808 protein-coding genes, 8 tRNA genes, 6 rRNA genes, 18 pseudogenes and 3 riboswitches (2 of these 843 only partly in view) are annotated in these 911,071 nt (G+C 71.4%); of the genes and pseudogenes, 329 read left to right on the top strand and 511 right to left on the bottom strand.

The features are described from left to right. The 4 genes and pseudogenes from QFZ75_RS33140 to QFZ75_RS33125 form a co-directional block, all read left to right on the top strand. Positions 1 to 816: pseudogene (locus QFZ75_RS33140) on the top strand (integrase); it begins 193 nt to the left of the window's first position. Positions 817 to 1,041: 225 nt separating this feature from the next. Continuing rightward, on the top strand, positions 1,042 to 1,212 hold the full coding sequence (locus tag QFZ75_RS33135; protein ID WP_307542805.1) for a hypothetical protein: 171 nt from the start codon (positions 1,042 to 1,044) through the stop codon (positions 1,210 to 1,212). 81 nt (positions 1,213 to 1,293) lie between these two features. Next, positions 1,294 to 1,434, top strand: a pseudogene (locus tag QFZ75_RS33130) (undecaprenyl-diphosphatase); the annotation flags it as partial. A gap of 430 nt (positions 1,435 to 1,864) precedes the next feature. Then, the gene (locus QFZ75_RS33125) at positions 1,865 to 2,044 is read left to right on the top strand and encodes a hypothetical protein (protein WP_307542803.1); all 180 of its coding nucleotides are present in this window, start codon (positions 1,865 to 1,867) and stop codon (positions 2,042 to 2,044) included. Between the two features lie 128 nt (positions 2,045 to 2,172). Here the strand turns inward: QFZ75_RS33125 and QFZ75_RS33120 are convergent, their stop codons facing one another. Both QFZ75_RS33120 and QFZ75_RS33115 read right to left on the bottom strand, forming a co-directional pair. Further along, positions 2,173 to 3,039 carry an NAD(P)H-binding protein gene (locus tag QFZ75_RS33120; RefSeq protein ID WP_307542801.1) on the bottom strand — a complete coding sequence of 289 codons (867 nt, stop codon included), beginning with the start codon at positions 3,037 to 3,039 and terminating at the stop codon, positions 2,173 to 2,175. Next, positions 3,036 to 3,470, bottom strand: coding sequence for a nuclear transport factor 2 family protein (locus QFZ75_RS33115; protein ID WP_373466072.1), 435 nt, complete (start codon positions 3,468 to 3,470; stop codon positions 3,036 to 3,038). The genes QFZ75_RS33120 and QFZ75_RS33115 overlap by 4 nt, the downstream gene beginning before the upstream one ends. Positions 3,471 to 3,645: 175 nt before the next feature. Between QFZ75_RS33115 and QFZ75_RS33110 the strand changes: the two genes are divergently transcribed. From QFZ75_RS33110 to lnt, 3 genes are all read left to right on the top strand, one after another. Continuing rightward, the gene (locus tag QFZ75_RS33110; RefSeq protein ID WP_307542797.1) at positions 3,646 to 4,344 is read left to right on the top strand and encodes a TetR/AcrR family transcriptional regulator; all 699 of its coding nucleotides are present in this window, start codon (positions 3,646 to 3,648) and stop codon (positions 4,342 to 4,344) included. Between the two features lie 87 nt (positions 4,345 to 4,431). Further along, positions 4,432 to 4,917 carry a nuclear transport factor 2 family protein gene (locus QFZ75_RS33105; RefSeq protein ID WP_307542796.1) on the top strand — a complete coding sequence of 162 codons (486 nt, stop codon included), beginning with the start codon at positions 4,432 to 4,434 and terminating at the stop codon, positions 4,915 to 4,917. Positions 4,918 to 5,057: 140 nt separating this feature from the next. Beyond that, a complete protein-coding gene (lnt, locus tag QFZ75_RS33100; RefSeq protein WP_307542794.1) occupies positions 5,058 to 6,665 on the top strand; it encodes an apolipoprotein N-acyltransferase in 1,608 nt (535 codons plus the stop codon). On the opposite strand, the gene QFZ75_RS33095 is transcribed toward lnt, so the two are convergent. Next, the gene (locus QFZ75_RS33095) at positions 6,580 to 7,494 is read right to left on the bottom strand and encodes a Gfo/Idh/MocA family protein (RefSeq protein ID WP_307542792.1); all 915 of its coding nucleotides are present in this window, start codon (positions 7,492 to 7,494) and stop codon (positions 6,580 to 6,582) included. The two genes, lnt and QFZ75_RS33095, sit on opposite strands and share 86 nt — an antisense overlap. A gap of 193 nt (positions 7,495 to 7,687) precedes the next feature. Here QFZ75_RS33095 and QFZ75_RS33090 point away from each other — a divergent pair, with 193 nt between their 5' ends. Beyond that, the gene (locus QFZ75_RS33090) at positions 7,688 to 8,200 is read left to right on the top strand and encodes a DinB family protein (protein ID WP_307542791.1); all 513 of its coding nucleotides are present in this window, start codon (positions 7,688 to 7,690) and stop codon (positions 8,198 to 8,200) included. A 133-nt stretch (positions 8,201 to 8,333) separates the two neighbouring features. Next, positions 8,334 to 8,801, top strand: coding sequence for a hypothetical protein (locus tag QFZ75_RS33085; RefSeq protein WP_307542789.1), 468 nt, complete (start codon positions 8,334 to 8,336; stop codon positions 8,799 to 8,801). Here the strand turns inward: QFZ75_RS33085 and QFZ75_RS33080 are convergent. The 7 genes from QFZ75_RS33080 to QFZ75_RS33050 form a co-directional block, all read right to left on the bottom strand. Beyond that, on the bottom strand, positions 8,789 to 9,376 hold the full coding sequence (locus QFZ75_RS33080) for a hypothetical protein (RefSeq protein WP_307542787.1): 588 nt from the start codon (positions 9,374 to 9,376) through the stop codon (positions 8,789 to 8,791). The genes QFZ75_RS33085 and QFZ75_RS33080 overlap by 13 nt on opposite strands. A 232-nt stretch (positions 9,377 to 9,608) precedes the next feature. Then, positions 9,609 to 10,292 (bottom strand): uracil-DNA glycosylase, encoded by a 684-nt coding sequence (gene ung, locus QFZ75_RS33075; RefSeq protein WP_307542785.1) that lies wholly within the window; start codon positions 10,290 to 10,292, stop codon positions 9,609 to 9,611. Between the two features lie 123 nt (positions 10,293 to 10,415). Further along, positions 10,416 to 11,996: an ABC transporter substrate-binding protein gene (locus QFZ75_RS33070; RefSeq protein ID WP_307542783.1), complete on the bottom strand. Its 1,581-nt coding sequence runs from the start codon at positions 11,994 to 11,996 to the stop codon at positions 10,416 to 10,418. A 277-nt stretch (positions 11,997 to 12,273) separates the two neighbouring features. Next, the gene (locus QFZ75_RS33065) at positions 12,274 to 13,032 is read right to left on the bottom strand and encodes an SDR family oxidoreductase (protein WP_307542781.1); all 759 of its coding nucleotides are present in this window, start codon (positions 13,030 to 13,032) and stop codon (positions 12,274 to 12,276) included. Between the two features lie 37 nt (positions 13,033 to 13,069). Beyond that, positions 13,070 to 13,831, bottom strand: coding sequence for a 3-oxoacyl-ACP reductase FabG (fabG, locus tag QFZ75_RS33060; RefSeq protein ID WP_307542779.1), 762 nt, complete (start codon positions 13,829 to 13,831; stop codon positions 13,070 to 13,072). A 204-nt stretch (positions 13,832 to 14,035) separates the two neighbouring features. Further along, on the bottom strand, positions 14,036 to 14,437 hold the full coding sequence (locus tag QFZ75_RS33055) for a DUF3037 domain-containing protein (protein ID WP_307542777.1): 402 nt from the start codon (positions 14,435 to 14,437) through the stop codon (positions 14,036 to 14,038). Next, positions 14,434 to 15,198: a HipA family kinase gene (locus QFZ75_RS33050; RefSeq protein ID WP_307542775.1), complete on the bottom strand. Its 765-nt coding sequence runs from the start codon at positions 15,196 to 15,198 to the stop codon at positions 14,434 to 14,436. Before QFZ75_RS33050 ends, QFZ75_RS33055 begins: the two co-directional genes overlap by 4 nt. A gap of 206 nt (positions 15,199 to 15,404) precedes the next feature. Here QFZ75_RS33050 and QFZ75_RS33045 point away from each other — a divergent pair, with 206 nt between their 5' ends. The 3 genes from QFZ75_RS33045 to QFZ75_RS33035 all read left to right on the top strand — a co-directional run bounded on the left by QFZ75_RS33045 (position 15,405) and on the right by QFZ75_RS33035 (position 16,873). Further along, the gene (locus QFZ75_RS33045; protein ID WP_307542773.1) at positions 15,405 to 15,638 is read left to right on the top strand and encodes a hypothetical protein; all 234 of its coding nucleotides are present in this window, start codon (positions 15,405 to 15,407) and stop codon (positions 15,636 to 15,638) included. Between the two features lie 78 nt (positions 15,639 to 15,716). Next, positions 15,717 to 16,271 carry an RNA polymerase sigma factor gene (locus QFZ75_RS33040; protein WP_307542771.1) on the top strand — a complete coding sequence of 185 codons (555 nt, stop codon included), beginning with the start codon at positions 15,717 to 15,719 and terminating at the stop codon, positions 16,269 to 16,271. Beyond that, positions 16,268 to 16,873 (top strand): hypothetical protein, encoded by a 606-nt coding sequence (locus QFZ75_RS33035; protein ID WP_307542769.1) that lies wholly within the window; start codon positions 16,268 to 16,270, stop codon positions 16,871 to 16,873. The genes QFZ75_RS33040 and QFZ75_RS33035 overlap by 4 nt, the downstream gene beginning before the upstream one ends. Positions 16,874 to 17,140: 267 nt before the next feature. Here the strand turns inward: QFZ75_RS33035 and QFZ75_RS33030 are convergent, their stop codons facing one another. Beyond that, positions 17,141 to 17,992, bottom strand: coding sequence for a LysR family transcriptional regulator (locus tag QFZ75_RS33030; RefSeq protein ID WP_307542768.1), 852 nt, complete (start codon positions 17,990 to 17,992; stop codon positions 17,141 to 17,143). A 68-nt stretch (positions 17,993 to 18,060) separates the two neighbouring features. Here QFZ75_RS33030 and QFZ75_RS33025 point away from each other — a divergent pair, with 68 nt between their 5' ends. The 3 genes from QFZ75_RS33025 (at position 18,061) to QFZ75_RS33015 (ending at position 21,656) form a co-directional block, all read left to right on the top strand. Continuing rightward, a complete protein-coding gene (locus QFZ75_RS33025; RefSeq protein ID WP_307542766.1) occupies positions 18,061 to 18,954 on the top strand; it encodes a DMT family transporter in 894 nt (297 codons plus the stop codon). 75 nt (positions 18,955 to 19,029) lie between these two features. Next, positions 19,030 to 20,298 (top strand): alpha/beta fold hydrolase, encoded by a 1,269-nt coding sequence (locus QFZ75_RS33020; protein WP_307542764.1) that lies wholly within the window; start codon positions 19,030 to 19,032, stop codon positions 20,296 to 20,298. Between the two features lie 11 nt (positions 20,299 to 20,309). Further along, positions 20,310 to 21,656, top strand: a complete 1,347-nt coding sequence (locus tag QFZ75_RS33015) for an MATE family efflux transporter (protein WP_307542762.1) — start codon at positions 20,310 to 20,312, stop codon at positions 21,654 to 21,656. A 438-nt stretch (positions 21,657 to 22,094) separates the two neighbouring features. On the opposite strand, the gene QFZ75_RS33010 is transcribed toward QFZ75_RS33015, so the two are convergent. Next, positions 22,095 to 22,703: a hypothetical protein gene (locus QFZ75_RS33010; RefSeq protein ID WP_307542761.1), complete on the bottom strand. Its 609-nt coding sequence runs from the start codon at positions 22,701 to 22,703 to the stop codon at positions 22,095 to 22,097. A gap of 541 nt (positions 22,704 to 23,244) precedes the next feature. Between QFZ75_RS33010 and QFZ75_RS33005 the strand changes: the two genes are divergently transcribed. From QFZ75_RS33005 to QFZ75_RS32995, 3 genes are all read left to right on the top strand, one after another. Next, entirely contained in the window at positions 23,245 to 23,688 is a 444-nt protein-coding gene (locus QFZ75_RS33005; RefSeq protein WP_307542760.1) for a transposase family protein, read from the top strand. A gap of 7 nt (positions 23,689 to 23,695) precedes the next feature. Further along, positions 23,696 to 24,100: an FKBP-type peptidyl-prolyl cis-trans isomerase gene (locus tag QFZ75_RS33000; protein ID WP_307542758.1), complete on the top strand. Its 405-nt coding sequence runs from the start codon at positions 23,696 to 23,698 to the stop codon at positions 24,098 to 24,100. A gap of 1,126 nt (positions 24,101 to 25,226) precedes the next feature. Next, the gene (locus QFZ75_RS32995; protein WP_307542757.1) at positions 25,227 to 26,306 is read left to right on the top strand and encodes a kelch repeat-containing protein; all 1,080 of its coding nucleotides are present in this window, start codon (positions 25,227 to 25,229) and stop codon (positions 26,304 to 26,306) included. Between the two features lie 466 nt (positions 26,307 to 26,772). Here QFZ75_RS32995 and QFZ75_RS32990 read toward each other — a convergent pair whose 3' ends face one another. Continuing rightward, entirely contained in the window at positions 26,773 to 27,009 is a 237-nt protein-coding gene (locus tag QFZ75_RS32990; protein WP_307542755.1) for a hypothetical protein, read from the bottom strand. An 857-nt stretch (positions 27,010 to 27,866) separates the two neighbouring features. Between QFZ75_RS32990 and QFZ75_RS32985 the strand changes: the two genes are divergently transcribed. Next, positions 27,867 to 28,661 carry an SDR family oxidoreductase gene (locus QFZ75_RS32985; protein ID WP_307542753.1) on the top strand — a complete coding sequence of 265 codons (795 nt, stop codon included), beginning with the start codon at positions 27,867 to 27,869 and terminating at the stop codon, positions 28,659 to 28,661. A gap of 1,097 nt (positions 28,662 to 29,758) precedes the next feature. Here the strand turns inward: QFZ75_RS32985 and QFZ75_RS32975 are convergent. After that, positions 29,759 to 30,238 carry a MarR family winged helix-turn-helix transcriptional regulator gene (locus tag QFZ75_RS32975; protein WP_307542751.1) on the bottom strand — a complete coding sequence of 160 codons (480 nt, stop codon included), beginning with the start codon at positions 30,236 to 30,238 and terminating at the stop codon, positions 29,759 to 29,761. A gap of 109 nt (positions 30,239 to 30,347) precedes the next feature. Here QFZ75_RS32975 and QFZ75_RS32970 point away from each other — a divergent pair, with 109 nt between their 5' ends. Continuing rightward, the gene (locus QFZ75_RS32970) at positions 30,348 to 31,121 is read left to right on the top strand and encodes a dienelactone hydrolase family protein (protein ID WP_307542749.1); all 774 of its coding nucleotides are present in this window, start codon (positions 30,348 to 30,350) and stop codon (positions 31,119 to 31,121) included. Positions 31,122 to 31,484: 363 nt separating this feature from the next. On the opposite strand, the gene ilvY is transcribed toward QFZ75_RS32970, so the two are convergent. Beyond that, complete coding sequence (gene ilvY / locus QFZ75_RS32965) at positions 31,485 to 32,369, bottom strand: HTH-type transcriptional activator IlvY (RefSeq protein WP_307542748.1); 885 nt, start codon at positions 32,367 to 32,369, stop codon at positions 31,485 to 31,487. Positions 32,370 to 32,443: 74 nt separating this feature from the next. On the opposite strand from ilvY, the gene QFZ75_RS32960 reads away from it, so the two are divergent. Then, positions 32,444 to 33,160, top strand: coding sequence for a class I SAM-dependent methyltransferase (locus QFZ75_RS32960; protein ID WP_307542747.1), 717 nt, complete (start codon positions 32,444 to 32,446; stop codon positions 33,158 to 33,160). A 330-nt stretch (positions 33,161 to 33,490) separates the two neighbouring features. On the opposite strand, the gene QFZ75_RS32950 is transcribed toward QFZ75_RS32960, so the two are convergent. Then, positions 33,491 to 33,751: a transposase gene (locus QFZ75_RS32950; RefSeq protein WP_373465976.1), complete on the bottom strand. Its 261-nt coding sequence runs from the start codon at positions 33,749 to 33,751 to the stop codon at positions 33,491 to 33,493. A 70-nt stretch (positions 33,752 to 33,821) separates the two neighbouring features. Next, positions 33,822 to 34,992: pseudogene (locus QFZ75_RS32945) on the bottom strand (serine hydrolase domain-containing protein). 397 nt (positions 34,993 to 35,389) lie between these two features. Between QFZ75_RS32945 and QFZ75_RS32940 the strand changes: the two are divergent. Together QFZ75_RS32940 and QFZ75_RS32935 are read left to right on the top strand one after the other, a co-directional pair. Next, entirely contained in the window at positions 35,390 to 35,560 is a 171-nt protein-coding gene (locus QFZ75_RS32940; RefSeq protein WP_307542743.1) for a hypothetical protein, read from the top strand. 341 nt (positions 35,561 to 35,901) lie between these two features. After that, positions 35,902 to 36,168, top strand: a complete 267-nt coding sequence (locus tag QFZ75_RS32935) for a hypothetical protein (RefSeq protein ID WP_307542741.1) — start codon at positions 35,902 to 35,904, stop codon at positions 36,166 to 36,168. Positions 36,169 to 36,525: 357 nt separating this feature from the next. Here the strand turns inward: QFZ75_RS32935 and QFZ75_RS32930 are convergent. Together QFZ75_RS32930 and QFZ75_RS32925 are read right to left on the bottom strand one after the other, a co-directional pair. Continuing rightward, positions 36,526 to 36,743: pseudogene (locus QFZ75_RS32930) on the bottom strand (transposase); the annotation flags it as partial. A gap of 200 nt (positions 36,744 to 36,943) precedes the next feature. Then, positions 36,944 to 37,819, bottom strand: coding sequence for a LysR family transcriptional regulator (locus QFZ75_RS32925; protein ID WP_307542739.1), 876 nt, complete (start codon positions 37,817 to 37,819; stop codon positions 36,944 to 36,946). Positions 37,820 to 37,947: 128 nt separating this feature from the next. On the opposite strand from QFZ75_RS32925, the gene QFZ75_RS32920 reads away from it, so the two are divergent. From QFZ75_RS32920 to QFZ75_RS32865, 11 genes and pseudogenes are all read left to right on the top strand, one after another. Then, entirely contained in the window at positions 37,948 to 38,946 is a 999-nt protein-coding gene (locus QFZ75_RS32920; RefSeq protein WP_307542737.1) for an NADP-dependent oxidoreductase, read from the top strand. After that, on the top strand, positions 38,943 to 39,344 hold the full coding sequence (locus QFZ75_RS32915) for a nuclear transport factor 2 family protein (RefSeq protein WP_307542735.1): 402 nt from the start codon (positions 38,943 to 38,945) through the stop codon (positions 39,342 to 39,344). The genes QFZ75_RS32920 and QFZ75_RS32915 overlap by 4 nt, the downstream gene beginning before the upstream one ends. Positions 39,345 to 39,869: 525 nt before the next feature. Continuing rightward, a pseudogene (locus QFZ75_RS32905) lies at positions 39,870 to 40,220 on the top strand (transposase family protein); the annotation flags it as partial. Positions 40,221 to 40,421: 201 nt separating this feature from the next. Further along, a pseudogene (locus tag QFZ75_RS32900) lies at positions 40,422 to 40,529 on the top strand (ISAs1 family transposase); the annotation flags it as partial. A 176-nt stretch (positions 40,530 to 40,705) separates the two neighbouring features. Continuing rightward, a complete protein-coding gene (locus tag QFZ75_RS32895; RefSeq protein WP_307542733.1) occupies positions 40,706 to 41,674 on the top strand; it encodes a TIGR01777 family oxidoreductase in 969 nt (322 codons plus the stop codon). Between the two features lie 1,207 nt (positions 41,675 to 42,881). After that, positions 42,882 to 43,307, top strand: coding sequence for a MarR family winged helix-turn-helix transcriptional regulator (locus QFZ75_RS32890; RefSeq protein WP_307542731.1), 426 nt, complete (start codon positions 42,882 to 42,884; stop codon positions 43,305 to 43,307). A 119-nt stretch (positions 43,308 to 43,426) separates the two neighbouring features. After that, on the top strand, positions 43,427 to 44,317 hold the full coding sequence (locus tag QFZ75_RS32885) for an NmrA/HSCARG family protein (protein ID WP_307542729.1): 891 nt from the start codon (positions 43,427 to 43,429) through the stop codon (positions 44,315 to 44,317). Between the two features lie 922 nt (positions 44,318 to 45,239). Beyond that, on the top strand, positions 45,240 to 45,686 hold the full coding sequence (locus tag QFZ75_RS32880; RefSeq protein ID WP_307542727.1) for a 2'-5' RNA ligase family protein: 447 nt from the start codon (positions 45,240 to 45,242) through the stop codon (positions 45,684 to 45,686). A 16-nt stretch (positions 45,687 to 45,702) separates the two neighbouring features. Then, complete coding sequence (locus tag QFZ75_RS32875) at positions 45,703 to 47,040, top strand: glutamate-cysteine ligase family protein (RefSeq protein WP_307542726.1); 1,338 nt, start codon at positions 45,703 to 45,705, stop codon at positions 47,038 to 47,040. A gap of 207 nt (positions 47,041 to 47,247) precedes the next feature. Next, positions 47,248 to 47,496 (top strand): helicase associated domain-containing protein, encoded by a 249-nt coding sequence (locus QFZ75_RS32870; protein WP_307542725.1) that lies wholly within the window; start codon positions 47,248 to 47,250, stop codon positions 47,494 to 47,496. A gap of 680 nt (positions 47,497 to 48,176) precedes the next feature. After that, a complete protein-coding gene (locus QFZ75_RS32865) occupies positions 48,177 to 48,377 on the top strand; it encodes a hypothetical protein (protein ID WP_307542723.1) in 201 nt (66 codons plus the stop codon). A gap of 130 nt (positions 48,378 to 48,507) precedes the next feature. Here QFZ75_RS32865 and QFZ75_RS32860 read toward each other — a convergent pair whose 3' ends face one another. Continuing rightward, positions 48,508 to 48,846, bottom strand: a complete 339-nt coding sequence (locus tag QFZ75_RS32860; RefSeq protein WP_307542721.1) for a MerR family transcriptional regulator — start codon at positions 48,844 to 48,846, stop codon at positions 48,508 to 48,510. A 1,373-nt stretch (positions 48,847 to 50,219) separates the two neighbouring features. On the opposite strand from QFZ75_RS32860, the gene QFZ75_RS32855 reads away from it, so the two are divergent. Beyond that, on the top strand, positions 50,220 to 51,416 hold the full coding sequence (locus QFZ75_RS32855; RefSeq protein WP_307542719.1) for a polyprenyl synthetase family protein: 1,197 nt from the start codon (positions 50,220 to 50,222) through the stop codon (positions 51,414 to 51,416). A 19-nt stretch (positions 51,417 to 51,435) separates the two neighbouring features. Here the strand turns inward: QFZ75_RS32855 and QFZ75_RS32850 are convergent, their stop codons facing one another. Next, positions 51,436 to 51,996, bottom strand: coding sequence for an NAD(P)/FAD-dependent oxidoreductase (locus QFZ75_RS32850; RefSeq protein ID WP_307542717.1), 561 nt, complete (start codon positions 51,994 to 51,996; stop codon positions 51,436 to 51,438). A 46-nt stretch (positions 51,997 to 52,042) separates the two neighbouring features. Between QFZ75_RS32850 and QFZ75_RS32845 the strand changes: the two genes are divergently transcribed. The 3 genes from QFZ75_RS32845 to QFZ75_RS32835 all read left to right on the top strand — a co-directional run bounded on the left by QFZ75_RS32845 (position 52,043) and on the right by QFZ75_RS32835 (position 55,247). Then, entirely contained in the window at positions 52,043 to 53,113 is a 1,071-nt protein-coding gene (locus tag QFZ75_RS32845; RefSeq protein WP_307542716.1) for a glutamate--cysteine ligase, read from the top strand. A 717-nt stretch (positions 53,114 to 53,830) separates the two neighbouring features. After that, on the top strand, positions 53,831 to 54,556 hold the full coding sequence (locus QFZ75_RS32840; protein WP_307542714.1) for a dienelactone hydrolase family protein: 726 nt from the start codon (positions 53,831 to 53,833) through the stop codon (positions 54,554 to 54,556). A gap of 289 nt (positions 54,557 to 54,845) precedes the next feature. Continuing rightward, positions 54,846 to 55,247 carry a DUF6193 family natural product biosynthesis protein gene (locus QFZ75_RS32835; RefSeq protein WP_307542712.1) on the top strand — a complete coding sequence of 134 codons (402 nt, stop codon included), beginning with the start codon at positions 54,846 to 54,848 and terminating at the stop codon, positions 55,245 to 55,247. A gap of 1,279 nt (positions 55,248 to 56,526) precedes the next feature. On the opposite strand, the gene QFZ75_RS32825 is transcribed toward QFZ75_RS32835, so the two are convergent. Beyond that, on the bottom strand, positions 56,527 to 57,135 hold the full coding sequence (locus QFZ75_RS32825; RefSeq protein WP_307542710.1) for a TetR/AcrR family transcriptional regulator: 609 nt from the start codon (positions 57,133 to 57,135) through the stop codon (positions 56,527 to 56,529). 105 nt (positions 57,136 to 57,240) lie between these two features. Here QFZ75_RS32825 and QFZ75_RS32820 point away from each other — a divergent pair, with 105 nt between their 5' ends. From QFZ75_RS32820 to QFZ75_RS32805, 5 genes and pseudogenes are all read left to right on the top strand, one after another. Beyond that, positions 57,241 to 58,248 (top strand): zinc-binding dehydrogenase, encoded by a 1,008-nt coding sequence (locus tag QFZ75_RS32820; RefSeq protein ID WP_307542708.1) that lies wholly within the window; start codon positions 57,241 to 57,243, stop codon positions 58,246 to 58,248. 24 nt (positions 58,249 to 58,272) lie between these two features. After that, positions 58,273 to 58,875 carry an NADPH-dependent F420 reductase gene (locus QFZ75_RS32815; RefSeq protein ID WP_373465975.1) on the top strand — a complete coding sequence of 201 codons (603 nt, stop codon included), beginning with the start codon at positions 58,273 to 58,275 and terminating at the stop codon, positions 58,873 to 58,875. 63 nt (positions 58,876 to 58,938) lie between these two features. Next, positions 58,939 to 60,024, top strand: coding sequence for an alkene reductase (locus tag QFZ75_RS32810; RefSeq protein ID WP_307542703.1), 1,086 nt, complete (start codon positions 58,939 to 58,941; stop codon positions 60,022 to 60,024). Between the two features lie 191 nt (positions 60,025 to 60,215). Beyond that, a pseudogene (locus QFZ75_RS41240) lies at positions 60,216 to 60,451 on the top strand (DNA polymerase III); the annotation flags it as partial. A 434-nt stretch (positions 60,452 to 60,885) separates the two neighbouring features. Then, on the top strand, positions 60,886 to 61,341 hold the full coding sequence (locus QFZ75_RS32805) for a Rieske (2Fe-2S) protein (RefSeq protein WP_307542701.1): 456 nt from the start codon (positions 60,886 to 60,888) through the stop codon (positions 61,339 to 61,341). Here the strand turns inward: QFZ75_RS32805 and QFZ75_RS32800 are convergent. After that, the gene (locus QFZ75_RS32800) at positions 61,328 to 61,978 is read right to left on the bottom strand and encodes a cysteine hydrolase (RefSeq protein WP_307542699.1); all 651 of its coding nucleotides are present in this window, start codon (positions 61,976 to 61,978) and stop codon (positions 61,328 to 61,330) included. The genes QFZ75_RS32805 and QFZ75_RS32800 overlap by 14 nt on opposite strands. A gap of 151 nt (positions 61,979 to 62,129) precedes the next feature. Between QFZ75_RS32800 and QFZ75_RS32795 the strand changes: the two genes are divergently transcribed. Further along, entirely contained in the window at positions 62,130 to 62,597 is a 468-nt protein-coding gene (locus QFZ75_RS32795; RefSeq protein ID WP_307542698.1) for a pyridoxamine 5'-phosphate oxidase family protein, read from the top strand. Between the two features lie 109 nt (positions 62,598 to 62,706). Here the strand turns inward: QFZ75_RS32795 and QFZ75_RS32790 are convergent, their stop codons facing one another. After that, positions 62,707 to 63,609 carry a LysR family transcriptional regulator gene (locus tag QFZ75_RS32790; protein WP_307542696.1) on the bottom strand — a complete coding sequence of 301 codons (903 nt, stop codon included), beginning with the start codon at positions 63,607 to 63,609 and terminating at the stop codon, positions 62,707 to 62,709. A gap of 74 nt (positions 63,610 to 63,683) precedes the next feature. Here QFZ75_RS32790 and QFZ75_RS32785 point away from each other — a divergent pair, with 74 nt between their 5' ends. Continuing rightward, a complete protein-coding gene (locus tag QFZ75_RS32785) occupies positions 63,684 to 64,793 on the top strand; it encodes a DMT family transporter (protein ID WP_307542694.1) in 1,110 nt (369 codons plus the stop codon). Here QFZ75_RS32785 and QFZ75_RS32780 read toward each other — a convergent pair. Then, positions 64,784 to 66,115, bottom strand: coding sequence for an aminotransferase class I/II-fold pyridoxal phosphate-dependent enzyme (locus QFZ75_RS32780; RefSeq protein WP_307542692.1), 1,332 nt, complete (start codon positions 66,113 to 66,115; stop codon positions 64,784 to 64,786). The two genes, QFZ75_RS32785 and QFZ75_RS32780, sit on opposite strands and share 10 nt — an antisense overlap. A gap of 63 nt (positions 66,116 to 66,178) precedes the next feature. Between QFZ75_RS32780 and QFZ75_RS32775 the strand changes: the two genes are divergently transcribed. Next, on the top strand, positions 66,179 to 66,856 hold the full coding sequence (locus QFZ75_RS32775) for a pyridoxamine 5'-phosphate oxidase family protein (protein WP_307544953.1): 678 nt from the start codon (positions 66,179 to 66,181) through the stop codon (positions 66,854 to 66,856). Positions 66,857 to 66,930: 74 nt separating this feature from the next. Here the strand turns inward: QFZ75_RS32775 and QFZ75_RS32770 are convergent, their stop codons facing one another. Together QFZ75_RS32770 and QFZ75_RS32765 are read right to left on the bottom strand one after the other, a co-directional pair. Next, a complete protein-coding gene (locus QFZ75_RS32770; RefSeq protein WP_373465974.1) occupies positions 66,931 to 67,941 on the bottom strand; it encodes a DMT family transporter in 1,011 nt (336 codons plus the stop codon). Positions 67,942 to 67,986: 45 nt separating this feature from the next. Beyond that, positions 67,987 to 68,520, bottom strand: a complete 534-nt coding sequence (locus QFZ75_RS32765) for a Clp protease N-terminal domain-containing protein (RefSeq protein WP_307542690.1) — start codon at positions 68,518 to 68,520, stop codon at positions 67,987 to 67,989. A 304-nt stretch (positions 68,521 to 68,824) separates the two neighbouring features. Between QFZ75_RS32765 and QFZ75_RS32760 the strand changes: the two genes are divergently transcribed. After that, positions 68,825 to 69,253, top strand: a complete 429-nt coding sequence (locus tag QFZ75_RS32760) for an SRPBCC family protein (RefSeq protein WP_307542688.1) — start codon at positions 68,825 to 68,827, stop codon at positions 69,251 to 69,253. Between the two features lie 110 nt (positions 69,254 to 69,363). Here the strand turns inward: QFZ75_RS32760 and QFZ75_RS32755 are convergent, their stop codons facing one another. Continuing rightward, the gene (locus QFZ75_RS32755) at positions 69,364 to 70,014 is read right to left on the bottom strand and encodes a PadR family transcriptional regulator (RefSeq protein WP_307542686.1); all 651 of its coding nucleotides are present in this window, start codon (positions 70,012 to 70,014) and stop codon (positions 69,364 to 69,366) included. Between the two features lie 160 nt (positions 70,015 to 70,174). Between QFZ75_RS32755 and QFZ75_RS32750 the strand changes: the two genes are divergently transcribed. Continuing rightward, positions 70,175 to 70,993, top strand: a complete 819-nt coding sequence (locus tag QFZ75_RS32750; protein ID WP_307542684.1) for a PhzF family phenazine biosynthesis protein — start codon at positions 70,175 to 70,177, stop codon at positions 70,991 to 70,993. A 29-nt stretch (positions 70,994 to 71,022) separates the two neighbouring features. Here the strand turns inward: QFZ75_RS32750 and QFZ75_RS32745 are convergent, their stop codons facing one another. Beyond that, positions 71,023 to 71,847 carry a CPBP family intramembrane glutamic endopeptidase gene (locus tag QFZ75_RS32745; protein ID WP_373465973.1) on the bottom strand — a complete coding sequence of 275 codons (825 nt, stop codon included), beginning with the start codon at positions 71,845 to 71,847 and terminating at the stop codon, positions 71,023 to 71,025. Positions 71,848 to 72,057: 210 nt separating this feature from the next. On the opposite strand from QFZ75_RS32745, the gene QFZ75_RS32740 reads away from it, so the two are divergent. Then, entirely contained in the window at positions 72,058 to 73,827 is a 1,770-nt protein-coding gene (locus QFZ75_RS32740; protein ID WP_307542682.1) for a substrate-binding domain-containing protein, read from the top strand. Between the two features lie 15 nt (positions 73,828 to 73,842). Here the strand turns inward: QFZ75_RS32740 and QFZ75_RS32735 are convergent, their stop codons facing one another. Beyond that, positions 73,843 to 75,363: a glutamate--cysteine ligase gene (locus QFZ75_RS32735; protein WP_307542680.1), complete on the bottom strand. Its 1,521-nt coding sequence runs from the start codon at positions 75,361 to 75,363 to the stop codon at positions 73,843 to 73,845. A gap of 666 nt (positions 75,364 to 76,029) precedes the next feature. Between QFZ75_RS32735 and QFZ75_RS32730 the strand changes: the two genes are divergently transcribed. Continuing rightward, positions 76,030 to 76,632: a hypothetical protein gene (locus QFZ75_RS32730; RefSeq protein ID WP_307542679.1), complete on the top strand. Its 603-nt coding sequence runs from the start codon at positions 76,030 to 76,032 to the stop codon at positions 76,630 to 76,632. 405 nt (positions 76,633 to 77,037) lie between these two features. Further along, complete coding sequence (locus QFZ75_RS32725) at positions 77,038 to 77,241, top strand: DUF5999 family protein (RefSeq protein WP_307542677.1); 204 nt, start codon at positions 77,038 to 77,040, stop codon at positions 77,239 to 77,241. A gap of 110 nt (positions 77,242 to 77,351) precedes the next feature. On the opposite strand, the gene gcvP is transcribed toward QFZ75_RS32725, so the two are convergent. Beyond that, a complete protein-coding gene (gene gcvP, locus QFZ75_RS32720; protein WP_307542675.1) occupies positions 77,352 to 80,237 on the bottom strand; it encodes an aminomethyl-transferring glycine dehydrogenase in 2,886 nt (961 codons plus the stop codon). 183 nt (positions 80,238 to 80,420) lie between these two features. Further along, positions 80,421 to 80,516, bottom strand: a riboswitch (glycine riboswitch). Between the two features lie 104 nt (positions 80,517 to 80,620). Here gcvP and QFZ75_RS32715 point away from each other — a divergent pair. After that, positions 80,621 to 80,995 (top strand): PRC-barrel domain-containing protein, encoded by a 375-nt coding sequence (locus QFZ75_RS32715; protein ID WP_307542674.1) that lies wholly within the window; start codon positions 80,621 to 80,623, stop codon positions 80,993 to 80,995. A 109-nt stretch (positions 80,996 to 81,104) separates the two neighbouring features. Here QFZ75_RS32715 and QFZ75_RS32710 read toward each other — a convergent pair whose 3' ends face one another. From QFZ75_RS32710 to QFZ75_RS32650, 13 genes are all read right to left on the bottom strand, one after another. After that, the gene (locus QFZ75_RS32710; protein ID WP_307542672.1) at positions 81,105 to 82,520 is read right to left on the bottom strand and encodes a DNA polymerase IV; all 1,416 of its coding nucleotides are present in this window, start codon (positions 82,518 to 82,520) and stop codon (positions 81,105 to 81,107) included. Positions 82,521 to 82,591: 71 nt separating this feature from the next. Further along, positions 82,592 to 83,224 (bottom strand): MerR family transcriptional regulator, encoded by a 633-nt coding sequence (locus tag QFZ75_RS32705; protein WP_307542670.1) that lies wholly within the window; start codon positions 83,222 to 83,224, stop codon positions 82,592 to 82,594. Positions 83,225 to 83,446: 222 nt separating this feature from the next. Continuing rightward, the gene (locus QFZ75_RS32700) at positions 83,447 to 83,920 is read right to left on the bottom strand and encodes a bifunctional nuclease family protein (RefSeq protein WP_006123076.1); all 474 of its coding nucleotides are present in this window, start codon (positions 83,918 to 83,920) and stop codon (positions 83,447 to 83,449) included. Positions 83,921 to 84,005: 85 nt separating this feature from the next. Next, positions 84,006 to 84,740 carry a MerR family transcriptional regulator gene (locus QFZ75_RS32695; protein WP_307542668.1) on the bottom strand — a complete coding sequence of 245 codons (735 nt, stop codon included), beginning with the start codon at positions 84,738 to 84,740 and terminating at the stop codon, positions 84,006 to 84,008. A 43-nt stretch (positions 84,741 to 84,783) separates the two neighbouring features. Beyond that, entirely contained in the window at positions 84,784 to 85,755 is a 972-nt protein-coding gene (locus QFZ75_RS32690) for an FHA domain-containing protein (protein WP_307542666.1), read from the bottom strand. A gap of 61 nt (positions 85,756 to 85,816) precedes the next feature. Beyond that, positions 85,817 to 86,683: a DUF881 domain-containing protein gene (locus QFZ75_RS32685; RefSeq protein WP_307542665.1), complete on the bottom strand. Its 867-nt coding sequence runs from the start codon at positions 86,681 to 86,683 to the stop codon at positions 85,817 to 85,819. A 5-nt stretch (positions 86,684 to 86,688) separates the two neighbouring features. After that, the gene (locus tag QFZ75_RS32680; protein WP_003988855.1) at positions 86,689 to 87,021 is read right to left on the bottom strand and encodes a small basic family protein; all 333 of its coding nucleotides are present in this window, start codon (positions 87,019 to 87,021) and stop codon (positions 86,689 to 86,691) included. Then, positions 87,018 to 87,920: a DUF881 domain-containing protein gene (locus tag QFZ75_RS32675; protein WP_307542664.1), complete on the bottom strand. Its 903-nt coding sequence runs from the start codon at positions 87,918 to 87,920 to the stop codon at positions 87,018 to 87,020. The genes QFZ75_RS32680 and QFZ75_RS32675 overlap by 4 nt, the downstream gene beginning before the upstream one ends. Before the next feature lie 92 nt (positions 87,921 to 88,012). Then, positions 88,013 to 90,508 (bottom strand): mannose-1-phosphate guanyltransferase, encoded by a 2,496-nt coding sequence (locus QFZ75_RS32670; RefSeq protein WP_307542662.1) that lies wholly within the window; start codon positions 90,506 to 90,508, stop codon positions 88,013 to 88,015. 89 nt (positions 90,509 to 90,597) lie between these two features. Continuing rightward, positions 90,598 to 91,230 carry a CDP-alcohol phosphatidyltransferase family protein gene (locus QFZ75_RS32665; RefSeq protein ID WP_149510484.1) on the bottom strand — a complete coding sequence of 211 codons (633 nt, stop codon included), beginning with the start codon at positions 91,228 to 91,230 and terminating at the stop codon, positions 90,598 to 90,600. 149 nt (positions 91,231 to 91,379) lie between these two features. After that, positions 91,380 to 91,496 (bottom strand): 5S ribosomal RNA (gene rrf / locus QFZ75_RS32660). A gap of 108 nt (positions 91,497 to 91,604) precedes the next feature. Then, positions 91,605 to 94,727 (bottom strand): 23S ribosomal RNA (locus tag QFZ75_RS32655). 315 nt (positions 94,728 to 95,042) lie between these two features. Continuing rightward, a 16S ribosomal RNA gene (locus tag QFZ75_RS32650) occupies positions 95,043 to 96,570 on the bottom strand. The 16S, 23S and 5S rRNA genes sit together here, the layout of an rRNA operon. A 586-nt stretch (positions 96,571 to 97,156) precedes the next feature. Between QFZ75_RS32650 and QFZ75_RS32645 the strand changes: the two genes are divergently transcribed. Both QFZ75_RS32645 and ptsP read left to right on the top strand, forming a co-directional pair. Next, positions 97,157 to 97,606: a PTS glucose transporter subunit IIA gene (locus QFZ75_RS32645; protein ID WP_307542660.1), complete on the top strand. Its 450-nt coding sequence runs from the start codon at positions 97,157 to 97,159 to the stop codon at positions 97,604 to 97,606. Between the two features lie 78 nt (positions 97,607 to 97,684). Next, on the top strand, positions 97,685 to 99,355 hold the full coding sequence (gene ptsP, locus QFZ75_RS32640) for a phosphoenolpyruvate--protein phosphotransferase (protein WP_307542658.1): 1,671 nt from the start codon (positions 97,685 to 97,687) through the stop codon (positions 99,353 to 99,355). Between the two features lie 91 nt (positions 99,356 to 99,446). On the opposite strand, the gene QFZ75_RS32635 is transcribed toward ptsP, so the two are convergent. Together QFZ75_RS32635 and QFZ75_RS32630 are read right to left on the bottom strand one after the other, a co-directional pair. Then, the gene (locus QFZ75_RS32635) at positions 99,447 to 100,343 is read right to left on the bottom strand and encodes a hypothetical protein (protein ID WP_307544947.1); all 897 of its coding nucleotides are present in this window, start codon (positions 100,341 to 100,343) and stop codon (positions 99,447 to 99,449) included. Positions 100,344 to 100,428: 85 nt separating this feature from the next. Further along, the gene (locus QFZ75_RS32630) at positions 100,429 to 102,396 is read right to left on the bottom strand and encodes an acetoacetate--CoA ligase (protein ID WP_307542656.1); all 1,968 of its coding nucleotides are present in this window, start codon (positions 102,394 to 102,396) and stop codon (positions 100,429 to 100,431) included. Between the two features lie 212 nt (positions 102,397 to 102,608). On the opposite strand from QFZ75_RS32630, the gene QFZ75_RS32625 reads away from it, so the two are divergent. Further along, on the top strand, positions 102,609 to 105,020 hold the full coding sequence (locus QFZ75_RS32625) for a glycoside hydrolase family 31 protein (protein ID WP_307542654.1): 2,412 nt from the start codon (positions 102,609 to 102,611) through the stop codon (positions 105,018 to 105,020). 93 nt (positions 105,021 to 105,113) lie between these two features. On the opposite strand, the gene QFZ75_RS32620 is transcribed toward QFZ75_RS32625, so the two are convergent. Beyond that, a complete protein-coding gene (locus tag QFZ75_RS32620) occupies positions 105,114 to 105,650 on the bottom strand; it encodes an NUDIX domain-containing protein (RefSeq protein WP_307542652.1) in 537 nt (178 codons plus the stop codon). A gap of 58 nt (positions 105,651 to 105,708) precedes the next feature. Next, positions 105,709 to 106,518: a M15 family metallopeptidase gene (locus tag QFZ75_RS32615; RefSeq protein WP_307542650.1), complete on the bottom strand. Its 810-nt coding sequence runs from the start codon at positions 106,516 to 106,518 to the stop codon at positions 105,709 to 105,711. A gap of 261 nt (positions 106,519 to 106,779) precedes the next feature. Here QFZ75_RS32615 and QFZ75_RS32610 point away from each other — a divergent pair, with 261 nt between their 5' ends. The 4 genes from QFZ75_RS32610 to glpK (QFZ75_RS32595) all read left to right on the top strand — a co-directional run bounded on the left by QFZ75_RS32610 (position 106,780) and on the right by glpK (QFZ75_RS32595) (position 111,061). Continuing rightward, positions 106,780 to 107,205, top strand: a complete 426-nt coding sequence (locus QFZ75_RS32610) for a Zn-ribbon domain-containing OB-fold protein (protein WP_307544945.1) — start codon at positions 106,780 to 106,782, stop codon at positions 107,203 to 107,205. Continuing rightward, positions 107,202 to 108,434 carry a lipid-transfer protein gene (locus tag QFZ75_RS32605; RefSeq protein ID WP_307542648.1) on the top strand — a complete coding sequence of 411 codons (1,233 nt, stop codon included), beginning with the start codon at positions 107,202 to 107,204 and terminating at the stop codon, positions 108,432 to 108,434. The genes QFZ75_RS32610 and QFZ75_RS32605 overlap by 4 nt, the downstream gene beginning before the upstream one ends. Before the next feature lie 310 nt (positions 108,435 to 108,744). After that, positions 108,745 to 109,470: an MIP/aquaporin family protein gene (locus QFZ75_RS32600; RefSeq protein WP_307542646.1), complete on the top strand. Its 726-nt coding sequence runs from the start codon at positions 108,745 to 108,747 to the stop codon at positions 109,468 to 109,470. Positions 109,471 to 109,549: 79 nt separating this feature from the next. Beyond that, positions 109,550 to 111,061 (top strand): glycerol kinase GlpK, encoded by a 1,512-nt coding sequence (gene glpK / locus QFZ75_RS32595; RefSeq protein WP_307542644.1) that lies wholly within the window; start codon positions 109,550 to 109,552, stop codon positions 111,059 to 111,061. A gap of 61 nt (positions 111,062 to 111,122) precedes the next feature. Here glpK (QFZ75_RS32595) and QFZ75_RS32590 read toward each other — a convergent pair whose 3' ends face one another. Genes QFZ75_RS32590 through QFZ75_RS32575 form a run of 4 tightly spaced genes read right to left on the bottom strand, consistent with a single transcriptional unit; the run spans position 111,123 to position 115,391 of the window. Continuing rightward, positions 111,123 to 111,728 (bottom strand): ATP/GTP-binding protein, encoded by a 606-nt coding sequence (locus QFZ75_RS32590; protein ID WP_307542642.1) that lies wholly within the window; start codon positions 111,726 to 111,728, stop codon positions 111,123 to 111,125. A gap of 46 nt (positions 111,729 to 111,774) precedes the next feature. After that, positions 111,775 to 112,170 carry a DUF742 domain-containing protein gene (locus QFZ75_RS32585; RefSeq protein WP_307542641.1) on the bottom strand — a complete coding sequence of 132 codons (396 nt, stop codon included), beginning with the start codon at positions 112,168 to 112,170 and terminating at the stop codon, positions 111,775 to 111,777. 9 nt (positions 112,171 to 112,179) lie between these two features. Further along, the gene (locus QFZ75_RS32580; RefSeq protein ID WP_307542639.1) at positions 112,180 to 112,620 is read right to left on the bottom strand and encodes a roadblock/LC7 domain-containing protein; all 441 of its coding nucleotides are present in this window, start codon (positions 112,618 to 112,620) and stop codon (positions 112,180 to 112,182) included. Beyond that, positions 112,617 to 115,391, bottom strand: coding sequence for a nitrate- and nitrite sensing domain-containing protein (locus QFZ75_RS32575; RefSeq protein ID WP_307544943.1), 2,775 nt, complete (start codon positions 115,389 to 115,391; stop codon positions 112,617 to 112,619). Before QFZ75_RS32575 ends, QFZ75_RS32580 begins: the two co-directional genes overlap by 4 nt. 416 nt (positions 115,392 to 115,807) lie before the next feature. On the opposite strand from QFZ75_RS32575, the gene QFZ75_RS32570 reads away from it, so the two are divergent. Continuing rightward, the gene (locus QFZ75_RS32570) at positions 115,808 to 116,341 is read left to right on the top strand and encodes a hypothetical protein (RefSeq protein WP_373466071.1); all 534 of its coding nucleotides are present in this window, start codon (positions 115,808 to 115,810) and stop codon (positions 116,339 to 116,341) included. Positions 116,342 to 116,403: 62 nt separating this feature from the next. On the opposite strand, the gene QFZ75_RS32565 is transcribed toward QFZ75_RS32570, so the two are convergent. Together QFZ75_RS32565 and QFZ75_RS32560 are read right to left on the bottom strand one after the other, a co-directional pair. Beyond that, positions 116,404 to 117,609 (bottom strand): NAD(P)/FAD-dependent oxidoreductase, encoded by a 1,206-nt coding sequence (locus QFZ75_RS32565; protein ID WP_307542635.1) that lies wholly within the window; start codon positions 117,607 to 117,609, stop codon positions 116,404 to 116,406. Positions 117,610 to 117,781: 172 nt separating this feature from the next. Continuing rightward, the gene (locus QFZ75_RS32560; protein ID WP_307542634.1) at positions 117,782 to 118,102 is read right to left on the bottom strand and encodes a bifunctional 3-phenylpropionate/cinnamic acid dioxygenase ferredoxin subunit; all 321 of its coding nucleotides are present in this window, start codon (positions 118,100 to 118,102) and stop codon (positions 117,782 to 117,784) included. Between the two features lie 301 nt (positions 118,103 to 118,403). On the opposite strand from QFZ75_RS32560, the gene QFZ75_RS32555 reads away from it, so the two are divergent. From QFZ75_RS32555 to QFZ75_RS32520, 8 genes are all read left to right on the top strand, one after another. Continuing rightward, positions 118,404 to 119,147: an IclR family transcriptional regulator gene (locus tag QFZ75_RS32555; RefSeq protein ID WP_307544941.1), complete on the top strand. Its 744-nt coding sequence runs from the start codon at positions 118,404 to 118,406 to the stop codon at positions 119,145 to 119,147. A 246-nt stretch (positions 119,148 to 119,393) separates the two neighbouring features. Further along, entirely contained in the window at positions 119,394 to 120,479 is a 1,086-nt protein-coding gene (locus QFZ75_RS32550; protein ID WP_307542632.1) for an S-(hydroxymethyl)mycothiol dehydrogenase, read from the top strand. Between the two features lie 68 nt (positions 120,480 to 120,547). Continuing rightward, a complete protein-coding gene (locus QFZ75_RS32545; RefSeq protein ID WP_307544940.1) occupies positions 120,548 to 122,986 on the top strand; it encodes an FAD-dependent oxidoreductase in 2,439 nt (812 codons plus the stop codon). 130 nt (positions 122,987 to 123,116) lie between these two features. Then, positions 123,117 to 124,286 carry an N-methyl-L-tryptophan oxidase gene (gene solA / locus QFZ75_RS32540; RefSeq protein ID WP_307542630.1) on the top strand — a complete coding sequence of 390 codons (1,170 nt, stop codon included), beginning with the start codon at positions 123,117 to 123,119 and terminating at the stop codon, positions 124,284 to 124,286. Beyond that, positions 124,283 to 125,503 carry an aromatic ring-hydroxylating dioxygenase subunit alpha gene (locus QFZ75_RS32535; protein WP_307542628.1) on the top strand — a complete coding sequence of 407 codons (1,221 nt, stop codon included), beginning with the start codon at positions 124,283 to 124,285 and terminating at the stop codon, positions 125,501 to 125,503. The genes solA and QFZ75_RS32535 overlap by 4 nt, the downstream gene beginning before the upstream one ends. After that, on the top strand, positions 125,445 to 126,911 hold the full coding sequence (locus QFZ75_RS32530; RefSeq protein ID WP_307542627.1) for an aldehyde dehydrogenase family protein: 1,467 nt from the start codon (positions 125,445 to 125,447) through the stop codon (positions 126,909 to 126,911). The genes QFZ75_RS32535 and QFZ75_RS32530 overlap by 59 nt, the downstream gene beginning before the upstream one ends. Before the next feature lie 188 nt (positions 126,912 to 127,099). Continuing rightward, a complete protein-coding gene (locus tag QFZ75_RS32525) occupies positions 127,100 to 128,683 on the top strand; it encodes an APC family permease (RefSeq protein ID WP_307542626.1) in 1,584 nt (527 codons plus the stop codon). Then, entirely contained in the window at positions 128,680 to 130,278 is a 1,599-nt protein-coding gene (locus tag QFZ75_RS32520) for a GMC family oxidoreductase (protein WP_307542625.1), read from the top strand. Before QFZ75_RS32525 ends, QFZ75_RS32520 begins: the two co-directional genes overlap by 4 nt. Before the next feature lie 6 nt (positions 130,279 to 130,284). On the opposite strand, the gene QFZ75_RS32515 is transcribed toward QFZ75_RS32520, so the two are convergent. From QFZ75_RS32515 to QFZ75_RS32500, 4 genes are all read right to left on the bottom strand, one after another. Continuing rightward, positions 130,285 to 134,988 (bottom strand): hypothetical protein, encoded by a 4,704-nt coding sequence (locus QFZ75_RS32515; protein WP_307542623.1) that lies wholly within the window; start codon positions 134,986 to 134,988, stop codon positions 130,285 to 130,287. A gap of 118 nt (positions 134,989 to 135,106) precedes the next feature. Beyond that, positions 135,107 to 135,985 (bottom strand): hypothetical protein, encoded by an 879-nt coding sequence (locus tag QFZ75_RS32510; RefSeq protein WP_307542621.1) that lies wholly within the window; start codon positions 135,983 to 135,985, stop codon positions 135,107 to 135,109. A gap of 139 nt (positions 135,986 to 136,124) precedes the next feature. Then, on the bottom strand, positions 136,125 to 137,651 hold the full coding sequence (locus QFZ75_RS32505) for a hypothetical protein (protein WP_307542620.1): 1,527 nt from the start codon (positions 137,649 to 137,651) through the stop codon (positions 136,125 to 136,127). A 125-nt stretch (positions 137,652 to 137,776) separates the two neighbouring features. Further along, on the bottom strand, positions 137,777 to 138,472 hold the full coding sequence (locus QFZ75_RS32500) for a GntR family transcriptional regulator (RefSeq protein WP_307542619.1): 696 nt from the start codon (positions 138,470 to 138,472) through the stop codon (positions 137,777 to 137,779). A gap of 175 nt (positions 138,473 to 138,647) precedes the next feature. Here QFZ75_RS32500 and QFZ75_RS32495 point away from each other — a divergent pair, with 175 nt between their 5' ends. From QFZ75_RS32495 to QFZ75_RS32475, 5 genes are read left to right on the top strand one after another with little or no spacing between them, the layout of a single operon-like run. After that, positions 138,648 to 139,967, top strand: a complete 1,320-nt coding sequence (locus QFZ75_RS32495; RefSeq protein ID WP_307542617.1) for an MFS transporter — start codon at positions 138,648 to 138,650, stop codon at positions 139,965 to 139,967. Positions 139,968 to 140,002: 35 nt separating this feature from the next. Further along, a complete protein-coding gene (locus tag QFZ75_RS32490; RefSeq protein WP_307544938.1) occupies positions 140,003 to 140,812 on the top strand; it encodes a putative hydro-lyase in 810 nt (269 codons plus the stop codon). An 18-nt stretch (positions 140,813 to 140,830) separates the two neighbouring features. Continuing rightward, positions 140,831 to 141,601 carry a LamB/YcsF family protein gene (locus QFZ75_RS32485; protein ID WP_307542615.1) on the top strand — a complete coding sequence of 257 codons (771 nt, stop codon included), beginning with the start codon at positions 140,831 to 140,833 and terminating at the stop codon, positions 141,599 to 141,601. Then, positions 141,598 to 142,212: a 5-oxoprolinase subunit PxpB gene (gene pxpB, locus QFZ75_RS32480; RefSeq protein ID WP_307542613.1), complete on the top strand. Its 615-nt coding sequence runs from the start codon at positions 141,598 to 141,600 to the stop codon at positions 142,210 to 142,212. Before QFZ75_RS32485 ends, pxpB begins: the two co-directional genes overlap by 4 nt. Further along, the gene (locus QFZ75_RS32475; protein WP_307542611.1) at positions 142,212 to 143,108 is read left to right on the top strand and encodes a biotin-dependent carboxyltransferase family protein; all 897 of its coding nucleotides are present in this window, start codon (positions 142,212 to 142,214) and stop codon (positions 143,106 to 143,108) included. Before pxpB ends, QFZ75_RS32475 begins: the two co-directional genes overlap by 1 nt. Before the next feature lie 71 nt (positions 143,109 to 143,179). On the opposite strand, the gene QFZ75_RS32470 is transcribed toward QFZ75_RS32475, so the two are convergent. Together QFZ75_RS32470 and QFZ75_RS32465 are read right to left on the bottom strand one after the other, a co-directional pair. Further along, on the bottom strand, positions 143,180 to 144,598 hold the full coding sequence (locus QFZ75_RS32470; protein ID WP_307542609.1) for a HEAT repeat domain-containing protein: 1,419 nt from the start codon (positions 144,596 to 144,598) through the stop codon (positions 143,180 to 143,182). Between the two features lie 300 nt (positions 144,599 to 144,898). After that, complete coding sequence (locus QFZ75_RS32465) at positions 144,899 to 145,291, bottom strand: ankyrin repeat domain-containing protein (RefSeq protein WP_307542607.1); 393 nt, start codon at positions 145,289 to 145,291, stop codon at positions 144,899 to 144,901. Between the two features lie 284 nt (positions 145,292 to 145,575). Between QFZ75_RS32465 and QFZ75_RS32460 the strand changes: the two genes are divergently transcribed. Next, the gene (locus tag QFZ75_RS32460) at positions 145,576 to 145,770 is read left to right on the top strand and encodes a hypothetical protein (protein WP_041991757.1); all 195 of its coding nucleotides are present in this window, start codon (positions 145,576 to 145,578) and stop codon (positions 145,768 to 145,770) included. Positions 145,771 to 145,816: 46 nt separating this feature from the next. Beyond that, positions 145,817 to 147,418: a hypothetical protein gene (locus QFZ75_RS32455; protein WP_307542606.1), complete on the top strand. Its 1,602-nt coding sequence runs from the start codon at positions 145,817 to 145,819 to the stop codon at positions 147,416 to 147,418. Between the two features lie 95 nt (positions 147,419 to 147,513). Here the strand turns inward: QFZ75_RS32455 and QFZ75_RS32450 are convergent, their stop codons facing one another. Next, a complete protein-coding gene (locus QFZ75_RS32450; protein WP_307542605.1) occupies positions 147,514 to 149,013 on the bottom strand; it encodes a PLP-dependent aminotransferase family protein in 1,500 nt (499 codons plus the stop codon). Between QFZ75_RS32450 and QFZ75_RS32445 the strand changes: the two genes are divergently transcribed. The 4 genes from QFZ75_RS32445 to QFZ75_RS32430 all read left to right on the top strand — a co-directional run bounded on the left by QFZ75_RS32445 (position 149,012) and on the right by QFZ75_RS32430 (position 152,571). Continuing rightward, on the top strand, positions 149,012 to 149,806 hold the full coding sequence (locus QFZ75_RS32445; protein ID WP_307542603.1) for a YitT family protein: 795 nt from the start codon (positions 149,012 to 149,014) through the stop codon (positions 149,804 to 149,806). The genes QFZ75_RS32450 and QFZ75_RS32445 overlap by 2 nt on opposite strands. Further along, complete coding sequence (locus QFZ75_RS32440; RefSeq protein WP_307542601.1) at positions 149,803 to 150,570, top strand: glycerophosphodiester phosphodiesterase; 768 nt, start codon at positions 149,803 to 149,805, stop codon at positions 150,568 to 150,570. The genes QFZ75_RS32445 and QFZ75_RS32440 overlap by 4 nt, the downstream gene beginning before the upstream one ends. A gap of 19 nt (positions 150,571 to 150,589) precedes the next feature. Continuing rightward, the gene (locus QFZ75_RS32435; protein WP_307542599.1) at positions 150,590 to 151,942 is read left to right on the top strand and encodes an MFS transporter; all 1,353 of its coding nucleotides are present in this window, start codon (positions 150,590 to 150,592) and stop codon (positions 151,940 to 151,942) included. A 254-nt stretch (positions 151,943 to 152,196) separates the two neighbouring features. Further along, positions 152,197 to 152,571 (top strand): RNA polymerase-binding protein RbpA, encoded by a 375-nt coding sequence (locus tag QFZ75_RS32430; RefSeq protein WP_003977404.1) that lies wholly within the window; start codon positions 152,197 to 152,199, stop codon positions 152,569 to 152,571. Between the two features lie 181 nt (positions 152,572 to 152,752). On the opposite strand, the gene fxsA is transcribed toward QFZ75_RS32430, so the two are convergent. The 4 genes from fxsA to QFZ75_RS32410 all read right to left on the bottom strand — a co-directional run bounded on the left by fxsA (position 152,753) and on the right by QFZ75_RS32410 (position 157,096). Beyond that, complete coding sequence (gene fxsA, locus QFZ75_RS32425) at positions 152,753 to 153,358, bottom strand: FxsA family membrane protein (protein ID WP_307542597.1); 606 nt, start codon at positions 153,356 to 153,358, stop codon at positions 152,753 to 152,755. A gap of 59 nt (positions 153,359 to 153,417) precedes the next feature. Continuing rightward, positions 153,418 to 154,335 carry a polyprenol monophosphomannose synthase gene (locus QFZ75_RS32420; RefSeq protein WP_307542596.1) on the bottom strand — a complete coding sequence of 306 codons (918 nt, stop codon included), beginning with the start codon at positions 154,333 to 154,335 and terminating at the stop codon, positions 153,418 to 153,420. Between the two features lie 546 nt (positions 154,336 to 154,881). After that, a complete protein-coding gene (locus QFZ75_RS32415) occupies positions 154,882 to 156,570 on the bottom strand; it encodes an amidohydrolase (protein ID WP_307542594.1) in 1,689 nt (562 codons plus the stop codon). A gap of 85 nt (positions 156,571 to 156,655) precedes the next feature. Continuing rightward, complete coding sequence (locus QFZ75_RS32410; RefSeq protein ID WP_307542593.1) at positions 156,656 to 157,096, bottom strand: Lrp/AsnC family transcriptional regulator; 441 nt, start codon at positions 157,094 to 157,096, stop codon at positions 156,656 to 156,658. Positions 157,097 to 157,363: 267 nt separating this feature from the next. Here QFZ75_RS32410 and QFZ75_RS32405 point away from each other — a divergent pair, with 267 nt between their 5' ends. Beyond that, positions 157,364 to 157,801, top strand: coding sequence for a hypothetical protein (locus tag QFZ75_RS32405; protein ID WP_307542591.1), 438 nt, complete (start codon positions 157,364 to 157,366; stop codon positions 157,799 to 157,801). A gap of 648 nt (positions 157,802 to 158,449) precedes the next feature. Here the strand turns inward: QFZ75_RS32405 and QFZ75_RS32400 are convergent. Next, positions 158,450 to 159,664: an acyl-CoA dehydrogenase family protein gene (locus tag QFZ75_RS32400; RefSeq protein ID WP_307542589.1), complete on the bottom strand. Its 1,215-nt coding sequence runs from the start codon at positions 159,662 to 159,664 to the stop codon at positions 158,450 to 158,452. Between the two features lie 322 nt (positions 159,665 to 159,986). On the opposite strand from QFZ75_RS32400, the gene QFZ75_RS32395 reads away from it, so the two are divergent. Beyond that, a complete protein-coding gene (locus QFZ75_RS32395; RefSeq protein WP_307542588.1) occupies positions 159,987 to 161,264 on the top strand; it encodes a glycoside hydrolase family 18 protein in 1,278 nt (425 codons plus the stop codon). Here the strand turns inward: QFZ75_RS32395 and QFZ75_RS32390 are convergent. From QFZ75_RS32390 to QFZ75_RS32380, 3 genes are all read right to left on the bottom strand, one after another. Then, complete coding sequence (locus QFZ75_RS32390) at positions 161,257 to 161,979, bottom strand: TetR/AcrR family transcriptional regulator (RefSeq protein ID WP_307542586.1); 723 nt, start codon at positions 161,977 to 161,979, stop codon at positions 161,257 to 161,259. The genes QFZ75_RS32395 and QFZ75_RS32390 overlap by 8 nt on opposite strands. A gap of 121 nt (positions 161,980 to 162,100) precedes the next feature. Then, entirely contained in the window at positions 162,101 to 162,247 is a 147-nt protein-coding gene (locus QFZ75_RS32385) for an SCO1431 family membrane protein (RefSeq protein ID WP_307542585.1), read from the bottom strand. Positions 162,248 to 162,401: 154 nt separating this feature from the next. Further along, a complete protein-coding gene (locus tag QFZ75_RS32380) occupies positions 162,402 to 163,781 on the bottom strand; it encodes a peptidase C39 family protein (RefSeq protein ID WP_307542582.1) in 1,380 nt (459 codons plus the stop codon). 171 nt (positions 163,782 to 163,952) lie between these two features. Here QFZ75_RS32380 and QFZ75_RS32375 point away from each other — a divergent pair, with 171 nt between their 5' ends. Next, positions 163,953 to 164,627, top strand: coding sequence for a uridine kinase (locus QFZ75_RS32375; RefSeq protein WP_307542581.1), 675 nt, complete (start codon positions 163,953 to 163,955; stop codon positions 164,625 to 164,627). 433 nt (positions 164,628 to 165,060) lie between these two features. Then, complete coding sequence (locus tag QFZ75_RS32370) at positions 165,061 to 166,920, top strand: AAA family ATPase (RefSeq protein ID WP_307542579.1); 1,860 nt, start codon at positions 165,061 to 165,063, stop codon at positions 166,918 to 166,920. Between the two features lie 109 nt (positions 166,921 to 167,029). Here QFZ75_RS32370 and QFZ75_RS32365 read toward each other — a convergent pair whose 3' ends face one another. From QFZ75_RS32365 to QFZ75_RS32320, 10 genes are all read right to left on the bottom strand, one after another. After that, positions 167,030 to 168,100: a hemolysin family protein gene (locus tag QFZ75_RS32365; protein ID WP_307542577.1), complete on the bottom strand. Its 1,071-nt coding sequence runs from the start codon at positions 168,098 to 168,100 to the stop codon at positions 167,030 to 167,032. Next, a complete protein-coding gene (locus tag QFZ75_RS32360; RefSeq protein WP_307542574.1) occupies positions 168,097 to 169,497 on the bottom strand; it encodes a hemolysin family protein in 1,401 nt (466 codons plus the stop codon). The genes QFZ75_RS32365 and QFZ75_RS32360 overlap by 4 nt, the downstream gene beginning before the upstream one ends. A gap of 198 nt (positions 169,498 to 169,695) precedes the next feature. Continuing rightward, the gene (locus QFZ75_RS32355) at positions 169,696 to 170,172 is read right to left on the bottom strand and encodes a PH domain-containing protein (RefSeq protein ID WP_307542572.1); all 477 of its coding nucleotides are present in this window, start codon (positions 170,170 to 170,172) and stop codon (positions 169,696 to 169,698) included. 22 nt (positions 170,173 to 170,194) lie between these two features. Beyond that, positions 170,195 to 171,052, bottom strand: coding sequence for an ATP phosphoribosyltransferase (hisG, locus tag QFZ75_RS32350; RefSeq protein WP_307542570.1), 858 nt, complete (start codon positions 171,050 to 171,052; stop codon positions 170,195 to 170,197). A gap of 88 nt (positions 171,053 to 171,140) precedes the next feature. Further along, entirely contained in the window at positions 171,141 to 171,413 is a 273-nt protein-coding gene (locus QFZ75_RS32345; RefSeq protein ID WP_149510532.1) for a phosphoribosyl-ATP diphosphatase, read from the bottom strand. A 34-nt stretch (positions 171,414 to 171,447) separates the two neighbouring features. Beyond that, entirely contained in the window at positions 171,448 to 171,933 is a 486-nt protein-coding gene (gene ribH / locus QFZ75_RS32340) for a 6,7-dimethyl-8-ribityllumazine synthase (RefSeq protein WP_307542568.1), read from the bottom strand. Between the two features lie 40 nt (positions 171,934 to 171,973). Further along, positions 171,974 to 173,272, bottom strand: a complete 1,299-nt coding sequence (locus QFZ75_RS32335) for a bifunctional 3,4-dihydroxy-2-butanone-4-phosphate synthase/GTP cyclohydrolase II (protein WP_307542566.1) — start codon at positions 173,270 to 173,272, stop codon at positions 171,974 to 171,976. Next, positions 173,269 to 173,913 (bottom strand): nicotinamide mononucleotide transporter family protein, encoded by a 645-nt coding sequence (locus QFZ75_RS32330; RefSeq protein ID WP_307542565.1) that lies wholly within the window; start codon positions 173,911 to 173,913, stop codon positions 173,269 to 173,271. The genes QFZ75_RS32335 and QFZ75_RS32330 overlap by 4 nt, the downstream gene beginning before the upstream one ends. Then, entirely contained in the window at positions 173,910 to 174,593 is a 684-nt protein-coding gene (locus QFZ75_RS32325; protein WP_307542564.1) for a riboflavin synthase, read from the bottom strand. Before QFZ75_RS32325 ends, QFZ75_RS32330 begins: the two co-directional genes overlap by 4 nt. A gap of 151 nt (positions 174,594 to 174,744) precedes the next feature. Next, a riboswitch (FMN riboswitch) is annotated at positions 174,745 to 174,875 on the bottom strand. 349 nt (positions 174,876 to 175,224) lie between these two features. Continuing rightward, positions 175,225 to 176,463: an ROK family transcriptional regulator gene (locus tag QFZ75_RS32320; RefSeq protein WP_307542563.1), complete on the bottom strand. Its 1,239-nt coding sequence runs from the start codon at positions 176,461 to 176,463 to the stop codon at positions 175,225 to 175,227. A gap of 132 nt (positions 176,464 to 176,595) precedes the next feature. Between QFZ75_RS32320 and QFZ75_RS32315 the strand changes: the two genes are divergently transcribed. Further along, the gene (locus QFZ75_RS32315) at positions 176,596 to 177,825 is read left to right on the top strand and encodes an MFS transporter (protein ID WP_307542561.1); all 1,230 of its coding nucleotides are present in this window, start codon (positions 176,596 to 176,598) and stop codon (positions 177,823 to 177,825) included. 84 nt (positions 177,826 to 177,909) lie between these two features. Beyond that, the gene (locus QFZ75_RS32310) at positions 177,910 to 179,337 is read left to right on the top strand and encodes a uracil-xanthine permease family protein (protein ID WP_307542559.1); all 1,428 of its coding nucleotides are present in this window, start codon (positions 177,910 to 177,912) and stop codon (positions 179,335 to 179,337) included. Here QFZ75_RS32310 and QFZ75_RS32305 read toward each other — a convergent pair. Then, positions 179,319 to 180,455, bottom strand: coding sequence for a glycoside hydrolase family 6 protein (locus tag QFZ75_RS32305; RefSeq protein WP_307544936.1), 1,137 nt, complete (start codon positions 180,453 to 180,455; stop codon positions 179,319 to 179,321). The genes QFZ75_RS32310 and QFZ75_RS32305 overlap by 19 nt on opposite strands. Positions 180,456 to 180,627: 172 nt before the next feature. On the opposite strand from QFZ75_RS32305, the gene QFZ75_RS32300 reads away from it, so the two are divergent. Then, positions 180,628 to 181,359, top strand: coding sequence for a DUF5995 family protein (locus QFZ75_RS32300; RefSeq protein ID WP_307542558.1), 732 nt, complete (start codon positions 180,628 to 180,630; stop codon positions 181,357 to 181,359). Positions 181,360 to 181,464: 105 nt separating this feature from the next. Here the strand turns inward: QFZ75_RS32300 and QFZ75_RS32295 are convergent, their stop codons facing one another. From QFZ75_RS32295 to rpe, 9 genes are all read right to left on the bottom strand, one after another. Then, on the bottom strand, positions 181,465 to 183,156 hold the full coding sequence (locus tag QFZ75_RS32295) for an NAD(P)/FAD-dependent oxidoreductase (RefSeq protein WP_307542557.1): 1,692 nt from the start codon (positions 183,154 to 183,156) through the stop codon (positions 181,465 to 181,467). Between the two features lie 70 nt (positions 183,157 to 183,226). After that, complete coding sequence (locus QFZ75_RS32290; RefSeq protein ID WP_307542556.1) at positions 183,227 to 184,015, bottom strand: carbon-nitrogen hydrolase family protein; 789 nt, start codon at positions 184,013 to 184,015, stop codon at positions 183,227 to 183,229. Between the two features lie 167 nt (positions 184,016 to 184,182). Further along, entirely contained in the window at positions 184,183 to 185,400 is a 1,218-nt protein-coding gene (locus tag QFZ75_RS32285; RefSeq protein WP_307542555.1) for an MFS transporter, read from the bottom strand. Between the two features lie 252 nt (positions 185,401 to 185,652). Continuing rightward, on the bottom strand, positions 185,653 to 186,105 hold the full coding sequence (locus tag QFZ75_RS32280; RefSeq protein WP_307542553.1) for an Lrp/AsnC family transcriptional regulator: 453 nt from the start codon (positions 186,103 to 186,105) through the stop codon (positions 185,653 to 185,655). Between the two features lie 85 nt (positions 186,106 to 186,190). Further along, positions 186,191 to 187,633: a GuaB1 family IMP dehydrogenase-related protein gene (locus QFZ75_RS32275; protein ID WP_307544934.1), complete on the bottom strand. Its 1,443-nt coding sequence runs from the start codon at positions 187,631 to 187,633 to the stop codon at positions 186,191 to 186,193. A gap of 128 nt (positions 187,634 to 187,761) precedes the next feature. Continuing rightward, on the bottom strand, positions 187,762 to 188,115 hold the full coding sequence (locus tag QFZ75_RS32270) for a barstar family protein (protein ID WP_307542552.1): 354 nt from the start codon (positions 188,113 to 188,115) through the stop codon (positions 187,762 to 187,764). Continuing rightward, the gene (locus QFZ75_RS32265; RefSeq protein WP_307542550.1) at positions 188,112 to 188,576 is read right to left on the bottom strand and encodes a ribonuclease domain-containing protein; all 465 of its coding nucleotides are present in this window, start codon (positions 188,574 to 188,576) and stop codon (positions 188,112 to 188,114) included. Before QFZ75_RS32265 ends, QFZ75_RS32270 begins: the two co-directional genes overlap by 4 nt. A gap of 95 nt (positions 188,577 to 188,671) precedes the next feature. Beyond that, positions 188,672 to 189,715, bottom strand: a complete 1,044-nt coding sequence (locus QFZ75_RS32260) for a sugar-binding transcriptional regulator (RefSeq protein WP_307542547.1) — start codon at positions 189,713 to 189,715, stop codon at positions 188,672 to 188,674. Positions 189,716 to 189,793: 78 nt separating this feature from the next. Beyond that, the gene (gene rpe / locus QFZ75_RS32255; protein WP_307542545.1) at positions 189,794 to 190,480 is read right to left on the bottom strand and encodes a ribulose-phosphate 3-epimerase; all 687 of its coding nucleotides are present in this window, start codon (positions 190,478 to 190,480) and stop codon (positions 189,794 to 189,796) included. 311 nt (positions 190,481 to 190,791) lie between these two features. On the opposite strand from rpe, the pseudogene QFZ75_RS32250 reads away from it, so the two are divergent. After that, positions 190,792 to 191,765: pseudogene (locus tag QFZ75_RS32250) on the top strand (MMPL family transporter); the annotation flags it as partial. Between the two features lie 282 nt (positions 191,766 to 192,047). Further along, positions 192,048 to 193,070 (top strand): hypothetical protein, encoded by a 1,023-nt coding sequence (locus QFZ75_RS32245; RefSeq protein ID WP_307542543.1) that lies wholly within the window; start codon positions 192,048 to 192,050, stop codon positions 193,068 to 193,070. Between the two features lie 165 nt (positions 193,071 to 193,235). Here the strand turns inward: QFZ75_RS32245 and QFZ75_RS32240 are convergent, their stop codons facing one another. Further along, positions 193,236 to 194,660: an RsmB/NOP family class I SAM-dependent RNA methyltransferase gene (locus QFZ75_RS32240; RefSeq protein WP_307542541.1), complete on the bottom strand. Its 1,425-nt coding sequence runs from the start codon at positions 194,658 to 194,660 to the stop codon at positions 193,236 to 193,238. A gap of 183 nt (positions 194,661 to 194,843) precedes the next feature. Continuing rightward, a complete protein-coding gene (fmt, locus tag QFZ75_RS32235) occupies positions 194,844 to 195,776 on the bottom strand; it encodes a methionyl-tRNA formyltransferase (protein ID WP_307542539.1) in 933 nt (310 codons plus the stop codon). 235 nt (positions 195,777 to 196,011) lie between these two features. On the opposite strand from fmt, the gene QFZ75_RS32230 reads away from it, so the two are divergent. Next, entirely contained in the window at positions 196,012 to 196,554 is a 543-nt protein-coding gene (locus tag QFZ75_RS32230; RefSeq protein WP_307542537.1) for a hypothetical protein, read from the top strand. A gap of 130 nt (positions 196,555 to 196,684) precedes the next feature. Here the strand turns inward: QFZ75_RS32230 and QFZ75_RS32225 are convergent, their stop codons facing one another. The 14 genes from QFZ75_RS32225 to pyrR all read right to left on the bottom strand — a co-directional run bounded on the left by QFZ75_RS32225 (position 196,685) and on the right by pyrR (position 213,672). Then, positions 196,685 to 198,844, bottom strand: coding sequence for a primosomal protein N' (locus QFZ75_RS32225; protein ID WP_307542535.1), 2,160 nt, complete (start codon positions 198,842 to 198,844; stop codon positions 196,685 to 196,687). Positions 198,845 to 199,274: 430 nt separating this feature from the next. Further along, positions 199,275 to 200,483: a methionine adenosyltransferase gene (gene metK / locus QFZ75_RS32220; RefSeq protein ID WP_307542533.1), complete on the bottom strand. Its 1,209-nt coding sequence runs from the start codon at positions 200,481 to 200,483 to the stop codon at positions 199,275 to 199,277. 210 nt (positions 200,484 to 200,693) lie between these two features. Next, a complete protein-coding gene (gene coaBC / locus QFZ75_RS32215; protein ID WP_307542532.1) occupies positions 200,694 to 201,923 on the bottom strand; it encodes a bifunctional phosphopantothenoylcysteine decarboxylase/phosphopantothenate--cysteine ligase CoaBC in 1,230 nt (409 codons plus the stop codon). A 101-nt stretch (positions 201,924 to 202,024) separates the two neighbouring features. Then, the gene (gene rpoZ / locus QFZ75_RS32210; RefSeq protein WP_003970369.1) at positions 202,025 to 202,297 is read right to left on the bottom strand and encodes a DNA-directed RNA polymerase subunit omega; all 273 of its coding nucleotides are present in this window, start codon (positions 202,295 to 202,297) and stop codon (positions 202,025 to 202,027) included. A gap of 49 nt (positions 202,298 to 202,346) precedes the next feature. After that, positions 202,347 to 202,940 carry a guanylate kinase gene (gene gmk, locus QFZ75_RS32205; RefSeq protein ID WP_307542530.1) on the bottom strand — a complete coding sequence of 198 codons (594 nt, stop codon included), beginning with the start codon at positions 202,938 to 202,940 and terminating at the stop codon, positions 202,347 to 202,349. A gap of 38 nt (positions 202,941 to 202,978) precedes the next feature. Beyond that, entirely contained in the window at positions 202,979 to 203,302 is a 324-nt protein-coding gene (locus QFZ75_RS32200; protein ID WP_005319887.1) for an integration host factor, read from the bottom strand. Positions 203,303 to 203,569: 267 nt separating this feature from the next. Next, positions 203,570 to 204,421, bottom strand: a complete 852-nt coding sequence (gene pyrF / locus QFZ75_RS32195; RefSeq protein WP_307542528.1) for an orotidine-5'-phosphate decarboxylase — start codon at positions 204,419 to 204,421, stop codon at positions 203,570 to 203,572. Further along, positions 204,418 to 205,527 (bottom strand): quinone-dependent dihydroorotate dehydrogenase, encoded by a 1,110-nt coding sequence (locus tag QFZ75_RS32190; protein ID WP_307542526.1) that lies wholly within the window; start codon positions 205,525 to 205,527, stop codon positions 204,418 to 204,420. Before QFZ75_RS32190 ends, pyrF begins: the two co-directional genes overlap by 4 nt. An 83-nt stretch (positions 205,528 to 205,610) precedes the next feature. Then, positions 205,611 to 208,919, bottom strand: coding sequence for a carbamoyl-phosphate synthase large subunit (carB, locus tag QFZ75_RS32185; RefSeq protein WP_307542524.1), 3,309 nt, complete (start codon positions 208,917 to 208,919; stop codon positions 205,611 to 205,613). Further along, on the bottom strand, positions 208,912 to 210,084 hold the full coding sequence (gene carA / locus QFZ75_RS32180; protein ID WP_307542522.1) for a glutamine-hydrolyzing carbamoyl-phosphate synthase small subunit: 1,173 nt from the start codon (positions 210,082 to 210,084) through the stop codon (positions 208,912 to 208,914). Before carA ends, carB begins: the two co-directional genes overlap by 8 nt. Continuing rightward, positions 210,081 to 210,695, bottom strand: a complete 615-nt coding sequence (locus QFZ75_RS32175; protein WP_307542521.1) for a hypothetical protein — start codon at positions 210,693 to 210,695, stop codon at positions 210,081 to 210,083. Before QFZ75_RS32175 ends, carA begins: the two co-directional genes overlap by 4 nt. Further along, entirely contained in the window at positions 210,692 to 211,978 is a 1,287-nt protein-coding gene (locus QFZ75_RS32170) for a dihydroorotase (protein WP_307542520.1), read from the bottom strand. Before QFZ75_RS32170 ends, QFZ75_RS32175 begins: the two co-directional genes overlap by 4 nt. A gap of 4 nt (positions 211,979 to 211,982) precedes the next feature. Beyond that, positions 211,983 to 212,960 (bottom strand): aspartate carbamoyltransferase catalytic subunit, encoded by a 978-nt coding sequence (locus tag QFZ75_RS32165; protein WP_307542518.1) that lies wholly within the window; start codon positions 212,958 to 212,960, stop codon positions 211,983 to 211,985. Between the two features lie 121 nt (positions 212,961 to 213,081). Further along, entirely contained in the window at positions 213,082 to 213,672 is a 591-nt protein-coding gene (gene pyrR / locus QFZ75_RS32160; RefSeq protein ID WP_307542516.1) for a bifunctional pyr operon transcriptional regulator/uracil phosphoribosyltransferase PyrR, read from the bottom strand. 243 nt (positions 213,673 to 213,915) lie between these two features. On the opposite strand from pyrR, the gene bldD reads away from it, so the two are divergent. Continuing rightward, positions 213,916 to 214,416: a transcriptional regulator BldD gene (gene bldD / locus QFZ75_RS32155; protein ID WP_017945577.1), complete on the top strand. Its 501-nt coding sequence runs from the start codon at positions 213,916 to 213,918 to the stop codon at positions 214,414 to 214,416. Between the two features lie 230 nt (positions 214,417 to 214,646). On the opposite strand, the gene nusB is transcribed toward bldD, so the two are convergent. The 14 genes from nusB to QFZ75_RS32085 all read right to left on the bottom strand — a co-directional run bounded on the left by nusB (position 214,647) and on the right by QFZ75_RS32085 (position 228,131). After that, positions 214,647 to 215,081, bottom strand: coding sequence for a transcription antitermination factor NusB (gene nusB / locus QFZ75_RS32150; protein WP_307542512.1), 435 nt, complete (start codon positions 215,079 to 215,081; stop codon positions 214,647 to 214,649). A gap of 2 nt (positions 215,082 to 215,083) precedes the next feature. Beyond that, positions 215,084 to 215,650, bottom strand: a complete 567-nt coding sequence (gene efp / locus QFZ75_RS32145; protein WP_055513022.1) for an elongation factor P — start codon at positions 215,648 to 215,650, stop codon at positions 215,084 to 215,086. A gap of 88 nt (positions 215,651 to 215,738) precedes the next feature. Then, the gene (locus QFZ75_RS32140) at positions 215,739 to 216,857 is read right to left on the bottom strand and encodes an aminopeptidase P family protein (protein WP_307542510.1); all 1,119 of its coding nucleotides are present in this window, start codon (positions 216,855 to 216,857) and stop codon (positions 215,739 to 215,741) included. Between the two features lie 154 nt (positions 216,858 to 217,011). Next, positions 217,012 to 217,938, bottom strand: coding sequence for a Pro-rich N-terminal domain-containing protein (locus QFZ75_RS32135; protein WP_307542508.1), 927 nt, complete (start codon positions 217,936 to 217,938; stop codon positions 217,012 to 217,014). A 166-nt stretch (positions 217,939 to 218,104) separates the two neighbouring features. After that, positions 218,105 to 219,196, bottom strand: coding sequence for a 3-dehydroquinate synthase (aroB, locus tag QFZ75_RS32130; RefSeq protein ID WP_307542506.1), 1,092 nt, complete (start codon positions 219,194 to 219,196; stop codon positions 218,105 to 218,107). Further along, complete coding sequence (locus QFZ75_RS32125; protein ID WP_307544931.1) at positions 219,193 to 219,675, bottom strand: shikimate kinase; 483 nt, start codon at positions 219,673 to 219,675, stop codon at positions 219,193 to 219,195. The genes aroB and QFZ75_RS32125 overlap by 4 nt, the downstream gene beginning before the upstream one ends. Positions 219,676 to 219,704: 29 nt before the next feature. Beyond that, complete coding sequence (gene aroC / locus QFZ75_RS32120; protein WP_307542503.1) at positions 219,705 to 220,889, bottom strand: chorismate synthase; 1,185 nt, start codon at positions 220,887 to 220,889, stop codon at positions 219,705 to 219,707. A 184-nt stretch (positions 220,890 to 221,073) separates the two neighbouring features. After that, positions 221,074 to 221,340, bottom strand: coding sequence for a hypothetical protein (locus QFZ75_RS32115; protein WP_307542502.1), 267 nt, complete (start codon positions 221,338 to 221,340; stop codon positions 221,074 to 221,076). 69 nt (positions 221,341 to 221,409) lie between these two features. After that, complete coding sequence (locus tag QFZ75_RS32110; RefSeq protein WP_307542501.1) at positions 221,410 to 222,261, bottom strand: shikimate dehydrogenase; 852 nt, start codon at positions 222,259 to 222,261, stop codon at positions 221,410 to 221,412. Continuing rightward, positions 222,239 to 224,044 carry an endolytic transglycosylase MltG gene (gene mltG, locus QFZ75_RS32105; RefSeq protein ID WP_307542500.1) on the bottom strand — a complete coding sequence of 602 codons (1,806 nt, stop codon included), beginning with the start codon at positions 224,042 to 224,044 and terminating at the stop codon, positions 222,239 to 222,241. The genes QFZ75_RS32110 and mltG overlap by 23 nt, the downstream gene beginning before the upstream one ends. Before the next feature lie 122 nt (positions 224,045 to 224,166). After that, positions 224,167 to 224,631: a Holliday junction resolvase RuvX gene (ruvX, locus tag QFZ75_RS32100; protein ID WP_307544929.1), complete on the bottom strand. Its 465-nt coding sequence runs from the start codon at positions 224,629 to 224,631 to the stop codon at positions 224,167 to 224,169. A gap of 17 nt (positions 224,632 to 224,648) precedes the next feature. After that, positions 224,649 to 227,321, bottom strand: coding sequence for an alanine--tRNA ligase (gene alaS / locus QFZ75_RS32095; RefSeq protein ID WP_307542498.1), 2,673 nt, complete (start codon positions 227,319 to 227,321; stop codon positions 224,649 to 224,651). Then, positions 227,321 to 227,689, bottom strand: a complete 369-nt coding sequence (locus tag QFZ75_RS32090; RefSeq protein ID WP_307542495.1) for a DUF6167 family protein — start codon at positions 227,687 to 227,689, stop codon at positions 227,321 to 227,323. Before QFZ75_RS32090 ends, alaS begins: the two co-directional genes overlap by 1 nt. A gap of 7 nt (positions 227,690 to 227,696) precedes the next feature. Beyond that, positions 227,697 to 228,131, bottom strand: a complete 435-nt coding sequence (locus QFZ75_RS32085; protein WP_307542493.1) for a DUF948 domain-containing protein — start codon at positions 228,129 to 228,131, stop codon at positions 227,697 to 227,699. 160 nt (positions 228,132 to 228,291) lie between these two features. Here QFZ75_RS32085 and QFZ75_RS32080 point away from each other — a divergent pair. Further along, positions 228,292 to 230,488: pseudogene (locus tag QFZ75_RS32080) on the top strand (AAA family ATPase). A gap of 36 nt (positions 230,489 to 230,524) precedes the next feature. On the opposite strand, the gene rpsD reads toward QFZ75_RS32080, so the two are convergent. From rpsD to QFZ75_RS32055, 5 genes are all read right to left on the bottom strand, one after another. Further along, positions 230,525 to 231,139, bottom strand: coding sequence for a 30S ribosomal protein S4 (rpsD, locus tag QFZ75_RS32075; protein ID WP_307542491.1), 615 nt, complete (start codon positions 231,137 to 231,139; stop codon positions 230,525 to 230,527). 300 nt (positions 231,140 to 231,439) lie between these two features. After that, positions 231,440 to 232,795: a replication-associated recombination protein A gene (locus QFZ75_RS32070; protein ID WP_307542490.1), complete on the bottom strand. Its 1,356-nt coding sequence runs from the start codon at positions 232,793 to 232,795 to the stop codon at positions 231,440 to 231,442. A 51-nt stretch (positions 232,796 to 232,846) separates the two neighbouring features. Continuing rightward, the gene (locus QFZ75_RS32065) at positions 232,847 to 233,485 is read right to left on the bottom strand and encodes a vitamin K epoxide reductase family protein (RefSeq protein ID WP_307542488.1); all 639 of its coding nucleotides are present in this window, start codon (positions 233,483 to 233,485) and stop codon (positions 232,847 to 232,849) included. 244 nt (positions 233,486 to 233,729) lie between these two features. Then, positions 233,730 to 234,992, bottom strand: coding sequence for a histidine--tRNA ligase (gene hisS / locus QFZ75_RS32060; protein WP_307542486.1), 1,263 nt, complete (start codon positions 234,990 to 234,992; stop codon positions 233,730 to 233,732). Positions 234,993 to 235,005: 13 nt separating this feature from the next. After that, entirely contained in the window at positions 235,006 to 235,719 is a 714-nt protein-coding gene (locus QFZ75_RS32055) for an MBL fold metallo-hydrolase (protein WP_307542484.1), read from the bottom strand. 201 nt (positions 235,720 to 235,920) lie between these two features. On the opposite strand from QFZ75_RS32055, the gene QFZ75_RS32050 reads away from it, so the two are divergent. Both QFZ75_RS32050 and QFZ75_RS32045 read left to right on the top strand, forming a co-directional pair. After that, the gene (locus tag QFZ75_RS32050; protein WP_307542482.1) at positions 235,921 to 236,757 is read left to right on the top strand and encodes a peptidylprolyl isomerase; all 837 of its coding nucleotides are present in this window, start codon (positions 235,921 to 235,923) and stop codon (positions 236,755 to 236,757) included. 135 nt (positions 236,758 to 236,892) lie between these two features. Beyond that, positions 236,893 to 238,122: a DUF349 domain-containing protein gene (locus QFZ75_RS32045; RefSeq protein ID WP_307542480.1), complete on the top strand. Its 1,230-nt coding sequence runs from the start codon at positions 236,893 to 236,895 to the stop codon at positions 238,120 to 238,122. A 152-nt stretch (positions 238,123 to 238,274) separates the two neighbouring features. Here the strand turns inward: QFZ75_RS32045 and QFZ75_RS32040 are convergent, their stop codons facing one another. The 15 genes from QFZ75_RS32040 to pgsA all read right to left on the bottom strand — a co-directional run bounded on the left by QFZ75_RS32040 (position 238,275) and on the right by pgsA (position 254,106). After that, positions 238,275 to 240,878, bottom strand: a complete 2,604-nt coding sequence (locus QFZ75_RS32040; protein ID WP_307542478.1) for a bifunctional (p)ppGpp synthetase/guanosine-3',5'-bis(diphosphate) 3'-pyrophosphohydrolase — start codon at positions 240,876 to 240,878, stop codon at positions 238,275 to 238,277. Positions 240,879 to 241,105: 227 nt separating this feature from the next. Next, a complete protein-coding gene (locus QFZ75_RS32035; RefSeq protein WP_307542477.1) occupies positions 241,106 to 241,654 on the bottom strand; it encodes an adenine phosphoribosyltransferase in 549 nt (182 codons plus the stop codon). Beyond that, positions 241,651 to 242,790 carry a protein translocase subunit SecF gene (gene secF, locus QFZ75_RS32030; protein ID WP_307542475.1) on the bottom strand — a complete coding sequence of 380 codons (1,140 nt, stop codon included), beginning with the start codon at positions 242,788 to 242,790 and terminating at the stop codon, positions 241,651 to 241,653. The genes QFZ75_RS32035 and secF overlap by 4 nt, the downstream gene beginning before the upstream one ends. A 1-nt stretch (position 242,791) precedes the next feature. Continuing rightward, positions 242,792 to 244,552, bottom strand: coding sequence for a protein translocase subunit SecD (secD, locus tag QFZ75_RS32025; RefSeq protein ID WP_307542473.1), 1,761 nt, complete (start codon positions 244,550 to 244,552; stop codon positions 242,792 to 242,794). Between the two features lie 141 nt (positions 244,553 to 244,693). Then, positions 244,694 to 245,209 (bottom strand): preprotein translocase subunit YajC, encoded by a 516-nt coding sequence (gene yajC / locus QFZ75_RS32020; RefSeq protein ID WP_307542471.1) that lies wholly within the window; start codon positions 245,207 to 245,209, stop codon positions 244,694 to 244,696. 164 nt (positions 245,210 to 245,373) lie between these two features. Next, positions 245,374 to 246,444, bottom strand: coding sequence for a Holliday junction branch migration DNA helicase RuvB (ruvB, locus tag QFZ75_RS32015; RefSeq protein ID WP_307542469.1), 1,071 nt, complete (start codon positions 246,442 to 246,444; stop codon positions 245,374 to 245,376). Between the two features lie 119 nt (positions 246,445 to 246,563). Continuing rightward, entirely contained in the window at positions 246,564 to 247,175 is a 612-nt protein-coding gene (ruvA, locus tag QFZ75_RS32010) for a Holliday junction branch migration protein RuvA (protein ID WP_307542468.1), read from the bottom strand. Then, positions 247,172 to 247,717: a crossover junction endodeoxyribonuclease RuvC gene (ruvC, locus tag QFZ75_RS32005; RefSeq protein WP_307542466.1), complete on the bottom strand. Its 546-nt coding sequence runs from the start codon at positions 247,715 to 247,717 to the stop codon at positions 247,172 to 247,174. Before ruvC ends, ruvA begins: the two co-directional genes overlap by 4 nt. A gap of 167 nt (positions 247,718 to 247,884) precedes the next feature. Next, positions 247,885 to 248,637: a YebC/PmpR family DNA-binding transcriptional regulator gene (locus QFZ75_RS32000; protein WP_307542464.1), complete on the bottom strand. Its 753-nt coding sequence runs from the start codon at positions 248,635 to 248,637 to the stop codon at positions 247,885 to 247,887. Between the two features lie 72 nt (positions 248,638 to 248,709). Further along, positions 248,710 to 249,315 carry a pyridoxal 5'-phosphate synthase glutaminase subunit PdxT gene (pdxT, locus tag QFZ75_RS31995; RefSeq protein ID WP_307542462.1) on the bottom strand — a complete coding sequence of 202 codons (606 nt, stop codon included), beginning with the start codon at positions 249,313 to 249,315 and terminating at the stop codon, positions 248,710 to 248,712. Between the two features lie 6 nt (positions 249,316 to 249,321). Further along, positions 249,322 to 250,245 carry a pyridoxal 5'-phosphate synthase lyase subunit PdxS gene (gene pdxS / locus QFZ75_RS31990; protein ID WP_307542460.1) on the bottom strand — a complete coding sequence of 308 codons (924 nt, stop codon included), beginning with the start codon at positions 250,243 to 250,245 and terminating at the stop codon, positions 249,322 to 249,324. A 168-nt stretch (positions 250,246 to 250,413) separates the two neighbouring features. Next, entirely contained in the window at positions 250,414 to 250,959 is a 546-nt protein-coding gene (locus QFZ75_RS31985; RefSeq protein WP_307542458.1) for a hypothetical protein, read from the bottom strand. Between the two features lie 227 nt (positions 250,960 to 251,186). Beyond that, the gene (locus QFZ75_RS31980) at positions 251,187 to 252,359 is read right to left on the bottom strand and encodes a glycosyltransferase family 4 protein (protein ID WP_307542456.1); all 1,173 of its coding nucleotides are present in this window, start codon (positions 252,357 to 252,359) and stop codon (positions 251,187 to 251,189) included. Next, the gene (locus tag QFZ75_RS31975) at positions 252,356 to 253,342 is read right to left on the bottom strand and encodes a phosphatidylinositol mannoside acyltransferase (RefSeq protein WP_307542454.1); all 987 of its coding nucleotides are present in this window, start codon (positions 253,340 to 253,342) and stop codon (positions 252,356 to 252,358) included. Before QFZ75_RS31975 ends, QFZ75_RS31980 begins: the two co-directional genes overlap by 4 nt. Then, positions 253,339 to 254,106 (bottom strand): phosphatidylinositol phosphate synthase, encoded by a 768-nt coding sequence (gene pgsA, locus QFZ75_RS31970; protein WP_307544927.1) that lies wholly within the window; start codon positions 254,104 to 254,106, stop codon positions 253,339 to 253,341. Before pgsA ends, QFZ75_RS31975 begins: the two co-directional genes overlap by 4 nt. Before the next feature lie 215 nt (positions 254,107 to 254,321). On the opposite strand from pgsA, the gene QFZ75_RS31965 reads away from it, so the two are divergent. After that, the gene (locus tag QFZ75_RS31965; protein ID WP_307542453.1) at positions 254,322 to 256,529 is read left to right on the top strand and encodes an elongation factor G-like protein EF-G2; all 2,208 of its coding nucleotides are present in this window, start codon (positions 254,322 to 254,324) and stop codon (positions 256,527 to 256,529) included. 176 nt (positions 256,530 to 256,705) lie between these two features. Continuing rightward, entirely contained in the window at positions 256,706 to 258,367 is a 1,662-nt protein-coding gene (locus tag QFZ75_RS31960) for a hypothetical protein (RefSeq protein WP_307542451.1), read from the top strand. A gap of 64 nt (positions 258,368 to 258,431) precedes the next feature. Here QFZ75_RS31960 and QFZ75_RS31955 read toward each other — a convergent pair whose 3' ends face one another. Continuing rightward, a complete protein-coding gene (locus QFZ75_RS31955; protein WP_307542450.1) occupies positions 258,432 to 258,992 on the bottom strand; it encodes an HIT domain-containing protein in 561 nt (186 codons plus the stop codon). Positions 258,993 to 259,059: 67 nt separating this feature from the next. Between QFZ75_RS31955 and QFZ75_RS31950 the strand changes: the two genes are divergently transcribed. Continuing rightward, complete coding sequence (locus tag QFZ75_RS31950; protein WP_307542449.1) at positions 259,060 to 259,725, top strand: potassium channel family protein; 666 nt, start codon at positions 259,060 to 259,062, stop codon at positions 259,723 to 259,725. Positions 259,726 to 259,768: 43 nt separating this feature from the next. Here QFZ75_RS31950 and thrS read toward each other — a convergent pair whose 3' ends face one another. From thrS to QFZ75_RS31935, 3 genes are all read right to left on the bottom strand, one after another. Then, positions 259,769 to 261,745, bottom strand: a complete 1,977-nt coding sequence (thrS, locus tag QFZ75_RS31945) for a threonine--tRNA ligase (protein ID WP_307542447.1) — start codon at positions 261,743 to 261,745, stop codon at positions 259,769 to 259,771. A 187-nt stretch (positions 261,746 to 261,932) separates the two neighbouring features. After that, positions 261,933 to 263,156 (bottom strand): hypothetical protein, encoded by a 1,224-nt coding sequence (locus QFZ75_RS31940; protein ID WP_307542446.1) that lies wholly within the window; start codon positions 263,154 to 263,156, stop codon positions 261,933 to 261,935. Further along, a complete protein-coding gene (locus QFZ75_RS31935) occupies positions 263,153 to 263,716 on the bottom strand; it encodes a DUF4365 domain-containing protein (RefSeq protein WP_307542445.1) in 564 nt (187 codons plus the stop codon). The genes QFZ75_RS31940 and QFZ75_RS31935 overlap by 4 nt, the downstream gene beginning before the upstream one ends. A gap of 168 nt (positions 263,717 to 263,884) precedes the next feature. Here QFZ75_RS31935 and QFZ75_RS31930 point away from each other — a divergent pair, with 168 nt between their 5' ends. From QFZ75_RS31930 to tmk, 8 genes are all read left to right on the top strand, one after another. Beyond that, positions 263,885 to 264,613, top strand: a complete 729-nt coding sequence (locus QFZ75_RS31930; protein ID WP_307542443.1) for a 3'-5' exonuclease — start codon at positions 263,885 to 263,887, stop codon at positions 264,611 to 264,613. A 183-nt stretch (positions 264,614 to 264,796) separates the two neighbouring features. Next, complete coding sequence (locus tag QFZ75_RS31925; RefSeq protein ID WP_307542441.1) at positions 264,797 to 265,108, top strand: helix-turn-helix domain-containing protein; 312 nt, start codon at positions 264,797 to 264,799, stop codon at positions 265,106 to 265,108. A 195-nt stretch (positions 265,109 to 265,303) separates the two neighbouring features. Beyond that, positions 265,304 to 265,540: a hypothetical protein gene (locus tag QFZ75_RS31920; RefSeq protein WP_307542439.1), complete on the top strand. Its 237-nt coding sequence runs from the start codon at positions 265,304 to 265,306 to the stop codon at positions 265,538 to 265,540. Then, on the top strand, positions 265,537 to 266,049 hold the full coding sequence (locus tag QFZ75_RS31915) for a DUF6879 family protein (RefSeq protein WP_373466070.1): 513 nt from the start codon (positions 265,537 to 265,539) through the stop codon (positions 266,047 to 266,049). The genes QFZ75_RS31920 and QFZ75_RS31915 overlap by 4 nt, the downstream gene beginning before the upstream one ends. Continuing rightward, positions 266,000 to 266,917, top strand: a complete 918-nt coding sequence (locus QFZ75_RS31910) for a helix-turn-helix transcriptional regulator (protein ID WP_307544926.1) — start codon at positions 266,000 to 266,002, stop codon at positions 266,915 to 266,917. The genes QFZ75_RS31915 and QFZ75_RS31910 overlap by 50 nt, the downstream gene beginning before the upstream one ends. A gap of 183 nt (positions 266,918 to 267,100) precedes the next feature. Next, positions 267,101 to 268,213, top strand: coding sequence for a radical SAM protein (locus tag QFZ75_RS31905; RefSeq protein WP_307542435.1), 1,113 nt, complete (start codon positions 267,101 to 267,103; stop codon positions 268,211 to 268,213). Next, positions 268,206 to 268,787: an exonuclease domain-containing protein gene (locus QFZ75_RS31900; protein WP_307542434.1), complete on the top strand. Its 582-nt coding sequence runs from the start codon at positions 268,206 to 268,208 to the stop codon at positions 268,785 to 268,787. The genes QFZ75_RS31905 and QFZ75_RS31900 overlap by 8 nt, the downstream gene beginning before the upstream one ends. Beyond that, positions 268,765 to 269,415: a dTMP kinase gene (tmk, locus tag QFZ75_RS31895; RefSeq protein ID WP_307542432.1), complete on the top strand. Its 651-nt coding sequence runs from the start codon at positions 268,765 to 268,767 to the stop codon at positions 269,413 to 269,415. The genes QFZ75_RS31900 and tmk overlap by 23 nt, the downstream gene beginning before the upstream one ends. A 60-nt stretch (positions 269,416 to 269,475) precedes the next feature. Here the strand turns inward: tmk and QFZ75_RS31890 are convergent, their stop codons facing one another. After that, on the bottom strand, positions 269,476 to 269,811 hold the full coding sequence (locus tag QFZ75_RS31890; RefSeq protein WP_307542431.1) for a hypothetical protein: 336 nt from the start codon (positions 269,809 to 269,811) through the stop codon (positions 269,476 to 269,478). A gap of 133 nt (positions 269,812 to 269,944) precedes the next feature. Between QFZ75_RS31890 and QFZ75_RS31885 the strand changes: the two genes are divergently transcribed. The 3 genes from QFZ75_RS31885 (at position 269,945) to QFZ75_RS31875 (ending at position 272,164) form a co-directional block, all read left to right on the top strand. After that, on the top strand, positions 269,945 to 270,553 hold the full coding sequence (locus tag QFZ75_RS31885; RefSeq protein ID WP_307542429.1) for an ATP-binding protein: 609 nt from the start codon (positions 269,945 to 269,947) through the stop codon (positions 270,551 to 270,553). A gap of 729 nt (positions 270,554 to 271,282) precedes the next feature. Next, positions 271,283 to 271,558, top strand: coding sequence for a winged helix-turn-helix domain-containing protein (locus QFZ75_RS31880; RefSeq protein WP_307542427.1), 276 nt, complete (start codon positions 271,283 to 271,285; stop codon positions 271,556 to 271,558). A gap of 258 nt (positions 271,559 to 271,816) precedes the next feature. Then, on the top strand, positions 271,817 to 272,164 hold the full coding sequence (locus QFZ75_RS31875; protein ID WP_307542425.1) for a hypothetical protein: 348 nt from the start codon (positions 271,817 to 271,819) through the stop codon (positions 272,162 to 272,164). Between the two features lie 109 nt (positions 272,165 to 272,273). Here the strand turns inward: QFZ75_RS31875 and QFZ75_RS31870 are convergent, their stop codons facing one another. Continuing rightward, entirely contained in the window at positions 272,274 to 273,560 is a 1,287-nt protein-coding gene (locus QFZ75_RS31870) for a hypothetical protein (protein WP_307542423.1), read from the bottom strand. Between the two features lie 247 nt (positions 273,561 to 273,807). Between QFZ75_RS31870 and QFZ75_RS31865 the strand changes: the two genes are divergently transcribed. The 6 genes from QFZ75_RS31865 to QFZ75_RS31840 all read left to right on the top strand — a co-directional run bounded on the left by QFZ75_RS31865 (position 273,808) and on the right by QFZ75_RS31840 (position 279,031). Continuing rightward, a complete protein-coding gene (locus tag QFZ75_RS31865) occupies positions 273,808 to 274,227 on the top strand; it encodes a hypothetical protein (protein ID WP_307542421.1) in 420 nt (139 codons plus the stop codon). A 746-nt stretch (positions 274,228 to 274,973) separates the two neighbouring features. Then, positions 274,974 to 275,846, top strand: a complete 873-nt coding sequence (locus tag QFZ75_RS31860; RefSeq protein WP_307542419.1) for a hypothetical protein — start codon at positions 274,974 to 274,976, stop codon at positions 275,844 to 275,846. Positions 275,847 to 275,971: 125 nt separating this feature from the next. Next, the gene (locus QFZ75_RS31855; protein ID WP_307542418.1) at positions 275,972 to 276,934 is read left to right on the top strand and encodes a hypothetical protein; all 963 of its coding nucleotides are present in this window, start codon (positions 275,972 to 275,974) and stop codon (positions 276,932 to 276,934) included. Next, positions 276,931 to 277,638 carry a hypothetical protein gene (locus QFZ75_RS31850; protein ID WP_307542416.1) on the top strand — a complete coding sequence of 236 codons (708 nt, stop codon included), beginning with the start codon at positions 276,931 to 276,933 and terminating at the stop codon, positions 277,636 to 277,638. Before QFZ75_RS31855 ends, QFZ75_RS31850 begins: the two co-directional genes overlap by 4 nt. Before the next feature lie 219 nt (positions 277,639 to 277,857). Further along, positions 277,858 to 278,448: an MT-A70 family methyltransferase gene (locus QFZ75_RS31845; protein WP_307542414.1), complete on the top strand. Its 591-nt coding sequence runs from the start codon at positions 277,858 to 277,860 to the stop codon at positions 278,446 to 278,448. Positions 278,449 to 278,803: 355 nt separating this feature from the next. Beyond that, positions 278,804 to 279,031 carry a hypothetical protein gene (locus tag QFZ75_RS31840; protein ID WP_307542412.1) on the top strand — a complete coding sequence of 76 codons (228 nt, stop codon included), beginning with the start codon at positions 278,804 to 278,806 and terminating at the stop codon, positions 279,029 to 279,031. 23 nt (positions 279,032 to 279,054) lie between these two features. Here QFZ75_RS31840 and QFZ75_RS31835 read toward each other — a convergent pair whose 3' ends face one another. After that, positions 279,055 to 279,243 (bottom strand): hypothetical protein, encoded by a 189-nt coding sequence (locus QFZ75_RS31835; RefSeq protein ID WP_307542410.1) that lies wholly within the window; start codon positions 279,241 to 279,243, stop codon positions 279,055 to 279,057. Positions 279,244 to 279,510: 267 nt separating this feature from the next. Between QFZ75_RS31835 and QFZ75_RS31830 the strand changes: the two genes are divergently transcribed. The 5 genes from QFZ75_RS31830 (at position 279,511) to QFZ75_RS41235 (ending at position 285,170) form a co-directional block, all read left to right on the top strand. Continuing rightward, a complete protein-coding gene (locus QFZ75_RS31830; protein ID WP_307542409.1) occupies positions 279,511 to 281,235 on the top strand; it encodes a type IV secretory system conjugative DNA transfer family protein in 1,725 nt (574 codons plus the stop codon). A 187-nt stretch (positions 281,236 to 281,422) separates the two neighbouring features. Further along, positions 281,423 to 282,277, top strand: coding sequence for a replication-relaxation family protein (locus QFZ75_RS31825; protein WP_307542408.1), 855 nt, complete (start codon positions 281,423 to 281,425; stop codon positions 282,275 to 282,277). A gap of 182 nt (positions 282,278 to 282,459) precedes the next feature. Beyond that, entirely contained in the window at positions 282,460 to 282,858 is a 399-nt protein-coding gene (locus QFZ75_RS31820; protein WP_307542406.1) for a helix-turn-helix domain-containing protein, read from the top strand. A 28-nt stretch (positions 282,859 to 282,886) separates the two neighbouring features. Further along, positions 282,887 to 283,339, top strand: coding sequence for a hypothetical protein (locus QFZ75_RS31815; RefSeq protein WP_307542404.1), 453 nt, complete (start codon positions 282,887 to 282,889; stop codon positions 283,337 to 283,339). A gap of 16 nt (positions 283,340 to 283,355) precedes the next feature. Further along, positions 283,356 to 285,170, top strand: a complete 1,815-nt coding sequence (locus QFZ75_RS41235) for a recombinase family protein (protein ID WP_373466069.1) — start codon at positions 283,356 to 283,358, stop codon at positions 285,168 to 285,170. Here QFZ75_RS41235 and QFZ75_RS31805 read toward each other — a convergent pair. Together QFZ75_RS31805 and QFZ75_RS31800 are read right to left on the bottom strand one after the other, a co-directional pair. Next, a tRNA-Val gene (locus QFZ75_RS31805) sits at positions 285,127 to 285,201 on the bottom strand. The two genes, QFZ75_RS41235 and QFZ75_RS31805, sit on opposite strands and share 44 nt — an antisense overlap. A 39-nt stretch (positions 285,202 to 285,240) precedes the next feature. Next, entirely contained in the window at positions 285,241 to 285,699 is a 459-nt protein-coding gene (locus tag QFZ75_RS31800) for an SRPBCC family protein (RefSeq protein ID WP_307544925.1), read from the bottom strand. 154 nt (positions 285,700 to 285,853) lie between these two features. On the opposite strand from QFZ75_RS31800, the gene QFZ75_RS31795 reads away from it, so the two are divergent. Beyond that, positions 285,854 to 288,283, top strand: a complete 2,430-nt coding sequence (locus tag QFZ75_RS31795; protein ID WP_307542400.1) for an SCO7613 C-terminal domain-containing membrane protein — start codon at positions 285,854 to 285,856, stop codon at positions 288,281 to 288,283. Positions 288,284 to 288,392: 109 nt separating this feature from the next. On the opposite strand, the gene QFZ75_RS31790 is transcribed toward QFZ75_RS31795, so the two are convergent. The 7 genes from QFZ75_RS31790 to QFZ75_RS31760 all read right to left on the bottom strand — a co-directional run bounded on the left by QFZ75_RS31790 (position 288,393) and on the right by QFZ75_RS31760 (position 296,506). After that, positions 288,393 to 291,140, bottom strand: a complete 2,748-nt coding sequence (locus QFZ75_RS31790; RefSeq protein ID WP_307542398.1) for a Tat pathway signal sequence domain protein — start codon at positions 291,138 to 291,140, stop codon at positions 288,393 to 288,395. Positions 291,141 to 291,225: 85 nt separating this feature from the next. Continuing rightward, the gene (locus QFZ75_RS31785; RefSeq protein WP_307542396.1) at positions 291,226 to 291,831 is read right to left on the bottom strand and encodes a hypothetical protein; all 606 of its coding nucleotides are present in this window, start codon (positions 291,829 to 291,831) and stop codon (positions 291,226 to 291,228) included. A 7-nt stretch (positions 291,832 to 291,838) separates the two neighbouring features. Next, positions 291,839 to 292,750, bottom strand: a complete 912-nt coding sequence (locus QFZ75_RS31780; RefSeq protein ID WP_307542394.1) for a carbohydrate ABC transporter permease — start codon at positions 292,748 to 292,750, stop codon at positions 291,839 to 291,841. Beyond that, positions 292,747 to 293,718, bottom strand: coding sequence for a carbohydrate ABC transporter permease (locus tag QFZ75_RS31775; RefSeq protein ID WP_307542393.1), 972 nt, complete (start codon positions 293,716 to 293,718; stop codon positions 292,747 to 292,749). The genes QFZ75_RS31780 and QFZ75_RS31775 overlap by 4 nt, the downstream gene beginning before the upstream one ends. Beyond that, positions 293,718 to 295,007 carry an ABC transporter substrate-binding protein gene (locus QFZ75_RS31770; protein WP_307542392.1) on the bottom strand — a complete coding sequence of 430 codons (1,290 nt, stop codon included), beginning with the start codon at positions 295,005 to 295,007 and terminating at the stop codon, positions 293,718 to 293,720. The genes QFZ75_RS31775 and QFZ75_RS31770 overlap by 1 nt, the downstream gene beginning before the upstream one ends. Before the next feature lie 923 nt (positions 295,008 to 295,930). Continuing rightward, positions 295,931 to 296,002, bottom strand: a tRNA-Val gene (locus tag QFZ75_RS31765). Between the two features lie 69 nt (positions 296,003 to 296,071). Then, on the bottom strand, positions 296,072 to 296,506 hold the full coding sequence (locus tag QFZ75_RS31760; protein ID WP_307542390.1) for a TIGR02611 family protein: 435 nt from the start codon (positions 296,504 to 296,506) through the stop codon (positions 296,072 to 296,074). Positions 296,507 to 296,697: 191 nt separating this feature from the next. Here QFZ75_RS31760 and QFZ75_RS31755 point away from each other — a divergent pair, with 191 nt between their 5' ends. Continuing rightward, entirely contained in the window at positions 296,698 to 297,111 is a 414-nt protein-coding gene (locus QFZ75_RS31755; protein WP_003959770.1) for an SsgA family sporulation/cell division regulator, read from the top strand. A gap of 706 nt (positions 297,112 to 297,817) precedes the next feature. After that, on the top strand, positions 297,818 to 298,375 hold the full coding sequence (locus tag QFZ75_RS31750) for a CGNR zinc finger domain-containing protein (protein ID WP_307542388.1): 558 nt from the start codon (positions 297,818 to 297,820) through the stop codon (positions 298,373 to 298,375). 41 nt (positions 298,376 to 298,416) lie between these two features. Here the strand turns inward: QFZ75_RS31750 and QFZ75_RS31745 are convergent, their stop codons facing one another. Both QFZ75_RS31745 and QFZ75_RS31740 read right to left on the bottom strand, forming a co-directional pair. Then, positions 298,417 to 298,569: a hypothetical protein gene (locus tag QFZ75_RS31745; RefSeq protein ID WP_169800124.1), complete on the bottom strand. Its 153-nt coding sequence runs from the start codon at positions 298,567 to 298,569 to the stop codon at positions 298,417 to 298,419. A gap of 177 nt (positions 298,570 to 298,746) precedes the next feature. Further along, positions 298,747 to 299,193 carry a hypothetical protein gene (locus QFZ75_RS31740; protein WP_307542386.1) on the bottom strand — a complete coding sequence of 149 codons (447 nt, stop codon included), beginning with the start codon at positions 299,191 to 299,193 and terminating at the stop codon, positions 298,747 to 298,749. A 271-nt stretch (positions 299,194 to 299,464) separates the two neighbouring features. Here QFZ75_RS31740 and QFZ75_RS31735 point away from each other — a divergent pair. Next, a pseudogene (locus tag QFZ75_RS31735) lies at positions 299,465 to 299,990 on the top strand (DsbA family protein). Between the two features lie 103 nt (positions 299,991 to 300,093). Here QFZ75_RS31735 and QFZ75_RS31730 read toward each other — a convergent pair. From QFZ75_RS31730 to QFZ75_RS31720, 3 genes are all read right to left on the bottom strand, one after another. After that, positions 300,094 to 300,918, bottom strand: coding sequence for a GNAT family N-acetyltransferase (locus QFZ75_RS31730; protein WP_307542385.1), 825 nt, complete (start codon positions 300,916 to 300,918; stop codon positions 300,094 to 300,096). Positions 300,919 to 301,023: 105 nt separating this feature from the next. Then, positions 301,024 to 301,845 carry an aminotransferase class IV gene (locus QFZ75_RS31725; protein ID WP_307542384.1) on the bottom strand — a complete coding sequence of 274 codons (822 nt, stop codon included), beginning with the start codon at positions 301,843 to 301,845 and terminating at the stop codon, positions 301,024 to 301,026. An 11-nt stretch (positions 301,846 to 301,856) separates the two neighbouring features. After that, positions 301,857 to 302,972, bottom strand: a complete 1,116-nt coding sequence (locus QFZ75_RS31720; RefSeq protein ID WP_307542382.1) for a chorismate-binding protein — start codon at positions 302,970 to 302,972, stop codon at positions 301,857 to 301,859. Positions 302,973 to 303,128: 156 nt separating this feature from the next. On the opposite strand from QFZ75_RS31720, the gene QFZ75_RS31715 reads away from it, so the two are divergent. From QFZ75_RS31715 to QFZ75_RS31695, 5 genes are all read left to right on the top strand, one after another. Beyond that, a tRNA-Gly gene (locus tag QFZ75_RS31715) sits at positions 303,129 to 303,201 on the top strand. 37 nt (positions 303,202 to 303,238) lie between these two features. Continuing rightward, a tRNA-Cys gene (locus QFZ75_RS31710) sits at positions 303,239 to 303,312 on the top strand. A gap of 1 nt (position 303,313) precedes the next feature. Further along, positions 303,314 to 303,385 (top strand) — tRNA-Val (locus tag QFZ75_RS31705). Positions 303,386 to 303,408: 23 nt separating this feature from the next. Beyond that, a tRNA-Val gene (locus tag QFZ75_RS31700) sits at positions 303,409 to 303,480 on the top strand. 39 nt (positions 303,481 to 303,519) lie between these two features. Continuing rightward, positions 303,520 to 303,594, top strand: a tRNA-Val gene (locus tag QFZ75_RS31695). 51 nt (positions 303,595 to 303,645) lie between these two features. Here QFZ75_RS31695 and QFZ75_RS31690 read toward each other — a convergent pair. The 4 genes from QFZ75_RS31690 to QFZ75_RS31675 form a co-directional block, all read right to left on the bottom strand. Next, positions 303,646 to 303,942: a zf-TFIIB domain-containing protein gene (locus QFZ75_RS31690; RefSeq protein WP_307542380.1), complete on the bottom strand. Its 297-nt coding sequence runs from the start codon at positions 303,940 to 303,942 to the stop codon at positions 303,646 to 303,648. 74 nt (positions 303,943 to 304,016) lie between these two features. After that, on the bottom strand, positions 304,017 to 304,970 hold the full coding sequence (locus QFZ75_RS31685; protein ID WP_307542379.1) for an aminoglycoside phosphotransferase family protein: 954 nt from the start codon (positions 304,968 to 304,970) through the stop codon (positions 304,017 to 304,019). 236 nt (positions 304,971 to 305,206) lie between these two features. Then, positions 305,207 to 305,416, bottom strand: a complete 210-nt coding sequence (locus tag QFZ75_RS31680) for a hypothetical protein (RefSeq protein WP_307542378.1) — start codon at positions 305,414 to 305,416, stop codon at positions 305,207 to 305,209. Positions 305,417 to 305,625: 209 nt separating this feature from the next. Beyond that, positions 305,626 to 305,892 (bottom strand): hypothetical protein, encoded by a 267-nt coding sequence (locus tag QFZ75_RS31675; RefSeq protein WP_055511046.1) that lies wholly within the window; start codon positions 305,890 to 305,892, stop codon positions 305,626 to 305,628. 202 nt (positions 305,893 to 306,094) lie between these two features. Here QFZ75_RS31675 and QFZ75_RS31670 point away from each other — a divergent pair, with 202 nt between their 5' ends. Then, positions 306,095 to 307,441 carry a protein kinase gene (locus QFZ75_RS31670; RefSeq protein ID WP_373465971.1) on the top strand — a complete coding sequence of 449 codons (1,347 nt, stop codon included), beginning with the start codon at positions 306,095 to 306,097 and terminating at the stop codon, positions 307,439 to 307,441. Positions 307,442 to 307,520: 79 nt separating this feature from the next. On the opposite strand, the gene QFZ75_RS31665 is transcribed toward QFZ75_RS31670, so the two are convergent. The 10 genes and pseudogenes from QFZ75_RS31665 to QFZ75_RS31620 form a co-directional block, all read right to left on the bottom strand. Then, positions 307,521 to 308,339, bottom strand: a complete 819-nt coding sequence (locus QFZ75_RS31665; RefSeq protein WP_307542375.1) for an RNA methyltransferase — start codon at positions 308,337 to 308,339, stop codon at positions 307,521 to 307,523. Between the two features lie 112 nt (positions 308,340 to 308,451). Further along, positions 308,452 to 309,696 (bottom strand): uroporphyrinogen-III C-methyltransferase, encoded by a 1,245-nt coding sequence (gene cobA / locus QFZ75_RS31660; protein WP_307542374.1) that lies wholly within the window; start codon positions 309,694 to 309,696, stop codon positions 308,452 to 308,454. A 190-nt stretch (positions 309,697 to 309,886) separates the two neighbouring features. Next, positions 309,887 to 313,853 (bottom strand): annotated as a pseudogene (gene cobT / locus QFZ75_RS31655) (nicotinate-nucleotide--dimethylbenzimidazole phosphoribosyltransferase). Positions 313,854 to 314,272: 419 nt separating this feature from the next. After that, complete coding sequence (gene cbiE, locus QFZ75_RS31650) at positions 314,273 to 315,490, bottom strand: precorrin-6y C5,15-methyltransferase (decarboxylating) subunit CbiE (RefSeq protein ID WP_307542372.1); 1,218 nt, start codon at positions 315,488 to 315,490, stop codon at positions 314,273 to 314,275. 139 nt (positions 315,491 to 315,629) lie between these two features. Next, a complete protein-coding gene (locus QFZ75_RS31645) occupies positions 315,630 to 316,268 on the bottom strand; it encodes a GNAT family N-acetyltransferase (protein WP_307542370.1) in 639 nt (212 codons plus the stop codon). Between the two features lie 141 nt (positions 316,269 to 316,409). Continuing rightward, positions 316,410 to 317,243 (bottom strand): MetQ/NlpA family ABC transporter substrate-binding protein, encoded by an 834-nt coding sequence (locus tag QFZ75_RS31640; protein ID WP_307542368.1) that lies wholly within the window; start codon positions 317,241 to 317,243, stop codon positions 316,410 to 316,412. 51 nt (positions 317,244 to 317,294) lie between these two features. Next, on the bottom strand, positions 317,295 to 318,128 hold the full coding sequence (locus QFZ75_RS31635; RefSeq protein ID WP_307542366.1) for a MetQ/NlpA family ABC transporter substrate-binding protein: 834 nt from the start codon (positions 318,126 to 318,128) through the stop codon (positions 317,295 to 317,297). A 123-nt stretch (positions 318,129 to 318,251) separates the two neighbouring features. Beyond that, positions 318,252 to 319,073 (bottom strand): methionine ABC transporter permease, encoded by an 822-nt coding sequence (locus QFZ75_RS31630; RefSeq protein WP_307542365.1) that lies wholly within the window; start codon positions 319,071 to 319,073, stop codon positions 318,252 to 318,254. Next, a complete protein-coding gene (locus tag QFZ75_RS31625) occupies positions 319,070 to 320,122 on the bottom strand; it encodes a methionine ABC transporter ATP-binding protein (protein ID WP_307542363.1) in 1,053 nt (350 codons plus the stop codon). The genes QFZ75_RS31630 and QFZ75_RS31625 overlap by 4 nt, the downstream gene beginning before the upstream one ends. A gap of 398 nt (positions 320,123 to 320,520) precedes the next feature. Further along, the gene (locus QFZ75_RS31620; RefSeq protein ID WP_307542362.1) at positions 320,521 to 321,177 is read right to left on the bottom strand and encodes an HAD family hydrolase; all 657 of its coding nucleotides are present in this window, start codon (positions 321,175 to 321,177) and stop codon (positions 320,521 to 320,523) included. Positions 321,178 to 321,246: 69 nt separating this feature from the next. On the opposite strand from QFZ75_RS31620, the gene QFZ75_RS31615 reads away from it, so the two are divergent. After that, positions 321,247 to 321,606 carry a hypothetical protein gene (locus QFZ75_RS31615; RefSeq protein ID WP_307542360.1) on the top strand — a complete coding sequence of 120 codons (360 nt, stop codon included), beginning with the start codon at positions 321,247 to 321,249 and terminating at the stop codon, positions 321,604 to 321,606. Between the two features lies 1 nt (position 321,607). Beyond that, positions 321,608 to 322,042, top strand: coding sequence for a hypothetical protein (locus QFZ75_RS31610; protein ID WP_307542359.1), 435 nt, complete (start codon positions 321,608 to 321,610; stop codon positions 322,040 to 322,042). 10 nt (positions 322,043 to 322,052) lie between these two features. On the opposite strand, the gene QFZ75_RS31605 is transcribed toward QFZ75_RS31610, so the two are convergent. The 3 genes from QFZ75_RS31605 to QFZ75_RS31595 form a co-directional block, all read right to left on the bottom strand. Beyond that, positions 322,053 to 322,556, bottom strand: coding sequence for a GNAT family N-acetyltransferase (locus QFZ75_RS31605; RefSeq protein ID WP_307542357.1), 504 nt, complete (start codon positions 322,554 to 322,556; stop codon positions 322,053 to 322,055). A 47-nt stretch (positions 322,557 to 322,603) separates the two neighbouring features. Next, positions 322,604 to 323,110, bottom strand: a complete 507-nt coding sequence (locus QFZ75_RS31600; RefSeq protein WP_307542355.1) for an RNA polymerase sigma factor — start codon at positions 323,108 to 323,110, stop codon at positions 322,604 to 322,606. A 105-nt stretch (positions 323,111 to 323,215) separates the two neighbouring features. Further along, positions 323,216 to 324,391 (bottom strand): glycerophosphodiester phosphodiesterase, encoded by a 1,176-nt coding sequence (locus tag QFZ75_RS31595; protein ID WP_307542353.1) that lies wholly within the window; start codon positions 324,389 to 324,391, stop codon positions 323,216 to 323,218. A gap of 387 nt (positions 324,392 to 324,778) precedes the next feature. Between QFZ75_RS31595 and QFZ75_RS31590 the strand changes: the two genes are divergently transcribed. After that, positions 324,779 to 325,468, top strand: a complete 690-nt coding sequence (locus tag QFZ75_RS31590; protein ID WP_307542351.1) for a 1-acyl-sn-glycerol-3-phosphate acyltransferase — start codon at positions 324,779 to 324,781, stop codon at positions 325,466 to 325,468. Positions 325,469 to 325,545: 77 nt separating this feature from the next. Here QFZ75_RS31590 and QFZ75_RS31585 read toward each other — a convergent pair whose 3' ends face one another. The 5 genes from QFZ75_RS31585 to argH all read right to left on the bottom strand — a co-directional run bounded on the left by QFZ75_RS31585 (position 325,546) and on the right by argH (position 332,167). After that, a complete protein-coding gene (locus QFZ75_RS31585) occupies positions 325,546 to 327,048 on the bottom strand; it encodes a serine/threonine-protein kinase (protein WP_307542349.1) in 1,503 nt (500 codons plus the stop codon). A gap of 182 nt (positions 327,049 to 327,230) precedes the next feature. Then, entirely contained in the window at positions 327,231 to 328,766 is a 1,536-nt protein-coding gene (locus QFZ75_RS31580) for an MFS transporter (RefSeq protein ID WP_307542348.1), read from the bottom strand. Continuing rightward, positions 328,763 to 329,314 carry a TetR/AcrR family transcriptional regulator gene (locus QFZ75_RS31575; RefSeq protein WP_307542346.1) on the bottom strand — a complete coding sequence of 184 codons (552 nt, stop codon included), beginning with the start codon at positions 329,312 to 329,314 and terminating at the stop codon, positions 328,763 to 328,765. The genes QFZ75_RS31580 and QFZ75_RS31575 overlap by 4 nt, the downstream gene beginning before the upstream one ends. Positions 329,315 to 329,469: 155 nt before the next feature. Next, entirely contained in the window at positions 329,470 to 330,441 is a 972-nt protein-coding gene (locus QFZ75_RS31570; RefSeq protein ID WP_307542344.1) for an aldo/keto reductase, read from the bottom strand. A gap of 292 nt (positions 330,442 to 330,733) precedes the next feature. After that, on the bottom strand, positions 330,734 to 332,167 hold the full coding sequence (gene argH, locus QFZ75_RS31565) for an argininosuccinate lyase (protein WP_307542342.1): 1,434 nt from the start codon (positions 332,165 to 332,167) through the stop codon (positions 330,734 to 330,736). A gap of 285 nt (positions 332,168 to 332,452) precedes the next feature. On the opposite strand from argH, the gene QFZ75_RS31560 reads away from it, so the two are divergent. The 6 genes from QFZ75_RS31560 (at position 332,453) to QFZ75_RS31535 (ending at position 338,028) form a co-directional block, all read left to right on the top strand. Beyond that, positions 332,453 to 333,316: a hypothetical protein gene (locus tag QFZ75_RS31560; protein ID WP_307542340.1), complete on the top strand. Its 864-nt coding sequence runs from the start codon at positions 332,453 to 332,455 to the stop codon at positions 333,314 to 333,316. Between the two features lie 183 nt (positions 333,317 to 333,499). Further along, complete coding sequence (locus tag QFZ75_RS31555) at positions 333,500 to 334,087, top strand: pyridoxamine 5'-phosphate oxidase family protein (RefSeq protein WP_307542338.1); 588 nt, start codon at positions 333,500 to 333,502, stop codon at positions 334,085 to 334,087. A gap of 3 nt (positions 334,088 to 334,090) precedes the next feature. Continuing rightward, entirely contained in the window at positions 334,091 to 334,804 is a 714-nt protein-coding gene (locus QFZ75_RS31550) for a L,D-transpeptidase (protein WP_307542336.1), read from the top strand. Between the two features lie 201 nt (positions 334,805 to 335,005). After that, positions 335,006 to 336,334, top strand: coding sequence for a ferredoxin reductase family protein (locus QFZ75_RS31545; RefSeq protein ID WP_307544923.1), 1,329 nt, complete (start codon positions 335,006 to 335,008; stop codon positions 336,332 to 336,334). Positions 336,335 to 336,353: 19 nt separating this feature from the next. Further along, positions 336,354 to 337,199, top strand: coding sequence for an FMN-binding protein (locus QFZ75_RS31540; RefSeq protein WP_307542334.1), 846 nt, complete (start codon positions 336,354 to 336,356; stop codon positions 337,197 to 337,199). A gap of 91 nt (positions 337,200 to 337,290) precedes the next feature. Further along, positions 337,291 to 338,028 (top strand): FAD:protein FMN transferase, encoded by a 738-nt coding sequence (locus tag QFZ75_RS31535; protein WP_307544922.1) that lies wholly within the window; start codon positions 337,291 to 337,293, stop codon positions 338,026 to 338,028. A gap of 164 nt (positions 338,029 to 338,192) precedes the next feature. Here the strand turns inward: QFZ75_RS31535 and QFZ75_RS31530 are convergent, their stop codons facing one another. From QFZ75_RS31530 to argC, 5 genes are read right to left on the bottom strand one after another with little or no spacing between them, the layout of a single operon-like run. Then, entirely contained in the window at positions 338,193 to 338,738 is a 546-nt protein-coding gene (locus QFZ75_RS31530; RefSeq protein WP_307542332.1) for an arginine repressor, read from the bottom strand. 18 nt (positions 338,739 to 338,756) lie between these two features. Beyond that, entirely contained in the window at positions 338,757 to 339,971 is a 1,215-nt protein-coding gene (locus QFZ75_RS31525) for an acetylornithine transaminase (protein WP_307542330.1), read from the bottom strand. Continuing rightward, on the bottom strand, positions 339,968 to 340,876 hold the full coding sequence (gene argB / locus QFZ75_RS31520; RefSeq protein WP_307542328.1) for an acetylglutamate kinase: 909 nt from the start codon (positions 340,874 to 340,876) through the stop codon (positions 339,968 to 339,970). Before argB ends, QFZ75_RS31525 begins: the two co-directional genes overlap by 4 nt. After that, a complete protein-coding gene (gene argJ, locus QFZ75_RS31515) occupies positions 340,873 to 342,051 on the bottom strand; it encodes a bifunctional glutamate N-acetyltransferase/amino-acid acetyltransferase ArgJ (protein ID WP_307542325.1) in 1,179 nt (392 codons plus the stop codon). The genes argB and argJ overlap by 4 nt, the downstream gene beginning before the upstream one ends. Next, positions 342,048 to 343,076, bottom strand: a complete 1,029-nt coding sequence (gene argC / locus QFZ75_RS31510) for an N-acetyl-gamma-glutamyl-phosphate reductase (protein WP_307542323.1) — start codon at positions 343,074 to 343,076, stop codon at positions 342,048 to 342,050. The genes argJ and argC overlap by 4 nt, the downstream gene beginning before the upstream one ends. 388 nt (positions 343,077 to 343,464) lie before the next feature. On the opposite strand from argC, the gene QFZ75_RS31505 reads away from it, so the two are divergent. Both QFZ75_RS31505 and QFZ75_RS31500 read left to right on the top strand, forming a co-directional pair. Further along, positions 343,465 to 345,378, top strand: a complete 1,914-nt coding sequence (locus QFZ75_RS31505; RefSeq protein WP_307542320.1) for a protein kinase — start codon at positions 343,465 to 343,467, stop codon at positions 345,376 to 345,378. A 111-nt stretch (positions 345,379 to 345,489) separates the two neighbouring features. Then, positions 345,490 to 345,930, top strand: coding sequence for a DUF6086 family protein (locus QFZ75_RS31500; protein ID WP_307542318.1), 441 nt, complete (start codon positions 345,490 to 345,492; stop codon positions 345,928 to 345,930). 226 nt (positions 345,931 to 346,156) lie between these two features. Here the strand turns inward: QFZ75_RS31500 and QFZ75_RS31495 are convergent, their stop codons facing one another. Next, positions 346,157 to 346,630: an ATP-binding protein gene (locus tag QFZ75_RS31495; RefSeq protein ID WP_307542315.1), complete on the bottom strand. Its 474-nt coding sequence runs from the start codon at positions 346,628 to 346,630 to the stop codon at positions 346,157 to 346,159. A 224-nt stretch (positions 346,631 to 346,854) separates the two neighbouring features. On the opposite strand from QFZ75_RS31495, the gene QFZ75_RS31490 reads away from it, so the two are divergent. Further along, on the top strand, positions 346,855 to 347,727 hold the full coding sequence (locus QFZ75_RS31490) for a helix-turn-helix transcriptional regulator (protein ID WP_307542313.1): 873 nt from the start codon (positions 346,855 to 346,857) through the stop codon (positions 347,725 to 347,727). Continuing rightward, a complete protein-coding gene (locus QFZ75_RS31485) occupies positions 347,724 to 347,915 on the top strand; it encodes a DUF397 domain-containing protein (RefSeq protein ID WP_307542312.1) in 192 nt (63 codons plus the stop codon). Before QFZ75_RS31490 ends, QFZ75_RS31485 begins: the two co-directional genes overlap by 4 nt. Positions 347,916 to 347,966: 51 nt before the next feature. On the opposite strand, the gene QFZ75_RS31480 is transcribed toward QFZ75_RS31485, so the two are convergent. Beyond that, entirely contained in the window at positions 347,967 to 350,465 is a 2,499-nt protein-coding gene (locus QFZ75_RS31480; RefSeq protein ID WP_307542311.1) for an alpha-L-arabinofuranosidase C-terminal domain-containing protein, read from the bottom strand. Positions 350,466 to 350,615: 150 nt separating this feature from the next. Here QFZ75_RS31480 and QFZ75_RS31475 point away from each other — a divergent pair, with 150 nt between their 5' ends. Next, entirely contained in the window at positions 350,616 to 351,092 is a 477-nt protein-coding gene (locus QFZ75_RS31475; protein ID WP_307544921.1) for a DUF6314 family protein, read from the top strand. Positions 351,093 to 351,131: 39 nt separating this feature from the next. On the opposite strand, the gene QFZ75_RS31470 is transcribed toward QFZ75_RS31475, so the two are convergent. Together QFZ75_RS31470 and QFZ75_RS31465 are read right to left on the bottom strand one after the other, a co-directional pair. Further along, complete coding sequence (locus QFZ75_RS31470) at positions 351,132 to 351,716, bottom strand: histidine phosphatase family protein (RefSeq protein WP_307542310.1); 585 nt, start codon at positions 351,714 to 351,716, stop codon at positions 351,132 to 351,134. An 88-nt stretch (positions 351,717 to 351,804) separates the two neighbouring features. Beyond that, positions 351,805 to 353,253, bottom strand: a complete 1,449-nt coding sequence (locus QFZ75_RS31465) for a PLP-dependent aminotransferase family protein (protein ID WP_307542309.1) — start codon at positions 353,251 to 353,253, stop codon at positions 351,805 to 351,807. Between QFZ75_RS31465 and QFZ75_RS31460 the strand changes: the two genes are divergently transcribed. Beyond that, a complete protein-coding gene (locus tag QFZ75_RS31460; protein WP_307542308.1) occupies positions 353,252 to 354,247 on the top strand; it encodes a DMT family transporter in 996 nt (331 codons plus the stop codon). The genes QFZ75_RS31465 and QFZ75_RS31460 overlap by 2 nt on opposite strands. 98 nt (positions 354,248 to 354,345) lie before the next feature. Next, positions 354,346 to 354,543, top strand: coding sequence for a DUF1918 domain-containing protein (locus QFZ75_RS31455; RefSeq protein ID WP_307542307.1), 198 nt, complete (start codon positions 354,346 to 354,348; stop codon positions 354,541 to 354,543). A 1-nt stretch (position 354,544) separates the two neighbouring features. Here the strand turns inward: QFZ75_RS31455 and QFZ75_RS31450 are convergent, their stop codons facing one another. After that, positions 354,545 to 355,822, bottom strand: coding sequence for a glycoside hydrolase family 10 protein (locus tag QFZ75_RS31450; RefSeq protein WP_307542305.1), 1,278 nt, complete (start codon positions 355,820 to 355,822; stop codon positions 354,545 to 354,547). A gap of 172 nt (positions 355,823 to 355,994) precedes the next feature. Between QFZ75_RS31450 and QFZ75_RS31445 the strand changes: the two genes are divergently transcribed. Further along, entirely contained in the window at positions 355,995 to 356,855 is an 861-nt protein-coding gene (locus tag QFZ75_RS31445; RefSeq protein WP_307542304.1) for a 3-hydroxybutyryl-CoA dehydrogenase, read from the top strand. A 215-nt stretch (positions 356,856 to 357,070) separates the two neighbouring features. Continuing rightward, positions 357,071 to 357,328: a hypothetical protein gene (locus QFZ75_RS31440; RefSeq protein WP_307542303.1), complete on the top strand. Its 258-nt coding sequence runs from the start codon at positions 357,071 to 357,073 to the stop codon at positions 357,326 to 357,328. A gap of 23 nt (positions 357,329 to 357,351) precedes the next feature. Here QFZ75_RS31440 and QFZ75_RS31435 read toward each other — a convergent pair whose 3' ends face one another. From QFZ75_RS31435 to infC, 10 genes and pseudogenes are all read right to left on the bottom strand, one after another. Continuing rightward, positions 357,352 to 357,897 carry an NUDIX hydrolase gene (locus QFZ75_RS31435; RefSeq protein ID WP_307542300.1) on the bottom strand — a complete coding sequence of 182 codons (546 nt, stop codon included), beginning with the start codon at positions 357,895 to 357,897 and terminating at the stop codon, positions 357,352 to 357,354. A 201-nt stretch (positions 357,898 to 358,098) separates the two neighbouring features. Beyond that, the gene (locus QFZ75_RS31430; RefSeq protein WP_307542299.1) at positions 358,099 to 359,439 is read right to left on the bottom strand and encodes a transcriptional regulator; all 1,341 of its coding nucleotides are present in this window, start codon (positions 359,437 to 359,439) and stop codon (positions 358,099 to 358,101) included. 333 nt (positions 359,440 to 359,772) lie between these two features. Next, positions 359,773 to 360,954, bottom strand: a complete 1,182-nt coding sequence (locus QFZ75_RS31425) for a PP2C family protein-serine/threonine phosphatase (RefSeq protein WP_307542297.1) — start codon at positions 360,952 to 360,954, stop codon at positions 359,773 to 359,775. 289 nt (positions 360,955 to 361,243) lie between these two features. Beyond that, on the bottom strand, positions 361,244 to 363,745 hold the full coding sequence (gene pheT, locus QFZ75_RS31420; protein ID WP_307542295.1) for a phenylalanine--tRNA ligase subunit beta: 2,502 nt from the start codon (positions 363,743 to 363,745) through the stop codon (positions 361,244 to 361,246). Further along, positions 363,745 to 364,863, bottom strand: a complete 1,119-nt coding sequence (pheS, locus tag QFZ75_RS31415) for a phenylalanine--tRNA ligase subunit alpha (protein WP_307542293.1) — start codon at positions 364,861 to 364,863, stop codon at positions 363,745 to 363,747. The genes pheT and pheS overlap by 1 nt, the downstream gene beginning before the upstream one ends. A 168-nt stretch (positions 364,864 to 365,031) precedes the next feature. After that, positions 365,032 to 366,168 (bottom strand): ATP-binding protein, encoded by a 1,137-nt coding sequence (locus QFZ75_RS31410; protein WP_307542291.1) that lies wholly within the window; start codon positions 366,166 to 366,168, stop codon positions 365,032 to 365,034. A 123-nt stretch (positions 366,169 to 366,291) separates the two neighbouring features. Beyond that, positions 366,292 to 367,134, bottom strand: a complete 843-nt coding sequence (locus QFZ75_RS31405) for an RNA methyltransferase (protein ID WP_307542289.1) — start codon at positions 367,132 to 367,134, stop codon at positions 366,292 to 366,294. A 264-nt stretch (positions 367,135 to 367,398) separates the two neighbouring features. Continuing rightward, positions 367,399 to 367,782, bottom strand: a complete 384-nt coding sequence (gene rplT / locus QFZ75_RS31400) for a 50S ribosomal protein L20 (RefSeq protein ID WP_024494113.1) — start codon at positions 367,780 to 367,782, stop codon at positions 367,399 to 367,401. Positions 367,783 to 367,877: 95 nt separating this feature from the next. After that, positions 367,878 to 368,072, bottom strand: a complete 195-nt coding sequence (gene rpmI, locus QFZ75_RS31395) for a 50S ribosomal protein L35 (RefSeq protein WP_019065473.1) — start codon at positions 368,070 to 368,072, stop codon at positions 367,878 to 367,880. 130 nt (positions 368,073 to 368,202) lie between these two features. Next, positions 368,203 to 368,935 (bottom strand): annotated as a pseudogene (infC, locus tag QFZ75_RS31390) (translation initiation factor IF-3). Positions 368,936 to 369,324: 389 nt separating this feature from the next. Here infC and QFZ75_RS31385 point away from each other — a divergent pair. Further along, on the top strand, positions 369,325 to 369,681 hold the full coding sequence (locus QFZ75_RS31385; protein ID WP_307542287.1) for a DUF1844 domain-containing protein: 357 nt from the start codon (positions 369,325 to 369,327) through the stop codon (positions 369,679 to 369,681). A 44-nt stretch (positions 369,682 to 369,725) separates the two neighbouring features. On the opposite strand, the gene QFZ75_RS31380 is transcribed toward QFZ75_RS31385, so the two are convergent. Further along, positions 369,726 to 370,505: an SseB family protein gene (locus QFZ75_RS31380; RefSeq protein ID WP_307542285.1), complete on the bottom strand. Its 780-nt coding sequence runs from the start codon at positions 370,503 to 370,505 to the stop codon at positions 369,726 to 369,728. Between the two features lie 183 nt (positions 370,506 to 370,688). Between QFZ75_RS31380 and QFZ75_RS31375 the strand changes: the two genes are divergently transcribed. After that, positions 370,689 to 371,651 carry a serine hydrolase gene (locus tag QFZ75_RS31375; RefSeq protein WP_307542283.1) on the top strand — a complete coding sequence of 321 codons (963 nt, stop codon included), beginning with the start codon at positions 370,689 to 370,691 and terminating at the stop codon, positions 371,649 to 371,651. A gap of 93 nt (positions 371,652 to 371,744) precedes the next feature. On the opposite strand, the gene mycP is transcribed toward QFZ75_RS31375, so the two are convergent. Further along, positions 371,745 to 372,929, bottom strand: a complete 1,185-nt coding sequence (mycP, locus tag QFZ75_RS31370) for a type VII secretion-associated serine protease mycosin (protein WP_307542281.1) — start codon at positions 372,927 to 372,929, stop codon at positions 371,745 to 371,747. Then, on the bottom strand, positions 372,926 to 373,744 hold the full coding sequence (locus QFZ75_RS31365; RefSeq protein ID WP_307542280.1) for a hypothetical protein: 819 nt from the start codon (positions 373,742 to 373,744) through the stop codon (positions 372,926 to 372,928). Before QFZ75_RS31365 ends, mycP begins: the two co-directional genes overlap by 4 nt. A 1,336-nt stretch (positions 373,745 to 375,080) precedes the next feature. On the opposite strand from QFZ75_RS31365, the gene QFZ75_RS31360 reads away from it, so the two are divergent. Continuing rightward, positions 375,081 to 376,283: an amino acid deaminase/aldolase gene (locus QFZ75_RS31360; protein WP_307542277.1), complete on the top strand. Its 1,203-nt coding sequence runs from the start codon at positions 375,081 to 375,083 to the stop codon at positions 376,281 to 376,283. Positions 376,284 to 376,326: 43 nt separating this feature from the next. On the opposite strand, the gene QFZ75_RS31355 is transcribed toward QFZ75_RS31360, so the two are convergent. From QFZ75_RS31355 to QFZ75_RS31340, 4 genes are all read right to left on the bottom strand, one after another. After that, entirely contained in the window at positions 376,327 to 377,232 is a 906-nt protein-coding gene (locus QFZ75_RS31355; RefSeq protein ID WP_307544920.1) for a DUF2510 domain-containing protein, read from the bottom strand. A gap of 85 nt (positions 377,233 to 377,317) precedes the next feature. Further along, positions 377,318 to 378,073: a 3-oxoacyl-ACP reductase gene (locus QFZ75_RS31350; RefSeq protein WP_307544919.1), complete on the bottom strand. Its 756-nt coding sequence runs from the start codon at positions 378,071 to 378,073 to the stop codon at positions 377,318 to 377,320. A gap of 74 nt (positions 378,074 to 378,147) precedes the next feature. After that, positions 378,148 to 379,554, bottom strand: coding sequence for an aldehyde dehydrogenase (locus QFZ75_RS31345; protein WP_307542275.1), 1,407 nt, complete (start codon positions 379,552 to 379,554; stop codon positions 378,148 to 378,150). A gap of 11 nt (positions 379,555 to 379,565) precedes the next feature. Then, positions 379,566 to 380,930, bottom strand: coding sequence for a glutamine synthetase family protein (locus QFZ75_RS31340; protein WP_307542273.1), 1,365 nt, complete (start codon positions 380,928 to 380,930; stop codon positions 379,566 to 379,568). Between the two features lie 77 nt (positions 380,931 to 381,007). Here QFZ75_RS31340 and QFZ75_RS31335 point away from each other — a divergent pair, with 77 nt between their 5' ends. Together QFZ75_RS31335 and QFZ75_RS31330 are read left to right on the top strand one after the other, a co-directional pair. Further along, a complete protein-coding gene (locus QFZ75_RS31335; RefSeq protein ID WP_307542271.1) occupies positions 381,008 to 381,790 on the top strand; it encodes a FadR/GntR family transcriptional regulator in 783 nt (260 codons plus the stop codon). A gap of 57 nt (positions 381,791 to 381,847) precedes the next feature. Beyond that, positions 381,848 to 382,528 (top strand): gamma-glutamyl-gamma-aminobutyrate hydrolase family protein, encoded by a 681-nt coding sequence (locus tag QFZ75_RS31330; protein WP_307542270.1) that lies wholly within the window; start codon positions 381,848 to 381,850, stop codon positions 382,526 to 382,528. 288 nt (positions 382,529 to 382,816) lie between these two features. Here QFZ75_RS31330 and QFZ75_RS31325 read toward each other — a convergent pair whose 3' ends face one another. Next, positions 382,817 to 383,743, bottom strand: coding sequence for a LysR family transcriptional regulator (locus QFZ75_RS31325; RefSeq protein ID WP_307542268.1), 927 nt, complete (start codon positions 383,741 to 383,743; stop codon positions 382,817 to 382,819). 70 nt (positions 383,744 to 383,813) lie between these two features. On the opposite strand from QFZ75_RS31325, the gene QFZ75_RS31320 reads away from it, so the two are divergent. Continuing rightward, a complete protein-coding gene (locus QFZ75_RS31320; protein WP_307542267.1) occupies positions 383,814 to 384,923 on the top strand; it encodes a TDT family transporter in 1,110 nt (369 codons plus the stop codon). Here QFZ75_RS31320 and QFZ75_RS31315 read toward each other — a convergent pair. The 3 genes from QFZ75_RS31315 to QFZ75_RS31305 all read right to left on the bottom strand — a co-directional run bounded on the left by QFZ75_RS31315 (position 384,913) and on the right by QFZ75_RS31305 (position 389,428). Further along, positions 384,913 to 385,476 (bottom strand): helix-turn-helix domain-containing protein, encoded by a 564-nt coding sequence (locus tag QFZ75_RS31315; RefSeq protein WP_307542265.1) that lies wholly within the window; start codon positions 385,474 to 385,476, stop codon positions 384,913 to 384,915. The two genes, QFZ75_RS31320 and QFZ75_RS31315, sit on opposite strands and share 11 nt — an antisense overlap. Before the next feature lie 258 nt (positions 385,477 to 385,734). Then, the gene (locus QFZ75_RS31310; RefSeq protein WP_307542263.1) at positions 385,735 to 388,347 is read right to left on the bottom strand and encodes an ABC transporter permease/substrate binding protein; all 2,613 of its coding nucleotides are present in this window, start codon (positions 388,345 to 388,347) and stop codon (positions 385,735 to 385,737) included. Then, positions 388,340 to 389,428 (bottom strand): glycine betaine/L-proline ABC transporter ATP-binding protein, encoded by a 1,089-nt coding sequence (locus QFZ75_RS31305; protein WP_307542261.1) that lies wholly within the window; start codon positions 389,426 to 389,428, stop codon positions 388,340 to 388,342. The genes QFZ75_RS31310 and QFZ75_RS31305 overlap by 8 nt, the downstream gene beginning before the upstream one ends. A gap of 262 nt (positions 389,429 to 389,690) precedes the next feature. On the opposite strand from QFZ75_RS31305, the gene QFZ75_RS31300 reads away from it, so the two are divergent. From QFZ75_RS31300 to QFZ75_RS31290, 3 genes are all read left to right on the top strand, one after another. After that, the gene (locus QFZ75_RS31300; RefSeq protein ID WP_307544918.1) at positions 389,691 to 390,674 is read left to right on the top strand and encodes a 5'-3' exonuclease; all 984 of its coding nucleotides are present in this window, start codon (positions 389,691 to 389,693) and stop codon (positions 390,672 to 390,674) included. Between the two features lie 80 nt (positions 390,675 to 390,754). After that, on the top strand, positions 390,755 to 391,600 hold the full coding sequence (locus QFZ75_RS31295) for a siderophore-interacting protein (protein WP_307542259.1): 846 nt from the start codon (positions 390,755 to 390,757) through the stop codon (positions 391,598 to 391,600). 36 nt (positions 391,601 to 391,636) lie between these two features. After that, entirely contained in the window at positions 391,637 to 392,617 is a 981-nt protein-coding gene (locus tag QFZ75_RS31290; protein WP_307542257.1) for an RluA family pseudouridine synthase, read from the top strand. Here the strand turns inward: QFZ75_RS31290 and QFZ75_RS31285 are convergent. The 17 genes from QFZ75_RS31285 to QFZ75_RS31205 form a co-directional block, all read right to left on the bottom strand. Then, positions 392,611 to 394,092, bottom strand: a complete 1,482-nt coding sequence (locus tag QFZ75_RS31285) for a cytochrome P450 (RefSeq protein ID WP_307542256.1) — start codon at positions 394,090 to 394,092, stop codon at positions 392,611 to 392,613. The genes QFZ75_RS31290 and QFZ75_RS31285 overlap by 7 nt on opposite strands. A gap of 126 nt (positions 394,093 to 394,218) precedes the next feature. Continuing rightward, a complete protein-coding gene (locus QFZ75_RS31280) occupies positions 394,219 to 394,839 on the bottom strand; it encodes an ATP/GTP-binding protein (RefSeq protein WP_307542254.1) in 621 nt (206 codons plus the stop codon). Further along, positions 394,820 to 395,254 (bottom strand): DUF742 domain-containing protein, encoded by a 435-nt coding sequence (locus QFZ75_RS31275; RefSeq protein WP_307542252.1) that lies wholly within the window; start codon positions 395,252 to 395,254, stop codon positions 394,820 to 394,822. The genes QFZ75_RS31280 and QFZ75_RS31275 overlap by 20 nt, the downstream gene beginning before the upstream one ends. Further along, positions 395,251 to 395,658, bottom strand: coding sequence for a roadblock/LC7 domain-containing protein (locus QFZ75_RS31270; RefSeq protein ID WP_107019841.1), 408 nt, complete (start codon positions 395,656 to 395,658; stop codon positions 395,251 to 395,253). The genes QFZ75_RS31275 and QFZ75_RS31270 overlap by 4 nt, the downstream gene beginning before the upstream one ends. Further along, complete coding sequence (locus tag QFZ75_RS31265) at positions 395,655 to 397,271, bottom strand: sensor histidine kinase KdpD (RefSeq protein WP_307542249.1); 1,617 nt, start codon at positions 397,269 to 397,271, stop codon at positions 395,655 to 395,657. Before QFZ75_RS31265 ends, QFZ75_RS31270 begins: the two co-directional genes overlap by 4 nt. A 357-nt stretch (positions 397,272 to 397,628) precedes the next feature. Further along, entirely contained in the window at positions 397,629 to 400,490 is a 2,862-nt protein-coding gene (locus QFZ75_RS31260) for an RNA helicase (protein WP_307542248.1), read from the bottom strand. Positions 400,491 to 400,561: 71 nt separating this feature from the next. Then, positions 400,562 to 401,452 carry a diacylglycerol kinase gene (locus QFZ75_RS31255; RefSeq protein ID WP_307542246.1) on the bottom strand — a complete coding sequence of 297 codons (891 nt, stop codon included), beginning with the start codon at positions 401,450 to 401,452 and terminating at the stop codon, positions 400,562 to 400,564. Between the two features lie 29 nt (positions 401,453 to 401,481). After that, positions 401,482 to 402,438, bottom strand: coding sequence for a twin-arginine translocase subunit TatC (tatC, locus tag QFZ75_RS31250; RefSeq protein WP_307542244.1), 957 nt, complete (start codon positions 402,436 to 402,438; stop codon positions 401,482 to 401,484). Positions 402,439 to 402,485: 47 nt separating this feature from the next. After that, on the bottom strand, positions 402,486 to 402,770 hold the full coding sequence (tatA, locus tag QFZ75_RS31245) for a Sec-independent protein translocase subunit TatA (RefSeq protein WP_307542243.1): 285 nt from the start codon (positions 402,768 to 402,770) through the stop codon (positions 402,486 to 402,488). A 236-nt stretch (positions 402,771 to 403,006) separates the two neighbouring features. Then, positions 403,007 to 403,201, bottom strand: a complete 195-nt coding sequence (locus tag QFZ75_RS31240; RefSeq protein WP_307542241.1) for a hypothetical protein — start codon at positions 403,199 to 403,201, stop codon at positions 403,007 to 403,009. A 9-nt stretch (positions 403,202 to 403,210) separates the two neighbouring features. Continuing rightward, positions 403,211 to 403,498, bottom strand: a complete 288-nt coding sequence (locus tag QFZ75_RS31235; protein WP_307544917.1) for a hypothetical protein — start codon at positions 403,496 to 403,498, stop codon at positions 403,211 to 403,213. An 11-nt stretch (positions 403,499 to 403,509) separates the two neighbouring features. After that, positions 403,510 to 404,643 (bottom strand): YafY family protein, encoded by a 1,134-nt coding sequence (locus QFZ75_RS31230; protein WP_307542240.1) that lies wholly within the window; start codon positions 404,641 to 404,643, stop codon positions 403,510 to 403,512. A gap of 16 nt (positions 404,644 to 404,659) precedes the next feature. Next, positions 404,660 to 405,613: a YafY family protein gene (locus tag QFZ75_RS31225; protein ID WP_307542238.1), complete on the bottom strand. Its 954-nt coding sequence runs from the start codon at positions 405,611 to 405,613 to the stop codon at positions 404,660 to 404,662. Between the two features lie 163 nt (positions 405,614 to 405,776). Beyond that, a complete protein-coding gene (locus QFZ75_RS31220; protein ID WP_307542236.1) occupies positions 405,777 to 406,148 on the bottom strand; it encodes an FKBP-type peptidyl-prolyl cis-trans isomerase in 372 nt (123 codons plus the stop codon). 51 nt (positions 406,149 to 406,199) lie between these two features. Then, the gene (locus QFZ75_RS31215) at positions 406,200 to 407,213 is read right to left on the bottom strand and encodes an FKBP-type peptidyl-prolyl cis-trans isomerase (protein WP_307542234.1); all 1,014 of its coding nucleotides are present in this window, start codon (positions 407,211 to 407,213) and stop codon (positions 406,200 to 406,202) included. 232 nt (positions 407,214 to 407,445) lie between these two features. Then, the gene (pafA, locus tag QFZ75_RS31210; RefSeq protein ID WP_149512755.1) at positions 407,446 to 408,807 is read right to left on the bottom strand and encodes a Pup--protein ligase; all 1,362 of its coding nucleotides are present in this window, start codon (positions 408,805 to 408,807) and stop codon (positions 407,446 to 407,448) included. 9 nt (positions 408,808 to 408,816) lie between these two features. Further along, positions 408,817 to 410,076: an MFS transporter gene (locus tag QFZ75_RS31205; protein WP_373465970.1), complete on the bottom strand. Its 1,260-nt coding sequence runs from the start codon at positions 410,074 to 410,076 to the stop codon at positions 408,817 to 408,819. Between the two features lie 190 nt (positions 410,077 to 410,266). On the opposite strand from QFZ75_RS31205, the gene QFZ75_RS31200 reads away from it, so the two are divergent. Continuing rightward, entirely contained in the window at positions 410,267 to 411,283 is a 1,017-nt protein-coding gene (locus tag QFZ75_RS31200) for a LacI family DNA-binding transcriptional regulator (RefSeq protein WP_307542231.1), read from the top strand. Positions 411,284 to 411,412: 129 nt separating this feature from the next. Here QFZ75_RS31200 and prcA read toward each other — a convergent pair whose 3' ends face one another. From prcA to arc, 6 genes are all read right to left on the bottom strand, one after another. Further along, complete coding sequence (gene prcA, locus QFZ75_RS31195) at positions 411,413 to 412,159, bottom strand: proteasome subunit alpha (protein WP_307542229.1); 747 nt, start codon at positions 412,157 to 412,159, stop codon at positions 411,413 to 411,415. Positions 412,160 to 412,217: 58 nt separating this feature from the next. Further along, positions 412,218 to 413,063: a proteasome subunit beta gene (gene prcB, locus QFZ75_RS31190; protein ID WP_307542228.1), complete on the bottom strand. Its 846-nt coding sequence runs from the start codon at positions 413,061 to 413,063 to the stop codon at positions 412,218 to 412,220. Further along, positions 413,015 to 413,593: an endonuclease VII domain-containing protein gene (locus tag QFZ75_RS31185; protein WP_307544916.1), complete on the bottom strand. Its 579-nt coding sequence runs from the start codon at positions 413,591 to 413,593 to the stop codon at positions 413,015 to 413,017. The genes prcB and QFZ75_RS31185 overlap by 49 nt, the downstream gene beginning before the upstream one ends. Before the next feature lie 58 nt (positions 413,594 to 413,651). Next, positions 413,652 to 413,867: a ubiquitin-like protein Pup gene (locus tag QFZ75_RS31180; protein ID WP_307542227.1), complete on the bottom strand. Its 216-nt coding sequence runs from the start codon at positions 413,865 to 413,867 to the stop codon at positions 413,652 to 413,654. A gap of 156 nt (positions 413,868 to 414,023) precedes the next feature. Then, on the bottom strand, positions 414,024 to 415,535 hold the full coding sequence (gene dop, locus QFZ75_RS31175; RefSeq protein WP_373465969.1) for a depupylase/deamidase Dop: 1,512 nt from the start codon (positions 415,533 to 415,535) through the stop codon (positions 414,024 to 414,026). A 234-nt stretch (positions 415,536 to 415,769) separates the two neighbouring features. Next, complete coding sequence (gene arc / locus QFZ75_RS31170) at positions 415,770 to 417,536, bottom strand: proteasome ATPase (RefSeq protein ID WP_307542225.1); 1,767 nt, start codon at positions 417,534 to 417,536, stop codon at positions 415,770 to 415,772. 253 nt (positions 417,537 to 417,789) lie between these two features. Here arc and QFZ75_RS31165 point away from each other — a divergent pair, with 253 nt between their 5' ends. Beyond that, positions 417,790 to 418,095: a ferredoxin gene (locus tag QFZ75_RS31165; protein WP_189779315.1), complete on the top strand. Its 306-nt coding sequence runs from the start codon at positions 417,790 to 417,792 to the stop codon at positions 418,093 to 418,095. A 62-nt stretch (positions 418,096 to 418,157) separates the two neighbouring features. Here QFZ75_RS31165 and QFZ75_RS31160 read toward each other — a convergent pair whose 3' ends face one another. From QFZ75_RS31160 to QFZ75_RS31150, 3 genes are all read right to left on the bottom strand, one after another. Then, complete coding sequence (locus QFZ75_RS31160; protein WP_307542221.1) at positions 418,158 to 418,733, bottom strand: hypothetical protein; 576 nt, start codon at positions 418,731 to 418,733, stop codon at positions 418,158 to 418,160. A 199-nt stretch (positions 418,734 to 418,932) separates the two neighbouring features. Beyond that, positions 418,933 to 419,838: a tRNA (adenine-N1)-methyltransferase gene (locus QFZ75_RS31155; protein ID WP_307542219.1), complete on the bottom strand. Its 906-nt coding sequence runs from the start codon at positions 419,836 to 419,838 to the stop codon at positions 418,933 to 418,935. 130 nt (positions 419,839 to 419,968) lie between these two features. Next, a complete protein-coding gene (locus QFZ75_RS31150) occupies positions 419,969 to 421,585 on the bottom strand; it encodes a site-2 protease family protein (RefSeq protein ID WP_307542217.1) in 1,617 nt (538 codons plus the stop codon). A 494-nt stretch (positions 421,586 to 422,079) separates the two neighbouring features. On the opposite strand from QFZ75_RS31150, the gene QFZ75_RS31145 reads away from it, so the two are divergent. Together QFZ75_RS31145 and QFZ75_RS31140 are read left to right on the top strand one after the other, a co-directional pair. Then, entirely contained in the window at positions 422,080 to 422,976 is an 897-nt protein-coding gene (locus QFZ75_RS31145; RefSeq protein ID WP_307544912.1) for a RecB family exonuclease, read from the top strand. A 120-nt stretch (positions 422,977 to 423,096) separates the two neighbouring features. Next, positions 423,097 to 423,768, top strand: a complete 672-nt coding sequence (locus QFZ75_RS31140) for a response regulator transcription factor (protein ID WP_030356234.1) — start codon at positions 423,097 to 423,099, stop codon at positions 423,766 to 423,768. A gap of 195 nt (positions 423,769 to 423,963) precedes the next feature. On the opposite strand, the gene QFZ75_RS31135 is transcribed toward QFZ75_RS31140, so the two are convergent. From QFZ75_RS31135 to metH, 3 genes are all read right to left on the bottom strand, one after another. Next, on the bottom strand, positions 423,964 to 425,571 hold the full coding sequence (locus QFZ75_RS31135) for an ABC transporter substrate-binding protein (RefSeq protein WP_307542214.1): 1,608 nt from the start codon (positions 425,569 to 425,571) through the stop codon (positions 423,964 to 423,966). Between the two features lie 432 nt (positions 425,572 to 426,003). Beyond that, positions 426,004 to 426,705 (bottom strand): HAD-IA family hydrolase, encoded by a 702-nt coding sequence (locus tag QFZ75_RS31130; protein ID WP_307542211.1) that lies wholly within the window; start codon positions 426,703 to 426,705, stop codon positions 426,004 to 426,006. Positions 426,706 to 426,963: 258 nt separating this feature from the next. After that, a complete protein-coding gene (metH, locus tag QFZ75_RS31125; RefSeq protein WP_307542210.1) occupies positions 426,964 to 430,491 on the bottom strand; it encodes a methionine synthase in 3,528 nt (1,175 codons plus the stop codon). A gap of 271 nt (positions 430,492 to 430,762) precedes the next feature. Between metH and QFZ75_RS31120 the strand changes: the two genes are divergently transcribed. The 8 genes from QFZ75_RS31120 to QFZ75_RS31080 all read left to right on the top strand — a co-directional run bounded on the left by QFZ75_RS31120 (position 430,763) and on the right by QFZ75_RS31080 (position 441,166). Continuing rightward, positions 430,763 to 431,527, top strand: coding sequence for an IclR family transcriptional regulator (locus QFZ75_RS31120; RefSeq protein ID WP_307542208.1), 765 nt, complete (start codon positions 430,763 to 430,765; stop codon positions 431,525 to 431,527). Positions 431,528 to 431,921: 394 nt separating this feature from the next. After that, positions 431,922 to 432,710, top strand: coding sequence for an MIP/aquaporin family protein (locus QFZ75_RS31115; RefSeq protein WP_307542205.1), 789 nt, complete (start codon positions 431,922 to 431,924; stop codon positions 432,708 to 432,710). A gap of 135 nt (positions 432,711 to 432,845) precedes the next feature. Further along, positions 432,846 to 434,384, top strand: a complete 1,539-nt coding sequence (gene glpK, locus QFZ75_RS31110) for a glycerol kinase GlpK (protein ID WP_307542204.1) — start codon at positions 432,846 to 432,848, stop codon at positions 434,382 to 434,384. Between the two features lie 6 nt (positions 434,385 to 434,390). Then, positions 434,391 to 436,016 (top strand): glycerol-3-phosphate dehydrogenase/oxidase, encoded by a 1,626-nt coding sequence (locus QFZ75_RS31105; protein ID WP_307542203.1) that lies wholly within the window; start codon positions 434,391 to 434,393, stop codon positions 436,014 to 436,016. A 156-nt stretch (positions 436,017 to 436,172) separates the two neighbouring features. After that, complete coding sequence (locus QFZ75_RS31100) at positions 436,173 to 436,931, top strand: nucleoside phosphorylase (RefSeq protein WP_307542202.1); 759 nt, start codon at positions 436,173 to 436,175, stop codon at positions 436,929 to 436,931. 292 nt (positions 436,932 to 437,223) lie between these two features. Then, positions 437,224 to 438,294, top strand: coding sequence for a PAC2 family protein (locus tag QFZ75_RS31090; RefSeq protein WP_307542201.1), 1,071 nt, complete (start codon positions 437,224 to 437,226; stop codon positions 438,292 to 438,294). Between the two features lie 421 nt (positions 438,295 to 438,715). After that, positions 438,716 to 440,464 (top strand): S8 family peptidase, encoded by a 1,749-nt coding sequence (locus tag QFZ75_RS31085; protein WP_307542200.1) that lies wholly within the window; start codon positions 438,716 to 438,718, stop codon positions 440,462 to 440,464. A 66-nt stretch (positions 440,465 to 440,530) separates the two neighbouring features. Beyond that, positions 440,531 to 441,166: a hypothetical protein gene (locus QFZ75_RS31080; protein ID WP_307542197.1), complete on the top strand. Its 636-nt coding sequence runs from the start codon at positions 440,531 to 440,533 to the stop codon at positions 441,164 to 441,166. Between the two features lie 142 nt (positions 441,167 to 441,308). On the opposite strand, the gene mshC is transcribed toward QFZ75_RS31080, so the two are convergent. The 4 genes from mshC to QFZ75_RS31060 form a co-directional block, all read right to left on the bottom strand. Continuing rightward, positions 441,309 to 442,538, bottom strand: coding sequence for a cysteine--1-D-myo-inosityl 2-amino-2-deoxy-alpha-D-glucopyranoside ligase (gene mshC / locus QFZ75_RS31075; RefSeq protein ID WP_307542195.1), 1,230 nt, complete (start codon positions 442,536 to 442,538; stop codon positions 441,309 to 441,311). A 146-nt stretch (positions 442,539 to 442,684) separates the two neighbouring features. After that, on the bottom strand, positions 442,685 to 443,536 hold the full coding sequence (locus QFZ75_RS31070; RefSeq protein ID WP_307542192.1) for an SCO1664 family protein: 852 nt from the start codon (positions 443,534 to 443,536) through the stop codon (positions 442,685 to 442,687). Continuing rightward, the gene (locus tag QFZ75_RS31065) at positions 443,500 to 444,090 is read right to left on the bottom strand and encodes a DUF3090 domain-containing protein (RefSeq protein ID WP_307542190.1); all 591 of its coding nucleotides are present in this window, start codon (positions 444,088 to 444,090) and stop codon (positions 443,500 to 443,502) included. Before QFZ75_RS31065 ends, QFZ75_RS31070 begins: the two co-directional genes overlap by 37 nt. A gap of 103 nt (positions 444,091 to 444,193) precedes the next feature. Then, positions 444,194 to 444,880, bottom strand: a complete 687-nt coding sequence (locus tag QFZ75_RS31060; RefSeq protein ID WP_307542188.1) for a histidine phosphatase family protein — start codon at positions 444,878 to 444,880, stop codon at positions 444,194 to 444,196. Positions 444,881 to 444,942: 62 nt separating this feature from the next. Here QFZ75_RS31060 and corA point away from each other — a divergent pair, with 62 nt between their 5' ends. Next, on the top strand, positions 444,943 to 445,941 hold the full coding sequence (gene corA / locus QFZ75_RS31055) for a magnesium/cobalt transporter CorA (RefSeq protein ID WP_307542186.1): 999 nt from the start codon (positions 444,943 to 444,945) through the stop codon (positions 445,939 to 445,941). A gap of 65 nt (positions 445,942 to 446,006) precedes the next feature. Here corA and QFZ75_RS31050 read toward each other — a convergent pair whose 3' ends face one another. Next, the gene (locus QFZ75_RS31050) at positions 446,007 to 446,795 is read right to left on the bottom strand and encodes a ferritin-like domain-containing protein (RefSeq protein ID WP_307542184.1); all 789 of its coding nucleotides are present in this window, start codon (positions 446,793 to 446,795) and stop codon (positions 446,007 to 446,009) included. Between the two features lie 236 nt (positions 446,796 to 447,031). Continuing rightward, positions 447,032 to 448,087 (bottom strand): LLM class F420-dependent oxidoreductase, encoded by a 1,056-nt coding sequence (locus tag QFZ75_RS31045; RefSeq protein WP_307542183.1) that lies wholly within the window; start codon positions 448,085 to 448,087, stop codon positions 447,032 to 447,034. 150 nt (positions 448,088 to 448,237) lie between these two features. On the opposite strand from QFZ75_RS31045, the gene QFZ75_RS31040 reads away from it, so the two are divergent. Next, entirely contained in the window at positions 448,238 to 449,221 is a 984-nt protein-coding gene (locus QFZ75_RS31040; RefSeq protein ID WP_307542182.1) for an aldo/keto reductase, read from the top strand. Next, positions 449,218 to 451,521, top strand: coding sequence for a helix-hairpin-helix domain-containing protein (locus QFZ75_RS31035; protein ID WP_307542181.1), 2,304 nt, complete (start codon positions 449,218 to 449,220; stop codon positions 451,519 to 451,521). The genes QFZ75_RS31040 and QFZ75_RS31035 overlap by 4 nt, the downstream gene beginning before the upstream one ends. A gap of 217 nt (positions 451,522 to 451,738) precedes the next feature. Here the strand turns inward: QFZ75_RS31035 and QFZ75_RS31030 are convergent, their stop codons facing one another. Continuing rightward, positions 451,739 to 452,473 carry a hypothetical protein gene (locus QFZ75_RS31030; protein ID WP_307542180.1) on the bottom strand — a complete coding sequence of 245 codons (735 nt, stop codon included), beginning with the start codon at positions 452,471 to 452,473 and terminating at the stop codon, positions 451,739 to 451,741. Between the two features lie 47 nt (positions 452,474 to 452,520). Between QFZ75_RS31030 and QFZ75_RS31025 the strand changes: the two genes are divergently transcribed. After that, positions 452,521 to 452,709: a DUF5703 family protein gene (locus QFZ75_RS31025; RefSeq protein ID WP_307542179.1), complete on the top strand. Its 189-nt coding sequence runs from the start codon at positions 452,521 to 452,523 to the stop codon at positions 452,707 to 452,709. A 135-nt stretch (positions 452,710 to 452,844) separates the two neighbouring features. Here QFZ75_RS31025 and QFZ75_RS31020 read toward each other — a convergent pair whose 3' ends face one another. The 3 genes from QFZ75_RS31020 to QFZ75_RS31010 all read right to left on the bottom strand — a co-directional run bounded on the left by QFZ75_RS31020 (position 452,845) and on the right by QFZ75_RS31010 (position 455,542). Then, complete coding sequence (locus tag QFZ75_RS31020) at positions 452,845 to 453,645, bottom strand: chaplin (protein WP_307542177.1); 801 nt, start codon at positions 453,643 to 453,645, stop codon at positions 452,845 to 452,847. Between the two features lie 181 nt (positions 453,646 to 453,826). Beyond that, a complete protein-coding gene (gene chpH, locus QFZ75_RS31015) occupies positions 453,827 to 454,060 on the bottom strand; it encodes a chaplin ChpH (protein ID WP_307542176.1) in 234 nt (77 codons plus the stop codon). Between the two features lie 156 nt (positions 454,061 to 454,216). Then, positions 454,217 to 455,542, bottom strand: coding sequence for a M20/M25/M40 family metallo-hydrolase (locus QFZ75_RS31010; protein ID WP_307542175.1), 1,326 nt, complete (start codon positions 455,540 to 455,542; stop codon positions 454,217 to 454,219). Between the two features lie 209 nt (positions 455,543 to 455,751). Between QFZ75_RS31010 and QFZ75_RS31005 the strand changes: the two genes are divergently transcribed. The 4 genes from QFZ75_RS31005 to QFZ75_RS30990 all read left to right on the top strand — a co-directional run bounded on the left by QFZ75_RS31005 (position 455,752) and on the right by QFZ75_RS30990 (position 462,033). Beyond that, positions 455,752 to 455,839 (top strand) — tRNA-Leu (locus QFZ75_RS31005). 512 nt (positions 455,840 to 456,351) lie between these two features. Next, positions 456,352 to 456,483: a DUF397 domain-containing protein gene (locus QFZ75_RS31000; protein ID WP_307542174.1), complete on the top strand. Its 132-nt coding sequence runs from the start codon at positions 456,352 to 456,354 to the stop codon at positions 456,481 to 456,483. Positions 456,484 to 456,678: 195 nt separating this feature from the next. Continuing rightward, positions 456,679 to 460,587, top strand: a complete 3,909-nt coding sequence (locus QFZ75_RS30995; protein ID WP_307542172.1) for a Pls/PosA family non-ribosomal peptide synthetase — start codon at positions 456,679 to 456,681, stop codon at positions 460,585 to 460,587. A gap of 78 nt (positions 460,588 to 460,665) precedes the next feature. After that, positions 460,666 to 462,033, top strand: a complete 1,368-nt coding sequence (locus QFZ75_RS30990) for a M1 family metallopeptidase (RefSeq protein WP_307542171.1) — start codon at positions 460,666 to 460,668, stop codon at positions 462,031 to 462,033. 95 nt (positions 462,034 to 462,128) lie between these two features. On the opposite strand, the gene QFZ75_RS30985 is transcribed toward QFZ75_RS30990, so the two are convergent. From QFZ75_RS30985 to QFZ75_RS30890, 20 genes are all read right to left on the bottom strand, one after another. Beyond that, positions 462,129 to 463,001, bottom strand: coding sequence for a peptidoglycan-binding protein (locus QFZ75_RS30985; RefSeq protein WP_307542170.1), 873 nt, complete (start codon positions 462,999 to 463,001; stop codon positions 462,129 to 462,131). A gap of 3 nt (positions 463,002 to 463,004) precedes the next feature. Then, on the bottom strand, positions 463,005 to 464,612 hold the full coding sequence (locus QFZ75_RS30980) for a DUF6519 domain-containing protein (protein ID WP_307542168.1): 1,608 nt from the start codon (positions 464,610 to 464,612) through the stop codon (positions 463,005 to 463,007). Between the two features lie 74 nt (positions 464,613 to 464,686). Continuing rightward, positions 464,687 to 466,834 carry a hypothetical protein gene (locus QFZ75_RS30975; protein ID WP_307542166.1) on the bottom strand — a complete coding sequence of 716 codons (2,148 nt, stop codon included), beginning with the start codon at positions 466,832 to 466,834 and terminating at the stop codon, positions 464,687 to 464,689. Then, positions 466,834 to 470,715, bottom strand: a complete 3,882-nt coding sequence (locus QFZ75_RS30970; protein WP_307542164.1) for a putative baseplate assembly protein — start codon at positions 470,713 to 470,715, stop codon at positions 466,834 to 466,836. The genes QFZ75_RS30975 and QFZ75_RS30970 overlap by 1 nt, the downstream gene beginning before the upstream one ends. Next, entirely contained in the window at positions 470,712 to 474,011 is a 3,300-nt protein-coding gene (locus QFZ75_RS30965; protein WP_307542163.1) for a putative baseplate assembly protein, read from the bottom strand. The genes QFZ75_RS30970 and QFZ75_RS30965 overlap by 4 nt, the downstream gene beginning before the upstream one ends. Next, positions 474,008 to 474,394: a GPW/gp25 family protein gene (locus tag QFZ75_RS30960; RefSeq protein WP_307542162.1), complete on the bottom strand. Its 387-nt coding sequence runs from the start codon at positions 474,392 to 474,394 to the stop codon at positions 474,008 to 474,010. Before QFZ75_RS30960 ends, QFZ75_RS30965 begins: the two co-directional genes overlap by 4 nt. After that, entirely contained in the window at positions 474,391 to 474,744 is a 354-nt protein-coding gene (locus tag QFZ75_RS30955) for a hypothetical protein (RefSeq protein ID WP_307542160.1), read from the bottom strand. The genes QFZ75_RS30960 and QFZ75_RS30955 overlap by 4 nt, the downstream gene beginning before the upstream one ends. Positions 474,745 to 474,841: 97 nt before the next feature. Further along, positions 474,842 to 475,378: a phage baseplate assembly protein V gene (locus QFZ75_RS30950; protein ID WP_307542158.1), complete on the bottom strand. Its 537-nt coding sequence runs from the start codon at positions 475,376 to 475,378 to the stop codon at positions 474,842 to 474,844. Positions 475,379 to 475,427: 49 nt separating this feature from the next. Continuing rightward, positions 475,428 to 476,567: a hypothetical protein gene (locus tag QFZ75_RS30945; protein ID WP_307542156.1), complete on the bottom strand. Its 1,140-nt coding sequence runs from the start codon at positions 476,565 to 476,567 to the stop codon at positions 475,428 to 475,430. Further along, positions 476,560 to 476,940 (bottom strand): LysM peptidoglycan-binding domain-containing protein, encoded by a 381-nt coding sequence (locus tag QFZ75_RS30940; protein WP_307542154.1) that lies wholly within the window; start codon positions 476,938 to 476,940, stop codon positions 476,560 to 476,562. Before QFZ75_RS30940 ends, QFZ75_RS30945 begins: the two co-directional genes overlap by 8 nt. A gap of 10 nt (positions 476,941 to 476,950) precedes the next feature. After that, the gene (locus tag QFZ75_RS30935) at positions 476,951 to 477,658 is read right to left on the bottom strand and encodes a hypothetical protein (protein ID WP_307542152.1); all 708 of its coding nucleotides are present in this window, start codon (positions 477,656 to 477,658) and stop codon (positions 476,951 to 476,953) included. Further along, positions 477,655 to 478,362, bottom strand: a complete 708-nt coding sequence (locus QFZ75_RS30930; RefSeq protein WP_307542150.1) for a hypothetical protein — start codon at positions 478,360 to 478,362, stop codon at positions 477,655 to 477,657. Before QFZ75_RS30930 ends, QFZ75_RS30935 begins: the two co-directional genes overlap by 4 nt. A 30-nt stretch (positions 478,363 to 478,392) precedes the next feature. After that, positions 478,393 to 484,986, bottom strand: coding sequence for a DUF4157 domain-containing protein (locus QFZ75_RS30925; RefSeq protein ID WP_307542148.1), 6,594 nt, complete (start codon positions 484,984 to 484,986; stop codon positions 478,393 to 478,395). Continuing rightward, entirely contained in the window at positions 484,983 to 485,309 is a 327-nt protein-coding gene (locus QFZ75_RS30920; protein ID WP_307542145.1) for a hypothetical protein, read from the bottom strand. Before QFZ75_RS30920 ends, QFZ75_RS30925 begins: the two co-directional genes overlap by 4 nt. Next, positions 485,300 to 487,294: an ATP-binding protein gene (locus QFZ75_RS30915; RefSeq protein WP_307542143.1), complete on the bottom strand. Its 1,995-nt coding sequence runs from the start codon at positions 487,292 to 487,294 to the stop codon at positions 485,300 to 485,302. Before QFZ75_RS30915 ends, QFZ75_RS30920 begins: the two co-directional genes overlap by 10 nt. Positions 487,295 to 487,327: 33 nt before the next feature. Further along, positions 487,328 to 488,302 (bottom strand): DUF4255 domain-containing protein, encoded by a 975-nt coding sequence (locus tag QFZ75_RS30910; protein ID WP_307542141.1) that lies wholly within the window; start codon positions 488,300 to 488,302, stop codon positions 487,328 to 487,330. Positions 488,303 to 488,395: 93 nt separating this feature from the next. Continuing rightward, positions 488,396 to 489,163 (bottom strand): hypothetical protein, encoded by a 768-nt coding sequence (locus QFZ75_RS30905; protein WP_307542140.1) that lies wholly within the window; start codon positions 489,161 to 489,163, stop codon positions 488,396 to 488,398. Further along, positions 489,156 to 489,884, bottom strand: a complete 729-nt coding sequence (locus QFZ75_RS30900) for a hypothetical protein (RefSeq protein WP_307542138.1) — start codon at positions 489,882 to 489,884, stop codon at positions 489,156 to 489,158. The genes QFZ75_RS30905 and QFZ75_RS30900 overlap by 8 nt, the downstream gene beginning before the upstream one ends. A 76-nt stretch (positions 489,885 to 489,960) precedes the next feature. After that, positions 489,961 to 490,485: a phage tail protein gene (locus tag QFZ75_RS30895; protein ID WP_307542136.1), complete on the bottom strand. Its 525-nt coding sequence runs from the start codon at positions 490,483 to 490,485 to the stop codon at positions 489,961 to 489,963. Between the two features lie 45 nt (positions 490,486 to 490,530). Continuing rightward, on the bottom strand, positions 490,531 to 492,396 hold the full coding sequence (locus QFZ75_RS30890) for a phage tail sheath C-terminal domain-containing protein (RefSeq protein ID WP_307542135.1): 1,866 nt from the start codon (positions 492,394 to 492,396) through the stop codon (positions 490,531 to 490,533). Between the two features lie 374 nt (positions 492,397 to 492,770). Here QFZ75_RS30890 and QFZ75_RS30885 point away from each other — a divergent pair, with 374 nt between their 5' ends. Then, positions 492,771 to 493,193 carry a YchJ family protein gene (locus tag QFZ75_RS30885; RefSeq protein ID WP_307542133.1) on the top strand — a complete coding sequence of 141 codons (423 nt, stop codon included), beginning with the start codon at positions 492,771 to 492,773 and terminating at the stop codon, positions 493,191 to 493,193. A gap of 133 nt (positions 493,194 to 493,326) precedes the next feature. Here the strand turns inward: QFZ75_RS30885 and QFZ75_RS30880 are convergent, their stop codons facing one another. Continuing rightward, the gene (locus QFZ75_RS30880; RefSeq protein WP_307542131.1) at positions 493,327 to 494,034 is read right to left on the bottom strand and encodes a FadR/GntR family transcriptional regulator; all 708 of its coding nucleotides are present in this window, start codon (positions 494,032 to 494,034) and stop codon (positions 493,327 to 493,329) included. A 155-nt stretch (positions 494,035 to 494,189) separates the two neighbouring features. Between QFZ75_RS30880 and QFZ75_RS30875 the strand changes: the two genes are divergently transcribed. From QFZ75_RS30875 to bla, 3 genes are all read left to right on the top strand, one after another. Beyond that, complete coding sequence (locus tag QFZ75_RS30875) at positions 494,190 to 494,699, top strand: gluconokinase (protein ID WP_307542129.1); 510 nt, start codon at positions 494,190 to 494,192, stop codon at positions 494,697 to 494,699. A gap of 67 nt (positions 494,700 to 494,766) precedes the next feature. After that, positions 494,767 to 496,164 (top strand): gluconate:H+ symporter, encoded by a 1,398-nt coding sequence (locus QFZ75_RS30870; RefSeq protein WP_307542128.1) that lies wholly within the window; start codon positions 494,767 to 494,769, stop codon positions 496,162 to 496,164. A 60-nt stretch (positions 496,165 to 496,224) separates the two neighbouring features. After that, positions 496,225 to 497,178 (top strand): class A beta-lactamase, encoded by a 954-nt coding sequence (bla, locus tag QFZ75_RS30865; RefSeq protein WP_307542127.1) that lies wholly within the window; start codon positions 496,225 to 496,227, stop codon positions 497,176 to 497,178. Between the two features lie 23 nt (positions 497,179 to 497,201). Here bla and QFZ75_RS30860 read toward each other — a convergent pair whose 3' ends face one another. The 3 genes from QFZ75_RS30860 to QFZ75_RS30850 all read right to left on the bottom strand — a co-directional run bounded on the left by QFZ75_RS30860 (position 497,202) and on the right by QFZ75_RS30850 (position 500,368). After that, positions 497,202 to 497,855: a cytochrome b/b6 domain-containing protein gene (locus tag QFZ75_RS30860; protein ID WP_307542125.1), complete on the bottom strand. Its 654-nt coding sequence runs from the start codon at positions 497,853 to 497,855 to the stop codon at positions 497,202 to 497,204. Beyond that, positions 497,842 to 498,504, bottom strand: coding sequence for a molybdopterin-dependent oxidoreductase (locus QFZ75_RS30855; RefSeq protein ID WP_307544910.1), 663 nt, complete (start codon positions 498,502 to 498,504; stop codon positions 497,842 to 497,844). Before QFZ75_RS30855 ends, QFZ75_RS30860 begins: the two co-directional genes overlap by 14 nt. Before the next feature lie 208 nt (positions 498,505 to 498,712). Further along, complete coding sequence (locus QFZ75_RS30850; RefSeq protein WP_307542123.1) at positions 498,713 to 500,368, bottom strand: FAD-binding dehydrogenase; 1,656 nt, start codon at positions 500,366 to 500,368, stop codon at positions 498,713 to 498,715. Positions 500,369 to 500,518: 150 nt separating this feature from the next. Between QFZ75_RS30850 and QFZ75_RS30845 the strand changes: the two genes are divergently transcribed. From QFZ75_RS30845 to QFZ75_RS30820, 6 genes are all read left to right on the top strand, one after another. Further along, a complete protein-coding gene (locus QFZ75_RS30845; RefSeq protein ID WP_307542122.1) occupies positions 500,519 to 501,412 on the top strand; it encodes a DMT family transporter in 894 nt (297 codons plus the stop codon). An 87-nt stretch (positions 501,413 to 501,499) separates the two neighbouring features. Continuing rightward, positions 501,500 to 502,021 carry an NUDIX hydrolase gene (locus QFZ75_RS30840; protein ID WP_307542119.1) on the top strand — a complete coding sequence of 174 codons (522 nt, stop codon included), beginning with the start codon at positions 501,500 to 501,502 and terminating at the stop codon, positions 502,019 to 502,021. A 131-nt stretch (positions 502,022 to 502,152) separates the two neighbouring features. After that, on the top strand, positions 502,153 to 502,545 hold the full coding sequence (locus QFZ75_RS30835) for a YidH family protein (protein ID WP_307542118.1): 393 nt from the start codon (positions 502,153 to 502,155) through the stop codon (positions 502,543 to 502,545). Continuing rightward, a complete protein-coding gene (locus QFZ75_RS30830) occupies positions 502,542 to 502,883 on the top strand; it encodes a DUF202 domain-containing protein (protein ID WP_307542115.1) in 342 nt (113 codons plus the stop codon). Before QFZ75_RS30835 ends, QFZ75_RS30830 begins: the two co-directional genes overlap by 4 nt. A gap of 260 nt (positions 502,884 to 503,143) precedes the next feature. Beyond that, positions 503,144 to 504,166 (top strand): phosphotransferase family protein, encoded by a 1,023-nt coding sequence (locus QFZ75_RS30825; protein WP_307542113.1) that lies wholly within the window; start codon positions 503,144 to 503,146, stop codon positions 504,164 to 504,166. 6 nt (positions 504,167 to 504,172) lie between these two features. Beyond that, complete coding sequence (locus QFZ75_RS30820; RefSeq protein WP_307542111.1) at positions 504,173 to 505,423, top strand: acyl-CoA dehydrogenase family protein; 1,251 nt, start codon at positions 504,173 to 504,175, stop codon at positions 505,421 to 505,423. A gap of 135 nt (positions 505,424 to 505,558) precedes the next feature. Here the strand turns inward: QFZ75_RS30820 and QFZ75_RS30815 are convergent, their stop codons facing one another. Genes QFZ75_RS30815 through QFZ75_RS30805 form a run of 3 tightly spaced genes read right to left on the bottom strand, consistent with a single transcriptional unit; the run spans position 505,559 to position 508,644 of the window. Further along, on the bottom strand, positions 505,559 to 506,152 hold the full coding sequence (locus QFZ75_RS30815; RefSeq protein ID WP_307542109.1) for a TetR/AcrR family transcriptional regulator: 594 nt from the start codon (positions 506,150 to 506,152) through the stop codon (positions 505,559 to 505,561). A 60-nt stretch (positions 506,153 to 506,212) separates the two neighbouring features. Next, positions 506,213 to 507,880: a class I adenylate-forming enzyme family protein gene (locus QFZ75_RS30810; protein WP_307542107.1), complete on the bottom strand. Its 1,668-nt coding sequence runs from the start codon at positions 507,878 to 507,880 to the stop codon at positions 506,213 to 506,215. Beyond that, the gene (locus tag QFZ75_RS30805; RefSeq protein WP_307542106.1) at positions 507,877 to 508,644 is read right to left on the bottom strand and encodes an SDR family oxidoreductase; all 768 of its coding nucleotides are present in this window, start codon (positions 508,642 to 508,644) and stop codon (positions 507,877 to 507,879) included. The genes QFZ75_RS30810 and QFZ75_RS30805 overlap by 4 nt, the downstream gene beginning before the upstream one ends. 225 nt (positions 508,645 to 508,869) lie before the next feature. Here QFZ75_RS30805 and QFZ75_RS30800 point away from each other — a divergent pair, with 225 nt between their 5' ends. Together QFZ75_RS30800 and QFZ75_RS30795 are read left to right on the top strand one after the other, a co-directional pair. Then, positions 508,870 to 510,126 (top strand): DUF1343 domain-containing protein, encoded by a 1,257-nt coding sequence (locus QFZ75_RS30800; protein WP_307542104.1) that lies wholly within the window; start codon positions 508,870 to 508,872, stop codon positions 510,124 to 510,126. A 201-nt stretch (positions 510,127 to 510,327) separates the two neighbouring features. Further along, positions 510,328 to 511,668: a serine-threonine protein kinase gene (locus tag QFZ75_RS30795; RefSeq protein ID WP_307542103.1), complete on the top strand. Its 1,341-nt coding sequence runs from the start codon at positions 510,328 to 510,330 to the stop codon at positions 511,666 to 511,668. 35 nt (positions 511,669 to 511,703) lie between these two features. Here QFZ75_RS30795 and QFZ75_RS30790 read toward each other — a convergent pair whose 3' ends face one another. Further along, a complete protein-coding gene (locus tag QFZ75_RS30790; protein ID WP_307542102.1) occupies positions 511,704 to 514,493 on the bottom strand; it encodes a penicillin acylase family protein in 2,790 nt (929 codons plus the stop codon). A gap of 347 nt (positions 514,494 to 514,840) precedes the next feature. Between QFZ75_RS30790 and QFZ75_RS30785 the strand changes: the two genes are divergently transcribed. After that, on the top strand, positions 514,841 to 515,449 hold the full coding sequence (locus tag QFZ75_RS30785) for a hypothetical protein (protein WP_307542100.1): 609 nt from the start codon (positions 514,841 to 514,843) through the stop codon (positions 515,447 to 515,449). A 46-nt stretch (positions 515,450 to 515,495) separates the two neighbouring features. Here the strand turns inward: QFZ75_RS30785 and QFZ75_RS30780 are convergent, their stop codons facing one another. Then, on the bottom strand, positions 515,496 to 516,017 hold the full coding sequence (locus QFZ75_RS30780) for a hypothetical protein (RefSeq protein WP_307542099.1): 522 nt from the start codon (positions 516,015 to 516,017) through the stop codon (positions 515,496 to 515,498). A gap of 71 nt (positions 516,018 to 516,088) precedes the next feature. Between QFZ75_RS30780 and QFZ75_RS30775 the strand changes: the two genes are divergently transcribed. Then, positions 516,089 to 516,829: a 3-keto-5-aminohexanoate cleavage protein gene (locus QFZ75_RS30775; protein ID WP_307542098.1), complete on the top strand. Its 741-nt coding sequence runs from the start codon at positions 516,089 to 516,091 to the stop codon at positions 516,827 to 516,829. A gap of 89 nt (positions 516,830 to 516,918) precedes the next feature. Here QFZ75_RS30775 and soxR read toward each other — a convergent pair whose 3' ends face one another. Beyond that, positions 516,919 to 517,455 (bottom strand): redox-sensitive transcriptional activator SoxR, encoded by a 537-nt coding sequence (gene soxR, locus QFZ75_RS30770; protein WP_307542096.1) that lies wholly within the window; start codon positions 517,453 to 517,455, stop codon positions 516,919 to 516,921. A 122-nt stretch (positions 517,456 to 517,577) separates the two neighbouring features. Here soxR and QFZ75_RS30765 point away from each other — a divergent pair, with 122 nt between their 5' ends. After that, positions 517,578 to 518,039, top strand: a complete 462-nt coding sequence (locus QFZ75_RS30765) for a MaoC family dehydratase (RefSeq protein WP_307542094.1) — start codon at positions 517,578 to 517,580, stop codon at positions 518,037 to 518,039. A 360-nt stretch (positions 518,040 to 518,399) separates the two neighbouring features. Here QFZ75_RS30765 and QFZ75_RS30760 read toward each other — a convergent pair whose 3' ends face one another. From QFZ75_RS30760 to QFZ75_RS30750, 3 genes are all read right to left on the bottom strand, one after another. After that, complete coding sequence (locus QFZ75_RS30760) at positions 518,400 to 519,026, bottom strand: TetR/AcrR family transcriptional regulator (RefSeq protein ID WP_307542093.1); 627 nt, start codon at positions 519,024 to 519,026, stop codon at positions 518,400 to 518,402. Between the two features lie 112 nt (positions 519,027 to 519,138). Beyond that, positions 519,139 to 519,426 carry a YiaA/YiaB family inner membrane protein gene (locus QFZ75_RS30755; RefSeq protein WP_307542091.1) on the bottom strand — a complete coding sequence of 96 codons (288 nt, stop codon included), beginning with the start codon at positions 519,424 to 519,426 and terminating at the stop codon, positions 519,139 to 519,141. Positions 519,427 to 519,486: 60 nt separating this feature from the next. Then, positions 519,487 to 520,638: an acyl-CoA dehydrogenase family protein gene (locus QFZ75_RS30750; RefSeq protein WP_307544908.1), complete on the bottom strand. Its 1,152-nt coding sequence runs from the start codon at positions 520,636 to 520,638 to the stop codon at positions 519,487 to 519,489. Positions 520,639 to 520,703: 65 nt separating this feature from the next. On the opposite strand from QFZ75_RS30750, the gene QFZ75_RS30745 reads away from it, so the two are divergent. The 3 genes from QFZ75_RS30745 to QFZ75_RS30735 all read left to right on the top strand — a co-directional run bounded on the left by QFZ75_RS30745 (position 520,704) and on the right by QFZ75_RS30735 (position 523,294). Next, positions 520,704 to 521,363: a TetR/AcrR family transcriptional regulator gene (locus QFZ75_RS30745; protein ID WP_307542089.1), complete on the top strand. Its 660-nt coding sequence runs from the start codon at positions 520,704 to 520,706 to the stop codon at positions 521,361 to 521,363. Positions 521,364 to 521,461: 98 nt separating this feature from the next. Continuing rightward, complete coding sequence (locus QFZ75_RS30740) at positions 521,462 to 522,169, top strand: helix-turn-helix transcriptional regulator (protein ID WP_307542088.1); 708 nt, start codon at positions 521,462 to 521,464, stop codon at positions 522,167 to 522,169. A 156-nt stretch (positions 522,170 to 522,325) separates the two neighbouring features. Beyond that, positions 522,326 to 523,294, top strand: a complete 969-nt coding sequence (locus QFZ75_RS30735) for a DMT family transporter (RefSeq protein WP_307544906.1) — start codon at positions 522,326 to 522,328, stop codon at positions 523,292 to 523,294. Between the two features lie 68 nt (positions 523,295 to 523,362). Here the strand turns inward: QFZ75_RS30735 and QFZ75_RS30730 are convergent, their stop codons facing one another. The 8 genes from QFZ75_RS30730 to QFZ75_RS30695 all read right to left on the bottom strand — a co-directional run bounded on the left by QFZ75_RS30730 (position 523,363) and on the right by QFZ75_RS30695 (position 534,628). Beyond that, a complete protein-coding gene (locus QFZ75_RS30730; RefSeq protein ID WP_307542087.1) occupies positions 523,363 to 524,445 on the bottom strand; it encodes a Zn-dependent alcohol dehydrogenase in 1,083 nt (360 codons plus the stop codon). Between the two features lie 96 nt (positions 524,446 to 524,541). Next, entirely contained in the window at positions 524,542 to 525,930 is a 1,389-nt protein-coding gene (locus QFZ75_RS30725; RefSeq protein ID WP_307542086.1) for an aldehyde dehydrogenase family protein, read from the bottom strand. A 301-nt stretch (positions 525,931 to 526,231) separates the two neighbouring features. Then, positions 526,232 to 527,581 carry an ABC transporter ATP-binding protein gene (locus QFZ75_RS30720; protein ID WP_307542084.1) on the bottom strand — a complete coding sequence of 450 codons (1,350 nt, stop codon included), beginning with the start codon at positions 527,579 to 527,581 and terminating at the stop codon, positions 526,232 to 526,234. A gap of 134 nt (positions 527,582 to 527,715) precedes the next feature. After that, entirely contained in the window at positions 527,716 to 528,969 is a 1,254-nt protein-coding gene (locus QFZ75_RS30715) for an MFS transporter (RefSeq protein WP_307544904.1), read from the bottom strand. 94 nt (positions 528,970 to 529,063) lie between these two features. After that, the gene (locus QFZ75_RS30710) at positions 529,064 to 530,572 is read right to left on the bottom strand and encodes a CitMHS family transporter (protein WP_307542082.1); all 1,509 of its coding nucleotides are present in this window, start codon (positions 530,570 to 530,572) and stop codon (positions 529,064 to 529,066) included. Positions 530,573 to 530,712: 140 nt separating this feature from the next. Then, positions 530,713 to 532,968, bottom strand: a complete 2,256-nt coding sequence (locus QFZ75_RS30705) for a molybdopterin oxidoreductase family protein (RefSeq protein WP_307542080.1) — start codon at positions 532,966 to 532,968, stop codon at positions 530,713 to 530,715. Positions 532,969 to 533,312: 344 nt separating this feature from the next. Further along, positions 533,313 to 533,933 (bottom strand): TetR/AcrR family transcriptional regulator, encoded by a 621-nt coding sequence (locus QFZ75_RS30700; RefSeq protein ID WP_307542078.1) that lies wholly within the window; start codon positions 533,931 to 533,933, stop codon positions 533,313 to 533,315. A gap of 95 nt (positions 533,934 to 534,028) precedes the next feature. Beyond that, positions 534,029 to 534,628 carry a hypothetical protein gene (locus tag QFZ75_RS30695; protein ID WP_307542077.1) on the bottom strand — a complete coding sequence of 200 codons (600 nt, stop codon included), beginning with the start codon at positions 534,626 to 534,628 and terminating at the stop codon, positions 534,029 to 534,031. Between the two features lie 103 nt (positions 534,629 to 534,731). On the opposite strand from QFZ75_RS30695, the gene hmgA reads away from it, so the two are divergent. The 4 genes from hmgA to QFZ75_RS30675 all read left to right on the top strand — a co-directional run bounded on the left by hmgA (position 534,732) and on the right by QFZ75_RS30675 (position 539,492). Then, the gene (gene hmgA, locus QFZ75_RS30690) at positions 534,732 to 536,138 is read left to right on the top strand and encodes a homogentisate 1,2-dioxygenase (protein WP_307542075.1); all 1,407 of its coding nucleotides are present in this window, start codon (positions 534,732 to 534,734) and stop codon (positions 536,136 to 536,138) included. Positions 536,139 to 536,247: 109 nt separating this feature from the next. Then, positions 536,248 to 536,997, top strand: coding sequence for a GntR family transcriptional regulator (locus QFZ75_RS30685; RefSeq protein ID WP_307542073.1), 750 nt, complete (start codon positions 536,248 to 536,250; stop codon positions 536,995 to 536,997). A gap of 40 nt (positions 536,998 to 537,037) precedes the next feature. Beyond that, complete coding sequence (locus QFZ75_RS30680; protein ID WP_307542072.1) at positions 537,038 to 538,237, top strand: type ISP restriction/modification enzyme; 1,200 nt, start codon at positions 537,038 to 537,040, stop codon at positions 538,235 to 538,237. 46 nt (positions 538,238 to 538,283) lie between these two features. After that, positions 538,284 to 539,492: a CaiB/BaiF CoA transferase family protein gene (locus tag QFZ75_RS30675; RefSeq protein ID WP_373466068.1), complete on the top strand. Its 1,209-nt coding sequence runs from the start codon at positions 538,284 to 538,286 to the stop codon at positions 539,490 to 539,492. Between the two features lie 56 nt (positions 539,493 to 539,548). Here the strand turns inward: QFZ75_RS30675 and QFZ75_RS30670 are convergent, their stop codons facing one another. The 3 genes and pseudogenes from QFZ75_RS30670 to QFZ75_RS30660 form a co-directional block, all read right to left on the bottom strand. Next, positions 539,549 to 539,818: a hypothetical protein gene (locus QFZ75_RS30670; RefSeq protein WP_307542069.1), complete on the bottom strand. Its 270-nt coding sequence runs from the start codon at positions 539,816 to 539,818 to the stop codon at positions 539,549 to 539,551. A gap of 115 nt (positions 539,819 to 539,933) precedes the next feature. After that, a complete protein-coding gene (locus QFZ75_RS30665) occupies positions 539,934 to 540,719 on the bottom strand; it encodes an anti-sigma factor (protein ID WP_307542068.1) in 786 nt (261 codons plus the stop codon). Then, positions 540,716 to 541,259 (bottom strand): annotated as a pseudogene (locus tag QFZ75_RS30660) (sigma-70 family RNA polymerase sigma factor). Before QFZ75_RS30660 ends, QFZ75_RS30665 begins: the two are co-directional and overlap by 4 nt. A gap of 254 nt (positions 541,260 to 541,513) precedes the next feature. Here QFZ75_RS30660 and QFZ75_RS30655 point away from each other — a divergent pair. The 4 genes from QFZ75_RS30655 to QFZ75_RS30640 all read left to right on the top strand — a co-directional run bounded on the left by QFZ75_RS30655 (position 541,514) and on the right by QFZ75_RS30640 (position 547,998). Beyond that, positions 541,514 to 543,055, top strand: a complete 1,542-nt coding sequence (locus QFZ75_RS30655; RefSeq protein WP_307542067.1) for a DUF4331 domain-containing protein — start codon at positions 541,514 to 541,516, stop codon at positions 543,053 to 543,055. Between the two features lie 110 nt (positions 543,056 to 543,165). Beyond that, entirely contained in the window at positions 543,166 to 544,719 is a 1,554-nt protein-coding gene (locus QFZ75_RS30650) for a hypothetical protein (RefSeq protein WP_307542065.1), read from the top strand. Further along, positions 544,716 to 546,266 carry a sulfite exporter TauE/SafE family protein gene (locus tag QFZ75_RS30645; protein ID WP_307542064.1) on the top strand — a complete coding sequence of 517 codons (1,551 nt, stop codon included), beginning with the start codon at positions 544,716 to 544,718 and terminating at the stop codon, positions 546,264 to 546,266. Before QFZ75_RS30650 ends, QFZ75_RS30645 begins: the two co-directional genes overlap by 4 nt. Positions 546,267 to 546,309: 43 nt before the next feature. Continuing rightward, a complete protein-coding gene (locus tag QFZ75_RS30640) occupies positions 546,310 to 547,998 on the top strand; it encodes a serine/threonine-protein kinase (protein ID WP_307542062.1) in 1,689 nt (562 codons plus the stop codon). A 45-nt stretch (positions 547,999 to 548,043) separates the two neighbouring features. Here QFZ75_RS30640 and QFZ75_RS30635 read toward each other — a convergent pair whose 3' ends face one another. After that, positions 548,044 to 548,853, bottom strand: coding sequence for an SGNH/GDSL hydrolase family protein (locus QFZ75_RS30635; protein WP_307542061.1), 810 nt, complete (start codon positions 548,851 to 548,853; stop codon positions 548,044 to 548,046). Between the two features lie 316 nt (positions 548,854 to 549,169). On the opposite strand from QFZ75_RS30635, the gene QFZ75_RS30630 reads away from it, so the two are divergent. Both QFZ75_RS30630 and QFZ75_RS30625 read left to right on the top strand, forming a co-directional pair. Beyond that, on the top strand, positions 549,170 to 550,378 hold the full coding sequence (locus tag QFZ75_RS30630) for a S8 family peptidase (RefSeq protein WP_307542059.1): 1,209 nt from the start codon (positions 549,170 to 549,172) through the stop codon (positions 550,376 to 550,378). A gap of 187 nt (positions 550,379 to 550,565) precedes the next feature. Further along, entirely contained in the window at positions 550,566 to 551,660 is a 1,095-nt protein-coding gene (locus QFZ75_RS30625; protein WP_307542057.1) for a DUF5925 domain-containing protein, read from the top strand. Positions 551,661 to 551,991: 331 nt separating this feature from the next. Here the strand turns inward: QFZ75_RS30625 and QFZ75_RS30620 are convergent, their stop codons facing one another. Then, positions 551,992 to 552,372 carry a GntR family transcriptional regulator gene (locus tag QFZ75_RS30620; protein ID WP_307542056.1) on the bottom strand — a complete coding sequence of 127 codons (381 nt, stop codon included), beginning with the start codon at positions 552,370 to 552,372 and terminating at the stop codon, positions 551,992 to 551,994. Positions 552,373 to 552,443: 71 nt separating this feature from the next. On the opposite strand from QFZ75_RS30620, the gene QFZ75_RS30615 reads away from it, so the two are divergent. Further along, positions 552,444 to 553,364, top strand: coding sequence for a GNAT family N-acetyltransferase (locus QFZ75_RS30615; RefSeq protein ID WP_307542054.1), 921 nt, complete (start codon positions 552,444 to 552,446; stop codon positions 553,362 to 553,364). Further along, positions 553,345 to 553,902, top strand: coding sequence for a DUF402 domain-containing protein (locus QFZ75_RS30610; protein ID WP_307542052.1), 558 nt, complete (start codon positions 553,345 to 553,347; stop codon positions 553,900 to 553,902). The genes QFZ75_RS30615 and QFZ75_RS30610 overlap by 20 nt, the downstream gene beginning before the upstream one ends. Here QFZ75_RS30610 and QFZ75_RS30605 read toward each other — a convergent pair. After that, positions 553,878 to 554,504, bottom strand: a complete 627-nt coding sequence (locus QFZ75_RS30605; protein WP_307542050.1) for a bifunctional 2-polyprenyl-6-hydroxyphenol methylase/3-demethylubiquinol 3-O-methyltransferase UbiG — start codon at positions 554,502 to 554,504, stop codon at positions 553,878 to 553,880. The genes QFZ75_RS30610 and QFZ75_RS30605 overlap by 25 nt on opposite strands. 208 nt (positions 554,505 to 554,712) lie before the next feature. Between QFZ75_RS30605 and QFZ75_RS30600 the strand changes: the two genes are divergently transcribed. Next, positions 554,713 to 554,847 carry a hypothetical protein gene (locus QFZ75_RS30600; protein WP_307542049.1) on the top strand — a complete coding sequence of 45 codons (135 nt, stop codon included), beginning with the start codon at positions 554,713 to 554,715 and terminating at the stop codon, positions 554,845 to 554,847. A 186-nt stretch (positions 554,848 to 555,033) separates the two neighbouring features. On the opposite strand, the gene xerC is transcribed toward QFZ75_RS30600, so the two are convergent. From xerC to QFZ75_RS30525, 15 genes and pseudogenes are all read right to left on the bottom strand, one after another. Further along, the gene (gene xerC, locus QFZ75_RS30595; RefSeq protein WP_307542047.1) at positions 555,034 to 556,227 is read right to left on the bottom strand and encodes a tyrosine recombinase XerC; all 1,194 of its coding nucleotides are present in this window, start codon (positions 556,225 to 556,227) and stop codon (positions 555,034 to 555,036) included. A 67-nt stretch (positions 556,228 to 556,294) separates the two neighbouring features. Further along, the gene (locus tag QFZ75_RS30590; RefSeq protein WP_265650227.1) at positions 556,295 to 556,516 is read right to left on the bottom strand and encodes a helix-turn-helix domain-containing protein; all 222 of its coding nucleotides are present in this window, start codon (positions 556,514 to 556,516) and stop codon (positions 556,295 to 556,297) included. A 43-nt stretch (positions 556,517 to 556,559) separates the two neighbouring features. Then, complete coding sequence (locus QFZ75_RS30585) at positions 556,560 to 558,182, bottom strand: phage/plasmid primase, P4 family (protein WP_307542044.1); 1,623 nt, start codon at positions 558,180 to 558,182, stop codon at positions 556,560 to 556,562. Continuing rightward, positions 558,179 to 559,099 carry a bifunctional DNA primase/polymerase gene (locus QFZ75_RS30580; protein ID WP_307542042.1) on the bottom strand — a complete coding sequence of 307 codons (921 nt, stop codon included), beginning with the start codon at positions 559,097 to 559,099 and terminating at the stop codon, positions 558,179 to 558,181. Before QFZ75_RS30580 ends, QFZ75_RS30585 begins: the two co-directional genes overlap by 4 nt. Before the next feature lie 89 nt (positions 559,100 to 559,188). Beyond that, positions 559,189 to 559,815 (bottom strand): hypothetical protein, encoded by a 627-nt coding sequence (locus QFZ75_RS30575; protein WP_307545112.1) that lies wholly within the window; start codon positions 559,813 to 559,815, stop codon positions 559,189 to 559,191. A 178-nt stretch (positions 559,816 to 559,993) separates the two neighbouring features. Beyond that, positions 559,994 to 560,470: pseudogene (locus QFZ75_RS30570) on the bottom strand (DNA cytosine methyltransferase); the annotation flags it as partial. A gap of 89 nt (positions 560,471 to 560,559) precedes the next feature. Then, positions 560,560 to 561,003: a hypothetical protein gene (locus QFZ75_RS30565; RefSeq protein WP_307542040.1), complete on the bottom strand. Its 444-nt coding sequence runs from the start codon at positions 561,001 to 561,003 to the stop codon at positions 560,560 to 560,562. Positions 561,004 to 561,160: 157 nt separating this feature from the next. Beyond that, positions 561,161 to 563,245 carry a plasmid transfer protein TraB gene (gene traB, locus QFZ75_RS30560; protein WP_307542039.1) on the bottom strand — a complete coding sequence of 695 codons (2,085 nt, stop codon included), beginning with the start codon at positions 563,243 to 563,245 and terminating at the stop codon, positions 561,161 to 561,163. Between the two features lie 12 nt (positions 563,246 to 563,257). After that, a complete protein-coding gene (traA, locus tag QFZ75_RS30555; protein ID WP_307542037.1) occupies positions 563,258 to 563,869 on the bottom strand; it encodes a plasmid transfer protein TraA in 612 nt (203 codons plus the stop codon). 18 nt (positions 563,870 to 563,887) lie between these two features. Further along, positions 563,888 to 564,352, bottom strand: a complete 465-nt coding sequence (locus tag QFZ75_RS30550) for a hypothetical protein (protein WP_307542035.1) — start codon at positions 564,350 to 564,352, stop codon at positions 563,888 to 563,890. A gap of 102 nt (positions 564,353 to 564,454) precedes the next feature. Continuing rightward, positions 564,455 to 564,784, bottom strand: coding sequence for a hypothetical protein (locus QFZ75_RS30545; RefSeq protein WP_307542034.1), 330 nt, complete (start codon positions 564,782 to 564,784; stop codon positions 564,455 to 564,457). After that, on the bottom strand, positions 564,781 to 566,001 hold the full coding sequence (locus QFZ75_RS30540; RefSeq protein ID WP_307542032.1) for a hypothetical protein: 1,221 nt from the start codon (positions 565,999 to 566,001) through the stop codon (positions 564,781 to 564,783). Before QFZ75_RS30540 ends, QFZ75_RS30545 begins: the two co-directional genes overlap by 4 nt. Beyond that, entirely contained in the window at positions 565,998 to 566,324 is a 327-nt protein-coding gene (locus tag QFZ75_RS30535; RefSeq protein WP_307542031.1) for a hypothetical protein, read from the bottom strand. The genes QFZ75_RS30540 and QFZ75_RS30535 overlap by 4 nt, the downstream gene beginning before the upstream one ends. After that, positions 566,321 to 566,491 (bottom strand): hypothetical protein, encoded by a 171-nt coding sequence (locus QFZ75_RS30530; RefSeq protein ID WP_307542029.1) that lies wholly within the window; start codon positions 566,489 to 566,491, stop codon positions 566,321 to 566,323. The genes QFZ75_RS30535 and QFZ75_RS30530 overlap by 4 nt, the downstream gene beginning before the upstream one ends. Next, positions 566,488 to 566,790 (bottom strand): hypothetical protein, encoded by a 303-nt coding sequence (locus tag QFZ75_RS30525; protein ID WP_307542027.1) that lies wholly within the window; start codon positions 566,788 to 566,790, stop codon positions 566,488 to 566,490. The genes QFZ75_RS30530 and QFZ75_RS30525 overlap by 4 nt, the downstream gene beginning before the upstream one ends. A gap of 636 nt (positions 566,791 to 567,426) precedes the next feature. Between QFZ75_RS30525 and QFZ75_RS30520 the strand changes: the two genes are divergently transcribed. Then, positions 567,427 to 568,197, top strand: a complete 771-nt coding sequence (locus QFZ75_RS30520) for a helix-turn-helix domain-containing protein (protein WP_307542025.1) — start codon at positions 567,427 to 567,429, stop codon at positions 568,195 to 568,197. Continuing rightward, on the top strand, positions 568,194 to 568,667 hold the full coding sequence (locus QFZ75_RS30515) for an NUDIX hydrolase (RefSeq protein ID WP_307542023.1): 474 nt from the start codon (positions 568,194 to 568,196) through the stop codon (positions 568,665 to 568,667). The genes QFZ75_RS30520 and QFZ75_RS30515 overlap by 4 nt, the downstream gene beginning before the upstream one ends. Here the strand turns inward: QFZ75_RS30515 and QFZ75_RS30510 are convergent. From QFZ75_RS30510 to QFZ75_RS30495, 4 genes are all read right to left on the bottom strand, one after another. Continuing rightward, positions 568,664 to 569,224 carry an HD domain-containing protein gene (locus QFZ75_RS30510; RefSeq protein WP_307542021.1) on the bottom strand — a complete coding sequence of 187 codons (561 nt, stop codon included), beginning with the start codon at positions 569,222 to 569,224 and terminating at the stop codon, positions 568,664 to 568,666. The genes QFZ75_RS30515 and QFZ75_RS30510 overlap by 4 nt on opposite strands. Before the next feature lie 11 nt (positions 569,225 to 569,235). Beyond that, complete coding sequence (locus QFZ75_RS30505; protein WP_307542020.1) at positions 569,236 to 569,673, bottom strand: winged helix-turn-helix domain-containing protein; 438 nt, start codon at positions 569,671 to 569,673, stop codon at positions 569,236 to 569,238. 222 nt (positions 569,674 to 569,895) lie between these two features. Next, the gene (locus tag QFZ75_RS30500; RefSeq protein ID WP_307542018.1) at positions 569,896 to 570,252 is read right to left on the bottom strand and encodes a hypothetical protein; all 357 of its coding nucleotides are present in this window, start codon (positions 570,250 to 570,252) and stop codon (positions 569,896 to 569,898) included. Then, the gene (locus tag QFZ75_RS30495; protein WP_307542014.1) at positions 570,249 to 572,777 is read right to left on the bottom strand and encodes an ATP-binding protein; all 2,529 of its coding nucleotides are present in this window, start codon (positions 572,775 to 572,777) and stop codon (positions 570,249 to 570,251) included. Before QFZ75_RS30495 ends, QFZ75_RS30500 begins: the two co-directional genes overlap by 4 nt. Before the next feature lie 922 nt (positions 572,778 to 573,699). Between QFZ75_RS30495 and QFZ75_RS30490 the strand changes: the two genes are divergently transcribed. Together QFZ75_RS30490 and QFZ75_RS30485 are read left to right on the top strand one after the other, a co-directional pair. Next, positions 573,700 to 574,410, top strand: coding sequence for a hypothetical protein (locus tag QFZ75_RS30490; protein ID WP_307542012.1), 711 nt, complete (start codon positions 573,700 to 573,702; stop codon positions 574,408 to 574,410). Positions 574,411 to 574,913: 503 nt separating this feature from the next. Next, entirely contained in the window at positions 574,914 to 575,978 is a 1,065-nt protein-coding gene (locus QFZ75_RS30485; RefSeq protein WP_307542010.1) for a lytic polysaccharide monooxygenase, read from the top strand. A 73-nt stretch (positions 575,979 to 576,051) separates the two neighbouring features. Here QFZ75_RS30485 and QFZ75_RS30480 read toward each other — a convergent pair whose 3' ends face one another. After that, positions 576,052 to 576,954 carry a triacylglycerol lipase gene (locus QFZ75_RS30480; RefSeq protein ID WP_307542008.1) on the bottom strand — a complete coding sequence of 301 codons (903 nt, stop codon included), beginning with the start codon at positions 576,952 to 576,954 and terminating at the stop codon, positions 576,052 to 576,054. A gap of 297 nt (positions 576,955 to 577,251) precedes the next feature. On the opposite strand from QFZ75_RS30480, the gene QFZ75_RS30475 reads away from it, so the two are divergent. Beyond that, on the top strand, positions 577,252 to 578,331 hold the full coding sequence (locus QFZ75_RS30475) for a DUF3533 domain-containing protein (protein WP_307542005.1): 1,080 nt from the start codon (positions 577,252 to 577,254) through the stop codon (positions 578,329 to 578,331). A 20-nt stretch (positions 578,332 to 578,351) separates the two neighbouring features. On the opposite strand, the gene QFZ75_RS30470 is transcribed toward QFZ75_RS30475, so the two are convergent. Then, positions 578,352 to 579,434, bottom strand: a complete 1,083-nt coding sequence (locus QFZ75_RS30470; protein WP_307542003.1) for a S1 family peptidase — start codon at positions 579,432 to 579,434, stop codon at positions 578,352 to 578,354. A 286-nt stretch (positions 579,435 to 579,720) separates the two neighbouring features. Continuing rightward, on the bottom strand, positions 579,721 to 580,722 hold the full coding sequence (locus tag QFZ75_RS30465) for a slipin family protein (RefSeq protein ID WP_307542001.1): 1,002 nt from the start codon (positions 580,720 to 580,722) through the stop codon (positions 579,721 to 579,723). A gap of 107 nt (positions 580,723 to 580,829) precedes the next feature. Here QFZ75_RS30465 and QFZ75_RS30460 point away from each other — a divergent pair, with 107 nt between their 5' ends. Next, positions 580,830 to 581,693: an alpha/beta fold hydrolase gene (locus tag QFZ75_RS30460; protein WP_373466067.1), complete on the top strand. Its 864-nt coding sequence runs from the start codon at positions 580,830 to 580,832 to the stop codon at positions 581,691 to 581,693. Positions 581,694 to 581,889: 196 nt separating this feature from the next. Here the strand turns inward: QFZ75_RS30460 and QFZ75_RS30455 are convergent, their stop codons facing one another. The 9 genes and pseudogenes from QFZ75_RS30455 to QFZ75_RS30415 form a co-directional block, all read right to left on the bottom strand. Beyond that, entirely contained in the window at positions 581,890 to 582,795 is a 906-nt protein-coding gene (locus QFZ75_RS30455; protein WP_307541997.1) for a S1 family peptidase, read from the bottom strand. A gap of 238 nt (positions 582,796 to 583,033) precedes the next feature. Beyond that, positions 583,034 to 583,351, bottom strand: a pseudogene (locus QFZ75_RS30450) (DUF1684 domain-containing protein); the annotation flags it as partial. Between the two features lie 50 nt (positions 583,352 to 583,401). Next, positions 583,402 to 584,577 carry an LLM class flavin-dependent oxidoreductase gene (locus QFZ75_RS30445; protein WP_373465968.1) on the bottom strand — a complete coding sequence of 392 codons (1,176 nt, stop codon included), beginning with the start codon at positions 584,575 to 584,577 and terminating at the stop codon, positions 583,402 to 583,404. Then, positions 584,574 to 585,653 (bottom strand): LLM class flavin-dependent oxidoreductase, encoded by a 1,080-nt coding sequence (locus tag QFZ75_RS30440; protein WP_307541995.1) that lies wholly within the window; start codon positions 585,651 to 585,653, stop codon positions 584,574 to 584,576. The genes QFZ75_RS30445 and QFZ75_RS30440 overlap by 4 nt, the downstream gene beginning before the upstream one ends. Positions 585,654 to 585,830: 177 nt before the next feature. Then, positions 585,831 to 586,805: an ABC transporter substrate-binding protein gene (locus tag QFZ75_RS30435; protein ID WP_307541993.1), complete on the bottom strand. Its 975-nt coding sequence runs from the start codon at positions 586,803 to 586,805 to the stop codon at positions 585,831 to 585,833. A 97-nt stretch (positions 586,806 to 586,902) separates the two neighbouring features. Beyond that, entirely contained in the window at positions 586,903 to 587,700 is a 798-nt protein-coding gene (locus QFZ75_RS30430) for an amino acid ABC transporter ATP-binding protein (protein ID WP_307541991.1), read from the bottom strand. Then, positions 587,697 to 588,578 carry an amino acid ABC transporter permease gene (locus tag QFZ75_RS30425; RefSeq protein ID WP_307541989.1) on the bottom strand — a complete coding sequence of 294 codons (882 nt, stop codon included), beginning with the start codon at positions 588,576 to 588,578 and terminating at the stop codon, positions 587,697 to 587,699. The genes QFZ75_RS30430 and QFZ75_RS30425 overlap by 4 nt, the downstream gene beginning before the upstream one ends. Before the next feature lie 109 nt (positions 588,579 to 588,687). Continuing rightward, a complete protein-coding gene (locus QFZ75_RS30420) occupies positions 588,688 to 590,481 on the bottom strand; it encodes an FAD/NAD(P)-binding domain-containing protein (protein WP_307541988.1) in 1,794 nt (597 codons plus the stop codon). Next, entirely contained in the window at positions 590,478 to 591,323 is an 846-nt protein-coding gene (locus QFZ75_RS30415; protein WP_307541986.1) for an amino acid ABC transporter permease, read from the bottom strand. The genes QFZ75_RS30420 and QFZ75_RS30415 overlap by 4 nt, the downstream gene beginning before the upstream one ends. 536 nt (positions 591,324 to 591,859) lie before the next feature. Here QFZ75_RS30415 and QFZ75_RS30410 point away from each other — a divergent pair. Continuing rightward, a complete protein-coding gene (locus QFZ75_RS30410; protein WP_307541985.1) occupies positions 591,860 to 592,819 on the top strand; it encodes an ABC transporter substrate-binding protein in 960 nt (319 codons plus the stop codon). Positions 592,820 to 592,971: 152 nt separating this feature from the next. Here QFZ75_RS30410 and QFZ75_RS30405 read toward each other — a convergent pair whose 3' ends face one another. Beyond that, positions 592,972 to 594,144 (bottom strand): DUF5685 family protein, encoded by a 1,173-nt coding sequence (locus tag QFZ75_RS30405; protein ID WP_307541983.1) that lies wholly within the window; start codon positions 594,142 to 594,144, stop codon positions 592,972 to 592,974. 289 nt (positions 594,145 to 594,433) lie between these two features. Here QFZ75_RS30405 and QFZ75_RS30400 point away from each other — a divergent pair, with 289 nt between their 5' ends. Then, the gene (locus QFZ75_RS30400; RefSeq protein WP_307541982.1) at positions 594,434 to 594,877 is read left to right on the top strand and encodes a cell division protein SepF; all 444 of its coding nucleotides are present in this window, start codon (positions 594,434 to 594,436) and stop codon (positions 594,875 to 594,877) included. A gap of 59 nt (positions 594,878 to 594,936) precedes the next feature. Here QFZ75_RS30400 and QFZ75_RS30395 read toward each other — a convergent pair whose 3' ends face one another. Both QFZ75_RS30395 and QFZ75_RS30390 read right to left on the bottom strand, forming a co-directional pair. Beyond that, positions 594,937 to 596,127: an acyl-CoA dehydrogenase family protein gene (locus QFZ75_RS30395; RefSeq protein ID WP_307541981.1), complete on the bottom strand. Its 1,191-nt coding sequence runs from the start codon at positions 596,125 to 596,127 to the stop codon at positions 594,937 to 594,939. Between the two features lie 172 nt (positions 596,128 to 596,299). After that, positions 596,300 to 597,910, bottom strand: a complete 1,611-nt coding sequence (locus QFZ75_RS30390; RefSeq protein WP_307541979.1) for an MFS transporter — start codon at positions 597,908 to 597,910, stop codon at positions 596,300 to 596,302. A 256-nt stretch (positions 597,911 to 598,166) separates the two neighbouring features. On the opposite strand from QFZ75_RS30390, the gene QFZ75_RS30385 reads away from it, so the two are divergent. Beyond that, the gene (locus tag QFZ75_RS30385) at positions 598,167 to 599,336 is read left to right on the top strand and encodes a glycosyltransferase family 39 protein (RefSeq protein WP_307541977.1); all 1,170 of its coding nucleotides are present in this window, start codon (positions 598,167 to 598,169) and stop codon (positions 599,334 to 599,336) included. Between the two features lie 237 nt (positions 599,337 to 599,573). Further along, entirely contained in the window at positions 599,574 to 600,620 is a 1,047-nt protein-coding gene (locus QFZ75_RS30380) for a phosphatase PAP2 family protein (RefSeq protein ID WP_307541975.1), read from the top strand. Positions 600,621 to 600,693: 73 nt separating this feature from the next. Here the strand turns inward: QFZ75_RS30380 and QFZ75_RS30375 are convergent, their stop codons facing one another. Further along, positions 600,694 to 600,909, bottom strand: a complete 216-nt coding sequence (locus tag QFZ75_RS30375) for an I78 family peptidase inhibitor (protein ID WP_307541973.1) — start codon at positions 600,907 to 600,909, stop codon at positions 600,694 to 600,696. A 414-nt stretch (positions 600,910 to 601,323) separates the two neighbouring features. Here QFZ75_RS30375 and ctaD point away from each other — a divergent pair, with 414 nt between their 5' ends. Beyond that, positions 601,324 to 603,051: a cytochrome c oxidase subunit I gene (gene ctaD, locus QFZ75_RS30370; protein WP_307541971.1), complete on the top strand. Its 1,728-nt coding sequence runs from the start codon at positions 601,324 to 601,326 to the stop codon at positions 603,049 to 603,051. Here the strand turns inward: ctaD and QFZ75_RS30365 are convergent. The 5 genes from QFZ75_RS30365 to QFZ75_RS30345 all read right to left on the bottom strand — a co-directional run bounded on the left by QFZ75_RS30365 (position 602,963) and on the right by QFZ75_RS30345 (position 608,180). Continuing rightward, positions 602,963 to 603,973 (bottom strand): YafY family protein, encoded by a 1,011-nt coding sequence (locus tag QFZ75_RS30365; RefSeq protein WP_307541969.1) that lies wholly within the window; start codon positions 603,971 to 603,973, stop codon positions 602,963 to 602,965. The two genes, ctaD and QFZ75_RS30365, sit on opposite strands and share 89 nt — an antisense overlap. Positions 603,974 to 604,092: 119 nt before the next feature. Then, positions 604,093 to 604,950 carry a hypothetical protein gene (locus QFZ75_RS30360; protein ID WP_307541967.1) on the bottom strand — a complete coding sequence of 286 codons (858 nt, stop codon included), beginning with the start codon at positions 604,948 to 604,950 and terminating at the stop codon, positions 604,093 to 604,095. Next, positions 604,947 to 606,215, bottom strand: a complete 1,269-nt coding sequence (locus tag QFZ75_RS30355; RefSeq protein ID WP_307541965.1) for a glycosyltransferase family 4 protein — start codon at positions 606,213 to 606,215, stop codon at positions 604,947 to 604,949. Before QFZ75_RS30355 ends, QFZ75_RS30360 begins: the two co-directional genes overlap by 4 nt. A gap of 143 nt (positions 606,216 to 606,358) precedes the next feature. Then, complete coding sequence (locus QFZ75_RS30350) at positions 606,359 to 607,663, bottom strand: ABC transporter substrate-binding protein (protein WP_307541963.1); 1,305 nt, start codon at positions 607,661 to 607,663, stop codon at positions 606,359 to 606,361. Beyond that, on the bottom strand, positions 607,638 to 608,180 hold the full coding sequence (locus QFZ75_RS30345; RefSeq protein WP_307541962.1) for a hypothetical protein: 543 nt from the start codon (positions 608,178 to 608,180) through the stop codon (positions 607,638 to 607,640). The genes QFZ75_RS30350 and QFZ75_RS30345 overlap by 26 nt, the downstream gene beginning before the upstream one ends. Before the next feature lie 141 nt (positions 608,181 to 608,321). On the opposite strand from QFZ75_RS30345, the gene QFZ75_RS30340 reads away from it, so the two are divergent. Genes QFZ75_RS30340 through QFZ75_RS30330 form a run of 3 tightly spaced genes read left to right on the top strand, consistent with a single transcriptional unit; the run spans position 608,322 to position 612,774 of the window. Next, the gene (locus tag QFZ75_RS30340) at positions 608,322 to 608,831 is read left to right on the top strand and encodes a hypothetical protein (RefSeq protein WP_307541960.1); all 510 of its coding nucleotides are present in this window, start codon (positions 608,322 to 608,324) and stop codon (positions 608,829 to 608,831) included. Between the two features lie 8 nt (positions 608,832 to 608,839). Continuing rightward, positions 608,840 to 612,118 carry an ATP-binding cassette domain-containing protein gene (locus QFZ75_RS30335; RefSeq protein WP_307541958.1) on the top strand — a complete coding sequence of 1,093 codons (3,279 nt, stop codon included), beginning with the start codon at positions 608,840 to 608,842 and terminating at the stop codon, positions 612,116 to 612,118. Then, the gene (locus tag QFZ75_RS30330) at positions 612,115 to 612,774 is read left to right on the top strand and encodes an ATP-binding cassette domain-containing protein (protein ID WP_307541956.1); all 660 of its coding nucleotides are present in this window, start codon (positions 612,115 to 612,117) and stop codon (positions 612,772 to 612,774) included. Before QFZ75_RS30335 ends, QFZ75_RS30330 begins: the two co-directional genes overlap by 4 nt. Here the strand turns inward: QFZ75_RS30330 and QFZ75_RS30325 are convergent. The 3 genes from QFZ75_RS30325 to QFZ75_RS41225 all read right to left on the bottom strand — a co-directional run bounded on the left by QFZ75_RS30325 (position 612,749) and on the right by QFZ75_RS41225 (position 614,136). Continuing rightward, positions 612,749 to 613,726: a transglycosylase family protein gene (locus tag QFZ75_RS30325; RefSeq protein WP_307541954.1), complete on the bottom strand. Its 978-nt coding sequence runs from the start codon at positions 613,724 to 613,726 to the stop codon at positions 612,749 to 612,751. The two genes, QFZ75_RS30330 and QFZ75_RS30325, sit on opposite strands and share 26 nt — an antisense overlap. A gap of 123 nt (positions 613,727 to 613,849) precedes the next feature. Next, complete coding sequence (locus QFZ75_RS41230) at positions 613,850 to 613,939, bottom strand: hypothetical protein (RefSeq protein ID WP_373466066.1); 90 nt, start codon at positions 613,937 to 613,939, stop codon at positions 613,850 to 613,852. Positions 613,940 to 613,962: 23 nt separating this feature from the next. Continuing rightward, the gene (locus tag QFZ75_RS41225) at positions 613,963 to 614,136 is read right to left on the bottom strand and encodes a transglycosylase family protein (protein WP_373465967.1); all 174 of its coding nucleotides are present in this window, start codon (positions 614,134 to 614,136) and stop codon (positions 613,963 to 613,965) included. 395 nt (positions 614,137 to 614,531) lie between these two features. On the opposite strand from QFZ75_RS41225, the gene QFZ75_RS30315 reads away from it, so the two are divergent. Then, a complete protein-coding gene (locus QFZ75_RS30315; RefSeq protein WP_307541951.1) occupies positions 614,532 to 615,305 on the top strand; it encodes a hypothetical protein in 774 nt (257 codons plus the stop codon). A gap of 101 nt (positions 615,306 to 615,406) precedes the next feature. Beyond that, positions 615,407 to 615,721 carry a hypothetical protein gene (locus QFZ75_RS30310; RefSeq protein ID WP_307541949.1) on the top strand — a complete coding sequence of 105 codons (315 nt, stop codon included), beginning with the start codon at positions 615,407 to 615,409 and terminating at the stop codon, positions 615,719 to 615,721. 91 nt (positions 615,722 to 615,812) lie between these two features. On the opposite strand, the gene der is transcribed toward QFZ75_RS30310, so the two are convergent. The 5 genes from der to aroH all read right to left on the bottom strand — a co-directional run bounded on the left by der (position 615,813) and on the right by aroH (position 620,382). After that, the gene (gene der, locus QFZ75_RS30305; protein WP_307541947.1) at positions 615,813 to 617,291 is read right to left on the bottom strand and encodes a ribosome biogenesis GTPase Der; all 1,479 of its coding nucleotides are present in this window, start codon (positions 617,289 to 617,291) and stop codon (positions 615,813 to 615,815) included. A gap of 73 nt (positions 617,292 to 617,364) precedes the next feature. After that, positions 617,365 to 618,051 (bottom strand): 1-acyl-sn-glycerol-3-phosphate acyltransferase, encoded by a 687-nt coding sequence (locus tag QFZ75_RS30300; RefSeq protein WP_307541946.1) that lies wholly within the window; start codon positions 618,049 to 618,051, stop codon positions 617,365 to 617,367. Beyond that, the gene (gene cmk / locus QFZ75_RS30295; RefSeq protein ID WP_307541944.1) at positions 618,009 to 618,704 is read right to left on the bottom strand and encodes a (d)CMP kinase; all 696 of its coding nucleotides are present in this window, start codon (positions 618,702 to 618,704) and stop codon (positions 618,009 to 618,011) included. The genes QFZ75_RS30300 and cmk overlap by 43 nt, the downstream gene beginning before the upstream one ends. Before the next feature lie 233 nt (positions 618,705 to 618,937). Continuing rightward, positions 618,938 to 620,023 (bottom strand): prephenate dehydrogenase, encoded by a 1,086-nt coding sequence (locus QFZ75_RS30290; protein ID WP_307541942.1) that lies wholly within the window; start codon positions 620,021 to 620,023, stop codon positions 618,938 to 618,940. After that, complete coding sequence (gene aroH, locus QFZ75_RS30285; protein WP_307541940.1) at positions 620,020 to 620,382, bottom strand: chorismate mutase; 363 nt, start codon at positions 620,380 to 620,382, stop codon at positions 620,020 to 620,022. Before aroH ends, QFZ75_RS30290 begins: the two co-directional genes overlap by 4 nt. Positions 620,383 to 620,597: 215 nt before the next feature. Between aroH and QFZ75_RS30280 the strand changes: the two genes are divergently transcribed. The 3 genes from QFZ75_RS30280 to QFZ75_RS30270 all read left to right on the top strand — a co-directional run bounded on the left by QFZ75_RS30280 (position 620,598) and on the right by QFZ75_RS30270 (position 622,373). Beyond that, complete coding sequence (locus tag QFZ75_RS30280) at positions 620,598 to 621,272, top strand: hypothetical protein (RefSeq protein WP_307541938.1); 675 nt, start codon at positions 620,598 to 620,600, stop codon at positions 621,270 to 621,272. Positions 621,273 to 621,351: 79 nt separating this feature from the next. Beyond that, positions 621,352 to 621,936, top strand: coding sequence for a DUF6529 family protein (locus tag QFZ75_RS30275; RefSeq protein ID WP_307541936.1), 585 nt, complete (start codon positions 621,352 to 621,354; stop codon positions 621,934 to 621,936). Further along, positions 621,933 to 622,373, top strand: coding sequence for a ubiquinol-cytochrome c reductase iron-sulfur subunit (locus QFZ75_RS30270; RefSeq protein ID WP_307541935.1), 441 nt, complete (start codon positions 621,933 to 621,935; stop codon positions 622,371 to 622,373). Before QFZ75_RS30275 ends, QFZ75_RS30270 begins: the two co-directional genes overlap by 4 nt. A gap of 88 nt (positions 622,374 to 622,461) precedes the next feature. On the opposite strand, the gene QFZ75_RS30265 is transcribed toward QFZ75_RS30270, so the two are convergent. From QFZ75_RS30265 to QFZ75_RS30215, 11 genes are all read right to left on the bottom strand, one after another. Continuing rightward, the gene (locus QFZ75_RS30265; protein ID WP_307541934.1) at positions 622,462 to 623,481 is read right to left on the bottom strand and encodes an ADP-ribosylglycohydrolase family protein; all 1,020 of its coding nucleotides are present in this window, start codon (positions 623,479 to 623,481) and stop codon (positions 622,462 to 622,464) included. Next, complete coding sequence (locus QFZ75_RS30260) at positions 623,478 to 624,248, bottom strand: NUDIX domain-containing protein (protein WP_307541933.1); 771 nt, start codon at positions 624,246 to 624,248, stop codon at positions 623,478 to 623,480. The genes QFZ75_RS30265 and QFZ75_RS30260 overlap by 4 nt, the downstream gene beginning before the upstream one ends. 235 nt (positions 624,249 to 624,483) lie before the next feature. Further along, a complete protein-coding gene (locus QFZ75_RS30255; protein ID WP_307541932.1) occupies positions 624,484 to 625,755 on the bottom strand; it encodes a pseudouridine synthase in 1,272 nt (423 codons plus the stop codon). After that, complete coding sequence (scpB, locus tag QFZ75_RS30250) at positions 625,755 to 626,411, bottom strand: SMC-Scp complex subunit ScpB (RefSeq protein WP_307541931.1); 657 nt, start codon at positions 626,409 to 626,411, stop codon at positions 625,755 to 625,757. Before scpB ends, QFZ75_RS30255 begins: the two co-directional genes overlap by 1 nt. Then, the gene (locus tag QFZ75_RS30245; RefSeq protein WP_307541930.1) at positions 626,408 to 627,391 is read right to left on the bottom strand and encodes a ScpA family protein; all 984 of its coding nucleotides are present in this window, start codon (positions 627,389 to 627,391) and stop codon (positions 626,408 to 626,410) included. Before QFZ75_RS30245 ends, scpB begins: the two co-directional genes overlap by 4 nt. A gap of 18 nt (positions 627,392 to 627,409) precedes the next feature. Next, positions 627,410 to 627,985, bottom strand: coding sequence for a hypothetical protein (locus QFZ75_RS30240; protein WP_307541929.1), 576 nt, complete (start codon positions 627,983 to 627,985; stop codon positions 627,410 to 627,412). Then, a complete protein-coding gene (locus QFZ75_RS30235; protein WP_307541927.1) occupies positions 627,970 to 629,097 on the bottom strand; it encodes a ParA family protein in 1,128 nt (375 codons plus the stop codon). The genes QFZ75_RS30240 and QFZ75_RS30235 overlap by 16 nt, the downstream gene beginning before the upstream one ends. Before the next feature lie 423 nt (positions 629,098 to 629,520). Further along, on the bottom strand, positions 629,521 to 630,645 hold the full coding sequence (ald, locus tag QFZ75_RS30230; protein ID WP_307541925.1) for an alanine dehydrogenase: 1,125 nt from the start codon (positions 630,643 to 630,645) through the stop codon (positions 629,521 to 629,523). 160 nt (positions 630,646 to 630,805) lie between these two features. Beyond that, positions 630,806 to 632,887: a tetratricopeptide repeat protein gene (locus QFZ75_RS30225; RefSeq protein WP_307541924.1), complete on the bottom strand. Its 2,082-nt coding sequence runs from the start codon at positions 632,885 to 632,887 to the stop codon at positions 630,806 to 630,808. Positions 632,888 to 633,059: 172 nt separating this feature from the next. After that, positions 633,060 to 633,686 carry an NUDIX hydrolase gene (locus QFZ75_RS30220; protein ID WP_307541923.1) on the bottom strand — a complete coding sequence of 209 codons (627 nt, stop codon included), beginning with the start codon at positions 633,684 to 633,686 and terminating at the stop codon, positions 633,060 to 633,062. 114 nt (positions 633,687 to 633,800) lie between these two features. Continuing rightward, positions 633,801 to 635,468 carry a CTP synthase gene (locus tag QFZ75_RS30215; protein WP_307541922.1) on the bottom strand — a complete coding sequence of 556 codons (1,668 nt, stop codon included), beginning with the start codon at positions 635,466 to 635,468 and terminating at the stop codon, positions 633,801 to 633,803. A 532-nt stretch (positions 635,469 to 636,000) separates the two neighbouring features. On the opposite strand from QFZ75_RS30215, the gene QFZ75_RS30210 reads away from it, so the two are divergent. Together QFZ75_RS30210 and QFZ75_RS30205 are read left to right on the top strand one after the other, a co-directional pair. After that, a complete protein-coding gene (locus QFZ75_RS30210; RefSeq protein ID WP_307541921.1) occupies positions 636,001 to 637,764 on the top strand; it encodes a glycoside hydrolase family 15 protein in 1,764 nt (587 codons plus the stop codon). Positions 637,765 to 637,839: 75 nt separating this feature from the next. Then, positions 637,840 to 639,483: a PucR family transcriptional regulator gene (locus tag QFZ75_RS30205; RefSeq protein ID WP_307541920.1), complete on the top strand. Its 1,644-nt coding sequence runs from the start codon at positions 637,840 to 637,842 to the stop codon at positions 639,481 to 639,483. 33 nt (positions 639,484 to 639,516) lie between these two features. On the opposite strand, the gene QFZ75_RS30200 is transcribed toward QFZ75_RS30205, so the two are convergent. The 5 genes from QFZ75_RS30200 to QFZ75_RS30180 all read right to left on the bottom strand — a co-directional run bounded on the left by QFZ75_RS30200 (position 639,517) and on the right by QFZ75_RS30180 (position 644,876). After that, entirely contained in the window at positions 639,517 to 640,671 is a 1,155-nt protein-coding gene (locus QFZ75_RS30200; protein WP_307541919.1) for a glycosyltransferase family 4 protein, read from the bottom strand. 307 nt (positions 640,672 to 640,978) lie between these two features. Beyond that, complete coding sequence (recN, locus tag QFZ75_RS30195) at positions 640,979 to 642,730, bottom strand: DNA repair protein RecN (RefSeq protein ID WP_307541918.1); 1,752 nt, start codon at positions 642,728 to 642,730, stop codon at positions 640,979 to 640,981. A 121-nt stretch (positions 642,731 to 642,851) separates the two neighbouring features. Continuing rightward, positions 642,852 to 643,757 (bottom strand): NAD kinase, encoded by a 906-nt coding sequence (locus tag QFZ75_RS30190; RefSeq protein WP_307541917.1) that lies wholly within the window; start codon positions 643,755 to 643,757, stop codon positions 642,852 to 642,854. Beyond that, positions 643,754 to 644,569, bottom strand: coding sequence for a TlyA family RNA methyltransferase (locus QFZ75_RS30185; RefSeq protein ID WP_307541916.1), 816 nt, complete (start codon positions 644,567 to 644,569; stop codon positions 643,754 to 643,756). Before QFZ75_RS30185 ends, QFZ75_RS30190 begins: the two co-directional genes overlap by 4 nt. Before the next feature lie 7 nt (positions 644,570 to 644,576). After that, positions 644,577 to 644,876: a hypothetical protein gene (locus tag QFZ75_RS30180; protein ID WP_307541915.1), complete on the bottom strand. Its 300-nt coding sequence runs from the start codon at positions 644,874 to 644,876 to the stop codon at positions 644,577 to 644,579. A gap of 42 nt (positions 644,877 to 644,918) precedes the next feature. Here QFZ75_RS30180 and QFZ75_RS30175 point away from each other — a divergent pair, with 42 nt between their 5' ends. Beyond that, positions 644,919 to 645,266, top strand: a complete 348-nt coding sequence (locus tag QFZ75_RS30175) for a sterol-binding protein (RefSeq protein WP_307541914.1) — start codon at positions 644,919 to 644,921, stop codon at positions 645,264 to 645,266. 22 nt (positions 645,267 to 645,288) lie between these two features. On the opposite strand, the gene QFZ75_RS30170 is transcribed toward QFZ75_RS30175, so the two are convergent. The 4 genes from QFZ75_RS30170 to QFZ75_RS30155 all read right to left on the bottom strand — a co-directional run bounded on the left by QFZ75_RS30170 (position 645,289) and on the right by QFZ75_RS30155 (position 649,424). After that, positions 645,289 to 646,173: an ABC transporter ATP-binding protein gene (locus QFZ75_RS30170; protein ID WP_307541912.1), complete on the bottom strand. Its 885-nt coding sequence runs from the start codon at positions 646,171 to 646,173 to the stop codon at positions 645,289 to 645,291. Next, positions 646,170 to 647,171: an iron chelate uptake ABC transporter family permease subunit gene (locus QFZ75_RS30165; protein WP_307544898.1), complete on the bottom strand. Its 1,002-nt coding sequence runs from the start codon at positions 647,169 to 647,171 to the stop codon at positions 646,170 to 646,172. Before QFZ75_RS30165 ends, QFZ75_RS30170 begins: the two co-directional genes overlap by 4 nt. Before the next feature lie 119 nt (positions 647,172 to 647,290). After that, the gene (locus QFZ75_RS30160) at positions 647,291 to 648,334 is read right to left on the bottom strand and encodes an iron ABC transporter permease (protein ID WP_307541911.1); all 1,044 of its coding nucleotides are present in this window, start codon (positions 648,332 to 648,334) and stop codon (positions 647,291 to 647,293) included. A gap of 61 nt (positions 648,335 to 648,395) precedes the next feature. Then, positions 648,396 to 649,424 carry an HAD hydrolase-like protein gene (locus QFZ75_RS30155; protein ID WP_307541910.1) on the bottom strand — a complete coding sequence of 343 codons (1,029 nt, stop codon included), beginning with the start codon at positions 649,422 to 649,424 and terminating at the stop codon, positions 648,396 to 648,398. 71 nt (positions 649,425 to 649,495) lie between these two features. Between QFZ75_RS30155 and QFZ75_RS30150 the strand changes: the two genes are divergently transcribed. Next, positions 649,496 to 650,785, top strand: a complete 1,290-nt coding sequence (locus tag QFZ75_RS30150) for a DUF1015 domain-containing protein (protein ID WP_307541909.1) — start codon at positions 649,496 to 649,498, stop codon at positions 650,783 to 650,785. Between the two features lie 66 nt (positions 650,786 to 650,851). Here QFZ75_RS30150 and QFZ75_RS30145 read toward each other — a convergent pair whose 3' ends face one another. From QFZ75_RS30145 to QFZ75_RS30120, 6 genes and pseudogenes are all read right to left on the bottom strand, one after another. Next, on the bottom strand, positions 650,852 to 651,655 hold the full coding sequence (locus tag QFZ75_RS30145) for a hypothetical protein (protein WP_307544897.1): 804 nt from the start codon (positions 651,653 to 651,655) through the stop codon (positions 650,852 to 650,854). 360 nt (positions 651,656 to 652,015) lie between these two features. Beyond that, a pseudogene (locus QFZ75_RS41220) lies at positions 652,016 to 652,831 on the bottom strand (hypothetical protein); the annotation flags it as partial. A gap of 488 nt (positions 652,832 to 653,319) precedes the next feature. Beyond that, positions 653,320 to 653,436: ribosomal RNA gene (gene rrf / locus QFZ75_RS30135) — 5S ribosomal RNA — on the bottom strand. 135 nt (positions 653,437 to 653,571) lie between these two features. Further along, positions 653,572 to 656,694 (bottom strand): 23S ribosomal RNA (locus tag QFZ75_RS30130). 317 nt (positions 656,695 to 657,011) lie between these two features. Continuing rightward, a 16S ribosomal RNA gene (locus tag QFZ75_RS30125) occupies positions 657,012 to 658,539 on the bottom strand. 553 nt (positions 658,540 to 659,092) lie between these two features. Continuing rightward, positions 659,093 to 659,734, bottom strand: coding sequence for a DNA-3-methyladenine glycosylase (locus QFZ75_RS30120; RefSeq protein WP_307541907.1), 642 nt, complete (start codon positions 659,732 to 659,734; stop codon positions 659,093 to 659,095). A gap of 169 nt (positions 659,735 to 659,903) precedes the next feature. Here QFZ75_RS30120 and QFZ75_RS30115 point away from each other — a divergent pair, with 169 nt between their 5' ends. Both QFZ75_RS30115 and QFZ75_RS30110 read left to right on the top strand, forming a co-directional pair. Beyond that, complete coding sequence (locus tag QFZ75_RS30115) at positions 659,904 to 660,689, top strand: sporulation protein (protein WP_307541905.1); 786 nt, start codon at positions 659,904 to 659,906, stop codon at positions 660,687 to 660,689. Positions 660,690 to 660,875: 186 nt separating this feature from the next. After that, a complete protein-coding gene (locus QFZ75_RS30110; RefSeq protein ID WP_307541904.1) occupies positions 660,876 to 661,379 on the top strand; it encodes an HNH endonuclease in 504 nt (167 codons plus the stop codon). A gap of 223 nt (positions 661,380 to 661,602) precedes the next feature. Here the strand turns inward: QFZ75_RS30110 and QFZ75_RS30105 are convergent, their stop codons facing one another. The 3 genes from QFZ75_RS30105 to QFZ75_RS30095 all read right to left on the bottom strand — a co-directional run bounded on the left by QFZ75_RS30105 (position 661,603) and on the right by QFZ75_RS30095 (position 663,987). Further along, the gene (locus tag QFZ75_RS30105) at positions 661,603 to 662,535 is read right to left on the bottom strand and encodes an SPFH domain-containing protein (RefSeq protein WP_307541902.1); all 933 of its coding nucleotides are present in this window, start codon (positions 662,533 to 662,535) and stop codon (positions 661,603 to 661,605) included. A 132-nt stretch (positions 662,536 to 662,667) separates the two neighbouring features. Then, positions 662,668 to 663,099, bottom strand: a complete 432-nt coding sequence (locus QFZ75_RS30100) for an NfeD family protein (protein WP_307541901.1) — start codon at positions 663,097 to 663,099, stop codon at positions 662,668 to 662,670. A gap of 96 nt (positions 663,100 to 663,195) precedes the next feature. Then, on the bottom strand, positions 663,196 to 663,987 hold the full coding sequence (locus QFZ75_RS30095) for an ABC transporter ATP-binding protein (RefSeq protein WP_307541900.1): 792 nt from the start codon (positions 663,985 to 663,987) through the stop codon (positions 663,196 to 663,198). A gap of 134 nt (positions 663,988 to 664,121) precedes the next feature. On the opposite strand from QFZ75_RS30095, the gene QFZ75_RS30090 reads away from it, so the two are divergent. Then, positions 664,122 to 664,910, top strand: a complete 789-nt coding sequence (locus QFZ75_RS30090) for a hypothetical protein (RefSeq protein ID WP_307541899.1) — start codon at positions 664,122 to 664,124, stop codon at positions 664,908 to 664,910. Between the two features lie 74 nt (positions 664,911 to 664,984). On the opposite strand, the gene QFZ75_RS30085 is transcribed toward QFZ75_RS30090, so the two are convergent. The 4 genes from QFZ75_RS30085 to QFZ75_RS30070 all read right to left on the bottom strand — a co-directional run bounded on the left by QFZ75_RS30085 (position 664,985) and on the right by QFZ75_RS30070 (position 667,630). Beyond that, positions 664,985 to 665,224 carry a chaplin gene (locus QFZ75_RS30085; RefSeq protein ID WP_307541897.1) on the bottom strand — a complete coding sequence of 80 codons (240 nt, stop codon included), beginning with the start codon at positions 665,222 to 665,224 and terminating at the stop codon, positions 664,985 to 664,987. A 193-nt stretch (positions 665,225 to 665,417) separates the two neighbouring features. Continuing rightward, positions 665,418 to 665,666: a chaplin ChpE gene (gene chpE, locus QFZ75_RS30080; protein ID WP_307541895.1), complete on the bottom strand. Its 249-nt coding sequence runs from the start codon at positions 665,664 to 665,666 to the stop codon at positions 665,418 to 665,420. A gap of 184 nt (positions 665,667 to 665,850) precedes the next feature. Further along, positions 665,851 to 666,492 carry a response regulator transcription factor gene (locus QFZ75_RS30075; RefSeq protein ID WP_307541894.1) on the bottom strand — a complete coding sequence of 214 codons (642 nt, stop codon included), beginning with the start codon at positions 666,490 to 666,492 and terminating at the stop codon, positions 665,851 to 665,853. Beyond that, positions 666,485 to 667,630, bottom strand: coding sequence for a GAF domain-containing sensor histidine kinase (locus QFZ75_RS30070; RefSeq protein WP_307541893.1), 1,146 nt, complete (start codon positions 667,628 to 667,630; stop codon positions 666,485 to 666,487). Before QFZ75_RS30070 ends, QFZ75_RS30075 begins: the two co-directional genes overlap by 8 nt. A gap of 542 nt (positions 667,631 to 668,172) precedes the next feature. Here QFZ75_RS30070 and QFZ75_RS30065 point away from each other — a divergent pair. After that, positions 668,173 to 668,889, top strand: coding sequence for a transglycosylase SLT domain-containing protein (locus tag QFZ75_RS30065; protein WP_307541890.1), 717 nt, complete (start codon positions 668,173 to 668,175; stop codon positions 668,887 to 668,889). Between the two features lie 118 nt (positions 668,890 to 669,007). On the opposite strand, the gene QFZ75_RS30060 is transcribed toward QFZ75_RS30065, so the two are convergent. After that, the gene (locus QFZ75_RS30060; protein ID WP_307541888.1) at positions 669,008 to 671,512 is read right to left on the bottom strand and encodes an FHA domain-containing protein; all 2,505 of its coding nucleotides are present in this window, start codon (positions 671,510 to 671,512) and stop codon (positions 669,008 to 669,010) included. A gap of 242 nt (positions 671,513 to 671,754) precedes the next feature. Here QFZ75_RS30060 and QFZ75_RS30055 point away from each other — a divergent pair, with 242 nt between their 5' ends. Together QFZ75_RS30055 and serB are read left to right on the top strand one after the other, a co-directional pair. Further along, entirely contained in the window at positions 671,755 to 673,608 is a 1,854-nt protein-coding gene (locus tag QFZ75_RS30055) for a streptophobe family protein (protein WP_307541885.1), read from the top strand. A 179-nt stretch (positions 673,609 to 673,787) separates the two neighbouring features. Beyond that, on the top strand, positions 673,788 to 674,993 hold the full coding sequence (gene serB, locus QFZ75_RS30050; RefSeq protein ID WP_307541884.1) for a phosphoserine phosphatase SerB: 1,206 nt from the start codon (positions 673,788 to 673,790) through the stop codon (positions 674,991 to 674,993). 135 nt (positions 674,994 to 675,128) lie between these two features. Here the strand turns inward: serB and QFZ75_RS30045 are convergent, their stop codons facing one another. From QFZ75_RS30045 to QFZ75_RS30030, 4 genes are all read right to left on the bottom strand, one after another. Then, complete coding sequence (locus QFZ75_RS30045) at positions 675,129 to 675,647, bottom strand: histidine phosphatase family protein (RefSeq protein ID WP_307541882.1); 519 nt, start codon at positions 675,645 to 675,647, stop codon at positions 675,129 to 675,131. Between the two features lie 108 nt (positions 675,648 to 675,755). Beyond that, positions 675,756 to 675,971 (bottom strand): hypothetical protein, encoded by a 216-nt coding sequence (locus QFZ75_RS30040; protein ID WP_307541880.1) that lies wholly within the window; start codon positions 675,969 to 675,971, stop codon positions 675,756 to 675,758. A gap of 151 nt (positions 675,972 to 676,122) precedes the next feature. After that, positions 676,123 to 676,239: an SGM_5486 family transporter-associated protein gene (locus tag QFZ75_RS30035; RefSeq protein ID WP_107017780.1), complete on the bottom strand. Its 117-nt coding sequence runs from the start codon at positions 676,237 to 676,239 to the stop codon at positions 676,123 to 676,125. Between the two features lie 96 nt (positions 676,240 to 676,335). Beyond that, positions 676,336 to 677,676: a CynX/NimT family MFS transporter gene (locus tag QFZ75_RS30030; protein WP_373465966.1), complete on the bottom strand. Its 1,341-nt coding sequence runs from the start codon at positions 677,674 to 677,676 to the stop codon at positions 676,336 to 676,338. 115 nt (positions 677,677 to 677,791) lie between these two features. Between QFZ75_RS30030 and QFZ75_RS30025 the strand changes: the two genes are divergently transcribed. Further along, positions 677,792 to 678,487 carry a FadR/GntR family transcriptional regulator gene (locus QFZ75_RS30025; RefSeq protein ID WP_307541875.1) on the top strand — a complete coding sequence of 232 codons (696 nt, stop codon included), beginning with the start codon at positions 677,792 to 677,794 and terminating at the stop codon, positions 678,485 to 678,487. Here the strand turns inward: QFZ75_RS30025 and QFZ75_RS30020 are convergent. The 3 genes from QFZ75_RS30020 to fabG (QFZ75_RS30010) all read right to left on the bottom strand — a co-directional run bounded on the left by QFZ75_RS30020 (position 678,471) and on the right by fabG (QFZ75_RS30010) (position 680,535). Further along, a complete protein-coding gene (locus QFZ75_RS30020) occupies positions 678,471 to 678,656 on the bottom strand; it encodes a hypothetical protein (RefSeq protein ID WP_307541873.1) in 186 nt (61 codons plus the stop codon). The genes QFZ75_RS30025 and QFZ75_RS30020 overlap by 17 nt on opposite strands. Positions 678,657 to 679,042: 386 nt before the next feature. Further along, positions 679,043 to 679,810, bottom strand: a complete 768-nt coding sequence (fabI, locus tag QFZ75_RS30015; RefSeq protein ID WP_307541872.1) for an enoyl-ACP reductase FabI — start codon at positions 679,808 to 679,810, stop codon at positions 679,043 to 679,045. 5 nt (positions 679,811 to 679,815) lie between these two features. Beyond that, the gene (gene fabG, locus QFZ75_RS30010) at positions 679,816 to 680,535 is read right to left on the bottom strand and encodes a 3-oxoacyl-[acyl-carrier-protein] reductase (protein ID WP_307541870.1); all 720 of its coding nucleotides are present in this window, start codon (positions 680,533 to 680,535) and stop codon (positions 679,816 to 679,818) included. Between the two features lie 255 nt (positions 680,536 to 680,790). Here fabG (QFZ75_RS30010) and QFZ75_RS30005 point away from each other — a divergent pair, with 255 nt between their 5' ends. From QFZ75_RS30005 to tyrS, 3 genes are all read left to right on the top strand, one after another. Continuing rightward, positions 680,791 to 682,314, top strand: coding sequence for a TldD/PmbA family protein (locus QFZ75_RS30005; protein WP_307541867.1), 1,524 nt, complete (start codon positions 680,791 to 680,793; stop codon positions 682,312 to 682,314). Next, a complete protein-coding gene (locus tag QFZ75_RS30000; RefSeq protein ID WP_307541866.1) occupies positions 682,311 to 683,705 on the top strand; it encodes a metallopeptidase TldD-related protein in 1,395 nt (464 codons plus the stop codon). Before QFZ75_RS30005 ends, QFZ75_RS30000 begins: the two co-directional genes overlap by 4 nt. A 74-nt stretch (positions 683,706 to 683,779) precedes the next feature. Continuing rightward, positions 683,780 to 685,045 carry a tyrosine--tRNA ligase gene (gene tyrS / locus QFZ75_RS29995; RefSeq protein WP_307541864.1) on the top strand — a complete coding sequence of 422 codons (1,266 nt, stop codon included), beginning with the start codon at positions 683,780 to 683,782 and terminating at the stop codon, positions 685,043 to 685,045. 198 nt (positions 685,046 to 685,243) lie between these two features. Here tyrS and QFZ75_RS29990 read toward each other — a convergent pair whose 3' ends face one another. Next, on the bottom strand, positions 685,244 to 685,519 hold the full coding sequence (locus QFZ75_RS29990; RefSeq protein ID WP_307541862.1) for a GlsB/YeaQ/YmgE family stress response membrane protein: 276 nt from the start codon (positions 685,517 to 685,519) through the stop codon (positions 685,244 to 685,246). A gap of 210 nt (positions 685,520 to 685,729) precedes the next feature. Here QFZ75_RS29990 and QFZ75_RS29985 point away from each other — a divergent pair, with 210 nt between their 5' ends. Then, on the top strand, positions 685,730 to 686,116 hold the full coding sequence (locus QFZ75_RS29985; RefSeq protein WP_307541860.1) for a DUF3099 domain-containing protein: 387 nt from the start codon (positions 685,730 to 685,732) through the stop codon (positions 686,114 to 686,116). 239 nt (positions 686,117 to 686,355) lie between these two features. Further along, positions 686,356 to 686,628, top strand: coding sequence for a hypothetical protein (locus QFZ75_RS29980; protein ID WP_307541858.1), 273 nt, complete (start codon positions 686,356 to 686,358; stop codon positions 686,626 to 686,628). 28 nt (positions 686,629 to 686,656) lie between these two features. On the opposite strand, the gene moaA is transcribed toward QFZ75_RS29980, so the two are convergent. The 3 genes from moaA to QFZ75_RS29965 all read right to left on the bottom strand — a co-directional run bounded on the left by moaA (position 686,657) and on the right by QFZ75_RS29965 (position 689,820). Then, the gene (gene moaA / locus QFZ75_RS29975; RefSeq protein WP_307541856.1) at positions 686,657 to 687,646 is read right to left on the bottom strand and encodes a GTP 3',8-cyclase MoaA; all 990 of its coding nucleotides are present in this window, start codon (positions 687,644 to 687,646) and stop codon (positions 686,657 to 686,659) included. 177 nt (positions 687,647 to 687,823) lie between these two features. After that, positions 687,824 to 689,467, bottom strand: coding sequence for a cation acetate symporter (locus QFZ75_RS29970; protein WP_307541854.1), 1,644 nt, complete (start codon positions 689,465 to 689,467; stop codon positions 687,824 to 687,826). Beyond that, on the bottom strand, positions 689,464 to 689,820 hold the full coding sequence (locus tag QFZ75_RS29965; protein WP_307541852.1) for a DUF485 domain-containing protein: 357 nt from the start codon (positions 689,818 to 689,820) through the stop codon (positions 689,464 to 689,466). Before QFZ75_RS29965 ends, QFZ75_RS29970 begins: the two co-directional genes overlap by 4 nt. A gap of 443 nt (positions 689,821 to 690,263) precedes the next feature. Here QFZ75_RS29965 and QFZ75_RS29960 point away from each other — a divergent pair, with 443 nt between their 5' ends. The 3 genes from QFZ75_RS29960 (at position 690,264) to QFZ75_RS29950 (ending at position 694,700) form a co-directional block, all read left to right on the top strand. Beyond that, positions 690,264 to 691,787 (top strand): S8 family serine peptidase, encoded by a 1,524-nt coding sequence (locus tag QFZ75_RS29960; RefSeq protein ID WP_307541850.1) that lies wholly within the window; start codon positions 690,264 to 690,266, stop codon positions 691,785 to 691,787. Between the two features lie 128 nt (positions 691,788 to 691,915). Next, positions 691,916 to 693,457: a S8 family serine peptidase gene (locus QFZ75_RS29955; RefSeq protein WP_307541848.1), complete on the top strand. Its 1,542-nt coding sequence runs from the start codon at positions 691,916 to 691,918 to the stop codon at positions 693,455 to 693,457. 208 nt (positions 693,458 to 693,665) lie between these two features. Continuing rightward, positions 693,666 to 694,700, top strand: coding sequence for a CopD family protein (locus QFZ75_RS29950; protein ID WP_373465965.1), 1,035 nt, complete (start codon positions 693,666 to 693,668; stop codon positions 694,698 to 694,700). A 117-nt stretch (positions 694,701 to 694,817) separates the two neighbouring features. Here the strand turns inward: QFZ75_RS29950 and QFZ75_RS29945 are convergent, their stop codons facing one another. From QFZ75_RS29945 to QFZ75_RS29925, 5 genes are all read right to left on the bottom strand, one after another. Beyond that, on the bottom strand, positions 694,818 to 695,720 hold the full coding sequence (locus QFZ75_RS29945; protein WP_307541846.1) for a sterol desaturase family protein: 903 nt from the start codon (positions 695,718 to 695,720) through the stop codon (positions 694,818 to 694,820). 155 nt (positions 695,721 to 695,875) lie between these two features. Further along, complete coding sequence (locus tag QFZ75_RS29940; RefSeq protein ID WP_307541844.1) at positions 695,876 to 697,114, bottom strand: amidohydrolase family protein; 1,239 nt, start codon at positions 697,112 to 697,114, stop codon at positions 695,876 to 695,878. After that, positions 697,111 to 698,397: an amidohydrolase family protein gene (locus QFZ75_RS29935; protein ID WP_307541843.1), complete on the bottom strand. Its 1,287-nt coding sequence runs from the start codon at positions 698,395 to 698,397 to the stop codon at positions 697,111 to 697,113. Before QFZ75_RS29935 ends, QFZ75_RS29940 begins: the two co-directional genes overlap by 4 nt. 45 nt (positions 698,398 to 698,442) lie before the next feature. Continuing rightward, complete coding sequence (locus tag QFZ75_RS29930) at positions 698,443 to 699,327, bottom strand: SDR family NAD(P)-dependent oxidoreductase (protein WP_307541842.1); 885 nt, start codon at positions 699,325 to 699,327, stop codon at positions 698,443 to 698,445. Next, complete coding sequence (locus QFZ75_RS29925) at positions 699,327 to 700,124, bottom strand: acetoacetate decarboxylase family protein (RefSeq protein WP_307541841.1); 798 nt, start codon at positions 700,122 to 700,124, stop codon at positions 699,327 to 699,329. The genes QFZ75_RS29930 and QFZ75_RS29925 overlap by 1 nt, the downstream gene beginning before the upstream one ends. Before the next feature lie 206 nt (positions 700,125 to 700,330). On the opposite strand from QFZ75_RS29925, the gene QFZ75_RS29920 reads away from it, so the two are divergent. From QFZ75_RS29920 to QFZ75_RS29900, 5 genes are all read left to right on the top strand, one after another. Further along, positions 700,331 to 701,353, top strand: a complete 1,023-nt coding sequence (locus tag QFZ75_RS29920) for a DEDDh family exonuclease (protein ID WP_307541839.1) — start codon at positions 700,331 to 700,333, stop codon at positions 701,351 to 701,353. Between the two features lie 79 nt (positions 701,354 to 701,432). Continuing rightward, positions 701,433 to 701,666, top strand: coding sequence for a hypothetical protein (locus QFZ75_RS29915; RefSeq protein ID WP_149512948.1), 234 nt, complete (start codon positions 701,433 to 701,435; stop codon positions 701,664 to 701,666). A gap of 50 nt (positions 701,667 to 701,716) precedes the next feature. Next, complete coding sequence (locus QFZ75_RS29910; protein WP_307541837.1) at positions 701,717 to 702,508, top strand: SURF1 family protein; 792 nt, start codon at positions 701,717 to 701,719, stop codon at positions 702,506 to 702,508. Positions 702,509 to 702,575: 67 nt separating this feature from the next. Further along, on the top strand, positions 702,576 to 704,420 hold the full coding sequence (locus QFZ75_RS29905; protein ID WP_307541835.1) for a glycoside hydrolase family 15 protein: 1,845 nt from the start codon (positions 702,576 to 702,578) through the stop codon (positions 704,418 to 704,420). Between the two features lie 5 nt (positions 704,421 to 704,425). Continuing rightward, complete coding sequence (locus tag QFZ75_RS29900; protein WP_307541833.1) at positions 704,426 to 705,181, top strand: SDR family oxidoreductase; 756 nt, start codon at positions 704,426 to 704,428, stop codon at positions 705,179 to 705,181. Between the two features lie 186 nt (positions 705,182 to 705,367). Here QFZ75_RS29900 and amaP read toward each other — a convergent pair whose 3' ends face one another. The 5 genes from amaP to QFZ75_RS29875 form a co-directional block, all read right to left on the bottom strand. Next, entirely contained in the window at positions 705,368 to 705,946 is a 579-nt protein-coding gene (gene amaP / locus QFZ75_RS29895; RefSeq protein ID WP_307541831.1) for an alkaline shock response membrane anchor protein AmaP, read from the bottom strand. A 4-nt stretch (positions 705,947 to 705,950) separates the two neighbouring features. Continuing rightward, entirely contained in the window at positions 705,951 to 706,586 is a 636-nt protein-coding gene (locus QFZ75_RS29890) for a DUF6286 domain-containing protein (protein WP_307541830.1), read from the bottom strand. Continuing rightward, complete coding sequence (locus QFZ75_RS29885) at positions 706,583 to 706,972, bottom strand: hypothetical protein (RefSeq protein WP_373465964.1); 390 nt, start codon at positions 706,970 to 706,972, stop codon at positions 706,583 to 706,585. Before QFZ75_RS29885 ends, QFZ75_RS29890 begins: the two co-directional genes overlap by 4 nt. Beyond that, the gene (locus QFZ75_RS29880) at positions 706,969 to 707,163 is read right to left on the bottom strand and encodes a hypothetical protein (protein ID WP_307541826.1); all 195 of its coding nucleotides are present in this window, start codon (positions 707,161 to 707,163) and stop codon (positions 706,969 to 706,971) included. The genes QFZ75_RS29885 and QFZ75_RS29880 overlap by 4 nt, the downstream gene beginning before the upstream one ends. Positions 707,164 to 707,265: 102 nt before the next feature. Further along, a complete protein-coding gene (locus tag QFZ75_RS29875; RefSeq protein WP_307541823.1) occupies positions 707,266 to 707,757 on the bottom strand; it encodes an Asp23/Gls24 family envelope stress response protein in 492 nt (163 codons plus the stop codon). A gap of 87 nt (positions 707,758 to 707,844) precedes the next feature. Between QFZ75_RS29875 and QFZ75_RS29870 the strand changes: the two genes are divergently transcribed. After that, entirely contained in the window at positions 707,845 to 708,579 is a 735-nt protein-coding gene (locus tag QFZ75_RS29870; RefSeq protein WP_307541821.1) for a nucleopolyhedrovirus P10 family protein, read from the top strand. Between the two features lie 118 nt (positions 708,580 to 708,697). Here QFZ75_RS29870 and QFZ75_RS29865 read toward each other — a convergent pair whose 3' ends face one another. The 3 genes from QFZ75_RS29865 to QFZ75_RS29855 form a co-directional block, all read right to left on the bottom strand. Further along, positions 708,698 to 709,489, bottom strand: coding sequence for an enoyl-CoA hydratase/isomerase family protein (locus tag QFZ75_RS29865; RefSeq protein WP_307541819.1), 792 nt, complete (start codon positions 709,487 to 709,489; stop codon positions 708,698 to 708,700). A 132-nt stretch (positions 709,490 to 709,621) separates the two neighbouring features. Beyond that, a complete protein-coding gene (locus QFZ75_RS29860; RefSeq protein WP_055513143.1) occupies positions 709,622 to 709,843 on the bottom strand; it encodes a helix-turn-helix domain-containing protein in 222 nt (73 codons plus the stop codon). A 353-nt stretch (positions 709,844 to 710,196) separates the two neighbouring features. After that, complete coding sequence (locus tag QFZ75_RS29855; RefSeq protein ID WP_307541817.1) at positions 710,197 to 711,795, bottom strand: ABC-F family ATP-binding cassette domain-containing protein; 1,599 nt, start codon at positions 711,793 to 711,795, stop codon at positions 710,197 to 710,199. A gap of 313 nt (positions 711,796 to 712,108) precedes the next feature. Between QFZ75_RS29855 and QFZ75_RS29850 the strand changes: the two genes are divergently transcribed. Continuing rightward, on the top strand, positions 712,109 to 712,522 hold the full coding sequence (locus QFZ75_RS29850) for a VOC family protein (protein WP_307541816.1): 414 nt from the start codon (positions 712,109 to 712,111) through the stop codon (positions 712,520 to 712,522). Between the two features lie 45 nt (positions 712,523 to 712,567). Here QFZ75_RS29850 and QFZ75_RS29845 read toward each other — a convergent pair whose 3' ends face one another. The 3 genes from QFZ75_RS29845 to QFZ75_RS29835 form a co-directional block, all read right to left on the bottom strand. Then, positions 712,568 to 713,998, bottom strand: coding sequence for a hypothetical protein (locus QFZ75_RS29845; protein WP_307541814.1), 1,431 nt, complete (start codon positions 713,996 to 713,998; stop codon positions 712,568 to 712,570). 156 nt (positions 713,999 to 714,154) lie between these two features. Then, positions 714,155 to 715,291: an alpha/beta hydrolase gene (locus QFZ75_RS29840; protein ID WP_307541813.1), complete on the bottom strand. Its 1,137-nt coding sequence runs from the start codon at positions 715,289 to 715,291 to the stop codon at positions 714,155 to 714,157. An 86-nt stretch (positions 715,292 to 715,377) separates the two neighbouring features. Beyond that, positions 715,378 to 716,097, bottom strand: a complete 720-nt coding sequence (locus QFZ75_RS29835) for a class II aldolase/adducin family protein (protein WP_307541812.1) — start codon at positions 716,095 to 716,097, stop codon at positions 715,378 to 715,380. Between the two features lie 194 nt (positions 716,098 to 716,291). On the opposite strand from QFZ75_RS29835, the gene QFZ75_RS29830 reads away from it, so the two are divergent. The 10 genes from QFZ75_RS29830 to cobI all read left to right on the top strand — a co-directional run bounded on the left by QFZ75_RS29830 (position 716,292) and on the right by cobI (position 730,535). Then, positions 716,292 to 717,035 (top strand): lysozyme, encoded by a 744-nt coding sequence (locus tag QFZ75_RS29830; protein WP_307541810.1) that lies wholly within the window; start codon positions 716,292 to 716,294, stop codon positions 717,033 to 717,035. Positions 717,036 to 717,211: 176 nt separating this feature from the next. Further along, positions 717,212 to 718,471, top strand: coding sequence for an inorganic phosphate transporter (locus QFZ75_RS29825; RefSeq protein WP_307541809.1), 1,260 nt, complete (start codon positions 717,212 to 717,214; stop codon positions 718,469 to 718,471). A gap of 12 nt (positions 718,472 to 718,483) precedes the next feature. Then, the gene (locus QFZ75_RS29820) at positions 718,484 to 718,705 is read left to right on the top strand and encodes a hypothetical protein (protein ID WP_307541808.1); all 222 of its coding nucleotides are present in this window, start codon (positions 718,484 to 718,486) and stop codon (positions 718,703 to 718,705) included. A gap of 313 nt (positions 718,706 to 719,018) precedes the next feature. Then, positions 719,019 to 719,153: riboswitch (cobalamin riboswitch) on the top strand. A gap of 145 nt (positions 719,154 to 719,298) precedes the next feature. Next, positions 719,299 to 720,279 (top strand): cobalamin biosynthesis protein, encoded by a 981-nt coding sequence (locus tag QFZ75_RS29815; RefSeq protein ID WP_307541806.1) that lies wholly within the window; start codon positions 719,299 to 719,301, stop codon positions 720,277 to 720,279. Next, a complete protein-coding gene (locus tag QFZ75_RS29810; protein WP_307541805.1) occupies positions 720,276 to 721,796 on the top strand; it encodes a cobyric acid synthase in 1,521 nt (506 codons plus the stop codon). The genes QFZ75_RS29815 and QFZ75_RS29810 overlap by 4 nt, the downstream gene beginning before the upstream one ends. Beyond that, positions 721,793 to 725,461 carry a cobaltochelatase subunit CobN gene (gene cobN, locus QFZ75_RS29805; RefSeq protein WP_307541803.1) on the top strand — a complete coding sequence of 1,223 codons (3,669 nt, stop codon included), beginning with the start codon at positions 721,793 to 721,795 and terminating at the stop codon, positions 725,459 to 725,461. The genes QFZ75_RS29810 and cobN overlap by 4 nt, the downstream gene beginning before the upstream one ends. A 169-nt stretch (positions 725,462 to 725,630) precedes the next feature. Continuing rightward, entirely contained in the window at positions 725,631 to 727,733 is a 2,103-nt protein-coding gene (locus QFZ75_RS29800; RefSeq protein WP_307541800.1) for a putative cobaltochelatase, read from the top strand. Further along, on the top strand, positions 727,733 to 728,332 hold the full coding sequence (gene cobO, locus QFZ75_RS29795) for a cob(I)yrinic acid a,c-diamide adenosyltransferase (RefSeq protein ID WP_307541799.1): 600 nt from the start codon (positions 727,733 to 727,735) through the stop codon (positions 728,330 to 728,332). The genes QFZ75_RS29800 and cobO overlap by 1 nt, the downstream gene beginning before the upstream one ends. Then, on the top strand, positions 728,326 to 729,801 hold the full coding sequence (locus QFZ75_RS29790; RefSeq protein WP_307541797.1) for a cobyrinate a,c-diamide synthase: 1,476 nt from the start codon (positions 728,326 to 728,328) through the stop codon (positions 729,799 to 729,801). The genes cobO and QFZ75_RS29790 overlap by 7 nt, the downstream gene beginning before the upstream one ends. Then, complete coding sequence (gene cobI / locus QFZ75_RS29785) at positions 729,783 to 730,535, top strand: precorrin-2 C(20)-methyltransferase (RefSeq protein ID WP_307541795.1); 753 nt, start codon at positions 729,783 to 729,785, stop codon at positions 730,533 to 730,535. Before QFZ75_RS29790 ends, cobI begins: the two co-directional genes overlap by 19 nt. Before the next feature lie 59 nt (positions 730,536 to 730,594). Here the strand turns inward: cobI and QFZ75_RS29780 are convergent, their stop codons facing one another. Further along, positions 730,595 to 731,323, bottom strand: a complete 729-nt coding sequence (locus tag QFZ75_RS29780) for a ZIP family metal transporter (protein ID WP_307541794.1) — start codon at positions 731,321 to 731,323, stop codon at positions 730,595 to 730,597. 85 nt (positions 731,324 to 731,408) lie between these two features. Between QFZ75_RS29780 and cobM the strand changes: the two genes are divergently transcribed. The 5 genes from cobM to cobC all read left to right on the top strand — a co-directional run bounded on the left by cobM (position 731,409) and on the right by cobC (position 737,591). Continuing rightward, positions 731,409 to 732,227, top strand: coding sequence for a precorrin-4 C(11)-methyltransferase (cobM, locus tag QFZ75_RS29775; protein ID WP_307541792.1), 819 nt, complete (start codon positions 731,409 to 731,411; stop codon positions 732,225 to 732,227). After that, positions 732,224 to 733,540, top strand: coding sequence for a precorrin-6y C5,15-methyltransferase (decarboxylating) subunit CbiE (cbiE, locus tag QFZ75_RS29770; protein WP_307541790.1), 1,317 nt, complete (start codon positions 732,224 to 732,226; stop codon positions 733,538 to 733,540). The genes cobM and cbiE (QFZ75_RS29770) overlap by 4 nt, the downstream gene beginning before the upstream one ends. Beyond that, positions 733,537 to 735,273, top strand: coding sequence for a precorrin-3B C(17)-methyltransferase (gene cobJ / locus QFZ75_RS29765; RefSeq protein ID WP_307541788.1), 1,737 nt, complete (start codon positions 733,537 to 733,539; stop codon positions 735,271 to 735,273). The genes cbiE (QFZ75_RS29770) and cobJ overlap by 4 nt, the downstream gene beginning before the upstream one ends. Before the next feature lie 238 nt (positions 735,274 to 735,511). Next, the gene (locus tag QFZ75_RS29760) at positions 735,512 to 736,438 is read left to right on the top strand and encodes a sirohydrochlorin chelatase (RefSeq protein ID WP_307541786.1); all 927 of its coding nucleotides are present in this window, start codon (positions 735,512 to 735,514) and stop codon (positions 736,436 to 736,438) included. Beyond that, positions 736,428 to 737,591 (top strand): Rv2231c family pyridoxal phosphate-dependent protein CobC, encoded by a 1,164-nt coding sequence (gene cobC, locus QFZ75_RS29755; RefSeq protein ID WP_307541784.1) that lies wholly within the window; start codon positions 736,428 to 736,430, stop codon positions 737,589 to 737,591. Before QFZ75_RS29760 ends, cobC begins: the two co-directional genes overlap by 11 nt. 167 nt (positions 737,592 to 737,758) lie before the next feature. On the opposite strand, the pseudogene QFZ75_RS29750 reads toward cobC, so the two are convergent. The 5 genes and pseudogenes from QFZ75_RS29750 to QFZ75_RS29730 form a co-directional block, all read right to left on the bottom strand. Next, positions 737,759 to 737,833, bottom strand: a pseudogene (locus QFZ75_RS29750) (hypothetical protein); the annotation flags it as partial. A gap of 94 nt (positions 737,834 to 737,927) precedes the next feature. Continuing rightward, positions 737,928 to 739,019: an amidohydrolase family protein gene (locus QFZ75_RS29745; protein WP_307541782.1), complete on the bottom strand. Its 1,092-nt coding sequence runs from the start codon at positions 739,017 to 739,019 to the stop codon at positions 737,928 to 737,930. 89 nt (positions 739,020 to 739,108) lie between these two features. Further along, complete coding sequence (locus tag QFZ75_RS29740; RefSeq protein ID WP_307541780.1) at positions 739,109 to 739,936, bottom strand: amino acid ABC transporter ATP-binding protein; 828 nt, start codon at positions 739,934 to 739,936, stop codon at positions 739,109 to 739,111. Beyond that, entirely contained in the window at positions 739,933 to 740,766 is an 834-nt protein-coding gene (locus QFZ75_RS29735; protein WP_307541779.1) for an amino acid ABC transporter permease, read from the bottom strand. Before QFZ75_RS29735 ends, QFZ75_RS29740 begins: the two co-directional genes overlap by 4 nt. Continuing rightward, positions 740,763 to 741,611: a transporter substrate-binding domain-containing protein gene (locus QFZ75_RS29730; protein WP_307541777.1), complete on the bottom strand. Its 849-nt coding sequence runs from the start codon at positions 741,609 to 741,611 to the stop codon at positions 740,763 to 740,765. Before QFZ75_RS29730 ends, QFZ75_RS29735 begins: the two co-directional genes overlap by 4 nt. Before the next feature lie 175 nt (positions 741,612 to 741,786). On the opposite strand from QFZ75_RS29730, the gene QFZ75_RS29725 reads away from it, so the two are divergent. From QFZ75_RS29725 to QFZ75_RS29715, 3 genes are all read left to right on the top strand, one after another. Then, positions 741,787 to 742,833, top strand: coding sequence for an alanine--glyoxylate aminotransferase family protein (locus QFZ75_RS29725; protein ID WP_307541775.1), 1,047 nt, complete (start codon positions 741,787 to 741,789; stop codon positions 742,831 to 742,833). 231 nt (positions 742,834 to 743,064) lie between these two features. After that, on the top strand, positions 743,065 to 743,790 hold the full coding sequence (locus tag QFZ75_RS29720; protein WP_307541773.1) for a DsbA family oxidoreductase: 726 nt from the start codon (positions 743,065 to 743,067) through the stop codon (positions 743,788 to 743,790). Between the two features lie 82 nt (positions 743,791 to 743,872). Next, positions 743,873 to 744,922 carry an aminotransferase class V-fold PLP-dependent enzyme gene (locus QFZ75_RS29715; RefSeq protein WP_307541771.1) on the top strand — a complete coding sequence of 350 codons (1,050 nt, stop codon included), beginning with the start codon at positions 743,873 to 743,875 and terminating at the stop codon, positions 744,920 to 744,922. Positions 744,923 to 745,245: 323 nt separating this feature from the next. Here the strand turns inward: QFZ75_RS29715 and thpD are convergent, their stop codons facing one another. From thpD to QFZ75_RS29685, 6 genes are all read right to left on the bottom strand, one after another. Then, positions 745,246 to 746,133: an ectoine hydroxylase gene (gene thpD, locus QFZ75_RS29710; protein WP_307541769.1), complete on the bottom strand. Its 888-nt coding sequence runs from the start codon at positions 746,131 to 746,133 to the stop codon at positions 745,246 to 745,248. Between the two features lie 3 nt (positions 746,134 to 746,136). Then, positions 746,137 to 746,541, bottom strand: coding sequence for an ectoine synthase (locus QFZ75_RS29705; RefSeq protein WP_189770351.1), 405 nt, complete (start codon positions 746,539 to 746,541; stop codon positions 746,137 to 746,139). A gap of 66 nt (positions 746,542 to 746,607) precedes the next feature. Further along, positions 746,608 to 747,879, bottom strand: a complete 1,272-nt coding sequence (gene ectB / locus QFZ75_RS29700; RefSeq protein WP_307541768.1) for a diaminobutyrate--2-oxoglutarate transaminase — start codon at positions 747,877 to 747,879, stop codon at positions 746,608 to 746,610. Between the two features lie 26 nt (positions 747,880 to 747,905). Then, complete coding sequence (gene ectA, locus QFZ75_RS29695; RefSeq protein WP_307541766.1) at positions 747,906 to 748,445, bottom strand: diaminobutyrate acetyltransferase; 540 nt, start codon at positions 748,443 to 748,445, stop codon at positions 747,906 to 747,908. A 319-nt stretch (positions 748,446 to 748,764) separates the two neighbouring features. Continuing rightward, positions 748,765 to 749,373, bottom strand: a complete 609-nt coding sequence (locus QFZ75_RS29690; RefSeq protein WP_307541764.1) for a DUF1349 domain-containing protein — start codon at positions 749,371 to 749,373, stop codon at positions 748,765 to 748,767. Positions 749,374 to 749,497: 124 nt separating this feature from the next. Next, positions 749,498 to 751,027: an aldehyde dehydrogenase (NADP(+)) gene (locus tag QFZ75_RS29685; protein WP_307541762.1), complete on the bottom strand. Its 1,530-nt coding sequence runs from the start codon at positions 751,025 to 751,027 to the stop codon at positions 749,498 to 749,500. 131 nt (positions 751,028 to 751,158) lie between these two features. Here QFZ75_RS29685 and QFZ75_RS29680 point away from each other — a divergent pair, with 131 nt between their 5' ends. The 3 genes from QFZ75_RS29680 to QFZ75_RS29670 all read left to right on the top strand — a co-directional run bounded on the left by QFZ75_RS29680 (position 751,159) and on the right by QFZ75_RS29670 (position 753,965). Then, positions 751,159 to 751,932 carry an IclR family transcriptional regulator gene (locus tag QFZ75_RS29680; RefSeq protein WP_307541760.1) on the top strand — a complete coding sequence of 258 codons (774 nt, stop codon included), beginning with the start codon at positions 751,159 to 751,161 and terminating at the stop codon, positions 751,930 to 751,932. 1 nt (position 751,933) lies between these two features. Continuing rightward, positions 751,934 to 752,404, top strand: a complete 471-nt coding sequence (locus QFZ75_RS29675) for a GNAT family N-acetyltransferase (protein WP_307541758.1) — start codon at positions 751,934 to 751,936, stop codon at positions 752,402 to 752,404. 112 nt (positions 752,405 to 752,516) lie between these two features. Continuing rightward, positions 752,517 to 753,965 (top strand): penicillin-binding protein 2, encoded by a 1,449-nt coding sequence (locus tag QFZ75_RS29670; RefSeq protein ID WP_307541756.1) that lies wholly within the window; start codon positions 752,517 to 752,519, stop codon positions 753,963 to 753,965. Positions 753,966 to 754,108: 143 nt separating this feature from the next. On the opposite strand, the gene QFZ75_RS29665 is transcribed toward QFZ75_RS29670, so the two are convergent. Beyond that, entirely contained in the window at positions 754,109 to 755,560 is a 1,452-nt protein-coding gene (locus tag QFZ75_RS29665; RefSeq protein ID WP_307541754.1) for an NCS2 family permease, read from the bottom strand. A gap of 147 nt (positions 755,561 to 755,707) precedes the next feature. On the opposite strand from QFZ75_RS29665, the gene QFZ75_RS29660 reads away from it, so the two are divergent. The 3 genes from QFZ75_RS29660 (at position 755,708) to QFZ75_RS29650 (ending at position 758,003) form a co-directional block, all read left to right on the top strand. Further along, positions 755,708 to 756,274: a SigE family RNA polymerase sigma factor gene (locus tag QFZ75_RS29660; RefSeq protein WP_307541752.1), complete on the top strand. Its 567-nt coding sequence runs from the start codon at positions 755,708 to 755,710 to the stop codon at positions 756,272 to 756,274. Then, complete coding sequence (locus tag QFZ75_RS29655) at positions 756,271 to 757,056, top strand: hypothetical protein (RefSeq protein WP_307541750.1); 786 nt, start codon at positions 756,271 to 756,273, stop codon at positions 757,054 to 757,056. Before QFZ75_RS29660 ends, QFZ75_RS29655 begins: the two co-directional genes overlap by 4 nt. Positions 757,057 to 757,175: 119 nt before the next feature. Next, positions 757,176 to 758,003: a pectate lyase gene (locus tag QFZ75_RS29650; RefSeq protein ID WP_307541749.1), complete on the top strand. Its 828-nt coding sequence runs from the start codon at positions 757,176 to 757,178 to the stop codon at positions 758,001 to 758,003. A 94-nt stretch (positions 758,004 to 758,097) separates the two neighbouring features. Here QFZ75_RS29650 and QFZ75_RS29645 read toward each other — a convergent pair whose 3' ends face one another. The 14 genes from QFZ75_RS29645 to QFZ75_RS29580 all read right to left on the bottom strand — a co-directional run bounded on the left by QFZ75_RS29645 (position 758,098) and on the right by QFZ75_RS29580 (position 774,791). Then, positions 758,098 to 759,294, bottom strand: a complete 1,197-nt coding sequence (locus tag QFZ75_RS29645) for a dienelactone hydrolase family protein (protein WP_307541747.1) — start codon at positions 759,292 to 759,294, stop codon at positions 758,098 to 758,100. Beyond that, complete coding sequence (locus QFZ75_RS29640) at positions 759,278 to 760,432, bottom strand: pectinesterase family protein (protein WP_307541746.1); 1,155 nt, start codon at positions 760,430 to 760,432, stop codon at positions 759,278 to 759,280. The genes QFZ75_RS29645 and QFZ75_RS29640 overlap by 17 nt, the downstream gene beginning before the upstream one ends. A 2-nt stretch (positions 760,433 to 760,434) precedes the next feature. Next, positions 760,435 to 761,763: a polysaccharide lyase family 1 protein gene (locus tag QFZ75_RS29635; protein ID WP_307541744.1), complete on the bottom strand. Its 1,329-nt coding sequence runs from the start codon at positions 761,761 to 761,763 to the stop codon at positions 760,435 to 760,437. Positions 761,764 to 761,911: 148 nt separating this feature from the next. Beyond that, on the bottom strand, positions 761,912 to 762,712 hold the full coding sequence (locus QFZ75_RS29630) for a rhamnogalacturonan acetylesterase (RefSeq protein WP_307541742.1): 801 nt from the start codon (positions 762,710 to 762,712) through the stop codon (positions 761,912 to 761,914). 169 nt (positions 762,713 to 762,881) lie between these two features. Beyond that, positions 762,882 to 764,252 carry a sugar ABC transporter substrate-binding protein gene (locus QFZ75_RS29625; protein ID WP_307541741.1) on the bottom strand — a complete coding sequence of 457 codons (1,371 nt, stop codon included), beginning with the start codon at positions 764,250 to 764,252 and terminating at the stop codon, positions 762,882 to 762,884. A gap of 283 nt (positions 764,253 to 764,535) precedes the next feature. Beyond that, positions 764,536 to 766,128 (bottom strand): glycoside hydrolase 43 family protein, encoded by a 1,593-nt coding sequence (locus QFZ75_RS29620; RefSeq protein ID WP_307541740.1) that lies wholly within the window; start codon positions 766,126 to 766,128, stop codon positions 764,536 to 764,538. After that, positions 766,125 to 766,967, bottom strand: coding sequence for a PmoA family protein (locus QFZ75_RS29615; RefSeq protein ID WP_373465962.1), 843 nt, complete (start codon positions 766,965 to 766,967; stop codon positions 766,125 to 766,127). Before QFZ75_RS29615 ends, QFZ75_RS29620 begins: the two co-directional genes overlap by 4 nt. After that, positions 766,967 to 768,148, bottom strand: coding sequence for a Gfo/Idh/MocA family protein (locus QFZ75_RS29610; protein ID WP_307541738.1), 1,182 nt, complete (start codon positions 768,146 to 768,148; stop codon positions 766,967 to 766,969). Before QFZ75_RS29610 ends, QFZ75_RS29615 begins: the two co-directional genes overlap by 1 nt. Next, positions 768,145 to 769,047, bottom strand: coding sequence for a carbohydrate ABC transporter permease (locus QFZ75_RS29605; RefSeq protein WP_307541736.1), 903 nt, complete (start codon positions 769,045 to 769,047; stop codon positions 768,145 to 768,147). Before QFZ75_RS29605 ends, QFZ75_RS29610 begins: the two co-directional genes overlap by 4 nt. Then, positions 769,044 to 769,982 (bottom strand): carbohydrate ABC transporter permease, encoded by a 939-nt coding sequence (locus QFZ75_RS29600; RefSeq protein WP_307541734.1) that lies wholly within the window; start codon positions 769,980 to 769,982, stop codon positions 769,044 to 769,046. The genes QFZ75_RS29605 and QFZ75_RS29600 overlap by 4 nt, the downstream gene beginning before the upstream one ends. A gap of 177 nt (positions 769,983 to 770,159) precedes the next feature. Continuing rightward, positions 770,160 to 771,926, bottom strand: a complete 1,767-nt coding sequence (gene araD / locus QFZ75_RS29595; RefSeq protein WP_307541733.1) for an L-arabinonate dehydratase — start codon at positions 771,924 to 771,926, stop codon at positions 770,160 to 770,162. Continuing rightward, a complete protein-coding gene (locus QFZ75_RS29590) occupies positions 771,923 to 772,840 on the bottom strand; it encodes a dihydrodipicolinate synthase family protein (protein WP_307541731.1) in 918 nt (305 codons plus the stop codon). Before QFZ75_RS29590 ends, araD begins: the two co-directional genes overlap by 4 nt. Further along, positions 772,837 to 773,493, bottom strand: coding sequence for a GntR family transcriptional regulator (locus tag QFZ75_RS29585; RefSeq protein WP_307541730.1), 657 nt, complete (start codon positions 773,491 to 773,493; stop codon positions 772,837 to 772,839). The genes QFZ75_RS29590 and QFZ75_RS29585 overlap by 4 nt, the downstream gene beginning before the upstream one ends. 182 nt (positions 773,494 to 773,675) lie before the next feature. After that, positions 773,676 to 774,791, bottom strand: coding sequence for an endonuclease/exonuclease/phosphatase family protein (locus tag QFZ75_RS29580; protein ID WP_307541728.1), 1,116 nt, complete (start codon positions 774,789 to 774,791; stop codon positions 773,676 to 773,678). 87 nt (positions 774,792 to 774,878) lie between these two features. On the opposite strand from QFZ75_RS29580, the gene QFZ75_RS29575 reads away from it, so the two are divergent. Both QFZ75_RS29575 and QFZ75_RS29570 read left to right on the top strand, forming a co-directional pair. Continuing rightward, positions 774,879 to 775,574, top strand: coding sequence for a response regulator transcription factor (locus tag QFZ75_RS29575; protein ID WP_307541726.1), 696 nt, complete (start codon positions 774,879 to 774,881; stop codon positions 775,572 to 775,574). Next, positions 775,567 to 776,679, top strand: a complete 1,113-nt coding sequence (locus QFZ75_RS29570) for a HAMP domain-containing sensor histidine kinase (RefSeq protein ID WP_307541724.1) — start codon at positions 775,567 to 775,569, stop codon at positions 776,677 to 776,679. Before QFZ75_RS29575 ends, QFZ75_RS29570 begins: the two co-directional genes overlap by 8 nt. A gap of 4 nt (positions 776,680 to 776,683) precedes the next feature. Here QFZ75_RS29570 and QFZ75_RS29565 read toward each other — a convergent pair. Further along, positions 776,684 to 777,304: pseudogene (locus QFZ75_RS29565) on the bottom strand (TIGR03086 family metal-binding protein). Between QFZ75_RS29565 and QFZ75_RS29560 the strand changes: the two are divergent. Continuing rightward, positions 777,267 to 777,581, top strand: coding sequence for a zinc-binding dehydrogenase (locus tag QFZ75_RS29560; protein WP_307541722.1), 315 nt, complete (start codon positions 777,267 to 777,269; stop codon positions 777,579 to 777,581). The pseudogene QFZ75_RS29565 and the gene QFZ75_RS29560 sit on opposite strands and share 38 nt — an antisense overlap. Positions 777,582 to 777,670: 89 nt before the next feature. Then, complete coding sequence (locus QFZ75_RS29555; protein ID WP_307541720.1) at positions 777,671 to 778,936, top strand: MFS transporter; 1,266 nt, start codon at positions 777,671 to 777,673, stop codon at positions 778,934 to 778,936. Here QFZ75_RS29555 and QFZ75_RS29550 read toward each other — a convergent pair. Continuing rightward, complete coding sequence (locus QFZ75_RS29550) at positions 778,870 to 780,039, bottom strand: hypothetical protein (RefSeq protein ID WP_307541718.1); 1,170 nt, start codon at positions 780,037 to 780,039, stop codon at positions 778,870 to 778,872. The genes QFZ75_RS29555 and QFZ75_RS29550 overlap by 67 nt on opposite strands. Next, the gene (locus QFZ75_RS29545; RefSeq protein WP_307541717.1) at positions 780,036 to 780,977 is read right to left on the bottom strand and encodes a 5-dehydro-4-deoxyglucarate dehydratase; all 942 of its coding nucleotides are present in this window, start codon (positions 780,975 to 780,977) and stop codon (positions 780,036 to 780,038) included. The genes QFZ75_RS29550 and QFZ75_RS29545 overlap by 4 nt, the downstream gene beginning before the upstream one ends. Positions 780,978 to 781,264: 287 nt before the next feature. On the opposite strand from QFZ75_RS29545, the gene QFZ75_RS29540 reads away from it, so the two are divergent. The 7 genes from QFZ75_RS29540 (at position 781,265) to QFZ75_RS29510 (ending at position 788,750) form a co-directional block, all read left to right on the top strand. Continuing rightward, complete coding sequence (locus QFZ75_RS29540) at positions 781,265 to 782,089, top strand: NAD(P)-dependent oxidoreductase (RefSeq protein ID WP_307541715.1); 825 nt, start codon at positions 781,265 to 781,267, stop codon at positions 782,087 to 782,089. Positions 782,090 to 782,369: 280 nt separating this feature from the next. Beyond that, positions 782,370 to 783,140 (top strand): DeoR/GlpR family DNA-binding transcription regulator, encoded by a 771-nt coding sequence (locus QFZ75_RS29535; protein ID WP_307541713.1) that lies wholly within the window; start codon positions 782,370 to 782,372, stop codon positions 783,138 to 783,140. Between the two features lie 115 nt (positions 783,141 to 783,255). Continuing rightward, positions 783,256 to 784,626 carry a sugar ABC transporter substrate-binding protein gene (locus QFZ75_RS29530; protein WP_307541712.1) on the top strand — a complete coding sequence of 457 codons (1,371 nt, stop codon included), beginning with the start codon at positions 783,256 to 783,258 and terminating at the stop codon, positions 784,624 to 784,626. Continuing rightward, positions 784,623 to 785,564 carry a carbohydrate ABC transporter permease gene (locus QFZ75_RS29525; RefSeq protein ID WP_307541710.1) on the top strand — a complete coding sequence of 314 codons (942 nt, stop codon included), beginning with the start codon at positions 784,623 to 784,625 and terminating at the stop codon, positions 785,562 to 785,564. Before QFZ75_RS29530 ends, QFZ75_RS29525 begins: the two co-directional genes overlap by 4 nt. Beyond that, positions 785,561 to 786,442: a carbohydrate ABC transporter permease gene (locus tag QFZ75_RS29520; RefSeq protein WP_307541708.1), complete on the top strand. Its 882-nt coding sequence runs from the start codon at positions 785,561 to 785,563 to the stop codon at positions 786,440 to 786,442. Before QFZ75_RS29525 ends, QFZ75_RS29520 begins: the two co-directional genes overlap by 4 nt. Then, the gene (locus tag QFZ75_RS29515) at positions 786,439 to 787,428 is read left to right on the top strand and encodes a zinc-dependent alcohol dehydrogenase family protein (protein WP_307541706.1); all 990 of its coding nucleotides are present in this window, start codon (positions 786,439 to 786,441) and stop codon (positions 787,426 to 787,428) included. Before QFZ75_RS29520 ends, QFZ75_RS29515 begins: the two co-directional genes overlap by 4 nt. A gap of 122 nt (positions 787,429 to 787,550) precedes the next feature. Continuing rightward, positions 787,551 to 788,750 carry a TerD family protein gene (locus QFZ75_RS29510; protein WP_307544891.1) on the top strand — a complete coding sequence of 400 codons (1,200 nt, stop codon included), beginning with the start codon at positions 787,551 to 787,553 and terminating at the stop codon, positions 788,748 to 788,750. A 73-nt stretch (positions 788,751 to 788,823) separates the two neighbouring features. On the opposite strand, the gene QFZ75_RS29505 is transcribed toward QFZ75_RS29510, so the two are convergent. The 4 genes from QFZ75_RS29505 to QFZ75_RS29490 form a co-directional block, all read right to left on the bottom strand. Next, a complete protein-coding gene (locus QFZ75_RS29505; RefSeq protein WP_307541704.1) occupies positions 788,824 to 789,840 on the bottom strand; it encodes a 1-aminocyclopropane-1-carboxylate deaminase in 1,017 nt (338 codons plus the stop codon). 19 nt (positions 789,841 to 789,859) lie between these two features. Beyond that, the gene (locus QFZ75_RS29500) at positions 789,860 to 790,507 is read right to left on the bottom strand and encodes a GntR family transcriptional regulator (RefSeq protein WP_307541703.1); all 648 of its coding nucleotides are present in this window, start codon (positions 790,505 to 790,507) and stop codon (positions 789,860 to 789,862) included. 86 nt (positions 790,508 to 790,593) lie between these two features. Further along, positions 790,594 to 792,204, bottom strand: coding sequence for a TROVE domain-containing protein (locus QFZ75_RS29495; protein WP_307541701.1), 1,611 nt, complete (start codon positions 792,202 to 792,204; stop codon positions 790,594 to 790,596). A gap of 526 nt (positions 792,205 to 792,730) precedes the next feature. Continuing rightward, on the bottom strand, positions 792,731 to 794,191 hold the full coding sequence (locus tag QFZ75_RS29490) for an alkaline phosphatase PhoX (RefSeq protein WP_307541699.1): 1,461 nt from the start codon (positions 794,189 to 794,191) through the stop codon (positions 792,731 to 792,733). Between the two features lie 286 nt (positions 794,192 to 794,477). On the opposite strand from QFZ75_RS29490, the gene QFZ75_RS29485 reads away from it, so the two are divergent. Further along, positions 794,478 to 794,654 (top strand): hypothetical protein, encoded by a 177-nt coding sequence (locus QFZ75_RS29485; RefSeq protein ID WP_307541698.1) that lies wholly within the window; start codon positions 794,478 to 794,480, stop codon positions 794,652 to 794,654. 81 nt (positions 794,655 to 794,735) lie between these two features. Here QFZ75_RS29485 and QFZ75_RS29480 read toward each other — a convergent pair whose 3' ends face one another. Beyond that, a complete protein-coding gene (locus QFZ75_RS29480) occupies positions 794,736 to 796,181 on the bottom strand; it encodes a hypothetical protein (RefSeq protein WP_307541697.1) in 1,446 nt (481 codons plus the stop codon). Positions 796,182 to 796,482: 301 nt separating this feature from the next. On the opposite strand from QFZ75_RS29480, the gene QFZ75_RS29475 reads away from it, so the two are divergent. After that, complete coding sequence (locus QFZ75_RS29475) at positions 796,483 to 798,315, top strand: endonuclease/exonuclease/phosphatase family protein (protein ID WP_307541695.1); 1,833 nt, start codon at positions 796,483 to 796,485, stop codon at positions 798,313 to 798,315. Positions 798,316 to 798,390: 75 nt separating this feature from the next. On the opposite strand, the gene QFZ75_RS29470 is transcribed toward QFZ75_RS29475, so the two are convergent. From QFZ75_RS29470 to QFZ75_RS29455, 4 genes are all read right to left on the bottom strand, one after another. Continuing rightward, positions 798,391 to 799,371, bottom strand: coding sequence for an Lrp/AsnC family transcriptional regulator (locus QFZ75_RS29470; RefSeq protein WP_307544889.1), 981 nt, complete (start codon positions 799,369 to 799,371; stop codon positions 798,391 to 798,393). Positions 799,372 to 799,579: 208 nt separating this feature from the next. Then, positions 799,580 to 801,208, bottom strand: coding sequence for an MFS transporter (locus tag QFZ75_RS29465; RefSeq protein ID WP_307541693.1), 1,629 nt, complete (start codon positions 801,206 to 801,208; stop codon positions 799,580 to 799,582). 343 nt (positions 801,209 to 801,551) lie between these two features. Further along, a complete protein-coding gene (locus QFZ75_RS29460; protein WP_307541692.1) occupies positions 801,552 to 801,989 on the bottom strand; it encodes a DUF3618 domain-containing protein in 438 nt (145 codons plus the stop codon). Next, a complete protein-coding gene (locus QFZ75_RS29455; RefSeq protein WP_307541690.1) occupies positions 801,986 to 802,399 on the bottom strand; it encodes a phage holin family protein in 414 nt (137 codons plus the stop codon). Before QFZ75_RS29455 ends, QFZ75_RS29460 begins: the two co-directional genes overlap by 4 nt. Positions 802,400 to 802,681: 282 nt before the next feature. Here QFZ75_RS29455 and dapA point away from each other — a divergent pair, with 282 nt between their 5' ends. Beyond that, entirely contained in the window at positions 802,682 to 803,536 is an 855-nt protein-coding gene (gene dapA, locus QFZ75_RS29450; RefSeq protein ID WP_373465961.1) for a 4-hydroxy-tetrahydrodipicolinate synthase, read from the top strand. Positions 803,537 to 803,556: 20 nt separating this feature from the next. On the opposite strand, the gene QFZ75_RS29445 is transcribed toward dapA, so the two are convergent. The 6 genes from QFZ75_RS29445 to QFZ75_RS29420 form a co-directional block, all read right to left on the bottom strand. Continuing rightward, entirely contained in the window at positions 803,557 to 804,786 is a 1,230-nt protein-coding gene (locus tag QFZ75_RS29445) for a WD40 repeat domain-containing protein (protein WP_307541686.1), read from the bottom strand. Then, positions 804,783 to 805,352, bottom strand: a complete 570-nt coding sequence (locus QFZ75_RS29440) for a SigE family RNA polymerase sigma factor (RefSeq protein ID WP_307544887.1) — start codon at positions 805,350 to 805,352, stop codon at positions 804,783 to 804,785. Before QFZ75_RS29440 ends, QFZ75_RS29445 begins: the two co-directional genes overlap by 4 nt. A 231-nt stretch (positions 805,353 to 805,583) precedes the next feature. Further along, a complete protein-coding gene (gene dapD, locus QFZ75_RS29435) occupies positions 805,584 to 806,573 on the bottom strand; it encodes a 2,3,4,5-tetrahydropyridine-2,6-dicarboxylate N-succinyltransferase (RefSeq protein WP_307541684.1) in 990 nt (329 codons plus the stop codon). Between the two features lie 220 nt (positions 806,574 to 806,793). Continuing rightward, entirely contained in the window at positions 806,794 to 807,030 is a 237-nt protein-coding gene (locus QFZ75_RS29430; RefSeq protein WP_307541682.1) for a hypothetical protein, read from the bottom strand. Next, entirely contained in the window at positions 807,027 to 807,449 is a 423-nt protein-coding gene (locus QFZ75_RS29425) for an ATP-binding protein (protein ID WP_307541680.1), read from the bottom strand. The genes QFZ75_RS29430 and QFZ75_RS29425 overlap by 4 nt, the downstream gene beginning before the upstream one ends. Before the next feature lie 125 nt (positions 807,450 to 807,574). After that, positions 807,575 to 808,789: a helix-turn-helix domain-containing protein gene (locus QFZ75_RS29420; protein WP_307541678.1), complete on the bottom strand. Its 1,215-nt coding sequence runs from the start codon at positions 808,787 to 808,789 to the stop codon at positions 807,575 to 807,577. Positions 808,790 to 808,883: 94 nt separating this feature from the next. Here QFZ75_RS29420 and QFZ75_RS29415 point away from each other — a divergent pair, with 94 nt between their 5' ends. Further along, on the top strand, positions 808,884 to 809,360 hold the full coding sequence (locus tag QFZ75_RS29415) for a hypothetical protein (protein ID WP_307541676.1): 477 nt from the start codon (positions 808,884 to 808,886) through the stop codon (positions 809,358 to 809,360). Positions 809,361 to 809,412: 52 nt separating this feature from the next. Here QFZ75_RS29415 and QFZ75_RS29410 read toward each other — a convergent pair whose 3' ends face one another. The 7 genes from QFZ75_RS29410 to QFZ75_RS29380 all read right to left on the bottom strand — a co-directional run bounded on the left by QFZ75_RS29410 (position 809,413) and on the right by QFZ75_RS29380 (position 814,177). Beyond that, positions 809,413 to 810,102, bottom strand: a complete 690-nt coding sequence (locus tag QFZ75_RS29410; protein WP_307544885.1) for an HGGxSTG domain-containing protein — start codon at positions 810,100 to 810,102, stop codon at positions 809,413 to 809,415. Between the two features lie 14 nt (positions 810,103 to 810,116). After that, the gene (locus tag QFZ75_RS29405; RefSeq protein ID WP_307541674.1) at positions 810,117 to 810,314 is read right to left on the bottom strand and encodes a hypothetical protein; all 198 of its coding nucleotides are present in this window, start codon (positions 810,312 to 810,314) and stop codon (positions 810,117 to 810,119) included. Between the two features lie 280 nt (positions 810,315 to 810,594). Continuing rightward, positions 810,595 to 812,544: an AAA family ATPase gene (locus tag QFZ75_RS29400; RefSeq protein ID WP_307541672.1), complete on the bottom strand. Its 1,950-nt coding sequence runs from the start codon at positions 812,542 to 812,544 to the stop codon at positions 810,595 to 810,597. A gap of 372 nt (positions 812,545 to 812,916) precedes the next feature. After that, positions 812,917 to 813,111 (bottom strand): hypothetical protein, encoded by a 195-nt coding sequence (locus tag QFZ75_RS29395; RefSeq protein ID WP_307541670.1) that lies wholly within the window; start codon positions 813,109 to 813,111, stop codon positions 812,917 to 812,919. 229 nt (positions 813,112 to 813,340) lie between these two features. Continuing rightward, complete coding sequence (locus tag QFZ75_RS29390; protein ID WP_307541668.1) at positions 813,341 to 813,700, bottom strand: hypothetical protein; 360 nt, start codon at positions 813,698 to 813,700, stop codon at positions 813,341 to 813,343. An 11-nt stretch (positions 813,701 to 813,711) separates the two neighbouring features. Continuing rightward, positions 813,712 to 813,888 carry a hypothetical protein gene (locus QFZ75_RS29385; protein ID WP_307541666.1) on the bottom strand — a complete coding sequence of 59 codons (177 nt, stop codon included), beginning with the start codon at positions 813,886 to 813,888 and terminating at the stop codon, positions 813,712 to 813,714. Between the two features lie 22 nt (positions 813,889 to 813,910). Then, complete coding sequence (locus QFZ75_RS29380; protein ID WP_307541664.1) at positions 813,911 to 814,177, bottom strand: DNA-binding protein; 267 nt, start codon at positions 814,175 to 814,177, stop codon at positions 813,911 to 813,913. 267 nt (positions 814,178 to 814,444) lie between these two features. Here QFZ75_RS29380 and QFZ75_RS29375 point away from each other — a divergent pair, with 267 nt between their 5' ends. After that, positions 814,445 to 814,705, top strand: a complete 261-nt coding sequence (locus QFZ75_RS29375) for a helix-turn-helix domain-containing protein (protein ID WP_307541663.1) — start codon at positions 814,445 to 814,447, stop codon at positions 814,703 to 814,705. 1 nt (position 814,706) lies between these two features. Next, positions 814,707 to 815,888: a tyrosine-type recombinase/integrase gene (locus QFZ75_RS29370; protein WP_307541661.1), complete on the top strand. Its 1,182-nt coding sequence runs from the start codon at positions 814,707 to 814,709 to the stop codon at positions 815,886 to 815,888. A 216-nt stretch (positions 815,889 to 816,104) separates the two neighbouring features. On the opposite strand, the gene QFZ75_RS29365 is transcribed toward QFZ75_RS29370, so the two are convergent. The 4 genes from QFZ75_RS29365 to QFZ75_RS29350 all read right to left on the bottom strand — a co-directional run bounded on the left by QFZ75_RS29365 (position 816,105) and on the right by QFZ75_RS29350 (position 818,728). After that, positions 816,105 to 817,088 (bottom strand): CU044_5270 family protein, encoded by a 984-nt coding sequence (locus tag QFZ75_RS29365; protein WP_307541659.1) that lies wholly within the window; start codon positions 817,086 to 817,088, stop codon positions 816,105 to 816,107. Positions 817,089 to 817,123: 35 nt separating this feature from the next. Next, positions 817,124 to 817,726, bottom strand: coding sequence for an RNA polymerase sigma factor (locus QFZ75_RS29360; protein WP_307541658.1), 603 nt, complete (start codon positions 817,724 to 817,726; stop codon positions 817,124 to 817,126). A gap of 85 nt (positions 817,727 to 817,811) precedes the next feature. Next, on the bottom strand, positions 817,812 to 818,408 hold the full coding sequence (locus tag QFZ75_RS29355) for a TetR/AcrR family transcriptional regulator (RefSeq protein ID WP_307541656.1): 597 nt from the start codon (positions 818,406 to 818,408) through the stop codon (positions 817,812 to 817,814). After that, positions 818,408 to 818,728 carry a multidrug efflux SMR transporter gene (locus tag QFZ75_RS29350; protein WP_307541654.1) on the bottom strand — a complete coding sequence of 107 codons (321 nt, stop codon included), beginning with the start codon at positions 818,726 to 818,728 and terminating at the stop codon, positions 818,408 to 818,410. Before QFZ75_RS29350 ends, QFZ75_RS29355 begins: the two co-directional genes overlap by 1 nt. A 335-nt stretch (positions 818,729 to 819,063) precedes the next feature. Here QFZ75_RS29350 and QFZ75_RS29345 point away from each other — a divergent pair, with 335 nt between their 5' ends. Then, positions 819,064 to 819,957, top strand: a complete 894-nt coding sequence (locus QFZ75_RS29345; protein WP_307541651.1) for an AbfB domain-containing protein — start codon at positions 819,064 to 819,066, stop codon at positions 819,955 to 819,957. Between the two features lie 130 nt (positions 819,958 to 820,087). Here the strand turns inward: QFZ75_RS29345 and QFZ75_RS29340 are convergent, their stop codons facing one another. The 8 genes from QFZ75_RS29340 to QFZ75_RS29305 are packed head-to-tail and all read right to left on the bottom strand — an operon-like array spanning position 820,088 to position 826,686. Continuing rightward, on the bottom strand, positions 820,088 to 820,420 hold the full coding sequence (locus QFZ75_RS29340) for a metal-sulfur cluster assembly factor (RefSeq protein WP_107017666.1): 333 nt from the start codon (positions 820,418 to 820,420) through the stop codon (positions 820,088 to 820,090). Beyond that, on the bottom strand, positions 820,417 to 820,884 hold the full coding sequence (sufU, locus tag QFZ75_RS29335) for a Fe-S cluster assembly sulfur transfer protein SufU (RefSeq protein ID WP_307541649.1): 468 nt from the start codon (positions 820,882 to 820,884) through the stop codon (positions 820,417 to 820,419). The genes QFZ75_RS29340 and sufU overlap by 4 nt, the downstream gene beginning before the upstream one ends. 14 nt (positions 820,885 to 820,898) lie before the next feature. Then, a complete protein-coding gene (locus QFZ75_RS29330; protein WP_307541647.1) occupies positions 820,899 to 822,155 on the bottom strand; it encodes a cysteine desulfurase in 1,257 nt (418 codons plus the stop codon). Next, positions 822,152 to 822,916 carry a Fe-S cluster assembly ATPase SufC gene (sufC, locus tag QFZ75_RS29325; RefSeq protein ID WP_107017663.1) on the bottom strand — a complete coding sequence of 255 codons (765 nt, stop codon included), beginning with the start codon at positions 822,914 to 822,916 and terminating at the stop codon, positions 822,152 to 822,154. The genes QFZ75_RS29330 and sufC overlap by 4 nt, the downstream gene beginning before the upstream one ends. Positions 822,917 to 822,923: 7 nt before the next feature. Beyond that, positions 822,924 to 823,253 (bottom strand): non-heme iron oxygenase ferredoxin subunit, encoded by a 330-nt coding sequence (locus QFZ75_RS29320; RefSeq protein WP_307541645.1) that lies wholly within the window; start codon positions 823,251 to 823,253, stop codon positions 822,924 to 822,926. Next, positions 823,253 to 824,434, bottom strand: coding sequence for a Fe-S cluster assembly protein SufD (gene sufD, locus QFZ75_RS29315; RefSeq protein ID WP_307541643.1), 1,182 nt, complete (start codon positions 824,432 to 824,434; stop codon positions 823,253 to 823,255). Before sufD ends, QFZ75_RS29320 begins: the two co-directional genes overlap by 1 nt. 60 nt (positions 824,435 to 824,494) lie before the next feature. Beyond that, positions 824,495 to 825,919: a Fe-S cluster assembly protein SufB gene (gene sufB / locus QFZ75_RS29310; protein ID WP_307541641.1), complete on the bottom strand. Its 1,425-nt coding sequence runs from the start codon at positions 825,917 to 825,919 to the stop codon at positions 824,495 to 824,497. After that, complete coding sequence (locus QFZ75_RS29305) at positions 825,916 to 826,686, bottom strand: metalloregulator ArsR/SmtB family transcription factor (protein ID WP_307541639.1); 771 nt, start codon at positions 826,684 to 826,686, stop codon at positions 825,916 to 825,918. Before QFZ75_RS29305 ends, sufB begins: the two co-directional genes overlap by 4 nt. A 160-nt stretch (positions 826,687 to 826,846) precedes the next feature. Here QFZ75_RS29305 and QFZ75_RS29300 point away from each other — a divergent pair, with 160 nt between their 5' ends. The 4 genes from QFZ75_RS29300 (at position 826,847) to QFZ75_RS29285 (ending at position 830,562) form a co-directional block, all read left to right on the top strand. Then, positions 826,847 to 827,686, top strand: coding sequence for an aminoglycoside N(3)-acetyltransferase (locus QFZ75_RS29300; protein WP_307541637.1), 840 nt, complete (start codon positions 826,847 to 826,849; stop codon positions 827,684 to 827,686). A gap of 68 nt (positions 827,687 to 827,754) precedes the next feature. Continuing rightward, positions 827,755 to 828,678, top strand: coding sequence for an ABC transporter ATP-binding protein (locus QFZ75_RS29295; protein WP_307541635.1), 924 nt, complete (start codon positions 827,755 to 827,757; stop codon positions 828,676 to 828,678). After that, on the top strand, positions 828,675 to 829,469 hold the full coding sequence (locus tag QFZ75_RS29290) for an ABC transporter permease (RefSeq protein ID WP_307541633.1): 795 nt from the start codon (positions 828,675 to 828,677) through the stop codon (positions 829,467 to 829,469). The genes QFZ75_RS29295 and QFZ75_RS29290 overlap by 4 nt, the downstream gene beginning before the upstream one ends. Positions 829,470 to 829,563: 94 nt before the next feature. Then, the gene (locus QFZ75_RS29285; protein ID WP_373465960.1) at positions 829,564 to 830,562 is read left to right on the top strand and encodes a heme A synthase; all 999 of its coding nucleotides are present in this window, start codon (positions 829,564 to 829,566) and stop codon (positions 830,560 to 830,562) included. Between the two features lie 42 nt (positions 830,563 to 830,604). Here the strand turns inward: QFZ75_RS29285 and QFZ75_RS29280 are convergent, their stop codons facing one another. From QFZ75_RS29280 to QFZ75_RS29265, 4 genes are all read right to left on the bottom strand, one after another. Continuing rightward, the gene (locus QFZ75_RS29280; RefSeq protein WP_307541631.1) at positions 830,605 to 831,369 is read right to left on the bottom strand and encodes a nucleotidyltransferase domain-containing protein; all 765 of its coding nucleotides are present in this window, start codon (positions 831,367 to 831,369) and stop codon (positions 830,605 to 830,607) included. 18 nt (positions 831,370 to 831,387) lie between these two features. Continuing rightward, on the bottom strand, positions 831,388 to 832,494 hold the full coding sequence (locus QFZ75_RS29275) for an amidohydrolase family protein (RefSeq protein ID WP_307541629.1): 1,107 nt from the start codon (positions 832,492 to 832,494) through the stop codon (positions 831,388 to 831,390). A gap of 119 nt (positions 832,495 to 832,613) precedes the next feature. Further along, positions 832,614 to 832,970, bottom strand: a complete 357-nt coding sequence (locus tag QFZ75_RS29270) for a hypothetical protein (RefSeq protein WP_307541627.1) — start codon at positions 832,968 to 832,970, stop codon at positions 832,614 to 832,616. A gap of 183 nt (positions 832,971 to 833,153) precedes the next feature. Further along, a complete protein-coding gene (locus QFZ75_RS29265; protein ID WP_307544881.1) occupies positions 833,154 to 834,107 on the bottom strand; it encodes a heme o synthase in 954 nt (317 codons plus the stop codon). A 355-nt stretch (positions 834,108 to 834,462) separates the two neighbouring features. Here QFZ75_RS29265 and tkt point away from each other — a divergent pair, with 355 nt between their 5' ends. Genes tkt through pgl form a run of 5 tightly spaced genes read left to right on the top strand, consistent with a single transcriptional unit; the run spans position 834,463 to position 841,134 of the window. Next, positions 834,463 to 836,550 (top strand): transketolase, encoded by a 2,088-nt coding sequence (gene tkt, locus QFZ75_RS29260; RefSeq protein WP_307541625.1) that lies wholly within the window; start codon positions 834,463 to 834,465, stop codon positions 836,548 to 836,550. 40 nt (positions 836,551 to 836,590) lie between these two features. Beyond that, positions 836,591 to 837,709 carry a transaldolase gene (gene tal / locus QFZ75_RS29255; protein ID WP_307541624.1) on the top strand — a complete coding sequence of 373 codons (1,119 nt, stop codon included), beginning with the start codon at positions 836,591 to 836,593 and terminating at the stop codon, positions 837,707 to 837,709. A gap of 1 nt (position 837,710) precedes the next feature. Further along, the gene (zwf, locus tag QFZ75_RS29250) at positions 837,711 to 839,237 is read left to right on the top strand and encodes a glucose-6-phosphate dehydrogenase (RefSeq protein ID WP_307544879.1); all 1,527 of its coding nucleotides are present in this window, start codon (positions 837,711 to 837,713) and stop codon (positions 839,235 to 839,237) included. Continuing rightward, on the top strand, positions 839,234 to 840,355 hold the full coding sequence (gene opcA / locus QFZ75_RS29245) for a glucose-6-phosphate dehydrogenase assembly protein OpcA (RefSeq protein ID WP_307541622.1): 1,122 nt from the start codon (positions 839,234 to 839,236) through the stop codon (positions 840,353 to 840,355). Before zwf ends, opcA begins: the two co-directional genes overlap by 4 nt. Then, on the top strand, positions 840,352 to 841,134 hold the full coding sequence (gene pgl / locus QFZ75_RS29240) for a 6-phosphogluconolactonase (protein ID WP_307541620.1): 783 nt from the start codon (positions 840,352 to 840,354) through the stop codon (positions 841,132 to 841,134). Before opcA ends, pgl begins: the two co-directional genes overlap by 4 nt. A 94-nt stretch (positions 841,135 to 841,228) precedes the next feature. On the opposite strand, the gene pgi is transcribed toward pgl, so the two are convergent. From pgi to uvrC, 11 genes are all read right to left on the bottom strand, one after another. Continuing rightward, entirely contained in the window at positions 841,229 to 842,887 is a 1,659-nt protein-coding gene (gene pgi, locus QFZ75_RS29235) for a glucose-6-phosphate isomerase (RefSeq protein ID WP_307541618.1), read from the bottom strand. A gap of 267 nt (positions 842,888 to 843,154) precedes the next feature. Next, entirely contained in the window at positions 843,155 to 843,490 is a 336-nt protein-coding gene (locus QFZ75_RS29230; protein WP_003957010.1) for an RNA polymerase-binding protein RbpA, read from the bottom strand. Between the two features lie 235 nt (positions 843,491 to 843,725). After that, entirely contained in the window at positions 843,726 to 843,956 is a 231-nt protein-coding gene (secG, locus tag QFZ75_RS29225) for a preprotein translocase subunit SecG (protein ID WP_030358806.1), read from the bottom strand. A gap of 145 nt (positions 843,957 to 844,101) precedes the next feature. Next, positions 844,102 to 844,878 (bottom strand): triose-phosphate isomerase, encoded by a 777-nt coding sequence (gene tpiA, locus QFZ75_RS29220; RefSeq protein ID WP_307541612.1) that lies wholly within the window; start codon positions 844,876 to 844,878, stop codon positions 844,102 to 844,104. Positions 844,879 to 844,884: 6 nt separating this feature from the next. Beyond that, positions 844,885 to 846,096, bottom strand: coding sequence for a phosphoglycerate kinase (gene pgk / locus QFZ75_RS29215; RefSeq protein ID WP_307541610.1), 1,212 nt, complete (start codon positions 846,094 to 846,096; stop codon positions 844,885 to 844,887). Positions 846,097 to 846,229: 133 nt separating this feature from the next. Then, complete coding sequence (gene gap / locus QFZ75_RS29210; protein ID WP_307541608.1) at positions 846,230 to 847,240, bottom strand: type I glyceraldehyde-3-phosphate dehydrogenase; 1,011 nt, start codon at positions 847,238 to 847,240, stop codon at positions 846,230 to 846,232. 191 nt (positions 847,241 to 847,431) lie between these two features. Next, positions 847,432 to 850,380: a M14 family metallopeptidase gene (locus tag QFZ75_RS29205; RefSeq protein WP_307541607.1), complete on the bottom strand. Its 2,949-nt coding sequence runs from the start codon at positions 850,378 to 850,380 to the stop codon at positions 847,432 to 847,434. Positions 850,381 to 850,840: 460 nt separating this feature from the next. Further along, positions 850,841 to 851,839, bottom strand: coding sequence for a DNA-binding protein WhiA (gene whiA / locus QFZ75_RS29200; protein ID WP_307541604.1), 999 nt, complete (start codon positions 851,837 to 851,839; stop codon positions 850,841 to 850,843). Further along, positions 851,830 to 852,921, bottom strand: a complete 1,092-nt coding sequence (yvcK, locus tag QFZ75_RS29195; RefSeq protein ID WP_307541603.1) for a uridine diphosphate-N-acetylglucosamine-binding protein YvcK — start codon at positions 852,919 to 852,921, stop codon at positions 851,830 to 851,832. The genes whiA and yvcK overlap by 10 nt, the downstream gene beginning before the upstream one ends. Further along, positions 852,918 to 854,066 (bottom strand): RNase adapter RapZ, encoded by a 1,149-nt coding sequence (rapZ, locus tag QFZ75_RS29190; protein ID WP_307541601.1) that lies wholly within the window; start codon positions 854,064 to 854,066, stop codon positions 852,918 to 852,920. The genes yvcK and rapZ overlap by 4 nt, the downstream gene beginning before the upstream one ends. Continuing rightward, entirely contained in the window at positions 854,063 to 856,117 is a 2,055-nt protein-coding gene (gene uvrC, locus QFZ75_RS29185) for an excinuclease ABC subunit UvrC (RefSeq protein WP_307541598.1), read from the bottom strand. Before uvrC ends, rapZ begins: the two co-directional genes overlap by 4 nt. 441 nt (positions 856,118 to 856,558) lie before the next feature. Here uvrC and QFZ75_RS29180 point away from each other — a divergent pair, with 441 nt between their 5' ends. From QFZ75_RS29180 to QFZ75_RS29165, 4 genes are all read left to right on the top strand, one after another. Continuing rightward, positions 856,559 to 856,750, top strand: coding sequence for a hypothetical protein (locus tag QFZ75_RS29180; RefSeq protein ID WP_307541596.1), 192 nt, complete (start codon positions 856,559 to 856,561; stop codon positions 856,748 to 856,750). A 446-nt stretch (positions 856,751 to 857,196) separates the two neighbouring features. After that, complete coding sequence (locus QFZ75_RS29175; protein ID WP_307541595.1) at positions 857,197 to 858,144, top strand: hypothetical protein; 948 nt, start codon at positions 857,197 to 857,199, stop codon at positions 858,142 to 858,144. Between the two features lie 99 nt (positions 858,145 to 858,243). Beyond that, positions 858,244 to 859,311 carry a LacI family DNA-binding transcriptional regulator gene (locus tag QFZ75_RS29170; protein WP_307541593.1) on the top strand — a complete coding sequence of 356 codons (1,068 nt, stop codon included), beginning with the start codon at positions 858,244 to 858,246 and terminating at the stop codon, positions 859,309 to 859,311. Next, positions 859,308 to 860,219, top strand: a complete 912-nt coding sequence (locus QFZ75_RS29165; RefSeq protein WP_307541591.1) for a carbohydrate kinase — start codon at positions 859,308 to 859,310, stop codon at positions 860,217 to 860,219. Before QFZ75_RS29170 ends, QFZ75_RS29165 begins: the two co-directional genes overlap by 4 nt. A 150-nt stretch (positions 860,220 to 860,369) precedes the next feature. Here QFZ75_RS29165 and uvrA read toward each other — a convergent pair whose 3' ends face one another. Continuing rightward, a complete protein-coding gene (gene uvrA / locus QFZ75_RS29160) occupies positions 860,370 to 863,405 on the bottom strand; it encodes an excinuclease ABC subunit UvrA (protein ID WP_307541590.1) in 3,036 nt (1,011 codons plus the stop codon). 222 nt (positions 863,406 to 863,627) lie between these two features. Here uvrA and QFZ75_RS29155 point away from each other — a divergent pair, with 222 nt between their 5' ends. The 5 genes from QFZ75_RS29155 (at position 863,628) to QFZ75_RS29135 (ending at position 867,899) form a co-directional block, all read left to right on the top strand. Continuing rightward, the gene (locus QFZ75_RS29155; protein WP_307541589.1) at positions 863,628 to 864,320 is read left to right on the top strand and encodes a maleylpyruvate isomerase family mycothiol-dependent enzyme; all 693 of its coding nucleotides are present in this window, start codon (positions 863,628 to 863,630) and stop codon (positions 864,318 to 864,320) included. Positions 864,321 to 864,330: 10 nt separating this feature from the next. Beyond that, on the top strand, positions 864,331 to 864,987 hold the full coding sequence (locus QFZ75_RS29150; protein ID WP_307541587.1) for an MBL fold metallo-hydrolase: 657 nt from the start codon (positions 864,331 to 864,333) through the stop codon (positions 864,985 to 864,987). 394 nt (positions 864,988 to 865,381) lie between these two features. Then, positions 865,382 to 866,257: an ABC transporter substrate-binding protein gene (locus tag QFZ75_RS29145; RefSeq protein ID WP_307541585.1), complete on the top strand. Its 876-nt coding sequence runs from the start codon at positions 865,382 to 865,384 to the stop codon at positions 866,255 to 866,257. Beyond that, a complete protein-coding gene (locus tag QFZ75_RS29140) occupies positions 866,254 to 867,126 on the top strand; it encodes an amino acid ABC transporter permease (protein WP_307541584.1) in 873 nt (290 codons plus the stop codon). The genes QFZ75_RS29145 and QFZ75_RS29140 overlap by 4 nt, the downstream gene beginning before the upstream one ends. Further along, a complete protein-coding gene (locus QFZ75_RS29135) occupies positions 867,123 to 867,899 on the top strand; it encodes an amino acid ABC transporter ATP-binding protein (protein WP_307541582.1) in 777 nt (258 codons plus the stop codon). The genes QFZ75_RS29140 and QFZ75_RS29135 overlap by 4 nt, the downstream gene beginning before the upstream one ends. A gap of 71 nt (positions 867,900 to 867,970) precedes the next feature. On the opposite strand, the gene aroQ is transcribed toward QFZ75_RS29135, so the two are convergent. Beyond that, positions 867,971 to 868,444, bottom strand: coding sequence for a type II 3-dehydroquinate dehydratase (aroQ, locus tag QFZ75_RS29130; RefSeq protein WP_307541580.1), 474 nt, complete (start codon positions 868,442 to 868,444; stop codon positions 867,971 to 867,973). 192 nt (positions 868,445 to 868,636) lie between these two features. On the opposite strand from aroQ, the gene QFZ75_RS29125 reads away from it, so the two are divergent. Then, complete coding sequence (locus tag QFZ75_RS29125; RefSeq protein WP_307541577.1) at positions 868,637 to 869,908, top strand: MFS transporter; 1,272 nt, start codon at positions 868,637 to 868,639, stop codon at positions 869,906 to 869,908. A gap of 72 nt (positions 869,909 to 869,980) precedes the next feature. On the opposite strand, the gene QFZ75_RS29120 is transcribed toward QFZ75_RS29125, so the two are convergent. The 6 genes from QFZ75_RS29120 to QFZ75_RS29095 form a co-directional block, all read right to left on the bottom strand. Beyond that, complete coding sequence (locus QFZ75_RS29120; RefSeq protein WP_307541575.1) at positions 869,981 to 871,081, bottom strand: calcium:proton antiporter; 1,101 nt, start codon at positions 871,079 to 871,081, stop codon at positions 869,981 to 869,983. 145 nt (positions 871,082 to 871,226) lie between these two features. After that, complete coding sequence (locus tag QFZ75_RS29115; protein ID WP_307541571.1) at positions 871,227 to 872,240, bottom strand: TerC family protein; 1,014 nt, start codon at positions 872,238 to 872,240, stop codon at positions 871,227 to 871,229. Positions 872,241 to 872,616: 376 nt separating this feature from the next. After that, complete coding sequence (locus QFZ75_RS29110; RefSeq protein WP_307541569.1) at positions 872,617 to 874,656, bottom strand: TerD family protein; 2,040 nt, start codon at positions 874,654 to 874,656, stop codon at positions 872,617 to 872,619. Between the two features lie 45 nt (positions 874,657 to 874,701). Then, positions 874,702 to 875,280 (bottom strand): TerD family protein, encoded by a 579-nt coding sequence (locus QFZ75_RS29105; protein ID WP_189770172.1) that lies wholly within the window; start codon positions 875,278 to 875,280, stop codon positions 874,702 to 874,704. A gap of 143 nt (positions 875,281 to 875,423) precedes the next feature. Further along, the gene (gene uvrB, locus QFZ75_RS29100) at positions 875,424 to 877,559 is read right to left on the bottom strand and encodes an excinuclease ABC subunit UvrB (protein WP_307541567.1); all 2,136 of its coding nucleotides are present in this window, start codon (positions 877,557 to 877,559) and stop codon (positions 875,424 to 875,426) included. Between the two features lie 40 nt (positions 877,560 to 877,599). Further along, positions 877,600 to 878,454 (bottom strand): MHYT domain-containing protein, encoded by an 855-nt coding sequence (locus QFZ75_RS29095; protein WP_307541565.1) that lies wholly within the window; start codon positions 878,452 to 878,454, stop codon positions 877,600 to 877,602. Between the two features lie 277 nt (positions 878,455 to 878,731). On the opposite strand from QFZ75_RS29095, the gene QFZ75_RS29090 reads away from it, so the two are divergent. The 6 genes from QFZ75_RS29090 to QFZ75_RS29065 all read left to right on the top strand — a co-directional run bounded on the left by QFZ75_RS29090 (position 878,732) and on the right by QFZ75_RS29065 (position 885,022). Next, on the top strand, positions 878,732 to 879,604 hold the full coding sequence (locus QFZ75_RS29090) for a glycerophosphodiester phosphodiesterase family protein (RefSeq protein ID WP_307541564.1): 873 nt from the start codon (positions 878,732 to 878,734) through the stop codon (positions 879,602 to 879,604). A gap of 98 nt (positions 879,605 to 879,702) precedes the next feature. Then, positions 879,703 to 880,257 carry a methylated-DNA--[protein]-cysteine S-methyltransferase gene (locus QFZ75_RS29085; protein ID WP_307541563.1) on the top strand — a complete coding sequence of 185 codons (555 nt, stop codon included), beginning with the start codon at positions 879,703 to 879,705 and terminating at the stop codon, positions 880,255 to 880,257. A 183-nt stretch (positions 880,258 to 880,440) separates the two neighbouring features. Beyond that, complete coding sequence (locus QFZ75_RS29080) at positions 880,441 to 881,712, top strand: MFS transporter (protein ID WP_307544877.1); 1,272 nt, start codon at positions 880,441 to 880,443, stop codon at positions 881,710 to 881,712. A gap of 117 nt (positions 881,713 to 881,829) precedes the next feature. Beyond that, on the top strand, positions 881,830 to 883,056 hold the full coding sequence (gene fdhA, locus QFZ75_RS29075) for a formaldehyde dehydrogenase, glutathione-independent (protein ID WP_307541561.1): 1,227 nt from the start codon (positions 881,830 to 881,832) through the stop codon (positions 883,054 to 883,056). A gap of 98 nt (positions 883,057 to 883,154) precedes the next feature. Next, complete coding sequence (locus QFZ75_RS29070; RefSeq protein WP_307541559.1) at positions 883,155 to 884,060, top strand: pseudouridine-5'-phosphate glycosidase; 906 nt, start codon at positions 883,155 to 883,157, stop codon at positions 884,058 to 884,060. A gap of 20 nt (positions 884,061 to 884,080) precedes the next feature. After that, positions 884,081 to 885,022 carry a carbohydrate kinase family protein gene (locus QFZ75_RS29065; protein WP_307544875.1) on the top strand — a complete coding sequence of 314 codons (942 nt, stop codon included), beginning with the start codon at positions 884,081 to 884,083 and terminating at the stop codon, positions 885,020 to 885,022. A gap of 25 nt (positions 885,023 to 885,047) precedes the next feature. Here the strand turns inward: QFZ75_RS29065 and QFZ75_RS29060 are convergent, their stop codons facing one another. After that, positions 885,048 to 885,842, bottom strand: a complete 795-nt coding sequence (locus tag QFZ75_RS29060; protein WP_307541558.1) for a methyltransferase domain-containing protein — start codon at positions 885,840 to 885,842, stop codon at positions 885,048 to 885,050. A 240-nt stretch (positions 885,843 to 886,082) separates the two neighbouring features. Here QFZ75_RS29060 and QFZ75_RS29055 point away from each other — a divergent pair, with 240 nt between their 5' ends. After that, positions 886,083 to 887,210 (top strand): magnesium and cobalt transport protein CorA, encoded by a 1,128-nt coding sequence (locus QFZ75_RS29055; RefSeq protein WP_307541557.1) that lies wholly within the window; start codon positions 886,083 to 886,085, stop codon positions 887,208 to 887,210. Positions 887,211 to 887,238: 28 nt separating this feature from the next. Here QFZ75_RS29055 and QFZ75_RS29050 read toward each other — a convergent pair whose 3' ends face one another. Beyond that, positions 887,239 to 887,634 carry a PPOX class F420-dependent oxidoreductase gene (locus QFZ75_RS29050; protein WP_307541555.1) on the bottom strand — a complete coding sequence of 132 codons (396 nt, stop codon included), beginning with the start codon at positions 887,632 to 887,634 and terminating at the stop codon, positions 887,239 to 887,241. An 89-nt stretch (positions 887,635 to 887,723) separates the two neighbouring features. Next, positions 887,724 to 888,365, bottom strand: a complete 642-nt coding sequence (locus tag QFZ75_RS29045; protein ID WP_307541553.1) for a uridine kinase — start codon at positions 888,363 to 888,365, stop codon at positions 887,724 to 887,726. Positions 888,366 to 888,617: 252 nt separating this feature from the next. Here QFZ75_RS29045 and QFZ75_RS29040 point away from each other — a divergent pair, with 252 nt between their 5' ends. Then, on the top strand, positions 888,618 to 889,097 hold the full coding sequence (locus tag QFZ75_RS29040; protein ID WP_307541551.1) for a DUF1772 domain-containing protein: 480 nt from the start codon (positions 888,618 to 888,620) through the stop codon (positions 889,095 to 889,097). Positions 889,098 to 889,302: 205 nt separating this feature from the next. Beyond that, positions 889,303 to 890,718 carry a PLP-dependent aminotransferase family protein gene (locus tag QFZ75_RS29035; RefSeq protein WP_307541550.1) on the top strand — a complete coding sequence of 472 codons (1,416 nt, stop codon included), beginning with the start codon at positions 889,303 to 889,305 and terminating at the stop codon, positions 890,716 to 890,718. A gap of 286 nt (positions 890,719 to 891,004) precedes the next feature. Here the strand turns inward: QFZ75_RS29035 and QFZ75_RS29030 are convergent, their stop codons facing one another. Then, positions 891,005 to 891,268, bottom strand: coding sequence for a DUF397 domain-containing protein (locus QFZ75_RS29030; protein WP_217460243.1), 264 nt, complete (start codon positions 891,266 to 891,268; stop codon positions 891,005 to 891,007). Then, a complete protein-coding gene (locus tag QFZ75_RS29025) occupies positions 891,269 to 892,129 on the bottom strand; it encodes a helix-turn-helix transcriptional regulator (RefSeq protein WP_307541547.1) in 861 nt (286 codons plus the stop codon). A 178-nt stretch (positions 892,130 to 892,307) separates the two neighbouring features. Between QFZ75_RS29025 and QFZ75_RS29020 the strand changes: the two genes are divergently transcribed. The 3 genes from QFZ75_RS29020 (at position 892,308) to QFZ75_RS29010 (ending at position 896,021) form a co-directional block, all read left to right on the top strand. Then, positions 892,308 to 892,931: an ATP-binding protein gene (locus QFZ75_RS29020; RefSeq protein WP_307541545.1), complete on the top strand. Its 624-nt coding sequence runs from the start codon at positions 892,308 to 892,310 to the stop codon at positions 892,929 to 892,931. Positions 892,932 to 893,050: 119 nt separating this feature from the next. After that, entirely contained in the window at positions 893,051 to 893,503 is a 453-nt protein-coding gene (locus QFZ75_RS29015; protein ID WP_307541543.1) for a hypothetical protein, read from the top strand. A gap of 655 nt (positions 893,504 to 894,158) precedes the next feature. After that, a complete protein-coding gene (locus QFZ75_RS29010) occupies positions 894,159 to 896,021 on the top strand; it encodes an ABC transporter ATP-binding protein (RefSeq protein ID WP_307544874.1) in 1,863 nt (620 codons plus the stop codon). Between the two features lie 21 nt (positions 896,022 to 896,042). On the opposite strand, the gene QFZ75_RS29005 is transcribed toward QFZ75_RS29010, so the two are convergent. The 7 genes from QFZ75_RS29005 to QFZ75_RS28975 form a co-directional block, all read right to left on the bottom strand. Then, positions 896,043 to 896,213, bottom strand: a complete 171-nt coding sequence (locus QFZ75_RS29005) for a hypothetical protein (RefSeq protein WP_189770135.1) — start codon at positions 896,211 to 896,213, stop codon at positions 896,043 to 896,045. Positions 896,214 to 896,379: 166 nt separating this feature from the next. Continuing rightward, positions 896,380 to 897,129, bottom strand: coding sequence for a DUF899 domain-containing protein (locus QFZ75_RS29000; RefSeq protein ID WP_307541541.1), 750 nt, complete (start codon positions 897,127 to 897,129; stop codon positions 896,380 to 896,382). A gap of 185 nt (positions 897,130 to 897,314) precedes the next feature. Continuing rightward, positions 897,315 to 899,276, bottom strand: a complete 1,962-nt coding sequence (locus tag QFZ75_RS28995) for an FUSC family protein (RefSeq protein WP_307541540.1) — start codon at positions 899,274 to 899,276, stop codon at positions 897,315 to 897,317. A 655-nt stretch (positions 899,277 to 899,931) separates the two neighbouring features. After that, positions 899,932 to 900,663, bottom strand: a complete 732-nt coding sequence (locus QFZ75_RS28990; protein WP_307541538.1) for a hypothetical protein — start codon at positions 900,661 to 900,663, stop codon at positions 899,932 to 899,934. Positions 900,664 to 900,848: 185 nt separating this feature from the next. Next, a complete protein-coding gene (locus tag QFZ75_RS28985; protein ID WP_307541536.1) occupies positions 900,849 to 901,391 on the bottom strand; it encodes a hypothetical protein in 543 nt (180 codons plus the stop codon). Continuing rightward, positions 901,388 to 902,593 carry an XRE family transcriptional regulator gene (locus QFZ75_RS28980; RefSeq protein ID WP_307541535.1) on the bottom strand — a complete coding sequence of 402 codons (1,206 nt, stop codon included), beginning with the start codon at positions 902,591 to 902,593 and terminating at the stop codon, positions 901,388 to 901,390. The genes QFZ75_RS28985 and QFZ75_RS28980 overlap by 4 nt, the downstream gene beginning before the upstream one ends. A gap of 77 nt (positions 902,594 to 902,670) precedes the next feature. Beyond that, positions 902,671 to 903,843 (bottom strand): peptidoglycan recognition family protein, encoded by a 1,173-nt coding sequence (locus QFZ75_RS28975; RefSeq protein WP_307541533.1) that lies wholly within the window; start codon positions 903,841 to 903,843, stop codon positions 902,671 to 902,673. A gap of 112 nt (positions 903,844 to 903,955) precedes the next feature. On the opposite strand from QFZ75_RS28975, the gene QFZ75_RS28970 reads away from it, so the two are divergent. Together QFZ75_RS28970 and QFZ75_RS28965 are read left to right on the top strand one after the other, a co-directional pair. Then, positions 903,956 to 904,471, top strand: coding sequence for a MazG nucleotide pyrophosphohydrolase domain-containing protein (locus QFZ75_RS28970; protein ID WP_307541531.1), 516 nt, complete (start codon positions 903,956 to 903,958; stop codon positions 904,469 to 904,471). Between the two features lie 9 nt (positions 904,472 to 904,480). Further along, positions 904,481 to 905,155, top strand: a complete 675-nt coding sequence (locus QFZ75_RS28965) for a gamma carbonic anhydrase family protein (protein WP_307541528.1) — start codon at positions 904,481 to 904,483, stop codon at positions 905,153 to 905,155. Here the strand turns inward: QFZ75_RS28965 and QFZ75_RS28960 are convergent. The 3 genes from QFZ75_RS28960 to QFZ75_RS28950 form a co-directional block, all read right to left on the bottom strand. Next, positions 905,038 to 906,300 (bottom strand): glycoside hydrolase family 6 protein, encoded by a 1,263-nt coding sequence (locus QFZ75_RS28960; protein WP_307541526.1) that lies wholly within the window; start codon positions 906,298 to 906,300, stop codon positions 905,038 to 905,040. The two genes, QFZ75_RS28965 and QFZ75_RS28960, sit on opposite strands and share 118 nt — an antisense overlap. Before the next feature lie 101 nt (positions 906,301 to 906,401). Next, positions 906,402 to 907,118 carry an aspartate/glutamate racemase family protein gene (locus QFZ75_RS28955; protein ID WP_307541524.1) on the bottom strand — a complete coding sequence of 239 codons (717 nt, stop codon included), beginning with the start codon at positions 907,116 to 907,118 and terminating at the stop codon, positions 906,402 to 906,404. A 2-nt stretch (positions 907,119 to 907,120) separates the two neighbouring features. After that, a complete protein-coding gene (locus QFZ75_RS28950) occupies positions 907,121 to 908,620 on the bottom strand; it encodes an NCS1 family nucleobase:cation symporter-1 (RefSeq protein WP_307541522.1) in 1,500 nt (499 codons plus the stop codon). Between the two features lie 216 nt (positions 908,621 to 908,836). Between QFZ75_RS28950 and QFZ75_RS28945 the strand changes: the two genes are divergently transcribed. Together QFZ75_RS28945 and QFZ75_RS28940 are read left to right on the top strand one after the other, a co-directional pair. Continuing rightward, on the top strand, positions 908,837 to 909,508 hold the full coding sequence (locus tag QFZ75_RS28945; RefSeq protein WP_307541520.1) for a GntR family transcriptional regulator: 672 nt from the start codon (positions 908,837 to 908,839) through the stop codon (positions 909,506 to 909,508). Next, a complete protein-coding gene (locus QFZ75_RS28940; RefSeq protein WP_307541518.1) occupies positions 909,505 to 909,936 on the top strand; it encodes a (2Fe-2S) ferredoxin domain-containing protein in 432 nt (143 codons plus the stop codon). The genes QFZ75_RS28945 and QFZ75_RS28940 overlap by 4 nt, the downstream gene beginning before the upstream one ends. A gap of 64 nt (positions 909,937 to 910,000) precedes the next feature. Here the strand turns inward: QFZ75_RS28940 and QFZ75_RS28935 are convergent, their stop codons facing one another. Then, entirely contained in the window at positions 910,001 to 910,717 is a 717-nt protein-coding gene (locus tag QFZ75_RS28935) for a uracil-DNA glycosylase (RefSeq protein ID WP_307541516.1), read from the bottom strand. Positions 910,718 to 910,804: 87 nt separating this feature from the next. On the opposite strand from QFZ75_RS28935, the gene QFZ75_RS28930 reads away from it, so the two are divergent. Further along, positions 910,805 to 911,071, top strand: partial view of an RNA-binding S4 domain-containing protein gene (locus QFZ75_RS28930; protein WP_307541514.1) — the 5' portion only. 234 nt of this gene lie beyond the right edge of the window; the window shows 267 of its 501 coding nt (coding positions 1-267); its start codon is at positions 910,805 to 910,807; the stop codon falls past the right edge of the window.

The following is a 911,071-nucleotide window of genomic DNA, read 5'->3' as shown; positions in this document are numbered from 1 at the left end:
TGCGCGGGCTGCGGCTGCTGGTGCGGCCGGACACGGTGATGCGCTGGCATCGTGATCTTCTCGCGCGCCGCCATACGGCCCCGTTCCCGTCCGAAACGTTCGCCACGGCCACACACGGTGCGCTCGATCCGCGCTCTCATCCTGCGCTTGGCGAGGGAGAATCCCAGGTGGGGATATCGGCCCATCCACGGTGAGCTGCTCGTCCTGGGCGTGCGGATGGCCGCCTCCACCGTGTGGTAGATCCTGAAGGCTGCCGGGATCCACCCGGCACCCGAACGCGCCGTAACGACCTGAGCCCGCTTCCTGCGCTCCCAGGCTCATGCCCTGCCGGCGTGTGACTTCTTCGAAGCGGTCACCCTGTCCGGGGCGCGGCTGTACGTGTTCGCGGTGATCGGGCACGCCGGTCGGCGCATCCGGGTCCTGTGCGCGACGGCGCACCCGACCGCCTCCTGAGTGGCACAGGCCGCCAGGAACCTCGTCATGGATCTCGAGGATGCCGGCTGCCGGGCCCGGTTCATGAGCCGCGACCGCGACGGGAAGTCCCCTGCATGTTCGACACCGTCCTTGAGGATGCGGGGATCGAGGTCGTACTCAGCGGGATCCGGATGCCGCGCATGAACGCACCATCTGCTCCATACCCTGCGCGAGTTCGAGCAGCACGACAACTCCCACCGGCCCCACCAAGGCATCGCAGGCGTCCGACCACTGCACGCCTTGCCCCCACCGATCACCGATTCGGAGCAGCTCACCCACCTCGACATACGCCGACGTGACCACCTCGGCGGCACCCTCCACGAGTACCGACATACGGTCTGAACTGCACGGACGGAGTTCTCGGCACGGGCAGGGCCGCTGACCAACGCAAACTTCAGCCACTCCTACCGGCAGCCGGTCTCGCGTGGTCCAGCGGCCTCCGAGGAGTTCAGGAGGGTTCGCCTGAACCAGCCCCAGCTGGTCACCTCCCGCCGTCCCCTTCCGGAGGTCCCTGCGACCGCGTACGCCGGGCAGCAGCTGTACCTGCTTCGTCACGGCGGCAAGGAGTTGCTGGACGAAGATCGACACAGTCGCATCGCCGTGGAGACCCGCGTGGGCCACGAGGTCGCCGGCGTGGAAGGTCTCTACTCGCACGTTGCTCTGGCCATGGAGCAGGAGATTGCAGGTTCGCTGCAAACCAGGTGGCTGCGCTTCGTGGCCGGCGAGGGAGAGCACTGAAAGGTGCCATCTCCCACCGCGCTCGCATTCAATCTTGAAAAGTGGTGGAAAACAGCAGGCCAAGTCCGCTCGATCAAAGTCGTCATAAGTTCGTTCATGAAGTTCATCACGACCAAGAGCTTCATGCCGTTCGTCTACTACCGCATCGCGCTCGGCATCCTGATCATCGTGCTGGTCGGCATGGGCGCGCTGAGCCCGCACGCGGCGGAGTCGGCGGGCTGACGCCCCGGCGCACACGCACCGCCGTCCGGCCTCCCGGAGACTCCGGACATGACGAAGCCGCCCGCCTGAATTTCCCCCGTGGCGGGCGGCTCCGTGCTCGGTGTCCGGAGATCGGACTCGGCGGCGGCGACACAAGTGTCCTGGGCCGCTGGACGACACCGACTCGCGCCGGCGACGGGATTCGAACCCGCGTTTCCCTCTTGGAAGGAGAAGTATCCGCCGCCTTCGCACCCGGACGTGCACGACGGTAGCGGGTACGGCTCTCGCGGGCACCTGAATAAAAACAGGGCGCCCGGATCCGGCTCACCCGGCCCGCCGCACACGAATCTCAACTCATCGGCCCGTAGAGGTTTATGGCGTGACCAACCGCATACGGCACAGGTAGTCATCCGGTAGCGCACCGTCAGTCCGTGGCCTTACGCTGATGCACATGTCCCCCAACTCTCCGACCCCTGGTTCCGTGCGGTCCGCGGCCGTACTGAATGAGCAGATCCGAGCGTTATGGATCCGCGCGGGCGGTTCCCTCTCGGCCCAGGAGCGCGCCGAGTACGAACTGCTGGTCGTGGAGTGGGCCGCGGCGGTCCGCGACGAGATCGTCGAAGCGGCGTGAACCCCGGGGCGCCGAACCGCTGAGCCGGACCAGCGGAACGGACCGGCGGAGCCCGGACCGGCGGAACGGGCCGGCCGGGGCCGAGCCCGCAATTCCCCTGACAGGCATGAAGGGCATCACGGGCACCGTCACCCCACCCGCGCCGATTTCACCGCCCGGGTCACATGGTCGCGGAAGCCGCGCGGCTGACGGCCCGTGAGACGCAGGACCGTGTCCGTGGTGCGGTCCTCCGCCCCTCCCGCGTTCGCGCGGTCCAGGCCGGCGAGCATCGCGGCGTACTCGATCGGCATCGAAGCGGCCAGATGGTCCCGCATCTCCTCGTAGGCCAGCGGCCGATGGACGACCGTGCGTCCCGTGACCTCGGTGAGGACGTTCGCGACATCGGTGTGGCTCAGCGCCTCGGGGCCGGTGATGACGAGGTCGGTGCCGGGAGCCCGGGTGGCGGTCAGCGCGTGCACGGCGACGGCCGCGATGTCGTCGGCGTCGACGAAGGCCACCCGCCCCTCCCCCGCCGCGGTGCGGATCACGCCCTCTTCCCGGATGCTCCGGGCGTGCAGGTGGTCACCGGTGAAGTTCTGCATGAACCAGGACGGCCGCAGCACCGCCCACTCGTCGAACAGGCCGGGCAGCGCCTGGTGCACCTGACCGACCGCGGGCCCTCCGGCCGGGATCGCCGAGGAACTGAGCAGTACGGCCCGGCGCACTCCGGACGCACGGGCCCGCGCCAGGAAGGGCAGCATGACGTCGGCCGGCGTCGCGGAGTCCGTGGGTGCCACGAGGTGGACGCGGTCGGCGCCGTCCAGCGCCTCCTCGTACGTCGCCGGGTCGTACCAGTCGAAGCGGACGGCCTCCGTCCTGCCGACGGGGCCGACGCGGTCGGCTCGCCGGCTGGCGGCCCTGACCCGGTACCCCTGGGCGGCGAGACGGGAGGCCACACGGCTGCCGATGGTGCCGGTGGCTCCGAGGACGAGGGCGGTGCGGGAGGCGGCGGTCATCGGTCGCTCCGCGTGAAGTCGGCCGCGCCGTCCTGGGAGACGGCCAGCGGGTTCCAGTAGTCGCGGTAGTGCGTGACGAGCCCGTCGGCCACGGTCACCACGGCGATGTAGGTCATGTCGAACGGCGCCCCCGTCCGCACCAGACGTCCCACGCCGCGCATCTCCACCACGATCGTCCCGGAGTCGCCGGTCTCATGGATCGTCAGGTCGGAGTCGGGGAAGTCGTGCAGGTCGATGTGGTCGGGATAGTGCCGCATGTACGCGGCGACCGCGGCCTTGCCCTCCAGCCGCCCCGGCCACCCCTCGGGCGCGAAGGGGAACTCCAGGACACCGCGTTCGTGCCACAGGCCGACCCAGGCATCGATGTCCTTGTCGAGCAGGAGCCGCAGGCCGCGCCGGAACAGCTCCGCCGGTCGCTCGTCCGTGGTCATGGGTGTGGCCGTGGTGGTGGTCATGGTCGTGGACCCTCCCGGATAAGATACGGACCAACGGTCCGCTTGATATCGACCATACGGACCGCGGGTCCGTTTACGCAACCCGCGCAGCACGAGCGGCACGAGCAGCACGAGCGGCGCACGGAACCCGCGGAACGCCGGAGGGAAGCCCGTGCCCGAGAACGCGCCTGACAGCCCCGCGCCCGAGAGCCCCGCGCCCGAGCGCAGGCCCCGCGCGGACGCCGTACGCAACCAGGAGGCCGTACTCGCCGCGGCCGACCGGCTCTTCGCCCGCAGCGACAGGCCCGAGCACGTGACCATGGCCGACATCGCGGCCGAGGCGGGCGTCGGCAAGGGGACCCTCTTCCGCGGCTTCGGGGACCGCACCGGTCTGATCCGGGCACTCTTCGAGACCCGGCTGGAACCGGTCCGCCGGGCCGTGACCGAGGGCCCGCGCCCCCTGGGCCCCGGCACCCCGCCGGCCGAGCGCGCCCCGGCCCTGCTGGACGCCCTCCTGTGCTTCAAGCTCGACCACCGGCACCTCTCCCTGGCGCTGGAGGAGGCGGGGACGGGCAGCCCTTACGGCGCGGGGCACTACGACTGGTGGCACGGCACGCTCCGGGACGTCCTGGAGGAGCTCCCCGGCTTCACCGGCGGTGACTTCGCCGCGCACGCACTGCTCGCCGCGGTCCGCGCGGACCTCGTCGACCACCTGATCGGCCATGCGCCCGACCACCCGGTCGGCCATGCGTCCGATCACGCGCCCGACCACCCGTCCGACCACCTGTCCGAACGCCGCGGCACACCGCGCGACCGGCTGCGGGCGGACCTGGCCGCGTTCACCGCGCGGGTCCTGGGCGCCCGGCGGTGACCCGGGTACGGAACCGCCGGCGACCCGGCAGGTGATTGTCCCGCACGCCCCCTTGGCGCGGTCCTCCCCGTGGCCAACACTGAGCCGATGACGCAGCGCGTGGAACTGGCGACGGTGATGGCCCGGCTGGCCGTCGACGAGGTGGTCACCGAGTACGCGGTGGCGGTCGACGACGGCGACTGGGGGGCCTACCGGCAGCTGTTCACACCGGACGGGCGGGCGGACTACCGGTCCGCGGGCGGTATCGAAGGGGACGCGGGCCAGATCGCCGGATGGCTGTCCCGGACGATGACGCTGTTCCCGATGCGGCAGCACCTGATCGTCAACCGGCGGGTGCGCTTCGGCCTGCTGGAGCAGGACACCGGTGACACGGCCCGGGTCCAGGCCGACTACGTCAACCCGATGCGCCTCGCGGGACACGGCGGAGGTTCCGCCGAGCCCGACTTCGTGTGCGGCGGCCGGTACGACTTCGAACTGCTGCGTACGGGCGACGGCTGGCGGCTGCGGGCGGTGGTCGTGCACGAGAAGTGGCGCCGGGCCCCGCAGCGGCGCGCGGAGCCGGCCGTCACCTGAGCCGGGCCGGCCGCCCACTCGGCCGGCCGGGCGACGCTCCGGTATGTAGATCGTTTCAGCGTCCGTCCAGGGGACACACTGGAATCACTCGCGTCATGCGGGGCACGCACCCTGCGTAGAGGGGCCACTGGAGGCGCTGGATGAACCTGTCCGCCACTGACCTGCGCCGGCGTCTCGACTCCGCGTGGTGGCGCGGCGCGGCGGCGGTACTCGCCGGCGCGCTGCCGATGCCGATCTTCCCCGCGCCGTCCCTGTGGTGGTTCGCGTATGTGGCGCTGGTGCCGTGGATCCTGCTCGTGCGTTCGGCTCCGACGGGGCGGCGGGCGGCCTGCGACGGCTGGCTCGGCGGGCTCGGTTTCATGCTGGCCGTGCACCACTGGCTGCTGCCGAGCCTGCATGTCTTCACCGTCCTGATCGCGGCGCTGCTGGGCGCGCTCTGGGCTCCGTGGGGCCTGCTGGTGCGCCGGTTCCTGGCCGGCGCGCCCTCGCCGGGCCGCCTGGCCGCCGCCCTGTTCGTCCTGCCCTCCGGCTGGCTGATGGTGGAACTCGTCCGCTCCTGGGAGGGGTTGGGCGGCCCCTGGGGGCTGCTCGGGTCGAGCCAGTGGGAGGTGGCGCCCGCGCTGCGGCTCGCCTCGGTCGGCGGGGTGTGGCTGCTCAGCTTCCTGCTCGTCGGTGTGAACGTGGCGGTCGCCGTCCTCGTCGCCGTGCGGTCGTCCCGTCTGCCCGCGGTCGCCGGACTCGTCGCGACGGCCGCGGTCACCTCGGCGGTCTGGGTCTGGTCGCCCCGGCCGCAGGAGGACGGCGACCGGGCCCGGATCGCCGTCGTGCAGCCCGGCGTGATCGACGGTGCGGACGCCCCCGGGAAGCGGTTCGCACGCGAGGAGGCGCTCACCCGGGAGCTGGCCGGGCAGGACGTCGACCTCGTCGTGTGGGGCGAGAGCAGTGTCGGTGTCGACCTCGCCGGCCGTCCCGACCTGGCGGACCGGCTGGCCGCGCTGTCCCGGGAGGTCGACGCCGACCTCATGGTCAACGTCGACGCGCGCCGCTCGGACCGGCCGGGCATCTACAAGAGTTCCGTGCTCGTGGGTCCGCAGGGTCCGACCGGCGACCGCTACGACAAGATGCGGCTCGTGCCCTTCGGCGAGTACGTCCCGGCCCGTTCCCTCCTCGGCTGGGCCACCTCCGTGGGCAAGGCGGCGGGCGAGGACCGTATGCGCGGCACCGAGCAGGTCGTGATGGACGTCGGCGGCGGACTGCGGGTGGGCCCGATGGTGTGCTTCGAGTCGGCGTTCCCCGACATCAGCCGGCAGCTCGCGCGGGACGGCGCCCAGGTGCTGCTCGCCCAGTCGTCGACCTCCTCGTTCCAGAACAGCTGGGCTCCCGGGCAGCACGCCTCACTCGCGGCGCTGCGGGCCGCCGAGACGGGCCGGCCGATGGTCCACGCGACGCTCACCGGTGTCTCGGCGGTCTACGGTCCGGGCGGCGAGCGCGTCGGCGCCTGGCTCGGCACCGACGCGAGCGCGTCCGCCGTGTACGACGTGCCGCTCGCGCACGGCGTCACCCCGTACGCGCGGTTCGGTGCGTGGCCCGTCCACGCGGCCCTGCTGGTCCTGGCCGCGCTGGGCGCCGCCGAGGCCGTACGGTCGCTGCGGCGCAGGCGGTTCAGGCGCCCGGGGCCGGGCGTTCCGTCACCGCACGCACCACGCGCTCACACAGCTCATGGGTCGCCAGCGCGTCCCGGGCGCTGAGCACCGTGCCCGCGCGCACGGCGTCGAGGAAGGCGAGCACGACCTGCTCGATACCGCGCTGACGGGCCACCGGCACCCAGTCACCGCGCCGCCGCAGCGTCGGCTGGCCCTTGTGGTCGACGATCTCGGAGAGGTTGACGACCTGCCGCTTGGTGTCCTGCCCGGACACCTCCAGGACCTCCTCGGCGGAGCCGCTCAGCCGGTTCATCACACCGAGCGCCGTGAATCCGTCCCCGGCCAGCTGCAGCACGACGTGGTGGAGCAGCCCGTCCTCGACGCGCGCCCGCACGCTCACGTCGTCCACCACCCCCGGCACCAGGAACCGCAGGGTGTCCACGACGTGGATGAAGTCGTCGAGGATCATCGTGCGGGGCTCTTCCGGCAGGCCGACACGGTTCTTCTGCATCAGGATCAGTTCGCGCGGGTGCTCGACGCACTGCGCGTACCCGGGTGCGTACCTCCGGTTGAACCCGACGGCCAGGCTGGTGCCCCGCTCCTCCGCGAGCCGCACCAGCCTTTCGGAGTCGGCGAGTTCGTACGCGATCGGCTTGTCGACGTACGTGGCGACGCCCGCTTCGAGCAGTCGGGTCACGATCTCGGGGTGCGCGTGCGTGGGCGCGTGCACGAACGCCGCGTCGAGGTCCTGCGCGAGCAGCCCGGCGAGGTCCGTGTGCCGCCGCCCGGCCGGGACGTGCAGGCTGTCGGCGATCCGCGCGAGGGTCGCGGGCGTCCGCGTGTGCAGATGCAGTTCGAGGTCCGGGCGGGTCGCGAGCACCGGCAGGTACGCCTTCACCGCGATGTCGCCGAGTCCGATACAGCCGACCTTCACGGGGATCTCCTCAAGCAGCACGCATCCAGGGCAGCACGGGTCCAGGGCACACCCACGCCCACTCGCCGGAAGCATACGGCGGCTCCGCCGCCCGCCGCCCACCGCCCGCCGGCCGACGGAGCCGCCGGGAGGGACCCGCGGGCGGCGGGGAAACCTGGTGGCCCGCGCCCCGGTCCTCCGCGATGATGCGCGCATGACGATCGAACGCAGGGAACCCGCGACGGACGCCGGCGAGCGGGCCATGCTGGAGGGCTGGCTGGACTACCACCGGGCGACCCTCGCCGTGAAGTGCGAGGGGCTGGACGACACACAGCTCAGGACCGCCGCCGTGCCGCCCTCCGAGCTGTCCCTGCTCGGGCTCGTCCGGCACATGGCGGAGGTGGAGCGCAGCTGGTTCCGCAAGGTCCTCACGGCCGACGACCCCGGGCCCCTCTACTACAGCGACGAGGACCGGGACGGCGAGTTCCACCTCACGGAGGCGGACACCTGGGAGGAGGCGTACGCCACCTGGCAGGCGGAGATCGCCGTCGCCCGCCGCAACGCGGCCCGTCTCGGCCTGGACGACCTGTCCGAGGGCGTGGGCAGGTCCACCGGCAAGCCGTTCAACCTGCGGTGGATCTACACCCACATGATCGAGGAGTACGCGCGCCACAACGGTCACGCCGACCTGATCCGCGAGCGCGTCGACGGGGTCACCGGCGACTGACGGCAGCCGGGACGGGCGACGGGCAGCGAGGGCGACGGGGGCCGCGTCATCCGCTGCCGTGGTGTTCACCCGTGCGGGGCATCCTGCGCCCGTCGGCTCCCCGAACCCCACCGTACGCAGCAGAGTGGCGCGCGTGCATCGAACCGCGACCACCGCGACACTCCTGGTCACCGTTGCGGTCTCGGCCGTCTCGGGCTGTACGACCGTCCAGCGGCCGCCTTCGCCCGCCCAGTCCGCCGCGCCGCCCTCGGTGCCGGAACCGCGTCCGGACGGCAGGGCCGGACCGCGGGTGGTGCAGGCGCCGGCCCGCGAGGCCCTGGGGCTCGTCGGCCCGCCCCGGCGCCCCGCGGCACCCGCGTCCACCCCGGTCCGCGGGCCCGGCGCCGGGCCTGCCGCGGCTCCGGCGGACCCGCCGCGGCGCGCCCCCGCCGGACCGTCCCGGCGCCCGGAACCCCGGCGACCCGAACAACGCGCCGTCCCGCGTCCGCCCCCCTCCGTGCCGTCGACGAACGTGGACGTGTGTGCCCTGGGGCGGTCGTACGGCGGCTGGAAGGCGGACAGTCCCGAGGCGGCCGTCTGTGAGGACGTCTACGGCCGCTGACCTCGGCCCGGCTCCTGGCGCGGCGGTCCCAGCGTCTCCCCTCCCGGTGTCCCGGGTCCTGTCTTCCGGCCGGGCGCGGGCTCGGGTGTCCCGCCGGGGCCCTCCCGGTCCAGCCGCGTCTCCAGGCGTCCGATGCCGGCCCGGATCCCGTCGCCGTACGCGTCGTCGCCGAGGACGCCCGCGTTCTCGCGCGCCACTCCCAGGTGGCCCCGGGCCGCCTCGCGGCGCCCGAGCTTCACGTAGTCGGCGGCGAGGTTCAGATGCAGCGACGGGTAGAAGGCCCGCGCCGCGAGGGACCGGTGACGCTCCGTCACCTGTTCGTCCGTGAGCTCGTCCGCCGCCGACAGGGCCCGCAGGTCCCAGGCGAGCTCGTCCGAGGGGTCGTCCTGCGCGTCGGCCATGAAGTGCGCGAGCGTGCACCGGTGCAGCGCGTCGCCCTCGTCCCCGATCTCCGCCCACAGGTCCAGGAAGCGGTCCCTGGCCTCCTCGCGGTCGCCGCCGTGGAGCAGCATGATGACCTGTCCGATCCTGGTCATCATCGCGTCCGCCGCCGCCTGTTCCTGTCGCTCCGCCACCGCGTCGCCCTCCGCCCGCTCGTCCGCCGGCGGGCGCGCCCGCGCCCGCCGCTGCCACCGCTTCCGACGCTAACGGCAGGCGTTGGCAAACGAGGACAGGCGGCCCCGTACGCCCCGGGGGCGCCCTCGTGACGGACCCGTGCGGACCACCCCGGCGCGGGACCGGCGCCGCGGCGGCCGGCCGAAGCCCCGGCCGCGGACCGGGGCCCGCGGCCGGGCGTGCCCGGGAACGTCAGCCGAGGTCGGGGATCCGCCAGTCGATCGGCTCGTGCCCCTGCTTCGCGATCGCCTCGTCGATCTGCGTGAAGGGACGCGAACCGAAGAACTTCTTCGCGGACAGCGGCGAGGGGTGCGCGCCCTTCACCACGATGTGCCGCCCCTCGTCGATGAGCGGCAGCTTCTTCTGCGCGTAGTTGCCCCACAGCACGAAGACCGCGGGGTCGGGCCGCTCGGCCACGGCCCGGATCACCGCGTCCGTGAACTTCTCCCAGCCCTTGCCCTTGTGCGAGTTGGCCTCGCCGGCGCGGACCGTCAGCACCGCGTTGAGCAGCAGGACGCCCTGCTGGGCCCACGGCATCAGATAGCCGTTGTCCGGCACCGGGTGACCCAGCTCCTCCTTCATCTCCTTGTAGATGTTGCGCAGGGAGGGCGGCGTCTTCACACCGGGCCGGACCGAGAAGCACAGACCGTGGCCCTGGCCCTCGCCGTGGTACGGGTCCTGACCGAGGACGAGCACCTTCACGCGCTCGTACGGAGTCGCGTCGAGCGCGGCGAAGACCTCGTCGCGCGGCGGGTAGACGGGGCCCTTCTCGCGCTCCTGCTCGACGAACTCGGTGAGCTCCTCGAAGTAGGGCTTCTGGAGCTCTTCGCCCAGGACGCCGCGCCAGGACTCGGGCAGCATGGCGGTGTCGGTCACGTGTACTTCCTTCACAGTGCGGTGTTTCCGGTCCCCAGAACCTACCGCCGCCCACTGACAATCGGCCCGGCTCCCGGCCGTCCACCACGGCCGCGGGCCGGAGCCGGCCTCCGGTCCGGTCCGCTACCAGCTGGTCTTGTGGTCCAGCTCCCACACCATCATGATCGTCGACGGGTCGATGGACCGCTCGACGCCGGAGATCTCCTCGCTGGCGGCGACGTACTGCTTGCCCTGCCACAGCGGCAGCAGTCGTACGTCGTCCAGAAGGATGTCCTGGGCCTTCTCGAACTCCTCGACGACGTCCCCGCGGTCGCTCTCACGGCGCGACTCCGGCAGCAGCACGTCCGTGATCCGGGGCGACTTGTACGGCGTACCGAGGGCGTTCTGCTCGCCCACGAACGGCGCGATGAAATTCTCGGCGTCCGGGAAGTCGGGGAACCAGCCGCGGCCGAACACCGGGTACTCACCCTTGCGGTAGCCCGCCTCGTACGTCTTCCAGGGGCGGCCCTTGATGGTGACGCTGAACAGGCCCGTCGCGTTGAGCTGGCGCCTGAGCTCCTCGAACTCCGGTTTGGTCGTGGAGCCGTACCGGTCCGTGGTGTACCAGAAGGCGAGCGGCACCTTCTCGGCGATGCCGGCCTCCAGGAGGATCTGGCGGGCCTTGGACGTGCTGGGGCTGCCGTAGTCGTCGAAGAAGCCCGTGGTGTGGCCGGCCAGTCCGCGCGGGACCATGGAGTACAGCGGCTCGACGGTGTCCTTGTAGATGGTGTGGGCGATGGCCGGCCGGTCGACGACCTGCGCGACGGCCTTGCGTACCGCGGCCCGCCTGGCCCACGGGTCCTTGGGGTTGAAGACCAGGTAGCGGATCTCCGTACCCGCCGTCTCCACCAGCTGGAGGTCGTCCTTGCTCCGCCGTTCCTGGAGGTCGACGACGTCCTCGGCCGCGAGCCCCCGGAGCGTGACGTCGATCTTCCGGTCCTTCAGCGCGGCGACCATCTCGTCGGAGCCCTGGAAGTACCGGATGGTGACGGCGCCGTTCTTGCGGTCGGCGGAACCCTTGTAGTTGTCGTTGCGGACGAGCCGGGCCTCCTGCCCCTCCTCGTAGGAGCTCAGGCCGTACGGTCCCGATCCGGTGACCTCACCGCCCTCACGCAGGGCGTCGGCCGGGTACTCCTCGGGGTCGACGATCGACATGGCCGGTGTCGCGAGCACGAACGGGAAGGTGGCGTCCGGCTTGTTGAGGCGGAAGACGACCTCCCGGTCGCCCTTCGTCTCGACCCGCTCCAGGCTGCCGAGCAGACCCGCCGGGCCGCCGTCCACGGCGATCTTCCGGATGCGGTCGATGGAGTGCTTGACGGCTCCGGCGTCGAGCCCGTGCCCGTCCGAGAAGGACATCCCGTCGCGCAGTGTGCAGCTGTACGTGCGGTTGGAGTCGTCGGTGAAGCGGCAGCTCTCGGCGGCGTCGGGCTCGGGCTCGGACGCCCCGGCGGGATAGCTGAGGAGGGTCTGGTAGATGTTGCGGAACAGCTCCCAGGAGCCGTCCCACGACGCGGCGGGGTCCAGGGTGCTGGGTGCGCTGGTGGTGCCCACGACGACCGGGCCGTCCTCCTCGGACGTGTCCGGGGAGAGCACTCCGCACCCCGCCACCAGGGATATGGACGCGATCGCCGACAAATTCCGCAGAGACCGGTTCCGTTTCAACACGCGCACGCTCCTCGATGAGCCCCGCCAGAGTGGGCAGGACCATATCGCAGTGCCCCGCCGGTCAACGCGCTGCGACGGCGGGGCACTTGACGTGCACGAACATCATTTGTTCGATTTTTTTCGGCTCTGCGACGGTTGTTTGGATTCTGTGCGGAACATATCCGGTCACGGTAGGAATTTTCCCGGTGGAAAACCCGTGTAAGACACAGCGTTTAAAAGAACGTTTAAAACACCGAATATGTCGGCGGGCCGGCACCGCACGAGGGACCCGGACCGGTCAGGAGACGCCGGCGTTGAGGAAGATGCCCCCGTCGAGCACGAGCGTCTGTCCGGTGATCCAGTCCGACTGATCCGAGGTGAGGAAGGCGGCGGTACCGCCGATGTCCGACGGCACCCCGAGCCTGCCGAGCGGGTAGGCCGCGGCCGCCTCCGCCTCCCGGCCCTCGTACAGGGCCTGCGCGAACTTGGTCTTGACCACGGCGGGCGCGATCGCGTTGACCCGCACCAGGGGCGCGAACTCGTGCGCCAGCTGCAGGGTCAGGTTGATCATGGCGGCCTTGCTCATGCCGTACGCGCCGATGAACGGCGAGGCCGAGACGCCCGCGAGGGAGGCGATGTTGACGATCGCACCGCCGTTCGCGCTCTGCCACGCCTTCCACGTCCGCTGGGCGAAGCCGAGCGCCGAGACGACGTTGGTCTCGAAGACCTTCCGCGCGACGTCGAGGTCGAGGTCGGCCATCGGCCCGAACACCGGGTTCGTACCGGCGTTGTTGACGAGGAAGTCGATGCGGCCGAACGCCTCCATGGTGCGCTCCACGGCGACGGCCTGGTGGGCCTCGTCGTGGGCCTTGCCCGCGACACCGATGACGCGGTCGGCGCCGAGCCGCTCGACGGCCTCCTTGAGCGCGTCCTCGTTGCGGCCGGTGATGCACACCCGGTCGCCGCGGGCCAGCAGTGCCTCGGCTACGCCGTAACCGATGCCGCGGCTGGCGCCGGTGACGAGGGCGACCTTGCCCGAGAGTTCCACAGTGGTCATGTCCCTGTCCTCAGTTCTCGATCCTCTGTCCTCGGCCCTAGTTGAGCGGTCCGCCGGCCACGTACAGCACCTGGCCGGATACGAAGCCGGCGGCGTCGCCCGTGAAGAAGGCGATCGCGTTGGCGATGTCGTCCGGATTGCCCACGCGCTGGACCGGGATCTGGGTGGCGGCCGCGGCCTGGAACTCCTCGAAGCCCATGCCGACCCGCTCGGCGGTGGCGGCGGTCATGTCGGTCACGACGAAGCCGGGGGCGACGGCGTTCGCGGTGACGCCGAACTTGCCGAGCTCGAACGCGAGGGTCTTGGTGAAGCCCTGCAGACCGGCCTTGGCGGCGGCGTAGTTGGCCTGGCCGCGGTTGCCGAGCGCCGAGGACGAGGAGAGGTTCACGACCCGGCCGAACTTGGCCTCCACCATGTACTTCTGCACGGCCCGCGTCATCAGGAAGGAGCCGCGCAGGTGCACGTTCAGGACCGTGTCCCAGTCGGACGCGCTCATCTTGAACAGCAGGTTGTCGCGGAGCACGCCCGCGTTGTTCACCAGGATCGTGGGCGCCCCGAGTTCCTGCGCCACCCGCGTCACGGCGGCCTCGACCTGCGCCTCGTCGGCGACGTCGCAGCCCACCGCGATCGCCTTGCCGCCGGCTGCGGTGATCTTCTCCACGGTGTCCTTGCACGCGGCTTCGTCGAGGTCGATCACCGCGACGGCGCGGCCCTCGGCTGCCAGTCGTACGGCGGTCGCGGCGCCGATGCCGCGCGCGGCACCGGTGACTACGGCGACGCGCTGCTCAGTGGTGGACATTGCTGGTTCTCCTCGCCCTTGGGGAAGCCCTTGAAAGACCGGACCTGCGGCTCTCACGGTACGCCCCACAGGTGAGCGACCGCTTAGTACCTTCAGCAGACGAGACGCTAGAAGCCTTGGCACCCAGTGTCAACGGCAAGCGGCGGGCATGTGATCCATTACCTGGCCGACCGGTGATCCATCACCTCGGCCACCGGCGGTCCGTCACCTGACCAGCAGGTCGAGCAGTCGCGCCGTCTCGGCCGCGGGATCCACCGTGAGACCGGTGTGCACGGGCCCCGGCTGCACGACCGTCGAGCGGGGCGCGATCAGCCAGCGGAAGCGCCGCCCGGCGTCGTCGCCCGCCGCCTGCCCGGCCGCCGCGCCCCCGGTGCAGACCCCTTCGACGGCCCGCAGGGCGGCCTGGATTCCCGCGGCGTCCGCCGCCGGGTCGAGAGCGAGCAGTTTGCCCCCGTCGAGATGGGTGCGAGCGGCCACGAAGGAGTGCGCGCGGCAGTACACGAGCACTCCGGCGTTGAAGTACTCCCCCCGTTCGACGCGCGGCACCACGCGCAGCACCGCGTACTCGTAGACGACGCGGCCGTCCCGGCCGTCGCGCTCGCTCACTTCGTGCCCTCCTGGATACGGATGCGCTCGTGGACGGTGGCGGCCCGGGCGAGGAGCGGCTGCGCGTACGCACTCCGCAGCGCGTCGGGCGAGTCGAACCCGGGCTCGTCCAGCAGCCACGCGTCGGGGATGGCGGCGGTCACCTCGGCGAGCAGTTCCGGCGTGACCCGGGGGCCCAGCTCCGCCGCGGCGGCCGGGATGTCGGGACCGAAGGGGGCGAGCGCGTGGTCGGAGGCGTCGTACGGTTTGGCCGCCGAGGCCTGTGCGCCCGGCCAGTTGTGGTGCCAGATCATGGTGGCGCCGTGGTCGATGAGCCACAGGTCGCCGTGGTGGACCAGCATGTTGGGGTTGCGCCACGACCGGTCCACGTTGTTGATCAGGGCGTCGAACCAGACGACCCGCCCGGCCTCCTGCGGACTCACCCGGTGGGCCAGGGCGTCGAAGCCGATCGCCCGGGAGAGGTAGTCCATCCCGAGGTTCAGCCCGCCGCTCGCCTTGAGCAGCTCCTGCACCTCCTGGTCCGGTTCGCCGAGCCCGATGACCGGATCGAGTGCGATCGTGACCAGTCCCGGCACGCGCAGGCCCAGGCGCCGGGCGAGTTCACCGCAGACGACCTCGGCGACGAGGGTCTTGCGCCCCTGTCCGGCGCCGGTGAACTTCATGACGTACGTACCGAGATCGTCCGCCTCGACGAGCCCCGGCAGCGAGCCACCCTCACGCAGGGGCGTGACATAGCGGGTCGCAGTGACCTCTTTCAGCATTTCACCGGGCCACCCATCAGTAAATCCTTACGATCTGTGGCCGCTTCCAAAAAGCGGCCGCACCGGAAATCGCCTGTCGACGGCCCTGGGGAGAATCCGGGGAATTCCGACCGGCATGCGGCTCTCCCCGCTCCCCCGGCGATCCACCGATGGCGGTCCGCCCCCTGCTTCCGGCCCTTGGCATGAAGTGAGCATAGTAACCGAGGGTGATCGCGGGCGAGGAGGACATGTCGACGAAACGGGTCCTCGCCCTTCAGGACGAGGCCGGTCAGGGCGCGGCCGGTCAGGGCGCGGCCGGTCAGGCGGCCGCGCTGCAGACCCGTGGCATCGATGAGCCGGTGGACCAGCGTGCGCAGGTCGTCCTCGTATGGGGCTCTTCGCTTTTCGGGCAGGCCCGCCGGGACCCTCGTGTAACGCATTCGGCTGCCTGTTCCAAGTAGAAGTGACAGCAGGACGGACAACGGGAGGTTCACACCTTGGCATCCGACAGCAGAAGCCGGAGCGGCCCACCGGGAGAGATGTACGATCCGGCCGCCTTCGAGGTCTTCTATCGCCGCCATGTCGACACCGTCACCCGCTTCATGGCCAGGCGGGTCACCGACCCGCACACCGTCGCCGATCTCACCGCCGAGACCTTCCTCGCGGTGATCGACTCCGCCCGTGCCTACCGTCCCGACCTCGGGAGCGAGACGGCCTGGCTGTACGGCATCGCACGCAACGTGGCGGCCACGGAGGCCCGAAGGAGCGCGCGTCAGAACGTGCTCGGGGGCCGTATCGCCGGCCGCCGGCTGCTGGAGGGCGACGACATCGCCCGGCTGGAGGAGAAGCTCGACGCCGAGGAGGCAGGGCGTCGCGCGCTGGCCGCCCTGGACAGGCTCCCCGACGGCGAGCGCGCGGTGGTCGAACTCGTCGCCGTCGATCAGCTGAGCGTCACCGAGGCCGCCGTGGCACTGGGCATACGCAAGGTCACCGCCCGGGTGCGGCTGCACCGGGCGCGCAGGTCGCTGCGCTCGGCGGCGGCCGGAGTCGGCGGGCAGCAAGCAGCACTCACGTACGCAAGGGGAGAGGCATGAGCGCCAGGACGGCGAAGACCTTCGAGGACCGTCTGCTGAACGAACTCCAGCGGGAGATCGCTCTCAGGGCCGAGGACTCACCGGTTGCGGAGCCGGTGAGCCGCCGCACGATCACCACTCGCCGGATGCTGGTCGCCCTTGCGGCATGTGTCGCCGTGGCGGGGGGCGTGGTGGCGTTGCCGGCGTCGACGGGAGGGGCGCAGGCGTACGCCGTCGAGCGGCACGAGGACGGCAGTGTCACCGTCAGCATGGAGGAGATCCTTCTGAGTGGGGAGCAGAAGGAGGAACTGACCGACAGGCTCCGGGCCGAGGGCGTCAACGTCAGCGTGGACGAGCCCAGGAGCGGCTACGTCTGCGCACAGCCTCGCGGTGAGATATATCAGCCGCGCTGGATCCTGACCCAGGAGGGCGACCCCTCCGTGACGCCCAAGCACGAGTACACACTGCGTCCGGGTGACTCCCTGGTCTTCGAGGAGCCGGAACCGGCCGGTCGGATCAGCCCTGCCGCAAGCGTGTACGTGGTGAAGGGCGCGGTGGAACCCTGCACCGAGGTGCCTTGGGACGGGAAACGGTCTTTCGAGGAGTCCCTGGAATCGAAGTAGGACCGAGGGCCCCTACGGTGCCACCGATTCTGTACGGACCCTCGGGGGACCCGTGTCGGGCGCAGCAGCGTCGAACGGTTCACCGGAACCGCGAGCGTGTCCACCAGCGGGGTCCTCGCCCGGCCGGCCGGCATCACCCGGCCGGCATCGGCGCCGGCTTCTGCAACACCACCTGCAGAAAAGACCCACCGCCCAGTACAACCGAGCGACGCCGGACCACGACCGACATCCCTGGGCAGAGGCGTCAGCCACGCCACACCCGATCGGTCATGTGCGGTAAAGCTCGGTAAGAAGTTCGAGCACGTTGCGGGTGGCCGGGTGGGGGTCGTCGCGCCACCAGACCAGTCGTACGGCGATCGGTTCGGCGTCGCGTACCGGCAGGTAGACGATGCCGGGCCTTGGATACTGGTCAACGACGGACTGCGCGGTAACCCCCACGCAGCGGCCGGTGGCGATGACCGTGAGCCAGTCGTCGATGTCACGGCTCACCTGTGTCGCGGGGCGCGCGTTCGCGGGCCACAGTTCCGCATCGGTCGACCCGGTGCGCTGGTCGACCAGCAGGACGCGGCTGCTGAGATCGGCCAGTTGCACCGAGCGGCGCCGCGCCAGGGGGTCGGAGGCGGCCATCGCGCACCAGCGTGTTTCCAGACCCACGATGGCGCCCTCGAAGCGGCGGTCCTCCAGCGGCCTGCGCATGACCGCGAGGTCCGCGGTGCCCTCGGCCAGGCCGGCGCTCGGGGAGTTGATGCGCAGCAGGTGCAGTTGCGTTTTCGGGTGCGATTCCCGCCACCGGTGCTGAAAGGCGGGTGTGAGTCGGCCCAGTGCCGACCAGGGGTGGCCTATACGCAGTTCGACGTGACCCGATGTCGCTTCCTGTACCAGGTTGTCGACCTCGGTCAGCACGCGCCGGGCGTGCGCCACGACGCGCAGTCCGATCGCGGTCGGCGAGGTCTCGCGGGGCGTACGTCGCAGCAGCCGTACGCCGAGGCGCTTCTCGAGCGTCGAAAGCGTGCGGGAGACCGCAGCCTGTGAGACACCCAGAGCGATCGCGGCGTCGGTGAACGTGCCCTCGTCAACGATTGCGACGAGGCAGCGCAACTGACGCAGCTCGACATCCATAACCGAAGCGTATAGCGGGCGGGCTCCATGCATTTTGCGCACGGTCCGGCGCGGCACAGGATCGACGCATGCAAGCAGCCCCCGTCCGTCCAGCAGGCCGCGCCGTCCTGCCCAAGAAGCGCGGCTCCGTGCCCATGGCCGGGGTCTGCACGATGCTCGCCAGCGGCCTTTCGACCCAGCTCGGCGCCGCGATCGGGTCGCTGGCCTTCCCGGTGCTCGGCCCTGTCGGTGTCGTCGCGGTCCGCCAGTACGTCGCGGCGGCGGTGCTGCTCACCTTCGGTCGGCCCCGCCTTCGGTCCTTCACACGGCGCCAGTGGGGGCTGGTGCTGCTGCTCGCGGCCGACTTCGGTGTGACGAACCTGTCGCTCTACACCGCGATCGACCGGATCGGTCTCGGCCTGGCGGTGACCCTGGAGTTCCTCGGCCCCCTCACGATCGCGCTGGCCGGTTCGCGCAGACGCGTGGACCTGTGCTGCGCCGTACTCGCCGCGGCGGGAGTCGTCGCACTGATGCGCCCGCGCCCTACCACCGATTACCTCGGCATGGGGCTCGGTCTGCTCGCCGCTGCCGGCTGGGCCGCTTACATCCTCCTCAACCGCTCCGTCGGGCAGCGCATCCCCGGAACACAGGGCACAGCAGCCGCAGCGGTCCTGTCCGCCTTGGTCTTCCTGCCCATCGGAGCCGGTGTCGCGGTGCACCACACGCCTTCCGCCGGGGCACTCGGTGCAGCTGTCGCGGCCGGAGTCCTATCGTCCGCTCTGCCGTTCCTCGCGGACCTGTTCACGCTGCGCCGCGTTCCCGCGGAGGCGTTCGGACTGTTCATGAGCGTCAACCCGGTGCTCGCCGCAGCCGTCGGTGCACTCGTTCCGGGACAGAAGCTCGACGTGGCCGCCTGGTCGAGCATCGCGGCAATCATCGCGGCCAACGCCATCAGCATCCTCGCACCGCCGAGGCATGCCTGACGCAGCGACGGTGCCGAACGTACGCCGGAGCAGCGCCCGTATCAAGATCACTCCATTGCCGCAAAGGAGCCTTCCATGCCCGGTGTCACGCTGACCGATCATCTCTTCCCCGTCCCCCTCGACCATGATCGGCCGGATGGCGAGCACATCGAGATCTACGCGCGCGAGGTCGTGGCCACCGGACGCGAGCGCGAGCAGCTTCCCTGGCTGCTGTTCCTGCAAGGCGGCCCCGGCATGGCGGCGCCGCGTCCGGTCGGCCGGGACTCCTGGCTGGACCGCGCACTCGACGACTACCGCGTCCTGCTGCTCGACCAGCGCGGCACGGGCCGCTCCAGTCCGATCACCCGTCAAACGCTCCCGGCTCGTGGCGGGTCCGCCGCGCAGGCCGACTACCTCACCCATTTCCGCGCCGACGCCATTGTCCGCGACGCCGAACTGATCAGGCGCGAACTGACCGACGAACCGTGGTCGGTGCTCGGCCAGAGCTTCGGCGGAATGTGCACCGTCACCTACCTCTCGTTCGCGCCCGAGGGCCTGCGCGAGGCGATCATCACCGGCGGTCTTCCCGGTTTGCGCGTCACCGCCGACGAGGTCTACCGCGCCACCTATCCGCGCGTGCACCGCAAGAACACCGCGTACTACCGCCGGTACCCGCAGGACGCCGCCTCGGTCCGCCGCATCGCCGCACACCTGATCGAGCGCCCGGCACCGATGCCGGACGGATCCTTGCTCACCGTCGAGGCCTTCCAGTCGCTCGGGCTGATGCTCGGCATGAGCGACGGCGCGGACGTGCTGCACCACCTGCTCGAAGACACCTGGGCCGGAGCGGAGCTGTCCGACGGTTTCCTCGCCCGCGCCGCGGCTTTCCTCAGCTACGCCCAACTGCCGCTGAACCCGCTCATGCATGAACTCACCTACGCCCAGCGCGGCACCGGCGCGACGAACTGGGCAGCTCGGCGAGTGCGCGGCGAGTTCCCCCGGTTCGACGCGCGTACGGCGCTGGCCGGGGACGCCCCGGTGCTGTTCACCGGCGAGATGACCTACCCGTGCCACTTCGACCAACCCTGTCTCGCGCCCCTGCGCGAGCCCGCCGAGATGCTGTTCGCCCGCGAGGGCTGGCCCGATCTCTACGATCCTCAGCAGTTGGCCGCGAACGACGTCCCCGTGGTCGCCGCCGTCTACCTCGACGACATGTACGTCGACGCCACTTACTCGCTGCAGACCGCCGAGACCATCAGGGGCCTGCGGCTGTGGGCGACCGACGAGCACGAGCACGACGGGCTTCGCGCCAGTGGCGGACGCGTCCTCGACCACCTGCTGCGCATGCTGCACCACCAGATCTGAAGCGGAGCGACGTGAAAGCCGATCTCACGCAGGACACGGACGACGCGACGCGTGTCTCCGGGCGGCAGGTCCGCGCCCTGGCGATACCCGCGCTCGGCGCGCTGCTGGCCGAACCGCTGTTCGTGCTCACCGACAGCGCCGTCGTCGGGCACCTGGGCCCCGCTCAGCTCGCCGGGCTCGGTACAGCCGGAGCCGCCCTGAACACGCTCGTCAACGTGTGCATCTTCCTCGCCTACAGCACCACCGCGCAGGTCTCCCGGCTCATCGGAGCCGGACAGCGCAAGGAGGGCCTGGCGCGCGGGATCAATGGGCTCTACCTGGCGGCCGGACTCGGTCTGCTGCTCGCGGTCGTCGGCGTGCTGGGTGCGGACCCGATCGTGCGCTGGCTCGGCGCGGGAACGCAGGCGGCCCCGTACGCGGCGACCTACCTGCGGGTCAGTTCCGTGGGGCTGCCGGGGATGCTGCTCGTGCTCGCCGCGACCGGGCTGCTGCGCGGCCTGCACGACATGCGCACCCCGCTGGTGGTCGCGGCGGCGGCAGCGGTCGTCAATGCGCTGGTGAACTGGATCCTGGTGTACCCGTGCGGGTTCGGGATCGCGGGCTCGGCGGCCGGAACGGCGAGCGTACAGACGGCGATGGCGGTCGCGTACGCGTACATCGTGGTGAGTGCGTGCCGCGCCGAGGGGGTCACCCCGTGGCCGGATGTGCGGGCGATCCGCGCGTCGCTCTCCGCGAACTTCGCGCTGCTCGTGCGCACGATCGGCCTGCGGGTCTACTGGCTGGCCGCGGTGTGGGCCGCGGGCCGGCTGGGCACCGACGCGCTGGCCGCGAACACCATCGCCGCGAACCTGTGGATCATGCTCGCTCTCGCGCTCGACGCCCTCGCGATCGCCGCGCAGGCGCTGGTCGGGCACGAGCTGGGCGCCGGGCGGATCGAGCGGACGAGGCGGGTGGTCGCGCAGATGAACCGGTGGGGGCTCTGGTTCGGGGTGGTCACCGGCGTCGGATTGGCGGCGCTGAGCCCGGTGCTGGCCGGGGCGTTCACCAGCGATCAGGAGGTGGCGCGCGTGCTGATGCCGGTTCTGATCGTCGCCGCGGTCTTCCAGCCGGTCGCCGGGGTCGTGTTCGTGCTCGACGGCGTGCTCATCGGCGCGGGCGACGCGGTGTTCCTGGCGTGGGCGTCGCTGGCGTGCACGGCCGTGTTCCTCGGACTGCTCGCGATCCTGTTCGCGGCGCACGGCGATCTGACCTGGCTGTGGATCGCGGTGGGTGTCTTCACCCTGGCACGGCTCGCATGCCTGTGGTTCCGGGCGCGGGGCACGGCGTGGATGCGCGTCGGCGCACAGGCGGAGCGGTAGAGGGTGTCCGCGCGAGAAGGGGTCGCGGTGAGCCCCGACTGCGCGGCGGATGTCCTCGGCGATGAGGTCCGCGTTGATCGCTCCGGCGGCCGGGGAGGCGGAGGCCGCCGATCCCAGGACGTTGGCGTCCGGGTCGGCGAGGCTTCCCGCGACCCACAACGCCGGGAACCGGGGTGAGGCCCCCTCACGCCTCCTCGGCCCGGCCTGAGCATGAAGTGGACGTCACTCGACCACGTCGAAGCCCCGAGGGCTGTCGCAGAGTGACTTCCAGCTTTGATCTTGGTCAGACGGACTGTCTCGTGAGGTCATCGGGTGGAACGGCGCTTCGGCGTTCGTGAGTTGTTTTCCGACGGCTCCCCGGGCCGCTCGGGGAACGACCGGGTCCGGCGTATGCGTTCTCGGCATTTCCTCAGGCCGAGAACGCGAGGTAACGCCGCCTCAGATCGTCGGGGTGTCGTCAACGATCGGCCGGTGAATCTCAACGACCGGCTTCCACCCCTCGGAGAACTCGATGAAGTCCGCACGGGTGGGGTAGGTGTCGATCGCGCGACGGTCACGCTTGGGGCTGTCGCCTCCCTTGCGTCCCCGCGGAATCTGCTCCTCGAAGATGTCGACCTTCACGTCGGGAACCTCCTTGAGGCCCTGGCGCCAGATCTGCACGATGTCGGCGCCGAACGCCTGCCGGGCCGCAGCGTAAAGGGCCGTGAGGGCCCCCCTGTCTCCACCCGGGACGAAAAGCGCCAGGTCCAGCACGACACCGGCGGACTGGAGGACCTCGATGGTCACCGAGCCGTTTTCGTCGGCCACGTAGATTCCGGCTTCGTCCTCGCCGTCAGGAAGGCAGGAAACCTCTTCCTGGAATACGGTTCTCACCGTGACCGAGCCGCCCTCGAAATCCTCACCGGACCTGGTCAGAAAAGCAGAAACATAGCAGTCGGGAATCTTGAGTTCTGACGTGTCGGCGGAAACGAAGAGCCTGTCCTTCACGCCGAGCTTCGTCACCTCTTCCAGCGAGAGGCGGCGAGCGACGATCTTCTCCGTGTTCACGATTTCCCTTTCAGGTTGCGCTGTCCCTGCGAACAAGGACGCTACCACGAAACCCTGAGGTCAACTGCCCAGTAATCGCTGGTTACATGGCCTCCGGTGACCGCACGGGAGGGTACCGGAGCGAGTGCCAATCGGTCGGGAACACGCATCCGCCAGGCGGTGTCCCTCGTCATGGTGTGGCGGCTCAACTGACGGTTGCGGCTCGGTGCGTCGGATAGCACGGAGGAACCAAAAAGAGCTTACGGCAGATATCACCCATATCACCTTCAGGGAGGTGGCGGCTCGGTACGGCGAACCATTCTTCGTGCATCTCGAAGAGCGCAGAGGAAACCAGCCGGATGGTTCGACAACGCAACAACGGAGCCCCCCACCGGCGGCATCTGGATAAAGCGCGAACCGGAAGTCGCGTACTACCGCACCCTCTTCGGCCAGGACTTCGGCGTAGTCGGCTGACGCTCGGTTACCGACGTCTCCTCAGGTCGGGCGGGGTTCGGTACACAGCAGGAACGGACGTCCGCGATCATGGAGTTCTCCACTCTCTGTGACCTTGGACTGCCTGTGTCTGCCGACGCGTCATCTCTGGTCCCCCTGCCTTGGAACAGCTCGGACCGCGGAACAGCTCGGACCGCATCCGGAGGTGTCCGGGAGCAATCTTCCGGATCTGCTGGAACGCCTCGCGCAGGTCCCGGACCCGCGGAATCCGCGGGGAGTACGGCACCCTCTCCTGACACTCCTGACACTGACGGCCCGCGCGGTCCTCGCCGGAGCTCGATCCCTGCACGCGGTGAGTGAACAGGTGGCCGACGCACCGCCGGCCCTGCTCGAACGGCTCGGCACGGCCGTCGACCCACTGGTTCCGGCGGCACCGTGGGAAGTGACCGTCGGGCGGGACGGATCCGGCCCTCCCGGTAGCGTGTCCACCTGCCGCACGCGGTGCCATGTGTCCGGGCGGCCCGCACGGAGGGCATTCGACGGCGAGCGATGAGGGTGCGATGAGTGAACTGACGAAGCCCGAGATCAGCGTTCCGGAGGGTGACGCGCCTACCGAGTTGACCGTCCGGGACCTGGTCGTCGGGGACGGGGCCGAGGTGAAGTCGGGCATGGTGGTCAGGGTCCACTACGTCGGGGTGGTCTTCGAGTCCGGGAAGGAGTTCGATGCCTCCTGGGACCGGGACCAGCCGTTCAAGTTCGCCCTGGGCAGTGGCAGGGTCATCAAGGGCTGGGACCGTGGGGTGAAGGGGATGAAGGTCGGCGGTCGACGCGAGATCATCGTTCCCCCACGTCTCGGCTACGGCAATCAGTCGCCATCACCGTTGATCCCGGCGGGCTCGACCCTCCTCTTCGTGGTGGACCTGCTGGACTTGTATGGCAGCACAGCCGGGTGGAGCAACGCCTAGCGCTCGGGTGCACCGGTCGCTTCGTGCCGGGTGGACGGGCTCAGCGTTTGCCCCGGTTGCGGACGGCCGGGACCGCGAGGGCCAGGAGGACGTGCTCGGTCAGGCGGGATGCAATCTCGATGTGTCGCCGGGGAGACCCGGCTTCCGTGCAGGAGCACCGCCGAATCCCTGCCGCCGTGTGTCAGCAGTGCCTCGACCACCGTGTCCGGAAGCGGTCCCCTGTGCGTCACTAGCCTGTGGCGACCGGCCGCATGCCTGGTCAGGCGGACCAGGACGTCCGCCGGAGCAGCCGGGTTTCGCCCCAGCCCGGACAGTCGCGGCTGCTTGAGATGGACCAGGCATCCACGCCAACCAGCAGCTGATGACCGCGCAGCAGTACCTCTGAGGACCCTCGGCATCGAACCACCGGCGGACAGCGAATCCCTGCACGGCTACGAGGGCGGCCCGCCGCACGCCGCACACCACGCGCTCTGCCCACCGTGCAGCTGCCGTGCCGATCGGCAGCGTCCTGGTCCGGCTTCCCGCCTGCAGCGCCCTGGCTGCGGCGGCTGCCTCCCCCATCACAGTGGCTGCCGACGCCACTGCCCACGCCGCCGCCGAGCGGGCGTCGATGCCCGCCGCCGTGCACGAGCCGCTGTACGCGGTACGGGACATGCGACCGGTGGAAAGTCTGTGGAGCGTCGCTGAGTGCCGACCGGGCGACGGTCCGGCCTGGCGGACCGTCGCCCGCATCAACGACGGCCGCGCGATGTCCGACGGCACCGTCTTCCACGCCGATGTCTTCATGCAGCCGGGCCGGCAGCTGTGTCTGCCCGCCCCCGGACAGCTCAGCCGGACAAGGAGCAGGGTCGGCAGAAACCTCTTGCGTCCGCTGGGCAGATGGAATGGAACGGCCCCCGATACCGATGGGGTATCGAGGAAGCCCAAAAGGTCTTGGACAGGCAGCTTCGCCGGGCGGTCAAATCGCAGCACCACGTGCCCGGTTGACGTCGGCAGGTGTGCTGGACAGCGGACTCGCCGCCCAGCGTTCGGATGTGTCAGCCCTTGCACCGCCGGCGGACAACCGGCGTGACGCGCGACGGCGGACGCCGTACCCGGTGCTTTCGCACAGGAAAGGTAAGTAGCCATGGAGTTCAACAGGCAGCGGCGCAATATCTTCAAAGCCGTGGTGTCCGGCGGGCTGGCAGTGGCAGGCGTGTCCGCCCTGTCCCGGCAGCCCTCGGCAGAGGCGGCGGAGCCCTCGGCAGGACCGACGCCCCGGGGGCTGTGGCGCGCGCGCAGTCCGCTGCCGGTCAAGCGGGCCGAGGTCGGGGTGGCCGCGGTCGGCGGGCGGATGTATGTCGTGGGCGGCACCGTGCAAAAGGGCGACGAAACCCCGGTGTGGGCGACAACCGAGGTGCACAGTTACGACCCCAGGCAGGACAGGTGGTCCAGCCACGCCCCGCTGCCCAAGCCGCTCACACACGCCGGTGTGGCCGCGCTGGACGGCCGGCTGTACGTCTTCGGCGGGTTCACCAGCCCTGTCCACATGAATCCGCAGCGGGACGCGTACGTCTACGACCCGCGCCGTGACGTATGGGACCGTCTCCCCGAGATGCCGGTGGCACTCGGATCGATCGCAGTGGCGGCCGTCGACGGACGCCTGCACCTGCTCGGCGGCCGAGACTCCCACCGGGTCGTCACCCCGCAGGGGTCGCCGTTCTCGCTGGGGTACGGCATCGTGCGTACCCATTACGTCTTCGACCCACGGCGCAACACCTACGTCACGGCCGAACCCCTGCCGGTCGAGGGAAGGGACCACGCCGGCGTGGCAGTTCTCGGTGACCTCATCCATGTCGTGGGCGGTCGGGTCGAGGACGTCGACGACAACCTCACCCGCCACGACGTGTACGACGTCCGCCGCCGGCGTTGGGTCCGGGCGGCGCCGCTGTCCACCGCCCGGTCCGCCGGCGCGGCGGTCGTCCTTGACGGACGCCTCGTCTACGCGGGTGGCGAATGCAGGCCGGGAAGCAGCACCGACACGTTCGACGACGTCACCGTCTACGACCCGCGAACCGACCGGTGGAGTGCCGTCACGGCGCTGCCGGGCAGCCGTCATGGGTTCGGCGCGGCGCAGATCGGTAACCGCGCGTACTTCGTCGCCGGTTCACCCAGCTGCGGAGGAGGAGCGAGTGCCGACACGTTGGAACTGACCATCCCGCGCTGACGGCAAGAACCCACCGGGCCCGCGCCGACCCGCACACACGTGGGCGCGGTGGGGGGCGGCCGACCGGGTGACGTCGAGTTGATACGCGGAGAACGGTGGCCGCTCTGCAGTGAGGCGCCGGTCGACGAGCCGCGGTGTCCGACGGCCGGTCGACGGGACGGTGCCGCCCGGCGGGGCAGCGGCCAGGGGTTACCGGGTGCTCAGGCCGGGGCCCGGCCGGGCGGTGGCGTCGGGCAGTGCGTGCACGGCACGCTGCGACCGTTCTGCGGCGAGCCGGCATCGCTCGCGGGTGGGCAAACAGGGCCCGCACCTGCTCCAGGTCGTCGCCGTCCGCGGTGAAGGACGAAATCGCCTGCAGAACGTGGCGGGCGAGGTCACGGGTGGCTGGGATGTCGTTGTCCGCGTTGCGGGCCCAGCCGGACATCATGCGCAACGCCGTCGTGGTCATGTGGGAAACGAGGCCCTGTCACAACTCGGCCAGCGCTCTTTGCCGGTCGGCTCCGTCCATACCTGCGATGCCGGTAACGACCAGCAGCATGCTCTGCACTCTGCCGGCGCTGTACTGAGCCACCAGCACCGCCGACGACTGCTCTCCCTGCCCGCCACGCATCAGAGCGACCAGCGCGCCGCTGTCATCGGCCCACGCCGCTTCCCACGCCGCAATCACACCCATGACCTGGTCCGCGGTCAGTTCCGGTGACATGCAAGACACAGCAGCCATCCTGCACAGCCCTGCATCTCTATTCGGCGTTTTCTCGACGACCGCACTGTTTGGCATGGTCAATGACATCTACGACCGAGTGCTATTGACGGAGACGCGAATACAGTTCCGCACTTTGGCCAGCAGGCGCTCGGTTCCGTGGCACGACAAGACAAGAGGAATTTCCTGATACCTCTACTGATGAGGGTGAAGCGCCAGGGGCAACATGAGTCCTTGGTCCGAATCAGCAATGGCCCTCTCCGTACGCCCGGGCCTGCTTATCCATCCGGACGTTGCACTCCGCGATGATGCCGGCAGCGTCACGGACGGCCTCCTGCTCGTCGGGCAGGGGCTCATGTCGCACAGCGACGCCCAGGCAGTCGGGGCCGTGCCCGCACGGCCCCGCGGCTCAACAGCACCCAGGGGTGCGGCCGCCGCCCCGTGGGAGCACCCTGCCGATTCCCTACCTGTTCCGCTTGCTTGAAGTGCACGCCAAGGCCATAGCGTTGAGGACATGCCGGTATCACCAAGGTCTCGCCGGTGCCCCGGAAGGCTGTCTGACTTCTGTACCGACTGCCGGCCAAACACGAATAAGTGGGAGTCGGACGACCGACACCCCAGAAGCATCTCCAATGCAATAACGCAAACCAGAAAAAACCCCGACGTCTCGACTCTCGGGCTCGGGCTCGGGCTCGGGCTCGGGCTCGGGCTCGGGCTCGGCCGCATGGGCATGAGTTTCTTCCACCGTCAGCCACCACAACCCCGGCAAAGTCGTGACTAAAAAACCGACAGCCGAACCGAACACCCGACGCGTCGACGCATCATCCCGCACGACCAACGAGAAAAGCGGTAAGCGAAAAGTGGCAGACAACAAATTCACGACGCATGCAGAACTTTTCGACCTGCGTGGAAAGCGCGCGCTCGTCACCGGTGGTACCAGAGGCATCGGGATGATGATCGCGCGTGGCCTTCTCCAGGCGGGCGCCCGCGTGGTCATCAGCTCACGCAACGCAGAAGCGTGCGCTCAGGCGCAGGAAGAGCTGTCCACATTCGGTGAGGTGCGGGCCATCCCCGCCGACCTGTCCCGCCACGACGAGTGCCGGCGACTGTCCGACCTCGTCACCGCCGACTCGGAGCGTCTCGACATCCTCGTCAACAACGCGGGCGCCCTATGGGACGAGCCGCTGGCGACGTTCCCGGACGCGGCCTGGGACACGGTCGTCGACCTCAACCTGAAGTCGCCGTTCTGGCTGGTCCAGGCGCTGCTGCCGACACTTCGCAGGGCGGGCACCGCCGACGATCCGGCACGGATCATCAACATCGGCAGCATCGCCGCCATCCACATCCCCCAGCGGCCCAACTACTCGTACTCCAGCAGCAAGGCCGCGCTGCATCAACTCACCAGAGTGCTCGCCAAGGAACTAGGACCGCAGCACGTCACCGTGAACGCCGTGGCGCCGGGACCGTTCCCGTCGACGATGATGGCTGCAACCCTCGATGAGTTCGGCGAAGCGATCGAGGCGTCGGCCCCACTACGCCGGATCGGCCGCGACGACGACATGGCGGGTGTCACCGTGTTCCTCGCCAGCCGGGCAGGCGCATACCTGACGGGCGCCGTGATCCCCGTCGACGGCGGCATCGCCACAACCGCGTAGGCCGCCCAGCGAGCTCGTGCATGGTTGGCGGTAACGCGTCGCAACCCTGATAGTTGATCATGATCCGTGTGGCGGGGAACCGGGCGCGTGCAGCAGTCATCCGCAGCCGGCGGATCACCGGGCTGACGCCCGACGTGATCGCTGAACTCATCGCTGAGATCGGTCCGTTGCGGCACGAACGGCATCAGTTCGTGCCGACGTCACGCCCTCGCCGCCGAGCCGTCGGTGCCGGGGCCAGGCACGAGCTCGTAAGGGCCCCTCTCAAATCAGCGATGCAGCAGCTCACAGGTGGAGGCCTGCCAGGCGTAGAACGCGAGGCGCGGATACGTGGCCGTCGCGTAGGACCGAGGCTTCTACGAGCACGGCGACATCGGCGTCCAACGAGCGGCTGGCGCCCTCTTCTGCCGGCCAGCGGGCCGCGGCCACTGTGCCGTAGGCGGACCAGCCGCCGATGAGTACGACGCGCCTGCTCGGGTTGAGGGGGTTCGGCGCTCTGACGACATAGCCGCAGTCCCGGGTGACCTCGCCGTCTGCGGCTTCTCCCCGGTAGACGGTGCCGGCCCAGGTAATCCCTCCCCCGCCCAGACGCCGATTCCTACGAACCCGCGGTCTCACCGGTCATATCCCCGCTCCGGACAAGATCACTTTGAAGACGGGCCCTGGTTCCGCAGGGTGTTCGGGTTGCCGGGGGAGTCGAGAAAGACGGCCGCCGCCGGCCGGATGGTCAGAGCTTTCCCGGCCGGCAGACGCAGGACGACAGGCACCGCCTCCCCTTTGCCGCAGACGACAGAGCCGCTTCATGTCACGGGCCCGAAGACGTCGCCGCAGGTGGCGATCCCATCTCCCACAGACAACCACAGACAACCGCAGACAATAGGGCTTTGTCCGTGGACCGATTTCAGACCGGCCTCGCGGGCGACACTCCGTCAGCCGCCCACCAGGGCCGACGAACACCTGGCGCACGGTCTGACACGAATGTTCCTCAGACCCCGGGAGGCCCGTGGGTTCAGCGGAACTGAAGCTCGTTCAGCGGGAACTCGCGGGTCGGTCCGCGTATATCAGTTGGGTGTATCCGTGGGGTCGGCAGGGATGCGGGGTCAGGAGGTCCGGGTGTGATGGTCCAGCAAGCGGGTGAGCAACCGCACGAACTGGTCGCGTTCGGCCGGACTCAGCGGTGCGAGCAGTTCGTCATGGAGGTCGTCCAGGACCTTGTCGAGGCGGCGTAGGTGACGGCGGCCTCGGGCAGAGATCGTGATGATGTTGCGGCGCCGGTCATCGGGATCCGGCACCCGCTCGACGAGGTCACGCTCGGCCAGTTCGTTGAGTACGCCGACCATGTCACTGCGGTAGATGCCTGAGCGTCTGCTCAGCCCCGCCTGGCTGGTCGGCCCGTGCTCCTGCAGCGAGGCGAGCACGGCGTAGTGCCACTTGCGGGCATCGGCCCGGGCCAGCCCCTCGGTGATCAGCCGGTCCGACCGCGTGGTCAGCTGCGACAACAGTCGGCTCGCCCGCCGACGCAGCCTGCCGGGTGTCTTGAGCGCGTCGTCGGGCACGTCCGCGGCTTCGGCTCTGATCATGACGCCCATCCTGTCCATTGCGTTAGTCAGACTAACGATGTACGTTCACTCGCGCCGAAAACGTTAGCGCGACAAACGTTTGTCGAGCGAACTCCGAAGAAGGAAGCTCTTGCCCACCCAAGCACTGCAGATCCCCACCGCAGACGGCCAGGCCGACGCCTTCGCCGCCTTCCCCGACCACGGCGAGCGGCACCCGGGGGTGCTGATGTATGCAGACGGTTTCGGCATCCGGCCCGTACTGCGGGAGATGGCCCGCGAACTGGCCGGGCACGGGTACTACGTGCTCGTCCCCAACCTCTTCTACCGGCACGGCCCGGCACCGCTGATCGAACTTCCCGAGCACATCGGAGAAGACGTCCGGCCCGCGCTCATGGCCCAGTTGATGCCCTTGATCGAGGCGCACACCGCCGAACGCGTCCTGCGCGACGCCGCCGCCTACCTCAGGTTCCTCACCACCCAGCCCGAGGTCAGCGCCGGACCGGTCGCGGTGACCGGCTACTGCATAGGCGGCCTCCTGGCGATGCGCGCCGCCGCGGCCCACCCCGGCCAAGTGGCCGCCCTCGCCGCATTCCACGGCCCCGTGGGCGCGGACGGGCCCGACGCCTTCGCCGGGATCACCGCCCAGGTCCACCTCGGCCACGCCGAAACCGATATGACGCCCGAGGCCCTCGGCGAGCTCAACCAGGCCCTGGACGCCGCAGGTGTCCGATACACATCCGAGATCTACCCCGGCACCGTCCACGGCTTCACCATGTCCGACACCGACGCCTTCAACCCTTCCGCACGGCAGCGCCACTGGGACCACCTGCTCCCCCTCCTCGACCTCACCTTGGGCGGACTGAAACCCGTGCCGCCGCGGCTCCCTCAGTTCCCCGAAAAGTAAGCGCAAGGCGACGAGTTGGTCGCGGCGGTGGTGGCCGTGCGGTTTTTTGACCCGGGTCCCGGGTGAGGACATCGTCGCGGGTGACTTCCCGCAAGCGGTCGTATCGGTTCGACCACTCCAGCAGCGCCGGTCGGACATGGCTGAGGCAGAGCCGGACCGTGCCCTGCCGCCGGGGCAGGTTGTGAGGGTCGCCGTCGTACAGGGTCCGGGTCCAGCGCTCGGCCTCCGCGCCGATGCCGGGCGCGAGTCCTTCCAGGCGCTCGGCGAGCCGGCGTTCGAAGGCGTCCGCCCCCGGTGCCGGCCACACCCGCCTGATGCCTCTTTCGGCGACATCTTCCACCGCTGAGAACCTGCTTCCGAGGCCTACATGTCAGATCTGTGTTCTTGGATTTGTTGTGCTGCTGCCCAGGCTGCGGCGACCAGGGGTCGGTGCAGGTCAGTGCGTCGGACGCACACGCCGATGGAGAGTTCTCCGGGGCTGGAGGGGGTGGGCACCTGGTGGAACCGGGAGCGGATGCTGCTGTGCTGGAGGACGAGGCCGGGGATGATGCCGGTGCCGTAGCCCAGAGCGACCAGGGTGAGCAGGGCTTCGTGGCCGTCGGGTTCGGCGGCGATGCGGGGGGTGTGGCGGAGGCTTTTGAACCACTGGTCGGCTGCCGTACGGACGGGTCCTTGTCGTGGCAGGACGAAGGGTTGCCCGGGAGCGGGTAGTTGGCCTGTCGGTGGGGCGGGGGCGGTCTGGATGAGGAGAAGAGGGGTGCGGGTGATCTGCCGGGTCAGCAGGGTGACGGGGATGCGGGCGGGGAGGGCGGCGACGGCGAGTTCGGCTTCGCCGTAGTCCAGGAGGGCGAGGGCGGATGCGGCGTCGCCGGTGCGTACGGAGATACGCACGCGGGGATGCGCGATACGGATCGGGGCGAGCAGGTCGGGCAGCAGACTCTGGCAGGCGGTGACGGAAGCGAACACCCGCAGGTGTCCGCCGAGGTCGTCGCCGGCGGCGTCCTGGTCGTGGTAGCGGTCCCACAACTTGAGAGCTTGAGAGGCATAGTGCAGGAAACGGCGGCCGTGTCCGGTCAGGGCCACGCCGTGCGGGCCACGGTCCAGTAACCGGTGCCCAACCGCGCTCTCCAGCCGCTGGACGGTGCGGGACAAGGTGGCCGGGCTGACATGGCAGTCGGCCGCGGTGCGGGTGAAGCTCAGTGTCTGGGCGAGGTGAAGGAAGAGCCGGTACTGGTCGTGGTCCTGCATCTTTCGCCTTCCGCAACGCCGCAGTGCGCAAGCTGCTGTTGCCGCGCATCGTGCCGGGAGCCTACAAACGAGGCATGTCATCAAGCCACAGCACCCGGCCCCGCCCCGCCTGGCTGTTTCCCGAGTACGCGCCGGCCGGTATCGACCTGGGCAGCAAAGCAGCGGTCGCCGCCTACGACCGCAATCAGGGCACCGATCCGGCCGCCGATGACGCACTGCTGGACCGGCTGAAAGTGGGCGAGGGCAGCCGGCTGGTGGACCTGGCCTGCGGTACCGGCTCGCTGGTCGTCCAGGCGGCGCGACGCGGCGCCCAGGCACACGGCGTCGACGTCTCCGAGGAGATGCTGGCCTTCGCCCGGGCGCGGGCCGAAAGCTTCGGTGTCGCGCCGCAGTGGCACCGGGCCGGCTTCCTGGACTACGACCACCGCACGGAGCCCGCCGACGTGCTCACCACCAAGTCGGCTCTGCACCAGCTCCCCGACTTCTTCAAACAGCAGGCGCTCCTCAATGCCGCCGGCATGCTCCGCCCCGGCGGCACCTTCTACCTCTGGGACGTCGTCTTCAGTTTCGAGCCCGTCACCGCCGACACGCAGGTGCAGCGATGGATCGACACCGCCGGCCGCCCCGAAGGGGAAGGCTTCACCCGCGCCGACTTCGAGGCCCACGTCCGCGAGGAGTTCTCCACCTATACGTGGATCATGGAAGGCATGCTGGACAGAGCCGGATTCGACATCGTCTCCCGCGCCACGCCCCGCCTCACCCACGCGGCATTCCACTGCCTGCGCCGATAACGAAGCCCACCCCGAGGCCCGACGCGGACGCGCCGGCGGTGTATGGACCGGTCGACCTGTTCAGGCCGCTCGCAGAACTCGGCCAGGCCGGGGACGGGCAGCGGTGGGGTGGGCAGTTCGGCGGGTGAGGCGTCGGAGCATCAGTCCGATCGCCGCGAGGTTGAGCATCGCCTCAGAGCTCGCAGCAGTCATTCATGGTCCCTGAGCAGGCGTCGAGCGCGCATGGCCCACGCCCACGAGCGCTCGACCACCCGTCTGCGGGGCAGGACGACGAAACCTGCAGCAGTTCCTTCGCCGGCTTGCTGTCGTGGAGACCGGCAGAGGCAACCATCACGTCCGGGGAAGGCCGTGTGTCTCTGTCAGCAGGTGTCTCTTGCGGCCGTGGATCAGTTTTCCGCCGTCCCACACCCCGGACTTGGTCCAGCGCCGCAAGAACCCATAGACGGTCGGGGACGGCGGAAAGTCCACAGGCGGGGACCGCCACCAGCAGTCCTCCGAGCACACGTACCGGATCGCGTCGAAGATCGTCCGGCGTGGATGCTTCTCGGTCCGCCACCGCGCGCCGTGGTCCAGGCCGGCGGCGGCAGGCACCGCTGGTCACACGGGCGCCGGGGCCAATGCCTGCTGCTGCCAGCGGCAGGCCTCCCAACCGACATGAAGGTCAGGATCGGTTGGAGGACTGGGAACGGGTCCGGCACAGTTCCTGGTCCAGGAGTGTGATCATGGCCTGCTCGGTGTCCTGACCGCCGTCGCTGTTGACGTACACCACGGCGGTCCGGGTCCCGTCTCGGGTGGCGCCGGCCCAGGTGATATAGCCGAGCAGTTCGCCCCGGTGACCGAAGTAGCTGCCGCCGCAGGACAACGGGATCTCGGCCAGACCGAGTCCATACCTCACACCCAGCTCGGGCGCGTTCACGGTGGTCGTCATCTCGTCCAGTTGCGCCGGAGCCAGCAGACGGCCGCCGAGCAGCGCGGCGTAGAACCGGTTCAGGTCGTGCACGGTGCTGATGACCGATCCGGAGCCGACCGCCATACTCGAATTGAGCACCGTGACATCGATGCCGGTGCTGATGCCGGTGCCGGTGCCGAACGCGTAGCCCTCGGCGTGCGGGCCCAGGATGAACGGGAAGGTGCCGGGCGTGCTGGTGTCCCTCAGCCCCAGCGGGCGGATGATCCGGTCGTTCACCTCCTGTGCCCAACTGTGGCCGGTCACCTTTTGGGTGATCATCGCGGCGAGAATGTAGTTGGTGTTGGAGTACGACCAGTCGGCGCTCGGGGAGGGTGCGGGAAGGTGCCGCATTGCCAGCCCCACCAACTCCTCGGGGGTGTAGGTGCGGAACCGCTCGGCTCGATAGCCGTCCGCGCTTTTCAACGCGGGTATCTCCAGCCCGTCGTCACGGATGCCGCTGGTGTGCTGCAGCAACTGCCGTACGGTGATCTGGCTGCCGTCGTTGCCGTTGCCCTGAACCACTCCCGGAAGCCACTGCTCGACGGTGTCCTCCAGGGACATTCGCCCCTCGCCGACGAGTTGCAGCACGACCGTGGCGGTGAAGGTCTTGGTGGCGCTGCCGATCCGAAATCTGCCGTTCAGTGGCATCGGCCTCCTGGTACCCCTCTCGGCCGTCCCCGCGCGCGATGTCACGTGTGTCCGGTGACGTCGCCTCGGCGGACACACCAACGGCGCCGCTGTCGTGGACCGCATCCACCTGCCGTTGGAGCGGATCGGTCTGCGGCGGCCTCGCCGCCGCCGTCCCGGCCGACGTGGCGAGGAGAACCGCGCACAGACTGCTCAGGACGAGCAGACCCCGCCGACGCCTTCCTGACACTTGCATGATGGTCCCCGTCCTGTTGGGGTGCCTGCGTGTTCAGCGCTCAGGCTGTGGCCCCCGGTGTTTGACCCCCGGAACCGGAGGTCGACGACCATCCCACCAGCGACGAAGGGACCGGCCCATCCGGCTCTCCCCCCGACGTACGAGGCGCTGCCCTCAGGGCGGTGCTAGGGGTTACCCCCTGGGCAGACCTTGCCGAGCAGTGGGTGGCCCGGCATGCCGAATGGCGACGCGTCGCCTCTTCGATGAGTGGGCAGAGCCGGCCTGTCCACCGTCCGGAGCCGGACGGGCAGGGCAATGCGTGGCCGTGTGACCGTGAAGAACGTCGGGCGGAGGCTCCGGCCCAGCAGTCCGCGTGGCAGAAGGAACAGCAGGACGCACGCGATGAACTGAAGACGCAGTGCGGCCGAATGCCGATACCAGCCGCCGACTGCGCGCGATCGCTGATCGCACCGGCCTCCAGCTGGAGCAGATCCTGACCCAGCTCGCCGAGCAGGTCCGCATGGACGAGACCGGCGCCCTGACCGTCGGCTCTTCCTCCCGCACTGACCAGAAATGCGGTGCGGGGTGAAGTGATGTCCTACGCGTACGACGCCGAAGGACCTTATCCGCGGGCGGAAAGCAGTCGAGCGGCGGGCGGGCCACGGCCGGTCTGCTCGGTGGGACCGTCCCCCGCAGGTACGGGGAGCAGACGAAGTCATGCGTCGCCCCGAGCGTCTACGCGGGACCGTACGAAGCTATGGGGCCGAAGCCATGGGGCCAATGCACAGCACCGAGAACCGTACGGCACCCATGCTGATCATCGTGACCGCGACCTCAAGTCGCGGTGTTTCAAAGGAAATCGCGGGCAACCGTAGGGTGTCCGGTCCATGCCGGATCAGGTCTGAGGGCAATCACTCGAAGGAGAGACGGATGACAACGCAGTATGGCCACCGCCCGACCGGACAGCAGCCCCACGGCGCACCGCAGGGCACGGCGACCGGCAACGTGCTGAGCATCATCGCGATGGTGCTGGGCGTGATCTCATTGATCTTCTTCCCGATCGTCTTCGGTGTGATCGGCCTGATACTGGCCATCATCGCCAAGACCGTCCGGCACGAGCGACTCGCCGTGCCCGCCCTCGTGGTCAGCGCCGTCGGCCTGATCGGCGGGATGCTCCTCGGCGCTCTGCTGGCATAAGGCGTTTCTTCTGGATCGTGTCGGATCGGGCCGCGGTGCCCGGTGAGATACATCGCAAGGCGGCGTATGACCTGTGCACAGGTGTATTCGGGTCGTGCGACAACGTCGCGAGGTGTCTTGCCGGGCACCGCGGATTCGGGCTGATCCAAAAGAATGGCCTGGAGATCGCCTTTAGCCTCGGGCTTTCATGAAGTGGACTGGGATTTCATGAAGTGGGCTGTCCGAGAGGCGGCCGGAAAGCAGAAACTTCCTCCGACCAGCAAGAATGAGGATTGTCTAGGTCCTTTTCCTGCCGCCGCCGGAAGCACTTCCCGAAACCTCGGCCAGGTGAGCCGAGGTTTACGGCGTTTACGGCGCCGAGGCGTCACGCGGGACTTTGACCTCGACCGGCCCGACGTCGGCCAGCACGGACTTGGCCCGGCCTCCGTTGCGGGAGTTGCCGCTGCCCCGGCCAGCAGCTTCGTGCTTCTCGTAGTCGAGGTGATCGGTGATCTCACCTTCCAGGGCAGACTCCAAGACCCGCCTGGTCAACTGCAGCAGCAGCTGACCAGGCGGGTCAACTGCAGCCCTTCCGACAGGCTCCACGGTCTCCAACTCCACCGTGGTGTCAGTCACTTGACGTCTCTCCCATGATCGTTGGATCCGCCGTTGGATTTACCCTCCCCACCCAGGAACAGACCCACCGCTCAGCACAAGTTCAGCACAACACCAGGCCACAACCGAGATCAACGAGCAAACACGTCAGCCACGCCACGAGCGGGTCGACTGGTCCCGGTCAGGCTGCCGGGGCGGTCAGGACGGCCTTGGCCGCCAGCCGGAGATTCCTGATCATCGGATTCAGGTCGCCCTTGCGGCTGACCAGGACGACCTGGCTGGGAGGAGCGCCCTCGATCGGGACGGTGACGAGGTCGGGACGCAGTGAACTACGCCGATCGCCGACCGGTAGCACGGCGATCGCCCTGCCACTCGCGACGAGTTCGAGCTTGTCCTCGTAGCTCTCGACCGGCGGCATGCCGGCCCCGAGGATCCGGTAGGAAGTCCAGTCCGCGGTCTCGAACGCGCACGGCGCCGCCTCCTCGCCGGCCAGTTCTTCCGCGGTCACCGACGTGCGGTCGGCCAGGGGATGGCCGCGCGGGACCGCGAGCATCCGGGGCTCCTCGTACAGCGGGGTGGTGAACACGTCGTCGGCGGCGAACGGCAGCGGGGCCCGCGCGATCAAGGCGTCGACGCGCTTGTCGGACAGCGCCCCGACGTCGCGGCAGCTCAGGTACCGGGTGGCGATCTCGGCGTCCGGACGACGACGGCGCAGTTCCCGTACGGCGGCGGTGATCACCAGGTCTTCGACGTAGCCGATGGCGATTCGTTCGGTCTCGGCTTGTCCACGCACGGCCAGCTCGGCTCGGCGGGCGGCCTGCAGCAGGGCTTGGGCCCTGGGGAGGAAGCTCTGGCCGGCCGGAGTGAGCCGGGTGCCCTGGGGTGTGCGGTCCAGCAGCCGTACGCCGAGATGCTTCTCGAGCCGTTGGATCTGGCGGCTCAACGCCGGCTGGGCCACGTGCAAGTCGGCGGCGGCCCGGCCGAAGTGCTGGTGCGCCGCCACCACGGTGAAGTAGCGCACCAGCCGCAGTTCCAGATCCTGTCCGAGATCGTTCACCCTTCCAGCGTACGCGTCATGCCGTTTCGGAATGAGCGGGTTGCCGAACCGGTCTTGGACGGCCGTACCGTCCTCGGCCTTGACTGAAGGAGCAACTTTTCCTCAGGGTCAGGAAGGCGACAGGCGCGATGAAGGCGATTCAGTTCCACGAAGCGGGCGGGCCGGAAGTTCTGCGGTACGACGAGGTGCCGGTTCCCGAGATCGGCCCGGGCGAGGTGCTCGTCCGGGTGCACGCGGCGGGCATCAACCCGCCGGACTGGTATCTGCGTGAGGGGATGAAGGTCATGCCGGCCGAGATGAGGCCGGCGCTGGAGTTCCCCCTGATCCCCGGAACGGACATGTCGGGCGTGGTCGAGGCGGTCGCTCCGGACGTGGCGAGGTTCGCCGTCGGTGACGAGGTCTTCGGCATGCTGCGGTTCCCCGGATTCGACGGCCGGACGTACGCCGAGTACGTGGCCGCGCCGGCTTCGGACCTGGCTCACAAGCCGGCCGGTATCGACCACGTGCAGGCGGCTGGGGCGCCGATGGCCGTGCTTACGGCCTGGCAGTACCTGGTTGACCTCGGCCACGACGTGCCGTCCCCTTTCACCGGCCAGGTGCATCAGCCGGTGCCGATCACGCCGGGGATGACCGTGCTGGTCAACGGGGCCGCCGGTGGAGTGGGCCACTTCGCGGTGCAGCTTGCGAAATGGAAGGGGGCACACGTCATCGCGGTGGCCTCGGGCCGGCACGAGCAGTTCCTGCGCAAGCTCGGCGCCGATGAGTTCATCGACTACACCAGGACGCAGGCCGCGGACGTGGTCAGCGGTGTGGACCTGGTGATCGACGCCGTCGGGGGCCCGGACAGCTCACGCTTCCTGACCGTGCTCAAGCGCGGCGGCACCATGCTTCCGGTGTTCTTCGCCGAGTACGACCCGCAAGAGACGGCGAGTCTGGGCATCACAGTCTCGAACATCCAGGTACGTTCCAACGGTCCTCAACTCGCCGAGATCGGGCGGCTGTTCGACGAGGGAAAGCTCCAGGTCGGGGTGGACAGCACCTACCCGCTGCCCGAGGCGGGCAGCGCACACACGCGAGCCGCGCAGGGCCACCTCCAAGGCAAGATCGTGCTGACGGTGGTCTCGTGATCGCCGAACTCCAGCAGGCGGTGGCGAAGTACGCCCACGCCCTGGACGAGCTGAATGTGCCCGAGCTGGAAGCGGTCCTGACCGAAGACACCACCTGGACCTTCACGATGCCCGGGCAGGGAGTGCTCGGCCCGGTCGCCGGACGCGCGGCGGTGCTCGACTTCGTCCGTGACGGGCACACGGCCCAGACCGGAAGGGTGCGGCACCACCTGGGCAATGTCGTGGTCACGACGACGGACGCCACCACCGCTGAGGTGCGGGCCTATCTGGTGCAGACGAGGAACACCGGCGAGAGCATCCAGATCATCTCGACCGGGGTCTACATGTTCGGCATGCGCCGGTCCGACGGTGGGTGGCGGATCGCCGAGCTCACCCTGACGCTGGACAACGCCTTTTAGGGCGCGTTGCTGAACGCCGGCAGGTTCGGCTGCCCTCTGACATTCGGCTGCCCTCTGACAGATCGAGCAGACAGTCGGGGATAGCCGGAGTGGTGATGGCCGTTCCGGCGGTCGCGGGGTCAGATCCTCGACGTGCGGAGCAAGTACGGCGAGTCCCGCCATGTGTGCCGCGGCCTGCGAGGCGCCGACGACCGTTGTGTTCGCCCTATGGTCCTCGGATCCGGGATCGTGTGCCTGACCCAGCGTTTTCGCAGACGGTGCCTGCTGCGGCGAGAGCTGTATGTATGCCCTGTCACCGCTGACTCGACCGGGCCGGGTGCGGGGCTGCTCACACTCCGGGCGAATACCGCAACTCTTGAACACCGGCACTCCACCAATGAGAACGACTCCGACTGCTACCCGGTCACCCGGCGGGGCGACGTCGTTCAGTCACCCTGTCCGACTTGATGACGAATCAGGTAGCCGAACTGGCTGCGATGTCCGCGGATCGGTCCGTAACTGAGGCAAGCACGGTCTCGGGTGATCATGAGGTGTCGAGTCCCTGATCACCGCAACGGAAGACTGTGCCTGGTCGCTCATCGTCACCTGTTCCTGCCGGTCTGGGCCAGCTCGTTGCTGCCCGGCCTCCCCGCACCTGGGGAACATCTCGGCCTGCTGAAGTGTCTCGCGGCGGTGCCTGATCCGCGCCGGTCCAAGGGCCGCCGCCATCCCCTCGCCTTCGTTCTCGTACTGGCAGCTTGCGCTGTCCTGACCAGCACGAGATCTCTGACCGCGATCGCGAAGTGGGCCGCAGACGCGCCGCCGACTGTCCTTGCTGCGCTGGGCGGCCCACTCCGCGAACCCAGCGGCCCGACCGCCCCGGCCGAGGCCACCGTGCGCCGGGTCCTGCAACGCATCGACGGCGACGCGTTCGACATAGCGATCGGCTCCTGGCTCGCTGCCCGCGATCCCGACCGCTTGCCATCCGGTCAGGACCCGCTCTCACGGCCCCGCTGTTCCCTGGCCGTGGACGGCAAGACGGTGCGGGGCGCCCGCCGCTCCGACGGCACCCAGGTCCACCTGCTCGCCGCGATGACCGCCCGTCGGCGCTGGTCCATCGAGAACCAGCTCCACCACGTACGTGACACCGCCTGGACCGAGGACGCCTCCCGCGTGCGCACCGGCACCGCCCCTCGGGCCATGGCCAGCCGCCCCCTGACCACTCCCTGGCATCACGTGATCAAACCGCACAACGCTCCAACTGACGTCCAGCGCCCTGTGCCGCACGGCGAGGCTGACTGAAATCGTGGATTGCGCTACATGGTTTTGAACACGTTCAACTCTTTGGTCTAGGCTCACCCGAGACGAAGGAGGGGTAGCCGATGAAGATTGTGATTCCTGGGGGCACCGGCCAGGTCGGCGCGGTCCTGAAGCGCGCACTCGACGCCGCAGGCCACGAGGTCGTGATTCTCACCAGACGCCCCAGGCGCGAGGGCGAGGTCCAATGGGACGGTCAGACCCTGGGGCCATGGACGGCCGCGGTGGACGGCAGCGATATCGTCATCAATCTGGCCGGACGCACTGTGAGTTGCCGATACACGCCGGCCAATCTGCAGGAAATGATGGACTCTCGGGTCGATTCCACCCGGGTCGTGGGCGCCGCGATCGCTCGCGCTGCCCGACCGCCCCGGGTCTGGCTGCAGATGAGCACCGCCACGGTGTACGCGCACCGCATCGACGCCCCCAACGACGAGGCCACCGGTGTGATCGGCGGTACCGAACCGGGCGTGCCGGACTACTGGGCGTACAGCGTCGAGATCGCCAAAGCCTGGGAGCAGGCTCAGCAGCAGGCCGAAACGCCGCTCACGCGCAAGGTCGCTCTGCGCTCGGCCATGGTGATGAGCCCGGACCCCGGCGGGGTCTTCGCCGTCCTGCTGGGACTGGCCCGCCTGGGTCTCGGCGGCCCGATCGCCGGTGGGGCACAGTACGTGTCGTGGATCCACGAACACGACTTCGTGCGCGCGGTGGAGTTCTTGATCGACAAGGAAGACATCGCAGGGCCGGTGAACCTGGCGGCTCCCCACCCCCTTCCGCAGCGCGCATTCATGCGTACCCTGCGCTCCGCGTGGGGTATACCGGTGGGTCTCCCTGCGACCAAGTGGATGGCCGAGGTCGGCGCGTTCGCTCTGCGTTCCGACACCGAACTGCTGCTGAAGAGCCGCCGTGTCGTCCCGGGCCGACTGACCCAGGCAGGCTTCGACTTTCAGTACGCACAGTGGCCGCAGGCCGCGAATGAGCTGGTGCGTCGGGTGCGCAAACGGGCCGAAGGCGGTTCCGCGACACGCCGGTGAACGGATCCGGGTCGGCGGCCGATCTGGCCGCCCCGTCGTCCCTGGCCAGCCTGTGCTGCACCAGCCACCATGCGCGCAACACCACCCTCCCCCTGACCAGCCTCGGCATCACGTAATCAAACCGTACAGACCCACTGAACGACGCCGCCCTGGGTCACCTGGCGGGTGCGAGCGGTGGTTCTGGCAGAGCTGCGCCACTGTTCCCTGCTTCCTGCTTCCTGCTTCCTGCTTCCTGCATACGCCACCTGCCGTTGCCCAGAGATACCGATCACTCCTGCCCTCCGGCCCCGTAGTCGGAGGACCACCGGATCTCCTCTTGTACGTCGGCGTCCGGCTCGGTGGGCAGCGGGTCGGCGTACAGACCGCGGTAGGGGCCGTCGGGGTCGGACGGCGGCGCGGTTTTAGGGGCGCGGTGGCGGATGAAGTGGCCCAGGACACGGGCGGCGTCGGTGGCGGCTTGTTCGGGACGTCCTGGACGATCTGTTCAAGGGCGAGGATGCCGCCGACGCGTATGTAGATCTGATCTGGGCCGAGGCGTTCGAGGGCTTTTTCGAGGACTTTGGTGAAGCGGTCGGTGATCTGCCTGCGCCGGGTGAGGCGGTAAGTGCGGGCGGTGCAGAGGAGCGCGATCCGCGGCACCGAGGGCCGCAGCGAACGCCACCACGGCGGTCCGCAGGCCGGTGCCGAGAGCGGCAGACCCATCGGCCAGTACTCCAGCCGTAGATCGATACAGCGAGTGAAGTGTTGCTTCTTGGCGTCGGTAGTGGCCGGTGCGGGCTCGGTGTTGGTGGCATCGGCGCCAGATCGACCAGGCCTCGGGGCAGGCCAAGATGCGGGCGGGTGCCAGGACTCAGGCTGGTGGGCAGCCGTTGAACTTCGTTTCAGGTCAACGCGATCAACCGGCCGGGTTCGGTGGTGTGGCATTGCCGTGGGCGGCGATCACGGCGAGCAGAGCGTGGGCGAGCATCGCGAACACCGGCCAACGCCGCCGGGAGGTCCAGCGGCCGACCTGGTGCTCGTCGAGTCAGGCCGGATTTGCCAGGCGCCGAGGACTTCGCGGAGGGATCGCGGCGCTCCAGGCCAGGCAAGACAAGGCGAGGCAAGGCGAGGCAAGGCGAGGCGAGGCGGATTTCACTGGCAGCTGGACGGTCGGGCAAGCCGGTCGGCGTCGGTAGACTGGGCATTCGGCACCAGACGGGGGGCGGGCGTGGACTACGGTGACAAGCTCTTCTGGCTCTCGGTCCTGATCCAGCGGAGGTACGCGCAGATCTGTGCCGAGTACGACCTGACTTCCTTGCAGGCCACGCTGCTGTGCGCGGTCAAGGACGAGCCGCGGCAGATGGCGTACCTCGCGACCTCGCTCGGCATGACCAAGAACGCGCTGAGCCAGCTCGTCGATCGCATCGAGCGGCGCCACCTGGTCAGCCGAGCGAGTTCAGAGCAGGACCGGCGGGTCATCATGCTCAGCGTGACGCCCACGGGGAAGGTGCTCGCCGAGGCGGTGTTCGCCGAGACCACCAAGCGCCTGCCCGACGTCGCGGAGAACCTCGACGCCGACGACCAGCGCGACCTCGAACGCCTAGCCACCGCCATCGTGGACGCGTCGGGCGTCTCGGCGTCCACCTCGTCCTGACATACCGCGCAGTTCTCCTGGGCACCCTCATGCCTTGCATTGGTTCATGGCGTGAACTAATATTGTTCACGGCATGAACTAGTCAGGGTTCGTGCCATGCCCTAGCGAGAGGTGAGGACATGGTCACGCGGGAAAACGGTGCGATCGCGGTCTTCGGTGCGACGGGACAGCAGGGCGGGGCGGTCGTCGACGCGCTCCTGGCCCGAGGAGCGCGGGTGCGGGCCCTCGTCCGCTCCCCCAAGTCCGATCGAGCGCAGGCGCTGGCCGCCCGAGGCGTCGAACTGGCGACCGTCCGGATCGACGACTCGGCGTCAACGGTCGCTGCGCTGGAGGCGGTCGACGCGTTCTACTTCATGACCCCGGAGGCGAACAGCCTCGAGGAGATCGAGGAGGAGGTCCGAGTGGGCACCGCCCTCGTCGATGCGGCGGCCGCAGCGCGCGTGCCACACGTCGTGTTCAACTCAGTCTTCGGAGCGGATCGCGAAACGGGCGTGCCGCACCACGACTCGAAGCACCGGATCGAGGAATACCTGAAGCTTTCCGGCCTGAGGGCCACGATGGTTCGCCCGGCCGCCTTCATGGAGAACTTCGCGACCGTGATGGCGCCGAGCCTGGAGGACGGAACGATCGTGCTGAGGCTGCCGCTGCCGAACGACATCGCCCTGAAGATGATCTCGATCAAGGACATCGGCCAGGTCGCCGCCGCGATCCTGCTCGACACCGCGGACGTGCCCGGCGGAGCCATCGAGGTCATCGGCGACGAGCCAACGGGCCCCCAGATCGCCGCCGCGTTCGGCGCGCGCGCCGGGCTACCGTCACGCTACGAGGTCCTGCCACTGAGCGTCCTCGGCAACGACCTCGACAAGGCGATGTTCCGCCAGTTCGCCAAGGTGTCCGAATACCCGTCAGATCTCGCAGCAGTGAAGGCGATCGCGCCGACCACCTGGGACCTGGCCGAGTGGATCCGCTCCACCGGCTGGACCGCGCCCGCGGACCTGGTCCGTTCCTGATACTCCAGCCGTAGGCCGTGATCTTGCCGGCGTGGCGGTCCCAGACATGGCACGGCCACCGCGTGATCCTCCTCCGTTGTGTCGACATCAGATGATCAAGCGGTGGCCGTGGGCCACAGAGCAGAACCTGACCGTTGGCGAGCCGAGACCGGCAGGCTGCTCGCCTTGACCACGGGTTCCGGGAGACCTTCTGCGACGCCGTGGCGATCGGGGACCATGCGGACTGGAATGCGTGATCCGGGCCGGTCCCCGACATCGGTCAGCCGTCCAGGCTCAGGCCGGTGGTAGCGATGCAGCCGTCGACGAGGTCAGAGCAGTGCTGGATCTTCTTGATTCGGCAGTCCCTGCGCCGCCTGTCAGGGCACTCCCGGTGCCACGTCCCGCAACGTGGACGGGGCAGGCACCGCTGCGGCCGGCGGGACCCCGGCGCACCCCGGCACAGCCACTGAACCCGCCAGAACCCGTAGCTTTCGGCCAGCCATCAACCACTCCTGCGTCCCGGCGGCTTTTCCTTGCAATCATGACTTTGGCATATGTCAACCGAGGCTCACCATCCTCCACAAGAGTGGCGGGAGGCACGCCGTCAACCGTGCGGGTGACGGTGACGTATGTCGCGGCAGGAGCGATGTCCGGGGTGCCCGGGGTGCCCGGGGATGCGCCAGACGGGGTGAGAGTGGCGCCCGCCCACGAAGAAGCCGCGTACGTGACCGAGCCCTTGGCGGAGTGCGCGCCATCGGTCGTGAACGGGGCCGGCGGTCCGCGACGCGTCCCCTGTATGGCTGAAGGTGTGATCGTTTCTGCGGTGAACCGGCTACATGCTTGGGGGAATTTGTTCGTATTGTCGAGAAAGTTTGCATTTGTGTAGGTATCCAGGAGATCGGGCTTCTCGTCCGGAGGGGCCGGTTCGTACCGGAGGAAGTGCATGGCAAGTGGTCGGACGACGAATGCCTTCATCTGCCTGCGGCTGCCCACCGCGCTGGTGGAGGCGCTGAGCGGTCCGCAACAGGACTGCCGCGATTACGTCGACCCCCAGGAACCGGAACACATCCACATCACCCTGGGATTCGTCCACGGCGCCGACGAACAGAAACTGGCCGATGTCCGCTCGCTCATCGACCAGGGGACATGGCCGGCTCCGGTCGTCCGCCTGACCGGCGAGGTGCGCCACGGCAGCTGGAGCCTGCAGAAGGATCCCGCCTACCGCTACGACGAGAACACGGTCCAGACAGGTGAGCAGGTCCGCCTGGGCGTCGAGCACAGTCCCGAACTGGCCGGCATCCACGAAGAGATCACACAGCGCCTGGACATCGCCGAGGACGGCTTCTGGCCCCACGTCACGCTCGGCCCGGCCCGCGAGGACTTTCCGTAGCCATCACCCTGTGCGCATGTCGGACCTGCCCGCAGCGTTTCTCCCTGCGACGGGCACGCGTGAACGCATCGGCCTGGAGGTCGAGTCCGGTGTGCTGGACGAGAACACCGGACTCGCCGCTCCTTACGCAGGGCCGCACGGCATGGCCGCTCTCCTGCACCGGGTCCTGCGGGACTGGGGAGGCTCACCGCATTGGGCCGAAGACGTGCTGACGGGAGTGCACCTCGAGGACGGGACGAAGCTGACGCTCGAGCACGGAGGCCAGCTGGAGTACTCGTCCCCGCCCGCGGACGACCTCGTCTCCCTGGTGACCGCCCTGCGCGTCACCATGCAGGCCCTGGCGGCACTGGCGCAGCAGTACGGGCTGGCCATCGTTCCCGGGGGGAACCTCCCCTTCAACCGCGTCGACACAGCCTCCTGGGTACTCACCGTGCGCGGTGGGGTCATGCGAACGTACTTCGCCGCCCTCGGTCCTGAAGGACAAGGGGCGCCGCACATCATGAAGCTGTCGACCTCGACCCAGACCACGCTGGATCACCTTTCCGAGGACGACCTGGCCTCCAAACTGCGTGTGCAGGTCGCCGCTTCGCCCGTTGTCGCGGCGCTGCTTGTCAACTCGCCGCTGTACGCCGGCGAGTTCGACGGCGTCCTTTCCCACCGCTGCCGCGACTGGCTGCGTATGGACCCCCGACGGTGCGGCTCCCCGCGCCCGGCACTGCACCAGCCGCTCACAGCGCAGGCGCTCACGGACTGGGCTCTGGACATGCCCATGATCTATCGCCGTGGTGCAGACGGCTACCGCCTCGCCGGACCCCGGGCCTTCGCAGACCACCTCCGCAACGGTTTCGACGACGGCACCCCTCCCCGCTGGCAGGACTGGCTCTCTCACCTCGACCAGATCTACACCACCGTCCGGGTACGCCGGACTCTGGAGACCCGGGCGCCGGACGGCCCCCCGTACCCGCATGTGCCCGCCGTGCCGGCTCTGTGGACCGGGCTCACGTATCACCCGGCCAGTCGTGCGGCCGCGTGGGAACTCCTGCGGCCGTACACGCCTCAGCAGAGCGACGCAGCTCAACGGGCACTGCCCACGGCCGGACTGGCCACCCGCCTCGGCTGCGACAGCGTGCGCGACCTGGCCCGCCAGTTGCTCAAGCTGGCACGCGCGGGTCTGCAGGCCCGCGTCCACGCCGGGCTCGAACGCCCCGAAGCCGTCGCCTACCTCGACCCGCTCGACGAGATCCTCGACACCAATGAGACGTTCGCCGAGCAGACGGCCCGACGCTGGCGGACAAGCTACCGCCACGACCCGGCCCGCTACATCACCGCCCATCGGATCCCACCTGCCACCTGACCCAGTGCCTCTGTGCCTCCAGAGGACGTCCGAAAAGCCTGCCACCGGGCTGATCTTGCGAGACGCCACACGAGGAGCAATGCCAAGGTTGCTTCGAAAGCCCGCAGAGCGACGCAGCAGCAGTGAGCGAGGGAGCGCGCAGACGACGGCTGGTGGCTCGTTGCCCAAGGGCGGCGGGCCGGACATGTGAAGGTGCCCGTGGCGCTCATGTCGGTACGGCGGTCGCAGGACGAGCGGTGGAACACCAGCCTCGCCGCCGTCCGCCGGTTCCACGCCCGGAAGGGACACCTGCGGCCCGCACGCGAGCACGTCGAAATGATCACCGCGGATGGCTGTGGGGAGGATGAGCAGGAAGCCGTGAAACTCGGAGCGTTCCTGGCCAACAGCCGGCACCGGGCCGCCAGACTCAACCCACAACGGCGGGCGGCGCTCGATGAGTTCGGCACGCGTTGGTAGCTGGTCCGGTGCGGTTGAAGGATGCCCCGTACCCGCGGTGTGGCGGGTACGGGGCGCCCTGCACGAGGCCGGCCGAGGCAGGAGTCGGTCCTTCGCGCAGTGATCCTCCCCCGGATCTCTGTTCCTCCGGGAAGGGGAGACGGAGGACCAAGGAGCCGGGGTCCGGGGCTCCACGGAGCGGCCTCAGTCCCGCGAGAACCGTCCCTGCATATATCTACCCTCCCCACCGCAGGTTGGATGCGGTCGTAGGCGTCATCTACGCCTGACGTAGGGCCGCCTTGTACATCAACGAGCAGAACTGCTTGAGCCTTCACTGGAGGACACCCGCCGTCAGGCCGCCAGTTCCGTGCCCGCGAGGGCCACCTGCGGCCCGCTCGTAAGCATGTCGAAGTGATCGACGTGAACGGTGGGGAGGGTGGGGAAGCTGAGTGCGCAGCGGGGTCCGTAGTTGGCCGACCTGGGTCTGCAGTGGGCGGCGCGGGAAGGGAGTGTGATGTGGAGCGTTGAGGAAGCGGCCCGGGCGCGGTGCGGCGCCAGGGCAAGGGCCTGAGCGCGGAGCAGGTCGCGGAAGCCGGGCGGCTGGAGCGCGAGACCGGGCAGCAGCTGGGACGTGCCCGCTGTCGACCGTGGCGCGTACAGGGAAGATCCGCAGGATCTTGCCGGGCAGTGGGTAGCACGGCATGCCAAGTCGGGTCAGCGAACCGGACCCGTCGACCTTCACCGCCTCCAGCAGCTACATCGGCCCCTGCTCCGGCCGCCGGAGACCCACCCACAAGTACGGCAGCGGTGGACTGCCGCTGTGCCAGTGGTGCCTCGCCACCGCCCGCGACAGCTGGGGGCCGGCCGTGCGCTTCACCGACACCCGCCGCCAGACAGGTTGAAGAGACGCCGGCACAGGCGCGGCCGGGTGCCGGGAAGGTGCCCGCCCGCCAAGCGACTGCCAGAACGCGGCGTCCGCGGCACACACTTCGAATTGTGCGGGGCACGGCAGCCGTACCGGCTCACCACGGCTCAGGCCGCGGTCATCTGCTTCGGTTCGCGCACGGCACGGTGATGTTCGGCGTTGATACGGCGGGCTTCCTCGAGCTGGTCCTCGAGGATGACGATGCGGCAGGCCGCCTCGACGGGCATGCCCTGGTCGACGAGTTCACGGGCGCGGGCGGCGATACGCAGCTGGTAGCGGGAGTAGCGGCGGTGACCGCCCTGCGAGCGCAGTGGGGTGATCAGACGGGCCTCCCCGATGGCGCGCAGGAAGGCGGGGGTGGTGCCGAGCATGTCCGCGGCACGGCCCATCGTGTAGGCGGGATAGTCGTCGTCATCGAGACGGCCGAAGGAAGCGTCTGCTGTCACTTGCACCTCTCTGCGCTGTTCGGGGAACACGCTTGAGGGGCCCTGGTGCCGTACGGCACCAGGGCCCCGAAGGAACTGCTACACCATCTGCCGGCCTCAGTGCTGCGCCGGCCCTCTGTGTCCGCAGACCCGACCCGAATGCTGTCGGAACTGCTGGGATCGCGGTTGCTTGACCGGAGACCACCTCACTATCGATGTCCTGCGGTACCCGGGTTCAAGATGTCCGCCCGGGCGATCCTGATGGCGCTTCGCTCCTCCGTTCGTCCCTCTGGGTCACTACGTGTCCAACCGGTACTGCGTACTGCTGGTGGCCTGTGTCAGCGCCACTCCTTCGGCAGCCAGCCCCGTCACCTGTCCTGCAACTGCTCTGGCTTAGAACCCCACTGCCGAACCTCCCGGTACGCGCGCCCGCAGCCGACGCCTTTACCGAGGTGCTGCTCTCCTGCTGCACTGCTGGATCCTGCAACCTGCACTTGCGGGTACTGCTACCGCATGGACTGCGGTCCTGCTTGTGGCGGCCCCTGATCACTGCGGGCCACCCGGTCCGGCCGTCAGCCCCGTCACCGTCCTGCAACCGCTCTGGCTCCGGAACTCCACCGCCGCACCGTCTTGCGTACTGCAACTGCATACCGCTGACCGGCAGTTCATCTCTGCCAGGCCCTGCTGTCTCTCTGGGCTACGAGAGAAACCATAACACGACGCCAACCAATGTCTACTCTCGCCACGATAGATTTTCGCGTGTCCGGTGATGGATTAATCGCCCTCGAGCAGCGACAGAGGGCAGGAGCCGACCCACCGGCCGTCACCGCCGTCATCAACGGGCCGCACCGGAACACAAGGGCAGAGAGGCGGCCGGATGACGAAGAGGTCAGGGCATCCTGAACCACCGTTCGGGCCCGCAACAGCACCCCGTCGACCACGGTCAGGTGATCGGAGCGCTGCCCGCCGGGCCGACCGTCGGCTGTCGGCTGTCGGCTGTCGGCTGTCGGCTGTCGGCTGTCGGCTGTCGACCGGTAGCAATGACTCGGCCTTCTGCCACTACGCACTACTCAGCTCATACCACCGCACCATGCCCGGCACCTGCCCGGCCAAGAGCTTGGCCCACCCCACCCGACAAGAGCCACCAGAAACGGCCTGGTCGCCTCCAGCCGAGGCGGTCTTGGGCCCTCAGACTCCGGACAGCGCCGCCCGGCCGTACGCGGCCAGCCCGCACCCCATCCAGAAGTCGGCGCTGACATGGAACGCTGAAGGACGCAGCCGGTAGCACGTGACCTGATGTGATCGCTGGTCGTTGACGTCATACCGAGGCCGGCACGGCGACCGGCCTTGGTCGATCGCTGTGACCGCAGCGGTCACGCGAGGAGGCCGCGCCCGTGCTGAACACCCGCTCCTGCGACGGCCAGGAGACAGATGACGCGGTCCTCGACTGCCTGGCGCAGCTGACTTCCCGCGTGAATGAACGACTGGATCAGCTGTATCCCGTGCTGTCCCGTCAGGATGTGGCAGAGGCGTTCCTCGGCGCGGACAGCAGCTGGCGTGCCGTGCCTACCGACGTGCGTGCGCACGTGACCGCTCGCTGCCACGCAGGCATGATCGCGCCGATGCGATGGCTGATCGACCGGGGCGGACAGCGCTGGCGGCCCGGGCTGATGCTGCAGACCATGGACGTCCTTGGTGCAGACGGGCACCGTCTGGGCCCGCTGGCCGCCGCCATGGAGATGACACATGCCGGATCACTGGTCGTCGACGACATCGAGGACCGCTCCCCCATGCGGCGCGGCCACCCCTCGGTGCACGAGCAGTACGCCGTCCCTGTCGCCCTCAACGCGGGCACCGCAGCGTACTTCGCCCTCAGCACCGCCCTCACCCACTGCCTGCCCGAAGAGGCCAATCTGCGGGGCACGGCCCTGGAGGCCTACATGGCTGCGCTGCTTGCCGCGCACGCCGGGCAGAGCCTGGACATCCAGGGCCATACGCCACAGATGGATGCCGCTGTGGCCAGCGGAGACAACCGGCAACTGTTGCAGACCCTGCGGCTCACCTACCGGCTCAAGTCAGGTGCTGTGGAAGGCGCATGCCTGCAGATCGCCGCCCTGGCAAGCGGCGCTGCCCCTGCCATGCAGCTCGCCCTGAAGGAATACGGCACCGCCATGGGCTGCGCGTATCAGATCAGCGACGACGTCTCCGACCTCACCGGTGTACAACGCGCAGGACGAGCCACCAAACAGCCCGGCGAAGACCTCCGCAACGGCAAGGTGACCATGCCCTTGGCGCACGCCGTCACCCTGCTGTCCCGCTCCGCCGGGCGGCAACTGTGGGAGGCCGTCCGCCACGGCGGCGCCGACGACACCACGGTGCGCCAGGTAGCCGACGAGCTTGCCGCGTGCGGAGCCGTGGCCGCCTGCGCCGACCAGGCACGCGACAGCTTGAGGACCGCCTGGCGGCAACTGCAGCCCCTCCTGCCCGCCTCCCCCGCCACCGACATGCTGCACGCCATCGTCCAGTACGTGATCAACCGCAACCTGCCCCGGCCCACATCCGCGAACCAGAGGGCACAGGTCAGCTGTTGACCCGCACAGCGCAGCGCCGTCACAGCTGATTCTCCTGTTCGGACCACAGGGCGGTGGTGGGGCGGCCGTCTTCGAAGAAGATGCGGCGGACGGTGACGCCTTCGCGGACGTCGGCGCCCTGCTCGCGCGCGTGTGTGCAGGAGGAGGTGGTCGAACTCGCTGCGGATGACCCGGAAGCTGTAGGCGGCCGGTCGTCCCGGTTCGTCGAAGCCGAGAAACCACTCCTGGCCGCCCCAGCCGTAGAACGCTCCCTCTTGCGGACGAAGCCGTGCGTCTCGACCGTATCCCGCACTCCCAGGATGTCCAGCAACGGCAGAAGAGACGGCAGGAGCGACTCGCCGACGTGGTGGCGGGGGAAGCGATCGCGCTTCAGAAGCACCACCTCGATCCCCTCGCGGGCCATGAGCACCGCGGCGGTCGATCCGGCCGGGCCGCCGCCAATGAACAGGACACCGGTACGCTGCCTTGCATGGGCCCCTTCCGGCCGACACCGGCCTGATGCGATCACCGTAAGTGACACACTCGTTGCCATGAAGAGCGAGAAGCGGACCTCCGCCCCCAGACGCTCAGCGACGGCCACCGCCTCTTCCCGCCACCGCAGCGCTACACCCGTGGTGCGGATCGGTGTGGAAGAGGAGTACCTGGTGGTGGACCCGGTCTCCCGGCAGCTCAGCACCCGCGCGGACAAAGTCGTCACCGAAGCCGCCTTACAACTCGGCGACCGGGTCACCACCGAACTGACCCGCTACCAGGTCGAGGTCCGCACCCACCCTCACACCAGCCTCATCGACCTCGGCGACGACTTGCGCCACATCCGCCACGCCGTCGCACACGCCGCCGCCCGCCTGGGTCTGCGCATCATCTCCAGCGGAACACCCGTACTGGGTCAGCACACTCCCCCACCGCTGGCCGCCGGAGACCGCTACGCGCAGAGCCTGGCCACTTTCCGCGCCCTGGACCACGAACAAACCGTGTGCGCCTGCCATGTCCACGTCGAGATCCCCGACCTCACCACCGCGCTCGCCGTCAGCAACCACCTGCGGTCCTGGCTGCCCGCGCTGATCGCTCTGAGCGGCAACTCCCCCTACTGGAACGGCTACGACACCGGCTACGACAGCTGGCGCACCCTGACCTGGGGACGCTGGCCTGTCGCCGGACCCCCGCCCTACTTCGAGTCCGCCGCTCATTACGAGGACTTGCTCGGCCGGCTCCTCAGCAGCCAGACCCTCCTGGACCGCGGCGGCGTCTACTGGGACATCCGCCCCTCCCACCACGTGCCGACCCTCGAGATACGGGTGGCCGACGCCGCTCCCACCATCGACGACACCCTTCTCCTGGCTGCGGCCGTCAAAGGCCTCGCCGGCACAGCCCTCACCGCCGTACGCGACGGGCAACCCGGGCCGCGGCCGCAGGCGGAGATGCTGCGGGCGGCATGCTGGCGCGCCGCCCGCGACGGCGTGAGGGGTCAGAGCATCGACCTGGCCTCGGGCAGGCTGCAGCCCGCATCCCGCCACCTCGATCAGCTCTGGAACATCGTCATGCCCGCCCTGACCCCCGACGAGCTCACCCGTGTCCACCTGACCGGTCGGCACGCCGCCGAACGAGGCAACGGAGCCGCCCGTCAACGGGCCGCCTACCGCCACCGGCACAACTACCTCGACGTCGTCGACCATCTCGTACAACAAGCCACCGCCTGACCGGTCCCCTCCCCAGGAACAGCCATCTCCACGACAGCCAGCCTCTCTCCCAATGTGCGCACTGAATGGGGTGAGGACCCGAATGAGCTACTCACTTCTGACGCTTATTCGATTCCGGGGAAGATCCTTGGTGCCTTGCGGGCACGCACGGCGGTTGCCAGCTGGGCCGGCAGCGAAGCTGTCGCCGCCCTGCCTTGGTCGAGAGCCTGCCCGGTAGTGATCCGGTAGTGATTCGGTAGTGATACAGCATCGCTGCGGTTTCTCGCCTGGCTGGGGCGTTCGGGCGTACGACATCTCTCTCGATCTGGCCGATCTGGCGCTGTTTGAGGCGGCGTTCTGTTTCACCTGCCACGAGGTTCGCCTGCCGGGGGGCTGTGCCGTCCGATCTGACTACGCGGTTCTTCGACCCAGGCGTCCTTCGAGCGCAATCCCTGCTGTCTCTCTTTCGCAAGGCAGTCCCATAGCCGACCGACATGGAGAGCGTCACGCCTCGGCCTGGGTCACAGATCCTGAGCTTCGGCTCGTCAGGGCCTGTGAACAAACCCCGTCTGCCCGCAGCAGCATGCGGTGCGCCCGCCCCTCGGGCGGACGGCGATTCGTTCGCAGACTCTGAGCTGAACCGCTGACGGGGTGGTTCGGAATACGCCAGAGACCTGCCTTCTGCCAGCGGCAGAACACCGGCCCGACCGGGCTCGACGATCACTACAGTCCAGGCTCATGACGACAGTTGCAACGCGCACGATCGAATACGCGGCCGACGGCCTGACGATGATCGGGCACCTCGCACTCCCGGCCGGTGTCGACCGCCGGCCCGCGGTCCTGGTCGGGCCCGAGGGAGTGGGGCTCAGCGACGTCGAGCGCCGCCGGGCCGATGCGCTCGCCGAGTTGGGATACGTGGCGCTGGCCTTCGACCTCCACGGCGGGCGCTATCTGGGCGACCCTGAGGAGATGTTGGCCCGTTGCATGCCGTTGCTCGCCGACCCCGACCGGATGCGGGGCATCGGCCACGCGGCGCTCGACGTGCTCCGCGCCGAGCCGCGGACCGACCCGAACCGGATCGCCGCCGTCGGCTACGGCACCGGGGGCGCAATCGCGCTGGAACTCGGGCGCGACGGTGTCGACCTGCGCGCGATCGCGACAGTCAACGGACTGACCACGGGCCGACCAGGCGAGACGGCGCGCATTCACTGCCCGGTGTGGGCCGGGGTCGGGTCGGAGGACCCGATCATGCCGCCCGCGCAACGGGACGCGTTCACCGCCGAGATGCAAGCTGCGAGCGTCGACTGGCGCCTCGTGGTCTACGGCGGCGCCCTGCACGCCTTCCATCACCCACCGGTCGACCACATCGTGCTTCCCGGGGTCGGTCATCACCCTCAGCACGCGCAGCGAGCTTGGCGGGACGTCGTCGACCTGCTCGCCGAGTGCCTGCCCGTAGCGGAGTGATCAGGGCAGACCGGGGTTTGTTCACAGGACCTCAGGGGCGGAGTTGCTCCTTCGATCCGGCCGGACTCCCTGCAACCGCTCCCGAGCGGATCCGGTGCCTGATCCCTGAGACCGCGTTCGAGATCTGCTCTGTCTCGTGGACGAGGTGCCGCAGGAGTGACCGGTGCTGTTGAGGGGGCTACCTGACGGAGGTGGCCGATGAGGTGGTGGCGAAGCAGTGCCTCATCAGGCGAGGAAAGCGAACGGTGGCGTAGGAACCGGCGGTTGCAGAGTCAGCTAATGTCCGAGCATGGCGGAGAAGGACATACCCGGGACAGCACCAGACGATCCTGTGGCAGCCAAGTGGCAGGTCGTGCGCGAGATGGACGCGAACCTCATCGACAAGGCCCTTGTAGAGGCGGCCTACGCAAACCCTGCCCTCCGGGCTCTGTTTCCGCTGGTCAGCCATGGATCACTGCAGTTCAGCCGGTGCACCCGCTTCCCTTGGTCGCAGGACCTGCCCTCGATCTTCCCTCTCTTCGGTGGACGATTTCGTGTGAGGCGGCTGCATGACCCGCGAGGCTCGGGACAGCAGGAGGCCGGCGAAGCCGACTCGGCCGAAGAAGCCGTCAAACTCGTAGCCTCACACCTTCCCGCAGGCTGCGGTTCCGCCGTGGACGGCACACCCGACGTCCTCGAACCACTCAGCTGAGTCAGGTAGCTCGTCCGGCCGCGGTGCGTACGAGCGGGTGCGGGCCCGGCCGCATCGCCGGACCGTCACGGGTGAGTGTGCGGATCATGGTGCCGATCATCGCCCAGCGGATCACGGTCTCGGACCGGGCCGGAATGGTCTCGTAGTCCCGGGCCAGGCGGCGGTCGGCGGTGAGCCAGGAGAAGGTGCGCCCGGTCGCCCAGCGCTTGGGGCGGGCCTGGAAGCCGCACTGGCCAAGCCGTTCACGGACGATGACCAGCTCGCGGCCGAGGATCCGGGCAGTCCCATCGACCAGGCGGCCGGCGAAGCCCTAGCCCTGATCCGCCCAGCACTTGTGGATCTGCGGGTGGTCGAGCCGGGCCCACAAGAGCGATGGGGAGAGACGACCTCGTCGCTGGTCTGCCGCACCGCAAGCTGCTACGGGATGGAAGCGAAGGTGTTGCGGACCTGCTGGAAGTAGCGCAACTGCCCGCCTGGGCACGAGGGCGGGGGCGCGCGGGCCGACGCCGAGGTGCTGCTGAACGCGGTCGGACGCGGCCTCCCGGCAGACCTGTGCGGCGTGGAGGAAGGCGTGCCGGCACAGAGGCAGGCAGGGTCAATGACATTGCCGCTGGCGCAGTCGTTACGGTGATCACCCGTCCAGTCGCAGACGAAGAATCTGCTGGCAGAGCTCCGTCTTCCCTACCACCGTCGGTCACTTACCGTGCCTGTAGCCGTGCCACAGGCCGACCGCCGCCACCTCACAGCAAGGCCGACCTGGGGAGCGCCTAGGGAGAATAGGCCGTATAGCGCGGGACGAAGCTGAAAGGCGCTGAAACAAGCGTCGGCACAGGCCAGAAGCATGAATTGCCACGTAGGCGCAGGTCGATGCCCTCAGGTAGACAACTTCATGACGTACGTACCGAGATCGTCCGCCTCGACGAGCCCCGGCAGCTAGCCACCCTCACACAGGGGCGTGATATAGCGAGTAGCAGTGACCTGTTTCAGGATTTATCCAGGCCACCCATTCATTCAACCTTGCAATCCACGATCAATTGCGGAGGGGTGCGGCAGCGGGAATCACCCGCCCCCAAGCAGTCCGTCGACGGCAGTACGCCTCCAGCCTCCAGCGTGAAGTGAGCACAGTAACCGAGGGTGATCACGGACGAGGAGTGCCCGAGCCACCGCCCACGGAAGCCGCCTTTCGGGGCCGCCGCCCGCCGCCAGGAGTTCGCTCCAGCCGTGGACACCGCCCCACGCCCCGCAGCGGCCCCGCGTCGCATCAGTCGCATCAGTCGCATCAGTCGAGGGCATGGTCGCGACCGGTCCGCAGGATCTCGTCGGAGAGCTCGGGCTCGACGTGGCGCACGGCGCGGGCGAGCACCATCGCGCCGACCATCTCGCTGAGCAGGCGGACGGCCTTGTGGCGGGCCTCGTCCGGATCGAGCTCGTACCCCTCGTCCTCGGCTTCGCGCAGGAACTCGGCGGTGAAGCCGGTGAGATACCCCTGGACACCTTCGGCGTACACGCTCTGTACGGCTTCGCCGTGCCGTCCGGCGTCGGTGACCAGGGAGGCGGAGGGGCAGCCACCGTCCGAGGCGTCACGGTGCGCGGTGGACAGGTACCCGGCCACGACCCGCTGCAGCGGAGAGCCGCCCTGGTCCGGACCACCCTCGACGGTCCGGGCCATGCTCCCGAGCGAGGCGGCGAAGGAGGCGCCGCACACCTCCACGACCAGGTCGTCCTTGGAGGCGAAGTGGTTGTAGAAGCCGCCGTGGGTGAGTCCGGCCCCCTTCATCAGTTCGGCGATACCGACGGCGTCGATGCCCTGCGAACGGAACATGCGGCCCGCCGCTTCGATGATGTTCTGCCGATTGCGGGCCTTGTCCTCCTTGGTGATCCGCGGCATTGCCGTCCTCTCGCGTCGCTCCCGGCTTGACCTTTTCGATGACGCCTCTCATCATAACAAGGGTTTCAATGATGCCCATCATTAATAACGAGGGAAGGGGGCGCCGTGCGCGCCATCACCTACGACCGGCACGGAGAAGCCGGGCAGGTACTACGTCTGAGCGAGCAGCCGGCCCCTGCCCCGCCCGCGGCGGGGCAGGTACGGGTGCGGGTGCTGTACCGGCCGATCCACCCCGGCGACCTGGCGGGGGTGCAGGGCTTCCCGGGCGGGCCGCGGCAGCGGTTCGCCACGCCACGTGTTCCCGGCCTGGAGGGAATGGGTCTCGTCGAGACCGTCGGCGAGGGCGTACGGGATCTGCGGCCCGGTCAGCGGGTGGCGTTCTTCCCGGTGCCGGAGGCGTGGAGCGAACTCCTCACGGCGCCCGCCGATCTGGTGGTGCCGGTGCCCGAGGATGTCAGCGACGAGACCGCGTCCTTGATGCTGGTCAATTCCGTCACCCTGCTCACCCTGCTGCGGGCGGTCGAGGACGCCCGGCACGGCCAGGCAGGTCCGGTGGTGCAGACGGCCGCCGGTTCGTCGGTGGGAAAACTGGTCAGCGCCGCGGCGCTCGAGCACGGCATCCCGCTGGTCAACCTGGTACGCAGTGCCATCGGGGCCCAGACTCTGCGGGAACGCTTCCCCGGACTGTCGGCCGTCTCGACGGCCGACGCTGACTGGCGCACCCAGGTCCGGGACGCGACCGGCGGCCGGGGTGCCCGGGTCGTACTGGACGCGGTGGGCGGATCCCTGGCCGGTGAGCTGATCGAGCTGCTCGACGACGGCGGCACGCTGATCACCTACGGACAGCTGGGTTCCGGCGACCTGCCACTGGAGTCGCACACGCTGACACTGCGCTCCCTGACCGTGCGGGGCGTGTCCATCGGCCGGTGGATGACCCGTACGCCCGAGGAACGGTCCGAGGACGTCGCCTTCGCCGTCCGTCTGGCCGCGACCGCCCCGGAACTCTTCGAGGTCGCGGCCCGCTACGACCTCGCCGACTTCGCGAAGGCCGTCGACCATGTCCGCCGCCCCGGCAAGAGCGGAACCGTCCTGCTCACCAGTCCCGCGTCCTGAATGAACCCCACGAAGGGCACCGCCATGAAGATCGGAACCCTCGGTGCCGGAACCGTCGCCCAGGCCATCGCCCGCCACGCCGTGGCCCAGGGCCACCAGGTCGTGCTGAGCAACAGCCGCGGACCCGCCTCCCTGGCCGGGCTCGCCGACGAGCTCGGACCGCTCGCCCACGCCGGCACCCCGGAGGAAGCCGCCGCGGCGGAACTCGTCGTGCTCGCGGTCGGCTGGCCCCGGATCCCGGACGCGGTAGCCGGCCTGCCGCCCTTCGACGGGCGCGTCGTCGTCGACGCCACCAACCAGTTCGCCTCCCCGCCCCCGCACGCGAAGATCGCCGACCTGGGCGAGCTGACCGGCAGCGAACACGTCGCCTCGCTGCTGACCGGAGCCCGCGTCGTCAAGGCGTTCAACACCCTCCACGGCCGGTACATCGCCGCCGACCCGCGCCACCGGGCCGGACGCCAGGTGCTGTTCCTCGCCGGTGACGACGCCGACGCCAAGACAACCGTCAAGGACCTCACCGCCGCCTTCGGCTTCGCCCCCGTCGACCTCGGCCCCCTGCGCGAGGGCGGACGCCTCATGCAGCTCGGCGGCCCGCTCTCCGCCCTCCACGCCCTCAAACAGGACTGAGCCGGGCCCTCACCCGCCCCTCGCTCGCCTCCTCATCAGCCCCACGACGCAAGGAAGTCGCCCATGACCACCCAGCCCCTGCTGCAGCCCGTCCGCCTCGGCGCGCTGGAACTCCCCAACAGCGTCGTCATGGCCCCCATGACCCGCGCCCGCGCCCAGAACGCCGAGCTGGCCCCCACCGACCTGCACGCGACCTACTACGCGCAGCGCGCCGGCGCCGGCCTGATCGTCACCGAGGGAACCTGGGTCAGCCCCGACGCAATCGGCTTCGTCCACGTCCCCGGCATCTACACCGACACGCAGACCGCCGGCTGGGTGAAGGTCACCGAAGCCGTCCACGAGGCGGGCGGGCGGATCGTCTCCCAGCTCGGCCACGTCGGCGCGGCCTCCCACCCGGACCACCTCGGCGGCCGCCTGCCCGCCGGCCCCTCGGCCGTCAACCCCGGCGAGAAGTCCTTCACCCCCTCCGGCCCGAAGGACACCCTCACCCCGCGCGCCTACACCGCCGCCGAGATCGCCGACACCATCGCCGACTACCGTCATGCGGCCGCGAACGCCCGCCGTGCCGGCTTCGACGGCGTGGAAATCCACGCCCAGGTGTCCCACTTGATCCCGCAGTTCCTCAACCCCCGCCTCAACCGGCGCACCGACGCCTACGGAGGCAGCAGCGAGAAGCGGGCCCGGTTCCTCCTCGACGTCCTCGACGCCGTCGGTGACGCGTGGGACAGCGACCGCATCGGCGTGAAAATATCCCCGGCCTGGACCGGCGGAACCGCGTTCACCGCGGACGAGGAGACACTCGCCGACTACGACCAGCTGCTCAAGAAGCTCAACGACAGCAACCTGGCCTACCTGCACCTCCTGGGCACCCCCGGCACCATCGAGGAACGCATCGCCCTCTTCTCCCGCTACCGCGCCCACTACCAGGGCAACATCGTCGCCAACCTCGGCTTCACCCAGGCCCTCGGCAACGAGATCCTCGCCCACGGCATCGTCGACGCGGTCTCCTTCGGCGCCCCCTTCATCGCCAACCCCGACCTGGTCGAGCGCTTCGCGCAGGGCCACCCGCTGGCCGACAGCGACCGGGACACCCACTACGCCGGTCACACCGAGGGCTACACCGACTACCCGGCCTTCACCGCCGCCTGAACAAGAAGGACCCCCGCGTCTGAGCCCCGAGCCCCGCAGCACCACCCCACTGCTGGTGAGGCCGACATCGGGCCGGCCTCACCAGCAGTGTCGACACCTACGAACGAGAAGAACTCGTTGCTCCGGCCGGCACTCCCGAAGCCGCCACGAAGCGCCGTCGATCCAGGACCCGGCAAGACCGTCGCGGCCCCGGACGCAGGACACGTCCCGCCCGCACCGTGCGGCTGCTCACCGGCGGCCCTGCCGAACAGACCATCGCCCTCGATCTCGTATCTCTGCCGCCTGCCGCCTGCCGCCTGCCATCCGCCACCCGTCACCCGTCACCCGCCGCCGGGGCCCGCTCTGGCGTCTGCGCAGCGTCGGCCAGGGCTACGACCACGGTCTTGATGCCCTCGCTCGCAGATACGGGAGCTACATCGCCGACTGAACGACGCCACGAGACCTGAAAAAAGCCGAAAGGACGACCTGCGCCGGCCGAGCCGCGACCGTACGACACGCACCGCCAGGAGCGGCGTCCGGGACATCAGGATGCGCGGCCGTACCACTACGATCACTGCTCACCGGTGGCACCCGCGCACATGCCACGGTTCCGGGCCGCGCCGCTCACGGCGCGCCGGCCGACCGGCCACCGGGCGCACACCGTGCCCCCACCGGCGGGAGCGACCCGTCCGGTGGCACAGGAAGGCGTGATAGACACCCTGCTCCGCGTGGATCTCGACTTCGTCAAGAAGTCGCCGGATCTCCGGACCGCCTGAACCATGCGGGCGACGTACCCGTACCCCTTGTCGAATAGACGTACTTTCAAGTAAACGCACCTCGGTGCATCTGCACATCTGCACATCTGTGGAAGGGACCGCCACTATGTCCAGCGAATCCATTCAGCCCGCGCCGGCACTCTGCCGTCGCACCCTCCTGGCGGGGCTGGGCGCGGCCGGTATCGCCGCCGCGCTCACCGCCTGCGGGGGCTCCGACGACAAGTCGTCCGACGCGTCCGGCTCCTCCGACGCGTCGTCCGGCTCCTCCGCCGGCGGCGCGGCGCTGGCCAAGACCACCGACATCCCGGAGGGCGGCGGCAAGATCTTCGCCGATCAGTCGGTGGTCGTCACCCAGCCGACGGCGGGCGAGTTCAAGGCCTTCTCGACGGTGTGCCCGCATCAGAAGCAGCGCGTGAACAGCGTGGAGAACGGCCTCATCACCTGCCCCGCCCACGGCAGCCAGTTCAGCGTCACGGACGGCGGCGTCAAGAAGGGACCCGCGACCAGCGGACTGACCACCGCCGAGATCAAGGTGAGCGGGGACTCGATCACCCTCGCCTGACCGCGCCCGGCCGTCCCAGGCAGGCCAGCACGTCGTCCGTGGTGGTGATGGTGGCCACCAGGGCGAGCGTGTTGCGGATCATCGCGGGGGTGTAGTCGGCGGGTACGCCCGCGATGGCGTCCCGCACGACGACGGCGGTGTAGCCGCGGTTCACCGCGTCGAACACCGTGTTGGGCACCGCCACGTTGGCGGAGACACCGGTCACGACGAGTGTGCGGCAGCCCAGGTTGCGCAGCAGCGCGTCGGCCTCGGTGCCGGCCAGCGGCGACAGTCCGTGCAGGCGGCGTACGACGAGGTCCTGGGCGGCGACCTCGATGGGCGGCGCCACGCGGACCGCCGTACTGCCCACCAGTTGCCGGACGGGCAGGCGTTCGGCCGCGCGGAACAGCCGGGCGTTGCGATTGGCGCCGCGGCCGTCCGGGCGGCGCTCGGCGATCGCGTGCATCACCTGTACGCCGCTCTCGTGGGCCGCGTCCACCAGGCGCGCGATCCTGTCCAGCACGCCCGACGCACGGGCCGCCCGGGCGAGTTCGGGCAGTGCGCCGTCCGGGCCGACGACACCCTGCTGGCACTCGACCGTCAGCACCACCGTGGTCGCGGGATCGAGGAGTTCCCTGAGCTCTTCGTACGACGGCATGGTGTCCCCTGTCGGTCGCGAGGGCGGCCCCGGCCGGGCGGCGGAGGCGGGCGAGCGTAGCCACCATTGCGTACGGACGGAAGACAGCCCATGCTTTCCCGACGCGACGTCAGGCCGGACGTCGCGGGACAGCGCGGAGAAGGGAACCCGTATGGCCGCCACGCAGCGCCGGGGACGAAGAATCATGATGACGCCCGACGAACTGGACGAGTTCCTCACCGCTCAGCGCACCTGCCGGGTGGCGACCGTCTCGGCCGACGGGGCCCCGCACGTCAGCACGCTCTGGTTCGCCTGGGACGGCAAGTCCCTCTGGCTGTACTCGATCACCCGCAGCAAGCGGTGGGCCGACCTGCGCCGCGATCCTCGGGTGGCCGTCGTCGTGGACACGGGCGAGGAGTACGGCGAGCTGCGGGGCGTCGAGCTGTCGGGCTCGGTGGAGTTCGTCGGCGAGGTACCGCGTACGGGCGAGCCGTGCCCCGAACTCGACTCCGTGGAGCGGTTGTTCGCCCACAAGAACTTCGGCGTCGAGGAGCTGCCGCACGACGGACGGCACGCCTGGATGCGGCTGACGCCGGAGGCGACGGCGTCCTGGGACTTCCGCAAACTCGCCACGCTCTGACGGCGGACGGCCAGCTGCGGGCGGCGGACGGCTGACAGCGAGCTGCGGGCGGCTGACAGCCGACAGCGGACAGCGGACAGCGAGCGGCGGGCAGCAGGTAGCAGGCGGTTCATCCGTACGTCGAGCCTGCCGTCCGCAGCGCGTCCGCCACCGCGCGGATCGACGGGCGGCGATCGGCGTCGGCCCGCCACACGGCGTAGACGTGCCGGGTGACCCGGTTGCGCACCGGGACCGTCCGCACGCCCGCCGGCACCGGGCCGCGTCCGAGCCGGGGTGCCACGCACACACCGAGTCCCGCCGCGACCAGCGCGAGCTGTGTGTGGTGCTCCCCCGCGCGGTGGGCGATCACCGGCTCGATCCCTGCGCCCCGCAGGGTGAAGAGCAGCCACTCGTGGCAGAACTCGCCCTCCTGCCAGGCGACCCACTCGTCGTCGGCGAAGTCCTCGAGGTCCACCTCCGCGCGTTCGGCGTGGCGGTGCCCCGCGGGCATCGCCACGTCGATGGGGTCGTCCAGGAGCGAGGCCTTGACCAGCCCTTCGGGCATGGGCAGCGGCTTGTTGTACCAGTCCAGCACCACCGCGAGGTCGATGTCGCCGCGCAGCACCCCGGCCACCCCGGCCTCCGGCTCCAGCTCGCCCGAGCGGACGCGCAGGGCGGGGTGCCCGGCGCGCAGCGCCGTCAGGGCTGCGGGGAACAGCCCGCGGGCCGCCGTGGGGAACCCGGACAGCCGCAGCTCCCCCACCACCTGCCCGCGCTGCGCCTCCAGGTCGGACTGGGCGAGCTCGACCTGGGACAGGATGCGGGCGGCGTGGTCGGCGAGCAGCCGCCCGGCGTCGGTGAGCCGCACCCCCCGCCCGTTCTTGGCGAGCAGCTGCTGCCCCACCTCCCGCTCCAGCTTGGACAGTTGCTGGGAGACGGCCGATGTCGTCACATGCAGCCCCTCGGCCGCACCGCCGACCGAGCCGTGGCGGGCGAGGGCGTCGAGCGTGCGCAGGCGCTCCAGATTCAACATGTAAGCGATACTACGAGATACCGGGCAAGAAGTATCGCTTGTTCTACTAGATCATCTCCGTCATCGTGAGAGACATGAGCGCCCCGACCGAGCCCCACCCACCGCTTCCCGCCCTGCCCGCCGCCGCCCTGCCCGCCGCCGCTGTGCCCGCCGCCACCGTGCCCGGCACCGAGGGACGCCCCGGCCCAGGACGGGTGCCCGCCGCGGCGCCCGCCGCCCCGGCACCGGTCCTCGACTGGCGTCTGCGCTTCGGCGCCCTCTCCCTCGTCTGGGGCTTCAGCTTTCTGCTCATCAAGGTGGGCACGGACGGTTACGCACCCTTCCAGGTGACGCTCGGCCGCCTGCTGTTCGGCACGCTCGTCCTCGCCGCCGCGATGGCCTGGAAGCGGGAACGCCTTCCGAGTGGGGCCCGCACCTGGGGGCACCTGGCGGTCGCGGCCCTCCTCCTCAACGCCCTGCCGTTCTCCCTGTTCGCGTACTCGGAGCTGACGATCCCGTCCACCCTGGCGGGCATCTGCAACGCGACCTCGCCCCTGTGGGGCATGGCCCTGTCGATGGTCGCCCTCTCCGAGGACCGGCCCACCCGCCACCGCGTGGCCGGTCTCGGCATCGGGTTTCTCGGTGTGCTGACGGTGCTCGGTGTCTGGCAGGGCTTCCACGGCCTGGACGCCGCGGGCACCGCGATGGCGCTGTTCGCCTCGCTCAGCTATCCGGTCGGCTGGATCTACGTCCGCCGCACCCTGGCCGGCTCCGGCCACTCCCACCTGTCGCTGACCGGCGCCCAGCTCCTGCTCGCGACGGCGCAACTGGCCTTCGTCACCCCGCTGTTCACCTCGGCGCCGGCCCGCTTCGCGCTCGTACCGCTGCTCGCGGTGATCGCGCTGGGCGCTCTCGGCACCGGCTTCGCCCTGCTCGTCCAGTACGGCCTGGTCGCCGAGGTCGGCCCGACGACGGCCCAGATGGTCACGTACTTCATCCCGGTCATCGCCACCGCCGCCGGTGTCGCGATCCTCGGCGAACCCCTCGCCTGGTCGACACCGGTGGGCGCCGCCGTCGTGCTGGCGGGAGCGGCACTGACCCGGTCCGGGCCGAGGACCCCGCGGTCGCGGCCCGGAAGGGGGAAGGAGGCCGCCGGGACCACCCGGCACGGCCGGGACGGCGGTGGCGCTCCCGGTCAGACGTAACGCCCGGCGGGCGCCGGCCCCACCGCCGCGGCGACCGCGTCCGCCACCCCCTGCGCCTCCCCCACGGCGAGGGTCGAGACGGTGATCCGCAGTCCGGGCGGCGCGTCCATACGGAAGCGTGCCCCCGCCGCCACCGCCCAGCCGGAGTGCAGCAGCCGCGCGACGGCCCCGGTCTCGTCCGGGACGGGCACCCACACGTTCATGCCGCTACGCCCGTACGCCTCGATGCCGTGCTCCGCGAGCGCGCCGATCAGCGCGTCCCGGCGCCGCCCGTACGCCGACGCGACGGCCGCGGTGTCCACGGCGCCGTCCGACCACAGCCGCACGACGGCCCGTTGCAGCAGCCGGCTCACCCAGCCGGGACCGAGCCGCTGCCGGCCCTGGACGCGGTCCATGGTGACGGGGTCGCCGGTGAGGACCGCCAGGCGCAGATCGGGTCCGTACGCCTTGGCGACCGAGCGCGTGAAGGCCCAGTGCCGGGTCACGCCCGCCAGCGGATGCAGGGGCAGATCGACGATGCGGTGCCCGTGGTCGTCCTCGACGAGCAGGGTCTGCGGATGCTCCGCCAGCACGGCTCGCAGGGCACGCGCGCGCGTGGCGCCCACCGCGGCGCCGGTCGGGTTCTGCGCGCGGTCGGTGACGATCAGGGCCCGCGCCCCGCCTTCCAGAGCGGCCCGTACGTCGCCGGGCAGCGGCCCCTCGGTGTCGACGCCGACGGGAACGGCCCGCAGTCCGAGGGCCGGCACCAGGTCGAGCACGCTGTGCCAGCCGGGGTCCTCGACGGCGACCGCGTCCCCCGGCCTCAGGTGCGCGGCCAGCACCCGCTCGATACCGTCGAGCGACCCCGAGGCGACGACGACCGGCCCGTCCGGCACCCCGTCCGCGTCCAGGTCCGCGCGGGCGAGCCGCGCCAGCTCCGGTTCCACCGCGGCCGCCCCGTACAGCGTCGGTTCGCGGTCCGAGCGTTCCGCGGCCGCCGCCAGCGCCCCGGCGAGCGGGGGCAGCAGAGCCGGGTCGGGGTTGCCGTCGGACAGGTTCCGTACGCCGGGCGGCACATGCAGCCGGGACAGCTCCCGGGCGGTCGTCGCCGGCTTGGAGCGGACCCGGCTGCCCCGCCGGCCCGCGGTCTCGATGACCCCGCGTTCACGCAGCGTGCGGTAGGCGGCCGCCACGGTATTGGGGTTCACCTCCAAGCGGGACGCCAACTCCCGCATCGGCGGAAGCAGTTGGCCGGGTTCCAACTCCCCCGCTCCCACCGCCCGCTCGACACTGGCCGCAATCTCGGCTGCGCGCCTGCCCTCGATCCGATACTCTCCTAGCACAAAGCAAAGTATGCACTAGTGCAATACATGACGCAAGACGACGACGCCGACCTGGAGAGCCTCATGACGGAGACGGCCGCCCCGCGCCCCGACACCTACACCCCGACCGACCGCACCGTCCCCACTCGCTCCCGGGAACGCGCCGCGTACAACCACGAGCTGGTGCACGCGATCCTGGACGAGGGGTACGTCTGCCATCTCGGCTTCGTCCGCGACGGGGCACCGGTCGTGCTGCCGACGCTGTACGGGCGGGTCGGCGAGCGCCTCTACGTGCACGGGTCGACGGGTTCGCGCCCGCTGCGGATGGCGGGGCAGGCCGATCCGGGCCTGCCGGTCTGCCTGACGGTCACGCACGTCGACGGTCTCGTGCTGGCCCGCTCGGCCTTCCACCACTCGATCAACTACCGCTCGGTGGTGGTGCACGGCGTGGCGCACCCGGTGACGGACCCGGCCGAGAAGCGGGCGGCCCTGGACGCGCTGGTCGACCACGTGGTGCCCGGCCGCTCGTACGACTCCCGGCCCGCCGACGCCAAGGAGCTGGCCGCCACCGCCGTACTGCGGCTCGACCTCGGCGAGGTGTCGGCCAAGCTGCGTACCGGCGGCCCGAACGACGAGCCCGGGGACCTCGGCCTGCCGCACTGGACCGGCGTCGTCCCGGTCCGCACGACCCACGGTGCCCCGGTGCCCGCCGACGACCTGGCACCGGGCATCGAGGTCCCCGACTACCTGACGACACTCTGACGCCCGTACACCCTCGGGAACGCGCCGGATCCGCGGGGACGGTCACCCATAACCGTCCCCGCGGGTCCGGCGCCCTAGACGGAGGTCCCCCGCTCCGACAACTCGCTCCCGGTGCCCGCCGCGCCGCGCGCCACCGGCGCCGGCGGGGCCTTGGCCGGCGTGGACGTCTGGGCGATGAAGGCACCGCACAGCACCACCGCGCCACCGATGATCTGCGGCGCCGAGAGGTGCTCGCCCAGCAGGACCCAGGCGAGCACGGTCGCGATGACCGCCTCCAGGCACGCCACGACCCCGGCCACCTGCGGCGAGAGCCGGCGCACCGCCAGGACGCCGGTCACGTAGGCGACGACGGTCGCGATCAGCACGATCCAGCCCAGCAGCAGCGAGGCGGCGACGGTCGTTCCGTCCAGCTCCGCACCACCCCCGAGGACCGACCAGTCCATGCCCCACGGCCGCGCCACGACCGTCAGGACGAGGGCGCCGAAGAGCAGCCCGTACGCGATGACGCCGAGCGGCGCCGGCGCCGCCTCACCCGCGTCGCCGCCCTGGTCGGACAGGACGAAGTAGCCGACCTGGCAGCAGGCGGCGCCCAGCGCGAGCAGCAGCCCGAGCACGTCGAAACCCAGCCCCGACCACACCTCGACGACACAGGCGAGCCCGCCGACGGCGAGGACGACACCGAGGGCCGCGGCCCGGGTGACGGGCCGCCGCTGCACGAACCGCACCCACCCGAGGACCAGCGCCGGCGCCAGGTACTCGACCAGCAGCGCCACCCCGACGGGGATCCGGGAGATCGAGGCGAAGTAGCAGGCCTGGACGCCCGCGACGGCCAGCAGCCCGAATCCGGCGAGCAGCGCGGGACGCGTGCGCACCAGCCTCCGGTGGCGTACGGCCAGCGGGAGCATGACCAGGGCGGCACCCGCGACGCGCAGCCAGACCACGTGCAGCGGGTCGAGGCCCGCCTCGATCAACGGTTTGGCGGCGACACCGGATCCCCCGAAGGCGACCGCCGATCCGAGCGCGAGTCCCAGCCCGACGCCTCTTCCAGGGTGACCCGCACTGCTCGTCGACATATGCACCGGCACATGATGACAGGCGACGACATGAGCGTCACCCCTTTGACACCTGTCTCAGGCCTCCAGGTCCCGCTCCGTCGCCCCGTCCAGGCGCTCCAGCAGTTCCGGTACGCCGACGCCCGCGCGCTCCAGCACCTCGGCGGCCCGCGAGCCGGTGCGGGCGACGAGCCCGGCGAGCAGGTCGGTCCCGTCCGCGAACCGGTCGCCCCGCAGGGCGGCCCGCTCGTTCGCGGCCGCCATGGCGGCGGTCGCCACCGGTGACCACCCGTCCCCGGTCGTCGCGGGCAGCGCGCCGGAGTCCTCGACGGAACTCTGCCAGCGCAGTCCGTAACCGATGCTGCGCTGGACGAGGTAGCCGAGCAGCCGGACGACCTGCGGATCGCTTGCGAAGACCGCACGCACCTCGGGGTCCGACTCCAGCAGCGCGTGCAGCAGATGAGCGGTGTCGATCTGCGGGTCCCCGTCCCGCAGCGCCCGCCTGCGAGCGCCGGCGACCACCGCCGTCAGCGCGGCACTGAGGTGCGCTTCGCCGTCCGTGTCGGCCGGGCCGCGCCCGGCGGTCCGCTGCTGGGGGATTCGGTGCTGCACATACCCACCCCATCAGCCCCGGTGCACCGGGTCATCCTCGCGGGGAAGCATTCTCGCGTCCCACACAGGGTGGGGGCCGGCGCCCGGCCCCTCCTCCTTACGGATGACATCACGCCGTTCTCCCCGCCGGGAGCGCACACCGTACCGCCGTGGACCCCTCGCGGCCGTGCCGTTTGGATGCGGTAGCCGTACGGCGGTCGGCTGACAGTTCATCAGTATTGAATGTTCAAGCCTCTACGGCTACGTTCCGCGACACCGTAGCCCGCTGCGCCGGGCGCAGCGCCCGAGACGAAGGGGTGGCCGCATGGCCGAAGTCAGCGCGGAAGCACGGATCGAGGCGCCCGCCGAGAAGGTCTGGGCGCGGCTCACGGACTTCTCCTCGTACGGCGCGTGGAACTCCACCCACACCAGCTTCCCGAAGGGCGGCCCCGAAAGGCTCGAAGTCGGCGGCACCTTCCGGGAGAACATGAGGCTCATGGGGTTCCCGGCCGAGGTCGACTGGACCATCGAGGAGGTGCGGCCGGCCCGCGCACTCGCGATCCGCGGCAAGGGGCCGATGTCCGTGACCGTCGCGACGCGCTACACGCTGATCCCCGAGGGGGAGGCCACCACGGTCCGCATCGACGGCGAGTTCACGGGCGCCGCCGTCTCCCTGATGGCGGGCAGGCTGAAGGACTCGGCGACGGCGGCACTGGACGAGTCCCTGCGCAAGCTGAACGGGCTGGTCGCCTGACGGCCGGGCACCGACGGGCGCGCCCGCGTTCGGCAGGCGCACACACAGGGGGGTGCTCCGAAGTCGGAGCACCCCCCTGCCACGGCCCTGTCCGGCGGCCGGGCGGATCATCAGTCCTCGTCGGCGAGGATCAGGTACAGCTTCTTGCGCGTCTCGTTGATGAGGGACAGCGCCTTCTCGCGCTGCTCCTTGCTGCCGGTCTTCCAGACCTGCCCGAACGCCTCCATCAGACCGAAGCCGGCCTGCCGGATGTCGCTCAGCGCCTCCCAGTCGACCCCGCGCCCCGCGTCCTCCCAGGGCGCGTCCGGCCCCTCCTCGGCGGCGGTGCGACCGGCTTCGGTGAGCGAGAACAGCTTCTTGCCGCCCTCGGTCGCGCTGCTGATCAGACCTTCGTCCTCGAGCAGCTGAAGGGTGGGGTACACCGAGCCGGGGCTGGGCTTCCACGCCCCGCCGCTGCGCTCGGCGATTTCCTGGATCATCTCGTAGCCGTGCATGGGGCGGTCCTTGAGCAGGGCCAGGATCGACGCGCGTACGTCGCCGCGCCGCGCCCTGCCGCGCGGTCCGCCCCGGCCCCCGCGCCCACCCCAGGGACCCTGGCCGAAGCCGGGACCGCCGAAGCCGGGCCCGAAGGGGCCGAACGCCGCACGCAGCCCTTCGAAGGCACCCCTGTCCGGACCGCCGGGGCCACCCCGGCCGTGTCCGTGGCCACGTCCGTGACCGGGGCCGAAGCCCGGTCCGTATTCCTCTCCGTGGGAACGCATCGCCATCACTCCATTCCATCGTTGATCTGTCGCGATGCGTCAACGATATATCGGAACAGTTCGCCTGGCAAGGCCTGCCGGATGCGGGCACCCCCGGGGGGTCCAGTTACTCCCGATTGGCCTTGGTCCGCGCCACCGATCGGCACCTACCGTCTGGGGCATGCGGATTCGTATCGTCGACGCCTTCACCGACCGCCCCTTCGCCGGCAACCCGGCCGGGGTCCTCCTCCTCGACGCCGCGGCGTCCTTCCCGGACGACGCCTGGCTGCGGAACGTGGCCCTGGAGGTCAACCACGCCGAGACGGCGTTCGCCCACCCCCTCCCGGCGGGCGGCGAGGCCGACTGGGCGCTGCGCTGGTTCACCCCGGCCGCCGAGGTCGCCCTGTGCGGCCACGCCACACTCGCCACCGCTCACGTGCTGGCCACCACGGGGGCCGCGCGGGGTCCGGTCCGGTTCGCCACGAAGAGCGGCGTGCTCGTCGCGACCGCGCTCGACGACGGCTCCGTCACGCTGGACTTCCCGACCGCCCCGCTCACCGCGGTGGAGATCCCGTCCGGCGTCGCCGGGGCCCTGGGCGCCGAGCCGCTCAGCACGCACGACACCGGCCCGGACGTCGGCGACCTGCTCGTCGAACTCGCCGACGAGCGGACGGTCCTGGGTCTGGCCCCCGACCTCGCGTCCCTGGGCCGCCACTCCGAGCGCGGCATCATCGCCACCGCCCGCGCCGAAGACCCCTCCCGGGGCTACGACTTCGTCTCCCGCTGCTTCTTCCCGAACATCGGTATCCCGGAGGACCCGGTCACCGGCAGCGCCCACACCGCCCTCGCCCCGTTCTGGTCGCAGCGCCTGGGCCGCACCGAACTCACCGGCCTGCAGGCCTCGGCCCGCTCCGGACGGGTCCGTACGCAACTGCGCGGCGACCGCACCCTCCTCACCGGCCGCGCGGTCACCGTGATCGAGGGCGAGCTGCTCGCGTAGGACTCGTCAGGCTGCCCGCGCACGCCTCGTCAGGCCGTGGGCAGCCACCCCACCTTCCCCGCCAGCAGCGCGTAGCCCACGAACGCGCCGATGTCGAGGAGCGAGTGGGCGACCACCAGCGGTCCGATCCGGCCCCACCGGCGGTACAGGTGGACGAAGACCACGCCCATCACCATGTTGCCGATGAACCCGCCGATGCCCTGGTACAGGTGGTACGAGCCGCGCAGCACGGAACTCGCCACCAGCGCGCCCACCGGCGACCAGCCCAGCTGGTCGAGCCGTCGCAGCAGGTATCCGACGACGACGACCTCCTCCAGGACCGAGTTCTGGAGCGCGGAGAGGATCAGCACCGGGTACTTCCACCACACCTCGGGCAGCGCCTCCGGCACCACCGTGAGGTTGAAGCCCAGCCCGCGGGCCGCCAGGTAGAAGGCGATGCCCGAGCTGCCGATGACGGCGGCGACCCCCGTTCCCCGGGCGAGGTCGAACCAGGGGCGCGTACGGTCGAAGCCGAGCGTGCGCAGCCCCTTGCCCTCCCTCAGCAGGAAGTGCGCGACGAGGGCGACCGGCACCAGGGCCGACGCGATGCCGAACAGCTGCCATGCCAGGTCGAGCCACGGACGGCCCGGCGCGGCCGAGGCGTTGAGCGTGGCCGCCTGGTCCTTGAGGCCTCCCGGTCTGGTGACCGAGCCGATGAAACTGATCAGCGCGGAGACGCCGCTCGCACCGAGCGAGACGCCCAGCACGAGCAGCGTCTCGTCCCGCAGGACCCGCCTCCCGGGCCGGTCCCCGGAGGATTCCCCGGGCGATTTCCCGGAAGACGAATCAGCCACCGGCCCCTGCTCCACCTGCACTCCTGCCTCCAGTTGCGTATTCCCGCCTCGTCCCCGTCCTCGCCCCGCTAGGGTCTCGAATGAACATACGAAGATCGTGCGCGACAGGCCGTCGAGGGTCGAGGGACGGACGCCATGTGAGGCGCACCCCCCTGGTGCCATAGCATTCCGCCATTTCACGGCTCACGGCTTCAACGGCTTCGGGCTCGGTCAGGGAGGGGCACCACCGCCATGGGACGTCACAGCTTGCCCGACGCGCCGCGCAGAGGCGGCACCGGCCCCCGGACCCGTACGCGGCGCCGCAGGGCGGCGCTCGCGACGGCCCTCGTGCTGGCCGTCGCCGCGGGCACCGTGGCCGCGGTCGACGGCGGCCTGCTCTCCTTCGGCTCGTCCTGCTGGGACGACTCCGTGCGGCTGCGGATCGCCGCCGCTCCCGGCATCGCCCCCGCGCTCAAGGACGCGGCCGACTACGCCCGGGACAACGACGTCACGTCCGACGGCAGCTGCATCGACGTCCGCGTGACCGCCCGGGACACGTACGAGTTCACGAACGCCCTGCGCTCGAAGCGCGGGAGCGCGACGGACTTCGAGGCCTGGGTGCCGGACTCGGGCGTGTGGGTGAACAAGGTCCTGGCGGACAACCGGTCGATCCCGGTGACCCCCGCGGGCAACGTCGCCTCGTCGCCCATCGGCGTCGCCATGATCCCGACGGCCGCGAAGACCCTCGGGTGGCCCCGCAAGACGTACGCCTGGACCGATCTGGCCGGCGCGACCACGACGAGCGAGCGACTGAGGCTCGGCTCGGGTGACCCCTCGCGCAGCGCCACGGGCCTGCTCGCGCTGACCCAGCTGACGCAGACGGCCGGACGGACGAAGGACGGCGACGTGCTCGCGGCCGCCACCGCGAAGGCCCTCTCGCAGCGCGCGTCCGAGAGCGACGGCCAGGTCCTGGACACGCTGCCGCGCGACCTGTCCGGCGCCGAGCAGGGCAACCCCGAGCGCAACCAGGCGCTGATCCTGTCCGAGCAGGCGGCCTTCGCGTACAACGCGTCGGCCGACAGCGGCGACGATCTCGACCTCTTCTACCCGAAGGACGGCTCGCCCCGGCTCGACCACCCGTTCACGCTGGTCGACGAGCCCTCTCTGAGCACGGACGAGAGCCGGGCGGCGCTGCGCTTCATGACGCTCCTCGGCGAGGACGACGGACGGCGGATCCTCGAGAAGCACGGCTTCCGTACGGACGAGGACGACATCCCGGCCGAGCTGGTGTCCGCGGCCGGCGGCCGGGCCCCGCAGCCCTTCGGGGAGGTGCCCGAGAGGCCCGCCACGGACAAGGAGGTCGAGGAGGCCCTCGGCCTGTGGACGATCACGGTGCAGAGCGCCCGGCTCACCACGGTCGTCGACGCCTCGTCGTCCATGTCGGACCCGGTGCCGGGCACCAGCGAGTCGCGGATGGACGTGACCAGGGCGGCGCTGCTCCAGGCACTGGCCACCTTCACCCCGGAGGACGAGATCGGGCTGTGGAAGTTCTCCACCGAGCTCGACGGCAAGCGCGACTACCGCGTCCTCGTGCCGACCGGCCGGCTGGGCGACCGGGTGGCCGGCACCACCCAGCGGGACCTCCTGTCGGCGGCCTTCAGCGACCTGAAGCCGGTCCCGCACGGCGAGACCGGCCTGTACGACACCACCCTGGCCGCGTACAGGGCGGCGACGGCCTCCTACACCAAGGGCAAGTTCAACGCCGTGGTCCTGCTGACCGACGGCGTCAACCAGGATCCCGGCAGCATCTCGCGCTCCGGCCTGGTCGCCGCTCTGCGCAGGCTCGCCGACCCGGAGCGCCCCGTACCGCTGATCGCGATCGCCGTGGGCCCCGAGGCCGACAAGAAGGAGCTGGACGAGATCGCCGCGGCCACCGGCGGATCGGGACACCTGGTCACCGACCCGTCCCAGATCCACTCGGTCATCCTGAAGGCCGTCGTACGGGCGGGCGACAGGAACTGACCGCCCGCCGCCCCGTCAGCTCGGCGGAACGGCCGGGTCCGGCAGCCCGACCGGCCAGGTGTGCACCGGCTCGCCGAGGTGCATCAGCTCGCTGTACCGCCTGGTCGTGGCGGCCAGCGCCGCGTCCCGGTCCAGGCCGCCCTCCAGCGCCTCGTGGAACGTACGGGACTGCCAGGAAGCCCCGTTGACGCCCCGCTTGCAGCGCTCCTCGATCACCCCGAGGTAGAGGTCGCGGTCGGCCGGCTCGACACCCCATGCGTCCAGGCCCTCCGCCGCGAGCGGCAGCAGCTCCTCCCGTACCAGCTGCACCGCGGGCACCTGCGCGACCCCGCCGTGCCGGCCGCGCCGCGGCCACTCCAGCTTCGCGTCGATACCGTAACGGCAGGCCTGCTCGAAATTGGCCGCCGCGGCCTCGAAGGGCAGCCGGCTCCAGACCGGCCGCGCCTCCGTGGCGAGGGCCCGGACGAGCCCGTAGTAGAAGACCGCGTTGGCGACCGTGTCGATCACGGTGGGACCGGCGGGCAGCACGCGGTTCTCGACGCGCAGGTGCGGGACGCCGTCCTCGATGTCGTACACCGGCCGGTTCCAGCGGTACACGGTGCCGTTGTGCAGGACGAGTTCGGCGAGCTTGGGGGTGCCGCCCTCGTCGAGGACGCGTATCGGGTCCTCCTCGTCGCGGATGGGCAGCAGCGGAGGGAAGTAGCGCAGGTTCTCCTCGAAGAGGTCGTACGCCGAGGAGATCCAGCGCTCGCCGAACCAGGTGCGCGGCCGCACTCCCTGCGCCTGCAGTTCGGGCGGCCGGGTGTCCGTGGACTGCAGGAACAGCGGGGGCCGCGACTCGCGCCACAGCTCACGGCCGAAGAGGAACGGCGAGTTGGCGCCGACCGCGATCTGTGCCGCCGCGGTGGCCTGCGCGGCGTTCCACACGTCGGCGAACCGGTCGGGGGTCACCTGGAGGTGCAACTGCACCGAGGTGCAGGCCGCTTCGGGCGCGATGGAGGCCGAGGTGCAGCTGAGCCGCTCCACGCCCTCGATGTCCAGGGTGAAGTCCTCCCCGCGGGCCGCCACGATCTGGTCGTTGAGCAGCGTGTAGCGGTCCACGTCGGAGAGGTTCGCGGAGACCAGGTCGTCACGGGTGAGGGTCGGCAGGATGCCGACCATCACGATCCCGGCATCGACCTCGTTCGCCTTCCGGTGGGCATACGCGAGGGAGGTGCGCAACTCCTCGGCGAGCCGGTCGAATACCCGGCCCTCCAGCCGGTGGGGGGCAATGTTGACTTCCAGATTGAACATGGCGAGTTCTGTTTGGAAATCGTGACTGGCGATGCGCTCGAGCACTTGCGCATTCATCATCCTCGGTGAGCCGTCGGGCCCCGCGAGATTGAGCTCGATCTCCATGCCCATGAGATTTTTGGGGCGGTCGAACTTCTTCTCCTCCAGCAACCGCGCCAGCCCCTCCAGACACTGCTGGAGTTTTTCTCGGTACCGTCGGCGGTCGGACAGACCGATCGTCCCCGCCACGACCTTCTCCCCCATCGAAGCTTCCCTCCTCGACTGGGCAGCCCGAAGAACCGGCCGCTGCCGTACCGGGTCACCGGGGATGATGCCCAGCCAATGTGATCGATAACTCCCAGGGCGGCGCCCTGGGCACTACTCTGGACTCAGCTTTCTCCGGGCACATTCACCAGGCATGGGACAGTGCTTTTACCGAAGGTCGACACTGTCGTGAAAAACGCCGACGCGAACCGGCCGTCCGCTTCGGCGAAGTATTCCGAGGTCATCGACGCGTACCCGCCGGGAAGCACAGCCAAACGCCCCTCACGACGACCTAATTGCCTCTTGCACTTAATGTGCGGAACAGCTAGCCGAAACACCGCCTGAACACACGTCGTATAAACTTCGCGAACGAGGCACAGAGTTGGCGCCCGCGGTCGCAGGACCTGTCGTCGAAGTGACGTCTTCGCCGAAGGACGAGCCGCGCGGCGTCCGGTGCGTGCGAGCGCAGGCGCGCCGGAGGGAACCTCGTGGCCCGGCCACCAGGACCCTCCGGCGACTCGGCGAGCACGCATGCCGGACACCGCGCACCAGGCGTCCCTCCGACGACCGGCCCCGCACCCCCGCCCCTTTGATCCAGAGAGCTGACAGCGTCGTCCGCCCCCGCCCCCCGCGTCACCATGCCTGTCGAATGAGAGGCGACCCACCATGCCGCTGCACGTCCCTCCGGCTCCCGCGCCGGCACTGCGCACCGTCCTCACGGCCCTCGGTTCCCCGACCGCGGTCCGTGAAGCCCGCACCCCGTCCCTCCGCACCGCCCAGGGACCCCTCACCGCCGAACTCCCCCTGCCCGTCCATGTGCTCGACCGGATCACCCCGGCGGGCACCTCGGCCACCCGGCTCGCCGGGTGGCGCTTCCTCGTCCACTGCCACGAACGCGCCGTAGCGGCCGCGGAGACCAGGCTGACGCCCGACGGCTGGACCTTCTCCCATTTCTTCGAGGGCCCGTACGTCACCGCGACCGAACGCGCCCTGCGTCAGGCGGAGACGATGCCGGGGGCGTACCAGCCACGTCTGCTCTCGGTACCCGGGCTCTACATGCTCACACTCTGGCTGCACGGCGATCTCACGGCCGACGGCGCCGGAGGCCGCCTCGCCGCCACCGACCTGCTGGTGCCCCTGGCGCCGGCCCCGCCCGGCATCGCGGCGCACCGTCCGCACCGCGCGGGCGAACTGCTGCCCGTGCTGACCCACCGGCTCACGCCCGCGCCCGCCACGACGCCCACACCGCTGCTCGGCTCACCCGCCTGAGCGCGCTCCGTCCCGCGTGCCCCGCGGCCCCACCCGGGCCGCGGGGCACGGTGCCGTGCGTGAACGTCCTCGCAGCGACCCGAGTCCGGCGGCCCCTCGGGGCGGGGGTTGCCCAAAGTGACGCCGGGGAGACGCAGCGCACCCCCGGTCCGTACGGACTAGCCCCATCCGGCCATGGCGAACCACCCGAAGGGACAGCCCAGTTGAGATGAACCGTCCGCACGGGTGATGCGTCATCAACCTGTGAGAAGTGCTGACGTCAAATCCCTGCGGATTGACGTCCGTAGGGCAACACTGGGTTCCGGACCATCTGACAAACGGGGGGCGGTTATGGACACCAGTTCGAGCCGCGGGACAGATCACACATCGATCACCGAGCTCACACCGAAGCGAAAGATCCCATCAATGTGCCAGCACCAGCGACCGTGCCCGACAGCCGACTCCGCCGACCGGGAGGCAGCGCTTCTCGTGGCGCACCACCCGGAGCAGGGATGGAGTCTGCTGTGCAACGGCGTCCTGCTCTTCGAGGACACCGGTGAGATCCTGCCGGACGGCCGGATCATCGCTCCGCACCGGCCGCCGGCCATGGACGTGATGACGGCTGCCTGAGCGGCACGGCGCACCACGGGCGGCGGGGCAGGCCGCCCGGACACCTGAGGGGCCGGCCCGGGAGCGATCCCGGTACCGGCCCCGACGCATGGCCGCGCCCTCCCGGGCGGTCAGTCCTCGTAGGCGTCCAGCGGCGGGCAGGAGCAGACCAGGTTCCGGTCGCCGTACGCCTGGTCGATCCGGCGCACCGGCGGCCAGTACTTGTCGGCGGCCGAGACCCCGGCGGGGAAGACGGCCTCCTCACGGCTGTACGCGTGCTCCCACGCGCCGCCGAGCGCGGCCGCCGTGTGCGGGGCGTTGCGCAGCGGGTTGTCGTCCGCCGCCCACTCGCCCGAGCCGACCTTCTCGATCTCCGCGCGTATGGCGATCATCGCGTCGCAGAACCGGTCGAGCTCGACGAGGTCCTCGCTCTCGGTGGGCTCGATCATCAGCGTGCCGGCCACCGGGAAGGACATCGTCGGCGCGTGGAACCCGTGGTCGATGAGCCGCTTGGCGACGTCGTCGACGCTCACGCCGGTCGCCTTGGTGAGCGGCCGCAGGTCGATGATGCACTCGTGCGCCACCAGCCCGCCGGGCCCCGTGTAGAGGACCGGGAAGTGCGGCTCCAGGCGCTTGGCCACGTAGTTGGCGCTGAGCACGGCGACCTGCGTGGCCCGCTTGAGCCCTTCAGCGCCCATGAGCCGGACGTACGCCCAGGAGATGGGCAGGATGCCCGCGGAGCCCCAGGGAGCCGCGGAGACCGGCCCCACGCCCGTCTCGGGGCCCGCGGCGGGCTGCAGCGGGTGGTTGGGCAGGTACGGCGCCAGGTGGGCGCGCACCCCGACCGGGCCCACACCCGGACCGCCGCCGCCGTGCGGGATGCAGAACGTCTTGTGCAGGTTGAGGTGCGAGACGTCGCCGCCGAAGTGGCCCGGCCTGGCCAGCCCGACCAGCGCGTTGAGGTTGGCGCCGTCCACGTAGACCTGGCCGCCGGCCTCGTGCACCTGCGCGCAGATGTCGGCGACGTGCTCCTCGAACACCCCGTGCGTCGAGGGGTACGTGATCATCAGCACGGACAGCTCGTCGCGGTACTGCTCGATCTTGGCCCGCAGGTCCTCGACGTCGATCTCGCCGTCCTCGGCGGTCTTCACGACGACGACCTTCATACCGGCCATCACCGCGCTCGCCGCGTTCGTGCCGTGCGCGGACGACGGGATCAGGCAGACGGTGCGCTGCTCGTCGCCGTTGGCGCGGTGGTACCCGCGGACGGCCAGCAGACCGGCCAGTTCGCCCTGCGAACCGGCGTTGGGCTGGAGCGACACGTTGTCGTAGCCGGTGACCTCGGCGAGCCGCTCCTCGAGCTCACGGATGAGCGTGAGGTAGCCCTGCGCCTGCTCGGCGGGCGCGAAGGGGTGCAGCTGCCCGAACTCGGGCCAGGTGACCGGCTCCATCTCGGTGGTCGCGTTCAGTTTCATGGTGCACGAGCCGAGCGGGATCATGCCCCGGTCGAGCGCGTAGTCGCGGTCCGCGAGCCGGCGCAGGTAGCGCAGCATCGCGGTCTCCGAGCGGTACTGGTGGAAGACCGGATGCGTGAGGTACTCGTCGGTGCGCAGCAGCGGGGCCGGCAGCGTGTCCTGTGCCGTCGTGTCCAGCGCCGCCACGTCGCCGTCGACGCCGAACGCCGCCCAGACGGCGTCCAGCTGGGCCCGCGTGGTCGTCTCGTCGCAGGAGAGGGACAGGTGGTCCGCGTCCACCAGGTGGAGGTTGACCCCTCCCTGACGGGCGGCCGCGAGCACGTCCGCGGCGCGGCCCGGCACCCGCACGGTGAGGGTGTCGAAGTACGCCTCGTGGACGACCTCGACACCGCCCGCGCTCAGGCCCGCGGCGAGGATCGTGGCGTACCGGTGGGTACGCCGGGCGATGCCCTTCAGTCCCTCGGGACCGTGGTAGACGGCGTACATCCCGGCCATCACGGCGAGCAGCACCTGGGCCGTGCAGATGTTGCTGGTCGCCTTCTCCCGGCGGATGTGCTGCTCGCGCGTCTGCAGGGCGAGCCGGTACGCCTTGTTGCCGTCCGCGTCGACCGAGACGCCGACGAGCCGGCCGGGCAGGCTGCGCGCGAACTTCTCGCGCACGGCCATGTATCCGGCGTGCGGCCCGCCGAAGCCCATCGGGACACCGAAACGCTGCGTCGTGCCGACGGCGATGTCGGCGCCCAGTTCACCGGGCGAGGTGAGCAGCGTCAGGGCGAGCAGGTCGGCGGCGACGGTGACGACCGCGCCCAGCTCGTGCGCCTGCCCGACGACGGGCTTCAGGTCCCGTACGGCACCGGAGGCGCCGGGGTACTGCAGCAGCACACCGTTGATCTCCCGCTCCGCGAGCCCGTCGGGGATGCCGTCGCTCAGGTCCGCGACGACGACCTCGACACCGGTGGGCTCGGCCCGCGTCCGTATCACCGCGACGGTCTGCGGCATGGTGTCCGCGTCGATGAGGAAGAGGCCCTTCTTGTTCTTCCCCATGCGCCGCGACAGCGCCATGGCCTCGGCGGCGGCCGTCCCCTCGTCGAGCAGCGAGGCGCCGGAGGTCGGCAGTCCGGTCAGCTCGGCGACCATGGTCTGGAAGTTGAGCAGCGCTTCCAGGCGCCCCTGCGAGATCTCGGGCTGGTAGGGCGTGTACGCCGTGTACCAGGCCGGGCTCTCCATCACGTTGCGCAGGATGACGGGCGGCGTGAACGTGCCGTAGTAACCGAGCCCGATCATGGAGCCCAGCACTTCGTTGCGGTCCGCGAGGGAACGCAGTTCGGCCAGCACCTCGGCCTCGGTGCGCGCGTCCGGCAGTGCGAGCGAGCCGACGTTCTTGATCACGTCCGGCACCGCGGCGGCCGTCAGCTCGTCGAGCGAGCCGTACCCCACCTGCGCGAGCATCTTGGCGCGGGCCTCGGAGTCGGGCCCGATGTGACGCTGCTCGAAGGGGATTCCCTGTTCGAGCTCGGAGAGCGGAATACGATGGGCGGTCATTGCGGAGGCCTCCTGGTCCGACGACCTTCGAGGGGCACCACGGCGTGGTTGCCCGAACGGCCTCCCCCTCTGTCATCTCGACCTGAGAGCTTCACCGGGGCGCCGCGGGGCGCTCCGGCTTTCACCGTCGGTGAGAGCGGAACCCGTCGAATACTCGAACACCGCTCTGCTTTCCAGAGTGACCTCGTCCATGCGGTACGTGTGCCTGAGAGATTCCGGGGAGGATTTGCTCCTTCGGCGCCCCCGATGACCTCCGGAGGGCTCTCCCGCACGGGGTCAGCAGCCGTTGACCAGCGTACCAGCGGGGGTCCCTCGAGTGGCCGCCTCCCCCAAAGTGCTCTTTCGTAGTGCTTACGGATGAGTTGCGAGCAGCTGGAGGGACCGTGCAGAGCGACATCGATCCGCGCAACCTGATAGGCCGCAAGGCGTTCGATCGCAACGGCGCGAAGATCGGCACCGTCGACGAGGTCTACCTCGACGACGCGACCGGCACACCCGAGTGGGCGGCCATACGCACCGGCCTCTTCAGCCGGGACGCCTTCGTCCCCCTGGAACCCAGCGAACTGGTCGACGGCTCCCTGCGCATCCCGTTCGAACGCTCCCTGATCAAGGACGCCCCCGACTTCGGCGTGGGCCGCCACCTCTCCCCCGAACAGGAACTCCAGCTCTACCACCACTACGCCCTGGACGTCTCCCCGGCCCCACCGTTCCCCGACCACACCTTCGGCAGGCTGGCCAACACCGAGGACACCCCCTGACCCCTCTCACCCACCGAGGGAGGCGGAGAACGGCGCAGCCTTCGGCCTTTCAGGGGCGCGGGGAACCGCGCGACCAGCCACGACGGCCCCGCACCCGAGAACGCCACGGTCACCCCTCCTCCAAAGCCGCCGCAGGCGATACGGCAGGCGACGCCGAAGGCAGCCCCTCGACCAACGGCAACGGCTCCGCCACCTCCAACGCCGGATCATCGACCCGGAACGTCTTCACCCGCCCCGGCCCGGAGAACGGCGTCTCGAACCGCACGGTCACCCGCCCCAGCCCGCTCCCCTGCACCCACCCGTGCCCGAACTCCGCATGCCGGACGTCATGCCCCGCCCGCCACAACCGCTCCGCGGGCGAAGGCACCGAAGGCTCCTCGGCGAAGGCCGTGACCGCCCCGGCCTCCTCGGGGCCGCCGGACACCGGCGCCTCCTCCTCCCGCACGACACCGACCCGCGCCTGCGCGAACAGATCCTCCTGCGTGTAATCGGCAAGCCCGGAAACCCCGACCCCCAGCAGCCGCACACCCCCCGTGGTGTCCACGGCCTCCAGCAGCCGCGCGGCCGCCTCCCGCACCACCGCCGGATCGTCCGTGGGCCCCCGCAACGTCTCGGACCGGGTCAGCGTGGAGAAGTCGTACCGCCGCACCTTCAGCACGATGGTCCGCCCCGACAGACGCGCCCCCCGCAACCGCTGGACACACCGGTCGGCCAGCCGCTGCACCTCCATCCGCACCCGCGCCCGGTCATGGATGTCCACGTCGTACGTGTCCTCGACCGACACCGACTTGGTGTCCCGCTCGGCCACCACGGGCCGCCGGTCGCGGGCCAGCGCCATGGCGTACAGCGCGGTCCCGTGCGCCTTCCCCAGCAGCCGTACGAGCTCGTCCTCGCCCGCCTCGGCGATCTCCCCGACCGTGCTGATCCCACCCCGCCGCAGGTGGTCCCCCGTGGCCGGCCCGACGCCCGGCAGGATGCGTACCGACAGGGGAGCGAGCAGCGCCCGCTCGGTGCCCGGCTCTATGAGCACGAGCCCGTCCGGCTTGGCCCGCTCCGAGGCGATCTTCGCCAGCATCTTGGAGCCCGCGAGCCCCACGGACCCGGTGAGCCCCGTGACGGCCCGGATGTCCGCACGCAGCTTCCTCGCGGCCAGCAGGGCCGATCCCTCGTCCCAGGCCGCCTGCCCGGCCTCCAGGTCCACGAACGCCTCGTCCAGGCTCAGCGGCTCCACCAGCGGCGACAGCTCCCGCAGCAGCCGCATCACCTGCTCGCTGATCTCCCGGTAGAGCCCGAAGCGCGGTACGAGGTAGGCGGCGTTCGGTGCCAGCCGTCGGGCCTGCGCCATGGGCATCGCCGAATGCACCCCGAAGACCCGCGCCTCGTAGGAGCAGGTGGCGACGACACCACGCGGCCCGAGGCCGCCCACGACGACCGCTTTCCCGCGCAGACTCGGCTTGGCCGCCTGCTCCGCCGAGGCGAAGAAGGCGTCCATGTCGAGATGCAGGATCGTGGGCGCGGCTCTCACGTCTTCGATGCTGCCCTACGCCACTGACAATGCCCCGTCACGACCGGACAGCTCCCGACCGGACATCCGGTTCAGACGGCCCGATTGCGCCGCCGCGCCAGCTCGTCCGCCGGATTGGGCCGGACGAGCGTCTCCCCCGTGTCGACGCGCTCCCCGTGCAGCTGCGAGAGCGCGCTCTCCACATCTCGCCACACCACGCCCACGGCGATGCCGAAGATGCCCTGTCCGCCCTGCAGCAGCGCGTGCACCTCGTCGGGCGAGGTGCACTCGTAGACCGTCGCGCCGTCGCTCATCAGCGTCATGCGCTCCAGGTCGCAGGCGCCGCGCTCCGCGAGGTGCCGCACCGTGGTGCGGATGTTCTGCAGCGAGACCCCCGTGTCGAGGAACCGCTTGACGATCTTCAGGACGACCACGTCCCGGAAGCTGTAGAGGCGCTGCGTCCCCGATCCGTGGGCGGGCCGCACGCTCGGCTCGACGAGCCCCGTCCTGGCCCAGTAATCCAACTGCCGATAGGTGATCCCCGCGGCTGCACACGCCGTGGGACCGCGATAACCGATCTCCGCGGGCGCCACCTCGCCGCCCCCCGACACTGCTTTCGGCCGCTGTACGTGATCGGCCGCGCTGCTCTGAAGCGGGTACGGGCCGCTCTCTCCCGGACCGCGTCCGGGAGCACCCCCAGCCGTACCGTCGCCGCTGCTTCTCACGCCGACCTCCGTCCTTGACCTGCCTTCACGACGGTAGGCAGTCACCAGGGGCGCGTCAACGATCGCCACACTCGGCACGCCGGGTGATAATCACCCTGAGAGTGGTTTCCCGTGCCCCGCTGCGGGGAAAGGCTAGCCGAATGCCCCCAGGACGACCGCGGTACGGTCCGTCGTCCGGCGTTCCCGGAGGGTCATCGGCCGCTGCGCGACGGCATCACGCCGTCACTGGCTGTTGGTCCCGAAGTCCTCGGGCGAGATCTGGTCGAGGAACTCGCGGAACTTCTCCACCTCGTCCTCCTGCTCGTCCGGGATCGCGATGCCGGCGTCGTCCAGGACCCCGTCACTGCCGTAGATGGGCGTTCCGGTGCGCAGCGCCAGCGCTATGGCGTCGGACGGCCGGGCACTGACCTCGACCCCGCTGGCGAACACCAGTTCCGCGTAGAAGACACCCTCCCGCAGATCCGTGATGCGCACTTCGGTCAGCTCCTGGCCGACGGCCTCCAGCACGTCCTTGAACAGGTCGTGGGTCAGCGGTCGTGCGGGGGCCATGCCCTGCTGTGCGAAGGCGATCGCCGTCGCCTCCCCCGGACCGATCCAGATGGGGAGGTAACGGTCGCCTCCCACTTCACGCAGGAGCACGATCGGTTGGTTGGAGGGCATTTCCACCCGGACACCTACGACGTCGAGCTCGTTCACACAGCAACCCTAGGCCGTGCCCGGCACCTTTGGGTAGTCGAGCACGGAATGGTGCCCTATCCCACGCCTCCCGCGACGCGCCGGATCAGGGCAGCCGCACCCCGAGCGCGGACTGCACCAGGGCGGCGTGCAGCTTCACCGCGAGCCCCGCGAGCTCCTTGGTGCGCGCCTGTGCGTGTGCCCTGGTCTGCGGGTTGCGGTGCAGCCGCAGGGGCGCCACCACCTGGTCCACGAGTCCGGCCTCCCGGTCGGCGGCGGCCTTGACGGCACGCAAGTGCCGCGGTTCGATCCCGAACCGTCCGAGTTCGGTGACCAGCGCGGCCACGGTGACCGCCTCGGCGTCGTACACGCCGTCCGGCAGGGGCGTGATGAGCCCGTACGACTCCCACTCGTCGAGTTCCCGCTCGCCGATCTCCGCGGCGGCCAGCAGCTCGGCCCGCCCGATCCGGGCCACCACGGGCCCCTCGGGATCACTGGGGGCCTCGTTGTCGCTCTGAGGTCCCGTGGAGGGCAGGGGGACCGCCTCACCCCGCCCCATGGCGTCCAGGTGCTTGCGGATCACCTTCAGGGGCAGGTAGTGGTCCCGCTGCATCCGCAGGACGTGCCCCAGACGCTCCACGTCGTCGGGACTGAACTTCCGGTATCCGGAAGGGGTCCGCTGCGGCTCGATGAGCCCCTCGGACTCCAGGAACCGGATCTTCGAGACGGTGACTTCGGGGAATTCGTCACGCAGCGCGTTCAGCACGGTGCCGATACTCATCAGAGCACCGTCCGTGGCGGCGGCGCCGTGTCCGGCGCCGCCGCTCGGTGTTCGAAGCATGGACCTTCCCTGGGGGTCTCCCCGGACAAAGTCTGGGTGAGGGTCAGATGCCCCGCTGGCTCGCGTAGAAGACCAGCCGGTACTTGCCGATCTGCACCTCGTCGCCGTTCGACAGGGGGACCCGGTCGATCCGCTCCCGGTTGACGTAGGTGCCGTTGAGGCTGCCGACGTCCGCCACCGTGAACGAACCGTCGGGTTCACGGCGGAACTCCACGTGGCGGCGCGACACGGTCACGTCGTCCAGGAAGATGTCGCTCTGCGGATGACGGCCGGCCGTGGTCAGCTCGCCGTCCAGCAGGAAGCGGCTGCCCGAGTTGGGGCCCCGCCGCACCACCAGGAGCGCCGAGCCGAGCGGCAGTGCGTCGACGGCGGCCTGCGCCTCCGGGGACAGCATCGGCATCTGCGTCTGGCCGGTCACCTCGGCGTCGTACGCCTCGAGACCGGAGATGGAGATCGTCGAAGTGGTCTCCGACGGACGCTCCGGAGTCGCTCCGGCCCGCAGCGGAGCACCGCAGTTGGAGCAGAAGCGGCTCGCTTCCGCGTTGCGGTTGCCGCACCTCGTACACACCAGGGCCGACATGGACGGATCCTCCTGTTGCGGCTGCCCCGCCGAGGTAGTGGTCGCGTACGGGTCGGAGCCGAAACCTCCACCCGCACCTGAGGCTGACGGATCCCCGAAACCTATGCGCCCCGACTGGGCAGGGTCAACAGACGGCGCGCCCTGACCACCGGAAATGTCACCGTCCGGCCCACCGACCTGGTCCCGGAACAGCGGGCGGTCCGCCTGCCCCTCACCCTCCGAGGGACGCGGTGCGCGATGGCGGGCGGTGGCGTTGTCGCCACCGTCTCGTGCGCTCTTGCCGAACAACTTCGCAAACAACTTCACGGGCGATTCCCCTTGACCGAAACAGACCCGCCCGTGGGGCAGGACGAACCCTGATTGCACACACCGGTCGAGCCGGACACCCTCACAACGTCCGTATCCACCAGACAGTTTCCACCACGCACCAGCCAATCGGTGCGCCGACCCCCCGCAAGCTCATGCCCTTGCGGAACGATCCCCAAGCGCCCCCGGCTCACTGGGAGGACGACCGAGCGTAGTCAGGCTGCTTCGCCGGTCGCAAGGCGTCCACGACGATCTTGTCGATGCGGTCCACCGTGACAGTGGCCTGCTCCTTCTCCAGAGTCTGCACCACTCCGCCAGGGATGTTGAGCGCCGGTTCGAGGTCCTGAGGCTTGCCGATGACCTTGAAACGATAGGGGGCGCTGATCTTGTTCCCGTCCACCGCGACTCCCCCGCTCTCATCCGTCAGATAAGTACCGGCGACGATCCGTACACCGTTGACCTGGATCGCCTCCGCGCCGGCCGCGCGCAGCTCCTGGATCGCGTCGAGCAGCTTGTCGGCCTCGACCGTCCCCTTCTCGTCGTCGATCGTCAGTGTGATGCCGGGGCCCTGCGCCGCCACGGTGCCCGCCAGGATGCCGAGTTGCTTCTCCTTCTCGGCCGTCTGCTTGCGGGCCTCCTCGGCCTGGTCCGAGCTGTTCTCCAGCTCGGTGCGCTGGTCCTCGAGCCCCTGCTTCTCCTCTTCCAGACGCTGTGTACGGTCGTCGAGTTCATCGAGGATACGTACGAGATCCTCCTGGCGCGCGCCGCGCAGGGCGCCGTCGTCGTCGCTGGTGGACGCCACCTGGACGGCCAGGCCGAAGCCGAGGCCGAACAGCAGGAGCGCGACGATGAGTTGCGCGCGGGACACCCGCGGCGGCCACAGGCCCTTCACCAGCCGCTGGCGGCCGGTGAGCGCGGGCGGCCCGCCCCGCTCGGCTGCGGCCACCGGCGTCCCGGGCTCGGCGCCTTCGGCCGGGGCCTGCGCCGCGACCTCGTCGGGCAGTTCCCTGCGCAGCGGGTTCCCGGAGGTCCCCGGCGTTCCGTCCTTGCCGCTCATCCGCCTCACGCCCGGAAGACGTGCCGGCGGATCGCCGCGGCGTTGGAGAAGATGCGGATACCGAGGACGACCACGACGCCCGTGGACAACTGGGCACCCACACCCAGCTTGTCGCCCAGGAAGACGATCAGCGCGGCCACCACGACGTTGGACAGGAACGACACCACGAAGACCTTGTCGTCGAAGATGCCGTCGAGCATCGCCCGCAGACCTCCGAACACGGCGTCGAGCGCCGCGACGACGGCGATCGGAAGATAGGGCTCGACCACCGCCGGAACCTCGGGCCGGACCAGCAGTCCGGCCACGACTCCCACGACGAGGCCCAGTACGGCGATCACGATGTGCCTTTCTCTGTGCTGGGTTGTGCTGTTCGTACGATCACACTCGAGGCTGCGGGCAGCCGGACCTCGTCCTCGACGGACAGACTGGTCCTGATAGCGAAGTTCTTCCGCAGGGCGTCCAGATACTGCCCGTCACCGCTGTCGCGGAACGCGCTGCCCAGTTTCTCGCCGTCCCCCACGGCCAGCACCGTGTACGGCGGTACCAGCGGCTTGTTGTCGACCAGTATCGCGTCACCCGCGGCCCTGATCGCGGACAGGGCGGTGAGCCGCTGCCCGTTGATCGTGACGGCCTCGGCACCCGACTCCCACAGGCCGTTGACCACGCGCTGCATGTCGCGGTCGCGTACGCGTCCGGTGTCGGAGAAGCCGGAGGTCTCCCGCGCGTCCCCGTCACCGCCGTGGTCGGCTTCCTTCGCGTCGTCCACGACGAGTTTCACGCCGGGTCCGTGCACCTCGACGGCTCCGGCCAGGATGCCCACCAGTTCGCCCTGGTCACCGCCGTGCTTCTGCAACGCCTCACGCTGCCGGGCACCGACGTCGTCACGGAGTTCGTCGATGCCGTCCTCGAGTTTCTCGGCCGCCGACGTCTGCCGGTCGATACGGTCGATGAGTTCCCCGCGCTCCTTGGCGATGACCGGTGCCGCTATCCGCGCCTGCGCCGCACCCACGGTCACGACGAGCGCGGCGAGCACCAGACCGGCCGCGAGGCCGAGCTTGGCCCGCAGCGTCCTGGGCATCCCGCCCGCGTCCTCGGTCTTCCTCCGGGCAGCCGCCTCGGCGTACCCCTCGTCCAGGCTGTGGTCCATGACGTTGGTGAGCAGCGACATGGACGCGTCCGGGCGCGGAGGGCGCGTGGGGGTGCTCCGAACGGGGGGCGGCTGCGGCATGCCGCACATCGTCGCACGTCGCGACCAGTACCTCCGAACGGCCCCACCGACATGCCGGACGGGCCCTGTTGAGGGCACCGTCCGGCACGCGCGTGTACGGGTCAGCGACCGGCGCTGTCCACCACCGACGCCCACTCGTCGAGCAGCGCCTGCGCCGACGCGTCGTCGGGTCCTTCGGCCCACAGGTGCGTGACCGCCTCCGCCGGGTCGGGAAGAACCATCACCCAGCGTCCGTCGGTCTCGACCACGCGAACGCCGTCGGTCGTGTCCACGAACCGGTCACCGGCCGCTTCCACCACGCGTCGCATCACGAGCCCCTTGACAGCCCAGGGGGTCGCGAGATCGCGCTTGAGGACGTGCGCCCGCGGGATGCGCGCGTCGATCTGGCTGAGCGTGAGCTGCGTCCGCGCCACCAGCCCGATGAGCCGGACGAAGGCGGCCGTACCGTCGAACACGCTGCTGAACTCGGGCACGATGAAACCGCCGCGGCCGTCGCCGCCGAAGATGCTGGACTCCTCGCGCCCGACACGCGTCAGGTCGTCGGGCGACGTCGTCGTCCAGTCGACCTGCGTCCCGTGGTACGCCGCCACCTGCTCGGCGATCCTCGTCGTGGTCACCGGCAGGGCCACCCGCCCGCTGCGCCGCTCGGCGGCGACCAGGTCGAGCATGACGAGCAGCGCCCGGTCGTCCTCGATGATCCGGCCCTTCTCGTCGACGAGCGACAGCCGCTCGCCCACCGGGTCGAACCGCACGCCGAACGCGGCCCGCGCGGAGGCCACGATCTCGCCGAGCCGCACCATCCCGGACCGGCGGGTGTCCGCCGTCTCCGTGGGACGCGACTCGTCGAGCCCCGGGTTGATGGTCAGTGAATCGACCCCGAGCTTGCCGAGCAGGCTGGGCAGCACCAGCCCGGCGCTGCCGTTCGAGGCGTCCACGACGACCTTGAGCCCGGACTCGGCGATCCCGGTCGTGTCGACGTTCCTGAGCAGGGACCCGGTGTACGAGTCGAAGACGCTCGCCGGGAAGTGCAGGTCACCGATCTCGCCCGGAAAGGCGCGCCGGTACTCCTGGCGTGCGAAGACACGGTCCAGCTTGCGCTGGCTGCCCTGCGAGAGGTCCGCTCCGTTCCCGTCGAAGAACATGATGTCCACCGAGTCGGGAACCCCGGGCGTCGTACGGATCATGATGCCGCCGGCGCTGCCCCGCGCGGTCTGCTGCCGCGCGACCGGCAGCGGTACGTTCTCCAGGTCCCGTACGTCGATGGCGCTGGCCTGCAGCGCCGAGATCACCGCCCTCTTCAGCGCGCGGGCACCACGGGAGTGGTCGCGCGCCGTGGTGACGGTGGACCCCTTCTTGAGCGTGGTCGCGTACGCCCCTGCCAGGCGTACCGCCAGCTCGGGCGTGATCTCCACGTTGAGGATCCCGGTGACTCCACGGGCGCCGAAGAGATGCGCCTGGCCCCGGGACTCCCAGATGACCGACGTGTTGACGAAGGCGCCGGCCTCGATCGTCTTGAACGGGTACACCCGCACGTTGCCCTGAACGATCGATTCTTCACCGACGAGGCACTCGTCCCCGATGACGGCGCCGTCCTCGATCCGCGCGGCCCGCATGATGTCGGTGTTCTTGCCGACGACACAGCCGCGCAGGTTGCTGTGCTGGCCGATGTACACGTTGTCGTGCAGCACGGCCTTGTGCAGGAATGCCCCGGACTTCACGACGACATTGGAGCCCACCACGGTGTGCTCGCGGATTTCGGCGTCGGCCTCGACCTTGGCGTAGTCCCCGATGTAGAGGGGTCCTCGCAGCACGGCGTCGGGGTGTACTTCGGCGCCCTCCGCGACCCAGACCCCGGGCGATATCTCGAACCCGTCCAGCTCGACGTCGACCTTGCCCTCGAGGACGTCGGCCTGCGCCTTCACATAGCTCTCGTGCGTACCGACGTCCTCCCAGTAGCCCTCGGCGACATAGCCGTAGATCGGCTTGCCCTCCTTCATCAGCTGAGGGAAGACGTCGCCGGACCAGTCGACGGAGACATCGGCCTCGACGTAGTCGAAGACCTCGGGTTCCATGACGTAGATGCCGGTGTTCACCGTGTCGGAGAAGACCTGGCCCCAGGTCGGCTTCTCCAGGAAACGCTCGACCTTGCCCTCGTCGTCGACAATCGTGATGCCGAATTCCAGGGGATTGGGGACACGGGTCAGGCAGACGGTGACCAGTCCACCCTTTTCCTTGTGGAAATTGATGAGGTCGGTGAGGTCGAAGTCGGTCAGAGCATCGCCGGAGATGACGAGGAACGTGTCGTCCTTCAGTGCCTCCTCGGCGTTCTTGACACTGCCGGCAGTACCGAGTGGCTTCTCCTCGTTGGCATAGGTGAGCTCCATACCGAGCTCTTCACCGTCACCGAAGTAGTTCTTGACCAGAGAGGCCAGGAACTGGACGGTGACGACGGTTTCGTTGAGCCCATGCCGCTTGAGCAGCCGTAGCACATGCTCCATGATCGGGCGGTTGGCCACGGGCAGGAGCGGCTTGGGCATGCTTGAGGTCATGGGGCGAAGGCGTGTGCCTTCGCCGCCGGCCATCACGACGGCCTTCATGTCGGAAGCGTCCTCCTTGAAGAGACGGTCAAGCCGACTTCACCCGTCAGATTGTCCCGCACATTCTCGTTGCGGGCCATCAGAGGCCTCTACGGCCGCCCATTGGGCGGGCTCAGTCGGCCATGGTTGTCCGCACGAACAAGGCGGCGGACCTGGACCACGTATAGGATCCCTGCCCACCAATACAGAGTTGTACCCCATCCGGCGAACGCCCAGCCGAAAATAGCAGCGAGTGACGCAAGCCATCCACTTCCGTCACTGAGCAGCAACAGCGGGAAGGCGTACATCAAGTTGAAAGTTGCAGCCTTCCCGAGGAAGTTGACCTGGGGCGGCGGATAGCCGTGCCGTCTGAGGATGCCCACCATCACGAGCAGCACCAGCTCCCGCGCCAGCAGGATGCCGGTCAGCCACAGCGGCAGGATCTCACGCCAGGTCAGTCCGAGCAGGGTCGACAGGATGTAGAGCCGGTCGGCCGCGGGGTCCAGCAGCCGGCCGAGGCTGCTGATCTGGTTCCAGCGCCGGGCGAGCTTGCCGTCCAGGTAGTCGCTGATACCGCTCAACATGAGCACCAGCAGGGCCCAGCCGTCGCTGTTGGGCCCGCCGAACTCCGGCCAGAGGATCAGCCACAGAAAGATCGGTACGCCCACGAGGCGCGCCATGCTGAGGATGTTCGGGATGGTGAGGACCCGGTCTGTCTGGACGCGGGTCTCCTGGACCTCCACCCGGGAGCCTCCTGTGGGAATGTGCCGACGTTGCCCCCTGACCTTACCCTCAGGCATCCGCCGGGAGCGCGGAGGGGCTGTGACAGCTTCTGCTCCCGAAACGCGAGAAAGCCCCCGCACTGAAGTGCGGGGGCTTTCTCGTAATATTTGTTCGGCGGCGTCCTACTCTCCCACAAGGTCCCCCCTGCAGTACCATCGGCGCTGTGAGGCTTAGCTTCCGGGTTCGGAATGTAACCGGGCGTTTCCCTCACGCTATGACCACCGAAACACTTTGAAACTCTGATTCAAACACCCGCACCACACCCCCCGTGGCCAGACAAAGGGGTATGGGGTTGTTCGTGGTTTCAGAACCAACACAGTGGACGCGAGCAACTGAGGACAAGCCCTCGGCCTATTAGTACCGGTCAGCTCCACCCCTTGCAGGGCTTCCACATCCGGCCTATCAACCCAGTCGTCTACTGGGAGCCTTAACCAATCAAGTTGGTGGGAATACTCATCTCGAAGCAGGCTTCCCGCTTAGATGCTTTCAGCGGTTATCCCTCCCGAACGTAGCCAACCAGCCATGCCCTTGGCAGGACAACTGGCACACCAGAGGTTCGTCCGTCCCGGTCCTCTCGTACTAGGGACAGCCCTTCTCAATATTCCTACGCGCACAGCGGATAGGGACCGAACTGTCTCACGACGTTCTAAACCCAGCTCGCGTACCGCTTTAATGGGCGAACAGCCCAACCCTTGGGACCGACTCCAGCCCCAGGATGCGACGAGCCGACATCGAGGTGCCAAACCATCCCGTCGATATGGACTCTTGGGGAAGATCAGCCTGTTATCCCCGGGGTACCTTTTATCCGTTGAGCGACGGCGCTTCCACAAGCCACCGCCGGATCACTAGTCCCGACTTTCGTCCCTGCTCGACCCGTCGGTCTCACAGTCAAGCTCCCTTGTGCACTTACACTCAACACCTGATTGCCAACCAGGCTGAGGGAACCTTTGGGCGCCTCCGTTACTCTTTAGGAGGCAACCGCCCCAGTTAAACTACCCATCAGACACTGTCCCTGATCCGGATCACGGACCCAGGTTAGACATCCAGCACGACCAGACTGGTATTTCAACGACGACTCCACACGGGCTGGCGCCCGCACTTCACAGTCTCCCAGCTATCCTACACAAGCCGAACCGAACACCAATATCAAACTATAGTAAAGGTCCCGGGGTCTTTCCGTCCTGCTGCGCGAAACGAGCATCTTTACTCGTAGTGCAATTTCACCGGGCCTATGGTTGAGACAGTCGAGAAGTCGTTACGCCATTCGTGCAGGTCGGAACTTACCCGACAAGGAATTTCGCTACCTTAGGATGGTTATAGTTACCACCGCCGTTTACTGGCGCTTAAGTTCTCAGCTTCGCACACCCGAAAGTGCACTAACCGGTCCCCTTAACGTTCCAGCACCGGGCAGGCGTCAGTCCGTATACATCGCCTTACGGCTTCGCACGGACCTGTGTTTTTAGTAAACAGTCGCTTCTCGCTGGTCTCTGCGGCCACCCCCAGCTCACCGAGTAAATCGGATCACCAGTGATGGCCCCCCTTCTCCCGAAGTTACGGGGGCATTTTGCCGAGTTCCTTAACCATAGTTCACCCGAACGCCTCGGTATTCTCTACCTGACCACCTGAGTCGGTTTAGGGTACGGGCCGCCATGAAACTCGCTAGAGGCTTTTCTCGACAGCATAGGATCATCCACTTCACCACAATCGGCTCGGCATCAGGTCTCAGGCTATGTGCTGTCCGGATTTACCTGGACAACGCCCTACACCCTTACCCCGGGACAACCACCGCCCGGGATGGACTACCTTCCTGCGTCACCCCATCACTTACCTACTACAGGTCTGGACCGTCGGCTCCACCACTTTCCTTTCCCCGAAGGGTCCGGAACGGCTTCACGGACTTAGCATCGCCTGGTTCGATATTTGACGCTTCACAGCGGGTACCGGAATATCAACCGGTTATCCATCGACTACGCCTGTCGGCCTCGCCTTAGGTCCCGACTTACCCTGGGCAGATCAGCTTGACCCAGGAACCCTTAGTCAATCGGCGCACACGTTTCTCACGTGTGTATCGCTACTCATGCCTGCATTCTCACTCGTGAACCGTCCACCACTAGCTTCCGCTGCGGCTTCACCCGGCACACGACGCTCCCCTACCCATCCCAGCAGGCGTTGGCCCTATTGCTGAAATGACACGACTTCGGCGGTACGCTTGAGCCCCGCTACATTGTCGGCGCGGAATCACTAGACCAGTGAGCTATTACGCACTCTTTCAAGGGTGGCTGCTTCTAAGCCAACCTCCTGGTTGTCTGTGCGACTCCACATCCTTTCCCACTTAGCGTACGCTTAGGGGCCTTAGTCGATGCTCTGGGCTGTTTCCCTCTCGACCATGGAGCTTATCCCCCACAGTCTCACTGCCGTGCTCTCACTTACCGGCATTCGGAGTTTGGCTAAGGTCAGTAACCCGGTAGGGCCCATCGCCTATCCAGTGCTCTACCTCCGGCAAGAAACACACGACGCTGCACCTAAATGCATTTCGGGGAGAACCAGCTATCACGGAGTTTGATTGGCCTTTCACCCCTAACCACAGGTCATCCCCCAGGTTTTCAACCCTGGTGGGTTCGGTCCTCCACGACCTCTTACAGCCGCTTCAACCTGCCCATGGCTAGATCACTCCGCTTCGGGTCTTGAGCGCGCTACTGAATCGCCCTATTCGGACTCGCTTTCGCTACGGCTTCCCCACACGGGTTAACCTCGCAACACACCGCAAACTCGCAGGCTCATTCTTCAAAAGGCACGCAGTCACGACCCACAGAGTAAACTCTGTGAGCGACGCTCCCACGGCTTGTAGGCACACGGTTTCAGGTACTATTTCACTCCGCTCCCGCGGTACTTTTCACCATTCCCTCACGGTACTATCCGCTATCGGTCACCAGGGAATATTTAGGCTTAGCGGGTGGTCCCGCCAGATTCACACGGGATTTCTCGGGCCCCGTGCTACTTGGGTGTCTCTCAAACGAGCCGTTGATGTTTCGACTACGGGGGTCTTACCCTCTACGCCGGACCTTTCGCATGTCCTTCGCCTACACCAACGGTTTCTGACTCGTCTCACAGCCGGCAGACTGTGAAAGAGAGATCCCACAACCCCGTATGCGCAACCCCTGCCGGGTCTCACACACATACGGTTTGGCCTCATCCGGTTTCGCTCGCCACTACTCCCGGAATCACGGTTGTTTTCTCTTCCTGCGGGTACTGAGATGTTTCACTTCCCCGCGTTCCCTCCACACACCCTATGTGTTCAGATGTGGGTGACAGCCCATGACGACTGCCGGGTTTCCCCATTCGGAAACCCCCGGATCAAAGCCTGGTTGACGGCTCCCCGGGGACTATCGTGGCCTCCCACGTCCTTCATCGGTTCCTGGTACCAAGGCATCCACCGTGCGCCCTTAAAAACTTGGCCACAGATGCTCGCGTCCACTGTGCAGTTCTCAAACAACGACCAACCACCCATCACCCCCGGACTACTCCGGAGTGCACTGGGGCCGGCACTGAAGGCAACCTTTACGGCCATACCCTCAGACACCCAACAGCGTGCCCGACACCCCCGACCCCCAGATCAGCTTTCCACGCCCCGAAGGACAGTACTTGCAGCCTGAGCAGACTGAGAATGCCGAATAATCAACGTTCCACCCTTGAGCAACCAGCACCGGACATTCGCCGATGAACTGGCCTCTGGACCGTCAGGTAAACCTGCCGGCCAAGAAATGCTCCTTAGAAAGGAGGTGATCCAGCCGCACCTTCCGGTACGGCTACCTTGTTACGACTTCGTCCCAATCGCCAGTCCCACCTTCGACAGCTCCCTCCCCACAAGGGGGTTGGGCCACCGGCTTCGGGTGTTACCGACTTTCGTGACGTGACGGGCGGTGTGTACAAGGCCCGGGAACGTATTCACCGCAGCAATGCTGATCTGCGATTACTAGCAACTCCGACTTCATGGGGTCGAGTTGCAGACCCCAATCCGAACTGAGACAGGCTTTTTGAGATTCGCTCCACCTTGCGGTATCGCAGCTCATTGTACCTGCCATTGTAGCACGTGTGCAGCCCAAGACATAAGGGGCATGATGACTTGACGTCGTCCCCACCTTCCTCCGAGTTGACCCCGGCAGTCTCCTGTGAGTCCCCATCACCCCGAAGGGCATGCTGGCAACACAGAACAAGGGTTGCGCTCGTTGCGGGACTTAACCCAACATCTCACGACACGAGCTGACGACAGCCATGCACCACCTGTCACCCGACCACAAGGGGGGCCGTATCTCTACGGCTTTCCGGGCGATGTCAAGCCTTGGTAAGGTTCTTCGCGTTGCGTCGAATTAAGCCACATGCTCCGCTGCTTGTGCGGGCCCCCGTCAATTCCTTTGAGTTTTAGCCTTGCGGCCGTACTCCCCAGGCGGGGAACTTAATGCGTTAGCTGCGGCACCGACGACGTGGAATGTCGCCAACACCTAGTTCCCACCGTTTACGGCGTGGACTACCAGGGTATCTAATCCTGTTCGCTCCCCACGCTTTCGCTCCTCAGCGTCAGTAATGGCCCAGAGATCCGCCTTCGCCACCGGTGTTCCTCCTGATATCTGCGCATTTCACCGCTACACCAGGAATTCCGATCTCCCCTACCACACTCTAGTCTGCCCGTATCGTATGCAGACCCGGGGTTAAGCCCCGGGCTTTCACATCCGACGCGACAGACCGCCTACGAGCTCTTTACGCCCAATAATTCCGGACAACGCTTGCGCCCTACGTATTACCGCGGCTGCTGGCACGTAGTTAGCCGGCGCTTCTTCTGCAGGTACCGTCACTTTCGCTTCTTCCCTGCTGAAAGAGGTTTACAACCCGAAGGCCGTCATCCCTCACGCGGCGTCGCTGCATCAGGCTTTCGCCCATTGTGCAATATTCCCCACTGCTGCCTCCCGTAGGAGTCTGGGCCGTGTCTCAGTCCCAGTGTGGCCGGTCGCCCTCTCAGGCCGGCTACCCGTCGTCGCCTTGGTGAGCCACTACCTCACCAACAAGCTGATAGGCCGCGGGCTCATCCTTCACCGCCGGAGCTTTCAACCCCCACCCATGCGAGTGGAAGTATCATCCGGTATTAGACCCCGTTTCCAGGGCTTGTCCCAGAGTGAAGGGCAGATTGCCCACGTGTTACTCACCCGTTCGCCACTAATCCCCACCGAAGTGGTTCATCGTTCGACTTGCATGTGTTAAGCACGCCGCCAGCGTTCGTCCTGAGCCAGGATCAAACTCTCCGTGAATGTTTTCCCGTAATCGGGACAACACCATGAGAGCGGAACAGTCAACCGGAATAAGGAAGACTGTTCACAGCGTCCTCGCTGATGCGCCTACCAGACTTGCGCCCGGCAGGACTTTTCAAAGGAACCTCCACCCGCCACCAAACGGTGACGGACGGGGTATCAACATATCTGGCGTTGATTTTTGGCACGCTGTTGAGTTCTCAAGGAACGGACGCTTCCTTTGTACTCACCCTCTCGGGCTTTCCTCCGGGCTTTTCCCTTCGTGTTCCCAAACTCTATCAGTGAATTTCCGTCTCCCTGACCACCGTTCCGCAGACACACGGAAGGAGATCCCGGGAGAGGATCTGACAAGTTGGGTGCTGCCCGGCCAGGACGCATCGTTCGCATCGCTCAGCCTCAAGCAGGTCTACGACACTACAGGGGGCTCCGGAGCGGATGCAAATCGATTGCCCTGTGCACGACGGTCCGCCGGCCGACCGCTCTGGCGCGGAACCGTCAGTTCCCATGACTTACGCTGCTCAACAGGGTGCCGTCCGGGACAGGCAGTGACGGCCCACATGAATCCCCGCCCCCACGGAGGCTTCCCATGACCACAGTGACGTCCCCTCTCGCAGGACGCACCATCGGACTCGCTGCTGTACCCGATCCGGTCTTCTCCGGGGCCATGGTGGGCCCCGGCACCGCGATCGACCCCGTTCGAGAGGCCTCCGCGGCGGTGGCCCCCGTCGACGGCGTCATCGTCTCCCTGCACCCGCACGCGTTCGTCGTGGTCGACGACGAGGGGCACGGAGTGCTGACGCACCTGGGCATCGACACCGTTCAGCTCAACGGCGAGGGTTTCGAGCTGCTCGTGAACAAGGGGGACACCGTGCAGCGCGGCCAGGCCGTGGTGCGCTGGGACCCGGCTGCCGTCGAAGCGGCCGGCAAGTCCCCCATCTGTCCCGTCGTGGCGCTCGAAGCCGCGGCCGAGTCCCTCTCCGACGTCAGCGTCGACGGCGAGGTAAAGGCCGGCGACGCTCTTTTCAGCTGGCACTGAGCACATCGCCGTCCGCGACGGCACGCACGGCACGACAACACGGCGGCACGGGCCGCCGCTCTATCGGAGACGGGTGACATGGAGACAACGCTGCGAGGCGTCGGCGTGAGCCACGGTGTGGCGATCGGCGAGGTTCGGCACATGGGAACGGCGGTGCTCGAGCCGCCTGCCAAGCAGATACCGGCGCAGGACGCGGAGCGCGAGCAGGGGCGCGCCCGCCAGGCCGTGGAAGCCGTGGCGGCCGACCTGACGGCACGCGGCAATCTGGCCGGCGGCGAGGCGCAGGCCGTGCTCGAGGCCCAGGCCCTGATGGCCCAGGACCCGGAGCTCATGGCGGACGTCGAGCGGCGTGTCGCGGTCGGCAGCACCGCGGAGCGCGGGGTGTACGACGCCTTCGCCGCGTACCGCGCTCTCCTCGCCAACGCCGGTGAGTACCTCGCGGGGCGGGTGGCGGACCTCGACGACGTGCGGAACCGTATCGTCGCCCGGCTGCTCGGCGTTCCGATGCCGGGTGTCCCCGACAGCGACGAGCCGTACGTCCTCATCGCCCGTGACCTCGCGCCGGCCGACACGGCGTTGCTGGACCCGACGCTCGTCCTGGGTTTCGTCACCGAGGAGGGCGGACCGACCAGCCACAGCGCGATCCTGGCGCGGGCTCTCGGGGTGCCCGCCGTGGTGGCGCTGCCGGGAGCGGGTGAGCTGGCCGAGGGCACCATGGTCGCCGTGAACGGCAGCACCGGTGAGATCTTCGTGAACCCCAGTGCGGAGAAGAAGGCCGAGCTGGAGGCCGCCGCGGCCGCGCGCAAGGCGGCGCTCGCGGCGTCGAGCGGGCCCGGCGCGACCTCCGACGGGCACCGGGTGCCGCTGCTGGCCAACATCGGTGGTCCGGCGGACGTTCCCGCGGCGGTCGAGGCGGGCGCCGAGGGGGTGGGGCTGTTCCGTACCGAGTTCCTCTTCCTCGACGACAGCAAGAACGCGCCTTCCGAGGAGAAGCAGGTCGAGGCGTACCGGCAGGTGCTGGAGGCCTTCCCCGAGGGGCGGGTCGTGGTGCGCGTGCTCGACGCGGGCGCGGACAAACCGCTCGACTTCCTGACGCCGGCCGACGAGCCGAACCCGGCGCTGGGCGTGCGTGGTCTGCGGTCGCTGCTCGACCACCCCGACGTGCTGCGTACGCAGCTGACGGCGCTGTCGAAGGCTGCCGAGGGTCTGCCCGTCCACCTCGAGGTCATGGCTCCGATGGTCGCGGACCGTGCGGACGCCAAGGCGTTCGCCGACGCGTGCCGTGCGGCGGGTCTGCACGCCAAGTTCGGTGCCATGGTCGAGATCCCGTCGGCCTCCCTGCGGGCGCGCTCGATCCTTCAGGAGGTCGAGTTCCTGTCGCTCGGGACCAACGACCTCGCGCAGTACACGTTCGCCGCCGACCGTCAGGTGGGTGCCGTGTCCCGGCTGCAGGATCCGTGGCAGCCCGCGCTGCTCGATCTGGTCGCGATGTCCGCCGAGGCGGCCGGGGCCGAGGGCAAGAGCTGTGGCGTCTGCGGTGAGGCGGCCTCGGACCCGCTGCTCGCGTGTGTGCTGACCGGTCTGGGTGTCACCTCCCTCTCCATGGGTGCGGCATCGATCCCCTACGTGCGCGCGGCTCTGGCCAAGTACACGCTGGCGCAGTGCGAGCGGGCCGCCGCCGCGGCGCGTGCCTGTGACAGTGCCGAGGAGGCGCGCACGGCGGCGCAGGCGGTGCTGTCCGGCGAGTAGCGGTCCGGCCGGCGCCGTCGGCGCCGGGGCCGTGGACCGAGGGGCGCTCCGCCGGAGGGTGGGGCGCCCCTCGTGCGTTCGGCGGTGGTGTTCAGTGGTGGTGGGCGGTGGTGGGTCCGTCGTCGCGCAGGTCCGGTGGCGCGCAGTAGTCGACGCCTGATTCCGGGGAGACGAGGTCGCCGGATTCGGCGTCCGTGCAGTAGGCGTCGAAGACCTCTCCCGCGGTGAGCGGTTCCAGTGCCTCGCCCCGCAGGCGCCAGCCGTACACCCGGTCGGTCGCGCGGGGCGTGCTGGTGCGCATGACGAGGCCGCCGGCCGTGCGGGTGGCGATGCCCAGGGCCAGGACGGTGGTGAACTCGAGGGCCTCGGCCTCGTCGAGGCGGGGTGTTTCGTGCCGGTCGTCGTCGGCGCGCAGGACCGCCATGAGTGTCTCCGGCTCGGTGGAGACGCTGCACACGAGGTGGCGCTCGCCGGGGCCCGAGGCCTCGAGGATGCGGACGAGCAGGTCCGAGGCGCGCAGGAAGGCCGCCCGGCCGATGTCCTCGCCGCAGGACGCGCAGGTGCCGACGCGGGACAGGAGCGTGGTCGCGTACTCCCAGGTGGCCCGGCGGACGGCTTCGTCGATGAGGCGGGGGACGAGGGCGTCCAGGGTCTGGCCGTCGTAGGGGACGGTCGCGCCCGTCGCGGCGAGCTCCGCCGTGAAGCGGGTGCGGCTGGACGGCGTGTCCGGGTCCAGGCCGTGCTCGGCGCAGAACTCCGCGTACTCCTCGGGGTCGAAGAGCGCCACCGCGGTGTGGCCGCCCTGGGACGCGAGGGTCCGCAGCAGGGCTTCCACCTGCCGGAGGTAGCTCGCGTGGTCGTCGAAGGCGAAGCTGCGGTAGCGCCGCCGCATCGCGGTGAAGTCCTGTTCGTCGGTCAGCAGGCCGATGGTTCCGGCGATCTCGCGGCGCAGGACGCGTCGCATGGTCAGGTGCTGGGTGTGCGCCATCATTTCCCCCTGAGCGCGGTGATCAATGCTCACTCACCGTAACCGGCGGCACTGACAATGCCTCCTGACCTGCGCCGCAGGCGGTTCAGGTGCGGTCGCGGGCCAGCTCCTCGTAGAAGCGGAGCAGGTCGAGGTCGTCGACGGAGCCGGGGTTGACGGCCTTTTCGAGGGGCGTGCCCTGCAGGAGGCGTTTGACCGGGACCTCGATGCGCTTGCCGGTGAGGGTGTGGGGCACGCCGGGGACCTCGATGACCTCGTCGGGGATGTGGCGCGGTGAGAGCTGTTCCCGGATCGTCCGCTTGATGCGGCCCAGGAGGGCCTCGTCGAGGACGGCTCCCGGTGCGAGGTGGACGAAGAGCGGCATCCAGTAGCCGCCGTCGGGCTGTTCGACGCCGATGACGAGGGACTCGCGGATCTCCGGCAGGCGTTCGACCGCTTCGTAGATGTCGGCCGACCCCATGCGGACGCCCTGGCGGTTGAGGGTGGAGTCCGAGCGGCCGTGGATGACGACGGAGCCGCGCGAGGTGAGGGTGATCCAGTCGCCGTGGCGCCAGACGCCGGGGTAGGTGTCGAAGTAGCTGTCGTGGTAGCGGCTGCCGTCGGGGTCGTTCCAGAAGCGGATCGGCATGGACGGCATGGGGTTGGTGACGACGAGCTCGCCGACCTCGTCGGTGAGGGGCTTGCCGCTCGGGTCCCAGGACTGGAGGTCGGTGCCGAGGCCCGGGGCCTGGAGTTCGCCGATGTGGACGGGCAGGGTGGGGACCGCTCCCGCGAAGCAGGAGCAGATGTCGGTGCCGCCGCTGACGGAGGCGATCCACAGGTCTTCGCGCACCTCGTCGTGCAGCCAGCGGAATCCGTCGGGCGGCAGGGGCGAGCCCGTGGTCGCGACGCACTCGATCCGGGAGAGGTCGAAGTCCCGGGAGGGGTGCACGTCCGCTTTGCGGCAGGCCATGACGTACGCCGCCGAAGTGCCGTACAGGGTGGCACCGGTGCGTTCGGCGATGCGCCACTGGGCGCCGGTGTCCGGGTAGCCGGGGCTGCCGTCGTACAGGACGATCGTGGTGCCCGTCAGGAGGCCGGAGACGAGGAAGTTCCACATCATCCAGCCGGTGGACGTGTACCAGAAGAAGCGGTCCCCGGGTCCCAGGTCGCAGTGCAGGCCGAGCTGTTTGAGGTGCTCGACGAGGATGCCGCCCTGGGACTGGACGATGGCCTTGGGCAGGCCGGTCGTGCCGGAGGAGTAGAGCACCCAGAGGGGGTGGTCGAAGGGCACCTCCTCGTAGACGGGCGCCACGTCGGACGAGGTGAGGGCGGACCAGTCCAGGGTGCCTTCGGGGGCCTCGGTGCCGAGGAGCGGGACGTGGACGACGGCCCGCAGGGTGGGCAGGTCGCGGCGCAGTTCGGCGACGGTGTCGCGGCGGTCGTGCTCCTTGCCTCCGTAGCGGTAGCCGTCGACCGCGAAGAGAACGACGGGTTCGACCTGCTGGAAGCGGTCCAGGACGCTGCGGGCGCCGAAGTCCGGGGCGCAGGACGTCCATACCCCGCCGACGGCGGCGGTGGCGAGGAGGGCGACCACGGCCTGCGGGACGTTCGGGAGGTATCCGCTGACGCGGTCTCCGGGGCGTACGCCGAGGGTACGGAGTTCGGCGGCCAGGGAGCCGACCTGGCGGCGTAGTTCGGACCAGCTGACGGGACGGGGCTCATGGGTCTCGTCGACGTACAGGAGGGCCGGTTCGTCCGCCCGGGTGCCGGCCGCCCGCAGGGCGTGCTCGGCGTAGTTGAGGGTCGCCCCGGGGAACCACTGTGCGCCCGGCAACGAGCGGTCGCCCAGTACGCGCGCGTAGGGCGTGGAGAACCGTACGTCGAACCACTCCGTGACGGCTTTCCAGAATGTGTCGAGCCGGTCCACGGACCAGCGGTGCAGTGCGGCGTAGCCGCCTTCCGCGGGGGCTCCGTGGTGTTCGGCCGCCCAGGCCTGGAAGCGGGTGATCTGTGCCCGGTCGATGCGTTCCCGGTCGGGCTGCCAGAGCGGTGAGAGGTTCGATGAGGTCATGGGGCGGCTCCCGGACTGCGCGCGTCGTGTGTGCGGACCGCGCACAGCTGGGGTGCGCGCGTCACGCGGCTGGGACGGACGATGCCACGTGATCGACTTTCACACCAGAGCGGGCCCCACCTGGTCCGCCTCGTGAACATGTGCCGCCACGACGGGTGAACGGAAGTTGAACGGAGCGGTCGTAGGCCCGTTCGGGTGACAGGCTGAGCAGCATGAACGGTCGTGACCTGGTGCGTTCGATGAAGGCGATCGGTTCGGCGGGAGAGGGCCAGGGCCTGCTCACCGTGCGGGCCGCGTGGCGCAGGAGGCGTACCGACGCCGAGGGGCTGCCGCCGCGGGGCGCCGAACGCGCGCGGGTGCCCGGGCCCGTGCTGTCCGTGGAGCCCGCGCCCGGTGGCGGGCTGGTCCGGTTCACGCGGGCGGAGCTGCGGATCACCGTCACGGCCGGCGGAGCCGTCTTCTGGGGCTGGGACGGGGCGGGGCCCGGGCCGTCGTACGCGCTCGCGGACACCGCTCCCGAACCGGACCCCCGGGCCGTGCTGGAGCCGGACAAGGACGGTGCCTGGCGGGTGGTGTCGGAGCGTATGACGGTCGTCGTCTCGCGGCGCGGCGGCGTGGAGGTGCTCACGCCGGGCGGGGTGAGTCTGCGGCGCGATCTGCCGCCGCGGTGGTGGGAGCCGGCCGGCGGTGGCCGGGCCCGCTGGACGCAGCGGGCCGAAGTGGCCGCGGACGCGCGGTTCTTCGGTCTGGGAGGACGGGCGTCGGGGCTCCGGCTGCGGAACGGGACATACCGCCTGTGGAACACGGATCCCGGGCGGGCCTTCGGTCCCGGTGACGACCCGCTGCATCTCACGATGCCGGTGCAGATGGTGGTGGCCGACGCGGCCACGCACCTGGTGTTCCACGACAACTCCTGGGACGGCTCCGTGACCCTGCGCGAGGGCGAGGAGGGTGCCGGGTCCGGGCACGACCACGCCGGGACGAGCGAGCTGCGGATGGACGGCGGACCCCTGCGCTGCTGGGTGATGGTGGGCGCTCCCGCGCGCGTGCTGCAGAACTGGGCGTCGCTGACGGGCGCCGCCGTGCTGCCGCCGGCCTGGGCTCTGGGGCACCAGCACGCGCGGTCCGGCTCCGGGACCGAGCAGGAGGTGCGGCGGATCGTGGGCGGCCACCATGAGCGCGGGCTGCCGCTGGACGCGGTGCACCTCGGCATCGGGCACCTCGAGGCGCACCGCGTGTTCACGGTCGACCGGGACCGCTTCCCGAAGCTGCCGGTGCTCGCGGAGGAGCTGCGCCGGGACGGGATCCGGCTGGTGTCGGCCGTGGAACCGGCGGTCGGGGCCGACGCGGGGAACGCCGTGTACGACGGGGGGAGCGCCGAGGACGCCTTCGTACGGGACGTCGCGGGCGAGGTCGTGCGCGGTGTGGCCCGGTCGGGCGAGGTGGTCCATCCGGACTTCACGCGCGCGCGTACGCGCCGGTGGTGGGGCGGGCTCTACGAGGAGCGGCTCGCGCAGGGGTTCGCCGGTTTCTGGCACGACAGGAACGAGCCCGTGTCCCTCATGGCCTTCGGCGAGTCCACGCTGCCCCGCTCGGCGCGGCACGACGTGGAGGGCCGTGGCGGTGACCATCGCGAGGCCCACAACGTGTACGCGCTCGCCATGGCCCGGGCCGCCTACGAGGGCCTGAGCGAACTGGCGCCCCGGGAACGGCCCTTCCTGGTCTCGCGCTCCGGGTGGGCCGGGATGCAGCGCTACGCGGGGGCGTGGTCCGGGGACGTGGCCACGGGGTGGCCCGGTCTGCGGGCGTCGCTGTCGCTGGTGCTGGGGCTCGGGCTCTGCGGGGTGCCGTACTCGGGGTCCGACGTGGGCGGTTCGGACACGAGCCCCTCCCCCGAGCTGTACCTCCGGTGGTTCCAGCTGGGCGCGTACCTGCCGCTCTTCCGTACGCGCGGAGGGCCGCACGCGGGGCCGCGGGCGGGAGCCGGGGAGCTGTGGGAGTTCGGTGACGAGGTTCTGGGGCACGCGCGTGCGGCGCTCGTCGAGCGGCGGCGGCTGCTGCCGTACTTCGTGACGCTGGCGCATCTGGCACGGCGTACCGGGGCGCCGTACCTGCGGCCGTTGTGGTGGAGCGCTCCGGAGGACAGGGCGTTGCGCGACTGCGAGGACGCCTTCCTGCTCGGTGACTGTCTCCTGGTGGCGCCCGTGCTGGAGCCGGGCGCGGACCGGCGTGCCGTGCGGCTGCCGCGGGGCCGCTGGTACGACGTGGTGACCGAGGAGGCGTACGAAGGGCCCGCCCGGGTGCTGGTCGACGCTCCTTTGTCGCGGATTGCGGTACTGGTGCGCGCGGGAGCCGTCCTGCCCGTGCGCGGCGACGACGGCTCGGTGGAGCTGGAGGCGTGGGCGCCCGCCCACGGGCGGACCGGGGGCGGGCTGGTGGTCGTCGATCCCGGGGGCATGAGCGGGGCCGAGGCCGGGGGCGGAGACGGGTGCGGCTGGGACGAGCCGGAGATCGAGCGCTATGTGACGCGTCGGCGGGGCGGGCGTGTGGTCGTGGAGCGGGACGGGGACGACGGCCCGGACGAGCCGTCCCTGCCCGTGCGGGTGCGCGGGCTGGGCTCCTGACGGCCGGGGGCCGAACGGCCGGCGGGGCCCGTCCGCGGGAGCCGGCCGGCCGCCGGGCGGTGGGCGGGCTCCCGCGGACGGGCCCGGGGGGTCTCAGACGTACCGGCCCTCGAACCAGGCCCGGACCGCCAGGGTGTGCAGCGGGAAGGCGAGGTTGGCGGTCCCGCGCAGCAGGTGCCAGCCCTCGGTCTCGTCCGTCGCGGCGGACGGCGGCAGTTCGGTGGCGGGACGCTCCGGGAGGGCGCCGAAGAGCAGCAGGTGGCCGTCGGGTGAGCTCAGCGCGTCGACGAGCCGTACGTCGCGGCTCGCCGCGACGATGCCCGTCTCCTCCTTGAGTTCGCGGACGACGGCCTGCCGCCAGTCCTCCCCGTGGTCGATGAAACCGCCGGGCAGCGCGACACCCCCGCGCGCGGGGTCGACGGTCCGGGTGATGACGACCAGGGCGGCGCCCTTCGTGTCGTACACGGGCTGCAGGGCGACCGCTACCGGCAACGGATTGCGGTAGGCCACACCGCCGCAGGACGGACAGGTGCGGGGCCAGCCGGAGACGTCTTCTCCGTAAAGGGCGCCGCAGCTCGAACAGTGGGTGCCCGGCGCGGAGTTGGCGGACGGGTTCTGGGATGGAGACACGCCCGGGACTGTATCCGATGGTCACAACGGCGTTGTGGCGGGCCGCCCCGGTCGCACCTCAGCGGGGCGCGACGAGGGAGCGGGCCGACACCGGGAAGTCGAAGTACGTGTCGGGGTGGGCCTCCGGTTTGTAGGTGAAGTGCCACCACTCCTCGGCGAGATTCACGAAGCCGAGGTCCTCGAGGGTGTCCTTCAGGAGCAGCCTGTTGGCGCGCTGCTCTCCCCGGATGCGCGGGTCGAGCGTGTGCGACAGGGTGTCGAAGCAGTCGTAGCCCGTGCCCATGTCCACGGAGTTGTCCGGGAAGCGCTCGTCCCGGGGTGCGGAGCAGGGCACGAGGGGTTCCCCGGGGACGTACGGCCGGGTCGGCCGCGCCGGGATCTTCACGACGGTGAGGTCCACGGTCGAGCCGCGGCTGTGGCCGGACTTCTCCGCGATGTAACCGTCCTCGAACAGACGGGTCTTGTCGACGTCCGGGTAGAACTCGCCCTTCATGTCCTGGTCGTCGAGGTCCTCGGCCCAGCGGACGAAGTGGTCGACGGCGCGCTGGGGCCGGTAGCAGTCGTAGACCTTCAGGGAGTAGCCCCGGCGCAGCAGGTGCCGCTGGGCCCGGTGGAGGGCCTCGGCGGCGGGCCCGGTGAGGATGCAGAGCGGTTGCCGGTAGCCGTCGACGCGCTCGCCCACGAAGTTGTGCGGGGTGAAGTAGCGGATCTCCTGGATGATCGTGCGGTCCACGGACCGCAGCGCCACGAAGTCCTCGGGGGCCTTCGGACCGGAGGTCGCGCTCGCGGTGGCGGGGGCGGTGGTGACGGCGAGCAGGGCGGCGAGGGCGGTGACGAGAGCGCGTACCGCTGTGGTGAGTCGGGTCATGACCCATGCGTCTATCAGGCGTGGGTTCCCCGGGGGAAGCGATCGGATACGTTCCGCGTGGTTCCGGGCGGTGAGGGGCGGCCGGAACCACCCCCGTGGGCCCCGGCCGCCCCTACCGATAGTCGGACGCACGAACGGCCCCGGCGGTTCTCCGCGGCGTACGCACTCCGGGCCCTGCCCAATCGGCGTGGCCCGTGGCAGACTCCTGACGTTCCGTCAGATACAGCGCCTGGAGGAGCCTTGTCGCGCATTCGTACACCCGTGGTCACCGGCTGGTTCACCGGCGAGGGGGACGATTTCCGGCTCCTCGGCACGCGCTGCCCGGTCTGCGCGTCCGTGTTCTTCCCCCGGGAGGACGCCTTCTGCCGTGATCCGGGTTGCCCGGGCGCCGATCTGGAGGAGGTGCCGCTGTCGAAGCGGGGCCGGGTGTGGTCCTACACGGACAGCCGGTACCGACCGCCGTCACCCTATGTGTCCGACCCGGAACTCGAATGGCGGCCCTACGCGTTGATCGCCGTGGAGCTGCCCGCGGAGCGCCTCGTGGTGCTCGGGCAGGCGGTTCCCGGGGTCCGCGCCGCCGATCTGGCGGTGGGCATGGAGGTGGAGGTCGTCGCGGGCGTGCTGAACGAGGACGCGGGGACGACCTGGACGACCTGGCACTGGCGGCCGACGGGGGTGACGGCATGACGGGGGACGTGGCGGTGCTCGGCGCGGGCATGCACCCCTGGGGCAAGTGGGGGCGGGGGTTCGTCGAGTACGGGACGGTGGCGGCGCGCGAGGCGCTGTCCGATGCGGGCCTCGACTGGCGGGACGTCGGTTCCGTCGTCGGCGCGAGCACCGTGCGGGGCGGCTATCCGGGGTACGTGGCGGGGGCGACGTTCGCCAGGGCGCTGGGCTGGCAGGGGGCCCGGGTAGCGAGCGTGTACGCCGCGTGCGCCTCGGGCGCGCACGCCGTGGACGCGGCACGGACGCAGATCCTCGCGGGGCTCGCGGACGTGGTGCTCGTGGTGGGCGCGGACGCCGCGCCGAAGGGGTTCTTCCGGCCCGCGGGCGGAGAGCGGCCCGACGATCCGGACTGGCTGCGGTTCCGGGTCCTGGGGGCGACGAATCCGGCGTACTTCGGGTTGTACGCGCGGCGGCGCATGGCGGTCCACGGCGACACGCCGGAGGACTTCGCGCGGGTCAAGGTGAAGAACGCGGCCATGGGGGCGCTGAATCCGAACGCGCGCTACCGCAAGCGGGTCACGGCCGAGGAGGTCGCCGCGTCGGCCGTGGTGGCGGATCCGCTGCGGCTGCTGGACATCTGCGCGACCTCGGACGGCGCCGCGGCGCTGGTGCTGTCCGGCATGGAGTTCGCGCGGCGGCACGGGGCGGCCGATCCGGTGCGCATCCGCGCGGTGTCCACGGTGACGCCGCGTTACCCCAACGCCGTGCTGGACCTGCCCGACATCGCGACGGACCCGGCGGGAACGGCCGGGCCGGACGGGGCCCTCGGGACGGCCGGAACGGTCACGGCGGACCCGGCGGGCGGTACGTTCCGCGCGTCGATCGCCCGGGCCGCGTACGAGGAGGCGGGGATCGGCCCCGAGGACCTCTCGCTCGCCGAGGTCTACGACCTGTCCACCGCCCTGGAACTGCAGTGGTACGAGGACCTGGGGCTGTGCGGCGAGGGCGAGGCGGCCAAGCTCCTGCGGGAGGGCACGACGGCGCACGGCGGGCGCGTACCCGTGAACGTCAGCGGCGGGCTCTGCTCCTTCGGCGAGGCCGTTCCCGCGCAGGCCATCGCCCAGGTCTGCGAGCTCACCCGGCAGTTGCGCGGCACGGCGGGCGACCGGCAGGTCACGGGGGCCCGGGTGGGCATGACCGCGAACCAGGGGCTGTTCGGGCACGGATCGTCGGTGATCGCCGTCAGATGAGGCCCCGGAGTGGCCGAAAGCATGCGCCGAAACCGTTCTCGCGTGCGACCTTGACGCTCCCACAGCGCCGGTGAACACTTCCGGTGTCAGTCGGCGTCGTCGTACTCCGGCGTATTCAGGCACGGCGCCGCGCGGGCTCTCGCCTGCGTCGACGGGCCACCCCCACGGGCGATTCGGCTGCTACGGCACGCTCGTCACGGACGCCGGACGGGGCGCGGCATCCGTCTGCCTCCGGCCGAAGTGGCCATCGGAACGCACCCTGCACCGTGGACCGGGGCGGATCGCCCCGGGTTTGGGCCTAGGAGCCGCCATGAGCAACGCAGATGTCTTCGTCGGTGAGGTCATCGGCACAGCGATCCTGATCCTTTTCGGCGCCGGTGTGGTCGCCGCCGTCGTACTGAACTACTCCAAGGCGAAGGACGCCGGCTGGATCGTCATCGCCTTCGGCTGGGGCTTCGGCGTACTGGCCGGCGCGTACACCGCCGCGCCGCTGTCCGGCGGGCACCTCAATCCGGCGGTGACCATCGGTATCGCGGTCGACACCGGGGACTGGGACCAGGTCCACCTCTACATCGCCGGCCAGCTGGTCGGCGCGTTCCTCGGCGCGGTGCTGTGCTGGCTGACCTATTACGCGCAGTTCCAGGCCAACGCCGAGGAGGAGATCGCCCAGCCCACCCTCGGGATCTTCTCCACCGCGCCCGAGATCCGCAATCCCGTGGCGAACCTGATCACGGAGATCATCGCGACCGTCGGCCTGGTCCTGCCGATCCTGGCCTTCGGGCTCACCGAGGGGCTCGGCCAGTCCGGCACGGCCATCCTGATCGTCGCGTTCCTGGTGGTCGGCATCGGTCTGTCGCTCGGTGGTCCGACGGGGTACGCCATCAACCCGGCCCGCGACCTGGGCCCGCGCATCGCCCACGCCATCCTGCCGATCCCCAACAAGGGCACCTCGGACTGGAGTTACTCATGGATTCCGGTGGCGGGGCCGCTGATCGGCGGAGCGCTGTCCGGACTCGTCTTCAACGTGGCCTTCTAGGCCTGTCGTTCGCATTCCCGCCTGCCGGCCGGCGACAGGACCCAGCGCGGCCTGTGCAGATCCCGACGAAGGGGACGTCATGACGGACAAGTTCGTCGCCGCAATCGACCAGGGCACCACGTCCAGCCGCTGCATCGTCTTCAACCAGGACGGCGCGATCGTCGCCGTCGACCAGCGCGAGCACCGCCAGATCTTCCCCAAGCCGGGCTGGGTGGAGCACGACGCCACCGAGATCTGGTCGAAGGTGCAGGCCGTGGTCGCGGGCGCGCTCGCGAAGGCCGGGCTCCGCGCCGACCAGCTCAGCGCGCTGGGCATCACCAACCAGCGCGAGACGACGGTCCTGTGGGACCGCGCCACCGGCAAACCCGTGCACAACGCGATCGTCTGGCAGGACACTCGCACCTCCGCGCTGTGCAACGAACTCGGCGGCACGGACGGGCAGGACCGGTTCCGCGAGCGGACCGGGCTGCCACTGGCCAGCTACTTCTCCGGGCCCAAGGCGGCCTGGCTGCTCGACAACGTGCCGGGGCTGCGGACCCGCGCCGAGCGCGGCGAGATCGCGTTCGGCACGATCGACTCCTGGCTGATCTGGAACCTCACCGGCGGCACCGACGGCGGCCGGCACGTCACCGACGTCACGAACGCCTGCCGCACCATGCTGATGAACCTCTCGACGCTCCGGTGGGACCCGTCCATCCTCTCCGCGATGAACGTCCCCGAGGCGATCCTCCCGGAGATCAGGTCCTCGGCCGAGGTGTACGGGACCGCCGTGGGCCAGCTCGCCGGAGTACCGGTGGCCTCCGCGCTGGGCGACCAGCAGGCGGCGGTGTTCGGGCAGGCCTGCTACGACGTGGGCACGGCCAAGAACACGTACGGGACGGGCAGTTTCCTGCTGCTCAACACCGGGAACCAGCCCGTGCCCTCGAAGAACGGGCTGCTGACGACGATGGGCTACAAGATCGGTTCGGAGGCGCCGGTCTACTGCCTGGAGGGGTCCATCGCGATCACCGGGGCGCTGGTGCAGTGGTTCCGCGACCAGCTCGGCATCATCCGCAGCGCCGACGAGATCGAGACCCTCGCGGCGGGTGTCGACGACAACGGGGGCGCGTACATCGTGCCCGCGTTCTCAGGTCTGTTCGCGCCGTACTGGCGCTCCGACGCGCGCGGGGTCGTCACGGGCCTGACCCGGTACGTCACCAAGGGGCATCTGGCGCGGGCCGTGCTGGAGGCGACGAGCTGGCAGACGCGTGAGGTCGTGGACGCCATGTTCCAGGACTCCGGGGTGCGGATCACGACCCTGAAGGTGGACGGCGGCATGACCAGGAACAACCTGCTCATGCAGCACCAGGCGGACGTGCTCGACGTACCGGTGATCCGCCCGAAGGTCTCCGAGACGACCTGTCTGGGAGCGGCCTACGCGGCCGGCCTGGCGACCGGGGTGTGGAACGACCTCGACGAGCTGAAGACGCACTGGCAGAAGGACGTCGAGTGGACGCCCGCCATGGAGGCCTCGGTCCGTGACCGCGAGTACGGCAACTGGCGCAAGGCGGTGGAGAAGAGCTTCGGCTGGCACGAGGACGGCGCGGGCTGAGCCGCGCGACCTGTGCTCCGCGCGCGCGTGGAGCACAGGTCGCGCGTGGAGCACGGTCCGCTCAGGGGGTGAGGGTCCGGCGGCGCTCGGCCGCGTACGCCATCGCGTGCTGGACGACCTCGATGAGGACCTCCTTGACCGAGTCCCGGCCGCGGGCGTCGCACGGCACCACGGGGACCGCGGGGTCGAGGTCGAGGGCCCGGCGGACGTCCTCGGCGGGGTAACGGGAGGCGCCGTCGAAGCAGTTGACGCCCACCACGAAGGGGATGGCGCGCCGCTCGAAGTAGTCGACGGCCGCGAAGCAGTCCTCCAGGCGGCGGGTGTCGGCGAGCACGACGGCACCGAGGGCGCCGGTGGCGAGCTCGTCCCACAGGAACCAGAAGCGGTCCTGGCCGGGTGTGCCGAAGAGGTACAGGACGAGGTCCTCGCGCAGCGTGATGCGGCCGAAGTCCATGGCGACCGTGGTGGTGTGCTTGCCCTCCACCCCGCTGGTGTCGTCGACGGGACGGCCCGCTTCCGTCAGCAGTTCCTCGGTGCGCAGCGGCTTGATCTCGCTCACGGCGCCGACCAGGGTGGTCTTGCCCACGCCGAAGCCGCCCGCCACCAGGATCTTGAGGGTGACGGGCTCGACCGGGGTCCCGCCCCGTTCAGTGCGCCCGAAGATCATCGCTCTCTTCTCCCGCTTCTCGACAACTGCTTCGCAGGCACGCGGTTCACAGGGCCCGCAGGCCGCTGATCACGTCGCGCAGGATGCTCTCGTCCGGCAGCTCCGCCGGGGGCACCGGACGCGACACGTGGACCAGTTCCTCCTCGACCAGGTCGCCGATGAGGACGCGTACGACCCCGACGGGCAGGTCCAGTCCGGCGGCCAGTTCGGCGACCGACTGGGGTGCCGCACGGCAGAGTTCGACGATGTCCACGTGTTCCGGGGACAGTGCCTGGTCCGCCTCCGGATCCTCGGCGTACCGCTCCGCCACGACCAGCGCGATGAGGTCGAGACGGTGCTGGCCCGGGCTGGTGGTGCGGCCCCGGGTCATGGCATACGGACGGACCACCGGTCCGGCCTCGTCGTCGAACCAGTGGGGCGTCCCCTGACCGTCTCCGCTCATACCGTCCCACTACCCGCCCGCGGACAGATCGGTGCGCGGGACGGCGGCGAGATGCACACCGACCCTCTTCACGAGCAGGGTCATCTCGTACGCGACCTGCCCGACGTCGGAATCGGCGTCCGACAGGACGGCGAGGCAGCTGCCGTCGCCGGCGGCCGTGACGAAGAGGAACGCCTCGTCCAGTTCGACGACCGTCTGGCGGACGCTGCCCGCCTCGAAGTGACGGCCGACGCCCTTGGCGAGGCTGTGGAACCCGGAGGCGACGGCGGCCAGATGTTCGCTGTCCTCCCTCGTCAGGTCACCGGAGACGCCCGTGGGGAGGCCGTCCCCGGAGAGCACGAGTGCTTTGCGGATGCTGGCGACGCGTGCCACCAGGTCGTCGAGGAGCCAGTTGAGTTCCCCCGTCGCCGTGGTGGTCGTGGTGTGGCCGGCGGCCTTCGGTCCGGTCATCGACCGTCTCCCTTAGTCGTTCCTGGTGCTGTGCCGTCCCGGGGCTCGTCGCCCACGGCGTTCTCCTCGCGGCCGCGCTGCCAGCCGCGCTGGAGCGAGGCCATGCGGCTGCGTACCTCGTCCGCGTCACGCTCCGCGGGGTCCGGCGTGCCGGTCCCGCGGCCCGTGGTGTGCCGGTCCGGCGTTTCCATGAGCTGCGGGGCCAGATTGGCCTGCCGTACGCGGCGGGGCAGCGTACCGCCCGCGCCGGCGGCGGGCCCGGCGGAACGCGTACCGCCCGGGTCGATCGCGCGGCGGGCGCCCCGCTGGGGCAGGGCGGGGGCTTCGGCGTCCCCGCCCCCCGGTCCCCGTACGACCGCCGCGCTCTGCTCGCCACCCCGGTCGTCGGCCGTGCCCCGGCGCCCGGCGGGCAGGTCGTCGGTGTCCCGCAGCGCCGGTCCCCGCCTGGTGCTCCTCGACCGCTGCGGCAGCTCTTCGAGCACACCGGAACGCTCGGACGTGTCCTGGGACGGCTGGGGCGGTTTCGCCGCCCCGCCGACCGGACGCCCGTGGGAGCTGACGAGTTTGGGAGCACGGCGGCGCGGCAGCGGAACGTCCGGCTGCTCGTCGTCCCCGGCGACGGAGCGGCGCGGGCGGAAGATCCCCCCGTGTTCGCCGTCGTCGTCGAGGGCGCCGGGAAAGCCTTCGAGGGCGTCCAGGTCGGCGGGCGCCTCCAGTTCGACCGGTCCGTCGAGGATCGACGTGGACAGGCCGGGCAGCGGGACGGGCACCTGGGACAGCGCGGTCCTGCGGCTCTCGTCGGCCGGTTGCTTCGCGTTCTGCGCGCCCTTCGCGGGGAGCGCCCGGTCGAGCCGGAACCCGGTCCCGTTGGTGTCGGGCACGTCGTCCGAGAGCAGCGCGTCCGGCACGAAGACCACCGCGGTCGTCCCGCCGTACGGGGACGGCTGCAGCGAGACGCGTACGTTCTGCCGCTGGGCGAGGCGGCTGACCACGAAGAGACCCAGCCGGTCGGTGTCCGAGAGCTCGAACTCGGGGGTCTCGGCGAGACGCAGGTTGGCGTCGAGGAGCGCCTCGGCGGTCATACCGAGTCCGCGGTCGTGGATCTCCAGGGTGAACCCGTTGGCGACGCGCTCGCCGAGCACCTGTACGGCCGTGTGCGGCGGTGAGAACACCGTGGCGTTCTCCAGGAGTTCGGCCACCAGGTGGGTGAGGTCGGCGACGGCGGAACCGGTGACGGCCATCCGCGGCAGCCGCCTGACCTCGATGCGCTCGTAGTCCTCGACCTCGGCGACCGCGGCGCGTACGACGTCCATCAGCTGGACGGGCTTGCGCCACTGCCGGGAGGGGGCCGCTCCGGAGAGGATGACCAGGCCTTCGGCGTGCCGGCGCATCCGGGTCGTCAGGTGGTCGAGACGGAAGAGGTCGGCGAGTTCGTCGGTGTCCTCGGTCCTGCGCTCCATCGTGTCGAGCAGGGTGAGCTGCTTGTGCAGCAGGACCTGGCTGCGGCGTGCGAGGTTCACGAAGACCTCGGAGACGCCGCTGCGCAGTTCGGACTGTTTGACCGCGGCCTCGACGGCCGACCGCTGGAGGCTGTTGAGGGCCTGGCTGACCTCGCCGATCTCGTTCTTCTCGTACTCCAGGCGCGGCACCTCGGTCTCGACGTCCACCTGCTCGCCGGCGGAGAGGCGGCGCATCACGCTGGGCAGCCGGACCCCGGCAGTCTCGTTGGCCTCCTGGCGCAGCCGGCGCAGGTCGCGGATGAGGCCGCGGCCGATGCGTACGGACATGAAGAGCGAGACGAGCACGGCGGCCAGGCCGAGCACGCCGGCGATGGCGGCCTTGACGATGACGCCGACGGCGACGGGGCTGACGCGGTCCTGGAAGCGGTCACCGGCCTGGGTGTCGAGCTTGTCGAGACCGTCGAGGACACCGCCCGCCAAGCCGTCCCAGCTCTTGGCGCTGACTCCGCGGGGGGCACCCGGCGCGGAGGCGAGGGCGGACTGTTCGGCCACGCGCAGGGGCGCCGTGCCGGCGTTCTTCCAGTAGTGCTCGTAGCGGACGCGCTCGGCGGAGGGCAGCTGCGGCAGGTTGATCTCGTACATGATCGTGCGCTGGGCGACGAGGTCGGAGACGTCGCGGGCCTCGTCGCGGGTGACCCGGCCCACGACGAGCGCGGAACCGAGCAGCGCGTCCTCGCGGGCGAGCAGTTCACGGGCGCGCGACATGTTGACGAGGGCACGGCCCTGCTTGTCCACGTCCACGTTGTCGAGGACCTGGAGGTTGGCCAGCAGGATGTAGCAGGGGTCCACCAGGCGGTTGTAGAGGTCGAGTGCCTGGGCGCGGGTGACGGTGTTGTCCTCCACGCTCTGGCGCAGCGACCCGACCCCGTCGAAGGCGTCCAGGATCGCGGTGAGGCGCTCGGTGGAGTCGGTGCCCAAGTCGTCGCGTACGTCGCCGTCCCCGGCGTTGCGCCGGATCTTCGACACGATCTCGTCGGTGGCGGTCCGGGTGCGGCGCAGGTCGGCGAGGGCGTCGGAGGCGCGGGGGTCGGCGAGGTAGACGAGGGTCTGGCGGCGCTCGTCCTGGAGCACGCTGATGACGTCCTCGGTGGGGTAGCCGATCTCCTGGACGATGAACGTGGTGTCGAACAGCCGGTTCACCTCACGCCCCGTGAGGAAGGTGGCGAAGGCCCAGATCCCGGTCAGGGACACGAGCGGCACGAGAAGCAGCGCCACGATCTTCCGGCGGACGGACTTCCCGCGAAAGCGCATGGCCTCCCCCAGCTCGGCCCCGTCGGCGGGGGCACGCATGTACGTCAACAAACGGCGCGAGCCTACTACCGACACACAGGTATCTCGAAGGCCTGTCCGAGCCGACGGACCGTGCGGTGGGGCGGGACATCCGCAGTTGTCCGTTCATTGCGGGAGATTGCCTCCTCGAATCCGACACGGGACAATGAGTGCGATCCGGTCCGTACGGCAGCCCGGTTGGCCGGAAATTTTCGGTCACCGGGAATCTTCGGCTTACGTCGATCGTCTGTCTGTACAGAAGTGGGAGGCGGACGCGGCCACAGGTGCCGTCACCGCCCCGGGCGGCGTAACGGAACGCAAGCCGGGCAGCCGATGGGGAACCGGGGTCTCGTGACACCGGGGTGGACTGTTGCCAGGCGGTGGGGAGTGACGAGTTGATGGGCACGGCGGAGCGGTACGGGGCGGTCGGGACGGACGTCGTGACGATCACGGAGGCGGAGCGGGACCCACGGGCCCCGGGCCATGGCATTCCGGCCGACCTTGCGGCGACGGACGCCGAGGCGGAGGCGGAGCGGGTGCGTTACCGGCCGTTGTGGGTCGAGGAACCGGCGGACCGGCGACGGCTGCCCGATCCCGTGCGCGCCTCCGCGGTGCGGGCCGTCATCATCATCGCGGTCACGCTGATCCAGGCGATGGTCGCCTTCTTCTGCACGATGGCCGGTTCCTGGCTCGCGTTCCCCATGGTGCTGAGCAGCGTGGCGAGCACGGTGGTGGCCACCTGGGGCGCGCTGGACGTCTGGGTGACCCGCCAGGTGTGGAACCAGCGCAACGGCGTGGTGTCGGAGCCGAGCAGCACGGCGCGGGCGCTGCGGCGCGAGCGGCGCAGGGTGCGGCGCCAGGAGCGGTCGGCGGAGCGGGCCAGGGTCCGTATACAGCGGCGGCGCGGCGCGGGGCAGTTGTCCCACTCGTAGGGACGGACCGCGGAGTGCCCTCGCCGCGGGAGTTCCCTCGCCGTACCGGTGTCCGCGGTCCGCTAGGGGATCGCGGCCTCCATCACCCCGGTGTCGCGGCCGAGTTGGCGTCGGGCCCGGGTGAAGGGGCGCGGCCGGTCCACGGAGAGGACCGCGGTCGTCCGGCCCGCGCACTCGTACAGCGCGAGGAGACCGCCCTCGCCCGGCGCGCCGTCCTCGACGGTGCCCTCCGTGATGCGCACGGTGTCGGTGCCCAGGCGCCGTCCGGCGAACTGGATGCGCGCTCCGTACTGGTCGGACCAGAAGTAGGGCACCGGGCGTACGGTGTGCGCGGTGTGCCCGGCAAGAAGGTTGCGTACGGCGACCCGGGGCTGTTCGGTGGCGCTGGTCCAGTGTTCGGCGCGGGTGCCGCCGATGCGGGCCACATCGCCGACCGCGACCACCTGGGGCAGAGCCGTCACACAGCCGTCGTCGCACGGCACCCCGTCGTGCGGTGCCCCGTCGTGCGGTGCGAGCGCCGAGCCCGCCAGCCAGCCGGTGTTGGGAGTGGTGCCGATGCCGACGATCACCACATCGGCGGGGAGGAGGCGGCCGTCGGTGAGTTCCACCGCGGTGACCGCGGCGGTGCCGCGCAGCGCGGTCACGCCCGTACCGGTGATCAGTTCGACGCCGCGGCGGCGGTGCAGCGCGGCGCACAAGGCCGCCATCCGCGGGCCGAGTTGGGGTATCAGCGGCAGCGGAGCCGCTTCGACGACGGTGACCTCGTGGCCGAGTCCGGCGCACGAGGACGCGGTCTCGGCGCCGATGAAGCCCCCGCCGATGACGACGACGCGACGGGGCCCCGCGGTGAGTTCGGCGCGCAGGGCGCGGGCGTCGTCGAGGGTGCGCAGGGTGTGGACTCCGGTCCCGGTACGTCCCTGGCCCGGGAGCCGGCGGGCCGAGGCTCCCGTGGCGATGACGACGCCGTCGCAGGGGACGGTACGCCCGTCGCCCAGGAGGACGCTGCGGCCGTGGGCGTCGAGGCCATGGGCGCGGATGCCGAGCAGCCACGTCGCGTCGAGTTCGCCGAGCTCCTCGGCGTCACCGAGGGCGAGCCGGTCCTCGCCCGACCGGCCGGTGAGGAAGTCCTTGGACAGGGGCGGGCGGTCGTACGGGAGGTGCGGTTCGTCGCCGACGATCACGAGCCGCCCGTCGAATCCCTGGGCGCGCAGTTCGCGGGCCGCGTACAGCCCGGACAGCGAGGCGCCGACGACAACGACGGTCCTCATGCGCTGCTTCCCTTGCCGGAAGCACAGGGAGCACAGGGAGTACGGGAAGCACAAGAAGGGCGGGGAGTACGGGGAGTACGCGGAGTGGGCGTCCCGGCGGCGTGCCAGGCGGTGCCCGTGGGAGGGTGGGGCCAGGGAACCCGCGGTGCCGCGTCCCTCGGGCGGGGGATCGTCATGCCGCCGTCCCCTCCTCGGCCGCCACGTGGACGTGGACGACTCCGTCGTCGACGGTGACGCGGTGGGTGCGGACGGCGCGGCGCGCGGGCAGGCAGGTCGGCTGCCCCGTGCGCAGATCGAACGAGGCGGCGTGCAACGGGCATTCGACGAGACAGCCCTCCAGCCAGCCCTCGGCGAGGGACGCGTCCTGATGGGTGCAGGTGTCGTCGATGGCGTACAGCTCGCCGTCGGCGTTGAAGACCGCGATGGGCGGCGTGGTGTCGACACGGGCGGACTCGCCCGCGGGGAGGTCATCGAGGCGGCAGACGGGAATCACGGGCCCCCCTCTCGGTCCGGGACCCGGCGGTCCCGGACCTCACAGGTCCGGTCTGTCCGGGACCTTCCTGGTCACGGACCCTTCGGTAACATGCTGTTTCGTATCACGCATGAGAAAGCGCTATGCGCAACAGAATCCGCGCGGGGTGCCCACCGCGTCAAGGGCTTCCGGCAGATGCGGCCCGAACCGGCCGCCAGGTGATGAGAGTTGATCTATGACCCGCACGCAGAAGCAGGCCGACCGCACGGAGGAGACGCCGCAGGAGACACCGGAGAAGCCGGGCCGGAGCACGGGGAGTTCCGTGCAGTCGGTGGACCGCGCGGTGAGCGTGCTGGAGATCCTCGCCCGGCTCGGCGAGGCGGGCGTCACCGAGATCGCCGACGAACTGGACGTGCACAAGTCCACGGCCTTCCGGCTCCTCGGGGTGCTGGAGAACCGGGGCCTGGTCAGCCAGGCCAGGGACCGCGGGAAGTACTTCCTGGGAGCCGGCGTACTGCGCCTCGCAGGGGCGGCGGCCGTGCGCCTGGACATCTCGCAGGAGGGCGTGGGCGTCTGCCGCGAACTCGCGGACGAGCTGGGTGAGACCGCCAACATCGCCGTCCTCGACGACACGGCGGCGGTCAACATCATGCAGGCCCGCGGCGCCGCGTCGGTCACCGCGCAGAACTGGCTGGGCAGGCGCACCCCGCTGCACGCCACCTCCAGCGGCAAGGTGCTGCTGGCCCACCTGCCGGAGACGCTGCGCGAAGGGCTGCTGGCCAGGACCCTGCCGCGGTTCACCGAGCGCACGATCACCGGTACGGCCGCGCTGCGCGCCGAGCTGGCGGCCGTGGTCGAGCAGGGGTACGCGTTCGCCAGGGAGGAGCTGGAGCTGGGCCTGGCCGCGACGGCCGCGCCGGTACGCGCGCACGACGGCAAGGTGATCGGCGCCATCAGCGTCTCCGGCCCGGTGTACCGGCTGGGCCCGGACCGGCTGCCGGAGCTCGCCGAGCGCACCGCCGCCGCCGCGGCCGACCTGTCGCGCCGGATGGGGTACGGCCTCTGACGCGACCGCAGCCGCACGCCCGCCGGTTCCGTACGGGCGTGCCCACCGCCGCGCGCCCGGATGCGGAACACGGCGCGGGGCCGCGGCGGACGGCTCCGCGCCGTGGTGTGTCCGGCAGGTTTCCCGCCGTCCGCGCCCTTTGCCAAGGGTTAACCCGGGCCTCTTGACGGCATCCTGGGCGCCTTCTCACTATGTTCCTCAGCGCGCAACCCATAGTGCAGTGCGCAACAGCAGAGGAGCTAGGTCGTGCCACACGAGGTCCGTGCCGTAGTCGCTGTGAAGAAGGGCGCACCCGTCGAGGTGCGGACGATCGTCGTCCCCGACCCCGGTCCGGGCGAGGTGCTCGTCGCCGTGCAGGCCTGCGGGGTCTGCCACACGGACCTGCACTACCGGGAGGGCGCGATCGGCGACGACTTCCCGTTCCTGCTGGGGCATGAGGCGGCCGGCACGGTCGAGGCGGTCGGCGCGGACGTCACCGGCCTGCGCCCCGGCGACTACGTGGTCCTCGCCTGGCGGGCCCCCTGCGGTTCCTGCCGGTCCTGTCGCCGCGGCCGCCCGTGGTACTGCTTCGACTCGCGCAACGCCGGCCGGCCCATGACCCTGCTCGACGGCACTCCCCTCAGCAACGCGCTGGGCATCGGCGCCTTCGCCGAGAAGACCCTGGTCGCGGCGGGACAGGCGGTGCGGATCGACCCGGCGGCCCGCCCCGAGGCCGCGAGCCTGATCGGCTGCGGGGTGATGGCCGGCTACGGCGCGGCGGTGAACACGGGCGGCGTCGGACGCGGTGACACGGTCGCCGTCATCGGCTGCGGCGGCGTGGGCGCCGCCGCCGTCGCGGGCGCCTGCCTCAACGGCGCCGTGAAGGTCGTCGCCGTCGACGTCGACGACAGGAAGCTCGACCGGGCGGAGCGTTTCGGCGCCACGCACACGGTCAACTCCCGTGGCACCGACCCGGTCGAGGCCGTACGCGGCCTCACCGGCGGTTTCGGCGTCGACATCGCCATCGACGCGGTGGGCCTCCCGGAGACCTTCCTGCAGGCCTTCCACATGCGCGACCACGCGGGGCTGCTGGTGCAGGTCGGCGTCCCGTCCCCGGGGACGAAGGTCGAACTCCCGCTGACCGAGGTGTTCTCGCGCGGCGGCGCGATCAAGTCCTCCTGGTACGGCGACTGTCTGCCCAGCCGCGACTTCCCGTTCCTCGTCGACCAGTACCTCTACGGGCTGCTGGACCTCGACGCGTTCGTCACGGAGACCGTCGCGCTCGACCAGGTCGAGGAGGCGTTCGCCACGATGCGGCGCGGCGAGGTACTGCGTTCGGTGGTGGTCCTGTGAGCGGCCGGGACACCGCGGGGAGCGGCCGGGACACCCCGGGGAGCGGGGCGCCGGCGACGGGCCCCCGTGTGGTGATCGTGGGCGCCGGCATCGTCGGCTGCTCGCTCGCGGACGAGCTGACCGCCCGCGGCTGGACCGACGTCACCGTCCTCGAACAGGGGCCCCTGTCCGCCCCGGGCGGCTCCACCTCGCACGCGCCCGGACTGGTCTTCCGGACCAGCCCCTCCAGGACACTCACCGCCTTCGCCCGGTACACCGTCGAGAAGTTCGGCTCCCTCGAGGTGGACGGGGTGTCCTGCTTCGACCCGGTCGGCGGCCTGGAACTCGCGACGACCCCCGAACGCCTCGCCGAGCTGCACCGCAGGGCCGGCTACGCCGCCTCCTGGGGCGTGACCGGCGAGATCGTGAGCGCGGCCCGCTGCAAGGAACTCTGGCCGCTGATCGACAAGTCGGCCGTCCTCGGCGGCTTCCACACCCCCGGCGACGGCCTGGCCCGCGCGCTGCTCGCGGCCCGGGCCCAGCGGGAACGGGCCGCGGGCCGCGGCGCGCGCTTCCTGGACCGGCACACCGTCACCGGGATCGAGCGCGCGGACGGCCGGGTCACCGCCGTCGTCACCGACCGGGGTGCCTTCCCCGCCGACCACGTGGTCTCGGCGGCCGGTTTCTGGGGTCCGGTCATCGGCCGCCTGGCCGGCGTCGACGTACCCCTGCAGCCCCTCGCGCACCAGTACGCGCGGACGAGGCCCCTGCCCGAACTGGCCGGCGCCACCGCGGAGGCGTCGCGGCCCGTCCTGCGCTTCCAGGACCGCGACCTCTACTTCCGCGAGCACACCGACCGCCTCGGCATCGGCAGTTACGCCCACCGGCCGCTGCCCGTCGACCCGTTCGCGGTGCCCGGGTACGACGAGGCGCGCGCCAACGGCCGGGAGATGCCGTCGTCGTTCCCGTTCACCGCGGAGGACTGGGCGCCGAGCTGGGACGACTGCCGACGGCTGATGCCCGCGCTGCGCGGGAGCGGGATCGAGGAGGGCTTCAACGGCGTCTTCTCCTTCACCCCGGACGGCATGCCGGTCCTCGGCGAGGCGCGCACGCTGCGGGGCTTCTGGCTGGCCGAGGCCGTCTGGGTGACCCACTCGGCCGGTGCCGCCAGGGCCGTGGCCGAGTGGATGGTGGACGGCCGCCCGCGGACCGACGTCCACGAGTGCGACCTCACGCGCTTCGAGGACGCCCAGCGCTCCCCCGCGTACATCAGGGACCGGGGCGCACAGCAGTTCGCCGAGGTGTACGACGTCCTGCACCCGCTGCAGCCGATGGAGCGGCCGCGTCCGCTGCGGGTGAGCCCGTTCCACGCCCGCCAGCGGGAACTGGGCGCGTACTTCCTGGAGGGCGGCGGCTGGGAGCGTCCGCACTGGTACGAGGCGAACGCGGCGCTCGCCGCCGACGGCCCGGACCTGCCCGAGCGGGACGCCTGGTCGGCCCGGCACTGGTCGCCCGTCGTGGCGGCGGAGGCGCGGGTGACCCGCGAGCGGGTCGCGCTCTACGACATGACCCCGCTGCGCCGCCTCGAGGTCACCGGCCCCGGGGCCCTCGACTTCCTGCACGGTATGACCACCAACAACCTCCGCAGGAAGCCCGGCGCGGTCACCTACACCCTGCTGCTGGACCGAACGGGCGGCATCCGCTCCGACCTCACCGTCGCGCGGCTGGGCCCCGACCGCTTCCAGGTGGGCGCCAACTCCCCCGCCGACCTGGACTGGCTGACCCGGCACGCCCCGGACGGTGTGACGATCCGGGACATCACCTCCGGCACCTGCTGCGTCGGTGTCTGGGGTCCGCTGGCCCGCGCCCTCGTGCAGCCGCTCACCCGCGACGACTTCTCGCACGAGGGCTTCGGCTACTTCCGCGCCAAGGAGACGTACCTCGGGCACGTCCCCATCACCGCGCTGCGGCTGAGTTACGTCGGCGAGCTGGGCTGGGAGCTGTACACCACCGCCGACCTGGGGCTCCGCCTCTGGGACACGCTCTGGGAGGCGGGCCGCGAACACGGCGTGATCGCCGCCGGGCGCTCCGCCTTCAACAGCCTGCGGCTGGAGAAGGGGTACCGCGCGTGGGGCGTCGACATGACCGACGAGCACGATCCGTACGAGGCGGGGCTCGGGTTCGCCGTGCGGCCGGACAAGGGGGACTTCCTGGGGAGGAGCGCGCTGGAGAGGCGGGCGCCGGCGGAGGGGCGGGCCGGGCCCCGGCACCGGCTCACGCCGCTGTTGCTCGACGACCCGTCGTCCGTCGTGCTCGGCAAGGAGCCGGTGTACGTCGACGGGGCGCCCGCGGGGTACGTCACCAGCGCGGCGTACGGGTACACGGTGGGGCGGTGTATCGCGTACGCCTGGCTGCCGGTGCTCCCTGTGGGGACCGGGGTCCGTGTCGAGTACTTCGGGGAGAAGGTTGCGGCGACCGTTGCCGGTGAACCGCTCTTCGATCCGGGGATGAGCCGGATCCGGTGCTGAACGCTTCGCGTGGGGTCGGGTGTCGCGTGCGGGCCGGTGGGGGCCGGCCGCGCAGTTCCCCGCGCCCCTGAAAACCTGGTGGGACCGTGCGTCGGTACGGTCCCGCGCCCCTGAATGACGGAGGTTTTTCGTGTCCCCTTCCTACGATGTGATCGTTGTCGGGCTCGGTGGGATGGGCAGTGCCGCCGCTCATCATCTGTCCTCGCGCGGAGTGCGCGTGCTGGGGCTCGAGAAGTTCGGGCCCGTGCACGACCGCGGTTCCAGTCACGGCGGCTCGCGGGTCACCCGGCAGTCCTACTTCGAGGATCCGGCGTACGTCCCCCTGCTGCTGCGCGCCTACGAGCTGTACGAGGACCTGGAGCGGGCCACCGGCCGGGACATCGCGACGCTCTGCGGCGGTGTGATGATCGGCCTGCCCGACTCGCGGACCGTCGCCGGTTCGCTGCGCTCGGCCACCCAATGGGACCTCCCCCACGAGATGCTCGACGCGGCCGGGATCCGCCGCCGCTTCCCCACCCTCTCCCCGCGGGACGACGAGGTCGCGCTGTACGAGGAGAAGGCCGGTCTGGTCCGTCCCGAGAACATGGTCGCGGCCCATCTCCAGCTCGCCACCGCGCAGGGCGCCGACCTGCGCTTCGACGAGCCGATGACCCGCTGGGAGCCGTACCGCGACGGCGTACGCGTGCACACGGCCGGGAACACCTACACGGCGGGTCAGCTGGTGATCTGCCCCGGCGCGTGGGCGCCGCGGCTGCTCACCGACCTCGGTGTGCCGTTCACCGTCGAGCGGCAGGTCATGTACTGGTTCCGGCCCCGGGGCGGGGTCGGGCCCTTCCTCCCGGAGAACCACCCCGTCTACATCTGGCAGGACGCGGACGGCGTCCAGGTCTACGGGTTCCCGGCCATCGACGGGCCGGAGCTGGGCGCCAAGGTCGCCTTCTTCCGCAAGGGGCAGGTCTGCACCCCGGAGACCATCGACCGGACGGTCCACGCGGCCGAGGTCGAGGCGATGGCGGACCACATGTCCCGCCGCATCCCCGATCTGCCCGGCACCTTCCTCAAGGCCGCCACCTGCATGTACTCCAACACCCCCGACGAGCACTTCGTGATCGCCCGGCATCCCGCGCACCCCGGGTCCGTGACCGTGGCCTGCGGTTTCTCCGGGCACGGCTTCAAGTTCGTGCCGGTGGTCGGCGAGATCCTGGCCGACCTGGCGCTGACGGGCAGCACCGCCCACCCGATCGGCCTGTTCGACCCCCGCCGCCTCGCCGCCACGCCCGCCCGAGGAGCCCACACGTGACGACGACCCCCGTCTCCCCCGCCACCGCGCCCGCTTCCGCCCCGGCCCAGCCGTCACCGAGCCTGGTCAGCACCCTGCCGGGGCACTACTACACCGATCCGGAGATCTTCCGGCAGGAGCAGGAACGGCTCTTCGAGTCGATGTGGTTCTGCGCGGTCCGCGGCGCCGACCTGACGAAGCCGGGCGCGTTCCGCACGGTCCAGGTCGGCCGTGAGAACGTCCTGGTCACCCGGTCCCGCACCGGGGAACTGCGCGCCTTCCTCAACGTCTGCCGGCACCGCGGGGCCCGCCTGTGCACGCAGGAGGCCGGCGAGGTGCGGCGCGCCCTGCGGTGCCCGTACCACGCCTGGACGTACGACCTCGACGGGAAGCTGATCGCGGCGCCGAACCTGGTGAGGATGCCGGACGTCGACCGCACGGAGTACGGACTGGTCCGGGTCGCGCTGCGGGAGTGGCTCGGCTACGCCTGGGTGTGCCTGGCCGACGAGCCGCCGTCCTTCGAGGAGACGGTGAGGGGCGCGGCCGTCGAGCGGCTGGGGGACGCGGCGGCCATCGAGAAGTACGGCACGCAGGACCTCGCCCTCGGCAGGCGCGTCTCCTACGACGTGCGGGCGAACTGGAAGCTGATCGTCGAGAACTTCATGGAGTGCTACCACTGCGCGACGATCCACCCGGAACTCACCGACGTGCTGCCGGAGTTCGCGGAGGGCTACGCCGCCCAGTACTACGTCGGCCACGGCGCCGAGTTCGGCGAGGAGGTCCGGGGGTTCACCGTCGACGGCAGCGAGGGCTTCGGCAGGCTCCCAGCGATCGCCGAGGACCAGGACCGCCGTTATTATGCGATAACGGTCAGACCTACCGTGTTCATCAACCTCGTCCCCGACCATGTCATCCTGCACCGCATGTTCCCCCTCGCCGAGGACCGGACGATCGTGGAGTGCGACTGGCTCTACGCGCCCGAGGTCGTCGAGTCGGGCGCCGACGTGTCGAAGTCCGTGGAGCTCTTCCACCGGGTGAACCTCCAGGACTTCGAGGCGTGCGAGCGTACGCAGCCCGCCATGGCGTCCCGGGCCTATCGCGGAGGCGGGGTGCTGGTGCCCACCGAGCACCACATCGGGATGTTCCACGAGTGGCTCACCGGCATGCTGGGAGGCAGGGATGGCGGATCTGTACATCGGCGGCACCTGGACGGGCGCGCGGGAGAAACGCACCCGTGAGATCCGCTGTCCGGCCGACGGTTCGCTCGTGGCGGTCGTGGACGAGGCGGGCGGCGAGGACACGGTCGACGCGATCGCGGCGGCGCGCCGCGCCTTCGACGAGGGCCCCTGGCCGCGGACACCCGCGACCGAACGCGGCGATCTGCTGCTGCGCGTCGCCGACCTGCTCGTACGCGACAAGGACCTGCTCGCCCGGGCGGAGTCCCTCGACACCGGCAAACGCCTGGTGGAGAGCGAGTACGACATCGACGACATCCAGAACTGCTTCCGCTACTTCGGCCGGCTCGTCGCCGGCGGGGCCGGGCGGGTCGTGGAGACGGGCACGGAGGGCGTCGACAGCCGGGTCGTGCACGAACCGGTCGGCGTGTGCGCGCTGATCACCCCCTGGAACTACCCGCTGCTGCAGACGGCGTGGAAGGTCGCTCCGGCGCTGGCCGCGGGCAACACCTTCGTCCTCAAGCCGAGCGAGCTGACCCCGCACACGGCGATCCACCTGATGCGCCTTTTGGAGGAGGCCGGGCTGCCCGCGGGCGTGGCCAACCTGATCCTCGGTGCCGGTCCGGAGGCGGGCGCTCCGCTGGGCGACCATCCGGACGTGGACCTCGTCTCCTTCACCGGTGGTCTGCGGACCGGGCGCGGCCTCATGGCCGCGGCGGCCGGGACGGTGAAGAGGATCGCCCTCGAACTGGGCGGCAAGAACCCGAACATCGTCTTCGCCGACGCCGACTTCGAGACGGCCGTCGACATGGCGCTGACGGCCGTCTTCCTGCACTCCGGGCAGGTCTGCTCGGCCGGGGCGCGCCTGCTGGTCGAGGACCCTCTGCACGACCGGTTCGTCGACGAGGTCGTGCGCAGGGCGAAGCTGATCAGGCTGGGCGGGCCGTTCGACGAGCGGGCGCAGACCGGGCCGCTGATCTCCGCGGCGCACCGGGCGAAGGTCGAGGCGTACGTCGCGAAGGGTCTCGAGGAGGGCGCGGTGCTGCGCTGCGGTGGTGAGCGGCCCGCGGATCCCCCGCACCCGGACGGCTTCTACTACCCGCCGACCGTGCTCGACGAGTGTTCCTCGCGGATGTCCGTCGTCCAGGAGGAGTCGTTCGGGCCGGTGCTGACCGTGGAGCGGTTCGCGGACGAGGCGCAGGCGGTGCGGCTGGCCAACGACACGGTCTACGGCCTGGCCGGCGGTGTCTTCACGTCCGACGAGGGGAAGGCACAGCGCGTCGCGTCGGCGCTGCGCGCCGGCACGGTCTGGATCAACGACTACCACCCGTACGTCCCGCAGGCCGAGTGGGGAGGCTACAAGCAGTCCGGGTCCGGGCGGGAACTGGGACCCGCCGGCCTCGCCGAGTACCGCGAGACCAAGCACATCTGGCGCACGACGAACCCGCGCCCGCAGGGCTGGTTCTCCTAGCCCCCCCTCGCCCCCTTGCCGGTCCTCAGAGGCGGTGACGACCGGCGTCACGGCAACCACCATGAAAAAGACCGCACTTCACCACGGGATCCGGCGCTGCGCGCCATAAGATCCAGACCGCACCGACGCACCCGCACGAGCCACACCTCCTCCCGCCCGGGAGAACTCCCCATCCCAGGAGGCCGCTCATGACCACCACCGAGCAACCACCGGAGCAACCGGCCGGGAAGCACGGTCACGACGACTCGGAGCTCGCCGAGTTCGGCTACAGGCCCGAACTGAAGCGCACGCTCGGCAACTTCCACACCTTCGCCGCAGGCATCAGCTACATCTCCATCCTCACCGGCACCTTCCAGCTCTTCTACTTCGGTTACGGCAGCGGCGGGCCCGCCTACTGGTGGTCCTGGCCCATGGTCTTCATCGGCCAGTTCATGGTCGCGCTGTGCTTCGCGGAACTCGCCGCGCGCTATCCCGTGGCCGGTTCCGTCTACAACTGGTCCAAGAAGGTGGGTAATCCGCACATCGGCTGGCTGGCGGGCTGGACGATGCTGATCGCGTCGATCGTCTCGATCGCGGCGGTGGCCCTCGCCTACCAGCTGACCCTCCCGCAGATCTCGTCCTTCTTCCAGTTCGTCGGCGACGGCACCGGCACGTACGACGTCGCCACCAACGCGGTGCTGCTCGCCTCCGTGCTCGTCCTGTTCACCACCCTGGTGAACGCCCTCGGTGTGAAGCTGATGGCCAGGATCAACACGGCGGGCGTCTTCATAGAACTGATAGCGACCGTCGTGCTCATCGTGCTGTTCGCGGTGCACATCACCCGCGGGCCGGGGGTCGTGCTGGAGACGAACGGCACGGGGGCGGGCCAGCCCGGCGGCTACTTCGGCGCCTTCCTGGTCGCTTCGCTGGCGTCCGCGTACGTGATGTACGGCTTCGACACGGCCGCCTCGCTCGGCGAGGAGTCCCTCGATCCGTCCCGCAACGCGCCGCGGGCGATCATCCGTGCCATCGTCGCCTCGTTCGTCCTCGGCGGACTCGTCCTGCTGCTCGCGCTGATGAGCGTGTCCAGCCTCAAGGGCGAGGAACTGTCCACGGACGGCCTGCAGTACGTCGTCCTCGACGTACTCGGCGAGGACGCGGGCAAGGCCATGCTGTGGTGCGTGTTCATCGCGGTCACCGTGTGCGCCCTGGCCGTCCACACGGCGGCGATCCGGCTGGCCTTCGCGATGGCCCGCGACAACAACCTGCCCGCATCCTCCAGGCTGGCCAGGGTCCACCCGCGCTTCCGGACGCCGATCGTGCCCGCGATCGTCATCGGGGTCCTGGCGCTGGCGATCCTGGTGGTCAACATCCGCCAGCCGCAGATCTTCACCGTGGTCACCAGTATCGGCATCATCCTGATCTACCTCGCGTACCTGCTGGTCACCGGGCCCATGCTGGTGGCCAGGCTGCGCGGCACCTGGCACCCCGCGGGCGAGGGCAGGTTCTCGCTGGGCCGCTGGGGACTGCCCGTCAACATCGTCGCGGTGGTGTGGGGCGCGGCGATGATGATCAACCTGATCTGGCCGCGCGCCGCGGTCTACAACGCGAGCGCCCCGTACCACTGGTACCTGCGCTGGGGCGCCGTCCTGTTCGTCGGCGTCGTGATGGGCGGCGGCTTCGCCTACTACTGGTTCGTGCAGCGCCACCGCACCGGCGTGCTGGCGGAGCACCGGTACAAGGCCGCCGGCACGCCTCTTCCGTCCGGTTCCGAGGAGGTCGGTCCCTCATGAGCACCCCCACGAACATCCCCGCGAACGCTCCCGTGGACGCAGACGAGTTCGACTACGTCGTGGTCGGCGGAGGCACCGCGGGCAACGTGGTCGCGGCCCGGCTCTCCGAGGACCCGTCCGTCACCGTGTGCGTCCTGGAGGCGGGGCCCAGTGACGTCGGCGACGACGCCGTCCTGAAGCTGGAGCGCTGGATGGGGCTGCTGGAGTCCGGCTACGACTGGGACTACCCGGTCGAGCCGCAGGCCAGCGGCAACAGTTTCATGCGGCACGCCCGCGCCAGGGTGCTCGGCGGCTGTTCCTCGCACAACTCCTGCATCGCCTTCTGGGCACCGGCGCAGGACCTGGACGACTGGGCCGCCGCCGGCTGTACGGGGTGGAGCGCGGCCGAGCTCTTCCCGCTCTACCGGCGGCTGGAGAACAACGACGCTCCCGGTGAGCACCACGGCCGCACCGGCCCGGTGAAGCTGCGCACGCTCAAGAGCGACGACCCCTGCGGCACCGCCCTGCTGGAGGCCTGCGTCCAGGCGGGCATCCCGACGACCCCGTTCAACTCGGGCCGGACCGTCGTGCGGGGTGCCAACTGGTTCCAGATCAACTCCGACGAGAACAACATCCGGCAGTCCTCGTCGGTCGCGTACCTGCACCCGATTCTCGGCAAGCGGCCGAACCTCGACGTACGGACCGGGGTGCGGGCCAAGAAGCTGGTGCTCGACGGGCGGCGCTGCGTGGGCGCCGAGTACCTGGACCCGGACCTGATCCGCACCCGGACGGTACGGGCCCGGCGCGAGGTGATCGTGTCCTGCGGCTCCATCGACAGCGCGAAACTGCTGATGCTGTCGGGCATCGGGCCCGCCGCGCACCTGCGCGAGGTGGGCGTCGACGTGGTGGTGGACGCGGCCGGCGTGGGCGAGAACCTCCAGGACCATCCCGAGGGCGTCATCATGTGGGACGCGAAGCAGCCCATGACGACCACGTCCAGCCAGTGGTGGGAGGCGGGCATCTTCTACGACACCGAACCGGGTCTGGACCGGCCCGACCTGATGTTCCACTACGGCTCGGTGCCGTTCGACATGAACACCGCGCGGTGGGGCTACCCGACCTCCGAGAACGCGTTCTGCCTCACGCCGAACGTCACCCGGGCGAAGTCGCGTGGCACGGTGCGGCTGCGCACGCGGGACTACCGCGACAAGCCGCGGGTCGATCCGAGGTACTTCACGCACGAGCACGACGTGCGCGTGATGACGTACGGGCTGAAGCTGGCCCGGCGGATCGCGGCGCAGCCCGCGCTGAGCGGGTGGGCCGGGGCCGAGCTGGCCCCGGGGCCGGACGTGCGGACGGACGAGGAGCTGCTCGACTACATCCACAAGACGCACAACACCGTCTACCACCCCTCGTGCACCGTGAAGATGGGTGCGCGGGGGGATGCCTCCGCCCCGCTCGACCCACGGTTGCGGGTCAAGGGGATCGAGGGGCTGCGGGTGGCCGACGGGTCGGTGATGCCGGAGCTCGTCAGCGTGAACCCGTGCATCACGACGATGATGATCGGCGAGAAGTGCGCCGACCTTCTGAAAGAGGACGCGGCCGGCGCCCCGTAGGGGCCTCTACGGGGCCGCCGGGGCCGGGCGCTTGTACATGCGGGTCGCCGTGATCTCCGTGTGGGACGCCTCCCCCGCGGGGGTCTCCTTCGGCAGGCCCGGACGGAGGTGTTCCTCCACCCTGATGTACTTCAGGCCCGCCCGCAGGTCGGCGTCGTTGCGCAGGCGGATGACCAGCGGGAACTCCGCCAGTGCCGTGGTGTCGAACAGGCCGGTCGTGTAGAGGAGCTGGACACCGAGCGCGTCGGACACGGCGCGCTGCAGCTCCAGCAGGTACGTCGCGTTGGCGCGCCCGATGGGGTTGTCCAGGAACAGCGTGCCGGCGTGGCGGTGCTTGTCGCGGCCCCGGTCGTTGGAGCGCAGCGCCGCCATCGTGCAGTAGAGCGCGATGGCGGCGGTGAGCAGCTGGCCGCCGGAGAACACGTCGCCCATCTGGCCGACGGGGACGCGCTCGGCGCGCAGTACGGCGTCGGGCTTGAGGATCTCCACCGCGATGCCCTTCGGCTGCAGGGCTGCGGCCACCCCCCTGAGCAGCAGGGACATGCCGTCGCGGCGCAGGTCGGAGTTCTTCCTGACCGCCGCCCGGGTCGCCTCGTCGACGACCTCGCCGAGCCGCTCGGCGAGCGTGACCTGGTCGGGCTCCTCGAACCGGATCCGCAGGAACTCCTGTCCTGACCACTCCCCCAGCCCTTCGGGGAGACGGGACAGCCGCTGGGCCGACCGCAGGGTGGCGAGCGCGGACTCGACCAGCCCGCGCAGCCGGTCCACGATCGAGTCGCGATTGCGCTCCAGCTGCGTCAACTCGTCGGTGAGGACCCGCAGCCGGGGCGCGAAGGCGTCCGCCCACTTCTGCGCGTGCTCGGGCAGCGCGGACGCGGGCAGCTCCCGGATCTGCTGCCGCGCGGGGGTGCGGACCTGCTCGTACCGCGTCGCGTTGGCGTGCCGTACGAGGATGTCGCTCGCCTCGCGCACGGCCGCCTCGGCGGCGGAGAGGTCGCTCGCGCAGCCGCGCAGGGAGCGGCGGGCCTCGGCGGCGGACTGCCTGGCCTCTTCGAGGGTGCCGGGGTAGGGCTCGGTCTCCTCCTGCTCGTCGTCCGTGTGCTCGCGCAGGAGGTCCCGGAGCAGGGCGGCCGTCTCGTCGAAGCCGCCGGCCGCGTCCTCGGCGGCGCGGTGGGCGTCGAGCAGCTCGGTGTGCGCGGCACGCGCCTGGGCCAGCGCGTCGGTGCGGGTGCCGAGTTCACCGGTAGCGGTGCGCAGGAGGCCCTGCGCGTGCCCGGCGTCGCGCGGTACGAGGTCCTCGGGCAGCGCGGTGTGGGCCTCGCCGTCCTCGGGCGCGTGCCGCTCGGCCTCTCCGCGCAGCCGGCCGAGCTGTTCGCTCGCCGTCGACACGCGGCCTTCGAGGAGCTGCACCAACTCCTCGGCGCGGGCCACCGCGGCCTGCCGGGACGGGCCGTCGGAGCCGTCGGTGGACTCCAGGAGCTGCGCGGCACGCGTACGCACCTTGTTGGTCAGCCGGTTCAGCTCCGTGAGCGCGGTGCTCTCGTCGCTCTCGGCCCGGGCCTGCTCCGCGCGCAGATCGGCACCGACCCCGACCTTCTCGTACAGCTGGGAGGCGGCCCGGTAGGCCTCGCGCAGGGCGGGCAGCGAGGACTTCGCGGCGTCGGGCCCGGCGTCCGGTACGTCGTCGGGGGCGCCCGCGATCTCCGCGCGCTCGGCGCGCAGCGCACGGGCCGTGCGACGGGCGTCGTCGGCGGCGCGCTGGGTGCCGCGCCGGTCCTCGTCGGCGGCGCGGGCCCGCTCCAGGCAGGCCTGGGCGCGGGCCTCCGACTCGGCCGCCTCGTCGGCGAGCTCGCGCAGCCTGACCTGCCAGCCGGCCCGCTCGCGCAGCCGGAAGGCGAGTCCGGCGAGCGCGTCGGCGGCGCGTCTGGCCCGCTGGGCGGCCTCCTGCCGCTCGTCCCGCACGAGGGCCGCCTCGGCCGCCGCCTCGTCGGCCTCGGCCCGCACCGCGCGCGCCTCGCCGAGTTCGGCCTCGGCCTCCTCGGCGAAGGCGCGCGCTTCGTCGGCCGCGGTGGCCAGCTCGGTCAGCCGTCCGGCCGGGCAGCCGGTCCGCCAGGAGGCGAGCCGCGCGGCGAGCTCGCGGTCCTTGGCGAGCCGGGCCGCCAGCTCGCGGATCTCGTCGTCCCGCCCGGTCGCGCGCGTACGCAGCGTCCGGCGTTCCTCGTCGGCGGCGTGCTCGTCGTGCATGGCCGGGTTCGGCGGTACGAGGAACACGTCGGCGCGGCCCCCTTCGCCCGCACCGGGGGCCGGGGTCGGGGCGAGCAGCGCGGCGGCCGTGCCGACGGCCACGGTGGAGCGCGGCAGCAGCGCGGCGTCGATGAGGACTTCCCGGGCCCGCGCGTGCGTGTCCGGGTCGGTGATGACGACGCCGTCGACCAGTTCGGGCCGGGCAGCCAGCACGCGCGCGTGGTCGACGGGGTCGACGGCCTGCGCGAGATAGCGCCAGCCGGGCAGTGCGGGGATGCCGTGCTCGCCCAGGTACTCCACGGTGGCGAGCACGTCCGGTCCCGGCGGCAGCAGCCCGCCGTCGCCGAGCGCGCCGAGGATCCGGGCGTCGTCGGCCGCGGCGGTCCGCAGTTCGAAGAGCTGCCGTTCGGCGGAGGCCACCCCGTCGTCGAGGAGCCGGCGCAGCTCGTCGGCGTAGTGGTCCAGCTCGCGGGCGGTGAGCGGGCCCTCGGCCGCGGAGCCGTCCGTGCCCCCCGCCGTGGGGGCGCCGCCGTCGGCGGCGCCGTCCCGCGAGGCGGTCGCGTGCCGCGGCCGGGACGGGTGTCCGGGGTGTCCCGGCCCGCTCCCCGTACCGCCGGAGGCGCCCGGCAGCCCCAGCAGCTCGGCCAGCCGCTCCTCGCCCGCCAGCGCCTCGGCCGTACGCCGTTCCGCGTCGTACGCGCGCTCGGCCGCCGTCGCCGCGTCGGCCGCGCGGGCCGCCGTCAGCTCGGCGCGGGACTCGGCGGAGGCGGCCTCCCTGGCCTGGTCGGCGGTGCGGCGGGACGCCTCGCGCGCCGCGTCCCAGGCGGCGACGGCGCTCTTCTCGGCGTCGCTGGCGGTGAGCGCCGCACGGGCCGGGTCGGCGTCGGGGGCGGTGTCGTCGAGCCAGCCGGCGCGGACCGCCTCGGCGGTCTCCTGCTCCACCTCGCCGAGGCGCTGGCGCAGGTGGCCGACCTCGCTGCGGGCGCGCTGCGCCTCGGTGGCGGCGGACGTCGCGTCCCGGTGGGCGGCCTCGCCGGCCTCCTGCAGCGCGCCGGACCTCTCCTCCTCCTCGTTGGCGACCGCCTCGGCCCCTTCCGCGGCCGCGTGCAGGGCGCGTACGAGATCGACGGCGGCCCGGGACCGCGCGGCGAGCGCGGGCGCGGCGTCCCGTTCGGCCTCCAGGATCGCGGCCGCCACGCGCGCGGAGCGGTCGGCGGCGGCGCGGTGCCGCAGGACGGCTTCCGCCGCCTGCCACGCGGAGTGCAGTGTGCGCGCGTCGGCGAGCTCCCGTTTCTGCGCGGCCGCCCCCTTCTCGGCCGCGGCGAGCGCCAGCGAGGCGTGCCGGTAGGCCAGTTCGGCCGTGATCAGCGCGCTGCGCCGCCTGGCGTCCTCCGCCTCGGTGACCCGGTGCGCGGCGGCGGTGACCTGCCGGGCGAGGTCGCCGGTGCGGCCCCGCTCCCGCACGGCGCGCGCGGAGAGCCGCCGGGCCAGCGTGCGGGTACGCCGCTCGGCGGCCGTGTGGACCTCCCGCGCGCGGGAGCGCGCGCCCGCCGCCTCGACGATCCGTCCGAGCAGGTCCACCGAACCGGCGGTGAACTCCCGCTCGGCGATCAGCTCGGCCCGGCGCCCCAGCTTGTTGCCGAACCCGCCCACCAGGTCGGCGAGGCCGTCGGTGTCCCGGGTGTCGGTGACCGCGCGCAGCAGCAGGTCGGTGAAGTCGGAGTCCTTCTTGACGGCGAAGAGACCGGCGGCCTCTCCCTCGTCGGCGTTCATCTCGCGCTGGTAGCGGAACAGTTCGGGGTCGAGGCCCAGGTCACCGAGGTGTTCGTTCCACCGGTCGTGGATCTCCTCCCAGTGCACCTCGAGATGCGGGTACGCCTTGCCCGCCTCGGTGAGCGCGTCCCGGAAGCCCTTCATGGTGCGGCGCCTGCCCTGCGCGCCCGACACGCCCTCCACCGCGGGGCGCACGGCGGTGGCCTCGGCGACCGGCAGGTTGTCCAGGCTCAGCCCGGGTCCGGGCCGGAAGGAGTACCAGGCCTCGGCGAACTTGCGCGGGTCGTTGGAGACCTGCCGCCCGCGCCACTCGCTGACCTTGCCCACCACGACGCACTCGCCGGTGAGCGTGTGCTGCCACTCCAGCGCCACGTGCCCGCAGTCGTCCGCGAGCAGGAACTTGCGCAGCACACCCGAACTGGCGCCGCCCAGGGTGTTGCGGTGGCCCGGCAGCATCACCGAGAAGATCAGCTTGAGCAGTACGGACTTGCCGCCGCCGTTCTCCAGGAAGAGCACGCCGGCGGGCGCGGGGCGGCGCGGCGGACCGACCGGCTCCTCCTCGAAGAACTCCGCCTGCGTGGGCGCGGGGTCGGGCACGGGAGCGCCCACTCCGCGCAGGTCCAGCACGGTGTCGGCGTAGCGCGCACCGGCAGGCCCGATGGAGTAGAGGCGGACCCGGGACAGCTCGTACATGGCGGCGGACTCTCGTAGTCGTGAGGGGGGGTGTCGTGCGGTGAACGCGAACGCGAACGCGGACGGGGTCTGGGGGGGGACGTGGGGGCGCGTGTCCTTCGTGGGCCGCGGCGGTCGGTTACGCGTGGAACGGCAGCCCGGCGTCGGCGGCCAGCTCCAGGTCGTCGGTGTCCTCGGCGGGCAGCAGGCTCGCGGTGCCGTCGGTGACCGGTACGACGCCCAGCTCCAGCAGTTCGGCCAGGGCCGCGCTGCCCGCCATGTCCCGGACCTGGAGCTGGTAGCGGGCGGTCGTCCGGTACGTCCCCCCGGCGTCGTCCCCGGTGCGCTGCAGGAACCCGGAGTCGGTGAGGAACGCGGCCGCCTTGCCGACGATGCCGGTGGTCGAACCGGCCAGTCTGCGCGCGTCCTTGGTGGCCCCGGCGGAGCTGCGCCGCGCCCAGATCCGCCAGGCGGACTCGAGCCCGGGGGCGTCCGTCGCCGGATCGGTGTTCTCGCCCTGCTCCTCGGCCCGCTCCTCCAGGCGCCGGCAGGCCTGCCGGACGAACGCGTCGACGCCGTTGACCGACACGCGCCCGATGTACCCGTCGTCCGCGAGGTCCTCGGGCCGCGGGAAGGCCAGGGCGGCGACGGCGAGGTGGGCGAGCCCGTGCAGGAACCGGTCGCCCGAGTCGGCGGACGCGCGGCGCGCGTAGTCGCCCATGCGCACGGCGAACACCGAGTCCTCGGCGGCGGTCACCGCCATCCCGGCCCGCGGGGACACCTCCAGCACGACGAGCCCGAGCCCGGTGGCGACGGCGTCGGCGAGCCGCGCGAACGGCGGATCCTCGCGGTACCGCCGCAGCAGCTCGGTGTACTCCTGGTCCCGCGCGGGCTGCAGCTTGGGCTGCAGCCCGAAGGCGACGAGCCGGGCGGCGTCGGCGGCGTCGGCGGGGGTGACGGCGCCGCCCACCTGCACGGCGGCCGCCTCCGGCTCGCTCCACTCGACCTGCTCACTCACGACCACTGCAACTCCTTCGACTTGTCGGCGGGCTCAAGGACAGGCGCCCCGCGAGGGGCGCGGGGAACCGCGCGACCGGCCACGGCCGATCCGCAGGTCACGGCCCGCCCGCGCACCCCCGCCTCCACCGAAGACCCGCTCACCCGGCCTCCGTACGGCCGGCCGTCATCCCCGCCACGTCCAGCAGGGCCATCCCCACGATCAGATCGGCCCCGCCGAACTCCGGGTCGTCCAGCTCGGCCCCGTCGTCCACGGCGAACAACAGCCTCTCCTCCCCCTGCCGGTACGCGGTACCGACCGGCGGGCTCGCCGCGTGCACCGCCAGCAGGGCGACCAGGTACGGCAGCTCGGGATCCCGCCGCCGCGCGTCCGCCAGCAGCCCGGACAGCCGTCGCGGCGCGTCGGCCGGCAGGTCGAGCAGTTCCATGGCGGCGGCGAGCTGCTCCTCGCTGAACCGGCTGTCGTCCGGGGTCGCTATCAGGTCGGGCTCGGGCATCTCGGCACCGAGATGCTCGCGCTCCACCGGCGGTGTCAGCAGCAGGTCGACCAGGTCGGCGGCCCGTACGGAGGCGGGGGTGCGCAGCCCCGTCCCGCGCGCGAAGAAGGCGTCGGTCACCCGCAGCGCCTGTTCGACGGGCAGGGGCAGCACGGGCGCGACGAGATGGCCGTAGAGGTCGATGCCCGAGGTCGTCATCGGGGTGGCGAAGGCCTGCCGGTCCTGTTCGGCGCGGAACAGGGGTCCGGCCTCCAGGAGGCGGGACTGCAACTGCGTGTGGCGCCGGATGCAGTCCTTGACGATGTCGACGAGCTCGGCGGCCCGGCGCTTGTGCTCGGGTTCCTCGGACTCGTCGCGCGCCTTGCGGATGTTGGTGAGGATCGCGTTCTCGTGGCGGTAGCGGTCGGCCACGTGGTCGAGGGCCTCGGCGATCATGTCGGGCACGGCCTGCAGCCAGTCCACCGCCCGGACGTTGCGCCGGGTGGCGTCCAGGGCCCTGCGGAGCGTCTCCGAGTACTGCACGGTCCGGTAGCGGGCCTGCTCGGCGGCGAGCTGGGCGTCCGCGAGGCGGCCCCGGCTGATCAGCACCTCGAGCTTGACCTCGGCGGCGATCTGGGCGCTGGTGACGTCGGTGTCCAGGGCGCCCACCAGGACGTTGACCGCCTCGTCCGTCGTACGGAGGTAGACGCTCCCGCCGTAGCCCGGCACCTCCTCGATCAGCTTGAAGTCGTAGTCGCGGCGGACGTACGAGCCGTCGGGCGCGAAGGTGCCGTACACGGCCCGGAAGCCGCGGTCGACGCTGCCGACGTTGATCAGGTTCTCCAGGACCCAGCGGGCCACCCGCTCGTGCTCGGCGACGGGCCGGCGCGGGGCCTGGGCGGCGATGCGCGGGATGAGCCTGGCCACTATCTGGTCGTGGTCGGCGCCCGTGTCGAAGTCCATGTTCAGGGTGATGAGGTCGATGGAGGCGAGGGCGACCTCGGCCATCCCGTAGACCGAGTACTCGCCCGCGAGGTTCGCCTTGCGCACGTCGAGGTCGTGCAGGGGGGCGGTGCAGGCGAGCGCGCGCAGGCGGCGCGCCAGGCCCTCGTCGGCGGCCGGGCCCGGTGCGGGGCGCGGCGCCGCGCTGAGCTGGGGCGGAGCGGGGTCCGTCGGTGCGGGCGAAGTCACGGTGCACAGACTAGGTGCTGGGTCTGACAACCACCCAAATCGCTCCGCGGGAGGGGACGGGGAACACGTGGGGCCGGATGTCCGGTGCGGGCCGGACGTGGCCGGTCGCGCAGTTCCCCGCGCCCCTAAAGGGGCTCCGCGGCCACCCGGCGGCTGTACACCTCCACGACCCGTCTGCGGGAGTCGTCCAGGTAGACCGCCAGCAGGTTCTCCGCCTCCCCCCGGTCCCCGTCCCGGAGGGCCCCGAGGATCTGGCCGTTGCGGGCGAGGTAGGGCTCGTGGAGGCGTTTCGGGTCGTCCACCAGGTGGAAGGCCAGGCGGAGTTCGGCGAAGACGCTGCGCATCAGCTCGTCGGTGCGGGCGCTGCCGGCGAGGGCCACCAGGTCGCGGTGGAAGTGGATGTTGGCCGTGCCCAGGGCCTTCCAGTCACCGTCCCGGGCCGCCCGCCGCCCGTCCTCGACCGCCCTGGCGAGGCCGTCCACGGCGTAGGGCGGCTCGCCCAGTCCGCGGACGACGGCACATTCGACGAGGCCGCGGGTGCGGTAGATGTCCTCGACGTCCTCGACGGTCAGGACCCGCACGAACACGCCCCGGTTGAGCTGGTGGACCAGCAGCCGCTCGTGCGTGAGCAGCCGGAACGCCTCGCGCAGCGTGTTGCGCGAGACCCCGAGCGCGCTGCCGATGCTGTCCTCGGACAGCCGCGTGCCGGGCGGGAAGTACCCGTCGGCTATCCGGCTCCGCAGGATGTCCGACACCCGTTCGGCGGTGCTGGTGCGGCCCAGCAGCGCGCGGTCGTCCGCCAGTCCGTTCAGTTCTGCCACGTCCGGATTCAATCGCAGATACCAGAACGAAACAACATGGGTATTGAAGGATCGTTCAACGATCCTCTACCTTGCTTGTCAGGCACCGGCCCCTCCTGCGGACCGGGGCCGCCCGCTTCCGCACGGCACGGCTCGGTCCCGAAGCACCCTCCCGTCCCTCATCTGCGAGGTGCCCATGAGCACGACCCCTCCACCGCAGGCACTGCCCACCGAGAAGCGCCCCGAAGACGGCGAACCGCGTGCCGACGAGGGCGCGTTCGCCTGGCTGTGGGCCCTCGGACCGCGTGGCCGCCGCGCCTTCGGCGGCGCGTTCGGCGGCTATGCGCTGGACTCGTACGACTACTTCACGCTGCCGCTGAGCATGGTGGCCCTGGCGGCGTACTTCGGTCTCAGCAGCGGCCAGACCGGGCTGTTCACGACCGTCACACTGGTCGTGTCCGCGGTCGGCGGCGCGGTCGCCGGTGTCATGGCGGACCGGATCGGGCGCGTCAAGGCGCTGATGATCACCGTCATCACGTACGCGGTCTTCACGGTGGCCTGCGGTTTCGCACCCAACTACGAGACGCTGCTGGTCTTCCGCGCGCTCCAGGGCCTCGGTTTCGGCGGTGAGTGGGCGGTCGGCGCGATCCTGGTCGCCGAGTACGCGAGCCCCCGGCACCGGGGGCGCACGCTCGGCGCGGTCCAGAGCGCCTGGGCCGTGGGCTGGGGGCTCGCCGTGGTGGTCTACACGCTGGTCTTCCAGTTCCTCGACGACGACATCGCCTGGCGCGTGATGTTCTGGACCGGGGCGCTGCCGGCCCTGCTGGTCGTCTGGGTGCGCCGCCGGGTGCAGGACGCCCCGGAGGCGGCCGAACGCCGCAGGGAGAGCCCCGAGAAGGGCTCCTTCGCCGCCATCTTCCGGCCGGGCACGGCCGACACGCCCGGGCTGCTGAGGACCACGCTGTTCGCGGTGCTGCTCTCCACGGGTGTGCAGGGCGGTTACTACACGCTGGCCACCTGGGTCCCCACGTACCTGAAGACGGACCGCGGACTGTCCGTCGTCGGAACCGGCGGCTACCTCGCGTTCCTGATCTCGGGGGCCTTCCTCGGCTACCTGACCGGCGGGTACCTGACCGACAGGCTGGGCCGCAAGCGCAACATCCTGCTGTTCGCGATCCTCTCGGCGGTCTGCATCCTGGCCTACGCGAACATCCCGGGCGGCGCCGACACACTCGTCCTGGTGCTCGGCTTCCCGCTCGGGTTCTGCATGTCGGCGATCTTCAGCGGTTTCGGCTCCTTCCTCAGCGAGCTGTACCCGACGGCCGTACGCGGTACGGGGCAGGGCTTCACGTACAACACCGGCCGTGCCGTGGGCGCGGTCTTCCCGACCCTGGTCGGCTTCCTGGCCGACAGCTGGGGTGTCGGGGGCGCGCTGGTCTTCGGCGCGATCGGATACGGTCTCGCGGCACTGGCCCTGATCGGTCTGCCCGAGACCCGTGGGAAGGAACTCCTGTGACCCGGTCACCGAGTACGCGCCGCCGCCCGCCCGTCCTGCCCGACGCGCACGAGGAGGACCGGACGCACGCGCACGCGTGGAGCCCGGCGGAGGCGCGCGCCCGGTTCCGTGCGGGCCTGTCGGGCCCGACCGCGGGCTGGGCGGCGGGCCACACCCAGGCGAACCTGATCTCGGTGCCCGCCGACTGGGCGTACGACATGCTGCTGTTCTGCCAGCGCAACCCGAAGGCCTGCCCGGTCCTCGACGTCACCGACGCCGGTTCCCGCACGACCGCCCTGGCCGAGGGCGCCGACCTGCGCACCGATCTGCCGCGCTACCGGGTGTGGGAGCACGGCGAGCTGGTGGAGGAGCCCACGGACGTGGTGGCGCACTGGCGGGACGACCTGGTGTCGTTCCTCATCGGGTGCAGCTTCACCTTCGAGTGGGCGCTGACCCGGGCGGGCGTGCCGATGCGCCACATCGAGCAGGGCCGCAACGTCTCCATGTACGTGACCGGCCGCCAGTGCCGTCCCGCCGGGCGGCTGCGCGGGCCCATGGTGGTGTCCATGCGCCCGGTGCCGCCCGAGCACCTGCCCGTGGCGATCCGGGAGACCAGCCTGCTGCCCGCGGTGCACGGCAGTCCGGTGTACTGCGGCGATCCGGGCGCCCTCGGCATCGGGGACCTGGGCCGCCCCGACTTCGGCGACCCGGTGGACATGGAACCGGACGACATCCCGGTGTTCTGGGCCTGCGGTGTGACGCCGCAGGCGGCGGTGATGGCCTCGCGTCCGCCGTTCGCGATCACCCACGCGCCGGGACAGATGTTCCTCACCGACGCCCGTGACGAGCAGTACCGCGTCGCCTGACCGCAGAACGGACACCCCATGACCTCCACCGGCACGTCCATCGATCTCAACGCCGACCTCGGCGAGGGCTTCGGCCGCTGGCACCTCACCGACGACGAGGGACTGCTGTCCGTCGTCACCAGCGCCAACGTGGCCTGCGGCTTCCACGCCGGGGACGCCGCCACCATGCGGCGGGTCTGCGACCTGGCCGCCGAAGCCGGTGTACGGATCGGCGCCCAGGTCTCCTACCGGGACCTGGCGGGCTTCGGACGGCGCGCGATGGACGTGCCGCCCGGCGAACTGGCGGCCGAGGTGGCCTACCAGATCGGCGCCCTGGAGGTCTTCGCGCGCGCGGCGGGCGCACGCGTGGCGTACGTCAAACCGCACGGCGCGCTCTACAACCGCGTCGTGCACGACGCGGAGCAGGCCGGGGCGGTGGTGGCCGGGGTACGGCTCGCCGGCGCCGCGCTCCCGGTGCTCGGCCTGCCCGGCTCGCGGTTCCTCGACACGGCCGGGAAGGCCGGGCTGCCGGTCGTCGGCGAGGCGTTCGCGGACCGCGCCTACACGGACGAGGGCACGCTCGTGCCGCGCGGCCGGGACGGCGCGGTGATCACCGATCCCGGCACCGTCGTGGAACGCTCGGTGGGTCTCGCGCGTTCCGGTGTCGTGACGTCACATTCCGGGCGCGACATCGCGGTACGGGCCCGGTCGCTGTGCCTGCACGGCGACACGCCCGGCGCGGTGGACCTGGCCCGCCGGGTCCGGGCACGGCTGGAGGAGTCGGGCGTCCGGGTGGAGGCATTCGTATGAGGGCGCTGCCGGTCGGTGACCGTGCCCTGCTCGTCGAGGTGTCCACGGACGAGGAGGCACAGGCGCTGCACGCCGAGCTGCTGCGCCGCCGCGCGGCGGGCTCCCTCTCCGTGCGCGAGATCGTCCCCGCGGCCCGCACGGTCCTCCTCGACGGCCTCGACGAGCCGGGCCGGCTCGCCGCACAGCTGTCCGTCGCGCGACTGCCGCCCGTCCCGCCGCCCGCGAAGGACGCCGTGGAGATCCCCGTGCGCTACGACGGCCCCGATCTGGCGGACGTCGCGGAGCGCTGGGGCGTGTCCCCAGAAGAGGTCGCGCAAATCCACGCGGCGGCCGTGTTCCGGGTCGCCTTCTGCGGCTTCGCCCCCGGCTTCGGCTACCTCACCGGGCTCCCGGCCCGCCACGCCGTGCCGCGGCACGCGACGCCCCGTACGGCGGTCCCGGCGGGTTCGGTGGGCCTGGCGGGCCCGTACACGGGCGTGTACCCGCGCTCCTCGCCGGGCGGCTGGCGGCTGATCGGCACGACGGACACCGTCCTGTGGGACCCCACGCGCGAACCGGCCGCGCTGCTGTCGCCGGGCACACCGGTCCGCTTCGTCCCGGTGGACTCCTGATGACCGACCGCGCGTTCGTCGTCGTACGGCCCGGGGCGCTGACCACGGTCCAGGACCGCGGGCGCCCGGGCCACGCGCACCTCGGCGTACCGCGCTCCGGCGCGCTGGACGCGCCCGCCGCCGCCCTGATGAACCGGCTCGTCGGCAATCCGCCCGACGCGGCCGTTCTGGAGACGACGCTCGACGGATGCGACCTGCGGCCGCGTTCGGCGGTCACGGTGGCCGTGGGCGGCGCCCCCTGTCCCGTCTCGGTGAACGGCCGCCCGGCCGCCTGGGGAGCCCCGGTGCACGTGCCCGCCGGCGCCCTGCTGTCGGTGGGAACGGCCGTCCGCGGCGTACGCGCGTACGTGGCCGTGTCCGGCGGGGTGGCCGTCGAACCGGTGCTGGGCAGCCGCTCGACGGACCTGCTGTCGGGCCTCGGCCCGCCGCCCCTCGCCGCCGGGGCGGTGCTCCCCCTGGGAAGGCCGAGCGGCAGCCGCGCGGGCGTGGACGTCGCCCCGCAGCCGTCCCCGCCGGCCGAACTCGTCCTGCGGGTGACGCCGGGCCCGCGCGACGACTGGTTCACCGCGGCGGCCCTGCGCACCTTCACCACGCGGACCTACCGGGTGTCCCCGGCGAGCAACCGCATCGGCCTGCGCACGGAGGGGCCCGCCCTGGAGCGGGCGGTCGACGGCGAACTGCCCAGCGAGGGCATGGTCCTGGGCGCGGTGCAGGTCCCGCCGGACGGCCGCCCGGTGATCTTCCTCGCCGACCATCCCACGACGGGCGGCTACCCGGTCGTGGCCGTGGTCCACCCCACCGACCTCCCCGGCACGGCCCAGGCGGTCCCGGGCACCCCCCTGCGCTTCACCCTTGTCTCCAGGGGCGCGGCTTCGGGGAGCGCGGCGCGGGCCTGAGGGCGGCGTCCACCGGTCAGGACAGAGGCCCGTACCGGGGGCCGGGGGGCGTACGGGGTCTCACCCGGTTTTCACACGGCGGAGGTGTCGGGGCCGATACGGCTGCGGACGGCGCTCTGGACGTCGGCCTCCTCGGCCGGATCGGCGGCGAGCCTGCGGAGCCGTTCGACGACCCGGGCGTCCCCGGTCTCGGCGTGCCGGGCGGCCACTTCGCGGGTGGTCTCCTCGCAGTCCCAGAGGCACTCGACGGCGAATCCGGCGGCGAAGGAGGGGTCGGTGGCGGCCAGGGCGCGCGCCGCCCGTCCGCGCAGATGGGACGAGGCGGTCTCGCGGTAGACGTGCCGCAGGACGGGGGCGGCCCCCGCGATCCCGAGGCGTCCGGCGCCGTCCACGAGGGTCCACAGGGTCTGCGCGTCGGGCCCCTCCCCGCGTACGGCCTCGCGCAGGGCGCCCAGGACGAGTTCGCTGTCCTGTGCGCCGCCCCGGCAGGCGAGGACGCGTCCGGCGGCCTCTCCCAGTGCGTCGGGCCGGTGGACCCAGCCACGGGCCCGTTGCACGGCGGTGGCGCTGCGCATCCGTTCGAAGGCGTCCACGGCGGCGTCCACGACGAGCCGTGAGCCGGAGGCCTGCGCGGCCTCGACCAGGTCCAGTGCGTCGGGGTCCTGGCTGTCGGCGAGATAGCGCAGGGCGGTGCACCGGGCGCCGTCGTCGCCGGTGCGGGCGGCCTCGACGATCTCGGGGCGGTCCTCGGGGCCCGCGACAGCCGTGAGGCAGCGCGCGGCGGGCACATGGAGGGCGGCTCCGCGCTCGATGCCCTGCTGGGCCCATTCGAAGACGGCCCGCACGCTCCACCCGGGGCGGGGCCCGGGCGGCCGCATCTGCCGCTGCCACCGGTCGAAGGAACCGGCTTCCTGGGCCGCACGCACGCGGGTGCTCACGGATGCGCGGGGATCCTCGGCCCACAGCCGCCAGGGCCGCGGTTCGAAGGAGTCCCGTACGACGGCCGCCAGCTCGGCCTCGCCCTCGGGGCCGGCGGGGAACCGGGCGAGGACGGGGACCGCGAGAGCGCGCAGCCCGGCGTCGTCGTCGCGCAGCGCCAGTTCGTCCAGGGCCCAGGCCCAGTTGGCGCCGCGGGCGGCGTAGCGCCGCAGCAGTTCCAGGGCGTCCCGCCTGCCGTACGAGGCGAGGTGGCCGAGGACGGCGAGCGCGAGGCCCGTGCGGGACTCGTCGGTGTCGAGGACGTCCGCCGCGTCGAAGAGGTGCGCCTCGATCCCGTCGAGGCTTCCGCCCAGATCGAGGTGGAGGCGGGCGTAGTACAGGGAGCGGTTCTCCACCTGCCAGTCGTGGCGGGGGTCGCTCAGCACGCAGTGGTCGAGCGCCGCGAGCGCTTCGGCGCGCGGTGCGGTGAGCGCGTGCAGCGTGCCGTCGCCGCGGCCCCTCTGGAGCAGGCCGAGCAGCGTACCGCTGGGCGCTATGACCGGATCGAACATGGGAAACAGCCTCACATCAAGCGTCGACGCAACCGGGGTCCTGCTCTACCTGGCCGCGTGACAACACGTCGGGGCGCCCGCCGTTTCCTGCTTGCTGTAGACCATTTTCCTCTGCCTCTCGTCGGTGGCCCGTGCGGGCCGCATCACGGTCCGCGCGGTGCGGCAACACCTGCCCGGCCATCACGTCCGTGAATCACGACGTCATGATGACCCAGCCGTTCTCGCTGCCGCGACCGCATTTCCGGCGGCCCCGTTCCGCCTCCCCCAAAAATCTTGTTCCGCCTGGTCAGGACGGGTGGTTCAGTGTGCTCCGAACAGCTCGACCAGTTCGGTCTTCGCGAACATCCGCGCCGTGTCGAGGGCGGACGGCGTCCCCGCCGAGGGATCCGCGCCCGCCGCCAGGAGGACGCGGATGACGGCGTCCTCGCCCTTGAAGACGGCTCCGGCGAGCGGGGTCTGGCCCCGGTCGTTGATACGGTCCGCCTCCGCCCCGCGCTCCAGGAGGGCGCGCACCGCGTCGGCGTGGCCGTGGTAGGCGGCGAGCATCACGAGCGAGTCACCGCGGTCGTTGGTGAGGTTGGCGGGTACACCCGCGTCGACGTACGCCACGAGTGCCTCGGTCCGTCCCTGCCGGGCCAGATCGAAGATCTTGGTCGCCAGCTCCACGACCTCGGGGTCGGGGGCTTCGCTCATCGACGGGACCACCTCTCACTGCGGGAGCACGTGCGGCCGTCCGTGGTGCGGCCGTACGAGTGAATCGCCAGCGTACTGGCTCGGCGGCCACATGACCCGGTTCCACCGAGGCAAGGATCACCACGAATCCCGCGAAACCGTCTGTCCGAGCAGGGCCGCGAGGCAGGGCCATCGGGATGAAATGAGTAGATATTCACCCAGTTGCACCTTTTATCGTATGGATACATGCTGTGAGCCTGGAAGTACTCATGGTGACTGTCCCCATCGATCCAGGAGAAACTCTCATGATCCTGTCCATGTCAGGCGTGGTCCTGCTCGGCATCATCGTCTTCCTCTTCTTCCGCAAGGACGGCCTGAAGGCCTCCCACGCGATGGTCAGCGCCCTCTTCGGGTTCTACCTCGCGGGCACGGCCATCGCCCCGAGCATCACGGCCGGCGGCGCGAGCCTGGCCGGCCTGCTCGGCGGGATCAAGTTCTGACCCGTCCCGCTCGCACGCACCCCGTACGCACCTCCAGGAGACAGCAGTGGCACGGCGCCCCCTTCCCCGCATTCTGAGTACCGGCAGCGCGCAGCTCGCCCGCAGCCGGGACCTGGCCCGGACGGCCGCCGACAGCGCCACCGACGTCCTCCATCCGCTGATCACGATCAGTCGTGGACTGCGCCGGCTGGCAGCCGCCGGGCGGCACAAGTGGGTGGGGACCCCCAAGGACCGGCGCGGTCCACTGCTGTTCCTGGTGGCCTCGGTCGTCCTGATCGTGGCGCTCATCCCGTACGGGCCGCTGCTCGCCGTCATCGTCCTGATGGCGGCGGCCGCGTGGCAGGGCAGGGACCGCACCCCGCCCGCGCCGGACGGGCCCGACGAGGCGCAGGGCAAGCGGCTGGAGTCCCTCTACGAAGCCCTCGTGCCGTACTTCTCGGTCCCCGAGGACCCGGCACCGCTCTACGCGCACGGCGGCGCGTGGGCCGAGGCCTTCGAGTCGTACGAGTTCGACGGGACCGGCCGCGTCTCACACCTGTCCGTCCGCTACCCCGCCTACTTCAAGGACGCGGAGGCGGACTCGCGGGCCCGGATCGAGCAGTTGCTGCACGCCAAGTCGGGCCGGGGCCGGGAGTACCGCTTCGTCTGGGACGAGGAGGGCAACCGGCTCACGGTCACCGTCCTGCCGCCGCTGCCCACCGACATCGCCGCCCAGCGGTTCGTCACAGCACCGGGTGAGACCGTCCTCGGCTTCACCGACCCGGCCGGTGTCCAGCGCACGCTCCCCCTCACGTTCGGCGAGGACCGGCGGGACGCCCCGCCGGTGATCTGGCGCACCGGCGTGCGCTCCACCGAGCCGCACCTGCTCGCGGTCGGCGGGCCCGGCAGCGGCACGACCACGTTCCTGCGCTCGATCGCGCTGCAGGCCCTGCGCCACGGTGACGTGCTGATCGTCGAAGGCGGCGGTACGGGCGAGTACGCCTGCCTGACGGGGCGGGCCGGTGTCCTGGGCATCGAATGCGGCCTGACGGGCGCGCTGGCCGGTCTCGAATGGGCGGCGCACGAGACGGAGCGCCGGCTCGTCGCCGCGAACCGGGCCCGGCAGGCGGGCCTCACCCCGCCGGAGGACACCCGGCGCCCCCTGTGGCTGCTCCTCGACCGGCCGACCGCGCTCGGCCACCTGCCCGCCGCCGACGGCCGGCCGGATCCGGGGACCCTGCTCCAGATCCCGCTGCGGCACGGCCGCGCGGCCGGTGTGACGGTCGTGGTGGCCGAGGAGTTCGACGCGGTGGAGTCCCTCGGCCAGGCGGTACTGACCCACACGCGCGCGCGTGTCGTCCTCGGCCCGGCGTCGGCGACCCGGCTCGAAGCGGTGCTCGGGACGCCCCCGCACACCACTCCCACCCCCGAGGTCCCGCCCGGCCGCGGGTACGCCCGGCTGGGCGCCGGCCCGGTCCACCGTCTCCAGGTGCCGGCGACCCCGGACCCGTACGACGAGGCGACCAGCGAGACCGATCGCCAGGCGGTGCTGTCCCTGCTCCCGCCCCTCATCACCCCGGCGGACGCGACGGAAGCGGTCCCGGACCCCCTGACGAAGCCGGCCCGCATCACGACCCCGGACCCGGTGGGCGTGGTCGCGGAAAGCTGACCCCCCGGGCTCCCAAGGGGCGCGGGGAACTGCGCGACCGGCCACGGCGCACCCGCATCCGCACCCCGGCGGAGCCGCCGCCGCCCCGGAAGGCGTCACGCCACGAACGTACGTGGCGCCTCCGACCCCCCGCTCGGGCCGGCCTCCACCAGCCGCGCCGCCGCCGCCAGCCGCGCCGCGGCCTCGTCGGCCACCGCGCCCCCGACGGTGAACGGCAGGCGGACGTACCCCTCGAAGGCCCCGTCCACTCCGAAGCGGGGCCCGGACGGCACGCGCACACCCACCCGCTCACCGACCTCGGCCAGCCGCGAGCCGGACAGGCCTCCCGTACGCACCCACAGGGTCAGCCCGCCCCGCGGCACGTCGAACTCCCAGCCGGGCAGCTCACGCCGCAACGCCGTCACCAGCGCGTCCCGGTTCCCTCGGGCCTGGTCGCGCCGCACCTCCACGGCCTGCTCCCAGCCACCCGTGCCGAGCAGCCAGTTCACGGCGAGCTGTTCCAGGACGGGGGTCCCGAGGTCGGCGTACGCCCGCGCCGCGACCAGGCTGCGGATCACGTCGGGCGCGGCGCGGACCCAACCGATCCGCATACCCGCCCAGAAGGCCTTGCTGGCCGACCCGACCGTGACGACCGTGGACCCGGCCGGATCGAACCCGCAGACGGGGCGCGGCAGTTCGAGCCCCTCGTCCAGGTGCAGCTCGCTCATGGTCTCGTCCACGACCAGCACGGTGCCGGCGGACCGCGCGGCGTCGACGAGCTGCCGCCGCTGGTCCTCGTCCGCGAGCGCGCCGGTGGGGTTGTGGAAGTCCGCGACGACGTACGCGAGCCGGGGCGCGGCGTCGCGCAGCACCTGCCGCCAGCGGTCCAGGTCCCAGCCCGCCAGCCCCTCGGCCATGGCGACGGGCACCAGCCGGGCGCCGGCCTCGCGCATCAGCTGCAGGATGTTGGCGTACGAGGGCGACTCGACGGCGATGCGTTCCCCGCGTCCGGCGAAGAGATGGCAGATCGCGTCGATGGCCCCCATCGCCCCGGTGGTCACCATGATCTGCTCGGGCATGGTGGGGATGCCGCGCGCGGTGTACCGGTCGGCGAGCGTCCGGCGCAGCGCGGGCAGCCCCGCCGGATAGTCGCCGTGCGTGTGGGCGTACGGCGGCAGTTCCTCCAGCGCGCCCCGGACGGCCCGGGTCAGCCAGGGCTCGGGCGCGGGCAGGGCGGCGCAGCCCAGATCGATCATGGAGCCGAGGGCCTCGGGCGGCAGGGGTTCGAGACCGCGCGCGGGCAGCGGGTTCCCGGCCGGCACGGCGGTCCAGCTGCCCGCGCCGCGGCGGGACTCCAGGAAGCCCTCGGCGCGCAGCGCCTCGTAGGCGGCCGCCACGGTGGTGCGGCTGACGGACAGGGAGAGGGCCAGTTCGCGCTCGGCGGGCAGCCGCGCGGCCACCGGGACCCGGCCTTCGAGGACGAGCAGCCTGATGCCGTCGGCGAGGGCGCGGTAGGCGGGCGGACGGCGCGTGCCGGGGCCCGCCGGGCGTTCCTGCTGCGAGTTGAACAGCCGGGCGAGCTGGGCGGCACCCACCGCCGAGGTCCACTGCGCCATGATTTCCAGTCCACCTTTCCCGAATTGGCCATGGAAGGGGTTTCCTTCGGAGCCACAGAGTGTCACGGGTCAGTCCACTACCACCACCAGGGGCCACATCTTGTCCACTCCCCCGCCTCCCCCGCAGTCGCCGCAGTCGCCGCCGTCGGGGCACCTCGCCCGCCGGCTCCTCCAGCTGTACGCGGGACTGGCCCTGTACGGAGCGAGTGCGGCTCTGCTCCTGGAGGCGGGCCTGGGCATGGAGCCCTGGGGTGTGCTGCACCAGGGCCTCGCCGAGCTGACGGGACTCACGGTCGGCGTCGTGTCGATCGTCGTGGGCGCCGTCGTCCTCCTGCTGTGGATCCCGTTGCGCCAGCGCCCGGGCCTCGGCACGGTGTCCAACGTCTTCGTGGTCGGCCTCGCGATGGACGGCACGCTCGCGCTGGTCCCGGACGCGCACTCCCTCCCCGTCCGCGTCCCGCTGATGCTGGCGGGCATCCTGCTGAACGGCGCGGCGACCGGCCTCTACATAGCCGCCCGTTTCGGTCCGGGCCCGCGCGACGGCCTCATGACGGGCCTCCACCGGCGCACCGGCCGTTCGATCCGCCTGGTGCGCACGGCCCTCGAAGTGGCGGTGGTCGCGACGGGCTTCGTCCTCGGCGGCACGGTGGGCGTGGGCACGGTCCTGTACGCGCTCGCCATCGGGCCGCTCGCCCAGCTCTTCCTGCGCCTGTTCACCGCCTCCCCGGCATCACCGGGTGGCGGCACGGTCGTTGCCGCCGGGTCACCGGAGCGGGCCATACTGCCCGGGTGATCCCGCCCGTACGCCACCCCTACCTCGACCATCGCGGTCCCATCCCCTTCGCCCACCGGGGCGGGGCCGCCGACGGCCTGGAGAACACCGTGGCCCAGTTCCGCCGCGCGGTCGCGGCCGGCTACCGGTACATCGAGACCGATGTGCACGCCACGGCGGACGGGCGGCTCGTCGCCTTCCACGACGCGACGCTGGACCGGGTGACCGACGGGGCGGGCCGGATAGCGGACCTCCCCTGGGACGACGTGCGCCACGCGCGCGTGGCGGGCGCCGAACCGGTTCCCCTGTTCGAGGAACTGCTGGAGACCTTCCCCGAGGTCCGCTGGAACGTCGACGTCAAGGCGGAGCCCGCGCTGCGCCCGCTCCTCGGCCTGATCCGGCGCACCGGCTCCTGGGACCGCGTCTGCGTCGGCTCCTTCTCCGAGGCGCGGGTGGCCCGCGCCCAGCACCTGGCGGGTCCGCGCCTGGCCACCTCGTACGGCACGCGGGGCGTCCTGGGACTGCGCCTGCGGTCATGGGGTCTGCCCGCCGCGCTGCGGCACTCGGCGGTCTGCGCGCAGGTGCCCGAGGCACGGTCCGGCGTGCCGGTGGCCGACCGGCTCTTCGTGCGCGCCGCCCACGCGCGCGGGCTGCAGGTCCACGTGTGGACGGTCAACGAGCCCGAGCGGATGCACCGGCTCCTCGACCTGGGGGTCGATGGCATCATGACCGATCGCATCGAGACGCTGCGCGGGGTCCTGAAGGACCGCGGCACCTGGGTCTGACGGGGAAGCGAGGGCACGGGTGGACACCGGCACCGTGCGGGGGCGGACGGCCGACGGGATCGCCGAACGGCGGCGGGAGCGGCACGGCTGGTACGTCTACGACTGGGCCTGCTCCGTCTACTCCACGAGCGTGCTCACCGTGTTCCTCGGCCCCTATCTGACGTCGGTCGCCAAGGCGGCCGCGGACGCGGACGGATTCGTGCACCCGCTGGGGGTCCCCCTGCGCGCGGGCTCGTTCTTCGCCTACTGCGTGTCCGCGTCCGTGATCCTGTCGATCCTGGTGATGCCGCTCGCGGGCGCGGCGGCCGACCGCAGCGGCCGCAAGAAGCCGCTCCTCGCCCTCGCCGCCTACCTGGGCGCCGCGGCGACCGCGGGCATGTTCTTCCTGGACGGCGACCGCTACCTGCTGGGCGGCCTCCTGCTCATCGTGGCCAACGCCTCGCTGGCCGTCTCGATGGTGCTCTACAACTCCTATCTGCCGCAGATCGCCCCGCCCGGGGAACGCGACGCCGTCTCCTCCCGGGGCTGGGCCCTCGGGTACGCGGCCGGCGCGCTGGTCCTGGTGGCCGACCTCGTGCTCTACAGCGCCCACGACGCTTTCGGCGTCTCCGAGTCGATGGCGGTCCGCATCTGCCTGGCGTCGGCGGGCATCTGGTGGGGCGCCTTCACCCTCGTACCGCTCAGGCGGCTGCGCGACCGCCGCACGGGGGCCGCCCCTCCCGGCACGGCGTCGCACGGGTGGCGGCACCTGGCGGCCACCGTGCGCGACATGCGCCGCCGGCCGCTGACGCTCGCCTTCCTGCTCGCGTACCTCGTCTACAACGACGGCATCCAGACGGTCATCTCGCAGGCCTCCGTGTACGGCTCCGAGGAGCTGGGCCTCGACCAGTCGACGCTGATCGGCGCCGTGCTGCTGGTCCAGCTGCTCGCCGTGGCGGGCGCCCTCGGGATGGGCCGGCCGGCCCGGACGTACGGTGCCAAGCGGACCGTCCTGGGTTCTCTGGTCGCCTGGACCCTCACACTGGGGGCCGGGTACTTCCTGCCGGCCGGGGCGCCCCTGTGGTTCTTCGTCCTGGCCGCCGGCATCGGGCTCGTCCTCGGCGGCAGCCAGGCCCTGTCCCGGTCCCTGTTCTCGCACCTGGTGCCGCCCGGCAAGGAGGCCGAGTACTTCTCGGCGTACGAGATGAGCGACCGGGGCATGAGCTGGCTGGGGCCGCTGCTGTTCGGCGTGACCTACCAGCTGACCGGAAGTTATCGGGACGCGATCATCTCGCTCGTGGCCTTCTTCGTGCTGGGATTCGTGCTGCTCGCACGGGTTCCGGTGCGGCAGGCGGTGCGCGACGCGGGCAATCCCGTTCCGGCGAGGATTTAGCACTCGGCGCCAAAGGGCGGTAGTGTACGCGTTTGGCCTGCCAGGCGTACCGTTACTGCGCGTCAAAGATGCCGAAACGCTAGGTGACATCTGCTGTCAGATGTGACAAACCGGGCGCGGGTGGGTACTGCAAGGGCGGGTTCGACGGCGATGCAGGACCCGGAACGGGAATCTTTACCGCCGACCGGACGTTGACCGGATGACGACGACAGCGACACCTGTCCTGTGGGCGACAAGCCCGGGAGGCACGATTCATGAGTGAGCGAGCTCTTCGCGGCACGCGCCTCGTGGTGACTAGCTACGAGACGGACCGCGGCATCGACCTGGCTCCCCGCCAGGCCGTGGAGTACGCATGCGAGAAGGGCCATCGATTCGAGATGCCCTTCTCGGTGGAGGCGGAGATCCCGCCGGAGTGGGAGTGCAAGGTCTGCGGGGCCCAGGCACTCCTGGTGGACGGCGACGGCCCTGAAGAGAAGAAGGCCAAGCCCGCGCGTACGCATTGGGACATGCTGATGGAACGGCGTACGCGGGAGGAGCTCGAAGAGGTCCTCGAAGAGCGCTTGGCCGTGCTTCGATCCGGAGCCATGAACATTGCGGTCCACCCCCGGGACAGCCGCAAGTCCGCCTGATCCCTCCGGGGATCGGACGGCATACAGCGAACGCACGCGACCGCGGGCGCCGTACCTCAGGGTACGGTTCCCGCGGTTCTGTGCGTTCTGAAGTCTGCCGCGCCATGTTCTTTCGGGTGCGGGTACGTCGTGGTCGCTCGCGCAGTTCCCCGCACCCCTGGGCATCCCGGCGCCAGATATCTCAGCCGGTCAGCGGGGGCCGGGCGCCCGGGGTGTCCTCGTGGTCCCGCGCAGCGGCGTCGTCGCGGACGACCTCACCCTGCACGACCTTCCCGTCGGGCCGGTGGATACGGGCCTGCTGGAAGGCGTCCCCGAAGGACCCCGTCGCCTCGCGCACCTTCCGCTCGAACGTCCGCTCCGCGTACCGGCCGACGGCCTTCTGGACAGGCGGCACCAACAGAAGCAGCCCGGCCACGTCCGAGACGAGCCCCGGCAGCATCAGGAGCAGGCCGCCGAGCATCATCAGCCCGTTGCCCTCGGAGTTCGTCCGCCCCCGCGGCGGCGCGCCGTCCTGCTGCCGCTGCAGCGTCTCGCTCAGCGCACGGAACGCCCGCCGCCCCGCCCGCTTGATCACCACGGAGCCGAGCACGAATCCGGCGACCAGCAGCAGGAGTACCGCGAAGCCGCTCGCCGCGCCCGCCACCACCGTCAGCAGCCAGACCTCCAGCACGAGCCACGCGACCACGCCCAGCGGCAGGAACCGCAGCAGCCGGGAGCGCCGGGGGCGGCCGGGGACGGGAGCGGACGCGAACGAGGAGGAGGGCGGGATCGGAGCGCCAGTCGTCATGTCCCCAGTGTGCCTGGCCAGGGCTCAGTACGACATAAACAGCTGATCAGCTGTTCCTGTCAGCCCTTCTTGTCACTTCGTTCACCCGGAACCTGCTCACCCAGCGCCTGTTCACCCGAAACCTGTTCACCTGGGACTTGTTCGTCCTGGACCTGTTCGCCCTGGGCCTGTCCGCCCGGGAGGCCGGCCTCCGGAGAGCTCGCCCTGCGGGGAGACGAGACGCGTTCCAGCACCCGCCCGGCCCGCTCCCCCACACCCCACGTGGTGACCCGCCACAGGGCCTCCACCAGGATGTCGCGGCTCATCTTGGAGTCGCCCAGCTCGCGCTCGACGAAGGTGATGGGCACCTCCACCACATGACAGCCGGCCTTGACGGCCCGGCGGGCCAGGTCGACCTGGAAGCAGTAGCCCTGCGAGGAGACCTCGCCGAGGCCGAGGCGTTCCAGGGTCTCGCGCCGGAAGGCCCGGTAGCCGCCGGTGACGTCGCGGATCGGCACGTCGAGCAGGACGCGCGAGTACAGGCTCCCGCCGCGCGAGATGAACTCGCGGGACTTGGGCCAGTTCACCACCCGTCCGCCCGGCACCCAGCGGGACCCGAGCACCAGATCGGCGCCCTTGAGCGCGGTCAGCAGCCGGGGCAGTTCCTCGGGCCGGTGCGAGCCGTCGGCGTCCATCTCGACCAGGACGCCGTACCCGTTCTCCAGGCCCCAGCCGAAGCCCGCCAGGTAGGCGGCGCCGAGCCCTTCCTTGCCCTTGCGGTGCAGCACGTGGACGTGGTCGTCCTCGACGGTCAGCTCGTCGGCGAGCTTCCCGGTGCCGTCGGGGCTGTTGTCGTCGGCGATCAGGACGTGCGCCGCGGGCACGGCCGCGCGCACCCGGCCCACGATCGACTTGATGTTCTCCGCCTCGTTGAAGGTCGGAATGATCACCAAGGTCGTGCCGAGCGGACCGAACCGTCGCTCAACGCCGTCGTTCACAGCTTCCCCTTAAAACTTCCGTGCGAGAGGTGCACCACCATAGCGAGCGTCGCTCTTCCCGCAGGTAAGGCGCCGACCTGAAAAGTCGCACAAGGGGGTCGTACGAGGAGAAAAAGGGACTCGTACGAGGGAAAGAGGGCACGGGAACTGCGGATCGGGGCCCGGCGCCCTTCGGGCCGGCCTGGGACCCGCTGGCTGCGGATCGACCGAGAGCCGTTGTCTACTGAGCGGCCGGGCCCCACCCGGGTCGCACCATCCGGCCGGAACGTTCCCTCGCCCCGTGGCACGGACGCTGGGCCTGGCTCCCAGTGGCGGTGCGCCGGTGCGGCACACCACCCCTGACCCAACTGCGCTGCGGCGACTGCGCGGAAGTTCACCGGTCGGACGTCCGGTGGTGGACCCGGCCGAACCTACCGGCCACCTGCCGCTCACTGTCAACAGTCGCGCCACCTGCGGTTTTCCCGAAGAACACCTGGTCAGCGCCGCGGATACGCACGTTGCGCGACAACCCGTCGGACCATGATCGCCCCGCGCCGCCCCCGGACGTCACTCGTCCGGTCGCACGAATACGGTTCGGCCGTTCACCACGGTGCGCAGGCAGACCGGCAGGTCGGCGCCGGGCGACAGGTCGGGCAGGCCCGGCGTGCCGGAGCGGGGGTCGGTCGACCAGCGGGCGACCCGGTCGTCCGGGGCCTGGACCACGAGTTCCTCGGTGCGCCACACGGCGTAGTCGGCGGGCGCGCCCGGCACCAGGACCCCCCCGTCGTCACGGCCGACCGCCCGCCAGCCGCCCCGCGTGTGCGCCGTGAAGGCCGCGCGGACGGACACCCGGTGCCCGGGCGTGCGGTGGAAGGCCGCGGCGCGGACGGTGCCCCACGGGTCGAGCGGCGTGACGGGGCTGTCCGAGCCGAAGGCGAGGGGTACACCGGCGCGCAGCAGCGCGGCGAAGGGGTTGAGCGTGCCGGCCCGCTCGGCACCGAGGCGCTCGGCGTACATGCCCTCCTCGCCGCCCCACAGGGCGTCGAAGGCCGGCTGGACGGACGCGGTGAGGCCGAGGTCGGCGAACCCGGCGATCGTGTCGGGGGTGAGCATCTCGGCGTGCTCGACGCGGTGCCGGGCGGCGCGTACGCGGGCCGGGCCGACCTTCTCGGCGGCGGCGCGCATGCCGTCGACCACGGAGGCCACGGCGGCGTCCCCGATGGCGTGGAAGCCCGCCTGGAGCCCCGCCTCGGTGCACGCCACCACGTGGGCGGCGACGGCCGCGGTGTCCAGGTAGGCGGTGCCCGTGTGGTCCGCGTCCGCGTAGGGCCGGTGCAGACAGGCCGTGTGCGAGCCGAGGGCGCCGTCCACGAAGAGATCGCCCGCGGCGCCGGCCGCTCCGAGGGCCCGGGCCCTGGCGACGTCCTGCTCGGCCCAGTAGCCGACGACCCGGGGGCCCGCCTCCTGCTCGGCCAGCCGCAGCAGTCCGGTGAAGTCGTCCTCGGAGGAGATCTCCGGACCGGCGCACTCGTGCACGGAGCCGATGCCGAGCGAGGCGGCGTGCCGGAGGGCGGCGCGCTGGGCCTGCGTGCGCTGCTGCGGGGTCACGGCCGCGAACGCGGCGGCGCGTACGGCGTGGTGGGCGTCGCGGGTGAGCGGTTCACCCTCGTGGAACCCGGCCGCCCCGCGCACGCCCGGCGCCAGGTCCAGCATGGCGGTGGTGGCGACGGCCGAGTGGACGTCGATCCGGCTGAGGTAGAGCGGGCGGCCGCCGGTGGCCGCGTCCAGCTCGTCGCGGAGCGGGGGCCGCCGCCCGGGCCAGCGGGAGGCGTCCCAGCCGTGCCCGAGGAGCACCCGGTCGGCGGGGCGGGAGGCCGCGAACTCCCGTACCCGGGCGAGCGCGTCGTCGAGGGTGCGGGCGTCGGAGAGGTCGAGGCCGGTGAGGGCGAGGCCGGTCGCCGTGGTGTGCACGTGCGCGTCGGTGAACGCCGGGGTGACGAGCGCCCCTCGGAGGTCCACCACCTCGTCGACGCCGTCCGAGAACGCGTCGGCGGCGCCCTCCGAGCCTACCCAGGCGACCTGTCCGCGTTCCACGACCATCGCGGTGGCGAACGGGTCGGCGGGGCTGTGGACCTCGCCGCCGCGCAGCAGCACGGTCCGGGCGGCGTCCGGGCGGTCGTCCGGTCCTGGCGGTGTCGTGCGCGGCGTCCCCGAGGGGGTGCGGTTCGGTTCGGGGTCGGTGGTGCTGTCGCTCATGGGGACAGTCTCACCCCTCGGCGGGGCCGCCTCGTGCCCGGGTCCCGGCGGCGGGGACGGTGCGAGCGGCGGGAGGGGCGGCCGTTCAGATCTTCGGCGGGCGGGCCTCGTACGGCGTCGAGAGGACGACCGTCGTCCGGGTGGACACCCCGGCCAGCGTGCGCACGCGCGCGAGGAGTTCTTCCAGCTCGTGGGGGGTCGCGACACGGACCTTGAGGATGTAGTTCTCGTCGCCGGCGACGCTGTGGCAGGCCTCGATCTCCGGGACGCCCGCCAGGCGTTCGGCGATGTCGTCGGGGGCGCTGGGGTCGAACGGTTTCACCGAGATGAAGGCCGTCAGCGGCAGCCCCACCGCCTCCGGGTCGACGACGGCGGCGTAGCCGCGGATGACGCCGCGCTGCTCCAGCCGGCGCACCCGCTGGTGCACGGCCGACGTGGACAGGCCCGTGGCCTTGCCCAGGTCGGTGTAGCTCATCCGCCCGTCTTCGACGAGCAGCTGCACGATGTGGCGGTCCAGCTCCTCCATGGCGGAGAACCTACCGTGCGCCTGATCCCCGCGGATACTCGGCGGCGCAGGTCATGCCCGCCTCCTGAGGTGGCCAGGACCGGTGGGCGGGGGCGCGCGGAGGACGAAGCGGCCGGGCCGGGCACTCACGTACGGCATGTGACGAACGCCACATGACGCGCGTCAGCTTCCGTGATGCTCCCGTGATTACCGCGCAGACGGGACGGGAAGTGCTTGCTGTGGCCGAGGTCGCAGTGCACCGTCGGCCCACCCGAGGGGGAGTAGCCCATGCAGAGTCTGAAGCGTCCTGGTCGTTCCGCGCCCAAGCGGCAGCAGCCGGTGGTCGAACCGCAGCCGGAGGGCGTCGAACCCGACGACCTGGACGGCGAGGAGCTCGACGCGTACGACACCTTCGAGATGTACCGGGTGATCTGCCCGGCCTGCGTGCAGCCCATCGCGCTGCTGGCCGACGAGGAGAGCCTTCCGGAGCACGCGCTCTGCGCGTCGCCGTGGAACCCCTTCGGGCTCACGGTCTGCGCCGGCACGGGCCGCGCGGCGGCCGACGCCCGCCCCGCCGACGAGACGATGGAGGTCCAGGAGCAGGACACCGCCCTGCTGTTGACGCTCCCTCAGGGACTCGACTGGCGGACCCAGCCCTTCTCGCACGTCGGTGGACCCGGCTCGCGGCCGATGCGGGTGCCGACCGTGCGACGCCTGGCCGCCTGAGCCCCCTCGGCCCGGTCCCCGCCGAGGGACCCTCCGTTCCCGTGACCGCCTGCACCATGGCTCGCCGGCTGCCGTGGTGCGCGATCGCTGTGTCCGGATCCGCCGGGAGGGGTGAGGTCAGAGTCCGGAAGACGTCGGAACCCCGCGAACGCACGGGCGATTAGGTCGGTCGGTGACCTGCCCGGCCCGGGACGCGTTGGCCCGGTATGACCCCTACGTACGCAGATCCATACGCAGAGACGGGCCGTCGTCGCGGGTTTCTCCTTCCTCCCGAAGAATCGGTTTCCCAGGGGCCCCAAGGAAGCCAGGGGAACCAGGGGAGTCAAGGGCGCCAGGGGACCCAGAGAGCCCAACAGCCCCAGCAGCAACCGGCATCACAGGAGCCGCAGTGGACCCGGGTGTCGCAGATGCCTCGGGAGCCGCAGGAATCCCACGGGTCACAGGCACCTCCGGGACCACATCGATCGCAGAGGTCACAGACGTCCCAGGGATCACAGGGATCACAGGGACCTCAGCAGCCTGCGGACCCGCCCATCTACCTCGCCATGATCCGTGCCTGGTCCGACCGCGGCCGGACCCTTCCGGGCCGCCACGACGCGGAGTGGGTGCGCCTGGTGGCCCCCTCGGCGATGTACGCGTACGGAAGGTTCAGCGCGACTCGGGACCCACGAGGTGACGGGCGATGACCATCCGCTGGATCTGATTGGTGCCCTCGACGATCTGCAGCACCTTGGCCTCGCGCATGTACCGCTCGACGGCGAAGTCCGCGGTGTAGCCGTACCCGCCGAGCACCTGCACGGCGTCGACGGTGACCTGCATCGCCGTGTCGGTGCAGAACAGCTTCGCCATGGCCGCCTGCCTGGCGAAGGGCCGCCCCGCGTCCCGCAGCCGGGCCGCGGTGAGGTACAGCGAGCGCCCCGCCTCGATCCGGGTCGCCATGTCCGCCAGCATGAAGCGAAGGCCCTGGAAGTCCGCGATCGGCCGGCCGAACTGCTCGCGCCCCGTGGCGTACGCGACCGCCTCGTCCAGCGCGGCCTGTGCGACGCCGACGGCGCACGCGGCGATGCCCAGCCGTCCGGAGTCCAGCGCGGACAGGGCGATCGCGAAACCCTGCCCCTCCTCGCCGATCCGCCGGTCGTCGGGGACCCGCACCCCGTCGAGGTGGACCTGCGCGGTGGGCGAGCCCTTCATGCCCATCTTCTTCTCGGGCGCCCCGGCGCTCAGCCCTTCGGCGTCACCGGGCACCAGGAACGCCGTGATGCCCCGCGCCCCCTCGCCGCCGGTGCGCGCGAGCACGGTGCAGAAGTCGGCCACGCCGCCATGGGTGATCCACGCCTTGGTCCCGCTGAGCACCCACTCCCCGCCGCCTCCGCCGCCGGCTCCGCCCGGCAGGGAGGGGTCCCCACCCTCCCGTACGGCCTTCGTGCGCAGCGACGCCGCGTCCGACCCCGACGAGGGCTCGGAGAGGCAGTAGGCGCCCAGGAGGCCGCCGCCGAGCATGCCCGGAAGGTGCTCCGCCTGCTGCTCCTTGGTGCCGTAGCCGGCGAGGGCGTGGCAGGCGAGCGAGTGCACGCTGACCCCGAGGCCCACCGTGAGGCGGGCCGCGGCGAGTTCTTCGAGGACCTGGAGGTAGACCTCGTACGGCTGGTCCCCGCCGCCGTACTCGGAGTCGTAGGGCAGTCCGAGCAGTCCCGATTCCGACAGCAGGGTGAAGACCTCGCGCGGGAAGCGTCCGGCGTCCTCCTCCTCGGCCGCGCGCGGGGCGATCTCACGCTGCGCGATGTCGCGGACGAGCGAGATCAGCTCCCGGGCCTCGTCCGTGGGCAGTTGCCGGTCCACCGGCTGCGGGGCGCGGTCAGGCATGGCGACGCTCTCCTCCTGGTCGGGCACATCGGCGAACGCACACCTGGGTGGGGCTGCCCCGCCGGGTCCTGCTCGGCGCCGACGATGCTCGCGCCTCCGGGTCACGGAAGCGGCTGATCAGCGGCCTTGCGCTGTGAGTATGCCCGATCGGGGGCATCGCGTCACCAGTTAACGACCGCTTACTCAGGCGTAAGGATTTCCGGTGGCGAATTGGTCCGAACCATTGACCAACTGGTCTAGTCCTCCTACTGTTTCGCTCCAACGCCTCACCGCGTTCATGCCAATCGGCGACTGTTCCCCTCTCCCCCACGAGGAGACCCCGATGCTCAGCTCACTCCGCCCCCGCGCCCGGTTCCGGGCGCTGCTGTCCGCAGCGTGTTGCGCCGCCCTCGGCGCCGGACTGCTCGCCGGCGCGGGCACGGCCACCGCGGCCGCCACCGCCGAAGGGACCGCCGCCCCCACGGCGGCGACCTCAGGGGCGGCCGCCCCCGAGGCGGCCGGCTCCAAGGTCGTCGGCTACTTCACCGAATGGGGCACCTACGACCGGAAGTACCTGGTCAAGAACATCGAGACGTCCGGCTCCGCGGCCAAACTGACGCACATCAACTACGCCTTCGGCAACGTCACCGGCGGCAAGTGCGCGATGGGCGACGCCTACGCGGCCACCGAGCGGACCCACACCGCGGCCGAGTCGGTCGACGGGGTCGCGGACACCTGGGACCAGCCGCTGCGCGGCAACTTCAACCAGCTGCGCGAGCTGAAGAAGAAGCACCCGAACCTCAAGGTCCTCTGGTCCTTCGGCGGCTGGACCTGGTCCGGCGGCTTCACGGAGGCGGCCAGGAACCCGGCGGCCTTCGCCCAGTCCTGCTACGACCTGGTCGAGAACTCGAAGTGGGCGGACGTCTTCGACGGCATCGACATCGACTGGGAGTACCCCAACACCTGCGGGCTCAGTTGCGACACCAGCGGGAAGGCCGCGTACAAGAACCTGATGTCGGCCGTCCGCGCCAAGTTCGGCGGCTCCGCGCTGGTCACCTCGGCGATCCCGGCCGACGCCACCGCCGGCGGCAAGCTCGACGCGGCGGACTACGCGGGCGCCGCCCAGTACGTCGACTGGTACAACCCGATGACGTACGACTTCTTCGGTGCCTGGGACGCGGCCGGACCCACGGCTCCGCACTCGGCGCTGAACTCCTACACGGGCATCCCGAAGGCGGGTTTCCACACCTCCGCGACCATCGCCAAGCTCAAGGGCATGGGCGTCCCGGCCTCGAAGCTGCTGCTCGGCATCGGCTTCTACGGGCGCGGCTGGACCGGGGTCACCCAGGCGGCGCCCGGCGGCACGGCCACCGGCCCGGCGGCCGGGACGTACGAGCAGGGCATCGACGACTACAAGGTGCTGAAGACCAAGTGCCCGGTGACCGGCACGGTGGGCGGCACGGCCTACGCCAAGTGCGGCAACGACTGGTGGAGTTACGACACCCCGTCGACCGTCGCCGGGAAGATGAGCTACAAGAACGCGCAGGGCCTGGGCGGCACGTTCTTCTGGGAGCTGAGCGGTGACACGTCCAACGGCGAGCTGATCAAGGCGATCAACTGACCGTTCCCGTACGGCGGGCGGGGCGGGGGCCGGCAACGGTCCCCGCTCTCGCGTCCGCGGGGTCGCGGCGCGCGGCCCGCGGGGCCGGGTAGGAGCCGTCGAGCTCCTCGACGGCGCGCAGGGCGCCGCCGAGCATCTTGACCAGCAGCTCGCGCATGAGGTCGCGCGACAGGGCGCGGTGGCCGATCCAGTCGAGGGTGGCCCCCTCCACGCTGCACAGCCAGCCGAGCAGTGCCGTACGGGGCAGCGGGCCCACCTTCCGCCGCCCGTACGCCCCTTCGGCGATGGTCTCGACGATGGCCTCCCGCACGCCCTCCCGGATGGCGTCCACCTCGGCGTCGAAGCCGACACCGCCGCTGACGATCGTGCGGTACGCGGCCTGGTGGTGCTCGGCGTAGCGCAGATAGCCGTCGATGGTGCGGTGCACCCGCTGGTCCGGGGGCAGTTCCAGACCGCCGGCGGCCCGGGAGACCAGCTCGGCCACCGAGTCCTCGACGATCGCCAGGTAGTAGCCGCGCTTGGACCGGAAGTAGTAGTAGATCAGCCCCTTGGCCACCTGCGCCTGCTGGGCGATGTCGTCCATCGACAGCGCGTCGTAGGAGGTGTCGGCGAACAACTTCCGCCCGATGGCGATGAGTTCGGCACGGCGTACCGCAGAACGGCCGGTGCCGCGCGCTCCGGGGCGGTCGTCACCGGGCTGGGGGCTGCTGCTCAATTCCGGACCTGATCTCCAACCGCGGGCGGGACCACCGCAGTATGGCAGAGCCGTACGACCGGCCTGCGCGGTCCGCGGGGACCGGCCCCGGGCGGTGGCGGGCCGGTCGACGGGGAGCGCGTCAGACCAGGCCGAGCTGCGTCACGAACATCGCGAGCACCAGCACGAAGGTCCAGCCCATGACGTGCTCGAAGATCTTCGGCCCGTCGTCCTTCGGACCGCCCGTACGGGCACGGACGCGTCCGGCGGTGACAGAGGTGGTGGTCATGGCAGCTCGCTCACGGTCGGCTTTCGGTGGATCCCCCGGCCGGTTTCGGATGGAATCCCCCACCGGTCCGTCCACCTTGCCACCGAATCGGGCTTTTGCGGGAGAGAGCTTGGTCACGCGCGCCCGGCCGGCGGCCGCCGGCCGGGCGCGCGTCTCAGCGGACGCCCACCGCTTCCAGGGCCTTGCGCTGGCGGGCCGTGGGCTTCGCCGGGAAGTACAGGTAGCAGACCCCGCCGGTGCCGGAGACGACCTTCCCGGCGGCGTTGTACCTCTTCGTGCGGAGCCAGATGTTCTCCCACTCACGGCGCTTGTAGATCCGCCGTACCGCGTCGTTGTCGGGCGAGGCCGGGTCGTTGGCGATCACGTCGCCGTCGGCGGTGAAGCCGATGACCGTCATCAGGTGCCCGGACGTGCCGTACCCCGCGCCCGTCAGCTCGGAGGCGAGGAACGACTGGGAGGTGATGACCGGAACACCGGCGGCGATCAGCGTCTCCAGGTCGGTGAGCGAGCCGAGCCGGGTCACCACGCCCTGGAGGTCCTTGTACGTGGCCGCGTACGCGGCGTTGAAGGGCCAGTTGCCGCAGCCGTCGTACTGGTAGTCGAAGGTGAACCGTGCCGCGTGGCACACCTGCGGGTCCGCGTACGCCGGGTCGACCCAGGACAGCGCCTCGGCGGAAGGCCTGCGCCCCCAGTACTCGATGATCATCTGGGAGGAGGTGGGGCTGCACCAGGCCTCGCCGCCGTTGTCGTACTCGGGGTACTGGCCCGCGTGGATCTCCTGCGAGTAGCGCGGCACCGCCAGCTCCCGCGCGAGGCCGGGCGCCGACGCCGGGACGGTGAAGCGGTCCGGGACGTCGGAGCCCATCGCGCCGAGCCGCCACACGGTCGGCGTGACCTTGGTACCGGGCTTGCGGTACAGGGTCAGCCGCAGCCGGTACGACACCAGGCGCAGCCCGGAGGCGGCGTCGTCGATGGCGAAGGTGTCCGTCCAGACGCTGCTCCTCCCGTCGCTCTGGTCGTCCACCGAGGTGCGCCGGATGTCCTGGTCGCCCGCGGCCCAGCGGCCCATCACGTACCAGGGGGTGTCGGTGCCGTCGGAGTACGTGCCCGTCAGCTCGGCCTGCAGCCAGGTGCCCGCCGGGGTCCGCGCGTTCCAGGAGGCGATGACCTCGGTGGCGGGGACGGCGAGGCGGTGGACGGGCGAGGTCCAGCGCGCGTACTCCCAGGTGGCGGTCGTGCCGGTGTGCGGGTCCGGGTAGTCGGTGCGGCCCTGGGGAGTCCTGATCTCCAGGCCGGGGCGCACCCCCGGCACGGCACGGGTCCCCTCCGCGGTACCGGCGCGCCAGTCGGCGTACGAGGTCCAGGCGTGGTTGTCCACGAGGCCGGCGGGCGCTTTCGACCCGGCGGCGGCCGGGGTCTTCGCGGTGCGGCCCGCCGTGTCGGCGGCGGCCGCCGGGCCCGCCGCTCCGGCTGCGGCCGCGGCCACCGCGGCGGCCAGGACGGTTCTGCGGGACGGCTGTTCAGCTCTGGTCATGGACGAGGGACCCCCAGTGTCCGGAAGCGGTGGGTGTGCGCCAACTATGGAACGCGATCACGGCTTCTGCCAGCACTTCGGGCGTCGCGGCGTCGACCAATATTGGTCGAGACCACTGGCGGATCCCGGGCGTCCGGCAGGTCCGGTCCACCGCGTTCCGGCGTCGGTAGAATGTTCCTCCGCACTGCGTATGCCCTCCTCCGCGCCCCGGGACCCCTCATCGACCTCCGCACCCTCGCCCCCCGGCTGCTCCGGCTGCCGCCCTCCTGCGGCCCCGTCCGGCTCGTCGGTGTGGACGGGCACGCGGGATCGGGCAAGACGACGTTCGCGGGCCGCCTGGCCGAGGCGCTGGGCGGCGCTCCCGTGCTGCACCTGGACGACATCGCCACCCACGAGGAGCTCTTCGCGTGGCTGGACCGGCTGCTGCGGGAGGTCGTCGAGCCGTTGCGGCGGGGCGAGAGTGCGCACTACCGCCCGTACGACTGGCGACTGCGCGCCTTCGGGCCGTCCCGGACCCTCGCGCCCGCGCCCGTGATCCTCGTCGAGGGGGTCGGTGCGGGCCGCAGCGCGTTGCGTCCGCATCTGGCGCGGCTGCTGTGGATGGAGGTGCCGCACGAGGACGCCTGGGCGCGTGGGCGGCGCCGGGACGGTGCGCCGCAGCGGGACTTCTGGGAGAAATGGGTCCCCGCGGAGCGCCGGCACTTCACGCAGGACCCTTCGGAGCCGTTCGCCGGCCTTCTGGTACGGCAGTGTTCGGACGGATACGAGGTACTCCCGGGACCTGCCGGGATGCCCGTACGGGAGCCCTCCGTCACGGAACGTGACGGGTCGGCCCCTATGTGGTGAACGTGTGAAGACGGCCGCCCAAGAAGTTGCCTGAGTCCTCCAACTCGGCTTGACCGGCGGGCCGTACAGGTCTTACGTTCTCAATGTGCGGCCCCTCGAGGCCGCCCCGAAAACGCGAAGCCCCCGATTGTTCCCCCGTGATCGGGGGCTTCGTTCTGCGTCCGGGCACCCACCGGACGCCCCGAGGCGCATTTCGCTCACCCTGAGTGACCGTCCCGAGTGCGCCCCGTGCGCTCCCACCTCGAAGAACCCGTCGTGCGGCACCCTACGGCGCGGTGCTCCCCCGCAGGTACGATGCCTCTTGGTGCGACCTTCGGACGGCTGCTCTTCGCACCGCATGCAACTCCCGTCCGCGGCACAGCGGTTCGACGAAACTGCCGACGGGCACCGGCCCGCCCGGTGAGCAACGGGGGCACGGTTTGTGGGGGACGTGATGGACTTCGGCACGCAGGGCCCCGAGGCCCCGGCCGACCTCGCCTGGCTGCGGGGTGTGGACGCCTACACGATGGGGGCCTATCCGCAGGCGGAGGAGGAGTTCCGCACCGCGGTCCGGATGGACCCCGGCATGGCGGACGGCTGGCTCGGACTGCACGCACTGCGCATCGACACGACGACCGCGCTGCTGCGGATGTTCCGGCACCGCGACCGCTTCGGGGAGCAGCGCGGCCGTCACCGGCGCACGCTCAACTCCTGGTACTGGCTGGGCTGGTGGGTGCAGCCGGTGCTGGAGTCGCCCCGGGACCTGCTGCTCGCGCACGCCTCGCACTGGCTCGACGGACGCCATGTCCCGGAACTGGACCGGGCGCTGGCCGGCCTGCCCCCGGTGGACACGGATCCCCAGGTGCGGTTCCTGCACGCCTGCCGCGCCTATCTGGTCAAGGACTGGGAGCAGCTGGTCCGGCACACGGACCCGCTGACCGACGATCCGATGCTGGGCATCGAGGCGGGACTGTTCGGCGGCATGGCCCGCGTCCGCCTGGAGATGTACGGACAGGCCGAGCCGCTGCTGTCGTCCGCGCTCATGCGCTGCCGCAGCGAGCAGCCGCAGCGCAAGGAGCTGCGGTACTGGCTGGCGCGGGCGCACGAGGGCACGGGCCGCTCCGCGGCGGCCCTGCCCCTGTACCGGGCGGTGCACAGGATCGACCCCGCGTTCATGGATACCTCGGCCCGGCTCGCCGCGATCTCCGAGGGCGACGGGTACGACGAGACGGCCGACCTCGCGGCGATCACGCTCACCGGGGCCGGTCAGGACATGCTGGACGGGCCGGACGGCATCGACCCGCTGTTCGGCGCCGAGGGCCGGGACCTGAAGCTGTCCGAGCCGGACCTGCCGCCGCCCGGCGCGCGGGGACCCGGGTCCGACCGGGTCCGGGAGAAGGCCGTCGTCCCGGTGGCGCCACCGCACCTGCCGACCGGGCCCACCGATCCCGCGCTGCTCGAGGAGGCACTCTCCGAGCTGGAGCGCATGGTCGGCCTCGAACCGGTGAAACGGCAGGTGAAGGCGCTCTCCGCGCAGCTGAACATGGCGCGGCTGCGGGCCGGGCAGGGGCTGCCGGTACAGCCGCCGAAACGGCACTTCGTCTTCTCCGGGCCCTCCGGGACGGGGAAGACCACCGTGGCCCGCATCCTGGGGCGGGTCTTCTACGCGCTCGGGCTGCTCGGCGGCGACCACCTCGTCGAGGCGCAGCGGGCCGATCTGGTGGGCGAGTACCTCGGCCAGACCGCCGTGAAGGCCAACGAGCTGATCGACTCCGCGATCGGCGGGGTGCTCTTCGTCGACGAGGCCTACGCGCTGTCCAACTCGGGGTACGGCAAGGGCGACGCGTACGGGGACGAGGCGCTGCAGGTCCTGCTCAAGCGGGCCGAGGACAACCGGGACCACCTGGTGGTGATCCTCGCGGGCTATCCGGAGGGCATGGACCGGCTGCTGGCCGCCAACCCCGGGCTGTCCTCGCGTTTCACGACCCGGGTCGACTTCCCCTCGTACCGGCCGCTCGAACTCACCTCGATCGGTGAGGTGCTGGCCGCGGAGAACGGCGACGTGTGGGACGAGGAGACGCTCGACGAGCTGCGGTCCATCAGCGGGCACGTCGTCGACCAGGGGTGGATCGACGAACTGGGCAACGGACGGTTCCTGCGGACGCTGTACGAGAAGAGCTGCGCGTACCGGGATCTGCGGTTGTCGGGCTATCCGGGGCACCTCACCCGGGACGACCTGTCCACGCTGCGGCTGGCCGACCTGATGCAGGCGTACGGGGAGGTCCTGTCGGGGCGGGGGCCCTCCGGGGGGTGAGGTGCGCCCACCGGGGTGGGGCCGGCGGCCATCTCGCGGGTGCGGGTGCGTCGTGGCTTGTCGCGCAGTTCCCCGCGCCCCTGAGCAGCGGGGGCGCGGGGATGCCGTGTCAGCCGGCCAGGGCCTGTTGTGCGGGTTCTGGTGCCCGGGGTGGCGGGGGCTTTCGGTGGGCCGGGTCCTTCACCTCGCCCACCAGGAGTTCCAGGACGTCCTCCAGGGCCACCAGCCCCAGGACCCGGCCGGCCGCGTCGGCGACCTGGGCCAGATGGGTCGCGGCGCGGCGCATCACGGTCAGGGCGTCGTCCAGGGGCAGCTCGGCGCTGAGGGTCGTCATGGGACGCCACACCTGCTGCGGCACCGCCCGCTCGGACTCCTCCAGGTCGAGTACGTCCTTCACGTGCAGGTAGCCCATGAAGGCGCCGTTCTCCGCGACCACCGGGAACCGCGAGTACCCGGTGCGGGCGGTGAGCGCGACGACCTGGCCCGGGGTGACCGAGGGGCCCACGCTGACCAGGGACTCCCGGTCCAGGAGGACGTCCGTGACCGGGCGGGAGCCCAGCTCCAGGGCGTCCTCCAGGCGTTCCTGCTCCCCCGGCTCCAGGAGACCGGCCTGGCCGGCGTCCTCCACGAGCCGGTTGAGCTGCTCGCTGGTGAAGACCGCCTCGACCTCGTCCTTGGGCTCGACGCGGAAGAGCTTCAGGACGACCCGGGCACAGGCGCCGAGGGTGATCGTGACCGGCTTGCACAGGCGGGCGAAGGCGACCAGGCCGGGGCTGAGCCACAGCGCGGTCTTCTCGGGGGCGGCCATCGCCAGGTTCTTCGGCAGCATCTCGCCGACCACCAGGTGCAGGAAGACGACCGCGGCGAGGGCTATGACGTACCCGAGCGGGTGGATCATGCCCTCGGGCAGGTGCACGGCGTGGAAGACCGGCTCCAGGAGGTGCGCCACGGTGGGCTCGGCGACGGCGCCGAGCGTCAGCGAGCACATGGTGATGCCGAACTGCGCGGCGGCCATCATGTGCGGCAGGTTCTCCAGGCCGTACATGACCTGCCGGGCCCGTGCCGTGCCGAGCGGTTCGATCTGGCTGCGCCGGACGGAGACCAGGGCGAACTCGGCGCCGACGAAGAATCCGTTGGCGAGCACGAGCAGGCCGGCGAACAGGAGCTGGAGCACACTCATCGGACGGCCTCCACCGCGGCGGCGGACACGGGCGCGGATGCGGAAACGGATCCGGTGGCGGGAACGGGGTCGGACGCCGGGCCGGATCCCGCGCCGGCGGTCCTGACCAGCCGGACCCGCTCCGCGCGGTAGTGCCCGACCTGGCGCACCGAGAGGCGCCAGCCGGGCAGCTCGGCCCGGTCGCCGGGGGCGGGGATGCGTCCGAGCAGGTCGGCGACGAGGCCCGCGACGGTCTCGTACGGACCCTCGGGGACCTCCAGGCCGATGCGCAGGAGGAGGTCGACGCGGCAGCTGCCGTCGGCGTCCCAGGCGGGGCGGCCGTCCTCGGGCGGCGCCGCGGCCAGTTCCGGCACGTCCTGACCGTCGTGCTCGTCGCGGACCTCGCCGACGAGTTCCTCGACGATGTCCTCCAGGGTGACGACACCGGCCGTGCCGCCGTACTCGTCGACCACGACGGCGATGGGCTGCTCGTTGCGCAGCCGTTCCAGGAGGGGCTGCACCGGCAGTGTCTCCGGGACGAGCAGCGGGGTCTGGGCGATCCTGGTGACCGGCGTGCGCAGCCGGTCGTGCGAGGCCACCGCGAGGGCGTCCTTCAGGTGCACCATGCCGACGATCTCGTCGATCCGCTCCCGGTAGACGGGGAAGCGCGAGAGGCCGGTGGCGCGGGTGAGGTTGACGACGTCCTCGGCGGTCGCGGAGGACTGGAGGGCGCTGACCTTCACCCGGGGGGTCATGACGTGCTGCGCGGTGAGGTCGGCCAGCGAGAGCGTGCGGACGAACAGGTCGGCGGTGTCCTGTTCCAGGGTGCCGGCCTGGGCCGAGTGCCGGGCCAGGGAGACCAGCTCGCCCGGCGTACGGGCGGAGGCCAGCTCCACGGCGGGTTCGACGCCGAGAAGCCGGACGAGCCGGTTGGCGACGGAGTTCAGGGCGGCGATCACCGGCCGGAACACGGTCGAGAAGACGTGCTGCGGACCGGCGACGAACCGCGCGACCTGCAGGGGCCTGGACACCGCCCAGTTCTTGGGCACGAGTTCGCCGATCACCATCTGCACGGCCGAGGCCAGCAGCATGCCGACGACCACGGCGACACCGGACACGGCGCCCCCGGGGATGCCGAGGGCGGTGAAGGGGCCGTGCAGCAGTTCGGCGAGTGCCGGCTCGGCGAGCATGCCGACGACCAGCGAGGTGATGGTGATGCCGAGCTGGGTGCCGGAGAGCTGGAAGGACAGCTCCTTGAGGGAGTTCACGACGGTACGGGCCCGTCGGTCGCCCTCGGCCGCGGCCTTCTCGGCGTCGGGGCGTTCCACCGTGACGAGGCCGAACTCGGCCGCCACGAAGAAGCCGTTGGCGAGGATCAACAGGAACGCCGCCCCGAGGAGCAGCAGGGGGATGGTCATGCCGCCGCCTCGATGGGTCGGGAGGGGGCGGCGCAGGTACTACAGGACGATCCGTCCATCGCTGGAGGGAGTCACTCCTCGAATAGCAGGGGGCCTCTGGGTCCCGGGTGGGAAGTCAGGGCAAAGGCGCAACGAAAACGCCTCCACCGACAGATTAATCAAGACTCGGGCCCGTGCGGCAGGGTGGAAGGCCGGGAGTCAGCCGTGATGTTCGTCGTGCCGCCCGTCGCGGCCGCCGAGCGAGTGGGCCTCGACGAGGGCCCGCAGCGCACGGGCGTCGCGGATGGCGTGCTGCTTGGCGATGCCCGGCTGGATGCCGAGCACGGGCAGACTGGTGCCGTCGCTGAGGTCCAGAAAGACCCAGGGGTCCCCCGGACGCAGGTTGACCTGCAGGATCTCCGCCCAGGCCAGTCGCCGCGCACTGACGATGTTGACGACGGTGACCCCGGAGTCGTCGGCGACGGCCTTCGGGCGGGCCAGCAGCACGAGCACGCCGAAGAGCAGCGCCGCGGTGAAGACGAAGCTGAGCCGCTCCCCGGGGCTGAGCTTCTCGAGCAGCAGCGCCACTGTGGTGATGACCACGAAGATCGCGGCGCCGGCGGTCAGCAGCACGGCTCGGGTACGCCCGGGCCGGAAGGTCACGGGGAGGGCGGGCGGTTCTGGTGCGTCGGACATGGGAAGCGGTTCCTCGCGGTGCTCAGAGGCGGCAGGCGTGGATGGCCGTGGTCAGGATGGCCCGGGCGCCGATGTCGTACAGGTCGTCCATGATCCGCTGGGCCTCCTTGGACGGGACCATGGCGCGCACGGCGACCCAGCCCTCGTTGTGCAGCGGCGAGACCGTCGGCGACTCCAGGCCCGGGGTGAGCGCGACGGCCTTCTCCAGCTGCTCGACGCGGCAGTCGTAGTCCATCATCACGTAGGTCCGCGCCACGAGGACGCCCTGCAGACGGCGCAGGAACTGCTGGACCTTGGGCTCGGCGTCCTCGGTGGCGGGCGCGCCGGTACGGCGGATGACGACGGCCTCGGACTTCATGATCGGCTCGCCGAACACCTCGAGGCCCGCGTTGCGCAGCGAGGTGCCGGTCTCGACGACGTCCGCGATGACCTCGGCGACGCCGAGCTCGATGGCCGTCTCGACGGCGCCGTCGAGGTGTACGACGGAGGCGTCGACGCCCTGGTCGGCCAGGTACTTGGCGACGATGCCCTCGTACGAGGTGGCGACGGTCTTGCCCGCGAGGTCCTCGACGGAGCCGGCGGTGCCGGGCTTGGTGGCGAAGCGGAAGGTGGAGCGGGCGAAGCCGAGGGGCAGGATCTCCTCGGCCTCGGCCGCGGAGTCGATGAGCAGGTCACGGCCGGTGATGCCGATGTCGAGGCGGCCGGAGGAGACGTAGATCGCGATGTCGCGGGGGCGGAGGTAGAAGAACTCGACCTCGTTCTCCGGGTCGACGATCCGCAGCTCCTTGGCCTCCCGGCGCTGCTGGTAGCCGGCCTCATGCAGCATCTCCCCCGCGGGACCTGACAGGGAACCCTTGTTGGGGACGGCGATGCGCAGCATGAGGTCGGCTTCCTTCGTTCGTGCGGGTGCGTGCGTGCGTGCGTGCGTGCGGATGCGTATGTGCGGGTGCGGCAAGAGGGGCGACGGCTCAGAGGTGGGCGTACACGTCGTCCAGGGTGATGCCGCGGGCGACCATCATCACCTGGACGTGGTAGAGCAGCTGCGAGATCTCCTCGGCGGCTGCCTCCTTGCCCTCGTGCTCCGCGGCCATCCAGACCTCGGCGGCCTCTTCGACGACCTTCTTGCCGATGGCATGGACCCCCTTGCCGACCAGTTCCGCGGTGCGGGAGGTGGCGGGGTCGCCGGTGGCTGCCTTGTGCTGGAGCTCGGTGAAGAGCTCCTCGAAAGTCTTCTTGGACATGGTGGTCCTCACCCTACGCGGTCGCGGGCCTACGTCAGCGCCAGGGTTCGGATACCGAGCGCAGCGTGGCCGCGGTCGCCACGGCCGCCGTCACCGCCTCGTGCCCCTTGTCCTCGTTCGAGCCCTCCAGGCCCGCGCGGTCCAGGGCCTGCTCCTCGGTGTCGACGGTCAGCACCCCGAAACCGATGGGGACACCGGTGTCGACGGAGACCTGGGTGAGGCCCTGGGTGACGCCCTGGCACACGTACTCGAAGTGCGGGGTGCCGCCGCGGATGACGACGCCGAGCGCGACGACCGCGTCGTAGCCGCGGCCCGCGAGGACCTTGGCGACGACCGGCAGCTCGAAGCTGCCGGGGACCCGCAGGAGGGTGGGTTCGTCGATGCCCAGTTCACCGAGGGCGCGCAGCGCGCCGTCGACGAGTCCGTCCATGACCTTCTCGTGCCACTGTGCCGCGACGACGGCGACCCGCAGGTCACCGCAGTTGCGTACGGACAGTTCGGGTGCGCCTTTGCCGCTCACGTCTGTGTCTCCTCGTGCTGTTCCGTCACCGGTTGCCGTGTCACTGGTTGCCGCAGGCCGACACGGTGGGCGTGTCCAGCCAGGGCAGGTCGTGCCCCATCCGGTCCCGCTTGGTGCGCAGGTACCGGAGGTTGTGCTCGCCCGCGGTCACGGGCATCGGCTCGCGGTCGGTGACCTGGAGGCCGTGGCGGACGAGCGCGTCGGTCTTGTCGGGGTTGTTGGTCATCAGCCGCAGGCTGCGGACACCGAGGTCCTGAAGGATCTGCGCACCGGCCGCGTAGTCGCGGGCGTCGGCGGGCAGGCCCAGCTCCAGGTTGGCGTCGAGGGTGTCGCGGCCGCGCTCCTGGAGTTCGTACGCGCGCAGCTTGGACAGCAGCCCGATGCCGCGCCCCTCGTGGCCGCGGAGGTAGACGACGACACCGCGGCCCTCGGCCTGGATGCGCTGCAGGGAGGTCTCGAGCTGGGGGCCGCAGTCGCAGCGCAGCGAGTGGAAGACGTCGCCGGTGAGGCACTCGGAGTGGACGCGCACCAGGACGTCGTCGCCGTCGCCGATCTCCCCGTGGACGAGGGCGACGTGCTCGACGCCGTCGACGGTGGAGCGGTAGCCGTAGGCCGTGAAGTCACCGAAGGCGGTGGGCAGTTCGGTCTTCGCCTCGCGGCGGACCGTGGGCTCGGCGGTGCGGCGGTAGGCGATCAGGTCCTCGATGGAGATGATCGTCAGTCCGTGCTTGCGGGCGAACGGGATCAGCTCGGGCAGGCGCAGCATCCGCCCGTCCTCGCCCGCGATCTCGACGATGGCGCCGGCCGGCCGCAGGCCCGCGAGCCGGGCGAGGTCGACGGCGGCCTCGGTGTGGCCGTTGCGGACGAGCACGCCGCCGGGCTTGGCGCGCAGCGGGAAGATGTGGCCGGGCCGTACGAGGTCGGCGGCCCCGGCCCGCCCGCCGGCGAGCAGCCGGAGCGTGGTGGCGCGGTCGGTGGCGGAGATGCCCGTGGTGACCCCGAAGGCGGGGCCGGCGTCGACGGAGACCGTGAAGGCGGTGCGCATCGACTCGGTGTTGTTCTCGACCATCTGCGGCAGCTGGAGGCGGTCGAGCTCGTCGCCCTCCATGGGCGCGCAGATCAGACCGCGGCACTCGCTCATCATGAAGGCGATGATCTCGGGGGTCGCCTTCTCGGCGGCCATGACGAGGTCGCCCTCGTTCTCCCGGTCCTCGTCGTCGACGACCACGACGGGGCGGCCGGCGGCGATGTCCGCGACGGCCTTCTCCACCGGGTCGAGGGCGAAGTCGGAGGTGTCCTGATCATGTCCGGTGCTGTACCAGACGGGTGCGCTCGTCATGCCGGAGCTCCTTCCAGGGAGGGCTGCCCGGCCTTGCGGGAGCGCAGCCACCAGTCGCGCATGCCCCACAGGACGAGCGCGCCGTAGATGATGTAGACGAATCCGGAGAACGCGAAGCCGTTGGCGAAGTTCAGCGGCACGCCCACCAGGTCGACGAGCAGCCAGGCGAACCAGAACTCGACCATGCCGCGGGCCTGGGCGTACATCGCGACGACCGTGCCGACGAAGATGTACGCGTCGGGCCAGGGGTCCCAGGAGAGCGACGGGTACGCGGTGAACAGGCTCGCGACCGCGACGGTGCCCACGGCCGCGGCGCCGAGCAGCAGGCCGCGCTCGCGCCAGGTGGCGAACCGGACGGCGATGGAGCCGTCCTGCGCGCCGCCCCTGCCGCGGTTCCACTGCCGGTAGCCCCACAGCGCGACGGCCATGACCACCAGCTGCTTGCCCGCGCTGCCCGAGAGGTGGGCGGTGGCGAAGGCGGCGAGGAGGATGGCGCCGGAGAGGAACTGGACGGGCCAGGTCCATATCGAGCGCCGCCAGCCGAGGGCGAGGCCGATCAGCCCGATCACGTTGCCGATCATGTCGGCCCACTTGATGTGCTGGTCGAAGAGCGTGAAGGCCTCGGAGTTGAGCCAGTTCACCGTGTCGCTCCTTGGATGCCGGGGCCGGTGCCGAGGTCAGTACCGGTACCGGTGCCGGGGCCGGTACCGGGCAGCGCGGCCGCCTGCTCTCCCCGCGGGCCGAGCAGCCGTTCGACGTACTTGGCGATCACGTCGACCTCGAGGTTGACCGGGTCGCCGGGCTGCTTGCGGCCCAGCGTGGTCAGGTCGAGGGTCGTCGGGATCAGGCTGACGGTGAAGAAGTCGGGGCCGGCGTCGACGACGGTGAGGCTGATGCCGTCGACGGTGATGGAGCCCTTCTCGACGACGTAGCGCGAGAGGTCCGCGGGCAGGGAGATCTTCACGATCTCCCAGTTCTCGGACGGCTTGCGCTCGAGGACCTCGCCCGTGCCGTCCACGTGGCCCTGCACGATGTGCCCGCCGAGGCGCTCGCCGACGGCCATGGGCCGTTCGAGGTTGACCCGGGAGCCGACGGCGAGGGCGCCGAGGCTGGAGCGGTTCAGGGTCTCCGCCATCACGTCGGCGGTGAACTCGCCGTCCTCGTGGTCGACGACGGTCAGACAGACGCCGTTGACGGCGATGGAGTCCCCGTGACGTGCACCTTCGGTGACCACGGGGCCACGGAGCCGGAAACGGGAGGCGTCGCCGAGGTTCTCGACGGCGGTGACCTCACCCAGCTCTTCTACGATTCCGGTGAACACTTCCCGGGTCCTCCTGCCTCATAGGGCACGGACTCCGGGGCCTGTCGATGACGACAGAGGTGAACGAGCGGGTGCACCGGGGCGACGCCGCGTAGGGACGTGTCCTCGGGACACGTCGAAACAGACGGCGACGCGCACGAATGCCCGCCCGCCGCGCACTGCCTCCCATCCGGACTTTAACCGTCGGTCCAGGAATTTCACCTGGTCAACCGGCCGCTGGAAGCGACCGGGTCGCGGACTGTAACCGCCGGTTCGGACTTTCACCGACCCCGGAGTGCGCTGCTTCTGGTACAGACTCAGTGTGCCACGCCTGATCGACACCCATGAGGGTGAATGTTGTGGGGTGGCTCACAAAGTGTACCGATGGACTTCACGGGACACTCGTGACGCGTCGGCTTCCCCGCGGAGGCGGCATCCACGGGCAGGACGTCCCGGTAATGGTCCGAACCTATTGCACTTTGGTCTAGTCCTCTCTAGGGTCTGCGTTCACCGGCGCCTCTCCGGGTCCGCGTTCGCCGGCCCGGCCCAGATCGACCCGGCGGCGGTGACGGAGGCCCTTGCCCCGCCGCCGGGTCTCCGTACGCCGGTCACGGTCCTGCGGGCCGCGGACCACGGGTCCGGGGCGCCCGGGTCATCTCTCCGGCGGCGCGAACAGCTCGTCCTGGGCGCCGTCCCGGGCCGTCAGCAGCGCGCCCCGCAGGACCGCGCCGCCGCCCAGGGCGCCGGCCCGCACCTCGGTGGGCAGCGGCGTCATCCGGCCGAGCCGGTCCCGCACCCGGGCCGCGAGCACCGCACCGCCGGCCCGGCCGACCTCACCCGCCAGGACCACGCATCCCGGATCCAGTACGGCGACCACGGACGCGGCCCCGAGGGCGACGCGATCGGCGAGCGCGTCCAGGAACGCCGAGGCCCGGCCCGGGGCGGAGTCCGGAGCGGGAGGCGGCGCGGAGGGCGCCCCGGAGGGTCCCGCGGTGACGCGCGACACCGCCTCGCGCACCAGCGCCGCCGCATGCGGCTCGTGGGGCGCCGCCGGGGCCACGACCCCGTACCGGCGCGCCAGTTCGGCGACGGCGGCGGCGCTCGCGAGGGAGTGGAAGCCGCCCTCGCAGCCCGTCGCGGACGGCAGCCCGTCCGTGCCCGGCACCGGCAGGAAGCCGATCTCCCCCGTACCGCCGGAGGCGCCCCTGCGCAGGACGCCGTCCAGGACCACGGCGGCACCGATCCCGTGGCCGAACCAGAGCAGCGCGAAGGTGTCCCGGTCCCGGGCGACCCCCTCACGCTGCTCGGCCAGGGCCGCGAGGTTGGTCTCGTTCTCCACGACGACACGGGCCGGCAGCCGTTCCTGGAGGGCCGTGGCGAGCAGGCGGTGCCACTCGGGCAGGCCCGAGGAGTCGCGCAGTTCTCCGGTGGCGGGGTCGATCAGGCCGGGCGCCCCGACGCCGACGGTGTGCAGCCGCTCGACACCGGCCTCCTTGGCCGTGCGTTCGACCAGCGCGACCGCCTGCTCGACGGCGGGCGCGGTGTCCGTGCCGTCCCCGATCGGCACGGACGCCTCGGCCAGCACCACGCCCAGCAGGTCCGCGACGACCACGGAGACACCCTCGGTGCGTACGTCGAGGGCGGCCAGGTGCGCCCGGTCGGCGACGATGCCGTACAGCCGGGCGTTCGGGCCGCGCCGCTGCTCCCCCGACTCCCCCACCACGGCGATCAGCCCGGCCGCCGCGAGCCGTTCGACGAGGTCGGCGACCGAGGGCCGGGACAGGCCGGTGAGCTGCTTCAACCGCCCCGCCGTCAGGGGGCCTTCCTGCTGCAGCAGCCGCAGGGCGAGCCGGTCGTTGATGGCCCGGGCGGTGCTCGGTGATGCGGGCATGCCGGGATCCTCCCAGATCAGGGGCGCCCGGGACGCCGGGCCCGGAACCGTCTATCTATCAGGCAGCTTGCCTGATAGTTTACGGCGGCAGCCGGGCAGGCATGACGAGAACGACACGGAGGGGCCGGGAAGATGAGTGCAGTGGTCTACGACCGGGGCGAGGTCAGACGCTCCCGCTACGCCGTGGCGGCGGTGTTCGCCGTGCACGGGGCCGTCACCGGCTCGTTCGCGACGCGCGTGCCGTGGATCCAGGACCATGCCTCGGTGAGCGCCGGCCAGCTCGGTCTGGCGCTCGCCTTCCCCGCGATCGGCGCTTCCGTGGCGATGCCGCTCGCCGGCCGTGTCAGTCACCGCTTCGGCGCCCGCGCGGCCCTGCGCGGACTCATGGCGCTGTGGACCCTGGCCCTGGTCCTCCCGGCGCTCGCGCCGAACCTGCCCACCCTGTGCCTGGCCCTCTTCGTGTACGGCGCGACGGCGGGCATGGCCGACGTGGCGATGAACGCCCTGGGCGTCGAGGTCGAGAACCGGCTGGACAAGTCGATCATGTCGGGGCTGCACGGCATGTGGAGCGCCGGCGCCCTGGTCGGTTCGGCCGCCGGCACGCTGGCCGCGCACCTGGGCACGGACGCCCGGGTGCACCATGCGCTCGCCGCGGCCACGCTCACGCTGCTCGGCCTCGTCGCCTGCCGGGGCGTACTGGACCTGCGCGCCACCGAGGGCGAGGAACCGCCCCCGCGTTTCGCGCTGCCGCCGAAGTCCGCGCTGCTCATCGGCGCGATCGGCTTCTGCGCGGTGTTCGCGGAGGGGGCGAGCCTGGACTGGTCGGCCGTCTATCTGCGGGACGTCATCGGCAGCTCGGCGGGGCTCGCGGCCGCGTGCACGACCGGCTTCACCCTCACCATGGCACTCGCGCGGTTCGCCGGTGACGCGGTGGTGGACCGGTTCGGCCCGGTGCGTACCGTGCGGGTCAGCGGCCTCCTGGCCACCGTCGGCGCGCTGCTCGTGGTGCTGGCGCAGAACGCCGTCGTGGCCATGACCGGCTTCGCGCTGCTGGGCCTGGGCATCGCGGTCGTCGTACCGCTCTGCTTCGCCGCGGCGGGCCGCAGCGGCCCCAACCCGGCCCAGGCCATCGCGGGCGTCGCCACCATCACCTACACCTCGGGCCTGGTCGCGCCGTCCGCGATCGGAACCGTCGCGGACGCGACGAGCCTGGTGACGTCGTTCGTCCTGGTGACCGTGCTGGCCTTCGGACTCGCCGCCTTCGCGGGCGTCCTGCGCGCCAGCGGCCGCACCACGGGGGCCGCGACCGCCGCCACGGGCCGCGAGGTGACGGACGCGAAGGTTCCGGATTCGCGGCCCTGAACCGGCCGCCCCGTCGGCTCCGCCCTACCATGGCGCTGATCTTCACGTACGGAAACACGGGCACAGAGAAGGCGGATACCCACCATGGACCTCGGCGTGCGCTGGAAACTGCACGGTGACGGGCGCACGCCCGCGCCCGGAGCGGTGGTCCGCCCCGACGAACGGCTCTCGTGGCCCCGTACGGCCGGACTCGGCGCCCAGCACGTGGTCGCCATGTTCGGGGCGTCCTTCGTCGCTCCGGTCCTGATGGGTCTGGACCCGAACCTCGCGATCATGATGTCGGGCGTCGCGACGGTGATCTTCCTGCTCGCGACGCGCGGCCGGGTGCCCAGCTACCTGGGCTGTTCGCTCTCCTTCGTGGGCGTCGCCGCGGTGATCCGCGCGCAGGGCGGCTCCAGCGCGACCGTGACGGGCGCCGTGTTCGTCGTGGGCGCCGCGCTGTTCCTGGTCGGCCTCGCGGTGCGGCGGTTCGGTGCGCGGATCATCCACGCCGCGATGCCGCCGATCGTCACGGGCGCGGTCGTCATGCTGATCGGCTTCAACCTGGCGCCGGTCACCGCCGCCACGTACTGGCCGCAGGACCAGTGGACGGCGCTGCTCGTGATGCTGTTCACCGGTCTGGCGGTGGTCTGCCTGCGCGGTTTCTGGTCCCGGATCGCGATCTTCCTCGGCCTGGTCTTCGGGTACGGCGTCTCGTGGCTCTTCGACCTGGTCTTCGGCCGGATCCACTCGGCCGACGCGAGCGGCAAGGTCACCGACCACTGGCGGCTCGACCTCTCCGGCGTCGGCTCGGCGGACTGGATCGGACTGCCGGCCTTCCACGGCCCGTCCTTCGAGTGGTCGGCGATCCTCGTGGCCCTGCCCGTCGTGATCGCGCTGGTCGCCGAGAACGCGGGCCATGTGAAGGCCGTCGGCGAGATGACCGGCGACTCGCTGGACGACAAGCTGGGCACCGCGATCTCGGCGGACGGGGTCGGCTCGATGCTCTCCACCGCCGTGGGCGGCCCGCCCAACACCACGTACTCCGAGAACATCGGCGTCATGGCCGCGACCCGCGTCTACTCCACGGCCGCCTACTGGGCCGCCGCCGGCTTCGCGCTGCTCTTCGGTCTCTGCCCGAAGTTCGGCGCGGTCGTGGCCGCGATCCCGGGCGGCGTGCTCGGCGGGATCACCGTCATCCTGTACGGCATGATCGGTCTGCTCGGCGCGCAGATCTGGCTCAACGCCGGGGTGGACCTGCGCAATCCGCTGAACCTGGTGCCGGCCGCGGCGGGCATCATCATCGGCGTCGGCGACGTCACGATGAAGTTCACCGACACCTTCTCGCTGAGCGGTATCGCGCTCGGCACGCTCGTCGTCATCACCGGCTACCACGCGCTGCGGGCGCTGGCCCCGGCGCACCTCAGGTCCCAGGAGCCGCTGCTCGACGAGGGCACGTCCTCGTACGGCTCCGGGGCCGGCTCCGACAGCGGCGGCCCGGGTCCGGAGTCCGGTCAGCGGGCCAGGTCGTAGGCATAGCCGGGGGTGAACGTCCCCGGCGTGCCCCGGCAGCCGTCGGACTCGCCGGGCAGCTTCACCCACAGGTAGGCGTCGATCCGGGCCTCCCCGGTCCTCAGGGTCGGCGCCCGGCCGAGCTTGCGGCCCGCGGGGTCGCACCACTCGCCGTCGGCCGGAGCGCCGTTGCCGTTGCGGCTGGTGTCGATCACGGCGCCCAGACCCGCGGGGCCGCCGAGCGCGTCGAGGGTCCGGCGGGTGTACGCGACCTCCTCGCCGGTGCTGTTGAAGTTGGAGACGTTGCTGAAGATCCCGTCCGAGGAGGCGGCGGACGCGGCGCCGGCCCTGCGCAGCAGTCCGGCCTGCTCGCGCGGGGAGTTCCAGTCGGAGTGGCCGGCGTCGAAGTAGACCCGCGCCCTCGGGTTCGCCGCCTTGAGGACGCGGCCCGCGCGGGCCAGTGAGGTGAAGCGGGCCGTCCGCCGCCCCGCGGACAGGCATGCGGACTGGGCGATCGCGTCGGGTTCCAGGATCACGACGACCTCACCGGAGCCGAGGCCCGCCGCGAACTTCTCGATCCATCCGTCGTACGCGCCGAGGTCGGGCGCCCCGCCCTGCGAGGCCCCGCCGCAGTCGCGGTCCGGTATCGCGTACGGCACGACGACGGGCACGCCGCCCTTCGCCGCCCCGGCCGAGGTGACCGCCCTGACCCGGGCGGTGATGTCCGACGGCGTGTAGTCCGCGAACCAGACCGCGGCGGGCCGGTCGGCTATCCGGGACTCGATGACCGGGCGGCGCGGATCGTCGCGGTTGTCCCGGACCCACTCCAGGACCTGGGAGTCCGGGTGGCGGTACAACCGCACGGACACGGGCCCGGTCCGCGGCGTCGCCGACGCGCGCCCGTGGACCTTCGAGGGCTCCGGCCCCGGCTTCGCCCGGGACGCCGACGGTGACGGGGACGGTGACGGGGAGGCGGACGCCGTCGCCGTGGGCGAGGGGGTGGGCACGGCGGGCAGCGGCTGCAGGAACGGCGAGCCGCTCACGTCGGGGCGCGCCTCGTCGGTGCGGCCGTCGTCGAGCGCGGACAGCGTCCCCGCCACGGTGCCGGCCGCGACGACCACGGAGGCCACCGCCACCATGGCACCGCGCCGGACGGTCCGCCGGAGCTCCGCCCTGCGGGCGGCCAGACGCTCGGCACGTCGGACTGACACGTGGTGCTCCCCCTCCTCCGGGCCCCGCGTAATCCCCCTTTCCGGGGAAACGTCCGGCCCGGCGGCCCTGCGCACAGCCTAGGCCTGCGACCCTGCCCTCATGGTGCCGTTGGAATTCCTGGGAGCGGACACGGACCGTGCGCACGCCCTCGGCACGGTGGTGCGCCGGATGCGTGCGCTCGGTGCGGGCTGGCCGGAGCGTGACGGGGTCGCGGTCTTCAACCGGGTCTACCTCGCCGTCACCGAGGAGGTCGGCAGGCGCCTGGACGCGGGGCACTTCGCCGATCCGCGGGCCGCGGTCACCCTGGACGTGCGGTTCGCCGAGCGGTACCTCGGGGCCGTGGAGGCGGTCGCGCGGGAGCGCCGGCCGCCCGCCTGCTGGCGGCCGCTGTTCCAGTTGCGGGGCCATCCCGGGGTACGACCGCTGCAGTTCGCGCTCGCCGGTGTCAATGCGCACATCGGGCACGATCTGGCGCTGGCCGTGGTGGACGCCTGTCGTACGCTCGGCTGCGAACCGGCGGATCTGGAGGACGAGTTCGACCGGGTGGGGGAGGTGCTCGTCGCCCTGGAGGAGCGGATCCGGGAGGATCTGATGCCGGGGCCCGATCTGCTGCAGGTCGCCGATCCGCTGACGCACCTGCTGGGGGCGTGGAGCCTGGAGCGGGCCCGCGACGGCGCCTGGGGCGCCGCCCGGGCCCTCTGGGCCCTGCGGGAACTCCCCGATCTGGCCGGGGAGTTCGTCGAGCGGCTCGACGACGGGGTGGGGCTGGTGGGGCGGTGCCTGCTGACGCCGCTGGGAGCCGGGCCGTACGGGGTGGCCCCGGGCCGGTGAGCCGGCCGCGCCCCTTCAGGGGCGCGGGGAACTGCGCGACAGGCCCCCACCGGCCCGCAGCCGAGACCGGACCGTCAGCACCCGCGCACCCGCGGAGGGTCCCGCTCAGTCCTCCGGCAGTTCCACCGGGGCTATCTCGTCGTAGACGTCACCCGGGCCCGGGTTGGCCGGGTCGGTGGCGCCGCCGAAGTGGTGCATGACGCCCCAGACGGCGTTGAGCGCGGTCTGCACGGCGCCCTCGGCCCAGCCGGCCGTCCAGGAGATGTCGTCGCCCGCGAGGAAGACGCCCCGCTTGTCCTCGGGCAGCCGGTCCTGCATGAAGTGCGTGAACAGACGCCGCTGGTAGCGGTAGTGGCCGGGCAGGTTGGCCTTGAACGCGCCCATGAAGTAGGGCTCGTTCTCCCACGAGACGGTGACCGGGTTGCCGATGACGTGCTTCCTGATGTCGACCTTCGGGTAGATCTCGCCGAGCGACTTCAGCATGACCTCCATCCGCTCGTTCGCGGACAGCGGCAGCCACTTGAGGCTGTCGTCGCACCACGTGTAGGAGAGGCAGATGACGGCGGGCCGGTCCGGGCCGTCGTCGAGGAGATAGGTCCCGCGTGTCATCCGGTCGGTGAGCGTCATCGACATGACGTCCCGGCCGGTGTCCTCGTCCTTGTCCAGCCAGAACGGCCGGTCGACCGGCACGAAGAGCTTGGAGCTCTCCATGTAGTGGGTGCGCTCGATCGCGGTCCAGTGGTCGATCGGGAACAGCGCGTCGTCGCAGGCGACCTTGGAGAGCAGCATCCAGGACTGGGCGGTGAAGACCGCGGCCCGGTACGTACGGATGTCGCCGGAGGCGTCGGTGACGGTGATCCGGTTGCCCGCGGTGCGGTTCAGGCGGGTCACGGCGGGCCGCGGCTGCCCGTCGTGCAGCGAGGCCAGCGAGGTCCCGTACGCCCAGTGCACGATCTTCTGCGGCTCGCGTTCCCACAGGCGCAGCGGGAGCTGCTGGCTGCCGCCGACGATGCCGCGGTGGTGGTCGTCGGCCTCGCTGTAGACGACGCGCAGGATCTCCAGGATGGAGTTCGGGAAGTCGGTGTCCCAGCCGCCCGTGCCGAAGCCGACCTGGCCGAAGATCTCGCGGTGCCGGAAGGACCTGAACGCCTCGGAGTCGCAGAGGAACCCGTAGAAGGTCTGGTTGTCGAGCTTCTCGACGAGCTCCGCCCAGATCGCGCGGATGCGCGGGACGTCGCGCTCGCGCATCGCCCGGTTCATGTCGGAGAAGTCGGCGCCCTCCTCCAGGCAGGTGTTCCAGGCGGCCGCCACGTCGCGGTAGACCTGCGGCAGGTCGGCCATCGTCTCGGCGTAGTGCGACTCGCCCTTGAGGTCGACGACGGTGGAGGGCGTGGCCTCGGAGAGGGGGTTGGGGAACGGTTCGGTGCGCAGCCCCACCAGGTCGATGTAGTGCTGGAGCGCCGTGGAGGACGGCGGGAAGCGCATCGCGCCCAGCTCGGCGGTCAGGGAGGGGTCGCAGCCCTCGAAGCCGACCGTGCGCAGCCGGCCGCCGATCCGGTCGGCCTCGTACACGACGGGCTTCAGGCCCATCTTCATCAGCTCGTACGCGGCGACGATGCCGGAGAGGCCGCCGCCGATGACCGCCACCTCGGCGCCGAGCTCGGTCGCGGGTATCTGGCCGAGGCCCGCGGGGTGCGCGAGGAAGTCGTCGTACGCGTACGGGAAGTCCGGGCCGAACATGGTGATCGGCGGTTGCGCGTCGGTGTGCGGGACGGCGGGGGGCACCGTGGACGTCATGGGGTACGGACTCCTTGCGCGGGAACTGCGGCGGGGCCGGCGGGGCGGGGTGTCGGGAGCGTCGCGGCGGTCAGACGAGGGACCCGTAGAGGCCGGGGCGGCGGTCCTTCAGGTACGGGTTGCCCGCGCGCGAGGCGGCGAGGAACGCCGGATCCACGTCCCCCAGGACGAGTTCCTCCGCACGGCCGGCCCGCGCCCGGGCGCCCCCGTCGGGGCCGGCCAGGGTGGAGAGCCCGACGAACTCGAACTCCCCTTCCGTGCCGGCCCTGTTCACGTACGCGACGTACATCTGATTCTCGAAGGCCCGCACCGGGACGACCGATTCGGCGACGAAGTGGAACGGGTGCATCTGGGCCGTGGGCACCACGAGGAGGTCGGTGCCGGCGAGGGCGTGCGCGCGGACGTTCTCCGGGAACTCCACGTCGTAGCAGATCATGAGGCCGATGCGGAGGCCGTCCAGCTCGGTCTGGACCACCGGTTCGTCGCCGGGTGTGAACCACTCCCGCTCGAAGCGGCCGAAGAGGTGGGTCTTGCGGTAGTTCGCGAGACGCGTGCCGTCGGCGGAGATCAGCTGGGCGGAGTTGAAGACCAGGTCCGAGGAACGCTCGGGGTAGCCGTAGACGACGGCCAGACCGTGCCGGCCGGCGATCTCGGCGACCTCGTCCGCGGAGTCCCCGTCGGCGGGCTCGGCCAGCCGGTGCACGTCGGCGCCGATCGCGTACCCGGTGAGGAACAGCTCGGGGGCGATCAGGAGCCCGGCGCCCGCGGCGGCGGCACGGCCCGCGGCCCCGTCGAGGACCTTGAGGTTCTCGACGACGGATCCGGGCCGGCCGGAGCTCTGGAGCAGGGCGGTGCGCATGCGTGTTCCTCACCGGGCGGAAGGGGTGTGGGAGGCCGTACGGACGGCCGGACAAACGGTACGGGCGGGAGGCTCCGGCGGACAAGGAGCAGCCGTTGCGTGCCGATGGACGATTCGTTGCGTCCACCGGCACCTCGACGGCGATTCGTTGCGCGGGGTGGGCCGCGTCACATCCGTTTCGTGGCCGGCGGGGTCCCGGCCGCTCCTGCGCCGCCCTGTCTGGCTACGACGAGCGCCGTCGCCAGACAGGGCACCGCGCACAGCGCGAAGGCGGTGGCATGGGTGGTCGCCGACCCGACCGTCGCGTAGAGGCCGAACACGGCGACGGTCGCGAGGTCGGTGCCCACCCCGGCCACCGAGGTCAGGGTGGCCCGCCCGGCCTCGCCGATGCGGTCCTGGAGCCGGGCCTCGGCCAGGACGCTCGCCAGCTGGAACCCGCAGAAGGCGAGGGCCACCAGGCCGATCCCGGCCGGGGTCCGCAGCCACGCGCCCACGGCGAGCGCCAGCGCCGAGCCCGCCAGGAGCCGGGCGAACCCGCCCCGGCCCAGCCGCTGCCCCGCACCGGCCAGCAGCCCGCCGGCGGTCGCCCCGGCCCAGATCAGCAACAGCCAGTGCGACACGGCGTCCTCGGCGACGCCCGTGTCCCGGACGAGCAGGGGCGTGTACTCGTCGAGCGCGCCCCACACCGCGGTCACGGCGGGCACGAGCAGCAGGGCGGCGCGTACGGACCGGTCGGCGCGGGCCTCGGCGAGACCGGCCCGCAGCGGCCGGACCCACCCGTCGCCACAACCGCCCCGCGCACCCGCCGTCCGGTGCTCGGGGAACCGGGTCGCGGTGGCCGCGGTCAGCAGGCACACCAGCACACTGGCGAGCCCGACGGCCGGATAGCCGCCGTACGCGAAGACCGGCCCGGCGAGGGCCATGGCCGCCATCACGGCGACGAGTCCCGCCGCGCGGGCCCGGCCCAGGACGCGTCCGTAACCGCCTGCGGCGCCGAGCCGGTCGAGTTCCTCGTACACCAGCGCCTCCAGCGCGCCGGAGCAGAGCGCGCCCTTGGCTCCCCAGAGCACGAAGCCGAGGGCGAAGGCCCCGTACGAGGGGACGAGCACCCACAGGGTGAAGCCGGCGGCGGTGAGCAGCGGTCCGATCCACAGGAGCAGCCGCCGCGAGACGGCGTCGGCCCAGGCGCCGGAAGGTATCTCCAGCACGACACCGGTGACGGACCAGAGGGCGAACAGCGAGGAGATCTGCCAGACGGTGAGCCCGGTGTCGGCGAAGAGGAGCGCGTACACCGGATAGAGCAGGACGAAGTCGTCGAGGAACGCGTAGGCGTAGAGCGTGCCGGTGAGCCGCCGCGCGGAGGCGGCGGAGGAAGAGGGTGACATGAGGCCTTCCCGGGGGAACCGCGGATCCGGACACCGAAGGAACGGCGCCCGGGGCGGCCCTCGAGAGGCACAGGCAAAGAATCAATGTCGCCAGGTCATACCCGAAAGACTAGCCGGGCCTTCCGAATCGGGCCCAGCGATTTAATCGACGCTCACCACGGGCCGCCCCTCAGGGGCGCGGGGAACTGCGCGACAAGCCCCCACCGGCCCGCACACGCCCCCGCACCTCCGCACCCCGCACCCCGCGGAGCGCTACGTCGGGGACCCCGACGAAAACCTCCGCAGCAACGGCGACAGCACGAGCACGGACTTCGTCCGCTCGACGAACGGCTCCCCGGCGATCCGCTCCAGCACCCGCTCGAAGTGCCGCATGTCGGAGGCGAAGACCTGGACGACGGCGTCCGCGTCCCCCGTGACGGTGGACGCGGCCACGACCTCCTGGTAGCGCTCCAGCCCCCGCTGGATCGTCTCGGGCGAGGTGTTGCGGCGGCAGTAGATCTCGACGAACCCCTCGGTCTCCCACCCGAGCGCCACCGGATCCACCCGCACCGTGAACCCGGTGATCGCCCCGCTGGACCGCAGCCGGTCCACCCGCCGCTTCACGGCGGGCGCGGACAGCCCGACCTCCTGCCCGATGTCGGCGTAGGAGCGCCGCGCGTCCTCGGCCAGGGCGTGCACGATGCGTTCGTCGAGATCGTTCAGCACTGCGGGTGGATCACTTCTCTTCGCTGGTCACGGGACGGGCCCGCCGGGGCCCCGCCGGGGGCGCGGAGCTGTGTCGAGGTGCGGCTCAGCCCCAGCTGGCGTGCAGCGGCTTGCCCTCCGCGTACCCCGCGGCGCTCTGCACACCGACGACCGCCCGCTCGGCGAACTCCGCGAGCGAGTTCGCCCCGGCGTACGTGCAGGACGACCGCACGCCCGCGATGATCGAGTCGATCAGGTCCTCGACGCCCGGGCGGGACGGGTCGAGGAACATCCTGGAGGTCGAGATCCCCTCCTCGAACAGCGCCTTGCGGGCCCGGTCGTACGACGACTCCTCCGACGTGCGGTTGCGCACCGCGCGCGCCGACGCCATGCCGAAGGACTCCTTGTAGGGGCGCCCGTTCGCGTCGTGCTGCAGGTCGCCCGGCGACTCGTAGGTACCGGCGAACCACGAGCCCACCATGACGTTCGACGCGCCCGCGGCCAGCGCCATGGCGACGTCGCGGGGGTGCCGCACCCCGCCGTCGGCCCACACGTGCTTGCCGAACTTCGCCGCCTCGGCCGCGCACTCCAGGACGGCCGAGAACTGGGGCCGGCCCACGCCGGTCATCATGCGCGTGGTGCACATGGCGCCCGGTCCGACGCCGACCTTGACGATGTCCGCGCCGGCCTCGATCAGATCGCGTACGCCCTCGGCGGCGACGATGTTGCCCGCGACGATCGGCACCTGCGGGTCCAGCCCGCGGACGGCCCGCACCGCGGAGATCATCGACTCCTGGTGGCCGTGCGCGGTGTCCACGACGAGCGTGTCGACGCCCGCCTCCAGCAGCTGCTTGGCCTTGCCCGCGACATCGCCGTTGATACCGACGGCCGCCGCGATGCGCAGCCTGCCGTCCGCGTCGGTGGCCGGCGTGTAGAGCGTGGCGCGCAGGGCGCCCTTGCGGGTGAGGATGCCGGCGAGCCTGCCGTCCCGGTCGACGGCCGGCGCGTAGCGGCGGTTGGCCTGGTCGAGCCTGGTGAACGCCTCGCCCGGCTCGATGTCCGCGTCGAGCAGCAGCAGGTCGCGGGACATGACCTCGGAGAGCTGTGTGAAGCGGTCGACGCCGTTCAGGTCGGCGTCGGTGACGACACCGAGGGGGCGGCCCTCGCCGTCCACCACGACACCGGCGTCGTGCGCGCGCTTGGGCAGCAGGGACAGCGCGTCGGCGACGGTCTGGTGCGGGGCCAGGATGATCGGGGTGTCCAGCACGAGGTGCCGGCCCTTGACCCAGGAGACGACCTCGGTGACGACCTCGATCGGGATGTCCTGCGGAATGACGACGAGCCCGCCGCGCCGGGCCACGGTCTCGGCCATCCGGCGGCCCGCGATGGCCGTCATGTTGGCCACGACCAGCGGGATCGTGGTGCCGGTGCCGTCCGGTGAGGCCAGGTCGACGCCCTGCCGCGAGCCGACCGCGGAACGGCTCGGCACCATGAAGACGTCGTCGTACGTGAGGTCGTACGGAGGCTGGATGTCGTTCAGGAAACGCACGTGCTGCACATCCCAGTCGATCAGAGGTGGCCCCCGGACAGGTCAGCCCGAGGGAAGAGCACGTACTTCATTGTCCCATGACGGGGGCCGTGCACGCCCTGGGCCGAACATCCAGGCCGGTCAGGGGCCTACTGGTGCGATCCTCCGAGGTCCAGCGCCACGGTGAGCAGGCCCTCCGGGGCCCGGTCCGCCGCCTGGGCGAAGACGTCCTCGGCGATGCGCCACTCCTCGGGCCGCGTGCGCGCGTACGTCCGCCAGCCGGTGACGAGGACCAGCAGTCCTGCCTCGCCGGCGGCCGCGGGCCATACGGACGGGTCGCCGAGGCTGTCGGCGAGGGCGTCCCAGTTGCGGCCGAACCAGTCCGGCAGCTCCAGGGCCCGTACGCAGCGCTCCATGAGGCCCGCCTTGTCCGCGACCCCGTCGAGGTCCAGGGTGACCACGGGGCGGACCGGCACCGTACGGCCGGGCACGTCGTGCGTCATCTCAGCACCGCCCTGAACGAGTTGTAGTGATCATCGGTGTAGTAGACCTCGCCGTCCCGCCCGGTGACAATGCGCCGGGCCCCGCGGTCCCGCTCGCCGGGGGTGCGCACCGTGTACTCGTGGTAGTGCCCGCGTTCCCGCCGTGGCAGCTCGCGCTCGCGGTTGCCGAAGACGCCGCCGTCCTCGGCGTACGGAAAGGGCCCGCCGACGTCGATGAGGGCGAGCGTGCGGCGGGCCTCGGCGGGCAGCCCGGCCTCGGCGACCGTGTCCCTCCCGGCGGCCCAGCCGGGGACCGGGGCGGAGGCCTGGGCGGAGGCCGGGACGGAGGCCGGGGCGGAGGCCGGGGCGGAGGTGACCGCCCCGCTGCCGGTCTCCGTGTCCGCCGACGCGCAGCCGGTCAGCAGGACCATGAGGCAGAGCCACAGCCCGAAGAGCGGACGGGGGACGGACCGGAGCAGCATGTCGCCGATGCTGCCACAGCCGTCCCCGCGAGGCGCACCGCCGGACCGCCGGTGATTCACACCGGCGCACGGCGGGTCAGGAGCCCCCTGAGCTGTCAGAGCCCGTCGGGGTCCGCCCGCTCGAGGGCCGGACGCGGTGCCGGACCCGTCGTCATCAGGGCGTCCGCTGCCGCCGTGTCCGTCACCAGGCTGGTGACGAGGCCGGACCGCAGCACGGCGTCGATGGCGCCCGACTTGCGCTGCCCGCCGGCGATCGCGACGACCTCGGGAATCCGCCGCAGCCGGTCGGCCTCGACGGTGATGCACCGCTCCCCCAGATCGCGCCCGACGCGGCGGCCCTCGGCGTCGAAGAGGTGCGCGGACATCTCGGCCTCGACCCCGAGGGAGGCGTAGTGGGCACGTTCCTCCTCGGTGAGCATGTCGTGCACCGTCGAGATCCCGGCCTCCCAGGACCCGATGGACACACAGGCCACGGTGACCTTGTCGAAGTACTCGAAGGCCCGCGCGATCCCCGTCTGGCTGCGCAGCGCGGCCGCCGTGGCCACGTCGGGCAGCAGCATCGGCGCGTAGATGGGGTGGGCGTCGCCGCCGGAGACCTGGGCGGCCCGGCGGACGGCCTCGACCGAGCCGCGCTCGGCCGTTCCCGCGTCGTAGACACCCGTCAGCTGCACCACCGTGCACGGCGGCAGCCGGTCGAGCGCCGCGGCCATGTGGATGGTGGAGCGGCCCCAGGCGAGGCCGAGCACATCGCCCTCGGCCACCAGCTCGCCGAGCAGGTCGGCGGCCACCTCGCCGAGGTTCTCCGGGTCGGGCGACTCCTCGGCCTCGGCCGGTGACTCGACGACGACGGCGTGCCGCAGGCCGTAGCGGGCGCGCAGCGCGTCGGAGCGCTCCGCGTCCAGCTCGGCGGGGACACGGATCTCGATCCTCACGAGATCCCGTTCGAGGGCGGTCTCCAGGACCCGGGCCACCTTGAAGCGGCTGACGCCGAACTCCTCGGCGATCTGGATCTTGGACTTGCCCTCGAGGTAGAAGCGGCGGGCCATGGCCGCCGCCTGCACCAGCTCGGCGGGTCCCATCCGCATGGCTGACCGGCCCGCCGACATACCCGACACGGGGATCTCCTCACTGCTGTTCACACTCTGGTATCGCCGTTCATCCTCGCAGATCCGGCGTACTTGATCAGCCCTGAGGGGCGGCGTTCACGTTCCCTTGGTTCAGTGTCCGCATGCCCATGCTGCCTGGGCCGTCGCCTCCTGCGCCTGCGTGCGCAATGCACGTACCGCCTGGGCGGGGTCGTCGGCCCCGTAGACGGCCGAGCCGGCGACGAAGACGTCGGCTCCCGCCTCGGCGCAGCGCTCGATGGTGGACGCCGAGACCCCGCCGTCGACCTGCAGCCACAGCTCCAGGCCGTGCTTGCTGATCAGCTCACGGGTACGGCGGATCTTCGGCAGCATGATGTCGAGGAACGCCTGGCCGCCGAAGCCCGGCTCGACGGTCATGATCAGCAGCATGTCGAGCTCGGGGAGCAGGTCCTCGTACGGCTCGATGGGCGTCGCGGGCTTCAGCGCCATGGAGGCGCGGGCGCCCTTGGCGCGGATCTCACGGGCGAGGCGCACGGGCGCCGCCGCCGCCTCGGCGTGGAAGGTGACGGAACCGGCACCCGCCTCTACGTACTGGGGTGCCCACCGATCGGCGTCCTCGATCATCAGATGGCAGTCCAGCGGGGTGTCCGTCGCACGCGCCAGGGACTCTACGACCGGCACGCCGAGCGTGAGGTTCGGGACGAAGTGGTTGTCCATCACGTCGACGTGCAGCCAGTCGGCGCCCTCCACCGCCCGTGCCTCCTCGGCGAGGCGGGCGAAGTCGGCGGACAGGATGCTGGGGTTGATCTGCGCGGCCATACCCCAAGCCTGCCATGCCCGGCGCGGGTTGCCCTCCCCGGTCCCGGCCCGGACCCTCCGGTGACGACCGGTCCGGTCCGGGGGCCGCGCCCGCGGGACGGCCCGTGCCGTTCTTGTCGGCCCACCGGCTCCATGAGCGGTTACGGGGACGGCCATGGCGGACACACGGGGAAAGCGACCGCGGGGGGGTCGGACGGCTGGTCTGCGGCCGGCGGTCCAAGTGGCTCGTGGTGGGCCTGTGGCTGGTGCTGCTCGTGGTGACGGCGCCCCTCGCCCAGAAGCTCGCCGACGCCCAGGACAACGACGCGGCCTCCTGGCTGCCGGGGTCCGCGGAGTCCACCCAGGTCCTGCGGGCCTCCGGGGAGTTCAGGCCGGAGCAGATCCCCGCGGTCGTCGTGCACGCCCGCGCGGACGGCCTCACGGCACGGGACCGGGTACGGATCGCCGAGGACGTACGGGAGCTCGGGGAACTGCGCGAGCAGGGCATCCGCAGCGCGCAGACCCGCGGTCCCGTGTTCAACCGCAGGCCGGCCCCGCGGGCGGCCCAGGGGCATCGACTCCACCCTGCTGTTCTCGGCGACGCCCGTCGTGGTGGTGACGCTGCTGATCACCTACCGCAGTCCGACCCGCTGGTGGTCCCGCTGCTCGGTGCGGTCGCCGCGCTGTTCACCGCGCAGGCGCTGATCCACCTGCTCGCGGAGCACGCGGGGCTGACCGTCGACGGCCGGAGCGCGGGCATCCTCACGGTGCTCGTCCTCGGCGCGGGGACGGACTGCGCCCTGCTCCTGGTCGCCCGCTACCGGGAGGACCGATCGGCACGGTGGTGCTGTCCTTCGCGAGCGCGCTGGGCATCAGCGCGCTCGCGTTCCGGTACGTCTTCGACTACGCGGGCGAGTCGACGGACTTCCCGCTCTTCGTCTTCGTCTTCGTCTTCGTCTTCCTGGTGGTACTGGGCATCGACTACAACATCTTCCTGACCACCCGCATCCGCGAGGAGGCCGTCCGCCGGGGCACGCGCAAGGGGGTGGTCGCCGGCCTGGCCGCCACCGGCGCGGTCATCACGTCGGCGGGCCCGGTCCTCGCGGGCACCTTCGCCGCCCTCGGCACGCTCCCGATGGTGGCCTTCGCCGAGATCGGTTTCGCGGTGGCCCTGGGCGTCCTCCTCGACACGTTCGTCGTGCGCTCGGTCCTCGTGACGTCGTTGTTCCTGGACGCGGGGCCCAAGGTCTGGTGGCCCCACCGCCTGTCCCACGAGGACGGGGCGATGGGCGGCCCGTCGGCGTAGGACCCCCCGGGCACCGCTCGGGCGCGTCCCCCTGTCCGGCCCCGACCCCTGCCGCAAAGGTAGGGGTACCGGTCGGGCAAAGACTCTCCCTACTGTGTGATCGCGGTCCGGGGAGCACGGGGAATCCACGGCCGCGTCCCTTCACGAGCGACGAGCGGGCCGCCCTGTCGTGCTTCCGTCCCGTCCCGTCCCGTCCGCGTTCCGGATCCGGGACGCGGTCCCGCCGTCACGCGTTCCCGCAGCGGTCCACCGGACGAACTGCCCTGCCTGGAGAAGAGGAACATGTCGAACACCGGATACAGCCGCCGCGGAGTGCTCGGAGCGGCGGCGGCGCTCGCCGCCACCTCCGCCGTCGGAGCGGCGCCGTCGGCGGCGGCCGCCGCGGGCAACGGTCCCGCGGTCGTCACCGGCCACGCGGACGCGCTGCACCCCGAGGGGGTCGTCTGGGACGCGCGGCGCAACGCGTTCCTGGTCAGCTCCACCCGTCACGGCACCGCGTCGATCGTCGACATCAAGGGCCGCGTCACCCCGCTGGTCACCGACATCGACCCGCGCGTCGTCTCCTCGGTCGGTATCGCGGCGGACCCCGCCCGCAATCGGCTGCTGCTGGGCTGCCACGACTTCGGTCTCGGCGCGCGCAGCACTCCCGAGACCTTCGGAGCCGCGTCCTACCTGGCGGTCTACGACCTGCGCACCGGCCGGCGGCGTGGCCTGGTCGACCTGAAGCTCGGCCCCGAGCCGATGCACGCGGCCGACCGCATAGCGATCGCTCCGGACGGCACCGCGTACGTCTCCGACCCGGCGGCGAACAAGATCTACCAGGTCACCGTCGACGGCGAGGCCTCGGTGCTGGTGGACTCCGCCGTCATCGCGCCGGGCTGGCAGGTCGGCACGGGCGCCGGTGTCATCGGCATCCTCCTGCACCCGCGCGGCTTCCTGCTGACCCTGCACTACAGCACCGGCAGGCTGGTCCGCATCCCGCTCGACGCACCGGAGCGGGCGACCGCCGTCACCCTGGACCGTCCGATCGTCGGCGGTGACTCCGTCGTGCTGCGCCCCGACGGCACCCTCCTCGTCGTCGGCAACAACCTGGCCGCGCCCACCGGCGTCGACGCGGTCGTCGTCCTGCGGCCGACCTGCGCGGACTGGACCGCGGCGCACGAGATCCGCCGGGTGGAGCCCTGGCCCGAGGTGCTGCCCACGGACATCGCCGACACTCCGTACGGCGCCTACGCCATCAGCGGGCGCCCCGACCTGCTGGGGCAGGGCCTCACGACGGACGAGTTCGTCCTGCGCCGCCTCTGACGCGTTCCGTACCCTCGCGTCCGGCCGCCGAGGGGGCTCGCGGGGGAACACCCCGGCGGGCCCGCCCGGACACCCACTTCACGTACCGGCCCCTCCTCCGGTCCGGACCCGGCCGCCACAGGCCGCCCGGGTCCGGACCGGCCGGCCCGGCGGGCCTGGTCCGGGTCAGCCGGTCCGGCGGATCAGGGCCAGATACATCGCGTCCGTGCCGTGCACGTGCGGCCAGAGCTGGATGTCCGGGCCGTCGCCGAGGGCCGGGACACCCGGCAGGAGCGGGCGGGCGTCGAGGAGTTCGGCGTCCTGCTGCTTGAGCACGTCGTCGACCACGGCCCGGGTCTCGGCGAGGTGCGGCGAGCAGGTGGCGTACCCGACGACACCGCCGACCCGTACCGATTCGAGCGCGGTGCGCAGCAGCCCGCGCTGCAGCGGCGCGAACCCGTCCAGGTCGGCCGGCCGCCGCCGCCAGCGGGCCTCGGGCCGCCGCCGCAGGGCGCCGAGCCCGGTGCAGGGCACGTCCATCAGTACCCGGTCGAAGGTCCCCGGACGCCACGGGGGCCGCGTGCCGTCGGCGGCGATCACCTGGTACGGCCCCGGGTTCCCGGCGAGTGCCTTCGCGACCAGCCCCGCCCGGTGCGGCTGCTTCTCGGAGGCGAGCAGCACGGCCCCGCGCTCCGCGGCGAGCCCGGCGAGCATGGCCGCCTTGCCACCCGGTCCGGCGCACCCGTCGAGCCAGGTCCTGTCCGGCCCGTCGAGGGGAGCGTTCGCGAGGGCGACCGCCACGAGCTGGCTGCCCTCGTCCTGGACGCCGGCGCGCCCTTCGCGCACGGCGTCGATCGCCCCCGGCTCGCCGCCCTCGGACAGCCGCACGGCGTACGGCGACCAGCGTCCCGGCAGCGCCGTCCCCTCGCCGAGCGCGCCGAGGATCTCGTCCGCGGTGGCACGTCCGGGCCTGGCGACCAGCGTCACCTCGGGCCGTTCGTTGTCGGCCTCCAGCAGGTCCTCGATGCCGGCGCGGCCGCCGCCCAGCGAGTCCCACAGGGCGGAGACGATCCACCGCGGATGCGAGTGGACGACGGCGAGATGGTCCTCGGCGTCCTCGTCGTAGGGCGGCGCGACCTGCTCGATCCAGGCGTCCAGCTCCTGCCGCGAGATCTTGCGGAGCACGGCGTTGACGAACTTCGCCCGCCCGTCGCCGAGGACGATCCGCGCGAGGTCGACGGTGGCCGACACGGCCGCGTGCGTCGGGATCCGCGTGCCGAGCAACTGGTGGGCGCCCAGGTTGAGTACGTCCAGCACCGGCGGGTCGACCTCGCGCAGCGGCCGGTCCACGCACGCCGCGATGATCGCGTCGTACGTCCCCTGCCGGCGCAGCGTCCCGTACACCAGCTCGGTCGCCAGCGCCGCGTCCCGCCCGTCGAAGTCGCCGTTCTCCCGCGCCTTCCGCAGCAGCGGCGGCAGCACGAGGTTCGCGTACGCGTCCCGTTCGTCCACCGCCCGCAACGCATCGAAGGCGAGCATCCGCACGGGGTCCTTCTTCGGACGACGGTACGGCTTGCCCTGCTGACGACCCCGACGAGTCTGCTCACTCACGAAAAGGTGCTCCGGCTCAGTGGAAGAGATACGCCCCTCAGGTTACGTCGCCCGGATTCCGGAGCGCTCCCGCAGGGGCGCCCGGAAGGGGCGAGGGGAGCTGCGCGAGCGGCCCCCACCGGCCCGCACCCGGCATCACACCGTCCGGCCGCCGCCCCCGCCCAGCCGTCCGCAGGACACCCGTCAGGCTCCGACCACCTCGCCGGAGGCGATCCGCACCCCCCGGGCCCAGTCGGCGGCCCTCATCGGCTTCTTCCCCTGCGCCTGCACCCACAGCAACTCGATCGCGTACGACCCGGTCCCCACGTGCACGCTGTTCTTCCCGACCGCCAGCGCTCCCGGCGCCAGGTCCGTCCGCTCGGGGACGGGCGCGGCCTGGACGAGCTTCAGCCGCTCCCCGCGGAACACGGTCCACGCCCCGGGCGCGGGCGTGCATCCCCGCACGACCCGGTCGACCCGCAGCGCCGGCGCGCTCCAGTCCACCCGCGCGTCCTCGACGGTGATCTTCGGCGCCAGGGTGACCCCGTCCGCCGGCTGCGGCACAGCCTTCAGCGTGCCGTCCTCGATCCCGTCCATGGTCGCCGCGAGCAGCCCGGACCCGGCGAAGGCGAGCCGCGTCAGCAGGTCCCCGCTGGTGTCGGTGGGCCGCACCTCCTCGGTGACGGTCCCGTACACGGGCCCGGAGTCGAGCCCCTCCTCGATGAGGAAGGTGGACGCGCCGGTGATCTCGTCCCCGGCCATCACCGCGTGCTGCACGGGCGCCGCCCCGCGCCAGGCGGGCAGCAGCGAGAAGTGCAGGTTGACCCAGCCGCGGGCGGGGACGTCGAGCGCGACCCGCGGCAGCAGCGCCCCGTACGCCACGACGGGGCAGCAGTCCGGGGCGATCTCCCGCAGCCGTGCGAGGAAGTCCTCGTCCCGCGGCCGCACCGGCTTGAGCACCTCGATCCCGGCGTGCTCGGCACGCTGCGCGACGGGGCTCGCGACGAGCCTGCGCCCCCGCCCGGCCGGCGCGTCGGGGCGCGTGACGACGGCGGCCACCTCGTGGCGCCCGGAGGCGATCAGGGCGTCCAGGGCGGGAACGGCGACCTCTGGGGTGCCGGCGAAGACGAGCTTCATGGGTGACGGTCGGCCTCTCGGGCGGGTTCACAACGGGCAGCGCACCAGTCTATGGGGCACACTCCGGCTCCGGGCCGGGACGAGCGCCGCCCCGACCGCCGGGGGCGTACGCATATGCCCCCGCGCCCCTCGTGCGTGACCACTCACGGTGAAACGCGTTGTCAAGAAAGAGTTGACCAAAACGGGCCGCAATCGCGGCCCGGACCTTTTCAACGCCGGTCCGAGAGGCTTGTTCATGGCCGACCACGCAACCCACGACGCCCAGGCCCGGGCAAGCCTGCACTTGCTGGTGCGGGACATCGAGCGGGTCCGTCGACAGGTGGACGCACTGCGCACGCTGACAGCCCAGCTGGGGAACGTCTACCGCCCGCGCCGCTCCGGCCCCTCCGCGGGCTTCGTCGTCTACGGGCGTGCCCCCGCTCCGACCGTCCGCCTGGCCCAGGAGCTGCGGGACAGCGTCGAGACCCTGGTCACGGCCGCCGTGGACTTCGACCGCTCGCTGGGCTTCTCGTGGGACGCGGTGGGTTCGGCCCTCGGGGTCACGAAGCAGGCGGTGCACCGCCGTTACGGCGCCCGCCGGGCGACCGCGCAGGCCGCCGCCGAGGCCGAGCGCGCGACCGAGCCCTCAGGAGCCCGTATCGCCGTCGACACCGGGATGCCCACGGTCCCGTCCGCCCGCTCCATGCCTCCGCCCATGCCGACCCAGCCCACGTCGGGGAGCCCCACCCTGCGCGAGGAGGCCAGGCCCAGCGCCTTCCCGGGCCCGCGCAACGGCTGACGCACGCGTCCGTCCGCCGCGAGGCGATCCGTCCACCCGCGGCCCCCGCCCCACAGCACCCGCCCGTCCGCACCCACTCATCTGCCCCCGGGACCGGAACCCTCGGGGGCGGACGCGTACGCACCCCCGGTCACCCGATGTCGGGCGGATCGATCCGGATGCGTACCGCCTCGGCGCCTCCACCGCCCCCGCTGCCGCCACGCGCCGTCCGGGCCGCCTGCGCGCTCTTCAGGGCGGACGCCAGCGCGGCACCCTTGCCCGGCGGCACCCGGATCAGCGCCCGCTCCCACGGCTCGCCCGCCGGCGGCGCACCCGGCCGCCGCGGCCGCCCCGGTTCGGCCGGCGACACCGGTACCGGCCCCAGCACCTCGGCCTCGCCCGGCAGTTCGACAGCGGCGAGGAATCCACCGAGCGCCTCCGCGGTCCCGGACACGGCCGCCATCCGGGACACCGGCGGGAACCCCAGCTCGGCCCGCTCCGCCAGCTCCCGGACGGCGTGTCCGACCGGATCCCACCGCACCAGCGCCTGCACGGGCCGCAGGGTCGGCTCGGCGACGACCACCACGGTCCCGCCGTCCCGCTGGCCCCGTACCAGCGCCGCCGCGTCGATCCAGCGCCGCAGCGCCTCCTCGCCGGCCCGCAGGTCGGGCCGCCCGAGCATCGCCCAGCCGTCGAGCAGCAGCGCCGCCGCGTAGCCGCCCTCGGCCACCGGCTCCGCGCCCGGCGTACTGACGACGAGGGCGGGCGACCCCGGCACCGTGTCCAGTACCTGCTCGCGCCCGGAGGTCCGCACGGGCACCGCGGGGAACGCGCGTCCCAGTTCCTCGGCGGTCCGCCGCGCCCCCACGACCTGCGCCCGCAGCCGGAACCCGCCGCACTCGGGACAGTGCCAGCCGCTCTCCTCCCGCCCGCACCACCCGCACCGCAGGCCCCCGGAGTCCTGCCCCTCCAACGGCCCGGCGCAGTGCCGGCAGCGGGCAGGCGCCCGGCACTGCGCGCAGGCCATCCGCGGTACGTAACCGCGCCGGGGCACCTGCACCAGTACGGGCCCCTGCTTCAGCCCTTCCCGTACGGCCTGCCAGGCGAGGGTGGGCAGGCGCGCGGCGCGGGCCGCCTCGTCACGCGCGAGATCATGGTCCCCGACGGTCCGTACGAGCGGCGCCGCCGCCCGGACCCGCTCCCGCTCGGCGACGATCGGGCCCGCCCAGCCGCTCTCGACGAGCTGCGCCGCCTCGACGGTGCAGCTCCAGCTCCCCAGCAGAAAAGCGCACTTGTCGTGGGCGGCGCGCAGCAGGAGCACTTCCCTGGCGTGCGGCTGCGGTGCGTGCGGCTCGCTGTGGCTGCCGTCCCCGTCGTCCCAGACGGCCACCAGGCCCAGGTCCCGGACGGGGGCGAACATGGCGGCCCTGGTCCCCACCACGGCCCGGACGGATCCGCGCCGTACGGCCAGCCACTGCCGGTAGCGCTTCTCGGGGCCGGCCTCGGCGGTGAGCACGGCATGACGGCCCTCCCCCAGCACCGAGGTCAGCGCGGCGTCGACGCGGCTGACGGCCCGTCCGTCCGGCACGACGACGAGCGCGCCGCGCCCCGAGGCGAGCGTCGCCGCCACGGCCCGGGCCAGCTCCTCGGCCCAGGCCGGACCCGGCAGCGCGTTCCACACGGCCCGGGGGGTCCCGCCGCCCGCGAGCGACTCGATGAAGGCGGCCCCCCGCGCGTACCTGCTCCAGGGCCCGGCGTCAGGCACCGCCGGCACGGGCAGCGGCTCGGGCGACGGCTTCGCCTCGGCCCGGGCGTTGCGCGGCGGGACGGCCAGTTGCAGCACGTCGGCCAGGCTTCCGGCATACCGGTCGGCGACGGCCCGCGCGAGGCCGAGCAGCTCCTCGCCCAGCACGGGCTCGGGCGACACGACCTGGGCGAGCGCCGCCAGGGGTCCCGCGTAGTCCGACTCGGCCAGCCGCTCGACGAGGTACCCGTCGATCAGCCCGCCGCCCTCGCGCCGCCCCTCCCGCACCCGGTGCCGCCCGGCTCCGAACCGCACCCGGACCCGCACCCCCGGCTGGGCGTCGGCGTCGAGCTCCTCGGGCACGGCGTAGTCGAAGTAGCGGTCGAGGTGCAGCACGCCCTTGTCGACGAGCACGCGCGCGACGGGCAGGTCCTTGGCGACCGCGGCCCCGCGCCAGGTCCGCGGCTTGGCCCGCGGCGCCTTGCGCACGGCGTCCCGGATCAGCGCAAGCTGCTCGGGCGGCGCCCCGTCGGCCCCGCCCCCCGCCTGCCCGTTCTCGCTGCTCACAGCAGCATTCCTACCAGACCCCACTGACACCGCCCCACGCCCGGGAACGGACCGGCCACGGATCGCGTACCCCACGGGGCGCCGCTGCCTCGGGCCGCTCGTTCGGCGGCGGCCCGCACGGGGATCGGCGGTGGTCCGCACGGAAGACGCCGGGACCCGGCACCCCTGAGGATGCCGGGTCCCGAAGAAACCGCCCCGCCGGGAACGGGCGGGCAGCCGGCGGCCGGTGCCGCGGCGGACGCCGCCTGTTGCGGGGCTGGGGCGTTTCTTTTGGATCAGGTCGGATCAGGCCGGATCAGGCCGCGGTGTCCGGTGCGGTGCGTCGCACGGCGGAACACGATCCGCGTACCGGGCGTACCCGGGTCGTGCCACGACGCCGCGAGGCGCCGTGCCGGGCGCCGCGGACCCGGGCCGATCCGAAAGAAACGGCCTAGAGCCCTGCCGCCTTGCGCAGTGCGTCCACCCGGTCCGTCTTCTCCCAGGTGAACTCGGGGAGCGCGCGGCCGAAGTGGCCGTACGCGGCGGTCTGGGCGTAGATCGGGCGCAGCAGGTCGAGGTCGCGGATGATCGCGGCCGGGCGGAGGTCGAAGACCTCGGTGATCGCCGTCTCGATCCTCTCCGCGTCGATCTTCGCGGTGCCGAAGGTCTCGACGAAGAGCCCGACGGGCTCGGCCTTGCCGATCGCGTAGGCGACCTGGACCTCGCAGCGGGAGGCGAGGCCCGCCGCGACGACGTTCTTGGCGACCCAGCGCATGGCGTACGCGGCGGAACGGTCGACCTTGGACGGGTCCTTGCCGGAGAACGCGCCGCCGCCGTGGCGGGCCATGCCGCCGTACGTGTCGATGATGATCTTGCGGCCGGTCAGGCCGGCGTCGCCCATCGGGCCGCCGATCTCGAAACGGCCGGTCGGGTTGACCAGCAGCCGGTAGCCCTCGGTCTCCAGCTTGATGCCGTCGTCCAGGAGCGCCTTCAGCTCGGGCTCCACCACGAACTCGCGGATGTCGGGCGCCAGCAGCGAGTCCAGGTCGATGTCCGACGCGTGCTGCGAGGAGACGACGACGGTGTCCAGGCGGACCGCCTTGTCACCGTCGTACTCGATGGTGACCTGGGTCTTTCCGTCGGGACGCAGGTAGGGGATCGTACCGTTCTTGCGGACCTCGGAGAGGCGGCGCGCGAGGCGGTGGGCGAGGTGGATCGGGAGCGGCATGAGCTCCGGGGTCTCGTCCGTCGCGTAGCCGAACATCAGGCCCTGGTCTCCGGCACCCTGCTTGTCGAGCTCGTCCTCGTCGCCCTCGACCCGCTTCTCGTACGCGGTGTCGACACCCTGCGCGATGTCGGGGGACTGGGAGCCGATCGACACGGACACGCCGCAGGACGCCCCGTCGAAGCCCTTCTTCGAGGAGTCGTAGCCGATCTCGAGGATCTTGTCGCGCACGAGCTGGGCGATCGGCGCGTAGGCCTTCGTCGTGACCTCGCCGGCCACGTGTACGAGACCGGTCGTGATCAGGGTCTCGACGGCGACCCGGGACCTCGGGTCCTCACGCAGAAGTGCATCGAGGATGGTGTCGCTGATCTGGTCAGCGATCTTGTCGGGGTGACCCTCGGTCACGGACTCCGAGGTGAACAGGCGACGGGACACAACGCTCCCTGTGGTTGCAGCGGCTGCTGTCTGATCATTGGCGGACGGCCGGGAGCTGCGCCCGGCGTCGTCCGACAACAGCTTATCGGTCGCACTTCGCCGCAGGGCTACTGTCTCGCCTCTCGGAAACGCTGTGACCTGCGGCACGGGCATTCTGCGGCACGACGGACCTTCTCCGCCAGATCTCCACACCCCTGTGCACGGGTTTCATCAGTGTGACTCGAGCGAACCAGCAGCTCGGCTCAAGCGGTGCTCCACCAGGTCCCACACGATTTCGGCCAGCGCCTCCTTGGGACCGTGGGGCACCGGGGTCTCGCTGCCGTCGGCGCCCAGCACGACCGCCTCGTTCTCCTCGGAGCCGAAGGTCTTGCGCTCCCCGACCTCGTTGACGACGAGGAGGTCGCAGCCCTTGCGCCGGAGCTTGGTCCGGCCGTTGGCCAGCACGTCGTCCGTCTCGGCGGCGAAACCGACGACCACCTGTCCCTCCCGGGCGCGGTCCTTCGCGATCTCCGCGAGGATGTCGGGGTTGCGGACGAGAACGATCGGCTCCGGTTCCTGTCCGTCCTTCTTCTTGATCTTCCCCGTCGCGTACTGCGCAGGGCGGAAGTCGGCCACGGCCGCCGCCATCACCACGGCGTCGGCGTCGGGGGCCGCCTTGAGCACGGCCTCGCGCAGCTGCACGGCGGTGCCGACCCGGACGACGTCGACGCCCGCCGGATCCGGCATCGCGGTGTTCGCGGCGATCAGCGTGACCCGGGCGCCCCGGGCGGCCGCGGTGCGCGCGAGGGCGTACCCCTGCTTCCCGGAGGAGCGGTTGCCGAGGAAGCGGACCGGGTCGAGCGGCTCGCGCGTGCCGCCCGCGCTGACGACGACGTGCCGGCCGGCGAGGTCCGGCCCGGTCACGCCCCGTGCGAGCACCCGGCGGCAGGTCTCGAAGATCTCGGCGGGGTCGGGCAGCCGTCCCTTGCCGGTGTCCGCGCCGGTCAGCCGGCCCACGGCGGGCTCGATGACGACGGCGCCCCGGCGGCGCAGCGTCGCCACGTTCTCCCGGGTGGCCGGGTGCTCCCACATCTCGGTGTGCATGGCGGGCGCGAAGACGACCGGGCAGCGGGCGGTGAGCAGGGTGTTGGTGAGGAGGTCGTCGGCCAGCCCGTGGGCCGCCTTCGCCAGCAGGTCGGTGGTGGCGGGCGCGACGACGACGAGGTCGGCCCGCTGGCCGATCCGTACGTGCGGCACCTCGTGGACGTCCGTCCAGACCTCGGTCGAGACGGGGTGCCCGGAGAGGGCGGACCAGGTGGCGGCGCCGACGAAGTGCAGTGCGGACTGCGTCGGCACGACACGGACGTCGTGCCCGGACTCGGTCAGGCGGCGCAGCAGCTCGCACGCTTTGTAGGCGGCGATGCCACCGCTGACTCCCAGCACGACCTTCGGCTTGTCCACGTCTCTCCCCGGCCTCGGAACAGGTACGTCCCCATCACACACCACAGGCCCGGCAGATGTACTGCCGGGCCTGTGGACAAATGAACTGCAAGCAGAAAATACTACTGGGCCGGGCCCTCGATGGCCTCCGACGTCAGCAGGCCCGCGTTGATCTCCCGGAGGGCGATCGACAGCGGCTTCTCGTGGACGTGCGTGTCGACGAGGGGACCGACGTACTCGAGGAGACCCTCACCGAGCTGCGAGTAGTACGCATTGATCTGGCGGGCACGCTTGGCCGCGTAGATCACCAGGCTGTACTTCGAGTCGGTTGCCTCGAGGAGCTCGTCGATCGGAGGGTTGATGATGCCCTCGGGCGTGGTGATGGAAGAGGACACGCTCTGCCTTCCGAAAAGGGGATACTGACCTTGAAGGTGACCTGGAAGATCAGACAACTTCCATCAAGGCTAGCAGCTCGCGAGCCACGTCCTCGACGGAGGTGTTGACCAGGGTCGTGTCGAACTCCGGCTCGGCCGCCAGTTCGATCTTGGCGGCCTGCAGCCGGCGCTCGATGACCTCGGGCGGTTCGGTACCCCGCCCGGTGAGTCTGCGCACCAGCTCCTCCCAGGAGGGCGGAGCCAGGAACACCAGCAGGGCGTCGGACATCGACTCGCGGACCTGCCGGGCTCCCTGGAGGTCGATCTCCAGGAGGACCGGCTCGCCCGACTCCAGCCGCTCGATCACGGCGTCGCGGGGCGTCCCGTAGCGGTTGCCCGCGAACTCGGCCCATTCGAGCAGTTCGCCGTTGGCGATCAGCTTGTCCATCTCCTCGTCGCTGACGAAGAAGTAGTGGATGCCGTGCTTCTCACCGGGGCGCGGTCTGCGGGTCGTCGCCGACACCGAGAGCCAGACCTCGGGGTGCTCCTTGCGCATATGAGCGACGACCGTGCTCTTGCCGACCCCGGAGGGGCCGGAGAGCACGGTCAGCCGCGGACGTGCGTCCGGGGGTACGGGGGACGTCCCCCGGGGTGTTGCTGCCATGCGGCGATTATCCAGGTTCTCAGGGGTGCCTGAGAACGTCAGGCAGCACCGCCGCCGAACTCGCGCTCCAAAGAGGCGATCTGGTTGGAGCCGAGACCCCGCACCCGGCGGCTCTCGGAGATCCCGAGCCGCTCCATGATCTGCTTGGCGCGGACCTTGCCCACGCCCGGCAGGGACTCCAGGAGAGCGGAGACCTTCATCTTGCCGATGACGTCGTTCTCCTGACCCTGCTTGATGACCTCGTGGAGGGAGGCGCCGGAGTGCTTGAGTCGATTCTTGACCTCGGCCCGCTCCCGGCGAGCCGCGGCGGCCTTTTCGAGCGCGGCTGCGCGCTGTTCAGGGGTAAGGGGCGGAAGAGCCACGCCTACGTCACCTCGGATGTCGAACTGTCGGATACGGACCGGTACGGAGCCTGATCGCTCCGCACCTGGTGAGCGACGGACAACGGCGTTACCCGTCGGCTCTCGTCGGAGACTAGCGGGCAAGTCCGCCGGAGTCAGCGAGAACAGCGGAAAAGTCCTGGTCAGCCTCTGTCGAGTCCGACATTCCCGACAAAACTCCCCGGATTTGAGCATGTATTCAGACGCGCGGCGTCCGGAAGACGCACGCCGGGGGCGCGGCCCGGCCCGTCAGGCCTCCCCCACCGCCGCCCGGATCTGCGCCGCGTAGAGATCGGATGACGCGCGTAGTGCGCCGATGTCGGGTCCGTGCCGCAGGACGCCCCGGCTGACGTTCGGCACCACTTGGCGCACCGCCGCCCCGAAGACCCGCGGGAGGTCGGCCGGGGTCGCGCCCTGGGCGCCGATCCCCGGAGCGAGGAGCGGGCCGTTGATGTCGAGGTCGTAGGAGGCCAGATCGCCGAGTGTGGCGCCGACGACCGCCCCGAAGGAGCCCAGCGGGGTCTGTCCGGCGTTCTCCTCGGCGAGGTGCGCCAGCATGGTCGCGCCCACGTTCCGCGACGCGCCGCCCCCGGGGCGCACCGCGTGCTGCACCTCGGCGCCCTCCGGGTTGGAGGTCAGCGCCAGCACGAACAGCCCGGCGCCGCTCTCCCGGGCCAGCTCGACCGCCGGCTTCAGGGATCCGTAGCCGAGGTACGGCGAGACGGTGAGCGCGTCGCAGAAGAGCGGCGAGCCCTCCGCCAGGAAGGCGGCGGCGTACGCCGCCATCGTCGAGCCGATGTCACCGCGCTTGGCGTCCATGACGACCAGCGCCCCGGCCGCGCGCGCCTGCGCCACCGACTTCTCCAGCACGGCGACGCCGCGGGACCCGAAGCGCTCGAAGAACGCGCTCTGCGGCTTCAGTACGGCGACCCGGTCGGCCAGCGCCTCCACGACGGTGCGGCTGAAGCGCTCCAGGCCCGCCACGTCGTCGTTCAGGCCCCAGTCGGCCAGCAGCGAGGCGTGCGGGTCGATGCCGACACACAGGGGGCCCCGCTCGTCCATGGCGCGGCGCAGGCGGGCGCCGAAGGGTTCCGGGCTCATACCGTCGTCTTCCTCACGTCGGCGCCGACCGCGTCGGCGAGGGTGGCGTACGGGCTGGTGCGCAGGCGGGCGGCGAGACCCTTGTGGATGCCGCGCGCCCAGAAGGGGCCCTCGTAGACGAAGGCGCTGTAGCCCTGGACCAGCGTGGCGCCGGCCAGGATGCGCTGCCAGGCGTCCTCGGCGTTCTCGACGCCGCCCACGCCCACCAGGGTGATCCGGTCCCCCACGCGCGCGTACAGGCGCCTCAGCACCTCCAGGGAGCGTGCCTTGAGCGGTGCGCCGGACAGCCCGCCGGTCTCGGCGACGAGCGAGGCGTCCGAGCGCAGGCCCAGCTCCTGGCGCGCGACGGTGGTGTTCGTGGCGATGACGCCGTCCAGGCCGAGCTCGACGGCGAGGTCGGCGACGGCGTCGACGTCCTCGTCCGCGAGGTCCGGCGCGATCTTCACGAGCAGCGGTACACGGCGCGTGGTGACGGTCCGGTCGGCGGCCTCGCGGACGGCGGTCAGCAGCGGCCGCAGCGACTCGGTGGCCTGGAGGTTGCGCAGTCCGGGCGTGTTCGGCGAGCTGACGTTGACCACGAGGTAGTCGGCGTACGGGGCCAGCCGCTCGGTGGACTTCACGTAGTCGGCGGCGGCCTCGGCCTCCGGGACGGCCTTGGTCTTGCCGATGTTGACGCCCACGACCGTCCGGAAGACGGGCGTACGGGTCCTCAGGCGCTCCGCCACGGCCGCGGAACCCTCGTTGTTGAATCCCATGCGGTTGATCAGCGCGCGGTCCGGCAGAAGGCGGAACAGGCGCTTCACGGGGTTGCCCGGCTGCGCCTCCCCGGTGACCGTGCCGATCTCGACGTGGTCGAAGCCGAGCATCGACAGGCCGTCGACGGCGACCGCGTTCTTGTCGAAGCCGGCCGCGAGCCCGAACGGCCCGTGCATGCGCAGCCCGAACGCCTCGGTGCGCAGTTCCTCGTACCGGGGCGCGAGCACCGCGGCGGCGAAGGTCCGCAGGACGGGGACGCGCGCGGCGAGCCGGATCCAGCGGAAGGCGAGGTGGTGGGCCTGCTCGGGGTCCATACGCCGGAACGCGAGCCGGAAGAAGAGCTTGTACATGGTGGGTGTCCTCGTCGAGGAGCCTCGGCGGAAGAAGGCTCATGAAGAGGGGGACACCGTTTCCGGTGTCCCCCTCGGGGCTGCTAGCCGCGGGCCGCGGTCAGATGCTCGGCGTGTTCCTGCAGGGAGCGCACGCCCACGTCGCCGCCGTTGAGCGCGTCGATGCCCTGGACGGCCGCGGCGAGCGCCTGGACCGTCGTCAGGCAGGGCACGGAGCGGGCCACGGCCGCCGTACGGATGTCGTAGCCGTCGAGGCGGCCCCCGGTGCCGTACGGCGTGTTGACGATGAGGTCGACGCCGCCCTCGTGGATGAGCTGGACGATCGTCTTCTCGCCGTTCGGGCCCACGCCCTCGGACTGCTTGCGCACGACGGTGGCGTTGATGCCGTTGCGCCTGAGCACCTCGGCCGTGCCGGAGGTGGCGAACAGTTCGAAGCCGTGGGCGACGAGCTCGCGCGCCGGGAAGATCATCGAGCGCTTGTCGCGGTTGGCGACGGAGATGAAGGCGCGGCCCTTGGTCGGCAGCGGCCCGTAGGCGGCCGCCTGGGACTTGGCGTACGCCGTGCCGAACACCGAGTCGATGCCCATGACCTCGCCGGTGGAGCGCATCTCCGGGCCGAGGATGGTGTCCACGCCGCGGCCGTGGACGTCGCGGAAGCGCGACCACGGCATGACGGCCTCCTTGACGGAGATCGGCGCGTCCATCGGCAGCTCCCCGCCGTCGCCGACGGCCGGCAGCAGTCCCTCGGCGCGCAGCTCGGCGACGGTCGCGCCCAGCGAGATGCGGGCGGCGGCCTTGGCGAGCGGCACCGCGGTCGCCTTCGAGGTGAAGGGGACCGTGCGCGAGGCACGCGGGTTGGCCTCCAGGACGTACAGGATGTCGCCGGCCATCGCGAACTGGATGTTGATCAGTCCGCGCACGCCGACACCCTTGGCGATGGCCTCGGTGGAGGTGCGCAGGCGCTTGATGTCGAAGCCGCCGAGCGTGATCGGGGGCAGCGCGCACGCCGAGTCGCCGGAGTGGATACCGGCCTCCTCGATGTGCTCCATGACACCGCCGAGGTACAGCTCGTGGCCGTCGTACAGGGCGTCCACGTCGATCTCGATCGCGTCGTCCAGGAAGCGGTCGACCAGGACCGGCCGGGACGGGCTGATCTCGGTCGACTCGGCGATGTAGGAGGCGAGCCGCGTCTCGTCGTACACGATCTCCATGCCGCGTCCGCCCAGGACGTACGACGGGCGGACGAGGACGGGGTAGCCGATCTCGTCCGCGATGGCCTTGGCGCCGGCGAAGGTGGTGGCGGTGCCGTGCTTCGGCGCGGGCAGCCCGGCCTCGGCGAGCACCTGGCCGAAGGCGCCGCGGTCCTCGGCGGCGTGGATGGCCTCGGGCGGGGTGCCCACGACCGGCACGCCGTTGTCCTTGAGCGCCTGCGCCAGGCCCAGCGGGGTCTGGCCGCCGAGCTGGACGATGACGCCCGCGATCGGTCCGGCCAGCGTCTCGGCGTGGACGATCTCCAGCACGTCCTCGAGGGTGAGCGGCTCGAAGTACAGGCGGTCGGAGGTGTCGTAGTCCGTGGAGACGGTCTCGGGGTTGCAGTTGACCATCACGGTCTCGTAGCCCGCGTCGCTCAGCGCGAAGGAGGCGTGGACGCAGGAGTAGTCGAACTCGATGCCCTGGCCGATGCGGTTCGGGCCGGAGCCCAGGATGATCACCGCGGCCTTCTCGCGCGGCGCGACCTCGCTCTCCTCGTCGTAGGAGGAGTAGAAGTACGGCGTCTTCGCGGCGAACTCGGCGGCGCAGGTGTCGACCGTCTTGTAGACCGGCCGTACGCCCAGCGCGTGCCGCACCTCGCGTACGACGTCCTCGCGCAGCCCGCGGATCTCGCCGATCTGGACGTCGGAGAAGCCGTGGCGCTTGGCCTCGGCGAGCAGCTCCGGCTCCAGCTTGTCGGCGGCGGCCAGCTCGTCCGCGACCTCCTTGAGCAGGAAGAGCTGGTCCACGAACCACGGGTCGATCTTCGTCGCGTCGAAGATCTCCTCGGGCGTGGCGCCGGCGCGGATGGCCTGCATGACGGAGTTGATGCGCCCGTCGGTGGGCCGGACGGCCTCTGCCAGCAGAGCGGCCTTGTCGCCGGGGTCGCCGACGAACGTGAACTGGCTGCCCTTCTTCTCCAGGGACCGCAGCGCCTTCTGGAGCGCCTCGGTGAAGTTCCGGCCGATGGCCATGGCCTCGCCGACCGACTTCATGGTCGTGGTCAGCGTGGAGTCGGCGGACGGGAACTTCTCGAAGGCGAACCGCGGAGCCTTGACGACCACGTAGTCGAGGGTCGGCTCGAAGGAGGCCGGCGTCTTCTCGGTGATGTCGTTCGGGATCTCGTCGAGCGTGTAGCCGACGGCCAGCTTGGCGGCGATCTTGGCGATCGGGAAGCCGGTGGCCTTCGACGCGAGGGCCGAGGAGCGGGAGACGCGCGGGTTCATCTCGATGACGATGATGCGGCCGTCGGCCGGGTCCACAGCGAACTGGATGTTGCAGCCGCCGGTGTCGACGCCGACCTCGCGGATGATCGCGATGCCGATGTCCCGCAGCCGCTGGTACTCGCGGTCGGTCAGCGTCATCGCGGGCGCGACGGTGATCGAGTCGCCGGTGTGGACGCCCATCGGGTCGAAGTTCTCGATGGAGCAGACGACCACGACGTTGTCGTTCCTGTCGCGCATCAGCTCCAGCTCGTACTCCTTCCAGCCGAGGATGGACTCCTCCAGGAGCACCTCGGTGGTCGGGGAGAGCGTGAGGCCCTGGCCGGCGATGCGGCGCAGCTCCTCCTCGTCGTGGGCGAAGCCGGAGCCGGCGCCGCCCATGGTGAAGGAGGGGCGCACGACGACGGGGTAGCCGCCGAGCGTGTCGACGCCCTTGAGCACGTCGTCCATGGAGTGGCAGATCACGGACCGGGCGGACTCGCCGTGTCCGATCTTCTCGCGGACGGCCTCGACGACGCCCTTGAAGAGGTCGCGGTCCTCGCCCTTGTTGATCGCCTCGACGTTGGCGCCGATCAGCTCGACGCCGTACTTCTCCAGCACCCCCTGCTCGTGCATGGAGATCGCGGTGTTGAGGGCGGTCTGGCCGCCGAGCGTCGGCAGCAGGGCGTCGGGCCGCTCCTTGGCGATGATCTTCTCGACGAACTCCGGGGTGATCGGCTCGACGTACGTGGCGTCGGCGATCTCCGGGTCGGTCATGATCGTCGCCGGGTTGGAGTTGACCAGGATCACCCGCAGTCCCTCGGCCTTGAGGACGCGGCAGGCCTGGGTGCCTGAGTAGTCGAACTCGGCGGCCTGGCCGATGACGATCGGGCCGGAGCCGATGACCAGGACGGACTGGATATCGGAGCGCTTAGGCACGCTGGCCCTCCATCTGGGCTGTGTTCATCAAAGACGTGAAGCGGTCGAACAGGTAGGCGGCGTCGTGCGGGCCCGCCGCCGCTTCGGGGTGGTACTGGACGCTGAACGCGGGCCGGTCGAGCAGCCGCAGCCCCTCGACGACCTGGTCGTTCAGACAGACGTGGCTGACCTCGGCGCGCCCGTAGGGGGTCTCGGAGACCTGGTCGAGCGGGGCGTCGACGGCGAAGCCGTGGTTGTGCGCGGTGACCTCGACCTTGCCGGTCGTACGGTCCTGCACGGGCTGGTTGATGCCCCGGTGCCCGTACTTCAGTTTGTAGGTGCCGAAGCCGAGGGCGCGGCCGAGGATCTGGTTGCCGAAGCAGATGCCGAACAGGGGCGTCTTCCGCTCCAGCACGGCACGCATCAGGGCGACCGGGTGCTCGGCCTGCTCCGGGTCGCCGGGGCCGTTGGAGAAGAACACGCCGTCGGGGGCGACCGCGTAGATCTCCTCGACGGTCGCGGTGGCGGGCAGGACGTGCACCTCTATGCCGCGTTCGGCCATGCGGTGCGGGGTCATGCCCTTGATGCCGAGGTCCACGGCGGCGACGGTGAACTTCTTCTCACCGACGGCCGGGACGACGTACGCCTCCTCGGTGGCGACCTCCTCGTAGAGGCTGGCGCCCTTCATCTCGGGGGCCTCGCGCACCTGGTCCAGCAGGGTGGCGTCGTCGGGCAGGTCGCCGCCGGAGAAGATGCCGACGCGCATGGCGCCGCGCTCGCGCAGGTGGCGGGTGAGCGCCCGGGTGTCGACGCCGCTGATGCCGACGACGCCCTGCGCGGCGAGCTCCTCGTCCAGCGTGCGCCGCGAGCGCCAGCTGGAGGGCACGCGCGCGGGGTCGCGTACGACGTAGCCGGAGACCCAGATCTTCCTGGACTCCATGTCCTCGTCGTTGATGCCGGTGTTGCCGACGTGCGGGGCGGTCATCACGACGACCTGGCGGTGGTACGACGGATCGGTGAGGGTCTCCTGGTAGCCGGTCATGCCGGTGGAGAACACCGCTTCGCCGAAGGTCGCCCCCACGGCCCCGTAGGCACGGCCGCGGAAGGTCCGGCCGTCCTCCAGGACGAGTACGGCGGGCGCCGCCTTCTGCCTGCGCGAGGCGGTCCCCTGGTCGGAGGTGGTCATCGTGCGCCTTCCGTGTCGTTGCTCTTGTCGATCATGTGGTTCAGGGTGGCGACCCACTCGTTGTGCTCCGCCGCGCGGTCCGAGCGGAACCCGGAGTCGATCAGCCGGTCACCGTGCTTCCAGGTGACGACGAGCAGCCCGCCCTCGGAGAGGACCTTGCCCGCGATGCCCTTGTCGAGCCGGGCCTCGCGCAGCTGCCCGCGCGGGACGAAGAAGTCGGCCGCGCCGGGCCGTACGACGTCGAGGCCCGTGTCCGTCAGGGTCAGCTCGGCCTTGCTGCGGGCGCCCAGGCCGTGCGCCACGATGCGGTCCAGCCACTGACCCGCCGTGGTGGAGCCGTGGTAGCGGCCGGTCATCGACAGCACGACCGGTCTCGCCGCACCGGGCTCGTCCGGCATCACGGGGAGCGCCGGGAGGTCGCCCTGGAGGGTGCCGCGCCACTTCCAGCCCTCGCGCATCAGCCAGTAGACGAGCGCGACGAACAGGACGAGGCCGACGAGCCAGCCGACGCGGGCGGCCCAGTCGGTCACCTCGGCGGACTTCTGTTCCGCCGCGAGGCCCGTGGTGAGGTCCGTGGCGATCTGCGCTGCAAGGGGGGTGAGTGATGTCACGCGAGCTTCCCGTCGACGAGCGTGGCCCTGCCCCGCAGCCACGTGTGCGTGACACGGCCCGGCAGCTCACGACCCTCGTACGGAGTGTTGCGGCTGCGCGATGCGAAGCCCGCGGGGTCCACCTCACCACGGTATGCCGTGTCCACCAGCGTGAGGTTGGCGGGCTCACCTGCCGAGACGGGGCGTCCGTGACCCTGGGCCCGGCCGATCTCGGCGGGCTTGCGGGACATGCGGTCCGCGACGCCGGCCCAGTCGAGCAGCCCGGTCTCGACCATCGTCTGCTGGACGACGGAGAGCGCGGTCTCCAGGCCCACCATGCCCATGGCGGCGGCGGCCCACTCGCAGTCCTTGTCCTCGTGCGGGTGCGGGGCGTGGTCGGTGGCGACGATGTCGATGGTGCCGTCGGCGAGCGCCTCGCGCAGGGCCAGCACGTCGCGCTCGGTGCGCAGCGGCGGGTTGACCTTGTAGACGGGGTTGTACGAGCGCACCAGTTCCTCGGTGAGGAGCAGGTGGTGCGGGGTGACCTCGGCGGTCACGTCGATGCCGCGGGACTTGGCCCAGCGGACGATCTCGACGGAGCCGGCGGTCGAGAGGTGGCAGATGTGGACGCGGGAGCCGACGTGCTCGGCGAGCAGCACGTCCCGGGCGATGATCGACTCCTCGGCGACCGCGGGCCAGCCGCCCAGTCCCAGTTCCGCGGAGACGACGCCCTCGTTCATCTGGGCACCCTCGGTGAGGCGGGGCTCCTGCGCGTGCTGGGCGACGACGCCGCCGAAGGCCTTCACGTACTCCAGTGCCCGGCGCATGATCACGGCGTCGTCGACGCACTTGCCGTCGTCCGAGAAGACGGTGACGCCGGCGGCGGACTCGTGCATCGCGCCCAGTTCGGCGAGCTTCCTGCCCTCCAGGCCGACGGTGACGGCCCCGATGGGCTGCACGTCGCAGTAGCCGTGCTCCCGGCCGAGCCGGTAGACCTGCTCGACGACGCCGGCGGTGTCGGCGACCGGGAAGGTGTTGGCCATGGCGAACACGGCGGTGTAGCCGCCGCTCGCTGCGGCGCGGGTGCCGGTCAGGACCGTCTCGGAGTCCTCGCGGCCGGGCTCGCGCAGATGGGTGTGCAGGTCGACGAGCCCCGGCAGGAGCACCCGGCCGTCGGCCTCGACGACCTCGGCGCCCTCGGCCGGCAGCCCGCCGCCGATCTCGGCGATCGTCTCGCCGTCGATCAGGACGTCCTGCGGCTCGCCGCCGAGCACCTTCGCACCACGGATAAGGATCTTGCTCATGTTCTTACTTCTCCTCGGTACGCGAGTGGGTGACGGCGGGCTCGTTGCCACCGAGCAGCAGGTACAGGACGGCCATCCGGATGGAGACGCCGTTGGTGACCTGCTCGACGACGGTGCAGCGGTCGGAGTCGGCGACCTCGGCGGTGATCTCCATGCCGCGGACCATCGGGCCGGGGTGCATCACGATGGCGTGCTCGGGCATCCGCGCCATGCGGTCGCCGTCGAGCCCGTAGCGCCGCGAGTACTCGCGCTCGGTGGGGAAGAACGCCGCGTTCATCCGCTCGCGCTGGACGCGCAGCAGCATCACCGCGTCGGACTTGGAGAGCGTGCTGTCGAGGTCGTACGAGACCTCGCAGGGCCAGGTCTCGACGCCGACCGGCACCAGGGTCGGCGGGGCCACGAGCGTGACCTCGGCGCCGAGGGTGTGCAGCAGGTCGACGTTCGAGCGGGCCACGCGGCTGTGCAGGATGTCGCCGACGAGCGTGATCCGCTTGCCCGCCAGGTCCTGGCCGAGCCCCGCGTCCCGGCCGACGAGCCGGCGCCGCATGGTGAAGGCGTCGAGGAGCGCCTGGGTGGGGTGCTGGTGGGTGCCGTCCCCGGCGTTGATGACGGCGGCGTCGATCCAGCCGGAGGTCGCGAGCCGGTAGGGGGCTCCGGAGGCGCCGTGCCGGATGACGACGGCGTCGACGCCCATGGCCTCCAGGGTCTGGGCGGTGTCCTTCAGGGACTCTCCCTTGGAGACGCTGGAGCCCTTGGCGGTGAAGTTGATGACGTCCGCGGACAGGCGCTTCTCGGCGGCCTCGAAGGAGATCCGGGTACGCGTGGAGTCCTCGAAGAAGAGGTTGACGACGGTACGGCCGCGCAGGGTCGGCAGTTTCTTGATCGGCCGGTCGGCGACCCGGGCCATCTCCTCGGCGGTGTCGAGGATCAGGACGGCGTCGTCGCGGGTGAGGTCGGCGGCCGAGATGAGATGACGCTGCATCTTTCAGGCTCCGTAAGGCAGTTCAGGTCGGGAAGCGGGCACCGGGTGTGTCCTTGGGACACACCCGGGCGGGCCGGGGCGCGCGGGGGCACCGGCGTACGGCGGGCCGTACGCCGGAGAGCTACTGCGGCCCGCCCGGGGAGGTCTGCTTCACACCGAGCAGCACGGTGTCGCGACCGTCCTCCTCGGCGAGCTGGACCTTGACCGTCTCCCGCAACGACGTGGGGAGGTTCTTGCCGACGTAGTCGGCGCGGATCGGGAGTTCGCGGTGACCGCGGTCGACGAGGACCGCGAGCTGCACGGCGCGCGGGCGGCCGATGTCGTTCAGCGCGTCGAGGGCGGCGCGGATGGTGCGGCCGGAGAAGAGCACGTCGTCGACGAGGACGACCAGGCGGCCGTCGATGCCGTCACCGGGGATGTCGGTGCGGGCCAGCGCGCGCGGCGGGTGCATGCGCAGGTCGTCGCGGTACATGGTGATGTCGAGGGAGCCGACCGGGATCCCGCGGCCGGTGATCTCCTGGAGCTTGGCGGCGAGCCGCTGGGCCAGGTACACGCCCCGCGTCGGGATGCCCAGGAGCACCACGTCCTCGGCGCCCTTGGCGCGCTCCACGATCTCGTGGGCGATGCGGGTCAGGACCCGCGCGATGTCGGGCGCCTCGAGAACGGGCCGCGCATCGGACTCGTACCGCTGCTTCTGCTGTTCGGTGTCCATAGGAAACGGACCTCCTTCTCCGCCTCACGGGACGGATCATTAAAGGACGTCGGAATTGCGCCATCAACGGTACCAGCCCGACAACGCCCCTGATCACCACCCCCGTCCCGGCCGTTCACCGCTCACACGGAAGGGCCGGTCCGGACCATCCGGCTTGACGGGGCAGAGTCACGCTGCGTAACCTCACAGTGAGTCACCAGCCGCGCGGCCGAGCCGCACGTCGACACAGTGCCGGGGAGCCATATGTCCAGCGAATACGCCAAACAGCTCGGGGCCAAGCTCCGTGCCATCCGTACCCAGCAGGGCCTTTCACTCCACGGCGTCGAGGAGAAGTCCCAGGGCCGCTGGAAGGCGGTCGTGGTCGGTTCGTACGAGCGCGGCGACCGCGCCGTGACCGTGCAGCGCCTCGCGGAGCTCGCGGACTTCTACGGCGTTCCCGTGCAGGAGCTGCTGCCCGGCACCACGCCCGGTGGAGCCGCCGAGCCGCCGCCGAAGCTGGTCCTCGACCTGGAGCGGCTGGCCCACGTGCCGGCCGAGAAGGCCGGCCCCCTGCAGCGTTACGCGGCGACGATCCAGTCCCAGCGCGGCGACTACAACGGCAAGGTGCTGTCGATCCGCCAGGACGACCTGCGCACCCTCGCCGTCATCTACGACCAGTCGCCCTCGGTCCTCACCGAGCAGCTGATCAGCTGGGGCGTCCTGGACGCGGACGCGCGCCGCGCGGTGGCCCACGAAGAGGGCTGACCCGCACCAGCACCGAGAAGAAACGTGCCGCCGGGGTGGCCGGAACCAGACGGTTCCGGCCACCCCGGCGGCTTTCTGCGGGGCTGGGGGAGCTCCAGCCGTATCGGGAGACGCCGGAGGGCCCCCAGCGTGATGCTGGGGGCCCTCCGGCGTTCTCAGGGGCGCGGGGAACTGCGCGCTCAGCCCTCACGGACCCGCACAGGACATCGCCCCGTGCGGAGCACCGGGGCTCAGGCCTCGTCCCGGCGCAGCGACGACTTGAGCTCCTTGAACCGGCCGAGCAGCCCGTTCACGAAGGCGGGCGACTCGTCCGTGGAGAACTCCTTGGCGAGCTGCACCGCCTCGTCGAGCACGACCGCGTCCGGAGTCTCGTCCAGCCAGATCAGCTCGTACGCGCCGAGGCGCAGGATGTTGCGGTCGACGACCGGCATCCTGTCGAGCGTCCAGCCGACGGCGTACTGCGAGATCAGGTCGTCGATGCGCTTCTCGTAGTTCGCGTAGCCCTCGACCAGCTGCATCGTGAACTCGCTCACCGGCGGCTGCCGGGTGTCCGTCCGGGAGTGCCGGATCCAGTCCGCGAGGACCGTCAGGACGTCGACGCCCCGCTGGTCCCCCTCGAAGAGGATCTGGAAGGCGCGCTTGCGGGCCGTATTGCGGGCAGCCACGGTTAGCTGTTCACCCGGCCGAGGTAGTCGCTCGTGCGGGTGTCGACCTTGATCTTCTCACCGGTGGTGATGAAGAGCGGGACGTTGATCTGGTGACCGGTCTCCAGGGTGGCGGGCTTGGTGCCACCGGTGGAGCGGTCGCCCTGGACGCCCGGCTCGGTCTCCTGGACGACGAGCTCGACGGCGGCCGGCAGCTCCACGAAGAGCACCTCGCCCTCGTGCTGCGCGACGGTGGCGGTGAAGCCCTCGATCAGAAAGTTGGCGGCGTCGCCGACGGCCTTGCGGTCGACCATGAGCTGGTCGTAGGTCTGCATGTCCATGAAGACGAAGTACTCGCCGTCCATGTACGAGAACTGCATGTCGCGCTTGTCGACAGTGGCCGTCTCGACCTTGACGCCGGCGTTGAACGTCTTGTCGACGACCTTGCCGGAAAGCACGTTCTTCAGCTTGGTGCGCACGAAGGCCGGGCCCTTGCCGGGCTTGACGTGCTGGAACTCGACTACGGACCAGAGCTGGCCGCCGTCGAGCTTGAGCACGAGGCCGTTCTTGAGGTCGTTCGTGGAAGCCACGGTTGCGGAATCTCCTGGACTGACGTGGACGACCCCGGTGGCACGCGCACGGCTCGAAGCGATCGAAGGACGTTCGAAGCTTGCGAAGCTAGAGCGCGAGCAGTTCCTTGGTCGTGATGGTGAGTAGCTCGGGTCCGCCGTCCGCCTCAGGGCGTACGACGAGCGTGTCATCGATCCGGACACCGCCCCGGCCCGGGAGGTGGACCCCCGGTTCGACGGTGACCGGCACGCAAGCGTCCAGTTTACCCATGGCCGCGGGGGCCAACTGCGGCTCCTCGTCGATTTCGAGCCCCACACCGTGCCCGGTCGACGCGGGGAGGCCCTCCGCGTACCCCGCGGAGGCCAGCACCTGGCGGGCCGCGTGGTCCACGTCACGGCAGGCCGCCCCGGGTACCAGGGCTTCGCGGCCGGCCCGCTGGGCGGCGAAGACGAGGTCGTACAGCTCGATCTGCCAGTCGGCGGGCGAGGTGCCGATGACGAAGGTCCGGCCGATCTCGCAGCGGTATCCGCGGTAGGTCGCCCCGAGGCGGACGGAGAGGAAGTCCCCCTCCTCGACCCGGCGGTCGGTGGGCCGGTGCAGACGGCGGCCGGAGTGCGGTCCCGTGCCGACGGAGGTCCTGAAGGCCGGGCCGTCGGCGCCGTGGTCGACGAGACGGCGTTCCAGTTCCAGGGCGAGGTGCCGTTCGGTGCGGCCGACCAGGATCGACTCCAGGAGTTCCCCCAGCGCCTGGTCGGCGATCTCCGCGCCGATGCGCAGGCAGGAGATCTCCTCCTCGTCCTTGGTCACGCGCAGCTGTTCGACGGCTCCGCCGACGTCCGCGAGGCACAGGCCGGGGGCCACGGAGCCGATCGCCCGGTACCTGCCGACCGTCAGGTGGTGTTCCTCCACGGCGAGGGACTCGGCGCCCTGGGCCGCGGCGAGGCCCGCGGCGGCGACCGCGGGGTCGCCGCCGGGGCCCGGCAGGGTGTGGACGCGCAGGGCCCCGTCCGGGCGGACCGCGCCGGGCGGGGGGCCGGCCGGGGCCTCCGGCGCCGCGCCGTGCACGAGGAGGTCCTCGGTCCTGCCCAGGAGGAGGACCGCGCCGGGTGCCGTCGCGCCGGTGAGATAGCGGACGTTGGCGGGGCGGGAGACCAGCGCGGTGGCGCTGCCGCTTGCGTTGCAGCGGTCCCGTAGGCGGGCTCGGCGGGTCTCGTACACCTCTGGCATGTTCCGAGAGTATGAGATTCGCCCGCTTTGTGCCGGTTCGGAGGGGCCGAGCGGGAAACGGGGAACGGCTGGAGGCCGAAATGCCGGGCGCAGACCGGTGGAGGCCGGCCGCGCAGTCCCCCGCGCCCCTTCGGGCACGGGCCTCAGGGGAGGGCTACCACTGGGGCGGGCTCGCCATGGAGCGGGCCAGGACGTCGTTCAGGACCTGGGCCGTCTGGGGGACGTCGAGCTGGGAGTTGTCGATGATCGGCAGGCCCGATCCGTACCAGCCGGCCATCCGGCCGTGGATGCGGGCGACCTCCTCGTCCGTGAGGCGGCGGTTTCCGGAGCGCTCCGCGTTGCGCTCCAGGACTATCTCCAGGCCCGGCAGCAGGACGACCGGCAGCAGACCGGGGCCGACGTGCCGCTTCCAGCCGCCGAGACCCACCACGGGGCGGTCGGGGAACACGGCGTCGTCGAGGATGCAGGAGATGTTGTTGGCCAGGAAGTTGCGGGCCGCGAACCCGCAGGTGCGGCGGGCGAGCCGGTACTGCGCCTCCGACATGTCGTTCCACCCCGACTGCGGGTCGGCGAAACCGGAGCGCACCCACTCGCGGACGTCGTCCAGGCTGATGTGCGCCGTGGGCACCCTTCGGTGGTCCGCCCAGTACTTGGCGACGCTGGTCTTGCCCGCGCCCGCGGGCCCGATGAGCAGCACGGCGAGCGTCGTGGACGTCGGATCGGGGGTACCGGTCGCGGGCGGCGCGCTCGGCATCGGGACGGGACCGCCCGGCGGCAGCTGGACGTGCCCCGTGGTGTCCGGTGCCGGCGGCATGGGAGCGTGGTGCGGGACCGCGTGGTGCGGCGCGGGCGGATGGCCCGGCTGGTGCGGTGCGGCGGGCCCGGACTGCGCCCCGGCTCCGGCTCCGGCGAAGACCGGCGGACCGGCGGGCGGGTTCACCGGCCCGGGTCCCGGGTGTGCGCCGGTGTGCGGGCCCGGGTGGTGCGGTCCCGGGTGTGGTGCGGCCCCCGACCAGCCGGCGGCCGGTCCGTGCCCCTGCTGATGGGGCGGCGGCAGCGGAGACCCCACTGCGTGCTGCATCCGGTGCCACTCCGTCTCGTACAGGCAATGGGCGCTGGCGGCGAGGCGTCCGCCCCGCTCCCCTACCGAACGGTACCGTCCCCGGCCGCCGTTTGGTGAACGGCCGGGTGCGGCCCGAAGTGCCCGTCCGTGCACGGCGGATCGGGCCGCACGCCGCCCGCGGGGGCTATTCGCCCACTTCGCCGTAGGCGGCGAGCAGCACCGCCGGGTCGGGGCCCTCCAGGACGGTCGGCTTGGCCAGTCCGTCGAGGACGATGAAGCGCAGGAGGTCGCCGCGGGACTTCTTGTCGACCTTCATGTTCTCCAGGAGCCTGGGCCACTGGTCGTAGCGGTAGTTCAGCGGCAGCCCGACGGACTCCAGGATCGTGCGGTGCCGGTCTGCGGTCACGTCGTCCAGCCGCCCGGCCAGACGGCCCAGCTCGGCGGCGAAGTGCAGGCCGACCGCGACCGCCGCGCCGTGCCGCCACTCGTAGCGCTCGTTCTTCTCGATGGCGTGGGCGAGGGTGTGCCCGTAGTTGAGGATCTCGCGCAGCCCGGACTCCTTCAGGTCGGACGAGACGACCTCGGCCTTGACCCTGATGGAGCGCTCGATGAGCTCGGCGGTGTGCGGCCCGGCGGGCGTACGGGCGCCCTGCGGGTCGGCCTCGATGAGTCCGAGGATCTCCGGGTCGGCGATGAACCCGGCCTTGATGATCTCGGCGAGCCCCGACACGAAGTCGTGCACCGGCAGCGAGTCGAGCGCCGCCAGGTCGCACAGCACGCCGGCCGGCGGGTGGAAGGCGCCGACGAGGTTCTTGCCCTCGGCGGTGTTGATGCCGGTCTTGCCGCCGACCGCCGCGTCCACCATGGCCAGCACGGTGGTGGGGACGGCGATCCAGCGCACCCCGCGCAGCCAGGTCGCCGCGACGAAGCCGGCCAGGTCGGTGGTGGATCCGCCGCCGACGCCGACGATCACGTCGGTGCGGGTGAAGCCGGACTGCCCGAGCGCCTTCCAGCAGTAGGCGGCGACCTCCGCCGTCTTGGCCTCCTCGGCGTTGGGCACCTGGATGGCGACGGCCTCGAAGCCCTGCTCCGCCAGGTCGGCGCGGAGCGCGTCACCGGTCTCGGCGAGGGCCTCCGGGTGGATCACCGCGACCCGCTTGGCCCGGTCCCCCACCAGCGCGCCCAGCTCGCCGAGGAGCTGCCGGCCGACCAGGACCTCGTACGGCTCGCTGCCCGCCGTGCCGCCGACGTGGATCCGCGTCACTGCCTCGCTCATGCTTCCTTCAACTCCAGTGCGTCGAGGACCGCTCGGGTGACCTCTTCGGGGGTACGGCCGTCGGTGGCGACCACGGCGCTCGCGACCTCCGCGTACAGGGGGCGGCGGGCGTCCATCAGTTCGCGCCACTGCCGGCGCGGGTTGACCGCGAGCAGCGGCCGGGCCGCGTTCAGGCCCGTGCGCTGGACCGCTTCCTCGACGTCCATCGAGAGGTACACCACGGGGTGCCCGGCGAGCAGGGCGCGGGTGTCCGCGTCGAGGACCGAGCCGCCGCCCAGTGCCAGGACGCCGTCGTGTTCCGCGAGCGCGCGGTGCACGGCCCTCTTCTCGAGGGCGCGGAAGACCGGTTCGCCCTCGTCGACGAAGATGTCCGCGACGGTGCGGCCCTGCTCGGTCACGATGTCCTCGTCGGTGTCCCGGTAGCGGCAGCCGAGCCGCTCCGCGAGCAGCGCGCCGACCGTGGACTTGCCGACCCCCATCGGGCCGACCAGCACGATCCTGGGACCGGTCACCGCACGACCAGGTTCTCGAGGTAGGACTCCACGTTGCGGCGGGTCTCCGGCACGCTGTCGCCGCCGAACTTCTCCGCCACCGCGTCCGCCAGGACCAGCGCGACCATCGCCTCGGCGACGATCCCCGCCGCCGGTACCGCGCACACGTCCGAGCGCTGATGGTGCGCCTTGGTGGCCTCGCCGGTCGCCACGTCGACGGTGGCCAGCGCCCGCGGCACGGTGGCGATGGGCTTCATCGCGGCCCGTACGCGCAGCAGTTCGCCGGTCGTGAGACCGCCCTCGGTGCCACCGGAGCGGCCCGAGGTGCGGCGGATGCCCTCGTCGGTGTTCACGATCTCGTCGTGCGCCCGGGAACCGGGCACCCGCGCGAGGTCGAAGCCGTCGCCGACCTCCACGCCCTTGATGGCCTGGATGCCCATCAGCGCCGCCGCCAGCCGGGCGTCGAGGCGGCGGTCCCAGTGCACGTGCGAGCCGAGGCCCACCGGCACGCCGTACGCCAGGACCTCGACGACGCCGCCGAGCGTGTCGCCGTCCTTGTGGGCCTGGTCGATCTCCGCGACCATCGCCTTCGAGGCGTCCGCGTCCAGGCAGCGCACCGGGTCCGCGTCCAGCTTCTCCACGTCGGCGGGGGTCGGCAGGACGCCGTAGGGGGCCTTCGCCGCCGCCAGCTCCACCACGTGCGAGACCACCTCGATGCCGGCGGTCTCCTTCAGGTACGAACGGGCCACCGCGCCCAGCGCCACCCGCGCCGCCGTCTCCCGCGCGGACGCCCGCTCCAGGATCGGCCGGGCCTCGTCGAACCCGTACTTCTGCATGCCGGCGAGGTCGGCGTGGCCGGGCCGCGGCCGGGTCAGCGGGGCGTTGCGGGCCAGTTCACCGAGGATCTGCGGGTCGACCGGGTCGGCCGCCATCACCTGTTCCCACTTGGGCCACTCGGTGTTGCCGACCATCACCGCGACCGGCGAGCCGAGGGTGAGGCCGTGCCGCACCCCGCCGAGGAAGGTGACCTCGTCGCGCTCGAACTTCATCCGCGCACCGCGTCCATAGCCCAGGCGGCGCCGGGCCAGGTGGTCCGCCACCATCTCCGTGGTGACGGGCACGCCGGCGGGAAGACCCTCCAGCGTCGCCACGAGTGCGGGGCCGTGGGACTCCCCCGCGGTCAGCCAGCGCAACCTGCTCAACGGTGCTCCTCATGCTCGCGCCCTGGTGCGGTGTCCTGCCTCTGTGCGTACAGGCTCCTGCGTACGCGCGTCCTCGCGTACGGCGGCGGCGCGGCCGGGTGCGCGGCCCTGGCCCGCCGCCTCCGATCCTCCCACGCCCGCGCCCCGCGCCCGGTCCCAGGTCCACCAGGCGGACGCGCTCCCGTCATGCCCTGGTGTCGTCCGGCCCGGGCTGCGGGGCGTACGCGCCCAGGTGGTCGGCGCCGCGGCCCTGTCCGTACCGCGCCGCGTGGACGGGCTGTCCCGGGCGCACCGCCCGGCGGTACGCGAGCCTGCGCCTGAGCTTGACGACCCAGCTCGCGAGGACCGCGAGCACCACGAGCCCGAGGGCGCCGATCTGCGCCCGGTCCGGCAGGAACCCGACGGTCACCTGGAAGATCTCCGACTTCCAGGACGCCTGTGTCACATACATGGTTTCAGTCCCCCGATGGATCCGACCCCGTCCCCTGCGGAATCGAAAGCCGGATCCTAGCGGTCCTCCCTACCGCGCCGCGAGGGACTTCTCCCCCGCCGTCCGCAGGGCGTCGAGCGGAACCGGAGCGCGCCCTGTCATCTGCTCGACCTGCAGGACCGCCTGGTGCACCAGCAGGTCCAGGCCACTGACGACAGCGCCTCCGCAGACGGACCAGCGGGCCGCCAGATCGGTCGGCCACGGGTCGTACAGGACGTCGAACAGGGTGGCGGGCCGTTCGGGGACGGACCGGGCCAGGGAGTCGGTGGTGCCCGCGGGGGTCGTCGCGATCACCAGGGGCGCGCGCAGCGCCTGCCCGGCGTCCGCCCAGTCCGCCGTGCGCACCTCGATGCCGAGCCGCTCGCCCCACCGCCGCATCTCGGCGGCGCGCGCCGCGCTGCGGACGTACGCGACGACCTCGCCCGTGCAGACGCGGGCGAGCGCGGCCAGCGCGGAGGAGGCGGTGGCGCCCGCGCCGAGGACCGCCGCGGACTCCACCTGCTCGATGCCGCGTTCGCGCAGCGCGGCGACGATCCCGGGGATGTCGGTGTTGTCGCCGACGCGGCGCCCGTCCTCGGTGAACACCACCGTGTTCACGGCCTCGACGGAGGCCGCGGTGTCACTGATCCCGTCGAGCAGCGGGATGACGGCGCGCTTGAGCGGCATCGTCAGCGAGAGCCCGGCCCATTCGGGACCGAGCCCCGCGAGGAATTCCGGCAGCGCCGCCTCGTCGATCTCGAAGCGGTCGTACGACCAGTCCCGCAGGCCCAGTTCCCCGTACGCGGCACGGTGCAGCACCGGAGAGAGGGAATGGCCGATCGGGGAACCGAGAACGGCGGCCCGGTACCGCCGGTCCCCGTCAGTCCTTGTTGCGCCGTTCATTGAATTTCTGAACCAGCTTCTCGTGGTCGGCCAACGTCTTGGTGAAGTCGGTCTTCTTGCCGTCGATGGAGATGAAGAACATCCACGCACCGCCGTCCGGGTTCACCGCCGCCTTCAGCGCGTCCTCACCGGGATTCCCGATCGGCCCGGGCGGCAGCCCCTTGTAGAAGTACGTGTTGTACGGGTCGTCGTAATTGCGGATCTCGGCGACCGAGATGTCGATCTTGCTCTGGCCCTTGAGATAGTTGTACGTCGAGTCGAACTCGAGTTTCTGGTTGGTGACGTCGTTCGTCGGCTTCAGGCGGTTGTAGACGACGGACGCCATCTTCCTGAAGTCGTCGTGCGTGATGCCCTCGGCCTGCACCAAGCTCGCCACCGTGACGACCTGCAGCGGGTCCTCCAGGCCGAGGTCCCCGGCCTTCGCCTCCAGGTCGTACTTGGCGTACTCCTCGTTGGCCTGCGACACCATCTGCTTCAGGACGGCCTCAGGCTTCATGTCCTTGTCGGCCGGGTAGGTCGCCGGGTAGAGGAATCCTTCCAGCGGGTCCTTGATGTCGGTGTCGTCGTTCGCCCAGTCCGGCAGTCCGAGGCTCTCGTACTTCTCCTTCGCGACCTTCGCGGTGCTGCCCTTGGGGAGGTCGAGCTTTTTGTCGATCGCCTCGTACACCGTAACGTTGCGCTGCCCCTCGCGGACGACCAGGTTGTTCTGGCTCTTGGGGTCGAGCATCAGCGCGACAGCGCTTTCTGCGGACATCTGCTTGTTCAGCAGATAGGAACCTGCTTGAATCTTGTCGCCGTCGGAATTCTTCGACTGGGCCGCCACGAAGGCGTCCACGCTCTTGACGACACCGGCCGCCTTGAGCCGCTGGCCGATGACCGACCCGAAGGCGCCCTTCGGAATCACGACGGTCACCTGCTTGCCCGTGCCGTCGCCGGAGTAATCGGGAGCCGAGCCGAAACGATTCTCGTAGAACTGGTAGCCGAAATACGCGACGCCACCGATGACCGAGGTGAAGACGAGCGAGACGACCAGGCAGGCGCAGCCGCTCTTGCGTTTCTTCTCGCCCTTGCCCTTGCCCCCCTTGCCGCGCCGGCGGCCCTGCGGGTCGTCGGAGTCGTCGTCCGGGTCGTCCGCGTCATCCGCGAAGAACGCGTGCTCACCCTGGTCCGGGCCCGGGTCCCAGTCGCCCTGCCGCGGTTCCGGCTCGGGTTCGGGTTCGGCGCGCCGTCGGCCGGGCGGCTCCGGTGGCGGATACGCGTCGGGGGTCCCGTAGTGGTCGGGCTGCTGACCGCCGTACGCGGCGGCCTGGTTGCCGTAGGGGTCGTTCGGGTCACCGGCGTACGGGATCTGCTGCTGCGGCTGGTACTGCTGCTGACCGGTGTCGTAGCCGCCGTTGTAGGGCTGCCCGTGCTGGTCGTACTGCTGGGCGTTCGGGTCGTACCGACCGCCGCCCTCGTTGCCGTACCCCTGCCCGCCCTGGCCGTTGTACTGCTGGGGAGGGTGACCGCCGTACTGCTGCTGCTCCTGGACGTACTGCTGCTGGCCCTGGTCGTACTGCTGCTGGCCCTGGTCGTAACCGGGCTGCGGCGCGTTGCCCCAGTCGCCGTACTGCGACTGCTGGGGCTGCTGCTGCGGCTGGGGCTGCTCCGGATGGTGCTGCGGCTGGCCGCCGTAGGAGGACTGGGCCGCGTGGGCCTCCTGTCCTGCCCATCCGTCGTCCCCGTACAACGGGTCCTCGGGATGCCACGGTTCGGAGCCCGGGCCCCGGCCATACTCAGTCATCGATCCCCTAGAGCCGCGAGGCGACGGTCGCGCGGTGGCTGGGCTCGGCTACCGGACGCCTCTCTCCTGTGCGGAGGCTATTCGAACACCACCGCATCGCGCGGAACGTTACCGTACCGCGATCAGATGACCACTTCGACGCCCTCGCCGGGGGATGTGCCTGACGCCCGTTCGGACTCCAGTGCCTGCTGGAGGATGATCACGGCCGCCACCTGGTCGATGACCGATCTGCCCTTCTTGGCCTTCACGCCCGAGGCGCGCAGTCCCTGACCGGCCGTCACCGTGGTCATCCTCTCGTCCACGAGCCGCACCGGGACGGGGGCGATCCCGCGCGCGAGGACCTGCGCGAAGGCGCGGACCTTCACCGCGGCCGGACCCTCGCCCCCCTTGAGGGAGCGCGGGAGACCGACGACGACCTCGATCGGCTCGTACTCCTCGACGAGCTGCCGCAGGCGCCGGTGGGCGGCCGGGACGTCACGCCCCGGAACGGTCTCCACCGGCGTGGCGAGGATCCCGTCGGGGTCGCACGAGGCGACCCCGATCCGGGCGTCCCCGACGTCGACGGCGAGCCGGCGGCCGCGGCGCATGACCCGCTCGCCCCCGCTCACCCGGCGGACTCGGCCACGAGGCGCTCGACGGCGTCGACGGCCTCACCGATGGCGGCCGGGTGCTGGCCACCGCCCTGGGCGACGTCGGGCTTGCCGCCACCGCCGCCACCGAGGGTCTTGGCGGCCGTACGCACCAGGTCACCGGCCTTGAGGCCGCGCTCGCGGGCGGCCTCGTTGGTGGCGATGACCGTCAGCGGCTTGCCGTTCACCGTGGTGAACAGGGCGACCACGACGGCCCGTCCGCCCTGGATGCGGCCGCGCACGTCGAGGACCAGCCTGCGCAGGTCGTCGGCGCTCGTGCCGTCCGGGACCTGACCGGTGACCAGCGCGATGCCCTGCACGTCCTTGGCGGACCCGGCGAGACCGGCGGCGGCCTGGAGGACCTTCTCGGCGCGGAACTTCTCGATCTCCTTCTCGGCGTCCTTCAGCTTGCCGAGCATGGCCGAGACCTTCTCCGGGAGCTCCTCGGGACGGCCCTTGATCAGTTCCTGGAGCTGGGCGACGACCGTGTGCTCGCGGGCGAGGAAGTTGTAGGCGTCGACGCCCACCAGGGCCTCGATACGGCGTACGCCCGAACCGATCGAGGACTCGCCGAGCAGCTTCACCAGGCCGAGCTGGGCGGTGTTGTGCACGTGCGTGCCGCCGCAGAGCTCCTTGGAGAAGTCGCCGATGGTGACGACGCGGACGCGCTCGCCGTACTTCTCGCCGAACTCGGCGATGGCGCCCTGCTTCTTGGCCTCGTCGATGCTCAGGATCTCGGCGTGCACGTCCAGGTCGCGGGCGAGCACCTCGTTGATCTTCTGCTCGACGTCCGTCATCACGGCAGTCGGCACGGCGGCCGGGGAGCCGAAGTCGAAGCGGAAGCGGCCGGGCTGGTTCTCGGAACCGGCCTGGGCGGCCGTCGGGCCGAGGGCGTCGCGCAGGGCCTGGTGGGTCAGGTGCGTGGCCGAGTGGGCGCGGGCGATGGCCGTGCGGCGGCGCACGTCGATGACGGCCTGGGCCTTGGCGCCGACGGTCACCTCGCCGACCTGGACGACGCCCTTGTGGACGTACACCCCGGGGACCGGCTTCTGGCAGTCGCGGACCTCGATCACGGCGCCCGTGTCGATCCTGATGCGGCCGGTGTCGCCGATCTGGCCGCCGCCCTCGGCGTAGAACGGGGTGCGGTCGAGGACGATCTCGACCTCGTCGCCCTCGGTGGCGGCCGGTGAGGAGGCGCCGTCGACGAGGATGCCGACGACCGTGGACTCGCCCTCGGTGCTGGTGTAGCCGATGAAGTCGGTCTCGCCGGCGGCGTCGGCGATCTCGCGGTAGGCGCCCATGTCGGCGTGCCCGGTCTTCTTGGCCTTGGCGTCGGCCTTGGCGCGCTCGCGCTGCTCCTTCATGAGGCGCCGGAAGCCGTCCTGGTCCACCGACAGCCCCTGCTCGGCGGCCATCTCCAGGGTGAGGTCGATGGGGAAGCCCCAGGTGTCGTGCAGCAGGAAGGCCTTGTCGCCGGACAGGACCCGGCCGCCGGCGGCCCTGGTCTCCGTGACGGCGGTGTCGAGGATGTTGGTGCCGCCCTTGAGGGCCTTGAGGAAGGCGGCCTCCTCGGCGAGGGCGACGGTCTCGATGCGCTGCCGGTCGCCGACGAGCTCGGGGTACTGCTGCCCCATCATGCCGATGACGACGTCGACGAGGTCCTTGACGACCGGGCCGGTGGCGCCGAGGAGGCGCATGTTGCGGATGGCGCGGCGCATGATGCGGCGCAGCACGTAGCCGCGGCCCTCGTTGCCCGGCGAGACGCCGTCGCCGATGAGCATCACGGAGGTCCGCATGTGGTCGGTGACCACGCGCAGGGAGACGTCGGAGTCCTTGCCGGCGCCGTACTCGACACCGGTCAGCTCGGTGGCCTTCCTGATGACGGCCATGGAGGTGTCGATCTCGTACAGGTTCTGCACGTCCTGCAGGATCATGGCGAGGCGTTCGAGGCCCAGACCCGTGTCGATGTTCTTGCTCGGCAGGTCACCGAGGATCTCGAAGTCCTCCTTCGAGGTGCCCTCGCCCCGCTCGTACTGCATGAAGACGAGGTTCCAGATCTCCACGTACCGCTCGTCGTTGACGGCGGGGCCGCCCTCGGCGCCGAACGCGGGGCCGCGGTCGTAGTTGATCTCGGAACACGGGCCGCAGGGGCCCGGGACGCCCATGGACCAGTAGTTGTCCTTCTTGCCGAGGCGCTGGATGCGCTCCTTGGGGACGCCGACGACCTCGTGCCAGATGCGCTCGGCCTCGTCGTCCTCCAGGTACACGGTGATCCAGAGCTTCTCCGGCTCCAGGCCGTAACCGCCCTTGTCCTGGGGGCTGGTCAGCAGCTCCCAGGCGTACTTGATGGCGCCTTCCTTGAAGTAGTCGCCGAAGGAGAAGTTGCCGCACATCTGGAAGAACGTGCCGTGCCGGGTCGTCTTGCCGACCTCTTCGATGTCCGGTGTCCGGACGCACTTCTGGACGCTGGTGGCGCGGTCGAAGGGCGGCTTGACCTCACCGAGGAAGTAGGGCTTGAAGGGCACCATGCCGGCCGGGACCAGGAGCAGGGTCGGATCGTCCGCGATGAGCGACGCCGAAGGCACGACGGTGTGCCCGCGCTCCTCGAAGAAGCTCAACCAGCGGCGGCGAATCTCGGCCGACTCCATCAGTGGTCCTCATTCCGGTTGTGCGAGTACGTCGACCTCTCGACGTACGTCGGGTTCTTGCCGTGCTGCGGGTTCTTCTCGTACTGCGGGTCGTCGCGGTTCTCGAGAGCGGCGACGCGGCGCACCGGCGGCAGCTCGGGATCGGCGTTCAGACCGAGCGCCTCGCCGAGTTCCGCCTCGCGCCGGGCCATGCCCTCGCGGACGTCGAGCGCGAAGTCCTTGATGCGGTGGCCCGTCTCGATCGCCTTGTTCGCGGCCTGCGCCGCGAGGCTCTCGGGCGTCAGCTGCCTGATCTTGCGGTTGACCTTGGTGGTGGCCCACACACCGGCGGCTGCGCCCGCGGTGAACCAGAACGTACGGCGGAACATCGCTGCGTCAGTCCTTCTTCCGCTTTCCCCGTCGCGCCGACGGGACGGTGCGGCCCACGATCACGGTGCGACGCGCGGGCTTGGCGGGCTCGTCCTCGCGGCGGCCGCCCATGGCCCGGCGCACGCCGTAGCCGAACGCCGCCACCTTCACCAGCGGGCCGCCGAAGGTCGAGGCGACGGTCGAGGAGAGCGCCGACGCGTTCGACGTGACCTCCTGGACGTCCGACGCGATGGCGTCGACCCGCTCGATCTGCGTCTGCGCCGAGCGCACTGCCGCGGAGGCGTCCGCGAGGAGCGGGACCGTCTGTTCGGTCACGTCCGCGACGAGTTTGGTGGTCGCCCTGAGCGTCTGGGCCAGCCTCGCGAGTGCCACCGCGAGGAAGGAGACCAGGATCGCCCAGAAGACGGCCACCAGAATCCCGGCCACCTCTCCACCGGACACTGCGCACCCGCTCCCTGAACTCGTGCCTCACCATCGAAAAGTCGTCCTCCGACCCTATCGCGCCCGGGCCGCCGCTCCGTACCGGATTACCGCCCGCCGCAACCGGGGTTGTGCGAAGAGATTGTACGGAGTGCGTATGGATGAGTACGCTCCGTTGCCCATGCGGCGTACTCAGCGTTCTCGGCGTTCTCGGCGTTCCGGTGCGGCGGCGGCCGGTCGCCGGCCCGGCAATCTGCCCCTGAAACTCAACGCGTTCGTGGGCCGCTCGGCCGAACTGGCCCGGCTGGGCACGGCTCTCGGCACGGCGCGGCTGGTGACGGTGACGGGCCCGGGCGGGGTCGGCAAGTCGCGGCTGGCGGCGCACGCGGCGGACCGGGTCCGGCCGCGTGACGGCGTGTGGCTGGTGGAGCTGGCCGCGCTGCGCGATCCGGGACTCGTCGAGCACGCGGTCGTCGAGGCGCTGGGGCTGACGGACCACACCTCGCGGCCGCCGCGCCAGGTGCTGCTGGAGCATCTGGCGGAGCGCCGGCTGCTGCTCGTGCTCGACGGGTTCGAGCACCTGGTGGACGCCTGTGCCTCGCTGGTCGGTGAGCTGCTGCGGCGCTCGGCGGGTCTGCGGGTGCTCGCCGTCGGGCGCCGGCCGCTCTCGGTGGAGGGTGAACGGGTGTTCGCGCTCGCGCCGCTGGGCGGACCGGAGGCGGTGGAGCTGTTCGCGGACCGGGCCGCGGCCTGCACGCCGGGTTTCGCGGTGGACGAGGGCAACCGCGCGGACGTCGAGGAGATCTGCCGGCGGCTCGACGGGGTGCCGCTGGCCGTCGAGCTGGCGGCGGGACGGCTGCGGGCCCTCTCCCCCGCCCCAGCTGCTGGCCCGGCTCGACGACCGCTTCCGGCTCCTCACCGGCGGCGCGCGGGACGCGCTGCCGCGCCATCAGGCCCTGCGGACGGCGATCGGCTGGAGCCACGAGCTGTGCACTCCGCTGGAGCGGCTGCTGTGGGCGCGGCTCTCGGTGTTCGCCGGGCAGTTCGACCTGGAGGCCGTGGAGTACGTGTGCGGGGGCGGCGGGCTGCGCCCCGACAACATCCTCGACGTGCTCGGCGAACTGCTCGCCCAGTCGGTCGTCACCCGCGAGGAGACCCCGGCGGGGGTGCGCCACCGGATGCTGGACACGGTCGGGGCGTACGGCGCGGACTGGCTGGACGCCATGGGCGACGGGGCACGCCTGAGGCGGCGCCACCGCGACTGGTACATGGGGCTCGCCACCTGGGGCGAGCTGGACTGGTTCTCACCCCGGCAGCGCGAGGTGGCCGCGCGGCTGGAGGCGGAGCTGCCGAACCTGCGCCGCGCCCTGGAGCACTGTCTGGACGAGCCGGACGGCGGGCACCTGGGCCAGTACCTGGCGGGCACCCTCTGGTTCTACTGGGTGGGCTGCGGCCGCCTCGCGGAGGGACGGCACTGGCTGGAGCGGAGCGTGGACCGGGACACCGCGCACGAGCGCTCCCGGCTGAAGGCGCTGTGGGTGCTCGGGTACGTGGCGGTCCTCCAGGGCGACACCGTGCCCGCGTTCGCCGCGCTGCACGAGTGCCGGGAGCTGGCGGAACGTTCCGGGAACGCCGCCGCGCTGGCCTACGCCGAGCACCGCACCGGCTGTCTGGCCCTGGTCACCGACGACATGCCGCGCGCGGAGACGCTCCTGCGTTCGGCGCTCGACCGCTATCAGGAAATCGGCGAGCTCAACAGCAACGTCCTGATGGGGCAGGTCGAGCTGGCGATGGCCCTGGCGTTCCAGGGCGATCTGCCGGGCGCGGTGCGGCTGTGCGAGGAGGTGCGCCGGATCTGCGTGGACCACGGGGAGCGCTGGTCCCTCGCGTACGCGCAGTACGTACTGGCGTACGCGGCCTGGGCGGAGGGCGATCTGGCGGAGGCCCGGCGGTTGCTGACCGAGTGCCTGGACGTCAGCCACGTCTTCCACGACCTGCTCGGCACGGTCCTGGCGGTGGAGCTGCTCGCGCTGGTCACCGTGGCGGAGGGCGACGCCGACGAGGCCGCGGTGCTGCAGGGGTCCGCTTCGCGGATGTGGCCGTCGGTGGGCCTGCCGCTGTTCGGCTCGGTCCACTACAACGCCCCGCACGAGCGGTGCGAGGCGGCGGCCCGGGAGCGGCTCGGCGACGAACGGTACGAGGAGTGCGTACGCCTGGGGGCGCGGCTCGGCCGGCAGGCGGCGGTGGGCCGGGCGCTGGGGCACACCCGGCAGCGCACGCCCGCCGCGCGGCCCGCGCCGCACGGCGTGCCGGCACCCCCGGACACACGAGAGCCCGCCGTCTCGCCCACCCGTGAGGGCGGCGGGGCGACGGGCTGACGCGGGCGCGGAGCCGGTGGTGAGGAGTACGCCTGATCAGCGGGCGTAGTACTCGACGACGAGCTGCTCGTCGCAGATCACCGGGATCTCCTTGCGGTTCGGCTCGCGGTCCAGGCGGAACGCCAGGGCGCCGAGGTTCACCTGCAGGTAGCGCGGGGTCTCGCCGTCGGGGGCGAAGCCACCGGCACGCGCGACCTCGAACAGCGTCTTGCTGCGGCTGCGCTCGCGGACCATCACGACGTCGTCGGGCTTGACGCGGAAGGACGGCTTGTCGACCTTGCCACCGTTGACCTCGATGTGGCCGTGCACGACCATCTGGCGGGCCTGGTAGATCGTGCGGGCGATGCCCGAACGCAGGACCAGCGCGTCGAGCCGGCGCTCGAGCTCGATGACCAGGGCCTCACCGGTCTTGCCCTGCGTCTTGGCGGCACGCTCGTAGGCGCGGACGAGCTGGCGCTCGGACACGTCGTACTGCGCGCGCAGACGCTGCTTCTCGAGCAGACGGACCTTGTAGTCCGAGTTCTGCTTGCGGCCGCGGCCGTGCTCGCCCGGCGGGTAGGGGCGGGCCTCGAAGTACTTGACGGCCTTCGGGGTCAGCGCGATGCCGAGGGCACGCGACTTCTTGACCTTGGGGCGGGGCTGGTTCGCCACTTCTTTTCCTTCTTCTCTTCGGCTGCCTCAGGGTTACGGGAGGTCGCATCCGCAACCGGGGATTCCCATACAGGTCCGCTGGGGACCTGCCGGGCAGCCGCTCCCCTGGCTGGGCACATACGTGCAGCACACGAACGGCCCACCGACCTGTCCCGGAACTCCGGGTGGTGGTGGGCTGCCCGCGACACCTACGAAGGTGCGCGACGCTCCTGGATCGAAAGATCCGGCTGGATGTCCCGCCTGAGGCGCCGACCGGGGCCGGACACGGGACTCAGCACTGCGGAGGAGTCTACAGGGTTCTCAGGACCGCCTGCGACCGAGGTGCTTCCTGGTCCACTCGACCGCGTCCGCGTAGCGGGCCTCGGCGCCGTGCCGGGTCGGGGTGTAGTACTCGCGGTCCTTGAGCTCCTCGGGCGCGTACTGCTGGGCGGCGATGCCTTCGGGCAGGTCGTGCGGGTACACGTACCCCTGCGCGTGGCCGAGCGCGGCGGCGCCCTTGTAGTGCCCGTCGCGCAGGTGCGTCGGCACGGGGCCCGCGTGGCCCTTGCGCACGTCCTCCATGGCGGCGCCGATCGCGGTCGTCGCGGCGTTCGACTTCGGGGCCAGGGCGAGCGCGATGGTGGCGTGGCTGAGGGTGAGCGCGGCCTCCGGGAAACCGATCATGGCGACGGCCTGGGCGGCGGCGACGGCGGTCGGCAGGGCGGTCGGATCGGCGAGGCCGATGTCCTCGCTGGCGGAGATCATCAGCCGGCGGGCGATGAACCGGGGGTCCTCACCGGCCTCGATCATGCGCGCCAGGTAGTGCAGGGCCGCGTCGACGTCCGACCCGCGGATGGACTTGATCAGGGCGCTGGCCACGTCGTAGTGCTGGTCGCCGTCGCGGTCGTACTTCACCGCGGCCCGGTCGACGGTCTCCTCCAGGGTCTGCAGGGTGATCTGCGGCTCGCCCTTGTCGAGCGCGGACCCGGCCGCGGCCTCCAGGGCGGTCAGCGCGCGGCGGGCGTCGCCGCCCGCGATCCGCAGCAGGTGCTCCTCGGCGTCCTCGGGGAGGGTGAGCGCCTCCTTGAGGCCGCGCTCGGAGCCCAGCGCCCTGCGGAGCAGTCCGCGCAGGTCGTCGTCGGTGAGCGGTTCGAGGGTCAGCAGCAGGGAGCGGGACAGCAGCGGGGAGATCACCGAGAAGTACGGGTTCTCCGTGGTCGCCGCGATCAGCGTCACCCAGCGGTTCTCCACGGCCGGCAGCAGGGAGTCCTGCTGGGCCTTGCTGAAGCGGTGGATCTCGTCGAGGAAGAGGACGGTCTCCTTGCCGAAGCCGCCGGTGGCGCGGCGGGCGCTCTCGATGACCGCGCGCACCTCCTTGACGCCCGCGGTGATCGCGGAGAGCTCCACGAAGCGCTTGTCCGTCGCCTGGGAGACCACGTACGCCAGGGTCGTCTTGCCGGTGCCGGGGGGACCCCAGAGGATCACCGAGGAGGGGCCGGCCGGGCCTCCGCCGCTCTCGCCGACCAGTCTGCGCAAGGGTGAGCCGGGCTTCAGCAGATGCTGCTGGCCCACGACCTCGTCGAGGACGCGCGGGCGCATCCGTACGGCCAGGGGGCTGCCGGACGGGTCCTTCTCCTGGCGTTCTTCGGCTGCGGCGGTGAACAGGTCGGGCTCCACACCGGGAACCCTATGTCACGCCACCGACGGAGCAGCCGGGCCCTCGTCCCCTCAGCTGGTCCAGAAGTCCCACCAGCGCGTCAGGATCAGCATGCCGATGATCCCGATGTGCAGGACCGGCGGCACCCAGGCGAACTCGGCGAAGAACCCCTTCAGCCAGCCGGGCGCGGGCAGCAGGCCGTTGCGGACGTTGTGCGAGGTCACCGCCCAGAACATGACGATGGTCGCGACCCAGGCGAGGCAGCACCACAGGCACAGCGAGTTGATGTTGTACAGCGACTGGTACTGGAGCCAGGTCACGAAGCCGACGCCGAACAGCGTGCCCGCGTTCAGCGTCAGCCAGTACCAGCGCGGGAAGGCGGCCCGGCCCAGCAGGCTCATGCCGACGCAGACCACCATGCCGTAGGCGACGAGGCCCAGCATCGGGTTGGGGAACCCGAAGACGGAGGCCTGGTCGCTCTTCATGATGTTGCCGCAGGAGACGACCGGGTTCAGGCTGCAGCCCGGGGTGAAGTTCGGGTCCTCCAGCAGCTTGAACTTGTCGATGGTGATGACCCAGGAGGCCAGCAGTCCGGCCGCGCCGGTGACCACCAGCAGAAGGGCGAGGACACGGCCGCCGCCCACGGCCCGTGGGACTGCGGCGGTCTCCCGGTCGGTGGAGACGCCTTCCCTGACTGTCGTCTTGCTCATCACGCCGTTTCCGTAGCTCGAGAGGACCTTTCCGGGCACGGTCATTGTGCCGCACGGGCACCGGCGTCCACCGTTCGATGGACATAAGGAAGTGCGGGCGGGTGTGCGGGGCGGGGCTGCGTGTGCAGTACAGGGAGGTCGCCGGGGCCGGCGACCTCGCCCTTGGACCGGGGCGGGAATCGCCCGGTGGGACGAATCCGCAGGCGCGGGGTTGACGACCGCGCGCCTGCGGGCGCGAGAGATGTCAGCTGAGGCGGGATTCCAGTTCCGCCACGATCTCGTTCACGCCGACCGCCACCTGCTCGCCGGACTCCATGTCCTTCAGCTGCACGACCCCCTCGGCGAGGTCCCGCTCGCCGGCCACGACGGTGTACCGCGCGCCACTGCGGTTCGCGTTCTTCATGGCGCCCTTCAGGCCCTTCGCCCCGTACGAGAAGTCCGCCGCGACCCCGTTGCGGCGCAGCTCGCTCACCACCCCGAAGAGCACCCGCCGCGCCTCGTCCCCGAGCGGCACGGCGAACACACTGGTGGCCGCGGGCAGCTGCAGCGTCACCCCCTCCGCCTCGAGCGCGAGGACCGTACGGTCGACGCCGAGGGCCCAGCCCACGGACGGCAGGGCGGGGCCGCCGATCATCTCGGACAGACCGTCGTAGCGTCCGCCGCCGCCGACCGCGGACTGCGAACCGAGGCCGTCGTGCACGAACTCGAAGGTGGTGCGGGTGTAGTAGTCGAGCCCCCGGACCAGCTTCGCGTCGTCCTCGAAGGAAACGCCCGCGGCGGTGATCAGCTCGCGCACCTCCTCGTGGTACGCCTTGCACGCGTCGCACAGGTAGTCCCGCAGGAGCGGCGCCCCGACGAGCTGCTTCTGGACGTCGTCCCGCTTGTCGTCGAGGACGCGCAGCGGGTTGATGTCGGCGCGGCGCAGGGTCTCCTCGTCCAGGTCGAGCCCCCGCAGGAAGTCCTGGAGCGCGGCCCGGTAGACGGGCCGGCACTCCTGGTCGCCCAGCGAGTTGAGCAGGATCCGGAACTCACGCAGCCCGAGCGAGCGGTACGCCTGGTCGGCCAGGATGATCAGCTCGGCGTCCAGCGCCGGGTCCTCGGCCCCGATCGCCTCGGCGCCGACCTGCGAGAAGTGCCTGTACCGGCCCTTCTGCGGGCGCTCGTAGCGGTAGTAGGAGCCCGAGTACCAGAGCTTGACGGGGAGGTTGCCCGCCTTGTGGAGGTTGGCCTCGAGGGCGGCCCGCAGCACGGACGCCGTGCCCTCGGGGCGCAGGGCCAGCCTGTCGCCGCCCTTGGTCTCGAAGGCGTACATCTCCTTGGTCACGATGTCGGTGGACTCGCCGACCCCGCGCGCGAACAGCTCGACGCTCTCGAAGCCGGGCGTCTCGATGTACCCGTAACCGGAGTTGCGCAGCGGAGCGGCGATCGCCTCGCGCACCGCGAGGTACTTCGCGCTGTCCGGCGGGATCAGGTCGTACGTGCCCTTGGGTGCCTTGAAGGTGCTCAACGGAAGTCTCTCGTCACATTCCTCGTCGAGGAGCGGATTTCGGGTCCGCCCCCTGGCCGGCCGCCACCTGCCGCAGATACGGGTTGGTGGCGCGCTCCTGGCCGATGGTCGTCTGGAGTTCGTGGCCGGGCAGCACCACGGTCGAGTCGTCGAGCGGCAGGCACACACGTGCCAGCGAGGCGAGCATCTCGTCCATGTCACCGCCGGGCAGGTCGGTGCGTCCGACGGAGCCGGCGAAGAGCAGGTCCCCGGAGAAGAACACGGACGGGATCTCCGCGCTCCCGGGCAGCCGGAACGTCACCGACCCCTTCGTATGGCCCGGCGCGTGCGCGACGGAGAAGTCCAGGCCCGCGAGTTCCAGCGCGGCGCCGTCCGTCAGTTCCCGCACGTCGTCCGGTTCGCCGACCGTGAGCTCGCCCATCAGCGGCATGCCGATCGACCGGCCGAGCCCGGCCTCCGGGTCGCTCATCATGTAGCGGTCCGCGGGATGGATCCACGCAGGTACGTCGTGCGCGCCGCACACCGGGACCACCGAGGCGACGTGGTCGATGTGGCCGTGCGTGAGGACGACGGCGACGGGCTTGAGCCGGTGCTCGGCGAGCGTCTCCTCGACCCCCCGGGCGGCCTGGTGGCCCGGATCGATGATCACGCACTCCTCCCCGGCGGCGGGGGCGACCACATAACAGTTGGTGCCCCAGGCCCCGGCGCGGAACCCGGCAATGAGCACGTTCGTCCTTCGGTATGCCGTACGGGCGGAAGTCGCACGGGGGATATGTCGTACGCGGTGATGGCTTCGCTGCGGATCAGAGCCTACCGGCGCTGCCGGAACCACAGCGAACCCATATACGGTACGGGGCACACGCAGGCGGTCGGCTCACAAGACCCACGCGTCCCACCTGACGTACGAGACGCATGAGGAGATAACCCGGTGGTCACCCAGGAACAGCGGCGGCGTCAGCTCGCCCGGGAGAAGTTCTTGCGGCAACAGCAGCGGCGTACGTCCGCTCGGCGCAAGGCCCATGCTCGTAACGCGGTGATCGCGTCCGTCCTCGGCGTGGTCGTCGTGGGCAGCGTGGTGTCGTACGCGACCGGGGTGTTCAAGCAGGACGACGACAAGTCCGACGTGGCGGCGGAAGCCACCCCGAGCGCCTCCCCCAGCAAGGCTCCGGACCCGTGCGACAAGGCTGCCGCGGGCAAGGTGAAGAAGCTGAGCTACAAGAAGGAGCCGGCGCTCACCATCGACAAGTCGGCGCACTACACGATGAAGCTGCAGACGACCTGCGGCACGATAGACATCGACATGCCGGCCTCGAAGGCCCCGCACACCGTCAACTCGTTCAGCTTCCTCACCGGCAAGGGCTACCTGGACCACACCAAGTGCCACCGTCTGACGACGAACGGCATCTACGTGCTCCAGTGCGGCGACCCGCAGGGCACCGGCATGGGCGGACCCGGCTACACCATCCCCGACGAGAACCTCAAGGACAAGCGCCTCAAGGGCGACACGTATCCGGCGGGCACGGTGGCGATGGCCAACCAGTACAACGCGCAGACCAAGGAAGGCCGCGACACCGGCGGCAGCCAGTTCTTCCTCGTCTACCAGGACAGCCAGTTGCCGGCCAACTACACACCGTTCGGCACGATTTCCGACGCGGGCATGAAGGTGCTGAAGAAAATCGCCGGCGCCGGCGAGAGCACCGGCCAGGGCGACGGCACACCCAACGCGACGGTCGTGATCGACAAGGCGACCGTGACGAAATCCTGATCCCGGGCAGCGAAAGTTCGGTCGCGCGGGATGCGGACAGCCGCCCCGCCGGTCGCCTATGTTGGCCGTGACGAAACTGTGGACGATGCCCGGGGGCAAAGCTGCCCCACGCAGGCATCATGTGGAGGAGGCGCTGTGAGCAGCGACCCGTGGGGCCGCGTCGACGAGACGGGGACCGTGTACGTGCGTACGGCCGACGGCGAGCAGGTCGTCGGCTCCTGGCAGGCCGGTACTCCCGACGAGGCACTGGCCTACTTCGAGCGCAAGTACGAGGGCCTGGTCGTGGAGATCGGCCTCCTCGAACGACGGGTGAAGACGACCGATCTGTCCTCGAAGGACGCCCAGGTCGCCGTCGACCACATCCGCGAACAGGTGGACGCCCACCACGCGGTGGGCGATCTGGCGGCGCTGCGGACGCGGTTGGACAAGCTCGTCGAGACGGTCGACGCTCGCCGCGAGGAGCGCAAGGCGCAGCGGGCCAAGCAGTCCGACGAGGCCCGGCACTCCAAGGAGGCGCTGGTCGTCGAGGCGGAGGAGCTGGCCCAGTCCGACCAGTGGCGGGCGGCGGGTGAACGGCTGCGCGCCCTGGTGGACACCTGGAAGGGCCTGCCGCGGCTCGACCGGAAGTCCGACGACGAGCTGTGGCACCGCTTCTCGCACGCGCGCTCGGCGTTCTCCAAGCGCCGCAAGGCGCACTTCGCGTCGCTGGACGCGCAGCGCGAGGAGGCCCGCAAGACCAAGGAGAAGCTGGTCGCCGAGGCCGAGTCGCTCTCCGCCTCGGCCGACTGGGGCCCCACGGCGGCCCGTTACCGCGAGCTGATGGCGGACTGGAAGGCCGCGGGCCGTGCCCAGCGCGAGCACGAGGACGACCTGTGGAACCGCTTCCGCGGCGCCCAGGACGTGTTCTTCGCGGCGCGCAGCTCGGTCTTCGCCGAGCGGGACGCGGAGCAGACGGAGAACCTGAAGCTCAAGGAGGAGCTGGCCGAGGAGGCCGAGAAGCTCGTCCCGGTGCAGGACCTGAAGGCGGCCAGGGCCGCGTTCCGGTCGATCAACGAGCGCTGGGAGGCCATCGGTCACGTGCCGCGGGACGCCCGCCCGAAGGTCGAGGCCCGGATGCACGCGGTGGAGCGGGCTCTCCAGGAGACCGAGGACACCGAGTGGCGCCGGACGAACCCGGAGGCACGCGCGCGTGCCGCGGGTCTGACCGGTCAGCTGCAGGCGGCCGTGGACAAGCTCCAGGGGCAGATCGAGACGGCGCGCTCCGCGGGGAACAACGCGAAGGCCGACAAGCTCCAGCGGGAGCTCGACGGCCGTCAGGCGCTGCTGGAGCAGGCGCTGAAGGGGCTGCAGGAGTTCGGCGGCTAGCTCCGCCCCGCTTCGCTGGACGGCCGGTTGGTTGTCCGCGGGTGCGTTGTGGCTGGGCGCGCAGTTCCCCGCGCCCCTTCGGGGCGCAGTCCGACCAGCGCAGAGGGGCTCCCGTACGGGTTCGTACGGGAGCCCCTCTGTGTTGCGTCCTGCTAGGCCTCGGAAGGCCTGCGGGCCGAGGTCACGCGGTAGACGTCGTACACGCCCTCCACCCCCCTGACCGCCTTCAGGACGTGGCCCAGGTGCTTGGGGTCGCCCATCTCGAAGGTGAAGCGGGAGGTGGCCACCCGGTCGCGGGACGTCTGGACGGCCGCCGACAGGATGTTGACGTGCTGGTCGGACAGGATCCTCGTGACGTCCGACAGGAGCCGCGAGCGGTCCAGCGCCTCGACCTGGATGGCGACCAGGAAGACCGAGGACTGGGTGGGCGCCCACTCGACGTCGAGGATGCGCTCGGGCTCGCGGGACAGCGAGTCGACGTTGACGCAGTCGGTGCGGTGGACCGACACCCCGCTGCCGCGCGTGACGAAGCCCATGATCGGGTCGCCGGGGACGGGCGTGCAACAGCGGGCCAGCTTGACCCACACGTCGTCGACGCCCTTGACGACGACACCCGGGTCGGCGTTGGAGCGGCGCTTGCGGCCCCGGCCGTGCGCGGACGGGACGCTCTCGTCGATCTCCTCGGTGGCGGCCTCCTCGCCGCCGAGCGCCTGCACGAGCTTCTGCACGACGCCCTGCGCGGCCACGTGGCCCTCGCCGATGGCCGCGTACAGGGACGAGATGTCGGGGTAGCGCATCTCGTGCGCGAGCGTGACCAGCGAGTCGCCGGTGAGGATGCGCTGGATCGGCAGGTTCTGCTTGCGCATGGCGCGCGCGATGGCGTCCTTGCCCTGCTCGATGGCCTCGTCGCGGCGCTCCTTGGAGAACCAGGCGCGGATCTTGTTGCGGGCGCGGGGCGACTTGACGAAGCCCAGCCAGTCCCGGGACGGTCCGGCGCCGGCCGCCTTGGAGGTGAAGACCTCCACCAGGTCGCCGTTGTCGAGGGTCGACTCCAGCGGTACGAGGCGTCCGTTGACGCGTGCTCCTATGGTGCGGTGGCCCACCTCGGTGTGCACCGCGTAGGAGAAGTCGACGGGGGTCGCGCCGGCCGGCAGCGCTATCACGTCGCCCTTGGGCGTGAAGACGAAGACCTCGTTGCGCGAGAGGTCGAAGCGCAGGGACTCCAGGAACTCGCCGGGGTCCTCGGTCTCCTTCTGCCAGTCGAGGAGCTGGCGCAGCCACGCCATGTCGTTGAGGTGGTCGTCCTTGCCGGTGGTCCTCGGCTGGTCGGAGCGCACCTTGGAGGCGCCGGCGACGGCCTCCTGCTTGTACTTCCAGTGCGCGGCGATGCCGTACTCGGCGCGGCGGTGCATGTCGAACGTACGGATCTGGAGTTCGACGGGCTTGCCGTTGGGCCCGATGACCGTCGTGTGCAGCGACTGGTACATGTTGAACTTGGGCATCGCGATGTAGTCCTTGAACCGGCCGGGGACCGGGTTCCATCGCGCGTGCACGGTGCCGAGGGCGGCGTAGCAGTCGCGGACCGTGTCGACGAGGACGCGGATGCCCACCAGGTCGTAGATCTCCGCGAAGTCGCGGCCGCGGACGATCATCTTCTGGTAGACGCTGTAGTAGTGCTTCGGGCGGCCGGTGACGGTCGCCTTGATGCGGGCCGCGCGCAGGTCGGACTGGACCTCGTCGGTCACTATGGCGAGGTACTCGTCGCGCTTGGGGGCGCGCTCGGCGACCAGGCGCACGATCTCGTCGTACATCTTGGGGTAGAGGATCGCGAAGGCGAGGTCCTCCAGCTCCCACTTGATGGTGTTCATGCCCAGCCGGTGGGCGAGCGGCGCGTAGATCTCCAGGGTCTCGCGCGCCTTCTTCTCCTGCTTCTCGCGCTTGAGATAGCGCATGGTGCGCATGTTGTGCAGGCGGTCGGCGAGCTTGATGACCAGGACGCGCGGGTCCTTGGCCATGGCGACGACCATCTTGCGGACGGTCTCGGCCTGGGCGGCCTCGCCGAACTTGACCTTGTCGAGCTTGGTGACGCCGTCGACGAGGAGGGCGACCTGGTCGCCGAAGTCCTTGCGGAGGGTGTCGAGGCCGTACTCGGTGTCCTCGACGGTGTCGTGCAGGAGCCCCGCCATCAGCGTGGCCGGGTCCATGCCCAGCTCGGCGAGGATCGTGGTCACCGCGAGCGGGTGCGTGATGTACGGGTCGCCGCTCTTGCGCTTCTGGCCGCGGTGCCAGCGCTCGGCGACCTGGTAGGCGCGCTCGACCTGGCGGAGCGTGGACGTCTCGATCTTGGGGTCGTTGCTGCGCACGATCCGCAGCAGCGGCTCCAGGACCGGGTTGTACGGGTTGGACCGCTGCACGCCGAGACGGGCGAGCCGGGCCCGTACGCGGTTGGAGGAGCCGCCGGAGCGCGCGGGGTGGCCGGTCGCCGGGCGGGCGGCGGGCGCGGCGGCCTGCCGCTCGGGGGCACGCCGCTCGGCGGGCGCCGGTTCGGGGCGCGCCTGTGCGGCCGCCCCGGTCTCGGCCGCCGGGCCGGATCCGCTCTGCGTGGACCCGTTCTGCGTGGACCCGTTCTTCGCGGGCGCGGGCGGCGCGGGCGTGCCCGCGGAGGCCGCGGGAGCCGCGGACTGGTCGGCCTGGGCGGCCGGTGGTACCCCCGGGCGGTCGGCCCTGGGGGCGAGTGGCTGGGCCTCGTCTGGCAAGAGGGCTCCTCGTGCGCGATCCGGGTCCCCGGTCAGGTTCCGGAAACCCCATGGTAGCGATCCCGGGCCCGGGGCTCGCCTCCGGCCGGGGGGCAGCCGGTGGGACGGCGGGCGGGACGGCCTTCTACGGGAGGAACACGAGAGGCGGGTCCCGGATTCCTCCGGGACCCGCCTGCGGGTGTCGTACGGGCTGCCGTGCGGCGTCGGGCGGGTGACCGTCCGGGCGCTCAGACCTTGAGCAGCGCCTCCAGCGGGGCGCCGTCCAGAGCGGGCTCCAGGCGGGCCCGGCCACCCAGGAAGCCGAGCTCCATGAGGACCGCGACCCCGGCGATGCCGGCGCCCGTCCGGCGGATCAGCCGCAGCGAGGCCTCCGCGGTGCCGCCGGTGGCGAGGACGTCGTCGACGACCAGGACACGGTCGCCCGGTGCCAGGTCCTCGGCGTGCACCTCGATCTCGGCGGAGCCGTACTCCAGGTCGTACGCCTGGCTCAGGGTGGCTCCGGGGAGCTTGCCCGCCTTGCGCACGGGGATGAAGCCCAGCCCGGCGCGGACCGCGACCGGGGCGCCCAGGATGAAGCCGCGGGCCTCCAGGCCGACGATCTTCGTGGCGCCGGTGCGGACGCTGATCGCGACCAGTGCGTCGGTGAGCGCGGAGAACGCCGCCGGGTCGGCCAGGAGCGGGGTGATGTCCTTGAACATCACGCCCGGCTCCGGGTGGTCCGGCACGTCACGGATGCGGCTGAGCAGCAGCTCCGTGACGTCCGCGGGTCCGGTCATCGGCGCTTGCCCGAGGGACGGCCGCGGCCCCGGCCGCGGGACGAGGGCTGGGCGCGCTGGGCCCGGGGTCCGACGACGGCGGGCGTCGCGTCCTCCGGTTCCCCGTCCCCGTCCTCGTCCTCGTACGTCCGGGCGGCGGCGGGCGCCTCCGGGGACTCGCCCTTCGCCGCGGCGGCGGCCCGCTTGGCCAGGACGCGCTTCTTCAGCGCCTTCATCTGCGGCTCGCGCTCCTTGAGGTCGGCGACGAGCGGCGTGGCGATGAAGATCGAGGAGTACGCGCCGGCCGCGAGGCCGACGAACAGCGACAGCGAGATGTCGTTGAGCATGCCCGCCCCGAGGACACCGCCGCCGATGAACAGCAGGCCGGCGACCGGGAGCAGCGCGACCACCGTGGTGTTGATGGAACGCACCAGTGTGCCGTTGATCGAGCGGTCGGCGATCTCGCTGTACGTGTAGCGGGTCTGCTTGGTGATGTCCTTCGTCTGCTCCTTGAGGCTGTCGAAGACGACCACCGTGTCGTAGAGCGAGTAACCGAGGATCGTCAGCAGACCGATCACGGTGCCCGGTGTGACCTCGAAGCCGACCAGGGCGTAGACACCGACCGTGATGGTGATGTCGTGGATGAGCGCCACGAGCGCGGCGACGGCCATGCGCAGTTCGAAGGCGATCGCCAGGTAGATCACGACCAGGACCATGAAGATCGCCAGGCCCTGCCAGGCCTTGTTGGCGACCTGGTCACCCCAGCTGGGACCGACCAGGTCGGCGTTGATCTTCTCCGCGTCGACCTTCAGGTCCTTGGCGAGGTCTTCCTTGATCTGGTCGGACTTGCCGGTGTCGATCCCGGCGACCTGGATGCGCAGTCCGCCGTTGCCGAGCTTCTGGACGATCGCGTCGTGGCCCGAGGCCTCTTCCGCGTACGTCTCGGCCTGACTCACCGAGACGCTGGTCCGCTCGGTGGTGAAGACGGCGCCGCCCTGGAACTCGATGCCCATGTTCAGGCCGCGTACCGCCAGGCCGACGATGGCCGTGATGGTGATCAGGATGGAGATGCCGTACCAGATCTTGCGCTTGCCGACGAAGTCGTAACCGATCTCGCCGCGGTGGAGCCGGGCGCCGAGGGTGCCGAGTTTCGACATCTCACGCCTCCTTCGTGTCGACGGGGGCGGACACGCGACGGGTGCGGCGCAGCGGCGGCTGGACGCCCAGTCGCTTCGGGTCGAGGCCGGACCAGCTGTGGCCCTCCCCGAAGAACTTCCTGCGGGCCAGGAGCGTCATCAGCGGCTTGGTGAAGGTGAAGACGACGACCACGTCGAGCAGGGTCGTCAGCCCCAGGGTGAAGGCGAAGCCCTGGACCTTGCCGACGGTGACGACGAAGAGCACGGCGGCGGCGAGGAACGACACGAAGTCGGAGACCAGGATGGTGCGCCGGGCACGCGGCCAGGCACGCTCGACCGCGGGACGCATCGAACGGCCCTCGCGGATCTCGTCACGGATGCGTTCGAAGAACACGATGAACGAGTCCGCCGTGATGCCGATGGCCACGATGGCGCCGCAGACCGCCGGCAGGTTCAGCGCGAACCCGATCGTCGGGCCGAGCAGCGCCATGATCACGTACGTCATGATTCCGGAGACCAGCAGCGAGGCGATCGCGATGAGCGACAGGCCGCGGTAGTAGAGCACCAGGTAGATGACGACCAGGGCCAGGCCGATGGCGCCGGCGATCAGGCCGGCCTCCAGCTGCTCGCCGCCGAGCGCGGCGGTGACGGTGGTGACGCTCGCCTCGGTGAAGGTGAGCGGCAGCGCGCCGTACGACAGCATGTTGGCCAGGTCCTGCGCCTCCTGCTGGTCGAAGCTGCCGGAGATCTCCGCGGTGCCGCCGGTCAGCGCCTGGCTGACGTACGGGTCGGAGACGACCTCACCGTCGAGGACGATGGCGAACTGGTTCTGCGGGGACTGGTTCTGCGCCAGCTTGCCCGTGATGCTCGCGAACTTCTTGCCGCCCTTGCCGGTGAAGTCCATGGTGACTTTCCAGCCCGCGGCACCCTGGGTGTCGAACACGGCCGAGGCCTTGTCGACGTCGGTGCCCTCGACCTCGGCCGGGCCGAGGATGTACTTCTGCCACTGGCCCTGCGAGTTCTGGCCGCAGGCCACGGTCGGTTCCGAGGCCTTGACGCCGTCACCGGCCGTCGCGCGGGCCGTCTTCTTGCTGCAGTCCAGCGCGGTGTACTCGGCCTGCAGCTTGGCGGTCGCCGGGTCGGCGCTCGCGGACGCCGAGGCGGACGGGCTGGCGGCGGCGGACGCGTCCCCCGTGCTGCTCGCCGAGGGGGTGGGGTCGGCCTTCAGCGCGTCGGTGACCGCCCGGCCCTGCGAGGTGGCGGAGGCGGAGGGCGACGAGGACGAGGTGGCCTTCTCGCTCTCCTCGTCCGAGGCGGAAGGGCTCCCGGAGGGGCTGCCCGAGGCGCTCGGGGAGGGGCTGGCCGCCGGGTCTGCGCCGGAGACCTCGGTGGTCAGGACGGGACGGAAGTAGAGCTTGGCGGTGGTACCGACCTGTTCCCGGGCCTGCTTGGAGTTCGTGCCCTTGGGAATGTTGACGATGATGTTGCTGTCGCCCTGGGTCTGCACCTCCGCCTCGGAGACGCCCAGACCGTTGACACGGCGGTTCATGATGTCGACCGCGGTGTTCATGTTGGTCTTGTTGATCGCGTTCTTCTGACCCGGCTCGTTCTTCGCCTGAAGCGTGATGCTCGTACCGCCGGCGAGGTCGATGCCCAGTCGCGGTGTCGTGTGCCCGGAGGCGAACATGCCGCCGGTGAGCGCCACGATGGCGATCAGGATCAGGGCCAAGGTGCGTCCCGGCCTGCCCTGGGTGCCCTGTCGGCCCTTCTTGGGTGCTGCCACCTTCTCGTTCTCCCTCTTCGTCCGCCCGGTCTCTCGGTACCTTCGCGGACGGGCATCAAATGGTGTCGGGATACCGCGCGAAGCCGTACGCTCCGGGGCCCACGGTGCGCGAGCGGCGCACCCCGCGGTCCCTGGCCGTGACTACTTCGCGTCGGACTCGCCGTCGGACTTCTTCAGGTCTGCGCCGTCGGTCTTCTTCGGCTCGGCGACGGCGGACTCGTCGACGGGGACGTCGGTGAGGGCGTCGGCCGGCTCGCCGGCGGTCTTCTTGCCGAGCTCGACGGGCTCGTCGGAAGCGGCGGCGGACTCGTCCGTCTCGGTGAGGGAGGAGGCGTCGTCCGGCACGACCGACTCGTCCGACTTCAGGTCGTGCTCGATGCCGTGGACGATGCGGTTGTACTCGTCGTCGCCGAGGACCGCGCCGATGGCGTTCTTCGCGAAGAGCAGGTCGACGCCCGGGGCCGCGTCAAGGAGGACCGTCTCCTCGTTGACCTCCTTCACCGTCGCATACATGCCACCGATCGTGCGGACGCCGGAGCCGGGCTGCATGTCGTTGCGCATCTGCGCGGCCGCATTCTGTTTCTTCTTGGCCGACCGGGTCATCAGGAACATGGCCCCGATGAGCACGATGAACGGGAGGAGGGTCACGAGACTCACGGGACGGAACTTCCTTCATTCGACCGCGTTGGTGAGCGGCCTGATGGATGGGGGTGTGCGCGTCGCCTACAAGGGCGGCATCGGCGGAGTCTAAGCGAGTCCGCCGTCAAGGAACAACGCTCAGCATGGCACCGGGGTTCCTGACCTCGCGAGCCCCCTCGCCGTCACGCCCCGAACAGGTCCTGTTGTCCGTTTCCACCGGTCGACGAGCGGGGCGGTGTGAGGCCCAGATGCGCCCAGGCCGCCGGGGTGGCCACCCGCCCGCGGGGGGTGCGCGCCAGCAGGCCCTCGCGGACGAGGAAGGGTTCGGCCACCTCTTCGACGGTCTCCCGCTCCTCCCCCACGGCCACGGCGAGCGTGGAGAGACCGACCGGTCCGCCGCCGAAGAGCTTGAGCAGGGCTTCGAGGACACCGCGGTCGAGACGGTCGAGGCCGCGGTTGTCCACCTCGTACACGGCGAGAGCGGCCCGGGCGATGTCCTGCGTGATGATGCCGTCGGCCTTGACCTGGGCGTAGTCGCGGACGCGGCGCAACAGGCGGTTGGCGATACGGGGCGTGCCCCGGGAGCGGCCGGCGATCTCGGCGGCTCCCTCCGCGTCGATCTCCACGTCGAGCAGATGTGCGGAACGGTGGATGACGCGCTCCAGCTCGGCGGGCTCGTAGAACTCCATGTGGGCGGTGAAGCCGAAGCGGTCGCGCAGCGGGGGCGGCAGCAGGCCCGCGCGCGTGGTGGCGCCGACCAGGGTGAAGGGCGGCAGTTCGAGGGGGATGGCGGTGGCGCCGGGCCCCTTGCCGACGATCACGTCGACGCGGAAGTCCTCCATCGCCATGTAGAGCATCTCCTCGGCGGGCCGCGACATGCGGTGGATCTCGTCGAGGAAGAGGACCTCGCCCTCCTGGAGGGAGGAGAGGATCGCCGCGAGGTCGCCCGCGTGCTGGATGGCGGGGCCGCTGGTGATGCGGATCGGGGCTTCCATCTCGGCGGCGATGATCATCGAGAGGGTGGTCTTGCCCAGGCCCGGGGCGCCGGAGAGCAGCACGTGGTCGGCGGTGGCGCCCCGCGCGCGGGCGGCGCGCAGGACGAGGTCGAGCTGCTCGCGGACCTTCTCCTGACCGATGAACTCGCCGAGGTCCTTGGGGCGCAGGGCGGCTTCGACGGCCTGCTCCTCCCGGTCGGTGGACGCGCCGACGAGCCGCTCGGCGGTACCGTCGTCGGCCGTGTCGTCCCAGTTCATTCGGTGCGCCTCGCGGTGTAGTGGTTCCAGTGGTACGGATGTGCCCTTCAGGGGCGCGGGGAACCGCGCGACCGGCCGCAGCGGACCCGCAGGTTCGAAGGACGCACCCCCGGCAGGGCTCAGCGCGTCCGGTTGAGCGTCTGCAGCGCGGCCTTCAGCAACGGCCCGACCTGCGGAGTCCCGCCGGCGGCCGCCGCCTGCGGCTCCACCGCGGAGACGGCCTCGTCGGCCTCCCGGGTCGCGTACCCCAGCCCGATCAGCGCCGCGTGCAGCTGCTCGCGCCAGCCGGCGGCGACGGCCCTGCCGATGGCCGGCCCGCCCGTGCCGAGCGGCTCGCCGAGGCGGTCCTTCAGCTCCAGCAGGAGCTTCTGGGCGCCCTTCTTGCCGATGCCGGGGACGGCGGTGAGCGCCTTCTCGTCGCCGGTGGACACCGCGCGGCGCAGGGCGTCGGGGCTGTGCACGGCGAGCATGGCCTGGGCCAGCCGCGGGCCCACGCCGCTGGCGGTCTGCAGCAGCACGAACGTCTGACGCTCGTCGTCGTCCGCGAAGCCGTACAGCGTCAGCGAGTCCTCGCGGACGACGAGGGAGGTGGCGAGCCGGGCCTCCTTGCCCATGCGCAGCCCGGAGAGCGTGGTGGGCGTGCACTGGACGGCGATGCCGATGCCGCCGACCTCGACCACCGCGGAGTCGGGGGCGAGGGCGGCGACCGGGCCGCTGACGAAGGCGATCATCGGGTGACCTTCCGGCTGGATACCTGGGCCTGGCGGTGTGCGGCCTGCGCCTGCTGGAGGCGGTTCACGGCCGGGGCGCGCCAGATGTGACAGATGGCGAGGGCGAGGGCGTCGGCGGCGTCGGCGGGCCTGGGGGGCGCGTCGAGCCGGAGCAGCCGGGTGACCATGGCGCCGACCTGTGCCTTGTCGGCGCGGCCGCTGCCGGTGACGGCGGCCTTGACCTCGCTGGGGGTGTGCAGGGCGACGGGCAGGCCGCGCCGGGCCGCGCAGAGCATCGCCACGGCACTGGCCTGGGCCGTGCCCATCACCGTACGGACGTTGTGCTGGCTGAACACCCGCTCCACGGCGACGTATTCGGGCCGGTACTCGTCGAGCCAGGCCTCGATGCCCTGCTCGACGGCGACGAGGCGCTGCCCCAGCTCCGCGTCCGCGGACGTGCGCACGACACCGACGCCGAGCATGGTGAGCGGCCGGCCCGCCACGCCCTCGACGACGCCGACACCGCACCGGGTCAACCCGGGGTCGACTCCCAGTACCCGCACCCGGCCCCCTACTTTCCGATCTCGCCGCACCACCGGGAAGCACCCGGTCCGAGCAGGCTATCGGGTGCCACCGACAACGCCCGCCGGCGACTCCCGGCAGAGCGACGGGCCGACGGGGCACGTCCCGTCGGCCCGTCGCTCCGCCGGCCCGTCCCGCTTGCGCGGTGTTACGCGTCGACCTTCTCCATGACCTCGTCGCTCACGTCGAAGTTGGCGAAGACGTTCTGCACGTCGTCGCTGTCCTCGAGGGCGTCGATGAGCTTGAAGATCTTCCTGGCGCCCTCCTCGTCCAGTTCGACCTGCATGGTCGGGACGAAGTTCGCGTCGGCGGAGTCGTAGTCGATGCCGGCTTCCTGGAGTGCGGTGCGCACCGCGACCAGGTCGGTGGCCTCGGAGAGGACCTCGAAGGACTCACCGAGGTCGTTGACCTCCTCGGCGCCCGCGTCGAGGACGGCACCGAGGACGTCGTCCTCGGCGAGCTCGCCCTTGGGGACGATGACGACGCCCTTGCGGTGGAAGAGGTAGGAGACCGATCCCGGGTCGGCCATGTTGCCGCCGTTGCGGGTCATGGCGACGCGTACGTCCGAGGCGGCGCGGTTGCGGTTGTCGGTGAGGCACTCGATGAGCACCGCGACACCGCTCGGGCCGTACCCCTCGTACATGATCGTCTCGTAGTCGGCGCCACCGGCCTCGAGACCGCCGCCGCGCTTGATGGCGGAGTCGATGTTCTTGTTGGGCACCGAGGACTTCTTGGCCTTCTGCACGGCGTCGAACAGCGTCGGATTACCGTCCAGGTCGACGCCGCCCATGCGCGCCGCGACCTCGATGTTCTTGATCAGCTTCGCGAAGAGCTTGCCGCGCTTGGCATCGATCACGGCCTTCTTGTGCTTCGTCGTAGCCCATTTAGAGTGGCCGGACATCTGCCTGTCTCCTTCGCGTAACCCATCCCGTACGAACCGTCCCGGACTTCACGGTCCGGGGACCCCCAGATCCTACAAGGATCCCGCCGTCCGGTCCGCGCGGACCATGTCGACAAACAGGCCGTGCACGCGGTGGTCGCCGGTCAGTTCCGGGTGGAACGACGTGGCGAGCGCGCTGCCCTGGCGCACGGCGACGATGTGACCGCCGTGCTCGGCCAGCACCTCCACCCCGGCGCCCACCGACTCGACCCAGGGGGCGCGGATGAAGAGCCCCTCCACGGCATCGCCCGCGACGCCCTGCACGTCGACCTTCGCCTCGAAGGACTCGTTCTGCCGGCCGAAGGCGTTGCGGCGCACGATCATGTCGATGCCGCCGATGGTCTCCTGGCCCGAACGCGGGTCGAGGATCTTGTCGGCGAGCATGATCATGCCCGCGCAGGTGCCGTAGACGGGCAGGCCGTCCCGCACCCGCGCGCGCAGGGGCTCCATCAGGCCGAAGAGGACGGCCAGTTTGGAGATGGTGGTGGACTCGCCGCCGGGGACGACCAGGCCGTCCACCGCCGCGAGTTCCTCGGGGCGCCGCACCGGCCTGGCCACGGCGTCCGCCGCGGCCAGGGCGACGAGGTGCTCCCGTACGTCGCCCTGGAGGGCCAGGACGCCTATGACAGGTGTGCTCATCGGTGGTTACCAGCCACGGTTCGCGTAGCGCTCGGCCTCGGGGAGGGTGTCGCAGTTGATGCCGACCATGGCCTCACCCAGGTTGCGGGACGCGTCCGCGATGATCTTCGGGTCGTCGTAGAAGGTGGTGGCCTTCACGATGGCGGCGGCGCGCTTGGCCGGGTCGCCCGACTTGAAGATGCCCGAGCCGACGAAGACGCCCTCGGCGCCGAGCTGGCGCATCAGCGCGGCGTCGGCGGGAGTGGCCACGCCGCCGGCGGAGAACAGCACGACCGGGAGCTTGCCGAGCTCGGCGACCTCCTTGACGATCTCGTACGGGGCGCGCAGCTCCTTGGCGGCGGCGTACAGCTCGTTGTTGTCGTAGCCGCGCAGCCGGGCGATCTCGTTCTTGATCTGGCGCAGGTGGCGGACGGCCTCGACGACGTTGCCGGTGCCGGCCTCGCCCTTGGAGCGGATCATGGCGGCGCCCTCGGCCACCCGGCGCAGGGCCTCGCCCAGGTTGGTGGCACCACAGACGAAGGGGGTGGTAAAGGCCCACTTGTCGGAGTGGTTGACCTCGTCGGCGGGGGTGAGGACCTCGGACTCGTCGATGTAGTCGACGCCGAGGGACTGCAGGACCTGGGCCTCCACGAAGTGGCCGATGCGCGACTTGGCCATCACCGGGATCGAGACGGCCTCGATGATGCCCTCGATCATGTCCGGGTCGGACATGCGCGCCACGCCGCCGTCCTTGCGGATGTCGGCCGGGACCCGCTCCAGGGCCATGACGGCCACGGCGCCCGCGTCCTCGGCGATCTTCGCCTGCTCGGGCGTGACGACGTCCATGATCACGCCGCCCTTGAGCTGCTCGGCCATGCCGCGCTTCACGCGCGCGGTGCCGGTCGCCGGGGTGTCGGTGGACCGGTCGGGGTGGGAAGGCGTGCTGGACACGGGGTGACCTCACTCGGTGGAAGAGGGGGTTGTACGGACACCGAGGTAACGCCTGCGGACCAGTCCACAGCAAGGGCCAATGGGGAGCCGGTGGCTCATTTTCCGTACCGCTCTGGATGTTTTCGCCGGTCGGCGGCGTAGGCGGGGCCACGCGGGGGTGGCTCCCGGCTACGTTCCGGGGCGGTCCGCCAGGGCCGTCGGCGGCTCGTCGTCCATCTCGAAGGCCAGCGGGAACGGCGCGTGCCCGGCCAGCCGGAACCAGCGCACCGTGCGGTGGCGGCGCAGGGCGCGGACCGCGCGTACGGAGTCGTTGTGGAAGCGCCGGGCCATCGGTACGCGGCGGACCGCCTGGGCGAGTTCGCGGGCCGCGGCCTCGCCGCCCGGGGCCGCCTGGACGGCCTCGACCTGCGCGGACTCGCCGAAGACGGCCCGCAGCGCGTGGCTGAGGTCGCTCTCGGCGACCTCCCGGTGGTCCTCCTCGGCCTGCCGGGCCGCGTGCGCCGCCTCGTAGAGCACCATCGACGCGGCCGGGTCGAGCACTCCGGAGGTGGCCAGTTCCTGCGCCACCGAGGCGCGCCGCAGGAGTTGTGCGTCGAGTGCGGCGCGCGCCGCGTCGATGCGGGAGTGCAGCCGGTCGAGCCGGCCCGCCGTCCAGCTCAGGTAGAGGCCGATCGCCACGAGGGCGACCACGATCCAGATCAGTGTGGAGGTCACGGGCGCACACGCTACCGGTGGGGCGCCGCCCGGTGTTCATGTGCCGGGTGCGGGCCCGGTAGGGCGGGCCGCGCAGTTCCCCGCGCCCCTGAGAAGCCGGCTGCGCCGCGCTTTTCAGCCCGCCGGCGAAAGGGCGGGGACCGGGGCGGAGCCCCGCCCCCGGGGGCGGGGGAACTGCGCGGCCCGCCCCCGCCCGCCCGCAGCCGAACCACCGCACCCCCGGAGGGTCAGTCGCGGGCCAGGCCGAAGCGGGCCAGGAGGCCGCCCGGCTCCGTCGGGTCGTCCGCCGCCGCGACCGCCGCCGCGCCGTCCGTGACGGTCTCGTAGACGGACAGGATGTCCGCGCCCACCGTCGACCAGTCGAAGCGCCGCACGTGCGCGCTGCCCCGCTCGTGGAGTTCCGTGCGTCGCGCCGGGTCGCCGAGGAGCCGCAGCGCCGCGGCGGCCAGCGCGTCCGCGTCCTCGTTGGCGAACAGTTCGCCCGCCTCGCCCCGGTCGAGGACCTGGGCGAACGCGTCGAGGTCGGAGGCGAGCACGGGCGCGCCCGCCGACATCGCCTCGACCAGGATGATCCCGAAGCTCTCACCGCCGGTGTTGGGCGCGACGTACAGGTCGACGCTGCGCAGGAACCGCGCCTTGTCCTCGTCGCTGATCATGCCCAGGAACTCGACGCGCGGGCGCAGGTCCGCGGGAAGCTTCTCGACGGCCTCCTTCTCGTCGCCGCGCCCGGCGACCAGCAGCCGGGTCCCGGGGCGCTCGGCGAGGATCTTCGGCAGGGCCTTCATGAGGACGGGCAGGCCCTTGCGCGGCTCGTCGATGCGGCCCACGAAGCCGATCGTGCCGCCCTGCCACTCGGGCCGGGGCTCGGCCCTCGCGAAGAAGTCCACGTCGACGCCGTTCGGGATGACCACGGCGTCACCGCCCAGGTGCTCGACGAGCGTGCGCCGCGCGTACTCGCTCACCGCGATGCGCGCGCTGATCTTCTCCAGGGCGGGCTGCAGGATCGGGTACGCGGCGATCATCGCCCGGGACCGGGGGTTCGACGTGTGGAAGGTGGCGACGATCGGCCCCTGCGCCGCCCAGCAGGCCAGCAGGCCGAGGGAGGGCGAGGCCGGCTCGTGGATGTGGATCACGTCGAACGTGCCGTCGTGCAGCCAGCGGCGCACCCGCGCGGCCGACAGGAACCCGAAGTTGAGGCGCGCGACCGAGCCGTTGTACCGCACCGGCACGGCCCGGCCCGCCGAGACGACGTACGGCGGCAGCGGTGTCTCGTCGTCGGCGGGGGCGAGGACGGACACGTGGTGCCCGAGCGCGATGAGGTGGTCGGCCAGGTCGCGGATGTGGAACTGGACCCCTCCGGGCACGTCCCAGGAGTACGGGCAGACGATGCCGATCCTCACGACCGCTCCCCGGGCCGGACCTGATCGTCGCGCCGGTCCCGGGTGCCGTGCGTCCCGGCGGGCGGTTGCGCGCCGGACGGCTTCGGGCGGGGCTCCAGGTCGGCGAGCCACAAGCGTTGCAGCATGTGCCAGTCCTCCGGATGGTCGGCGATCCCCGTGGCGAAGGCGTCGGCCAGCGCCTGTGTCATGACAGACGTCTTCTCGGCCCGGGTACCTGACCCGGGGACCTCGACGGGCGGATGGATCCGGCCACGCATCACGGGCGACTCGTCGTACCACAATGTCACCGGCAGCAGCACCGCGCCGGTCTGCTGGGCGAGCAGGGCCGGCCCCGCGGGCATCCGGGTGGTCTCCCCGAAGAAGGTGACCTCGACCCCGGACGCGGACAGGTCGCGCTCGGCGACCAGGCAGACCAGGCCGCCCCCGCGCAACCGCCGGGCCAGTGTGCCGAACGCGGCGCCCCCCGTGTGCGGCACCACCTCCATGCCGAGTCCCTCGCGGTACGCCACGAACCGGTCGAACAGCTTCTCCGGCTTGAGGCGCTCGGCGACCGTCGTGAACGGGATCCCCAGCGCGGTGGTGGCCCAGGCGCCCGCGAGATCCCAGTTCCCGAGGTGCGGCAGCGCGACGACGACACCCCTGCCCGAGGCGAGCGCCTCGTGCAGATGATGGGTGTCTTCCGGTTCGAAGCCGTTCCTGATGCGCTCCTCGCTCCAGACGGGCAGCCGGAACGACTCCATCCAGTAGCGCAGGTACGAGCGCATGCCCGCGCGGGAGAGCTCCGCGAGCCGTTCGGGTGACGCGTCCGGCAGCACGCGCGCGTAGTTCGACTCCAGGCGCAGTACGCCCTTGCCGCGCCGCTTCCAGGCGAGGTCGGCGATGGTCCGGCCCAGGCGCACGGCGACGGGCTCGGGGAGCTTCTTGACTGCTCCCCAGCCCGCCGCGTACGCCGCGTACGAGAGCTGGTCCCGCAGTCCGCTCACGAGGTGGCCCCGCTGTTGCGCGGGGTGCCCTCCGGCGCGTTCCCGGACGCGTCCCCCGGCGGTGCGACGACCGCCGCGTCGGCCTCGGCGGCCTCGCGGCGCACCGTGACCACGCGCTGGACCAGCGTGACGACGCTGCCCGCGGCGACGGCCCACAGCGCGATCGGCAGCAGCACGTCGATGCCGGGCACGCCGAAGGTCTTGTGGAAGCCCGCCAGGCCGGCCGCGACCAGTGAGATCACCAGGCGCTCGGCGCGCTCGACGAGGCCGTTGACGGCGACGGGCAGCCCGATCGACTCGCCCCGCGCCTTGGTGTACGACACCACCTGGCCGCTGGCCAGGCAGAAGATCGAAACGGCGCACAGGACGTTGTCGTCCCCGCCGCCCGCGTACCAGAGCGCGAACCCGCCGAAGACCGCGCTGTCGGCGACCCGGTCGAGCGTCGAGTCGAGGAAGGCGCCCCAGCGGCTGGAGCGGCCCAGCTGGCGCGCCATGTTGCCGTCGACCAGGTCCGAGAAGACGAAGAGCGTGATGACGATCGTGCCCCAGAAGAGCTCTCCACGGGGGAAGAAGACCAGCGCGCCCGCCACGACTCCGGCCGTGCCCAGGAGGGTGACCGTGTCGGGGCTCACCCCCCGGCGGATGAGAAACGCGGCGAACGGTGTGAGGACACGCGTGAAGAATGCACGCGCGTACTTGTTCAGCATGGCCTTCCCGAGGGTCGGTGTGGCCGGGCGGCCCCTGCTGGCCACCGGCTGGCCCATCGTAGTCACGCGTGCGCGTGTGCGACGGTCGGGCACCCGCGCCCCGGGTCACGTCCTGGTGACATCCGGGGCCGCGGCACGATCGCGTCCGGTGTATGGACGCACCGTGACCCGGGTGCGAAGCTCGATGGCACCGCGGGCGCCACCGGAGCCGCCGTACGCGGATCGGCAGGCCCGCGCCCACAGTGACCTCACCGTGTACGGGAGGCAAGTCCATGGGCGACAAGGCGAACGCACGTCCCGGAGCCGCCGGCAGGGCTACGGCGGCCGACCACCCCGCGTCCGTACGGAATGTGGTGCTGGTCGGCCACAGCGGATCGGGCAAGACGACCCTGGTGGAGGCTCTCGCCCTGACGGCGGGAGCGGTGAACCGGGCGGGCCGCGTGGAGGACGGCGGCACGATATCCGACTACGACGAGATCGAGCACCGTCAGCAGCGTTCGGTCCAGCTCTCCCTGGTACCGCTCGACTGGGACGGATACAAGATCAACGTCCTCGACACTCCCGGGTACGCCGATTTCGTCGGCGAACTGAGGGCCGGTCTGCGGGCGGCGGACGCGGCCCTCTTCGTCGTCTCGGCCTCGGACGGCGTGGACGGCTCCACCCGGATGGTGTGGGAGGAGTGCGCGGCGGTCGGCATGCCCCGGGCCATCGTGGTGACGCACCTGGAGTCGGCCCGGGCCGACTTCGAGGAGATGACCCGGATCTGCGCGCAGGCCTTCGGCGCCGACGACCCCGACGCCGTGCTGCCGCTCTACCTGCCGCTGCACGGCCCCCAGGGCCCCGACGGGCACACCTCGGTGACGGGGTTGGTCGGGCTGCTCTCGCGGCGGCTGTTCGACTACGCCTCCGGGGAGCGCAAGGAGTCCGAGCCGGGCCCCGAGCAGCTGCCGCTCATCGAGGCGGCCCGCAACCGGCTCATCGAGGGGATCATCTCGGAGAGCGAGGACGAGACCCTCATGGACCGCTATCTGGGCGGCGAGGAGATCGAGTTCACGACCCTCGTGCAGGATCTGGAGCGGGCCGTCGCGCGCGGCGTCTTCCATCCGGTGCTGGCCGCCGCGCCCGCCGCCGAGGGCGCCCGTCAAGGGCTCGGCACGGTGGAACTCCTCGAACTGATCACCGGCGGCTTCCCGACCCCGCTGGAGCGCGCGGCGCCGGCGGTCACCACCCCGGACGGCAGGGAGCGCCGGGTCGGGGCCTGCGACCCGGACGGTCCGCTGGTCGCCGAGGTCGTGAAGACCGCCTCCGACCCCTATGTGGGCCGGGTCTCGATGGTGCGGGTGTTCTCCGGGACGCTGCGCCCCGACGAGACCGTGCACGTCTCCGGGCACGGGCTCGCCGACCGCGGCCACGAGGGCCGTGCCCTGCACGAGGCGGACGAACGCATCGGCGCCCTGTCCGCCCCTTTCGGCAAGCAGCAGCGGGCCCTCACGCACGCCATCGCCGGTGATCTCGCCTGCGTGGCCAAGCTGAGCCGCGCCGAGACCGGTGACACGCTCTCCGCCAGGGACGAGCCGCTCCTCATGGAACCGTGGGAGATGCCCGACCCGCTGCTGCCGCTCGCCGTCCAGGCGCACAGCAAGGCCGACGAGGACAAGCTCTCCCAGGGGCTCGGCCGGCTGGTCGCCGAGGACCCGACGATGCGCCTGGAGCAGAACCAGGCCACCCACCAGGTCGTCCTGTGGTGCCTGGGCGAGGCGCACGCGGACGTCGCCCTGGAGCGGCTGCGCAGCCGCTACGGCGTCCAGGTCGACGTCGTACCGCACAAGGTGTCCCTGCGGGAGACGTTCGCCGCGAGGTCGGCGGGGCGCGGGCGCCATGTGAAGCAGTCCGGGGGGCACGGGCAGTACGCGATCTGCGAGATCGAGGTGGAGCCGCTGCCCGGCGGCTCCGGCGTCGAGTTCGTCGACAAGGTGGTGGGCGGGGCGGTGCCCCGGCAGTTCATCCCGTCCGTGGAGAAGGGGGTGCGCGCCCAGGCCGCCAGGGGGGTGGCCGCCGGCTACCCGCTCATCGACGTGCGGATCACGCTGCGTGACGGCAAGGCGCACTCGGTGGACTCCTCGGATGCCGCGTTCCAGACCGCCGGCGCGCTCGCCCTGCGGGAGGCCGCGGCCGACGCCAGGATCCATCTCCTGGAACCGGTCGCGGAGGTGACGGTCCTGGTGGGCGACGAGTACGTGGGGGCCGTGATGAGCGACCTGTCGGGGCGGCGCGGCCGGGTCATCGGCACCGAGCAGTCGCCCGGTGCCCGGACCCTCGTACGGGCCGAGGTGCCCGAGATCGAGATCGGGCGGTACGCGGTCGATCTGCGTTCCCTCTCGCACGGCACCGCGCGTTTCCACCGCGTCTACGCCCGGCACGAGCCGATGCCACCGCAATTGACCGACCGGATCCGCGAACAGGCGCAGGGGAAGGCCTAGTTGACGTCCTCTCCGGATCCCTCCGGGTCGGCGGGCGGTTGCGTCCGTCCGCCGACGGATGTCCGTTCCTGCGGATACTCTGGGAACTGATCAAGACGATGACCTGATCAACAGGTGTGCGGAGCACGGAAGTCGGGAAGAGCCGCAGAGCGGGGCACGGCGGCGATGGGGGCGGCATGGCGGACGAGGGATTCGATTTCAGGCCCGGGGCACAGGTTCCGCTCTCGGGTTCCGCGGGACAGACGGCGGCGACGTTCGCGCTGGCCTCCGCCGCGTACCGGGACAGTCCGGTCGAGGTGATCCTGGACGCCAACAGCGAATGGCACAAGTCGACCGTCACGCCCGGCCTTTCCTGGGCGTCGATATTCAAGCCCAACCTGGGCGAGGCCTTCTCCCGGGCCGTGCAGGTCCGGATGCTGGGCGGCAACCGCGCCGCGCTCATCCAGTCCTTCGGCACGGAGCCGCAGGTGGTCGTCGAGCACTGCCTCGCGGCGAACCGCATCCGCAAGGAGCGGGACAGCTGGCTCACGGCGGTGATGGTGCTGACCGGTGTGATCTTCCTGCCCGGTCTGCTGCTGTGGCTGCTGGTCTTCACGATCCGCAGGTCGGTCGCCAAGTCCGCGGACAAGCGGGCCGGCGCCCTCGCCACCACCGTCCTGGTCGGGGTGGGCGCGCTGGCCGTCCTCTTCCTGCTCAAGATGCCGTTCACCGGCTTCTGGGCCTGGTACGCGCGCGCCGCGATCGTCGCGCCTGTCCTCGGCTGGGTCTGGGCCAAGCAGATCTGCGAGCGCACCGCCCGTGACCTGCGGGACCGCTGGAGCAGCCTGCTGGCCGGCGGCGGCATCGGCGCGAAGATCCCCGAGGCGGTGCCCGGCAGCCCCGGCGAGACGGCGGCCGAGGCGCTGCGCCAGGGCCTGGCGAAGCTCAGCGCCGAGCAGCGGTCGAACGCGGTCTTCTACGCGGGCCCCAAGGGAATACTCGGCATGGGCACGCGCTGGGGCAGCTGGCAGCTCGCCGAGGACCTGGTGCCGGCCGATCCCACCAAGGAGATCCACGGGTTCCGCAGCTGGGACGTCATCCGGTCGATCCACGACCAGTTGCGCATGCTGGAGCGGGGGCCGCTCAACACCGGCGGTTTCCCCGCGCCCTCGGTGAAGCACTGGGTGGTCACGCCGATCAACGAGAACGCCGGATCGGTCTCGCGGCCGGGCGGCACGGACGTGGACGCGTACCAGGTCAAGACGCACAAAATACAGGAGATCTGCAACAAGCAGCAGTTCGGCAGCGGTGACCGCCACTACCTCGGCGTGCAGTGGACGCTCTGGGACGGGCAGTTGATCATCACCATGCTGATCACCGTGACCGTGCTGCACGAGACGCTGCGCATCGAGGTCACCGGTCACGCCCTGGGACCCGTGCACTCGCTGTTCACCAGCGGGCCCGCCGCCAAGACGAAGACGGTCCCGAAGACCGTCAGGTTCTGGGAGACGAAGACCCAGAAGCTGCCCCTCATCGACGCCGACGAGGTCGTACGGCTCGCGGTGCGCGCGCCCTTCACCTGGTACCCGCCGATCCTCGACCACCTCGGCGGCAAGCTGATCCTGCCGGAGCCGTTCGGCCTGCGGCACGCCTGGGCGGCCAAGCCCTGGCGGCACCGCTTCATGGCCGACGACGCCCTGCGCGCCGCGACACCCGTGCTGCGCGTGGTGCACGCGGCCGCGATCCGTGTGCTGAAGGAGAACGGCGTGGACACCGAGAGGTTCGGCAGCCGTTCGTCCAACCTCAGCACGGCCGTCCAGGACGTCTCCCCCAGGAAGGCGGACCTCTACGACGCATAGGCGTCCACGCCGCGCGGACGTCCGCGCGGCCCGGCCCCGCCTCCCGTGGACAGCCGCGGGAGGCTCAGGCCGAGGGCCAGGCCTCCGCGAGCATCTTGCGGGTGTCGGCGAGGAGCTGCGGCAGCACCCGGGTGTGGCCGACCACCGGCATGAAGTTCGTGTCGCCGCCCCAGCGGGGCACGATGTGCTGGTGGAGGTGGGCGGCGATGCCGGCGCCCGCGACCGAGCCCTGGTTCATGCCGATGTTGAAGCCGTGCGCGCCGGAGGCGGTCCGCAGCGCGGTCATCGCCTGCTTGGTCAGTTCACCGAGCTCGGCCGTCTCCGGGGCGGTCAGACCGGTGTAGTCCGCGACGTGCCGGTAGGGCACGACCATCAGGTGCCCGCCGTTGTACGGGTACAGGTTGAGCACCGCGTAGACCTGCTCGCCGCGTTTGAGGACGAGCCCGTCCTCGTCGGACAGCGCCGGGATCGAGCAGAAGGGGCAGCCGTCGCCGGCCTCGGGGCCGGTGGGCTTGTTCTCACCCTGGATGTACGCCATCCGGTGGGGCGTCCACAGGCGCTGGAACGCGTCCTGTGTGCCGACTCCGATCTGCTGCTCCGGCTCACTCGTCATGAGAGGCAGCATATGGCTTCGCCCGTTCACGACGTGTCGGCGGGTACCGCGCCGAAGGGCTCCCCGCCAAGCTGAGGCGATGGACGACGACAGCCGCACGACACACTGGGAACGGCGTACCGAGGCACCGCTCGCCGTCGCCTCGGCGCTCTTCCTCACCTCGTACGCGATCCGGGTCCTGGCCGAGGGGCTGCCGGAGTTCTGGCGGGCCGCCTGCCTGGCGGTGGTCCTGGGAGCCTGGGCGGTGTTCGCCCTCGACTACACCGTGCGCTGGCGGCTGAGCGGCCAGGGCCCCCGCTTCGTCCGGACGCACTGGCTGGACACGCTCGTCCTGCTGCTGCCGCTCCTGCGTCCGCTGCGCGTCGTGAAGGTCTACGAGGCCGTGCAGCGCCGGCGGGGCAGGCCGCGGCTCGCCCTGCACGCGCGCGTGATCACGTACGCGGGTCTCGCGGTCACCCTGCTCGGCTTCGCGGGCGCGCTCGCCGTGTACCAGCAGGAACGCACGGCGCCGGGCGCGACGATCCGTACCTTCGGCGACGCGGCGTGGTGGACCTGCGCGACGCTGGCGACCGTGGGGTACGGCGACGTGGCTCCCGTGACCGCCGCCGGACGGGTGATCGCGGTGGGGCTGATGGCCTGCGGGCTCGCGCTGCTCGGCGCGGTGACGGGGTCGTTCTCCGCCTGGCTGCTCCAGGTCTTCTCCGGCGAGGAGGGCGGCGGCAGCGGGGAGCCCCCGGGAAGCTGAGCTTCCCGGGGGCTCCCCGCTGCGTACCGCGGCCTGTGGGGCCTCAGACCTGCGTCCGCTCCTCGACGACCTTCGCGATCTTGGCGATGGCCTCGTCGAGCGGGATGCCGTTCTCCTGCGAGCCGTCGCGGTAGCGGAACGAGACGGCGCCGGCCGCCATGTCCTCGTCGCCCGCGATGACCATGAAGGGCACCTTCTGCTTCTGCGCGTTGCGGATCTTCTTCTGCATGCGGTCGGAGGACGAGTCGACCTCGACCCGCAGCCCCTTCCTCTTCGCCTCGGCGGCGAACTTCTGCAGGTGGTCGACGTGCGCGTCACCGATCGGGATGCCGACCGCCTGGACGGGCGCGAGCCACGCCGGGAACGCGCCCGCGTAGTGCTCGAGCAGGACCGCGAAGAACCGCTCGATCGAGCCGAAGAGAGCACGGTGGATCATGACCGGCCGCTGCTTGGAGCCGTCGGCACCGGTGTACTCCAGGTCGAAGCGCTCCGGCAGGTTGAAGTCGAGCTGCACGGTCGACATCTGCCAGGTCCGGCCGATCGCGTCCTTGACCTGGACGGAGATCTTCGGCCCGTAGAAGGCGGCGCCGCCCGGGTCCGGGACGAGCGGGATGCCCTGCTTCTCGGCCACCTGCCGCAGCGTCTCGGTGGCCTCCTCCCACACCTCGTCCGAGCCGACGAACTTCTCCGGGTCCTTGGTGGACAGTTCCAGGTAGAAGTCGGTCAGGCCGTAGTCGCGCAGCAGGTTCAGGACGAAGGTGAGCGTCCTGTCCAGCTCGTCCGCCATCTGCTCCTTGGTGCAGTAGATGTGCGCGTCGTCCTGGGTGAAGCCGCGCGCCCGGGTCAGGCCGTGCACGACGCCCGACTTCTCGTACCGGTACACGGTCCCGAACTCGAAGAGCCGCAGCGGCAGTTCACGGTAGGAGCGGCCGCGCGCGTCGAAGATCAGGTTGTGCATCGGGCAGTTCATGGGCTTGAGGTAGTAGTCCACGCCCTCGTCGAGCTGCATGGGCGGGTACATGCCGTCGGCGTACCAGTCCAGGTGGCCCGAGGTCTCGAAGAGCTTCCCCTTGGTGGCGTGCGGGGTGTAGACGAACTCGTACCCCTCCTCCTCGTGCCGGCGGCGCGAGTAGTCCTCCATGACCCGGCGGATGATGCCGCCCTTGGGGTGGAAGACGGCCAGGCCGGAACCGATCTGCTCGGGGATCGAGAACAGGTCGAGTTCGTTGCCGAGCTTGCGGTGGTCGCGCTTCTCGGCCTCGGCGAGGAAGTCGAGGTGCGCCTTCAGCTCGTCCTTGGTGGGCCACGCGGTGCCGTAGATGCGCTGGAGCATCGGGTTCTTCTCGCTGCCGCGCCAGTACGCGGCGGCGTTGCGCATCAGCTTGAACGCCGGGATGTTACGGGTGGTGGGCAGGTGGGGACCGCGGCAGAGATCCTTCCAGCACAGGTCACCGGTCTTGGCGTCGAGGTTGTCGTAGATGGTCAGCTCGCCGCCGCCCACCTCGACGTCCGCGCCGTCGTCCGAGGACGCGGAGCCCTTGATGCCGATGAGCTCCAGCTTGTACGGCTCGTCCGCCAGCTCCTCGCGGGCGGCCTCGTCGGTCACCACCCGGCGGGAGAAGCGCTGGCCGCGCTTCTGGATCTCCTGCATCTTCTTCTCGACGGCCTTGAGGTCCTCGGGCGTGAAGGGCCGCGCCACGTCGAAGTCGTAGTAGAAGCCGTCCTTGACCGGCGGGCCGATGCCCAGCTTCGCCTCGGGGAACAGCTCCTGCACGGCCTGCGCCATCACGTGCGCGGTGGAGTGGCGCAGGATGTTCAGGCCGTCCTCGGAGGAGATCTCAACGGGCTCGACCTCCTCGCCGTCCTTCACCTCGTACGCGAGGTCCTTGAGCTCGCCCGCCACACGGGCCGCGACGACGGTGCGCTCACCGGGGAAGAGCTCGGCGGCCGTAGTGCCCGTCGTCACCACGCGCTCTTCCCGCTCGGAATCGCGTTGGATGATCACACGGACGTCTGACACCGGACTCTCCTGCCTGAAGGGAACGCGCGCGGTCGTCTGTCGCACGCGTCGTACTCAGGCGATCGTACCGAGCCAGGGGTGCCCCTCGCGAAACGGTTGTTCCTCCCCGGCCCCGGAGACCGGCCCGGGGGTGGTCCAGGGGTGCTCCAGGGGTGCTCCGGGGACGGCCCGGAGGCGGCCCGGGGCCTCAGTCCCCGCTGCACGCCTCCTCGAAGAAGTCGAGGTTCTCCTGCAGCGACTTCATCAGCCGGTCCCGCTCGGCCTCGTCCACCTGCACGGGGACCACCCCGGTCGCGCCGGTCAGCCGCCGGAACCCGCCGCGGCTCTCCAGGCGCCCGTGCACCCGCACCGGCAGCCCGACCAGATGGGCGTGGACCGCGATCCGGTACGCCTCCTCGTCGAGCGTCATCCGCACGTGCGGCACCTCGGCCCCCGCGATGACCCTCAGCCGTACGGTCCCGTCGCCGCGCGGCCCCGACCTGCGCATCCGCACGACGGCCCCCGTGACGCGCACGGACACGGACGGCTCCTCGCGCAGGTAGCGGGCCGCCGCCGCGCGGAGCGCGGGCAGGTCACCGGGCGAGAACTCGACGGGCTCCGCGGGCGTCGCGCACCCGTCGGGGACCCCGGCGGCGGGCGCCCACCCGACGGCGATCCTGGCTCCTTGCGTGCCGCGCACCAGCGCCGTCAGCGCCTCGGCCAGCTCATGGCTGACGCCGGCCTCGACCGCCCCGTCGAAGGCGTCCATGTTTCCGGTCGCGCGCTGGTAGTCGACCGCTTCCCGGGCCGCGTACAGCGCGTGGTGGAGCCGGACGGCGAGCGGCCGGCCGGTGGCGACCGGCACGAAGGCGGTCAGCCGGCGGCCGCCCGGGGCGGCTCCGACGAGCACCTCGTCCAGGGACGCGGCGGCGGACCTGCGGTGGCGGGCGCCGTGGTAACCGGCACGCGCGCGCGTGGCGAGGGCGCCCGCGAGCAGGGTCTGCCGCGCCGCCGTGCGCAGCTGTTCCTCGACGGGCCACGGCGAGGCCCCGACGGGTCCCGCCGGGACGTCGCGCCACCAGTGGATCTCGTCGCTGGGCACGGTGAGGCCGACCAGGACGTCACGGGCGGCGGGCGAGCCGCTGCGGAACAGCGCGAGAAGGGCCTCCCCGAGGAGGTCCTCGCTGTCGGGGAACGCCCGGCTCTCCGGCACGAGCAGGCTGGTGCCGGAGCCGCCGGGTCCGGGCGGGGTCCAGCGGCCGTACCGTCCGGGTGCTCCGCCGCGGCGCAGCCAGCCGTGCCGGTGCAGGAGCGCGCCGAGGACGGCGGGGTCGACCTGGTCGGGCCGCGGCGGCCGGTCCCACTGCCCCGCCGGCTCGACGGGGTGGGGCCTGACCGGGCGCAGGGGTTCGCCGGAGGGGCGGTGGGTCACGGTATGCCTCCCGTACCGACCCGCGTCATGATGTCGCAGAGCGCCCGGTCGTCGAAGACGCGGGAGGTCGGTATCCGCACGGTGGTCCTGTGCCGGCCCGTGATCCGGTGTCCGGCCAGGTTGATCCAGTAGCAGCAGTGCCGCAGGTCGAGGCCGTCGTGGCCGGCGCGCAGCCAGTCGTCCTGCGACCTGGGCACGAGCATCACGACCAGTATTTTGTGCACCGAGACCGGGGTGCGGGCCAGCTTCTCCAGGTGGGCGTTGTCGAGCGTGAAGGAGAACGCGGGCCCCGGGTTCGGCGGGATCTGGTAGGTGCACTTGAGCTGGACCTTGATGGTGACCTCGTCGTCGACCGTGTGCCCGGGGGCGCTGTGGCTGACGTGCCAGTCGATGCCGTTGTCCGGAAAGGGCTGGGACAGGGAACAGCCCGAGGCGGCGGCGACCGCGTGCAGATAACCGACCTGCAGCGTCTCCATGCAGGCCGTGGTGGCCAGTGAGCCGCGATGCGGTGCCGTGTGCCGGGGCAGCAGCCCGCCCTGCTCGGGCTGCGCGAGCGTCATGGTCAACAGCCTTCCGAATTCGGGAAATCCTCGCGGCGGGTCGCTGAACTGCAAAGACCCGTACCTCTGTTGTCTCCTTCCGGCGTACGGCGCAAACAGTGCGGGTATCACAAATGGGGCAGGGGACGGCGCGTCATCTGCCGCGGGTGAACGAGGAGTTGTGTGCGTATGACGTGCTGGTACGAAGGGCCTCTGGCAGCGTTCGACACCGAGACGACCGGTGTCGACGTGGAAACCGACCGGATCGTGTCGGCCGCAGTCGTCGTCCAGGACGCTCCCGGCAGCCGGCCGCGCGTGCGTCGCTGGCTGGTGAATCCGGGTGTGCCGGTGCCCGAGGGCGCCACGGCGGTGCACGGGCTGACCGACGACCATCTGCGGCGCAACGGCCGCTGGCCGTCGCCGGTGATGGACGAGATAGTCCGGGAGCTGGCCGAGCAGAGCGCGGCGGGACGTCCGCTCGTGGTGATGAACGCGCCCTTCGACCTGACGCTCCTGGACCGGGAGTTGCGCAGGCACCGGGCGTCCTCGCTGGACCACTGGTTCGAGTCGGTGCCGCTGCACGTCCTCGATCCGCGCGTCCTGGACAAGTACCTGGACCGCTACCGCAAGGGCCGCCGCACGCTCACGGACCTGTGCGCGCACTACGAGGTGGAGCTTCGGGGCGCCCATGACGCGGCGGCGGACGCCCTGGCGTCCCTGGAGGTCGTACGGGCGGTCGGGCGCCGTTTCGCGCTGCGGCTCGAGCGGCTGTCGGCGGCCGAACTGCACACGCTGCAGGCCGTCTGGCACGCCGCGCAGGCCCGTGGCCTGCAGGCCTGGTTCGCCCGCAGCGGTGTGGAGGAGTCGGTCGATCCGGCCTGGCCCCTGCGGCCCGAGCTGCCGGCCGCGGCGGCCTGAACGGCCGTGGCGCACAAAAAGGCCGGTCCGTCTGCGACGGACCGGCCTTTCCCGGTGGAGTCACGGCGACGGCACTACAACATAAAGGTGCAGGTCGGACAACTTGAGGGCCTGTTGGCCAAGTTGCCGAGCCTTGATGCGCCAGCACACACGTCGTCTTCTCCTCGACCGAAGCCAGGTCGCATGCGAAAGCTGGATGACGACCAGGTGCACGCACTGATCGCCGGATACAAGGCGGGAGCGACTGTCTACCAGCTCGGCGATCGGTTCGGGATCAGCCGACAAACGGTAGGCAAGATCTTGAAGCGGCACGGCGTCGAGATGCGGATGCGCGGCCTGTCGGCCAAGCAGATCAACGAGGCGGTGCGGCTGTACGAGGCCGGCCAGTCGTTGGCACGGATTGGTGAGCGGTTTGGGGTGGACCCGACCACGGTGCTGAACCGGCTTCGCGAGAGAGGCATTCGCACCCGAGACCCTCAGGGACGCCAACGCTAATGAAGACGAACCGCAGACAGCCATCTCCTGGCTGCATGATCAACCATGGAGGTAACAGGAGCACAGCCTTCTCCGAAAACACCGAGTGCGACGGAGCGCGATCACTGTCGCATGAGGAGCCCTTGACCGACTGAGCGCGCGCGACCCACCATGTGCGAGCACGGTTCGCCAAATTTCGAGCAACGGAGACACGACATGCGTGCTCAGCTCCTCGGCAAGGACCCGGAGTCTCAGGAAGGCAACTCGCCTACCTTGTTCGCCACCGACCGTACCGACCGCAAGACCTACATTGCGCAGGGATGGAGGGTGACCGACCCTCAGGCGCTCGCCGACGTCGGCCCCGTCCCCGACCACGAGACGCTCATCGAGATCCCGGAAGACGTGCTCAAGATGTACGCCCTCCGCTACTTGGAGCAGGAGGGAGGGCACTGAACCTGATCATCGGCCCCGAGTTCAGCAAGCTCTTCCGCACCTTCGAGCACACAGCCTTCCGGCTGGAAACGCGGGATCACTACAAGTCGGACAACGAGTCAGCGGCGCTGCGTCAGTTCGTCGCTGGCGAGCCGGTTGACCTGGACTGGTTTCAGAACTGGCTGACCATGATCCGACAGACCACCGCCGAAGGCCGGCGCTTCATGCGCGTGCGCGTGGTGACGATGCCGCTCACCGACTACAGCCGCTTCGGGGTGTTCTGCTCGGAGCACACCAACGCCGCAGGTGAGGACATCCGTTACCTGCGGAGGGACGACGCGGCTGATCTGCCGGATTACGACTACTGGTTGTTCGACTCGCGCAAGCTGGTGCGGATGCACTTTGATGACGACGAGAACTTCCTGGGCGGTGAACTCATCGAAGATCCTGCCCTGGTCGTGGCACACAACTACTGGCGTGATGCTGCCTGGCATCTCGCCACCAGGCGGGACGACTTTGCCAGCGAATAGAACGACCGGCGTCACCAGTGTCCACGAAGCCCGTGACGCACTGGGCAAACGGCTCCGTGAGCTTCGCCAACAGGCCAGCATGAGCGGTCGGCAGCTCGCGGAGTCGCTGTCGTGGCCACCTTCCAAGGTGTCCAAGCTTGAGAACGGTCGCCAAGCACCAACTGACGACGACCTCCGAAATTGGACGCGGGCGACCGGCAGCGAAGGTGAAGCGGATGCGCTGCTCGCCTCCCTGCACACACTTGAGATCCAACACGCCGAGTGGCAACGGCAGATCAAGCTGGGCTTGAAGCCACACCAGCAAGAGATAGCTTCGCTGGATGCTCAGACGCGGCTCTTCCGGGGGTTCGAGTCCACGTTCATCCCTGGACTCCTCCAGACAGCCGAGTACGCGCGGGCACGGTTCGCCCAAAGCATCACCGTGTTCAAGGTGCGCAACGACATCAACGAGGCGGTAGCCGCTCGCATCCAGCGCCAAGAAGTCCTGTACAAGCCCGACAAGCGGTTCCACTTCGTACTGACCGAGGCGGCGCTACGGTACCGGCTATGCCCACCAGACATCATGCTCGGGCAGCTTGATCGGCTGGTCTCGCTCTCTTCGCTACCAAACGTGAAGCTCGGCATCATCGGGTTCGAGACGGCATACGTGGTCGCACCTGCCCACGGCTTCTGGCTGCTCGACAACGACCGAGTGATGGTCGAGACGTTCTCAGCCGAGTTGAACCTCGCCCAGCCACGGGAACTTGGGCTGTACGGCGGCATCTTCAATTCGCTCGCAGCGGTTGCCAGCTATGGCCGATCAGCGCGGACGATCATCAACCGAGTGGTTGACGACCTTGCCCCCGCCGCCTCACAGAGTGGCGAGTAATTTCGCACCGGTTCACCCACTCGGTACATTGCGAGAAATACCAAGAAACTTTCTGTTCATCTGGAAACAGCACCCCTACGCTCCCGGATGAGGCACGCCACTGCGTGCTCCATCCGCTTCGTTATGGGAGGCCGTCAGGTGCCTGTCTCAGTACAGCTCTTAACGCGGGATCAGATAGAGCGGATGCCGGAGCGCGCCCGTGAGGTGGTCGAGTACCGCAAGAGCGGTCTCAGCCTGAATCACATCCAGGGGTGTCCGCTCGATTGCGCCTACTGCATCCGGCACACCTACGGCCTGTGGGACCAGCGTGTGCCGCGCGCCCTCATGAATGACGCCGAGGCGGTGGAAGAACTGGTCAATCACCGGTACTTCCAGTCGCATGTCACGCCGGTGCAGATCTTTAACCGCGCTACCGATCCGTTCTTGCCGGTGGTCCGGCCGCACACTCTCGCCGTGCTCAAAGACCTGGACGCGCGGAAGCTGACGAACCATGTGCTCGTCATCACCCGGCACCAGATGAAGCCCGAGGACATCGACCAGCTCAACCGGCTTCGGCACGTCAAGGCGACGCTACTGTTCACCTACTCCGGGATCGACAACAAGGACATCGAGCCCTACCCGTCGCACGTTGCGGCCGAGTCGTTGCAGCTCATGAGCGCTCCGCAGGAACGCCGGTACCGGACGGTTCTTTACTGGAGACCGCTAGTGCCTGGCCTCAACGACTCACCGGCACACCTCGACCAGGCGTACGAGCTGAGCAAGCACGCCGACGCCACGGTGTTCACCGGCCTGTTCTATCGCGACCAGATCGCGGAGTACTACCGGGAAAACAAGCTGCCGGAGCCGTATGAGGAAACCGCACGGCGCAAGATCGTGCCGGAGACGCTGGAAAGACGCGTCCTTTCAGCTTTTGCTGGCAGCGACTCGTTGTTCCGCAAGACGTCGTGCGCCGTGGCCTACGCCCATGAACTGCCGGACTACAACGGGCACTACGGCATCCGTGAACTGTGCGACATCTGCCCGCTCGCGCAACTCGACCGCTGCAAGGACGCGTACAAGATTCCCGAAGCGCGGGACGTGCGGCAGGCCGCCAGCTCCCTGCCCGAGGCGCGCGACCTGGCGGTCGTAGACATCACGGAGCAAGCGGCCATCGTCTCGGGACTGGAGACTGAGCAGCCCCGTTACTACCTGCAACACGCGCTCGGTTTCCAGGTGCACGACGTACGGCATCCGCACCGAGAACGACGACACGGCCGAGCAGACATCGGCTGGAAGGGTAGTACTCAAGATGGCTGACTGGACGGATCTCTCGTACGTCGTCGTAGACGTAGAAGGCAACGGACAGCAACCACCCGACTTGGTAGAGCTTGCCGCCGTGCCGATCGTCGGTGGGGTCGTTGGAGAGCCGACGAGCTGGTTGGTTCGGCCGGATCAGCCAATCACGCCCATGGCCCGACGGATTCACGGCATCAGCAACGGCGCAATTGCCGAGGCGCCGGTGTTCAAGGACGTCATCGTCGAGGTGCTACACGCGCTCTCGCATCCGGCGCTCATCGCTCACAACGCGCATGTCGACGTGAAGGTACTCCAGCGGAAGATGACCGGCTGGGAATGCCCGGAGGTCTTCGACACGCTCAAGCTCGCCCGGCGTTTCGTTCCTGACCAGATGAGTTTCCGGCTCGGATCGCTGACCGAAGCGTTCCAGCTCGCAGAGGGCCTGTCGCACGATCTACGCCCTCACCGCGCCACCTACGACGCCTTGGTAACGGCCCGTCTCTTCGTCCGACTCGCCACGGCAGCCGGCTCTTTGGAAGAACTGCGTGGCGCACCACCCGGAGGGAGAGCTGATGAAGCTCCGTCCCTTTTCTGATCACTCCCGAGGCATGTTCGTCAGTGTCGACGGCCCCAGCGGTGCCGGGAAGAGTACGATCGTTCACCACTTGGCGCAGATGCTCGTGGCCGCAGGCGAACAGGTGCACGTGACTGCCGAGCCATCCACCGGTCCTATCGGCCAGCTCTGCCGAGAGTTGACCGAGACGGTCACCGGTCACGCGCTTGCCTGCCTGTATGCGGCGGACCGCTACCACCACGTAGAGACGGAAATCCGCAAGCACACCGAGGCCGGGCAGACGGTCATCAGTGACCGCTACATTCCGTCGGCGCTTGTCATGCAACGTTTCGACGGGGTAGACCCCGCTTTCCTCTGGAACCTCAATGCCGAGGCTGAACGGCCCGACCTCGCGGTCATCCTCGAAGCTGATGCTGAGGTCATCTCGGAACGACTGCATGAGCGCGGGGCACACAACCGCTTCCAGCTCTCACCGGGCAGTAGTCACGCCGAAGTGCACTTCTATCGCCAAGCCACCGAACGGCTGTTGGAGATGGGCTTCGAGGTGCTGCGCGTCGACTGCAACCAGCGACCCCCCGAGCAGACAGCGGCGGTCATTCGCGACCAACTGGTGGCGCGAGCTGCCGCAAAAGCATCTAGCGCGTCATAGCAGGCTCCTGACCCGGCAGGCTGATGACTCCTGCGAGTCAGTAGCCCCCTTCCTCGTTCATCACACGGCGATACGTCCGTCGACCTGATCTCGCTTCATGTGCCCATCCGAGCTGAGCGACCGTGGACGCATCTTCACCGGAGAAATGCCATGACCACTAAACCCCATATCCCCTGTACCCGTGCTTTCGGCTACATGCGGGTGTTCTGCGACGTCACCGATGACCGGGTACGGCAGATGGAACGGCGCATGCGCAACTTCGCCGAGATGTCCGGTCTCCAGATGCCCAGCATATTCCACGAGGTTGTAAACGGCTCGCATGAAGCCTTCTACGAGATGGGGGAAGCGCTGCGTCGCGCCGATACCCACATTGTGGTGTTGCCATCGCTGCGCCATCTCTCCACCCACGACCCGCTGCGTGAGGTACTACTCAACCGCTTGGAGTTCGAGTTCTTGGCGGAGGTGCACACGCTCAAGCACTCTGCGCCTCACCCGGCCCAAGGCGTCATGAATAGGAGGAGTGTCCGAAGTGGCCACTACTCTCACAGCCCGTCAGCCAGCGAACGATAAGCAAATGTGGCTCCACGTATGGGATCGGTTGACGCTGGCGGCTGTGCCGTCAGCAGCAAGCTGCGCACGAGCGTTGACCACTGCCCTGCTGCGATGGTGGGGATCACCCCAGGTTCTGGATGACGCGTTGCTCGTCGTCTCCGAGCTTGTAACGAACGCCGTCAACGCGACCGGCCCGGATACCTCAGATCCGAAGTGGTCAGACGTCAAGGCGGAGCATGTCCTAGGCGTACAGCTCCGTCTCGTTGACATGAGTCTGTTCATCGAGGTGTGGGACCGCTCGCTCGCCGCACCCGAGATGCGGGAGCAGTCGGCGGAGGCGGAAAGCGGACGTGGCCTATTGCTAGTAGAGGCCCTCGCTAAGAATTGGGGCACCTTCCGTCCGCCGGCCGGAGGCAAGATCATGTGGGCTGAATTGGCACTCACCGAGCCGCCCACCTTCGCAACCAAGATGCTGCCGCTTCAACGACGATCGCCACGCACTGGCCGTACTCCCCAAGGCAGAGTCAAAGAACAGATTGAGACTGCACTGATGCAGCGGGTACTTGACGGACTACACAAGCTGTAGGTACACACCATCTCTACGAGCGACGATGCCCCGCACAGCAAACCGCGCGGGGCATCGTCGTTGGGTTGCTAATGCCGCCGATATTCGTCCAGGGCGGTCGGCCGGACCGGAAGCGTGTAGAGGCAATCGGGGCAGACGTACTGCACAAAGCCTGGCCCGCTCATTCGCTCCACGTAGCCGACCTCGATCGGAGCCCCGGTCAGGCGACCACAGCTACAGCACACGACCTCTGCTGAGTCGGGAGCGGAAGATCCGAATCCATCGACGGTCATGCCGAGGCCTCCCACACAGCAAAGTGATCCCCGGTGTAGCGGTAGGGGTACTCGATACCGCGTGCCGCGAACTCAACCGCGAAGCGGCGCTCTCGTTGCACGGGCGTCAGCTGTAGCGTCTCCTCTGCCCGGAAAATGGCTCGGGCTTCAACAGAACTCGGACCAGCCCACGGCTTCGACCATGGGTTCCCGGATGTAGGCGTGGGCGACTCAGACCTCCGCGCTGCATGCCTCCCATGAGAGGGCAGCACTCGGCTCAGCACCCACACAAGCGTGCGGGCGATACGATCGCGCATGTCGTTCAGCTCCTCGAAAGCTGTTCGGCGTTGCCCAGGCAGGCCGGTCCTACGCGGCCTGCCTGGGCGCTTGCGCTTTTACGGTAGGCCAGCTCCTCTACCCTCGTCTACCTACGTATAGGGACGGGCCCCTATTTGGGCCCTTGTATACCCTTCCTGGCATGGCTTCGCAGATTGATTACGACGCTCCAGTGCCGCCCTACCAGCAGATTGCGGCGGAGATCGTCCGCGATATTGAATCGGGTGTTCTTGCCGTGGACCGCCCAGTGCCATCGGAGTCGGCACTCATCCAGCGCTGGGGGGTCGCTCGCGACACTGCACGTCGAGCGATCCGGCACCTTCGGGACCTCGGGTACGTCTACACCGTGCCTCAACGCGGGACGTACGTACGGGACCGAGGCCCCTCCGCCGGCGGGGCCGAGACCGGTCCGCATTGAACGCCGAGCCAAGACCAAGACGTGATACGGCGCTTGCGATCTCCGTGTGAGCGCCCCTGACAACTGCCGTGGAATGAACAACATCCCCGAACATACGGTTGTCTCGTCGTCCCGAATGCTTCATAAATGGTGCTGACAGTTGACAGCACTCGGCATGACAGCGGGGCTGGTCATCCACTGTCTCGTCGGTGTCCTGCGGCCTCGCTAGATGAACCAATCGGGTTCGTCGGCCGCAATTCACCGAGGAGGTGGCTCGCTATGAGCGAGTCGTCTGAATCCGGTGCGGGAAGCCAGATTCGCACTCTGGCTGTCCGCATCACCGATGATCTACGCGCTCGACTCGACGTCGTCGCCCAGATCACCGGCCGCAGCACCACGGAAGAAATCAGGGTCGCCCTGGAGCACTGGGTCGAGAAGACCAAGTCTGACCCGGCCATCCTCCAGAAGGCTGCGGCGATCCGTGCCGAGATCGAGAGGGAGGCGCAGACGCGCCGCAACGCCATCTCGGCAATCTTTGGTGCCGAGGCGACCGCGGAGGAGAAGACTCAAGAGTCACCCGCCGCCGGCCGTCCAGCCGCTCGTCGAGGCAAGACCTCTGACGAGTAGCGCCACCTGCTTCTCCTTGGAGCGCAAGCTCAGGTGAGGCGACGGCGGGAGCCTGTCCGGACGCGACTTGTGTCGTTGTCTGGGCGGAGCTCCCGCCTCTTTTTCATTTTCATTGTGGGCTAGCTAGCTCCGGATGCATTACACAGGGGGTCCGCGCTGCTGGAGTACGACGATCGCCATTAGCGAAATATACCTCAACGAAGACACAACCACGAAGCGTCGTGAGCATACTACTTAATCCATACTCAATTGGAGTGATGCTTGCTTGCACCGGAGAATCGCGGCGAGTCTTTGTCTTAGGGCGCTGCGCCACGATATGGAGCGTCCACCCCTCCGGGATTCGATAAGTGGTGGCAAGGTCGTCATTCCAGAGAACGCGCGCCCAAATGACTGGACAGATTGCCGATGTGCGGAGCTCTATACTTCCTGCGTCTTTTCCGTCTGGTCCGATCACGGATGGGTGGGCAGATGAGACTGGCTGGCTCGTTGGGGGGTCTGCGCATTTACTGTTGCTCCCTTCCAGCCCACGAGGGTCCTTGCCGTCATAGCGACGTTCAAGGGCTTCTGCTGAGGATGCGCTTGAAGAGCTCGAAGGGTTTGAAGGGCTGCCTGAACGAAGTGAATCCTCATCGTCTGCACCTTCACTTCCATCACCAAATGCAAAAATCAGCCCAGCTACAACAGCCATGCATACTGCGACACCAATCGAAGTTAGCCATAGCGATTTACGCGATGGAAGTCTTGAGGGAACAGGCGTGGGGACAAGTTCCCTATCGGATGTGAGACTTTTGCTGTCACCCTCCTTTTCAAGAGATACGGCAGGTTCGAGATAATCAGCCGAGCTTGCCACCAGCTCGTCCCGGTGCGTCACGACATGGGATTTGATCGCCGACTCAAGCGCGCGGAGGGCCAAGGGTTGATGCCGTTCTCCGGTTTTAGCGCTTGCCGCACCAAGCCAAATTGACGCGCGTAAGCGTTTCGTCGCCATTACCCCTTGGTTGTCTGGATTATTTTGCAGAGCCGACCAAGTGGTACTGAGCTGGGCACAACGGAACTTCATCACTATAGGAAATAAGCGATCGTCGGTCAGTCCGAGCAATTCGCCAGCAGCGGCAATTTGGAATGACGTTACGGTAATCGTCACCTTCCTCTTCACCGCTTCATGTTGCTCAAATGCGGACAACCGATGCTCTTGGATGACATTGTCCAAAATTCGTTGCATGAGAAAATTCCGGCCATCGGGCCGAATGTTCTCGTAATCCCCAAGCCGACTAGCAATCACGCGCACGAGAGCGTTGCACTCTTCAAGGGTTACAGCGTTCACTCCGACCTTGACAAGCCGTGCCAGTTCCTCCTGAACCGTTTCAGCAGAGGCGGTGGGCGGCTGGCTGTTCACGAATGCCTCCGAGTACGCATCGACCAGTAAGAGGCCCAGCTTAGCGAGATCCAAGAGGGCGGGGAGTCGCTCCCGAAGATCACTCCATTCGCGATCTTGGGATCTGACTTGAAGCTCGGGCCGCCCGCTGGACTATGGCTCTTCCTGCGCGATCTTGCGCGGAGCCACCTCTATTTACTATTGCAATGATTGCAAGCTGATGTTTATATAATGTGGGGTCGGCCTTCATCTCCATGGAGGCCCACAAATGACGTACTTTCCCGCAGACGGACCGTGGTTTTCCTTCCAGGAATTCACCGCCCATTGGTCACCCGAACAGATTCGAGGTCCCCTCGCCCATGATCCCACCTGCCTGGCGGACTTCATCCAGGTGTGGGTGCAGCGGGACGATGGCATCCGTACCTGTCGCGGGAGCCGCGAAGTGTTCCTCTACGCCGTCCTCGTCATCACTGACTTCTGGGAGCGCGATAAGAGCGGAGCATTTCTCCATTACGTGACAGACGACGATCCGGCGACCGGTGATAGTGAAATCATCGAGCGCTACGTTGAGACCGTCTTCGGTGATAAAGGAACTGACCATCCCATCCTCGATCCTGACTGGTTCGAGACGTGGGCGTTCCGGAAACTGCACCCTGATCTCGTACACCCTCATTTCAGAGAGGACTAAGAGCACATCAGGCCCGGCCGACCCCTCCGCCCGCTCCTCATGGAGCGGGCTTTCCCTATGAGGAGACGAAGTCCCCAGCCTGTCCCCAAGCTGTCCCTGACGTCCTGATCTGCGGCTTCTTCCGTCTCTGGGGACAGGCTGGGGACTTTTTTCGTGATTCCCGGATCTCGTGGTTTGGTTTTTTCGTGCCCACCTAGAACCGCCTCACTGGCGAAGCTGGTGCACGCCCCCTTGATAACTCAAAAGAGGAGACGTCTGTGTTGATCCTGATACTGATCGGCCTCATCGTATGCGCGTACTACGCGGGGCGAATGAGGCAGTTCGTCCGCGACGGGCGATCGGTCATGAACCTCGACAAGAACGATTAGAGCAACGGTGACCAGAGGACAAGGCAAGCGCTAGTAAGTCCTTGCCTTGTCCTCTGCTCTCCCTCTATCGCGTCTCCAACACCGGGTTCTCATTTCTCCGTCGTCAGCGTCGAGAGGAGTTTTGCCATGCCCCGAAATCGATACACCTCGCTAGTCCACGCCGCCGAGCAATCTGGCGTTGAACAGCAGATAGCAGCGATGACCCGGCTCGAAAAGAGCCTCACGCGTACGGCCATGGATGTCACTACAGGGCCGGCTGCAGCAGGAGGCAAGGAACAGCGTCGTCGCCGTCTGGAACAGAAGCGGCAACACAAGGCAGAGCGCTTTCAAAACGCTAAGTAGATCTAGTCACCATCCGGGCGCACGTCGTGCGCCCGGATGACCACCAACATCAAAGAGGAGTCCTCTATGCCCAAGATCGCAAGTAGCAAGATCCCCGCCGTCGTCCTCACACCAACATCGCGTCGCCATCGCCGGAGGCTTCTCATCGTCGGCCTCGCCCTCTCGGCGGCGACAGTCGTATCTGCCTGCTCCGTCAGCTCGCCCGCGCACGGGGAGCTGGGACGAGACAAACAGATCCTCACGTCATGCGACGCTTCCGCACCGCCCGCCTCGGACGTCCAGATCGACGGCACGGGGTCGAGTGCGTCGGCGGCGATCACGGAGGAACGGATGGCCGCGATCGAGGAGATCGTCCGTACCACCGCTATCTGTTCCGGTCGCCTGCGGGTGAGTGTGTTTGCCGCATCAAGCGCCGCGACCACGACGCTGTTTGATGACATGCTCCCGCTCCACGGCGCGACCGACAACGCCCGCCTCCGCCGCGTGCCCCGCGCCGTCGATGACGTCATGAGCAAGATCCGCAAGAAGTACGGCCCTGCGGTGGCCGAGTTGTCGAGCGGCGGGAGCGACATCACCGCGCAGTACCGGTTGGCGAGCGAATGGATCAACCAGGTTGGCGGCGATTTCCGTCTGCACCTCTCGGTACTCACCGACGGGTTTCAGAACGTCGGTATCAGGCTGGACAAGCGTGATCTGAGTAAGCAGGAGATCACCGACCTCGTAAACAAGACCACCGTGCCGGAGCTTCCTGGTGCCCTCGTCACGGTCGCGGGGCTGGGCCGGATAGCAGGCGAAGCGCCTCGCTCGGCCGTGGTCGAGGGCCTGGTCGCCTACTACGACGCGCTCTGTCACCGAGCCGGGGCCAAAACGTGCGTCTCGGTCACCGGCTACACGTCGGCGGGACGATGAAGGTCATGCGGCGAAAGATGTCTCGGCGGGGAGCACCGGCGGACGCTTGGACGGACGAAGCCGACGCAGTATCACTGCCCCGGCTCGACGAGGTCAGTGGACACCCTCGGCCGCAGGGCATCGGCGTGACGTACGCCGAGCAGGAGTACAGCGCGTTTGCTGATGAACAAGAGCTGATCTGGCCCGCTGAGGGGATGGCTGCAGCACGGTCATCCCAAGTCCGTGCGCGAGCACTCGACCGCGGGGCCGGCGGGCTGGAGTTCCTGATACGTCAGCAGGAGACCGAAGTGTCCCAAGCCCACGCCGACTACCAGCACGCGGCGTCGGTACTCACTCCCTATATCCGGCGCGAGCCCTGGGCCAAACTACGCTACTGGGTGTGCTGGCCGGTGTTGTGGTTCGGAGATACCGCAGGCGTCTGGTCGGCGGCCATCAGCAACGGCGACATCCCGGCCGTCGCCTTTGGCCAAGCATTCGCTTCCGGTTTGGCAGCAGCCTGCGCCGGACTCGTCGGTGGCGAGCTCAGACACATTCGTATGGCACAGGCCCGGCAGCGCGACGTCGATTCGTTGACCGACGACGAGCGGGGTTATCAGCGCTTGTTCGCAGCCACGGATCGCGGAACGCGACTGGTCATGCTCGTCGGCTTCCTCTCCCTCCTGGTGGTCGCCTTACTCTCGATCGGCGTCTTCACCCTGCGGGCGAGCGTCGAGGGCAGTGCGTCGGGGCTGACGTTCGGCTTGCTGGCGGCAGCGACGGCTATCGGGTCGGGGTTGCTCGGCTATTCGGCGGCCGACGAAGTCGCAGACCTGCTTGCCGCCATGGCCAAGCGCGCCCGCCTGGCAGAGAGGCGCTATCTCAAGCTCGTCACCTCATCCACCTTCTCGTCGCGGGCAAAGGCCGAGGAAACCGCCCGCTCCCTACACGAGGAGTACCGGCTGCGAGGCCTGACCGCCGCGAAACGGGTCGAGGCGCTCTCCTGGCGCGTGCAGCGGAACAATCCCCAAGTCCTCGGCCATGGCTTTCCGTCCGGAGATCAAGGCGGCGTCATCGGAAGGCGCGTTCGCCGGGGAGGTGGGGCATCGTGAGGTACCAACCCCTCATCATCCGTAGCGCCCTTCTGCCGAGCCACCCGCTCGGTTCCCCGACGCCCCGCAGGCCGGCCCGCCGCGGGCACCGTGACTACCAGCTCGGCCATCCCGGACGCCCGGCCAAAGCGCCGACACTCCTGATCACCGTCTTCGACAACTCAGGTTCGGTCGTAAGCCCTGCCGGGACGGATCCGCTGTCCAACCGCTTCGCCGAAGTCGCACACGCCTTCTCAGTGGTGGCTATCAAAGGTTCACGGCATGAGCTGGCCATGGTGCTGCACTTCGACACACCGTCGAGCGGCGAGGTCGGCCCGCTTCCGATCACTCGACGCAGCCTCGCGCGCCTGCGGCCTGGACTGCGGGTGCCCGCTGACGGAGCTGGCTCCAGCGAGCTCGGCCCAAGCCTGCGACGTGCCAACGATGTTGCCGAGTCGCACCCCGACCACGCAGTCACGCTGGTCGTCCTCTCTGACTTTGCGCTGCTGGATCCCGATCCGACTCAGGTCCTGTCGGACCTCTCTGCCTTCCCCGGCCAGGTGCACGCAGTTGTCCTCGGCGCCCGCTCGACTGCGGGCGGACTGGACAAACACATCACCACAACCTGCATCCAGTTGGATTCCCGGCCTGGGGCTGTGGCTCGGGCGCTGTTTGCCAGCTTGGTCGCACACCGCCCTGGCAGCCACGTCGCCACCGAGACCTAGCAACTCGTCCGTTGACAATTCCGCAACGTCGTCCGGCTGGCAACAAGACGAGATTGACGCCCGCTGGTATCAGAGGTTCACGCTGCTCGGATCGGTCGAATAGTCGGGCGATCCTTCGACCGATCCGACGGTTTCCGTACCTCCGCCCAGGCTTCATAACTAGAAACACATCCCGATGCAGGCCTCCCCGCCTTCCGGGGTCAGAAAGGAGAATCGACTATGACACACCATCAGAGCTCCGTCCTATCAGACGCCGTTCCGGCCAAGTTCCGCACCATCTTGGCTGACCCACCGTGGGATATCCTGCAAAAAGGGCGGCGCGGCGCGGAGATGCACTACCCGCTCATGAGCCTCGAAAAGATCAAGGCCATGCCTGTGGGAGAAATGGCAGAAGACAACGCCCATCTCTGGCTGTGGGTCACCAACGCCACGCTATGGGAAGGCTACAACGTGGCCGAATCGTGGGGCTTTACCGTCCGATCACCGCTCACCTGGATCAAGTTCAGACTGGGGCTTGGCGTCTACCTGCGGAACTCGACGGAGCACCTTCTCTTCGCCACGCGCGGCAAAGCGCCGGTGAACTTCCGGTCGCAGCCGACATGGATCGCCGGCCCGGTACAGGAACACTCCCGAAAACCCGAGGAACAGTATGCCCTCATCGAGCGCATCTCACCTGGGCCATATCTAGAGCTGTTCGCTCGGCGTCGTCCGCCGAGCAACCGCCCCTGGTACGTCTGGGGAAACGAAATCGACGCCGACATCATCGTGCCTGGCTACCCAGTGCCAAGTGACCGTCTCAACAGAAGGTGAGGAAATCCGCCATGGGCGAAGACAAGAGCAATCCACTGCGAAACTCGGCCGAATGGGCATTTCGCATCAGTCTGCTGATCCTTGGCACGGTCATCGCACTTAACCTCGCCGTCGTTTTCCTGCGGCCAATAGTGCCGTGGCTCCTTGGGGGCGCTGCGCTAGCAGCAACCGCATCGATCACGGTGACAGTGGTGCGATGGCTTCGGTCGCGATGGTAGCACTTCACAGCACCCCAGGCAGGTGTTGTGAAATGCACCAAAATTATTGACGCGCTGACAGAAATCAGCGATAAACGAATAAGGCGAGGTGCTGATTTGCGTCAGCACTCTGCGCAGTAACAGGAAGGAGGTGATTAATGGCTTCAAGGAAGAAAAGGAACAACAGGACGAGGCGCACCCGACAGGAGGAGCGTCGGCTGACCGTACGCGGCGTCCGCCGCGATCCACCGGATATCCAAAAAATCAGCAAGGCGCTTATCAGCCTTGCTATGGCAGAGGCCGAACGCGACGCCATGGCCGAGCAGGAACACCGCGAGGCAGGACCGGAGGCTACCACCACAGACGATAAGCGACGGAAGGGGTGAGCTGGATGGGTACCCGACACGAATTAGTTTTCTCCGAGCTGCATCTTCCCCGGCCGCTCGACATAGACGCGGTGGCCGCGTTCCTCGCCCGATTGGCTTCCGATCGCACCGCACCGCGCGTCGCCCTGGAAGTACGCGCGGACCACGATGGCACCCGCCACCTGCTTGGCTGCCTCGCCACGGACGTACAGGCAGTGCGTCGTGCGTTGCATGACTTCATCCCCGGCAGCTTCCTCTCCGCGCCGCACGCTCACCAACGAACGTCCCGTCCTCCCACCGACATTTCGGGACGGCTCCACGTACGGCCAACTGGGCTGCCTCTACGCACCGATGTTGCCGAGAGCACGAGCCGAGCACTGCTATCAGCGCTCGCTCAGCCGCTCAGAGACGACGAAGCCATGGTGATACAGCTGACTCTCGGCCCACGTCGCACACCGCAGTCTGTTCCGACCAGTGCACCGGATCCGCAGACGACGCTCATGCAACTCCTGACGCGAGGCGACCGTCCGGCCAACGCCGAGACCCGCTCGCGTCTCAAGGCTCGGGCCGGTCAACCGGGCTTCGCGGCCACTATCAGGCTCGGTGCTTCAAGCCCAGATCCGGGCCGGCGGCGACGGTTTATCACCAGTCTGCTCAGTGCTGTCGCCACGGCCCAGAGCCCCAGCCTTCGCATCGACCTGATCGGCGAGTCCGCGAAGCGCCTGGACGAGGTACGCACACCGTGGCGTTGGCCGCTGCACCTCAGCGTGACAGAACTGATCGGCCTTCTTGGCTGGCCACTTGGGGGCGACGACTTCCCCGGCCTACCGCCCGCTCACCCCAAACTACTTCGGGCCGCGTCCGGCGTACATAACGGCCCACGGGTGTTCGCTGAGAGCGCCGTTCCAGGTGACGCTCGTCGGCTCGGCATCGCCCCTAAGGATCAGACGTATCACTCGGTCGCGTGGGGGCCGTCTGGATCCGGCAAGACAAACGTGGCACTCCACCTGATCATGGCCGACATTCAGGCCGGACGCCCGGTGGCCGTCCTCGATCCGAAGCGCCAACTCATTGACGACGTCTTGGCCCGCATTCCGGACCACAGACGGTCTGACGTAGTCGAGCTCAACGCCAACGACCAGACGCCGGTGGGATTTAATCCCCTGGATGTCACCGGCCGCGACCCCGACGTCGTGGTCGACGGCATCCTGTCCGTTTTCGAGGCCGTGTTCAGCGACGGCTGGGGACCGCGCACGAGCGACATCTTCTCGGCCTCGCTCCGCACCCTGGCTCGCGCCAGCACTCCGAAGCACCCTGCCACGCTAGTTGACCTCCCGCGGCTGTGGACTGATCCGCGTTTCCGACGCTCGCGGGTCGGACGAGTCAGTGACGACATGGCCCTGGCCGGCTTCTGGGCATGGTACGAATCTCAGTCGCCCCAGGCGCAAGCCGCCGCGATCGCACCACCGCTCAACAAGTTGCGACAGTTCCTCCTCCGACCTGCCCTCATCCACATGTTGGATCAATCCGCAGGCCGCTTCCGACTGCGCGACATGTTCCGGGACAACAAGATCGTCTTGGTGCCGCTCAACGAAGGACTCATCGGGCCGGGCACGGCGTCGCTGCTAGGCAGCCTGATACTCGCCGATCTGTGGCAAGCCACTCAGGAACGAGCCGACGAGCCCGGTGCGGCCCAGCGCCCAGGAACGATCTACGTAGACGAAGCTCCCCGCTTCCTCCATCTGCCTGTCTCTCTGGCCGACGCGCTTGCTGTCTCGCGATCACTATCCGTCGGCTGGTTTTTGGCCGCCCAATTCCGCAGTCAGTTTCCGCCTGCGCTGCGCACCGCCGTTGACATGAACGCCCGCAGCAAAATCGCTTTCGCCACGGAGTACGAAGACGCTCGCGACCTGGCCAAGTTGGCCCCGTCACTCGATGCCGAGGATTTCCGTTCGCTCCCCCGCTTCCACGCCTACGCCAACCTGGTCGCGGACGGACTTCCCTCCGGCTGGGCGTTGGTGCGCACGCTGCCGCCGACGCCCGTTACCACCGACCCGGAAAGCGTCCGCGCGACGGCTCGGGCTAACTACGCCCCGCTACCTGCTGCTCGCAGCGGGGACTCGGAGCCAGCCGAACGTGATGACGAGCCGGTTACTGGCCCCATCGATCCCGCTACCCCTCCACCAACTCCCGAACGGATCGGACGGAAACGGAGGCAGCCATGAGACGACCTATGAAGCACACAGACCCACTGTTCGCCCCTGTCCTCACCAGTTGGTTCACGACGTCCTCATTGTGCTCTTTTCGCTGCTCGTCAGGGGTGCCACCGACACTCCGGGATGGGACTGACCCCCTACTCGGGGGTCACGGAGCCACGCTCGACGGCCGCAGCCTCGCGGTAGGAGATGCCATATGAGCCCGACCGATGTCGCCAGCCTCCTGCTACGGCTCTCCGACCGTGACATGGCCGTCCTGGAATCCGTCCGCGCCCATCGACTTCTCAGCACCGCCATGATTCGCCGTCTCCACTTCGCGCGTGCCCACGCCTCGATCGGAGCTGCCTCCGGTGCCACGATGCGTGTCCTTCGACGTCTGGAGTCCCACGGGCTCGTCGTCCGGCTGATGCGCCGTATCGGCGGAGTCCGCAGCGGGTCGTCGGGAATCGTCTGGCAGCTCGGGGCGACTGGTGAACGACTCCTGCGCACCGTGCGCGGCGAGAAGAAGCGTCGCCGCTACATAGAGCCCTCTCCGGCCTTCATCGCCCATACCTTGGCAACCGCCGAACTCGGCGTCCAGCTCACTGAACTTAGGCAATCGACCGGCGTCGAACTCGTCACCATCGAGACCGAGCCCACCTGCTGGCGTTCCTTCGTCAGCCCCCACGGCACGCTTGAGTGGCTCAAGCCCGACCTCTATGCCGTCACCGCCAGCGGCGACTACGAAGACCACTGGTTCCTCGAAGCCGATCGGGCTACGGAACACCCGGGGGTCATCGTCAACAAGGCCAAGACCTACCAGCGCTACGCAGCCACAGGGGCCCACCAGGCCCGCCACGGCCTCTTTCCCGCCGTGGCCTGGGTCGTCCCGGACGTGGCCCGCCGTGAGGCCCTACGGGCCGCCCTAGCCGCCGACAAAGCCGTACAGCCTGAGCTCTTCCGGGTAGTCACCGTCGAGAATTTCAGTCAACTCATCCGCGATGGCCGCCCCGAAACATCGGCTATTCCAGATGGATCTACGAAACTGAACTCACGAAGTGAGAGTGCATAAAAATGAGCCTTCACAAACCGCATCAACTTTTAACTCGGAGCATTCGAGACGGATGAAAGCCAAGGAACCCCAGGAACCACGGAGGGTAGTCGCTTAATTACGTTGCGGAATAGTCAACGCCCCCGGACTTTAAGCGGCACCCAAGGTAAAATGGGTAAATGAATAAAGGAGGAAGTAGCGGCATGAAACAGGATGCTATGCAGGAATTTGGAAAATACCTAAAACGGATGCGTGAGGTGCAAAATATAAGCATTCGAGAATTAGCGAGAAGGTCTGGCCTTGATGACGGCGGGCTTACTCGCCTCGAACGCGGCGAACGTACGCCGCAGCCAAATACGCTCAAAGCACTCGCTACCGCCCTGGCCGTGCCGCTGACAGATTTATTCGCCAAAGCGGGCTATGTTACCCCGACCGACCTCCCCAGCATGAGCACATACTTACAGATTTGCCACGGCGAACTATCAGACGAAGAAATCGCACAAGTTGATGCTTATCTGCGACGCCTTATCGATAAGCATGGGCTAGACGTAAATGGACCGGTCAACTCTACTGACGAGATGGGGGAAGCACCGAAGCAGTAGCCACCGAATACGGAAAGGAGGGACATTAATGAACGTCGCCACTCACAAAACATCATTCGCTTCTAGCAGAGGGAGCCTAACTGCCTTACGGGCGTTGGCGCATGACTCAGCCCACTCGATGGAAGACATGCTGCGCACCGCCCGCGCGCAAGCAATCCTGCTCAGAAGCTTACTTACCGCGTCGACCTACCGCATCCCAGATCAGCTCAACACTCTCATACCGAGCATCCGGGTTGAACACGTCACTGACATCCCCATAGCTGGGGTGAGCTTCTGGGCCAGAAACCACTGGCACATCCATATCCGTTCATCGGATCCGACAGAAATTCAGACAGCTACAGTGCTACATCAGTTGAAGCACATCATTGATCATCCACTGCGCCAAAAGGCGGCTAGAGATAGTCCGATTCACTGGGAACGATTGGCAGACTACTTCACCGAACTGGTACTCGCGCCCGATCCGCGTCGGATAACCCCGTAACAGGAGGGATAATGAGATGACTAGTGCCTACATAGACCCCAACGCAGAAAGCCTCGAAGAGCCGCTCATCCTAGGCGTCGACCCAAATACGCTAGACACAGCGCGTGGCCTCCGCGCAGTCATCTATCTGCGAGTATCTTCGGCCGGCCAAGTAAAGACTGATTACGACCCCGAGGGTATTTCAATCCCGGCTCAGCGTGTGGCGTGCCGTCGCAAGGCAGACCAACTCGGTTTGACGGTAGTCGATGAGTACATCGAGCCCGGTAAGTCTGCCACCGAGATGACCAAACGCGTCGCCTTCCAGGAAATGCTGACGCGCGTGCGCAACAGTCGTGACGTGGACTACATCATCGTTTACAAGCTCTCACGCATGGCACGTAATCGTTTGGACGACGCCATCGTAATGGCCGACCTCCGCAAACGCGGCATCACGCTGATCTCCGCCACCGAGTCCATTGATGACTCACCGGTCGGTCAGCTTATGCACGGCATCCTGGCAACCTTCAACGAGTACCAGTCACGCGAATCTGGTGCTGACATCGCCTACAAGATGGGCCAGAAAGCGAAAAACGGCGGCACTCTCGGTCGCGCGCCCCTGGGCTATCTCAACGTCTTCGACCGCTCAGAAGGTCGAGAGATCCGTACCGTCGCGGTTGACCCCGAACGCGCACCGTTCGTCCAGGTCGCGTTCGAGCTGTACGCCACCGGCGAGTACACCCTGGCCGACTTGGCAAGTGAACTGTATGACCGTGGCCTCCGTACCCGGGCCACCGTTCGGTACCCCGCCAAGGAGGTGTCGGTCAGCAAGCTGTCCGACATGCTCCGCGACCGCTACTACATCGGCTACATCACGTACAAGGGCGAGGAGATCAAGGGTCGTCACCAATCACTCATCGAAGAGAGCCTGTTCGAACGCGTCCAGGACGTCATCGAGGCTCGGGCCGTCGCCGGGGAGCGTCGCCGTGTCCACCACCACTACCTCAAGGGCTCCCTCTTCTGCGGACGTTGCAAGCAAAAGAGCGTCATGCAGCGGATGATCCTCCAACGGACAGTCAACCGGCGTGGCAGTGAGTACTTCTACTTCTTCTGCCGCAACCGTCAGGAGGATGCCTGCGACGCACCCCACATCAACATCGTGCACGTTGAGGACGCCATCGAACGGCACTACGCGACTATCCGCTTCAGTCCGGGCTTCATCTCGGACGTCCGCGCTCACATCGCCGAAACCATCGGCGACCAGGAAGCATCGGCTCGCCTGCTGCACCAGCAGCTGACCACTGAGCTCGAAGGTCTGGACGGGCGTGAAGCAAACCTCATCGATCTCGCCGCAGACGGCACCCTGCCGCAGACCAAGATCAAAGCCAAGTTGCGCGACATTGAACGCCAACGCCTGCATCTGACCGGACGGCTCAAAGAGACCAAGGCCGACCTCTCAGACGCAGCGCGTCTCATTGAGGCGTGTCTGGCGCTACTGGAGGATGCAGAGGCGCTCTACCGTCGCTGCGACCATGAGCAGCGTCGCCTACTCAATCAGGCGATCTTCCACGCGCTCTACATCGACGAGGACCAGGTCACCGACCACGACCTCAAGGAACCGTTCGGGCGGCTCCAGGCCGTACAGAGCGCCCAGGAAGCCCTACAGGCTCCCGAAGGTCGTCTTGACCGCATACAACCCGGTAACGCCAACAGGGCCCGCCTCCCGGAGGAGACGGACCCTGTTGCGTTGGACACCATCGAAGTCTTGCTAGGGGGCCTTGATTGGGCCCCGTGTTCTAGTAAGCCTTCTATGGTGGGCGATACTGGGTTCGAACCAGTGACCTCTTCGGTGTGAACGAAGCGCTCTCCCACTGAGCTAATCGCCCGGGAACGCACTGAACAATACAGGTCTCCGTGCGTTTCCTTCAAACCGCTTCGCTCTTCCCGCGGAGGTGGGCGGCCAGTCCCCGCCGCCCGGCCCGCATCATCAGCGCGTGGTTGGCGCGGAAGGCGGGCCGCCCCGGCACGGCGAGCCGCCGCAGCAGCGGCTTGGTCACCCGGACCTCCTGGTCGTAGCGGGCGCGGGTGCCGGCCCGGTCGGGGGCGAGGGTCCAGCGTGCCCAGCCGTCCACGTCACCGGTCATGGCGATCTCCAGGACTCCGGCGGCCGGGTCGCGGCGCACCTCCCGGGCGGTGAACACCAGGTCGTAGGGGAGCACCGAGCGGATGCGGACGACCCCGCCGGTGTCGTCCACGGGAGTCACCTCGCGCACCTGCGGCCACCAGAGCGGGTAGTGCTCGGCGTCGGCCAGCGCGCCGTAGACGTCGTCGGGCGGGGCGGCGAGGACCCACAGGCTGCGGAAGCGGTAGTGCGTCCAGTCCATGCGCTTCATGACCCGAGTCTGCCCGCCGGACGCCGGACCATGAGGGACCTCGTGCCTGGCCGTGGAGGACCGCGTGCCGGGGCGCGGCGGATCTGAGTACGTCCTGAGTACGTCGGCTCATGTCCTGCGCGGTGACCCGGACCACACTCCAGACATGACGAACATTCCGCCGCCCGCCGAGGAGTTGCGGATCCTCGACCGCGAGCTGTGGCACCTGGACGGCCGCAGGACCCAGTTGCTGGCCCGCCGGGCCTGGCTGCTCGACGCGCTCCGGTCGGCCGGACCCCAGGCGGCCCCGGTCCGGGTCCCCGCGGCCCGGCCGGCTCCCGCTCCCCCACCCCGACGCCCCGAGGCCTCGGCCCCCGGCGTGCAGAACGTGCTGCTCGTCCTCGGCGGCGTCCTGCTGACCGTCGCGGCGGTCGCGTTCACCCTGGTGAGCTGGGGGGACATGGGGATCGCCGGCCGGGCGACCGTCCTCGGCGCGGTCACCGCGGCCGCGCTCGCCGCACCCGTGCCACTGCTGAGGCGCGGACTGCGCTCGACGGCGGAGTCGGTGGCGGGCCTCGGCCTCGCACTGACGGTCCTCGACGCGTACGCCCTGCACGAGGTGGCCCTCTCCGGTGTGGACGGCACCGGCTACGCGGCGGCGGCCTCGGCGCTCCTGGCCGTGCTGTGGACCGCGTACGGCCTCGGCCTCGGCGCCCTGCGCCTGCCGCTGCCGGCGGCCGTGGCGGCGGCCCAGCTCCCGCTGCTGCTCACGGTCGGGGCGGCCGGGGCGGGCCACCACGCGATCACCGCGGCGGCGCTGGTGACCGCCGCGTCCGACGCGGCCGTCGCCCTCTCGGTGGCCGCGCCCGCCGTACGGGCCGTGGCCGCCACCGGCGCGTACGGGCTCGGCGCCTGGGGCACCCTGGCGGCCGGCGCGCTCACCTTCGAAGCCACCTCTCCGGGCGCCGCCACCCGTGCGGCGGCGCTCCTCGCCCTCGCCGCGGCGATCGCGCTGGGGGCGGCACTGCGCGCCCCCGCCGCGCGGGCCGCTGTTCCCCTGGCAGCGGCCGGCGGCCTGCTCGCCGTCGCCGCGGCGGGTGGCGTGCTGCGTCCGGTGCTGCCCGGTGTGTGGACGGTCCCTGCCTGTCTGGCCTGCGGCATCGCCCTGCCGGCGGTACGCGGCACCCGGCTGCCCCCGGCCGTGCGCCGCGGCCTGCGGTGGTCCTCCGCGGCGGTGCAGGCGGCGGCCCTGTCGTGGACCCTGTCCGTGGTCGCCCCGGTCCTGCTCGGCCCGGCCGGCTGGACGGCGCGGGTGTGGTCCGCCACACCTTCCGACGCCCGTGCCGCGGTGACGGTCCCGGCGCCCTGGCCGCCCGCCACGGAGACGGCCCCGCTGGTGCTCGCGGCGGTGGCCGCGGTCCTGGCCCTGGCGTTCCGGACCGGCCCGCACCGGCCCCTCGCCCGGAGCGGGGCACTGGTCCTGGTCTGGCTCACGGCCCTCATCCTGCCCGCCACTGCGCAACTCCCCTACGGGACGGCCCTGCTGTGGCACGGGGCGACCACCGTGGCGGCGCTGACGACAGCGGCGTACGCCCACGCGACCGACGGCCGGCCCCCGATCACCGATCGGCTCTCCGTCCTCCCCGCGACAGCGCTCGCCCTGGCCTTCCTCGGCTCGCTCCACCTCGCCGCGCTCTCCCTGGCCACCGAGGCGGCCACACTCGGCGTCCTCGCGGGCCTGACGGTCCTCTTCACGGCGGCGGCCGTCCGGTGGAGGCAGGAGCTGACCGGGGCGGTCTCGGCGGCCCCCGCCCTGGCGTACGCCACCGCGCTCGCGTGCGCCACGGGCGGGTCCCTCGGCTGGCCGCCGCACCGGACGGCGCTGCTCGTCCTGGTGGTGCCGGCCGCAGCCGCGCTGCTGGCGCCCAGGCTCGGCGACACGACCCTGAAGGTGTCCGTGGAGGTCACGGGAGCCGTGGCGGGACTGCTCGCGGTCGGCCTGGCGTTCGCCGAACCGCCCACGCTCGCCCTGGTGCTGGCCCTGTGCGGGGTGATCGCGGCGGGCACGGCGGTACGGGAGGACCGCGGGCGGGCCGGTCACGCGGCGGCCGCGCTGTTCGTGCTGGCCGCCTGGGTCCGGCTGGCGGCCTGGGAGGTCGGCTCCCCCGAGGCGGACACGCTCCCGGTGACCGTGTCCGCGCTGGTCGTCGGGTACGTCCGCAGGAGCCGTGACGCACAGGCCTCGTCCTGGCTCGCGTACGGCCCCGGCCTGTCGGTGACCTTCCTGCCGAGTCTCCTGGCGGTGTGGGGCGACGCGCACTGGCCGCGTCCGCTGCTGCTGGGCGCCGCGTCGCTCGCGGTCACCCTGGTGGGCGTCCGTCACCGTCTGAAGGCCCCGCTCCTGCTGGGCGGCGCCACGCTGGTGCTGACCGCCCTGCACGAACTGGCCCCGTACCTCGCCCAGGCCATGGGCGCCCTCCCCCGCTGGGCGCCCATGGCCCTGGCGGGCCTGCTCCTCCTCGTCCTGGGCGCCACCTACGAACAGCGCCTCCAGGACGCCCGCCGGGTCCGCGAGTCCCTGAACAGGATGAGCTGAGCCCTCTTCAGGGGCGCCCGGTCCGGGGGCGCCCCCCAGGGGCGCGGGGAACCGCGCGACCAGGCACGACGGACCCGCGGCCGTCCCCCGCATCTCATCGGGCCGGACGTCACGGCATCTTGTCGCCGATCAGCGCCAGGTTCTGGATCGCCGCCAACCCGTACAGCGCGGTCGTGTTGGTGGACACCCAGGACGCCTCGCTCCCGCCGACCAGTCCCACCGGCCCCTCGACCTTCTTCGTGGACCAGTTCGTCGTCTCCTTGTAGTCCCATGTGTCGGCACTGTTGTAGAACTGCCGCCAGGCGCGCGCGGCCAGCGTGTCGTCGTCCGACTCCACCGCCGCGTACGCGTCCTGCCGCGAGTGCCCCTGGAACAGCAGCAGCGATCCGAAGTCGGACCCGTAGCGGGCCTTCTGCTCGGCCTTGGTCGCGTTGAAGTACCGGCAGTAGTCGAGCCACGCCTCCTTGAACGCCGGCATGTCGACCTGGTCGATCAGCTCGGCGTTCAGCTCCACCAGCCCGAACATGGCCGACAGGTGCGAGACCCCCACCACGGCCGTGTCCGCGACGGCGAACCTCCCGGTGTCCAGGTCGTACAGCGCACTGCCCTGGACGAACCCGTTGGGCTGCGCGGCGATGGTCTCCATCGTCGACAGCACCCGCGCCTTCGCCTTCTCCCACTTGGGCCCGCGCCGCTCCCACTCGGTGAGCCACGCGGACGCCAGACCGCTCCAGTCGGTGCCGAAGCCGATCGAGAGCGCGTTGCGGTCGGGCTCGTACGGCTCGGTGCGGATCTTGCGGATCGGGTCGAGCACGAGGAACGTCTCGTCGGAGTCGACGTTGGCGTGCATGAGGTCGCCGACGCGTTCGTCGCCGGTGAGGAAGTAGTAGTAGCGGCGGTACGTGGTGTTGGCGATGCGCTGCTGCTTGGCGCTGTCGGCGTAGTGCTGGACACCGTGCCGGGTGCCGAGCCCCGCCCACTGGCCCAGGTGGTAGACGTCGACCTCGCCGGTGTGCCGGGTCATGGCCTCCGCGAACCGGAAGATGTCGGCCCGCCCGGACCGCATGTAGGCGAACCAGAGCCACAGGTCGGGCGAGAGCTCGGAGTTGTCCCAGGCGTAGCCGCCGACGTCGTAGCACCACTGGTGCCGGCTCGGGTCGTACGTGTGCATGATGTCGCCGTAGTCCCAGAAGCCGTACCAGCGGCGCATCTCCACCTGGTCCTTGTAGTAGGTGAAGAGGAAGTCGAGGTGGTCCTCGATCTTCGCCTTGGCGGCGGTGGAGCGGTCCGGCTCGGCGAACAGCCGGCCGAAGACGCCCGCCTTGACCAGCTGCCCGGGCGGCGCGGCGAGCTGCGCGGGGGTGCGCACGGCGGCCACCTGCCGTGCCATCGCCTCGGCGCTCGGGGTCGACTCGTGGGCCCAGAAGAGGAGTTCGCTGGTACGGGCGATGCCGTAGGGGGTGCCGAAGCCGGGCTCGTAGTCCTCGTAGGTGATGTTGAGGCCCTCGAGCTGTTCGGGGTAGGTGTCCTGACCCATGCCGTCGTGGTAGAAGCGCAGGTCCATGGGCTGCGACTCGGGCGACCAGAGCCACAGGGTGACCTCGGCCTCGTCGGTCCGGGCGTCCCGGATGTCGAGCTGCGCGGGGTACTTCTCCCAGAAGTCCCGCAGCCCGAAGGACAGCCCGCCGCTCGCGCCGCCGACGTAACCGAAGCCGCTGGCCCGCCGGCCGCCTCCCGCGCCGATCCAGCCGTGCCCCTTCTTCGTCCGCTTGCGGACCGTGAAGCCGTCGGCGGAGAGCTGCGAGAGGGTGTAGTCGCCCCATTCGGGGATGTACTGGAGCCGGGTGGTCACCCGCTGGTCCCAGGTCGACGGATCGGGTAGCTTCTCGCCCTCGAACTGGGCCGTCCGGACGGCCGCGCCCGGGTCCCGTCGCAGCCCGGTGACGCCCTTCACCGCCTCGCGCAGCAGACCGGTCCCCTCCCCGCCGATCCGGATGTGCCGGTCGTACGCGGCGTCGCGCATCGGCACCTTGAAGCGGACTCCGATGCCGCGGATGAAGTCACCACCGGCCTTGCCGGGCTCCTGCGTGCCGTCGAAGGTGATCGTGTGCACCATGCGGAAGGACTCGCCGCCCGCGTAGAAGTAGAGCCGGACCGAGAACGGGAGCCAACTCCTGCTTCCCTTACGGTGCTTGCCGTCGATGCGGACGACGGCGCGGACCGGCCCGTCCTGCTCGACCTCGGTCTGCGCGACGACGCTCTCGAACCGCTCGTACTTCTCGGCGCCCTGGTCGCCGTCCTCGATCTCCGGCTGGCGCAGCAGCACGAGACGGCCGTCCCTGGCGATCTCCGTCGAGCCGCGCAGCACGGACTTGACCAGGGCCGAGCCGCTCCTGCCGATCCTGGCGGTGATGACACCGGTCGACACCTCGATGGAGCTGCCGCGCCTGTCGACGGTCACCTTCTTCGCGGGCGCGGCGGGCGAGCCCGCGCCGAGCGTGAGCTTCCCGTTGCCCGCCCCGGGCCCGACCGCGTGCGCGGTCCACTTCAGTGAGCCGTCCGGCCAGTAGCCGATCGGCCAGGACTGGACGGGCACGGCCCTGCCGTCGGCGTCGGCCAGCGCGAACGTCTGGTCCTTCTCGTACGCGCCCTTCGGCCAGGGCACGCCCACGGTCGAGCCGGGGGCCTCACCGAGGCCGCCGTCCTCCAGCCAGTCCAGGGTCACCGGGTCCGCGTCGGCGGCCTCCGCTCTCGGGGCGGCCTGCGCGTCCTGCGCGCCCAGGGCCCAGCTGAACCGGGCGGCGGCTCCGGCGACGGCGGCCGCCTTGAGGAGGGACCTGCGGGGGATGGGGGACATGGCCTTTCCTTTCCGTACGGGGAAGTCAGGGGCATGACAGAAAGAGGCGCGACGCCGGGGCGCCGGCCCTGTTGCACGTGGCTGGTCAGCGGCGTCGGCCGCGCTCCTCCACGGCGAGGGCCGCCGCCGCGACGGCCCCCAGGACGGGGATCGCCAGCGGCGGCACGAACCAGGCGGAGACGGCCACGACGGCCAGTCCGCCGACGAGCAGGAAAGACCCCGCGGGGTCGAGGACCGTACGGCGTCCGGCGGCGCCGAGCAGCCCGCGCCAGGACGCCCCGGGCTCCCAGACCGCCGCGGCGCGCAGCCCGGCGACGGCCAGCCCGATCAGCGCGAACAGCCCGACGGCTCCGACGGCCGGGCCGCCGGGGATCCCGGCACGCACGGCCTGGACGTCCACCCACACCGCGAGGGCCGCGGCCCACCCGGCGAGTCCCGCGGCCCACCCGCCGCGCACGGCCAGGCGGAAGTCCGCGGCGAACTCCCGCCAGCCGCCCGCCGCATGGGACGTACGCCGCCGCAGGTGCCGCGACCCGGCGGCGAACGCGGCGGGGTAGGTGACCACGGGCAGCGAGGCCACCGCGATCCACACCCCGGTGAGCAGGCACTCCGCGAAGAGCGCGAACCGCTCGGCGAGGACGGACTCCCGCCCGGCGGCGGCCGTACGGGCCTTCGTGCGCGTCTGGGTCATGACCGGCTCAGCCCTTCAGACCGGAGGTCGCCATACCGTCGATCAGATAGCGCTGGAAGGCGAGGAAGAAGGCCAGCACGGGCAGCAGCGCCACCAGCGACATGGCGATCATGCCGCCGTAGTTGGCGACGCCCTCCTGGTCGCGGAACATCATCATGCCGAGCGAGACGGTGTACTTGGCGGGCTCGTTGAGGTAGATCAGCGGGCCCATGAAGTCGTTCCAGGCGTTGATGAAGGTGAAGATCGCGCTGGTGATGAGGGCCGGCCGGCACAGCGGCAGCACGATCGACCAGTAGATCCGCAGGTGCCCGCAGCCGTCGAGCCGGGCCGCCTCGTCCAGCTCCCTGGGCAGGTTGCGCATGAACTGCACCATGAGGAAGACGAAGAACGCCTCGGTGGCCAGGTACTTGCCGAGCAGCAGCGGCACGTATGTGTTGATCAGTTCGAGCTTCTGGAACATCACGTACTGCGGGATGAGCAGCACGTGGTACGGCAGCAGCAGCGTGCCGATCATGAGCGAGAACATCAGGTTGCGCCCGGCGAACCGGATGCGGGCGAAGGCGTACGCCGTCAGCGAGCAGGAGACGAGGATGCCGGCGACGGAGCCGAGCGCGTAGAGGAGGGAGTTCTGGAAGAACGTGGCGATCGAGATGTCCGCGATGCCGTCCGCGAGCCCCTTGAAGTTCTGCAGGATCGGGTCGGTCGGGAACAGCTCCAGGCTGCCGATGATCTCCCGGCTCGGCTTGAAGGAGGCGCCCAGGACCCAGATGACGGGATAGATGACGACCGCGAGGACGAGCAGCGCGCCGAGGTGCCAGGCGAGCGATCCGGTGCGCCCGCGCCCGGGTTCCCGGGGACTGCGCGAAGGACCCGCCCCGGTCGTGGTCACGGTCGCCGTGGTCGCGGTGCCGGTGCTCATCGGGAGGCCTCCTCGTAGTGCACCCACCGCTTCTGGGACCAGAAGAGGACCACCGTCACGAGCGCCACGGCGAGCAGCAGCATCCAGGCCATCGCGGAGGCGAAGCCCATCTGGGCCTCCTTGAAGCCCTTCTGGTAGAGGTAACAGGTGTAGACGAGCGTGGCGTCGGCCGGCCCGCAGGTGGCGTTGGAGACGACGTACGCGGATCCGAAGATCTGGAACGAGTGGATGGTCTCCAGCAGCACGTTGAAGAACAGCACCGGGGAGATCATCGGCAGGGTGATGCTCCAGAACCGCTTGAACGGTCCGGCGCCGTCCACCTCGGCCGCCTCGTACAGTTCCTTCGGCACCTGCTTCAGCCCGGCCAGGAAGATGACCATCGGGGCGCCGAACTGCCAGACCGTGAGCGCCACGAGGCTGTAGAGCACCCAGTCCGGGTTGCCGACCCAGCCGCCGACGTCGAGACCGAAGAACGACTGCGTACGGTCCACCGCGGCGTCGTCGGAGAACAGGGCCCGCCACACGAAGCCGACGGACACGCTCGCCCCGATCAGCGAGGGGGCGTAGAACGCGGCCCGGTAGAAGGCCTGCCCGCGCCGGCTCTGCGAGAGCAGCAGGGCGACACCCAGCGCGAGCATCAGCTTCAGCGGGGTGCCGATGACGACGTACTTCGCCGTCACCTCCACCGACTTCTGCCACCGCGGATCGTCGAACATCCGGGTGAAGTTGTCGAAGCCGATCCACTTCGGGGAGTCGAAGAGGTTGTAGTCGGTGAACGCGAAGTAGAGCGATGCCGCCATCGGCCCCGCGGTCAGCAGCAGGAAGCCCGCGATCCAGGGGGACATGAAGAGGTAACCGGCGAGGTTGTCCCGGCGGCCCCGCCGCCTCAGGGCGGCGGGGGGACCGGGACGCTCCTGCGGGACGTCCGGCGGAGAGTCCTTGATGAGCGTCGTCACGGCCGTTCCCATCAGGCGGCGAGGGCGGTCTTCGCCTCGGAGAAGAACTGCTTCACCGCGTCGGAGACCTTGGTCTTGCCCGTCGACATGTCGGCGGCGACGCGCAGGAACGCGGCTTCCACGGTGTCGGCGCCCGCCGGGTGCGGGGTGATGGTGCCGAGCAGCCCGGCCGCGGCGACGTCCTCCTCGTACTTCGCGATCGCCTGGTTGGGGGCGTCGGTGGGCTTGTACGCCTCGAACTGCTCGGTGGTGGCGAGGATGCCCCGGTCGTAGCCCATGATCTTGCCGACCTCGGGGTCGTGCACCATGAAGGAGATGAACTGGGCCACCTCCTCGGGGTGCTCGGTCCGTGCGAAACCGCTCAGCATGAGCGAGCCGAGGTACTGGCCGGTGTCCTTGCCGTCGGTCGTGGGGATCGGGGCCAGCCCGTAGGTGCTGTCGCCCTCCGTGGTGTAGCGCACGGTGAAGTTGTCCCAGGTGAACTCGGACGCCGCGTCGCCGGAGGCCAGCGCCGACTTGGGCTTGAGCTGCTCGACCTTCTTGGGGTCGGTGACGATGCCGGCCTTCACGCGGTTGTAGCCGTCCTGCCACCACTCCGTCAGATCGGCCTCCTCGAAACCGAGTCCGTCCTCGGTGAAGAACGCCTTGCCGTTCTGGCGGAGGTAGAGGTCGTAGAGGTACATGATCCCGAAGTAGCCGGTGTCGCCCGCCACCTTCTGGGTGTCGTGGATCTTCTTCAGCGCGCCGAAGTACTCGTCCCAGGTCCAGCCCTGCTCGGCCTTGACGCCGGCCGCCTCGAAGACCTTCTCGTCGATGACGAGCGACATGGTGTTGGAGCCGACGGGCACACCGAGCAGCTTTCCGTCGACCTCACCGACCTTCTCGACACCGGAGCGGAAGTTCTTCAGGTCCAGATTTCCCGCGTCCACTTGCGACTTGAGGTCGAGGAGGACACTTCTCTTGTCGTACTTCCGCAGGAATGCGACGGCGTTCTGGAATACGTCCGGTGGATTTCCGCCCGCGGCCTGCGTCTGGAACTTCTCCCAAAAGGCCACGTAATCCTGGAAGTCCGTCTTCACCTTGATCTTCGGGTACTTCTTCTCGAAGAGCTTGATGGACCGGTTGATGCGCTTGGCACGCTCCTCCGCGCCCCACCACGCGAAGCGGATCTCGACCGTGCCGTCGCCCGATCCGCCGCTGTCGCCCCCGCAGCCCGTGGTCGCGGCCAGCCCCGCCGCCGTGAGCGACGCCCCGGCCGCCTTGAGGACCGTCCGCCTCTCGACACTCCCGTTTATCCCCACAGTCGGGCCTCCTCGCGACGTCGTCGTCCGCTGCCATGAATCGTTTCAAGTAAGCGCTTGCTGCCACAAGGTACGGAGGGCGTTCGCGGGCGTCAATGATTCGGACAGGAATTGATGTGAACGGGGTCGCCGACGCGACGGCCTCAACTGGGGCGAATTGCTTGGGGGTTGAGCTGCTTCGCAGGTAGGGAGGGTGCGCGTACCGGTACGGGGTCGGGCCCGTGCCGAGTGCGGCGAAGGGGGGTTGCGCCGGGGGCGGTGGGAGGCGGCGGGGTGGCTGGGGGTGGTCAGGCGTCGGAGGTGGCCCGAGGGGTCGGTGTCAGCCGGGGTGGTTAGCGGGCGAGGGCGGTAGCGGGTGGCGGTTAGCGGGTGAGGGGGGTGGGGGTTAGTGGGCGGGGGTTAGTGGGCGGGGGTATGCGGACTGGGGGTATGCGTCTGCCTCCCGAGACATCGCCGAGATCGCGGTGACCGAGTTCCCGGCCGGGGATCGAGGGCTGGGGATCGAGGACCGGGGAGCGCGCTGCCGGGTTCGGGCAGGACGGGGCGCGCCGAGGGGCGTCAAGGGGTGTGGACGGCCGGGAAAGGGCCGAGGCCGGAGGTCGGCAGGGCAGGTGCAGGTACGAGTGCGGGTGCCGTACCGGGAGCGGGTCGAGGTCGAGGCCGGGCGTTCGTCCCGGACAGGGGCCCACTCGGGCGGGGTGGGGGGCAGAGCGGCCGTGCGAGCAGGCGCCGCGGCCGGGTGCGCGAGCCTCGCGGGACGTGCGCGGGCGGCTTGCCCGCGAGCGTCCGGTACCGACATCAGGGACCGGGCACACAGAGTGACCTGCGCCGACGCGGCGGCGAGCCCCTCGTGGTGTCGCGCGGACATACGAAAGGCGGCCGGGGTCCAGATGGATCATGGACCTGGCCGCCTGTCGGCAACGTGGGCGATACTGGGATCGAACCAGTGACCTCTTCGGTGTGAACGAAGCGCTCTCCCGCTGAGCTAATCGCCCGGGCGCAGAAGTAGGTTACCCCATGTCACGGGGTGCTTCCGACCGGCCCGCAACGGGTGCGGAGCCCCGTTACTCCTTGATCTTCCACGGCATCTCGAGGCCGAACTTCCAGACGTACACACCGGCCAGTACCGCGATGATCACCAGCCCGACGGACGTCAGGATGATGTTCCGGCGCCGGACCCTCGGGTCGAGCGCCTTCTGCGTGGCCTCGGTGACTTTCCTCTTCGTCCAGCGGAGCACCAGCTGCGCCCAGACGAACTCGGTCGCCCAGATCGCCATACCGCCGAAGATCACCAGCCAGCCCGGACCGGGCAGCGGCAGCATGATCACACCGGCCACGACGACCGCGAGCCCCACGATGAAAACGCCCACCTGCCAGCTGAGATGCAGCATGCGGCGCGCCTTGATGAATTGCGGCGCACGGGACCCGAGCGCCGGCTCGCCCTTCGTTTCGTCGGTCGCCACGGCGACCTCCCCCGTTCCGTCACTCCCCGTATTCATACGGCCAAACCCTACCGGACGGAATCCGGTCACCGGAATGGGCGTAAGACGCGAACCGGCACTCCGCCGGACGGGGTACCTAAAGACACGCAAAACACTCAGAGGGGTTTACAACGGCACCGTAGGTGGCATGTCGATTTCGCCGACGTGCGAATCCCCGAGCGCACACTGAGCGAAAGGCCCTGGCGCTTATGAACACCACGGTCAGCTGCGAGCTGCACCTGCGCCTCGTTGTGTCGAGCGAGTCCTCCCTGCCTGTCCCCGCAGGCCTGCGGTACGACACGGCCGACCCCTATGCCGTGCACGCCACCTTCCATACCGGAGCCGAGGAGACTGTCGAGTGGGTGTTCGCCCGCGACCTTCTCGCCGAGGGCCTGCACCGGCCCACCGGTACCGGCGACGTCCGAGTCTGGCCGTCCCGCAGTCATGGCCAGGGCGTCGTGTGCATCGCCCTGAGCTCTCCGGAGGGCGAGGCGCTGCTCGAGGCCCCGGCGCGGGCCCTGGAGTCGTTCCTCAAGCGAACCGACGCCGCCGTGCCACCCGGCACGGAACACCGGCACTTCGATCTCGATACGGAGCTCTCGCACATCCTGGCCGAAAGCTAGGACGAGAGTTCGCACCAAGCCGCCCGGCGCCGTCCACTCGGGGAGACGGCTCGGGCTCAGACAACTGCATAGGGAGCACATCGGTGCCGTCTCCGCGCTTGCGTGGGGGCGGCGCCTTTGCGTGTGCGTGCACCTCCGGCGGGGTGCCCCTCGCGCCGGCGTGCGGGCCGTTGTGGCCGGTCGCGCCGTTCCCCGCGCCCCTGGGTGAGTGGGGCTCGACGTCGTCCGAGCAGTGCAGGCCGCTCTCGGCTGAGCGCGCCGTTCCCCGCGCCCCTGGGTGAGTGGGGCTCGACGTCGTCCGGGCAGTGCGGGTCGTTCTCGGCTGAGCGCGCCGGTTTCCGCGTCCGCGGGTGGGTGAGGCTGGATATCGTCCGGGCTGTGCGGGTCGTTCTCGGCTGAGCGCGCCGTTCCCCGCGCCCCTGGGCGGGTGGGGCTCGACGTCGTCCGGACAGTGCGGGCCGTTCTCGGCTGAGCGCGCCGTTCCCCGCGCCCCTGGGTGAGTGGGGCTCGACGTCGTCCGGACAGTGCGGGCCGTTCTCGGCCGGGCGCGCCGGTTTCCGCGTCCGCGGGTGGGTGGGGCTGGGCGTCGTCCGGGCTGTGCGGGGTGGCTTCGGGGTTGTGGTGGGGGTCGTCCTGTGGTGGGGAGCCGCTAGCATCGGCCTGCATCGGCGGGCGTCCGCCCGACCCCCAGGCCAGGGAGCGAAACGTGCTGATCACCCACGACACCCGGTGCGCCCTCGACACCGTGGTCGATCTGGTGAACACCGCACCGGAGGACGACACCACGGACGGACTCGCGAACCTAGCGGCGCTGCTCGATTTCGTCCGCCGGCACGACATGAGCGATGTCGGGAACCTGTCCGAGCTGGACCTCTCGGCGGTGCGCCGGATCCGCGGGCGCTTCGCCGCGGTCTTCGCGGCCCCCGACGCCCGGACCGCCGCCGCGCTCATCAACGAACTGGTCGCCGCCGCGGGCACCACCCCGCGTCTCACGAACCACGACGGTTACGACTGGCACGTGCACTACTTCGCGCCCGGCGCGTCCGTCGCCGACCACCTCGCGGCGGACTGCGGCATGGCGCTGGCCTTCTTCGTGGTGGCCGGGGAGGAGGAGCGGCTCCGCCGCTGTGAGGCACCGGACTGCCGACGCGCCTTCGTCGACCTCTCCCGCAACCGCTCCCGTCGCTACTGCGACAGCCGCACCTGCGGAAACCGCCTGCATGTGGCCGCCTATCGGGCACGGCGCAAGGAAGCGGCGGGCTGACGGAGTCCTCGGCGGGTGGCGCCAGGGACTCCGCGTACGGCTCAGAGCAGCAGCAGATCGTGCAGCGAAGCCATGAGCAGCAGACAGCCGATCACCGCAAGGAAGATCATCAGCGGTGGCTGGGAAAGCGCGAAGAGACAACCTCGCCGCTCCTCGGGAGGAACTGCGGTGTCGCTCTGGGTTGTGTCCAGCATCTCGCCGCGATGATGACTCAGCCGAGACGCCCTACGCGATCAACACGCCCGGATTGCGGGGGAGTTAGCCGGAATCCGTGACACGGCATTCCACGATCTGGGATACGCCCGCCTGCGGGGACCCCTCGCGCGTCCATCCGGCTCGCCGGGTCCGCCTCGGAAAATCGTCTTGCGTGTTCATATCCCGTGCTTCTTCAGGATGGCTTCGATGTCGCTGAAGTCGTCCGCCGGCTCGGCCTTGCGGGGCGCGGCCGCTGGGCGGGCCGCCTGCCGGCCGGTGGCCGGGCCCAGCGAGGGCGCCGAGGCCGCCGGGGCCACCGCCTGGCGCTGCGCGGCCCGGGCCGCCCTGCGCTCCTTGCGGGTCCCGCCGCCCCGCCGTTCCACCCTGCGGATGACCATGAACAGCAGCCAGGACGCCCCGAGCACACCGAAGCCGGCCCAGGCCGTGGGGCTGAAGGCCGTCTCGGCGGCCCACTCGACCGCTCCGGTCAGCACCAGACCGAGGGGGACCAGCGCGTACGCGGCGAGACGGGCCGCCGCGAGGAAACGCTTGCGGTACGCGGTGACCGCGGCGATGCCCAGGCCTGCCGCGGCGACGGCGGAACAGACGGTCTCGGCAATCATCCGGTCCTCCAGGCGGGGCGGGCGACATCGGGCGGGGTCGGGCAGGGGCACTTCGTCCCTTCCATCCTGCACCGTCCCGTGCCGGATATGCCATGCTCCCGGGAGACCTCAGGGACATCTCCGGGTCGGGTCCTCCTGAGGTGCCGCTCGAACCGGACGACCCCGCGGCGCCGGCCCGGACGCCTCCCGGACGCCGGTCCGGCCGACTCCGGGTTCAGGCCGGCCCCGGTCCCGGTTGGGCCGCGCCCGTCCCGGCTGGGACACTGGCCCCATGAGCGACTCCTCCCCCGCCCGGCCCCGCCGTTCCCGTCCTGGACGTCTGGTGCGAACTCCAGTGCCCGGACTGCCGCAGCGCCCTCGACGACCTGCGCGCGCTGCGCGCCCGCTACGGCGACCGGCTGGAGCTGCGGCTGCGGCACTTCCCCCTGGAGAAGCACAAGCACGCCTTCGCCGCCGCGCAGGCCGCCGAGGAGGCCGCGGAACAGGGCGCGGCCTGGCCGTACGTCGAGGCGGTGCTCGACCGCGTGGCGGAGCTGGACCGCGAGGGAGAGGCGCTCCTCCTGGAGGTGGCCCGCGGACTCGGCCTCGACGAAGAGGAGTTCGACACGGCCCTCATCGACGGCCGGCACATCCTGATCGTCGACGCCGACCAGGCCGAGGGCAAGGCCATCGGCGTGACCGGCACCCCGACGTACGTCATCGACGGCGAACGCCTCGACGGCGGCAAGAGCCAGGAAGGGCTCCGCGAGCGCATCGAGGAGGTCGTGGACCGGCTGCTGGCCGGACAGCAGGCCTGACCGCCACCGGACCCGCCGCCCCGTAAGCCCGAAGGCCCCACAAGCCCGAAGGCCCCGCGAGCCTTCCGGCCCGGCAGCCCCGCAGCATGGCAGCCCTACAGCCCTACAGCAGGTCCTTGTAGCAGTGGTACATGATCGTCTCGTAGCCGAGCGACTCGTAGAGCCGCTCGGCCGGGGTGTTGTCGGCGAAGACGTTCAGGCGGACACCGGGGCGTCCCGCCACAGCCGCCTGCGCCTCCGCCAGCAGCATCAGCGAACGCCCGTGCCCCCGGCCCCGGTACGCCTCGTCCGTCTCGACGTCGTAGACGAACGCCCAGCCGTCACGGATCCCCAGCCACAGCGTGCCCACCGGGGTCCCCTCGTGCTCCAGGACACTGATGTCCACCCCCTCGCTGCCGAGCCCGTCCGGCAGCAGGGTGACGTTGTCCTGTTCGGCCTTGGCCCGGGCCTCCGCCTCGGGCACTCCCCGGGTGATCCAGTCCTGGACGTACTCCTCCTGGGCCCGCTCCGTCCAGGACGCGAACTCGGTCTCCGTCATGGGGCGCCCCCGGCTGCCGGCAGGCAGTTCGGGCGCGGCGTCGCCAGGTCGTTTCTCCATGAAGCGGCTGCGCACGACGTAGCCGAGGGCCGTCGCCAGTCGCAGGGCTTCCGTGGCGTCGGCCGGAATCGACGCCTCGATCCGCCGGCACCCCCAGCCGCGCGCCACCTCCTCCGCGGCGAGTGCGGCCACGGTGGCCCGGCCGCGCCCCCGGTCCGTCTCCTCGATGCGCAGGTCGCGGATCTCACCGACGGGTGCCCCGGGGGTGGGGCGGCTCACGAGGTGTACCGCGCCCACGGGACGGCTGTTCACGCACACGGTGTAGTGGCGTGACAACGCCCCGTCGGCGTCGTGCTGAAGCGGCTCGGTCGGCCGCAGGGTGGTGGTCATCAGGGGTGTTGTACCCGCCGGGACAGGTTCGCGCCATCGAAAAAACCCGGCGCCCGGCCGCGGACCCGACGGCGGGCCGGCGAACCCGACGAGCGGGCCGGCGGCTCACGGGTCGAGGTCGTCGCCCGCCCGCTCGTCGAAGACGCGCATGGCCTTCGCGGTCACCGGGCCGGGCGCGCCCGGCAGTTCACGGCCGTCGACGCGGTGCACCGCCTGCACGTCGCGCAGCGTCGAGGTCAGGAAGACCTCCTCGGCCCGCTCCAGGACGTCGAACGGCAGGTCGGTCTCCTTGGCGCCCGTCCACTCGACGGCCAGGGCCCGTGTGATGCCCGCGAGGCACCCGGAGGCGACGGGCGGGGTGTGGATCTCGCCGTCGAGCACGACGAAGACGTTGGAGCCGGTGCCCTCGCAGAGCTGCCCGACCGTGTTCGCGAACAGGGCCTCGGACGCGCCCCGTTCGCGCGCGCGGGCGAGGGCGACGACGTTCTCGGCGTACGAGGTCGTCTTGAGGCCCGTCAGCGCGCCGCGCTCGTTGCGGGTCCAGGGCACGGTGATCACCGCGGTGGAGTCGGGGCGGCGGGTGGACTCCCCCAGCGCCACGAGCAGGGTCGGCCCCTGCTCTCCCCGGTCCGAACCGAGCGGTCCGTGGCCGCCGGTGTACGTGATGCGCAGGCGGCCCAGGGGCACCGGGTTGGCGTCCAGGACGGCCGCGCAGGCCCGGCGCACCTCGTCGCGGTCGGGCTCGGGCAGCCCGAGGCCGGTCGCCGAGCGCGCCAGCCGGTCGAGGTGGCGGGTGAGTGCGAACGGACGTCCGTCGGCCGCCTTCACGGTCTCGAAGACGCCGTCGCCCACGGTCAGCCCGTGGTCGAAGACGGAGACACGGGCCGACTCGCTGTCCTGCAGCCCGCCGTCGAGCCAGATCTTCACTGAACCTCACCTCACGAGAACGTGCCGGGTTCCCGGCCGGACGTGCTGTTCCGGCCGGGGCCCTCGGGACCGTCGACGGGTGTCCCCCCACCCGTGCCGTACGCCCCTGGGTACTCTCCCGACGCTACAGCGAGCAGCCGGGCGGCCTTCAGCTCGGTCTCCTCCCACTCGCGCCCGGGGTCCGAGCCCCAGGTGATGCCCGCCCCGGAGCCGAAGCGCAGCGCGCCCTCGGCCCGGTCGATCCAGAAGGTGCGGATGCCGACGGCCAGCTCGCCGGCGCCGCGGTCGGCGTCGACCCAGCCGATGCCGCCGCAGTACGGCCCCCGGGGCGCCGTCTCCAGGGCCTCGATGATCCGCAGGGCGCTGGACTTGGGGGCGCCGGTGACGGACCCGGGCGGGAAGGCGGCGGCCAGCAGTCCGGGCCAGCCCACGTCCTCGCGCAGTACGCCGCGGACGGTGGAGACGAGGTGCACGAGTCCCGGGTGCTTCTCGACGACGCACAGGTCGGGCACGGTGACGGTGCCCGTGGCGCACACCCGGCCCAGGTCGTTGCGCACCAGGTCCACGATCATCACGTTCTCGGCGTGGTCCTTCTCCAGCAGGTCCGCCTCGGTCCGTCCCGTGCCCTTGATCGGACCCGACTCGACGGTACGGCCGCCGCGCCGCAGGAAGAGTTCCGGACTGGCGGTGGCGATCTCCACCCCGTGGCCGGGCAGGCGAATCGTTCCGGCGTACGGTGCCGGGTTGCCGCGGGCCAGCAGGGCGGTCAGCGCGTCCACGTCGGCGCCGGGCGCGACGGGCGCCGACAGGATCCGGCAGAGGTTCGCCTGGTACACCTCGCCGGTCGCGATGAGCTCACGTATGCGGCGTACACCCGCCGTGTACGCGGCGCGGTCGAGCGACGACGTCCAGTCGCCGGACGCGGGGCCCCGCCACCCGCCCGGCACCGGCGCGGGGACGGTTTCGGGGCGTACGTCCGCGAAACGGGCACATGTCACCCGTCCCTCGAAGTCTGCGCTCACGGCCCAGAAGCCGCTGGAGTCCAGGGCCGCGGGATCACTGGTGACGTCGAGGAGGCCGGTCGCGACGAGGCCGCCGAAGCGGGCGAGAGCTGGGAGGTCCTGCACGGCTGTGAGTCTAAGGTGGGTGACCTGCGGGTGCTCCGACCGTGTCCTGGAGCGGACGAGGCGCAGCACGCTGCGCAAACGCGTTTTTGTGCTGGCCCCGGTATCCGCTAGAGTTCAACACGTCGCCGGGTCGCGAGAGCGGGACGGAAACGACAAGCGGACGTAGCTCAGTTGGTAGAGCGCAACCTTGCCAAGGTTGAGGTCGCCAGTTCGAACCTGGTCGTCCGCTCGCAGGAAGTGGGGATCTTCCCGACCCCCGCGCTCCTGGTGGAGTGGCCGAGAGGCGAGGCAACGGCCTGCAAAGCCGTCTACACGGGTTCAAATCCCGTCTCCACCTCCAAGGACGATTAGCTCAGCGGGAGAGCGCTTCCCTGACACGGAAGAGGTCACTGGTTCAATCCCAGTATCGTCCACTGATCCGGTTCGCCGGGTCCCCGCGCGATTAGCTCAGCGGGAGAGCGCTTCCCTGACACGGAAGAGGTCACTGGTTCAATCCCAGTATCGCGCACGCAGTACGCACCATCGGCGTCACCAGCAGGTCCCACCCGCGCGATTAGCTCAGCGGGAGAGCGCTTCCCTGACACGGAAGAGGTCACTGGTTCAATCCCAGTATCGCGCACCAGCCGAAGCCCCCGGCCGTCTCGTACGGCCGGGGGCTTCGTCGTGTCCCGGGTCAGGTCGAGAAGAGCATGTGGCCGAAGCCCTTCTGGCGGTTGTGGCCGTAGTGGCCGCCGTGCCCGCCATGACCGCCGCCGTGCTGCGGAGCCCCCCAGGCCGGCGCGGGAGCGGACGGGTAGGCCTGCGGGGCGCCGGGGGGCGGGCCGGGCTGCGACCACTGGCCCTCGAGGCGGGTCAGTGACTCCAGCTCGCCGTAGTCGAGGAAGATTCCGCGGCAACCACTGCACTGCTCGATCTGGACACCGTTGCGGTTGTACGTCTGCATCGGCGCATGGCACTTGGGACACTGCATGCTCGGCTCAACTCCTCGCCGTTCGGTACTGCTTCCGCCAGGACAGACTCTGCCAGGCCTCGGTCGGTTGCACCCTACGTCCCGCGGCTTCCCGCCAACTCGGGCGGGTGAGCGGCCATTCGGTCACATGCGTCGATCACGGACACCTCGACCTCGTCCAACGGGCGCCCCTGTGCGAGCGACTTGGTGATCGCCGTGGCCGCGGTCTGCGCGGCCAGGGCGCGGGCCGGCACGTCGAGGACCGGCCAGGGATCGCTGTCCGCCGGGACGGCCGGACCCGCGGCCTCGCGGTACGCGGTGAGGAAGCGGGTCCATTCGTCGGGCCGGAGCAGACCGCAGGCGAACCAGGCGGCGGGGCGGGCCAGGTCCCAGGCCGGGTCGCCGCCGCCGAGGTCGTCGATGTCGATGAGCAGCCACTCACCGCGCGCGCGTACGAGCTGTCCCAGGTGGAGGTCGCCGTGGCACAGCGTGCGCGTGTGCGGCGCGGGGGCCTCGTCCCGGGCCCAGGCGGGCAGGACGGACCAGGCGCGCAGGACCGGGGCGGCCGCCGGATGCGGGCCGGCCGCCCGGAGACGGGCGAGGGCGCGGGCCGCCTTCGCCGGGCCGCGCATGGGCGGCAGGCCGGGCGGGAGGGCGGAGTCCGGCGTGCGGTGGAGCCGCGCGAGGAGGACCGCGGCCGCCTCCCACGGGGCGGCGTCGGGGTCGTCGCGGTCCACGGGGGTGCCGTAGGGCCAGAAGGTGACCGGCCGGCCGGCCAGCTCGACCGCGTTCGGGGCGAGCGGCGGCAGGAGGATGCCGTCGAGGCCGGGGTGCGCGGCGACGGCCAGCCGCGCCGCGAGGCCAGCGGGGTCGGTGTCCGCGGCGTGGGCCTTCGCCACCGTGCCGCCGTGCCGGACGACGGTCCCGTCCGGCCGGTCGGCCAGCACGGAGGTGCCCGTCCCGCAGCCGCAGCCCTCGCCCGCCGGGTGGGCGGCGGTTCCACGGACGGCGGTCCGACGGACGGCGGTCCGATGGGCCGCGGCCCGCACCTCGGCACGGAGAGCGGGGCAGCACGTCGGCGGTCACTCGGGTCCCCCTCAGGTCGTACGTCCCGCCTGCCTTGCCATGCTCCGGCGGGTCCCTGGGAGCGTACGCACACAAAACAATGCGGGCGCAGCTCCCCAGCTGCGCCCGCATCTTTTGCCGTCCGCCGCACCCCCGTCCCCACGGGGTTTCATGGCCGGATGTCCCTGCCCGGACCGCTCTTCCGGGCCTGGGGCGCCGCTCAGCGCCCCAGCATCACGCCCACGGACGACGCCTGTGTGACCACTGCCTCCCAGCCGCCGAAGACGACCACGAGCAGGGTGGCCAGGGGGAGGACCATGGCCGTCGCCACCAAGGGGTGACGCCGGCCGGACCGGCTGGGACCGAACGCGGCGGTGTACGCCTTGCGTCCCTGCGTGCGGATCATGGTCCGCGATGCTGTGTCCGCCATGGTCCCTCTCCTGACCGTTCTGTTGAAAAGCTTCTGCTGTCTGGCAGCGGCGGGTGTCTGACCTCGGGGGACGAGTGCTGCCACCCGCCGCTTGACAACAAATCTAGACGGGAGGGGCCTGCCGGTCGTCATGCCCTCGTACCTATTGCCGGGCCTCCCGGAGGATGAGCGGTGACCTGCGGTGTACTCCCCTGGGTGGAGAAGACGCCCTAGGTCTCGGGGGTTTCCCTGAGGGGACGTCCGGTCTGTTCCGAGCTGTCCTCCCTCGGGACCGGTTGCTCGACGAGCGCGAGCACCCTGGTGGCCATGAACCGGGCCGTGCGGACAACTGATCCACTTCGGGTGACTTCGCTCACTTCGACCACCCCCCTGCGGACCGCCGTCTCCACCCTGCGGCCGGCCCGACTGGCCACCACCTCGTACGTACGGGTCGTGTCCCCGGCATCCACCACTATCTCCACGCGGTCACCCTTCACAGGTCCAATCCCCCTTCTGTGAGCGATGATTGGGAATCCGCGCAGCTCAACGCCGCCGCGGTCCCCCGTCCTCTGACCACCTCTCAAGTTTCCCACCCGGCACTGACAATCGGTCGGCCCGCGAGGGCGCGGCCTCTGCGCGCACCCGGCCGCGGAAACGTAAGCTGTGGCTCGTCAAACGGACCGGGCAGCGGGGATGGACATGGCGATGATGCGCCTGAGGCGCGAGGACCCGCGTGTCGTCGGCTCGTTCAGGCTTCACCGACGGCTCGGCGCGGGCGGGATGGGCGTTGTCTACCTGGGCTCCGACCGGCGCGGCCAGCGGGTCGCGCTGAAGGTGATCCGGCCCGACCTCGCGGAGGACCAGGAGTTCCGGTCGCGCTTCGCGCGCGAGGTGTCCGCGGCGCGGCGGATCCGGGGCGGGTGCACCGCGCGGCTCGTCGCCGCGGACCTGGAGGCCGAACGGCCCTGGTTCGCGACGCAGTACGTTCCCGGGCCCTCGCTGCACGACAAGGTCACCGAAGAGGGGCCGCTCTTCGCGTCCGAGGTCGCGTCCATCGGCGCCGCCCTCTCCGAAGGGCTGGTCGCCGTGCACGAGGCCGGGGTCGTCCACCGCGACCTGAAGCCCTCCAACATCCTGCTGTCCCCCAAGGGGCCGCGCATCATCGACTTCGGCATCGCCTGGGCGACGGGTGCCAGCACGCTCACGCACGTCGGCACCGCGGTGGGATCGCCCGGGTTCCTCGCGCCGGAGCAGGTGCGGGGCGCCGCCGTCACACCGGCCACGGACGTGTTCGCGCTGGGTGCCACGCTGGCGTACGCGGCGACGCAGGACTCGCCCTTCGGTCACGGCAGCTCGGAAGTGATGCTCTACCGGGTGGTCCACGAGGAGGCCCAGCTGCACGGGGTGCCGGACGCGCTGGCCCCTCTCGTACGGGCCTGTCTGGCGAAGGACCCCGAGGAGCGGCCGAGCACGCTGCAGCTGTCGTTGCGGCTCAAGGAGATCGCGGCGCGGGAGGCGCAGGGCATGGGCGACTCCCGGCCGCCCGCTCCCCGTGCGGGGGAGGCCGACCGGCCGACCGGCCGGATCACCGACGACTACCCGGAGCAGCGCACCCAGCGGCGTACGCAGGGCACTCCCCCGCCGCGCGGCAACGGCCCCTCGTCGCGGTCCGGGGCGCGCCCGGCCGCCCCCTCACGGGGCGGCCCGACGCGCTCGGGCACCGGCAGCCGGGCCGGACAGCCCACCGGCCGCTCCGGTCAGCCGGGCAGCCGTACCGGCCGGTCCGGCAGCCGTAGCGGCCCGCCGCGCAGCGGGACGGGGCGGCAGGGGCCGCGGACCACCGGAACCGGACGGCGGCCCGCCAATCCGCGGCTGCTCCGGCAGCGGCTCTTCGTGTTCGTCGTGGTGACGCTGCTGGTGGCGCTGGCCATCGCGGCCGCACAGGGGTGCCAGGGGCCCGCCCGGGGACTCGGTCACGGGGGCCCGGACGCGCAGGTGCGGCAGGAGCAGGCGTACGGGCAGAGCGGTGCCCGCCAGGGCGGGTAGGCGTCGTCCGGGACGGACGGGCGTCGTCCGCCGTCCGCCGTCCGCGGGTGGATCGCGCCCGGTCGCGCGGGGCCGCCCGTCAGCTCCGCGGGCGGCCCGTAGCCACCGCGTAGAACGCGACCGCGGCGGCCGCGCCGACGTTGAGCGAGTCGACGCCGTGGGCCATCGGGATGCGGACCCATTCGTCGGCCGCCACCAGTGCCTGGGTGGAGAGGCCGTCGCCCTCCGCGCCGAGCATCAGGGCCACCCGGTCCATCTTGTGCGGGGCCACCTCGTCGAGGGTCTTGGCCTTCTCGTCCGGGGTGAGCGCGAGAAGGCCGAAACCCGCCTCGCGGACCGACTCGAGACCCTTGGGCCAGGACTCCAGACGGGCGTACGGGACCGCGAAGACCGCCCCCATGGAGACCTTCACCGAACGCCGGTACAGGGGGTCCGCGCAGTCCGGGGAGAGCAGCACCGCGTCCATGCCGAGCGCCGCGGCGGAGCGGAAGATGGCGCCGATGTTGGTGTGGTCGTTGACCGACTCCATGACGACGACCCGGCGGGCCGTCCGGAGCAGGTCGTCCGGGGTCGGCAGCGGTTTGCGCTGCATGGAGGCGAGCGCGCCGCGGTGCACGTGGTACCCGGTGACCTGTTCGGCGAGGTCCGGGCTGACCGCGTACACCGGGGCCGGGAGTTCGTCGATGACGTCGCGCATGACGTCGACCCACTTGGCCGACAGCAGCATCGAACGCATCTCGTAGCCGGCGTCCTTGGCCCGTCTGATGACCTTCTCGCCCTCGGCGATGAACAGGCCCTCGGCGGGTTCGCGCCTGCGGCGCAGTTCCACGTCGGTCAGGCCCGTGTAGTCGCGCAGACGCGGGTCGGCTGGGTCCTCGACGGTGATGAGATCGGCCACGGATCGATACTGCCTTGTCCTGGGTGTGGTGCCAACGGCTGGGGACGGGTTGGGTTACCCGGGGTTACTCGATGGTCGGGTCACGCGGCCGACGAGGTGCCCGGGCGCCGGATCACGCGGTCGTCTCGAACGAGCCGTCCGTACCGACGGTCACGACCTCACCGATGACGATGACCGCCGGGGGCCGCACCTCCTCGGTGCGGACGGTCTCGGCGACCGTCGCCAGGGTCGCGTCGACGCGGCGCTGGGCGGCGGTCGTGCCCTCCTGGACGAGGGCCACGGGGGTGCCGGGCGCCTTGCCGTTGTCCATGAGGGTACGGGCGATGGCGCCGATCTTGTCCACGCCCATCAGGACGACCAGGGTGCCGCGCAGCTTGGCGAGCGCAGCCCAGTCGACCAGGGAGCGCTCGTCGTCGGGGGCGACGTGACCGCTGACGACGGTGAACTCGTGGGCGACCCCGCGGTGGGTGACCGGGATGCCGGCCGCGCCCGGGACCGAGATCGAGCTGGAGATGCCGGGGACGACCGTGCAGGAGATGCCCGCCTCGGCCAGCGCCTGGGCCTCCTCCATGCCGCGTCCGAAGACGAAGGGGTCGCCGCCCTTCAGGCGGACCACCGACTTGCCCTGCCGGGCGTGCTCGACGAGCGCGTTGTTGATGGCCTCCTGGGCCATGAAGCGGCCGTACGGGATCTTCGCCGCGTCGATCACCTCGACGTGCGGCGGGAGTTCGGCGAGCAGGTCGCGGGGGCCCAGGCGGTCGGCGATGACCACGTCCGCCTCGGCCAGGAGACGGCGGCCGCGGACCGTGATCAGGTCCGGATCGCCGGGACCGCCGCCGACCAGGGCGACGCCGGGTGTCCGGGTGCGGAAGTGGGGCGCGACGAGGGTCCCGTCGCGGAGCCCCTCGACCACCGCGTCGCGGACGGCGGCGGTGTGGCGCGGGTCGCGGCCCTGGGGGTTCGAGGTCAGGACGGCCACCGTGACGCCCTCGCTGTGGCCCGTCGCCGGGGTCCAGGCCGTGGCCTTGTCCGCGTCGTCCGCGCGCACGCACCACACCCGGTGCGCCTCCGCCTCGGCGGAGGCCGCGGTGTTCGCCTCCGGGTCGGAGGTGGCGATCAGGACGTACCAGGCGTCCGCGAGGTCGCCGGGCGCGTACGGGCGCCTCGTCCAGGTCAGTTCGCCCGTGTCCGCCATGGCCTCGACCGAGGGGGTGGCGGCCGGGGACACGAGGTGGATGTCCGCGCCCGCCGCGATGAGGGCCGGGAGGCGGCGCTGGGCGACCTGGCCGCCGCCGAGGACCACGACGCGGCGGCCGGTGAGGCGGAGGCCTACGGGGTAGGCGGGGTTTTCGGCCATGGAGGTGCGGCTCCTCATGCGGGTGGTGCGGTGAGCGCGCTGCTGCGTCGGAGCGGCCCTGACGTGCGAATTTTAGAGTGCGGGACGGTGGTGGCGGGTGGGGCGGGTGGGGATTCCCTCCCCGTGCCCGCCCCTTCCCGAAACCGGGACCGCGCCCTGGGGCCCGGGCCCCAGGGACGACGACGCGCGTCTACTTCTCCGTCACGCCTGCCGAGTCGAACGTCGCCACCTCGTGCATCGCCCTTGCCGCGCTCTGGACGACCGGAAGGGCCAGCAGTGCGCCGGTGCCCTCGCCCAGCCGGAGGTCCAGGTCGACCAGGGGGCGCAGGCCCAGCTTGTTCAGGGCCGCCACGTGGCCGGGCTCGGCGCTGCGGTGGCCGGCGATGCAGGCCGCGAGGACCTCGGGGGCGATCGCGCGGGCCACCAGGGCGGCGGCGCCGGCGCTGACGCCGTCCAGGATCACCGGCGTACGCAGGGAGGCGCCACCGAGGAGGAGGCCCACCAGCGCGGCGTGCTCCAGGCCGCCGATGGCCGCGAGGACGCCGATCGGGTCGGCCGGGTCGGGCCGGTGGAGTTCCAGGGCGCGGCGCACCACGTCGGTCTTGCGGGCCAGCGTCTCGTCGTTGATGCCGGTGCCGCGGCCCGTCACCTCCGCGGGGTCGGCGCCGGTGAAGACGGAGATCAGGGCGGCCGACGCGGTGGTGTTGGCGATGCCCATCTCCCCCGTGATCAGGGCCTTGTTCCCGGCCGCCACCAGGTCGCGGGCGGTCTCGATGCCCACGTCGATGGCCGCCCCTGACCTCCTCGCGGGTCAGCGCGGGACCGGTCGTCATGTCGGCCGTGCCCGCCCGGACCTTGCGGGGCAGCAGGCCCGGGGTGGCCGGCAGGTCGGAGGCCACTCCCACGTCGACGACGCAGACCTCGGCGCCGACCTGGGCGGCGAAGGCGTTGCAGACCGCGCCCCCGCCGAGGATGTTGGCCACCATCTGGCCCGTGACCTCCTGCGGCCACGGGGTGACGCCCTGGGCGTGCACGCCGTGGTCGCCGGCGAAGATCGCGACGGCGGCCGGCTCCGGGATGGGCGGCGGGCACATCCGGGAGAGGCCGGAGAGCTGGGCGGAGATGATCTCCAGCATGCCGAGGGCCCCGGCGGGCTTGGTCATGCGCTTCTGGCGCTCCCACGCCTCACCGAGCGCCTTGGCGTCCAGCGGCCGGATGTTGGTGATGGTTTCGGCGAGCAGGTCGTGCGGCTCCTCGCCGGGCAGCGCGCGGCGGCCGTACGTCTCCTCGTGGACGACCCAGGACAGCGGGCGGCGCTTGGACCAGCCCGCCTGCATCAGCTCGGGCTCCTCCGGGAACTCGTCGACGTATCCGACGCAGAGGTAGGCGACGACCTCGAGGTGCTCGGGCAGGCCCAGGCCGCGGACCATCTCGCGCTCGTCGAAGAAGCTGACCCAGCCCACGCCCAGGCCCTCGGCGCGGGCCGCGAGCCACAGGTTCTCGACGGCGAGCGCGGAGGAGTAGGGGGCCATCTGCGGCTGGGTGTGGCGGCCCAGGGTGTGCCGGCCGCCCCGGGTCGGGTCGGCGGTGACGACGATGTTGACCGGGGTGTCGAGGATGGCCTCGATCTTCAGTTCCTTGAACTGCTTGGCGCGGCCCTTGGGGAGCGACTTGGCGTACGCCTCGCGCTGGCGCGCGGCCAGTTCGTGCATCGAGCGCCGGGTCTCGGCCGAGCGGATGACGACGAAGTCCCAGGGCTGGGAGTGGCCGACGGACGGCGCGGTGTGGGCCGCCTCCAGGACGCGGAGCAGCACGTCGTGCGGGATGGGGTCGCTGCGGAAGCCGTTGCGGATGTCGCGGCGCTCGCGCATCACGCGCAGGACGGCCTCGCGCTCGGCGTCGTCGTAGCCGGGCGCGGCCGGACCGGTGGACTCTCGGGTCTCCGCCACGGCGGCCGTGCTCTCTTCCTGGTCGGCGGCCCGGGTGTCCAGGTCTTCCGCCTGCTGTGCGGCCACGGGCTCCGGGCCGTCGTCCTCGACGGAACCGTCCGGTACGGGGTCCGCCCCGGCCTCGGGGACCGGCTCGGGCTCCCGGGGGGCGGGCAGCACGAAGAGGGGCTCCTCCTCCTCCGCCTCGGTGCCGGGCTCCGGCGCGAACGTGGGCGCGGTCTCGGGCGCGGGCCCGGTCTCGGGCGCGGTCCCGGACTGCTCGGCGGGCGCCGCGACCGGGTCCACCGCCTCGGCTACGGGGTGGGGCGCGGCGGGCTGCTCGGGCCGCTCCTCCCCGGGGGCCGGCACGGTCAGGCCGTGCGGCGGGGTGGGAGCGAGGTGGGGGGCGGTCGGGACCACGCCCTCGACCGGCGCGAACTGAGCGACGGGCTGCTCGGGCTGTCCTGCCGGGTCGCTCTGTCCTGCCTGCACGGGCTGCTGGGCCTGCTCGGGCTGCGGGAGTTCGTTCCCGGGGGCCACGTCCTGGAGGGGAGCCGGATCGCCGTGCGGCCCGTCCCCTTCCTCGACGGAGCCGACGGAACCGGCGGGGCCGACGGGGGCCTCGGGCGTCGCGTCGGCGGTCCCGGTCGGTGCCACCTGCTCGGCGGCCGGGTCCCCGGCGTCGTGGACGGACAGGTCCACGGACTCGGCCGAAGCGATGGGCGCGGTGGGCTCGGCCGGCAGCGGGGGCTCCGCCGCGTCCTGGACCTGGGCGGCCTGCGCGACGACCGGCTCGGCCTCCAGCGGCTGCGGCTGCGGCACCTGGTGTGCCTCCGGGGCGGGCTGCCCGGCTTCCTCCGGCGACGGGTGGGCGAAGTGCACGGCGGCGGGCCGGGCCAGGAAGGGCGCCGGCTCCGGAGCGTGCGCGAACTCCGGGGCGGCCTGGGCGAACTCGGAGCCCTGGCCCTCCTCGGGGGCCTGCGGGAACAGCGAACCGTCGGCGAGCTGCGGGGCCTGCCCCCAGTCCGGCACCGGCACGGCCGCCGGGACCGGCACGGCCTCGGGAACCTGGACGGCCTCGACCGGCTGCTCAGGGGCCACCTGGACGGCGGCCGCCTGCTCGGAGACCGCCTGCTCAGGAACCGCGGGCCCAGGAACCGCCTGCTCAGAAGCGGGCTGCTCGGCGGCGGGCTGCTCGGCAGCCGCCTGAGCCACCTCCGGCTGCGGGGGCGCGTACACGAACTCGGGACCCTGCGCGGGCTCCGGCGCGTGTCCGGCGGCCTCGGCCGGGTCGACGACGGCCTGCCCGTGCGCGGCGTCGGCGGCCTGGGCGTGCGCGCCCTCGGCGAACTGCCCCGGTGCGGTCTCGGGAACCTGCGCCTGCGCGGCAGCCGGGAACCGGTCGGCGCCCGGCACGTCCTGCGGCTGCGGGGCCCCGTCCGGCTGCTCCGCCACCGGTACGGGAACCTCGGCCGACGCCTCGGCCGGAACCGCATCCGTATCTGCACCCGGAGCTGACACCGGACCCGGCTCCTGCGGAGCGGGACCGTCCTGGCCCGCGTCGGGCACCTGTGCGGCCGGGACCGCCACGGACCCGGTGCCGGTGTCGGCCGGGCCGCCCGCGTGCGCACCCGCGCCCTGCGGAAAGACCGTTTCTGCCGCCACACCCTCGGGACCGGCCTGTGCCATCGGTGGCGCGACCCGCACCTGGGTCTGCACCTGGGCCTGGGCCCCCCAGGGCGCCGCCGCCTGCGGCGCGATCTCGTCACGCGGCGCGTCGAGGTACTCGGGCCCGGCCGGGGCCGGGGCGGCCTGCCGTACGGGGAACGCCGACGGCGCCCCCGCCGGGCCGCGGTCGGCGAGCGACCGCACCGGGCTGCCGGCGCCGTCCGGGGTCGGCGGGCCGAGGTGCAGCGGACGGCGGGCGACGGGCGGCTGCGGGGCGGACGAGGACATCCGGACGGCGCTGAGGTCGACCGAACCGCTGTCGCGGCCCGCCGTCTCGTGCGGACCGGGCTCGTGGACGGCCTCGACGACCGGCGCCGGGGCCGGCGGGGCCACTTCGTTGCCCCACGCGCCCTGGGCGCCCGGCAGCAGCAACAGGTCTTCGTCTTCGGCGGTGGGCTCGGAGAGGTAGGTGTACGCACCGGGGGCGGGGACGCCCGGCTGCTCCACCATGCCTGCGTTCTCCGGCAGTCCCTCGCCCGGGACCTGGCCGGTGTCGGTCATGCGTACCCCTCGCCCATCGGTTTAGTGCTCCTACGACCTGCTTGTCCGGGGCGGCGCACCGACCGCCCGTCATGAGAACGAGCACGCGGGCCGGGCGGCACGAACGACCGGTCGACAAAGCCATTAACTGGCATTGTCGCGGTCGGCACGCCACCGCGACAGGGTGATCCGTCACGGCCCGCTGTGGACTGCGCCACTTTGCGCATCCTCCGGTTCCGCCGTACCACACGCACCTCAAAATGGGTGAGTTTCGCGGACATTGACCGGCGACTTACCGGACAACCCGATTGCGGTACAACGATCGGTCAGCCTACCGCGCGCGGTACGACAACCGGATCACAGGGCGCTGCCGGACCGTGACCCGGCCGAGGCCGGGCGGCACGCCCAGGGCGCGTTCGGGCGCGCGTCCGGCGCGCGTCTCAGCGGGGCGGTTCGCGCCGTTCGAGCTCTCCCGAGAGCAGGAAGGCGACGCTGCGCTCCTTCTCCGCCCAGGTGCGGGTGTCCAGTTCGACGGACTGCAGGAGGGCGCACTCGACCCGGTAGCCGTGCTCCGTCAGGTCCCTGCCGATGAGCTCGGCGGCGTCGCGGGTCGCGGCATGCGTGACGATCCGCTCGGGGCGCCGGTCGGCGACGGCGGAGACCACCGCGGCGCCGCCGCCCCCGACCCGTACGACGTCCGGTTCGGGGAGGTCCTCGAGGACGTGCGGCGCGGTGCCGTGGGTGATCTGGAGCTGGACCCCGAAGCGGCGGGCGGCGGCCATGGTGCGGGCGCAGGCGTCCGGGTCGCGGTCGACGGCGATGACGGCGGCGCCGCAGCGCGCGGCGTCCGTGGCGAAGGCGCCGCTGCCGGAGCCGATGTCCCAGACGAGGTCGCCGGTCCGCGGTCCGAGGCGGGCGAGCTGGGCGGCGCGCAGCACCTCGGTCTCGCCCTCGCCCGGTTCGCCGCCGTACGTGTCGTCGGGGAGCGCCCAGCCGCGCGGGCCGGCGGCGGGGTCGCGGCCGGCGATCCAGCCGCCGTCCTCGGAGGAGGTGACGGGACCGCCCATGACGATGACGACGTTCGGGTCGCGCCAGGTGTGGTCGGCGACCTTGTCGGAGGTGAGGACGGACACCCGTTCGCGCTCGGTGCCGAGTTCCTCGCAGATGACGAAGGTGCGGTGGACCCCTTCGAGGAGCAGGCCCAGTTCGGCGGGGCCGGCGCCGGGCGAGGTGAGGACGGCGACCTTGGGGTGGGCCCGGCACACGTTCACCGCGCGCCGCAGGGTGCGCCGGTGCGCGACGACCACCTGGGCGTCGTCCCAGGGCATCCCGGCGCGGGAGAAGGCGGCGGCCACCGACGAGACCGCGGGGACGACCTCGACCTCAAGGCCGTACTCGGGGGCGCGCAGGGTGCGTACGACGCCGAAGAAGGCCGGGTCGCCGTCGGCGACGACGACGGCCGTGCCACGGTGGGCGGCGACGCGCCGGGCGGCGAGGGCGACGCTGCCGAGCCGGATGCGCTCGGCGGACGGAGGCACCTCGGGAAGGTCCAGATGGTGTCCCGCGCCTGCCACCAGGGTGGCGGCGCCGAGAGCCGAGCGTGCCGCGTCGGTCAGGGGCGAGCCGTCCCAGCCGATCACCGTGACCCGGTCGGCCATCGTTGTCAGTCTCCTGGAGTCATCGCAGGTCGTCGGATGGGGTGTGGCCGCCAGGCAGGCGTGCGGAGCCCCGTGAGCGTACCTCGTGACGTCCGGGGACGTCGGCGGGGGTGCGGGCGGGAGCCGGGCCCCCGCCTGTTCAGTTCCAGTCGGAGTAGGAGGTGAAACCGCCGGTGTCGGCGAGCTGCTCGGCGATGCCCTCGATGTCCTCGGGGAGCAGGCCCCACACGATGAAGTCGGTCCGCAGGTCCTCCCAGCGGCCGTCCTCGGTGCGGGTGCGCGCTATGCAGGCACCGCGCAGCACGCCCTCACTGATGCAGCCGATCTTCTGCGCGACCTGCTGGGAGGCGGTGTTGTCCGCCGCGGTGCGCAGTTCGAGGCGCTCGAACTTCTGGTCGTTGAACAGCCATTGGGCGGTGGCGAGCGACGCCTCCGAGGCATAGCCCTCGCCGCGTGCCCAGGGGGCGATGATGTACGAGAGCTCTGTGGAGCGGACATGCCAATCGGTGTTGCCCAGCTGGATGACGCCGACCAGGCGGTGGGTGAGGAACTCCGTGACGGCGAGATCGAGTCCGCGGCCGGACGTGCGTTCGGCGGGAGCGGACTGGTCGATCCAGGTGCGGGCGGCGGCCTCGGTGAAGGGCTGCGGAACGGACGTCCAGGCCGCGACCTGCTCGTCGTTCATCATCTCCGTGAAGGCAGGAATGTCCTCGTCCTCGAGAGGGCGCAGCACCAACCGCTCCGTGTTCAGGGAGATGTCGGGGAAGGTGTTCGTCATGCGCCGCTCCGTAACCATCAGGGACCGTCGGGCCAGCTGAACTGCCCAGCATGCAGCATGAGGACCCCGAACTGCACCACGGGGCCGGGTCCTTGTCGACGAGTCGACACCGTGATGCGGTACGGGCGGCGCGGGACGGTGTCAGCCCGGGGTGACGGGGAGCACCGATCCCTCGTACGTGTCCTCGATGAACTTCCGCACCTCGTCGGAGGTCAGGAGCTTCGCGAGCTTCCTCACCCGTGGATCGTCCTCGTTGCCCCTCTTCACGGCGAGGAGGTTCGCGTACGGGTTGTTCTCGGCGGACTCCAGCAGGACGGCGTCGGCGGCCGGGCTCAGGCCCGCGTCCTGGGCGTAGTTGTTGTTGACGACCGCCGCGGCCACGTCGTCCAGGGAACGCGGCAGCTGCGCCGGTTCGAGCTCTTTGAACCTGAGGTTCTTGGGGTTCTTCGCGATGTCCGCCGGGGACGCGGTCGGGCCGGCGTCCTCCTTGAGCGTGATGACGTCCGCGGAGGCGAGGAGCTGCAGGGCGCGGCCTTCGTTGGTGGTGTCGTTGGGCACCGCGACGGTGGCTCCGTCGGGGAGTTCGCCGACGTCCTGGACCTTCTTGGAGTACACGCCCATGGGCGGCAGGTACGCGTCCACGACCGGGACCAGGTCGGTGCCCCTGGACGTGTTGAAGTCGTCCAGGTAGGGCTCGTTCTGGTACAGGTTCGCGTCGAGCGAGCCCTCCTGGAGCGCGGTGTTCGGCAGGACGTAGTCCGTGAACTCCTTGATCTCCAGATCGAGTCCGTTCCTGGCGGCGAGGTCCTTCTTTATGTACGCGAGGACCTCGCCGGCCGGCACCGCCGTGGCGCCGACGACCAGCGTGCCGCCGTCACCTCCGCCGCCGGAGCCCTCGTCCTGCGCGCCGCACGCGGTCAGGGCGAGGCCGAAGGCCAGTGCGGCCGCGGCCGCGGAGATGACAGGCTTGCGCATCGTCGGTCTTCCTCAGGTGTTCGGAGCGGGGAACGGCGCGGGACCACGCCGTCAGAACGACGCGACGACCGAGCCCGCGTACTTGTCCTCGATGAACTTCTTGACCTCGGGGGAGGTCAGGAGCTTGGCGAGCTTCTTGACGCGCGGGTCGTCCTCGTTGCCCTTTTTGACGGCGAGGAAGTTGCCGTACGGGTTGTCGTCGGCGGACTCCAGGACGAGGGCGTCGTCGGCGGGCTTGAGGTCCGACTCGATGGCGTAGTTGCCGTTGATCACCGCGGCGTCGACGTCCTCGAGGGAGCGCGGGGTCTGGGCCGCCTCCAGCTCCTTGAACGTGAGGTTCTTCGGATTCTTCGCGATGTCCTTGGGCGTCGCGTCGTTGCCCGCGCCGTCCTTGAGCGTGATGATCCCGTTGGCGTCGAGGAGCTTGAGCGCGCGCGCCTCGTTGACCGTGTCGTTCGGGACGGCGACCGTTGCGCCGTTCTTCAGCTCGTCGGCCTTCTTGATCTTGCTGGAGTAGAGGCCGAGCGGCTCCAGGTGCACCGTGACGACGGGCACGATGTGGGTGCCGTTCTTCTTGTTGAAGTCGTCCAGGTACGGCTGGTTCTGGAAGTAGTTGGCCCCCACCGAGCCGTCCTCGGTCGCGGTGTTCGGCAGGACGTAGTCCGTGAACTCCTTGACCTGCAGGTCGAGTCCCGCGTCCTTGGCCAGGTTGTCCTTCACGTAGGTGAGGATCTCGGCGTGCGGGACGGGGCTGGCGGCGACGATCAGCGGGCCGTCCTTGCCGGAACCGGAGTCCGTCTCCTTGTCCGAGCCGCAGGCCGTGAGGCCCAGGGTGAGGGCTCCGGCGGCGAGGACGGCGGTGGTGATTTTGGCGGTGTTACGCACGAAAAGTGCCTTTCCATGTGGGCTGGGCGTCCCCGCGAAGGGTGTGCGGGGGACAACTGCGGGTGGGGTGGGGACGTACGGGAGGGGACGGGGACGTACGGGGGGACGTGACGTACGGAGGTCTCAGGCGACCTTGCCGACGTCGGCCGTGGGCGCTTCGGCGGAGGTGTCCGCGTCCGCGGGGCCGGCACCGGTTCCGGGACCGGCGCCGGCGGACGCCCGGGAACCGGAGTTCGCCGGGGCCCTGTTCCTCAGCAGCCTGAGCCGCGGCGCGGCGCCCGATCCGCCGCCGCGCCGGTGCAGCCCCCGCGCGGCGTAGTCGCCGACGAACTGGATGAGGGAGATGACCACGGCGAGGATGCCCACGGTGATCCACATGAGCTCGGTCTCGAAGCGCTGGTAGCCGTAGCGGATGGCGATGTCGCCGAGGCCGCCCGCGCCGACCGTGCCGGCCATCGCGGAGTAGCCGATCAGGGCGACGATCGTCGTGGTGGTGCTGGAGATCAGGGACGGGAGGGACTCGGGGACGAGCACCTTGCGCACGACGGTCCAGGTGTTGCCGCCCATCGACTGCGCGGCCTCGACGAGACCGCCGTCCACCTCGCGGACGGCCGTCTCGACCAGGCGCGCGAAGAACGGGATCGCGCCGATCGCGAGCGGCACGATGGCGGCCTCACGGCCGATGGTGGTGCCGGTGATCGACCGGGTGAAGCCCATCAGCGCGACCATCAGGATGATGAACGGCATCGAGCGGGCGATGTTCACGACCTGCCCGATGACCTTGTTCAGCACGGTGTTCTGCAGCAGGCCGCCCCGGTCGGTGAGGACCAGCAGGATGCCCAGCGGCAGACCGCCGACGACGGCTATGACCGTCGACCAGCCGACCATGTAGAGGGTGTCCCAACACGCCTGCTCCAGCAGCGGCTGCATCTCGGACCAGGTCACTTGGCACCTTCCTTCACCGGCACGGACGCCTGGGCCGCCGCTCCGACGAGTTCGAGCTGCAGTCCCTTCTCGCGCAGGAAGCCGATCGGCACGACGTTGTCCTCGTAGCGGCCGGGCAGTTCGATGCGCATCCGGCCGACCTGCAGGCCCCCGACGGTGTCCATCGCGGCGCCGAGGATCGAGATGTCGATGTTGTACGTGCGCGAGAGCTGCGAGATGACCGGCTGGGTCGCCGCGTCGCCCTGGAAGGTGACGTCGATGACGGTGCGGTCGTCGGAGGAGGCGTCGCCGCTCACCGGGAAGAGCGCGGCGGCCAGCTCGGAGCCGGGGGTGGCGAGCAGTTCGCCGACGGTGCCGGACTCGACGATCCGCCCGTTCTCCATGAGCGCGGCCGAGTCGCAGACGGTCTTGACGACGTCCATCTCGTGCGTGATGAGCAGGACCGTCAGGCCGAGCTGGCGGTTCAGGTCGCGCAGCAGGTGGAGGATGGAGCGGGTCGTCTCGGGGTCCAGGGCGCTGGTCGCCTCGTCCGACAGGAGCACCTTCGGGTCCCCCGCCAGGGCGCGGGCGATGCCGACGCGCTGCTTCTGGCCGCCGGAGAGCTGGGCCGGGTAGGCATGGGCCTTGTCGCTGAGGCCGACCAGGTCGAGCAGTTCCAGGGCCTTGCGCGAGCGCTCCCGGCCCGACCTGCCGAGGATCTCCAGGGGGAGTTCGACGTTGTCCTGGACCGTCCGCGAGGACAGCAGGTTGAAGTGCTGGAAGACCATGCCGATGCGGCTGCGCGCCTTCCGCAGCTCCCTGCCCGCGCGCGGACCGCGCCCGGCGAGGGCGGTCAGGTCCTGGCCGGCGACGGTCACGGTGCCGGCGGTGGGCCGCTCCAGGAGGTTCACGCAGCGGATGAGGGAGGACTTGCCGGCGCCGGACTGGCCGATGACGCCGTACACCTCTCCCTCGCGGACGTGCAGATCGACGCCGTCCAGGGCGGTGATCTCACGGCCGCTCGAGCGGTGGGCCCGATAGACCTTCGTGAGGCCTGTTGTCGTGATCACTGGGGTTTCCGTCACTGTCGAGTGCAGGGCGTGGGTGTGCGCCGGGCACGGGTGCATGCGGTCGAACGCGGCACGCTCGTTCACGCGGTGGCGTCGGGGCCGGGCTTTCGGCAGAACGGCGTGCGCGGGGCAGGCTCGGTCGCGTACGAACGGGGCGTACGGGCAGACGTGAGCGAACTCGCTTCGGGGCGCGAGGCTGCGGTGGTGCGGGGGCCCTCTAGAAGGCGCACATTCGACACATACAGCGAGCACCGGGCGTCATGGTCGCCTCGGTCGCAAGGATGCGGCTGCTCGTCGTGGTCATGGGGAAAGTAAAGCAGACGTATGGACGGAACCGGGAACCGCTGTCCGTATGGCGGACAGCGGTGGACACCGTTCGGCCCCTGTCCGGTCCCCGCTCATCCCTTGACGGAGATCTCCACGCCCGCGTCCGTGACCAGCACGGACACGGCCGAGAGGTCCTCGACCACGATGTCCGCGGCCGGCCCCGCCAGCTCGGCGGCCCGGTGGGTTGTGGTCAATGCCACGGTGGTCATGCCGGCCGCGCGGCCCGCCTGCAGTCCCGCGGGGGCGTCCTCGAAGACGACACAGCGGGCGGGGTCCGCGCCGAGCCGGCGGGCGGCGAGCAGGAACGGCTCGGGGTCGGGCTTGCCGCGCGTGATGTCGTCGGCGGCGATCAGGTTCCCGGGACGGATGCCGACCTCGCCCAGGCGGGCCTCCGCGAGGCGCCGCGTGGCGGAGGTGACGACGGCCCAGCGGTCGGCGGGCAGCGAGTCGAGGAGCGCGCCCGTCCCCGGCAGCAGGTGCACACCGCCGGCGACGTCCTCCACCTCGAGCTGCTCGATGCGGGCGACGGCTTCGGGGAGCCGGGCGGCGGGCAGCAGGTCGGCGGCTATCTCGGCGGCCGGGCGGCCGTGCAGTTCGACCCGGGCGAACTCCTCGGCGGTGATCCCGTACTCCGCGGCCCACCTGCTCCAGCACCGGTGCACCGACTCCAGGGAGGAGACGAGCGTTCCGTCGTTGTCGAACAGCAGGGCATCGGCTCGGATCTTCATGCACCCGACCCTACGGGGCACCCCGGGGGCGAGCGCATCAGGCCTTTTGGCCCGTAATAGGGTCGCGGCATGCTTGTTGCCCTGACGGTCGCGACCGCCGTCGCCGCGCTCGCGCTCGCCGCCTGGTGCGGCTGGGCCGCCCACCGGGACCAGCCGACGAAGGACTGGCACTTCATCGGCATGGCCGTGGTGACGCTGCTCGCGCTCGTCCAGCTCGTGGTGGGCGTCGTCCGGCTGGCGCGCGGCGAGAAGCCGGAGCAGGGCACGACGATCTTCGTGTCGTACCTCGTCGGTGCCTTCGCGTGCATCCCGGCGGCGGGTTTCATGTCGCTGGCGGAGCGCACCCGCTGGGGTTCGGTCACGGTCGCGGCGGGCGGCGTGGTCCTCGCCGTGCTGCAGGTACGGCTCCATGACATCTGGGGAGGCTGAGATGACGGTGCCCGCCGGGGAGAAGCCCCCGGAATCCGGACGGACGCGGCTCATCGGCGGTCCCGGCATGCTGCTGGTCTGGCTGTACGGCGTGATGGTCGTCGGTGCCGTGTCGCGCTCGGCCGTGCAGATCGCGACCGAGTTCGACAGGGCGCCGCTCGCCTACTCGCTGTCGGCCGTGGCCGGGCTCGTGTACGGGTTCATCACCTACTCGCTCGTACGGGGCGGCGAGCGGGCCCGCAGGGCGGCGCTGGTGTGCTGCGCCGCCGAGCTCGCGGGCGTCCTGATCGTGGGCACCTGGACCCTGGCCGACCCTTCCGCCTTCCCCGACGCGACGGTCTGGTCGGACTACGGCATGGGCTACCTGTTCATCCCGGTCCTGCTCCCGGTCACGGCCCTGTTCTGGCTGCGCAGGAGCAGGAGGACCGCCCCGTAGGGGCGCGGCGCTACGCGCTGGTCACGAAGGCGCCGGCGCCCACGCGCTTGGCGAGCGTCACCAGACTGAGCCGCTCGTCCACCCGCTCGGTCCCCACCGGTTCGTACCCGTGCTTGCGGTACAGCCGCAGGTTCCGCTCGCTGCGGTGCCCCGTGAACAGCCGGAAGCTCTTCGCCCCCGCGTCGGCCGTGAGCCGTGCCTCGATGGCGTCGAGGAGCCGCCCGCCCAGCCCGTGCCGCTGCATTCGCGGGTGCACGATCAGCTTGTCGATCCGGGCCGTGCCGTCCGCGTCCACGGCACCGCGCACCGAGGCCACCACCTCGTCGCCGAGCCGGGCCACCAGGACCGTGCCGCCCGCGAGCTCCGCCTTGAGGGAGTCCAGCGGCTGGGTGAGGGGCTCGATGCTGTAGTCGCCGTACAGCGCGGCCTCGCTCTGGTAGCAGAGGAACTGCAGTTTGAGGATCTGTTCGGCGTCTCGTTCGGTCGCCGCCGAGATGGTCACGCTCATGCCCATGTGTGCATGCCTCCCGCTCACCTGATTCCGCCGGTTGTCCCTCACTCCTATCCCCGCCGTTCACTCGTCGCAACCTCCGACGTGAGCATTCGGCGCAGACATCCCAGGCATCTGGAACGTTCCGGACCGAGACTGCCCTGTGAGATACCCAACTCCCCCGCGATCTCCCGGTAGGTGAGGTCCTCGGGGGACAGCAGGGCCGCCATGAGGCGCGGGCAGCGGCCCGGCAGCCGTCGTACGGCGGCGTGCAGGGCCCGGCGCCGGGCGGCGCCGAGTGCCAGTTGCTCGGGCCCGGGTCTGCCGTCGTCCGCGGGCTCGGACGCGTACGGCCGTTCGATGCGCGCGGTGCGTCCGGCGCGGCGCGCCTCGGAGCGGACGGCGCCGCGCAGCCAGGCGGCCGGGTCGGCGGGCGGGCCGTCCGTGCCGAGGCGTTCCAGGAGCCGCACCCAGACGGCCTGCTCGAGGTCGCCGGGCTCGGTCCCGGAGGCGTACGCCTCGGCCGAGGCCTCGGCGGCGAGCAGGGGGCGCAGCGTGGCAACCATGTCGTGGGTCATGTGCGGCACGACGCGGCCGCCCCGGCGCGAGGTTGCCGGGGCGGCCGTTCGTCACTCCAACCGGGGTCGGGGGTCCGGCTGTTGACGCGCGGTGCGCGGACGGGTTCAGCCCCTGAGGAACTCCTCGCGGGCCAGCACGCCGGTGTCCGGGTTGTCGGTGAAGACGCCGTCGATGCCGGTCGCGAAGTACGCCTTGAAGGCGCCGAAGGCGTCGCCGTAGGCGTCCGGGTCGGTGCCCTTGCGGAAGTTCGCGGGCAGGAAGGGGTTCTCGTTGCGCATCGTGTACGGGTGCAGGATCAGGCCCGCCGCGTGCGCGTCCCGGACGAGGGTGGTCGGGGTGGTGAGGTTGCCGCTCGCGTCCCTCGGGACGACCAGGTCGAGGGTCGGTCCGATGCCCTGCGCGTACGAGGCGATCTGCTTGAGGCCGGCCGGCTTCACCAGGTCGGCGACCGTACGGGGGTCGCCCGTCTCCACGAAGTCCCAGGGGCGGGTGTTCGCGGCGGACAGGAGCACCACGAGCGGGTTGTCCACCAGCTTGTTCAGGCGCTCCACGCTGGTCGGCTCGAAGGACTGGAGGATGACGGGCGAGTTCCTCTCGTCCAGGCCGTGCCTGCGCAGCACCTTGACGACCCGCTCCTCCAGGCCGAGGCCCAGCTTGCGGAAGTAGGTGGGGTGCTTGAGCTCGGGATAGATCCAGACCTGCTTGCCGCGCCTGCGGCTCTGCTCGTCCCGCCAGCGCAGCACCTCCTCGAAGGTGGGGATCTCGAAGTGGCCGTCGTAGAGCGTGTTGTGCGGGCGGTTGGCCGGGATGCGCTCCTTCGCGCGGAGGGTCTTCAGTTCGGCGAGCGTGAAGTCCTCCGTGAACCAGCCGGTCGTGGAGACGCCGTCGAGGAGCTTGGTGACCTTGCGGTCCGCGAACTCGGGGTGCGCGGCGACGTCGGTCGTGCCGCCGATCTCGGGCTCGTGGCGGCAGACGAGATGGCCGTCCCTGGTCGGTACGAGGTCGCCGGCCTCGACGATGTGCGCGCCCATGTCGAGGGCGAGCTGGTACGAGGCGAGCGTGTGCTCCGGGCGGTAGCCGCTGGCGCCGCGGTGGCCGACGATCGTGGGCTTCGGCAGGCTCTTGTAGCCGCCGCCGTGGTTCTCACCGGCTCTCGCGACGCCGGGCAGTCCGAGGACGGCTCCGCCGGCGCCGAGTACCGCGGCTCCGAGCAGCGCGCGTCGTCCCGGGGTGATCCCGTTCAGACCTTCGTTCGATCCCTGTGTCCCCTGCGTGCCCATGAACGCTCCTCCGCATACTGCCCTGCACCTGTCAAAGCGGGACCGATCGTAGGCGGGGGCGGGTGACGGGTGGGAGACCTTGGACGGAACACGTGGGTGAGGGTGGGTGTCGCGCGGGGTCGGGGAGTCGGCGAAGCAGCCGCCTCACGGAGGCGCGGGACCCGCGCGGCCCGTCCCACCGGGCCGCGGACGGCGTCGGACCAGGCCCGGCCGGGCCTGCGCGTGCGCCCTTCGTCACAACCGCTCCCCGTGCGTGACACCCGTGTGACACCACGGCATCACAGGTGGACGGGGGTCAACATTGGGTATCCGCTCGGTGAACCCGATGTGCGAGACCCCCGCGCCCGCGAGTATCGTCCTCACCTGCAGAGACTTATCATCCACCCCTTGACACCGGAGGGCCCGTTGTCCCGCTTCGCGCTCATCAAGGCAGTGCTCGGACCGATCATGCGCCTGATGTTCCGCCCACGGGTGGAGGGTGCGGAGCGCATCCCGGGCACGGGCCCGGTCATCCTGGCCGGCAACCATCTCACGTTCATCGACTCGATGATCATGCCGCTCTTCTGCGACCGGCAGGTCTTCTTCATCGGCAAGGACGAGTACGTCACCGGCAAGGGTCTCAAGGGACGGCTGATGGCCTGGTTCTTCACCGGCTGCGGCATGATCCCGGTCGACCGGGACGGCGGCCGCGGCGGTGTCGCGGCCCTGATGACGGGCCGTCGGGTGCTGGAGGAGGGCAAGGTCTTCAGCATCTACCCCGAGGGCACCCGCTCCCCCGACGGCCGGCTCTACCGCGGCCGCACCGGTATCGCCCGGCTGGCGATGATGACCGGCGCGCCCGTGGTCCCGTTCGCCATCATCGGCACGGACAAGATCCAGCCCGGCGGCTCCGGGTTCCCCCGCCCCGGGCGGGTCACCGTCCGCTTCGGCGAGGCCATGGAGTTCTCCCGGTACGAGGGCATGGACCGCGACCGGTACGTGCTGCGGGCCGTGACGGACTCGGTGATGGCCGAGGTCATGCGGCTGTCCGGGCAGGAGTACGTGGACATGTACGCCACGAAGGCCAAGGCCGCGTAACTCCGTGAACCCGCGAGCCCCGGGGACGTCCCCGGGGCTCGCGGGTTCACCGGTTCGCCGGCCGTGACGGCGGCCGGTCAGTCCTGCGTGACGGTCTTCCCGGGCCTCCCCCGCTGCGCCTTCTCCGCGGCCTTCTCCGCCTTTTCCGCGGCTTTCTCCGCTCTCTTCTCGGCCTTCTCCGCCTGCTTCACCTGACCCGGCGGCCCGGACGGATACGCGGTGGCCGCGCCCTCCTGGGTCGCCGCGGTGAGCGCGTCCGTGTCGCTCGGTGCGGGTTCCGCCGTCGCCGTCGCCCCGCCGACCGACCGGGGGCTCGCGCTGCGGGGACCGGGCCGCACGCCCTGTCCCGCGTCGCCGGAGAGGGTCCCGGCGGGGGCGCCGTGGTCCGCGGGTGACGCGGCGGAGGACGCCGCCTCCTCCTCCCCCGCGCCGCCGCCATCGGCGGAGTCCGTCTTCGCCGAGGGGGAATGAGTGGTCCGCGTCGCGTTCCGGTCACCGCCCTGTGGTGCGGAGTTGTCGGTGACGGCGAACGCGGTCGCCACGACGACGGCGAGTGCCGCGGTCGCGCCGGCCACGAGGGTGCGGCCCCGCGCGGGCACGGTGCGGCCGGCGGTCCGGTCCGTGGGGACCGACGGCTTCACATGCGTGCGGTCGGCCGTCTGCGACGGTCCGTGCGGGCCGCGCGGTCCATGCGGTTCCTGAGGAGCGACGAGGCTCGTGGCGGGCTCCGGGGGGACGGTCTCGAAGCGGACGGCACCGGCCAGCGCCGTCAGTGTCCGCGCGCACTCGTGGGCCGTCGGGCGGGTCCGCTCGTCCAGCGCCGTCATGTCCCTCAGCAGGACGGACAGGGGCTCCGGCAGGGAGGACGGGATCACGGGCCGGCGGTGCAGCCGGGCGATCGCGGCCTCCAGGGGGCCGCCGTCGTACTCGAGTCTGCCGGTGAGGCATTCCAGCAGCACCAGGCCGAGGGCGTAGACGTCGGCGGGCCGCCCCACGGGCCGGCCGAGAACCTGCTCGGGAGAGAGGTAGGCGGCGGTACCGACGAGCGTGCCGGTGACGGTGCGGGTGGTGGCGTCGAGCAGCCGGGAGATGCCGAAGTCGGTCAGGTAGGGGCGGCGGGAACCGTCCAGGAGGATGTTGGACGGCTTGACGTCCCGGTGGACGATCCCCCCGTCGTGCGCGTGAGCCAGCGCCCGGGAGAGATCGGCACCGACCGCGGCGGTCGCTCCGGGCGACAGCGGACCCTCGGCGACGAGGTTCCTCAGTGTGGTTCCCTCGACGAGCTGCATGACCAGGAAGGCACGCCCGTCGTGCTGGCCGGCGTCGTAGGCGGTGACGAGGCCGGGGTGGTCCAGCCGGGCCAGCATCATGGCTTCGCCGTGCAGGGTCTCCTCGCTGTCGAAGCCGGTGCCGGCCCGGAAGACCTTGACCGCCACCGGCCGTTTCAACCGCAGGTCGAAACCCCGGTGGACGTCCGCGGCACCGCCCGAGCCGAGGAGACCGTCCAGCCGGTAGCGCCCGCCCAGTATCTCGGCGGAGATCCGGGAAGCCCTGCCCTGGACCGACTCGCGAAACCTCATTCCCACTCCCACTGCATCAAGGGACGACTGCCCCTGGCGAGCCGGGACCGATACGCCGCGGAGGCGGGTACCCAGGAAGATCGGGAATACCCCACGCCGCGGAGCGGGACGGACCGGCCCGGAAGGGCCCGGCCGGGCCGGGAGCCACCCGGCCCGGCACCTTCCGCCGTGAGTTCCGGGGACTACAGCTTCCGGCCCCTCAGGAGCACCCACGCCGCCGCCGACGCGGCCAGCAGGACCACCGCGCCCAGGCCCGCCGCCAGGGCGACGCCGTCGACGAAGGCGGTGCGGGCCGCGTCCAGGAGGGGCTCGGGGGCGGACAGCGCCGAGGACGCCTCCACCGCTCCGCCGAGGGACTCGTGGGCCGCGTCGGCGATGTCGGACGGGGTGCCCGCGGGTGCCGTGAAGCCCGCGTAGACGCCCGTGACGACCGAGCCCAGCAGCGCGATGCCGAGGGCGGCCCCCAGCTCGTACGCCGTCTCGGAGACCGCGGACGCGGCGCCCGCCTGCTCCTTGGGCACGCTGGAGAGGATCACGTCGGCGGTCACGGTGAAGGAGAGGCCCGCGCCGACGCCCACGACCAGCAGGGCCGCGCCGAGCAGCGGGTAGCCGGTGGAGCGGTCCAGCACGGTCAGCGCGCCCAGGGCGAGCCCGATCGCGGCCAGACCGCCCGACACGACGGCACGCACCGAGTACCGGCGGGCGACCGTTCCGGCGACCAGGCCGGCCGCCACCGCGCCCACCGCCGCGGGCAGTTCGGCGAGCCCGGCCTCCAACGGTCCGCGCCCCTGCACGAGCTGCAGGTACTGGGAGAGGAAGAAGACCACGCCCGCCAGACCGAGGATGGTCAGCAGGTCGGCCAGCACCGCGCCGGAGAAGCCGCGGTCGCGGAACAGCCGCATGTTCAGCAGCGGCACGGGCAGCGTGAGCTGGCGGCGCACGAATCCGTACAGCGCGGCCGCGCCGAGCAGGGCCACCGCGCCCGCCGTCACGCCGGGCCCGTGCGAGGCGGTCTCCTTGACGCCGTACACGATGCCGACCATGCCGACCAGGGAGAGCGTCACGCTGACGAGGTCCCAGGGGCCGGGCTCGGGGTTGCGGGACTCGGGCAGCAGTTTCACGCCGACCACGACGAGGACCGCCATCACGGGCAGGTTGATCAGGAAGACCGAGCCCCACCAGAAGTGTTCGAGCAGGAAGCCGCCGACCACGGGACCGACCGCGGTGCCGGCCGAGGCGGTGGCGCCCCAGATACCGATGGCGAGGCTGCGTTCGCGCGGGTCGTGGAAGAGGTTGCGGATCAGCGCCAGGGTGGCGGGCATCAGCGTGGCACCGGCGACACCGAGCAGTGCCCGCGCCACGATCATCAGCTCGGGCGTGGTCGCGTAGGCGTTGAGCACGGATATCAGTCCGAACGCCACCGAGCCGATGAGCAGCAGCTTCTTACGGCCCACCCGGTCGCCGAGGCTGCCCATGGAGACGAGCAGGCCGGCGATGACGAACGAGTAGACGTCCCCGATCCACAGCAGCTGCGTACCGGAGGGCTTCAGGTCCTCGCTGATGTACGGGGTCGCCAGACCGAGGACGGTCGCGTCGACGGCCACCAGGAGCACGGCCAGCACGAGGACGGACAGCGCGAGCCAGCGGCCCGGCCGCCTCTCCGCCTCCGTCTTTCGCCCCGGTTCCGCCTCGAACGCCGGCCGCACCGTGCTGGTCATGATTCCTCTCTCCGTAGTGCGCCGCCGAGCAGCAGCTCGACGATCATGTACTGGAAGTCCTTGGCCGCCACCCGGCCCTCGCTCACGGCCCACGCCCCCGAGGCGAAGAGTCCGTAGAGGGCCTCGGTGAGCCAGGCCGGGGTCAGGTCGATACGGAACTCGCCGCCCTGCTGGCCGCGCCGGAACAGCGCGGCGACGCGGGCGTCGATCCGGGCCCAGCCCGCGTTCGGCTCCCCGTCCTCGAAGAGCTGGTTCTCGGTGTAGAGGAAGGCGAGCAGTCCGGCGGCGGCCTCGAACTCGCGCACGAGACGGCGTACGGCCTCGCGGGCGGTGCCGTCGTCCAGCCGGGCCGCGTCCAGCGCGGCCTCGCACTCCTGGATGCCGAGCTCTTCGAGCGCCCGCACGAGGACGTCACGGCCGGCGAACTGACGGTGCAGCGTCGCCCGGCTGATCCCGGCCGCCTTGGCGACCTCGTCCATGGTCGCGGTGGACCGGCGCGTCAGCAGGGCGGCCGCACTGCGCAGTACGTGTTCACGATCGACAGCCATGAGACGAGGGTAAGCCATATGAGACAGTAATGTCTCACTGGGGGCATGTGAAGCTCACCGGCGGCGGGTCGATGCAGCCTTCGCGACGTCGGGGCCGGGAGTCGGGAGTCGGGAGTCGGGAGTCGGGGGCGGAGCTTGCGGTCAGTGACTCATGGCTAGTGCCAGGGCAGCTGCCCGCGTCGTGCCCAGTACGCTCCCGGCTCCTCGGCCAGTGCGTCGAGTGCGGCCGTCCGGGCGTCGTCGAGGTCGACCACCGCCGCGTGCAGGTTGGACGCGAGCTGGGCGGCGGTGGCGGCGCCGGACAGGACGACGCCCGCCCAGGGCCGACGCAGGACGAAGGCTAGGGCGACCGCGTCGGCGCCGAGGCCCGCCTCCTCGGCGAGGGCGCGTACGGGGGCCGGGGCGTGCGCACCGGCGAGCCGGCCGTTCGCCATGCCCTCCTTGACGATCACGGTGAGTCCGGCGTCGTGCGCCTCGGCGAGCGCGGGCCCCGCGGAGGTTTCCAGGACGTTGTACGTGGCCTGGACGGTCCGGAAGAGGGGTTCGCCGCCCACCGTCACGGCGAGCGCGGCACGGATCGCGTCGGCCTGGGCGGGGCCGCTGGTGGAGAAGCCGACGGTCAGGCCCCGCGCGGCCGCCTCGGCCAGTTCGGCGTGCAGTTCCTTGTCGGTGAGAGCCGGGCTCTCGGGGGTCACCGAGTGGATCTGGTAGAGGTCGAGCCGGTCGCCGAGCAGTGCGGCGCTCTCGGCGCGCTGCCTCTCGTACGTGGCGAGGCTGTGGTCCTTGACCTCGTGGGTCTCGGCGTCGGTGCGCCAGTCGGCGGTGTAGGTGTAGCCCCACTTGCTGCCGACGACGATGTCGTCGACGCCGGGGCGGGCCTTCAGCCAGTCGGCCAGGAACTCCTCCGAACGGCCGTACGAGCGGGCGGCGTCGAAGTAGCGCACGCCCTGGGCGTAGGCGGCGTCGAGGAGTTCGTGGGTGCGGGTGCGCAGCGCTTCGACGCTGCGGTCCTCTCCGAGGTCGCGGTCCCGGCCGAGGTTGAGGTAGCCGGGGCGGCCGACCGCGGCGAGGCCGAGGCCCAGGTGGCAGGTGGGGGTCGTCGCTGTCGCCAGTCGGGCGAAGGGCATCGTGGGCTCCGTCGGTCGGCTGCGGTGTGGCTCCGCCCAACGTATCCCGACGGCCTGCGGTGCGGCGGGGGCCGGCCGGTTCGGCCGGTTCGGCCGGCTCGGGTCGTACGGTGCGTCGGCGGGTGCGGGTGCGGGTGCGTCGTGGCTTGTCGCGCAGTTCCCCGCGCCCCTGAAAGACGGGGCTGCGCCCCGGTCTTTCGCCCCTGAGGGGGCGCGGGGAACTGCGCGGTCAGCCGTGGCGGGAGCCGCCGCCTGCGATCGGCCGCGGCCCCGTCCCCCCGGCGGCGCGGCCCTACCGCTTGGTCTTCGCCGTCGACCACGCCCGCTGCGCCGCCACGTCCGACGTGACCTCGGCCAGCTGGACGGCGACCGCGCTGGGCGCCGTGCCGCCGCGGGCGTCGCGGGAGGCGAGCGCCCCGGGCACGTTCAGGACCGACCGCACCTCGGGCGTGAGGTGCACGGAGATCTTCGCGAACTGCTCGTCGGTGAGCCCGTCGAGCTCCACCCCGTCCGCCTCGGCGGCCTTCACGCACTCGCCCGCGACCTCGTGCGCGACCCGGAACGGCACCCCCTGCTTGACCAGCCACTCGGCGATGTCGGTGGCGAGCGAGAACCCGGCCGGGGCCAGCTCCTCCATGCGCTCGCGGTGGACGGTCAGCGTGGCCATCATCCCGGTGAAGGCCGGCAGCAGGACCTCCAGCTGGTCGCAGGAGTCGAAGACCGGCTCCTTGTCCTCCTGGAGGTCGCGGTTGTAGGCGAGGGGCAGCGCCTTGAGCGTCGCCATCAGACCGGTGAGGTTGCCGATCAGGCGCCCGCTCTTGCCGCGCGCCAGCTCCGCGATGTCCGGGTTCTTCTTCTGCGGCATGATCGACGAGCCGGTGGAGAAGGCATCGTGGAGGGTGACGAAGGAGAACTCCTTCGTGTTCCAGATGATGACCTCCTCGGCGATCCGGGAGAGGTTGACACCGATCATCGCGGTGATGAAGGCGAACTCGGCGGCGAAGTCGCGGGAGGCCGTGCCGTCGATGGAGTTGCCGACGCTGCCGTGCTCGAAGCCGAGGTCCTTGGCGACCGCCTCCGGGTCCAGACCGAGGCTGCTGCCCGCGAGCGCACCGGAGCCGTACGGCGACACCGCGGTCCGCTCGTCCCACTGCCGCAGGCGCTCGGCGTCCCGGGAGAGGGCCTGCGCGTGGGCCAGCACGTGGTGGGCGAACAGCACGGGCTGGGCGTGCTGGAGATGGGTGCGGCCGGGCATCGCGACGTCCGGGTGCGCCTCGGCGAGGCCGATGAGCGCGCCCTGGAGCTCGGCGATCAGGCCGCCGATGATCCGGGCGTGGTCGCGCAGGTACATCCGGAAGAGCGTCGCCACCTGGTCGTTGCGCGAGCGGCCGGCCCGCAGCTTGCCGCCGAGGTCCGGGCCGAGCTGCTCCAGCAGACCGCGCTCCAGGGCGGTGTGGACGTCCTCGTCGGCCACGGTGCCGACGAAGGAGCCGTCCGCGACGGCGGCCTCCAGCCGGTCGAGGCCCGCGAGCATACGGGTCAGCTCGTCGTCGTCGAGGAGGTGCGCCTTGTGCAGCACGCGCGCGTGGGCCCGTGAACCGGCGATGTCGTAGGGGGCCAGCCGCCAGTCGAAGTGGACGGACGCGGACAGCTTCGCCAGGGCCTCGGCGGGACCGTCGGCGAACCGGCCGCCCCAGAGCCGTACGTCACCGCTGTTGCTGCTCACTGGCTGCACTCCTCAGAACTGGTGGAAAGAGGGCGCCCCGACAGGGGCGCGGGGAACTGCGCGGTCAGCCCACGACGGCCCGCGCGGGGCCGTCTGCCGGACCTCGGCGCAGCACACTCACTGCTATGCATGATTATGCAAACCTTCGCATGATTCGTCAATCCAGCAGACCCCGGCGAGGAAATCCCGCCCCCCGTTGAACACGAGAAACCGCTTACCCGTATTCCACCGCGAACGCCGGCGCCGCGTCTGTACACCCACCCCTGACCCAAGTGAGGCATCCCCATGTCCAGGGCTCTTCCGAAGTACAACAAGCGCCGCGTGGCGATCATCGGCGGTGTCGCCGCGGTGGCGCTGTCCGGAGCGGTGATCGCAGGTTCCGCCCTCGCCGGGGAGACGTCCGACGACAACGACGGGACGACGGCCTCACCGGGCACGATCAACTGCCCCGCGGTACAGGGCAGCCTGCCGGCGGTCCCCGCCTCCGCGCAGGCCGAGGTCACCAGGAACCTCGCCCTGCTGGACACCCAGATCGCCGAGGCCGACAAACGACTCGTCGACACCGTCGGCCAGGGCGGACCCAACTTCGTACAGAACGCCATCCTCGGCCCCCTCGAAGACAAGCGCATCGCCGTACTCAACCGCATCGAGACCGCCATCGGCCGCACCGCCGACAAGCCCGAAGGCCTCGAAGAACTCGCGCCCTGCACGCTGAACGCCGACGGCGCGGCCGGGGCGGGCGAGGAGGCCGGGGCGGAACCGGCCGAGGGCGCCACGGAAGAGGCCGGCGCGGGCGACGCCGGTGACGGAGAAGACGCCGGCGGAGCCGAGGACGCGGGCGGCGACGCGGGCGCCGTCGGCACCGTCAGCTGCCCCGAGGTCGAGTCGAGCCTGCCGGCGATCCCCGCCTCCGCGCAGGCCGAGGTCACCAGGAACCTCGCCCTGCTGGACACCCAGATCGCCGAGGCCGACAAACGACTCGTCGACACCGTCGGCCAGGGCGGACCCAACTTCGTACAGAACGCCATCCTCGGCCCCCTCGAGGACAAGCGCATCGCCGTACTCAACCGCATCGAGACCGCCATCGGCCGCACCGCCGACAAGCCCGAAGGCCTCGAAGAACTCGCGCCCTGCACGCTGAACCAGTGACCGTGACGTTGTGACGCCGTGATCAGTACCCGGTGATCCCCCCCCCACGGGCGCTCCGCTCACGCCGGCCGGGGCGAACGGGACCCGCGGGCCACCCCAGGCCCGCGGGTCCCGGCGCCCACCGGGAACACCCGGCCAGAAATACTTAGACAGGCGAAAGACTTTCGGTGATAATCACCGGACATGGGAAAGACCTACGCACGCATAGACGGCCGCCTGCGCGAGTTCATCGAGGCGCAGCCCCTCTTCTTCACCGCCACCGCGCCCCTGTCGGGCGACGGCACGATCAATCTTTCGCCCAAGGGACTGACCGGTTCGTTCGCGGTCCTCGACGACCTCACCGTCGCCTACCTGGACTTCGCCGGCAGCAACGCCGAGACGATCGCGCACCTGCGGGAGAACGGCCGGATCACCCTGATGTGGTGCGCCTTCCAGGGTCCGCCGAACATCGTCCGCGTCCACGGCCGGGGCGAGGCCGTCTTCCGTGACGACCCCCGGTTCGGGGAACTCCTCGCGCACTTCCCGGACATCGACCCGTACCCGCACGGCCTGCGGGCGGTCGTCGTGGTGCGGGCCGACCTCGTCCGGGACACCTGCGGTTACGCCGTGCCCTTCATGTCGTACGACGAGGACCGCGACCTGCACGCCAAGCGCTTCGCGCGCGAGGACGACGTCTCGCTGAACGCGTACTTCGAGAAGAAGGACCACGTGGGGACCAGCCTGGACGGCCTGCCCGGGCTGCCGTTGCCGCTGCCGCCCCGTAGCGTCTGAGGCATGCGCCCCGGAGCCGCCGTCCTCGCGTCCGTGTCCCTCCTTCCGTCCCTCCTCCTGACGGCCGCCGCCCCGGCTCCGGGCGAACGGCCCCCGCTGCCGGAACGGATGGCCGACACGGGCGGTGGCAGCCTGCTCATCACCGCCGTGGCCCCCCGGACCTCCTCGACCACCGGCACGGTCACCTGGTGGAGCCGTCGTGACGGACGCTGGGCGCGGGCCGGTTCCGCGCCCGCGCGCTTCGGCGCCGGGGGACTCGTGGAGGGCGGCTCCCGCGAGCAGGGCACGAACACCACCCCCACGGGCCTGTACGGCCTGCCGTACGCCTTCGGCATCGAGCCGGCGCCCCGGGGGACGACCATGCCGTACCGCCGGGTGCGGCAGACCTCCTGGTGGTGCCAGGACAACGCCTCCCGCTCCTACAACCGGTGGACCGACCCGCGTCCGGCCGACTGCCGCGCCGCCGAGTCCGAGCACCTGATCGCGTACGGCACGCAGTACGCGTACGCGCTCGTCGTCGGCTTCAACTACGAGCGGCCGGTACGGGGCCGGGGCGCGGGCATCTTCCTGCACGTCGACGGGCCCGGGGCGACGGCCGGCTGCGTCTCCGTGCCCCGGGACGCCATGCGGCGCATCCTGGACTGGGCCGAGCCGGGCCGCGCTCCGCACATCGCCGTCGGGACGGACGGCGGGCCGACCGCGATCACCCGCTACTGACCCGCGCGCGGTCCCGCGAGGGGCTCGGGCCCACGTCGGGTTACCGCCGGTCGCAGCAGATCACGGCTCGTCCGGCGACCCGTTGAACACACGGCCGTCCCGGGACGTACCAGTGGGCCAAGGGGCCACTCCCTTCCCAGCGTCCCCCACGGAGGAACCGTGAGCACGATCGCCGGCGGTCGCGCCGCGCGGCGCCAGACGATGCGCCGCATCCGCCCCCGCCGCTCCCCCGCCATCCCGTTGCTGATCGCCGTGTGGGCGGGCGCGGCGGGAGTCGTCTGGCTCTGGTGGAGCAACACGCCGGCCATCGCGGACGACAAGGGCCGGATCCTGAACGCGGGCCGGATCACCGGTCTGCTGGCCGGATACCTGATGGCCCTGGTGGTCCTGCAGATGGCCCGGGTGCCCGCGCTGGAGCGCCGGGTCGGCTCGGACCGGGTCGCCCGGTGGCACGCCATGAGCGGCCGTTACACGCTCTGCCTGGTGCTGGCCCACATCGGACTGACGATGTACGGCTACGCCCTCCAGGCGAACACGGGGGTCGTCCAGCAGACCGTCGACTCGGTCACCACCCTGCCCGACATGGGCAAGGCGGCCGTCGGCGCGGGCCTGCTGCTGTTCATCGGCCTCATCTCGGTGGGCGCGCTGCGCAGGAGGATCCCGTACGACACCTGGTACCACATCCACCTGCTCACGTACGCGGCCGTGTACCTGTCGTTCTGGCACCAGCTGTCCACCGGCAACGACTTCGCCGTCGAGCCCGCCGCGACGACGGCCTGGTACGCGCTCTACGGGACCGTGACCGCGCTGGCGCTCTGGTACCGGGTGATCACGCCGGTCCGGCTGAACCTGCGCCACCGGATGCGGGTCGAGGAGGTCGTCGAGGAGGCGCCCGGCATCGTCTCCGTGCTGATCAGCGGAGAGCGGCTGCACCGGATCGGCGCCGAGCCGGGGCAGTTCTTCCGCTGGCGGTTCCTGGCACCGGGCATGCGGCTCAGCTCGCACCCGTACTCCCTGTCGGCCGCGCCCCGCCCCGGGCTGCTGCGCATCACCGTCAAGGCGCTGGGCGACCACAGCACCGCGCTGAAGGGGCTGAAGCGGGGCACGCGGGTGTGGGCCGAGGGCCCGTACGGGGCGATGACCGCCTCCCGGCGCAGCCGCGGCAAGGTGCTGCTGATGGCGGGGGGCGTGGGCATCACCCCGATGCGCGCGCTGTTCGAGACGCTGCCGGCGGAGCGGGGCGACCTGACACTGCTGTACCGGGCCAACAGCACCCAGGACCTGGCGCTGTGGGACGAGCTGTCGGCCATCGCCGACGAGCGCGGGGCCCGGCTGATGTACGCGGTGAACAGCCCCGACGGGGAACGCCCCGACATCAACCCGGACACGCTGCGCCAGAAGCTGCCCGACATCGACGAGCACGACGTGTTCCTGTGCGGGCCGCCCGGCTTCGCCGAGGGCGCGTACTCCGCACTGCGTGGCGCCGGCGTTCCCGCCCGCCGCATCCACCACGAGTCCTTCGAGCTGTGAGAAACGGGAGTCCGGACCGATGAAGAAGAGCCACCCTCTGCGCCGCGTCGTGCTGGCCGGTGCCGCCACGGTGTCCGGGATCGTCCTGCTGCTGGCGCTGAAGCCCGCGTCGGACCCGGCGGCGGCGTCCGCCGGCGGCGTGCCGCAGCAACAGCAGTCGGTCGCTCCGCAGGGCTCCGGAGGCGCGCAGGCCGCCGCGGGCGACCAGGCCCGGACCCTCACCGGTGACGTCGTCAAGACCGACTACGGCAACGTCCAGGTACGCATCACCGTGGCCGGCGGGAAGATCACCTCGGCCGCCGCCGTGCAGGCCCCCACCGGCGGGCGCTCCACCACGGTCAGTACCGACGCGGTGCCGAAGCTCAACAAGGCCGCGATCACGGCCGGCAGCGCCGACATCGACGCCGTCTCCGGCGCCACCTACACCAGCGGCGGCTACAAGAAGTCCCTCCAGTCGGCACTGGACCAGGCCGGCGCCCCCGGCGACGGCGCGGCCGACGCGAGCGGTACGGGCGGTACGGGCGGCGGCAGCGGGTCGGACAGCGGCAGCGGTGCGGGGGACGCGAGCGGGTCGGGGGCGGGCGCCGCGCAGGCGAAGACCGTCACCGGCAAGGCCGTCACGACCGACTACGGCCCCGTGCAGGTACGGGTCACCGTGACCGGCGGGAAGATCACCGAGGCGGAGGCCGTGCAGCAGCCCAAGGGCGGTCGCAGCGACCAGATCAGCGGTGACGCGGTGCCGAAGCTGAACGCGGCGGCGGTCGCGGCAGGCAGCGCCGACATCGACGCCGTCTCCGGCGCCACCTACACCAGCGGCGGCTACAAGGAGTCCCTGCAGTCGGCCCTGGACCAGGCCGGTGGCTGAACCCACCGGGCCGTCCGGACCCGCTGAACCCACCGACTCCGCCGGCCCCGCCGGATCCGGGCCGCCCGCGGTGCGTCACGCGGAGGAGGTGATGGGCACGGTCTTCTCCTTCGACGTCCGAGGAGGCGAACCGGGTCCCGTACAGGCCGCGTTGGCGGAGGCGGTCGCCGAACTCCACGTGGTGGACGCGGTGTTCAGCACCTACCGCGAGGACAGCCAGATCTCCCGGCTGGCCCGCGGCCTGCTCACCGTGGAGGAGTGCGACCCGGAGGTCGCCGAGGTGCTCGAACTGTGCGCCGAGGCCGAGCGGTTGAGCGACGGCTGGTTCAGTTCGCGGTATGCGGGCGGCGTCGACCCCACCGGCATCGTGAAGGGCTGGTCCGTCGAGCGCGCCGCCGAGCGGCTGGTCGGGGCCGGGGCGACCGGGGTGAGCGTGAACGGCGGCGGCGACGTGCAGATGTTCGGTGTGCCGGGGCCGCACCGGCCCTGGCGGGTCGGCGTGTCCGACCCGCTGCGCCCGGGCGCTCTGGCCGCCGTGGTCTCCGCGGCCGGCGCCGACCGGCTCGCCGTGGCCACGTCGGGCTCCGCCGAACGGGGTACGCACATCATGGATCCGCGCACGGGCCACACCGCGGTCACGGACCTGGTCGCGGTGACCGTCGTCGGCCCCCGGATCACCTGGGCGGACGCGTGGGCGACGGCGGCCTTCGCGATGGGCTCCCGGCAGGCCCTCGCCTGGCTGGAGTCCCTCCCGGACACGGAGGCCCTGCTCATCACGGCGGGCGACGAGGTCAGGTGGACGGGGGGTCTGGCCGACCGGCTGGGCTGAGCCGGGTCTCGTCCTCGGGTGCGGGTACGTCGTGGCCGGTCGCGCAGTTCCCCGCGCCCCTGAAAGACGGGGCTGCGCCCCGGTCTTTCGCCCTTGAGGGGCGCGGGGAACTGCGCGAGCAACCCCCACGTACCCGCACCCGGAAAAGGGACCCGCACCCCACCTCAGTGGTGGTGGTTCTGGGCCAGCCGCAGCAAGTGGTCCGCCAGGGCCTGCCCACCCGTGGGATCCCGGCTGATCAGCAGCAGCGTGTCGTCGCCCGCGATCGTCCCCAGGATGTCCTGCAACTCCGCCTGGTCGATGGCCGAGGCGAGGAACTGGGCGGCCCCCGGCGGCGTCCGCAGGACCACCAGGTTCGCCGAAGCCTCCGCGGAGATCAGGAGCTCCGAGGACAGCCGCCGCATCCGCTCCTCCTTGGCCGACTCCCCCAGCGGGACCCGGGGCGTCCGGAAACCCCCTTCGCTGGGCACCGCGTAGATGAGGTCGCCGTCGTTGTTGCGGATCTTCACCGCGTTCAGCTCGTCCAGGTCCCTGGAGAGCGTCGCCTGCGTGACGTTCAGCCCGTCGTCGCCGAGGAGCTTCGCCAGCTGGCTCTGCGAACGCACCGGCTGCCGGTTGAGGATGTCCACGATCCGGCGGTGGCGTGCGGTGCGGGTCTGCGGGACGGCGGGTCCCGCGTGGTCGTGGTCGTGCTCCTGCGCCTGGCTCATCGTCGTCTCATTCCCCGGTCACTCCCCGGTCCGTCCGTGCCCGTCGGTCGCCCCGCCGGTCACCGCGTCGAGGACACCGGGCAGGGCCCGGAGGAACGTGTCCACCTCGTCCGCGCCGATGTTGAGGGGCGGCATCAGCCGTACGACATCGGGGGCGGGCGCGTTCACCAGGAGACCGGCGTCCTGAGCCGCCTGTTGCACGCGGGGCGCGAGCGGCTCGGTGAGCACGATACCCAGGAGGAGGCCCGCGCCCCGGACATGGTCGACCAGCGGGTGGCCGAGCGATTCGACGCCCTCCCGGAGCCTCTCGCCGGACCGCTTCACGTTCTCCAGCAGGCCCTCGCCCTCGATGGTGTCGAGGACCGCGAGTCCGGCGGCGCAGGCGACGGGGTTGCCGCCGAACGTCGTGCCGTGGTGCCCGGGCCCGAGCAACCGGGCCGCGCGCCCGAAGGCGACGGTCGCGCCGAGCGGCAGGCCGCCGCCGAGGCCCTTGGCCAGCGTGACGACGTCCGGCAGGACGCCCTCGTGCGCCTGGTACTCGAACCAGTGACCGGTCCGGCCGACCCCGGTCTGCACCTCGTCCAGGACGAGGAGGCTGCCGGTGGCGGCGGTGATGGCACGGGCCGCCTTGAGGTAGCCGGGGGGCGGCACGACCACGCCGTTCTCGCCCTGGACCGGCTCGATGACGACCAGCGCGGTGTCCTCGGTGACGGCGGCGGCCAGCGCCTGCGGGTCCCCGTACGGCACGTGCGTGACGTCGCCGGGCAGCGGCAGGAACGGGTCCCGCTTGCCCGGCTGGCCGGTGAGCGCGAGGGCGCCCATGGTGCGGCCGTGGAAGCCGCCGTCGGTCGCCACCATGTGGGCGCGGCCGGTCAGCCGGCCGATCTTGAAGGCGCCCTCGTTGGCCTCGGCGCCCGAGTTGCAGAAGTAGACGCGGCCCTCCCGCCCGAAGAGCTGGAGCAGCCGCTCGGCGAGCGCGACGGGCGGTTCGGCGACGAAGAGGTTGGAGACGTGGCCGAGGGAGGCGATCTGGCGGCTGACGGCCTCGACGATCGCCGGGTGGGCGTGGCCGAGCGCGTTGACCGCGATCCCGCCGACGAAGTCCAGGTACTCGGTGCCGTCGGCGTCCCACAGTCTGGTGCCGGCGCCGCGGACGAGCGGCAGCCGCGGGGTGCCGTAGTTGTCCATGAGCGCGCCCTGCCAGCGCCGGGTGAGTTCCTCGTTGGCGGTCATGCGTCAGCGTCCCCCTCCGCATCGGGCACGACCATCGTGCCGATGCCCTCGTCGGTGAAGATCTCCAGCAGGATCGAGTGCTGGACCCGGCCGTCGATCACGCGGGCGGTGTTCACCCCGTTGCGCACGGCGTGCAGACAGCCCTCCATCTTGGGCACCATGCCGCTGGCCAGCTCGGGCAGCAGCTTCTCCAGCTCCTTCGCGGTGAGCCGGCTGATGACCTCGTCGGAGTTGGGCCAGTCCTCGTAGAGGCCCTCGACGTCGGTGAGGACCATCAGGGTCTCGGCGCCCAGCGCCGCAGCGAGTGCCGCAGCCGCCGTATCAGCATTGACGTTGTAGACATGTCCGTCGTCCTGGCTACGGGCGATCGAGGAGACGACCGGGATGCGGCCGTCGGCGAGCAGTGCCTCGATCGCGCCCGTGTCGATCGCGGTGATCTCGCCCACCCGTCCGATGTCGACGAACTCGCCGTCGATCCGCGGCTGGTGCTTGGTGGCGGTGATGGTGTGCGCGTCCTCGCCGGTGAGTCCCACGGCGAGCGGACCGTGCTGGTTGAGCAGCCCGACGAGTTCACGCTGGACCTGCCCGGCGAGCACCATGCGTACGACGTCCATGGCGTCCTCGGTGGTAACCCGCAGGCCCGCCTTGAACTCGCTGACGATGCCGTACCGGTCCAGGGCCGCGCTGATCTGCGGGCCGCCGCCGTGCACGACGACGGGCTTGAGGCCGGCCTGGCGCAGGAAGACGACGTCCTGTGCGAAGGCGGCCTTCAGGTCCTCGTCGATCATGGCGTTGCCGCCGAACTTGACGACGACCGTCTTCCCGTTGTGCCGGGTCAGCCAGGGCAGCGCCTCGATGAGGATCTGGGCCTTGGGCAGTGCGGTGTGCTTGCGCGTGGTGCTCATGAGGAGTACGCGCTGTTCTCGTGCACGTAGTCCGCGGTGAGGTCGTTGGTCCAGATGGTGGCGGTCTCGTCGCCGGCGGCGAGGTCGGCGACGATGTGGACCTCCCGGTAGCGCATGTCGACCGTGTCGCGGTCCTCGCCCACAGAACCGTTCTTGCAGACCCAGACGCCGTTGATGGCGACGTTCAGCAGGTCGGGCTCGAAGGCGGCGGACGTGGTGCCGATGGCGGAGAGCACGCGGCCCCAGTTGGGGTCCTCGCCGTGGATGGCGCACTTGAGGAGGTTGTTGCGGGCGATGGAGCGGCCGACCTCGACGGCGTCGTCCTCGCTGGCCGCGTTCACGACCTCGATCCTGATGTCCTTGCCGGCGCCCTCGGCGTCCCGGATCAGCTGCTGGCCGAGGTCGTCGCAGACGGACCGTACGGCCTCGGCGAACTCCGCGTACTCGGGGGTGACCTGCGAGGCGCCGGAGGCGAGCAGCAGCACGGTGTCGTTCGTCGACATGCAGCCGTCGGAGTCGACGCGGTCGAAGGTGACCCTGGTGGCCGCCCGCAGCGCCTTGTCGAGGGTGTCGCTGTCGACGTCGGCGTCCGTGGTGAGGACGACCAGCATGGTGGCGAGGCCGGGGGCGAGCATGCCCGCGCCCTTGGCCATGCCGCCGACGGTCCAGCCGTCGCCCTGGGCGACCGCGGTCTTGTGGACGGTGTCGGTGGTCTTGATGGCGATGGCGGCCTTCTCGCCGCCGTGCGGGCCGAGCTGGGCGACGGCCTTGTCGATGCCCGGCAGCAGCTTGTCCATCGGCAGGAGGATGCCGATGAGGCCCGTGGAGCAGACGGCGATCCCGCCCGGGGAGTGACCGCCCGTGTCGTCGAGGCCGGCGCTGTTGAGGGAGTCGGCGACCTTCTCCGCGGTGGCGTGGGTGTCCTGGAAGCCCTTCGGACCCGTACAGGCGTTGGCGCCACCGGAGTTGAGGACGACGGCGGTCAGCTCGCCGCCCTTCAGGACCTGCTCCGACCACAGCACCGGTGCGGCCTTCACCCGGTTGGAGGTGAAGACGCCCGCGGCGGCGAGGCGGGGCCCGTTGTTGACCACGAGGGCCAGGTCCGGGTTGCCGTTCTGTTTGATCCCGGCGGCGACGCCGGCCGCCGTGAACCCCTTGGCTGCCGTGACACTCACGGTGCGACTCCGATCGTGGAAAGCCCGGTGGCCTCGTCGAGCCCGAGGGCGATGTTCATGCTCTGGACGGCACCGCCCGCGGTGCCCTTGGTCAGGTTGTCGATGGCGCTGATCGCGATGATGCGCCCCGCGGCGGCGTCGTACGCGACCTGCACCTGAACGGCGTTGGAACCGTGGACGGACGCGGTCGCCGGCCACTGGCCCTCGGGCAGCAGGTGGACGAACGGTTCGTCGGCGTAGGCCTTCTCGTAGGCGGCCCGCACGGCCTGCGCGGTGGTGCCGGGCTTCGCCCTGGCGCTGCAGGTGGCGAGGATGCCGCGGGACATCGGGGCGAGGGTCGGGGTGAAGGACACGGTGACGGGTCCGTCCGCGACCGCGCCGAGGTTCTGGATCATCTCGGGGGTGTGCCGATGGCCGCCGCCGACGCCGTACGGGGACATGGAGCCCATGACCTCGCTGCCGAGCAGATGCGTCTTGGGGGACTTGCCGGCGCCGGACGTGCCGGACGCGGCGACGACGACGGCCTCGTTCTCGGCGAGGCCGGCCGTGTAGGCGGGGACCAGCGCCAGCGTGACGGCCGTCGGGTAGCAGCCGGGCACCGCGATGCGCCTGGACCCCTCCAGCGCGGTACGGGCACCCGGCAGTTCGGGGAGGCCGTAGGGCCAGGTCCCGGCGTGCGCCGAGCCGTAGAACCGCTCCCAGTCGGCCGGGTCCTTGAGCCGGAAGTCGGCGCCCATGTCGACGACGAGGACGTCCGGGCCGAGCTGCTCCGCGACGGCGGCGGACTGCCCGTGGGGCAGGGCGAGGAAGACGACGTCGTGTCCGGCGAGGACCTCCGCGGTGGTCTCCTCCAGCACGCGGCCGGCCAGCGGCAGCAGGTGCGGCTGCAGGGCGCCGAGCCGCTGTCCGGCGTTGGAGTTGCCGGTCAGGGCACCGATCTCGACCTCGGGGTGCACCAGGAGCAGGCGCAGCAGTTCCCCGCCCGCATACCCGCTCGCTCCGGCCACCGCCGCACGTACCACCATGGAACCCTCCTCCTAGAGAGCATGACTATACGTATCGTTGCACGTTTATGCAATCTTTCACCGGTCGAGCACCCGCCCGGGCCCGGCGCCCGACCCTGGCGCCCGGCCCCATGATCGTATGATTCATGGGCACTCACGGTACGGACAAGACCACACCCGGTGCACGTGTATGCACCCACGTCCAACTGGAGCCGGAGCCAAGGGCAGTGGGGTGCGAGCGCGGTATTCTTCGTTCTCGGGGCGGACCGAGGGAACCCACACCGGCACCGGAACCGTCATCCCGCCGCGGAGAGTCCTGGACACGAGACCCGTCACCACGGACGCCTGAGTCTCGACTGCCTGGAAGGCGCGTGAGGTGCACCCGTTGCAGAATTCCGACCCGACGAACATGGGTCGCTACCGACTGATCGGCCGGCTCGGTTCCGGCGGCATGGGGAGCGTCTACCTCGGCCGGACCCCCGGGGGCCGGCCCGCCGCGGTCAAGGTCATCAACGCCCATCTCCAGCACGACCCGGCGGCGCTGCAGCGCTTCCGCCGCGAGGTGGAGACGCTGGGCACCGTCCGCAACGCGTTCACGGCGGCGCTCATCGACGCCGAGGTGGACACCCCGCCGTTCTGGATGGCGACCGAGTACGTGCCCGGCCCGACCCTGGCCGACGCGGTCGGGGCCTCGGGGCCCTTCCCGGTCGACCTCGGCCGCGCCGTGCTGGCCGCGCTGGCCGAAGGGCTCGCCGACGTCCATGTGCACGGGGTGCTGCACCGCGACATCAAGCCGCAGAACGTCATCCTCTCGGCCACCGGCCCCCAGCTCATCGACTTCGGGATCGCCCGCAGCGACGAGATGGCGAACATCACGCAGGTGGGCACCGCCATCGGCACCCCCGGCTTCATGGCCCCGGAGACCCTCACCCGCGGCGAGGCCGGACCGCCGTCCGACGTGTTCGCACTCGGCGTGACCATGGCCTACTGCCTCACCGGCCGTGCCCCGTACGGCCAGGGCCCCCTGGCCACCGTCTCCTACCGCACCGTCCACGAGGAGATGGACCTCGACGGGGTTCCCGCCGAGATGGCCGAACTGATCGCCCTGTGCGGGCACAAGGACCCGGCGCGGCGTCCCGAACCGCAGCGCATCGTGGAACTCTGCGACAGCGAGACCGACATCGTGCGGCATCCGGCCTACCAGCGGATCATCGCCCTGGCCTCCGCCTCGGACACGGCGGCCGCCTCCCCCACCGTGCAGGCTCCGCCCGCGCCGGCCACACCCGTACCGGCCGCGCCCGTGTCACCGCACGCGCCCACCAGGGTCGGCGTCACCACGCCTGCCCCGTCCGGAGCACCCACCACCCCGGCGCCGGCCCCGGCGACCGCTGTGCAGACCCGGTACATGCCGTCCCCGCCGCAGGACGGCCCGCCCGCCGCGCCCGCGCACGGCACGGGACCGGTCTGGCGCCGCCGCAAGCCGCTCGTCGCCGCCGGCGCCGTGGCCGCCGTCGCCGTCGTGGCGGCCACGGTGCTCGCCCTGCAGGGTTCCGGATCGGACGCCGAGGCCAAGAGCCCGCAGTCGTCCGCGAGCCGCAACGCCTCCGACCGGGGCGCGGGCAAGAAGCCGGCGGCGGAGGGGCGCCTGCCGCAGTCGCTGACGGTCAAGGCCCCGCGGACCCTGGAGGCGGGCCAGTCCCTCGAGGCCGCGCACGTGAAACTGACCATGCTGGACAGCGGCGGTCTCGCCGCCTCCGACGAGAACGGCAGACAGGTCTGGGCGTCCGGCACCTCCGGCGAGAACTACAAGGCGGTGTTCCAGGAGGACGGCAACCTCGTCGTCCAGGACGCCGGCGGAAAGACGGTCTGGGCCACCAACACGCAGTCCCGGGAAGCAGGAGCGGTCCTCGAACTGCGCGCCGACGGCGTCGTCGCCGTGGCGAGGAACGGCACGGACCTCTTCCGGACCAGCCCGGACCCCGCGCTCCCCCAGACGCTGACGGTCCAGCCGCGGCGGACCCTGCAGGCCGGTGAGTTCCTGCAGGCCGCGCACGGGAAACTGCTCATGCAGGAGGACGGCAACCTCGTCTCCTACGACGAGGACAACCAGCCCGTCTGGGCGTCGCGCACCTCCGGCGAGAACTACAAGGCGGTGTTCCAGGAGGACGGCAACCTCGTCGTCTACACCGCCGACGACAAGCCGGTGTGGGCCACCAACACGGGATACCCCGAGGGAGGCGCCGTCCTGGAGATCCGTGCCGACGGCGCCTTCGCCGTCACGAAGGACGGCCGGGACCTCTTCCTGAGCAGCAAGGCGGGCTGACCGGTCCTGCCGCCGCGGCGGGCCGGCCGCGGACCGTCGGCACGAGTCCGTGCCGGCGGTGATGATCCAACTGGATACGCCGGCCTGCCGTGACCGGCTGAAGGGGCCACGATGAGCCAGTACTTCGACATGGGCGACGAGACCCTGTGGAACCCGTCCAACGGGGCTTCCCGCATGTTCCGGCGGCAAGTGGCGGTCTTTGAGGCGGAGCTGGAACTCTCATCGGGTATCGGCCCCATGGAGAACGACGAGTGCCAGATCGACTTGGCCACCTTCGCGCCCTTCGTCAACGCTCTGCTCGCGCACCATCGAAGAACGAGCCACGCCATCGTGCTGGCCCTCTCCGACGGCTTCACCGCCACAGTGCTGGCCCTCGCGGAGCGTGCCGGAGTCGAGGTGGACTGGGCCCAGCTCGGCGCCGCCCCGGACGGCCCGTTCGAAGACGCGCAGGTCTCGGCCGTTACGGGGATGTCCACCCCGGCGGAAGGCGGATCCTGGGCGACAGGACTGCGCGACAAGGCACGCGAGCTGGGTCGCCGCATGCCCCGCTGACCACGAACCCCAGCTCCAGCCGCAGCGGGACGACTTCCGCACGCCACCGTCCCGCCCACGCGTAGAGCAGGCCCTCGCGGACGGGCGCAGCCCCGGTGCGGCCGGGCTCGGGTGCACCGATCTCTCGGGCGTGTGGACTCCCGGCCATGGAATCGCTCCTTCGGTCCGTCGGTCAGGGACGCGTGGCGCGGACACCCCGGCCGACGCCGAGGAGGCCGCGGAGAGATCAGGATCCGTCACCGCAGTCACCGGCCGGTCCGTGCGTGGCGGCATGCAGTGCGCACTCGGCCCAGACCGTCTTGCCCGGGCCCACGCGGTCGCTCACGCCCCAACGGCTCGCGAGCGCGTCGACGAGGACCAGGCCGCGGCCGTGGTCCTCGTCGGCGGTGGGCATGGTGCGGACGGGCAGGGCGGGGTGGGTGTCGGACACCTCGACACGGAGGACGCCCCGGCCGTCGTCGCAGGCGAGGCGTACGACGAAGTCGCGTCCTGGCACCTGGCCGTGGAGAACGGCGTTCGCCGCGAGTTCGGCGACGACCAGGACGACCGCGTCATGGACCCCGGTGCCGTACGGGTGACCCCACGCGGTGAGCTGGTGCGCGGCGAGCAGCCGGGCGAGACGGGCACCGCGCCGGGTCGCGGAGAAACGCTGCGCGAACGTGCGTGCGGGGGCGGGGATCTGGGTGTGAGGGGCTGGCATGCGGCCAGCCTGCGGGGGGTCGAGGAGTCGTCGGCAGGTCCGGCGCCGATACAGATCGCGTTGTACTGGTTGACTCGCTGGACCGGGATGGTCGCTGTGCGTGACCATGGAGTGGCCGTGCGTGGCGCAGCGCGGACGGCACACGGCACGGCACGGGTTCGGGCGCCGGTCCAGGAACGGTTACGGCACTGGCGGGCCCGGCGGCACAGGGAGAAGCGGCTGCGATGGCGACGGACAACGGCGGCGGGGCGGGCGGGGGCGGCGCCGGGCAGGGCGGAGGATGCGAGCCGGAGCTGTCGGACAGCCTCAAGACCTTCGGCGCGGTCCTGAAGGCGCTGCGGGAGGAAGCCCGCCTGACGCAGGAGCAGCTCGCGCCACTGGTGCAGTACTCGGTCGCGTACATCGCCAAGATCGAACAGGGCAGACGGTTCCCGCCGAGGAACCTGCTCGACCGGTCGGAGGAGGCGCTGGGAGCGGTCGCCGGGCGGGTGCTGGCGGCTGCGGCGAGGAGCCTGACGCGGAAGGTGGGGCTGGCGTCGTGGTTCCGGCAGTGGGCGGCGATCGAGGAGGAGGCGGTCTCGCTGTATGCGTATGAGTGCCGGGCGATTCCGGGGTTGTTGCAGCCGGAAGCGTACATTCGGGCAATCTTCGAGCGACGGCTGCCGCCCCTGTCCGAAGATCAGATCGAGTACCAGGTCACCGCACGTCTGGAACGGCAGCAGCTCCTTGCCGAGAAGCCGAACACGGCCTTCAGCTTCATCATCGAACAGGCTCTGCTCGAACGGCACATGGGTGGACCGGAAGTCGCACGCCAGCTCTTGGACCATCTGCTGATGCGGGGAGTGCGAAGGAACGTCGAGATCCAGGTGATGCCGACGCGAATGTACGATCACGCAGGCATCGATGGTCTGATGTACCTGGCGGAGACACCCCGGCACGAGTGGGTGGGTTACTCCGAGGGCCAGCAGTCGAGCAATCTGATCACCGCACCGAAAGACGTCAGCGCGATGCTCCAACGCTATGGCAAGCTGCGCTCGCAGGCCCTCGACCGCGAAGCAACGGTAAGCCTGCTGGAGCAGATGCGAGGAGCACTATGACCACCACCGAACCGGCCTGGTTCAAGAGCAGTTACAGCGGCAGCTCTGGCGACAACTGCGTCGAGGTTGCCGTACGCCACAAGGCCGTCCTCGTCCGGGACTCGAAGGACATCCGACGGCAGGCGCTGACGGTCTCCCGTGACGCCTGGTCGGCGTTCACGGTTCTGGCGCACGACTCGCGCGCATGAACTCCCGGTGGGGCAGTGCCTGCCCGCTGCCCCACCGATCACCCCGCCGACTCAGCCCTTCCTGATCCGCAGGAACGTCACCGAGTTCGCCGGGAAGGTGTACGTGAACCTCTTCGCGACTCCGGAGAAGGTGGACGTGACCGGCGCGACCGCCGTGGCCGTCTCCGCGTTCACGGCGTCCGGGGCTGCGGCGAGGGTCGTCACCGCGGCCTTCGGGCAAACCTTCGCGCCGCCCAGGTCGATCTCCGTACGGGCGTCGGCCGCCTGGGCGTTGACCACCTTGACGATCAGGTCGCCGGTCCGCGCGTCCCTGGTGACGACCTGGCGGAACGGCTCGGCCGGCTTGTCGTCGGTGAAGCTGCCCCATTCCTGGCCGTCGAGGTAGAGGGTGACCTGACGGCCGCGCACCTTGATGTCGATGTCGTAGGCGCGGCCCGTCTCGACGGACCCGGCCTTCGAGATCAGCGTCGACTTGCCGCCGTCCACGGCCTGCTCGACCGCCGACCGGGTGTTGTTCCAGCCGCCCAGGTTCCACCAGTAGTAGGTGCCGGTGTCCTTGACCCCGAAGGCGACGAGGAAGCCCTCCTTGCCGGCCTTCTTGGTGGCCTTCACGTGCAGGTCGTAGTCGTGCCAGGCCAGGTCGCCCGCGGAGACCATGGTGTTCTCGGCGGCCTCGTCGCCCTGCACGTACTGCCCGTCCTGGACGCTCCAGCTGCCGCCGCCCGTGTGGGTCCACTGCGCGGCGTCGCCGGAGAAGTCGTCGGTGAGCAGCCGCGTGCCGTCCGCGCCGGTCACCGAGACGTCGTCGTACGCGGCGGTCGTCGCCCATGTCGACAGCCCCACGGCGCCCGCGATGGGGCCGCTCACCGACGGGGTGCCGGTCGCGCCCGACGGCACGACCCGGTCGCCGACGTTGCGCATGAAGAGCTTCTGGACCTCGTAGTTGGCGGAGTTCCAGGAGGCGTGGTTGTTGAACCAGATGAGGTCCGGACGCCACTGCACGTAGTCCTCGTTGGCGAGCAGCGGGGCGTACGAGGCGAGCTTGACGACGTCCGCGTTGCGTTCCAGGCCGGTCATGAACGCCGCTTCGGACAGGGCGTTCTTGAAGGTGTTGCCCTGGGAGGCGTACTCGCCGAGGAAGACCTTCGGCCCGTTCCTGTCGTAGGTGTCGTAGCGGTCGTTGTTCTGCAGGAACCACTGCGGGCTGTTGTAGTAGTGCTCGTCGACCAGGTCGACGTCCGCCTCCCGGTTGAGCTTCCAGGCCGTGTCGAACGTCGCCCCGCTGTCGTCCGGGCCGGAGTTGGAGATGACGGTGACGTCCGGGTACTTCGCCTCCACGGCCGCGCGGAACCGCTTGAAGCGGTCGATGTACTCGTCCGGCAGGTTCTCCTCGTTGCCGACGGCGAGGTGGGTGAGGCGGAAGGGCTTCGGGTGGCCCATCCCGGCCCGCTTCCCGCCCCACTCGCTGCTCACCGGGCCGTTGGCGAACTCGATGAGGTCCAGGGTGTCCTGGATGTGGCGCCGGAGAAGAGCGTCGTCGTCGACGGCCCGGTTCTGGCCGCAGCCGGTGACGAGGGCGGGCACCACGGGCAGCGGCATGGCGCCGATGTCCTCGGAGAACTGGAAGTACTCGTAGTAGCCGAGCCCGTAACTCTGGTTGTAGCCCCAGAAGTTGGCGTTCGTCGCGCGCTGCTCGACGGGACCGACGGTGTCCTTCCACTGGTACGCGCGCCTGCGCTCCCAGCCGGACGCCTCGTCGTACCCCTCCATGCTGCCGGTGTTGACCAGGCAGCCGCCCGGGAAGCGGACGAAGGCGGGATCCAGGGCTGCGATCTTCCGCGCCAGATCCTCGCGCAGGCCGTGGCCCTTGTACGTGTCGCGCGGGACGAGCGAGATCATGTCGAGCGCGGCCGGGCCGTCCGCGGCCACCGTGAGGCGGCCGTCGGCGCCGGTGCGGGTCGCTGTGAGACGTGCCGTGTACTTGGCCCAGCCGCCGCGGGCGGTGACGCGCCGGGCCCGGGCCAGTTCGCCGTCGGCGTCCCGCAGGGTCACCGTCAGGGCGGAGGCCGTGTCGGCGCGGGCCCACACCGAGAAGTCGTAGACCTTGCCCTCCTCCACCGCGATCCCGGTGTTGTAGCCCGAGTTGGTGACGGAGGAACCGCCGTCCAGGGCGAGGTAGGTGCGGTTGCGGGCGTTCAGCCGGCCTTCGTCGTCCAGGGTCTTCGCGGTGCCGGTGACGGCCCAGGAGGTGAGGGGCGTGTACGCGCGGTTGTCGGCCGTGGAGTACTCGAAGGACCGGTTCTGCACGAGCTCCGCGTACAGGCCACCGTCCGCCGCCCGGTTGATGTCCTCGAAGAAGACGCCGTACATCGTGTCGTCGATCTTCGCGCCCGCGGCCTTCGGGTCGACGGTGATCGCGTAGTCCGTCGTCGCGTGGTCGGTCGTCGCGTCCTCGGCCGCGGCGTCCACCGGCGCCGGAACGAGGAGGGAGGCGGCCAGCAGTGCGCCGGCCGTGAGGGAGAGTCTCCAGCGGGTGCGGGCAGGTGACATGGATCCTCCGCGGCTCTGAGAGGCGTGCATGATGCTCGGGACAAGGCTGTTCGACATGTCGGACACTGATCAATACTTCGAACGGCAAGATAGGGAGGGGGCACGAGCGCGTCAATGGGTTGGACGGGAGAGGCCGCGGTGACGGAGGGGATGGCCGGATTCCGGCCGGTGGACGATGTGCTGGCGTACCTCGTCGGCAGGTGGCGCGTGGAGCGCTCGGTGCGCGATCTCGCGAGCGGGGCGGCGGGCGTCTTCAGCGGGACGACGGTGTTCGGGCCGCTGGACGGCGACGGCAGCGGCCCCGGCGAGCGCGGCGTCCCCTCGGAGGGGCTGCTCCACCACGAGTCCGGCATGTTCGAGTGGCAGGGCGTGGCCCGGCCCGCCGAGCGCACCCTGAGGTTCCTGCCGGGCGGCGGGGCGAGCCGGGCCGACGTGCGGTTCGCCGACGGCCGCCCCTTCCACGACCTGGACCTCGCCACCGGCAGGTACGTCGCCGACCATCCGTGCGCGGCGGATTTCTACCGGGGCGAGTTCACCGTGTTCGACGCGGACCGCTGGCGGACGGTGTGGCGGGTGGGCGGCCCGGCCAAGGACCTGGTCCTGACGACGGACTACACGCGCGTCTGACCGGCCGACCGGCCGCACGCCACCCGGCCGCCCGCATGCCTACACGCGTTCGTGCCAGGCGTCGAACCGCAGGTTCCAGCGGCCGGCCCGACCGATGAGCGAAGCCGTCGACAGCGGACGGACGTCCAGGTTCCAGTACGTCGAGGGATGCGCCCTCAGCGCGTGGACGAGCGCGGCGCGTACGACCGCGGGTTCGGCCACGGCGACGATCCGGCCACCGTCGTCGGCGGGGCGGGTGTCGAGCCAGCCGCCCACCCGCCGGACGAACTCCACCAGCGGCTCGCCGCCGTGGGCCGCGGAGTACGGGTCGGCGAGCCAGGCGTCCACGGCCTCGGGCTCCCGGGCCATCGCCTCGCCGAGGGTGAGCCCGCGCCAGCGGCCCATGTCGCAGTCCCGCAGGGCCGGCTGGGCCAGTGGGGCGAGCCCGAGTGCGCTCCCGGTGGCCCGGCTGCGCGGCGTCGGTGAGCAGTAGCGCAACTCGGCCGCCGCCAGCGGCACCAGGGCGTGGGCGACGCGCTGCACCTCGCCCCAGCCCGCCTGGTCCAGCGGCCGGTCGTCGTCGAAGCGCTCGGCGAGCAGCGAGGACCCGCGGGCGGCGGCGATCAGCGTGACCCGAACATGCATGCGGCGATCGTGGGCGCCGGGACTGCGCAGGTCAAGAGCCGATCGCCGGCGCTCACCGAATGCTCACCGGACGGCCCGCCCCGCGCGGTCAGGACGCCGCGGCCACACCGGTCTCGACGCACGCCGTACGCAGTCTGCGCACCCCCTCGGCAATCTCCGCGGCGCCCGCGACCGCCGCGAAGCTGAGCCGCAGGTGGGCCGCCGGGGGCTCGGCGCTGAAATAGGGGCGGCCGGGGGCGACGGCCACGCCCGCGCGCAGGGCGGCGGCGAGGAGCGCCTGCTCGTCCGTGCCGTCGGGCAGGCGCACCCACAGCTGGTAGCCGCCGGCCGGGACGTGGGGCAGCGGCAGTCCGGGCAGCCGCAGCCGCAGCGCGGCGGTCATCGCGTCGCGCCGGGCGCGCAGTTCGGCCGAGACGGCCCGCAGATGGCGGGGCCAGGCGGGCGAGCCGACGAGTTCCAGGGCCGCCTCCTGCAGAGGCCGCGGCACGAAGAAGGTGTCGACGACCTGGATCGCCCGCAGCCGTTCCAGGACGGGCCCGCGGGCGGCCAGCGCGCCCACCCGGAAACTCGGCGAGGTGGCCTTGGTGAGGGAGCAGACGTGCACGACGACTCCGTCGGGGTCGTCCGAGGCGAGCGGCCCGGGCAGGGGTCCCGCGTCCTCGTGCACGAGCCGCCGTACGAAGTCGTCCTCGACGACGAACGCGCCCGCCTCCCGGGCGATCCGCAGCACCTCGCCCCGCCGCTTGGGGGCGAGCACCGCGCCGGTCGGGTTCTGGAACAGCGGCTGGCAGACGAAGACACGGGCGCCGGTGGCCCTGAACGCGTCGGCGAGCAGCGCGGGCTTCACACCGTCCCGGTCCACCGGCACCGGTACGGGCCGCAGTCCGGCGGCGCGGGCGATCGCGAGCATGCCGGGATAGGTGGGCGACTCGACCAGCACCGGGGCGCCGGGGGGCGCGAGGGCGCGCAGCGCGGTGGTCAGCGCGGACTGGCCGCCGGCGGTGATCAGCACCTCGGCGGCGGTGACGGCGCCGCCGATGCCCCGCGCGAACCACTCGCGCAGCTCGGGCAGGCCCTCCGTCGGCGGCCGCCCCCAGGCGCCGGGGCGCCGGCCCGCCCGGGACAGCGCGGCGGCCATCGCCCGTTCCGGCTGGAGCGAGGGGTGCAGATAGCCGCCGTTGAACTCGATGACTCCCGGCGGCGGTGCGGCGAGCGAGACGAGCACCCCCGAGGCGTCCACCGTGCGCGGTACGAGTTCGGTCGTGGCGTCCGCGCTGAGCGCGACCTCCTGCCAGGAGGTGTCCCCGACGGCGGGCCCGGTCTCGCGCGGCACGGCCCGGAAGGCCCCCGCTCCCGGCCGGGTGACCACCAGTCCCTCGGCGGAGAGCTGGGCCAGCGCCCGGGACACGGTCACGGGGCTCACCCGGAACCGTTCGACGAGCGCCCGGCTGGACGGCAGCTTTCCACCGGGAGAGTAGCGGTTGAGTTCGCCCCGCAGGCTGCTGACCAGATCACCGACACTGCTACGCTCATGCATGAGAGCAGACAATAGCGCTACCGTACAGAACTCGATAGCGGTGTCGGCCGGTCCGGAAGCGACGCGGACGGTCGGGCACGACGGGAGCTCCCCCCAGGGCGCCCCTCGGCCCGGCCCCCGGCCAGGCCCCCGGTCCGGCCTCCGGGCCGGCACCCTCTTCGCCGCGCTCGGCGTCGTCGCCTTCTCGCTCACCTTTCCCGCCACCGCGTGGGGTCTTGAGGGCTTCGGGCCGTGGTCGCTCGTGGCGGTGCGCAGTGTCCTCGCCGCGGTGATCGCGGGCGTCTGCCTGCTGTCCCTGCGCGTCCCGCTCCCCGACCGCAGTCACCTCGCGGGGCTGGCCGTCGTCGGCGCCGGGGTCGTACTCGGTTTCCCGCTGCTCACCACGCTCGCCCTGGAGACGTCGAGCACCGCGCACGCGGCGGTCGTCGTCGGTCTGCTGCCCCTGACGACCGCCCTGTTCTCGGCGCTGCGGATGGGCACCCGCCCCTCCCGCACCTTCTGGGCCGCCGCGTCCGCGGGCGCGGCCGTGGTGATCGCGTTCACCGTGCAGCAGAGCGGCGGCGCCCTCGGCGGTGCGGACACCTACCTCTTCGCCGCCCTCCTGGTCTGCGCGGCGGGCTACACGGAGGGCGGCCGGCTGGCCCGTGTGATGCCGGGCTGGCAGGTCATCGGCTGGGCGCTGGTCCTGTGCCTGCCGCTCACGGTGCCGGTGGCGGCGCTCGCGCTGTCGTACGAGCCCGTGGAGCTGACCGCGCACAGCGTGGCCGGACTGCTGTGGGTCGCGGCCGGCTCGCAGTTCCTCGGCCTGGTCGTCTGGTACCGCGGCATGGCCGCCGTCGGTATCTCCAAGGCCAGCCAGCTGCAGCTGGCGCAGCCGCTGCTCACCCTCGTGTGGTCGGTGCTGCTCCTGGGCGAGCACCTGGCCCCGGCCGCCCCGCTGACGGCCGCCGCCGTGCTCGTCTGCATCGCCGTCACCCAGCGGGCCCGGAGCTGAACTGACCGGTTTGTACGGGACGGCCCCGACTCGCCCCACGCCCCGTACACTTGCGGCCACGAAGCGCCACTCCCGTGCGGAACGAGGGGACCCCACCGATGCAGGCAATCGTAGGCGACCAACTGCTGGTGCACGGCAGGATCGTCGGACAGCACGACCGGGTCGCGGAGGTCATCGAGGTGCTCGGTCAGCGCGGCAACCCTCCCTACCGGGTCCGCTTCGAGGACGGCCACGAGAGTCTGATGTCGCCCGGGCCCGACTGCGTGGTCCGGCACCGCGAGGACGGCGGCCGATAGGTCAGCGGGCCGGTTTCGCCGGCTGCCGGTAGTGGTCGGCGACCACCCTGGCCATGGCCCCGATCCGGTCGGCGGCCACTTCCTTGGCCGAGAAGAACACGTGTCCGCGTACCTGCGGATGGTTCTCGGCGAGGGTCAGGTGCTTCGACAGCTCCGCCGGGTCCTGCCAGGCCGCGGGCTGCGCCGGGTCCCCGGCCTTGTAGAGCGCCTCGCCGACGTACAGCCCGGTGCCGGTGCCGTCCGCGACCGCGGCCCACCAGGGGACCAGCTTCGCGTAGTCGGCGGCGGCGAAGCCGATGTTCCAGTACAGCTGCGGGCAGATGTAGTCGATCCAGTTCTCCCGCACCCACTTCCTGGTGTCCGCGTACAGGTCGTCGTACGTCTGCACGCCGGCCCGGGTGTCGGAGCCCAGCGGGTCGGTCGCGGCGTTGCGCCACACCCCGAAGGGGCTGATCCCGAACTTCGTACCGGGCCGCACCTCCTTGATGCGCGCGGCCGTCTCCCGCACCAGCCGGTCGATGTTGTCGCGCCGCCACGCCGCCCGGTCGGGGTACTGCCCGCCGTGCGCGGCGTACGCGGCGTCGTCGTCGAAGGTCTGGCCCGCGACCGGGTACGGATAGAAGTAGTCGTCCCAGTGGACGGCGTCGACGGCGTACTTGCGCACCGCGTCCAGCATCGCGTCCTGGACGAAGGCGCGGACCTCGGGCAGACCGGGGTTGTAGTAGAGCTTCCCGCCGTACGGCACGACCCAGTCGGGATGGACGCGGGCCGGGTGCGAGGCGACGAGCCTCGCCGGATCGGTGTGGTTGGCGACGCGGTACGGGTTGAACCAGGCGTGCAGTTCCAGCCCGCGCGCGTGGGCCTCCTCGACGGCGGTGCCCAGCGGGTCCCAGCCGGGATCCTGGCCCTGGACACCGGTCAGGTACTGCGCCCAGGGTTCGTACGGCGAGGGCCACAGGGCGTCGGCCGTGGGCCGCACCTGGAAGACCACGGCGTTCAGCCGGCGCTCCACCGCGGTGTCGAGATGGCCGAGCAGTTCGGCGCGCTGCCGCTCCGCGGTCAGGCCCGGCGCGGAGGGCCAGTCACGGTTCGCCACGGTCGCCAGCCACATGCCGCGCAGCGCGCCCGCGGGTTCCCGGTGCCTCCGCCGGGAGGCACCGGACCCGCCGCCGCGGCCGCCACCACCACCCGCGTCCGCCACCGCCAGTCCCGCCGTGAGGAGTCCCGACAGCCCGACCGCCGCGGTCGCCGCGAACCCCCGCCGTGACATACGCCTCATGCCGCACACCCCAAACGCAGTGGGTCCGCCTCGTCACGGACCGTTCACCCGGCCAGCATGCCCGACCCGGGCGGCCGATCGGGGACAAGTCCGGAGTAACCTGCGTGGCGCCGACAGGGACCGGACAGCGAAGAGCCGCCGGCCCGGTGACAGTGAGAGCGAAAGGGACGATGTGACCGACATCGAACGCGTCGGAGTGGTGGGCTGCGGCCAGATGGGAGCGGGTATCGCCGAGGTGTGCGCCCGCGCCGGCCTGGACGTGAAGGCCGCCGAGACCACCGGTGAGGCGTTGGAGATTGGCCGGACCCGGCTCTACAACTCGCTCTCCAAGGCGGCCGAGCGCGGCAAGATCTCCGAGGAGGAGCGGGACGCCACGCTGGAGCGGCTCTCCTTCACCACCGACCTCGGCGAGTTCTCCGACCGCGACCTGGTGATCGAGGCGGTCGTCGAGAACGAGCAGGTGAAGACGGAGATCTTCCAGGTGCTCGACCAGGTGGTGCTGCGGCAGGACGCGATCCTCGCCTCGAACACCTCCTCCATCCCGCTGGTGAAGCTCGCCGTCGCCACCTCGCGCCCCGACCAGGTCATCGGCATCCACTTCTTCAACCCGGCCCCGGTGCAGAAGCTCGTCGAGCTGATCCCGGCCCTCACCACCTCCGAGGGCACCATCAGCCGGGCTCAGTCCCTGGTGGAGAAGATCCTCGGCAAGCACGCGATCCGCGCCCAGGACCGCTCGGGCTTCGTGGTCAACGCGCTGCTGATCCCGTACCTGCTCTCCGCGATCCGGATGTTCGAGTCCGGCATGGCGAGCCGCGAGGACATCGACAACGGCATGGAGCTGGGCTGCGCCCACCCGATGGGGCCGCTCAAGCTGTCCGACCTGATCGGGCTCGACACCGTCGCGTCGGTCGCGTACTCGATGTACGAGGAGTACAAGGAGCCGCTGTACGCCGCTCCGCCGCTGCTCCAGCGCATGGTCGACGCGGGACGGCTCGGCCGGAAGTCGGGATCGGGCTTCTACACCTACGCGTAGAAGCCGCCACCCATCGTGTATCGGCCACTCTGCGTACAAGCACTGCCCTGTGCGGGCCCGGCTCTCTTCCCGAGGGCCGGGCCCGCCGCATTCACACGGCGTGTGCGGCGCGGGCTCGCATATGCCTCTCGCACACGCTCCCCACGCCACCACCAGCGAGGTTGACTTTTCGTGCGCATCCGAGGGATGTGTCGACTACGGAAAGGAGCGGACACGTGATCCCCGACCCGGAGCATCCCGTGGTTCGAGGTGAACTCGCAGAGTTACGCCGGCGCCTCGACGTGGCACACGCCACCGTCGAGGGCGGAATGACCCTGCTCAGTCATCGCGCCGAACAGACCGCCAAGGAGCTCGACGACCTGAGCACTCGGGTCATCGCTCTGGAACACACCCGCTGGCCGCTGCGCGCGGTCGCGGTCGTCACGGCAGTGGGCGCACTGGCCGTGGCGGTCTGGCAGGCTCTGGGCCGTTAGACCCGTAGGACGCGGTGGGGGGATCAGGGCAAGGCGTCCTGCCCGAGCCTCAGATGGTGCAGGAGGAGCAGCGCGGCTGCCATGTTGGCGGCCGGAACCTCACCACGGGCGACCATGTCGGGAACGAGCTTCAGCGGAACCCATTCCCGGCGGTCCGACTCGAAGTCGTCCACAGGGTGTCCGATGTACGCACCCTCGTCGGCCCAGTAGACGTGGTGCCGCGCGTCGGTGAGCCCGTTCGAGGGCTCGACGCTCATCAGATGGCGCAGAGGTCCCGGTCGCCAGCCGGTCTCCTCCTCCAGTTCCCGGGCCGCCGCGACGGCGATGTCCTCACCGTCCTCGACGACCCCCGCGGGAAGCTCCCATCCCCAGCTGTCGGTGATGAAGCGGTGCCTCCACAGCAGGAGCACCTCGTTCGCGCCGTTCACGACCGTGGCCACGGCGACGGGCCGCAGCCGGATCAGGAAGTGGTCGAGGTGCTGCCCGTCCGGTAACTCGACGTCAGCGAGATTGACGCTGAACCAGCGATTTGCGTACACGATTTGTTCGTTCTGTTTCGTCCACTGCACTTTTCTGCCACCTTCCGTCAGGTAGATGGCAATATCGCAGCAGGATTGTCCGCACAGCAGGCTCGCGGTGAGGCACGCGCGGCGCGACGGCAGGCGCGGAGTCAGGTGTGGAGCCAGGTGTGGAGCGAGGTGTCGAGGCACGCGTTCCGGAGGACGCGGCGGCCCCGGAAAGGGGCGGGACGCCGTGGCGCGACGGGCTTCCTAGAGCGGTACGCGCAGCGCTCCGTCGATGAGTTCGGCGGCCTCGGAGGTGCCCGCGCACCCGCTGGCCACCAGGTGTTCGCGTACCGCCCGCAGTCTGTCGCGCAGCCGCTGGGACTCCATCCCCCGGGCCCGTTCCGCCATCTCGACCGCGGTGACCACCGCCCTGTCGGCGTTCCCCTGGCGCAGTTCGATCTGGCTGAGCATGGCGAGCCGGTGCACCCGGCCGCGGTCGTGCGCCGGGTTGTCCACGGCGGCCGCGGCGTGCTCCCGGGCGGCGGCCAGGTCACCGAGGCTCAGCAGGGCCTCCGCCACCTGCACGTTGACCAGGCCCGGCTGGACATAGCCGGTCTCGTCCGGTTCGTATCCGCGCCGGATGCGGTCGGCGGCCTGCTCGGCACGCCGGATGCAGGACAGCGCGCTGCTGCCGTCGCCGAGGTGCGCGTACGCCTTGGCCTGCATCGCGGAGAGGTCCGACGCGAGCGCCGGCGTGATGTGGCGCCCCGCGGCGCGCAGCGCGGCCTCGGCGAACGCCACGGCCTGCCGGTTCTCCCGCATGAACAGCGCCTGGTTGACGAGGAGCGCGATGACGTAGGCGCCGAGTCCCCGGTCCCCGCTGGCCTTCGCGAGCCGGAGCGCCTGGTGGAAGTAGCGCTGGGCGAGCCCGTGCGCGTCGGAGTCGTACGCGCAGATGCCGGCGATGGCCACCAGGCCGCCGGTGGCGCGGTGGAGCTGACGGCCGGTGGCGTCGGTGTAACTGCCTCTGAGGAGCGGCGCCGTCTCGGAGTTGAGGAAACCGACAATGCGGGTACGGGTCGCGATGCCCCCCGCCTTCCGGTACATCTGCTCGTAGTGGGCGCGGGCGGCGCGCAGCATCTCTATGTCGGACATGCGTACGCGCTGCCGGCCTCCGCGCGAGACGTCCACGTCCTCCGGCGGGTTCTCCCACTCCCACACGGGCATGACGGCGGGCGTACCGGTGACGGCGGGAGCGCCCAGGATGTGCGGGCGCTGCTGTTCGTCGGAGCGCCACAGGGCGGTGGCCCGCTCGACGAAGCCGGAGAGCGTCGTGCCGTGCGGGGCGGCCGGTTCGCCGGGCACTCCCATGCCGATGTCGTCGAGTGTGACGGGCCGTTGGAGCCGGCCGGCGAGGACTTCGCAGATCAGGTCGGGCACCTGGCCACGGGGCCGCTGCCCCTTCAACCACCGTGCCACGGCGGTGTGTTCGTACCTGAGGGCGAGGCCGCGTGCCCGCCCCGCCAGGTTCACATGGGCGGCGAGGCCCGCGTGGGAGATCCCGGCCTCGTCGAGGACCGCGTCGAGCAGAGTGTTGGGCTGCATGCCTGCCATCCGGGGGCTCGGGCTGACGGTGCTTTCAACCTAGCGCGTCCCCTTTCACACGGGGTGTGAACGGAGTGCCCGGATCCGGGCAGTACGCGCACTGTCGCGGAGAGTGGCGAGCCGATTGACTTAACTGCCTCGCAAGAGGCCGGCCGGGCCGCCGGCTCCCCCTCGTACAGTGCGGCGGCCCGGAACCACGCCGTCCGCCCAGCTGCCTGCCCGACACTCCGTGGCGGGCGGACGGCTCCGTTCCGTCGGGGTTCGGCCGAGTCGCCGATCGTCGTTCGTCACGTGCGGGTGCGTCGTGGCTGATCGCGCGGTCCCCCGCGCCTCTCAAGGGGCGCTGTGGTGGGCCATGCGGTTGTCCCGCGCCGGAAGGGACTCTTCCCGGTCGTTCCGTAGGACCAGCACCGCCACGTCGTCGCCGGGGAAGCCGTCCGCGTGCGCCAGCAGCCGGGTGAGGAGCGTGGCCAGGACCGCCTTCGGTGAGGCGGGGCGGGCGCGCACGGTGTCGGTGAGCACCGCGGTCAGGGGGAAGAACCGGCCGGCGCCGTCACGGGCGTCCTCGACACCGTCCGTGTGCAGGAACAGCGCCTCCCCCGGCAGCAGCCGCCCGCACGGGACGACGGGCAGTTCGGCGGGGAGCGGGAAGAGCCCGAGCGGCGGCAGGGGATCACCGGGACCGAGGTGCTCCACCGCCCCTCGTACGCCGGCCGGCACCTCGTCGGTACGCAGCAGGTACGGCCATGGGTGACCGCAGTTCAGGGCCCGGACCTCGCCGTCGGGGGCGATCTCCAGGAGCAGTACGGTGACGAACTCCTCGGCGACCGGGCTGTCGGGGTCGAGCCCGGACGAGGGGTGCTCGGCCTTCGCGCGCTCCCGCAGGTGCCGGCTCATGGCGCGCTCCAGTCTGCGCAGCACGCCCGGGAGTTCGGGCTCGTCGTGGACGGCCTCGCGGAAGCTGCCGAGTACGGCGGCGACGGTCCCGATGGCGGCCAGCCCGTGGCCGCGGACGTCGCCCATGACGACCCGGACACCGTGCTCGGTGCCGATCACCTCGTACAGGTCGCCTCCGACACCGGCCCCCCGGTCGGCGGAGAACTGGGCGGCCGCGACCGCCAGCCCGTCGACGCGCGGTGGCAGCGGACGCAGGAGGACGCCCTGGGCGGCGCCCGCGACCTTGCGGATCTGCCGCAGTTCGCGCAGCAGCCCCCGCCTGACGTGGAGCACCAGGCCCGTACCGACGGCGAAGAAGACGGCGCAGGTGGCGATCCGCGCGCCGAGCCCGTTCTGCTGGGCGAGCGGACAGACCAGTTTGTAGGTGACCGCCACCGCGCCCCAGGCGGTGGGCAGTCCGAGCGCGAGCAGACGGCGCAGCCGCTGTCCGACCCGGCCGAGCCGGCGGGCCCCGGTGCGGCCGAGCCGGCGCCGGGCGCGGGCCCTGGTCCTCCCGAGTGTCCGCCGGCTCCCGCGGAGCGCCCTCCGACGGATCGACCCCACCTTGGTACGGATCATGCCGACGGCCCCCCTAGGCCCTGTGCAGCGCAGCCACCGGCCGGTCCGGCCGCGTCGATTCTGCCGACCGCACACGCGTCCCGCCCCACCACACCCCCACTTCCCACCCAAAAGAGTGAGGTGCCCGCTTCTGGGGCAGGGGGAGCGCGGGGAACGGCGCGCGCTTGGGGGGCGCGGGGAACGGCGCGATCTTTCAGGGGCGCGGGGAACCGCGCGCTCGGCCAGGACGTACCCGCACCCGACCGACAACGCGCAGCCCCCGAACCGAGCCCCGGCCCGGGCGCGGGGACTAACCCCGCAGAACGGCCCCCGTCCGCTCCCCCGCGAGCACGACCGCCGCGTCCCGCGCGGCGGACGCCTCGTCCACGGTCAGCGTCCGGTCGACCGCCCGGAACCGCAACGCGTAGGCGAGCGACTTGCGCCCCGCACCGAGCTGCTCTCCCTCATACACGTCGAACAGCCGCACGGACTCCAGCAGTTCACCCGCGCCCTCACGCAGCGCGGCCTCCACATCGGCGGCCGGCACCTCCCGCGCGACGACGAGCGCGACGTCCTGCGTGGCGACGGGGAACGTGGAGATGCGCGGAGCGGCGAGCGCCCCGGCCCCCGCCCGCTCCAGCAGGTCGAGCTCGATCTCCATGGCACAGCTGCGCTCCGGCAGGTGCAGCGCCTTGATGACCCGCGGGTGCAGCTCACCGGCGTGGCCGACGAGTGTCTCCTCGCCGTCCACCGTGACGTACAGCGCGGCGCACCGCCCCGGGTGCCAGGGAGCGTGCCGGTCCCCGCGCACGGTCAGTTCGACCCCGGCCTCCCGGGCGACGGTGCGGGCGGCCTCGACGGCATCCGCCCAGTCCGCCGGACGCCCCTTGCCCCACCAGCCGGTCTGCTCGCGGGCGCCCGCGAGGACGACGGCGGCGCGCCGCGGCTGACGCGGCAGCGCGGCGTCGATGCTGGCGATCTCCTCGGCGGTGGGCCGCCGGTCGACGGACAGCCGCTCGGCCCTGGTCTCCCGGCCGGTCGGCCGGAAGACCAGGCCGGTCTCGAAGAGCGCCAGGTCGTGCGAGCCGCGGCCGTCGTTGCGCCGCAGCGCGCCGAGGAGCCCCGGCAGCAGCGTCGTACGCATCGCGGGCTCTTCGTCGGAGAGCGGGTTGACCAGCGTCACCAGGGTGCGGCGCGGGTCGTCGGCCTCCAGACCCAGCTGGTCGAGGACCTCGGCGCCGATGAACGGGTAGTTCAGCGCCTCCACGTACCCGGCGCCGGCCAGCGCGCGGCCGACCCGGCGGTGCAGCCGCTGCCGGTCGGTCAGGCCCAGGCCCGCGGGGGGCCGGGGCAGCGTCGAGGGCAGGTTCTCGTAGCCCTCCAGCCGGATGACCTCCTCGGCCAGGTCGTTCGGGTCCGTCAGGTCGGGCCGCCACGACGGCACGGTGACGATCAGCTCGTCCTGGCCGTAGACGTCGCAGCCGACCTCCTGGAGGCGGCGTACGACGGTCTCGCGGCCGTAGTCGACGCCCGCGACCCTGTCCGGGTGGTTCGCCGCGATGGTGATGGTGTGCGGCGCGGACGGCGAGCTGATCTGGGTGACGCCCGCGTCGGCGGTGCCGCCCGCGAGCAGGACCAGCAGGTCGACCGTGCGCTGGGCGGCGGCGGCCGCGGCCTCCGGGTCGACGCCCCGCTCGAAGCGCCTGGACGCCTCGGAGGCCAGCTTGTGCCGGCGGGCCGTGCGGGCGATGGAGACCGGGTCGAAGTGGGCGGCCTCGACGACGACCTCGGTGGTGGTGCCCTCGGTGTCGTCGATCTCCGTGCTGGCACCGCCCATGACGCCGGCCAGGCCGATGGGCCCGCGGTCGTCGGTGATCACCAGGTCCTCGGCGTCCAGCGTGCGCTTGGCGCCGTCGAGGGTGGTGAGCTTCTCGCCCTGCTCGGCCCGGCGCACGCCGATCGCACCCTGGATCCGGGAGCGGTCGTACGCGTGCAGGGGCTGGCCGAGCTCCAGCATCACGTAGTTGGTGATGTCGACGGCCAGCGAGATCGGGCGCATGCCGGCCTTCTGGAGGCGGCGCTGCAGCCAGATCGGGGACCGGGCCTCGGGCGACAGACCGGTGACGGTGCGCGCGGTGAAGCGGTCGCAGCCCAGCGGGTCGGAGACCTGCACGGGGTGCCCGAACGCGTTCGGGCCCGGTACGTCGAGCAGCGCCGGGTCGCGCAGCGGCAGCCCGTACGCGGTGGCGGTCTCGCGGGCCACGCCGCGCATCGACAGGGCGTAGCCGCGGTCGGGCGTGACGGCGATGTCGAGGACCTCGTCGACGAGTTCGAGCAGCTCGATCGCGTCCGTGCCGGCCTCGTGCTCGGGCGGCAGGACGATGATCCCGCCGGAGCCGTCGTCGCCCATGCCCAGCTCGTCGCCGGAGCAGATCATGCCGTGCGAGGTGTGGCCGTACGTCTTGCGCGCGGCGATCGCGAAGTCGCCGGGCAGCACGGCGCCGGGCAGGACCACGACGACCTTGTCGCCGACGGCGAAGTTGCGGGCGCCGCAGACGATCTCCTGCGGCTCACCCGTGCCGTTGGCGGTGCCGACGTCGACGGTGCAGAAGCGGATGGGTTTCTTGAAGCCCTCCAGCTCCTCGATGGTCAGCACCTTGCCGACGACGAGCGGCCCCTTGAGGTCGGCGCCGAGCTGCTCGACCCGCTCGACCTCCAGGCCGGCGGACACGAGCCTGGCCTGCACGTCGCGGCCGGTCTCGGTGGCGGGGAGGTCGACGTACTCCCGCAGCCAGGAAAGCGGGACCCGCATCAGATCTCCATCCCGAACGGCCGGGTGAACCGGACGTCACCCTCGACCATGTCTCGCATGTCTTCGACGTTGTGGCGGAACATCAGCATCCGCTCGATGCCGAACCCGAAGGCGAATCCGCTGTACTTCTGGGGGTCCACACCGCAGGCGGTGAGCACCCGCGGGTTGACCATGCCGCAGCCGCCGAGCTCGATCCAGCCCTCGCTGGAGCAGGTGCGGCAGGGGCGGTCGGGGTTGCCGACGGACTCGCCCCGGCAGACGTAGCAGAGCATGTCCATCTCGGCGGACGGCTCGGTGAACGGGAAGAAGTTCGGCCGCAGCCGGGTCTTCATGCCGGCGCCGAAGAGCGAGCGGACCATGTGGTCCAGGGTGCCCTTCAGGTCGGCCATGGTCAGGCCCTCGTCGATGGCCAGCAGCTCGATCTGGTGGAAGACCGGGGTGTGCGTGGCGTCCAGCTCGTCCGTGCGGTACACGCGGCCGGGGCACACGATGTAGACGGGCGGCTCGCGGTCCAGCATGGCGCGGGCCTGCACGGGCGAGGTGTGGGTGCGCAGCACGACACCGGACTCGCCCTCGGCCGCGCCCTGGACGAAGAAGGTGTCCTGCATCTGCCGGGCCGGGTGGTCCGGGCCGAAGTTCAGGGCGTCGAAGTTGAACCACTCCGCCTCGACCTCGGGGCCCTCGGCGATCTCGTACCCCATGGACACGAAGACGTCCGCGACCCGCTCCATCATGGTGGTCAGCGGGTGCCGGGCGCCGGCCGGTACGCGGTCGTAGGGCAGCGTGACGTCCACGGCCTCCTCGACCAGCACGCGGGCGTCCCGCTCGGCCTCGAGCTCGGCCTGGCGGCCGGCGAGTGCCTTGTTCACGGCGCCGCGGGCCTGGCCGACGAGCTTGCCGGCGGCGGCCTTGGCCTGCGGGGGCAGCGCGCCGATCTCGCGGTTGGCGAGGGCCAGCGGCGAGGCGCCGCCGGTGTGGGCGACCTTGGCCTCCTGGAGCGTGTCGAGGTCACCGGCGGCGGCGAAGGCGGCGAGCGCCTCGTCCCGCAGGCGCTCGATCTCTTCCGGTTTCAGTGCCTCGACCTCAACAGGGTCGTACGACTTGTTCGGTGCCGACATCTCTTCCCGTGCTTCCGATTGGTTGGCGAGCGGTCCCCGTGGCGACTCGCGGGACGCCCGGTCCGTAGAAAAGGGACGCCCTGTCCCTGCAAGGGGACGCAAAGGTGCCAAAGACCGAGTCTAACGAAGGTGGGGTGTGCGGATGCGCCCGTGGGGGCCGCTACGGCGTCACAGCAGATACGCCGGGGTGCCCACGGGCAGCGTAAACCGGAACCGCGCGCCGCCCTCGGGGGCGCGGCCGACGGTGATGGTGCCGCCGTGGGCCTCGACGATGCCTTTGACGATGTACAGCCCGAGGCCGGTGCCGCCGCGCTTGCTGCCCCGCCAGAAGCGGGTGAAGACGCGGTTCATGGACTCCTCCGGGATGCCGGGGCCCTCGTCGCTCACGGTGACCGACGTGCAGGCGTCCTCCCCCTCGCGGGGTGACGGCGCGGGCCCTACGTCGATGGTGACGGTTCCCTCGCCGTGCCGCACCGCATTTTCCAGCAGGTTGCTGAGCACCTGGTCGACCTTGTCGGGGTCGGCCCACAGGTCGGGCAGCGGCTGGCCGATGCGCAGCAGGAACCGGTCGGCGGCCTGGCCGGCGGCGACGTACGCCTGGATGTGGCGGCCGACGGCGGCGCCTATGTCGACCGGCTGGCGGCGTACCTCCAGGCGTCCGGAGTCGATGCGGGAGATGTCGAGGAGCTCGGCGATCAGCCGCGTGACGCGGTCGGCGTCGGCGTCGACCGTCTCCAGCATGAGTTTCTTCTGGTCGTCGGTGAACCGCTCCCACTTGGCGAGCAGCGTGGCCGTGAAGCCCTTGACGGAGGTGAGCGGCGAGCGCAGCTCATGGGCGACGATGGCGATCAGCTCGGCGTGGTTGCGCTCGGTGCGGCGGCGGGCCTCGGTGTCGCGGAGCGAGACGACGACCCGGCGGACCGGGCCGGTGGGCCGCACCCGCAGATACCGCGCGCGGACCAGGACCTCACGGCCGCCGGGCAGCAGCAGATTGCGCTCGGGCTGTCCGTTGCGAATCGCGAGACCGCCGTACGGGTCGGTCAGCTGCCACCAGCGGCGGCCTTCGAGGTCCTCCAGCGGCAGGGCCCGGTCGAGGGGGTGGCCGAGGGCCTCGGCGGCGGGGGTGGCGGTGATCCGGACGGCCGCGGCGTTGAAGCAGATCACCCGGCCGCGTTCGTCGGCGATCACGAGTCCGTCGGGGAGGTCGTCCGGGTCGATGCCGAGTTCGGCGTGCCGGGGCGCGGGAGCGCTCCGCACGTCGTGTGCCCGCAGCGCGCTCTGCGTACCGCTCGTGCCGACACTCATCCCCGTACCCCACCTCTCGTCCGGCATCCGGGGGCAACCTCCCTGCTCGAGCGCAGCCGAGAGTCTGGGGGCGGATCCCCGAGCCCGTCACCCTACTAGCTGGGAGTGACGGAACGGACCCCCTCAGGAACGAGCGCGGCGGGCACGCTGCGCGCGAGCCGACGCGTAGAGACATACGGCGGCCGCCGTCGCGAGGTTCAGGCTCTCGGCCCTGCCGTGGATCGGTACGCGTACGACGGCGTCCGCCAGCGCGCGGGTCTCCTCCGGGAGCCCCCATGCCTCGTTGCCGAAGACCCAGGCGGTGGGCCCGCCCATGGTGCCCTTGTCGAGTTCGTCGTCCAGGTCGTCCTCGCCCGCCCCGTCGGCCGCGAGGATGCGTACGCCGGCGTCCCTGAGCCCTTGCACGGCCTGCTCGACGGGTACGCCGACCGCGACCGGCAGGTGGAACAGCGAACCGACCGAGGCGCGTACGGACTTGGGGTTGTAGAGGTCGACGGAGGCGTCGGTGAGGACGACGGCGTCGGCCCCGGCGGCGTCGGCGCAGCGCAGGACGGTGCCCGCGTTCCCGGGGTCGCGCACGTGCGCCAGCACGGCGACCAGCCGGGGCCGCGCCTCGACGATCCGCTCGAACGGGGTGTCCAGGAACCGGCAGACGCCGACGAGTCCCTGCGGGGTGACGGTGGTGGAGATGTCCGCGATCACGTCGTCGGCGGCGAGGTGCACCCGGGCGCCGGCGCCGCGGGCCTCCCCCACGATGTCGGCGTACCGCTCCGCGGCGTCGACCGTGGCGAACAGCTCGACGAGCCCGGGCCGGTCCCCGGTCCGGTGCGCGGCGGCCTCCCGCACGGCCTGCGGTCCCTCGGCGAGGAACAAACGCTCCTTGCCCCGGAAGCTCCGCCGGGCGAGCCGCCGGGCGGCGGAGACCCGCGGCGAGCGCGAGGAGATCAGCTCGGGGCCGCTGGACATGGATTCACCTTCGGTTCACGGCGGGGGGAAAACAAATGTGGGCCCGCAGCCCGAAGGCAAGCGAGCCCACACCCGGGGCGTTTCTTTTGGATCAGGCCGGATCAGGCCGCGGGGTCCGGTGCGGTGCATCGCAAGGCGGAGCATGATCCGCGTACTGGGCGTACCCGGGTCGTGCGACAACGCCGCGAGGCGCCGTGCCGGGCGCCGCGGACCCGGGCTGATCCGAAAGAAACGCCCCGGGTCCGGTCGAGACCGGCGCCGGTGTCACGCAGCCTTGGGCGCGTTGACGTCCGACGGCAGGGCCTTCTGAGCGACCTCGACGAGCGCGGCGAACGCGTTGGCGTCGTTGACGGCCAGCTCCGCGAGGATCTTGCGGTCCACCTCGATGTTGGCGGCGTTCAGACCCTGGATGAGGCGGTTGTACGTCATGCCGTTCTGGCGGGCCGCGGCGTTGATGCGCTGGATCCACAGGCGACGGAAGTCGCCCTTGCGCTTCTTGCGGTCGTTGTAGTTGTAGACCAGGGAGTGGGTGACCTGCTCCTTGGCCTTGCGGTACAGACGCGAGCGCTGACCGCGGTAGCCGGAGGCCGCCTCGAGGATCGCCCGGCGCTTCTTGTGGGCGTTGACTGCCCGCTTGACGCGTGCCACTTGTTAACTCCTTGCAGCGGGACCGTGGTGGTGGTCACACGGTCCGAAATCGATGGGGTCCCGGTCCTGACGTACGGCGCCGAGGCGCCGGAACGTCACTTGCCGAGAAGCTTCTTGATCTTCTTGGCGTCGCCCGGGGCCATCTCGGCGTTGCCGGTGAGGCGGCGCGTCACACGGGACGACTTGTGCTCGAGCAGGTGGCGCTTGCCGGCACGCTCGCGGAGCACCTTGCCGGAGCCGGTGATCTTGAAGCGCTTGCTGGCACCGCTGTGCGACTTGTTCTTCGGCATAGCGCCGTTCTCTCCTCGTCGGTGGCGCTCCTGTACCCGGTCGTGAGACCGGGCACAACGGAACGTCATGTCTATCGGTTGACGTCCCCGGACTCGCGTCCGGAAACCCCGGGAGCGGATCGCCCCGGGATCAGGCCTCGGCGGACGCCTCGGCCGGAGCCTCGGCGGTCTCGGCCTCGGCGACCTCGTTCTCGTCGATCTCGTTCTCGTCGATCTCCGCGTCGGGAAGGTCGTCGCCCGCGTGGTTCTGCGACTTGCCCGGGTTGGCCTTCGCCTCGGCCTTGCGCGCGGCCTGGGCCTCGCGGGCCTCGGCCATCGCCTCGGTCTTCTTCTTGTGCGGGCCGAGAACCATGATCATGTTTCGGCCGTCCTGCTTCGGGTTGGACTCGACGAACCCGAGGTCCTCGACGTCCGAAGCGAGACGCTGCAGCAGCCGGTAGCCGAGTTCCGGCCGGGACTGCTCGCGACCACGGAACATGATCGTGATCTTGACCTTGTCGCCCTGCTTGAGGAACCGGACGACGTGACCCTTCTTGGTGTCATAGTCGTGCGGGTCGATCTTCGGCCGGAGCTTCATCTCCTTGATGACCGTGTGCGCCTGGTTCTTGCGCGCCTCACGGGCCTTCATGGCCGACTCGTACTTGAACTTCCCGTAGTCCATGAGCTTGCAGACCGGCGGACGCGCGGTAGCGGCCACCTCGACCAGGTCGAGGTCGTACTCCTGCGCAAGCTCCAGGGCCTTGGCAAGCGGGACAATCCCGACCTGCTCGCCGCTGGGACCGACAAGTCGTACCTCGGGAACACGAATCCGGTCGTTGATGCGGGGCTCGGCGCTGATGGATCCTCCTCGGATAGCACCACACGGCTGCCTGGCAGGCAGCTCGCGTACGTCTTCTCACCGGACCAACCGCCGTAGGGCACAAAAAATGCCCCGGACGGGACGCAGGCGGTGGCTCCAAGGAATACCGGAGCACCGCCGCGGTCAACCGCGGGGCGCATATCCAGCGGCTCCATCGTCCGTACGGAACGATGGGGACCGCCTGACCGGGTGACCCGCCTTCCCGGAGGATGGTCGGGTGGGAGATCGGAGCCTCCACTTGCGGGCCGGGCACATGAGCGTCCGGCCGGTCGTTACACAAGGTTAGCAGCTCACCGGGGGGTGGTGCCAATCGATGTGCGCACACCGTCCCCGCTCCCCCTCCGGCGTCTCCCGCGGGCGGGCCCCGGCGGGCCGGGGCCTATCGTGTGGGGCATGAGTGACACCCCTCCTGAGTCCCCCGGTTTCGACGACATGACCCGCGACATCGCCGAGGTCCCCGCGGTCGAGGTCCTGGTCACGGTCGCCGTGAACCTGATGAGCGCCGCCGCCGTGAAGCTCGGCCTGACCGAGGAGGGCGACAAGTACAAGGACCTCGACGAGGCGCGCAAGCTGGTCCACGCCCTGGCCGGCCTGCTCGACGCGAGCGCCACCGAGATCAGCTCCTTCCACGCGGCCCCGCTGCGGGACGGCCTGAAGTCGCTGCAGCTGGCGTTCCGCGAGGCCTCGCTCGTCCCGGACGAGCCGGGTCAGGGCCCGGGCGAGAAGTACACGGGCCCGGTCTTCGGCTGAGCCCCTCCCGCTCCCTGCGCGGGGAGCGGACGCGGGGAGCGGATCTACCGGCGTACGTACAAGGGCTCGCCCGGTGGCGTCGCCCCGGCCGGCAGGAGTGCCAGGTCGAGGCCGCGCACCAGGCGGGCCCGCAGTGTCTCGTCGGCCGCGAGCCGCCGGGCGACCGCCTGCGCCGTGTCCGCCGGGGCGGCGGCCGGGTCCAGTACCAGGGCGAGGGTGCCGTCGGCCTGCCCGGGGCCCAGGTGGGCGCTGAGCACCAGGGGCTCGGCGGTGACCGCGGCGCGTACCGCGGCGACCACCGCCGGGTCGGCCAGCGGGTCCGTCGTCGTACGCCCCTCGGCGAGCGCCAGCAGCGCCGGACCGGTCAGCTCGTACGCGACCGGTCCCGCGAGGTCGAGCACCACCGTGTCGGCCTTCTCGTGGGCGGCGGCCTGCAGGGCCTGGTGCAGCGGTACGGCGACGGGGCGGGCCGCCGGGTCCCAGCGGGCCAGTGAAGCGGTGGAGGTGAAGGCGGGCAGCGCGGTGCGGCCGCCGGCCCTGAGGGTGGGCACGGCCATGTCGCTCGTCTTCTCGCGGCGCAGCCCGCCCCCCCGTCTCCCGCCACCGCCCTTCCCGGGAGCTTCGCGCCCCTGTCGACCGTCCTCCTCGACCTCTCCGAGCACGGCGACGACCGGGACGAGGAGCCGGGCGTCCTTGAGCGCCGCCAGGACGGGTCCGTGCGCGGTGCGGTCCTCGGCCCAGGCCGCGAGCGCCGCGCTCAGCCGGGGGTCGGCGGAGCCGTCGTCGTCGGAGAAACCGGGGTCGGGGATGTTCTTGTTCGCCACGGGCACCGAGCCTATCGGTGCCGGCCGCCCCGTCCCGCCGTGGGCCGCCGTGGTCCGATCGCATGCTTTTTGCCCGTACCGGAAACCGTTCGTTCACCGGACTCAGGGGTTTCTCAGCCGGCCCTGACACGCTTTTCACATACCGCTGACCGCACGCACAGCGGCGCGGCCCAGGCTCGCGGCATGTTCCCTCACAGAGCCGGCCGGCGCGACGGCCGCCCGTTCCGCGCCAGGCCGCTCGGGCACGCCGCGGCCGTCTCCCTCGTACTCCTCGGGGCCACGGCCTCGGGGACGGGGTACGTGAGCGCGCGGGCGCACGGCGCCGGTGCCCTCGTATCCTCTTCGGCGTCACCCGCGACGACCGCGACCGAGGAGGCGACGGTGGAGCCTGCGGCCGCTGCGAGCCCCGTTCCCGTTCCCCCGGTGGACCGTGACGCGCTGCTCGCCGAGGCGGTGGGGGACGTCCCCGTCGGGGCCGGGGCCCGGCTGTCGGTGGCGGTGCTGGACACGGGGTCCGGGCAGAGCGCACGGTTCGGGGACGGGACGTTCGACACCGCGAGCATCGTGAAGGCCGACATCCTGGCCGCGCTGCTGCTGCGGGCCCAGGACGCCGGGCGCGGGCTCACCGCGCAGGAGAGGACGTACGCCGCCGCGATGATCCGGGACAGCGACAACGCGTCCGCCACCGCCCTGTGGGAGGCCGTCGGCCGGGCGCCGGGGCTGGCGGCGGCCAACGAACGCCTCGGGCTCGGCGCCACGGAGGGCGGGGACGGGCTCCTGTGGGGGCTGACACAGACCACGGCGGCCGACCAGCTCATCCTGTTGCGTCAGGTGTTCGGGAACGACAACGACTCGGAACTGGACGCGGACTCGCGGGCGTACCTGCGGGGGCTGATGGGGGACATCGCCGAGGGGCAGGACTGGGGTGTGTCGGCCGCCGGGCCCGCCGGGTTCGCCCTGAAGAACGGGTGGCTGCCGCGGAGCGCGACCGGGCTGTGGGACATCAACAGCGTCGGACGGGTGGTCGTGGACGGGCGCGCGTACCTCGTCGCGGTGCTGTCCGACGGCAACTCCACCAAGGACGAGGGGATCGCGATGGTGGAGGCGGTGGCGAAGGCCGCCGTGTCCGTCTTCGCCGCCGCCTGACGCGCCGCCCGACGCACTGCCCGGCGCGCCGCGGGGTCGCGCGGGCGGGCAGCGTCCGGGAGCAGGACGAGGCGGGTCGGGGCGGGTCGGGGCTCAGGGAGCTTCCTGGTGGCGGGGGCGTCCGCTGCCCCGCCACAGCACGATCGCCATGACGAGGAGGACCCCGCCGACGCCGCCCGCCAGCGGGCCGGCCCAGGCGGTCGAGGAGCCGTCGTCGGCGGCGGTGTCCGGGCCCTCGCCGAAGTACTCGCCCGGGTGGGCCGCCGCCTTCAGGTCCTCCGGTCCGAGGCCGGCGGCGGCCTTGATGGCTGCCGCGGGGTCCACGAAGCCGTAGCCCCGGGAGTCGTCCCGGCCGCCGGAGGGGGCGTTGCGCGCGGTCTTCTCCAGCAGGTCCTTGATCTGCGCCGGGGACAGGCCGGGGTGGGCCGCCTTGACGAGGGCGACGGCGCCGGAGACGAAGGCCGAGGCGGCGCTGGTGCCCCAGCCCTCGTAGTACTTCCGGTCGGGGTCGGCGATGACGACATCGACGCCGGGGGCGCTGACGGTGGCGTACCAGCGGCGGGTGGAGAACGAGGCGCGGGTGCCGTAGCGGTCGACGGCGGTCGCGGCGATCACACCGGGGTAGGCCGCCGGGTAGGAGATGTGGTCGCCCCGCTCGCCGCCGTTCCCGGCCGAGGCGACGACGGCGGCGCCCTTCTTCAGGGCGTACTGGACGGCCGCGTCCTCGGAAGGCTCCGGGTGGGCGGACCTGGAGTCGTCGCCCAGGGAGAGGTTGATGACGTCGGCGCCCTGGTCCGCGGCCCACCGGATGCCTTCGGCGAGGGCGTTGCCGCGGGTGTTGCGGGCCTTGCCGCGGGCCGTGTCACCGTCCTCGAGGATCACGCGGACGGGCAGGATCTTCGCTTCGGGGGCGATGCCCATGACTCCGTCGGCGTTGCCCGCGCCGTGTCCGTGGCCCGCGATGATGCCGGCCATCGCCGTGCCGTGCCGCGCCCAGGGCCGGTCGCCGCGGCCCGCGCCGAAGCCGACCATGTCCTTGCCGGTGAGGACGTTGCCCGCGAGGTCGGGGTGCTCGTCGTCGACGCCGGTGTCGAGGACGGCGACGGTGATGCCCCCGCCCTTCGTCGTCCGCCAGGCCTGCGACGTGTGCATCGCGTCCAGGGCCCACTGCTTGGCACGGATGCCGTCGGCGTGGGCGGTGGTGGCGGGGAGGAGGACGAGCCCGGCGGCCAGGGCGGCGACCAGGAGTCCCCTTCCGCGGGGCGCCCTGCGGGTCATGACGGCTTCTCCGTGGCCGGGGCGGCGGTCTTGCGCAGGCTCCGTTCGATGCGGTCGGCGAGGCCCTGCGCGTCGTGGCCGAGGCCGGCCTGGGCGGTGGGCGTGGTGGCACCGGCCTTCATCGCGTCCTCGGCGGGCTGCGGTTCGGTGACGGTACGGCCGTCGGCGAAGCCGGAGACCGCGTAGGCGACGACCGGGGCGTCGGTCAGCACCGACAGCGTCCACGACGCGCGCTGGCCGTCGCCGAAGCCGGCGGCGACGGTGCCCTTCGCGGCGTACGCGCGGGGCATGAGGTCGCGCCGGCTGTCGAGCCCCTGCTCCTCGAACCGGCGGTGCAGGGCGCCCATGGCCGCGGCGTCGGCCTTCGTGAACAGCAGGCCGACCGTGGTGACGTGGCTGCGGGTCGCGTCCGTGTAGGTGGCGCGCAGCAGCCGCAGGCAGCCGGCGGGCGCGAGGACCTTCTGGAGGAGGGGGTCGAGGGCGTCCCCGCAGCCGCTGTCGGGGGCCACGGCGATCCGGGTCCATACCCGGTCGGCGCCGCCCGGGCCGGCCCCGTCGCCCTTGACCGTGGGCGGGAAGAGCCTGTCGACGGGGACGCTGTGCCACAGGTCGCCGGCCGCCGTGAACGCGTCCGGTGTCCCGGCCCCGTCCGAGCCGTCCCCGGTGAGCCAGCTCCCCGTCATCGCGCCGCCGATGAGCCCGAGGCCCAGCATGACGCAGGCCGCGGCGGCCGCCACGCCGCTGCGCCGGCGGGGCCCCGCGGGGCGTGGCCGCGCGGTGTCGTCGTCCTGGGTGTCCGGCGCGGCGAGCGACACGAAGGGCCGGTGCGCCGGCCCCGTCGCTCCCGCCGGAGCCGCGGGAACGTGCCGGGAGGGGCCCGAGAAGGACTCCCCCGGGAAGGGCTCACCGGAGAAGGACCCGTCCCGGAACGATCCGCCGGTACCGGCGCCGGTACCGGTCAGGGGCCTGCCGGGCGGCGCGGGGCCCGGTGGCGGGGCCGGCACGGCGGGGGCGGGCCGCAGCCGGGCCGTGGTCTCCGACGGAGCCCCGCCGGGCGCCCGGGCAGGCCGCGTGAGCGACTGGAAGGCGTCCGTCCGCGGTCCGGTCGTATGCGGTCCGGTCGTCCGGGGCCCGGTGGCGGGGCGCGGCGGAACCTCCGGCATCCGGGTGCTGCCCGCGGCGTCCTGCGCTCCGCCCGGCGGGCGCGGCGGGAAATCCTGCCGGCCGGTACGCGCACGTCCGGGAGCCGCGCCCGAGGGCGCCCCCGTTTCGTCCACCCGGCGCGGCGTGGGACGCGGCGGGGTCGGGTCGGTGGCTGCGGCCGGTCCGGTGGTTGGTGCGGTGGCCGGTGCGGGTCCGGCGGCGGATGCCGGTGCCGGACCCGCCGCCGGTGCCGGTGCCGTGGGTGGTGCCGGTGCCGTGGGTGGTGCCGGTGCCGTAGGTGGGCGTGGTGGAACGTTCGTCCACCCGGCGCCTGCCGCGGGAGCGCGCGGTGCCGTCGCCGGGCGCGGCGGGAGGCTCTGCCGGGCGGCACGCTCCGCGTCCGCCGTGCGCCCGGTGCCCGGACGCGGCGTGACGCCCGCCCATTCCGCGCCCCCGGGACGGGTTCCCGGTTCCGTCACCGGGCGCGGCGGGAGGCTCGTCCCGCCGGGCGGCGTGTCCGGGAAGCGTGCCGAGGCCGGCGGGGGCGGAAGCGTCTCAGGGGCCTGCCGTTGTCCGCCGTTGGGGCGCAGGCTCGGGAAGCGCGGTGCGCCGGGCGGCGGGACGTCCCGTGGCCCGGCTTCGCCGGACGTGCGCGGACGCGGCGGCGTGCTCGCGGGGCGCGGCCCGAACCAGTCGCCCCCGGCGGGCTCCTCCGACGGCGGGCGTTCACCGTCCGGCGTGGCCGGCGCAGGCGACGCGGGCGGTCCCGGTGGCGTCGACGGACGAGGCGGAATGGAGGCGCGGCGCGCTTCCGTGCTCATGCACCCCCCGTTTCCTCGACCCGGACGTCCGGCTCGCCGAAGGAACCCTCCGGCCATCCGTTCCCCGCTTGCGTGCGCGTCACTCTACGGGTTGACGCCCCGCGCGTGGGAACCGGTTCGCGGGGCCGGGGCATCTGCCCGGAACGTCCCCCTACCCTGCGGTGATCCGGTCTGGCAGGCTTCGGACATGACAGCCCGCGCCGCAGACCGGGCCCGCTACGACCGGGCCACCGCTCATCTGGACGCACCCGTCGCGATCGTCGACCTGGAGTCCTTCGACGCCAACGCGGACGATCTCGTACGGCGGGCGGCGGGCAAGCCCGTACGTGTCGCGAGCAAGTCGGTGCGCTGCCGGGCCCTGCTCGAACGCGTGCTGGCCCGCGAGGGTTTCGCCGGCCTCATGTCCTACACGCTCGCCGAGTCGCTGTGGCTGGCCCGCTCCGGATTCCACGACGTGCTGCTCGCCTACCCGTCCGCCGACCGGGCGGGGTACGCGGAGCTCGCGGGTGATCCCAAGCTCGCCGCCGCCGTGACCGTCATGGTCGACGACCCGGCGCAGCTGCGGCTGATCGACGACGCCCGGGCCGGCGGCCGCGAAGAGGTGCGCGTCTGCCTGGAGCTGGACACCGCGCTGCGGCTGTTCGGCGGCCGGGTCCGGATCGGTGCCCGCCGCTCGCCCCTGCGCTCCGCCGCCCAGGTCGCCGACATGGCGCGGACGATCGCCCGCCGGCCCGGTTTCCGGCTCGTCGGGATCATGGCGTACGAGGGGCACATCGCGGGTGTCGGGGACTCCCTGCAGGGGCGCCCCTTCCGGTCGCGCGCGATCCGGCTGATGCAGGCCACGGCCCGCAGGGAACTGGCGCAGCGCCGGGCGGACGTCGTGCGGGCGGTCCGGGCCGTCGCACCGGACCTGGAGTTCGTCAACGGCGGTGGCACGGGCAGTGTCCAGCACACCGCGGCCGAGGACTCGGTGACCGAGATCGCGGCCGGGTCGGGGCTGTACGTGCCGCGGCTCTTCGACAACTACACGTCGTTCAGCGGGCGTCCGGCCGCGCTCTTCGCGCAGCCCGTCGTGCGCCGGCCGGGGGTCGGCGTGGTGACCGTCCTCGGCGGCGGCTATCCGGCGTCGGGCGCCCCGGGCCCCGACCGGCTGCCCGTGCCGTACCTCCCCGAGGGGCTGCGGTACGACGCCCAGGAGGGCGCCGGTGAGGTGCAGACCCCGCTGCTCGGCGCGCCCGCAGACGATCTGCTGATCGGCGACAAGGTGTGGTTCCGGCACGCGAAGGCCGGGGAGCTGTGCGAGCGGTTCGACACGCTGCACCTCGTGGAGGGCGACGCGGTGACGGCGGCGGTACCGACGTACCGCGGCGAGGGCCACACGTTCCTGTAGTCCCGGCCCTGCAGCCCCGGCGCCGCCGTGGAGCCGGGCGGCGCTACCGCGTGGGGCCGATGCCGCTGCCCACCCCGCCGCCCGTGTCCGCATCGCCGACCGGCCGGATGCCCTGGGTGATGCGGTCCATGTCGGCGAGCGGCGGCCCTTCCGCGCCCGCGTCGAAGACGTACCGCACCAGGACCGGTGACTCCGAGCCGACGCTGGACGGGAACGCCGTCGACTGGACGTACCCCCCGGGCCCGGCCTCGGTCCTGACGCGCCAGCGCACGAAGTACCCGGTGCGTCCCGCGACCGCCACCGGCCCCTGCTTCACCAGCCGGCGGGACGTGATCCCGTGGAAGGGGCGCCGGTCGAGCCTGTCGCGGTCGTACGCCAGGTCGGCCGCCTCGGAGATGTCCTGCCTGGCGAGCGCCGCGGGGGACTTCTCGTCGTTCGCGGTCACCGTGCGCGAGACGACCGTGCCGTGGCGGCAGAGGCCGTCGTCGCCCGGACAGGTGTAGGTCCCGGGTGTGGTCAGCACGACGTCGGTGTCCGAGACGTTCTTCGGCTCGGTCCAGCCGTCGAGGAGCGGCAGGGTGATGCCGTTGAGCTCGTCCACGACCACGTCGGGGTCGCCGGCGGACGGTTCCGGGGCGGACCCGGAGGCCGAGGACGGCGTGCTCGCCGGCGCGGGGGCCGTGGGCGCCGGCGCGGTCCGTGCCCCGGGGCCGTCGTCGTCGCCACCGCTCAGGACGACGGCGCCCGTGACGACGGCGGCGGCCAGGACGGCCGCCGTGGCGGCGAGGGCGACCGCCCTGGCGCGCCCGGTCGGACCGTCGCCCACGGACCCGGGCACCGCCCGCGGCGTCCCGGGCGTACGGCGGTACCCGCTCCAGGCGGTCCCGTCCCACCAGCGCTCCGTGTGCGGGACGGAAGGGTCCCGGTACCAGCCGGGCGGAGGCGTCATGCTCATCCCGGCACTCTAGGCGCCGCCCGGCCCGGCCACACGGGTCACCCCGGTAGCACCGCCGGGACCCGGGGCCGGGACCGCTCTAGAGCGGGGTGACGTACGCGCCCGAGATGCCGCCGTCGACCAGGAAGTCCGACGCGTTCACGAACGAGGAGTCGTCGCTGGCGAGGAAGGCGACCGCGGCGGCGATCTCGTCGGCCTCCGCGAACCGTCCGAGCGGGATGTGCACGAGGCGGCGCGCGGCCCGCTCGGGGTCCTTGGCGAACAGCTCCCGCAGGAGGGGGGTGTTGACCGGTCCGGGGCACAGGGCGTTGACGCGGATGCCCTCGCGGGCGAACTGCACGCCCAGCTCGCGGGACATGGCCAGCACCCCGCCCTTGGACGCGGTGTACGAGATCTGCGAGGTCGCGGCGCCCATCCGGGCCACGAAGGAGGCGGTGTTGATGATCGACCCCTTGCCCTGGCGCCGCATGTAGGGGATCGCGGCCTTGCAGCACAGGTAGACGGAGGTGAGGTTGACGTCCTGGACGCGTTTCCAGGCCTCCAGGCCGGTCTCCAGGATCGAGTCGTCGTCGGGCGGCGAGATGCCCGCGTTGTTGAAGGCGACGTCGACGGACCCGTAGGTGTCGTACGCGGTCCTGAAGAGCGTCTCGACCTGCTCGGGGTCGGTGACGTCGACCCTGACGAAGATCCCGCCGATCTCGTCGGCGGCGGCCTTGCCGTGGGTCTCGTCGATGTCGCCGCAGACGACGTGGGCGCCCTCGGACGCGAGCCGGCGGGCGGTGGCGAGGCCGATGCCGCTGCCCGCCCCCGTGACGACGGCGGTACGGCCGACCAGACGACGGCAGACGACGGCGTCGGGTGAGGAGACCGGTGCGGGCGAGGAGGCCGATGCGGGCGAGGTCGATGCGGTCACTGTGCGGGGCCCTCCGTGCTGATGAAGACGTTCTTGGTCTCGGTGAAGGCGGTCAGGGCGTCCGGGCCGAGTTCGCGGCCGAGGCCGGACTGCTTGAAGCCGCCGAAGGGGGTCCAGTAGCGCACGCTGGAGTGGGAGTTCACGGACAGGTTCCCCGCCCGGACGGCGCTCGACACGCGCAGGGCGCGCCCCACGTCCCGGGTCCAGATCGAGCCGGACAGGCCGTAGTCGGTGGCGTTGGCGAGCCGGACCGCGTCGGCCTCGTCGTCGAAGGGGAGGACGACGGCGACCGGTCCGAAGACCTCCTCGACGGCCACGCGCGCGTGGGGCTCGACCGCGGTCAGGACGGTGGGCGGGAACCAGAAGCCGGGGCCGTCGGGCACGCTGCCCCTGATGCCCGCCAGGTCGTCGGTGACGTACGAGCGCACGCGGTCCAGCTGGGCCCGGGAGATCAGCGGGCCCATGGCGGTCTTCTCGTCGGCCGGGTCCCCGACGACGACGGACTCGACGGCGGGGGCGAGGAGTTCGAGGAAGCGGTCGTACACCGGCCGCTGCACGAGGATGCGGGTGCGGGCGCAGCAGTCCTGTCCGGAGTTGTCGAGGAAGGACATGGGCGTGGCGGCCGCGGCGGCCTCGATGTCGGCGTCGGCGAAGACGATGTTGGGGCTCTTGCCGCCGAGTTCGAGGGTGACGGGTTTGAGGAGCGCCGATCCCTTGGCCAGCACCTGTCTGCCCACGGCCGTCGACCCCGTGAAGACGACCTTCGCGACGCCCGGGTGTTCGACCAGCGCGTTGCCGGTGACGGCTCCCGCACCCGGCAGGACCTGGAAGAGGTGCTCGGGAAGGCCCGCCTCCAGGGCGAGTTCGGCCAGCCGCAGTGCGGTCAGCGGGGTCGTCTCGGCGGGCTTCAGGACGACGGCGTTGCCGGCCGCGAGCGCGGGGGCCGTGCCCCAGGCCGCGATCGGCATCGGGAAGTTCCAGGGCGCGATGACGGCGACCACGCCCAGCGGTTCGAGGATCGTGATGTCGAGGCCGCCCGGCACCGGGATCTGGCGTCCGGTGAGTCGCTCCACTCCCCCGGCCGCGTAGTCGAGCAGATCACGGACGTTGCCCGCCTCCCAGCGGGCGTTGCCGATGGTGTGGCCGGCCTCGCGGACCTCGGCCCGTGCGAGTTCCTCGCGGTGTTCGTCGACGACGACGGCGAACCGGCGCAGCAGCCGGGCCCGCTCGCCGGGTGCGAGGGCGGCCCATCGGACCTGCGCCGCACCGGCCCGTACGACGGCCGCGTCGACGTCCGCCGGGCCGGCCCCCGGGACGGTGGCGACGACTTCTTCGGTGGCCGGGTTGAGCACGAGGAGCTCGTGTCCGTCGTGTTCCTCGGACCGGGTGGGGGTGTGCGACAACGAAGGACCTCTCACATGCGTTCGAAGGAGCGGCGCAGTTCCCAGTCGGTCACCGCGGCGTCGAAGGCGTCCAGTTCGACGCGCGCCATGTTGCGGTAGTGGGCGACCACCTCGTCGCCGAAGGCGGACCGGGCGATGGGGCTGTTCTCCCAGAGTTCGGCCGCCTCGCGCAGGGTGGTGGGCACCCGGTCGTAGCCGGCGGTGTAGGCGTTGCCGGTGCACGCCTCGGGCAGTTCCAGCTTCTGCTCGATGCCGTACAGCCCGGCCGCGACGAGGCCGGCCACCGCCAGGTGCGGGTTGACGTCCCCGCCGGGCAGCCGGTTCTCGAAGCGCAGCGAGCGGCCGTGGCCGACCACGCGCAGCGCGCAGGTCCTGTTGTCACGGCCCCAGGCGACGGCGGTCGGCGCGAACGAGCCCGGCTGGAACCTCTTGTACGAGTTGATGTTGGGCGCGTACAGGAGGGAGAAGTCCCGCAGGGCGGCGAGCTGTCCCGCGAGGAAGTGCCGCATCACCGGCGACATGCCGCCCTCGCCGTCACCGGCCATGGCGTTCGTGCCGTCGGCGTCGGCGAGCGAGAGGTGGATGTGGCAGGAGTTGCCCTCGCGCTCGTCGTACTTGGCCATGAAGGTGAGCGAGACGCCCTCCTGGGAGGCGATCTCCTTGGCCCCGGTCTTGTAGACGGCGTGCTGGTCGCAGGTGACCAGGGCCTCGTCGTACTTGAACACGATCTCGTGCTGACCCGGGTTGCACTCGCCCTTGGCGGACTCGACGGTCAGGCCGGCCGCCGCCATCTCGTTGCGGATCCTGCGCAGCAGGGGCTCGATGCGGCCGGTCCCGAGGATCGAGTAGTCGATGTTGTACTGATTGGCGGGCGTGAGTCCCCGGTAGCCGGTGTCCCAGGCCTGCTCGTAGGTGTCCCTGAAGACGATGAACTCCAGCTCGGTCCCCACCTGGGCGGTGAAGCCGTGCTCGGCGAGCCGCTCCAGCTGGCGGCGCAGGATCTGGCGGGGCGCGGCCACGACGGGCGAGCCGTCCTCCCAGGCGAGGTCGGCGACGAGCATCGCGGTGCCCTCGTTCCAGGGAATCCGGCGCAGCGTACCGAGGTCGGGGTGCATGGCGAAGTCGCCGTATCCACGGTCCCAGGACGACATCTCGTACCCCTCGACCGTGTTCATCTCGGTGTCGACCGCGAGGAGGTAGTTGCAGCCCTCCGTGCCGTGCTGGAGCACCTCGTCGAGGAAGAACCGCGCGGCGAACCGCTTGCCCTGGAGCCGCCCCTGCATGTCCGGGAAGGCCAGGACGACCGTGTCGATCTCGCCGCTCGCGACGAGGGCGCGCAGTTCCTCGACGGTGAGCGGTGGTGTGCGGTCTGCCACGGGAAAGTCCTCCTTCGGTCAGCCGAGAGCCATAAGGTATTGCCGAGAACCTTTGCTTGGGAAGGGGGCACGACCGGATGCCGCAGCCTGACCCGGCCGCCCCGCACGGCCCGGCCGACCCGCACCGTCCGGACGAGCGCCCGGCCGACCGGCTGGCGCCGGTCCTGCGGCCGGTGCGCGCGGGCAACGGTTTCGAGGAGGCCCTGGAGCAGATCCTCCAGGTCGTACGGCTCGGCCTGGTCCCGGGCGGCGAACGGCTGCCGGCCGAGCGCGAGTTGGCGGGCAGGCTCGGGATCAGCCGGGTGACGCTGCGCGAGGTCCTGAAGGTGCTGCAGGACCAGGGACTCGTCGAGTCGCGGCGGGGCCGGTACGGCGGCACCTTCGTACGGGCCCGCTCCGGGACGACCGGGCGGACCGGCGGGGCCGAGCTGCGCCGGCGCGTCGCGGGGGTCGACATCGAGGACGTCCTGCGCTTCCGGGAGGTGCTGGAGGTCGGCGCGGCGGAACTCTGCGCGTCCCAGGGCCTGTCATCCGACCGGGCCCGGCTCCTGCGCGCGGCGCTGACCCGCACCCAGGACGCCCCGCTGGCGGAGTACCGGCGCCTGGACACCCTCCTCCACCTGACCCTCGCCGAGCTGTGCGGTTCGCCGACGCTCACGGCCCGGTACGCGGCCGTCCGCTCGACCGTGAACGACCTCCTCGACTGCATCCCCCTCCTGGTACGGAACCTGGAGCATTCCCAGCGCCAGCACGCGGTCCTGGTCGAGGCGGTGCTGACCGGGGACGTGGACGGGGCGCGCGGGGCGATGCGGGAGCACTGCGCGGGCACGGCGGCGCTGTTGCGCGGCTTCCTGACCTAAAGGTACGCGTGCTGTCCATTGACGAGCACAGGGAACGGGAAAGTGGAGGGGACGGGGATGAGGGACAGGCCGCTGATCGGCGTCAGTACGTACCTGGAGACCGCGCGGTGGGGGGTGTGGGAGCTGGAGGCGGCGCTGCTGCCGGCCGGTTATCCGCGGCTCGTCCAGGCGGCGGGGGGCGCGGCCGCGATGCTGCCGCCGGACGACCCGGCGTACGCCGCCGGGGTCGTCGCGCGGCTCGACGCCGTGGTGATCGCGGGGGGTCCCGACGTGGACCCGGCACGGTACGGGGCCGCTCGCGACCCCCGCTGCGGGCCCGAGGCGCGGGCCCGTGACAGCTGGGAGCTGGCGCTGATCGGGGCGGCGCTGGCTTCCGGGACCCCGCTGCTCGGCATCTGCCGGGGGATGCAGCTGCTGAACGTCGCGCTCGGCGGGACGCTCGTGCAGCACATCGACGGCCATGTCGAGACGGTGGGGGTGTTCGGCCGGCACGGGGTGAAGCCGGTGCCGGGGTCGCTGTACGCGGAGCTGGTGGACGGGGAGGTGTCCGTGCCGACGTACCACCACCAGGCGGTGGAGCGGCTCGGGGAGGGACTGGTGGCGAGCGCGTTCGCGCAGGACGGGACGGTGGAAGCGGTCGAACTGGCCGGTCCCGGGTGGGTCCTGGGGGTGCAGTGGCATCCGGAGATGGGCGCGGACCTGTCGGTGATGCGGGGGTTGATCGCAGCCGCGTCCTGAGGACCGGCCCGCCCTGAGAAACCCGGCTTGCGGCCCGGCTGTCGCCTGCGGGCCGGTGGGGGTGGGCCGCGCAGTTCCCCGCGCCCCTGACAAGCTCCGCTGCGGGGCACGGCGGGCGGAGCGTGTAGTCCCCCTGCTCTCCCGAACCCGTCGACCGGCCCGCGCCACCGCCCACCCAGGGGCGCGGGGAACTGCGCGACCAGCCCCCCCCACCGGCCCGCGGGTGGAGAACCGGCCGGCACCACCCCCAGGGGCGCGGGGAACTGCGCACGCCGTCCGCCCCGCCCGCTACGAGCGCGTCAGGGTCAGGAGGTCCCGGGCCGGCCCCGCCGGCCGATGCCCCGCCGGCCACACCGCCCGCAGCGCACGGCTGAGCCGCACCCCCTCCACCGGGATCGACACCAGCCGCCGGGCCGAGAGCTCCTCCCCCAGCGCCAGCTCGCTCAGGACCGCCGGCCCCGCCCCCGACGCCGCGGAGGCCTTGACCGCCGTCGTCGAGGACAGCTCGATCAGCGGGCGGGCCAGCCCGCCGAGCGCCGCGTCCAGCACCTGCCGCGTCCCCGACCCCTCCTCCCGCAGGATCAGCGGCGTCGCCGCGAGCTCCTGCGCGTCCAGCGCCCGGCGCCGCCGGGCCCACGGATGTCCGGGCGCGGTCACGACGATCAGCCGGTCGTGCGCGATGACCACGGAGTCGAGGCCGGCCGCCACGGACACCCCCTCCACGAACCCGAGGTCCGCCGCGCCGGAGAGCACCCTCCCGGCCACCGCCGTCGAGTTCCCCGCGAGCAACGACACCGCCGTGTCCGGGCGCTGCCCGCGCAGCGCGATGAGCCAGCCCGGCAGCAGGTACTCGGCGATCGTCATGCTCGCGGCCACCCGCAGCCGCGAGTCCCGCCGGTCCCGCAGCGCCTGCGCCCCCGCGTCGAACGCCTCCGCTGCCTCCACCACCCGCCGGGCCCAGTCCGTGACGAGCGCGCCCGCGTCGGTGAGCCGGGAGCCCCTGGGCGACCGGTCCACCAACGCGACCCCCAGCTGCCGTTCCATGGACCGGATCCGGCTGCTGGCGGCGGGCTGGGTGATGCCGAGCTCCCGGGCCGCGCGCCCCAGGCTGCCGAGCCGCGCCACGGCGAGCAGCAGCTCCAGCGCGCCCAGCTCGGGCACCCGGTGCGCCAGCCCGCCGCCGGGCACGGCGTCCGTCCCGTCGGTCCGACTCATAAGCCCACCTTATGCCCCCATAGACCGGCGCTCCCTGGTCGGCCCCGCGGCGAAGCCGCACCGTGGAGTCATGGTCACCTCCGTCCGCCACCTCGGCCCCCACTGGTACGCCCCGGTCATGGGCACCGCGATCGTGGCGACGGCCGGAGCCGGCCTCCCGTTCGACGTCCCGGGTCTGCGCACCCTCTGCACGGCGTTCTGGGCCCTCTCCCTGGCCCTGCTCGTCGCCGTGCTGGCCGCCAGGGCCGCGCACTGGACCCATCACCGGGACCGGGCGAGGGCCCACCTCATGGACCCGGCGACGGCACCGTTCCACGGCTGCCTCCCGATGGCCCTGCTCGCGGTCGGCGGCGGAGCCCTGGTCGTCGGCCGGGACTGGATCGGCACGCCGGCGGCGGTCGCCCTGGACGCCGTCCTGTTCACGGCCGGCACCCTCACCGCGCTGACGGTCGCGGTGGCCGTCCCGTACCTGATGGTCGTACACCACCGGGTGGACGCCTCGCAGGCCACCCCGGTGTGGCTGCTCCCCCTGGTCGCCCCGATGGTCTCCGCGGCCCTCGGGCCCCTGCTCGTCCCGCACCTGCCGCCCGGCGCGCCCCGCGCGGTCCTGCTCCTGGGCTGCTTCGCGATGTTCGGGCTCAGCCTGCTGGCCACGCTGGTGATGCTGCCGATGGTCTTCGCCCGGCTCGTCACGGGCGGTCCGCCGCCGCTCGCCCTCACCCCGGCCCTGTTCCTGGTCCTGGGTCCGCTGGGCCAGTCCACGACGGCCGTCGACAAGTTCGCCGCCGTCGCCCCGGGTGTCGTGCCGGCCCCGTACGACCGGGGCCTCGTGGTCCTGGCGGTGCTCTACGGCGTGCCGGTGACGGGCTTCGCGCTGTTCTGGCTGGCGCTGGCCGGCGCGATGGTGGTGCGGGCCCGGCGCCGGGGCATGGGCTTCACGATGACGTGGTGGGCGTTCACCTTCCCGGTGGGCACGTGCGTGACGGGCGCCGAGGGGCTCGCCCGGCGCGCCGGGCTGGTGGTCTACGACGGCCTGGCGGTCGCCCTGTGCGCCCTGCTGCTCACGGCCTGGACGGTGGCCGCCGCGCACACGGTCCGGGGCCTGCTCGACGGACGGCTGCTCGCGGCGCCCCCGGTCGAACCGTCCGGTGCCGCGCCCGTGCCCGCCCTCAGCGGTTGAGGTCGTCGACCGCCTCGACATGGTCCGCGACCGCGACGAACAGCACGCGGGTGTCCTCCTCGGTGGCCCGCCACCGGTGCCGCACCCCGCCCGTCAGGTACAGGGTGTCGCCCCGGCCCAGCCGGTACGCGCGGCCCTCCGCCTCGACCTCGACGACGCCGTCGGCCACGTACATCAGCTCGTCGTTGCGGTGCTGGAACTCGCGGCCGGCGTCCTGGTCGCCGGAGAACTCCATCGCGTGCAGCTGGTGGTGGCCGCGTACCAGGGGGCGCACGCGGGGTTCATGGGTGAACTCGGAGTCGTCGGCGCGCACCACGTCGACGCTGCGCGCCGGGTCGGCCGCCGCCAGCAGCTCCACGCGGGTCGTCCCGAGGGCGTCGGCCACGCGTTCGAGGGAGCGGGTGCTGGGCCGGGCCCGCTCGTTCTCGACCTGGCTGAGGAACGGCACCGACAGACCGCTGCGCTCGGCGACGGCGGCGAGGGTGAGCTCCAGTGACCGGCGACGCCGCCTGACGGCCGCGCCCACTCGAAGGGTCTCCTTGTTCTCGTCCATCGCTTCGGCTCCCCCCTGTGCGTCGTCGGTACGTGTGCGGTGCGTACGCGCCCGTGTCCCACGGGTCCGGATTCCTGATGTGCTGTCTGCACCCTACGGGTGTTCACCAAACAGTTTCATGCGCCCGCCACATCCCCCCGGACATTGCCGCACCCGGCCCGGACGGGCCGCGAGGGGTGGTAGGCGCCTTTCGGCGCCTACCACCCCTCGCGGTCGTGCGCGGGATCGCTGCCGGTCCACCACGGGGCCGGCGCGCGGTCACTGCGGAGTCATGCGCTCCACCATGTCCGGGTGCTCCTTGAGCCACGCGGCGACGGCGTCCTCCTCGTGGCCCTGGCCGCGGTCCTTGATCTCGGCCTCCAGCGTGCCGAGCTCGTCCTCGCTCATCGTGAAGCCCTTGATCCACTTCGTGAGCTGCGGGTACTGCTCCGGGAACTTCTTGTTGGAGATGGTCCGGATCGTGTTGCCCTCGCCGAACAGCTTCTTCCCGTCCGACAGCTTGGTGAGCTCGTACTCGCTGTACGCCCAGTGCGGCGACCACAGGACGACGGCGACGGGCTGCTTCTTGGCGTACGCGCGCTTCAGCTCGGCCAGCATCGCGGGCGTGGAGCCGTCGACGACCTCGTACTCCTTGTCCAGGCCGTAACCCGGCAGCACGTCCTTCTTCAGGAGGTTCATCTCACCGGTGCCCGGCTCGATCCCGATGATCTTCCCGTCGAAGGTGTCGGCCTTGCCCTTGAGGTCGGCGAGGGACTTGACGTCCTTCACGTACGAGGGCACCGCGACCTCCAGGGACGTCGGCTCGTACCAGGTGCCGAGGTCCCGCAGGTTGTCCTTGTGCTTGTCCCAGTAGTTGGCCTGCGCGTGCGGCAGCCAGGCGTCGAAGTTGAGGTCGATGTCGCCGGTGGCGAGGCCCGTGTAGACCGGGCCGACGTCCATCTGCTTCAGGTTCAGCGTGTAGCCGCGCCGGGCGAGGACGTCCTTCCACAGGTAGGTGACGGCGACGTCCTCGTCCCACGGGAACCAGGCGACGTCGATCGCGCGCTTCGCCTCGGCGGGGGTGCCGGACGTCTCCTGGACCGGGGCGAGTTCGTCGACGACCTTCGCGTTGCCCTTCAGCCAGGTGCGCACGGCCTTCTGCTGCGCGCCCTTGCCGGCCTTGTTGATCTGCGCCTCGAGGCTCGTGAGCTGCTTCTCGGTCATCTTGAAGTTCTTGAGCCACTTGGCGACGACCGGGTTGTCCTCGGTGAAGCCCTTGCGGGAGAGCGTGTGCACGCCGTCGCCCTTGCCCCAGGCGTTCTTGGAGTCCTTGAGCTTCTTCAGCTTGTACTCGCTGTACGCCCAGTGCGGCGACCAGAGCGTGCCGACGAACGGCTCCTTCTTGGCGTACGCGCGCTTGAGCTCGGCCAGCATCGCCGGTGTGGAGCTGTCGACGACCTTGTACTCCTTGTCGAGCCCGTACTCCTTGAGGACCTTGGTCTTGAGCAGGCCCATCATCCCGGCGCTGGACTCGATGCCGGTGATCCTGCCGTCGAACTCGGCCGCCTTGCCCTTGAGGTCCTCCAGGGTGTTGATGTCCTCCATGTAGGCGGGCACGCTCAGTTCCAGGGAGGTCGGGCCGAACCAGGAGCCCAGGTCCTCGAGCTGCTTGCCGTACTTCTTCCAGTACTGCTCGTGCGTGACGGGCAGCCAGGAGTCGGTCTGGAAGTCGATGTCGCCCTGCGCGAGGGAGGTGTAGAGCGGGCCCGCGTCGAACTGCTTGACGTCGACCTCGAAGCCGCGCCGCTCCAGGATCTCCTTCCAAAGGAAGGTGGAGGCCACGCCCTCGTCCCAGGGGATGTACCCGATGCTGACCTTCTTGCCCTGGCCGACGTTCCCGCTGTCGGACGCGGCGGTCTCGCTGTCGTCGGAGCCGAAGACGCCCATGCCGCCGGCGACGAGCGCGAGCACGACGACGCCGACCACGGCCACGGTGGGCCGGGGGCGGTAGGACCAGATCTTCAGGCCCTGCGCACTGCGCAGCTTGGCGGCGGCGCGGCGGCCGAGCGGGGAGACCTGGGTGCCCAGCGCGCTGGTCATGCGGTCCAGGTAGATGGCGAGGATGACGATGGCGACGCCCGCCTCGGAGCCGAGGCCGACGTTGAGCTGCCCGATGGCCTCGTTCACGTCGCCGCCGAGGCCGCCGGTGCCGACCATGCCCGCGATGGCGGCCATGGACAGGCCCAGCATGATGACCTGGTTGACGCCCGCCATCACGGTGGGCAGGGCCAGTGGCAGCTGGACGCGCAGCAGGATGTTGCCGGGGGTGGTGCCGAACGCGTCGGCCGCCTCGACCAGTTCCTTGTCGACCTGGCGGATGCCCAGCTCGGTCATCCGGACGCCGGGTGCCAGCGCGAAGATCAGGGTGGCCACGATGCCCGCGGGGGCGCCGGTGCCGAAGAACAGGATCGCCGGGATCAGGTAGATCATCGCCGGCAGCGTCTGCATGAAGTCGAGCACGGGCCGCACCACGCTGCTGACCCGGTCCGAGCGGGCCGCCCAGATGCCGACGGGCACGGATATGACGAGCGCGATGATCGTCGCCACGAGAACGAGCGACAGGGTGATCATCGCGTTCTCCCACAGTTCGAGGGAGTCGATGAACGCGAATCCCACGAAGGTGAGCACGCCGGCCGAGGTGCCGCGCAGCCAGAACGCGATGACCGCGAAGATGCCCGCGAGGAGCAGCGGTTCGGGGGCCTGCAGGACGGCGTTGATGCCGTCGTAGGTGCCGAGGAAGACGGTCTTGAAGAAGTCGAAGAGCCACGCCATGTGGTTCAGCAGCCAGTCGACCGCGTCGTTGACCCAGTCGCCGAAGGGGACTCTAGGCATCGGTCTTCACCGCCCCGGGGGTCGTGCCGCGGGAGGAGTCGCAGGGCGCGGGTTCCCCCTGTTCGTCACCGAGGAAGCCGACGAGTCTGCGCCGTGGCACGACTCCGACCAGCTTGCCCTTCTTGTCGACGACGGCGACGGGGTGCGTCAGCCGCGCGCTGATGGCGCACAGCTCGCCGAAGGACGAGTCGGGCCGCGCGGTCTCGCAGCCGCAGTCCGCCTCGTCGCCGCGCAGGTCCGTGTCCATGACGGAGGCCGCGGTCAGGACCCGGGAACGGTCGACGTCCTGGGTGAAGGAGGCGACGTAGTCGTTCGCGGGGCGGACCAGGATGTCCTCGGCGGTGCCGATCTGGACGATCCGGCCGTCCCGCATGACGGCGATGCGGTCGCCCAGCCGCATGGCCTCGTTGAGGTCGTGGGTGATGAAGACGATGGTCTTCCTGAGCTTCTTCTGCAGCTCGATCAGCTGGTCCTGCATGTCCCGGCGGATCAGCGGGTCCAGCGCGCTGAAGGACTCGTCCATCAGCAGCAGGTCGGCGTCGGTGGCGAGCGCCCGGGCGAGGCCCACGCGCTGCTGCATGCCGCCGGACAGCTCGTCGGGCCAGGACTTCTCCCAGCCGGCCAGCCCGGCCAGGATCAGGGCCTTGTTGGCGCGCTCGTGGCGTTCGGCGCGCGGCACGCCCTGCACCTCCAGGCCGTACGCGGCGTTCTCCAGGACGCTGCGGTGCGGGAAGAGCGCGAAATGCTGGAAGACCATGCTGACCTTCCGCGAGCGGACCTCGCGCATCTCGCGGTCGTTCAGCGCGGTCAGGTCCTGCCCGTCGAAGACCACGCGTCCCGCGGTCGGCTCCAGGAGTCCGTTCAGCATGCGCAGCAGGGTGGACTTGCCGGATCCGGACAGCCCCATCACGACGAAGATCTCGCCCGGTTCCACCGTGAAGGAGGCGTCGATCACCGCGGCGGTGACGCCGTCGGCGCGCAGTTCCTCACGGTCGGCTCCCCCGCGCAGCCGCTCGACTCCTTCGCCCGGTCGTCTTCCGAACACTTTGTAGAGCTGTTCCGCCTGCAGCCTGGATGACACGAGTACCTCTCCGGTAGAACGAAGACGGCCCGCCTCCCCCGCCGGCGGGCCGTGGAGCGATGCGGGGTCCGCCCGCTCATCCGGTCCGTACACGCCTATGTGGTTGAAAAGGCGACCGGGTTCGCTCCGGCCGCGCACCTGCCCCGATACGGATGGCCCAAACCCGACCGTGTTCCAGGTCACATCGGGTTTGGTTCCCGCCAGTTGTGGAACTCGCCTTCGCCGCTTGGGCATCGGAGGGTGGCTGTCGGTGGCGTACGGCATGATGCGGGACGTGACGCAGCAGACTCAGCAGCCTCGGCGAACCATGCTTCTCGACACCGCCTCCCTGTACTTCCGGGCCTATTTCGGGGTGCCGGAATCCGTGAAGGCCCCGGACGGCACCCCGGTGAACGCGGTGCGCGGTCTGCTCGAGTTCATCGACCGGCTGGTACGGGACCACCGGCCCGACGACCTGGTCGCGTGCATGGACGCGGACTGGCGGCCGCAGTGGCGGGTCGACCTGATCCCCTCCTACAAGGCGCACCGCGTGGCCGCGCGGACCGGGAGCGGGCCGGACGAGGAAGAGGTGCCGGACACCCTGTCGTCGCAGGTGCCGGTCATCGAAGAGGTCCTGGACGCGCTGGGCATCACGCGCGTGGGCGTGGCGGGGTACGAGGCGGACGACGTGATCGGGACGTTCGCCGGCCGTGCCACGGGCCCGGTCGACATCGTCACCGGCGACCGCGACCTGTACCAACTGGTGGACGACGCGAGGGGGGTGCGCGTGCTGTACCCCCTCAAGGGCGTCGGCACGCTGCAGGTCACGGACGAGGCGTGGCTGCGCGAGAGGTACGGCGTCGACGGGCCCGGGTACGCGGATCTCGCGCTGCTGCGCGGCGACCCGAGCGACGGGCTGCCGGGCGTGCCGGGCATCGGCGAGAAGACGGCCGCCAAACTGCTGGCGGAATTCGGGGACCTGGCCGGGATCATGGCGGCGGTGGACGACCCGAAGGCGGGGCTGACGCCCTCGCGGCGCAAGCGCCTGGACGAGTCGCGGCCGTACGTCTCCGTCGCGCCGAAGGTCGTCAAGGTGGCCGGTGACGTGCCCCTGCCGCAGGTGGACACCGCTCTGCCGCACACGCCGCGCGACCCGGCGGCTCTCGACGCGCTCGCGGCGCGCTGGGGCCTCGGCGGTTCGCTGAAGCGGCTGCTGTCGACACTGGCGGTACGGGGCGGGCCGGAGGGACACTGGAACGAGGGCTGAGGATCGCGTGTTCGAGGAGTGCCGCCCGGGCAGAGGTGCTAGCTTAGGTAAGCCTTAGCGAACTTATCCAGGAGGCCGTTATGGCAGAGCGTCCGGCCCGCAGGGCTCCCAAGCCGCACTCCGCGCGGGTCGTCCGCACCGAGCGGCTGACCCCCCACATGCAGCGCGTGGTCCTCGGTGGTGACGGACTCGCCGAGTTCACGGCGGGCACCAGCACCGACCACTACGTTAAACTGCTGTTCGGCGCCGAGGGCGTGACGTATCCCGAGCCCTTCGACATGACGCGCATCCGCGAGGAGTTCCCGCGCGAGCAGTGGCCCGTGACGCGCACGTACACCGTGCGGGCCTGGGACCCCGAGGAGCGCGAGCTGACCCTCGACTTCGTGGTGCACGGCGACGAGGGACTCGCCGGGCCGTGGGCCGCCCGCGTCCGGGCGGGCGAGCTCGTCCGGTTCCTCGGCCCGGGCGGGGCGTACGCGCCCGACGCGGCGGCCGACTGGCACCTGCTGGCCGGTGACGAGAGCGCGCTGCCCGCCATCGCCGCCGCGCTGGAGGCCCTGCCCGACGGCGCCCGGGTGCATGCCTTCGTGGAGGTCTCCGGCCCCGAGGAGGAGCAGAAGATCGACTCCGACGTGCAGGTCGTCTGGCTGCACCGCGGTGACCGGCCGGTCGGCGAGGCGCTGGTGGCCGCCGTACGGGCGCTGGAGTTCCCGGCGGGCCGGGTGCACGCGTTCGTGCACGGCGAGGCGGGGTTCGTGAAGGAGCTGCGCCGGCTGCTGCGGGTCGAGCACGAGGTGGCCCGGGAGGACCTGTCCATCTCCGGTTACTGGCGGCTGGGGCACAACGAGGACGGGTGGCAGGCCGCGAAGCGGGAGTGGAACGCGCAGGTCGAGGCCGAACAGGAGGCTGCGCCCCCTGCGGCCTGACCTGCCTCGGCCTGCGGCACTGCGTACGCTTGTGCGGTGCGGCGGAAAAAGGTGGTTCCGGAGTCTCCCCTGCCCCAGCGGGACGGGGTCGATGCCGTACGGATACGGTTGCCGGCCGGCGGGGAGTGGGGCACCGTGCGGGAGTACCTGCGCGAGCGGCTCGCGTCCCGGGCCGCGGCCGTCGAGGAGATGTTCGCCGCGGGAGGGGTCGTGGGGGCCGACGGGCGGGCCGTGACACCGGACACGGCGTACCTGCCCGGCATGTTCGTCTGGTTCCACCGGGAGCTGCCCGCCGAGGAGCGGGTGCCGTTCCCCGTCGAGGTCGTGTACCGCGACGAGCACATCGTGGTGGCCGACAAACCGCACTTCATCGCGACGACACCCCGGGGCAGCCATGTCACCGAGACGGTTCTCGCGCGGCTGCGGCGGGAGCTGGGACTGCCCGCGCTCGGGGCGGCCCACCGGCTCGACCGGCTCACCGCCGGGCTCGTGCTGTTCACGGTGCGGCCCGAGGAACGGGGCGCGTACCAGACGCTGTTCCGCGACCGGCTCGTGCACAAGGAGTACGAGGCCGTCGCTCCGTACGCGGCGGACCTGGACCTGCCCCGTACCGTCCGCAGCCGGATCCTCAAGGAGCGCGGGGTGCTCGCCGCCCGGCAGGTGCCGGGCGAGCCGAACGCCGTGACCCGGATCGAGCGGGCGGAGCACCGAGGCGGCCTGGCCCGCTACCGGCTGCTCCCCCGGACCGGCCAGACCCATCAGCTGCGGGTGCACATGTGCGCCTTGGGCGTGCCGATCCTCGGCGACCCGCTGTACCCGGTGGTCACCGGCCCCGTGCCGGCCGGTGACTTCCGGCGCCCGCTGCAACTGCTGGCGCGGGCGCTGGAGTTCACCGACCCGGTCACCGGGCACCGGCACGCGTTCAGCAGCGGACGGACCCTGCGGGCCTGGTCCGCCCACGACGAGTGGGCCGGTGACCGGGACGGTGACGGGGCCGTCGGCGGACGGGCTCAGTAACCCCGCCACCAGCGCACGAACCGCTGCCAGGCGCCGAGCCGGTGTCCCGGCTCGGCGTCCGGACCGGCGGCCGGCGTCTCCGGCAGGTCGATCGTGGGACGCGGCACGAGGATGCCGTCCGCCGACGGGTCCGAGAGGTCCCAGTCCGGACGCGGGCGCGGCACCTCGGCGACGCCCGGCCGGTCCATGACGTCCTGCGGCGACGCCGGCGCGAACACCACCGGCAGTTCCACCAGGTGGCGCGAGGAGATCGACGAGGTCCGCGTCAGCTCGGCCTCGTCGACACCGAGCTGCACGTCCGGGAGCCGCTTGAGGAGCGCGTCCACGCCGACGTCGGCGATGGCACGGCCGATGTCCTGGCCGGGGCACTCGTGCGGGCCGCCGCCGAAGGCGAGGTGCGAGCGGTTGCCCTTCATGTTCGCCTTGAGGTCCGGGCGGACGTGCGGGTCGACGTTGCCCGCCGCCATCCCGAAGAGCAGTCCGTCACCCTTGCGGATGCGCTGCCCGCCCAGTTCCGTGTCCTGCTTGGCGAAGTAGCCGAGGACGTTGCTGAACGGCGGCTCGTTCCACAGGGACTGTTCCACCGCCTGCGGCACCGTCATCTGCCCGCCGTTGAGCTGGGCGCGGAAGCCCGGATCGGTGAGGACCACCCGCAGCACGTTGGCGAGGAGGTTCGCGGTGGCCTCGTACGCGGCGAGGAGGACGAGCCGCAGGTGCTGGCCCACCTCTTCGTCGGTGAGTCCGGCCGGGTGGCCGAGCAGATGGCTGGTGAAGTCCTCGGCGGGTTCGGCACGGCGGCGGACCGTCAGCCGCATCAGCACGCTCATCACGTACTCGTTGCTGGCGATCGCGGTCTCGGTGCCCTTGAGCAGGTCGCGGGTGGCCTGCACCATCTTGTCGTCGTACTCCTCGGGCATGCCGAGGATCTCGCACAGCACGGCCATCGGCAGGTGCTCGGCGAACTGCGAGACCAGGTCGGCGCTGCCGCGCCGGCAGAACTGGTTCACCAGCTCCTGGGTCCAGTGGTTGATGTGGCGGCGCAGGTCGCGGGAGTTGATGGTCGACATGGCGCCCATGACCGCGCCGCGCAGCCGCTGGTGCTCGTCGCCCTCGGCGTGGGAGCAGATCGGCTGCCAGGTGATGAGCGGCATCAGCGGGTGGTCGGCGCTCGCCGTGCCGTCCAGCAGGGCGGTCCAGATGCGGCTGTCGCGGGTGTAGACCGACGGGTTGCTGACCATGTGGAGGTTCTCGCCGTGTCCGAGGACCAGCCAGATGGGCACGTCGTCGTGCAGCAGCACGGGTGCCACGGAGCCGTGCTCGGCGCGCAGCTTCTCGTACAGGGCCGCCAGGTCCTGCGCCTCGGGTCCGTACAGGCGGCGCAGTCCGCCGGGGCCGGTGCCATGGGCGGGACAGCTCGGCGGCGGCCCGGTCATGAGGTCGTCCGTGCCGGTGGGGAAGGGGGATTCAGGCGTCACGGTGATCGCTTTCGGGGCGGGGTTGCGGTGTCTTCGGTCGGGGTCGAGCCGGGGTCGTGCGGTGCGTGGGCCGTCGGGCGGGCCGAGTTCGCGTACGCGACCGCGGCCGTCGGCGGCCCGGCGGGATCAGGCCGACGCCTGCGCCATGGCGATCGAGTGCAGGAAGCGCATCAGCGTCATCAGGACGTCCCGGCTGGAGGCCCGGCGGCGCGCGTCGCACTTCACCATGGGGATCTCCTCGGACAGGTCGAGCGCCGCCCGCAGGTCGTCCATGGGGTAGTGGGGTCCGTCCGGGAAGTCGTTGACGGCGACGACGAACGGCACGCCGCGCTCCTCCAGGCGTCCGATGACGTCGAAGCTGACCTCCAGGCGCCGGGTGTCAACCAGGACGACCGCGCCCAGCGCACCCTCGAACAGGCCGTTCCACAGGAACCAGAAGCGCTCCTGGCCGGGGGTGCCGAACAGGTACAGCACCAGCTGTTCGGTGATGCTGATGCGGCCGAAGTCCATGGCGACGGTGGTGGCCGTCTTCGTGTCGGAGCCGTAGTTGTCGTCGACACCGATGCCGGCCTGCGTCATGGTCTCTTCGGTGGTCAGCGGCCTGATCTCGCTGACGGAACCGACCATGGTCGTCTTTCCGACCCCGAAACCGCCCACGATCACGATCTTCACCGCGGCGGTCGCCGTGTGCGGGAGGTGGTCCTCGGCGCGAGGTCCCGGGACGGTCTCAGAGCTTTTGAAGTCCATGCATCACCGCTTCGAGGAGGGAACGGTCGGGCAGTTCCGAGCGGACGATCGGAACGCGCGCCTGTACCAGTTCAGCCGTCAGCAGCTCGGTCAGCAGTACGGTCACCACGCTGAACGGCAGATGGAGATAGGCCGAGACCTCGGCCACGGACATGGGGGCCCGGCAGAGCCGGAGCAGCGCCAGCTGCTCCGGCTGGGCGGTGGGCGGGGCGTCGGCACACGCCACGATCAGGGTGACCAGGTCGAGTTCGGCGCGGTCGCCGCCCGCGGCCTGGCCGGTGACGACGTACAGCCGCTCCAGATCGCGCGTCCGTCCCGGGCCGTCCTCCTTCCCGGCCTCGGCCGGGAGCGGGGCGGGTTTCTCCTGCCGCGGCGCCGCCTTGGGGACGCGTCGGCGTCGTTGCGGTGGACTCATACGGTCTGCCCGTTCCGCCGGGGCGGACTCGTGAGGTGCGCACCGATGCGGACGACGAGGTCACGCATCCGGGCGCTCATGAGTCCGGCGTCGACATGGGCCTCCGCCAGTACCGCGAGGTAGGCGTTGGGCCCCGCGGCCATCATGTAGAAGTAGCCGCCCTCCATCTCGATGATCACCATGCGCATCTTGCCGTCGGTGTCGGGGATCTCGGTGGCGACGGCCCCGGCGAGGCTCTGCAGGCCGGCGCAGGCGGCGGCGATGCGGTCGGCGGCGTCGGGGTCGCCGCCGTACCGGGCGATGCGCAGACCGTCCGCGGAGAGCACGACGACCTGCCGGGTCCCGTACACCCCGTCGGACAGCTCCTTGAGCATCCAGTCGAAATTGGCGCGCTGCTGGATCACTTGGGGTCCCCCTCGTCGTCGGCCTCCGTACGGGCCGGACTGCTCGTCGCTCCGGGCGTCTGCTGCGGGTCGTCGCCGCCCTTGAGGCCGGCCATGAACGCCTCGACCCACAGCCCGGGTTCCTTCTCTTCCTTCTTCCTGGGCTTGGGCACCTGCGTGGACGACCGGGTCCAGTCGATGACCGGACGCCCTTCCTTGCGCGCGGTCTCCGCCTCCGCGGCCGCGGCCCGGGCCTCCCTCACCCGCTGGCTGTAGGGGACCTTCATACGGCTGCGGCGCTGCGGCAGTCCGCCCGCGGTCCACTCGGTGACCTCGGGGACGTCGTCGTCCTCCGCCGTGCCGTCCGGGGTGCGGACACGGGGCCCGGTGGTGGGACGGCGCTTCTTCTCCTTGCGGTCGGGGCCCTTGACCCCGTCGAAGTCGACCTGGGGCACGGCCGCGGCGCCGATGCCGTGGGCGAGACCGGGCGCGTCCTCCTCGGTGAGCAGCTTGCGCGGGACGACGAGGACGGCCCGTACACCGCCGTAGGCGGACTGCCGCAGCGAGACCTGCATGTCGTACATGTCCATGAGGCGGCCCACGACGGCGAGGCCGAGCCGCGGGTCCTCACCGAGCTGGTTGAGGTCGGGGCCCTCGGCGGCCCGCGCGAGCATCGCCTCGGCCCGCAGGCGGGCCTCCTCGCTGAGGCTGACGCCGGCGTCCTCGATCTCGATGGCGACGCCGGTCTGCACCTCGACGGCGGTGACGTGCACCTTGGTGTGCGGCGGCGAGTAGCGCGTGGCGTTGTCGAGGAGTTCGGCGGCGGCGTGGATGACCGGCTCGACGTGGATGCCGCTGACGGCGACCTTGGCGATGGAGTGCAGCTCGATGCGCCGGTACTCCAGGATCCGGGACATGGCGCCGCGCAGCGCGCTGTACAGCGGGACCGGCGCGGGCCACTGGCGGCCGGGGCGGCCGCCGCCGAGCACGGCGATGGAGTCGGCGAGGCGGCCGATCAGCGCGGTGCCGTGGTCGATGCGCAGCAGGTCGTCGAAGACCTCGGGGTTGCGCCCGTGGTCCTCCTCCATCTCACGCAGTTCCACGTTCTGCTGGTGGACGATCGCCTGGACGCGGCGGGCGATGTTGACGAACGAGCGCTGCGCGGCCTCGCGCTGGAGTTCCTCGTTGTCGATGATCTCCAGCACTTCGATCAGGAGCGCGCGCTGGGAGCGGGGGATGTTCCGCTGGGCGGGGTCCTCGTCGACGATCCGCCGGACGGCTTCCTGGGGCGAACGGCCGCCGCGCATCACCTTCAGCACCGTGGGCAGCAGATGCTCGCGCAGGTGGTCGATCTCGGCGTCGTGCAGGGACACGCGTCGTTGCATGGCTTCGGTGCGGCGGTCGAACTCGGCCCGCGCCGCGCGGACGACACGGCCGCGGCGGACCGCTTCGGCCGCCGTCGCGGTCACCAGCAGGGTCGCGACGGCACCGCACCAGATGACGGCCGCCCGAGCCGGCTGCGCCACCAGGGCGACGGCGGCGCCGGTCGCGGCGGCCATCGCTATGGCGGGCAGCAACAGCACGCGGGCGTAGGGAACTTCACGGCCACCGGGAGGCAATTGAACACTCACCATGTATGCCCTCTGAGACAGGTCGGCTGGAGGTGGGGGGGGGAGGTAACTGGATCTTCGGAACTATGGGGAACAAACGCACGATTTCATCTCAACTCGGTGCGCTGCGGGCGAGCTTAGTCCGACCGGATCATCGCTGTGTCATATTCAGCAACCACCTGAAATCACCCCTGTGACAGGAGTACGCTCTGCCACATTTACACGCTCGGCATCCGTACGAACACTCTGGGTGATGGCGTACGGGCGTGCGAAACCCCTTCATCCGAAGGGGTTCGGTCCTGCCGTGTCCGGTACGGGATCCGGGGGGCCTCGCAGGGCCGGCCCCGGATCCGCTCCGTCACCTCGGCGCGTTCGTCGCGCTCATCCCACGGACGAGTAGGCCACCACGCCGCGCAGCAGCTGGTCGACCGCCTTGCGCGCGTTCTTCGCCACCGTCGAACCCGCGGCGGTCGTCGTCGGCGCGGCCGCCGAGATCTGCCCGAGCACGTCGATGACCTGCTTGCACCAGCGCACGAAGTCGCCGGCGGGCATCTCGGCCTCGCGCAGCACCTCGTCGAGACCCTTGCCCGACGCCCACTCGTGCGCCGCCCAGGCGAAGCCCAGGTCGGGCTCGCGCTGGCCCACGCCCTCGGTCTGCGTGATGCGGAAGTCCTCCTCCAGGGCGTCGAGGCGGCCCCAGATGCGGACCATCTCGCCCAGCGCGGCCTTCGCCCTGCCGGACGGCAGCTTGGGCGCCATCGCGTCGTCGGCCGCCCTGGACTCGTACACCAGCGCCGAGACGCACGCGGCCAGTTCGGCCGGTGCCAGGCCCTCCCAGACCCCTTCCCGCAGGCACTCGCTGGACAGGAGGTCCATCTCGCCGTAGAGCCGGGCGAGCCGCTTGCCGTGCTCGGTGACCTCGTCGCCGCGCAGGTAGTCCATCTCGGTCAGCAGCGCGACGATGCGGTCGAAGGTGCGGGCGATGGTGTTCGTCCGGCCCTCGATGCGCTGCTCCAGCTGCGCGGTGTCGCGCCGCAGCCGGTGGTAGCGCTCGGCCCAGCGGGCGTGGTCCTCGCGGTCGCTGCACCCGTGGCAGGGATGGGCCCTGATCTCGGTCCGCAGCCGGGCGATCTCGCGGTCGTCGGCGGCCTCGGCCCGCTTCCTGCGGTGCCGGTCGGGCACGATGTGGCCGGCCTTGGTGCGCAGCGCGGAGGCCAGGTCGCGGCGCGACTGCGGCGAGCGCGCGTTGAACGACTTCGGGATGCGCATCCGCTCCAGGGCCTCCACCGGCACCGGGAAGTCCATCGACGCCAGCCGCTTGACCTGCCGCTCGGCGGTGAGCACGAGCGGCCGGGGCCCGTCGTGCTGCTCGAAGCCCCGGTGGCCGTTGGAGCGTCCGGCGGGCAGTCCCGGGTCGAGGACCAGTGCGAGCCCCGCGAACTTGCCGGTCGGGACGTGGATGATGTCGCCCGGCTTGAGCTTCTCCAGCGCGACGGCCGCCTCGACGCGGCGCTGGGAGGCGCCCTGCTTGGCCAGCTCGGTCTCGCGGTCCTTCAGTTCGCGGCGCAGTCGCGCGTACTCGTCGAAGTCCCCGAGGTGGCAGGTCATGGACTCCTTGTAGCCCTCGAGCCCCTCCTCGTTGCGCTGCACCTGGCGGGAGATCCCGACGACCGACCTGTCGGCCTGGAACTGCGCGAAGGACGTCTCGAGCAGCTCGCGCGAGCGGTGCCGCCCGAACTGCTCGACGAGGTTCACCGCCATGTTGTACGACGGCTTGAAGCTGGAGCGCAGCGGGTAGGTGCGCGTGCCGGCGAGTCCCGCGAGGTGGTCGGGGTCGAAACCGCGCTGCCACAGCACCACGGCGTGGCCCTCGACATCGATGCCGCGGCGGCCGGCCCGGCCGGTGAGCTGGGTGTACTCGCCGGGGGTGATGTCCGCGTGCTGCTCGCCGTTCCACTTGACGAGCTTTTCCAGGACCACCGAGCGGGCGGGCATGTTGATGCCCAGCGCGAGGGTCTCGGTGGCGAACACGGCTCTCACCAGGCCGCGTACGAACAGCTCCTCGACGACCTCCTTGAACGTCGGCAGCATGCCCGCGTGGTGGGCCGCGATGCCGCGCTCCAGGCCCTCCAGCCACTCGTAGTAGCCCAGGACGTGCAGGTCCTCGTCCGGGATGGACGCCGTGCGCTCCTCCACCAGTGCGCGGACGCGTTCCCGGGCGTCCTCGTCGTTCAGCCGCAGGCCCGCGTACAGGCACTGCTGGACGGCTGCCTCGCAGGCGGCCCGGCTGAAGATGAACGTGATGGCGGGCAGCAGGCCCTCGGAGTCGAGCCGCTCGATGACCTCGGGCCGGCCAGGTGTCCACGTCCGGGACCGCTGGCGCCGCTCGCGCTCGCGGTCGGCCTCGCGCATGGCGCGGCCCCGCTTGCGGTCCTGGTACGAGGGGCGGCTGGCCTCCATGCGCGCGAGGCGCGTGAGGTCGGGGTTGACGGCCTTCTTGTGGCCCTCGCCCTCCTCGAAGAGGTCGTGCATCCGGCGTCCGGCGAGCACGTGCTGGAACAGCGGGACGGGCCGGTGCTCGGAGACGATCACCTCGGTGTCGCCGCGAACGGTGTCGAGCCAGTCCCCGAACTCCTCGGCGTTCGACACGGTCGCCGACAGCGACACCAGGGTGACCGACTCGGGGAGGTGGATGATCACTTCCTCCCACACGGCGCCGCGGAAGCGGTCCGAGAGGTAGTGCACCTCGTCCATGACGACGTATCCGAGGCCGAGGAGCGTGCGCGAGCCCGCGTACAGCATGTTGCGCAGCACCTCGGTGGTCATCACGACCACCGGGGCGTCGGAGTTGACGCTGTTGTCGCCGGTGAGGAGGCCGACCTTGTCCGCGCCGTAGCGGCGGCAGAGATCCGCGTACTTCTGGTTCGACAGGGCCTTGATGGGGGTCGTGTAGAAGCACTTCTTGCCCTGCGTGAGGGCCAGGTGGACGGCGAACTCGCCGACGATCGTCTTGCCCGAGCCGGTGGGCGCCGCCACCAGGACGCCCTTGCCGCCTTCAAGGGCTCGGCAGGCCTCGATCTGGAAGGGGTCGAGGCCGAAGTCGTACATCTCGCGGAAGCCGGCGAGCGCGGTGGCCTGCTCGACAGCGCGCTTCCGTGCTGCCGCGTACCGCTCGGCCGGTGAGAGGTCCTCTGTCATCGTGCTTTCGAGACTACCGGCCACCACCGACAACAGGACGATCATTATCCGATCGGACCCGGCGGATCCGGGTGCGCCGGTCCGTCCGGGACGGACCGGAGGGATCTCCGGGCGGTTCAGGGCCCCGCGATCCGTACCGCCCCGGGTACGCAGTGCGCGGTCAGCGGGAGCGGGCCGAGCGGTTCGCCGTCGGCGTAGCCCGTGACGCCCTCCGCGGCCAGTTCGACCCTCGCGGCCCGGTGCACGGTGACCACGGGGTGGCCCAGGTGGGTGCCCCGGTAGACCTGCGGGAAGACGCGGAGCAGCGCGGTGCGGCTGCAGGCGCCGACCACGGTGACGTCGAAGAGGCCGTCGGTGAGGTCTGCGTCCGCGCAGATCCTCATCCCGCCCCCGTACGAGGATCCGTTGCCGACGGCCACCAGGGTCGCCTCGGCCTCCCGGACCCGCCCGCCGTCCAGGGTGATCCGGTAGGGGAAGGGTCTGAGGGCGGCGAGTTCGGCGAGCATCGCGAGGTCGTACCTGAAGCGGCCGCCCGGCCACCGCATGCGGTTGCCCCGGTCGTTGACCCGCGAGTCGAAGCCGGAGGCGAGGACCGTGCCGAACCAGGCATCGCCCACCCGTCCGAGGTCGACGTCCCGCAGCCGGCCGCCCTTGAGCGACTCGGCGACCACCCGTCCGGCGGCGGCCGGGTCGCGCACGGGCAGTCCGAGGGCCCGCGCGAAGTCGTTGCCGGTGCCCACGGCGACCAGCCCGAGGGGCGTACGCGTCCCGGCGACGGCCTGCAGGGCGAGGTTCGCCATGCCGTCGCCCCCGACGGCCACCAGGGCGCCCGTGCCGGCCCGGACGGCGCCGCGCGCGCGGGCGAGGGCGTCCTGGGCGTTCTCGCCGAGGACGGTGCGTACGGAGAAGCCGGCCGCCCGCAGAACCGAGGCGGCCGGCTGCGCCGCGCGGGCGCCCCGGCCGCGTCCCGCGGTGGGATTGACGAAGAGGGTGATCTCGCTGGTCACGGCCGGACCCTACAAGGCCGGCGGCGACGTCAGGTCACGTCGTCGTAACCGTTGATCCGCTCCCGCTCGGCGTCCGCCTGTGCGGGCAGCGCGCGGTTCACCGCCACGGGTTCGATCTCGCCGATGTCCTCGGGGGTGAGGTCGAGCTCGGAGGCCTCGTCGTCGTCGGGGCCCTCGGCCTCGCGACGGGCCCGGCGGCGGTCGTTCAGCAGTGAGAAGGCGGTGGCCGCGAAGTACAGGATCCAGATGGGCCCGGCGAGCGCCAGCATCGTCAGCGGGTCCGTGCTGGGCGTGGCGACGGCGGCGAAGACGGTGATGCCCATGATCATGCCGCGCCACCAGCCGGCCATGCGCCTGCCGGTGATCACTCCGGTCATGTTGAGCATGACCAGGAGCAGCGGCAGCTCGAAGGAGAGACCGAAGACGACGACCATGCGGGTCACGAGGTCGAGCAGGTCGTCCAGCGGCAGCAGGTTGTCGACCCCGAACGGGGTGAACTCGATCAGGACCTTCGCGGTGGTGGGAAGCACCTTGTAGGCGAAGAAGGCACCGCCGAGGAAGAGCGGGACGCCCGAGGCGACGAACGCGTAGGCGTACTTCTTCTCGGTCTTGTGCAGCCCGGGCGCGACGAAGGCCCAGAGCTGGTAGAGCCAGACCGGCGAGGCCAGCACGACACCGGCCATCAGCGACACCTTCAGGGCCAGCGTGAAGGGCGTCAGCAGACCGTTGATCGTGATCTGCGCGCAGGGGTCGTCGTCCGACGACCTCGCCAGCTGCTGGAAGGTCTTGTCGCAGCCGACCTCTTTGAGGATCGGCTCGGTGAAGAAGTTGATGATGTCGTTGTAGAAGAAAGCGGCGACGACCGTGACGAGGACGATGGCCAGCATCGCCTTCGCGAGCCGGTTGCGGAGCTCACGAAGGTGTTCCGCGAGGGGCATCCGTCCCTCGGGGTCCTTCTCTTCCTTCTTGCGCGCGGACTTGAGCAACCCACGTTCCCATCTCGTGCGGCGGACCGGAGGTCACCGGCCCTGTGTCAGCGCTTGGTCGTGTCCGTCGGCTCGGTGACCGGGCGGGAGCTGGTCACGTCACCGGGCGCGGCCTGGATGGTGCGCGGGGGCTGCTGGTCGTCGTGCGGCGGGGCGGCGGGGGCGGCGGTGTCGTCCTTGCCCTCGGTCTTCATCGCCTTGGCCTCGCTCTTGAGGATGCGGGCGGACTTGCCCAGGGAGCGGGCCATGTCGGGAAGCTTCTTCGCGCCGAACAGCAGGATGACGACGACGAGGATGAGAATGATCTCGGGGGCGCCGAGCCTTCCGAACATAAGCTTTTACCTTCTCACCGAGGCGGCGTGGTGGGGTTGCTGCCCGACCGGTCGGACGTCTGTCCGAGGATCGCGCTGACAGCGATCGTAACGCCCAGGGGTGAACGCGGGGCAATCCCTGTGCGTACTCCCGGTTCGCGGTCCGCGCCTCGCTCTCCGGGCCGCGACCAGCAGCGTACCTGCCGACCCCGTCGGCTCGACAGGTCAGCGCGGCTCAAAGAGTACGGACGGGGGCCTCAGAGGGCGTCCGCGGAACGGGCCGCTCCGGCGGAGGCGCGCTCCAGGTCCTCGGCGGCGCGGTTGATCCGGCGGGCGGACGCGTCGACCTGCCTGCCCAGACGTTCCGCCTCCAGGAAGACCCGGACGGCGAGCACGCCGAGCACGGCGATTCCCAGGAAACCCACAGCGATCGCGAACATCGGCCAGAACATGGTGCGACCTTAAGCCCCCGTGGTCCGGGCGTGCAGACGCAGGGCCCGCACCCCTCCACCGGTGAGGAGCTCGACGATGCGCTCCCCGGCCGGCTTGCGCACCGCCGACCGGCACTGCGGGCAGGTGAAGGAGTAGAAAGTGGTCCGGTGGGTGGCGCCGACGACCAGGCGCAGGGCGCTCGCCGCGAGCTCGAAGCCGGCCCGGCAGTCGGGGCACGCGGCCTTGAACACCACGGGGTCCACCCTCGTCATCCCGTAGAACGCGGACGCCACGGACACCTCGTCCGTACCGGACATCGCCGACCCGCTCACAGCCCCTGCTCCTGCCTGTCGTACAGCCCGTCGTGAACTCCGTGCGGCCCGCCCTCCGGACGCGGCGCTCCCCCGCCGCCTCCCGGTACGGCGTCCGGACCGCCGGCACCGGATGCGGCGGGTACGGGGAGGACCCGCGGGGGGTCGTCGTACCCGTCCTGTGGTGCGTCGTAGGCCGCGAGTGCCTCGCGGGCCGCCCGGCGGGCGCTGTCGGCGACCTCCGGCGGCGAGACGATCCGGCCGTCGCGCCCGAGCCGCAGCGCGAGGCGGCGCAGCGAGGCCGGGTCGGGGGTGCGCAGGGTGATGAGCAGTCCGCCGTCCGGCAGCTCCTCGGCGCTGTCGTGGGGGTAGTACTCGGCGACCCAGCGCCCGCCGGGGCCGACCTCCACCACCACTTCCGGGTCCTCGGCGGCCGGCTGCACCAGGCCCTCCGAGAGGTCCCGCAGCTCGATCTCGGGCGGCGCGGACGGCTCGTCGAGGATCTTGATCTCGGCGACCCGGTCCAGCCGGAAGGTGCGCCGCGCCTCGGAGCGCCGGCACCACGCCTCCACGTACGTGTGTCCGACGCTGACCAGGCGGATCGGGTCGATCTCGCGCTCGCTGAGCTCGTCCCGCGAGGGCGAGTAGTAGCGGATCCACAGCCTGCGCCGCTCGGAGATCGCCCGGTCGACGTCCGCGAAGACGCCGCCCTCCGCCTCGAAGGTGACCGAGAGCCGGGAGCTGGCGCCCGCCGCCTCGCCCGAGGCGGCCTCCACCTTCGCGGTGGCCCGCAGCAGCGCCTGCCGGTCGCCCTCCCGCAGGCCCGGCAGGGTCGACACGGCCCGCGCGGCCACCAGCAGCGCGGTCGCCTCGTCGGCGGCGATCCGCAGCGGTTCCGCGACGTCGTCCGGGTTGTGCCACCAGATCCGGTCACCGTCGGTGTCGATGTCGAGCAGGTCGCCGCCGCGGAAACTCGTCCCGCACAGCGGCAGCACGTCGAGGTCGGAGATCAGCTCGTCCTCGGTGATCCCGAAGGCCCGCGCCACGTCCTCGATCCGCGCGCCGGGGCGCTCACGCAGATACGTCACCAGGGAGAGCATCCGCCGCGTCTGGTCGATCGCGTTGGTGGGCCTGGCCGGTTTTCCTGCCACTTTCCTGTGTTCCCCCTCAGCCCTTGGCCACGGCGCGCAGCCGGTCCACGACGTCGGCCCGCAGCTCGGCCGGCTCCAGGACCACCACGTCGGGCCCGAACTCCACCAGCCAGGCGTCCAGACCGTGCCCGTACGGAATCTCCAACTCGTCCCACCCGTCGCCGAGTTCCCGCACCGACGCCGCCTTGGCGCGCAGCGGGTAGCCCGAGCCCGTCCGCAGCCGGATCCGCGCGGTGCGGTCGGTGATGTCCCCCGCCCAGCCCGCGACGGTCTCCCGCACGGTCACGACGTCGGGCACCTCGGCCGTGTACCCGCCACTGCGGGTACGGACCTTGCCGGTGATCCGGGACAGCCTGAACACGCGCTCGGCCCCCCGGTCGCGGTCCCAGCCGGCCAGGTACCAGTGGCCCCGCCAGCACTCCAGGGCCCAGGGCTCCACATGGCGGGGCCCGGGGCGGGCCGCGGTCGCCTTGCGGTAGTCGAAGGTGACGGGACGCCGGTCGCGGCAGGCCAGCATCAGCGGCTCGAAGGCGGCCTCGTGCACGGGGATGCGCGGCTCCAGCGCGCCGTGCGGCTCATACGGGTCGACGCCCTCGGGCAGGCCCGCGGCGCGCAGCTTCTGCAGGGCGCCGCTCGCCGCGCCCGCGAGCCGGGCCTGCTGCCAGACCTTGGCGGCCAGGCCGAGGGCGGCGGCCTCCTCGGCGTCGAGGGTGATGGGCGGCAGCCGGTTGCTGTCGCGGCGGGCCAGGTAGCCGACGTCGCCGTCGAGGTTCTCCACCGTCTCGATCACCAGGCCGAGCTCCCGGAGGTCGTCCTTGTCCCGCTCGAACATGCGGTTGAAGGAGTCGTCCGAGCCGGCTTCCAGGTAGGCCTCGATGGACTCGCGGAGTTCACGCTTGCTGAGCGGTCGCCGCGTCCCGAGCAGACACAGCGCCAGGTTCATCAGCCGCTCCGCCTTGGCAATGGCCATCGACGCCCTTCCTATGGTGCTTCCGACCGATGACCGTACCGCCCCGGGGTGTCGTGGCAAAAGCCGAGGGTCCATGCCCGGACGGGCATGGACCCCAAGTGACCGGGTCCGGTCGGACCGCGATCACACGGCCTGCGGGACGCGACACATGACGACCGGGACGTCAGACCCCTACGAGGTCGCAGACGAAGATCAGCGTCTCGCCGGGGCCGATGCGGGCGCCGGCGCCGCGCTCGCCGTACGCGAGGTGCGCCGGGATGGTCAGCTGGCGGCGGCCGCCGACCTTCATGCCCTGGACGCCCTGGTCCCAGCCCGCGATGACCTGGCCGACACCCAGCTTGAAGCTGAGCGGTGTGCCGCGGTTCCAGGACGCGTCGAACTCCTCGCCGGTGGAGAAGGCCACGCCGACGTAGTGGACGGAGACGGTGTCGCCCGCCTTGGCCACCGGGCCGTCCCCCTCCCAGATGTCCTTGATCTCGAGATCCTTGGGGGGCTCGCCACCCGGGAAGTCGATCTCGGGCTTCTCGATGCTCACGTCAGTGCTCCTGCTCGTTCTCGGTGGGACAACCCGGACAGTCTGTCATCCTCAGCTCGTGGCCAGGATGTCGACCACGAAGACGAGGGTGGACTTGGCGGGCAACTCCTTGCCCTTCTCCTGGTCGCCGTACGCCTGGGCCGGCGGAATCACCAGCAGGACCCGGTCCCCGACGTGCTTGCCGACGAGCCCCTTGTCCCAGCCCGGGATGACCTGGCCCTGGCCGATGGCGGTGCTGAAGGGCTGGCCGGTCTTCCAGGACGAGTCGAAGAGCGTGGCCTTCGCCTTGCCCTCGTTGATCTTCCAGGCGGCGCCGCTGTACTGCATGGTGACCGTCTTGCCGCTCTTGACCTCGGCGCCCTTGCCCTGGATGAGGACCTTGTCGACGAGCTTGGCCGGCGGGTCGTTCTTCGGGACGGAGATGGTGGCGGGCGCCTCGTCGTCGGCCTTGATCTGCGGCAGGTCCGACGGGATGGCGGCCTGCCGGCCCTCGGCCTTCTTCGGGACGACGTCGCCGACGTCGAGCGCGAAGACCAGGGTGTCGGTGCCGGTGACGCCGGCCTGCTGGTTGCCCTGGCTGCCGAAGCCGGCGGCCGGCGGGGCCACGACCAGGACGCGGCTGCCCTCCTTCTGCCCCACGAGCGCCTGGGAGAACGCCGGGATGACCGTCTCGGAACCGGCCGTGATCAGCTGCGGGGCGCCGCCCTCCTGGTAGGAGGAGCCGAGGTCCTTGCCGCTCTTCCAGACCTTGCCGGTGAAGTTCATCGACACCAGGTCGTCCTTCTTCACCACCGCGCCGTCGCCCTCGGAGACCGGGTGCACGACGAACTTGTCGCTCGGGTCGCCCTTGGGCACCTCGATCGTCGCCTTCTTGCCGAAGGCGCCCTTGACCTCGGGCATCGGCTCCGCCGAGTCCACCGGCTTCGGCGCCGCGGCGGGTGACGCCGAGGACGCCGCCGACGGGTCGGCCTTGTCCTTGTCGCCCTTGTCGTCGTCGCTTCCGCAGGCGGACGCGGTCAGCGCCAGGGCGGGCACGATCAGGAGAGCAGCAAGTCGGCGTCGCACATCGATCCTAAGGTCGCTCGAATGGGGTCCGGCCACTCTAGGCCCTCATGCCACCGGGCCGGGGCAGGCGGAACCGACCGTACCGGCCCAGGACGTAGGGAGGACGTAGGGAGGACGTAGGGAGGACGTAGGGAGGACACGACAAAGGTCCTGTACACCCGTGGCGTACAGGACCCTTGTCGTGTCGGACGGAACCCTTGTCGGACGGAATCCCTGTCGTACGGACGCGCGCCTACATCCCGGCGATCAGCTTCTCCACGCGGTCGTCGACGGAACGGAACGGGTCCTTGCACAGAACGGTGCGCTGCGCCTGGTCGTTGAGCTTCAGGTGCACCCAGTCGACCGTGAAGTCCCGGCGCTGCTCCTGCGCCCGCCGGATGAAGTCGCCGCGCAGCCGGGCCCGAGTGGTCTGCGGCGGCACCGACTTGCCCTCGAAGATCTTCAGGTCGTTGCAGATCCGCGCGGCCTGCCCGCGCTTCTCGAGCAGGTAGTACAGACCCCGGCGACGGTGGATGTCGTGGTAGGCGAGGTCTATCTGGGCGACGCGCGGGTGCGACATCGTCATGTTGTGCTTGGCGCGGTACCGCTCGATGAGCTTGTACTTCATGACCCAGTCGATCTCGGTGCCGATCCGGTCGAGGTCCTCGGACTCGATCGAGTCGAGCGTGCGGCCCCAGAGCTCCAGGACCTGGTCCACGACCCCGGTGCGGATGCCGCGGCGCTCCACGAAGTCCACGGCCTTCTCGTAGTACTCGCGCTGCACCTCCAGCGCGGACGCCTCCCGGCCGCTGGCCAGGCGCACCTTGCGGCGGCCCGTGATGTCGTGGCTGACCTCGCGGATCGCCCGGATCGGGTTCTCCAGGGTCAGGTCGCGCATCACCGTGCCCGCCTCGATCATGCGCAGCACGAGGTCGGTGGCACCGACCTTGAGCAGCATGGTCGTCTCGGACATGTTCGAGTCGCCGACGATGACGTGCAGCCTGCGGTAGCGCTCGGCGTCCGCGTGCGGTTCGTCCCGGGTGTTGATGATCGGCCGGGAGCGGGTCGTCGCCGAGGAGACGCCCTCCCAGATGTGCTCCGCCCGCTGGCTGACGCAGTACACCGCGCCCCGCGGGGTCTGCAGCACCTTGCCGGCACCGCAGAGGAGCTGCCTCGTGACGAGGAAGGGGATGAGGATGTCCGCGAGCCGGGAGAACTCCCCGTGACGGGCCACCAGATAGTTCTCGTGGCAGCCGTAGGAGTTGCCCGCCGAGTCGGTGTTGTTCTTGAAGAGGTAGACGTCGCCCGCGATTCCTTCCTCGTGCAGGCGTCGCTCCGCGTCTACCAGGAGTCCTTCCAGAATGCGTTCGCCGGCCTTGTCGTGGGTGACGAGTTCCGTCAGGTTGTCACACTCAGGAGTGGCGTATTCCGGATGTGATCCCACGTCTAGATAGAGGCGGGCACCGTTGCGCAGAAAGACATTGCTGCTGCGGCCCCATGACACGACACGGCGGAAGAGGTACCGCGCCACCTCGTCGGGAGACAAACGCCGCTGTCCCCTGAACGTACACGTGACGCCGTACTCGTTCTCCAGCCCGAAAATGCGGCGGTCCATGACTGAACATTACGCCTGAGAGCCTGTGCTGAAACGGGGTTCGGTGGCACCGTTTCGATCATTTTCCGAACTTCCGCCCACCACGGTGCTCCCGTCCGCAACTGCGAGGACCCGCCCGGTGGCCAGCAGGACCAGCAGCGCGGCACCCCCGGCCACCCCCGGCACGGCGAAGCCCCGTACCGCCCCGCCCCACTCCACGACCGGTCCCGCGAGCCCCGTTCCGACCGACGCCCCCACGGTGAACGTCGTCACGAGCCACGAGAACGCCTCGGTGACCGTGCCCCTCGGCGCGTGCCGGTCGACGATGATGAAGGCGCAGGCGATACAGGGCGCCAGGAAGACTCCCGCCAGGGCGACCAGTGCCGTCATGGCCACCTCGCCGGGCACCAGCATCAGCGGCAGGTAACACACCGCCAGGAGGGCCACCAGCACCCGCAGCCGCCGCTCCGGCGCACCGCTCCAGCGCCGCGCCCCGTACACCGTGCCGCCGACGAGCGCCCCGAGCCCGAGGGCCGCCATCAGCCGGCCGTACGTCGCGTCGCCGCCGTGGCCGTCCGCGTACGACACGCCCACGACCGTGATCGAGCCGAGCGCGATACCGACGAAAAGGAACGCGCAGAGCAGCGCGACGAGTCCGGGCGACCGCAGCGCACCCAGCCAGTGCGCCTCCCTGGGCGCCGAACGCCACGCGCGCGAGGGGCGCGACACGACCACGGAGAGGGCGCCCAGGACACCGATCACGTTGAGGACGATCAGCGCCGCCTGCGCGGACCACAAAGACACGCACAGCGTCACCAGCAGCGGCCCGACGGTGAACATCACCTCCTGCGCCACGGCGTCCATCGCGTACGCCGTGTGCACCTGCCCCTCCTTGGACAGCACCGAGGGCCACAGCGCCCGCAGGCCGCCCTCCAGCGGCGGCGTGAAGAGCCCGGCGACCGCGATCAGGACGTACGCGAGCGGCAGCGACCCCGTGCCGGTGAGCGCGAACACGGTCATGCCCAGGGCGGAGACGAGCGCGGCGGGCAGCTGCACCCGCGGCTGCCCGTACAGGTCCACCAGGCGGCCCAGCAGCGGCTGGCCCACCGCGTTGGACACCCCGTAGACCGCGGCGAGCGCCCCGGCGAGGCTGTAGGTGCCGCCCTGCGAACGGACGAAGAGCACGACGGCGATGGCGCCCGCGGCGTTCGGCAGCCGGCCCACCAGCGTGCCCGTGAGCAGCCGCGCGGCATGCCTCGTGCGGAGGATCTCCAGGTATCCCGCAGCCATGTCCTGCCCCTCCCGGCTCCACGCCGCCCGTGATCGCCTGTCCGTGTCTTCGTGTGCGTCCGTCGTGCGCGTCCGTCGCCCGCGGTGTCGCGAGCGGAGGAAGTTTTACGTATAACGTCGCTCGTCATACGTACCATGTGCGCAGTCCGCGAGTCCAGGTCCGCGAGTCCAGCAGAAAGACAGGTCGACGGTGGCAGCAGGCAGCGCCCGCCCCACGAGCCGTGACGTCGCCCGGGCCGCGGGGGTGTCCCAGGCGGCCGTCTCACTGGTGCTCGGCGACAAGTGGCGCGGACGCGTCTCCGAACGGACGGCGGACCGCGTACGGGAGGCCGCCCGCGAGCTCGGCTACCGGCCCAACCTGGCCGCCCGCAACCTCCGCCTCGGCAGCACCCGCACCGTCCTGCTGGTCGTCCCGGCCCTCACCACCGAGTTCTTCGCGGGTGTGTACACCGGCGCCGCCCGGGTCGCCGCCGGGCACGGGTTCGGCGTGGTCCTCTACCCCTCCCCCGAGGGCATCGGGCCGGCCCGCGACCCCTTCGCCTCCGCACAGGCCGCCCTGGACGGCGTCATCGCCTCCTCCATGGCCGCCGACGCCCTCACCGCCATCCGCGGCGACCAGCTGCCCCTCGTCATGCTCGACAGCGACCCGGACGGCGGCACCGGCGCCACCACCGTCAACCTCGACATCCGCGACGGCGTCCGGCAGGTGGCCGAACACCTGCTGGGCCTCGGCCACCGCCGCTTCCTGCACCTCGCGGCCGACATCCCGTCCTGGACCTTCGAGGTGCGCGCCCGCGAACTCGCCGAACGCCTGGCGGCGGCACCCGGCACCGCACTGCGCACGGCCCCCGCACCGATCTCCATCGACGGAGCGCTGGCCGCCGCGACCGCCGCCCTGTCCGCTCCCGGCCCCCGCCCCAGCGCCGTGGTCTGCGACGACGACAAACTGGCCGCGGGCGCCTACAAGGCCGCCCGCCGCCTGGGCCTGCGCATCCCGGAGGACCTCTCCGTCACCGGCCTGGACGACCTGGCCCTGGCGACCGCCCTCGACCCGGAACTGACGACGGTCCGCCTGGACGCGGAACTCTTCGGCGAACGGGGCATGCAGGCCCTGCTGGCGGTCCTGGAGGCCCGCACCCCACCCCAGGACGACATCCCGGTCACCCTGGTGGTGCGGGGCTCCACGGCCCCGCCCAGCGCCCCCTGAGGGGCGCGGGGAACTGCGCGGCAGGCCCCCACGGACCCGCCCGCCCCACCACGGCCGGTCCCCGGAAACGCCGTGTGCCCCCGGCCTGCGAGAGGCCGGGGGCACACAGGACACAAGGCGGTCGAGGAATCACTCCTCGCCTTCGGGCCCTTCGGCCTCCGCCGCGGTGGAGGCCCCGCCGGTCTCCAGCAACCGCCCGAGCTGACGCCCGACGATCCGCTTGAACTTCCGCTGCTGCGGCCGCGTCCGGTCCAGCACCGCGACCTCCAGCCGCTCCGCGGGAATCTCCCGCTCGCTGCCGTTCGTGTCCCGCGACAGGGCCTGGACGGCCAGCTTCAGCGCCTCCGCCAGCGACATCCCGTCCTCGTGCCGCTGGTCGAGGTACGTGCTGATCGTCTCGGCGTTGCCGCCCACCGCGACCGATCCGTGCTCGTCGACGATCGAGCCGTCGTGCGGCAGCCGGTAGATCTGGTCGCCCTCGGGGGTCTCCCCCACCTCGGCGACGACCAGCTCCACCTCGTACGGCTTCTCCGCCGCGGACGAGAAGATCGTGCCCAGCGTCTGGGCGTAGACGTTGGCGAGACCGCGGGCGGTCACGTCGGCACGGTCGTAGGTGTATCCCCGCATGTCGGCGTACCGCACACCGCCGATGCGGAGGTTCTCGTACTCGTTGTACTTGCCGGCCGCGGCGAAGCCGATCCGGTCGTAGATCTCGCTGAACTTGTGCAGCGCACGGGACGGGTTCTCGCCGACGAACACGATGCCGTCGGCGAACTGCAGCACGACGAGGCTGCGACCACGAGCGATGCCCTTGCGGGCGTATTCCGCCCGGTCCGCCATCGCCTGCTGGGGTGATACATAGAACGGCGTCGACACCGGCTATCCGTCCCTTTCTGTGGAAGTCACTGGATCACCTGGAAAAAGCGGGCCGCTGTCAGAGCAGCTCGGCGCGCGGACCGTCGGGCTGCTCCAGGCGGCGCTCCAGGATCACGCGGGCGATCTCGGAGGACTCCTGGTCCGTGAGTCGGCGGAAGCCGTCCTCGGTGATCACGGTGACGATCGGGTAGATCCGGCGGGCGACGTCGGGACCACCGGTCGCCGAGTCGTCGTCGGCCGCGTCGTACAGCGCCTGCACGACCAGCGTGGTGGCCTGGTCCTCGGTCAGGTCCTTGCGGAACAGCTTCTTCATCGCGCCCCGGGCGAAGAGCGAACCGGAGCCGGTGGCCGCGAAGCCGTGCTCCTCGGACCGGCCGCCCGTCACGTCGTACGAGAAGATGCGGCCCCTGTCGCGGTCGACGTCGAAGCCGGCGAAGAGCGGGACCACGGCGAGGCCCTGCATGGCCATGCTGAGGTTCGAACGGATCATCGTGGAGAGGCGGTTCGCCTTGCCCTCCAGGGAGAGCGTGGTGCCCTCCACCTTCTCGAAGTGCTCCAGCTCCAGCTGGAACAGCTTCACCATCTCGACGGCCAGGCCCGCGGTGCCGGCGATTCCGACGGCCGAGTACTCGTCCGCCGGGAACACCTTCTCGATGTCCCGCTGCGCGATGACGTTCCCCATCGTGGCGCGCCGGTCGCCGGCGAGCACGACGCCGCCGGCGAAGGTGACGGCGACGATGGTGGTGCCGTGCGGGGCCTCGATCACTCCCTGCGTGGGCGGCAGCTGCCGGTTGCCGGGAAGCATGTGCGGCTGGTGGTCGGACAGGAAGTCCATGAAGGACGACGACCCGGGCGTCAGGAAGGCAGCCGGTAGACGCCCGGTGCTACGAGTGTTGGCTTCCACGAGGATCCCTCCAAGTAGGCGGCAGCCCGACGAACTGCGTCGGGATCGTCTCCCAACTTGCCGATGGCCGAATTGCAGTTGAAGCACAGTACGCCACGGACCCTACCCGTCTCGTGGCAGTGATCCACATGAACGGCCGGAGCTTTCGGGCAGATCACGCAGAGCCCCATCTGCGAGGCGATCATCTCGTCCCGCTCGGCTTCGGTGATGCCGTACCGACGTTTCGAATGGCCGGCGCGCCCTTTGGTCGCCCGGCAGGTTTTGCAGCTCGCCGAGAGGCCGTCAGTGGCCGTCGCATTTCGATGCCACTTACTGTGCGGCTCGATCTCACTACGACTTCGGCAGAACTTGTGCCCGTCAGGTGTTTCCGCCCCCGGCCGAACGTTCTTACCTTTTGCCACCTGCCGGGCCTGGTGGTACTCCGCCCAGCACTCCCGGCAGTGGGCCCGAAGTCCGTCCCCCGCGGCACGGTTGCCGGCAAAAGCTGCCCGCGGCCTGGACTCCCTGCACCGCGAGCAGCGCTTCACCATCTCTTCGCCCACCACACCAGACCTCGGATCACACCTTCGAATCGAAGGAAGATCCGGGCTACTGCCCACCCTTCTGAACGAAGCTTCGAACGAAGTCCTCTGCATTCTCCTCGAGGACGTCATCAATTTCGTCCAGGACGGAGTCGACGTCGTCGCTCAGCTTCTCCTGGCGTTCCTTGAGGTCTTCGGACGCCTGTGCCTCGGGCGCCTCCTCGACCTCCTCGGTGTTGTGCGTCGCCTTCTGCTGTCCGCCGCCGGTGTCCTTGGTCGCCATAACCCTCACCCCGCTCGGTCTCGACGTTCTTGATCAGACCCTACAAGCAGGGTCCGACATCGGCCCCGCAGTTACTGCAACGTCCGGGAACCACTCCGATGATTCCCGGACGGCGGCCTTTCCACCCTGTCGGGCGGGATCGGCCCAGGAGCCGCCTCAGTGCCCCGACAGGACCCTGACCAGGTCTTCCGCCGTGCGACACCGGTCCAGGAGCTCCTTGACGTGATTACGCGTTCCGCGAAGCGGCTCCAGGGTTGGGACGCGCTGGAGCGAGTCCCGGCCCGGCAGGTCGAAGATCACCGAGTCCCAGGAGGCGGCCGCCACGTCGTCCGCGTACTGCTCCAGGCACCGTCCGCGGAAATACGCGCGGGTGTCCTCCGGCGGCTTCGTCTCGGCCCGCTCCACGCCCGTCTCGTCCAGCAGCCGCTTGATCCGGCCCCGGGCCACCAGCCGGTTGTAGAGGCCCTTGTCGGGGCGTACGTCGGCGTACTGCAGGTCGATCAGATGCAGCCGGGCGGCGTCCCAGTCGAGGTTGTCGCGGCGCCGGTAGCCCTCCATGAGCTCCCGCTTGGCGACCCAGTCCAGTTCGCCCGCCAGGCTCATCGGGTCGGTCTCCAGCCGGCCGAGGACGTCCTCCCAGCGGGTCAGCACGTCCCTGGTCTGCTCGTCCGCGTCGGCCCCGAAGCGTTCCTCGACGTACTTGCGCGCCAGTTCGTAGTACTCCATCTGGAGCTGGACCGCGGTGAGCGTCCGGCCGCTGCGGAGGGTGATCAGGCGCTTGAGGGAGGGGTCGTGCGAGACCTGGTGCAGGGTGCGCACCGGCTGGTCCACGGCGAGGTCGACGGCGATGAAGCCGTCCTCGATCATGGACAGGACGAGGGCGGTGGTGCCGAGCTTGAGATAGGTCGAGATCTCGGACAGGTTCGCGTCGCCGATGATCACGTGCAGGCGGCGGTACTTCTCGGCGTCCGCGTGCGGTTCGTCGCGGGTGTTGATGATGGGGCGCTTCAGGGTGGTCTCGAGGCCGACCTCGACCTCGAAGTAGTCGGCGCGCTGGCTGAGCTGGAAGCCGTGCTCGTGGCCGTCCTGACCGATACCGACGCGGCCCGCTCCGGTGACGACCTGGCGCGAGACGAAGAACGGCGTGAGGTGGCGCACGATGTCCGAGAAGGGGGTCTCCCGCTTCATCAGGTAGTTCTCGTGCGTGCCGTAGGAGGCGCCCTTGTTGTCGGTGTTGTTCTTGTAGAGGTGGATCGGCTGGGCGCCGGGGAGCTGGGCCGCGCGTTCGGCGGCCTCGGCCATGATGCGCTCGCCGGCCTTGTCCCACAGGACGGCGTCGAGCGGGTTGGTCACTTCGGGGGAGCTGTATTCGGGGTGTGCGTGGTCGACGTAGAGCCGTGCCCCGTTGGTGAGGATGACGTTGGCGAGGCCGATGTCCTCGTCGGTGAGCTGACTGGAGTCGGCGGATTCGCGGGCGAGGTCGAAGCCCCGCGCGTCCCGCAGCGGATTCTCCTCCTCGAAGTCCCAGCGGGCCCGCCGGGCCCGGTGCATCGCCGCCGCGTAGGCGTTGACGATCTGGGACGAGGTGAGCATGGCATTGGCGTTGGGGTGGCCGGGGACGGAGATCCCGTATTCCGTCTCGATGCCCATTACTCGCCGTACGGTCATGCGGCCCTCCTTGCCCGGCGGCGTCCTCGGTCGGGGACGCCGCTCAAGTACCGCTGGCGCTCCGGTGCGTGTGCGGTGCCCGTCCCCGCACTGCGCGACTCGGCGGTACCGAAGAGCCTAGAGCGCCACTGCGCTGGTGGGGAGATCATTTGCGTCATTGCTCAGCTCCAGCTGTGCCCCGGAAAACAGTCGGCTGCGGGTACCCGGTGAGGGCACCCGCAGCCACCCTGTCTTTTACAGGTACTGACCGGTGTTCGCCACCGTGTCGATGGAGCGTCCGGTGTCCGCGCCCTGCTTTCCGGTGATGAGCGTGCGGATGTAGACGATCCGTTCGCCCTTCTTGCCGGAGATCCGGGCCCAGTCGTCCGGGTTGGTGGTGTTGGGCAGGTCCTCGTTCTCCTTGAACTCGTCCACGCAGGCCTGGAGCAGGTGGGAGACCCGCAGGCCCTTCTGGCTGTGCTCGAGGAAGTCCTTGATCGCCATCTTCTTGGCGCGGCCGACGATGTTCTCGATCATGGCGCCGGAGTTGAAGTCCTTGAAGTACAGGACTTCCTTGTCGCCGTTGGCGTACGTGACCTCGAGGAAGCGGTTCTCCTCGGACTCGGTGTACATGTGCTCGACGGCTGTCTGGATCATGCTCTGGACGGTGGTGGACTTGCTGCCGCCGTGCTCGCCGACGTCGTCGGGGTGCAGCGGGAGGCGCTCGGTGAGGTACTTGGCGAAGATGTCCTTGGCCGCTTCGGCGTCCGGACGCTCGATCTTGATCTTCACGTCGAGGCGGCCGGGGCGCAGGATGGCGGGGTCGATCATGTCCTCGCGGTTGGAGGCGCCGATGACCACGACGTTCTGCAGGCCCTCCACGCCGTCGATCTCGGCGAGCAGCTGCGGGACGATGGTGTTCTCCACGTCCGAGCTGACGCCTGATCCACGGGTGCGGAAGAGGGATTCCATCTCGTCGAAGAAGACGATGACGGGGGTGCCCTCGCTGGCCTTCTCCCGGGCACGCTGGAAGACGAGGCGGATCTGCCGCTCGGTCTCACCGACGTACTTGTTGAGGAGCTCGGGGCCCTTGATGTTGAGGAAGAAGCTCTTGCCGGTGGCCTGGCCGGTGACCTCGGCGACCTTCTTGGCCAGCGAGTTCGCGACGGCCTTGGCGATGAGCGTCTTGCCGCAGCCGGGGGGGCCGTAGAGCAGGACGCCCTTGGGCGGACGCAGTTCGTGCTCCTTGAACAGGTCCGGGTAGAGGTACGGGAGCTCGACCGCGTCGCGGATCATCTCGATCTGGCCGCCCAGACCGCCGATCTGCTCGTAGCCGATGTCCGGGACCTCTTCGAGGACGAGCTCTTCGACCTCGCTCTTGGGCACGACCTCGTAGACGTAGCCGGAGCGTGGTTCGAGGAGCAGGGCGTCGCCGGGGCGGATGGTGATGTCCAGCAGCGGCTCGGCGAGCCGCACCACCCGCTCCTCGTCGGTGTGCCCCTGCACGAGGGCGCGTTCGCCGTCCTCGAGGATCTCCTTGAGGGTGACGATGTCGCCGACGCTCTCGTACTCCATGGCCTCGACCACGTTGAGGGCTTCGTTGAGCATCAGCTCCTGGCCGCGCCTGAGCTCTTCGAGCTCGACGCCGGGGCTGACGTTCACGCGGAGTTTGCGGCCTCCGGTGAAGATGTCGGCGGTGCCGTCCTCGTTCGCCATGAGGAACACACCGAATCCGGCCGGCGGCTGCGCGAGCCGGTCGACCTCCTCCTTGAGCGCCACGATCTGGTCGCGGGCCTCTCGGAGGGTGCCTGCGAGCCGCTCGTTCTGCGCGGACACGCCGGCCAGGTTTGTCTGCAGCTCGACGATCCGCTCTTCGAGAATCCTCGTGTGTCGCGGAGAGTCGGCGAGCTTGCGTCGCAGGACGGCGATCTCCTGCTCAAGGTAGGCAATCTGCCCGGACGGGTCGTCGGACCCTCGTCCCGGGCGGATGCCGCGGTTCATGTCGTCGTCGTGGGCTGCCACGGTCCTCACCTCCTCCAAGGGGAGCTGGACGCTTCCAGACCCTACCTGGGTGGGTGTCGATTGAAACCCCTAGATCACAAAGACCGTCGGGGTGTGTCCGATCTTCACCCTTGCGCTCTCCCTCACGCCAGTGGAATACCCACCCAACATGCCCGGGAAGCCGACAGAGGTAGGGTCGAAGTGTTCAACACCCGTCAGAGCTGGCCCGATTCCCGGCTTTCGGGTCGCTCGGCGCAGGAAATGGCAGGAGAAGATGACCGTGCAGCAGGAAGCCGGAGTCGACGGCGAGGCGCTCGAGGTCTGGATCGACCAGGACCTGTGCACCGGTGACGGAATCTGTGCGCAGTACGCGCCCGAGGTGTTCGAACTGGACATCGACGGGTTGGCGTACGTGAAGAGTCCCGGTGACGAGCTCCTGCAGACTCCGGGTGCGACAACGCCCGTGCCCCTGACGCTGCTGCGTGATGTGGCCGACTCCGCGAAGGAATGTCCGGGCGACTGCATCCACGTACGCCGCGTGTCGGACAGCGTCGAGGTCTACGGTCCGGACGCGGAGTGAGCGGACGGGCACCCGGCGCCGCCCGGCGCCCGGTGTCCGGTTCGGGGCACTTGTCTTTCTTCTCACATGCTCCGGGCCGCGGGCGGTGTCGAGCGGATGAATGCGCCGTTCTTCCACTGCCACTTGGCGCCCTCGTTCACGTCGGGGCAGCAACTGGGTATGTCGGGCGAGGAGTAGCCGAGCAGGGTCGCGGTGACCGTGGCGTCGCGGAGGGTGAAGTCCTTGACGGACAGCCGGTCCTTCGGATCGACGAGGGTGGCGACGACGCGGGGCTTCGAGGCGCCCGCGGTCCCGGTGAGGACGTAGACGCCGCTGGGCGGGGTGCCCGAGCCGGCGTCGCAGCGCACGACGGCGACCGTCTCGGGGAGGCCGTCGCCGTCGAGGTCGCCCGAGGCCTTCTTCTGGACGAGTACCTTCGCAGGTCCGCAGTCGAGGGGGAAGTCCGCCCGGGCCGGGTCCGGGGGCGCCGCGGCGGCCGGGGCCGCCTTCGCCTCCGTGCCGTGCTGGGCGGCCGTGGCCGCGTCGGGCTGCAGGAAGGCGGAGGCCGCGACGACCGCGGCGAGCGCTGTTGCGGTGGCGACCCAGTGGATCGGGCGGGTGTGCGTGTGGGCCAGTTCCGGGACGGCGGAGTGCTGCACTAGGAAGTGTCTCCTGCGAGGGCTGTGCCGGTGGGGTGGCCAGCATGGTGCCACACGTCACACCGCAGGGGAACGGTGGGGTCGGCGGTGATGGCGGAACGTCAGGGGAAACGTGCTGTGGCCGAGTTCCGAGGGGTCCTCGGGAACTCGGCCACGGTGGTCGCGCGTTGGGTGCGGTACCGGGACGCGGGCCGCCGTCTCAGCGGCCGGGGGCTCCACCGTCGGCGTTCGGACCGGAGTAGTCCTCGCCGTACGCGCCCTTGGAGGGGCGGCGGCGGCGCACGGGCGGCTCGACGCCGTCCGCGAGGCGGCGGGCGGTGAGCAGGAAGCCGGTGTGGCCGATCATCCGGTGGTCGGGGCGGACGGCCAGGCCCTCGATGTGCCAGTTGCGGACCATCGACTCCCAGGCGGTCGGCTCGGCGAAGCAGCCGATCTCGCGGATGGACTCGACGGTCCGGGCGAGCTGGGTGGTGGTCGCCACGTAGCAGCAGACGATGCCGCCGGGCACGAGCGCCTTGGAGACCGCCTCGAGGCACTCCCAGGGGGCGAGCATGTCGAGGACGACGCGGTCGACCTCGGTGTCCGACAGGTTGTCCTGGAGGTCGCCGACGGTGAGCTGCCAGGCGGGGTGGGGGCCGCCGAAGTAGCGCTCCACGTTCTGCCGGGCGATCTCCGCGAAGTCCTCGCGGCGCTCGTAGGAGTGCAGCATGCCCTGGTCGCCGACGGCGCGGAGCAGGAAGGTGCTGAGCGAGCCGGAGCCGACACCGGCTTCGACGACGCGTGCGCCGGGGAAGATGTCGGCGAAGGCCAGGATCTGCCCCGCGTCCTTGGGGTAGACCACGGCGGCGCCGCGGGGCATGGACAGGACGAAGTCGGGGAGCAGGGGGCGCAGTGCCAGATAGGCGACGTTCCCCGTGGTGCGGACAACGCTGCCCTCGGGTGCGCCGATCAGCTCGTCGTGCGGGAAGGAACCCTTGTGGGTGTGGAAGTTCTTCCCCGCTTCGAGCGTGAACGTGTAGTGGCGGCCCTTGGGGTCGGTCAGCTGTACCTGGTCCCCGACCTTGAAGGGCCCGCGTCGGCGGGCGGCACCGGTCGGTTCGGACATGTGACCCAGCCTACCGGCGATTGCGGAGGGCGCCGACCAGGGTCCGGCTGTGCCCGGGACCGTGGAGGGCGCGGTGCGGGGCCGCCCCGGCCGGCCGCGCGCTTCCCCGTGCCCTCGCGGCGCGCGCCGGTCAGCTCGGGCGGGCCATGGCGCTGACGAAGGCCTTCTCCACGTCCGCCGCCGAGAGGACTCCGTAGATCTCGCCGGAGTCCTCCACCACGAGGTACTCGGTGGCCGGGGTCGCGCGCAGTACGTCCAGGAGGTCCTCGCCGGCGAGTTCGGCGGAGACCCGCATGCCGTCCGTGAGGTCCTGGGCGAGTCCACTGACGGCGACCCAGGGGCGGCGGTGTTCGGGGACGCCGACGATGGCGGCCTCGCGGACGAGGGAGAGGGGTTCGCCGTCGGGGTCCACCACGACGAGGGCGCGGGCGCCGGCGTCGTTGGCCCGGCGCAGCGCCTCGGAGAGCGGGGTGTCGGTCTCCACCGGGACCGCGCGCCGGGTGAGGGCGCGGGCCCGCAGGTCGGGCAGGTGTTCGCGCAGCCGGGCCATGCGGAGGCTGTTCCCGGCGCCGGTCCAGATGATGGCGGCGAGGATCGCGGCGAGCAGGGCGTCCATGACGGTGTCCATGCCGCCGATGTCCTCGGCGTCCGCGCCGAGCGCACCGGAGTGGGTGAGCAGGGGCAGGCCGATGAGGACGGTGATCGCGAGGGCGCGGCCGACCCAGGCGGCGGCGACGGTGCCGCTCATGGGCCTGCCGGTGATCTTCCAGACGACCGCCCGGAGCATGCGGCCGCCGTCGAGGGGCAGGCCGGGGAGCAGGTTGAACGCGGCGACGATCAGGTTCGAGATCATCAGGCCGGCCAGCAGGACGCCCGGGACGGTGCCCGGTTCGACGGCCTGGAGCGCGACGTAGAAGAGGCCGCTGAGGATCAGTGAGAGCAAAGGGCCGACGAAGGCGAGGACGAACTCGCGGCCGGGCGTCTCGGACTCCTTCTCGATCTCCGAGACACCGCCGAAGAACTGCAGCTGGATACGGCGCACCGGCAGTCCGAAGCGCAGGGCCGCGACCGTGTGGGCCAGTTCGTGGACGAGCACGGAGGCGTAGAAGGCGACGGCGAAGAACAGCGAGACGAGGTAGCGGGCCATGCCCAGTTCGGGCAGGACGCGCTCGAGCTGGCCGCCGAAGACCCAGGTGATGAGTGCGGCGACGAGGAACCAGCTGGGGGCCACGTACACGGGTACGCCGAAGGGGCGGCCCATGAGGAGGCCGCCGCCGGGCTCTTTGGACCGCTTGGTGCCGGGGCCCCGCCTGCCCTTCTTGCCGCCGGGCCCGGGGGCGGGGTGGGAGGTGTGGGCCTCGGCGCGGTGGGTGCCGTGGGGCTGGAGGGGCGTGCGGCCGTGGGCCGGCGCGTCCGCGGGGGGCGGCGGCGGGACGGGGTGGCCACCCGTGTCCGCCGGCGGGACGGGCTGCTGGGGCTGTGGCTGGGGCTGCTCGTCGGGATCTGCAGCCGGGACGTTCTCGGCGGCGGGTTCCTTCCGGAGGCGTGCCGCGGCGGCCTCCCCGGCCGGCTCGGGGCGGGCCGGGCCGGGCTGTTCCGCCGGGGTCCCGGTGCCGGCCGCTTCCTGGCCGGAGGGCGGCCGGGCCGTCGTGGCCGCCGGGTCGCCGGGTCGCGGCTGCCCCGTGCGGCGCCCGTCCGCCTCGTCCGTGCCGGATCGCGGCTGCCCGCTCCCGCCGCTCTCGTCCACGATGTCCCCTCGTTCGACGCGTGTCCCGCTCGCGATCATGCATGCGAGAGGTCTTCCGGTCGATGGTATGCGGCCGTTGCGGCATGTTCGGCGTCGGCACCCCCTCCGTTTCCCGTACGGGTGTGCGATGCGCAGGTCACCGTGTGTCGCGCTGTCGGTGGCGGGTCGTAAGGTCTGACGTCATGGAAACCAGCACCGACGGCACCGTCCCGGCCGGCCCGGGAACGGCCCGGCCGCCCGAGTCCGCGGCCACGGCGGGCGCGTCGCCGGCCGAGCCGGCGGAAGCAGCCGTGGAGTCCGCCACGGCTCCCGGCGCCGAGGCCGGGTCGGACCGGGACTCGCAGGCTCGGCCCGCCGGTCCCGCGGACGGACCGGCGGACGGACCGGCGGACGCCGGTGGGGCCGTCGGCGACCGGAGCCGGGCGGCGGGCGAGGCGGCGGATGCCGGCACGGACGACGGCGCGCGGGGTGGCGCGGATGCCGCGGGCGGTGCCCTGCGGGGCACGGGGGCCCCGGGCACGGCGTCCGGCGGCGGCTCGGCCGGGCGGGTGGCGGCGCCTCCCGCGTCCTTGTCACCGTCCCGGGCCGGTGACTTCATGCAGTGCCCGTTGCTCTACCGGTTCCGGGTCATCGACAAGCTGCCCGAGAAGCCGAGCGAGGCGGCGACCCGGGGGACCCTCGTGCACGCCGTGCTGGAGCGGCTCTTCGACTCCCCCGCCGGCGAGCGGACCGCGCCGCGGGCGAAGGCACTGATCCCCGGGCAGTGGGACCGGCTGCGGGAGGCGCGACCCGAACTCGCCGAGCTGTTCGCGGACTCGGACGAGGAGACCGCGGGCGAGCGGCTGGCGCGCTGGCTCGGTGAGGCCGAGCGGCTGGTCGAGCGCTGGTTCACCCTGGAGGACCCGACCCGTCTCGAACCGGCCGAGCGCGAGCTCTTCGTGGAGGCGCAGCTCGACTCGGGCCTGAGACTGCGCGGCATCATCGACCGCGTCGACGTGGCGCCCACCGGTGACGTGCGGATCGTCGACTACAAGACGGGCAAGGCCCCGCGCCCGGAGTACGCGGAGGGCGCGCTGTTCCAGATGAAGTTCTACGCCCTCGTGGTGTGGCGGCTGAAGCAGGTCGTCCCGCGCCGGCTCCAGCTCGTCTACCTCGGCAGCGGCGACGTGCTCACGTACGACCCGGTGCCGGCCGATCTGGAGCGGGTGGAGCGCAAACTGCACTCGCTGTGGGAGGCGATCCGGCTCGCCACGGAGACCGGCGACTGGCGTCCGCGGCCCACCAAGCTGTGCGGCTGGTGCGACCACCGCGCGGTCTGCCCGGAGTTCGGCGGCACTCCCCCGCCGTATCCGCTGCCGGTGCGGACGCCCGGATCCGGCGAAGCCCACTAGCCCTCCGGCCCGCCGGCCCGCCGGACCCGGTCGTCGCGTTCCCGCCCGCCGGGCTCCCCGGCGGCGGGCCGGGTGGTGTGCGCAGGGCAGAATGGGGCCGGACTAGCGAAGGAGACTCACGTGGCCATCCGCGTCCTACTGGTCGACGACCAGCCGCTGCTGCGCACCGGCTTCCGGATGATCCTGGAGGCCGAGCAGGACATCGCGGTCGTCGGCGAGGCCGGTGACGGTCTCCAGGCACTCGATCAGGTGCGTGCCCTGCAGCCCGATGTGGTTCTGATGGACATCCGTATGCCGAGGATGGACGGGGTCGAGGCGACCCGGCAGATCACCGGCCCCGGCCGGGACGGTCCGGCGAAGGTGCTCGTCCTGACGACCTTCGACCTCGACGAGTACGTGGTGGAGGCCCTGCGCGCCGGTGCCAGCGGTTTCCTCCTGAAGGACGCGCCGGCCAACGAACTGGTGCAGGCGATCCGGGTGGTGGCCGCGGGTGAGGCCATGCTGGCGCCGAGCATCACCCGCCGGCTGCTCGACAAGTACGCGGGCCATCTGCCGTCGGGCGACGAGCCCGTGCCGGACACCCTGCACACGCTCACCGACCGCGAGGTCGAGGTGCTGAAGCTGGTGGCGCGCGGCCTGTCGAACGCGGAGATCGCCGCCGACCTGTTCGTCAGCGAGACCACGGTCAAGACACATGTGGGCCACGTCCTGACCAAGCTGGGGCTGCGGGACCGGGTGCAGGCCGCCGTCTACGCGTACGAGAGCGGTCTGGTGCGTCCCGGCGCGCAGTGAGCGCGCCACGGGCCCGCAGGGGCTCCACATGACGGGAGAGGGCCGTCCCCGGCCGAAGGGGGCGGCCCTCTCCCGCGTCGTCCCACCGGTACCCGTCCGTGCGGGCATGCCGGTGGGCGGGCGCGGGAGGCACGGCACACGCGAACGGCCGGCCCCGCCTCGACGGCGGGACCGGCCGTTTCGTTGCCCGGTGGGTCAGTTGCTGCCCACTCCGCGGCCCAGCTCCCACAGCTGGAGCGTGGCGGAGGAGTTGATCGCGTACTCGGCGCCGGTGATGTCGTCCCGTACGGCGACGTACTGCTTGCCCTGCCACAGCGGCAGCAGCGGGACGTCCTTGGCGACGATGCTCTGGATCTCGTCGATGCTCTTCGAGGCGGTGAGCCGGTCGGCCTCGCGGCGGGACTCGGGGATCAGCTGGTTGCGGATGCGGGTGTTCACGTACGGCGACGCGATGGTGTTGTCCTTGTCCAGGAACGGCGTCAGGAAGGTCTCGGCGTCCGGGAAGTCGGGGAACCAGCCCATGCCGTAGACGGCGAACTTGCCCTCACGCTGCTTGGGGCGGTAGGTGTCCCACTTCTCGCCCTTGATGGCCACGTCGAACAGGCCGGTGTCGTTGAGCTGCTTCTGCAGCGTCTCGAACTCGGTCTTGGTGGCGGAGCCGTAGTGGTCCGTCGTGTAGTTCATCGTGAACTTCACCGGCGTCGTGACGTTCGCCTCGGCGAGCACCGCCTTGGCCTGCGCGACACTCGGCTCGCCGTACTCGTTGAAGAACGAGTTGGAGTGGCCGGTGACCGTGGCCGGGACCATCGAGTACAGCGGGTCGGCGCCGGATCCGTAGACCTTGGAGGTCAGTTCGCCGCGGTTGACGACGTGGGCGACCGCCTGGCGGACCGCCTTCTCCTTCAGCGTCGGCTTCTCGACGTCGAAGCCGATGTAGCGGATCTCGAGGCCGGGCTGCTCGATGACATCGATATCGCTGTCCTTGGCGTTCTGCAGCTTCTTGATCTGCTCGGGCGACATGGTGCGGGTCATCATGTCGATGTCGCCCTTGTCGAGCGCGACGCCCATGGCGTCGGCCCCGTCGAAGGACCGCAGCTCGACCTTCTCGTTCTTCACCTGCGAGATCCCCTTGTAGTAGGGGTTCTTGGTGAAGACGATCTTGGTGACCTGGTCGCCGTCGGCCTCGGCCTTGAGGCTGTAGGGGCCGGAGCCGCTCACCTCGAGGCCGTTGCGCAGCTTGTTCTTCGCGTACTCGTCGGGGTTGACGATGCCCGCGACCGGCGTGGAGAGCTTGAACGGGAAGGTCGCGTCGGCGGTGTTGAGGTGGAAGATCACCTCGCGGTCGCCCTTGGTCTCGACGGTGTCGACCGTCGACAGCAGCGAGGAGACCTCGGTGTCGGCCTTGATGCGCAGCGCGCGCTCGATGGAGTACTTCACGTCCTCGGCGGTGACCGGGTCACCGTTGGAGAACTTGAGGTCCTTGCGCAGCGTGCAGGCGTAACGCTCGTTGCCCGAGTCGGTGAAGCCGCACTCCTCGGCGGCCTCCGGAGTCGGGTCGCCGCCGCCGTTGGGCATGGCCACCAGGGTCTGGACCGTCTGGCGCAGCACGTTCCAGGCGCCGACGTCGTACGCGTAGGCCGGGTCGAACGGGGCCGGGGTCTCCTTCGAGGCGGTGAACGTGTCGGTGGTGCCGACGACAATGGCCTTGGCACCCTCGCCCCCGCTGTCGGAACCCCCACAAGCGGCGAGGACCGGCGCGAGCAGACCGATCACGGCCGGCAGCACCAAAGTCTTACGGTTCATGCTCGAAGTTCTCCAGGGCTGTAGATCCCGCTATCCCGGCGGGCCGGGGTGTTGCGTACGGGAAACGGGGGTCACGTCGATGTTCTCGCGATGAGATTAGTCCGCGTCGGTGCGGCGTCCTGCAAGTACCGGACCCGAACGTCCATCACGCTGCGAAACCGGGCGTGGACGCACCGAAAAACCGACAGTGGAAGGATTCGTACAGCGCCCTACGAACCAGGACAGAAGGGAACGCCCGACACCTCCGAAACGGGTTCCCCGACACATCGGGAGCATGCTGTCGACCCCCCGCGGAGTGGCGAACGTCACATGGTCAACTCCGTTGGGGCGGACCGTAATTCGGCCGGCCGAACGGGCCCGGAGACGATCAAATAAATCCGCCGGCGTTACCACGCGGTTTTTCACATTCCCTTGTGCACCGTGGGTGAACGATTAGCGCTTTAGCGTCATCAGGCCTCGTAGAAAAGGCAGGTCGACCTGTTCCAGGGAGGGTACGACGGTCCGTCCCGTTGCCGGCGCGATCGGTGCGATCGAGGGCACGGCCACGACGTGGCAGCCCGCGGCCTCCGCCGCGGCAACTCCCGTCGCGGTGTCCTCGATGACCACGCACCTGGCCGGATCGGCACCGAGTCCGGCGGCCGCGAACAGGTACGGGTCGGGGAAGGGCTTGGTCCGCTCCACCTCGTCGCCTGCGACGGTGAGGCCGAAGTTCTGGGCGCCCAGCGACACCAGGACGCGGTCGATGATGCGGCGGTGCGAGGCGGAGACCAGGGCGGTGGGCACGCGGTGCGCGGCGAGTTCGGCCAGAAGTCTCGCGGCGCCCGGCATCAGCGGCAGGGTACGGCGGATGCGGTTCTCGAAGCCGTCGTTCAGCAGCACCGTGAGCTCGGAGAGGGTGATCTTGGCGCCGGTCGCCTCGATGAGGAAGCCGGCGCTGCGGGTCATGGGGCCGCCGACCACCACGTGGCGCCAGGAGTCGTCCAGTGTGTGGCCCAGCTGCGCGAACACCTCGACCTCGGCGTCCCACCAGAAGCCCTCGGTGTCCACCAGGGTGCCGTCCATGTCGAGAAGCACGGCCTGCAGGGCGGAGCCCTCGGCCGTACGGATGCCTGACGCGGGGACCGTACTGGTCATGTGGCGCACCTCCGTCTGGGGACGAGAAGGCCGGTCCCGGGGCGGGGACCGGCCTGTACTGGACCGACCAGTGTACGTCGCCGTCCGTCGTGGCGCCTTTTCGGGCGGGTCCCCTGCGTAGGGCTTGCGGGGGGGGCTCGCGGGGAGGGCTCGCGGGGGGCTGGGGATTTTTTGCCGGGTGCGGGTGCGTCGTGGTTGCTCGCGCAGTTCCCCGCGCCCCTGGAGGCGCCCCTGCGGGGGCGCCTCAGCGGGGGCGCCTCAGCGGGCGTTGAAGTACTTCGCCTCCGGGTGGTGGATGACGATGGCGTCGGTGGACTGTTCCGGGTGGAGCTGGAACTCCTCGGAGAGGTGGACGCCGATGCGCTCGGGCTCCAGGAGGCGGGCGATCTTCGCGCGGTCCTCCAGGTCCGGGCAGGCACCGTAGCCGAGGGAGAAGCGGGCGCCGCGGTACTTCAGCGCGAACATGTCCTCGACATCGGCCGGGTCCTCACCGGCGAAGCCGAGTTCGGAGCGCACGCGCGCGTGCCAGTACTCGGCGAGGGCCTCGGCCAGCTGCACGGACAGGCCGTGCAGTTCGAGGTAGTCCCGGTAGGAGTTGGCCTCGAACAGCTTCGCCGTCTCCTCGCCGATCCGGGAGCCGACGGTGACGACCTGCAGGCCGACCACGTCGATCTCCCCCGACTCCTCCGGGCGGAAGAAGTCGGCCAGGCACAGCCGGCGGCCGCGGCGCTGGCGCGGGAAGGTGAAGCGGGTGCGTTCGTTGCCGCCCTCGTCCAGCAGGATCAGGTCGTCGTCCTTGGACACACAGGGGAAGTAGCCGTAGACGACGGCCGCTTCGAGCAGGCTGCCGGTCTGCAGCTGGTCCAGCAGGCCGCGCAGCCGCGGCCTGCCCTCGGTCTCCACCAGCTCCTCGTAGGTGGGCCCGTCGCCCGTGCGCGCCTGCTTGAGGCCCCACTGGCCCTTGAACAGGGCGCCCTCGTCGAGCCAGGACGCGTACTCCTTGAGCTGGATGCCCTTGATGACGCGGGTGCCCCAGAAGGGCGGCTCGGGGACGGGGTTGTCGGTGGCGACGTCCGAGCGGGTCACGCCCTCCTCGGGGCGCTCCTCCACGACGGCCTGCGCGGTGGCCCTGACCCGGCGCTGCTTCAGCTCGGGCAGGCTCGCGCCGGGCACCCCCCGCTTGACCGCGATGAGCGCGTCCATCAGGCGCAGGCCCTCGAACGCGTCGCGGGCGTAGCGGACCTCGCCCTCGTAGATCTCGTGGAGGTCCTGCTCGACGTAGGCGCGGGTCAGGGCGGCGCCGCCGAGGATGACGGGGTAGTCGGCGGCCATCTTGCGCTGGTTGAGCTCCTGCAGGTTCTCCTTCATGATCACCGTGGACTTGACCAGCAGGCCGGACATGCCGATGACGTCGGCGCGGTGTTCCTGGGCGGCCTCCAGGATCGCGGAGACGGGCTGCTTGATACCGAGGTTGACCACGGTGTAGCCGTTGTTGGACAGGATGATGTCGACGAGGTTCTTGCCGATGTCGTGCACGTCGCCGCGCACGGTGGCCAGCACGATGGTGCCCTTGCCGTCGTCGTCCGTCTTCTCCATGTGCGGCTCCAGGTGGGCCACCGCGGTCTTCATGACCTCGGCGGACTGGAGCACGAACGGCAGCTGCATCTGGCCCGAGCCGAACAGCTCGCCGACCACCTTCATGCCGTCGAGGAGCGTCTCGTTGACGATGTCGAGGGCGGGGCGCTCCTTCAGGGCGTCGTCGAGGTCCTGTTCGAGGCCGTTCTTCTCGCCGTCGATGATGCGCCGCTTGAGCCGCTCGTCCAGGGGCAGCGCGGCGAGTTCCTCGGCGCGCCCCGCCTTGCGGGACTTGGTGGTGGCCCCCTCGAACAGCGCCATGAGCTTCTGCAGCGGGTCGTAGCCCTCACGGCGGCGGTCGTGGATGAGGTCGAGGGCGGTGGTGACCTCCTCCTCGGTGAAGCGGGCGATCGGCAGGATCTTCGAGGCGTGCACGATCGCCGAGTCCAGGCCCGCCTTCACGCACTCGTCCAGGAACACCGAGTTGAGCAGGACGCGCGCGGCCGGGTTGAGGCCGAAGGAGATGTTCGACAGGCCCAGGGTGGTCTGGACGTCGGGGTGGCGCTCCTTGAGCCGGCGGATGGCCTCGATGGTGGCGACGCCGTCGCCGCGGGACTCCTCCTGGCCGGTGCAGATGGTGAAGGTCAGGGTGTCGATGAGGATGTCCGACTCGTGGATGCCCCAGTTGCCGGTGAGGTCGGCGATGAGCCGCTCGGCGATCGCGACCTTGTGCTCGGGGGTGCGGGCCTGGCCCTCCTCGTCGATGGTCAGGGCGATCAGCGCGGCGCCGTGCTCCTGCGCGAGCCGGGTGACCTTCGCGAAGCGCGAGTCGGGGCCGTCGCCGTCCTCGTAGTTGACGGAGTTGATGACCGCGCGCCCGCCGAGCTTCTCCAGCCCGGCCCGCAGGACCTCGACCTCGGTGGAGTCCAGGACGATGGGCAGCGTGGAGGCCGTCGCGAAGCGGCCGGCCAGTTCCTCCATGTCGGCGACGCCGTCACGGCCCACGTAGTCGACGCACAGGTCGAGCATGTGCGCGCCCTCGCGGATCTGGTCCCGGGCCATCTCCACGCAGTCGTCCCAGCGGCCCTCCAGCATGGCCTCGCGGAACTTCTTCGACCCGTTGGCGTTGGTGCGCTCGCCGATCGCCATGTAGGCGGTGTCCTGGCGGAACGGGACGGTCTGGTAGAGCGAGGCGGCGCCGGGCTCGGGGTGCGCCTCGCGGTGGGCCGGGGTCAGGTCCCGTACCCGCTCGACGACCTGGCGCAGGTGCTCGGGGGTCGTGCCGCAGCAGCCGCCGATCAGGGAGAGGCCGTACTCGGTGACGAAAGTTTCCTGGGCGTCGGCGAGTTCGGGTGCGGTCAGCGGGTAGTGGGCGCCGTTCTTGCCCAGGACCGGGAGACCCGCGTTGGGCATGCAGGACAGCGGGATGCGCGAGTGGCGCGCCAGGTAGCGCAGGTGCTCGCTCATCTCGGCGGGCCCGGTGGCGCAGTTCAGGCCGATCATGTCGATGCCGAGCGGCTCCAGCGCGGTGAGCGCGGCCCCGATCTCGGAGCCGAGGAGCATGGTGCCGGTGGTCTCGACGGTCACGGACACGATCAGCGGCAGGTCCACGCCGAGGGCGTCCAGGGCCCGGCGGGCGCCCAGCACGGACGCCTTGGTCTGCAGCAGGTCCTGCGTGGTCTCCACGATCAGCGCGTCGGCGCCGCCGGTGATCATGCCCTCGGCGTTCTGCTGGTAGGCGTCGCGCAGCAGGGTGTACGGGGCGTGGCCGAGGGTCGGCAGCTTGGTGCCGGGGCCCATCGAGCCCAGCACCCAGCGCTGCTGCCCGGTGGCGGCGGTGAACTCGTCGGCGACCTCGCGGGCGATACGGGCACCCGCCTCGGAGAGTTCGAAGACACGCTCGGCGATGTCGTACTCGCCCAGCGCCGCGTGGTTGGCTCCGAAGGTGTTCGTCTCCACGCAGTCCACACCGACCGCGAAGTACTCCTCGTGGACGGAGCGCACGATGTCGGGGCGCGTGAGGTTCAGGATCTCGTTGCAGCCCTCGAGGTTCTCGAAGTCCTCGAGGGTCGGATCCTGTGCCTGGAGCATCGTGCCCATCGCGCCGTCGGCCACCACCACCCGGGTGGCGAGCGCCTCGCGCAGGGCGTCGGTTCGGGTCCGGCTGTACCGGGACTCGGACGGAAGGGACGGGTTCGGCAACGAGGCCATGGAAGATGCTCCCTGGGGTGCGACGGCTGTCGGCTTTGCGCTTCTCGTGGGAGGCGCACGCCGTCAGGGTAGCCCGCGGCCACGCCGTTGGGGCGGGGACGTCCACGGGGCGGACGGACGATCCGTACCCGGCGCCCGTCAGGATGCGTTCGCGACGCATCATGACCACCCATTAGCGGGAGGTCGACGACGAGCGGTAATGTTCGACATTGCCGAACGGTGGCAGCGAAGCGGCGACCGGCGGTCCAAGGGGACGGAGGGCAGGACGGCGATGGCACGGAACATCCAGTCGCTCGAACGGGCGGCCGCGATGCTGCGGCTGCTCGCGGGCGGGGAGCGACGGCTCGGCCTGTCGGACATCGCCTCGTCGCTGGGCCTGGCGAAGGGCACGGCCCACGGGATCCTGCGCACGCTGCAGCAGGAGGGCTTCGTCGAGCAGGACGGACCCTCCGGGCGCTACCAGCTGGGCGCCGAGCTGCTGCGGCTGGGGACGACCTACCTCGACGTGCACGAGCTGCGGGCGCGCGCCCTGGTGTGGACCGACGACCTGGCCCGCTCCAGCGGCGAGAGCGTCTACCTGGGAGTGCTGCACCAGCAGGGCGTACTGATCGTGCACCACGTCTTCCGGCCCGACGACAGCCGGCAGGTGCTGGAGGTCGGGGCCATGCAGCCGCTGCACTCCACGGCGCTGGGCAAGGTCCTGTCGGCGTACGACCCGGTGGCGCACAGCGAGGCGCTGGACGCCGAGCGCGAGGAGTTCACGGCCCGCACGGTCAGCGCGCCCGAGGAGTTCGAGGGCGTCCTGGACCTGACGCGCGCGCGGGGGTACGCGGCCGACGTGGAGGAGACCTGGACGGGGGTGGCCTCGGTGGCCGCGCCCATCCACAACCAGCGGCGGATGCCCGTCGGCGCGGTGGGGGTCACGGGGGCGGTGGAGCGCGTCTGCAAGGACGGCGAACTCCGTCCCGACCTGGTCGCCGCGGTCCGCGACTGCGCCCGCGCGGTCTCCAGGGACCTGGGCGCCGGACGCTTCTGAGTCCGGCGCCGGGTCCGTCCGGGCACGCGTTCGCGCCGCGGGGAGTCCGCGCGCCCCAGCAGGGGAAGGAAGGCCGGTACGTCGCCGACGTACCGGCCTTCGCGGTGCTCCGGCGGCCTCGTGACACACCTGGTCGCGCACGGTGCGTGGCCGCTGCGGCGTTCGATCGGTCACAACGGTCAATAACGATCGTGTTTTCGACTACAGAGGCCTTGACGAGGTGGTATTGCCGGAGCAAGACTCCCGTCCATCGGTCGGCATTGTCGAACACCTACCGGCAATACGCGTTAGAGTGTGAGAAGGGCAGGGCCGACAACGACCTCACCTGAGGTCGCGGACCACCGGAGGGACCCGGGGTCCGCCTTTCCCTGGACGAAGGACAAAGGAGTCGCGGGTGTCCAGCTCCGACATCTTCATCGGCGAGACCATAGGTACCGCCGTGCTCATCCTGCTGGGCGGTGGCGTGTGCGCCGCCGTCACGCTGAAGGCCTCCAAGGCACGCAACGCCGGGTGGCTCGCCATCACCTTCGGGTGGGGCTTCGCGGTGATGACCGCCGTGTACATCTCGGCGCCCCTCTCCGGCGCCCACCTGAACCCGGCCGTCACCCTCGGCATCGCGATCAAGGACGACGACTGGAGCAACGTCCTGACCTACTGGTCCGGCCAGCTCCTCGGCGCCATGATCGGCGCGGTGCTCGTGTGGATCGCGTACTACGGGCAGTTTCTCGCGCACCTCACCGACCGCGAGATCGTGGGCGGCCCCGGTGCGCAGGACGTCAAGTCCGTGGAGGCCCGGGAGGCCAAGGCGGGTCCGGTGCTCGGCGTCTTCTCCACCGGCCCGGAGATCAGGGTCGTGTGGCAGAACGTCGCCACGGAGATCATCGGCACGATCGTGCTGGTGCTCGCGGTCCTCACCCAGGGGCTCAACGACAGCGGCAAGGGCCTCGGTACCCTCGGCGCGCTGATCACCGCCTTCGTGGTCGTGAGCATCGGCCTCTCGCTCGGCGGGCCGACGGGCTACGCGATCAACCCGGTCCGTGACCTCGGCCCGCGCATCGTGCACGCCCTGCTGCCCCTGCCGAACAAGGGCGGGTCGGACTGGAGCTACGCCTGGATCCCGGTCGCGGGACCGCTGATCGGCGGAGCGATCGCCGCGGGCATCTACAACGTCGCATTTGCTTAGAGCCGCACGACCACTCGGCGCCGACGCCCCTCCGGTACGGGACGGACGTCGGCCCGGAGCCGGAAGCGATACGCCGTAAGCCGGCCAGACAGCAACTCCACGGACTTTCAGGACCACGGACCTCAGGAGCACACCGTGACCGACGCGCACACCGCCGGCCCCTTCATCGCCGCGATCGACCAGGGCACCACGTCCAGCCGCTGCATCGTCTTCGACCGGGACGGCCGCATCGTCTCCGTCGACCAGAAGGAGCACGAGCAGATCTTCCCGAAGCCGGGCTGGGTCGAGCACGACGCCGCCGAGATCTGGACCAACGTCCAGGAAGTCGTCGCAAGCGCCATCGAGAAGGCCGGCATCACCCGCGACGACATCAAGGCCATCGGCATCACCAACCAGCGCGAGACGACGCTGCTGTGGGACAGGAACACCGGTGAGCCCGTCCACAACGCCCTCGTCTGGCAGGACACCCGCACCGACGCGCTCTGCCGCGAGCTGGGCCGCAACGTCGGCCAGGACCGCTTCCGCCGCGAGACCGGCCTGCCGCTGGCCTCGTACTTCGCCGGCCCGAAGGCCCGCTGGCTGCTCGACAACGTCGAGGGCCTGCGCGAGCGCGCCGAGGCCGGCGACATCCTCTTCGGCACCATGGACAGCTGGGTCATCTGGAACCTGACGGGCGGTGTGAACGGCGGCCGGCACGTCACCGACGTCACCAACGCCTCCCGCACGATGCTGATGAACCTGCACACCATGCAGTGGGACCCGAAGATCGCCGAGTCCATCGGTGTCCCGATGGCGATGCTGCCGGAGATCCGCTCCTCCGCCGAGGTGTACGGCGAGGTCACCGGCGGCAAGCTGGGCGACCTGCTCGGCGGCATCCCGGTCGCCTCGGCGCTCGGCGACCAGCAGGCGGCCCTGTTCGGCCAGACCTGTTTCTCCGAGGGCGAGGCCAAGTCCACGTACGGCACCGGCACCTTCATGCTGATGAACACCGGTGACAAGCTCATCAACTCCTACAGCGGTCTGCTGACCACCGTCGGGTACCAGATCGGCGACCAGAAGCCGGTCTACGCCCTCGAGGGGTCCATCGCCGTCACCGGCTCGCTCGTCCAGTGGATGCGCGACCAGATGGGCCTGATCAAGTCCGCCGCCGAGATCGAGACGCTCGCGATGTCGGTCGAGGACAACGGCGGCGCGTACTTCGTGCCGGCCTTCTCCGGTCTGTTCGCCCCGTACTGGCGCCCCGACGCCCGCGGTGTGATCACCGGCCTGACCCGGTACGTCACCAAGGCGCACATCGCGCGCGCCGTCCTGGAGGCCACGGCCTGGCAGACCCGTGAGATCAGCGACGCCATGACGAAGGACTCCGGCGTCGAGCTCACGGCCCTCAAGGTCGACGGCGGCATGACCTCCAACAACCTGCTGATGCAGACCCTGGCCGACGTCCTGGACGCCCCCGTGGTGCGCCCGATGGTCGCCGAGACCACCTGCCTCGGCGCCGCCTACGCCGCCGGTCTCGCCGTCGGCTTCTGGACCAACACCGAGGACCTGCGCGCCAACTGGCGCCGGGCCGCGGAATGGACCCCGAACATGGCCGCGGAGACCCGTGACCGTGAGTACAAGAGCTGGCTCAAGGCCGTCGAGCGGACCATGGGCTGGATCGAGGACGAGGAGTAATTCGCAATGACCCCCCTGCAGAGTGTCCCGGCTCTTGGGACGCACCCGGCCGACGGCTCCACCGCGTTCGCACTGAAGGCAGTGGGCCGCGCCGAGACCCGGGAGCAGCTGTCCAAGGCGACATACGACCTCCTGGTGATCGGCGGCGGAATCCTGGGCATCTCCACCGCCTGGCATGCCGCGCAGTCGGGTCTGCGGGTGGCCCTGGTCGACGCCGGCGACTTCGCCGGCGCGACCTCCTCCGCCTCCTCCAAGCTGCTCCACGGCGGTCTGCGCTACCTGCAGACCGGCGCGGTGAAGCTGGTGGCGGAGAACCACTTCGAGCGCCGTGCGGTCTCCCGCCAGGTGGCCCCCCACCTGGCGAACCCGCTCACGTTCTACCTCCCCGTGTACAAGGGCGGGCCGCACGGCGCGGCGAAGCTGGGCGCGGGTGTCTTCGCGTACTCGGCGCTGTCGGCCTTCGGTGACGGCGTCGGACACCTGCTCTCGCCGTCGAAGGCCGCGCAGGACGTCCCCGAGCTGCGTACGGACAACCTGAAGGCCGTGGCCGTGTACGGCGACGACCAGATGAACGACTCGCGGATGGCGCTGATGACGGTCCGCGCGGCCGTCGACTCGGGCGCCACCGTGCTCAACCACGCCGCGGTCACCGGCCTGCGGTTCACCCGGGGCCGGGTGACCGGCGCGGAGCTGAAGGACACGCTCTCCGGTGACGAGTTCGGCGTCTCGGCGCGCCTGGTGCTGAACGCGACCGGGCCGTGGGTGGACCACCTGCGCAGGATGGAGGACGAGCACGCGGCGCCGTCCATCCGCCTGTCGAAGGGCGCGCACCTGGTCCTCAAGCGCACCTCCCCGTGGAAGGCCGCGCTGGCCACGCCGATCGACAAGTACCGCATCACCTTCGCCCTCCCCTGGGAGGACATGCTGCTGCTCGGCACGACCGACGAGGAGTACGAGGGCGACCCGGCGGACGTCGCGGTCACCGAGAAGGACATCGCCCAGATCCTGGACGAGGCCGCGTTCTCCATCCGCGACAAGCAGCTGACCCGTGATCTGATCACGTACTCCTTCGCCGGGCTGCGGGTGCTGCCGGGCGGTCCCGGCGACACGTCGAAGGCCAAGCGGGAGACGGTCGTCACCGAGGGCAGGGGCGGCATGCTGTCCGTCGCGGGCGGCAAGTGGACGACCTTCCGGCACATCGGCCGCACCGTCATGAAGCAGCTGGAGTCGCTGCCGGGCCGGCCGCTCGGCGAGGACTTCGAGCCGATCTCCGCGCTGCCGAAGAAGCTGCCGCTGCCGGGTGTCGCCAACCCGCGCGCGGTCGCGCACCGGCTCCTGGTGGACGGTCCCTCGTCCGGTCCGCGGATGGCCCCCGAGACCGCCAGGCACCTGGCGACCCACTACGGTTCGCTGGCCTTCGACATCGCGCGGCTCGCGGGCGAGAACCCGGAACTGGCCGAGCGCGTGCACGAGGACGCCCCCGAGATCTGGGCGCAGGTCGTGTACGCCCGTGACAACGAGTGGGCCGAGACGGCGGACGACGTGCTGCGCCGCCGTACGACGCTGACGATCCGCGGCCTCGCGAACGACGAGGTGCGGGGCAGGGTGCAGGACCTGCTCGACGAGAAGTAGCCGGACGGCCGTACGCAACGGCGTCGGGGTGAAGGGCGGCTGCCACGGGGGCGGCCGCCCTTCGGCGTCCGGCCCCCGGCACCGGACGCCGCCGTCATGCTGGGGGCGAGCCGGACCCGCTGCACGTACGCGTCCGAGTACGAATGGAGTCACCTCATGAGGCAGGACCTGGCCCCCGTCACGCGCATACCCCGCACCGGGCTGCCGCCGCGTGCCGTCGTCGTCGGGGACCCCGCGCGCGCCGCGGTCGTCGCCGCGCTGCTCGACGGCGCCGAGGAGGTGTCGTACCACCGCGAGTACCGGGCGTTCACCGGGAGCTGGAAGGGCGTGCCGGTCGTCGCCGCCTCCCACGGGATCGGCGCGCCGGGCGCGATCCTGCTCTTCCAGGAGCTGGCCGACGCGGGGGTGAGCACGTTCCTGCGGCTCGGCACGGCGGGCGCGATGCGGCCCGGCATCCGGGACGGCGACCTCGTCATCGCGGAGGCGGCCGTACGCGACGACGGGGTGACCCAGCAGCTGCTGCCGCCCGAGTACCCGGCGGTGGCCACCCCCGAGGCGGTGCTCGCGCTGCAACTGGCCGCGCGGGAACAGGGCGCCCCGCACCACCGCGGCCTGGTGTGGACGCGGGCCGCCTTCCGGCCGGGGCTGATCCCGCTGTTCCCGTACGAGGGGGCGGGGCTCGCGGCCATCGAGATGGAGCTGTCCGCGCTGTACGTGACGGCCTCGCTGCGCGGGCTGACCGCGGGCGGTGTCCTCGTGATCGACGGCGCGAACGCGGACGAACTCACCGACGCGGCGGGCACCGGCGGCTACGACCCGCACCGTGAGGTCGTCGCGGCGGGCGTGGAGCGCGGCGGTGTGGTCGCGCTGGAGGCGCTGCGCCTGCTGGCCGAGGCGCAGGAGCGCGCGCTGTGACCGGCCGCGACCGCGACGGCCTCTGCGGACCCGCGGCCCGTGCCCGCGGCCGGCGGGCCCCGACCCGGCAGGACGCGGTCGGCCGCACGCCGCGTGAGCACCGTGCGGTCCTCGGCGCCCCGCGCGGCCGGGACGCGGACGCGGCCGGGACGCGGCCGGCCGGGTGTCCGGAGGCGGTGAACGGGGCAGTGATCCGGTCACTCCCCCACCCACGGGGGCTGCGGACGCCCTGCGCGCAAGCCGTAAGGTTGGGGCGTACGTGAGGGCATGTCGGAAGTGAAGGAGGCGCTGGGTGATCGAGCTCGAGGGAGTTCCCGAGCTGGTCGACCCGGTCATGGTGGCCGCGTTCGAGGGCTGGAACGACGCCGGCGACGCTGCCTCCACCGCGGTCGCGCATCTGGACAGCGAGTGGAAGGGCGAGGTGTTCGCGGCGCTCGACGCCGAGGACTACTACGACTTCCAGGTCAACCGCCCCACCGTGTGGCTGGACGGCGGTGTACGCAAGATCACGTGGCCGACGACAAGGTTGTCGGTGGTCCGCGTCGGCGGGGAGAAGCCGCGGGACCTGGTGCTGGTGCGGGGCATCGAACCGTCGATGCGCTGGCGCTCCTTCTGCAACGAACTGCTGGGCTTCGCCCATGAGCTGGGCGTGGAGCTGGTGGTGATCCTCGGCGCGCTGCTGGGCGACACCCCGCACACCCGTCCGGTGCCGGTCAGCGGGGTCACGTCCGACCCCGACCTGGCGCGCACCATGGATCTGGAGGAGACCAAGTACGAGGGCCCCACGGGCATCGTCGGCATCCTCCAGGAGGCGTGCACGCACGCGGGCGTACCCGCGGTGTCGCTGTGGGCGGCCGTCCCGCACTACGTGTCGCAGCCCCCGAACCCGAAGGCGACGCTGGCCCTCCTGAACCGCCTGGAGGACCTGATCGACCTGCGGATCCCGCTGGGTGAGCTGCCGGAGGACGCCCGCGCCTGGCAGGTGGGCGTGGACCAGCTGGCGGCCGAGGACAGCGAGGTCGCCGAGTACGTGCAGACACTGGAGGAGGCCCGGGACACCGCCGAGCTGCCGGAGGCGTCGGGCGAGGCGATCGCCCGCGAGTTCGAGCGCTATCTGCGCAGGCGGGACGGGGGCGGTCCGACGGCGTCACCCGGCAGCCATGCCACGGAGAGCGGCGATCCCGCCACCTACCTCCGGGACACCCCGGGCGGCCGCACCAGGCCGCCGAAGCCGCCGAAGCCGGGGATCACGGACGCCGCCGGCGACACCGCGGGAGGCACCGGCGGCACGGCCGACGGCGCGGCCGGGGACAGTACGGCCGGGGACGATTCCGGCTCCGCCGAGGATTCGTCGGAAGACTGAGGGGCCGGCCGCCGAGGGCCGGCTGTCGGGAGGGGCGGTGCGCTTCGGGCGCACCGCCCCTCTCGCGTTTCCGGCCGCGGACGTTCGCGGTTCCGGTCGCGGACGTTCGCGGTTTCGGCCGCGGGTGTCGTGCCCGGCGCACATGCCGTCCCGCGCGGGACGCCGCCGGCCCCGGGCCGGGCGCCGCTGCCGCCCCTCCGCACGACACCCGTCTCGGCAGCATTCGGCCGGATTGCGGCGTGACATCGGTTTCAGGACGGAATCGGCACGGTACCCCGTTCAACTTGTGTCCAAACGCAGTTGGCGAACTCGGGGGTGGACGAGGCGGCTCGGGAGGAGCAGGGTGTGCTCCGGAAGGCGCCACCGGACGAGACGAACGGAAGCAGTTCACACCTGTACGGACCGAGGGGAGCGGCACGCGATGACCGATCAGGTACAACCGGAGCAGGGCCCGGGAGCGTCCGGGCCAGGACCCGACGGAGCGGGATTCGACTACCGGGGGGCCGAACAGGAACTGATCGTCGTCGCCCGGCCCGAGGCCCGGTTGCGCGCCGGGGCCGCCGGGGTCCGTTCGGCGGCCGGCGCCGACGTGTCGGCGCTCACGATGTTCCTCAGCGACGAACAGCTCGCGCTGGAACCGCTGTTCGGCAACGAGGAGCGGCTGCGGGCGGCGGCGCAGCCTCCGGCGGCGGGCGCCGAGGCGCTGCCCGACCTGAGTCTGTTCTACCGGGTGCGCGGCGGCGGGGAGCGGGCCCGGGAACTGCGTGCGCGGATCGCCGCGCTGCCGGAGATCGCCACGGCGTACATGAAACCGGCCGCCGTGCCGGCGTCGCTGGGCCCCGTCGGACGCAGCGCCGACGAGGGCCGGCAGCAGAAGGAGGGCGCGCCCGTCACGCCCGACTTCACCAGCAGGCAGGGCTATCTGCGCCCCGCGCCCGAGGGCGTGGACGCGTACTGGGCCTGGCAGCGGCCCGGCGGGTCCGGCCGGGGTGTCACCGTGATCGACGTGGAGGGGGCCTGGCAGCTGGGCCACGAGGACCTGGCCGCGAAGCTCGCCGGCGTCGTCGTCGGCACCCCGATCCAGGATCTGGCCTGGCGCAACCACGGCACCTCCGTGATCGGCGTGATCGGCGGTGACCGCAACGAGTACGGGATCACCGGCATCGCGCCCGACAGTGTGACGGCGGCCGCGTCCTTCCACGGCATCGGCACGGCGGCCGCGATCCACGCGGCGGCCGACCGGCTCGGCCCCGGCGACATCATCCTGGTCGAACTGCACCGCCCGGGACCGCGGTTCGACTACCAGCAGCGCGACGACCAGCGCGGTTACACCCCGCTCGAATGGTGGCCCGACGACTTCGCGGCCATCCGGTTCTCGACCGCCAGGGGCATCGTCGTGGTGGAGGCGGCGGGCAACGGCGGCGAGTCGCTGGACGACGCGGTCTACGAGCGCCGCCCGGACGAATTCCCGCAGTGGTGGCGCAACCCCTTCAACCCCTCGCACCGGTCCTCCGGCGCGATCCTGGTCGGTGCGGGCGCCCCGCCGCCCGGCACCCACGGCCGCGACCACGGCCCGGACCGCTCCCGCCTGGCGTTCTCCAACTACGGGGCGCGGGTGGACGCGCAGGGCTGGGGCCGCGAGGTCACCACGGCCGGCGGCTTCTGGGACCGGCCCGGCGACCTGCAGGGCGGCGCCGAGGAGATCGCCTGGTTCACGGACACCTTCTCCGGGACCTCCGCCGCCTCCCCGGTGGTGGTCGGCGCCCTGGCCTCGCTGCAGGGCATGCTCAAGGCGGCCGGCCAGGAGGCGATGACCCCGGAGAAGGCCCGGAACGTGCTGCGGGCCACCGGTTCCCCGCAGCAGGACGCGCCGGGACGGCCCGCCTCGCAGCGGATCGGCAGCCGGCCGGACATCAAGGCGGCGGTGGCCCATCTGCTGCCGGGCGCCGTCGGCTCGGGCCAGGCCGAACGGTACTGGGACGAACTGGTGCCCTATCCGCGTGAACTCCCGCCCCGGATCCGGCTGTACGTGGCCGGTGCCTGGCGGAGCCTCGACCATCCGTCCGCCGAGACCCGCCGGTCGGTGCAGTCCGCCTTCGCGAGCGGGCGGCCCGACGTACGGGTCTGGTTCTCGGACGACGAGATCGTCGGCCTGGTCGTCACCGGTTGACCCGACCGACCGTCACTGAACGGACAACTCTCGCCCAAGCGATCACCCAGGGAAGGTGGCACCCGCATGAGCACCACCCCGCAGATGAGCCGGCAAGGCCAACAGGGTCAGCAGGGGTACGGCCAGCAAGGCTTCGGCCAGCAGGGGTTCGGCCAGCAGGGGTTCGGCCAGCAGGGCCAGCAGCAGGGTCCGAGCACGGCGCCCCCGCAGCAGGGGCAGCAGCAGGGCTCCGGCCAGCAGCAGGGCTTCGGGCCGCAGCAGCCGTTCGGCCAGCAGCAACAGCAGCCGTTCGGGCAGCAGGGGTACGGGCAGCAGCAGATTCCCCAGCACCTGCAGCAGCAGCTCCAGCAGATGGGCCAGCAGCAGCCGTTCCAGCAGCTGCTCCAGCAGCTCGGCGGACAGCAGCAACAGGGCCAGCAGGGGTTCGGCCGGCAGCAGGGCCAGCCGCTGGTCGTGCGCAGCGCGGTCGAGGCCGCGGCGCTGACGAGCGGGATCGCCGAGCACTTCTGGGACGTCGTCACCCCGCTGCCGGGCCAGCCGTCGATCCTCTACCTGTACATCAACCAGGGCTGGCGCCCACTGGTCAACCCGAACCAGGTGACGCACGACGAGGTCCAGGCGGCCTTCGCCTTCGGTCAGCAGGTCATCGGGATCTACGACTCCTCGACCGACTCGGTCCAGGCCGTGATCGTCAACAAGTAGCGGCGTGACACGGATCCACCACGCGAAGGGCGCCGGACGGGTGAGGACCCGTCCGGCGCCCGACGCCTCGCCGGTGCCCCGAGCGTCCTGGAGGAGTACCGGAGGAGCCCTGGGCGCTGCTCGGCGCTTACTCCTAGAACTCCTAGAGGGCCACGCCCATCAGGGCGTCCACGGCGCGTGAGACGACGCCGGGGGCGCCCTCGTCCGTGCCGCCCCGCTCCTCCTGGAGCGCGGCCCAGCGGTCGACGGCCGCGAGGGCCGCCGGTGCGTCCAGGTCGTTCGCGAGGGCCGCGCGGATCTCCTCGACGAGCGTCTCGGCCGACGGGCCGTCGGGCCGGGACACGGCCGCCCGCCAGCGCTCCAGGCGCGCGACGGCGTCCCGCAGCACCTGGTCGGTCCACTCCCAGTCCGCCCGGTAGTGGTGCGCGAGCAGGGCGAGCCGGATGGCCGCCGGGTCGACGCCGTCGCGGCGCAGCGCCGAGACGAAGACCAGGTTGCCCCTGGACTTGGACATCTTCTCGCCGTCGAGCGCGACCATGCCCGCGTGCACGTACGCCTTGGCCATGGGGAACTCGCCGGTCAGCGCCTGCGCGTGGGAGGCGCCCATCTCGTGGTGCGGGAAGACGAGGTCGGAGCCGCCGCCCTGCACGTCGAAGCCCATGCCCAGGTGCTCCAGGGCGATCGCGACGCACTCGATGTGCCAGCCGGGCCGGCCCCGGCCGAGCGAGCCGCCGTCCCAGTTCGGCTCGCCCTCGCGGGCGGCCATCCACAGCATGGGGTCGAGCGGGTTCTTCTTGCCCGCGCGGTCCGGGTCGCCGCCGCGCTCGGCCGACAGCAGCCGCATGGCCGCCGCGTCGAGGTGGGAGACCCCGCCGAAGTGCGGGTCGGCCTCCACGGAGAAGTAGACGTCGCCCTCCAGCTCGTACGCGGCTCCCGAGTCCCGGAGCCGCTCGACCAGCGGGACGATCCCGGGTATGGCCTCGACGGCGCCGATGTAGTGCCGCGGGGGCAGCATCCGCAGGGCGGTCATGTCCTCCCGGAAGAGGGCGGTCTCCTGCTCGGCGAGGGCGACCCAGTCGACGTCGTCCCGTGCGGCGCGCTCCAGCAGCGGGTCGTCGACGTCCGTCACGTTCTGGACGTAGTGAACCTGCCGCTTGGTGTCGAGCCACACGCGCTGGACGAGGTCGAACGCGTTGTAGGTCGCCGCGTGACCGATATGGGTCGCGTCGTACGGGGTGATGCCGCAGACGTAGATACGGGCGACGGGACCGGGGTCGAGGGTCACGGGACCACCGGTCGCGGTGTCGTGGATCCTGAGGTCGCGGCCCTTGCCGGGCAGGGCGGGGACCTCGGAAGCGGGCCAGGCATGCATACCCTGAGACTAACCGGACGGATGTTCCGTATACGAACCGGACCAGCGTGGATGGCCTGACAGGCACTCTTGCGCGGCACTCCGGAGTGTGCCGTACGCCTGTACGGGTGGCGCCGGCCCGACCGCACGGGCGGCCGCGGCCCGCGCTACACGGGCGGCCACGGGATGGCGGGCCACTCCCCGGAGGGCTCCGGATGCCGTCCGGAGGCGAGCAGGGCGGCCACACGCGCGCGTGTGGCGTCCAGCTCCGCCCCGGTGATCAGTTCCCCCAGGCGCACGCCCAGCGCCCCGTCCAGGGCCTCCCTGAGCCGTTCCAGGGCCTCGACCGCCTCGGGGGTGAGCTTCTCCCCCGCCCAGCCCCACAGCAGCGTGCGCAGCTTGTTCTCGGCGTTGAAGGTGACCCCGTGGTCGATGCCGTACAGCCGTCCACCGGCGGCGGGCAGCAGGTGCCCGCCCTTGCGGTCGGCGTTGTTGATCACCGCGTCGAGGACGGCGAGCCTGCGCAGCCGCTCGTCGTCCGCGTGCACGAGCAGGGCGGTACGCCCTTCGCCGACCTCGGCCAGGCCGACGGCCTTCCAGCCGTCCCCGGGCTCCTCGGCGTCGACGAGCGCGAGCAGCCCGGCACCGCCGCCGTCGCCGCCCTCGCCGTCGCCCTCGCTGTCCCCGTCCGGCGGCTCGATCCACAGCTGGCACATGCCCGGACCGTACGGCCCCTCGCGCAGCACGGTGGGCGGGACGAGCCCCCAGCCGGTGGCCTCGGACACCTCGAACGCGGCGGCCTCGCGCTGGGCGAGGGTCCCGTCGGGGAAGTCCCACAGCGGCTGCTCGCCCGCGACGGGCTTGTAGACGCAGGCCGCCTCGCGCCCCGCGTACGAGACGTCGCAGAGCAGCACCGCGTTCGAGGCCTCACGGATGCGGCCGCGGACCGTCAGCTCGCCCTCGGCGAGCAGCTCGGCCGTGGTCACGCCTCGCGGCGGTATCCGTTCTGGCGCGGACATACGTGTCCTTCCGGGTCGAGCGGGAGACTGCACAGCGGGCAGGGCGGCCGGCCGGCGTTGACGACGTCGAGGGCGCGTTTGGCGAAGGCACGGGCCTGGGCGCCGGTGAGGCGGACCCGCAGCATCGGCGGGCCGTTCTCCTCGTCCTGCAGGAGTTCCTCCTCGGCCGCGGCCAGGTCCTCCTCGGAGTCTGCGTCCAGTTCGACGAGCGCCTGCGCCTCGACGATCATGCGCTGCTCGTCGCCGTCCCAGGCCAGGGCCATGGTGCCGACGCGGAACTCCTCCTCCACGGGTGTCTCCAGGGGAGCCGAGTCGGAGACCTCGACCGGGACCACCGCCGGCACGGGGGCGCTGCCCCCGGTACGCCGGACGACCTCGTCGAGCAGCTCGTCCATCCGTTCGGCGAGCGCCGCCACCTGCGTCTTCTCCAGGGCCACACTCGTCACCCGCGGGCCCGAGCTGGCCTGCAGGAAGAAGGTACGTCGCCCTGGCAGCCCGACCGTACCGGCTACGAAACGGTCCGGCGGGTCGTAGAGGAACACCTGACGGGACACGTCCTGTCTCCATTGGATCGATCGACTGCTTCTGCCGTCGACTGCGTCTGCTGCTGACAACTGCTGCGCTTCTTCGACCGCTTCACCCTACTGCGGTCGACGATCACGGTGCGCCCGCACCGCCCCCGACCGCCGCGTCGCCGCCGGCCGGTTCCTCCCGCGGCGCCAGGGAGGAGAGGTCGCCGGTGTCCCCGAGGCGCACGAGAAACGGCCGCAGTCGTGTGTAACGGATCGCGGTGATGGAACACGGTTCTACGGAGATCCGCTGGAAGAGGTCCAGATGAAGGCCGAGCGCATCCGCGACGAGGGACTTGATGATGTCGCCGTGCGAGCACATGAGGTACACGGCGTCGTCGCCGTGGTCGCGCTCCACGCGCGCGTTCCACTCCCGTACCGCCTCGGCGGCGCGGGTCTGCATGGCGCGCATGGACTCGCCGCCCGGGAACGCGGCGGCGGAGGGGTGCGACTGGACGACCTCCATCAGCGGCTCGCCCGCCAGCTCGGCGAGCTTGCGCCCCGACCAGTCCCCGTAGTCGCACTCCCCGATACGTTCGTCGGAGTGGGCCCGCAGTCCGGGACGGGCGTCGAGGAGCGGCTGGACCGTCTCCTGACAGCGCTGGAGGGGGCTGCTGACGATCTCGGCGAGCGGCAGCTCCGCGAGGCGCCCGGGCAGTGCCGCGGCCTGTGCGGCGCCGCGCTCGTCGAGGGCGACGCCGGGGGTCCACCCGGCGAGCAGGCCCGCGGTGTTGGCGGTGGAACGTCCGTGCCGGACGAGGATCAAGGTGGGCATGCGGCCCAGCGTAGGCGGCGCACCGGACGCGCCGGAGAACCAGCGACAGGAGAATACGCTCTGTGATCGTGGACTGTGCCATCTACCGGGACGGGCACCGGACGGAGGGGCTGGAGGACCTCTCCGACGCGCTGGACGCCGCGCGCGCCTCCGGGGACGCGTTCGTGTGGATCGGGCTGCACGAGCCGACGGAGCGCGAGTTCGACCGCGTCACCGAGGAGTTCGGGCTGCACGAGCTGGCCGTCGAGGACGCCCTCAACGCGCACCAGCGCCCGAAGCTGGAGGTGTACGACGACTCGTTGTTCGCGGTCCTGAAGCCGGTGACGTACGAGCCGGACAGCGACACCGTGTCCTCCGGCGAGCTGATGATCTTCCTCGGCGACTCCTTCGTGGTGACCGTGCGTCACGGTGAGGGTTCGCCCCTGAAGTCCGTGCGCGGCCGGCTGGAGAAGGACCCGGAGATGCTCCGGCTGGGTCCGACGGCGGTGCTCTACGCGATCGCCGACGCCACCGTCGACCACTACCTGGAGGTGGCGACCGAGCTGCAGACCGACCTGGAGGAGCTGGAGGCGGAGGTGTTCTCCCCGGACGACGGCGGGTCCCGGCACGTCGCGTCCCGGATCTACACCTTCAAGCGGCAGATCCAGGAGTTCCGCCGGGCCACCGGCCCGCTGTCCGTGCCGCTGAACCGCCTCGCGGGTTCGGGTGTCCTCGGGCCCGTGGTGCCGTTCGTCGACGACAGGGCCCACCCGTTCTTCCGGGACGTGAACGACCACCTGACCCGCGTCAACGAGTCCGTGGAGGCCCTGGACCGGCTGGTCTCGGACGTCCTGTCGGCGCACCTGGCGCAGATGAGCGTGCGGCAGAACGACGACATGCGGAAGATCTCCTCGTGGGCGGCGATGGCCGCGGTCCCGACGATGATCGCGGGCATCTACGGCATGAACTTCGAGCACATGCCGGAGCTGCACTGGGAGTGGTCCTATCCGGCGGTCGTCCTGATCATGGTGGCCTTCGAGGTGCTGCTGTTCCGGCTCTTCAAGAAGCGGGGCTGGCTGTAGCCGCCCTTCCCGGGCTCCACGCGTGCGTGCCGCGTACGAGGCGGCACGCACGCGTGGGGCGACGGTCAGGCGAACCCGGGCGCCGCGGTCGCGGGACCGCCCAGGGCGTCGCGCCGCTCCGGCATGGACAGCGAGACCATCCGCCGCCAGCCGAACATCCGCTCGTACGCGTACATGGCGCGGATGCCGGCGGCGAGCAGCGCGGCCTTGGGCGCGGACCAGCCGAGGATGCGGCCCATGTGCCCCATCACGGCGAGGCTGACGTCCCGGTAGACGCCGATCTCGGCGAGCGCGCACGCGCGCAGGGTGCGCTGGATGGCCCGGCCGTGGCCCTGCGCGGCATAGCGCAGCAGTTCTTCGTGGCAGTACGCGAGGTGGTTGTCCTCGTCGTCGGAGATCATCCGCACGGCCTTGCCGATCTCGGGGTGGTCCCCGAAGTCCTTGCGGAGCATCACCATCTGGTCCGCGGCGCGCTGTTCCGTGACCCTGCTGTGGGAGAGGTAGACGACGATGTCCTGGACGGTGAGCGGCTCGTCGCGCCGCAGTCTGTCGTGCGCGAGGCCGACGCCGCGCCGCTCCAGGAGCATCGTGTAGTCGGTGGCGGGAGGGACCTCGACGGGGGTGAGGCCCCGCTTCTTCATGAGGGCGCCGAAGATCCGCCCGTGCTTGTCCTCGTCCGCGCCGTGCCGGGTGATCCTGGGCGCGAGGGCGCGCTCGCTCCGCGGGACGAGCGCCGCGATCCGCGCGTTCTCCCAGCCGCCCTGCGTCTCCCCGCCGGCGGCGATGGAGCAGAAGAGCCGGAACGACTCGTCGTTGTCGATGATCTCCTGGAAAAGACTCTTGGCCGAAAGCATGTCTGCCACCTCCACGCGTGATTCCCGCCTTCTTGCGGGACTCCGCGAAGAACGAGTCAAATGGGCAGTCAGGGGTGCGGCAACATCTGTGTCGGACAAATCCGCCGAACGGTGGACGCGCGGAGCATGACAGGCGCGTAACCGGGCGGGCCGTGGCGCGTTGTCCTGGGTGACGGCCGTGGCGGGGAAGACCCCCGAGCCCCCACCACGGCCGTAGAACTCCTCCGCCCCCGCGGTTACGCCAGTCCGGCCCGCTCCAGGGCCTCGGAGCCGGCCCGCAGCGAGGCGAGGCGGTCGTCCAGGGTGAAGCCCGCCGGAGCCAGCGTGAGCGTGGTGACGCCGGCGGCCGCGTAGGCGCTCATCCGGTCCGCGATGCGGTCGACCGAGCCGAGCAGCGTGGTCTGGTCGATGAGCTGGTGCGGGACGGCCGCCCCCGCACCCTCCTTGTCGCCGCCCAGGTACTTGTCCTGGATCTCGGCGGCCTCCTTCTCGTAACCCATCCGCCGGGCGAGCTGGTTGTAGAAGTTCTGCTTGCGGCTGCCCATGCCGCCCACGTAGAGGGCGGTGTAGGGGCGGAACATGTCGGCGAGCGCCGGTACGTCCTTGTCCTCCCCGAGCGCGAGCGGCACCGTCGGGCAGACGTCGAAGCCGTCCATGGTCAGGCCGGCCTTCTCGCGGCCCGCGCGCAGGTGCTTGACCGCGGTGTCCTCGAGGTGGTCCGCGGACGGGAAGATCAGCAGGGCGCCGTCGGCGATCTCGCCGGTCTGCTCCAGGTTCTTCGGGCCGATCGCCGCGACGTAGAGCGGGATGTGCTCGCGCTCCGGGTGCACGGTCAGCTTGAGCGGCTTGCCCGGGCCGTCCGGCAGCGGGAGCGTCCAGTGGGTGCCCTCGTACGACAGGCGTTCGCGGGTCATGGCCTTGCGCACGATCTCGACGTACTCGCGGGTGCGGGCCAGCGGCTTGTCGAACTTCACGCCGTACCAGCCCTCGGAGACCTGCGGTCCGGAGACGCCGAGGCCAAGCCGGAAGCGGCCGCCGGAGAGCGAGTCCAGGGTGGCAGCGGTCATCGCCGTCATCGCGGGCTGGCGGGCCGGGATCTGGAAGATGGCCGAGCCGACGTCGATGCGCTCGGTCTGGGCGGCGACCCAGCTCAGCACGGTGGCCGCGTCCGAGCCGTAGGCCTCGGCGGCCCAGCAGACCGCGTACCCGAGGCGGTCGGCCTCCTTGGCCACGGCGAGGTTGTCCGCGTCCATTCCGGCACCCCAGTAGCCGAGGTTGATCCCGAGCTGCATGGCCGATTCCCCTTACTGATCAGTAACGTCCCTTGCCGGGCACCCTAGCGCGCTGCCGGGCCCAGCGGCAGGGACGGCGTCGCCGATCATGTGGCGCAGGTTGTCCACAGGACCCCACACGCCGACTTCCGGCCAGTAATCTCAGCCCCCATGGAGCAGAGGCATCTCGGCCGCACCGGCCTGCGCGTGTCCCGCATCGGGCTCGGCACCCTCACCTGGGGCAGGGACACCGACGAGCACGAGACCGCGGACCTGTTGAAGTCGTTCTGGGAGGCGGGCGGGACGCTCGTCGACACGGCCGACGTGTACGGGGACGGGGAGGCCGAGTACCTGCTCGGACAGCTCATGGAGGGGCTGGTGCCGCGCCGGGACCTGGTGCTCGCCACCAAGGCGGGCAGCGTGCCCGACCCGGACCGGCGGTTCGACGGCTCCCGGGGCCACCTGCTGTCCGCCCTCGACGCCTCGCTGGCACGGCTGGGCACCGACTACGTGGACCTGTGGCAGATCCACGCCTACGACCCCGGCGCGCCGCTGGAGGAGACCCTGCAGGCCCTCGACATCGCTGTCAGCAGCGGTCGGGCCCGGTATGCCGGGGTGTCCAACTTCTGCGGCTGGCAGCTCGCGAAGGCGGCGACCTGGCAGCTCGCGGCCCCGGGGATACGCACGCGACTGGCCAGTACGCAGATGGAGTATTCCCTGCTGCAGCGCGGCGTCGAGCGCGAGGTGCTGCCCGCCGCCCTGGACCTGGGCATCGGGCTCCTGCCCTCCTCGCCGCTGGGCCGGGGCGTCCTCACCGGCAAGTACCGGCACGGGACGCCCACGGACTCACGGGGCGCCTCGGAGCAGCTGGCGCCGTTCGTCGCGCCGTATCTGGACGAGGCGGCGGGCCGCGTCGTGGAGGCGGTGTCCACGGCGGCGGACGGCCTCGCGGTGACGCCGCTGCAGGTGGCCCTGGCCTGGGTCCGCGACCGGCCCGGGGTGGCCGCCCCCATCATCGGCGCGCGCAACGCGCTGCAGCTCACGGCCGCGTTGTCAGTGGAGACCCTTAGTCTTCCTGACGAGATCTGCCGGGCGCTCGACGACGTGTCGGCGCCCGTGCACCACTATCCCGATCACGACTGGAGCACGCTGTGAGCACGGAGCCGTCCGCCGCGGAGGAAGCCGAGCCGGGGACGCCGAGCGCCGGTCCCGAATCCGAAGGGTCCGGCGCGGGCACGGAGGCCCCGCCGGACGGCGGGGCCGACGGCACCGCCCCGACGGACGAGGGGGACACCGGCACGGGCGGCACCGGCGCGGGCGAGAGCGGTTCGGAAGGCGCCGGCGACGGTGCGGCCCAGCTGTCGGAGGCCGAGGCCGAGCTGGCGGCGCAGCGGGAGCTGCGGGAGCGCATCGAGCGGCGGAAGGCGGAGAAGGACGGGCCGGTCCTCGCCGGGACGGCGCTGAGCGGGAAGGCCGCCGATCTGCTCGCGGCCGTGCGGGCGGTGGAGAGCGGGGAGAAGCCTCCGGCGGGTGTCTTCGGCGATCCGGAGCCGGCGCCGCGCAGGGCCGCGCCCGAGCCGGTGCGGCGGCCGCAGCCCGTGCCGTCCGGTGCCCCGGCGTCGATGACCTCCGAGTCCGTGGACGCTGTGCGTGCCGTGCTCGTGCGGGGCGGCGCCCCGGACTCGCTGGCACCGCAGGCCGCCGCCACCCTCGGTGAGGGAGCGGACGGGCAACTGCGTGCGGACCCCTGGCTGCTGCTCCGGGTGGCGGGGGTGCGGCCCGAGCAGGCCGACGGGTTCGCCCGGGCCCTGCTGGGCGCGGAAGCCGCTCCGGACGACGAGCGGCGGGGCCGCGCCGTCACGGTGTGGCTCCTCGAACAGGCCGCGATCGCGGGGCACACCGCCCTGGAGGCCCCGGCGCTGCACGCGGCGCTCGCGCAGCGGTCGGTGCCCGACCCCGACGCCGCCGTGCAGAGCGCCCTGGCCGAGGGCGACGCGCTGGCCTTCCAGGACGCGCTGGAGGAGCCCGGCGTGCCACCGGCCCCCCGGCGCTCCGAGGACGTGGCCGGCGACGGCGACGGCGCGGAGGGGGAGGACGGGGACGAGGACGAAGAGGTGCGTCCGGTACGCGTCCTCATCGGCCTGGAGCGGTACGCGCTCGCCGAGGAGAGCCTCGCCGACGGGCTCGCCCGGGTGGTGAACTCCCTGCCCGAGCAGGACGGCGCCGCCGCGGCCTGGGAGCCGGCCGCGACGGGTTCGGCCGCCGAGCTGGTCCGGGCGGTCGCGGGTCACGGCCTCGTCCTGCACACCGGCGGGGAGGCGTCCCGCGCCGAGTGCGTGGCCCTGGTCGCGGCCGCCGCGTCCCTCGGGCTGCGGGTGTGCGCCGCCGCCCACCATCCGGACGGCCGCCGCCGGTTCGCCGACGCGCTCGCGAGCGCGCGGGAGGCGGCTCCCGGCGCGGATCCGTCGCCGGCGGCCGAGGACCGGGGCGACGGTGTCGTGGTCACCGTCGCCGGTCTGCTCTCCGGCGAGGAGGGACCGGGCCGGGACCGGGACGGCATGCTCCGGACCGACCTGCTGGTCGTGCTCGACGCGCCGCAGCTCGACGTCGAGAGCGCGGCGATGCTGGCCGAGTCGCTGCCCGACGGGGCCCGCCTCGTGCTGAGCGGGGACCCCGGTGTGCTGTGGTCGGCGGGGCCGGGACGGGTCTTCGCGGACCTGCTGGCCGCGCGGGTGTGCCCGCAGATCGCCTCGCGGACCCCGGACCCGGGCCCCGTCGGCGAGCTGGTCTCGGGGATCGGCATCGGCGAGCTGAACCAGGTCGAGGCGCCGGGCAGGGAAGTGGTGATCATCCCGGTGCGCGACGCCGGGGAGGCGGTCCACCGCACCGTGCAGCTGGTCGCCGACTCGGTGCCGCGGGCGATCGGCATCCCGGCCGGGCAGACCCAGGTGATCACTCCGGGCCACGGCGGGGCGGCGGGCACCCGCGTGCTCAACACCGCGCTGAAGGAGCGGCTCAACCCGGGGCCCGGCCGTTTCGGCGGCTTCGACCCGGACGACCGGATCGTGTACACCGCCGTGCCGGGCCGTTCCGTCCCCGGCCGGGTGGTGAAGGCCGACGCCGCGGGGCTGCACCTGGAGTGCGCGGGCGGGCCCGTCGTCGTGCCGAAGGAGCGGGTGGAGCAGACCGTGCGGCACGGCTGGGCGATCACCGCCCACCAGTGCGTCGGCATCCGCTGGCCCGCCGCGGTCGTGGTGCTTCCGGGCGACGCCGCACAGGCCCTGTCCCGCCCCTGGGTCTACACGGCCTTCGGCCGCGCCGCCCAGCACCTGTCGGTGGTCCACGGCGTGGACCAGGCCCTGCCGCGCGCGGTGGCGGAGGTGGCCGCCAGGCCCCGCACGACACGACTGCCGACCCTGCTCAGGACCCAGGTCCCGGCACCGGCACCGGCCTGACCCGACCCGCGCACCGGGCCGTGCGCCGACCCGTGCCTCGGCCGGCGCCGACGGCCGAGCCGGGTGCTGCCGCCCGGCGCCCGCGACACGCCGAGGGCCGAGCGCGCGGTTCCCCGCGCCCCTGGAGGGGCGGGGGCCCGTCGGTCGGGCCCCGAACGCGCCGGTGGCGGGCCCGGACCGCATCGGTCCGGGCCCGCCACCCTGGGCGTGGGGACCGTCAGCGGTCCGCGTCCTGTACTTCCAGGTCCAGGTCCTCGTCCTCGTCGAGCGCGACCGCGAGCTCCGGGAGGACGGCATCCTCCACGTCGTCCATGTCGTCCTCGATGTCGTCGTCCGCGTCGTCGTCGAAGACGGCGCTGACGTCGAAGCGGCACACCACCTGCTGGGCGTCGGCCTGGTCGAACGGGGCCTCCAGCCACTCCCCCGGCTCGGCCGGCTCGTCCGAGGCGGTCACCCACAGCGTCGAGTCGCCCTCCTCCAGACCGAACTCCTTGTGCCGGGAGGCGATCTCGTCGGGCTCGAACTCACCGAAGAGGACACCGAGCGCACCGTGCACGGTCCCGGACGCGGCGTCGAAGCCCTCCGTCACCATCCCGGGCTCCTCCACGGCCTCGACCCGCTGGGCCTGCGCGAGCAGCCGCTGCGGCTCCACCACCGAGTAGTCCCGGCGGATCAGCACGCTCAGCGCGTTCGGCTCCTCGGGACCGGTGTACGGCGGCAGAGCGTCCTCGGAGCCGGGGATCTCGAAGGGGGTGACCTCGTCATAGCGGTCGTAGAGGAGCTCGTCGTACTCCTCGGCGGCCGCCGCCAGCTCGTTGAACGCCTCGTAGACGGCCGGGTCGTCCTCACCCGACCTGCGCTCGACCGCCGCCAGGTGACGGTCGAGCGCGGTCTTGACCGCCTCGGCGGCGGCGCGTACCTCGGCAGCGGTGGGCTGCGCAGCATCAGACATAGTGCAGACGCTATCCGTACACGGCCTCCGCACGCACAATAGATGCGATGCCGGAATACGAATTTGTCGACGTGTATGTGCCGCGCGGGATCTCCCGCAAGGAAGCGACACGCCTGCTGACCGACCACGCGGAGTACGGACACTGGGAGTTGGACCGCCTCAGCCTGCACCGGGACGGCAGCCGCAGAGTGCGGTTGCGGCGGCGGATCATCCGCCAGGTGCGGGCCACGTGGTGACCCGGGGCGACTGAACCGGAGGGGCCCCGCGCCCGCGGAGCCCCTCCGGTCGACCTGCCAGGGAGACATATCTCTCGTCCCTGGGTTCATCTGTCATGCCGGGAAACGGTTCGGGCCGTTGCCGGACATGCCGGGTCAGACCGACGCCCGCGCCTTGCGGTAGAGCACGGCGCCCGCCAGCAGCGCGCCCGCGCTCACCGGCAGCGTGAGGCCGAGCGGCAGACCGCTGCCGGTCTGCGCGAGGTGCGCCGAGGCATCGACCCGGCCGGCGGCGTGGGTGCCGGCCTCGTTCGTGTTCGAGCCGGACGCGTTCGAGCCGACGGCGCTCGAGCCGGACGCGTTCCTGCCGCCGGACCCGCCGGACCTGTCCGTTCCGCCCGTCCGCCCCTGCTCACCGGACCGGTCCGGCCCGCCCGACGGACCGGAGCCGCCCTGCCGCCCCGGTTTCCCGGGGCCGTGCGACCCACCGTGGCCGGGCGGCGTCGCCCCGTGCCCGCCGCCGGTGTCCGCGCAGGAGCCGCCGGTGGCGGTGTTGCCGGCGCCGCCGACATCGACACTGTTGCCGCAGACGTTGACCGGCACGTCCACCGGAATCGCCACGTGGTTGCCGGAGCCCACGCCGGAGGACCGGCCGGCATGTCCCCCGGCCTGCGAGCCGCTCCCGTGGTGGCCGGACCCCTTCCCCTCGCCGGCCCCCTTGTCGCCGCACTTGTTGCCGACCGACGGGTTGAGCACACCGACCACGTTCACGGTGTTGCCGCAGACGTTGACCGGCGCGTGCACCGGCGCCTGCACCGAGTTCCCGGAGAGTACGCCCGGGGAGCCCGAAGCGGTGCCGTGCGCCCCTGAGTCGGCGTGCGCGTAACCGCCGGTGGCCGCGAGGACACCGGTCGCCGCCGCCACCGTCATCAGACCTTTGCGGGTGACCTGTCGCATAGCTTTTCCCTGCCTCGTGAGCCGTGTCGTCTCAGAAGTGCGCACACGCCGTACGCGCGTGCGCCGAATTCGGAATGTCGGCGGCCCCGGAGCGCATGGCACGCACTCCGGGGCCGCGGACTCAGAGCCTCATGGATTCAGGCCTTCATGGGATGCAGGCCCTCATGAGGTGAGCACGACGTCAGTGGTTGACGCAGGTGTTGCCGAAGGCGGGGTTCAGCAGCCCGATCACGGAGACCGTGTTGCCGCAGACGTTCACCGGCACGTGGACGGGAACCTGGACGACGTTGCCCGAGAGCACGCCGGGAGAGCCCACGGCAGCACCCTGCGCACCGGCGTCGGCCGCCGCGATACCCGCACCGGCGAGAACGAGACCACCCGTGGCAGCGACAGCGGCGACGATCTTCTTGATCATTATTCCTCCTTGTTGGCAAATGTGATCCCAGCCGCGGATCACATCAGCAGTAACGAGGAGGGAGTAATAGGGCTACGAGCTTATGAGCGCATTCACTCTTCTCAGTCGGCTCCGTACGTGCTGGCGATTATTGGAGTGTCGTTTCAGCGGTTTAACTCAGGATGCCTCGATGAAGCGGTCGAGCACCCGCACGCCGAACTTGAGGGCGTCGACCGGCACCCGCTCGTCGACGCCGTGGAACATCCCGGCGAAGTCCAGCTCCGGCGGCAGCTTCAGCGGGGCGAAGCCGAAGCAGCGGATGCCGAGGTCGTCGAAGGACTTGGCGTCGGTGCCGGCGGAGAGCATGTACGGGACGGCCCGGGCGATCGGGTCCTCGGCGACCAGCGCGGTCTGCATGGCGTCCACCAGGGCCCCGTCGAACGTGGTCTCCAGCGCCTTGTCCGCGTGCACGTCCTCGCGCTTCACGTTCGGGCCGAGGATCCGGTCCAGGTCGGCGAGGAACTCCTCCTCGTACCCCGGCAGGTAGCGGGCGTCGATGTGCGCGGTGGCCTGTCCCGGGATGACGTTCACCTTGTAGCCCGCGCCCAGCTGGGTCGGGTTGGCGGTGTTCTGGAGCGAGGCGCCGATGAGCTTGGCGATACCGCCGAGCTTGGCCAGCGTCGCGTCCATGTTCTCCGGGTCCAGCTCGGTGCCGAGGGCGTCGCCGAGCTCGTCCAGGAAGTGCCGCAGGGTCTTCGTCACGCGGACGGGGAACTTGTGCCGGCCGAGCCGCCCGACCGCCTCGGACAGCTCGGTGATCGCGTTGTCCTTGTGGATCATCGAACCGTGCCCGGCGGTGCCGTCCACGGTCAGCTTCATCCAGTGCATGCCCTTCTGGGCGGTCTCCACGAGGTACAGCCGCAGATCCTCGTTGACCGTGAAGGAGAATCCGCCGACCTCGCCGATCGCCTCCGTCACCCCTTCGAAGAGGCCGGGGTGCTTGTCGACGAGGTGCTTGGCGCCGAACGTGCCGCCCGCCTCCTCGTCGGCCAGGAACGCCAGCACGAGGTCCCGCGGGGGCTTGCGGCCGCTGCGCACCCGGTCGCGTACGACCGCGAGGGTCATCGCGTCCATGTCCTTCATGTCGACCGCGCCCCGGCCCCACACGCAGCCGTCGGCGATCTCGCCGGAGAACGGGTGGTGCGTCCAGTCCTGTGCGTTCGCCGGTACGACGTCCGTGTGGCCGTGGATGAGCAGTCCGGGCCGCGAGCGGTCCTCGCCCTCGATCCTGACCACCGTGGAGGCACGGCCCCGGTGCGACTCGAAGATCTGCGGTTCGAGTCCCACCTCGGCGAGCTTCTCCGCGACGTACTCGGCGGCCTTGCGCTCACCCGGGCCCGAGTGGTCGCCGTAGTTGCTCGTGTCGATCCGGATCAGCTCGCGGCAGAGGTCGACGACCTCGTCCTCACCCTTGATGCTCCTGGTCGTGTCCTGCTCGCTCACGCGCTTCCTCCCACTGTCACTGCTGGTGGTCCCCCACGTCCTTCCCCCTCATCCTCTCTCTCCGGCCCTCCCCGCCCAAGGCCGGACCACGCCCGTCACACGCCGTTCACGCCCCGGCGCCGGGCGGTCGGCCCGTGATCGAGGGCTTCGGAAAGCCTGGTAATGTTTCCTTCGTCGCCGCGAGGGGAACCCCGCGCGACAGACACCTTGTCCGGGTGGCGGAATGGCAGACGCGCTAGCTTGAGGTGCTAGTGCCCTTTATCGGGCGTGGGGGTTCAAGTCCCCCCTCGGACACCAGCGAAAAACCCCAGTTCACCTGGGGTTTTTTTGCTTTCCGGATATCCGCGGACGGTCACGCGCGCACAGCGCACTCCGCCCGGACCGTCTTGCCGGGACCGGGGTCCTGCGCGTCGGCAGGGCGGGGTGGGTGTCGGTCACCTCGATGCGGATGACGTCCTGTCCCTCGTCGTGAGCCAGGAACGGGGCGAAGTCCCGGCCGGGTACGCGGCCCGTGCAGGACCGCGTTCGCGGTGAGCTCGACGACCACGAGGACGGCCGTGTCGTGGGTCTCGGTGCCGTGGGGCTAGCCCCACCGGCCCCACTGCGTGAACTGGTGCGCCGCGGGAGGAAGCCCGGCCGACGCAGGAGCAGTTCGCACCGCTGGTGCGGTACTCGCCCGCGTACGTCGCCGAGATCGAGCAGGGGAAGCGGTTTCCGCCGCACGAGCCGCTCGACCGGTCGGAAGAGGTGCCGGGGGCCGTCGGGGCACGGGCACCGGGGGCGGCGGCGACAACTGCATCGAGGTCGCCATGTGTCCCGCAACCGTCCTCGTCCGGGACTCCGAGGACACCCGGCGACAGGCTCTGGCCGTCTCCCCCGACGCCTGGACGGCGTTCGTCGGCGCGTTTGCGCCATGTGTGGGGCATGTCTCGTCAGGGTGACGTCCCTCCACGTCACAGAGGTGCGGGGCCCGTTCCAAGGGCCCGTACGGACCCGTTCGCGTTGCCGAGGCGCGGGGCCGGGGGCAGCGTCGTACTAAAATTCCACGCTTGTTCGGAGCCGGCCGGAATATCCCCAGGCGTACCTGTGGCCCGCAGGCTCCCCCGGCCCGGCCGGGAACGACATGTGAGGACCCGATGGCAGCCCTCCAGCACGGCCCCGCGTTCCAGTTGTCCGACGACGAGGTACGGGCCGAGTTCGGTGACCGGGCGCGATTCTCCGCGGCCTCCGCAGCGTCACCGCGCACCCTCGTCGACATCCTCGACGCCTCCGTGCGGGCCTGTCCCGACGAGCCCGCGCTCGACGACGGCCGCCGCAGCCTCACGTACCGCGACCTGGCCGTCGAGGTGGAGGCGTTGCGGCGGCGGCTGAGCGACGCCGGGGTGGGACTCGGGGACCGGGTCGGCGTACGGGTGCCCTCGGGCACCAACGAGCTGTACGTCGCCGTCCTCGCCGTGCTGGCCGCCGGAGCCGCCTACGTACCGGTGGACGCCGAGGACCCCGACGAGCGGGCCGAGCTGGTCTTCGGCGAGGCGGACGTCCGGGCCGTCGTCGGGGCCGGGCACGAGCTGACCGTGCGGGGGCGCGGCACGGCGCCCGCCGCGCGCCCCGGGACCGAGCACGACGCGTGGGTCATCTTCACCTCGGGGTCGACGGGCAGGCCCAAGGGTGTGGCCGTCAGTCACCGCAGCGCCGCCGCCTTCGTGGACGCCGAGGCCCGGCTCTTCCTCGCCGAGGACCCGATCGGGCCCGGCGACCGGGTCATGGCCGGTCTGTCCGTGGCCTTCGACGCCTCCTGCGAGGAGATGTGGCTGGCCTGGCGGTACGGGGCCTGTCTGGTGCCCGTACCGCGCTCCCAGGTGCGCGGCGGCGCGGACCTGGGGCCCTGGCTGGTCGAGCAGGAGATCAGCGTCGTCTCCACCGTGCCGACGCTGGCCGCCCTGTGGGAGCCGGAAGCACTCAACGAGGTACGCCTGCTGATCTTCGGCGGCGAGGCCTGCCCGCCCGAGCTGGTGCAGCGCCTGGTCACCGAGGGGCGCGAGGTGTGGAACACCTACGGGCCCACCGAGGCCACCGTGGTGGCCTGCGCCTCGCTCCTGACCGGCGAGGAGCCGATCAGGATCGGGCTGCCGCTGGACGGCTGGGAGCTGGCCGTCGTCGACGGGGCCGGGGAGCCCGTGGCGATGGGCGGCAGCGGCCAGCTCGTGATCGGCGGGGTCGGGCTCGCCCGCTACCTCGACGCGGAGAAGGACGCCGAGAAGTACGCCCCGCTGGAGTCGCTCGGCTGGGAGCGCGCATACCGCAGCGGTGACCTGGTCAGGGCGGAGCCGGAGGGGCTGATCTTCCTCGGGCGGGCCGACGAGCAGATCAAGCTCGGCGGACGCCGGATCGAGCTGGGCGAGGTGGACGCCGCGCTGCAGGCACTGCCCGGGGTGGCGGGCGCCGCGGCCGCCGTACGGACCGCGCGTGGCGGGAACCAGCTGCTCGTCGGCTATGTCGTGCTCCAGGAGGGCGACGACAGCGGCACGGACGGGGTCCAGGACCGCTGGGACCACGCGACGGCCGTCGGGAAGCTGCGTGCGGAGCTGCCGGCGGCCCTCGTGCCGCTGCTCGCGCCCGTGCCCGAACTGCCGACCCGCACGTCCGGCAAGGTCGACCGCGACGCGCTGCCCTGGCCGCTGGAGAACCTGGAGACAGGCGGACCCACCGAGCAGCTGTACGGGACCGAGGCGTGGCTCGCCGAGCAGTGGAGCGAGGTGCTCGGCATCCCGGTGGGCTCCGCCCGGGACGACTTCTTCGCGATCGGCGGCGGCAGCCTCGCCGCCGCCCTGCTCACCACGAGACTGCGCGCCCGCTACCCGAGCGCCGCCGTGCTCGACGTCTACCAGCAGCCGGTGCTGCGCAAGCTCGCCCGGCACCTGGAGAGGTCCGCGCAGGGGGACGGTTCCGAGCGGCTGATCACGCCGGTGCCGCTGCGGGCCAAGGTCGTGCAGCTGCTGGTGCTGATCCCCCTGTTCGCGCTGCTCGGTCTGCGCTGGACGGTGGCGCTGGCCGCGCTCGGCAACGCGCTGCACTGGTTCGGCGCGTACCCGTGGGCGCCGAGCGCCTCCTGGTGGCTGGTCGGACCGTCGGCCGCCCTGCTCTTCAGCCCGCCCGGACGGCTCGCGATCGGGGCCGGCGGGGCGAGGGTCCTCCTTCGCGGCGTACGGGCCGGGCGCCATCCGCGCGGCGGGAGTGTGCATCTGCGGCTGTGGACGGCGGAGCGGCTCGCCGAGTTCAGCGGGGCGACCTCGCTGACCGGGTCCTGGCTGGAGCGGTACGCGCGGGCGCTGGGCGCCAAGGTCGGTCCCGACGTCGACCTGCACTCGCTGCCGCCCGTGACCGGCATGCTCAAGCTCGGCCGCGGCGCCGCCGTGGAGTCCGAGGTGGACCTGTCGGGGCACTGGCTGGACGGCGACCGTCTGGAGATCGGCCCGGTCAAGGTCGGCGCGCACGCCGTGGTCGGCACCCGGAGCATCCTCTTCCCCGGCGCCCGGGTGGGCAAGCGGGCCGAGGTGGCCCCCGGCTCCGCCGTCGCCGGACACGTACCGACCGGTCAGCGGTGGGCCGGCGCGCCTGCGGTCAAGCTCGGCAAGGCCAAGCGCGACTGGCCCAAGGAGCGCCCTCGGAAGGGCACGTACTGGCGGGTGATGTACGGGGCGGCCGGGTTCGCGCTGACGATGCTGCCGGTGGTCTCGGGGCTGGCCGCGCTGCTCGTCGTGGGCGTCTTCGTCCCGCCGGACGCCGGGCTCGCCGACGCGCTGCAAGGCGCCGCCGTGGCGCTGGTGCCGGCGACGCTCGCCTTCGGTCTCGCGTTCGCGCTGCTTCTGCTGGTCTCGGTGCGGCTGCTGAGCCTCGGACTGCGGCCCGGTACGCATCCCACGCACAGCAGGATCGGGTGGCAGGCCTGGACCGTCACCCAGCTCATGGACCGGTCCCGGGAGACCCTGTTCCCGCTGTACGCCGGGCTCGTCACGCCGCTGTGGCTGCGGCTGCTCGGCATGCGGATCGGGCGGGGCGCCGAGGTGTCGACGGTGCTCGCGCTGCCGAGCCTGACCACGGTCGGCGAGGGCGCGTTCCTGGCCGACGACACGCTGACCGCGCCGTACGAGCTCGGCGGCGGCTGGATGAAGATCGGACGGGCCGAGATCGGGCGCCGGGCCTTCCTCGGCAACTCCGGGATGACCGCGCCGGGCCGCTCGGTGCCGGACGGCGGTCTGGTCGGAGTGCTCTCCGCGACGCCGAAGAAGGCCAAGAAGGGCAGCTCCTACCTGGGGCTGCCGCCGGTGAAGCTGCCGCGGTCGGCCCGGGGCGGCGACCAGAGCCTGACGTACGACCCGCCCGTGCGGCTGCTGTGGGCGCGCGGGCTCGTCGAGCTGTGCCGGATCGTGCCCGTCCTCTGCTCGGCGGCGCTCGCCGTGCTGACGGTCGCGGCGCTGAGCGCGCTCGGGGCGTGGGCCTGGGCGCTCGCCGGGCTGGTGCTGCTGGGCGCCGGGGCGGCGGCCGGGCTGCTGTCCGTGGTCGCGAAGTGGGCGCTCGTGGGGCGTCACCGGGCCGGTGAGCACCCGCTGTGGAGCGGTTTCGTATGGCGCAACGAGCTGGCCGACACCTTTGTCGAGGTGGTCGCCGTGCCGTGGTTGGCCGGGTCCGTGCCGGGTACCCCCGTCATGAACCTGTGGCTCCGCGGCCTCGGCGCCCATATCGGCAAGGGCGTCTGGGTGGAGAGCTACTGGCTGCCCGAGACGGATCTGGTGACGCTGGAGGACGCGGCGACGGTCAACCGTGGCTGTGTGCTGCAGACCCACCTCTTCCACGACCGGATCTTGAGGACGGATACTGTGGTCCTCCGTGAGGGCGCCACCCTGGGCCCGGGCGGAATCGTTCTGCCCGGCAGCACCGTCGGGGCGCGCAGCACACTGGGACCCGCGTCCCTCGTCATGGCGGCGGAATCCGTTCCCGACGACACCCGCTGGCTGGGCAACCCGATCGAGGCGTGGCGTCCCTAGGCGCGGCCCCGTACGGCGTCCGGGGAGGGAGAACAGTCGGCACGCCGGACGGGCACAGCGCAGGGAGCGGACACTTCAGTGGTACAGCAGACAGTGGGAGCGGATCCGTACTTCCCGGGCAACGGTGATCCCCGTTACCGGGTGCACCGGTACGAACTCGCCCTGGACTACCGTCCGGGACCCAACCGGCTGTCCGGCACCGCGCGCCTGAACGCCATAGCGGGCCGTTCCTCGCTCGCCGAGTTCCAGCTGAACCTGGCCGACTTCCGGATCGGCCGGGTCCGGGTCGACGGACGGGTGCCGCACTACACGCACCGGGGCGGCAGGCTGCGGATCCGCCCGGCGAAGCCGCTGCGGGCCGGGGCCGCGTTCACCGTGGAGGTCCACTGGTCGGGCAATCCCAAGCCGGTGCGCAGCCCGTGGGGCGGCATCGGCTGGGAGGAGCTGGAGGACGGGGCGCTGGTGGCGAGCCAGCCGGTGGGGGCGCCGTCCTGGTACCCGTGCAACGACCGGCCCGCCGACAAGGCCTCGTACCAGATCGCCGTGACCACGCCGTCGGCGTACTCGGTGGTGGCGGGCGGTCGGCTGCTGACGCGCACGCCGAAGGCGTCCACGACGACCTGGGTGTACGAGCAGTCGGCGCCCACGTCCAGCTATCTGGTCGGGCTGTCCATCGGCAAGTACCAGACCGTGCTGCTCGGCGACCCGGGTCTGGGCGGGGTGCCGCAGTCGGGGCACATTCCGGCGCGGCTGCTCACCGAGTTCTCGCGGGACTTCGCGCGCCAGCCGGCGATGATGACGCTCTTCGAGGAGCTGTTCGGGCCCTATCCGTTCGGTGAGTACGCGGTCGTCGTCACCGAGGAGGAGCTCGATGTGCCGGTGGAGGCGCAGGGGCTCTCGCTGTTCGGGGCGAACCATGTGGACGGGGGGCGGGGGTCCGAGCGGCTGGTCGCGCACGAGTTGGCGCACCAGTGGTTCGGGAACAGTGTGAGCATCGCCGACTGGCGGCACATCTGGCTGAACGAGGGATTCGCGAAGTACGCGGAGTGGTTGTGGTCCGAGCGGTCGGGCGGCCGTACGGCCCAGACGCTGGCGGGGATCGCCCACCGTGGGCTGGCCGGACAGCCGCAGGATCTGCGGCTGGCGGATCCGGGGCGCAAGTCGATGTTCGACGACCGGCTCTACGAGCGGGGCGGGCTGGTGCTGCACGCGGTGCGGTGCGCGCTGGGGGACGAGGCGTTCTTCCGGATGCTGCGGGGATGGGTCGCCGTGCACCGGGGCGGATCGGTGACCACGGCCGCGTTCGTCTCGCACGTGGGACGGTACGCGGCGGCGCCGCTGGACGAACTGTTCGCGGCGTGGGTGTACGAGGGGGCGTTGCCGGTGTTGCCTTCTGCGGGGGTGGGAATTCCTGAGCGGCCTTCTTATCCGCCCAGTGGGAGGTAGGGGGCCGCCGTGCGTTGCGGGTTCGGTGCTGTACGGGTTGCGCCGTTCCCCGCATCCCTGGGAGGGCGCCCCGGTGGGGCGCCCTCGGGTGGGGGCTATGCCGACTTGGGGACCTTTAGGGCGTCCCAGGTCGTTTTGCCCGGGATGCCGTCCGCGTCCTTGCCCTTGTAGCCTTGTTTCTGTTGCCAGGCCGCGTAGGACGTGCGGTCTGCTTCCGTCCAGTCGGGGCTCGGGCCGGATTCGTAGCGGCCGCAGCCCTCGGCGACCAGGCGGCGGCCCATCGCCGTGATGACGGCGGATTTCTGGCCTATGTGGAAGAAGTCGCTGCCCGGGAAGGGGACGTACGACGGCTTGGGTGGCTTGGGGGTGGTGGGTTTGCCCTTCAGGCGCTTCGCTATGCGGGTGCGCATGCTGTCCATCGTGAAGCCGCGCGGGTCGATCTTGCCCGGCTGCCACTCCTTGTGGCCGATCACTGACCGCTCGGTCCAGCCGTGGGCGCGGCAGATCGCGGCCGACGCCTTCTCGACGGCCTCCTTCTGGGCCTCGGGCCACGGGTCCTTGCCGTCGCCGAGGTTGATGCACTCGAAGCCGTAGAAGTGACGGTTGCCGTCGGTGTCCGCCTCGTTGTCGGAGGGGAGTTCCGTCTCGTTGACGACGGCTCTCAGGACGTCTCCGTCGCCCAGGCCCGCGTGGTTGGCGCGGCCGTTGCCGACCAGGTGGACATGGCCCTTCTTGTCGATGACTCCGTGGCACAGGGGGCCGGGCAGGCTCGCGTAGCCGTCGTAGCAGATGTCGACCGAGGCGGCGATGCCGGAGGTGACGGTGTGATGGATCATCACACCGTTCATCGGGCCCCAGGCGCCTTTGCTGTTGCGGTTGTGGCTGCGCCAGTTGCGGACCTCGTGGACCGTCAGGCCCTCCGCACGCAGGATCTCCACCAGCTTGGACGCGGTCAGTGGCGTGGCCATGGGTTACTTCTCTCCTTGTGTGTCTGCGTCCGTGTCCGCGGCGGCGTTCTCCGCCTCCGCGGTGGTCTGTGACCTGCCGCCCGACGGGTCGGCGGCCTCTCCCCGCTCTTCCTCCTCGCGGGCCCTGGCCTCCGCCGCGAGCGTCGCCTCGTCCGCCGCCGGGATCTCGGTGGCGAGCGGGGCGAACGCCAGACGCAGGTCCACGGCGCCCGCCTCGCTCTTGACCAGGGCCAGCGGCGCGAAGTGGCGGGTGATGCCGGCCGGGGGCCGGAGCAAGGGCCTGCGGGAGCCGTCGACGGGCCATTCGACGCCGCCGGTCGCGGTGCGGGCGGGCACGGTCCAGTGGTCGCCGGTGCGGTAGGCGCCGCCCTTGGCGAAGTACACCTCGACGCCGTCCTCCAAGGGCAGCCACTCCCCTTCCCTGACAGGAACCGCCCCGCCGCGCAGGGTGGTCGTGCGGCCCTTGCGGCGCGGCCCCTCGTGGTGGTCCCAGCGGCGCAGGAACGGGTTCAGGTGCGGCAGCCGGCCGACTCCCGGCTCCGGTTCCGCCGACAGGCGTACGCGGCGGCCGGGCAGGTCCAGCTCCTCGACCCTCAGCAGGGCCAGGGGTTCGAGGCGGGAGGCGTACGCCGTGTCCGTGAACTCCACGCGGTCGCCCACGTCCAGATCCAGTTTCGAGTCGTGGCCGAGTGACGCCAACCGCACCCACGTACCGTCGAGTTCGTCGACCGGGAAGACCACGGAACCGTTCTCGCGGGACCACTTGAACGAGGCGTCCTTCGCCGCGCCGCCCGCGTGGATCTCGACCCGGTACAGCTGGTTCTCCGGGCCGCGGTAGCGGGCGTCCGGCTTGACCAGGCAGGGGTCCTCGTCGGCGTGCCCGGGGCGTTCGGCGCGGGCGGCCAGGCGGGACGAGGAGACGGCCTGGGCCCTGGCCCAGCGGGTGAAGGCCTCGCGGACCGTGTCCTTCGACGGTTCGGGGGCCTTGATGCCCAGGTCGGCGAGGGACAGTGGCAGGACCTGCCAGACCACCTTGGCGCGGGCGGCGGTGTCCGGCATCGCCGCGCCGAGTGCCACCTCGCGCAGCGCCGGGTCCTCGGCAGCAGTGACCGCGCGCTCCCAGACCTGGAGGTAGGCGACGAAGGGTGCCTGGGCGGGCGAGGGCAGCCGGTCGCCGGGCTTCTCCGGGTCGCGGAAGCCGTCCGGCTGGTCCCAGTAGGTCCAGTGCGGGGCCGGCTGCGCGGAGTCCTGCCCGTCGGCGTCCGCACTGTCCTTGCTGTCCTTCTCGTCCTCGTCCTCGTCCGGTACCGGGACTCCGGCGGCCGGGCGGCTCGCGTCGCACAGGATGCCGTCGACGTAGTAGCGGCCGCCGTGGATGTGGAGGGTGTCGATGTCGTGCTTGCCGCCGACGTACTCGATCCGGAAGCCGGCCGCGCCGCGCGGTCCGCCGTGCGGGCCGATCAGGTCGGCGGTGAGCGCGCGGGTCTGATGGAGCTGGATCGCGGTCTGTTCGTTGGCGTCGGCGTCGAGCTGGACGCGGCCCTGCTGGACTATGACCGCCGAGTAGTGCCGCTCCGGGCGGAAGGTGGAGCGGGAGAGGTCTGCGTGCATGAAGGGTGTCCCCCTGGTTGGGAAGGTGCGATGTCACGAAGTCGTCGGGCCGGGCGGGCCGGCGCGATGGGGGTCTACGTCACGAAGAAGATCCCGGCGTCCGTTCCCGCGGGCGTGTACTCCGCGAGCCGTGCCCGCAGGTTGTCCTCGCGCCGGGGCCGGTACAGGTCGTGGAAGGCGCCGAGTTCGGCCCCGTCCTCCGCGCCGCGCCGGATCTCCTCGGCGCTCCGGTCGGCCAACAGCGCGTACCCGGGCGTTCCGTAGCGCGTGGAGGTGAACCGCGGGCGGACACCGGAGGCCCGGCCCGGGCCTGCCGAGTCCGGCTGGCAGCGGTACCTGCGGGGCGTACGGGAGCCGGTGGGGACGTACGAGAAGCGCAGGCAGCCGATGCCCCGGCGGGCCACGTGGAGGCGGCCGGTGAAGAGCGAGTTCTCGGCGACGCGGACCGCGTGCGTGTGGATCTCACCGATCACGGTGGTGCGGTGCAGGTGCAGGACGGCGTGGGCGTGCCGGCAGTCGGGGGCGGAGAGTGCCTCGCGGTCGTCGGCGGTGGCGTCCAGGACGCTGTCGCGCAGGTGGATGTCGAGGGGTTCCTCGGAGACCTCGTCGCCGATGACCTCGATGGTGCCGAGGATGCTGTGCTCGATTTGGAGGCACGCGGTGGTGCGTTCCAGGACGATGCTCGGTTCGTCGGGCGAGCGGGGGTCGCACTCGGGCTCCAGCGACCAGCCGGGCACGAGGGTGCAGTGGCGTACGACGACGGCGCCCATCGGGCCGGTGACGTTGATGCCGCGGCCGGTGACGAGCAGCCCGTCGAGCACGATCCGGGGCCGCTCGCCGGGGGCGCAGTCGTCGGAGGAGGCACGGATGTTGAGGGCGTCCGGGCGGTTGCTGTACCAGTCGAGGAGGCGGATGACGGGGCGGGTGCCCTCCGCCGCGCGCAGTTCCAGCCGGTCGCCCGGGTCGAGGTCGAAGTCCAGCTGCTCCTGGTAGGCGCCGCTGTGGGTGATCTCGATGATGCCCTCGGGGCCGCAGCGGCCCGCCCGGCGGTCGTGCCGCCAGGCCCGGTAGGCGTCCATGATCTGCCGGTGGGTCCGGCCGGGGCCGACCCGGAACACGGTGGCGTCCGGGCGGGGCTCGCGGTCGCGTACGTACTCGCCGCCGCCCATGTCGGCCCCAGCCGCGTGGTGGTAGTCGACCCAGACACCCTTGCGGGGCGCGGTCCGGGCGCCGAAGGCGATCCGGCCCAGCTCCGGGTCGACCGCGACCTGGCCGCGCTTGGGGCGGTAGCGCCAGTCCGACAGGTCGGCGACCACGAGGTCGGAGGGTGGTACGGGCCGGTCCTCGCCGTCGCGCCGGATGACGAAGCTCTTGCCGGGGCCGTAGAGGTCGGCGAGGCGGTCGTGGAGACGGCGGCGGCGGATGAAGGCGGGGACGTTGTCGATCTCGGCGATGTGGTGCGGCGAGGGCTCGGGCAGCGGCCTGGTGACGAGCGGGGTGTCGTTGCCGAGGATGGAGAAGGTGTAGAGGCTGCGGGCCCGGTCGACGCAGTACGCGGGTGCCGACGTCAGCGAGTGCGCCTTCAGCCGCCAGACGAAGAGTCCGACACCCGACGGGGTCCAACCCCCCTGCCGGTGGCGGGAGTCGGCCCTGCGTACGTCGGCCGAGCGGGCCACCTCGCCGAAGGGGCCGCCCGCCAGGTCGAGCGCGGAGCCGTCCCTGAGGTCGGCCAGCCGCCCGCGGGTGCCGCGCCCCGCCGCGTCGGTTCCGGCCTCGTACAGCTTCACGGGCTGCTGGTGGGAGAGGTGGCGGGAGAGTTCGACGGCGCGTGCGGGCCAGCCGGCCACGTTCTCGGAGAGCTCTTCGAGGAGGTGGAGGGTGCCCTTGCGGCGGCGGTTCGCGACCGTGGCGGCGACGTCGGCGCGGGGTGCGACGGCCTCGGTGAGCGCGGCCGGACTCCCGCCGCGCAGACCAGGCGTGAGCACACGTTCGTACCCCGGCAGGGTGCGGTAACCGACCAGGTCGCCGAGGTACGGCAGCACCCAGGGGGCCGCCGTCTCGACGAACAGGTCCTCGTAGCCCTGCTCGACCCCTTCGCGTACGAGGTCGAGCTGTTCGGCCATGACGGCGAGCAGGGCGCGCAGGGGTTCGCCCTCCTGGGCGTCGCGCAGCCGGTGCCACCGGGGAAGCAGCTCGGCGAGTCCGTCCGGTTCCCTGGACATCAGTTGACCTCCGTCAGAATCAGGGTGTCCGCGGCCCTCGGCGACAGCAGGGCGAGCTGGGCGGGGCGGATGCCGCGGAAGACGTACACCGAGCGGCCCTTCGCCAGGCGGCGGGTGTCGGTGATGTCGGGGTTGAGGCGCAGGAGTTCGGTGAGCGGGACGCCGTAGCGGGCGCAGATCCCCGACAGCGTCTCGCCGTCCTTCCCGCGGACGGTGTGGGTCTTCTCGTCGTACGTCGCTCCGCGCGCCGGGACCGAGGCCTTCGGCAGGCCGGGGTTCGCGAGCAGCTTCGTCAGCTCCCCGGCGGTCGTGGAGGCGGGTACGCCGGTGAAGACGTCGACGTCCACGTAGTCGACACCGGGCACCCGGTGGGCCGTGGCCAGGATGTCGGAGAGGCGGGCGGGCTGCCCCAACTCGCGCCCCTGGAAGCCCAGTTCGCGCAGGAGTGCCTGGCGCAGGCGTGCTTCGACGAGCTGCCAGGAGTGGTCGGGCGCCACCTTCACCTTCGCGGACACGAGGAGTGCGACGAGTTCGCGGGCGTCCACGCGGACCGGGAGGTTCGGGTCGCCGTACTCGGTGAGCGCGGCGCGCAGGGACCGCAGGAGGGGCGAGTCGCCGCCGTCGCCGGCTCCCGTCCCGACTCCGGCTCCCCCGATCGGCACGTCGTCCGTGCCCGCGACCGTCACGTGCAGCACGCGCCGTCGCCCGTCGAAGAGTTCGCGCGCGGCGGCCCGGCCGACGCCGGCCCGGGAGCGGGCGAAGTCCTCGTAGTCGGCCTCCGACACCAGCCGGTCGAGCGCCGAGACGGCGAGCGGGATCGTGCGGCGCGTCAGGGCGGGTCCGTCGGCGTCCGCTCCGCCGGTGGCCGGGCGCGGGTTGGTGACCGCAAAGACGCCCAGGGGCCGGGTGAGGGCCTGGGTGACGCGGCCCGCGGGGACGTTGGCGGCCCGGCCCGTGCCGAAGCGGTAGCGGGCGTGGATGTTCTCGTGGCCGCCGGGCAGCCGGGCGCCGTGGACGCCGTCGCCGAAGGTCACGGTGGTGCGGCCGTCGGCGGTGCTGCCGGTGATGTAGACCTGCTCGCGCGGGCCGCGTCCGGCGAGGCTGTCGACCTCGTGCCAGAGCACACCGTCGGCCCTGACCTCCAGGACGGGTGCGGCGCCGAGCGGGTTGTCGTCGGCGAGCCAGGTGAGGGGTGACTGCCAGAGCGCGAACGACTGGTTCGCCCGGTCCGGGTCGCCGCTGCCGATCGCCTCGTCACGGGACTCGCCGTGCGTCGCCTCGACCACGTTGCCGAGGATGCGCACGCTCTCGCGGCGGTAGCGGTACGCGAGATCCGTGGTGAGCGTCAGCTCGGTGTGCACGTGGTCGCCCGGCAGGCGCGGGTCGAGCGCCGGTTCGGCGGCGGCGACGGTGACGACCTCGGTGGCCCGCACGGCGGTGGCGCCGGGCAGGTCGCTGCGCTCCCCGTCGACGATCAGAGTGCGGCCGGGCCTCAACCCGTCGTACAGCTCGGCGAGTTCGATCTCGTTGCCGTGCAGGTCCTCGCCGAGCGGTTCGTCGGCGAGGCGCAGCGGTTCGCCCTGCGCGTGCACGGTGGTGTCGCGGATGTGCGAGAGCAGGACGTCGAACTCGTCCAGCCACGGGTCGGCCAGGACGAGTTCGGTGCCCCGGCCGGTGATGCCGTAGTTGGTGTACGCGGCCGTCCGCGCCGACACGACCTTCGTGGTGACGTACGCGAGGGCCGGGTCGCCCGGGATGCCGCCCTCGGCCCCCTTCGTGGGGCGCTGGATCGCCACCCAGCTGCCGACCGTGATGCCGTCGCGCACCGAGTCCAGCTGGAGCACGCGGCGGTTGGCGGGCTCCGGCTTCGAGGCGATGACCACCTCGACGTTCGGAGCGGCGCTGCCCACGGTGTAGGTGAGGCCGACCTCGTACTCTCCGTGCGTGAACTGCTCGGGGACGCCGGGCCGGAGGGTGACCTGTTCGCTGGTGCCGTTGTGGACGCCCACGTGGACCAGGCCGTCCTCGTCGGGGCGGGACACGAAGAGGGTGCGCTCGGGCAGGCCCGCCCGCAGGACCGCGGTGACGCCGGGCTCCTGGGCGGCGGCGGGCCGCTCGTCGGGCCGGCTCTGTTCGCTGTCCTGGACCGCGTGGGTGTTCAGGTCCACCTCGCCCGTGCCGAGCCGGAAGGTGACCGGCACGGCGAGGGGGAGGTTCTCCGCGCGCTGGTCGGAGCTGCTGCCCTCGACGTACTGGAACTCCGCCCGCACCGGAGTCCTGCCCCCCGTGTCGAACACGACGCGCATGCTGACCAGGGAGGCGCCGGTGAGGGGCCAGTCCGCGGTGCGGATGACCCGGCCCCGGTCGTCCTGGACGGGCTTGAGGGGGGCCATCGCGCCGAAGGGGGCGGTGGTCACGCGCAGGGCGAGCAGCTCGCGCAGGAGCTGTGGGGTGCCGGGGGCGGCGGCCGTGCGCCAGGCCGGGTAGAGGCCGCTCAGGCCGGGGTCGAGGACCGAGAGCAGTCGGGCCGTGTCCGCGCCGGGGCGGCGGGACCTGCGCCCGGCGGTGGAGGACGGTGACGGTGCCCTGCCGCGGAGGGCGGGCAGGACGGAGCCGAGGGCCTGGAAGGCGGCCTCGTGGCGGCCGGTCGCCGACGCGGGCGCGCTCCGGGCCACTGCCGCCGCCGAGCCCTCCTCCTCTGGCGGGACCGGCTGGGCGGGCGCCAACTCCACTGCGCGCTCGGCCAGTTCGGCCAGTACGGCTTCCAGCTGCTCGAACCAGGCCGCCACGTCCTCGTACGGTGTCGCGAGGACCTGGGCCTCGCCGAGGCGGGCGACGGGCTCGGCGAGGCGGGCCGCGAGGCTCTCCGGTGTGCCGATGCCGTCCAGGTCCGCGCGCAGCGGGGCGAGGACCTGGTCGTCGAGGTCGTCGATCAGACGGCTGACCGGGCGCGGGTTGGGCACCTGTGGTGTGGGCGGTTCGTCGCCGGGCTCGCCGGGGGCCGCGGGCTCGGTGGTCCAGCGCCGTACCTCGTCGACGAGTTCCCGCAAGGTGGGCGGGGCCGACCGGGGCAGCCCGATGGCGGTGATCTCGTCGTCCCGGTCGACACGGACGCTCGCCACGGGCAGCAGCAGCCGCCGGGCACCCGCCTGTTCACCGAAGACGAAGAGCAACTGGTCTCCCACGGCCAGGGAGTTGGCTGTGCCGGCGACGAACAGCGCGGACCGGCGCTCCAGATCCTCGGGGGTGACGAGGGAGGGGCGGCGGCGCCGGACCTTCAGCTCGTTCCAGTCCCAGCGGGCCGTCAGGTCACGGCTCGTCTCGAAGGTCTGCGACTCCTCGTCGGCGGACGCGGGCACGCTGTGGCTGCGCGCGCCCCGCGGGATGACCACGGGCAGGCTCTCGGCGCGCGGGTCCCGTTCGAGGTTGTACGCCAGATGGGTGGCGGCGGCGACGCCCGGACGCGGCCGGTGGCCTACCAGCCGGCCCAGCAGCACCAGGGAGCGGTGTTCGTCGGCCGTGCGCAGGTAGGCCTCGTCGGCGATCCGCTCCGAGTGGAAGGTGAGCAGGTCGCCCAGGACGGCGGTGGCGTCGAGCAGGCCGATCGCCGGGTCGTCCGGGGTACGGACCGTCAGCCCGCGCAGCGCCGGGTACGCGGGGGAGGCGAGCCGGTCGAGCAGGGCGGCCAGGAAGGAGCCGTGGTCGCCGACGCGGTAGTCGAGGGCGGTGCGGCCGGGGGGATTGTGGAGCGGGGCCGGGGCGAGGCGCTCGTCGTGACCGCCGCACGCGCCACCGCCGCACGCGCCACCACCGCGACCGGTGCCGCCATCGGGCCCGTATCCGTCGCCGCACGCTCCGCCGCAGGTGCAGTCGTCGCTCATCGGGCACCTCCGAAGGAAATCGTCAGCCGGCCGTTCTCCGGCCGGTCGGGGTCGTTGTCGCAGGTGGCGATCTCCAGCGGGCCGAGCCGCAGCACGCCGTCCTCCCTCTCTCCCCGGTCCTCGTGGAACTGCCTTCGCAGCCGGGTGACGTGGACGCTCTCCACGCCCGGCACCGCGGCCGCGACGGCGACCAGCCGGCTGAGCCGGACCGGTTCGCCGAAGGTGAGCGCGTCCGGGTGGAAGAAGCCGAGCCGCCCGCCGGGCAGGCGGCCCCGGCCGAGTACGCGGTACAGCTCGGCCAGGATCTGCCCGTGCTGGTGGCCCGGGACCGCGCAGACCCGCAGCGCGATGTCGAGCGGCACCGGCCGGGCGGCGCCGACGACGAGGTCGTGGCCGATACGGCGGTACGCCTCCAGGGCCTGTGTCACCTCGGCGAGCAGCCCCGCGGAGGGCTCCCCGGTGCCGTACGCGTCCACGGCGATGTGGGCCTCCTGGCCGCTGCCGGTCCAGCGGAGCGTGGCGGCGGCCCGCTGGACGCCGGGCAGGGCGGCGGCGAGGGCCGCGTAGTCGTCCGCGGTGACGGCGCGCAGCCTGGTGCGGCGCAGGTCGAGCGGGGCCGACTGGCGTACCTGCTCGACCGGTTCGGGTTCCGTACCGCCGGTGGCGGGCAGCGGGTTGCGTACGCCTGCCACGGGCGGGTGCTCGCAGTCGGCGGTGAGCACGAGGTGGTTGATGGCCTCCGCGCCCACGTTGCCCGCGGTGCCGCCGCCGAGCCGGTAGCGGAGTTCGAGCCGGGTTCCGGGGGCCGGCCCGACGGCGTGCCGGCCGTCGCCGAAACGCAGGGCGAGGCGTCCGTCGTCCCGCAGTTCACCGACGAAGTGGCGGTCGCGGGGGGTGCTGTCGAGGAGGTCGCGGCGTGGCTCCCAGATCGTCTCGCCGTGGTGGTGGTCGTGGCCGCCGTGGTGACCGTGGTGACTGTCGTGATCACCGCGGTCGTCGTGACCCTCGCGGCTCCGGTGGCCGTCGTGGCCTTGGTGCAGCTCGTGCAGCCGGACGGCGGGCAGGGCCTGTCGTGGGTCGTGCCGCAGGGCCGCCGAGGCGGGGCCGCGCAGGACCTGTTCGTCCGGGTGCAGTCCGTCCGCGTACGCGGGTCCCCAACTGTGCGCGATCTCCCAGGCGATGTGTCCGTCGAGGACCGTGCCCGCGCGGGCCCGTGCCGTGAGCACCTCGACGCGCCGGAGCTTGGCATGGAGCAACCGGTCGCTGCGGAAGAGGAGTTCGCGCAGGGCTCGAACCGGGTGGCGGCGCAGTTCGAGCCGCTCCAGGACCTTCAGGCCGTAGAGCACGGTGAGTTCGGCGATCTCCTGTTCGCCGAGTCCGTCGCGGTCGCGGGCGCTGCGCCACAGTTCGGTGAGCCGCTGCTCGATCCGCCCCGGGATGGCGGCGATCCGCTCGGCCTGGCCGGTGGCGACGGCCCGGGGGTCCGGGAACGGCACGGCCTGTGTCACGGGTGAGTGGCCGAGCACGGGCCGGAAGCGGGGTGCGATGCCCGGGTACACGGACTGGGCGAGCAGGGTTCTGAGGGCCGCGGCCTGGGCGTACGCCGTGCCCGGCACGACCCGCCCCTCGCTCTGCGTCCCCTTGTGGCCCGGGCGCCGTCCGGTGAGTTCCAGGCCGAGTCCGGCGCGTACGGTCGCGTCCTCGCCGACGACGTCGAACAGCTCGCGGATGTCGCCGGGGGTCAGCGGTTCGCCGCACTCCCCCTTGTCCGTGAGGGAGTTGATGAGCCGGGCGGGCGCGTTGCCCTCGTCGCGGTCGCCGCAGCCGAAGGTCCGTGGGGCGCAGGAGCCGACGACGGCGGGCCCGGGCGGCACGGTCACCGTCTCCGGGAGGCCTTCGCCGTCCCGGTCCAGGGAGCGGCCGTGGTCGACGAGGACGACGTTGCCGCGGGCGACCGTCACGTCCTCGACGGGCTCGCAGCCGCGTCCGCCGCGGGTGGTGAGGCAGAGGGGGAAGCGCAGCGCGTCCTGGGCGGCCCAGGTGACCTCCAGGACCGGCTGGTCCTCGATCCGGTCGACGGCGGGGGTGATGGAGGTGAGCCGGACCACCTGCCGGTGGGCGGGGTCGGCGTCGCCGGGGGTGCCCGAGCGCGGCCCCTTCACCTCCTCCACGACCAGCAGGTCACCTGCCCGCAGCGCGAGTCGGCGTTCCTCCCGGGTCTCCGGGTCGCGCCACTCGTCGCGCAGGGTCGCGGCCGTCGCGCCCCTGGGCAGGGAGCGCACCTCGCCGCCCCAGGTCCACAGCCGGATCGCGTTGTGGGCGGACCGCAGCTCCAACGGGTCGGTGGCCACGACCGGTTCGAAGACCTCCACGGATCCGCGCTCGTCGAGGTCGGCGAGGTCTCCGTCACCGATGACCGTGCCGGGCGCCGGACGGTCGTGCGGGTCGAGTGAGCGGACGTCGACGGAGGCGAAGCGGTATGTGCCCGGGAGCAGCGTGTGCTCGCCGGCGGTCTCCACGGTGACGTAGGTACGGGCGTTGCAGCCGTCGTGCATCGCGTAGTCGATGAGCCGCACATGCCGGCGGACCGAGACCCGGCGGCGCGCGGTGTCGAGGTACGCCTCCGTGGCGACGGCGTCCTGCTGATAGCTGATCTGGTCGCCGGTGTACGCGAGCATCTCGACGAGCGTCGTGCCCAGGTCGGCGGGGTTGCGCTCGATCCAGTCGGGAGTGGTGAGGGCGAGCCGGTCGAGGAGCAGTTTGCGGATGGTGTCGTAGTCGCGGGCGGTGTAGTCGACGACGGGCGCCTCGGGGAAGTCCCGCGTCCCGTGGGGCGAATCCGCGCCGTGCTCGTCCGCGCAGTCGAAGGATGTCGGGCAGTCGGGCCGGAAGGCGAAGGAGGCGCTGTGATAGCGCTGGTCGAAGCCGCGGTACGGCTCGGTCCCGGGACGCCCGTACGGGTCGGTCTCCACCAGGGAGAGCCGGTAGCGGGACGTGTCGCCCGCCTGGTCAAGGGTGACGTACAGCCGGTCGTCGAGCTCGGGGTCCTCCTCGCGCTCGACGCTGATGTCGACGGCCTCGATGCCAGTGATACGGCGGCCGCCGTCGATGCGTACGTTCTCGGCGCACAGGCCGTGCGGGGCCTTGCCGAGGAAGGTGACGGTGAGGGTGAGCCCGTCGTCGCTGACCTCCACCGCGTCGACTCCGTTGAGCTGGGCGGCTCTCGCCTTCGCCCGCCGGGAGGCGGTCGGGGGAGGGGTCGGGGGCGGGGTCGTGTGTGAGGTCGGGGCCGTCATGCCGCGGCCCTCCCTTCGAAGACGTCGTCGCGGCGCGTCCCGGTGGAGCGCACGGCGTAGGAGAGGTGGACCCGGATCGTGTCGTCCTCGCCCACCACGTCCAGGGCCTCGATCTCGACGAGGTCGCCGAGCCAGCGCTGCAGGGAGGCCTGCACGGACAGTTCGAGGGTGCTGGTGAGTTCGGGGCTGTGCGGCGCGAACACCAGGTCGAGCAGTCCGCAGCCGAAGTCGGGGCGCATCACCCGTTCGCCTGGGCTGGTGAACAGCACCTGTTCGATCAGGTCGCGCACGTGCTCGTCGTGGCGCGCGTGCGCGGTGCGGCCCCGGCGGTCGGCCCGGAAGGGGAACGCGATGTCGCTGCGGTGGCGGATGCGTGGGCTCATCGGACGGTCACCTTTCGCCGGTCGCCCTGGACGACGGGCGGTCCCTGCGGTACGAACGCGGCCGTGAAGCACTCGGCCGCGGAGATGTCGAGCAGGACGGGCGAGCCGCCGGCCGTCACTCCGGTGCTCCCGGCCGTCCAACGGACGGAGGTACACGGCTCGGGCACCCCGTCGACGGAGTGCGGGCAGCCGGTGACGACGTACGCGTGCGCGGCCGTGGCGACGGGATGCCCGTCCATCAGCACGGTGCAGTCGGATGTGGTGGCGGTGGTGGCGCGCCCGCCGTGCGGGCAGCTGATCACGGCGCCTGCGCCGAGCAGGCTCCCGGCCGCCCCTGTCGCTCCGGACACTTGATGGTTCCCCCGTCTTCCGTTCACTGTCGTTTCCCCACCGCTGTCGCTGTCGCTGTCGCTGTCGCCGGAACTGTGGCCGTGGCTGTCGCTATCGCTATCGCTTCGAGAGCACGGTCAACTGGCCCTCGTTGATGGTCACTTCCTTGCCGCGCAGGACGACCTCGGCGCCCGCGCCGGTCGCGATGACCACGGCGTCCTGGGTGATACGGATGTACGCGCCGCCCTGGGCCTGGAGCAGAATCCCCTGCTCGGCGCCGGTGGTGTCGCTCATCACGAGCTTGTGCGCCAGCGGCGTCTGCACGACGACCGGCTTGTTCGGCGAGGACGCCGCCAGCTCGCGGCGCGCGTCGGGCGGCAGCTCCTCGGCGGCTCCGTACCAGCACCCCGTCCAGATGGGGAAGCTGGGATCCCCCTGCTCGAACTCCATCCAGACGCCCGCGCCGGGCGCCGGCACCACGAACTGCCCCGACTCGGGGCCGGTGAAGGGCAGGCAGGGCAGCGCCCAGGTCGACGGCTCGTCGCCCAGGACGTCAGGGACCTCGGCCCTGACGCGCCCGATCCGCAACGGATCGTCGTTGTCCACCACCCGGCCGCGGAACTTGCCGAGGTAGCGATTACCGGTTGCCGCCATGCTGAACTGCTCCTGCTCTGTCGGGTGTTGCCGGTCGCGTCACCGCGCGTCAGGGCCTGACGTAGGCGCTGCGCGCCTCAAGCCCCTCTCGCGAGACGGTGAAGTTCTGCTGGTACGAGCCCGGGCGCAGGTTGTGCGTGACGGACTTGACGTAGTAGTCGCCGTCGTACGCCCTTCCCGCGCCGCGGACGCCGACCAGCTGGCGGGGCTGGAGGATGTAGCCGTGCCGGTTGACGTCGAGCGAGCCGGAGCCCGAGATGACGTCGGCGGACACGGCGGCCCGGGCGAGCAGTTCGGCCTCGGCCTGTTCGCGCTGCTGCTTGGCGGTGCCGGGGAGCGTTCTGCGTTTGAGGGCGGGTGTGGGGCGTTTGCCGAGCGGCGGGCGCAGGGGGCTGATCGGCGGCTGCGGCAGGAGCGTGGACTGGCGGGTCCCCGGGTCCTGCCAGCGGGCCTGCGGCTCTTCCCGCGCCGTCCCGTCGTACGAGAACGTCAGTTGGTCGACGGTGGAGTTGTTGTCCATGTTGACGTTGAGGGCGTGCTGGCGGATGCCGAGGCGGATCTCGGGTCCCCAGCGGGCGGACGACCGGCCCGGGGTGGGGCCGGGCTCCAGATAGAAGGTGTAGCCGTTGGCGCGGGCCAGCTCGGTCACGTACTGGAGGTCGGTGCCCGTCTGGTAGTGGACACGGAGGTCCTGGTGCGGGGGCTGGCTCACCTTCTCCTTGTAGACATCGGGCCGGATGCCGTAGTCGGAGTAGCGGCGCAGGATGGCCAGGACCCGGTCGGAGGGCGGGAGGTTGGGGTAGCGGTCGGTGCGCTCCTCCAGGTCCATGAGCAGGGAGAGGTCCTCGCCGGTGACGGTGAGGGTGGAGTGCCCTGGCTGATTGCTGGCGCCGACCTCCTGCCGCACGATGAGGCCGTCGAGGAGCACGTCCGCCGTGCCCTTGACGCTCACCGAGACGATGACGCGGGTCTTCGGGTCGAAGAAGCCCTCCGGGAGCAGGGTGCGGTTGATGAGCCCGTTCTTGGTGAGGTCGAAGGCGAGCTGGAAGCCGCTGCGTTCGCCGGCGGTGGCGGTGATCTGCGCGGAGAGCAGCGCCTCGGTGACCTCCGCGGGGACGGGACGGGTGAGCTTCGGTCCCATGCGGAGGGTGATGTGGACGGGGCCCTGGCCCACGGGGACGTCAAACACGCCGGTTCCCCCGGTCGGAACGCGCGAAGCCGCCGGCGAGCGGCACCTCGATGACGGTGCCCGCCTCGTCGGTCAGCTCCCGCGGGTCGAGTACGGGGTTGGCGTCGGCGATCTGCCACCACTGGGCGGGGTCGCCGAAGTAGTGCTGGGCGAGGAGGTCGGGACGGTCGCCGCTGCTGACGGTGTGGTACCGGTTCTCGTCGTCGAGCTGGTCGAGCGGTGGCAGCAACCGGCGCTTGACGTATCGGACTTCGGTCCCGTCCGCCTGTCGATGTACGCCGATCTCGGCGTCGTGGTAGCGGCTGGAGCGGGGGTAGGGGTGGGCGCCCGGGATGGCGTCCAGGGCGTTCTCGTAGGGCTCGGTGTCTGCCATGGCCGCTGTCTCAGCCCCTTCCGCTCAGAGTGATGTCCGTGCCGGCACCCGTACCGAAGCCCGTGAGGCCGAGTCCGCCGAGGCTGCCGCGGCGGGCGGCTGCCGCGAGGCGTTCCTTCTGGGCGAGGTGGGCCATGTAGAAGTCGGCGCCCAGGTGCCCGGCGGGCAGGTCGCTGACGGTGAGGACCTTCAGCCCGATGGAGAGGGAGGCCCGGATCGGATTGAGGTTGACGTCGAAGGCGGACTCGTTGATGGACAGCTCGGTCAGCCGGACGGGCATGACGCGCTTACTCCCCCAGGTGAACAGCGTCAGCGGCATCTCGATCGGGCTGATCTCGATGGCCCCCTTCTGGGAGAGCTTGGTGGCGTCACGCAGCTGCTGGGTCGTGGGCTGCACCAGCATCTCGAGGGTGGCGAGCTGGGGGTGGATGCCGTCGGGTGCGGCGACCTCGAACTGGTCGGTGGCGTCGATCTCGGCGGTGAACTTCCAGGTCTCCTGGGCGGGACCCTTCAGCCGCAGGGCCTCGTTACGGTCCCCGGACCCGCTTCCCCCGCCGCCGGAGTCGCCGCTGCCGCCGGCGGACTGGGGCGAGAGGGAGCGTTCCAGGGTGTCGGGGTTGAACTGGAGCACGATGACGCGCTGGGGCGTGCCGCGGTCGGGGTCGATGACGACTATTCCTGAACGGATGGGTCTGGGGATGTCGGCGTAACGGGTCATCGGCGGGCCTCCAGGCGGTCACGGAGGGGCGTGTAGTCGTGCTCGGGGAAGACCGTGGGGAAAATGTCGAGCATGGCTTCGAGGTTCGCGACAACCTGCCTGTCCAGGCCACTCAAGGAGACATCAGAAAAGAGGTACTGCCATCCGAAGATCCCCTTCGTGACCGCAAGGTTCTTCATGTATTCGACGTAATCGATGTCCAGGGGAACATAATCCGTTGCATTTCCTGGATAGCGACTCAGGTCCTTGTCGTAGTACCAGATTTGCAGCGGATCGACATGCTTTTGCACTCGAATGGCAGTCAGCAGTCCCGCACCGGAGCGCGGCGTTTCATCAATGGTGCGGAATTCCGCCACCAATCGCTTCTCGTCGTCGGGTGCCTTCTCCCAGGCCAGGTCGGGTGCAGGTTTCAAGAGGGCATCATAGATGTTGCGCACGCGGAACTCGCCGCGAATTTGCGGTGTCTTCTTGCGCTTGGCAGACCTCCAACTGCACGCCAGCTCGGTGATCCATGGCGTCGCCTCAAGGAGTCCTGCGAGGATGACGTCCTCCCACTCAGGCCGCTCGTCAAATTCTGCGGGCTTCCCAGCCGACGGGTCCGTGAAATCTCCTACGCTTTCGAAGTCTATTTCCACGAGGCTGGATTCCAGTAGGTTGTCGAATGAGGCATAAAGTGCCGACTCGATCGGGGAGTACTCGCGCATTTGCAGGCCCTTTGCTGGTTCGTGCTGCAGTCATTGCTTCTTGTCGAAAGTAAGATGCCCCTCCGCGGCAGCCCTGATGAGCTTTCGAATGTTCCCGTCCCACCCCTTCCTTCGACGCCTCTTGATCTTCCGCAGTGTCTTCAGGTCTTCCAGCAGGATGGACATGCTTGGGATGTTACGGCTGTGAACATCAGCCACATCCTCGATATCCTCGGCAATCCCCTTCGGGATGTTCAGCATGTTCTGCATACGGAGGGCCGAGTCATAGTTCACATAAACCACACTTCCGGGACCCGGCGGTAGTTCAAGGCCACCTCCAGACTTCTCGTTGTAGTCGCGCGGCCACTTCTCCCTCTCCCATTTATTGTTTGCATAGTCGGGATAATATGCGCCCCATTCCGTTCTGAGAAACGACGGGAACCCCCTGGGTTCCCCCGAGTGATAGTTCACCTTGACGTCGTACCAGGCAATCTTGTTCTTCCCGGCACGGATCCACTGCTCGGCCGGGATTTCAACCTCGTTCTTGAATTCTTGATTCACCCTGTTCCTGGCAGGAACCAGATTCCGTCCGTCTGCGGTGCCTCCGAGGAGCTGCGTGAGCAGGTGCTGACGGACCCAGAAATTGCTGGAGTCCGCGTTCAGATCATACTTGTTGATATAACGGAATCCGATGGGTTCATCTTTTCGAGCTTTGTCCGCCTTCTCGCCGCGCTTGTTCGCCCACGACTCATTGATGGCCTCGGCAGTGAAGTCGGTGGCCAGTACGTTGTTCTTCTTCGACGGAGCGCGCGGGGTGGGCAGCGGCGGATCAGGCTTGCTGTGATCTATCTCCGTTTCGTAGGTACTGAATCCAGGTATCACGGGAACAGAGGGATTGAGGCGGGCCACGACAGTGAATTTCTCCCCTCCCTCCTTGTAGAGGGAGCTCAGCTTGTAGTGCCTTCGCAGGCTACCGAGCAGGGCCTTATGGGAGCTGAATGTGATTCCCCGGTCCAGCCGCTCCCGGAGAATTTCCCGTATCCGTGCCGCTATCAACTCCAGACGTGCCTTTTTGGCTGCGGGTGATTCCTCCTCCTCGTTTCTCCTTCGCCGCTTGTCCTGCTTGTCGGTGCCCCGAGGCCGGCTCGGGCCTTCCTTGCCACCTCTCGGCCTGCCGACGTCGTCCTTGCCGTGCTTGGGCTTCCTGGCGTCACCGCCCTCGGACCTGTCGGGCTTACTGCCGTCCTTGTCGGACTTGGGCCTGTCGGGTCCGGGCTTGTCCGTCCTGGGCTTCCCGGAAACCGTGCCGTCCTGCGTACCATCCTTGTCCGTTGGCCTCGTGGCGTCCGAGTCCTGGTCCTTGGGCCTGTCCGGGGTTCTGGTGTCCGGCTTGGGTGTGGTGGGGCCATGGTCGTCCTTGGGCCTGCCCGGGGTGTCCGTCCTCGAGCGGGGGCCCGTGTCCGGTTCCGGTTTCGGCCTCGGGCGTGGGGCCGGTTGGGGCTTGGGCTTCGGGGACGGGGTCGGGCGGGTGTCCGGCTTCTCGTCCTCCGGGTTTTTCGGGCGGCCGTTCTTGTCCTTGCCCACGGGCTTCGTCGGCGCGGCGGGGCCGGGCCTCGTGGCGTCCCTGGCCGGGCCCGGTGCCGGTGGCTTCGCCGGGCCCGTGGGCGTCGGTTTCTTCGGTGCGGACGTCGTCGGCCTGCTCGGAGTGGCGGCCGTGCCCGAGGGCTTCTTCGGGACGGGTGCGGCGCCGGGCCTCGGCCTCGCCGTGGGCGGGGAGGCCGCCGTGGTCGGCCGGGGCCTTCCGGTGTCGCCCCGGTCGTCCGCGTCCTGGCCCGCCGGGGTCTTGCCGTCGCCCCCGCGCGGCTTCTCCCTGCCCAGATTCGCCGCCACTCCCTTCAGGCGGCGGCCCACCTTCGCCACGTACTTGCCGATGCCGCTCAGCAGCGCCTCGTAGGCGAGTTCCAGTAGTGCGACGATGCCCGCCGCGACCGCCTTCGCGAAGAGGACGCCCGCGCCGCCCTGGCGGACCGCGCGCAGCCAGGTGATGACCGCGCCGATCGCGCGCAGGATCTCGCTGAGGGCGCCGATCGCCGTGCGGATGGCGTCGATGACCGCCATCGCCCAGCCCGCTCCGGGGATGAGCTTGGCGATGACCTTCGTGATGACGATCTCGCCGATGATGAAAGGGAGTTGCGGGACGATCGCGTCCCACGTCTCCTTGACGATCCGCTCCAGGGTGAAGCCACCCTTGATCAGTTTGTCGATCATCGCCCTTGGAATGCCGATGATCTCCTCGATCTTCGACTGGAACCACTGCTTCACCGCCGCCTGGACCTCGCGGAAGAGGTGGTTCTTCGCCCCGTCAACGGCGGAGTTCTTCGCACCGCTCAGCCAGCCGCCCGGGTCGGAGAGGAAGTCGACGGCGATCATCATGAACTCGCCGAGTGCGCTGAGCAGTTTGGACGCGTACTCCAGGACCGTCTTCACCGCCGCGACCACGGCCTTGACCACATCGAGAAGCATCTTCCGCAGAATGCTGAGGATGCTGCCCAGCAGTTTCCCGATGGCGTTCAGCAGATCCGTGACGATCTGCTTCAGCATCTTCGCCAGCCGGTTCACCAGGGCGATCGCCGCCGAGATGAGATCGCTGATGAACTTCCGGATGCGAGCGGCCAGTTCGATGATCCCGCGGACCAAAGCCTTCGCGAACTCGATCAGATCGTCGATCAGGTTCTTGATCGCGTCGACTATGAACTTGCGCGCCTCGTTGATCCAGCGTTCGACCGTGGCCTTGAAGTTCCTGATGAAACCGACGACCGCGTCACGTGCCGCTCTGATGACGCGGACGATCGCGTTCTTGATCTCGATGATTTTCTCTTTGAGCCAGTCAAAGGCCTTGCTGATCCAGTTGCCGGACTCGTTGACACTGTCGTCGCGCTTCTTCTCGGCGTCCTGTTCCGCCTTGGTGTTCGCGTCCTGGATCTTCTTGTCGCCGTCGTCCTTCTCCTTGGCGACGTCGTCGTCTGTCTTCTTCTCCTTGTCCTGGACGTCCTTGCGAACTTTGTCGTGCCGCTCGGTCTTCTTCGTACCGAGGTTCTTGAGTTCCTCGTCCTGCTCCTTGCGCCAGTCGGCACGCTGAGCGGTCACATCCCCCAGTGCCTTCTCGCGCTCGCCCGCCTGGCTCTCGGTGTTCGCCGCGACCTCGGCGTCCACCTTCTGCTTGTGCTTCGCCTGCGAGTCGCGGAAGTCCCGGTCCTTGGTCTGCCGCCCGTCGGACATGCCCTTCTGTCCGTCGCTGAACGCCGCCTTGAACTGCGGTCCCCGGTCGTGCTCCGCCACCTCGGAGGCCGCCTCGGGAGGTACCGCCCCGGTGGACGCGCCGCCCTCCGGCGCCCCGCCCTTGCCGCCCTCCGCGCCGGGCACCTTCGCCTTCAGCTGCTCCTTGGGAGCGTCCGGGTAGACCTGGTTCTCGCCCATCGGGCGGGCCGCGTCGTCACGGCCCGTCGTGACGGTCTCCTGGCCCTTGGTGTCGACGGCGGCGCCCTGCTCGTCGGCCGCGCCCTCCGCCGCGCCCTGCAGTTCCACGCCCGGCGCGTTGCCCGCCTGGGCCTGCTTGAGCGCCTCGTCCTTGGTCGGCAGCCCGGCGAACTTCGCGGCCAACTCCTGCGCGTCCACCTCGAAACCGAGCTTGTCCGCGATCCAGCCGATACCGAAACCCAGGGCCATCTTGAAGGTGTCCCAGCCGCCCGGCTCCTCCGCCTTCTCGGCCTCGATCTGACCTTCGGGCTCCTTGGCGCCCTTGACCTCGGCCTTCTCCTCCTCGGGCGCCTCGGACTTCTGCGCCGGGTCCTGGGAGTACTGGGCCGGTGCGTCGGCCTTCGGCTTGCCCTGGAGGGTCTGGGGAGCTCCTGCGGGTCGCTGCATCGAGGGCGGGGCGGCCGCGAGCGCCTTGTGCTCGTCACCGACGGTCCGGTCGACCGAGCCGCCCACCCCGCCCATGGCCTCAAGTGCCCTGTGGGGCTTCAGGTTCGAGGCCGTGGACAGGCCTGCCTCCGGGGACACCTGCGAGAGGTTCGGGGCCGGGGCCGAGTCCTTCTTGCCGCCTTTGCCCCGGGCGGCCGGCACAGCGGCGCTGCCACCGCCTCCGCCGCCTCCACCTCCGCGCGATCCCTTGGCGGCGGGCGCCGACCTGGCCGACGTGCTCCGGGAAGCGGGGGCGGCGACGGTCTGAACAGGCTCGGGTGCGGACTCGGGCGCGGACTGAGAGGTGGCCTGAGAGGTGGCCTGAGGGGTGGCCTGGGGGGCGTTCATGGATTGCGGAGTGGCGGGCGCGGGTGTCTGTGCCGCCGGGGATTCCGTCGTCCCGGTCCCACCCCCGCTCCCGGACGTGTTGCCGGAGACATGGCTGTCTCGTGCGGGAGACGCGGCCCCTGACTCCGACACCGACATGCTCGACCCCGCCGAGGACCCCGAAGACCCCGCAGCCGCCGAAGTCGACGACGCCTGCGGCCCCGTAACGGCAGCCGAGCCCGCGCCGGCCCCTGCGGCCGAAGCCGGACTCGCCTGCAGAGAAGCCTTCTCCTGTGCGCCGCCCGACTTCTCGCCCCCGGCAGGAGTGCCCTTCTCCTCCTTGGCGGCCGCCTCCCGTACTTCTCCACCGCTCTCGGCGCCGCCCTCAGACCTGCCCGGTGCCTGCTGCACCGCCGTCTGCGCGGCCACCGGTCCGGCCTTGGGATCGGCACCGCTCTTCGGGTCCCTCGCCGGCACGCCCGACACGGACGGCGGCGCGGCGGCCCGCTCCACCGCGAGACCGCCGAACCGGCTGTCGCCAGGACCGGACTCCAGGCCGGCCCCCGCTTCCGCCGCGTTCGTGTCGGCAAGCTCGGTGACGTCCTCGGACTCGGACTCGGCTTCGGACTCCGCCGCCGCGTCCTCCGCGTCCTCGGCATCCCGTTCCGCCTGCACCTTGTCGGCCCTGGTCACCGGGGGCGCGGGGAACGACGGGACAGCCGCGACGGCGCCCGAGGACGGGTCGGACGCGTCCGCGGTCGGTATGCCGGACACATCGGGATCGTGCTCCGGGATGAAGTCCTCGGGCTGGAGCTTGATGTCCCAGGCGCTCTTCTCCTCGCCGCCGACCTCGACCTCGGACTCGCTGCCGGAGCCGAAGGGCTCCTCGTCGGCCGTCTCCTCGGGCCCTTCGAGGTCCTGGTTGCGTACGCCGTCGAGCCGGCTGAGCCGGGCGGGCAGCTGGGTGTCCTTGCCGGCCACCGTGGGCGAACCCGTCGGTTCGGGCTGCCCGGCCTTGTCCGCCGCCTTGGGGTGCTGGCCCGCCACGAGCGCGTCGACGGCGCCCGGACGGTTCTTCGCGGCGGACTCCTCCTCGCTCGCCGCCGGTGTGCCCCGCTCGTCCGCACCCCCCTTGTCCTCCCTGTTCTCCTTCTGCGCACCGCCGCTCTTGCCGCTCTGGTCTCCGGCTGGGGCCCTGTCCTCTTTCGCTTCCTTCTTCTCCGCCCCGCCCTTCTCCACCCCGCCCTGCTCGGCGGAGCCCGCGGTCGTCCTCTCACCGGGCTGCTGCGCGCCCCGGGACCGTGCCGCCTCGGGTGAGGGCTGCTGTCGGCCCGTATCCCTGCCGCCGCCCGGCTCGGCACCGCCGTTCTCCGGTGTGGACCCCGTCGCCCCCTCCGTGCCCGAGGGCTCCTTCTCCGGCCCCGGCGCCTCCCCGGGTCCCTCCTCCTCGGTCTGTTCCTCCTCGGCCGAACGCCGCTCGCTCTCCCGCCGGAACCGCAGTTCCCCGGCCGCGTCGGCCTCGACCGCCGGGGTCTCGTACGAGTCGGGCTCCTCCGGAAGGTCCCCGTCGGCCTCGATCTCCTCGACCAGGTCGAGCACCCGGTCGTGCTCCGAGCCGAGCAGCCGGCCCTCCAGCCGGTCGAGCACACCGTCCAACAACTCCGCCGACAGACGCGCAAGTTGGTGGCGTGTGCGCTTGGAGCGGTCCTCCGGGTCGCCGCGCAGCGAACGCACGAGCGAGTTCGTCAGCCGGTCCACGAGGGTCGCCGGGTCTATCTGCTCCAGCCGGTTGCGGTCGGCGTCCACCGTGGCGTAGCGCAGCCAGCCCGGCGTGGCCTGCCCAGGTGCCACCTCCGACGCGGGCTCCCTCGCGGACTGCGCGGCGGCCGGACGTACGAGGTCCTGGGCGGCCGATTCCGCCTCCCGTTCGATCGCCTGCTGCGGGAGGCTGACCGCGCCGAGATCGCGGCCGGCCCGCAGGGCGCCGAGGCCGTCCGGGTTCTGCACGGTGTGCAACAGCTCGTGCGCGAGCAGGCGTTGGCCGTCGGCCGTACCGGGGCGGTAGGCGCCCTCGCGGAAGAAGACGTCCTGGCCGACGGCGACGGCGTCCGCGCCGAGCAGCTCGGTCAGCTGTCCGGCGTCCCGCCCGGTGTGCAGCCGTACGCGGCCGAGGTCGTGCCCGAGCTGGTCCTCCAACTCCCGCCGTACGCCGACGTCGAGCGGCTGTCCGGCGCCGCTGACGATGTCCTTCGGCTCGGGTGCACGGGCCTGGGCGGCGCGCTCCTTGCGCTTGCGGCGCCGCTGTTCGGCGGCCTGCTCCGAACGGGCGTCCTGAGTCGCAGAGTTGCCGCTCATGGGGCCTGCACCTCCCCCTCGCCGGAGAGACCCGCGTGCACGGCCCGCGCCAGCTCCTGGCCGAGCCGTCGCGCCGACAGCCCGGCGGGCAGCGGCGGCAGTCCGGACAGCGCGTCCAGCGTCACGGCGCCCCGCTCGGCGGCCAGCGGCACGCCGTGTTCCCGTACCAGGCGGGTCAGTTCGTGCTCGAAGGCTGCGGACACCCGGTCGGGGTCCACTCGGAAGCCGTCGAGGACGAGTTCGCCGACGTTCACGCGGATCGCGTCCGGCCGCCTGCCCGCGTCCCCGTTCACGCCCCCGCCCATGCCCTTGTTCACACCCATCCGCGGACCTCCCCGGGTGTGAGCGAGCGTTCCAGCTTGAGGTACTCGGTGCGGGCCGCCGCCAGCATGTGCCGCATCTGCAGGCGGTCGCCCTCCTCGGCGGCCAGGAAGGCGCCGGAGAGGGCGATGTTGCGGATCGAGCCTCCCGCGACGGTCAGTTGGGCCAGCAGCTCCGGTTCGATGCCCTTCACCGGGGTCTGCGGCGGCAGCACCCGGCGCCAGATCTCGGCACGCTCGTGCTCCGCCGGGAACGGGAAGTCGACGACGAAGCGGATCCGTCGCAGGAACGCCGTGTCCAGGGCCTTCTTCATGTTGGTGGTGAGGATCGCGAGGCCCCGGTACGCCTCCATGCGCATGAGCAGGTAGCTGACTTCGAGGTTGGCGTACCGGTCGTGGCTGTCCTTGACCTCGCTGCGCTTGCCGAAGAGGGCGTCGGCCTCGTCGAAGAGGAGGAGTGCGCCTCCGGCTTCGGCGGCGTCGAATACCTTGCGCAGGTTCTTCTCGGTCTCGCCGATGTACTTGCTGACCACCTGGGACAGGTCGACGACGAAGAGGTCGAGGCCGAGTTCCTTGGCCATGACCTCGGCGGCGAGCGTCTTGCCCGTGCCCGAGCCGCCCGCGAAGAGCGCGGTGACCCCGAGGCCCCGGCGCAGGGTCGCGGCAAAGCCCCACTCCTGGTGGACCGTTGCCCGCTGCCGTACGTGCGCGACGATCTCCCGCAGTACGCTCGTCTGCCGCTCGTGCAGCACCAGGTCGCCCCAGCCCGCGTCCGGCTCGATACGGCGGCCCAGTTCGTCCATGCCGACCCTGGCCTCGTTCATCCCTGCACGCCATGCGAGTCGGCCGGCGTCCTGTTCGTCCGCGACGGGGCGATCACGGCGTACGGCGGCGGCAGCGGCTCGTACGACATGGGGCGGCAGCTGGAACTGCGCCACCAGCGACCGCAGTTCGCTCTCGCCTATGTCGGCGACGCCCTCGAACGCGTCCACCCACACGCCGAGTTGCTCCTCGTCGTCCAGATGCGGCACGGTTACCCGCTCGCCGTGCGGCCGGTCCGTCCGCCGCGGATCGTGACTCGACACGACGACGGGTACGGCGGCCCCGGCGAGGAACGCATCGGTCGCCGCGTGCTGGTCGCGGTCGAGTTCGCCCGCCTCCACGAGCAGGGCGGCGGGCAGCAGGATCGCCTCGCGCTGCCACAGCCGGGCCAGCAGGTCGCGGTCGCCGGGGGCGGTCGGGATGTCCTCGGCGTTCATCGCGTACAGGGTGAGCCCGGAGCGGCCGGCCGCGGCGGCGGCGATGTCGGCCCGGCTGCGCAGGTCGCCGCCGACCACCTCGACGAGCAGCGGTGCGTCGGGCCGCGCGCCCGTCGTCCAGCCCGCGGCGACCCGGCTCGCGGCCAGCTCGTACGACGGCGGAAGCTCCTCGGGGACCGGCGTGCGACGCAACTGGCCGTGCAGGCGCGCGTCCAGATAGGGCGAGCCGAGAAGGAAGTGCAGGACACGTTCGTCGAGCCGCAGCCGGGACAGGGTCAGGGACTGCCGTGATTCGTCGGCCGGCTCTACGATCCGCCAGCGGCGCAGGGGCGCGACCGGGGTCAGCGCGCTCCAGTGCGGTTCGGCGAGTGCGGCCAGGGCGAGCGAGAACGTGGGGTACGCGCGCTCCGGGTCTCCGCTCGCCGCGGCACAGCGGGCGGCGGTCGTGGTGTCCAACTCGCAGGCGGCGGTGAGGAGTACGAGGTCCCGCTCGAACGGGGTCAGCCCGAAGCAGCCGACCAGCGCGTCGAGGGGGCCCGCCCCCGGACCCGCCGCATCCGCCGCACTCACCGGACCGGCCGATGGGTCTGCCGATGCCGCCGCCGGCGCGTTCGCACGGGACGCGCGGGACGCGTGCGCGTCGACTCGGGCGAGGACGCGCCTGATCTCCGAGGTCAGCGTCGGGCCGCCGCCCGCTGTGCTCTCCTCGCCCGGCCCGTCTCCGCCCATGCCCTCACCTGCCCCCGTTGTCCGCATCCCGCCTCACCGCTCCGTGCGGTCGGGACCGCCGTCGGCGGTCATGGAGTCCGTCGGGGGCATGGACGTCGGGGTCGCGGGCGTCGCGCCCTTGGCCGCGCGGCGCGCGGACTTGCCCGCCTGGGACACCTGGGTCGCCTTGCTGGGCTGCGCCCCCTTGCGGGTACGGGCCGCCGCCTTGGCCGCAGCCTTCACCGGCGCCTTCCCGGAGGTCGTTCCGGTCGCTGTCCCAGTCGCGGTCCCGGCCGGTTCCTTCGCGGCGGTGGTTTTGACGGGTGCGCCGCCGTCCGGGGCGCCGGGCGCGTCACCTGCCCCGGGTGAAACCGGCCCATCGGGCCCCCCGGGCGCACCTGGCGCTCCTGGCGCTCCCGGCGCGCCGAACGGCAGTACCCGTACCGTCGACCGCTCCACCGGCTTCGCCACCACCGGTATCTCGCGGCCCTCGATCAGGACGAGCGCCGCCTGGTAGACCACCGAGAGGGTGTACGGGGTCTGGTGGAGCATCCCCCAGAGCTTCGAGGTCTCGTCGATGTCCATCACCGTGGGCGTGAACCGCACCCGCTGCGCCGCGTCGGCGAGGTCGCTGTCCGCCAAGTACGGCTTCTCCCCCGCCAGTTCGATGATGTCCAGCGGCAGGACGGGGATCTCGTGCAGCGTGCGCACGACGGAGCCGATCAGCCGCTGGCCCACCAGTTCCGTCTCGTCGCCGTACGCGCTGATGAGGAAGTGCAGGTCAAGCGCCGTCGCGGCCCGCTTCAGCAGCGTGCCGTCGGAAGCGCGCGTCGGCAGGTCGGTGCCGCGCTGCGAGGTGTTGGGGGTGACCTGGTAGAGGAAGACGGTGATCGTGGGATCGGCGGGCGGGTCGGCCGACGGCTTGCGCGGCTCGACCTTGACGGCCATGTCGATCCCGGGCTGCAGGTTGGCCTCGATCAGCAGGGCGAGGGCCTGGGTGACGTGGGCGATGGCGAGTGCGTTGCTCATGACGTCAGTTCCTCAGTCCCACTGGTCCGCCGGTCCGCTGGTCCGCCGGCCGGTCCATCCGTCGGGCGTCCGCTCGTCGTGTCCCCGCATGCTTCACTCGCGCCCCCTCGCCAAGTAGTCCGCCAGACTCACGGTCGCCGCCGGTCGCCCGGGAGCGGCGGACCGACGGCTGCCGCCGGCCGGGGCCGCACCCGCCGCCGTCACTTCGAGGCGCCCGATCTGCACCTGAACCACCTGTTCGCCGCCACGCCCGGACCGTCGACCCGTGGCCTGCCGTACGGCGTCGCGGGCCGCCGCCGTGTCCGCGGTACTGGGTCGCGGCGCGGTGGACCCGGCGGCAGGGGATGCGGCGCCCGTGCCTGAGGGGAGGGGCACGGACACCGCGCTCGGGGAGGCGACCCGCTCCGGCTCGGCTCGTCCGGCGGGACGCCGCGCGGAGCCGGGAACCGGCCGCGATGCTGGTACGGCCGCCGCGGCGGGCCGCAGCAACGGCACCTCGGGCAGGTCCGGCGGCACGAGCCAGGGCGTCGGCTCCTCGGACACCGGCCGCCCGGTCTGTACGACGGTCCGCTCGCGCTCTGTACGGAGCTGGACCTCGCGCACGGTCGGGCTCACCAAGTCCGGGCCCCACGGGCTCTGTTGGGGTGCGGTCGGCCACAGTGCTCCCGCCGCGTCCGGCTCGGGCGCGGCGGCCCGTACCGCCTCGACCCGTTCGAAGGGGCCGGCCAGTCGCGGTCGCAGCCGCACCACGTCCGCGGGCGGCACGGCGGCCGGGGTGTGCCGGGCGAGCAGCCGGTCGAAGAAGTCGGGCGACCTTGACGCCCGCTCCTGCTCGGGGCGTCCGCCCAGGGGGTCAGACATCGGCACACAGCTCCAGGTAGTAGCGGCGCCGCAGCGGGCTGAGCGCCAGGATCTCCGGCTCGCTCCAGCCGTAGGCGGTGGCGAGCAGATGGACGTCCAGGAGCAGGTCGCGCGCCCAGGCGTCCAGTTCGGTCCACAGGTAGGAGGCGATGTCGAGTTCGGCGCGGGTGGCCGCTCCGCACTCGGGGCAGTTGACGTTGAGCGTGAGGTCGGCGCCCGGGTCGGCCTCCTGGGCCGCCTCGGCGAGCCGGCGCCGCACCGTCTCGGGCAGCGCGTCGGCGGGGACGTCCGCCCCCTCGCGTACGGCCGAGACGACGCAGCGTTCCAGCAGGGCCAGGCGGGGTTCCGGGTGCCGGGCCGCCGCCGTCAGGTCGGCGGCACTCGGCACCCGGAGTTCGATCTCCCAGCCGTCCTGCGCGACCCGCACCGAGGACGGAGCGGGACTGCCTGTCGACCGGGCCAACTCCGCCGCGTCCAGGTCGAATTCCATGTCCTCGCCGCAGGCGGCACAGCCGAGGCGGACCTGCATCCGGTCGCCGAACAAGGTCCGGCGCAGCGCGAAGAGGTCGGCCTCGCGCTCGCCCACCGGCAGCGCGGACAGCGTCTCGCCGCCGGTGTCCGGGCGGGCCGCGCGGTGCAGCAGCAGGGCGCGGCCGGACGGAGCCTGGGCAAGCCCGGTCTCCCAGGTGGTGAGGAGTTCCGCCGCCCGAGTGATCGTCATGCCCGCCCCCGTCCCGTACCGGCTCCGCTGCCCCCGCGGCCTTGGCTGTCCCAGCTGTCGTGCGATCCCCCGCCGGTCAGGCGGGGTTCAGGAACGAGGGCTCCTCCGGCTCGGGCACCTCGTAGTCCCGCTCCCAGCCCTCGCATTCGAGCTTCAGAGACTGGATGGCCACCGCGTTGGCGTTGGCGTCCAGTTCGCCGAGCACCTGGTACTCGCTGGGCCAGGTCCGGTAGAGCTTGTGCGAGACGGCCACCTGGCCGGCCTCGTTGAGGACCTGGATCACGATGTCCTTGCGGAAGTCGGCGAGGGACACCTCGGAGCCGAGGCCCGCGCCGACCTGCCAGACCTTGTTGGCCCAGCGGTCGAACTCCGTGTCGTGGGTGACCCCGCGTTCCAGCGTGATGCCCTCGAACTCGGAGCGTCCCGGCGACTTGCGCGGGGAGCTGGGGTCGCCGCCGTGCCGGTGCTTGACGACCTCGGTGGTCCGCTTCAGCGGACTGATCTTGCTGATGCCCGCGACCGTACGACCGTCCCACAGCACGAGGAACTTGAAGTTCTTGTAGGGGTCGAAACGCTGGGCGTTGACAGTGAACTCAGCCATCGGTTTCCTTCACGTTCTCCTCGTCGGGCCTGAAGCTCGAAGGGTCTACAGCTCGAACTGCGCCGACGTCTGCTGGATCCTGACGATCACGAACTCGGCCGGCCTGACGGGTGCGATACCGACCAGGACGTTGACGACGCCGTTCGCGATGTCCTCGTCCGTCGTGGTGTCGCGGTCGCACTTGACGAAGTACGCCTCGCGCGGTGTGCCGCCCTTGAAGGCGCCCTGCCGGAAGAGGGTGTGCAGGTACGAGGAGGCGCCGAGGCGGATCTGCTGCCACAGGTTCTCGTCGTTGGGCTCGAACACGACCCACTGCAGGCCGCGTTGCAGGCTCTCCTCGACATGCAGGGCGAGCCGTCGCACGGACACGTACTTCCACTCGCTGTCGAGTGCGTCGGAGCCTTCCAGGGTGCGCGCGCCCCAGACGAGCGGGCCCACCAGCGGCAGGGTGCGCAGGCAGTTGACGCCGAGCGGGTTGAGCAGTCCGCTCTCGCGGTCGGTGAGGTCGACGGCGAGCGAGTGGACTCCCGCGAGCCGTGCCTCGGTGCCGGCCGGCGCCTTCCACACACCGCGCTCGGAGTCCGTGCGGGCGTAGACCCCCGCGACCGCGCCCGACGGCGGGAAGGAACGCAGCCGTCCGGTGAGCGGGTCGGTGAGCTGCAGGTGCGGGAAGTACAGGCCGGCGTGGTTGCCGCGGACGGCGTCGAAGGCGGCGAGTCCGGCGCGGGCGGTGTCCACGCTGCCCCAGGTGCCGGGCGCGTCGACGAGGAGGAAGATCCGCCGCTCCTCGCAGAGCCGCTGGGCCGCGGAGACGACCGTGACCGCGTCGGCGGTGGACTCGTACGCCGCGAGTTCCGGCAGGACGAGCAGGTTGACGTCCGCGACACCGCGCAGCGCCTGGATGCCGGTCTTGTCGGCCTCGCTGCCGATGAGGTCGCGCGGGCCGGGGGCCTCGCCGTCCTCGCCGTCCTCCAGCGGGAAGACGGGCGGGTTGACGGACGCTTCGAGGCCCAGGTCGTTGGCGCACTCGCCGACGAACCGGACGACGTCGTCGGGGTCGGTGGAGCCCGCGACGACCTGGAGGCGCCTGCCGAAGGCGGTGACCTCGGCGCCCGCGAAGGCGTGCCGCCCCGGCGCGTCGGGCAGCGCCCGCAGCTTGCGTTCGAGCAACAGGGCCAACTCGGCCACCGAGGACGGCGACCGGCCGTCGCAGTCGGGGTCGTACAGCGTGAACTCGCGCTCGACGTCACCGATCTTGACGGTCAGGTCGACGGCGAGATCGGGCAGTTCGTGCCCGAACGGCTTGGAGACGGTGCCGGACGGGTCGGGCCGGCCCTCGCCCACGGCCTCGACGCGGACGAGCCGCGACCCCGCGTTGATCACGGTCGGCGCGTATCGGCCGTGCGAGGCGTCCATGGACAGCCCGGTGAAGCTCTCGCGGGCCCGGCCCCCGGCGTCGTACACGCGCAGGTTGAAGGTCTCGTCCGGGCGGGGCGTGTCGTGGTCGACGGCGGCGCGCAGTCCGTTGCCCCAGCCGCCGGGTTCCTTGGCGTGCACGTGGAGGACCGCGCTCCCGCTGTGGCCCTCGGTGGACTCCAAAGTGACGTGGGCGGTCTTCCCGCTGTTCGCCCTGGCGACGCGGACGATCACGGCGACCGTGCCGCCGTTGCCGAAGAACTGGTGCACCGCGTAGCCGACGGCACCGCGCGAGCTGAGCCCCCCGAAGCGGCGCTCGAACTCGGTGAAGCTCGTGACGCGCACCGGCTCGTTCAGCGGGCCGCGCCGGGTGTGCCCCACGAAGGCGGTCACCGAGGTGGTGACGGTCGAGATGGTCCGTGCGCTGCTGGGAAGCTCTTCGACGTAGACGCCGGGATAGGTCGGCCTGGCAGTGTTCACCGCGTTCATCGGCATTCCCCCTCCTCATCCGATCTCGGGCACCGGGTGACATGCACCAAGAGGCGGCAGAGGGGGTCGGTCACATCCGGCGCGCGCAGAGGTCCCCGGTAGGTGCGCACAGCACGCCGGTCCACGACACCGCATCAGCTTCCCCCGTCAGTGCCCCGGCCGGACGGCCGTCCGGGGTCAAGCAGCGCGCTTGTGACTCCTGATGCTCAGGTGCACGACCCACGGTGGCGGGTGGGCAGTTGCGTATGCAAGGCGTGTTCACGCCACCCCTGAAGGAGATTCGATGAAGAGCACCGCGCACAGCTCGCACGCGATGCACTCGTGTCGTGGCGCCTGCTTCACAGATCCGCCACATGCCGTGTTGCAGCACAATGGAGCGCATGTCCCGTCGCACCCCGCACTCTCGCAACCAGCGCCGTTCCGTTCCCGCGCGCAACCCCTCGTGCCCTTGCGGTCTTGCGGAGACGTACGAGCAGTGCTGTGGCCGATTCCATCGAGGTGAGGGCGCGGCGCCGACCGCCGAGGCGCTGATGCGCTCGCGCTACTGCGCGTTCGTCAGGCATGACGAGGCATACCTGCTGCGCACCTGGCACCCCCGCACCAGGCCGACCCGCCTGGACCTGGACCGGGCGACACGCTGGACGGGCCTGGAGGTCCTCGCCACGACGGAGGGCACGCCCTTCCACACCACCGGCACGGTGACCTTCCGCGCGACCTACGCGGGCGGCTCGCTCCACGAACACAGCCGCTTCGAACGGGCGGACGGCGTATGGGTGTACGTGGACGGAGACGTCGCCGCGTAGCTCCCTCCTCGGGGGCTCGGGGGCTCGGGGGCTCGGGGAACGGCACGATCCTTGGGCTCCCGGCCCTCAGGGGCGCGGGGAACGGCGCGACCGGCCCCGGACACACCCGCAGCCGACGGCGAGTCGGGACATGTCAGGCCTCCGGGCTGAGAATGTCCAGCTCCTGAAGCGCTCCCAGCACGACCTCCCGGGTCAACTCCTCCGCCCGCACCGCGTCCCCCGCCCGCACCGCCTCGGCGACCTGCACGTGCAGCGTGACCGCCGCGGGGTCGGGGTCCTCGAACATCACCTGATGATGCGTGCGCCCGGCCAGCACCTCGGCCACCACGTCCCCGAGCCGCGCGAACATGTCGTTGCCGGAGGCGTTCAGCACGATCCGGTGGAAGGCGATGTCGTGGACGAGGTACCCCTCCAGCCGGTGCCCGCGCGCGTTGGCCACCATGCCGAGCGCGCACTCGGTGAGCTCGGCACACTGCTCGGCGGTGGCGTGCTTGGCGGCCAGGCCCGCCGCGACGGGCTCCACCGCGCACCGCAGCACGGTCAGCGAGCGCAGCTGCCGGGGCCGGTCGGCGCCGGCCAGCCGCCACCGGATGACCTGCGGATCGTAGACGTTCCACTCGTGCGTGGGACGCACCGTCACGCCGACCCGGCGCCGGGACTCCACGAGGTGCATCGATTCGAGGACCCGTACGGCCTCCCGCATGACGGACCGTGACACCTCGAAACGCTGCGCGAGCTCGTCGGTGCGCAGGACGCTGCCCGGGGGGTACTCGCCCGCCGTGATCGAGGGGCCGAGGCTTTCCAGTACATGGCCGTGCAGCCCCCGGCCCGGTGTGCTCATGCATTCAGGGTACGAGGAGAAGAGCGCGAACAAAAAGTCAGACTTATACGTCACAGACCCTTGAATTCATCTGACCTATGGGTTTCAGTGTCGTGACGGATGCGGCACCCGACATCCATCCGGCATCCGATGTCGAAGAAGACAGCGAGGCAGCTATGACTACCCCCCACGTCGTCGTGGTGATGGGCGTGGCAGGCACGGGCAAGACCACCATCGGGCCCCTGCTTGCGGACCGGCTCGGCGTTCCCTACGCCGAGGCCGACGACTTCCACCCCGAGGCCAACATCGCCAAGATGTCGGCCGGTACGCCGCTCTCCGACGAGGACCGCCGGCCCTGGCTGGACGCCATCGGCGCCTGGGCACACGGACGGGCCGGACTCGGCGGCGTGGTCAGCTGCTCCGCGCTGAAGCGCGCCTACCGGGACCGGATCAGGTCGGCCGCCCCCGATGTCGTCTTCGTTCACCTCACCGGTGACCGCGCGCTCATCGAGGACCGGATGACCCACCGGAAGAACCACTTCATGCCCACGGCGCTCCTCGACTCCCAGTTCGCCACCCTCCAGCCGCTCCAGGCGGACGAGACGGGTGTCGCCGTGGACGTCGCCGGCAGCCCCGACGAGATCACCGAACGGGCCGTGACCGCGCTGGACGGCCTCGCCCGCTGAGCCCCCGCCCCGCCCGCCCCCTGCGGGGCGTCCCTCCCCTCTCCCCTCCCATGCAAGGAAAAGCACCGTGACCGGACTCAGCGTCGAGATGCTGGCAGCGGACCCCGTCGAGCCGATCACCTCGGCGGGCCACGCTCAGCTGGGCATCGCCGTTCTGGCGGGCATCGCCGTCATCGTCCTGCTCATCACCAAGTTCAGGCTGCACGCCTTCCTCGCGCTGACCATCGGGTCGCTGGCGCTCGGAGCCTTCGCCGGGGCCCCGCTCGACAAGGCGATCACCAGTTTCTCGGCCGGCCTCGGCTCGACCGTCGCCGGTGTGGGTGTGCTGATCGCGCTCGGCGCGATCCTCGGCAAGCTGCTCGCGGACTCCGGCGGCGCCGACCAGATCGTCGACACGATCCTCGCCAGGGCGGGCGGCCGCTCGATGCCCTGGGCGATGGTGCTGATCGCCTCGGTGATCGGGCTGCCGCTCTTCTTCGAGGTCGGCATCGTGCTGTTGATCCCGGTCGTCCTGATGGTGGCCAAGCGGGGCAACTACTCGCTGATGCGCATCGGCATCCCGGCGCTCGCGGGCCTGTCCGTGATGCACGGGCTGATCCCGCCGCACCCCGGCCCGCTGGTCGCGATCGACGCGGTCCACGCGAACCTCGGTGTCACCCTCGCCCTCGGTATCCTCGTCGCCGTTCCGACCGTGATCATCGCGGGTCCGCTGTTCTCGAAGTACGCGGCCCGCTGGGTGGACGTCCCGGCCCCGGAGAAGATGATCCCCCAGCGCGCCTCCGAGGACCTGGAGAGGCGTCCCGGCTTCGGCGTCACCATCGCCACCGTGCTGCTGCCGGTCGTGCTGATGCTGGCCAAGGCACTGGTCGACATCGTCGTCGACGACCCCGAGGCCACGGTGCAGCGCGTCTTCGACGTGATCGGCTCGCCGCTGATCGCCCTGCTCGCGGCCGTGCTCGTCGCCATGTTCACCCTCGGCCGGGCGGCCGGGTTCACCAAGAGCCGGCTCTCCTCGACCGTCGAGAAGTCACTCGCCCCGATCGCCGGCATCCTGCTCATCGTCGGCGCCGGCGGCGGCTTCAAGCAGACGCTGATCGACTCCGGCGTGGGCCAGATGATCCTGGACATCTCCAAGGACTGGTCGATCCCCGCGCTGCTGCTCGCCTGGCTGATCGCGGTCGCGATCCGGCTCGCGACCGGCTCCGCGACCGTCGCCACCATCTCGGCGGCCGGTCTCGTGGCCCCGCTCGCGGCCGACATGTCGACCACGCACACCGCGCTGCTCGTCCTCGCGATCGGCGCCGGCTCACTGTTCTTCAGCCATGTGAACGACGCCGGGTTCTGGCTGGTCAAGGAGTACTTCGGCCTGAGTGTCGGGCAGACCGTCAAGACCTGGTCGATCATGGAGACCATCATCTCGGTGGTCGCCGGAGGCCTGGTCCTGCTGCTGTCGCTCGTGATCTAGCCGGCCGGGTCCGCAGGAACCGCGCGAGCCCTCCGGAAGTCTCTCTCCACGCAACCGATCATGTTCGAAGCGGAAGAGAGAGCGAACGTGCAGAGCTCACGACCCCACCGCAACCGCCGAACCGTACTGGCCCTGGGCGCGGGAGCCGCCCTGGCGACCGCCGTGACCCCGCCGGCCCACGCGGCGGTGAAGGCGGACACGGCCACGAGGACCACCCCCGTGGTCACGGCCCTCGCGGAGCTGGAGCGCGCCCACGACGCCCGCCTGGGCGTCTACGCCCGCAACACCGCCACCGGCGAGACCGTGCGCTACCGCGCGCAGGAGACGTTTCCGATGTGTTCGGTCTTCAAGACCCTCGTCGGCGCGGCCGTCCTGCGGGACCTCGACCGGCGCGGCGAGTTCCTGGACCTGCGGATCCGGTACACCGCCCAGGATCTCGAGGACGCGGACGGCTCCCCCGTCACGGGGCTGGAGGAGAACCTCGCGCACGGCATGACCGTCGCGGCGCTGTGCCACGCCGCCATCGCGCACAGCGACAACGCCGCGGCGAACCTGCTGCTCCGTGAGCTGGGCGGGCCGGCCGCCGTCACGCGTTTCTGCCGTTCGGTCGGGGACACCACGACCCGCCTCGACCGGTGGGAGCCCCAGCTGAACTCGGCCGAGCCGTGGCGTACGACGGACCTCACCAGCCCGGCCGCCGTCGGACGGACGTACGCGAAGCTCGTCCTCGGTGACGCACTCGTGCGCCGGGACCGGCGGCAGCTGACCGAGTGGCTGCTGGCCAACACCACGAGCACCCACCGCTTCCGCCTGGGGCTGCCCGCGGACTGGGTCCTCGGCGACAAGACCGGTACGGGCAGGTACGGCACCAGCAACGACGTGGGCGTCGCGTGGACGCCGGACGGGGCGCCCGTCGTCCTGGCCGTCCTGTCCACCAAGTCCGACCCCGACGCCCCGAAGGACGACGAACTCGTCGCCGGGTCCGCCAGGCTGCTGGCGGCGGCGCTGGGCTGAGCCCGGTTCCGGGCCGGCCGTGGCTACGGCCGCCAGAGCGGATGTTCGCGCTCCGCCCACTCGCGGCTGACCGAGCCCGTCCGCAGTCCCCGCCGGGACTCCGGGCGGGCGAGGGCCATCCCGATGTGTCCCGCGAGGACCAGGCCGATGGTCAGCGCCAGCCAGTCGTGGACGAAGGTCGCGCTCGTGCGCCAGACCAGCGGGGCGAGGTGGGTGAACCACATGAGCAGTCCGGTGCCGAGCATGACCAGGACGGCGCCGGCGATCCAGGCGGCGTACGTCTTCTGTCCGGCGTTGAACTTCCCGGCCGGCCGGGACTCCGGCCGGGCGTCCCGGCGCAGCGCGGAGCGCAGCCAGACCCGGTCGTGCGGTCCGAAGCGGTTGAGCAGCCGCAGGTCCGACCGGAAGGCGCGGGAGGCGAGCCCGGCGAGGACGGGCACCGGGATCAGCAGGCCGGACCACTCATGCAGCCTGACGACCAGCTCGCGGCGGCCGACGAGTTCGGCGAGCTGGGGCAGGTAGAGGCAGGCCGCGGTGAGCACGCACAGGCCCGTCAGGAGCCCGGTGGTGCGGTGCACCCAGCGTTCGGCGGGCGTGAAGCGGCGGACCCGCACGGCGCTCGCGAGACGCTCTCCCGGGTTCGGGGCCGCCGGGGTGCCGGTCTCAGGTCGCGTCATCGTCCCGCCCGTTCGACCGGCCCACCCACGCGTCGATGTCGTAGCCGCGCTCTTCCCAGTAACCGGGGCGGACGTCCGAGGTGACGGTGATGCCGGAGAGCCATTTCGCCGACTTGTAGAAGTACATGGGGGCCGCGTAGAGGCGGACGGGGCCGCCGTGGGCGTGGTTCAGGTCCTTGTCCTGCATGCGCAGGGCGACGAGGACGTCGGCGCGGCGGGCCTGGGCGAGGGTCAGGCTCTCCGAGTACGCCCCGTCGAAGCAGGTGAAGCGCACCGCCCCGGCCGTGGAGCGCACCCCCGCGGCGTCCAGCAGCCGCGACAGGCGTACCCCCTCGAAGGGGGTGTCGGGCACCCGCCAGCCGGTGACGCACTGGACGTCGCGGACCATCCGCGTCTGCGGCAGGGCGCGCAGGTCGGACAGGGTATACGTGCCGGGGTGGTCGACCAGGCCGTCGACCTTCAGGCGGTAGGAGTCCTCGTCCTTGTGCGGTACGGACGAGGTGACCGAGTAGTAGCGGAAACCGCCGCCGTTGGGGAGGAGGCCGGTCAGGCCGGTGGGGTCCTTGTCCGCGGCGCCGCCGAGGAAGGACTCCAGGCCGCGCTGGAGGGCGGGCGCGGCGGCCACGCCGAGGACGCCGAGTCCGAGCATCCCGAGCACGAGCCGGCGCCCGACCGGGGCGCCGCCCTCCTCGGGGCCGCCCGATCCGGGTCCGCCCTCTTCCGGTCCGCCCGCGGCGGCTGACGACAGTTCCGGGTTCACACAGTGGATTCGAACACTCCCGGCCGCCGGAAGCCAGGGGCCGGGGGTGCCCGTCAGCGTTCCGTAATGACTTCCCGCGCCGTCCGGCCCCGGCCGGTCACTTCACGGCCTTCGCCGCGGCCCGGCCCGCCGTGCGCCCGGAGAACAGGCAGCCGCCGAGGAACGTGCCCTCCAGGGACCGGTACCCGTGCACCCCGCCGCCGCCGAACCCGGCCGCCTCCCCCGCCGCGTACACCCCCGGCAGCGGGTCGCCGCCCTCGGTCAGCACGCGGGAGGAGAGGTCGGTCTCCAGGCCGCCGAGCGTCTTGCGGGTGAGGATGTTGAGGCGGACGGCGACGAGCGGTCCGGCCTTCGGGTCGAGGATGCGGTGCGGGGTGGCCGTGCGGATGAGCCTGTCGCCGAGGTAGGCGCGGGTACCGCGGACCGCCATCACCTGGAGGTCCTTGGTGAAGGGGTTGGCGATCTCCCGGTCGCGCGCGGTGATCCGGCGGCGCAGCGCGTCCTCGTCGATGAGCGGCTCCTCGGTCAGCGCGTTCATGCCGCGGACGAGTGCGCCGAGGTCCTTCTCGATGACGAAGTCGGCGCCGTGGTCCATGAACGCCCGTACCGGCCCCGGCACGTCGGCCCGGGCCCGCCGGAGGACACCCTTGACGGACTTGCCGGTGAGGTCGGGGTTCTGCTCGGAGCCCGAGAGCGCGAACTCCTTGCCGATGATCCGCTGGTTGAGCACGAACCACGTGTGGTCGTAGCCGGTCCTCATGATGTGCTCGAGCGTGCCGAGCGTGTCGAAGCCCGGGAACAGCGGTACGGGCAGCCGGTTGCCGCGGGCGTCCAGCCACAGCGAGGACGGACCGGGCAGGATGCGGATGCCGTGCTTGTCCCAGATGGGGTTCCAGTTCCGGATGCCCTCGGTGTAGTGCCACATGCGGTCGCGGTTGATCAGGTGCGCGCCGGTGGCCTCCGCGATGCCGAGCATCTCGCCGTCCACGTGCGCGGGCACCCCGGAGATCATCCGCTTCGGCGGGGTGCCGAGGCGCTCGGGCCAGTTGGCCCGTACGAGGTCGTGGTTGCCGCCGATGCCGCCGGAGGTGACGATCACCGCCTGGGCCCGGAGCTCGAAGGCGCCGGTGACGGTGCGGCTGCTGGCCCGGCCGCGCTCGACGCCCGACGGCTCCAGGACCTCGCCGCTCACCGTGTCGACCGTGCCCGCGCTGCGCGAAAGACCCGTGACGCGGTGGCGGAACCTCAGCTGGACCAGGCCCCGCGCGACACCGGCGCGGACCCGCCGCTCGAAGGGGGCGACGAGACCGGGGCCGGTGCCCCAGGTGATGTGGAAGCGCGGTACGGAGTTGCCGTGGCCGCCCGCGTCGTAACCGCCGCGCTCGGCCCAGCTGACCACCGGGAACCAGCGCACGCCCTGCCGGTGCAGCCAGCCGCGCTTCTCACCGGCCGCGAAGTCGACGTACGCCTCGGCCCACTTGCGGGGCCAGTGGTCCTCCGGGCGGTCGAAGGCCGCGGTGCCCATCCAGTCCTGGAGGGCCAGCGCGTGGCTGTCCTTGATGCGCATCCGGCGCTGCTCGGGCGAGTCCACGAAGAACAGGCCGCCGAACGACCAGTGCGCCTGGCCGCCGAACGACTGCTCCGGCTCCTGGTCGAGGAGGATCACCTTGCGTCCCGCGTCGACGAGTTCCGCGGTCGCCGCGAGTCCCGCGAGACCCGCTCCGATCACGATCACATCTGCGTCGTACGCCATGAGCAGGTCCTCCTCGGCCTTGTTACTGATCGGTCAGATCCTTGGGCACCGGAGTGACCCAGTCAACTGCCGGGTTCCGGATACTCGGGCTACAGTCGGGCACTACCCGCACCCCGCCCCGTCACCGTCCGAAGTCGTGAGGTACGCAGCGTGTCGGTCCTGGTCCTCGCCCTCGCCGTCGGCGCCGCCTGCTGCCTGGGTTTCGGATTCGTCCTCCAGCAGAACGCGGCGGCGCACGCCCCCCTGGGCGACTTCCTCTCCCCCCGGCTGCTCCTCGACCTGGTGAAGGTGCCGCGCTGGCTGGGCGGTATCGCGTTCATGGTGGCCGGCATGGTGCTGGGCGCGATCGCGCTGTCGCACGGTGAGGTGTCCCTCGTCGAACCGCTCCTCGCGACGAACCTGCTGTTCGCGCTCGCCCTCTCACGGCACCGGACCCGCCAGTCGCTCGGCGGACAGGGCTGGGGAGGGCTGCTGCTCCTGGCGGGCGGGGTGTCGGCCTTCATCGTGGCCGGACAGCCCGAGGGCGGCGACGCCGTCTCCGACCCGCTGCGGCACTGGCTGATCATCGGTGTGATGGTCGGGCTCGCGCTGCTGCTCACGGCGTACGCCAAGCGCTCGCGGCTGCGTGCGGGACCCGTGCTGCTCGCAGTGGCGGCCGGGCTGCTGTACGGCGTGCAGGACGCGCTCACCCGGGTCAGCGGCCAGCGGTTCTCGGACGGCGGCTGGACGGCGCTCGCCACCGGATGGCAGGTGTACGCGGTCGTCGCCCTCGGTGTCACGGGGCTCGTCCTCGTGCAGAGCGCCTTCGAGACCGCGCCGCTGCGGATGTCGCTGCCCGCGCTGACCGCCGCCCAGCCGCTCGCCGGGATCGCGTGCGGGGTGGGGTTCCTCGGCGACCGGTTGCGGACCGACACCGGGGCGCTGGCCTGGGAGGCCGCCGGGCTGGCCGGGATCGTGGCGGGGGTGGTCCTGCTGGGGCTGCATCCCGCGATGCCGAGCGGCGCCGGGGCCGGGCAGCGGGTGCGGGACCTCCAGCCGCGCTGACGCGCTGGCGCCCGGTCGCCCGGTCGCCCGGCTTGCGGGAGGGACGGGTCTGTCCCGCCGGCGCGGGACGGCTGCTTTGATGGCCGGATGAGTTCCGCTGACGAGATCCTCGACGTCGTCGACGAGCACGACGTGGTGGTGGGCCGGGCGCGGCGCGCCGACGTGTACGCGCGCGGGCTGCGGCACCGGTGCGCGTTCATCCAGGTCACAGATGCGGACGGGCGCCTGTTCGTGCACCGGCGCACCTCGGCCAAGCTGGTGTTCCCCTCCCTGTACGACCTGTTCGTCGGCGGGGTCGTGGGCGCGGGCGAGAGCTACGACGACGCGGCGCTGCGGGAGGCCGAGGAGGAGCTCGGGGTGTCCGGACTGGCCCGGCCGTCCTTCCTGTTCAAGTTCCTGTACGACGACGGGGCCGGGAAGAGCTGGTGGTCGGCCGTGTACGAGGTGCGGTGGGAGGGGCCGGTCTGCCCGCAGGCGGAGGAGGTCGCCTGGCACGCGTTCCTGCCGGAGGAGGAGGTGCGGACGTTGCTGGCGCGGTGGGAGTGGGTGCCGGACGGGATGGCCGCGTACGCGCGGCTGCGGGCCTTTCGTGACGCGGGGCCGGGCTGAGGGCGGTGCGCCGGAACCGTTCGCCGGGGGTCGTTCGCCCCTGCGGGTTCGGTGGGGGCCGGTCGCGCGGTTCCCCGCGCCCCTCGACGGGGCCCGCGGCTCCTTGAGTGCCTGCCGGTAGGGTCGCTCGTGTGATCGAGATTGTGCGGAACGTCCGGTTGTGGTTCGCGCCCGCGCGGATCGGGCGGGAAGGGGCCACCCCCGACTACCGGTTCTCGCTGGCGAACGAGCGGACGTTCCTGGCGTGGCTGCGGACCTCGCTCGCCCTGATCGGCGGCGGCTTCGCCGTGGACCAGTTCCTGCCCGACCTGCGGTGGGCGTGGCGGACGGGTCTGGCGCTCGGGCTGCTGGCCGCCGGAGTGCTGTGCGCGTTGCGGTCGGTGAACCACTGGGTCCGCTGCGAGCGCGCGATGCGCAGGGGCGAGGACCTGCCGGTGTCCCGTTTCCCGGCACTGCTGAGCATCGGCGTGGCCCTGGTGGCCGTCGCGATGGTCGTGGTCGTGCTCGCCGGGTGGGAGACGTGACGGGACCGGCCCCGGCGCCCGCCCCGCCGGCCCGGAACCGCGACCCCGGCCTGCAGCCGGAACGCACCCGGCTGGCCTGGCGGCGTACGACCCTGACGGCGACCGTGGTGACCGTGCTCGCGGGCCGGTCTGCCCTGCGCGACGGCCCGGACGTGACGGCGTTCACGGCGTGCGCGCTGTGCTGCGGGGTGTTGCTCGGTTTCCTCGCGGTGGCCCACCGACGGATCCGCGCCCTGTCCGGGGACACACCCCCGGCGGTGTTCACCCCCCGGCACGCGGCCATGGCCGCGCTCTGCACGATCGCACTGGCGGTCTGCGCGACGGCGCTGGTCCTCTAGGGCCTGGACCCCGCGGCGCGGCGCGCGCCGGTTCGGCCGCTTGCGCCGCCGCGCCCGTGGCCGGGCCGCGGGCACACGGAGGTGCCGCACGGCGACCACGTGGACTACGTTCATGACGGCCGCCGGCGACGGGCCGCGGACTCTTTCGCGTCGCCTCCCGGGGCGGAGACGCGGGTCACTTTTCGTTCGCCCACTGGACGGCATACCGACCGGTCGGCATCATGTGGGGAGTCATGATTCCCGCCTACGGAGGCAACACGATGAGTCCAGACCGTCCACCAGGTCTCGATCTCGACCGGCTGCGCGGACTGCTCGACGACGAGCGGCCCGGGCTGGTCCACGGCCCGCTCACCGGCCGGCTGATCGAGGGCGGACGGTCGAACCTCACGTACGCGGTGTCGGACGGCACGTCGAAGTGGGTCGTCCGCCGGCCGCCGCTGGGGCATGTGCTGGCCACCGCGCACGACATGAAGCGCGAGCACCGGGTGATCAGCGCGCTGCACCCGACCGCCGTACCCGTGCCGGGCACCCTGCTGCTGTGCGAGGACGTGGAGGTGCTCGGCGCGCCCTTCTACGTCATGGACTTCGTGGAGGGCACGCCCTACCGGACCGCCGAGCAGCTCGCTCCGCTCGGTCCGGAGCGCACGCGCGGCGCGGTCCTCGGCCTCGTCGACACCCTGGTCGAGCTGCACGCCGTCGACCCCGCCGCGGTGGGCCTCGCCGACTTCGGCCGGCCCGAGGGCTTCCTCGACCGCCAGCTGCGGCGCTGGGGCAAGCAGCTGGACGCCTCCCGAAACCGTGAGCTGGCCGGAATTGACGAGCTGCACGCCGCTCTGGGGCGCGAACTGCCGCACTCCCCCGCGCCCACGGTCGTGCACGGCGACTACCGCCTCGACAACGTGCTGATCGGCGAGGACGACCGCATCACGGCCGTCCTCGACTGGGAGATGTCGACGCTGGGCGACCCGCTCACCGACCTCGGTCTGCTGGTCATGTACAGCATGCCGCTGGGACTGCCCGACTCACCCGTCTCCACCACCGCGACGGCCGCCGGGCACCCCGCGCCCGCCGAGCTGATCGAGCGGTACGCCGCGCGCTCGGGGCGCGACGTGTCCGCCGTCGCCTGGTACACGGCGTTCGCGTGGTTCAAGCTCGCCGTGATCCTGGAGGGCATCCACTACCGCTACACGCTCGGCCAGACCGTCGGCGCGGGCTTCGACCGCATCGGCGACCTGGTCCCCGTGTTCATCGAGCACGGTCTGACCACCCTCCAGGAAGGCTGACGGACCATGGACTTCGCATTCGACGCGCGCACCGAGGAACTGCGTGCCAAGCTCCTCGCCTTCATGGACGAGTACGTCTATCCGGCGGAGGCCGTCGCCCACGAGCAGCGCGAGCGGCTGGCCTCGCCGTGGGACACCCCGGCCGTGGTCGAGGAGCTGAAGGCCGAGGCCCGCCGCCAGGGGCTGTGGAACCTGTTCCTGCCGGACTCCGAGTACGGGGCCGGGCTGACGAACCTCCAGTACGCGCCGCTCGCCGAGATCACCGGCCGCTCCCCGCAGCTGGCGCCCACCGCGCTGAACTGCGCGGCGCCGGACACCGGCAACATGGAGGTGCTCAGCCAGTTCGGCGACGAGCAGCAGCGCAAGCAGTGGCTGGAGCCGCTGCTCGCCGGGGAGATCCGGTCGGCGTTCGCGATGACCGAGCCGGAGGTCGCCTCCTCCGACGCGACGAACATCACCACGATGATCGAGCGCAGCTCCGGCGGCGCGGACGGCACGGGCGGCACGTCCGACTCCGACGAGTACGTCATCACCGGCCGCAAGTGGTACATCTCCGGGGCGATGAACCCCGACTGCAAGATCTTCATCGTGATGGGCAAGACCGACCCGCAGGGCTCCGACATCCGCCGCCAGCAGTCGATGGTGCTGGTGCCGCGCGACACCCCGGGCGTCGAGGTCAGGCGCGCGATGCAGGTGTACGGCTACGAGGACCACTCCCACGGGGGCCACGCCGAGGTCGTCTTCCACGGGGCGCGGGTACCGGTCGCGAACCTCATCGGCGAGGAGGGTGGCGGTTTCGCCATCGCGCAGGCGCGGCTCGGCCCCGGCCGCATCCACCACTGCATGCGGCTGATCGGCATGGCCGAGCGGGCGATCGAGCTGATGTGCCGGCGGGCCGTCTCCCGCGAGGCCTTCGGCAAGCCGCTGGCCCAGCAGGGGGTCGTCCACAACTGGATCGCCGACGCGCGGGTGGCCGTCGAGCAGCTGCGGCTGCTGGTCCTGAAGACGGCCTGGATGATGGACACCGTCGGCAACAGGGGTGCGCACACGGAGATCCAGGCGATCAAGATCGCCACGCCCCGGACGGTGGTCGACATCATCGACAAGGCGGTTCAGCTGCACGGGGCGGGGGGCGTCAGCCAGGACTTCCCGCTGGCCGAGCTCTGGGCCGGGGCCCGCACCCTGAAACTGGCCGACGGGCCGGACGAGGTGCATCAGCGGTCGCTGGCACGCAACGAGCTGAAGAAGTACGCCTGACCCGCCGGGGGCTCGGTCACTGCCTCGGGGCTCCGTCCCGAACCCCCGTCGCGCGGTTCCTCGCGCCCCTGGTGCCCAGGGTGCGAGGAACCGCGCGACCAGCCACAGCAGGCCCGCGTCCGCGGGCGGAACGCCCTAGGGGCGCAGCGCCCGCAGCAGCAGGTCCGCCAGGTGGTCGGCGACCTCCTGCTGGCTCAGCGGGCCGTCCGGGCTGTACCACGTCGACAGGTGGTGCACCGAGCCGAAGTGGTAGTCGACGACGAGGTCCGCCGGTGTCTCCTTGGAGAAGACCCCCGACTCCTGCCCCTCCTCGATCAGCGCCCGGAACCGCTCGTGGTAGCGCCGCCGCTCCGCCCGTACCTGCTTGTTCTTCTCGGGGCTCAGATGGTGCATCGAGCGGAAGAAGATCGACGCGTCGTCCAGGTTGTCGATCGTCGTGACGACGACGTCGGCGGCGGCGCCCCGCAACCGCTCCTCCACCGGCGCCTCGGCGCCCGCGAAGGCGTCGAGGCGCTCCTGCTGCAGCCGCAGCACACGGGCGTACACCTCGTGGAGCAGGTCGTCCTTGGACCCGAAGTAGTGGTAGAGCGCGCCTTTGGTGACGCCGGCCGCCTCGACGATCTCCTGCACCGAGGTGCGGTCGTAACCGCGCTCGGCGAAGAGCCGGGTGGCGGCGGCCAGCAGCCGCTGCGGAACGGGCGTACCGTCCCCGTCCGTCGTCCTGGGCACTGCCGCCACCTGCCTTCCAGTGTTCTGCGTCCTGTGTGCCGACTGCCGTACCGCGCGCCGTCACCGGTCCTCGTGCGGGCGGGAGCGCAGCTCCCGCCGGAGGATCTTCCCACTGGCCGTCTTCGGCAGGTCGGGCAGGATCTCGACCTGGCGCGGGTACTTGTAGGCGGCCAGTCTCTCCTTGCAGTACGCGGCGAGTGCGGCCGGGTCCTCCTCCGCGCCCGGCCGCAGGCTGATGTACGCCTTCACGGTCTCCCCGCGGTATCCGTCGGGCACCCCGACGACGGCCGCCTCGCGCACGGCCGGGTGGGTGTAGAGGACGTCCTCGACCTCGCGCGGCCACACCTTGAAGCCGGACGCGTTGATCATGTCCTTCTTGCGGTCGACCACGTAGAGCCAGCCGTCCGCGTCCATGAATCCGATGTCACCGGTGCGCAGCTCGCCGTCCGGGAAGGTCTCCGCGGTGGCCTCGGGACGCCCCCAGTAGCCGGGGACGACCTGCGGGCCCCGTACGAGGATCTCGCCCTGCTCCCCCAGCGGCACCTCCCGGCCCTGGTCGTCGACGATGCGTACGACGGTGTCGGGTCCCGGCAGGCCGACGGCGAGGGTCCCGGAGACCGGGTCGACCGGCGCCTCCAGGTGGGGCGGCACCGAGGCGCAGGGCGCGGTGCACTCGGTGAGCCCGTAGCCGTTGCGGATGTACGGGCCGAAGCCCGCCCGGAACTTCTCGACCAGCGCGGGCGGCAGCGGTGCGCCGCCGGAGGAGATGTTCACGAAGGACGAGAAGTGGTCCGGTGTCACGGACGGGTGCGCGGCCAGTGCCATGAAGGCGGTGGACGGGCCGACCGTGTAGTGCGGCCGGTGCTCCGCGAACGCGTCGAGGACGACCCCCGCCTCGAAGCGGTACGCGAGGACCAGCTTGCCTCCGCTGTTCAGGCATGCCACGAACTGGCAGACCATGCCCGTGATGTGGAACAGGGGCGCCAGCGCGAAGTACACGGGCGTCCCGGACAGGGCGAGGCCCGTCCGCTGCCGCTCGGCGTTGTACATGATGTTGCCGTGCGTGTTGACGGCTCCCTTGGGGGCGCCGCTGGTCCCCGAGGTGTAGCTGATCAGCGCGATGTCCGCCGGGCCCGCGTCACGGCCGGCGGGGGGCTTGTGGCCGGCCCTCGCGGCGGTCACCAGGTCGTCGGCGTCCGGTGCCTGCGGCAGCCGCTCGAAGGTCAGCACGCGTGCGTCGTCCCGGGTCTGGAAGTCCCGTTCGCAGGCGGTCAGCACGACGCGTACGGGCGAGTCGGCGGCCGTGTCGCGCAGGTAGGACTCCCAGGCCCGGTCGGAGCAGATCAGCGCGGCGACCCCGCCGTCCCGCAGGACGTGGGTGACCTCGCCCGACTTGTACATGGGGTTGACGGGCAGGACGGTCGCGCCGGCCTTCCAGGCGCCCAGGACGGCGAGCACGAAGTGCGGGCTGTTCTGCAGCAGGACCGCGACGCGGTCGCCGCGCTCCAGGCCGCGTCCGGCGAGGTGTCCGGCGACGGAGTCGCTCAGTTCGTCGGCCTCGCGGTAGCTGAGCGTTCCGTCGAAGTAGGCGAGGAAGGTGCGGTCGGGGGTCTCGGCGACGGCCCGGCGCAGGGCGTGCACGGGCGAGTCGTCGGGGCTGACCGGCCCGCGCTGGGCCTCGTTCAGGAGCGCGACCCACGGCTTGGCCTCGTACGGGGAGGTGGTCATCGGCCGTCCGCCTCCCACTTCTGCTGGATGTGGTTCATGCTCGTCAGCCAGCGGTCGGGGGCCGCGGCCCGTGCCCGGTAGTACTCGGCGACCTCCGGGTGCGGGAGGATCAGGAAGCGGTCCTCCTCGATCCCCGCGAAGAGGGCGTCCGCGACGGCCTCGGGCTCGATGGCGGTGTTCTTGAGGACGAGGTCCCCGGCGCTGCCGGTGCTCGTGAGCATGTCGGTGCGCACGCCCTGCGGACAGATCGCGTGGACCTTCACGCCGCGGTGGCGGTACGTGAGGGAGAGCCACTCGGCGAAGGCGTACGCGCCGTGCTTGGTGACGCTGTAGGGGGCCGCGCCGACCATGGTGAGCAGGCCGGCCGCCGAGACGGTGGAGACGAAACGGCCGCTGCCGCGCTCCAGCCAGGCGGGGATCAGTTCATTGGCCGCACGGACGTGCGCCATCACGTTCACGTCCCAGGCGAGCTCCCAGACCTGCTCGGGAGCCGCCTGCGTGCCGCCGGAGCCCACGCCGGCGTTGGCGCAGTAGACATCGACGGTGCCGCCGAGGGCGTCCCGGGCCTCGGCCACGATCACGGAGGCGTCGCCCGGGACCGCGATCCCGCCGATCTCGTCGGCGACGGCGGCCGCCTTCGCCGCGTCCAGGTCGTTGACGACGACCCGGGCCCCCGCCGCGGCGAACCGGCGCGCCAGCGCGGCCCCGATCCCCCCGCCGGCCCCGGTGACGACCACTCCGGCATCCTGCATGGCTTCCACCATCGGTCTCCTTCGACACGACGAGCAACACGGCCCCGCTCCACGACAGACTAACCAGTCGGTATGTGCAGAGGGAAGGCCCGGCGCGGACGTCGCGATCAGGGACGCCCCGTAAGGGGCGCGGGAAACCGCGCGACCGGTCACGACGAACCGCCAGGTTACGAACGCCCGGCGGAAGCCCTACCGTGCACATGCCAGTGCCATCCTTCCGCGCTTACGGAGGTCCCCATGCGCCGCCTGTCCAGACGCAGTCTCCTGGCCGCGACGACCGCCGCGACGGCCCTGACGGCCGGATCACCCGCCGCGGCCGCCGCCCCCGCCCCGCAGTCGGCGGCCCGGCGGCTGCGGACCGGTTTCGACCGCCTCGCCGCGACCGGTTACGCCCTCCTGGACGGCGCGCGCGTCGGCATCGTCACCAACCCCACGGGCATCACCCGGGACGCCCGCCACATCGTCGACGTGATGCACGCCGACGACCGGGTGGACCTGGTCGCCGTCTTCGGCCCGGAGCACGGCTTCCGCGGCACCGCGCAGGCGGGCGGCTCCGAGGGCCGCCACGACGACCCGGCGACCGGCCTGCCGGTCTACGACACGTACCTCAAGAGCGGACAGCCGCTGGCCGACGTCTTCACGGCGTCCGGTGTGGACACGGTCGTCTTCGACATCCAGGACGCGGGCGCCCGCTTCTACACCTACATCTGGACGCTGTACGACTGCATGGAGGCGGCCCGGCTCGCGGGCAAGCGCTTCGTGGTGCTGGACCGGCCGAACCCGGTGACGGGGCGCGGCGCGTACGGGCCGGTGCTGCACAGGGAGTTCGCGACCTTCGTGGGCCGGGAGCCGATCGCGCAGGCGCACGGGATGACGGTCGCGGAGCTGGCGCGGCTGTTCAACGAGGAGTTCCTCGCGGCGCCGGTGCCGCTGGAGACCGTACGGATGTCGGGCTGGCGGCGGTCGGACTTCTACGACGCCTCGGGGCTGCCCTGGGTGCCGCCGAGCCCGAACATGCCGACGCCCGACACCGCCCTCGTGTACTCCGGCACCTGTCTCTTCGAGGGGACGAACCTGTCGGAGGGGCGCGGTACGACCCGCCCCTTCGAGCTGCTCGGCGCCGAGGGCGTCGACCGGCGGTGGGCCGCCGAGGCCGGGCGGCTCGGCCTGCCCGGAGTGCACTTCAGGGAGGCGTACTTCGCGCCCACCTTCTCGAAGTTCCAGGGGAGGACGGTCGGCGGCGTGCAGATCCATGTGCACGACCGCGCCGCGTACGACCCCGTACGCACCGGGATCGCGCTGCTGGTGACCGCCAGGCAGGTGTGGAGCGGCTTCGCCTGGCGCCCGGACAACTGGATCGACAGGCTGACGGGTTCCACGCAGGTGCGCACGATGATCGACGCGGGTGCGACGGCCGACGAGGTCGTGGCGGCCTGGCAGGGGGAACTGGCCGCGTTCCGGCGCGTACGCGAGCACTATCTCCTGTACCGCTGAGGAACCGCGTCGCCATGGTCCCGGTTTGTCCGCGACAGCCCACCCGCACCGGATCACCTATCCTGGACCACCCGTTCAGGATCTTTCACCGAGACGTCGGTTCGGGCTGGTCAGAGCGGACGCAACCCCTGGCCGACCCGCCGTTTCGGCGGGACGATGCGTGCACCGCGCACGGGTCGCGGAGGCCGAAGGGAGCTCGTCATGGCGGATCCTGAAGTGGGCGTGGCTCCCTACTGGGAGCTGACGTTCGACGCGGACGGGGACGTGAACGGCGCTCAGCGCGACCGGCTGCTCCGGGAGGTCGTGGAGCGGGGCGTCAGGGATCTGATCGTCTTCGCGCACGGCTGGAACAACGACCGTTCGGCGGCGACCCGGCTCTGCGGCCGCTTCTTCGAGCCGATCCCCGCGCTCGCGCCGAACGCCCGGCTCGGGTACGTGGGCGTGATGTGGCCGGCGATGCGGTTCGCCGACGAGCCGGTCCCGGACTTCGGGCGGACCGTGACCGCGGTGTCCGTGGGTCCGGCGCTGGACAAGGGCACGCACGGCGCCCTGCTGACGGCCTTCCCCGGCCGGGCCACGCTGATCGACCAGATCGCCCGGATGCTGGACCAGCAGCCCGAGGGCGACGAGGCGCTGGAGGAGTACGGGCGGCTGGTGCGGCTGCTCGTGGAGCTGCGGCCGGAGGCGCCCGGCGCCGCGTTCGCCGCGGACACCCTCGCGGAGGCGGGCCCGCACAGCGGCCCGGAGATGTTCCTCGGGAACGCGGCGCGGATGTGCGACGAGTTCGCGCGGGCGCTGGCGAAGGACGCGGGCGGCGCGGAGACCGGGGCCGGGAGCGGCCGGGAGCGAGCCGCGTCCGCGCCGCCGCAGGCCTGGGAAGGGGCCCGTGAACTGCTGCGCCAGGCCGCGTACTTCGCCATGAAGCGGCGCGCGGGCACGGTCGGCGAGCGCGGGCTCGGGCGGATGATCGGGCGGCTCGCCCAGGCGGCGCCCGGAGTGCGCGTGCATCTCGTGGGGCACAGCTTCGGCGGGCGTCTCGTGTCGTTCGCGCTGCGCGGGATGCCCAAGGGGGTGCGGAACGTGAAGTCCTTGACGCTGCTCCAGGCGGCGTTCTCGCACTACGCGTTCGCGGCGCGGCTTCCGCACGACGCGCGGGACAGCGGTGTCCTGGACGGCCGGCAGAACCGTATCGACGGCCCCCTCGTCTGCTGCTTCTCCCGCTTCGACTCGGCGCTCGGCACGGTCTACCCGCTGGCGTCCCGGACGGCGGGCGACGACCGGACGGCCGCCGGCCTCGGCCTTCCCCCGCTGCTCGGGCCCCGGTGGGGGGCGCTGGGGCACGACGGGGTGCAGGCGGTGGCCGGCACGAAGTCGTTCACGCTCTCCGACGCGCTGCGCACGCGGCTGCCCGTGTCGGGATGCGTGAACATCGACGCGTCCGCGGTGGTGCGGCGCGGCGGTCCCCCGGCGGGCGCCCACAGCGACATCTGCCATCCGGAGCTGGCCCAGGTGGTACTGGCGGCGGGCCGCGTCATCCGCTGACCCGCCGCCCGTGCCCACCTGTACGCCCTCTCACGTCACCGGTGCGAGGTGAACTCCACGACCTGCTGGTAGGTCGGCCGGTTCTGCCAGCTGATCTTCCCGTGCTTGATGCCGCCCAGCGTCCGCTGGTTGACCGAGTCGGCGCACCACTGGTCGCCGGCCGGGCAGAGGTCGTCGCCGGGGTAGACCTGGGCCGGCGTGCGGCCCGCCGCCTGCTTGAGCGTGCCGATCAGGACGTCCCGGCAGGCGTTGAGGCTGCCGCCGCCGCAGTACCGCTCGGCGAGCGGGCCCTGGACCGGCTCGCCGAGCACCGCCCGGAGGTCCTTGTGGACGTAGCTCCACCAGCCGTACTGGAAGGAGCTGCCGGCGTGCGATCCGGTGGGCCCGTGCCCCGCCGAAGGAGCCTCGTCCACCGGGAGGTTGTTCGTCATGGCGGTGTAGAGACCGCTGCCGAGCCCCGGTTCGAACTCGGCCTTCACCAGCAGCGGCCACCAGGCGTCCAGGAGGCGGATCGCCTCCGCGTTCGCGTAGGCCTTCGAACCGGCCGAGGTCTCCTTGCGCCGGGCGCCCGCCGTCACCCAGTCGGACAGCTTCGTCACGGCGGCCGCGGCCGTCGCGTCGGTGACGGGCGAACTCCTGACGACCTGCAGCAGTTTCGGCAGCACGTCCTCGGCGCGCAGGTCGGCGAGCGCGGCGTCGGCCATGGCCCCGGTCAGTGACGCTCTCGTCACCCCGCCCGCCGTCACCAGCTTCTTCACCCGGTCCTCCAGGAGGTTGCCGCGGTGCACGGAGCCGTTGCCCCAGGAAGCCGTCGTGTAGTCCTCGGCCTGTTTGTTGTTCCAGGAGATGTAGTAGTCCTGGTCGATGGAGTGGGGGTGGGCGGACGGCGGGGTGTAGTCGGCGGTGTTCGTCGCCGGCGTCCAGTTCCTCCACTCGTACGCCGCCTGCGCCCGGACCGGGAACTCGGCGTCGACCCCGTCGGCCCGTACCGGGTTGTCGCCGCTGTTGTAGTAGGCGGTGTGCTGCGCGTCGGCGTAGAACCAGTTGAAGGTGAAGTTGATGTGCTGCACCGCCGTCTGGAAGGTCTGCGGGCTCTTCACGTGGTCCGGGTCGTTGAGCATCTGGAAGCCGATGATCGAGTCGGCCTCGTGCAGGTAGGAGGAGCGCAGGGTGGTGTAGGCGACCTTCTTGCCGTCGACGGTGGCCCGGTGGGTGACCGGTCCGTACCTGGTGCGCCAGACCTGCATGCGGTAGGAGCCCGCGGCGGTCGCGTCGGCGGTGGTGGGCTTCCAGGCGTTGGTCTGCTCGATCTTCTCCATGGCCGTGCAGGTGCCGTGGTAGAGGTAGTGGGTGTCGTCCTGGCACAGCTCGACCGCGTACGTGTCGATGATGTCCTGGCCGGACGTCGTGGCGCTCCACGCGTAGTCCTGGCCGCGGCCCAGTTCCACGTACATGCTCAGGCCTGCGAACGAGGCGCCGCGGGCGCTGAGACCGGGGCCCTGGATCTCCTGGAGCATGAGCAGCTGTGGCGCGAAGTAGCCGGTCTGCGGTCCGAAGACGGCGACGGGGTGACCGCTCGCCGTGTGCTCGCCGCTCACCACGAGGGCGTTGGACATGCCCCGCCGGGCCGAACCGAGGGCGCTCGCGGTCGCGGAGGCGGTGGTCCCCGTGGCCGTGGGGGCCGTCGCGCTGCCGGTGCGGTCGTACACCAGCGGTTCCTCGGTCACCGTGCCGGCGGTGGGCAGGGCCGCGCCCTGCGGGACGGCCGGTTTCGTGGCGTACGGGAAGCTCTCGCCGTCGTGAACGGTGAGGACGGCCTCGGGGTCGTTGCGCTCGCGGAAGGACTCCCAGACCTCGGTGCCCTTCTGCACGCCGTACTTGGACTGGGCGGCCAGGAGCGAGACCGCGTTGTCGACCTCCCCGCCGCCTCCGGAGCCGAAGAGCGCGCCGATGACGGAGGCGAGGGCGACCAGGTCGGTCTCCTTGAAGTGCTCGATGGTCCCGGCGTTGGTGATCGAGTCCTTGTGGCCGGTCAGGACGTACTCGCCGGGGAAGTAGCGGCCGCTGTCGGAGGCGTCGATGTAGGAGTTGATGCCGGCGAGGTAGGCCCGGACGTCGTCGAGGGCCTGCCGGCCGCGGGCGCCGTTCGAGGTGGTGACGCTGTCGATCTGGGCCTGCAGGTCGGCCTCGGTGTAGGGGGCGTGGCGCCAGAACTCCTGCTCCAGGCCCTGGTTGGAGGGGGCGCCGCCCGCGAAGGGGGTCAGCCTGCCGCGTCCGACGTGCCGGAAGACGTCCATCAGCCAGAGCCGGTCCTGGGCGGCCGCGTATCCGGCGCCGAACTCGGTCCCGTAACGGGTGGTGCCCGTGATGTGCGGCACACCGGTCTTCCTGTCACGGACGATCGTCACGTCGGTGCGGCCGGCGGGCTGCAGGGTGGACTCGACCTGGTCGGCGGGGACCCCGAACGAGGCGTCCCGGAAGAAGTCGTTGATCTTGGCGTCGGTGAGGGCGGAGTAGCCGGACGCCAGGCCGGCGTACGGGGCCAGCTGGTCGTCCGCGTGGGCGGGCTGGCTGCCGAAGGCCTGGTTCAGGAGGATCTGGGCGAGGGTCGCGTTGCCGTTCTGGCCCGCCGGGAGGATGTCCGAACACCGACCGCCGCAGTGGTCGTTCGCGGCCACCGCGGTGGTGTCGGCGGCGACGGCCTGGGAAAGCGGTGACAGAAGACCGGCAAGGAGAACGCATACGGAAGCGCCCATGAGGAACTTGGGGAATCTGCGGGGAGTTCTCAGTCTGTCGAGGATGGTGCGTGGGGTGTGCCGGGGCATGGCTGACTCCTCACGACGGGGGTGCATCGGACGTTACCGCCGGTATCCCCGGGTTAAAAGGTGAACATGCGTCACTTCGGCGCCGGGAGGGCCGGACGAGCCCCACCGGGGCCGCCGACCGCCACCGATCGTTCCCGGACGCCACCGGGCGACGGCCGGGAACGACCTGGCGGACGGCCGACAACCGACTCGGCGGTGGCCGATATCCGTCCGGTTGGCGGTTTTGCGGCGGCAGCCGAAAAACAGATGGAGCCGAATCGCGTGTCGATACGTCTATTCGGCGACGTCCCTACAACGACGCCGAAGTGACCGAAGTACAGGTGCAGATGTGACGGAGGTGCAGGGCGATGGCGGGATTCCGGAGTCTGGCGAGACAGGTGCGTGATCCGAGGAGCGATCTGGCACTGCGGCGCTATTCACTGCGCAAGTGCCTCGAGCGGTTCGCTCCCTACGGTCACCGGGCGACCTGGGACCACCTGTGCTCCCGGGCCGGGTTCGGCCCCGAGGACCGGTCCCCCGATCCGGTGCGGCTCGTGGCCGCACTGGACGAACTGGAGGAGGCCCGCTCCGTCTGGCTCGCCTACGAGGCCGGTTTCGCCCGGCGCCGCAAGAAGGAGAAGCACGACGGTCTGCGCAGCCCCGGCAGCGTGGACGACTGGCACCGGCTCACCTGGGGCGGGTTCGGGGTCGCCTGGTGCGACGACCCGCGGGTGCACCCCCATGAGCCGCTGGCCGAGGTGCTGCGCCGGCTGATCGCCGCCCTGGAGCGCGAGCCGGGCGCCGTCTGCCCGGTCTGTACGGGAGAGCGCCTCGTCTGGAAGTACGACCTGGCCCACGAGCCGTCCTCGGGCCCGGTCTGCACGGCCTGCGGAATCGTGGTCCCGCGGCCGGTCCTCAGCCCCGAGGCCCTGGCGGACTGCCGCAGGGGGCACCTGCTGCTGGCGGTCGCGGGTTAGCGCGAGCCGGGGGTGCGCCGACGGAGCCGCACCCCCGGACACCTGCTCACGGAACCTTGACGTCGGTGTGGATCGCGAGCTTGAACTCGACACACATCAGAGGGGTGGTGAGTTTCGCGTCGCCCGCGCCGCGCACGGACACCTTCAGGCCGACCGGTGTGCCCGGATGGACGAACATCTGCCACATGTAGGACCGGTACTGGCCGCCCCGGGTGGGCGCGCAGTCCGTGGTGGCCGTCGAGTCGTACCCCGCCGCGGTGAGGTTCAGCGGGTCGCGGACGAAGCGCGCCCGGTACTCGAGGGCCGCGCCGTCGGCCTTCCAGAAGACCAGCGCGGACAGGACGCCCCAGCCGTCGTGACTCGGCCAGATCAGGCCCGAGCGGAGGTCGGGGAACGCCGACGCGCCGCTGCCGCCCTGCGCCGGATCGTGCATGTTCCAGCGGTCGTACTGCTCCTCGCCCGTGACGTACGGGAAGCGCACCAGGTGGTACCCGTCGCTGTCGTACCTGATCCGCTGGGCCCCTGTGTGGGCGGCTTCCCATTTGAGCGAACAGATGGCCAGGCTCATCGCCCGTTCCCCTTTCCGTCTTCCTGTCCGGTCGGTCTGCGGTCGTCGGTGTCGCCTGGCACCATCGGGGCATGGTCCAGGTCTGTGTGAACGGGGGGCGCGGGTCCGGCGACGGCGCGCTCGTGCCGTTGTCGCCGGGAGCCATGGCCGACTCCGCGGCGGAGGCCGTCGCGGCCGGGGCGTCGGACATCCATGTGCATCCCAAGTCCCCCTGTGGAGAAGACACGCTGTCCCCGAGGGCGGTCGCGGCGGCGCTGGGCGGGATCCGGTCACGCGTGAGCGTCCCCGTCGGAGTGACCACCGGGTCCTGGGCCGAGCCCGACCCCGCGGCCCGCGTCGCGCGCGTCCGTGACTGGAGCGTCCTGCCGGACCACGCCTCGGTCAACTGGCACGAGCCGGGCGCCGAAGAAGTCGCCGCCGCGCTCCTGGAGCGGGGCGTGGGTGTGGAGGCGGGCATCTGGTCCGGCACGGACGGGGCCGCGAGGTTCACGGCCTCACCGCTCGGGCCACGGGTGCTGCGGGTCCTGGCGGAGGTGACGGACCCGGATCCGGCCACGGCCGAGGACACGGCCCGGCGGCTGCTGGCCACGCTCGGTCCCGCGCACGGCCGCCCCGTCCTGCTGCACGGGGAGGACGGCGGCGCCTGGCCGGTGCTGCGCCTCGCCGCGCGCCTCGGGCTGGCGACCCGCATCGGCCTGGAGGACACGCTGTTCCTGCCGGACGGCCGACGGGCCGTCTCCAACGCCCAGTTGGTGACGGAGGCACTGACCCGGTACGGGGCGGCGCCGGGGCCCTGCGGCGGACGGCCGTGACGTCGGCGGACGTGGCGGCGCGGGTGCCGGCGGCGGGTGGCGGCGGTCGTGGGGGCGGTCGTGGGGGCGCATCGGCGCCGTGGGCTTCCTCAGCGGCAGTTTCCGGGGGCCTGCCGCCGGTCCTGCGGCTGCTCGGGTGCCCGGGGGCCGCGCCGGGGCGCGCGCCGGCCGCCGGGCTCCACCATCAGGCGGGAACCGCTCTGCCGCTCGCCGAAGGCGTCGTCGGGGTTGGACAGCACGCAGTTCTCCAGGGAGAGGCAGCCGCAGCCGATGCAGTCCGTGAGGTGGTCGCGCAGCCGGCCCAACTGCTTGATGCGCTCGTCGAGTTCGGACCGCCAGGTCTCCGAGAGGCGGGCCCAGTCCTCGCGCGTCGGGGTGCGTTCCTCGGGGAGCTCGGCGAGCGCGTCGCGGATCGTGGCCAGCGGGATGCCGACGCGCTGCGCGGCCCGCACGAAGGCGACCCGGCGCAGGGCGTCACGGTGGTAGCGGCGCTGGTTGCCCGCGGTGCGGCGGCTGCTGATCAGGCCCTTGGACTCGTAGAAGTGCAGGGCCGAGACGGCCGCACCGCTGCGGGCCGACAGCTGGCCGACCGTGAGTTCATGGATCTTCTCGGGAATCTGGGGCACCCCTCGAACCCTACCCAGCCCGTCACCCTTCCGGTCCGTTGACAGGTAACCTCCCGACGACCATGCTAAGCAGTTGCTTAGGCATGGCGCTCCGAGACGCAGCGACGGGAAAGGCCAGGGACATGGCAGAGCCGAGGATCTTCACGTCCGCCGACGAACTGAAGGCGGCGGTGGGTGAGCAGTTGGGGTACAGCGACTGGGTGGAGATCGACCAGAAGCGGATCGACCTGTTCGCCGACGCGACGGGCGACCACCAGTGGATCCACGTGGATGCCCCCAGGGCCGCGGCCGGTCCCTTCGGGACGACCATCGCCCACGGGTATCTGACCCTGTCGCTGCTGCCGCTGTTCGGTCCTCAGCTGCTCGCGGTCGAGGGCGTCAGGATGGGCGTCAACTACGGGACGAACAAGGTGCGCTTCCCGGCGCCGGTGCCGGTGGGGTCACGGCTGCGGGCCACGGCGGAGATCACCGGGGTCGTCGAGGTGGCGGGCGGTCTGCAGGTCTCCGTCGGCTTCACCGTGGAGCGGGAGGGCGGGGAGAAGCCGGTGTGCGTGGCCGAGTCCGTGTCCCGGTACTACTTCTGACGGACGGGACGGACGGGACGGAGGGACGGGCGGGGGCGGGCGCGCCCGGGGTCGGGTGCGGCCCCGGGCGGGCGCGACCCGGGTCGGGTACGGCCGGAAGCCGGGTGCGGCCGCGTCGTGGCCGAGCGCGTGCCCATGCGGCGGAGCCGCCTGCCGGGAACGGCCCGCACCCCTTCGGAGCCCTGGGGCGTTTCTTTCGGATCAGGCCGGATCAGGTCGGATCAGGCTGCGGCGTCCGGTGCGGTGCGTCGCGAGGCGGACCATGATCCGCGTACCGGGCGTACCCGGGTCGTGCGACGACGCCGCGAGGCGCCGTGCCGGCCGGGCGCCGCGAACCCGGGCCGATCCAAAAGAAACGCCCTAGTCCTTGACGCCGACCATCCTGAGCACCAGGTCCGCGTACAGGTCGCCGACCATCTCCGGGGTGCGGGGGCCGTTCACGTTGAACCAGCGGGCCACGTCGATGCACAGGGACAGGATGGCGAGCGTGGTGCCCGGCACGTCGGGGACGTCGAAGTCGCCCGCGGCGACACCGTCCTGGATGATCGTGCGCACCTCGGCGTCGACCTGGCGGCGCAGCGCGATGATCTCCGCGCGGGCGTCCGCGCCGAGCGAGTCCAGCTCGTACTGCACGACCCGGGCGGTGGTGCGCCCCCCGGCGTGCCAGCGGACGAAGGAGCTGACGGCGTCGGCGAGCCGCTCGGCCGGGCTGCCCTCGCGGCCGGCCGCGGTCCGCAGGATGTCCAGGGCCTTCTCGTGGCCGATCCTGCTGATCCGGTGGAGCAGTTCTTCCTTGGTCTTGTAGTGGATGTAGAGCGCCGCCGGACTCATCCCCGCCCGGCTCGCGATGTCACGGGTCGTCGTCGCGTGGTACCCGCGCTCGGCGAAGGCCTCCACCGCGGCGATCAGCAGCCGCCGGGCCGCGTCCGGGGTGACCTCGGCCCACGGCCGCAGTTCGCCGTCGGCCGTCTCCTCCGCCGTACTCATCGCTCGTTCGCCCCTTCCAGTGACAGGACGAACACCATACCTCCGATACTGAGCGAGCGCTTAGAGTGCCCGCTCAGAGCAGCACGGCACATGGCCGCAAGGCCACTCGGCCTCAGAGCTTCTCGAAGGGGTCGTGCTCGGCGAGGAGCTTCTCCAGGCGGGCCTGGTCGACGCGGCTGACAATCTGGCCGGCCTCCTGCCGGTCCCGGACCACCTTGGCGAGCGTGAACGCGGAGGTGACGAGGTACAGCACGGCGATGCCCAGGAAGGCGCGCACCCAGGTGTCGGCCTCCAGCTTGAAGATGCCGATGGCGGTCGCCACGATCGCGACGCCGAACGAGGCGATCGCCTGGACGTGGAAGGCGGCGGTGGACTGCTGCTTGACCTGTGTCTCACTCATGCGACCAGGGTCGGCGGAGGCGGCCGGAACCACATCCGCAGACCTACTCAGGTCGCGTACTCAGAACGCCGAGACCCCGGTCAGCGCACGGCCGATGACCAGCTTCTGGATCTGGCTGGTGCCCTCGTAGAGCGTCATCACGCGGGCGTCGCGCAGCAGCTTGCCGGCCGGGTACTCGTCGATGTAGCCGTAGCCGCCGAAGACCTGGAGCGCGTTGTTCGCGGCGCGCACCGCGGCCTCCGAGGCGAAGAGCTTGGCCTTGGAGGACTCGGTGGCGAACGGCTCGCCGCGGTCGACGAGATCCGCCACGCGCCAGGTGAGCAGCCGCGCCGCGTCCACGTCCACGGCGATGTCGCTGATCAGTTCCTGTACGAGCTGGTGGCGGGCGATGACCTTGCCGAACTGCTCGCGCTCGGTCGCGTACGTCACGGCGGCGTCCAGCGCCGCCTGGGCGATCCCCACGCAGCCCGCCGCCACCGACATCCGGCCCTTGGCCAGCGCGGACATGGCGACGGAGAAGCCCTTGCCCTCGGGGCCGAGCATCGCCGAGGCGGGGACGCGGACGTCCTGCAGGACCAGTTCGGCGGTGGCCTGGCCACGCAGTCCGAGCTTGCCGTGGATGGTGCGGCGGCTGAGGCCGGGGGTGTCCGTCGGCACCAGGAAAGCGGAGACGCCCCGGTGGCCGGGGGCGTCCGTCGAGCGGGCGAAGAGCAGGACGACGTCCGCCCAGGTGCCGTTGGTGATGAACGTCTTGGTGCCGTTGACGACGTACTCGTCGCCGTCGCGGACCGCCTTCGTCGACAGGTTGCCCGCGTCGGAGCCGGTGCCCGGTTCGGTGAGGCCGAAGCAGCCGACGTGATCGCCGGAGGTGAGCCCGGGCAGCCACCGGCGCTTGTGCTCCTCGCTCCCCCACGACGCGACGGTCTTGGCGACCAGGCCGAGCGAGACCGAGACGATGCCGCGCACCGAGGAGTCGCCGCGGCCCAGTTCCTCCGTCACGAGGCAGTACGCGAGGTGGTCGCCGCCGGAGCCGCCGTACTCCTCGTCGACGGTGAGGCCGAGGAAGCCGACCTCGCCGAGCTTCTTGACGATCGAGCGGTCCACCTCCTCCGCACGGTCCCAGGCGATCACGTTCGGGGTGATCTCGCGGGCGACGAAATCCCTGGCCAGCTGCCGGACGGCGATCTGCTCCCCGCTGAGTTCCAGGTTCACTGTGATCAACCCCTGCTTTTAATTAGCACTGCTAGTTTCTGATGCGCAGCCCTACTATGTGCGCCATGGCCCGACCGCGCAAGCCCCTCCTCAGCACCGACCGCATCGTCGGGACGGCACGGACACTCGTGGACTCCGAGGGGCTCGCCGCGGTGTCGACGCGGCGGCTGGCGGCGGAACTGGGGGTGAGCGGACCGTCCCTCTACAACCACTTCCGCACGAAGGACCAGATCCTGGAGGCGGTCGCGGACTCCGTGAGCGCGCAGGTCGACCTGTCGATGTTCGAGGACGGGCGGGACTGGCGGACCGCGCTGCACGACTGGGCCGTGTCGTACCGGGCCGCGCTGCGCGACCATCCCAACATCGTCCCCGTCCTGGCGCGGGGGCCCGGGCGGCGGCCGGCCGGACTGCGGCTCGCGGACGCGGTCTTCGGGGGGATGGTGGCCGCCGGATGGCCCGCGGCGCAGGCGACGTCCATCGGGGCGGTGATGCGGTACTTCGTGACGGGGTCCGCGCTGTCGTCGTTCGCCGGCGGGTTCGTGGACGACGAGGCGGCGTACGATCCCGCGGACTATCCGCACCTCGGGCAGGCGCATCTGCTGGCCGAGCAGCAGGAGAAGATCGACGAGCGGGCCTTCGAGACGGGGCTGCGTGCGTTGCTGGACGGGTTGGCCCTGCAGTTCGAGGCGCTGCGGGGGGAACGGGGCGGGTCACTGCGGGGCTGACCGCCGGAGGGGGCTGCTCGCACCCTTCCCCGCGCCCCTCCCGGAAGGGGGTGCATGGTTCGGCAAGGGCCGAAGTGTGGGGGACGCATGCTGGTGGCATGACCTTTTCGCGTTCGGGGGCCGGGCTGGCGGCGCTGGCCGGGCTCTTCGCCGATGTGACCCGGGCCGGGTTCTTGCTGGCGTTGCTCGACGGGCGGGCCTGGACCGCCGGGGAACTGGCACGGCACGCCGGGGTCGCCGCGTCCACGGCCAGTGAGCATCTGAGCAGACTGGTCGCGGGCGGGCTGCTCACCGAGGAGCGGCAGGGGCGGCACCGGTACGTACGCCTGGCCGACGCCCGGGTCGCCCAGCTCGTCGAGGACCTCGCCGCCCAGGTCGCGCCCGCGGCCGCCGTACGGCCGCGCACCCTGCGCGAGGCCGGCGCCCGGAGCGCGACGGCCCGGGGCCGCACCTGTTACGACCACCTGGCCGGCCGCCTCGGCATCGCGGTCACCGACGCCCTCACCGGGCTCGGGCTGCTCCGCCAGGACACCGGGTTCGCGCTCACCGACGAGGGCGTGCGCTGGTTCGAGGACATCGGCGTCCCTCTCGTACGCACCGGCCGCCGCCCTCTCGCCCGTGCCTGCCTGGACTGGACGGAACGGCGCCCTCATCTCGCCGGGGTCGCGGGCGCCGCGTTCTGCCATCACGCCCTGACCGCCGGCTGGTGTGTACGCATCGGCTCGGAACGGGCGGTCAAGGTGACGGAGACCGGCGAGCGGGTCCTCTCGCACCTACTGGGCATCCAGGCGGAAACCCTGCGATGAACGAAAGACCGGGACGCAGCCCCGTCCTTCAGGGGCGAGGGAACCGCGCGCCCGGCCCCCGCCGGCCCGCGGACACATCACCACGCCACCGGGCGGAGCGGCCGGTCCGAAAAGCGCGAGCCCTTTTCCGCCACCCCACCTAGCCTCTGGAACGTGATGAACTCCCGCCCGACCACCCCTCGCGCAGAACTGCTCGCCGCCGCGGCGGCGAGCCTCACCGTGCTGCTGTGGGCCTCCGCCTTCGTCTCCATCCGCAGCGCCGGCGAGGCCTACGCGCCCGGCGCGCTGGCCCTGGGACGGCTCCTCTCCGGCGCGCTGGTCCTCGGACTGATCTGCCTGGTCCGCCGGGAGGGCCTGCCCGCACGGGCCGCGTGGCCGGGGATCGTGGTGTCCGGGCTGCTCTGGTTCGGGCTGTACATGGTGGTCCTCAACTGGGGCGAGCAGAAGGTCGACGCGGGCACCGCCGCCCTGGTGGTGAACATCGGGCCGCTGATCATGGCCCTGCTCGCGGGACGGCTGCTCAAGGAGGGCCTGCCGTCGCGGCTGCTCGCCGGGATGGCCGTCTCCTTCGTCGGCGCGGCGGTCGTCGGCCTGTCCATGTCGGGCGAGGGCGGCGCCTCCGTACTCGGTGTGCTGCTCTGCCTGGTCGCCGCGTTCGCGTACGCGGGCGGTGTGGTCGCCCAGAAGCCCGCCCTGCGGCACGGTTCCGCGCTCCAGGTGACGACGTACGGGTGCGCGATCGGGGCGGTGGCCTGCCTGCCGTTCGCCGGGCAGCTGGTCTCCGACGCCCAGGGTGCCCCGCTGTCGGCGACCCTCAACATGCTGTACCTGGGCGTCTTCCCGACCGCGCTCGCCTTCACCACCTGGGCGTTCGCGCTGGCCCGTACGACGGCCGGGCGGATGGGCGCCACGACGTACGCGGTGCCCGCGCTGGTGGTCCTGATGTCCTGGGCGGTGCTCGACGAGGTGCCGGGCTGGATCACCCTCGCCGGCGGTCTGGTGTGCCTCGCGGGGGTGGCGGTGTCGCGGTCCGGCCCGCGGGCGGGAGCGGCCCCGGCCGCCGCGGAGGTCACCCCCGCCACGGCGGTCGGCGCGGCCGCGGAGCCACGGCCCGAACGCTCCTAGCGGTTCCGGCGGTTCCGGCGGTTCCGGCGCTCCTGGCCGGCGGCGTGCACCGGCCGGGGAGCTGGAGCTCAGAACATCACCAGCGCCCGGCCGCCCTTGCCCGCCAGCATGTTCTCGAACGCCGACGGGATGCCGTCGAGACCGATCCGTTCCGTGACGAGGGCGCCCAGGTCCAGCCGTCCGGCCCGGACGTGGTCGGCGAGGATCGGCAGGTCGCGGGCGGGGTCGGAGTTCCCGTAGACGCAGCCGGCGAGCGTGCGGCCCCAGTGGAAGATCTCCAGCGCGTTGAAGGTGACCTGCTGGTCCTTGCCGCCGATGCCGACGACCGTCGTACGGCCGCCGCGGCGGGTGGACTCCCACGCGGTACGGATCGTCACGGCACGCCCCGCGCACTCCACGGCCACGTCCACGCCCTGCCTGCCGGTCAGGCCGCGGATCTCGCGGGCTGTGCCGTCCGAGGCGATCACGTACTCGGTGGCGCCGGCCTCACGGGCCAGGGCCTCCTTCTCCGGCGACACGTCGACCGCCACGATCGTGGCGGCACCGGCGATCCGGGCGGCCTGGATCGCCGCGAGTCCCACCCCGCCGACCCCGAAGACGGCCACGGTCTCGCCGGGCCGGACCTGGGCCGAGTAGCGCACGGCCCCGTAACCGGTCAGTACGGCGCAGCCGAGCAGCGCCGCGTCCGCCAGGGGGATCCCGGCGGGCGCCGGCAGTACGCATGCGGCGTCCACCACGGTCTCCTCGGCGAACGCGGCGACGTTCAGGCCGGGGTGGAGGTCCGTGCCGTCGGCGGAGCGATGGGCGTAGACGTTCGCGGCCCCGGCCAGCGCGTTGGCGCACAGCCACACCTCGCCCAGCGAGCAGGCATGGCAGCTCCCGCACGAGGGGGCCCAGTTAAGTACCACCTCGTCGCCGGGGGCGATGTGCCCGACCCCGGGTCCGACGGAGAGGACGGTGCCCGCCCCCTCGTGGCCGAGCACGGCGGGCACCGGCAGCCGCATGGTGCCGTCGGTCAGGGAGAGGTCGGAGTGGCAGACCCCGGCGGCGGCGAGGCGGATACGGACCTGCCCGGGGCCGGGTTCCGGCAGGTCGATCTCGGTGATCTCCAGAGGAGAGCCGACGGCGGGCAGCACAGCGGCGCGGGTCATGACGGACAACGCTCCCGGGACTCTAGGGCTGTAGGACTCTTGAACTGCAGAACCGGTCGGTTCCGACCGGTTCTGGCCGGTTATAGCCAGCTCCGGTCAGAACTGGAGGGACTTGGTCTGGAGGTACTCGGACAGGCCGTGCGAGCCCAGCTCGCGGCCGACGCCCGACTGCTTGTAACCGCCGAAGGGCGCCCGGGGGTTGAAGCGTCCGCCGTTGATGTCGACCTGCCCGGTGTCGAGGCGTCGCGCGAAGGCCACGGCCTCCGCCTCGTCCCCGGCCCAGACGGCGCCCGCGAGCCCGTACACCGTGCCGTTCGCGATGCGCAGCGCGTCCGCCTCGTCCTCGTACCGGATGATCGACAGGACCGGGCCGAAGATCTCCTCCTGCGCGATGGCCATCCCGGGCTCGACATCCGCGAAGACGGTCGGGCTGACGAAGTAGCCCGGCTTCCGCGGGGCTTCGGGACCGCCCGCGACGAGCCGCGCGCCCTCACCGACGCCCTTCTCGATGTACCCCACCACGCGTTCGCGCTGTTTGGCGTTGACGACCGGGCCGATGCGCTCGCCGTACTTCGCGGCGGCGTCGGCGGCCAGCGCGACGGCCTCGTCGTACTGGGAGTCGTGCACCAGCATGCGGGTCCAGGCGCTGCACGTCTGGCCGGAGTTGGACATCACGTTGGCCACGCCGACGTTCACCGCCTTGGCCAGGTCGGCGCTCGGCAGGATGACGTTGGCGGACTTGCCGCCGAGTTCCAGGGCGACCCTCTTGACGGCCGCGCCGGCCGTCGCGCCGATCTGCCGGCCGACGGCCGTGGAGCCCGTGAAGGAGACCAGGTCCACCCCCTCGTGCTCGGCGAGCGCCTGGCCGGCGACCGGTCCGAGGCCGGTGACGAGGTTGAAGACACCGGCCGGCACGCCCGCCTCGTGGACCGCCTCCGCGAAGAGCTGCGCGGTCAGCGGGGTGTCCTCGGCGGGCTTCAGCACGACGGTGCAGCCCGCCGCCAGCGCCGGGGCGACCTTGGCGACGATCTGGTGCAGCGGGTAGTTCCAGGGCGTGATCGCCCCGACGACGCCGACCGGTTCCAGGTGGACGGTCGAGTTCCCGACCTTCTCCTCGAAGGCGTACGAGGCGGCGAGGTCCGCGTACGAGCCGGCGACCGCGATCGGCGCGCCGACGTGCACGGCCTGGGAGAACTTCAGCGGTGAGCCGAGTTCGGCGGTGACCGTTTCGGCGATCTCGTCCTTGCGTGCGACGAGGACGTCCCGCAGGGCGCCGATCCGTGCGGCGCGCTCGGCGGGCGGGGTGGCCGCCCAGGCCGGGAAGGCGGCGCGGGCGGCCCGTACGGCGGCGTCGACGTCCTCGATCGTGCCCGCCGGTACCAGGGCGATGACCTGCTCGTCGACCGGGTTCACGACGGCGATGGTCTCCGCCCCCGCCGCGGGGCGCCACGCGCCGTCGATGTACATGCCGTCGTGTGCCTTCATGCGTTCCTCCCGGGAGGGGCGTCGTCGTCCGGTCCCAACCTAGCCGTCGTCCGCGCCCAAAACTAGCGCTGTTAGTTTTGAGGTGCCAGGGGCACGGTCGCCCCCGGCCGCAGGGCGCCGGCCTTTTCCCCGGTCACGGGCCGGCCCATGACCTGCCGGCCGATCGTCGCGAGGTCGCGCGGATCCCGGAACCGGAAGGTCCGTCCGGCAGGCACGGGCGTCCCCCGATCCGGTGGGCGTGGCTGCCGCCGCCCGCGGGCCCGGTGAGGTCGCCGGCCCCGGTCGGCGACCGCGCCCCGTCTCACCCCTCCAGGTCGGGCAGGCGTGCCGGGGCCGGGCAGATGCGTGCGCCGTGCCGGTCGAAGACGAACAGGTGGGCGAGGTCCACCAGGAGCGGGACCTGCATGCCGTGACGCAGCGTGTGGTCCGGTGTCGTACGGACGATGAGGTCTCCCGGCAGCAGGGCCTCGGCCGACGGCTGTACGGTCCGGTCCGGTTCCGCGTCGGCAGGGTGTTCGAGGACCACGACGGGCCCGGCCCGCAGGGTGCCCGCCCGGTCCCGCAGCCGGTCGAGGACGCCGCCCTCCCGACGACGGCGGCGCCCGGCCGCCCGGGCGGCCGGGCGGGGTGCCTCCAGTTCCGGTACGCGTGCGGGCTGCGAACCGGTGTCGAGGTGGACGAGGACCTCGTGCCCCTGGAACTCCACATGCTCGACGAGGCCGCTGATCGCCACCTCACCGGGCCGGGCCCGCGACGGCCGGGCGAGACGGACGGCCTCGGAGCGCAGCCCGACGACGATCTCGCGGCCCTGCTGCACCCGGAGCAGCCGGTGGTCCGGGGACAGGGGCTCGGGCAGGACGAGGGCCTGGCGGCCGAGGCCGATCGACATGGCGCCGTCGAGCGGGGCGAGGACGACCCCTCGGAGCAGGTTGATCCTGGGCGTACCGATGAAGGCGGCGACGAAGACGTTCTCCGGCAGCGCGTAGACCGCGCGCGGGGTGCTGTGCTGCTGGAGGACGCCGCCGCGCAGGACGGCGACCCGGTCGCCCAGCGACATCGCCTCCGCCTGGTCGTGGGTGACGTACACGGTGGTGACGTCCAGTTCCCTGGTGAGCCGGGCCATCTCGGCCCGCAGGTGGTTGCGGAGCTTGGCGTCGAGGTTGGCCAGCGGCTCGTCCATCAGGAAGACGGAGGGGTGCCGGACGATCGCCCGGCCCATCGCCACGCGCTGGCGTTCCCCGCCGGAGAGCTGGTGGGGGAAGCGGTCCAGGAGGTCCTCGATGCCGAGCATCCGGGCCGTGGCCTCCACGCGTGGGCGGGGGTCCCGGCCGGGATCCTCGATCCGCAGGGGGAAGCCCATGTTCCCGCGGCCGCTCATGCTCGGGTAGAGCGCGTAGTTCTGGAACACCATCGCCATGTCCCGCTCGGAGGGCGGGAGATGGTTGGCGTACGCCCCGTCGAGCCGCACCTCCCCCTCGGTGGGCTCCTCGAGACCGGCGAGCATCCTCAGCACGGTCGACTTGCCGCAGCCGGACGGGCCCAGCAGCACGAGGAACTCGCCGGGCTCGATGTCGAGCGACAGCCGCTCCACCACGCGGATGCCCGGCGTGTAGGCCTTGCTCACCTGGTGCAGAGAGACGGCACGTGGCATGGGCCTGGACCCCCGGGGGTTCACGGGGCTCTGATGCTCCGCGGACGGATGCCCCGTACGTGTACGTACGGGACCTGTGAGTCACGGAAGCTAACGGACCGCGCATGTCCGGGGAACCCCTTGGACGTCCCGACTCAGCGGCCGCCGGGCCCCGTTCGGCGTTTGCCGAGTTCAGGCGCGGTCACGGTTCCGTCCCGTTTCCCGGCCGCCGCGGATCCGGCGGCGGTCCGGCCCCGCCGCAGTCCCAGGCCCGAGGCCACCAGCAGCAGCCCGCCCAGCATCACGAACGGCGCCGCCACACCCGCGACCCCCGCGATCAGCCCCGCCGCGGCGGGCGCCGCGACCTGGCCGAGCCGGTTGCCGGTCAGCCGCAGGGCGAGGGCGGTGGAACGGGCGCCGTCCGGGGCCGCCTGGACGACCGTGGTCATCGACAGGGGCTGGCCGACCCCCAGGCAGAAGCCCAGCACGGCGAGGACCACGGCGAGGCCCCGGACCGGCAGGGGCAGCGCGATCGCGGCGCACAGCAGGGCCGCCAGCAGACAGGTCGTGCCGAGCAGTGCGGCCCGGCCGAGGAGCCGCAGCATCGGTGTCATCACCAGCCGGCAGGCGATGGTCGCCGCCGCGCGCAGGCTGAGCAGCAGGCCGATCACGGAGGGCGCGATGCCCCGGTGCTCGCCGACCACCGGGAGGTAGGCGGTGAGGATGTCCGTCGCGGAGAGCACGGCGAGGCTGATGAAGATGCCCGCGGGCACGCCCCGGGTGCGCAGGATGCGGCCCACGGGCACGCGCGGGCCCTGCCCGGTGCGGGACGCGGTCGGCGTACGGTGCTCGATGCGCCACAGGGAGACGAACGCGAACGCCGCGACGCCGCCCGCGGCCAGCAGGGCGAGGGCGCTGGTGCCCGCCAGGTCGGGGCCGCCGATCAGGACGCCCGCGGCGACCGGTCCGACGAGCTGGCCGAGCGAGGCGCCGATGGTGAAGTGGCCGAAGTTGCGGTCCTGTTCGTGGGGCGCGGACTGGCGGGCCACGAGCGACTGGGCGCCGATCACGAAGGAGAGGTGCCCGAGGCCCATCACCCCGCTCCAGGCCGCCATCGCGGTGAGGGAGTCCGCCGTACCGCTGAGGGCGCAGCCCCCGGCGATGAGGACCACGCCCACGGGGAGCAGCGGGGCGCACCGGCCGTGGTCGGTCCTGCGGCCGAGCGGGACGGCGGCGAAGAGCGGCAGCAGCGCGTACACGCCGGCGATCACGCCGATCGCCCGCTCGTCGGCGCCGAGCGCGAGGGCCCGGTAGGAGACGGCGGGCCGCGCCATCGACACCGCCCCCTGCGCGAAGCTGAAGGCGATGACGAGGCGGAGCAGCCAGCCGCGGTTCCCACCGGGCCTCACCATGACGTTCTCCATCGGACGGGACCGGTCTCGCGGCCGGCGCGGGGCGTACCGCGGGACGCGCTCCGGGGCGGGCCCCGGCGCGGATCCCGGGTCAGATGATGCCGAACAGGATTCCGGCGCCGAGCACCACCAGCGAGGTGAGCGCCGCGTACTTGACCACGAATTTGGTGTGGTCGCCGAATTCGACCTTGGCCATGCCGACCAGCACGTACACGGCCGGGACCAGCGGGCTGGACATGTGCAGCGGCTGGCCGACCAGGGAGGCGCGGGCGATCTCCAGCGGCGAGACGCCGTGCGCGGCACCGGCCTCGGCGAGGACGGGCAGGACGCCGAAGTAGAAGCCGTCGTTCGACATGAAGTAGGTGAGCGGCAGGCTCAGGGCGCCGGTGACGAGGGCCATGTGCGGGCCCATGCCGTCGGGGATGCCCTCGACGAGCCACTTCGCCATGGAGTCGACCATGCCGGTGCCCTGCAGGACGCCGGTGAAGACGGCGGCGGCGAAGACCATGCCGGAGACGTTCAGGACGTTGTCGGCGTGGGCGGCAAGCCGTTCCTTCTGCTCCGGGATGTTCGGGAAGTTGACGGTCAGGGCGAGCGCGGCGGCGAGCAGGAAGAGGACCGGGATCGGCAGCAGCTCCATGATCATGGCGGCGACGAGGACCATCGTGAGCAGCGCGTTGAACCAGTACAGCCGGGGCCGCAGCGTCGGGCGGTTCGGGTCGAGACCCTGGAGGCGTACGTCGTCCTCCTCGGCGTCGGCCTGTCCGCCTGCGTCCGGGGCTCCGGTCCCGGTTCCGGCTCCGGTCCCGGTGCCCGCACCCCCCGTGGTCTTGGTGAAGCGCACCTTGCCGCCGCCCGAGTCGCCGGAGGCACCCGCGTCCGCGTCCACACCCGCACCCGCACCTGCACCCGCACCCGCGCCGACCAGCACCGTCTCGGCTGCGGTCTCCCGCTGCTCCTCCTCCAGGACCTCCGCCAGGCTCAGCACGCCGAGCCGGCGGCGCTCGCGCAGGCCGAGGACGTACGAAAAGGCGATCACGCAGACCAGGCCGACGGCGAGCGCCGGGATCATCGGGACGAAGATGTCGCCGGCGTCGAGCTTGAGCGCGGTGGCGGCGCGGGCCGTCGGGCCGCCCCAGGGCAGGGTGTTCATCACGCCGTTGGCGGTGGCGGCGACGCCGGTCATCACCACGAGGCTCATCTTCAGGCGCTTGTACAGCGGGTACATCGCCGAGACCGTGATCATGAAGGTGGTCGAGCCGTCGCCGTCCAGGGAGACGATCGCGGCGAGCAGGGCCGTGCCGACGACGATGCGCATCGGGTCGGCCTTGCAGAACTTGAGGATGCCCCGGACGATCGGGTCGAAGAGGCCGACGTCGATCATGACGCCGAAGTACACGATGGCGAACATCAGCATCGCGGCGGTGGGCGCGAGGGTGCCCACCCCTTCGATGACGTAGTCGCCGAGGTGGGCGCCTTTTCCGACGAACACACAGAAGAGTGCCGGGATCAGCACGAGCGCCGCGATCGGCGACATCTTCTTCATCATGATCAGGACCAGGAAGGTCGCGATCATGGTGAAGCCGAGGATGGTCAGCATGGATGGATACCTAACGTTCGCCCTTGAACTCCCACCAGGGCCGGCGGTCCGAGTGACGTTAGGTCGGGTCCACAAGTCTTAACAAGATGTTGACGTGCGAGCAATAAGCGCAAAACTCCTGGTCACAGCGTTCATTGTGGTCACGGCGCGGTGCCTGTCGGCGCGACCTCGACGGGTACGCCGTTGAGGACCGCGGTGCCGGACAGCGGGTCGAGCAGACTGCCGTCCAGCAGCTGGTTGACGTTGACACCGGGGTCCGCGGCGGCATGCCGCAGCCGGGTGCCGGGCCGGTCGTGCCCCCAGCCGTGCGGCAGGCTCACGACCCCGGGGCGTACGGCGTCGGTGACCTCGGCGGGGGCGACGACCTCTCCCCCGGCGCCCTTGACGCGGACGGGTGCCCCGTCGGTGACGCCGAGGCGTTCGGCGTCGTCGGGGTGGAGGTGCAGGGTGCAGCGGTTGGTGCCGCCGGTGAGGGCGGGGATGTTGTGCATCCAGCTGTTGTTGGACCGCAGGTGGCGGCGGCCGACCAGGACGAGGCCGTCGGGGCGCGAGCGCAGCGCGTCCCTGAGGCGCGGGAGGTCGTCGGCGAGGGGCCGCGGGAGCAGTTCGACGCGTCCGCTACGGGTCTTGAGGGGGCCCGGCAGGCGCGGCCGCAGCGGCCCGAGGTCGATGCCGTGGGGGTGGTCGAGCAGCCGGTGCAGGGTGAGGCCGTCGGGGCGTACGCCGAATCCGTCGCCGTACGGGCCCAGGCGCAGCATCATGTCGAGGCGGCGCTCGGGGCCGGTGTCGCCGGTGAGGGCGGCGGCGAGCTCGCGGGGGTCGCGGCCGTGCACCGGGGAGTGCGCTTCCTCGACGGCCTTGCCGAGGGTCCGGTCGATGACCATGGTGTCGACGGCGGCGGGATCGGCGCCGTGCAGGCCGGTCGCGGCGAGGACGAGCCGGGCGAGGATCTCCGTCTCGGCCATCCTGCCGGGTTCCAGCGGGACGGCGGCCCTGGTGTAGCGGACCTGGTTGCGGACGGCGAGGGTGTTGAAGGCGAAGTCGTGGTGCGGGCTCTGCGAGGGCGGGGGCGGCGGCAGCACGACGTCGGCGTGGCGGGAGGTCTCGTTGAGGTACGGGTCGACGCTGACCATGAAGTCGAGCGAGCCGAGGGCCTTGTCGAGGCGGTCGCCGTCGGGGGCGGAGAGGACCGGGTTGGCGGCGATGACGACGAGCGCGCGGACGGGCTCGCCCTCGGCGGTCGCGGTGTCGATCTCCTCGGCGAGCGCGGCGAGCGGCAGTTCGCCCTTGGCCTCGGGGTGGCGGCTCACCCGGCTGTGCCAGCGGCCGAGCGCGAAGCCGCGGCCGGGTCCGGCGGGGCGGGGCGTGCGGTCGGTGGCGGCCTGCGGGAAGAGGGCGCCGCCGGGCCGGTCGAGGTTGCCGGTGAGGATGTTGAGGACGTCGACGAGCCAGCTGGCCAGGGTGCCGTGCGGGACGGTGCAGCTGCCGATGCGGCCGTAGACGGCGGCGGTGGGCGCGGCGGCCAGTTCGCGGGCCAGCGCCCGGATGGTGCCGGCGTCGACGTCGCAGGCCCCGGCGGCGGCCTCGGGCGTGAAGTCCCTTACGGCGTCGCGGAGTTCGTCGACCCCCTGGACCAGTTCGCCGAGCGCGCCGAGATCGGTGAGCCGCTCCTCGAAGAGGACGTGCGTCATCGCCGCGAGGAGCAGGGCGTCGGTGCCGGGGCGGACGGCGACGTGCCGGTCGGCGAGCTTCGCCGTGCGGGTGCGGCGCGGGTCGACGACCGTCAGCGTGCCGCCGCGCGCCCTGAGGTCCTTGAGTTTGCCGGGGAAGTCGGGTGCGGTGCACAGACTCCCGTTGGACTCCAGGGGGTTGGCGCCGATCAGCAGCAGGTGGTCGGTGTGGTCGAGATCGGGTACGGGGATGGCGTTCGCGTCGCCGTAGAGGAGGCCGCTGGAGACGTGCTTGGGCATCTGGTCGACGGTGGACGCGGTGAAGACGCTGTGCGTGCCGAGGCCGGCGAGCAGGACGGCCGGGTAGAGGGCGCCGGCCATGGTGTGCACGTTCGGGTTGCCGAGGACGGCTCCGACGGAGTGCGGGCCGTGCCGTTCGACGACCGGGCGCAGTCCGGCGGCGACCGCGTCGAAGGCCTCCTCCCAGGTGGCCTCGCGCAGTTCGCCGTCCCTGCGCACCAGCGGGGTCCGCAGCCGGTCCGGGTCGCCGTCGGCCGCGCCGAACGACGCCCCCTTCGGGCAGATGAACCCCCGGCTGAACACGTCGTCGCGGTCTCCGCGCGCGCTCGTCACCCTGGTCCCCTCGATGGTGAGGGTCAGCCCGCAGGTGGCCTCGCAGAGCGGGCAGATGCGCAGGGCCGTGCGGGAGTCGGTGGTGGTGGACACGGGTCCTCCGGAGGGGTGGCGGCGACGGTGACGCACTGACCGGGCCGAGCATACCGACCGGTATGGACGGTGGGGAGGGGTCGCGGGGGTCACGTCGCGAATTCGCCTGCCGTACGACGCGGAACGGACGGGCGGGGAGGGGCGGGCGGGAACGGGCGGGCGGGAATCGCCGGACAGGCCCCAGGGCGTTTCTTTTGGATCAGCCCGGGTCCGCGGCGCCCGGCACGGCGCCTCGCGGCGTTGTCGCACGACCCAAGTACGCCCAGTACACGGATCATGCTCCGCCTTGCGATGCACCGCACCGGACACCGCGGCCTGATCCGACCTGATCCAAAAGAAACGCCCTAGTCGAGTGAGCGCGACAGGTACGCCCGCAGCAGTTCCCGTGCCTCCTCCATGACGCGCTCGTCGCCCGCCGGGTCGAGGCGGAAGGCGAGCTGGACGAGGGTGTCGGCGGTCTCGACGGCGATGAGGAAGGTGCGGCGCAGATCCTCGTCGGGGGTGCGGCCGATACGGGCGGAGAGCAGTTCGGTCAGGCGGTCGGCGACACGGGTGTTGGGTTCGGCGTCACGGGTGCCGACGGGTATCTGGTTGCCGAAGTCGACCAGGGTGAAGCCGGGCGCGGTGCGCTTCATCACGAGGTACTCGTCCAGGACCGCGTCCATGGCCGCCCGCCAGCCCGCCCCGTCGCCGGTCTCCTCGAGGCGGCGGGAGACCCGCTCGGTGTAGACGTCCAGGTTGCGCTGGGCGAGCGCGTCGGCCATGGCCCGCTTGTTGCCGAAGAACCGGTAGACCGAACCGATGGGCACCCCGGCGCGCAGGGCGACCGCGCGGGTGCTCAGGGCCTCGTAGCCGACCTCGTCCAGGAGAGCGGCGCAGGCGTCGAGGATGCGGGTGAGTCGTTCGGCGCTACGGCGCTGGACGGGCGCGCGGCGCATCGAGGTCGCGTGGGGCACGGGCTTCATGATGCCTTCCCGCCGTGGTGCGGTGAACGGGCTCCCGCGAACTGTGCCTTTCCGTACGGAGTCCGTGCCCCCACGACCACCCACCGGCACCGGTCTCACGGGGCGCCGGCACCCCGGGGCACGCCCCGGCCGCCGCTGCCGCCGCCCCCGCTCTCACCGTTGCCGTTGCCGCCGCTGCCGTTGCGTGGGTCCGGGTCGGACACGGTGATGTCGGCCGTGCTGGCGACGGGTTCGCCGCCGACGGCCCACACCGTGTCGTCGTCCGCGTACAGGCGCACGGTCACCTGGTGGGTCCCGTGCGGAACGACGTCCCCCGCGAGGTGGTGTGTCCGGCCGCGCAGGAGGGACAGGGGGCTGCCGTCCAGCCGGAGCAGCGCGTAGCCGCGGCCCGGTTCGGCCCTGCGCTCCGTTCCCGCGGGCGAGAAGCGGAAGTCGTGGACCGTCAGCCGGACGTTCCAGCCGCCGTCGGTGTCGGGCTGTATCTCGATCGCGACCTCGGGTGCGCTCTTCCCGTCGACCTCACGGTAGTGCCGCCCCTCCTCGTCCGTGTCCGCCAGCACCGTGCCCACCGGTGTGGACCGCACCGCGTCGCCCCCCTGCGCGTCACCGCTCCCGCAGCCCGTCGCCCCGGCCGACAGGGCGGCGAGCAGCGCGCAGACCACGAGAGGGGGGAGGAGGGCTCGCTTCCACGACATGCCCGGGAGACTAGAGCACGGCTCCGACAGCCGGATCCCCCCTTGCGCGGCGATTCGCCGAATCCTACGGTGATGCATAGGAATCGGGAACGAGGGAGTGATCATGAGCGGGGACGCGCACGACGGCGCCGGGGCACTGCGGAAGACCGCCGAGGCGCTGACGTATCTCTCCGGGTTCGGCAACGAGCACAGTTCGGAGGCGGTGCCCGGCGCGCTCCCGCAGGGCCGCAACTCGCCGCAGCGGGTCCCGCTCGGGCTGTACGCGGAACAGCTGAGCGGTTCCGCGTTCACCGAGCCGAGGGCGCACAACCGCCGCTCCTGGCTGTACCGCATCCGCCCGTCGGCCGCGCACCCCGCCTTCACCCGCACCGACAACGGCACCCTGCGCACGGCCCCCTTCACCGAGACGGTGCCGGATCCGAACCGGCTGCGCTGGAACCCCCTGCCGGAACCCCCGCCCGGCACCGACTTCCTGGCGGGCCTGTGGACCCTCGGCGGCAACGGCGACGCCACGCAGCGCACCGGCATGGCCGTGCACCTGTACCACGCCAACTCCTCGATGGAGCGGGTGTTCAGCGACGCCGACGGCGAGCTCCTGATCGTGCCGGAGCGCGGCGGACTGCTGCTGCGCACCGAGTTCGGGCTGCTGCGGGTGGAGCCGGGCCATGTGGCACTGGTCCCCCGCGGGGTGCGCTTCCGGGTGCAGCTGCTGGACACGGTGCCCGGCGGCGGTCCGGCCGGGACCTCGCGGGGCTATGTGTGCGAGAACTACGGCGCCCCCTTCCAGCTCCCCGACCTCGGGCCGATCGGCGCCAACGGCCTCGCCAACGCCCGGGACTTCAAAGCACCGGTCGCCGCGTACGAGGACGACGGGGACACGGCGGGGCCGGTGGAGGTGGTCAACAAGTTCTGCGGCAACCTCTGGACGGCGCGGTACGACCACTCACCGCTCGACGTCGTCGCCTGGCACGGCAACCATGTGCCGTACGTCTACGACCTGCGCCTGTTCAATGTGATCGGCACCATCAGCTACGACCACCCCGACCCGTCGATCTTCACCGTGCTGACGTCGCCGTCCGACACCCCGGGCCTGGCCGGCGTCGACTTCGTGGTCTTCGCACCGCGCTGGCTGGTGGGCGAGGACACCTTCCGGCCGCCCTACTTCCACCGGAACGTGATGAGCGAGTACATGGGACTCCTCGAGGGCGCGTACGACGCGAAGGCCGCCGGTGAGGGGGGTTTCGTGCCGGGCGGCGGTTCGCTGCACAACATGATGTCGGCGCACGGCCCCGACCGGGAGACCTTCGAGCGGGCGAGCGCCGCCGAGCTGCGGCCGCAGAAGGTCGACGACGGCCTGGCCTTCATGTTCGAGACGCGCTGGCCGGTCACCGCCACCGCGCAGGCCGCCCGCGCCGGGCACCTGCAGGCCGCGTACGACGACGTGTGGCAGGGCCTCGAACGCCACTTCCGGCCGGACGCCGGCGGTTCCGGGCCGGCCGGCCGGCCGTGACGGCCCCCGGCCACGCACGCCCCGCACGCCCCGCACGTTCGACCGCCCGCACGACCACGCGTACGGCAGCCCGTTGCACCCGACGCCCGCGACCGGTACGGATACCCTCGTGACCTCCTTCGCCCCGGACTCGATCGTCCTGAACCGCAAGCTGCCGCTCTGGTATCAGGTGTCGCAGTCCCTGCGCGCCTCGATACTCGGGCGGTCGCCGCAGGATCCGCTGCGGCTGCCGACCGAGGAACAGCTGGCGGAGCACTACGGGGTGAGCGTGCTGACCATGCGGCAGGCGCTCAAGGAACTGGAGGGCGAAGGGCTCATCTCCCGCCACCGCAGGCGCGGCACGTTCATCGAGCCGAGCGCCACACGGGGCGCGCCGGTCCGCCTGCTCGGCTCGGTGGACGCCATCGTGGCGCAGCAGTCGGGCATGACGACGCAGCTGCTGGACCACGGGAGCGAACCCGTGTCGGGCGAACTGGCCGAGTACTTCCCGGACTTGGCCCAGGTGGCGACGTACCACCGGCTGCGCAGCGACGAGAAGACCGGTGAGCCGACCAACCACGCGCGCAACTACGTGCGGCCGGAACTGGCGGCCCTGATCGATCCCGAGGACCTGCTGCGCTGGCCCATGACCAAGGTCCTGCGCGATGTCGCGGGGGCGAGAATCGGCCAGATCACCGATACGGTCGAGGCGCGGCTCGCCGACCCGGAGACCGCCCGGCTCCTCCAGGTGCCGCTGCTGAGCCCGATCCTGCACTACACGGGCGTCGTGCACGGCGAGGACGGGCGGGCGCTGGACGTGGCCCGCATCCACTACCGGGGCGACCGTTTCTCGTTCACCGTCACCCTGGACGCCCACTGACCGCGCACGACCCGGACGCCGCCGGGGGACACGTCGTACGATGCCGGGCGTGACGCACGACGACGCTCCGCTGCTCGCGGACCTCATGCCGTGGTCGGTCGCACCTCCCCGGCCGGGCCGGGCGTGGCCGACGGCGCCCGACGCGGCGTCCCTGAGAGCGCGCTGGGACGCCCTCATGAAGGCCGAAGGGCCCGACCGCGAGGCGCTGTTCGGCGTCACACGCGCGCGGACCCTGTACTCGGCGGTGGCGCAACTGCCCGGCCGGCCCGCCGGGACGGGACGGCTGGCGCGCGCGTCGGGCCCCTGCGCGGAGCCGGTACGGGTGACGGCCGGACCGTTCGACGAGCAATGGCTGATTCCCGACCACCGGCTCATCGACGCGGCGCGGCCGGAACTGTGGCGGGTGGCGGACGCCCACCAGGTGTTCGCGGTCGAGCAGGCGCCCGTCCCCGCCGGCCCGGCGCTCCTGGCCACGTCCGTCCTGCCGGTGGCCCGGCCCCGGTCGAAGGCGGTTCCCGCCACGCGCCCCGGCCGGGTCCGCCCGCTGTTCCGGCGCCCCGGCGGTCTGGAACCGAACCTGGCGCCGGGCCTGCTGGACTTCCTGGCCGAGCACCTCGGCCACTGCCCCGCCCCGCTCGACGTGCTGGCCTGGACGGTGGCGGTCGCCGCCCCGGGCCCCGACGGACCCACGGTCCCGCTGACCACCGACCCCGGACTGTGGGCGCGCGGAACCGACGCCGGCCACCGCATGCTGCGGCTGATGCGCCGCGACGGCGACCGCCCGAAGCTCCCCGGTGGCCGCCGCCCCTACGTCCGGGCCCCGCTCCCGCCGTTCCCCCACGAGCCGCGCTACGACCGGGACGAGGAGACCCTCCACCTCGACGAGGGCCGCATCTCCCCCGTACCGCCCGAGGCCTGGGACTTCGAGGTGGGCGGGGTCCGCGTCCTGGACCAGTGGTTCGCCGCCCGCATCACCCGGCCCGAGCCGGGCACGCTGGAGGCCGTCCGTCCCACGACGTGGCCCCAGACCTGGACCTCGGACCTGCTGGAACTGGTGACGGTCCTGTCCCTCCTGGCGGAACTGCGCACGCGGCGAACGGATGTGACGCCGGCCTCCCCCGTCACCTCGACGGCCCTGCGCCGGGCGGGCGTCCTGCCGCCCTCGGCCGCCTCCCGGGCCCCGGCCACGGTCCTCACCCACCCGGAGGAGGGCCCCGAGGGCCAGTTCACCCTGCTCTGACCGGCACGGGCGGCACCGGCGCATGACAAACCCGTCGCCCCGGGTCATGATCCCCCGCATGGAGCCGCTTCCCCTGCCCCTGGAGGGCATCACCGTCGTCGCCGTCGAGCAGGCCGTCGCCGCGCCCTTCGCCACCCGGCAGCTCGCCGATCTCGGGGCGCGGGTCGTCAAGGTCGAGCGCCTCGACGGCGGCGACTTCGCGCGCGGCTACGACACCGCGGCCGGCGGTCTCGCCTCGCACTTCGTGTGGTGCAACCGCGGCAAGGAGTCCGTCGCGCTCGACCTGAAGGACTCGCGCGGGCTCGACGTGGTGCGCCGCCTGGTGGCGGACGCCGACGTCTTCGTGCAGAACCTCGCGCAGGGCGCCGCCGCCCGGCTCGGCCTGGACGCGGCCACGCTGTGCGCGGCGCACCCGCGCCTCGTCGCCGTGGACATCTCGGGCTACGGGCCCTCGGGACCGTACGCCGGCAAGCGCGCGTACGACATGCTCGTGCAGTGCGAGGCGGGGCTGGTCTCCGTGACGGGCACGGCCGGGCAGCCGGTGAAGGCCGGCATCCCGGCGGCCGACATCGCGGCGGCCATGTACGCGTTCTCCGGGGTCCTCGCGGCGCTGGTGCGGCGCGGGGCGACGGGGCGCGGCGGGCCGGTGGAGGTGTCCATGCTGGACGCGCTGACGGAGTGGATGGGGCATCCGCTGCACCATGCGATGCACGGGGGGACTCCCCCGGCGCGCACCGGCCTCGCGCACGCCGTCATCGCCCCGTACGACGGCTATGCCACGGGTGACGGCGGGCGGGTGCTGCTGTCGGTGCAGAACGACCGGGAGTGGCGCCGGCTCGCCGAACAGGTGCTGGGACGGCCGGAGCTGGCGCACGACCCGGCGTACGCGACGAACGCGGCCCGGGTCGAACACCGGGACCGTACGGACGAGTTGGTCGGCACGGCACTGGCGGCGCTCACGGCGCGGGAGGCGGTGGCGCGACTGGAGGCGGCCGGGATCGCCTGCGCGCTGCTGCGGGACGTGGCGGACGTGGCGGAGCATCCGCAGCTCGCGGCCCGGGACCGGTGGCGGGAAGTGGGGTCGCCGGTGGGACCGCTGAGAGCCCTGCTGCCGCCGATCACGCTGCCGGGCGGTGAGGCGGCGAAAATGGGACCCGTACCCGCGCTCGGGGAACACACCGGGGCGGTACTGCGTGCCGTGGGGATGACGGACGAGGAGATCGCAGCACTGCGCCGGGACGGTGTGTCCGCCTGAGCGCGGGTCGGGCTCCTGCTCGGGTTCGGCCGCGTGTCAGCGACCGGGGCCGCCGGTCAGCGGCCGCCGAACAGCGAACGGCGCAGCCGGCGCAGCGGTGCGAAGAGCGAGACCCGCCTCACTCGCGCGCCCCTGCCGGTGCGGTCGTGCGCGGTGTCACGAGAGGTGAGCTCGCGCATCAAGGACGTCGCCTCGGCCGCTTCGCGCTGAGGGATGGCAGGGCCACCCATCACCGAAAGATGGCGGTCGAGGCGCGAACTCGTCGCGCTGCTCCCACACGTGATCGCAGGGACTCGCGCCCTGCCACGCACTGTTATCTGTTCCATGTCACTCCCCACCCGTACGAGGGCACCCGGCCCGGGCAGGTTAACCCTATCGCCCCGTCACGGCACTCGTGTATCCCGGTGGCGGGATTCCACTCTCCTGTACGGGCGTTGACGATTACTCTCCGAATCCGAGTGATTCCAGGGCGAGTTGGACAACCGGTGCGGTGGTGGGCCGCGGGGAGCCGCCCGGCGGCTCGACGGTCACAGCCAGTGACGACGCGTCCGGATCCAGACCGGTGGCAATCAAGGGCGTGTCGCCGTCGAGGAGCCCCAGGGATCGCGGTTTCCCCTCCGGTCGCATGAGCCACAGCTGGTGGACCCTTTCCCCCGAAGGCGCGGCAAGACCGGCCGCGGTCACCACGGCGGTGCCCTGCGAGGCGGACGCGACGACGCCGAGTCCCTGGCCGTCCGCGTCCCGGCCGGCGGCGGCGCGGGCGTCCGGCGCCGCGAGAACGTGGGCGATCTCACGCGCCTGCGCCCGCTCCTCGGTCAGCCGGTCCTGCGTACGGGACGCCTGCATGCCGAAGAGCGCGGCGACGACGAGGGCGGCGGCGGCCGTGGTGGAGGCAAGGGGGACGAGGAAGGGCGAGAAGGGCGAGCGGCGGGCCCGCGACGGCGGGCGCTGCGCCCGCACCCGCTCCCGCGGTTGCGCGGGGGCCGGTTCCTGCGGGGTGTTCCGTACGGCCGTGAGGACCCGGTCGCGCAGCGCGGCGGGGGCCGGGGCGGCCGTGGACCAGGCGAGGCGGACCGCGTCCTCGCGCAGGGCGCGCACCTCGGCGGCGCAGCTGTCGCAGTGCCCGAGGTGCTTCTCGAACCGTTTGCGCTCGTGCGGTTCCAGGGCGTCGAGCGCGTAGGGGGCGGCCAGCGAATGCAGTTCGCCGCGCCGGAAGATGCTGGTCATGCGACACCTCCCAGGCAGTTGCGCAGCCGCGTGAGCCCGTCCCGCATGCGCGTCTTCACGGTGCCGAGCGGCAGGGAGAGCCGTTCGGCCACTTCACGGTAGGTGTAGCCGTCGTAGTAGGCGAGGGTGACGGACTGGCGCTGCAGGGCGGTGAGCCGGTCCAGGCAGCGGCGTACCCATTCCCTCTCGAGGCCGGCCTCGACCTCCTCGGCGACGTGGTCGAAGGCGGGGCCGTTCGACCGCCGGGCCATGCGCAGTTCGCGCTCCCCCGGCGGCGCGGGCGCTGCGCACCCGGTCGACCGCCCTGCGGTGCGCGAGGGTCAGCACCCAGGCGTGCGCGCTGCCGCGGCCGGGGTCGTAGCGCGCGGCGGAGCGCCAGAGTTCGAGGAGCACCTCCTGCGCCACCTCCTCCGACTGCGCCGGGTCCCGTACGACCCGGCGCACCAGCCCGAAGACCGGCCCGGACACGAGGGCGTACAGATCCTCGAAGGCCTTCTGGTCTCCTGTGGCCACGCGCACCAGAAGTTCGTCCGCCTCCACCCGTTCCCCCTCCTCGGCCTTGAACGGCCCGTCCCGTCCTCACGTATTCGGCGCAGGAACGCCGTCGGATGGGGTTACGGATCAACTCCCTGAAAACGCGGGTGGATCCCGGACCAATCCTTTCTCCCCCCGGCTCCGAATGGCGTGCATCAGGCAACACCGACCGACGCGGTACGAGCGCGGCGACGGACCACTCGAGGGGTCTCCCGCCCGGTTCACCGCCGGACACAGCTTTGGGACAGAGGACGGACGGCATGACACCTTTCACCAGTGGGTTCGTGGGACGCAGGAGCCTCGCGACCCTTGTCTGCGGTGCGCTGGCCACCGGCGGGCTCGCGGCCGTCGGCGTGACCGCGCTCGAACCGGGGAGCGCGAGCGCCTCGAGCCACCGGGAGGCTCCGCTCATCTCGGGGCAGCCGCAGTACGACAACACGGACGTGTACGCGTTCGCGAGCCCCGACAAACCGGACACGACCACGATCGTCGCCAACTGGATCCCCTTCGAGGAGCCGGCCGGCGGGCCGAACTTCTTCCCGTTCGCCGAGGACGCCCAGTACGACCTGCACATCGACAACAACGGTGACGCGCAGGGCGAACTGCTCTTCCGGTACACCTTCAGGACGCACACGAAGAACGACAAGACCTTCCTGTACAACACGGGCGCTGTCGAGAGCCTGGACGACCCGGACCTCAACATCACGCAGACCTACGACATAGACCTGCTGCAGCTGAAGGACCAGCACCTGGTCAAGCGGACGAAGGTCGCGGACGACGTGCCGGTGGCGCCGTCGAACGTCGGCAAGGCGTCCATGCCGGACTACGCCAAGCTCCGCGACCAGGCCGTGCACGAACTGCCGGGCGGGGCCACGACGTTCGCGGGCCAGGCCGACGACCCGTTCTTCCTCGATCTGCGGGTCTTCGACCTGCTGTACGGCGGGAACCTGTCCGAGGTCGGCAACGACACCCTGAAGGGCTACAACGTCAACACCGTCGCCCTGCAGGTGCCGAACGACATGATCCAGGAGTCGGCCGAACAGCCGATCGTGGGCATCTGGTCGACGACGCAGCGCAGGAACGCGAGCGGTCACTACCGTCAGGTCTCGCGCCTGGGCATGCCGCTGGTGAACGAGGTCGTCAACCCGATCAAGGACAAGGACAAGTTCAACGCGTCCGCGCCCTGGAACGACGGCGACTTCCTGAAGAACGTCACCGAGCCCGAGCTGCCGAAGCTCATCGAGGCGATCTACAAGATCGAGGCGCCCGACGAGCCCCGCAACGACCTGGTCGACGTGTTCCTGAAGGGTGTGGAGGGCCTCAACCAGCCGCCGCACGTGCGTCCTTCGGAGATGCTGCGCCTCAACACCTCGATCAAGCCGTCCGCCGAGGAGAAGCGCCTCGGTGTGCTGGACGGTGACAACGCGGGCTTCCCGAACGGCCGCCGCCTGGGCGACGACGTGCTGGACATCGCGCTGCAGGTCGTCGAGGGCGAACTGGTCGGCGCCAAGAACGACCTGGGTGACGCGGTCGACAAGAACGACCAGAAGTTCGAGAAGACGTTCCCGTACGTCGCCCTGCCGACCTCCGGTTCGCGTGGACCGCTGGCCAAGGGCACGGCCGGCACCAACGACGTCCGCAACCAGCTGGGGGACGCGCTGCAGCCCGCGGGCGGCACGACCGGCACCGGCGGTATGGACGACACCACGCTGATCGCCGTTTCCGCGGCCTCCGGCGCGGCCGGGTTCCTGCTCGTCGGTACGGGCCTGCTGTGGTGGCGCGGCCGGCGCCGCGCCTACTGACCCGCGCCCCTTGAACCGGCGTGGTCCGTGCGGGTGTCCCCCACGGCGCACGGGCCACGCCGCCCCCGATGTGCACCACCTTTCCCACCATGGCGATCGAGGAGAGCGCAATGCCCGCGCACAGCAACGACGACGCGCCGCGGACCCCGGGCGCGCCCGACACGGCCGGACCGGCCGGCACCGCCGGGCCGGCGACGGCGACCGAGTCCGCGGCGGCGGCCGACGTGGCCGGGGCGCCGGAGCCCGGCGGACGCGGCGGGCCCCTGCAACCCGTTCCCGCGGGGCGGCGGGAGGCCGGGCGGCGCCGCGCGCTGCAGCTCGCGGCCTGTGCCGTCGCCCTCGCCGTCGCGATGACCGCGGGGGCCGTGGTGCTGGGCAGCAGGGACGACGGCGGTACGTCCACGGTGGCGTCCGCGCCGGGACTCGCTCCCGAACTGCTGGCGGGCGGCAGCCTGGCCGCGGGCATCTCCGCGCTGCAGTCCCATCTGAAGGCGCAGCCCAAGGACTCCGGCGGCTGGGCGACGCTGGGCATCGCCTACGTCGAGCAGGCGCGCACCGACGGCGACCCGTCCCGCTACCCGCAGGCACAGCGCGCGCTGGAGCGTTCGCTGGAGCTGAGTCCCGGCAACGATCCGGCGCTGGCCGGCCGGGCGGCGCTGGCCGCGGCCCGCCACCGGTTCCCCGAGGCGCTGGAGTACGCGCGCAGGGCACTGGAGGAGAACACGTTCAACGAGCGCGCCCTGTCGGTCCGCGTCGACGCCCTGGTCGAACTCGGCCGCTACAAGGAGGCGTCGAAGGCCGCCGACGAGGCCGACTCCCGCCGCCCGGGCGTCCCGGTCTTCACCCGGTACGCCTACGTGCACGAGCTGCGCGGCGACGTCCGGACGGCCCGCCGCGTACTGGAGCAGGCGCTGGCCGGTGCCACCGCACCCGGGGACGTCGCCTACGTGGCGTCGTCGCTGGGCCAGCTCTCCTGGCGCGAGGGCGAGTACGGGAAGGCGCTCACGTACTACGAGCGGGCGCTGCGGGCCGACGGCACCTACCTGCCGGCGCTGGAGGGCCGGGCCAGGGCGCAGGCGGCCGGCGGCGACCGGTCGGCCGCGATCCTCGGGATGGAGGAGGTGGTGGCCCGCTTCCCGCTGCCCGGGCCGCTGGTCGTGCTGGGCGAGCTGTACGAGGCGCGCGGCGGCGAGGCGGACCCGGCGAAGGCCCGCGCCCAGTACGCGCTGGTCGACGCCTGGACGGCGCTGGCCCGCGCGAACGGTGTCAACGCCGACCTGGACACCGCGCTCGCCGCGGCCGACCACGGCGACCGCGGGGCCGCGCTGCGCGCCGCGCGGGCCGAGTACGAGCGCCGCCGGACCGTGCACACCGCGGACGCGCTGGCCTGGGCCCTGCACGTCAACGGGCGCGACGACGAGGCGCTGCGCCACGCCCGGCGCGCCACGGCCACCGGCTACCGGGACGCCACGTTCCTCTACCACCGCGGCATGATCGAACAGGCCACGGGCCACCGGAAGGAGGCCCGCGAAAGCCTGTCGTCGGCGCTGGAACTCAACCCGGGCTTCTCGCCGGTGGGCGCGGAACTGGCCCGGAAGACCCTCAGGTCGCTGAAGGCCCCGAAGCCGGTGGCGGCCCGGAAGCCGCTGGGCGGTGCCCGGTGAGCCTCCCTTCCGTGCGCCGGCGCGCCTTCGGGTCCTGCGTGGCCGTGCTGCTGGCCGCCTGCGCGCTCGTGCTGGTCCCCTCGGGGACGGCCTCGGCGCATCCGCTCGGCAACTTCACCGTCAACCGGTACGACGGACTCGTGGTGGCTCCCGGAGAACTGCGGATCCGCCACGTGGAGGACCTGGCGGAGATCCCGGCGACCCAGGCCCGGCCCGACATCGACCGGGTGGGCCTGGGGAGTTGGGCCCGGGAGCGGTGCGAGGCGGCGGCCGGGAGGAGCCGGGTGACCGTGGGCGGGAAGACCGTCGCGCCGACCGCCGGCGGGAGCCGGGCCCGGGTACGGCCCGGCCAGGCCGGTCTCAAGGCCCTGCGGGTGGAGTGCCGTTGGACGGCTCCGCTGCCGGACGGGAACCTGTCGCTGCGCTTTCGGGCCTCCGTGGACGACGGGCCGGGCTGGCGCGAGGTCACGGCCCGCGGCGACCGGACGACGCTCACCGACTCGGACGTGCCCGGCACGTCCGTCTCGGACGAACTGACCGAGTATCCGGCGCAGTTGCTGTCGTCACCGGCGGACACCGCGAGCGCCTCGCTGCGCGTCCGTCCGGGTGGCCCCGCACTCGTCGAGGAGGGCTCCGACGCGCCCGCCTCGTCCGTGCTGCCGCGCGGCGCCGACCGTTTCACCCGGGCGCTGGACGACCTGGTGTCCCGCCACGACCTGACCGCCGGCTTCGCCGCGCTCGCCCTGGGCATCGCGGTGCTGCTCGGCGCGCTGCACGCCCTCGCTCCCGGACACGGCAAGACGATCATGGCCGCCACGGCCGCCGCGCGGGGCAACGCCACGATGCGCGACGTGCTGCCGCTGGCCGGCTCCGTGACCGTCACGCACACGCTCGGTGTGGTCGCCCTCGGCGTCCTCGTCACCGCCGGTTCGGCCGCCGCGCCCTCGGTGATCGCCTGGCTGGGCGTGACGAGCGGTGTCATCGTCACGGTGGCCGGCGCGACCCTCGTACGACGGGCATGGCGACAGCGCGACCACGGACACGGGCATGGGCATGGCCATGGGCACAGTCATGGGCACGACCACGATCACGGGCATGCACATGGGCACGGACACAAGCACGAACACGAACACCAACACGAGCACGACGGTGATCACGGGCATTCCCACGCGCACCCTCATCCCCGCCCTCACGCTCCGGCCTTCCGGCTCAAGGACACCCTCCTGCTCGGTTTCGCCGGAGGGCTCGTGCCGAGTCCCTCGGCCGTCGTCGTGCTCGTCGGCGCGGCGGCGCTCGGCAAGGCCTGGTTCGGGCTGCTGCTCGTCCTGGCGTACGGGGCCGGGCTCGCCCTCACCCTCACGGCGGCCGGGTTCGCCGTGGTCAAGGTCGGCAGCAGGGTCGCGAAGGCGATCGAGAACGGCGCCCGCTGGTCGGGGGGCAGGACCGCGGCGCTGGTACGCCGCTCCACGCCACTCGGATCGGCGTTCGTCGTGGTGGCCCTCGGGGCGGGACTGGTGTTCAAGGGGGCTGCAACCGCACTGGGTTGAGCTACTTTGTTCAGGATCGTGCGGATGCGAATGGGGGACGCCCGTGTCCGAAGAACCGGGTAGTGAACGTGTGGTCGCGGGCCGCTACCGGCTGCTCTCCCCGCTCGGCGAGGGCGGGATGGGGACCGTGTGGCGGGCCCGCGACGAGGTGCTGCACCGCGAGGTCGCCGTCAAGGAGGTGCGGGCCCCGGGGGGACTGCCGGGTCCGGACGCCGAGCGGATGTACGCCCGCCTGGAGCGGGAGGCGTGGGCGGCCGCCCGGATCTCGAACCGCAACGTGGTGACGGTCTACGACGTGGCGACGGAGGAGGGCCGTCCGTGGATCGTGATGGAGCTGGTCCGCGGGATCGCGCTGTCCGATCTGCTGGACACCGAGGGCCCGTTGCCCCCGCAGCGCGCCGCCCACATCGGCGCGGAGGTGCTCGCCGCGCTGCGGGCCGCGCACGAGGCGGGCGTCCTGCACCGGGACGTGAAGCCCGGCAACGTCCTGCTGTCGAACGACGGCCGCGTGGTGCTCACCGACTTCGGCATCGCGACGGTGGAAGGCAGTTCGGCGCTCACGATGACCGGTGAGGTGATCGGCTCGCCGGAGTTCCTCGCCCCGGAACGGGCGCTCGGCCGTACGCCGGGGCCCGAGTCCGACCTGTGGTCGCTGGGCGTGCTCCTCTACGCGGCCGTCGAGGGCAACTCGCCGTTCCGGCAGAACACCCCGCTCAGCACCCTGCGCGCGGTCGTCGACGAGGAGTTGCCCGCTCCGCTGCGGGCGGGCCCGCTCGCGCCGGTCATCGAGGGCCTGCTGCGCAAGGACCCGGCGGAGCGGATGCCGGCCGAGGAGGCCGAACACGACCTCCGGCTGGTCGCCACCGGGGGCACTCCCCGTACGGGCACCGCGCCCTACACGCCGACGGTCGCGGGGCAGCTCCCCGGGCCGGACGCCACCCGGCAGGCACCGGCATCCGGGTACCCGCCCTCCGACGCCACCACGACGGCCCCGGGGCCCGACCGTCCGCGGCGCGCCGTGATCGTGATGATCGCGGGGCTCGCCGCCCTGGCCCTCGCGATCGCGGGCCTGACGTACGCGCTGGTCGACCGCGACGACGGGGCCGGCGGCTCCGGCGGCGGGACGACCGGCGGCTCGACGAGCGGCGGTGACACCGGTGACGGAGGCGGCGACACGGGCGGCACCGACGGCGGCGCGACGACGGAGGACTCCGGCACGAACGGCACGAACGGCACGAACGGCACGAACGGGAACAGCGGCACGGACGGCGGCGGTTCGACGACCGGCGGCGGGGGGACGACGCCCGCGCCCACCCAGTCGGTGAAGGTGACGGTGACGGGCTCGCACACCGACTACACGGGGGCCTGCCCGCCACCCGGCGCGAAGGCTCCCGCCTTCACGGCGACCTTCACCGTGGGTGTCGTGCCGGCGGACGTGGAGTACCGCTGGGTGACGGAGACGGGTGAGGTGTCCGACCCGGGCTGGAAGACGCTCTCGTTCCCCGCGGGCGGCGGGAGGACCGGCCGGAACACGGTCGTCGTGACGACGTACGAAGCGTCGGGGACGTACGAGAACAGGATCGGTGTGGAGGTGCGCGCTCCGAAGGAGACCCGGTCGAACTCGGTGCCCTTCTCGGTCACCTGCGAGACGGAGGCCCCGACGGGCGGGACCTCCGGCTCCGGCTCTCCTCAGGCACTGGCCCCGAACGGAGCGGTCGGGCCGCGGCGTTGATCAGGCGGCGGCGGTCGGGTGACGGTCACGGGGCGGGGGCGCCGGTCAGGCCACCGAGTCGAGGACGGGGAGGTAGCCGCCCGACTGGCCGGCCGCGGTCGGGTGGTAGGACTCGCCGATGTTCAGCCAGTTGACACTGTGCAGCCAGGCGCTGCCGGAACAGATCTCGTGGCCCGTGAAGGTGGGGCGTACGTCGCCGAACGTGAAGCCGTGGTCGGCGGCCCGCTTGGCGATGGCGCTGTTCAGGTGGTCGGCGGCGCCGTTGATGGCGGCGCGTTCCGTCTCCGAGAGACCGGCCAGGCAACTGCCGCTGAGCTGGTAGAACCGGGGATAGCCGAGGACGACCACCTGGGCCGACGGAGCCCTGTCGCTGATCGCCGAGTAGACCGAGTCGAGCCGGGCCGGCAGTGTCGAGTCGACGTACGCCTTCGCGGTGTTGACGCGGGCCACGCAGGCGCTGTCGGACTGCAGGACGCAGGTCGTCATGACGTCGGAGAAGCCGGCGTCGTTGCCGCCGACGGAGATCGAGACGAGGCCGGTGCCGGAGCCCAGCGGGCTCAGCTGATTGGCCAGGACATCACTCGTACGAGCACCCGAGCACGCCGTGAAACTGAACGACGAGGGTGAGTTCGCGGCCGCCCAGAGGGAGGGGTAGGCCTTCGTGCTGCGCTTGCAGTCGCCGCTGGAGCTGATGTAGCTGCCGGCGCCGACACCGGAGGAGTAGGAGTCGCCGAGGGCCACATAGCCCGTGGCGGCGGCCTGCCCGGACGCCTGGGCCGCCGCCGCCCCGGTGAGGGCGAGGGCGGTGGCGACGACGAGCGAGGTCACGTATGCCGTAAGTCGGGAACGTCTCATGGAACCTCCCTATAGCAGGATCTCTGCCGTGACTTTGGTACCAGCTACGCGTGTTGCCTGGTAGTGCGCATGCCAAGACTTTTCCGCACCGAGCGGGATGTCCCCCGGAGGTTCACCGCACGTTCGATTGCGTGCTCATGACAGACATGTGACATACCCTCAAATCTCTTGAGCTACGCCCGTAGACCGATCACGCTGATGTCTCGTCCGGTAGCGGAACGCGACGCTCCCGGTCGTGCGTACGACATGTGCGCACCCCCCACGGACGTGCGCCCGACCCGGGGCGCGCGCCGCCCATGAGGAGGACTCCCTCGTAATGGCACAGCTGCGTAGCAAGAGGATCCGGATCGCCGCGACCACCTCCGTGGTCGCCGCCGCCCTGCTCGGCGCCGTCACCGCGCTCCCCGCCCAGGCCGCACCGGCCGAGGGCCGGGTCCTGGCGGCGGGCTCCCCCACCGCCGTCAAGGACAGCTACATCGTCACGCTCGAGAAGGGCGCGGGCTTCAAGGCCTCGTCCGCCAAGGGCAAGAGTCTGATCAAGGGGTACGGAGGCACCGTCGAGAAGACGTTCGGCGCCGCGCTGAACGGCTGGTCGGCGAACCTGTCGGCCGCGGAGGCCCGCAGACTCGCCGCCGACCCCTCGGTGGCCACGGTCGAGCAGAACCAGACGGTGCGGGCGACCGACACCACCCAGTCCAGCGCCCCCTGGGGCCTGGACCGCTCCGACCAGACCTCCCTGCCGCTCTCCGGCACGTACACCTACCCGGACTCGGCGGGCAGCGGCGTGACGGCGTACGTCATCGACACCGGCGTGCGCATCACGCACTCCCAGATCAGCGGGCGGGCCGCCTACGGGTACGACGCCGTGGACGGCGACACCGTCGCCTCGGACGGCAACGGTCACGGCACGCACGTCGCCACGACCATCGCGGGCTCGACCTACGGCATCGCCAAGAAGGCGAAGATCGTGGCGGTCCGCGTGCTCGACAACGCCGGTTCCGGCACCACCGCGGGCGTCATCGCCGGCATCAACTGGGTGACCGCGAACCACAGCGGCCCCTCGGTCGCCAATCTCTCGCTCGGCGGCGGCGCGTCCACCACGCTGGACAACGCGGTGGCCAACTCCATAGCCAGCGGCGTGACCTATGCGGTCGCGGCGGGCAACAGCAGCGCCAACGCCTCCTCGTACTCGCCGGCCCGCGTCGCGGCGGCGATCACCGTCGGCGCGACCACCAGCACGGACGCCAGGGCCAGTTACTCGAACTACGGCTCGGTCCTGGACATCTTCGCGCCCGGCTCGTCGATCACGGCGGGCTGGTACACCAGCGACACCGCGACGAACACGATCTCCGGTACGTCGATGGCCACACCGCACGTCGCGGGAGCGGCCGCGGTCTACCTGGCCGGCCACACCTCGGCCACCCCGGCCCAGGTCGCCACGGCCCTGACGAACGGCGCCACCACGGGCAAGGTCACCTCGCCCGGCACCGGCTCCCCCAACCGCCTCCTGAAGATAGTCCCGTAACCACCGGCCCCGGCGGCTGCCCGCATCCCACCAGGGGTGCGGGCAGCCGCCGGTTGGGCGCCGCGGACCCGCGGCTCCGCGGCGCCCGCCAGGAAATCGCCGACACCCCGCCGGCCGCGGGGCCCGTCCGAAGGACGCACCACGGAAACCGGGTGCACGGGGCGTCCCCGTGACGGATCATGGCGGCATGTCTGCCAACCCGCACGACGCTCTGCCGATCCGGCTCAACGTCGACGACAGCGACTCGCCGTCGGACGTCGTCGACGCGCTGTTCCTCGGCCGCTTCGCGACGGGCGAGCAGCCGCACTCGCACGCGGCGAACATCGACCGGGTGCGGTCGGGGGCCTCCCTCCTGCCGCCCGGCGCCCACGTGCTGCGGTCCGCCCGGGACGACGACCGCAGCGCGACGCTCGCGGAGGGCGACGGTTACACGCTGCTCGTGTCCCGCTGGAACCGCGGCGCCGACGTGACGGTCACCGCGACCACCGCGGAGCTCGCCGAGAAGGTCCTCGGCCAGGCGACGGACGGCGCGGCCGACGAGCCCGAACCGCAGCCGGAGAACGTGACCATGGGGTTCTGGTACGTGTCACCGCGGCGCGGTCCGCACCGCACGACCCGGCAGATCTCGGCGGGTACGTGGGAGGAGGTGCGGGCCAACTACACGGCGCCGGTGGCGGACGCGATGGACGGCCTGATGAAGACGACCCCGGAGGACATCGCGGGCCGGCTGCTGCTCCTGCACGGACCGCCGGGCACGGGCAAGACGTCGGCGCTGCGCACGCTGGCGCGCTCGTGGCGGGACTGGTGCCAGGTGGACTGCGTCCTGGACCCGGAGCGCCTGTTCTCCGACGTCGGCTATCTGATGGACATCGCCATCGGCGAGGAGGACGGCACGGGGAAGGGCCGCTGGCGGCTGCTCCTGCTCGAGGACTGCGACGAGCTGATCCGCGGCGAGGCCAAGCACACGGCGGGGCAGGCGCTGTCGCGGCTGCTCAACCTCACGGACGGACTGCTGGGCCAGGGCCGCAACGTCCTGGTGGGCGTCACGACCAACGAGGACCTGGAGCGCCTGCACCCCGCGGTGGTCCGCCCCGGCCGCTGCCTCGCCCGTATCGAGGTCGGCCCCCTCACCCGCCACGAGTCCGTGGCCTGGCTCGGCACGGACGAGGGTCTGGGCCGCGAGGGCGCCACCCTGGCCGAGCTGTACGCCCTGCGCCGGGGCACCACCCCGACATCGGTCCCGGGCCAGAGAGAGGGAGCGGACGCGGGCCTGTACCTGTAGGACCCGGCTCACCCGCCACCGCAACGACGGCCAACAGCCAAGACAGCGGCATCGGTTGTCCGCCGCGACAGCCGGCAGCCGGGGCGACCGCCCCTGCTGTCCGCCACGACGGCGAACAGCCGAGGCCGTCGCCCCTGTTGTCCCTCACGACAGCGAACAGTCGGAGCGGCCCACCCCGTTGTCCACCCCGGCGACGAACAGCCGAGGTGACGAGCCTGTTCTCCGTCGCCGCGGTGGGCACCACCGCGGTGCGGCCCGGCGGTACCGAACCCCGCCCCCTCCCCCTGTCCGCGCCGTCCGGCTGAGGTCGTCGGGGCCGGCCCCGACGACCTCAGCCGGACCCCCCGTAAGCCGCGCGCAGCGCGTCCCGTACCGCGTCGAGCGCGGCCCCCTGCGTCAGCCCGAGCCGCCGCACCCGCTCGGCATAGGCCTGCGCCTCCGACGCGGCCGCACGATCGGCCGCCGAGCCCGCGGCGGCGACAACCGTTCCGTTGCGCCCCCGCGTCTCGATGACCCCGTCCGCCTCGAGCGCCCGGTACGCCTTGGCGACCGTGTTGGCGGCGAGGCCGAGCTCCCCGGCCAGCCCCCGTACGGTCGGCAGCCGGTACCCCACCGGCAGCGCCCCGGCCCTGGCCTGCTCGGAAATCTGGGCACGCACCTGCTCGTAGGGCGCGACCCCGGTCCCGTCATCGATGTCGATCTTCAACGTCACCCGGTGATTGTCCCGCACCCGGCGGAAAATGAGGGGCGTCCCGCCCCGCCCCGCGCGTAGCGTGCGGTCCCATGACCGTGATCGTCCGCGACTTCCGCGCCGAGGACGCCGGGGACTTCGCCCGGGTCCGGCAACTGGCGCTCCCCTTCATGCTCTCCACGCCGCGGTCCGTCCTCCACGACGTCGCGCACGCGCACCCCGACGCGTACTACCGGCCGCTGGTCGCCGAGGAGGACGGCGAGCTGATCGGCACGGCCCAGACCGGCCTCGTGTACGACAGCCCGCAGCCCGGCCAGGGCTACCTGAACGTGTACGTGCACCCCGGGCGCCGGGGCCGCGGCGCCGGCGCCCTGCTCGTACGGACCGCCGAGGAGCGCCTCGCCGACGTGTCCGCGACGAAGCTCTTCGCCTGGGTCCTCGACGAGCCCGCGCACCGCGCGTTCGCCGAGCGGCGCGGCTACCGCGCGAGCCGCTCCGCGCACTTCCTGCGCCTCGATCTGGCGAACGGCCCGCTGCCCCCGCGCCCGGAACCGCCCGCGGACGTCGCACTGCGGACGGCGGCGGACTTCGCCGACGACCCGCGCGCCCTCTTCGAGCTGGACGCGCAGACCATGCTGGACGAACCGGGCGACATCGCCCACGAGTTCACCGACTACGAGGCGTGGCTGAAGGAGACCTGGCACCACCCGCTCCTCAGCCACGAGCTGACCTCCGTCGTGGTCGTCGACGGCCGGCCCGCCGCGTTCAGCGCCGCCCGCACCGACGGCGGCACCTGCTACGGCACGGTGATGACCGGCACCGCCCGCGCCCACCGCGGCCGGGGCCTCGCCAAGCTGGCGAAGAGCGACTCCCTGCACCGCGCCCGCGCCGCCGGCTTCACGGAGGCGTTCACGGGCAACGACGCCGGCAACGGGCCGATGCTGGCGATCAACAAGTGGTTCGGTTACGAGATCTGCGCCACGGAGGTGCAACATGTCCGCGAAATCGGCTGACGCCCCGGGCCGGTCCGACGGCGCCCGGAAGGTCCTGGACGTCGTCCTGCTCAAGGCGGGCCGCACGAAGATCCGCTATCCGGCGGACCTGCTCCACGACGACGGGACGCACGTCACCGTCCGCGCGGCCTGGGCCGGCGCCGGCGCCCGCGACTTCGGCTTCGTCCGCTTCGAGCCGGGCGACGTCTTCACCGAGCACTACTGGCGCGACCGCTGGTACTCGGTGAAGGAGGTCAGGGACGGCGCGGGCACGCCGAAGGGCTGGTACTGCGACATCGCCCGCCCGGCCACCGTCACCGCGGACGAGGTGGTCTGCGAGGACCTCGACCTGGACCTGTGGCGCTCGGCCGACGGCAGGACCGTACTGCGCCTGGACGAGGACGAGTTCGCGGCGAGCGGCCTGGAGACCACGGACCCGCGGGCCGCGGCCGCCGCCCGGGCCGCCCTGGACGAGCTCGAACGCCTCGCCCGTACGGGAGGCTTCGAGGCACTGCTGGCCCGGCACCCCGCCCCTCACGGCACGGCGACCACCGCGTAGCGCTCGTCCGTCACCTTCCGGCCCCACAGCGCGCAGTCGTCCGACAGGGGGTCCACGCGCACGTCCGCCGCCAGGGGCGCGAGCAGTCCGGTCAGCCGCTCGGCGGACACGCCGACCGGTGTGCCGTCCGGGGCCGGCGTCCCCCAGACCCCCTCTATGAGGACGAGCCGCCCGCCCGGACGCAGCAGCCCGCGCCAGTGCCGCAGGACACGGCCGGGATCGGGCAGCGTCCACAGCACATGGCGTACGAGGACGACGTCGAAGCGCTGCTCCCCGACGGGCGGGGCGGCCGCGTCCCCGACCAGGAACGCGGCGTCCCGTCCGGCAAGCTTGGCGCGGGCCAGCGCGACCATGCGCGGCGAGAGGTCCACCCCGGTGACCCGGTGCCGCGCTTCGGACGCGAGGAGCGACAGGCTGCCGGTGCCGCAGCCCAGATCGAGCACGTCGGCCGGGCCGCGGGGCAGCCAGCCGCGCAGCCTGTCCGCCCACGCGCCGCGCACGGCGGGATCCCGCAGTCCGTGGTCCGGCTCGTCGTCGAACGTGGCGGACTCCGCGTCCCAGTCGATCCGGGAGCGCTCTTCACCGGCGCCGTCACTCGTCATGCACCCAGGGTGGCACCCGCCACCGACAACGGGCCGGCGCCCGCCCCGGGGCCGGTCGCCCACCGGAGGATCACGAGATGTCCGGCATGTGGACTCCCAGGCGAAACGTGACAGTCGCCACTGACAAGCGGCCACCGATGAGCCACCCTCCCGGGAACGGTCCACCTCCGCGAGAACGCGGTACCCGGTGGTCGCAAGGGAGGCCCCCATGCGCCGTACAACCGTGCAGAAGCCGCTCAGGAAGTCCGACTCCCGTCGAGTGCGGGAGGAGACCGACCGGCGTCCCGCCGAGCGCCCGGAGGTCCGCAAGGACATCCGCCGCACCTGGTGGCCGGACGAATGAGCGCCGGGGTACGGGCACCGTCCGGCCCCGCCGGGACCGCGCCTGTCTGAGCGCAGGCTCAGCACTCCCTTAACGGCACCGTAAAGGCCTCTGACCTGCCGCAAGAGCCGCACTCGCAGGTCAGAGGCGGGACCCGAGGGCCTCATCTAGGCGCGGGGAGCCAAACAGGGAGCCACCGCGCACGAGTCAGCCTGCTCCGGGGGTACCTCCATCCTTCGCGTCGTCTTCACCGAAGATGTCGTCCATCGCTTCCGCGCCCTCGGAGATGACAGGGCGCAGTTGCTTGCGGTAGACCCGCTCGGTCGTTCCGCTGCCCCTGTGCCCGACAAGACGCGCGATGACCTCGATCGGGATTCCGTGGTCCGACAGTAGGGACACGAAGCTTGTCCGCAGCTCCCGCGGAGTCCACTCCTGCGGATTCTGAAAACCCGCCTCTTTGAGCAGCACCCGGAAGTTCCGGCGGACGTTCAGGGCGCTGCGTACTTCGCCGCTCTCAGTCGGGAAGACGAGAGCTTCATCGCTCCACGCTTTCCCGCCTGCCAGGCGTCTGGCCTGCTCTTGGCGCTTGTGCGCCTTCATGACGAGAGCGGCTTGCCGCGGCATAGCCAGTGATCGGCGGCTCTTACGGGTCTTCGTGTCGCCGTGTCGACGCACTGAACGCCACACATCGACGTGAGGCTTGTCCTTGCCGGAGTCTGACAGGTGAATGTGGGCCCACGTGAGGGGGCGCGCCTCCTCCGGGCGGACGCCCACGAGAAGCGACAAGACCACGTAGGCGTGGATCCAACTGCCCTCCCGCGCACGAAGAACCGCCTCCCCCTGTTTCAGCGAAAGCGACTTGCTCGGCCGGCCAGCTTGCCCGTCCGGTACCTCGACCAGGTCAGCCACGTTACGGATAGCCCTGCCTCTCCTCTGAGCGTGACTGATTGACCGCCGCAGGATCGAATGAACCATCTTCAGAGACTGAGTCGCGAGAACCTCGGCCTCTGCCTCCAACCACTCGTCAAGATCATCGGCCTCAAGATCCCGCATCTTGGCCTTGCCGAGATGCGGGATGATGTGGTGATCCGCGAGGCTCTTGTATGTATCGACACTCGTCGCCTCCCTGCCCCTGAGCCCCTGGGACAGCCAGTCGGTCACGGCTTGGGCGACGCTGTAGTTGGCGGGCGCCTTGGCTCCCTTCTCCAACTCCTTCCGCAACTCACGGAGTTTCTGGCGAACCTCGGCCTTTGTCCTGCCTGACACCTTCGAGCGGTTGCGCTTGCCGGCCGGGGTGTAGCCGAGAGACACCGCGCCGATGTACCGGTTCTTGGACTTGTCCCAGTAAATCGAGTCGTCGCCGTGTCCTGCTCTGGGACGCCGATCGGGGGTCTCGGTCATGCGTCGTTACCTTCCAAACAGAAGAGCAGGGCCGCATCCGTGGATGCGGCCCTGCTCGGTGGTGACGTCAGGCGGCTGTGTCAGCTTCGTGTTTCAGAAGTTCGACGTACTCATCGATCCACTCCACGGGCACGAGACGCCGGCGACCACGGCGGACGGTACGGAGCCGCCCAAGGCGTATCTCGTCGTACGTCGCGGTGCGCCCGATGCCAAGGAGCTCTGCTGCGACTTCCACGCTGCACAGACGGGGCAGTGCCGGAACGGCGGCCTCCGTCACAGATGCGCTCACGGAGACCTCCACGAGTTGGGGATACATTCCTCTGAGTCGCGACTCATCGGCACTCAGAGGGGTCTTGAGCGTCGCTGAGTCGCGACTCTGGCAAATGTGGTTCGCGCAGGGCGAGCGTGATCCCGTTGTAGGTGATCACCTGTCGGCCGTACGCGTCGCGGGGGCGAGTTCGGTTGAGTTGGGGAACGACGGACAGCAGATTGCGGCCGAACATCTGCTTCGTGCCGGGTCGCACGCCGTTGTCCTCGGACCACTCCCGCCACACGTTCCACAGAGCGTCCACCGGGACGCTGCACGTGGGACCGGTGGCGCAGCGCTCGCGGACGAACGCGCTCGTTGGTGAGGCGGTGTCCTGCATGGTGGTGACTGCTTCGCGGCTGGACTGCGGTTCTGTGATCCGTCCGGTCTGCTGGAGTCGGGCGATGCCGTCGAGAGCCCAGTTCAGGATGCCGGGCATCTCCGTTGCGAGCCGGTCGGTGAGGGTGGTGTCTTCCTTGCCCAGCCATGAGACGCGCATGTTGAGCAGGATGAACCGTTTGGCGATGACGCCGGAGGAGTCGCCGAAGTGCGGCAGCTCGTTGGACAGCAGCATCAGCCGGGTGGGGAGCTTGCCCGTCCACTGCTCGCGGTACTTGCGGTCCACGTCGATGGTGTCCTCGCCAGAGATCGTCAGCAACCGCTCCACGACCTGGCTGTTGTCGCTGCCGGACAGCCTGGCATCGGAGATGACCGCGAGCGGCTTGCCGATCAGGGTGGACAGTCCGAAGTTCGTGCCGAGTCCGGCGAGCGTGGGCCCGGCGAGGTTCTCCTTGCCGACCAGCTCTTTCAGCACGCGCGCGATGGTGCCTTTGCCGGAGCGGGACGGGCCGACGATCAGCATGACTTTCTGCTGGTCAGTGCGGCCGGACAACACGTAGCCGAACCACTCCTGTAGGGCATTGATCGCGTCCAGGTCATCAGGCCAGATCTGCCCTAGAAACCTCTCCCACGTGGGCGCGGTCGCAGTCGGGTCGTAGGCGAAGGGGACGGAGACGAGGTTGAAGAAGTGCGGACCGTGCGGGAGTAGAACACGGTCCCTGATCCTGAGCAGGCCGTTCGCGCATGCCACGATGGGGCCACAGTCCTGCTCGCTCGGGTCGCCATTGGTGTCGAGCCAGACCGGAGCGTCGGTGCCGGTGGGCAGCAGGGTGATGGCTCCCATCGCGTCGAGAAGGTTGCTGATCTTCTGTTTGGTCGGTGCCCACTCCCGCGGCTCCGGCTGTTCGTCCTTGCCGGGCACGTAGAAGACTGCGTGTTCCAGGCGCCGGTACATCGAAGCGCGTAGCTGCGCCTCGTCCAGCTCCCGCCAACTCGCGCCGGTCCAACGCATCCAGGAGGCACGCCAGCGCCGGCAGACAAGTTGCCCGTCCTCGGTCTGCCAGTCAGGCAGCAGACGACGTGCGACTGCGAGCGGATTCGATGGCGCGGGCAGTTCCTCATCCTCGAACGCGTGAGGGCCCGTCGTGCTGCCCGTGGCCGCGTTCGGGTCAGGGCGAAGAGCAGTGCGGACGCCTTCGGCGACGACCTTCGGCGCGCTACGGCCGGACACGGGGTCGGTTGGTTCGGCGGGGCCGGACCCGGTGGGGGTGGGGATGCTTTTCAAGAGGGAGGCAGGGTGGTCGCTCATGCGGCTGTCCTCGGGCGGCAGGTGCGAATCGACCAGTCCAGTGCGCTGCGGATGGTGGTCCGGCACTCGGCTGCGGTGAGTCCGGCAGCCTCGCCCTCCCCTTGAAATGCGTCTTCGACCACGTGGCGGGGGATGTCGCCCCATGCGACAAAGCGGCCCATGGCGCGTGCGCTCTCCAGAAGCCGGACATTGCGGGTGCCCTCAGGTGCTTGCCGCACGTTCCTGCGCCCCCAGGTGAGGGCCGCTTCGGCGGCCCGTCCTGTGCGCGCCAGTGCGGGTGTGGGTGCGGGCCGGGGTGCGGTGGACGGGTGCGCTGGGATGAGCAGGGCGAGCAGTCCCGGGGGGAGAGGATTGATGAGGGCGGGGCCCTCGATCTCGTACGTCCGGCTGTCGATGGTGCTGCCGGCTGCGACGACGTAGCCGCCCCATGCTCGGGTGTCGACCAGTGGGGCGAGGGTCCCGGCGGTGTTGTGGAGGCGTACCGCGGCGGGGGCGGTGAAGTACAGGTGTTGTCCGCCGCTCGCGGTCCGGATCGTGCGGGTGCGGGGTACGGGCTGCCCGGTGCGCTCGCAGAGCGCCTCAAAGGTCGCCGCGCCGTCAGGCGCGTCCGCACTGCCGTTGCCGTTGTTCTGGTTCTTGGGTTTGTCCAGGTCGATGACGACCAGGCCGGAGGGGCCGGTGGCGATACCGACGTTGAACGGGGCCCGGGACCAGGCCGCGCGGATGCGGTCCGGGTCGGTGGTGGCGCGCTGCTCCCACTTGGCGTGGCCGCTCGCACAGGGGCCGGTGTGGGTGCATGCCTGCTCGCTGTGCAGTGCGGGCCGCTTCGTGCCGGGGTGCAGGGGGAAGACAGCCCAGCCGCGTTCGGCGGCGCGGAGTGCTGCGGACAGCAGCACGGTATGGGGGTCATGGGTCATGCTGGAGACCTCCAACAGGTCTGTTATGGGCTGGTTGAGCCGGGGCGACCGCGAATCTTTGGCGAGAGGGGCGGTCGCCCCGGGCGTCGTTAGGCGATGTCCAGGGTGAGTTGGGCCGGGGCCGGGGCTGCGGTTTCGGGTGCGGAGCCGACGGCGAGCAGGGTGCTGTAGGCGAGGGCGGCTTGGTGGATGACGACTCCGTTGCCGAGGATCTTGAGCTGGTCGGAGCGGGAGAGTCCCAGGTCCGTATCCGTGACCCAGCCGGGATCGGCGCCCATCATCCATTCCACGAATGCCGGGGACAGCCGACGGTTTCCCTTCGCGCCCGGCTCGGTCGGTTCCGGTGCGGAGCGTCCCAGCACCTGCTCCCACCGGTGGATCGCGGGTCCGTAGTCAGTGCCGTTGGTGGCCACCCACTGCCCGTCCAGGCGGACGGCCTGGCCGGGGAGGTAGTAGTTGCCGGCCGTGTCGCGCTGGTTGGGCCCGCCGTGCGGCCCGTCCGACGCCTTCGGCGTGGGCAGCAGGTTCACGACCACCTCGTTCAGGGGGCGGGAGTTGGTGCCGAGCAGGTTGGAGGCGCCGGACTTCCAGTCCCGTGCCGCCGGGGTGGGCAGCAGGGTGACGGCGGTGCGCAGGTTCATCCCGCCCCGCCGTTTGGGGGAGGTGCCGGGGCCGCCGGTGCCGTCGGCGGCGGCCGGGGTGGGCAGCAGCCTCAAGCCCCGGTCGGGGGCAGCAAGAACACCACTTCGTCCTCCAGCGTGGGCCCGTGCCCGCCCGCTTTGCGCTTGTCCGGGTGCTGCGGTCCCCCGGTTCCTGCCGAGCTGTGAGGTGGGGGTCTTCAGCAGCGGGATACGCGACGGCGAACCAGCGGTCCCGGCGGTGGCAGGCTCCGACTTCGGGATCTCCAGCGCGTAGGCACATCCATCGCGCGTCGTACCCGATCGCGGCCAGGTCGGCGGCGACGACATCGAGTCCCCGGCTGCGCAGGGCTGCGACGTTCTCCAGGAAGACGAGTCGGGGTCGAAGATGGCGAATGGCGTGGGCGATGGTTTTCCAGAGTCCGGAGCGGTCACCGGCGATCCCTCCCCGAGGTCCGGCGTTGCTGATGTCCTGGCAGGGGAAACCGGCGGTCAGTGCCGCCGGGCGGGGCATGGTGGTGGCCAGCGCCTCGAAGTCGACGGCGGTGATGTCCCCGAGGTTGGGGGCGTGGGGCAGTCGCTGGGCGAGCAGCCGGGAGGCGGCGGGGTCCTTCTCGCCGACCAGGACGGTGGGCAGGCCGGTGACGGCTTCCACGGCCTGGTCCAGCGCGGCGGAGCCGGTGCAGAAACTGACGTTGCCACCCTCCGGCGGCACGAGGGGGTCATGGGTCATGCTGGAGACCTCCAACAGGTCTGTTGTGGGCTGGTTGGGCCGGGGCGACCGCGAATCTTTGGCGAGAGGGGCGGTCGCCCCGGGCATAGCTAGCTGTAGAACTTGTTCCGCTTGATCACGGCCTTGCGGATGTTGACCGTGGTCCCGCCGCGGTGGCTGTCCGTGCCGAGGATCTGGACTGCGATCCATCCGCCGAAGATGACTGCCGCGAGGGTGATCAGTTGGGTGATGAGCGCGGTGAGTGCGGCGATGAACGTCGTCAGGAGCACGAGTCCGCCGCACACGGCACCGAACCCGATCCCTCCGAGCGCGATGTTCACCGCCGTGCGCGAGACCGCCGGCTTGACGGCAGGGGGTTCGAGCTTGGCCGGCTCGATGGCGTAGCCGGTGACGACTCGCCCGTCGGGCAGCACCACGGACGTCACCGACGAAACGGGGGCCGGCTGCGCGGGCACGAGCGGCATCGGGTGGGTGGGGGTCAGCGGGGTGGGGTGGTGGACTTCCACGACCGTAGGTCGCTGCGGGGTGCTCATCGGGCTCCCTCGGGTGAGGCGCGCGCTCGTGTCCGCAGGGGCTGCGGGGCGCGTGCGGGTGAGGCGTCAGGCGGGTGTCAGGGACGGGTGTCAGGGCGCGTGACACCTGCGCCTGCCTAGGGGTTTGGGTGTCACGGGGCCGTGACGGTGTCAGGTGTCACGCGGGCGTCAGGGACGGCACGATGCGCCACCGGCCGGTGGTGTTCGTCGGCGCGAGTCGACCCTCCGCGGCTGCCTCCGCGAGCTTCTTGGACACCCACGGGCGGGAGAGGTTGTGGCGGTCGCACCAGTCGGACAGATCCTTGGGACCGATGATCATCTGTCCGTCGCGTTCGAACTCCGCGAGTGCCTCCGCGAGCAGCCGGCGGGCCTCTTCCCCCTTCGGCTTGCGGCCGGTGCCCTCGCCGAAGATCGGGGCATCGTCTCCGTCCTGCGCCGCGGGGAGTTCCTCCTCCGGGTCGATCTGCTCGTCCTCGGGGTCGTGCCGCGGGGCGTCGTCCATGTCGTCGTCCTCCGGATCGACGTGCGGTGCGTCGTGCCCGTCCCCGGGGACCGGCCGGCCGCTGTAGGCGTTGCCCGCGATGGATGCGGCGGCCCCGGCGGTGATCGGGTCGGCGGTGGCGCCGTTGCGCTGTGCCCATGCGGCGACGACTTCCATGAGGGACACCGACCGGTGGGTGAAGGCACGGGTGCGCCCCGGCGAGGCGTAGCGGTCCTCGGGCACGCCCGTGCTCACGAGGTAGCAGTAACCGGGCTTGCGGTTGCCCCACGCCCCCGGGTGCGCGCCCGCGTCCAAGACCCGGTCCGGCAGGGAGAAACCCTCGTCGCGCGGGTCGCAGCCGAGCGCGATCACGGACGGCAGCGCCGCGCGGGTGCTCGTGCTCACCTGGTCGTAGGAGGGGCGCTGCAACGAGACGATCAGGGAGACACCCGCGGAGCGGGCCTCTTGCGAGATCCCGGTGAACGCGTCGTCCCCCAGCGCCCGCAGGGTGCTCGCGGCCTCTTCCATCCAGGCCACGAGGAACGGCATCCCCGCGCAGCCGCACGCGGTGCCGTCCGGCCGGCAGGAGTGCTGGGGGTCGCTCTGCTGCTGCGCTGCCTGCGGGAGCCACTGCCGGTAGGAGTGCTGCCCAAGCCACCGGGTCCGGGCAGGGATGACCTCCTGCAAGGCTTCCACCATGACCTCGGTGGGGGTGCCGCCCTCGGCCGCCCAGTCGATGCCGGGGAGCAGGGGGCGGAAGTCCTGGAACATCTTCGGGTCGGACAGCCACAGCAGCACGTCCGAACGGGAAAGGATCTCCGTCTGGAGATTCAGGGCGGTGTCGCCCTTGCCGGAGCCGGAGCCGCCCGCGATGAGCACGTGGGTGCCGTTGCGGCCCGCCTGCGGGTCACCGGGCAGCCACAGATGCATCGGAGCGCCGTCGTCGTAGCGGCCGATCACGAGCGGCTCCGCGATCGAGCCACCGAGGTTCGAGGGTCCGTCCCATTCGACGACCTCGGCAAGCATGTCCTCGGGGACGATGACCAGGTCCCCGCGGCGGTTGGAGTCCGGGTCGGGCTGGTAGCGCACCGCGGAGACGGGCAGGTCCAGCGCGGACGCGAGCAGCCCGAGAGCCTTCGTCACGTCGTCGTTGGTCTGCTCCCCCGCAGCGAGCGCGATCGGCGCCGTGACCCGGTTCGGCTCCACCTTCGCCGCACCGATCTGCGCACGGGCCAGCCCGATCTTCTCCAACAGGCCCTTGTCACCGCCCTGCCCACTCGCCTCCCCATCCGGGGTGCGCAGGATCAGGCGCACGTTCCACGACAGGGCCACGACCGGCCCGCCCATCAGGTACAGGTCGTCCAAAGGTCCGGCGAGCGGGCCAGCGAGGCACGCCCCGGTCACCCACGCGGAGCCCGCGGCAACAGTGATCGCGGAGTGCAGCCGGCGCTGAGCGGAGGTGTTGCGGCCGACCCACCAGGTGACACCCGTGAGGGCGACGGAGGCGAGGGTGAGACCCACTCCGGCCGGAGCGCTCTCCCCCCACCGCCAGTTCCCCAGCGCGCCCGCGACTCCGGCCGCGCCGACTCCCAGCCACGGCGGAAGATGCGGCTTGGCCCGGTTGAGGAGGTACGCGCCGATCCCACCGCCGGAGCCGGAGCCCTGCCCGGGGAGCAGACCATCACCCCGGTACTCGGCGACGATCCCGTCACCGAGGTAGTCGGTGTGCCGCGCGCGGCCACCGCTGCTGTTCCTTGCCATGGTCAACCCTCCTTACTGCTGTGACCAGTCGATGACGGGCGCCTGCGGTTTGCGGGCCCGGTGGCGCACGCGGTTGATCTCTTCCTCGTACTCCTGCTGGAACGTCGCGTAGGCCGCAGCCGCACTCTTGGCCGCGTGGCGCAGGTCGTCGGAAGCGCGGCGCATCTTGCGCGACACCTTGGCCGCACGCAGGCGGGAGCCGAACGCGCGTCCCTCCGGGTCCGGCACCGCCGCGAGCACCCCGTTCAAAATCTCCGCACCCATGGCCACCTCGATGGACAGCGTTACGGCAGCCGCGCGCAGGGTGTTGCAGTAGTTGCGGACCAGCGCGGGCGAGCTGAAGTCCGGGGCGGGGAGCAGGGTCTCGTGCCCGCGCCGGCCGCCGGAGTGGCGGCCCCGGTTGTTGTTCACCGTGATGTTGACGGGCGGGACGAACGAGCCGCCCACCGCACCGACGAACCCTCCGACCGCAGCCCCCGCGTTGGTGAACTTGTTGCCCTTGCCGTGATTGTTGCTGTTGGTGGGCCGCTGGAACGGCTGCTGCGCCTGATGCCGGGCGAAGTTGCGGGCCTGCGCGGAAGCGCTCGGGCCGCCGTTGCGCTGGCCTGCGTTGTTTGAAGCCACAGGTTCCTCCTGGTCAGGTCAGTGGGTGCGGCGGACGATGAACCACGCGGTCTGTGTGCCGAGCAGGAGCAGCAACCACCAGACCTCCAGCGGACCGGCAAGCGGACCGGCCGCGACCGCGAGCGCCACCCATCCCCCGGCGAGAGCGGAGACGGCCGCGAGCGTGATCCGCCACGCGAGCGCGGATGCGTCGGCGGGGTGGCGGCGCTGGACGATGGCGAACCAGACGAGGGGCGCGAGCGCAGCCGGGGCGAGCACGAGAGCCGCCCACCACGCAAGCGTGTGCAGCACGGTGGTGAGCCCGAACGCCAGTAACGCCAGCCCGGTGGGGGCGAGCGCACGGCGGTGGTCCCACACGAGCAGCGCGAGCGCAGAGGCCGCGCGACCGGTCAGGGAGTGCCGGTGTTCCGGCACGACGACGATGTACGGCTGCCGTCCGCGGCCACGCTGGCGCGGGATACGGACGGTTTTCGGGCTGGCCATGAACGGGCCCCTTCCGGGCTTGGGTGTTGGGGTGGTGGTACGCGCCCCGGGCGGGAGTCGATCCCGCGCCCTCACGGCTGACTGCCGGGGCTGTCGCGCTGATCAGAGGTCGAACAGGCCAGCGGGTTCCGACGCTTGGCTCCGGGCGAGATCGCGGGCCGCGGCCCGCTGCCGTGCGAGCGCACCCGTGTGGCACTGCGGACACCACGCGAGCAGCTCCCCGGCGGGCAGGGCCGCTGCCTCCGACGCGGTGAGGAGCAGAGCGGCGGGGGCCGCGATGAGACGGTGGCTGTCTGCGGTCCGGTGGCAGCGCAGCTCACTCCTGGCATGCCGTGAGCCGCACATGCCTCCGGTGCAGTGGCAGCGGTATCCCGCGGCCTCCATGACGACCTGCCAGACGGCAGGCGCTCCGAGCGGCGGCCGGCGGCTCACCGCTCGGCCCCCGTCCCAGCGGACTGCCCGGTGTCCTGCGACCGGCGGAGCGCTTCCTGGATCTGCTTGGCCCGGTTCTGGCCGACCCGGCACTCCGACTTGATCCGGTGAATGGACGGGATCTTCCCGGCGAGCAGATCGTCTTTGAACCGCAGGGCCGCCGCGTCGATGCCCTCCGGCTCGGACTCGGGCTCGTACTCGGCATGCACCTGGGACCGGGTGTGGGGTTCTTCCGCGGCAAGTACGGCTGCGGGCATCCGGCGTTGCCGTGCCCGGTCCAGCTCCCCGGGGCAGTCGAACACCGGAAGCAGCCGAGCGCCCGCAGGTACGGCCTCAGGTATGGCAGGTACGGCCGACTCGATCGCCGGGTGTGTCTCAGGTGCGGGAAGTACGGCGGCAGGCTCGGGGACGGGCTGCCAGGGCGAGGGAAGGTCGATGGTTGCCAGGGATGCGGCGTGTCGGCGGGCCGCCAGCAGGTCAAGCAGCTTCGTCCGCTGGTCCTGCGAGGCGCCCGCTTGTGCCTTGCCCACGGCCACCGACAGGCGCAGGGCCACCCGGGCACGGCCCCGGGCACCCGGTTTCATCTGGGACAACTTCGCGGCCAGGGCGACCGCCTTGACCGTGGCGCGGTCGCGAGAGATCTGCTCCGCAGAGCGGTCGCGCACCGCCAGACCGAGCCGGGACAGCAGCCGCTCGCGTACCTCACGGGCGAGTACGGCCGACAGCGACCCGGACTCGGCGTCCGGCCGGCTGTGCCGAAGCTCGATGCCCATGGCCAGGTGCCACAACATCGCGGCCAGGACGGGGCCGACCACGGCGCGCACGGTGCCGCCGACGAACCCCGACTCGGAGTACGCCGGGATCACCTGTACCCCGGTGATCAGCCACACGAGTACGCCCGGCGTACCCGGAGCACCCGACGGGCCCCGCAGGTTCTGCCGGGCCATCAGCGCGCACGCGAACAGTCCCAGCTCCGCCGCGGCGAACATCGCCGCGCGCTCCCCGCCCGACGTCATGCCGAGCTGGTGTTCAGCGAACCGCCACGAGGTATCCGCGCTGTACCCGGTGCAGGCAAGCGCGGCCAGCGCGGCGACCGTCACGGCCGCCGGAGTACGGCGCAGCGACCGCAGCACGACAGCAAGCACGGCCAGCAGAACGCCTCCGGCCGCAGCAGCCGCAAGCGGGTGGGTCTGCACCCACGCGATCAGGGCAGTCATCGGCCGGCCTCCGTGGGGAGGGTGACCGCATCGGACCAGGTCTTGCCCGCGTCGAGCGCGGCTTGGGCCTGGTCGACGGTGACGTATCCGGCTACCGGGTGCTCCGCCAGACGCTCGCGCAGGTACCGGGCGTTCCAGGACGGGCCCATGTTGGGTCCGTCCTCGTCCAGGACCGCGCACAGGGCGATCCGGGCGTGCACGGCGCGGCTGTTCAGCAGACTGTCGTGCGCCTCACAGCCGCCGATCGTGGCCGGGTGCGGGAGGTCAAGGGCCTCCAGGACCACAGCGAGCAGGTCACGTACGGGCTCGGGCAGGCCAGTCACCGCGCACCGCCCTCAGGCGTAACGATCAGGAAGCGGTCCGTGTCCAGGTCCATGACGACCGTGGCGCTCTCGCCCTGCTCCCGCAGTGCCGCGGCCCGCTCCTCCGCCAGCCAACTGCCGCGCGGGTGACCGGCGGGGAAGCTGTCGAGGATCTCGCGCTCATTCATGCCGCCACCGCCGTACGCACCACGGAGCCGCGCGCCGTCCGGCACGTCCGCGGCCGACGGGCCACGGCCCGCGCGTCCCTCAGCGGGCTCGTACGCAGCAGCGTCTCCGCGTACGCCGCAGCCGGCGGGTCCGACTCCCGCAGCTCCGCGAGTACCTCGCGCGCCACGTCCAGGCGCACCACCCGATCACTCTCGGACTCCATGGCCGGGTCGGTGAACAGCTCCGGGTCGATACCGAACGCCAGCTCCGCGAACTCCGTCGCGGTAACGGCTTCATGACCAGCAACGATGCACTTCATGGGTCGTCTCTCCTCAGCAGACGGAACGGCCCGAAAAAGCGGCCCCGGTGTTCGAGCACCGGGGCCGCGCGCCGTTGTGGAACCAGGGAATTCCGGCTCCCCGCACTCCCGTCCGTACGTCCTCACGCAGTGCGCGGGACGGACGGGCGAGAGAGGCAGCCGGCCGCGGCTCAAGGCGCCGCGAAACCAGAAGACGGACCGGAGAGTTGCTCTGCAGGCGCCGCCGGTCGGTCCGTCACGGCGACACCCAAAGCATTCGTTGGCGCACAGCACTCCCGAAGATCGAAGGAACAAGAACCAGCACTGCAAGGGGGACCCAGTCCCCACACTCCGGCCGTTGCTCGCGGTCGCCGGGCCACCTCGCCAGTACGGGCCGAAACCCTGTTCCACCTGGCCTTTAGCGGGATTGCAGCGTCCCCGCCCTTAGAGGTACATGTAGTACGTGTTCCTCATCATGCAGAGAGAGGTTCGCCGGGTCAAGCCCTTCGGCTTTTGAAGTTCGGCGAGCCCCTCGCTGCGATGCACCTACAGCCTGACGCCGGTATCGCCGACGCTCGACTTCGCCCCTGTACGACCTGAGTCGTTCTTGGATAGCGTGAAGTCGTACCAAGTCGTCCCGACTAGGCGGAGGTTGGCATGGCGAACGAGCGACTACGCGGCGCCATAGTGGACTTGGGTCTGACCCTTGATGAGGTTGCCGAGCGGCTCGGGGTCGCGCCCAAGACGGTTGAGCGATGGATCAACGACCCCGAGCGCAAGCCGTACCGTCGCTTCCAGTACGCCACCGCCTCACTACTGAAGTGCGAGGTGTCGTACCTATGGCCCGACGAGCGCACTTCAGCCGAGGTCACGGCTTCTGGTAATGCGGAATTAGTCAGGCTCTATCCACACCGGTCCGTCGTGATGCAAACGCTGTGGACGAACCTCTACTCCAAATCAACGCGGCAATTCGATGTGCTGGTGTACTCCGGCTTCTGGCTCACAGAAGACGCGACGTTCCATCGCATCGTGAAAGAAAAGTCCGCCGACGGAGTCCCGATTCGTTTCATGCTGGGAGAGCCGACGTCGTCCGCTGTAGCAGTGCGCGGAGAAGACGAGGGAATCGGCGCAACGATGGGAGGGAAGATCCGGAACGCCCTAATCAACTACGGTCCGCTCTTCCGTCTCCCGGGGGTGGAATTTCGCCTACATGGCACTACCCTCTACAACTCGATCTATCGAGCCGATGACGAGATGCTGGCGAATGGCCACCTCTACGGCGTCGGCGCCTACATGGCCCCTGTACTGCACCTGCGACGCGTCCCCGGCGGAGAACTCTTCGACTCCTACGCTGAGAGTGTTGAGAGGGTCTGGGAGTCCGCCCGACCTATCTCCACGCCGGCCGATTGGGAAGGCACGCACTCATGAGCCGCATCGACTACTTCCGCGACCCGAACGCTCCGCAAGCCAACTCAGTGGTGCCCTCAGTCACCGCAGTTGTCCAGGACGACTCAGGGCAGCTTCTTCTCATCCATAAGACCGACAACGACCTATGGGCCCTTCCTGGCGGCGGTCACGACATTGGTGAAAGCATCGGTGAAACAGTCGTCCGGGAAGTCTCGGAAGAGACAGGAATTCAGGTTGCGGTCGACAACATCGTCGGGCTTTACACTGACCCTGCTCACGTATTGGCGTACGACGACGGGGAAGTCCGGCAACAGTTCTCCATCTGCTTCCGGGCCCACCCCACGGGCGGTTCTCTGCGCACAAGCAGTGAATCAAAAGAGGTCCGCTGGGTAAACCCAGCGGACCTAGACGGACTCGATATCCACCCGTCGATGATGCTGCGCATTCGGCACGGCTTGGATGCATCACGGCGGGAACCTTACATCGGCTAACCGTCGGCAGAGACCAGCACCAACCGACTCTGAACACGCTCCGACGCTGCGTAGATCTCGGGAGACGCGCGCTGAATGAACCGCCCGACGATCGTGTCGGGACCGTACCGCTTCACGATCTCGTCCAGCCGCGCGGCCGGCGTGGTCGGTGTCCCGTCGGGGGTTGTCGTCATGTCGCAGTACACCAGGGCGTCAACCAGGTCCGGCCGCTCTAGCTCGAACTCCCCCTCTAGGTCACGCCTCAGTCCGCGTTCCTCGGCTTCCAGCAGCGCGCAAGAGTGGTGAGCCACGAGACGAACGACACGCTCGTCCACTCCCTCCTGATCCCGGAGGAATCGCGCGCCATCCAGTGGGTGAAACCCCGTGGCGGCGATGGCCGGCGAGTACCCGACGTCATGCAGCACGGCCGCGGCTTCCAGCAGCTCCGCATCATCACCCAGGATCGGGCTCAACGAACGAGCACGCTTGGCGACCCCGAGAGAGTGCGCCCACCGGCGCGGCAACGGTTCGGACAGCATCGCTTCGGAGAGCGAGTAAGCCCACTCAGTCAGTCCCATGACTGCCAAGACTACGGCCGCGAGGCGGGAGTCGGGAGGGCGCGCACCGTGCGCCCCTTCCCGTGAACAGTAGCGAGCAGGCCGGTCCCTTCCATCTGCGCAAGGATGCGACGCACAGCGGTTCGGGATACGCCGAACCGCTCGCACAGCTTCGCCTCTGACGGGTAGGTGTCGCCTACCTTCAGGGAGTCTTCCGTGATCACATCGTTCATGCGATCGGCAAGCGACCGGCGGTCACCGCTCCGAGCGGGACGCCATCCGATGCCGGGTGCAGCCTCGACAACGCCCTCCGCTTCGAGCGTCTTGAGCGCGCGACGGATAGTGTTCCGCGAGACACTGTGAGAGCGCATGAGGGCTGCCTCCGAAGGCAACGACTCTCCCCCTACGATCTGCTCTCGCAGCACCTCCGCAATGACCAAATAGGTCCCTCGCGGACTGGCGTCTGACACTTCGCCCCCTCGCTTCGTCCATCGTTCGTCGCCAAGGATCCCACGGAGTGCGGCACCGGGGCAGACCAACTTCCAGGCAGGAGCACTCGCTCCTCCGCTTTTGCACTCGGCTGCCAGTTCCCTCTTCTTTGCCCCAGCTCGCCGGGATGTGGAGCACAGCCACGAGAGTGCCAGGGCACTTCAGTTCACCGCGAGCCTGCTGTTCGCTGAAGTGTGCTGCCTTTAGACAGAATCCGCAGGTTGCTGCGCACCCACGATAATCTCTAACCGTTCAACAATGGTTCGCCACTCGTCAATTATCACTCCTGGCGCATCTACCATACTGGACCGGCCGTGAAGGATGTCCGATGAGCGGCTGTATACGTGCTTGGCCAATCTCACCAATCCCACTGCTTCCATGATTTCCTCGTGTGGAACCAGCCCGATCACGAGAGAGAGTCGGCCAGATACATCATTGATGTAGAGAAGGGGACTCTCAGGCTGGCAGACGCGGTCATAAGCCTTCACCGTCGCAAGTTCGATGCGAAGCCGTAGCTCAAAAATCTCAATACGACGCCGCGAAGCCACATCGATCTTCATGAGAACTTCCATGTGGTGACGATGACGCAAGCATCGCGCGCAGCCTTAATCTCAAGGCGCAGGTTCTCCTTGTTGTCGTTTGCCCCATGGACCGCCTTGTTCCACCTGTTCAGATGATGCCCACAGGCTTTCATGAATTCGTCGATAGGGTTTGAGTCAGAATGGGTTAGATTGACGATCTCCCGCACTTCCTGGACTCGCTTCGCAGTGTTGTTCACTGCGTCGATTCTTGCAACGTCTCCGGCCACGTCCCGACCTTGCGTGAGGGAGTAGCGCACGATGCACGAATGCAAGGCAATATCGATCGCCTGCCTGCAGAGCCCTCTAACTACCTGTGCTTCGGTCAGATAGAATGTAGAAGAGCTTTTTGGCGCGTAGACCATGATATTTGATGCATCATCCAGGAGTACTTTCCACATCTCATCCGTAGACTCAATGTGGATTTCTCCAGGTTCGACATCACGGCTCACCCTCCAGGCCTGACTGCTAGTAGCCCGAGCAAGAAGATGCTGCTTCAACCGTTCGTCGTGGGTGAATACGACTACACGGCGGTCGGAGCTTAGGTCAACCAAAACGGAGGCCAAACGGTCGACTCGAATCTCATCGAAAGCGTGCACCGGGTCATCCAGGATCAAGAATGAGAATGGCCCAGACTCGGCTGTAGACAACAAGGGGGCAAGGAGGAAGGCATTTCTCTGTCCCGCACTGAGCATGGACAGTTGCAGGTCCTGACCGCTTGCATTACTCACGCTGACATCGGCTCGGGTTGTTGTGAGATGGATTCCACCTAGGTAAATACCGACATCCTCTAGTAGCTGCCTGACCCGCTTATCGGCTCTTTCTTTAAAATGCTCAGTTCGCTCCTTTCGGAGCTTCTCCGAGAGGGCGTTTGAGCACTTCTTAGTCTCCTGCCATAGCGCGTAATCCGTGGCGGTTTCCTGCTCGGTTCGCCATGTGTGCAGGAAGTCCTCCAGTGCACTCCTACGCTCTCGCAGCCACTGCCGCGTTACCTCACTCGCTTCAACTGCCTCTAGGGCAGCTCTACTCCAGGCAGCGACAGCAGTAGAATTCCGCAGCTCAATGAATGCTTCGCGGACTTCCGCAGTCGGCCGGCAGCCGTAGGAACTCATAACCGTTCGAAGTTTCTTCGCTGCCTGGTCGGCTGCTGAAGAAGAAGCCTTCTCAACGGGGCCTGAAGAGTCAACTAGTGCGAGAATTTCGGCGACGCGCGTGACTACGATCGATGTGTCCCTCAGCTCATTCAAGGAACGCTTAGCCTCGTCATGAATCGGCGCAAGAACGGCGTGTCGCTCTACATTCGCGTGGAGATTCTCGACCCAAGTGTCAACAGAGGAGCTGCAGACTGGGCACTCGGCGCCCGGATGGGACACTTCAGCAACATCTCGATAGAGAGCGTCCAGGTGCTGGGCAATTCTCGGGCTAAGAAGGTCTGGGGCATGCTCCAACCTCTGGAAGGCGGCATCAACAGCAGCGAGAGAAATCTGAAAAATTTCCAGGTCTGAACTTGTGACCTCGGCTGTCGGTGATCCGGTATCACCCAGGTTATGAGTGGACAACCATTCGTTAATGCTATCGGAAATAGCTGGCCAACTGATGTCCGCGATGGCGAGCGCTGGCTCTTTAAGGAGGAAACGCTGATCCACCTCATCGACCTGTGTCTTACCCCTGCGCAAGGCGGAATCGATCGCCTTCTTGCTCGTTGCGGCAGCTTCACTGTGCTCGGATACCAATTTCTCCAAGAAGGTGAATGCCCCTCCCAGCGCGAGGAGATTGGTGATGTAGCGCTGGAGATCAGCGCTCTGCTGGACACGCCGCTCAACTTCTGCGTACGAGAAAACAGGTGGATGCCCTTCGAGGGCGTGACGCCATGTTGTGCTTCTCATGTCTACGCGGTGACTCTCACCCGTGCTAGATGTCCACGTACCAAAGGCCTCATCAACTGCACCACTATCTGTAAGTGTGCAAGTGAGGAGCAGTTTCTCGTTGTCACGGACCAGGGTTACTTCTGCCCAGGAATGAGTACTGTCGCGAGCCCTGTTAATTTTCTCCCAGAGCGGGTCGAACTTACTTCGCCCAGTTGCGGAGACGCTTTCGTCCCACCAGCCCGTTTTTCCTGAGATTGCGGTGCGAATGCCATCGGCAATTGTGGATTTTCCAGACCCATTAGGGCCGTGGTAGATGCTGATTCCCGGAGAGGGATCGATATGCAAATCAAGTTCAGACGTAGTTCCCTGGAAACCGCAAAGACGTAAGCCTGTGATGCACCAAGGCGCCCCAAGAGCAGGATCAAACGTGCTAGTGTTTTTCTCTCGCACTCTGTTAATCAGTGAAAGTAAATTGCCCCACCCGGCCTTAGTTTTAGTGGCGCTAGCCTGCATTTTACCTGCGGCCTTATAAAGGTCATCGAAGGTCAGCAGCGAGATCTTGATAGCTGTTTCACTAGGACCCCTAGTCGCGCTCCTCGGCTTGCCTGAATTGAGGGCTGGATCTTCCGCGATGGGCATGCTGGCTCCGCCGTTATTTGTGCTTGTGCCATCTCTTGGGGCGCAATGCTAGCTGTGAAACGAGACGGGCGTATGGGGTTTTTGCATCTACGGGACACATCGAAACCCATTTGCGTATTTTGCTCATATCTGTCATGAATTTTCATGCTGTGCGGTTTGTTCGAGTCTGAAGCTCCTGTGTTTGTGTGCGCCCCTGCGCACTTGCGTGCGCTCCGTAAGGCGTACCTAGATTTCGCTCCGGTTCTGTCGCGTGATGTCACCCGAAGGGAATCCGGTGGACGAGGAAGCGCCCAAGCACACTGCCGAAGTACTGGTCGAACTACGCACCCCTTCGCACGTGCAGATCCGCACGTCCTCTGAGCTGGCTGACAATGTCTCTCACGCGGCGTTGGTCGAAGATGCGAAGAGAGTTGAGGACGGGCGTGACCGCATGCGCCGAAGGGTTGGATATGGGCGGGTTCGCGGCGTCGCACGTTCAATGACCCGCACTCCGTGGCAGGTCATCCACGCCATCGGCTTGGGAACGGCACTGGCCCGCCAAGGGGCGGGAAGAGGCCTCGCAGAACACTGGGGCAGCCTGCGGTACAGCCAGGCGCTAGCCGCGAACCACGGTGGCTACCTACAACTGTCGCCGGAGGGAAGGGACTTGCTGCGTTTCTACAAGGCAGCGCAGTCTGGAGAGATCGGCGCAGGATTCGCTTCACTCGTTGCTGAACGAATCGTCAGGTCTCGATACCCCGATCACTCGGTCTCCGTGATCCCGGCGGACATCGCGCTGAAGGCTGGCTGGACTCTCCGTGGTACTGGCAACGGTCCCCGCCCTGAGCCACTCCAACGACGACCGCACTTTTTTGTCGAGGCATGGAGGCCAGGGCACCCATCGAAGATCCTTCTCGTAGCTTCTAAGGGCACTCATGGCGCTGTGAGTCAGGTGCACAGACAGCTCGCCGCAGCGACAGCGCACGTGGAGTCAGTGCACATTGGACCACATGGAACGGTCCCGTTCCTGCTGGTAGGCACCGAAATACCTGCCAAGGAAAGCCTCGCCATCCACATGCTGGAGGCACCCGCAGAGACCGTCCTTCACCCTTCTCCGGGAGAGCCGCCCGTTGACCTGAACCTTCGTCTGGAAGACCGCAACGAATTGGCCGAAGTCCACCTGGCTCGTGAGCGAAACGGCGAGCGGACCGCCCCTGGGTTCCAAGTGCGACCAGAGTCCTTCACCTGGTTCAGTATCGTGCTGGCGCGGGCAGAAGCAGCCACGTTAATGGCGTTCACAGGCGGCGGGAAACCCACGGCTCAGTATTTGACCAACGAGCAGGGAAAACGCCACTTCCGACACGACAACCAGGCTGGCACTGGCAGCGTTCGAGACGCACGACATCGCATCGACGGGATCGACTTCGTGGGCACGGATCATGTGTTCCGCCTCAATGGCAAACGCGTCGAAGCCTTTTCTGGGCTCGCAGAGGACCTCTACACGCATTTGCACCACGGGCGGGTGAGTGACTACCGGGCCGGTGCCCATGCGCTGCGCGCTCAGTGGCCAGCCACCCACACTGCGAAGGGATGGGGCCCCGTCTCTATTCGGCCCGACGGATCGGTCATGGCCATCCGTCTCCTGCGACACTGAACCTAAGAGGTCAGAGTCCCCCTCCACTGCCCGCTCCCAGCCGTCCTTCCCCCAGGTGTGCCCCAGAGATACTCGGCGCCAAAGAATCTGCAGGTAGGAGGAGCCCGGGGCAGCCCACTGTAAATCTGCTCCGTGGGGCGTCAGCAGTCATCGATGCTCGGCTGTGGACGAGAGGTCGACTGCGGTGCCCCGAGCGCTGGAGCCAGCCGTCCTGTCTTGCTGCGTCTATCCGCCGATCCGCCGGGAGCCATACGGGGAGCCAACTGACGCGGCCAGCAGCGGACGAACGCGAACTGCCACGGACAGTGGAGCCGAACACCCGCAGGCGAGACAGGGCCCCTAAACCGCTCTGCCTGAGCCCTCAGTTAGCCCTGTCTTAACGGCACCATAAGGATCTCCTCCACCCGTCCCCAGCAGGGGATTTCGCGGTTCCGAGGGGCTAGCTTGCTGATCGCCCCCAGGCATCACAGGCACCCCCTGACCCGTTCCCGAGGAGTTCCCCCATGCCCGCTCGCCACCAGGCCGCCCGCTTCGCCGCCGTCGCCGCGGCCGGCGTCGCCCCGCTCGCCCTGACCGTGCTCGCCGCCGTACCGGCCGCCGCCCACGGCTCGATGACGGACCCGGTGAGCCGGGTGGCGGGCTGCTTCGCGGAGGGCCCGGAGAACCCGAGGTCCGCCGCCTGCAAGGCGGCGGTCGCGGTCGGCGGCACGCAGGCGCTGTACGACTGGAACGGGGTGAACATCGCCGACGCGGCGGGGAGGTCGAAGGAGATCATCCCCGACGGGAAACTGTGCAGCGCCGGCAACGACAAGTTCAAGGGCCTCGACCTGGCCCGCGCCGACTGGCCGGCCACGCGGCTGTCCTCCGGCAATCACACCTTCCGCTACAAGGGCACCGCTCCGCACAAGGGCTCGTTCGAGCTGTACGTCACCAAGGACGGGTACGACCCGGCGAAGCCGCTGACGTGGTCGGACCTGGAGCCGAAGCCGTTCCTCAAGGTCACCGACCCGGAGCTGGAGAACGGCGACTACGTCTTCAACGGGGTCGTACCCGTCAGGTCGGGCCGTCATCTCGTCTACTCGATCTGGCAGCGCTCGGATTCCCCCGAGGCCTTCTACACCTGCTCGGACGTCGTCTTCGCCGAGGGCGGTACGGGCGCGCAGGCCTCGGCGGCACCGACCGCGTCGGCGCCGTCCGACGAGGAGATCGCGGACGGCGCCGACGAGTCGTCCGTGGAGCACGGGGGGCACGGGGACGACGACCCGAGGACGCAGGCCTCGGTGACGGCGGCCGCCGGTACGGCGTCGGAGCCGGGCCAGGATCCGGACGCCGGCGCCGGCGCCGGGACGAAGTCCGGCACCGGTCCGCTCCCCGGTTCCGGTGAGAGCACCGACGCGGCCGCCGGAACCGGGAGCGACGCCGAACCCGCCGGCGGGCCGGCGAACCTCGCCGAGACCGGGGGGTCCGACTCGACCGCGTACATCGCGATGGGCGGGGCGGCTGCGCTGGCCGTCGGCGCCGCGGCGCTGTTCGCCTCGGTCCGCCGCCGGGCTGCCGGCAGCCGGTAACCGCCGGCCGGCAACCGACAGCCGGCAACCGCTCCGCGAGGACGCCACGGGACTCCCCCACGGCACCAGGGTGCTAGCCGATCGCCGACAGGCAGGTCGTCGGGGTGGCGTGGGAGGGGTCCAGGGCGTTCGCGACCTCGTGGAAGGCGATGCGGTCGACGAGCCCGATCGCCGCGTGCTCGGAGAGGTCGAGCGGGCACAGGTCCTGGATCAGGACGTTGCGTACGTCCGGGCCGTCCAGGAACTGCGAGCGGTACGGCGTGACGACCCCGTCGTACCGGGTGGCGACGACCGTGTAGCGAACGCCCGGCACGGTGTCGCCGCCCGCGTTGAGCCTGGTGAGGAAGGCGGAGCCGGCCACCTGGTCGGTGAGGGCCGGGACGGCCGCGGAGAGCAGCGCTTGCGCGCCGCGGAAGTGCGTCGCCAGCCTGGCCAGCCCGTTCAGGGTGGTGCCGTGGTTGTCGGGGGCGATACCGACGAGGGCGTTCACCTTCGCGGCGCCGCCGAGGAACTTCAGGTAGTGGCGCGGCATCAGACCGCCCTGCGAGTGCCCCACGAGGTCCGCCTCCGGCGCCCCGGTCGCGGCGAGCACCCCGTCGACGAAGGTCTTCAGCTGCCCCGCCGACCTGTCGAGGGGGCCGAGGCCGTGGATGAGCGGTACGCCGGGGAGCTGTCCGTAGTCGAGGGCGTAGACGCAGTAGCCGCGGTCCACCAGGTAGGGCGCGAGGCCCAGCCAGTTGTCGACGGAGTTGGCGAAGGTGCCGTGGACGAGGACGACGGGGCGCGGGTGGGCGGCGGACGGCTTGCAGGAGTAGTCGTTCCAGCCCCCGTCGGTCACGGCCGAGGTCCGGTCCGCCGTGACCGCCGCGGCGGCGGTGCCGGTGGCCGCGGTGGCGGCAGTGGCGGGGACGAGCGCGACCACGGCGGCCAGCAGCGGTGCCGACAGGGCTCCGAGCAGGTGTTTCCAGGGCAGCATCGGGTGATCTCCTTGCGGCTCGGGGCGGGACGAGGCACGGGCCCTGTGATCCGGATCACGAGGATGCTGTTCCTTCGGCCTGGAAGGACCGTACGGCGCAGCGCACGGCAAACGGCCGCGCAATGCCCGAACGTCACCCACACCGGCGACGCGGTCCGCCCTCGCGCGGGCAGCTGCACCGCCAACGCGCCGGACGGTGCGCGTACCTCCACCACGGACCGCGTATCGAACATCTGCACGACATCCGTTCGGACCTCTCCGCCTGCGTGAACGCCCTGCGGCTCGGACGGTTGGGGCATGACACGGACAGCGCAGGTGCCGCCCAGGTCCTTCCTCGGCGAGGTGCGGGACGCGGTCACCCCGCGGGCCACACTGCTCGTCATCGGCGTGGTCGCCCTGCAGGTGCTCTTCATCGCCTCCTATGTGGGGGCGCTGCACCATCCGAAGCCGAAGGACGTGCCGTTCGGGGTGGTCGCGCAGGGTTCCGCCGCCGGGCGGACGGTGGCCCGGTTCGAGCGGCTGCCCGGCGGGCCCCTGGACCCCCGGGTGGTCGCCGACGAGGCGACGGCTCGCAGCCGGATCGCGCACCGGGACATCGACGGCGCGCTGCTGGTCGACCCGGACGGCACCACCGACACCCTGCTGGTCGCCTCCGGCGGCGGCGCGACCCTGTCCAACGCGTTGACCTCCCTGATCACCGGGCTGGAGAAGGACCAGGGCCGTACGGTACGGACCGTCGACGTGGTCCCGGCCGACGCGCAGGACGCCAACGGGCTCACCCCGTTCTACCTGGTCGTCGGCTGGTGCGTGGGCGGCTACCTGTGTGCGTCGGCGCTGGCGGTCAGCGCGGGGGCCCGGCCGGCCGACCTCCGACGCGCGGTGATCCGGCTCGCCGCCATGGCTCTGGTCGCGATCGTCGGCGGGCTCGGCGGTGCAGTCGTCGTCGGCCCGGTCCTCGGAGCCCTGCCCGGGAGCGTGGCGGCCCTCTGGGGACTCGGCGCGCTCATCACCTTCGCGGTGGGCGCCGCCACCCTCGCGCTCCAGTGCGTCTTCGGGATCGTCGGCATCGGGGTGGCGGTCCTGCTGGTGGTGATCCTGGGCAACCCGAGCGCGGGCGGCGCGCTCCCCCCGCCGATGCTCCCCCCGTTCTGGCACACGATCGGCCCGGCCCTCCCGCCGGGCGCCGGCACCTGGGCGGCCCGCTCGATCGCCTACTTCGACGACAACGGCACGACGGCGTCCCTGCTGATCCTGGCGGCCTGGGCGGCCCTGGGCACAGCGATCACCCTGGCAGCGGGCAGCAGAGGCGGAACTCCCCTCCCCCAACGCGAAAGCCCCGCCCCCACCGGTTCCGGTGGGGGCGGGGCTCACACGTGACAGGAGAACCGGCGGACCCGTCAGCCGATCTGCGTCCCCGTCGCGGACAACGCCTCGGTCACCGGCTGGAAGAACGTCTCCCCACCGGAGGTGCAGTCACCGCTGCCACCGGACGTGAGTCCCACCGCGCTGCTCCCGGAGAACAGCGACCCACCGCTGTCCCCGGGCTCGGCGCAGACGTCCGTCCGGATGAGCCCGTTGACGATGTCACCGCTGCCGTAGTTCACCGTGGCGTCCAGCCCGGTGACCGACCCGTCGTGCACCTGGGTCGTGGATCCGCTCCGGGTGACCTGCATCCCGACGGTCGCCTCCGCCGCCCCCGAGATCTGCTGGGCGGAACCGTTGTACAGGTTCACCTCGCTCGGGTGCGCCACGTCCGCGGTGTACTTCACCAGTCCGTAGTCGTTGCCGGGGAAACTGGAGTCCGCGTTCTCGCCGATCTCGGTGCCCGAGGAGTCGGACCAGTTGGTGATCCCCTCGGTGCAGTGCCCGGCGGTGAGGAAGAACGGCTCGCCGCCCTTGACCACGTTGAAGCCGAGCGAGCAGCGGCCGCCGCTGCCGGTGATGGCGTCACCGCCGGCCACGAAGGTCCTGAACTCTCCCTTCGTGTGCTTGAGTTCGGCCGTCCCGCTGAGCCCGTCGACGACCTTCGTCAGCTTGGTCAGCTCCGCGCCGGTGACCGTGCGGTCCGCGGTGACGACGACCTTGTTGGCCACGGGGTCGACCGCCCACGAGGTGCCGGGGATGGTCGCGTCCTGCTTCAGCGTCGTACGGGCGCTCTTCAGTTCGGCGAGGGAGTTCTCGACGATTCTGGCCTCGGCGCCCGCCGCCTCGACGGTGTCGGCCGCGGCCGCGTCGAGGACGTTCACGACGAGGCTCTTGGACTTCGCGTCGTAATACGTTCCCGCCGCGTCGGCGCCGAGGTCCTCGCCGAGCGTCGAGGCGAGCTTTCCGGCCGCCGCGACCGAGAGGGTCCTCGGCTCGGGGGCGGGCGCGCTCTCACTCGCGTTCGCACTCTGCAAGGTGACTCCGCCCACGACGAGTGCGGCGATGCCCGCACCTGCCACGGCGGCCCGTCGTGCGGGTATGCGTCGGTGCTTCAACCTGTGTCCTCCTGTGGGGGGTCGGACGCGGCGGTTGTGGGGACCTCCACGCCCGAAAGGCGTACGACATCGGAGACGACTCGGCAAAAAAGCCGCGTCCATGCCAACGGACGCCGACCACTATTCCGAGGCCGTACGGGAGCACACAAGGTCGACTTCAGGACGCGCGCGCGACGGGTGCCATACGCCCCCGCATGAGTGACGCGCGTTGACAAGAGTGCCGGCAGACCGCTTCGGTCCCCATCGCAAACACTGCGGGCGAGCGATCAATGCCCCTGCGTGAGGTCTAGTCCTGTCCGGATCTCGACCCTCCGAAGTCCGGATCCAGCGGTGCCTCGACGGGCGGGAGTTGCTCCTGCATCGATTGCTGCCACTGCGCCAGCAGGTGCTGCGCCTCCGGGGATCCGGCCTTCCCGGCCACGGCCTCCGCCCCGGTTCCGGCCTCCGCCCCGGTTCCGGTTCCGGTCTCGGCCTCGGCCGCCGGCCGCGGCACCTGCGCCGCATGGACGTGGGCGCCCCCGTGCTGTGCCGGCTGGGCCCGTTCCAGGAAGCGCAGCAGCTCGACCGGGAAGGGCAGTACGAGCGTGGAGTTCTTCTCGGCCGCGACCGCCACCACGGTCTGCAGCAGCCGCAGCTGGAGCGCGGCGGGCTGCTCCGACATCACCCCGGCGGCTTCCGCCAGCTTCTTGGAGGCCTGCAGTTCGGCGTCCGCGTTGATGACCCGGGCCCGCCGCTCCCGGTCGGCCTCCGCCTGGCGCGCCATGGACCGCTTCATCGTCTCCGGCAACGACACGTCCTTGATCTCCACCCGGTCGATGGAGACGCCCCACTCCACGGCCGGGCTGTCGATCATCAGCTCCAGCCCCTGGTTGAGCTTCTCGCGGTTGGAGAGCAGATCGTCCAGCTCGCTCTTGCCGATGATCGAGCGCAGTGACGTCTGCGCCATCTGCGAGACCGCGAACCGGTAGTCCTCGACCTTGATGACCGCGTCCGCGGCGGACACCACCTTGAAGTAGATGACGGCGTCGACCCGCACCGTGACGTTGTCCCGGGTGATGCCGTCCTGCCCGGGCACCGGCATCGTCACGATCTGCATGTTGACCTTCTGGAGCCGGTCCACGAAGGGCACGATCATGGTGAATCCCGGGCCGCGCACCCCCGATCGCAGCCTTCCGAGCCGGAGCACCACTCCGCGCTCGTACTGTTTGACCACCCGGGCCGCGGCCATCGCGTAGACCGCTCCGACGGACGCGAGTGCAGCGCCGGCTGCCACCAGCTCCTCGACCATGACGACCCCCAGGGTCCGTATCGGGCGCGCGAGGTGTGTACTTCGACGGTAACTCCGGCGCGCGGGCGAAGGGGAGAGGGAGGACAGGGGTGCCGAGCGGGATACGGATGCGGGACGGACGGCGGCTGGCGTTCGAGGAGTGGGGCGACCCGGACGGCACACCGGTGGTCCTGCTGCACGACACCCCGGGCTGCCGGCTCGGGACGGTGCCGCAGGACATGATGGAGGCACGCCCGGGGGTGCGGTTCATCGCGTACGACCGCCCGGGGTACGGGGACTCCGACCGCGGTCCCGGGCGCCGGGTGGCGCAGGCGGCGCGGGACGTGGCCGCGCTGGCCGACGCGCTCGGGCTCGGCCGGTTCTCGGTGCTGGGCAGGGCGGGCGGCGCCCCGCACGCGCTGGCCTGCGCGGCGCTGCTGCCGGCCCGGGTGCGGCGGGCCGCCGCGATGGCGAGCCTCGCGCCACCCGCCGCCGAAGGGCTGAACTGGTTCGAGGGGATGGCGGCGGGCAGCGTCGAGGAGCGCACCCGGGCACTGACCGACCCAGTGGGCTTCGCGGACCGGCTCGCCGCGCGGGCGGCCGCGATCCGGGCGGACCCGGCCCAGCTCCTCGCGTCGGTCCGCGACGGCCTCACCGACTCCGATCGGCGGATCGTCTCCGTGCCGGCCGTGAGCGAGATGCTGTTGCGCACCTACCGGACGGCGCTGCGCACTTCGGCGTACGGCTGGCTCGACGACACCCTCGCGCTGCTGAGCGACTGGGGTTTCGACCCGGCGCGCATCACCCGTCCCGTGCTGCTGTGGCACGGCGCCCTGGACACCTTCTCGCCGGTGGGGCACTTCGAGTGGCTGGCCGGGCGCATCCCCCGCGCCCGTCCGGTCCTGGACCCGCAGGGCGGTCACTTCTCGGCGCTGGAGGCCCTTCCGGACGTGCTGGACTGGCTGTGCGCGACACCGCGCACCGACGGCTGAGCCGGGCCGGACCCGCGCTCCCGGCCCGCCCAGGGACGGGCCCCCGCACCGCGAACGGTGTACGGGGGCCTGTCTGCTGCGGCTGCGGTTCGGGTCGTGCGGGTGCCGCACCGGTGCGTACCGGCCCGGAGGACGTTCCGTGCCGGTACGTACCGGTGCGTGACGGTGTACGTACCGGTCCGTGCCGGAGGACGGTCTAGAAGACGTGGACGCCGTAGGCGCTCAGCGCTTCGGTGACCGGCTGGAAGAACGTCGTACCGCCGGAGGTGCAGTTGCCGCTGCCGCCGGAGGTCAGACCGTAGGCGACACCGTTGCTGCCGTACATCGAGCCGCCGGAGTCGCCGGGCTCGGCGCAGACCGTGGTCTGGATCATGCCGTAGACGACGTCGCCGCCACCGTAGTTGACGGTCGCGTTGAGGGCGGTGACCCGCCCGCTGTGCGTACCGGTGGTGGAACCGGTGCGCAGGACGGTGGTGCCCACGGCCGGGGTGGCGGCGCTGGTGATGTCCACGCTGCCCGCGGTGCCCGCCTTGGCGACGGTGGTGTTGGTGTAGCGCACCAGCCCGTAGTCGTTGGTCGGGAAGCTGGAGCCGGCCGTGGTGCCGAGGGTGGTCGTGTGCCCCGAGTTCGACCACCAGGTGCCGGCGCCGTCGGTGCAGTGACCGGCCGTCACGAAGTAGTCGGCTCCCGCGCTGTTCTTGACGTTGAAGCCCAGCGAACAGCGCCAGCTGCTCGCGTAGATGGCGTCGCCACCCTTGATCAGCTTGTTGATCTTGCCCGGGGTGCTCTTGATCTGCAGGGCACCGGCGTTGGCGCCCGCGGCGCGCTTGATCTTCGCGATCTCCGCCTTGGAGACGGTGCTGTCGACCGTGACCACGACCTTGCCGGTCCTGGCGTCGGTGGCCCAGGCGGTACCGGGCACATCGGCCTTCAGGACGGAGGAGTTGGCGCTCTTCAGCTGGGCGCTGCTGAAGGTCGACGCGTCGTTCGCGTTCGCCGCAGGGACGGTGAACGCGGCCGCGGCCACGAGTCCGGTGGTCACGGCGATCAGCCGGGTCCGTCTCGCTATGCCGCTACGGGGGGTGGTGCGCTTGGTCCTCACTGTTCGTTCCCTCCAAAGGGAAGTCGGGGGCCCGTGTGGGGTCGGGGCCCGTGAGGCGCACGCCAGAGGCAGAGTGTCCGGATTCCGGATACGCCGTGCCCCTGACAAGGCGCTGGTGGGGAGTATTCGGCCGCGCACCCGAAGGACGCAAGGGCGCCTTTCGGCCGTACGGCGTTCAACTTGCGTACGTCCTACGTACGTTGATCTTGCAGGCACCGTGGTGCGGAACGCGTGCGGATCACCGGAGCGGATTGCGCTCCCCGGCTGCGGTCTCCGCGCCCAGGGTATTGCCCGGCGGCGGAAATGGGCAGATGAAATGGTCCGCGCATACGCACGGCGGAAGCAGGGAGCGACGGAGATCCCCCGTCGTGCGCCCCTGCGCGTCGGGCGCCGCCGGCCGCGGGAACCGGAAGCGGCAACTGCCGCGCCCGCTCGTGGCATCGCCGAAAACAGCCCACCGGGAATTGTCCTCCTGGACCGTCACCCGCAGCGTGGGATCCCGTCCGTCCAGGCCGAAGGCCACTTCCCCGCCGAGCCCGGGTCCACGCTCGCGCCCGCCGCCCGTGCCGGCGCTTCCGGTCCCCGGACGTGTGCGCCGTCGTGCGATCAGCCCTTCCACACCGGATCCGGCAGCCCGAGGTGCGAGCGCAGCGTCGCGCCGGCGTACTCCGTGCGGAACGCGCCGCGCTCCTGGAGCAGCGGCACCACCCGGTCCACGAACTCGTCGAGGCCGCCGGGCACGAGGTGCGGTGCGAGGAGGAACCCGTCGGCCGCTCCGGTCCGTACGAGCCCGTCCATCCCGGCGGCGACCGCCTCCGGCGTGCCGACGAAGGACTGCCGGCCCTCAGCTCCGGTCGCGGTCTGCGGCGAGACCTGCGGGGGCCGGATCCCGGCGGCTCTGCGCCGCGCCTCGGCGGCCGTGTCGCCGAGCACGAAGCCGGCCCGCACCAGGATCTTCAGGTCGTCGTGGTCACGGCCGTACCCGGCGAGGCGGCCCTTCACGTCTGCGTAGAGCGCACGGCTCGCCGCCGGGGTGCGGTGCGGGACGAGGAGCACGTCGGCGTCCGCCGCGGCGAACTCCCGGTCCTCCGGCGCGTCCACCGCGCGGATGACGACGGGGTGGCCCTGCGGGGAGCGCGCCACGGTGGACTCGCCCGCGATGTCGAAGTACCGGCCGCGGTGCGCGAACGGACGTGAGACGCCGTCCGGGGTCCAGGAGTCCCACACCTCCCGCGCCGTGGCGACGAACTCGACGGCGCGGGACCGGAGAAGTCCGGGCCGGTCGGGAAGTCCGTCGCCCCGGAAGTTCTCCCCGGCCAGGGCGTCGGCGGAGCCCGCCACGTGCCATGCCGCGCGTCCGCCGCTGAGGTGGTCCAACGTGGCAAACCCGCGCGCGAGTTCGTACGGTTCGATGAAGCGCGTACCGACCGACGCGGCGAGTCCGAGGCGTCCGGTGACGGCGGCCAGCGCGTTCAGCACGGTGACCGGCTCGGGCCGTCCGGCCGCGTCCGCCTCGCGGACATGCCCCTCGTGGATATGCCCCTCGTGGACATGTCCCTCATGCTCGTGCAGCCGCAGTTCCTCGGTGAGCAGGAGGAAGTCGAACAGCCCCCGTTCGGCGGCCCGCGCGAGCCGCGCGTAGGACGCGAAGTCGGCCGGGGACCCCGCCCGGGGGTCGGTCCCGACGGTCGGGTCGTCGGCGCCGGGGACGTGCGCGGCGAGGTGCATCCGTCCGCGGGCGGGCTGTCCGGCGGATGCGTGCGCGGGTGCGGGTACGGTCATGACGTTCCCCCTGTCACGGCGTACCGGTTCGCGGGCCGGGCCAGCCCCAGGTGCTCGCGGAGCGTGCTGCCCGGGTAGAAGGTGCGGAAGAGCCCGCGGTGCTGCAGCAGCGCGACCGTGCCGTTGACCAGGCGTTCCAGGTCACGGCTGGGCTCGACGGGGGTGAGGTGGAAGCCGTCGGCGGCACCGGTCTCGTGCCAGGCGGCGATCAGTTCGGCGAGGTCGACGGGGCCGCCGCGGTAGAGCGGGCCCTGCGCGGTCTGCCGGGGGCCGCCCCCGCCGTGGCCCCGCTCGGCCGCGCGCTCGCCGTCACCGAGATCGACGGTGAGCGCGGCCAGGACGCGCAACCCGTCCGGGTTCCGGCCGTGCGCGAGCGCGGCGGCGTGCAGTTCCGCCCGTACGGCGCCGACCTGGGCCGGGGTCGCCCCCCGTACCAGTGCCACGTCCGCGTACCGGGCGGCGGTCGCCCGGGCGTGCCGGTCCGTGGCGTCGACGACCCGCACCGGGTGGCCCTGCGGGGGTCTGGGCGCGGTCGAGGGACCGCGTACGGCGAAGGTGTCGCCCTCGAAGTCGACGTGGTGCGCTCCGCCGCGGCCGGTGGAGCGGCCGGTCGCCGTGCCGTGCACCGCGGCACCGTCCTCCCGGCTGTCCCACAGCCGGGCCGCCACGTCGGCGACCTGTCCCGCCTCCTGCCACAGCGCGTCGGCGGGCGCGGCGTGCCGACGGCCGAAGAGGCGGGCCTCCCCCTCGGTGGTCGACACGTCGATACACCAGCCGGCCCGGCCGCGGCTCACCCAGTCGAGGGTCGCCACGGCGGCCTGGACGCGGAACGGTTCGGTGTGCGTGGTGGTGACGGTCGGCACCAGACCGATGCGGGTCGTGGCGGGTGCGACCCGGGCCAGCACGGCGAGCGCGTCGAGCCCGGGCCGTGTGAAGGTGTCGCCCAGTGTCACGAAGTCGAACCCGCCGCGCTCCGCGAGCCGCGTCAGCTCGACGTGCGCCGAGGCGTCGTGGGCCGCCTCCTGGTCGACGGCGGCGGCCAGGTGCAGGAGCCCTCGGCCGTTCGGGGCTGTCATGGGAAGCAGGACCTTTCTGGGGGTCCCGGCCGCCGCCGCGGCGCGTGGCCGCGGCGGCGCGGGATCGGTGGGGCGGATCGGCGGGTCCGGCGGGACGGAGGCCCGGTGAGGTGGGCGCCCGGTGGAGCGGGGTTCCGGTGCGGGCGGGGTCCGGTGCGGGCGGCGCCGGTTCCGGCGTCAGATCTTCGGCAGGCCCGGCGGGTTGATCTCCGACTTCGGCACGGCCTCGCCGGACAGGCCCCACCGCTTGAGCACCTTCGCGTAACTGCCGTCCTGGATCACGTGGTTGACGGCGGCCGCGTACGCGTCGACGAGCCCGCTGCCCTTCTTCGTGGTCGCGGCGATCTTGCCCTGGAGGTCGCCCCCGGCGCCCGAGAGCGTGCCGACGATCTCCGACTGCCCGGCGGTCGCCACGTGGTACGCGGCGGACGGGCTCGGGCCCAGGTAGGCGTCGATGCGTCCCGACTGCAGGGCCAGGTAGTAGTCCGTGTCCTTCTGGAAGTACTTGATGGTGACGGCCTTGCGGCCGGCCTTCTCGTTCTGCTCGCTCCAGTCGACGAGGATCTTCTCCTGGTTGGTGCCGGAGGAGACGGCGATCGTCCTGCCCGCGATGTCCGCGGGCTTCCCGACCTTCCAGCCGCTGCCCTTCTTCGCCTCGAACGCGATGTTGTCGAGGCGGTAGGTGGCGAAGTCGTACTTCTCCTTGCGCTCCTCGGTGACGGTGACGTTCGAGAAGACGGCGTCGAACTTGCCGCTGTCCAGACCGACGAAGAGGTTCTCCCAGGAGACCTCGTCGTTGTCGAGCTTCAGGCCGAGGGTGTCGGCGACCAGGGTGGCGAGGTCGATCTCCGAGCCGATTCTCGTCTTGTCGTCGGTCGCGTAGAACCCGAGTGGCGGCGAGGCGTCGGCGCTCTGGCCGAGCTTCAGCGTGCCGCGCTCGCGGATCGCCGCCGGGACGAGCGCGGCGATCTCGTCGACCTTCGTGCCGCGGATCCGGTTCTGGTCGGGGCCGATGTTGACGCCGCCGGCCTTCTTGGTTCCGGACGAGCCCGTCCCGGCCGCCGCGTCGCTGTCACCGCCGCAGGCGCTGAGCAGCGGGACGGCGACCAGGGCTGCGACGGAGGCGGCGAGGACGGTGCGTCGGGATGTCATGGGTGAACTCCTTTGACGGGAAGGGCGATGAGCAGGGCGGTCACGGAACCTCGGCCGAAGGACCCGGCCGGGGCATTCGGTCGGAGGACCTCGGAGGTCACAGGACCTTGGAGAGGAAGGCGCGGGTGCGCTCGTGCTTCGGCGCGTCGAGCACGTCGCCGGGGGCGCCCCGTTCGACGACGCGGCCGTCGTCCATGAAGACCACGGTGTCGGCGACCTCGCGGGCGAAGCCGATCTCGTGCGTGACGACGATCATCGTGGTGCCCTGGTGGGCGAGGTCCTTGATGACGTCGAGGACCTCACCGACCAGCTCGGGGTCGAGCGCGGACGTCGGCTCGTCGAAGAGCAGCAGCCTGGGCTCCAGGGCGAGCGCCCGGGCGATGGCCACGCGCTGCTGCTGCCCGCCGGACAGCTGCTTCGGGTAGGCGTCGGCCTTGTCGGCGAGGCCGACCCGGTCGAGCAGCCTGCGCGCCGCCGCGGTGGCGTCCTTGCGGGGCCGCTTCAGCGCGGAGACCGGGGCCTCGACGATGTTCTCCAGCACCGTGAGGTGCGGGAAGAGGTTGAAGTTCTGGAAGACGAACCCGATCCGGGTGCGCTGCCTGAGGATCTCGCGCTCGCGCAGCTCGTGGAACTTGTCGCCGGAACGCCGGTAGCCGACGAGCGAGCCGTCCACACTGATCCAGCCCTGGTCGACCTTCTCCAGGTGGTTGATGGTGCGCAGCAGGGTGGACTTGCCGGAGCCGGAGGGGCCGAGGACGACGGTGACCTCGCCGGTGCGCACCTGCAGGTCGACGCCCTTGAGGACCTCCAGCGAACCGAAGCTCTTGTGGACGGACCTGACGTCGACCATGGGCGCGGCCGTGCCGTCGGCGGCGGGGGTGGTGGGCGCGCTCATCGGGTGCTTCCCTTCGCGAAGTGGCGTTCCACGTAGTGCTGGATCACGGAGAGCGCGGTGGTCAGGAGGATGTACCAGGCCGTCGCGACCATGAGCAGCGGTACGACCCGGCCGTTGCGTCCGTAGATGACCTGGACCTGGTAGAAGAGCTCGCCGATCGCCATGACGGAGACGATCGAGGTGCCCTTGAAGAGGGAGATCACCTCGTTGGCGGCGTTGGGCAGGATGGAGCGCATCGCCTGCGGGAGCACGATCCGCCGGATCTGCCGCAGCCGGGGGATGCCGAGCGCGGCGGCCGCCTCCAGCTGCCCGCTGTCGACGGACAGGACACCGCCGCGCACGATCTCCGCGGCGTACGCGGCCTGGTGCAGGGCGAGGCCCAGGACGGCCGCGCTCATCGCGCCGACCAGGCCCATCGTGTCGAAGGAGAAGAAGCCGGGCCCGAAGGGGATGCCGAACTCCAGCTCCTCGTAGAGGTAGGCGAGGTTGAACCAGAACAGGAGCTGCACGATGAGCGGGATCGACCGGAACGCCCAGATGTACGCGAAGGCGACGGCCTTCAGGAACGGGCTGGCGGACAGCCGCATGAAGGCGAGGACGATCCCCAGCGCGAATCCCAGAGCCGTGCCGTAGACGGTCAGCTGCAAGGTGACCCAGACCGCCTTCAGGACCACTTCGGCGGTGAAGAACTCGGCGAACACCTCCCATTCCCAGCCGGCGTTGGTGGCGAGCCCGTGAATGAACTGGGCGAGCAGCACGGCGGTCACGATCACGGCGGCCCAGCGCCAGGGATGGCGGACGGGCACCACCTTGAGCGCGCCGTAGTCCTCGGGTTCGACGGGCGTTTTGACGAGGGGTGGATCACTGGTCAGCGACATGGGGTCCTCGGGCGGAAGAAGGGAGCGGGGTGCGGTGTGCGCGGTGCGCGGTACGGGCTGCGGGCCGCGGTCGCGCGGCGGGTGGTACGGGCGCGCGGGCGGCTGCGGGTTACGCGGCGGCGCGACAGGAGAGGTCGCGCAGGAAGGCCAGCACGGCGCGTGCGGTGGCGTCGTTCTGCCGGAAGGCGGGTCCGCCGGTGCGCGGCCGGGTGAACGCGCCGGAGCCCCGGGCGTCGGTGTGCGGTCCGAGCGCGAAGCGCCGCGGGTGCGGGGTGCCGGACCGGTCGAGGACGCGCCCGTCCGCGGGGTCCACGGCGAGCAGCCCCTCGGGTGTCGCGCCGGCCCCTTCGGCGTACAGCTCGCGCAGGAGGGTGTCGCGGGTCCGCTCGACCGTCGGGTGCGGCAGCCGTGCCTCGACGAGCGCGCGGGCCTCGACGTACTGCCCGGGCACGGTGGCGCTCGTGGCCCGGAAGACCCCGTCCGCGGCCGATACCTCCAGGCCGGCGCCGAGGAACCTCAGCACCCCCGCCCGTGACAGGGCGAGCATCTGGCGCAGCCGCGGCCCGGGCGGTCCCGAGGCGAGGTAGCTGAAGAAGCCGTGCCACCAGGGCCCGATGTCGCCGAGCCGCACCAACTGCCCGTAGACGGAGAGGAGTCCGAGGAAGACGGCCAGGTCCGGACTGTGCCCGGCGTCGTGGCGGCGGGCGAGGTCCCCCTCGACGTACGCCCGCAGGCCGCCCTGGAGCGCGTCGTAGGAGGCGTGGCGCACCCCGTCCAGCGGGTGGTCGAGCGCCGTCAGGTCCAGCCGGTCGGCGGGGTCGGGCACGGCGGAGGCGGCCAGTGCCCGGATCTCGGCGCCGTTTGCCGCGGCGTACTTCTCCTCGAAGTCCGTCCAGGCCATGGCGGTGCGCTCGGGGTGCGCCGCGAACAGCCGGTGGTAGTGGGCGAAGCCCAGCTCCTTCTCGACGAGCGGCCACACGTCCCGGCGGAAGTCGGGTCCGCCGGGGAGCGCCAGCAGCGCGTCCACCTCGCCCGGCCCGAAGAACCGGGGCAGCGGGGGCCGTTCACCGGTCCAGTCGTAGCCGATCTTCGAGTGGTAGGGGACCCCGCGCCGCGATCCGACGTGCAGGACGGGCTCGCGCCCGGACGCCCGGTACGTCAGCCCGCCGTCCCCGCCGGTCTCGTAGCGGCCGCCGCGTCCTTCCGTGAGGAGGACCATCAGGTCGACGAAGGCGAGCCCGAACCCGCGTACGAGCACCGGTTCACCGGGGGCGAGGGCGGACAGGTCGCTGTCGGCGGTGAAGTCGGGCGGCAGGTGGACGAGGCCGTGGGCGTCGGCGTACGCGGCCAGCCCGCGCTGCTCCTCGTCGAGTTCGGCGTCGAGGTGGCCGAGCGTGAGGACGACGAGGTCGGCGGCGAGCGGGTGCGGCAGCCCTTCCAGCCACACCTGCTGGCGTCCCCCGGGCGGGCCCGCGACCCGCACGGCGCGGCGGGGGTGGTGGTGGACCCGGACGCCCTCGGGCAGCGCCGCGACGGTCCGCTCGTACACCCAGCGCAGGTAGGTGCCCTGGCGCTGCCGGTCGGCGAAGACGCGTCCGTCGAGTCCGGCCCACTCGTGCAGGGTGGGTCCCTCCCCCACGGGTCCGGCCATGGCCACCGACTCGTCGGTGAACATGGTGACGTCCTGGGCCTGGGAGTTCATCCACAGCAGCGGGGACTGCTCCTCGCGCCAGATGCGGCCGCCGCCCGGCGGGAACGGGTCGACGAGATGCACGTCGAGCCCGGTCCCGGCGAGCTGCGAACCGGCGTACAGCTCGGGCGCGTTGGCGGCGATCCGCTCCAGGAGCCCGGTGCCCCGCGGTCCGGCGCCCACGATCACCAGCGAGGGACGCGGCCCGCTCATCGCGTGCGCTCCGCACCGCGCCCGTAGTGCCGCTCGACGTAGTACTGGCCGACGCTGAGCACCGAGGTGACGATGACGTACCAGAGCGTGGCCACCATCAGGAGCGGGATGACCTGGTAGGTGCGGTGGTAGACGAGCTGCACGGAGTAGAGCAGGTCCTGGACGGCGATCACGCTGATGATCGAGGTGCCCTTGAGCGTCCCGATCAGCATGTTCCCGGCCGGCGGCACGATGGAGCGCATGGCCTGCGGCAGCACGATCCGCCACCAGCGGCGCCACCGGCTCAGCCCGAGCGCCTGGGCGGCCTCGATCTGGCCGCGGTCCACGGAGAGGATGCCGCCGCGCACGACCTCGGCGGCGTACGCGGCCTCGTGCAGGGTGAGGCCGATGACGGCGACCGTGACCGGCCCGAGCAGATCGACCGTCCTGACACCGAGGAGCGTCGGGTAGAGCGCCCCGATGTTGAACCAGAACAGCAGCTGCACCAGGATCGGCATCGACCTGAAGAGCCAGACGTACCCCCAGCTCACGCCGCGCAGGACGGGGTTGGCGGAGAGCCGGCCCGCGGCGAGCAGGGCGCCGAGGGCGAAGCCGAGCGCCATGACGAGGGCGGTCAGCCAGAGGGTCAGGCCGAGCCCGCGCAGCACCGAGGGCGAGGTGAAGTAGTCGCCGACCACGTCCCACCGGAACGCCTCGTTGCGTGCGACGGAGTTGACGGTGAGTCCGAGCAGGACGAGGACGAGGCCCGCGGCGGTCCACTGGCCGAGCCGGCGCCGGGGGACGATGCGCACGGGTACCGCGTCGTGCGGTGCGGCCACCTTGGTGAGGGTGTGCGAGGACATGCGAAGGCTCCGTGATGCGTCGAGTCGAACACGGGTGGTGCCTTCACACGGGTCACGCGGGTCGTGCCGGACGCCCAGGGGCGTCGTACGGCACGCACGGCCTAGCCCCTCAGCAGGGCCGTCCGTCGAGAGTACGGGGCCGTTTCCCCTGCCTGTCAAGGTTGTCCACACTGTGAGCCGTACGTCTCAGGCCTGTTGACGTGCTCCCGAATGGCTGTTCCACTTGTGCGCATGTATTCGCAGCAGTGGCTGGTCACGCGCTCCCACATCGACTTCGGTCGAGTGTGGTCCTCTTCCTGTTGAGCTGACCCCCTGCGCGCCCGGCCCCTTCCGAGGGCGGGCGCCCCCCGTCTCCCGCACCGTCTCCCTCTCCACGCCTTCACACGCGCACCCCTCCCCTCGCGTTTCCCCGTTCCGCGTTTCCCCGTTCCGCGCTTCCCCGTTCCGCGCTTCTTCTGCGCGCGCTCCTTCACGTCGCGCCCCGCCCGGCTCCACGCCCCGCCCGGCTTCGCGCTCTGCTTCCAGGAGACCGCTCCATGCGTACGTTCCCGCGTGCCCGCCATCAGTTCCTGCTGCCGTTCGCCCTGATCACCTCCGCCGCCCTGCTGCTCACCGCGTGCGGTTCCGGCGCGGACGGCACCGCCGCGGGCGGCACCGCCCGGGCCGCCGCCGGCGGTGGGAGCGACGAGATCCCCACCACGGACGTCGTCTCCGCCGTCGGCAGGAACACGGCCGCCGCGAAGCTGCTGCCCCCGGGCACCGACTCGCTGACCCTCGCCGTGAGCGTCGGCGGGTCACCGCCCGGCACCGGCTACCTGGAGGACGGCAAGACCCTCGCGGGCCAGGACGTCGACTTCGCGGACGCCGTGGCGAAGGCGCTCGGCCTGCGGCTGAAACGCGAGGCCGCGAGCTTCGAGGCGATCCTGCCCGCCCTCGACAGCGGCAAGTACGACGCCGGGGTCGGCAACTTCGGCGTCACCGACGAGCGCCGCAGGACCATCGACTTCGTCACCTACATCAACGACGGCCAGGGGTTAGCCACGCGCGAGGACAGCAAGCTGGACAAGGTCACCGACCTCGCCCAGCTGTGCGGCCTGAACGTGGCGACCGGGGCGGGCACCACCTTCGAGGCCACCCTGGAGGACCGGAAGCACGTCTGCTCCGACGCGGGCGAGAAGCCGTACAAGGTGCAGACGTACAGCGAGGTGGGCGCCGTCTGGTCCTCGCTCCAGCAGGGCCGCAGCGATGTGGTGATGAGCACGATCAACGGGCTCCGCTACGCCGTCGCCCAGCAGGAGGGCCTGAAGTTCCTCAACGAGTTCCACCGGCTGGACGTGGGCTTCGCCTTCAAGAAGGGCACGAAGCTGGCGCCCGCCTTCCAGGCCGCGGTGAACGGCCTGATCGCGGACGGCACGTACGACAAGATCCTCAAGAAGTGGGGCACGACGGGCTCGGCGATCGAGAAGTCCCAGATCTCACCCCCGGAAAAGGACTGACGGACAGAGACACAGCCCCGCCCGTCAGGCGCGCGGGCGACCACCCGGCCCTTCAGGGGCGCGGGGAACTGCGCGATCAGCCCCCACCGGACCCGCACGACGCCACCCGGCTCCCGCCACCCTCCCCCGGCGGGAGCCCTCCGTGGGAACCGTCAGCAGCTGCAATCACACCCGCACCCGTCGCACCCGCACCCGTCACAGCAGTTCCCACAGCAGTCACCACAGTTGCCGCAGCAGTCACAGCACTCACAGCAGTCCTCGCAGTTGTCACAGCGCCGGCAGAATCCCTGCTTCTGCTCCCCCGACCACGGATCGTGGTACTCCCCGCAGCACATCTGACACGTGCAGGCCAGCCCCGCCCACACGGCGCACCCCGCGAGCAGCCCGCGCCGGTCACGGCGCGGCGGCTCGGGCGGCGCAGGCGGACCGCCGGGCCCGGACGGCGCGTAGGGGTTGCCGTGCGAGCAGGACGCGGTACCGAACGCCCGGTCCACCGAGTTCCGCAGCTCGTGCGCGAGCAGTACGTGCGCCAGTTTCGGGTCGGTGAACTCGGCGTCGCGCAGCGCGAGCCGTATCCCGTGCAGTGCGTCGTCGGCGAGGCGCCGGGCCTCCGCCAGGGACGCCCCGGTGGCGGTGAGCGGGTTCCAGGCACCGGCGGCGGCGTCGGCCTCCCGGTCCTCCACCGCGTCCAGCAGGTGGGCGAGCCGCCCGAAGAGCCGGCCGGCCTCGGCGAGTGGCTCGGCGTTGCCGGGCCGGCCGGCCAGGACCGCGGTGTGCGCGAAGGCCGCGGCGGTCGCGGTCTCCGTCGGTTCGGTGACGGTCAGCAGCGGGGTGCCGGGCCCCGCGAGCGCCTCGATGCCCACCTGCCGGTCCACGGCGTCGACCAGTACGGCGGTGTCGAAGCCGACGGCCGAACCGGTCCTGGCGCCCGCCCGGCCCCAGTTCGTGGCAACGCGGCGCGCCGCGAGCGCCACCGGGCGGCGCGCCAGCAGCCCGTCCCCGTCGGCCATGTGATCGCGCATCTTGGCCGAGGCGAGCACCAGCGACACGGCCGCGGCGAGCCGTGCGCCCTCACCCTGAGCGACCGACGCGCTCCGCATTCCGCGCAGCGGACAAGGCCCCGCGGTGCGCCGCCATTCCGTTCCCGGCGTCGCCTGAGCCTCCGTCAGAACCGATATCAGCAGGCCGTCGTAGTTCGTGACGACGCGGGCGAACTGCCCGTGGTCACCGCGCAGCGCGAGGCAAAGGCCGCACAAATGCGCCATCCACTGCGCTTCGAGCTTCTCTCCCAGCCGATGCCGGCAGGGCCTGACGATTCCGAACACGACGTTCCCCCGTGGTGTGTACGACGTTGAGCTGCGGCATCGTATCGGCCGCCCCGTTCACCCGGACGCTCCAGCCGTCACCCGTCCGCCAGGAGAAATCATATTTCACTCACAGTCAGCAGCGGTGTAGCTCACGACCCTTGGGGTACGCGGGCTCTCGACGAATTCGCTGTGCACCAGTACCGTCACGAAACCCCCGCGCGGCGTCTATCCCCTTGGCGCGACATCCGCATCATGGACGACCATGGGGATGCGGAAAGAAGAAAGACCGCTGTAAGAGGAGGCGTCCATGGGATCGGTGCGCAAGGCGAGTGCCTGGCTTGGCCTCGTCGACGACAACGACGACGAGCGTTACTACGACGACGACTACACCGAAGGCTCCGAGACCGGAAGCCGGGAGGTCTGGGTCACGGACCCGCGGGTCAAGGTGGCCTCGGAGGCGGCCGAGGAGAAGGGCCGCCGGATCGGCACGGTCACCCCGGACAGCTTCCGGGACGCCCGTGGCATCGGCGAGCTCTTCCGTGACGGGGTGCCCGTCATCATGAACCTCACGGCCATGGAGGCCGCCGACGCCAAGCGCGTCGTCGACTTCGCGGCCGGCCTGATCTTCGGTCTGCGCGGCTCGATCGAGCGCGTGTCGAACCGGGTCTTCCTGCTGACCCCCGCCGACACCGAGATCGTCAGCGGGGAACCGGCCGCCCGTCGCACGGACGGCTTCTTCAACCAGAGCTAGGCAAGGCCGCTCACCGGGCCCGTTCTCCCGGCGCCGCGGTGGGAGCGTCCCACCGGGCCCTACCGGAACGCGTCGAGACCGGTGAGCGCCTTGCCCAGTACCAGTTGATGCATCTCGACGGTGCCCTCGTAGGTGAGCACCGACTCGAGGTTCGTCGCGTGGCGCATCACGGGGTATTCGAGCGAGATCCCGTTGGCGCCGAGGATCGTCCGAGCGGTACGGCAGATGTCGATCGCCTCCCGCACGTTGTTGAGCTTGCCGAAACTGACCTGTTCGGGACGGAGCCGTCCCGCGTCCATCCGCCGGCCCAGATGGTGGGCCAGCAGGATCCCCTTGTGCAGTTCGACCGCCATGTCGGCGAGTTTGGCCTGGGTGAGCTGGAATCCGCCGATGGGCCGCCCGAACTGCTCGCGCGTCTTCGCGTACTCCACCGCCGCCTCGAAACTCGCCCGCGCGGCGCCCATCGAGCCCCACACGATCCCGTAGCGCGCGTGGGACAGACAGCTGAGCGGCCCCTTCAGCCCGGTGACCTCCGGCAGTACGGCGTCGGCGGGCAGCCGCACCTCGTCGAGGACCAGCTCGCTGGTGACCGACGCCCGCAGCGACCACTTGTGCCTGATCTCCGGTGCGGAGAACCCGGGGGCGTCGGTGGGCACGACGAACCCGCGGATGCCGTCGTCGGTCCGCGCCCACACGACGGCGACGCCCGCCACGGACCCGTTGGTGATCCACATCTTGCGCCCGGTGAGGACCCAGTCCCCGCCGTCCCGCTTGGCGTACGTCCGCATCGCGCCGGGGTCGGAGCCGTGGTCGGGCTCGGTCAGCCCGAAGCAGCCGATGACCTCGCCGGCGGCCATGCGGGGCAGCCACGTCCGCTTCTGCTCCTCGCTGCCGAACCGGTGGATCGCGTACATCGCGAGCGAGCCCTGCACGGAGACGAGCGAGCGGATGCCGGAATCGGCGGCCTCCAGCTCCAGACAGGCGAGGCCGTACTGCACGGCGGAGGCACCGGCGCACCCGTACCCGTCGAGCGACATCCCGAGGGCGCCGATGCCGCCCAGCTCCCGCGCCAGCTCCCGGATCTCCGGCAGTTCGCCCTTCTCGTACCACTCGGCGACATGGGGCAGCACCCGGTCCGCCGCCCAGGCCCGCACGGTGTCCCGGACCGCCAGGTCCTCCGCGCTCAGCAGGTCGTCGACCCCGAGCGGATCGGCGGGGTCGAAGGGGGGAAGCTTGGGGGAAGCGGACACGGGGGCCTCCGACGCAGAAAACTAGCACTGTTAACCAAGGGCAGCCCAGACGTTACGACGCGCCGCGACGCACGTCCAGGACCGGCCGGAGCGAGCTCTTCCACCCGCTGCGGACCCACCACCCGCGGGCGGCGCGGACGGGGGAGGCGGACGACCGCGGTCACCGCGGACCTCACCGGACGGACTCGACCCGCACGGGCGCCCCCGCCCCCGCCTCCCGGGGCCTGGGCAGCTCGACGAGGTCCTCGCACTCCATCTCCCGGGGCAGCCGCAGCGCCATCACCGCCCCCACCAGCAACAGTCCCGCGCTCACCAGCAACGTCACGTGCAGCCCGTGCACGAACGCGTGCCGGGCCGCCTCCCGCAGGGCCTCCCCCGGCCCCCCGCCGAGCCGCGCGGCGACCTCGTACGCCTCCCCCAGCGAATGCCCCGCGGCGGCGGACTCCCGCGCGGGGACCCCCGGGACGGACGCGAGTCCGGGCGCGTACGCCGCGTTCATCACACTCCCGAGGAGCGCGATCCCGATCCCCGCCCCGAGCTGGTACGACGTCTCCCCGATGGCCGCCGCCCCGCCCGCCTGGGCCGGCGGCGCCTCGCTCAGCATGGACTCGTACGACCCGAAGAGCGTGACCTCGAGCCCGAAGCCGAGCATCACGAACCCGGTCAGCAGCAGCGGGGCGTTGTCGCCGGACCCCATCGCCGTCAGCGTGACGACCGCCGCGGCGGTGAGGCAGAACCCGCAGCAGACCATGGTCCGCGGCCCGAAGCGCTGCAGCGTCTTCGCCCCGAACAGTCCGGCGGCCATCGCCGCGACGGTCAGCGGCAGCAGCCGCAGCCCGGTCTCCAGCGGGGAGAGCCGCAGCACCAGCTGCAGATACTGCGCGGCGATCAGTTCGAGCCCGACCAGCGCGAGCATCGCCAGCACGATGCAGCCGACGGAGATGCTGAAGGCGGGCCGCGAGAACATCCTCAGGTCGACCAGCGGATGACGGCGCCGGCGCTGGCGCCGTACGAAGGCGACGAGGAGTCCGGCCCCCGCCAGCAGCGGCGCCGCGGTCAGGACGCTCAGCGGAGCCTCCCCGCCGCCCAGCCGCTTCACGCCGAGGACGACACCGAAGAGGCCGGCCGCGGCCGTCAGCGCGCCGGCGACGTCCCAGGGCCCGTCGCGCTCACCCGTCGACTCGGGCAGCAGGAGCCGTCCGACGGGGAGACTGACGAGCATCAGCGGGATGTTGATGAGGAAGACCGAGCCCCACCAGAAGTGTTCGAGGAGGAACCCGCCGAGGAGCGGTCCGACGGCGGCGCCCACCGCGGCGACGGCGCTCCAGACGCCGATCGCGAGCGCCCGCTCGCGCCGGTCGGGGAAGACCTGCCGCAGGATGGACAAGGTCGCGGGCATGATCATCGCGCCGCCGACGCCGAGCAGGGCACGTGCCCCGATCAGCACCTCCGCGGTGTCGGCGAAGGCCGCGAGGCCGGAGGCGACGCCGAAGAGGGCGTATCCCAGGAGCAGGACGCGTCTGCGGCCGATCCGGTCGCCCAGGGTGCCGAAGAGGATCAGCAGCGAGGCGCAGACGAGCGGGTAGACGTCGACGATCCAGAGCAGTTCCATCGCGCCGGGCGTGAGGTCCTCGGTGACGGCGGGCACCGCGACATGGAGGACGGTGGCGTCGACGGCGACCAGGAGCAGGCTGGTGCACAGCACCACGAGGACGACCCAGCGGTTTGCACCGGCCCCGGTCTCCCGACGGCGACGCGCGGCGGCCGTGGTCGTCCCGGACATGTACGTACCTCCCAGATGTTCCCTCGCGTTCGGCGGATCCGCTGGGTGGGGACTCCCTGCGGCTGCGGCTCGGAGAGTGGTGTCCCGGCCCACGCAACAAAGGCGAGTGAGACGTCAGAGTACGCGAGTTCCCCGCGATGCCGGGTGGCGGACCTCTCACGTTCTCCCCGGACGCGTGTGGTGTGCGCCACGCCTCCTCGTGCCGGGCCCGTACCTGCCGGGCCGCACGGATCCGGGCCCCTCGATAATCGGGCCCGTGACCGATCCCGCGACGTCCGTCGCTCCCCCGCGTCCGAGGCCCTCCTGGCGCCGCGCCGCGCCCGCCCTCCTCGGGTACGCGGCGGTGCGTGCGCTGGGCCTGGTGGCGCTCGCGGTGTGGAGCGCCGCCCGGGACGAGAGCCCGCTGCGCCTGCTCTCCGCGCGCTGGGACTCCCTCTGGTACACGAGGGTCGCCGCACTGGGTTACGGCTACGAGGTGCGCCTGCCCAACGGCGACGTGCACTCGAACCTCGCCTTCTTCCCCCTGCTGCCCTGGCTGGAGCGGGCCGTGTCGGCGCTCTGCCCGCTGTCGTACGCGCAGGCGGGCCTGCTGGTGAGCACGGTCGCCTCGCTCGCGGCGGCCTGGGGGATCTTCGCGGTCGCGGACCATGTGTACGGGCCCCGCGCGGGGCTCTGCGCCGTGCTGCTGTGGGCCGTGCTGCCCGTCGGGATCGTGCAGTCGATGGCGTACAGCGAGTCGCTGTTCACCGCGCTCGCGGCCTGGTCGCTGTTCGCGGTCCTGACCGGCCGCTGGCCGGCCGCGGGCCTGCTCGCCTCGCTGGCGGGTCTGACCCGCCCGGTCGGCGCGGCGGTCGTTGCGGCCGTATGGGTGACGGCTGCCGCCTCTTTCGTACGGGAGCGGAGCACGCCGGCCGGGGACGGCGCTCCCCGGTGGCAGCGCGCCCTGGCGGTGCTGGTCGCGCCCCTCGGCGCGGCCGGCTACGTCCTGTGGGTCGGCCACCGCACGGGCGGCGGCCCGCTGGGCTACCTCGACGTCCAGGCCGGCTGGCGCAACGGCTTCGACGGCGGTCACGCGTTCGCCCGGTTCGTCGCCGGCAAGTTCACGTCGTTCCCGTCGGCCCTCGCCGGGCTGGGGCTGCTCGCCGGCGTCGGCCTGCTCGTATGGCTGTACGTGGTCTGCGTGCGGCAGCGCCAGCCGTTGCCGCTCCTGGTGTACGCGGGGACCGTCACCGTGCTCGCCCTGTGCGCGTCGAGCTACTTCGGCTCGAAACCACGCCTCCTGCTGCCCGCCTTCCCGCTCCTGCTGCCCCCCGCCCTGGCCCTGGCCGGGCTGCGGACGTCCAGGTCGGCGTGGGTGCTGGGGGGCGCGGCGGTGGCGTCGGCGGTGTACGGCGCCTTCTGGCTGAACGGCTCGGGACCGCCCTGATCACTCTCGGTGGCCGGTGAGCGCCGGAAGGCCTGCGCGCAAGCATTCGGTGAACGAATTCATAAGAGCCATAAAACTCCGCTCCGAAATGATCAATCGAATTGAAGGAAGAGCAGGCGGCCGATTCCCTAATCCATGGCGATAAACCACCTCCTGAGAGCTTTCCCACATCACATCGTCATCACAAAGACGGTGCTTCGCCCTTGAACACAGCTCACTCGCTGTAACGTCCATTGGGTGCGTACCGAACGAAAGCTGACTCGTCTGGACCGGGTCTTCGCCCGGCTGGACCGTGAGCCGGAACGACCGGCCCACATCGACGTGCCCAGGATGAGCCGGCACCGGGTGGTCCTCTTCGCGTCCACGCTCGCCTTCTACGCGGCCATCGTGTGGGCCGTCGTGATCACCTCGTGGCTGGTCCGCCTCGACTGGCAGGTCATGTTCTTCCGGCCGTACCAGCAGTGGCCGGAGATCCACGCGTTCCTCGACTACTACGTGGTGCTGGGCCAGCGCGGCCCCACCGCCGTGATGATCGCGGCCTGGCTGGGCTGGCGCTCCTGGCGGCAGCACACCCTGCGCCCGCTGCTCACGCTGGGCGCGTCCCTGCTCCTGCTGAACCTCACGGTGGGCGCGGCGAAGATCAGCATGGGCCGCCTCGGTCCGCACTACGCCACCAGCGTCGGCTCGAACGAGATGTGGCTGGGCGGCGACATATTTCCTTCGGGCCACACCGCCAACGCCGTCGTGACCTGGGGCATCCTCGCCTATCTGGCCTCGACGCCGCGGGCCCGCCGCTGGCTGTCGGCCTTCTCCGCGGTGGTCTCCCTCGGGGTCGGCCTGACCACCGTGTACCTGGGCACGCACTGGCTGAGCGACGTGGTGCTCGGCTGGGCCGCCGGCCTGCTGATCCTGCTCGGGCTGCCCTGGGTCGAGCCGTTGATCGCGCGCGCCGAGAACGTCGTCTTCGACCTGCGCGACGCCTGGCGCGACCGCCGCCGCGGCACGGCCCCGGTGCCGGTCGCCCCGGTGGAGGTCCCCGGAGCGCTCTCCCCGATCGGCAGCACGGCCGGCCACCCGGCCGACGGCCAGGAGCCGGTGGTCCGCGAGCCGGTGGCCGCCTCACGGCCGACCAGACCGCAGGGCCATCTCGCGCCGGGCCCGCACCTGGCCCGCTCGGAGCGGACGCCGGTGACGCCCGCCGGCAGCCGCCGGCCGCCGCACTCCGACCGCGTGACACGTGGCACCGCGTCACCGCGGTCCGGTGACGGGCGCCTGAGCGCATAGCGGTACGGCGGAACCGGTACGCACGATCGGACCGCCGGTCGGAGCCGGGCGCGCGGGACCGTACGGGGGCAGGTCACCCCTTCCAGCTGCGCGTCACACGGCCGTCGGCGACCTCGAAGTTCAGCCGCCCCGCGAGGTACTCCATCGTGATGATCGCGCCCGGCGGCAACGTCCGTACGGTGGGCCAGCCGCGCTCGCGGGCCCGGTGCTGGGCGTCGTCCGCCTCCAGTCCGACGTACGCGTCCGGAGTGTCGGCGGGCTCTGCGGGAGGAGTGGGGATCGGTGCCATGCCGCCACGGTAGGCGCCGCGCCGCGGACGGGGAACCCCGGGCCCGCCACCATCCGTCACCGGTCCCCCTCCGGTCACGCTTCTGTCACAGGACGACGACACCCGTCCGGCCCGGAACCGGTCACACGAATGGACGGTTCCCCAGGCGTCGCGGCAGCCTTCGAACGTAATTCCGGAGCACTCGGCGCTATCCCGTACGCGGTCCGGAATACCCGCCGGTGAATCCGCGGCGCAGGGTCCGCGTCCGCGCCTTTCCATTCCGGTTCCGTGGCGTCGCGCGGAAGTCGACCCGCCACAAGAAATACATGGTTCAAGCACAGAACCCGCGTACGCCCCCTGTCGCGGTGCGATGCCCGGCGAGCATCATGGCGTCATCTTCAGCAGGCCCGGGGCGCGACGAGCGAGGGGGCAGTGATGGGGACGGACACCGCGCACGCGGCGGTAGGGCCCGCACCGGTGAAGCGGCCGGGGCGGCTGGTCGTGGACTGGCTGACCACGACCGACCACAAGAAGATCGGCCATCTGTACCTGATCACGTCGTTCGCGTTCTTCCTGGCCGGCGGTGTGATGGCGCTGCTGATGCGGGCCGAGCTGGCCCGGCCGGGTACGCAGCTCATGGACAACAACCAGTTCAACCAGCTGTTCACGATGCACGGCACGATCATGCTGCTGCTCTTCGCGACGCCCACCTTCGCCGGTTTCGCCAACGAGATCATGCCGCTGCAGATCGGCGCTCCGGACGTCGCCTTCCCCCGGCTGAACATGCTGTCCTACTGGCTGTTCCTGTTCGGCGGGCTGATCGTGCTGGGGTCCCTGCTGGTGCCCGAGGGGCCGGCGAACTTCGGGTGGTTCGCGTACGCGCCGCTGAACAGCATGGAGCGCTCGCCCGGTGTCGGCGCCGACATGTGGATCATGGGTCTGGCGCTGGCCGGCTTCGGCACGATCCTCGGCGCGGTGAACTTCCTGACGACCATCATCGGGATGCGCGCGCCCGGGATGACGATGTTCCGGATGCCGATCTTCACGTGGAACACGCTGTTCACGTCGATCCTCATCCTGATGGCGTTCCCGGTGCTCGCCGCGGCCCTGCTGGTGCTGGAGGCGGACCGGCGGTTCGGCTCGCAGGTCTTCGCCGCGGCCAACGGCGGGGCGCTGCTGTGGCAGCACCTCTTCTGGTTCTTCGGGCATCCCGAGGTCTACATCATCGCGCTGCCGTTCTTCGGGATCATCACGGAGATCATCCCGGTCTTCAGCAGGAAGCCGATCTTCGGCTATCTGACGCTGGTCGGCGCCACGATGTCCATCACGGGCCTGTCCGTGGTCGTGTGGGCCCACCACATGTTCGCCACGGGCGCGGTGCTGCTGCCGTTCTTCTCGTTCGTGTCGTTCCTGATCGCGGTGCCGACGGGCGTGAAGTTCTTCAACTGGACCGGGACGATGCTGAAGGGGTCGCTGTCCTTCGAGACCCCGATGCTCTGGGCGACGGGTTTCCTGGTGTCGTTCCTGTTCGGCGGTCTGACCGGGGTGATCCTGGCCTCGCCGCCGCTGGACTTCCACGTCACGGACACGTACTTCGTGGTGGCGCACTTCCACTACGTGGTGTTCGGCACCGTCGTCTTCGCGACCTTCGGCGGCTTCTACTTCTGGTGGCCGAAGTTCACCGGGAAGATGCTCGACGAACGGCTCGGCAAGATCCACTTCTGGACGCTCTTCGTCGGCTTCCACACCACGTTCCTGGTGCAGCACTGGCTGGGCGCCGAAGGCATGCCGCGCCGCTACGCGGACTACCTGGCCGCCGACGGGTTCACGGCGCTCAACACCCTCTCGACGATCGGCGCGTTCCTGCTGGGCATGTCGACGCTGCCGTTCCTCCACAACGTCTGGAGGACGTCCAGGTACGGGGAGAAGGTCGACACCGACGACCCCTGGGGCTTCGGCCGCTCGCTGGAGTGGGCGACCTCGTGTCCGCCGCCGCGGCACAACTTCACCACGCTGCCGCGGATCCGCTCCGAGTCGCCCGCCTTCGACCTGCACCATCCGCGGTTCGCGGCGATCACACCGCCCCAGACCCGGTCCGGCCAGGAGGAGAGCCCGCAGATCCGCTTCGGTCAAGAGCGTCCGTCAACCGGTCCCGAGCAGTAGTGATCGCCTCGATGAGCTCGACGGGCTCCAGCACCTCGAACGGGACGCCCATCAGCATCACGTGGACGACCATCGCGTCCAGGCTCGCGGCTCCGGTGCGCAGGACGCAGCTGTCCGGCCCCTCGGCCTCCAGGGTCCCGGCGGACGGCGAGACGCGCTCGGCCGCCCTCTCCAGGGGCACATGAAGGCGGACGACGGCATGCGAGGCGTACGCGCGCGTGGAGACCCCTTTGGAGACGTACGCGGCGAGGTCACCGGACGGGAACTCGCGGGGGACGAAGCGCGGCCCGTGGGGCGGCCTGGGCGTGATCCGGTCCACCCGGAAGGTCCGCCAGTCGTCGCGGTCGACGTCCCAGGCGACCAGGTACCAGCGGTGCTCGGTGCACACCAGCCGGTGCGGTTCGGCCGTGCGGCGGGTCGGGGCGCCCTCATGGCTGCGGTAGTCGAAGCGCAGCCGCTCGAAGTCGCGGCAGGCGGTGGCGAGTTCGGTGAGGACGGCCGGGTCGACGGCGGAGGGCCGCGGGCCGCGCAGCATCGGCACGGTGAAGGCGTTCAGGGCGCCGACCCGGCGGCGCAGCCGGTGCGGCAGCACCTGTTCGAGCTTGGCCAGGGCCCGTACGGAGGTCTCGCCGATGCCCTCGATGCCCTGACCCGCGACGGTGCGCAGGCCGACGGCGACAGCGACCGCCTCGTCGTCGTCCAGCAGCAGCGGGGGCAGTTCGGCGCCCGCGCCCAGCTGGTAGCCGCCGCCCGTGCCGGAGCTGGCGTTCACCGGGTAGCCCAGCTCCCGCAGCCGGTCCACGTCACGGCGGACCGTGCGCGGGGTGACGCCGAGGCGGCTCGCCAGGGCGGCGCCCGACCATTCGCGGTGCGCCTGGAGCAGCGAGAGCAGCCGCAGGAGCCGCGCCGAAGTTTCCATCATGGGCGGAGTCTTTCAGGGCTTGCGGACAGGTCTCGTCCGCAAGCCCTGGGGAAGCTCCGCCGCGGGACGGTCATCGAAGTGCGGGGTCGTCCCGGCCGGTCGCGCAGTTCCCCGCGCCCCTAGAGGGGCGCTCCGGTGACCGTCACCGAGAGGTCGTTGTCACCCGTGTAGTACGGGACGGCCGTCACCGGGCCGGCCGCCGTCTCCAGGGTCGTCCTCGGGTACGTGAAGATCGGCTTCTTGTCGGCGATGTCGTCGAGCAGCCGCGCGATCCGTACCCGCGGCCCGCTCTCCCCCGCCGGGCGCAGCCACAGGTCCCAGACCCCCTCGGACAGCGCGGTCCAGTCCACGGTGAAGCCGAATTCCGCCCCGTCCCGGTGGACCTCGGCCCGCAGCGGCACCGTCTTCCTGCGGGGGGCCAGCTCGGCGTACGCGTCCGGGGTGAGCGCGACCCCGTAGGCCCGGCCCCGCACGCCCAGCCCGTCCTGGGCGATGTGCAGCTCGCCGGCCTCCGCGTGCGGTGCGCGCAGCCAGCTGCGGACGGAGAGGTTGCCGTGCTTGGTGGCGTACGGGATGCGGACGGCGACGTGTCCGCGGGCCCCGCTCGGCGCCCGGTCGACGAGCGAGCGCAGGTCGTTGAGGCCGGGTGCGAGGCGCTCCGGTTCACCGTCCGCGGTCTGCGCGAAGGCGTCCCAGCGGCCCTCGGGGAGCTCGACGCCGCTGGGCAGCGCCGCGCGCAGCCGGCCGTCGGCGGCCGGGGCGAGCGGCAGCCGGACCTCCTGGAGGCCGTCGCGGTGCCGCAGCACCAGGTGGGTGCCACCGGCCGCCTCTGCGGACCTGCCGGGCCCGGTCGTGTCGGGCTCGCTCATCTCGAAGGTGAGGCCGCCCGCGGAGTCGGCGATGCAGTCGGCGCGCGGAGCCCCGGCCGCGTCCTCCTCGGCCGGCCGGGGCGCGACCTTCGATGCCGGTGTCGTCATGCGGAACGCTCCTTTCCGAACACGCTCAGTCCCGCGTCCCGGACGGCGTAGGCGCCGCCGAGCAGTGCTCCCCTGGTGCGGTGCAGCGAGCCGCGCACCCGGCCGACCCCCGAGGCGCCGTTACGTGCCACGAGACCGCTGAAGACGTTCTCGTAGCGCTCGGCGATCCGCGCCGGATCGAAGCGCTCGGAGTCCTTCAGGGCCGCTCCCGCCATCTGCCGGCGCAGCGCGTCGTCGTTGATGAGTTCGAGCAGGCCGTCGGCGATGGCCCGGACGTCGCCGACCGGCACGAGACGGCCGTCGACACCGTTGTCAATGATCTCCCCCGGGCCGTGCGGGCAGTCGGTGGAGACGACGGGCAGACCGCAGCGCATGGCCTCGACGATGGTCATGCCGAAGGACTCGAGGCTGGAGGTGACGGCGGCGATGGAGCCCTTGGCCCACTCCGGTTCGATGGGATTGGCCGGTCCCATCAGCAGCACGTGGTTGTAGAGGCCGAGTTCGTCGATGAGGCGGCGCAGCTTGTCCTTCTGCTTCCCGCTGCCGTAGATCCGCAGGCGCCAGTCGGGCCGCTGGGCACGCACCAGGTCGAAGGCCCTGATCAGCAGGTCGTACCGCTTGACCGGGGCGAGCCGGCCGGCCGCCACGACCCATTTGCCGGAGCCGTCCGCGGGCTCTATGCCGGGCGCGGGCACCGAGTTGGGCACGGCCTCCACGTGCACGCCGGGCAGCCGCATCTTCGTGCGGTACGCGCCGGCGTCCGCCTCGGTGGTGGTGGTGACCGCGTCGAGCCGGGGGTACGCGGCGCGCAGTTGCGTGCGCAGCGCGACGGAGTGGCTGTCGAGCGTGAGGTGCTCCTGGCCGACGCGGGCCGGGCCGCGCCTGGTCTCGCGCGCCAGGTGGACGTTCAGGCCGGGCCGGGTGCCGACCACGACATCGGCGTCGACCGTCGAGAGGTGCCCCGCGATACGGCGGTCGGTCAGGGCGCTGTACTGGTCGTAGCGGAGCTCCCCCCTCGGGAAGACCCGGGCGGGCGCCGCGTGCTCGGGGTCGTCGCCCTCGTAGCCCGGACTCCCCTTGCGCAGGTCGACGAGATGGCGCAGGCGCACCCGCGGGTTCCGTGCGAAGACCGGCTCGTCGCGGTGGCGGAGGACGGAGACGATCTCGACGTCGTGCTGCTCGGACAGGGTGTTCGCAAGGTTGTACGTCGTCCGGATCGTCCCACCGATTCCGTAGGCGTTGTGTATAAGGAAGGAAATCTGCATGCGTCCCCGTATCTCCGGCTCATCCAGCTACCAGAGGGTTAGACCGGGGTGCCCACGGGATGGTTGGGTCTCCTTATCACTCTGTTCCCGAACGGTTGCGCCATCGGTAACCCGATGAGGGAACCTTTTGCCGCCGGTACGCATCAGGGCCGGTAGGACAGTTGGGGGACGTCGAAGCACTCGTCGTCCATGTCCCCCTGGCTCACCCACCCCCGGGCGTCCTCCCAGCGGGCCACCGACAGGCACGTCCGGCGGGTCCGCGGCGGCCCGGGCAGCCGCTCGAACCGGACCGGCAGCAGCAGGCCCTTCGCGGTGTACGGCTTCCCGGTGGCCATGAACCGGTCGACGCACGCGCGCGTGACGCCCGTTCCCGCGCAGGACCGGGCCGCGTCCGTGAACCACATCGCGGCGGCCCAGCCCTCCAACTGCCACTGCGAACGGGTCTTCAGGGACTTCGTGCCCTCCCGGAACTCCCGTACGGCCTCGTGGCCGGCGGCCGTGTCGTCGTAGTTGCGGCTCGAACCGGTCGCCCACAGCGCGTTGCGGCAGCGCGGCGCGTCCTTGTAGTCCTCACGGACGGTGGAGGTCCAGTTCTGCACGTTGGTGACCTTGGCGAGCACCTCGGCGCCGACGTCGTCCATCGCCTCGCACAGCTTCGCGTTGCCGTAGCCGTCGATGGCGTCGAAGACCAGGTCGGCGCCCCGCTCCTTCAGGTCGGCCGCCGCGGCGCGGAAGTTGGGCAGCGCGAAGTCGACCTGCTCGGTGACGACCTCGTACCCCTCGGCCCGCAGGCCCCGGACGACGAGCCGGGCGTACGCCGCCGACGCGGACTGGTTGTACGAGACGACGGCCGCCGTACGGGCACCGTGCTCGCGCTTGAACCAGCGGTAGATCTCGGTGCCGCCGTACAGTTTTCCGTCCCAGCCGGGCTTCCCGTTCCGCGGGGCGAGGCTGCCGTAGATCCCGTAGAGGTGCGGATAGGTGTCGTAGGCCGCGCCGATGGGCTGGCCGCCGATGTCGGGCACCCGCGCGCGGGCCACCAGGGAGGCTCCCGCGTAGTCGAGCGCGGTCGTCGCGACGAGGGCCACCACCTCGTCCTCCTCCACGAGCCGGTGCACGCACTCGTTGTTGCCGACGCCGCTGCCGCCGTCGTCGCACGTATGGACCTCGACCCGGCGCCCGCCGATGCCGCCGCGCGCGTTCAGGGCGTCGAAGTAGGCCTGCGCGCCGTCGCGCGGACCGGTGAAGGCGTCGCCGCCCACCGGGCTCGTGGCGCTCGCGACGAGGCCCACCCGGATCGGCTCCGCGGCGCGCGTGACGGGCGCCCGGTCCGGCCGGTCCCCGAAGTCGCTCTCCGGCAGACGGCTGCCGCAGGCCGTGCCCAGCAGGAGCAGCAGGCCCGACAGGCCGGCGGCGGCGGATTCAGCAGCCCGGACCGGGCGACGCATTGCCGCTCAGACCGACGAGGCCGCACAGCGTCTTGACGGACACCTTCCACGTGCCGTCCTGCTCGACGGAGGTCCCGGCGGCGTCCGGCATGACCGTGGCGCCCTTGAGGGTGAGCGTGTACGTGACGTCCGCGTCGGCCGGTGACGTGAAGGCGACCTCGCCGACCGTCGCCTCCACCTGTCCGCCGCGCTCGTCGCCGCCGAAGCTCTTCAGCACCTGGCCCATCGCGTCGCCGTTCTCCAGGACGGCCTGCTTCTCCTTCGTGGGGACATCGGGGTCGAAGAACTTCTTCCAGTTCTTCTTGATCTCCGCCTCGGCCGCCGCCGGGTCGTCCGGCGCGCTCGCGCTCGGCGCCGGCGCGCTCGTCGAGGCTCGCTCCGCGGGGGGCGGGGGCGGATCCGTGTCGTCACCGCCGCTGTCGTCGCCGCAGGCCGTGAGGGCGAGGGCGAGGGCGAGGACCGCCACCACCGCCGGCCCCCGGCCGTTCCCGTGCCTGACATCGCTCCCGAGAACCATCTGGCTCACCACCGGGTGTCGGTCCGGGCCGGGTGCGCCCGGAGCTTTCGGGGACAGCTTGCAGAAGGCATAGTGCAAGTCCGTCGGCGGACTTGGAAGACAACCGCGCACATACGGCCGGACCCATCATGGGGAGCCTCCATGCGGACTGCTCGACCGCGACAGGTACGTCCCGTGCTCTGGGCCGGGTGGGCGGCGCTCGCCGCGGGTGCCGTGCTGTGCGTCCTCGGCTGGTACGGGATCTCCGGCGAGCGGTACGCGGAACGGCAGCTTCCGTACCTCGCCTCCTGCACGGTGCCGGGAGCGGCCCTGATCGTCGCCGGCGCGATCCTCCTCGCCCACGGCAGGACCGCCCTCGCCGGGTCCCGTGTCGAGGAGCTGTACGCCCTGCTGGTGGCGGCCGGACCCGCCGACACCGACGGGGCCGGGGAGGCGGCGACCGCGCCCGTGGCCGTCAGCGGGGATCTGCTGATGGTGCCGGGCGGCACCCTGTGGCACCGTGCGGACTGCCCGCTCGTCGCGGACAGGGCCGGGGCCCTGCCGGTCGACTCGCGGGTCCTGGCGGGCGGGGAACTGGGCCCCTGCCCGATCTGCGAACCCGCCGCCCCGGACGACCGGCCGTCGTCCGGACCGGCCGGGGCGTCCGGCTGACGGCGCCGATGACGTCACTGACGTACGACCTCACCCTCGCCGGGCTCTCCGTGGGCAGCGCCGCCGCGCTCACCGGAATCGGGCTGGTGGTCACCCACCGGGCGACCGGCGTGCTCAACTTCGCGCACGGCGCGATCGCGATGGTCTGCGCCTACCTGCTGCGCCAGCTCACCGTCGAGTGGCACTGGCCGCTCGCGCTCGCCGCCCCGCTGACCCTCCTCGTGGTGGCCCCGGCGATCGGCGTGGCGCTGGAACGGTGCGTCTTCCGGCCGCTGTCCGTCCTGGGCGGCGACCCGGCGCAGACCCTCGTCGCGTCCATCGGCGTGTTCGTCCTGCTCGTCGGCGGGGCGGCGCTCGTGTGGGGTCCCGGCGCGCGCCCGGACGCACCGGCGCTCGTCCCCCGGGACCCCTGGGGCCAGTCGGCGGTGGCGCTCGTGCTGGCCGCCGGTGTGGGCGCGGTGATCCGCCGGACCCGCTTCGGCCGGGAGCTGCGGGCCGTCGTCGACGACCGCCCGCTCGCCGCGCTGAGCGGCATCGACGCGGACCGGGTGGCCGCGGCCGGCTGGGCGTTCGGCTCGTTCACCGCGGGTCTGACGGGGGTGCTGCTGGCTCCGTACGTACGCCTGGACCCGTACGGCATGCCGCTGCTGGTGATGGAGGTGGTGGCGGTCGCGGTGGCCGCCCGGATGCGCAGCCTGCCGGTGGCGGTCGTGGTGGCCCTGGGCATCGGGATCGCCCAGAGCCAGCTGACCCGGCTGCACCCGCCGGGCCGGCTGGAACCGCTCGTGCAGGCGGTGGGCGCGAACCTCTTCGTCGTCGCCCTGCTGGTCGCCGCGCTGGTGCTGCCGGGGACCGGCACCCGGGACGCCCTTCCGCGCACGGCGACGGCCCGCGTGGTGACCCCGCCGGGCGCGTGGATCGTCGCGGTGATCCTGTTCCTCCTCCCCCTGGGCTTCGCGGGCCCGGACCTGCACACGTCCGTCCAGGTACCGGCCCTGGGCGTCGTCCTCCTGTCCCTGGTCGTCGTGACGGGCCGCGGCGGCCAGATCTCGCTGGGCCAGGCCGCGTACGCCGGGCTGGGCGCCCTCTTCACGGCGCTGCTGGCCGCCGGGCGCTTCCCCGCCCTGCCCGAACTCCCGGAAACGGCCGCCCTGCTCGTGGCCGTGCTGCTGGTGGCCCCGCTCGGACTGCTGACCGGCCGGCCCGCCATCGGACGCCACGGTCTGGCCCTGGCCCTGGCCACCTTCGCGGTGGGCGTCGGCGTCAGCCGCTTCGTCTTCGCCCAGCCGTACGCGACCTCGGGCCTCGCCCTGGGGCGGCCGGCGGGGTTCGAGGGCGACCGCGCGTACTACGCGCTCGAACTGGTCCTGCTCGCCGGCGCGCTGCTCGCCGCCCACGCGCTGCGGCGGGGCCGTACCGGCCGGGCCCTGGCCGCCATGCGGGACCACGAGGCGGGCGCCTCGGCGGCGGGCGTCCGCGTCCCCGCGCTCAAACTGACCGCCTTCGTGGCGGGCGCCGCGCTGGCCGCGCTGGGCGGCGGCATGCTCGGCATGGGGGTGCGCGCCTTCGACCCGGCGGCGTACGACCCGGTCCGCGGTCTGCTCTGGTTCGCCGCGGTCGTGGTGCTGGGCGCCGACAGCGTCCTCGGCGCGCTGCTCGGGGCCGCGCTCCTGGTCGGCCTGGACGCGGGCGCCCGGGGCGGCGTCGCGGCGGCCGTCGTCGGGCTCCTCGCGGTCCTCGTGGGCCGCTTCCCCGGCGGCCCGTACGAGGCCCTGCGACAGGCCGCCGGACATCTGCGACCCCACCGGGAACCGACGCTGACCCCGCTGGGGACGGCCGTACGACGACGACTGCGGGCCGCGGCGCGGGACCCCGGCCCCCTTCCCGCGCCTCGCACACCGGCCGGCGCGGGAACGGCCACCGGACCGGGACCGCCCGGCGCACGGACGCCCACCGCCCCGGACACACCGCGCTTCCACGTGGGCGAACGACCACTGGTAGAGCGCCCGATACCGCCGGACGGGCCGGACGTCGGCGGGACCGGACTCGGTGCGTCCGGCAGTGGTGGATCGGACGTCGGCGGGGCCGACACCGGCGGGCCCGGGCCCGGGTCGGCGGCAGGTGCCGCCAGGCCGACGGGCACAGGGGCGGGCATGGGGCTGCCGGGCGCGGAGCCGCCGGACACGGGACCGGACCCGGCGCTTGCGGCGACAAGCGGCGGGCGTGCGGGTGGGGCGCCGGGCACGGAGCGGCCGGGCCCGGGGCGGCCGGGCACGGAGCAGCAGGGTGCAGGGCCGACGCTTCCGGCAGCGGGCGGCCGGGCACGTGGGACGCCGGGCGCGAGGCCGGGCGCGGAGTGGCCCGGCGCGAGGCCGGGCGCGGAGTGGCCCGGCGCGAGGCCGGGCGCGGAGTGGCCCGGCGCGAGGCCGGGCGCGGAGTGGCCCGGCGCCGGGCCGGGCGCGGAGTGGCCCGGCGCCGGGCCGGGGTCGGCGCCTGTGGCAGCGGGCGGCGGGCGGGCTCGTGGAGCGCCGGGGGCGGCCCGGGCCCCTGCCGGTGAGGCGGCGCCCGCTCTGCGCGCCCGGGGGCTGCGCGTCGCCTACGACGACGGGTTCACCGCTCTCGACGGGGTCGACCTCGACCTCCCGCCGGGCCGGGTCACCGCGGTCGTCGGGCCCAACGGGGCGGGGAAGAGCACGCTCTTCCACTGCCTGGCCGGAACCGTGCGGCCGGCGTCGGGAAGGGTCGTGCTCGGGGAACGGGACATCACCCGGCTGCCCGCCCACGCACGGACCCGGCTCGGTATCGCGCGCACGTTCCAGCAACTGGCCGTCTTCCCCACCCTGACCGTGGCCGAGAACGTCCGCGTGGGCGCCGAGCAGGGGCGGGTCGTGGACGCGGACGCGGCGGAGCGGGCCTTGCGGCTGCTCGGACTGGACGGATCCGTACGGGCGCTCCCCGCCGTGGACCTGCCCACCGGCACCCTGCGGCGGGTCGAACTCGCCCGGGCGCTGGCGGGCGGTCCACGGATCCTGCTGCTGGACGAACCGGCGGCCGGGCTCGACACCGGCGAGGTGACCGCGCTGACCCGGGTGCTGCGGGCACTGGCCGCCGACGGCACGGCCCTGCTGGTCGTCGAGCACGACCTCGACCTGGTGGCCGACCTGGCCGACACGGTGCACGTCATGACCGCGGGCCGGATCGTCGCGTCCGGCCCCGCCGACCGGGTGCTCGACGGACTCGATGAACTCAGGGGACTCAAGGGGCTCGACACGGTGATCGACGGATGAGCGGGCCCGGAGGCACCGGCGGCATCTCCCTGCGGCGGGCGCGCGTGCGCTACGGCTCGCTGGAGGCCCTGCACGGGGTGACGCTCCACGTGCCCGCGTCCGGCGTCACCGTCCTGCTCGGCCGCAACGGCTCGGGCCGTACGACCGTGCTGCGCGCCCTCGCCGGGACCGTGCCCCTGTCCCGGGGCGCCGTGGTCTGGGACGGCGCCGACGTCACGCACCTGTCCGCGTACGAACGGGCCCGCCGCGGTCTGTGCCTCGTGCCGGACAGCCGCGCGGTCTTCGGCTCGCTGACCGTCCGGGAGAACCTGGGACTCGCGGCCGGCGGCGGTCCGTTCGAGGCCGCGCTCGACGCCTACCCCCGGCTCGGTGACCTGCTGCCGCGGAGGGCGGGCACGCTCTCCGGCGGGGAGCGCCGCATGCTCGCCCTCTCCCGCGCGCTGCTGGCACGCGCGCGCGTGGTCCTCGTCGACGAGCCCGCCCAGGGCATGTCCCCCGCGATCGCGTCCCGCACGTACGACCTGCTGACCGGCCTGGACGCCACGGTGCTCATAGCCGAACAGCGCCTGCCGCCGGGCCTGCGCGCCGCAACGACACTCGTGTACGAACTGCGTCGCGGCGCCCTGGCGTTCAGCGGCGAGGCGGCGGAGCGGTGAGCCGCGCCGGCGTCTGCGACGGGGCCGGCAGGACCGACGGGACCGCGCCCTGCGGCGGAACCGCAGGCACCACCGGAATCGAGGAGCCCGAAGGACCGGAAGGATCGGAAGGATCGGAGGGAGCAGAAGGAATCGCCGGGGTCGCCGGGACCGCCGGAGTCGCGGACGTCGCCGGGGCCGGCGGAGTCGCGGACGTCGCCGGGGCCGGCGGAGTCGCGGACGTCGCCGGGGCCGGCGGGGCCGAAGGGGTGGGGGTGACGGGCGGAGCCGGAGGGGTCGGTGTCGCCGAGGGCCGCGGCGCGCTCGGGCGGCCCGTGGCGGGCTTCTTCGCGGGTTCGCCGCCCTTCTGCGGCTTCGGGCGGTGTCCCGGGGCCGGCGCCTTCGGCAGGCGCAGCAGCGTGCCCGTGTCCAGGCGGTCCGGGCGAGGGCCGACCACCTGGCGGTTGAGTGCGTAGAGCGCCTGCCAGCCGCCCTCGATCCCGTACCGGCGGGCGATCGACGACAGCGACTCACCCCGCTTCACCACATGCGTCCGCCCCGTGAGCCGGTACCGCTTCGAGCAGGTGGGCCACGCCTTCCAGCCCTGCACCCGCAGCACCTTCTCCGCGACCTTGATCTGCTCCTCCCTCGTGGCGAGGTCCGCGCGGGGCGCGTAGGCGAGGCCGCCGAACGCCCGCCAGGTGGGCTGCCAGAACTGCAGCCCCCCGTAGTAGCCGTTCCCGGTGTTCGCGTTCCAGCGCCCACCGCTCTCGCACTGCGCGAGGCATCCCCACGGCCACCGGTCCTTCGCACAGCCGTACGAGACCGGGGCCGCGGCGGACCCGGGCACGGCGGCCGGCGGCCCCGCGGACGGTAGCCCCGAGACCGGCGGCGCCGCGGCCGCCTGCACAGGGGCCGACAGGACGAGGGCGACGGCGACGGCGGCCGCGTACCGCATGCGCGTGATCGACATCGGGCCACGCTAGGCGGGCCCCCGCGGTGTCCGGACCAGCCGCGCGGACGGCCGGCGCGGCCCCACCCGGTCGGCGGACCCGGTGGGGCCCCGGGGCCGGAGAATTCCGGTACGGGCTCCGGTTCAGAGCTTCAGCCGCTGCCCGGGGACGATGACGTCGGGGTCCCCGCCGACGACGGCCCGGTTGGCGGCGTACAGGCGCTGCCAGGTGATCCCGTGACGCGCGGCGATGCCGCTCAGCGTGCCACCGCCGCGGACGGTGCAGCCGCCGCGGGAGCGTTTCCGGACGCACCGCGCCAGGTGCCGGCGGAGGACCGGAGCCCTCCGCAGCAGCCGTTCCCGGTGTTGACGTGCCGGTCGCCGCCGCTGCGGCACCGCCGTTCGCGGCGAGCCGTCCGAGCGGTGCTCACTGCACACGGCGGAGCAATCCATGAGACGAGAGGTCCGGTATCAACCGACTCATCCAACTCGTCGTCATTTCGGACCAGTTCACCGTTACCCTAGGTATCGTCGAATTCCGGACACCCACTTCATTCATTGATCTCCTGATTTGTCGACCATCACCCCCACTGATCCGTGACCCCCCTCACCGCATCAACTTCGTTGTCTGCCGGAGCAGTTGGAATGGAGTGACACATTCCGCCACCGGGTTCACCCTGCGCGCGGGATGGTTCGATTCCGTTCGCTCCCGGGCGTGACCCCCGCCACAGATCCTCCGTTGTCTCCTTCATGAGCCGGAAACCCATCCGGTTCACGGACCGGGAACCTCCGGCCACAAGACGCACCGCATCCCGAGGAGCCACCCGTGCCGCGCATGCTCGACGTCAGCGACGACGTACGCGCCGAGATCGGCGACGAAGAAGCCGACCGGCTGCTCGCCGGAGAGAACGCCCCGGGCAGTTACGACTGCACGTCCTGCCGCACCCAGGGCAACTCCGAACAGGAACGCACCAGCACCGTCCTGTTCATCGGCGACGAGACGGCCGTACTCGCGTTCGCCCACGCCACCTGCCTGCCCTCACAGGTCGTCCAGGTGACCGAGGAGCAACTGCAGGGCGCCGCCCGGTCCATCACCGGCGACGAGCGCCCCTCCGAGGCCCTGCCCGAGCAGGCCGTCCTCGGCGTCACCAGCGGGCTCGTCCTGCTCAACGGTGAACTGCACCCCGCGCTCGTCGTCGAACCGACCGAACGCATCGCCCGCCCGGGCACGGCGGGGGGCGGCGACGACTTCCTGCCGCTCCTCATCGAGCAGGGCTTCATGCCGCTCAGCAAGCTCACCGAGGTCCCGCCCGTGCTGCACGGCTGGTCCGTGCTGCTCGCCGTGGGCCAGCTGCACGCGATCCTGCAGCCCGGCACCAACGGCGGCTCGCCCGTCGCCTGGTGGCAGGCCCACCAGCCGCTCCAGGTCACCGACAGCTGGCGGACGGCCGCCAACAAGCACCAGCAGGTGCTGCTGTTCGCGGCCCCGGTCGGCTCGATCGGCCGGCAGCCCCGCGAGGACCTGCTGCGTGACGCCCTCGACAAGGCCGCGGCGAGCGGCCGGCTGGTGGCGAGCGCGATGCCGCTGGCCGGTACCTGAGTCCGGCCGGCCGGGGTCCCGAGGGGGCGGGCGCACTCCTGTGACCTGCGAAAGCGGGCCGTGAGCCGCATCCGAAGGGCGGCGGCGTCGTTGGCACGTACGTGCACACCTACGACGCCCATCGCCGCCTGCCCTACTCGTCCCCGCTCCCGGCCGTGCGGCCGGCCCGGGACACCTCGGGCAGCTCTTCGGCCACCCCGATCTACGACGCGCTCTACGCGGAGTACCTCAGGACCTTCCGGGCCCTGCCGGGCGACCGCAGCGGCGAGGAGGAGTTCGGCCTCGCGGTGTTCGGCGACCCGTACGGGCCGGGCGCCCGCACACCGACCGTGTACGGCATGCGGCCCGTCTCCCGGCAGCACGCGACGGGCCTGACCCCGGCGGCGCTGCCGCCGGGCCCGCGCCGGGAACGCTGACGCGCCGCGGGAGGAAACGGGAGGGGGCCCCTGCATCCGCAGGGGCCCCCTCCCGTTTCCGTACACCGCACGCGGCACACCGCGTGTGCGGTTACTTCTTGCGGCCGCGCTTCTCGCGCACCCGCACCGAGATGTGGATCGGCGTGCCCTCGAAGCCGAACTCCTCGCGCAGGCGGCGTTCCACGAAACGGCGGTAGCCGTGCTCGATGAAGCCCGAGGAGAAGAGCACGAAGCGCGGCGGCCTGGTGCCGGCCTGGGTGCCGAACAGGATGCGCGGCTGCTTGCCGCCCCGGATCGGGTGCGGGTGGGCGGCGACCAGCTCGCCCAGGAAGGCGTTCAGGCGGCCCGTCGGGACACGGGTCTCCCAGCCCGCCAGCGCGGCCTCGATCGCCGGGACCAGCTTCTCCATGTGCCGGCCCGTGCGCGCCGAGACGTTGACCCGCGGGGCCCACGCCACCTGGAGGAGCTCGGTCTCGATCTCCCGCTCCAGGTAGTAGCGGCGCTCCTCGTCGAGGGTGTCCCACTTGTTGAAGGCCAGGACGATCGCGCGGCCCGCCTCGACGGCCATCGTCACGATGCGCTGGTCCTGGATGCTGATGTTCTCGCTGGCGTCCAGCAGGACGACCGCGACCTCCGCCTTCTCCACGGCGGCGGCGGTGCGCAGCGAGGCGTAGTAGTCGGCGCCCTGCTGGAGGTGGACCCGCTTGCGGATACCGGCCGTGTCGACGAACTTCCAGGTGACGCCGCCGAGCTCGATGAGCTCGTCGACCGGGTCACGGGTGGTGCCGGCGACCTCGTTGACGACCACGCGGTCCTCGTTCGCCACCTTGTTCAGGAGCGACGACTTGCCGACGTTCGGGCGGCCGATGAGCGCGATGCGGCGGGGCCCGCCGACCGCGACGCCGAAGGTCTGCTCCGGCGCCTCGGGCAGCGCCTCCAGGACCGCGTCCAGCATGTCGCCGGTGCCGCGGCCGTGCAGTGCGGAGACGGGGTGCGGCTCGCCGAGACCGAGCGACCAGAGGTACGAGGCGTCGGCCTCGCCGCTCAGACCGTCGACCTTGTTGGCGCACAGGACGACCGGCTTGCCCGCCTTGCGCAGCAGCCGCACGACGGCCTCGTCGGTGTCGGTGGCGCCGACCTTGGCGTCGACGACGAAGACGACCGCGTCGGCGGCCTCGATCGCGAACTCGGCCTGCGCGGCCACGGACGCGTCGATGCCGAGGACGTCCTGCTCCCAGCCGCCGGTGTCGACCAGCTTGAAGCGGCGGCCGGCCCATTCGGCCTCGTAGGTGACGCGGTCGCGGGTGACGCCCGGCTTGTCCTCGACGACGGCCTCGCGGCGGCCGATGATGCGGTTCACCAGGGTCGACTTGCCGACATTCGGGCGGCCGACCACGGCGAGGACGGGGAGCGGGCCGTGCCCGGCCTCCTCGAGCGCGCCCTCGATGTCGTCGGCCTCGAAGCCCTCCTCCGCGGCGAGCTCCATGAACGCTGCATACTCGGAGGCCTCGACCTCGCCAAGCGCCCCGTGCTCGTGCTCCGAGCCGTCGGGCTGGATCTGGTCGTTCATGAAGTCCGTACCTCGTTCATCGTGGTGATCGGTGGAACCACCCGTACCGGGTGATCCACTACTCAAGTGTCACTCAGCGTCCGGTGAGACGCCTGGCGTTTTCCAGGTGCGCGGTGAGCTGCTTCTGGATGCGTACGGTCGCCTCGTCGAGCGCCTTGCGCGTCCGCCGTCCGCTGCCGTCGCCCGCCTCGAAGGGGTCGCCGAAGACGACGTCGACCCGGCTGCGCAGCGGGGGCAGCCCCTTTATCAGCCGTCCGCGCCGCTCCGTGCTCCCCAGGACGGCGACCGGCACGATCGGGGCCCCGCTGCGGACGGAGAAGTAGGAGAGCCCGGCGCGCAGCGAGGCGAAGTCGCCCTCGCCGCGGGTGCCCTCGGGGAAGATCCCGAGGGCGCCGCCGTCGTCCAGGACGCCCAGCGCCTGCGTGATCGCGTTGCGGTCGACGACCGTGCGGTCGACCTTGACCTGCCCGATGGCGAGCAGGAAGGGGTCGAGCGGGCCGACGAACGCCTCCTTCTTGATCAGGAAGTGCGTGGGCCGGGGCGCCACGCCCATGACCATCGGGCCGTCGATCATGTGGGAGTGGTTGACGGCGAAGATCACCGGGCCGGTCGCGGGGACCTTCCAGGCGCCCAGGACGCGCGGCTTCCACAGTCCGTACATCAGGCCGACGCCGATGCGGCGGCCGACGTCCGCCCGGCGGGCGGTGGGGGCTTCGCTCACTTCGCGGCCCGCTTCTCCTCGACGAGGGTGACGACGCACTCGATGACCTGCTGCAGCGTGAGGTCGGAGGTGTCCACCTCGACCGCGTCGTCCGCCTTCGCCAGCGGGGAGGTCTTGCGGGTGGAGTCGGCCGTGTCCCGCTTGATCAGGGCCTCGCGGGTGGCGTCGACGTCGGCGCCCTTGAGCTCGCCGCTGCGGCGGGCCGCACGGGCCTCCGGCGAGGCGGTGAGGAAGATCTTGAGGTCGGCGTCGGGCAGCACGGTCGTGCCGATGTCCCGGCCCTCGACGACGATGCCCCGGCCGGCCGCCGCGGCGATCGAGCGCTGCAGCTCGGTGATGCGGGCGCGGACCTCGGGGACGGCGCTGACCGCGCTGACCCTGGAGGTGACCTCCTGGGTGCGGACGGGGCCCGCCACGTCCGTGCCGTCGACCGTGATGGACGGCGCCGCCGGGTCCGTGCCGGACACGATCTCCGGCTTGCCGGCCGCGGCCGCGATCTCGGACGGGTCGGTGACGTCGATGCCGTTGGTCACCATCCACCAGGTGATCGCCCGGTACTGGGCGCCCGTGTCCAGGTAGCTCAGGCCGAGCTGCGCCGCGACGGCCTTGGAGGTGCTCGACTTGCCCGTGCCGGAGGGACCGTCTATGGCGACGATCACGGCCGGAGCGGTCCGGGCGGCGGTGGATTCCACGGGTGCGGACACCTTCCTGGTGCGGGGTGCTGGGCTCGTTCGGGACGCGAGCGCGCCCCGAACAAGGTTACTGGCTTCCCGGCCCCCGTCTGACGACCCCTGCGCGGGGCCCGTTCACGGCCGCCGCACCGGGTCCGCCCACGGCCGCGGCACCGGGGCCCGGGACGCATGCCCGGCGCGGGTGGGCCGGGGGCCCGGCGCCGTTCCCCGCGCCCCCGGCGGGACCGGCCCCGCTACTGGCGGATCGCCCAGCCCCGTTCCCGCAGCGCCGCCGTCAGCACGGGCACCGCCGTCGGTTTCACCATCAGCTCCATCAGGCCCACCTGCTGGCCCGTGGCGTGCTCGATGCGGACGTCCTCGATGTTGACGCCCGCGCGGTCCGCGTCGGCGAAGATGCGGGCCAGCTGGCCCGGCTGGTCGTCGATGAGGACGACGACGCTCTCGTACACGGTGGGCGCGGTCCCGTGCTTGCCCGGGACGCGGACCTGGCCCGCGTTGCCGCGGCGCAGGACGTCCTCGATGCCGGTGGCGCCCGCGCGCCGCTTGGCCTCGTCGGAGGACTGCAGGGCGCGCAGGGCCTGCACGGTCTCGTCCAGGTCGGCGGAGACGTCCGCGAGGAGGTCGGCGACGGGGCCCGGGTTCGCGGAGAGGATGTCGATCCACATCCGCGGGTCGGACGCGGCGATGCGGGTCACGTCACGGATGCCCTGCCCGCAGAGTCGTACGGCCGTCTCCTCGGCGTTCTCCAGGCGCGCGGCGACCATGCTGGACACCAGGTGCGGCATGTGCGACACGAGCGCGACCGCGCGGTCGTGGGCGTCGGCGTCCATCACGACCGGGACCCCCCGGCAGTGCGAGACGAGTTCCAGCGCCAGGTTGAGCACCTCGGTGTCGGTGTCCCGGGTCGGTGTCAGCACCCAGGGGCGCCCCTCGAAGAGGTCACCGGTGGCGGCCAGCGGGCCCGACTTCTCGCGGCCCGACATGGGATGCGACCCGATGTACGCGGACAGGTCGAGCCCCAGCGCCTCCAGCTCGCGGCGCGGCGCGCCCTTGACGCTGGCCACGTCGAGGTAACCGCGCGCGACCTCGGCCCGCATCGCGTCGGCCAGCGTGGCGGCCACGTGCGCGGGCGGCGCCGCGACGATCGCGAGGTCGACGGGTCCGGCGGGCGGCTCCTGCGTCCCGGCGCCGAGCGCGGCCGCCGTACGGGCCTGCTCCGGGTCGTGGTCGGTCAGATACACGACGACGCCCCGCCCGGCGAGGGCCAGCGCGGCCGACGTCCCGATGAGCCCGGTGCCGATGACGAGCGCGGTCCTCACTGGGCGATGTCCTTGCGCAGCGCGCCCGCCGCACCCAGGTAGACGTGCGTGATGCCGGTGCGCGGCAGATCGGTCTCGATGTGCGCGAGGATCCGCACGACCCGGGGCATCGCCCCCTGGATGTCCAGCTCCTGCGCGCAGATCAGCGGTACGTCGACGATGCCGAGCTTGCGCGCGGCGGCCGCCGGGAAGTCGCTGTGCAGGTCGGGGGTGGCTGTGAACCAGATGCTGATCAGGTCGTCGCCGGTCAGCCCGTTCCGCTCCAGGACGGCGGTGAGCAGCTCGCTGACCTGCTCGTCCATGTGCCCGGCTTCGTCCCGCTCCAGTTGGACGGCGCCCCGGACCGCTCGTACCGCCACGGTGATGCTCCTTGAGGTGCGTATCGGCTCTGTCGCCTCCAGCCTAGTCAGCCGCCGACCGGCCGACGCCCGGCGCCCGCCTGCCGAGACGACCGCCCGGGGGGGCGGTTTCGCCCGTACATCCCGCGAAGTCGCTCCCGTACGCCTCTGGACGCAGGGGCCGCGGGTCCGCTTGCATGGTGAGCCTGTCCGCGCCACGCCTCGGGGGAGGCTCGATGAAGCGTTCCGGACCACTTCTCACGCTCCTCGCGGGACTGCTGCTCGCCCTGTTCATGCTGTCGCTCAACGTGACGACCGGGACGCGCAGCACGTCGGCCGGGAACGACTCGCCCGCCGGCGCCGTGCCGGCGAGCCCGGCGCCCCCGGGAAAGGCGACGGCCACGCCCGGAAAGCCGTCGCCGTCGCCCAGCCCGTCGAGGTCCGCCGTGCCGGACGGCGACTACGCGGGCCGTACCGACGACGACTCGTCCGCGGTCGCGGTGACCCTGCGCGACGGCGGGGCGGTCGCGTACTTCTGTGACGGCCGGGACCAGGAGTCGTGGCTGAAGGGCGACGTCGAGGACGACGGCAGCATGCGGCTCACGAACGAGCAGAGCCAGGTGCTCACCGGCGAGCTGGCCGGCAAACGGATCCGCGGCACCGTCGACATGGGGCGGCGCGAGTACGGCTTCACCGCCGACAAGGCCGTCAAGCCGTCCGGGCTGTACCGCGCCACCGCCATCGTGCGCGGCGCCGAGGTCGACGGCGGCTGGATCCTGCTGCCCGGCGGCCGTCAGGTCGGCATCCTCAAGCGCGACGGCAGGGCCCGTCCCGCGCCCCGTATCGACCCGGAGACCGGCACCGTGACGGTCGACGGGAAGCAGCTGACCGCCCGGCCCGTGACCCCATGACCCCGTAGCTCCGCAGCTCCGCTCTTCGCTCTTCGCTCCGCCCCGTGCTCCATCACCGCGTGACCGCAGGGAGCCGACCGTGACCGTGGACCCGAACGCCGCCACCCAGAACTTCCCGCCGCCCCGGCCCGCGCCCCGCGGCCCGGGGGCCGCCGGCTACCTCGTCCCCGCCCTGGTCGCGAGCGCGGTCGCGGTGATCCTCGGTGTCTACGGGAACCTGCACGACCCGGCGGGCACCGCCTTCAACCTGGCGGGCTTCAGCAGCACGAGCGCGGTGAAGTCGTGGCTGGCCACCGTCGCGATCGCCTTCGCGCTCCTCCAGCTCGTCTCCGCCCTCATGGTGTACGGGCGCCTGCCGGGCCCGAGCTGGTCCGGCGTACTGCACCGCTGGTCGGGCCGGGTCGCGTTCCTGGTAGCGGTCCCGGTGGCGGTGCACTGCCTGTACGCGCTGGGCTACCAGACGTACGAGCCGCGCGTCCTGTGGCACTCGCTGCTGGGCTGCTTCTTCTTCGGTGCGTTCAGCGCGAAGATGCTGCTGCTCCGCACGGAGCGGCTGCCCGGCTGGGTGCTGCCAGTCGTCGGCGGACTCGTCTTCTCCGCCCTCACCGTGATCTGGCTGACCTCCGCCCTGTGGTTCTTCCGCACCTTCGGAGTGACGACATGACCGACCCCCTGACGGGCCGTTCGCCGCGGCGGCGCACGGTGCTCGCGACGGGCGCGACGGGCGCGCTGCTCCTGGGCTGCAGCAGGTACGGGGGCGAGGACGGCGGGGGCGGGGGCGGGGCGCAGGAGGCTCCCACCGTCCCGCCCGGCGGGAAGGAACTCGTCAAGGCCGGTGAGGTGCCGGTGGGCGGCGGCAAGGTGCTCAAGGACGAGAAGGTCGTCGTCACCCAGCCGGAGGAGGGCGACTTCAAGGCCTTCTCGGCGGTCTGCACCCATGAGGGCTGCATCGTCGCCGAGGTCGCGGACGGCACGATCGACTGCACCTGCCACGGCAGCAGGTTCCGTGTCGCCGACGGCTCGGTGGCCGGCGGCCCGGCCCCGAAACCGCTCGCGGCGAGGCGGATCGAGGTCGAGGGCGACTCGATCCGCCTCGTCTGACCCGGCCGGGGCGGATGCCCGTCCGGGCCCGGCCCGGCTCCCGTCGGGTCAGGCCGGGTCCCGTCAGGTCAGGCCGGGTCCCGTCGGGTCAGGCGTCCCAGAGCGCGCCGAACGCCATCAGGTCGCCCTGGTGCTCGATCCGGTCGGCCCATTCCGTGGGCCACGCGTCGGCACCGAGGTACGCCCCCGCGAAGGCGCCCGCCAGAGACGCGATCGAGTCCGAGTCCCCGGAAGTGCAGGCGGCCCGGCGCAGGGCCGTCACCGGTTCGTCCACGAAGAGCAGGAAGCACAGCAGCCCGGTGGCGAGGGCCTCCTCGGCGATCCACCCGGCGCCGGTGGCCAGGCAGGGGTCCGTCTCGGGCGACGGCGACCGCAGGGCCGACCCGAGCCGCTCCAGGACCTCCAGGCACTCGTCCCAGCCCCGCGTGATGAAGTGCTCCGGCGTCGGGTCCTGGGCGCGGGTCCACAGATCGCCGAGCCAGCGCTCGTGGTAGCGCGTCCGGTTCTCGTACGCGTACGACCGCAGCCGGCCGACCAGTCCGGTCGGCTCGGCGCCCTGTGCGAGCAGCCGTACCGCGTGCGCGGTGAGGTCCGAGGCGGCCAGCGCCGTCGGGTGGCCGTGGGTGAGGGCGGCCTGCAACTGCGAGGCGCCTGCGCGCTGTTCGTCGCTCAGCCCCGGGGCGAGGCCGAGCGGCGTGACACGCATGTTGGCGCCGCAGCCCTTGGAACCGGTCTGGCTGGCGTCCTGCCAGGCCCGGTCGTCACGTTTCAGCTTCTCGCAGGCGACGAGGCAGGTCCGGCCGGGCGCGCGGTTGTTCTCCGGTGACCGGTACCAGTCGACGAACTCCTCGCGCACGGGCCGCTCCAGCCGCCCGGGCCCCAGGAGCCCGCGGTCCATGGCCGTGCGCAGCCCCCTCGCCAGCGCCAGCGTCATCTGGGTGTCGTCGGTGACGAGAGCGGGATCCGGCAGTTCCAGCTCCCGCCAGGGCCCGTACGCGGCGAGGATCGCCGGCACGTCCTTGAACTCGGTCGGAGCGCCGAGCGCGTCCCCGAGGGCGAGCCCGAGCAGCGCCCCGGTGGCGGCCTGCTTCCTGACGGTCGTGGTCATGAGGAACGCCCTTCCGAAGACGAAGCAGAGGACTGCGATGAGGACTGCGGTGAGGACTGCGGCACCGGCACGGGCCGCAGCAGGGGCGGATGCAGCGCCGAGGACGCCCCCGCCCGGTACAGCGCGGCGGGCTTCCCCCGGCCCCCGGTCAGCCGCGCCGCGCCCGGCACCGGTTCGACGAAGCCGGGGGTGGCGAGGACCTTGCGCCGGAAGTTGGGCCGGTCGAGCACGGTCCCCCACACCGTCTCGTAGACCTGCTGCAGCTCCCCCAGCGTGAACTCCGGCGGGCAGAACGCCGTGGCGAGGCAGGTGTACTCGAGCTTGGCGCCGATCCGTTCGTGGGCGTCGGCGAGGATCCGGTCGTGATCGAAGGCGAGCGGCCCCAGTCCGTCGTACGGCAGCCAGCGCGCGCTCGCCGCGTCCCCGCCGCCCCGCGGATCGGGAGGGTCCGGGAGCAGCGCGGTGTACGCCACGGAGACCACCCGCATCCGGGGGTCGCGGTCCGGCTCGCTGTACGTGCGCAACTGCTCCAGGTGCAGTCCGGAGACGTCCGACAGGCCGGTCTCCTCGGCGAGTTCGCGCCGGGCGGCCCTCTCCGCCGACTCCGCGGGCAGCACGAACCCGCCGGGCAGTGCCCGGCAGCCCGCGTACGGCTCCTGTCCGCGCTCGATCAGCAGCGCCTGCAGCACACCCGCCCGAACCGTGAACACCGCGAGGTCGACGGTGACGGCGAAGGGCTCGAAGGCGTGCTTGTCGTAGCCCTCCACGCCCCCTCCTCCTGTGCGATGTCCGGGGCGCGGTCCCCCGCCGGGCGGGCCGGGACCGGGACCACCCCCGTGGGCCCTGCTCCGTCGGCCGCGCCCGGCAGGGGCGCCCCCTTAATGGTCAGTACGACTATAAAGAGCGGGGCGCGGTGGCACAACCCCCGGACGCACATCGGCCGGTCCCGGGAGGATCCCGGAACCGGCCGATGCCGTGTACTGCTCGAAAGGAGCGGTGCCGCTAGAGGCCGACCTCCGCCATCAGCATCCCGACCTCGGTGTTGGACAGGCGTCGCAGCCAGCCCGACTTCTGGTCGCCGAGGGCGATCGGTCCGAAGGACACGCGCACGAGCTTGTCGACCGGGAAGCCGGCCTCGGCGAGCATGCGCCGCACGATGTGCTTGCGGCCCTCGTGCAGCGTCACCTCGACCATGTAGTTCTTGCCGGTCTGCTCGACGACCCTGAAGTGGTCCGCCTTCGCGTACCCGTCCTCCAGCTGGATGCCGTCCTTGAGCTGCTTGCCCAGGTCGCGCGGGATCGGTCCCACGATGTGCGCGAGGTAGACCTTCTTCACGCCGTACTTGGGGTGGGTCAGGCGGTGCGCCAGTTCACCGTGGTTGGTGAGCAGGATGAGGCCCTCGGTCTCGGTGTCGAGCCGTCCCACGTGGAAGAGCCGCGTCTCGCGGTTGGTCACGTAGTCGCCGAGGCACTGACGGCCCTCGTTGTCCTCCATGGTGGACACGACACCGGCGGGCTTGTTGAGCACGAAGAACTGGTACGACTGCGTGGCCACCGTCAGCCCGTCGACCCTGATCTCGTCGTTCTCCGGGTCGACGCGCATGCCCTGCTCCACGACGATCTCGCCGTTGACCTCGACCCTGGACTGCTCGACCAGCTCCTCGCAGGCACGCCGCGAACCGTAGCCCGCGCGCGCGAGCACCTTCTGCAGGCGCTCGCCCTCCTGCTCGGCGCCCGGGAAGGTCTTGGGCGTCTTCACCTCGGGCCTGCCCGCGTACCGGTCGCGGTTGCGCTCCTCGGTACGGGTCTCGTACTCGCGGGAGCGCGCGTTCTCCGTACGGCCGCCGCGCTGCTGCCCCTGCCTGGGGCCGCCCTTGGCGCCGCCGCGGGCCGAGTTGCCGCGCCCCGACTTCGCACCCTCGTGGGTGGCGCCGGGACCCACGTCGTAGCGGCGCTCCTCGGGACGGGGCTTGGTGGGGCGCTTCGGCCTGTCGTCGGCCCCTCCCGCGCCGTTCTGCCGGGAGTCGCTCCCACCGGTCCCCCGGTAGCCGCCTCCGCTGCCGGAGGTGCGGGGGCCACCGCCGCGGGAGCCACCGCCGCCGCCGGAGCCGCGCGGACCGCCGCCCCCGCCGCCGGAGCCGCGCGGGTTGCCGCCGCCGGAGCCGCGGGAGTTGCCGCCACCACCGGAGCCGCGGGAGTTGCCTCCCCCGCCCGTCCCGCGGGGGTTGCCGCGCCCGCCGCTGTTCCTGTCACTGCCGCTGCCACTGCTTCGCATCAAAGTTCCGTCGTCGTCGTGTCGTCTGCATCTGCGTCCGGCGCATCCGGATCGAACGACGGGACCCCTTCCAGCGTCTCAGCCTCGATCGCGTCCGCCTCCGGAAGGAAGGGCGCGAGCTCCGGAAGCTCGTCCAGGCCGCGCAGGCCCATTCGCTCCAGGAAGTAGTTCGTCGTCCTGTACAGGATCGCACCTGTTTCGGGTTCCGCGCCCGCCTCCTGGACCAGACCCCTCTGCAGGAGGGTGCGCATCACCCCGTCACAGTTCACTCCGCGGACCGCCGAGACCCGCGAACGGCTGACCGGCTGCCGGTACGCGACCACCGCCAGCGTCTCCAGCGCCGCCTGCGTGAGACGGGCCTGCTGGCCGTCCAGCACGAACCGCTCCACGGCCGCCGCGTACGCGGGCCGGCTGTAGAACCGCCAGCCGCCGGCGATGCGCCGCAGCTCGAAGCCGCGCCCCTGGACGGTGTACTGGTCGGCCAGCGCGCGCAGCGCGTGCGCGACGTGCCGCCTGGGCCGCTCCAGGATCCTGGCGAGGTGCTCCTCGGTCGCGGGCTCGTCCACGACCATGAGCACGGCCTCCAGCGCGGGTCCGAGGTCGAGATCCGCGACGCCGCGCGGCCCCGCCGGGACCCCCGTGGTGTCCTCGCTCACACCTTCTCCTCCTTCACCGGCTCGGGCGGTCTGTCGAACTCGTCCGTCACCGTCGGCTGCGCCTGCCCCTCCCCACCCGTCCAGCGCACCACCAGGTCCCCCAGGGCCTCCTCCTGGTCCAGGGAGACCGCCTTCTCCCGGTAGAGCTCCAGAAGGGCCAGGAAACGCGCCACGACGGTGAGGGTGTCGTCGGTGTCCTCGACGAGCACCCGGAAGCTCGCCTCGCCGAGTTCCCGCAGCCGCGCCATCACGATGGCGGCCTGCTCCTGCACGCTCACGAGGGGCGCGTGGATGTGGTCCACGTACACCTGGGGCCTCGGCCTGGGCTGCATCGCCTTCACCGCGAGCCGGGCGAGACCTTCCGCCCCGATACCGATGACGACCTCGGGCAGCAGCGCGGCGTGGTGCGCCTCCAGCCCGACGGTACGGGGGTGGCGGCGCGCCTCCTCGTCGAGGCGGCGGTTGAAGATGTCGGCGATCTGTTTGTACGCGCGGTACTGCAGCAGCCGGGCGAAGAGCAGGTCGCGGGCCTCCAGGAGCGCCAGGTCGGCCTCGTCCTCGACCTCGGCGGAGGGCAGCAGCCGGGCGGCCTTCAGGTCGAGCAGTGTCGCGGCGACGACCAGGAACTCGGTCGTCTGGTCGAGGTCCCAGTCCGGCCCCATCGCCCGGATGTGTGCCATGAACTCGTCGGTGACCTCGGACAGCGCCACCTCGGTGACGTCCATCCTGTGCTTGGAGATCAGCTGCAGCAGCAGATCGAAGGGGCCCTCGAAGTTGGCCAGCCGAACGGTGAAGACCCCGTCCCCGGGCTCCGCTGCGGCGGGTTCCGTCCCAGCGGGTTCCGGCTCCGCCGTGGGCGCCGGGGCCCCGGGCGGGACCGCGCCCCCGGGCCCCCGCCCCAGCACACGCCGCCGTCCTGCGGACCCGTCGGTGACAGGAGGCGGGGCGGCAGCGGGAACAGGGGTGTCGTCCGAGGTCATGGCCGTCGCAGGCTACCCCTACCGACCGCGCAGACGTCGTACCAGAATGCTCGCGTCCCCCCGGGATTCGAGATCCGCGAGGACCACCGCGACGGCCTCCCGCACGATCCGGCCCCGGTCGACCGCGAGTCCGTGCTCCCCGCGCAGCACCAGCCGGGCGTGCTCGAGGTCGATGAGCTCCTCGGCGGACACGTACACGGTGATCTTCTCGTCGTGCCGCTCCCGCCCGCTGGGCCGCCGCCCGGGGGCCCGCCCGCGCTTGCGGGACTGCTGTCCCCCGCCGGCCCCGGCAGCACCCTCCGGCGGCCCCGGACGCCTGCCGGAACGGTCCGCCGCGACGGCGCCCCGGCTCCGGGACTCGCCGTCGGCGGAGCCGGCGTCGGCCGCGACGTGTTCGTCGCCCTCACCGTCGCCGCCCCGGACGGGCACCGACTGCGGCCCGTCCTCCCCGGCGGCGGCGTCGCTCTCGCCCGCCGGAGCAGGCACCCGCGCCTCGCCGTTGGCCTGTCGCCTGGGGCTCGACGACTGGAGCGCCATCCCCCCGGTCGTACGGAACAGTTCGTCGGCCCCCGGCAGACTCACTCGGCGTGACACCGGGCGAGCACCTCCCTGGCGAGCTGACGGTAGGCGGCGGCGCCGACGGAGTTGGAGGCGTACGTCGTGATCGGCTCACCGGCGACCGTGGTCTCCGGGAAGCGGACGGTCCGGCCGATCACCGTGTGGTAGACGTGCTCGTCGAACGCCTCGACCACGCGCGCGAGCACCTCACGGCTGTGCACGGTCCGCGAGTCGTACATCGTGGCGAGGATGCCGTCGAGTTCCAGCTCGGGGTTGAGCCGCTCCTGGACCTTCTCGATGGTCTCGGTGAGCAGCGCGACCCCGCGCAGCGCGAAGAACTCGCACTCCAGCGGCACTATCACCTTGTGGGCGGCCGTCAGCGCGTTCACGGTGAGCAGGCCCAGCGAGGGCTGGCAGTCGATCACGATGTAGTCGTAGTCGGCCATCAGCGGCTTCAGGGCGCGCTGCAGGGTGGACTCGCGGGCGACCTCGCTCACCAGCTGGACCTCGGCGGCGGACAGGTCGATGTTGCTCGGCAGCAGGTCCATGTTCGGGACCGCGGTCTTCAGGAGCACCTCGTCGGCCGCCATGCCCCGCTCCATGAGCAGGTTGTAGACCGTGAGGTCGAGCTCCATCGGGTTGACACCGAGGCCCACGGACAGGGCGCCCTGCGGGTCGAAGTCGACGAGCAGGACCCGGCGTCCGTACTCCGCGAGCGCGGCACCCAGGTTGATGGTCGACGTCGTCTTGCCGACGCCGCCCTTCTGGTTGCACATCGCGATGATCTTCGCGGGGCCGTGGTCGGTCAGCGGGCCCGGGATCGGGAAGTAGGGCAGCGGGCGCCCGGTCGGGCCGATCCGCTCACGGCGCTGGCGCGCCGCGTCGGGCGCGAGCGTGGCCGCGTACTCCGGATCCGGCTCGTACTCGGCGTCGGGGTCGTAGAAGTGCCCCTCGGGCAGGTCGTCGTAGTCGGCGAAGTGGGTGCGGTTCTCGCCACTTCCGTTGCCGGCCATGGCGTTCACGTGATGGCCATCCATGCTTTTGTGTGCTGTCTGAGTCGTCTTCGGACTCTGGTGGGCTGCGAAGGTGCGCACCGCAACGGAGCCGACAGCCTCGAGCCCCGTGGGCCTTGAGCCTTGCGCAGGCATTCCTGGTTGACCACCCCCGGGAGTAAATGTCGACTCATTCACAAGTCGTCTTACCTCCTTGGTGACCAGGAAATTTCTCGATAGGTCAGCGTGGCACCATGCCGACGGTTGGCGACTCTATGGCGTGTCACCGCTTCGCAGCAACACAATCCGCCGGACCCGGCCCGATGTGTCGGCAACGGAACATCCCGCTGTCAAGGGCGTAAGGGCGTCGCACGGCAGGTTTCAGGGGTGTGCGAAACGGTCGAAGGGTTACGTTCGAGGCGAGTTGAACCAGTCTCCCGAAGTGACCCGACACACATCCGGCCGGGCCCTGTGGGACAAGGTCCGGCCGTACGTGCGAGGTTGACGACCTCTGTTGACGAATCGCCTTTTGCCGGGCGGGGGGTCGCCCGCCGAACCGGGACGAACCCGGCCGGAAGGTCAGCCCAGCAGGGTCTCCAGCTCGGTGTGCGCCAGGCCGTGGGCCTCGGCGACCCCGTGGTGGACGACCGCTCCGTCATGGGTGTTGAGGCCCTTGGCGAGCGCGGCGTCGCGGCGCAGCGCCTCGGCCCAGCCGCGGTTGGCCAGCTCCACGATGTACGGCAGCGTCGCGTTGGTGAGCGCGTACGTCGACGTGTTGGGCACCGCGCCCGGCATGTTCGCGACGCAGTAGAAGACCGAACCGTGCACCGGGAAGGTCGGCTCCGCGTGGGTGGTCGCACGCGAGTCCTCGAAGCAGCCGCCCTGGTCGATCGCGATGTCGACAAGGACACTTCCGGGCTTCATCCGGGACACCAGTTCGTTGGTGACCAGCTTCGGGGCCTTGGCGCCGGGGATGAGCACGGCGCCGATCACCAGGTCCGCCTCCAGGCAGGCCTTCTCGAGCTCGAAGGCGTTGGAGACGACGGTCTGGATCTTCGTGCCGAAGATCTTGTCGGCTTCCTTGAGCTTGTTGATGTCGCGGTCGAGCAGGGTCACGTGGAAGCCCATGCCGACGGCGATCTGCGCGGCGTTCCAGCCCGAGACGCCGCCGCCGACGACCACGGCCCGGGCGGCCTGCACGCCCGGGACACCGCCGGGCAGGACGCCGCGGCCGCCGTGGGCGCGCATCAGGTGGTAGGCGCCGACCTGCGGGGCGAGGCGGCCCGCGACCTCGGACATCGGGGCGAGCAGCGGCAGCCCGCGGCCGGGCAGCTCGACGGTTTCGTATGCGATCGCCGTGGTGCCGGACTCCAGCAGGGCGTCCGTGCACTGCCTGGACGCGGCCAGGTGCAGGTAGGTGAAGAGCGTCTGGTCCTTGCGCAGGCGGTGGTACTCCTCGGCGACGGGCTCCTTGACCTTCAGCAGCAGGTCCGCGGCGGCCCAGACCTCGTCGGCGGTGGCGAGGATCCGCGCGCCGGCGGCGACGAACTCCTCGTCGGTGATCGAGGAGCCGACACCGGCGTGCCGCTCGACGAGGACCTGGTGGCCGTGGCGCACCAGCTCGTGCACACCGGCGGGGGTGATGGCCACCCGGAACTCGTTGTTCTTGACCTCGCGGGGGATGCCGACCTTCACGTCGATCACGGTCCTTGGCTCAGGAGGGGTCTGGGGCGGGGGCAGGCAGCGCAAGACATGACGATGCCTGACATACCCGGATGCACGGGAGCACACCGGGAAGCACCATGAAAGGACGCGGCGGAGCCAGTCTAATGAAGGGCTTCTCTCTGTCTAGCCTTTCAAAGCATCAATCTTCTTCGGATGCACTGCGGATTTCGTAGGCGTTGCCGTCCTGTTCCCTGGCTGATGCGCTCTCCGGGAGCTCGTCACCGAGCATGCGGCCGGCCGTGGCACGGTGCAGCCGGGCCGCCGCGGGGTCCCCCAGCCGGTCGAGCGTGTCGGCGAGCCGGAGCTGCAGCGCGGCCTGCAGCCGCACGTCGTCGGCGCGGCGCGCCCACTCGACCGCCTCCTGGCAGGTGACGAGGGACTCCTCGGGCCGGCCCGCGTACTCCTGCACCCGCGCCATCTCGCTCAACGCCCTTGCCTGGCCCGCCACATCACCGGTCCTGCGGTGTCCGGTGACGGCGGAGCGCCAGTTGCGCAGCGCCTCGCCGTAGCGGCCCGCGTAGGTGTGCACGGTGGCGATCCGGCCGTGCAGCCGGGCCGCGTCCGCGCGCTCGTCGCGGGCGAGCCGCTGGGCCAGCGCCCGGCCGTACCAGTCGGCGGCCCGGTCGTAGTCCCCGAGCTCCTGGTGGGCGGCGCCCACGGATTCCGTCGCGCGGCCGGTCGCGTAGGGGTCGTTCGCCTCGCGTCCGGCGTCGAGAGCGGCCCGGTAGCGGGCCAGCGCGTCGGCCGTACGGCCGGTCCGGGCGTCCAGGTCGGCGAGGTTCAGCAGCGCGGCGGCCTTCTCGCGGGGCAGGTTCCGGCGCTCGGCGACATCCAGGACGAGCCGGTGGATGCCGTACAGCTCGGGCGCCGCGGCCTGCGTACCGAAGTGGGCGACCAGCGCCCTGACCAGGGCCGCCATCAGCCGGCGGGCCAGGGTGTCCAGCTCCCCGTCGGCGACCGCGAGACGGGCGGCGGCGAGCAGGGCGGGCTGCCGGATGCGCAGCCAGTCGGCGGCCGCACGGGGATTCGGGAAGCGCAGCGCGCGGGGCATCCCGGCGAGCTTCTCGCGGGCGGGCGAGCTGTCGGTCTCGGTGATCGCCCGGCAGGACCCGAGGAGCCGCACGGTCCGCTCCAGCATCCGGGCGCGGGCCAGCTGGAGCTCGGCCGGGCGGTCCTCGGCCGCGGTGAGCGGGCGCAGCAGCGGCAGCAGGCAGCCGGGCACCTCGTACTGCGGCAGGGGCGACTCCACGGCCCGTACGAGGCCGAGCTTCGTGAGGTCGTCCAGGGCGGTGTGGGCGGCGCCGACCGAGCAGCCGGCGAGCGCGGACGCGGTGTGCGGGTCGACGAGACCGGCGGGGGCGAGCGAGAGGAACCGCAGTATCCGCGCGACCGCCGTGGGCAGGGCCGCGTACGTGAGCCGGAAGACCCGTTCGAGGACCGTCCCCTCGTCACCCTCGGTGTGCAGCTGCTTGGCGAGGTCGGCGACGGCGGACCCCGGGCGGTGGGCCAGCCAGGCCCCGGCGAGGACGAGCGCCGCGGGCTGGCCGGCGCACAGTTCGACGAGCCCCTCGGCGGCGCGCGGGTCCACGGTGATGCGTACGGAGCCGGTGTAGCGGTCGAGGAGTTCGAGGGCGGACTTGGTGTCCATGCCGCCGAGCGTGCAGGGGCGGACATCCGGGACACCGGTCAGCGGCCCGCCGGAGACGGCGACGACCAGGCAGTCGGGATTCTCCGGAAGGAGCGCGTCGACCTGTCCGGCGTCGGCCGCGTCGTCGAGCAGGAGCAGGGTGCGGCGGGTGGCGAGCGCCTCGCGCAGCCGCTCGGAGAGGTCGTCCTCGTCGGTTCCGGCCGGGGCGGTCAGTTCGAGGGCGGTGAGCAGGTCGCGGGCGGTGCGTTCGGTCGGTACGGGCGTACCGTCGGGCTCGCTGAGCCGGGCCCGCAGGACACCGTCCGGGTAACTGTGCGCGACCTGCCGTACGAGTTCCTCGGCCAGTGCGGTACGGCCGGATCCGGGTCTGCCGGCGATGAGCAGCACGCGCGCGCGGGGCGCCTTGCGCCCGGCGAGGGTGTCGAGACCGGTCCGCTCGATGTCGGCCCGGAGTTCTTTCAACTCACGTGTACGGCCGAGGAACTGACTGTCCGTCGGAGCGGACGCGACAGCCGGGCGCGACCCCTTCTCCGACACTGTCGTGCCGCCGGTGTCCACTGCCTGATCCGTCACGGGCCACACTCCCGTCCCACTGCGCGCACAAGCCCGCCGGGCACTCCGGACGGGACGTTTTCAGAGCCTAGTTCACGCTCTGCGACGATCCGTGCGGAGCGCGGCGGGCACATCCCCCGATCGGATCAGGCGATCGTCACATCGGTAGGCCGACTGCACGCACGACAGTGGGTCATGCTTCGAACGGGCGTGCGGGCCAGGGGGCCTCGGCCGGACGCAGGGCGTCCAGGCCGTCTCCGCCGCGGGCGGCGACCAGCGCGAGGACGCCCACGACGAGACAGTTGTTGTGCAGCTCACCGGCGAGGACACCCCGTACGAGCTCGTCGACCGGGACCCGGTCGAGCTCCATGTCGGACTCCTCGTCCTCGACCTCGAAGCGCTGCCCCCCGGCCTCGGAGAGACCGCGGGCCAGGAAGATCCGGACGGCCTCGTCGCAGCCACCGGGCGTGGTGAACACGTCCGTGAGCACACGCCAGTCCTCCGCCTTGACGTACGCCTCCTCGTAGAGCTCGCGCTGCGCCGCGTGCAGGGGGTTCTCGCCCGGGACGTCGAGCAGGCCGGCCGGGATCTCCCAGAGCCTGTGGCGCACGGGGTGCCGGTACTGGCGAATGACCAGGGCGCGGTCCTCGTCGTCGAGGGCGAGGACGGCCACCGAACCCGGGTGCACCTGGTAGTCGCGGCGGGCCACCGACCCGCCGGGCATGACCACGTCGTCCGTACGCACGGAGGTCTTCTTGCCGACGAAGGGGGTCCCGGTCGCCCTGACCTCCCACTCCTCGGCGGTGTCCTTGATGGTCATGTCGACTTGTCCTCCCACACGCACGAACCTGCGTCGCGACAGCGGTGCACCGCGACGGAAACCGGGGCGCGCGCCTCGCGGGACGCGCACCCCGGCCACCGTACAACCCTCGTCCTACTTGCCCGTCTTGCGCTCCACCGCGGCCTTGACCAGCCCCGCGAAGAGCGGATGGGGCCGGGTCGGGCGCGAGCGGAGCTCGGGGTGCGCCTGGGTCGCGACCAGGTACGGGTGGACGTCGCGCGGATACTCGACGTACTCCACGAGCTTGCCGTCCGGGGAGGTGCCGGAGAACTGCAGCCCGGTGTTCTTCTCCAGCTCGGCACGGTAGGAGTTGTTCACCTCGTAGCGGTGGCGGTGCCGCTCCTCGACGTACTCCTTGCCGTCGTACACCTCGCGCACGATGGAGCCCTCGGCGAGCTTGGCGGGGTACATGCCCAGGCGCATCGTGCCGCCCATGTCGCCGTCGCCCGCGACGATGTCCAGCTGTTCGGCCATGGTCGAGATGACCGGGTGGCCGGTGGCCGGGTCGAACTCGGTGGAGTTGGCGTCCGCGATGCCGGCGAGGTTGCGCGCGGCCTCGATCACGATGCACTGCAGGCCCAGGCACAGGCCGAGCAGCGGGATCCTGTTCTCGCGGGCGTACTGGATGGCGCCGACCTTGCCGGGCACACCGCGGTCGCCGAAGCCGCCGGGGATGCAGATCGCGTCGACGTCGCCGAGCTGCTCGGCGGCGCCCGCGGGGGTCTTGCACTCGTCCGAGGCGACCCACTTGATCTTCACGCGGGCCCTGTTGGCGAAACCGCCCGCGCGCAGCGCCTCGGTGACCGACAGGTAGGCGTCGGGCAGGTCGATGTACTTGCCGACGAGCGCGAGGTTGATCTCGTGCAGCGGCTGGTGGACGCGGTCGAGCAGGTCGTCCCAGGTCGTCCAGTCCACGTCGCGGAACGGCAGGTCCAGCTTGCGGACGACGTACGCGTCGAGGCCCTCGGTGTGCAGGACCTTCGGGATGTCGTAGATCGACCGGGCGTCGGGGCAGGCGACCACGGCGGCCTCGTCGACGTCGCACATCAGCGAGATCTTGCGCTTGATCGCGGTGGGCACCTCGCGGTCGGCGCGCAGCACGATCGCGTCCGGCTGGATACCGATGTTGCGCAGCGCCGCAACCGAGTGCTGGGTCGGCTTCGTCTTCAGCTCCCCGGAGGGACCGATGTACGGGAGGAGCGAGATGTGCACGACGAACACGTTGTCGCGGCCGACCTCGTGACGCACCTGGCGGACGGTCTCCAGGAACGGCAGCGACTCGATGTCGCCGACCGTGCCGCCGACCTCCGTGATGACGACGTCGACGTCGTCGGTGGCCATCCGGCGGATGCGGTGCTTGATCTCGTTCGTGATGTGCGGGATGACCTGCACGGTGTCGCCGAGGTACTCGCCGCGGCGCTCCTTGGCGATGACCGTGGAGTACACCTGCCCGGTGGTGACGTTGGCGGAGCCGTCCAGGTCGACGTCGAGGAAGCGCTCGTAGTGGCCGATGTCCAGGTCGGTCTCGGCCCCGTCGTTGGTGACGAACACCTCACCGTGCTGGAAGGGGTTCATCGTGCCGGGGTCGACGTTCAGGTAGGGGTCGAGCTTCTGCATGGTGACCCGAAGACCCCGGGCCTTGAGCAGCGCGCCCAGGCTGGAGGCCGTCAGGCCCTTGCCGAGGGAGGAGGCGACGCCTCCCGTGACGAAGAGGTGCTTGGTCGTCGTGGCTGTGCTGTTTCGGAAAGCAGCGGGCGGCATGGCCAAGAGGGGGCTCCCGTGGTCGCGGTATCGGTTGCGGTACGGCTGCCCGGCCCGGAGGTTTCCGGCGGTGCCGTCGCTGCGGTTCGGGGGTCCCTTTTCCTGCTGGGGCGTCCACCGGTCCACGGGCTACCAGGGTATCAGCGACGCGGGGAGGGTGCTTCCGGCCACGCTCCGCACACGGGCCGACACGCACCACGTCCGTGCTCACTCGTTCGGCTCAGGCGGGTTGTCGGGAGGGGCGCGCGGAACATCATCGTGCGTCGTATCCTGCTCGGACACTCGCTGCCGATCCAGGCCGGCGAACGGCACCACCCCGCCGGGCTTCCTGGACGAAGAGTTCGTCAGTTCGCCCCGCGAAGACAATCACTGCAACCATCCACCTGCGTGACACGCGAAAACTGACGTTCGCAACGAGCTTTACCAATGATCCTCTGACCGCAAGAGCGACCGCCCCCCGGGGGGCGACGCGGCCGTTCGACTGGAGTTGCACGTGGCCGGGCGCATCGAAGACTACGCACTTATCGGAGACATGCAGACGGCCGCGCTGGTCTGCAGGGACGGCACGGTGGACTGGCTGTGCCTCCCCCGCTTCGACTCCCACGCCGTCTTCGCGGGACTGCTCGGCACGGAGGAGCACGGGTTCTGGCGGCTCGGTCCCGCGCATGCCGACGCCGCCGAGCCGCCGGCGGCGGTCCGCCGCCGCTACCGCGGCGACTCGCTGATCCTCGAATCCGAGTGGGACACCTCACGCGGCACGGTCCGCGTGACCGATTTCATGCCACCGCGTGACGGGGCTCCCCAGCTGATCCGCATCGTCGAGGGCGTCACGGGCCGCGTCCCGATGCGCTCCGCGCTGCGGATGCGCTTCTCGTACGGGCGGGTGGTGCCGTGGGTGCACAAGCACGAGGGGCGGACGGTGGCCGTCGCCGGTCCCGACTCCGTCTGGTACGACACCGAGTGCGAGACCTACGGCAAGGCCCTCACGACGTACTCGGACTTCACGGTCGCCCCGGGTGAGCGCATCGCGTTCACCATCTCCTGGGAGCCCTCGCACAAGCCGCCGCCGCCGCTGCCCGAGCCGGAGCAGTCCCTGGAGGCCACCGAGGAGTTCTGGCGCGACTGGGTGGCGCAGTGCACGTACCACGGGCCGTACCGCGAGGCCGTGGTCCGCTCGCTGATCACGCTGAAGGCGCTGACGTACGGGCCGACGGGCGGTATCGTCGCCGCCCCCACGACCTCCCTCCCGGAGGAGATCGGCGGCGTCCGCAACTGGGACTACCGCTACACGTGGCTGCGGGACGCGGCGATCACCCTGTCGTCGCTGCTGCGCACCGGCTACCGCGAGGAGGCGCGCGCCTGGCGCGAGTGGCTGCTGCGCGCGGTCGCCGGCGACCCCGAGAACCTGCAGATCATGTACGGCATCGCGGGCGAGCGGGAACTGGGCGAGGCGGAGCTCGACTGGCTGCCCGGCTACGAGAACTCCGGGCCCGTACGCGTCGGCAACGGCGCCGCGAACCAGCTCCAGCTGGACGTCTACGGCGAGGTGACCGAGGCGCTGCACCTGGCCCACATGACGGGTCTGGCCCGCAACGACTACGCCTCGCTGCTCCAGCTCAAGCTGATCCGCTACCTCGAGGACCACTGGGACGAGCCCGACGAGGGCATCTGGGAGGTCCGCGGGCCGCGCCGCCACTTCGTCCACTCGAAGGTGATGGCGTGGGTCGCCGTCGACCGCACGATCAAGCTCATCGAGTCCGGGGACGCGGACGGCCCGCTGGAGAAGTGGCGCGAGCTGCGTGACGACATCCACCGGGACGTGTGTGAGAAGGGTTACGACAAGGAGCGCAACACCTTCACGCAGTCGTACGGCTCCAAGGAGCTGGACGCCTCGCTGCTGCTGATCCCGCAGATGGGCTTCCTGCCGCCGGACGACAAGCGGGTGATCGGCACCATCGAGGCCATCCAGCGCGAGCTGTCCACCACGGACGGCTTCATCCTGCGCTACCCGACCTCCGGTGACGACGCGGGCGTGGACGGTCTGGAGGGCGACGAGGGCGCGTTCCTGGCCTGCTCGTTCTGGATGGCCGACGACCTCGCGATGATCGGCCGGGTCGACGAGGCCCGCAAGCTCTTCGAGAAGCTGCTGGCCCTGCGCAACGACCTGGGTCTGCTCGCGGAGGAGTGGGACCCGGTCCTGCAGCGCCAGGTGGGCAACTTCCCGCAGGCGTTCAGTCACGTGCCGCTGATCGACACGGCCCTGCGCCTGACGGCGTCCGGGGCGTACGGCGGCTGAGCGGACCCGCAGGGCGCGGGTGAGCCCCGTCCGGCCCGTCATCACGGCAGGTGGCGGACGGGGTAGCGTCCGGTCATGGACAGCCGTACCGACATGCCGGACCCGCACGACGGCGGAATCACCGTGCGGCGCGCCCTGGAGCTGCCCGGGCTGCGCGGCGGCCTGCCGGAGGTCCTGGCGGGCGCCGACCGCCTCGGCCGCACCGTGCGCTGGGTGCACGCGGGCGAGGTGCCGAACATCGCCTCGCTGCTCAAGGGCGGCGAACTGCTCCTGACCACGGGGTACGGGCTCGGCACCCGCCCCGCCGACCAGCGCGCCTTCGTCCGCACCCTCGCCGAGCGCGGCATCGCGGCCCTCGTCGTGGAGCTGGGGCCGCGCTTCGCGAAACTCCCCGCGGCCCTGGTGGAGACGGCCCGCACGGCCGGTCTGCCCCTGGTGCAGCTGCACCGCGAGGTGGCGTTCGTGACGGTCACGCAGGAGATCCACACCGAGATCGTCAACGGCCACTACGCGCTGCTCCAGCGCGCCGAGGAGGTGCACCGGCGCTGCACCGGGGCCCTGCTCGGCGGGGGCGGCATCCCCCAGGTCCTGGGCATCCTGGCCGACTTCGGCGCCAACCCGGTCTTCCTGGAGACCGCCGACGGACAGCTCCTGTACGCCGCCGGGACCGGCCCCGCGAACGCCGACCCGCTCCAGGTGTGGGAGGGGCTGCGCGGCCGGCGCGAGGAGGACCCGCCGGCCGGCTCCGTCCTGGTCGACGTGCCCGGTACCGGCTCCGGTGGCGGCCCCGGGGCGGTCCGGGCCCGGCTCGTCCTGCTGCCCGTGAACACCCCGCTCGCGCCCGTGCACCGCATCGCGGCACAGCGGGCCGCGGACGTCCTGGCCGTGGTCCTGATGCAGGCCCGCCAGGAGGAGGAGCTGGCGGCCCGGGGGCGCGGCGACTTCCTCACCGACCTCGCGGAGGGCCGGATCGAGGCGCGGGACGCGCCCGCGCAGGCCCGGGTCCTCGGCTTCAGGCCCGGCGCGAGCCCGCTGCTGCCGGTCGTCATGCGCCTCGCCGACGGGCTCGCCCCCGGCGGCGGCTGGGCCGTACTGGCCCGCGCGGTCGCCGAGGAGCTGGCCTCGGTGGGCGTCCCGGTCCTGCCGGGCGTGCGTCCCGTCGAGGGCCGGGTGCCCCTGCTGGTGGCACTGCGTGCGGAGGGCGAGCGGCAGGCCGTCGCGGACCGGGTCGCCGCGGCGCTGCGGGCGGGCGTGGAGCGGGCCGGGATGCAGCGGCCGGGCGCGCAGCCCCCGGTGGTGGTGGTCGGCGTGGCGGGCGGCTGGGCGGCCGCGTCGGCGGGCCTGCGGCACGCGGCCGAGACGGCGACGGCCGCCCAGGGGCTGCCCGACCGGCCCTGGTACGACGCCCGGCGGCTGGACACCGACCTGCTGCTGTGGCGGTTGCGGGACCATCCGGACCTGGCCGCCTTCGTGGACCGCGCGATCGGTCCCCTGCGCGACCACGACCACCGCTCGAAGCCGCCGCTGCTGCCCACCCTGGAGACGTATCTGGCGCACGCGGGCCGCAAGGCGGAGACCGCGCGCGAGCTGCATCTCAACCGGCAGACGCTCTACAACCGGCTCGCGCGGATCGGCGAGCTGCTCGGGACGGACCTCGACGACCCGCAGACGGTGCTGGCCCTGAGTCTCGCGCTGCGGGCCCGCAGACTGGTCCCGTGACGCCCGCCCGCGTTCCTGCCGCGGCCCGGGGGTTCAGTGGAGCGGCCAGGGCCGGGTCAGTTCGTCGTACACGCTCAGCACCTGGGCCACCGTGTCGTCCTCGGTCGGCCAGGTGGCCGCCTGGCGCGTGCCCCTGTCCTTGAGGCGCTCGCACCGGCCGGGGTCGGCGAGGAGGCCCACGACGGCCTCGGCGAGCGCTTCGGGGTCGCCGTGCGGTACGAGTTCGGCCGCGTCGCCGACGAGGTCGGTGATCCCGCCGGTGACGGCCGCGACCAGTGGCACGCGCGCGTGGAGGGCCTCCTGGGCGAGCACGGAGCGTGCTTCTGGGAAGCCCGGCAGCAGGGCGAGGTCGGCGGCCGCGAGCAGTTCCCCGATGTCGTCCCGGCGGCCGATCAGGCGTACGGGCAGTCCCTCGTCCTCGATGCGCCGCTGGAGTTCGCCGCGCAGCGGCCCCTCCCCGGCGATCACGAGGAGCGGCACGGGGTCGAGCCGCCGCCACGCGCGCGTGGCGTCCAGCAGGGTGTGATGGCCCCGGTGCCGGTCGAGGGAGCCGACGGTCACCAGCAACGGCCGGTCGACCGTGCCGAGTTCGGCGCGCGCCTTGGGCCGCAGCCGCTCGGCGTGCTCGCCCGCGGCGACGGACCCGCGCCGGGCCGGCAGCGCGACCGCGCTGAGCCGCGCGTCCCGCGCGCCCCTGCTGCGGGCCCGGTCCACCAGGTCGGACGAGGATCCGAGGACCACCGAGGCGGCCTTGACGACGCGCCGCTCCAGCACACGCAGCAACCGGGCCCGCGCGCCCTCGGCGGACGGCCGGGTGTGCCAGGTGACGACGAGCGGGACGCGCCGTCCGCCGAGCGCGAGTGCGGCCCGCAGCGCGGCGTGCAGACCGTGCGCGTGCACCAGGTCGGCGTCCGCGCAGGCCGCCCGCAGCGCGGCCACCGAGGCCGGGTCGCTGCGCTTCGGCACCGGTACGTGGTCGGCGCCGACGCCGGTGAAGTCGTACGCGTGGTCGGCCTCGGCGGGGGCGCAGACGGTGACCCGCACGCCCCGTGCGACGAGTCCCGAGGTGAGCGACCGGACATGGGCACAGCTGCCCGTGCTGCCACCGCCGAGCACCTGGACGGTACGCAGCGGCGACTGCCCGTACGGTGCGTGTCCGTGCGGTGCGTGGCTGCTCACGTGGCTCACGTGGCCGGGGCTCCTGGTTCGGCGTCGGGCGGTCACGAAGAAACGTACAGAAGGATCGGACGGCGGGGATCGCCCGCCCGTCCTTCCTCCAAGGATGCCAGGAGAGGGCGGAGTTGCCGACCACCGAGGGGCCGATGTGACGCATGGTGCGCGAGGGAGATACGGCTCTCACTCACACGAGTGAAAGCCGGACGATGCCCGAAGGCACCGGGGGGCGGGCGCCCGCACTGCCGAGCCCCCACCCACGCCTCCTTCGCGCCCCTTCCCGCTCACGGCCGGTCGTGCGACCGGCGACGCCCCCCTCGGGTCACCCGTCCGCCCGGGCCGCCGCCAGGAGCTCCTCCGCGTGGGCGCGGGCCGTCTGCGAGTCCTCCTGGCCGGCCAGCATGCGGGACAGCTCGCGGATGCGGTCCTCGCCCTCCAGGACCTTCACCCCGGAGCGGGTAACCGATCCGTCGTTGGTCTTCTCGACCAGCAGCTGCCGGTCGGCGAAGGCCGCCACCTGGGGCAGGTGGGTCACGACGACGACCTGCGCGCTCTTGGCGAGCTTCGCGAGCCGGCGGCCGATCTCGACGGCCGCCTTGCCGCCGACACCGGCGTCGACCTCGTCGAAGAGGTACGTGGGCACGGGGTCCGTACCCGCGAAGACGACCTCGACCGCGAGCATGACGCGCGACAGCTCACCGCCGGACGCGCCCTTGGCGATGGGCCGCGGCGGCGCACCCGGGTGCGGGGCCAGGAGCAGTTCGACCTCGTCGCAGCCGGCGGGCCCGTACGAGACCGGACGTCCGTCGACCTGCACCCCCTCCGGGTCCTCTGTCTGCCGGATCTCGAACGACACGCGCGCGTGCGGCATGGCGAGCGAGGCCAGTTCGGCGGTCACCGCGGCGGCGAAGCGGTCCGCGGCCTCCGTACGGGCGTCGGTCAGGGCCTGCGCCAGTCCGCCCAGCTCGGCCCGCAGCGCGTCCCGCTCGACGGTGAGCTCGCCGATCCGGTCGTCGTCGCCGTCCAGTTCCAGGAGCCGTGCGGCACTCCGCTCGGCCCAGGTCAGCACCGCGGTCACCCCCTCGCCGGACTCGCCGTACTTGCGGGTCAGCGCGGTGAGCGCGGCACGCCGCTCCTCGACGGCCGCCAGCCGCAGGGGATCCGCGTCGAGGTCGTCGGCGTACCCCGCCAGCTCCCCCGCCACGTCGCCCAGCAGGATGCCGATCTCCCCGATGCGGCCCGCCAGACCCGCCAGGGCCGCGTCGTGCGACCGGACGGCCTCCAGGGCCCGGTGCGCGCCCGCGACGAGGGTCGCGGCGTCGATGCCCTCCGGGTCCTCCGGGTTGCCCGCCAGGGCGGCGTGCGCGACCGTGGCGGCCGACGCGAGCGCCTCCGCGTGCCCGAGCCGCTCGGCCTCGGCCGCGAGTTCCACGTCCTCGCCCGCCCTGGGCTCCACCGCGGCGACCTCGTCGAGCCCGAAGCGCAGCATGTCGGCTTCCTGGGCGCGTTCACGCGCGCGGGTGGTGATCTCGTCCAGCTCGGTGGAGATGGCGCGCAGCCGCCGGTAGGCGCCCCTGTACTTGTCGAGCGGCACGGCGACCGCGTCGCCCGCGTACCGGTCGAGGGCCTGCCGCTGCCGGGACAGCTTGAGCAGCCCCTGCTGGTCGGTCTGGCCGTGCACCGCCACCAGGTCGTCGGCCAGCTCGGCGAGCAGCCCCACCGGCACGGACCGCCCGCCGAGGTGCGCGCGCGAGCGGCCCTCGGCGGAAACGGTACGGCTGATGAGCAGGGTGCCGTCGTCCAGCTCCGCCCCGGCCTCCTCCGCCCGCAGGATCGCGGAAGCGCCGTCGGGGACGGAGATCCGTCCCTCCACGACCGCGTTCTTCGCGCCGATCCGCACCAGGGCGGCGTCGGCGCGTCCGCCCAGCAGCAGCCCGAGGCTGGTGACCACCATCGTCTTGCCCGCACCGGTCTCACCCGTCACGGCGGTGAAGCCCGGCGACAGCTCGACAACCGCGTCGTCGATGACTCCGAGCGACCGTATCCGCATCTCCTCCAACACGGACATGACCATACGAGGTTTCTCCCGCCCGGCGCGACGCCGCCCCAGTCCCTGCACAAACGTCCAGGTGCCCACGGCGCCCGAGGTCACTCCCGGGAGCCGCCCCGGACAGCCGCCGCGCCCGCCCTCCCGCTCAGTTCGGAACGCCCCGCCAGCCGGCCACCGGCAGCGCGAACTTGGCGACGAGCCGGTCGGTGAACGAGGCGTGGTGCAGCCGGGCCAGCCGCACCGGCACGGCCCCGCGGCGGACCTCCACCCGGGCACCGGGCGGCAGCTCGATCGTGCGCCGGCCGTCGCACCACAGCACCCCGGGCGGGATGTGCGGCAGGATCTCCACGGCCAGCACCGAGTTCGGCGAGGTCACCAGCGGCTTGGCGAACAGGGCGTGCGCGCTGATCGGCACCATGAGCAGCGCCTCGACCTCCGGCCACACCACGGGCCCGCCCGCGGAGAAGGCGTACGCCGTCGACCCGGTCGGGGTCGCGCAGACGATGCCGTCGCAGCCGAAGCCCGTCACGGGCCGCCCGTCGATCTCCAGGACGACCTCGAGGAGCTTCTCGGCCCCCGCCTTCTGCACGGCGGCCTCGTTGAGCGCCCAGTCCGTGTGCACGACGTCGCCGTTGCTGTGCACGACGACGTCGACGGTCATGCGCTCCTCGACCTCGTACGCCTTCGTCACCACCCGGTCGACGACCTTGTCGAGGTCGTCGCGTTCGGCCTCCGCGAGGAAGCCGACGCGCCCGAGGTTGACGCCGAGCATCGGCACCCCGGAGGCGCGGGCGAACTCGGCGCCGCGCAGCAGCGTGCCGTCACCGCCGAGGACGATCAGCAGTTCGCATCCGTCGAGGCATTCCGGGGTCGCCTCCCTGACGAGCTCCACCGTCGGCGGCAGCGGCAGGTCGGCCGCCTCCGCCTCCAGGACCCGTACGCCGAGCCCGGAGCGCAGGAGCCCCTCCACGACCAGCTCGGCACTGCGGATGGCCGCGGGCCGTCCGGTGTGGGCGAGCAGGAAAACAGTTCGAGATCGGGTCTCAGTCAACGCGGCCCCTCCGCCACTGCACGATCGACGTCGGCCGGGTCCAGTGCGGGTGCCCCGGCACGCAGCCACAGAAAGTACTCGACGTTCCCGGAGGGCCCGGGCAGCGGACTGGCCGTCACGCCCTTCACCCCGAGCCCCAGTTCCGCCGCCCGGCGGGCCACACCGCGCACGGCGTCCGCCCGCAGCTCGGGGCTGCGGACGACGCCGCCGCTCCCGAGCCGTTCCCTGCCCACCTCGAACTGCGGCTTGACCATCATCACCAGGTCGGCACCGGGCGCCGCGCACCGCACGAGGGCGGGCAGCACCAGGCCGAGCGGGATGAAGGACAAGTCGCCGACAACAAGATCCACCGGCTCCCCATCGATCGCCTCCAACGTCAACTCGCGTACGTTCGTACGGTCCTTGACGGTGACGCGTTCATCGCTTCGCAGAGACCACGCCAACTGCCCGTAGCCGACGTCCACGGCGAGGACCCGTGAGACGCCCGCGCGCAGCAGCACATCGGTGAAGCCGCCCGTCGACGCCCCGGCGTCCAGCGCCCGCCTGCCCTCGACCTCCAGGCCCAGCGGTACGAAGGCCTCCAGCGCCCCGGCGAGCTTGTGGCCGCCGCGCGAGACGTAGTCCGGGTCGCCGTCGTCCTCGGCGACGAGGATGGGGGCCGCGGTCTCCACCTGGGTGGCGGACTTGGTCGCGAGGTTCTTGCCGACGGTGACCCGCCCGGCGGCGATCAGCTGCCCGGCGTGCTCGCGCGAGCGGGCGAGCTTGCGTCGGACCAGCTCGGCGTCGAGGCGGCGTCGTGCCACTCCTGCCACGTTCGGTTCAGCTCCTGTGGTTCGGGTCGGGGGGCGCCGGAGGTCCCGGGCGGGCGTCGAGCGCGGTGAGCGTGTCGCGCAGCCCCCGGTGCACATCCTCGTACACCTCGACGTGTCCGTCCGTCGCGAGGTGGTCCACGTCGCCCAGCCGGTCGAGCAGGGCGTCGACCCCGTCGTCGCCCGTGGGGGTGCGCGGGACGTGCAGGGGGGCGGGGGCGGCCGGGTCGTATGCCTGCGCACCGGAGGGCTCCGAACCGCCGGATCCGGTCCGGGATCCGTCCTCGGGCCCGGTCATGGACTCGCTCATGCCCCGACGCTACCGCGTGGCGCTGCGGTACCGTCGATCACGATGGCGACGATCGAGGAGTGCCGCAGCGCACTCGACCACCTCTCGGACAGCATGGCGGGCGCGAACGGCGACGTACGGAGCGCGGCCGCGTTGGACCGCTCCCTGAGCTGCCGGATCACCGATCTGGACATCACCTTCGTGGGCCGCCTGCGGGACGGCCGGATCGTGGTGCTGGACACGGTCGACGGCCCGCCGCCCGAGAAGGCCGAGATCCGGCTCGCGATGACCGGTGACGACCTGGTCGCGATGGTGGCCGGCGAGCTGCACTTCGCGAAGGCCTGGGGCTCGGGCCGGGTCAGGCTCGAAGCGGGTCTGCGCGACCTCGTCCGGCTCAGAAAACTGCTCTGACCCGGACCCGCCCCCGGCCCGGCTAGCCCTTCGCGACGGCGACGGACGGACCGGACGGGGTGGCCGCGACGGACGAGGCGGCCGTACGGGCCCTGCGCGCCGCCGGCACCACCAGCGGCGTACCCGTCTGCGGATCGTCGATGACCTGGCAGCGCAGCCCGAAGACCTCCTCGACCAGCTCGGCCGTGACGATGTCCGCCGGGGCGCCCTCCGCGATCACCGAGCCGTCGCGCAGGGCGATCAGATGCGTGGCGTACCGGGCGGCGTGATTGAGGTCGTGCAGTACGGCGACCAGGGTCCGGCCCTGTTCCTCGTGCAGCTCGGCGCAGAGGTCGAGCACGTCGATCTGGTGCTGGATGTCGAGGAAGGTGGTCGGCTCGTCGAGCAGCAGCAGCGGGGTCTGCTGGGCGAGGGCCATGGCGATCCACACGCGCTGGCGCTGGCCCCCGGAGAGCTCGTCCACGTACCGGTCGGCGAGTTCGGCGACGCCGGTCGAGGCCATGGACTCGCGTACGATCCGCTCGTCCTCGGCCGACCACTGGCGCAGCAGCCCCTGGTGGGGGTAGCGGCCACGCCCCACGAGGTCGCCGACGGTGATCCCGTCGGGCGCGATCGACGACTGCGGGAGCAGCCCGAGCGTCCTCGCCACCTTCTTCGCGGGCATCGACTGGATGGTCTGCCCGTCGAGGAGCACCCGGCCCCGCTGCGGCTTGAGCATGCGGGACAGGGCGCGCAGCAGCGTCGACTTGCCGCAGGCGTTGGGGCCGACGATCACCGTGAAGGAGTTGTCCGGTATCCCGACCGACAACTGCTCGGCGATCACGCGCTGGTCGTAGGCGAGGGTGACGCCCTCGGCGGACAGGCGGTTCACGGTGCTCCTCGGGTCGTTGCTCCTGGGACTGTTCATATCCGGCCGGCCTTCCGCTCGGTGACCAGCAGCCACAGCAGATAGACGCCGCCGACGACTCCGGTGAGCACGCCGACGGGCAGCTGATCGGCGCCGAAGGCCCGCTGCGAGGCCCAGTCCGCGACCACCAGGAGGGTGGCGCCCATGCACATCGCCGGTACCAGATTGGGACCGGGCGAGCGGGTCAGACGCCGGGCGAGCTGCGGCGCGGTGAGCGCCACGAAGGCGACCGGGCCCGCGGCGGCGGTCGCGGACGCGGTGAGCAGCACGGCGGCCACCATCAGCACCAGGCGCGTCCGCTCCACCCGCACACCGAGCGCGTACGCCACGTCGTCGCCCATCTCCAGCATCCGCAGGGCGCGCCCGTTGCCCAGGACCAGCGGTACCAGGACGGCGCACAGGCCGAGCAGCGGCCAGACCTGGGCCCAGTCGCGGCCGTTGAGGGAGCCGGTCATCCAGACGACCGCGCGGGTCGCGTCGACGAGGTCGGCCTTGGTGATCAGGTAGCCGTTGACGGCCGTGACGATCGCGGAGACCCCGATGCCGACCAGGACCAGCCGGTACCCGTGCATCCCCCGCTTCCAGGCGAGCAGGTAGATGGCCAGCCCGGTCACCAGCCCGCCGACCAGCGCCCCGACGGTGACCTGGGTGGCGCTGCCGGAGAACAGCACGATCATCACGAGTGCGCCGGCCGTCGAACCCTGGCCGAGGCCGAGCACGTCCGGACTGCCCAGCGGGTTGCGGGAGACGGCCTGGAAGAGCGCGCCGCCGAGGCCGAGCGAGGCGCCCACGAGGAGCCCCACCAGGACCCGCGGCAGCCGCAGCTCGTCGACGATGAACTCCTGGCCCGCGTCGCCGCCGCCGAGCAGCGTCTTCAGGACGTCGCCGGCGGAGATCGGGAAGTCCCCGGTGCCGATGAGCACGACGCTCGCGGTGAGCGCCGCCACCAGCAGCAGGGCGACGACCGTGGACGCGCGGACGTCGATCCGCACCGACAGCCCGCCCCCGGTACGGAGTGTGCGGCCGCGGAAACCCCGGCCGGGAGCCGCCTGCGCGCGGTCGGACCGGTCGCGCCGATCGGTCCGGCCCGCGCGATCGGCCTGGTTGCGTAGGGCCTTCACAGCTGTGCCGTCCTCCGCCGTCGTACGAGAAAGATGAAGACCGGGCCGCCGAGGATCGCGGTGACGATGCCGACCTGGAGTTCCGCGGGCCGCGCGACGACACGGCCGACCACGTCGGCGCCGAGCAGCAGCACCGGCGACAGCACGGTGGCGTACGGCAGGATCCACCGCAGGTCGGGCCCGGTGAAGGAGCGGACGACGTGCGGGACCATCAGCCCCACGAAGACGATCGGCCCGCAGGCGGCGGTCGCGGCCCCGCACAGCACGGTGGCGGCGGCCATGGACAGCGCCCGGGTGCGGTTCAGGTGCGCCCCCAGCGCCCGGGCGGTGTCGTCGCCCATGGCCATGGCGTTCAGCGGCCGGGCGAGCGCGAGCGCGAGGACCGTACCGGCCACGAGGAACGGCAGCACCTGCCGGACGGTGGAACCGGTGGCCGAGGCCAGCGAGCCGACCGTCCAGAAGCGCATCTTGCCGAGCGCCGCCTCGTCCATGATCATCACGGCTTGCAGATAGCCGTAGAGCGCGGCGCTGATCGCGGTGCCGGCGAGCGCGAGCCGCACCGGGGTGGCGCCCCGGCTGCCGCCGAGGAAGTAGACCAGCGCCCCGACGGCGGCCGCGCCCGCGAAGGCGAACCACACGTAGCCGTCCAGCGAGGTGACCCCGAAGAAGGTGATCGCGGTGACGACCGCCGCGGACGCGCCCGCGTTGATGCCGAGCAGGCCGGGGTCGGCGAGCGGATTGCGGGTGAGCGCCTGCAGCAGCGCCCCGGCGAGGCCGAGCGCGGCTCCGACGAGCAGCCCGAGGACCGTACGCGAGAGCCGCTCGCCCACCACGACGTCGCCGTACGAGCCCGAGTCCTCGAACAGGCCGTGCCAGACCTGCTCCAGGGACAGCTCTTTCGCGCCGATCGCGATGCTCGCCAGAGCGACGAGCACCAGCACGGCGAGAGACAGGAAGAGCCCTGCGACTCGGACCGCCCGGCGGTTCGGGGGCACGGGGGCGGTCTCCGCGCTCGGTTCGGGGGGACTGTCGACCAACACGCAGTTAGGTTAGCCTAACTTCCACCTGGACCCGATCGGCCCCGCACCCCCGACCGGCCGCTCAGAGCCCCAGCCGGGCCAGCGCCTTGCTCCCGTCCAGCTCGCACGCCGCGTCCCCGGCCGCCGTCCACGCGGCGGCGCACAGGGCCCGCAGCCCGTCCATGGGCTCGCCCTCACCGTCCAGTTCCAGCCGCTCGCTTCCGGCCGTGGCCGTGTACCCCCCGCACCGGAAGCCGTCGCCCGCCTCCACGACCTCGGGCTGCCCGGTCAGCATCCCCCGCAGGTCGGCGTCGACGTAGGTCGGCCGGTGCCGCGGCGGTGCGGCGAGGAGCTGCGCCCCGTCGGTCACGCCGGTGAGCACGAGCAGCGAGTCCACCTCGCCGTTGAACGCGCCCTCGATGTCCGTGTCGAGCCGGTCCCCCACGACCAGCGGCCGCTCGGCCCCGGTCCGCAGGATCGTCTCGCGGTGCATCGGCGGCAGCGGCTTGCCCGCCACCTGCGGCTCGGCGCCCGTGGCGATCCGTACGACCTCGACGGCCGCCCCGTTGCCCGGCGCGATGCCGCGTGCGCCGGGGATCGTCAGGTCGGTGTTGGACGCGAACCACGGCACGCCGCGGGAGATGGCGTAGCAGGCCTCGGCGAAGCGCCCCCACGGCAGGTCGGGCCCGCCGAACCCCTGCACGACGGCCACCGGTTCGTCGTCGGCCGACTCGACCGGTTCGAGCCCGCGTTCGCGCAGCGCGACCCGCAGTCCCTCGCCGCCGATCACCAGCACGCGCGCGCCCCGGGGCACCTGCTCGCTGATCAGCCGAGCCACGGCCTGGGCCGAGGTGATGACGTCCGCCGCCCCGGTCGCGATGCCCAGCTCCGTGAGGTGCTCCGCGACGCTGTCGGGCGTCCGCAGCGCGTTGTTGGTGACGTACGCGAGCCGCATCCCGCCCCCGTGGGCCGTGCCGAGCGACTCGACCGCGTGCGCGATCGCGTTCCCGCCCGCGTACACCACCCCGTCCAGGTCGAGCAGCGCCGTGTCGTACGCCTCGCTCAGGGCCCGCTCACTGCTCTCGGGCCGCGTCCTCGCGATCTGGCTCATTACGCATCGCTCCTCGTTCGATCCCTTTCCCCGATCATCTCCCATCGCACCGGCCCACTTACGATGCATCAATGAACACTGCAGGTACCGCGGACGTACCGGCACGCATGGGCCTTGACCTCACCCCGTTCCGGGGTCTGCGCTACGACCCCGACCGGGTCGGCAGCCTGTCCGCCGTCACATCCCCGCCGTACGACGTGGTCGTGCGGCCCGACGGCCTGCTCCACCTGGAATCGGCGGACCCGTACAACATCGTCCGCCTGATCCTGCCGCAGGCCACCACACCCGACGTCCGCAACGAACAGGCCGCGGACACCCTGCACCGCTGGATGTCCGAGGGCATCCTGCGCCCCGACCCGGAGCCGGCCCTCTACGTCTACGAGCAGCGGGACGACGAGAGCATGTTCCAGCGGGGCGTCATCGGCGCCCTGCGCCTGTCGGAGGCCTCGGAGGGCGTGGTGCTGCCGCACGAGGACGTCATGCCGCACGTCGTCGCGGACCGCGCGGCCCTCATGCGGACCACCTCCGCGAACCTCGAACCCCTGCTGCTGACCTACCGGGGCGACGGCGCCGTCTCCGGCACGGCGGCCGTCATCGGGCGCACCGCCGAGCGCCCGCCCCTGTTCTCCACGACGACGGAGGACGGCTTCCATCACCGTCTGTGGGCCGTCACCGATCCGGCCGACCTCGCCGAGGTCCGCGCGGACCTGGCCGGCCGCCAGGCCCTCATCGCCGACGGCCACCACCGCTGGGCGACCTACCTGCGGGTCCGTGCGGAACACCCCTCTCCCAGCCCCTGGGACTACGGCCTGGTGCTCCTGGTCGACACCGCCCGCCACCCGCTGCGGGTCCGCGCCATCCACCGCCTCCTGCACCGCCTCCCGGTCTCCCAGGCCCTCGCCGCCCTGGACGGCTCCTTCCGCATACGCCACCTCGACAAGTCCCTCTCCGAGGCGCTGTCGGCCCTCGCCGTGGCGGCCGCCGCGGGAAACGCCTTCCTCCTCGCCGGCGACGGAGCCTTCCACCTCGTCGACCGCCCCTCCCCCGACCTCCTGGCCCGCACGGTCCCGGCGGACCGTCCCGAAGCCTGGCGCACCCTGGACGCGACCGTCCTGCACGCCACGCTCCTCGACCGTGTCTGGCGCATCCCGGACGTCCCGGAGCACATCGCCTACATCCACGACACGGCCGCCACGGCGGCCAAGGCGGAGCGCGACGGCGGCACGGCCGTCCTGATGCACCCGGTCCGCGAGGAGGTCGTACGCGAGCTCGCGAGCCAGGGCGTCACGATGCCCCGCAAGTCGACGTCCTTCGGCCCGAAGCCGGCGTCGGGCCTGGTGCTGCGCACGCTCGGCCCCTGACACACGGACGGGCGGGACCCCCGTCAGGGGATCCCGCCCGTCCGCCGTCACGGCTCCTGGGCGACCTCAGCCGTCCAGGTCGTCCTGGGTCTTCTCCCCGTCCTGGGCCTTCTCCTCGTCCTGGACCTTCTTCTCGTCCTCGCGGAGGTCGCCGACCTCGACGACCTCGACGACGTCCTCGGAGTCCTCCTCGGAGTCGCCCTCGACCGGGGTCACGGCCGCCCTCGGAGCACCGCCGTCGGTCTCCTCGTCGTCGAGCGCGTCCACGAACTCGACACCGTCGAGCTCGGCGAGCCGGTCGGAGGCGTCCGTGCTGCCGTCCTTGTCGGACTCGACGGCCTTGGCGAACCACTCACGCGCCTCACCCTCACGCCCGGCCGCGAGCAGCGCGTCGGCGTACGCGTACCGCAGGCGCGCGGTCCAGGGCTGCACGGAGTGGGAGGCCAGCTCGGGGCTCTGGAGCGTGACGATGGCGGCGTCCAGCTGGTCCATGTCCCGCCGCGCACCCGCAGCCACGAGCCGCATCTCGACCTGGCCGGCCTTGTCGAGCTTCTGCACCTCGGGGGCACCGGCCATGTCGAGCGCCTTCTCGGGGCGCCCCAGACCGCGCTCGCAGTCCGCCATGACGGGCCACAGGTCCACGTTGCCGGTCATGCGCCGGGCAGCGCGGAACTCGGCGAGCGCCTCGCTGTACTTCTGGTTCACGTACGCGGCGAAGCCGGCCGCCTCCCGCACGGCGGCGACACGCGACGCGAGCCGCAGCGCCACCCTGGAGTAGCCGTACGCGCCCTCGGGGTCCTCGTCGATGAGCCGGGCGACCATCACCAGGTTCCTGGAGACGTCGTCGGCGAGACCCTTCGGCAGACTCATGAGCTCCTGCCGTACGTCCTTGTCGATCTCCTCACCCGTGACGTCGTCCGGGATCGGCAGCCGCTTGATCGGCTCGCGGTCGCGGTCCCGCTCGTCGCGGAAGTGGCCACCGCCACGGCGGTCGTCCCCTCGGTCGTCGCGCCCGCGGTAACCGCCACCGCCGCCGGGACGGCCACGGCTGTCGTCGCGGCGGGGGCCGCCACGGCCGCGGTCGTCGCGCCCGGCCCGGTCGTCGCGCCCACGGAAGCCGCCACCGCCACTGCCGCCGGGACGGCTGTCGTCACGGCGGAACCCACCACGGTCACCGCCACCGCCACGGTTGTCGTCGCGGCGCTCGTAACTGCCACGGTTGTCGTCACGGCGGTCGTCGCGGCGGAAGGGCGGACGGTCGTTGTCACGACGCGGGGCACCGCGCTCGTCATCACGACGGAACGCCGGACGATCACTGCCACCGCGGCTGTCATCGCGACGGAACGCCGGACGATCACTGCCGCCGGGACGGCTGTCGTCACGGCGGAACCCACCACGGTCACCGCCACCGCTGCGGTTGTCGTCGCGACGGAAACCGCCACGATCACCGCCGCCACGGTTGTCGTCCCGCCGGTCGTCGCGGCGGAAGGGCGGACGGTCGTTGTCACGACGCGGGGCACCACGCTCGTCATCACGACGGAACGCCGGACGGTCACTGCCACCACGGCTGTCATCACGACGGAAACCACCACGATCACCGCCACCGCGGTTGTCGTCACGGCGGTCGTCACGACGGAACGCCGGACGGTCACCGTCACGCCGGAAACCAGCGCCGCGGTTGTCGTCGCGTCGGTCGTCACGGCGGACGGGCGGACGGTCGCTACCACCACGGTTGTCGTCCCGACGGAAACCGCCACGGTCGCCACCGCCGCCGCGGTTGTCGTCGCGGCGCTCGTAGCTGCCACGGTTGTCGTCGCGACGGAAACCACCACGGTCACCGCCACCGCGGTTGTCGTCACGGCGGAAGGGCGGACGGTCGTTGTCACGACGCGGGGCACCGCGCTCATCATCACGACGGAACGCCGGACGGTCGTTACCACCACGGCTGTCATCGCGACGGAACCCACCACGATCACCGCCACCGCGGTTGTCGTCACGGCGGTCATCGCGGCGGAAGGGCGGACGGTCGTTGTCACGACGCGGGGCACCGCGGTCACGGTCGTCACGGCTCGGACCGGCAGGCCGGTCGTCGCGACGGAACGGCGGACGGCTTCCACCGCCACGGTTGTCGTCCCGGCGGAACCCACCACGGTCAGCGCCGCCGCTGCGGTTGTCGTCCCGACGGAACCCGCCGCGGTCGCCACCGGCGCGGTTGTCGTCACGGCGGTCGTCGCGACGGAAGGGCGGACGGTCACCGTCACGCCGGGGACCACCGCGGTTGTCGTCACGCCGGCCGGCCCCGCCGCGGTCGTTGTCACGGCTCGGGCCCCCGCGGTAGCCGCCGCGGTCACCACTGTCCCGGCGTCGCTGGTCGCGCTCCGGTCGCTCGTCGGGAGAGTTGGTGGACATGGGTGACTCCTGTCATCGGTACCGCAAGTCATTCTCGCGCAGCCGGGTACCCGGCGCGCTTCGGGAAAACAAAAAAGGACCTCTGGTCCCAGCGAGTCGCTGGGACCAAAGGTCCTCCAAAGATTGTTCGGCGGCGTCCTACTCTCCCACAGGGTCCCCCCTGCAGTACCATCGGCGCTGTGAGGCTTAGCTTCCGGGTTCGGAATGTAACCGGGCGTTTCCCTCACGCTATGACCACCGAAACCCTTTCAGACACCCCGCCAGCGGCAGAGTTATGAACGGGCAGCGAACAAGCACACTATTCAATTGATTAGTGGAACTGTTCAGCCAGCACAACCGTTCGTTGTCTGGGAACTACACAGTGGACGCGAGCAACTGAGGACAAGCCCTCGGCCTATTAGTACCGGTCAGCTCCACCCCTTGCAGGGCTTCCACATCCGGCCTATCAACCCAGTCGTCTACTGGGAGCCTTAACCAATCAAGTTGGTGGGAATACTCATCTCGAAGCAGGCTTCCCGCTTAGATGCTTTCAGCGGTTATCCCTCCCGAACGTAGCCAACCAGCCATGCCCTTGGCAGGACAACTGGCACACCAGAGGTTCGTCCGTCCCGGTCCTCTCGTACTAGGGACAGCCCTTCTCAATATTCCTACGCGCACAGCGGATAGGGACCGAACTGTCTCACGACGTTCTAAACCCAGCTCGCGTACCGCTTTAATGGGCGAACAGCCCAACCCTTGGGACCGACTCCAGCCCCAGGATGCGACGAGCCGACATCGAGGTGCCAAACCATCCCGTCGATATGGACTCTTGGGGAAGATCAGCCTGTTATCCCCGGGGTACCTTTTATCCGTTGAGCGACGGCGCTTCCACAAGCCACCGCCGGATCACTAGTCCCGACTTTCGTCCCTGCTCGACCCGTCGGTCTCACAGTCAAGCTCCCTTGTGCACTTACACTCAACACCTGATTGCCAACCAGGCTGAGGGAACCTTTGGGCGCCTCCGTTACTCTTTAGGAGGCAACCGCCCCAGTTAAACTACCCATCAGACACTGTCCCTGATCCGGATCACGGACCCAGGTTAGACATCCAGCACGACCAGACTGGTATTTCAACGACGACTCCACACGGGCTGGCGCCCGCACTTCACAGTCTCCCAGCTATCCTACACAAGCCGAACCGAACACCAATATCAAACTATAGTAAAGGTCCCGGGGTCTTTCCGTCCTGCTGCGCGAAACGAGCATCTTTACTCGTAGTGCAATTTCACCGGGCCTATGGTTGAGACAGTCGAGAAGTCGTTACGCCATTCGTGCAGGTCGGAACTTACCCGACAAGGAATTTCGCTACCTTAGGATGGTTATAGTTACCACCGCCGTTTACTGGCGCTTAAGTTCTCAGCTTCGCACACCCGAAAGTGCACTAACCGGTCCCCTTAACGTTCCAGCACCGGGCAGGCGTCAGTCCGTATACATCGCCTTACGGCTTCGCACGGACCTGTGTTTTTAGTAAACAGTCGCTTCTCGCTGGTCTCTGCGGCCACCCCCAGCTCACCGAGTAAATCGGATCACCAGTGATGGCCCCCCTTCTCCCGAAGTTACGGGGGCATTTTGCCGAGTTCCTTAACCATAGTTCACCCGAACGCCTCGGTATTCTCTACCTGACCACCTGAGTCGGTTTAGGGTACGGGCCGCCATGAAACTCGCTAGAGGCTTTTCTCGACAGCATAGGATCATCCACTTCACCACAATCGGCTCGGCATCAGGTCTCAGGCTATGTGCTGTCCGGATTTACCTGGACAACGCCCTACACCCTTACCCCGGGACAACCACCGCCCGGGATGGACTACCTTCCTGCGTCACCCCATCACTTACCTACTACAGGTCTGGACCGTCGGCTCCACCACTTTCCTTTCCCCGAAGGGTCCGGAACGGCTTCACGGACTTAGCATCGCCTGGTTCGATATTTGACGCTTCACAGCGGGTACCGGAATATCAACCGGTTATCCATCGACTACGCCTGTCGGCCTCGCCTTAGGTCCCGACTTACCCTGGGCAGATCAGCTTGACCCAGGAACCCTTAGTCAATCGGCGCACACGTTTCTCACGTGTGTATCGCTACTCATGCCTGCATTCTCACTCGTGAACCGTCCACCACTAGCTTCCGCTGCGGCTTCACCCGGCACACGACGCTCCCCTACCCATCCCAGCAGGCGTTGGCCCTATTGCTGAAATGACACGACTTCGGCGGTACGCTTGAGCCCCGCTACATTGTCGGCGCGGAATCACTAGACCAGTGAGCTATTACGCACTCTTTCAAGGGTGGCTGCTTCTAAGCCAACCTCCTGGTTGTCTGTGCGACTCCACATCCTTTCCCACTTAGCGTACGCTTAGGGGCCTTAGTCGATGCTCTGGGCTGTTTCCCTCTCGACCATGGAGCTTATCCCCCACAGTCTCACTGCCGTGCTCTCACTTACCGGCATTCGGAGTTTGGCTAAGGTCAGTAACCCGGTAGGGCCCATCGCCTATCCAGTGCTCTACCTCCGGCAAGAAACACACGACGCTGCACCTAAATGCATTTCGGGGAGAACCAGCTATCACGGAGTTTGATTGGCCTTTCACCCCTAACCACAGGTCATCCCCCAGGTTTTCAACCCTGGTGGGTTCGGTCCTCCACGACCTCTTACAGCCGCTTCAACCTGCCCATGGCTAGATCACTCCGCTTCGGGTCTTGAGCGCGCTACTGAATCGCCCTATTCGGACTCGCTTTCGCTACGGCTTCCCCACACGGGTTAACCTCGCAACACACCGCAAACTCGCAGGCTCATTCTTCAAAAGGCACGCAGTCACGACCCACAGAGTAAACTCTGTGAGCGACGCTCCCACGGCTTGTAGGCACACGGTTTCAGGTACTATTTCACTCCGCTCCCGCGGTACTTTTCACCATTCCCTCACGGTACTATCCGCTATCGGTCACCAGGGAATATTTAGGCTTAGCGGGTGGTCCCGCCAGATTCACACGGGATTTCTCGGGCCCCGTGCTACTTGGGTGTCTCTCAAACGAGCCGTTGATGTTTCGACTACGGGGGTCTTACCCTCTACGCCGGACCTTTCGCATGTCCTTCGCCTACACCAACGGTTTCTGACTCGTCTCACAGCCGGCAGACTGTGAAAGAGAGATCCCACAACCCCGTATGCGCAACCCCTGCCGGGTCTCACACACATACGGTTTGGCCTCATCCGGTTTCGCTCGCCACTACTCCCGGAATCACGGTTGTTTTCTCTTCCTGCGGGTACTGAGATGTTTCACTTCCCCGCGTTCCCTCCACACACCCTATGTGTTCAGATGTGGGTGACAGCCCATGACGACTGCCGGGTTTCCCCATTCGGAAACCCCCGGATCAAAGCCTGGTTGACGGCTCCCCGGGGACTATCGTGGCCTCCCACGTCCTTCATCGGTTCCTGGTACCAAGGCATCCACCGTGCGCCCTTAAAAACTTGGCCACAGATGCTCGCGTCCACTGTGCAGTTCTCAAACAACGACCAACCACCCATCACCCCACCCTTACAGGCGAGTGCACTGGGGCCGGCACCGAAGGACGACCATGTACGGCCGTACCTTCAGACACCCAACAGCGTGCCCGACACCCCCGACCCCCAGATCAGCTTTCCACGCCCCGAAGGACAGTACTTGCAGCCTGAGCAGACTGAGAATGCCGAATAATCAACGTTCCACCCTTGAGCAACCAGCACCGGACATTCGCCGATGAACTGGCCTCTGGACCGTCAGGTAAACCTGCCGGCCAAGAAATGCTCCTTAGAAAGGAGGTGATCCAGCCGCACCTTCCGGTACGGCTACCTTGTTACGACTTCGTCCCAATCGCCAGTCCCACCTTCGACAGCTCCCTCCCCACAAGGGGGTTGGGCCACCGGCTTCGGGTGTTACCGACTTTCGTGACGTGACGGGCGGTGTGTACAAGGCCCGGGAACGTATTCACCGCAGCAATGCTGATCTGCGATTACTAGCAACTCCGACTTCATGGGGTCGAGTTGCAGACCCCAATCCGAACTGAGACAGGCTTTTTGAGATTCGCTCCACCTTGCGGTATCGCAGCTCATTGTACCTGCCATTGTAGCACGTGTGCAGCCCAAGACATAAGGGGCATGATGACTTGACGTCGTCCCCACCTTCCTCCGAGTTGACCCCGGCAGTCTCCTGTGAGTCCCCATCACCCCGAAGGGCATGCTGGCAACACAGAACAAGGGTTGCGCTCGTTGCGGGACTTAACCCAACATCTCACGACACGAGCTGACGACAGCCATGCACCACCTGTCACCCGACCACAAGGGGGGCCGTATCTCTACGGCTTTCCGGGCGATGTCAAGCCTTGGTAAGGTTCTTCGCGTTGCGTCGAATTAAGCCACATGCTCCGCTGCTTGTGCGGGCCCCCGTCAATTCCTTTGAGTTTTAGCCTTGCGGCCGTACTCCCCAGGCGGGGAACTTAATGCGTTAGCTGCGGCACCGACGACGTGGAATGTCGCCAACACCTAGTTCCCACCGTTTACGGCGTGGACTACCAGGGTATCTAATCCTGTTCGCTCCCCACGCTTTCGCTCCTCAGCGTCAGTAATGGCCCAGAGATCCGCCTTCGCCACCGGTGTTCCTCCTGATATCTGCGCATTTCACCGCTACACCAGGAATTCCGATCTCCCCTACCACACTCTAGTCTGCCCGTATCGTATGCAGACCCGGGGTTAAGCCCCGGGCTTTCACATCCGACGCGACAGACCGCCTACGAGCTCTTTACGCCCAATAATTCCGGACAACGCTTGCGCCCTACGTATTACCGCGGCTGCTGGCACGTAGTTAGCCGGCGCTTCTTCTGCAGGTACCGTCACTTTCGCTTCTTCCCTGCTGAAAGAGGTTTACAACCCGAAGGCCGTCATCCCTCACGCGGCGTCGCTGCATCAGGCTTTCGCCCATTGTGCAATATTCCCCACTGCTGCCTCCCGTAGGAGTCTGGGCCGTGTCTCAGTCCCAGTGTGGCCGGTCGCCCTCTCAGGCCGGCTACCCGTCGTCGCCTTGGTGAGCCACTACCTCACCAACAAGCTGATAGGCCGCGGGCTCATCCTTCACCGCCGGAGCTTTCAACCCCCACCCATGCGAGTGGAAGTATCATCCGGTATTAGACCCCGTTTCCAGGGCTTGTCCCAGAGTGAAGGGCAGATTGCCCACGTGTTACTCACCCGTTCGCCACTAATCCCCACCGAAGTGGTTCATCGTTCGACTTGCATGTGTTAAGCACGCCGCCAGCGTTCGTCCTGAGCCAGGATCAAACTCTCCGTGAATGTTTTCCCGTAATCGGGACAACACCATGAGAGCGGAACAGTCGACCGGAATAAGGAAGACTGTTCACAGCGTCCTCGCTGATGCGCCTACCAGGCTTACGCCCGGCAGGACTTTTTCAAAGGAACCTCCACCCGCCACCAAACGGTGACGGACGGGGTATCAACATATCTGGCGTTGATTTTTGGCACGCTGTTGAGTTCTCAAGGAACGGACGCTTCCTTCGTACTCACCCTCTCGGGCTTTCCTCCGGGCTTTTCCCTTCGGTCTTGCTGTCTTGCGTCTCCGACTCTATCAGACCGTTTCGGGCCGTGATTCCCAGTCGGCGGGATTTGCCTTTTGGCCTCGCGGCCTTTCGACATTCACTACGTTAGCCGATCCTCTCGGCAACTCATAATCGAGTTCCGCGAGTTCGAATTCAGGCATGCGAACATGCTGAATAGGCCCTCGCTGAGAGGAAGTCGTAGGTAGTGGGTTGGCCGCTCCCGGCTGCTGACTGAACGCAGTACCCGGTTCAAGCGGCTCGGACTACATTACGGTCCGCCCAGGGACGAGTCAAGTTCGACGTTTACGGGGGATGTGAGCGCGGTAGGGGCTCACCGTCGGGTCGTCGTTGATCCAGAAGCGCCACGGGTGGACACCTCCGTCGCCGGCCACTCCGGTGCGCGGTCCGCTGCGTACCTGGTCGGAGGTGACCGGGGTGCCGTGCAGAAGGCTCACCGGTGAACCCCCGGTGGCGCACGCGTCCGTACCGTCGAGGGAGCGGTCCACCCCCAGGGCGGTGGCCAGGCGGGCCGGCCCTTTGGCCAGTTCCCTGTCATGCCGGGCCGAAAGTCGACGTTTGCGAGCCGTTTCGGCGCCTGCGGTGATCTCCCCCGCGCGCAGCAGGACCCCGCTCGCCGTGCCCTCGGGACCGCAGACCAGGTTCATGCAGTGCCACATGCCGTAGGTGAAGTAGACGTACACGTGACCGGGCGGGCCGAACATCACGGCGTTGCGGGCCGTGGGGCCGCGGTAGGCGTGCGAGCCCGGGTCGTTCGGACCGTCGTAGGCCTCGACCTCGGTGAGGCGCAGTTCGATCGGACCGTCCGGGTCCGTGCGCACGAGCACACGGCCCAGGAGGTCGGGGGCCACTTCGAGTACAGGCCGATCGAAGAAGTCCCGGGTGAGGGGCGTACGGTCAGGGGCCGCGATCATGGTTTCCGAGCGTAGTGCACACGTATGACTGCGTGCGGGGTGGTCAGGGAGCGTCCGCCTTGCCAGGGTGAAGGCGCGGAACCGGACCCGGCCGGATCGCGTATGTATGGATCAAGGATCCGTTCCGGACCTACACGACAACGGGGCGTTGCCCGAAAGAGGAGAAGACATGGGGTTCAAGCGGCTGCTTGCGAGCCTGGGGGCCGGTGGGGCTTCGGTCGAGACGGAGCTGACCGAGGTCAACGTCGTTCCGGGCGGTGTCGTCCAGGGTGAGGTGCGGATCCAGGGCGGGTCCGTGAGCCAGCGGATCGAGGGACTGTCGGTCGGGCTGCAGGCCAAGGTGGAGGTCGAGGGGCACGACGACCAGGAGTACAAGCAGAACATCGAGTTCGCGAAGCTCCAGCTCGGCGGGGCCTTCGAGCTGCAGGCCGACGGTGTGCACGCGGTGCCCTTCGGTCTTGAGATCCCGTGGGAGACGCCGATCACGAACATCGCCGGCCAGTCGCTGCGCGGCATGAACATCGGTGTGACCACGGAACTGGCGATCGCCCGCGCGGTGGACTCCGGGGACCTGGACCCGATCAGCGTGCACCCGCTGCCGGCGCAGCAGGCGCTGCTGGACGCCTTCATCCAGCTGGGCTTCCGTTTCAAGAGCGCGGACCTGGAGAAGGGGCACATCCGCGGTACGCGGCAGAAGCTGCCGTTCTACCAGGAGATCGAGTTCTTCCCGCCGCAGCAGTACCGCGGGCTCAACCAGGTCGAGCTGACCTTCGTCGCGGACGACCGCGAGATGGACGTCGTCCTGGAGATGGACAAGAAGCCGGGGCTGTTCAGCGAGGGCAGCGACTCCTTCCGCTCCTTCCAGGTGGGTCTCAACGACTTCCAGGGAACGGACTGGGCCGCCTACCTCAACCAGTGGCTGTCCGAGGTCGGCAGCCGGCGCAACTGGTTCTAGGTCCGGGCGGGAGCCCAGTACGCGGCTCCCGCGGAGAGCTGACCTTTCGCCGAGTGTTTGCCCGTCTCTGGTCTTGGAATTGATCAGAGGCGGGCACTTTTATTGCGTTGTCCATCTCGGCGTGCCCGGCCAGAGTTGATCCACGCCCGCCAGGTGGTGGGCCGGTGCGCAGGGGAGGTGGGCCGGATGCGGGACACGCTGGTGCTGAACGCGAGCTTCGAGCCGCTGTCTACGGTGACGCTGAATCGAGCCGTCGTTCTGGTCCTGCAGGACAAGGCAGTCGTCGAGCAGGCCCACCCGGAACTGCGTATGCGGGGAGCCGCGCTGGACATACCCGCGCCCCGGGTGATCAGGCTGTGCCGTTACGTACGGGTGCCGTTCCGAAGACAAGCGCCGTGGTCGAGGCGGGGGGTGCTGGTGCGGGACCGGCACCGGTGCGCGTACTGCGGGCGGCGGGCGACCACGGTGGACCACGTGGTGCCGCGGGCGCAGGGTGGCCAGGACTCGTGGCTGAACACGGTTGCCTCGTGTGCGGAGGACAACCACCGCAAGGCCGCGCGGACGCCCGCGCAGGCGGGGATGCCGTTGTTGCGGGAGCCGTTCGAGCCGACGCCGGCCGATGCGATGTTGCTTGCGCTGGGGCGGGACGAGTTCGAGGCTCTGCCGGAGTGGCTTGCGCAGTCCGCGTAGGGGGCGGCCGCGGTGTGTTGTCGGGTGCGGGTGCGCTGTGGCTGATCGCGCAGTTCCCCGCGCCCCTGAAAGATTGCGCCGTTCCCCGCGCCGAAAGGCAGCGGGCCGCGCCGTCCATGCGCCCCTGAAAGGGAGAGGACTGCGCTGTTCCCGCGTCCCTGGGCCGAAGGAGGGGGCCGCCTCGGGTGAGGCGGCCCCCTCCTTCGGTCCAGGGTTGGGTGGGTCAGTCCACCGGGGGCTTTTCGCGGCGTTCCGTGCCGCCGCCGCCCTGGTTGCCGCCCAGGGGGCCCATGTTGCCCATGGCGCCGCTCAGCCCCTTGAGGGCGTCGCCGATCTCGCTGGGGACGATCCAGAGCTTGTTGGCGTCGCCCTCGGCGATCTTCGGGAGCATCTGGAGGTACTGGTAGGCGAGGAGCTTCTCGTCCGCGTCACCGGCGTGGATGGACTCGAAGACCGTACGGATCGCCTGCGCCTCGCCCTCGGCGCGCAGCGCGGCGGCCCTGGCCTCACCCTCGGCCCGCAGGATGGCGGACTGCTTCTCGCCCTCCGCGGTGAGGATCTGGGACTGGCGGATGCCTTCGGCGGTGAGGATCGCGGCGCGCTTGTCACGGTCGGCGCGCATCTGCTTCTCCATCGAGTCCTGGATGGAGGTGGGCGGCTCGATCGCCTTCAGCTCGACGCGGTTGACGCGGATGCCCCACTTGCCGGTGGCCTCGTCGAGGACACCGCGCAGCGCCGCGTTGATCTCCTCGCGGGAGGTCAGGGTCCGTTCCAGGTCCATGCCGCCGATGATGTTGCGGAGCGTCGTCACGGTGAGCTGCTCGATCGCCTGGATGTAGCTGGCGACCTCGTAGGTCGCGGCGCGGGCGTCGGTCACCTGGTAGTAGATGACGGTGTCGATGTTCACGACCAGGTTGTCCTGGGTGATCACCGGCTGGGGCGGGAACGGCACGACCTGCTCGCGGAGGTCGATGCGGTTGCGGATGGAGTCGATGAACGGGACGACGATGTTGAGGCCCGCGTTGAGCGTCCGCGTGTAGCGGCCGAAGCGCTCGACGATGGCGGCGCTGGCCTGTGGGATGACTTGGATGGTCTTGATCAGCGCGATGAAGACCAACACCACCAGAATGATCAGGACGATGATGATGGGTTCCATCGTGGCTCCCCGTACCCTTCTCCGCCTCGGTGTTGCCGGAAGATCCTGTGACTGTCGAAGATCTTGCTGGACGAGTGTGTCAGACCACAACTCGCCACGTGGGACGTTCCGTTCACTGGACGCCGCAAGGAGTCACATAATGATCGCCGTGGCCCCCTCGATGTCCACCACGTCCACCTCTTGCCCCACGTCGTAGGCGCGGTCGGTGTCGAGGGAGCGTGCGGACCAGATCTCGCCGGCGAGTTTGATCCGGCCGCCGGAACCGTCGACCCGTTCCAGGACGACGGCCTGCCTGCCCCGCAACGCGTCGATGCCGGTGGCCAGTTGGGGCCGCTGGGTCCGGTGCCGGGCCGCGATGGGGCGTACGACCGCGATGAGCGCGACCGAGACCGCGGTGAAGACTACGACCTGCAGCACGACACCGCCTCCGATCCCCGCGGTCACGGCGCCCGCGACCGCGCCGACGGCGAGCATTCCGAATTCCGGCATCGCGGTCACGACCAGCGGGATTCCGAGCCCGGCCGCGCCGATCAGCCACCACACCCATGCGTCGATGTCGTCCACATGGTCATGGTAGGTCCGCGGGTCCCGTCCCCGACAGGGCGCCGATCGGGTTGGGGCGGGTGTTTCCCGTCGTCAGAACAGTTGCCGGGGCGGTCGTCAGGACAGGGGCAGGCCCTGGGCGGTCCAGCGGTCACCGGCCTGGGAGACGACGAGCGGGAGGCCGAAGCACAACGACAGGTTGCGCGAGGTGAGTTCGAGCTCCAGGGGGCCCGCCGCGAGCACCTTGCCCTGCCGGATCATCAGGACGTGGGTGAAGCCCGGGGCGATCTCCTCGACGTGGTGCGTGACCATGATCATGGAGGGGGCGATCGGGTCGCGGGCGAGACGGCCGAGCCGGCGTACGAGGTCCTCGCGGCCGCCGAGGTCGAGGCCGGCCGCCGGCTCGTCGAGGAGCAGCAGTTCGGGGTCGGTCATCAGCGCGCGGGCGATGAGGGTGCGCTTGCGCTCGCCCTCGGAGAGCGTGCCGAACCGGCGGTCCACGAAGTCCGTCATGCCGAGGCGGTCGAGGAAGGCGCGGGCGCGCTGCTCGTCGACGTCCTCGTAGTCCTCGTGCCAGCCGACCGTCATGCCGTACGCGGCGGTCAGGACCGTCTGCAGGACCGTCTGGCTCTTGGGGAGCTTCTCCGCCATGGCGATGCCGGCCACGCCGATGCGGGGGCGCAGCTCGAAGACGTCGACCCTGCCGAGGGTCTCGCCGAGGATGGTGGCCGTGCCGTGGCTGGGGAAGAGGTAGCTGGAGGCGAGGTTGAGGAGGGTCGTCTTCCCGGCGCCGTTGGGTCCGAGGATGACCCAGCGCTCGCCTTCCTTGACCGACCAGGAGACCTGGTCCACCAGAGCCCGGCCCTCTCGGACCACGGATACGTCCTCAAGCTCCAGAACATCGCTCATGAGCGCGCTGTCTCCCATTGCAGTCTCGGCCGTCGCTGACGTCTGTGGACGCAGCCCCCAGGGAAAACCTACGCCACCGGCCGAGGCGTCCGATCCATCGGCCGGGCCTTAAGCCGTTCCTTAAAGTGGGGGGCATGCTTTCGGAACCACGTTCAGGACGGCTGGCGGCATGGGGAAACGCCCTGTTGGCCGGCTTTGTCTCACCGGACGACGCGGTCGTCGCCATCGTCGGCGAGGACGCCGTGCACCGGGTCGAGGGGCTGCCCGGCGAGACGGGGCCCGTCGGGCTCTCGCTCGCTCTGGGGCGGCTGCGCGCGCTCGGGGTGACCGGCCTTCGGGTGGCGCTGCCGGCGCCCGGTCATCCGCTCGGGCTGAGCGGTCCGCCGGAGTTCAACGCGCGCGCCCTGGAGGCGGAGGAGGCGGTCGTCTGCCACGGGGCCGCGCTGGGGCTCGTACCCGAGGTGCGCGAGGCCGGTCCGCGGGGCGATGTGCACGTGGAGGTCGTCTGGCACTGTCTGGCGGTGCGCGAGGCGCCGCCCGCGGACGTGCCGTCCCTCGGTGAGGCCGAGCGGGAGCTCGCGGAGGCGTTGCGCGACGCGACCGAGGCGCTGTCGCGGCTCGACGTGGCGGGTTCGGGTCCGGTCGCCGAGGCGGCGGTCGACGCGTACCGGGCGCGGACCGAGCGGGACGGCGAGGTGCTCGCTCCGGGGTATCCGCCGAGAGCGGTGCGGGTGCTGGCGCTGTCCCGGCGGGTCGGGCTGCTCGTGTCGGTGGCGTCCGGCGCCGGGCACGGCGGGGCGGTGAGCGCCTCCGAGATGGCCGCGCGGGCCGAGGCGCTGCGCCCGGTCGAACGTACGGGCAGGCGGGCTCAGGTGGCCGCGTACAACGCGTTCGTGGAGGAGCGGGAGCGAGGGGTGCGCTGACACGGTCGGGTCGCGCCGAAAGACGGCGGCCCCGCGGACCGTGTGGTCCGCGGGGCCGCCGTCCGGGCGGAACGTCAGTCGTTGACGCCGGTGTTGCCGAAGGTCGGGTTCAGGAGGCCGATCACGTTGATGGTGTCCCCGACGACGTTGACGGGGATGTGGATCGGGACCTGGACCGCGTTGCCCGAGATGACACCCGGGGACTTCACGGCCGCGGCGTCGGCGCCGGCGTCGGCGACGGCCGCACCGGCCGAGGCACCCGCCGCGATACCGGCGACGGTGACGGCCATGGCGGCCTTCTTGGCGATGTTCATGAGAAGCGTTCCTCCTGCGATTGCGTATCCGGCCCAGCCGCGGACCGTAGCCTGAGCAACGCCCGAAGGGCCGGGACGGCACGGCGGGCAGGCGCGTTCTGCCCGTTCGGGCCAGTGGTCCGACTTGCCGACAACCGGACCGGCTCCCGGGCGTGCCCGGGAGCCGGTGGTCACCGCGGAACCGGGGCCCGCGTCAGCGGTTCAGGCCGAGGTTGCCGAACGCCGGGTTCAGGACGCCGATGACGTTCACGGTGTTGCCGACCGCGTTCACCGGGATGGCGACCGGGACCTGGACGAGGTTGCCCGAGGCGACACCCGGCGAGCCCACGGCCTGGCCGCCCGCGTGCGCACCGCCGTCGGTGGCGGAGGCGAAACCGGCGCCGGCGGCGACGAGGCCACCGGCCATCATCGTGATGGCTGCGGCCTTCTTCAGGTTCTTCACTTCTGAGCCCTCTCCTTGTGAACCACTGCGGCAAGAACGCCGCAGCACGCACTGGAGAACGGCCGGCGCCCGGGAAGGATGCGCCATTCGGGGGACATTCCCACGACGGTATGAATCTCAGACCGGAGGGAACCGCTCCGCTCCGCCGCCCCCGATGACGGCCGTCGCGAGGATCAGCAGGTCATCAGTCCGTCACACCGTTGCGTACGGCCCAGAGCGCGGCCTGGGTGCGGTCGGAGAGGTCGAGTTTCATCAGGATGTTCGAGACGTGGGTCTTGACGGTCTTCTCGGAGAGGACGAGCGCGCGGGCTATCTCGCGGTTCGAGCGGCCGTCGGCGATCAGTCCGAGCACCTCGCGCTCCCGCTCGGTGAGCGCGCTGCCCCGGCCCTGGCCGTAGGCGGTCTCCTCCTGGGACAGCAGCGCACCCGCCACCTCGGGCTGGAGCAGGATGTGCCCCGCGTGGACCGAGCGGATGGCGCCGGCCAGGGCGTCCGGGTCGATGTCCTTGTAGACGTAGCCCGCGGCGCCCGCCCGCAGGGCCGGGATCACCGTGCGCTGCTCGGTGAAGCTGGTGACGATCAGCACGCGCGCGGGGTTGTCGAGTCCGCGGAGCCTGCGCAGGGCCTCCACGCCGTCCATGCCCGGCATCCTGACGTCCATGAGGACGACGTCGGGCTTCAGCTCCTCGGCGCGGGCGACCCCTTCGGCGCCGTCGGCGGCCTCCCCCACGACCTCGATGTCGTCCTGCACCTCGAGGAAGGTGCGCAGCCCCCGGCGGACCACCTGGTGGTCGTCGACGAGCAGCACCTTGATTGCGTCAGCCACCAGGGACCTCCATCTCGATCGTGGTGCCCTTGCCGGGCGCCGATTCCACGGTGAGCGCGCCCCCGACGCCGTTCGCCCGGTCCCGCATCGAGACCAGGCCCAGGTGCCGGCCGGCGCGACGGATCTCCCTGGGCTCGAAGCCGCCCCCGTCGTCGCCGACCCGCAGGACGGCGCCGGGGCCGCGCTTCTCCAGGGTGACGTCGACGTGGGCCGCGCCCGAGTGCCGCAGCGCGTTGTGCAGCGCCTCCTGCGCGACGCGCAGCACGGCCTCCTCCTGGGCGGCGGGCAGGGCGCGGACGCCGCGGCTGCCGAAGGTCACGCGCGCGCAGTGGGCCCGGTCGAGGACCTGTATCTGGGTGCGCAGCGTGGCCACCAGGCCGTCCTCGTCGAGGGCGGCGGGGCGCAGTTCGACGACGGCGGCGCGCAGCTCCTCGGCGGCCTCGGCCGCGAGGGCGGCCACCTGCTGCAGTTCGTCCTTGGCGCGGACCGGGTCGCGGTCCACGAGGGCCGCGGCGGCCTGGGCGGTGAGGCGCAGGGAGAACAGCTTCTGGCTGACGGCGTCGTGCAGTTCGTGGGCGAGGCGGGAGCGCTCCTCGGCGATGGTCAGTTCGCGGCTGCGCTCGTACAGGCGGGCGTTCGTGAGGGCGATCGCGGCGTGCTGGGCGAGGATCCCCAGCAGTTCCTCGTCGTCCTCGGTGAAACCGCGGGCGCTCCGCGGCCCGGAACGGTTCTTGTTGGCCAGGAACAGGGCGCCGATGACCTCGTCGCCGTCGCGGACGGGCAGGCCGAGGAAGTCGGACATGTCGGGGTGGGCCGCGGGCCAGCCCTCGAAGCGCGGGTCCTCGCGCACGTCGGCGAGGCGCTCCGGGTGGGCGTCGCGCAGCATCGCGGCGAGGATGCCGTGCTGGCGCGGGAGCGGACCGATGGCCTTCCACTGCGCGTCGCTGACCCCGTCCACGACGAACTGGGCGAAGCCCCCGTGGTCGTCGGGGACCCCCAGGGCCGCGTACTGCGCGTCGAGGAGCTCGCGGGCCGAGGCGACGATCGTCTTGAGGACGTCGCGCACCTCCAGGTGCCTGCTCATGGCCAGCAGCGCGGTGCTGACCGCGTACAGGCCCGACGTGGGTCCTTGACTCATGGCCTCACGGTACCGGCGGGGTGTGACAGCGCGTATCCGGCCTGTGGCGGCTCGCTCCGGTCCGCTGGACCTAGGCCGAAGGGCCCCCGCGCACTGCGGTACCCGGAGCGTTTCGCGCTCCCGGAGGCGTCGGCGCGGCCGATCGACGCGGTGAGGGCGCCACCGGTGGCACGAGTTCGGCGACGTGCACCTCGTACTGCGGGACGAGGGCCCTCACGCAGAGCATTGCTCCAGCAACTAACGGTGAGACCGGGAGGTGGCGGATGTGAGCCCGCACATAGGGCACACATCACGTACGAACGGGCATAGGAGACAATCGGACCACTGCTGAGCGGGAAAGGTATGGATATCTGTCCCGTTTTGCCCCATGGGTCCACTACCCGGGATCGTACGTCACACCTTTGCCACGGAAAATTGCGGCCGCTAACAATGGCTCTCGTCGCTCGACGCCGGGTGCGGTTACCCACGGCGTTGGTTCCGGAAACATCCTGTCCCCACCGGACGCAGAGCGGCCTCCGCGCTATCGAAGAGGTCCTCCAGCCATGCCCGAGCAGCACAGCATTCCTGGTCGCATCCCCGCCCTGACCAAGGTCCACAAGCTTTCCTTCGCCGGTGTCGCCACGCTCGGCGCCGCCGCCCTCGCGTTCTCCCTCGCGCCCGCCGACACCCAGGACACCCGGGTCGGCGCCGACCCGGTCGCCGCCGCTCCGGTCACCTTCTCCTCGGAGCAGCTGAAGGTGAAGACCGTCGGTCTCAGCGGCCAGCTGGCCGACGCCCAGGCCGCCGCCGCGAAGAAGAAGGCGGCCGACGCCGCCGCCGCGAAGAAGGCCGCCGCGGACGCCGCGAAGAAGAAGGCCGAGGACGCCCGCAAGGTGAAGGAGGCGCCGAGCCGCTCCACCCAGCGTGCCGCGGTCAAGCCGGTCGCCGCGAAGACCTACACGAACAACCTCGACGGCTGGATACGCCAGTCGCTGGACATCATGAAGAAGCACGGCATCCCGGGTACGTACGACGGGCTGCACCGCAACATCATGCGGGAGTCCTCGGGCAACCCGAACGCGATCAACGGCTGGGACATCAACGCCATCAACGGCGTCCCGTCGATCGGTCTGCTGCAGGTCATCAAGCCGACCTTCGACGCCTACCATGTCGCCGGCACCGTCCACAGCCAGTACAACCCGGTCGCCAACATCACCGCCGCCGCCAACTACGCGGCCGACCGCTACGGCTCGATCGACAACGTCAACAGTGCGTACTGAGGCCTGCGCGGACCTCTGACGCGTACGCCGAAAGGGCGGCACCCCACCGGGGATGCCGCCCTTCGCGTGTCCTCGCCCGGTCCGGTCCGGACCGGGGCCGCGGCTACGTGCGCGGGAACTACTTGCGCATGACCTCCGGCTCGTGGCGGCGCAGGAAGCGGGCCACGAGGAAGGCGCAGACCGCGGCGAGGGCGAACAGGGCCGTCATGTCCAGGACCCAGGTCAGCGCGTCGTGGTCCCAGAGCGGATCGGTCTCGGCCGTGTTGTGCGGGTTGATCTTGTTGAAGTCGAGCGTGGAGCCGGCCGCGCCGACCGCCCAGCGCGACGGCATCAGGTACGAGAACTGGTTGACGCCCAGAGCGCCGTTCAGCGGGAACAGGCACCCGGTGAAGACGACCTGGATGATCGCGAACATCACCAGCAGGGGCATGGTCTTCTCGGCGGTCTTCACCAGTGAGGAGATGACCAGGCCGAACATCATCGAGGTGAAGCCGAGCGCCATGATCGGCAGGGAGAGCTCGAGCGCGACCGCGCCGCCGAGGATCAGGCCCTTGTCGGGGATCGTCCGGCTCATGAAGCCGATCGCGCCGACCAGCGCGCCCTGGAACATGGTGATGACGCCGAGGACGATGACCTTGGACATCAGGTACGCGGAGCGCGACAGACCGGTCGCGCGCTCCCGCTCGTAGATGACCCGTTCCTTGATCAGCTCACGGACCGAGTTCGCGGCGCCCGCGAAGCAGGCGCCCACCGCGAGGATCAGCAGGACCGTCGCGGCCGTGCTGTTCGGGATGGGCAGGCCGTTCGGCTGCAGTTTCTCGTTCACCAGCAGCGTCTTGTCCGGCTCGATGAGCAGGCTGACCGCGCCGAGGACCGCCGGCAGGATCACCGTCAGGGCCAGGAAGCCCTTGTCGGACGCGATGACCGACACGTACCGCCGGACCAGGGTGCCCAGCTGGGAGAGCCAGCCCTGCGGCTTCGGCGGCCGCATCGCCTGCGCCGACGGCATGTGTACGGACTGCGGGGCGACCGCGTCGATGTCCGCGGCGTACATCTGGTAGTGCTGCGAGCCCTTCCAGCGTCCCGCCCAGTCGTAGTCGCGGTAGTTCTCGAAGGCGGAGAAGACATCGGCCCAGGTGTCGTAGCCGAAGAAGTTCAGCGCCTCCTCGGGCGGGCCGAAATAGGCCACCGAGCCGCCGGGCGCCATGACCAGAAGCTTGTCGCAGATGGCCAGCTCGGCCACGGAGTGCGTGACGACGAGGACCGTGCGGCCGTCGTCGGCGAGGCCGCGCAGCAGCTGCATGACGTCGCGGTCCATGCCCGGGTCGAGGCCGGAGGTCGGCTCGTCCAGGAAGATCAGCGACGGCTTGGTGAGCAGTTCCAGGGCCACCGAGACGCGCTTGCGCTGGCCGCCGGAGAGGGAGGTGACCTTCTTCTCCTTGTGGACGTCCAGCTTGAGCTCGCGCAGCACCTCGCCGATCCGGGCGTCGCGCTCCTGCGTCGTGGTGTCCGCGGGGAAGCGCAGCTTGGCCGCGTACTTGAGGGCCTTCTTGACGGTCAGTTCCTTGTGCAGGATGTCGTCCTGCGGGACCAGACCGATGCGCTGGCGCAGCTCGGCGAACTGCTTGTAGAGGTTTCGGTTGTCGTAGAGGACGTCGCCCTCGTTGGCGGGGCGGTAGCCCGTGAGCGCCTTCAGGAGCGTCGACTTGCCGGACCCGGACGGGCCGATGACCGCGACGAGCGACTTCTCCGGTACGCCGAAGGAGACGTCCTTGAGGATCTGCTTGCCGCCGTCGACCGTGACGGTCAGGTGGCGGGCCGAGAAGGAGACCTCACCGGTGTCGACGAACTCCTCGAGGCGGTCGCCCACCACGCGGAACGTCGAGTGGCCGACGCCGACGATGTCGTTCGGGCCGAGCAGCGCGGAGCCGCCCTTGGCGATCGGCATACCGTTGACGAACGTGCCGTTGTGCGACCCGAGGTCGCGGATCTCGGCCCGCCCGTCGGGCGTCGCGTGGAACTCCGCGTGGTGGCGCGAGACCTGCAGGTCGGAGACGACCAGCTCGTTCTCCAGCGCACGGCCGATGCGCATCACGCGGCCGAGGGACATCTGGTGGAACGTGGTCGGGCTGCGGTCGCCGTAGACCGGCGGCGCCCCCGCGCCGGCGCCGGGGCCCTGCTGCTGCGGGACGTACCCGCCCTGCTGCTGCGGCAGGCCCTGCTCCGGCGCCTGCTGCTGCGGCGGGGCCTGCTGCGCCCAGCCGGCCGCGGGCGCGCCCTGGGCGGCGTACGGCTGCTGCTGGGAGCGGGACTGCTGCGGTGCCACGGTCCCGGCGCCCGTCAGGCTCACGCGGGGTCCGTCGGTCGCGTTGCCCAGGTGGACGGCCGAGCCGGGGCCGATCTCCATCTGGTGGATCCGCTGCCCCTGCACGAACGTGCCGTTGGTGCTGCCGTGGTCCTCTATGACCCAGCCGCGGCCGCCCCAGCTGATCGTCGCGTGACGCCAGGACACCCTGGCGTCGTCGAGCACGACGTCCCCCTGTGGATCGCGTCCGAGCGTGTATGGCCTGGACGCGTCGAGCGTCCAGGTCCGTCCGTTCAATTCCAGTACGAGTTCCGGCACTCCATGCCCCACTGTGTTGTCCCCCGATTTACCCCCAACACAGGGAGTCTAGGGATGTCGAACATCGTGGGGAACTATTTCAGTAGGAGCCCCCTGACCGAAAGTCGGGCCCCGGGAAGACGGCGTACGGGCGGCTTGTCCGTTTCCGTTGACGGGGTTGAAATCGCCCCGGAGAGTGGTAATCCCACGCGAGGGGGACACCGCGACGGAGGCGTCGCCGGTGTGGAGTCGGGGGGCTGACGATGAGCGACGGGTCCGTGGGACACGGCAGGCGCGTACCGGTGGGTGAGGTGCTGCTGTCCTCGATCGCCGCCGTGAGCTGGGCGTTGATCGGGATGACGGGCGTGGCGGCGCTCGGGCTGCATCTGCTCGGTGCGGACGGGACGGCCTCGCTCGGGCCGATGACCGCGGCGGTCGTGGCGCTCGGGGCCGGCGGATCGGTGACCCCTTCCGGCGACCTGTCGGCCTTCGGTCTGGACGGCGCGCAGACCGAGACCGCCCTCCAGATCACGCCACTCGGCGTCGGTCTGGTCGGCGCGCTGCTGCTGGCCTGGTTCTTCCTGCGCTCCCTGCGCGCGGCCGGCGCGGTGGTCGCGCCCGCCGAACTGCTGGCCCGGGCGGGCACGGTGGCCGTCCTCTTCGTGGCGCTGCTGGGCGGTCTGGCCTGGGCGGGACACGACGTCATCACGATCGACGGCGGTTCCCTCGGGCTCGACGAGCTGCCGGGCGGCGCAGTGCCGGACGACGTGGAGGTGCCGGGGCTCGGCGACATCGGCGGTCTGCTGCCGGACCGGCTCGGGGACCTCGCGGACGCGAACGCCCAGGTGGGCTTCACCGTCGACACCGTGCCGACGCTCCTCGGCGGCCTCGGCTTCGTGCTCGGCGTGCTGACGCTCGCGCTGCTGGCCTCGCGCCGCACCCCGCTGCCGAGCGGCTGGACGGCCGTGCACCGCGTGGTGCGGCCCGCGGTGAACGCACTGGTCACGGTGTTACTGGTGGCGGTCCTCGCGGGTTTCGCGGCGGCCGCGTACGCGATGATCGGCGACGACCACCCGAAGCGGATCGCCGGCGCCGCCCTGCTCGGGGCGCCCAACGGGGTGTGGCTCGGCATCCCGGTCGGGCTCTTCGTGCCGTGGGACGGGAAGGCCACGGGTCCGTTCCTGCAGTTCCTGCCGGATCCCATGGACGACCTCCTGAAGTTCTCCGACGATCCCGTCACGCTGGGCAGGCTGGCCGAACTGGACGGCCGGGTCTGGCTGCTGGGGATCGCGGCGGCCCTGATGATGCTGTTCGCGGGCGTCCTGACCGCGGCCCGCACTCCGTTCGTACGGGAACGGGGCGTCCTCGGTTTCGCCGCCCGGTGCGCGCTGCGGCTGGGGATCGCGACCGCGCTCGCGCTGCCGTCGCTGGTCTGGCTGACCGAGGTGTCCGTGGACGCCTCGCTGTCCGTGCTCGGCATCGACGCGTTCGACTCCGGGATCGAGCTGCGCGGGCAGCTCGGCATGGCCCTGCTGCTCGGCGCGCTCTGGGGCGCGGGCGCCGGGGCGGCGGGCGCGCTGCTCGCGTGTGCCTCGGGCGCCGCCGGACGGCAGGCGGCACCGTCGGCACGGGGTGACACGGGCGCGGGCGTCCCGGCGGCCGTCGCCGCGTACGCGGAGGCCGCCGGGGAGACCGGGCCCTACCGCCCCGGTACGCCGTTCCGGCCGGCCAACCCGGAGACGAACCCGTACCTGCGGGTGCCGGACGAACTGCGGGACCCCGGGCCCGGCGGGCGCCCCGGCCCGCGGCCCTCCGGCGGCTCCCGGCCCCCGGCCGGCCCCCGGGACCCGGGCGGGCGGCCCCACAGCCCCGGTGCGCAGCCGCCGCCCCCGGGAGAACAGCCCCGGCGGCCGGGCGGGCAGCCACCGGGCGCCCGGCCGCCCGACGACGTGTACGGGGCGCAGACCGTCATCGGGCCCGTCACGCCTTCGCCCCGCCCGGGGTCTCCCGGTCGTCCCCCGCGCCGGCCCCGGCCGTCGCAGGACGGGCCGCCACCGCCCCCGCCGGACGAGCTGCCGCCCCCTCCCCCGCCCCGCGCACCGGGCGGACGGCGCTGACCGGACGGATCACGCGGGCGGCACGGGGCGGCGCGGGCGGACAGGGGCGGACAGGCGAGGGCAGGGGGAGGCCACCGGCTGCGGGGACCGGCGGCATCCGGGCGACATGTACTGTTCCCTGTCCGTCAGTCGGACCTCGGGGGCATCCGGCACGGAGTGCCGGATACGGTGTAGGCACCATGAGCGCATCACAGACGTCTGATGTCCCCACTCTCCTCGTCAAGATCTTCGGCAAGGACCGGCCCGGCATCACCGCCGGGCTGTTCGACACCCTCGCCGCCTACTCGGTCGACGTGGTCGACATCGAGCAGGTCGTCACCCGTGGCCGGATCGTGCTGTGCGCGCTCGTGACGCACCCGCCGGCCGGCCTGGAGGGCGATCTGCGCGCCACGGTGCACAGCTGGGCGGACTCGATGAGGCTGCAGGCCGAGATCATCTCCGGGCACGGCGACAACCGGCCGCGCGGACACGGCAGGTCGCTGGTGACCGTCCTCGGGCATCCGCTCACCGCGGAGTCGACGGCCGCCATCGCCGCCCGGATCACCGGCACCGGCGGCAACATCGACCGTATCTTCCGGCTCGCCAAGTACCCCGTGACGGCGGTCGAGTTCGCCGTCTCCGGTACGGAGCCCGAGGGCCTGCGGACCGCGCTGGTGACCGAGGCGGCGGCCCTCGGCGTGGACATCGCGGTGGTCGCGGCCGGGCTGCACCGGCGGGCACAGCGCCTGGTCGTCATGGACGTGGACTCCACGCTCATCCAGGACGAGGTCATCGAGCTGTTCGCGGCGCACGCCGGCTGCGAGGACGAGGTCGCCGAGGTGACGGCGGCCGCGATGCGCGGCGAGCTGGACTTCGAGCAGTCGCTGCACGCGCGCGTGGCGCTGCTCGCGGGGCTGGACGCCTCCGTGGTGGACAAGGTGCGCAGCGAGGTGCGGCTGACGCCGGGAGCGCGCACGCTGATCCGGACGCTGAAGCGGCTGGGCTTCCAGGTCGGTGTCGTCTCCGGCGGTTTCACCCAGGTCACGGACGATCTGCAGGAGCGGCTCGGCCTCGACTTCGCGCAGGCGAACACGCTGGAGATCGTCGACGGGAAGCTGACCGGCAAGGTCGTCGGCGAGATCGTGGACCGCGCGGGCAAGGCGCGGCTGCTGCGCCGGTTCGCCGCGGAGGCGGGCGTGCCGCTGGCTCAGACGGTGGCGATCGGCGACGGCGCCAACGACCTGGACATGCTCAACGCGGCCGGTCTCGGAGTCGCCTTCAACGCCAAGCCGGTGGTGCGCCAGGCCGCGCACACCGCGGTGAACTTCCCCTTCCTGGACACGGTCCTCTACCTGCTGGGCGTGACGCGCGAAGAGGTCGAGGCGGCGGACATGCACGTGGACTGAGCGTTTCCCGACGTGCCGGCATCCTCTGAGGTCCCGCGGCGTCCTTCGATGTTCCCTGACGTCCCTCGATGTTCCCCGAGGAGGACGGGGCCCGGCGCCACGAAGGTGCCGGGCCCCGTCCGTACTACGGAGTGATCACTCGGACGGGCCCCAGAAGTCGACCAGCGTGGCCGCGCCGGGCTCCAGGCTCTTCCAGGAGCCGGTGAAGGAAAGCACCGCGAAGGCGGCGGTGGGGAACTCGCGGTGGCTCATCCGCTCCTTCGCGTCCCCCTCGGACCGGCCGCCCAGGATGTCGGCGAGGCCGTGCACCCCGGGGTTGTGCCCGATCAGCACACCGCTGCGCACGTCGTCCGGGGTCTCGTTCAGTACGGCGATCAGCTCGCCCGGGGAGGCTTCGTAGAGGCGCTCCTCGTAGACCGTCTTCGGCCGGTGCGGGAGCTCCTGGACGGCGAGCTTCCAGGTCTCGCGGGTCCGGGTCGCGGTGGAGCAGAGGGCCAGGTCGAAGGGGATGCCGCTGTCGGCCAGTCTGCGTCCGGCGACGGCGGCGTCCTTGCGGCCCCGCTCGGCGAGCGGACGCTCGTGGTCGGCCACGTCGGGCCAGTCGGCCTTCGCGTGCCGGAAAAGGACGATCCTGCGGGGTTCTGCGACGCTCATGGGTCCCAGTTTCGCATGAAACACGCCATGGGGCGCAGGGAGTTGATGCGCTGTCCCGCCCTGGGGAGCCGAAGCCGCGGGAGGCGGAAGCCGTGGGAGGCGGAGGGCTCAGGAGCCCTGGCGCAGCACGATCTGCTGGATCCGCTCGAAGAGGTTGCCGACCACCGGGTCCGCGCCCGCCGCGTGGGCGTCCGCGGGGTTCAGGATGAGCAGCAGCAGCGCCGCGAAGGCGAGGGCGGGCAGGAGGAGCGCCCACCAGGGCAGCCGCGGTTCGACGCGGCGCCCGGTCGCCGGGTGGGGCGGGGTGTGCGTAGGGGCCGACATGCCGCCTCCGTGGGGCTCCGAGTGCTCCGTGGTCCACGTCCTCGCGGCCACTTCTCGAAGGTACGGAACCGGGGCCCCGCGGCCCATCCGGTGATCCACCCACTTGACCCTGACACCCGCCCCCTAGGGGATGGTGGGGGTAACCCCACCATCAGGGAGAGGCGATCGACGCGATGACGCCGATGACCACGAAGATGAGGAGGAACGCGCCGAAGACGAGCAGCATCTTCTTCTGGCCGTTCTTGGGATTCGGATCGAGCACGGGCATACGGCCAGTCTCGCACTCCTCGCCCGGATCCTCATAGGTGGGGTCGGCGGCCGGGGACGGCCGCCGAGGCGGTCATCGGGGCAGTCACCGGGGCGGTCACCGGGCGGCGGCCTCGTCCTCGACGGTGCGGTCGCGGCCCGCCAGGACGCCCACCACGATCTGCGGGACCATCAGGCCCGCCATGAGCGCGATCGGCAGGCCCCAGCCGCCGCTGTGCTGGTAGAGGACGCCGACCAGCAGCGGGCCGGGGATCGAGATGAGGTAGCCGGTGCTCTGCGCGAAGGCCGAGAGCTGCGCGACCCCCGCTCCGGTCCTGGCCCGCATGCCGACCATGGTGAGGGCCAGCGGGAAGGCGCAGTTGGAGATGCCGAGCAGCAGGGCCCACGCCCAGGCGCCGCCCGCCGGGGCGAGGTACAGCCCTGCGTAGCCGGCAAAGCCGCAGAGACCGAGGGCGATCACGATCGGCCCCTGGTGGGGCAGGCGCGTGGCCAGCCGCGGTATGACGAAGGCCAGGGGCACGCCCATCACCATCGTGACGGCGAGCAGCAGGCCGGCGGTACCGGCCGGGACCCCCGCGTCCCGGAAGATCTGTGCCATCCAGCCCATCGTGATGTACGCGGCGGTGGCCTGGAGCCCGAAGAAGACGGCGAGCGCCCAGGCGGTCCGGCTCCGGGTGATCCGCAGCGGCGCGGGCACGGGCTCGGGGCCCGCGCCGGGGGCCGGGCCGGCCCCGGGAACGGCGGAGGGGCTGACGGAGGGGCCTGCGGGGGCGGGCCCCACGGAGAGAGGGGTGCCCTTGGCCCGTACGAGCGGGAGCCAGGGCAGGACGGCGACGGCCGCGAGCGCCGCCCAGACGGCGAGGCCCGCCTGCCAGCTGCCGCCCAGGGCCCGGGTCATGGGCACCGTGACGGCGGCCGCGGTGGCGGTGCCGAGGGCGAGGGCCATGGAGTACAGGCCGGTCATGGAGCCGACCCGGTCCGGGAACCAGCGCTTGACGATCACCGGCATGAGGACGTTGCTGACCGCGATGCCCATGAGGGCGAGGGCGCTGGCGACCAGGAATCCCGCCGTGCTCCCGGCGAAGGGCCGCACCACCAGGCCCGTGCCGATGGCCAGCATGCCCGCGCAGACCACGGCGGCGGGCCCGAAACGGCGGGCCAGGCGCGGCGCCATGACACCGAAGACGGCGAAGCACAGGGGCGGTACGGAGGTGAGGAGTCCGGCGACGCTGCCGCTCATGCCGAGCCCGTCGCGCACCTCTTCGAGCAGGGCGCCCGAGCTGGTGATGGCGGGACGCAGGTTGAGAGCGGTCAGGACGATGCCGGCGATCACCAGACGCGTCATCCACGCGCGCGTGCGGGGCGCGTGGGGGTCCGCGTCCCGCACGGAGCCGCGTATCGGTGGGGACATGATCGTCCGGGTTTCCTCGCCAGTCATGAACCCCATCATAGAATCATGGGATGATTGGTTGTCCACTCTCCCGGTGCACGGTCCCGGGACACCCGCACTACGGTGCGTCCATCCGGTGCACCCCCTGGCGCGAAGGACCGTCATGCCCTTGAGCCATCCCCGCCGTTCGGCGCTGTCCGAGCAGGTCATCGCCGCGCTGCGCAACGAGATCACTTCCGGCGAGTGGCCGGTGGGGTCCCGCATCCCCACCGAGCCGGAACTGGTCGAGCAGCTGGGAGTGGCCCGCAACACGGTCCGGGAGGCCGTCCGCGCCCTCGCGCACAACGGTCTGCTCGACATCCGCCAGGGGTCGGGCACCTATGTCGTCGCGACCAGCGAGCTGGCCGGCGTGATGCACCGCCGGTTCGCGGACGCCGACCCGCGGCACATCGCCGAGCTGCGCTCCACACTGGAGTCGAGTGCGGCGCGACTGGCCGCCGGGCGGCGCACCGAGCGCGACCTCAAGCAGTTGGACGCCCTCCTCGTACGCCGCGAGGAGGCCTGGGGCTCGGGGGACGCGGAGGCCTTCGTGAGCGCCGACACGACCTTCCACCTGGCCGTGGTGGCCGCGTCCCACAACGACGTCATGACGGCGATGTACGCGGACCTGGGCGAGGTGGTGCGCGACTGGCTGCGCGAGGACGTCGGCGGGGAGCTGACGCCCGAGACGCACATGGACCACACGCGCCTGGTGGACGCGATCCGCGCGGGCGACGCGCAGACGGCCGCGACGGAGGCGGCCGGCTACCCGTTCCTGTGCCGCCCGGGGAGGCCGGGCGGCGTCACCTCTGGTGGGTGATCCACGCCGAGCGGACCTCCTTCCAGCAGCGGCCGGTCAGCCGGACGTTCTGGGCGGGCCCCGCCTCGACCCGCGCCCCGTCGGTGTCCAGGTCCCACCAGCGCTCGCACTCGATGTGCAGACCGACATGATCGGGTTCGGGATACGGGTTGCGGCAGTCCGCGGTCACGTGTGAACCGTCGACGACGGTCCGGCACACCGCTCCGAAAGGCCGTTCCTCCACGGGCACGCGCGCGTGGGGGACGGTTCTCGCAGCGTGCGGGGCGGCGTCGCAGGGCACCGTGAGGACGAGGGTCAGAGCGGCGAACAGGGCGACAGGGGGTGCCGCGAAGCTGGTCCTGGGGAGCCGACGGGTGCATCGGGCCTGGGAGAGGCGCACAAAGGAACCTCCTCGGCTGGGCTCTGGAGGCGTCTCGGGAGAGGAACTCCTCCTCCAGGGTGAGCCGTTCCCCCGCCCGGCCGCCCGGCCGACGGAGCCGAACGGGTGACGCCCCGCTCCCCGCGCACTGCGGGGAACGGGGCGCCGACACCGTGGGCGGGCGTGTGCGCGGGCGCTTACGCGCCGATCGCGTGCAGGCCGCCGTCGACGTGGACGATCTCGCCGGTGGTCTTCGGGAACCAGTCGCTGAGCAGGGCGACGACACCGCGGCCGGCCGGCTCGGGGTCCTTGAGGTCCCACTCCAGGGGCGCGCGGTCGTCCCAGACGGCCGCCAGCTCGCTGAAGCCCGGGATGGACTTGGCGGCCATCGAGCCGAGCGGACCGGCCGAGATGAGGTTGGAGCGCACGTTCCGCTTGCCCAGGTCGCGGGCGAGGTAGCGGTTGGTGGCCTCCAGGGCGGCCTTGGCCGGGCCCATCCAGTCGTACTGCGGCCAGGCGTACTGGGCGTCGAAGGTGAGGCCGACGACCGAGCCGCCGTTCTGCATCAGGGGCAGGCAGGCCATGGTCAGCGACTTCAGGGAGAAGGCGGAGACGTGCATGGCCGTGGCGACCGACTCGAACGGCGTGTTCAGGAAGTTGCCGCCCAGGGCGTCCTGCGGGGCGAACCCGATGGAGTGCACGACACCGTCGAGGCCGCCCAGCTCCGCGCCCACGATCCCGGCGAGCCGCCCGAGGTGCTCGTCGTTCGTCACGTCGAGCTCGATGACCTTGGTGGGCCTGGGCAGCTTCTTCGCGATGCGCTCGGTCAGCGTGGGCCGCGGGAACGCGGTCAGGATGATCTCGGCACCCTGCTCCTGGGCCAGCTTCGCCGTGTGGAAGGCGATGGACGCCTCCGTCAGCACACCGGTGATCAGGACGCGCTTGCCCTCGAGAATTCCGCTCATGGTGATCAGTGACCCATTCCCAGTCCGCCGTCTACGGGGATGACGGCTCCAGTGATGTACGAGGCCTCGTCCGAGGCGAGGAACCGCACCGTCGCGGCGATCTCCTCGGGCTGCGCGTACCGGCCGAGCGGCACCTGCTTCACGATGGCCTCGCGCTGTTCGTCGGTGAGCGCCTTGGTCATGTCGGTGTCGACGAAACCGGGCGAGACGACGTTGAAGGTGATGTTCCGCGAGCCCAGCTCACGGGCGAGCGAGCGGGCGAACCCGACCAGGCCGGCCTTGGAGGCGGCGTAGTTCGCCTGCCCCGCCGAACCGAGCAGGCCGACCACCGAGGAGAGCAGGACGACGCGGCCCTTCTTGGCGCGCAGCATGCCGCGGTTGGCGCGCTTCACGACGCGGAAGGTGCCCGTCAGGTTGGTGTCGAGGACGGACGTGAAGTCCTCCTCGGACATCCGCATCAGCAACTGGTCCTTGGTGATGCCGGCGTTGGCCACGAGCACCTCGACCGTGCCGTGGGCGGCCTCGATCTCCTTGTAGGCCTGCTCCACCTGCTCACTGTCGGTGATGTCGCACTTGACCGCGAGGCAGCCCCGTTCGGTGAGGGCGGCCGGTGGCTCGCCCGACCGGTACGTGATCGCGACCTTGTCGCCCGCGTCGGCGAAAGCGCGGGCGATGGCGAGGCCGATGCCCCGGTTTCCTCCGGTGACGAGAACCGAGCGGCTCAACGGATCACCCTTTCGATAGCCGGTCTGGTACCTCGGAAACCTATCGGTACCGTCATCCGCCCGAAGAATCGGGCACCGACAGTGGCGCACCCCGCCCGCTGTCGGATCCCTACAGTCGGCGCGCTCCGGGCGGCCGTCCGGGCCGGGTGCGCGGACGGCCCGGGTGGCGGGAGAATCCCCGCACACGGTGCGCGCGGGGCGTGTTTCACTTCGGGCTGGTGTTTTCGACGGTCCGAAGTGAAGGGAAACCCACTCGTGCCCCACGAGGTCGATCAGTCATTCCTGGCACTGCCCCTACGCGCGCTGGCCGACGCGGCGCTCGCGCGGGCCCGGGCGCTGGGCGCCGACCATGCGGACTTCCGGTTCGAGCGGGTGCGCAGCGCGTCCTGGCGGCTGCGGGACGCCAAGCCCGCGGGGTCGTCGGACACGACCGACCTCGGGTACGCGGTGCGGGTCGTGCACGGCGGCACCTGGGGGTTCGCCTCCGGCGTCGACCTGACGATGGACGCCGCCGCGAAGGTGGCCTCGCAGGCCGTGGCCATGGCCAAGCTGTCGGCGAAGGTGATCAAGGCGGCGGGCTCGGACGAGCGCGTGGAACTGGCCGACGAGCCCGTGCACGCCGAGAAGACGTGGATCTCCTCGTACGAGATCGACCCCTTCTCCGTACCGGACGAGGAGAAGTCGGGGCTGCTGGCGGACTGGAGCGCGCGGCTGCTCGCGGCGGACGGCGTCAGTCATGTCGACGCCTCGCTGCTGACCGTGCACGAGAACAAGTTCTACGCGGACACGGCGGGCACGGTGACGACCCAGCAGCGGGTCCGCCTGCACCCCCAGCTGACCGCCGTGGCCGTCGACGAGTCGATCGGCGAGTTCGACTCCATGCGCACGATCGCGCCGCCCGTCGGCCGTGGCTGGGAGTACCTGACGGGCACCGGCTGGGACTGGGAGTCGGAGCTCGGCCGGATCCCCGAGCTGCTCGCAGAGAAGATGCGCGCGCCGAGCGTCACGGCGGGCGTGTACGACCTGGTCGTCGACCCGTCCAACCTGTGGCTGACCATCCACGAGTCCGTCGGGCACGCCACCGAGCTGGACCGGGCGCTGGGCTACGAGGCCGCGTACGCCGGGACGTCGTTCGCGACCTTCGACCAGCTGGGCAAGCTGCGGTACGGCTCCGAGCTGATGAACGTCACCGGTGACCGCACCGCCGAGCACGGGCTGGCGACCGTCGGGTACGACGACGAGGGGGTCGCCGGGCAGTCCTGGGACCTGGTGAAGGACGGCACGCTCGTCGGCTACCAGCTGGACCGCAGGATCGCGAGGCTGACCGGCTTCGAGCGGTCCAACGGCTGCGCGTACGCCGACTCCCCCGGCCATGTGCCCGTACAGCGCATGGCGAACGTGTCGCTGCGGCCGGACCCCGCCGGGATGTCCACCGAGGACCTGATCGGGAGCGTCGACCGCGGGATCTACGTCGTGGGCGACCGGTCCTGGTCGATCGACATGCAGCGCTACAACTTCCAGTTCACCGGCCAGCGGTTCTTCAAGATCGAGAACGGGCGGATCACCGGCCAGCTGCGGGACGTCGCCTACCAGGCGACGACCACGGACTTCTGGGGCTCCATGGCGGCCGTCGGCGGTCCGCAGACGTACGTCCTGGGCGGTGCCTTCAACTGCGGCAAGGCCCAGCCGGGCCAGGTCGCGGCGGTCTCGCACGGCTGCCCGTCCGCCCTCTTCAAGGGCGTCAACATCCTCAACACCACGCAGGAGGCCGGTCGATGAGCGCTGTCTCGAACAAGCCGCACGAGATCGTCGAGCGCGCCCTCGCACTGTCCCGGGCGGACGGCTGTGTCGTCATCGCCGACGAGCGGTCGACCGCCAACCTGCGCTGGGCGGGCAACGCGCTGACCACGAACGGCGTCACCCGGGGGCGCACGCTGACCGTCGTCGCGACGGTCGCCGGCCGCGAGGGCACCGCCTCCGGGGTCGTGTCGCGCTCGGCCGTGACCGCGGACGAGCTGGAGCCGCTGGTGCGGGCCGCCGAGGCCGCGGCGCGCGGCGCCGGTCCGGCCGAGGACGCGCAGCCGCTCGTCGAGGGCGTGCCCGCCTCCCCCGGCTTCACGGACGCGCCCGCCGAGACCTCGTCGGCCGTCTTCACCGACTTCGCCCCGGCGCTCGGCGAATCGTTCGCACGCGCGCGTGCGGGCGGCCGGGAACTGTACGGCTTCGCCAACCACGAGCTCGTCTCCAGTTACCTCGGTACGTCGACGGGGCTGCGCCTGCGTCACGACCAGCCCAACGGGACGCTGGAGCTGAACGCCAAGTCGCCGGACCGTACGCGTTCGGCGTGGGCCGGCCGCTCGACGCGGGACTTCAAGGACGTGGACCCGGCGGCGCTCGACGCGGAGCTGGCCGTGCGGCTCGGCTGGGCCGAGCGGCGCGTCGGCCTGCCCGCCGGGCGGTACGAGACGCTGCTGCCGCCGACGGCCGTCGCGGACCTGATGATCTACCAGCTGTGGTCGTCGGCGGCCCGGGACGCGGCCGAGGGCCGGACGGTGTTCAGCAGGCCCGGCGGCGGTACCCGCGTCGGCGACCGGCTCACCGACCTGCCGCTGACCCTGCGCAGCGACCCGAACGAGCCCGGCCTCGAGAGCGCCCCCTTCGTGCTCACGCACTCCTCCGGGGACGACGCCTCCGTCTTCGACAACGGGCTGCCCCTCGGGGCCACCGAGTGGGTCCGCGAGGGCGAGCTGAGGCAGTTGACGAGCACCCGGCACAGCGCGGGCCTGACCGGGCTGCCGGTGGCCCCCGGCATCGGCAACCTCGTCCTCGACGGCGGCCGGGACACCTCCCTGGAGGAGATGGTCGCCGCCACGGAACGGGGACTGCTGCTGACCTGCCTCTGGTACATCCGCGAGGTCGACCCGGCGACGCTGCTGCTGACCGGGCTGACCCGGGACGGCGTCTACCTCGTGGAGAACGGCGAGGTCACCGGTGAGGTCAACAACTTCCGATTCAACGAGTCGCCGGTGGGGCTGCTCGGCCGGGCGACCGAGGCGGGACGGACCGAGAAGACGCTGCCGCGCGAGTGGAGCGACTGGTTCACCAGGGCCGCGATGCCGCCGCTGCGGGTGCCGGACTTCAACATGAGCTCGGTCAGCCAGGGCGTATAACCTCGATAGCCTCGCGGTCGGCCGCTTTCCGGCCGGCCGCAACCCCGAAGATCATTCAAGGAGACACGAGAACCGTGACGGACATCGTCGACGAGCTGAAGTGGCGCGGGCTGTTCGCCCTGTCCACCGACGAGAACGCATTGCGCAAGGCGCTCGCGGACGGTCCCGTCACGTTCTATTGCGGCTTCGACCCCACCGCGGCCTCGCTGCACGTGGGGCACCTGGTGCAGGTCCTCACCATGCGGCGCCTCCAGCGGGCGGGCCTGCGTCCGCTGGCCCTGGTGGGCGGGGCGACCGGCCAGATCGGCGACCCGCGCCCGACGGCGGAGCGCACGCTGAACGACCCGGAGACGGTCGGCGCCTGGGTCGGCCGGCTGCGCTCCCAGATCGAGCCGTTCCTGTCCTTCGAGGGCGAGAACGCCGCGGTCATGGTAAACAACCTGGACTGGACGGCCGGTCTTTCGGCCATCGAGTTCCTGCGGGACATCGGCAAGCACTTCCGCGTGAACAAGATGCTCACCAAGGACTCGGTCGCCCGGCGGCTGGAGTCCCAGGAGGGCATCAGCTACACGGAGTTCAGCTACCAGCTGCTGCAGGGCATGGACTTCCTGGAGCTGTACCGCAGGTACGGCTGCACGCTCCAGCAGGGCGGCAGCGACCAGTGGGGCAACCTCACGGCGGGCCTGGACCTGATCCACCGCCTGGAACCGGACGCCCAGGCGCACTGCATCGCGACGCCGCTGATGGTCAAGGCGGACGGCACCAAGTTCGGCAAGACCGAGGGCGGCGCCGTCTGGCTCGACCCGCAGATGACGACGCCGTACGCGTTCTACCAGTTCTGGCTGAACGTGGACGACCGGGACGTCTCGACGTACCTGCGGATCCTGTCCTTCCGGTCCCGGGAGGAGCTGGAGGAGCTGGAGAGGCAGACGCAGGAGCGGCCGCAGGCCCGGGCCGCGCAGCGGGCGCTGGCGGAGGAGCTGACGACGCTGGTGCACGGCGCCGACCAGACCGCGGCCGTGATCGCCGCGTCGCGGGCGCTGTTCGGGCAGGGCGAGCTGGCCGGACTCGACGCCGCGACGCTGAACGCCGCGCTGTCCGAGCTGCCCCGGGTGCGGGTGTCCGCGCCGGGGCCGGTGGTCGACCTGTTCGCCGAGGTCGGGCTGGTGGCGAGCAAGTCCGCCGCGCGGCGGACGGTCAAGGAGGGCGGGGCGTACGTGAACAACGTGAAGGTCGCCTCCGAGGACGCCGTCGCCGGTGCGGAGGATCTGCTGCACGGGCGGTGGCTGGTGCTTCGGCGGGGCAAGAAGAGCCTTGCCGCCGTGGAGGTCGCGCCTTAGGCCTCAGGGAGGCCGCGCCTCCCGGGGAGAGGGGGGTCGGTTTGCCGGGTGCGGGTGTGTCGTGGTTTGTCGCGCACCGCGGCGCGGCCGCGGATTTCACCGCCCGCGCCCTTGAAAGCAAAAGAGTGCGCAGTTCCCCGCTCCCCTGAAAGCAAAAGGGTGCGGGCCCGAAACGGGCCCGCACCCTTTTGCTTGTGTTCAGGCTCTTTGTTTGTTGCCCCTCATCGCCGTGTAGAGCATGTCGCCCAGGAAGACGATGACCACCGCGGCCACGAGCTGGAGGGCGTGCCGGCCCCAGTCGATGCCCCTGGTCTCGCCGATGCCGATGCCGCGGGCGATCGCGTTGCCCACGATCGCGCCGATGATTCCGAAGATCGTGGTGAGCCAGAGCGGACTGTGCTGCTTGCCCGGAATGATCGCCTTGGCAAGCAAGCCCAGTACGAATCCCACGATGATCGCCCACAACCAGCCCATGGCTGCCTCCTATACGGCTCTACTCGAGCATTACGCCCAGTGTCGGCCCGCCTGCCGTACGGCGCATGTCGGGTACGGCCGTACGCGGTACGGCGCAGTCGTCCTGGCCCGGACACCGCCGCCCCGGTCTCGTGGGCGGCCCAACCGGGGCGTATCGTGGTTTCTCGTACGGGCCGGGGAGTGTCCGACGCGGGCGGGTGGTGGAACGTGATGCGGAAGCGGAGCGATGCCGAGGTCTTCCGGATCACCGGGGCCAGGCAGGGGCTCGCCGACGATGTGCGGGGCAGGCAGCGCCGCTACATCATCTCGATGTCCGTCCGTACGGTCTCCGTGGTCCTGGCCGCCACCCTGTGGAACGTCGAGCGGCATGTCGCCGTCGTCGCGCTGGTGCTGGGCGTGCTGCTCCCCTACGTCTCCGTGGTGATCGCCAACGCGGGCAGGGAGAACGCGCCGTCGCTGCCGTCGACCTTCGTGACCGCGCCGACCCGTCCGATGCTCGCTGCGCCGCCGGCGGGCGGGGTCGCGGAACCCGTCCCGGAGGACGTGGCGGCCGACCGCGGCACGCCCTTGCGGAACGAACCGCACGAGCGGACCTGAGCATCGGCATTCCGGAAAAAGCGGAATGCAGATCATCTGCCAAGCTCAAGAAAAGCTCAGATCAATCATGTTGTTCCGTTGCCGGGCAATGGGCTAGCCGTGACATACTTGGTACGCACTCCGCATCCCCCGTCGGAGTGACAGACCGACGCCGGGCAGCTCCCCCCGTGGCTGCTCGGCGTCGCCTTTCCGAAGGCGCGACGGGACCCGGCCGGCGGGGCTCGGCTACTGTCGAGGACGTGATCCTGAACGTCCCCGGTGCCGAGCCGCCGGCCCCCGCCTCCCCCGTCTGCTCCGCCAAGGGCTGCCGGGCGGACGCCGTGTGGGTGCTCGCGTGGAACAACCCGAAGCTGCACACGCCGGAGCGCCGCAAGACCTGGCTCGCGTGCGAGGAGCACCGCGACCACCTGTCGAAGTTCCTGGGTGTCCGCGGCTTCCTCAAGGACGTGGTGCTCCTGACCGAATGGGAGTCCCCGGAGCGGGAGTCCCCGGAGCGGCCGCCCGCGAGCTGAGGGACGGGCGGTGCGGCCCGCCGGGCGGTCAGCCGCCGATCGCCGACATCGGGCGGTCCGGCTGGACGAACGAGGGGTCGTCCAGGCCCGCTCCGGCCTTCTTCCCCCACATCGCCAGCCGCCAGATCCGGGCGATCTCCTCGTCCGGGGCGCCCGAGCGCAGCGCCGCCCGCAGGTCGGTCTCCTCCGAGGCGAACAGACAGGTGCGGACCTGTCCGTCGGCGGTCAGCCGCGTGCGGTCGCAGGCCGAGCAGAACGGGCGGGTGACCGAGGCGATCACCCCGACCCGGTGCGGGCCGCCGTCCACGATCCAGCGCTCGGCCGGCGCGGAGCCGCGCTCGCCGGCTCCTTCCTCCGTGAGCTCGAAACGCGTCCGCAGGGAAGTGAGGATGTCGCCGGCGGTGACCATGCCCTCGCGCTTCCAGCCGTGCTGCGCGTCGAGGGGCATCTGCTCGATGAACCGCAGTTCGTAGTCGTGCTCCACGGCCCAGGCGAGCAGGTCCGGCGCCTCGTTCTCGTTCAGCCCCGGCATCAGTACGGAGTTGACCTTGACCGGTGTCAGTCCCGCGGCGCGGGCCGCCTCCAGGCCCTCGATGACGTCCTTGTGGCGGTCGCGGCGGGTCAGGGTCTTGAAGACGTCCGGGCGCAGGGTGTCCAGCGAGACGTTGACCCGGTCCAGGCCGGCCGCCTTCAGGGCGGGCGCGATGCGCTTGAGACCGATGCCGTTCGTCGTCAGGGACATCTGCGGGCGGGGCTCCATCGCGGCGACGCGCTCCACGATGCCGACCAGGCCGGGGCGCAGCAGGGGCTCGCCGCCGGTGAAGCGGACCTCGGTGATGCCCGCCAGGGTCACCGCCAGGCCGATGAGGCGGACGATCTCGTCGTCCGTGAGCAGGTCGGGCTTGGCGAGCCACTGCAGGCCTTCCTCCGGCATGCAGTACGTGCATCTGAGATTGCACCGGTCGGTCAGTGAGACGCGCAGGTCGGTGGCCACCCGGCCGTAGGTGTCGATGAGCACGTGGGACCCTCCCTCGATGATATGAGCGAGCCTACGTGACAGGACCGACAACAGGAGTGGCCCGATCGCACCGGACACACCGCGGCCGCGTCGTAGGGACCTACGACGCGGCCGTCCTGCGTGACGCCCGGCGTTCCGGTGTTCCGATCGCCCCGGTGGACCGGTGGACCGGTGTGCTCAGTGCGCCCCGGTTCCGGTGAGGGAACGGACCTCCAGCTCGGCGTACTTGTCGGCGTCCGCCTTCTCCTTGGACAGGAGGGTGCCGAGGAAGCCCAGCAGGAAGCCGACGGGGATCGAGATGATGCCCGGGTTCTCCAGCGGGAACCAGTGGAAGTCGACGTCGGGGAACATCGAGGTGGCCTTGCCGGAGACGACCGGTGAGAAGAGCACCAGGCCGACCGCCGTGGCGAGGCCGCCGTAGATCGACCACAGCGCGCCCTGGGTGGTGAACCGCTTCCAGAAGAGGCTGTAGAGGATCGTCGGCAGGTTGGCGGAGGCGGCGACCGCGAAGGCGAGGGCGACCAGCCCCGCGACGTTGAGGTCACGGGCGAGGGCGCCGAGGCCGATGGAGACGACACCGATGCCGATGGTGGCGTAGCGGGCGGCGTTCAGCTCCTCCTTCTCGGTGGCCTTGCCCTTGCGGATGACGTTCGCGTAGATGTCGTGGGCGAACGACGAGGACGACGCCAGGGTCAGGCCGGCGACCACGGCGAGGATCGTGGCGAAGGCCACCGCGGAGATCGTGGCGAGCAGGATCGCGCCCCAGGCCGAGTCGACGCCCCCGAGGTGCAGGGCGAGCAGGGGTGCCGCCGTGTTGCCCGCGGGGTTCGACTCGACGATCTCCTTCTTCGAGATGAGGGCCGCCGCGCCGAAGCCGAGCGCGATGGTCATCAGGTAGAAGCCGCCGATGATGCCGATCGCCCAGTTCACGGACTTACGCGCGGCCTTGGCGTTGGGCACCGTGTAGAAGCGGATCAGGATGTGCGGCAGACCCGCGGTGCCCAGCACCAGGGCGATGCCCAGCGAGATGAAGTCGATGCTGGAGGTGGTGGTGAGCCCGTACTTGAGGCCGGGCTCCAGGAAGGCCGCGCCCCCGCCGCTGTTCTTGGCCGCGGACCCGAGCAGGTCGGAGACGTTGAAGTCGAACTTGAGCAGCACCAGGAAGGTGATGAGCAGGGTGCCGCTGATGAGCAGCACGGCCTTGACCATCTGGACCCAGGTGGTGCCCTTCATGCCGCCGATGGTGACGTACACGATCATCAGGACGCCGACCAGGGCGACGATGCCGACCTTCCCGGCGTCGCTGGTGATGCCGAGCAGCAGCGAGACCAGGACGCCCGCGCCCGCCATCTGCGCCAGCAGGTAGAAGATCGACACGACGATGGTGGAGGTGCCGGCCGCCGTACGGACCGGGCGCTGGCGCATGCGGTAGGCGAGGACGTCGCCCATCGTGTACCGGCCGGAGTTGCGCAGCGGCTCGGCGACCAGGAGCAGCGCCACCAGCCAGGCGACCAGGAAGCCGATGGAGTACAGGAAGCCGTCGTAGCCGAACAGGGCGATGGCGCCCGCGATGCCGAGGAACGAGGCGGCGGACATGTAGTCGCCGGAGACGGCGAGCCCGTTCTGGAAGGCGCTGAACGAGCGGCCGCCGGCGTAGAAGTCGGCGGCGTCCTTGGTCTGCCGGCCCGCCCAGACGGTGATGACGAGGGTGGCGAGGACGAAGACCGCGAACAGGGAGATGATCAGCGGGCGGTGCTCGCTGGCCTCTCCCGCCGCGAACTGCGTCTGCGCGAGGTGGACCTGGGTGATCGCGGGGCTCATGCGCCGCCCTCCATCCGGGACTTGATCGCCTCGGCCTTGGGGTCGAGCTTGGTCGAGGAGTGACGCTCGTACCACCAGGCGATGAGGAACGTGGTGAGGAACTGGGCGAGGCCCAGGACGAAGGCGACGTTGAAGTTGCCGAACAGCTTGGTGCCCATGAAGTCGTCCGCGTAGATCGACAGCAGGACGTACAGCAGGTACCAGCTGATGAAGCCGATGGTCACCGGGAAGGCGAAGGAGCGGTGGGCGCGGCGCAGTTCACCGAACTCGGCGCTCTCCTGCACCTCCACGAACTCCCGTGTGGACGGGAGATGAGGTTCGGCTTTCGAGGGGGGTGGTGCATCGGTGGCCACGGAGTCTCCTCGCGTTGCGGGTGCGGGTGCGGGTGCGGGTGCGGGTGCGGGTGCAGCATCGGGTGGGGGCGTGTCAGGAGAGGGATCGGGGTCGGGAGAGGAACTGGCTGTGGACATGGCTGATTTCTGACCTCACGGTGACGTGGATCACGTGGACCGGGTGGTGACGGCAGGTGCCCCGGGCGTGATCCGGCAGGGGGCCCGACGGTGCTCGTGCTCCCTGCTCAACGTCACGGCGCCGCACGGGGAGCGGTTCAACTCCACCCACTTCTTTCGGAACCCGGCCCGTGCGTTCCACCGGACGTCCCCGTAAGTCGTCCCCGTAAGTCATTGCTGGCCAGGGACGGCGGGAGATAGTTTCGGCCCAGCACCACCCGTCATGTACCTGCCCGAGCACCACCCGTGTTCGGGCCGGTTCCTTTTCCGGATGATGTGGAGACCCCATGGCTCATCTGCGTTCCAGACGCCGTCTCGCCCTCGCCGTGCCCGTCGCGCTGTCCCTCACCGCCGCGCTCGGCTTCGTCCCGGGTGTCGCGTCGGCCGCCCCGCAGTCCGCACCCGCCGTCACCGCGGCCGACGGCCCGAACCTCGCATACGTGGTCAACACGGAGACCGACCGCCGCACGATGGGCAGGGTCGGGAAGGCGATAACCGAGGCCGGGGGCACCGTCGTCGTCACGTACGACAGGATCGGCGTCATCGTGGCGCACTCGGCCGACCCCGGGTTCGGTGCGCGGATCCGGGCCGTGCGCGGCGTCCAGTCCGCCGGTGCCACGCGTACGACCCCGCTGACCGCGGCCGGTACGACGGACGAGGGAGCCGTCGACTACCTGTCGGCCGCCGAGGCCGCCAAGGTGAAGGCCGCGGCCGCCCCCGCGAGCGAGCCCCTCGAGGCCGACCAGTGGGACCTGCGCGCGATAGGCGCCGACAAGGCCGCGAAGATCAACCCGGGCAGCAGCAAGGTCACGGTCGCCGTGATCGACACGGGTGTCGACGACACGCACCCGGACCTGGCCCCCAACTTCTCCGCCGCGCAGTCCGCCAACTGCGTGGGCGGCGTGGCCGACACGAGTGAGGGCGCCTGGCGTCCGTACACCTCGGCCGACTACCACGGCACGCATGTCGCCGGTGAGATCGCCGCCGCCCGCAACGGCATCGGCGTCGCCGGTGTCGCGCCCGGCGTGAAGGTCTCCGGCATCAAGGTCAGCGACCCGGACAACGGCCTTTTCTACCCGGAGAGCGTCGTCTGCGCCTTCGTGTTCGCCGCCGACCACGGCGTGGAGATCACGAACAACAGCTACTACGTGGACCCGTGGCTCTACAACTGCATGGACGACCCCGACCAGCGGGCGATCGTGGACGCGGTGAACCGGGCCCAGCGGTACGCCACGAAGAAGGGCACCCTGCACCTCGCGTCGGCCGGCAACTCCAACCACGACCTGGACTCGGACGCCATCGTCGACGAGTCGAGCCCCGACGACTCGACGCCGGTCACCCGCACGATCGACCCGCACGAGTGCTACGACGTGCCGACCCAGCTGCCGGGCGTCGTCACGGTCAGCGCGACCGGCGTGCAGAACCTCAAGTCGTACTACTCGTCGTACGGCAAGGGTGTCATCGACATCGCGGCCCCCGGTGGTGACCGGCTCTACCAGATCCCGGACACCCCGTCGAAGAACGGCCGCATCCTCTCCACCCTGCCGGACGACCAGTACGGCTTCCTGCAGGGCACGTCGATGGCGTCGCCGCACGCCGCGGGTGTCGCCGCGCTGCTCAAGTCCGAGCACCCGTGGGCGACTCCGGCCCAGCTGCAGGCGCTGCTGAAGGCCCAGGCCGACAACCCGGGCTGCCCGGACTCCTACGACCAGGACGGCAACGGCACGCAGGACGCCACCTGTGAGGGCGGCGAGCGCGTGAACGGCTTCTACGGCTTCGGCGTCGTCGACGCACTGAAGGCCGTCAAGTAGCCCGCGTTCCGCGCGACGCCCCGCACGGTGCGCCCGCGACCCGCACGCCCCGAACGACCCGCACATCCCGTACGACCCGCACATCCCGCACGACCCGCTCGCACTCGCGAAAACGAACTGGAGACAGCATGACCGCGTCCACCACGCGCTCGCGCCGCGTCATAGCCATCCCGCTGGGGATGGCCCTGGCCACGGCTCTCGCCTTCCTGCCGAACGTCAGCGCGTCCGCGGCTCCGGCCGACGCCGCCGACACGGCCGACGCCGCCGCGAAGATCTCGGCGGAGGCCACCCCGCTGAGCTACGTCGTCAACGTCCGCTCCGGACACGGGGTCTCCGCCCAGGTGAAGAAGGCCATCGCCGAGGCCGGCGGCACGATCGTGACGTCGTACGACCGGATCGGCGTGATCGTCGTCCACTCGTCGAACGCCGACTTCGCCAAGACCGTTCGCAAGGTGCGCGGCGTGGAGTCGGCGGGCTCGACGCGTACGGCGCCGCTGCCCGCGCAGTCCACGACCGACGTCGGCACGCCGAAGGCACTCACCGCCGAGGACATCGCGGACGTCGACGCCGCGGCCGGACAGGACCCGCTGGAACCCCTGCAGTGGGACCTGCCCGCCATCAAGGCGGACAAGGCGCACGAGAAGACGCTCGGCAGCAAGAAGGTCACCGTCGCGGTGATCGACACCGGCGTCGACGACACGCACCCCGACATCGCGCCGAACTTCGACCGCAAGGCGTCGGTCAACTGCGTGACGGGCAAGCCGGACACGACCGACGGGGCCTGGCGGCCGAGCGCCGAGGAGAGCCCGCACGGCACGCACGTGGCGGGCGAGATCGCCGCCGCGAAGAACGGCATCGGCGTCACGGGCGTCGCGCCCGGCGTGAAGGTGTCCGGCATCAAGGTCTCCACGACGGCCGGCTTCTTCTACACGGAGGCCGTCGTCTGCGGCTTCATGTGGGCGGCCGAGCACGGCGTGGACGTCACGAACAACAGCTACTACACCGACCCGTGGTACTTCAACTGCAAGAACGACCCGGACCAGAAGGCGCTCGTCGAGGCCCTCACCCGGGCCACGCGGTACGCGGAGAAGAAGGGCACGGTCAACGTCGCGGCGGCGGGCAACGAGAGCTACGACCTCGCCGCGGACGAGATCACCGACCCGACCTCGCCCAACGACACGACTCCCGCGGAGCGCGTCATCGACCCGTCCGAGTGCCTCGACATCCCGACCCAGCTGCCGGGTGTCGTCACGGTCGCGTCGACCGGCGCGAAGGGCATCAAGTCGTCCTTCTCCAACTACGGCCTCGGCGTCATCGACATCGCGGCCCCCGGCGGCGACTCGACGCGCTTCCAGACCCCGGCCCCGCCCGCCACCAGCGGCCTGATCCTGGGCCCGCTGCCGGGCGGCTCGTGGGGCTACATGGCCGGTACGTCGATGGCGTCGCCGCACGTCGCGGGGGTCGCCGCGCTCATCAAGTCGACGCACCCGCACGCCTCGGCGGCCCTGGTGAAGGCGCTGCTGTACGCGGAGGCCGACGCCACGCCGTGCACGGACCCGTACGACATCGACAGCGACGGCAAGGTCGACGCGGTCTGCGAGGGTTCGAAGAACCGCAACGGCTTCTACGGCTGGGGCACCGCGGACGCGCTGGACGCCGTGACGAAGTAGGCGTCACCGCGGGCATCATGTGAGGGGCCGGGCGGCCGTGTGCCGCCCGGCCCCTTCGTCGTGTGCCCGGTTCGTCGCGGTGGCCTTGAGCAGGGGAGCGGTCCCGGGCGTATGCAGGGGTGGATCGTCCGGGGGCGGGCGGAATGCGGCTGCGTCAGCCGTTCTCCAGGACTTGCCCCGGTCCGGAGCCACTGGTGAAGATCTTGAGGTGAGTGCGATCAGACCGACTGCCGACGCCGGTGGTGACACGGGGGGCGGGACGTGCCCGCCCCGGCCGGGCGCCGCCTCCGTGCGGCGTTCCGCCGCCGTCCTCGCCCTGGTGGCACTGGCCGCCCTGGTCCCGCTGCTCGGGCCGCCCGTCGTGCTGCGCGGCACGGGGGAGGCCGCCGCGCCCGGGGTGGGCGGGATCGCGCTGCTGCGGGCGGTCCTGTTCGCGGCGGTGAGCGTGTCGGCGGGCGAGGTCTTCGTCGCCCGGCTGGTCCGCCGGGTGCCCGGCGCCCCGCACGGGGACGTGCCGCGCGGCTGGGCCCCGGCGGCGGCCGCCGCCGGTTTCGCGGCCGCGCTCGGCCTCGCCTCGGTGGTGGCCACCGGGAACCTGGTACCGCGCAGCCTCTCCGACATGGACATCGGCGGGCTCTACCAGTCCAGGGACGGCGCGCTCGCGCTCCTGGAGGTCAACGCGTTCGTCGTCCTGGGCCTGTGCGCGCTCTCCCGCCGCCCGGCCGCCCAGGTGTGGCCGCTGGCCGCGATCGTCGCCGCGGAGGCGCTGCGCGCCCATCCGGTGACCGAGCCGAGTCCGCTGGCCGGTTCGGGCCTGACGCTCGTCCATGTGACGTGCGCGGCCCTGTGGACGGGCGGGCTGCTGTACGTACTGCGCACGCTGCTGCGGTGGCGGCACACCGCTCCTGGGGAGGGCGCCGCGCTGCTCGGCCTCTACGCGCGCGTGGCGGCCGTTCTGCTCGCCGTGATCACCGCGACGGGGGTGTGCAGCACGCTGCGCAGGATGCCGCCCGGCACGGTCCTGGACCAGCTGACGACGACCGCGTACGGGCGCACGCTGCTCGCGAAGGTGCTCCTCGTGGTCGCCGTCGCCCTTCTCGCGCTGTGGGCCCGCCGGCGGCTGCACCGGGCGGCCGAACCGCTCACCGCCTACTCCCCCGCCCGCGCCGAGGTCGTGGTGCTGGGCCTGGTGATCGCGGTCTCGGCCGTGCTCACGGCGGTGCCGGTGCCGATCCGCTGGTGACCGTCCGGCCCGCCGGGGCCGGTCTGTCGGCGACACCGGTCGCAACGAGGGTGTCCGACAGCATGAACAGGACGCCTCCCACCGCCGCGGCGTGCCACACGCGCGCGTGGCACGGATTCACGCGGCGGGTTCCGTGACGGGCGCCTCCGGCGGGGCGGCGGGAACCGGTGCTCGCCCGGGAGCGGCCGCCGTCGCCGGCTGCCAGCCCGGTCCCCCGAGGACCCGCCCGGCCCGCTCGCGCCAGCTCCCCGCCACGCGCAGGTCCCTGGCGATGGCGGCGTACTCGTGCGTGGCGACCCGGATCGGGTTGTACGTGTCGATGTTCTTGGTCAGCCCGTACACCGGCCGGTCCGTCTCCGGGACGAACGAGCCGAAGAGGCGGTCCCAGACGATCAGGATCCCGCCGAAGTTCCGGTCCAGGTAGCCGCCCTGGGAGGCGTGGTGGACCCGGTGGTGCGAGGGCGTGTTGAGGACGAGCTCGAAGGGCCGGGGCAGCCTGCCGATGCGCTCGGTGTGGATCCAGAACTGGTACACGAGGCTCGCCGACGAGCAGAACGCGAGCGCCGCCGGATGCACGCCGAGGGCGACGAGGGGAACGTAGAACGGCCAGACGGTCCAGGTCGTCCAGGGCTGGCGCAGCGCGGTGGTCAGGTTGAACTTCTCGCTGGAGTGGTGCACGACGTGACAGGCCCACAGGATGCGGATCACATGGTGCCCGCGGTGGGACCAGTAGTAGAAGAAGTCCTGCGCCAGCAGCATCAGCGGCACGGTCCACCACAGGACGGGCACGCGCAGGGGCGTCAGCTCGTACACGGCCGTGTGGACGGCGAGGATCGGGATCTTCCACAGGAAGTCGAAGGCGAGGCTGCCCAGGCCCATGCCGAGACTCGTGGCGGCGTCCTTCGTCCCGTACCCGGCGGCGTCCTCGTCCGGGTGGATCCGGACGCTCACCATCTCCACCACGGTGAGCAGCACGAAGGCGGGTATCGACCACAGCACGACATCGGGCAGGTTCGGCATGTGTGCACCGTAGGACCGGCCGGCGGGTCACCGCCAGACGTTGTTACCCACAAGTATTACCGGCGGTACGCGCTTGCTTCTGGTGATACCCGCCAAGGAGCCCGGCGGGTCCGGCCAGTCCGGCGGGTCCGGCCGTGAGCGGCGTGCGGCGGCCGTCACCAGACCCGTACCGACCCTCCCCGGGCGAACACCGGACTCGTCGCGTCCGCCGGAGGCTCCCCCAGGGGTTCGGCGATCTCCCGCGCCGTCGGGCCGACCTCGGCGGCGACGGTGTCCAGGAGGTCCAGGTCGAAGCCGTAGACGCGGGCCGCGTTGCCGCCGGTCATCGCCGCGACCTCCTCGCGCGGCAGTCCGGCGTACGCGATCCGCAGGCCCTCCCGGCTGTACGGGTACGTGCCCTCGTCGTGCGGGTAGTCGCTGCCCCACATGATCTTGTCGAGGCCGATGCGGTCGCGCAGCGGCACCTCGTGCGGGCGCATGAAGCTGGCCCCCACGAAGCAGTTGTCCCGCCACACCTGCGAGGGCCCCTTGCCCATCGAGGCGGCCAGCCCGGCGCCGAACCTGGACTCCGCGGTGGCCGCCTTCGAGGCCCCCGCCACCAGGCGGCCGTGGTAGTAGTCCAGCATGTCGAGCACCCCGGGGATCCAGCCCGAGCCCTGCTCGGTGAGCACCAGTCTCAGGCCGGGGTGACGGCGGAAGGCGCCGCCGAAGATCAGGTGCCAGAGCGCGCGGTGCGAGAACCAGGTCGTCTCCACCATGAAGACCGCCCGGGCCGCAGGCTCCTCGCCGAGCGGCGGCGAGGCCGAGCCGGCGTGGTGGTTCACGGGGACGCCCAGCTCCTCGCACACCGCCCAGATGGGGTCGTACACCGGCGAATACAGCTCGGGCAGTCCCGAGCCCGGCGGGGTGCCGGGCAGCAGCAGCCCTCCCTTCAGGCCCGCTCCGACGGCCCAGCGGATCTCCCGCACCGCCTCCCCGACGTCGTTCAGGAGGATCTGGAAGACGCCCGCCCGGCGGCCGGGCGCGGCCGCGCAGAAGTCCGCCAGCCAGCGGTTGTGGGCGCGCAGGCCGGCCCAGCGGCGCCCGAACTCCGCGGCCGTCGGCGCCGGCGCCATCAGGGAGCCGGAGGGGAAGAACGGCGGGACGGTGTTCGGGAAGACCACCTCGGCGACGATCCCGTCCCGCTCCAGTTCGGCGAGGCGCCGCTGCGAGTTCCAGTTCCGGTCGGCCGTGTCGGCCGCCAGGTCCTCGTACGGATTGACGTACGCGGCCGCCCAGGCGTCGAACGCGTCGTGGAACTCCTTCGCCAGGTACGGCCGGTAGTCCAGCAGGTCGGCGCCCGCGTGGCAGTCGGCCGAGACGACGGTGTAGCGGTCCTCGGCGGCGGGGTTCACGGGGCCACCCCCAGGACCGGGAAGTCGTGGTCCGTCAGCCAGTGCCGGCCCACCTCGCGCGAGCGCGCCCAGGACGCCTCGACGGCCGGCTGGTCCTCGCACTGGCCGAGGTCGGCCGGGGTGGGGCCGATGCGCCGGGCGAGCGGGGCCAGTTCCTGCGTGTCGAAGCCGAAGACCTCCGCGGCGGCGAGGCCCAGCATCCGGCGGGTCTCCGCCACCGGGATGTCGTGGAAGGTCCGTGACAGCCACGCGCGCGTGTCGGGCCAGGTGCCCTCGGGGTGCGGGAAGTCGCTGCCCCACAGGATGTTGTCGACGCCGATCTCGTACCGCTGGGCCAGCTCGCGCCGTTTGGTGTTGGTCGCGCAGACGAAGACCTGGCGGTCGAGGTACTCGTGCGGCGGGCGCCGCAGTTCCGCGAAGGGCGACAACTTCTTGCCGCCGTGCGCGCCGAGGTAGAGCCGGTCCATGAACCACAGCAGGTTGGGCAGCCACCAGCACCCGGACTCCGCGACCCCGAACCTGAGCCCGGGGTGCCGCTCGAAGACGCCCGACCAGAGCAGGAACCACAGGGGCCGGGCCGGCCACCAGGTCACCTCGCTCACGTAGATGCCGAGGTGGTCGCCGTACTCGTGGCGCGGCGCGGCCCCGGAGTGCGTCAGCACCGGCATGCCGCACTCGGCCGCCGCGGCCCACACGGGGTCGTAGCGGCGGTCGTGGTAGGGCTCCTTGTCGACCCACATGGAGGGGATCATCAGGGCGCCGAGCCCCGAGTCCCTCGCACGGTGCACCTCGGCGACGACCCGGTCGGTGGGGGCCGTGACGGGCAGCAGGGCGACACCGCAGTGGCGTCCGGGGTGCGCGCCGACGAACTCGGCGAGCCACCTGTTGTGGGCCTGCGCGCCGGCCATGCCCAGGTCGGGGTCGTGGTCGCCGGAGAGGCCGAGACCGACTCCGAAGGGCGCGGCCGTGCGGCTGTCCACCGCGTCGGCGTCCGGGAAGACCACCTCGGCCGCCACGCCGTCGCCGTCCAGCTCCTTGAGGCGCTGCGCGGGGTCCCAGCCGCCGCGCAGGCCCTCCTCGTTGTCGTGGAACCACCGGTCGGCGAAGGCCTCGTTGCGGATGCCGAGGCGGGTCATCTCCGCGCGGCGGCGGTCCTGCCCGGCGAGGAACTCGTCGAAGTCCCGGTGGAACCGGGTCTCCAGATAGGGCCGGTACTCCTCGGTGGGCAGTCCGGCATGGCAGTCGGAGGAGATGATCAGGTAGGGCTCCGTCGCAGCGGCCACAGCGACTCCTCGGTCCAGTAGGGGCGGTCGGTCCGGTGGGTGCGGTCAGTCCAGGATGAAGTTCTCCAGGTACGCCGGATCGGCGCGGTCGAGCATCGACCGCGCCCGCGCGCGGATCTGCGCGTCGCTGTGCTCGCTCTCGGGCAGCAGCCAGAAGCGGCCGGCCCGGATGCCGTCCACGACGAGGCCGGCGACCTCCTCGACGGGCGTGAAGCGCACCTCGCGTCCCGCCTCCCGCATCGCGGCCTCCCACTGGCCGAGGCTGCGGTACGGCGTCCTGCGGGGCCGCTGCTTGGCGTACCGGGCGGGCCTGTTGCGGTGCGACTCCCACAGGCCCGTACGGAGCAGGTGCGGCCCGGGGAAGAGCACGGAGGCCCCCACGCGCGCGTGCTCCGCCCTCAGGTGCGCGTACAGGGACTCGGTCATCGTCACGACGGCCGCCTTGGTGACGGCGTACACGGACGCGGTGGGCAGGGGCGCGATGCCGCCGTCGCCGGACGAGGTGTTGACGACGTGGCCGGCCTCGCCGCCCGCCAGCATCCGCGGCACGAAGGCCTGGACGCCGTGGAAGACGCCCCACACGTTGACCGCGAACGCCCACTTCCAGTCGTTCGGGTCGTGCTCCCACATCCGGCCCTCGGCACCCGAACCGACCCCCGCGTTGTTGCACAGGACGTGCACGGCGCCGAACCTCGCGTACGTCTCCTCGGCGAGCGCGACGACCTCCTCGCGCTCCCCGACGTCCACCACGCGCGCGTGCACCACGGCGCCGTCCTCGCGCAGTCCGGTGGCGGCCTTCTCCAGGGCGCCCTCCTCGACGTCCGCAAGGACGACCTTCAGGCCCTCGGCCGCGAACCGCCGCGCCATGGCGAGCCCGACGCCGCTCGCCGCGCCGGTGACGACGGCGACCTGTCCCTCCCGCAGCTCCATCAGATGCTCCCTTCGGGGGGCCCGTCGAGGATCTGCCGCGGGTCGTCGTAGCGCTGGTGGACGTACGGCAGCAGCGCCCGCGCGTCGACGCGTCCGACGACGGTGCCCTTCTGGTCCGTCGTCTTCTCCCCGACGGTGATCCCGACGAGCTCACGGACCGGGAGGTCGGCGACGGGGTCGTACACCGACTCGCGCAGGACGACGTCACCGGTGATCCGCTCCAGTTTCCGCACCTTTTCGTCGCGTACGCAGTGCACGAGGACGGGGCCGGCGTCGAAGCCCGGGCCGTCCACCGCGGGCAGGAACTTGAAGTAGAAGTCGGTCTTCCGCGCCGGCGCCGGCAGCGGCAGCGGCCCGCTCACGGTGCCCCGCACCTCCACGAACGTGATGCCGTGCCGGGCGAGCGCGGCGCGTACGACGAGGCCCTCGCGCTCGACCGTCACCTCGCCCAGTTTCTTGGGCTCGCCGAAGACCTCGCGGCCGCCGATCAGGGCCCGCTCGTGGGTCATCGGCATGACGAGCGGGTACCAGCCCTCGACCCCCTCGTGCGCGGCGGCGACCGCGAACGAACCGGCGCCCAGGGGGTATCCGGGCAGGTCGACCATGCTGACGTTCACTCGGACGAGAGGGCGTGCGGTGGGTTCGAGCGGGGGCGGCAGGACCGCCGCGACCGCCTCCGGGTCGCTCTCCCAGACGGCCGCCACACCGGTGGACCAGACGGCGGGGAGCCGGGAGTTCGCGGCGCGCGCGGCGGCGGCCTCCGCCCCGGTCCGCGCCCCGTACCGTACGCGTGCCATGTCGTACCACCCTTCGCGTCGCCGTCCTTCGGGCGGCCGTGCTGCTCGCCGCCGCGCTGCGCGTCCTCGCACGCTTCAGGCGCGCAGCACGGTCGCACCGGGCGCGACAATGGTCCATAGCCGTGCAGGCACGAACGTCCGGATCGGCCCCGGGCCCGGGCTCCCGGGGGCAGGACTGTCAGTCGCGCCCCTTATCCTCAGTGACCATGCTCGAAGACCGTCAGACCGCACCGTCCGCCGTCCCGTGGCCGGCCGCGTATCCACCGGGGTACGCGGTCGTCGACGTGGAGACCACCGGACTGGCCCGCGACGACCGCATAGTGTCGGCCGCGGTCTACCGGCTGGACGCGCGCGGCGAGGTCGAGGACCACTGGTACACGCTGGTCAACCCGGAGCGGGACCCGGGTCCGGTGTGGATCCACGGCCTGACGAGCGACGTGCTCGAAGGGGCGCCCCTGTTTCCGGAGATCGCCGAGGAGTTCGCGGCCCGGCTGGAGGGCCGGGTGCTCGTCGCGCACAACGCGGTCTTCGACTGGTCGATGATCGCCCGGGAGTACGCGCGCGCCGAGCGCGAGGCGCCGGTCCGGCAGCGGCTTTGCACCATCGCGCTGTCGAAGGAACTGCGCCTGCCGCTGGCCAACCACAAGCTGGAGTCGCTGGCGGCGCACTTCGGGGTCGTGCAGCGGCGCGCGCACCATGCGCTGGACGACGCGCGCGTGCTCGCCGAGGCGTTCCGGCCGAGCCTGCTGGCCGCCGCGCGCGACGGCGTACGGCTGCCGCTGCTGGAGTGCCGGCCCCTGACGGAGTGGACGGACCGGGCGGCGTCCGGCGCCGGACGGCAGACCGGCGGCCCCCCGTCCGCTGGCCGCGCTTCCGGCGGCTATCCCTCCGGCAGCTGGCGCCCCTCGCGCAAGCGGCCCGCCTGCCCGTACCCGAATCCGGGGCGGTACGAACCGGGCAAGCAGCTCAGGCAGGGCATGCGCATCGCGTTCTCCGGGGACACCTCGGTCGAGCGCGACCTCCTGGAGGACCGTGCCGTCGAGGCCGGACTGCACGTCGCCACGAGTCTGTCCCGGCTGACCAGCCTGCTCGTCACGAACGACCCGGACTCCGGTACGTCCAAGGTGGTCAAGGCGCGCCAGTTCGGCACCCCGGTCGTCGACGAGGCGGCGTTCGGCCAGCTCCTCGGGAACGTGGAGCCCGCGGCGCAGCCGGCTTCGGGGAAGTGACCGTACGGACGGGTGATTGCCGCGCGACTCGCCCGCGGCCCGCTCGCCCGGACCGCGACGACGGCCCACTCTGTGGCGCATGGCGACATGTGAGGTATGCGGCAACAGTTACGGAATGACCTTCGAGGTGCACGCGCAGGGCGCGGTGCACGTCTTCGACTGCTTCTCCTGCGCGATCCACCGGATGGCACCCGTGTGCGAGCACTGCCGCGTCCAGATCATCGGGCAGGGCGTCGAGGTCGAGGGGCACTGGTACTGCGGCGCCCACTGCGCCCGCGCGGAGGGCAAGGTGGGGATCGTCGACAGGGTGTGACCCGGTACCCGACCGAACGCGCCCCACGGCCCGGGTTGTACCGTCGTGGGGTGTACCGCTTCCTGTTGTCCCGGCAGTGGGTGATCCTCACCCTCATCATGCTCGCGCTCATCCCGACGATGATCGAGCTGGGCTTCTGGCAGCTGCACCGGCACGAGCACAAGGTCGCGCTGAACCAGGTGATCGCCGACTCGCTGGCCGCGGAGCCGGTCCCCGCCGAGTCGCTCACCTCGCCGGGCCGGACCGTCCCGCACGACGACCTGTACCGCCGGGTGACCGCGAAGGGCGTCTTCGACACCGCCGACGAGGTCGTGGTGCGCCGCCGCACCAACTCCGACGAGGCGATCGGCTTCCACGTACTGACCCCGTTCGTCCTGGAGGACGGCCGGGTCCTGCTGGTGAACCGCGGCTGGATCCCCGCGGACGGCGCGCAGAGCGAGTTCCCGAAGATCCCCGCGCCCCCGAAGGGCGAGACCACCGTCACCGGCCGGCTGATGGCGGACGAGACGACCGCCGACAGCGGCATCAAGGACGTCCGCGGCCTCCCCGACCGCATGGTCATGCTGATCAACAGCGAGCAGCGGGCGAAGGCCCTCGGCAAGGAGGTCCTGGGCGGCTACATCGCGCTGACCGCGCCGGACCCCGAGGGCGGCAGCCCCGAACAGATCGCCGAGCCCGACCACGACGACATCGGCCCGCACATGGCGTACGCGGTCCAGTGGTGGCTGTTCGCCGCGGGCGTCCCCGTGGGCTTCGTGGTCCTGGTGCGCCGCGAGCGCCGCGACCGCCAGGAGGCGGCCGGGACCGAGGCCGGGGCCGAGGCGGAGCCGGCCGCGGTCTGAGCATCGCGGGAGGTGGCGGGGGGCTCCGCCGGGATTGATCGCCGGATGCCCCGGGAAGGCGGCACACGTGCACCCTTCCATCGAGGACTACGCGCTCATCGGCGATCACCAGACCGCCGCCCTGGTCGGGCGGGACGGTTCGATCGACTGGCTCTGCCTGCCCCGGTTCGACTCGGCGGCCTGTTTCGCGAAGCTGCTGGGGGACGAGGACAACGGGCACTGGCGGATGGCGCCGGCGGGGGCGGGCACCTGCACGCGCCGGGCGTACCGGCCCGACACGCTCGTGCTCGACACCGAGTGGGACACCGAGGACGGCTCGGTGCGCGTCACCGACCTGATGCCGCAGCGCGACCGCGCACCCGACGTCGTCCGCATCGTCGAGGGCCTCAAGGGCCGGGTGACCGTGCGCAGCACCCTGCGGCTGCGCTTCGACTACGGCTCGGTCGTGCCGTGGGTCCGCAGGTCGGACGGCCACCGGGTGGCCGTGGCCGGCCCGGACTCGGTGTGGCTGCGCAGCGAGCCGGAGGTGCGCACGTGGGGCGAGGACTTCGGTACGCATTCGGAGTTCACCGTCGCCGAGGGCGAGAAGGTCGCCTTCGTCCTGACCTGGCACCCCTCGCACGAGCCGCGCCCCGACCTCGTCGACCCGCACGAGGCGCTGGCGCACAGCGTCTGCGACTGGCAGGCCTGGGCGGCCCGCTGCCGCTACGACGGACCGCACCGCGAGGCGGTCGTCCGTTCCCTGATCACCCTCAAGGCCCTCACGTACGCGCCGAGCGGCGGCATCGTCGCCGCCCCCACGACCTCGCTGCCCGAGGAGATCGGTGGCGTCCGCAACTGGGACTACCGCTACTGCTGGCTGCGTGACTCCACCCTCGCCCTGGGCGCGCTGCTCGCGTGCGGCTACCAGGAGGAGGCGGAGGCCTGGCGCGACTGGCTGCTGCGCGCGGTCGCGGGCGATCCGGCGGACCTGCAGATCATGTACGGGCTGGCGGGCGAGCGGCGGATTCCCGAGTACGAACTGGCGTGGCTGCCCGGCTTCCGCGGTTCGGCACCGGTGCGGATAGGTAACGACGCCGTACGGCAGCTGCAGCTCGACGTGTACGGCGAGGTGATCGACTCGCTCACACTGGCGCAGCACGCGGGGCTGCCGGCCGAACCGGACATGTGGCGGCTGCACCAGGCCATGATGGACTTCCTGTACTCGGCGTGGCGCAAGCCGGACGAGGGGCTGTGGGAGGTGCGCGGGCCGCGCCGGCACTTCGTGCACTCGAAGGTGATGGCGTGGGTGGCGGCCGACCGCACCGTGCGCACCCTGGAGGAGAACCCCGAGCTGGACGGCGACGTCGACAAGTGGCGTGCGATGCGCGACGAGGTGCACCGCGAGGTGTGCGAGCGCGGCTTCGATTCCGGGCGGAACACGTTCACGCAGTCCTACGGCTCCCGCGAACTGGACGCCGCGCTGCTGCTCATCCCCCGGATCGGCTTCCTGCCGCCGGACGACCCCCGGGTGGTCGGCACGGTCGACGCGGTGCGGGCGGAACTCGTACGCGACGGGTTCGTGCACCGGTACACCGCGGGGCCGCACGGGGATCCGGATCAGCGCGGCTCGGACCTGAAGGACGTCGACGGGCTGCCGGGGGGTGAGGGCACGTTCCTCGTGTGCTCGTTCTGGCTCGCGGACGCGCTGCACCTGACGGGCCGTACGGCGGAGGCCCTCGACCTGTTCGAGCGGCTCGTCGCGCTGCGCAACGACGTGGGGCTGCTGGCGGAGGAGTACGACCCGGTGGCCGGGCACCAGCTCGGCAACTTCCCGCAGGCGTTCAGCCACATCGGTCTGGTCGGCACCGCGCTCGCCCTGTTCGACGGCGAAGGGAAGACTGGAGTGCCCGATGCGGACGAGGCAGGATAAGGGCCATGGATCTTGGACTGAAGGACCGCGTCTACGTCGTCACCGGAGCAACGCGCGGCCTGGGGCACGCCTCGGCGCGTGAGCTCGTCGGCGACGGCGCGAAGGTCGTCGTCACCGGGCGCGACGAGAAGACGGTGGGCGAGGCCGCGGCGGCGCTCGGCCCCGGCGCGCACGGAGTGGCCGTGGACAACGCGGACGCGGCGGCGCCGCAGCGGCTGATCGCGGCGGCGCGGGAACGTTTCGGCCGTTTCGACGGCATCCTGATCAGCGTCGGGGGGCCGCCGCCCGGGTCCGCCGCCGACAGCACGGACGAGCAGTGGCAGGCCGCCTTCGACTCCGTCTTCCTCGGCGCGGTCCGGCTGGCCCGTGCGGCCGCCGCCGAGCTGGGCGAGGGCGGGGTGATCGGTTTCGTGCTCTCCGGGTCCGTGTACGAGCCTATCGGCGGGCTGACCATCTCCAACGGTCTGCGTCCCGGACTGGCCGGGTTCGCCAAGTCCCTCTCCGACGAGCTGGGGCCGCGGGGCATCCGGGTGGTGGGGGTGCTTCCGGCGCGGATCGACACGGATCGCGTGCGCGAGCTGGACGGATACGCGGCCGATCCGGCCGCCGCGCGGGCGGCCAACGAGGCACGGATCCCGTTGCGGCGGTACGGGACGCCGGAGGAGTTCGGGCGGACGGCCGCGTTCCTGTTGTCGCCCGCGGCGTCGTACCTGACGGGGATCATGGTGCCGGTGGACGGCGGGGCGCGGAGCGGGTTCTGATCCCGGAGGATCCGGTCGACCCGGTCCCGGCCCCGGCTGACCTGGCGCGGCTGTGGGTCGTCGTGTGGCTGCGGGCCGGTGGGGGCTTGTCGCGCAGTTCCCCGCGCCCCTCGAAAGCGGGGCTGCGCCCCGGCTTTCGCCCCTTCAGCGGCGCGGGGAACTGCGCGGACCGTCCCCCACGCGCCCTCAGTTGACCCTTTCCGGGCCGTGTCTGGCTGCGCGCAGGCGGACTTCCGCCGGGAGGGAGGTGAGGCCGGCCGAATCCCTGGCGTGGGCGAGTGACTCCGTCGTCAGCCGGGACAGGGTTTCGCCGGGGTCGGCGTGCGGTTCCAGCTGGAGGCGCACGCGGGCCTCGGGGGCGCTGCGCCGGCCCACGAGCGCCGCCCGCGCACCCCGCACCCCCCGCAACGCGCCCGCTTCGGCGGTCAGTGCGTCCTCCAGGGCCCGCCCCCGCAGCAGCGCGCCCTCGCCGTCGCCGGTGTCGACGAGCACCTCGGCCAGCCGGGGCCGGCGCAGCACCGCCGCCAGCCACCACAGGGCGAACAGCACGGCCACGGCGAGCACGGCGACGACGGCCGGCCACCACCAGCCCTCGTCCCGCCACCGCGTCCGGTCGCCGTCGGCCAGCAGCACGTCGTGCCGCCCGTCGTGGATCCACCAGGTGGGCGGGCGCACCCCCAGGCCGACGGCGAGCACGGATCCGCCGAGCACGACCAGGACCAGACCGGCGAGGCCCGGCAGAACCCGGTTCACGGTCCTCAGCATCCGTTCATCCCTTCCTGCCGGGCCGGGCGACGCGCACCGACAGCGCGGGGCGCCGGACGAGACCGAGCCCCTTGACGCCGTCGGCGAGCGTGGCGTCCAGATCGGCGCGTACGTCGTCGAGTTCGCGGAAGTGCGAGACCGCGCGGACGTCGGCCTTGCGGCGCCGCACACGGACCCGGACCGACTGCACGCCGGACACCTCCATGGCCCGGTCGCGCAGCACCATGACAGCCGCGTCCCGCTGCAGTCCGGCCCGTACGTCGGGGTGGGGGCGCCGCATCGGCAGGACGCCGCGCAGTCCCGGGGTCGCGGCGAGGACGAGCAGCCACAGGCCGAGCAGCGTCGCGACGCCCGCGCCCACGAGCACCCAGGTGTCGTCGAGGGGCCGCTCGGCGAGTTCGCGGGCCAGCGATCTGCGCCAGTGCATCGCGGGCCGGTCGGCGCGGACGGCGACCACGTCGTACAGCAGAAGGCCCGCGACGGCCAGGACCAGTACCGCGAGGATCGCGGCGGGGATCCGGCGGGCCGACCAGAACCGGTCGCTGCCGCTCCCCGCGTCGTCGAAGGTCGGCGGAGGGGCCGGCTGCGCCGCGCCGACGGGCAGCTGCCGGGTGCTCCCCGACCCCTGGGACCGGCTCATCGCGTCCTCCCCCGTCCCGCGCCGGGCGTCTGTGCGGAATGCAGCCGCTCCACCTGGACGGCGACCTCGGGCACGCTCATTCCCGCCAGCTCCTCCACCCGCCGGGCGACCTGCCGGCGTACGGCACCGCAGCCGGCGCCGATGTCGCAGGGGTAGCCGAGTTCGAGGCCGACCCGGACGTGGGCGAGGTCGTGGTGGACGACGACCGTGGCGTGCGGGGGCACCGCGTCGGGAGGCAGTGCGCCGATCGCCTCGCGTGCCGCCTGTGCGGCGATCTTCGCGACGACCCGGTCGGCGATCCTGGTGGCACCGCGCTCACCGGGCGCGACGGTGCGACCGGAACGGGCCTCGGCGGCCGTGGTGGGTTCACCGGACACGCGCGTCACCGCCGGCGGTCGTCACGGGCGCCGCGGGAACGGAAGAAGTCACCGGGATCCAGGTCGCCCTCCAGGAAGCGGCCTCCTACGAAGCCGATGGCGCCCAGCGCCGCCACCAGCAGGAACGCGCCGAACCCGCCGAAGTATCCGGCGAATCCCAACGCCATTCCGGCGATCATGCCGATCACGGCCATGCTCATGGTGCGCTCCTCAACAGGTCACCGAGCACGCCGCTCGGCACATCGGTCAGCACGTCGGCCGGCACATCGGGCAACGGGCACGGACGGGTCACCGGTACGACGTCACTGGAGGCGGCTCTCCGGTTCGTCGTCCTCCTCCTCGGGCAGTTTGACATCGCTGACCGCGATGTTGACCTCGACGACCTCGAGGCCCGTCATGCGCTCGACGGCCGCGATGACGTTCTCCCGTACGTCGCGGGCGACGTCGGCGATGGACACGCCGTAGTCGACGACGATCTCCAGGTCCAGCGCGGTCTGCACCTCGCCGACCTCGGCCTTGACGCCGCGGGTGACGGACTTCGAGCCGCCGCCCGGCACCCGGTCGCGCACCGCGCCGAAGGTCCGCGAGATCCCGCTGCCCATGGCGTGCACGCCGAGGACGTCGCGGGCGGCGAGCCCGGCGATCTTCTCGACGACCCCGTCGGCGATGGTGGTACGCCCCCGGGTCGACGGGTCGCCACCGCCGCGCCTGGTCACGCCGGACTTCTTCAGCTCCTGCTGATGCGGCTGCTCGGTCCCGGGGCTCTCCGGCTTCTGCTGAGTCATGTCGCTCATCGCCATGCATCCCTTTCGGTAGGCCTCTTCGCCCACATTAAGTGCGGTTGCCGGGTTGCGCGCCGGGGATGCGGCAGGGTGGGGACCATGACGGTGGACCGATGGACGCAGGTGGTACGGCAGCAGCTCGGTCTCGGCAGGCTGCTGCCGTTGGGCGGCCCGGGTGACGGCGCGTGGATCACGGAGGCGGCGGCCGCCTCCGTACTGCGTCACGGGGTACGCCGGGTGCCGTACGTGCGCCTCGGCTCGGTACGCCTGGGGCTGGTCGACCCGGACGGCGCGGCCGAGCCGGCCGTGCCCGCGCCGCCGAGCGCGCTGCCGCCCGGCCCGCTGCGCATCACCGCGCAGTTCGCGGCCTCGCCGACGGAGCCGCTGCCCGCGACGGCGTTCCGGCTGCGGGCGGCCCTCGCCGAGACGGCGACGCGGACGCTGGGCCTGCGGGTCACGGAGGTGGACCTCCGGGTGACGGGCCTGCTGGAGGAGGACACACACGCGGCTGACGAGGACGAGGACGGAGGCGAGCACGACGGGCGCCCGCGCGAACCGGAGCTCCGGCTGGACGACGAGGAGTCCCGGGTGGCCGCCGCCGTACGCTCCGTCCCCGGTGTCACCCGGCTGGGCGCGGTCCACATCACGCACCCCACCGACTCCACCGGCGCCCCGGCCCTCCCCCGCCGCCACGTCCGTGTGGAGATCGAGGCGACGACGACCGGCCCCGTACCGGACGTGACGAGAGCCGTCCGGCGGAACATCACGGCAGCGCTCCCCGACCACCCGTCGGCAGCGGTCCTGGTAACAGCACTGACCCCGACATCCCTCTAGGGGTGCGGGGAACGGCGCAGTCCCTCAGGGGCGCGGGAACGGCGCGGCAAGCCACGACGCACCCGCACGGACACCGCAGACCGCAAGATCCCTCGGTCGGCCCGCGAGACCCCTCGGTTCAGTCGGAGAGCCCCGCCAGGTCCCGCAGGCGCCGCCCCTGAGCCGCCCGCTCGGCAACCCGCTGCTCCTCGTACGTACGCCCCACCGCACCCTGCAACAGAGCCTTCGTCTCGACGAGAGCGTCCCGCGGCGCGGCCACCAGCGCGGCCACCAGCTCCCCCACCGAGTCGTCGAGCCGCCCGGCGGGCACGGCGAGGTTGGCGAGCCCGGTCCGCTGGGCCTCCTCCGCCCCCACGAACCGCCCCGTCGCGCAGATCTCCAGCGCCCGGGCGTATCCGACGAGCCCCACCAGCGGATGCGTGCCCGTGAGGTCGGGCACGAGGCCGAGGCCGGTCTCGCGCATGGCGAACTGCACGTCGTCGGCGACGACGCGCAGGTCACAGGCGAGGGCGAGCTGGAAGCCGGCTCCGATGGCATGCCCCTGCACCGCGGCGACGGACACGATGTCGCTGCGCCGCCACCAGGTGAACCCGTCCTGGTACCCGGCGATGGCCGCGTCGAGTTCGGCGTCGGAACCGCGCGCGAGGTCGATGAACGACGGCTCGCCGTCGAACCCCTCGGGCGTGAACGCCTGCCGGTCGAGCCCCGCGGAGAAGGACTTGCCTTCGGCGCGCAGCACGACGACCCGGACGGTGCCCGGCAGCAGCCGCCCCGCCTCGGCCAGCGCCCGCCACAGAGCGGGGCTCTGCGCGTTGCGCTTGGCCGGATTGGTGAGCGTCACCGTGGCGATCGCGTCGTCCACGGTGAGCCGTACGCCGTCCTTGTCGAGCAGCGGGTCGAACGAAGCCATGCGGGCGCCTCCGATGGGTGCGGTCGAGGAGGGCGCCGTCGAAACGCACCCTCAAGTGACTGCACAGTAACCACCCGGACGGTCCAGGGACCGACCGGGTGGCCACCATCGGGAACGAGTAGCCGCCCGGCGTCAGCCCGACGCGGACTTCTTGCCGCGCGTCGCGCCGCCACGCCCACGCAGCGTGACACCCGACTCACTGAGCATCCGGTGCACGAAGCCATACGAGCGGCCGGTCTCCTCGGCCAGCGCTCGGATGCTCGCACCGGAGTCGTACTTCTTCTTCAGGTCTGCCGCGAGCTTGTCGCGCGCGGCGCCGGTTACCCGGCTGCCCTTCTTCAGAGTCTCGGCCACCCGTGCCTCCTCAGCGGAAGTGCGCTCTGGACTTCTCATGATCACCCCTCAAGAGCGTCCTGGCCACCCATTCGGCAAGGTCGGTGGGACGAGCTTGCGCGGCGCGCGTCCGTCACCACGAGCGGAATCCCGCATTCCATCCGCTCACTGTCCGTGTGCCCGGACCGGTTCGCGGACGAAGGTCCAGGTCAGCGACGCGCGACGGCCGGGCCCTCGGGGACGAGGGGCCCGGCCGCGAAATCGATGTATGACACACCTCGGTACGAGGAGATCTCACACAGATGGTGGATCACGGATCGGCCGAATGATCCATACGAAGTGGATCAGTCAATCGATCAACCATCCCGGACCGCTCAGGCGAGGGCCACGAGGTCCCGGTAGTCGGCACCCCACAGGTCCTCGACACCGTCGGGCAGCAGGATGATCCGCTCCGGCTGGAGCGCCTCGACGGCCCCCTCGTCGTGGGTGACGAGGACGACCGCGCCCTTGTACGTGCGCAGCGCGCCGAGGATCTCCTCGCGGCTGGCCGGGTCGAGGTTGTTCGTCGGCTCGTCGAGGAGCAGGACGTTCGCGGACGAGACCACGAGGGTGGCGAGCGCGAGGCGGGTCTTCTCGCCGCCGGACAGGACGCCGGCCGGCTTGTCGACGTCGTCGCCGGAGAACAGGAACGAGCCGAGCGTCTTGCGCACCTCGACGAGATCCAGGTCGGGGGCGGCGGAGCGCATGTTCTCCAGGACCGTGCGCTCCGGGTCGAGGGTCTCGTGCTCCTGCGCGTAGTAGCCGAGCTTGAGGCCGTGGCCCTCGATGACCTGCCCGGTGTCGGGCTTCTCCGCACCGCCGAGCAGACGCAGCAGGGTCGTCTTGCCGGCGCCGTTCAGGCCGAGGATGACGACGCGGGAGCCCTTGTCGATGGCCAGGTCGACATCGGTGAAGATCTCCAGGGAGCCGTACGACTTGGACAGGCCCTCGGCCATCAGCGGGGTCTTGCCGCACGGGGACGGGTCGGGGAAGCGCAGCTTGGCGACCTTGTCGGACTTCCGTACGGCGTCGAGGCCGGCGAGGAGCTTGTCCGCGCGCTTGGCCATGTTCTGCGCGGCGACGGTCTTGGTGGCCTTGGCGCGCATCTTGTCGGCCTGCGCGTTCAGCGAGGCGGCCTTCTTCTCGGCGTTCTGCCGCTCGCGCTTGCGGCGCTTCTCGTCGGCCTCGCGCTGCTGCTGGTAGAGCTTCCAGCCCATGTTGTAGACGTCGATCTGGGCGCGGTTGGCGTCCAGGTAGAACACCTTGTTGACGACCGTCTCGACCAGGTCGACGTCGTGGGAGATCACGATGAAGCCGCCGCGGTACGTCTTCAGGTAGTCGCGCAGCCAGACGATGGAGTCGGCGTCGAGGTGGTTCGTGGGCTCGTCGAGGAGCAGGGTGTCCGCGTCCGAGAAGAGGATGCGGGCCAGCTCGATCCGGCGGCGCTGACCGCCGGAGAGCGTGTGGAGGGGCTGGCCGAGCACCCGGTCGGGGAGGTTGAGCGCGGCGGCGATGGTGGCGGCCTCCGCCTCGGCGGCGTACCCGCCCTTGGTGAGGAACTCCGTCTCCTGGCGCTCGTACTGGCGCATCGCCTTCTCGCGGGTGGCGCCCGAGCCGTTCGCGATGCGCTGTTCGTTCTCGCGCATCTTGCGGATCAGGGTGTCCAGGCCGCGTGCGGACAGGACGCGGTCGCCGGCCAGCTGGTCGAGGTCACCGGTGCGCGGGTCCTGCGGGAGGTAGCCGACCTCGCCGGAGCGGGCGACGGTGCCGCCGGCGGGCACGCCCTCGCCGGCCAGGACCTTGGTGAGCGTGGTCTTGCCCGCGCCGTTGCGGCCGACCAGGCCGATGCGGTCGCCCTTGGTGATGCGGAAGGTGGCGGACTCGATGAGGATGCGGGCACCGGCACGAAGCTCGATACCGGAGGCGGAAATCACGGACGGACTCCTGGGCGGGGTTGACGGCGGGGTGGGCGGTTGCGGGCGTTCACGCCGTCTAATGCACGAGGAGAATGGCCATGGGCCAAGTCTAACGGGGCGATGCAACCACTTTTCCTGCGTGCGGACGTCGGGAGTGTGACGCCCGCCGTCCGCGGGCGGGTGCCGCCGGACCGTCTCCGGGCAGGTCACCGTCACCGTGGTTCCGGCCGGGGGGCGTTGTCGGTGCCGGGTGCGAGACTGTGGGGCAGGTCACATCAAGGCGATGTCCCGGCAGTGGGGCGGAGCCGCGCGACCGGAGGGAGTGGTCGGTATGGCGGGCACGGACGGTGGGCGCCCGGGCATCTGCCCGACGCTGTTGTACGCGGACGCGAAATCCGCGATCAGGCAGCTGACGGACGCTTTCGGCTTCGCCGAGGCGTCGGTGTACGAGGACGAGGACGGCAAGGTGGTGCACGCCGAGCTGGTCCAGGGCAACGGAGCGGTGATGCTGGGCTCCCGGGGCACCGGGAGCCGCTTCGACGAGGCCATGAAGAGCGCGGGGCCCGCCGGGGTGTACGTCGTCGTGGACGACGTGGACGCACACCACCAGCAGGCCGTCGACCACGGGGCGGAGATCCTGATGCCCCCGACGGACCAGGACTACGGGTCGCGGGACTACATGGCCCGGGACGTCGAGGGCAACATCTGGAGCTTCGGCACGTACGCACCGGAGACCAGGGTCTGACCATCCCGCCGGCTCCTGGTCGGCGGGCTGCCCCGGCCGTCGGTCCTAACGGCCCCGGTGGACCTGGAAGGCGGCGCGGCGTACCGCCTTGGCGAGGGCCGGGTCGGGGTGGGCGGCGGCGAGTGCGACCAGGACCTGCACGGTGCGGGGGTGACCGACCGCGCGCACCTCGTCGAGGAGCGCGGGGACGGTCGCCTGCACCGCGGACTCCAGGTGCCGTACGAGGAGCGGGGCCTCGCCGTGGTCGGCGACGGCCGCGGCGGTGTCTACCCACAGCCAGGTGGCCTCCTCGCGGGTGAGCACCAGGTGGGCGTCCTCGGGGTCGTGCCCGTCGTGCTCGGCGAGCCACAGCAGGGCGTACGGGCGCAGGGGCGTCTCGTCCGCCACCGAGCGGACGTCGGGCTCGGCGGGGGCGCCGACCACGCGCAGCGCCTCGAAGGCCAGTCCGCGCAGCAGGGCGTCCTCGCCGCGGGCGGCCGCGAGGAGTTCGGTGACGGCGCTGCCGACGGGCCGGGCGGCGAGCCAGGCGCGGTACTCGGCGCGGGCCGCGTTGGGCCGCAGCTGGGCGCAGCCGCGCAGCATGTCCTCGGCGCCCTGCTCGATGTTCCCGGCGGGGCTCTGCGCGGCCACGCAGATCTGCTCCAGCTTGACCCAGACCGCCCAGCTGCCGAGCGGGGTGAGCGTGGCCTGTCCCTCGGCGCAGGTCAGGGCGCCGACGGCGGCGAGGGCGTGCAGCGCCCAGTCGAGGAGGGGGGCGAGCGGGGTGTCCTCGGCCGGGCTCTCCGCGGGCACGGGCTCGGGCTGCGGCCCGTAGGGGATCTCGCAGCGCTCGGTGCGCAGTTCCGTGACGCGCTGCTCAAGGAGGTCGAGGAGCTGCGGCACGGGGACGGGACCCGCGGACAGCTGGAGGAAGGAGAGGACCTGGGGCATCGCGGAGACGACCTCGGCGACGGCGGCGGGCTCGCGTCCGTCGGGACCGGGGTGGGCGATCGACCAGGCGTCGAAGAAGGCGACCCAGCCGCGCAGCACGGCGCTGTCGTCGCGGTTCCAGGCGCGCAGCCGCCAGCCGGGGCGCGCGGTGTCGCCGTGCACCTCGATGAGGCCCGCGAGCCGGGCGACGTCCCAGTCCGCCCGTACTTGATCCGGGGTCAGGTCCAGATCGGCCGCGGCGCGTTGCGCGCTCGCGTCGGAGAGCGTGCCGGCGCCCTCGGGACCGCTGTCGGACGTGCCGTCGGGGGCCGTGGCGCCACGGCCCCCGACGGCGCCCAGGGTGGCGTCGGCCCAGCGGGCGACCCGGGCCGCGCCGGCCAGCACGGCGCGTGCCATACGGGCGAGCTCCGCCGGTGCCGGAGTGCCCTCGGGCGGGCGGGGTGCGGGTCGACGGGCGGGCCTCTGGGTCATCGCTCGGGGGGCGGCGGCCAGGGTTCGCGGGCGGACGAGTCGGAGCCTGGAGTCGCGCGGGATACGGGACGTCACGGGGGCAGTCTTCCGGTTGACGGTCCGAAAACCCAAACGGAATGCCTCGTGGGCCCGCCGAGACGCTCGGCGGACGGTGCGGGGCAGGGGTTCCGAGGGGTGCGCGCCCGTTGGTACAGGGTTAAACGGAAGCTTCGGTACCGGGCCCGTGAAGAGCTACATCAGCGGGGTGAGGAAGCGGCGCAGGGCCTCCTCGTAGGCGCTCGGGTCCGCGTTCCACATGGCGCCGTGCGAGGCGCCGTGGACCGTACGGAGGGTGACGAGGCCGGGGTGGCGGGCCGCGAGACGGCGGGAGGGCCCCCAGGGGGCGACGGTGTCGTCGGGGCCGTGCACGACGAGCGTCGGCACCCTGATCCGCGCCGGGTCGGTGGCGCCCCGGACGCCGTCGGCGCCGAGTCCCGTACGGCCCTGGGCGGCGCGCACGGCCAGGGGCAGCAGGGCGTCGGGCGTGCGGCGGGCCGTGGCGAGGGCGCGCAGCGTGGTCTGCCAGTCGAGGACCGGCGAGTCCAGGACGAGCCCGCAGATCCGGTCGCGCAGCGCGGAGTGCTCGGCGGCGCGCAGCGCCATGGTGGCGCCGGTGGACCAGCCGTGCAGGACGACGCTCTCGGCGCCGTGCCGGACGGCGAAGCGGACGGCCGCGTCCAGGTCGCGCCACTCGGTCTCGCCCAGGTGGTGCAGTCCGTCCCGGGAGCGGGGCGCGCCGGGGTCTCCGCGGTAGGCGAGGGCGAGGACGGGGATCTCCAGACCCCGCAGGAACCGCATGACGTTCATGGGGTGTTCGCGGGTGGCGCCGAGGCCGTGCACGGCGATCACCCAGGTGTCGCGGTCGCCGGGCACGAACCACGCGGGCAGAGCGCCCAGTTCGCCCGGGACGTCCACGTCGGCGTGGTCGAGTCCCAGGGCGGCGCCCGGGTCCCCGGTGTGCAGGGCGGGGGTGAACCAGACCTTGTCGCCCGGTTCCAGCGTGCCGCGCGTGACGCGTTCCAGGCGGCGCACCACCGTGTCGGCGGTGTGCGGGGCGCCGGTCAGGAGCGGACCGACGACGGCGTGGCCGCGGTCGCCGTCCAGCCCGTACACACCGGGGCGCTGCGAGGCGAGGGCACGGGTCAGGGTCACCTGGCCGGCGGCCGTCGCGTGCACGGTGAGGCGGGGTTCGGTGGGCAGCGGCCGGCCCGGTGACGCCTTGAGGGCGGCGTCACTGGCGAGGCGGCCGGCCGCGATGCCGGCCGCGCCGGCTGCGGCCATGGTGAGGGCGGTGGCGAGGGCTGCGGTGGTCGGCTTCACGGTGCGCACGGGTCCAGTCTCCTGACGGAGCCGTCCGTCGGCCAGCGGAAGGACGGCAGGGGTGGGTGCGGTCGGGTGGGCGTCGCGGCCGGCGGTCACGGCTGGCCGTACCCCTTCAGTCGTTCCCCCACTTCCGCCACTTGTGCCTCGGTCAGGAGGGTGGGTGCGAGGCCCGGGACGGACGACGCGGTGAGCCAGACGCAGCACATCCATTCGAGCTGGGCCGTGCGGTCGTAGGCCTGGTCGAGGGTGGCGCCGTGGGCGAGGGTGCCGTGGTTCCGCAGCAGGCAGGCCGTACGGTCGCGCAGGGCCCCGAGCACGTTCCCGGCCAGCTCCTCGGTGCCGTAGGGGGCGTAGGGCGCGACGCGGACGGGTCCGCCGAGGGCGGCCGCCATGTAGTGGACGAGCGGCAGCTCGGTGACGAGGGTCGAGACGGCCGTGGCGTGCACGGCGTGGGTGTGCACGACGGCGCGGGCGCCGGTGGAGCGGTAGACGGCGAGGTGCATGGGCAGTTCGCTGGTCGGAACGAGCGGACCGAGCACCCGCCGGCCGTCGAGGGAGACCCCGCAGAGGTCCCCGGGCGTCAGCCGGTCGTACGGGACCCCGGTCGGCGTGACCAGGACCGTGTCGTCCACGCGCACGGACACGTTGCCGGAGGTGCCCACGACCAGGCCGTCGGCCACCGTCCGGCGGGCCGTCGCCACGAGGTCGTCCCATGCCCGCTCGAGCGCCTGCGCCCGCGCCCGCTCCGTCCGGGACCCGCCCGTCCGCCCCGCGCCCTGTCCGTCTCCCGTGTCCCGCCGCCGCTCAGCCATGCCGTGATCCTGTCAGCCGCTCGCCGCTGCTCCGTTCGGGCGAGGTCACTGTAGAGCGGAACCCGAACGTCCGAAATATCACGAACAAGGATAAAAAGACCACCGACAGTGAACGGCCGGTGGGCGACGGACTTCCGGGGACCGTCCCGTACCCTCCGGGGATCCGTCGCGCACGCCGCCGTTCCGGGGGAAACATGGCCCGTGATCGCACACCGTCCCGTCAGCGCGTCCGCCTCGTCGTCGCCTCCGTGGCGACGCTGGCACTCGGCGGCACCGCCCTCCTGGAGGTGCCGGCCTCGGCCGCCGCCGGACCCAGGGGACACGACGTCTCCTCGCACCAGAGGAACGTGAACTGGTCGAGCGCGAAGAAGAAGGGCGCCACGTTCGTCTACGTGAAGGCGACCGAGTCGCACACGTACCGCAATCCGTACTACAACCAGCAGTACAACGGCGCGCGCAACGCGGGCATCATCCGCGGCGCCTACCATTTCGCGCTGCCGAACCGGTCGTCGGGCACGACGCAGGCCGCGTACTTCGTACGCAACGGCGGCGGCTGGCGGCCGGACGGCTGGACCCTGCCGCCCGCACTGGACATCGAGTACAACCCGTACGACAAAAAGAAGAAGTGCTACGGGCTGAGCAGGAGCGCGACGGTCGACTGGATCAGGGCCTTCAGCGACGAGGTGAACCGGCGGACCGGCCGCCGGCCCGTCATCTACACCAGCCGCAACTGGTGGAAGGCGTGCACGGGCAACAGCGCCGCCTTCGCCTCGGACCATCCGCTGTGGCTGGCCCGCTACAGCGCGTCCGCGGGGCCACTGCCCGCGGGCTGGAAGTTCTGGACGTTCTGGCAGTACGACAACAGCGGCGGTCTCCCGGGTGACCAGAATCTCTTCAACGGTTCCCTGTCCCAGCTGAAACGCTTCGCCAAGGGCTAGGGACGTAGCGGACCCCCTCATTCCGGACCCGTTCGAGGGCTCCCGCCGCCACTTCGACACAAGCGGAGTGGCGGCACCCCTATCGGGCCACCACACCGCCCGACCCAGTTCATCTTCCGTTCATCCAGGTTGCCTACGTTTCCCATGCCACTGACGTCCAACAGAAGCCTGGGTAAATGGAACACATCACGCTCCTCCTCGGAATCGTGATCGTGACCGCTCTCGTGTTCGATTTCACGAACGGTTTCCACGACACTGCCAACGCGATGGCAACGACCATCTCGACCGGCGCTCTCAAGCCCAAGACGGCGGTGGCCATGTCCGCCGTGCTGAACCTCGTCGGTGCGTTCCTCTCCGTGGAGGTCGCCAAGACGATCTCCGGCGGCCTCATCAACGAAGAGGGAATCCGCACCGAAGTGATCTTCGCGGCGCTCGTCGGCGCCATTCTGTGGAATCTGCTGACCTGGCTCCTGGGTCTGCCCTCCAGCTCCTCCCACGCGCTCTTCGGCGGCCTCATCGGCGCCGCGGTGATGTCGGCAGGCTGGTCGTCGGTGAACGGCTCGACCGTCGTCACCAAGGTTCTCCTCCCCGCGATCGCCGCGCCCCTGGTGGCCGGGATCGCCGCGCTGCTCGCCACCCGGCTGACGTACCGCATCAGCCGGCAGGCGGGCGAGAAGGCGACCTCCAAGGGCTACCGCGCGGGGCAGATCACCTCCGCGGGCCTGGTGTCGCTGGCCCACGGCACGAACGACGCGCAGAAGACCATGGGCATCATCACCCTGGCCCTGGTCACCGGCGGGGTGCTCTCGCCCGGGTCGAACCCTCCCCTGTGGGTCATCGTCTCGGCCGGCATCGCCATCGCGCTCGGCACCTACCTGGGCGGCTGGCGCATCATCCGCACCATGGGCAAGGGCCTCACCGACCTCGCGCCGCCGCAGGGCTTCGCCGCCCAGACCGGCGCCGCGACGGTCATCCTGGCCTCCTCGCACCTCGGCTTCTCCCTCTCCACCACCCAGTCCTGCTCCGGCGCCGTGATGGGTTCGGGGCTCGGCCGCAAGGGCGGTGTCGTCCACTGGTCGACCGCGACCCGCATGTTCGTCGCCTGGGGCCTCACGCTCCCGGCCGCCGGACTGGTCGGCGCGGGCGCCGAGTTCCTGACCAAGCAGGGCACCTGGGGCATCGTCCTCACCGGCGCGCTGCTGGTCGCCGGCTCCGGGGTCATCTGGAGGCTGTCCCGCCGCCGACCGGTCACCGTCGACAACGTCAACGACCACCACGAGCCCGCGGGCGTCGTCACCACCGCGATCGCCGCCGTCACCCCGCCCCCCGCGGGCCCGGTCACCACGACGGGGGCCGTGCTCGCGAGCGCGGGCGGCGATCTGAAGACCACCATCCCGGGCCCGGACGCCGAGCCCGCCCGTCCGGCCACGGTGTAAGGAACGAACCGCATGAAGATCGACTGGGCAGCCCTCGGCTCCGTGTTCGGAGTCAGTCTCCTCTCCACCGTCGCCCTCGTGGGCCTGTTCACCCTCGGTATCGTCGGCCTCTCCAAGCGCGAGACGGCCACCGCCCAGGGCGGCTCCGCGGCCCTCGCGGTCACGGGCGCGTACGCCTGCTTCGCGGCCTGCGCGGCGGCGGTGGCGTACGGGATCTATCTGATCGTCGCCTGACCGGCGGTACGGCCGACGAGCCGTGCCGCCGGAGCTCACCGTCCGCCCTGCCGGGACCGCCTCACCCGCGGTCCCGGCGGGGCGGACGCATGTCCGCCCCCGAAGCCGTGCCCCGGGTCGCCCGTGCCGGATCAGGAAGGCCCGCGACTCAGGGACAGCGGGAGGAAGGTGATCACGAACCCGTGGTCAGGGGTGCGCGGCCGAGAGTCGATTTCCGGCTGGACGACCGGCCCGCGGGAACGGCCCGCCCCCGGGATGTGGGCCTCGGCACACTCTCCCTTCGCAGGTCAACAGCAAGTTGACGGGTGTTCCGGGGCCGTGGTGGACTGCCGGGGCCATGTACGACGGCAGGAGAGGAAGCCGGTGCGAATCCGGCGCGGTCCCGCCACTGTTACCGGGGAATCCATCCCCCGGGAAGCCAGGAACTCTCGTCGTCGGTCTCGTCGAACCAGGGCGTGGACACCCTGAGTGAGGACATATCGCCATGCGCGGCTGCCCGTTGTGGACCAGTGTGCCCAGTACCAGTGTGCCCGCACCCGGTACGAGGGTGCCGAGTACGAGGGTGCTGTCCGACGTAGAAGCGGGCTGAGCCCGTGCGTGCCGATCGCGTCTTCGCGTACGGCGCCGCCGCCGGCCTCCTCGGTGACCTGCTGCTCGGCGATCCCCGCCGGGGGCATCCGGTCGCCGCGTTCGGCCGGGCCGCGGGCGCCGTGGAGCGGGTGCTGTGGCGGGACCACCGGGGGTGGGGCGCCCTGCACACCGCCGTGTGCGCGGGCGGCGCCGTCGCCCTCGCCGTGGCCGCCGGGCGTTCCGTACGTGACTGCCGTGCCGCTTCCGTCGCGTTGACCGCCGCCGCCACCTGGGCCGTCGTCGGGGGGACCTCGCTGGGGCGGGAGGCGCGGGCGGTCGGTGGGGCGCTGGCCGCCGGGGACGTCGAGGCGGCCCGTGAGCGGCTGCCGCACCTGTGCGGACGGGACCCGCAGGCGCTGGACGCCGACGGGATCGCCCGGGCCGTGGTCGAGTCGGTCGCCGAGAACACCTCCGACGCCGTCGTGGGCGCCCTGGTGTGGGGCGCGGTCGCGGGCGTGCCCGGTCTGGTCGGGTTCCGGGCCGTCAACACGCTGGACGCCATGGTCGGGCACAGGTCGGCCCGTCACCGGCGGTACGGCTGGGCCTCCGCGCGCCTCGACGACGTCGTCGGATGGCCCGGGGCCCGGCTGACGGCGGTCCTCGCGACCGTCGCCGGGGGCGATCCGCGGGGAGCCCTGCGCACCTGGCGTGCGGACGCCGACCGGCATCCGAGCCCCAACGCCGGGCCCGTCGAGGCCTCGTTCGCGGGGGCGCTCGGGGTGCGGCTCGGCGGCACGCTCTCGTACGCGGGGCGGGTCGAGCACCGGCCCGTCCTCAACGGCCCGGGGCGCGCCGTACGGGTCGAAGACATCGAGCGGGCCGTCCGGCTCTCCCGGCGCGTGAGCCTGCTCGCGCTGGGCGCGTGCGTCACCGGCCGGCTGCTGGTCACCCCGCTCACCGGGAGACTCGCCAGGAAGCCCGCCGGGAAGGGGCGTACCTCATGAACCGTGGACCGGGCAGGGGCCTGCTCGTCGCCGGCACCACCTCCGACGCGGGCAAGAGCGTCGTGACCGCCGGGATCTGCCGGTGGCTGGTGCGGCGGGGGGTGAAGGTCGCGCCCTTCAAGGCGCAGAACATGTCCCTGAACTCGTTCGTCACGCGCGAGGGCGCCGAGATCGGGCGCGCGCAGGCCATGCAGGCGCAGGCCGCCCGCGTGGAGCCCACCGCGCTCATGAACCCCGTCCTGCTGAAGCCGGGCGGCGACCGCAGCAGCCAGGTCGTCCTGATGGGGAAACCCGTGGGCGAGATGAGTGCGCGCGGCTACCACGGCGGACGCCAGGAGGCGTTGCTCGGGACCGTGCTGGACTGTCTGGCCGCGTTGCGGGGCACGTATGACGCGGTGATCTGTGAGGGGGCCGGAAGTCCCGCCGAGATCAATCTGCGGCGGACGGACATCGTGAACATGGGGATCGCGCGCAACGCGCGGCTGCCCGTGCTCGTGGTCGGCGACATCGACCGCGGCGGGGTCTTCGCCTCCTTCTTCGGGACGGTGGCCCTGCTGTCGCGCGAGGACCAGGAGCTCGTCGCCGGGTTCCTGGTCAACAAGTTCCGCGGGGACGTCTCCCTCCTCGAACCCGGCATCGACATGCTGCACGGGCTCACCGGGCGCCGCACCTACGGCGTCCTGCCCTTCCAACACGGGCTCGGCATCGACGAGGAGGACGGACTGGGGGTCAGCATGCGCGGCTCGGTACGGGAGTCCGAGGTGTCCGCCCCCGTCGGCGAGGACATCCTGCGGGTCGCCGTCTGCGCGATCCCCCTGATGTCCAACTTCACCGACCTGGACGCCCTCGCCGCCGAACCGGGCGTCGTCGTGCGGTTCGTGGACCGGGCCGAGGAACTGGTCGACGCCGACCTGGTCGTCGTCCCCGGCACCCGCGGCACGGTCCGCGCCCTGGAGTGGCTGCGGCGGCGCGGCCTCGCCGACGCCCTGGTGCGCAGGGCCGCCGAGGGGCGCCCCGTGCTGGGCATCTGCGGCGGCTTCCAGCTGCTCGGCGACCACATCGAGGACGAGGTCGAGTCGAAGGCCGGCGCCGTCGACGGGCTCGGACTCCTCCCCGTACGGGTGCGGTTCGCGCGCGAGAAGACCCTCGCCCGGCCCGTCGGCGAGGCCCTCGGCGAACCCGTCGAGGGGTACGAGATCCATCACGGGGTCGCCGAGGTGACCGGCGGCGAGCCCTTCCTGGACGGCTGCCGGGTCGGCGCGGTCCGGGGCACGCACTGGCACGGCTCCCTGGAGTCGGACGGCTTCCGGCGTGCCTTCCTGCGCGAGGTGGCCGCCGCCGCGGGGCGCCGCTTCGTACCGGCCGCCGACACGTCGTTCGCGGGGCTGCGCGAGGAGCAGCTGGACCGGCTCGGCGATCTGATCGAGGAACACGCGGACACGGACGCGCTGTGGCGGCTCATCGAGTCCGGCGCGCCGACAGGACTGCCTTTCATCCCACCGGGAGCACCCGCATGAGCACAGTGTTGTTGTTGTCGACCGCCGACACGGATCTGCTGGCGGCGCGTGCCTCCGGCGCCGCGTACCGGATCGGCAATCCGACCCGCGTGGACGTCGCGCAGGAGCTGCCCGCGCTGGTCGAGGGCGCGGACCTCGCCGTCGTACGGCTGCTCGGCGGCAAGCGCGCCTGGGAGGACGGGCTGGCCTTCCTGAAGGCGTCCGGCATCCCCACCGTGCTGCTCGGCGGGGAGGCCGTGCCCGACGCGGAGCTGATGGCCGAGTCGTCCGTGCCGGCCGGTGTCGTCGCGGAGGCGCTGCGCTACCTCGTCGAGGGCGGTCCGGAGAACCTCGCCGAGCTGACCCGCTTCCTCTCCGACACCGTGCTGGTCACGGGCGAGGGCTTCGAGGCGCCGCGGCAGATGCCGGAGTTCGGTGTGCACGGCGAACCGGTGATCGCCGCGGACCGCCCGACCGTCGCGGTGCTCTTCTACCGCGCCCACGAGCTGAGCGGCAACACCGCCTTCGTGGACACCCTCTGCGACGCCATCGAGGCCAAGGGCGCCAACGCCCTGCCCGTCTACAGCGGTTCACTGCGCGGCGCCGGCTCCGAGCTGTACTCGCTGTTCGACGGCGCGGACGCGCTGATCACCACCGTCCTCGCCGCCGGTGGCGCGCACGCCTCCGACGCGTCCGCGGGCGGCGACGAGGAGGCGTGGGACATCAGCGCGCTCCAGACCCTCGACATCCCCTTCCTCCAGGGCCTCTGCCTGACCACGTCGAAGGCCGCCTGGGAGGCGTCCGACGCCGCCCTGTCCCCCATGGACGCGGCGATGCAGGTCGCGATCCCCGAGTTCGACGGACGGCTCATCACGGTCCCGTTCTCCTTCAAGGAGCAGGGACCCGACGACGTGCCGGTGTACGCCGCCGACCCCGAGCGGGCCGCGCGCGTCGCCGGGATCGCCGTGCGCCACGCCCGGCTGCGGCACCAGCCCAACGCGGAGAAGAAGCTCGCGGTCGTCTTCACCGCCTACCCGACCAAGCACTCCCGGGTCGGCAACGCGGTCGGCCTGGACACGCCCGCCTCGGCGGTCCGCCTCCTCGACGCGCTGCGGGACGCCGGGTACGCCGTCGAGGGGTACCCGGACAACGGCGACGAGCTGATCCACCGGCTCATCGCCGCCGGTGGCCACGACGTCGAATGGCTCACCGAGGACCAGCTGGCCGCCGCCCCCGCGCGGGTGCCGCTCGCCGACTACCGGGCCTGGTTCGACAAGCTCGACCCCGCGCTGCGCGAGGGGATGCTGGAGGCGTGGGGCGAACCGCCGGGCTCGCTCTACGTGGACGGCGACGACATCGTGCTGGCCTCCCTGCAGTTCGGGAACGTCGTCGTGATGATCCAGCCGCCGCGCGGCTTCGGCGAGAACCCGATCGCGATCTACCACGACCCGGACATGCCGCCCTCGCACCACTACATGGCGGCCTACCGCTGGCTGGAGAACGCGTCGTCCGAGGGCGGCTTCGGCGCCGACGCGATCGTGCACATGGGCAAGCACGGCACGATGGAGTGGCTGCCGGGCAAGGGGCTGGGGCTGAGCGGCGGGTGCGCGCCGGACGCCGTGCTCGGTGAACTGCCCCTCGTCTACCCCTTCATCGTCAACGACCCCGGCGAGGGCACCCAGGCCAAGCGCCGGGGACACGCCACGATCGTCGACCACCTGGTGCCGCCGATGGCCCGCGCGGACACCTACGGCGACCTCGCGAAGCTGGAGCAGCTGCTCGACGAGTACGCGCTGGTGTCCGACCTGGACCCGACGAAGGCGCCGGCCGTCCGCGCCCAGATCTGGACGCTGGTGAAGGCCGCCGAACTCCACCACGACCTGCATCTCGACGAGCAGCCGGACGAGGACGACTTCGACACGTTCGTGATGCACGTCGACGGCTATCTGTGCGAGATCAAGGACGTGCAGATCCGCGACGGCCTGCACATCCTCGGCGGCGGCCCCGAGGCCGAGGCACGGGTGAACCTCGTGCTGGCCGTGCTGCGGGCCTCCCAGGTGTGGGGCGGCACGGCGAACGCGCTGCCGGGTCTGCGGGCCTGTCTGGCGCAGCACTTCGGCCTGGTCGAGAAGGAACTGCTGGGCGAGCCCGGCGCGCCGCTGAAGGTGCCGGCCGAGCTGAGCGACCTGGTGGCCGGACCCGCGCGGACGGCGGCCGACGCCGTCGACCTCCTCGAGCAGCTGTGCCGCCGGTTCGCGGAGGGCATGGAGGAGCGCGGCTGGGAGGTCGCGGCCGTGCCCGCGCTCGTACGCGAGGTGCTGGGCGGCACCGAACTCCCGGACGCCGTCGCGGTGCTGGAGTTCGCGTGCCGCGAGGTGGTTCCGCGGCTGGCCCGTACGACGGACGAGATCGACCACATCCTCCATGCCCTGAACGGCGGTTACGTCCCGTCGGGTCCCTCGGGCTCGCCGACGCGCGGACTGGTCAACGTCCTGCCGACCGGGCGCAACTTCTACTCCGTCGACCCCAAGGCGATCCCGTCCAGGCTGAGCTGGGAGGTCGGGCAGGCGCTCGCCGACTCGCTCGTGCAGCGGTACCTCCAGGACACCGGCGCGTACCCGAAGTCCGTCGGTCTGACCGTGTGGGGCACGTCCGCGATGCGCACCCAGGGCGACGACATCGCGGAGATCCTGGCGCTGCTGGGCTGCCGGCCCGTGTGGGACGACGCCTCGCGGCGCGTCACCGGCTTCGAGGTGGTGGGGCTCGAGGAGCTGGGCCGGCCGCGCATCGACGTCACCGTCCGCATCTCCGGCTTCTTCCGCGACGCGTTCCCGCATGTGATCTCCCTGCTCGACGACGCCGTGCGGGCGGTGGCCGAGCTGAACGAGCCCGCCGACCGCAACTACGTCCGCGCGCACGCCGACGAGGACACCGCCGAGCACGGCGACCGGCGGCGGGCCACGGCCCGTATCTTCGGCTCGAAGCCGGGCGCGTACGGGGCCGGGCTCCTGCCGCTCATCGACGCACGCAACTGGCGCTCCGACGCCGACCTCGCCGAGGTGTACGCGGTGTGGGGCGGCTACGCGTACGGGCAGGGCCTCGAAGGGCGCGCGGCGCGCGGCGACATGGAGACGGCGTTCCGGCGGATCGCCGTCGCGGCCAAGAACGTCGACACCCGTGAGCACGACCTCGTCGACGCCGACGACTACTTCCAGTACCACGGCGGCATGGTCGCCATGGTCCGCCACCTGACGGGCACCAGCCCCGAGGCGTACGTCGGCGACTCCGCCGTGCCCGACCAGGTCAAGACCCGCACGCTCGGCGAGGAGACGCACCGGGTGTTCCGCGCGCGGGTGGTCAACCCGCGCTGGATGGCGGCGATGCGGCGGCACGGCTACAAGGGCGCCTTCGAGATGGCGGCCACCGTCGACTACCTCTTCGGGTACGACGCGACGGCCGGGGTCGTGGACGACTGGATGTACGAGAAGCTCAGCGCGGAGTACGTCTTCGACGCGGAGAACCAGGAGTTCATGCGAAAGTCCAACCCCTGGGCCCTGCGTGGCATCACGGAACGCCTGCTGGAGGCGGCGGACCGCGGGCTGTGGGCGGAACCGGACCAGGAGACCCTGGACCGGCTCCGAGCGACCTACCTCGAACTCGAGGGAGATCTGGAGGGGGACGAGTGAGCTCCCTCCGCATCCCCGCGCCGGCGGGGAGCAGGTCATCCCGCGCAGTGCTCACGGGTTCGACTTCGGAACACCCCCGCGTCGGCGGGGACCACAACCACAGTTTGGCTGTCGGCGCCGCCGACAGCGCACAGTCTTTGCACCAGCCACTCGGAGGAGTGATTTCGGCGTGAGTACCCCGTTCCCGTTCACGGCCGTGGTCGGCCAGGACGACCTGCGGCTCGCGCTGCTGCTGAACGCCGTGTCCCCCGCGGTGAGCGGCGTGCTCGTCCGCGGCGAGAAGGGCACCGCCAAGTCCACGGCCGTGCGCGCCCTTTCGGCCCTCATGCCGCAGGTCGACGTCATGGCGGGGTGCCGGTTCTCCTGTGCTCCCCACGCGCCCGATCCGGCCTGCCCCGACGGTCCGCACGAGGTGGGTCCTGGGGTGTCCCGGCCCGCCCGGATGGTCGAACTGCCCGTCGGCGCCTCCGAGGACCGCCTGGTGGGCGCGCTCGACATCGAGCGGGCGCTCGCGGAGGGTGTGAAGGCCTTCGAGCCCGGCCTGCTGGCCGACGCCCACCGCGGCATCCTGTACGTGGACGAGGTCAACCTTCTCCACGACCACCTGGTCGACCTGCTCCTTGACGCGGCCGCGATGGGGGCCTCGTACGTGGAGCGCGAGGGCGTCTCCGTACGGCATGCTGCGCGGTTCCTGCTCGTCGGGACCATGAACCCCGAGGAGGGCGAGCTGCGCCCGCAGTTGCTCGACCGGTTCGGGCTGACCGTCGAGGTGGCGGCCTCCCGCGAGCCCGACCAGCGGGTGGAGGTCGTCCGGCGGCGGCTCGCGTACGACGACGACCCCGAGGGGTTCGCGACGCGCTGGGCCGACGAGGAGTCCGCCGTACGGGCCCGGATCGTGGCCGCGCGGGAGCTGCTGGGGTCGGTGCGGCTCGGCGACGGCGCGCTGCGGCAGATCGCGGCGACCTGCGCGGCGTTCGAGGTGGACGGCATGCGGGCCGACATCGTGATGGCCAGGACCGCGACGGCGCTGGCCGCGTGGGCGGGACGGACCGTGGTGCTGGCGGAGGACGTGCGGCAGGCCGCGCTCCTCGCACTGCCGCACCGCCGCCGGCGCAACCCCTTCGACGCGCCGGGCCTCGACGAGGACAAGCTCGACGAGACGCTGGAGGAGTTCGGGAGCGGGGACGACGCGGACGGCTCCGACGGCTCCGACGGCTCCGGTGACCCCGACGGCTCCGGTGACGACGACCCGGATCCGGACCCGGACGGGCCCGGTGGCGGGCGGTCCCCGCAGGACGGGCCCGACGGCGGGGGTGACGCCGGCGACAGCGAGGGTTCCGGTGAGGTGCCCGCGCAGGGCAAGCCCGCCGAGAACTCCGAGAGCTCCGAGAACGGGCGGGCGCCCTCCCCCGGCGCCGGCGAGCAGTCCCCCGTACGGGCCGCCGAACCCTTCCGCACGAAGATGCTGAGCGTGCCCGGCCTCGGTGAGGGGGCCGCCGGGCGGCGGTCGCGGGCCCGGACCGAGCACGGCCGCACCACCGGGGCGCGCCGGCCGCGCGGCACGCTCACCAAGCTGCACCTGGCCGCGACCGTGCAGGCCGCCGCCCCGCACCAGCGGGCCCGCGGACGCTCCGGACCCGGCCTCGTCGTACGCCGGGACGACCTGCGGCAGGCCACGCGCGAGGGCCGCGAGGGCAACCTCGTGCTGTTCGTCGTGGACGCGTCCGGGTCGATGGCGGCCCGGCAGCGGATGAGCGCCGTGAAGGGCGCGGTGCTGTCCCTGCTCCTCGACGCCTACCAGCGGCGGGACAAGGTGGGGCTCGTGACCTTCCGCGGGTCCGCCGCCGAGGTGGCCCTGCCGCCCACGTCGTCGGTCGACGCGGCCGCCGTACGGCTGGAGTCGCTGCCCACCGGCGGGCGTACGCCGCTCGCGGCCGGGCTGCTGCGGGCGCACGACGTGCTGCGGGTGGAGCGGTTGCGGGATCCGGCGCGGCGCGCGCTGGTCGTGCTGGTGACGGACGGGCGGGCCACCGGAGGCCCCGAACCGGTGGCACTCGCGGGGCGGGCCGCCCGGCTGTTCGCCGCCGACGAGATCGCCTCCGTCGTCGTCGACTGCGAGTCGGGGCCCGTACGGCTCGGACTCGCCGGGCAGCTCGCGGGCGAGCTCGGCGGCACCGCGGTGACGCTCGACGAGCTGCGGGCCGACTCGATCGCCGGTCTGGTCAGGGATGTCCGGGGCGACCGCAGGAGCGACAGCAGGAGGACCGCGTAATGCCGCAGGGACAGCCGAGTGTCGTGCCCGAGGACGGGCTGACGACCCGTCAGCGACGGAACCGGCCGCTCGTCGTCGTGCACACCGGGATCGGCAAGGGCAAGTCCACCGCCGCCTTCGGGCTCGCGCTGCGTGCCTGGAACCAGGGGTGGCCCATCGGGGTGTTCCAGTTCGTCAAGTCCGCGAAGTGGAAGGTCGGCGAGGAGAACGCGCTGCGCGTCCTCGGGGCCAGCGGTGAGGGCGGGTCCGTCGACTGGCACAAGATGGGCGAGGGCTGGTCGTGGGTGCAGCGCGACGCGCAGCTGGACAACGAGGAGAAGGCCCGCGAGGGCTGGGAGCAGGTCAAGCGGGACCTCGCCGCCGAGACGTACAAGCTGTACGTGCTCGACGAGTTCGCGTACCCCATGCACTGGGGCTGGGTGGATGTCGACGAGGTGGTCGCCGTGCTGCGGGACCGGCCCGGCACCCAGCACGTCGTGATCACCGGGCGCAACGCTCCGGAGAAGCTCGTGGAGGCCGCCGACCTCGTGACCGACATGTCCAAGGTCAAGCACCCGATGGACGCCGGTCAGAAGGGGCAGAGGGGCATCGAGTGGTGACGTCCTCCGTCCCCCGGCTGGTCGTCGCCGCGCCTTCCTCGGGCAGCGGCAAGACCACCGTCGCCACGGGGCTGATGGCCGCGTTCGCCGCGCGGGGGCTGGCCGTGTCCCCGCACAAGGTGGGGCCCGACTACATCGATCCCGGCTACCACGCGCTCGCCACCGGGCGGGCGGGGCGCAATCTCGACGCCTACATGTGCGGGGCGGAATTGATCGCGCCGCTGTTCGCGCACGGGGCCGACGGCTGCGATCTCGCCGTCGTCGAGGGGGTGATGGGGCTGTTCGACGGGGCGTCCGGGGAAGGGGAGCTGGCTTCCACCGCCCAGGTGGCGAAGCTGCTGCGGGCGCCCGTCGTGCTGGTCGTGGACGCCTCGTCGCAGTCGCGGTCGGTGGCCGCGCTCGTGCACGGGTTCGCCTCCTGGGATCCGCAGGTGCGGATCGGCGGGGTGATCCTCAACAAGGTCGGGTCCGACCGGCACGAGGCACTGCTGCGGGAGGCGCTGGACCAGGCGGGGGTGCCGGTGCTGGGGGTTCTGCGGCGGGCTCCGCAGGTCTCGACGCCTTCCCGGCACCTTGGGCTGGTGCCGGTCGCCGAGCGGCGGGCCGAGGCGGTCGAGGCTGTTGCCGCGATGGCCGCGCAGGTGCGGGACGGGTGTGATCTGGACGCGTTGTTCGCGTTGGCGCGGGGGGCCGGGGCGTTGGCCGGTGGCGCCTGGGATGCGGCGGAGGCCCTGGCTGTCTCGCCCCCGCCGCCCCTTCCCGTCCCTGCCCCGGGGGCCGCGCCCCCGGACCCCCCTTGTCCTCGAACGCCGGACGGGCTGAACAAGGCGCCGGACGGGCTGAGGAAACGAGCTCCCGTCGTCGCCGTCGCCGGTGGGGCAGCTTTCAGTTTTTCCTATGCCGAGCATGTCGAGTTGTTGCGGGCCGCCGGGGCGGAGGTCGTCGGCTTCGATCCGTTGCGGGACGAGCGACTGCCCGACGGGACCCGGGGACTGGTCGTCGGAGGCGGGTTCCCCGAGGTGTACGGGCCGGAGCTGTCCGCCAACGAGCCGTTGCGCAAGGCCGTGGCCGCGCTCGCCGAGAGCGGCGCGCCCGTCGCCGCCGAGTGCGCGGGGCTGCTCTACCTCGCCCGCGAGCTCGACTCGCTGCCGATGTGCGGGGTCATCGACGCCTCGGCGCGGATGGAGGAGCGGCTGACGCTCGGGTACCGGGACGCCGTGGCGGTGTCCGACAGCGTGCTGGCCGAGGCGGGCACCCGGATGCGCGGGCACGAGTTCCACCGGACCGTCGTCGAACCGGGGGCGGGGGCGGTCGCCGCCTGGGGGATGCGCGCTCCGGCGCGGCGGCTCGAGGGTTTCGTACAGCAAGGTGTGCACGCGAGTTATCTGCACACGCACTGGGCGGCCGCTCCCGGCGTCGCCCGTCGGTTCGTGGAGAGGTGTGTCCGGTCATGGGCGACAGCAGGCTGATCGGGGTCGGGGTCGGGCCCGGGGACCCCGAGCTGGTGACCGTCAAGGGCGTCAACCGGCTCCGGGCGGCGGAGGTCGTCGTCGTGCCCGTGATGGCCGCGCCCGACGGGAAGGACGGCGGGGAGCCCGGGCGGGCCGAGGCGACCGTGCTGCACTACGTGGAGAGGGAGAAGGTCGTCCGGGTCGTCTTCGCGCTCAACGAACGCTCCGACCGGGGCCGCCGCGAGAGCGCCTGGGACGTCGCCGGCAGACGGGTGGCCGAGCTGCTGCGTACGCACGGCAGCGTCGCCTTCGCCACCATCGGCGACCCGAACGTGTACTCGACGTTCACCTATCTCGCGCAGACCGTCCAGCGGCTCGTGCCGGGCACGCTCGTCGAGACCGTGCCCGGCATCACCGCCATGCAGGACCTCGCCGCCCGGTCCGGCGCGGTCCTGACCGAGGGGACCGAGCCGCTGACGCTCGTGCCCGTCACCGCCGGGTCCGGTGTCCTCAAGGACGCCCTGAACGGGCCCGGGACCGTCGTCGCGTACAAGTTCGGGCGGCAGGCGCAGGAGGTCGCGGCGGCCCTGCGGGAGACCGGCCGGATCGACGACGCCGTGTGGGGATCCGCGCTGGGGCTGCCCGAGGAGTCGATCAGCGGCGCCGCGGAACTGGACGGGGCCCCGCTGCCGTACCTCTCCACGCTCATCGCGCCCGCCCGGCGCGACGGCGGGCGCGGCGGCAAGCTGTGACGTCCGCCGAAACCCTCCCAGGGTCCGGTCCGCCGCGCTCCGGTCCGCTGTGCTCCGGCTCACTCCGCGATGCCCACCACCAGCCAGATGAAGGCCACCCCGGCGAGCGTGCACAGCAGGGTGGAGCGGGCCGGGTGCTCGTGGTGGGCCTCGGGGAGGATCTCGGCCGCCGCGAGGTAGAGGAGCGCGCCGCCGAAGAAGCCGAGATACCCGCCGAGCAGGCGTTCGGGGATCGTGAACAGCAGGGTCGAGGCGGCGCCCGCCACCGGGGCCGCGGCGTCCGCGCAGAGCATCGCGACCGCCTTGCGGCGGGCGTTCCCGTACAGGGTCGTGATCGTGTACGTGTTGAAGCCGTCCGCGAAGTCGTGGGCGATCACCGCGACCGCCACCGCGGCTCCCATGCCGCCGCCCACCTGGAAGGCCGCGCCGATCGCCACACCGTCCATGGCGCTGTGGCCGGTCATCGCGGCGGCGGCCGTCAGGCCCACCTCGGGCGTCCGGCCGTCGTGCTCCCCGCCGCCGTGCGAGGCCTGGCGCACGGCCAGCAGGCGTTCCACCATGTGGGCGGCGAGGAAGCCGGCCACGAAGAGCAGCAGCGCGGCCGGCACGCCGAAGACCTCGCCGCCCGCCGCGTCGAGCGCCTCGGGCAGCAGGTCGAGGCCGACGACCCCCAGCATCAGGCCGCCGGCCAGGCCGAGTACCAGGTGGCGGCGGTCGGTGACGCGTTGCGCCGTCCAGCCGCCGGCCAGCGTCATGAGGAACGCGCCGAGCGCGACGAACACCGCCATACGCCCTTGCTATCCGATCAACCCGCTTCCCCGCACGTCCGCCGCACTCCCGAGCCCTCGTGGCTTTCCGGAAAGGAACCGTCCCATGTCCGATGACCGCACCGGCAAGGTGACCTTCGTCGGGGCCGGTCCCGGCGCCGCAGACCTGCTGACCTTCCGTGCGGCCCGCGCGATCGCCGAGGCGGACGTCGTCATCTGGGCGGCCAGCCTGGTGCAGGCGGAGGTCCTCGAGCATGCCCGCGCGGACGCGGAGATCCTCGACTCGGCGACGATGTCGCTGGAGGACGTCGTCGCGGTGTACGGGCGGGCCGCCGCCGGAGGACTGAAGGTGGCCCGCATCCACTCGGGCGACCCCGCGCTCTGGGGCGGTACGCAGGAGCAGGTCGACCGGTGCGCGGAGATCGGTATCGCCACCGAGATCGTGCCCGGTGTCTCGTCCTTCTCGGCCGTGGCCGCGCTCGCGCAGCGCGAGCTGACCATCCCCGAGGTCGCCCAGTCCGTGATCCTCACCCGGCTCGGCGGCGGCAAGACGCCGATGCCGCCGGGCGAGGAGGTACGGGAGTTCGCGCGGCACGGCACCACCATGGCCCTGTTCCTGTCGGCCGCCCGCAGCGGGCAGCTCGTACGGGAGCTGCTGGAGGGCGGCTACCCCACCTCCACCCCGGTCGTGGTCGCCTACCAGGCGACCTGGCCCGAGGAGCTGATCGTGCGGTGCACGATCGGCACGCTGGAGGAGACCGTCAAGGAGCACAAGCTCTGGAAGCACACGCTGTTCCTGGTCGGCCCGGCCCTCGAAGCGCGGGGCACGCGCTCGCACCTCTACCACCCGGGCCACTTCCACGGCTTCCGCAAGGCCGACCCCGAGGCGCGCAGAGCGCTGCGCACGCGGGGTGCCACCACGTGATCACCGTCGTCGGTACGGGCACGGGGGCGCCCCTGCCCCCGGAGGCCGCAGCCGCGCTGGACGGGGCGGGGCTCGTCGTGGGCGCCCGGCGCCATCTGGCGGCCGCGGCGCCGCCGGACACGGCCGCGCGGATCGTCCTCGGACCGCTCGCCCCCGCCCTCGACGCGATCGAGCGCCACCTGGAGAAGGCGGCGAAGGGCGGACGGGAGGGGGACGCGGCTGCCGCCGGCCGGGGGCAGGTCGTCGTGCTGGCCTCCGGGGACCCCGGGTTCTTCGGGATCGTACGGGCGCTCGCCGAGCGGTTCGGAGCCGGCCGGCTGACCGTCCACCCCGCGGTGTCGTCCGTCGCCACCGCCTTCGCGCGGGCCGGGCTGACCTGGGACGACGCGGTGGTGGTGAGCGCGCACGGGCGTGACCTGCGGACCGCGGTGAACGTCTGCCGGGCGCACCCGAAGGTCGCCGTGCTGACCGGTCCCGGCTCGGGCCCGGCCGAACTCGGCGCGGCGCTGGCGCGGTCCGGCGACCGGGTGCTCGTGGTGGCGTCGGCCCTCGGATCGGACGCGGGGGCGGCCTCGGGTGAGCGGGTGGAGCGGGTCACGCCCGCCGAGGCCGCCGTACGCGACTGGGGCCGGGCGGTGAACGTCGTGCTGTGCCTCGACGAGCCGCGGGTCCTCTCCCCCGTGCGCACGGTCGCCGGGGCGGCGCCCGGTCCCTCCCGGTGGGCGCTGGCCGAGGACGAGTTCACGCACCGGGACTCGATGATCACCAAGTTCGAGGTGCGGGCGCTGGCGCTGGCCCGGCTCGGGCCGCGGCTCGGCGACCACGTGTGGGACATCGGCGCGGGCTCCGGCTCGGTCGCGGTGGAGTGCGCGCGGTTCGGCGCCGCCGTGACCGCCGTGGAGAAGACCGGGGACGGCGTGGAGCGGGTGCGCGCCAACGCGGCCGCGCACGGCGTCGACGTGAGCGTCGTGCACGGGGCCGCGCCGGCCGTGCTGTCCGGCCTGCCCGACCCCGACGCCGTGTTCGTCGGCGGGGGCGGCCGGGACCTGCCCGCCGTCGTGACGGCCTGCGCGCGGCGGGCCCGGCGGTCGGTCGTGGTGGCGATGGCCGCGCTCGACCGGGTGCCCGCCGTGCGGGAGGCGCTCGTCGCGGCCGGGCTCGACTGCGGCGGCGTACTGCTGCAGTCGTCCCGTCTGGCGCCGCTGCCGGGGGACGTCACCCGGCTCGCGGCGACCAACCCCGTGTTCCTGCTGTGGGGCGTCCGGCCTCCGGTGCGCAGTGATGTCCGTAGTGATGAAGGAGTCGCACAGTGATCGGCCTGATTTCCGCGACGGCGGCCGGAGCGGCGGGCGCCCGGCGGGTGGCCTCGGCCTGGCCCGGCCGTACCCGCGTGTACGAGGGGCCCGTGGGGGACGCCGTGCGGCGGGCGTTCGCGGAGTGCGAGCAGCTCGTGTGCTTCCTCGCCACGGGGGCCGTGGTGCGGCTCGTCGCGCCGCTGCTCTCCGACAAGGCCGCCGATCCCGGGGTCGTCTGCGTCGACGAGGGCGGCCGGTTCGCGGTGTCCCTGGTCGGGGGCCACGGCGGCGGTGCCAACGAACTCGCCCTCGCGATCGGGGACCTGCTCGGTGCCCGGCCCGTCGTGACGACCGCCACCGACGCGGTCGGTGTGCCGGGGCTCGACACGCTCGGGTTCCCCGTGGAGGGTGACGTGGCGGGGGTGTCGCGGGCCGTGCTGGACGGTGGACCGGTCGCCCTGCACGCCGAGCTGGCCTGGCCGCTGCCGCCGCTCCCGGCCGCCGTCGTCACCGCCACCGCCGCCGACGCCGGTTCCGAGGCCGATTCCGAGGCCGATTCCGAGGCCGGGTATTCGATCCGGGTGACCGACAGGGCCGCCGGGCCCGCCGAGCGTGAGGTCGTGCTGCGTCCGCCGTCCCTCGTCGTCGGCGTCGGGGCCTCCAAGGGGGCCCCGGTCGAGGAGGTGCTCGGACTCGTCGAGGACGCGTTGCGGGACGCCGGTCTGTCCGCGAAGTCGGTCGCCGAGCTGGCCACCGTCGACGCGAAGGCCGACGAGCCCGGCATTCTCGGGGCCGCCGCGCGGCTCGGGGTGCCCGTGGTGACGTACAGCGCCGGGGAGCTGGCGGGGATCGACGTGCCGAACCCCTCGGACGCGCCGCTCGCCGCCGTCGGGACGCCCTCGGTCGCCGAGGCCGCGGCCCTCGTACGCGGCGGTGAACTGCTGGTCCCCAAGCGGAAGTCGGCCGCGCGGCCGGCGATGGCGACCTGTGCGGTCGTACGCCGGCCCGCGCGCGGGCGGCTCGCGGTGGTCGGGCTCGGACCGGGCGCCCGGGACCTGCTCACCCCGCGTGCGAAGGACGAGCTGCGCCGGGCCTCCGTGCTCGTCGGCCTCGACCAGTACGTCGACCAGATCCGCGACCTGCTCCGCCCCGGCACCCGGGTCCTGGAGTCGGGGCTCGGCGCCGAGGAGGAGCGGGCCCGCACGGCCGTGGCCGAGGCCCGGCGCGGCCGGGCCGTCGCGCTGATCGGCAGCGGGGACGCGGGGGTGTACGCGATGGCGTCGCCCGCGCTCGCGGAGGCGTCCGACGACATCGACGTGGTCGGCGTCCCGGGGGTCACCGCCGCGCTCGCCGCCGGGGCGATCCTGGGCGCGCCGCTCGGCCACGACCACGTGTCGATCAGCCTCTCCGACCTGCACACGCCGTGGGAGGTCATCGAGCGCCGGGTACGCGCCGCGGCCGAGGCCGACATCGTGGTCACCTTCTACAACCCGCGCAGCCGGGGCCGTGACTGGCAGCTGCCCGAGGCGCTCGCGATCCTCGCCCGTCACCGGGAGCCGGCGACACCCGTGGGAGTCGTGCGCAACGCCTCACGGACGGACGAATCCAGCCGGGTCACCACGCTCGCGGGTCTTGACCCCACCACGGTGGACATGATGACGGTGGTGACCGTGGGCAACACGGCGACCCGTGAGATCGCCGGCCGCATGGTGACACCGCGCGGCTACCGCTGGCAGGAGGAGCCGAAGTGAGCCGCACCGCCGCCTCGTACGCCGCCTGCGGGCACACCGGCCGCCGGCGCACCGGTTGCCGGCACATCGAGTGCCGGCACATCGAGTGCCGGCACATCGGCTGTCGGTGCACCGGCTGCCCGGCGCCCGTTCGCGGCCGGCACCGTCCCCCCGCTCGGCCCGTGCACCTCGCCCACCCCGGGCGTCCCGCCCGCTTCGGGCACCCCGCTCACCTCGTTACGCCCCTGAAGGAGAACCCGTGACCACCCCCGCCCCCGCCCTGCTCATCGCCGGCCATGGCACCCGGGACGATGCCGGAGCCGAGGCGTTCCGTGACTTCGTCCGGGAGCTGGGCCGCCGCAACCCCGGCCTGCCGGTGGCGGGCGGCTTCATCGAGCTCTCCCCGCCGCCGCTCGGCGACGCCGTGACCGAGCTGGTCGACCAGGGGGTGCGCCGGTTCGCCGCGGTCCCGCTGATGCTCGTGTCCGCCGGGCACGCCAAGGGCGACATCCCGGCGGCGCTGGCCCGCGAGAAGGAGCGGCACCCCGGGGTCTCGTACACCTACGGGCGTCCGCTGGGCCCGCACCCCGCCCTCCTCACCGTGCTGGAGCGGCGGCTCGACGAGGCGCTCGGCGGCCCGGCGCGCACGCCCGAGGACCGGGCCGGGGTGACCGTGCTGCTCGTCGGGCGCGGCTCGACCGACCCGGACGCCAACGCGGAGGTCCACAAGGCGGCACGGCTGCTGTGGGAGGGGCGGGGGTACGCGGGCGTGGAGACGGCGTTCGTGTCGCTGGCCGCGCCGGACGTGCCGTCGGGCCTGGACCGCTGTGCGAAGCTCGGCGCGCGACGGGTCGTCGTGCTGCCCTACTTCCTGTTCACCGGCATCCTCCCGGACCGGGTCCGGCAGCAGACCGAGGGGTGGGCGGCGGCGCACCCGGAGGTCGAGGTGCGCTGCGCCGACGTCATCGGACCGGAGCCCGAGCTGCTCGACCTGGTGATGGAGCGCTACCGCGAGGCGATCGAGGGCGACCTGCGGATGAACTGCGACTCCTGCGTCTACCGCATCGCGCTGCCAGGCTTCGAGGACAAGGTGGGGGCCGCGCAGCAGCCGCACTTCCACCCGGACGACGAGGGACACCACCACGGACACCACCACGACAGTCACGCGCACTCCCATGCGCACTGACAGCGGCGGCAACGGCGGCGGGGACGGCGGCTCCGGTCCGCGGGGCACCGGCTCCGGCGGGCAGGCACCGCCGTCGCCGTGGTCGTACGACCTCCGGCACCACGGTGACGCGGAGGTGCGGGACGACGGCTCGGCGCTGGTCGACCTCGCGGTGAACGTCCGGGCCGGCACTCCCCCGGACTGGCTGCGCGAGCACATCGCCGGGTCGCTGGGCGGGCTGGCCGCCTACCCGGACGGGCGGGCCGCGCGGGCCGCCGTCGCGGCGCGCCACGGGCTGCCCGTGGAGCGGGTGCTGCTCACGGCCGGGGCCGCCGAGGCCTTCGTGCTGCTCGCCCGCGCGCTGAAGGTCCGTCACCCGGTGGTCGTGCACCCGCAGTTCACCGAGCCGGAGGCGGCGCTGCGGGACGCGGGGCACCGGGTGGACCGGGTACTGCTGCGGCCCGAGGAGGGGTTCCGGCTCGATCCGTCGGCCGTTCCCGAGGAGGCGGACCTGGTCGTGATCGGCAACCCGACCAATCCCACGTCCGTCCTCCATCGGGCCGCCTCGATCACCGCACTGGCGCGTCCGGGGCGGACGTTGGTGGTGGACGAGGCGTTCATGGACGCGGTGCCGGACGAGCGGGAGGCCCTCGCGGGGCGCACCGACGTGCCGGGGCTCGTGGTGCTGCGCAGCCTCACGAAGACGTGGGGGCTCGCGGGGCTGCGGATCGGGTACGTGCTGGCGGCGCCCGGGACGATCGGTGAGCTCGGGCGGGGGCAGCCGCTGTGGCCGGTGTCCACGCCGGCGCTGGCCGCCGCGGAGGCGTGCATGACCGGGCCGGCCCTCGCCGAGCAGGCGCGGGCGGCGTGCCGTGTGGCCACGGACCGGGCGCATCTGCTGGCCGGGCTCGCGGAGTTCGCGTCCGACGGCGTCCGGGTCGTCGGGCCCGCGGAGGGGCCGTTCGTCCTGGTCGGCCTGCCCGGGGCGACGGCTGTGCGCACCCGGCTGCGCCGGCTCGGCTTCGCGGTGCGGCGCGGTGACACGTTCCCGGGGCTGGACGACACCTGGCTCCGCCTGGCGGTCCGTGACCGCGCCACGGTCAACCGCTTCCTCCAGGCCCTGGACCAGTCCCTGACCCTCGCCGGCGGCGCGGACCGGGGAACCCACGGCTGACGCCCGCCGCACCCGCAGGCCGGTAGGGGTTGCTCGCGCAGTTCCCCGCGCCCCTGAAAACCGGGGCTGCGCCCCGCCCCGCCGGGGGCGCGGGGAACTGCGCGACCGGCCCCCACCGGCCCGCAGCCGACACGCGACCCGGCCCGTCGGGGGGCGCCCCTAGGTGGTCAGCCCCTCCGACGCCGGGACAGGGCCACCGCCCCACCCCCCGCGGCGAGCAGCGCGACCGCCCCACCCGCGACGTACGGGGTCGCCTCGAATCACCCGGCACGTACGTTCCTCCGGGCGGCAGAGGGAGGACGGATCCCGCACACCCGCGCTCGCGGTCACTCTGTGTCAGTGGACCCGGCCGTTGAGGACCACCCGGCTCGGGGCCGCGAGGACGCGGACGTCCGCCCGCGGATCCTCTTCGTACACGACGAGGTCGGCCGGAGCGCCCTCCTCCAGGCCGGGCCGTCCCAGCCAGGCGCGGGCACCCCAGGTGGTGGCCGAGAGCGCGGCCACGGGCGGGATGCCGGCGGTCACCAGCTCGGCGACCTCCGCCGCCACCAGACCGTGCGGGAGCGTGCCACCCGCGTCGGTGCCGACGAACACCGGGATGCCGGCGTCGTAGGCGGCGCGCACGGTGTCGTAGCGCCGCTCGTGCAGCCGCCGCATGTGCGCGGACCACCGCGGGTAGCCGGCGTCGCCCGCGGCGGCGAGCCGCGGGAAGGTCGCGATGTTGACGAGGGTCGGGACGATCGCGACGCCTCGTTCGGCGAAGAGCGGGATCGTGTCCTCGGTCAGCCCGGTGGCGTGCTCGACGCAGTCGATGCCCGCCTCGACGAGGTCCCGCAGCGAGTCCTCGGCGAAGCAGTGCGCGGTGACGCGGGCGCCGAGCCGGTGTGCCTCGGCGATCGCCGCCTCGACCGCGTCGCGCGGCCAGCAGGCGGCGAGATCGCCCGTTCCGCGGTCGATCCAGTCACCCACCAGCTTGACCCAGCCGTCCGCGCGGCGGGCCTCCCGGGCCACGTACGCGACCAGGTCGGCCGGCTCGATCTCGTGCGCGAAGCCGCGGATGTAGCGGCGGGTGCGGGCGATGTGGCGGCCCGCCCTGATGATCTTCGGGAGGTCGTCGCGGTCGTCGGCCCACCGGGTGTCCGCGGGCGAACCCGCGTCCCGGAGCAGCAGCGCCCCGGCCTCCCGGTCGGCCAGGGCCTGCTTCTGCGACTCGTCGTCGGGGACCGCGCCGTGCGGGCCGAGGCCCACGTGGCAGTGGGCGTCCACCAGCCCCGGCAGGACCCAGCCGTCGAGGGTACGGACGTCCCGGGCGGCGGCGGGCCGCTCGTACGTGACCTTGCCGCCGACGACCCAGAGTTCGTCCCTGGCGTCGTCGGGGGCGACCAGTACCCGGCCCTTCACGTGCAGTACCGCCGGCTGTTCACTCATGTGCGGCAGCCTAGTTCGTCAGGCATGTGCGTCGGCTGCAGGCCGGTGGGGCCGGCCGGCGAGGGCCGGCCGCGCAGTTCTCCGCGCCTCTAAAGGGGCTTGCCCGACCGGTCCGGGGTTCCCTCCTCCACGTCCGCCATCGCCGGGTCCAGCAGGCGGGAGAGGAAGTGGCGGGTCCGGTCGTGAGTCGGGGCGCCGATGACCTGGGCCGGGGGGCCCTGCTCCACGATGACGCCGCCGTCCATGAAGACGACCCGGTCGGCGACCTCGCGTGCGAAGGACATCTCGTGGGTGACGACCATCATGGTCATGCCCTCGTCGGCGAGCATCCGCATCACGGCGAGGACGTCCCCGACCAGTTCCGGGTCGAGCGCCGAGGTGGGCTCGTCGAAGAGCATCACCTCGGGGCCCATGGCGAGCGCCCGGGCGATGGCGACGCGCTGCTGCTGGCCGCCGGAGAGCGAGCCGGGATAGGCCGTCGCCTTCTCGGAGAGCCCGACGCGCCGCAGGTTCTCGGCGGCGACCTGCGCGGCCTCCTCCTTGCCCCGGCCCAGCACCCGGCGCTGCGGCAGCGTCAGGTTGTCGGTCACCGTCAGGTGCGGGAAGAGGTTGAACTGCTGGAAGACCATGCCGATCCGGCGGCGTACGGCATCGATGTCGACGTCCGGGTCGGTGATCTCGGTGCCGCCGACGAAGACCTGCCCGCCGGTCGGCTCCTCCAGGAGGTTCACGCAGCGCAGCAGGGTCGACTTGCCGGAACCGGAGGGGCCGATGACGCACACCACCTCACCGGCGCCGACCTCCAGGTCGATGCCGCGCAGCACCTCGTTGTCGCCGAAGGCCTTGCGCAGACCGCGGACCCGGATCTCCGGCGTACCGCCGCCGTCCCGGCCGTCGTCGCTCTTCTCGGTGTTCACTTGGTGGCCTCCCCGGCCTTCGTCTCGAGGCGGCGTACGACGAAACCGAGCGGGATCGTGACCAGCAGGTAGCACAGGCCCGCCACCAGGATCGGTGTGGAGTTGGCGGTCTCGCTGGCCAGGTCGCGCCCGAACTTGGACAGTTCGCGCTCCTCCAGGGTGACCCCGAGGAACAGCACCAGCGAGGAGTCCTTGAACAGGAGGACCAACTCGTTGGTGAGCGGCGGGATCACGATGCGGAACGCCTGCGGGATGACGATGGAGACCATCGCCCGGGCATGGGAGAAGCCCAGCGAACGGGCCGCCTCCATCTGCCCCTTGGGGACGGCCTGGATGCCGGCGCGGATCGTCTCCGCCATGTACGCGGCGGCCACCAGGCCGAGCGCGAGCGCGACCTTCCCGTACGTGCCGCCGGGGATCTCCGTGCCGGGGAACGCCAGTGGCACGGCGACGCCCACGAAGATGAAGATCAGCAGGGCGGGCAGTCCGCGGAAGATCTCGATGTAGATGCCGGCCAGCCAGCGGTACGGGCCGACCGACGAGAGCCGCATCAGGGCGACGACCACGCCGAGGACGAGGCCGAAGACGAAGCCGGACACTGTGTAGAGGACGGTGTTCTTCAGAGCCAGCGTGATGATGTCCGGGAACATCCGCTCGGCCAGGTCGACCTGCGCGAACTGGTTGCGCAGCTGCTCCCAGTCGGCCGTGACGCCGAAGGCGACCAGCGCGGCGACGAACACCGCGTACTGGACGCCGCGCGACACGGCCCGCTTCTGCCGCCTGCTCAGGCCTTTCCGGCGGGGCCGGTCCCGGGTGCCGGCCTCGCTCATGAGGAGGCGGACGGGGAAGCGGAGGCGGCGTTCTCGTCGTACGGGCCGATCCACTTCTCGTACAGCTTCTTGTACGTGCCGTCCGACTTCGCGTCCGCCAGCGCCTTGTTGACGGCTTCGAGGAGCTTGGTGTTGCCCTTCTTCATGGTGAAGCCGTACTCCTCACCGGTGTTGATGTTGTCGGCGACCTCGAAGGCGGCGGCGTTGGCCTTGTCCTTCAGCCAGCCCTGGACGACCGGGTAGTCGATGACGACGGCCTTGACCTGGCCGGTGCGCAGGCCGTTGAGGAGGGCGTCCGAGGACTCGAAGGAGACCGGGTTCAGGCCCTTGCTCTTCGCGAACTCCTCGCCGGTGGTCTGCGCCTGCGCGCCGACCTTCTTGCCCTTGAGGTCCGCGAGGGAGGAGATGCCGCTCTTCTTGTCGGCCAGGATGCCCTGGGTGGCCTCGAAGTACGGGTCGGAGAAGGCGACGTTCTTCTTGCGCTCCTCGGTGATCGTCATACCGGCCGCGGCGAGGTCGCACTGGCCGGAGTTGAGGGATCCGCCGGTCTTGAAGTTCTCGAAGGGCTGGTCGAGGATGTGCTGCTTCACGCCCAGGTCCTCGGCCACCAGGTCGACGAGCGCGACGTCGAAGCCCTGCTCCTTGCCGTCGATCACCGACTGGAACGGCGGATACGGCAGGTGCGTGCAGGTGGTGAGCTGTCCGCTCTTGACGAGTTCGACCCCGTTCGCGGTGGTCTTCTTGCCCCCGTCGTCGTCCGAGGAGCAGCCTGCGACGAGCAGCAGCCCGGCCGTCGCGGTGATGGCGGCCAGGATGCGGGTCCGGCGCGCGGGGACGGTCTTCACGAGGGGTGACCTCCTGTGGGGGAACTGTGGCTTCTGATTATAAGGATTTGTTTGAGGCTCTCAAACCGATCCCATGGCCCGGTCGGCACCCGGCCCCGTGATCGCCGGGGGGACGGCCGGCGGGACGGCGGTTACGCTCGTTGCTGCCTACCCCGTGAGTGAAGAGAGCAACGCCGTGAACCATCCCTTCCTGGACCTCGCACCGCTGAGCGCGGCGCACTTCGCGGCGATCGAGGACCGGGTGGCGCGGCTGCTCTCCACCTCGCAGGACGTCGTGATCACGCAGGGCGAGGCACTGCTGCCGCTGGAGGGGGCCATCCGTGGCGCCGCGGGTCCCGGCACGACGGCCCTCAACGTGATCACGGGTCCGTACGGGCAGACGTTCGGCGACTGGCTGCGGGACTGCGGTGCGACCGTGCACGACCTGGCGGTCCCCTTCCACACGGCGGTCACGGCCGCGCAGGTCCGCGAGGCCCTCGCCGAGCACCCGGAGATCGATTTCGTCTCCCTGGTGCACGCGGAGGCGGCCACCGGGAACACCAACCCGGTCGCGCAGATCGGCGAGGCCGTACGCGAGCACGGCGCGCTCTTCTACCTGGACGCGGTGGCCTCGATCGGCGCCGAGCCGGTGCTGCCGGACGCGTGGGGCGTGGACCTGTGCGTGATCGGGGCGCAGAAGGCGATGGGCGGGCCCGCAGGGGTCTCGGCGGTGTCGGTGAGCGAGCGGGCGTGGGCCCGGATGGCCGCGAACCCGCACGCTCCGCGGCGCTCCTACCTGTCGCTGCTGGACTGGAAGGAGCGGTGGGTCGACGCCGGGCGCACGGTGCTGCCGCACGCTCCTGCGCAGCTGGAGATGCTGGCGCTGGAGGCGTGCGTGGAGCGGATCGAGGCGGAGGGGCTGGAGACGGTGACGGCCCGCCACGCGTCGGCGGCCGCCGCCACCCGTGCGGGGGCGCTCGCGCTGGGCGGGGGGCTGGAGCCGTACGTGTACGAGGCCTCGGACGCGGCGCCGGTCGCCACGACGCTGCGGACCCCTCCGGGGGTCGACGCCGCCGGTGTGGTGGGTCGGGCGCTGGCTTCGGACCCCACCCTTCCGCTGGCCGCGGGCGGCGGGCCGCTGGCGTCGTCGATGATCCGCGTCAACCACTACGGTGCGGCGGCGGACGAGGCGGTCGTGGACCGCTGCCTGGCCGCGCTGCGTACGGCTCTGACAACGGCCTGAACGTCCGCTCCGCCGGCCCGCGCGGGACGGACGTCGCCCGCGGGCCCGCGGGGGCGGGCCGCGCAGTTCCCCGCGCCCCTGAGAGACGGGGCCGCGCCCCGGTCTTTCGCTTTTCAGGGGCGCGGGGAACTGCGCGAGCACTTCCACCGGCCCGCGGGGAATGAACCGTCGGACCTTGAACGTTCACGTACCCGGCGGGGCCGGACCGTGAACAAAGGGAGTGTCGGAGACATGCGCGTCGAGATCTGGAGCGACATCGCCTGCCCGTGGTGCTACGTGGGCAAGGCCCGCTTCGAGAAGGCCCTGCAGGCCTTCCCGCACCGCGACGACGTCGAGGTCGTGCACCGCTCCTTCGAGCTCGACCCCGGCCGCGCCAAGGACGACATCCAGCCCGTCGTCCGGATGCTCACCGAGAAGTACGGCATGAGCGAGGCACAGGCGCAGGCCGGCGAGGAGAACCTCGGCACCCAGGCCGCCGCGGAGGGCCTGGACTACCGCACCCGCGACCGCGACCACGGCAGCACCTTCGACATGCACCGGCTGCTGCACCTCGCCAAGGAGCGCGGCCGGCAGGACGAGCTGATCCAGGCCCTGTACCGGGCCAACTTCGCCGAGGAGCGGTCCGTCTTCGGCGACGACGAGCGGCTCGTCGGGCTGGCGGTCTCCGCCGGCCTGGACGCGGACGAGGCCCGCCGGGTGCTGGCCGACCCGTCGGCGTACGCCGACGCCGTCCGCGCCGACGAGCGCGAGGCCGCCGAGCTCGGCGCGAACGGCGTGCCGTTCTTCGTGCTGGACCGCACGTACGGCGTCTCCGGTGCCCAGCCCGCCGAGGTCTTCGGCCAGGCCCTGGAGCAGGCGTGGGCGAACCACTCCCCGCTGAAGCTGATCCAGCGGCCCGGCCAGGACGGCGCCGAGGCGTGCGGCCCGGACGGCTGCGCGGTGCCCCACCAGCACTGACGTGCACCTATAAGCGTTCCTACGCGGAACCACGTAAAAGAACGCAATGGACGAAGGGTTCCGCGGGCTCCAGAGTGGTCCCATGGAGACCTTCGAGAACCTCGTGCGTACCGAGTTCGCCGCGAAGAACACCTATCTGAACACTGCCGCCACCGGGCTGCTGCCGGCCCGCGCGGTGGCCGCCGTGCGGGCCGGCGTCGAGTCCGTGGCGGCCGGCCGGCCGCAGGACATGTTCGCCGATGTGGAGGCGGCCCGCGCCTCCTTCGCCCGCCTGCTGCACGTCCCCGGCAGCCGGGTCGCGGCCGGGGCGTCGGTCGCCGTCTACACCGCGCTGATCGCCGCCTCGCTGCCCGCCGGCGCCGAGGTCCTCACCGCCGAGGCCGACTTCACCTCCGTGGTGAACCCCTTCCATGTGCGCCGCGACCTCAAGGTCCGCACGGTGCCGCTGGAGCGGATCGCCGAGTCGGTGCGTCCCGGCACCGCGCTCGTCGCGGTGAGCGCGGCGCAGTCCGCGGACGGCCGGATCGCCGACCTGCCGGCGCTGCGCGAAGCGGCGCGCGAACACGGCGCCCGTACGTACGTCGACGCGTCCCAGGCCGCCGGATGGCTGCCGATCGACGCGGACGCGTACGACTACGTCTCCTCCGTCGCCTTCAAGTGGCTCGTCTGCCCGCGGGGCGTGGCCTTCCTCGTCGTTCCGGCGGACTTCGGCGGACTCGAGCCGGTCTTCGCGGGCTGGGTCGCGGGAGAGAAGCCCTGGGACAGCTGTTACGGGCCGGTCGAGGAACTCGCCCACTCCGCGCGGCGGTTCGACGAGAGCCCCGCCCTCTTCTCGTACGCCGGCGCCCGCCACTCCCTCGAACTGCTCGAGGAGCTGGGGACGGACGCCGTACGGGCCCACGACCTCGGCCTCGCCGACCGTTTCCGCGCCGGTCTCGCCGCTCTCGGGCAGGAGCCGGTCCCGGCGCCGGGCTCGGCCATCGTCTCCGTGCCGGGACTCGGCCACCGGCAGCCGGACCTGAGCCGGGCGGGCATCGAGGTCTCCGACCGCGCGGGCCATCTGCGGGCCGCCTTCCACCTGTACAACACGACCGCCGACGTCGACCGTCTGCTGGACGTCCTGTCCGGATGACGGTCCGGCCCACTGGCGCGCGGCCCGCGGGGGCGCCAGCAAGGGCAGCACGAGGTGGTGGTGCCGGTGGAGCCAACTCCCCACACGCCCGAACGGCCTTCCCCGGACGCGGAGTTGCACCGAGGCTGGTGTACCTGGCGCGGACGGCGTCCCTGGCCTGGCTGTAGCCGGTCCCCGGCGCGGGAGCCGCGCGGCCGTCCCGGGGGTCGGGGCGGCGGCGCGAAGGGCTGCACGGACCACCCCGCGCTGCAGGCGCACCGGCCGCCCGGTGCCCGAACTCGCACGAGTCGCGCACCGGGCCCGTCGTCCGCGGGTACGGGCGGTCACCCCACCGGGGTGAAGTCCCGCGCGCCGATGAACTCGGGCCGGCGCACCGGCGCCGCGAACGGCTCCACCGCCGCGTTCTCCACGCTGTTGAACACGATGAAGACGTTCGAGCGCGGGAACGGCGTGATGTTGTCGCCCGACCCGTGCATGCAGTTGCAGTCGAACCAGGTCGCCGAGCCGGCCCGGCCCGTGAAGAGCCTGATGCCGTGCCGGGACGCGAACTCGGTGAGCGCCTCATCGGAGGGCGTGCCTGCGTCCTGCATCTGCAGCGACTTCTTGTAGTTGTCCTTCGGCGTGGCGCCGGAACAGCCGAGGAACGTGCGGTGCGACCCCGGCATGATCATGAGGCCGCCGTTGGTGTCGTGGTTCTCGGTCAGCGCGATCGAGACGGACACCGTCCGCATGTTCGGCAGACCGTCCTCGGCGTGCCAGGTCTCGAAGTCCGAGTGCCAGTAGAAGCCGCTCGCGCCGAACCCGGGCTTGACGTTGATCCGCGACTGGTGCACGTACACGTCGGAACCGAGGATCTGGCGGGCGCGGCCCACCAGGCGCTCGTCGCGCACGAGCCGGGCGAAGACCTCGCTGGTCCGGTGGACCTCGAAGACCGAGCGGATCTCCTGCGACTGCGGCTCGACGATCGAGCGCTCGTCGGTGCGGACCGCGGGGTCGGCGATCATGCGCTCCAGCTCGGCCCGGTAGAGCGCGACCTCGTCGTCCTCGATGAGCTGGTCCACGGTGAGGAAGCCGTCCCGCTCGTACGACCGCAGGTCGGCCCCCGGGATCGGTCCCGGTGTGCCGGGTTCGCTCCACACGACCGGGTCCTGCCGGGGCACCGAGACCTCGGTGTCGCCGCGGCTGGGGTACAGGTCGGTGATCGTCGTCATCGTTCAGACCTCCTCGGGTTCGGTCAGCAGGGGGTAGACGCCGTTCTCGTCGTGGTCCTCCCGTCCGGTCACCGGCGGGTTGAAGACACAGATGCAGCGGAAGTCCTCCTTGATCCGCATCGTGTGCCTCTCGTGGCCGTCGAGGAGGTACGTGGTCCCCGGCGTGATCGTGTACTTCTTGCCGGTCTCGTCGTCGGTGAGTTCGGCCTCGCCCTCCACGCAGACGACGGCCTCGATGTGGTTCGCGTACCACATCGACGTCTCCGTACCCGCGTACAGGATCGTCTCGTGCACGGAGAAGCCGACCTTCTCCTTGGCGAGGACGACGCGCTTGCTCTCCCAGGTGCCCGACGCGGACTTCACGTGCCGGTCGGTGCCCTCGATCTCCTTGAACGAACGGACTATCACGGTGCTACGAAGCCTCCTCAGGCCGATGTACGGGTGTGGGGGGAGCGGTTGTGGGGGCGGTGCGGTTCAGGCCGTCTCGCGGACGGCGCGGGCCAGGACGCGCAGGCCCTCGTCCAGCTCGTCGGGCGTGATGGTGAGCGCCGGGAGGAGTTTCACGACCTCGCTCTCCGGGCCCGACGTCTCGATCAGCAGGCCGAGTTCGAAGGCCCGGTGGGCCACCCGGCCCGCGCGCGCCTTGTCGTGGAACTCCAGGCCCCAGACCAGACCGCGGCCGCGGTACTCCTTGACGTCGGCGAGGTTCTCCTCGGTGACGGAGATCAGCGCCTGCTCGACCTGCTCGCCACGGGTGCGGGTCTGCTTCTCCATGGCGGGGCCGTCGGACCAGTACGTCTGCAGGGCGGCGGCGGCCGTCACGAAGGCGGGATTGTTGCCGCGGAACGTGCCGTTGTGCTCGCCCGGCTCCCAGATGTCCAGCTCGGGCTTGAACAGGCACAGCGACATGGGCAGCCCGTAGCCGCTGATGGACTTGGAGACGGTCACGATGTCGGGCACGATCCCCGCCTCCTCGAAGGAGAAGAAGGCGCCCGTGCGGCCGCAGCCCATCTGGATGTCGTCGACGATCAGCAGCATGTCCTGGCGTTCGCACAGCTCGGCGAGGGCGCGCAGCCACTCGGCCCGGGCGACGTTGATGCCGCCCTCGCCCTGCACCGTCTCGACGATCACGGCGGCGGGCTTGTTGAGGCCGGAGCCCTGGTCCCCGAGCAGCCGCTCGAACCAGAGGAAGTCCGGCACCTGGCCCTCGAAGTAGTTGTCGAAGGGCATCGGCGTGCCGTGCACGAGCGGGATGCCGGCGCCCGCCCGCTTGAAGGCGTTGCCGGTCACCGCGAGCGAGCCGAGCGACATGCCGTGGAAGGCGTTGGTGAAGGAGACGATCGCCTCGCGGCCCTTGACCTTCCGGGCCAGCTTCAGCGCGGACTCGACGGCGTTGGTCCCCGTCGGACCGGGGAACATGACCTTGTACGGCAGGTCGCGCGGCCGCAGCACCATGTTCTGGAACGACTCCAGGAAGCCGCGTTTCGCGGTCGTCGACATGTCGAGGCCGTGGGTGACGCCGTCGCGCTCCAGGTAGTCGATCAGGGCCCGTTTCAGTACCGGGTTGTTGTGTCCGTAGTTGAGTGAGCCGGCGCCGGCGAAGAAGTCGAGGTACGCGTGGCCGTCCTCGTCGTACATGCGGCTGCCCTGGGCGCGGTCGAACACGGTGGGCCAGCTGCGGCAGTAGCTGCGCACCTCCGACTCCAGGGTCTCGAAGACGCTCAGGTCGGGCTGGGTGATGGTCACGGCGGTGCTCCTCGGGCGTGGGGGGTTCAGAACGACAGGGGGCCGATGCGGTACAGCACCTCGGGGTCGTGCGGGCCGTCGGGGAACTGCCCCGTGTCGAAGAGGACCTCACGCTCGACGTCCGCGCCGTGGCGTGCGGCGTACGAGGTGAACAGCCGCTCGGACGCGGTGTTGCCCGGGGAGATCGTGGTCTCCAGGGAGGTCAGCTCGTGCCGGCCGGCGACCTGGCGGGTCAGTCCGTCGAGGAGCGCGGCGGCGAGACCGCGTCCGCGCTGCGCCGCGTCGACGGCCACCTGCCACACGAGGAGTGTGCGGGGGCGCTCGGGCCGGATGTATCCGGTGACGAAGGCGACCGGTTCGCCGTCGGCCGTACGTGCCACCGCGGAGGTGCCGGCGAAGTCACGGCACCACAGCAGATAGCTGTAGGAGGAGTTCAGGTCGAGGGTTCCGGAGTCCTTGGCGATGCGCCAGAGAGCGGCTCCGTCCGTCACGTGCGGACGGTCGATCCGAAGCCCTTCCGGCATTTCCAGGAATTCCGCTTGCAGGTCTGCTTGTGCGGCGGTCATGTCGGTTGAATTTACCCAGCAAAAATCAAAATTGCACCGCCGGGAAGGGTTACACAAGCGAAGTGCTTGTGTTATCACGCGGGCGCGGGCAGCGCGTGGGCTCGGCTGAAACCGCCACTTTGTCAGGAAAATACCGGACGAAAAGGACCGATTGTGGATTGCGTCACAAGGACGAAACCACCCTGAGACCTGCTCGAATTACAAGAGTGGCGTTCGCGAAACTGCAGTGTTTAGGCTTTGGGAAACCGGGCAGAAGTTCATGGGAAGCTGCAATGAATAAAAGCCGGATCAGGCCTGCTTTCAAAAGCAGGCCTGAAATTCAGCGACCGTCCCGCAGATCCGCCGGCCAGTCCGGGCGGAATGCGATGTGGTCGTACGTGACCACGCAGCCCTCGCCCATCGGCGACTGGGTCATGAAGCCGACCAGGGCGGCGCCGGTCTCCTTCTCGTCGGCCAGGGTGAACAGGCGGACGAAGGTCCAGCGCTCGCCGTCCTTCGACGCGTGGAAGGCGAAGGCGCGGCCGGTGCGGCTGATCCGCAGCCAGACCGAGCTGCCGTCGACGGTGAAGGAGTTGGCGTCGTCGGAACGGCCCCGGGTGACGACCGTGCAGACGGTGGGCACGTCCGGGGAGTTCTCGAGGCAGAGCTTGGCCCAGGCCCGCTCGCCCACGTGCGCGTAGAGGACACCCGCGTCGAAGGCACCGGCGAAGCCGACCGTGACGCGCGCGATGAGCTGGAAGTCCCCTTCGGGCGCTCCGAGCAGCCGCGGCGCGTCGGAGGCGGGGTCCAGCCCTTCGTCGGTGGGCGGCACGAACCGGTCCTGCCGTGCCCCCGCCCACCCGGTCAGCACCCCGTCCTCGTACGACCAGTGCCCGTCGGGTCCGTAGGAGCGCAGGGAGAAGGGAAGTTCAGGTATGTCCAGATCCATGCCCCGAGTCTGCCAGTTCCCCGCACCCTTGAAAGGCGCGCGGGGAACTGCGCGCCCGGCCACGACGGACCCGCGGCCGGCATACGGCCGCGGGTCCGTCGTCGCTGCGGCTGCAAGCGGAGCGCTACCGCTCCAGACGCCCGTCGTACCGCCGGGGCAGCCCCAGCGGGTTGTCGTCGCGCAGCTCCGGCGGCAGCAGCGCCTCCGGCGCGCCCTGGTACGCGACCGGCCGCAGCCACCGCTCGATCGCCGTCCCGCCCACGGACGTCGACGTCGAGGTGGTGGCCGGGTAGGGCCCTCCGTGGTGCTGGGCCGGCGCCACGGCCACCCCGGTGGGCCACCCGTTCACGAGCACCCGTCCCGCGAGCGGCGTCAGTTCGGCGAGGATCTCCGCGCCGCGTCCCTCGCCGGCCGCCTCCTCCTCGGACAGGTGGACCGTCGCGGTGAGGTTGCCGGGCAGCCGCGCGAGCACCGCGTTCGCCTCGGTCTGGTCCTCGTAGCGGGCGACCACGGTCACCGGGCCGAAGCACTCCTCGAGCAGCAGGTCGTACTCGCTCTCGGCGGCCAGCTTCTGCGCCGGGACCGTCAGGAAGCCGGGGCTCACCGTGTGCTCCCCGCCCGATCCCGGTGTCACGGGCGCGTCCACCTCGGGCAGTTCGGCCCGCTCGGCGACCCCCGCGACGAAGTTGTCGCGCATCCGGTGGTCGAGCAGGACGCCCGCGTCGGTGTCGCTGACCGCGTCCGTCAGGGACTTCAGCAGGCGGTCGCCCGCCGCGCCGGCCGGCGCCAGCACCAGACCCGGCTTCACGCAGAACTGGCCGACGCCCAGCGTCATGGAGCCCGCCAGCCCCGTACCGATGGCCTCGGCGCGCTCGGCCGCCGCGGCCTCGGTGATCACGACCGGGTTCAGCGAGCCCAGCTCGCCGTGGAACGGGATCGGCACGGGCCGCGCCGCCGCCGCGTCGAAGAGGGCGCGTCCGCCGCGCACCGAACCGGTGAAGCCGGCGGCCGACACCAGCGGGTGCCTGACCAGCTCGACGCCCGCCTCGAAGCCGTGGACGAGGCCCAGGACGCCGTCCGGGATGTCGTGCCGCACGGCGGCCCGGCGCAGGACGGAGGCCACCAGCTCGGACAGGCCCGGGTGGTCGGGGTGCGACTTGACGACGACCGGGCAGCCCGCGGCGAGCGCGCTGGCGGTGTCGCCGCCGGCGACCGAGAAGGCGAAGGGGAAGTTCGACGCCGAGTACACGGCGACGACGCCCAGCGGCACCTTGTAGCGGCGCAGGTCCGGGATCGGCGGCGTCGCGGTGGCGTCGGGGTGGTTGATCACGACACCGAGGAACTCGCCCTCGTCCACGATGTCAGCGAAAGCCCGCAGCTGGTAGCAGGTGCGGGCGAGTTCGCCCGTGAGCCGGACCGGGCCGAGCGCGGTCTCCGCGTCGGCGGCCTCCACGAGGTGCTCCTTGGCCTCCTCGAGCAGGTCGGCCGCGGTACGCAGGAAGGCCGCGCGGACCGTGCGGTCGGCGAGGGCCCCCCGGGCGGCGTGCGCGGCACGGACGGCCTCGTCCACCTCCTGGGCTGTGGCCTCCACCGCAACCTGCTCGCGCTGCTTCCCGGTTCGGGGGTCGACACTCCAGACTGGTGCTGCTGCCACCGCGGGTCCCTCCAGATGTAATGCCGCAGTACGTGTGCCACTCACCAGGGGCGTTCGATATGCTGAACGCTGTCTCTGATGGTGAATATGCTGTCGAGACTATTTCCCGGCGAACTAGGGGGTCAAGGCCGATGTCGGCAGGCGAGACGGGCGGCGGGGCGCAGGTCAAGTCCGCGGTACGGACAGTTGAATTGCTCGAGTACTTCGCCGGGCGCCCCGGGATGCACTCCCTGGCCGCCGTGCAGGAGGCCGTCGGGTACCCCAAGTCCAGCCTCTACATGCTACTGCGCACGCTCGTGGAGCTCGGCTGGGTCGAGACCGACGCCACGGGCACGCGCTACGGCATCGGCGTACGGGCGCTGCTCGTCGGTACGTCGTACATCGACGGCGACGAGGTCGTCGCCGCGGCCCGGCCGACGCTGGACCGGCTCTCCGACGACACCACGGAGACGATCCACCTCGCCCGTCTCGACGGCACGAACGTCGTCTACCTCGCGACCCGCCAGTCGCAGCACTACCTGCGTCCCTTCACGCGCGTGGGGCGCCGGCTGCCGGCCCACTCCACGTCCCTCGGCAAGGCGCTCCTGGCGACGCACACGGACGAGCAGGTACGCAAGCTGCTGCCCCAGACGCTGCCCGCGCTGACCGAGCACACGATCACCGACCGGGAGAAGCTCATCGAGGAGCTGCACCTCGTGCGGGAGCAGGGGTTCGCCGTGGACCGCGAGGAGAACACGCTGGGACTGCGCTGCTTCGGCGTGGCGATCCCCTACCGGACGCCCGCGCGGGACGCGATCAGCTGCTCGGTGCCGGTGGCGCGGCTGACGCCCGCGCACGAGCAGATGGTGAAGGACGCGCTGTTCGACGCGCGGGACCGGCTGACGCTCGCGACCCGGAGGCTCTGACGTGGAGACCGTGCTGCGTGAGGTCCACGACAGCGACCTGCCGGTCTTCTTCCGGCAGATGAACGATCCCGAGTCCGTGCGGATGGCCGCCTTCACGGCCGAGGACCCGGCCGACCGGGACGCGTTCGACGCCCACTGGAAGCGGGTGCGCGCCTCGTCCGCCGTGGTGCGCACGATCCTCGTGGACGGGGACGTCGTCGGCAGCGCGGCGGTGTACGGCTCGCCCGGTGAGCGGGAGGTCACCTACTGGGTCGACCGCACCCACTGGGGGCGCGGCGTCGCCACGGCGGCGTTGGGGGCACTGCTCGCCGCCGTGCCCGAGCGGCCGCTGTACGCGCGGGCGGCGGCGGACAACGCGGGGTCGCTGCGGGTCCTGGAGAAGTGCGGTTTCCGCGTGACCGCCCGGGCCCGGGGGTTCGCGCACGCGCGGGGCGCCGAGATCGACGAGCTCGTGCTGTCCCTGCCGGGCTGACCGCCGCGGCGCCGTCGACCGCCGCGGGTGCGCCGCGGGCTCCATGAACAGAACATGAGAAAAGCGGGGCGAAGGGAACGTTCGGCCGCTTCCCGCTCGTCTTCACGGCGGGATGAACAAAACGATCAGGCGCGCCTCCGTCTTCACCCTGCTGCTCGTGCTCGCCCTGCTGGTCAGGGCGACCTGGGTGCAGTTCTACGAGGGCCGGGCGCTCGCAGAGGACAAGGACAACCGGCGGAACGCGATCGAGCAGTACGCGTATCCCCTCGGGAACATCGTCGTGGGCGGGGACGCGGTCACCGGTTCCGCGCGGACGAAGGGCGGCGACCTCGCGTACAAGCGCACCTACACCGACGGCCGGCTGTACGCGGCCGTCACGGGCTTCAGTTCGCAGGTGTACGGGGCCACCCAGCTGGAGGGCATCTACCGGCAGCTCCTCGACGGCACCGACAGCCGGCTGAAGAACCCCCTCGACACAGTCACCGGCAAGCGCTCCGACCCCGGTGACGTGATCACCACCATCGACCCGGACGTGCAGAAGGCGGCCTACGAGGCGCTCGGCGACAAGAAGGGCGCGGCCGTCGCGATCGACCCGGGGACGGGCCGGATCCTGGGCGTCGTGTCCACCCCGTCGTACGACCCGTCGAAGATCAGCACGAGCGCCTCCGAGGTCTGGGACGGGCTGACCGAGGACCCCGACAAGCCGATGACGAACCGGGCGCTGCGCCAGCCGCTGCCGCCGGGTTCGACGTTCAAGCTGGTCGTCGCGGCGGCCGCGCTGGAGGACGGGCTGTATACGTCGGTGGACGCCAGGACGGACAGCGAGAACCCGTACACGCTGCCGGGCACGACGACGGTCCTGGCGAACGAGAGCGCGTCGGCGCCCTGCGCGGACGCCTCGATCCGGGTCGCGCTCCAGTACTCGTGCAACAACGTCTTCGCGAAGATGGCCGTCGACCTGGGGCAGGACAAGCTGAAGGCGATGGCCGAGAAGTTCGGCTTCAACGACGGGTCGCAGGACGTGCCCGTGCGGGCGTACACCAGCGTGTACCCGTCGGACATGGAGAAGTCGTCCACGGCGCTGACGGGTATCGGCCAGTTCGACGTGACCGCGACGCCGCTGCAGATGGCCATGGTGTCGGCAGCCATCGCCAACGGCGGGAAGCTGGTCTCGCCGCACATGGTGTCGCAGATCAGCGACGCGAACGGTGACGTGCTGGAGAACTACGACGACCGGGCGCGGAGCACGCAGATCGTCGATCCGTCCACGGCGGAGCAGCTGCAGTCGGCGATGCGGACGGTCGTCGAGGACGGCACGGGGACGAACGCGCGCATCGCCGGGGCGACGGTGGGGGGCAAGACCGGTACGGCGCAGCACGGCGAGAACAACAGCAAGACGCCGTACGCGTGGTTCACGTCCTACGCGAAGTCCGACTCCTCGGACAAGGAGGTCGCGGTGGCGGTGCTGGTGGAGCAGTCGGACGCGGCGCGCTCGGAGGTGAGCGGGAACGGGTTGGCCGCGCCGGTGGCTGCCGCCATGATGCGGGCGGCGCTCCGCTGACGGCCCGTGCGGGCCGCGGGCCCGTGCGGGCCGCCCTGAAAGACTGCGCAGTTCCCCGCGCCCCTTGAAGGCCGACGGCCGGCCGCGGGCCGGTGGGGGTCGGCCGCGCCGTTCCCCGCGCCCCCGACGGGGCGCCCCGGCCGTCACCGGACTCCCAGGAGTTGTTCCAGGGGGTCGATGGCGAAGTAGACCAGGAACAGGGCCGCCGTGCCCCACAGCAGCCAGTGGATCTCCTTCGCCCTGCCCAGTACCGCCTGGATGGTGACGTAGGCCAGGAAGCCGGCGCCGATGCCGTTCGTGATCGAGTACGTGAACGGCATCACCGCGATCGTCAGGAACGCCGGGAGGGCGACCTCGTACCGGTCCCAGTCGATGTTCTTGACCTGCGTCATCATCAGGAACCCGACCGCGACGAGCGCCGGTGCCGCCGCCTGCATCGGCACGATGGTCAGCAGCGGCGTGAGGAAGAGCGCGCAGGCGAACAGCCCGCCCGTGACCAGGTTCGCGAACCCGGTACGGGCCTCCTCCCCCACCCCCGCCGCCGACTCGATGTACGAGGTGGCCGACGACGCGGACGACGCCCCGCCGGCCACCGCCGCGGCTCCGTCGATGAGCAGGACGCGGCCGAGGTTCGGCACCCTGCCCTCCTCGTCCAGCAGCCCCGCCTCCGCGCTGACGCCGACGACGGTGCCCATGGTGTCGAAGAAGTCCGACAGGATCAGCGTGAAGACGAGCAGCACGACGGTGATCGCGCTCACCTGACCGAACGCGCCGAACAGGCTGAAGTCCCCGAGCAGCCCGAAGTCGGGCGACGCCACCACGTCGTCCGGCACCCGGGGCGTGGTCAGGCCCCAGCTCCCGACGTCGGCGAGCTCGTCGACGACGATCGCGACGGCCGTCATGGTGACGATGCCGATCAGGATCGCGCCCCTGACCTTGCGCGCGAGCAGCCCGATGGTCAGCAGCACCCCGAGACAGAACACCAGGACCGGCCAGCCGGACAGGGTGCCCGTGCCGCCCAGCTGCACCGGCACGGTGGTGCCGGCCGCGTCCGGGACGCGTGTCACGAACCCGGCGTCGACGAAGCCGATGAACGCGATGAACAGCCCGATGCCGACGCTGATCGCCTGCTTCAGCGGTTGCGGTATCGCGTGCATGACGGCCTCACGCAGCCCGGTCATCACCAGGACGCAGATCAGCAGGCCTTCGAGGACGACGAGGCCCATCGCGTCGTCCCAGCTCATCAGCGGGGCGATCTGGAAGGCGACGACGGCGTTGAGGCCGAGACCGGCGGCGAGCGCCAGCGGCAGGTTGCCGCCGATCCCCATGACGATCGTCATCACCGCGGCCACCAGGGCGGTGGCGGTGACCAGTTGCACGCTGTCGAGCCGCTCGCCGAACTTGTCCTCGGCGCCGCTGAGGACGATGGGGTTCAGGACAAGGATGTAGGCCATCGTGAAGAACGTGGCGAAGCCGCCCCGCACCTCCCGGCCGACGGTGGACCCCCGTGCCGAGATCCTGAAGAACCGGTCGACACCGTTCGCCGGGGGCCGTCCGGCGCCCGGCCGGTCTTCCACCTGCTGTGTTCGGGACATGGCGGACACTCCTCGTTGCCTGCGTGCCGGGTGGGCCGGATGCTGGCTGGATTGTTCCCGCGTTGAACCTGTTTCAGGTTTTCATCGTGTTACGGAATGGGGTTGGGCCCGCCGGGCCGCGCAGGAACGAACAGGGAGAGGCCGCCCGTGGGCACTGTCGTCGACGACGCCGCCTCCGTGGAGTTCCGCGACTTCTTCGAGCGGCACTACGTCGAACTGGCGCGCCTGGCCCGCCTGCTGACGGGTGAGCCGGACGCGGCCGACGACCTCGCGGCGGACGCCCTGCTCGCGCTGTGGCACCGCTGGGACCGGGTACGGGCGGCGGACCACCCGGTGGCGTACGCGCGCGGTGTGGTCGCCAACATGGCCCGCAGCCGGATCCGCAGCGCGGTGCGCGAACGCAGACGGATCACGCTGTTCTGGTCGCAGCGTGAGGACAGGACGGAGAACCCCGACGTCCCCGGCATGGTCGATGTCCAGGAGGCCCTGCGCAGGCTGCCGTTCCGCAAGCGGGCGTGCGTGGTCCTGCGCCACTCCTTCGACCTCTCGGAGAAGGACACCGCGCTCGCCCTCGGTGTCTCGGTGGGTACCGTGAAGAGCCAGACGTCGAAGGGCATGGCGGAGCTGCAGCGGCTGCTGGGGTCCCAGGAGGCGCCGCGGCGGGTGCACGCGGCGGCGCTGCGGGCCGGCGGGGCCGCGGGGAGGGGGCGATGAGGGACGTGCGCGACGACGAACTGCGCGCCGGACTGCGGGACTCGGCCGAGGCGTACGAGCCCGACCGCGCGCGCATCCTGGCCCGCGTCGAACGGGGCATGGCGGGCGGGGAGAGCGCGCCGCGCTCCACCACGCGCCCGTCCGCGCCCGGCTGGCTGCGGGTCGCCGGCGCCACGGCCGCGGTGGCGGGCGTGCTCGCGGTGGGCGCCTACACGGTCGCGTCGGCGGTGCGGGACGGGACGGACGAGCAGACGGTGGCGGTCACGCCCGGTCCGGACCGCACGCCGCGGACGCCGGCACCGGGGAAGGCCCCGCTCCCGCCAAACCGTACGAGCCCCTCCGCCTCCGCCTCCGCCCCTTCCGCCGGCACCGAGGACGGCCCGCTGTGGTCGGACGGCTCGGTCGACCCGCACAGCAACGACTTCTGGGCGCAGAGCGACGTGACGGTGAAGACCGGCAGGCGGCTCACCGCGCTGGAGGTCGTGCTGAAGGTCAGGCAGACCGGCGGGGTCACCTCGTCCGGTGCCTGGCGCTCCGCACCCGAGGAGGACTTCACGGCGACCGTCGCCGAGCGGGACGGCTTCCTCGTCTACACCTGGGTGCTGAAGCCGGGCCGTACGGTGTGGCCGGGCGAGTGGGTGTTCGCGGGCCAGTACGACCACGACCGCGGCGGCCGTGACGCCGGGGACGACCGGTACACGGTGGCCGCCCGGGCCGACGGCGAACAGCGGTCCGTGGCGGGCGGCTTCGCGCGCACCGGGTCCGCCGACGGCCGCTCGTAGCCCCGTCGGGCCGGCGGTGGCGGTGGCGGTGGCGGAAAAAACCGGTGCGCGGCAACCTCCGCCGTCCTGGTGGCGACCGGAAGACGCACTGTCTTCCCCTCACCGAAGGAAACCGGGACATGACCCCCAGGCCGGAACACCCCGCACGCCACCGCCGAAGGACCGACCGCCGACGTGCCGTCGTCTCGGGGGCGTCCGCCCTCGCCCTGACCGCGGCCGCGATGCTCACCAGCACGATGACGTCGACGGCGAGCGCCGCCACCACCTGGCCGACCGCCACCGGCAGCCAGGCCGTCCCGGCGACCATCGCCGTCTCCGGCACCCGGGACGGGGGCTACAAGCGCTACTACGGCAGCGGCGACCTCGCCGGTGACGGCCAGGAGGAGGGGCAGGACCCGATCTTCCAGCTCGCCGACGGTGCGACGCTGAAGAACGTCATCATCGGCAGCCCCGGCGCCGACGGCGTCCACTGCCAGGGCAGTTGCACGCTCCAGAACGTCTGGTGGGAGGACGTCGGCGAGGACGCCGCGACCTTCAAGGGCGGCAACTCCGCCGTCTACACCGTGTACGGCGGCGGCGCGAAGAAGGCCGCGGACAAGGTCTTCCAGCACAACGGCGGCGGCAAGCTCGTCGTGTCGAAGTTCGCGGTCCAGGACTTCAAGACCCTCTACCGCTCGTGCGGCAACTGCTCGACGCAGTACAAGCGCACCTCGATCTTCAACACCGTCGAGGTGACCACGCCCGGTTCGCGGCTGGTCGGCATCAACACCAACTACGGCGACACCGCCGCCCTGCGCAACATCACGATCATCGGGGACAGCAGCAAGAAGATCGTGCCGTGCCAGAAGTACACCGGCAACAACACCGGAGCCGAACCGACCACGAACGGATCAGGTCCGGACGGAACCTACTGCGACTACACGGCATCTGACATCACGTACCGGTGAGAGCCGCCTCGTCCGGCTCCACGGAGCTGCCGGCCTGAGCCCCCCTCGGCCGGACAGAGGAGCGCCCCCGCCGGTGACGACCGGCGGGGGCGCTTCACAGAACGGAGTCGAGCCAGCTGAACACCTCGTCCTGCTGCGGCACGGTGAACACGTGGCCCAGCCCGGGCCAGACCTCGGTGCGCAGCCGCTCCCCCGCGTGCCGGGAGCGCCAGACGGCGCGCAGTTTCCCGTACGCGACCCGGACGCCCTCCGCGGGGAACAGGGTGTCCTGGGCGCCGTGGAAGAAGAGCATGGGCCTGGGGGCGGCGATGCTCGCCACGTCGGGGAAGTCGAGGTGGCGGGCGAGCCCGGGATGCAGCATGCAGTAGGCGGACTGGCCGCGCAGGATGTTGTTGCCGGGCACCATGACCTCCTTCAGCCCGGTCATCCAGCACACGCTCGCCGCGGCCGCGACCTCGTCGCTGAGGGCGGCCGTCTGCCAGGCGCGGAAGGCCCCCATGGAGAAGCCGACGGCGGCGACCCGGCGCCGGTCCACCCGGTCGAGGCCCGCCAGGAAGCGGGCGGCGCGCACGTCCTCGCGGGCCATGAGCCCGGCGAGCGACGACCCCAGATTGAAGAAGTTGCTTGCCAGGGCCTGCTGCTGCTCGTAGGTGACCGGGCCGCGGTCGCCCCAGCCGAACGCGTCCAGGGCGAGGACCACGTATCCGCGCCGGGCCAGCTCGTCACCGACGAACCGTCCGCCGAAACACCGGTCCGCCCAGGCCTGCGCGGAGGCCAGGCGCGTGTCGTCGTTCCAGGGCCGGACCAGTTTCTCCTTGCCTATGTCGAATGTCGACCCGTGGTCGTGGAGCAGCAGGACGGCGGGGAACGGGCCGGTGCCGTGCGGGGTGAGCAGGAGGCCGCGGACCCGCTCGTACCGGGTGAGGGAGAGCGTCACCGACTCCCGCGTGTACCCGTCGGCCTCGGCCCGCTCGCCCTCGTCGAACGAGGGGTCGTACGGGGTGCTGTCCCGCTCGGTGAACAGGTGCTCCTCGACCTTCGAGCGGGCCGTCCGCCGCCAGGTCCGGAAGTCCCGGACCGGGGAGGTGCCCCAGGCGAGCGGGAAGCGCAGCTCGTCCTTGAGGAGGGGGTGGAAGTCGGGGAGGCTGCCCTCCACAACGCCCGCGGCCTGTGCCGCGTGCGCCGTGGACGCGTCCGCTCCCGCCCCCGCCGCGCCGAACAGCGCCGCCGCCCCCGCGCCCGTCACGAAACCCCGCCGGCCCAGCGGTGACCGCTCAGTCCCCCTGCTCATGCGGCCTCCAGTCGCCGAGATACGTCCTGCGGGTGTGCGAGGCGGCCTCGGCACGTGTGAGCTGGGGCCGGTTCGCGGCGACGGTGATCTCGGCGCCCGGCCCGCTGTTGCGGTACTCGGCGAACCGCTGGTCCTGCCACGGGTGGGCGGCCGACATGGTGGCGTACGGCTCCACCGCGTCGATCCCGGGGCCCAGGCGGGTCCCGCGTACGGTCAGCATGGGCCGCGCGGTGGGGTCGGAGCTGGGCACCCAGGGCCGGGCCAGCTTGTAGAAGGCGTCCGGCGCTCCGCTCGTCACCCGGCTGCCCGTCACCAGGTAGCCGTGCGGAGCGGCGGCCGCGGTCGAGGGCGCGAAGACGAAGCCGTACGGGGCCGTGGTGAGGTCCGTCCGGTCCAGGGTGCGGAAGTGGCAGTGCTCGAACACGGCGGTGGCCCGCCCGAACACGAAGTCCACGTCCCCTTCGACGTAACAGTGCGTGAAGTACTGCCGGGCGAGGACGCCGAGGGCCGTGGTGTCGGCGTACAGCGTGTCCTGGTGGCCCAGGAACCGGCAGTGGTGGAACGCCGACCGGTCGCCCTGCACCTTGATCGCGACGGCCTGCGTCCCGGTGGTCCCGGGGTGGTCGGCACGCAGCCAGTCGTTGGCGAAGGTGATGTGCCGGGCGGTGAACCCGTCGGCCTGCACGGTGGTGGTGGCCGAGCCGCTCGTGCCGTAGGTGCCGCCGCCGGGCCTGGGGGTGCCGTTGGCGTTGTCGTACACGACGACGACGTCACGCGCGTCCTCGGAGGCGCCGAGCCAGGTCATCCCCGTACGGTCGGCACCGACGGCGACCGTCTCGCGGTACGTTCCCGGCGCGACGACCAGGGTGTGTCCGCCCTGCCCGTCCTGTCCGCCCGCACCCGCGGCGGTCACCGCGGCCTGCAGCGTGGTGTGGTCGCCGAGGCCGCCGGGGTGGACGTACAGGGTCCGTCCGTGGAGCCGGACCGAGGGCGAACCGTACCGTCCGAAGGGGGAACGCCCGCGTGCGTGGGCGTTCCCGCCGGCGCCGAGCGCGAGCGCGGCCCCGACGCCCGCGAGCACGAAGGACCGTCTGCCGTTGCCGTTGCCGTTGCCGCCGGTCGCTGTCGGCGAGGCCATGGTCAGCGGACCTTTCCGGCGCCCGCGCGGCCGTCGACGATGCCCGGCACGGCACGCGGCGGGTCGACCTTCGTGCGCAGGGTGGGTGTCCACCCGGCACCCGACCGGAGGGTCTCCGCGGGGATCTCCGCGTTGTGGACGGCGATGAGGTCGGTCTTCCTGCCGTTGACGTAGTTGTTCTCGGCCGTGAGCGGTGCCTCGCTCCACTTCTTCAGGGTCTTGGCGGCGCTGACGCCGGCCGGCAGCGAGAACGCGTTGTCCGAGGCGTACAGCTGCGAGGAGGCGCCGACGCCGAAGGTGTAGCCGTACGCCTGCTCCTCGGTCACCACGAAGTGGTTGTTGTACGAGTCGACCTGCCCGAAGCGGACTCGCGGCGCGCGCTCGACGACGCCCTCGAACCTGTTGTGGTGGAGGGTGACCTTGAGCTTGCCGGTGTCGGTCGCTCCGGCGCTGTCGCTGTTGCCGATCAGCATGGTCTTGTCGTGGTCCTCGACCGAGTTCCAGGACACCGTCACATGGTCGGCGCCGCGCACGATGTCGAGCAGGCCGTCGTGCTGCTGGTAGGTCCGGCCGAAGTACGTGGGCAGGGTGCCGTCCGGGTAGCGGCCGTCGGTCAGGGTGTTGTGGTCGACCCACACATGGGTGGAGCCGTACACCACGACCGCGTCGTACTCGGAGTTCCAGGCACCGGTGTCGGTGTCGGTCGGGTCCCACTGCGGGAAGCAGTCCAGCGGCGCCTCGATGGTGAGGTTGCGCAGGATGACGTTGTCGACGCCCTTGATCTGCAGGCTGCCGCCTCTGATCCCGGCGCCCTTGCCGACGCCGACGATGGTGGTGTCGGCCGGGACGTTCACCTTGATGGCCGCGTCCTGGGCGGCGGCGGAGGCGGCACGCAGCCCTTCGGGACTGTCGGCGGGCTCCCCGGACAGATCGGTGTCCAGGCCCCAGTTCTCGGGCGAGTACTTCTCCAGGTAGGCGTCGAAGTCGTAGCCGGGAGCCTGGAAGGACGCACACCCCTCGGCGACCGGATCGATGACACCCCTGATCTTGATGATCTTCGGTGCGTCCCCGCCGGCCTGCAACGCGGCCTTGAACCCGGCCCAGGTGGTGACGGTGTGGACCTGCGCGGCGGTGGCGGCGGCCCCGCCCGTGGTTCCGGCCCCTTCGGACCCCCACCCGTCCCCGGCGGGAAGGGTCTCGCGCCCGAGGTCACGGGCGTGGGGCCGGGCAGGGCTGTGGGCGTGGGCGAGGGTCCCGGTGAGACCGAGCACGAGAGCGGTGCATCCGACGAGGGATGCCCTGGCGTGAGCATGCCATATACGAGTACGCATGATGCGGGATTCCTTTCAGTCTTCCGACTTCCGGCTTCTGTCTTCCGGCTTCTGTCTTCCGGTTTCTGAGTTGCGTCTTCCGACTTCTGACTTCTGAGCACGGGGAACGGGTAACGGGTGGTCCGCCGGGCCCGCGGCCCCGGCGGTACTACGGTTCGGGCCAGCTGATCCAGGACTCGGGGATCACCTCGTCCAGCCGCCGGACGTCCCGGGCCCCGAGCACCCTGCGCCGCACCGACTCCCGCGCCACCATCCGGGCCACGGCGACGGCCCCCGGCGGATTGAAGTGCGTGTTGTCCTGTTCGACGTCGGTCCAGTTGAAGAACTTCTTCGTCTCCTCGACCCCCAGCTCCTGCCACAACGCGATGGACAGGGCCTGGACGTCGAGGAGAGCCACCCCCTCCTCCGCGGCGAGGGCCTTCATGGCCGCCGGATACTCGCCGTGCGTCGGCACGGCGTTCCCGTCGGCGTCGAACTTCCGCCGCTCCACGGACGTGGCCAGCACCGGCCGGACCCCCCGCGCCCGCGCCCCGTCGACGTACTGCCGGAGATAGTCCTGGTAGGTCGTCCACGGCTCGGTGTAGCGCGTGGGGTCGGCGGCCTTGGAGTCGTTGTGCCCGAACTGGACCAGCAGGAGGTCGCCGGGCCGGACGGCGGCGAGCACGGCGTCGAGCCGCCCTTCGTCGACGAAGCTCTTCGAACTCCGGCCGTTCACGGCGTGGTTGGCGACGGTGAGCCGCTCGCGCAGGAAGAACGGGAGGGCCATGCCCCACCCGGTCTCGGGCGCGGCGTCGGCGTACTTCTGGGCGGCGGTGGAATCGCCGGCGATGAAGAGCGTGCGCCCGTGGGGCCGCGCCGAGGCGGCGGCGACGGCGGGTCCCGTCCCCGCCACGGCGAGCGGAACGCCGGCGAGCGCCGCGGTGGTGACCTGTCTACGGGTGAGGCTCATACCGATGTGCCTTTCGCCTTCAGGGGACACGGGAAACCGCGCAGTCCTTCAGGGGCGCGGGGAACTGCGCGACCAGCCACAACGGACCCGCAGCTCCCCACGACCTCCTGACCTCCGGGCCGACCGACCCGTACAGGTAACAGACCCGCACAGGCCCGTACAGACCCGACTAACCCTTCTGCTCGTTCCACTCCGCCTGCGCCTCGTTGAGCTGATCGGCAAGCGTGCCCAGGAACTCCTTCTCGCTCAACGACCCGTTCAGCACCTTCTGGAACGCCGGCTCGTTGTCCGTCTTGGAGATGGTGTTCCAGTCGGGCAGGTAGTACGGCAGCTGCACGATCGTGGTGGACCCGTCGCTCAGCGCCTCGGCGGCCAGCTCGGTCGGCTCGGCCTTCGAGACCCACGCCGCCTTCGCGGCATCGGTGTTGGCCGGCACCTGCCCCGCGGACTCGTTGAACTTGGAGTTCTGCGCCTCCGCCGTGGCGAACTCGATGAACTTCCAGGCGGCGTCCTTGTTCTTGGAGGTCTTGAAGATGCCGAGCCCGTCGACGGGATTGGACACCTGGACCCGCTTGCCGCCGGGCCCGATCGGCTGCGGGATGCCGCGGAACTTGTCGGCGCCCAGCGCCTTCACATGGTCCTGGTAGGAGCCCAGGTTGTGGTTGAGCATGCCGATCGTGCCGGAGTCCCACTGCGCGACCATCTTGGTGAAGTCGTTGTTGAGGTCGGCGGCCGGCGTGACCTTCTTGAAGAGGCCCGTGTACTTCTCCAGGGCCGCCACGTTCTTCGGGTCGTCGACCGTGGTCTTCTCGTTGCCGGCGTCCCAGAAGGACGTGATGCCGGACTGCCCGTACATCGCGTCCAGTGCCTGGGCGATGGACCCGGCGCCCCCGCGGATGGTGTAGCCGAAGGCGTTCTCGTCCTTGTCGGTGAGCTTGTCGGCGGCCTCGTAGAACGCGTCCCAGGTGGTCGGCGCCTCCAGACCGGCCGACTTGAACAGGTCGGTGCGGTAGTACAGGACGCCGTTGTTGGCGGAGGTCGGCACCGAGTACAGCGTGCTGTCGTCGGCGCCGCCGCCGCCCGCCGCCTTCAGCGACTTGACCATGTCCTCGTTGAGCTTGCCGTTCAGCGAGGACTTGCCGAGGCGGTCGTCCAGCGGCTCCAGCGCGTTCTGCGCGGCGAAGCCCGCGAGCATCGCCGCGCCGACACCGCCGACGTCCGGCAGACCCTTGGCCTGGATGGAGGTGTCGACCTTCGACTGGTACTCGGTGGCGGCGATCGGGACGTACTTGACGTCGATGTCCGGGTTCGCCTTCTCGAAGTCGGCGATGATCTCCTTCCAGATGTCGGTGCGGACACCGCCGTTGTTGTCCCAGAAGGTGATCTCGCCCTTGCCGCTGCCTTCGGCGCCCTTGTCGCCCGACGAACCGTTGCCGTCGTCGCCGCACGCGGTGGCCGTCAGCGCGAGCACGGCGCTCACGGCGACGGCGGTGACGGAGCGGCGCGCTCCTCTGCTGCTCCTGCGGATGCTGCTCTTCATGATCGGCTCTCTTCTTCTGGATCCAACGAGGGTTGTGCCGGTGCGCGGTGGTGCCGGTGCGCGGTGGTGCCGGTGCGCGGTGGTGCGGTGGTGGAGGTCAGGAACGGCGACCGGTGCCCGTACCGGTGCCGGTGCCGAGCCGCTTCCGGAACCCCGGGAACACGGGCACCGGCACGGCGACGGCCGCCGTCGGGGCCCGCCCGCCCCGTCTCGGCAAGCGCTTGCTACGGAAGTGCGTCATTGCGGCTCCCCACAGGCTCACTACGGTGATGACGTCGTGCGGTCAGGCAGGTGGCGCGGCGGTGCGGCCGGTCCCGCCGACAGCGCGGCGGCCGGTGATCCGGAACTGCGTGAACGTGGCCGATCCGGCGTGTCCCGCGCCGGCCGGCGCGACCCCGAAGAGGCCGAGCAGGGCACCGACCCAGCGCCAGGGAGTGGCGGCGAAGACCTGCCCGGAGGGCTCCCAGCCGCTGCCGGTGCCCAGGTCGCAGGAGAACCGGCAGCGCGCCCCCGCGCCGGCCTCGATCCGCAGCCGGACCCGTCCCTGGGGGGCCATCCGCGGATGGGCGGCGTCCCGCTCCCGGTCCGCGACCGACTCGGCGAACCGGTGCACGAGGTGGACCGTCCCGTCGGCCCCCCGTTCGAGCCCGATCCAGCCGAACGCGTCGCCGAGGACGGCGAGTCCGGCCCGCGCGCCCGGCTGGTCGGCGTCGAGCCGCAGCCCGACCTCGACGGTGCAGTGCCTGCCGGGCAGCCGCTGGGTGAGCACGCCCGGCAGCCTGCGCAGGTCATGCGCGTCCGCCGACCGTACACAGGTCAGCCGCAGCCCGTCGCCGGAGTGCTGGGTCGCCCAGCCGTCCTGCCGGTTGGCGGTCCACGACCACTGCCGCCCGTACCGCCCGCCGGGGAAGTCGTCGTCGGTGGCGGGCGCGGAGAGCGGCTGCCGCGGCAGGTCGGGCTTGCGGTGCACGGCGACGGGGGTGCCCCGGTCGCCGATGACCGGCCAGCCGTCGGTGCCCCAGCGCATCGGCTGGAGGTGGACGACCCTTCCGTACGCGCCCTTGTGCTGGAAGTGCGCGAACCAGTGCTCGCCGGACGGGGTGCTCACCCAACCGCCCTGGTGGGGCCCGTTGACGTCGGTGTCGCCCTGCTCCAGGACGACCCTCTCCTCGTACGGCCCGAAGAAGCCGCGCGAGCGGAAGGCGCCCTGCCAGCCGGTCTCGACCCCGCCCGCCGGGGCGAAGATCCAGAACCAGCCGTCGTGCCGGTACAGCTTCGGCCCCTCCAGCGTGAACCAGCCGGGGATGCGGTCGCCGTCCACGATCACCTTGCCCTCGTCGAGCAGGCCGGTGGCGTCGGGCCGCATCCGGTGGCCGGTGAGCCGGTTCTTGATGCCGGAGCGGGACTTGGCCCAGCCGTGCACGAGGTAGGCCTCGCCGCTCTCCTCGTCCCACAGCGGGCAGGCGTCGATGAGCCCCTTGCCGGCCTTGAGGAGGTGCGGGGCGGTCCAGGGGCCGCGTATCCCGGGGGCGTTGATCTGGTAGACGCCGTGGTCGGGGTCGCCCCAGAAGATCCAGAACCGGTCGTCGTGGTACCGCAGCGCCGGCGCCCAGACGCCGCAGTCGTGCCGCGGCGTGGCGAACTCGTCCGCCGGCTCCAGGCGGTGCAGGGCGTGGCCGACGAGGGTCCAGTTGACCAGGTCGCGGGAGTGCAGCAGCGGCAGGCCCGGGGCCCGGCCGAAGCTGGAGGCGGTCAGGTAGTAGTCGTCGCCGACGCGCAGCAGGTCGGGGTCCGACCAGTCGGCGTCCAGGACCGGGTTGCGGTACGTGCCGTCGCCGAGGTCGGCGGTGAAGGCGGGGATGCCCTGGCCGCTCACGGGCTCACCGCCTTGCGGACGAGGGCCGCCGCCTCGCTCGGGTCGAGCCGGCCGTCGGCGACGACGGTGACGACCCGGCGTACGACGGTCTCCCCGGCCGGGACCGGCAGCCGCTCCTCGTGGGCGAGGGACGAGCCGACGCCCGGGTACTCGGTGGTGCGCACGAACCACGGGTCGCGGCGGGTGCGGTCCGTGGCACCGGCGAACACCAGCGTCCAGCCGGCGCCCGCGAGCGCCACCCAGCCGGCCCGCGATCCGTGCACCGCGTCCTCGCCCTCGCCGCCCGCGGTGAACACGGCGGGCGGCTCGGCCTCCTTGCGGGCCCGCCAGAAGAACCCGCCGTAGGCCGCGCCGGGCCGGCCGTTGGTGGCCGGGCTGCCGATCGACAGGGGCCCGGAGGTCGTGTTGGTGAGCGAGAAGGTGAAGTCCAGCGCCCAGGCGGCGTCGGTCAGTTCGGTCGCCGCGACCGTACGCCGCTCACGCAGCAGCTCGGTTCCGTCGGCGACCCAGCGCAGCTCCTCCACGAAGCCGTCCGGGTCGGACAGCTGGAACGCGAAGTGCCGCTGGGCGCCGTGGTTGTCCAGCTCGGTGGGGCCCCGGTCGCGTACGAAGGTGCGGCCGCCCCAGAAGTTGTACCCCTCGACGTCGGGAACGGCGACACCGACGCCGAGGTGATGGAGGTGGTCGGCGGGGCTGAGCTCCGTGACGGCCGTGCCGGCCAGGGTGGTGACGGGGTGCAGGTACGGACGCGGCGACAGGGCCGGCGCGAGCTCGGGCCGGGCGGTGTACCGGCCGACCGGACGGCCCGCGACGCGCAGGACCAGCGACTCGGTGCTCATCAGGTGCTCACCTCTTTCTGGGGCCGCGGGACCGCCCAGGAGGCGCCCAGCTCGGAGTAGAGGGCGAGGGTGTCGGCGGCGGCCGCGACGAGTCCGTCGACCCCGGCCACGACCCGACGGTTCTCGTCGGCGTCGAGGTACCAGGCGTCCCGGGGCAGCGCGACCGGGTCCGGCGCCTGCCGGATCGCTTCGACGACCTTCATGAAGGCGCCCGTCCCGTCGGGGGTGACCAGCAGCGCGGCCCGGCCTTCGAGATGCTCGGCCAGGTTCTCCAGCAGATCGGTCCTGCCGTACGTGAGTTCCTGCGGACCGTGCCCCGAGCGCTGGACGAGGACGCGGTCCTGCTTGTACCAGAAGGTGATGCGCCCGTCGGCGCCGTGCACGAGGACGTACGGCTCGTCGGGGCGTTCGGCGCACAGGGTCGCGGCGACGGTGATCCGGTTGCCGCCCGTGGTGGTGACGCGGACGCAGGAGGTGTCGTCGGACTCGATGTCGTTGGCGCGCAGCAACTCGGTCTCGATGCCGGCGACGTCCTCGGCGCGGGTGGCGCCGTCGAGTGCGAGGGCGGTGGCCACGGCGTGGGCGAGGGGGTTCGTCAGTACGCCGTCGACGACGTCGGCCCCGTTCATCCGGCGCCGTCCCGCCCAGGGCGCGCGGCGGTAGTACTCCTCTGCGCGGCCCCAGGCCCCGGCCCCGCCGATGCCCTGCACGCGGCCGATGGTGCCCTTCGCGATCAGCTCCCGGATCGCGGGCACGGCGTGCGATCCCATCGACTGGAAGCCGATCTGGCACACCACCCCGGCCGCCGCGACCCCGTCGGCCATCCGGCGGAACTCGGCGTACGACGGGGCCGGCGGCTTCTCGAGGAGCAGGTGCACGCCCCTGGCGGCGGCCGTCAGCGCCAGGTCGGTGTGGGTGGGGATGGGCGTGCAGATCACGGCCACCGCGGCGCCGGTGGAGTCCAGCAGGGACCCGAAGTCGGCTGACTGCTGCGGAAGTTCACCGGCACCGGCGGTGAAGAAGCCGTCCAGTTCCTCCGGGGTGAGCGGGGTCAGCTCGCAGATCCCCGCGAGCCGCACCACGCCCTTGTCCTGGAGGCGGCGGATGTTCTGCAGATGCCAGCGGCCGTGCCCGCGGGCGCCCGCCAGGACGACGGGAAGAGGTCCCCCGTGGTCGCTCATCCCTTCACCGCCCCGGCGCTGAAGCCCGTGATGAGCCACTTCTGGATGAAGGCGAAGACGATCACGACGGGCACGGCCGCGACGATGCCGCCGGCGGCGAGTGCGCCGAGGTCGACGCTGTCGGCGCTCATCAGGCTGTTGAGGCCAACGGGGATCGTCTGCTTCTCCTGGTTGCTGAGGAACATCAGGGCGAACAGGAAGTGGTTCCAGGAGTGCACGAAGGCGAAGGAGCCGACCGCGATCAGTCCGGGCCGCAGCAGCGGCAGGACGACGACCCGGAAGCCGGTGAAGCGGTTGCAGCCGTCGACCCAGGCGGCCTCCTCCAGGGAGTACGGCACGTTCCGGATGAAGCCGCTGAGCAGGATCATCGACAGCGGCAGCTGGAAGACGGTCTCGGCGATGATGACGCTGCCCAGCGAGTTGATCATCTGCAGTTCGGCGAAGATCTGGAACAGCGGCACCAGGAGCAGCGCGCCCGGCACGAACTGCGAGCAGAGCAGCGCCAGCATGAAGACGCGCTTGACCTTGAAGTCGAAGCGGGCCAGGGCGTAGCCGCCGGCCAGTGCGACGACCGTGGTCATGACCAGCGTGGCGAGTCCGACGTAGAGGCTGTTCTCGAAGTACGTGCCGAAGCTGCGGTCGTTCCAGACCTTGTCGAAGTGCTCGAAGGTCATCGGCCAGGGCACGAGCGAGGTGGAGCCGGTCGGCCTGAGGGCGAAGAGCAGGATCCAGTAGAAGGGGACGAGCGTGAAGAGGAGGTAGATGCCGAGCGGGAGGTAGATCTGCCAGCGCGGGGCCTCGTCCCAGGCGCGCCGGCCCCTGCGCGGGCGCTGCGGCGGTTCGTCGGCCACCGGCGCGGGCACGGCCGGGGCGATGGTGTCGATGTCCTTGGTGATCACTTGTCCCCACCCACTCCGAACTTGCTCAGCCGCAGGTAGACCATCGAACAGAAGAGGAGGATCACGAACGCGACGGTGGTCAGGGCCGAGGCGTAGCCGAAGTTGTGCGCGTCGACGCTGGTGTTGGCGATGTAGAGCGGGAGTGTGGTCGTCTCCCCCGCGGGTCCGCCGCCGGTGAGCGTGTAGAGCAGGTCGACGTTGTTGAACTCCCACACCGCGCGCAGCAGCGTGGAGAGGATGATCGCGTCCTTGAGGTGCGGCAGCGTGATGTGCACGAACTGCCGCAGGCGGCTCGCGCCGTCGACCTCGGCGGCCTCGTACAGGTCCTTCGAGACGGACTGGAGGTCGGCGAGGATGAGGATCGCGAAGAAGGGGACGCCGCGCCACAGGTCCGCGACCACCACCGCCGGGAAGACCGTCGAGGTGTCGGAGAGCCAGCTGGTGCCGTACTCCCCGATGCCCAGGTCCGCGAGGTAACGGGTGATGCCCGTCTGGGAGTTGTAGAGCAGCACCCAGATCGCGGAGGTGAGCACGCCGGAGACGGCCCAGGGCGAGAAGACCATGGCGCGGCCGAGCGAGCGGCCCACGAAGGTCTGGTTGACGATCAGGGCGAGCGCCAGGCCGAACATCAGCTGGAGTCCGACCTCGACGACGACCCACTTGCCGCTGAAGACCAGGGTGTCCCAGAACTGCGGGTCCTCGGTGAAGGCGTGCGTGAAGTTGTCCAGGCCCGCGAAGCCGTTGCGCCACGGTTTGGTGGGGTTGTAGTCCTGCAGGCTGTAGTAGAAGACGCTGAGCACCGGGTAGGCGATGAAGCCCAGCATCAGCAGTCCCGCCGGGGCGATCAGCAGATACGGGAGCCTGCGGGGCGTCGCCGAGCCACGGCGCCGCCTCGGTGGCGCGGGCTGCTTCGCCACGGCTGCGGCTTGTGCCATGACTGTTCTCCGTTCTCGGGTGTGCGGGTCGAGCCGGTGGTACGGGCGCGCGATCTTGATGGCAAGCGCTTTCACGTACGGTGTGCCGGGTCCCTGCCGCGAGGTGCGCGGCTGCGGGGTGGTGCGGGTGCTCCGAAAAGCGGTACGGGCGGTGCGAGGCCGTGCGGGCGGTGCGGGTCAGCCCGCGTACGGGTCCGGCACCTTGCCCGGCCGGGCCAGGAAGGCGAAGTCGCAGCCGCTGTCGGCCTGGGTGATCTGTTCGTTGTAGAGCGCGCCGTAGCCGCGCTCGTAGCGCTCGGGCGGCGCGGTCCACCGCGCCCGGCGCCGCGCCAGTTCGTCGTCGTCCACGTTGAGCCGCAGGGTCCGCGCCTCGACGTCGAGCGTGATGGTGTCGCCGGTGCGGACCAGGGCGAGCGGGCCGCCGATGTACGACTCGGGTGCCACGTGCAGCACGCACGCGCCGTAACTCGTGCCGCTCATCCGGGCGTCGGAGATCCGCACCATGTCCCGTACCCCCTGCTTGAGCAGGTGGTCGGGGATCGGCAGCATCCCGTACTCGGGCATGCCCGGGCCGCCCTTGGGGCCCGCGTTGCGCAGCACCAGCACGGTGTCGGCGGTGATGCCCAGCTCCGGGTCGTTGATGGTCGCCTGCATGGTCCGGTAGTCGTCGAAGACGACCGCGGGGCCGGTGTGCTGGAGCAGGTGCGGCTCGGCGGCGATGTGCTTGATGACCGCGCCGTCGGGGCAGAGGTTGCCGCGCAGGACGGCGACGCCCCCCTCGTCGGCGACGGGGTTGTCACGGGTGCGGATGACGTCGTCGTCGTGCACCCGCGCGCCGGCGAGCTGCTCGCGCAGGGTGTCGTGGGAGACGGTCGGCCGGTCCAGGTGCAGCAGGTCGGTGATCCGCGACAGGAACCCGGGCAGACCGCCGGCGAAGTGGAAGTCCTCCATGAGGTACCTGCGGCCGCCGGGCCGTACGTTCGCCAGGACCGGCACCGTACGGGCGATGCGGTCGAAGTCGTCGAGGGTGAGCCGGGCGCCGGCGCGTCCCGCCATGGCGATGAGGTGGATCACGGCGTTGGTGGAGCCGCCGAGCCCGAGGACGGTCGTCACGGCGTCCTCGAAGGCCTCCTGGGTGAGGATGTCGGACAACCTGCGGTCCCTGCGGACCAGTTCGACGATCCTGAGCCCCGAGGCCGCCGCCATCCGGTCGTGCCCGGAGTCGACGGCGGGGATGCTGGACGCGCCGGGCACGGTGACGCCGAGCGCCTCGGCGGCCGCGGTGAGCGTGGACGCCGTCCCCATGGTCATGCAGTGCCCGGGGGAACGCGCGAGCCCGCTCTCCAGTTCGGTCATCTCGCAGTCGCCGATGAGGCCGGCGCGCTTGTCGTCCCAGTACTTCCACATGTCGGTGCCGGAGCCCAGCACCTGGTCGCGCCAGTGGCCGGGCAGCATGGGGCCGGCCGGCACGAACACGGTCGGCAGGTCGACGGACGCGGCGCCCATGAGCAGCGCGGGCGTGGACTTGTCGCAGCCGCCCATCAGGACGGCCCCGTCCACGGGGTAGGACCGCAGCAGCTCCTCGGTCTCCATCGCGAGCATGTTGCGGTAGAGCATCGGGGTGGGCTTCTGGAAGGTCTCGCTCAGCGTCGACACCGGGAACTCCAGCGGGAAGCCGCCGGCCTGCCACACGCCCCGCTTGACCGCCTGGGCACGGTCGCGCAGGTGGACGTGGCAGGGGTTGATGTCGGACCAGGTGTTGAGGATGGCGATGACCGGCTTGCCGAGGTGCTCCTCGGGGAGGTAGCCGAGCTGGCGGGTGCGGGCGCGGTGGCTGAAGGAGCGCAACCCCTCGGTTCCGTACCACTGGTGGCTGCGCAACTGCCTCGGCGCGTCCGGGGCGTCGTTCCCGCCGGCGGCTCCGGTGGTGTGCCCGCCGGTCATACGGACCACCCCGCTGCGATGGCGGCGATCTCGGCGCGTTCGGACTCGGGGAGCTGACGGCTCGGCGGGCGGACGTCGCGGCGGCACAGGCCCAGCGAGGCCAGGGCCTCCTTCACCACCGTCACGTTGTTGGCGGAGTTGTTGGCCCCGCGCAGTTCCTCGAAGCGGCGGATCTGCTCCCAGACCTTCATGGCGCCCGCGTAGTCGCCGGAGCGCAGCGCCTCGATCATGTTCAGCGAGACGGCCGGGGCCACGTTCACCAGGCCGGAGGTGAAGCCGGTCGCGCCCGCCGAGAAGTAGGAGGGCGCGTACGGCTCCGCGAGGCCGGCCACCCACACGAAGCGCTCCAGCCCGGCGTCCCGGGCGAACGCGGCGAAGCGGGAGGCGTCCGGCACCGCGTACTTCACGCCGATGACGTTCGGGCAGGCGTCGGCCAGTTCGGCGAGCCGGGCGCCGGCGAGCACCGCGTTGCGGATGTAGGGGACGACGCCCAGTTCGGGCACGGCCTCCGCGATCGCCCGGTGGTAGTCGACCCAGCCGTCCTCGGAGACGTACGGGTGCACGGGCTGGTGGACCATCACCATCTGCGCGCCGAGGTCGCGGGCGTGGCGGGCGGAGGCGACGGCGGTCGGCAGGTCGTGCCCGACCCCGGCCAGCACGGTGGCCCGGCCCCGCGCCTCGTCGACGGTCAGCTCCGTGACCAGGCGCCGCTCCTCGGGGCCGAGGGCGTAGAACTCGCCGGTGTTGCCGTTCGGCGTGACGATGCGTACGCCGGCGTCGAGGGCCCGGCGCAGCAGGAGGCGGTGGACGTCCTGGTCGATGGAGCCGTCCGCCGCGAAGGGGGTCACGGGGATCGCCACCACGTCGGCGAGGGCGGCCCGCTGGGCCTCGAACGTGGTCGTGGTCGCGGTCATTCCTGCTCACCCTTTCCCTGGGCCTCGGGGAAGGCCCGTTGCACGAACGAGGCGATGTGCGAGTGCAGGGCGCGCGCCGCGCCGTCCGAGTCACCGCCGAGGGCGAGCCGCAGGATCTCCCGGTGCTCGGTGGCCTCGCGCTCCCAGGACGGGTCGGCCGCCCAGGCGACCGCGGAGACCAGGGCGGCCTGGTCCCGGACCTCGTCGAGCATCCGGCCGAGCAGCGGGTTGCCGCAGCGGACGTACAGGGAGCGGTGGAACTCGCGGTTGGCGAGGGAGCGTTGTGCGGTGTCGGTGGCGTTGTCGGCGCGTTCGAGCGCCTCGCGCGCCGTGTCGAGGGAGGCGCCTCGCCGCACCGAGCGCCGCAGCGCCTCCGGTTCGAGCAGCAGCCGTACGTCGTACACCTCGCGCGCCATGTCCGCGTCCACCATGCGCACCGTGACGCCCTTGTACTGGTTCATCACGACGAGTCCGGTGCCGGCCAGGGTCTTGAGCGCCTCGCGCACCGGGGTCTTGGACACCCCGAACTGTGCGGCGAGCTCGGTCTCGACCAAGGCCTGTCCCGGGGTGAGCTGTCCGGTGAGGATGCGGTGTTTGATCCCGTCCTGCACGAACTGCGTGCGGGAGGGGATCGGCGTGGGCACAGAGGTCATGCGCGCCTCTCGGTGGTACGGGGACCCCGGGGAACGGGATCTCGCGTATCTGATCTCGCGTATCGCGTCTCATATATGACGTACGAAGTACGACGCGACGAAGCTAGAAGCACCCCTGTGTTTCGTCAATGCTTCCGACAAAAGAAGTTGCCGCCGGCGGCCGGCGGCCGTGTGTCCGGTGCCTACCAGCTGATGCCGGCGGCCACCGGCAGGTGGTCGCTGCCGGTGGCCGGCAGCACCCGCGAGCTCTCCGCCCGCACGCCGCGGACCAGGACGTGGTCGATCCGTGCCACCGGGAACCCCGCCGGCCAGGTGAAGCCGAAGCCGTCCCCGGCCGTCTCCTGGGCGGAACGCAGCCGTGCGGTGATGCCGTCGAACGCGCGGTCGTCCATGGTGCCGTTCAGGTCGCCGAGGAGCACCACCCGCCCGTTCCGCTCGGCGGCGACGGCCTCGCCGAGCGCCCGCGCGTTCCTGTCCCGCGTGTCCGTCCAGAAGCCCGCCCTGGGGTTCACCCGGGCGGATCCCAGGTGGGCCACGTACACCGCCAGCGGCCCGTGGTCCGTGGCCACCGTGGTGCGCAGCGCCCGGTTGTCGGCCGTCGTGACGCCGGCCGCCCCGGTGTCCGCCAGGGGCCCGACGTCCGTCGCGATGTCGACCGGCCGGGTGTCCGACAGCGGCAGCCTGCTCCACACCCCGACCGTGCCCAGCACCACGTGGTGCGGATAGGCCCCGGCGAGCCCTTCCTCGTACGCGCCCCGGGCCTCGGGGGTCAGCTCCTCCAGCGCCAGCACGTCCGCGCCCAGGGCGGCCAGGTCGCGGGCGGTGCCGGCCGGGTCGGGGTTGCCGGCGCCGACGTTGTGGGTGGCCACGGTGAGGTCGCCGTCCCCGTCGGACCGGTCGGTGAGCAGCCCGCCGAAGAGGTTCAGCCACACCGTGACGGGCAGCAGCAGCGCGGCCACCGCGCAGGCCGAGCGGCGCCACAGGGCCCCGGCCAGCAGCACCGGGATGAACAGGCCGAACCAGGGCAGGAAGGTCTCCACCAGGCTGCCGAGGTTCCCGGCCCGGTTCGGGATCGACGCGTGCAGCAGCATGACCAGGCCGAGCAGCAGCGCCGACGCCGCGAGCACCGGACCGCGCTTCCAGGGCTTCGGCCGGGGCCGGCCGCGGAGCGCCCGGCGGACGCGCGCACGCCGGTCACCGGAGCCGGCGTCCCGGACGGCCCCGTACGCGGAGGCCGGGGTGGAGGCCGGGGTGGAGGATGTCGCGGAGGACGAGGAGGGCGAGGACTTCGACGTCATGCCGTCAGTCAAGGCGGCCCCGTGTCGCCGCGGCGTCTGCGGTTTTCGATACGCCGCCGATACGCGCGGGCTCGTAGCCTCGCGTACATGCGTGTGCTGATCGTCGAGGACGAACCGTTCATGGCGCAGGCCGTCCGCGACGGCCTGCGCCTGGCGGCGATCGCGGCGGACACCGCGGGTGACGGCGAGACCGCGCTGGAACTGCTGAGCGTCAACACCTACGACATCGCCGTCCTCGACCGCGACGTCCCCGGACCGTCCGGCGACGAGATCGCCAGGAGCATCGTCGCCTCCGGCAGCGGCATGCCGATCCTCATGCTGACCGCCGCCGACCGTCTCGACGACAAGGCCACCGGGTTCGCACTCGGCGCCGACGACTACCTCACGAAACCGTTCGAACTGCGGGAGCTCGTGCTCAGGCTCAGAGCGCTCGACCGCAGGCGCGCCCACAGCAGGCCACCCGTGCGGGAGATCGCGGGTCTGCGTCTTGACCCGTTCCGCCGCGAGGTCTACCGCGACGGCCGCTACGTCGCGCTGACCAGGAAGCAGTTCGCCGTGCTCGAAGTCCTCGTCGCCGCCGAGGGCGGTGTCGTCAGCGCCGAGGAGCTGCTGGAACGCGCGTGGGACGAGAACGCCGACCCGTTCACCAACGCCGTGCGCATCACCGTCTCGGCGCTGCGCAAACGGCTCGGCGAACCCGGGATCGTCACCACCGTGCCCGGCGCCGGCTACCGCATCGGCACACCGCCGGAGGCCCCGCACCGGAGGGACGGACATGGATAGCGGAACAGGCCCGGACAGGGCGCCGGGACTGAGCGTGCGCGCCAGGCTCACCCTCAGCTACGCCGGATTCCTCATGCTCGCCGGCGTCCTGCTGCTGGCGGCGGTGTGGCTGTTCCTCCTGCGGTACGTCCCCGACCGGGCGATGCTCATCAACCCCGACGACAACAGCACGAACGGGGTCTTCCCCGTCCGGTCCGGCCTCCTGCGGGTCTTCGCCCCGAGGGCGGCCGCGGTGCTGGTGTTCCTGCTGGCGTTCGGCCTCGTCGGCGGGTGGATCCTCGCCGGCCGGATGCTCGCCCCGCTGACCCGCATCGCCGACGCCACCCGGCTGGCCTCGACCGGAGCACTCGCCCACCGCATCCGACTCCCGGGCCGCCGGGACGAGTTCCGCGACCTCGCCGACACCTTCGACACGATGCTGGCACGGCTGGAGGCGCATGTGGCCGGACAGCGGAGGTTCGCCGCCAACGCCTCGCACGAGCTGCGCACCCCGCTGGCGGTCTCGAAGACCCTCCTCGAGGTGGCCCGCGCCGACCCGGGCCACGACACCGGCGAAATCATCGACCGCCTGCACGCCGTCAACACCCGGGCGATCGACCTCACCGAGGCCCTGCTCCTGCTCAGCCGCGCCGAGCAGCGGTCCTTCACCCTGGAACCCGTCGACCTGTCCCTCCTGGCGGAGGAGGCCACCGAGACGCTCCTGCCCCTGGCGGAGAGGCACGGCGTGCGTGTCGGGACCAGCGGCGACATCGCGCTCACGACGGGATCGCGCGCGCTCCTCCTGCAGCTGACCACGAACCTCGTGCAGAACGCGATCGTCCACAATCTGCCCGGACGGGGCGTCGTGCGGGTGGACACCGGCGTCCGCCCCGGCGGTGCGGTGCTCACCGTCGAGAACACCGGCGGGAGCATCTCCCCGCAGCTCGCCGCCACCCTCACCGAACCGTTCCGGCGCGGCGCCGAACGCGTGCGCGCCGGCCACCCGGGCGTCGGCCTCGGCCTGGCGATCGTCGAGACCATCACCCACGCGCACGACGGAACGCTCACCCTCACCCCGCGCCCCGCCGGCGGGCTTCGCGTCACCGTGGAACTGCCCGGGTCCTGAGTCCTCAGCGGCCTCCGGTGGTGGGCCCCCACCCCGGGTCGCGCCTGCTCGGACCGATCACCCGGTCCAGCAGGGGCGCGCCTTCCGGTACGGGTACCACCGGGCCGAAGATGCTGCCGCGCGACGGGTCGCCGACGGACGCGGCCGGCATCCGGTACGCCGCCTCCAGGGCCGCCGCGTCGGGGACGTACCCCTGTCCCGTCGCCACGGCCAGGTCCCAGCCGTGCACGACGAGTTCGTCGGCGGCGACGACGCCCGCGACCGCGACCGCCCTCGCCCCGCGCGGGTCTCCCCCGTCCACGCGGCCGGGTCGCGCCAGGCCTCGGCCAACTCGTCCAGCAGCTTCGGCAGTTCGGTACGCCAGCCCGGTGTCAGGTCCGGCAGGCCGGACGTGGGCGCGGTGTCCGTGGTGGCTCCGAGGTCCTTGCGCCCGGCGTCCCGGAAGGCCGCCGAGAGACCGGTCAGGTGCCCGATCAGATGGCGTACCGCGTACTGCGGACACGGCGTCGCGGCCGCCGGCCGGTCCTCGCGCACCGCGTCCGCGACGCGCGCCACGACCAGGGCCTGCGGGCCCTAGGTCGAGGGTCGTGCCCGTCCTGCGCCGCGCCCTCGCCCCGCGCGGCACCCTGGTGATCGTCGGCGGCGAGGGCGGAACCGCCCTGTTCGGCGGCCTGACCCGCGGCCTGCGGGCCGTCCTGCTCTCCCCGTTCACCGGCCGGCACCTGCGCAACCTCGTCGCCGTCACCCGCCGCGAGGACCTCCTGACCCTCAAGGACCTCGCCGAGAAGGGCACGCTCACCGCCCCCGTGGACCGCACCTGTCCGCTGGCCCGGGTGCCGGAGGCCGTCCGCCACCTGGAGAAGGGCCACCCCCGCGGCAAACTCGTCGTCACGGTGCCCTAGAGGGTTCCACCGGCCGGCCCCGTGCCGCCGGCCGCCTACGGCATCCGCCCGATCCCGGGGCCGGGGCCTTAGCCGCACGATGACCAGGCATGACGAAACACACGAAGCGGCCGGCCCGGGCGGTGTGCCGCGTCCTCGGCGACCGCGACGCGGGGCTGTACCTGGCGGGTGTCGTGGTCTCCGGGTTCGGCACGTCGGCGATGTGGCTGGTGGCCGGGGTCTGGGTGAAGGACCTGACCGGCTCGGACGGCCTGGCCGCCCTCTGTGTCTTCGCCCTCTGGGCGCCCACGCTGGTCGGCCCCGTCCTCGGCACCCTCGCGGACCGCACCCGCCGCCGGCCGCTGCTGCTGCTGTGGACGAACCTGGGTCTGGCCGTGCTCCTCCTGCCCCTCCTCGCCGTCGACTCCCGGAGCACCGTGTGGATCCTCTACGGGGTGCTCCTGGTGTACGGGGCGGCGGGTGTCGTCCACGACGCGGCGGAGTCGGCGCTGGTGGCCGCAGCCGTCGACCGGCAACTCCTCGGTGATTTCAACGGCCTGCGCATGACCGCCAATGAGGGCATGAAACTGGTCGCCCCACTCGCCGGAGCCGGCCTGTACGCGGCGTACGGTGGCGCCCGCGTCGCCCTCCTGGACGCGCTCACCTTCGTCCTCGCCGCGGGCCTCTACATGCTCTTGCGTGTGCACGAGCCGAAGCCACGTCAGGCAGGGTCCTCCGCCGACCGGCGCGCTCGAACCGCCGAAGGTGCCCGCTACGTGTGGAGTCACGCGGTCCTGCGTCCGCTCGTCCTCGCCGGTGGCACGACGATGTTCTTCGCCGGTCTCAACGGCGCCATGGTCTACGCGGTCGCGGAGGGCCTCGGGCACTCCTCCGCCTACGTGGGGCTCCTGTACGTGGCGCAGGGCGCCGGTTCGGTGGCGATCGGCCTGGCCGCGGGCCCGCTCCTGCGGCGCTTCGGCGAACGCCGTTTCGCCGGGTACGGCATCGCGTTGACCGCCGTGGCCGTGGCGGCCCGTGCGCTGCCGTACGACGTGGTGGCCCTCGCCTCGGCCGCGGCGGTCGGCGTCGGGCTCCCCTGCGTCCTGGTCGCGGCCCTCACCGCGGTCCAGCGGGAGACCCCGGACGCCCTCCTGGGCCGTACGGCGGCGACCGCGGGCACGCTGCTGTTCGCGCCGAACGCGGTGGGACTCGCGCTCGGCGCGGGACTGGTCGAACTCGTGCCGTACCAGCCGCTGTTGGTGATGCTCGGCGTCACCCGGCTGGGAACCGTCCTGCCTCTGCTGCGGCGTCAGCCCAGCCGCGCCAGCGCGTCCGCCACGAGCGACAGGTCCTCGTCCGATGCCAACCCGGCGTGATACAGCCGTAGTTCGGTGGCGCCGGCTCCGGCCGCCCGCGTCGCGTCCTCGAAGAGTGTCGCGGGGCTGCCTCCCATGCCGCGTACCACCGGGAGGTTGGCCGCCAGCACGGTCTCCTCGGTGGCGTGCCCGGCGAAGGGCGTCAGCAGTTCGGGCCCTGTACCGCACGGCACGACCACACCGTCGGCGACGGTGAGGACGTGCCGCGGGTCCACCCCGGCGTTCGCACCCACGTGGTACGAGTCGGGGTCCGCGTGCAGCAGGACCCGGAAGCCCGCGGGAGCCGCCGCGCGCACGGCGCCGACGACCTCCGTCTGCAGGGAACGGGCGACCGAGTCCCGCCACGCGCGCGTGGCGGTGGCGAGCTCGCCGCCCAGCAGCTCCTCCACGGCCTCCCAGCCCCCGGTGGGCGTCCCGCCGCGCCAGACGGGCTCCAGTGCGCGCCGTACCGCGGCCGCCGACTCGTCGCCGTCGAGGCCCAGGTGCGCGTACCCGTCGCGGCACGTGGGGCAGAAGCACAGCGACATCAGGTACGTGCCGGCGTCCCCGAGCGCCACGCCCGCCGTCTTGTCGTGGGCGTGCAGGTGCGGCAGCCCGTACCAGCCGAGGGACTCCAGTTCCGTACCCGCCGCCCCCGGCCGGACGGCCGCCTCGACGGCCAGGTCGGTCAGGTACGCGCGCGTCTCGGGCTGTGCGACGCAGGGGGCCCACGGATAGCGGTCCCCGTAGGCGTTGACCACGGAGGTGTCCGGGAACTCCTCGCCCATCCGGGAGTTGTGCGCGAGGACCACCCAGGTGTGCACGTCGAGCCCGGCGCCCGCGAGCGCCTCGGTGGCCTCCCCGTACGCGTCCCCCGGCGCCCAGTCCCCGGCGGCGTACGGCCGCAGTCTGCGGCCCTGCCAGCGTCCGGGGTCCGCCGGGTAGAGCACGGCCGCGTGCCGGGCGGTGACGATGCGGTGCCGCGGGTGGCGGGGGGTCAGCGCGCGCGTGGAGTGGTAGGCGGACGCGAGTGTCGCCTGCCGCACGCCGAGCCCGGCGATGCGCTCCGCCGCGCCGGGGTCGCCGTTGACGTCCCAGGGATAGACGAAGGCCGACGTCCTCACTTGCCCTCCTCCAGCAGCGCGTGGCCGCGTTCGATCAGCTCGGCGAGCTGCTTGACGTGGTCCTCGGACGGCTCGTGCAGCGGCGGCCGCACCTCGCCCACGTCGAGCCCCTTCAGCCGTACGCCCGCCTTGACGAGCGAGACGGCGTACCCGCGGCCCTGGGCGCGCAGTTCGACGAGCGGCCGGTAGAAGCCGTCGAGCAGCCGGTTCACGACCTCGTCGTCGCCGGAGCCCAGGGCCCGGTGGAAGGCGAGGGCGATCTCGGGCGCGAAGCAGAAGACGGCGGACGAGTAGAGCGTGATGCCGATGCCGCGGTAGGCGAGGCCGGTGAGTTCGGCGGTCGGCAGCCCGTTGAAGTACAGGAAGTCCCCCGGCGCCTCGGACCGTACGGCGCTGACGATGCGCTGCATGAGGTCGAGGTCGCCGGTGCCGTCCTTGAAGCCGATGACCCCTTCGGTGCGGGCCAGTGCCACCACGGTCCGTGGCGTGAAGACGGCGTTGTCCCGCTGGTACACGATGATGTCGAGGGAGGTCGCCGCGGCCAGTTCCGTGTAGTGCCGCAGCAGCCCTTCCTGCCCGGCGACCACGAGGTAGGGCGGCATGGCCAGCAGTCCGTCCGCGCCCGCCTCCTCGGCGAGCCGTGCGTACCGCACCGCGAGGGCGGTTCCGTAGCCGGCGCCCGCGACGACGGGTACGCGGCCCGCGCTCTCCTCGACGGCCGCCCGTACGCAGTCCTGGAACTCCTCGGGCGTGAGTGCGTGGAACTCGCCGGTGCCGCAGCAGGCGAAGACGGCGGCGGCACCGGCCTCGACGCCCCGCCGGACGTGCTCGCGGTAGACGTCCAGGTCGACGGCGCCGGCACGGTCGTACGCGGTGACGGGGAAGAACAGCGGCCCGCTCGGGATACCGAGGCGGGCGGCGAGGGGGGCTGACGACACGGGCTCTCCCTAGAGCATGTACGCACACGCCACCCGTGCACGTTTCTGATTTGCGTCTACATCTCTGAACATGTCCACGCTAAAGCGCCCTCTCCGGGGCGGTCAAGCGGGGAAACCCGCATTCCCGGAGCAATAAAAGACCACGAACGAAGCGGAGGGGCAGCGGATTCCACACCCACGCGCGACACTTGACGCGGGCGGCGGACGATCCTTAGCGTGTCCACGCATGTGAATGCCGTACACGGTGAAGCACACGCTTACGGCTGCTGATTCTAGGAGACCCGAGGATGCCCGCTCCCCGCACCATTCTGCTCACCGGCGCCGCCGGCGGCCTCGGCACCCTGATGCGCGGGCTGCTGCCCGCCTACGGCTACCAGCTGCGCCTGCTGGACCTGCGCCCGATCGAGGGCGAGCCGGACGCGATCGTCGCGGACCTCGGCGACCGGCAGGCCCTGCGCGAGGCCGTCCGGGGCGTGGACGCCGTCATCCATCTCGCGGGCATCTCCCTGGAGTCCACCTTCGACAAGATCATGAAGGCGAACATCGAGGGCACGTACCACCTGTACGAGGCCGCGCGCGAGGAGGGCGTCGGGCGCGTCGTCTTCGCCTCCTCCAACCACGCGGTCGGCTTCACCCCGCGCCCGGAGGGCGAGGCGCCCCACGGGCCGGGCGCGCTGATCCCCATCGACACCCCCCGCCGCCCGGACACCTTCTACGGCCTGTCGAAGTCGTTCGGCGAGGACCTGGCGCAGTTCTACTGGGACAAGCACGGCCTGGAGACCGTCTCCGTCCGCATCGGCTCCTGCTTCCCGGAGCCGACCACCGTGCGCATGCTGTCGGTCTGGATGAGCCCCGGTGACGGCGCCCGCCTCTTCCACGCGGCACTGACCGCCGAGGGCGTCGGGCACAGCGTCGTCTACGGCTCCTCCGCCAACACCCGCCTGTGGTGGGACCTCACGACCGCCCGCGCGCTCGGTTACGAGCCGCAGGACGACTCGGAGCGGTACGCCGGGAAACTGATCGCGGAGCAGGGCGAGCTGGACCCGGCGAACCCGGAGCACGCCCGTCTGGGCGGCGCCTTCGTGAGCAACCCGCCGGTGTGGCCCCACTGACGTCCGCGTCCGGCCCACGGCACTTCCAGCCACCCCCTACGCACCACCTCCCGGGACGGGCGGGCACCGAACGGGCCCGCCCGCCCTGCCGTTCGGGCACGCGCAGTGCCCGGATTACGCTCCGTCGCAGGTCCGACGCGGGCAGCCGTCTCAGCCCACGGGCACATGCGGGCGCCATCGGGCCCGCAACAGGCCTGGTCAGTGGCGCGTACCGGCTGTAGAACTTCCCCCAAGGGCCGCACCGGGCCCGAACGGGCAGTACGCAAGGGAGCGGAAGCGGGTGTCGGGCATGAGCGCGGAAGAAAGACAGCGGGAGATCGTGAAGACCGCCCGGCGCACCGGCGCCGTCGACGTGAACGAGCTCGCCGCCGAACTGGGCGTCGCCCGGGAGACCGTGCGCCGCGACCTGCGTGCCCTGGAGGACCACGGCCTCGTCCGCCGCACACACGGCGGCGCCTACCCCGTGGAGAGCGCCGGCTTCGAGACGACGCTCGCCTTCCGCGCCACCAGCCACGTACCCGAGAAGCGCCGGATCGCGGCCGCCGCGGCCGAGCTGCTCGGGGACGCGGAGACGGTCTTCGTCGACGAGGGCTTCACCCCCCAGCTCATCGCCGAGTCACTGCCCCGGGACCGACCGCTGACCGTGGTCACCGCGTCCCTGGCCACCGCGGGCGCGCTCGCCGAGGCCGACAACAAGACGGTGCTGCTGCTGGGCGGCCGGGTCAGGCCCGGCACCCTGGCCACCGTCGACCACTGGACGACGAAGATGCTCGCGGGCTTCGTCATCGACCTGGCGTTCATCGGCGCCAACGGCATCTCCCGCGAGCACGGCCTCACCACCCCCGATCCCGCCGTCAGCGAGGTCAAGGCACAGGCGATCCGGGCCGCGCGGCGCACGGTGTTCGCGGGCGTGCACACCAAGTTCGGCGCCGTCAGCTTCTGCCGGTTCGCCGAGATCAGCGCCTTGGAAGCGATCGTGACGAGTACGTTCCTGCCCACCTCCGAGGCCCACCGCTACTCGATGCAGGGACCCCAGGTCATCCGGGTCTGACAGCGGGCCACACGAGTCCGCAGAAGGTCGCAGGAGGCCGAGAACCCGACCCACTGGCACGACACCACACTCCCCCAAGCCATCCCTTATGTACTGATTGATCCAGGAGTGATCCATGCGAACCCAGAGCCGACGGAGGCCGCGCGTGATGTTCGCCGCGGCCGCCGCAGGGACGCTGCTCGCCCCGCTGCTCTCCGGTTGCTGGGCCGGAGCGGGCGGTGCGGGCTCCGGTGGCAACTCCATCAACGTCCTCATGGTCAACAACCCGCAGATGGTGGAGCTGCAGAAGCTCACCGCGGCCCACTTCACCAAGGAGACCGGCATCAAGGTGAACTTCACCGTGCTGCCGGAGAACGACGTCCGCGACAAGATCAGCCAGGACTTCGCCAACCAGGCCGGCCAGTACGACGTCGCCACCCTGTCCAACTACGAGATCCCGATCTACGCCAAGAACGACTGGCTGCACGAGATGGACTCGTACGTGGCCGAGGACCCGGCGTACGACGAGCAGGACGTCCTCAAGCCGATGCGCCAGTCGCTCACCGCGGAGGACGGCAAGCTGTACGGACAACCCTTCTACGGCGAGTCGTCCTTCCTGATGTACCGCAAGGACGTGTTCGAGGCGAAGGGCCTCACCATGCCCGAGCGCCCGACCTGGACGCAGGTGGCCGACCTCGCCGCGAAGGCGGACGGCGCCGAGTCGGGCATGAAGGGCATCTGCCTGCGCGGGCTGCCCGGCTGGGGCGAGATCATGGCCCCGCTCACCACGGTCGTGAACACCTTCGGCGGCACCTGGTTCGACAAGGACTGGAAGGCGCGGCTCGACTCCCCCGAGTTCCGGAAGGCGACCGAGTTCTACGTCGACCTCGTCCGCGAGCACGGCGAGTCGGGCGCGGCCCAGTCCGGCTTCGCCGAGTGCCTGAACAACCTGACCCAGGGCAAGGTCGCCATGTGGTACGACGCCACGTCCGCGGCCGGCTCCCTGGAATCGGCGAAGTCCCCGGTCAAGGGGAAGATCGGCTACGTACCGGCACCGGTCGAGAAGACGGACTCCTCCGGCTGGCTCTACACCTGGGCCTGGGGCATCCAGGACGCGTCCCGCAACCCCGACAAGGCGTGGAAGTTCGTCTCCTGGGCGTCCAGCAAGGAGTACGAGCAGCTGGTGGGCGACGAGATCGGCTGGTCCAACGTGCCGGCCGGCAAGCGCGCCTCGACGTACACGAACGCCGACTACCGCAAGGAGGCCGGCGCCTTCCAGGAGATGACCAAGAAGGCCATCGAGGGCGCCCGGCCCACCGATCCCGGCGTACAGCCGCGGCCCGCGCCCGGCATCCAGTTCGTCGGCATCCCCGAGTTCACCGATCTCGGCACCAAGGTCTCCCAGGAGATCAGCGCGGCCATCGCCGGACGCCAGTCCGTCGAGTCGGCCCTGAGGAAGTCCCAGAAGCTGGCCGAGGAGATCGCCGAGGAGTACGAGGGACGATGACCGCGACAACGACAGCCCCCGTGGCCGCACCACCCGTACGCACGGACAGGAAGCCCCCCTCCGGCCGCCTGCGCGCCTGGGCGACCCGGGCCCCGCTCCTGCCCGCCCTGATCTTCATGATCGCCGTGACCCAGCTGCCGTTCGTGGCCACGCTGGTGATCTCCTTCTTCGACTGGAACTCGCTCTACCCGGACGCCCGCAGCTTCACGGGCTTCGGCAACTACACCGAGGTCCTCACCGACGCGGCCCTGCGCAAGTCGGTCTGGACGACGATCCTGCTGACCGTCTCCGTCGTCCTGGCCAGCCTGGTCCTGGGCCTGGGCCTCGCCCTCCTCCTGGACCGGAAATTCCGGGGCCGCGGCCTGGTCCGCACCCTCCTGATCGCGCCCTTCCTGGTGGTCCCCGTAGCGGCGGCCCTGCTCTGGAAGCACGTGCTCTACAACCCCGAGTACGGCCTGCTCAACGGTCTGCTGCACTACGTCGGCGGCCCGGAGCCGGACTGGATCTCCAACACCCCGCTGCTCGCCATCGAGATGTCCCTCGTCTGGCAGTGGACGCCCTTCATGATGCTGATCCTGCTGGCGGGCCTGCAGAGCCGGGACCACCAGCAGATCGAGGCGGCCGAGGTCGACGGCGCGAGCGCCTGGCAGGTCTTCCGCTATCTGACCCTCCCCCATCTGCGCCGCTACCTCGAACTGGGCGCCCTGCTGGGGTCGATCTACATCGTGCAGAACTTCGACGCGGTCTTCACGATCACGTCCGGCGGCCTGGGCACCGCGAACCTGCCCTACACCGTCTACCAGACCTTCTACCAGGCCCACGAGAACGGCCTCGCCTCCGCGGCCGGCGTCCTGGTCGTCATCGGTTCGATCATCATCGCGACCTTCGCACTGCGCGTGGTCTCGTCCCTGTTCCGCGAGGAGGTGGGCCGCGCATGACCGCCACCGCCGTACAAGCACGCCCCAGCAGCACCGAGGCCACCGGACCCGGCCCCCGCCGCGCCAGGGGACGGGGCCTGGGCCTGGTCGCCTGGCTGGCCGGCATCGTCTTCTTCCTGCCCATCGCCTGGATGGTCCTGACCTCCTTCCACTCCGAGGAGGACGCGGCGACCAACCCGCCGTCCTTCGGGGCGGCCCTGACCCTCGACGGCTACCGCGAGTTCTTCGGCACGGGCGGCGGCGCGAGCCCCTGGCCGGCCCTCACCAACTCCCTGGTGGCGTCGCTGGCGTCGACGCTCCTGGTCCTGGTCCTCGCCCTCCCCGCGGCCTACGCGCTCTCCATCCGCCCGGTGAAGAAGTGGACGGACGTCCTCTTCTTCTTCCTCTCGACGAAGATGCTGCCGGTCGTCGCGGGTCTCCTGCCGATCTACCTCTTCGCGAAGAACACCGGGATGCTGGACAACATCTGGCTCCTGGTCATCCTCTACACGTCGATGAACCTGCCGATCGCGGTGTGGATGATGCAGTCCTTCCTCGCCGAGGTCCCGGTGGCCATCATCGAGGCGGCCCAGATAGACGGCGCGAGGCTGCCGACGATCCTGACCCGCGTGGTGGCTCCCATCGCCCTGCCGGGCATCGCCGCCACCTCCCTGATCTGCTTCATCTTCAGCTGGAACGAGCTGCTCTTCGCCCGCGTGCTGACGGGTGTGGTGGCGGAGACCGCCCCGGTCTTCCTCACCGGCTTCATCACCAGCCAGGGCCTGTTCCTGGCGAAGGTGTGCGCCGCGTCGCTCGTCGTCTCCCTGCCGGTGCTCGCCGCGGGGTTCGCCGCCCAGGACAAACTGGTCCAGGGCCTGTCACTGGGAGCCGTCAAATGAAGGCCGCCGTCATCGAGTCCGTGGGCAGGGCCGTCGTCACCGAGGTCCCGGACCCGACGCCAGGGCCCCGCGAGGTCGTCGTGGAGGTCGCGGCCTGCGGGCTGTGCGGCACGGACCTGCACATCCTCCAGGGCGAGTTCGCGCCCAAGCTGCCCATCGTCCCCGGCCACGAGTTCGCGGGCGAGGTCGTCGGGGTGGGCAGGCAGGTCACGGAGCTGTCGGTCGGCGACCAGGTCGCCGTCGACCCCTCCCTCTACTGCCACGAATGCCGCTACTGCCGCACGGGCCACAACAACCTCTGTGAGCGCTGGGCCGCGATCGGCGTGACGACGGGAGGCGGCGCCGCCCAGTACGCGGTCGCGCCGGTGGCGAACTGCGTCAAGCTCCCCGAGCACGTACGCACCCAGGACGCGGCCCTGATCGAGCCCCTGTCCTGCGCGGTACGCGGCTACGACGTGCTCAACTCCCGCCTCGGCGCCCACGTGCTGATCTACGGCTCGGGAACGATGGGCCTGATGATGCTGGAACTGGCCAAGCGGACCGGCGCCGCGAGCGTCGACGTGGTGGACATCAACCCGCAGCGTCTGACCACCGCCCGGCAGCTCGGCGTCTCGGCGTCCGCCACGAGCGCCGACGAGCTGGACCGGCCGCAGGGCTGGGAGCTGGTCATCGACGCCACGGGCAACGCGGCGGCGATCCAGGACGGCCTGGAGCGGGTCGCCAAGGCCGGCACGTTCCTCCAGTTCGGGGTGGCCGACTACGCGACCCGGGTCTCCATCGACCCGTACCGCATCTACAACCAGGAGATCACCATCACCGGCTCGATGGCGGTCCTGCACAGCTTCGAGCGCGCGGCGGAGCTGTTCGCGACGGGCGTCCTGGACCCGGACGTCTTCATCTCCGACCGCCTGCCCCTGGACCAGTACCCGCAGGCCCTGGACCAGTTCGCCGCGGGCGTCGGCCGGAAGATCGTGGTGACCCCGTAGGGACGAAGGACCGCGCTGTTCCCCGCGCCCCCGGACGGGGGCGCGGGGAACAGCGCGCTCAAGCTGGTCGCTTGGTAAGGGAACGGCAAAGAGAGCCCGCTCGTTCTCCCGGCATGACAGCTATGACCCCCGGCTCGAACATCCCTCTCCCCGTCACCCGCGTGACGGTGGACGTCGCCGCCCCGGTGCGGCTCGACGTTTCGGGCCTGCTGCTCACCGCCGACGGCAAGGTGCGCTCCGACGACGACTTCATCTTCTACAACCAGCCCTCCGGTCCGGGCGTGACCTACCGCTCCGGCGGCGGCAGCACCCCGGACTCGATCACGGTCGACACGACCGCCGTGCCCCCGGGCATCGAGAAGATCGTCGTCACCGCGAGCCCGGACGCCGCGGGCCAGACGTTCCAGGGCATCGAACCGACGGCCACGATCCGCAACGCGGACGACGGCTCCGTCCTCTCCTCCTTCACCCCGCCGCAGCTCGGCGCGGAGACGGCCCTGGTCATCGTCGAGGTCTACCTCCGCAACGGCGCCTGGAAGGCCCGCGCGGTCGGCCAGGGCTACGCGAACGGCCTGGCGGGCATCGCCACGGACTTCGGCGTGAGCGTGGAGGAGCCCGCCCCGCCGGCGCCCGCCGCCCAGACCCCGGTGGCGCCCCCGCCCCCGGTGCAGGCACCGCCGGTCACCGCCGCCGCGGCCCCGCCCGCACCGCCGGCCGCTCCTCCCGCCCCCGCCCCCGGCGCCGGAAAGATCAACCTGGACAAGGGCCGGGTGAGCCTCCAGAAGAACCAGACCGTGTCCCTGGTCAAGGGCGGCCGCCCCTTCCTCTCCCAGGTGAAGATGGGCCTGGGCTGGGAGCCGGCGTACCGGGGCAAGGACATCGACCTGGACGCCTCGGTGATCGCCTACGGCCCGCAGCGCAACCACATCGACAGCTGCTACTTCGGCAAGCTCTCCATCGTGAACGGCGCGATCAAGCACTCCGGCGACAACCTCACCGGCGAGGGCGGCGGAGACGACGAGGTGATCGTCGTGGATCTCGGCCGTCTCCCCCAGGAGGTCACGGGCCTGGTCTTCACGGTGAACAGCTTCTCCGGCCAGAAGTTCACCGAGGTGGCCAAGGCCTACTGCCGCCTCCTGGACGCCGCCACGGGCGAGGAACTGGTCCGCTTCGACCTCACCGGCGCGGAGCCCCAGACCGGCGTGATGATGGCCAAGCTCATCAAGCAGTTCTCCGGCGAGTGGGAGATGACGGCTCTGGGCGACTTCGTCAAGTCCCGCACGGTGCGCGGCATGGTGAAGCCCTCGGCCCAGGCCCTGTAGCGGTCCGCTACGGCCCCGCCCCCCGCGAACGCGCCGGGAGCGGGGCCGTCGTCGGGAGCGGGGCCGTGCCCGCTCAGAACAACGCGCTGTACGCGTTCAGCGCGGGCTGCCCACCGAGATGGGCGTACAGCACGGTGGATCCCGCCCCGATCTCCCCGCGGCCGACCAGGTCGATCATCCCTGCCATGGACTTCCCCTCGTACACGGGGTCGGTGACCATCCCCTCGGTCCGGGCGGCAAGCCGCATCGCCTCCAGCGTCGCCTCGTCGGGAATCCCGTAGACACCGGCGTGATACCGCGCGTCGAGCTCCACATCGTCCTCGGTCAGCTCGGCCCGCACCCCGACGAGCCGCCCCGTGCTGTGCGCGATCCGCGCGATCTGCTCCCGGGTCCGCCCGGGCGCGGCCGAGGCGTCGATCCCCACCACACGTCGCACGCGCCCGCCCGCCTCCTCCAGCGCACGGAACCCGGCCACCATCCCCGCCTGGGTGGACCCGGTCACCGAGCAGACCACCACGGTGTCGAAGAAGACCCCCAGATCCCGCTCCTGCTCGGCGACCTCGTAGGCCCATCCGGCGAACCCGAGCCCGCCCAGCGGATGGTCGGAAGCCCCCGCGGGAATCGCGTACGGCTTGCCGCCCCCGTCCTCGACCTCCCGCAGCGCCAGCTCCCAGCTCTCCTTGAACCCGATCCCGAACCCGGCCCGCACGAGCCGCACATCGGCGCCGGCGAGCCGGCTGATCAGGATGTTGCCGACCTTGTCGTACACGGAGTCGGGCCACTCGACCCAGCTCTCCTGCACCAGCACGCACTTGAGCCCGGCCCGGGCGGCACAGGCCGCCACCTGCCGCGTGTGGTTGGACTGCACCCCGCCGATCGAGACGAGGGTGTCGCAGCCCTGGGCCAGCGCGTCCGCGACGAGGTACTCGAGCTTGCGGGTCTTGTTGCCCCCGTACGCGACACCGGAGTTGCAGTCCTCCCGCTTGGCCCAGAGCGAGGCGCCACCGAGGTGCGCGGTCAGCCGCTCCAGCGGATGCACGGGCGAGGGCCCGAAGAGAAGAGGGAAACGCTCGAACGAGGACAGGGACATACTCGGCCTCCCAGCCAGCTCAGTCAGCACTGTCGACGAGGCCTTCGAGCCCTCGCCAGATCTCCGCGGTGACCCGGACGGCCTCGTCCACGTCACCCTCCGCACACGCCTCGATGAGCCGCTCGTGCAACCCGGCCGACCGGCAGGTGCCGCCCTCGCCGAAGCGGCGCCGTTCGAGCCGCCGGATCAGCGGCGTGTACCGCGCGACGGTCGCCGCGGCCGCCCGGTTGCGGCTCACCCGCACCAGAACACCGTGCAGCTCGTCGTCGGCACGCAGTGCGCCGTCGACGTCCCCGGTCCGCACGGCCTGCGCGAACCGGGCGTTGGCCGAGCGCATCACCGTGACGTCCGCCCCGCTCAGCCGCGGCACGGCGACCCGGGCGGCCAGTTCGTGCATGGCCCCGACCACGGCGGCCGCGTCCCGCACCTCGGCGGCCACCACCGGGGTGACCCGCGTATAGCTCTGCGGCTTGCTCTCCAGCAGCCCTTCGTCGACGAGCCGCGAGAAGGCCTCCCGCACGGGCGCCCGGGACAGCCCGAGCCGCTCGGCGAAGTCGGCGTGCCGCACGACGGCACCGGGCTCGATCTCGCCGGCCACGATGGCGTCGCGGATCATCAGGTAGGCCTGGTCGCGAAGCAGTGTCCGGGAGACCGATCGGATAGGCATAACTGAAATGTTAGATGTCAATCACTCCTCCGACAAGGCGGAGGGGCGGTCCCCACCGAAGTGGGGACCGCCCCTCCGCCCGCCGATCAGCCCGCGGCCGGCGTCCCGGCCCCCTCCCAGGGCCAGGCGGCGTCCCGGGCCGCCTCCAGGAGCGGCACCATCCGGAAGGCCGCGTCCGAGAGCCCGCCGAACGTGTGCCGGTTCCCCGCCCCGGCCCCCGAGGGGGCGTGCCCGGCCCGGTACCCCGCGAGGTTCCACGTGTACACCGGCACATGCGGCGGGACCTGCTCGGTCGGATCCCCACCCTGGCTGTACGCGGCCTGCTCGTCGGTCACGATCAGCACCCGGTCGTGCTTCCTGTAGCGCCTGCGCACGGCCTCGCTCGTGTTCGTCCCCCCGAGATCCCCGAACCGCTCCAGCACCTTCAGCACGGACTCCCCCCGCCGGAACCGCACCACGTCACTGCCGGTGCCGAACTCGACGAGGTCCGCCTTCTCGGCCCGCAGCGCGAGCGCCGCACCGAAGACGGCCGCCGCGTCGGCCCGGCTGAGCTCCGAGCGGTCGGACATGCGCGAGTAGAACATTGAGCCCGACCGGTCGACCAGGACGAGCGTCCGCCCGCGCAGCGCGGGCACACCGGCCAGCGAGTGCCCGAGCGCCTGCTCCAGCGGGTACGCCCACCGCAGCGACGGCGCGTGCCGGTACGCGGCGAGATACCGGAACGGGAACTGCCGCGAGCGCGCGACCTCCGCCGGATCACTGATCTTCGCGGCGACGAACCCCGCCACCTCGTCCGAGACCCCGGCCTCGTCGAAGTTCCGCAGGTTACGGACCAGCGCCATCGCACCCATGGACGGAATGACGGCCTCCCATGCCGCGGCGTCCATCGGCCCCTGCAGCCATCCGGCCAGCGCCTCCCAGGTCATCCCGGCCGCCGCGAGTCGCTCGGCACCCCCCTCGGACGTCACCACCGCACGCCGCTGGTCCACCGGCACCGCCATCAGCTCGCGGTGCGCGGTGAGCACGTGGTCGGACGCGGGCGGCACGGCGGTGTCCGGGTGGTGGCGGCGGTCCAGGGCGTACCGGAACAGCTCGCCCTGCCACGGCCTGCCGGGGTCGGGCGCCGCGTGCACGAGGTTGAGGACGTCGCCGAAGCGGTAGCCCCTGGACGCCGTGTCGTACTTCAGCAGCGACCTGCCGCCGTAGAGCCGCCGCACGGCGTCGGCGATGCCGCGCTTGACCGGCTTGGGCACGGCTCGGCCGTACCGCGCGGTCCAGTACGCGAGCAGCTCACCGGGCTCGTCGGGGCGCCGCAGCACGGAGGCGACGACCTGCCGGTTCGCCGGACCGTCCGTGACGCCCGCGTCGAGGCGCGCCTTGACGTACTCGGCGGCGCCCACGATCGACGCGGTCCGCATGTTGCCCTCGCCGCGCAGCCAGCCGAGCAGGGCGGCCGTCCAGGACGGGTCGGCGACGGCCAGCTGCCGTACGAGCGCGGCGAACCGGTCGTCGCGCGCCGGCCCGTCCTCGTAGAAGGTCTTCTGGGCGACGAAGTTGGCGATCGAGAGCAGGAAGAGCTCGGAGCGCGGGTCACGCTCCGCCCCCCGCCCGCCCTCGTACGTCCGCAGCACACGCCCTGTGGAGGTGACACGCGAGGTGCCCTGTGCCCCGGCCGCCTTGTTGTTGAACCGCGCCATGATGAATTCCCCCGAATCCACGTTCCTGGACGAACATTTCGAGGGGAGGCGCAGCAGATGGAGCGTGCCCGAGCTCAGAGGTCGGCGGCGGCGCTTATCACCTGGCGCGTCTTCCTTTTCCGCCACGCCGGCCCGAGGCCGACGACGGGATTCGAACCCGCACGGTCTCCCACCAGGTCCCGAAGTAACCGCTGCCTGCGCACCGGGCACACATCATCTGCTGCGCCTCCCGAGATCAAGTCGGCCGCGGCCCGGATTCTTCGAAAGAGAAGTAGCCGTGGCCTGCGCACCGGGAGGTGCATGAAATTGTGGGTGTCCAGAGTTCAAGACCGGCGGAACCGACGTAGGTGCTCTGCCCCTGAGCTACACCGGCACGTCGTACCGGTGGCGGGACTCGAACCCGCGGCCACCCCATTAGCAGTGGAAGTAGGTCCTGCCTTCGCACCTGGACGTTGTCCACTGTAGGAGGCGCACCGCGGGCCGGGCGAGCGATTAAATTCCCGTCGTACGGGCCGTACTCACGATGTCAGCGGCGCTTCTGCCGCTTCCAGGGTCCCTTGATAGCGACCATGATGCCCGGCACCTGGATATTGGCGTACAGGGTCTTTCCGTCGGGCGAGAAGGTGACGCCGGTGAACTCGCTGAATTCGGGCTCCTCCTCGGTGCCGATGTTCAGGTCGTTGCGGGCGATGGGATAGGTGCGCCCGCTCTCGGTGGCACCGAAGAGGTGGGAGACGCCTTCCCCGTCCTCGGCGATGACGAGTCCGCCGTACGGGGAGACGGTGATGTTGTCGGGCCCGTCGAAGGCACCGTCCCGGGCCGGGTCGGGGTTCACACCGATGCGGACCTTCAGGGTCAGCGTGCGCCGCGCGGGGTCGTAGAACCAGACCTGCCCGTCGTGCTGGGCCGGGCTCTCGTCACGGGCGTACGACGAGACGACGTACGCGCCGCCGTCGCCCCACCACATGCCTTCGAGCTTGCGGGCGCGGGTGACCTCGCCGGCGGCGAACTGCTCGCGCACCGGGACGGTCCTGCCGTCGCGGTCGGGCACGTCGACCCAGTCGACCCCGTAGACGGTGCCGATCCTCGTGGCGCGGGACAGGTCGTCGACGTACCGGCCGCCGGAGTCGTAGCACCTGGGCGCCTGGAGCACGCCGGCGTCGTCGGCGAGGGTACGGAACTTCCCGCGGCCGTGGGTGAAGCCGTGCGGCGGCACCCAGCGGAAGAACAGCCCGTTGGGCTCGGAGTCGTCCTCGGTGAGGTAGGCGTGCCCGCGCCTGGGGTCGACGACGACGGCCTCGTGGTCGTACCGGCCGAAGAACTTCAGCGGCCGGGGGTCGCGGTTGGCACGGCGGTCGGCCGGGTCGACCTCGAAGACGTAGCCGTGGTCCTTGGTCATGCCGTTCTCGCCGGCCCGGTCGGAGTTCTCCTCGCAGGTGAGCCAGGTGCCCCAAGGGGTGCTGCCGCCCGCGCAGTTGGTGGAGGTGCCCGCGATGCCGACCCACTCGGCGACAGCGCCGCCGGGACGCACCTCGACGACCGTGCAGCCGCCGGACGCGGCCGGGTCGTAGACGAGACCCTCGGTCAGCGGTACCGGGTGTTCCCAGTTGGCGCGCGGGCCCTTCAGCTCGTGGTTGTTGACGAGGAGGGTCGTGCCGCGCGGGCCGTCGAAGGCGGCCGTGCCGTCGTGGTTGGAGGGGGTGGACTCGCCCGACTCCAGCTTCGTCCTCCCGCTGTACGTGATGACGCGGTACGAGAACCCGGCGGGCAGCGCGAGGAGGCCCTTCGGGTCGGGCAGCAGCGGCCCGTAGCCGACGGCTCCGCCGTGCCGGTCGCCGTCGTGTCCGTCGCCGTCCCCCGCGGTCCCGGTGTCCGTGGACGCGAGGGCGCCGGGCGCGGTGGCGAGTGTGCCGACGCTGCCGATCAGGGCGACACCGACACCGGTGAGCGCGGATCGTCCGGCGAAGTCCCTGCGGGTGAGCGGCATGCTGTCTCCTGTGACGGTGGAGTATGACCGTGGCGGGCGTTCGAGCGTTCGGGCGGCGGACCCGGTCGTCGGCCCCACGGTCCCGCCCGCACCTGAACACCGTCTGAACACCGCCCGGCGTTCCCGGGTCCCCTTGCGTGAACGCGCCTCCGCACCCCGGACGGCCCAACAGCTCTCGCGCCCGAACTGCTGTCCGCCGTAATCTCGGTACCGGACCCGCACGAGCCCTGGGAGGCGAGCCGGAGTGGATGCACGTCAGGCACGTCTGCTCCATGAGGAGCGGTTGATGGCGCTGGTCAATGTCAGCGGGGTGGGCACCGGCCGGGACGAGGAGTCGGGCGAGGACGTCATCGTGGTCTTCGTCGCGCACAAGGTCCCCCGCGGCGACCTGCGCCCCGAGGACACGGTCCCGGACACCCTGGAGGGCATCCCGGTACGGGTCCTGGCCATGGACGAGCCCTGACGCGCTGCGTCCCCGGACGCCGGACGAGCTGGATCTCCAGCCCGTCCGCCCCGGACCCCGGGGGCCCGGGGCGGGGCCCTCTCACCCCCCTTGCTGCGACCGCGCCTTGAACGCGGCCTTCCGCGCCTCCTTCGCCACCTTCTTGTCCGGATGCAGCCTCCCCATCGCCTCCAGCACATCCGGCGTGGCGGGATGCTCCACCCGCCAGGCCGAGGCGAAGAAGGACCCGTGCTGCGCGGCCAGCCCCTCCACCAGCGCCTGCAGCTCCTCGGAGTTCCCCTCCGCCGCCAGCTGCGCGGCGATCGTGTCGACGGTCAGCCAGAACACCATCTCCTCGGACGGGGCGGGCACGTCCGGCACCCCCCGCTCGGCGAGCCAGACCCGTGCCAGCCCGCCCAGTTCGGCGTCGTCGAGCACCTCGTGCAGCGCGGGCGCGGCCTCCGTGCCGACCAGGGACAGCGCCTGCTGGCACCGCAGCCGCCGCAGCGGCGCCCCCGCGTCGGCGCCCCGCGCGGCGGCGAGCAACTCCCGGGCGGCGGCCAGGGGTTCGCGCCGGGCGAGCCACTGCTCGGTCTCCGCCCGCGCGGCCGTCGGAGGGAACGTGGACGTGCTGTCGAGGAGCACGTCGGCCCCCTTGTCCGCGAGGTCGCCCACCGCGGGAGCGGCGAACCCGGCCTCCAGGAGCCGCGCCCTGATGCCGTACACCCCGAGCGGCGTGAGCCGCACCATCCCGTACCGGGTGACGTCCGTGTCGTCCACGGGCGCGGCGGATCCGCCGGACGCGCCGGGCTCCTCGTCGGCGTCGGCCATGAGCGCCTCGTCGACGGGCTGGAAGTCGACGAGGCCGACCGGTTCCAGTACCCGGAACTGGTCGTCGAGCCGCATCATCGCGTCCGACACCTGTTCCAGGACGTCGTCGGTGGGCTCCCCCATGTCGTCCGGCACGATCATCGACGCGGCGAGGGCGGGCAGCGGCACCGGCCCCTCGCCGGGCCCGTCGGCGCGGGCGGTCAGCAGGTAGAGGTTGCCGAGGACGCCGTCGAGGAACTCGGCCTCCGCCTCGGGGTCCCAGTCCAGGGCGGAGAAGTCGACCTCGCCGCCCTCGTCCATGACGTCCACGAGGTCGTCGAGGTCGGGCACGCTCGCGTCGGCCAGCACCGTCTCGAGGGCGCCGAGCCACAGTGCCAGCACGTCCTGCGGGGCGCCGGACAGGACGAGGGCCAGGTCGGCGCCGGCGGTGACGGTGCCCTCCTCCTCGTCCACGATCCCGACGAGTCCGGTGTCGACCGCCACCCGCCAGGCCTCGCTCGCGCAGGCCGCGGCGTCGTCGCCGTCGAGTCCCAGCCGCGCGGCGGCGGCCGGCAGCTGTTCCTCGACGAGTTCACCGCCGGCGCCGACCCTGGTGTCCGGACCGGCCCAGCGGGCGAGCCGCACGGCACGCGAGAGGAGCGGCGTGGCGAGCGCGTCCCGTGCGAGCTGCGCTTCGGAGTGCAGACGCACCGGCGGCAGGGGGGAGCTGTCTGACATCGGCTGGTTCTCCTAGGACGAGCGGTCGGACGTACATCTCGGCGCCCGCGCCCGTCCGGACGCACGACGCGGCGCCGCGGGCCGCGGGACCGCCCGGAGGAAGGCCTTCCCGCTCGCCGTCCCGGCCGCTCCGCACATGCAGCCTCAGCCTAGACGGATTTGGACCCATGCCGCCCGTTTCATGAACCTGTCAGAAGTATTCAGCCAGGAAACCTTGACAAGTGCTGCGGCCCGGCAGGAGATTGACGCGCGTAGATCCGCTCTCGTCCCGGCGCCCACGCACGTCCCCGGAGGGATTTCCTTGCCGAGCAAGTCTTCCGCGCGCCTCGCCGCGCTCACCGTCGCCGCCGTCTGTTCCACGGTCTCCTCGGTGGTGCTCACCTCGCCCGCCCACGCGGATTCCGTGGCCGTCCACGACATCCAGGGCTCCACCCGGACGTCCCCGCTCGCGGGACAGCAGGTCACCGATGTGGCCGGCGTCGTCACGGGCGTACGGACCTACGGTTCGTCCCGCGGTTTCTGGATCCAGGGCCCGTCCGCGGACGAGGACCCGGCCACCAGTGAGGGTGTCTTCGTCTTCACCAGCTCCGCGCCGAAGGTCGTCGCCGGCGACTCGGTCACCGTCTCGGGCACGGTCACGGAGTTCGTGCCGGGCGGCGCCTCGACGGGCAACCAGTCGGTCACCGAGATCACCCGCCCGACGGTGACGGTGGTGTCGAGCGGCAACGCGCTGCCCGCGGCCACCCTCATCGACAGCCGTTCCGTGCCGTCCGCGTACGCGCCCGCGGGCGACCCGGCGGCGGGCGGCTCGGTCAACGGGCTCACCCTGCGGCCGAAGGAGTACGCCCTCGACCTCTACGAGTCCCTGGAGGGCATGAACGTCGCGATCGGCTCGTCGCGCGTGGTCACCGCGACCGACCCGTTCTCCGAGCTCTGGGTGACGGTCAAGCAGCACGAGAACCCGAACCGCCGCGGCGGCACCGTCTACGGCGCGTACACCTCGCAGAACACCGGCCGTCTGCAGATCCAGTCGCTGATCCCCACCGCCACGCAGCCGTTCCCGACGGCGAACGTCGGCGACACCCTGAAGGGCACCACCGAGGGTCCCCTCGACTACAACCAGTTCGGCGGCTACACGCTGACCGCCCGCACCCTGGGCACGGTCGAGGCCGGCGGCCTGGAGCGGGAGACGACCCGCAGGCAGTCCCGCACGGAGCTCGCGGTCGCCACGTACAACGTCGAGAACCTCGACCCGGCGGACGGCACGTTCGCCGACCACGCCGCCGCGATCGTGAACCACCTGCAGTCGCCCGACATCGTGTCCCTGGAGGAGATCCAGGACAACAACGGCGCGACGAACGACGGTACGGTCGCCGCCGACCTGACGATGAAGAAGCTGACCGACGCCGTCGTCGCCGCCGGCGGACCGGCCTACGCGTGGCGGTCCATCGACCCGGTGGACCTCGCGGACGGCGGCGAGCCGGGCGGCAACATCCGCCAGGCGTTCCTCTACAACCCGGCGCGGGTCTCCTTCGTCGACCGCGCGGGCGGCGACGCCACCACCGCCGTCGGCGTCACGAAGACGCACGGCAAGGCGCACCTGACGGCCTCCCCCGGGCGCGTCGACCCGGCGAACGCGGCCTGGACGAACAGCCGCAAGCCGCTCGCGGGCGAGTTCACCTTCCGCGGCAGGAGCGTCTTCGTGATCGCGAACCACTTCGCGTCGAAGGGCGGTGACCAGGGGCTGCACTCGCAGTTCCAGCCGCCGGCCCGCAGCTCGGAGACCCAGCGGCATCTGCAGGCGAGTGCGGTGAACGCCTTCGTCAAGGACATCCTGGCGAAGCAGCGCACCGCGGACGTCGTCACGCTCGGCGACATCAACGACTTCGAGTTCTCGACGACGGCAAGGCTCCTGGAGGCCGACGGCGCGCTCTGGTCGGCCGTCAAGTCCCTGCCGAGGAGCGAGCGTTACAGCTACGACTACCAGGGCAACAGCCAGGTCCTCGACCAGATCCTGATCAGCCCGTCGATCCGCAAGGGCGGCGGCTTCGACTACGACAGTGTGCACATCAACGCGGAGTTCTCCGACCAGATCAGCGACCACGACCCGCAGGTGCTGCGGTTCCGCCCGTAGCCGTCGCGGTCCCGTCGCGGTCCCGTCCCGCTCCGTCCGCGGTCGCCGCGGGCGGGGCGGAGTGGGACGGGGCGGTCAGCGGGTGGGCTCGTAGGTGAGCTGTTTGATCTGGCGCAGGGTGAGGGTGGTCTCGACGCCCTGCACGCCGTCGAGCGCTCCGATCCGCTCGCTCAGGTAGGTGTACAGCGCGCCGGTGTCGCGGCACAGGACGGAGGCGACGATGTTGGCCTGTCCGGTGATGGCCGCGGCGAAGCCGACCTCGGGGTGGGTCGCGAGGGCGCGCCCGACGGTGGCGAGGGCGGAGGGGGCCACCGTGATCCAGAGCATGGCGTCGGTGGCGTGCCCCAGCAGTTCGCGGTCGTGCTGTACGTCGAAGTAGAGGATCCCCGAGGAGCGCAGCCGGTCCAGCCGGCGCTTGACCGCCGACTCGGTCTGCCCGGTGCCCGTCCGGAGTTCGGTGAGCGGGGTCCGGCCGTCGCGCCGGAGCACGGCGAGCAGTGCCTCGTCCTCGGTGTCCAGGACGACGGGAGCGGTGGCCGCCTCGACGGGCGGCCGGGTCAGCGCGGCCTCCTCGGCGGGATCGAGGGCCCGCAGTTTGTTGAGCCAGCCGAGCGGGCCGCCGTAGTAGGAGTGCAGCATGCAGTGCGCGCTGACCGAGATGACGCGGGGCGTGCGCGGCAGCCGGCCGAAGAGCAGTTCGTCCCGTTCCTGCCCGGAGCGCGGTTTCATCGCGCAGATCACCTCGGTGCCGCCCGAGATCAGTCCGACGTACGAGGTGTCGGGCCGCCGGGCCAGCGCGCCGGCCACCTGTTCCGCCACGTCCGGGGTGCAGCGCAGCCGGACGAGCCAGCTCTGCCTGCCGAGCCGGCTCTCGTCGGTCATGCCGACCACGCGCAGGCCCGCGGTGGTGCGCAGCCGGCGGTAGCGCCGTGCGACGGTCTGGTCCGAGACCCCGAGCACCTCCGCGATCCGGCTGAACGACGCGCGGCCGTCCGTCTGGAGGGCCTGCAGCAGTTTCAGGTCGAGTGTGTCGAGAGGGTCGGGCGGACGGGACACCACCGGACGGCCCCCGCTCTTCTCACTGACGGACTGCGGACTGCGGTCCACGGAAGATCATCGTACCGACGGGAGTGCCGGTGTGCCGGGGCGAGCGGTGAGGCCCGGGCCCAGGAAGGATTCCTGGGCCCGGGCCTCTCACCGGCGCCCTTCCCGTCCCCACGGAGGGCACCCGGTAAGACGCCGGATCACCGCCGGGGGTTCATCCTCACCGGAGGTCGAATTCCGGCCGGGGCTCGTCGGCCCCGCGCTGCGCCGGCACCTCGGTACCGGTACCGGAGCCGGCCAGCAGGGTCGCCGACCGGCGCGGGCCGCGCAGCAGGACCGCGGCCACCGCCGCGGCGAGCAGGGTCAGGGCCGCGGAGACGATCAGACACAGGTGCAGGCCGTCGAGGAAGGCCTCGGACAGCGCGCCGAGGGCACGCCCCTGGGCCGGGCCCAGGTCCATCCCGGCGACCGCGCCGAGCCCGCCCTCGTCCACGGCGGCGACGACGCTCTGCCGCTGGGCACCCGTCAGGCCCGCTTCGGTGAGGTGCCCGGGCAGCGAGCCGGTGGCCCGGCTGGTCAGCAGCGCGCCCAGGACGGCGGGGCCGAGGGCGCCGCCGACCTGCCGGAAGGCGTTGTTGCCCGCGGCCGCCATCCCGGCCAGGTGGTGCGGTACGGAGGCGACCGCGGTGGCCGTCATCGGGGTGATGACCAGGCCCATGCCGAGGCCCAGCAGCGCCAGCCGCCAGACCAGCGAGAGGTACGAGGTGTCGGCGTCGACGGTGGTGAGGGACAGCAGGGAGGCCGCGCTGACGAGCAGACCGCCGGTGATCAGGGCGCGGGCCGAGACCCGGTGCATCAGGCGCCCGACCGGCGCACCCACCAGGATGGCCATCAGGCTGACCGTGACCAGCCGGGCGCCCGCCTCCAGGGTGCTGAGCTGCTGGACCATGCCGAAGTAGAGGCTCAGGGCGAAGAAGAACCCGATCAGACCCAGGAAGCTGATCATGGCGACCAGGGTGGTGGCGCTGAAGGCCGCACTGCGGAACAGCTTCAGGTCCAGCATCGGACTGTCGCTGCGCCGCTCCACGAGGACGAAGACGACACCGGCGACGACGGCGGTGGACAGGGCCACCAGCACCTTGGCGTCCGAGAAGGAGTCGGCGCCGCCCTCGATGACCCCGTAGACCAGCGCGGTGATCGCCAGGGCGGCGGTGAGCTGGCCGGGCCAGTCCAGCCGGCGCGAGCCGGCGGCGCGGGAGTCGGTCAGCAGCCGGGCCGCGCAGGCCATCGCGACGAGCGAGACGGGGACCGCCAGCAGGTAGATCCACCGCCAGGCGAAGTGTTCGAGGACGATCCCGGCGATGATCGGGCCGAGGGCCAGGGCCGACAGCAGGGAGGTCGCCCACAGGCCGATGAACTTGCCGCGCTCCCGGGGGTCGGGGACGACATGGCTGATCAGCGCCAGGGTCGTGGGCAGCAGCGCGGCCGCGCCCACGCCGGCGAGGGCCTGACCTGCCCAGAGGACCTCGATCGACTGGGCGGACAGGGCCGTCGCGGCGCCCGCGGCGCAGAAGGCGAGGCCCGCCTGGAAGACCTTCTTGCGGCCGTGGACGTCACCGACGACCCCGGCGGTGAGGATGAGGGCGGCCATGGGCAGCACGAACGCGTCGGACACCCAGGCCAGTTGGGCCGTCGAGGCATGCATCGCCCGCTGGATGGCCGGCAGGCTCACCGAGACGGTGGTCACCGGCAGGTAGGCGACGAACACGCCCACACAGGCCATGACGAGCGTGGCCGCCCGCCGGCCCTGCGGGCCGCCCGCGGTGGTCGCGCTGGTTGTGACGTTCACGGAATTCTCCCTTGCGGCACGGACCCGCCGCGGTTGTCTGTTTCCGTGCCCACCTTCGGCCGTATCACCGAAGCGGAGCCAGCCGGCGCTGCGAAATCCCGGAAATCCGACACGGGGCCCCGCATCCCGGCGGATTCCCGAGACGCGGGATTCCCGAGACGCGCCCACCCGCGCGAACACGGCCCGGCACACGACGAGCGGCGGAGCCGGTTCTCCGGCTCCGCCGCTCGTCGTACCCGCTCTCCGTCGTAACCGCTCTTCGTCGTGCCCGCTCTTCGTCGTCCGCCGCCGTGCCCTGCCTCCGGGGCGCCCGGTCCTCGGCGCCCCGTCCGCTCCGGTCCGCTCAGCGGCGGCCGTTGCGCCGCCGCAGCACCAGTCCCGCCACCACGACCACGGCACCGGCGATCAGTACGGGCCGGGGAAGCCGCCGCCCCGCCCGGACGGCCGAGGCCACCGCGTCGCGTACCGGCTGGGGCACCCGCTCCTGGACGACCTGCCCGGCCTGTACGGCCTTGTCCTGGACGACCTGCCCGGCCACGACGGCCTTCTCCTGGACGACGTGGCCCGCCTCGGACGCCTTTTCCTTGAGTTCGGCGCCCCGAGCCTTCGCCTGCGCCTTCACGTCGACCTTCGCCGCCAGCTCCTCGACCGTGTCGCCGAGCTGGCTGCGGGTCGCCTCGATCCGACGCCGGAGCTCATCGGGCCCCTCGGCGACACCGACGGGGTTGTCCGCGTCCCCACCGGTTCCGCCTGCCTGCACGGCGTCGTTGCTGTCCTTCATCGGTGAGCCCTTTCCTTGATCTCGTCGACGTCGGCCCGGACGCTGTCGAGCGCCCTTTCCGGCACGGGCGGGGTGGCACGGCCGAGCTGCGAACGGCCGGTCTTGGCCAGCACGCCCGCGATCACGAAGAGCACGACGGTCACGATGAGCGCCGCCGCCCACACGGGCAGCACCAGGGAGAGGGCGGCTGCGCCGGTCGCCGACAGGGCCATCAGTCCCACATAGGCGACGGCGCCGGCCGCGCCCAGCATGCCGCCGCCGCGCCCGGCGCGCTTCCCCTTTTCCGTCAACTCCTCTTTCGCGAGCCGTATCTCCTGCCGTACGAGCTCCGAAAGCTGTTCGGTGGCCTGCCCGACGAGTTCACCCACCGAGTGCTGCTGGTCCGGTCGCCGGTCCGTGGTCCCGGTCATGGCGTTCCGCCTCCTTCCGTCCGCGGGGGGAACGTCCGGGTACCCTGCTGCGCCGCCACTACCCCTTCCCCGCCCGGCGGCTCCGCCGGACACCCCGCGAGGGATCCAGTAGCACGGCTAACGCATGACGCGTAGAAGAATTAAGTGGAGCTTCCAGGTCGGCGGCCCGAGACTGCTCCCATGACACCGGCGAAGAACACAAGCGCGAGTACGAGTACGGGCACGAGCACGGGCACGACCCCGCCCCCCTCCCCCCGCCCCTTCGGCCGTGCCCTCTGCGCGATGGTCACCCCCTTCACCGCGGAGGGGCTGCTCGACCTGGACGGCGCACAGCGGCTCGCCGAGCGGCTGGTCTCCGAGGGCTGCGACGGACTGGTGCTGTCCGGTACCACCGGCGAGTCCCCGACCACGACGGACGCCGAGAAGTCCGCTCTCGTACGGGCGGTGGCCGAGGCGGTCGGGGACCGCGCGGCGATCGTCGCGGGCGTCGGGACGGCCGACACCCGCCACACCGTCGAGCTCGCCCTGGAGGCCGAGAAGGCGGGCGCGGACGGCCTGCTGGTCGTCGCGCCGTACTACAGCAGGCCTCCGCAGGACGCCGTCGAGGCCCACTTCCGCGCTGTCGCGGACGCCTCGGGACTGCCGCTCGCCCTCTACGACATTCCGGACCGCACCGGCACCCGTGTCGAGCCGGAGACCGTGCTGCGGCTCGCCGGGCACCCGCGGATCGTGGCAGTCAAGGACTGCGCGTACGACCTGCTCGGCACCCAGAAGGTGCTGGCCCGCACGGACCTCGCGTACTACGCGGGCTGCGACGAGTACGCGCTGGCCCTGTACGCGGTGGGCGGCGCCGGATACATCAGCACGGTGGCGAACGCCGTGCCCGGGCGACTCCGGGCCGTCCTCGACGCGTTCGACGCGGGAAACACCGGCGGGGCGGCCCGGCGCCAGCAACGGGTGATCCCGCTCATCGAGTTGATGACGGCGTCCGGCCTGCCCGGCACGGTCACCGCGAAGGCCCTGCTCAACTCCCTGGGCCTGCCCGCCGGTCCGGTACGGGCACCGCTGCTGCCCGCCGGCCACGAGGTGACCGACGGGCTGCTGGCCGCGTACGAGCGACTGGTGGCCGGCGCCTGACCGGTTGCCGGTCCCCCCGCTCAGCGCTGGGCGAAGACCGCCTGCCAGCGCCCGGCCGCGCCGTCGTTGCCCTGGCGGAAACCGCTCAGCGGGACGGTCTTCCCACTGCCGATCGTGACGAGCACGAGCCGGTTGTGGAACTCGTTCGTGCCGGGTTCGATGTCCCACGCGATGAGTCGCTTGTCGTCGGCCCAGGCGAGCAGTTGCTGTCCCGGGACCTTGTGGAGCCGCTTGCCGGTGTAGGGGTCGTTGATGGCGGAGGCGGTGGTTTTGCCACCGCCCGCGAAGTCGCCCGCGGCGAGCTTGCCGTTCGGGGACAGACCGGCGCCGACGAACCAGTGCAGGTACTTCGCGTTCGCCGGCTTGTCCACCTCGTTGCCCTCGAAGTCGTAGTACTGCATGTGGGGTTCCATGGTGAGCCCGGAGTAGACGAGCTTGCCGTCGTCGCTGAAGGCGAAGTCCTGGCGGGCGTTGAGGGGCATGCCCATACCGTCGCCGGGGCTGGTGACCCCGCTCCACGATCCGTCGCCGGAGTCGACGTCCAGGACGTAGAAGCCGGTCCGGTACGACGTGCCGTACTGCGGCGTCCAGTCGTTCTTCTTGCCGTCCCCGTCGCTGTCGTAGTCCGCCCGGGACAGCAGGTCGGGGTTCTTGCTGTACGTCGTCGCCACGAGCTTGCTGCCGTCGGGGGAGAACTCGACGCCCGCGACGCCCCGGTCGACGGTGATCCAGCGCTCGACCTCGCCGGTGAGGAGGTCGAGCAGCCCGATCCGCCGGGCGGGCAGGTCCTTCTCCAGGACGACGGCGGTGCGCATGCCGGGGGCGATGTCGACGACGGACCACTTCGTGGTCTTCACGTACGTGCCCGTCCTCTGGTCGAGCAGGTGGTACGTGCGCCGGGAGACCCCCCGGTCCGCGCTCTCCTTGACCATGCCGGTCGTGTAGTAGGCGGCCAGCGCGGTGTCGCCCGCCGCGATGAGGTCGCGCGGCGGTGTCTGGTCCGGGTGGGCGATGATGTCGCTCCGGTTCATCTGGCTGGCCAGCCTGGGTTCGTCCTTGCCGCCGTCCAGGACGGGCACCGCCACTCCGACGGCGACGGCGACCACCATGGCGAGCGCGGCGCCCGTGAGCGTACGGGTCCGGCGGCGGCGTCGGACGGCGAGGATCCGGCCCGCGAAGTCGGGCGGCGTGACCGTGGCCTGCTCGGCCTGCTCGTGCAGGACCTCGCGTACGAGCTGATCCATCTTCACGGGCGTGCCTCCACAGGTGCGAAGTCGCGGGACGGGCTCTCTTCGGCGTCGGCCGCGCCGAGTGCGGACAGCTCCGGCGCGAGGGTGCGCAGCCGGGCGAGCGAGCGGTGCGTGGTGGACCGTACGGTCCCGACCGAGCAGCCGAGGATGCGGGCCACGTCGGCCTCCGGCAGGTCCTCGAAGTAGCGGAGCACGAGCACGGTCCGCTGCCGGGCGGTGAGCCGCGCCAGCGCTCCGCGCATCACGACCCGCAGTTCGGTGGCGGCGGAGGCCTCGCCCGCGGCCACCGACCCGGCCGGCGCGTCGGGCGGCTCGGCGACGGTCAGCTCCCGGCGCCGCCATTTCAGCCGCCAGCGGCTCACCTGCTGGCGGTACAGGATCTGCCGTACGTAGGCTTCCGGCTCGTCGATGCGGTGCCAGCGGCCGACCGCCTTGACCAGCGCGTTCTGCAGCAGGTCCTCGGCCGCGTGGCGGTCACCGCCGCTGAGCAGGACGGCGGTCCTCAGCAGCGCTGACGACCGGTTCTCCACGAAGTCACGGAACTGCTCGTGCCCCTGGGCATCCATCGTCACCTTCTCTCCCCCCGAGCGGGCTCGTCCCCACTCCCACCTGTACGGACGCTCGGCACCCGCCCCGGCTATGTCTGTCCCGCAAGGTTTTTTCACGTCACGTCACCTCACGTCACGGGGCAAGACGAGACGAGACGCGGCCGGTCGGTGGCCGGTGGGCGCACCCCATGACGACGAGCGCCCTCCCGCGAAACCGGGAGGACGCTCGTGGCGGGGAGGGGGAGCCCCTCAGTTGTGGCTGTGGAGAACCTCGTTCAGGCCGCCCCACACTGCGTTGTTGGGCCGGGCCTCCACCTTCCCGGTCACGGAATTGCGCCGGAACAGGATGTTGGACGCCCCGGACAGTTCACGCGCCTTCACGATCTGCCCGTCCGGCATCGTCACCCGCGTCCCCGCCGTGACGTACAGCCCGGCCTCGACCACGCACTCGTCGCCGAGGGCGATGCCCACGCCCGCCTCGGCCCCGATCAGGCACCGCTCGCCGATGGTGATGCGGACGTTGCCGCCTCCCGACAGCGTGCCCATGGTGGACGCGCCGCCGCCGATGTCCGAGCCGTCCCCGACCACGACGCCGGCCGAGATGCGTCCCTCGACCATCGACGTACCGAGCGTGCCGGCGTTGAAGTTCACGAACCCCTCGTGCATGACCGTGGTGCCCGCGGCGAGGTGCGCGCCGAGGCGGACCCGGTCGGCGTCGGCGATCCGGACCCCCTTGGGGGCCACGTAGTCCGTCATGCGCGGGAACTTGTCGATCGAGGTCACCGCGAGGTGCAGACCCTCGGCGCGGGCGTTCAGCCGCACCTTCTCCACGTCGTCGACGGCGACCGGACCGAGCGAGGTCCAGGCCACGTTGGCGAGGTGGGCGAAGAGACCGTCGAGGTTCTGCCCGTGCGGTCGCACCAGCCGGTGCGAGAGCAGGTGCAGCCGCAGGTACGCGTCGTGCGCGTCGACCGGCTTCTCGTCGAGCGAGGCGATGACCGTACGGACCGCGACCACCTCGACACCACGGCGGGCGTCCGGGCCGGCCGCCTTCACGGCGCCGTCGCCGAGCAGTTCCACCGCGCGTTCGGCGGACAGCCGCTCGGAGCCGGAGGGGCCCGGTTCGGCGACCAGTTCGGGGGCCGGGAACCAGGTGTCGAGGACGGTGCCGTCGGCGGCGATCGTGGCGAGCCCGGCGGCCACGGCGCCGGTGGTACGAGGAGCAGTCGTGTCGGTCATGAGGGAATCTTAGGGGTTGTCCACCTGGGGTTCCCAGCGTCCAATCAGTCCACAGAGCCCAGGTCAGAGGCGAATCGACCACACAGGGACACTCAGTACGTGAGAAATCCGCAACATCACGCCGCCCCGTGTGAGAGCGGCGTGTGACGTTTACACGACGAAGCCCCGGCCGGTGACCAGCACCGCGCCGGGGCTTCGGGCGTACCTACAGCCAGTCAGCTCACCCGCGCCGCCACGTCCGCCACGGGCGCGCGATGCGCTCCCGGTAGGTGTGGTGGGAGGGGTTCCTGCCGCAGTGCTTCAACACCCAGGACTGCCCGTCGGCGAAGTCCTCGGAGGCGTCCGACGACTCCCCGCACACCGCGCACTCCATCGCGTACGTCACCGGTTCGGCGTCCGGCTCCCGGTCCGGCTCCAGGGTCCACGTCTCGTGTCGGACCACCGCCCGCGCGCTCATCCTCGTGCCTTCCCGTCCAGTTCCGCCCACACCCGCTTGCCCCACGGAAGCGGCTCAGTGCCCCAGTGGTCGGCCAGCTCCGCCACGAGTGCGAGGCCGCGCCCGCCCTCGCTCTCGTCGTCCGGCGCTCGGGGCGCAGGTGGCACCTTCGAGAAGTCCACGACGCCGATGCACACCCGGACCGCCCCGGGCCTGTCCACGATGACCCGGATGGACTCTCTCCGGGCATGCTGGACGGCGTTGGACACCAGCTCGGAGACGATCAGAACGCCGTCGTCGGCCAGGTCGTCCAGCCCCCAGACGGCGAGCGCGACGCGCACCAGGCGCCGGGCTGTGCCCGCGCTCCCGGACTCGCGCGGCAGCGTCTCGCTGTACCCGGGGTAGCCGGTCGGACGTGCCCTCGTTGTAGGTTGCGGCATGTCGGTCTGCTCTCTCAGATCGGCCAAGCCCCGGGACCGGTCGCACGGTCGCCGGGGCGCTGTCCGCTCATGTAAGCGACACGCCAGGGACGTTGACAGGGGCGCAACGTCCCACTTTCAGCACGCTATTCGCTGACCCCCAGGAACTCCGCCAACGGCCGCAGCCCCGCGGGGTGGTTGGGGAGCGCCCACAGGTCCCGCACGATCGCCACGGCCAACGTGTGGTGCTGCATCCATGTTGGGGCCACCCGGCGCAGGGACTCCAGCGCCTTCACCGCCCCGGCGGCATCCCCGGTGTCCGTGTGCGCTCGCGCTACGTCCAGCAGCAGCCACGTGCGCCACGACGGCGGGGTGTCCTTGCTCAGTCGCATCCCCTTGGCGAGCGCCAAGGCGTCTTGCGGGTGCCCGTACTGCACGGCGAGGCGGACGCGTTCGATACGGACCGACGACGGGCTGAAGACGCTCACCATGCGGTTGTCGCTGCCCGCAGGGAGCTTCGAGACGCGGGCGGCTTCCTTCTCAGCCCCCGCCATCAGCTCCGCCGCACGCTCGTAGTCGCCACTCCGCGCGGCAGAGGTGGCGGCGCTCATGGTCAGGGCGCCCCACACCTTCAGGCCGTCGGCGGTGTCTGTGTGCCCGCCGCTCTCGATCGCTTCAGCCGAGCGCAGGGCGATCCCCAGGGCGTCTTCCAGACGGCCTTGCCGCTGGTAGGTCCAGGCGACAGAGTTCACGACCATGGGGACCAGGAGCGGGTCTGCGGACTGCTCCGCTGCGCTTATGGCCCGCTCCAGGCTCGTCAGGGCAAGGTCCGTCTTGCCCATGCGCACGGCGACGTGTCCAGCAAGCTGGAGCGCCTTACCCAGGGCTGCGAAACCGGCCCTGCGGTCGTCGTCGCTCCCGGACACCGTGGCAGAACGCGCGTCGGTGATCAGGTCGGGCAGGCTCTTCATCACGGAGTCGAACTCGGCTGCGTGGTACTGCGACCACCCGTCCGCGATCTGCTCGCGCAGCCGCTCCATGGAGAAGTCCGGACCGGTCGGTTCCGGCTGCGGCCCCCATAGCGCGGGCATGACGGCACGGCGTACGGCGACGAAGCGCGGCCCGTCACTCTCTCCACCTGCCGCGACCGCCGGAGGGTCGCCCAGCAGCGTGGTCAGCTCCACGCCCAAGCCGTTGGCGAGAGCGTGAAGCGTGGGGAGGCGTGCCGAGTGCTTCCGCTGCTGTTCAAGCTGACGGATCACGTCGACGGACACGCCGGAGCGCTCGGCCAGCTCTTCTTGCGTCAGGGAGGCCAGACGACGCAGACGGCGCAGGGTCTTCCCCAGGTCTTCGTTTGCCACGCTGCCACGGTACGCCTGCCGTGCATTAGGACAGGGCGCCGACGACGCCACCGCTCGCGTGCTAGGCAGGGCCGTCCGCGTAGAGCCCACGAAGGTGGCGGCTGAGCCGGTCCTGAAGCGCATCGAGCGCTGCCCGTGCTGCTACCGCATTCCGGTGCGGCGCCAGCCACTCCAACACACTGGCGGCAAGTTCGCGGTCTTCAAGCCGAGCGATGTGGGCACGGAGATGCAGCGCGGATTCCGTTGCCGCTGCCCGGAACTGCTCACTCATCCTGGCCCCGGGCGGCAGCTCGTTCGCGGCCATGCTGCCTTCAAGCGCGTGCTGTATCTCCATGATCGCTTCCCGCTGGAGAGTCGCCCGTTCTGTGGCCAGACGGATCTTCGCTTCTTCCCGAGCGAGCAGCCGGTCACGCCGGAGGGTGCGGGTGTCGGACAACTTCTGCCCGAGCAACGTGCCGAGACTTCCCAGAACAACACCGACCAGGGGCGCAACCGTTCTCCACCATTCCATCGGGAGATCGTAACCAGCCCGGAGATTTGGACCGTGGGCCGGTATCAGCAGATCGGCTGACCGTTTACACACCAGGAAGCCACAGCCGGTAAGGGCTGTGGCTTCTACGCGTTCAAGCGGCGGGAAGTTCCGGCCGCTCCTCGGTGGCCATGCCCCGCAGGAGACCGGCCATCACGTCCGGCACCCGGCGCCGCTGCTCCGCCGTCAGCTCCAGGGCGTCCAGCGCCCGGTTCATCGCCTCGAACATGATCTTTGCCTGGACCTCGGCCAGCGTCACCAGGCGCTCATTCACGCCCATGCGGGCCGCGAGGTCGCACATCTTCAGCAGCCGGTCCCGCTCCTCCCCGTACAGCCGCACCCAGCCGTTCACGGCCGCGCTGTACGTGGTGTCCACGCCGGGGAACTCCCCGCCCTGGCGCTCCACTTCGGAGGTCATGCCCCACACCAGGGCTTCCGCCTCGGTCTCCTGTACGCGCTCCAGAAGCCACGCCACATGGCCGGACGCCTGCCGGATCAGCCGGGAGACGACGACCGCCGGGTCTTCCTGCGGACCGTCCACGTCCCCGTAGGTGCGCAGGAACTCGGCGGTGGCCTCCCGGCGCTGGCCGGCGGCCCGCACCTGCGGCGCCGCACCACCGTGCATCCGGCACACGGTCGCCCCGGTGACGGCCATACCCCGGCACCGGCCGCCGGACCGCGTGCGGGCCGTGCAGCGGCCGTCCTCGGGCGTCTCCGGGCCGTTCCCGCCACCGTTGGCCGACTGGACGCGCGCATGGGGTCCACGCCCTCCAGACGCACGCATGGGGTCGTGGGCGTTCATGCTGCCTCTCCACCCTTCCGGGCGCCGTACACGTCCGCCAGACGGCCGGTCACGCCCCGGACGGCCGGCCGTGCCCCCGCTCCCGCCTCGGGGCGGCCCGCGCGGTGGGTGCCGTGCCGCCACGCGCTGAACATCAGTACGCCGGTGGTGGCCGCGCTCCCGGCGCAGGCGCTCATCATCATCGACAGGTTCATGATCTTGTCTCGTCTCTCCGCCGTCGGCGGCTCTTTGAAGGGTGGTTCCGGGCCGGTCAGCGGTTCCCCGGTTCCGGGGCTACTACGTAGGCCCCCGGAACCACCGGAACCACCCTCGTGACCCGGTTCCGGGAACCGGTTCCCGGTGGTTCCCGTTTTTGCATTTGCGCAGGTCAACCGGTTCCCGAGGTGGTTCCCGGATCTTGGTCGGTAGGTGGTTCCCGAGGTGGTTCCCGGATCTTGGAAATTTCCATGATCAGGGGAACCGGTTGACCTGCGGTTATCCGAACAGGGCGTCGAAGACAGGACCGACCTTCCCGGCGTCCTCGGAGAGCCGGTCAGCCGCCAGAAGTACCTTCACCGCCGACAGAATCGTGGCCTTCCGGCCGGGGACCGCGTTCGCCAGTTCGTTCCGGGTCAGCGGCTCCGGGTGCTTCTCGAAGTGCGCGAGGATCTTGGATTCGGTCATCCCGGTTGCCTGCTTCAGCTCGGGGACCGCCGGTTCGGCGTCGGCCAAAGTGAGCGCCTTCGCCTCCGGGTCGAACTCCAGCAGGGACTTCGAGACATCCACACCACGTCCCCGAGCCGACAGGAACCGTTCCTCCTGCTCGTTCTTCGTCAGATCCCAAATGGCGTCCGGCCAGTCCAGCAGGCTGGAAGCACCCCGGGCCCGCGTGCCGTTGTGACCCATGTGGTGAATCAAGACGATCTCCTGCACCCCCGCCGCCCGCTTCAGCGTGTTGAAGCCCTCCAGCAGCGGCCGGACCTGAGACGGCTTGTCTTCGTCAAGGCCGAACGCGGCCAGCAGCGGAGAGAGGCAGTCGATCAGCATCGTGGTGACCCCGGCGGCCTTCAGATCGTCCGCCCACTCGGCCACGTTGTCCGGGTCGGTGGGGTCCAGGGAGGCGCCCCGCCCGAGCATCGGCACGTACATGAACCGCTCGGGGTACTGGATCTTCAGGCGGCGCAGCCAGTCCTGCGCCATCTCGTCCGGCATCTCCAGGTCGAACACGGCCAGAACGCCATCCGGGGCGACTTCGAACCGCCCAAGGAAGGGATCACCGTCCACCAGCGACTTGATCAGGTTGTTCCGGAGCGTGGTCTTGCCCGCCTTCGCCTGTGCCGCCAATAGCGCATTCCCGCCCTGAGCGAGCAGGCCGTCAACGCGCCACATCACGCCGCCGAAGTCCGCCGCCAGGAACTCGGCACCGGTCAGCATCTTGGGGCGCTCCGGGCGGCTCTCGGACCGCTCCCGTCGCGCGGCTTCCGCGTTTACACGCAACCGCTGCTGCTGAAGGATCACCAACTGATCGAACTTGTTGGAGGCCGCAATGACTTCGCCGCGCTGCTTGCCCTTCGCCTCCAGGTACTCCCACTTCGCTTCGCCGTCGCCCTGCTTCCACGGGGCCTTGCCCGCCGTCGGGTTATCCGCGAAGCCCGCCACCACCCCTTCGAGGATGTCCACACACGTGGAGCGCGGGAGATCCGAGTGGTAGAGGTGCCATGCCAGGGCGGTCAGCTTGTTGTCCTGGCCCTCCGTCACCGCGCCCGGGGTGAGCATGGCGCGCACGTCCAGTGGCTCGCCGTCCAGGACCGGCACCACCGTGCCGGAGAGGGCAGGGACGACCTCCGAGGAGAGCGCCGCAACCCACGCGGCAGGCAGCGCCGGGAAGTCGTCCGGGGACGGCACCACGCCGTCCTCCAGGCGCTCCCCGTCCGGACCGAACCAGCGGTACGTCTCGCCGGTGCCCGGGTGCAGGGAGGGCCATACCACGGCGTACCGGTGGTGGTGCTGGATCGTCTCGATACCCGGCCCGGGAAGGGTGTTGAGCCGCCCCGTACCAGGGGGGAGCTGGTAGAAGAAGATCCGGGACGGCCCCGGGCCGCGCGAAGTGCTGGAGTAGGTGGCGGGCAGCGGGCCGTGAGCGGTCTCCAGGGCCGCCAGGGTGGCGGCTCCGGACTTCCCGCCGTAGGCGTCCACGTCCAGGCCCACAAGGGCGTCCGAGAGCCGCAGGGCGAGGTTCTGGCGGTAGTAGCCACCCGGGCCCGACTGCGCCCACTTCAAGTACTCCTCCGGCTGCGTCTGGCGGCCCGAGCCGCCGGTGACACCCTGGAGCTGAACCACCTTGCCCTTGGCCGGGATCACGCCCGTCCAACCGGCCTCGGCGTAGACCGGGGCGCCGTCGGCGTAGGGCAGACGGCCGCGCGTCTCGGACGGGGTTACTTCCACGGGGACCCCTCCTCGGTAGGACGCAGGGCGATGACTACGGTCAGGTGGGTCACCGTCGTCCCGGTCGCAGAGGCGACCGTGCGGAACGCGTCAAGGCTGGCCCGCAGGGCGTCCCGGTCCATTTCGTCATCCGTGCGCGACGGCTTCCAGTGACGCCCCTCATGAGCGCTGGACTTGATCATTTCGATCCCCTCGAATGTCCCATATTTGATCTTGAGCGCTGTGCCGGTGGGGATCGTCGGGAGTTCCGGGACCAGGAGAGGGGGCGCTACCCTGGAAAGGCAGCACGGGCCTCTTGGCGGCGGTCCGGTCAGCACTTTGTCAGTCGGAGCGGTGTCCCTTGGGTGGACGCCGCTCCGGCGTTTGGTGGGGTCAGGACAGCGGCAGGATCGCGCAGTGCTGCGCGTGGTCCTGCGCCACCTCCAGGGCGCCGTTCTCGGTGCGGCCATGGCTGCACCCCGAGCAGTGCCAGCGCGGGCCGTCCGCGCCCTCGGTGACGGTGACCCGGGCATCCGTGTGGACGGCGCGGAACACCGTGGGCTTCGGCGTGGTCTGTTGCTTCGTCATGCTGCTGCATCTGCCGGGTGCGTTGAAGGAGATGGCCAGGCACTCCCGGGCGTGGTGCTGGCCAGCGTGGTGGACGTCATCCGCCACGGCCTCCGACCGTCCGCAGCCGGAGCACGTCCACCGGCCGCCTCGGACAGCCACACGGCCCCCGTAGCGAGTGCCGTAGCCGTTCGGGTCCTCTGGCTGCTTGGGGCCGCTTATGGAGCCGTCCACGGGCGTGAAGGCCACGTCACACCGCCCGACAGGTCGCCGCATGGGCCTCGGCCCGGTCGCGCGCGACGTCGTCCCAGCCGTAGCCGATCTCGTCGCGCTTCCCGCAGCCGTAGCAGTACGTGTACGAGACCTCCCCTTCGGCAGTGCGGGCGGTCGTCACCAGGGAGCCGCCGACGGTCTTGTACTGCTTGCCGATGTGGTCGCCGCGCTCCGGCTTCAGGGAGACCTCGCGGGTGTCGGCCGCGTTGGACAGGTCCACCTGCCAATCGGCGTCGATGGCGTCGTACATCTCGGCGTCGGTGATGTTGGCCAGGGGGCCTTCCTGTGCGGGGGCCGCGATGATGCGTCCGTCCGAGTCGGTGGTGTAGTTCGTCATGGTCGTTCCTCTCAGTTGAAGTGGTTCTGGAAGGTGTTGCGGACGGTGGCGCATCCGGCGGCGTGCTCGCGGCCCTGCTCCTCGCCCTTACCGCGCGCCGTGCAGGACGAGCAGGACCAGACGCGCTCTCCGGTGTCGGGGTGAGTGGCGGTCTCGACCCGCCCGCCTCCGTCCGCGCATAGGTACATGCGCGACTCCAGGGCCGCCACGTCAGGCCGCTACGAGCGCGGACGGGGCGGGCGGCTGGGGGTCCGGCTCGCCGGTCTCCAACAGACGGACCAGGGAAGCCGTCACGACGGCCGTACGGCGCCCGACGTGAATGGTCCGGACGGGCAGTTCTCCGCGCTTGATCTGGTCGTACAGCGAGGACTTCCCGCATCCAAGCGCGAGGGCGCAGCGGGTGACGCTGATGGTGGCGGGCCAAGTCTTGATCTCCGCCAGGGTCGGAGCCGAATTCGCGGTTACAGCGGTCGTCATTCCCAGTCCCTTCCGACTGTTCCGGTTTCTTGTGGTTCAAGCGTCGCACGTCCGAATGAGTACTCTCGGAGCCCTGACCTGCGTAAATGCTGCCAAGCTACCAGACATTAGGGTTCATAACGGGCGCTGGTAGCTTGGTAGCTCATCATTGACCTGCGGCTTTTCTGGGGCCTGTATGAACGCACGAACTTTTCTTGGGCACGGATTTGCGACAAGCGTTTAAACGGCTCCTATGCCGAGACGGCATAAGAGTGCTACATTGCTGCCATGCAACCAACACGACAGCCCCTCGGAGACACCACGCAGCACGTAGCACGCACGGTCCGCGACCTGCGGGAACGCCAGGGCATCAGCACCACGGTGATGGCGGAGCGCCTGACCGCGCGCGGGCGCCGCATCTCGCAGTCCGGCGTGACTCGCCTGGAGACCGGCCAGCGGCAGATCACCGTGGACGACTTGACCGCCCTCGCGGCTGTCCTCGGAGTCCGGCCCGCTGCGCTGCTCCCCGCCACACCCGAGAGGAACTGACATGGCGACGATCAAGAAACTCCCGCCGAACAAGGCAGGCAAGATCCGCTACCGCGCCGTGGTGGACATCGGCGACGACCCCGAGACGGGGAAGCGGCGCCAGTTGACGATCACGCGGAACACGTCCGCCGAGGTCAAAGCCGAGATCAACCGCATCGCACACGAGCGGAACACTGGCTCCCTCGTGGCTCCGAGCAAGCTCACCCTGGATACATGGCTGGATACGTGGCTCGAACGGCGCGCCCCCGACGTGGAGGCCAGCACGCTCAATGGCTACCGCAACGCTCTCACCCATGCGCGCGCCCGCCTCGGTCACCTCGCCCTGCAAGACATCACCGAGGACCATGTCATTGCATTCGCCTCATGGCTGCTCATGGGTGCCCGGCGGCGCGGGGGTACGCCCGGGACCGGGCTGCGTGCCTCCAGCGCCGCAGGCGCCCTCCAGCGGCTTCGGGATGCCCTGGAGTACGCCACGGTGCGGAACCTGATCAACGCGAACCCGGCGCGCTTCGTCCACCTGCCGAAGATGGCAGTGAACGCCGACCGTGACGCCCACCCGCCGGTCCTCCCCTGGAACGAGACGGAGATACGGGCGTTCCTGGCCGGAGTCCGCGAAGATCGCCTTTACGCCCCGTTCTTGCTGACCATGATGGGGCTGCGCCCTGCGGAGGTCGCCGGTCTGCGGTGGGCAGACATCGACCTGGACGCAGGCACACTGTCGATCATCAACACGCGCACCATGGTCGGCAACGCGGTCACGATCGAGAAGAAGCCGAAGACTCAGGCAGGCGTACGGACCCTGCCACTTCCCGAGCCGGTACGACGTGCATTGATGGCGTTCCAGCTCGCGCAGTCCACGGAGCGGCACGATGCGGGCGAGGCGTACACCCTGAGCGGCTACATGTTCACGGATGAGCTGGGAGTGCCGCTCACGACGCGGCAACTCCGCTACCAGACCTACAAGGCGGTAGACCGCCTCGGGCTGCGCCGCGTACGGCTGTACGACGCTCGTGCGGCGTGTCTGACGCTACTGGCCGTATCGGGGGTGCCGGACATCGTCATCGCGGCATGGGCGGGTCACGCCGCCGTCGAGGTCACGAAGAAGCACTACTTGAAGCCTGGAGTCGAAGCACTGCGGCAGCACTCGGGAGCGCTCGCGGAGGTGTTCTCCTTCAAGATGTGAGAGCGACGTGAGAGATCAACTCTCCATAATGCCTCTGACCTGGTAAAACTTGTTGATTGTTAGAACGTGAGGGCAACCTAACCGCCCGGGGCCCGTACGGGCCAACCGGCGCCGAGCACGTCCCAGGGTGCGGTCCGGACCCGGCGACCGGTGGGTGGGACCGCGCGGTCCCGCCCGCCCCCGTGGGAGGGACCGCGCTCCTCCCGAGGACGGGCGTCAGCCGCGTTCGCCCGGTTCGTCGACGACCGCAACGGTGACGGTCGAGTCGCCGGTGGCCACCTCGCCGTCCCTGAGCGTGCGGAGACCGACGACCTCGTACGTCCCCGGATCGATGAGCCACTCCCGCTCGACGTGTTCGTCCCCGCTGTCGTTGCCGCTGTAGCGGAGCGCGACGACCCGGCGTCCGACGGCGTCCTCGACCAGGTGGCCGACCACGTCGAGCCGGGGCAGCATGGCCAGCGCGCGGTACAGGCCCGCGAGCCCCTCGGGCGGCTTGACGCCGGCGCGGAGCAGGGCGGCGATCTCCTGGTAGTCGTTGTGCGCCTGGCTCCTGTCCTTGTCGTCGGGGACGGCGTTCGCCTCCCGCAAGGCTTCGAGTGCTCCTTCTGCATCGGTCGGAAGGCCGGCCAGGAGGCGGTACATCTCGCGCGGCGAGCGTCCGTCGTCCTGCTCACCGCCGTTCTCCGTCTCGTTCTCCATGTCCGTTCCGGTGACCTGGAGTTCGGCCTCCCGGCCGGCGCCGGTGCGCTTTTCGAGAGCCATCGCCCGGCCGTCGTACCGGATCCATCTCTCAGGAGCGCGTGCGTCGTCCGACAGGTGCTCGAGGAACTCCTTCGCGCCGTCCGGTGCCTCCTTGGTGTAGATCCACTGCTTCGCGCGCGGCTCCGCGGCCGCCGGCCGTCCCTCCACCGCGTGCGCCGCGCGTTCCAGCAGCTCCCGCGCGCTCATCCCCTTGAGGTCCGCGTCGGTCAGCGCCGCCGGTACGGCCGGCGCGGCCGGCTGTACCACGTCGTCGCCGTCCACCAGCAGCGCGGCGGTCACCACCACCGCGGTCACGGCGGCCACCACCCCGGCGACCACGAACCGCGGTCGCACCCCGCGCCCGGCGCCGCCCACCGGCCCGCGCCGCTTCCAGCAGCCGGGCACGGCCGAGGGCGAGCCGGGCCCTGTCGGGGACCGGCGCCCCGGCGCGGAACCCACGCAGCCGGACCGTCTCCTCGGTCGGCTCGTCCATGTCAGGTCACCTCCTTCGTGTCGTCCGCGAACGCCGGATCGGCCCCGAGCGCTGTACGCACCTTGCGGCGCGCGCGGTTGAGCCGCGAGCGGACCGTTCCGACGGGGATGCCCAGGGCCTCGGCCACCTCCTGGTAGCTGAGGTCGGCCCAGGCCACGAGCAGCAGCACGTGCCGGTCTCCGGCGGGCAGCGCCGCCAGCGCCCCGGCGAGCGGCCCCTCGGCCGCGACCCGGCTGTCGGTCCGCTCCACCCAGGTCTGACTCCAGGACGCGGCGACCGGGTCGTGTCCGGTACGGGCCAGCGCCCTGAGCGCCCGGACCTCCGTACGGCGGTGCTTGCCGATGAGGTTGCCCGCGATGCCGTACAGCCAGGGGCGGGCATTGGCATGGGCGCGGTCGTAGCGGCCGCGGATGCGGAACGCCGTGAGAAAGGTGTCGGCGGTTATGTCGTCGGCCATACCGTCGCCGAGCCGCCGGGCCACGTACCGGTGGATGTCCGGCGCGTAGTGGTCGTAGAGCCGCGCGAAGAACTCCGGCTGTTCCAGCGACCGGGCGACGACTTCCGAGTCGTCCTCCGCGCGTGCCCGTGGCGGTGATCCGCTCACCGGGTTCTCTCCCCGCTCGTCACCGAGGCTCCGTTCTTTCGCCGTGTTCCTGACACCCCCTGTTACCCGGTGGGCCGAGGAAGGTTCACGGTTCACGCGAAGTCGCCGGACGCGATCCTCCGCCCGCCCGGCCGGCGCCCCCTCGGCACGGAATCACCCGTCCCAGCACCTCCCGCACGTATTCCTCGTCGTACGGCGTCCCCGTCAGCAGTACCTGCAGGCAGATGCCGTCGATCAGGGCGACCAGGGCCCGCGCGGTCACCGGGTCGGTGCGGTGGGCGAGGAGGGCGGCGAAGTCCCGGCCCCATTCGTCGGCGACGGGGCGCAGCGCGGGCCGGCGCAGGGCGGCGAGGTAGAGCTCGTACTCGACCTCCACCCCCGTACGGTCGCCCGCGAGCCACTCACGGCCCAGCGCCGCCAGGTCGGCGGCGAGGTCCGCGGCGGGGTCCCGCAGGGCGGTCCGCGCGGTGACCGTCTTCGTGAAGCCCTCGTTCGCCTGCCGCAGCGCGGCGACCATCAGCTCGTCGAGGGTCCTGAAGTGGTACGTCGTCGAGCCGAGCGGCACATCCGCCTCGGCCGCGACCGAGCGGTGGCTCAGCCCGCCGATGCCCCTGGCGGCCACGACCCGGATCGCCGCGTCGATGATCCGCTGCCGCCGGCCGGGGTCGTGGCGCCGGGCCATCAGTGCGCCCCGCCCATGTTCAGCACCACGACCCCGCCGATGATCAGCGCGATGCCGGCGACCTTGGTGGCGGTCAGCCCCTCCCCCAGGAACACCACCCCGATCGCCGCGATGGCCGCGGTGCCGAGCCCCGCCCAGATCGCGTACGCCGTGCCGACCGACACGGTCCTGAGCGTCTGCGCGAGCAGCGTGAAGGCGACGACGTAGCCGAGGGCGGTCAGCACCGAGGGCCACAGCCGGCTGAAACCGTCGCTGTACTTCATGGCGGTCGTGGCGGCCACCTCCGCGGCGATGGCTCCGGCGAGCAGCACGTATCCCATGCGGACGAGCGTACACATCGATGCGTACGACCGTACACAGAGCCGGGCAGGCCGACGCGCGGCCCGGGCGTGCGACGGCAACCCACCTCTCCGGGAGGCGAGTTCGGAAGCAGGTCGGCAGCGGGTCCGGAAGCGATCTCAGCAGAACCGCTCGCGGGAACGCTTACTCGACGCACACGGGTTCCACTAATGTTCCTCACGTCACGCACACGGCCCCCGGCGCGGACCGGCCCGGACCGTGTGCCCGCGACCTCCGCCTCCTCTTGTCCGACTCGATTTGTCCGACTCGACGACCGAACCGCGTCCGCCCTCGGCGACGCCGGGGGGAACAGCGCATGCCGGAAAGAACCACCGAGTCCGCTCCCGACCCGTCGGCCCGCCTGCCGAAGGTGTGGGAGACCGGCGAGCGCCTGGAGGAGCCCCGCATAGCCGGGACGCGCAGGCTCTGGCTGGCCGGGGCCCTGCTGCTGGCGGTCCTCGCCTCCGCCGTGACGGCGGTGGTCCTGCTGGACGGGGACAGGGACGACTCGGCGCTGGAGTGGACGGAGAACACCTCCGCGGCGGACGAACCGCTCGTGCCGGCCCCGCCCACGGTGGCCACGGCCCCCAGCGCGAAGAGCGGTCTGGCCGCCCCCGCGCCCTCCCGCAGCGCCGCCGGGGGCTCCTCGGCCCCCGCCGAACAGGGACCGGCGGACGGACGGGGACCGGACGGCGCCGGCTCCCGGCCGGACCCACGGCCCTCGGCTTCGGGGTCCGCACCCGCCCACCGGCCTCCAGCCGTCCCTCCCGCGTCCTCGCGCACGTCGGTCCGGTCGGTCAACTACCCCGACCGCTACTGGCGCGTCGGCCATGACTCGGTGCGGCTCGACCGGGTGGACCAGGTGGACCGGCACGGCTCGTCCCGGACCGGGCAGGGCACCTCCTTCAAGCTGGTCCCCGGCCTCACCGACCCGGACTGTGTCTCGTTCTCGCTCGGTGACGGCCGCTACCTGCGCCACTTCCGGTTCCGGCTGCGCGCCGACCGGGACGACGGCTCCGAGCTCTTCGAGCAGGACGCCACGTTCTGCCCGCGCCCCTCCGCGTTCTCCGGCGCCGTCGTGCTGGAGTCGGTGAACCATCGCGGCCGTTTCCTGCGGCACAGCGACTTCCGGCTCCGCCTGGACCCGTACGAGAACAGCCGTCTCTTCCGGGCGGACTCGGCGTTCCGCCTGGTCGAGGGTCTGGACTGAGCCGCCCCGGACACCGTCCGGGACACGGTCCGGCACTGCACACGCACGCGGCCCCCGGCGCATTCGCCGGGGGCCGCACACGTACACACGGAAACACGGAACGCACACACCCAAGGGGTGCGAGGGGTGCTCAGACGTTGAAGCCGAGCGCCCGGAGCTGGTCACGGCCGTCGTCCGTGATCTTGTCCGGGCCCCACGGCGGCATCCACACCCAGTTGATGCGGAGCTCGTTCACGATGCCGTCCGTGGCGGACTTGGCCTGGTCCTCGATGACGTCGGTGAGCGGGCACGCCGCCGACGTCAGGGTCATGTCGATCGTCGCGATGTTCGCGTCGTCGATGTGGATCCCGTAGATCAGTCCGAGGTTGACGACGTCGATGCCCAGTTCGGGGTCGACGACGTCGTACAGGGCCTCGCGGACTTCTTCCTCGGAGGCCGGTTTCATCTCGATGGTCTCGCTCATGCCGTCTTCCTCTCGGCGCCGGCCTCGCCCAGGGCCTGGGCCGTCGCGTCCTTCCAGGCCATCCAGCTCAGCAGCGCGCACTTGACGCGGGCCGGGTACTTCGAGACCCCGGCGAACGCGACCGCGTCCTCCAGGACTTCTTCCATCGCGTCGTCGGGCTCGATGCGACCCTTGGACTGCATCAGCTCCAGGAAGGTCTCCTGGATCCTCTGCGCCTCGGCCAGGTCCTTGCCCACGAGCAGGTCGTTCAGTACGGAGGCCGAGGCCTGGCTGATGGAGCAGCCCTGGCCCTCGTACGAGACGTCACTGATCGTCGTGCCGTCGTACTTCACGCGCAGCGTGATCTCGTCGCCGCACGTCGGGTTGACGTGGTGCACTTCGGCATCGCCATCCCGCAAGCCCCGCCCGTGGGGGTGCTTGTAGTGGTCCAGGATGACTTCCTGGTACATCGAATCCAGCTTCACGACTCAGCAGCTCCTCAGCCGAAGAAGTTCCGTACGTGCTCCAGACCGTCGACCAGTGCGTCGATCTCGGCAGGCGTGGAGTACAGATAGAACGACGCTCGGGTGGTCGCAGGAATTCCGTACCGCAGGCAGACCGGCCGTGCGCAGTGGTGGCCGACCCGGACGGCGATGCCCTGCTCGTCGAGGACCTGGCCCACGTCGTGCGGGTGGATGTCGCCCAGCGTGAACGAGATCGCCGCGCCGCGGTCCTCGGCCGTGTTCGGGCCGATGATCCGCAGGTCCGGGACCGCGCCGAGCCGCTTCACCGCGTACTCGGTGAGGGCGTGCTCGTGCGCGAGGACCTTGTCCATGCCGATCGCGTTCAGGTAGTCGATGGCCGCGCCGAGTCCGACCGCCTGGGCGATCGGCGGGGTGCCCGCCTCGAACTTGTGCGGGGCCGGAGCGTACGTCGACGAGTGCATCGACACCGTCTCGATCATCTCGCCGCCGCCGAGGAACGGCGGCAGGTCCTCGAGCAGCTCCTGGCGGCCCCACAGGACGCCGATGCCGGTCGGGCCGCACATCTTGTGGCCGGTGAAGGCCACGAAGTCGGCCTGCAGGGCCTGGACGTCCAGCGGCATGTGCGGGGCGGCCTGGGAGGCGTCGATGCAGACCAGCGCGCCGACCTCCTGCGCACGGCGCACTATCGCCTCGACCGGGTTGACCGTGCCCAGGATGTTCGACACCAGCACGAAGGAGACGATCTTCGTCTTCTCCGTGATGATCTCGTCGATGTTGGACAGGTCGAGCCGGCCGTCGTCGGTCAGGCCGAACCACTTCAGCTTCGCGCCGGTGCGCTGCGCGAGCAGCTGCCACGGCACGATGTTGGAGTGGTGCTCCATCTCCGTGATGACGATCTCGGTCTCGTGGTCCACGCGGTAGGGCTCGTCCGCCCAGCCGAGCATGTTGGCCACGAGGTTGAGCGACTCGGAGGCGTTCTTCGTGAAGATGACCTCGTCGCGGCTCGGCGCGTTGACGAACGCGGCGACCTTGTCGCGCGCGCCCTCGTACAGCGCCGTGGCCTCCTCCGCGAGCACATGCACACCGCGGTGGACGTTGGCGTTGTACTGCTCGTAGTAACCACTGAGGGCGTCCAGCACCTGGCGCGGCTTCTGCGAGGTCGCCGCGTTGTCCAGGTACACGAGCTTCTTGCCGTCGTGGACCTGCCGGTCCAGGATGGGGAAGTCCTTACGGATCGCCTCGGTGTCGAGGAGGCCCGGCAACTGCGTCACGCGGATGCGCCACCCTTCACGTACTTGTCGTAGCCCTCGGCCTCGAGCTGGTCGGCGAGCTCCGCGCCGCCGGACTCGGCGATACGGCCGTTCGCGAACACGTGCACGTGGTCGGGCTTGATGTAGCGCAGGATGCGCGTGTAGTGCGTGATCAGCAGGGTGCCGACCTCACCGCTCTCACGGACGCGGTTGACGCCCTCGGAGACGACGCGCAGGGCGTCGACGTCCAGGCCGGAGTCGGTCTCGTCGAGGATCGCGATCTTCGGCTTGAGCAGCTCCAGCTGGAGGATCTCGTGGCGCTTCTTCTCACCGCCGGAGAAGCCCTCGTTCACGTTGCGCTCGGCGAAGGCCGGGTCCATGTTGAGGCGCTGCATGGCCTCCTTGACCTCCTTGACCCACAGGCGGAGCTTGGGGGCCTCACCGCGGATCGCGGTGGCGGAGGTGCGCAGGAAGTTGGAGACGGAGACGCCGGGGACCTCGACCGGGTACTGCATGGCGAGGAAGAGGCCCGCGCGAGCGCGCTCGTCGACGGACATCTCGAGGACGTCCTCGCCGTCGAGGGTGACGGTGCCGCCGGTGATCGTGTACTTCGGGTGGCCCGCGAGCGAGTAGGCGAGGGTCGACTTGCCGGAGCCGTTCGGGCCCATGATGGCGTGGGTCTCGCCCTGCTTCACGGTGAGGTCGACGCCCTTGAGGATCTCCTTCGTGGCGTTGTCGGCCTCGACGGTGACGTGCAGGTCGTGGATTTCAAGCGTTGCCATGGGTTCCTCAGGACTCCTGGGTGAGGGAGACGAGCACGTCGTCCCCTTCGATCTTTACGGGGTATACGGGGACGGGGCGCGTCGCGGGTAGGCCGGACGGCTTGCCGGTTCTGAGGTCGAACGCGGAGCCGTGCAGCCAGCACTCGATCTGACAGTCCTCCACCTCGCCCTCGGAGAGCGAGACGTTCGCGTGCGAGCAGATGTCGTTGATCGCGAACACCTCGCCCTCGGTCCGCACGACGGAGACCGGCGTGCCGTCGAGTTCCACCCGCTTGGGGGTGTCCTCCTCCAGCTCGCCGAGCCCGCAGGCGCGCAGGAACGTAACGGAGTCAGCCATCAGACCGACGCCTCCAGCTCCTTGTCGATCTTCACGAGGAGGCGCTCTTCGATGTCGTCGACACCGATCTGCTGGACCAGCTCGGCGAAGAAGCCGCGCACGACGAGCCGTCGGGCGTCGTCGGCCGCGATGCCGCGGGCCATCAGGTAGAAGAGCTGCTCGTCGTCGAAGCGGCCGGTCGCCGAGGCGTGTCCGGCACCGACGATCTCGCCGGTCTCGATCTCCAGATTGGGCACGGAGTCGACCCGGGCGCCGTCGGTCAGCACCAGGTTCCGGTTCATCTCGTACGTGTCCGTGCCCTCGGCCGCGGCCTCGATGAGGACGTCGCCGATCCAGACCGCGTGGGCGCTCTCGCCCTGGAGGGCGCCCTTGTAGACGACGTTGGACTTGCAGTGCGGGACGTTGTGGTCGACCAGGAGGCGGTGCTCCTGGTGCTGGCCGGCGTCCGTGAAGTACAGGCCGAAGAGCTCGGCCTCGCCGCCGGGGCCGGCGTAGGTGACGCGCGGGTGCAGGCGCACCACGTCGCCGCCGAAGGTGACCACGAAGGACTTGAAGGTGGCGTCCCGGCCGATCAGCGCGTTGTGCTGGGCGACGTGGACGGCCTTGTCGTCCCAGTCCTGGACGGAGACGACGGTGAGCTTCGCGCCGTCACCGAGGACGTAGTCGACGTTGGCCGCGAGCACCGCGTCACCGGTGTGGTCGATGACGACGACGGCCTCGGCGAAGGCTTCCAGCTCGATGACCTGGTGGCCGTAGGCGACACCGCCCCGGCCCTGCACGGCGATGCGGATCGGCTCGGTGAGCACCGTCTCCTTGGGGACGGTGACGACACCGGCCTTCTCGAACGCCGAGTAGGCCTGCGCGGCGACGCGGTCCACGGGGGTGCCCGCCCGGCCGAGCCGGGCGTCGTCGCGGCCGACGGTCTCGACGACGACACCCTCGGGCGCGGTGATGTCGACCTGCACGCCGTCGCCGGTGGCGACCGCGGTGCCGTCGTGCAGCCCGCGCAGGCGCTCCAGCGGCGTGAACCGCCATTCCTCCTCGCGGCCGTGGGGGACCGGGAAGTCCGCCACGTCGAAGGAGGGGGGCGCGCTCATGCGCGTGGCGACGGTCGACTCGGCGGCCACCGCGATCTGGCCGGCGGTGGTGGATCCCACCGGGATATTAGAAGCCTCAGCCATGGCTGTCGGTCTGCTCTCTTCCTGCGTCAAGAATTCTGGCGACTGCTTCGGGGGCGGGTCTTAACCGACCGAGCCCTCCATCTGCAGCTCGATCAGCCGGTTGAGCTCCAGGGCGTACTCCATGGGCAGCTCCTTCGCGATGGGCTCGACGAAGCCGCGCACGATCATCGCCATCGCCTCGAACTCGGTCATGCCCCGGCTCATCAGGTAGAAGAGCTGGTCGTCGCTCACCTTGGAGACGGTGGCCTCGTGCCCCATGGACACGTCGTCCTCGCGGACGTCCACGTAGGGGTAGGTGTCCGAGCGGGAGATGGTGTCGACGAGCAGCGCGTCGCACAGCACGTTCGACTTCGAGCCGTGGGCGCCCTCGCCGATCTCGACGAGACCGCGGTAGGACGTACGGCCGCCGCCGCGCGCCACGGACTTCGACACGATGTTGGAGGACGTGTTCGGCGCCATGTGGACCATCTTGGAGCCGGCGTCCTGGTGCTGGCCCTCGCCCGCGAAGGCGATGGAGAGGGTCTCGCCCTTGGCGTGCTCGCCCATCAGGTAGACGGCCGGGTACTTCATGGTGACCTTGGAGCCGATGTTGCCGTCGATCCACTCCATGGTCGCGCCCTCGTACGCCACGGCGCGCTTGGTGACGAGGTTGTAGACGTTGTTCGACCAGTTCTGGATGGTCGTGTAGCGGCAGCGGCCGCCCTTCTTCACGATGATCTCGACCACCGCGGAGTGCAGGGAGTCCGAGGAGTAGATCGGCGCCGTGCAGCCCTCGACGTAGTGCACGTAGGCGCCCTCGTCGACGATGATCAGCGTCCGCTCGAACTGGCCCATGTTCTCCGTGTTGATACGGAAGTAGGCCTGGAGCGGGATCTCGACGTGCACGCCCTTGGGGACGTAGATGAACGAGCCGCCGGACCACACCGCGGTGTTCAGCGACGCGAACTTGTTGTCGCCGACCGGGATGACCGTGCCGAAGTACTCCTTGAAGAGCTCCGGGTGCTCCTTCAGCGCCGTGTCGGTGTCCATGAAGATGACACCCTGCGCCTCGAGCTCCTCGTTGATCTGGTGGTAGACGACCTCGGACTCGTACTGGGCCGCGACACCGGCGACGAGGCGCTGCTTCTCCGCCTCGGGGATGCCGAGCTTGTCGTACGTGTTCTTGATGTCCTCGGGCAGGTCCTCCCAGGACTCCGCCTGCTTCTCCGTGGAACGCACGAAGTACTTGATGTTGTCGAAGTCGATGCCGGAGAGGTCGGAGCCCCAGTTCGGCATGGGCTTCTTGTCGAACAGGCGCAGGCCCTTGAGACGGAGCTTGGTCATCCACTCCGGCTCGTTCTTCTTGGCGGAGATGTCCCGGACTACGTCCTCGTTGATACCGCGCTTGGCAGAGGCACCGGCCACGTCGGAGTCGGCCCAGCCGTATTCGTAGTTGCCCAGACCCTCGAGCTCGGGGTGGGCGGTCTCCTCGATGGGGAGCGTCATGCGGGGTTCCTCCCGGCGGTGCTTACGGATGCGTTATCGGTGATGTCGGACATGGAAGAAGGCTTGGCCGAATGGGAAATCTCGGGGATGAACGTCGTGCAGACGCCGTCGCCGTGGGCGATGGTGGCCAGCCGCTGCACGTGGGTCCCGAGGAGCTGGGAGAAGATCTCGGTCTCCGCCTCGCACAGCTGCGGGAACTGCTCGGCGACATGGGCGACCGGGCAGTGGTGCTGGCAGAGCTGCTCGCCGACCGGCGCGCTGCGCGCCGTAGCAGCGTACCCGTCCGCGCTCAGGGCCCTGGCCAGCGCTTCGGCGCGCTTGTCGGGGGCGGCGGACTCGACGGCCGCGCGGTAGGCACCGGCCTGGGCGGCCATCCTGGCGCGGGCGAAGGCGACGAGCGCGTCCTCCCCGCCCTCGCGCTCCGCGATCCAGCGCAGGGCGTCCGCGGCGAGCTTGTCGTAGGACTGGTCGAAGGCGTCCCGGCCGCAGTCGGTCAGCGCGAACACCTTGGCGGGCCGCCCGCGGGTGCGCGCGCCGTAGACCCGCTGCTCGCGGGCCTCCACGACGTCGTCACCGACGAGGGCGTCCAGGTGGCGGCGGACGGCGGCCTGGGTGAGGCCGAGCCGTCCGGCGAGGTCGGCGACGGTCGACGGGCCGTGGTCCAGGATGGACCGCGCGACACGGTTGCGCGTGGAGCGCTCACCGGTCGCGAGTTCCTCCTGAGGGGCCCCCGCGGGGGTCTCCTGAGCCTCGCCGACGTTTTTCACAACACCATTGTTGCGTAATTCCCCAGGGAGTGACAAGCCGTGTCCATGCCGAGGGGGGTGCGCTGCATCACTTAGGTAAACCTAATCTGACCTGCGGCGATGATCTTTGATCGATCAATCCGGTGGCGCCGCGGGGAGCGGTCGGCGAGACTGGCGAACCATGCCGACACCGCCTCCCACCGGCCCACTCGTCACCCGCGCCACCCTCGCCGCGGACCTGCGCGCGCTCGGCGTACACCCCGGCGAGACACTTCTCGTACACTCTTCGCTCAGTTCCCTCGGATGGGTGAACGGCGGCGCGGTCGCCGTGATCCAGGCACTGCTCGACGCGCTCGGTCCCGACGGCACGCTCGTGGTCCCCACCCAGACCGGCCACCTCTCCGACCCGTCCCTGTGGAGCCACCCGCCCGTGCCCGAGGAGTGGTGGCCGGCGATCCGCGCCACGATGCCCGCGTACGACCCGCTCGTGACGCCCGCCCGCGGGGTGGGCGTGATCCCGGAGACCCTGCGGACCTGGCCCGGCGCCCTGCGCAGCGCGCACCCGCAGACCTCGTTCGCGGCCGTCGGCCCGGGCGCGCCGGCGATCGTCGGGGACCACGCGCCGGACTGCCGCCTCGGCGAGCGCAGCCCGCTGGCCCGCCTGGAGGAGCGGGGCGCCCGGGTCCTGCTGCTGGGCGCGGGCTACGACTCCTGCACCGCCTTCCACCTCGCCGAGTACCGGATCCCCGCCCCGCGCGTCGAGGTCGGCCGGCCCGTGCGCACACCCGGGGGACCGGCCTGGGAGGTGGTCGTGGAGGTCTCGATCAGCTCGTCGGAGTTCGACACCATGGGCGCCGACTTCGAGCGGGACCGCCCTGTCGTACGGGGCCGGGCGGGGGCGGCCGACGCGCGGCTGTTCCCGCTGGCGGACGCGGTGTCCTACGCGCAGCGGTGGCTCGCGACGCACCGCCCGCGCGAGGAATGGATCATGAACGACGTATCCGCCCCGCGCCCCTCGTGACCCGCCCCGCCGGTCGGCGCCGGCCCGGCCGTCCCTAGACTTGGCGCTCATGCGAAGTGAGGCCGCCCATGCGAAGTGACCCAGTCGTCCAGGTCGGCGCTCTGGTGAAGCGTTACGGCCGGAAGACCGCCGTGGACGGCCTGGATCTGGTGGCCCGGGCGGGCATCACCGCCGTCCTGGGACCCAACGGCGCGGGCAAGACGACCACCGTCGAGAGCTGCGAGGGCTACCGGAGGCCCGACTCGGGGACCGTGCGGGTGCTGGGCCTCGACCCGGTGCGCGAGGCCGCCGCCCTGCGCCCCCGCATCGGCGTGATGCTGCAGTCCGGCGGCGTGTACCCCGGCGCCCGCGCCGACGAGATGCTCGGACACGTCGCGAGGCTGCACGCGCACCCGCTGGACGTGGCCGCGCTGACCGAGCGCCTGGGCCTCGGCGGCTGCGGCCGGACCACGTACCGGCGGCTGTCGGGCGGCCAGCGGCAGCGCCTCGCGCTCGCCATGGCCGTCGTCGGCCGCCCCGAACTGGTCTTCCTGGACGAGCCGACCGCGGGCCTCGACCCGCAGGCCCGCCGGGCCACCTGGGACCTCGTGCGCGACCTGCGGGCCGACGGTGTCTCGGTGATCCTCACCACGCACCACATGGACGAGGCCGAGCAGCTCGCCGACGACGTGGCGATCATCGACGCGGGCCGGGTCGTCGCCCAGGGCTCCCCGGAGGAGCTGTGCCGCGGCGGCGCCGAGAACACCCTGCGGTTCAGCGGCCGCCCCGGCCTGGACATGACCTCGCTCCTCAAGGCCCTCCCGGCGGACTCCACGGCGGCCGAGCCCGCCCCGGGCTCGTACCGGGTGGGCGGCAGGATCGATCCGCAGCTGCTTGCGACCGTCACCACCTGGTGCGCCCAGCACGGGGTGATGCCGGAGAAGATCTCCGTGGAACGGCACACCCTGGAGGACGTCTTCCTGGAACTCACCGGTAAGGAGCTGCGCGGATGAGCGCGGGAACGGACACCCCGGCCACCGGCGGGGGCACCTACGCACCGCGTCCGGGAGCGGCCCCGCTGCCCCGGATGATCGCGGCACAGGCGGCCCTCGAGACGAGGATGCTGCTGCGCAACGGCGAGCAGCTGCTGCTGACGGTGATCATCCCGACGCTGCTGCTCGTGCTGTTCAGCGCCGTGGACATCGTGGACACCGGCGAGGGCGAGGCCGTCGACTTCCTCGCGCCGGGCATCCTGGCGCTCGCCGTGATGTCCACGGCGTTCACCGGCCAGGCCATCGCGACCGGCTTCGAGCGGCGGTACGGGGTGCTCAAGCGGCTCGCCGTCTCGCCGCTGCCCCGCTGGGGCCTGATGACGGCCAAGACCCTGTCCGTGCTGGTCACGGAGGTCCTCCAGGTGATCCTCGTGACGGTGATCGCCCTCGCGCTGGGCTGGTCGCCGCAGGGCAGCCCCTTCGCCGTGCTGCTGCTCCTGGTCCTCGGCACCGCCGCCTTCTCCGGCCTGGGCCTCCTCATGGCCGGCACGCTGAAGGCGGAGGCCACACTGGCCGCCGCGAACCTGGTGTTCCTGCTGCTGCTGGTCGGCGGCGGGGTGATCGTCCCGCTGGACAGGTTCCCGCAGGCGGCGCAGGACGTCCTCGGCCTGCTGCCGATCTCCGCGCTCTCCGACGGCCTGCGGGACGTGCTCCGGCACGGCGCCGGGATGCCCTGGGGCGACCTCGGGATCCTGGCGGTGTGGGCGGTCGTGGGCCTCGCCGCCGCCGGGAAATTCTTCCGCTGGGAGTGACCGCACGGCCGCACGGGAGTGACGCGGCGGTCGCGCACGGTGGCAGCGAGGGGGCTCGTGAACGCATGCACAAGCGGCCCCCTACGATGGTCGCGTGCCAAACGTGACCCGAGCGGACGCCGCTCACGCCGTGCGCAACCCGCTCGCCTTCGTCGCCGGGCGCTGGACCCCCGCTCCCCGGACGGTCCGGCGCGCCGCTCTCGCCGCGCTCGTCATGGCGGTACTGATCGTGGTCACCGGTGGTGCGGTCCGGCTGACCGGCTCGGGCCTCGGCTGCCCGACCTGGCCCAAGTGCACCGACGACTCGCTCACCACCACGAGCGCGATGGGCGTGCACGGCGTCATCGAGTTCGGCAACCGCATGCTGACGTACGTCCTGTGCGCCGCGGTCGGCTGGGCGATCGTCGCCGCCCGCTCGCAGAAGCCGTACCGCCGCAGCCTCACCCGGCTCGGCTGGGCGCAGTTCTGGGTCGTCATGGGCAACGCGGTCCTCGGCGGCGTCGTCGTCCTGGTGGGCCTGAACCCGTACACGGTCGCCGCCCACTTCCTCCTCTCCACCGCCCTGATCGCCGTCGCCACGGTGATGTGGCAGCGCACCCGCGAGGGTGACGACGCGCCGCGTCCCCTGGTCGGCGAGCCGGTGCGGCAGATGGCGTGGATCCTGGTCGGCGTCACCGTGCTGCTGATCGCGGTGGGCACGGTCGTCACCGGCGCCGGCCCGCACGCCGGCGACTCCAGCGAGGTCGAGCGCATCCCGCTGGACTGGGAGAACGTCACCAAGCTGCATGCCGTACTGGCCTGGATCGTGGTGACGCTGACCTTCGCCCTGTGGTTCGTCCTGAAGGCCGTCGACGCCCCGAAGGGCCCGCTGCACCGCACCCGCGACCTGTTCCTGGTGCTCCTCGCGCAGGGCGCCGTCGGGTACGTCCAGTACTTCACCGACCTGCCGGAGATCCTGGTCGGTGCCCACATGTTCGGTTCCTGCCTGGTGTGGATCGCCACGCTCCGCGTCCTGCTGGCGCTGCGGGAGCGGCCCGAGGTCCTGGCGGACCTGCCGGGCCAGTCGACGCGGTCGGCGCTCAGCCGCACCTGAGCGGACCCGCCGCGCGCCCGCGGGACCGTCCGTGCCGGTACGTCACGTGTACGCGGCCACCAGACGGTCGATCGCCGGTCCCAGGTAGTCCCGGGTCAGCCGCCCCCGGCGGGCCGTCCACTCCCGGGCCGGCGCCGGCGCCGGCGCCGGCCCCTGCTCCGGGTACCGGCGGCGCCTGATGTCCGCGACCACCTCCACGGGCGCGCCGAGGCCGGGCAGCAGATCCAGTGCCTCGCGCTTGGTGATCAACCGCCCCTGCGCGAGGGTGACCGAGGCCCGGGCATACGTGACCATGCCGAGGTCCACCCAGACGTCCTGCGTCCAGTTGCCCGCGCGGTCCACCTCGCGGCGCCAGAAGTCCCGCTGGTCCCGGACGACGAACGCGGCGAGCTCCTCGTCCGTCACCGGCGGCAGCAGCTCCTCGGGCCCCTGCCCCGACAGGACGAGGCCGAAGCGGTGCAGTTCGCGCCGGGTGACCGGCGTGACCGGCCGTCTGAAGAGGTGCCGGTGCGCCCAGGTGAGGTGCCGCCCCTCCGTGTCGGCCGCCGTCCCCGGCGTCAGATAGCTGCAGTGCAGCCTGGCCACGAGCGGTTCGTGGCGCAGCCGGGCGTGCAGCCGGGCCACCCGCCACGGCATTCCCGCCGTGACCGGGTCCTCCAGGACCACGATCAGATCCAGATCGCTGCGGCCCTCCTGGTAGTCGCCCCCGGCGAGCGAGCCGTGGGCCCACACGGCCAGGGGGCCGAGATCGCGCAGTTCGGCGCGGAAGCGGTCGAGGAGCCGGTCGGTCGCGACGGTGCGGGTCATGCGCCCAGTCTGTGCAGCTCACCGCACCCCGTACACCCGCTTGGCGTTTCCCGCCGCGATCAGTCCCGCCACCCGCTGCGCGTCCGGCTGCGACCAGGCGCCCTCGGCCACCCAGGCACCGAGCACCCGCGCGAGCGCCTCGCGGAAGAGGTGCGCTGCGACCACATGGAGTTCGGGCAGTGCGTGGGCCCCGCTGGAGAAGAGCAGTTTGCCGAAGGGGGCGAGTTCCAGGATCTCGGAGAGCACGGCCGCCGCCCGGGCCCCGGTGCGTACGAGCGCCGCGCCCAGGTCGGCGTACACGTGCGGGAACACTCCCGCGAGGTGCGCCGCGTGGCGGTGGTACGGGTAGCCGTGCAGCAGCACCAGGTCGGTGCCGAGCCCCGCCGTGGCGCGGGCGAAGTCGGTGAACAGGGCGGGGTCGGTGCGGTCGATGCGCAGTCCGGGCTCGCCGAGTCCGACGTGCAGTTGGAGCGGCCGGCCGGAGGCGACGGCGATCCACAGCAGGTGCCGCAGCAGGACCGGGTCGTTCAGCACGCCGCCCACCCGGCGGTCCGCCAGCCAGCGGCCGGCCGCGCCCCGCACCTCGCCCGGGCCGGGCGGCTGGGGCGCGAGCGCCAGTCCGTGCCGTGCGCCGGCCACCGAGGTGAACGCGACGGCGTGCGCGGCGGCCCCGTGCACCGACTCGGCGAGGTTGGCGAGAAAGGACTCGACGGTTCCCGAGGTGTCGGCGACCTGCTCGGCCAGCAGTTCGAGGCGGACGATCTCGTGGGCGTCGGCGGCCCCCGTGGAGGCCATCTCGCCCGGTCCCGTGAGGTCGCCCGGCAGCCCGGTGTCGACCAGGTAGGTGGTGATGCCGGTCCCCCGCAGCAGCTTGCGCCCCACCTCCAGGACGCCCAGTTCCCGGCGCCGCGCCAGGTAGTGGGCGGGCGGGCAGTGCGGTTCCAGACCCAGCAGAGGGGGGCACCAGCGGCGTACGGCGAAGCCGGTCTGCGTGTCGAAGAACGTGGTGCCGGGGGCGGGCAGGCCCTCGCCCCTGGCCAGGTGGGCCTCGAAGGTGCCGAGGCCCAGCTCCGTCCGCAGCACGCCGTGGCAGTACTGGTCGACCAGCGACGGCGTTTCGATCATCCGGACCTCCCCACGCGTGGCTCCGCCATGTCGCAGGGCTTAACGGGTGAGGTGCGCTCTCGGGTGCGGGTGCGCCCGGGCCGGTCGTGCCGTTCCCGGCGCCCCCGCGGGGCAACGGGTCAGTCGTTGCGGGGGCCGCCGACCTGGATGCCCGCCATGCGGGTCCACTCGTACGGGCCCGTCCTGACCTTGTTCGCGAAGTCGCCGTCGAACGACTCGTGGACGGTGATGCCGGACCGCTTCACGGCTTCCTCGGCGAGCGCGTGGGTCGGGGCCACGAGGTCGCCCCACTCGCCGTCCTCCCCCACGAGGACGATCCGGGCGCCCTTCTGCCCGAGGTACGCGATCTGCCCCTCGGCGCCGCCGTGCGCCTGCGCGAAGGCGCAGATGTGCTTCGCGAGCTTCGCCGCACGCCGCTCGGCCCTGGCGTCCGGCGTGCCGTCGGCGCCCTCGTCAACCTGCTGGATGTCTGCCATACGAGAATGCTACCGACGGGTAGCCCCCAGGGCCACGCCCGGCACCCTCCAGCGACAGCGACACAGCCTTCCGCCCCACGCCTCTCAGGGGCGCGGGGAACTGCGCGACAAGCCACGACGGACCGGCACCGGGCGACGAACCCCGGCCCCGACCCGCCCCTCACCCTCAAAAAAAGCGGGGCGTCACCGCAGGAACGGGTCCACGGCCACCGCCACGAACAGCAGCGACACATAGGTGATCGACCAGTGGAACAGCCGCATCTCCTTGAGCTTCGCCCCCACGGCACCCCCCTTGGCCCGCGACTGCAGCCCGTGCGCCTCCCAGAGCCAGAACCCCCCGGTCACCAGCGCCACCACGGTGTAGAACCACCCCGTGTAGCCCAGCGGCGTCAGGAGCAGGGAGACGACGACCATCGCCCAGCTGTAGAGGACGATCTGCCGCGCGACGACCTTGTTGGAGGCCACGACCGGCAGCATCGGCACGCCCACGCGCGCGTAGTCGTCCTTCACCTTCATGGACAGCGGCCAGTAGTGCGGCGGTGTCCAGAAGAACATGACGAGGAAGAGGATGACCGGGGCCCACGACATGGAGTCGGTGACGGCCGACCAGCCGATGAGGACGGGCAGGCAGCCCGCGATCCCGCCCCACACGATGTTCTGCGACGTACGCCGTTTGAGGATCATCGTGTACACGACGACGTAGAAGAGCAGGGCCCCGAGCGCCAGCCAGGCGGACAGCCAGTTGACGGTGAGGCCGAACAGGAGGGTGGAGCCCACGGCGAGCGTGATACCGAAGACCAGGCACTCGAGGGGGCTCACCATGCCCGTGACCAGCGGCCGCTGCGCCGTACGTTCCATCAGCGCGTCGATGTCGCGGTCGATGTACATGTTGAGCGCGTTGGCGCCCCCGGCGGACAGGTAGCCGCCGAGGCAGGTGAGGAGCACCAGCTTCAGATCGGGCACCCCCTGCTCCGCGAGGAACATCACCGGAACGGTGGTGATCAGCAGCAGTTCGATGATCCGTGGCTTGGTGAGAGCGACGAACGCCTTGACCCGGGCCCCGAACGGCCGGTGGTTCGTGCCCTGGCTCGTCCCGAGCACTCCCGCTGGACGGGATTCAACGGCCGTCACGCACACCCCTGACAGAGACATCCCAGCGAGCCCCGGGTGTGAACTCCCGGTAAAGGCTCGCGCGTACCACGCCACTGTAGACGTTGCCCAGACCCCGGCCCCCGCGGGGGTCCGCTCGTGTTGAAAGGGTCCCGCGAAGGACTGATCGGCTTCGGATTGAGCAGTCGGATGGACAGCTCCGTATTCACTTGCCGAATACGGAACCCGCCGGTCGGGAGGCGGAAGGGGGGAAGTCCCGGCAGTCTGGAATGACTCGAAAAAATGCGCGTTGCCACGGGGGTAGGCTCGACAGCGAGCCGGTGGGCGCCACGTGCACCGGCATTCGACATGTGCAACATGTGGAGAGGAGCCCTGACCCAGGGTGAGCACCAAGCCGACCACAACAGACCTCGAGTGGACCGAACTGGACCAGCGGGCCGTCGACACCGCCCGCATCCTGGCCGCCGACGCCGTACAGAAGGTCGGCAACGGCCATCCGGGTACGGCGATGAGTCTGGCACCCGCCGCGTACACCCTTTTCCAGAAGGTGATGCGGCATGACCCGGCGGACCCCGAATGGACCGGCCGCGACCGCTTCGTGCTGTCCGCGGGCCACTCGTCCCTGACCCTCTACACACAGCTCTACCTGGCCGGCTTCGGCCTGGAGCTGGACGACCTGAAGTCCTTCAGGACCTGGGGCTCGAAGACCCCGGGGCACCCCGAGTACGGGCACACCCGCGGTGTGGAGACGACGACTGGGCCGCTCGGCCAGGGTGTCGCCAACGCGGTGGGCATGGCGATGGCCGCCCGCTACGAGCGCGGCCTGTTCGACCCGGAGGCGGCCCCCGGCACCTCCCCGTTCGACCACTTCGTCTTCGCGATCGCCGGTGACGGCTGCCTCCAGGAGGGCATCTCCGGCGAGGCCTCCTCGCTGGCGGGCCACCAGAAGCTCGGCAACCTGGTCCTGCTGTGGGACGACAACCACATCTCGATCGAGGGCGACACCGAGACGGCCGTCTCCGAGGACACGGCCAAGCGGTACGAGGCCTACGGCTGGCACGTCCAGCGCGTGGAGCCGCAGGAGAACGGCGACCTCGACCCGGCCGCCCTGTACGCGGCGATCGAGGCCGCGAAGGCGGTCACGGACAGGCCGTCCTTCATCGCGATGCGCTCGATCATCGCCTGGCCCGCGCCGAACGCGCAGAACACCGAGGCCGCGCACGGCTCGGCGCTCGGCGACGACGAGGTCGCGGCCACCAAGCGGGTCCTCGGCTTCGACCCGGAGAAGTCCTTCGAGGTCGCCGACGAGGTGCTGGCGCACGCGCGCAAGGCGCTCGACCGCGGCCGTGAGGCCAGGGCCGAGTGGGAGAAGGGCTTCGGCGAGTGGCGCACCGCCAACCCGGAGCGCGCCGCGGAGTTCGACCGCATCGCCGCGACCGAGCTGCCGGCCGGCTGGGAGGAGAAGCTCCCGGTCTTCGAGACCGGCAAGGGTGTCGCCACCCGTGCCGCGTCCGGCAAGGTGCTCCAGGCGCTCGGCGCCGTCATCCCCGAGCTGTGGGGCGGGTCCGCCGACCTCGCGGGCTCCAACAACACGACGATCGACAAGACGTCGTCCTTCCTCCCGGCGGACAACCCGCTCCCCGAGGCGGACCCGTACGGCCGCACCATCCACTTCGGCATCCGCGAGCACTCCATGGCCGCGGAGATGAACGGCATCGCGCTGCACGGCAACACCCGCATCTACGGCGGCACCTTCCTGGTGTTCTCCGACTACATGCGCAACGCCGTCCGCCTGTCCGCGCTGATGCGCCTGCCGGTGACGTACGTGTGGACGCACGACTCCATCGGCCTCGGCGAGGACGGTCCGACGCACCAGCCGGTCGAGCACCTGGCCTCGCTGCGCGCCATCCCCGGGCTGAATGTCGTGCGCCCGGCCGACGCCAACGAGACCGCGCTCGCGTGGCGCGAGATCCTGCGCCGCTACACCAAGGTCTTCGGCGAGGGCAACCCGCACGGCCTCGCGCTGACCCGCCAGGGTGTTCCGACGTACGAGGCCAACGAGGACGCGGCCAAGGGCGCGTACGTGCTCTTCGAGGCCGAGGGCGGCGAGCCCGAGGTCATCCTCATCGCCACCGGTTCCGAGGTGCACGTGGCCGTCGAGGCGCGCGAGCAGCTCCAGGCCGCCGGCACCCCGACCCGGGTCGTGTCCGTGCCGTGCGTGGAGTGGTTCGACGAGCAGGACCAGGAGTACCGGGACTCGGTGCTTCCCCCGTCCGTGAAGGCGCGGGTCGCGGTCGAGGCCGGTATCGGTCTGACCTGGCACCGTTTCGTCGGGGACGCGGGCCGCATCGTCTCCCTGGAGCACTTCGGCGCTTCGGCCGACGGCAAGGTCCTCTTCCAGGAATTCGGTTTCACCGCCGAGAACGTGGTGAACGTCGCCCAGGAATCGATCGCCGCGGCCCGGCGCTGACGCCGACGCCGACATACGACACGTAGGAGATGCATTTTCCATGACAGACGCACTGAAGCGCCTCTCCGAGGAAGGCGTCGCGATCTGGCTGGACGACCTGTCGCGCAAGCGGATCACGTCCGGCAATCTCGCCGAACTGATCGACCAGCAGCACGTCGTGGGCGTCACCACCAATCCGTCGATCTTCCAGAAGGCGATCTCCCAGGGGGACGGCTACGACCAGCAGCTGTCGGACCTGGCAGCCCGCAAGGTCACGGTCGAAGAGGCCATCCGCATGATCACGACGGCGGACGTCCGTGACGCCGCCGACATCCTGCGTCCGGTCTTCGACGCGACGCAGGGCCAGGACGGCCGGGTCTCCATCGAGGTCGACCCGCGCCTGGCGCACAACACCAAGTCGACCGTCGCCGAGGCCAAGCAGCTCGCCTGGCTCGTCGACCGGCCGAACACGCTCATCAAGATCCCGGCGACCGAGGCGGGTCTGCCGGCGATCACCGAGACGATCGCGCGCGGCATCAGCGTCAACGTCACGCTGATCTTCTCGCTGGAGCGCTACCGCAAGGTCATGGAGGCGTACCTCGAAGGTCTGGAGAAGGCCAAGGCCGCCGGCCTCGACCTGTCCACGATCCACTCCGTGGCGTCCTTCTTCGTGTCCCGCGTGGACACCGAGATCGACAAGCGGCTGGACGCCCTCGGCACCGACGAGGCCAAGGCCGCCCGCGGCAAGGTGGGCCTCGCCAACGCGCGGCTCGCCTACCAGGCGTACGAGGAGGTCTTCTCCTCGGACCGCTGGGCCGCCCTGGACAAGGCGCAGGCCAACAAGCAGCGTCCGCTGTGGGCCTCGACCGGTGTCAAGGACCCGGCCTACAAGGACACCCTGTACGTCGACGACCTGGTCGCGCCGAACACGGTGAACACCATGCCGGAGGCGACCCTCTTCGCCGCCGAGAGCCACGGGCAGATCACCGGCAACACCATCGCCGGTACGTACGAGCAGGCCCGCGCCGAGATCGACGCGGTCGAGAAGCTCGGGATCTCGTACGACGAGGTGGTCCAGCTCCTGGAGGACGAGGGCGTCGAGAAGTTCGAGGGCGCCTGGAACGACCTGCTCAAGTCGACCGAGGCGGAGCTCCAGCGCCTCGCCCCCTCGGAGGGCTGAAATCTTGTCAAGCAGCAATCCGCTGCGTGACCCGGCGGACCGACGGCTCCCGCGTATCGCGGGGCCGTCGGGCCTCGTCATCTTCGGGGTCACGGGCGATTTGTCCCGTAAAAAGCTCATGCCTGCTGTTTATGACCTTGCCAACCGCGGCCTGCTGCCGCCGGGCTTCTCCCTCGTCGGCTTCGCGCGCCGGGAGTGGGAGAACGAGGACTTCGCCCAGGAGGTCCACGACGCCGTCAAGGAACACGCCCGCACACCGTTCCGCGAGGAGGTCTGGCAGCAGCTCGTCCAGGGGATGCGCTTCGTCCAGGGCACCTTCGACGACGACAACTCGTTCGAACGGCTGCGCGAAACGATCGGTGAGCTGGACAAGGCACAGGGCACGGGCGGCAACTTCGCCTTCTACCTCTCCGTGCCGCCGTCCGCGTTCCCGGTGGTCATCCGGCAGCTGAAGAAGCACGGCCTCGCCGACCAGTCGAGCGGCTCCTGGCGGCGCGCGGTCATCGAGAAGCCCTTCGGACACGACCTCAGGTCGGCCGAGGACCTCAACGCCACCGTCGAGGAGGTCTTCGCCCCGGACCAGGTCTTCCGCATCGACCACTACCTGGGCAAGGAGACGGTCCAGAACATCCTGGCGCTGCGCTTCGCCAACCAGATGTTCGAGCCGATCTGGAACCGGTCGTACGTCGACCACGTGCAGATCACGATGGCCGAGGACATCGGCATCGGCGGCCGCGCCGGCTACTACGACGGCATCGGCGCCGCCCGTGACGTCATCCAGAACCACCTGCTCCAGCTGATGGCCCTCACGGCCATGGAGGAGCCCGCCTCCTTCGACGCGGACGCGCTCGCCGCCGAGAAGACCAAGGTGCTCGGCGCGGTCAGGCTGCCCGCCGACCTCGGCGCGAACACCGTCCGCGGTCAGTACGCCGAGGGCTGGCAGGGCGGCGAGAAGGCCGTCGGCTACCTCCAGGAAGACGGCATCGACCCCACGTCGAAGACCGACACCTACGCGGCGATCAAGGTCGAGGTGGACAACCGCCGCTGGGCGGGCGTCCCCTTCTACCTGCGGACCGGCAAGCGCCTGGGCCGCCGGGTCACCGAGATCGCCGTCGTCTTCCAGCGCGCCCCGCACTCCCCCTTCGACCACACGGCGACGGAGGAGCTGGGCCAGAACGCGATCGTCTTCCGCGTCCAGCCCGACGAGGGCATCACGGTCCGCTTCGGCTCCAAGGTGCCCGGCACCTCCATGGAGATCCGGGACGTCTCGATGGACTTCGCGTACGGCGAGTCGTTCACGGAGTCCAGCCCCGAGGCGTACGAGAGGCTCATCCTCGACGTCCTGCTGGGCGACTCGAACCTCTTCCCGCGCACCGAGGAGGTCGAGCTGTCCTGGAAGATCCTCGACCCGATCGAGGAGTACTGGGACAAGCACGGCAGGCCCGCGCAGTACCCGTCGGGCACCTGGGGGCCCGTCGAGGCCGACCAGATGCTCGAGCGAGACGGACGGAGCTGGCGTCGGCCATGAAGACAGATCTGACGGACACCACGGCCAGCAAGATCAACAAGGCGCTCGTGAAGGCGCGCCGGGCCATAGGCACCCCGGCCGTCGGCATGGTCCTCACCCTCGTCATCGTCACCGACGAGGAGAACGCCTACGACGCCCTGAAGGCCGCCAACGACGCCTCGCGCGAGCACCCTTCGCGCACCCTCGTCGTCATCAAGCGCGTCTCGCGCTCACCCCGCGACCGGACGAAGTCCCGGCTGGACGCCGAGGTGCGGGTCGGCGCGGACGCGGGCACCGGGGAGACGGTCGTCCTGCGGCTGTACGGCGAGGTGTCGGACCACGCCCAGTCGGTCGTGCTGCCGCTGCTGCTCCCCGACGCGCCGGTCGTCGTCTGGTGGTCGGTGGACGCGCCCCGCGACGCCGCGGGCGACCCGCTGGGCGCCCTCGGCCAGCGCCGGGTCACCGACAGCTATACGGCGGAGAAGCCCGTCGAGGAGCTGAAGGCCCGCGCCGAGAGCTACGAGCCGGGCGACACCGACCTCGCGTGGGCCCGGATCACTCCGTGGCGCTCCATGCTGGCCGCCGCCCTCGACCAGGTCGACTGCGAGGTCGTCTCCGTCGAGGTGGCGGGCGAGGAGGCGAACCCCAGCGTCGAGCTGCTCGCCATGTGGCTGGCCGACCGTCTGCACGTGCACGTGCGGCGCGCCGTCTCCGCCGGTCCGGGCCTGACCCAGGTCCGGCTGGAGACGACCGGCGGCCCCATCACCCTCCACCGTTCCGACGGGGCGATGGCCACGCTGGCGCTGCCCGGCCAGCCGGACCGCGCGGTGGCGCTCAAGCGCCGCGAGACGTCCGAACTGCTCGCGGAGGAGCTGCGCAGGCTCGACCCGGACGAGACGTACGCGTCCGCGCTGCGGTTCGGCGTGGACCGGCTGGGCGGTATCCAGTCGGCCTCCCAGCGGCCCGAGGCGGCCACCTGGACCCCGGGCGAGCTCCCGGTCCGTCCGGTGCAGGACGCTCCGGCGCCGGCCGGGAAGTCCGTGTCACCATCGGCGTCCGCCGCCGCGGCGGGCGAGGGCGACGCGTCGCGTCCCACCCCCGCCCAGATGCCCCCGGTCAAGAAGGCGGACCCGCAGTGAACACTCCCCAGCTGGTCGTCCACCGCGACAAGGAGCTGATGGCCCAGGCCGCCGCGGCCCGGCTCATCACCAAGGTCGTGGACGCGCAGGCTTCCCGCGGTCACGCCTCGGTCGTCCTGACCGGGGGCCGCAACGGCAACGGTCTGCTGGCGGCGCTCGCGGCGGCACCGGCCCGGGACGCCGTCGACTGGGGCCGGCTCGACCTGTGGTGGGGCGACGAGCGGTTCCTGCCCGAGGGCGACCCCGAGCGCAATGTCACCCAGGCCCGGGAGGCGCTGCTCGACTCGGTGCCGCTGGATCCGGAGCGGGTGCATGCCATGCCCGCGTCGGACGGGTCCTGGGGCTCCGACGTGGACGCGGCGGCGCAGGCCTACGCGGCCGAGCTCGCCGAGGCCGCCGGGCCGGACGACCACGGCCCGGTCCCGTCCTTCGACGTGCTGATGCTGGGCGTCGGGCCGGACACGCACGTGGCGTCGCTCTTCCCCGAGCTGCCCGCGGTCCGGGAGACGGAGCGGACGGTGGTGGGGGTGCGCGGTGCGCCGAAGCCGCCGCCCGTCCGGGTCACGCTCACGTTGCCCGCGATCCGTTCGGCCCGTGAGGTGTGGCTGCTCGCGGCGGGCGAGGACAAGGCGGAGGCCGCGGCGATCGCCCTGTCCGGCGCCGGTGAGATCCAGGCGCCGGCCGCCGGTGCGCGCGGCCGCACCCGCACGCTGTGGCTCCTGGACGCGGCGGCCGCGTCCCAGCTGCCACGCGCGCTGTACCCGCCGGCGTCACCCTGACGGACGGGGCACCGGTCACCCCCGCGCCCCTGAGTACCTCCAGGGGCGCGGGGAACTGCGCAGCCGGCCCTCACCGGACCCGCACCCGACATCGCTACCCGCGACGCCCCCGCAACTCCCGGTACGTGGCCACGAGAGCCTTGGTGGACTCGTCGAGCCCGGAGACCTCGGCACCCTCCGTGAGAGCCGGTTCGACCCGCTTCGCCAGCACCTTGCCGAGCTCGACCCCCCACTGGTCGAACGAGTCGATGTTCCAGATCGCGCCCTGCACGAACACCTTGTGCTCGTAGAGCGCGATCAACTGCCCGAGCACCGACGGAGTCAGCTCGCGCGCGAGAATCGTGGTCGTCGGGTGGTTGCCCTGGAACGTCTTGTGCGGCACCAGCTCCTCGGGCACTCCCTCCGCCCGTACCTCGTCCGGCGTCTTGCCGAAGGCCAGCGCCTGCGTCTGCGCGAAGAAGTTGGCCATCAGCAGGTCGTGCTGCGCCTTGAGAGGGTCGCTGAGCTCGGCGACCGGCTCGGCGAAGCCGATGAAGTCCGCCGGGATCACCTTCGTGCCCTGGTGGATGAGCTGGTAGTAGGCGTGCTGGCCGTTGGTGCCGGGCGTGCCCCACACCACCGGTCCGGTCTGCCACTGCACCGGGTTCCCGTCGCGGTCCACGGACTTGCCGTTGGACTCCATGTCCAGCTGCTGCAGATACGCCGTGAACTTCGACAGGTAGTGCGAGTACGGCAGCACCGCGTGCGACTGGGCGCCGTGGAAGTTGCCGTACCAGACGCCGAGCAGGCCCAGCAGCAGCGGCACGTTGGACTCGGCGGGCGCGGTCCTGAAGTGTTCGTCGACGAGGTGGAAGCCGTCGAGCATCTCGCGGAAGCGCTCCGGGCCGATCGCGAGCATCAGTGACAGGCCGATCGCGGAGTCGAACGAGTAGCGTCCGCCGACCCAGTCCCAGAACTCGAACATGTTGGCCGTGTCGATGCCGAAGTCGGCGACCTTCTCCGCGTTCGTCGACAGCGCCACGAAGTGCTGGGCGACGGCTTCCTGACCGGCCTTCAGCCCGGTCAGCAGCCAGTCGCGCGCCGAGGTCGCGTTGGTGATCGTCTCGATGGTGGTGAACGTCTTCGAGGCGACGATGAACAGCGTCTCGGCCGGGTCCAGGTCCCGCACGGCCTCGTGCAGGTCGGCCCCGTCCACGTTCGACACGAAACGGACCGTCAGGTCCCGGTCGGTGAAGGCGCGCAGCGCGTCGTACGCCATCGCCGGACCCAGGTCGGAGCCGCCGATGCCGATGTTGACGACGGTGCGGATGCGCCGGCCGGTGTGCCCGGTCCAGGCGCCCGAGCGGACCTGCCCGGCGAAGCCGGCCATCTTGTCGAGCACGGCGTGCACCTTCGGCACGACGTTCTCGCCGTCGACCTCCACGACCGCGTCGCGCGGGGCGCGCAGCGCGGTGTGCAGGACCGCCCGGTCCTCGGTGACGTTGATCCTCTCACCGCGGAACATCGCGTCCCGCAGGCCGGGCACGTCCGTCGCCGCGGCCAGCTCGCGCAGCAGCTCCAGCGTCCGGTCGGTGATCAGATGCTTGGAGTAGTCGACGTGCAGGTCACCGACCCGCAGTGTGTACGCGGCGCCCCGTCCCGGGTGCCGGCCGAACAGCTCGCGCAGGTGCGCCCCGGCGAGTTCCTCCCGGTGCTCGGCCAGCGCGGTCCACTCGGGCGTCTGATCGAGCCTGGTGCGGCTTTCTGCGTTCATTTCGGACTTCCGCCTCTTTCCTGCCTGGCTTGCGTGCCTTGCCCCGCTACCGGTCCCAACCTAATTGATCAGGGGGTGACGTGAGCCGTCGTCCCGGGGTCATCCGGGTCAACAACGGATACGTCCGGTTCGGTCGCAGGTGTCAGCACGGCGGCGGAGGAGCCGCGCGGCTCCGGGCGTACGGAAAATACGCCGCGCGGAGATGCGCGTACGGGCCCGGGACGCGACCGGCCGGACACCGAGAGGTGTCCGGCCGGATCCCGACTCCTAGATCTCGCCCCGCAGTTTGGCGAGTGCCTCGGCGAGGATCGCCTCGCCGTCGGCGTCGCTGCGCCGCTCCCGCACGTACGCCAGGTGCGTCTTGTACGGTTCGGTGCGCGGCGGGTCCGGCGGATTGTCCCGGTCCTGTCCGGCGGGAAAGCCGCAGCGGGGGCAGTCCCAGGTGTCGGGGACCTGCGCGTCGCTGGCGAAGCTGGGCTGCGTCTCGTGCCCGTTGGAGCACCAGAAGGAGATGCGCAGCCGGGGCGCGGACTCGCCGCGCTCGGCCTCGCCCATCGGCCCCGCCCCGACCCGGCTTCCTCGGATCGCGTTGCCACTTGCCACGGTCGTAACTCCCTGCGTGATGGTGCCGCGAAACGAGTCGGCGTGACGCTTCGCTGCGAGCGCCTCAGTCTACGTAAGGCCCAACGCGCGTCCAGTGATAGGAGTTACACCCCGCACACAGACGCAAGCCCCATGATAGGCCGCGCCTGCGGGCGCGTACCGGACATGGGGCCTTACGTGCGCAATGTGCTTGCGTAATGTGCGTTCGTGCTGCTGAGCCGGTGTCGGCCGGCGGTCAGTTGTTGACCTTCATCAGGATGCCCAACACCACAATGGACGCGAACCAGAGCAAACCGACCACCACGGTGATGCGGTCGAGGTTGCGCTCGGCGACCGAGGACCCGCCGACGGACGACTGCATGCCGCCGCCGAACATGTCGGAGAGGCCGCCGCCCTTCCCCTTGTGCATCAGCACCAGCAGCATCAGCAACAGGCTGAAGACGATCAGGGCGATCGAGAACCCCATAACCACGGCTGGACCAACTTCCTAGGACTTGGACGGACGACGGGGGCCGGTGCTTCGGGTACGAAGCAGCCCGGCCCCCGCAAGGGTACGACGTAACGCCGCTACGGCATACTCGCAGCTCGGCGCTTCCCGTCCGGAGCGCGGCCTACTGGTCGCGGAACCGGGCGATCTTGACGAACTCGTCGGCGTCCAGCGAGGCGCCGCCCACCAGGGCGCCGTCGATGTCGGGCTTCGCCATGATCTCCGCGACGTTGCCGGACTTCACCGAGCCGCCGTACTGGATGCGGACGGCGTCGGCCACCTCCTGCGAGTACAGCTCGGCGAGCTTGCCGCGGATCGCCCCGCAGACCTCCTGGGCGTCGTCGGCGCCGCAGACCTTGCCGGTGCCGATGGCCCAGACGGGCTCGTACGCGATGACGATCGACTCGGCCTGCTCGGCGGGGACGTCCTTGAGACCGCCCTCGACCTGGCTCAGCGTGTGCGTGACGTGGTTGCCCGCGTCACGGACGTCCAGCTCCTCGCCGACGCACAGGATCGGCGTGAGTCCGTGCTTGTACGCGGCCTGCACCTTGGCGTTGACGATCGCGTCGGTCTCGGCGTGGTACTGGCGGCGCTCGGAGTGGCCGATCGCCACGTACGTGCACTTGAGCTTGGCCAGCATCGCGCCGGAGATCTCGCCGGTGTAGGCGCCGGAGTCGTGCGCCGAGATGTCCTGGGCGCCGTACTTGATCTTGAGCTTGTCGCCGTCGACCAGGGTCTGTACCGAACGCAGGTCGGTGAAGGGCGGCAGGACCGCGACCTCACAGGCGTCGTAGTCCTTGTCGGCGAGGGCGAAAGCGAGCTTCTGGACGTGCGCGATGGCCTCGAGGTGGTTGAGGTTCATCTTCCAGTTGCCCGCCATCAGCGGCGTGCGAGTGGTCATACGGGGTCAGTCCTCCAGTGCGGCGAGACCGGGGAGCGTCTTGCCCTCGAGGTATTCGAGGGAGGCGCCGCCACCGGTGGAGATGTGGCCGAATGCGTTCTCGTCGAAGCCCAGGATGCGCACGGCCGCGGCGGAGTCGCCGCCGCCGACGACCGTGAAGGCCCGGGAGTCGAGCAGGCCCTGGGCGACCGCCCGGGTGCCCTCGGCGTAGTCGGGGTGCTCGAAGACGCCCATCGGACCGTTCCAGAAGACGGTGGCCGCGTCGGCGAGCTTCGAGGCGTACAGGGCGCCGGTCTCCGGACCGATGTCCAGGCCCATCCGGTCGCCCGGAATGGCGTCCGCGGCGACGGTGGCCGGGTCGGAGGGCGCCTTGGTCTTGAGGTCGGGGAACCCGGCCGCGACCACGACGTCGACGGGGACGACCAGCTCGACGCCGTTCTTCGCGGCGCGCTCGACGTACTCGTTGACGGCCGCCAGCTGGTCCTCCTGGACCAGGGAGGCGCCGATCTCGTACCCCTGGGCCTTGAGGAAGGTGAAGGCCATGCCGCCGCCGATGAGCAGGCGGTCCGCCTTGTCGAGCAGCTCGTCGATGACGGCGAGCTTGTCGGAGACCTTGGAACCGCCGAGGGCGACCACATAGGGGCGCTCGACGTCCTCGGTGAGCTTCTTCAGGACGCCGACCTCGGTGGCGATGAGGTGGCCCGCGTAGTGCGGCAGCCGCGCCGGGAGGTCGAAGACCGAGGCGTGCTTGCGGTGCACCGCGCCGAACCCGTCGCCCACGTAGACATCGGCCAGAGCGGCCAGCTGGTCGGCGAACTCGCCGCGCTCGGTGTCGTCCTTGGACGTCTCGCCGGCGTTGAAGCGGAGGTTCTCGATGACCGCCACCTGGCCGGGCTGCAGCCCGTTCACGGCGTCGTGGGCGGCGGGGCCGACGGTGTCCTGGGCGAACGCGACGGGCGCGTCGAGCAGCTCGCCGAGCCGCTCGGCGGCGGGCAGCAGGGAGAAGGCGGGGTCCGGGGCGCCCTTGGGGCGGCCCAGGTGCGAGGCGACGACCACCTTGGCGCCGGCCTCGGCGAGGGCCTTGACGGTCGGCAGGACGGCGCGGATGCGGCCGTCGTCGGTGATGCGGCCGTCGGCGAGCGGCACGTTCAGGTCGGCGCGCACGAAGACGCGCTTGCCGTCGACCCCCGCGGCGAGAAGTTCGTCGATCGTCTTCATAAGTGGACTCCTGTGGAGGGCTCTTTTGTCGTCCGGGTAAGGGCTGATCGCTCAGCACGTGCCACAGGGCCCGGGGTGCGCGGCGGTGCGCTGCCCGGGCCCTGTGTTCACACGAGGTGCCTTGTTCCTTGGACTAGAGCTGTTCGCCGACGAAGACCGTGAGGTCGACGAGGCGGTTGGAGTAGCCCCACTCGTTGTCGTACCAGCCGAGGATCTTCACCGTGCTGCCCTCCTGGACCATGGTCAGGGAGGAGTCGAAGGTGCAGGAGGCCGGGTCGCCGACGATGTCGGAGGAGACGATCGGGTCCTCGGTGTAGGTCAGGAAGCCCTTGAGGTCACCGTCGTCGGAGGCCTTCTTGAACGCGGCGTTGACCTCGTCCTTGGTGACCTCGCGCTGCAGCGTCACGACCAGGTCGGTGGCGGAGCCGGTCGGGACCGGGACGCGCATCGCGATGCCGTCGAGCTTGCCCTTGAGCTGCGGGAGGACCAGCGCGGTGGCCTTGGCGGCACCGGTGGTGGTCGGGATGATGTTCTCGGCGGCGGCGCGGGCGCGGCGCAGGTCCGAGTGCGGGAAGTCCAGGATCCGCTGGTCGTTCGTGTACGCGTGGACCGTCGTCATCAGACCCTTGACGATGCCGAAGTTCTCGTCGAGGACCTTGGCCATCGGCGCCACACAGTTGGTGGTGCAGGAGGCGTTCGAGATGACGTGGTGGTTCGCCGCCTCGTACTTGTCCTGGTTGACGCCCATCACGATCGTGATGTCCTCGTCCTTGGCCGGAGCCGAGATGAGGACCTTCTTGGCGCCGCCCGCGATGTGCTTCTCGGCGTCGGCCTTCTTGGTGAAGATGCCGGTCGACTCGATCACGATGTCGACGCCCAGGTCGCCCCACGGGATGTCGGCGGGGTTGCGCTCCGACAGCACCTTGACGGTGTGCCCGTCGACGGTGATCGTGTCCTCGGTGTGCGACACCTCGGCCTTGAGCCGGCCCAGGATGGTGTCGTACTTGAGCAGATGAGCGGTGGTCGCGGTGTCACCCAGGTCGTTGACAGCCACGATCTCGATGTCAGCACCCTGCTCCAGCAGCGCGCGGAAGTAGTTACGACCGATGCGGCCAAAGCCGTTGATGCCTACGCGGATCGTCACGAACCGATCTCCTCGTTAGGTACGCCGGCTGTGTACGCCGGCGAGTTGTATGGGATGTCCCCGACCGCCTACGACCCTACCTCCCTGAGGCTCGCGGGGTGACATCGAGACGCCCCTATACACGGCAAGGCGGTCCGTACCCGCCAGTAGGGGTACGGACCGCCTCGGGCTGGACGCCCTTCACCGCCTGGTCAGCGGCGCAGTGCCGCCAGCGCCCTGCCGAGCAGGGCCGTGCGGTCGCCCGCCGCGGTGACGTGCTCCAGACCGAAGCCGAACAGCACGGTGTCCCGGGTGGTGACCGCGCCGTACGTCTTGAAGAGCTCGCCGGACAGGCCCCAGTCCTGGACGACCGCCGGGCTGCCCGCGGGCGGTCCGGGGACCTTCCAGGCGCCGAGCGACGTCTCGAAGCCCTCGGCCTCGCCCGCCGTGCCGCCGATCACGACGGAGGCGTTGTCGGCGAGGACCCCGTGCCCCCCGGAGCCCGGGTCGGTGATGTAGCTCAGCGACACCTCGACCGTCTTCCCGGCGTACGCCGACAGGTCGAACTCGACCTGCTGCCAGCCGTCGGAGGCCCCGGTGAAGCTGTTCCAGGAGCCGCTCGTGCCGGACGCGGTGCAGCCGGTGTCGCCCCGGGTCAGGTAGCGCTCGAGGGCGGGGTGCCCCTGGAGGAAGAAGCCCGCCTCGCACTCGGCGGGAACCGCGGTGCCGGTGGCGCCGCCCTTGTCCGGGAGCGTGGTCCAGTCGTCGGCCCCGGCCGTGTGCGCCTCGAGGACCGCGTGGTCGTAGCCCTCCTCGGTGTCCCACAGCAGCTGGGTGCGCAGTGCGGGCGCGTCGGCCGCGCTCACCCCGGTGAGGTCGATGGTGCGGGTGAGACGGTTCCAGGCGTAGTCGGTGTGCGTGACGGCCGCCATGGACGCGCCCTCGTACGGACCGTACGGGTTGACGGTGCCCGGGTAGCCGCCGGCTCCCGCGCTCGCGAACTGCGGGTACGCGGCGACGGGCAGGGTGTCCGAGGTGACGCTGTAGGCGCCCGCCGCGTTCAGCGGATTCCCGGGCGTGTCGCCGAGCGGTCCGCCGGCGCCCTCGAGCTTGCCCGAGCCGGTGAAGGCGGTGGCGCCCGGAGTGTTCGTACGGGAGTACGCGCCCAGGTAGTACTGGCTGAAGTCGTTCGTCAGGGCGCCCGGCAGCGCGACCTGGCCGCCGGCCTGCTCGCCCGCCTCGATCAGCTTGCCGCCCTCGTTGAGGTAGGCGCGCAGCTGCAGCTGGGTGGTGTAGCCGGGGCGGTCCGCGCCGGTGTGGTGGACGACCGTCCCGAAGTGGCCGAGGACGCCGAGCGCGTCGGGCGCGCCCTGGGTGGCGACGTCCCAGACGACGGCCTTGCGGCCGTTGGCCTTCAGGGCGTCGACGTAGGTCTGCGCCTTCGTCGTGGCAGCCCCCTCCTCGGCGACGACCAGCGTGTCGGCGCGCGGCCGTTCGGCGACCGTGTACGTGAAGTGCTGGCTCGCGGTGGGCTTCCCGCCGCGGGCCTTGCCGGTGAACCAGACCTCGACCTTGTCGCCCGGCTCGCCGTCCCGGACCTTCGCGCGGTACTCGTCGAAGTAGAGGTTGTCCTCGCCGCCGTAGGTCTCGCCGCCCTTCCAGGGCTTGAGCGCCTGACGCTTCGTACGGCCGTTGTCGACGCGGTACCTGAGCTCCTTGTCGCCCACGGACCTGCGGGCGACGACGGAGACCTCCTGGTCGGCGCCGCGGGAGTACGAGGTCGTGAAGGGGGCCGGGGTGAAGTCGGGGGCGTCGATGCCGACGGAGGACTTCGGCCGGTCCGGCTTCGCCGCCGCCTCGGCGACGGAGAGCGCGAACGGGATGTTCTTGGCGAACTCCTGCTGGATCAGCTTCTCGTCGTCCGGGAAGGTGAAGACCGACGCGCAGTCGGCCGCGTTCCAGGCGTCGTCCGGGTAGAGGTTCGACGCCGTCTGGCAGGTCGACATCTCGGGGGTGAACAGCGCCGTGCCGTTGACGTTGGACGCGTGTCCGTCGGCCTCGCCGTTGGTCGTGTAGAGCTCGGAGGAGACCTGCGGGCGGTAGCCGGGGATCGCCGAGTTCTCCGGGGTACCGGCCAGGGACTTGTAGAGCACGTCGTCGGGGCTCGGGGTCGCCACCTGCCAGCCGACCCCGTAGAGGAGCAGTTCGGCGGCGGAGTGGTAGTTGATGCCGTACTCGAAGCCGATGCGCTTCTCGAAGGCGTCGAGCGCCTTGGTCTCGGGCTCGGAGCCGGGGCTCGCGCCGCGGTAGGTCTGGCTGGTCGGGTACGGCGACGAGCCTTCGTCGTCGTAGCCCCACTTGTAGGCGAAGTTCCGGTTGAGGTCGACGCCGTCGCCGACCGTCAGGGCCCCGTCGCCGTTGACGTCACGCAGGTTCTTGCGCCACTGGCGGTCGCCCTCGGCCTTGAACGTCCAGTCGTAGCCGTCGGGGTTGGCGGACAGCACGAACCACAGCTCGGTGGAGTCCACGAGCTTGGTGACCCGCTGGTCCTTGCCGTAGTTGTCCAGGTAGTAGTGCATCAGGCGCCGGGTCATCTCGGGCGTGATCCACTCACGGGCGTGCTGGTTGGACATGTACAGCGTGGACGGCTTGGCGCCGTCCTTGGTCTTCTTGGCACCCTTGGAGAGCTTGACGGCCAGGATGTCCTGCCCCTGGACGGTCTTGCCGATGGAGACGACCTTCGTCAGGGACGGGTTCTGCTGCCCGGTCCTGAGGATCTCCTCCCGGAGGTTGCCCGCGCCGCTGTACGGGCGGTAGACGCCGTCCCCCGCGGCGGCCACGCGTGCGCGTGCCTTCGCCGAGAGCTTGTGCTCGGCGAGGTCGACGCCCTTGTCCTGCAGCTGCTCGGCCTGCTTGTCGGTGAGGTAGACCTCGACCGTGGCCGTGCCCTTCTGCGGTACGCGTTCGCCCAGCTCGTGACTGTCCTGGCCCGCCGCCAGGAGCAGGGGTACCTGCTCCTTGGTGACGTCGGCGCGGAACACCTTGACCTCGTCGGCGCCCGGGTCGGCTGCGCCGGGTTCCGCCTGCGCCATGGGTGCGACGCTCACTCCTGCGATCAGGAGTGCGCCGGCAGCGAGGATCGATCTCGCTCTTCGTCTCATGAGCCCCCCTTGCGGTGGTTCGCCACAACGGCGAACAGATGCCAGGCTCATGACACTTCATGGTCAAGTCAAGAGGGTGTCCCCGACGGCGGGACACGGATGCGGTTACCCCAAATGGGCTTGTGCGGAGGCGTGTTGGGGGGGGAGGAACGGAAGGCGAGGTCGTTTGCCGGGTGCGGGCCGGCGGGGGTTGCTCGCGCGGTTCCCCGCGCCCCTGAGGCGGACGGGGCACATGGAGTGTCGGGTGCAGGCCGAGTGGCGGGTCCGTGCCGGTCAGCTCGCACCCCGGCTCACCCGGGGGCGCGGGGAACTGCGCGCTCAGCCCGGAACGACCGGCACCCGACCACCCGCGCAAAGCCCCACCCACCCCAGGGGCGCGGGGAACTGCGCAACCGGCCGAGGTCCACCCCCGCCCCCGCCCGGGGGCACCCCGATGGCACCCGGGACGGGACCGGTGGCGTCAGCCCACCAGGTTGTCGGCCATCTCGTCACTGAGGTCGCTGAGGTTGGACTCCGTCCCCGGAATCCCCAGATCCTGCGCCCGCTTGTCGGCCATCGCGAGAAGCCGCCGAATACGCCCCGCCACGGCATCCTTGGTCAACGGCGGATCGGCGAGCGCGCCCAGCTCCTCCAGCGAGGCCTGCTTGTGGTCCATCCGCAGCCGCCCCGCGGCGGCGAGGTGCTCCGGCACCTCGTCCGCGAGGATCTCCAGCGCCCGCTGCACCCGCGCCCCGGCGGCCACCGCGGCCCGGGCGGACCGGCGCAGGTTCGCGTCGTCGAAGTTGGCGAGCCGGTTCGCGGTGGCGCGGACCTCACGCCGCATCCGCCGCTCCTCCCACGCAAGCACCGACTCGTGCGCGCCGAGGCGGGTCAGCAGCGCCCCGATGGCATCCCCGTCACGCACCACGACCCGGTCCACCCCGCGCACCTCGCGCGCCTTCGCGGCGATCGACAGGCGACGGGCCGCGCCGACCAGCGCGAGCGCGGCCTCCGGACCCGGGCAGGTCACCTCCAACGAGGACGAGCGGCCCGGCTCGGTGAGCGAGCCGTGCGCCAGGAAGGCCCCACGCCACGCCGCCTCCGCATCGCAGGTGGCCCCCGAGACCACCTGCGGCGGCAGACCCCGGATCGGGCGGCCGCGGCCGTCCACCAGGCCGGTCTGGCGGGCCAGCTGGTCACCGCCGGCGACCACCCGGACGACGTAACGGGAGCCGCGGCGCAGACCGCCGGGCGCCATCACGATCAGTTCGGAACTGTGGCCGAAGATCTCGAGGATGTCCCGCTTCAGCCGTCGTGCCGCCATCGCGGTGTCCAGCTCCGCCTCGATCACGATCCGGCCGCTCACCAGGTGAAGGCCGCCCGCGAACCGCAGGATGGCGGATACCTCCGCCTTTCTGCAGCAGGTCCGGGTGACGGGAAGCCGGGAGATCTCGTCCTTCACCGCTGCCGTCATCGCCATGGGCCGATCCTTCCATGCATCCGAAAAATACGGTCGTACGCGGCGGCCAACAGCTCCGGATCGTGCCTCGGAGTCCCGTCGGTCCTGGCCACCGGCGCCAGCTCGACCGCCGCGCCGAACCGCTTGGCGGCGTCGGCGAGTATCTCGCGGTCGGGCACGGCGGCCTCGTCGGCCAACACCACGTCCAGGGCGAGTTTAGGGGCGTGTCGTCCCAAAACCTCCAAATGACGCTGCGGGGAGAAGCCTTCTGTTTCTCCGGGCTGCGGAGCGAGGTTCAGCGGGAGGATCCGGCGCGCCTTCGTCTCGGTGAGGGCGTCGAGCAGCTCGGGCACCAGCAGGTGCGGGATCACCGAGGAGAACCAGGAGCCCGGACCGAGGACCACCCAGTCGGCGTCGAGGACCGCGGCGACGGCCTCGGGCACGGCCGGCGGGTCGTGCGGCACGAGGTGCACGGACTGCACCTCGCCGGGCGTCAGGGCCACGGTCGCCTGCCCCCGGACGGTGTCGACCTCCTCGGGCCGCTCGGGGTCGTGTCCCCTGACCAGGGCCTGGAGCTCCAGGGGTACGGCGGACATGGGCAGCACCCTGCCGTGCGCGCCCAGCAGCCTGCCGACCAGGTCGAGGGCCTGGACGTGGTCGCCGAGCTGCTCCCACAGGGCGACGATCAGCAGGTTGCCGACCGCGTGCTCGTGCAGGTCGCCCTGGGACTGGAAGCGGTGCTGGATGACCCGCGCCCAGGTCTGGCCCCATTCGTCGTCACCGCACAGCGCGGCCAGGGCCTTGCGCAGGTCACCGGGCGGGAGCACGCCCAGCTCGTCGCGCAGCCGGCCGCTGGAGCCGCCGTCGTCGGCGACCGTGACGACCGCCGTGAGGTCGCCCGTGATGCGGCGCAGGGCGGCGAGCGAGGCGGACAGGCCCATGCCGCCGCCCAGCGCGACGACCTTGGGCTGGGCGCCGCGGCGGCGCGGCCTGGCGCCGCGGGCCTCGACGGGCCTGGCACCGCGGGCGTCGGCGGGCCTGCCGCCGCGCCCGTCGACGCCGGCCCGCCGCAGCCGGTCCAGCCGCAGGGAACGTCCCGTCATTCGCGGCCCATGTCCCGGTGGACGACGACCGTCTCCACTCCCTCGGACACCAGGCGCGCCGCGAGCTTCTCCGACATGGCGACGGAGCGGTGCTTGCCGCCGGTGCAGCCGACCGCGATGGTCACGTACCGCTTGCCCTCACGGCGGTAGCCGGTCTGGACGAGGCGCAGCAGTTCGGCGTACCGGTCGAGGAACTCCTTGGCGCCGGGCTGGTTGAAGACGTACGCCGCCACCTCCTCGTTGAGGCCGGTGTACTGGCGCAGCTCGGGGACCCAGTGCGGGTTGGGCAGGAACCGCATGTCCACGACCAGGTCGGCGTCGACCGGCAGGCCGTACTTGAAGCCGAAGGACATGACGGTGGCCCGCAGCTCGGGCTCCTCCTCGCCGGCGAACTGGGCGTCCATCTTGGCGCGCAGCTCGTGCACGTTCAGGCTGGAGGTGTCGATCACCAGGTCGGCGTCGCCGCGCAGCTCGCGCAGCAGTTCGCGCTCGGCGGCGATGCCGTCGACGATGCGGCCGTCGCCCTGGAGGGGGTGCGGTCGGCGCACGCCCTCGAAGCGGCGCACCAGGGCGTCGTCGGAGGACTCCAGGAAGACGATCCGCCGGGTGACCTGCTTGGTCTCCAGGTCGGCGAGGGACTCGCGGAGGTTGTCGAAGAAGCGGCGGCCGCGGACGTCGACGACGACCGCGATGCGTGCCACATTGCCCTGCGAGCGGGCGCCGAGCTCCACCATCGTGGGGATCAGCGCGGGCGGCAGGTTGTCGACGACGAACCAGCCCAGGTCCTCCAGACACTTGGCGGCGGTGGACCGGCCCGCGCCCGACATCCCGGAGATGATCACCAGCTCCGGAATGGCCGCCTCGGGGACGCCGGCCGTCTCGATGATCGTGCCCGTGTTCACTTCCGCTCCGTCTTCCGTCTTCGCCGGTCCGCCGGCCGCGTCGGCCTGCCCGACCGGGTCGGTCGCCCCGTCCGCCGCCGCCGTCTGCTGCTGCTGCTGCTGCTGCTGCGACCGATTCTCGCCTGCCTGCCTGTGCGGTGCCCCGGGTGCGGCTGTGCGCGCTCCCCCGGCCGCGGCCGCGGGCGGTCCCTCGGCGTCCGTCGTACGCCGTGCCGCCGGTTTTCCCTGCTCGTGCTCGGTCATCTCTCCTGCCCCCGTCGCTCGTCCGGGGCGCCCGCGGACACGGGCTCCCCTGCGACACCCGCAGTCGGTTCGGGCGCCGCGTCCTCCACGTGATCCTCGTCTTCCATGATCTCTCCGGTCGCGGTGTTCACGGCGGGAGCCGCCGGGGCGGCCTGGGCGAAGGCCACGGCGATCGCCTCGGCCGTCTTGCGGCCTATGCCGGGAACCTCACAGATCTGGTCGATCGTCGCGGATCGCAGCTTCTTCACCGAACCGAAGTGTTTGATCAACGTCTGCTTGCGCGCCTCGCCGAGGCCCGGCACGTCGTCGAGCGGGCTCGCCCGGAAACGCCGGGCGCGCTTGGCGCGCTGGTAGGTGATCGCGAAGCGGTGCGCCTCGTCGCGCACACGCTGAAGAAGATAGAGCCCTTCACTGGTACGTGGCAGTACCACCGGATCGTCCTCGCCGGGCAGCCAGACCTCTTCGAGGCGCTTGGCGAGACCGCAGACGGCGATGTCGTCGATGCCCAGCTCGTCCAGGGCCCGCCGGGCCGCCGCGACCTGGGGCCTGCCGCCGTCGACGACGACCAGCTGCGGCGGGTACGCGAAGCGCTTGGGACGCCCGTCCTCCTCGGTGAGGCTCGCCTCGCCGTCGGCCCACTCGCCGGTCCTCTCCTTGTCCCCCAGGTACCGCTTGAAGCGGCGGGTGATCACCTCGTGCATGGACCGGACGTCGTCCTGGCCCTCGAAGCCCTTGATCTGGAAGCGGCGGTACTCGCTCTTGCGCGCCAGTCCGTCCTCGAAGACGACCATCGACGCCACGACGTCGTCGCCCTGGAGGTGCGAGATGTCGTAGCACTCGACCCGCAGGGGGGCGCTGTCCAGACCGAGCGCCTCGGCGATCTCCTCCAGCGCGCGGGAGCGGGTCGTCAGGTCGGAGGCGCGCTTGGTCTTGTGCAGGCCGAGCGCGTGGAGCGCGTTGCGCTGGACCGTCTCCATGAGGGCCTTCTTGTCGCCGCGCTGCGGGATGCGGAGCGACACGTTCGACCCGCGGCGGGCGGTGAGCCACTCCTGGACGGGCTCCAGCGGCTCGGGCAGGGCCGGGACCAGTACCTCCTTCGGTACGGAGTCGCCGGTCTCCTCCCCGTACAGCTGCTGCAGCGCGTGCTCGACCAGGTCGCCCGTGGTGACCGCCTCGACCTTGTCGGTGACCCAGCCGCGCTGGCCGCGCACCCGGCCGCCGCGGACGTGGAAGATCTGCACGGCGGCCTCCAGCTCGTCCTCGGCGAGGGCGATCAGGTCGGCGTCCGTCGCGTCGGCCAGCACGACGGCGCTCTTCTCCATGGCCTTCTTGAGGGCCCCGATGTCGTCGCGCAGGCGCCCGGCGCGCTCGTACTCCATGTCCTCGGCGGCGTCCGCCATCTGCCGCTCCAGGCGGCGGATGTACGTCCCCGTGCGGCCGGCCATGAAGTCGCTGAACTCCTCGGCCAGCTCCCGGTGCTCCTCGGCCGAGACCCGGCCGACGCAGGGCGCGGAGCACTTGCCGATGTAGCCGAGCAGACAGGGGCGGCCCGTCCGCTCGGCGTTGCGGAACACGCCGGCGGAGCACGTGCGCACCGGGAAGACGCGCAGCAGGAGGTCCACGGTGTCGCGGATCGCCCACGCGTGCCCGTAGGGGCCGAAGTAGCGCACGCCCTTCTTCTTGTGGCCGCGCATCACCTGTACCCGCGGGAACTCCTCGTTCATGGTCACCGCGAGGTACGGGTAGCTCTTGTCGTCGCGGTACTTGACGTTGAACCGGGGGTCGTACTCCTTGATCCAGGAGTACTCCAGCTGGAGCGCCTCGACCTCGGTGGACACCACGGTCCACTCCACCGACGCGGCCGTGGTGACCATCGTGCGCGTACGCGGGTGCAGGTTGGAGAGGTCCTGGAAGTAGCTGGCCAGGCGCTGGCGCAGGATCTTCGCCTTCCCGACGTAGATCACCCGGCGGTGCTCGTCGCGGAATTTGTAGACCCCTGGCGAGTCGGGGATCTGTCCCGGCTTGGGGCGGTAGCTGGAGGGGTCGGCCATGTCTCCCACCCTACTGGCGGGGTGTGACAGCGCGGCGTCCCGCCGGTCCCGCGGCGCCGGCGTCCGGCTCCGTGGTTCCGCGGGAATCCCCAAGCGCTTTCCGAAGTGCTCGATGTTTTCTCCAGGACACCGCGGACGGGCTCCGTCCCTGTGCGGTGGGTCACTGAGGAAGACGGCGAATGCCGAGGTGGGAGCGGTTCTCGTCGCCCCGCCCGCGGTCCCCGGCCGGCCGGTGCCGCACGCCCGCGGGGCGCGTTTTCGCGGTCCGCGGCCGACGGCCCGCCGCCCGTCGACGGTTACGGCCTGCGGGAGATGGGCAATTCAGGTGGACCGGAACCCTTTCCGGGGGCTGGCCGTGACGACACGAAGACAATGCGGGGCAATGCTCGTACCAGTGCAGAAGCAGGTGGACCGGGCGCCCCGGACAAGGGTGTCGGGTCGATGACCGAAGGGCTGCGGAAGATGCGACAGACGCGGATCGAGAAGACACGACGGTCGGTCCGGGTCCGCCCGTACCAGGACGAGGAGCAGTACGGCGACGGCCTGCTGTCCGGCCTCGACCCCCGCGATCCGGACATCGTGCGGGCCAAGCGCCTGCGGTCCGAGGGCCGTGCGGGAGACGCCCGCCCCTGAACCGCCCGGCCGCCCCGCGCTTCGCGCACTGTGACGGCGGCCCGGAGCGTACGCGTGCCATCAGGTCCGGGCATCCGCCCGCGGACCCCGCCGCGTACGTTCCGGGCCGCCGTCTTTCGTGTCCGTCTCCCCTGTCCGTCTTTTTTCCTGTCCGCCCCGTGCGCCCCGTCCACCCCGTGCGCCCCGTCCACCCGGTCCGCACGGTCCGCACGGTCCGCCCGGATCCGCCGCCCGCCCCCGCCTCAAAGGCGACGCTCAGCGTCCGCACAGCGAAGTTGCGCCTCAGGTGTTGTCCGGGCCTGGTCAACAGGCTTCAATGCGGGATTACTTGGGCCGGGAACCACGGCACGCACAGGTGCCCATGTCCCGTACGCCGACCGGGCGGCCCCCACGAACAGCGCGAACGGCCCGACCAGCCGTTGTGAGCATCACAGAAAGGGCCCTGCATGCGGCACGGCACACAGCACGCGGACGTCGCCGCGGCGGAACTGGAGACGGCCCTGCGGGGCGGCCCCTTCCACGTCGCACTGCGCGCCGCGATCACCGCCCGTGGACTGCCGCTGCAGCGCGTACAGCACCATCTGACGCGGCACGGGGTCAAGGTGGGTGTGACGAGCCTCAGTTACTGGCAGCAGGGCGCCCGGCGTCCGCAGCGCGCCGAGTCCCTGCGGGCCGTGCGCGCCCTGGAGGAGATCCTGCAGCTGCCGGACGAGTCGCTGATCCGGCTCCTCACGACGGCCGACGAACAGACCGGCGCGGACCGCCCCGCGACCCGCTCGTACCGCTCCCTGGTCGAAGCCTCCGGAGCCCTGGAGAAGCTGCTCGCGGAGCTCGACTCCCCGCTCGACGGCGGGCTGCTCGTCCTCGGCCACCACGAACGGGTGCGCATCGGCGCCCGCCGCGAACTGCTCTCGCGCGACTCCCAGCACATCGTGCGCGCCCACAGCGACGGGATCGACCGCTACGTGGCCGTCCACCACGGGGACCCCGGCTGCGCGCCGGAGCACATGAGCGTGCACGCCCTGGAGAACTGCCGCACGGGACGCGTCCTGTGGCACCACGAAACGGGCGTGCTCGTGGCCGAGCTGCTCTTCGACACGCGGCTGCGCACGGGCGACACCTTCCTCTTCCGCTACGGCGTCGAGGACGGCACGGCCGGCGCGTCCAGTGAGTACGTCCGCGGGTTCGGCCTCTCCGGCGGGCAGTACGCCCTCGAGGTGCGGTTCGCCGAGGCGGCGCTGCCCGTGCGCTGCCACCGGTTCTCCCAGCACTCGGCGGCGGCGCCCCGCGGCGGCCGCCGGGAGCTGGCACTGAGCGGCCGCCACCGGTCGGTCCACATGGTGGAGCAGCGGGTCCGGTCGGGGATCGTGGGCATCGGGTGGGAGTGGGAGTGAATCGTCGGCGGCGGCCCGCGTAAACGCTTGCGCAAGCGTTTACGCGGGCCGCCGCATGGGGTACTTTCGCGGGCGGCGGACGCTTCCCGGGAGGACACCATGGCGACAATGGCCGACGTGGCCCGGCACGCGGGCGTCTCCGTGGCGACGGTCTCGCACGTGCTCAACGACACGCGCCCGGTGCGGCCGCACACGCGACAGGCCGTGCTCGACGCCGTCGACCTCCTCGCCTACACCCCGAACAGCCTGGCCAGGTCCCTGGTCACCGCACGCACCCGGTCCATCGGGCTCGCGGTGTCGGCGATCAGTAACCCCTACTTCACGGAGATCCTGCAGGGCGTGGAGGCGGGCGCCCTGGAGCAGGGGTACAGCCTGCTGATCGCGGATCCGCACGACGACCCGGCCCATGAGCACAAGGTGGTCCGGCTGCTGCACGAACGCCGGGTGGACGGCATGATCGTCGCGCCCTCCGCCGATCCGCAGGAGCTGCTCGGCTACCTCGGGCGGCACGGCGTACCGACGGTGTTCCTGGACCGGCTGGTCGACGGCGGCCCCGTGCCCGGTTTCGCGTTCGACCAGGTGTGCGCGCAGAACGCCGAACCGGTCACCCGCCTGGTCACGCACCTCGCCGAGCGGGGCCACCGCAGGATCGGCCTGGTCGCGGGTCTCCCCGGGCTCAGCACGACGAGCGAGCGGATCTCCGGATACCGGCACGGCCTGGCGTACGCGGGACTGCCCTACGACGAACGGCTCGTGGTCCCCGGCAACTCCGAGGCGGCGGGCGCCGAGCGGGCGACCGACGCCCTGCTGTCCCTCCCCGCGCCGCCGACGGCGCTCGTCACCGCCAACAACGCGATGACCATCGGGGCGCTGCGTGCCGTACGCGCGCGGGGTCTGTCCGTGCCCGCGGACCTGGCCCTGTGCTGCTTCGACGACTTCTCCTGGGCGGACCTCTTCTCGCCCCGGCTCACCGCGATCTCCCAGCCCAGCAGGGAGATCGGGGCCCGGGCCGTGCGGCTGCTGCTGGAACGGCTGGACTCCCCCGACCGGGCTGCCCGTACGGTCCGGCTGCCCTGCGCCTTCGTGCACCGCACCTCGTGCGGCTGTCCCGAAGAGCGCCCCGAAGACCGCCCCGAAAGCTGTCCCGAGAAAGGATCCGACTCGTGATCGTCGTCGCCGGTGAGGCTCTGATCGACCTGGTGCCCAGTGAGCCGGGCGCGCTCGCCGGGCTCGCCCCGCGCCGCGGTGGCGGTCCCTACAACACGGCGGTGGCGCTGGGCCGGCTCGGCTCCCGCACGGCCTTCTGCTCCCGGATCTCGCGGGACGCCTTCGGCGAGGCCCTGGTCGGCGGGCTGCGCGAGGCAAACGTCGACGTGGCGTCCGTGCAGCGGGGCGCCGAGCCCACGACCCTCGCCGTCGCCTCCGTCGCGGCGAACGGCTCGGCCGCCTACTCCTTCTACGTCGAGGGCACCGCGGACCGGCTGTTCTCGGCGCCCGGACGGCTGCCGGACGGGACCCGGGCCGTGTCCTTCGGCACCTGTTCGCTCGTCCTGGAGCCGGGCGCGAGCGCGTACGAGGAACTGCTGCGGAGCGCGTCCGCGCGGGGCGTGTTCACCGCGCTCGACCCGAACATCCGCGCGGTACTCATCCCCGACCCGGACGCCTACCGGGCCCGGTTCAAGGGCTGGCTGCCCTCGGTGTCACTGCTCAAGCTGTCCGAGGAGGACGCGCAGTGGCTGGGCGGCACCCCGCGCGAGTGGCTGGCCTGCGGCCCCTCGGCGGTCGTCGTCACACGGGGCGGCGACGGACTGACCGCCTTCACCCGGGAGGGGGACGAGTACTCCGTACCGGGTGAACCGGTCGACGTGGTGGACACGATCGGCGCGGGCGACACGGTGAACGCGGCGCTGCTGCACGGCCTCGCCGCCCGCGACGCGCTCTCCGCGACCGCGGTGGCGGGCCTCGGGGCCGACGGCTGGGGCGAACTGCTCCGGTTCGCCGCCCGGGCCGCGGCGGTCACCTGCTCCCGAGCGGGCGCGGAACCGCCGTACGCGCACGAGCTGCCCACCTTCTGAGCACCCCGGTAGCGCCCCCGAGGGGGCGCGGGGAACTGCGCGACCGGCCACGACGCACCCGCGGACGTACGACGGCCCGACACGACACGGTTCAGCAATGCGCCGCGCCCCACGGGAACTCCCGTGGGGCGCGGCGCATGACAGCGGGGCTCAGGCCTTGCGGGCCCGAGCCGTCTTCTTGGCCGGGGCCTTCTCGGCGGCAGTGCTGCCGGCGCCCTTGGCCGCGGCGGACTTGCCCGCCGTGGTCCTGGCCGTCGCCGTCTTCTTCGTCGTCGACCCGGCCGCCGCGACCTTCTTGGCGGTGGCCTTGCGCGCGGGCTTCGCCTGCGGGGCGTCGCTGACGCGCTCGGCGCCCAGGACCTCCCGCAGGAACTTGCCCGTGTGGCTGGCCGGCACCCCGGCGACCTCCTCGGGCGTGCCCTCGGCGATGACGATGCCGCCGCCGGCGCCGCCCTCGGGACCCATGTCGATGACCCAGTCGGCGGTCTTGATGACATCGAGGTTGTGCTCGATGACGACGACCGTGTTGCCCTTCTCGACCAGACCGGACAGCACGACGAGCAGCTTGCTGATGTCCTCGAAGTGCAGGCCGGTGGTCGGCTCGTCGAGGACGTACACCGTGCGTCCGGTGGAGCGCTTCTGCAGTTCGCTGGCGAGCTTCACCCGCTGCGCCTCGCCGCCGGACAGGGTCGTCGCGGATTGGCCGAGCCGGACGTAGCCGAGGCCGACGTCGTTGAGCGTCCTGAGGTGGCGGGAGATCGCCGGGACCGCCTCGAAGAAGTTCATGGCTTCCTCGATGGGCATGTTCAGGACGTCGGCGATGGACTTGCCCTTGTAGTGGACGTCCAGGGTCTCGCGGTTGTAGCGGGCGCCGTGGCAGACCTCGCACGGGACGTAGACGTCCGGCAGGAAGTTCATCTCGATCTTGATCGTGCCGTCGCCCGCGCAGTTCTCGCAGCGGCCGCCCTTGACGTTGAAGGAGAAGCGGCCGGGCAGGTAGCCGCGGACCTTCGCCTCGGTGGTCTCGGCGAACAGCTTGCGGACGTGGTCGAAGACGCCGGTGTACGTCGCCGGGTTCGACCGGGGGGTGCGGCCGATGGGCGACTGGTCGACGTGCACGACCTTGTCGACCAGGTCGTCGCCGTCCACCCGCGTGTGGCGGCCGGGGACGCTCCTGGCGCCGTTCAGCTCGCGGGCCAGGTGCGTGTACAGGATGTCGTTGACCAGCGTGGACTTGCCGGAGCCGGAGACACCCGTGACGGCCGTGAGGATGCCGAGCGGGAACGACACGTCGATGTCCCGGAGGTTGTTCTCGCGGGCTCCGTGCACCGTGAGCTGCCGGGACAGGTCGCGCGGGCGCCGGACCTCGGGCAGCGGGATGGCCTTCCTGCCGGACAGGTACAGGCCGGTCTGCGACTCGTCGTTGGCGAGCAGCTCCTTCAGGGAGCCGCTGTGCACGACATGGCCGCCGTGCTCGCCCGCGCCGGGGCCGATGTCGACGATCCAGTCGGCGACCTTGATGGTGTCCTCGTCGTGCTCGACGACGATGAGCGTGTTGCCCATGTCGCGCAGCCGGACCAGGGTCTCGATGAGGCGGTGGTTGTCCCGCTGGTGCAGACCGATGGAGGGCTCGTCGAGGACGTACAGGACGCCCACGAGGCCGGAGCCGATCTGGGTGGCCAGCCGGATGCGCTGGGCCTCGCCGCCGGAGAGCGTGCCCGCCGCGCGGTTCAGCGACAGGTAGTCGAGGCCGACGTCGACCAGGAAGCGCAGCCGTTCGTTGACCTCCTTCAGAACGCGCTCGGCGATCTTCTTGTCGCGGGCGTCGAGCGTCAGCTCGCCCAGGAAGTCCGCGCAGTCGCTGATGGACATGGCGGCGACCTCGGCGATGGACTTCCCCATGACCGTGACCGCGAGGACGACCGGCTTGAGGCGCGTGCCCTCACAGGTGGGGCAGGGCACCTCGCGCATGTAGCCCTCGAAGCGCTCCCGGCTGGTGTCGCTCTCGGCCTCGCTGTGCCGGCGCTTCACGAAGGGGACGGCGCCCTCGAAGGGCGTGGTGTACACGCGCTCCCTGCCGTACCGGTTGCGGTAGCGGACCTCGATCTGCGTCTTGTGCCCGTGCAGGAGGGCCTTCTTGGCGCGCTGCGGGAGACCGGCGAAGGGGATGTCGGTCCGGAAGCCCAGCGCGTCCGCGAGGGCTTTGATCAGGCGTCCGAAGTACTCCTTGCTGTGCCCGTGCGACCAGGGGTGTATGGCGCCCTCGTCCAGGGACTTGTCCTCGTCCGGGACGATCAGCTCGGGGTCGACCTCCATGCGCGTGCCGATGCCGGAACACTCCGGACAGGCGCCGAAGGGCGAGTTGAAGGAGAAGGAGCGCGGCTCCAGCTCCTCGAAGGACAGGTCGTCGTACGCGCAGTACAGGTGCTCCGAGTACATGCGCTCGCGCTCGGGGTCGTCGGCCGGGAGGTCGACGAAGTCGAGCACGACCATGCCGCCGGAGAGGCCGAGCGCGGTCTCCACGGAGTCGGTCAGGCGGCGCTTGGCGCCCTCCTTGACCGTGAGGCGGTCGATGACCACCTCGATGGTGTGCTTCTCCTGCTTCTTGAGCGTGGGCGGCTCGGTGAGCTGGATCGTCTCGCCGTCGACGCGGGCCCTGCTGTACCCCTTGGTCTGGAGGTCGGCGAAGAGGTCGACGAACTCGCCCTTGCGCTCGCGCACGAGCGGCGAGAGCACCTGGAAGCGGCTGCCCTGCGGCAGTTCCAGGACCTTGTCGACGATGGCCTGCGGCGACTGGCGCGAGATGGGCCGGCCGCACTGGGGGCAGTGCGGCTTGCCGATGCGCGCGAAGAGCAGACGCAGGTAGTCGTAGACCTCGGTGATGGTGCCGACCGTCGAGCGCGGGTTGCGCGAGGTCGACTTCTGGTCGATGGAGACCGCCGGGGAGAGGCCCTCGATGAAGTCGACGTCCGGCTTGTCCATCTGGCCGAGGAACTGCCGGGCGTACGAGGACAGGGACTCCACGTAGCGCCGCTGCCCCTCGGCGAAGATGGTGTCGAAGGCCAGCGAGGACTTGCCCGACCCCGACAGGCCCGTGAAGACGATGAGCGAGTCGCGCGGAAGGTCGAGCGAGACATTCTTCAGGTTGTGCTCGCGGGCTCCACGGACGATGAGACGGTCGGCCACGCCGGTCCGCACCTTTCTAGAGAGAAATGACAGGGGCAGAGCCCCGTCTTTTCCAGACTAGGGGGAGCCACTGACAACGCCGGTTCGGTTCGCCTCGACGGGAACAATCCCCGGCTTCCAAGAATGCCCGGCACCGCTCCCGACCCTATAGCACGCATATTCGATTAGCGGACGTCGTCCACCACCTTCACCCGAACGTGTGGCGCGGCTATCGTCGGACACATGAACGATCATGTGCGCGACCTGGCGTCTGTACGTGACGCGACCGAACGGCTGCTCAGCGCAGCCGCCCGGCTGGACAACGCCGGTGTGACCGAACCGTCACGGCTGCCCGGCTGGAGCCGTGGTCATGTCCTGGCCCACCTCGCCCGCAACGCGGACGCGCTCGTGAACGTCCTGGAGGGCCGGCCGATGTACGTCTCCGCGGGCGCCCGGGACGCCGACATCGAGCGGGACGCCCCCAGGCCCTTGGAGACACACCTCGCCGACCTGCGCGACAGCGCGGCCCGCTTCCAGGCGGCCGGCGCCGGGCCCGCCGACTGGTCCCGCACGGTCGAGCTGCGCAACGGGGTCACCGACGCGGCGTCCCAGGTGCCGTTCCGGCGCTGGGGCGAGGTCGAGCTGCACCACGTGGACCTGGGCGTCGGGTACGAGCTGGAGGACCTGCCGGACGAGTTCACGCAACGGGAGACCGCCTTCCTCGCGGACCGTTTCGCCGGGCACCCCGAGGTGCCGTCCACGCGCCTCACGGACGGCACGCGCGCGTGGAGCACCGGACGCGGCGGCTCCGGGGAGGACGCCGAGGTCACCGTGACCGGTCCCGCGCCCGCCCTGCTCGGCTGGCTGGCCGGACGCCGGGACGGGGCCGCTCTGCTCGTCGAGGGCGGACCGCTTCCCGCACTGCCCCCGCTATAGGCTGAGCACCATGACGTACAGCGGAGCGGTGAGGGTCGGCGGCCCTGCGGACGTGCACGAGCTGCGCGACCTGATGATCTCCAAGGTCTCGGTCGGGCCGATGGACAACAACGCCTATCTGCTGCGGTGCCGGGCCACGGACGAGCAGTTGCTGATCGACGCCGCCAACGACGCCGGCACCCTGCTCACCCTGATCGGTGCCGACGGCATCGCGTCCGTGGTGACCACGCACCGGCACGGCGACCACTGGCAGGCCCTCGCGGAGGTGGTGGCGGCCACGGGCGCGCGTACGTACGCGGGGCGCGACGACGCGGACGGCATCCCCGTACCGACGGACGTACCGGTCGGGGACGGCGACACCGTCCGGGTCGGGCACGTGGAGCTGACCGCGCGCCATCTGGTGGGCCACACGCCCGGCTCGATCGCCCTGGTCTACGACGACCCGCACGGCCACCCCCATGTGTTCACGGGTGACTGCCTCTTCCCGGGCGGCGTGGGCAACACCCGCAAGGACCCTGTGGCGTTCGCCAGTCTGATCCACGACGTCGAGACGAAGATCTTCGGCACGCTGCCGGACGAGACCTGGGTCTACCCCGGCCACGGCAACGACACGACACTCGGCACGGAGCGCCCCCACCTTTCACAGTGGCGCGCAAGGGGCTGGTGAACGACCCGCGCCCCGGGCACCCCGAAGGGGCGCGGGGAACCGCGCGCCCCGTGTGAACGGAGCGCTCACAACAGCGCCCCGCGCGCGCTCCCCACGCCCCGGGTACACGCTGTCAACTGGCAGCAACCCGCACAGGATGACGGCTCCTGCGCGGACGGGCCGCCGGCCACCCGATCCCCGCCCTCGGCCGGCGGCCCCGCCCGGCAGCGGTGGCCGACGTCCGGCGGCCACCGCCCCGGGCGCCGCGTCCCCGCGGCCCGGTCCGGCCGGTGGCGGACGCCCGGAACACCTCCGGAACACGCCTGTTCACACCGTCGCAACACCCGTTCCCACGATGCGGACAGTTCCCGCCCTGACCTCGACAGCCGGGCCCGCGCACTGTCACTCTCCCGCCATGCATCCTGCTCGAAGCACCCTGCGCGGGGCTGTGTCCACCGCCACCGTCACTCTGCTCGCCCTCGCCGTCGGCTGCAGCCCGCAGCCGGAGGAGAAGGCAGCCGGCACGTCCTCCCCCGCGTCGTGCGCCAAGGGCGAACTGGCCACCGAGACCGCCGGCAAACTGACGGTCGCGACGGACGAGCCCGCGTACGAGCCGTGGTTCAAGGACGGCAGGCCCGCCTCCGGTGAAGGCTTCGAGTCGGCCGTCGCGTACGCCGTGGCGAAGCAGCTCGGTTACGACAAGGGCGACGTCGTCTGGCGGACCGTGCCCTTCAACAAGGCGTTCGCGCCCGGCGAGAAGACCTTCGACCTCGACATCAACCAGGTGTCGATCAGCGACGAACGCAGGAAGGCCGTCGACTTCTCGTCCGGCTACTACGACGTGCGCCAGGCCGTCGTCGCGCTGAAGGGCTCCGGGGCCGCCCGGGCGAAGAGCATCGCCGACCTCAAGGACGTCAAGCTGGGCGCCCAGGTCGGCACCACCAGCCTGAACTACATCGACGACGTGGTGAAGCCGGCCGAGGAGCCGGCCGCGTACGCGAAGAACGACCAGGCCAAGTCCGCGCTCAGGAACGGCCAGGTGGACGCCATCGTCGTCGACCTGCCGACCGCCTTCTACATCACCGCGGCCGAGGTCACGGACGCGCGGATCGTCGGGCAGTTCGAGAACCGGGGCGGCGCCCCGGAGCAGTTCGGGCTCGTGCTGGACAAGGGCAGCGCGCTCACGTCGTGCGTGACGGACGCGGTGGACGCCCTGCGCGAGGACGGCTCCCTCGCCGCCATCGAGAAGCAGTGGCTGTCCGACGCGGTCGACGCGCCGGTACTCAAGTGACGGTCGGGAAGGAGGCGCCCGACACGTACGTCCCGTCGCGGCGGCGGATCGAGCGGGAGCGCCACAAGCGCTCCCGTGCCCGGCGCGCGACGGCGATCGCCGCGCTCTCCACCCTGGTGACCGCCGTCGTCCTCTACCTCGTCGTCGTCGGCGCGCCCGGCTGGCCGCGCACCAAGGAGACGTTCTTCGACGCGCGGTACGCGCGCGAGGCGTTGCCCAAGGTCCTCGAAGGCCTGTGGCTCAACGTCCGGCTGCTGCTGGTGTGCGGCGTGGCGGTCCTCGTCCTCGGCATGCTGATCGCCGTCGCCCGCACCCTGCGCGGCCCGGTGTTCTTCCCCCTGCGGGCACTGGCCGCCGCCTACACCGACTTCTTCCGCGGCCTCCCGCTGATCATCAACCTCATGATCGTGGTGCTGGGCGTGCCGGCGCTGCGGCTGCAGGGCATCACGGTCGATCCGGTGCTGCTGGGCGGCACGGCACTCACGCTGACGTACTCGGCGTACGTCGCCGAGGTGTTCCGCGCCGGCATCGAGTCGGTCCATCCCTCCCAGCGGGCCGCGGCGCGCTCGCTCGGGCTGAGCAACCGTCAGGCGCTGCGGTACGTGGTCCTCCCGCAGGCCGTACGCCGGCAGGTGCCGCCGCTCCTCAACGATCTGGTGTCCCTGCAGAAGGACACCGGGCTCGTCTCGATCGGCGGCGCGGTCGACGCCGTACGCGCCGCGGACATCGTCGTGGGCCGCAGTCTCAACTACACGCCGTACATCGTCGCGGGACTGGTCTTCGTCGCGCTGACCATTCCGATGACCCGGTTCACGGACTGGGTCACGGCGCGGATGGACCGCCGTCAGGCACAAGGAGGGGTCATATGAGCGGGGCCACGGGCACGGACTCCACCGCGGGGCCCGTGCTGCGCATGGAGGCCGTCCGCAAGACCTTCGGCAGTTCGCTCGTCCTGCGCGACGTCGATCTGGAGGTCGCTCCGCACACGGTGACGGCGCTGATCGGGGCGTCGGGCTCCGGCAAGTCGACGCTGCTGCGCTGCGCGAACCTCCTGGAGGAGATCGACGACGGCGCCATCTGGCTGGACGGCGAGGAGATCACCGACCCCCGGACCGACCAGGACGCGGTGCGCCGCCGCATCGGCGTGGTCTTCCAGGCGTACAACCTCTTCCCCCACATGACCGTCCTGGAGAACGTCACGCTGGCCCCGCGGCGTGTGCACGGCGTGGACCGCGCGGAGGCACGGGCGCACGCCCGTGAGCTGCTCGACCGGCTCGGGCTCGGCGCCAAGGCCGACGAGTATCCCGACCGGCTGAGCGGTGGCCAGCAGCAGCGGGCCGCGATCGTCCGCGCCCTGGCCGTACGCCCCCGGCTGCTGCTTCTCGACGAGGTCACCGCCGCGCTCGACCCGGAACTCGTGGGGGAAGTCCTCAACGTCGTGCGGGACTTGAAGGACGACGGCATGACCATGGTGCTGGCCACGCACGAGATGGGGTTCGCCCGCGATGTCGCGGACCAGGTCTGCTTCCTCGACGGCGGGGTGGTGCTGGAGCGCGGCACCGCCGAGGAGGTGTTCGGCGAGCCGCGGGAGGAGCGCACGCGGCGCTTCCTGCGGCGGGTCGTGGAGGCGGGACGGCTCTGAACGGTCATGCGTCGATGGTGGCACCCGCCACTGACACCGCCCCGCCCCTCGCCACCGCTCGCCCGCGGCGCTCAGGCCTGCGCCCGCCCCGTCCCCGCCAGCGCCGCGACCCGCTCCACCCCGAACACGTACCCCTGCACGCCGCAGCCCGCGATGACGCCGTCGGCGCGCAGGGAGACGTACGAGTGGTGCCGGAACTCCTCCCGCTGGTGGATGTTGGAGATGTGGACCTCCAGCACGGGCAGTCCGTCGCAGGTGTTGAGCGCGTCCAGGATCGCCACCGAGGTGTGCGAGTAGGCGCCCGGGTTGATCACGATGCCGCAGTGGTCGAGGCGGGCCTCGTGGATCCAGTCGACCAGCTCGCCCTCGTGGTTGGACTGCCGGAAGTCGACCGTCCCGCCGTGCGCGGCCGCCGCCTCGGCGCACAGCGCCTCGACGTCGGCGAGCGTGTCGGAGCCGTAGATCTCCGGCTGCCGCTGGCCCAGGAGGTTCAGGTTGGGCCCGTTGAGGATCATGACGGGGGCGCTGGCGAGGGTGCGGGGCACGGTTCCTCCGGTCCGATGAGTGGCTCGGCCCGTCCAGGACCGCTGCTGGGACCCGGTCTATCACGGTGCGCGTGCACCGGGGCGGCCCGCCAGGACCGGACGTCTCCCGGACTCCCGCGCGCCCCGTAACCCCTGGTGACCATGTGTGGTTGAGGCGGTATGCATCGCGCACGCTCCGTAAAGTCCCCGTCCATGCTGCGGCTCGCCGCCGCCGCGCTCGCCGGGACGGCCATCGAGTTCTACGACTTCTTCGTCTACGGGACGGCCGCCGCGCTCGTCCTGGGCCCCCTGTTCTTCCCGACCTTCTCGCCGGTGGCGGGGACGCTGGCGGCCTTCGGGACCTTCGCGGTCGGGTTCGTGGCGCGGCCCCTGGGGTCGGTCCTGTTCGGACACATCGGGGACCGGCACGGACGGCGGCCCGTCCTCGTCGCCTCCCTGATGCTGACCGGTGCGGCAACCGTCGCGGTCGGCTGCGTACCGACGTACGCCTCCATCGGTACGGCCGCTCCCGCGCTGCTCCTCGTGCTGCGTTTCCTGCAGGGGCTCGGGCTCGGCGGGGAGTGGGGCGGGGCGGTGCTGCTGACCGCGGAGCACGCGCCCGCCGGCCGTCGCGGACTGTGGTCGAGCTTCCCGCAGATCGGACCGGCACTGGGATTCCTCCTCGCCAACGGCGTGATGCTCGCCCTGTCGGCGACGCTCTCCGACGCGCAGTTCGCGTCCTGGGGCTGGCGGGTGCCGTTCTGGGCGGCGGGCGTGCTCGCCGCGGCCGGGCTGTGGCTGCGCTCGTCCCTCGCCGAGAGTCCGCGGTTCCTCGAACTGCGGGAGCACGCGCGTGTGCCGCTCGCCGAAGTGGTCCGCGACCACTGGCGGCTCGTACTGCTGACGGCCGGGGCGCTCGCGGTCGGGTACGCGCTCTTCTACGCCGTGACGACCTGGTCCCTCGCCTACGCCACCGAACGGCTCGGGGTGAGCCGTACCGTCATGCTGGCCTGCATCATGGCGGCCGTCGTGGTGAAGGGAGCCCTCACTCCGCTGGCGGCCGTCCTGAGCGACCGTTACGGGCGGCGGCCTCTGTGCCTGGCCGGCTGCGCGGCCGCCGCGGTGTGGATGTTCCCGATGATCGCGCTGCTGTCGACGGGCGAGCCCCTGCTGATGTTCCTCGGGTTCCTGGTGGCGCTGATCGCGTTCGTGACGATGTTCGGCGTGATCGCCGCGTATCTGCCGGAGCTGTACGAGCCGCGGGTGCGCTGCACGGGTGCGGCGGTGGGCTACAACCTGGGCGGGGTCCTCGGGGGAGCGCTCACCCCGATCGTGGCGACGGGGATCGCCGACCGGAGCGGGCGGGTGCCCTGGGGCGTGGCCGCCTACCTGACCGGCATCGCACTGCTCAGCCTCGGATGCTTCGCGCTGCTGCCGGAGACACGGCACGTGGAGGTGGCGGTGGCGGAGCCCGCCACCAGCTGAACGGGACGGTACCGCGCGGCTGACGGCACCCTGCCGACGGTCCACGGTCCACGGCTCGCGGTTCCGGGCGGGTCACGGATTGATCGCCAGCTCCAGGTACGCCGCGAACAGCACCAGATGGACGCCACCCTGCAGGGGCGTGGCCCGGCCGGGGACCACCGTCAGGGAGCTGACCACCACGGTCAGGGCGAGCAGCACCATGTGGGTGGAGCCCAGACCGAGGACGAGCGGGCCGGAGAGCCAGATGGACGCGACGGCCACGGCCGGGATGGTCAGCCCGATGCTCGCCATCGCCGAGCCCAGGGCCAGGTTGAGACTGGTCTGCACGCGGTCGCGGCGGGCGGAGCGCAGGGCCGCGATCGTCTCGGGGAGGAGGACGAGCAGGGCGATGACCACACCGACCACGGCGTGCGGCATCCCGGCCGCCTCCACTCCGGACTCGATGGTCGGCGACACGCCCTTGGCGAGTCCGACCACGCCCACGAGGGCCAGGCCGAGGAGTCCCAGGCTGATCGCCGTGGTCCCGGAGGAGGGGATGTCGGCGTGCTCGTCCGCGTCGATCACGGCGCCCTGCCGGGTGACCGGCAGGAAGTAGTCGCGGTGCCGCACGGTCTGGGTCGCCACGAACATGCCGTACAGGACGAGTGAGGACAGGGCGGCGAAGGTGAGCTGGGTCGTGGAGAACTCGGGCCCCGGCTTGCTGGTGGTGAAGGTCGGCAGCACCAGGCTGAGCGTCGCCAGTGTCGCCACGGTCGCGAGGGCCGCGCCGGTGCCTTCGGCGTTGAAGACGGCCAGCCCGTGCCGCAGGGAGGCGACGAGCAGACTCAGTCCCACGATGCCGTTGCAGGTGATCATCACGGCCGCGAAGACGGTGTCGCGGGCCAGGGTTGCGCCCTTGTCCCCACCGTCCGCCATGAGGGTGACGATCAGCGCCACCTCGATGATCGTGACGGCGACGGCGAGCACCAGCGAGCCGAATGGCTCACCGACCCGGTGGGCGACCACTTCCGCGTGGTGGACCGCGGCCAGCACGGCGCCGGCCAGGACCAGCGTCACCAGGACCACGACCACGCCGGGCAGCTCACGGCCCCAGGTGAGGGCCAGCAGGACGATCGCGATCACGGGCACGACGGCCGTCCACTGCGTCACGAGTGTCCGAAGCCGAACGATCATGCAGCGATCGTCGCAGCCGTGAGCGGGCTCCGCACTCCGGCGGGGCAGCACGGTGGCCGCGTGTACAGCGCCGCCGCCCGGTACCGGGAGCGGCGGCCGGCCATGGGCCGAGCGCCGCTCCCGGTCGTTCCCGCGTCCGACGCGGTCAGACGTCGATGCTGTCCTTCTCGGAGCCTTCGTCCTTCCGGGTGTCTGCGGTCTTCCCCGCCTCTTCGGCCGCCTGCTTCTTGGAGGCCATCAGGCTGGTGATCGTGGTGATCACCAGGACACCGCAGATCACGCCGAGGGAGACCGGGATGGATATCTCCGGTACATGGACGCCGGACTCGTGCAGCGCGTGCAGCACGAGCTTGACGCCGATGAATCCGAGGATGACCGACAGCCCGTAGCTGAGGTGGACCAGCTTCCTGAGGAGTCCGCCGATCAGGAAGTACAGCTGCCGCAGGCCCATCAGCGCGAACGCGTTGGCCGTGAAGACGATGTACGGGTCCTGCGTCAGACCGAAGATCGCGGGGATCGAGTCCAGCGCGAAGAGCACGTCGGTGGTGCCGATCGCCAGCATGACGACCAGCATCGGGGTCATGACCCGCTTGCCGTTCTGCTGGATCCACAGCTTGGTGCCGTGGTAGCGGTCGGCGACACCGAAGCGGCGCTCGACCGCCTTGAGCAGGCGGTTCTCCTCGAACTCCTCGTCCTCGTCGTCGGCGCGGGCTTCCTGGATCAGCTTCCACGCGGTGTAGATGAGGAACGCGCCGAAGATGTAGAAGACCCAGGCGAAGCTCGCGAGGATCGCGGCGCCGGCGGCGATAAAGATCGCGCGCAGGACCAGGGCTATCAGTACGCCGATGAGCAGCACGCGCTGCTGGTACTGCGTGGGTACCGCGAACTTCGCCATGATCAGGACGAAGACGAAGAGGTTGTCGACGCTCAGCGACTTCTCGGTGATGAAGCCGGCGAAGAACTCTCCGGCGGGCTGGCCTCCGGAGAAGAGGAGCAGTCCGAGCCCGAACAGCGCGGCCAGGACGATCCAGACGACCGTCCAGATCCCGGCTTCCTTGATCGATACGTCGTGCGGCTTGCGGCCGATGAAGAAGTCGACCCCGATGAGGGCCGCCAGGCCCACGATGGTGAGGACCCAAAGGGTCACGGAAACATCCACTGCGCCTCCGGCAGTACGTAACGGCAAATGTCAGCGTCGTCGCTGCCGGAGGTCTCTTCCACCCGATGGGTTCGTCCGGGGCGCGTGATGCGCCCGGTGGACTCGGGCCGACGCCCCGGGATCCGGCCGTCCGACCGGATCCGTATTGACGGGTACGCCGCAGTAGGTAGGGAGTACTCCCCTCCGCACCAACCACAGTACCCAATCACCAAGGAAAGGTAAAGAGATTGGTAAAAGGAAAGCCAAGTTGCCTGGTCAGGGAAGTTGACCATCTCTTGGGGAAGCGTTTGCGGAGGTGGTCACGGGAGGGCTCGGCGGACTTCGGCGGCGCCCAGGGGCTCCAAGGCGCCCGGTGGTCCCGGTGGTCCCAGGGCGCTCAGCGGTTCCAGGACCGGCGGGCGGCCGCGACCTGGGTGAGGACGTGCTGGAGCACCTGACTGCCGGGCGGAACGCGCGAGGGGTCGTAGGTCCACGTGTGTCCGACCCACGGGTCGGCAAGGTGGTCGTCGGGCACCGGGGTCAGCCGGAGCAGCGACCGCCACAGCGGGTCGAGCAGCGGCCCGTACGCGGCGGCGTCCTCCCGGTCGGCGACCAGCATGAGGTGCACCCCGACGGCCGGGCCCTCGTCCGCGAGATAGCGCAGCCGGGTCACGGCACGGTCGTCGAACCCGTGCGGGAAGTCGTTGACGATGAGCAGTTGCTCGGCCGGGTCGAGGTCGGGCGGCAGCGAGTCGGCAGCGCCGCCCCGAATGGCCATCTGGACCAGGTCGACGCGCTGGGTCAGCCGGGCCAGTACGTCGTTCACCCCCGCGGCGCCCACGGCCGGCGGACCGGCGAGCACTCCGGTGCTCACGAGCGGCGCGAGGGACGATGCGGCCGAGCCGGCCGCGTCGATGACGTGCACGGTGTATTCGTCCGCCGGGTAGACGGCGAGCAGCCGGGCCGCGTGGGCCACGGCCGTGTCCATGGCGAGGCGGCGCAAGTCGTCGGAATCGGCGATGGAGCCCTCGAAGGACGCGGCGCGGCCGCTGTCGATCCACAGACCGCGCTCCAGTGGCAGCCGCACCAGCATGGGGATGCTCAGGCCGGCGCTCTCGGGCAGGTGCAGGTCGCCCAGGCGCAGGGCCATGGGGATCTCCATCGGCACCCGGTAGCCGTGCCAGGCGGGGTTGTCCCAGCGCGCGAACGCGGGCGGCAGCGCGGGTTCGACGACCTCGCTCTCGGCAATGAGCTGGGCGAGGTCGCGGTCCAGCACCTGCCTGGCCCGGTCGACCAGTTCGGCGTGCTTGGCACGGGCCGCCTCGCGGGCGGCGTCGCCCTGTCCGCCGATCCTGCTGCGCGGGTCGGACAGGACCTTGTCGAGTTCCTGCTCCATCCGCGACTCGGCGAAGTCGACCGCGCTGCGGTACGCGGCGGTGGTGCGGGCCAGGTCCTCGAACATCCCCCACACCTGGTTGTACAGACGCTCCTCCATGGACCAGCCGGTCGCGTCGCCCGCCACCGGCTGAGCGGGCCGGCCGGGCTGGGCGGGAGGCACGGTGGGCGGGGGCGTGGGCGGCGCGGCGGCCTGCCGGCCCGGGTGGCTGTAGTTGACGGGGCCGCCTGCCGCGGGCGCGCCGGGCTGTGTGACGGCCGACGGGTCCGCCGGCGCGGACGCCGCGGGGTAGCCGGACTGTGCTCCCCCGGTCCCGGCACCGGACGTCGTGGCTCCCTGACCGCCGGGGTGTCCGTGCTGCGGCGTCACCTGTCCTGGCGTGCCCTGGGACGTGGCTCCGCCCTGGTCCTGTCCCAGCACGGGCGTCGTGGCGTGCCGTGTGCGGTCGCCGTCGGCCGTGCGCGGCGGCGGTGCGGCCACCGAGCGCGCCAGGCCCTGGGCGACCGCCTCGTTGATGCCGCCCGCGAGCTGGTGGGCCTGGGACAGGCCCTGGTCGGCGAAGAGTTCGGCGAGGCCGCCCGCGTATCCCTGGCCCACGGCACGTACCTTCCAGGCACCCTGTCTGCGGTAGAGCTCGAGTGCGACGACGGCCGACTCGGCGTCCAGGCCCGTGACCGTGTAACTGGCGACCTCGGAGCCGTCGAGGCCGGTGACCGCGACGAAGGGGGCGGCGACGGCGCCGAACCGGACCGGACCGCCCACTCCGGAGGGCAGGGCGAGCAGCACACTGACCCGGTGCACGGTCTCCGGCAGGGCGTCCAGGTCGCACGCGAGCCGGTGGTCGGCGGCCGCCTGCTTGGACACCTCCATGCCGGGCAGAGTGGGCGAGCCCGGATGGGCCACCCACTCGACGCCCCGCACCTTGCCCTGCTCGTCGCTGAGCGTGGCCCCGGCCACGACCGGCTTGCCGGCCGACACCCGGATCTCGAGTCGCGCCTGGGAGAGGGGATGGTTCTGTCCCCGGACCAGCTCAGCCGTCATCGCCTTCGTTCCCCCTGTGTGTGCGTGCGCCGGGCGCCGTGTTCTCTACAGGTGCGGCAGGATCGCCGGCATCAGGTCCTGGAAGGTACGGCCGTTGGCCGGCGTACCGATGGCGGTCATCTGCCAGCCGGCGCCCGCACGGTGGACCTTGGCCATGATCTGCGCGGTGTACTGTCCGCCGCCGGCCAGGGTGTAGCGGGCCAGCTCCTGGCCGTTGGTCTCGTCGACCAGGCGGCAGAACGCGTCCTGCACCTCCTGGAACGTCTGGCCCGTGAACGAGTTCACGGTGAAGACGATCTGGTCGATGTGGACCGGGATGCGCGCGAGGTCGACGAGGATCGCCTCGTCGTCGCCGCCCTGGCCCACGCCGCCGACGAGGTTGTCACCGGTGTGCCGCACGGAGCCGTCGTCGCTGACGAGGTGACGGAAGAACACCACGTCGACCGGCTGCTTGTCCGCGAACAGCACGGCGGACGCGTCGAGGTCGATCTCGCGCGTACGGGATCCGAACAGGCCACGTCGCGGGGCCGCCTGCCAGCCGAGCCCCATGCGCACCGCGGTCAGCGTGCCCCCGTCGTTCTTCTGCAGACTGATGGCCTGACCCTTGGTCATGTTGACCGTCACGCGCTGTTCCCCTCTCGGACCGACTGTCCCCTGTTGCCGCAGAATCCTGCGGTTGACCAGCAACCCTACGCAGGGCCACTGACAGTGCCGTAGTCCGGTGCACACTTTGTGTCGGTCTTGCAACACAGCGCGGTGGCCCGGTGTCAGGCGATACCGGCCTCCTTCATCTGGCGCAGCTCCTTCTTCATCTCGGAGACCTCGTCGCGCAGCCGTGCGGCGATCTCGAACTGCAGGTCCGCGGCGGCGGCGCGCATCCGGACCGTCATCTCCTCGATCTGTTGCGCGAGCTCCGCCGAGGGGCGGTCGGTCGGCACGGCCGCCCGGCCCCTGCCCTTGGCGGACCCGGCTGCCTTGTCCGCCTTCGACAGGGCGGGCACGGGCGCCTTGGCGCTCTTGCCGTCCTTCAGGTTGCGGTAGCCCGTGCCGAGCAGCTGTTCCGTGTCGACGTCCTCGCGGGCGATCTGCGCCACGATGTCGTTGATCTTCTTGCGGAGGGGCTGCGGGTCGATGCCCCGCTCCGTGTTGTACGCGACCTGCTTCTCCCGGCGGCGGTTGGTCTCGTCGATGGCCTTCTCCATCGCCGGGGTGATCTTGTCGGCGTACATGTGGACCTGGCCCGACACGTTGCGTGCCGCGCGGCCGATGGTCTGGATCAGCGAGGTGCCGGAGCGCAGGAAGCCCTCCTTGTCGGCGTCGAGGATCGCCACCAGGGAGACCTCGGGCAGGTCGAGGCCCTCCCTGAGGAGGTTGATGCCGACGAGGACGTCGTACTCACCGGCGCGCAGCTCGCGCAGCAGTTCGACCCGGCGCAGGGTGTCGACGTCGCTGTGCAGATAGCGGACCTGGATGCCCATCTCGAGGAAGTAGTCGGTGAGGTCCTCGGCCATCTTCTTGGTGAGCGTGGTGACCAGGACGCGCTCGTCCTTCTCGGTGCGCAGACGGATCTCGTGCACCAGGTCGTCGATCTGCCCCTCGGTGGGCTTGACCACGACCTCGGGGTCGATGAGGCCGGTGGGGCGGATGATCTGTTCGACGAAGCCGTTGCCGCGCGAGAGCTCGTACTTGCCCGGTGTCGCCGACAGGTAGACGGCCTGGCCGACGCGCTCCTGGAACTCCTCCCACTTCAGGGGACGGTTGTCCAGGGCCGAGGGCAGCCGGAAGCCGTGGTCGACGAGGGTGCGCTTGCGGGAGGCGTCGCCCTCGTACATGGCACCGATCTGGGGCACCGTGACGTGCGACTCGTCGATGACGAGCAGGAAGTCGTCGGGGAAGTAGTCGAGCAGCGTGTTCGGCGGGGAGCCGGGCTCGCGGCCGTCGAAGTGCATCGAGTAGTTCTCGACGCCGGAGCAGGAGCCGATCTGGTTGAGCATCTCCAGGTCGTACGTCGTGCGCATGCGCAGGCGCTGCGCCTCCAGGAGCTTGCCCTGCTTCTCCAGCTCGGTCAGGCGCTCGCCCAGCTCCTTCTCGATGGCGTGGGCGGCACGCTGCAGGCGCTCGGGACCCGCGACGTAGTGGGTGGCCGGGAAGACGTACTGCTGCTGGTCGTCGCTGATGATCTCGCCGGTGAGCGGGTGCAGCGTGGAGAGGGCCTCGATCTCGTCACCGAACATCTCGATGCGGACGGCCAGCTCCTCGTAGACCGGGAAGATCTCGATGGTGTCGCCGCGGACGCGGAAGGTGCCGCGGGTGAAGGCCACGTCGTTGCGCGTGTACTGGATGTCGACGAAGCGGCGGAGCAGGTCGTCGCGGTCGATCTCGTCGCCGACCTTGAGGTTGACCATGCGGTCCACGTACTCCTGCGGCGTGCCCAGGCCGTAGATGCAGGAGACCGAGGCGACCACGACGACGTCGCGGCGGGTGAGCAGCGAGTTGGTCGCGGAGTGGCGCAGCCGCTCGACCTCCTCGTTGACCGAGGAGTCCTTCTCGATGTAGGTGTCCGACTGCGGGACGTAGGCCTCGGGCTGGTAGTAGTCGTAGTACGAGACGAAGTACTCGACCGCGTTGTTCGGCAGCAGCTCGCGGAACTCGTTCGCCAGCTGGGCGGCCAGCGTCTTGTTCGGCGCCATCACGAGGGTGGGGCGCTGAAGCTTCTCGATCATCCACGCGGTGGTCGCGGACTTGCCGGTGCCGGTCGCACCCAGGAGGACGACATCCTTCTCACCTGCGAGGATGCGTCGCTCGAGGTCGGCGATGGCAGCGGGCTGGTCGCCGCTGGGCTGGTAGGGACTGACGACCTCGAAAGGCGCCACCGTGCGTTCGATCTTGGATACGGGCCGCATGGACTCAACCGTACGACCCCGCACTGACAACGGGCCCTCGTCACCGGTTCTGCGGGGTGCGGGAGCTCTCGTGGTGGCGGGGGCCGGGCACGTGTCCCCGGCCGGTGTGCCGGACCGGGTGGGCCGGGATGCCGGGCTTCCGTTCGGCGCGGCTCCGGTCGGGCTTGCCCATGACCATCAGCGGGTCGAACATCACGACGACACCGGCCAGCAGCAGGAAGGCCAGCGGACCGATCATCAGCGGCGCGAGCAGGGTCGCGGGTGAGTCCCCGGAGGGCACGGCGCCGGCGCCGTGCAGGTGGACGCTGAGGGCGGCCATCCCCGTGTAGTGCATGCCGCTGACGGCGAGGCCCATGACGAGGCTCGCGCCCACGCTCCACAGGAACCCGCGGACCTGTCCCGCCGCCCACAGGGCCGCGATCGCGGCTGCGACGGCTATGACGACCGAGGCGGCGACGGTGAAGGTGTTGTACTCGAGCTTCCCGTCGAGCCGCATTCCGGCCATGCCGAGGTAGTGCATCGAGGCGATCCCGAGACCGGTGATGGTGCCCCCGGTGAACAGGGCCGTTCCGGAGGCCCCCCGGTAGCCGACGATGAAGATCCCGATGCCGACCATGACGATCGCGACGCCGAGGCTCGCGAAGGTCAGCGGTCTGTCGTAGCGGATCGGGGTCTCCTCGACGGAGAACCCCATCATCGCTATGAAGTGCATGGTCCAGATGCCGGAGCCGATCGCCGCCGAGCCGAGGGCGAGCCAGCCGGGGCGCCAGGAACGGGTGACGAGCATCGACCTCGTGGTGCAGCGCAGTCCGAGTGCTCCGCCGAGGCACGCCATCAGGTACGCCACGAGCGGCGTGACGAGTCCGTAGCTGAATCCGTCGACCGTGCCCTGCATGCGCGGTTGCCCTTCCGCCCTGTTACATCCCGGAAATTCTGTGAAGCGCCCCGTCCCGGCAGCGCCGCGGTGACCAGGGTTGTCGCAGAGAGTATGACTCGCACCGGAACGCTCGAACGATTTTCCGGCAAAGAATTACGACGCTGCCCCAGTTGTGCAGCACGTGTGATCGGACTTGGGCAAGTCCATTCAATTTATGGCCATCGCGTACCCCCCAGAAGTTGACCGTCTGCTGTCACGCTAAGACTGTCCGTGATCACAGACGCAAGGAGTACGCATGCACGCGCGCGCTGCCGCCGCCACGACCACCGCACTCCTGGGAGCCGCTGTCGCTCTCCCCCTCTCCACCGCCCACGCGGACTCGAGCACCGACCGGCCTCAGGTCGTGGCTCACCGCGGAGCCTCGGCCCAGGCCCCCGAGAACACGCTCGCCGCCATCGACAGGGCGGCCCGCCTCGGGTTCCGCTGGGTGGAGAACGACGTCCAGCGCACCAGGGACGGCAAGCTCGTCGTGATCCACGACGACAGCCTGGCCCGTACGACCGACGTGGAGCAGGTCTTCCCCGGGCGGGCCCCCTGGAAGGTGAAGGACTTCACCGCCGCGGAGATCGCGCGCCTGGACGCGGGCAGCTGGTTCAGCGCGCGCTACAAGGGGGCGCGCGTACCGACCCTCAAGCAGTACATGAACCGGGTCTCGCACAACCACCAGAAGCTCGTCCTGGAGATCAAGAACCCCACGCTCTACCCGGGCATCGAGCGGGAGACCCTCAAGCTGCTCAGCAACGAGGGCTGGCTGGGCCCGGCCCACGTGCGCGGCAGGCTGGTGGTCCAGAGCTTCGACGCGAACAGCATCCGTACCGTGCACAAGCTGCGGCCCGACGTCAGGACGGGCTTCCTGGGCACCCCGTCGGTCGCGCAGCTGCCCGCCTACGCGCGGTTCGCCGACCAGATCAACTCCTCGCACACCACGATCTCCCTCGGGTACGTCGCGGCGATCCACGCCCTCGAAGGACCGCACGGCAAGCCCTTGGAGATCCTCACCTGGACCGTCGACACCGCGGCGGACACGCGGCGCGTCGCGCGCTTCGGTGTGGACGGCGTCATCACGAACAAGCCGGACGTGGTGCGCGAGGCCCTGCGTACGGGCTGAACGACACTCCGGCCGTCGGGCCCGGCCGCCGGTGCCGTGGACGCCCGCAGGCGTCCACGGCACCGGCGTTGTCAGTGGTGCGCCGTACCGTGGAGCGCATGAACAGCCACGGGCAGAACGGGCAGCGGGTGGAGTGGGCCGTCGTCGACAGCGGCATCGGCCCGCTGCTGCTGGCGGCGACCGGCGAGGGCCTGGTCAGCGTCGTCTTCCACGCCACGGACGCGGTGCGCGACAGGGCGATCGAGCGGCTCGGATCCCGGTTCGGCACCGAGCCCGTCGAGGCCCCGCGGTCCCCGCTGCTCGCCGAGGCGATACGGCAGGTCGCGGCGTACTTCGCGGGCGAGCGCCATGACTTCGAGCTGCCGCTGGACTGGTCCCTGATCTCCGGCTTCAACCGCCAGGTGCTGCGCGAGCTGGCCTCCGGCGTTCCGTACGGGGCGGTGGTGGGTTACGGCGACCTGGCACGGCGGGTCGGGCAGCCGGGAGCGGCCCAGGCGGTGGGCATGGCCATGGGTGCCAATCCACTGCCGGTCGTCGTGCCCTGCCACCGGGTCGTGGAGCGCGACGGCGGCATCGGCGGGTTCGGGGGCGGTGTGGAGACCAAGCGGAAACTGCTGGCGCTGGAGGGCGTCCTGCCGGAACCGCTGTTCTGACGGCCGACCTCCTCCCGTACGGAGGGTGTCACGGCCCGGGGCCAGGGGGGAGACTGCGCCGATGACCACGTCCGGCTTCACTCATGTGCACGCGTCCGACCCGGTGCAGTTCGCGGGCCCGGACGACGCCTTCGCCGCCGGCCCCCTCTTTCGGGCGTGTCCGCTTTTCCGGGCGTGTCCGCGGTGACCGCCGTCGAGCGGCCGGGCGGCGTGGCCTTCGACGCCGCCCGGCTGTCCGCGCTGCGACGCCGTACGTCCGCCGTGCTCATCGCCAGTCAGATCCTCGGCGGGCTCGGTGTGGCCACGGGCCTCGCGCTCGCCGTGGTCCTGGCGCAGGAGGTCGCCGGTACCGAGTCGCTCGCCGGGCTCGCACCCACCGCGACCGTCACGGGGACGGCCGTGCTCTCGGTGCCGCTGGCCGCGCTGATGACCGCACGCGGCCGCCGGCCGGGGCTCGTCCTGGCCTACCTGGTCGGAGCGTCGGGCGCGGGCACCGTCGTGGCCGGGGCGGCCGTGGGCAGCTTCCCGCTGCTGCTGGTCGGCATGGCGGGCTTCGGCGCGGCCTCGTCGGCGAACCTGCAGGCGCGGTTCGCGGCCGCCGACCTCGCGGAACCCGGGCGGCGGGCCCGGGCCATCTCGAACGTCGTGTGGGCCACGACGATCGGTGCGGTCATCGGCCCCAACATCGCCGCGCCCGCGGGCCGCAGCGTCTCCGGGATCGGCATACCGCCGACGGCCGGACCCTTCCTGTGGGCGGCCGGGGTTTTTCTCATATCGGCGCTGCTGGTCGCGGTGCTGCTGCGGCCCGACCCGCTGCTCACCGCCCGCGCCCTGGCGCCGGCCGAGGAGCAGTCCCCCGCGGCGCGCTCCGTCAGGGCGGGGGCGGCCGCCGTCCGGGCGTCCCCGCGGGCGCGGCTGGCCCTCGTGACGGTCACCGTGTCGCACACGGCGATGGTGTCGGTCATGTCGATGACGCCGCTGGACCTCGGTCACCACGGGGCGGACATCGATCTGATCGGGCTGGTCATCAGCATCCACATCGCCGGGATGTACGCGTTCTCGCCCGTCATGGGGTGGTTGTCCGACCGGTTCGGGCGGCTGTCGGTGATCGGTCTGGCCGTGGCGCTGCTGGCCTGCGCCGCACTCCTCGCGGGTACCGCCGGGGCCGGTCACGGACAGACCGCCGCCGGCCTCTTCCTGCTGGGCCTCGGCTGGTCGGCGGGGCTCGTCTCCGGCTCCGCCCTGCTGACCGACTCCGTCCCGCAGCCCGCGCGCGCCGCGGCGCAGGGGCTGTCCGACCTGACCATGAACACCGCGGCGGCGCTCGGCGGGGCCGCTGCGGGCCTCGTCATGGCGCAGGCGGGTTACGGCCGGCTGAACCTCGTCGCGGCCTGTCTGCTGCTGCCGCTCGGCGCACTGGCCCTGCTCACCCGGAGCAGGAACTCCGGTCCCTGATCCGCCCACCGGGACCCGCGCGAAGGCTGGCCGGAACGGTGCGGCGGTAGCAGACTCCGCCCCGCGTACAGCCATGGGCATCCGAGGGCACGGGGGCCGAAGGGACGGCGATCACGTATGAGCGGGAACAGGGCAGTCGCGTATCTCAAACCGGGCGCGGTGGAGGTCAGGACCATCGACCACCCGACGCTCGAACTGCAGGACGGGCCGGGGGTGGCCGCCGCGAACGTCGGCCGCACGTGCGGGCACGGAGTCATCCTGAAAGTACTCGCCAGCAACATCTGCGGCAGCGACCAGCACATGGTGCGCGGCCGCACCACCGCGCCCGAGGGACTCGTCCTCGGACACGAAATCACCGGAGAGGTCGTCGAGCGGGGCCCGGACGTCGAGTTCGTCGAGGTCGGGGACATCGTCTCGGTGCCCTTCAACATCGCCTGCGGACGGTGCCGCAACTGCAAGGAGCGCAAGACCGGCATCTGCCTGAACGTCAATCCGGTCCGCCCCGGAGCGGCGTACGGCTATGTCGACATGGGCGGCTGGGTCGGCGGTCAGGCGGAGTACGCCATGATCCCGTACGCGGACTTCAACCTGCTGCGGTTCCCGGACCGGGACCAGGCCCGCGAGAAGCTGCTCGACCTGACCATGCTGTCGGACATCTTCCCGACCGGTTTCCACGGCGCGGTGACCGCGGGCGCCGGGGTCGGCTCGACGGTGTACGTGGCCGGCGCGGGGCCGGTGGGACTCGCCGCCGCGGCGTCGGCGCAGCTGCTCGGAGCCGCCGTCGTCATCGTCGGCGACCTCAATGCCGAACGGCTCGCGCAGGCCCGGAGTTTCGGCTGCGAGACGGTCGACGTCAGCCGGGGCGACCTGGGCGAGCAGATCGACCAGATCCTGGGCGAGCCGGAGGTGGACGTGGCGGTCGACGCGGTCGGTTTCGAGGCGCGGGCCCACGGCGCCGACGCCCCGGAGGCGCCCGCCACGGTCCTCAACTCGCTGATGGGCCTCACGCGCGCGGGCGGCTCGCTGGGCATTCCGGGCCTGTACGTCACGGACGACCCCGGCGGGGTGGACCAGGACGCGCGGACCGGGACGCTCAAGGTGCGGCTCGGTCTGGGGTGGGCGAAGAGCCACCGCTTCACGACGGGCCAGTGTCCGGTGATGCGGTACCACCGGGGGCTGATGAAGGCGATCCTGCACGAACGGGTGCACATCGCCAAGGCCGTCAACGCGACGGTGATCGGCCTGGAGGACGCGCCGCGCGGCTACGCCGAGTTCGACCAGGGTGCCAGCCGCAAGTACGTGCTCGACCCGCACGGATCGCTCACCGGGGTACGGCCCGTCTGAGAGCCGCCGGAAGGCCGACGCGGCGGGCCCGTGGGGGTTTGACCGGGCGCGCCGCCCGCCAGGGATGAGAGGAGAACCGACAGACAGGAGGCACGCGCGTGCTGGTGGTGTCCGAAGAGGTTCGCGAGGCGCTCGCCACGGGACGGCCCGTGGTGGCACTGGAGTCCACGATCATCGCGCACGGGCTGCCGCGTCCGCGTAACCTCCGGGTGGCGCTGGAGCTGGAGGACGCCGTGCGCCTGGAGGGCGCCGTCCCCGCGACGATCGCCGTGCTCGACGGGCTGCCCCGCGTGGGACTCGACAAGGAGCAGGTGGAACGGGTCGCCAACGAGGACGACATCCGCAAACTGGGACACCGCGATCTGCCGTTGGCGGTCGCCGCCGGGGCCAGCGGGGCGACCACGGTGTCCGCGACGGCGCTGCTGGCCGCGCAGGCCGGAGTACGGGTGTTCGCGACGGGCGGGCTCGGAGGCGTACACCGCCAGTGGACCGTGACGCAGGACGAGTCCGCCGACCTGGGGCTCCTCGCGCGCACCCGCATCACGGTGGTGTGCGCGGGGGTGAAGTCGATCCTGGACGTGCCGGCGACCCTGCAGCGCCTGGAGACGCTGGGTGTGGCGGTGGCCGGGTACGGCACGACGCGCTTCCCCGGCTTCTACCTGTCGGACTCCGGCCACCCGGTGGACTGGACACTGGAGTCGCCGGACGAGGTCGCCGCCGTCATGCGCGCCCAGGACGCCCTGGACGGACCCGATTCGGCGCTGATCGTCGCCCATCCCGTACCCGAGGCGCAGCAGCTGGACCCCGCGCTGCACGCGCGCGTGCTCGCCGACGCGCTGCACGCGTGCGAGGCGCAGGGCGTGAGCGGCCAGGCGGTCACCCCGTTCCTGCTCGACCACCTGGTGCGCCACACCGACGGGGCGTCACTGGAGGCGAATCTCGCGGCGGTGCGCGGAAACGTACGGCTGGCGGGGCGCATCGCGGCGGCCTGGGCCAGGAGGTGACGGAAGCAGACGCGACAGCGGTGGGCGCGGCAGGAGCGAGCCCACCGGGGGCGGGCGCCCCCGGCGGCGCTCTTCTTGTCGTCGGGGACGTCATCACGGATGTCGTCGCCCGGCACCGCGGGCCGCTCGCTCCGGGCACCGACACGGCCGCCGCCGTGCGGACCGTACCGGGCGGTGCGGGCGCCAACGTCGCCTGCTGGGCCGCGCGTCGCGGCGGACCGGAGGTGCGGTTCCTCGGCCGGGTGGGCGCGGACTCGGCCGCCTGGCACGAGCGGGAACTGGTGGCCTCCGGAGTGCGCCCCCTCCTGGTCGTCGACCCACGGGCACCTACGGGGACGGTGATCTGCCTGGTGGACACGGACGCCGCGGCGGAACGCACCTTCCTCACCGACAGTGGCGCGTCCCTGCGCCTGGACGCCGACGACTGGTCCCCCGGCCTGCTCGACGGAGTCGCCTGGCTGCACCTGTCGGGCTATCTGTTCTTCTCCGAGCCGTGCCGGGCCCTGGTGGCGGTGGCGCTGGAGTCGGCACGCGCGCGTGGCGTACCGGTGAGCGTGGATCCCGCGTCGACGGGGTTCCTCTCCCGCCTGGGCGTGGACCGGTTCCTCTCGCTCACCGAAGGGATCGACGTCCTGCTCCCGAGCCGGGACGAGGCCCGTCTGCTGACAGGCCTTCCCGACACGGCGGACGCGGCGGCCGAGCTGAGCCGCCGCATTCCGCTGGTGGTGGTCAAGCAGGGTGGTGCCGGAGCTCTCGTCGCCCGGTCGGGAACGGTACGAGCCGGCGTTCCGGCCGAACCGGCGGTCCCCGTCGACACCACCGGCGCCGGCGATGCCTTCACCGGCGCCTTCCTGGCCGCGTTGCTCGCGGGCGGCCGACCGCGGGAGGCGGCCGTCGAGGGGTGCCGGGCCGGAGCACGGGCGGTGGAGCAGGTGGGCGGGAGGCCGCGGAGGAAGTCGTAGCCCGACCCTGCGCCCCACTTCATGGCTACGCCTTGCGCCCCCATGCCGAGATCATCGGCGCCGTGGCCAGGTCCGTCCCGCCCGCGGCCACGTTCGCCAGGTGGCGGTCGATGTCCTGGCCGGTGACGCGCCCCTGCGCGACGAGCTGTTCCCGGACCTGCCCGACCGTCTCGGCCTCGAGTGCCCCGCAGGCGGGCGAGGTGAGGGGGAAGTACGCGTCGGCCTCGACCTGACGCAGTCCGGCCTCGCGGAGCAGCCGGGGAAGCCGCCGCCCGTACGCGAGTTCGGCGCCCCGTTCGGCGAGTACGTCGCGCATCGCGTGGCGCACCCGGTTGGCCAGCTGTTGCTCGGGGCCGTGCTCGTCGGGGCAGGCCAGCGGCTGCAGGGTGGGATCGGCGTCCTCGACCAGGAGCCGTCCGCCGGGCCGCAGCGCCCTGATCATCGTGCGCAACGCCCTTTCCCGGTCCGGCACATCAGCGAGGACGAACCGGGCGTGCACGAGGTCGAAGCCCTCCACCGGCGGCTCGTCGGCGCCCATGTCGTGGACGCGCAGCTGGATCGGCGGGCGGACGGCCGGCGGCGCCCAGGAGAGGTCGGGGCCGGTCGCGATCACCCTGCCGGTGGGCCCGACCCTCCTGGCCAGCCAGGACACCACGGACATGCCACCGGCTCCCGCCTCCCAGCAGCGCCAGCCGGATCCGACGCCGAACCGTTCGAGGTGCCGGAACGTCGTGGGGTCGAAGAGAGCGGCGAGGGCGTCGAATCGCTGCCCCGCCTCGGACCGGCGGTGGTCGAGGAGGTGTCCATCGGTACGCATCATGCACTGATCATCCCATTTGTCAGCTTTTTCGTGCGGGATGACGCTCCCGGCCCGGACGCGGGGCGCGGCACACGGGGCCTGTGCGGTGCCGTGAGAGCTGGTCGGCACTCGGCCGGAAGAGCGCTTCCGGAGCGGAACCCTCCGTTCCCACAGGCCTGAACGGCCGTCAGAACATCCTGGCAGACTGGCCGCGACAAGGCGCAGAGCACGGCGCGGGGAGATCCACGCAGGGAGATCCGTATGTCCATGGCAGGGAATCTGCGGAGGGTCACGCGGCTGAGCAGGGTCGGCGGCCTCCGCAAGGCGGCACGGCTGACGCGGCGGCGCACGCCGGTCGACCTGAGCCATCATGCCCGGTCACCGCTGGGCTCCTCGGTGGTGAACTGTGTGGCGTACGAGGAAGGGGCCAGGGTTCCGGCCGGCCGCGACCTGGCCGAGACGGTGGAGCGGGTCCGCAAGGCCGACGGCGGTTTCGTCTGGCTCGGGCTGCACGAGCCGACCGAAGTGGAGTTCGCGGGCATCGCCGAGCTGTTCGATCTGCACCCGCTGGCGGTGGAGGACGCGGTGGACGCCCATCAGCGCCCGAAGCTGGAGCGGTACGGCGACACGCTGTTCGCGGTGTTCAAGACGGTCTGTTACGTCGAGCACACCGAACTGACGGCGAGCAGCGAGGTGGTGAACACCGGCGAGATCATGGTCTTCGTCGGCCAGGACTTCGTGGTGACCGTACGGCACGGGCGGCACGGTTCGCTGGGTCCGCTGCGCGAGGAGCTGGAGGCCGATCCCGCGCAGCTCATGAAGGGGCCGGCCGCCGTACTGCACGCGATCGCGGACCATGTGGTGGACGACTACCTGAACGTCACGGCTTCGGTGCAGGAGGACATCGACGAGGTCGAGACGGCCGTGTTCGCGGCGGATGGCGCGCGGGCCGACCCCGGGCACATCTACCAGCTGAAGCGTGAACTGCTCGAACTGAAGCGGGCGGTGGTCCCGCTGGGCCGACCCATCATGGATCTCGCGACGCGGCCGATCCGGGTGATCGACCCGGAGATACAGGCCTACTTCCGGGACGTCTCCGACCACCAGTTGCGGGCGGCGGAGCAGATAGCCGCGTTCGACGAGCTGCTCAACTCGATCCTGCAGGCGCACCTCGCGCAGGTGAGCGTGGCGCAGAACGAGGACATGCGGAAGATCACGGCGTGGGCGGCGCTGATCGCGGTGCCGACGATGGTCTGCGGTGTGTACGGCATGAACTTCGACCACATGCCGGAGCTGCACTGGAAGTTCGGGTACCCGCTGGCGGTCGGGGTGATCGCCGTCGCGTGCCTCACCCTCTACCGGGGCTTCAAGCGCAACGGCTGGCTGTGAAGCCGCTCGCCGCCGTCCACCGCCCGGCTCACGCCGGGAACACGATGATCCGCTCGGGCAGTACGCGGAGGATCACGCGGACCTCGTCATCCTTCTCCCCGGGAGGGTCGATGCCCAGGTACTTGTGCGAGAGCTCGTACGGGAGGCGCTTGTCCTCGTCGGGGACGATCTCGGCGGTGCCGCGGATCTCCACCGAGGAGTAGGGATCGGTGAGGTCGAAGACCGAAAGGCTGATACGGGGGTCGCGCCGGAGGTTGCGGACCTTCTGCCGGCCGTCGGTCGAGGAGAAGAGGACGGTGTCGCCCTCGCGTTTGATCCAAACCACCGAGTTCTGGGGTGCTCCCCCGGGGCCGAGGGTCGCGACGCTGGCGAAGTTCTTGCCGTCGAGGAGTGTGCGGACCGCGTCGTCGAAGGGGATCGTCATGCCGCCACAGTAACTACATGCACGTGCAAGCGAAACCCGTTGGCGCGGACAGGTTCGTACGGGACGGCGGGAGCGGACTCCGGCCCCGGTCAGCCGTTCCACGCCGGATGGCGCGGGTCGTCCGCCCGCACCAGGATGTCGGCCGTTTCACCTGGGTCCGTCTCGTTCTCGTACCGCTCGAACGCGGGGAGCGTCCAGTGCTCGCCCTCCGGGGTGCGGCGGCGCAGGGCGGCCGGTGAGAGACGTACGTGGACGGCGAGGTCGAACGGGAACCAGTGGCGCAGGAGCAAGGGACCGTGCAGCAACAGCACGGCGTGAGGAGGGAGTTGCACGTAGGGGGTGCGGGTGGCGCGATCGGTGGCCGGGTCCAGGAGGTCGGGCAGGACACGGCCGTCGCCACCGGGTTCGAGCGGGCCGAAGACCTCCCGCCACAGGGCACCGGTGTCGAACCAGCCGTCGTAGTAGGTGTCCACGTCCTGGCGCCCGTACTCGAAACGGAGGGAGGCGGCCCGGAGGTAGCCCTCGGTACCGATGACCAGGGCGGAGCGGCCGCGCGGGCGGAGGGCCTCGGCGACGCGTTCGGCTAGGTCGCCGGGGCGGGCGGCGGGGGCACCGTCGAAGGCGACGCGGAGCCAGGGGCCGCCGTCGGCCGGCTCCAGGTCGAGCAAGCGCCCGGCGATGGAGTCGCCGAGCCGTTCCCAGGTGATCGCTTCGAGTCGCACACCGCCCATGATGCCGCGCGGCTCATTCGGACCGCGGACGGGAGGGGGGAGGAAAGAGAGAGGAGAGGGGAGGAGAGGGAGGGGGAGGGGGAGGGGAGGGAGGGGGCCCTTCGGTCATGGTCACCCTCGCCGTACGGCATTTCTCTTGTGGTGACAGGAGACGCCGTGCAGGATCTTGAGGTTCGGGGCGGTCCGGCCCCCATGGTCTCGGGAACGGTGCGCGAGTTGTTGACGGGAAGTGCCGCTTACACGGGGGTCGCCATGATCGAGGGACCGTACTTCGCACTCACCGTGGTGGGTGTGCTGAGCACCGGGCTGGTGGCCGGGGTGTTCTGCGCGTTCTCGACGTTCGTGATGAAGGGGCTGGCGGCGCTGCCGCCGGCGCAGGGTGTGGCGGCGATGCAGGCGATCAACGTGACGGCGCTGCTGCCGGCCTTCATGTTCGTGTTCATCGGGTCGGCCGTGCTGTGTGCCGTGATAGCGGTGGTCACCTTCGTGCTGTGGCCCGACGACGGCACGGTGGAACTGCTGTTGGGCAGCGCGCTGTATCTCTTCGGCTGTTTCGGGGTCACGATCGCGGCGAACGTCCCGCGCAACAGCAAGCTGGCCGGGATGGAGCCGGGCACGCCGGAGGCCCTCGCGTACTGGCCCACGTATGTGAGCGAGTGGTCGATGTGGAACCACGTCCGGATGACCGCTGCGGCCGGCGGAACGGTCTCGTACGTGCTGGCGCTGGCCTGAAGCCTGTCCTGCCTTCCCAGCGTGGGTCCGAGCCGGTCCTTCGCGAGATCAGCGAGCCCGGGGCTTCGGGGATCGCCGAGAAGGTGCCGGCCTCTCAGCTGCGCGCCGTGCCGCCGTGCCGCCCTGCCGGCGTGCCGGTGCGTCGCGTTCGTCGTCATGTCCATGGGGCCATGAGTCGGAAAGACCCCTTGTAAGGTGCGTTTCCATGGCGGATTCATGGGTCGATCCCGCGGAGGGCCTCGGCGCCGACCTGCATCTGGAACTGTCCGGTCCGGGTGGTCGGCGCGCCGCTCTGACCCGTGCCCTGCGCGAGGCGATCAGCGGTGGGCGGCTCGCTCCCGGGACTCGTCTTCCTCCCTACCGTTCACTCGCGGCCGACCTGGGTGTGGCCCGCAACACGGTGGCCGACGCGTACGCCGAACTCGTCGCGGAGGGCCGGCTCACGGCGCGGCAGGGCTCGGGCACCCGGGTCGCCGAGCGCGCCGAACCGCTGGAGGTCCGGGGGCGCGTATCCGAGAAGGCGCCTCCACGCGCGCGTGGACCGCGGCACGACCTGCGGCAGGGCACCCCGGACGTGTCGGCGTTCCCGCGCGCCGCCTGGCTGGCCTCGTACCGGCGGGCTCTGCGACGGGCTCCCCACAAGGCGTTCGGGCCCGGCGATCCCGCGGGGCGGATCGAACTGCGGGAAGCACTGGCGGAGTACCTGGCACGCGCGCGTGGTGTGCGGACCGAGCCGGGGCGGATCGTGATCTGCTCGGGGTTCGCGCACGCGCTGCGGCTGCTCTTCCCGGCGGTGCTGCGCGGTCCGCTGGCCGTCGAGTCGTACGGTCTCGCCTTCCACCGGGAGCTGCTGACGGCGGCGGGGGTACGGACCGTCCCGTTGGCCCTCGACGAGGACGGGGCCCAGGTCGGCGGTCTCGCCGGGGAGCGGGCCGTACTGCTCACGCCGGCGCACCAGTTCCCGACCGGCGGGCCGCTGCATCCCGTGCGGCGTGCGGCCGTCGTCGACTGGGCACGCGCGCGCGGAGGGGTGGTCCTGGAGGACGACTACGACGGGGAGTTCCGTTACGACCGCAAGCCCGTCGGGGCCCTGCAGGGCCTCGATCCCGAGCGGGTGGTCCACCTGGGGTCGGTCAGCAAGAGTCTGTCGCCGGCGCTGCGGCTGGGCTGGATGGTCCTTCCCGAGCGGTACGTCGACGAGGTGCTGGCGGTCAAGGGCGCGCGGGAGGCGTGGGCGGGCGTCCTGGACCAGCTGGCGCTCGCGGACTTCGTCGGGTCGGGGTCGTACGACCGTCACGTACGGCGGATGCGGCAGCGGTACCGCGGGCGGCGGGACCGGCTGGTCGGGACGCTCGCCGCGCACGCGCCGCATGTCGAGGTCACCGGGATCGCGGCCGGGTTGCACGCGGTGCTGCGGTTGCCGCCCGGCAGCGAGTCCTCGACGGTGGAGGCCGCCGTGCGGCGGGGCCTCGCGCTGGACGGACTCGCGGAGTTCCGGCACCCGGAGGCGCCTGAGGCCATGACCGCGCCGGACGGCCTCGTCGTGGGGTACGCCACGCCTTCCGAACATGCGTACGGGGCCGCGTTGGAGGCGTTGTGCGCGGCGCTGCCACCCCCCTGAGCGGAACGCGAGGGAGGGCGGAACAGGAATCCGCCCTCCCTTGCGTTCCGCCGTCAGGCGCAGGGCGGTCTCCGCGTCTCCCGCGGCGGCACCGGAAACGTACCTGCGGACGACACTCCCGGCACCCCTGACATCCCCGACATCTCGACACTCCTGGACGCCCTCAAGACTTGAATACCTTGAACGCCTGCAAGACTCCTGACGCTTCCGGCACTTCGACGTTTCCGGCGGCCGCCTGAGAAGAATCGGTTCTGCACCGATCGGCCGCGCGTGCCCGTCGACGAACTCAGGAGAGCAGGAAGTCCGCCTCCCCCGCCTTGGCGCCCTGGATGAACGCGGTCATCTCGCCGGGGGTGTAGATGAGCGCGGGACCGTCCGGGTCGGCCGACTGACGGACCGCGATCCGGCCGTCGGCGAGCTTCATCGCCTCCAGGCAGTTGCCGCCGTTGCCACCGCTCCACGGCTTGTGCCATCCCTCGCTGCCCAGTTCCCTGGCGGGCATGCCGTTGTAGATCCGCGCGACGCGTATCCGGGACTTGATGCGATCCATTCACAGCTCCTTGCGGAGATCCAGCAGGATCTCCTTCGTGCGATGTGCCGTGGCGGCCTGGGCCGCCATGCGGTCCATGACCTCGAGGTGGGCAGCCACCTCGCTGCGCGCGTCCAGGTAGACGGCGCCGGTCAGGTACTCGCTGTAGACCATGTCCGGCAGTTCGGGCATGGCAAAGCGGAACAGCACGAAGGGCCCGTACGTGCCCGCGTGCGGCCCCGACGAGAAGGGCGCGATCTGCAGCGTCACGTTGGGCAGTTCCGTGGCCTCGAGCAGCCGGTCGACCTGGCCGCGCATGACCTCGGGGCCGCCGACCGGCCGGCGCAGGGCGGTCTCGTCCATCACGGCCCAGAACCGGGGCGCGCCCTCACGTGTCAGTAGTTCCTGTCGCTGCATGCGCAGCGCCACATGACGCTCGATGTCCTCTGGTCTGGTCTGGCCGACGGCGCCGGACCGCATGACACCGCGCGCGTACTCCTCGGTCTGGAGGACTCCGGGCACGAAGTGAGGTTCGTAGGAGCGGATGAGGGCGGCCGCCCCCTCCAGGCTGACGTACATCGAGAACCAGCCCGGCAGGATGTCGTGGAACCGCTGCCACCAGCCCGGCTGATTCGCGTCCTCGGCCAGCGCGACGAAGGCTTCGGCCTCTTCGTCGGAGACGCCGTACGACTTCAGCAGGAGCTGGAGGTACGGGATCTTGAGGGACACCTCCGCCATTTCCATACGGCGGACGGTGGCGGCGGTGACGCGCAGGATGCGCGCTGCCTCCTCACGCTTGAGCCCCGCGCGTTCCCGCAGGTCAAGCAGTCGCCGCCCGAGGACGACCTGCCCGACCGTCGGCGCGGACCGCGGCTCGCTCACGTCCACCTCCACTTGTGTCCAGACAGCCGGGGCGGCGCCCGTTCGGGTCCCTCCCGGGTACCCAACTGGCGCCGCGCCGCGTGCTGTTGTCTGCAGTGTGCCACGGCCATACCGCTCAGAACACTGCACTCTGCAATTTTCAGAGTGACACTTGCCAAGTGTTCACGACGGGGAGATAGTGGCAAACGTGATTCCGTCCGCGCCGTTAGGAACAGTCGCCTCCGTGAACCGGGACCGTCTTGCTGCCACCGCCGGGGTACGCCCCGAGACGACAGCCGAGCGCCGGTTCCGCTTCGAGCTGGCCGCACATCCGGGCTCCGCAGCACAGGCCCGGCACCTGACGCGCGCCCGATTGTCGGGCTGGGCGGTCTGCGAGGACACCTGCGACACGGCGGAGCTCGTCGTCTCCGAACTGGTCACCAACGCCATCGTGCACACGGCGAGCCGCCATGTGGTGTGCGAGCTGCACGACGGCGAGGACCTGGTGCGGATAGCCGTTCGTGACGAAGGATGTGCGCCGGGTGAGCCCCACCCGTCGCCACAGCGTCCTGACGAGGAGCATGGGAGGGGACTGCTTCTCGTCGCGGCGATGTGTACTGCCTGGGGCGCCCAGGAAACCGGTCCCGGACTGCTCGTCTGGGCGGACCTGCCGCGTTCGGCGAACAACGGCGCCGAACCGCGGTCGGACCTGGGTTGGGGTGCGAGGAGCCGGCCGGCCCCTGCCGGCTCCTCGCCGACCGGATCACCCACCGGGACACCTGCCGGGGCGGACATCTCCCCGGCCCGGGCCGAGTGGTTCTGATCCATGGCGTCGCGCCCGCCGGTCGGCCACCGGTCGGTGCGGAGGTCCCGGGACGAGGAATCCCGAGACCGATCGAGGAATCCCGAGACCGAAAAACTGTGCTTACGGACGGGGACTGAATGGCTGTGAGGGCTGGTTCGGCCGGTACGCCACGGGTGCTGAGTCTGGACACGCTGGTCCGCATCGGGCGCGGCCGGACGGCGTCCGGCCCGGGTGCGTCGCGGCGGCTGACCGTGCCGGAGGGCATGCGGGCCCCGCTGGGCTGTGACGCGGTGGCGATGCCCGCGAGACTCGGTCCGCTGCTGATGCCCCGGCTGCCGCGGGTCGGCTGTGTCTACGCCGACAGCACGCACTGGTGGTGGCTCGTGCCGTCCGACTCCGACGTCGCCCTCGAATGGCCCGCGCCGGCGCACTACGCCACGGGGGCGCTCGTGCCGGCCACGCCCAGTCTGCCCGATCTGATCCACACACCGGACGGCACGCTTCCGTACACCCCGCCGATCCCCCTCTACCTGGCGCTCTGCCGGGTGACCGGGACGCAGCCCGCCTGGTCCCGGCCGGTGAGCGCCTGACCCGTACGGGGTCGGGCGTCCGCTGCGGGGCGTGTACGCATACCGCCTCGGACCTGACGCGGTCCCCCGCTCTGTGGCCCCCCGAGCGCCCGGGCGTGCCCCGGTTACGCCGTGCCGGGCAGGGCGCGCGCCCTGCCCGTCGGCGCCCGACACCGCGATAGTGGCCTTTCGGCCACGATCGGGGAGGTCATCGGTGGGGTCTGCTGAGTCGACGGGATCGCCGGGGAGGACCAGGCCGACGGGAGACGCGCCGGAGACCGGTGCGGTCCCTGGAACCGGAGTGGGCTCCGGAACCGGAGTGGGCTCCGGAACCGGAGCGGGCTTTGGAACCGGAATGGAGCCCGGAGCCGGAGTGGCGCCCGGAGCCGGTGTGGCTCCCGAAGCCGGTGCGGCTCCCGAAGCCGAGGTGGCGCCCTCAGCCGAAGCCGGAGCCGAAACCCGACCAGCCCGACCGACCCAGCCCGACCGACCGGCCCGGCCCGACCGACCAACCCGGCCCGCCGGGAACCGGCCGGCCGACGAAGAACCCACCGGCGCACAGACGCTCGCCGACGAGCCCGCCACCGCCCAGGCGGCTGACGCCCGGGCGGCTGCCGACGGGCCCGAGCCGTCCGAGTCCGAGCGGCTCCTGTTCGGGGGACCGCTGCGGTACGACATGGGCTGGTCGCAGCACTCCGACGCGTTCATGGAGCTGAACTTCCGCGCCATGGTGACGCGGCTGCCCACACTCCTCTCCTCCAGCTTCCGGCTGGCGTGGCAGGCGGACCGCCGCGCCGCGCGGACCGTGCTGGCCGCGGAGGTGGGCCGCGGGCTGGCGCAGGCGGTGAGTCTGCTGGCGGTCAACAGCGTCCTGGGACGTCTGATGGGCGGCGGCCAGGTCGCGGACCGGCTGCGGGACGCGGTTCCCGCGCTCGTCACGGTCGCCGTGGTGATGCTGCTCGCCGCCCTGCTGCGGGCCGCCAGTACGTACGCCACCGGCCGCCTCGAACCGAAGGTCGAGCGCGTCGCGACGGAGCTGTACCTGGAGCGGGCCGCGGCGGTCGAACTGTCGGCCATCGAGGACGAGGCCTTCCACAAGCTGCTGGACACGGCGCAGTACGGTGCCTCGTCCGCCCGCCGCATGATCGGGATCGCCACACGCGTGGTGAACGCGGGGATCTCGCTGATCGCGGCGGCCGGCGTCCTCACGGTGCTGCATCCGGCGCTGCTGCCCCTGCTGGTCACCATGACGCTGCCGAGCGGATGGAGCGCGCTGACCATCGCGCGCCGCCGGTACGCCTCGTTCCACGCCTGGGTGCAGCATGCCCGGGCCGGCCGCCTGATCAGCAACCTGCTCACCGAACCCGCCGCCGCGCCCGAGATCCGCGTCCACGGCATCGGCCCGTTCCTGCTGCGGCACTTCCGCGCGATGTCGGAGGCCGCCGAGGCCGAGCAGGCCCGCCTCGCCCGTCTGGAGGCGCGGACCGGTCTCATCGCGGCCGGCTGGACCGGCCTCGCCACCGTGGCCACGTACGCGACGCTCGGCGGGCTGCTGCTGGCCGGCGCGATGGCACTGTCCGTGGCGGGCACGGCCGTCATCGCGATCCGGACGGGCTCCGCGAACCTCGACACGCTCGTCCTGGAGGTGAACACCCTCCACGAGGAGGCGCTCTTCGTCGGAGACCTGCAGCGCCTGTACGTGGAGGCGGCCGAGCGCGCCATTCCGGTCGGCGGTGCCCCGCTGCCCGAGGAGCCGCGCGAGATCCGCTTCGAGAACGTCACGTTCACCTACCCGGGCAGCGCCGCCCGGCCCGCGCTGTCGGACCTGACGCTCAGCGTGCCGCTGGGCAAGATCGTGGCGCTCGTCGGGGAGAACGGTTCCGGGAAGACCACCCTGGTCAAACTGCTCTCCGGCCTGTACGCCCCGCAGCGCGGCCGGATCCTGTGGGACGGCGTGGACGCGGCGACCGCCGACCGCCACCGGCTCGCCGAGCGGATCGCGATGGTGGCGCAGGACTTCAAGCGGTGGCCCTTCACGGCCCGCGTGAACGTCGCGATCGGCCGGACCTCGGCGCCACTCACCGACGAGAGGCTGGAGGAGTCCCTCGGGCAGGCCGGTGCCGAGGACGTCGTGGCGGACCTGCCGCGGGGGCTCGACACCCTGCTGGCCCGGATGTTCAGCGGCGGGCACGAGTTGTCGGGCGGCCAGTGGCAGCGGCTCGGCATCGCGCGGGCGGCGTACCGGCGGGGCGCGATCCTGGTCGTGGACGAGCCGACGGCCGCACTCGACGCCCGCGCCGAGCTGGAGGTCTTCGAGAAGATCCGGGCCCTGTCGGGTACCGGTCAGACGGTCATCCTCATCACGCACCGGCTGGCGTCGGTGCGGCACGCGGATCTGGTGCACGTTCTCGACCAGGGCCGTCTCGTGGAGTCGGGCACTCCGGAGGAGCTCCTGTCCACGGGTGGCGTCTATGCCGAGCTGTACGGACTGCAGGCGGAGCAGTTCACGGCGAAGGTGCCGGCGCCGAAGGCGGGCTGACCTCCCCGGCGGTCGGCCCGGCTACTCGACGAGTTCCCGCACGACGACCAGGAAGGTGTCCGTCGACAGGTCCATCACGACGTCGACATGCTGCCCCTCGAGGCGGCGCGCCTGTGCGAACTCCTCCGCGGGCCAGGAACCACGCGGCCCTCCGGCGGGAAAGCGCTCCAGCACCGTTCGACCGTTCAACATCCTGCACCTCCGTGTGCGCTCTCCCTTGAGAGCCCTTGAAGAGTTAAACGCTCATCATGGGGTACAGGTCTCGCGAAGTGACATCACTGAGACGTAGTCGACACAGGGTCACTACGATTGGTGGAACATTTGTACGACTTTCCGCGTTCTCGCGCGGCGGTCGTGCCTAGTCCTCGTAGTCCTCGTATTCGTCGTGGTACCGGACCCGTCGGCTCCCGGCGGGCGCGCCCAGCGCCGACGCGCGCCCCTCGGGCCGCTCCCACTCCTCCTGCCGGCCGAGGGCCGTGAGGTCCAGGAAACTCGTGGTGGAACCCAGCCCGTCGAGGCCGCGCTCGTACGTCGAGTACGTGTGGAAGATCCGCTCCCGGTCCCGCAGGAAGCAGCTCACCCCGGGCCGCTCGTACGACGCGCCGGTTTCGTCCGTCCCACCGGCCGCACCGGCCTCGCCGCCCGCTCCACCCTCGCCGCCCTCGAACGTCACCTGGAAGTCCTGGTTGAAGTCGTTGCCGCAGGACGAGTACCAGGGCAGCGTCCAGCCCATCCGTGCCTTGAAGGGCAGGAGCCTCGTGTACGGCGCCCTGGAGACCAGCGCCAGCTCGGTGCCCCGCGCGCGCAGGTGCGCGAGATGCCCGATCTGGTCGACGAAGGCCGAGCAGCTGCGGCAGCCCGCGTCCCACTCGGGCGCGAACATGAAGTGGTAGACGACGAGCTGCCGCCGTCCTGCGAAGAGGTCCGTCAGCGTCGCCTTGCCGTCGCCGCCCTCGAAGACGTACTCCTTGTCGATCTCGACCATGGGCAGCCGTCGCCGGTCGGCGTTGAGCGCGTCCCGGGCCCGGGTCGCGGCCTTCTCGGCGACCAGCAGTTCTTCGCGCGCGGCACGCCATTCCTCGCGTGACACGATCCGCGGAAGCGTCATGGGTACTCCTTCGGTGCGGTGGCTTCACGGGGTGGACCGCCGCGAGGAGCGGAACTCATCGGTGCGGAGCGGAACTCGTCGGCGGGACGCGGAATCCGTCGGCGGGACGCGGAGGGGGCGGGCATGCGCTCGTTCAACTCCCGTACGACGGAGGGGACGCCGAGGGTCAGGAGCGCGCGGCGAGGTCATCTCGCCACGGTACGGCGGGGTCGTACCGCCGGTCGACGGGCATCCCCCACCGGCAGGGCGGCGGCCGGAGCGCCCGCGAGCCCGAGGTCCTCCCGGCGCTCCACGAGTTCGTCGAGGAGGGTGGCGAGGCGCTCGGTGTGCCGCGCGGTGAGCCGCCCCGTGTCGTCGAGGTGCACGGCGCAGGCGGTGGTGGTGTCCACGAGGCGTTCGAGGGTGGCCGCGACCCCGTCGGTGCCCTCGGTGTGCCGGGCCAGGGTGGGGAGCTCGGCGGCGGAGCGGTCGATCGCGGCGCGGGCCTCGGCCAGCGTCCGGTAGGCCTCGCGGCGCAGTGCCCAGCGGGCGGCCCGGTCGTCGGCGCCGCTCAGCACGTGCGTGAGGTAGGCGTGCGCGGCGTCGGCCGCGGTGGTCAGCCGGGCCCGTACGGTCCCGCCGCGCTGCCCGGGCGCCGGCAGATGCCCGACGACCAGCACGATCGCGCAGGCCAGCAGCGTCTCGCCGATCCGCCCCCAGGACGCCTCCGGCTCACCGCCGACCATGACGAGGGCGAGCACGAGGACGGTGACGACGGCCGTCTGCGCGGCGAAGTGCCGGGTGGCCACGGGGATGAGGGCGCCGCTGACCGCCACGAGCACGACGAGCCCCTCGGGGCGGGGCAGCACGGCCGCGAACCCCGCGAAGACGAGGGCGCCGAGGACGGTACCGGCCGCCCGGTTCAGCACGCGCGAGACGAGCGGGCCGAGGTCGGGCTTCACGAGGAACACGGCGGTCGCGGGCAGCCAGTACCAGTGCACGTGGTGCAGTGCCTGCGCGACGGCGGCGCTGACGCCGTAGCAGAGGGCGACGCGGAAACCGTACTCGCGCCCTCCGGTGCCGGTGACGGTGCGCAGGAGCGCCCTGCCGCGCGGGGGCCGCAGGTGCAGGCCCTTGCGCGCGGTCCGCTCGGCGCCGCGCCCGAGCGGGTGGCCGCCGCCGGCCCGGTGGCGGGGTCCCGGGCCGCCGCGGTCGAAGGTCTCGGCGGCGTGCAGCAGGGCGTCGTCGAGGGCGCGCAGTCCGGGTACGGTCCGGGCGGGCGCGGGCAGCGGTCCGCAGGGTCCCCCGGTCCGCACGGCGACGGCGAGCCGCCGTGGCCCCTGCGCCGTACGGGCCGGCAGGGCGTCGCCGGCCCAGGCGAGGGCGGTGGCGGCCTCGGCGAGCGGGAGCGCGGCGGCGTACTGCGCCCGCAGCCGCCGCTCGGCGGCGGAACTGGCGTACCGCCGCAGCCGGGGCCCCGCGAGCGCGTCCTGGGCCTGGTCGAGTGCGGCGGTCAGCGCGGCCCGCCGGCCGTCCGCGTCCGCGCCGCCCACGGCGTCGAGCAGGGCGGCGACGGCGTCGTACACGCCGGCGACGGCCGTCCGCTCGCCGTCGAAGCGGAAATCACTGTTCCGGGCGCCGGGGGTGGGCAGCGCGAGCCGCAGCACGATCAGCCAGCCGGCACCGGCGAGGAAGAACAGGGCCCGCTGCCAGCCGGGCTCGGGCAGCGGCATGCCGGCCCCGATGGCCGCGGCGACGAGGAGCTGGGTCCCGGAGCCGGACGCCACCGGCCCCATCGCGCTGACGGCTCCGGCGACGAACCCGAGCGCGGTCAGCAGCAGGGTGAGCGCAACGGCTCCGAGCCCGTCCCCGGCGTACGTCCCGACGACGAGCCCCGTGGCTCCGGCGAGCGCGGGCACGCCGATCCAGCGCACGGCGGCACGTCGGCTTCCGGGCCGGTCGTTGATTCCGGCGAACATGGCGCCGAGGGCGGCCATGACACCGAGGGACTCCCGCCCCAGGAGCACGGCGGCGACCAGCAGGGGCCCGCCGGCGAGCACTCCGCGCAGGACGGCGTTCCACGGCACGGGCCCGCGCTGCGCGCGCAGCGCGTGCGCGAGCCAGGGCGGGAGGACGGTGGGGAGGACGTCGGGCAACGGTCGCGGCACGGGCACGGGGCTCCTGTCGGGACGAGGGCGGTTGCGGGTGGCATGCCTTCGGGCGACGTCGGCCGGGCGGTGTGTGCGGTCCTCGGGTTCTCCACGGTGGATTGGTTGTCCGCGGTGGATCAGTTCTCCACGGTAGATCGCGTCCGGCGGCAAAACCGGACATGAGCGTTTCCACGGTGTGACGATTTCGGCGAAAGCCGGGTTCTTTATGAACGCAAGAGACAAGAGTAAGCGCAAGCGCAAGAGCGCTGGAACGGAAATGGGAGCGGGCCCGAGGGCGTAGCCGGCCCCCGGGCCCTGTGATGCCGCCCATGTGGCACGCCGGCACGCTTGAGGAACCAGGTCATTTTCACGAGCCGCGTCCTGCCTTTGGACCACCGTGCATCGAGCTGCACGGGCCGGACTTGAACCGGCGTTTCGACTCCCGGGCCTGGGTCCGGTCGATCCGGCGATCGGCGGCGAATGCTGAGTCTGGAGCAATAGTCTGAGATTGAGCGCGGTCTGCCTCTGCCAGTTGGGCTACCGCGGCGCGAAGGGTGCCGCGGGGAGGACTCGAACCTCCACCGGAACCGCGCAGTCACGACAAGCTTCAGGTTCAGCTTGCGCTCCTCGCGCACCCCGGCCGTCATAAGTGATGACCGGGGAGTTTCCGAGGCTACCCGAACAGGTAGCCGAACACGGCATCCCCGACGCGCTGGTCGGTGACCTCCGCGGCGTTCGCCTCTTCCCTGGCGAACTTGACGGCCTGCTGCAGCTTCTCGACCCGGTCGAGCAGCTCGTTGACACGCCGTGCGGGCAGGGCTCCGGAGAACTTCACGGTCGTCCAGTACCCGACCGGGATGTCCTCGTAGTACACCTCGACCTGGGCGGGGTGCTTGTCGGTGGCCTCGGCCTTGACGTGGTTGCGCGGGACCTTCTTCGTGCGCAGGGTCCGTACCGGCTCGGTCTTCCACGCGTCGGTCGACGGGTCCTGGACCCACGACTCCGAGGCGTCGAGCACGGGGAGCTTCCGCACGAAGGTGTTGAGGTCGGTGAGCTGCTTCTCGAGGAAGAGCAGGTAGGACACCGGAACGTCGGCGACGAGTACCCGTCCGTCGACCTTGACGTCCGCGCGGGCCGTGCAGTTGGCCCAGTCCTTGGTGGCGGTCACGTCGAACAGGCGGGTCAGGGTGGCCGCGGTCTCCCGCAGCACGTTCTCGGTCTGTACCTGCACCCGGGTCGACTCGGGCGGCAGCTGCTCACCCTCCTCGTCCTTGGGCTGGTAGGTACGCGAGATCCCGGCCAGCAGGGCGGGCTTCTGCAGCCCGTGGTGAGCAGCCGTCAGGTCCTGGTGGGACTTGGACTTGATGCCCTTCTCGACTGCGATGATCTGATTGAGTTTCGCCACGCCGGTGACGGTATCAGGATCGGCCGCGCCCTTTCGAAGGGTTATTCGACACCGCCGCCGCACCGTCGCGGGCGGCGTCCCGCACACCGCGTCGGCCCTGCCACGGTTCGGCATGCGTGCGGATGCGGTCACGGCGTCGTCCTGCTGACGCTTCATCACTTCCGTGAAGTCCTTCGGGCATCGGCTCAGCGCATCAGCTCATCGGGGCGTGCGGACACGCGATGCAGGTGACGGCCGGCGGCCGTCATCCGCCGGAGCAGTTCATGGCCGTCCACGGCACTGGTCAGCCCACCGACCACGGCCTCGTTCATGAGGTCGAAGGTTTCCTTCGTGGTGATGCCCCGCCGCCACGCGTACGAGCCGGCCGACCGGTCGTCGGTGATCCATACGGAATCGCGGAACTCGGGGCGCTTCGTGATCAGTACGCAGGTCTCGGCCTCACCGAGGTGTCCGGTCGGCACCGACGCGACGCCGCCGAAGACCGCTCGGCGCAGGCGGTCGACCGCGGCGATCTCCTCGACGTCGGTGATGGCGATCGGCTCACCGAGCATGCCGCGCGACGCGACGTCCCGTAATCGAGGGATGTGCCGGGCGGACCGCCCGGCTTCATGGGCCACGGCTTCGGTCCAGCGGCCGCGCCCGTCGAGCACTTTCTCCAGCAGAGGCACACGGTCGACGACCGCGAAGTTGCACAGGACGGTGTTGTCCGGGAACCAGCAGATTCTCATGGCTGGAAAATCAGGTCCCCTTCTTCCACCGCGTTTTCCTCCGCTTCACCGGCCACGGGTTCCGGGATCTCCGGATCGGCCGGGTCCAGCAGGTCGTGCAGGTGGTCCACGTCCATGCCGAGCAGCGCAGCCAGCGGCCGGAGAGTGGTCTCACCCTCGGCGTAACACTTGTAGAGCGCCGCCACGAGACGTACGGGGAAGCGTTCGGCCCTGGCCCACGCGAGCTGCCGCTGGAAGGCGTCCGTCGCGCCGGCGAGCAGGTGGCAGATCTCCGTGGTCAGGCCCTTGCAGTGGAGCGCCGACTTCGGATCGATGAGGCGCAGTTGGCTGAGCCTCGCGCTCAGCGCGCTGGGCGAGACCTTGAACGCGACGACCAGCGCGGAGAACGCCTCGTCCGTGAGCCGGCCGTGCCTGTCGGCGACCTGGCGGAACTGGTCACGGACTTCGGACGCCGGCATCAGCAGGTTGGAGGCGAAGACGTTGGCCCGGACCTCTGTCAGGTCCTTCTGCCTCCCCGGCGCGAGATGCGATTCGACGACGAGTCCCTGGGCGTCCCGGGCCAGTATGTGGCCGAGTTCGTGGGCGAGGGTGAACCTCTGGCGGGTCCAGGTCTCCGTGGGCCTGATGAGGATGAGCCGGAACGTGTCCGTCTGCCAGGTGAGACCGTCCACGGCGTCGGGCAGGCGCGTGACCGCGACGTCCACGCCGAACGCCTGCGTACAGGCGGTGATCAGTACGTCGGTCTCCAGTCCCGCCACCGTCCCGGGACCGTCCGCCGCCGTGAGCACACCGACGGCGTCCTGGGCGAGCTGCTTGCCCTGGTCGACGAAACGCTTGAGATCGGTGCGCACGGTAGGCATGGGCGGCAGTTTCGGCGGCCTCCCCAGCAGCTCCAGCACTTCGTACGCCGCGGTGAACCGCTCCGCGGCATCGCTGACCCGGCCCCGCCGTGGGGCCGCCCCGCCGGCGGTCCGGGCCGCGAACGCCGGGCGCAGCGGCTCGCGCCCGGTGAGCAGCCAGTCCACGGTCCTGCCGCCCGTCTCGGCGATCAGCGCCAGGTCCAGCGACGTGAACCGGCGCACCCCCGCCAGCGACTTGGACAGCTTGTCGGGCGTGAGCCCCACCTTCTCGGCGAACGCAGCCTGGCTCATCGAGGTCGCTTCCATCACTCTGCGCACACGATCGATCACAGATTCAGGCATGTACTCACCGTAACCGCGTATTGCGAAAATCGCAACGCACCGCCCACAGCGTTACGCTGCGTGATGAGCCCTCGGGCTCACCCCCCGCTCGCCGCCGCCTTCCGCAGCGCCGCCAGTTCTCCGTACATCGCCTCGCCCGGGCACTCCGTCGCCATCCAGTCGCGGTGGCCGCCGATCTCGTGGACCTCCTTCGTCCTGCCGGTGGTGGGGCTGACGTACTCGACCCTGGCCTCCGGGTCGACCCCGTGCATGCGGACGACGGACCGGACCAGGTCGGTCAGGGCGGTGCGGGCCGCGGCGGTCGGGCCCTGCTTCACCAGGTTGCCGATGAGCGCGATGCCGAGGTTGCCCGGGTTGAAGCTGAGCACGTGGAATCCGGTCACCAGTTTGCCGTTGTCGTCGTGGGCCGGGGTGGCCCCCTCGCCCGAGTAACGGCCCTCGTAGATCTGCCCTGCCTCGTCGATGAGGTAGTGGTAGCCGATGTCGCCCCAGTCGTTGGTGACCGTGTGCACGTGGTAGAGCGCGCGCACCGTGGCGGCCGGGTCCGGGTCGCCGTTGGCCGTGGCGGTGTGGTGGACCGTGAGGGTCTGGAACGGGTGGTACGTCTGCGGTGAGATCTCCGTGCCGTCCGACCTGAAGCGGAGTTTCTCGTCCGCGCCCCAGGCCGCCCGCGTCAGGTACGCGACGCCGCGCACCCGTGTGGTGTCGGTCGGTACGGCGACCTCGCGCATCGGGCCGTGCGTGGTGTCGATGGCCAGCGACCGCAGATCCGTGGCACCGTCCGGGGCCCTCAGTTCGTACCCCGAGGCCCCGTCCGCGGGGATCAGCAGCGTGCCGCCGTCGCCGTCCGAACAGCCGGTCCCGGTGAGCGGCCGCCAGGGGCCCTCGGCGCCGTTCGCACCGATCAGCCGGATGCCGCCGCCGGTGGCCCCGCGGGTGCCGGACCAGCGGACCCCCACATAGCCGATGGGGAAGTCCGCCTGGACGGACCCCTCTCCCGTGGCCGCCTTCACGCGGGTCTCGGGGAACGCCTCGGAGGTCGTACCGGCCGCCGCCGGGGGCGGGGTCGGGTCCGCCGTCGCGGCGGGCGCGAACACGGCACCCGCCGCGAGCGCGCCCGCCGCCCCGATCAGCCCCCGCCGCGTGACGCGTGCCGGGGCACGGTCCGCGAACAAGGGGGACGAAGGGGACGAGGGAGACAAGAGGGACGAGGGGGTGGCGTCGGTGGGGCTCTTGGGGGGAACAGTCATGAAAGGAGTCCTCCGGTGTACGTGATCCGCTTTCCGGCCATGCTTGAAGACGCGGCGGACCATCGGGGCGCGACGCACCGGCGCCGTTCGGGTCCCTCGCTAAAATTCCCGGATGCGTTCATCCTCCGAGCCGCACGCACCGGACCCGACCGGCTCCCGCCCGGCCGCCTCCCCGGCGCGGCTCGTGCGTGAGTTCCATCTGGCGTTCGGACTCGACGCCCGTACGACTCCGACCGAGATCTCGCCGCGGCACGCCGCCCACCGCGGTGAGCTGCTGGCGGAGGAGGCCGCCGAGGTGGCGGAGGTGTCCGTGTCCGGGCCGCTCGACGCGCTGGCGCACGAACTGGCGGACGTCGTGTACGTCGCGTACGGCACCGCTCTCGTGCACGGCATCGACCTGGACGCGGTGATCGCCGAGATCCACCGCGCCAACATGACGAAGCTCGGGCCCGGCGGGCGGGTCAGCCGCCGGGCCGACGGCAAGGTGCTGAAAGGGGAGCACTACCGGGCCCCGGACGTGTCGGAGGTCCTGCGCAGGCAGGGCTGGCAACCACCGGCCACCGGCACAGGCACAGGCACCGACTTCGACTTCAGCTCCGGCTCCGGCTCCGGCTCCGGCTCCGCCTAAAGTCGTTCCATGCTGATCGAGCACCGCGGGCAGCGCCCCGTCGTCCCGGCCTCCGCCTATGTCGCCCCGTCGGCCGTCCTGTGCGGCGCCGTCGTCCTGGGCGAGCGGGCCCGTGTCCTGCACGGTGCCGTGCTCACGGCGGAGGACGGGCAGGTACGGACCGGCGCGGACGTCGTCATCATGGAGAACGCCCTCGTACGGGGCCGCCGCCGGCACCCCGCAATCATCGGGAACGCCGTACTCATCGGCCCGCACGCCCATATCAACGGTGCCCGCATCGAGGACGAGGTCTTCGTGGCCACCGGGGCCTCCGCCTTTCCCGGAGCCGTCGTGGGCGCCGGTTCGGAGCTGCGGATCAACAGCGTGCTGCACGCGAACTCGGTCCTGCCGCCCGGCACGGTCGTTCCCATCGGGTGGATCGCGGCCGGCGCCCCGCAGGCAGAGCTCTTCTCCCCCGACCGGCACGACGAGCTGTGGGAGGTGCAGAGGGAACTGGACTTCCCGGGCACGGTGTACGGCGTCCCCCGCGGGACCTCCATGCGGGACATCATGGCCGGGCAGACCGCCTACTTCGGCGCCCACCTCGAAGACCGCCCGGTCGAGGACAGCCCCGTCGAAGACGGCTCCGGCGAAGACGGCTCCGGCGACGGCCACCCTGTCGAAGGCCACCCTCCGGTCGGTTGAACCGCGGCCGGCTGAGACCCGGTCGGCCGAGCCGTGGCCTCCGGGAGCCGGCCGTGCGCGTTCCGCGCGAGCTCCAGCGCGTACGACGGCCACCACCGTCCCGCCGGCGGCCCGCCCCGGCACGTGCCGTCCGACTCGCCCGGGCGCTTGACCCACAGGTGGGCGTCGATCAGCGGCGCGCCCGTGACGGTGGTCGGCGGCACGCCGAGGGCCCGGCCCGGCGGGTTGCACCAGGGCTCCGTACCGGAGAAGGGCCCGTTGCCGTTGCGGCTGCTGTCGAGCACGAAGTGCTTGCCGCCCAGGGCCGCGGACAGCCTGGTGCCGTACTCCGAGCTGACGGCGTCGGTCTGGAAGCTGGAGACGTTCAGGGCGAAGCCGTCGGCCCGGGCGATCCCCGACCGGACCAGCGGCTCGACCAGCCGTGCCGGGTCCGGGTGCCAGGCGGAGTTGCCCGCGTCGAGGTAGACACGGGTGTTCGCCTGCTGTTTCAGCAGGTCCACGGCGTACGCCAGCAGCGCGTACCGCTCCTCGGGCACGATTCGGTCGCAGCCCGCCACCGCCTGGGCCACGGCGTCGGGTTCGACGATCACGTACGCGCTCCGATCACCGAGTCCCGCCGCGAACTGGTCGGCCCACTCGCGGTATTCCGTCGCGCTCCAGGCCCCGCCCTCCGAGTAGGAGCCGCAGTCGCGGTGCGGGACGTAGTAGGCGACGAGTACCGCCGTACGCCCCTCCCGCGCGGCGGCCGTGGTGCGGGCCTCCACCACGGCCCGCGGCCCGGAGCCCGCCAGCCACTCGGCCTGGGCGCGGGCGGCGATCCGGTCCATCAGCGCGGCGTCGGCGTCCCGCCCCGTACGACGCCACTCCGCCGCCTGCCGGGCGGCACCGGACTCGGGGTCCACCCAGAAGGAGACCTCGGGAGCCTCGGGAATCTCGGGAACCACCGGTCCGGGCCCGTCACCTTTCCCGGAGCCGTCACCTTTCCCGATGCCATCGCTCACGCCACCCCCGGCACCGGCACCGCCGGTGCCCCCGCCGCCCCGCAGAACGGCCGACACGGCCACGCCCAGTACGAGCAGCGCGACCAGCGCGACGACGAGAGCCCGGACACGGGCACGGGCACGGGCACCAGCAGTCGTGGCCACGACCGACTCCGTTCCGCCGCCGCTGCCGCCGGCGGCTCTCCCCGGAGTCTGCGGTCACCCGCGATCCGCGACCGCGCCCGCCGCAGCCACCGCACCCGGAATCACTCCGACGGCGGCCCCCATACCCGCCGCTTCGGCAGCGGCTTCGCGTACCCGCCCGCGCGGCTCGTCCTGAGGCCCAGCGACACGAGCGACTCGGCGAGCTTCACCGCCGCGCCCACCCCGTCGACGACCGGCAGGCCGAGCTTCTCCCCCACGGCCCGCTGCAGACCGGTCATCCCGGCGCACCCGAGCACCAGGACCTCGGCGCCGGCGTCCCGGGCCCGTTCGGCCGCGGCGACGAAGGCCGCTTCCGTGCGCTCCGGGTCGCCGAGGTCGAGCACGCCGAGCCCGGTGCCCACGACGGCGGCGCAGTTCCGGGCCACGCCTGCCGTGCACAGGCTGTCCTCGATCTGCCCGGCCGAGCGCTCCAGCGTGGTGACGACCCCGTACCGCCGTCCGAGCAGGCACGCGAGATGGGCGGCCGCCTCGGTGATGTCGACGACGGGTACGTCCACGAGTTCCCGTACGCCCTCGCGCCCGTGCTCCCCGAAGCCGGCCATGACGACGGCGTCGTAGGGACCCTCGTACGTCCGCAGGGTGTCGAGGACGGCGGCTGCCGACAGGTAGCTGTCCAGCCAGCCCTCCGCGGACTCGGGCCCCCAGGCGGGGGTGAGTCCGAGCACGGTGGTGCCCGGCCCTGCCACGGCCCGGGCACCTCGTACGATCTCCTCGGTCATCCCCTGCGTCGTGTTGCAGTTGGTGACGACGATCCGCACGCTCAGCCCTCCTGAGGAGCGGCGGCCGGGGCCGCGGCGGCCGTGTCGGCGGACGTCTGCGGGGCGGCGCGCTCGGAGCGGCACAGCAGCGCGTACAGCCCCGCGGCGAGCGCCGTCCCGATGAACCAGGAGTACGGGGCCACGTCGCTGAAGGTCTTCACCAGCGCGAGGACCGCCGAGACCGCCGCCGCGGGCAGGAACGCCCACAGCGCCTTGGGGTTGACGCCCTTGCGGTAGTAGTAGCGGGATCCGGGCTCGGCGTTGAAGAGCTCGTCGGCGTCGATGCGGCCGCGCTTGACCCAGAAGTAGTCGAGCATGATCACACCGAACAGCGGGCCCAGGAAGGCGCCGAGACCGCCGAGGAAGTAGTTGACGACCGTGGGGTTGGAGAAGAGGTTCCACGGGGTCACGACCAGCGCGGCGACCGTGCTGATCATGCCGCCGATCCTGAAGGTGATCTTCTGTGGCCAGACGTTGGCGAGGTCGTACGCGGGCGAGACGAAGTTGGCGACGATGTTGACGCCCATGGTGGCGACGGCGAAGGTCAGCGCACCCAGGGTCAGCACCCACTTGTTGCCGATCTCGGCGACGAGGTGGGCGGGATCGGTGATGGCCTTGCCGAAGACCTCCATGGAACCGGCCGTGACGATGACCGACACGATCACGAAGGCGGTCGAGTTGATCGGCAGGCCCCAGAAGTTGCCGCGCTTGACCGTCCGGTAGCTGGGCGCGAAGCGCGAGAAGTCGCAGAAGTTGAGCATCAGCGTGCCGTACGTGGCGAGGATCAGCCCGATCGCACCGAACCACTGCCGCCACTGCTCGCCCACGGAGACCGGGTTCGGGGTCGAGGTGAGCGAGATGGTCCAGCCGGCCTTCGCGAGGATCCAGATGGCGAGAGCGATCATCACGAGCCAGATCGCGGGACCGCAGAAGTCCTGGAACTTTCGTACGGACTCCATGCCCTGGCTGATGATCAGCGCCTGGACCAGCCACAGCGAGACGAAGGACAGCCAGCCGAGCGCGTCGAGGCCGAGGAACGAATTGTGCGTCCAGGACTCCAGGCCGGGCCAGGCCGCGAGCAGCATGATGTTGACGGCGACGGAGGCCAGATAGGTCTGGATGCCGTACCACATGATGGCGATGACGGCCCTGATCAGGGCGGGGATGTTGGCGCCCCAGACGCCGAAGCTGATGCGGCTGATGACCGGGAACGGCACGCCGTGGCTCTGTCCGATCTTCCCCATCCAGTTCATGCCGACGTAGATGAGTACGAAGCCGACGAGCAGGGACGTGAAGATCTGCCAGACGTTCATGCCGAGTACCAGCAGCCCGGCCGCGAACGTGTAGTTGCCGAGGTTGTGGACGTCGGACATCCACATGGCGAAGAGGTCGAAGACCTTCCAGTTGCGCTTGCCCGCGGGCGCGAGGTCTTCGTTGGTGAGCCGTGGATCGGGGACGAACGCCGGCGTGCCGGTGGCCGCGGCGGGATCGGCTAGGGACACAGGGACCTCCATGAGCGTGGGCCGGGGCGGGGAGAGGAGGTAGGAGGGGAGGGAGGAGGAGGGGAAAGGGAGGAGAGGGGGGACGGTGGGAGGACTCACAGCAGGGCAGCTTTGGTATACCAAAGCTTCGTCATGGTCCCGCTTCCGACGTCGGTCGGCCATGTCCGTGCGGTTACAGCTCGGTAAAACAGTCCCTGGGTCGGCGAGGATGGACGCATGAAGACGGTGGAACCGCTGGGGGCGGTGCGCGAGCGGGTGCTCAGCTCGCTGCGGCAGGAGATCATCGCCGGCCGGCTGCTGCCCGGCGACCGGCTGGTCGAGCGCGAGGTGGCCGAACGGTTCGGGGTCTCCCGGGTGCCGGTGCGCGAGGCGATCCGGGCCCTGGTCGCCGAGGGCTTCGTCCACTTCGAGACCCCCCGCCGTACGGTCGTCCGCCGCCTGACCCCGACGGACGTCACGGAACTCTTCGAACTGCGCGAGGCCCTGGAGGTGTACGCCACCGGGCTGGCCGCCGAGCGCGCCACCCGGGCCGACCTGGCCGAACTGGAGGAGCTCCTCGACCGCGCGGCGGACGCGACCGACGCCGACGACGCCGAGGCGATCACCGACATCAACACCCGCTTCCACGACCGGATCCTGGCGATGGCCGGGAACGGCCTGCTGATCTCCGTGATGGAACCGGTCGACGGACGGCTGCGGTGGCTCACCCGCCAGAACGAGGAGTGGCCGCAGCTCCTGGCCGAACACCGGGAGCTGTACGCGGCCATCGCGTCCGGCGACCGCGAGCGGGCCCGTGCGCACGCCCTGGTCCATGTCCAGGCCAACCACCGCTCGACGGTGCGTCACCTCTTCGGCGACACGGTCGCCGGATTCGAGGGGGACGCGTGACGGCCCGTACGGCGATCGGCGCCGCGAGGACCCGGCCCTGCACGCTCGTCGTGTGCCGCGGCTGCTGCTGCGGTGACGCCCGCAAGTACCCCGGCTACGACCACGACCGGCAACTGGCCCGGCTGCGCGCCGCCGCCGACGCCTCGGGCGGCCGTCTCGCGGTCCGTACGGCGGACTGCCTCGGCCCCTGCGACCAGGCCGACATCATCGTCGTACAGCCCTCGGGCGAGGGCCGCAGGCGTGGCGGCCGGGCCGTCTGGATCGGCTGGTCGACGGGTGAGGACTGCACCGACGAGATACTCCGGTGGGCGGAGGCCGGCGGCCCCGGAGTCGCCACCGCCCCGGCGGCCCTGGAACTGCAGTTCGTCCGGTCGGCGGGCGAACGCGGCTCGCTCCGCGGTGCGGACGGAGGCAGGAACCGCGGATAGGCAGTCGGACGCGTACCTGCCGGCGGTCGCTGTCAGCGGCGCCCCGGTCCGCCCCGGGCCGTCGTCACGAGACGGTGGGCAGCCCCGCCGTTCGGCCCGCCGTGCGCAGTACGTCCCGGAGCATGTCCGGGGTCAGCCGGCCCGTGAACGTGTTGCGCTGGCTCACGTGGAAGCAGCCGAAGAGCTCCAGGGGCCGCTCCGGGCCCTGCAAGGTGACCCGTGCCCCGTGCCCGAACACCGGCCGGGGTGCGGGCACCTTCCATCCCGCCTCGGCGAACGCGGGCAGCGCGGCCTGCCAGCCGAAGCCGCCGAGCACGACGACCGCGCGGACCGTGGGTGCCAGCAGGCGCAGTTCGCTCACGAGCCAGGGCCGGCAGGTGTTCCGTTCCTCGGGGGTCGGCTTGTTGGCGGGCGGAGCGCAGTGCACGGGCGACGTGATGCGGACGCCGTACAGGGCCAGTCCGTCGTCGATGCTCTCGGCCGTCGGCTGCGACGCGAGCCCCACGTCGTGCAGCGCCGCGTACAGCACGTCCCCGGAACGGTCCCCCGTGAACATCCGGCCGGTACGGTTCCCGCCGTGCGCCGCGGGAGCGAGCCCGACCACCAGCAGCGAGGCGTCCGGCGGCCCGAACCCCGGGACCGGGCGGCCCCAGTACGTCCAGTCCGCGAAGGCGGCCCGCTTCGTCCGGGCCACCTCCTCCCGCCACTCGACCAGCCGCGGGCACGCCCGGCACCCGGAGATCCGCCGGTCCAGCTCCGCCAGGCTGCTTTCCTGATCCATTCCCCCACGGTATGCCCGGCCGGGGCCCCGCCCGGCACGACGGAAAACGACTCCGGCCGCACGCCCGCCGGGGACTAAGGTCGGACCATGGCTTCAGGGACGCAGGGGAACGAGGCGGGCGACGAGGACGGGCCGGGCGCGGGCGGCTCCGCCGATGCCGCGGCCGTCGCGAAGGCGGCCGCGCCGTCGAGCGGTGAGACCGTGCGTGTCGACAGCTGGATCTGGTCCGTCCGCCTCGTGAAGACCCGCTCCGCGGGTGCCACCGCCTGTCGCGGCGGCCACGTCAGGGTGAACGGCGAGCGGGTCAAGCCGGCGTACGCCCTGCGCGTCGGTGACGAGGTCCGCCTGCGCCAG

The sequence above is a fragment of the Streptomyces sp. V3I8 genome, from assembly GCF_030817535.1.
GTDB lineage: Bacteria > Actinomycetota > Actinomycetes > Streptomycetales > Streptomycetaceae > Streptomyces.
Note: the sequence above shows the minus strand (reverse complement) of the source record. Positions and strands in the feature narration are given on the sequence as shown.

Coding starts and splice junctions, on each gene's coding strand:
- QFZ75_RS31955 (WP_307542450.1), bottom strand. CDS start 258,992: ATGCTGCCTCTCATGACGAGTGAGCCGGAGCAGCAGATCGGAGTCGGC.
- QFZ75_RS29205 (WP_307541607.1), bottom strand. CDS start 850,380: ATGAGACGAAGAGCGAGATCGATCCTCGCTGCCGGCGCACTCCTGATC.
- QFZ75_RS31740 (WP_307542386.1), bottom strand. CDS start 299,193: ATGATTGCCGAGACCGTCTGTTCCGCCGTCGCCGCGGCAGGCCTGGGC.
- pdxT (WP_307542462.1), bottom strand. CDS start 249,315: ATGAGCACACCTGTCATAGGCGTCCTGGCCCTCCAGGGCGACGTACGG.
- QFZ75_RS32575 (WP_307544943.1), bottom strand. CDS start 115,391: ATGCGCTTTCGCGGGAAGTCCGTCCGCCGGAAGATCGTGGCGCTGCTT.
- QFZ75_RS33115 (WP_373466072.1), bottom strand. CDS start 3,470: ATGACCACGGACGAGCGACCGGCGGAGCTGTTCCGGCGCGGCCTGCGG.
- QFZ75_RS31505 (WP_307542320.1), top strand. CDS start 343,465: ATGGGTCGCTACCGACTGATCGGCCGGCTCGGTTCCGGCGGCATGGGG.
- QFZ75_RS29485 (WP_307541698.1), top strand. CDS start 794,478: ATGGCGCTGGTCAATGTCAGCGGGGTGGGCACCGGCCGGGACGAGGAG.
- QFZ75_RS31155 (WP_307542219.1), bottom strand. CDS start 419,838: ATGTCCGAACCGACCGGTGCCGCCCGCCGACGCGGGCCCTTCAAGGTC.
- QFZ75_RS32110 (WP_307542501.1), bottom strand. CDS start 222,261: ATGAACGGCGCAACAAGGACTGACGGGGACCGGCGGTACCGGGCCGCC.
- QFZ75_RS30430 (WP_307541991.1), bottom strand. CDS start 587,700: ATGAGCGCGCCCACCACCCCCGCCGCCGACGGCACGGCCGCGCCCATG.
- hisG (WP_307542570.1), bottom strand. CDS start 171,052: ATGCTGCGCATCGCCGTCCCCAACAAGGGTTCCCTGTCAGGTCCCGCG.
- QFZ75_RS31180 (WP_307542227.1), bottom strand. CDS start 413,867: ATGGCGACCAAGGACACCGGCGGCGGACAGCAGAAGGCGACGCACAAC.
- QFZ75_RS31185 (WP_307544916.1), bottom strand. CDS start 413,593: ATGGTGAAGCGCTGCTCGCGGTGCAGGGAGTCCAGGCCGCGGGCAGCT.
- QFZ75_RS29380 (WP_307541664.1), bottom strand. CDS start 814,177: ATGACGACCGCTGTAACCGCGAATTCGGCTCCGACCCTGGCGGAGATC.
- QFZ75_RS31950 (WP_307542449.1), top strand. CDS start 259,060: ATGGACGACGACAGCCGCACGACACACTGGGAACGGCGTACCGAGGCA.
- QFZ75_RS31960 (WP_307542451.1), top strand. CDS start 256,706: ATGGCGGACGAGGGATTCGATTTCAGGCCCGGGGCACAGGTTCCGCTC.
- QFZ75_RS29015 (WP_307541543.1), top strand. CDS start 893,051: ATGGCTGTGAGGGCTGGTTCGGCCGGTACGCCACGGGTGCTGAGTCTG.
- QFZ75_RS32460 (WP_041991757.1), top strand. CDS start 145,576: ATGATCCTGTCCATGTCAGGCGTGGTCCTGCTCGGCATCATCGTCTTC.
- QFZ75_RS31455 (WP_307542307.1), top strand. CDS start 354,346: ATGCAGGCAATCGTAGGCGACCAACTGCTGGTGCACGGCAGGATCGTC.
- QFZ75_RS30365 (WP_307541969.1), bottom strand. CDS start 603,973: ATGATGGAAACTTCGGCGCGGCTCCTGCGGCTGCTCTCGCTGCTCCAG.
- QFZ75_RS30635 (WP_307542061.1), bottom strand. CDS start 548,853: ATGAGACGTTCCCGACTTACGGCATACGTGACCTCGCTCGTCGTCGCC.
- QFZ75_RS29410 (WP_307544885.1), bottom strand. CDS start 810,102: ATGCGTGCGTCTGGAGGGCGTGGACCCCATGCGCGCGTCCAGTCGGCC.
- QFZ75_RS32795 (WP_307542698.1), top strand. CDS start 62,130: ATGGCCGCCACGCAGCGCCGGGGACGAAGAATCATGATGACGCCCGAC.
- QFZ75_RS30960 (WP_307542162.1), bottom strand. CDS start 474,394: ATGAGCCCACGCATCCGCCACCGCAGCGACATCGCGTTCCCCTTCCGG.
- QFZ75_RS30760 (WP_307542093.1), bottom strand. CDS start 519,026: ATGAGTACGGCGGAGGAGACGGCCGACGGCGAACTGCGGCCGTGGGCC.
- QFZ75_RS31450 (WP_307542305.1), bottom strand. CDS start 355,822: ATGAGGCGTATGTCACGGCGGGGGTTCGCGGCGACCGCGGCGGTCGGG.
- QFZ75_RS30215 (WP_307541922.1), bottom strand. CDS start 635,468: ATGCCGCCCGCTGCTTTCCGAAACAGCACAGCCACGACGACCAAGCAC.
- QFZ75_RS31100 (WP_307542202.1), top strand. CDS start 436,173: ATGAGGCAGGACCTGGCCCCCGTCACGCGCATACCCCGCACCGGGCTG.
- QFZ75_RS29580 (WP_307541728.1), bottom strand. CDS start 774,791: ATGACGTCGAAGTCCTCGCCCTCCTCGTCCTCCGCGACATCCTCCACC.
- QFZ75_RS33105 (WP_307542796.1), top strand. CDS start 4,432: ATGACGCAGCGCGTGGAACTGGCGACGGTGATGGCCCGGCTGGCCGTC.
- glpK (WP_307542644.1), top strand. CDS start 109,550: ATGACGGACAAGTTCGTCGCCGCAATCGACCAGGGCACCACGTCCAGC.
- QFZ75_RS32585 (WP_307542641.1), bottom strand. CDS start 112,170: ATGAGCGGAGACGGTCAGGGGACGCCCCACTGGTTCGACGACGAGGCC.
- QFZ75_RS30995 (WP_307542172.1), top strand. CDS start 456,679: ATGGCAGCCCTCCAGCACGGCCCCGCGTTCCAGTTGTCCGACGACGAG.
- QFZ75_RS31540 (WP_307542334.1), top strand. CDS start 336,354: ATGAAGAAGAGCCACCCTCTGCGCCGCGTCGTGCTGGCCGGTGCCGCC.
- mycP (WP_307542281.1), bottom strand. CDS start 372,929: ATGACCCGCAGGGCGCCCCGCGGAAGGGGACTCCTGGTCGCCGCCCTG.
- QFZ75_RS30850 (WP_307542123.1), bottom strand. CDS start 500,368: ATGGCGTACGACGCAGATGTGATCGTGATCGGAGCGGGTCTCGCGGGA.
- QFZ75_RS29505 (WP_307541704.1), bottom strand. CDS start 789,840: ATGTCCCTGTCCTCGTTCGAGCGTTTCCCTCTTCTCTTCGGGCCCTCG.
- QFZ75_RS28980 (WP_307541535.1), bottom strand. CDS start 902,593: ATGCCTGAATCTGTGATCGATCGTGTGCGCAGAGTGATGGAAGCGACC.
- QFZ75_RS31600 (WP_307542355.1), bottom strand. CDS start 323,110: ATGACCCACGACATGGTTGCCACGCTGCGCCCCCTGCTCGCCGCCGAG.
- QFZ75_RS29835 (WP_307541812.1), bottom strand. CDS start 716,097: ATGGCTGAGCGGCGGCGGGACACGGGAGACGGACAGGGCGCGGGGCGG.
- argC (WP_307542323.1), bottom strand. CDS start 343,076: ATGGTGGTACGTGCGGCGGTGGCCGGAGCGAGCGGGTATGCGGGCGGG.
- QFZ75_RS31835 (WP_307542410.1), bottom strand. CDS start 279,243: ATGCAACGCACGACGCACTGCCTGTACGTCCGTGGCGAGGCAGCCAAG.
- QFZ75_RS30700 (WP_307542078.1), bottom strand. CDS start 533,933: ATGAAGCCCGTGCCCCACGCGACCTCGATGCGCCGCGCGCCCGTCCAG.
- QFZ75_RS29690 (WP_307541764.1), bottom strand. CDS start 749,373: ATGGATCTGGACATACCTGAACTTCCCTTCTCCCTGCGCTCCTACGGA.
- bla (WP_307542127.1), top strand. CDS start 496,225: ATGTTCGAAGCGGAAGAGAGAGCGAACGTGCAGAGCTCACGACCCCAC.
- QFZ75_RS29570 (WP_307541724.1), top strand. CDS start 775,567: ATGGATAGCGGAACAGGCCCGGACAGGGCGCCGGGACTGAGCGTGCGC.
- QFZ75_RS31040 (WP_307542182.1), top strand. CDS start 448,238: ATGGAGCAGAGGCATCTCGGCCGCACCGGCCTGCGCGTGTCCCGCATC.
- QFZ75_RS29000 (WP_307541541.1), bottom strand. CDS start 897,129: ATGACGCTTCCGCGGATCGTGTCACGCGAGGAATGGCGTGCCGCGCGC.
- QFZ75_RS29985 (WP_307541860.1), top strand. CDS start 685,730: ATGCGGAAGCGGAGCGATGCCGAGGTCTTCCGGATCACCGGGGCCAGG.
- QFZ75_RS30480 (WP_307542008.1), bottom strand. CDS start 576,954: ATGCTGCCCTGGAAACACCTGCTCGGAGCCCTGTCGGCACCGCTGCTG.
- QFZ75_RS29925 (WP_307541841.1), bottom strand. CDS start 700,124: ATGGCACGCGTACGGTACGGGGCGCGGACCGGGGCGGAGGCCGCCGCC.
- QFZ75_RS30795 (WP_307542103.1), top strand. CDS start 510,328: ATGGCGGATCCTGAAGTGGGCGTGGCTCCCTACTGGGAGCTGACGTTC.
- QFZ75_RS33125 (WP_307542803.1), top strand. CDS start 1,865: ATGTCCCCCAACTCTCCGACCCCTGGTTCCGTGCGGTCCGCGGCCGTA.
- sufB (WP_307541641.1), bottom strand. CDS start 825,919: ATGACGCTCCCCATCGAGGAGACCGCCCACCCCGAGCTCGAGGGTCTG.
- QFZ75_RS32465 (WP_307542607.1), bottom strand. CDS start 145,291: ATGAGCGAAGCCCCCGACCCCGAGGTCGTGGAGCTGGCGACCAAGATC.
- QFZ75_RS29945 (WP_307541846.1), bottom strand. CDS start 695,720: ATGCCGAACCTGCCCGATGTCGTGCTGTGGTCGATACCCGCCTTCGTG.
- QFZ75_RS30840 (WP_307542119.1), top strand. CDS start 501,500: ATGAGTTCCGCTGACGAGATCCTCGACGTCGTCGACGAGCACGACGTG.
- QFZ75_RS32730 (WP_307542679.1), top strand. CDS start 76,030: ATGCCGCTGCACGTCCCTCCGGCTCCCGCGCCGGCACTGCGCACCGTC.
- QFZ75_RS31755 (WP_003959770.1), top strand. CDS start 296,698: ATGAACACCACGGTCAGCTGCGAGCTGCACCTGCGCCTCGTTGTGTCG.
- QFZ75_RS32870 (WP_307542725.1), top strand. CDS start 47,248: ATGTCGGTACGGCGGTCGCAGGACGAGCGGTGGAACACCAGCCTCGCC.
- QFZ75_RS30420 (WP_307541988.1), bottom strand. CDS start 590,481: ATGAGCGGGCCGCGTCCCTCGCTGGTGATCGTGGGCGCCGGACCGCGG.
- QFZ75_RS32385 (WP_307542585.1), bottom strand. CDS start 162,247: ATGACCACCACCTCTGTCACCGCCGGACGCGTCCGTGCCCGTACGGGC.
- argB (WP_307542328.1), bottom strand. CDS start 340,876: ATGAGCACCACGCGCAAGCACACCGCACTGCCCAAGGCCCAGATCCTC.
- QFZ75_RS30855 (WP_307544910.1), bottom strand. CDS start 498,504: ATGCTCGGACTCGGCGTCCTCGGCGTGGCCGCCGCGCCCGCCCTCCAG.
- QFZ75_RS30730 (WP_307542087.1), bottom strand. CDS start 524,445: ATGACCCGCGCCGCTGTGCTGCCCGCCGTCGGCTCTCCTCTGGAGATC.
- QFZ75_RS30710 (WP_307542082.1), bottom strand. CDS start 530,572: ATGCTGACCATCCTCGGCTTCACCATGATCGCGACCTTCCTGGTCCTG.
- QFZ75_RS30530 (WP_307542029.1), bottom strand. CDS start 566,491: ATGAATGAGCGCGAGATCCTCGACAGCTTCCCCGCCGGTCACCCGCGC.
- QFZ75_RS30615 (WP_307542054.1), top strand. CDS start 552,444: ATGACCGTGATCGTCCGCGACTTCCGCGCCGAGGACGCCGGGGACTTC.
- QFZ75_RS30205 (WP_307541920.1), top strand. CDS start 637,840: ATGGACAGCCGTACCGACATGCCGGACCCGCACGACGGCGGAATCACC.
- QFZ75_RS29715 (WP_307541771.1), top strand. CDS start 743,873: ATGGAGACCTTCGAGAACCTCGTGCGTACCGAGTTCGCCGCGAAGAAC.
- QFZ75_RS31025 (WP_307542179.1), top strand. CDS start 452,521: ATGCCGGAATACGAATTTGTCGACGTGTATGTGCCGCGCGGGATCTCC.
- QFZ75_RS31820 (WP_307542406.1), top strand. CDS start 282,460: ATGAAACAGGATGCTATGCAGGAATTTGGAAAATACCTAAAACGGATG.
- QFZ75_RS29350 (WP_307541654.1), bottom strand. CDS start 818,728: ATGGGATACGTGCTGCTCGCCGGAGCCATCGCCGCGGAGGTGGCCGCC.
- QFZ75_RS29110 (WP_307541569.1), bottom strand. CDS start 874,656: ATGACGGCTGAGCTGGTCCGGGGACAGAACCATCCCCTCTCCCAGGCG.
- tmk (WP_307542432.1), top strand. CDS start 268,765: ATGAAGCTCCGTCCCTTTTCTGATCACTCCCGAGGCATGTTCGTCAGT.
- QFZ75_RS32310 (WP_307542559.1), top strand. CDS start 177,910: ATGGACCTCGGCGTGCGCTGGAAACTGCACGGTGACGGGCGCACGCCC.
- amaP (WP_307541831.1), bottom strand. CDS start 705,946: ATGCTGAGGACCGTGAACCGGGTTCTGCCGGGCCTCGCCGGTCTGGTC.
- QFZ75_RS32865 (WP_307542723.1), top strand. CDS start 48,177: ATGCCAAGTCGGGTCAGCGAACCGGACCCGTCGACCTTCACCGCCTCC.
- cobO (WP_307541799.1), top strand. CDS start 727,733: ATGCCGCAGGGACAGCCGAGTGTCGTGCCCGAGGACGGGCTGACGACC.
- QFZ75_RS31605 (WP_307542357.1), bottom strand. CDS start 322,556: ATGGGCATGAGCGTGACCATCTCGGCGGCGACCGAACGAGACGCCGAA.
- QFZ75_RS31130 (WP_307542211.1), bottom strand. CDS start 426,705: ATGACCAGTACGGTCCCCGCGTCAGGCATCCGTACGGCCGAGGGCTCC.
- QFZ75_RS30055 (WP_307541885.1), top strand. CDS start 671,755: ATGAGCGACGGGTCCGTGGGACACGGCAGGCGCGTACCGGTGGGTGAG.
- QFZ75_RS29665 (WP_307541754.1), bottom strand. CDS start 755,560: ATGTCCCGAACACAGCAGGTGGAAGACCGGCCGGGCGCCGGACGGCCC.
- QFZ75_RS29295 (WP_307541635.1), top strand. CDS start 827,755: ATGCGAAGTGACCCAGTCGTCCAGGTCGGCGCTCTGGTGAAGCGTTAC.
- QFZ75_RS32740 (WP_307542682.1), top strand. CDS start 72,058: ATGGGACGTCACAGCTTGCCCGACGCGCCGCGCAGAGGCGGCACCGGC.
- QFZ75_RS32975 (WP_307542751.1), bottom strand. CDS start 30,238: ATGATCAGAGCCGAAGCCGCGGACGTGCCCGACGACGCGCTCAAGACA.
- QFZ75_RS29810 (WP_307541805.1), top strand. CDS start 720,276: ATGAACCGTGGACCGGGCAGGGGCCTGCTCGTCGCCGGCACCACCTCC.
- QFZ75_RS29290 (WP_307541633.1), top strand. CDS start 828,675: ATGAGCGCGGGAACGGACACCCCGGCCACCGGCGGGGGCACCTACGCA.
- QFZ75_RS31800 (WP_307544925.1), bottom strand. CDS start 285,699: ATGGACTGGACGCACTACCGCTTCCGCAGCCTGTGGGTCCTCGCCGCC.
- QFZ75_RS31790 (WP_307542398.1), bottom strand. CDS start 291,140: ATGTCCCCCATCCCCCGCAGGTCCCTCCTCAAGGCGGCCGCCGTCGCC.
- QFZ75_RS29460 (WP_307541692.1), bottom strand. CDS start 801,989: ATGAAGGACAGCAACGACGCCGTGCAGGCAGGCGGAACCGGTGGGGAC.
- QFZ75_RS30175 (WP_307541914.1), top strand. CDS start 644,919: ATGGCGACGATCGAGGAGTGCCGCAGCGCACTCGACCACCTCTCGGAC.
- QFZ75_RS31050 (WP_307542184.1), bottom strand. CDS start 446,795: ATGCTTTCGGCCAAGAGTCTTTTCCAGGAGATCATCGACAACGACGAG.
- QFZ75_RS30600 (WP_307542049.1), top strand. CDS start 554,713: ATGCGCCGTACAACCGTGCAGAAGCCGCTCAGGAAGTCCGACTCCCGT.
- QFZ75_RS32635 (WP_307544947.1), bottom strand. CDS start 100,343: ATGGCGCACACCCAGCACCTGACCATGCGACGCGTCCTGCGCCGCGAG.
- QFZ75_RS29955 (WP_307541848.1), top strand. CDS start 691,916: ATGACCGCGTCCACCACGCGCTCGCGCCGCGTCATAGCCATCCCGCTG.
- QFZ75_RS30120 (WP_307541907.1), bottom strand. CDS start 659,734: ATGATCGCGGCCCCTGACCGTACGCCCCTCACCCGGGACTTCTTCGAT.
- QFZ75_RS30805 (WP_307542106.1), bottom strand. CDS start 508,644: ATGGTGGAAGCCATGCAGGATGCCGGAGTGGTCGTCACCGGGGCCGGC.
- QFZ75_RS29820 (WP_307541808.1), top strand. CDS start 718,484: ATGAAGATCGACTGGGCAGCCCTCGGCTCCGTGTTCGGAGTCAGTCTC.
- QFZ75_RS31890 (WP_307542431.1), bottom strand. CDS start 269,811: ATGGCGCAGCGATGGCAACACCACAATGTGGGTATCGGCGCGACGCAG.
- QFZ75_RS31335 (WP_307542271.1), top strand. CDS start 381,008: ATGCCGCAGCCTGACCCGGCCGCCCCGCACGGCCCGGCCGACCCGCAC.
- QFZ75_RS31875 (WP_307542425.1), top strand. CDS start 271,817: ATGAGCGAGTCGTCTGAATCCGGTGCGGGAAGCCAGATTCGCACTCTG.
- xerC (WP_307542047.1), bottom strand. CDS start 556,227: ATGACCGAGACCCCCGATCGGCGTCCCAGAGCAGGACACGGCGACGAC.
- QFZ75_RS29425 (WP_307541680.1), bottom strand. CDS start 807,449: ATGCCGCAACCTACAACGAGGGCACGTCCGACCGGCTACCCCGGGTAC.
- QFZ75_RS31105 (WP_307542203.1), top strand. CDS start 434,391: ATGACCCCCCTGCAGAGTGTCCCGGCTCTTGGGACGCACCCGGCCGAC.
- QFZ75_RS28975 (WP_307541533.1), bottom strand. CDS start 903,843: ATGACTGTTCCCCCCAAGAGCCCCACCGACGCCACCCCCTCGTCCCTC.
- ctaD (WP_307541971.1), top strand. CDS start 601,324: ATGGGGACGGACACCGCGCACGCGGCGGTAGGGCCCGCACCGGTGAAG.
- QFZ75_RS30720 (WP_307542084.1), bottom strand. CDS start 527,581: ATGCCACGTGCCGTCTCTCTGCACCAGGTGAGCAAGGCCTACACGCCG.
- QFZ75_RS32675 (WP_307542664.1), bottom strand. CDS start 87,920: ATGTGCGGCATGCCGCAGCCGCCCCCCGTTCGGAGCACCCCCACGCGC.
- QFZ75_RS32735 (WP_307542680.1), bottom strand. CDS start 75,363: ATGGGGGAGAAGGTCGTGGCGGGGACGATCGGTCTGTCCGACCGCCGA.
- QFZ75_RS32875 (WP_307542726.1), top strand. CDS start 45,703: ATGTCGGACCTGCCCGCAGCGTTTCTCCCTGCGACGGGCACGCGTGAA.
- fabG (WP_307542779.1), bottom strand. CDS start 13,831: ATGTCCACCACTGAGCAGCGCGTCGCCGTAGTCACCGGTGCCGCGCGC.
- QFZ75_RS30410 (WP_307541985.1), top strand. CDS start 591,860: ATGCGTACGTTCCCGCGTGCCCGCCATCAGTTCCTGCTGCCGTTCGCC.
- QFZ75_RS31525 (WP_307542330.1), bottom strand. CDS start 339,971: ATGACCGCCAACGAGGAACTCACCCGGCGCTGGCAGGGCGCGCTCATG.
- QFZ75_RS31460 (WP_307542308.1), top strand. CDS start 353,252: ATGAGAGCAGACAATAGCGCTACCGTACAGAACTCGATAGCGGTGTCG.
- QFZ75_RS29370 (WP_307541661.1), top strand. CDS start 814,707: ATGGCGACGATCAAGAAACTCCCGCCGAACAAGGCAGGCAAGATCCGC.
- QFZ75_RS31425 (WP_307542297.1), bottom strand. CDS start 360,954: ATGATCCGTACCAAGGTGGGGTCGATCCGTCGGAGGGCGCTCCGCGGG.
- QFZ75_RS31815 (WP_307542404.1), top strand. CDS start 282,887: ATGAACGTCGCCACTCACAAAACATCATTCGCTTCTAGCAGAGGGAGC.
- yvcK (WP_307541603.1), bottom strand. CDS start 852,921: ATGACGGGACGTTCCCTGCGGCTGGACCGGCTGCGGCGGGCCGGCGTC.
- QFZ75_RS30375 (WP_307541973.1), bottom strand. CDS start 600,909: ATGGCACCGATCCCCACTCCTCCCGCAGAGCCCGCCGACACTCCGGAC.
- QFZ75_RS32565 (WP_307542635.1), bottom strand. CDS start 117,609: ATGAGGACCGTCGTTGTCGTCGGCGCCTCGCTGTCCGGGCTGTACGCG.
- QFZ75_RS32140 (WP_307542510.1), bottom strand. CDS start 216,857: ATGCCAGAGGTGTACGAGACCCGCCGAGCCCGCCTACGGGACCGCTGC.
- fabI (WP_307541872.1), bottom strand. CDS start 679,810: ATGAGCGGAATTCTCGAGGGCAAGCGCGTCCTGATCACCGGTGTGCTG.
- QFZ75_RS32615 (WP_307542650.1), bottom strand. CDS start 106,518: ATGACCCGACTCACCACAGCGGTACGCGCTCTCGTCACCGCCCTCGCC.
- QFZ75_RS31500 (WP_307542318.1), top strand. CDS start 345,490: ATGAGCCAGTACTTCGACATGGGCGACGAGACCCTGTGGAACCCGTCC.
- QFZ75_RS31905 (WP_307542435.1), top strand. CDS start 267,101: ATGCCGGAGCGCGCCCGTGAGGTGGTCGAGTACCGCAAGAGCGGTCTC.
- QFZ75_RS29355 (WP_307541656.1), bottom strand. CDS start 818,408: ATGGCCCGGCGCCACGACCCCGGCCGGCGGCAGCGGATCATCGACGCG.
- QFZ75_RS29085 (WP_307541563.1), top strand. CDS start 879,703: ATGAACAGCCACGGGCAGAACGGGCAGCGGGTGGAGTGGGCCGTCGTC.
- QFZ75_RS32530 (WP_307542627.1), top strand. CDS start 125,445: ATGGCGGATCTGTACATCGGCGGCACCTGGACGGGCGCGCGGGAGAAA.
- QFZ75_RS31405 (WP_307542289.1), bottom strand. CDS start 367,134: ATGTCCAGCGGCCCCGAGCTGATCTCCTCGCGCTCGCCGCGGGTCTCC.
- QFZ75_RS29650 (WP_307541749.1), top strand. CDS start 757,176: ATGACCCCCAGGCCGGAACACCCCGCACGCCACCGCCGAAGGACCGAC.
- QFZ75_RS29280 (WP_307541631.1), bottom strand. CDS start 831,369: ATGACCCGCACCGTCGCGACCGACCGGCTCCTCGACCGCTTCCGCGCC.
- QFZ75_RS31910 (WP_307544926.1), top strand. CDS start 266,000: ATGCTGCCTGGCATCTCGCCACCAGGCGGGACGACTTTGCCAGCGAAT.
- QFZ75_RS32190 (WP_307542526.1), bottom strand. CDS start 205,527: ATGTACAAGCTCTTCTTCCGGCTCGCGTTCCGGCGTATGGACCCCGAG.
- QFZ75_RS29500 (WP_307541703.1), bottom strand. CDS start 790,507: ATGCCTATCCGATCGGTCTCCCGGACACTGCTTCGCGACCAGGCCTAC.
- fxsA (WP_307542597.1), bottom strand. CDS start 153,358: ATGACGACTGGCGCTCCGATCCCGCCCTCCTCCTCGTTCGCGTCCGCT.
- QFZ75_RS31680 (WP_307542378.1), bottom strand. CDS start 305,416: ATGGCGGACACAGCATCGCGGACCATGATCCGCACGCAGGGACGCAAG.
- QFZ75_RS31825 (WP_307542408.1), top strand. CDS start 281,423: ATGAGCCCGACCGATGTCGCCAGCCTCCTGCTACGGCTCTCCGACCGT.
- QFZ75_RS32630 (WP_307542656.1), bottom strand. CDS start 102,396: ATGACCTCATCGAACCTCTCACCGCTCTGGCAGCCCGACCGGGAACGC.
- ruvX (WP_307544929.1), bottom strand. CDS start 224,631: ATGCGCCGCGGCCGCCGGCTCGCCGTCGACGTCGGGGACGCCCGGATC.
- QFZ75_RS30390 (WP_307541979.1), bottom strand. CDS start 597,910: ATGTCCGGGACGACCACGGCCGCCGCGCGTCGCCGTCGGGAGACCGGG.
- QFZ75_RS30095 (WP_307541900.1), bottom strand. CDS start 663,987: ATGAGCGATGTTCTGGAGCTTGAGGACGTATCCGTGGTCCGAGAGGGC.
- QFZ75_RS31925 (WP_307542441.1), top strand. CDS start 264,797: ATGCGAAAGCTGGATGACGACCAGGTGCACGCACTGATCGCCGGATAC.
- QFZ75_RS30400 (WP_307541982.1), top strand. CDS start 594,434: ATGGGATCGGTGCGCAAGGCGAGTGCCTGGCTTGGCCTCGTCGACGAC.
- sufD (WP_307541643.1), bottom strand. CDS start 824,434: ATGGCTGAGGCTTCTAATATCCCGGTGGGATCCACCACCGCCGGCCAG.
- dapD (WP_307541684.1), bottom strand. CDS start 806,573: ATGACCGACACGACTGCTCCTCGTACCACCGGCGCCGTGGCCGCCGGG.
- QFZ75_RS31760 (WP_307542390.1), bottom strand. CDS start 296,506: ATGAATACGGGGAGTGACGGAACGGGGGAGGTCGCCGTGGCGACCGAC.
- QFZ75_RS29480 (WP_307541697.1), bottom strand. CDS start 796,181: ATGTCAGACAGCTCCCCCCTGCCGCCGGTGCGTCTGCACTCCGAAGCG.
- whiA (WP_307541604.1), bottom strand. CDS start 851,839: ATGGCGATGACGGCAGCGGTGAAGGACGAGATCTCCCGGCTTCCCGTC.
- QFZ75_RS31920 (WP_307542439.1), top strand. CDS start 265,304: ATGCGTGCTCAGCTCCTCGGCAAGGACCCGGAGTCTCAGGAAGGCAAC.
- QFZ75_RS31615 (WP_307542360.1), top strand. CDS start 321,247: ATGCTTGTTGCCCTGACGGTCGCGACCGCCGTCGCCGCGCTCGCGCTC.
- QFZ75_RS30580 (WP_307542042.1), bottom strand. CDS start 559,099: ATGACCCATGACCCCCATACCGTGCTGCTGTCCGCAGCACTCCGCGCC.
- QFZ75_RS31745 (WP_169800124.1), bottom strand. CDS start 298,569: ATGCTGGACACAACCCAGAGCGACACCGCAGTTCCTCCCGAGGAGCGG.
- QFZ75_RS32695 (WP_307542668.1), bottom strand. CDS start 84,740: ATGCTTCGAACACCGAGCGGCGGCGCCGGACACGGCGCCGCCGCCACG.
- QFZ75_RS31070 (WP_307542192.1), bottom strand. CDS start 443,536: ATGTCCGCGCCAGAACGGATACCGCCGCGAGGCGTGACCACGGCCGAG.
- QFZ75_RS30030 (WP_373465966.1), bottom strand. CDS start 677,676: ATGACTGGCGAGGAAACCCGGACGATCATGTCCCCACCGATACGCGGC.
- QFZ75_RS30860 (WP_307542125.1), bottom strand. CDS start 497,855: ATGACGCGACCTGAGACCGGCACCCCGGCGGCCCCGAACCCGGGAGAG.
- QFZ75_RS32495 (WP_307542617.1), top strand. CDS start 138,648: ATGAGCACGACCCCTCCACCGCAGGCACTGCCCACCGAGAAGCGCCCC.
- QFZ75_RS32470 (WP_307542609.1), bottom strand. CDS start 144,598: ATGTTCGATCCGGTCATAGCGCCCAGCGGTACGCTGCTCGGCCTGCTC.
- QFZ75_RS32380 (WP_307542582.1), bottom strand. CDS start 163,781: ATGACCAGAGCTGAACAGCCGTCCCGCAGAACCGTCCTGGCCGCCGCG.
- QFZ75_RS31780 (WP_307542394.1), bottom strand. CDS start 292,750: ATGAGCACCGGCACCGCGACCACGGCGACCGTGACCACGACCGGGGCG.
- QFZ75_RS29880 (WP_307541826.1), bottom strand. CDS start 707,163: ATGAGCATGGCCGTGATCGGCATGATCGCCGGAATGGCGTTGGGATTC.
- QFZ75_RS32580 (WP_307542639.1), bottom strand. CDS start 112,620: ATGACCGGACCGAAGGCCGCCGGCCACACCACGACCACCACGGCGACG.
- ectA (WP_307541766.1), bottom strand. CDS start 748,445: ATGACCGCCGCACAAGCAGACCTGCAAGCGGAATTCCTGGAAATGCCG.
- QFZ75_RS32000 (WP_307542464.1), bottom strand. CDS start 248,637: ATGTCCGGCCACTCTAAATGGGCTACGACGAAGCACAAGAAGGCCGTG.
- QFZ75_RS30330 (WP_307541956.1), top strand. CDS start 612,115: ATGAGCGGGCCCGGAGGCACCGGCGGCATCTCCCTGCGGCGGGCGCGC.
- QFZ75_RS30070 (WP_307541893.1), bottom strand. CDS start 667,630: ATGAGTCAAGGACCCACGTCGGGCCTGTACGCGGTCAGCACCGCGCTG.
- QFZ75_RS29670 (WP_307541756.1), top strand. CDS start 752,517: ATGAACAAAACGATCAGGCGCGCCTCCGTCTTCACCCTGCTGCTCGTG.
- pgi (WP_307541618.1), bottom strand. CDS start 842,887: ATGAACGCAGAAAGCCGCACCAGGCTCGATCAGACGCCCGAGTGGACC.
- QFZ75_RS29345 (WP_307541651.1), top strand. CDS start 819,064: ATGCCGGAAAGAACCACCGAGTCCGCTCCCGACCCGTCGGCCCGCCTG.
- QFZ75_RS31320 (WP_307542267.1), top strand. CDS start 383,814: ATGGTCACCTCCGTCCGCCACCTCGGCCCCCACTGGTACGCCCCGGTC.
- QFZ75_RS32365 (WP_307542577.1), bottom strand. CDS start 168,100: ATGAGTGTGCTCCAGCTCCTGTTCGCCGGCCTGCTCGTGCTCGCCAAC.
- QFZ75_RS30345 (WP_307541962.1), bottom strand. CDS start 608,180: ATGGTTCTCGGGAGCGATGTCAGGCACGGGAACGGCCGGGGGCCGGCG.
- QFZ75_RS29900 (WP_307541833.1), top strand. CDS start 704,426: ATGGATCTTGGACTGAAGGACCGCGTCTACGTCGTCACCGGAGCAACG.
- QFZ75_RS29005 (WP_189770135.1), bottom strand. CDS start 896,213: ATGTTGAACGGTCGAACGGTGCTGGAGCGCTTTCCCGCCGGAGGGCCG.
- QFZ75_RS30435 (WP_307541993.1), bottom strand. CDS start 586,805: ATGACATCCCGACGCACCGTCCTCGCCGCCTCCGTCGCAGCCCTGGTC.
- QFZ75_RS31470 (WP_307542310.1), bottom strand. CDS start 351,716: ATGCATGTTCGGGTCACGCTGATCGCCGCCGCCCGCGGGTCCTCGCTG.
- QFZ75_RS32285 (WP_307542555.1), bottom strand. CDS start 185,400: ATGTCACCCTCTTCCTCCGCCGCCTCCGCGCGGCGGCTCACCGGCACG.
- QFZ75_RS30910 (WP_307542141.1), bottom strand. CDS start 488,302: ATGAGCAACGCACTCGCCATCGCCCACGTCACCCAGGCCCTCGCCCTG.
- QFZ75_RS32800 (WP_307542699.1), bottom strand. CDS start 61,978: ATGCCGTCGTACGAAGAGCTCAGGGAACTCCTCGATCCCGCGACCACG.
- QFZ75_RS32775 (WP_307544953.1), top strand. CDS start 66,179: ATGACGGAGACGGCCGCCCCGCGCCCCGACACCTACACCCCGACCGAC.
- QFZ75_RS31205 (WP_373465970.1), bottom strand. CDS start 410,076: ATGGCTGCGGGATACCTGGAGATCCTCCGCACGAGGCATGCCGCGCGG.
- QFZ75_RS32995 (WP_307542757.1), top strand. CDS start 25,227: ATGGAGTTCAACAGGCAGCGGCGCAATATCTTCAAAGCCGTGGTGTCC.
- QFZ75_RS41235 (WP_373466069.1), top strand. CDS start 283,356: ATGACTAGTGCCTACATAGACCCCAACGCAGAAAGCCTCGAAGAGCCG.
- QFZ75_RS31865 (WP_307542421.1), top strand. CDS start 273,808: ATGACGTACTTTCCCGCAGACGGACCGTGGTTTTCCTTCCAGGAATTC.
- QFZ75_RS29430 (WP_307541682.1), bottom strand. CDS start 807,030: ATGAGCGCGCGGGCGGTGGTCCGACACGAGACGTGGACCCTGGAGCCG.
- QFZ75_RS32405 (WP_307542591.1), top strand. CDS start 157,364: ATGCAGAGTCTGAAGCGTCCTGGTCGTTCCGCGCCCAAGCGGCAGCAG.
- dop (WP_373465969.1), bottom strand. CDS start 415,535: ATGACCGTACGGCGAGTAATGGGCATCGAGACGGAATACGGGATCTCC.
- QFZ75_RS30415 (WP_307541986.1), bottom strand. CDS start 591,323: ATGTCCTCGCACACCCTCACCAAGGTGGCCGCACCGCACGACGCGGTA.
- QFZ75_RS32520 (WP_307542625.1), top strand. CDS start 128,680: ATGAGCACCCCCACGAACATCCCCGCGAACGCTCCCGTGGACGCAGAC.
- QFZ75_RS30670 (WP_307542069.1), bottom strand. CDS start 539,818: ATGGAACAGATAACAGTGCGTGGCAGGGCGCGAGTCCCTGCGATCACG.
- QFZ75_RS29270 (WP_307541627.1), bottom strand. CDS start 832,970: ATGGCAGACATCCAGCAGGTTGACGAGGGCGCCGACGGCACGCCGGAC.
- pyrF (WP_307542528.1), bottom strand. CDS start 204,421: ATGAGCCCGGAACCCTTCGGCGCCCGCCTGCGCCGCGCCATGGACGAG.
- QFZ75_RS32410 (WP_307542593.1), bottom strand. CDS start 157,096: ATGGAGGAGCTGGACCGCCACATCGTGCAGCTGCTCGTCGAAGACGGG.
- QFZ75_RS30915 (WP_307542143.1), bottom strand. CDS start 487,294: ATGGGCGGAGACGGGCCGGGCGAGGAGAGCACAGCGGGCGGCGGCCCG.
- QFZ75_RS32375 (WP_307542581.1), top strand. CDS start 163,953: ATGTTCCTCCGCACTGCGTATGCCCTCCTCCGCGCCCCGGGACCCCTC.
- QFZ75_RS30970 (WP_307542164.1), bottom strand. CDS start 470,715: ATGAGCGACGACTGCACCTGCGGCGGAGCGTGCGGCGACGGATACGGG.
- QFZ75_RS28985 (WP_307541536.1), bottom strand. CDS start 901,391: ATGAGAATCTGCTGGTTCCCGGACAACACCGTCCTGTGCAACTTCGCG.
- QFZ75_RS32335 (WP_307542566.1), bottom strand. CDS start 173,272: ATGACGAGCGCACCCGTCTGGTACAGCACCGGACATGATCAGGACACC.
- QFZ75_RS29600 (WP_307541734.1), bottom strand. CDS start 769,982: ATGGCACAAGCCGCAGCCGTGGCGAAGCAGCCCGCGCCACCGAGGCGG.
- QFZ75_RS30115 (WP_307541905.1), top strand. CDS start 659,904: ATGGGGTTCAAGCGGCTGCTTGCGAGCCTGGGGGCCGGTGGGGCTTCG.
- QFZ75_RS29515 (WP_307541706.1), top strand. CDS start 786,439: ATGAAGGCCGCCGTCATCGAGTCCGTGGGCAGGGCCGTCGTCACCGAG.
- QFZ75_RS31295 (WP_307542259.1), top strand. CDS start 390,755: ATGGCAGAGCGTCCGGCCCGCAGGGCTCCCAAGCCGCACTCCGCGCGG.
- QFZ75_RS31830 (WP_307542409.1), top strand. CDS start 279,511: ATGCAACTCCTGACGCGAGGCGACCGTCCGGCCAACGCCGAGACCCGC.
- QFZ75_RS31265 (WP_307542249.1), bottom strand. CDS start 397,271: ATGGTGAGTGTTCAATTGCCTCCCGGTGGCCGTGAAGTTCCCTACGCC.
- QFZ75_RS30980 (WP_307542168.1), bottom strand. CDS start 464,612: ATGCACGCAGACCTCTCCCGCTCCACCTTCCGCCCGGAGCGGCACTAC.
- mltG (WP_307542500.1), bottom strand. CDS start 224,044: ATGACTGAGTATGGCCGGGGCCCGGGCTCCGAACCGTGGCATCCCGAG.
- QFZ75_RS30825 (WP_307542113.1), top strand. CDS start 503,144: ATGAGTCCAGACCGTCCACCAGGTCTCGATCTCGACCGGCTGCGCGGA.
- pheS (WP_307542293.1), bottom strand. CDS start 364,863: ATGTCGGCACCGAACAAGTCGTACGACCCTGTTGAGGTCGAGGCACTG.
- QFZ75_RS31430 (WP_307542299.1), bottom strand. CDS start 359,439: ATGCAGCCCAACACTCTGCTCGACGCGGTCCTCGACGAGGCCGGGATC.
- QFZ75_RS29930 (WP_307541842.1), bottom strand. CDS start 699,327: ATGGAGCTGCGGGAGGGACAGGTCGCCGTCGTCACCGGCGCGGCGAGC.
- QFZ75_RS31585 (WP_307542349.1), bottom strand. CDS start 327,048: ATGAGGTTTCGCGAGTCGGTCCAGGGCAGGGCTTCCCGGATCTCCGCC.
- QFZ75_RS32825 (WP_307542710.1), bottom strand. CDS start 57,135: ATGCCGCGGATCACCAAGGAGGACAAGGCCCGCAATCGGCAGAACATC.
- QFZ75_RS31535 (WP_307544922.1), top strand. CDS start 337,291: ATGGGCACGGTCTTCTCCTTCGACGTCCGAGGAGGCGAACCGGGTCCC.
- QFZ75_RS29645 (WP_307541747.1), bottom strand. CDS start 759,294: ATGAGCAGGGGGACTGAGCGGTCACCGCTGGGCCGGCGGGGTTTCGTG.
- QFZ75_RS30465 (WP_307542001.1), bottom strand. CDS start 580,722: ATGGTCGAGGAGCTGGTGGCAGCCGGCGCTGCACTCGCGTCCGTCGGA.
- QFZ75_RS30925 (WP_307542148.1), bottom strand. CDS start 484,986: ATGAGCGGCAACTCTGCGACTCAGGACGCCCGTTCGGAGCAGGCCGCC.
- QFZ75_RS32445 (WP_307542603.1), top strand. CDS start 149,012: ATGATTTCCAGTCCACCTTTCCCGAATTGGCCATGGAAGGGGTTTCCT.
- QFZ75_RS30510 (WP_307542021.1), bottom strand. CDS start 569,224: ATGGGACTGACTGAGTGGGCTTACTCGCTCTCCGAAGCGATGCTGTCC.
- QFZ75_RS31930 (WP_307542443.1), top strand. CDS start 263,885: ATGACGTGCTGGTACGAAGGGCCTCTGGCAGCGTTCGACACCGAGACG.
- cobM (WP_307541792.1), top strand. CDS start 731,409: ATGTCCGATGACCGCACCGGCAAGGTGACCTTCGTCGGGGCCGGTCCC.
- tpiA (WP_307541612.1), bottom strand. CDS start 844,878: ATGACCACTCGCACGCCGCTGATGGCGGGCAACTGGAAGATGAACCTC.
- QFZ75_RS30610 (WP_307542052.1), top strand. CDS start 553,345: ATGTCCGCGAAATCGGCTGACGCCCCGGGCCGGTCCGACGGCGCCCGG.
- QFZ75_RS31330 (WP_307542270.1), top strand. CDS start 381,848: ATGAGGGACAGGCCGCTGATCGGCGTCAGTACGTACCTGGAGACCGCG.
- QFZ75_RS30350 (WP_307541963.1), bottom strand. CDS start 607,663: ATGCGTCGCCCGGTCCGGGCTGCTGAATCCGCCGCCGCCGGCCTGTCG.
- QFZ75_RS31045 (WP_307542183.1), bottom strand. CDS start 448,087: ATGCAGCTCGGGATCAACCTCGGCTACTGGGGTGCCGGAATGGACGCG.
- QFZ75_RS31580 (WP_307542348.1), bottom strand. CDS start 328,766: ATGACCAGCACGGTGCGGCCGGCGTTCGAGGCGGAACCGGGGCGAAAG.
- opcA (WP_307541622.1), top strand. CDS start 839,234: ATGAAGACAGATCTGACGGACACCACGGCCAGCAAGATCAACAAGGCG.
- QFZ75_RS30540 (WP_307542032.1), bottom strand. CDS start 566,001: ATGACTGCCCTGATCGCGTGGGTGCAGACCCACCCGCTTGCGGCTGCT.
- QFZ75_RS33040 (WP_307542771.1), top strand. CDS start 15,717: ATGTACGATCCGGCCGCCTTCGAGGTCTTCTATCGCCGCCATGTCGAC.
- QFZ75_RS31485 (WP_307542312.1), top strand. CDS start 347,724: ATGACCACCACCGAACCGGCCTGGTTCAAGAGCAGTTACAGCGGCAGC.
- QFZ75_RS32960 (WP_307542747.1), top strand. CDS start 32,444: ATGTCATCAAGCCACAGCACCCGGCCCCGCCCCGCCTGGCTGTTTCCC.
- QFZ75_RS31545 (WP_307544923.1), top strand. CDS start 335,006: ATGCGCCGCATCCGCCCCCGCCGCTCCCCCGCCATCCCGTTGCTGATC.
- QFZ75_RS32670 (WP_307542662.1), bottom strand. CDS start 90,508: ATGAAGGCCGTCGTGATGGCCGGCGGCGAAGGCACACGCCTTCGCCCC.
- QFZ75_RS31060 (WP_307542188.1), bottom strand. CDS start 444,880: ATGCCCACCTTGATCCTCGTCCGGCACGGACGTTCCACCGCCAACACC.
- tal (WP_307541624.1), top strand. CDS start 836,591: ATGACAGACGCACTGAAGCGCCTCTCCGAGGAAGGCGTCGCGATCTGG.
- QFZ75_RS31235 (WP_307544917.1), bottom strand. CDS start 403,498: ATGTCCGGTACGGACGAGGTGTCCGTGGCGTCCGCGTTCTACGGGATG.
- QFZ75_RS33050 (WP_307542775.1), bottom strand. CDS start 15,198: ATGCTGAAAGAGGTCACTGCGACCCGCTATGTCACGCCCCTGCGTGAG.
- QFZ75_RS28965 (WP_307541528.1), top strand. CDS start 904,481: ATGCTGATCGAGCACCGCGGGCAGCGCCCCGTCGTCCCGGCCTCCGCC.
- QFZ75_RS29875 (WP_307541823.1), bottom strand. CDS start 707,757: ATGAGCGACATGACTCAGCAGAAGCCGGAGAGCCCCGGGACCGAGCAG.
- ptsP (WP_307542658.1), top strand. CDS start 97,685: ATGGAGACAACGCTGCGAGGCGTCGGCGTGAGCCACGGTGTGGCGATC.
- QFZ75_RS30885 (WP_307542133.1), top strand. CDS start 492,771: ATGTCCCGTCGCACCCCGCACTCTCGCAACCAGCGCCGTTCCGTTCCC.
- QFZ75_RS29825 (WP_307541809.1), top strand. CDS start 717,212: ATGGAACACATCACGCTCCTCCTCGGAATCGTGATCGTGACCGCTCTC.
- QFZ75_RS29405 (WP_307541674.1), bottom strand. CDS start 810,314: ATGAACCTGTCGATGATGATGAGCGCCTGCGCCGGGAGCGCGGCCACC.
- QFZ75_RS30605 (WP_307542050.1), bottom strand. CDS start 554,504: ATGACGAGTGACGGCGCCGGTGAAGAGCGCTCCCGGATCGACTGGGAC.
- QFZ75_RS32035 (WP_307542477.1), bottom strand. CDS start 241,654: ATGACCGGACCCGCGGACGTCACGGAGCTGCTGCTCAGCCGCATCCGT.
- QFZ75_RS31610 (WP_307542359.1), top strand. CDS start 321,608: ATGACGGTGCCCGCCGGGGAGAAGCCCCCGGAATCCGGACGGACGCGG.
- QFZ75_RS31000 (WP_307542174.1), top strand. CDS start 456,352: ATGTGTCCCGCAACCGTCCTCGTCCGGGACTCCGAGGACACCCGGCGA.
- QFZ75_RS30880 (WP_307542131.1), bottom strand. CDS start 494,034: ATGAGCACACCGGGCCGGGGGCTGCACGGCCATGTACTGGAAAGCCTC.
- QFZ75_RS30025 (WP_307541875.1), top strand. CDS start 677,792: ATGCCCTTGAGCCATCCCCGCCGTTCGGCGCTGTCCGAGCAGGTCATC.
- QFZ75_RS28935 (WP_307541516.1), bottom strand. CDS start 910,717: ATGGATCAGGAAAGCAGCCTGGCGGAGCTGGACCGGCGGATCTCCGGG.
- QFZ75_RS30695 (WP_307542077.1), bottom strand. CDS start 534,628: ATGTCGTGGAAGCGAGCCCTCCTCCCCCCTCTCGTGGTCTGCGCGCTG.
- QFZ75_RS31315 (WP_307542265.1), bottom strand. CDS start 385,476: ATGGACGAGAACAAGGAGACCCTTCGAGTGGGCGCGGCCGTCAGGCGG.
- QFZ75_RS32895 (WP_307542733.1), top strand. CDS start 40,706: ATGAAGATTGTGATTCCTGGGGGCACCGGCCAGGTCGGCGCGGTCCTG.
- QFZ75_RS29490 (WP_307541699.1), bottom strand. CDS start 794,191: ATGCCGCTCACCCGCAGGGACTTCGCCGGACGATCCGCGCTCACCGGT.
- QFZ75_RS30475 (WP_307542005.1), top strand. CDS start 577,252: ATGACACGGACAGCGCAGGTGCCGCCCAGGTCCTTCCTCGGCGAGGTG.
- QFZ75_RS32790 (WP_307542696.1), bottom strand. CDS start 63,609: ATGTTGAATCTGGAGCGCCTGCGCACGCTCGACGCCCTCGCCCGCCAC.
- metH (WP_307542210.1), bottom strand. CDS start 430,491: ATGGCCTCGTTGCCGAACCCGTCCCTTCCGTCCGAGTCCCGGTACAGC.
- QFZ75_RS30035 (WP_107017780.1), bottom strand. CDS start 676,239: ATGCCCGTGCTCGATCCGAATCCCAAGAACGGCCAGAAGAAGATGCTG.
- rpmI (WP_019065473.1), bottom strand. CDS start 368,072: ATGCCGAAGAACAAGTCGCACAGCGGTGCCAGCAAGCGCTTCAAGATC.
- QFZ75_RS30740 (WP_307542088.1), top strand. CDS start 521,462: ATGACCTTTTCGCGTTCGGGGGCCGGGCTGGCGGCGCTGGCCGGGCTC.
- QFZ75_RS29320 (WP_307541645.1), bottom strand. CDS start 823,253: ATGGCTGACTCCGTTACGTTCCTGCGCGCCTGCGGGCTCGGCGAGCTG.
- QFZ75_RS30790 (WP_307542102.1), bottom strand. CDS start 514,493: ATGCCCCGGCACACCCCACGCACCATCCTCGACAGACTGAGAACTCCC.
- QFZ75_RS30515 (WP_307542023.1), top strand. CDS start 568,194: ATGAGCCGCATCGACTACTTCCGCGACCCGAACGCTCCGCAAGCCAAC.
- QFZ75_RS29655 (WP_307541750.1), top strand. CDS start 756,271: ATGAGGGACGTGCGCGACGACGAACTGCGCGCCGGACTGCGGGACTCG.
- QFZ75_RS32880 (WP_307542727.1), top strand. CDS start 45,240: ATGGCAAGTGGTCGGACGACGAATGCCTTCATCTGCCTGCGGCTGCCC.
- QFZ75_RS29720 (WP_307541773.1), top strand. CDS start 743,065: ATGCGCGTCGAGATCTGGAGCGACATCGCCTGCCCGTGGTGCTACGTG.
- QFZ75_RS32450 (WP_307542605.1), bottom strand. CDS start 149,013: ATGGCGCAGTGGACCTCGGCGGTGGGTGCCGCCCAGCTCGCCCGGCTG.
- QFZ75_RS31240 (WP_307542241.1), bottom strand. CDS start 403,201: ATGTTCTGGCCGATGTTCGCGATCGCTGTGGGTTTCCTGGGAATCGCC.
- QFZ75_RS29865 (WP_307541819.1), bottom strand. CDS start 709,489: ATGGCTTCGTTCGACCCGCTGCTCGACAAGGACGGCGTACGGCTCACC.
- QFZ75_RS29915 (WP_149512948.1), top strand. CDS start 701,433: ATGGCGACATGTGAGGTATGCGGCAACAGTTACGGAATGACCTTCGAG.
- pgk (WP_307541610.1), bottom strand. CDS start 846,096: ATGAAGACGATCGACGAACTTCTCGCCGCGGGGGTCGACGGCAAGCGC.
- QFZ75_RS29090 (WP_307541564.1), top strand. CDS start 878,732: ATGCACGCGCGCGCTGCCGCCGCCACGACCACCGCACTCCTGGGAGCC.
- QFZ75_RS31495 (WP_307542315.1), bottom strand. CDS start 346,630: ATGCCAGCCCCTCACACCCAGATCCCCGCCCCCGCACGCACGTTCGCG.
- QFZ75_RS29525 (WP_307541710.1), top strand. CDS start 784,623: ATGACCGCGACAACGACAGCCCCCGTGGCCGCACCACCCGTACGCACG.
- QFZ75_RS30150 (WP_307541909.1), top strand. CDS start 649,496: ATGAACACTGCAGGTACCGCGGACGTACCGGCACGCATGGGCCTTGAC.
- pheT (WP_307542295.1), bottom strand. CDS start 363,745: ATGCGGGTCCCGCTTTCCTGGCTGCGGGAGTACGTCGACCTCCCCGCC.
- fdhA (WP_307541561.1), top strand. CDS start 881,830: ATGAGCGGGAACAGGGCAGTCGCGTATCTCAAACCGGGCGCGGTGGAG.
- der (WP_307541947.1), bottom strand. CDS start 617,291: ATGAACGACCAGATCCAGCCCGACGGCTCGGAGCACGAGCACGGGGCG.
- QFZ75_RS30235 (WP_307541927.1), bottom strand. CDS start 629,097: ATGCCTGCGCAAGGCTCAAGGCCCACGGGGCTCGAGGCTGTCGGCTCC.
- QFZ75_RS32515 (WP_307542623.1), bottom strand. CDS start 134,988: ATGTACGAGCTGTCCCGGGTCCGCCTCTACTCCATCGGGCCTGCCGGT.
- QFZ75_RS30890 (WP_307542135.1), bottom strand. CDS start 492,396: ATGCCGATGAACGCGGTGAACACTGCCAGGCCGACCTATCCCGGCGTC.
- QFZ75_RS32810 (WP_307542703.1), top strand. CDS start 58,939: ATGACCACCCAGCCCCTGCTGCAGCCCGTCCGCCTCGGCGCGCTGGAA.
- QFZ75_RS30220 (WP_307541923.1), bottom strand. CDS start 633,686: ATGACCATCAAGGACACCGCCGAGGAGTGGGAGGTCAGGGCGACCGGG.
- QFZ75_RS32245 (WP_307542543.1), top strand. CDS start 192,048: ATGTCGAACACCGGATACAGCCGCCGCGGAGTGCTCGGAGCGGCGGCG.
- QFZ75_RS29150 (WP_307541587.1), top strand. CDS start 864,331: ATGACGTACAGCGGAGCGGTGAGGGTCGGCGGCCCTGCGGACGTGCAC.
- QFZ75_RS31135 (WP_307542214.1), bottom strand. CDS start 425,571: ATGAACCGTAAGACTTTGGTGCTGCCGGCCGTGATCGGTCTGCTCGCG.
- QFZ75_RS31385 (WP_307542287.1), top strand. CDS start 369,325: ATGAGTGACACCCCTCCTGAGTCCCCCGGTTTCGACGACATGACCCGC.
- QFZ75_RS30755 (WP_307542091.1), bottom strand. CDS start 519,426: ATGAGTGAGACACAGGTCAAGCAGCAGTCCACCGCCGCCTTCCACGTC.
- QFZ75_RS30425 (WP_307541989.1), bottom strand. CDS start 588,578: ATGTCGCTGACCAGTGATCCACCCCTCGTCAAAACGCCCGTCGAACCC.
- QFZ75_RS29530 (WP_307541712.1), top strand. CDS start 783,256: ATGCGAACCCAGAGCCGACGGAGGCCGCGCGTGATGTTCGCCGCGGCC.
- QFZ75_RS31480 (WP_307542311.1), bottom strand. CDS start 350,465: ATGTCACCTGCCCGCACCCGCTGGAGACTCTCCCTCACGGCCGGCGCA.
- QFZ75_RS32300 (WP_307542558.1), top strand. CDS start 180,628: ATGGTGCCGTTGGAATTCCTGGGAGCGGACACGGACCGTGCGCACGCC.
- QFZ75_RS29040 (WP_307541551.1), top strand. CDS start 888,618: ATGATCGAGGGACCGTACTTCGCACTCACCGTGGTGGGTGTGCTGAGC.
- QFZ75_RS30895 (WP_307542136.1), bottom strand. CDS start 490,485: ATGGCTGAGTTCACTGTCAACGCCCAGCGTTTCGACCCCTACAAGAAC.
- QFZ75_RS31595 (WP_307542353.1), bottom strand. CDS start 324,391: ATGGGCACGCAGGGGACACAGGGATCGAACGAAGGTCTGAACGGGATC.
- thpD (WP_307541769.1), bottom strand. CDS start 746,133: ATGACGACGATCACCGACCTGTACCCCAGCCGCGGCGACACCGAGGTC.
- QFZ75_RS30820 (WP_307542111.1), top strand. CDS start 504,173: ATGGACTTCGCATTCGACGCGCGCACCGAGGAACTGCGTGCCAAGCTC.
- QFZ75_RS29780 (WP_307541794.1), bottom strand. CDS start 731,323: ATGGCGGTGTTCGTCGCGCTCGGCGCGTTCCTCATGACGCTGGCCGGC.
- QFZ75_RS30085 (WP_307541897.1), bottom strand. CDS start 665,224: ATGAACATCGCCAAGAAGGCCGCCATGGCCGTCACCGTCGCCGGTATC.
- QFZ75_RS30745 (WP_307542089.1), top strand. CDS start 520,704: ATGGCCCGACCGCGCAAGCCCCTCCTCAGCACCGACCGCATCGTCGGG.
- QFZ75_RS31840 (WP_307542412.1), top strand. CDS start 278,804: ATGGCTTCAAGGAAGAAAAGGAACAACAGGACGAGGCGCACCCGACAG.
- QFZ75_RS32090 (WP_307542495.1), bottom strand. CDS start 227,689: ATGTTCCGCCGTACGTTCTGGTTCACCGCGGGCGCAGCCGCCGGTGTG.
- QFZ75_RS32760 (WP_307542688.1), top strand. CDS start 68,825: ATGGCCGAAGTCAGCGCGGAAGCACGGATCGAGGCGCCCGCCGAGAAG.
- QFZ75_RS31080 (WP_307542197.1), top strand. CDS start 440,531: ATGAGCACCACCCCGCAGATGAGCCGGCAAGGCCAACAGGGTCAGCAG.
- QFZ75_RS29120 (WP_307541575.1), bottom strand. CDS start 871,081: ATGATCGTTCGGCTTCGGACACTCGTGACGCAGTGGACGGCCGTCGTG.
- QFZ75_RS32320 (WP_307542563.1), bottom strand. CDS start 176,463: ATGCCCGCATCACCGAGCACCGCCCGGGCCATCAACGACCGGCTCGCC.
- QFZ75_RS30170 (WP_307541912.1), bottom strand. CDS start 646,173: ATGAACAGTCCCAGGAGCAACGACCCGAGGAGCACCGTGAACCGCCTG.
- QFZ75_RS29300 (WP_307541637.1), top strand. CDS start 826,847: ATGCCGACACCGCCTCCCACCGGCCCACTCGTCACCCGCGCCACCCTC.
- QFZ75_RS31120 (WP_307542208.1), top strand. CDS start 430,763: ATGGCACGGAACATCCAGTCGCTCGAACGGGCGGCCGCGATGCTGCGG.
- QFZ75_RS30585 (WP_307542044.1), bottom strand. CDS start 558,182: ATGAGCGACCACCCTGCCTCCCTCTTGAAAAGCATCCCCACCCCCACC.
- QFZ75_RS30935 (WP_307542152.1), bottom strand. CDS start 477,658: ATGACCCGTTACGCCGACATCCCCAGACCCATCCGTTCAGGAATAGTC.
- QFZ75_RS30520 (WP_307542025.1), top strand. CDS start 567,427: ATGGCGAACGAGCGACTACGCGGCGCCATAGTGGACTTGGGTCTGACC.
- QFZ75_RS31165 (WP_189779315.1), top strand. CDS start 417,790: ATGACCGTGCAGCAGGAAGCCGGAGTCGACGGCGAGGCGCTCGAGGTC.
- ruvA (WP_307542468.1), bottom strand. CDS start 247,175: ATGATCGCCTTCGTCAGCGGCCCGGTCGCCGCCCTCGCCCCCGACTCC.
- QFZ75_RS31640 (WP_307542368.1), bottom strand. CDS start 317,243: ATGCGCAAGCCTGTCATCTCCGCGGCCGCGGCCGCACTGGCCTTCGGC.
- QFZ75_RS31030 (WP_307542180.1), bottom strand. CDS start 452,473: ATGTCTGATGCTGCGCAGCCCACCGCTGCCGAGGTACGCGCCGCCGCC.
- QFZ75_RS30810 (WP_307542107.1), bottom strand. CDS start 507,880: ATGACCACCTCCCCGTACGAGGCCAAGCCGTGGGTCGCGCTCCTGAAC.
- QFZ75_RS30355 (WP_307541965.1), bottom strand. CDS start 606,215: ATGCAGATTTCCTTCCTTATACACAACGCCTACGGAATCGGTGGGACG.
- QFZ75_RS29125 (WP_307541577.1), top strand. CDS start 868,637: ATGCTGCGGCTCGCCGCCGCCGCGCTCGCCGGGACGGCCATCGAGTTC.
- pyrR (WP_307542516.1), bottom strand. CDS start 213,672: ATGGACACCGAACAGCAGAAGCAGCGGTACGAGTCCGATGCGCGGCCC.
- QFZ75_RS29170 (WP_307541593.1), top strand. CDS start 858,244: ATGGCGACAATGGCCGACGTGGCCCGGCACGCGGGCGTCTCCGTGGCG.
- QFZ75_RS30340 (WP_307541960.1), top strand. CDS start 608,322: ATGCGGACTGCTCGACCGCGACAGGTACGTCCCGTGCTCTGGGCCGGG.
- QFZ75_RS32815 (WP_373465975.1), top strand. CDS start 58,273: ATGAAGATCGGAACCCTCGGTGCCGGAACCGTCGCCCAGGCCATCGCC.
- QFZ75_RS32685 (WP_307542665.1), bottom strand. CDS start 86,683: ATGAGCGGCAAGGACGGAACGCCGGGGACCTCCGGGAACCCGCTGCGC.
- QFZ75_RS32360 (WP_307542574.1), bottom strand. CDS start 169,497: ATGACCATCCCCCTGCTGCTCCTCGGGGCGGCGTTCCTGTTGATCCTC.
- QFZ75_RS29155 (WP_307541589.1), top strand. CDS start 863,628: ATGAACGATCATGTGCGCGACCTGGCGTCTGTACGTGACGCGACCGAA.
- QFZ75_RS32430 (WP_003977404.1), top strand. CDS start 152,197: ATGAGTGAGCGAGCTCTTCGCGGCACGCGCCTCGTGGTGACTAGCTAC.
- QFZ75_RS30920 (WP_307542145.1), bottom strand. CDS start 485,309: ATGGGTGTGAACAAGGGCATGGGCGGGGGCGTGAACGGGGACGCGGGC.
- QFZ75_RS31620 (WP_307542362.1), bottom strand. CDS start 321,177: ATGAAGATCCGAGCCGATGCCCTGCTGTTCGACAACGACGGAACGCTC.
- QFZ75_RS30245 (WP_307541930.1), bottom strand. CDS start 627,391: ATGACCTCGGACGACACCCCTGTTCCCGCTGCCGCCCCGCCTCCTGTC.
- QFZ75_RS30735 (WP_307544906.1), top strand. CDS start 522,326: ATGAACTCCCGCCCGACCACCCCTCGCGCAGAACTGCTCGCCGCCGCG.
- QFZ75_RS29275 (WP_307541629.1), bottom strand. CDS start 832,494: ATGATCGAAACGCCGTCGCTGGTCGACCAGTACTGCCACGGCGTGCTG.
- QFZ75_RS29050 (WP_307541555.1), bottom strand. CDS start 887,634: ATGACGATCCCCTTCGACGACGCGGTCCGCACACTCCTCGACGGCAAG.
- QFZ75_RS32485 (WP_307542615.1), top strand. CDS start 140,831: ATGACCTCCACCGGCACGTCCATCGATCTCAACGCCGACCTCGGCGAG.
- QFZ75_RS31880 (WP_307542427.1), top strand. CDS start 271,283: ATGGCTTCGCAGATTGATTACGACGCTCCAGTGCCGCCCTACCAGCAG.
- QFZ75_RS29745 (WP_307541782.1), bottom strand. CDS start 739,019: ATGAGTGAACAGCCGGCGGTACTGCACGTGAAGGGCCGGGTACTGGTC.
- QFZ75_RS29035 (WP_307541550.1), top strand. CDS start 889,303: ATGGCGGATTCATGGGTCGATCCCGCGGAGGGCCTCGGCGCCGACCTG.
- QFZ75_RS31530 (WP_307542332.1), bottom strand. CDS start 338,738: ATGAGCCAGGCGCAGGAGCACGACCACGACCACGCGGGACCCGCCGTC.
- QFZ75_RS29055 (WP_307541557.1), top strand. CDS start 886,083: ATGTCCATGGCAGGGAATCTGCGGAGGGTCACGCGGCTGAGCAGGGTC.
- QFZ75_RS32785 (WP_307542694.1), top strand. CDS start 63,684: ATGAGCGCCCCGACCGAGCCCCACCCACCGCTTCCCGCCCTGCCCGCC.
- cbiE (WP_307542372.1), bottom strand. CDS start 315,490: ATGGCCGACCGGGTCACGGTGATCGGCTGGGACGGCTCGCCCCTGACC.
- QFZ75_RS31690 (WP_307542380.1), bottom strand. CDS start 303,942: ATGCAGTGTCCCAAGTGCCATGCGCCGATGCAGACGTACAACCGCAAC.
- QFZ75_RS32395 (WP_307542588.1), top strand. CDS start 159,987: ATGCTCAGCTCACTCCGCCCCCGCGCCCGGTTCCGGGCGCTGCTGTCC.
- QFZ75_RS32605 (WP_307542648.1), top strand. CDS start 107,202: ATGACGGGGGACGTGGCGGTGCTCGGCGCGGGCATGCACCCCTGGGGC.
- QFZ75_RS32600 (WP_307542646.1), top strand. CDS start 108,745: ATGAGCAACGCAGATGTCTTCGTCGGTGAGGTCATCGGCACAGCGATC.
- QFZ75_RS29495 (WP_307541701.1), bottom strand. CDS start 792,204: ATGGCGCGGTTCAACAACAAGGCGGCCGGGGCACAGGGCACCTCGCGT.
- QFZ75_RS29145 (WP_307541585.1), top strand. CDS start 865,382: ATGCATCCTGCTCGAAGCACCCTGCGCGGGGCTGTGTCCACCGCCACC.
- QFZ75_RS30000 (WP_307541866.1), top strand. CDS start 682,311: ATGAGCGCTGTCTCGAACAAGCCGCACGAGATCGTCGAGCGCGCCCTC.
- QFZ75_RS30630 (WP_307542059.1), top strand. CDS start 549,170: ATGGCACAGCTGCGTAGCAAGAGGATCCGGATCGCCGCGACCACCTCC.
- QFZ75_RS31465 (WP_307542309.1), bottom strand. CDS start 353,253: ATGCATGAGCGTAGCAGTGTCGGTGATCTGGTCAGCAGCCTGCGGGGC.
- cobN (WP_307541803.1), top strand. CDS start 721,793: ATGAGCACAGTGTTGTTGTTGTCGACCGCCGACACGGATCTGCTGGCG.
- QFZ75_RS30265 (WP_307541934.1), bottom strand. CDS start 623,481: ATGACCACGACCGTCAGGAAGCAGGCCGCCACCGGGGCGCTGCTCGGG.
- gcvP (WP_307542675.1), bottom strand. CDS start 80,237: ATGACCGCCCATCGTATTCCGCTCTCCGAGCTCGAACAGGGAATCCCC.
- sufC (WP_107017663.1), bottom strand. CDS start 822,916: ATGGCAACGCTTGAAATCCACGACCTGCACGTCACCGTCGAGGCCGAC.
- cobA (WP_307542374.1), bottom strand. CDS start 309,696: ATGGCCGAAAACCCCGCCTACCCCGTAGGCCTCCGCCTCACCGGCCGC.
- QFZ75_RS29615 (WP_373465962.1), bottom strand. CDS start 766,967: ATGAGCACCGAGTCGCTGGTCCTGCGCGTCGCGGGCCGTCCGGTCGGC.
- QFZ75_RS30775 (WP_307542098.1), top strand. CDS start 516,089: ATGGTCCAGGTCTGTGTGAACGGGGGGCGCGGGTCCGGCGACGGCGCG.
- QFZ75_RS32805 (WP_307542701.1), top strand. CDS start 60,886: ATGTCCAGCGAATCCATTCAGCCCGCGCCGGCACTCTGCCGTCGCACC.
- QFZ75_RS30485 (WP_307542010.1), top strand. CDS start 574,914: ATGCCCGCTCGCCACCAGGCCGCCCGCTTCGCCGCCGTCGCCGCGGCC.
- QFZ75_RS29030 (WP_217460243.1), bottom strand. CDS start 891,268: ATGGATCGCATCAAGTCCCGGATACGCGTCGCGCGGATCTACAACGGC.
- QFZ75_RS32065 (WP_307542488.1), bottom strand. CDS start 233,485: ATGAGCAAGACGACAGTCAGGGAAGGCGTCTCCACCGACCGGGAGACC.
- QFZ75_RS30675 (WP_373466068.1), top strand. CDS start 538,284: ATGATCCCCCGCATGGAGCCGCTTCCCCTGCCCCTGGAGGGCATCACC.
- QFZ75_RS31570 (WP_307542344.1), bottom strand. CDS start 330,441: ATGCCCTTCGCCCGACTGGCGACAGCGACGACCCCCACCTGCCACCTG.
- QFZ75_RS32290 (WP_307542556.1), bottom strand. CDS start 184,015: ATGCGCACCGCCCTGCTCCAGAGCTCCGGCCGGCCCGGATCCGTCGTC.
- QFZ75_RS29590 (WP_307541731.1), bottom strand. CDS start 772,840: ATGACCGCGACCACGACCACGTTCGAGGCCCAGCGGGCCGCCCTCGCC.
- QFZ75_RS29970 (WP_307541854.1), bottom strand. CDS start 689,467: ATGAGCCCCGCGATCACCCAGGTCCACCTCGCGCAGACGCAGTTCGCG.
- QFZ75_RS30090 (WP_307541899.1), top strand. CDS start 664,122: ATGCTTTCGGAACCACGTTCAGGACGGCTGGCGGCATGGGGAAACGCC.
- QFZ75_RS32935 (WP_307542741.1), top strand. CDS start 35,902: ATGACAACGCAGTATGGCCACCGCCCGACCGGACAGCAGCCCCACGGC.
- QFZ75_RS31490 (WP_307542313.1), top strand. CDS start 346,855: ATGGCGACGGACAACGGCGGCGGGGCGGGCGGGGGCGGCGCCGGGCAG.
- carA (WP_307542522.1), bottom strand. CDS start 210,084: ATGACCACCTCCGACCAGGGGACCGCCTCGCGCAGGCAGAAGGCGGCG.
- QFZ75_RS32645 (WP_307542660.1), top strand. CDS start 97,157: ATGACCACAGTGACGTCCCCTCTCGCAGGACGCACCATCGGACTCGCT.
- QFZ75_RS31645 (WP_307542370.1), bottom strand. CDS start 316,268: ATGACGAACACCTTCCCCGACATCTCCCTGAACACGGAGCGGTTGGTG.
- QFZ75_RS30495 (WP_307542014.1), bottom strand. CDS start 572,777: ATGCCCATCGCGGAAGATCCAGCCCTCAATTCAGGCAAGCCGAGGAGC.
- QFZ75_RS30950 (WP_307542158.1), bottom strand. CDS start 475,378: ATGGCGGCAACCGGTAATCGCTACCTCGGCAAGTTCCGCGGCCGGGTG.
- QFZ75_RS29385 (WP_307541666.1), bottom strand. CDS start 813,888: ATGTACCTATGCGCGGACGGAGGCGGGCGGGTCGAGACCGCCACTCAC.
- QFZ75_RS29610 (WP_307541738.1), bottom strand. CDS start 768,148: ATGAGCGACCACGGGGGACCTCTTCCCGTCGTCCTGGCGGGCGCCCGC.
- QFZ75_RS30900 (WP_307542138.1), bottom strand. CDS start 489,884: ATGACGATCACTCGGGCGGCGGAACTCCTCACCACCTGGGAGACCGGG.
- chpH (WP_307542176.1), bottom strand. CDS start 454,060: ATGATCAAGAAGATCGTCGCCGCTGTCGCTGCCACGGGTGGTCTCGTT.
- QFZ75_RS31410 (WP_307542291.1), bottom strand. CDS start 366,168: ATGAGTGTCGGCACGAGCGGTACGCAGAGCGCGCTGCGGGCACACGAC.
- pafA (WP_149512755.1), bottom strand. CDS start 408,807: ATGGACCGCCGCATTTTCGGGCTGGAGAACGAGTACGGCGTCACGTGT.
- QFZ75_RS29540 (WP_307541715.1), top strand. CDS start 781,265: ATGCCCGCTCCCCGCACCATTCTGCTCACCGGCGCCGCCGGCGGCCTC.
- QFZ75_RS32170 (WP_307542520.1), bottom strand. CDS start 211,978: ATGAGCAAGATCCTTATCCGTGGTGCGAAGGTGCTCGGCGGCGAGCCG.
- QFZ75_RS29095 (WP_307541565.1), bottom strand. CDS start 878,454: ATGCAGGGCACGGTCGACGGATTCAGCTACGGACTCGTCACGCCGCTC.
- araD (WP_307541733.1), bottom strand. CDS start 771,926: ATGACCGGCGGGCACACCACCGGAGCCGCCGGCGGGAACGACGCCCCG.
- QFZ75_RS30500 (WP_307542018.1), bottom strand. CDS start 570,252: ATGAAGATCGATGTGGCTTCGCGGCGTCGTATTGAGATTTTTGAGCTA.
- QFZ75_RS31575 (WP_307542346.1), bottom strand. CDS start 329,314: ATGGCTGTCGATCGTGAACACGTACTGCGCAGTGCGGCCGCCCTGCTG.
- cobC (WP_307541784.1), top strand. CDS start 736,428: ATGCGCACTGACAGCGGCGGCAACGGCGGCGGGGACGGCGGCTCCGGT.
- QFZ75_RS28970 (WP_307541531.1), top strand. CDS start 903,956: ATGCGTTCATCCTCCGAGCCGCACGCACCGGACCCGACCGGCTCCCGC.
- QFZ75_RS31260 (WP_307542248.1), bottom strand. CDS start 400,490: ATGATCGTCCTGTTGTCGGTGGTGGCCGGTAGTCTCGAAAGCACGATG.
- QFZ75_RS30180 (WP_307541915.1), bottom strand. CDS start 644,876: ATGAGCGAGTCCATGACCGGGCCCGAGGACGGATCCCGGACCGGATCC.
- QFZ75_RS30930 (WP_307542150.1), bottom strand. CDS start 478,362: ATGCGCGAGTACTCCCCGATCGAGTCGGCACTTTATGCCTCATTCGAC.
- QFZ75_RS30270 (WP_307541935.1), top strand. CDS start 621,933: ATGACCGACCCCCTGACGGGCCGTTCGCCGCGGCGGCGCACGGTGCTC.
- QFZ75_RS29850 (WP_307541816.1), top strand. CDS start 712,109: ATGGCGGGCACGGACGGTGGGCGCCCGGGCATCTGCCCGACGCTGTTG.
- QFZ75_RS29890 (WP_307541830.1), bottom strand. CDS start 706,586: ATGAGCCGGTCCCAGGGGTCGGGGAGCACCCGGCAGCTGCCCGTCGGC.
- QFZ75_RS30045 (WP_307541882.1), bottom strand. CDS start 675,647: ATGAGCGTCGCAGAACCCCGCAGGATCGTCCTTTTCCGGCACGCGAAG.
- recN (WP_307541918.1), bottom strand. CDS start 642,730: ATGGTCATGTCCGTGTTGGAGGAGATGCGGATACGGTCGCTCGGAGTC.
- QFZ75_RS30565 (WP_307542040.1), bottom strand. CDS start 561,003: ATGAGCACCCCGCAGCGACCTACGGTCGTGGAAGTCCACCACCCCACC.
- QFZ75_RS31670 (WP_373465971.1), top strand. CDS start 306,095: ATGGCGATGATGCGCCTGAGGCGCGAGGACCCGCGTGTCGTCGGCTCG.
- QFZ75_RS30985 (WP_307542170.1), bottom strand. CDS start 463,001: ATGGCCACGCCACTGACCGCGTCCAAGCTGGTGGAGATCCTGCGTGCG.
- QFZ75_RS29625 (WP_307541741.1), bottom strand. CDS start 764,252: ATGAAGAGCAGCATCCGCAGGAGCAGCAGAGGAGCGCGCCGCTCCGTC.
- QFZ75_RS31325 (WP_307542268.1), bottom strand. CDS start 383,743: ATGAGTCGGACCGACGGGACGGACGCCGTGCCCGGCGGCGGGCTGGCG.
- QFZ75_RS29630 (WP_307541742.1), bottom strand. CDS start 762,712: ATGAGCCTCACCCGTAGACAGGTCACCACCGCGGCGCTCGCCGGCGTT.
- QFZ75_RS30360 (WP_307541967.1), bottom strand. CDS start 604,950: ATGACGACACCGGCATCGAAGGTCGCGCCCCGGCCGGCCGAGGAGGAC.
- QFZ75_RS30875 (WP_307542129.1), top strand. CDS start 494,190: ATGACTACCCCCCACGTCGTCGTGGTGATGGGCGTGGCAGGCACGGGC.
- QFZ75_RS30155 (WP_307541910.1), bottom strand. CDS start 649,424: ATGAGCCAGATCGCGAGGACGCGGCCCGAGAGCAGTGAGCGGGCCCTG.
- QFZ75_RS30065 (WP_307541890.1), top strand. CDS start 668,173: ATGCCCGAGCAGCACAGCATTCCTGGTCGCATCCCCGCCCTGACCAAG.
- QFZ75_RS29180 (WP_307541596.1), top strand. CDS start 856,559: ATGACCGAAGGGCTGCGGAAGATGCGACAGACGCGGATCGAGAAGACA.
- lnt (WP_307542794.1), top strand. CDS start 5,058: ATGAACCTGTCCGCCACTGACCTGCGCCGGCGTCTCGACTCCGCGTGG.
- QFZ75_RS32355 (WP_307542572.1), bottom strand. CDS start 170,172: ATGTCCGACGCACCAGAACCGCCCGCCCTCCCCGTGACCTTCCGGCCC.
- QFZ75_RS32725 (WP_307542677.1), top strand. CDS start 77,038: ATGTGCCAGCACCAGCGACCGTGCCCGACAGCCGACTCCGCCGACCGG.
- QFZ75_RS29920 (WP_307541839.1), top strand. CDS start 700,331: ATGCTCGAAGACCGTCAGACCGCACCGTCCGCCGTCCCGTGGCCGGCC.
- QFZ75_RS32840 (WP_307542714.1), top strand. CDS start 53,831: ATGACGACAGTTGCAACGCGCACGATCGAATACGCGGCCGACGGCCTG.
- QFZ75_RS29510 (WP_307544891.1), top strand. CDS start 787,551: ATGACCCCCGGCTCGAACATCCCTCTCCCCGTCACCCGCGTGACGGTG.
- QFZ75_RS29990 (WP_307541862.1), bottom strand. CDS start 685,519: ATGGGCTGGTTGTGGGCGATCATCGTGGGATTCGTACTGGGCTTGCTT.
- QFZ75_RS30765 (WP_307542094.1), top strand. CDS start 517,578: ATGGCAGAGCCGAGGATCTTCACGTCCGCCGACGAACTGAAGGCGGCG.
- secF (WP_307542475.1), bottom strand. CDS start 242,790: ATGTCGAAACTCGGCACCCTCGGCGCCCGGCTCCACCGCGGCGAGATC.
- QFZ75_RS32230 (WP_307542537.1), top strand. CDS start 196,012: ATGGCCGACCACGCAACCCACGACGCCCAGGCCCGGGCAAGCCTGCAC.
- QFZ75_RS33000 (WP_307542758.1), top strand. CDS start 23,696: ATGAGTGAACTGACGAAGCCCGAGATCAGCGTTCCGGAGGGTGACGCG.
- QFZ75_RS29960 (WP_307541850.1), top strand. CDS start 690,264: ATGGCTCATCTGCGTTCCAGACGCCGTCTCGCCCTCGCCGTGCCCGTC.
- QFZ75_RS32990 (WP_307542755.1), bottom strand. CDS start 27,009: ATGTCACCGGAACTGACCGCGGACCAGGTCATGGGTGTGATTGCGGCG.
- QFZ75_RS29635 (WP_307541744.1), bottom strand. CDS start 761,763: ATGCGTACTCGTATATGGCATGCTCACGCCAGGGCATCCCTCGTCGGA.
- QFZ75_RS32590 (WP_307542642.1), bottom strand. CDS start 111,728: ATGATCTTCGGGCGCACTGAACGGGGCGGGACCCCGGTCGAGCCCGTC.
- QFZ75_RS32475 (WP_307542611.1), top strand. CDS start 142,212: ATGACCGACCGCGCGTTCGTCGTCGTACGGCCCGGGGCGCTGACCACG.
- QFZ75_RS32265 (WP_307542550.1), bottom strand. CDS start 188,576: ATGCTGCTCCGGTCCGTCCCCCGTCCGCTCTTCGGGCTGTGGCTCTGC.
- QFZ75_RS31555 (WP_307542338.1), top strand. CDS start 333,500: ATGGGAAAGACCTACGCACGCATAGACGGCCGCCTGCGCGAGTTCATC.
- QFZ75_RS30335 (WP_307541958.1), top strand. CDS start 608,840: ATGACGTCACTGACGTACGACCTCACCCTCGCCGGGCTCTCCGTGGGC.
- QFZ75_RS30650 (WP_307542065.1), top strand. CDS start 543,166: ATGCCCGCGCACAGCAACGACGACGCGCCGCGGACCCCGGGCGCGCCC.
- QFZ75_RS32755 (WP_307542686.1), bottom strand. CDS start 70,014: ATGCGTTCCCACGGAGAGGAATACGGACCGGGCTTCGGCCCCGGTCAC.
- QFZ75_RS30105 (WP_307541902.1), bottom strand. CDS start 662,535: ATGGAACCCATCATCATCGTCCTGATCATTCTGGTGGTGTTGGTCTTC.
- QFZ75_RS31085 (WP_307542200.1), top strand. CDS start 438,716: ATGACCGATCAGGTACAACCGGAGCAGGGCCCGGGAGCGTCCGGGCCA.
- QFZ75_RS33065 (WP_307542781.1), bottom strand. CDS start 13,032: ATGACCACTGTGGAACTCTCGGGCAAGGTCGCCCTCGTCACCGGCGCC.
- QFZ75_RS32370 (WP_307542579.1), top strand. CDS start 165,061: ATGGACTTCGGCACGCAGGGCCCCGAGGCCCCGGCCGACCTCGCCTGG.
- QFZ75_RS31560 (WP_307542340.1), top strand. CDS start 332,453: ATGTCCAGGGCTCTTCCGAAGTACAACAAGCGCCGCGTGGCGATCATC.
- traB (WP_307542039.1), bottom strand. CDS start 563,245: ATGGCAAGGAACAGCAGCGGTGGCCGCGCGCGGCACACCGACTACCTC.
- QFZ75_RS31300 (WP_307544918.1), top strand. CDS start 389,691: ATGATGCGGGACGTGACGCAGCAGACTCAGCAGCCTCGGCGAACCATG.
- QFZ75_RS30975 (WP_307542166.1), bottom strand. CDS start 466,834: ATGTCCAGGGAACCGGACGGACTCGCCGAGCTGCTTCCCCGGTGGCAC.
- QFZ75_RS29455 (WP_307541690.1), bottom strand. CDS start 802,399: ATGACCGGGACCACGGACCGGCGACCGGACCAGCAGCACTCGGTGGGT.
- QFZ75_RS30255 (WP_307541932.1), bottom strand. CDS start 625,755: ATGCGAAGCAGTGGCAGCGGCAGTGACAGGAACAGCGGCGGGCGCGGC.
- QFZ75_RS31375 (WP_307542283.1), top strand. CDS start 370,689: ATGTTCCCTCACAGAGCCGGCCGGCGCGACGGCCGCCCGTTCCGCGCC.
- QFZ75_RS31280 (WP_307542254.1), bottom strand. CDS start 394,839: ATGGACTTCAAAAGCTCTGAGACCGTCCCGGGACCTCGCGCCGAGGAC.
- QFZ75_RS31730 (WP_307542385.1), bottom strand. CDS start 300,918: ATGACCACCACCCTGCGGCCGACCGAGCCGCTTCAGCACGACGCCGAC.
- QFZ75_RS31355 (WP_307544920.1), bottom strand. CDS start 377,232: ATGACGCCTCCGCCCGGCTGGTACCGGGACCCTTCCGTCCCGCACACG.
- alaS (WP_307542498.1), bottom strand. CDS start 227,321: ATGGAGTCGGCCGAGATTCGCCGCCGCTGGTTGAGCTTCTTCGAGGAG.
- QFZ75_RS32570 (WP_373466071.1), top strand. CDS start 115,808: ATGGGCACGGCGGAGCGGTACGGGGCGGTCGGGACGGACGTCGTGACG.
- QFZ75_RS30965 (WP_307542163.1), bottom strand. CDS start 474,011: ATGACGGCCCCGACCTCACACACGACCCCGCCCCCGACCCCTCCCCCG.
- QFZ75_RS32920 (WP_307542737.1), top strand. CDS start 37,948: ATGAAGGCGATTCAGTTCCACGAAGCGGGCGGGCCGGAAGTTCTGCGG.
- QFZ75_RS31860 (WP_307542419.1), top strand. CDS start 274,974: ATGACCACCAACATCAAAGAGGAGTCCTCTATGCCCAAGATCGCAAGT.
- QFZ75_RS30940 (WP_307542154.1), bottom strand. CDS start 476,940: ATGGCAGACACCGAGCCCTACGAGAACGCCCTGGACGCCATCCCGGGC.
- QFZ75_RS31225 (WP_307542238.1), bottom strand. CDS start 405,613: ATGGCCATTGCCAAGGCGGAGCGGCTGATGAACCTGGCGCTGTGTCTG.
- QFZ75_RS29640 (WP_307541746.1), bottom strand. CDS start 760,432: ATGGCCTCGCCGACAGCGACCGGCGGCAACGGCAACGGCAACGGCAGA.
- pgsA (WP_307544927.1), bottom strand. CDS start 254,106: ATGGGCCAGCCGGTGGCCAGCAGGGGCCGCCCGGCCACACCGACCCTC.
- QFZ75_RS31310 (WP_307542263.1), bottom strand. CDS start 388,347: ATGCCTAGAGTCCCCTTCGGCGACTGGGTCAACGACGCGGTCGACTGG.
- QFZ75_RS33090 (WP_307542791.1), top strand. CDS start 7,688: ATGACGATCGAACGCAGGGAACCCGCGACGGACGCCGGCGAGCGGGCC.
- QFZ75_RS32305 (WP_307544936.1), bottom strand. CDS start 180,455: ATGGTGGCGGTGGCCTCCGTGGTCGTCGCGGCCGGCACCGTGGCGGGG.
- QFZ75_RS30680 (WP_307542072.1), top strand. CDS start 537,038: ATGCCGGGCGTGACGCACGACGACGCTCCGCTGCTCGCGGACCTCATG.
- QFZ75_RS31795 (WP_307542400.1), top strand. CDS start 285,854: ATGACGAACATTCCGCCGCCCGCCGAGGAGTTGCGGATCCTCGACCGC.
- QFZ75_RS30655 (WP_307542067.1), top strand. CDS start 541,514: ATGACACCTTTCACCAGTGGGTTCGTGGGACGCAGGAGCCTCGCGACC.
- QFZ75_RS31900 (WP_307542434.1), top strand. CDS start 268,206: ATGGCTGACTGGACGGATCTCTCGTACGTCGTCGTAGACGTAGAAGGC.
- QFZ75_RS31965 (WP_307542453.1), top strand. CDS start 254,322: ATGGGCGACAAGGCGAACGCACGTCCCGGAGCCGCCGGCAGGGCTACG.
- QFZ75_RS33025 (WP_307542766.1), top strand. CDS start 18,061: ATGCAAGCAGCCCCCGTCCGTCCAGCAGGCCGCGCCGTCCTGCCCAAG.
- QFZ75_RS31360 (WP_307542277.1), top strand. CDS start 375,081: ATGACAGCCCGCGCCGCAGACCGGGCCCGCTACGACCGGGCCACCGCT.
- QFZ75_RS30905 (WP_307542140.1), bottom strand. CDS start 489,163: ATGTCTGACCCCCTGGGCGGACGCCCCGAGCAGGAGCGGGCGTCAAGG.
- QFZ75_RS32270 (WP_307542552.1), bottom strand. CDS start 188,115: ATGACGCACGACGTGCCCGGCCGTACGGTGCCGGTCCGCCCCGTGGTC.
- QFZ75_RS29045 (WP_307541553.1), bottom strand. CDS start 888,365: ATGGGCGGTGTGCGACTCGAAGCGATCACCTGGGAACGGCTCGGCGAC.
- QFZ75_RS29060 (WP_307541558.1), bottom strand. CDS start 885,842: ATGATGCGTACCGATGGACACCTCCTCGACCACCGCCGGTCCGAGGCG.
- QFZ75_RS30525 (WP_307542027.1), bottom strand. CDS start 566,790: ATGAAGTGCATCGTTGCTGGTCATGAAGCCGTTACCGCGACGGAGTTC.
- QFZ75_RS30725 (WP_307542086.1), bottom strand. CDS start 525,930: ATGAAGGCACACGACGGCATGTACATCGACGGCGCGTGGCGCCCCGCG.
- QFZ75_RS29135 (WP_307541582.1), top strand. CDS start 867,123: ATGAGCGGGGCCACGGGCACGGACTCCACCGCGGGGCCCGTGCTGCGC.
- QFZ75_RS29175 (WP_307541595.1), top strand. CDS start 857,197: ATGCGGCACGGCACACAGCACGCGGACGTCGCCGCGGCGGAACTGGAG.
- QFZ75_RS30110 (WP_307541904.1), top strand. CDS start 660,876: ATGCGGGACACGCTGGTGCTGAACGCGAGCTTCGAGCCGCTGTCTACG.
- QFZ75_RS29585 (WP_307541730.1), bottom strand. CDS start 773,493: ATGACCTCTGTGCCCACGCCGATCCCCTCCCGCACGCAGTTCGTGCAG.
- QFZ75_RS31475 (WP_307544921.1), top strand. CDS start 350,616: ATGGCCGGATTCCGGCCGGTGGACGATGTGCTGGCGTACCTCGTCGGC.
- QFZ75_RS32750 (WP_307542684.1), top strand. CDS start 70,175: ATGCGGATTCGTATCGTCGACGCCTTCACCGACCGCCCCTTCGCCGGC.
- hmgA (WP_307542075.1), top strand. CDS start 534,732: ATGAGCGGGGACGCGCACGACGGCGCCGGGGCACTGCGGAAGACCGCC.
- QFZ75_RS31550 (WP_307542336.1), top strand. CDS start 334,091: ATGCGCCCCGGAGCCGCCGTCCTCGCGTCCGTGTCCCTCCTTCCGTCC.
- QFZ75_RS29735 (WP_307541779.1), bottom strand. CDS start 740,766: ATGAGCGAGGCCGGCACCCGGGACCGGCCCCGCCGGAAAGGCCTGAGC.
- bldD (WP_017945577.1), top strand. CDS start 213,916: ATGTCCAGCGAATACGCCAAACAGCTCGGGGCCAAGCTCCGTGCCATC.
- QFZ75_RS32415 (WP_307542594.1), bottom strand. CDS start 156,570: ATGAGCGACAGCACCACCGACCCCGAACCGAACCGCACCCCCTCGGGG.
- QFZ75_RS29440 (WP_307544887.1), bottom strand. CDS start 805,352: ATGGATGCCCAGGGGCACGAGCAGTTCCGTGACTTCGTGGAGAACCGG.
- cobI (WP_307541795.1), top strand. CDS start 729,783: ATGGGCGACAGCAGGCTGATCGGGGTCGGGGTCGGGCCCGGGGACCCC.
- QFZ75_RS29340 (WP_107017666.1), bottom strand. CDS start 820,420: ATGAGCGAGACCATCGAGATGAAACCGGCCTCCGAGGAAGAAGTCCGC.
- aroB (WP_307542506.1), bottom strand. CDS start 219,196: ATGAGCGAGGCAGTGACGCGGATCCACGTCGGCGGCACGGCGGGCAGC.
- QFZ75_RS30665 (WP_307542068.1), bottom strand. CDS start 540,719: ATGACCAGCATCTTCCGGCGCGGCGAACTGCATTCGCTGGCCGCCCCC.
- QFZ75_RS29575 (WP_307541726.1), top strand. CDS start 774,879: ATGCGTGTGCTGATCGTCGAGGACGAACCGTTCATGGCGCAGGCCGTC.
- QFZ75_RS30445 (WP_373465968.1), bottom strand. CDS start 584,577: ATGACCGTACCCGCACCCGCGCACGCATCCGCCGGACAGCCCGCCCGC.
- pxpB (WP_307542613.1), top strand. CDS start 141,598: ATGAGGGCGCTGCCGGTCGGTGACCGTGCCCTGCTCGTCGAGGTGTCC.
- rpe (WP_307542545.1), bottom strand. CDS start 190,480: ATGGCCGCGCAGATCAACCCCAGCATCCTGTCCGCCGACTTCGCCCGC.
- QFZ75_RS30145 (WP_307544897.1), bottom strand. CDS start 651,655: ATGAGTCTGCCGAAGGGTCTCGCCGACGACGTCTCCAGGAACCTGGTG.
- QFZ75_RS32125 (WP_307544931.1), bottom strand. CDS start 219,675: ATGGGGGTCGGCAAGTCCACGGTCGGCGCGCTGCTCGCGGAGCGGCTC.
- QFZ75_RS30785 (WP_307542100.1), top strand. CDS start 514,841: ATGGCGGGATTCCGGAGTCTGGCGAGACAGGTGCGTGATCCGAGGAGC.
- rapZ (WP_307541601.1), bottom strand. CDS start 854,066: ATGACCGAGCACGAGCAGGGAAAACCGGCGGCACGGCGTACGACGGAC.
- QFZ75_RS30780 (WP_307542099.1), bottom strand. CDS start 516,017: ATGAGCCTGGCCATCTGTTCGCTCAAATGGGAAGCCGCCCACACAGGG.
- QFZ75_RS33030 (WP_307542768.1), bottom strand. CDS start 17,992: ATGGATGTCGAGCTGCGTCAGTTGCGCTGCCTCGTCGCAATCGTTGAC.
- QFZ75_RS32345 (WP_149510532.1), bottom strand. CDS start 171,413: ATGTCCAAGAAGACTTTCGAGGAGCTCTTCACCGAGCTCCAGCACAAG.
- QFZ75_RS33035 (WP_307542769.1), top strand. CDS start 16,268: ATGAGCGCCAGGACGGCGAAGACCTTCGAGGACCGTCTGCTGAACGAA.
- tatA (WP_307542243.1), bottom strand. CDS start 402,770: ATGTTCGGAAGGCTCGGCGCCCCCGAGATCATTCTCATCCTCGTCGTC.
- QFZ75_RS32295 (WP_307542557.1), bottom strand. CDS start 183,156: ATGACGTCCACGGTGCCCCCCGCCGTCCCGCACACCGACGCGCAACCG.
- QFZ75_RS32400 (WP_307542589.1), bottom strand. CDS start 159,664: ATGCCTGACCGCGCCCCGCAGCCGGTGGACCGGCAACTGCCCACGGAC.
- serB (WP_307541884.1), top strand. CDS start 673,788: ATGAGCGCATCACAGACGTCTGATGTCCCCACTCTCCTCGTCAAGATC.
- QFZ75_RS29010 (WP_307544874.1), top strand. CDS start 894,159: ATGGGCTGGTCGCAGCACTCCGACGCGTTCATGGAGCTGAACTTCCGC.
- secG (WP_030358806.1), bottom strand. CDS start 843,956: ATGGGGTTCTCGATCGCCCTGATCGTCTTCAGCCTGTTGCTGATGCTG.
- ruvB (WP_307542469.1), bottom strand. CDS start 246,444: ATGAACTGGGACGACACGGCCGACGACGGTACCGCCGAGCGGCTCGTC.
- QFZ75_RS30325 (WP_307541954.1), bottom strand. CDS start 613,726: ATGTCGATCACGCGCATGCGGTACGCGGCCGCCGTCGCCGTCGCCCTC.
- QFZ75_RS30800 (WP_307542104.1), top strand. CDS start 508,870: ATGCGCCGCCTGTCCAGACGCAGTCTCCTGGCCGCGACGACCGCCGCG.
- QFZ75_RS29395 (WP_307541670.1), bottom strand. CDS start 813,111: ATGACGAAGCAACAGACCACGCCGAAGCCCACGGTGTTCCGCGCCGTC.
- QFZ75_RS32525 (WP_307542626.1), top strand. CDS start 127,100: ATGACCACCACCGAGCAACCACCGGAGCAACCGGCCGGGAAGCACGGT.
- QFZ75_RS31775 (WP_307542393.1), bottom strand. CDS start 293,718: ATGGGAACGGCCGTGACGACGCTCATCAAGGACTCTCCGCCGGACGTC.
- QFZ75_RS30550 (WP_307542035.1), bottom strand. CDS start 564,352: ATGGCCAGCCCGAAAACCGTCCGTATCCCGCGCCAGCGTGGCCGCGGA.
- QFZ75_RS30040 (WP_307541880.1), bottom strand. CDS start 675,971: ATGTCGGCCCCTACGCACACCCCGCCCCACCCGGCGACCGGGCGCCGC.
- ilvY (WP_307542748.1), bottom strand. CDS start 32,369: ATGCAGGACCACGACCAGTACCGGCTCTTCCTTCACCTCGCCCAGACA.
- QFZ75_RS31785 (WP_307542396.1), bottom strand. CDS start 291,831: ATGACCCAGACGCGCACGAAGGCCCGTACGGCCGCCGCCGGGCGGGAG.
- QFZ75_RS30440 (WP_307541995.1), bottom strand. CDS start 585,653: ATGACAGCCCCGAACGGCCGAGGGCTCCTGCACCTGGCCGCCGCCGTC.
- QFZ75_RS29555 (WP_307541720.1), top strand. CDS start 777,671: ATGACGAAACACACGAAGCGGCCGGCCCGGGCGGTGTGCCGCGTCCTC.
- QFZ75_RS31275 (WP_307542252.1), bottom strand. CDS start 395,254: ATGAGTCCACCGCAACGACGCCGACGCGTCCCCAAGGCGGCGCCGCGG.
- uvrB (WP_307541567.1), bottom strand. CDS start 877,559: ATGCGGCCCGTATCCAAGATCGAACGCACGGTGGCGCCTTTCGAGGTC.
- QFZ75_RS28945 (WP_307541520.1), top strand. CDS start 908,837: ATGAAGACGGTGGAACCGCTGGGGGCGGTGCGCGAGCGGGTGCTCAGC.
- QFZ75_RS29520 (WP_307541708.1), top strand. CDS start 785,561: ATGACCGCCACCGCCGTACAAGCACGCCCCAGCAGCACCGAGGCCACC.
- QFZ75_RS32885 (WP_307542729.1), top strand. CDS start 43,427: ATGGTCACGCGGGAAAACGGTGCGATCGCGGTCTTCGGTGCGACGGGA.
- QFZ75_RS31935 (WP_307542445.1), bottom strand. CDS start 263,716: ATGACGCTCGCGCAGCCCGAGCAGGGCGGGCTGCTGCCCCGGCACACG.
- QFZ75_RS32135 (WP_307542508.1), bottom strand. CDS start 217,938: ATGCAGCACGCAGTGGGGTCTCCGCTGCCGCCGCCCCATCAGCAGGGG.
- QFZ75_RS29375 (WP_307541663.1), top strand. CDS start 814,445: ATGCAACCAACACGACAGCCCCTCGGAGACACCACGCAGCACGTAGCA.
- QFZ75_RS30210 (WP_307541921.1), top strand. CDS start 636,001: ATGCAGACGGCCGCGCTGGTCTGCAGGGACGGCACGGTGGACTGGCTG.
- fmt (WP_307542539.1), bottom strand. CDS start 195,776: ATGAAGCTCGTCTTCGCCGGCACCCCAGAGGTCGCCGTTCCCGCCCTG.
- QFZ75_RS29680 (WP_307541760.1), top strand. CDS start 751,159: ATGTCGGCAGGCGAGACGGGCGGCGGGGCGCAGGTCAAGTCCGCGGTA.
- QFZ75_RS31020 (WP_307542177.1), bottom strand. CDS start 453,645: ATGCGACAGGTCACCCGCAAAGGTCTGATGACGGTGGCGGCGGCGACC.
- uvrC (WP_307541598.1), bottom strand. CDS start 856,117: ATGGCCGACCCCTCCAGCTACCGCCCCAAGCCGGGACAGATCCCCGAC.
- QFZ75_RS33020 (WP_307542764.1), top strand. CDS start 19,030: ATGCCCGGTGTCACGCTGACCGATCATCTCTTCCCCGTCCCCCTCGAC.
- QFZ75_RS29830 (WP_307541810.1), top strand. CDS start 716,292: ATGGCCCGTGATCGCACACCGTCCCGTCAGCGCGTCCGCCTCGTCGTC.
- gmk (WP_307542530.1), bottom strand. CDS start 202,940: ATGGCAGCAACACCCCGGGGGACGTCCCCCGTACCCCCGGACGCACGT.
- QFZ75_RS30280 (WP_307541938.1), top strand. CDS start 620,598: ATGAAGCGTTCCGGACCACTTCTCACGCTCCTCGCGGGACTGCTGCTC.
- QFZ75_RS32625 (WP_307542654.1), top strand. CDS start 102,609: ATGAACGGTCGTGACCTGGTGCGTTCGATGAAGGCGATCGGTTCGGCG.
- QFZ75_RS32115 (WP_307542502.1), bottom strand. CDS start 221,340: ATGTATGTGACACAGGCGTCCTGGAAGTCGGAGATCTTCCAGGTGACC.
- QFZ75_RS33120 (WP_307542801.1), bottom strand. CDS start 3,039: ATGACCGCCGCCTCCCGCACCGCCCTCGTCCTCGGAGCCACCGGCACC.
- mshC (WP_307542195.1), bottom strand. CDS start 442,538: ATGCATGCCTGGCCCGCTTCCGAGGTCCCCGCCCTGCCCGGCAAGGGC.
- QFZ75_RS32315 (WP_307542561.1), top strand. CDS start 176,596: ATGAGTGCAGTGGTCTACGACCGGGGCGAGGTCAGACGCTCCCGCTAC.
- QFZ75_RS32835 (WP_307542712.1), top strand. CDS start 54,846: ATGGCGGAGAAGGACATACCCGGGACAGCACCAGACGATCCTGTGGCA.
- QFZ75_RS32165 (WP_307542518.1), bottom strand. CDS start 212,960: ATGCAGCGTCATCTCATCTCGGCCGCCGACCTCACCCGCGACGACGCC.
- QFZ75_RS29870 (WP_307541821.1), top strand. CDS start 707,845: ATGACGGTGGACCGATGGACGCAGGTGGTACGGCAGCAGCTCGGTCTC.
- dapA (WP_373465961.1), top strand. CDS start 802,682: ATGGTCACCCCCTTCACCGCGGAGGGGCTGCTCGACCTGGACGGCGCA.
- QFZ75_RS29390 (WP_307541668.1), bottom strand. CDS start 813,700: ATGACGAACTACACCACCGACTCGGACGGACGCATCATCGCGGCCCCC.
- QFZ75_RS30460 (WP_373466067.1), top strand. CDS start 580,830: ATGCGGGACGGACGGCGGCTGGCGTTCGAGGAGTGGGGCGACCCGGAC.
- QFZ75_RS31845 (WP_307542414.1), top strand. CDS start 277,858: ATGACACACCATCAGAGCTCCGTCCTATCAGACGCCGTTCCGGCCAAG.
- QFZ75_RS30625 (WP_307542057.1), top strand. CDS start 550,566: ATGTCTGCCAACCCGCACGACGCTCTGCCGATCCGGCTCAACGTCGAC.